865 protein-coding genes, 1 tRNA gene and 16 pseudogenes (2 of these 882 cut by a window edge) are annotated in these 922746 nt (G+C 64.7%); 400 read left to right on the top strand and 482 right to left on the bottom strand.

Annotated features, from left to right (window positions below; all coding sequences use genetic code 11):
• Positions 1–1317: the 5' portion of an acyl-CoA dehydrogenase family protein gene (locus ACZ46K_RS10580; RefSeq protein ID WP_464748112.1), read on the bottom strand. It extends 9 nt beyond the left edge of the window; only the first 1317 of its 1326 coding nucleotides appear in the window; the start codon lies at positions 1315–1317; the stop codon falls past the left edge of the window.
• A gap of 156 nt (positions 1318–1473) precedes the next feature.
• Here ACZ46K_RS10580 and ACZ46K_RS10575 point away from each other — a divergent pair, with 156 nt between their 5' ends.
• From ACZ46K_RS10575 to ACZ46K_RS10555, 5 genes are all read left to right on the top strand, one after another.
• Positions 1474–2994, top strand: coding sequence for a class I adenylate-forming enzyme family protein (locus tag ACZ46K_RS10575; protein WP_464748110.1), 1521 nt, complete (start codon positions 1474–1476; stop codon positions 2992–2994).
• 132 nt (positions 2995–3126) lie between these two features.
• The gene (locus ACZ46K_RS10570; protein WP_464748108.1) at positions 3127–4275 is read left to right on the top strand and encodes an ABC transporter ATP-binding protein; all 1149 of its coding nucleotides are present in this window, start codon (positions 3127–3129) and stop codon (positions 4273–4275) included.
• The gene (locus ACZ46K_RS10565; protein ID WP_464748106.1) at positions 4272–6062 is read left to right on the top strand and encodes an ABC transporter permease; all 1791 of its coding nucleotides are present in this window, start codon (positions 4272–4274) and stop codon (positions 6060–6062) included. Before ACZ46K_RS10570 ends, ACZ46K_RS10565 begins: the two co-directional genes overlap by 4 nt.
• A 56-nt stretch (positions 6063–6118) precedes the next feature.
• On the top strand, positions 6119–7159 hold the full coding sequence (locus tag ACZ46K_RS10560) for an ABC transporter substrate-binding protein (protein WP_464748104.1): 1041 nt from the start codon (positions 6119–6121) through the stop codon (positions 7157–7159).
• Positions 7156–8130: a TIGR03619 family F420-dependent LLM class oxidoreductase gene (locus ACZ46K_RS10555; RefSeq protein WP_464748102.1), complete on the top strand. Its 975-nt coding sequence runs from the start codon at positions 7156–7158 to the stop codon at positions 8128–8130. The genes ACZ46K_RS10560 and ACZ46K_RS10555 overlap by 4 nt, the downstream gene beginning before the upstream one ends.
• Positions 8131–8482: 352 nt before the next feature.
• Here the strand turns inward: ACZ46K_RS10555 and ACZ46K_RS10550 are convergent, their stop codons facing one another.
• Together ACZ46K_RS10550 and ACZ46K_RS10545 are read right to left on the bottom strand one after the other, a co-directional pair.
• Complete coding sequence (locus tag ACZ46K_RS10550; RefSeq protein WP_464748101.1) at positions 8483–8638, bottom strand: hypothetical protein; 156 nt, start codon at positions 8636–8638, stop codon at positions 8483–8485.
• A 265-nt stretch (positions 8639–8903) separates the two neighbouring features.
• Complete coding sequence (locus ACZ46K_RS10545; RefSeq protein WP_464748099.1) at positions 8904–9485, bottom strand: TetR/AcrR family transcriptional regulator; 582 nt, start codon at positions 9483–9485, stop codon at positions 8904–8906.
• A gap of 83 nt (positions 9486–9568) precedes the next feature.
• Here ACZ46K_RS10545 and ACZ46K_RS10540 point away from each other — a divergent pair, with 83 nt between their 5' ends.
• Positions 9569–9958 (top strand): VOC family protein, encoded by a 390-nt coding sequence (locus ACZ46K_RS10540; protein WP_464748098.1) that lies wholly within the window; start codon positions 9569–9571, stop codon positions 9956–9958.
• Positions 9959–10064: 106 nt separating this feature from the next.
• Here the strand turns inward: ACZ46K_RS10540 and ACZ46K_RS10535 are convergent, their stop codons facing one another.
• Positions 10065–10802 (bottom strand): SDR family NAD(P)-dependent oxidoreductase, encoded by a 738-nt coding sequence (locus ACZ46K_RS10535; RefSeq protein WP_054804763.1) that lies wholly within the window; start codon positions 10800–10802, stop codon positions 10065–10067.
• A 131-nt stretch (positions 10803–10933) separates the two neighbouring features.
• Here ACZ46K_RS10535 and ACZ46K_RS10530 point away from each other — a divergent pair, with 131 nt between their 5' ends.
• Both ACZ46K_RS10530 and ACZ46K_RS10525 read left to right on the top strand, forming a co-directional pair.
• On the top strand, positions 10934–11851 hold the full coding sequence (locus tag ACZ46K_RS10530; RefSeq protein ID WP_054809491.1) for an AraC family transcriptional regulator: 918 nt from the start codon (positions 10934–10936) through the stop codon (positions 11849–11851).
• A gap of 326 nt (positions 11852–12177) precedes the next feature.
• The gene (locus tag ACZ46K_RS10525; protein WP_464748096.1) at positions 12178–12699 is read left to right on the top strand and encodes an NADPH-dependent FMN reductase; all 522 of its coding nucleotides are present in this window, start codon (positions 12178–12180) and stop codon (positions 12697–12699) included.
• A gap of 12 nt (positions 12700–12711) precedes the next feature.
• On the opposite strand, the gene ACZ46K_RS10520 is transcribed toward ACZ46K_RS10525, so the two are convergent.
• Positions 12712–13065, bottom strand: a complete 354-nt coding sequence (locus tag ACZ46K_RS10520; RefSeq protein ID WP_464748094.1) for a nuclear transport factor 2 family protein — start codon at positions 13063–13065, stop codon at positions 12712–12714.
• A gap of 189 nt (positions 13066–13254) precedes the next feature.
• On the opposite strand from ACZ46K_RS10520, the gene ACZ46K_RS10515 reads away from it, so the two are divergent.
• Positions 13255–14061 (top strand): alpha/beta fold hydrolase, encoded by an 807-nt coding sequence (locus ACZ46K_RS10515; RefSeq protein ID WP_464748092.1) that lies wholly within the window; start codon positions 13255–13257, stop codon positions 14059–14061.
• Positions 14062–14090: 29 nt separating this feature from the next.
• Here the strand turns inward: ACZ46K_RS10515 and ACZ46K_RS10510 are convergent, their stop codons facing one another.
• A complete protein-coding gene (locus ACZ46K_RS10510; RefSeq protein ID WP_464748090.1) occupies positions 14091–14729 on the bottom strand; it encodes an NAD(P)-dependent oxidoreductase in 639 nt (212 codons plus the stop codon).
• A 349-nt stretch (positions 14730–15078) separates the two neighbouring features.
• On the opposite strand from ACZ46K_RS10510, the gene ACZ46K_RS10505 reads away from it, so the two are divergent.
• The 14 genes from ACZ46K_RS10505 to ACZ46K_RS10440 all read left to right on the top strand — a co-directional run bounded on the left by ACZ46K_RS10505 (position 15079) and on the right by ACZ46K_RS10440 (position 31693).
• Positions 15079–15891 carry a COX15/CtaA family protein gene (locus tag ACZ46K_RS10505; RefSeq protein WP_464748088.1) on the top strand — a complete coding sequence of 271 codons (813 nt, stop codon included), beginning with the start codon at positions 15079–15081 and terminating at the stop codon, positions 15889–15891.
• A 522-nt stretch (positions 15892–16413) separates the two neighbouring features.
• Positions 16414–16845 carry a lipopolysaccharide assembly protein LapA domain-containing protein gene (locus tag ACZ46K_RS10500; RefSeq protein WP_054804760.1) on the top strand — a complete coding sequence of 144 codons (432 nt, stop codon included), beginning with the start codon at positions 16414–16416 and terminating at the stop codon, positions 16843–16845.
• Between the two features lie 607 nt (positions 16846–17452).
• Positions 17453–18205, top strand: coding sequence for an SDR family NAD(P)-dependent oxidoreductase (locus ACZ46K_RS10495; protein ID WP_054804804.1), 753 nt, complete (start codon positions 17453–17455; stop codon positions 18203–18205).
• 116 nt (positions 18206–18321) lie between these two features.
• On the top strand, positions 18322–19362 hold the full coding sequence (locus ACZ46K_RS10490) for an LLM class flavin-dependent oxidoreductase (RefSeq protein WP_464748085.1): 1041 nt from the start codon (positions 18322–18324) through the stop codon (positions 19360–19362).
• Positions 19359–20996: a long-chain-fatty-acid--CoA ligase gene (locus ACZ46K_RS10485; protein WP_464748083.1), complete on the top strand. Its 1638-nt coding sequence runs from the start codon at positions 19359–19361 to the stop codon at positions 20994–20996. The genes ACZ46K_RS10490 and ACZ46K_RS10485 overlap by 4 nt, the downstream gene beginning before the upstream one ends.
• A 69-nt stretch (positions 20997–21065) precedes the next feature.
• Positions 21066–23030, top strand: a complete 1965-nt coding sequence (locus tag ACZ46K_RS10480) for an LLM class flavin-dependent oxidoreductase (protein WP_464748081.1) — start codon at positions 21066–21068, stop codon at positions 23028–23030.
• The gene (locus ACZ46K_RS10475; protein WP_054806650.1) at positions 23027–23752 is read left to right on the top strand and encodes an SDR family NAD(P)-dependent oxidoreductase; all 726 of its coding nucleotides are present in this window, start codon (positions 23027–23029) and stop codon (positions 23750–23752) included. The genes ACZ46K_RS10480 and ACZ46K_RS10475 overlap by 4 nt, the downstream gene beginning before the upstream one ends.
• Positions 23753–23894: 142 nt before the next feature.
• The gene (locus tag ACZ46K_RS10470) at positions 23895–24314 is read left to right on the top strand and encodes a nuclear transport factor 2 family protein (RefSeq protein WP_054806649.1); all 420 of its coding nucleotides are present in this window, start codon (positions 23895–23897) and stop codon (positions 24312–24314) included.
• A 42-nt stretch (positions 24315–24356) separates the two neighbouring features.
• The gene (locus ACZ46K_RS10465) at positions 24357–25454 is read left to right on the top strand and encodes an LLM class flavin-dependent oxidoreductase (protein ID WP_464748079.1); all 1098 of its coding nucleotides are present in this window, start codon (positions 24357–24359) and stop codon (positions 25452–25454) included.
• A 63-nt stretch (positions 25455–25517) separates the two neighbouring features.
• Positions 25518–26012 (top strand): flavin reductase family protein, encoded by a 495-nt coding sequence (locus ACZ46K_RS10460; protein WP_054806648.1) that lies wholly within the window; start codon positions 25518–25520, stop codon positions 26010–26012.
• Between the two features lie 4 nt (positions 26013–26016).
• Entirely contained in the window at positions 26017–27261 is a 1245-nt protein-coding gene (locus tag ACZ46K_RS10455) for a bifunctional 3,4-dihydroxy-2-butanone-4-phosphate synthase/GTP cyclohydrolase II (protein WP_464748078.1), read from the top strand.
• Positions 27262–27332: 71 nt separating this feature from the next.
• Positions 27333–29207: a GAF domain-containing protein gene (locus tag ACZ46K_RS10450; protein WP_464748076.1), complete on the top strand. Its 1875-nt coding sequence runs from the start codon at positions 27333–27335 to the stop codon at positions 29205–29207.
• 96 nt (positions 29208–29303) lie between these two features.
• Positions 29304–30353: a phosphotransferase family protein gene (locus tag ACZ46K_RS10445; RefSeq protein ID WP_054806647.1), complete on the top strand. Its 1050-nt coding sequence runs from the start codon at positions 29304–29306 to the stop codon at positions 30351–30353.
• Between the two features lie 50 nt (positions 30354–30403).
• The gene (locus tag ACZ46K_RS10440; protein ID WP_054810254.1) at positions 30404–31693 is read left to right on the top strand and encodes an acyl-CoA dehydrogenase family protein; all 1290 of its coding nucleotides are present in this window, start codon (positions 30404–30406) and stop codon (positions 31691–31693) included.
• Positions 31694–32103: 410 nt separating this feature from the next.
• On the opposite strand, the gene ACZ46K_RS10435 is transcribed toward ACZ46K_RS10440, so the two are convergent.
• A complete protein-coding gene (locus tag ACZ46K_RS10435) occupies positions 32104–32676 on the bottom strand; it encodes a YdeI/OmpD-associated family protein (protein ID WP_054810253.1) in 573 nt (190 codons plus the stop codon).
• 309 nt (positions 32677–32985) lie between these two features.
• Here ACZ46K_RS10435 and ACZ46K_RS10430 point away from each other — a divergent pair, with 309 nt between their 5' ends.
• Positions 32986–34173: a TerC family protein gene (locus tag ACZ46K_RS10430; protein ID WP_054806646.1), complete on the top strand. Its 1188-nt coding sequence runs from the start codon at positions 32986–32988 to the stop codon at positions 34171–34173.
• A 520-nt stretch (positions 34174–34693) separates the two neighbouring features.
• On the opposite strand, the gene ACZ46K_RS10425 is transcribed toward ACZ46K_RS10430, so the two are convergent.
• Positions 34694–35566 carry an NAD-dependent epimerase/dehydratase family protein gene (locus tag ACZ46K_RS10425; RefSeq protein ID WP_054807209.1) on the bottom strand — a complete coding sequence of 291 codons (873 nt, stop codon included), beginning with the start codon at positions 35564–35566 and terminating at the stop codon, positions 34694–34696.
• A 134-nt stretch (positions 35567–35700) separates the two neighbouring features.
• On the opposite strand from ACZ46K_RS10425, the gene ACZ46K_RS10420 reads away from it, so the two are divergent.
• Entirely contained in the window at positions 35701–36357 is a 657-nt protein-coding gene (locus tag ACZ46K_RS10420; RefSeq protein ID WP_054807210.1) for a ScbR family autoregulator-binding transcription factor, read from the top strand.
• Positions 36358–36364: 7 nt separating this feature from the next.
• Here ACZ46K_RS10420 and ACZ46K_RS10415 read toward each other — a convergent pair whose 3' ends face one another.
• Entirely contained in the window at positions 36365–37309 is a 945-nt protein-coding gene (locus ACZ46K_RS10415) for a ScbA/BarX family gamma-butyrolactone biosynthesis protein (protein WP_464748073.1), read from the bottom strand.
• A 607-nt stretch (positions 37310–37916) separates the two neighbouring features.
• Positions 37917–38651 (bottom strand): dienelactone hydrolase family protein, encoded by a 735-nt coding sequence (locus tag ACZ46K_RS10410; RefSeq protein WP_054807213.1) that lies wholly within the window; start codon positions 38649–38651, stop codon positions 37917–37919.
• Between the two features lie 316 nt (positions 38652–38967).
• Between ACZ46K_RS10410 and ACZ46K_RS10405 the strand changes: the two genes are divergently transcribed.
• Positions 38968–40632 (top strand): hypothetical protein, encoded by a 1665-nt coding sequence (locus ACZ46K_RS10405; RefSeq protein WP_464748071.1) that lies wholly within the window; start codon positions 38968–38970, stop codon positions 40630–40632.
• 118 nt (positions 40633–40750) lie between these two features.
• Here ACZ46K_RS10405 and ACZ46K_RS10400 read toward each other — a convergent pair whose 3' ends face one another.
• The 9 genes from ACZ46K_RS10400 to ACZ46K_RS10360 form a co-directional block, all read right to left on the bottom strand.
• Entirely contained in the window at positions 40751–41605 is an 855-nt protein-coding gene (locus tag ACZ46K_RS10400) for an alpha/beta hydrolase fold domain-containing protein (protein WP_464748069.1), read from the bottom strand.
• Positions 41606–41638: 33 nt separating this feature from the next.
• Positions 41639–42631, bottom strand: a complete 993-nt coding sequence (locus ACZ46K_RS10395; protein ID WP_464748067.1) for an NAD-dependent epimerase/dehydratase family protein — start codon at positions 42629–42631, stop codon at positions 41639–41641.
• Between the two features lie 69 nt (positions 42632–42700).
• The gene (locus ACZ46K_RS10390) at positions 42701–43498 is read right to left on the bottom strand and encodes a hypothetical protein (RefSeq protein WP_464748065.1); all 798 of its coding nucleotides are present in this window, start codon (positions 43496–43498) and stop codon (positions 42701–42703) included.
• A 41-nt stretch (positions 43499–43539) separates the two neighbouring features.
• Positions 43540–45381 carry a flavin-containing monooxygenase gene (locus ACZ46K_RS10385; RefSeq protein WP_464748063.1) on the bottom strand — a complete coding sequence of 614 codons (1842 nt, stop codon included), beginning with the start codon at positions 45379–45381 and terminating at the stop codon, positions 43540–43542.
• 68 nt (positions 45382–45449) lie between these two features.
• On the bottom strand, positions 45450–45911 hold the full coding sequence (locus tag ACZ46K_RS10380; RefSeq protein WP_464748061.1) for a VOC family protein: 462 nt from the start codon (positions 45909–45911) through the stop codon (positions 45450–45452).
• Positions 45912–45953: 42 nt separating this feature from the next.
• Positions 45954–46844, bottom strand: a complete 891-nt coding sequence (locus ACZ46K_RS10375) for a cyclase family protein (protein WP_054805119.1) — start codon at positions 46842–46844, stop codon at positions 45954–45956.
• Positions 46845–47245: 401 nt separating this feature from the next.
• Entirely contained in the window at positions 47246–47377 is a 132-nt protein-coding gene (locus tag ACZ46K_RS10370) for a hypothetical protein (RefSeq protein ID WP_464748059.1), read from the bottom strand.
• A gap of 46 nt (positions 47378–47423) precedes the next feature.
• A complete protein-coding gene (locus ACZ46K_RS10365; protein ID WP_464748056.1) occupies positions 47424–48458 on the bottom strand; it encodes an alcohol dehydrogenase catalytic domain-containing protein in 1035 nt (344 codons plus the stop codon).
• A 333-nt stretch (positions 48459–48791) separates the two neighbouring features.
• Positions 48792–50312, bottom strand: a complete 1521-nt coding sequence (locus tag ACZ46K_RS10360) for an MFS transporter (RefSeq protein ID WP_054809739.1) — start codon at positions 50310–50312, stop codon at positions 48792–48794.
• A 354-nt stretch (positions 50313–50666) separates the two neighbouring features.
• On the opposite strand from ACZ46K_RS10360, the gene ACZ46K_RS10355 reads away from it, so the two are divergent.
• Entirely contained in the window at positions 50667–50828 is a 162-nt protein-coding gene (locus ACZ46K_RS10355; RefSeq protein ID WP_464748053.1) for a hypothetical protein, read from the top strand.
• A 17-nt stretch (positions 50829–50845) separates the two neighbouring features.
• Here ACZ46K_RS10355 and ACZ46K_RS10350 read toward each other — a convergent pair whose 3' ends face one another.
• The 9 genes from ACZ46K_RS10350 to ACZ46K_RS10310 form a co-directional block, all read right to left on the bottom strand.
• Positions 50846–51805, bottom strand: a complete 960-nt coding sequence (locus ACZ46K_RS10350; RefSeq protein ID WP_054809740.1) for a TIGR03619 family F420-dependent LLM class oxidoreductase — start codon at positions 51803–51805, stop codon at positions 50846–50848.
• A gap of 126 nt (positions 51806–51931) precedes the next feature.
• Complete coding sequence (locus ACZ46K_RS10345; protein WP_464748051.1) at positions 51932–52684, bottom strand: SDR family NAD(P)-dependent oxidoreductase; 753 nt, start codon at positions 52682–52684, stop codon at positions 51932–51934.
• 62 nt (positions 52685–52746) lie between these two features.
• Positions 52747–53745 (bottom strand): 2Fe-2S iron-sulfur cluster-binding protein, encoded by a 999-nt coding sequence (locus ACZ46K_RS10340; protein WP_054805121.1) that lies wholly within the window; start codon positions 53743–53745, stop codon positions 52747–52749.
• 67 nt (positions 53746–53812) lie between these two features.
• Positions 53813–55714, bottom strand: a complete 1902-nt coding sequence (locus tag ACZ46K_RS10335; RefSeq protein ID WP_464748049.1) for a flavin-containing monooxygenase — start codon at positions 55712–55714, stop codon at positions 53813–53815.
• A gap of 110 nt (positions 55715–55824) precedes the next feature.
• Entirely contained in the window at positions 55825–57396 is a 1572-nt protein-coding gene (locus tag ACZ46K_RS10330) for a class I adenylate-forming enzyme family protein (protein WP_054805124.1), read from the bottom strand.
• Positions 57393–58199: an enoyl-CoA hydratase gene (locus ACZ46K_RS10325; protein WP_464748046.1), complete on the bottom strand. Its 807-nt coding sequence runs from the start codon at positions 58197–58199 to the stop codon at positions 57393–57395. Before ACZ46K_RS10325 ends, ACZ46K_RS10330 begins: the two co-directional genes overlap by 4 nt.
• A 2-nt stretch (positions 58200–58201) precedes the next feature.
• The gene (locus tag ACZ46K_RS10320; protein ID WP_464748044.1) at positions 58202–59281 is read right to left on the bottom strand and encodes an acyl-CoA dehydrogenase family protein; all 1080 of its coding nucleotides are present in this window, start codon (positions 59279–59281) and stop codon (positions 58202–58204) included.
• Positions 59282–59287: 6 nt separating this feature from the next.
• A complete protein-coding gene (locus tag ACZ46K_RS10315; RefSeq protein WP_054805127.1) occupies positions 59288–60445 on the bottom strand; it encodes an acyl-CoA dehydrogenase family protein in 1158 nt (385 codons plus the stop codon).
• Entirely contained in the window at positions 60445–61467 is a 1023-nt protein-coding gene (locus ACZ46K_RS10310) for an aromatic ring-hydroxylating dioxygenase subunit alpha (RefSeq protein ID WP_464748042.1), read from the bottom strand. The genes ACZ46K_RS10315 and ACZ46K_RS10310 overlap by 1 nt, the downstream gene beginning before the upstream one ends.
• Positions 61468–61966: 499 nt before the next feature.
• Between ACZ46K_RS10310 and ACZ46K_RS10305 the strand changes: the two genes are divergently transcribed.
• Complete coding sequence (locus ACZ46K_RS10305; RefSeq protein ID WP_054809748.1) at positions 61967–63037, top strand: Zn-dependent alcohol dehydrogenase; 1071 nt, start codon at positions 61967–61969, stop codon at positions 63035–63037.
• Between the two features lie 85 nt (positions 63038–63122).
• Here the strand turns inward: ACZ46K_RS10305 and ACZ46K_RS10300 are convergent, their stop codons facing one another.
• On the bottom strand, positions 63123–64148 hold the full coding sequence (locus ACZ46K_RS10300) for a TetR/AcrR family transcriptional regulator (RefSeq protein WP_464748040.1): 1026 nt from the start codon (positions 64146–64148) through the stop codon (positions 63123–63125).
• A 370-nt stretch (positions 64149–64518) separates the two neighbouring features.
• On the opposite strand from ACZ46K_RS10300, the gene ACZ46K_RS10295 reads away from it, so the two are divergent.
• The 6 genes and pseudogenes from ACZ46K_RS10295 to ACZ46K_RS10270 all read left to right on the top strand — a co-directional run bounded on the left by ACZ46K_RS10295 (position 64519) and on the right by ACZ46K_RS10270 (position 69450).
• Positions 64519–65892: an MFS transporter gene (locus ACZ46K_RS10295; RefSeq protein ID WP_464748037.1), complete on the top strand. Its 1374-nt coding sequence runs from the start codon at positions 64519–64521 to the stop codon at positions 65890–65892.
• A 132-nt stretch (positions 65893–66024) separates the two neighbouring features.
• A complete protein-coding gene (locus ACZ46K_RS10290; protein WP_054805133.1) occupies positions 66025–66756 on the top strand; it encodes an SDR family NAD(P)-dependent oxidoreductase in 732 nt (243 codons plus the stop codon).
• Between the two features lie 155 nt (positions 66757–66911).
• Positions 66912–68015 carry an alkene reductase gene (locus tag ACZ46K_RS10285; protein WP_054805134.1) on the top strand — a complete coding sequence of 368 codons (1104 nt, stop codon included), beginning with the start codon at positions 66912–66914 and terminating at the stop codon, positions 68013–68015.
• 50 nt (positions 68016–68065) lie between these two features.
• A complete protein-coding gene (locus tag ACZ46K_RS10280; protein WP_054809751.1) occupies positions 68066–68875 on the top strand; it encodes a MaoC/PaaZ C-terminal domain-containing protein in 810 nt (269 codons plus the stop codon).
• Between the two features lie 62 nt (positions 68876–68937).
• Positions 68938–69096, top strand: a pseudogene (locus ACZ46K_RS10275) (SRPBCC family protein); the annotation flags it as partial.
• A 21-nt stretch (positions 69097–69117) separates the two neighbouring features.
• Positions 69118–69450 (top strand): SRPBCC family protein, encoded by a 333-nt coding sequence (locus ACZ46K_RS10270; RefSeq protein ID WP_464749527.1) that lies wholly within the window; start codon positions 69118–69120, stop codon positions 69448–69450.
• A 191-nt stretch (positions 69451–69641) separates the two neighbouring features.
• Here ACZ46K_RS10270 and ACZ46K_RS10265 read toward each other — a convergent pair.
• A pseudogene (locus tag ACZ46K_RS10265) lies at positions 69642–70065 on the bottom strand (IS3 family transposase); the annotation flags it as partial.
• 11 nt (positions 70066–70076) lie between these two features.
• Between ACZ46K_RS10265 and ACZ46K_RS10260 the strand changes: the two are divergent.
• Positions 70077–70220 (top strand): annotated as a pseudogene (locus ACZ46K_RS10260) (helix-turn-helix domain-containing protein); the annotation flags it as partial.
• A gap of 27 nt (positions 70221–70247) precedes the next feature.
• On the opposite strand, the gene ACZ46K_RS10255 reads toward ACZ46K_RS10260, so the two are convergent.
• Positions 70248–71456 (bottom strand): hypothetical protein, encoded by a 1209-nt coding sequence (locus ACZ46K_RS10255; RefSeq protein ID WP_054805136.1) that lies wholly within the window; start codon positions 71454–71456, stop codon positions 70248–70250.
• Positions 71457–71497: 41 nt separating this feature from the next.
• On the opposite strand from ACZ46K_RS10255, the gene ACZ46K_RS10250 reads away from it, so the two are divergent.
• Together ACZ46K_RS10250 and ACZ46K_RS10245 are read left to right on the top strand one after the other, a co-directional pair.
• Entirely contained in the window at positions 71498–73183 is a 1686-nt protein-coding gene (locus ACZ46K_RS10250) for a hypothetical protein (RefSeq protein ID WP_054805137.1), read from the top strand.
• A gap of 54 nt (positions 73184–73237) precedes the next feature.
• Positions 73238–74014, top strand: a complete 777-nt coding sequence (locus tag ACZ46K_RS10245) for a recombinase family protein (protein ID WP_464748035.1) — start codon at positions 73238–73240, stop codon at positions 74012–74014.
• A gap of 108 nt (positions 74015–74122) precedes the next feature.
• On the opposite strand, the gene ACZ46K_RS10240 is transcribed toward ACZ46K_RS10245, so the two are convergent.
• A complete protein-coding gene (locus tag ACZ46K_RS10240; RefSeq protein WP_054805138.1) occupies positions 74123–74491 on the bottom strand; it encodes a nuclear transport factor 2 family protein in 369 nt (122 codons plus the stop codon).
• A gap of 71 nt (positions 74492–74562) precedes the next feature.
• Between ACZ46K_RS10240 and ACZ46K_RS10235 the strand changes: the two genes are divergently transcribed.
• Complete coding sequence (locus tag ACZ46K_RS10235; RefSeq protein ID WP_464748033.1) at positions 74563–75432, top strand: LysR family transcriptional regulator; 870 nt, start codon at positions 74563–74565, stop codon at positions 75430–75432.
• Between the two features lie 155 nt (positions 75433–75587).
• On the opposite strand, the gene ACZ46K_RS10230 is transcribed toward ACZ46K_RS10235, so the two are convergent.
• The 11 genes from ACZ46K_RS10230 to rpmB form a co-directional block, all read right to left on the bottom strand.
• Positions 75588–75764, bottom strand: a complete 177-nt coding sequence (locus ACZ46K_RS10230) for a hypothetical protein (protein ID WP_464748031.1) — start codon at positions 75762–75764, stop codon at positions 75588–75590.
• A 156-nt stretch (positions 75765–75920) separates the two neighbouring features.
• Positions 75921–76385 carry an arsenate reductase ArsC gene (locus tag ACZ46K_RS10225; RefSeq protein ID WP_464748028.1) on the bottom strand — a complete coding sequence of 155 codons (465 nt, stop codon included), beginning with the start codon at positions 76383–76385 and terminating at the stop codon, positions 75921–75923.
• A gap of 25 nt (positions 76386–76410) precedes the next feature.
• On the bottom strand, positions 76411–77451 hold the full coding sequence (gene arsB / locus ACZ46K_RS10220) for an ACR3 family arsenite efflux transporter (RefSeq protein WP_054810197.1): 1041 nt from the start codon (positions 77449–77451) through the stop codon (positions 76411–76413).
• Between the two features lie 29 nt (positions 77452–77480).
• Positions 77481–77888 carry an ArsR/SmtB family transcription factor gene (locus tag ACZ46K_RS10215; protein ID WP_054807794.1) on the bottom strand — a complete coding sequence of 136 codons (408 nt, stop codon included), beginning with the start codon at positions 77886–77888 and terminating at the stop codon, positions 77481–77483.
• 24 nt (positions 77889–77912) lie between these two features.
• Positions 77913–78059, bottom strand: a complete 147-nt coding sequence (locus ACZ46K_RS10210; protein ID WP_464749525.1) for a hypothetical protein — start codon at positions 78057–78059, stop codon at positions 77913–77915.
• Between the two features lie 41 nt (positions 78060–78100).
• Positions 78101–78394: a hypothetical protein gene (locus ACZ46K_RS10205; protein ID WP_464749280.1), complete on the bottom strand. Its 294-nt coding sequence runs from the start codon at positions 78392–78394 to the stop codon at positions 78101–78103.
• 170 nt (positions 78395–78564) lie between these two features.
• On the bottom strand, positions 78565–78687 hold the full coding sequence (gene ykgO / locus ACZ46K_RS10200) for a type B 50S ribosomal protein L36 (protein ID WP_464748025.1): 123 nt from the start codon (positions 78685–78687) through the stop codon (positions 78565–78567).
• A 73-nt stretch (positions 78688–78760) separates the two neighbouring features.
• On the bottom strand, positions 78761–79030 hold the full coding sequence (gene rpsR / locus ACZ46K_RS10195; protein WP_054807793.1) for a 30S ribosomal protein S18: 270 nt from the start codon (positions 79028–79030) through the stop codon (positions 78761–78763).
• Between the two features lie 15 nt (positions 79031–79045).
• On the bottom strand, positions 79046–79351 hold the full coding sequence (rpsN, locus tag ACZ46K_RS10190) for a 30S ribosomal protein S14 (protein WP_464748022.1): 306 nt from the start codon (positions 79349–79351) through the stop codon (positions 79046–79048).
• A gap of 2 nt (positions 79352–79353) precedes the next feature.
• A complete protein-coding gene (gene rpmG / locus ACZ46K_RS10185; protein ID WP_054807027.1) occupies positions 79354–79518 on the bottom strand; it encodes a 50S ribosomal protein L33 in 165 nt (54 codons plus the stop codon).
• Positions 79519–79755 carry a 50S ribosomal protein L28 gene (gene rpmB / locus ACZ46K_RS10180; protein WP_054807026.1) on the bottom strand — a complete coding sequence of 79 codons (237 nt, stop codon included), beginning with the start codon at positions 79753–79755 and terminating at the stop codon, positions 79519–79521.
• Between the two features lie 109 nt (positions 79756–79864).
• Between rpmB and mrf the strand changes: the two genes are divergently transcribed.
• Genes mrf through rpmF form a run of 3 tightly spaced genes read left to right on the top strand, consistent with a single transcriptional unit; the run spans position 79865 to position 81525 of the window.
• The gene (gene mrf, locus ACZ46K_RS10175; RefSeq protein WP_054807028.1) at positions 79865–81079 is read left to right on the top strand and encodes a ribosome hibernation factor-recruiting GTPase MRF; all 1215 of its coding nucleotides are present in this window, start codon (positions 79865–79867) and stop codon (positions 81077–81079) included.
• Entirely contained in the window at positions 81076–81327 is a 252-nt protein-coding gene (locus tag ACZ46K_RS10170) for a type B 50S ribosomal protein L31 (protein ID WP_054807025.1), read from the top strand. The genes mrf and ACZ46K_RS10170 overlap by 4 nt, the downstream gene beginning before the upstream one ends.
• Before the next feature lie 24 nt (positions 81328–81351).
• The gene (gene rpmF / locus ACZ46K_RS10165; protein WP_054807024.1) at positions 81352–81525 is read left to right on the top strand and encodes a 50S ribosomal protein L32; all 174 of its coding nucleotides are present in this window, start codon (positions 81352–81354) and stop codon (positions 81523–81525) included.
• A 175-nt stretch (positions 81526–81700) separates the two neighbouring features.
• On the opposite strand, the gene ACZ46K_RS10160 is transcribed toward rpmF, so the two are convergent.
• Genes ACZ46K_RS10160 through ACZ46K_RS10150 form a run of 3 tightly spaced genes read right to left on the bottom strand, consistent with a single transcriptional unit; the run spans position 81701 to position 85997 of the window.
• Positions 81701–82801 (bottom strand): saccharopine dehydrogenase NADP-binding domain-containing protein, encoded by a 1101-nt coding sequence (locus tag ACZ46K_RS10160; protein WP_464748019.1) that lies wholly within the window; start codon positions 82799–82801, stop codon positions 81701–81703.
• Entirely contained in the window at positions 82798–84789 is a 1992-nt protein-coding gene (locus ACZ46K_RS10155; RefSeq protein WP_464748017.1) for a condensation domain-containing protein, read from the bottom strand. The genes ACZ46K_RS10160 and ACZ46K_RS10155 overlap by 4 nt, the downstream gene beginning before the upstream one ends.
• Complete coding sequence (locus tag ACZ46K_RS10150) at positions 84786–85997, bottom strand: class I SAM-dependent methyltransferase (RefSeq protein ID WP_054810192.1); 1212 nt, start codon at positions 85995–85997, stop codon at positions 84786–84788. The genes ACZ46K_RS10155 and ACZ46K_RS10150 overlap by 4 nt, the downstream gene beginning before the upstream one ends.
• Positions 85998–86063: 66 nt before the next feature.
• On the opposite strand from ACZ46K_RS10150, the gene ACZ46K_RS10145 reads away from it, so the two are divergent.
• From ACZ46K_RS10145 to ACZ46K_RS10115, 7 genes are read left to right on the top strand one after another with little or no spacing between them, the layout of a single operon-like run.
• Entirely contained in the window at positions 86064–90005 is a 3942-nt protein-coding gene (locus ACZ46K_RS10145; RefSeq protein ID WP_464748015.1) for an amino acid adenylation domain-containing protein, read from the top strand.
• Complete coding sequence (locus tag ACZ46K_RS10140) at positions 90002–96523, top strand: SDR family NAD(P)-dependent oxidoreductase (protein ID WP_464748013.1); 6522 nt, start codon at positions 90002–90004, stop codon at positions 96521–96523. Before ACZ46K_RS10145 ends, ACZ46K_RS10140 begins: the two co-directional genes overlap by 4 nt.
• Positions 96524–96552: 29 nt before the next feature.
• Positions 96553–98118, top strand: coding sequence for an ABC transporter substrate-binding protein (locus ACZ46K_RS10135; RefSeq protein ID WP_464748011.1), 1566 nt, complete (start codon positions 96553–96555; stop codon positions 98116–98118).
• Positions 98115–99083 carry an ABC transporter permease gene (locus ACZ46K_RS10130; RefSeq protein WP_464748009.1) on the top strand — a complete coding sequence of 323 codons (969 nt, stop codon included), beginning with the start codon at positions 98115–98117 and terminating at the stop codon, positions 99081–99083. Before ACZ46K_RS10135 ends, ACZ46K_RS10130 begins: the two co-directional genes overlap by 4 nt.
• A complete protein-coding gene (locus ACZ46K_RS10125) occupies positions 99080–99907 on the top strand; it encodes an ABC transporter permease (RefSeq protein ID WP_464748007.1) in 828 nt (275 codons plus the stop codon). Before ACZ46K_RS10130 ends, ACZ46K_RS10125 begins: the two co-directional genes overlap by 4 nt.
• The gene (locus ACZ46K_RS10120; RefSeq protein WP_054807639.1) at positions 99904–101313 is read left to right on the top strand and encodes an ABC transporter ATP-binding protein; all 1410 of its coding nucleotides are present in this window, start codon (positions 99904–99906) and stop codon (positions 101311–101313) included. The genes ACZ46K_RS10125 and ACZ46K_RS10120 overlap by 4 nt, the downstream gene beginning before the upstream one ends.
• A complete protein-coding gene (locus ACZ46K_RS10115) occupies positions 101310–103841 on the top strand; it encodes a methyltransferase (RefSeq protein WP_464748005.1) in 2532 nt (843 codons plus the stop codon). Before ACZ46K_RS10120 ends, ACZ46K_RS10115 begins: the two co-directional genes overlap by 4 nt.
• 13 nt (positions 103842–103854) lie before the next feature.
• Here the strand turns inward: ACZ46K_RS10115 and ACZ46K_RS10110 are convergent, their stop codons facing one another.
• Positions 103855–104769 (bottom strand): NAD(P)/FAD-dependent oxidoreductase, encoded by a 915-nt coding sequence (locus tag ACZ46K_RS10110; protein WP_464748003.1) that lies wholly within the window; start codon positions 104767–104769, stop codon positions 103855–103857.
• Positions 104770–104859: 90 nt separating this feature from the next.
• Here ACZ46K_RS10110 and ACZ46K_RS10105 point away from each other — a divergent pair, with 90 nt between their 5' ends.
• The 3 genes from ACZ46K_RS10105 to nhaA all read left to right on the top strand — a co-directional run bounded on the left by ACZ46K_RS10105 (position 104860) and on the right by nhaA (position 108380).
• Positions 104860–105627, top strand: a complete 768-nt coding sequence (locus ACZ46K_RS10105; protein ID WP_464748001.1) for a class I SAM-dependent methyltransferase — start codon at positions 104860–104862, stop codon at positions 105625–105627.
• Between the two features lie 83 nt (positions 105628–105710).
• On the top strand, positions 105711–106352 hold the full coding sequence (locus tag ACZ46K_RS10100; protein WP_464747999.1) for a hypothetical protein: 642 nt from the start codon (positions 105711–105713) through the stop codon (positions 106350–106352).
• 174 nt (positions 106353–106526) lie between these two features.
• On the top strand, positions 106527–108380 hold the full coding sequence (gene nhaA, locus ACZ46K_RS10095) for a Na+/H+ antiporter NhaA (protein ID WP_464747997.1): 1854 nt from the start codon (positions 106527–106529) through the stop codon (positions 108378–108380).
• Between the two features lie 96 nt (positions 108381–108476).
• On the opposite strand, the gene ACZ46K_RS10090 is transcribed toward nhaA, so the two are convergent.
• Together ACZ46K_RS10090 and ACZ46K_RS10085 are read right to left on the bottom strand one after the other, a co-directional pair.
• Positions 108477–109946: an exopolysaccharide biosynthesis polyprenyl glycosylphosphotransferase gene (locus tag ACZ46K_RS10090; protein ID WP_054804925.1), complete on the bottom strand. Its 1470-nt coding sequence runs from the start codon at positions 109944–109946 to the stop codon at positions 108477–108479.
• 637 nt (positions 109947–110583) lie between these two features.
• Positions 110584–111570, bottom strand: coding sequence for a helix-turn-helix transcriptional regulator (locus ACZ46K_RS10085; protein WP_464747995.1), 987 nt, complete (start codon positions 111568–111570; stop codon positions 110584–110586).
• Between the two features lie 113 nt (positions 111571–111683).
• Here ACZ46K_RS10085 and ACZ46K_RS10080 point away from each other — a divergent pair, with 113 nt between their 5' ends.
• Positions 111684–112082 carry a VOC family protein gene (locus ACZ46K_RS10080; protein WP_464747993.1) on the top strand — a complete coding sequence of 133 codons (399 nt, stop codon included), beginning with the start codon at positions 111684–111686 and terminating at the stop codon, positions 112080–112082.
• Positions 112083–112106: 24 nt separating this feature from the next.
• Here the strand turns inward: ACZ46K_RS10080 and ACZ46K_RS10075 are convergent, their stop codons facing one another.
• Complete coding sequence (locus ACZ46K_RS10075) at positions 112107–113483, bottom strand: dihydrolipoyl dehydrogenase family protein (protein WP_464747991.1); 1377 nt, start codon at positions 113481–113483, stop codon at positions 112107–112109.
• Positions 113484–113648: 165 nt separating this feature from the next.
• A complete protein-coding gene (locus ACZ46K_RS10070) occupies positions 113649–114521 on the bottom strand; it encodes a helix-turn-helix transcriptional regulator (RefSeq protein WP_464747989.1) in 873 nt (290 codons plus the stop codon).
• 223 nt (positions 114522–114744) lie between these two features.
• Here ACZ46K_RS10070 and ACZ46K_RS10065 point away from each other — a divergent pair, with 223 nt between their 5' ends.
• Both ACZ46K_RS10065 and ACZ46K_RS10060 read left to right on the top strand, forming a co-directional pair.
• Positions 114745–116028, top strand: a complete 1284-nt coding sequence (locus tag ACZ46K_RS10065; RefSeq protein ID WP_464747987.1) for a benzoate/H(+) symporter BenE family transporter — start codon at positions 114745–114747, stop codon at positions 116026–116028.
• A gap of 316 nt (positions 116029–116344) precedes the next feature.
• Positions 116345–116875, top strand: a pseudogene (locus tag ACZ46K_RS10060) (MHYT domain-containing protein); the annotation flags it as partial.
• A gap of 362 nt (positions 116876–117237) precedes the next feature.
• Here the strand turns inward: ACZ46K_RS10060 and ACZ46K_RS10055 are convergent.
• Entirely contained in the window at positions 117238–117723 is a 486-nt protein-coding gene (locus ACZ46K_RS10055; protein WP_054809728.1) for an ArsI/CadI family heavy metal resistance metalloenzyme, read from the bottom strand.
• Between the two features lie 94 nt (positions 117724–117817).
• On the opposite strand from ACZ46K_RS10055, the gene ACZ46K_RS10050 reads away from it, so the two are divergent.
• Positions 117818–118177, top strand: coding sequence for an Rv2640c family ArsR-like transcriptional regulator (locus ACZ46K_RS10050; RefSeq protein ID WP_054804905.1), 360 nt, complete (start codon positions 117818–117820; stop codon positions 118175–118177).
• Positions 118178–118318: 141 nt separating this feature from the next.
• On the opposite strand, the gene ACZ46K_RS10045 is transcribed toward ACZ46K_RS10050, so the two are convergent.
• The 5 genes from ACZ46K_RS10045 to ACZ46K_RS10025 all read right to left on the bottom strand — a co-directional run bounded on the left by ACZ46K_RS10045 (position 118319) and on the right by ACZ46K_RS10025 (position 122451).
• Positions 118319–118567: an excalibur calcium-binding domain-containing protein gene (locus ACZ46K_RS10045; protein WP_464747984.1), complete on the bottom strand. Its 249-nt coding sequence runs from the start codon at positions 118565–118567 to the stop codon at positions 118319–118321.
• A 623-nt stretch (positions 118568–119190) separates the two neighbouring features.
• The gene (locus ACZ46K_RS10040; RefSeq protein WP_054804906.1) at positions 119191–120078 is read right to left on the bottom strand and encodes an alpha/beta fold hydrolase; all 888 of its coding nucleotides are present in this window, start codon (positions 120076–120078) and stop codon (positions 119191–119193) included.
• Positions 120079–120136: 58 nt separating this feature from the next.
• Complete coding sequence (locus ACZ46K_RS10035; protein WP_054809726.1) at positions 120137–121192, bottom strand: Gfo/Idh/MocA family oxidoreductase; 1056 nt, start codon at positions 121190–121192, stop codon at positions 120137–120139.
• Positions 121193–121249: 57 nt separating this feature from the next.
• Complete coding sequence (locus ACZ46K_RS10030) at positions 121250–121651, bottom strand: TIGR03668 family PPOX class F420-dependent oxidoreductase (protein ID WP_054804926.1); 402 nt, start codon at positions 121649–121651, stop codon at positions 121250–121252.
• Positions 121652–121770: 119 nt separating this feature from the next.
• Complete coding sequence (locus ACZ46K_RS10025) at positions 121771–122451, bottom strand: TetR/AcrR family transcriptional regulator (protein WP_054804907.1); 681 nt, start codon at positions 122449–122451, stop codon at positions 121771–121773.
• Between the two features lie 147 nt (positions 122452–122598).
• Between ACZ46K_RS10025 and ACZ46K_RS10020 the strand changes: the two genes are divergently transcribed.
• From ACZ46K_RS10020 to ACZ46K_RS10010, 3 genes are all read left to right on the top strand, one after another.
• A complete protein-coding gene (locus ACZ46K_RS10020) occupies positions 122599–123633 on the top strand; it encodes a zinc-dependent alcohol dehydrogenase (RefSeq protein ID WP_054804908.1) in 1035 nt (344 codons plus the stop codon).
• Positions 123634–123664: 31 nt separating this feature from the next.
• Positions 123665–124444 carry a carboxymuconolactone decarboxylase family protein gene (locus ACZ46K_RS10015; protein WP_464747982.1) on the top strand — a complete coding sequence of 260 codons (780 nt, stop codon included), beginning with the start codon at positions 123665–123667 and terminating at the stop codon, positions 124442–124444.
• A gap of 61 nt (positions 124445–124505) precedes the next feature.
• A complete protein-coding gene (locus ACZ46K_RS10010) occupies positions 124506–126038 on the top strand; it encodes an ABC transporter substrate-binding protein (RefSeq protein ID WP_464747980.1) in 1533 nt (510 codons plus the stop codon).
• Positions 126039–126187: 149 nt separating this feature from the next.
• Here the strand turns inward: ACZ46K_RS10010 and ACZ46K_RS10005 are convergent, their stop codons facing one another.
• Positions 126188–126388: a hypothetical protein gene (locus ACZ46K_RS10005; RefSeq protein ID WP_054804909.1), complete on the bottom strand. Its 201-nt coding sequence runs from the start codon at positions 126386–126388 to the stop codon at positions 126188–126190.
• Between the two features lie 2 nt (positions 126389–126390).
• Here ACZ46K_RS10005 and ACZ46K_RS10000 point away from each other — a divergent pair, with 2 nt between their 5' ends.
• Entirely contained in the window at positions 126391–126657 is a 267-nt protein-coding gene (locus ACZ46K_RS10000; protein WP_054804910.1) for a YdeI/OmpD-associated family protein, read from the top strand.
• Positions 126658–126659: 2 nt separating this feature from the next.
• Here the strand turns inward: ACZ46K_RS10000 and ACZ46K_RS09995 are convergent, their stop codons facing one another.
• Positions 126660–127481: a HugZ family pyridoxamine 5'-phosphate oxidase gene (locus ACZ46K_RS09995; protein WP_464747977.1), complete on the bottom strand. Its 822-nt coding sequence runs from the start codon at positions 127479–127481 to the stop codon at positions 126660–126662.
• Positions 127482–127652: 171 nt separating this feature from the next.
• Here ACZ46K_RS09995 and ACZ46K_RS09990 point away from each other — a divergent pair, with 171 nt between their 5' ends.
• Both ACZ46K_RS09990 and ACZ46K_RS09985 read left to right on the top strand, forming a co-directional pair.
• A complete protein-coding gene (locus tag ACZ46K_RS09990; protein ID WP_464747975.1) occupies positions 127653–128774 on the top strand; it encodes an NDMA-dependent alcohol dehydrogenase in 1122 nt (373 codons plus the stop codon).
• A gap of 74 nt (positions 128775–128848) precedes the next feature.
• A complete protein-coding gene (locus tag ACZ46K_RS09985) occupies positions 128849–129901 on the top strand; it encodes an LLM class flavin-dependent oxidoreductase (protein ID WP_464747973.1) in 1053 nt (350 codons plus the stop codon).
• Here ACZ46K_RS09985 and ACZ46K_RS09980 read toward each other — a convergent pair.
• Positions 129867–130856, bottom strand: a complete 990-nt coding sequence (locus ACZ46K_RS09980) for a bile acid:sodium symporter family protein (protein WP_464747971.1) — start codon at positions 130854–130856, stop codon at positions 129867–129869. The two genes, ACZ46K_RS09985 and ACZ46K_RS09980, sit on opposite strands and share 35 nt — an antisense overlap.
• A gap of 84 nt (positions 130857–130940) precedes the next feature.
• Here ACZ46K_RS09980 and ACZ46K_RS09975 point away from each other — a divergent pair, with 84 nt between their 5' ends.
• The gene (locus ACZ46K_RS09975; RefSeq protein WP_464747969.1) at positions 130941–131831 is read left to right on the top strand and encodes a LysR family transcriptional regulator; all 891 of its coding nucleotides are present in this window, start codon (positions 130941–130943) and stop codon (positions 131829–131831) included.
• Positions 131832–132050: 219 nt separating this feature from the next.
• Positions 132051–133589, top strand: a complete 1539-nt coding sequence (locus tag ACZ46K_RS09970; RefSeq protein WP_464747966.1) for an AtzH-like domain-containing protein — start codon at positions 132051–132053, stop codon at positions 133587–133589.
• Positions 133590–133595: 6 nt separating this feature from the next.
• Here ACZ46K_RS09970 and ACZ46K_RS09965 read toward each other — a convergent pair whose 3' ends face one another.
• Complete coding sequence (locus ACZ46K_RS09965) at positions 133596–134285, bottom strand: GntR family transcriptional regulator (RefSeq protein WP_464747964.1); 690 nt, start codon at positions 134283–134285, stop codon at positions 133596–133598.
• A gap of 206 nt (positions 134286–134491) precedes the next feature.
• Positions 134492–135268 carry a BMP family ABC transporter substrate-binding protein gene (locus tag ACZ46K_RS09960; protein WP_464747962.1) on the bottom strand — a complete coding sequence of 259 codons (777 nt, stop codon included), beginning with the start codon at positions 135266–135268 and terminating at the stop codon, positions 134492–134494.
• Between the two features lie 55 nt (positions 135269–135323).
• Between ACZ46K_RS09960 and ACZ46K_RS09955 the strand changes: the two genes are divergently transcribed.
• Positions 135324–136475, top strand: a complete 1152-nt coding sequence (locus ACZ46K_RS09955; protein WP_464747960.1) for a methylenetetrahydrofolate reductase C-terminal domain-containing protein — start codon at positions 135324–135326, stop codon at positions 136473–136475.
• Positions 136472–137518: a phosphotriesterase family protein gene (locus tag ACZ46K_RS09950; protein ID WP_464747958.1), complete on the top strand. Its 1047-nt coding sequence runs from the start codon at positions 136472–136474 to the stop codon at positions 137516–137518. The genes ACZ46K_RS09955 and ACZ46K_RS09950 overlap by 4 nt, the downstream gene beginning before the upstream one ends.
• A 139-nt stretch (positions 137519–137657) precedes the next feature.
• Here ACZ46K_RS09950 and ACZ46K_RS09945 read toward each other — a convergent pair whose 3' ends face one another.
• Genes ACZ46K_RS09945 through ACZ46K_RS09935 form a run of 3 tightly spaced genes read right to left on the bottom strand, consistent with a single transcriptional unit; the run spans position 137658 to position 140437 of the window.
• The gene (locus ACZ46K_RS09945) at positions 137658–138530 is read right to left on the bottom strand and encodes an ABC transporter permease (RefSeq protein WP_054804919.1); all 873 of its coding nucleotides are present in this window, start codon (positions 138528–138530) and stop codon (positions 137658–137660) included.
• A gap of 10 nt (positions 138531–138540) precedes the next feature.
• Complete coding sequence (locus ACZ46K_RS09940) at positions 138541–139308, bottom strand: ABC transporter ATP-binding protein (protein ID WP_464747956.1); 768 nt, start codon at positions 139306–139308, stop codon at positions 138541–138543.
• Positions 139309–139360: 52 nt separating this feature from the next.
• Entirely contained in the window at positions 139361–140437 is a 1077-nt protein-coding gene (locus ACZ46K_RS09935) for an ABC transporter substrate-binding protein (protein WP_464747954.1), read from the bottom strand.
• A gap of 325 nt (positions 140438–140762) precedes the next feature.
• Here ACZ46K_RS09935 and ACZ46K_RS09930 point away from each other — a divergent pair, with 325 nt between their 5' ends.
• The 5 genes from ACZ46K_RS09930 to ACZ46K_RS09910 are packed head-to-tail and all read left to right on the top strand — an operon-like array spanning position 140763 to position 145251.
• The gene (locus tag ACZ46K_RS09930; protein WP_464747952.1) at positions 140763–141227 is read left to right on the top strand and encodes a cupin domain-containing protein; all 465 of its coding nucleotides are present in this window, start codon (positions 140763–140765) and stop codon (positions 141225–141227) included.
• Positions 141224–142027 carry a creatininase family protein gene (locus tag ACZ46K_RS09925; protein ID WP_464747949.1) on the top strand — a complete coding sequence of 268 codons (804 nt, stop codon included), beginning with the start codon at positions 141224–141226 and terminating at the stop codon, positions 142025–142027. The genes ACZ46K_RS09930 and ACZ46K_RS09925 overlap by 4 nt, the downstream gene beginning before the upstream one ends.
• The gene (locus ACZ46K_RS09920) at positions 142027–142779 is read left to right on the top strand and encodes a cysteine hydrolase family protein (RefSeq protein ID WP_464747947.1); all 753 of its coding nucleotides are present in this window, start codon (positions 142027–142029) and stop codon (positions 142777–142779) included. Before ACZ46K_RS09925 ends, ACZ46K_RS09920 begins: the two co-directional genes overlap by 1 nt.
• Positions 142776–144155, top strand: a complete 1380-nt coding sequence (locus ACZ46K_RS09915) for an amidohydrolase family protein (RefSeq protein WP_464747946.1) — start codon at positions 142776–142778, stop codon at positions 144153–144155. The genes ACZ46K_RS09920 and ACZ46K_RS09915 overlap by 4 nt, the downstream gene beginning before the upstream one ends.
• 37 nt (positions 144156–144192) lie before the next feature.
• A complete protein-coding gene (locus tag ACZ46K_RS09910; protein WP_464747944.1) occupies positions 144193–145251 on the top strand; it encodes an acetamidase/formamidase family protein in 1059 nt (352 codons plus the stop codon).
• Between the two features lie 43 nt (positions 145252–145294).
• Here ACZ46K_RS09910 and ACZ46K_RS09905 read toward each other — a convergent pair whose 3' ends face one another.
• A complete protein-coding gene (locus ACZ46K_RS09905; RefSeq protein WP_464747942.1) occupies positions 145295–145456 on the bottom strand; it encodes a hypothetical protein in 162 nt (53 codons plus the stop codon).
• Between the two features lie 442 nt (positions 145457–145898).
• On the opposite strand from ACZ46K_RS09905, the gene ACZ46K_RS09900 reads away from it, so the two are divergent.
• Positions 145899–146156, top strand: a complete 258-nt coding sequence (locus ACZ46K_RS09900) for a hypothetical protein (RefSeq protein WP_464747940.1) — start codon at positions 145899–145901, stop codon at positions 146154–146156.
• A gap of 189 nt (positions 146157–146345) precedes the next feature.
• Positions 146346–146588: a hypothetical protein gene (locus ACZ46K_RS09895; RefSeq protein WP_464747938.1), complete on the top strand. Its 243-nt coding sequence runs from the start codon at positions 146346–146348 to the stop codon at positions 146586–146588.
• Between the two features lie 358 nt (positions 146589–146946).
• Here the strand turns inward: ACZ46K_RS09895 and ACZ46K_RS09890 are convergent, their stop codons facing one another.
• Positions 146947–148515 carry a TRAP transporter large permease gene (locus ACZ46K_RS09890; RefSeq protein WP_054804929.1) on the bottom strand — a complete coding sequence of 523 codons (1569 nt, stop codon included), beginning with the start codon at positions 148513–148515 and terminating at the stop codon, positions 146947–146949.
• A gap of 353 nt (positions 148516–148868) precedes the next feature.
• On the opposite strand from ACZ46K_RS09890, the gene ACZ46K_RS09885 reads away from it, so the two are divergent.
• Entirely contained in the window at positions 148869–150284 is a 1416-nt protein-coding gene (locus ACZ46K_RS09885) for an MFS transporter (RefSeq protein WP_464747935.1), read from the top strand.
• Here the strand turns inward: ACZ46K_RS09885 and ACZ46K_RS09880 are convergent.
• Positions 150275–151927 (bottom strand): PucR family transcriptional regulator, encoded by a 1653-nt coding sequence (locus ACZ46K_RS09880; RefSeq protein ID WP_054807075.1) that lies wholly within the window; start codon positions 151925–151927, stop codon positions 150275–150277. The genes ACZ46K_RS09885 and ACZ46K_RS09880 overlap by 10 nt on opposite strands.
• A gap of 202 nt (positions 151928–152129) precedes the next feature.
• On the opposite strand from ACZ46K_RS09880, the gene ACZ46K_RS09875 reads away from it, so the two are divergent.
• The 13 genes from ACZ46K_RS09875 to ACZ46K_RS09815 all read left to right on the top strand — a co-directional run bounded on the left by ACZ46K_RS09875 (position 152130) and on the right by ACZ46K_RS09815 (position 161988).
• Positions 152130–152579: a GlcG/HbpS family heme-binding protein gene (locus ACZ46K_RS09875; protein WP_054807076.1), complete on the top strand. Its 450-nt coding sequence runs from the start codon at positions 152130–152132 to the stop codon at positions 152577–152579.
• Between the two features lie 198 nt (positions 152580–152777).
• Positions 152778–153497, top strand: coding sequence for an iron-containing redox enzyme family protein (locus ACZ46K_RS09870; protein WP_054807077.1), 720 nt, complete (start codon positions 152778–152780; stop codon positions 153495–153497).
• Positions 153498–153567: 70 nt separating this feature from the next.
• Complete coding sequence (locus ACZ46K_RS09865; RefSeq protein ID WP_054810452.1) at positions 153568–153915, top strand: Rieske (2Fe-2S) protein; 348 nt, start codon at positions 153568–153570, stop codon at positions 153913–153915.
• Positions 153912–155138 (top strand): NAD(P)/FAD-dependent oxidoreductase, encoded by a 1227-nt coding sequence (locus ACZ46K_RS09860; RefSeq protein WP_464747932.1) that lies wholly within the window; start codon positions 153912–153914, stop codon positions 155136–155138. Before ACZ46K_RS09865 ends, ACZ46K_RS09860 begins: the two co-directional genes overlap by 4 nt.
• Complete coding sequence (locus ACZ46K_RS09855) at positions 155135–156571, top strand: aldehyde dehydrogenase family protein (protein ID WP_464747931.1); 1437 nt, start codon at positions 155135–155137, stop codon at positions 156569–156571. Before ACZ46K_RS09860 ends, ACZ46K_RS09855 begins: the two co-directional genes overlap by 4 nt.
• 28 nt (positions 156572–156599) lie before the next feature.
• Complete coding sequence (locus ACZ46K_RS09850) at positions 156600–156956, top strand: Rieske (2Fe-2S) protein (RefSeq protein WP_378556393.1); 357 nt, start codon at positions 156600–156602, stop codon at positions 156954–156956.
• Positions 156953–158542, top strand: coding sequence for a gamma-glutamyltransferase family protein (locus ACZ46K_RS09845; RefSeq protein ID WP_464747929.1), 1590 nt, complete (start codon positions 156953–156955; stop codon positions 158540–158542). The genes ACZ46K_RS09850 and ACZ46K_RS09845 overlap by 4 nt, the downstream gene beginning before the upstream one ends.
• Positions 158532–158966 carry a RidA family protein gene (locus ACZ46K_RS09840; RefSeq protein ID WP_054806259.1) on the top strand — a complete coding sequence of 145 codons (435 nt, stop codon included), beginning with the start codon at positions 158532–158534 and terminating at the stop codon, positions 158964–158966. The genes ACZ46K_RS09845 and ACZ46K_RS09840 overlap by 11 nt, the downstream gene beginning before the upstream one ends.
• A gap of 145 nt (positions 158967–159111) precedes the next feature.
• Positions 159112–160077, top strand: a complete 966-nt coding sequence (locus ACZ46K_RS09835; protein ID WP_464747927.1) for an intradiol ring-cleavage dioxygenase — start codon at positions 159112–159114, stop codon at positions 160075–160077.
• A 31-nt stretch (positions 160078–160108) separates the two neighbouring features.
• Complete coding sequence (locus tag ACZ46K_RS09830) at positions 160109–160321, top strand: twin-arginine translocase TatA/TatE family subunit (protein WP_054810138.1); 213 nt, start codon at positions 160109–160111, stop codon at positions 160319–160321.
• Positions 160318–161088: a twin-arginine translocase subunit TatC gene (tatC, locus tag ACZ46K_RS09825; RefSeq protein WP_464747924.1), complete on the top strand. Its 771-nt coding sequence runs from the start codon at positions 160318–160320 to the stop codon at positions 161086–161088. The genes ACZ46K_RS09830 and tatC overlap by 4 nt, the downstream gene beginning before the upstream one ends.
• A complete protein-coding gene (locus tag ACZ46K_RS09820; RefSeq protein ID WP_054806251.1) occupies positions 161076–161492 on the top strand; it encodes a twin-arginine translocase TatA/TatE family subunit in 417 nt (138 codons plus the stop codon). The genes tatC and ACZ46K_RS09820 overlap by 13 nt, the downstream gene beginning before the upstream one ends.
• Before the next feature lie 109 nt (positions 161493–161601).
• Positions 161602–161988, top strand: coding sequence for a hypothetical protein (locus ACZ46K_RS09815; protein WP_054806252.1), 387 nt, complete (start codon positions 161602–161604; stop codon positions 161986–161988).
• A gap of 90 nt (positions 161989–162078) precedes the next feature.
• Here ACZ46K_RS09815 and ACZ46K_RS09810 read toward each other — a convergent pair whose 3' ends face one another.
• Complete coding sequence (locus ACZ46K_RS09810) at positions 162079–163686, bottom strand: AMP-binding protein (protein ID WP_054806253.1); 1608 nt, start codon at positions 163684–163686, stop codon at positions 162079–162081.
• A gap of 204 nt (positions 163687–163890) precedes the next feature.
• Between ACZ46K_RS09810 and ACZ46K_RS09805 the strand changes: the two are divergent.
• Positions 163891–164778 (top strand): annotated as a pseudogene (locus ACZ46K_RS09805) (DUF2268 domain-containing putative Zn-dependent protease).
• Positions 164779–165227: 449 nt separating this feature from the next.
• Here ACZ46K_RS09805 and ACZ46K_RS09800 read toward each other — a convergent pair.
• On the bottom strand, positions 165228–165716 hold the full coding sequence (locus tag ACZ46K_RS09800; protein WP_464747922.1) for a TetR/AcrR family transcriptional regulator: 489 nt from the start codon (positions 165714–165716) through the stop codon (positions 165228–165230).
• Positions 165717–165756: 40 nt separating this feature from the next.
• Between ACZ46K_RS09800 and ACZ46K_RS09795 the strand changes: the two genes are divergently transcribed.
• Complete coding sequence (locus ACZ46K_RS09795) at positions 165757–166287, top strand: DnaJ family domain-containing protein (protein ID WP_054806255.1); 531 nt, start codon at positions 165757–165759, stop codon at positions 166285–166287.
• A gap of 54 nt (positions 166288–166341) precedes the next feature.
• On the opposite strand, the gene ACZ46K_RS09790 is transcribed toward ACZ46K_RS09795, so the two are convergent.
• Complete coding sequence (locus ACZ46K_RS09790) at positions 166342–166842, bottom strand: SRPBCC family protein (RefSeq protein ID WP_054806256.1); 501 nt, start codon at positions 166840–166842, stop codon at positions 166342–166344.
• 176 nt (positions 166843–167018) lie between these two features.
• On the opposite strand from ACZ46K_RS09790, the gene ACZ46K_RS09785 reads away from it, so the two are divergent.
• On the top strand, positions 167019–167828 hold the full coding sequence (locus ACZ46K_RS09785; protein WP_464747919.1) for an SDR family NAD(P)-dependent oxidoreductase: 810 nt from the start codon (positions 167019–167021) through the stop codon (positions 167826–167828).
• A gap of 19 nt (positions 167829–167847) precedes the next feature.
• On the opposite strand, the gene ACZ46K_RS09780 is transcribed toward ACZ46K_RS09785, so the two are convergent.
• The 5 genes from ACZ46K_RS09780 to ACZ46K_RS09760 form a co-directional block, all read right to left on the bottom strand.
• Positions 167848–169086: a cytochrome P450 gene (locus ACZ46K_RS09780; protein ID WP_054806261.1), complete on the bottom strand. Its 1239-nt coding sequence runs from the start codon at positions 169084–169086 to the stop codon at positions 167848–167850.
• Between the two features lie 5 nt (positions 169087–169091).
• Entirely contained in the window at positions 169092–169286 is a 195-nt protein-coding gene (locus ACZ46K_RS09775) for a ferredoxin (RefSeq protein ID WP_054806257.1), read from the bottom strand.
• Positions 169287–169326: 40 nt separating this feature from the next.
• The gene (locus tag ACZ46K_RS09770; protein WP_464747917.1) at positions 169327–171153 is read right to left on the bottom strand and encodes a flavin-containing monooxygenase; all 1827 of its coding nucleotides are present in this window, start codon (positions 171151–171153) and stop codon (positions 169327–169329) included.
• 34 nt (positions 171154–171187) lie between these two features.
• Positions 171188–172498 carry an NtaA/DmoA family FMN-dependent monooxygenase gene (locus tag ACZ46K_RS09765; protein ID WP_464747915.1) on the bottom strand — a complete coding sequence of 437 codons (1311 nt, stop codon included), beginning with the start codon at positions 172496–172498 and terminating at the stop codon, positions 171188–171190.
• A 134-nt stretch (positions 172499–172632) separates the two neighbouring features.
• Entirely contained in the window at positions 172633–174267 is a 1635-nt protein-coding gene (locus tag ACZ46K_RS09760; RefSeq protein WP_464747913.1) for an FAD-dependent oxidoreductase, read from the bottom strand.
• A 140-nt stretch (positions 174268–174407) separates the two neighbouring features.
• On the opposite strand from ACZ46K_RS09760, the gene ACZ46K_RS09755 reads away from it, so the two are divergent.
• The gene (locus ACZ46K_RS09755; protein ID WP_464747911.1) at positions 174408–176033 is read left to right on the top strand and encodes an FAD-dependent oxidoreductase; all 1626 of its coding nucleotides are present in this window, start codon (positions 174408–174410) and stop codon (positions 176031–176033) included.
• 2 nt (positions 176034–176035) lie between these two features.
• Positions 176036–177613 (top strand): class I adenylate-forming enzyme family protein, encoded by a 1578-nt coding sequence (locus tag ACZ46K_RS09750; RefSeq protein ID WP_464747909.1) that lies wholly within the window; start codon positions 176036–176038, stop codon positions 177611–177613.
• A gap of 62 nt (positions 177614–177675) precedes the next feature.
• Here ACZ46K_RS09750 and ACZ46K_RS09745 read toward each other — a convergent pair whose 3' ends face one another.
• On the bottom strand, positions 177676–179472 hold the full coding sequence (locus ACZ46K_RS09745; protein WP_464747907.1) for an NAD(P)-binding domain-containing protein: 1797 nt from the start codon (positions 179470–179472) through the stop codon (positions 177676–177678).
• A gap of 207 nt (positions 179473–179679) precedes the next feature.
• On the opposite strand from ACZ46K_RS09745, the gene ACZ46K_RS09740 reads away from it, so the two are divergent.
• A complete protein-coding gene (locus ACZ46K_RS09740) occupies positions 179680–181071 on the top strand; it encodes an alpha/beta hydrolase (protein ID WP_464747905.1) in 1392 nt (463 codons plus the stop codon).
• Between the two features lie 2 nt (positions 181072–181073).
• On the opposite strand, the gene ACZ46K_RS09735 is transcribed toward ACZ46K_RS09740, so the two are convergent.
• The 4 genes from ACZ46K_RS09735 to mhpA form a co-directional block, all read right to left on the bottom strand.
• Positions 181074–181652 carry a TetR/AcrR family transcriptional regulator gene (locus tag ACZ46K_RS09735; RefSeq protein ID WP_464747903.1) on the bottom strand — a complete coding sequence of 193 codons (579 nt, stop codon included), beginning with the start codon at positions 181650–181652 and terminating at the stop codon, positions 181074–181076.
• Between the two features lie 34 nt (positions 181653–181686).
• Complete coding sequence (locus ACZ46K_RS09730; protein ID WP_054806748.1) at positions 181687–182646, bottom strand: enoyl-CoA hydratase/isomerase family protein; 960 nt, start codon at positions 182644–182646, stop codon at positions 181687–181689.
• A 26-nt stretch (positions 182647–182672) separates the two neighbouring features.
• Positions 182673–185081: a CaiB/BaiF CoA-transferase family protein gene (locus ACZ46K_RS09725; protein ID WP_464747901.1), complete on the bottom strand. Its 2409-nt coding sequence runs from the start codon at positions 185079–185081 to the stop codon at positions 182673–182675.
• 137 nt (positions 185082–185218) lie between these two features.
• Complete coding sequence (mhpA, locus tag ACZ46K_RS09720; RefSeq protein WP_054810523.1) at positions 185219–186868, bottom strand: bifunctional 3-(3-hydroxy-phenyl)propionate/3-hydroxycinnamic acid hydroxylase MhpA; 1650 nt, start codon at positions 186866–186868, stop codon at positions 185219–185221.
• A gap of 162 nt (positions 186869–187030) precedes the next feature.
• On the opposite strand from mhpA, the gene ACZ46K_RS09715 reads away from it, so the two are divergent.
• Positions 187031–187732 carry an IclR family transcriptional regulator gene (locus ACZ46K_RS09715; RefSeq protein ID WP_464747899.1) on the top strand — a complete coding sequence of 234 codons (702 nt, stop codon included), beginning with the start codon at positions 187031–187033 and terminating at the stop codon, positions 187730–187732.
• A 6-nt stretch (positions 187733–187738) separates the two neighbouring features.
• Here the strand turns inward: ACZ46K_RS09715 and ACZ46K_RS09710 are convergent, their stop codons facing one another.
• The 7 genes and pseudogenes from ACZ46K_RS09710 to ACZ46K_RS09680 form a co-directional block, all read right to left on the bottom strand.
• Entirely contained in the window at positions 187739–188587 is an 849-nt protein-coding gene (locus ACZ46K_RS09710) for an alpha/beta fold hydrolase (RefSeq protein WP_054805560.1), read from the bottom strand.
• The gene (locus ACZ46K_RS09705; protein ID WP_464747897.1) at positions 188584–189558 is read right to left on the bottom strand and encodes a 3-carboxyethylcatechol 2,3-dioxygenase; all 975 of its coding nucleotides are present in this window, start codon (positions 189556–189558) and stop codon (positions 188584–188586) included. The genes ACZ46K_RS09710 and ACZ46K_RS09705 overlap by 4 nt, the downstream gene beginning before the upstream one ends.
• A gap of 199 nt (positions 189559–189757) precedes the next feature.
• A pseudogene (locus tag ACZ46K_RS09700) lies at positions 189758–190615 on the bottom strand (class I SAM-dependent methyltransferase).
• Positions 190605–190979 (bottom strand): VOC family protein, encoded by a 375-nt coding sequence (locus tag ACZ46K_RS09695; protein ID WP_054805559.1) that lies wholly within the window; start codon positions 190977–190979, stop codon positions 190605–190607. Before ACZ46K_RS09695 ends, ACZ46K_RS09700 begins: the two are co-directional and overlap by 11 nt.
• A 30-nt stretch (positions 190980–191009) precedes the next feature.
• The gene (locus ACZ46K_RS09690) at positions 191010–191150 is read right to left on the bottom strand and encodes a ribbon-helix-helix domain-containing protein (protein ID WP_464749279.1); all 141 of its coding nucleotides are present in this window, start codon (positions 191148–191150) and stop codon (positions 191010–191012) included.
• Positions 191151–191274: 124 nt separating this feature from the next.
• Complete coding sequence (locus ACZ46K_RS09685; protein ID WP_464747895.1) at positions 191275–191481, bottom strand: hypothetical protein; 207 nt, start codon at positions 191479–191481, stop codon at positions 191275–191277.
• Between the two features lie 399 nt (positions 191482–191880).
• A complete protein-coding gene (locus tag ACZ46K_RS09680; protein WP_464747893.1) occupies positions 191881–193368 on the bottom strand; it encodes a PAS domain S-box protein in 1488 nt (495 codons plus the stop codon).
• Positions 193369–193530: 162 nt separating this feature from the next.
• Between ACZ46K_RS09680 and ACZ46K_RS09675 the strand changes: the two genes are divergently transcribed.
• The 7 genes from ACZ46K_RS09675 to ACZ46K_RS09645 are packed head-to-tail and all read left to right on the top strand — an operon-like array spanning position 193531 to position 199164.
• Positions 193531–194703 (top strand): acyl-CoA dehydrogenase family protein, encoded by a 1173-nt coding sequence (locus ACZ46K_RS09675; protein WP_464747891.1) that lies wholly within the window; start codon positions 193531–193533, stop codon positions 194701–194703.
• 32 nt (positions 194704–194735) lie between these two features.
• Positions 194736–195095: a hypothetical protein gene (locus ACZ46K_RS09670; RefSeq protein WP_464747889.1), complete on the top strand. Its 360-nt coding sequence runs from the start codon at positions 194736–194738 to the stop codon at positions 195093–195095.
• A 4-nt stretch (positions 195096–195099) separates the two neighbouring features.
• Positions 195100–195597 carry a nuclear transport factor 2 family protein gene (locus ACZ46K_RS09665; protein ID WP_464747887.1) on the top strand — a complete coding sequence of 166 codons (498 nt, stop codon included), beginning with the start codon at positions 195100–195102 and terminating at the stop codon, positions 195595–195597.
• 41 nt (positions 195598–195638) lie between these two features.
• The gene (locus ACZ46K_RS09660; protein ID WP_464747885.1) at positions 195639–196919 is read left to right on the top strand and encodes an aromatic ring-hydroxylating oxygenase subunit alpha; all 1281 of its coding nucleotides are present in this window, start codon (positions 195639–195641) and stop codon (positions 196917–196919) included.
• Positions 196912–197406 carry an aromatic-ring-hydroxylating dioxygenase subunit beta gene (locus ACZ46K_RS09655; RefSeq protein WP_054805555.1) on the top strand — a complete coding sequence of 165 codons (495 nt, stop codon included), beginning with the start codon at positions 196912–196914 and terminating at the stop codon, positions 197404–197406. The genes ACZ46K_RS09660 and ACZ46K_RS09655 overlap by 8 nt, the downstream gene beginning before the upstream one ends.
• A 9-nt stretch (positions 197407–197415) precedes the next feature.
• Positions 197416–198171 carry an SDR family NAD(P)-dependent oxidoreductase gene (locus ACZ46K_RS09650; RefSeq protein WP_464747882.1) on the top strand — a complete coding sequence of 252 codons (756 nt, stop codon included), beginning with the start codon at positions 197416–197418 and terminating at the stop codon, positions 198169–198171.
• Positions 198172–198213: 42 nt separating this feature from the next.
• Entirely contained in the window at positions 198214–199164 is a 951-nt protein-coding gene (locus ACZ46K_RS09645) for a PDR/VanB family oxidoreductase (protein WP_054805554.1), read from the top strand.
• Between the two features lie 6 nt (positions 199165–199170).
• On the opposite strand, the gene ACZ46K_RS09640 is transcribed toward ACZ46K_RS09645, so the two are convergent.
• From ACZ46K_RS09640 to ACZ46K_RS09630, 3 genes are read right to left on the bottom strand one after another with little or no spacing between them, the layout of a single operon-like run.
• Positions 199171–199824, bottom strand: coding sequence for a response regulator transcription factor (locus ACZ46K_RS09640; protein WP_054805553.1), 654 nt, complete (start codon positions 199822–199824; stop codon positions 199171–199173).
• Positions 199821–200108 carry a hypothetical protein gene (locus tag ACZ46K_RS09635; protein ID WP_054805552.1) on the bottom strand — a complete coding sequence of 96 codons (288 nt, stop codon included), beginning with the start codon at positions 200106–200108 and terminating at the stop codon, positions 199821–199823. The genes ACZ46K_RS09640 and ACZ46K_RS09635 overlap by 4 nt, the downstream gene beginning before the upstream one ends.
• Positions 200109–200164: 56 nt before the next feature.
• The gene (locus ACZ46K_RS09630; protein ID WP_464747880.1) at positions 200165–201457 is read right to left on the bottom strand and encodes an amidase; all 1293 of its coding nucleotides are present in this window, start codon (positions 201455–201457) and stop codon (positions 200165–200167) included.
• Between the two features lie 190 nt (positions 201458–201647).
• Between ACZ46K_RS09630 and ACZ46K_RS09625 the strand changes: the two genes are divergently transcribed.
• Entirely contained in the window at positions 201648–203063 is a 1416-nt protein-coding gene (locus tag ACZ46K_RS09625) for an MFS transporter (RefSeq protein WP_464747878.1), read from the top strand.
• Between the two features lie 25 nt (positions 203064–203088).
• Positions 203089–204300 carry a flavin reductase family protein gene (locus ACZ46K_RS09620; protein ID WP_054805551.1) on the top strand — a complete coding sequence of 404 codons (1212 nt, stop codon included), beginning with the start codon at positions 203089–203091 and terminating at the stop codon, positions 204298–204300.
• Positions 204301–204311: 11 nt separating this feature from the next.
• Here the strand turns inward: ACZ46K_RS09620 and ACZ46K_RS09615 are convergent, their stop codons facing one another.
• Positions 204312–204752: a hypothetical protein gene (locus ACZ46K_RS09615; protein WP_054805550.1), complete on the bottom strand. Its 441-nt coding sequence runs from the start codon at positions 204750–204752 to the stop codon at positions 204312–204314.
• 37 nt (positions 204753–204789) lie between these two features.
• Positions 204790–205329 (bottom strand): TetR/AcrR family transcriptional regulator, encoded by a 540-nt coding sequence (locus ACZ46K_RS09610; protein WP_464749278.1) that lies wholly within the window; start codon positions 205327–205329, stop codon positions 204790–204792.
• 43 nt (positions 205330–205372) lie between these two features.
• Between ACZ46K_RS09610 and ACZ46K_RS09605 the strand changes: the two genes are divergently transcribed.
• Complete coding sequence (locus ACZ46K_RS09605) at positions 205373–206068, top strand: lysophospholipid acyltransferase family protein (RefSeq protein WP_054810322.1); 696 nt, start codon at positions 205373–205375, stop codon at positions 206066–206068.
• Between the two features lie 164 nt (positions 206069–206232).
• Here ACZ46K_RS09605 and ACZ46K_RS09600 read toward each other — a convergent pair whose 3' ends face one another.
• Entirely contained in the window at positions 206233–208239 is a 2007-nt protein-coding gene (locus ACZ46K_RS09600) for a TerD family protein (RefSeq protein ID WP_054805562.1), read from the bottom strand.
• Between the two features lie 404 nt (positions 208240–208643).
• Between ACZ46K_RS09600 and ACZ46K_RS09595 the strand changes: the two genes are divergently transcribed.
• The 6 genes from ACZ46K_RS09595 to ACZ46K_RS09570 are packed head-to-tail and all read left to right on the top strand — an operon-like array spanning position 208644 to position 213146.
• Complete coding sequence (locus ACZ46K_RS09595) at positions 208644–209918, top strand: aromatic ring-hydroxylating oxygenase subunit alpha (RefSeq protein WP_464747875.1); 1275 nt, start codon at positions 208644–208646, stop codon at positions 209916–209918.
• The gene (locus ACZ46K_RS09590; RefSeq protein WP_464747873.1) at positions 209915–210406 is read left to right on the top strand and encodes an aromatic-ring-hydroxylating dioxygenase subunit beta; all 492 of its coding nucleotides are present in this window, start codon (positions 209915–209917) and stop codon (positions 210404–210406) included. The genes ACZ46K_RS09595 and ACZ46K_RS09590 overlap by 4 nt, the downstream gene beginning before the upstream one ends.
• 50 nt (positions 210407–210456) lie before the next feature.
• On the top strand, positions 210457–210699 hold the full coding sequence (locus tag ACZ46K_RS09585; RefSeq protein ID WP_054805561.1) for a hypothetical protein: 243 nt from the start codon (positions 210457–210459) through the stop codon (positions 210697–210699).
• Positions 210686–211774 (top strand): zinc-dependent alcohol dehydrogenase, encoded by a 1089-nt coding sequence (locus ACZ46K_RS09580; RefSeq protein ID WP_464747871.1) that lies wholly within the window; start codon positions 210686–210688, stop codon positions 211772–211774. The genes ACZ46K_RS09585 and ACZ46K_RS09580 overlap by 14 nt, the downstream gene beginning before the upstream one ends.
• A gap of 12 nt (positions 211775–211786) precedes the next feature.
• Positions 211787–211990, top strand: coding sequence for a ferredoxin (locus ACZ46K_RS09575; RefSeq protein WP_054811057.1), 204 nt, complete (start codon positions 211787–211789; stop codon positions 211988–211990).
• Positions 211983–213146: an NAD(P)/FAD-dependent oxidoreductase gene (locus ACZ46K_RS09570; RefSeq protein WP_464747869.1), complete on the top strand. Its 1164-nt coding sequence runs from the start codon at positions 211983–211985 to the stop codon at positions 213144–213146. The genes ACZ46K_RS09575 and ACZ46K_RS09570 overlap by 8 nt, the downstream gene beginning before the upstream one ends.
• A gap of 14 nt (positions 213147–213160) precedes the next feature.
• On the opposite strand, the gene ACZ46K_RS09565 is transcribed toward ACZ46K_RS09570, so the two are convergent.
• Positions 213161–214165 (bottom strand): LysR family transcriptional regulator, encoded by a 1005-nt coding sequence (locus tag ACZ46K_RS09565; protein WP_054806270.1) that lies wholly within the window; start codon positions 214163–214165, stop codon positions 213161–213163.
• A 90-nt stretch (positions 214166–214255) separates the two neighbouring features.
• Here ACZ46K_RS09565 and ACZ46K_RS09560 point away from each other — a divergent pair, with 90 nt between their 5' ends.
• From ACZ46K_RS09560 to ACZ46K_RS09540, 5 genes are all read left to right on the top strand, one after another.
• On the top strand, positions 214256–215620 hold the full coding sequence (locus ACZ46K_RS09560; RefSeq protein ID WP_054806269.1) for an MFS transporter: 1365 nt from the start codon (positions 214256–214258) through the stop codon (positions 215618–215620).
• A gap of 31 nt (positions 215621–215651) precedes the next feature.
• Positions 215652–216518, top strand: a complete 867-nt coding sequence (locus tag ACZ46K_RS09555; protein WP_054806268.1) for an alpha/beta fold hydrolase — start codon at positions 215652–215654, stop codon at positions 216516–216518.
• 10 nt (positions 216519–216528) lie between these two features.
• The gene (locus ACZ46K_RS09550) at positions 216529–217479 is read left to right on the top strand and encodes a 3-carboxyethylcatechol 2,3-dioxygenase (protein WP_464747868.1); all 951 of its coding nucleotides are present in this window, start codon (positions 216529–216531) and stop codon (positions 217477–217479) included.
• 69 nt (positions 217480–217548) lie between these two features.
• Positions 217549–217818 (top strand): helix-turn-helix domain-containing protein, encoded by a 270-nt coding sequence (locus ACZ46K_RS09545; protein WP_054806266.1) that lies wholly within the window; start codon positions 217549–217551, stop codon positions 217816–217818.
• Positions 217815–218489: an ATP-dependent Clp protease proteolytic subunit gene (locus ACZ46K_RS09540; RefSeq protein ID WP_464747866.1), complete on the top strand. Its 675-nt coding sequence runs from the start codon at positions 217815–217817 to the stop codon at positions 218487–218489. Before ACZ46K_RS09545 ends, ACZ46K_RS09540 begins: the two co-directional genes overlap by 4 nt.
• Before the next feature lie 27 nt (positions 218490–218516).
• Here ACZ46K_RS09540 and ACZ46K_RS09535 read toward each other — a convergent pair whose 3' ends face one another.
• The gene (locus ACZ46K_RS09535; protein WP_464747865.1) at positions 218517–219137 is read right to left on the bottom strand and encodes a DUF305 domain-containing protein; all 621 of its coding nucleotides are present in this window, start codon (positions 219135–219137) and stop codon (positions 218517–218519) included.
• Positions 219138–219347: 210 nt separating this feature from the next.
• On the opposite strand from ACZ46K_RS09535, the gene ACZ46K_RS09530 reads away from it, so the two are divergent.
• Both ACZ46K_RS09530 and ACZ46K_RS09525 read left to right on the top strand, forming a co-directional pair.
• The gene (locus ACZ46K_RS09530) at positions 219348–220025 is read left to right on the top strand and encodes a winged helix-turn-helix domain-containing protein (RefSeq protein WP_464747864.1); all 678 of its coding nucleotides are present in this window, start codon (positions 219348–219350) and stop codon (positions 220023–220025) included.
• A complete protein-coding gene (locus ACZ46K_RS09525) occupies positions 220022–221167 on the top strand; it encodes a sensor histidine kinase (protein ID WP_464747863.1) in 1146 nt (381 codons plus the stop codon). Before ACZ46K_RS09530 ends, ACZ46K_RS09525 begins: the two co-directional genes overlap by 4 nt.
• Before the next feature lie 4 nt (positions 221168–221171).
• Here ACZ46K_RS09525 and ACZ46K_RS09520 read toward each other — a convergent pair whose 3' ends face one another.
• From ACZ46K_RS09520 to ACZ46K_RS09510, 3 genes are all read right to left on the bottom strand, one after another.
• Positions 221172–221318 carry a hypothetical protein gene (locus ACZ46K_RS09520; protein WP_464747862.1) on the bottom strand — a complete coding sequence of 49 codons (147 nt, stop codon included), beginning with the start codon at positions 221316–221318 and terminating at the stop codon, positions 221172–221174.
• A 105-nt stretch (positions 221319–221423) separates the two neighbouring features.
• Positions 221424–222278, bottom strand: a complete 855-nt coding sequence (locus ACZ46K_RS09515) for an alpha/beta fold hydrolase (protein WP_464747860.1) — start codon at positions 222276–222278, stop codon at positions 221424–221426.
• A gap of 79 nt (positions 222279–222357) precedes the next feature.
• A complete protein-coding gene (locus ACZ46K_RS09510) occupies positions 222358–222843 on the bottom strand; it encodes a nuclear transport factor 2 family protein (RefSeq protein WP_054810295.1) in 486 nt (161 codons plus the stop codon).
• A 204-nt stretch (positions 222844–223047) separates the two neighbouring features.
• Here ACZ46K_RS09510 and ACZ46K_RS09505 point away from each other — a divergent pair, with 204 nt between their 5' ends.
• The 4 genes from ACZ46K_RS09505 (at position 223048) to ACZ46K_RS09490 (ending at position 226835) form a co-directional block, all read left to right on the top strand.
• Positions 223048–224220 carry an acyl-CoA dehydrogenase family protein gene (locus ACZ46K_RS09505; protein ID WP_464747858.1) on the top strand — a complete coding sequence of 391 codons (1173 nt, stop codon included), beginning with the start codon at positions 223048–223050 and terminating at the stop codon, positions 224218–224220.
• A 28-nt stretch (positions 224221–224248) separates the two neighbouring features.
• The gene (bphC, locus tag ACZ46K_RS09500; RefSeq protein ID WP_464747857.1) at positions 224249–225157 is read left to right on the top strand and encodes a biphenyl-2,3-diol 1,2-dioxygenase; all 909 of its coding nucleotides are present in this window, start codon (positions 224249–224251) and stop codon (positions 225155–225157) included.
• Between the two features lie 178 nt (positions 225158–225335).
• Positions 225336–225977 carry an IclR family transcriptional regulator gene (locus ACZ46K_RS09495; RefSeq protein ID WP_464747855.1) on the top strand — a complete coding sequence of 214 codons (642 nt, stop codon included), beginning with the start codon at positions 225336–225338 and terminating at the stop codon, positions 225975–225977.
• 102 nt (positions 225978–226079) lie between these two features.
• The gene (locus tag ACZ46K_RS09490; protein ID WP_054806262.1) at positions 226080–226835 is read left to right on the top strand and encodes an IclR family transcriptional regulator; all 756 of its coding nucleotides are present in this window, start codon (positions 226080–226082) and stop codon (positions 226833–226835) included.
• On the opposite strand, the gene ACZ46K_RS09485 is transcribed toward ACZ46K_RS09490, so the two are convergent.
• Genes ACZ46K_RS09485 through ACZ46K_RS09475 form a run of 3 tightly spaced genes read right to left on the bottom strand, consistent with a single transcriptional unit; the run spans position 226817 to position 229322 of the window.
• Entirely contained in the window at positions 226817–227572 is a 756-nt protein-coding gene (locus ACZ46K_RS09485; protein WP_054810294.1) for an SDR family oxidoreductase, read from the bottom strand. The two genes, ACZ46K_RS09490 and ACZ46K_RS09485, sit on opposite strands and share 19 nt — an antisense overlap.
• Complete coding sequence (tnpB, locus tag ACZ46K_RS09480; RefSeq protein WP_464747852.1) at positions 227572–229053, bottom strand: IS607 family element RNA-guided endonuclease TnpB; 1482 nt, start codon at positions 229051–229053, stop codon at positions 227572–227574. Before tnpB ends, ACZ46K_RS09485 begins: the two co-directional genes overlap by 1 nt.
• Positions 229053–229322 (bottom strand): recombinase family protein, encoded by a 270-nt coding sequence (locus tag ACZ46K_RS09475; RefSeq protein ID WP_464747850.1) that lies wholly within the window; start codon positions 229320–229322, stop codon positions 229053–229055. Before ACZ46K_RS09475 ends, tnpB begins: the two co-directional genes overlap by 1 nt.
• A gap of 273 nt (positions 229323–229595) precedes the next feature.
• Here ACZ46K_RS09475 and ACZ46K_RS09470 point away from each other — a divergent pair, with 273 nt between their 5' ends.
• Positions 229596–230183: a TetR/AcrR family transcriptional regulator gene (locus ACZ46K_RS09470; protein WP_464747848.1), complete on the top strand. Its 588-nt coding sequence runs from the start codon at positions 229596–229598 to the stop codon at positions 230181–230183.
• A gap of 37 nt (positions 230184–230220) precedes the next feature.
• Here ACZ46K_RS09470 and ACZ46K_RS09465 read toward each other — a convergent pair whose 3' ends face one another.
• The 3 genes from ACZ46K_RS09465 to ACZ46K_RS09455 form a co-directional block, all read right to left on the bottom strand.
• Positions 230221–231354: a Rieske 2Fe-2S domain-containing protein gene (locus ACZ46K_RS09465; RefSeq protein WP_054806136.1), complete on the bottom strand. Its 1134-nt coding sequence runs from the start codon at positions 231352–231354 to the stop codon at positions 230221–230223.
• A gap of 42 nt (positions 231355–231396) precedes the next feature.
• Positions 231397–231693: a hypothetical protein gene (locus ACZ46K_RS09460; protein WP_054806135.1), complete on the bottom strand. Its 297-nt coding sequence runs from the start codon at positions 231691–231693 to the stop codon at positions 231397–231399.
• A 93-nt stretch (positions 231694–231786) separates the two neighbouring features.
• Positions 231787–232473 (bottom strand): TetR/AcrR family transcriptional regulator, encoded by a 687-nt coding sequence (locus ACZ46K_RS09455; RefSeq protein ID WP_054806134.1) that lies wholly within the window; start codon positions 232471–232473, stop codon positions 231787–231789.
• Positions 232474–232550: 77 nt separating this feature from the next.
• On the opposite strand from ACZ46K_RS09455, the gene ACZ46K_RS09450 reads away from it, so the two are divergent.
• Together ACZ46K_RS09450 and ACZ46K_RS09445 are read left to right on the top strand one after the other, a co-directional pair.
• On the top strand, positions 232551–233471 hold the full coding sequence (locus ACZ46K_RS09450; protein WP_464747845.1) for an alpha/beta fold hydrolase: 921 nt from the start codon (positions 232551–232553) through the stop codon (positions 233469–233471).
• Between the two features lie 89 nt (positions 233472–233560).
• Complete coding sequence (locus tag ACZ46K_RS09445) at positions 233561–234379, top strand: MHYT domain-containing protein (RefSeq protein WP_054806138.1); 819 nt, start codon at positions 233561–233563, stop codon at positions 234377–234379.
• Here the strand turns inward: ACZ46K_RS09445 and ACZ46K_RS09440 are convergent.
• Entirely contained in the window at positions 234311–235348 is a 1038-nt protein-coding gene (locus ACZ46K_RS09440) for a beta-ketoacyl-ACP synthase III (RefSeq protein ID WP_054806133.1), read from the bottom strand. The two genes, ACZ46K_RS09445 and ACZ46K_RS09440, sit on opposite strands and share 69 nt — an antisense overlap.
• Positions 235349–235586: 238 nt before the next feature.
• On the opposite strand from ACZ46K_RS09440, the gene ACZ46K_RS09435 reads away from it, so the two are divergent.
• The gene (locus ACZ46K_RS09435; RefSeq protein ID WP_464747843.1) at positions 235587–236957 is read left to right on the top strand and encodes a cytochrome P450; all 1371 of its coding nucleotides are present in this window, start codon (positions 235587–235589) and stop codon (positions 236955–236957) included.
• A 90-nt stretch (positions 236958–237047) separates the two neighbouring features.
• On the opposite strand, the gene ACZ46K_RS09430 is transcribed toward ACZ46K_RS09435, so the two are convergent.
• Both ACZ46K_RS09430 and ACZ46K_RS09425 read right to left on the bottom strand, forming a co-directional pair.
• On the bottom strand, positions 237048–237830 hold the full coding sequence (locus ACZ46K_RS09430) for a class I SAM-dependent methyltransferase (RefSeq protein WP_054806132.1): 783 nt from the start codon (positions 237828–237830) through the stop codon (positions 237048–237050).
• 76 nt (positions 237831–237906) lie between these two features.
• The gene (locus ACZ46K_RS09425; RefSeq protein WP_054806131.1) at positions 237907–238470 is read right to left on the bottom strand and encodes a PadR family transcriptional regulator; all 564 of its coding nucleotides are present in this window, start codon (positions 238468–238470) and stop codon (positions 237907–237909) included.
• Between the two features lie 121 nt (positions 238471–238591).
• On the opposite strand from ACZ46K_RS09425, the gene ACZ46K_RS09420 reads away from it, so the two are divergent.
• The 5 genes from ACZ46K_RS09420 (at position 238592) to ACZ46K_RS09400 (ending at position 242789) form a co-directional block, all read left to right on the top strand.
• A complete protein-coding gene (locus tag ACZ46K_RS09420; protein WP_464747841.1) occupies positions 238592–238759 on the top strand; it encodes a hypothetical protein in 168 nt (55 codons plus the stop codon).
• A 12-nt stretch (positions 238760–238771) separates the two neighbouring features.
• Positions 238772–239170, top strand: a complete 399-nt coding sequence (locus ACZ46K_RS09415; RefSeq protein WP_054806130.1) for a hypothetical protein — start codon at positions 238772–238774, stop codon at positions 239168–239170.
• A 153-nt stretch (positions 239171–239323) separates the two neighbouring features.
• Positions 239324–240109 carry a dienelactone hydrolase family protein gene (locus ACZ46K_RS09410; RefSeq protein WP_464747838.1) on the top strand — a complete coding sequence of 262 codons (786 nt, stop codon included), beginning with the start codon at positions 239324–239326 and terminating at the stop codon, positions 240107–240109.
• Positions 240110–240182: 73 nt separating this feature from the next.
• The gene (locus tag ACZ46K_RS09405) at positions 240183–240536 is read left to right on the top strand and encodes a PLDc N-terminal domain-containing protein (protein ID WP_464747836.1); all 354 of its coding nucleotides are present in this window, start codon (positions 240183–240185) and stop codon (positions 240534–240536) included.
• 81 nt (positions 240537–240617) lie between these two features.
• Positions 240618–242789, top strand: coding sequence for a copper-transporting P-type ATPase (locus tag ACZ46K_RS09400; protein ID WP_464747834.1), 2172 nt, complete (start codon positions 240618–240620; stop codon positions 242787–242789).
• A 3-nt stretch (positions 242790–242792) separates the two neighbouring features.
• Here the strand turns inward: ACZ46K_RS09400 and ACZ46K_RS09395 are convergent, their stop codons facing one another.
• The 12 genes from ACZ46K_RS09395 to ACZ46K_RS09340 form a co-directional block, all read right to left on the bottom strand.
• Entirely contained in the window at positions 242793–243587 is a 795-nt protein-coding gene (locus ACZ46K_RS09395; RefSeq protein ID WP_054806128.1) for an inositol monophosphatase family protein, read from the bottom strand.
• 33 nt (positions 243588–243620) lie between these two features.
• Positions 243621–245339, bottom strand: a complete 1719-nt coding sequence (gene phnE / locus ACZ46K_RS09390; protein ID WP_464747832.1) for a phosphonate ABC transporter, permease protein PhnE — start codon at positions 245337–245339, stop codon at positions 243621–243623.
• A complete protein-coding gene (gene phnC, locus ACZ46K_RS09385; protein ID WP_054809960.1) occupies positions 245336–246166 on the bottom strand; it encodes a phosphonate ABC transporter ATP-binding protein in 831 nt (276 codons plus the stop codon). The genes phnE and phnC overlap by 4 nt, the downstream gene beginning before the upstream one ends.
• Before the next feature lie 28 nt (positions 246167–246194).
• Positions 246195–247160 (bottom strand): phosphate/phosphite/phosphonate ABC transporter substrate-binding protein, encoded by a 966-nt coding sequence (locus tag ACZ46K_RS09380; RefSeq protein ID WP_464747830.1) that lies wholly within the window; start codon positions 247158–247160, stop codon positions 246195–246197.
• Positions 247161–247374: 214 nt separating this feature from the next.
• Positions 247375–248604, bottom strand: a complete 1230-nt coding sequence (locus ACZ46K_RS09375) for an alpha-D-ribose 1-methylphosphonate 5-triphosphate diphosphatase (RefSeq protein ID WP_054807459.1) — start codon at positions 248602–248604, stop codon at positions 247375–247377.
• The gene (locus ACZ46K_RS09370) at positions 248601–249353 is read right to left on the bottom strand and encodes a phosphonate C-P lyase system protein PhnL (protein ID WP_054807460.1); all 753 of its coding nucleotides are present in this window, start codon (positions 249351–249353) and stop codon (positions 248601–248603) included. Before ACZ46K_RS09370 ends, ACZ46K_RS09375 begins: the two co-directional genes overlap by 4 nt.
• A 2-nt stretch (positions 249354–249355) precedes the next feature.
• The gene (locus ACZ46K_RS09365; RefSeq protein ID WP_464747828.1) at positions 249356–251209 is read right to left on the bottom strand and encodes an alpha-D-ribose 1-methylphosphonate 5-phosphate C-P-lyase PhnJ; all 1854 of its coding nucleotides are present in this window, start codon (positions 251207–251209) and stop codon (positions 249356–249358) included.
• Positions 251209–252318, bottom strand: coding sequence for a carbon-phosphorus lyase complex subunit PhnI (locus tag ACZ46K_RS09360; protein WP_464747826.1), 1110 nt, complete (start codon positions 252316–252318; stop codon positions 251209–251211). Before ACZ46K_RS09360 ends, ACZ46K_RS09365 begins: the two co-directional genes overlap by 1 nt.
• 1 nt (position 252319) lies before the next feature.
• Positions 252320–252922 carry a phosphonate C-P lyase system protein PhnH gene (gene phnH, locus ACZ46K_RS09355; RefSeq protein ID WP_464747824.1) on the bottom strand — a complete coding sequence of 201 codons (603 nt, stop codon included), beginning with the start codon at positions 252920–252922 and terminating at the stop codon, positions 252320–252322.
• Positions 252919–253356, bottom strand: a complete 438-nt coding sequence (locus tag ACZ46K_RS09350) for a phosphonate C-P lyase system protein PhnG (protein WP_464747821.1) — start codon at positions 253354–253356, stop codon at positions 252919–252921. The genes phnH and ACZ46K_RS09350 overlap by 4 nt, the downstream gene beginning before the upstream one ends.
• A complete protein-coding gene (locus ACZ46K_RS09345; RefSeq protein ID WP_054809686.1) occupies positions 253353–254102 on the bottom strand; it encodes a GntR family transcriptional regulator in 750 nt (249 codons plus the stop codon). Before ACZ46K_RS09345 ends, ACZ46K_RS09350 begins: the two co-directional genes overlap by 4 nt.
• 667 nt (positions 254103–254769) lie before the next feature.
• A complete protein-coding gene (locus ACZ46K_RS09340; protein WP_054805281.1) occupies positions 254770–255054 on the bottom strand; it encodes an Rdx family protein in 285 nt (94 codons plus the stop codon).
• 305 nt (positions 255055–255359) lie between these two features.
• On the opposite strand from ACZ46K_RS09340, the gene ACZ46K_RS09335 reads away from it, so the two are divergent.
• The 4 genes from ACZ46K_RS09335 to ACZ46K_RS09320 are packed head-to-tail and all read left to right on the top strand — an operon-like array spanning position 255360 to position 261923.
• A complete protein-coding gene (locus ACZ46K_RS09335) occupies positions 255360–257363 on the top strand; it encodes a hypothetical protein (RefSeq protein WP_464747819.1) in 2004 nt (667 codons plus the stop codon).
• A 5-nt stretch (positions 257364–257368) separates the two neighbouring features.
• Positions 257369–258841, top strand: coding sequence for a hypothetical protein (locus tag ACZ46K_RS09330; RefSeq protein WP_464747817.1), 1473 nt, complete (start codon positions 257369–257371; stop codon positions 258839–258841).
• Entirely contained in the window at positions 258826–260295 is a 1470-nt protein-coding gene (locus tag ACZ46K_RS09325; protein ID WP_464747815.1) for a glycosyltransferase, read from the top strand. Before ACZ46K_RS09330 ends, ACZ46K_RS09325 begins: the two co-directional genes overlap by 16 nt.
• Positions 260292–261923, top strand: a complete 1632-nt coding sequence (locus tag ACZ46K_RS09320) for an ArnT family glycosyltransferase (protein ID WP_464747813.1) — start codon at positions 260292–260294, stop codon at positions 261921–261923. The genes ACZ46K_RS09325 and ACZ46K_RS09320 overlap by 4 nt, the downstream gene beginning before the upstream one ends.
• Before the next feature lie 10 nt (positions 261924–261933).
• On the opposite strand, the gene ACZ46K_RS09315 is transcribed toward ACZ46K_RS09320, so the two are convergent.
• From ACZ46K_RS09315 to ACZ46K_RS09305, 3 genes are read right to left on the bottom strand one after another with little or no spacing between them, the layout of a single operon-like run.
• Positions 261934–262995, bottom strand: coding sequence for a glycoside hydrolase 5 family protein (locus ACZ46K_RS09315; RefSeq protein ID WP_464747811.1), 1062 nt, complete (start codon positions 262993–262995; stop codon positions 261934–261936).
• Between the two features lie 40 nt (positions 262996–263035).
• Positions 263036–263626, bottom strand: coding sequence for a dCTP deaminase (gene dcd, locus ACZ46K_RS09310; protein ID WP_054719007.1), 591 nt, complete (start codon positions 263624–263626; stop codon positions 263036–263038).
• Positions 263627–263658: 32 nt separating this feature from the next.
• Entirely contained in the window at positions 263659–264282 is a 624-nt protein-coding gene (locus ACZ46K_RS09305; RefSeq protein ID WP_054805286.1) for a hypothetical protein, read from the bottom strand.
• 88 nt (positions 264283–264370) lie between these two features.
• Between ACZ46K_RS09305 and ACZ46K_RS09300 the strand changes: the two genes are divergently transcribed.
• The 3 genes from ACZ46K_RS09300 to ACZ46K_RS09290 all read left to right on the top strand — a co-directional run bounded on the left by ACZ46K_RS09300 (position 264371) and on the right by ACZ46K_RS09290 (position 266547).
• A complete protein-coding gene (locus tag ACZ46K_RS09300; protein ID WP_054805280.1) occupies positions 264371–265192 on the top strand; it encodes an oxygenase MpaB family protein in 822 nt (273 codons plus the stop codon).
• A gap of 84 nt (positions 265193–265276) precedes the next feature.
• Positions 265277–265350, top strand: a tRNA-Gly gene (locus ACZ46K_RS09295).
• Between the two features lie 162 nt (positions 265351–265512).
• Entirely contained in the window at positions 265513–266547 is a 1035-nt protein-coding gene (locus ACZ46K_RS09290; RefSeq protein ID WP_464747808.1) for a hypothetical protein, read from the top strand.
• Between the two features lie 884 nt (positions 266548–267431).
• On the opposite strand, the gene ACZ46K_RS09285 is transcribed toward ACZ46K_RS09290, so the two are convergent.
• The 8 genes from ACZ46K_RS09285 to ACZ46K_RS09250 all read right to left on the bottom strand — a co-directional run bounded on the left by ACZ46K_RS09285 (position 267432) and on the right by ACZ46K_RS09250 (position 278441).
• Positions 267432–268820 carry a tyrosine-type recombinase/integrase gene (locus ACZ46K_RS09285; RefSeq protein ID WP_054805285.1) on the bottom strand — a complete coding sequence of 463 codons (1389 nt, stop codon included), beginning with the start codon at positions 268818–268820 and terminating at the stop codon, positions 267432–267434.
• 102 nt (positions 268821–268922) lie between these two features.
• The gene (locus ACZ46K_RS09280) at positions 268923–269561 is read right to left on the bottom strand and encodes a recombinase family protein (protein WP_054805277.1); all 639 of its coding nucleotides are present in this window, start codon (positions 269559–269561) and stop codon (positions 268923–268925) included.
• 305 nt (positions 269562–269866) lie between these two features.
• Positions 269867–270127 (bottom strand): hypothetical protein, encoded by a 261-nt coding sequence (locus ACZ46K_RS09275; RefSeq protein ID WP_464747803.1) that lies wholly within the window; start codon positions 270125–270127, stop codon positions 269867–269869.
• 486 nt (positions 270128–270613) lie between these two features.
• Positions 270614–272884: a bifunctional DNA primase/polymerase gene (locus tag ACZ46K_RS09270; RefSeq protein WP_464747801.1), complete on the bottom strand. Its 2271-nt coding sequence runs from the start codon at positions 272882–272884 to the stop codon at positions 270614–270616.
• Between the two features lie 843 nt (positions 272885–273727).
• The gene (locus tag ACZ46K_RS09265) at positions 273728–274012 is read right to left on the bottom strand and encodes a hypothetical protein (RefSeq protein ID WP_464747799.1); all 285 of its coding nucleotides are present in this window, start codon (positions 274010–274012) and stop codon (positions 273728–273730) included.
• A gap of 390 nt (positions 274013–274402) precedes the next feature.
• The gene (locus ACZ46K_RS09260) at positions 274403–275206 is read right to left on the bottom strand and encodes a hypothetical protein (protein ID WP_464747797.1); all 804 of its coding nucleotides are present in this window, start codon (positions 275204–275206) and stop codon (positions 274403–274405) included.
• Between the two features lie 424 nt (positions 275207–275630).
• Complete coding sequence (locus tag ACZ46K_RS09255; protein WP_464747795.1) at positions 275631–276836, bottom strand: hypothetical protein; 1206 nt, start codon at positions 276834–276836, stop codon at positions 275631–275633.
• Positions 276837–277886: 1050 nt separating this feature from the next.
• Positions 277887–278441, bottom strand: coding sequence for a signal peptidase II (locus ACZ46K_RS09250; protein WP_464747793.1), 555 nt, complete (start codon positions 278439–278441; stop codon positions 277887–277889).
• Positions 278442–278512: 71 nt separating this feature from the next.
• Here ACZ46K_RS09250 and ACZ46K_RS09245 point away from each other — a divergent pair, with 71 nt between their 5' ends.
• Entirely contained in the window at positions 278513–279418 is a 906-nt protein-coding gene (locus ACZ46K_RS09245) for a poly(ethylene terephthalate) hydrolase family protein (RefSeq protein ID WP_464747791.1), read from the top strand.
• A 12-nt stretch (positions 279419–279430) separates the two neighbouring features.
• Here ACZ46K_RS09245 and ACZ46K_RS09240 read toward each other — a convergent pair whose 3' ends face one another.
• The 5 genes and pseudogenes from ACZ46K_RS09240 to ACZ46K_RS09220 form a co-directional block, all read right to left on the bottom strand.
• The gene (locus tag ACZ46K_RS09240; protein WP_464747789.1) at positions 279431–280438 is read right to left on the bottom strand and encodes a cytochrome P450; all 1008 of its coding nucleotides are present in this window, start codon (positions 280436–280438) and stop codon (positions 279431–279433) included.
• 98 nt (positions 280439–280536) lie between these two features.
• Positions 280537–281685: an RNA-guided endonuclease InsQ/TnpB family protein gene (locus tag ACZ46K_RS09235; RefSeq protein ID WP_054805271.1), complete on the bottom strand. Its 1149-nt coding sequence runs from the start codon at positions 281683–281685 to the stop codon at positions 280537–280539.
• A gap of 82 nt (positions 281686–281767) precedes the next feature.
• A pseudogene (locus ACZ46K_RS09230) lies at positions 281768–282343 on the bottom strand (SDR family NAD(P)-dependent oxidoreductase); the annotation flags it as partial.
• 132 nt (positions 282344–282475) lie between these two features.
• Positions 282476–283690, bottom strand: coding sequence for a winged helix-turn-helix domain-containing protein (locus ACZ46K_RS09225; RefSeq protein ID WP_464747786.1), 1215 nt, complete (start codon positions 283688–283690; stop codon positions 282476–282478).
• Positions 283691–283853: 163 nt separating this feature from the next.
• Positions 283854–284258 (bottom strand): DUF4259 domain-containing protein, encoded by a 405-nt coding sequence (locus ACZ46K_RS09220; RefSeq protein WP_054807125.1) that lies wholly within the window; start codon positions 284256–284258, stop codon positions 283854–283856.
• A 135-nt stretch (positions 284259–284393) separates the two neighbouring features.
• Between ACZ46K_RS09220 and ACZ46K_RS09215 the strand changes: the two genes are divergently transcribed.
• Positions 284394–284927 carry a hypothetical protein gene (locus ACZ46K_RS09215; RefSeq protein WP_464747784.1) on the top strand — a complete coding sequence of 178 codons (534 nt, stop codon included), beginning with the start codon at positions 284394–284396 and terminating at the stop codon, positions 284925–284927.
• A gap of 13 nt (positions 284928–284940) precedes the next feature.
• On the opposite strand, the gene ACZ46K_RS09210 is transcribed toward ACZ46K_RS09215, so the two are convergent.
• Entirely contained in the window at positions 284941–285243 is a 303-nt protein-coding gene (locus ACZ46K_RS09210; RefSeq protein WP_464747782.1) for a hypothetical protein, read from the bottom strand.
• A gap of 12 nt (positions 285244–285255) precedes the next feature.
• Here ACZ46K_RS09210 and ACZ46K_RS09205 point away from each other — a divergent pair, with 12 nt between their 5' ends.
• The gene (locus tag ACZ46K_RS09205) at positions 285256–285786 is read left to right on the top strand and encodes a FadR/GntR family transcriptional regulator (protein ID WP_054810069.1); all 531 of its coding nucleotides are present in this window, start codon (positions 285256–285258) and stop codon (positions 285784–285786) included.
• A 28-nt stretch (positions 285787–285814) separates the two neighbouring features.
• Here ACZ46K_RS09205 and ACZ46K_RS09200 read toward each other — a convergent pair whose 3' ends face one another.
• Together ACZ46K_RS09200 and ACZ46K_RS09195 are read right to left on the bottom strand one after the other, a co-directional pair.
• Complete coding sequence (locus ACZ46K_RS09200; protein ID WP_054810070.1) at positions 285815–286303, bottom strand: SRPBCC family protein; 489 nt, start codon at positions 286301–286303, stop codon at positions 285815–285817.
• Positions 286304–286306: 3 nt separating this feature from the next.
• Complete coding sequence (locus tag ACZ46K_RS09195) at positions 286307–286648, bottom strand: ArsR/SmtB family transcription factor (RefSeq protein WP_054807128.1); 342 nt, start codon at positions 286646–286648, stop codon at positions 286307–286309.
• Positions 286649–286789: 141 nt separating this feature from the next.
• On the opposite strand from ACZ46K_RS09195, the gene ACZ46K_RS09190 reads away from it, so the two are divergent.
• From ACZ46K_RS09190 to ACZ46K_RS09175, 4 genes are all read left to right on the top strand, one after another.
• On the top strand, positions 286790–287062 hold the full coding sequence (locus ACZ46K_RS09190; protein WP_054807129.1) for a DUF2510 domain-containing protein: 273 nt from the start codon (positions 286790–286792) through the stop codon (positions 287060–287062).
• Positions 287063–287262: 200 nt separating this feature from the next.
• Positions 287263–287673 (top strand): hypothetical protein, encoded by a 411-nt coding sequence (locus ACZ46K_RS09185; protein ID WP_464747779.1) that lies wholly within the window; start codon positions 287263–287265, stop codon positions 287671–287673.
• A 38-nt stretch (positions 287674–287711) separates the two neighbouring features.
• Complete coding sequence (locus tag ACZ46K_RS09180) at positions 287712–288116, top strand: hypothetical protein (RefSeq protein ID WP_054807131.1); 405 nt, start codon at positions 287712–287714, stop codon at positions 288114–288116.
• A 122-nt stretch (positions 288117–288238) separates the two neighbouring features.
• Positions 288239–288619, top strand: coding sequence for a hypothetical protein (locus ACZ46K_RS09175; RefSeq protein ID WP_054810074.1), 381 nt, complete (start codon positions 288239–288241; stop codon positions 288617–288619).
• A 16-nt stretch (positions 288620–288635) separates the two neighbouring features.
• On the opposite strand, the gene ACZ46K_RS09170 is transcribed toward ACZ46K_RS09175, so the two are convergent.
• The 3 genes from ACZ46K_RS09170 to ACZ46K_RS09160 form a co-directional block, all read right to left on the bottom strand.
• Positions 288636–289919 (bottom strand): RNA polymerase sigma factor, encoded by a 1284-nt coding sequence (locus ACZ46K_RS09170; protein WP_054807132.1) that lies wholly within the window; start codon positions 289917–289919, stop codon positions 288636–288638.
• An 18-nt stretch (positions 289920–289937) separates the two neighbouring features.
• Positions 289938–290369: a YciI family protein gene (locus tag ACZ46K_RS09165; protein ID WP_054807133.1), complete on the bottom strand. Its 432-nt coding sequence runs from the start codon at positions 290367–290369 to the stop codon at positions 289938–289940.
• A 122-nt stretch (positions 290370–290491) separates the two neighbouring features.
• Complete coding sequence (locus ACZ46K_RS09160; RefSeq protein WP_464749277.1) at positions 290492–292120, bottom strand: hypothetical protein; 1629 nt, start codon at positions 292118–292120, stop codon at positions 290492–290494.
• A 40-nt stretch (positions 292121–292160) separates the two neighbouring features.
• On the opposite strand from ACZ46K_RS09160, the gene ACZ46K_RS09155 reads away from it, so the two are divergent.
• From ACZ46K_RS09155 to aroD, 4 genes are all read left to right on the top strand, one after another.
• A complete protein-coding gene (locus ACZ46K_RS09155; RefSeq protein WP_054806925.1) occupies positions 292161–292484 on the top strand; it encodes a hypothetical protein in 324 nt (107 codons plus the stop codon).
• 92 nt (positions 292485–292576) lie between these two features.
• The gene (locus tag ACZ46K_RS09150) at positions 292577–293191 is read left to right on the top strand and encodes a TetR/AcrR family transcriptional regulator (RefSeq protein ID WP_054806923.1); all 615 of its coding nucleotides are present in this window, start codon (positions 292577–292579) and stop codon (positions 293189–293191) included.
• Positions 293188–294831, top strand: a complete 1644-nt coding sequence (locus ACZ46K_RS09145; RefSeq protein ID WP_464747776.1) for an MDR family MFS transporter — start codon at positions 293188–293190, stop codon at positions 294829–294831. Before ACZ46K_RS09150 ends, ACZ46K_RS09145 begins: the two co-directional genes overlap by 4 nt.
• 62 nt (positions 294832–294893) lie before the next feature.
• A complete protein-coding gene (gene aroD, locus ACZ46K_RS09140) occupies positions 294894–295664 on the top strand; it encodes a type I 3-dehydroquinate dehydratase (protein WP_054806922.1) in 771 nt (256 codons plus the stop codon).
• A 2-nt stretch (positions 295665–295666) separates the two neighbouring features.
• Here aroD and ACZ46K_RS09135 read toward each other — a convergent pair whose 3' ends face one another.
• On the bottom strand, positions 295667–296575 hold the full coding sequence (locus ACZ46K_RS09135) for an alpha/beta fold hydrolase (protein WP_464747774.1): 909 nt from the start codon (positions 296573–296575) through the stop codon (positions 295667–295669).
• Between the two features lie 151 nt (positions 296576–296726).
• Between ACZ46K_RS09135 and ACZ46K_RS09130 the strand changes: the two genes are divergently transcribed.
• Complete coding sequence (locus ACZ46K_RS09130; protein WP_464747772.1) at positions 296727–298073, top strand: cytochrome P450; 1347 nt, start codon at positions 296727–296729, stop codon at positions 298071–298073.
• Positions 298074–298092: 19 nt separating this feature from the next.
• Complete coding sequence (locus ACZ46K_RS09125; RefSeq protein ID WP_464747770.1) at positions 298093–300201, top strand: thiamine pyrophosphate-dependent enzyme; 2109 nt, start codon at positions 298093–298095, stop codon at positions 300199–300201.
• Between the two features lie 82 nt (positions 300202–300283).
• Here ACZ46K_RS09125 and ACZ46K_RS09120 read toward each other — a convergent pair whose 3' ends face one another.
• From ACZ46K_RS09120 to ACZ46K_RS09110, 3 genes are all read right to left on the bottom strand, one after another.
• Positions 300284–302521, bottom strand: a complete 2238-nt coding sequence (locus ACZ46K_RS09120) for an NADP-dependent isocitrate dehydrogenase (protein ID WP_054806803.1) — start codon at positions 302519–302521, stop codon at positions 300284–300286.
• Positions 302522–302681: 160 nt separating this feature from the next.
• Positions 302682–303407 (bottom strand): HNH endonuclease family protein, encoded by a 726-nt coding sequence (locus tag ACZ46K_RS09115; protein WP_054806802.1) that lies wholly within the window; start codon positions 303405–303407, stop codon positions 302682–302684.
• 3 nt (positions 303408–303410) lie between these two features.
• Positions 303411–304433, bottom strand: coding sequence for a beta-ketoacyl-ACP synthase III (locus ACZ46K_RS09110; RefSeq protein ID WP_054806801.1), 1023 nt, complete (start codon positions 304431–304433; stop codon positions 303411–303413).
• 151 nt (positions 304434–304584) lie between these two features.
• On the opposite strand from ACZ46K_RS09110, the gene ACZ46K_RS09105 reads away from it, so the two are divergent.
• Positions 304585–305193: a class I SAM-dependent methyltransferase gene (locus ACZ46K_RS09105; protein ID WP_464749276.1), complete on the top strand. Its 609-nt coding sequence runs from the start codon at positions 304585–304587 to the stop codon at positions 305191–305193.
• 95 nt (positions 305194–305288) lie between these two features.
• Entirely contained in the window at positions 305289–307124 is a 1836-nt protein-coding gene (locus ACZ46K_RS09100; RefSeq protein ID WP_464747768.1) for an acyl-CoA dehydrogenase, read from the top strand.
• Positions 307125–307246: 122 nt separating this feature from the next.
• Here the strand turns inward: ACZ46K_RS09100 and ACZ46K_RS09095 are convergent, their stop codons facing one another.
• The 4 genes from ACZ46K_RS09095 to ACZ46K_RS09080 all read right to left on the bottom strand — a co-directional run bounded on the left by ACZ46K_RS09095 (position 307247) and on the right by ACZ46K_RS09080 (position 313853).
• Positions 307247–308362, bottom strand: a complete 1116-nt coding sequence (locus ACZ46K_RS09095; RefSeq protein ID WP_464747766.1) for an NDMA-dependent alcohol dehydrogenase — start codon at positions 308360–308362, stop codon at positions 307247–307249.
• Positions 308359–309792, bottom strand: coding sequence for an aldehyde dehydrogenase family protein (locus tag ACZ46K_RS09090; RefSeq protein WP_054806800.1), 1434 nt, complete (start codon positions 309790–309792; stop codon positions 308359–308361). Before ACZ46K_RS09090 ends, ACZ46K_RS09095 begins: the two co-directional genes overlap by 4 nt.
• Before the next feature lie 76 nt (positions 309793–309868).
• A complete protein-coding gene (locus ACZ46K_RS09085) occupies positions 309869–312292 on the bottom strand; it encodes a VanW family protein (RefSeq protein WP_464747764.1) in 2424 nt (807 codons plus the stop codon).
• Between the two features lie 232 nt (positions 312293–312524).
• Positions 312525–313853 (bottom strand): acetyl-CoA C-acetyltransferase, encoded by a 1329-nt coding sequence (locus ACZ46K_RS09080; protein WP_464747762.1) that lies wholly within the window; start codon positions 313851–313853, stop codon positions 312525–312527.
• Positions 313854–313947: 94 nt separating this feature from the next.
• Here ACZ46K_RS09080 and ACZ46K_RS09075 point away from each other — a divergent pair, with 94 nt between their 5' ends.
• Positions 313948–315294, top strand: a complete 1347-nt coding sequence (locus ACZ46K_RS09075) for a 3-oxoacyl-ACP reductase (RefSeq protein ID WP_464747760.1) — start codon at positions 313948–313950, stop codon at positions 315292–315294.
• Positions 315294–316169, top strand: a complete 876-nt coding sequence (locus ACZ46K_RS09070) for a MaoC/PaaZ C-terminal domain-containing protein (protein ID WP_054807514.1) — start codon at positions 315294–315296, stop codon at positions 316167–316169. Before ACZ46K_RS09075 ends, ACZ46K_RS09070 begins: the two co-directional genes overlap by 1 nt.
• A gap of 61 nt (positions 316170–316230) precedes the next feature.
• Here the strand turns inward: ACZ46K_RS09070 and ACZ46K_RS09065 are convergent, their stop codons facing one another.
• Positions 316231–316839: a TetR/AcrR family transcriptional regulator gene (locus tag ACZ46K_RS09065; RefSeq protein ID WP_054807513.1), complete on the bottom strand. Its 609-nt coding sequence runs from the start codon at positions 316837–316839 to the stop codon at positions 316231–316233.
• Between the two features lie 80 nt (positions 316840–316919).
• Complete coding sequence (locus ACZ46K_RS09060; protein WP_464747758.1) at positions 316920–318095, bottom strand: glycoside hydrolase family 3 N-terminal domain-containing protein; 1176 nt, start codon at positions 318093–318095, stop codon at positions 316920–316922.
• A gap of 119 nt (positions 318096–318214) precedes the next feature.
• Here ACZ46K_RS09060 and ACZ46K_RS09055 point away from each other — a divergent pair, with 119 nt between their 5' ends.
• From ACZ46K_RS09055 to ACZ46K_RS09040, 4 genes are all read left to right on the top strand, one after another.
• The gene (locus ACZ46K_RS09055; RefSeq protein ID WP_054807512.1) at positions 318215–318682 is read left to right on the top strand and encodes a universal stress protein; all 468 of its coding nucleotides are present in this window, start codon (positions 318215–318217) and stop codon (positions 318680–318682) included.
• Between the two features lie 67 nt (positions 318683–318749).
• Positions 318750–319832: an isochorismate synthase gene (locus ACZ46K_RS09050; RefSeq protein ID WP_464747756.1), complete on the top strand. Its 1083-nt coding sequence runs from the start codon at positions 318750–318752 to the stop codon at positions 319830–319832.
• Positions 319833–319930: 98 nt separating this feature from the next.
• Positions 319931–320104, top strand: coding sequence for a DUF2613 domain-containing protein (locus tag ACZ46K_RS09045; RefSeq protein ID WP_464747754.1), 174 nt, complete (start codon positions 319931–319933; stop codon positions 320102–320104).
• A gap of 82 nt (positions 320105–320186) precedes the next feature.
• Entirely contained in the window at positions 320187–324410 is a 4224-nt protein-coding gene (locus ACZ46K_RS09040; RefSeq protein WP_464749275.1) for an alpha-(1->3)-arabinofuranosyltransferase domain-containing protein, read from the top strand.
• A gap of 23 nt (positions 324411–324433) precedes the next feature.
• Here the strand turns inward: ACZ46K_RS09040 and ACZ46K_RS09035 are convergent.
• Positions 324434–325411 (bottom strand): annotated as a pseudogene (locus ACZ46K_RS09035) (acyltransferase family protein); the annotation flags it as partial.
• A gap of 251 nt (positions 325412–325662) precedes the next feature.
• Here ACZ46K_RS09035 and pgfA point away from each other — a divergent pair.
• Positions 325663–326913 carry a cell envelope lipid trafficking protein PgfA gene (pgfA, locus tag ACZ46K_RS09030; RefSeq protein ID WP_464747752.1) on the top strand — a complete coding sequence of 417 codons (1251 nt, stop codon included), beginning with the start codon at positions 325663–325665 and terminating at the stop codon, positions 326911–326913.
• Positions 326914–326937: 24 nt separating this feature from the next.
• On the opposite strand, the gene ACZ46K_RS09025 is transcribed toward pgfA, so the two are convergent.
• Positions 326938–328239, bottom strand: a complete 1302-nt coding sequence (locus ACZ46K_RS09025) for a polysaccharide biosynthesis protein (RefSeq protein WP_464747750.1) — start codon at positions 328237–328239, stop codon at positions 326938–326940.
• A gap of 46 nt (positions 328240–328285) precedes the next feature.
• On the opposite strand from ACZ46K_RS09025, the gene ACZ46K_RS09020 reads away from it, so the two are divergent.
• A complete protein-coding gene (locus tag ACZ46K_RS09020) occupies positions 328286–330097 on the top strand; it encodes an MmpA family trehalose lipid delivery protein (protein ID WP_464749274.1) in 1812 nt (603 codons plus the stop codon).
• On the opposite strand, the gene ACZ46K_RS09015 is transcribed toward ACZ46K_RS09020, so the two are convergent.
• Complete coding sequence (locus ACZ46K_RS09015) at positions 330023–331237, bottom strand: glycosyltransferase family 4 protein (protein WP_054810822.1); 1215 nt, start codon at positions 331235–331237, stop codon at positions 330023–330025. The two genes, ACZ46K_RS09020 and ACZ46K_RS09015, sit on opposite strands and share 75 nt — an antisense overlap.
• 187 nt (positions 331238–331424) lie before the next feature.
• Between ACZ46K_RS09015 and ACZ46K_RS09010 the strand changes: the two genes are divergently transcribed.
• The 3 genes from ACZ46K_RS09010 (at position 331425) to ACZ46K_RS09000 (ending at position 333617) form a co-directional block, all read left to right on the top strand.
• Positions 331425–332180, top strand: a complete 756-nt coding sequence (locus tag ACZ46K_RS09010; protein WP_054807660.1) for a methyltransferase domain-containing protein — start codon at positions 331425–331427, stop codon at positions 332178–332180.
• A gap of 18 nt (positions 332181–332198) precedes the next feature.
• The gene (locus ACZ46K_RS09005) at positions 332199–333086 is read left to right on the top strand and encodes an ROK family protein (protein ID WP_464747748.1); all 888 of its coding nucleotides are present in this window, start codon (positions 332199–332201) and stop codon (positions 333084–333086) included.
• A gap of 102 nt (positions 333087–333188) precedes the next feature.
• The gene (locus tag ACZ46K_RS09000; protein WP_054806626.1) at positions 333189–333617 is read left to right on the top strand and encodes a CBS domain-containing protein; all 429 of its coding nucleotides are present in this window, start codon (positions 333189–333191) and stop codon (positions 333615–333617) included.
• A gap of 13 nt (positions 333618–333630) precedes the next feature.
• Here ACZ46K_RS09000 and ACZ46K_RS08995 read toward each other — a convergent pair whose 3' ends face one another.
• A complete protein-coding gene (locus ACZ46K_RS08995) occupies positions 333631–333984 on the bottom strand; it encodes a hypothetical protein (RefSeq protein WP_464747746.1) in 354 nt (117 codons plus the stop codon).
• A gap of 157 nt (positions 333985–334141) precedes the next feature.
• Between ACZ46K_RS08995 and ACZ46K_RS08990 the strand changes: the two genes are divergently transcribed.
• Genes ACZ46K_RS08990 through ACZ46K_RS08980 form a run of 3 tightly spaced genes read left to right on the top strand, consistent with a single transcriptional unit; the run spans position 334142 to position 337927 of the window.
• Positions 334142–335284: a phosphotransferase family protein gene (locus ACZ46K_RS08990; RefSeq protein ID WP_464747744.1), complete on the top strand. Its 1143-nt coding sequence runs from the start codon at positions 334142–334144 to the stop codon at positions 335282–335284.
• Positions 335281–336441: an Rv3169 family protein gene (locus ACZ46K_RS08985; protein ID WP_464747742.1), complete on the top strand. Its 1161-nt coding sequence runs from the start codon at positions 335281–335283 to the stop codon at positions 336439–336441. The genes ACZ46K_RS08990 and ACZ46K_RS08985 overlap by 4 nt, the downstream gene beginning before the upstream one ends.
• Positions 336442–336478: 37 nt before the next feature.
• Positions 336479–337927, top strand: a complete 1449-nt coding sequence (locus ACZ46K_RS08980) for an aldehyde dehydrogenase (protein WP_464747740.1) — start codon at positions 336479–336481, stop codon at positions 337925–337927.
• 105 nt (positions 337928–338032) lie between these two features.
• Here ACZ46K_RS08980 and epsC read toward each other — a convergent pair whose 3' ends face one another.
• Positions 338033–338611: a serine O-acetyltransferase EpsC gene (epsC, locus tag ACZ46K_RS08975; protein ID WP_054806627.1), complete on the bottom strand. Its 579-nt coding sequence runs from the start codon at positions 338609–338611 to the stop codon at positions 338033–338035.
• An 8-nt stretch (positions 338612–338619) separates the two neighbouring features.
• Positions 338620–339555: a cysteine synthase A gene (gene cysK, locus ACZ46K_RS08970; RefSeq protein ID WP_054810293.1), complete on the bottom strand. Its 936-nt coding sequence runs from the start codon at positions 339553–339555 to the stop codon at positions 338620–338622.
• A 130-nt stretch (positions 339556–339685) separates the two neighbouring features.
• On the opposite strand from cysK, the gene ACZ46K_RS08965 reads away from it, so the two are divergent.
• A complete protein-coding gene (locus ACZ46K_RS08965; RefSeq protein ID WP_054806628.1) occupies positions 339686–340162 on the top strand; it encodes a VOC family protein in 477 nt (158 codons plus the stop codon).
• A 78-nt stretch (positions 340163–340240) separates the two neighbouring features.
• On the opposite strand, the gene ACZ46K_RS08960 is transcribed toward ACZ46K_RS08965, so the two are convergent.
• The 4 genes from ACZ46K_RS08960 to ACZ46K_RS08945 form a co-directional block, all read right to left on the bottom strand.
• Complete coding sequence (locus tag ACZ46K_RS08960; RefSeq protein WP_464747737.1) at positions 340241–342073, bottom strand: phosphoenolpyruvate carboxykinase (GTP); 1833 nt, start codon at positions 342071–342073, stop codon at positions 340241–340243.
• Between the two features lie 274 nt (positions 342074–342347).
• Positions 342348–342698 carry a DUF6802 family protein gene (locus tag ACZ46K_RS08955; RefSeq protein ID WP_054806629.1) on the bottom strand — a complete coding sequence of 117 codons (351 nt, stop codon included), beginning with the start codon at positions 342696–342698 and terminating at the stop codon, positions 342348–342350.
• A gap of 78 nt (positions 342699–342776) precedes the next feature.
• The gene (locus ACZ46K_RS08950) at positions 342777–344207 is read right to left on the bottom strand and encodes a hypothetical protein (protein WP_464747735.1); all 1431 of its coding nucleotides are present in this window, start codon (positions 344205–344207) and stop codon (positions 342777–342779) included.
• The gene (locus tag ACZ46K_RS08945; protein ID WP_464747733.1) at positions 344204–344758 is read right to left on the bottom strand and encodes a hypothetical protein; all 555 of its coding nucleotides are present in this window, start codon (positions 344756–344758) and stop codon (positions 344204–344206) included. Before ACZ46K_RS08945 ends, ACZ46K_RS08950 begins: the two co-directional genes overlap by 4 nt.
• A 205-nt stretch (positions 344759–344963) precedes the next feature.
• Between ACZ46K_RS08945 and trmB the strand changes: the two genes are divergently transcribed.
• Genes trmB through ACZ46K_RS08930 form a run of 3 tightly spaced genes read left to right on the top strand, consistent with a single transcriptional unit; the run spans position 344964 to position 349726 of the window.
• Positions 344964–345746 carry a tRNA (guanosine(46)-N7)-methyltransferase TrmB gene (gene trmB / locus ACZ46K_RS08940; protein WP_464749273.1) on the top strand — a complete coding sequence of 261 codons (783 nt, stop codon included), beginning with the start codon at positions 344964–344966 and terminating at the stop codon, positions 345744–345746.
• Positions 345743–346435 carry an NYN domain-containing protein gene (locus ACZ46K_RS08935; RefSeq protein ID WP_054807612.1) on the top strand — a complete coding sequence of 231 codons (693 nt, stop codon included), beginning with the start codon at positions 345743–345745 and terminating at the stop codon, positions 346433–346435. The genes trmB and ACZ46K_RS08935 overlap by 4 nt, the downstream gene beginning before the upstream one ends.
• Before the next feature lie 9 nt (positions 346436–346444).
• Positions 346445–349726, top strand: coding sequence for an MMPL family transporter (locus tag ACZ46K_RS08930; protein WP_464747731.1), 3282 nt, complete (start codon positions 346445–346447; stop codon positions 349724–349726).
• 69 nt (positions 349727–349795) lie between these two features.
• Here the strand turns inward: ACZ46K_RS08930 and ACZ46K_RS08925 are convergent, their stop codons facing one another.
• The 3 genes from ACZ46K_RS08925 to macS all read right to left on the bottom strand — a co-directional run bounded on the left by ACZ46K_RS08925 (position 349796) and on the right by macS (position 352335).
• Positions 349796–350446, bottom strand: coding sequence for a DUF1707 SHOCT-like domain-containing protein (locus ACZ46K_RS08925; protein WP_054805391.1), 651 nt, complete (start codon positions 350444–350446; stop codon positions 349796–349798).
• 85 nt (positions 350447–350531) lie between these two features.
• Entirely contained in the window at positions 350532–351155 is a 624-nt protein-coding gene (locus ACZ46K_RS08920) for a LuxR C-terminal-related transcriptional regulator (protein WP_054805393.1), read from the bottom strand.
• 10 nt (positions 351156–351165) lie between these two features.
• Complete coding sequence (gene macS, locus ACZ46K_RS08915; RefSeq protein WP_464747729.1) at positions 351166–352335, bottom strand: MacS family sensor histidine kinase; 1170 nt, start codon at positions 352333–352335, stop codon at positions 351166–351168.
• A 170-nt stretch (positions 352336–352505) separates the two neighbouring features.
• Here macS and ACZ46K_RS08910 point away from each other — a divergent pair, with 170 nt between their 5' ends.
• From ACZ46K_RS08910 to ACZ46K_RS08890, 5 genes are all read left to right on the top strand, one after another.
• Complete coding sequence (locus ACZ46K_RS08910) at positions 352506–353981, top strand: adenylate/guanylate cyclase domain-containing protein (RefSeq protein WP_464749272.1); 1476 nt, start codon at positions 352506–352508, stop codon at positions 353979–353981.
• A gap of 39 nt (positions 353982–354020) precedes the next feature.
• Positions 354021–355142, top strand: a complete 1122-nt coding sequence (locus ACZ46K_RS08905) for a flippase-like domain-containing protein (RefSeq protein WP_054805390.1) — start codon at positions 354021–354023, stop codon at positions 355140–355142.
• A 107-nt stretch (positions 355143–355249) separates the two neighbouring features.
• A complete protein-coding gene (locus tag ACZ46K_RS08900) occupies positions 355250–355804 on the top strand; it encodes a YceI family protein (RefSeq protein ID WP_054805392.1) in 555 nt (184 codons plus the stop codon).
• A gap of 43 nt (positions 355805–355847) precedes the next feature.
• Positions 355848–356228 carry a DUF3054 domain-containing protein gene (locus ACZ46K_RS08895; protein ID WP_464747727.1) on the top strand — a complete coding sequence of 127 codons (381 nt, stop codon included), beginning with the start codon at positions 355848–355850 and terminating at the stop codon, positions 356226–356228.
• Positions 356229–356295: 67 nt separating this feature from the next.
• Complete coding sequence (locus ACZ46K_RS08890; protein ID WP_464747725.1) at positions 356296–357762, top strand: peptide MFS transporter; 1467 nt, start codon at positions 356296–356298, stop codon at positions 357760–357762.
• A gap of 38 nt (positions 357763–357800) precedes the next feature.
• On the opposite strand, the gene ACZ46K_RS08885 is transcribed toward ACZ46K_RS08890, so the two are convergent.
• From ACZ46K_RS08885 to ACZ46K_RS08875, 3 genes are all read right to left on the bottom strand, one after another.
• Positions 357801–358538: a sulfite exporter TauE/SafE family protein gene (locus tag ACZ46K_RS08885; RefSeq protein WP_464747723.1), complete on the bottom strand. Its 738-nt coding sequence runs from the start codon at positions 358536–358538 to the stop codon at positions 357801–357803.
• 60 nt (positions 358539–358598) lie between these two features.
• Complete coding sequence (locus ACZ46K_RS08880) at positions 358599–360272, bottom strand: NTF2-like N-terminal transpeptidase domain-containing protein (protein ID WP_464747721.1); 1674 nt, start codon at positions 360270–360272, stop codon at positions 358599–358601.
• A gap of 83 nt (positions 360273–360355) precedes the next feature.
• On the bottom strand, positions 360356–362167 hold the full coding sequence (locus ACZ46K_RS08875) for a penicillin-binding transpeptidase domain-containing protein (protein ID WP_464747719.1): 1812 nt from the start codon (positions 362165–362167) through the stop codon (positions 360356–360358).
• Between the two features lie 231 nt (positions 362168–362398).
• Between ACZ46K_RS08875 and ACZ46K_RS08870 the strand changes: the two genes are divergently transcribed.
• Positions 362399–363985, top strand: a complete 1587-nt coding sequence (locus ACZ46K_RS08870) for an ATP-binding cassette domain-containing protein (RefSeq protein WP_464747717.1) — start codon at positions 362399–362401, stop codon at positions 363983–363985.
• 156 nt (positions 363986–364141) lie between these two features.
• Here the strand turns inward: ACZ46K_RS08870 and ACZ46K_RS08865 are convergent, their stop codons facing one another.
• Together ACZ46K_RS08865 and ACZ46K_RS08860 are read right to left on the bottom strand one after the other, a co-directional pair.
• On the bottom strand, positions 364142–364852 hold the full coding sequence (locus tag ACZ46K_RS08865; RefSeq protein WP_464747715.1) for a TetR/AcrR family transcriptional regulator: 711 nt from the start codon (positions 364850–364852) through the stop codon (positions 364142–364144).
• Between the two features lie 172 nt (positions 364853–365024).
• Positions 365025–366251, bottom strand: coding sequence for an acyl-CoA dehydrogenase family protein (locus ACZ46K_RS08860; RefSeq protein WP_464747713.1), 1227 nt, complete (start codon positions 366249–366251; stop codon positions 365025–365027).
• 125 nt (positions 366252–366376) lie between these two features.
• Between ACZ46K_RS08860 and ACZ46K_RS08855 the strand changes: the two genes are divergently transcribed.
• On the top strand, positions 366377–367423 hold the full coding sequence (locus ACZ46K_RS08855) for an energy-coupling factor ABC transporter permease (protein WP_464747711.1): 1047 nt from the start codon (positions 366377–366379) through the stop codon (positions 367421–367423).
• On the opposite strand, the gene ACZ46K_RS08850 is transcribed toward ACZ46K_RS08855, so the two are convergent.
• Positions 367377–367976 (bottom strand): TetR/AcrR family transcriptional regulator, encoded by a 600-nt coding sequence (locus ACZ46K_RS08850; protein WP_054805389.1) that lies wholly within the window; start codon positions 367974–367976, stop codon positions 367377–367379. The two genes, ACZ46K_RS08855 and ACZ46K_RS08850, sit on opposite strands and share 47 nt — an antisense overlap.
• Between ACZ46K_RS08850 and ACZ46K_RS08845 the strand changes: the two genes are divergently transcribed.
• The 6 genes from ACZ46K_RS08845 to ACZ46K_RS08820 all read left to right on the top strand — a co-directional run bounded on the left by ACZ46K_RS08845 (position 367966) and on the right by ACZ46K_RS08820 (position 372475).
• A complete protein-coding gene (locus ACZ46K_RS08845) occupies positions 367966–368124 on the top strand; it encodes a putative leader peptide (RefSeq protein ID WP_464747709.1) in 159 nt (52 codons plus the stop codon). The two genes, ACZ46K_RS08850 and ACZ46K_RS08845, sit on opposite strands and share 11 nt — an antisense overlap.
• Before the next feature lie 99 nt (positions 368125–368223).
• Positions 368224–368739 (top strand): DUF4242 domain-containing protein, encoded by a 516-nt coding sequence (locus ACZ46K_RS08840; RefSeq protein ID WP_464747708.1) that lies wholly within the window; start codon positions 368224–368226, stop codon positions 368737–368739.
• A 7-nt stretch (positions 368740–368746) separates the two neighbouring features.
• Entirely contained in the window at positions 368747–369793 is a 1047-nt protein-coding gene (locus tag ACZ46K_RS08835) for a hypothetical protein (RefSeq protein WP_054805388.1), read from the top strand.
• Positions 369769–370509, top strand: a complete 741-nt coding sequence (locus ACZ46K_RS08830; RefSeq protein ID WP_054805387.1) for an ABC transporter ATP-binding protein — start codon at positions 369769–369771, stop codon at positions 370507–370509. The genes ACZ46K_RS08835 and ACZ46K_RS08830 overlap by 25 nt, the downstream gene beginning before the upstream one ends.
• On the top strand, positions 370506–371672 hold the full coding sequence (locus ACZ46K_RS08825) for an ABC transporter substrate-binding protein (protein ID WP_464747705.1): 1167 nt from the start codon (positions 370506–370508) through the stop codon (positions 371670–371672). Before ACZ46K_RS08830 ends, ACZ46K_RS08825 begins: the two co-directional genes overlap by 4 nt.
• Entirely contained in the window at positions 371669–372475 is an 807-nt protein-coding gene (locus ACZ46K_RS08820; RefSeq protein WP_464747703.1) for an ABC transporter permease, read from the top strand. Before ACZ46K_RS08825 ends, ACZ46K_RS08820 begins: the two co-directional genes overlap by 4 nt.
• 8 nt (positions 372476–372483) lie before the next feature.
• Here the strand turns inward: ACZ46K_RS08820 and ACZ46K_RS08815 are convergent, their stop codons facing one another.
• From ACZ46K_RS08815 to ACZ46K_RS08795, 5 genes are read right to left on the bottom strand one after another with little or no spacing between them, the layout of a single operon-like run.
• A complete protein-coding gene (locus tag ACZ46K_RS08815; protein ID WP_054805386.1) occupies positions 372484–373086 on the bottom strand; it encodes a phosphatase PAP2 family protein in 603 nt (200 codons plus the stop codon).
• A gap of 20 nt (positions 373087–373106) precedes the next feature.
• Complete coding sequence (locus ACZ46K_RS08810; protein ID WP_054805385.1) at positions 373107–373574, bottom strand: nitroreductase family deazaflavin-dependent oxidoreductase; 468 nt, start codon at positions 373572–373574, stop codon at positions 373107–373109.
• 4 nt (positions 373575–373578) lie between these two features.
• The gene (locus ACZ46K_RS08805) at positions 373579–374454 is read right to left on the bottom strand and encodes an alpha/beta fold hydrolase (RefSeq protein ID WP_464747700.1); all 876 of its coding nucleotides are present in this window, start codon (positions 374452–374454) and stop codon (positions 373579–373581) included.
• Positions 374444–375091 carry a TetR/AcrR family transcriptional regulator gene (locus ACZ46K_RS08800; RefSeq protein WP_464749271.1) on the bottom strand — a complete coding sequence of 216 codons (648 nt, stop codon included), beginning with the start codon at positions 375089–375091 and terminating at the stop codon, positions 374444–374446. The genes ACZ46K_RS08805 and ACZ46K_RS08800 overlap by 11 nt, the downstream gene beginning before the upstream one ends.
• Positions 375091–376941: an N-acyl-D-amino-acid deacylase family protein gene (locus tag ACZ46K_RS08795; protein WP_464747698.1), complete on the bottom strand. Its 1851-nt coding sequence runs from the start codon at positions 376939–376941 to the stop codon at positions 375091–375093. Before ACZ46K_RS08795 ends, ACZ46K_RS08800 begins: the two co-directional genes overlap by 1 nt.
• 100 nt (positions 376942–377041) lie before the next feature.
• On the opposite strand from ACZ46K_RS08795, the gene ACZ46K_RS08790 reads away from it, so the two are divergent.
• Positions 377042–378511 carry an HNH endonuclease signature motif containing protein gene (locus tag ACZ46K_RS08790; RefSeq protein ID WP_464747696.1) on the top strand — a complete coding sequence of 490 codons (1470 nt, stop codon included), beginning with the start codon at positions 377042–377044 and terminating at the stop codon, positions 378509–378511.
• Between the two features lie 24 nt (positions 378512–378535).
• Here the strand turns inward: ACZ46K_RS08790 and ACZ46K_RS08785 are convergent, their stop codons facing one another.
• Positions 378536–379114 (bottom strand): TetR/AcrR family transcriptional regulator, encoded by a 579-nt coding sequence (locus tag ACZ46K_RS08785; RefSeq protein WP_464747694.1) that lies wholly within the window; start codon positions 379112–379114, stop codon positions 378536–378538.
• Between the two features lie 71 nt (positions 379115–379185).
• On the opposite strand from ACZ46K_RS08785, the gene ACZ46K_RS08780 reads away from it, so the two are divergent.
• The 3 genes from ACZ46K_RS08780 to ACZ46K_RS08770 are packed head-to-tail and all read left to right on the top strand — an operon-like array spanning position 379186 to position 382008.
• Positions 379186–379749 (top strand): dihydrofolate reductase family protein, encoded by a 564-nt coding sequence (locus tag ACZ46K_RS08780; RefSeq protein ID WP_054807114.1) that lies wholly within the window; start codon positions 379186–379188, stop codon positions 379747–379749.
• Positions 379750–379774: 25 nt separating this feature from the next.
• Positions 379775–380857: an alanine racemase gene (locus ACZ46K_RS08775; RefSeq protein ID WP_054807115.1), complete on the top strand. Its 1083-nt coding sequence runs from the start codon at positions 379775–379777 to the stop codon at positions 380855–380857.
• The gene (locus tag ACZ46K_RS08770; protein ID WP_464747691.1) at positions 380845–382008 is read left to right on the top strand and encodes a PQQ-dependent sugar dehydrogenase; all 1164 of its coding nucleotides are present in this window, start codon (positions 380845–380847) and stop codon (positions 382006–382008) included. Before ACZ46K_RS08775 ends, ACZ46K_RS08770 begins: the two co-directional genes overlap by 13 nt.
• Before the next feature lie 3 nt (positions 382009–382011).
• Here ACZ46K_RS08770 and ACZ46K_RS08765 read toward each other — a convergent pair whose 3' ends face one another.
• From ACZ46K_RS08765 to ACZ46K_RS08755, 3 genes are read right to left on the bottom strand one after another with little or no spacing between them, the layout of a single operon-like run.
• Positions 382012–382464: a MaoC family dehydratase gene (locus ACZ46K_RS08765; protein WP_054807116.1), complete on the bottom strand. Its 453-nt coding sequence runs from the start codon at positions 382462–382464 to the stop codon at positions 382012–382014.
• A gap of 28 nt (positions 382465–382492) precedes the next feature.
• A complete protein-coding gene (locus tag ACZ46K_RS08760) occupies positions 382493–383239 on the bottom strand; it encodes a GntR family transcriptional regulator (protein ID WP_054809517.1) in 747 nt (248 codons plus the stop codon).
• 42 nt (positions 383240–383281) lie between these two features.
• A complete protein-coding gene (locus ACZ46K_RS08755; RefSeq protein WP_464747688.1) occupies positions 383282–384433 on the bottom strand; it encodes an acyl-CoA dehydrogenase family protein in 1152 nt (383 codons plus the stop codon).
• A 220-nt stretch (positions 384434–384653) separates the two neighbouring features.
• On the opposite strand from ACZ46K_RS08755, the gene ACZ46K_RS08750 reads away from it, so the two are divergent.
• On the top strand, positions 384654–385517 hold the full coding sequence (locus ACZ46K_RS08750) for an HpcH/HpaI aldolase/citrate lyase family protein (RefSeq protein WP_464747686.1): 864 nt from the start codon (positions 384654–384656) through the stop codon (positions 385515–385517).
• A gap of 2 nt (positions 385518–385519) precedes the next feature.
• Entirely contained in the window at positions 385520–386521 is a 1002-nt protein-coding gene (locus tag ACZ46K_RS08745; protein ID WP_054805431.1) for a MaoC family dehydratase, read from the top strand.
• A 61-nt stretch (positions 386522–386582) separates the two neighbouring features.
• Here the strand turns inward: ACZ46K_RS08745 and ACZ46K_RS08740 are convergent, their stop codons facing one another.
• The 16 genes from ACZ46K_RS08740 to ACZ46K_RS08665 all read right to left on the bottom strand — a co-directional run bounded on the left by ACZ46K_RS08740 (position 386583) and on the right by ACZ46K_RS08665 (position 404297).
• Positions 386583–387374: an SDR family NAD(P)-dependent oxidoreductase gene (locus ACZ46K_RS08740; protein ID WP_464747684.1), complete on the bottom strand. Its 792-nt coding sequence runs from the start codon at positions 387372–387374 to the stop codon at positions 386583–386585.
• Positions 387375–387483: 109 nt separating this feature from the next.
• Entirely contained in the window at positions 387484–388245 is a 762-nt protein-coding gene (locus tag ACZ46K_RS08735) for an SDR family NAD(P)-dependent oxidoreductase (protein WP_054805432.1), read from the bottom strand.
• A gap of 13 nt (positions 388246–388258) precedes the next feature.
• Positions 388259–389098 (bottom strand): mycofactocin-coupled SDR family oxidoreductase, encoded by an 840-nt coding sequence (locus ACZ46K_RS08730; protein WP_464747680.1) that lies wholly within the window; start codon positions 389096–389098, stop codon positions 388259–388261.
• A 44-nt stretch (positions 389099–389142) separates the two neighbouring features.
• Positions 389143–390030, bottom strand: coding sequence for a DUF6282 family protein (locus tag ACZ46K_RS08725; RefSeq protein WP_054805430.1), 888 nt, complete (start codon positions 390028–390030; stop codon positions 389143–389145).
• Positions 390031–390110: 80 nt separating this feature from the next.
• On the bottom strand, positions 390111–391400 hold the full coding sequence (locus ACZ46K_RS08720) for a type 2 periplasmic-binding domain-containing protein (protein WP_464747677.1): 1290 nt from the start codon (positions 391398–391400) through the stop codon (positions 390111–390113).
• Positions 391401–391533: 133 nt separating this feature from the next.
• Positions 391534–392319: an SDR family NAD(P)-dependent oxidoreductase gene (locus tag ACZ46K_RS08715; RefSeq protein ID WP_054805427.1), complete on the bottom strand. Its 786-nt coding sequence runs from the start codon at positions 392317–392319 to the stop codon at positions 391534–391536.
• Positions 392320–392331: 12 nt separating this feature from the next.
• Positions 392332–393435: an acyl-CoA dehydrogenase family protein gene (locus tag ACZ46K_RS08710; RefSeq protein ID WP_054805426.1), complete on the bottom strand. Its 1104-nt coding sequence runs from the start codon at positions 393433–393435 to the stop codon at positions 392332–392334.
• 38 nt (positions 393436–393473) lie between these two features.
• The gene (locus ACZ46K_RS08705; RefSeq protein ID WP_054805425.1) at positions 393474–394733 is read right to left on the bottom strand and encodes an acyl-CoA dehydrogenase family protein; all 1260 of its coding nucleotides are present in this window, start codon (positions 394731–394733) and stop codon (positions 393474–393476) included.
• A 2-nt stretch (positions 394734–394735) separates the two neighbouring features.
• Positions 394736–397102 (bottom strand): CaiB/BaiF CoA transferase family protein, encoded by a 2367-nt coding sequence (locus tag ACZ46K_RS08700; RefSeq protein WP_464747675.1) that lies wholly within the window; start codon positions 397100–397102, stop codon positions 394736–394738.
• 61 nt (positions 397103–397163) lie between these two features.
• Positions 397164–397304 (bottom strand): hypothetical protein, encoded by a 141-nt coding sequence (locus ACZ46K_RS08695; RefSeq protein WP_378488382.1) that lies wholly within the window; start codon positions 397302–397304, stop codon positions 397164–397166.
• 43 nt (positions 397305–397347) lie between these two features.
• A complete protein-coding gene (locus ACZ46K_RS08690) occupies positions 397348–397497 on the bottom strand; it encodes a hypothetical protein (protein ID WP_464747673.1) in 150 nt (49 codons plus the stop codon).
• Between the two features lie 125 nt (positions 397498–397622).
• On the bottom strand, positions 397623–398585 hold the full coding sequence (locus ACZ46K_RS08685; protein ID WP_054805424.1) for an NADPH:quinone oxidoreductase family protein: 963 nt from the start codon (positions 398583–398585) through the stop codon (positions 397623–397625).
• A 90-nt stretch (positions 398586–398675) separates the two neighbouring features.
• Positions 398676–399467, bottom strand: a complete 792-nt coding sequence (locus tag ACZ46K_RS08680; protein ID WP_054805423.1) for an SDR family NAD(P)-dependent oxidoreductase — start codon at positions 399465–399467, stop codon at positions 398676–398678.
• Positions 399468–399509: 42 nt separating this feature from the next.
• A complete protein-coding gene (locus ACZ46K_RS08675; protein WP_054809522.1) occupies positions 399510–401876 on the bottom strand; it encodes a CaiB/BaiF CoA transferase family protein in 2367 nt (788 codons plus the stop codon).
• A 310-nt stretch (positions 401877–402186) separates the two neighbouring features.
• The gene (locus ACZ46K_RS08670) at positions 402187–403695 is read right to left on the bottom strand and encodes a TRAP transporter large permease (protein WP_464747669.1); all 1509 of its coding nucleotides are present in this window, start codon (positions 403693–403695) and stop codon (positions 402187–402189) included.
• Positions 403692–404297: a TRAP transporter small permease subunit gene (locus ACZ46K_RS08665; RefSeq protein ID WP_054805419.1), complete on the bottom strand. Its 606-nt coding sequence runs from the start codon at positions 404295–404297 to the stop codon at positions 403692–403694. Before ACZ46K_RS08665 ends, ACZ46K_RS08670 begins: the two co-directional genes overlap by 4 nt.
• A gap of 366 nt (positions 404298–404663) precedes the next feature.
• Here ACZ46K_RS08665 and ACZ46K_RS08660 point away from each other — a divergent pair, with 366 nt between their 5' ends.
• Positions 404664–405104 (top strand): Zn-ribbon domain-containing OB-fold protein, encoded by a 441-nt coding sequence (locus ACZ46K_RS08660; RefSeq protein WP_054809523.1) that lies wholly within the window; start codon positions 404664–404666, stop codon positions 405102–405104.
• 2 nt (positions 405105–405106) lie between these two features.
• On the top strand, positions 405107–406294 hold the full coding sequence (locus tag ACZ46K_RS08655; RefSeq protein WP_054809524.1) for a thiolase C-terminal domain-containing protein: 1188 nt from the start codon (positions 405107–405109) through the stop codon (positions 406292–406294).
• A 57-nt stretch (positions 406295–406351) separates the two neighbouring features.
• Here ACZ46K_RS08655 and ACZ46K_RS08650 read toward each other — a convergent pair whose 3' ends face one another.
• The 4 genes from ACZ46K_RS08650 to ACZ46K_RS08635 are packed head-to-tail and all read right to left on the bottom strand — an operon-like array spanning position 406352 to position 411043.
• Entirely contained in the window at positions 406352–407644 is a 1293-nt protein-coding gene (locus ACZ46K_RS08650) for an acyl-CoA dehydrogenase family protein (RefSeq protein ID WP_054805417.1), read from the bottom strand.
• 38 nt (positions 407645–407682) lie between these two features.
• Positions 407683–408447, bottom strand: coding sequence for an SDR family NAD(P)-dependent oxidoreductase (locus ACZ46K_RS08645; protein WP_054809525.1), 765 nt, complete (start codon positions 408445–408447; stop codon positions 407683–407685).
• Entirely contained in the window at positions 408444–409538 is a 1095-nt protein-coding gene (locus ACZ46K_RS08640; RefSeq protein WP_054809526.1) for an NADP-dependent oxidoreductase, read from the bottom strand. The genes ACZ46K_RS08645 and ACZ46K_RS08640 overlap by 4 nt, the downstream gene beginning before the upstream one ends.
• Positions 409539–409552: 14 nt before the next feature.
• Complete coding sequence (locus tag ACZ46K_RS08635) at positions 409553–411043, bottom strand: class I adenylate-forming enzyme family protein (protein WP_054805416.1); 1491 nt, start codon at positions 411041–411043, stop codon at positions 409553–409555.
• A 251-nt stretch (positions 411044–411294) separates the two neighbouring features.
• Here ACZ46K_RS08635 and ACZ46K_RS08630 point away from each other — a divergent pair, with 251 nt between their 5' ends.
• Together ACZ46K_RS08630 and ACZ46K_RS08625 are read left to right on the top strand one after the other, a co-directional pair.
• Positions 411295–412416, top strand: a complete 1122-nt coding sequence (locus ACZ46K_RS08630) for a phosphotransferase family protein (RefSeq protein WP_464747665.1) — start codon at positions 411295–411297, stop codon at positions 412414–412416.
• Between the two features lie 23 nt (positions 412417–412439).
• Entirely contained in the window at positions 412440–413357 is a 918-nt protein-coding gene (locus tag ACZ46K_RS08625; RefSeq protein ID WP_464747663.1) for an enoyl-CoA hydratase, read from the top strand.
• 12 nt (positions 413358–413369) lie between these two features.
• Here ACZ46K_RS08625 and ACZ46K_RS08620 read toward each other — a convergent pair whose 3' ends face one another.
• The 7 genes from ACZ46K_RS08620 to ACZ46K_RS08590 all read right to left on the bottom strand — a co-directional run bounded on the left by ACZ46K_RS08620 (position 413370) and on the right by ACZ46K_RS08590 (position 419520).
• On the bottom strand, positions 413370–413783 hold the full coding sequence (locus ACZ46K_RS08620) for a DNA-binding protein (protein ID WP_464747661.1): 414 nt from the start codon (positions 413781–413783) through the stop codon (positions 413370–413372).
• Positions 413784–413859: 76 nt separating this feature from the next.
• Positions 413860–415122 carry a TRAP transporter substrate-binding protein DctP gene (gene dctP / locus ACZ46K_RS08615; RefSeq protein ID WP_464747658.1) on the bottom strand — a complete coding sequence of 421 codons (1263 nt, stop codon included), beginning with the start codon at positions 415120–415122 and terminating at the stop codon, positions 413860–413862.
• 32 nt (positions 415123–415154) lie between these two features.
• On the bottom strand, positions 415155–416198 hold the full coding sequence (locus ACZ46K_RS08610; RefSeq protein ID WP_464747656.1) for an LLM class flavin-dependent oxidoreductase: 1044 nt from the start codon (positions 416196–416198) through the stop codon (positions 415155–415157).
• A complete protein-coding gene (locus tag ACZ46K_RS08605) occupies positions 416195–416662 on the bottom strand; it encodes a Zn-ribbon domain-containing OB-fold protein (RefSeq protein WP_464747654.1) in 468 nt (155 codons plus the stop codon). Before ACZ46K_RS08605 ends, ACZ46K_RS08610 begins: the two co-directional genes overlap by 4 nt.
• A 5-nt stretch (positions 416663–416667) precedes the next feature.
• Positions 416668–417807, bottom strand: coding sequence for a thiolase family protein (locus ACZ46K_RS08600; protein ID WP_464747652.1), 1140 nt, complete (start codon positions 417805–417807; stop codon positions 416668–416670).
• A complete protein-coding gene (locus tag ACZ46K_RS08595) occupies positions 417804–418601 on the bottom strand; it encodes an SDR family NAD(P)-dependent oxidoreductase (RefSeq protein WP_054806706.1) in 798 nt (265 codons plus the stop codon). Before ACZ46K_RS08595 ends, ACZ46K_RS08600 begins: the two co-directional genes overlap by 4 nt.
• Before the next feature lie 43 nt (positions 418602–418644).
• Positions 418645–419520, bottom strand: a complete 876-nt coding sequence (locus tag ACZ46K_RS08590) for an SDR family oxidoreductase (protein ID WP_464747650.1) — start codon at positions 419518–419520, stop codon at positions 418645–418647.
• A 91-nt stretch (positions 419521–419611) separates the two neighbouring features.
• Between ACZ46K_RS08590 and ACZ46K_RS08585 the strand changes: the two genes are divergently transcribed.
• Entirely contained in the window at positions 419612–420088 is a 477-nt protein-coding gene (locus tag ACZ46K_RS08585) for a nuclear transport factor 2 family protein (protein ID WP_054806707.1), read from the top strand.
• Between the two features lie 8 nt (positions 420089–420096).
• Here the strand turns inward: ACZ46K_RS08585 and ACZ46K_RS08580 are convergent, their stop codons facing one another.
• The 5 genes from ACZ46K_RS08580 to ACZ46K_RS08560 all read right to left on the bottom strand — a co-directional run bounded on the left by ACZ46K_RS08580 (position 420097) and on the right by ACZ46K_RS08560 (position 424965).
• Positions 420097–420312: a ferredoxin gene (locus ACZ46K_RS08580; protein ID WP_464747648.1), complete on the bottom strand. Its 216-nt coding sequence runs from the start codon at positions 420310–420312 to the stop codon at positions 420097–420099.
• A 1-nt stretch (position 420313) separates the two neighbouring features.
• Positions 420314–421510, bottom strand: a complete 1197-nt coding sequence (locus tag ACZ46K_RS08575) for a cytochrome P450 (protein WP_054806708.1) — start codon at positions 421508–421510, stop codon at positions 420314–420316.
• 19 nt (positions 421511–421529) lie between these two features.
• Positions 421530–422813: a C4-dicarboxylate ABC transporter substrate-binding protein gene (locus tag ACZ46K_RS08570; protein WP_054806710.1), complete on the bottom strand. Its 1284-nt coding sequence runs from the start codon at positions 422811–422813 to the stop codon at positions 421530–421532.
• A 205-nt stretch (positions 422814–423018) separates the two neighbouring features.
• Positions 423019–423759, bottom strand: a complete 741-nt coding sequence (locus ACZ46K_RS08565; RefSeq protein ID WP_054809530.1) for a FadR/GntR family transcriptional regulator — start codon at positions 423757–423759, stop codon at positions 423019–423021.
• 129 nt (positions 423760–423888) lie between these two features.
• Positions 423889–424965 (bottom strand): enoyl-CoA hydratase/isomerase family protein, encoded by a 1077-nt coding sequence (locus ACZ46K_RS08560; protein WP_464747645.1) that lies wholly within the window; start codon positions 424963–424965, stop codon positions 423889–423891.
• A 56-nt stretch (positions 424966–425021) separates the two neighbouring features.
• Here ACZ46K_RS08560 and ACZ46K_RS08555 point away from each other — a divergent pair, with 56 nt between their 5' ends.
• Complete coding sequence (locus ACZ46K_RS08555; RefSeq protein ID WP_464747643.1) at positions 425022–426248, top strand: CoA transferase; 1227 nt, start codon at positions 425022–425024, stop codon at positions 426246–426248.
• The gene (locus tag ACZ46K_RS08550; RefSeq protein ID WP_464747640.1) at positions 426245–427642 is read left to right on the top strand and encodes an amidohydrolase family protein; all 1398 of its coding nucleotides are present in this window, start codon (positions 426245–426247) and stop codon (positions 427640–427642) included. The genes ACZ46K_RS08555 and ACZ46K_RS08550 overlap by 4 nt, the downstream gene beginning before the upstream one ends.
• A gap of 62 nt (positions 427643–427704) precedes the next feature.
• Here ACZ46K_RS08550 and ACZ46K_RS08545 read toward each other — a convergent pair whose 3' ends face one another.
• From ACZ46K_RS08545 to ACZ46K_RS08530, 4 genes are all read right to left on the bottom strand, one after another.
• Positions 427705–428595: an LLM class flavin-dependent oxidoreductase gene (locus ACZ46K_RS08545; RefSeq protein WP_054805987.1), complete on the bottom strand. Its 891-nt coding sequence runs from the start codon at positions 428593–428595 to the stop codon at positions 427705–427707.
• A 31-nt stretch (positions 428596–428626) separates the two neighbouring features.
• On the bottom strand, positions 428627–429727 hold the full coding sequence (locus tag ACZ46K_RS08540; protein ID WP_464749270.1) for a 2-oxoacid:ferredoxin oxidoreductase subunit beta: 1101 nt from the start codon (positions 429725–429727) through the stop codon (positions 428627–428629).
• Positions 429727–431661 (bottom strand): 2-oxoacid:acceptor oxidoreductase subunit alpha, encoded by a 1935-nt coding sequence (locus ACZ46K_RS08535; protein WP_054805985.1) that lies wholly within the window; start codon positions 431659–431661, stop codon positions 429727–429729. Before ACZ46K_RS08535 ends, ACZ46K_RS08540 begins: the two co-directional genes overlap by 1 nt.
• 108 nt (positions 431662–431769) lie before the next feature.
• A complete protein-coding gene (locus ACZ46K_RS08530; protein WP_464747638.1) occupies positions 431770–432486 on the bottom strand; it encodes a dienelactone hydrolase family protein in 717 nt (238 codons plus the stop codon).
• Between the two features lie 187 nt (positions 432487–432673).
• Between ACZ46K_RS08530 and ACZ46K_RS08525 the strand changes: the two genes are divergently transcribed.
• Together ACZ46K_RS08525 and ACZ46K_RS08520 are read left to right on the top strand one after the other, a co-directional pair.
• Positions 432674–433366, top strand: a complete 693-nt coding sequence (locus ACZ46K_RS08525) for an SDR family NAD(P)-dependent oxidoreductase (RefSeq protein ID WP_054805984.1) — start codon at positions 432674–432676, stop codon at positions 433364–433366.
• A gap of 75 nt (positions 433367–433441) precedes the next feature.
• Positions 433442–433939 carry an SRPBCC family protein gene (locus ACZ46K_RS08520; protein ID WP_054810046.1) on the top strand — a complete coding sequence of 166 codons (498 nt, stop codon included), beginning with the start codon at positions 433442–433444 and terminating at the stop codon, positions 433937–433939.
• A gap of 44 nt (positions 433940–433983) precedes the next feature.
• On the opposite strand, the gene ACZ46K_RS08515 is transcribed toward ACZ46K_RS08520, so the two are convergent.
• The 3 genes from ACZ46K_RS08515 to ACZ46K_RS08505 form a co-directional block, all read right to left on the bottom strand.
• Positions 433984–434259: a WhiB family transcriptional regulator gene (locus ACZ46K_RS08515; RefSeq protein ID WP_054805981.1), complete on the bottom strand. Its 276-nt coding sequence runs from the start codon at positions 434257–434259 to the stop codon at positions 433984–433986.
• 14 nt (positions 434260–434273) lie between these two features.
• Entirely contained in the window at positions 434274–435470 is a 1197-nt protein-coding gene (locus tag ACZ46K_RS08510; protein WP_054810045.1) for an acetyl-CoA C-acetyltransferase, read from the bottom strand.
• Positions 435471–435616: 146 nt separating this feature from the next.
• Complete coding sequence (locus ACZ46K_RS08505; protein WP_464747636.1) at positions 435617–436840, bottom strand: CaiB/BaiF CoA transferase family protein; 1224 nt, start codon at positions 436838–436840, stop codon at positions 435617–435619.
• 241 nt (positions 436841–437081) lie between these two features.
• Here ACZ46K_RS08505 and ACZ46K_RS08500 point away from each other — a divergent pair, with 241 nt between their 5' ends.
• Positions 437082–438518 (top strand): MFS transporter, encoded by a 1437-nt coding sequence (locus tag ACZ46K_RS08500; RefSeq protein ID WP_054810044.1) that lies wholly within the window; start codon positions 437082–437084, stop codon positions 438516–438518.
• 54 nt (positions 438519–438572) lie between these two features.
• Here the strand turns inward: ACZ46K_RS08500 and ACZ46K_RS08495 are convergent, their stop codons facing one another.
• Positions 438573–439469: a LysR substrate-binding domain-containing protein gene (locus ACZ46K_RS08495; RefSeq protein WP_054810043.1), complete on the bottom strand. Its 897-nt coding sequence runs from the start codon at positions 439467–439469 to the stop codon at positions 438573–438575.
• A gap of 108 nt (positions 439470–439577) precedes the next feature.
• On the opposite strand from ACZ46K_RS08495, the gene ACZ46K_RS08490 reads away from it, so the two are divergent.
• Both ACZ46K_RS08490 and ACZ46K_RS08485 read left to right on the top strand, forming a co-directional pair.
• Positions 439578–440498 carry a CoA transferase subunit A gene (locus ACZ46K_RS08490; protein ID WP_464747634.1) on the top strand — a complete coding sequence of 307 codons (921 nt, stop codon included), beginning with the start codon at positions 439578–439580 and terminating at the stop codon, positions 440496–440498.
• Positions 440495–441271 carry a CoA-transferase subunit beta gene (locus ACZ46K_RS08485; protein ID WP_464747631.1) on the top strand — a complete coding sequence of 259 codons (777 nt, stop codon included), beginning with the start codon at positions 440495–440497 and terminating at the stop codon, positions 441269–441271. Before ACZ46K_RS08490 ends, ACZ46K_RS08485 begins: the two co-directional genes overlap by 4 nt.
• A 92-nt stretch (positions 441272–441363) precedes the next feature.
• On the opposite strand, the gene ACZ46K_RS08480 is transcribed toward ACZ46K_RS08485, so the two are convergent.
• The 8 genes from ACZ46K_RS08480 to ACZ46K_RS08445 all read right to left on the bottom strand — a co-directional run bounded on the left by ACZ46K_RS08480 (position 441364) and on the right by ACZ46K_RS08445 (position 449886).
• Entirely contained in the window at positions 441364–441912 is a 549-nt protein-coding gene (locus ACZ46K_RS08480) for a DoxX family protein (RefSeq protein ID WP_464747630.1), read from the bottom strand.
• Positions 441913–441975: 63 nt separating this feature from the next.
• Positions 441976–443007 carry an acyl-CoA dehydrogenase family protein gene (locus ACZ46K_RS08475; RefSeq protein WP_464747628.1) on the bottom strand — a complete coding sequence of 344 codons (1032 nt, stop codon included), beginning with the start codon at positions 443005–443007 and terminating at the stop codon, positions 441976–441978.
• A complete protein-coding gene (locus ACZ46K_RS08470) occupies positions 443004–444149 on the bottom strand; it encodes an acyl-CoA dehydrogenase family protein (RefSeq protein WP_054810664.1) in 1146 nt (381 codons plus the stop codon). Before ACZ46K_RS08470 ends, ACZ46K_RS08475 begins: the two co-directional genes overlap by 4 nt.
• The gene (locus ACZ46K_RS08465; RefSeq protein WP_054807452.1) at positions 444146–444763 is read right to left on the bottom strand and encodes a TetR/AcrR family transcriptional regulator; all 618 of its coding nucleotides are present in this window, start codon (positions 444761–444763) and stop codon (positions 444146–444148) included. Before ACZ46K_RS08465 ends, ACZ46K_RS08470 begins: the two co-directional genes overlap by 4 nt.
• The gene (locus ACZ46K_RS08460) at positions 444763–446328 is read right to left on the bottom strand and encodes an acyl-CoA synthetase (RefSeq protein WP_054807451.1); all 1566 of its coding nucleotides are present in this window, start codon (positions 446326–446328) and stop codon (positions 444763–444765) included. The genes ACZ46K_RS08465 and ACZ46K_RS08460 overlap by 1 nt, the downstream gene beginning before the upstream one ends.
• 2 nt (positions 446329–446330) lie before the next feature.
• Positions 446331–447488 (bottom strand): acyl-CoA dehydrogenase family protein, encoded by a 1158-nt coding sequence (locus ACZ46K_RS08455; RefSeq protein WP_054807450.1) that lies wholly within the window; start codon positions 447486–447488, stop codon positions 446331–446333.
• A 24-nt stretch (positions 447489–447512) separates the two neighbouring features.
• Complete coding sequence (locus ACZ46K_RS08450) at positions 447513–448322, bottom strand: crotonase/enoyl-CoA hydratase family protein (protein ID WP_464747626.1); 810 nt, start codon at positions 448320–448322, stop codon at positions 447513–447515.
• A gap of 118 nt (positions 448323–448440) precedes the next feature.
• Positions 448441–449886 (bottom strand): ABC1 kinase family protein, encoded by a 1446-nt coding sequence (locus ACZ46K_RS08445; protein WP_464747623.1) that lies wholly within the window; start codon positions 449884–449886, stop codon positions 448441–448443.
• A gap of 182 nt (positions 449887–450068) precedes the next feature.
• Between ACZ46K_RS08445 and ACZ46K_RS08440 the strand changes: the two genes are divergently transcribed.
• Complete coding sequence (locus tag ACZ46K_RS08440; protein ID WP_464747621.1) at positions 450069–451100, top strand: sigma-70 family RNA polymerase sigma factor; 1032 nt, start codon at positions 450069–450071, stop codon at positions 451098–451100.
• 32 nt (positions 451101–451132) lie between these two features.
• Here ACZ46K_RS08440 and ACZ46K_RS08435 read toward each other — a convergent pair whose 3' ends face one another.
• Positions 451133–451594: a VOC family protein gene (locus tag ACZ46K_RS08435; protein ID WP_054807769.1), complete on the bottom strand. Its 462-nt coding sequence runs from the start codon at positions 451592–451594 to the stop codon at positions 451133–451135.
• Positions 451595–451680: 86 nt separating this feature from the next.
• On the bottom strand, positions 451681–452217 hold the full coding sequence (locus ACZ46K_RS08430) for a hypothetical protein (protein ID WP_464747618.1): 537 nt from the start codon (positions 452215–452217) through the stop codon (positions 451681–451683).
• A 115-nt stretch (positions 452218–452332) separates the two neighbouring features.
• Between ACZ46K_RS08430 and ACZ46K_RS08425 the strand changes: the two genes are divergently transcribed.
• Genes ACZ46K_RS08425 through ACZ46K_RS08415 form a run of 3 tightly spaced genes read left to right on the top strand, consistent with a single transcriptional unit; the run spans position 452333 to position 455128 of the window.
• Positions 452333–453520 carry a sensor histidine kinase gene (locus ACZ46K_RS08425; protein WP_464747615.1) on the top strand — a complete coding sequence of 396 codons (1188 nt, stop codon included), beginning with the start codon at positions 452333–452335 and terminating at the stop codon, positions 453518–453520.
• Complete coding sequence (locus ACZ46K_RS08420; protein WP_464747613.1) at positions 453517–454155, top strand: response regulator; 639 nt, start codon at positions 453517–453519, stop codon at positions 454153–454155. The genes ACZ46K_RS08425 and ACZ46K_RS08420 overlap by 4 nt, the downstream gene beginning before the upstream one ends.
• A 34-nt stretch (positions 454156–454189) precedes the next feature.
• Complete coding sequence (locus ACZ46K_RS08415; RefSeq protein ID WP_054804728.1) at positions 454190–455128, top strand: PaaI family thioesterase; 939 nt, start codon at positions 454190–454192, stop codon at positions 455126–455128.
• Here ACZ46K_RS08415 and ACZ46K_RS08410 read toward each other — a convergent pair.
• Complete coding sequence (locus ACZ46K_RS08410) at positions 455106–456278, bottom strand: serine hydrolase domain-containing protein (protein WP_464749269.1); 1173 nt, start codon at positions 456276–456278, stop codon at positions 455106–455108. The genes ACZ46K_RS08415 and ACZ46K_RS08410 overlap by 23 nt on opposite strands.
• Before the next feature lie 172 nt (positions 456279–456450).
• Between ACZ46K_RS08410 and ACZ46K_RS08405 the strand changes: the two genes are divergently transcribed.
• Positions 456451–458418: a M13 family metallopeptidase gene (locus tag ACZ46K_RS08405; RefSeq protein WP_464747611.1), complete on the top strand. Its 1968-nt coding sequence runs from the start codon at positions 456451–456453 to the stop codon at positions 458416–458418.
• A 71-nt stretch (positions 458419–458489) separates the two neighbouring features.
• On the opposite strand, the gene ACZ46K_RS08400 is transcribed toward ACZ46K_RS08405, so the two are convergent.
• Positions 458490–459212 (bottom strand): M23 family metallopeptidase, encoded by a 723-nt coding sequence (locus ACZ46K_RS08400; RefSeq protein ID WP_464749268.1) that lies wholly within the window; start codon positions 459210–459212, stop codon positions 458490–458492.
• A gap of 277 nt (positions 459213–459489) precedes the next feature.
• A complete protein-coding gene (locus ACZ46K_RS08395) occupies positions 459490–460206 on the bottom strand; it encodes an enoyl-CoA hydratase/isomerase family protein (RefSeq protein ID WP_464747609.1) in 717 nt (238 codons plus the stop codon).
• A gap of 187 nt (positions 460207–460393) precedes the next feature.
• On the opposite strand from ACZ46K_RS08395, the gene ACZ46K_RS08390 reads away from it, so the two are divergent.
• The 4 genes from ACZ46K_RS08390 to ACZ46K_RS08375 are packed head-to-tail and all read left to right on the top strand — an operon-like array spanning position 460394 to position 464933.
• Positions 460394–461971, top strand: a complete 1578-nt coding sequence (locus ACZ46K_RS08390) for an AMP-binding protein (protein WP_464747607.1) — start codon at positions 460394–460396, stop codon at positions 461969–461971.
• A 31-nt stretch (positions 461972–462002) separates the two neighbouring features.
• Entirely contained in the window at positions 462003–463184 is a 1182-nt protein-coding gene (locus ACZ46K_RS08385; RefSeq protein WP_054804729.1) for an amidohydrolase family protein, read from the top strand.
• Positions 463181–464608 carry a FadD3 family acyl-CoA ligase gene (locus ACZ46K_RS08380; protein ID WP_464747605.1) on the top strand — a complete coding sequence of 476 codons (1428 nt, stop codon included), beginning with the start codon at positions 463181–463183 and terminating at the stop codon, positions 464606–464608. Before ACZ46K_RS08385 ends, ACZ46K_RS08380 begins: the two co-directional genes overlap by 4 nt.
• A 34-nt stretch (positions 464609–464642) precedes the next feature.
• Entirely contained in the window at positions 464643–464933 is a 291-nt protein-coding gene (locus ACZ46K_RS08375; RefSeq protein ID WP_054804730.1) for a DUF3263 domain-containing protein, read from the top strand.
• Positions 464934–464979: 46 nt separating this feature from the next.
• On the opposite strand, the gene ACZ46K_RS08370 is transcribed toward ACZ46K_RS08375, so the two are convergent.
• Entirely contained in the window at positions 464980–465441 is a 462-nt protein-coding gene (locus ACZ46K_RS08370; RefSeq protein WP_054809550.1) for a pyridoxamine 5'-phosphate oxidase family protein, read from the bottom strand.
• 151 nt (positions 465442–465592) lie between these two features.
• On the bottom strand, positions 465593–466189 hold the full coding sequence (locus tag ACZ46K_RS08365) for a TetR family transcriptional regulator (RefSeq protein ID WP_054804731.1): 597 nt from the start codon (positions 466187–466189) through the stop codon (positions 465593–465595).
• Positions 466190–466267: 78 nt separating this feature from the next.
• Between ACZ46K_RS08365 and ACZ46K_RS08360 the strand changes: the two genes are divergently transcribed.
• Positions 466268–467065: an SDR family NAD(P)-dependent oxidoreductase gene (locus ACZ46K_RS08360; RefSeq protein WP_464747603.1), complete on the top strand. Its 798-nt coding sequence runs from the start codon at positions 466268–466270 to the stop codon at positions 467063–467065.
• A gap of 7 nt (positions 467066–467072) precedes the next feature.
• Here the strand turns inward: ACZ46K_RS08360 and ACZ46K_RS08355 are convergent, their stop codons facing one another.
• The 10 genes and pseudogenes from ACZ46K_RS08355 to ACZ46K_RS08310 all read right to left on the bottom strand — a co-directional run bounded on the left by ACZ46K_RS08355 (position 467073) and on the right by ACZ46K_RS08310 (position 478827).
• Positions 467073–468515 (bottom strand): MFS transporter, encoded by a 1443-nt coding sequence (locus ACZ46K_RS08355; protein ID WP_054804734.1) that lies wholly within the window; start codon positions 468513–468515, stop codon positions 467073–467075.
• A 2-nt stretch (positions 468516–468517) separates the two neighbouring features.
• Positions 468518–470068, bottom strand: a complete 1551-nt coding sequence (locus tag ACZ46K_RS08350) for an ABC transporter substrate-binding protein (protein WP_464747601.1) — start codon at positions 470066–470068, stop codon at positions 468518–468520.
• 53 nt (positions 470069–470121) lie between these two features.
• Positions 470122–470853 carry a 3'(2'),5'-bisphosphate nucleotidase CysQ gene (locus ACZ46K_RS08345; protein WP_054804735.1) on the bottom strand — a complete coding sequence of 244 codons (732 nt, stop codon included), beginning with the start codon at positions 470851–470853 and terminating at the stop codon, positions 470122–470124.
• Between the two features lies 1 nt (position 470854).
• Complete coding sequence (gene cysN / locus ACZ46K_RS08340) at positions 470855–472777, bottom strand: sulfate adenylyltransferase subunit CysN (RefSeq protein WP_464747599.1); 1923 nt, start codon at positions 472775–472777, stop codon at positions 470855–470857.
• Positions 472777–473679, bottom strand: coding sequence for a sulfate adenylyltransferase subunit CysD (cysD, locus tag ACZ46K_RS08335; protein ID WP_054804755.1), 903 nt, complete (start codon positions 473677–473679; stop codon positions 472777–472779). Before cysD ends, cysN begins: the two co-directional genes overlap by 1 nt.
• 44 nt (positions 473680–473723) lie before the next feature.
• Positions 473724–474527, bottom strand: a pseudogene (locus ACZ46K_RS08330) (TIGR03619 family F420-dependent LLM class oxidoreductase); the annotation flags it as partial.
• A 170-nt stretch (positions 474528–474697) separates the two neighbouring features.
• Positions 474698–475756 carry a hypothetical protein gene (locus ACZ46K_RS08325; protein ID WP_054804736.1) on the bottom strand — a complete coding sequence of 353 codons (1059 nt, stop codon included), beginning with the start codon at positions 475754–475756 and terminating at the stop codon, positions 474698–474700.
• 98 nt (positions 475757–475854) lie between these two features.
• Positions 475855–476730 (bottom strand): SDR family NAD(P)-dependent oxidoreductase, encoded by an 876-nt coding sequence (locus ACZ46K_RS08320; RefSeq protein ID WP_054809546.1) that lies wholly within the window; start codon positions 476728–476730, stop codon positions 475855–475857.
• A gap of 39 nt (positions 476731–476769) precedes the next feature.
• Positions 476770–477897 (bottom strand): sulfotransferase family protein, encoded by a 1128-nt coding sequence (locus tag ACZ46K_RS08315; protein WP_464747597.1) that lies wholly within the window; start codon positions 477895–477897, stop codon positions 476770–476772.
• 54 nt (positions 477898–477951) lie between these two features.
• Complete coding sequence (locus tag ACZ46K_RS08310) at positions 477952–478827, bottom strand: SDR family NAD(P)-dependent oxidoreductase (protein ID WP_464747595.1); 876 nt, start codon at positions 478825–478827, stop codon at positions 477952–477954.
• A gap of 153 nt (positions 478828–478980) precedes the next feature.
• On the opposite strand from ACZ46K_RS08310, the gene ACZ46K_RS08305 reads away from it, so the two are divergent.
• Complete coding sequence (locus ACZ46K_RS08305) at positions 478981–479886, top strand: LysR family transcriptional regulator (protein ID WP_054804737.1); 906 nt, start codon at positions 478981–478983, stop codon at positions 479884–479886.
• A 72-nt stretch (positions 479887–479958) separates the two neighbouring features.
• Here ACZ46K_RS08305 and ACZ46K_RS08300 read toward each other — a convergent pair whose 3' ends face one another.
• The 9 genes from ACZ46K_RS08300 to ACZ46K_RS08260 all read right to left on the bottom strand — a co-directional run bounded on the left by ACZ46K_RS08300 (position 479959) and on the right by ACZ46K_RS08260 (position 490893).
• On the bottom strand, positions 479959–481005 hold the full coding sequence (locus ACZ46K_RS08300) for an ABC transporter ATP-binding protein (RefSeq protein WP_054804738.1): 1047 nt from the start codon (positions 481003–481005) through the stop codon (positions 479959–479961).
• Positions 480995–481933 carry an ABC transporter ATP-binding protein gene (locus ACZ46K_RS08295; RefSeq protein WP_464747594.1) on the bottom strand — a complete coding sequence of 313 codons (939 nt, stop codon included), beginning with the start codon at positions 481931–481933 and terminating at the stop codon, positions 480995–480997. Before ACZ46K_RS08295 ends, ACZ46K_RS08300 begins: the two co-directional genes overlap by 11 nt.
• A gap of 103 nt (positions 481934–482036) precedes the next feature.
• A complete protein-coding gene (locus tag ACZ46K_RS08290; protein ID WP_054804739.1) occupies positions 482037–483623 on the bottom strand; it encodes an ABC transporter substrate-binding protein in 1587 nt (528 codons plus the stop codon).
• 57 nt (positions 483624–483680) lie between these two features.
• Entirely contained in the window at positions 483681–484583 is a 903-nt protein-coding gene (locus ACZ46K_RS08285; RefSeq protein ID WP_054804740.1) for an ABC transporter permease, read from the bottom strand.
• On the bottom strand, positions 484580–485533 hold the full coding sequence (locus tag ACZ46K_RS08280; RefSeq protein ID WP_054809547.1) for an ABC transporter permease: 954 nt from the start codon (positions 485531–485533) through the stop codon (positions 484580–484582). Before ACZ46K_RS08280 ends, ACZ46K_RS08285 begins: the two co-directional genes overlap by 4 nt.
• A gap of 268 nt (positions 485534–485801) precedes the next feature.
• Entirely contained in the window at positions 485802–486959 is a 1158-nt protein-coding gene (locus ACZ46K_RS08275) for a thiolase C-terminal domain-containing protein (protein WP_464747591.1), read from the bottom strand.
• Positions 486956–488158 carry a Zn-ribbon domain-containing OB-fold protein gene (locus ACZ46K_RS08270; protein WP_464747589.1) on the bottom strand — a complete coding sequence of 401 codons (1203 nt, stop codon included), beginning with the start codon at positions 488156–488158 and terminating at the stop codon, positions 486956–486958. The genes ACZ46K_RS08275 and ACZ46K_RS08270 overlap by 4 nt, the downstream gene beginning before the upstream one ends.
• 33 nt (positions 488159–488191) lie before the next feature.
• Positions 488192–489397 carry a CaiB/BaiF CoA transferase family protein gene (locus tag ACZ46K_RS08265; RefSeq protein ID WP_054809548.1) on the bottom strand — a complete coding sequence of 402 codons (1206 nt, stop codon included), beginning with the start codon at positions 489395–489397 and terminating at the stop codon, positions 488192–488194.
• Entirely contained in the window at positions 489394–490893 is a 1500-nt protein-coding gene (locus ACZ46K_RS08260) for an aldehyde dehydrogenase family protein (protein WP_054809549.1), read from the bottom strand. The genes ACZ46K_RS08265 and ACZ46K_RS08260 overlap by 4 nt, the downstream gene beginning before the upstream one ends.
• A 218-nt stretch (positions 490894–491111) precedes the next feature.
• Between ACZ46K_RS08260 and ACZ46K_RS08255 the strand changes: the two genes are divergently transcribed.
• The 9 genes from ACZ46K_RS08255 (at position 491112) to ACZ46K_RS08215 (ending at position 499577) form a co-directional block, all read left to right on the top strand.
• The gene (locus ACZ46K_RS08255; RefSeq protein ID WP_464747587.1) at positions 491112–491921 is read left to right on the top strand and encodes a TauD/TfdA dioxygenase family protein; all 810 of its coding nucleotides are present in this window, start codon (positions 491112–491114) and stop codon (positions 491919–491921) included.
• Entirely contained in the window at positions 491918–492622 is a 705-nt protein-coding gene (locus tag ACZ46K_RS08250; protein WP_054804756.1) for a 3-oxoacyl-ACP reductase FabG, read from the top strand. Before ACZ46K_RS08255 ends, ACZ46K_RS08250 begins: the two co-directional genes overlap by 4 nt.
• 111 nt (positions 492623–492733) lie before the next feature.
• The gene (locus ACZ46K_RS08245; protein WP_054804741.1) at positions 492734–493594 is read left to right on the top strand and encodes a mycofactocin-coupled SDR family oxidoreductase; all 861 of its coding nucleotides are present in this window, start codon (positions 492734–492736) and stop codon (positions 493592–493594) included.
• 85 nt (positions 493595–493679) lie between these two features.
• Complete coding sequence (locus tag ACZ46K_RS08240; protein ID WP_054804742.1) at positions 493680–493871, top strand: ferredoxin; 192 nt, start codon at positions 493680–493682, stop codon at positions 493869–493871.
• A 17-nt stretch (positions 493872–493888) separates the two neighbouring features.
• Positions 493889–495253 (top strand): cytochrome P450, encoded by a 1365-nt coding sequence (locus tag ACZ46K_RS08235; RefSeq protein WP_464747585.1) that lies wholly within the window; start codon positions 493889–493891, stop codon positions 495251–495253.
• 130 nt (positions 495254–495383) lie between these two features.
• Positions 495384–497045, top strand: coding sequence for a thiolase C-terminal domain-containing protein (locus ACZ46K_RS08230; RefSeq protein WP_464749267.1), 1662 nt, complete (start codon positions 495384–495386; stop codon positions 497043–497045).
• The gene (locus ACZ46K_RS08225) at positions 497042–497971 is read left to right on the top strand and encodes an alpha/beta fold hydrolase (protein ID WP_054804743.1); all 930 of its coding nucleotides are present in this window, start codon (positions 497042–497044) and stop codon (positions 497969–497971) included. Before ACZ46K_RS08230 ends, ACZ46K_RS08225 begins: the two co-directional genes overlap by 4 nt.
• On the top strand, positions 497971–498786 hold the full coding sequence (locus tag ACZ46K_RS08220) for an NAD(P)-dependent oxidoreductase (RefSeq protein ID WP_464749266.1): 816 nt from the start codon (positions 497971–497973) through the stop codon (positions 498784–498786). The genes ACZ46K_RS08225 and ACZ46K_RS08220 overlap by 1 nt, the downstream gene beginning before the upstream one ends.
• Positions 498783–499577, top strand: a complete 795-nt coding sequence (locus tag ACZ46K_RS08215) for an NAD(P)-dependent oxidoreductase (protein ID WP_054809837.1) — start codon at positions 498783–498785, stop codon at positions 499575–499577. The genes ACZ46K_RS08220 and ACZ46K_RS08215 overlap by 4 nt, the downstream gene beginning before the upstream one ends.
• A gap of 10 nt (positions 499578–499587) precedes the next feature.
• Here ACZ46K_RS08215 and ACZ46K_RS08210 read toward each other — a convergent pair whose 3' ends face one another.
• The 7 genes from ACZ46K_RS08210 to ACZ46K_RS08180 all read right to left on the bottom strand — a co-directional run bounded on the left by ACZ46K_RS08210 (position 499588) and on the right by ACZ46K_RS08180 (position 507950).
• Positions 499588–501126 (bottom strand): acyl-CoA synthetase, encoded by a 1539-nt coding sequence (locus ACZ46K_RS08210; RefSeq protein ID WP_464749265.1) that lies wholly within the window; start codon positions 501124–501126, stop codon positions 499588–499590.
• 207 nt (positions 501127–501333) lie between these two features.
• Positions 501334–502287: an NAD(P)-dependent oxidoreductase gene (locus ACZ46K_RS08205; protein WP_464747583.1), complete on the bottom strand. Its 954-nt coding sequence runs from the start codon at positions 502285–502287 to the stop codon at positions 501334–501336.
• Complete coding sequence (locus ACZ46K_RS08200; protein ID WP_054809833.1) at positions 502284–502730, bottom strand: carboxymuconolactone decarboxylase family protein; 447 nt, start codon at positions 502728–502730, stop codon at positions 502284–502286. The genes ACZ46K_RS08205 and ACZ46K_RS08200 overlap by 4 nt, the downstream gene beginning before the upstream one ends.
• Positions 502731–502773: 43 nt before the next feature.
• Complete coding sequence (locus tag ACZ46K_RS08195) at positions 502774–504192, bottom strand: aldehyde dehydrogenase family protein (RefSeq protein ID WP_054804746.1); 1419 nt, start codon at positions 504190–504192, stop codon at positions 502774–502776.
• 37 nt (positions 504193–504229) lie between these two features.
• Positions 504230–505141 (bottom strand): aldo/keto reductase, encoded by a 912-nt coding sequence (locus ACZ46K_RS08190; protein ID WP_464747581.1) that lies wholly within the window; start codon positions 505139–505141, stop codon positions 504230–504232.
• A 94-nt stretch (positions 505142–505235) separates the two neighbouring features.
• A complete protein-coding gene (locus tag ACZ46K_RS08185; protein WP_464747579.1) occupies positions 505236–506645 on the bottom strand; it encodes an acyl-CoA reductase in 1410 nt (469 codons plus the stop codon).
• Positions 506646–506651: 6 nt separating this feature from the next.
• Positions 506652–507950 carry a hypothetical protein gene (locus ACZ46K_RS08180; protein ID WP_464747577.1) on the bottom strand — a complete coding sequence of 433 codons (1299 nt, stop codon included), beginning with the start codon at positions 507948–507950 and terminating at the stop codon, positions 506652–506654.
• Between the two features lie 135 nt (positions 507951–508085).
• Here ACZ46K_RS08180 and ACZ46K_RS08175 point away from each other — a divergent pair, with 135 nt between their 5' ends.
• On the top strand, positions 508086–508769 hold the full coding sequence (locus tag ACZ46K_RS08175; protein WP_464747575.1) for a TetR/AcrR family transcriptional regulator: 684 nt from the start codon (positions 508086–508088) through the stop codon (positions 508767–508769).
• On the opposite strand, the gene ACZ46K_RS08170 is transcribed toward ACZ46K_RS08175, so the two are convergent.
• Genes ACZ46K_RS08170 through ACZ46K_RS08160 form a run of 3 tightly spaced genes read right to left on the bottom strand, consistent with a single transcriptional unit; the run spans position 508760 to position 510934 of the window.
• Positions 508760–509614 carry an LLM class F420-dependent oxidoreductase gene (locus tag ACZ46K_RS08170; protein ID WP_464747573.1) on the bottom strand — a complete coding sequence of 285 codons (855 nt, stop codon included), beginning with the start codon at positions 509612–509614 and terminating at the stop codon, positions 508760–508762. The two genes, ACZ46K_RS08175 and ACZ46K_RS08170, sit on opposite strands and share 10 nt — an antisense overlap.
• Positions 509611–510447: an SDR family oxidoreductase gene (locus ACZ46K_RS08165; protein WP_054804747.1), complete on the bottom strand. Its 837-nt coding sequence runs from the start codon at positions 510445–510447 to the stop codon at positions 509611–509613. Before ACZ46K_RS08165 ends, ACZ46K_RS08170 begins: the two co-directional genes overlap by 4 nt.
• 43 nt (positions 510448–510490) lie before the next feature.
• Positions 510491–510934: a VOC family protein gene (locus ACZ46K_RS08160; protein WP_054804758.1), complete on the bottom strand. Its 444-nt coding sequence runs from the start codon at positions 510932–510934 to the stop codon at positions 510491–510493.
• A 106-nt stretch (positions 510935–511040) separates the two neighbouring features.
• On the opposite strand from ACZ46K_RS08160, the gene ACZ46K_RS08155 reads away from it, so the two are divergent.
• The 4 genes from ACZ46K_RS08155 to ACZ46K_RS08140 are packed head-to-tail and all read left to right on the top strand — an operon-like array spanning position 511041 to position 515114.
• The gene (locus tag ACZ46K_RS08155) at positions 511041–512342 is read left to right on the top strand and encodes an acyl-CoA dehydrogenase family protein (protein WP_054809835.1); all 1302 of its coding nucleotides are present in this window, start codon (positions 511041–511043) and stop codon (positions 512340–512342) included.
• Positions 512339–513361, top strand: coding sequence for a phosphotransferase family protein (locus ACZ46K_RS08150; protein WP_464747571.1), 1023 nt, complete (start codon positions 512339–512341; stop codon positions 513359–513361). Before ACZ46K_RS08155 ends, ACZ46K_RS08150 begins: the two co-directional genes overlap by 4 nt.
• Positions 513358–514137 (top strand): enoyl-CoA hydratase-related protein, encoded by a 780-nt coding sequence (locus tag ACZ46K_RS08145; protein ID WP_054809836.1) that lies wholly within the window; start codon positions 513358–513360, stop codon positions 514135–514137. Before ACZ46K_RS08150 ends, ACZ46K_RS08145 begins: the two co-directional genes overlap by 4 nt.
• Before the next feature lie 5 nt (positions 514138–514142).
• Entirely contained in the window at positions 514143–515114 is a 972-nt protein-coding gene (locus tag ACZ46K_RS08140; protein ID WP_054804748.1) for an NADPH:quinone oxidoreductase family protein, read from the top strand.
• A 139-nt stretch (positions 515115–515253) separates the two neighbouring features.
• On the opposite strand, the gene ACZ46K_RS08135 is transcribed toward ACZ46K_RS08140, so the two are convergent.
• The 6 genes from ACZ46K_RS08135 to ACZ46K_RS08110 form a co-directional block, all read right to left on the bottom strand.
• Complete coding sequence (locus ACZ46K_RS08135; RefSeq protein ID WP_054804749.1) at positions 515254–515751, bottom strand: hypothetical protein; 498 nt, start codon at positions 515749–515751, stop codon at positions 515254–515256.
• Entirely contained in the window at positions 515748–516347 is a 600-nt protein-coding gene (locus ACZ46K_RS08130; protein WP_054804750.1) for a TetR/AcrR family transcriptional regulator, read from the bottom strand. Before ACZ46K_RS08130 ends, ACZ46K_RS08135 begins: the two co-directional genes overlap by 4 nt.
• A gap of 115 nt (positions 516348–516462) precedes the next feature.
• A complete protein-coding gene (locus ACZ46K_RS08125) occupies positions 516463–517611 on the bottom strand; it encodes a thiolase family protein (protein ID WP_464747567.1) in 1149 nt (382 codons plus the stop codon).
• A gap of 51 nt (positions 517612–517662) precedes the next feature.
• Positions 517663–518871, bottom strand: a complete 1209-nt coding sequence (locus ACZ46K_RS08120; RefSeq protein ID WP_054804751.1) for a CaiB/BaiF CoA transferase family protein — start codon at positions 518869–518871, stop codon at positions 517663–517665.
• On the bottom strand, positions 518871–520037 hold the full coding sequence (locus ACZ46K_RS08115) for an acyl-CoA dehydrogenase family protein (RefSeq protein ID WP_464749264.1): 1167 nt from the start codon (positions 520035–520037) through the stop codon (positions 518871–518873). The genes ACZ46K_RS08120 and ACZ46K_RS08115 overlap by 1 nt, the downstream gene beginning before the upstream one ends.
• Before the next feature lie 97 nt (positions 520038–520134).
• The gene (locus tag ACZ46K_RS08110; protein WP_054804752.1) at positions 520135–520443 is read right to left on the bottom strand and encodes a hypothetical protein; all 309 of its coding nucleotides are present in this window, start codon (positions 520441–520443) and stop codon (positions 520135–520137) included.
• A gap of 306 nt (positions 520444–520749) precedes the next feature.
• Between ACZ46K_RS08110 and ACZ46K_RS08105 the strand changes: the two genes are divergently transcribed.
• The 5 genes from ACZ46K_RS08105 (at position 520750) to ACZ46K_RS08085 (ending at position 524743) form a co-directional block, all read left to right on the top strand.
• On the top strand, positions 520750–521286 hold the full coding sequence (locus ACZ46K_RS08105) for a carboxymuconolactone decarboxylase family protein (protein ID WP_464747564.1): 537 nt from the start codon (positions 520750–520752) through the stop codon (positions 521284–521286).
• Positions 521287–521290: 4 nt separating this feature from the next.
• Positions 521291–522571, top strand: coding sequence for an aromatic ring-hydroxylating oxygenase subunit alpha (locus ACZ46K_RS08100; protein WP_378488470.1), 1281 nt, complete (start codon positions 521291–521293; stop codon positions 522569–522571).
• The gene (locus ACZ46K_RS08095; RefSeq protein ID WP_054807988.1) at positions 522555–522878 is read left to right on the top strand and encodes a hypothetical protein; all 324 of its coding nucleotides are present in this window, start codon (positions 522555–522557) and stop codon (positions 522876–522878) included. The genes ACZ46K_RS08100 and ACZ46K_RS08095 overlap by 17 nt, the downstream gene beginning before the upstream one ends.
• Positions 522879–523235: 357 nt before the next feature.
• On the top strand, positions 523236–524558 hold the full coding sequence (locus tag ACZ46K_RS08090) for a cytochrome P450 (RefSeq protein WP_464747561.1): 1323 nt from the start codon (positions 523236–523238) through the stop codon (positions 524556–524558).
• Complete coding sequence (locus tag ACZ46K_RS08085) at positions 524555–524743, top strand: ferredoxin (RefSeq protein ID WP_054807641.1); 189 nt, start codon at positions 524555–524557, stop codon at positions 524741–524743. Before ACZ46K_RS08090 ends, ACZ46K_RS08085 begins: the two co-directional genes overlap by 4 nt.
• 154 nt (positions 524744–524897) lie before the next feature.
• Here the strand turns inward: ACZ46K_RS08085 and ACZ46K_RS08080 are convergent.
• A pseudogene (locus ACZ46K_RS08080) lies at positions 524898–526042 on the bottom strand (RNA-guided endonuclease InsQ/TnpB family protein).
• A 130-nt stretch (positions 526043–526172) separates the two neighbouring features.
• Between ACZ46K_RS08080 and ACZ46K_RS08075 the strand changes: the two are divergent.
• From ACZ46K_RS08075 to ACZ46K_RS08055, 5 genes are all read left to right on the top strand, one after another.
• Positions 526173–526481: a DUF1330 domain-containing protein gene (locus ACZ46K_RS08075; RefSeq protein WP_054807640.1), complete on the top strand. Its 309-nt coding sequence runs from the start codon at positions 526173–526175 to the stop codon at positions 526479–526481.
• A gap of 180 nt (positions 526482–526661) precedes the next feature.
• Positions 526662–527942, top strand: coding sequence for an aromatic ring-hydroxylating oxygenase subunit alpha (locus ACZ46K_RS08070; RefSeq protein WP_378488470.1), 1281 nt, complete (start codon positions 526662–526664; stop codon positions 527940–527942).
• On the top strand, positions 527926–528249 hold the full coding sequence (locus ACZ46K_RS08065; protein ID WP_054807988.1) for a hypothetical protein: 324 nt from the start codon (positions 527926–527928) through the stop codon (positions 528247–528249). Before ACZ46K_RS08070 ends, ACZ46K_RS08065 begins: the two co-directional genes overlap by 17 nt.
• Positions 528250–528606: 357 nt before the next feature.
• A complete protein-coding gene (locus tag ACZ46K_RS08060; RefSeq protein ID WP_464747561.1) occupies positions 528607–529929 on the top strand; it encodes a cytochrome P450 in 1323 nt (440 codons plus the stop codon).
• Positions 529926–530114, top strand: coding sequence for a ferredoxin (locus tag ACZ46K_RS08055; RefSeq protein WP_054807641.1), 189 nt, complete (start codon positions 529926–529928; stop codon positions 530112–530114). The genes ACZ46K_RS08060 and ACZ46K_RS08055 overlap by 4 nt, the downstream gene beginning before the upstream one ends.
• A gap of 154 nt (positions 530115–530268) precedes the next feature.
• On the opposite strand, the pseudogene ACZ46K_RS08050 reads toward ACZ46K_RS08055, so the two are convergent.
• Positions 530269–531413 (bottom strand): annotated as a pseudogene (locus tag ACZ46K_RS08050) (RNA-guided endonuclease InsQ/TnpB family protein).
• A 130-nt stretch (positions 531414–531543) separates the two neighbouring features.
• Between ACZ46K_RS08050 and ACZ46K_RS08045 the strand changes: the two are divergent.
• The 7 genes from ACZ46K_RS08045 to ACZ46K_RS08015 all read left to right on the top strand — a co-directional run bounded on the left by ACZ46K_RS08045 (position 531544) and on the right by ACZ46K_RS08015 (position 537187).
• The gene (locus ACZ46K_RS08045; RefSeq protein WP_054807640.1) at positions 531544–531852 is read left to right on the top strand and encodes a DUF1330 domain-containing protein; all 309 of its coding nucleotides are present in this window, start codon (positions 531544–531546) and stop codon (positions 531850–531852) included.
• 180 nt (positions 531853–532032) lie between these two features.
• Entirely contained in the window at positions 532033–533313 is a 1281-nt protein-coding gene (locus ACZ46K_RS08040) for an aromatic ring-hydroxylating oxygenase subunit alpha (RefSeq protein ID WP_378488470.1), read from the top strand.
• Positions 533297–533620, top strand: coding sequence for a hypothetical protein (locus ACZ46K_RS08035; protein WP_054807988.1), 324 nt, complete (start codon positions 533297–533299; stop codon positions 533618–533620). Before ACZ46K_RS08040 ends, ACZ46K_RS08035 begins: the two co-directional genes overlap by 17 nt.
• A 4-nt stretch (positions 533621–533624) precedes the next feature.
• Positions 533625–534836, top strand: coding sequence for a metal-dependent hydrolase family protein (locus ACZ46K_RS08030; protein WP_464747558.1), 1212 nt, complete (start codon positions 533625–533627; stop codon positions 534834–534836).
• The gene (locus ACZ46K_RS08025; protein ID WP_054806624.1) at positions 534823–535239 is read left to right on the top strand and encodes a nuclear transport factor 2 family protein; all 417 of its coding nucleotides are present in this window, start codon (positions 534823–534825) and stop codon (positions 535237–535239) included. Before ACZ46K_RS08030 ends, ACZ46K_RS08025 begins: the two co-directional genes overlap by 14 nt.
• A complete protein-coding gene (locus tag ACZ46K_RS08020) occupies positions 535236–536381 on the top strand; it encodes an acyl-CoA dehydrogenase family protein (RefSeq protein ID WP_054806623.1) in 1146 nt (381 codons plus the stop codon). The genes ACZ46K_RS08025 and ACZ46K_RS08020 overlap by 4 nt, the downstream gene beginning before the upstream one ends.
• The gene (locus ACZ46K_RS08015) at positions 536381–537187 is read left to right on the top strand and encodes an acyl-CoA dehydrogenase family protein (RefSeq protein WP_054806622.1); all 807 of its coding nucleotides are present in this window, start codon (positions 536381–536383) and stop codon (positions 537185–537187) included. Before ACZ46K_RS08020 ends, ACZ46K_RS08015 begins: the two co-directional genes overlap by 1 nt.
• 65 nt (positions 537188–537252) lie before the next feature.
• On the opposite strand, the gene ACZ46K_RS08010 is transcribed toward ACZ46K_RS08015, so the two are convergent.
• Positions 537253–537717, bottom strand: coding sequence for a nuclear transport factor 2 family protein (locus tag ACZ46K_RS08010; protein WP_054806621.1), 465 nt, complete (start codon positions 537715–537717; stop codon positions 537253–537255).
• 167 nt (positions 537718–537884) lie between these two features.
• Between ACZ46K_RS08010 and ACZ46K_RS08005 the strand changes: the two genes are divergently transcribed.
• Genes ACZ46K_RS08005 through ACZ46K_RS07995 form a run of 3 tightly spaced genes read left to right on the top strand, consistent with a single transcriptional unit; the run spans position 537885 to position 539808 of the window.
• Positions 537885–538652, top strand: coding sequence for an SDR family NAD(P)-dependent oxidoreductase (locus tag ACZ46K_RS08005; protein ID WP_054806620.1), 768 nt, complete (start codon positions 537885–537887; stop codon positions 538650–538652).
• Between the two features lie 38 nt (positions 538653–538690).
• The gene (locus ACZ46K_RS08000; protein ID WP_054806619.1) at positions 538691–539452 is read left to right on the top strand and encodes an SDR family oxidoreductase; all 762 of its coding nucleotides are present in this window, start codon (positions 538691–538693) and stop codon (positions 539450–539452) included.
• A 35-nt stretch (positions 539453–539487) separates the two neighbouring features.
• Positions 539488–539808 carry a DUF4286 family protein gene (locus tag ACZ46K_RS07995; protein ID WP_054806618.1) on the top strand — a complete coding sequence of 107 codons (321 nt, stop codon included), beginning with the start codon at positions 539488–539490 and terminating at the stop codon, positions 539806–539808.
• Positions 539809–539865: 57 nt separating this feature from the next.
• Here ACZ46K_RS07995 and ACZ46K_RS07990 read toward each other — a convergent pair whose 3' ends face one another.
• Genes ACZ46K_RS07990 through ACZ46K_RS07980 form a run of 3 tightly spaced genes read right to left on the bottom strand, consistent with a single transcriptional unit; the run spans position 539866 to position 542819 of the window.
• Positions 539866–540651, bottom strand: coding sequence for an enoyl-CoA hydratase (locus tag ACZ46K_RS07990; RefSeq protein WP_464747555.1), 786 nt, complete (start codon positions 540649–540651; stop codon positions 539866–539868).
• Between the two features lie 10 nt (positions 540652–540661).
• A complete protein-coding gene (locus ACZ46K_RS07985) occupies positions 540662–541837 on the bottom strand; it encodes an acyl-CoA dehydrogenase family protein (protein WP_464747553.1) in 1176 nt (391 codons plus the stop codon).
• Positions 541821–542819 (bottom strand): acyl-CoA dehydrogenase family protein, encoded by a 999-nt coding sequence (locus ACZ46K_RS07980; protein ID WP_054806617.1) that lies wholly within the window; start codon positions 542817–542819, stop codon positions 541821–541823. Before ACZ46K_RS07980 ends, ACZ46K_RS07985 begins: the two co-directional genes overlap by 17 nt.
• A 180-nt stretch (positions 542820–542999) precedes the next feature.
• Between ACZ46K_RS07980 and ACZ46K_RS07975 the strand changes: the two genes are divergently transcribed.
• The 3 genes from ACZ46K_RS07975 to ACZ46K_RS07965 are packed head-to-tail and all read left to right on the top strand — an operon-like array spanning position 543000 to position 545569.
• Positions 543000–543650 (top strand): TetR family transcriptional regulator, encoded by a 651-nt coding sequence (locus ACZ46K_RS07975; RefSeq protein WP_054806625.1) that lies wholly within the window; start codon positions 543000–543002, stop codon positions 543648–543650.
• A gap of 46 nt (positions 543651–543696) precedes the next feature.
• Complete coding sequence (locus tag ACZ46K_RS07970) at positions 543697–544530, top strand: acyl-CoA thioesterase (protein ID WP_464747550.1); 834 nt, start codon at positions 543697–543699, stop codon at positions 544528–544530.
• 1 nt (position 544531) lies between these two features.
• On the top strand, positions 544532–545569 hold the full coding sequence (locus tag ACZ46K_RS07965) for an NAD(P)H-dependent amine dehydrogenase family protein (protein ID WP_054806616.1): 1038 nt from the start codon (positions 544532–544534) through the stop codon (positions 545567–545569).
• A gap of 29 nt (positions 545570–545598) precedes the next feature.
• Here the strand turns inward: ACZ46K_RS07965 and meaB are convergent, their stop codons facing one another.
• The 3 genes from meaB to ACZ46K_RS07950 are packed head-to-tail and all read right to left on the bottom strand — an operon-like array spanning position 545599 to position 549068.
• Positions 545599–546459 (bottom strand): methylmalonyl Co-A mutase-associated GTPase MeaB, encoded by an 861-nt coding sequence (gene meaB / locus ACZ46K_RS07960; RefSeq protein ID WP_464747548.1) that lies wholly within the window; start codon positions 546457–546459, stop codon positions 545599–545601.
• Positions 546460–546499: 40 nt separating this feature from the next.
• A complete protein-coding gene (locus ACZ46K_RS07955; RefSeq protein ID WP_464747546.1) occupies positions 546500–547639 on the bottom strand; it encodes a thiolase family protein in 1140 nt (379 codons plus the stop codon).
• Entirely contained in the window at positions 547632–549068 is a 1437-nt protein-coding gene (locus ACZ46K_RS07950) for a class I adenylate-forming enzyme family protein (RefSeq protein ID WP_464747544.1), read from the bottom strand. Before ACZ46K_RS07950 ends, ACZ46K_RS07955 begins: the two co-directional genes overlap by 8 nt.
• 53 nt (positions 549069–549121) lie before the next feature.
• Between ACZ46K_RS07950 and ACZ46K_RS07945 the strand changes: the two genes are divergently transcribed.
• Complete coding sequence (locus ACZ46K_RS07945) at positions 549122–549889, top strand: SDR family oxidoreductase (protein WP_054807053.1); 768 nt, start codon at positions 549122–549124, stop codon at positions 549887–549889.
• On the top strand, positions 549886–550635 hold the full coding sequence (locus ACZ46K_RS07940; RefSeq protein WP_054807052.1) for an SDR family NAD(P)-dependent oxidoreductase: 750 nt from the start codon (positions 549886–549888) through the stop codon (positions 550633–550635). Before ACZ46K_RS07945 ends, ACZ46K_RS07940 begins: the two co-directional genes overlap by 4 nt.
• A 57-nt stretch (positions 550636–550692) precedes the next feature.
• On the opposite strand, the gene ACZ46K_RS07935 is transcribed toward ACZ46K_RS07940, so the two are convergent.
• Entirely contained in the window at positions 550693–551628 is a 936-nt protein-coding gene (locus tag ACZ46K_RS07935; RefSeq protein WP_054810646.1) for an alcohol dehydrogenase catalytic domain-containing protein, read from the bottom strand.
• A 201-nt stretch (positions 551629–551829) separates the two neighbouring features.
• Here ACZ46K_RS07935 and ACZ46K_RS07930 point away from each other — a divergent pair, with 201 nt between their 5' ends.
• The 3 genes from ACZ46K_RS07930 to ACZ46K_RS07920 are packed head-to-tail and all read left to right on the top strand — an operon-like array spanning position 551830 to position 554698.
• Positions 551830–552021 (top strand): ferredoxin, encoded by a 192-nt coding sequence (locus ACZ46K_RS07930; RefSeq protein ID WP_054807054.1) that lies wholly within the window; start codon positions 551830–551832, stop codon positions 552019–552021.
• A 50-nt stretch (positions 552022–552071) separates the two neighbouring features.
• Positions 552072–553418, top strand: a complete 1347-nt coding sequence (locus ACZ46K_RS07925) for a cytochrome P450 (RefSeq protein WP_464747542.1) — start codon at positions 552072–552074, stop codon at positions 553416–553418.
• An 8-nt stretch (positions 553419–553426) separates the two neighbouring features.
• The gene (locus ACZ46K_RS07920; protein WP_464747539.1) at positions 553427–554698 is read left to right on the top strand and encodes an amidohydrolase family protein; all 1272 of its coding nucleotides are present in this window, start codon (positions 553427–553429) and stop codon (positions 554696–554698) included.
• 63 nt (positions 554699–554761) lie between these two features.
• On the opposite strand, the gene ACZ46K_RS07915 is transcribed toward ACZ46K_RS07920, so the two are convergent.
• The 5 genes from ACZ46K_RS07915 to ACZ46K_RS07895 are packed head-to-tail and all read right to left on the bottom strand — an operon-like array spanning position 554762 to position 559817.
• Positions 554762–555667 (bottom strand): alpha/beta hydrolase, encoded by a 906-nt coding sequence (locus tag ACZ46K_RS07915; protein ID WP_464747536.1) that lies wholly within the window; start codon positions 555665–555667, stop codon positions 554762–554764.
• Between the two features lie 19 nt (positions 555668–555686).
• Positions 555687–556454, bottom strand: a complete 768-nt coding sequence (locus ACZ46K_RS07910) for an enoyl-CoA hydratase/isomerase family protein (RefSeq protein ID WP_464747534.1) — start codon at positions 556452–556454, stop codon at positions 555687–555689.
• A gap of 1 nt (position 556455) precedes the next feature.
• Complete coding sequence (locus ACZ46K_RS07905) at positions 556456–557544, bottom strand: acyl-CoA dehydrogenase family protein (protein WP_054810201.1); 1089 nt, start codon at positions 557542–557544, stop codon at positions 556456–556458.
• Positions 557531–558436, bottom strand: coding sequence for an acyl-CoA dehydrogenase family protein (locus ACZ46K_RS07900; RefSeq protein WP_054806378.1), 906 nt, complete (start codon positions 558434–558436; stop codon positions 557531–557533). The genes ACZ46K_RS07905 and ACZ46K_RS07900 overlap by 14 nt, the downstream gene beginning before the upstream one ends.
• Positions 558414–559817: a class I adenylate-forming enzyme family protein gene (locus ACZ46K_RS07895; RefSeq protein WP_464747531.1), complete on the bottom strand. Its 1404-nt coding sequence runs from the start codon at positions 559815–559817 to the stop codon at positions 558414–558416. The genes ACZ46K_RS07900 and ACZ46K_RS07895 overlap by 23 nt, the downstream gene beginning before the upstream one ends.
• Positions 559818–559937: 120 nt before the next feature.
• On the opposite strand from ACZ46K_RS07895, the gene ACZ46K_RS07890 reads away from it, so the two are divergent.
• Positions 559938–560948 (top strand): 2Fe-2S iron-sulfur cluster-binding protein, encoded by a 1011-nt coding sequence (locus ACZ46K_RS07890; protein ID WP_464747528.1) that lies wholly within the window; start codon positions 559938–559940, stop codon positions 560946–560948.
• An 83-nt stretch (positions 560949–561031) separates the two neighbouring features.
• Here ACZ46K_RS07890 and ACZ46K_RS07885 read toward each other — a convergent pair whose 3' ends face one another.
• From ACZ46K_RS07885 to ACZ46K_RS07870, 4 genes are all read right to left on the bottom strand, one after another.
• A complete protein-coding gene (locus ACZ46K_RS07885; RefSeq protein ID WP_464749263.1) occupies positions 561032–562087 on the bottom strand; it encodes a CaiB/BaiF CoA transferase family protein in 1056 nt (351 codons plus the stop codon).
• A 2-nt stretch (positions 562088–562089) separates the two neighbouring features.
• Positions 562090–563046 (bottom strand): LLM class F420-dependent oxidoreductase, encoded by a 957-nt coding sequence (locus ACZ46K_RS07880; RefSeq protein ID WP_054810200.1) that lies wholly within the window; start codon positions 563044–563046, stop codon positions 562090–562092.
• A gap of 78 nt (positions 563047–563124) precedes the next feature.
• Complete coding sequence (locus ACZ46K_RS07875) at positions 563125–563526, bottom strand: cobalamin B12-binding domain-containing protein (protein WP_054806379.1); 402 nt, start codon at positions 563524–563526, stop codon at positions 563125–563127.
• Complete coding sequence (locus tag ACZ46K_RS07870) at positions 563526–565145, bottom strand: methylmalonyl-CoA mutase family protein (RefSeq protein WP_464747527.1); 1620 nt, start codon at positions 565143–565145, stop codon at positions 563526–563528. The genes ACZ46K_RS07875 and ACZ46K_RS07870 overlap by 1 nt, the downstream gene beginning before the upstream one ends.
• Before the next feature lie 44 nt (positions 565146–565189).
• On the opposite strand from ACZ46K_RS07870, the gene ACZ46K_RS07865 reads away from it, so the two are divergent.
• The gene (locus tag ACZ46K_RS07865; protein ID WP_464747525.1) at positions 565190–566020 is read left to right on the top strand and encodes an SDR family oxidoreductase; all 831 of its coding nucleotides are present in this window, start codon (positions 565190–565192) and stop codon (positions 566018–566020) included.
• 61 nt (positions 566021–566081) lie between these two features.
• On the opposite strand, the gene ACZ46K_RS07860 is transcribed toward ACZ46K_RS07865, so the two are convergent.
• From ACZ46K_RS07860 to fgd, 3 genes are read right to left on the bottom strand one after another with little or no spacing between them, the layout of a single operon-like run.
• Positions 566082–566372 carry a WhiB family transcriptional regulator gene (locus ACZ46K_RS07860; RefSeq protein ID WP_054806380.1) on the bottom strand — a complete coding sequence of 97 codons (291 nt, stop codon included), beginning with the start codon at positions 566370–566372 and terminating at the stop codon, positions 566082–566084.
• Positions 566373–566375: 3 nt separating this feature from the next.
• Positions 566376–568025, bottom strand: coding sequence for a glucose-6-phosphate isomerase (pgi, locus tag ACZ46K_RS07855; RefSeq protein ID WP_464747522.1), 1650 nt, complete (start codon positions 568023–568025; stop codon positions 566376–566378).
• Positions 568026–568042: 17 nt separating this feature from the next.
• Positions 568043–569047, bottom strand: coding sequence for a glucose-6-phosphate dehydrogenase (coenzyme-F420) (gene fgd / locus ACZ46K_RS07850; RefSeq protein ID WP_464747520.1), 1005 nt, complete (start codon positions 569045–569047; stop codon positions 568043–568045).
• Positions 569048–569344: 297 nt separating this feature from the next.
• Here fgd and ACZ46K_RS07845 point away from each other — a divergent pair, with 297 nt between their 5' ends.
• Positions 569345–570115 (top strand): DeoR/GlpR family DNA-binding transcription regulator, encoded by a 771-nt coding sequence (locus ACZ46K_RS07845; RefSeq protein WP_054807279.1) that lies wholly within the window; start codon positions 569345–569347, stop codon positions 570113–570115.
• Here ACZ46K_RS07845 and ACZ46K_RS07840 read toward each other — a convergent pair.
• The 11 genes from ACZ46K_RS07840 to ACZ46K_RS07790 form a co-directional block, all read right to left on the bottom strand.
• Positions 570110–571189: an ABC transporter ATP-binding protein gene (locus tag ACZ46K_RS07840; RefSeq protein ID WP_054807278.1), complete on the bottom strand. Its 1080-nt coding sequence runs from the start codon at positions 571187–571189 to the stop codon at positions 570110–570112. The genes ACZ46K_RS07845 and ACZ46K_RS07840 overlap by 6 nt on opposite strands.
• Positions 571190–571220: 31 nt before the next feature.
• Positions 571221–572549 (bottom strand): extracellular solute-binding protein, encoded by a 1329-nt coding sequence (locus tag ACZ46K_RS07835; RefSeq protein ID WP_054807280.1) that lies wholly within the window; start codon positions 572547–572549, stop codon positions 571221–571223.
• A gap of 30 nt (positions 572550–572579) precedes the next feature.
• A complete protein-coding gene (locus ACZ46K_RS07830) occupies positions 572580–573473 on the bottom strand; it encodes a carbohydrate ABC transporter permease (RefSeq protein ID WP_464747518.1) in 894 nt (297 codons plus the stop codon).
• Positions 573470–574396: a carbohydrate ABC transporter permease gene (locus tag ACZ46K_RS07825; RefSeq protein WP_054810551.1), complete on the bottom strand. Its 927-nt coding sequence runs from the start codon at positions 574394–574396 to the stop codon at positions 573470–573472. The genes ACZ46K_RS07830 and ACZ46K_RS07825 overlap by 4 nt, the downstream gene beginning before the upstream one ends.
• A 144-nt stretch (positions 574397–574540) precedes the next feature.
• Positions 574541–575485 carry a L,D-transpeptidase gene (locus tag ACZ46K_RS07820; protein ID WP_464749262.1) on the bottom strand — a complete coding sequence of 315 codons (945 nt, stop codon included), beginning with the start codon at positions 575483–575485 and terminating at the stop codon, positions 574541–574543.
• Positions 575486–575671: 186 nt separating this feature from the next.
• Positions 575672–577351: an FAD-dependent oxidoreductase gene (locus ACZ46K_RS07815; protein ID WP_464747516.1), complete on the bottom strand. Its 1680-nt coding sequence runs from the start codon at positions 577349–577351 to the stop codon at positions 575672–575674.
• 123 nt (positions 577352–577474) lie between these two features.
• Positions 577475–577699, bottom strand: coding sequence for a dodecin (locus ACZ46K_RS07810; protein WP_464747514.1), 225 nt, complete (start codon positions 577697–577699; stop codon positions 577475–577477).
• Positions 577700–577813: 114 nt separating this feature from the next.
• The gene (locus ACZ46K_RS07805) at positions 577814–578965 is read right to left on the bottom strand and encodes a serine hydrolase domain-containing protein (RefSeq protein ID WP_464749261.1); all 1152 of its coding nucleotides are present in this window, start codon (positions 578963–578965) and stop codon (positions 577814–577816) included.
• 169 nt (positions 578966–579134) lie between these two features.
• Complete coding sequence (locus ACZ46K_RS07800) at positions 579135–579674, bottom strand: DUF6764 family protein (protein WP_464747512.1); 540 nt, start codon at positions 579672–579674, stop codon at positions 579135–579137.
• Positions 579675–579773: 99 nt separating this feature from the next.
• Complete coding sequence (locus ACZ46K_RS07795) at positions 579774–580847, bottom strand: DNA polymerase domain-containing protein (RefSeq protein WP_054809720.1); 1074 nt, start codon at positions 580845–580847, stop codon at positions 579774–579776.
• A 2-nt stretch (positions 580848–580849) separates the two neighbouring features.
• Entirely contained in the window at positions 580850–581914 is a 1065-nt protein-coding gene (locus tag ACZ46K_RS07790; protein WP_054805530.1) for an ATP-dependent DNA ligase, read from the bottom strand.
• Positions 581915–582047: 133 nt separating this feature from the next.
• Here ACZ46K_RS07790 and lppU point away from each other — a divergent pair, with 133 nt between their 5' ends.
• Together lppU and ACZ46K_RS07780 are read left to right on the top strand one after the other, a co-directional pair.
• Positions 582048–582668, top strand: coding sequence for an LppU family putative lipoprotein (gene lppU / locus ACZ46K_RS07785; RefSeq protein ID WP_054805531.1), 621 nt, complete (start codon positions 582048–582050; stop codon positions 582666–582668).
• Positions 582669–582765: 97 nt separating this feature from the next.
• Positions 582766–583548 (top strand): exonuclease domain-containing protein, encoded by a 783-nt coding sequence (locus ACZ46K_RS07780; protein ID WP_464747509.1) that lies wholly within the window; start codon positions 582766–582768, stop codon positions 583546–583548.
• 22 nt (positions 583549–583570) lie between these two features.
• On the opposite strand, the gene ACZ46K_RS07775 is transcribed toward ACZ46K_RS07780, so the two are convergent.
• Positions 583571–584935, bottom strand: a complete 1365-nt coding sequence (locus tag ACZ46K_RS07775; protein WP_464747507.1) for an FAD-binding oxidoreductase — start codon at positions 584933–584935, stop codon at positions 583571–583573.
• Positions 584936–585031: 96 nt separating this feature from the next.
• Here ACZ46K_RS07775 and ACZ46K_RS07770 point away from each other — a divergent pair, with 96 nt between their 5' ends.
• Complete coding sequence (locus ACZ46K_RS07770; RefSeq protein ID WP_464747505.1) at positions 585032–585733, top strand: GntR family transcriptional regulator; 702 nt, start codon at positions 585032–585034, stop codon at positions 585731–585733.
• On the opposite strand, the gene ACZ46K_RS07765 is transcribed toward ACZ46K_RS07770, so the two are convergent.
• The gene (locus ACZ46K_RS07765; RefSeq protein WP_464747503.1) at positions 585715–586584 is read right to left on the bottom strand and encodes a LuxR C-terminal-related transcriptional regulator; all 870 of its coding nucleotides are present in this window, start codon (positions 586582–586584) and stop codon (positions 585715–585717) included. The genes ACZ46K_RS07770 and ACZ46K_RS07765 overlap by 19 nt on opposite strands.
• Positions 586585–586700: 116 nt before the next feature.
• Here ACZ46K_RS07765 and ACZ46K_RS07760 point away from each other — a divergent pair, with 116 nt between their 5' ends.
• The 7 genes from ACZ46K_RS07760 (at position 586701) to ACZ46K_RS07730 (ending at position 592794) form a co-directional block, all read left to right on the top strand.
• Positions 586701–588341, top strand: a complete 1641-nt coding sequence (locus ACZ46K_RS07760; protein ID WP_464749260.1) for an acyl--CoA ligase family protein — start codon at positions 586701–586703, stop codon at positions 588339–588341.
• 36 nt (positions 588342–588377) lie between these two features.
• Positions 588378–589097, top strand: a complete 720-nt coding sequence (locus ACZ46K_RS07755; RefSeq protein WP_054805532.1) for a TetR family transcriptional regulator — start codon at positions 588378–588380, stop codon at positions 589095–589097.
• A 159-nt stretch (positions 589098–589256) separates the two neighbouring features.
• The gene (locus tag ACZ46K_RS07750) at positions 589257–590414 is read left to right on the top strand and encodes an acyl-CoA dehydrogenase (protein ID WP_054805533.1); all 1158 of its coding nucleotides are present in this window, start codon (positions 589257–589259) and stop codon (positions 590412–590414) included.
• A gap of 63 nt (positions 590415–590477) precedes the next feature.
• Positions 590478–591326: a 3-hydroxybutyryl-CoA dehydrogenase gene (locus ACZ46K_RS07745; RefSeq protein WP_054805534.1), complete on the top strand. Its 849-nt coding sequence runs from the start codon at positions 590478–590480 to the stop codon at positions 591324–591326.
• Positions 591327–591489: 163 nt separating this feature from the next.
• The gene (locus ACZ46K_RS07740) at positions 591490–591789 is read left to right on the top strand and encodes a hypothetical protein (RefSeq protein ID WP_378567176.1); all 300 of its coding nucleotides are present in this window, start codon (positions 591490–591492) and stop codon (positions 591787–591789) included.
• Positions 591786–592349, top strand: a complete 564-nt coding sequence (locus ACZ46K_RS07735; protein ID WP_464747500.1) for a WXG100 family type VII secretion target — start codon at positions 591786–591788, stop codon at positions 592347–592349. Before ACZ46K_RS07740 ends, ACZ46K_RS07735 begins: the two co-directional genes overlap by 4 nt.
• A 79-nt stretch (positions 592350–592428) precedes the next feature.
• Complete coding sequence (locus tag ACZ46K_RS07730) at positions 592429–592794, top strand: hypothetical protein (RefSeq protein WP_464747497.1); 366 nt, start codon at positions 592429–592431, stop codon at positions 592792–592794.
• A gap of 87 nt (positions 592795–592881) precedes the next feature.
• Here the strand turns inward: ACZ46K_RS07730 and ACZ46K_RS07725 are convergent, their stop codons facing one another.
• A complete protein-coding gene (locus ACZ46K_RS07725) occupies positions 592882–593133 on the bottom strand; it encodes a hypothetical protein (RefSeq protein ID WP_464747494.1) in 252 nt (83 codons plus the stop codon).
• A gap of 3 nt (positions 593134–593136) precedes the next feature.
• Here ACZ46K_RS07725 and ACZ46K_RS07720 point away from each other — a divergent pair, with 3 nt between their 5' ends.
• The 5 genes from ACZ46K_RS07720 to ACZ46K_RS07700 all read left to right on the top strand — a co-directional run bounded on the left by ACZ46K_RS07720 (position 593137) and on the right by ACZ46K_RS07700 (position 598080).
• The gene (locus tag ACZ46K_RS07720) at positions 593137–593760 is read left to right on the top strand and encodes a hypothetical protein (protein WP_464747492.1); all 624 of its coding nucleotides are present in this window, start codon (positions 593137–593139) and stop codon (positions 593758–593760) included.
• Positions 593757–594317, top strand: a complete 561-nt coding sequence (locus ACZ46K_RS07715) for an LpqN/LpqT family lipoprotein (RefSeq protein ID WP_464747490.1) — start codon at positions 593757–593759, stop codon at positions 594315–594317. The genes ACZ46K_RS07720 and ACZ46K_RS07715 overlap by 4 nt, the downstream gene beginning before the upstream one ends.
• Positions 594318–594989 (top strand): hypothetical protein, encoded by a 672-nt coding sequence (locus ACZ46K_RS07710; RefSeq protein ID WP_054805537.1) that lies wholly within the window; start codon positions 594318–594320, stop codon positions 594987–594989.
• A complete protein-coding gene (locus ACZ46K_RS07705) occupies positions 594986–595237 on the top strand; it encodes a hypothetical protein (RefSeq protein ID WP_054805538.1) in 252 nt (83 codons plus the stop codon). The genes ACZ46K_RS07710 and ACZ46K_RS07705 overlap by 4 nt, the downstream gene beginning before the upstream one ends.
• A 368-nt stretch (positions 595238–595605) precedes the next feature.
• Entirely contained in the window at positions 595606–598080 is a 2475-nt protein-coding gene (locus ACZ46K_RS07700; protein WP_464747487.1) for an ATP-dependent Clp protease ATP-binding subunit, read from the top strand.
• Between the two features lie 5 nt (positions 598081–598085).
• On the opposite strand, the gene ACZ46K_RS07695 is transcribed toward ACZ46K_RS07700, so the two are convergent.
• Genes ACZ46K_RS07695 through ACZ46K_RS07685 form a run of 3 tightly spaced genes read right to left on the bottom strand, consistent with a single transcriptional unit; the run spans position 598086 to position 601138 of the window.
• Complete coding sequence (locus ACZ46K_RS07695) at positions 598086–598787, bottom strand: GTP pyrophosphokinase (protein WP_054809722.1); 702 nt, start codon at positions 598785–598787, stop codon at positions 598086–598088.
• Positions 598762–600102: an MFS transporter gene (locus ACZ46K_RS07690; protein WP_378567194.1), complete on the bottom strand. Its 1341-nt coding sequence runs from the start codon at positions 600100–600102 to the stop codon at positions 598762–598764. The genes ACZ46K_RS07695 and ACZ46K_RS07690 overlap by 26 nt, the downstream gene beginning before the upstream one ends.
• A gap of 40 nt (positions 600103–600142) precedes the next feature.
• Positions 600143–601138, bottom strand: a complete 996-nt coding sequence (locus tag ACZ46K_RS07685) for an aldo/keto reductase (RefSeq protein ID WP_054805541.1) — start codon at positions 601136–601138, stop codon at positions 600143–600145.
• A gap of 137 nt (positions 601139–601275) precedes the next feature.
• Between ACZ46K_RS07685 and ACZ46K_RS07680 the strand changes: the two genes are divergently transcribed.
• The gene (locus ACZ46K_RS07680; RefSeq protein WP_054805539.1) at positions 601276–601848 is read left to right on the top strand and encodes a TIGR03086 family metal-binding protein; all 573 of its coding nucleotides are present in this window, start codon (positions 601276–601278) and stop codon (positions 601846–601848) included.
• Positions 601849–601871: 23 nt separating this feature from the next.
• Positions 601872–603578, top strand: a complete 1707-nt coding sequence (gene ilvD, locus ACZ46K_RS07675; protein WP_464747485.1) for a dihydroxy-acid dehydratase — start codon at positions 601872–601874, stop codon at positions 603576–603578.
• A 7-nt stretch (positions 603579–603585) separates the two neighbouring features.
• Here the strand turns inward: ilvD and ACZ46K_RS07670 are convergent, their stop codons facing one another.
• Together ACZ46K_RS07670 and ACZ46K_RS07665 are read right to left on the bottom strand one after the other, a co-directional pair.
• Entirely contained in the window at positions 603586–604248 is a 663-nt protein-coding gene (locus ACZ46K_RS07670; protein WP_464749259.1) for a chymotrypsin family serine protease, read from the bottom strand.
• 82 nt (positions 604249–604330) lie between these two features.
• Complete coding sequence (locus ACZ46K_RS07665; RefSeq protein ID WP_464747483.1) at positions 604331–605116, bottom strand: DUF6319 family protein; 786 nt, start codon at positions 605114–605116, stop codon at positions 604331–604333.
• A 140-nt stretch (positions 605117–605256) separates the two neighbouring features.
• Between ACZ46K_RS07665 and ACZ46K_RS07660 the strand changes: the two genes are divergently transcribed.
• Entirely contained in the window at positions 605257–606309 is a 1053-nt protein-coding gene (locus ACZ46K_RS07660; protein ID WP_464747480.1) for an adenylate/guanylate cyclase domain-containing protein, read from the top strand.
• A 17-nt stretch (positions 606310–606326) separates the two neighbouring features.
• Here the strand turns inward: ACZ46K_RS07660 and ACZ46K_RS07655 are convergent, their stop codons facing one another.
• Positions 606327–606971 carry a TetR/AcrR family transcriptional regulator gene (locus ACZ46K_RS07655; protein ID WP_464747478.1) on the bottom strand — a complete coding sequence of 215 codons (645 nt, stop codon included), beginning with the start codon at positions 606969–606971 and terminating at the stop codon, positions 606327–606329.
• 183 nt (positions 606972–607154) lie between these two features.
• On the opposite strand from ACZ46K_RS07655, the gene ACZ46K_RS07650 reads away from it, so the two are divergent.
• The 5 genes from ACZ46K_RS07650 (at position 607155) to ACZ46K_RS07630 (ending at position 612257) form a co-directional block, all read left to right on the top strand.
• A complete protein-coding gene (locus ACZ46K_RS07650) occupies positions 607155–608633 on the top strand; it encodes an MFS transporter (protein WP_054807373.1) in 1479 nt (492 codons plus the stop codon).
• A 119-nt stretch (positions 608634–608752) separates the two neighbouring features.
• The gene (locus ACZ46K_RS07645; protein ID WP_054810614.1) at positions 608753–609685 is read left to right on the top strand and encodes an AurF N-oxygenase family protein; all 933 of its coding nucleotides are present in this window, start codon (positions 608753–608755) and stop codon (positions 609683–609685) included.
• 66 nt (positions 609686–609751) lie between these two features.
• On the top strand, positions 609752–610528 hold the full coding sequence (locus tag ACZ46K_RS07640) for an SDR family oxidoreductase (protein ID WP_054807374.1): 777 nt from the start codon (positions 609752–609754) through the stop codon (positions 610526–610528).
• 171 nt (positions 610529–610699) lie between these two features.
• The gene (locus ACZ46K_RS07635; RefSeq protein WP_132475610.1) at positions 610700–611494 is read left to right on the top strand and encodes an enoyl-CoA hydratase-related protein; all 795 of its coding nucleotides are present in this window, start codon (positions 610700–610702) and stop codon (positions 611492–611494) included.
• Positions 611495–611525: 31 nt separating this feature from the next.
• Positions 611526–612257 (top strand): SDR family NAD(P)-dependent oxidoreductase, encoded by a 732-nt coding sequence (locus ACZ46K_RS07630; protein WP_464747476.1) that lies wholly within the window; start codon positions 611526–611528, stop codon positions 612255–612257.
• A gap of 70 nt (positions 612258–612327) precedes the next feature.
• On the opposite strand, the gene ACZ46K_RS07625 is transcribed toward ACZ46K_RS07630, so the two are convergent.
• A complete protein-coding gene (locus ACZ46K_RS07625) occupies positions 612328–613356 on the bottom strand; it encodes an RNA-guided endonuclease InsQ/TnpB family protein (RefSeq protein WP_464749258.1) in 1029 nt (342 codons plus the stop codon).
• Positions 613357–613490: 134 nt separating this feature from the next.
• Here ACZ46K_RS07625 and ACZ46K_RS07620 point away from each other — a divergent pair, with 134 nt between their 5' ends.
• Genes ACZ46K_RS07620 through ACZ46K_RS07610 form a run of 3 tightly spaced genes read left to right on the top strand, consistent with a single transcriptional unit; the run spans position 613491 to position 616997 of the window.
• The gene (locus ACZ46K_RS07620; protein WP_054809516.1) at positions 613491–615161 is read left to right on the top strand and encodes a class I adenylate-forming enzyme family protein; all 1671 of its coding nucleotides are present in this window, start codon (positions 613491–613493) and stop codon (positions 615159–615161) included.
• Entirely contained in the window at positions 615158–616306 is a 1149-nt protein-coding gene (locus tag ACZ46K_RS07615) for an acyl-CoA dehydrogenase family protein (RefSeq protein WP_054804859.1), read from the top strand. Before ACZ46K_RS07620 ends, ACZ46K_RS07615 begins: the two co-directional genes overlap by 4 nt.
• 28 nt (positions 616307–616334) lie before the next feature.
• Entirely contained in the window at positions 616335–616997 is a 663-nt protein-coding gene (locus ACZ46K_RS07610; RefSeq protein ID WP_464747473.1) for a TetR/AcrR family transcriptional regulator, read from the top strand.
• On the opposite strand, the gene ACZ46K_RS07605 is transcribed toward ACZ46K_RS07610, so the two are convergent.
• The gene (locus ACZ46K_RS07605) at positions 616976–617791 is read right to left on the bottom strand and encodes an IclR family transcriptional regulator (RefSeq protein WP_464747471.1); all 816 of its coding nucleotides are present in this window, start codon (positions 617789–617791) and stop codon (positions 616976–616978) included. The two genes, ACZ46K_RS07610 and ACZ46K_RS07605, sit on opposite strands and share 22 nt — an antisense overlap.
• Positions 617792–618217: 426 nt before the next feature.
• Here ACZ46K_RS07605 and ACZ46K_RS07600 point away from each other — a divergent pair, with 426 nt between their 5' ends.
• The gene (locus ACZ46K_RS07600) at positions 618218–619531 is read left to right on the top strand and encodes a bifunctional o-acetylhomoserine/o-acetylserine sulfhydrylase (RefSeq protein ID WP_464747468.1); all 1314 of its coding nucleotides are present in this window, start codon (positions 618218–618220) and stop codon (positions 619529–619531) included.
• Positions 619532–619598: 67 nt separating this feature from the next.
• Here ACZ46K_RS07600 and ACZ46K_RS07595 read toward each other — a convergent pair whose 3' ends face one another.
• Genes ACZ46K_RS07595 through ACZ46K_RS07585 form a run of 3 tightly spaced genes read right to left on the bottom strand, consistent with a single transcriptional unit; the run spans position 619599 to position 622969 of the window.
• A complete protein-coding gene (locus ACZ46K_RS07595; RefSeq protein ID WP_054804858.1) occupies positions 619599–620564 on the bottom strand; it encodes a TIGR00341 family protein in 966 nt (321 codons plus the stop codon).
• Positions 620565–620594: 30 nt separating this feature from the next.
• A complete protein-coding gene (locus ACZ46K_RS07590) occupies positions 620595–621299 on the bottom strand; it encodes a GAP family protein (RefSeq protein WP_054804864.1) in 705 nt (234 codons plus the stop codon).
• A gap of 2 nt (positions 621300–621301) precedes the next feature.
• Positions 621302–622969, bottom strand: a complete 1668-nt coding sequence (locus tag ACZ46K_RS07585; RefSeq protein WP_464747466.1) for a SulP family inorganic anion transporter — start codon at positions 622967–622969, stop codon at positions 621302–621304.
• Positions 622970–623203: 234 nt separating this feature from the next.
• Here ACZ46K_RS07585 and ACZ46K_RS07580 point away from each other — a divergent pair, with 234 nt between their 5' ends.
• Positions 623204–625810 (top strand): LuxR C-terminal-related transcriptional regulator, encoded by a 2607-nt coding sequence (locus tag ACZ46K_RS07580; RefSeq protein WP_464747464.1) that lies wholly within the window; start codon positions 623204–623206, stop codon positions 625808–625810.
• Between the two features lie 39 nt (positions 625811–625849).
• On the opposite strand, the gene ACZ46K_RS07575 is transcribed toward ACZ46K_RS07580, so the two are convergent.
• Positions 625850–626245 (bottom strand): DUF7144 family membrane protein, encoded by a 396-nt coding sequence (locus ACZ46K_RS07575; protein WP_054804853.1) that lies wholly within the window; start codon positions 626243–626245, stop codon positions 625850–625852.
• 179 nt (positions 626246–626424) lie between these two features.
• On the opposite strand from ACZ46K_RS07575, the gene ACZ46K_RS07570 reads away from it, so the two are divergent.
• The 12 genes from ACZ46K_RS07570 to ACZ46K_RS07515 all read left to right on the top strand — a co-directional run bounded on the left by ACZ46K_RS07570 (position 626425) and on the right by ACZ46K_RS07515 (position 639705).
• Complete coding sequence (locus tag ACZ46K_RS07570) at positions 626425–626652, top strand: hypothetical protein (protein WP_054804852.1); 228 nt, start codon at positions 626425–626427, stop codon at positions 626650–626652.
• Positions 626653–626671: 19 nt separating this feature from the next.
• The gene (locus ACZ46K_RS07565) at positions 626672–627124 is read left to right on the top strand and encodes a DUF6069 family protein (protein ID WP_054809511.1); all 453 of its coding nucleotides are present in this window, start codon (positions 626672–626674) and stop codon (positions 627122–627124) included.
• A 65-nt stretch (positions 627125–627189) separates the two neighbouring features.
• Positions 627190–629088: an alkyl/aryl-sulfatase gene (locus tag ACZ46K_RS07560; RefSeq protein ID WP_464747462.1), complete on the top strand. Its 1899-nt coding sequence runs from the start codon at positions 627190–627192 to the stop codon at positions 629086–629088.
• A gap of 90 nt (positions 629089–629178) precedes the next feature.
• The gene (locus ACZ46K_RS07555; RefSeq protein ID WP_464747460.1) at positions 629179–630378 is read left to right on the top strand and encodes an NAD-dependent epimerase/dehydratase family protein; all 1200 of its coding nucleotides are present in this window, start codon (positions 629179–629181) and stop codon (positions 630376–630378) included.
• Between the two features lie 321 nt (positions 630379–630699).
• Positions 630700–632625, top strand: a complete 1926-nt coding sequence (locus tag ACZ46K_RS07550) for a hypothetical protein (protein WP_464747458.1) — start codon at positions 630700–630702, stop codon at positions 632623–632625.
• Positions 632622–634535, top strand: coding sequence for a glycosyltransferase family 2 protein (locus ACZ46K_RS07545; RefSeq protein ID WP_464747456.1), 1914 nt, complete (start codon positions 632622–632624; stop codon positions 634533–634535). The genes ACZ46K_RS07550 and ACZ46K_RS07545 overlap by 4 nt, the downstream gene beginning before the upstream one ends.
• Positions 634536–634662: 127 nt before the next feature.
• Positions 634663–635094: a DUF6325 family protein gene (locus tag ACZ46K_RS07540; RefSeq protein ID WP_464747454.1), complete on the top strand. Its 432-nt coding sequence runs from the start codon at positions 634663–634665 to the stop codon at positions 635092–635094.
• Between the two features lie 34 nt (positions 635095–635128).
• Positions 635129–635446, top strand: a complete 318-nt coding sequence (locus tag ACZ46K_RS07535) for an SHOCT domain-containing protein (RefSeq protein WP_054804851.1) — start codon at positions 635129–635131, stop codon at positions 635444–635446.
• A gap of 56 nt (positions 635447–635502) precedes the next feature.
• Positions 635503–636156, top strand: coding sequence for a GAP family protein (locus ACZ46K_RS07530; protein ID WP_054804850.1), 654 nt, complete (start codon positions 635503–635505; stop codon positions 636154–636156).
• On the top strand, positions 636156–637871 hold the full coding sequence (locus ACZ46K_RS07525) for a SulP family inorganic anion transporter (protein WP_464747452.1): 1716 nt from the start codon (positions 636156–636158) through the stop codon (positions 637869–637871). Before ACZ46K_RS07530 ends, ACZ46K_RS07525 begins: the two co-directional genes overlap by 1 nt.
• A 104-nt stretch (positions 637872–637975) precedes the next feature.
• On the top strand, positions 637976–638464 hold the full coding sequence (locus ACZ46K_RS07520) for a DUF1269 domain-containing protein (protein ID WP_054809508.1): 489 nt from the start codon (positions 637976–637978) through the stop codon (positions 638462–638464).
• A gap of 26 nt (positions 638465–638490) precedes the next feature.
• On the top strand, positions 638491–639705 hold the full coding sequence (locus ACZ46K_RS07515; RefSeq protein WP_464747450.1) for an AI-2E family transporter: 1215 nt from the start codon (positions 638491–638493) through the stop codon (positions 639703–639705).
• Positions 639706–639725: 20 nt separating this feature from the next.
• On the opposite strand, the gene ACZ46K_RS07510 is transcribed toward ACZ46K_RS07515, so the two are convergent.
• The 5 genes from ACZ46K_RS07510 to ACZ46K_RS07490 form a co-directional block, all read right to left on the bottom strand.
• A complete protein-coding gene (locus tag ACZ46K_RS07510; RefSeq protein WP_464747448.1) occupies positions 639726–640094 on the bottom strand; it encodes a hypothetical protein in 369 nt (122 codons plus the stop codon).
• On the bottom strand, positions 640091–640819 hold the full coding sequence (locus tag ACZ46K_RS07505) for an ABC transporter ATP-binding protein (protein WP_054804849.1): 729 nt from the start codon (positions 640817–640819) through the stop codon (positions 640091–640093). Before ACZ46K_RS07505 ends, ACZ46K_RS07510 begins: the two co-directional genes overlap by 4 nt.
• Positions 640816–641559 carry an ABC transporter ATP-binding protein gene (locus ACZ46K_RS07500; protein ID WP_054804848.1) on the bottom strand — a complete coding sequence of 248 codons (744 nt, stop codon included), beginning with the start codon at positions 641557–641559 and terminating at the stop codon, positions 640816–640818. The genes ACZ46K_RS07505 and ACZ46K_RS07500 overlap by 4 nt, the downstream gene beginning before the upstream one ends.
• Positions 641552–643822 (bottom strand): ABC transporter permease, encoded by a 2271-nt coding sequence (locus tag ACZ46K_RS07495; protein WP_054804847.1) that lies wholly within the window; start codon positions 643820–643822, stop codon positions 641552–641554. Before ACZ46K_RS07495 ends, ACZ46K_RS07500 begins: the two co-directional genes overlap by 8 nt.
• 62 nt (positions 643823–643884) lie before the next feature.
• A complete protein-coding gene (locus tag ACZ46K_RS07490) occupies positions 643885–645309 on the bottom strand; it encodes an ABC transporter substrate-binding protein (RefSeq protein WP_054804862.1) in 1425 nt (474 codons plus the stop codon).
• Between the two features lie 265 nt (positions 645310–645574).
• Between ACZ46K_RS07490 and casG (ACZ46K_RS07485) the strand changes: the two genes are divergently transcribed.
• Positions 645575–647239, top strand: coding sequence for a steroid-24-oyl-CoA synthetase (gene casG / locus ACZ46K_RS07485; RefSeq protein ID WP_464747446.1), 1665 nt, complete (start codon positions 645575–645577; stop codon positions 647237–647239).
• Positions 647240–647321: 82 nt separating this feature from the next.
• Here casG (ACZ46K_RS07485) and ACZ46K_RS07480 read toward each other — a convergent pair whose 3' ends face one another.
• From ACZ46K_RS07480 to ACZ46K_RS07465, 4 genes are all read right to left on the bottom strand, one after another.
• On the bottom strand, positions 647322–648197 hold the full coding sequence (locus ACZ46K_RS07480; protein WP_464747444.1) for an amidohydrolase family protein: 876 nt from the start codon (positions 648195–648197) through the stop codon (positions 647322–647324).
• A gap of 115 nt (positions 648198–648312) precedes the next feature.
• Complete coding sequence (locus ACZ46K_RS07475) at positions 648313–649686, bottom strand: MFS transporter (protein WP_054804846.1); 1374 nt, start codon at positions 649684–649686, stop codon at positions 648313–648315.
• A 29-nt stretch (positions 649687–649715) separates the two neighbouring features.
• Positions 649716–650063 (bottom strand): carboxymuconolactone decarboxylase family protein, encoded by a 348-nt coding sequence (locus tag ACZ46K_RS07470; protein WP_054804861.1) that lies wholly within the window; start codon positions 650061–650063, stop codon positions 649716–649718.
• Positions 650064–650249: 186 nt separating this feature from the next.
• Complete coding sequence (locus ACZ46K_RS07465) at positions 650250–651260, bottom strand: AraC family transcriptional regulator (RefSeq protein WP_464747442.1); 1011 nt, start codon at positions 651258–651260, stop codon at positions 650250–650252.
• 189 nt (positions 651261–651449) lie between these two features.
• Between ACZ46K_RS07465 and ACZ46K_RS07460 the strand changes: the two genes are divergently transcribed.
• The 9 genes from ACZ46K_RS07460 (at position 651450) to ACZ46K_RS07420 (ending at position 660795) form a co-directional block, all read left to right on the top strand.
• Complete coding sequence (locus tag ACZ46K_RS07460; protein ID WP_054809506.1) at positions 651450–652424, top strand: quinone oxidoreductase family protein; 975 nt, start codon at positions 651450–651452, stop codon at positions 652422–652424.
• 111 nt (positions 652425–652535) lie between these two features.
• Positions 652536–653384, top strand: coding sequence for a TauD/TfdA family dioxygenase (locus tag ACZ46K_RS07455; RefSeq protein ID WP_054804860.1), 849 nt, complete (start codon positions 652536–652538; stop codon positions 653382–653384).
• 56 nt (positions 653385–653440) lie between these two features.
• A complete protein-coding gene (locus tag ACZ46K_RS07450; protein ID WP_054804845.1) occupies positions 653441–654493 on the top strand; it encodes a beta-keto acid cleavage family enzyme in 1053 nt (350 codons plus the stop codon).
• 83 nt (positions 654494–654576) lie between these two features.
• Entirely contained in the window at positions 654577–655161 is a 585-nt protein-coding gene (locus ACZ46K_RS07445; protein WP_054804844.1) for an RBBP9/YdeN family alpha/beta hydrolase, read from the top strand.
• 13 nt (positions 655162–655174) lie between these two features.
• A complete protein-coding gene (locus ACZ46K_RS07440; RefSeq protein ID WP_054809505.1) occupies positions 655175–656758 on the top strand; it encodes a long-chain-fatty-acid--CoA ligase in 1584 nt (527 codons plus the stop codon).
• 145 nt (positions 656759–656903) lie between these two features.
• Positions 656904–657911 carry a siderophore ABC transporter substrate-binding protein gene (locus ACZ46K_RS07435; protein WP_464747439.1) on the top strand — a complete coding sequence of 336 codons (1008 nt, stop codon included), beginning with the start codon at positions 656904–656906 and terminating at the stop codon, positions 657909–657911.
• A 106-nt stretch (positions 657912–658017) separates the two neighbouring features.
• Positions 658018–658998, top strand: a complete 981-nt coding sequence (locus ACZ46K_RS07430; protein ID WP_464747437.1) for an ABC transporter permease — start codon at positions 658018–658020, stop codon at positions 658996–658998.
• Positions 658991–660043: an iron chelate uptake ABC transporter family permease subunit gene (locus tag ACZ46K_RS07425; protein WP_464747435.1), complete on the top strand. Its 1053-nt coding sequence runs from the start codon at positions 658991–658993 to the stop codon at positions 660041–660043. The genes ACZ46K_RS07430 and ACZ46K_RS07425 overlap by 8 nt, the downstream gene beginning before the upstream one ends.
• Positions 660040–660795 (top strand): iron ABC transporter ATP-binding protein, encoded by a 756-nt coding sequence (locus ACZ46K_RS07420; RefSeq protein ID WP_054804843.1) that lies wholly within the window; start codon positions 660040–660042, stop codon positions 660793–660795. The genes ACZ46K_RS07425 and ACZ46K_RS07420 overlap by 4 nt, the downstream gene beginning before the upstream one ends.
• A gap of 34 nt (positions 660796–660829) precedes the next feature.
• Here the strand turns inward: ACZ46K_RS07420 and ACZ46K_RS07415 are convergent, their stop codons facing one another.
• Positions 660830–661354, bottom strand: a complete 525-nt coding sequence (locus ACZ46K_RS07415; RefSeq protein ID WP_464747433.1) for a ribonuclease H family protein — start codon at positions 661352–661354, stop codon at positions 660830–660832.
• A gap of 90 nt (positions 661355–661444) precedes the next feature.
• Here ACZ46K_RS07415 and ACZ46K_RS07410 point away from each other — a divergent pair, with 90 nt between their 5' ends.
• The 3 genes from ACZ46K_RS07410 (at position 661445) to ACZ46K_RS07400 (ending at position 663484) form a co-directional block, all read left to right on the top strand.
• A complete protein-coding gene (locus ACZ46K_RS07410; protein WP_464749257.1) occupies positions 661445–662350 on the top strand; it encodes a DNA-3-methyladenine glycosylase family protein in 906 nt (301 codons plus the stop codon).
• Between the two features lie 58 nt (positions 662351–662408).
• Positions 662409–662894 (top strand): MarR family transcriptional regulator, encoded by a 486-nt coding sequence (locus ACZ46K_RS07405; RefSeq protein ID WP_054807158.1) that lies wholly within the window; start codon positions 662409–662411, stop codon positions 662892–662894.
• An 80-nt stretch (positions 662895–662974) separates the two neighbouring features.
• On the top strand, positions 662975–663484 hold the full coding sequence (locus ACZ46K_RS07400) for an acyl-CoA thioesterase (RefSeq protein WP_464747430.1): 510 nt from the start codon (positions 662975–662977) through the stop codon (positions 663482–663484).
• Positions 663485–663488: 4 nt separating this feature from the next.
• On the opposite strand, the gene ACZ46K_RS07395 is transcribed toward ACZ46K_RS07400, so the two are convergent.
• Positions 663489–664298, bottom strand: a complete 810-nt coding sequence (locus tag ACZ46K_RS07395) for an SDR family NAD(P)-dependent oxidoreductase (RefSeq protein ID WP_054807156.1) — start codon at positions 664296–664298, stop codon at positions 663489–663491.
• A gap of 92 nt (positions 664299–664390) precedes the next feature.
• Here ACZ46K_RS07395 and ACZ46K_RS07390 point away from each other — a divergent pair, with 92 nt between their 5' ends.
• Positions 664391–665230 carry an SDR family NAD(P)-dependent oxidoreductase gene (locus tag ACZ46K_RS07390; protein WP_464747428.1) on the top strand — a complete coding sequence of 280 codons (840 nt, stop codon included), beginning with the start codon at positions 664391–664393 and terminating at the stop codon, positions 665228–665230.
• A 12-nt stretch (positions 665231–665242) separates the two neighbouring features.
• Here ACZ46K_RS07390 and ACZ46K_RS07385 read toward each other — a convergent pair whose 3' ends face one another.
• The 12 genes from ACZ46K_RS07385 to ACZ46K_RS07330 all read right to left on the bottom strand — a co-directional run bounded on the left by ACZ46K_RS07385 (position 665243) and on the right by ACZ46K_RS07330 (position 682053).
• Positions 665243–666391, bottom strand: a complete 1149-nt coding sequence (locus ACZ46K_RS07385) for an acyl-CoA dehydrogenase family protein (protein ID WP_464747425.1) — start codon at positions 666389–666391, stop codon at positions 665243–665245.
• A gap of 18 nt (positions 666392–666409) precedes the next feature.
• A complete protein-coding gene (locus ACZ46K_RS07380; RefSeq protein WP_464747424.1) occupies positions 666410–667921 on the bottom strand; it encodes an acyl-CoA synthetase in 1512 nt (503 codons plus the stop codon).
• Between the two features lie 57 nt (positions 667922–667978).
• Entirely contained in the window at positions 667979–668758 is a 780-nt protein-coding gene (locus ACZ46K_RS07375; protein WP_464749256.1) for an enoyl-CoA hydratase, read from the bottom strand.
• A gap of 77 nt (positions 668759–668835) precedes the next feature.
• Positions 668836–669666: an SDR family oxidoreductase gene (locus ACZ46K_RS07370; protein ID WP_464747422.1), complete on the bottom strand. Its 831-nt coding sequence runs from the start codon at positions 669664–669666 to the stop codon at positions 668836–668838.
• Between the two features lie 4 nt (positions 669667–669670).
• The gene (locus ACZ46K_RS07365; RefSeq protein ID WP_464747420.1) at positions 669671–671623 is read right to left on the bottom strand and encodes a hydantoinase B/oxoprolinase family protein; all 1953 of its coding nucleotides are present in this window, start codon (positions 671621–671623) and stop codon (positions 669671–669673) included.
• Entirely contained in the window at positions 671620–673722 is a 2103-nt protein-coding gene (locus tag ACZ46K_RS07360) for a hydantoinase/oxoprolinase family protein (RefSeq protein WP_054806109.1), read from the bottom strand. Before ACZ46K_RS07360 ends, ACZ46K_RS07365 begins: the two co-directional genes overlap by 4 nt.
• 202 nt (positions 673723–673924) lie before the next feature.
• The gene (locus ACZ46K_RS07355; RefSeq protein WP_464747418.1) at positions 673925–674587 is read right to left on the bottom strand and encodes an SRPBCC family protein; all 663 of its coding nucleotides are present in this window, start codon (positions 674585–674587) and stop codon (positions 673925–673927) included.
• A complete protein-coding gene (gene cutA, locus ACZ46K_RS07350; protein WP_464749255.1) occupies positions 674584–677070 on the bottom strand; it encodes an aerobic carbon-monoxide dehydrogenase large subunit in 2487 nt (828 codons plus the stop codon). The genes ACZ46K_RS07355 and cutA overlap by 4 nt, the downstream gene beginning before the upstream one ends.
• A gap of 17 nt (positions 677071–677087) precedes the next feature.
• Positions 677088–677690: a (2Fe-2S)-binding protein gene (locus tag ACZ46K_RS07345; RefSeq protein WP_464749254.1), complete on the bottom strand. Its 603-nt coding sequence runs from the start codon at positions 677688–677690 to the stop codon at positions 677088–677090.
• Between the two features lie 68 nt (positions 677691–677758).
• Positions 677759–678673 (bottom strand): FAD binding domain-containing protein, encoded by a 915-nt coding sequence (locus ACZ46K_RS07340; protein ID WP_054809893.1) that lies wholly within the window; start codon positions 678671–678673, stop codon positions 677759–677761.
• Positions 678674–678760: 87 nt separating this feature from the next.
• Positions 678761–680227, bottom strand: a complete 1467-nt coding sequence (locus ACZ46K_RS07335) for a uracil-xanthine permease family protein (RefSeq protein WP_464747416.1) — start codon at positions 680225–680227, stop codon at positions 678761–678763.
• Between the two features lie 161 nt (positions 680228–680388).
• Entirely contained in the window at positions 680389–682053 is a 1665-nt protein-coding gene (locus tag ACZ46K_RS07330) for a helix-turn-helix domain-containing protein (RefSeq protein ID WP_464747414.1), read from the bottom strand.
• 243 nt (positions 682054–682296) lie between these two features.
• On the opposite strand from ACZ46K_RS07330, the gene ACZ46K_RS07325 reads away from it, so the two are divergent.
• Positions 682297–683484: a CoA transferase gene (locus ACZ46K_RS07325; protein ID WP_054806110.1), complete on the top strand. Its 1188-nt coding sequence runs from the start codon at positions 682297–682299 to the stop codon at positions 683482–683484.
• An 11-nt stretch (positions 683485–683495) separates the two neighbouring features.
• Here the strand turns inward: ACZ46K_RS07325 and ACZ46K_RS07320 are convergent, their stop codons facing one another.
• Positions 683496–684866, bottom strand: a complete 1371-nt coding sequence (locus ACZ46K_RS07320; RefSeq protein ID WP_464747412.1) for an amidase — start codon at positions 684864–684866, stop codon at positions 683496–683498.
• Between the two features lie 141 nt (positions 684867–685007).
• Here ACZ46K_RS07320 and ACZ46K_RS07315 point away from each other — a divergent pair, with 141 nt between their 5' ends.
• Positions 685008–686198: an MFS transporter gene (locus tag ACZ46K_RS07315; protein ID WP_464747410.1), complete on the top strand. Its 1191-nt coding sequence runs from the start codon at positions 685008–685010 to the stop codon at positions 686196–686198.
• On the opposite strand, the gene ACZ46K_RS07310 is transcribed toward ACZ46K_RS07315, so the two are convergent.
• Positions 686158–687054 carry an alpha/beta fold hydrolase gene (locus ACZ46K_RS07310; protein ID WP_464747407.1) on the bottom strand — a complete coding sequence of 299 codons (897 nt, stop codon included), beginning with the start codon at positions 687052–687054 and terminating at the stop codon, positions 686158–686160. The genes ACZ46K_RS07315 and ACZ46K_RS07310 overlap by 41 nt on opposite strands.
• 87 nt (positions 687055–687141) lie before the next feature.
• Complete coding sequence (locus ACZ46K_RS07305) at positions 687142–688110, bottom strand: LLM class F420-dependent oxidoreductase (RefSeq protein WP_054807579.1); 969 nt, start codon at positions 688108–688110, stop codon at positions 687142–687144.
• Between ACZ46K_RS07305 and ACZ46K_RS07300 the strand changes: the two genes are divergently transcribed.
• The 3 genes from ACZ46K_RS07300 to ACZ46K_RS07290 all read left to right on the top strand — a co-directional run bounded on the left by ACZ46K_RS07300 (position 688109) and on the right by ACZ46K_RS07290 (position 689878).
• Positions 688109–688897, top strand: a complete 789-nt coding sequence (locus ACZ46K_RS07300; RefSeq protein WP_464747406.1) for an MOSC domain-containing protein — start codon at positions 688109–688111, stop codon at positions 688895–688897. The genes ACZ46K_RS07305 and ACZ46K_RS07300 overlap by 2 nt on opposite strands.
• A 130-nt stretch (positions 688898–689027) precedes the next feature.
• Entirely contained in the window at positions 689028–689660 is a 633-nt protein-coding gene (locus tag ACZ46K_RS07295; protein WP_054807577.1) for a hypothetical protein, read from the top strand.
• On the top strand, positions 689660–689878 hold the full coding sequence (locus tag ACZ46K_RS07290) for a helix-turn-helix domain-containing protein (protein WP_054807576.1): 219 nt from the start codon (positions 689660–689662) through the stop codon (positions 689876–689878). The genes ACZ46K_RS07295 and ACZ46K_RS07290 overlap by 1 nt, the downstream gene beginning before the upstream one ends.
• A gap of 65 nt (positions 689879–689943) precedes the next feature.
• Here the strand turns inward: ACZ46K_RS07290 and ACZ46K_RS07285 are convergent, their stop codons facing one another.
• The 11 genes from ACZ46K_RS07285 to ACZ46K_RS07235 form a co-directional block, all read right to left on the bottom strand.
• On the bottom strand, positions 689944–690591 hold the full coding sequence (locus ACZ46K_RS07285) for a CoA transferase subunit B (protein WP_464747403.1): 648 nt from the start codon (positions 690589–690591) through the stop codon (positions 689944–689946).
• A gap of 2 nt (positions 690592–690593) precedes the next feature.
• Complete coding sequence (locus tag ACZ46K_RS07280; protein ID WP_464747401.1) at positions 690594–691352, bottom strand: CoA transferase subunit A; 759 nt, start codon at positions 691350–691352, stop codon at positions 690594–690596.
• Complete coding sequence (gene fahA, locus ACZ46K_RS07275; RefSeq protein WP_464747399.1) at positions 691349–692539, bottom strand: fumarylacetoacetase; 1191 nt, start codon at positions 692537–692539, stop codon at positions 691349–691351. Before fahA ends, ACZ46K_RS07280 begins: the two co-directional genes overlap by 4 nt.
• A complete protein-coding gene (locus ACZ46K_RS07270; protein ID WP_054806088.1) occupies positions 692536–693420 on the bottom strand; it encodes a hypothetical protein in 885 nt (294 codons plus the stop codon). The genes fahA and ACZ46K_RS07270 overlap by 4 nt, the downstream gene beginning before the upstream one ends.
• Positions 693417–694619, bottom strand: coding sequence for a homogentisate 1,2-dioxygenase domain-containing protein (locus ACZ46K_RS07265; protein WP_464747397.1), 1203 nt, complete (start codon positions 694617–694619; stop codon positions 693417–693419). Before ACZ46K_RS07265 ends, ACZ46K_RS07270 begins: the two co-directional genes overlap by 4 nt.
• Before the next feature lie 121 nt (positions 694620–694740).
• On the bottom strand, positions 694741–695268 hold the full coding sequence (locus tag ACZ46K_RS07260; protein ID WP_464747395.1) for a MarR family winged helix-turn-helix transcriptional regulator: 528 nt from the start codon (positions 695266–695268) through the stop codon (positions 694741–694743).
• Between the two features lie 112 nt (positions 695269–695380).
• Positions 695381–696712, bottom strand: coding sequence for an MFS transporter (locus ACZ46K_RS07255; protein ID WP_464747393.1), 1332 nt, complete (start codon positions 696710–696712; stop codon positions 695381–695383).
• Between the two features lie 36 nt (positions 696713–696748).
• Positions 696749–698200 carry an FAD-dependent oxidoreductase gene (locus ACZ46K_RS07250; RefSeq protein WP_464747391.1) on the bottom strand — a complete coding sequence of 484 codons (1452 nt, stop codon included), beginning with the start codon at positions 698198–698200 and terminating at the stop codon, positions 696749–696751.
• Positions 698197–698994, bottom strand: a complete 798-nt coding sequence (locus ACZ46K_RS07245) for an SDR family NAD(P)-dependent oxidoreductase (protein ID WP_054810051.1) — start codon at positions 698992–698994, stop codon at positions 698197–698199. The genes ACZ46K_RS07250 and ACZ46K_RS07245 overlap by 4 nt, the downstream gene beginning before the upstream one ends.
• Complete coding sequence (locus tag ACZ46K_RS07240) at positions 698987–699817, bottom strand: SDR family NAD(P)-dependent oxidoreductase (RefSeq protein ID WP_464747388.1); 831 nt, start codon at positions 699815–699817, stop codon at positions 698987–698989. Before ACZ46K_RS07240 ends, ACZ46K_RS07245 begins: the two co-directional genes overlap by 8 nt.
• A gap of 52 nt (positions 699818–699869) precedes the next feature.
• Entirely contained in the window at positions 699870–700301 is a 432-nt protein-coding gene (locus ACZ46K_RS07235) for a nuclear transport factor 2 family protein (protein WP_054806090.1), read from the bottom strand.
• A gap of 176 nt (positions 700302–700477) precedes the next feature.
• On the opposite strand from ACZ46K_RS07235, the gene ACZ46K_RS07230 reads away from it, so the two are divergent.
• Positions 700478–701140 (top strand): IclR family transcriptional regulator, encoded by a 663-nt coding sequence (locus ACZ46K_RS07230; protein ID WP_464747386.1) that lies wholly within the window; start codon positions 700478–700480, stop codon positions 701138–701140.
• On the opposite strand, the gene ACZ46K_RS07225 is transcribed toward ACZ46K_RS07230, so the two are convergent.
• Entirely contained in the window at positions 701137–702273 is a 1137-nt protein-coding gene (locus ACZ46K_RS07225; protein ID WP_464747383.1) for a patatin-like phospholipase family protein, read from the bottom strand. The two genes, ACZ46K_RS07230 and ACZ46K_RS07225, sit on opposite strands and share 4 nt — an antisense overlap.
• A gap of 178 nt (positions 702274–702451) precedes the next feature.
• Between ACZ46K_RS07225 and ACZ46K_RS07220 the strand changes: the two genes are divergently transcribed.
• Positions 702452–703810 carry a DUF3533 domain-containing protein gene (locus ACZ46K_RS07220; RefSeq protein WP_054810054.1) on the top strand — a complete coding sequence of 453 codons (1359 nt, stop codon included), beginning with the start codon at positions 702452–702454 and terminating at the stop codon, positions 703808–703810.
• 9 nt (positions 703811–703819) lie between these two features.
• Here the strand turns inward: ACZ46K_RS07220 and ACZ46K_RS07215 are convergent, their stop codons facing one another.
• Entirely contained in the window at positions 703820–704584 is a 765-nt protein-coding gene (locus ACZ46K_RS07215; RefSeq protein ID WP_054810053.1) for a CPBP family glutamic-type intramembrane protease, read from the bottom strand.
• Positions 704585–704902: 318 nt separating this feature from the next.
• Here ACZ46K_RS07215 and ACZ46K_RS07210 point away from each other — a divergent pair, with 318 nt between their 5' ends.
• Both ACZ46K_RS07210 and ACZ46K_RS07205 read left to right on the top strand, forming a co-directional pair.
• Positions 704903–706474 (top strand): bifunctional 3'-5' exonuclease/DNA polymerase, encoded by a 1572-nt coding sequence (locus ACZ46K_RS07210; RefSeq protein WP_464747382.1) that lies wholly within the window; start codon positions 704903–704905, stop codon positions 706472–706474.
• Positions 706475–706767: 293 nt separating this feature from the next.
• Complete coding sequence (locus ACZ46K_RS07205) at positions 706768–708342, top strand: ABC transporter substrate-binding protein (RefSeq protein WP_464747379.1); 1575 nt, start codon at positions 706768–706770, stop codon at positions 708340–708342.
• A gap of 9 nt (positions 708343–708351) precedes the next feature.
• On the opposite strand, the gene ACZ46K_RS07200 is transcribed toward ACZ46K_RS07205, so the two are convergent.
• Genes ACZ46K_RS07200 through ACZ46K_RS07185 form a run of 4 tightly spaced genes read right to left on the bottom strand, consistent with a single transcriptional unit; the run spans position 708352 to position 710825 of the window.
• A complete protein-coding gene (locus ACZ46K_RS07200; protein ID WP_464747377.1) occupies positions 708352–709251 on the bottom strand; it encodes a DNA-3-methyladenine glycosylase family protein in 900 nt (299 codons plus the stop codon).
• Positions 709248–709835 (bottom strand): methylated-DNA--[protein]-cysteine S-methyltransferase, encoded by a 588-nt coding sequence (locus tag ACZ46K_RS07195; protein ID WP_464747375.1) that lies wholly within the window; start codon positions 709833–709835, stop codon positions 709248–709250. The genes ACZ46K_RS07200 and ACZ46K_RS07195 overlap by 4 nt, the downstream gene beginning before the upstream one ends.
• Positions 709832–710341 carry an RNA polymerase sigma factor gene (locus ACZ46K_RS07190; protein ID WP_464747373.1) on the bottom strand — a complete coding sequence of 170 codons (510 nt, stop codon included), beginning with the start codon at positions 710339–710341 and terminating at the stop codon, positions 709832–709834. The genes ACZ46K_RS07195 and ACZ46K_RS07190 overlap by 4 nt, the downstream gene beginning before the upstream one ends.
• Positions 710322–710825: a methylated-DNA--[protein]-cysteine S-methyltransferase gene (locus ACZ46K_RS07185; protein WP_054810122.1), complete on the bottom strand. Its 504-nt coding sequence runs from the start codon at positions 710823–710825 to the stop codon at positions 710322–710324. Before ACZ46K_RS07185 ends, ACZ46K_RS07190 begins: the two co-directional genes overlap by 20 nt.
• A 93-nt stretch (positions 710826–710918) precedes the next feature.
• Here ACZ46K_RS07185 and ACZ46K_RS07180 point away from each other — a divergent pair, with 93 nt between their 5' ends.
• Positions 710919–711518, top strand: a complete 600-nt coding sequence (locus ACZ46K_RS07180) for a hypothetical protein (RefSeq protein WP_054806297.1) — start codon at positions 710919–710921, stop codon at positions 711516–711518.
• 23 nt (positions 711519–711541) lie between these two features.
• Here ACZ46K_RS07180 and ACZ46K_RS07175 read toward each other — a convergent pair whose 3' ends face one another.
• The 5 genes from ACZ46K_RS07175 to ACZ46K_RS07155 all read right to left on the bottom strand — a co-directional run bounded on the left by ACZ46K_RS07175 (position 711542) and on the right by ACZ46K_RS07155 (position 716404).
• Complete coding sequence (locus ACZ46K_RS07175; RefSeq protein WP_054806298.1) at positions 711542–712279, bottom strand: SDR family NAD(P)-dependent oxidoreductase; 738 nt, start codon at positions 712277–712279, stop codon at positions 711542–711544.
• Complete coding sequence (locus ACZ46K_RS07170; protein ID WP_054806299.1) at positions 712276–713307, bottom strand: phosphotransferase family protein; 1032 nt, start codon at positions 713305–713307, stop codon at positions 712276–712278. The genes ACZ46K_RS07175 and ACZ46K_RS07170 overlap by 4 nt, the downstream gene beginning before the upstream one ends.
• On the bottom strand, positions 713304–714521 hold the full coding sequence (locus tag ACZ46K_RS07165; protein WP_464747370.1) for an acyl-CoA dehydrogenase family protein: 1218 nt from the start codon (positions 714519–714521) through the stop codon (positions 713304–713306). Before ACZ46K_RS07165 ends, ACZ46K_RS07170 begins: the two co-directional genes overlap by 4 nt.
• A 93-nt stretch (positions 714522–714614) precedes the next feature.
• Positions 714615–715241 carry a TetR family transcriptional regulator gene (locus tag ACZ46K_RS07160; RefSeq protein WP_054806303.1) on the bottom strand — a complete coding sequence of 209 codons (627 nt, stop codon included), beginning with the start codon at positions 715239–715241 and terminating at the stop codon, positions 714615–714617.
• 35 nt (positions 715242–715276) lie between these two features.
• Positions 715277–716404 (bottom strand): NDMA-dependent alcohol dehydrogenase, encoded by a 1128-nt coding sequence (locus tag ACZ46K_RS07155; RefSeq protein ID WP_464747368.1) that lies wholly within the window; start codon positions 716402–716404, stop codon positions 715277–715279.
• Positions 716405–716560: 156 nt separating this feature from the next.
• On the opposite strand from ACZ46K_RS07155, the gene ACZ46K_RS07150 reads away from it, so the two are divergent.
• Positions 716561–717004, top strand: a complete 444-nt coding sequence (locus ACZ46K_RS07150; protein ID WP_054806300.1) for an SRPBCC family protein — start codon at positions 716561–716563, stop codon at positions 717002–717004.
• A gap of 13 nt (positions 717005–717017) precedes the next feature.
• Here ACZ46K_RS07150 and ACZ46K_RS07145 read toward each other — a convergent pair whose 3' ends face one another.
• Complete coding sequence (locus ACZ46K_RS07145; protein ID WP_054810121.1) at positions 717018–717644, bottom strand: maleylpyruvate isomerase family mycothiol-dependent enzyme; 627 nt, start codon at positions 717642–717644, stop codon at positions 717018–717020.
• Positions 717645–717711: 67 nt separating this feature from the next.
• A complete protein-coding gene (gene hppD, locus ACZ46K_RS07140; protein ID WP_054806301.1) occupies positions 717712–718917 on the bottom strand; it encodes a 4-hydroxyphenylpyruvate dioxygenase in 1206 nt (401 codons plus the stop codon).
• Positions 718918–719104: 187 nt separating this feature from the next.
• Here hppD and ACZ46K_RS07135 point away from each other — a divergent pair, with 187 nt between their 5' ends.
• The 3 genes from ACZ46K_RS07135 to ACZ46K_RS07125 all read left to right on the top strand — a co-directional run bounded on the left by ACZ46K_RS07135 (position 719105) and on the right by ACZ46K_RS07125 (position 722432).
• Positions 719105–719614 carry an Lrp/AsnC family transcriptional regulator gene (locus tag ACZ46K_RS07135; RefSeq protein ID WP_054806302.1) on the top strand — a complete coding sequence of 170 codons (510 nt, stop codon included), beginning with the start codon at positions 719105–719107 and terminating at the stop codon, positions 719612–719614.
• Positions 719615–719755: 141 nt separating this feature from the next.
• Entirely contained in the window at positions 719756–721009 is a 1254-nt protein-coding gene (locus ACZ46K_RS07130; RefSeq protein ID WP_464747365.1) for a Glu/Leu/Phe/Val dehydrogenase dimerization domain-containing protein, read from the top strand.
• Complete coding sequence (locus ACZ46K_RS07125; RefSeq protein WP_054806304.1) at positions 721002–722432, top strand: amino acid permease; 1431 nt, start codon at positions 721002–721004, stop codon at positions 722430–722432. Before ACZ46K_RS07130 ends, ACZ46K_RS07125 begins: the two co-directional genes overlap by 8 nt.
• On the opposite strand, the gene ACZ46K_RS07120 is transcribed toward ACZ46K_RS07125, so the two are convergent.
• Positions 722390–723922, bottom strand: a complete 1533-nt coding sequence (locus tag ACZ46K_RS07120; protein ID WP_464749253.1) for an FUSC family protein — start codon at positions 723920–723922, stop codon at positions 722390–722392. The genes ACZ46K_RS07125 and ACZ46K_RS07120 overlap by 43 nt on opposite strands.
• 417 nt (positions 723923–724339) lie before the next feature.
• On the opposite strand from ACZ46K_RS07120, the gene ACZ46K_RS07115 reads away from it, so the two are divergent.
• Entirely contained in the window at positions 724340–725443 is a 1104-nt protein-coding gene (locus ACZ46K_RS07115; protein WP_464747363.1) for a hypothetical protein, read from the top strand.
• Here the strand turns inward: ACZ46K_RS07115 and ACZ46K_RS07110 are convergent.
• A complete protein-coding gene (locus tag ACZ46K_RS07110; protein WP_054806274.1) occupies positions 725382–725726 on the bottom strand; it encodes a CD225/dispanin family protein in 345 nt (114 codons plus the stop codon). The two genes, ACZ46K_RS07115 and ACZ46K_RS07110, sit on opposite strands and share 62 nt — an antisense overlap.
• A gap of 155 nt (positions 725727–725881) precedes the next feature.
• Here ACZ46K_RS07110 and ACZ46K_RS07105 point away from each other — a divergent pair, with 155 nt between their 5' ends.
• Positions 725882–726889 carry an ABC transporter substrate-binding protein gene (locus ACZ46K_RS07105; RefSeq protein WP_054810116.1) on the top strand — a complete coding sequence of 336 codons (1008 nt, stop codon included), beginning with the start codon at positions 725882–725884 and terminating at the stop codon, positions 726887–726889.
• 147 nt (positions 726890–727036) lie between these two features.
• Here ACZ46K_RS07105 and ACZ46K_RS07100 read toward each other — a convergent pair whose 3' ends face one another.
• Complete coding sequence (locus tag ACZ46K_RS07100; RefSeq protein ID WP_054806275.1) at positions 727037–727963, bottom strand: helix-turn-helix transcriptional regulator; 927 nt, start codon at positions 727961–727963, stop codon at positions 727037–727039.
• Between the two features lie 129 nt (positions 727964–728092).
• Between ACZ46K_RS07100 and ACZ46K_RS07095 the strand changes: the two genes are divergently transcribed.
• Together ACZ46K_RS07095 and ACZ46K_RS07090 are read left to right on the top strand one after the other, a co-directional pair.
• Positions 728093–728986 (top strand): aldo/keto reductase, encoded by an 894-nt coding sequence (locus tag ACZ46K_RS07095; RefSeq protein WP_054806276.1) that lies wholly within the window; start codon positions 728093–728095, stop codon positions 728984–728986.
• 235 nt (positions 728987–729221) lie between these two features.
• A complete protein-coding gene (locus ACZ46K_RS07090) occupies positions 729222–729794 on the top strand; it encodes an Rv1733c family protein (RefSeq protein WP_464747360.1) in 573 nt (190 codons plus the stop codon).
• 143 nt (positions 729795–729937) lie between these two features.
• Here the strand turns inward: ACZ46K_RS07090 and ACZ46K_RS07085 are convergent, their stop codons facing one another.
• On the bottom strand, positions 729938–731737 hold the full coding sequence (locus ACZ46K_RS07085; protein ID WP_054806282.1) for an alkyl/aryl-sulfatase: 1800 nt from the start codon (positions 731735–731737) through the stop codon (positions 729938–729940).
• Positions 731738–731847: 110 nt separating this feature from the next.
• Positions 731848–735042 (bottom strand): type I restriction endonuclease subunit R, encoded by a 3195-nt coding sequence (locus tag ACZ46K_RS07080; protein WP_464747357.1) that lies wholly within the window; start codon positions 735040–735042, stop codon positions 731848–731850.
• A gap of 136 nt (positions 735043–735178) precedes the next feature.
• Between ACZ46K_RS07080 and ACZ46K_RS07075 the strand changes: the two genes are divergently transcribed.
• The 3 genes from ACZ46K_RS07075 (at position 735179) to ACZ46K_RS07065 (ending at position 737103) form a co-directional block, all read left to right on the top strand.
• Positions 735179–735679, top strand: coding sequence for a hypothetical protein (locus tag ACZ46K_RS07075; protein ID WP_464747355.1), 501 nt, complete (start codon positions 735179–735181; stop codon positions 735677–735679).
• Positions 735680–735718: 39 nt separating this feature from the next.
• On the top strand, positions 735719–736423 hold the full coding sequence (locus ACZ46K_RS07070; RefSeq protein WP_464747353.1) for a DUF4352 domain-containing protein: 705 nt from the start codon (positions 735719–735721) through the stop codon (positions 736421–736423).
• 80 nt (positions 736424–736503) lie between these two features.
• Positions 736504–737103 (top strand): DUF2510 domain-containing protein, encoded by a 600-nt coding sequence (locus ACZ46K_RS07065; RefSeq protein WP_464747351.1) that lies wholly within the window; start codon positions 736504–736506, stop codon positions 737101–737103.
• Between the two features lie 16 nt (positions 737104–737119).
• Here the strand turns inward: ACZ46K_RS07065 and ACZ46K_RS07060 are convergent, their stop codons facing one another.
• The 3 genes from ACZ46K_RS07060 to pdxR form a co-directional block, all read right to left on the bottom strand.
• Positions 737120–737950, bottom strand: coding sequence for an SGNH/GDSL hydrolase family protein (locus tag ACZ46K_RS07060; RefSeq protein WP_464747349.1), 831 nt, complete (start codon positions 737948–737950; stop codon positions 737120–737122).
• A 186-nt stretch (positions 737951–738136) separates the two neighbouring features.
• Positions 738137–738904 carry a hypothetical protein gene (locus tag ACZ46K_RS07055; protein ID WP_464747347.1) on the bottom strand — a complete coding sequence of 256 codons (768 nt, stop codon included), beginning with the start codon at positions 738902–738904 and terminating at the stop codon, positions 738137–738139.
• Between the two features lie 101 nt (positions 738905–739005).
• The gene (gene pdxR / locus ACZ46K_RS07050) at positions 739006–740451 is read right to left on the bottom strand and encodes a MocR-like pyridoxine biosynthesis transcription factor PdxR (RefSeq protein WP_464747345.1); all 1446 of its coding nucleotides are present in this window, start codon (positions 740449–740451) and stop codon (positions 739006–739008) included.
• A gap of 80 nt (positions 740452–740531) precedes the next feature.
• Here pdxR and ACZ46K_RS07045 point away from each other — a divergent pair, with 80 nt between their 5' ends.
• Positions 740532–741164, top strand: a complete 633-nt coding sequence (locus ACZ46K_RS07045) for a pyridoxamine 5'-phosphate oxidase family protein (protein ID WP_464747343.1) — start codon at positions 740532–740534, stop codon at positions 741162–741164.
• A gap of 27 nt (positions 741165–741191) precedes the next feature.
• Here the strand turns inward: ACZ46K_RS07045 and ACZ46K_RS07040 are convergent, their stop codons facing one another.
• The 4 genes from ACZ46K_RS07040 to ACZ46K_RS07025 form a co-directional block, all read right to left on the bottom strand.
• Positions 741192–742235: an LLM class F420-dependent oxidoreductase gene (locus ACZ46K_RS07040; protein ID WP_464747341.1), complete on the bottom strand. Its 1044-nt coding sequence runs from the start codon at positions 742233–742235 to the stop codon at positions 741192–741194.
• A gap of 158 nt (positions 742236–742393) precedes the next feature.
• Positions 742394–743044: an RES family NAD+ phosphorylase gene (locus ACZ46K_RS07035; RefSeq protein WP_440126642.1), complete on the bottom strand. Its 651-nt coding sequence runs from the start codon at positions 743042–743044 to the stop codon at positions 742394–742396.
• Between the two features lie 4 nt (positions 743045–743048).
• Positions 743049–743645, bottom strand: a complete 597-nt coding sequence (locus ACZ46K_RS07030; RefSeq protein WP_054809994.1) for a hypothetical protein — start codon at positions 743643–743645, stop codon at positions 743049–743051.
• Positions 743646–744490: 845 nt separating this feature from the next.
• A complete protein-coding gene (locus tag ACZ46K_RS07025) occupies positions 744491–745054 on the bottom strand; it encodes a helix-turn-helix domain-containing protein (RefSeq protein WP_054804952.1) in 564 nt (187 codons plus the stop codon).
• 87 nt (positions 745055–745141) lie between these two features.
• Between ACZ46K_RS07025 and ACZ46K_RS07020 the strand changes: the two genes are divergently transcribed.
• Both ACZ46K_RS07020 and ACZ46K_RS07015 read left to right on the top strand, forming a co-directional pair.
• Complete coding sequence (locus tag ACZ46K_RS07020; protein ID WP_464747338.1) at positions 745142–745759, top strand: class I SAM-dependent methyltransferase; 618 nt, start codon at positions 745142–745144, stop codon at positions 745757–745759.
• Entirely contained in the window at positions 745756–746244 is a 489-nt protein-coding gene (locus tag ACZ46K_RS07015; protein ID WP_054804950.1) for a DinB family protein, read from the top strand. Before ACZ46K_RS07020 ends, ACZ46K_RS07015 begins: the two co-directional genes overlap by 4 nt.
• A gap of 53 nt (positions 746245–746297) precedes the next feature.
• Here the strand turns inward: ACZ46K_RS07015 and ACZ46K_RS07010 are convergent, their stop codons facing one another.
• A complete protein-coding gene (locus tag ACZ46K_RS07010) occupies positions 746298–746912 on the bottom strand; it encodes a TetR/AcrR family transcriptional regulator (protein WP_464747336.1) in 615 nt (204 codons plus the stop codon).
• Positions 746913–747002: 90 nt separating this feature from the next.
• Here ACZ46K_RS07010 and ACZ46K_RS07005 point away from each other — a divergent pair, with 90 nt between their 5' ends.
• On the top strand, positions 747003–748115 hold the full coding sequence (locus tag ACZ46K_RS07005) for an ABC transporter permease (protein WP_464747334.1): 1113 nt from the start codon (positions 747003–747005) through the stop codon (positions 748113–748115).
• Between the two features lie 26 nt (positions 748116–748141).
• Here ACZ46K_RS07005 and ACZ46K_RS07000 read toward each other — a convergent pair whose 3' ends face one another.
• Complete coding sequence (locus tag ACZ46K_RS07000) at positions 748142–749398, bottom strand: vWA domain-containing protein (RefSeq protein WP_054804948.1); 1257 nt, start codon at positions 749396–749398, stop codon at positions 748142–748144.
• A 342-nt stretch (positions 749399–749740) separates the two neighbouring features.
• On the opposite strand from ACZ46K_RS07000, the gene ACZ46K_RS06995 reads away from it, so the two are divergent.
• The 4 genes from ACZ46K_RS06995 (at position 749741) to ACZ46K_RS06980 (ending at position 752600) form a co-directional block, all read left to right on the top strand.
• Positions 749741–750184: a GNAT family N-acetyltransferase gene (locus tag ACZ46K_RS06995; RefSeq protein WP_054804947.1), complete on the top strand. Its 444-nt coding sequence runs from the start codon at positions 749741–749743 to the stop codon at positions 750182–750184.
• Positions 750185–750414: 230 nt separating this feature from the next.
• Positions 750415–750675 carry a hypothetical protein gene (locus tag ACZ46K_RS06990; protein ID WP_054804946.1) on the top strand — a complete coding sequence of 87 codons (261 nt, stop codon included), beginning with the start codon at positions 750415–750417 and terminating at the stop codon, positions 750673–750675.
• Positions 750676–750772: 97 nt separating this feature from the next.
• A complete protein-coding gene (locus ACZ46K_RS06985; RefSeq protein ID WP_054809989.1) occupies positions 750773–751249 on the top strand; it encodes a helix-turn-helix domain-containing protein in 477 nt (158 codons plus the stop codon).
• Positions 751250–751763: 514 nt separating this feature from the next.
• Entirely contained in the window at positions 751764–752600 is an 837-nt protein-coding gene (locus tag ACZ46K_RS06980) for a lysostaphin resistance A-like protein (RefSeq protein ID WP_464747331.1), read from the top strand.
• Between the two features lie 28 nt (positions 752601–752628).
• Here ACZ46K_RS06980 and ACZ46K_RS06975 read toward each other — a convergent pair whose 3' ends face one another.
• Positions 752629–752958, bottom strand: a complete 330-nt coding sequence (locus ACZ46K_RS06975; protein WP_054804944.1) for a hypothetical protein — start codon at positions 752956–752958, stop codon at positions 752629–752631.
• A gap of 349 nt (positions 752959–753307) precedes the next feature.
• Between ACZ46K_RS06975 and ACZ46K_RS06970 the strand changes: the two genes are divergently transcribed.
• From ACZ46K_RS06970 to ACZ46K_RS06950, 5 genes are all read left to right on the top strand, one after another.
• The gene (locus tag ACZ46K_RS06970) at positions 753308–753973 is read left to right on the top strand and encodes a TetR/AcrR family transcriptional regulator (protein ID WP_454841976.1); all 666 of its coding nucleotides are present in this window, start codon (positions 753308–753310) and stop codon (positions 753971–753973) included.
• The gene (locus ACZ46K_RS06965; protein ID WP_464747330.1) at positions 753973–756549 is read left to right on the top strand and encodes an ABC transporter ATP-binding protein/permease; all 2577 of its coding nucleotides are present in this window, start codon (positions 753973–753975) and stop codon (positions 756547–756549) included. Before ACZ46K_RS06970 ends, ACZ46K_RS06965 begins: the two co-directional genes overlap by 1 nt.
• A complete protein-coding gene (locus ACZ46K_RS06960; protein WP_464747328.1) occupies positions 756546–758303 on the top strand; it encodes an ABC transporter ATP-binding protein in 1758 nt (585 codons plus the stop codon). Before ACZ46K_RS06965 ends, ACZ46K_RS06960 begins: the two co-directional genes overlap by 4 nt.
• 62 nt (positions 758304–758365) lie before the next feature.
• Positions 758366–758980 (top strand): flavodoxin family protein, encoded by a 615-nt coding sequence (locus tag ACZ46K_RS06955; RefSeq protein ID WP_054804957.1) that lies wholly within the window; start codon positions 758366–758368, stop codon positions 758978–758980.
• Between the two features lie 94 nt (positions 758981–759074).
• Complete coding sequence (locus ACZ46K_RS06950; protein ID WP_440126655.1) at positions 759075–760115, top strand: FUSC family protein; 1041 nt, start codon at positions 759075–759077, stop codon at positions 760113–760115.
• A gap of 48 nt (positions 760116–760163) precedes the next feature.
• Here ACZ46K_RS06950 and ACZ46K_RS06945 read toward each other — a convergent pair whose 3' ends face one another.
• The 3 genes from ACZ46K_RS06945 to ACZ46K_RS06935 form a co-directional block, all read right to left on the bottom strand.
• On the bottom strand, positions 760164–760652 hold the full coding sequence (locus ACZ46K_RS06945) for a hypothetical protein (protein WP_440126656.1): 489 nt from the start codon (positions 760650–760652) through the stop codon (positions 760164–760166).
• Between the two features lie 105 nt (positions 760653–760757).
• Complete coding sequence (locus ACZ46K_RS06940; protein ID WP_464747325.1) at positions 760758–763184, bottom strand: ABC transporter permease; 2427 nt, start codon at positions 763182–763184, stop codon at positions 760758–760760.
• Entirely contained in the window at positions 763184–763936 is a 753-nt protein-coding gene (locus ACZ46K_RS06935; RefSeq protein WP_440126658.1) for an ABC transporter ATP-binding protein, read from the bottom strand. The genes ACZ46K_RS06940 and ACZ46K_RS06935 overlap by 1 nt, the downstream gene beginning before the upstream one ends.
• 112 nt (positions 763937–764048) lie before the next feature.
• On the opposite strand from ACZ46K_RS06935, the gene ACZ46K_RS06930 reads away from it, so the two are divergent.
• Both ACZ46K_RS06930 and ACZ46K_RS06925 read left to right on the top strand, forming a co-directional pair.
• On the top strand, positions 764049–765278 hold the full coding sequence (locus ACZ46K_RS06930; RefSeq protein ID WP_054804955.1) for a sensor domain-containing protein: 1230 nt from the start codon (positions 764049–764051) through the stop codon (positions 765276–765278).
• Entirely contained in the window at positions 765260–765907 is a 648-nt protein-coding gene (locus ACZ46K_RS06925; protein WP_054809829.1) for a response regulator transcription factor, read from the top strand. Before ACZ46K_RS06930 ends, ACZ46K_RS06925 begins: the two co-directional genes overlap by 19 nt.
• 38 nt (positions 765908–765945) lie before the next feature.
• Here ACZ46K_RS06925 and ACZ46K_RS06920 read toward each other — a convergent pair whose 3' ends face one another.
• Both ACZ46K_RS06920 and ACZ46K_RS06915 read right to left on the bottom strand, forming a co-directional pair.
• Complete coding sequence (locus ACZ46K_RS06920; RefSeq protein WP_054804939.1) at positions 765946–768288, bottom strand: arylsulfatase; 2343 nt, start codon at positions 768286–768288, stop codon at positions 765946–765948.
• Between the two features lie 50 nt (positions 768289–768338).
• On the bottom strand, positions 768339–769826 hold the full coding sequence (locus ACZ46K_RS06915; protein ID WP_464747322.1) for an MFS transporter: 1488 nt from the start codon (positions 769824–769826) through the stop codon (positions 768339–768341).
• Between the two features lie 291 nt (positions 769827–770117).
• Between ACZ46K_RS06915 and ACZ46K_RS06910 the strand changes: the two genes are divergently transcribed.
• Positions 770118–770774 carry a TetR/AcrR family transcriptional regulator gene (locus ACZ46K_RS06910; RefSeq protein WP_054804938.1) on the top strand — a complete coding sequence of 219 codons (657 nt, stop codon included), beginning with the start codon at positions 770118–770120 and terminating at the stop codon, positions 770772–770774.
• Positions 770744–771661 carry a TauD/TfdA dioxygenase family protein gene (locus tag ACZ46K_RS06905; protein ID WP_054804937.1) on the top strand — a complete coding sequence of 306 codons (918 nt, stop codon included), beginning with the start codon at positions 770744–770746 and terminating at the stop codon, positions 771659–771661. The genes ACZ46K_RS06910 and ACZ46K_RS06905 overlap by 31 nt, the downstream gene beginning before the upstream one ends.
• Positions 771662–771728: 67 nt before the next feature.
• On the opposite strand, the gene ACZ46K_RS06900 is transcribed toward ACZ46K_RS06905, so the two are convergent.
• The 3 genes from ACZ46K_RS06900 to ACZ46K_RS06890 all read right to left on the bottom strand — a co-directional run bounded on the left by ACZ46K_RS06900 (position 771729) and on the right by ACZ46K_RS06890 (position 774291).
• A complete protein-coding gene (locus ACZ46K_RS06900) occupies positions 771729–772634 on the bottom strand; it encodes a formylglycine-generating enzyme family protein (RefSeq protein ID WP_464749252.1) in 906 nt (301 codons plus the stop codon).
• A 184-nt stretch (positions 772635–772818) separates the two neighbouring features.
• Positions 772819–773418, bottom strand: coding sequence for a carboxymuconolactone decarboxylase family protein (locus ACZ46K_RS06895; RefSeq protein ID WP_454841994.1), 600 nt, complete (start codon positions 773416–773418; stop codon positions 772819–772821).
• 57 nt (positions 773419–773475) lie between these two features.
• The gene (locus ACZ46K_RS06890) at positions 773476–774291 is read right to left on the bottom strand and encodes a TauD/TfdA dioxygenase family protein (RefSeq protein WP_464747318.1); all 816 of its coding nucleotides are present in this window, start codon (positions 774289–774291) and stop codon (positions 773476–773478) included.
• 105 nt (positions 774292–774396) lie between these two features.
• Between ACZ46K_RS06890 and ACZ46K_RS06885 the strand changes: the two genes are divergently transcribed.
• Both ACZ46K_RS06885 and ACZ46K_RS06880 read left to right on the top strand, forming a co-directional pair.
• Positions 774397–775008 (top strand): TetR/AcrR family transcriptional regulator, encoded by a 612-nt coding sequence (locus ACZ46K_RS06885; RefSeq protein WP_454841996.1) that lies wholly within the window; start codon positions 774397–774399, stop codon positions 775006–775008.
• Between the two features lie 47 nt (positions 775009–775055).
• On the top strand, positions 775056–775892 hold the full coding sequence (locus ACZ46K_RS06880; protein WP_440126664.1) for an IclR family transcriptional regulator: 837 nt from the start codon (positions 775056–775058) through the stop codon (positions 775890–775892).
• Between the two features lie 20 nt (positions 775893–775912).
• Here ACZ46K_RS06880 and ACZ46K_RS06875 read toward each other — a convergent pair whose 3' ends face one another.
• From ACZ46K_RS06875 to ACZ46K_RS06820, 12 genes are all read right to left on the bottom strand, one after another.
• A complete protein-coding gene (locus tag ACZ46K_RS06875) occupies positions 775913–776719 on the bottom strand; it encodes an ATP-binding cassette domain-containing protein (protein WP_054804933.1) in 807 nt (268 codons plus the stop codon).
• Positions 776716–777771: an ABC transporter ATP-binding protein gene (locus tag ACZ46K_RS06870; RefSeq protein WP_454841997.1), complete on the bottom strand. Its 1056-nt coding sequence runs from the start codon at positions 777769–777771 to the stop codon at positions 776716–776718. Before ACZ46K_RS06870 ends, ACZ46K_RS06875 begins: the two co-directional genes overlap by 4 nt.
• On the bottom strand, positions 777758–778645 hold the full coding sequence (locus tag ACZ46K_RS06865) for an ABC transporter permease (protein WP_054804932.1): 888 nt from the start codon (positions 778643–778645) through the stop codon (positions 777758–777760). The genes ACZ46K_RS06870 and ACZ46K_RS06865 overlap by 14 nt, the downstream gene beginning before the upstream one ends.
• On the bottom strand, positions 778642–779583 hold the full coding sequence (locus tag ACZ46K_RS06860) for an ABC transporter permease (RefSeq protein ID WP_440126668.1): 942 nt from the start codon (positions 779581–779583) through the stop codon (positions 778642–778644). The genes ACZ46K_RS06865 and ACZ46K_RS06860 overlap by 4 nt, the downstream gene beginning before the upstream one ends.
• A 35-nt stretch (positions 779584–779618) precedes the next feature.
• Positions 779619–781193 carry an ABC transporter substrate-binding protein gene (locus tag ACZ46K_RS06855; protein WP_440126669.1) on the bottom strand — a complete coding sequence of 525 codons (1575 nt, stop codon included), beginning with the start codon at positions 781191–781193 and terminating at the stop codon, positions 779619–779621.
• 305 nt (positions 781194–781498) lie between these two features.
• Positions 781499–783169: a steroid-24-oyl-CoA synthetase gene (gene casG, locus ACZ46K_RS06850; RefSeq protein ID WP_054804931.1), complete on the bottom strand. Its 1671-nt coding sequence runs from the start codon at positions 783167–783169 to the stop codon at positions 781499–781501.
• 184 nt (positions 783170–783353) lie between these two features.
• The gene (locus ACZ46K_RS06845; protein WP_054809831.1) at positions 783354–783947 is read right to left on the bottom strand and encodes a TetR family transcriptional regulator; all 594 of its coding nucleotides are present in this window, start codon (positions 783945–783947) and stop codon (positions 783354–783356) included.
• A 20-nt stretch (positions 783948–783967) separates the two neighbouring features.
• Positions 783968–784852, bottom strand: a complete 885-nt coding sequence (locus tag ACZ46K_RS06840; protein ID WP_454841999.1) for an SDR family NAD(P)-dependent oxidoreductase — start codon at positions 784850–784852, stop codon at positions 783968–783970.
• Positions 784849–787050 carry an acyl-CoA dehydrogenase gene (locus tag ACZ46K_RS06835; protein ID WP_464747314.1) on the bottom strand — a complete coding sequence of 734 codons (2202 nt, stop codon included), beginning with the start codon at positions 787048–787050 and terminating at the stop codon, positions 784849–784851. Before ACZ46K_RS06835 ends, ACZ46K_RS06840 begins: the two co-directional genes overlap by 4 nt.
• Before the next feature lie 6 nt (positions 787051–787056).
• The gene (locus ACZ46K_RS06830) at positions 787057–787923 is read right to left on the bottom strand and encodes an amidohydrolase family protein (protein ID WP_054806702.1); all 867 of its coding nucleotides are present in this window, start codon (positions 787921–787923) and stop codon (positions 787057–787059) included.
• Positions 787920–789155, bottom strand: coding sequence for an amidohydrolase family protein (locus ACZ46K_RS06825; protein WP_054806701.1), 1236 nt, complete (start codon positions 789153–789155; stop codon positions 787920–787922). Before ACZ46K_RS06825 ends, ACZ46K_RS06830 begins: the two co-directional genes overlap by 4 nt.
• Positions 789156–789334: 179 nt before the next feature.
• Positions 789335–790552 (bottom strand): DegT/DnrJ/EryC1/StrS family aminotransferase, encoded by a 1218-nt coding sequence (locus ACZ46K_RS06820; protein ID WP_440126674.1) that lies wholly within the window; start codon positions 790550–790552, stop codon positions 789335–789337.
• Positions 790553–790845: 293 nt separating this feature from the next.
• Here ACZ46K_RS06820 and ACZ46K_RS06815 point away from each other — a divergent pair, with 293 nt between their 5' ends.
• Positions 790846–791466, top strand: a complete 621-nt coding sequence (locus tag ACZ46K_RS06815; RefSeq protein ID WP_054806700.1) for a TetR/AcrR family transcriptional regulator — start codon at positions 790846–790848, stop codon at positions 791464–791466.
• Between the two features lie 14 nt (positions 791467–791480).
• On the opposite strand, the gene ACZ46K_RS06810 is transcribed toward ACZ46K_RS06815, so the two are convergent.
• The 3 genes from ACZ46K_RS06810 to ACZ46K_RS06800 all read right to left on the bottom strand — a co-directional run bounded on the left by ACZ46K_RS06810 (position 791481) and on the right by ACZ46K_RS06800 (position 794459).
• Positions 791481–792629, bottom strand: coding sequence for a steroid 3-ketoacyl-CoA thiolase (locus tag ACZ46K_RS06810; RefSeq protein WP_440126676.1), 1149 nt, complete (start codon positions 792627–792629; stop codon positions 791481–791483).
• A 74-nt stretch (positions 792630–792703) separates the two neighbouring features.
• The gene (locus ACZ46K_RS06805; protein ID WP_054806699.1) at positions 792704–793621 is read right to left on the bottom strand and encodes an NAD-dependent epimerase/dehydratase family protein; all 918 of its coding nucleotides are present in this window, start codon (positions 793619–793621) and stop codon (positions 792704–792706) included.
• Positions 793622–793643: 22 nt separating this feature from the next.
• Positions 793644–794459, bottom strand: coding sequence for an SDR family NAD(P)-dependent oxidoreductase (locus ACZ46K_RS06800; RefSeq protein ID WP_464747312.1), 816 nt, complete (start codon positions 794457–794459; stop codon positions 793644–793646).
• Positions 794460–794578: 119 nt separating this feature from the next.
• Between ACZ46K_RS06800 and ACZ46K_RS06795 the strand changes: the two genes are divergently transcribed.
• On the top strand, positions 794579–795274 hold the full coding sequence (locus ACZ46K_RS06795) for an IclR family transcriptional regulator (RefSeq protein ID WP_054806698.1): 696 nt from the start codon (positions 794579–794581) through the stop codon (positions 795272–795274).
• Between the two features lie 487 nt (positions 795275–795761).
• Here the strand turns inward: ACZ46K_RS06795 and ACZ46K_RS06790 are convergent, their stop codons facing one another.
• From ACZ46K_RS06790 to ACZ46K_RS06775, 4 genes are all read right to left on the bottom strand, one after another.
• Positions 795762–797228, bottom strand: coding sequence for a Fis family transcriptional regulator (locus ACZ46K_RS06790; protein ID WP_464747308.1), 1467 nt, complete (start codon positions 797226–797228; stop codon positions 795762–795764).
• A complete protein-coding gene (locus tag ACZ46K_RS06785) occupies positions 797221–797574 on the bottom strand; it encodes a helix-turn-helix domain-containing protein (RefSeq protein WP_054806697.1) in 354 nt (117 codons plus the stop codon). The genes ACZ46K_RS06790 and ACZ46K_RS06785 overlap by 8 nt, the downstream gene beginning before the upstream one ends.
• The gene (locus ACZ46K_RS06780; protein WP_464747306.1) at positions 797571–798731 is read right to left on the bottom strand and encodes a tyrosine-type recombinase/integrase; all 1161 of its coding nucleotides are present in this window, start codon (positions 798729–798731) and stop codon (positions 797571–797573) included. The genes ACZ46K_RS06785 and ACZ46K_RS06780 overlap by 4 nt, the downstream gene beginning before the upstream one ends.
• Before the next feature lie 521 nt (positions 798732–799252).
• Entirely contained in the window at positions 799253–799474 is a 222-nt protein-coding gene (locus ACZ46K_RS06775) for a hypothetical protein (RefSeq protein ID WP_440126681.1), read from the bottom strand.
• 255 nt (positions 799475–799729) lie between these two features.
• Here ACZ46K_RS06775 and ACZ46K_RS06770 point away from each other — a divergent pair, with 255 nt between their 5' ends.
• From ACZ46K_RS06770 to ACZ46K_RS06735, 8 genes are all read left to right on the top strand, one after another.
• A complete protein-coding gene (locus tag ACZ46K_RS06770; RefSeq protein WP_054810832.1) occupies positions 799730–799996 on the top strand; it encodes a hypothetical protein in 267 nt (88 codons plus the stop codon).
• A 295-nt stretch (positions 799997–800291) separates the two neighbouring features.
• Positions 800292–801059, top strand: coding sequence for an IclR family transcriptional regulator (locus tag ACZ46K_RS06765; RefSeq protein WP_440126682.1), 768 nt, complete (start codon positions 800292–800294; stop codon positions 801057–801059).
• A gap of 250 nt (positions 801060–801309) precedes the next feature.
• Positions 801310–803394 (top strand): hydantoinase/oxoprolinase family protein, encoded by a 2085-nt coding sequence (locus tag ACZ46K_RS06760; protein ID WP_464747304.1) that lies wholly within the window; start codon positions 801310–801312, stop codon positions 803392–803394.
• Between the two features lie 23 nt (positions 803395–803417).
• Positions 803418–805172, top strand: coding sequence for a hydantoinase B/oxoprolinase family protein (locus ACZ46K_RS06755; protein WP_464747302.1), 1755 nt, complete (start codon positions 803418–803420; stop codon positions 805170–805172).
• A 57-nt stretch (positions 805173–805229) separates the two neighbouring features.
• Entirely contained in the window at positions 805230–806114 is an 885-nt protein-coding gene (locus tag ACZ46K_RS06750; RefSeq protein WP_464747300.1) for a DODA-type extradiol aromatic ring-opening family dioxygenase, read from the top strand.
• Positions 806111–806437 (top strand): hypothetical protein, encoded by a 327-nt coding sequence (locus ACZ46K_RS06745; protein ID WP_054804870.1) that lies wholly within the window; start codon positions 806111–806113, stop codon positions 806435–806437. Before ACZ46K_RS06750 ends, ACZ46K_RS06745 begins: the two co-directional genes overlap by 4 nt.
• Positions 806434–807438, top strand: coding sequence for an acetamidase/formamidase family protein (locus ACZ46K_RS06740; RefSeq protein WP_464747298.1), 1005 nt, complete (start codon positions 806434–806436; stop codon positions 807436–807438). The genes ACZ46K_RS06745 and ACZ46K_RS06740 overlap by 4 nt, the downstream gene beginning before the upstream one ends.
• Positions 807439–807627: 189 nt before the next feature.
• Positions 807628–808509, top strand: coding sequence for an alpha/beta fold hydrolase (locus ACZ46K_RS06735; protein WP_440126687.1), 882 nt, complete (start codon positions 807628–807630; stop codon positions 808507–808509).
• A gap of 63 nt (positions 808510–808572) precedes the next feature.
• Here the strand turns inward: ACZ46K_RS06735 and ACZ46K_RS06730 are convergent, their stop codons facing one another.
• The 5 genes from ACZ46K_RS06730 to ACZ46K_RS06710 form a co-directional block, all read right to left on the bottom strand.
• Positions 808573–809391, bottom strand: coding sequence for an SDR family oxidoreductase (locus ACZ46K_RS06730; protein WP_054810440.1), 819 nt, complete (start codon positions 809389–809391; stop codon positions 808573–808575).
• 37 nt (positions 809392–809428) lie between these two features.
• Complete coding sequence (locus tag ACZ46K_RS06725) at positions 809429–810190, bottom strand: SDR family NAD(P)-dependent oxidoreductase (RefSeq protein ID WP_054804873.1); 762 nt, start codon at positions 810188–810190, stop codon at positions 809429–809431.
• Positions 810187–810987 (bottom strand): SDR family NAD(P)-dependent oxidoreductase, encoded by an 801-nt coding sequence (locus tag ACZ46K_RS06720; RefSeq protein ID WP_464747296.1) that lies wholly within the window; start codon positions 810985–810987, stop codon positions 810187–810189. Before ACZ46K_RS06720 ends, ACZ46K_RS06725 begins: the two co-directional genes overlap by 4 nt.
• Before the next feature lie 78 nt (positions 810988–811065).
• Positions 811066–811899: a VOC family protein gene (locus ACZ46K_RS06715; protein WP_054804874.1), complete on the bottom strand. Its 834-nt coding sequence runs from the start codon at positions 811897–811899 to the stop codon at positions 811066–811068.
• Between the two features lie 114 nt (positions 811900–812013).
• Positions 812014–813447 carry a purine-cytosine permease family protein gene (locus ACZ46K_RS06710; protein WP_464747294.1) on the bottom strand — a complete coding sequence of 478 codons (1434 nt, stop codon included), beginning with the start codon at positions 813445–813447 and terminating at the stop codon, positions 812014–812016.
• Positions 813448–813657: 210 nt separating this feature from the next.
• Between ACZ46K_RS06710 and ACZ46K_RS06705 the strand changes: the two genes are divergently transcribed.
• The gene (locus ACZ46K_RS06705; protein ID WP_054809633.1) at positions 813658–814476 is read left to right on the top strand and encodes a GntR family transcriptional regulator; all 819 of its coding nucleotides are present in this window, start codon (positions 813658–813660) and stop codon (positions 814474–814476) included.
• A 7-nt stretch (positions 814477–814483) separates the two neighbouring features.
• Here ACZ46K_RS06705 and ACZ46K_RS06700 read toward each other — a convergent pair whose 3' ends face one another.
• The 13 genes from ACZ46K_RS06700 to ACZ46K_RS06640 all read right to left on the bottom strand — a co-directional run bounded on the left by ACZ46K_RS06700 (position 814484) and on the right by ACZ46K_RS06640 (position 826413).
• Positions 814484–816418: an oxidoreductase gene (locus ACZ46K_RS06700; protein WP_464747292.1), complete on the bottom strand. Its 1935-nt coding sequence runs from the start codon at positions 816416–816418 to the stop codon at positions 814484–814486.
• Between the two features lie 63 nt (positions 816419–816481).
• Positions 816482–817231: a maleate cis-trans isomerase family protein gene (locus ACZ46K_RS06695; RefSeq protein WP_054804877.1), complete on the bottom strand. Its 750-nt coding sequence runs from the start codon at positions 817229–817231 to the stop codon at positions 816482–816484.
• Between the two features lie 26 nt (positions 817232–817257).
• Complete coding sequence (locus ACZ46K_RS06690) at positions 817258–818112, bottom strand: GntR family transcriptional regulator (protein ID WP_464747290.1); 855 nt, start codon at positions 818110–818112, stop codon at positions 817258–817260.
• 2 nt (positions 818113–818114) lie between these two features.
• Positions 818115–818372: a hypothetical protein gene (locus tag ACZ46K_RS06685; protein WP_054804878.1), complete on the bottom strand. Its 258-nt coding sequence runs from the start codon at positions 818370–818372 to the stop codon at positions 818115–818117.
• Positions 818369–819259 carry a carbon-nitrogen hydrolase family protein gene (locus ACZ46K_RS06680; protein ID WP_464747288.1) on the bottom strand — a complete coding sequence of 297 codons (891 nt, stop codon included), beginning with the start codon at positions 819257–819259 and terminating at the stop codon, positions 818369–818371. The genes ACZ46K_RS06685 and ACZ46K_RS06680 overlap by 4 nt, the downstream gene beginning before the upstream one ends.
• Complete coding sequence (locus ACZ46K_RS06675; protein WP_464747286.1) at positions 819256–820392, bottom strand: DODA-type extradiol aromatic ring-opening family dioxygenase; 1137 nt, start codon at positions 820390–820392, stop codon at positions 819256–819258. The genes ACZ46K_RS06680 and ACZ46K_RS06675 overlap by 4 nt, the downstream gene beginning before the upstream one ends.
• Positions 820393–820436: 44 nt before the next feature.
• The gene (locus tag ACZ46K_RS06670; RefSeq protein ID WP_464747284.1) at positions 820437–821450 is read right to left on the bottom strand and encodes a single stranded DNA-binding domain-containing protein; all 1014 of its coding nucleotides are present in this window, start codon (positions 821448–821450) and stop codon (positions 820437–820439) included.
• A gap of 36 nt (positions 821451–821486) precedes the next feature.
• Complete coding sequence (locus ACZ46K_RS06665; protein ID WP_464747282.1) at positions 821487–822260, bottom strand: SDR family oxidoreductase; 774 nt, start codon at positions 822258–822260, stop codon at positions 821487–821489.
• Between the two features lie 35 nt (positions 822261–822295).
• A complete protein-coding gene (locus ACZ46K_RS06660; protein ID WP_440126699.1) occupies positions 822296–822517 on the bottom strand; it encodes a ferredoxin in 222 nt (73 codons plus the stop codon).
• Positions 822514–823779 carry an NADH-ubiquinone oxidoreductase-F iron-sulfur binding region domain-containing protein gene (locus ACZ46K_RS06655; protein ID WP_054804879.1) on the bottom strand — a complete coding sequence of 422 codons (1266 nt, stop codon included), beginning with the start codon at positions 823777–823779 and terminating at the stop codon, positions 822514–822516. Before ACZ46K_RS06655 ends, ACZ46K_RS06660 begins: the two co-directional genes overlap by 4 nt.
• Entirely contained in the window at positions 823776–824414 is a 639-nt protein-coding gene (locus ACZ46K_RS06650; RefSeq protein ID WP_464747280.1) for an isochorismatase family protein, read from the bottom strand. Before ACZ46K_RS06650 ends, ACZ46K_RS06655 begins: the two co-directional genes overlap by 4 nt.
• Positions 824411–825820 carry an aromatic ring-hydroxylating oxygenase subunit alpha gene (locus ACZ46K_RS06645; protein WP_464747278.1) on the bottom strand — a complete coding sequence of 470 codons (1410 nt, stop codon included), beginning with the start codon at positions 825818–825820 and terminating at the stop codon, positions 824411–824413. The genes ACZ46K_RS06650 and ACZ46K_RS06645 overlap by 4 nt, the downstream gene beginning before the upstream one ends.
• A 38-nt stretch (positions 825821–825858) precedes the next feature.
• Positions 825859–826413 (bottom strand): aromatic-ring-hydroxylating dioxygenase subunit beta, encoded by a 555-nt coding sequence (locus ACZ46K_RS06640; protein ID WP_464747276.1) that lies wholly within the window; start codon positions 826411–826413, stop codon positions 825859–825861.
• A gap of 588 nt (positions 826414–827001) precedes the next feature.
• Here ACZ46K_RS06640 and ACZ46K_RS06635 point away from each other — a divergent pair.
• A pseudogene (locus ACZ46K_RS06635) lies at positions 827002–827927 on the top strand (transposase).
• A gap of 112 nt (positions 827928–828039) precedes the next feature.
• Here ACZ46K_RS06635 and ACZ46K_RS06630 read toward each other — a convergent pair.
• On the bottom strand, positions 828040–828564 hold the full coding sequence (locus ACZ46K_RS06630; RefSeq protein WP_054804884.1) for an IS110 family transposase: 525 nt from the start codon (positions 828562–828564) through the stop codon (positions 828040–828042).
• 517 nt (positions 828565–829081) lie between these two features.
• Between ACZ46K_RS06630 and ACZ46K_RS06625 the strand changes: the two are divergent.
• A pseudogene (locus ACZ46K_RS06625) lies at positions 829082–830302 on the top strand (IS3 family transposase).
• 245 nt (positions 830303–830547) lie between these two features.
• Here the strand turns inward: ACZ46K_RS06625 and ACZ46K_RS06620 are convergent.
• From ACZ46K_RS06620 to ACZ46K_RS06570, 11 genes are all read right to left on the bottom strand, one after another.
• Entirely contained in the window at positions 830548–831573 is a 1026-nt protein-coding gene (locus ACZ46K_RS06620; protein WP_054804886.1) for an amidohydrolase family protein, read from the bottom strand.
• Between the two features lie 2 nt (positions 831574–831575).
• Positions 831576–832100: a 3-hydroxyanthranilate 3,4-dioxygenase gene (locus tag ACZ46K_RS06615; protein WP_054804887.1), complete on the bottom strand. Its 525-nt coding sequence runs from the start codon at positions 832098–832100 to the stop codon at positions 831576–831578.
• Positions 832101–832102: 2 nt separating this feature from the next.
• The gene (locus ACZ46K_RS06610) at positions 832103–832522 is read right to left on the bottom strand and encodes a RidA family protein (RefSeq protein WP_054804888.1); all 420 of its coding nucleotides are present in this window, start codon (positions 832520–832522) and stop codon (positions 832103–832105) included.
• Positions 832515–833315 (bottom strand): 2-keto-4-pentenoate hydratase, encoded by an 801-nt coding sequence (locus tag ACZ46K_RS06605; RefSeq protein WP_464747274.1) that lies wholly within the window; start codon positions 833313–833315, stop codon positions 832515–832517. The genes ACZ46K_RS06610 and ACZ46K_RS06605 overlap by 8 nt, the downstream gene beginning before the upstream one ends.
• A 29-nt stretch (positions 833316–833344) precedes the next feature.
• Positions 833345–834856 carry a 2-hydroxymuconic semialdehyde dehydrogenase gene (locus ACZ46K_RS06600; RefSeq protein WP_464747272.1) on the bottom strand — a complete coding sequence of 504 codons (1512 nt, stop codon included), beginning with the start codon at positions 834854–834856 and terminating at the stop codon, positions 833345–833347.
• Positions 834857–835042: 186 nt separating this feature from the next.
• Positions 835043–836707 carry an ATP-dependent acyl-CoA ligase gene (locus ACZ46K_RS06595; protein WP_464747271.1) on the bottom strand — a complete coding sequence of 555 codons (1665 nt, stop codon included), beginning with the start codon at positions 836705–836707 and terminating at the stop codon, positions 835043–835045.
• 3 nt (positions 836708–836710) lie between these two features.
• Positions 836711–837016 carry a Zn-ribbon domain-containing OB-fold protein gene (locus ACZ46K_RS06590; RefSeq protein WP_464749251.1) on the bottom strand — a complete coding sequence of 102 codons (306 nt, stop codon included), beginning with the start codon at positions 837014–837016 and terminating at the stop codon, positions 836711–836713.
• Positions 837017–837029: 13 nt separating this feature from the next.
• The gene (locus ACZ46K_RS06585) at positions 837030–838178 is read right to left on the bottom strand and encodes a thiolase family protein (protein WP_054804891.1); all 1149 of its coding nucleotides are present in this window, start codon (positions 838176–838178) and stop codon (positions 837030–837032) included.
• Complete coding sequence (locus ACZ46K_RS06580; protein WP_464747269.1) at positions 838175–839590, bottom strand: MFS transporter; 1416 nt, start codon at positions 839588–839590, stop codon at positions 838175–838177. Before ACZ46K_RS06580 ends, ACZ46K_RS06585 begins: the two co-directional genes overlap by 4 nt.
• 40 nt (positions 839591–839630) lie before the next feature.
• Positions 839631–841265 carry a thiamine pyrophosphate-binding protein gene (locus ACZ46K_RS06575; protein ID WP_054809638.1) on the bottom strand — a complete coding sequence of 545 codons (1635 nt, stop codon included), beginning with the start codon at positions 841263–841265 and terminating at the stop codon, positions 839631–839633.
• 3 nt (positions 841266–841268) lie between these two features.
• Positions 841269–842081 (bottom strand): cyclase family protein, encoded by an 813-nt coding sequence (locus ACZ46K_RS06570; protein WP_054809639.1) that lies wholly within the window; start codon positions 842079–842081, stop codon positions 841269–841271.
• 99 nt (positions 842082–842180) lie between these two features.
• Here ACZ46K_RS06570 and ACZ46K_RS06565 point away from each other — a divergent pair, with 99 nt between their 5' ends.
• Both ACZ46K_RS06565 and ACZ46K_RS06560 read left to right on the top strand, forming a co-directional pair.
• Positions 842181–843116: a LysR family transcriptional regulator gene (locus ACZ46K_RS06565; protein WP_464747267.1), complete on the top strand. Its 936-nt coding sequence runs from the start codon at positions 842181–842183 to the stop codon at positions 843114–843116.
• A 330-nt stretch (positions 843117–843446) separates the two neighbouring features.
• Positions 843447–844238 carry a hypothetical protein gene (locus ACZ46K_RS06560; protein ID WP_464747265.1) on the top strand — a complete coding sequence of 264 codons (792 nt, stop codon included), beginning with the start codon at positions 843447–843449 and terminating at the stop codon, positions 844236–844238.
• On the opposite strand, the gene ACZ46K_RS06555 is transcribed toward ACZ46K_RS06560, so the two are convergent.
• The gene (locus ACZ46K_RS06555) at positions 844182–844412 is read right to left on the bottom strand and encodes a cold-shock protein (protein ID WP_464747263.1); all 231 of its coding nucleotides are present in this window, start codon (positions 844410–844412) and stop codon (positions 844182–844184) included. The two genes, ACZ46K_RS06560 and ACZ46K_RS06555, sit on opposite strands and share 57 nt — an antisense overlap.
• 842 nt (positions 844413–845254) lie before the next feature.
• Here ACZ46K_RS06555 and ACZ46K_RS06550 point away from each other — a divergent pair.
• Together ACZ46K_RS06550 and ACZ46K_RS06545 are read left to right on the top strand one after the other, a co-directional pair.
• Positions 845255–845728 carry a hypothetical protein gene (locus ACZ46K_RS06550; RefSeq protein WP_454842045.1) on the top strand — a complete coding sequence of 158 codons (474 nt, stop codon included), beginning with the start codon at positions 845255–845257 and terminating at the stop codon, positions 845726–845728.
• A gap of 328 nt (positions 845729–846056) precedes the next feature.
• Positions 846057–847871: a flavin-containing monooxygenase gene (locus ACZ46K_RS06545; RefSeq protein WP_464747261.1), complete on the top strand. Its 1815-nt coding sequence runs from the start codon at positions 846057–846059 to the stop codon at positions 847869–847871.
• Here ACZ46K_RS06545 and fabG read toward each other — a convergent pair.
• The 4 genes from fabG to ACZ46K_RS06525 form a co-directional block, all read right to left on the bottom strand.
• Positions 847840–848598: a 3-oxoacyl-ACP reductase FabG gene (fabG, locus tag ACZ46K_RS06540; protein ID WP_054807102.1), complete on the bottom strand. Its 759-nt coding sequence runs from the start codon at positions 848596–848598 to the stop codon at positions 847840–847842. The two genes, ACZ46K_RS06545 and fabG, sit on opposite strands and share 32 nt — an antisense overlap.
• 25 nt (positions 848599–848623) lie before the next feature.
• Positions 848624–849385 (bottom strand): SDR family NAD(P)-dependent oxidoreductase, encoded by a 762-nt coding sequence (locus tag ACZ46K_RS06535; RefSeq protein WP_054810478.1) that lies wholly within the window; start codon positions 849383–849385, stop codon positions 848624–848626.
• A gap of 147 nt (positions 849386–849532) precedes the next feature.
• Positions 849533–850750: an acetyl-CoA C-acetyltransferase gene (locus ACZ46K_RS06530; protein ID WP_464747259.1), complete on the bottom strand. Its 1218-nt coding sequence runs from the start codon at positions 850748–850750 to the stop codon at positions 849533–849535.
• A gap of 31 nt (positions 850751–850781) precedes the next feature.
• Entirely contained in the window at positions 850782–851927 is a 1146-nt protein-coding gene (locus ACZ46K_RS06525) for an acyl-CoA dehydrogenase family protein (protein WP_169689572.1), read from the bottom strand.
• Positions 851928–852085: 158 nt separating this feature from the next.
• On the opposite strand from ACZ46K_RS06525, the gene ACZ46K_RS06520 reads away from it, so the two are divergent.
• On the top strand, positions 852086–852637 hold the full coding sequence (locus ACZ46K_RS06520; protein WP_464749250.1) for a TetR/AcrR family transcriptional regulator: 552 nt from the start codon (positions 852086–852088) through the stop codon (positions 852635–852637).
• Here the strand turns inward: ACZ46K_RS06520 and ACZ46K_RS06515 are convergent.
• The 3 genes from ACZ46K_RS06515 to ACZ46K_RS06505 all read right to left on the bottom strand — a co-directional run bounded on the left by ACZ46K_RS06515 (position 852631) and on the right by ACZ46K_RS06505 (position 856636).
• Positions 852631–855516: a UPF0182 family protein gene (locus ACZ46K_RS06515; protein WP_464747257.1), complete on the bottom strand. Its 2886-nt coding sequence runs from the start codon at positions 855514–855516 to the stop codon at positions 852631–852633. The genes ACZ46K_RS06520 and ACZ46K_RS06515 overlap by 7 nt on opposite strands.
• A gap of 84 nt (positions 855517–855600) precedes the next feature.
• Positions 855601–855930, bottom strand: coding sequence for an AzlD domain-containing protein (locus ACZ46K_RS06510; RefSeq protein ID WP_054807056.1), 330 nt, complete (start codon positions 855928–855930; stop codon positions 855601–855603).
• The gene (locus ACZ46K_RS06505) at positions 855923–856636 is read right to left on the bottom strand and encodes an AzlC family ABC transporter permease (RefSeq protein WP_054810424.1); all 714 of its coding nucleotides are present in this window, start codon (positions 856634–856636) and stop codon (positions 855923–855925) included. Before ACZ46K_RS06505 ends, ACZ46K_RS06510 begins: the two co-directional genes overlap by 8 nt.
• Positions 856637–856716: 80 nt before the next feature.
• Here ACZ46K_RS06505 and ACZ46K_RS06500 point away from each other — a divergent pair, with 80 nt between their 5' ends.
• The gene (locus ACZ46K_RS06500; RefSeq protein ID WP_464747255.1) at positions 856717–857166 is read left to right on the top strand and encodes an Lrp/AsnC family transcriptional regulator; all 450 of its coding nucleotides are present in this window, start codon (positions 856717–856719) and stop codon (positions 857164–857166) included.
• A gap of 55 nt (positions 857167–857221) precedes the next feature.
• Here ACZ46K_RS06500 and ACZ46K_RS06495 read toward each other — a convergent pair whose 3' ends face one another.
• Positions 857222–858550 carry a 3-hydroxyacyl-CoA dehydrogenase gene (locus ACZ46K_RS06495; protein ID WP_464747253.1) on the bottom strand — a complete coding sequence of 443 codons (1329 nt, stop codon included), beginning with the start codon at positions 858548–858550 and terminating at the stop codon, positions 857222–857224.
• Between the two features lie 302 nt (positions 858551–858852).
• Between ACZ46K_RS06495 and ACZ46K_RS06490 the strand changes: the two genes are divergently transcribed.
• The 4 genes from ACZ46K_RS06490 to ACZ46K_RS06475 are packed head-to-tail and all read left to right on the top strand — an operon-like array spanning position 858853 to position 861885.
• Entirely contained in the window at positions 858853–859470 is a 618-nt protein-coding gene (locus ACZ46K_RS06490) for a DUF3558 domain-containing protein (RefSeq protein ID WP_464747251.1), read from the top strand.
• Positions 859467–859796, top strand: a complete 330-nt coding sequence (locus tag ACZ46K_RS06485; protein WP_054807060.1) for a hypothetical protein — start codon at positions 859467–859469, stop codon at positions 859794–859796. Before ACZ46K_RS06490 ends, ACZ46K_RS06485 begins: the two co-directional genes overlap by 4 nt.
• Positions 859797–859798: 2 nt before the next feature.
• A complete protein-coding gene (locus ACZ46K_RS06480) occupies positions 859799–861154 on the top strand; it encodes a PPE domain-containing protein (protein ID WP_464747249.1) in 1356 nt (451 codons plus the stop codon).
• Entirely contained in the window at positions 861151–861885 is a 735-nt protein-coding gene (locus ACZ46K_RS06475) for an ESX secretion-associated protein EspG (RefSeq protein WP_054805031.1), read from the top strand. Before ACZ46K_RS06480 ends, ACZ46K_RS06475 begins: the two co-directional genes overlap by 4 nt.
• A 6-nt stretch (positions 861886–861891) precedes the next feature.
• On the opposite strand, the gene ACZ46K_RS06470 is transcribed toward ACZ46K_RS06475, so the two are convergent.
• The 5 genes from ACZ46K_RS06470 to ACZ46K_RS06450 all read right to left on the bottom strand — a co-directional run bounded on the left by ACZ46K_RS06470 (position 861892) and on the right by ACZ46K_RS06450 (position 868904).
• On the bottom strand, positions 861892–862770 hold the full coding sequence (locus tag ACZ46K_RS06470; RefSeq protein ID WP_054805030.1) for an alpha/beta hydrolase: 879 nt from the start codon (positions 862768–862770) through the stop codon (positions 861892–861894).
• Positions 862767–864422: a thiolase C-terminal domain-containing protein gene (locus ACZ46K_RS06465; protein WP_464747247.1), complete on the bottom strand. Its 1656-nt coding sequence runs from the start codon at positions 864420–864422 to the stop codon at positions 862767–862769. The genes ACZ46K_RS06470 and ACZ46K_RS06465 overlap by 4 nt, the downstream gene beginning before the upstream one ends.
• Positions 864419–866056, bottom strand: coding sequence for an AMP-binding protein (locus ACZ46K_RS06460; RefSeq protein WP_054809649.1), 1638 nt, complete (start codon positions 866054–866056; stop codon positions 864419–864421). The genes ACZ46K_RS06465 and ACZ46K_RS06460 overlap by 4 nt, the downstream gene beginning before the upstream one ends.
• Positions 866057–866124: 68 nt before the next feature.
• A complete protein-coding gene (locus ACZ46K_RS06455; protein ID WP_464747245.1) occupies positions 866125–867621 on the bottom strand; it encodes an acyl-CoA carboxylase subunit beta in 1497 nt (498 codons plus the stop codon).
• A gap of 20 nt (positions 867622–867641) precedes the next feature.
• On the bottom strand, positions 867642–868904 hold the full coding sequence (locus tag ACZ46K_RS06450; RefSeq protein ID WP_054805029.1) for a cytochrome P450: 1263 nt from the start codon (positions 868902–868904) through the stop codon (positions 867642–867644).
• A 136-nt stretch (positions 868905–869040) separates the two neighbouring features.
• Between ACZ46K_RS06450 and ACZ46K_RS06445 the strand changes: the two genes are divergently transcribed.
• Genes ACZ46K_RS06445 through ACZ46K_RS06435 form a run of 3 tightly spaced genes read left to right on the top strand, consistent with a single transcriptional unit; the run spans position 869041 to position 871507 of the window.
• Entirely contained in the window at positions 869041–869826 is a 786-nt protein-coding gene (locus ACZ46K_RS06445; RefSeq protein ID WP_054805028.1) for an SDR family oxidoreductase, read from the top strand.
• Positions 869827–869853: 27 nt separating this feature from the next.
• Positions 869854–870666, top strand: coding sequence for an enoyl-CoA hydratase/isomerase family protein (locus tag ACZ46K_RS06440; RefSeq protein WP_054809651.1), 813 nt, complete (start codon positions 869854–869856; stop codon positions 870664–870666).
• Between the two features lie 37 nt (positions 870667–870703).
• A complete protein-coding gene (locus ACZ46K_RS06435; RefSeq protein WP_464747243.1) occupies positions 870704–871507 on the top strand; it encodes an enoyl-CoA hydratase/isomerase family protein in 804 nt (267 codons plus the stop codon).
• Positions 871508–871511: 4 nt separating this feature from the next.
• Here the strand turns inward: ACZ46K_RS06435 and ACZ46K_RS06430 are convergent, their stop codons facing one another.
• Positions 871512–872309: an SDR family NAD(P)-dependent oxidoreductase gene (locus ACZ46K_RS06430; RefSeq protein ID WP_132474254.1), complete on the bottom strand. Its 798-nt coding sequence runs from the start codon at positions 872307–872309 to the stop codon at positions 871512–871514.
• Positions 872310–872444: 135 nt separating this feature from the next.
• On the opposite strand from ACZ46K_RS06430, the gene ACZ46K_RS06425 reads away from it, so the two are divergent.
• Positions 872445–873164, top strand: coding sequence for a TetR/AcrR family transcriptional regulator (locus tag ACZ46K_RS06425; RefSeq protein WP_054713041.1), 720 nt, complete (start codon positions 872445–872447; stop codon positions 873162–873164).
• 22 nt (positions 873165–873186) lie between these two features.
• On the opposite strand, the gene ACZ46K_RS06420 is transcribed toward ACZ46K_RS06425, so the two are convergent.
• Complete coding sequence (locus ACZ46K_RS06420; RefSeq protein ID WP_054713040.1) at positions 873187–873579, bottom strand: pyridoxamine 5'-phosphate oxidase family protein; 393 nt, start codon at positions 873577–873579, stop codon at positions 873187–873189.
• A gap of 92 nt (positions 873580–873671) precedes the next feature.
• Here ACZ46K_RS06420 and ACZ46K_RS06415 point away from each other — a divergent pair, with 92 nt between their 5' ends.
• The 4 genes and pseudogenes from ACZ46K_RS06415 to ACZ46K_RS06400 form a co-directional block, all read left to right on the top strand.
• A complete protein-coding gene (locus tag ACZ46K_RS06415; RefSeq protein WP_054805025.1) occupies positions 873672–874904 on the top strand; it encodes an amidohydrolase family protein in 1233 nt (410 codons plus the stop codon).
• A gap of 49 nt (positions 874905–874953) precedes the next feature.
• The gene (locus tag ACZ46K_RS06410) at positions 874954–876255 is read left to right on the top strand and encodes an amidohydrolase family protein (RefSeq protein WP_464747240.1); all 1302 of its coding nucleotides are present in this window, start codon (positions 874954–874956) and stop codon (positions 876253–876255) included.
• 29 nt (positions 876256–876284) lie between these two features.
• On the top strand, positions 876285–877277 hold the full coding sequence (locus ACZ46K_RS06405; protein WP_054805024.1) for a Rieske 2Fe-2S domain-containing protein: 993 nt from the start codon (positions 876285–876287) through the stop codon (positions 877275–877277).
• A pseudogene (locus tag ACZ46K_RS06400) lies at positions 877244–877630 on the top strand (isochorismatase family protein); the annotation flags it as partial. The gene ACZ46K_RS06405 and the pseudogene ACZ46K_RS06400, both read left to right, overlap by 34 nt.
• A gap of 95 nt (positions 877631–877725) precedes the next feature.
• Here the strand turns inward: ACZ46K_RS06400 and ACZ46K_RS06395 are convergent.
• Genes ACZ46K_RS06395 through ACZ46K_RS06385 form a run of 3 tightly spaced genes read right to left on the bottom strand, consistent with a single transcriptional unit; the run spans position 877726 to position 880984 of the window.
• Positions 877726–878553, bottom strand: coding sequence for an NAD(P)-binding domain-containing protein (locus ACZ46K_RS06395; RefSeq protein ID WP_054805032.1), 828 nt, complete (start codon positions 878551–878553; stop codon positions 877726–877728).
• Positions 878554–878561: 8 nt separating this feature from the next.
• Positions 878562–879410 (bottom strand): mycofactocin-coupled SDR family oxidoreductase, encoded by an 849-nt coding sequence (locus ACZ46K_RS06390; protein WP_464747238.1) that lies wholly within the window; start codon positions 879408–879410, stop codon positions 878562–878564.
• 35 nt (positions 879411–879445) lie between these two features.
• Positions 879446–880984, bottom strand: a complete 1539-nt coding sequence (locus ACZ46K_RS06385; protein WP_054809645.1) for an aldehyde dehydrogenase family protein — start codon at positions 880982–880984, stop codon at positions 879446–879448.
• A gap of 95 nt (positions 880985–881079) precedes the next feature.
• Here ACZ46K_RS06385 and ACZ46K_RS06380 point away from each other — a divergent pair, with 95 nt between their 5' ends.
• Complete coding sequence (locus ACZ46K_RS06380; protein WP_054809644.1) at positions 881080–882300, top strand: CaiB/BaiF CoA transferase family protein; 1221 nt, start codon at positions 881080–881082, stop codon at positions 882298–882300.
• 63 nt (positions 882301–882363) lie between these two features.
• Here ACZ46K_RS06380 and ACZ46K_RS06375 read toward each other — a convergent pair whose 3' ends face one another.
• From ACZ46K_RS06375 to ACZ46K_RS06365, 3 genes are read right to left on the bottom strand one after another with little or no spacing between them, the layout of a single operon-like run.
• On the bottom strand, positions 882364–883551 hold the full coding sequence (locus ACZ46K_RS06375) for an acyl-CoA dehydrogenase family protein (protein ID WP_054805022.1): 1188 nt from the start codon (positions 883549–883551) through the stop codon (positions 882364–882366).
• Positions 883552–883562: 11 nt separating this feature from the next.
• Complete coding sequence (locus ACZ46K_RS06370) at positions 883563–884630, bottom strand: acyl-CoA dehydrogenase family protein (protein WP_464747236.1); 1068 nt, start codon at positions 884628–884630, stop codon at positions 883563–883565.
• A 28-nt stretch (positions 884631–884658) separates the two neighbouring features.
• Positions 884659–885498, bottom strand: coding sequence for an amidohydrolase family protein (locus ACZ46K_RS06365; RefSeq protein WP_054713034.1), 840 nt, complete (start codon positions 885496–885498; stop codon positions 884659–884661).
• A 138-nt stretch (positions 885499–885636) separates the two neighbouring features.
• Between ACZ46K_RS06365 and ACZ46K_RS06360 the strand changes: the two genes are divergently transcribed.
• Together ACZ46K_RS06360 and ACZ46K_RS06355 are read left to right on the top strand one after the other, a co-directional pair.
• Positions 885637–886077 (top strand): Zn-ribbon domain-containing OB-fold protein, encoded by a 441-nt coding sequence (locus ACZ46K_RS06360; protein ID WP_054713033.1) that lies wholly within the window; start codon positions 885637–885639, stop codon positions 886075–886077.
• The gene (locus tag ACZ46K_RS06355) at positions 886070–887212 is read left to right on the top strand and encodes a thiolase family protein (RefSeq protein ID WP_464747234.1); all 1143 of its coding nucleotides are present in this window, start codon (positions 886070–886072) and stop codon (positions 887210–887212) included. The genes ACZ46K_RS06360 and ACZ46K_RS06355 overlap by 8 nt, the downstream gene beginning before the upstream one ends.
• Positions 887213–887301: 89 nt before the next feature.
• Here the strand turns inward: ACZ46K_RS06355 and ACZ46K_RS06350 are convergent, their stop codons facing one another.
• The 3 genes from ACZ46K_RS06350 to ACZ46K_RS06340 are packed head-to-tail and all read right to left on the bottom strand — an operon-like array spanning position 887302 to position 890181.
• Positions 887302–888516 (bottom strand): cytochrome P450, encoded by a 1215-nt coding sequence (locus ACZ46K_RS06350; protein ID WP_464747232.1) that lies wholly within the window; start codon positions 888514–888516, stop codon positions 887302–887304.
• Between the two features lie 20 nt (positions 888517–888536).
• The gene (locus ACZ46K_RS06345; protein ID WP_054809643.1) at positions 888537–889442 is read right to left on the bottom strand and encodes an enoyl-CoA hydratase/isomerase family protein; all 906 of its coding nucleotides are present in this window, start codon (positions 889440–889442) and stop codon (positions 888537–888539) included.
• A gap of 55 nt (positions 889443–889497) precedes the next feature.
• Positions 889498–890181: a hypothetical protein gene (locus tag ACZ46K_RS06340; RefSeq protein WP_054805021.1), complete on the bottom strand. Its 684-nt coding sequence runs from the start codon at positions 890179–890181 to the stop codon at positions 889498–889500.
• Positions 890182–890300: 119 nt separating this feature from the next.
• Here ACZ46K_RS06340 and ACZ46K_RS06335 point away from each other — a divergent pair, with 119 nt between their 5' ends.
• From ACZ46K_RS06335 to ACZ46K_RS06305, 7 genes and pseudogenes are all read left to right on the top strand, one after another.
• A complete protein-coding gene (locus ACZ46K_RS06335) occupies positions 890301–891122 on the top strand; it encodes an enoyl-CoA hydratase/isomerase family protein (protein ID WP_054809650.1) in 822 nt (273 codons plus the stop codon).
• A 36-nt stretch (positions 891123–891158) separates the two neighbouring features.
• On the top strand, positions 891159–891950 hold the full coding sequence (locus ACZ46K_RS06330) for an enoyl-CoA hydratase/isomerase family protein (RefSeq protein WP_054809642.1): 792 nt from the start codon (positions 891159–891161) through the stop codon (positions 891948–891950).
• A pseudogene (locus ACZ46K_RS06325) lies at positions 891947–893428 on the top strand (class I adenylate-forming enzyme family protein); the annotation flags it as partial. The gene ACZ46K_RS06330 and the pseudogene ACZ46K_RS06325, both read left to right, overlap by 4 nt.
• A gap of 42 nt (positions 893429–893470) precedes the next feature.
• Positions 893471–895042: a class I adenylate-forming enzyme family protein gene (locus ACZ46K_RS06320; RefSeq protein WP_464749249.1), complete on the top strand. Its 1572-nt coding sequence runs from the start codon at positions 893471–893473 to the stop codon at positions 895040–895042.
• Positions 895039–895185 (top strand): DUF1059 domain-containing protein, encoded by a 147-nt coding sequence (locus tag ACZ46K_RS06315; RefSeq protein WP_463368383.1) that lies wholly within the window; start codon positions 895039–895041, stop codon positions 895183–895185. Before ACZ46K_RS06320 ends, ACZ46K_RS06315 begins: the two co-directional genes overlap by 4 nt.
• Positions 895186–895235: 50 nt before the next feature.
• The gene (locus tag ACZ46K_RS06310; protein ID WP_054805019.1) at positions 895236–895427 is read left to right on the top strand and encodes a ferredoxin; all 192 of its coding nucleotides are present in this window, start codon (positions 895236–895238) and stop codon (positions 895425–895427) included.
• A 152-nt stretch (positions 895428–895579) separates the two neighbouring features.
• Positions 895580–896341: a TetR/AcrR family transcriptional regulator gene (locus tag ACZ46K_RS06305; RefSeq protein ID WP_464747231.1), complete on the top strand. Its 762-nt coding sequence runs from the start codon at positions 895580–895582 to the stop codon at positions 896339–896341.
• A gap of 66 nt (positions 896342–896407) precedes the next feature.
• Here the strand turns inward: ACZ46K_RS06305 and ACZ46K_RS06300 are convergent, their stop codons facing one another.
• Positions 896408–897634 (bottom strand): amidohydrolase family protein, encoded by a 1227-nt coding sequence (locus ACZ46K_RS06300; RefSeq protein ID WP_054810186.1) that lies wholly within the window; start codon positions 897632–897634, stop codon positions 896408–896410.
• A gap of 98 nt (positions 897635–897732) precedes the next feature.
• Positions 897733–899223 carry an aldehyde dehydrogenase family protein gene (locus tag ACZ46K_RS06295; RefSeq protein WP_464747230.1) on the bottom strand — a complete coding sequence of 497 codons (1491 nt, stop codon included), beginning with the start codon at positions 899221–899223 and terminating at the stop codon, positions 897733–897735.
• A 119-nt stretch (positions 899224–899342) separates the two neighbouring features.
• On the opposite strand from ACZ46K_RS06295, the gene ACZ46K_RS06290 reads away from it, so the two are divergent.
• From ACZ46K_RS06290 to ACZ46K_RS06280, 3 genes are all read left to right on the top strand, one after another.
• Positions 899343–901025, top strand: coding sequence for an acyl-CoA synthetase (locus ACZ46K_RS06290; protein WP_464747229.1), 1683 nt, complete (start codon positions 899343–899345; stop codon positions 901023–901025).
• A 263-nt stretch (positions 901026–901288) separates the two neighbouring features.
• Entirely contained in the window at positions 901289–902329 is a 1041-nt protein-coding gene (locus tag ACZ46K_RS06285; RefSeq protein ID WP_464747228.1) for an MFS transporter, read from the top strand.
• Positions 902278–902640, top strand: a complete 363-nt coding sequence (locus tag ACZ46K_RS06280) for a hypothetical protein (RefSeq protein ID WP_464747227.1) — start codon at positions 902278–902280, stop codon at positions 902638–902640. The genes ACZ46K_RS06285 and ACZ46K_RS06280 overlap by 52 nt, the downstream gene beginning before the upstream one ends.
• An 80-nt stretch (positions 902641–902720) precedes the next feature.
• Here ACZ46K_RS06280 and ACZ46K_RS06275 read toward each other — a convergent pair whose 3' ends face one another.
• The 9 genes from ACZ46K_RS06275 to ACZ46K_RS06235 all read right to left on the bottom strand — a co-directional run bounded on the left by ACZ46K_RS06275 (position 902721) and on the right by ACZ46K_RS06235 (position 912822).
• Positions 902721–903491, bottom strand: a complete 771-nt coding sequence (locus ACZ46K_RS06275) for an SDR family NAD(P)-dependent oxidoreductase (RefSeq protein ID WP_054719086.1) — start codon at positions 903489–903491, stop codon at positions 902721–902723.
• 39 nt (positions 903492–903530) lie between these two features.
• The gene (locus tag ACZ46K_RS06270) at positions 903531–904292 is read right to left on the bottom strand and encodes a crotonase/enoyl-CoA hydratase family protein (protein WP_054810185.1); all 762 of its coding nucleotides are present in this window, start codon (positions 904290–904292) and stop codon (positions 903531–903533) included.
• 11 nt (positions 904293–904303) lie between these two features.
• Positions 904304–905515 carry a thiolase family protein gene (locus tag ACZ46K_RS06265; RefSeq protein WP_054805503.1) on the bottom strand — a complete coding sequence of 404 codons (1212 nt, stop codon included), beginning with the start codon at positions 905513–905515 and terminating at the stop codon, positions 904304–904306.
• A 69-nt stretch (positions 905516–905584) separates the two neighbouring features.
• Positions 905585–906853, bottom strand: coding sequence for a cytochrome P450 (locus tag ACZ46K_RS06260; RefSeq protein ID WP_054805501.1), 1269 nt, complete (start codon positions 906851–906853; stop codon positions 905585–905587).
• Positions 906854–907011: 158 nt separating this feature from the next.
• Positions 907012–908493, bottom strand: a complete 1482-nt coding sequence (locus ACZ46K_RS06255) for an alpha/beta hydrolase fold domain-containing protein (protein WP_464747226.1) — start codon at positions 908491–908493, stop codon at positions 907012–907014.
• Between the two features lie 13 nt (positions 908494–908506).
• Complete coding sequence (locus ACZ46K_RS06250; RefSeq protein WP_054809785.1) at positions 908507–909361, bottom strand: short-chain dehydrogenase/reductase; 855 nt, start codon at positions 909359–909361, stop codon at positions 908507–908509.
• Positions 909358–910863, bottom strand: a complete 1506-nt coding sequence (locus ACZ46K_RS06245) for a flavin-containing monooxygenase (protein ID WP_464747225.1) — start codon at positions 910861–910863, stop codon at positions 909358–909360. The genes ACZ46K_RS06250 and ACZ46K_RS06245 overlap by 4 nt, the downstream gene beginning before the upstream one ends.
• A gap of 13 nt (positions 910864–910876) precedes the next feature.
• Positions 910877–911935: a PDR/VanB family oxidoreductase gene (locus ACZ46K_RS06240; protein ID WP_464747224.1), complete on the bottom strand. Its 1059-nt coding sequence runs from the start codon at positions 911933–911935 to the stop codon at positions 910877–910879.
• Positions 911932–912822: a metal-dependent hydrolase gene (locus tag ACZ46K_RS06235; protein WP_054713001.1), complete on the bottom strand. Its 891-nt coding sequence runs from the start codon at positions 912820–912822 to the stop codon at positions 911932–911934. The genes ACZ46K_RS06240 and ACZ46K_RS06235 overlap by 4 nt, the downstream gene beginning before the upstream one ends.
• 106 nt (positions 912823–912928) lie before the next feature.
• On the opposite strand from ACZ46K_RS06235, the gene ACZ46K_RS06230 reads away from it, so the two are divergent.
• Complete coding sequence (locus ACZ46K_RS06230; RefSeq protein ID WP_054805498.1) at positions 912929–913564, top strand: TetR/AcrR family transcriptional regulator; 636 nt, start codon at positions 912929–912931, stop codon at positions 913562–913564.
• Here ACZ46K_RS06230 and ACZ46K_RS06225 read toward each other — a convergent pair.
• From ACZ46K_RS06225 to ACZ46K_RS06215, 3 genes are read right to left on the bottom strand one after another with little or no spacing between them, the layout of a single operon-like run.
• On the bottom strand, positions 913552–915045 hold the full coding sequence (locus ACZ46K_RS06225; RefSeq protein WP_054805497.1) for an aldehyde dehydrogenase family protein: 1494 nt from the start codon (positions 915043–915045) through the stop codon (positions 913552–913554). The genes ACZ46K_RS06230 and ACZ46K_RS06225 overlap by 13 nt on opposite strands.
• On the bottom strand, positions 915045–916574 hold the full coding sequence (locus ACZ46K_RS06220) for an acyl-CoA synthetase (RefSeq protein ID WP_054805496.1): 1530 nt from the start codon (positions 916572–916574) through the stop codon (positions 915045–915047). Before ACZ46K_RS06220 ends, ACZ46K_RS06225 begins: the two co-directional genes overlap by 1 nt.
• Before the next feature lie 36 nt (positions 916575–916610).
• Positions 916611–917765, bottom strand: coding sequence for an acyl-CoA dehydrogenase family protein (locus ACZ46K_RS06215; protein WP_464747223.1), 1155 nt, complete (start codon positions 917763–917765; stop codon positions 916611–916613).
• 153 nt (positions 917766–917918) lie between these two features.
• Here ACZ46K_RS06215 and ACZ46K_RS06210 point away from each other — a divergent pair, with 153 nt between their 5' ends.
• The 3 genes from ACZ46K_RS06210 to ACZ46K_RS06200 are packed head-to-tail and all read left to right on the top strand — an operon-like array spanning position 917919 to position 919669.
• The gene (locus tag ACZ46K_RS06210) at positions 917919–918539 is read left to right on the top strand and encodes a TetR/AcrR family transcriptional regulator (RefSeq protein WP_054809784.1); all 621 of its coding nucleotides are present in this window, start codon (positions 917919–917921) and stop codon (positions 918537–918539) included.
• Positions 918540–918578: 39 nt separating this feature from the next.
• Positions 918579–919052 (top strand): DUF309 domain-containing protein, encoded by a 474-nt coding sequence (locus tag ACZ46K_RS06205; RefSeq protein ID WP_054712991.1) that lies wholly within the window; start codon positions 918579–918581, stop codon positions 919050–919052.
• Entirely contained in the window at positions 919052–919669 is a 618-nt protein-coding gene (locus ACZ46K_RS06200) for an LON peptidase substrate-binding domain-containing protein (RefSeq protein WP_464747221.1), read from the top strand. Before ACZ46K_RS06205 ends, ACZ46K_RS06200 begins: the two co-directional genes overlap by 1 nt.
• A 20-nt stretch (positions 919670–919689) precedes the next feature.
• On the opposite strand, the gene ACZ46K_RS06195 is transcribed toward ACZ46K_RS06200, so the two are convergent.
• The gene (locus ACZ46K_RS06195) at positions 919690–920052 is read right to left on the bottom strand and encodes an MmcQ/YjbR family DNA-binding protein (protein ID WP_054805493.1); all 363 of its coding nucleotides are present in this window, start codon (positions 920050–920052) and stop codon (positions 919690–919692) included.
• Between the two features lie 123 nt (positions 920053–920175).
• Here ACZ46K_RS06195 and ACZ46K_RS06190 point away from each other — a divergent pair.
• Positions 920176–920403, top strand: a pseudogene (locus ACZ46K_RS06190) (maleylpyruvate isomerase family mycothiol-dependent enzyme); the annotation flags it as partial.
• A 98-nt stretch (positions 920404–920501) separates the two neighbouring features.
• Entirely contained in the window at positions 920502–920780 is a 279-nt protein-coding gene (locus ACZ46K_RS06185; protein ID WP_464749524.1) for a hypothetical protein, read from the top strand.
• 4 nt (positions 920781–920784) lie between these two features.
• Here ACZ46K_RS06185 and ACZ46K_RS06180 read toward each other — a convergent pair whose 3' ends face one another.
• Together ACZ46K_RS06180 and ACZ46K_RS06175 are read right to left on the bottom strand one after the other, a co-directional pair.
• Positions 920785–921405, bottom strand: a complete 621-nt coding sequence (locus tag ACZ46K_RS06180; RefSeq protein WP_464747219.1) for a LutC/YkgG family protein — start codon at positions 921403–921405, stop codon at positions 920785–920787.
• On the bottom strand, positions 921402–922746 hold the 3' portion of the coding sequence (locus ACZ46K_RS06175; protein WP_054805492.1) for a LutB/LldF family L-lactate oxidation iron-sulfur protein. Its footprint extends 164 nt past the window's final position; 1345 of the gene's 1509 nt are visible here — the last part of the coding sequence; the start codon falls outside the window, past its right edge — the gene reads right to left on this strand; its stop codon occupies positions 921402–921404. The genes ACZ46K_RS06180 and ACZ46K_RS06175 overlap by 4 nt, the downstream gene beginning before the upstream one ends.

Raw genomic sequence — 922746 nt, 5'->3', positions numbered from 1 at the left:
GAGCGCGACCTGCTCCAGGAGGGTGGAAAACTTCTTCTCGGCATCGGCCCGCCGGGTGGGCACGTGCTCGCGGGGAACCTCACGCGGCTCGTACTCTCGCATCAGCAGTCGGGCCACGGTGACCTTGTGCACCTCGTCCGGGCCGTCGTACAGACGGGCGGCGCGCGCGCGGCGGTACATGTACTCGAGCGGGAGGTCGGACGAGTAGCCCAATGCGCCGTGGACCTGGATCGCGCGGTCGAGTACGTCGTAGAGAACGCGGCCGCCCCAGAACTTGATCATGCCGATGTCGAGGCGGGCGTCGCTGTAGGGACGCCCCTCGTCGTGGAGGCGATCCATCCGCCACGCCGCCTGCAGGGTGAGTAGACGCGCAGCCTGCATCGCCGCATACGACTCGGCGACCCAGTCCTGGATCATCTGCTTGTCGCTGAGCAACGATCCGTGGGCATTTCTGCTCACGGCCCGCTCGCAGAGCATGTCGAAAGCACGTTGACTCTGTCCTACCCAACGCATTGCGTGGTGGATCCGGCCGGGGCCGAGACGGCCCTGTGCGAGAGCGAATCCGCCGCCGCGCTCGCCGATCAGGTTCTCCTCGGGCACGCGGACGTTGCGGTAGACCACCTCGGCGTGACCGCCGTAGTCGTCGTCACGGACGTCCGGCTCGGCCATCGTCGGGATATTGCGTACCACCTCGAGGCCCGGAGTCCCCGAGTCCACCAGGATCATCGAGAAGGCCTTGTGCGGGCGGACGTCCTCACCGAATTCGGTTCGCACCATCACGATGTGGAAGTCGGCCAGCGCAGCATTCGTGATGAACCACTTGTGCCCGTCGATCACCCACTCGTCGCCGTCGAGGGAGGCGGTGGCAGCCATCAGTTTCGGGTCGGCGCCGGCGCCGGGCTCGGTCATCGAGTAGCTAGAGGTGAGCTCGCCGGCCAGGAGCGGTTCGAGGTATTTCTTGCGCTGCTGTTCGGTCGCTCCCAAGGCCAGCAGTTCGGTATTGCCGGAGTCAGGGGCGTTGTTGCCGAAGATGTGAGGGGCCAGGTGTGAGCGTCCGAGGATCTCGTGCATCAGACCGAGCTTGACCTGACCGTAGCCGGCTCCTCCCATGGAGGAGGGGAGATGAGCGGCCCAGAGCCCCTGATCCTTGACCTGTTGCTTGAGCGGTTGAATCAAACGTAGGTAGTCGGCACGCCCCTCGCGCCCACGAAAGCGCTCACCGAGTGTCTCCAGCGGAAGGATCTCCCGCTCTACGAATTCCCGCATCCAGGTGAGTTTCTGTTCGAAATCAGGGTCGGTGGAGAAATCCCAGGCCATCGCATGGTCCTCATCGATACGGGTGGCTCACGTGCCACACGGAATGGTCAATGCCGCCCCCAACGGCTAGCGCAAACGTACACAAAACATCTATACATGTCTATGTTTAGAGGTTATTACGTCCATGCCACACCCCGAACGCCTCCGGAGGCCCGCATGAATCTGACAACGATCCTTGACATGGCAAACATCAGCCACCCCGACCGCATAGCCCTCGGCCCTTCACACGACGGCACCACCTACCTCGAATTGAGAGAACAAGCCGCTCGCGGCAGCCGAGTACTCACGGACCTCGACGCGGGAACGGTCGTGTTCGTGGGCACCAACGGACCGCCGCTGCCTGTCCTGGCCTTCTCCTCCGCCTGGGCGGGACTCCCCATCGCACCGCTCAATTACCGACTGCCCGGCGATCAACTCCTTGCTCTGGTACGACGCCTCGACCGGCCGGTCGTCGTCGCCGACGACAGTTACCTGGGGACATTCGCCGGCACCGAGATCACCGCAATGTCCGTCGACGACTTCACCTCTCGCCTCGTCGCCGCAAAACCATCAGGCGTGTCCGCCGAGGTCGACGAGGAGGCAGTGGCGGTAATCCTCTTCACCAGCGGTACCACGTCGGCCCCCAAGGGAGTGCTGCTCAGGCACTCCAACCTGATTTCCTACGTGCTGCAGACCGTCGACCTGGGTAACGCAGGCGCAACCGACGCCGCATTGGTCAGCACCCCGCCGTACCACATCGCCGGCATGGGAACGATCCTCACCAACGTCTATGCCGGGCGCCGGATGGTCTACCTGGCCTCCTTCTCGCCCGAAGCCTGGCTCGACCTGGTCCGGACCGAGCGGATCAGCAGCGCCATGGTGGTTCCCACCATGCTGACGAGGGTCGTGGACCATCTCGACGGCGCACCCTCCGGCACCCCCGACTTGCGATCTATCGCGTACGGCGGAGCCCGGATGCCTCTACCGGTCCTCGAACGCGCCCTGGTCGCATTTCCCGATACCGGATTCGTCAATGCATACGGTCTGACGGAGACCAGTTCGACGATCGCGCTCCTCGGCCCCGACGATCACCGCGCAGCGTTGGCCGCCGACGATCCGGCCGTCCGGGGCCGGCTCACCTCCGTCGGACGTCCCGTTCCCGGCATCGAGGTCCTGCTCCGCAACGAGGACGGCACACCCGCCGCGCCCGGAGCGACCGGTCTGCTCTGGGTCCGCGGCGCCCAAGTCTCGGGGCAGTATCTGGAGCATGGATCGGTCCTCGACGACGACGGCTGGTTCCCCACCAACGACCGAGCACGCCTCGACCGTGCCGGCTACCTGTTCATCGAAGGACGAGCCGACGACACGATCATCCGAGGAGGCGAGAACATCGCGCCCGCCGAGGTCGAGGATGCCGTCCTGACCCACCCGGACGTCTCCGACGTCGCTGTCGTCGGCCTCCCCGACGACGAGTGGGGCGAGCGGATCACCGCGGCCGTGGTCCGGGTCGCCGGCAGCAGCCTGACCGCTGACGAAGTCCGGAGCTGGGCCCGACGACAAGTGCGCGGCTCCCGTACCCCGGACGATGTCGTCTTCGTCGACGATCTGCCCCGCACCCCCACAGGCAAGGTCATCCGCCGCCACCTGGTCGCGGAGCTGACCGCCATGTCCGCCACTGCAGTCGACGACGTGTCATAACGACAGCGGATCGGGCCCGACCTCGATCCCATTGATCGGCACAACGTCGTTCCACCCCGGCCGTGTCGTCAAATAGATTGCCTCTCATCACATCAGGCAACCCGAATCGAGGTGCCCGAGACCATGGACACAATGACGTCCACCGGTCCGGCCGTGGTCGCGATCAGCAATCTCAGCAAAAGCTTCCAGCGGCGGGACGGAGCCACGATCACGCCGGTCGACGAGATCTCGCTAGAGGTTCACGCCGGCGAGTTCGTGGTGCTGCTGGGTCCGAGCGGCTGCGGCAAGACCACACTGCTGCGCTGCGTCGCCGGACTCGAGCAACCCGACAGCGGCGAGATCGACATCGGCGGCCACACCGTCTTCTCCTCCACACAAGGTGTGCTCACCCCGCCCGAACGGCGCTCGGTCAGCGTCGTCTTCCAGAGTTACGCGCTCTGGCCGCATATGACCGTGTTCAAGAACGTCGCCTACCCACTGCGTCGACGTCACCTGGGCACGGCGACCGTCGCCGAACGGGTCGCACACGTGCTCGAACTCGTCGGGGTCGGGCATCTGGCGCAGCAGTATCCGGGCCAGCTGAGCGGTGGTCAGCAACAGCGTGTGGCACTTGCCCGTGCCCTCGTGGCGGGCAACGACCTCGTCCTCTTCGACGAACCACTGTCCAACGTCGACGCCAAGGTCCGTGATCAGCTCCGCGGCGACCTGCTCGAGATGCAGCAGGAACTCGGGTTCGCCGCTCTGTACGTCACCCATGACCAGACCGAGGCGATGGAACTCGGGCATCGGATCGCCACCCTGCGCGACGGAGTGATCGAGCAACTCGCTCCGCCCCAAGAGGTCTACTTGCGCCCGGCCAACCGCTACGTGGCTAACTTCGTCGGACGAACCAACGAGTTCGACGGGCCGGCCACCCGAGTCGACGGCGACACCGTGGAGTTCAAGTCGGCCCTCGGCCCGATGCTCGGCGTCTCGAACCGCACGTTTCCGATCGGCAGTCATGTGCTCGGAGTTGTTCGCCCCGAGTCGATCCGGATCACCGAGGATCCGCCCGTCACGAAGTCAAATGTCCACTCCGGCACCGTGCGCAACGTCGTCTTCGGCGGCGCACAAGTACGGATCCAGGTCGACCTCGCCGGTGAGTCGATCGAGGTGTGGCGTCCCAGCGACACTCCAGCGCCTGAGCTCGGCACGACGGTGTGGGTCAGCTTCGATGCGGCCAACTGCTGGCTCATGGACGGCACGGAATTGACCACCGTCACCGAGCAGGATCACCGGTGAGCACGCCGTCGTCGGTCGCGGACCGCCCCGCGTCGTCGCCTGAGCCGGACCGATCTACCCGGCCGAGCGCACCGGCTCGATATGTACGCTGGGCGCAGCAGATTCGCCACCGGCCGCTTCATTCGGTCACCGCTCTGGTCACCCTCGTCCTATGCGCACTGCTGCTCTATCCGCTGACCATCATGGTCTGGCGCACGTTCGTGCTCAACGGCGACGTGATCGGCTTCAGCGACCTCGAACGCGTCTTCACCGACTCGCGCACCCGTTCCGCGATCATCAACACGGCGATCATTCTGTTCACCGCAGGTCCGCTGGCCCTGGTCATCGGTGGCATGCTCGCATGGCTGAACGAACGGACCGATGCCCGCTTCGGGATCATCGGCGAACTCCTCCCCATCGCCTCCCTACTCGTGCCGCCGATTGCGGGCTCGATCGCCTGGACCTTCCTTCTCTCCCCCAACAGCGGATTCGCCAACGTCTTGTTCCGTGATGGACTGGGCTTCTTCGGTATCCATATGGAGAGCGGCCCGTTCGACATCTTCAGTTGGTACGGAGTGATTCTCGCGTACACCGCATACATGGTTCCCTACGCCTATCTGCCGCTGGCCGCGTCGCTGCGTTCCCTCGATCCCGCGCTCGAGGAAGCGGCTCGCATGTCGGGTTCTTCACCGCTGCGCACCTTCGTCACAGTGACGCTACCGGCCATCAAACCGGCCGCGCTGTCGGCAGTCTTCCTCGTCACGGTGGTCTGCCTCGGCATCTACTCGGTGCCGAGCATCCTCGGTACCCGATCCGGCATCGACGTGATGTCCACCCGCATCGTGCAGTCGATGAAGTTCTCCTATCCTCCGGACACCCGCGGCGCCCTGCTGCTCGGGTTGGTGATGCTGATGGTGATCGGCGTCGTGTGGATTCTCCAGACGCGTAGCGTCCGCAACGGGAATTACGCCCGGATCTCATCTCGAGGACAGTCCAACTCGGTGGTGGCACTGGGACGTTGGCGGCCCGTCGCGCGCGTCGGCATGCTCGGCTATCTGCTGATGATGTCGCTGGTACCACTGACCGCGATCCTCTTCGTCTCCGTTCAGAGCTACTGGACCCCGGACGTAAAGTGGGGAGAACTCGGCCTGCAGAACTATCGCGCGCTCCTCTCCAGCAGCGGACCGGCCGGCGAAGCTCTGCGCAACAGCCTCTGGCTGGGCACCGTCGGTAGCATCGTCGGAGTCCTTGCCGCCGTATTCGCCGCGCTCTACCTATACCGCAGTCGATCGTGGTTGGCCCGGGCCGCCGACGGCGTACTCAAGCTGCCCGGCAACATGTCACACATCGTGCTGGCCGTCGCCTTCGTCCTCGCCTTCGCCGGTGATCCGTTCCGGCTCGGCAACACCCGCTGGCTGCTGCTGGTCGCCTTCATTGCGGTCTACCTCTACCAGGCAGTGCTGCAGGCCTCCGACGCGCTGGCCCGCGTCGGTAACGACCTCACCGACGCCTCCTTCACCTCCGGCCACGGCGAGAGTCGCACGCTGCGCTGGGTGACGCTACCGCTGATGGCGCCCGGCCTGGTCTCGGCCGGAATACTGTTCTTCGTCCACATCATCGGCGACGTCAACGCCGCCGCGATCCTGGCAGGCTCCCGGAACCCGGTCGTCGGTTCGACGCTCGTCGATCTCTACGAGGGCGGCGATCACGCGCAACTCGCAGCCCTCGCCGGAATCCTCAGTCTGATCTCGGTGATGTTCGTACTCGCCGCACTGTCGCTCGCCCGGTTCGTAAGTCGTCGCCGATAGACCTCGTCATCGACACACCTGCGCTGCCGTCCACACCCCAGAGAGGTACACACCCGATGTCGTCACCGATCCGACGCCGACTCCGCATCTTCGGCGCCCTCAGCACCATTGCCCTTCTGCTCGCTGCGTGCGGCGAGAACGGCGTCGACGGCCCCAGTCAGGCAATGGACTCGTTCGACGCGGTCGTCGCGGCCGCACAGGAGGAAGGCAACGTCGTCGTCTACAGCGCGTACAACGCCGAACTCACCCAGGGCCTGGCCGACGCGTTCGAGGACGAATACTCCATCACGGTCCAGGTGGTCCGTCAGGCCAGCGCCGACCTCAACGCCCGATTCGCCGCCGAATCCGAGGCAGCGTCGTTGGGAGCCGACTTACTCTGGCAACCTGATCCGGTCTTCGCTGAGGACTCGGCAGAGAACGGCTGGCTGGCACCGCTGGACCCGGCGCAGATTCCCAACCTGGAGCTGGTCGATACCGCCGAGCAGACCGAGTATTACGTGCCGGTCCTCGAACAGCCCTGGGGTATCGCCTACAACACCGATCTGATCAAAGGCGCTCCCCCTGCCTCGTGGGAAGACCTGACCACCGGCAGCGCCCTCGAACGCGGCCTGCTGGTCGCGGCACCGCAGAACAGCGTCGCCACCGCAGGCGTCTACAACTTCTGGCTCAACTCCTTCGGCGAGGACTACTTCACCGACCTGCAGCGAGTCCAGAACTACGCCATGGGAGATTCGGTGAGCAACGCCATCCAGCAAGTCGCGGCCGGTGAAGTCGGGGCCTTCGTACCCGCTCCGCTCAGCACCGTGTCAACCGTGCAGAAAGCCGGTGCCCCCGTCGAAGTCGTCATTCCCGACAGGACCACCGGCTTCGCCATGCTCGCCTCGATCAGCAACACCGCCCCCAACCCGAACGCGGCGCGACTGTTCGTCGAGTTTCTCCTTTCCGATGCCGGACAGGCGATCGCCGTCGGCGATCTCGCGGTTCCCGTCATCGAATCGGTAACCTCTGGAATCTCACGTCCTGCGGAGTACGTACCCACCGACAACGTCGAAACCTCTGCCCGCCTCGACGAAATCAGCGGACTGGTTACACCGTGACAGCAAGTGCAATCACCTTCGGGATCAAGCTACCCAACCTCAGTCCACTCGCCTCCCGAGAATCGATCCTGATCACGGGGACGACTGCCGAGCGGCTCGGCTTCACCGCGGTCTGGGCCAGCGACCACGTGGTCTTCACCCCGACCACCGAGCACGATCACCCTGACCGCCGATTCCCCGTCGCCTTCGACACCCCCGCAGTCGATCCGCTCGTCGCGCTGGCGCTGGTGGCCGGATCGACAGATCGGATCGAACTCGGCACCTCGGTCCTGGTGCTCGCCAACCGCAATCCGGTGGTCGTCGCCAAGTCTTGGGCATCCCTCGATCTGCTCGCCCCCGGCCGGGTCCTTGCCGGCATCGGTACCGGCTGGCAAGAGAACGAGTTCCGCGCGCTCGGCGCCGGCGATCGCTTCCATCGTCGCGGCTCGGCCACGGCCGAGTTCATCGATATCCTGCGCACCTGCTGGAACGATCCGTCGCGCGGGTTCACCGGCGAGTTCTATTCCTTCGGACCGCTCCACTTCGAGCCACGCCCCGCGACCGGAATCCCGATCCTGCTTGCAGGGAGCAGCGCGCGGGGCCTGCACCGTGTCGCGACCCACGGCGACGGCTTCCACGGCACGAACCTGAGCCCCGCGGCCGCAAGCGAGGCGATCGCACAGATCGAAAGGTACGCCGAGACCCACGGGCGCCAGTCAGGACCTCGGCTCTTCACCACCCTGTGTGAACTCGACCTCCGCGATCAGATCGGGCCCGAACAGGACTACGGCGGGATCCACCTCGTCGGCAGCCCCGAACAGGTTGCCGAGCGGATCCTTGCATTCACCGATGCCGGGGTCACTCACATAGCGCTGCGAGTTCGTGCGTTGTCGGGCAGCACCCGTAAGGAAATCTCGCCCCAGCTGTCCCTCAAAGCCGGATTGGAGCAGCTCGAGCGGTTCACCGCCGAGGTCATACCGTTGGTCGAATAAGTTGCTCGGCCCCGGTCCGTAAACGTGCTTTCTCGGGCGCCGGTGTCATCGCGATCGGGTATCCCGGCGCAAGAACGTAGTGGGCGTGACAGATTCGCTCTGCTTCATTCCGGCAATGAACTTGGTGCTTCGAGCAACACGGCTCGAAACGCTGGAAGGATGATCTGCTGGATGATCGCACAGCGATGCCAGCGATCCAGCCGCGCATCTGCGTACTCATGCCGGTGCCGAACCGGCCGGACCTCGCGAACGCCTGGGTAGTCCGTATTCGGGCATCCGAATCAGATGGCTGAGGTTACGGCAGATCGATGTCGGTGCTCACGTTCTGACCCCGCGTCCACGCACCGAAGGTTCATCCGGCGTCTCTCCATGTTTCGTCGGAGGAGTCGTCCTCGAGTGGGGGCGGCTTCTCGCGGCGGTCCCGTGCGGCAATCACACGTCCGAACACCAGGGCAGCGACGACCGACAGCGCGAGCCATGCGATGAGCAGCCAGACGATCCAGTGCATACCTCGCGTATCGGCCGAATCGGATGATTGTTACCGATCGATACATGCATCACCCTACGATTCACCCCACCCCGTAACGCGTCTCTATAGCCCTTCGACCTGCTGATCGCAGCCAACGAGAGGCACCCATCCGCCGCAGCAAACACGTCCCGATACCCTCTGCCAGGACACTCAGTTACTGGCAGCTCCGGCCACCGCACCTAAAATTCCCTCCCGCCTGCAGGGTGGTGCGACGCCCGATGGCTCACTACTCGACGCCAGATATCTATTGCCCATCAGGCCGCTCTGCAGTCGCATTCCGCAACCCGTCGTACAGAATCATGGCAATGCACTCCGCATCGCCTCTCCACCCTTCCGTGCGTATCCCGCAGATACCGCCGAGGGCGCGCAGGACGATGCGTCCGCTGATGCCTGTGCGGATCAGCCCGGCCGCTGCACCTGCATTGATCAGTTCGTCCAGGGCGCACGCCATTTCATCTCGGGTGTCGTTGTAGACGGGTGAGTCGGTCGCCATGATGCTCTCGAGGACTTCACCCATCCCCCTGCCTACGGCCGCATGCTCCACGAGCAGCAGCAGGAAGATGCGGAGGGCTTCATCCGGGGCGTGCTGATCGAGAAGCCGAGCCGGGGTCGCGCAGAGCTCTTCGACTTCGTGGCGGTATACCTCCGCGACGAGGACCTCACGTGTGTCGAAATGTCGATACAGCGTGCCGATGGACACGCCTGCCCGACGCGCGATCTCGTCGACATGGACGTTGTCCTCGGCAAGGAGCGCTTCTCGCGCAGCAGTGAGGAGCGCTTCGCGGTTGCGGCGGGCATCGGCGCGCAACGGGCGTGGTGACGACAAGTTGATCCTCCGTAAGGTGAGCCCGACTCCGTTTATGTGTATCGTTTCCGGAGTCGGGTTCACCTTACTGATGGAGTGCAACGATGACGATTAGCAACACCATGAACTTTCGCCTGACGTCACTGGTCGTGGACGCCGGCGACTTGGAGAGCGAGAGCTCGTTCTGGCACAGCTTGTTAGGAGGCTCGATCGCCAGGACGGAAACACATCACTTCCTGCAAACTGACGGATTCCCCATGATCGTGATCCAGCATGCGCCGCAGCATGTCACGCCGAAGTGGCCCGACGGAGCATCCCAGCAAATCCACTTCGACCTCACCACGGATGACGCCGTTGCCGCAGACAAGACCGTTCTCGACGCCGGTGGTCGACGGCTCCGGCCGACGGACGATCACGTCGCCCCCGACCGAGGCGGCTCGCGTGTGTATGCCAGCCCGTCAGGACACCCGTTCTGCGTTCGATATCCGAAGTGATGTGCCGGAAGACATGTCGGAATTCGCGCCTTGGATTCACCCTGTCCATCGATTGACCGGTTTGGCGCGCCAGGGCGAGGAGAGCTGCGGTTCGGGCGAGTAGTGATTACCAGGCGACGGGACCGTTGACGTCGGTGAAGGTTCCGGTGGGGCCGTCGGTGTCGATGATGGTCATTGCGACAGCCTGGCGTGCCCCGTCCCGAGGAGTGCCGGTTCCGTGGTGGTTGTTCAGGTCGGTGGCGATGAAGCCGGGGCAGACGGCGTTGACGAGGATCCCCTCCGGGTGCAGGTCCCGGGCATACATCATGGTGACCGATGTCAGTGCCGTCTTCGAGGGCACGTAGCCGACCGCTATCGGGTCCGGATTGGCGAAGTCCGAGATCGCGGATAGAGAGCCGGCACTGCTGGACACGTTCACGATGCGGGGAGTCTTCGACGCTCGCAGGAGTGGAAGGAAGGCGCTGGTGACGGTGATGACTCCGAAGACGTTGGTCTCGAAGACGTAGCGGACGTGGTCGACGTCTGCGGAACGGGGAAGCTGGCCGGCGAAGTCTGCTCCCGGCTGGTTGCTGATGCCTGCATTGTTGACCAGAGCATCCAGTCGGCCGTACCGCTCCTCGACTGCTTCAGCTGCTGCCTCAACCGACGCCTGGTCGGTGACGTCGAGGACGACCGCTGTGACGTCGCCGCCTTCGTCACGGAGCTGTGCAGCCGCCTCCTCGCCGCGTTGCTGAGTCCGCGCGCCGATGATGACGGTGTGTCCGAGCCGCGCAAGCTGGGCTGCGATCTCTCGGCCGATGCCCTTGTTCCCGCCGGTGACGAGTGCGATCAGGTTGGAGTTCATGAAGTGCCTTCTTTCTGGGGTGCGATTCGGTGATCTTGTGGCGTTGGTCGTCGTGGTTGATACAAGACTCGCACCCGAGGAGCGGACTGTGAATAATCAATAGTCCGTCTTTTTTGCTCTAGAGTACGGATATGGAACGCGGTGATCACCTGTCCGAAATCCTCGATTTCGTCGAGGTGCGCAGTGCGGTGTCCGGCGGGTCGGTGGTCGAGGGGCGCTGGCGCACGGCCAGCACGATCGATAACGACCTCAAGTTCATCGCCGTTGTCCATGGGAGCGCGCGCCTCCAAGTCGACGGGGTCCCGGAAGTCGTCGAGCTGGGCTCTGGGGACGTCGCGGTGCTCAATGGCAGGAGCTGGTTGAAGATCGAAGGCGGGCAGGGTGATGATGAACCTCGCGATGTCGAGCCACCCGATATCGCCGCGGCGTTGCCGAGCGAGCCTCTCGCCGGGGACGTCGACGCCTTGATCGGTGGTCGCATCGACTTCGACCCGGTCGGCCGCGAGTTCCTGCTCAGAACGCTTCCGCCGCTGCTACACGCGCGAGCAGAAGATGAGGCAGGGCGATTCCTGCACGGGCACGTGCGACGGATCTTCGATGAGCTCGTCGATCGTCGTCCCGGCGCTGAGTTCGCAGTTCGGCAGCATGCCCAGCTGCTCGTGCTCGAGATCATTCGCTGGCTGTCTGCAGATGCGGACCTGCCTGCGGGATGGCTCGCCGCGAGCACCGACGAGACGTTGCGCCCCGCCCTCACCGCCATGCACTCTCGTCCTGAGAGGGCATGGCGACTCGAGGAGCTTGCTCACATCGCTTCGATGTCCAGGACGACCTTCGCAGAGCGATTCCGCAAGGCAGCAGGCATCCCGCCACGCGCGTACCTGCACGACTGGCGGATGTTCGTCGCCCAGCGCGCGCTGCGTTCCAGCGACACCTCGGTCGAGACCCTGGCGCGCGCAGCGGGCTACCGATCGGCGAGCTCGTTCAGCACCGCGTTCAAGAAGCACGTGGGCGAATCACCGCTGAACTACCGGGCAACGATGAGCCGGTAGCGCAGGCCGTGTCCGAATGAGCAAGACGGGAGATCAGCTGTCCGTCTACTGCGACGCCCTCATCTCCCTTGACGTCAGTGCAGGATCAGGATTCCTCAGAGCCAGGCCCCATCATGCTCGAAACCTGTTCTCAGCTACTACCGAAGGGCGGAGCTCCGGCGCCGGGAGCGGGCAGAGCGGGAGCTGTTCCTGGCACTGTGACGACCGTGGACGCCTGCTGGACTGTATGTGCGAGCATCCGGCATGTTTTCGACACAAACCGGCGTGGAAACCTGCGTGCCACCGCAGGGAACGAGCGATGCAGCATCCGTGGGAGCATCGATCGTGTGAACCTACTGCTGGTATCCGGGAGCACGAGGGCGCACTCGACCAATGCTGCCGCCCTCGCGTCGGTCGCCGACTCGGCTCCACCCACAGCGACCACAACGATCTACCGAGGGTTGTCGGCACTTCCGGCATTCAACCCCGACGACGACCACGATCCACTCCCCGACGAAGTATCCACCCTCAGGCAACTCATCCGAGCCGCCGACGCAGTCCTGTTCTGCACACCCGAATACGCCGGCACCCTGCCCGGCAGCTTCAAGAACCTCCTGGACTGGACCGTCGGCGGCACCGACATGACCGACAAACCGGTGGCGTGGATCAACGTCGCCGCACCGGGTCGCGGGCACGGCGCCGTGAGCACCCTTGAAACCGTCCTCGGTTACGTTGGAGCACAACTGATCCCGACGGCATGCATCGCCGCACCGGTGGGGCGGGACGACGTCGACGACGACGGAGTCATCCGGAACGAGGAGATCTCACGGGCACTGGCGCAGATCTGGGTCGAGCTACGACGGCCGTGACGGTCGAAGACCTCACGCAGGCACCTTGTCGAGGAAGCCATGGACACTCCGAATGCGGCCGCTCTCGTCGCTGACGAGCACGTCGAATCCGATCACAACCGGTTCGGCGTGCGCGGGACCGAGGCCCCACTGGAATCGCGTCTGGCGATGGTGCGCGTCGGCTTCGCCGACGAGCGAGAACACATAGCTCGGGAACTGGGCCTGCACCGCTGCGATCGTGGCACTGATGTCGTCGCGGCCGGAAACATCGACCATCGGGTCGGTGTAGGTGGCGGCTTCGGACCAGTGATCGGCGAGTAGGCGTTCACGGGTCGCGTCATCGGTTGCGTTCCAGGTTTCGAGGTAGAGATCGACCGGAGTATGCACTGCAGGACCTTTCGTTTCGACGGCGCAGCGTTCGCGCTGCATTGGGTCCATCGTCGGCGACGGCCGCGAGGGAAGTCGATTATCTCGGAGGTAATCGATCCGCTCATTCCCCTGGTCGCGCGCACACCTGCGCGAAGCCCCGTTCGACGTACCAATTCTCGATACGCACATACTTGCTAGATTCGAAGGATGCTGAATTCTGCTCGTCACCTGAGTGTTCCGGGTTGCTTCCTCAGTTACCGCGATTCCGGTGGTGCCGAGCCCGCCGTGGTCTTCCTGCACGGTGCGGGGGCGGATCATGTGATGTTCATCGAGCAGGCAGAGGCCGTGCACACTGATGGCCGCAGAGTGGTGCTGCTGGACATGCGAGGCCATGGACAGTCCCGCCCCAGCAGTCTCGCGATCACGGCCGAGCAACTGATGGACGACGTCGAATCCCTCACCGCAGCGCTTGCGCTCGAGCGGCCCGTTCTTGTTGGTCATTCGTTGGGCGGCAACCTCGCCCAGGCGTTGATCAGGCGCTCCCCGCACGCGTATTCTGGCTTGGCCGTGTTGGATTCGACGTGGAACACCGGTCCGTTGAAATGGGTGGAGAAGCAGATGCTTCGTCTGGCCGCCCCCGGACTCGCCCTCATCCCGGCGGCAAAGTTCCCACGCATCATGGCCGCGGCCTCGGCAACAACCGAGGCCGCACGCCAGGACGCCGAGCGGGCATTCTCACAGGTGACGAAGCGCGATTTCCTGGAGATCTGGCGGGCGACGACGACGCTCGTCGACCCGGACCCCTCGTATCGGACGCCGGTGCCGCTCTGTCTGATTCGCGGAGCAGAAGACCGCACCGGGAACATCGCGTCCGCAATGCCCGCGTGGGCACGTCACGAAGGTGTGAGCGAACTGGTGGTGCCGGACGCCGGCCACCTCGTGAGTCAGGACGCGGCCGAAGCGGTGACCGCAGAGTTGATGCGATTCCTCGCGGCGAACTGGGCCACGAAATAACGTCCCACAGACGAGCACGCGTTCCGTAGTTATTTTCGTGGTCCGGCAACCCCGACCGCATGCTTGATCGTGCTCGCGTCGTCCAGAACATCGAGCATCGCCCGAGCGAGATCGGCACGGGCGATGCTGCCGGGAACGTTGGCATCGACAGCCGCGCGGTAACTACCGGTTCCGGGTTTGTCGGTGAGGTACGGGGGCCTCAGGATGGTCCAGTCGGATTCACTCCGTGTCAGCCGCGCCTCCATCTTTTCGAGGTCGGCGTAGACGTTTCGGAAGATCACCCGGACGAGCGGCCGAACGGTCAGCCGGGACCACACTGACTCTTCCGCGTCGAGAAAGACGGGTTGGGCGCTCAGCGCAACCACCCGGCGGACCCGGGTCGCCTCCATCGCGTCGAGAATGGCGCCGATCGCGGCCGAACAGATGTCGCTGGTGTCTTTGCGGCCGTGCGGGCCAAGCGCCGACAGTGCGGCATCGCGACCGTCGAGCGTCGACTCGAGGGAACTGCTGTCGAACACGTCGGCGACGACGGTGTCCAGCGCCGGATGGTCGATCGTCAACCGAGAGGGGTCGCGAACAACGGCAGTGACATGGTGCCCGGCATCCAAAGCCTGCCCGACGAGGAGACGCCCGGTGCCGCCGGTCGCGCCGAAGATGGTCAGTTTCATGCGATCTCCTGTTTCAGTCGACTGTGATCCGGACAGGTCGGCATCTCACCTTCCACGTATGCGACTTTCAGTCTGCGCAACCGCTGTCGAATAATCCAACCGATCCGATTGATCGCTACGATCGAAAATTGCGATGGAGCCGTCGGCCGAATGCGGCGGCGGGCTGAACGATAACAACGCGCCCCGGTTAATGTTCCGAGCATGGACACCCGGACTTCCCCGAGACCCGCAACCCCGCTGGCGTGGTTGGCGCAGCGATATACGCTGTCTCCCCGTTCGCTTCGGTGGGCGAGTACTGCTGCCCTGGTCATGAGCCTTTTGGTTGTTCTCGGAGGGCGGAATTGTCCGGGTGACGGGATCGGGACTGGGATGCCCGGACTGGCCGACCTGCGCAGGTGGTTCGGTTGCACCCACCGCTGAGATGGGCATCCACGGCGTAATCGAGTTCACCAACCGGATGCTGACATGGGTGCTCACCGCTGCAGTCGGATGGGTCATTATCGCTGCACGTCTACAGCGACACTCCGATCCACGTGTTGTCAGGTGGGCGTGGGGTCAGTTCTGGCTTGTTGTTCTCAACGCTGTCGTCGGAGGCGTCAGCGTCCTCACGGATCTGAACCCGTACATCGTTGCGGCGCATTTCCTGGCCGCGGTACTTCTCCTCACCGCAACTGCCGTTACTCGCGACTTGGTCCACAATGTCGCCCTTGATTCTCCACGGCCAGTGACGAACTCGCGTCTATCTCACCTGGTGAAGGTGTTCGCCGCTGCCAATGCCGCGCTTCTGGTGCTGGGAACGGTAGTCACCGGGTCGGGCCCACATGCAGGCGACTCGAGCGATGTGTACCGGATGCCGGTCAGCTGGGTCGGCATAACAGTCGTTCACGCGCTCGTGGCAGGTTTCGCCCTCATGTCGGCGCTGCTGTTGTACCGCGCGCTGGGTGCGGAAAAGCTTGGAAGAGAACGGAAGATGATTGCGGCCTACATTGTGGTTTTCATTGGGCAAGGACTGATCGGCTCAGTTCAGAGCCTCACCAACCTTCCTGAGCTGCTTGTGGTGTTACATGTGTTCGGCAGTGCTCTTGTGTGGGTCGGTGCTGTACGCGTCATTCACGCGATCAACACCACATGCAAAGCAAGGACGGCCGTCGTGGTCGCGTGACTCTCACGTACCCGGCACGCGAGGCCAGTGGTGCCATTCCCTTGTTCACGTGACGCCTACATCGTCGTTACGGTCATGGATGCAGAGCGACAGTCAGCGCTTTCATGAGTCGGTCTGTTTCACACGAAGTTCGAGTCGGCGAACTCGCCCTCGCAGCGTGCCGAGCAGAAGATACTCGCGTCGGGATCGAGTGGTGTCTCGCAATAGCGGCAACATGGCCCTGCGCGGAACATCGAGAGTGCCCCCCAGAGAGTCGTGAGGAGTACGAGGATGTCGAGGTCGGTCACAGCAATTGATCGCCTCGCGCCCGCCGGCCGTTACCGCAGGCCGTCTCTGTCGGATAGCGTGGGCCTCGCACGCCAATGCACCCGGCGCCACTGTAAGCGTGCGGCCTGCGCGGAAGGTGGATTCGCGATCTGCTGCGTGTGATGGGGATGCTTGCCGATCCCTACACGGAGGACATCGAGTTCGGCCGAATCGGGAGTGGAATAGTCGGAACGAAGTGTGGGTACCCCCTTACACATGTCAACCACCTCGAGAGGCTCGGACTCAGACGATCCGAACCCTGACGTCTCACCATCACCACGGCACAGCAGCGGCCCCGTCCCCTCATCGGGCAAGACGCCCGATCCGGACGCGCGCAGCGACCTGCATCACGATGTCGCCCGAGGTAAAGGCATCAAGGGCACCCGCACCGGCGCACTCTGGGCCGCGCTGATCGCCGGGGTGGTCATCCTGCTGTTGCTCTTGGTGTTCATCCTGCAGAACCTCGACAGCATCACTCTCGAACTGTTCGGGTGGGACTTCTCGCTGCCGCTGGGAGTGGCGCTGCTGTTCGCTGCGATCGGCGGAGCCGCAATCGTCGGCATCGCCGGTGGCCTTCGGATCCTGCAGCTCCGTCACGCCGCCAACAGACAACGCGGACTGAGCACCAATCCACGCGGTCGAACGTAAGAATCTCACGCGTGCCGCTGAAGCTCCGGCAACGGACTCTCCGAAAACGGCGGGTTGTACTCATCCCCCGTTTCATCCTTCCTCGACAGGAAAAACCCTCAGCTCGGCGATAGCCTTCGAGTTCGACCCGGTTTCCCCGACATCCGGGTCGAACGACGACGCTCCTACCAATGAGTTCTCTCATCGTCGGTTTCATCCTGGGGCCTCCCTGTCCCCCAGGACACGTTCGAAGTAATGACGAGCTCTGATCGCCACCTGACTCCCGCCATCCACCGCACCGAATCCGCACCAACAGGCATCGTGCGCTCGACGGTGATCTCGGCGCAACCACGAATGTGCTCACGCACTGCGGTCAGCGCCGGACAACGGTTCGTGGATCTCGGTGATCCCCTGACGTCGTTTGTACTCTCCTCCAACCACTGATACGAAGCGTGTTCCGAGGACCGCACCGACTTCGTATCGTGTGCACCACGCAGGATGTGGACCGGCCGCCACCGACGCGGCGGAGATACCGGAACACCGCGTGCCCAACAGATTCCGTCTCGCGAGGAGCCCTTGTCTCGGCTCCGATCCCACCCGCACATCCCCCGTGAGAAATGAGAACTCGATGTCGTTGAACGGAAAGATCGCAATTGTCACCGGTGCTGCACAAGGCATCGGCGAGGCCACAGCGCAGAGGCTCGCCTCAGAAGGTGCCACCGTAATCGCCGCGGACATCCAGGACGCAGCCGGCACCGTCAACTCGATCCTCGAGATGGGAGGTAAAGCCGAGGCTCATCACCTGGATGTGCGGCTGAAGAGCAACTGGGCCGAGACCGTGCACGAGGTCATCGGGCGGCACGGCCGTATCGACCTGCTCGCCAACGTGGCCGGCGTAGTGAACATGATCAGTGAGGACAGCGTCGTCGGCCTCACGGAAGAGGCCTGGGAACATGTCATCGGCACCGATCTCAAAGGCGTCTGGCTGGGCATGCAAGCGGTGATCCCGAACATGATCGAGCGTGGTGGCGGCCGAATCGTGAACATCGCGTCGATGGCGGCTCTGCGTGGTCTACCCAATCTGGCTTCCTACTCCGCGGCGAAGGGTGGAGTGGTCTCGCTGACGAAGCAGGCCGCGTACGAGTACGGAGAGAAGAATATCCTGATCAACGCCATCTGCCCCGGCACGATCGACACCCCGATCCTCGCCGACATCACCGACGAGATGAAGCAGGCCAACGCGAACGCCCACATCGTGCGGCGCCTGGGCGAACCTCTGGAGATCGCATCGATGGTCGCGTACCTCATGCGTGAGGGCAGCTTCCTCACGGGAGAGATCTACCCGGTCGATGGCGGCTGGGCGGCGAAGGGCAACTTCTGACGACGATTGGACCCGCCGACAAACGTGCCCGCCCCGACCCCTTCACCGGCCGAGGCGGGCACGACATTGTGTGATCCACGGCATAACCGATGCGATCGAGATCGAGGAGATACACCGTGGACGATCAACACTGCACCTTCGGACTGTGGTACGACTTTCGCAACCCGGCTCGATGGCCACGCACCTTCACCGACTTCTATCGGCAGAGTCTCGAACAGATCCGCTGGGCGGAAAGTTGTGGGATCGAGTCGGTGTGGCTGACCGAACACCACTTCATGGAGGACGGGTACACCCCGTCGCCGTTCGTGCTGGCCGCCGCGATCGGTGCCCGCACCGAATCGCTCCGAATAGGCACCAACCTCATCGTGTCTCCACTGCACAACCCGATCCGGCTCGCCGAGGACGCCGCGACACTCTCGTTGCTCACCAATGGCAGATTCGATCTTGGTGTGGGGCAAGGCTATTGGAGACCCGAATTCGAGGCTTTCGGCCGCTCCCTCCGCAACCGGCCCAGCCTCCTCGAAGAGGGCATCGAACTGATCCGTCGAGCATGGTCGACAGAACCCACCGAGTTCCACGGCAAACGATACGATTTCCCCGCTCTTCCGGTCACTCCACAACCCGAGTCCGTCCCGCGCCTTCTGGTAGGCGCGATGGCCGAACCCGCCATCGAGCGGGCCGCGCGAATTGCCGACGGCTACCTCAGCACGCAGAATGCCCATCACAGCATGTATCTCGATGCGCTCGAGCGAGTCGGCCGGTCGCGGGAAGATGGACGAATCTATGCAGGTCAATGGGCAGTGGTGGCCGACGACCCCGAACGTGAATGGGCACGGATCGGGCAACACGCCCTGTACCAGATCAACGGATACATCGAGATGGGCGCCTTCGGCCCGTCTGAGTCCGTCCCCACGTTTGCGACACCACAGGATCTCCTCGACGGTGGAGCGTTCACCCTGTGGGATGTCGACACCGCGGTCACCGAACTCACGACCTTGCTGGCTTCGCGCCCCCAGATCAAAGACGTGCATTTCTGGGCGCAATTGCCCGGCGAACCCGTCGACAGCGGCTCGGCCCGCATCGAACTGCTCACCTCGAAAGTGATCCCACAGGTCCGCGCCGCAATTGCTGCCACCCGACAGGAGGTTTCCGCATGACCTCGGAGTCTGCTACCGGTATCACCAACCCGCTCATCATCACAGACTTCCTGTACAGGGCACGAGATCTGTTCTCCGACAAGCTGGTAACTCAATACCAAGACGGCGAGAAGGCTTCCGAGTACACATACGGCGAATACGCCGACAGGGTGTTACGACTCGCAGCGGCATTGGTAGATCTCGGTGTCCGCCCAGGAGACCGCATCGCAACCCTCGCGTGGAACCACCACCGTCACCTCGAGCTGTACATGGCAGTGCCGTTGGCGGGCGCGGTATTGCACACCGTCAATCTGCGGCTCGAACCCGACGAGATCGCATACATCGTCGACCACGCCGACGATCGAATCGTCTTCGCCGACACATCGCTGCTTCCATTGCTCGACACGGCGCGTGCGCGGCGGCCCCACATGCCGGTCATCACCACCGACGGCGAAGATCCCTCTCTGCCCTTCCAGGACGCGCTGATCGCCGCCGCCCAACCACTCGCCGAAGCTGTGGCTCGCGACGAGAACGATCTCGCCGCTTTGTGTTACACCTCCGGCACAACCAGCTCACCGAAAGGGGTCGGGTATTCGCACCGGGCCCTGTATCTGCATACCTTCACAGCATGCCTCGTCGACGGGCACGCAATCGGTGAACGCGACACCGTCTGCCACGTAGTGCCGATGTTCCACGCCAATGCTTGGGGTATTCCGTTCGCCGCGCTGATGACCGGCGCCAACCAAGTACTTCCCGGACCTCATCCGAAAGTGCCGCATATCGCGGCAATCCTGGAGAACGAGCAGGTCACGTACACCGGCATGGTCCCGACGGTCGCGGTCGATCTGGTCCGTCACGCCCTCACCTCGGGCATCGACCTGACATGTCTGCGCGCACTCGTCCTCGGCGGTTCGACTCCGACTGCCGAGCTGATCCGCAGCATCGAAGAAGACCTCGGGGTTCCCGCGTACCAGGGGTGGGGTATGACGGAGTTGTCCCCGATGGGAACCTTTGCGCGCCCCCCGCGTTCGGCCGACGGCAATCCTCAGCAGCGATACGACTACATCCGACGGCAAGGCCGCCTACTGCCCGGCCTGCAGTGGAAGTTGATCGACGACGCCGGTGCGGTGGTTCCACACAACGGCGTGGACAGGGGGGAACTGCTCATGCGCGGCCCATGGGTTGCCGAACGTTACTTCCGCGACGAGCACCCCGAGGCATTCGTCGACGGCTGGCTGCGCACCGGCGACATCGCCACCATCGATGCCAGGGGTTACCTGACCATTGTCGATCGAGCGAAAGACCTGATCAAGAGCGGTGGTGAATGGATCAGCTCGCTCGCGCTCGAACAGGCCCTGGTGACGATTCCCCACGTCTCGGAGGCGGCAGTGGTCGCGATTCCGCACGAACGCTGGCAGGAACGTCCCTTGGCTTTCGTGGCTGCCGAGCCCGGGCACGCTCTCGATCCTGCCGGTGTGCTGGACGCTCTGGCCGAGATCGTCCCGCGGTGGTGGCTACCCGAACGCATCGAGATCGTCGAGTCCCTGCCGCGCACCAGTGTGGGCAAACTCGACAAGAAACACCTGCGCAGCGCGGCCAGAGAGCACCTGTTTGTGGATTCCCACAACGGGTCGGCCGCGGACTCCCTCGCGTGATGCGTCGGCCACATTAGCGTCGGTCTCACCGGCCCCGAAGGGGTATCCGTCATCACGAGGAGGAATGCCGTGAAGTTCGGGATCTTCTACGTCCTCGAATGCCCCGACCACGATTTCACACGGGCCTATCGGGAGATGCTCGAACAGATCTCCTACGCAGAAAAACTCGGCTTCGACGAAGTATGGCTGGCCGAGCACCACGGTTCCGACTACGGGTCGATGCCCTCACCGCAGGTCGCCGCCGCTGCAATCGCCGAGCGCACCGAACGAATGCGTATCGGCATCGCGGTGAGCAACTTGACCTTCGACTGGCCTGTGCGCATCGCGGAGGACTACGCGATGGTCGACGTCCTCTCCGGTGGGCGCCTCGACTTCGGTGTGGGCCGCGGCTACCAACCCCAGGAGTTCCGCAACATGGGTGTCGGCAACATACAAGGTGAGAGCCGAGAAGTATTCGTCGAAGCCCTCGAGATCATACGAGGGCTGTGGAGCAAGCCCGTGGGCGAACCGTTCTCCTTTCACGGCCGGCACTTCGACATCGACAAGGTCGACTGCCGACCCACCCCGGTACAGCGTCCGACCCCGCCGATCTACATCGCCTCGATCAGTCCCGAGACCCTCGATCTGGCCGCCGACCAGGGTTACAACATGTTGGTCACTCCCACATTGATGACGATGCCCGAACTGAACTCCTTCGTCGTCGGCGCGAAGCGACGATTGCGCGATCACGGTCGCGACATCCTCGACCTCGATTTCCCGATGAACTGGCAGATCCACCTCGCAGACAACGAGGAAACCGCCGTCGAGAACGCGCGTGAGGCGCTGACCTGGTATTTCGATGCCGCTCTGGCGGCGGTTCCACAGGGAGCCGGGGTGCCGCCGACCTATGAACGGTACGCCGAGTTGGTTACCGCGACCGAAGAAGCAGGCGGAATGACCGTCGAGGGCCTGCGAGATGGCGGCGTCGTCTATGTAGGAGACCCGGAGGGATTGATCCGGCAGATCGACACGCTGCACGACGAGACCGGCCTCCAGCATCTGATCTGCTGGATGCGTTTCGGTGGGCTCGAGCACGAGAAGGTCATGCGGTCGCTCGAACTGTTCGCCGAGCACATCATCCCCCGGTTCCGGGACCGTGAACCCGTGATTCCCCGCGCGCTCCGCGAGACCCCGACTTCCACTGCTTCTACCCATCCGTTCGATTCCACTTCCCCATTCATCAAGGAGGACACAATGGGATTCTTGCCCGTCGAGAACGACCGCAGCATCTACTTCGAACACCACCGGGGCGAGGGCCGGCCGATCGTCCTGATCCATGGCTGGGGTGCCACCACCCGCGCCTGGGACACAACGCTTCCAGCGCTGCGCGCCAACGGAAACGAAGTTGTCACCGTCGATCTGCGGTGCTGTGGCCGCTCCGACAAGGACTTCGACGACGTCTCGATTGTCACGTTGGCCTCCGACATCGTCCGGCTCGTCGACCACCTCGGCCTCGAACAACCGGTGATCAACGGCTGGTCGCTCGGCGGCGCCGTCGCCACCGTGGCGGCCGCGCAGCTCGGCGACCGCGCCTCGGCGCTGATACTGACCGGCGGCGCATCCCCGCGCTACACCGCAACCGACGACTGGCCGCACGGTGGATCAGTGGCCGACGTAGAGGGCGTGCTGGCCTCGGCTGCAGCCAACCGCGCGGAGACCTTCCGTGGGGTGGCTGCTGCAGTGTGCGCCGAGGACCCCGGCGAGGCCGTACTCGATTCGATCTGGGACATGTTCATGGCGATGGGGCCGCGCGGTGACGATTCGCTGCGCGATCTGGCCACGGTGGATCTACGCAAGGAGATCACGACACTCGAGATCCCCATCTTGCTGCTGCACGGTCGTGCCGACGCTTTCGTCCCGTTCTCGGCCGCCGAAGCCGTACTGGTCCTCAACCACCGTGCCGAGGTCGTCGAGTTCCCGTCCAGCGGCCACGCACCCTTCCTCGAGGAGCGCGATCGCTACCTCGCCGAGCTGACAGGATTCCTGAACCGATGAGCGAATCCAAGACCTGGCTGGTCACCGGCGGTTCTCGCGGAATCGGGCGCGCTGTGGTCGAGAACGCGACCGCACGCGGCGACCGGGTCGCAGTCTTCGCACGCAAGCCCGCCACCGAGCAGTGGACACACCCCGAGCGGGTTGTGGAGATCCCCACCGATATCAGTGATGCGTCCTCCCTGGGACTCGGGGTGGACACGGTGTTCGAGACGTTCGGCTCGCTCGACGTGGTTGTCAACGCTGCCGGCGTGCATCGCGGCGGCCGGATCGGTGACGTCTCGCGCACACACTGGGACGAGGTGCTCGCTACCAATCTCACCGGCGCATTCGAACTCGCTCGCACGGTGGTCCCACGACTGAAGGAAGGCGCGTCGATCGTCAATGTCGGTGCCGTCGTGGGATTTCGGGGGTTTCCCGGAGATGTCGCGTACGGCGCGGCGAAGGCCGGACTCAACGGACTCACCCAGGTGTTGGCCGTCGAGTTGGCCCCGCGGGGGATCCGCGTGAATTTGGTGATCCCCGGGGTCGTGGATACCGACATGACCTCCGCGTTGGCCGGACGCGCACGCGACCGGCTGATCGCGGCGATTCCGATGGGTCGCACGGGCCTTGCCGAAGAGATTGCGCAGGTCATTGCCGGTGTCGCTGATTCGACCTATATGACCGGCAGCATTGTTGCCACCGACGGCGGGCTGATGAGTTCCTTCAGTTCCCGCTCCTGACCTCCACATTATTGTAGCGGCCTACAACGATCCGAAAGATGGCGTGATCCGCACCACAGCAGCGCGACTACGCTCGACATCAGCAGATCGGAAGTTATTCCTACGCTGCATGTTTCGCCGTACCCCTCCCGAAGGAGCTCACATGGACAACGTCGCGAGCGCCGGAAGTCTCGAAGCCGCCAACAAGAAGCTCATCGCCGAATTCATGGAGGTCTTCTCCACCGGCAATGTCGAATCCATCCTCGGTTACCTCGCACCCACCGCCACCTGGTGGGTTGCCGGCACCATCGAGGGGATCTCCGGAACCAAGGACAAACAGGAGTTCCGCGAGATGCTCTCCGGTCTGTCCGCCAACACCAAGTCCGGCGCAATCGCACTGACGCCGCTTGCATGGACCGCCGAAGGCGACCGTGTCGCCGTGGAAACCGAATCGTATTCGGAGATGAACAACGGCCGCGTCTACAACAACCTCTACCATTTCGTCTTCGAGGTCCGAGATGGACTCATCCAGTCCGTCAAGGAGTTCCTCGACACCGAACACACACGGGCCGTGTTCCTCTGATTCTCTCTTCCCATTCACCCACTTACGCAAGGAGATACATCCATGGACGTCGGAATGCTGCTCGTGTTCCAGAACTACCACGAGAACGTCAGCGATCAGGAAGTATTCACCCGTGAGCTCGAGATGGGCGTCGCGGCAGAGAAGTACGGTTTCAATGCAGTCTGGTCCGCCGAACACCACTTCGACGACTACTCGATGTGCCCGGACAACATGCAGATCATGTCGTACCTCGCAGCACGCACCTCGACCGTCAAGCTCGGCACCGGCGCGGTGATTCTACCGTGGAACAACCCCGTCCGCGTTGTCGAGAAGATGACGATGCTCGACATGATGTCGGGCGGCCGCGCCCTCTACGGCATGGGTCGCGGCCTGGCCAAGATGGAATACGATGCATTCGGCATTCCGATGGATGAAGCCCGCGGACGCTTCATCGAAGGCGCCGAGATCACCATCGAAGGCCTGCGTACAGGTGTCGTCGACAACCCAGACGGGGAGTTCTACCCGCAGTCGCGCGTCGACATCCGCCCTGCGCCGAATCCGGCGTACGAGTGGGGACGCGACCGCCTGTTCGGTGCCGCGATGTCGCCCGACTCCGTACCGGTCATCGCCGACCTCGGAGTTCGCATGATGACCTTCATGCAGTTCGAGTTCGACAAGCATGTCGAGACGATCAACCGGTGGCGCGATCTATACCGTGAGCGCTGGGGCACCGAGCCGCTGCCGCCGGTCATCCAGGACTTCGTGGTCTGCCACGAGGACGAGGAGGAAGCGCGCCGGCTCGCCTACGAGCACACTGCACGCTATTTCCTGTCGGTCATCAAGCACTACGACTTCGCCGGCGAGCACTGGCGGAACACGAAGGGCTACGAGACGTACCAGGTGGGCGCAGACATGATCCGGGAAGCGGGCATGGAAGCCGCAGCCGACGCCTACGTCGAGGCCAACGTCTACGGCACGCCCGAACAGATCGTCGAGAAGTACGCCGCCCGACATGACAAGGTCGGCGATTTCTTCGCCAACGCCGCATTCGCGTTCGGTGGCATGCCGATCGACCAGGCCGAGAAGGCACTGAAGCTCTACGGCGAGAAGGTCGTCCCCGAGCTTCAGAAGATGAAGGCACCGGTTCCGGCCGGCGCCTGACACCAGCTGGGCGGTGCCCGGACACATACCGGGCACCGCCTCCCCATCCCGTCGGAGGACAGAATGACTTCCACTGCCACCCAAGACTTCACCGCTGAGTTTCGTGATGTGATGGCCAGTGTGTGCACCCCGGTGACCGTGGTGACCGCGCTTGACGGTGCCCGCCCGCACGGCACCACCGTGAGCGCCTTCGCGTCGCTGTCGGTGAGCCCTCCGATGGTCCTGGTCGCCCTCGATCGCGGCTCCGACCTGCTCGCCGTAGTGCGTGAGTACGGCAGGTTCGGAATCAACGTCCTCGGCCGCAGCCACAGCGACCTGGCCCTGACCTTCGCCCGAAAGGGCACCGACAAGTTCGACGGCACAGGATGGACGTTGTCCGAAGGTGTTCCCCGCATCGACGGCGTACCCGGATGGGTCGCCTGCAGTGTCGCCGAGCTGGTCGACGGCGGTGACCACGTCGTAGTTCTCGGGAACGTCGAGCACGCCGATCGGACAGACCACCCGCCGCTGACCTATCACCGACGCACATTCGGCACCCACCGCGCAGAACAGGAGTAGCGCCATGCCACGGACCCCCGCCCAGGAAGTCGAACTTGCGGTCGAAGCCCTCGCAGCCGGCGGCATCGTCGTTGTCGTGGACGACGCCGACCGTGAGAACGAAGGCGACCTCGTTGCTGCCGCCTCGACCGTGACCACCGAGCAGATGGCGTTCATTGTTCGGCACACCACCGGCATCATCTGTGCACCGATGACAGGTCGTCGCGCCGACGCACTCGGCCTACCGCTCATGGTCGAACACAACACAGACGCGCACGGCACCGCCTTCACCGTCACCGTCGATCACATGTCCACCGGTACCGGTGTCAGCGCCGAAGACCGGGCTGCGACGGTTCGCGCCCTCGCATCCGAGACGACGGTGCCCGCCGACCTGCGACGGCCAGGCCATATCTTTCCGCTGCGTGCCCGAGAGGGTGGTGTCCTGGCTCGTGCAGGCCATACCGAGGCGACTGTCGACCTGCTTCGGCTCGCCGGGGTCGGTGACGTGGGGGTGATCGGCGAGATCCTCGCCGAGGACGGGTCGATGCGCCGCGGTGCCGATCTGGTCGAATTCGCCCGTGAGCACAGTCTGCCGATGCTGCGCATCGCCGACCTGGTGCGGTATCGCACCGCGACCGAACCCTTCGTGGAACTCGTCGCCGAATCGACCATGCCCACCGAATTCGGTCAGTTTCGGGCGGTGGCTTTCCGTTCGATCCTCGACGGGACCGAGCATCTCGCACTGGTGATGGGTGACGTGGCAGCCGCTGGGCGCACGCAGGACGGTGTGCTGGTTCGGGTACACAGTGAATGCCTCACCGGTGACATCCTCGGATCCCTGCGCTGCGACTGCGGCGCCCAACTCGAACGAGCGCTCGCCGAGATCGCCCGCGAAGGATGCGGAGTGCTGGTGTACCTGCGGGGCCATGAAGGGCGCGGAATTGGACTCGCCCACAAAATCCGCGCCTATTCACTGCAGGAGCAGGGGCTCGACACTGTCGATGCCAACCGCGCGTTGGGTCTGCCCGACGACTCGCGGAGCTACGGAGTAGGTGCTCGCATCCTTGCCGACCTCGGCGTCCGTCGGATGCGGCTGATCACCAACAATCCGAGCAAACTCGGTGGGCTGGAAGGCTATTCAATCGAGATTGTGAGCAGAGTGTCGCTCCCCACCGTTATCACCACGCACAACGTGCGGTATCTACGCACGAAGCAGGCAAGAATGGGCCACGAACTCGACACCGAGATCCGTGATGTGATCGCCACCTAGCATGGCGGTAGATTGTGATTCTCGACAATACGGGGGGTGCAGTGATCGACCCGCGGAAGTGAGGACATGGCATGGCAGTGCTGCCGAGCACGGATACCGAGATGAGCAGACCGCATCCTGACGTTGCCGCCGAGACGATGTCGTCCCCGACCGGCCGGCCACGCGAACGCGACGTCATCACTGCCTTTGCCGAGATCACCGGCGAGGCCATCGGCGATGCCGATCTCGAACAGCTGCTGCGCTCGGTATGCGTAAAGCTCTGCAGGGTGACCGGGGTGTCCCGCTCGTCGCTCTACCTCAAGAAGCCTGGTGGTCGCTTCCGCGGTGCAGCTGGTCACTGCTCCGACGAAGGAGACATCACCGAGGCCGTCAAACGACAGGAGTCGGGCGTCGCCGGCGACCGGTTCAGTCGCGAGGTCATCGAAACCGGGCGGCCCGTGCTCATCAATGACGTCGCAAACGATCCGCGGCCACACCGGCGCACCATGGAACATTGGCGAGTCCGCGCCATGTTGGGCGTCCCGCTGGTGTTCGACGGTGAGGTCATCGGACTGCTCTTCGTCGACAACAAGGACCGCGAGCACGTCTACACCCAAGAAGACATCGAGATCGCTGAGATGTTTGCGCAGCTGAGTGCCCTCTTCATCAGCCAGGCGATGCTCAACGTCCGCCTGCGCAGTCAGGCGTCGGAAATTGCCCGCAGCCGCAACACGCTTGCGTACCTGGCCGACGTGCATCGCAAACTCACCAATGCCGTTCTCGAAGGCGCCGATATCCGTAGCATCGTGACACTGCTCAGTGAGCTGTCCGCCAAACCCGTCGTGCTCTACGACGAGGATTTCCGGGTACTCGCCTGGGCCGCTCCTCCTGCACTCGGGCTCGATCGTCCCCCGGTGATCTCGGATCAGATCCGCGCCATGCCGTCGGTCAAGGCAGAACTCGCTGCGCTGAGTCCGGAACGTCCATCCGCAGTGGTCCCGCTGACTCTGTCCGTGGGGCTCGGCCGCCGACACCTGATGTGCCGCCTCGTGATCGAAGGAAAACCCAGTGGCTACCTAGGCATCGTCGAGGTGGGCAGGTCGCTCGAAACTGTCGATACCAATCTCGCCGAACATGGAGCGACTGTACTTTCTCTGCAGATCCTGTCCGAACGTCGGCAGATCGAAACACAAGGGCAGGCCCGGGACGACTATCTGTCCGACCTCCTGCGCAATACCCGCGACAAGGAACACCTGCTGCGCCGGGGCCCACAGTTCGGAATAGATCTGACCCACCCCCACGTGATGGTCCGGTTCGCGCTCTCGGCAAATCTCCGAATGACGGCGTCAGCAGCACAGCGGCTCGTCACGCGCAGGTTTCGGGAGATCCTCGGCATCGATGAACCGGCGGCCGTCAAGCTGCCGGGAAGCATCATCGTGCTCGTGCCATTACCCGACGGCGGATCGGCCGAGGAACTATCCCGTCTGCGCGATCAGGTGTCCCTCGTACGGGCATCCCTGCAACCCGAACTGGCAACTTCGGTCACCGTCGTCTCGGGGCTCTGCCGTGAGGTCACAGACTTTCCGCAGGCCGCGCGTGAGATGCGGGAGGTTGCCGACATCGCGCATTCGTTCGAATGGTCCGAGGGTGTCCTCGATGTCACCGAACTCGGCTTGTTCCGGGTCGTCGTCAGCTCTGGTCGCGTCAAGGAAGCCGTCCGCTTCGCCCACGAATACGTACATGCAGTCAGAACCATCGACGACGGGGTGCTCCTCGAAACCTGGAGAGCCTTCGTCGCGGCCGAAGGCCGTGTGCAAGGTGCGGCCGTCACACTCGACGTGCACGAGAACACGGTGCGGTACAGAATGGGCAAGATCAAGGAACTGACCGGCTTGGACCCGACCAGCCTCGACGTATTGCTCTCGGCACGCCTGGCCTTCCAGATCCTCGACTTCGCAGCCCGCTGACCGGTATCGATACGCGTCCGACGAGCATTGTAGGAGTCTACAACCTCGTTCGAAACATGCAGTGCCACCGAAAGACACGGTCGATACGTTCTAATCATGCAGACCCACACCACAGACAACGACCTCCTCGGAGTCGATCTCACCGCCGTGCGGGACTGGATGGACGCTCAGGGCCTCGGCACCGGCAATCTCACCGCCGTGGCACCCATAGGCGGCGGAACCCAGAACATCATGCTCGGGTTCGAACGCTCCGAGACCCGGTACGTCCTACGTCGAGGGCCGACACATCTGCGCCCGCACTCGAATCGGATGATGTCACGAGAGATGACGCTGCTTCGGGCACTGTCCGATACCCCCGTCCCTCACCCTACGTTCGTCGCCGGGTGCGAGGACACCGCCGTACTGGGTGCGGTGTTCTACCTGATGCACGCTGTGGACGGCTACAACGCCGGCGAAAGCCTCTCCCCTGCCCACACGGCAGACCGCAACCTTCGGTATCGCATGGGCCTGGGAATGATCGACGCACTGACCGAAGTCGGCCGGATCGACCACACCGCGATCGGACTGACCGACTTCGGCCGGCCGGAAGGATTCCTCGAACGCCAAGTCGACCGGTGGAACAGCGAACTCGAGTCGTATACGCTCCTGCCCGGCTATCCCACAGTGCTGCTTCCCGGCGTCGATCGGATCGCGTCGTGGCTCGACGACAATCGTCCCCGCACCTGGACACCGGGCATCCTGCACGGCGACTACCACGTCTCCAACATCATGTTCGACCGCACCGAACCGACAGTGACGGCGATCGTCGACTGGGAGATGGCCACCATTGGTGACCCGTTGCTGGACTTGGGATGGATCTTCGCGATGTGGCCGGACACCGATGGCGGCGCCGACCTGCTGGAAAGCAGCCTCGCTGCAGCCGGTGGCCTGCCCACCCGTGCGGAACTACTAAACCGCTACGCTGCGAACACCGATCGTGATCTGCGTGCCATCGACTGGTACACCGCCCTGGCCGGTTTCAAGCTCGGCATCATCCTCGAAGGCACCTATGCCCGCGCCTGCTCCGGGCAGGCCTCCGCCGAGGTGGGTGACCGCCTCCACCGGTACGCACTCCAACTGTTCGACCGCACCCTTCGCTTTCTTTGACCGATCTCCTGATCGCCCGACCCGCCAATCGCCCACCGGAGGTACGAAACATGTCTTGGGACTTTTCCACCGAACCCGAGTTCCAGCAGAAGCTGGACTGGATGACCGTATTCGTGCGTGAGGAGATCCGACCGCTCGAAACACTCGAGCTGACGTGGCCGCAGCTACTGAAGGCGATCGCTCCCCTGCAGCGCGAGGTCAAAGCCCACCACCTCTGGGCCGCACACCTCGATCCCGAACTGGGCGGCCAGGGATACGGCCAGGTCAAGCTCGGCCTTATGCACGAGATCCTCGGTTCCTCGCCACTCGGGCCGCTCGTATTCGGTTGCCAGGCACCGGACTCCGGCAACGCGGAGATACTCGCCGCAGTGGGCACCGACGAGCAGAAGCGCCGCTGGCTCGATCCACTCCTGGCGGGCGAGAAATACTCGGCCTTCGCGCTCACCGAACCCGACAACGCCGGCGCCGACCCGGTGAACCTGCAGACCACCGCCGTACGAGACGGCGACAGCTGGGTCCTCAACGGGCACAAGTGGTTCATCAGCAACGCGTCGACCGCCGATTTCGTCATCGTCGTCGCCGTCACCGACCCCGACGCCGAGCGGCACCGCCGCGCTTCGCAGTTCATCATTCCGATCGATGCACCTGGTCTCGACGTAGTGCGCGATATCGCATCTATGGAGAACCCGTCACCTCGGGAGAACACCTACGGCTCGCACTGCGAGGTCGTGCTGCGGGATGTGCGGGTGGGCGCCGATGCGCTGCTCGGCAACCCCGGTGACGGATTCCTGATCTCCCAGAAGCGGCTCGGCCCTGGCCGAATCCACCACTGCATGCGGTGGATCGGCCAATCCAACCGCGCCTTCGACATGATGTGCGAACGCGCTACCTACCGTTTCGCGCACGGCAACGTCCTCGGTGAGAAGCAGACCGTTCGCAACTGGATCGCCGACTCCGCCGCCGAGATGCAGGCTCTACGCCTGATGACACTGCAGGCAGCGTGGGTGATCGACACACAGGGGACCAAGGCTGCCCGCAAGGAGATCGCGATGATCAAGTATTTCGGCGCAAAGATCCTGCACGACATCATCGACCGGTCCATCCAGGTCCACGGTTCGCTGGGATTCAGCTCGGATCTGCCCCTGGACTTCATGTACCGGGCGGCACGCGCGGCACGCCTCTACGACGGCCCGGACGAGGTGCACCGCGACACCGTCGCCAAGCTCGTCCTGCGTGACTACGAAGCACCGGCGGACCGGGTCCCGACCGAGCACGTGCCCACCCGTCGTCGCGCGGCGCAGGACCGATACGCCGACCTGTTCGACGAGGTGCTTGCCTAGGTCTGACACGGATCGAACTTTCCGGCTGATCGGCCGCGGCACTCGTCGGTCAGCGATAGAGATCGGCTCGAGCTCTGGGCGACCCATGAGCGCTGTTCTCACCCGTCGTTTCACCCTTCCTCGACAGGAAAAACCCTCGGCTCGGCGATAGCCTTCGAGTTCGACCCGGTTTCCCCCGACATCCGGGTCGAACAACGACGTCCCCACCATTGAACCCTGTCATGGTGGGGACGTTTGTTGTCTGCGCTCACGAAACCCACTGCGTCTTTCGCTCGGTCGCCGGAGAGACCCCCGAACACCGATTCGGTCACCCGAGGGTAGGAATCTCACTCTCGGTTTCACTTCGCGTCCGCCTTATCCCCTATCCCCGAATAGGCGCACGCCGTCTGCGCAGAGAAACGCCGGACAACTCATTCGCCCTGCTCCACTCGGGCGATGAACTTGACGATCCGACTGGCGCGACTCGAAGCGCTGGGCGCGGTGATGATCTGGTGGATGATCATGTAGCGCCGACCGCGATCCAACTCGGCAAACCTCATCGACGCAATCGGGGATCGCTCCAATGCCGATACGAGGTCGGCGGGCACCTCGGCCGCCGCCGGACCGGGGTATGCCCGCTCCCAGCGTCCGTCGGCTTTCGCTCGCTCCACCTCGGAAAGTCCACGGGCTCGCATTCTCCCCGACGCGATCAGATCGGCGACGAACTCGACGTTTCGTCGCGACCAGATCGAGCGGGCTCGACGTGGAGTGAAGAGTTGCTGAAAAGTAGTGTCATCCAACGTGTTGCGGCGTCCGTCGATCCAGCCGCTGCACAGGGCTTCCTGCAATGCCTCGGCATAGGACAGCATCGTCGGTTCTGTGGTGCCCTTCTTGGCCAGGACCAACCGCACGCCGTCGGACGAGCCCTCATTCTCATCCAGCCACGCTCGCCACGCGGCGACATCGGGGACGACCAATTGCGCCGGCAGGTTCTGGTGTTTCATAAGACCACCCTCGCACCCATTGCGGTCAATTACCGTCCTATTTCCAGCGACTGATCCCCCACCTCTGATCCCTTGGCCGCGCCTCGAAGAACGAGCTCGCTTCCGATGCAGGAAGGGGCGGTAGTGAACGGGCCGCCGCCGGGATCACGGACGGTCGGAAAGCCGAACGGCCCGAGCAGCCGATGGCCGGTCGGTGCTCCGCCGATCGCAGTCACTCGAATTCGTGATGCCTGCTCGCGAATCGCCGGATGGCGTCCCCACCGACCACTAGGCTGACGAACGACCCGCCCCTTCGACCGAAGGCGAACAATGCATGTAACTCCCCTCGCCTGGGGATTGACGATTGCTGTGATCGTCGCCCTGCTCGCCTTCGACTACTTCGCGCACGTCCGCAAGGCCCACACGCCAACGTTGAAAGAATCGGCGATCTGGTCTTCGATCTACGTCGGCTTCGCCCTCGTCTTCGGCGTCGTAGTATTCGTCTTCGGTGGCACTGCGATGGGTTCGGAGTATTTCGCGGGTTACGTGACGGAGAAGGCGTTGTCGGTGGACAACCTCTTCGTCTTCCTGATCATCATGTCCAGCTTCCGGGTACCACGAGACGACCAGCAGAAAGTGCTTCTGTTCGGCATCGTGTTCTCACTCTTCGCCAGAACGGCATTCATCTTTCTCGGTGCGACACTGATCAATTCATTCGCCTGGGTCTTCTACATATTCGGGCTGATCCTTCTCGTCACTGCCGGCAACATGCTGCGGCCCGAAACCGAAGAGTCGCATACGGCAGAGAACTTCATCATCCGCCTCGCCAGGAGGTTTCTCCACACCAGCGAGCACTACGACGGCGACAAACTGTTCACCGTCGAAAACGGCAAGCGGGCCCTGACGCCGATGCTGCTCGTGATGGTCGCCATCGGCGGCACCGACCTCCTGTTTGCACTCGACTCCATCCCCGCGATCTTCGGCCTGACCCAGAACGTGTTCATCGTGTTCACGGCCACCGCCTTCTCACTGATGGGTCTTCGTCAGCTGTACTTCCTCCTCGACGGGCTGCTCGACCGCCTCATCTACCTGTCGTTCGGACTCGCAGCCATCCTCGCCTTCATCGGCGTGAAACTCATCCTGCACGCACTCCACGAGAACAATCTGCCGTTCGTCAACCACGGCGAACCTGTGCACGTGGTGGAGATCGGGACGGAAACCTCACTGGCCGTCATCCTCGCCGTGCTCGTCGTCACCGTCATCGCCTCGCTGACCAGTGAGCGGGGCAAGGCACAGTCCGCGATCGCCGGCGCGAGACGTCTCGCCACCAACTACACCGACCTCGATTACACGTCGAGCAAGGAAGAGCGCGAACGCATCTATGCCAAGTTGATCGACAAGGAGGACCGGGTGAAGGCGCTCGCGCCGAAGTACCGGCAGGAGGCGCGGGAAGAGGCCGGGCTGTTGGATCTCATCCGACGTGCCCACGCGGAGCACGACGCCTTCCTCAACCAGTGAGTGTGGAGGTACTTGCGTTCGACCGAGGCAATCGCCCGGTCGTCGACGACGAGGCCGTAGTCGCCACACGGAAGTACACGAGTGACGGTGGCGCGCGGCGGTTCAAATGTCGGCTCACCTGGACCGCGGACGCACGATTGCGGCCCGGTTGCCCACGAAGTCGAGGTTTCACATAGAGTGGCCGTGGCCCCCTTGCTCTCCCCCAGCCGGGGGCCCCGCCCGCGCCTCCCCCCCCTGTGCGCGGGCAATGTGGTTCCGTCGGCGCCGTACGCCGACGGACCCCGTAAGTCAGCGGTGGTGAGGACCCCCCGATTTAGTACCTCACCACCGCTGGCCTCTCAGCCGTCAATTTCCGATCAAGTTTCGATATGCATCGATGCCCTCCCCGGCAAACGATACCAATCGACCGGTATTGCTCGGTGGGTAGAGAGTACCGCATTCTCAGCAGCGCCGACATCCCCTGCGTCGCCCGCTGCAGACAATGACGGTTGTCATCAGAGGTGTCGGACCGCCGCGGGAGCTACGATCCGGGACGGGCATCCAGCGCAAGATGCGCCCAGATGCGGGTACTGGCGTAATGATGATCGTGCCCGACCAGGTCGATATGGCGTTCCGAGAGTCCTCGCTCTTCGCCACGGCGTAGCGCCTCGTCGTAGCCGATCGAGGTGGTCGGCGGCGTGAGCAGCCCCCGCGAAGCAGCGGTGTGGACGAGGTCACGGACGCTGACCGGAGCCGGTTCGGCGAGATGAAGCATGCCTGCACGCATCTCATCGGGCAGCGTCCGTGTCGCAAGCGCTGCTGTGATCCGGCCGACATCGCGGTGCGAGATCACCGACTGTCGGGCAGCGCCGTCGTCGATCCAGGCGCCGAGGGTGGACACGATGTGAGCAAGTCCGGGCATGAACCACCGATCCCCCGGGCCGTAGACGAATCCGGGACGCAACACCAGCCCGCCGCGCGCACGCACAAGATCCTCGGCGGCGAGACGGCTGTCGCTCAGCGCAGTGACCGGGTTCGGTGCGAGTTCCCCCTCGGCGATGTTCCGGTGCGGCCCGGGGCCATAGACCCCGATAGTGCTGAGATAGAGAATTCGATCGATGCGATGCCCAGCTGCAGCCTCCACCAGGTTCCGGGTACCGAGAACGTTGATCCTCTCGCTCCCGGCCTCGTCGGAGCCCGTATAGGACGCGGCGTGCACGATCACGTCGACACCGGCGAGCGCAGCGGTCAGGGCTGCGGGATCGAGCAGATCGGCAGCCGCGACCCGCATCGACGACCCGGCGAGTACAGGCGGACGACGCGATATCGCGGTGCACGTGACGCCCAGAGCCAGCAGCGCGTCGAGCACGGCCCCACCGAGGAAACCGCTCGCACCCACCACCGCGACATGCATTGTCGATGCCGAGGTCGATGTGTGGCCTGCACACCCGTTCCCGTCGACTGGTACGGTGCGATTCGGGGGAGGCCGATTGTCAGGGTTCGTCACGACTCGCCTTTCGGAACATCATCGAGAGAAGGACACGCGGTGTGGCAAAGCAAGCCCGCGCAGTAGCGACACGGCACCAGATCATCGACGCAGCCGCTGCGACATTCGATCGACTGGGGTTCGAGCGTGCCAGCCTCGGGGAGATCGTCGAAGCGAGTAGCGGACTCACCAAAGGCGCCTTGTACTTCCACTTCAAGTCGAAGGACGACCTCGCACAAGCAGTGATGGATCGGCAACATGCCATTTCCATCGCCGCAGTCGAAGCCATCTCCAGCACCGCCGCCCCAGCGCTCGAGCAGATCGTGATGCTCTGCCACGAAATGGGTCGACAGATCGTCGATGATCCGATAGTCCGGGCGGGAATACGGCTGACCCTCGAGTTCAGCGCCGGCACCGCACCGGGCAAGCCGGGGCCGTACCAGGACTGGATCGAAGCCTGCCGGCACCTCTCCGAGATCGCGATCGCCGAGGGCGATCTTCTGCCCACGATCGAACCACCGACGCTGGCCCGATTCGTGATCTCCGCGTTCACCGGGGTCCAGATGGTCTCGAATGTGCTCGATCGACGTGCCGACCTCGAACAGCGGATCGACCAGATGTGGCAGTTCCTGTTGCCGGGCATTCTGGCACCCGACCGCCGACTCGACAGTGACAAGATCCGACAGGCCCGCTGGGCTCGCGATCCAGCGATGGCCTGACACACCTCTATGCACCGGGCCGGATCCCGGACATAGGAGGTGCACCGACCTCAGAAGCCAACGTCAGGGTCGCTGCGGCCATCGAGGTTCCATACTGCTCGAGTACGACGTGCACACGCCCCGGCTCACCATCGATGCCCGAGACAACCACCTCGGCTCGAGTGTCGAGTTCCACGAACCGGTGGAACTGCACGCTCATCGACACCAGATCCACATCCGGAACCCCGAAATGCGCTCGCGACGCCTGACGCGCAGCCTCGAGCAGAAGCATGCCCGGCAGATGATCCGACGGATGGTCGAACAACACCGGATGGGACAGATCGGGCAGCACCTGCCATCGTCCTCGTCGTGATGTCGCTCCGATGACGACATCCCCGCTGGGCGTCCCTACCGAAGCCGGGTCGACGAGTGCACCGTCGGGCACGGGTCCGATCGCGCGCGGTCCGGCCGCACCCCACCGAACGGTGTCGTACTCGACAGCAGTGAGGACCGAGGCACGGCCGTAGCCTGACCCGACACGGCGGCCTGCGACCGCGAACGTCAGGGCCGCGCTCAGGCCGGTGATCTGTGAGCCCCGCCGCCGCACGTTCGACACCGTGACGGTGACGGCGACCTCGGCAGCTCCCTCACCGATTCCCAGCCGATCCAGCTCAGCGTCGATTTCGATCGTCTGCATGACGAAACGCTTGTCGAGCGAGACCCGATAGCGAGTGTGCGCCAAGTAGATCACGCATTGACGCAGAGTCTCCGCGAGGAGCATCGGATCGTACCGGCCGGCCCGGCCGCGGTAGAAGCAGTGCATGCGTGGCCACTGCGCGCCCAGAACGAACTGGTCAGGCACTGAGTCGACGTTGACGCAATCGGTGAGGAAGACCTCCGATACGGACTGGCGGTGGACATATCGACGCGGCACCGTCGACTCGAACGACAACACCGAAACACCATCCTCCATGCCGGTAGACATACCGGGCGAATCGCTTGTTACTCCCATACAGCATGTATCGCCCTCACAGTACGGCGTCGCTACACCGAACACGCCGCCTGCCTTTCGGGCAGGTGATGCGGCATGCTTCTGGAGGCTGGCGGGAGCTCGCGGGGGTGGCGCATATCAAGATCGATTGCTACGGTCGGGGCGCTGCTCCACATCCCCCTGTTCGGAGCGGCAGACCCCAACACGTCTTTTGCCGTGATGTGGTCGAGTTCTGCTCCGCCCCCCATTGGAGCAGAACCGGGAGCTCTGTCGGCGCGGCGTATGCCCCGACAGGGCTCCTGCTCCATCCGTCCATCGATCGCTACTGGAACGGACGTCAGCGGGTTACCGAAACGGATCGCGGCGCAGGAAGGAACTGGTCGGAAGCACATCGAGACCGGCCGCGAGGTCGATGAAAGTACTGGTACTGGCCGACATCCGGCCGCTGTGTTCCTCCAGAATCCCGCCACACGGCGTACATCAGTTTCTGCACAAGGCCCCTTCCAGAACTATCGTCACTCAGCTCCAGCCAGAACATGGTTCGAAGATGATAATCGGGTACTTCCCGATGGATGCATACGGCGGAGCGTCAGCGATCGACGAGTGTGCGCGCGAGGAGCGGGAGCAGACGGTCCCAGTGTCGCTGCAGGCCCGCCGGATCGAAGTCGTCGGTGTCGGACATGGTGAACCCGTGGACGGTGCCCGGGTAGATCTCAGAGGTGCAGTCGACGTTCGCGGCGTCCAGCACCCGGTTGAGCTCATCCAGACCCTCAGGCGTCACATCGCTTTCGGCGTTCCCGAAATGGGCCTGGGCACTGATCTCGGCGAGGAACTCGGGCTCGACGGCACCCACAGGGGCGTGAAATGCCGCGAGTGCGGCCACCTGGCCTGGGTAAGCCGCTGCGGTACGCGTTGCCAGGAGCCCGCCGATGCAATAGCCGGTCACCGCGACCGGCCCTGCACTGACCTCGGGCTGTGCGGTGAGGAACCTGAGGTAGGCATCGGCGTCGCGCAGAATGCGTTCGGTGGTATGCGCTTCGATCAACGGCATCAACCGGCCGAAGACTGCGGGTCGGGCGTCTGCTCCGATGTGGGCGGGCAGTTCGATCACCGGCGTCGGGCCGTGCCGGTAGAAGAAGTTGGGGACGAGCACGTAGTACCCGTGCCCGGCCAGTTCGCGAGCCATCTCTCGCAGCACAGGTCGGATGCCGAAACCGTCCGCGTACATCAGCACCCCCGGGTGCCGTTCACCGTGGTCGGGGAAGGCGGCGAACGCGTCCGCTTCGCCGTCCGAGGTGGGGATCTGCAACGCCTTGATGGGCATGAATTCTCCTGTCGTGGTTGATGTATCAATCCTGATCAACACGACTGAGGCGGTGCCCGCGCGGCGCTCAATGGAGCGCCGGGTCGCCGATCTGTGTGTGGAGCAATGCCGTCCCGGTAGCCATCGCCGCGGAGCATATCCCACGACCTGCAGCCGGGTGAAGGTCCACTCCGTCCCCGAGCCCGCATTGATCGGCGCCGGCTCGCAGGGACCCCTGTCCCGTCCCACCGGAAGGTTGTATTTCGGGCTCCCGTGCCACCGTCATCGAATGGGATTCGACATACCGGATCGACGAAACGTGCCGTTACAATCCGGCATGCCTTACGCTCGCCCGCCCGCTGATCCCAACCTCCGGCTCGAAATCAACGCCTACGCGCCCACCGCGCTTCAGGACGTCGGGATCGCGTACTGGCGGCTGGCAGGGCTCGATCCCGAAACCGGCGAGCCGATCTGGGAGCAGAGCGTCAGCGCACTTCCCTACAAGATGTGGTCGGGCGGAGCGCACTATGCGGCGGCCGCGGCCGTAGCTGCGACACTGCTCGGATACTGGTGCGCATCGTGTAAGGGCGAATTGGTCTTGACCTCCCGACAAGCACTCGCCGATGCCCTCGTCGGTAAGGCAGTCGAGTGCCGACGATGCAACACGCGTGTCGACGATCAGGCTGCGAGGATCCTCAATCCCCGCGCGCTCAATGGACACGCCCCACGAGCGCTCGAGGTACGAGGGCAAGGGGCTCTCGAACAGGCACGACGCGAGGTGATCTCACGGCGCTACCCGGTGGAGTCCGAAGATCTGGAGCTACTCCTCGCCGACGCCTCGCTCCAGGCGAAGCTCGGAGCTCTAGCGGTGATTCACGCAGTCGGCAGTACAGGCGGGTTGATCTATCCCATCGAGATCAACGATCAGACGATCGCCCCGAACGCATCATTGAGCAAGGACTTCTTCATCGCCGCCTGGCAGGGAGGGCTCCTCCAGGTCCATCCGACCTCACCGGTCACTGCGTTCTCCTGGGACAGCGAAACCGTTCTCGGTGAAGGCTTCTACACCAACCGCACACGCTTCTTCGTCCCCGGCGACGGGCCCGTCGAAGACCGAATCGAGCGCTTCGTCGACGTCCTTCTGGCCCAGCTGGACCCGAATCGCATGCACCCGACCGAGCTCACCGAACTTGCCGAGCTCGCACAGCATCTCGTCGCAGAGGAAGCCGGACGATACTTCGTTCACATGCTCGGCGAGCACAACCTCCCGGACCTGACCGAGACGCACGGAGAGGCGCTGCGTGTTGCTGTGGCTCGTGGCGCAGAGCTGTTCCCTATCGGGCATCTGGACCGGATGGCGTGGGGTGCCACCCGCGATGCCGCCGGTGCATATCACCGCAACGCCGGAATGCCGGAGGCGAATGCGATCACCTACGGGTTGAAGCAATTCGAACGCTGGATACAAGGGGCTTTCGAGAATCCGAGCGTGCTGTCCGAGCCGTTCAGCGAAGACGAACGAAAGCTTGCGCTGGCCTCGGCGACCGGCATCGTGTTCCGCACAATCCTCGATCTCGACCCGATGAGCGCGGGCCCCAGCGAAATCACCGAAGCCTTGACCGAAACCCCGGACGAGGATCCGGGCACTGAACCTCACGACGACTGCGACGCGAGCATCCCTGACCACCATGAGCTGATGGAATGGCTTTGGACATCAGCCGGCTACTGGGATGACGGCAAGTTCCGGAAGGCACTCGGCCTTATCGAAGGTGCGGCTCCTCGAGTCTGCACCCCGGGCTGCGCACACGAACGCATCGCGCACGTCGCCCGGGAATGTGGCCGCGTCTACGACCGCATCGTCGCGAGCCTCGGAGACGCCGACGCAACCATCCTCACAGCCGAAGCGACCGCCGTCGCCAACGCACTCGACGACGACGTGCGCGCCGGCGACGCTCTACTCACCGCGGTCGTGCGGACGCTGCAGACCGGATCGAACGAACCCTGACCCCCACGGCCTTGCTCGAAGTCTCGATATGCCTCTGCGACCTGGTCGAAGGGATATTTCCGCACGTCGTTGCGGATCGCACGCGGTTGGACCACAAACGCAGACACCTGGAAGATGCCTACCGCATCGACCGGACGAACCGGACGCATGACCCGACCGAAGCGATGGAAACGCCATGATCAGGATAGATCAGCGGCCACGTGTGCCCTTGACCCGCAATCACTTCCAGCGTGCATGTGACGTTCGCGGTGGCGAGCGCCCGAGTCAGACCGAGAGCGTCGCCGACGAGCGCCTCGTTGCCACCGACCTGAATCAAAGTGGGCGGGAAGCCGGTGTGGTCGGCCAGCAACGGCGAGACCAACGGGTTGCCTGCGGGGGCGCCCTGCAGATAGTCGTCCCGCGCCGACTCCGCAGTCACCAGCGGGAAGAGGATGTCGCTCGCGGTCTCGTAGAACGGCGACGAACAGTGCAGATCGAGCCACGGCGACAGTAGCATCAGCCCGTCGGGGGTACGAACGTCGCTGGTGTCCACTGCGGCGACAACCGCGGCGGCCAGACCGGCACCCGCCGAATCGCCGGCGACGACGATCGGCCCGTTCGTCGTGTATTCCAGCTCCTCGTAGACCGCGACGGCATCGCGCAGGCCGGCGGGGAACGGGTTCTCCGGCGCGAGCCGATAGCGCGGCACGACGACCGTCGCCTCGGCACCCGCCGCCAGCGCCGCGGCATAGGCGTTGTACGCCCCCGGACTGCCCATCCGATATCCGCCGCCGTGCAGATAGAGGACGGTGGCGCGTTCTCCGGCGTGGAGGGTCCGGCACGGTACGCCCCCGAAGTCCGCCTCACCTGCCGTGATCCCCAGTGCAGGGTCGATCTCGGTCGCGGCGACCTTCGCGCGACGTTCCATCAGGTCCGGGCTCGCCGGTGTCCCGGTCCGGTCGGCAGGCAGCGACTCGAGCAGTGTCATCGGCATGTCGTCTCCCAACTGTGTTCTACGAGGTGATGTTCACGAGTGCGCAGTCTCGACGAGCTTGTCCGGATGGCGCATTGCGACTGTCCGGCGGAGACCTTCGCGCCAGTCCACCGTGCACGGTCCCGTGATGGACATGCGCCGACCCGTGTCCGCGATCGAACCCCGCAGCGTCCCCTCGATCGGGACCACATCGACGGTCGCATCGACGCCCATCAACTCGCCGGCGTACGTCGCCCACTCCTGGACGCTGACCGCTTCGTCGCCGGCCCAATTGACGATGGTCGCGGGGACCGTCGCCGCTTGGAGCAGGCTGCTGATCTGGCTGTTGATGTCGTCCTCGAAGATCGGGCTGTACATGCACGGGTCCCAACGCGTCGTGACCGGCCGTCCGGCGGCGATCGCGTCGACGTGCAGAGCGGGCAGACCGCCGTTAGGACCGTACGAGGCGTTCATGCGCGCGATCGTGACCGGGACACCGAACGCGCGCGCGGCGAACCGTGCAGTGGCCTCCTGGCCGATCTTCGATATCGAGTAGGTCGGCGCGTGGGTGCTGTTGCACTCGCCGAGGGGCGACTCCTCGGTGAACACGTACATCGGGTCTTCCTGCGGGCGGTAGACCGAATGTGTCGACATCACCAGTGCTCCACGTACATTCCGGCAGTGCTGAAGCAACAGCCCGGTGCCTTCGGCGTTGTCACGCAAAGCAGTGTCGTAGTCCCAGCCCGGAGCCTGATTCGCCGCCAGATGCACAACATATGTGAAGTCGGTCGGCAGGTCGGCGAACTCACCGCTGCCGACATCGCCCTTCACCGGGACTATCCCTACGTCGACGAGTCGCTGCCGATCTTCCGGCTTGCTGAACCGCGCCAGCCCCCAGACCTCGTTGTCCGCGCGCAGCTCGCGCGCGATCGGGAAGGCGATCTGCCCGGCCGCTCCTGTCACCAGGATCTTCTCACCGCTCAGCATTTTTTCACTGACCTCACAGATGTACGGGACGAGCGCCGGCTCGTCGGGTCTCGAATTCATCGCGCCCGATGGGACCGCGAGTGCAGATACGGATGCGCGGGCACAGTTGCGACCGCGCATCCGCGATGATCACCAGAGTTGATCGGTGTACTTGTCTGTTCCGACCTCGGTCGGCAAGAACGGCGACGCGAAGGTGACTCGCCCGGCGCCGGACTTCTCGATGTCGGCGGCGTAGTCGACGATGTGCTGCCAGCTCTCGACGGGATCGCCCTCGAGGAAGCACAGCTGCATGATGCGCTCGGTGGTTCCGCCGTCGTTACCCATCTTCATCGGCACGTTGTGATCGGCGGGCCAGGGCTTCATCCGCCAGCTGCTCACCAGGTCGACAGCACCGGTACCCAGTAGTGCCTTGACCGGTACGCCATTGATGGTCTCAATGGCGGTGGTGCGGCCGAAACCGTCGGCAGGCTCGATCATCACGGCGACGAGTCCACGGTAGTTATGGTCGAGCGCGAGCTCGAGGGGGACTCCGTCCTCCTGCGCTGCGACGGTCGAGTCAGGCAGGTACTGGCAGGTGTGCACGTGCTCACGCTCGGTGAAACCGCGGCCGGCGGCGTACAGTTCGCCGACCTGGGTGCGGCCCCATGCCTCGGCTTCTTCCATCTCCGGCTCGTGCACCCAGTAGGTCGCAAGATACGAGCCGTCCTCGGTCTTGGTCGCGACCGGTCCCGTCTCCGGGAAACGAAGATCCTTGAGCCGCTTCGGCGCGACCCAGCGGCGACCGGCGAACCAGCCGGGGCCGATCATGCAACCTGCGTAGATGTGGTCACGCTCGTACCAGCGGTTGTAGGCGACTTCGTGGCCGCGCGTGGGGTCTACCATCGTGAAGAGCATCTGGCCGATCTTGACCGGTGCGTCCGTCATCATCTGTCCTTGGTTGTGGGTGAATGGTTGCGTGCGTCGAGATGTCACCGCTCGGCGACGAGGCCTTCGAGCTTGCCGTCCCCGCGCCAGGCCTCGAGCAGTTCGAAGTATTGGAAGCCCGGCACGTAGACGCCGGAGACCAGCGGGTTCCGCGTGTCGGCGATCTTTCCTTCGTTGTTGTAGAGACCAGGGGTGCAGGTGAGCAGCCAGTCGGTGCGGGTCGCGGTCTGATCACTCATGACCTTGCCCCAGGCTTCTTCGGCTTCGGCCGTCGGCTCGATCGTCCGTGTACCCGACGAGATGCAATGGTCGATCAGGTACGTCATGTGTGCCGCCTGCTCGTCGATGAGGTGGGCGATGTTCGTGATGGTCGCGGTCTGGGTGAATCCGAGCAGGAACAGATTCGGGAAGTCCTTCGACAGGAATCCGTGCAGTGTGCTGATGCCGTCCGCGAACTTCTTCGACAGCCGGTTTCCGTTGCGGCCGAGCACGTCATAGCCCGCCTTGTCCGTCCACGAGCGTCCGCCCTGGAATCCGGTCGCGTAGACGATCAGGTCGAAGTCGCGCTCCTGACCGTCCGACACGATCCCGATCTCGGTGATCCGCTCGATCGGCGTGCTCGCCGTGTCGACGATGTCGACCGAGTCCTTGTTGAACGAGGGCAGGTACTCGTCGCTGAAGCCCGGACGCTTGCACATCGTGCGGTAGTAGGTCTTGAGCTTGTCGGCCTTCGACTTGTCCTCCACGACGGCGTCGATCCGGTCGCGGAGCATCTCGTTCCACTCGTAGTCCGAGCGCTCCATCGCGTCGATGAGTACCTCTAGGCTGGGGTTCTCGCCGCCTGCCTCGAAGACCGCGTCCATCTGGTACTTGGCGAACTTGACCCAGCCGTCATCGACGTCGCTGACCGTGGCACGGTCCTGCACGCATTTGTCGAACGCAGCGCGGCGCTCCCGATGCCATCCCGGCTTGAGTGACTTGAACCAATCGACGTCCGTCTGTGCGTTCTGACGCGGCATCACCTGCGTGGGTGTGCGCTGGTACACGACGACCTCGTCGGCGTACTCCGCGAGCTGTGGGATCACCTGAAGGCCGGTAGCGCCGGTGCCGATGATCGCGACCTTCTTGCCGCGCAGACGGTCGAGGTTTCCGCTGTCGTCGCCACCGGTGTACTCGTAGTCCCAGCGGCTCGTATGGAAGCTGTGACCTGCGAAGGACTCGATTCCGGGGATGCCGGGCAAGTGTGGGCGCATGAACAGACCGCTCTGGGTGGCGACGAAGCGAGCCCTGAACTCGTCGCCGTTGTCGGTCCGAACGGTCCAGCGAGCAGTGTCCTCGTCCCACTCCATGCCGGTGACACGTGTCTGGAAGAGGGCGTGGTCGTACAGACCGTGCTGCTGAGCCAACGACCGGCAGTACGCATAGATCTCGCTGCCGCGGACGTATCGCTCGGTGGGAACGTAGCCGGTCTCCTCCAGGTACGGCAGGTAGATGTACGACTCGACGTCGCATCGGACGCCCGGGTAGCGGTTCCAATACCAGGTTCCGCCGAAGTCGCCGGCGACGTCCAGGATCTTGTAGCTCGAGACCCCGACCTTCTCGAGCTCGATTCCTGCGGTTATTCCCATGAACCCGGCACCGACCACTAGCACGTCCAGATCGAGCGACATCGGACCCGCCTCACGCGGACCGTCGACGTGCGGATCGGCGTCGAACTCCGAGAATTTCCCGGTGAAGTCGATCGCCTGGAACTGCTCGGCGCCTTCCTTCGTCAGTCGCTTGTCGCGCTCGGCCGCATACTTCTCGCGGAACACGTCCAGCCGATCGACTTTGCGGGAGGGAACAAAGGAGTGCGGATCGGCGATACCGACATTTCGATCATTCATGGGTGAGTCCTAAAGGGAGTCTTTGTGCGTGGTAGCGGAGCCGAGGTCTCGTTCGACGTGGACCGAGCTCACCAAGCAGTGCCTGCGGGGATGAACATGAACTCGACCCGGTTGCCATCGGGATCGGCGACGAAGGTGTACTGCGCGGCTCCAGGGTCGTCCAGCCCGACGCGGGTGTCGGGCACGAGTGTGCCGCCGAACTCCACCATCGACGCGGCTGCAGCATCGACGTCGTCGGCGAAGAACGACAGATGGGTGAGTCCGAGATTGTTGCGACGGTGGTGGGGCTTACCGATCACACCGGGCTTGCTGTACGCCAACAGTTCGAACCGCAGCCCGTCCTTCTCGATAATGGTCGCGGTGAGGCTGCACGGTGCGTCCACCTCGGGGATCGGCTCGGCGAGCTCGTAGTGAGCCAACTCAGTGAAGCCGAGACCGTCCCGGTAGAAGCGGAGCGCGCGCGCCAGATCCGACACACAGAGGCCGACGTGGGAGGAGCGGTAGGTGCTGGCAGCTGCATTCTGAGTCATTGTGGTGATTCCTCTCGAACCGAATTGGTGAGCGATCGTCGATCAGCCGACGGCGACCGGAGTGACGGGGCTTGCGGTACCGCCGGTGATGTTGAGAGCACCGATGGTGAGCAGAAACTCGTGGCACTTGTCGGCCGCCAGTTCCTTGAGGTCAAGGTTCTCGACGAGGTGGATTCCGTTGTCCACGAGCAGCACGATGTGTCCGCCGAGGTACACGTTCTGATCGAACGGGATCGCCTCGACGGCCGAGTTGTCCGACCCGACTAACGCGACGTCGCATTCGGCGAGGTACGTGGCCGCATCGATGCCGATACCCGGCTGGGGAAGCATCTCTCCCTGCGACTGCATGAAGTCCTCGAGCCATCCCGTGCGGATCAGCACGAGGTCGCCCGCGGCCAGGGCGATGCCCTGCTCATCAAGAGCCTGCGTCAGTTCGTCGCGGGTGATCACATGCCCGGCAGGGAGAACGTCGACTCCCTTGGACGCCGCGACGTCGATGAGCACACCGCGACCGACGATCGGATCGACATTGTCGATTCCGCACTTGTCGGCGCCGGAATACGGGCTGACGCCGTCATGCGGATGACCGTTGTAGATCTTGTTCTCCGAGTACACGTGGCACAGCGCGTCCATGTGAGTCGAGGTGTGCGACGGCATGATCAACTGATCCTCGTGGGCGCCGACACCGGGGACGCCCCCGTTCGCGCGCGCCATCGCCTCGTCGCTGTGATTGATCATCGTCAGTCGCTGCGGGGTGCCGCGGTACTCCATGTTCGGCACGCCGGACCGCTGGATCGGGATGCCGAGACTGTACCGCTTGCCGGTCCGAGGGATTTGCAGAGCTGCCAGCACGCTCTTCTGCGTCAGCAGGTTGAGCGCACCCTTCTCATCCAACTCGCCCCATCGCCCCCAGTTCGACTTGCGTGTACTCACATCGGCTCCTTGCCTGTCGATCGTGTCGATTTGTCCTGGCGATTGTGTTCTGGCGAAAGCGGCGCATCCACGCGCATGCCCGCAGAGCGGGACCTTGGTATGAGTGGGGCCATCCGAATTGGACCGCCGTGACTCGAATCACTGTAGCCAGCGGCTACCACCTCGTCAACATGTTGCGTGAAATCTGGGCATCGAGCATTTCAGGGCTAATTTTCAGCATGGCGAGCGCGCCCGTCCCTGGCTATGAGCTGACGGGGATCCGTCAATGAACTTCTCGGCGACGATTTCACCGCGGTCGCAGGTTCTTCGTGATCCGAGGCACGCCACAGAGGCCGTGAAAATCATGGTGGACGAGGATATTCACCTCGAGTTCAGACACGGCGCTGCATTCGTTCGTTCAATCATGTTCGTGCACTGCGCCCTTGGCTCTGGTAGAAGCCGGAGGTCGACACGTCGAGACAACGTGCCATCCGATGAACTGCAGAGGTCGCGTACTCGGCGTCTGTCGACGAGTAGCGCTCTGCCTTGGTCATCGCGCTGGTCACTCCGCTTCGACGGCGGGTCTTCAGCCTCGCCGATTCAGGAACGAGCGAAATCGATCACGGCACGGCCGTGCAGTGAGCCGTCTCGAAGCTTGGAGTAGGCCGTCTCGATGTCGTCGGGCGAAAATACCTCGACCGGGCTCTGGATCATTCCACGCCGAGCCAGCGCCATCACCGAATCGAGATCGCTCACTGTCGATCCCTGATAGGTGAAGACCTCGCCGTCACGCGGCAACAGGTGGAACCACTCGCCGAGCGTCGCGAGACGTCCGCCGCCCGCGCCGACCAGACCGTACTTGCCGCCGGGGCGCACGGCGGCGATGCCGGTGGCGATCGTCTGGTCGATCCCGACGAAGTCCAGGAGCGCGTCGGCCCCTCGGCCGCCCGTCAGCGCGCGGATCTGATCGAGGGTCGAGTCGTTCACGCCCTCGAACGTCTCGTGCGCACCGAACTCCCGCGCCATGGCCAGCTTTTCCGTCGACTTGTCGACGGAGACCACGAAGGCGGGACTCACCGCGCGGAGGAACTGGATGGCGAAGGATCCCAGCCCGCCCGCACCGAACACGACGACGGTCGACTCAGGCGTCAGCGATCCCCGGATCCGGTCGACTCCGTGGTAGGCGGTGGAGCCCGCATCGCCGAGCGGAGCTGCGTGGATCGGGTCGAGCCCGCCGAGCGGCACGATGTCGCGTGCATTCTTCACGAGCACGAAGTCGGCGAGTCCGCCGTCGTGGCCGTACCCGCGGCCGGCCTCTGCATTACTGCAGTTGTTGGGGGCGCCGCGCAGGCAGTACCAGCACTGTCCGCAACTGCTCGCGGGCAGGACCACGACGGACTCGCCCATGCTCAGATGATCGACGCCCTCGCCCAGTGCGACGACGTCTCCGGCGATCTCGTGACCGAGTGTGAACGGGAACTTCCACCCGGCCGGTTCGACCGCGGCCGCAGGCATCTGCTGCATGTCTAGATCCGAACGGCACAGGCCGACAGCCGACACCCGAAGCACCGCCTCCCCCGGGCCCGGTGTCGGCTCGGGAGCCTCCTCCCATGTCGGTGCAGTCAGCGGTGCCATTATCCGGAAAGCGCGCATTTTTCACTTCTCTTTCATCGAGGTCTTCTCACTTGGGACGCGCGGGAGCGTGACTGGCAGTGCCGGCGTGTCGCGAGGTCGAGACGTAGAGCCCTCGGTTCCGCGACGACGCGCCGATGACCGCCGCACGCGCCGACACCGAATAGCTTCCCCCGGCCACCGCACCGGAATATCCACCCGATTCCAGGCGTGGATCGGGTCACCGAACCAACCTTCGCTGCCTGAACACCGCTCCGCGTGGTCGCCTGCTGCGCGCAAAATAACTGCATCCCAACCAACTTGGCAACACCTCCGACCACCCGCGGTGCGGCTTGGTCAGCGTGCAGCGGGCGCCGGCGGATGCGCGGCCGCATTGAGGTCGGCATCGTCGATCTTCGCCGCCGGAACCGTCAGTTGAACAATGTTGCGCGGGACAAGGACTACTGCGATGAGGCTGGTGATCGCGATGCCGGCACACATGATCCATGCCAGGTGCATGCCCATGGACGAGTACAGCGGCATGCCGTCGACAACTCGAGCAACGTTCGAGTTCAAGACGGTGAACACGGCAACCGGCAGGATCGACCCGATCACGGACTGACTGGTTGCGACAATGCTTGCCGTCGACGCCTGCAGCTGTGGTGGCACGGTCTGGATCTGGAGGTTCGGAATGGAGCTGTATGCCAGACCGGTTCCGAGGCCTGTGATGATTGCGCCCACCAGAACAATCGTCTTGGTGTCCATCCCTGAAAGGACTACGAATGCGCCGATGGCCAGCAGCGTGGTGCCCACTGCACAGAGGATGCGTGGAGTGAGTCCACGGCCGATCATTACACCGACGAGTATGCCGCCGATGACTTGCGCGACACCGAGCGGCGATTGAATGAGCGCGAAACCTCGGGCGTCGACACCGAAACCGTACCCGAGGCCCAAGGACGCAGACGTCATGCACATCAGCGGAAGGATTGTCGAGCTCACTGTGGTCGAGCCGTACGCCATACCTGCAGTGATCGCGGTCAGTCCGACGGACCGGCGGGTCAGCAGCCGTAGATCGATCAGCGGTTCCCTGATGACTGTCGCGGAGTAGATCCAGAGAGCGATCAGCACGGCGCCGAGAACCAACAGGCCCAACGTTGTGCCCGATGTCCATCCCCAGCCCCCTCCAAAACTCACCGCGACCAGGATTGCCCCGATGCTGCCACCGAGAAGCGCGGCGCCGACCAGATCGATCTTGGACCGAAGGCGGTACAACGACTCGTCCGTGGACAGCTTGATACAGATTCCCGCCACAATCAGGATGATCGTGAAGAACCAGAAGATCGACCGCCACCCGTAATCGTCGATGAGCCAGCCGGTCAGAAATGGCGACGCGATACTGACAATCCCCATGCCGCTGGTTGCAAGGGCAATCGCCATAGCGACCGTCTTCGCCGGGTAGACGTCTCGAATGAGCGAATAGCTGAGGAACAGGCACGAGACGAGCAAACTCGACATCGCTCGCCCGGCCAGTAGCAGCGCGAAGTTCGGAGCCACTGCCGAGACAAACGAACCGGCGGCCGCGACGAATACGCAGATGAGCAGGACGCGACGTTTACCGATCATGTCGGCGATCTTTCCCAAGGTGGGACTGATCACCGCAGCAACCAGGAGGAACGCGGTCTGGACCCAGCCGCCCTGATCGGTCCGGAAGTGAGCCATGATGTCCGGCAGCCCAGTTGAGATCATGCTGTAGCTCATGGTGAGGGCTTCGAGAAGTACGACCAGCGATATCAGAGACAGAATCAGTCGAGGAGACCAACCCCGTTCACGGGCCAGGGGTGCGGGGGCGGGGACGTCAGCTGATCCGACTTGTGCCATCGATGTTCCTCGTGCTCGTAGGTGCGGTTACCTCGTGAGAGTGACGTTGGGCTGTAACCCGGATAGGCCGGGTGAGGTGAGCCCTGAAGGGCCCCGGCCCGTTCGGTGCGGCTCGACAGGACTGACAGCCCCGGCCCAACCGAACGACCTCGCCCGCTGATCGAAATCTTCGATGCGATCGCTTGTGTAAGGAAGTGGCGGACGACATCAACAGCCAGGTCGGCAATTGCGTCCTGGCGGAGGTGGCGCATTATGCGCTTTCGCACAGAGCGGGCCCTTGGTGTCAACGGGTCACTCGAATCGCGTCCCTGTGACGGGAATCACTGTAGCCAGTGGCTATCCTTCGTCAACACATTGCGTCGACTCGAGGTCATTGCGGCCCTGGCGTTCTGCTGGGCGGTACTGCGCCGGTTCACGGAACTCGAGATCGAAGACGACACCGCGACGCTGCTGACGGGTCGCCGCGCAAACGACACGACCGCGAAACTGTTGCTGCTCAGCAAGTTATGGATATGACAGTCGCAGTTGACGAACTACTTCCCCCCGCGGCTGAAGCTCGTCTCCTCGGCCCGTCGGGCGCCCCCATTCCGGGCCATGAGCTCGCGGTATCCGTCAATGAACTCCTCGGCGGCCGCCAACGATCTCGCGTCCGCATGCACGCACAGCGACGTGGCCCCCGCCTCTCTCAGCCGGTCGACGTCCCGATGCCACCGCGCCACCGACGCGTCGTCGTCGAGGTCGACAGCGGGCGCCTCGACCTGAATCTCGATCTCCGACAAGCTCCTGCCCGCTCGCTCGAGTTGCTCGCCGAGTGCGTCGACGGCGGCTCCGAATGCCTCGACGCCGTGGATCACCGAAGTCCCGATCGCGGCGGACATTCCAGCGTCGGCGATGACCGGACACCATCCGCTGCCGAACTGGGTCACGCGGCGACGCGCCGCTGCACTGTTGCCGCCGATCCAGACCGGGGGGTGAGGGCTCTGAGCCGGGCGCTGCAAGCGCATCTCACCGGTGGCCGCGAAGTCGGCGCCTGCCACCGGGGTCGGCGGATCGGTCCAGATGCGACACAGTGCGTCGATCGCCTCGTCGAACAACTCTGCGCGACGGTCGAAGTCGACACCGAGCGCGGCGAACTCCGACCGTAGATAGCCCGCACCGACTCCCGCGACGAGCCGGCCTCCCGAGAGCGTATCGAGAGTGGTGAGCTCCTTCGTTGCCAGATACGGGTTCCGGAATGGAAGGACGAGCAGGTTCGTCATGAGCTTCAACGTCGTCGTCGCTGCTGCTGCGAACGCGAGCGCCACGACAGGCTCGAAGGTGTCGTGGCCACCGTTGCGGTACCACTTCGCCGACGGCGCGGGATGGTCTGCGAGGCACACGGCCTCGAACCCGCCGGCCTCCGCGCGACGGCTGATCTGCGCGAGCGCCGCTCCCGTGAACACGCTCGGATGCGCGTCGGGGACGTCACTCGGATACTCCAGGGTGAACTTCATGCTGTGGCTCCGGTCCCTCACATCTGCGACACGGCCAGCGGGTCGTCACGACCGCAGAAGCCCATGTCCGCGAAGTGAGCGAGCGCGTGATCGCCTCGCACACCTCGCGTCTGCGTACTGTCTCTACTACGCGCCTTTGATCGCGAGGCGGCCGGCCGTGGCGCCGCCGTCCACGACAAGGTCGTGACCGGTCACATAGTTGGCCTCATCGGAGGCGAGGTACAGGATGCCGGTCGCCATCTGTGCCGGGTTTGCGGCGTAGCCGATCGGCTGGATCCCGTGGAGCACCTTGATGAACTCGGGGTCCGGCGGGACCATTCCAGACAGCATGGTGCCCGGCGACAGGGTGTTGACGCGCACACCCGAGGGCGCAAGCTCGATCGCACAGGCCTTCGACATCCCGATCACGGCGGCCTTGGAGCCGCTGTAGAACGCCATGCCCTCGGTCGGCAGCGAGCCGCCGTTCGACGCGGTGTTCACGATGGCGCCCGAACCCTGCGCGGCCATCACTCGACCGGCTGCCCGGGTCCCGTAGAAGGCTCCGAGAATGTTCACGCCGACCATGCGGTCGACTTCCTCATTGGGAGCGTCGATCAGATTGCTGCCGCCGAAGACACCAGCGTTGTTGACCATCACGTCGAGCCGACCGTAGCGCTCGACAACGCCGCTGACCAGGCTGTCCACTGCAGCCGAGTCCCCCACGTCGGTCTGCACGAACTCCGCACCCGCCGCAGCGGCGACTATGGCTCCGGCCTCAGCGTTGACGTCGGCGGCGACGACGGTGGCGCCCTCCGCGACCATCAGCTCGACGGTGGCCTTGCCCAGCCCCGACGCTGCGCCGGTGACGATGACGATCTTGTCCTGCATTCTATTGCCCATGTATGACGAACCTCCTTCAGCGCGTACGACGGTCGCACGACTAATCGGACTGAGAACTACAGTCAGAACTCAATTTCAATCGGACCTTCGTCCGGCCGGGACTGGCATCCCAGCACGTATCCCGCCGCAACCTCGTCGGGCTCGAAGACGTCACCGACGACGCCGCTGACGCTGCCGCCGACGACTCGGCAGACACATGAGCCGCATTCACCGGAACGGCACGAGTACGGCACATCCACGCTCTCCGCCAGCAACGCGTCCACCAGCGTCGTGCCGGTCGGCCATGCGAACCGGTGGGCTACACCGTCGAGAAGCACGGTCGTGTCGACCGTCTCTGCGGCCGATCCCTGGTCCGAGGCGGGCGCCGGGGCGAACGGATCACCGGTGATCGAGGAGAACACCTCACGGTGGAACCGTTCGCGCGGCACACCCGCCGACTCGGCCGCCGTGCCGACGACGTCCATGAACGGGCCCGGCCCGCACACGAACACCTCGCGCGAGGCATCTACGGTGATCAGCTCGGCGAAACGCTCGACGGCCGGAACGCCCTCCACGTTGTCGAACCAGTGGATGACGGTGAGCCGGGCGCGATGCCCGGCCTGCAGATCATCGAGCTCTCGGGCGAAGATGACAGAATCCGCATCGCGGTTCGCGTAGAACAGCGTGACTGGTCGAATCCCCTGCGCCAGTGCGTCTTTTAGGATAGACATGACCGGTGTGATCCCGCTGCCTGCCGCGAAGAGTAGCAGGCCCCCCTCGTAACCCGACGGTGTGAACCGGCCGGCGGGAGGCAGGACGGTCATCGACACGCCGGCCTTCACGTTGTCGCACAGCCAGTTCGACCCGTACCCGGACGGGACCCGCTTCACGGTGATCTTCAGGTCCTCGTCGAGCGACGGCGTGCTCGAGAGCGAGTACGACCGGGCGACGTGACCGGTCAGGTCACTCGGAATCCGGATGGTCAGGAACTGTCCGGGCTGGTACGTGAACGTCGGCCGGTCTGCCTCCGTCGGCCGAAGGACGATCGACCGGGCGTCGGGCGTCTCGTCGATCACCGCCATCACCTCAAGCAGATGCCCCCGGCTCGACAACTCGCGGCCAGTAGTCTCCGTCGGCTGCACGACGTTCCTACTCCTCGCTCGCGAAGTCGAAATCGCTCAGACAAGGATCCACACTCATCGCGAAGTACTCTTCGCCGTCCCACGGAGCACTGGTCTGCAGACGACCCCATTTGTTGACGTAGTAGTTCTTCCGCGTCGCGCTCGTCTGCGAGAGGTAGATCAGCCGACAGGCTTCCTTGTGCAACTGCTCGTTGTAGTGGTCGAACGCCTCCCGCCGGATGTCCATCGACGCGTACCCGTTGTCGAGCATCGCCAGGATCCCCCCGGCGATGTACCCGCACCAGGTCTCCAGCCAGATCGGCAACCCTGCGCCACTCGCGACCGGTTGGGAGTTGGGACCATAGAGCATGAACAGGTTCGGGAAGCCCGGCACGGTCATGCCGAGGTGGGCCTGTGCGCCCTGAACCTTCCACACGTCTTCCAGACTCACCCCGTCCGCACCGACGTACTCGGTCGGCCACAGGAACTTCTCCGTCTGAAAACCGACCGCAGCGATGATCAGATCGGCGTCACGCACGGCGCCGTCGGAGGTCTGCACGGCGAAAGGGCTGAGGCGCTCGATGGGTGTCGTCACCAGTTCGACGTTGTCTCTGGTGAGCGACGCGTACCACTGATTGTCGACCACGGGACGCCGGGTCATCGGGGGATAGTCCGGGACCAGCTTCTCGATCAGGTCCTCGCGGTCGTTCACCTGGTTGCGGATGTACTCGACCAGCATCTCCCGCATGGCGTCGTTGCGCTTGTTCACGTCGCCACCATCGGCGATCCACTGCTCGTCCGCGATGAGGAGCTCTCGAAGGTCGTTCGATGCGAAACCGGCGATGTACTTGTTCCAGTTCCAATAGAACGGCATCGCCTGAAAGAGCCACTGCAGCTCTTCGGAAATCGCTTCGCCGTATCTCGCGCGAGGCGAGATCCACTGCGGGGTCCGCTGATAGACGGTTACCGACGCCGCCTCACTCGCGACCTTCGACAGCAACTGGACACCGGTCGAGCCGTTGCCGATGATGGCGACGTTCTTCCCGGCGTAGTCGATCGAGTCGTTCCACTCCGTGGTGTGCACGATCTGACCGGAGAACTCCGCGGCGCCCTCGACGGGCAGTTCGCGCGGTGTCGCGAACAGACCGCTCGCGGCCACGACGACGTTGGCCACGACGGTGGTCGGCGACTGCTTCGCCTCCGTCACTGTCAGGGTCCACGTTTTCTCGACGTCGTCGAACCGCGCGGATGTCACCTCCGCGTCGAAGACGATGTGCTCGTACACACCGTGCTTGCGTGCGACGTGGTCGAGGTACGCACGTACCTCGGACTGGCGCGCGAAGTACTCGGTCCACGGGTACTTCTTCTCGAACGAGTACTCGTACGACGCACTGAGCGTGTCGACGCGGACGTCGGGATAAGTGTTGATGCTCCACACTCCCCCGATCTCCGAGCGACGTTCGTAGACGGTGAACGGGATGCCGAGTCGGGCGAGCTGCACGCCCATCGCGATACCGGAGAATCCGGCTCCGACGATCGCGACCGAGTAGCCCTCCGGGACGGGTGTCTCGCCTGTCGACTCCCGCTGGAAGGTCCACTCAGGGAACGACAGGATCTGACGGCGCATGAACAGGTCCTCGGACGCCAGGTCGCGAGCCTCGGCCATGCGGATGAGATCGGTGATCTCGTCCTGAGACGGTGTCTGCGCCTCGTCGGCGAGATCACCGGAGATCAGGTACTCGACCGCCTTCGACCTGATCAGATCGGTGTCGGAATCGGAGAACACCACGGTGTCCGCCACCATGCCCGCGACACGCTCAGCATGCACTGCGGCGATGTCGGGATCGCGAGTCGCCTGGAACAGAGCCATCCGGAGGACGTTCACATCGGCGTCGGCCACCGCGCGCTCCACAAACTTACGGTCTGGCATTTGGGGCTTCATTCTCACTCCTGTACATGCCTGGGCATGAACGCATGGGCGTCACTACTGAGTTCTGGGAAGGATCGTCTGCGCGGTCCACGACTGCGGACAGACGGGCGTCAGGCACCGGTGTGCGCGGCGACCTGACGGTCGAGAATGCGCTCACGCAGGCTTTGCTTGCGGATCTTCATGGTCGGGGTCTTCGGCAGTTCCGCGACGAACTCGAGCTGCTCGGGGAACTTCGCGGGCGAGATGCCCGACACTCGGCAGTAGTCCCTCAGTTCGTCGAGCTCGACGCCTTGTCCCTGGTCGGTCAGCTGCACTACCGCACAGATCCGTTCCCCGCGGACTTCGTCCGGGAGCCCGATCACGGCGACGTCCTCGATCGCGGGGTGCTTGCCCAGAACGTCTTCGATCTCGGACGGGCTGATCGATTCGCCCTTGCGGATGATGAGGTCCTTCTCTCGACCGACCAGCGTGAGGTGACCCTCACGCCCGAGCTTGCCGATGTCGCCGGTGAAGAACCAGCCGTCGGCGTCGAAAGGACGGACGATGGTGCCGTCGGAGATGTAGTGCTTGAACAGGATCGGCCCGCGCAACCACACTCGGCCGGTGCCGCCGACGGGCAGCACCTCGTCCGACTCGGACCGGATCTGGATCTCGCAGTTCAGGACCGGACGTCCGGATGTCGTCGAGAGCTGGTCGATGGTGTCGGCCGGACGGGCCGACGCGATCATCGGCGACTCCGTCATCCCGTACCCGTGCAGGATCGGTACACCGACCTCAGTGACAACCTCGTGGAACAGCTTCTCCGGCATCGGAGCGCCTCCGCCGGCGAGCATCCGCAGGGTCGGCACCACCGGGACGCCCGGCGTCTTCCGTTGCTGCTGGAGGAGGAGGGAGTAGTGCGGGGTCGATCCGCCGGTGAGCGTGACGTCGTGCCGACGCATCAGCCGAACCGCAGCCACAGGTTCGTACACCCCCATCAGGACCAATGCCATGCCGCTCGACAGCGAGGCGATCAGCATGTCGGGTCCGCCGATGTGCGCGTACGGGAACAGGATCGTTCCGGTGTCGGCACGCGTCACCTCGAGGGCGTCGGCCACCCCGAGCCCGCCTGCGACGAGCGTGCTGTCGGTGTGGCAGACACCCTTGGGAGCCGATGTGGTTCCGGACGTCGTGTAGATCCAGCGGATCTCATCCGCACCGGACTCGACCGGAGCCAGTGCGGCAGGATCGCCCTCGGGCAACCTGTCGGCGAGGACCATGACCTGCAGCGGCGCGGACACCGCGGCGCGGACCTCCTCGGCCATGCGAGCGTGATCGAATCCGCGGAACTCACCGACAGTGATGAGCCACTGCGACGCGCACTGCTCGACCATGGCCGTGACCTCACGCCCGCGATAGAGCGGGATGATCGGGTTCTGCACGGCGCCGATCCTCGACAGGGCCAGGCTCAGAATAACTGCGTCGATGCTGGTGGGGAGCTGCCAGCTGACGACGGCGCCCGGCTCGATGCCCTCAGCGAGCAGGCCGGCCGCGGTGTGCTCAGCGGCCGCGAGCACACGGGCGAACGTCTCGCTTCGATCGTTCTCGTCGATCAGTGCGACAGCGTTGGGGGTCGCATCGACGCGGCGGGTGAGCAGGGACCAGATCGTCGTGGCGTCGCTGATCCGATCGGTCGCGTTCACGTACGGTCCTTCTTCGATTCCGCCGGCAGCGGAGCCGCGGTGAGCAGCGGGTAGCCGGTGGTCAGCATGGAATTGGCGTGACCGAGCCAGTGCATGTCGAACGCCGACTGGAGCGCCGCCTGCTGACCCATGATGTCCAGCGTCTGATTGACGGCGCGCTTGCCCTGCCGCAGGGCCCACGCGTCCATCTGCGCGATCTCGCGGGCAAGATCCATCGTCTGGGCGTCGAGCTCATCGACCGGCACGACACGGTTGACCATGCCGGCCGCAAAGGCCTCCTCCGCCGAGAAGCTGCGCGCGGTAAAGAGCATCTCCTTCGCCCGGCGGGCGCCGAGTTCCCAAGTGTGCGCGTGATACTCGACTCCGCCGATCCCGTACTTGGCGACCGGATCGCTGAAGAACGTGGTGTCGGCCGCCACGATGAGGTCGCACGGCCAGATGACGTTCAGCGCGCCGGCGACACAGGCACCCTTGACCGATGCTATCGACGGCTTGGGGACGTCACGCCAGCGACGGGAGAAGCCGAGGTAGTACTCGGTCTCCCATCCGTACGCGGTCTCCAGCAGACTCTTGCCGGCGGACGGTTCGTAACCGGAGGTCGTCGACTTCAGATCGTGACCCGCCGAGAAGTTGTCACCGTTGGCGCGAACCACAATGACCTTCACGGCATTGTCGGTCGCCGCGTCCCGCCACGCGGCGTCGAGCGCCTCCAGCATCGGTTCGTTCTGGGCGTTGTGCTTCTCCGGACGGTTCAGGGTGATGACAGCGACTGCGTCCTCGACCTTGTAGTCGATCAGCGACATGGTCACGCTCCCTCGTAGATTCGTGTGATAGCCGCGACGATCGAGCCATTGTTCTCGGTGGCGTCGCCGAAGTCGTACTGCCAGCGCTTGGCCGCATTGGTGAACAAGTGGACGTCGGACTCGACCATGTAGCCGATGCCCGCGTGGACCTCGTGCGCGCAGTGGACCATCTCGCGGGCGGTGAGCGCCGCCTGATTGCGCATCAGATCGACGTACGGTCGGCCATCGCCGCCTGCGTCCAGCGCGGCCGCCGCAGCTCGGGTATGCGCCGACGTGACGTGTGTGTTCACGGCGATGTCGGTGCACAGGTACTGGACCGCCTGGAAGCGTCCGATGGCGCCGCCGAACTGATGGCGCTGCTTCGCATACAGCACAGTCGTGTCGAGCAGGCGCATGCCGGCGCCGTACACCTGCGCGGCCCGCATCACGGCGCCGCGCTGGGACGCACGGTCGATCACCCGGTCTGCGTCGGCGCCACGAGCGAGGATCCGCCCATCGACGACGGTGACGTCGGCCAGCGTCACGCTGAACATCGGGTATCCGCCGACGTTCGGCATCGGCTCGACGTTCGCATCAGTCGCGTCGACGTGCAGAAGGAGGCTCTCGCCTATGTCGACGGCGTGCACCAGGAAGCTGTCCGCCCGGTCCGCGAAGCCGACTCCCAGCACTCGACCGCTCGCCGTTCCGCCGTCGATGGCGACCGCTGATCCCCAGTTCCCGGTGAGGAAGGTCGGGATGACGACGGCTTCGCCGTCACCGATACGGGACGCCAGCTCCGTGGCGGTCGCGGTGCCGACCAGGGTCGCGGCGTCACGCGCAACGGTGAGGTCCAGCAACGGCGTCTCGGCCAACGCGCGGCCCATTTCGACGAAGACAGCCGCGATTGTTCCGAGAGTGGCTCCGTCTTCGTCGGTTCCATTCGCATCGCCGAGCTGCAACCAACCCAATTCGGCGAACTGGCTCACCTGATCGGCGAACAGAACATTGTTCGACCGGTCTTCCAGCGGCGAGTAGCGCGCGAACACCGACTTGCTTACCTCTGCGAGGGCGGTGAAGTCCTCGCCCCATGCCAATTCCATCATCTGCTCCTATCGCGGCAGGCCGAGGCCCCGCGTCGCGAGCACCATCCGCTTGAGTTGGGACGTTCCTCCGGCATGGTTGGCGAACGACTGCCGGTACCACGCCTCGGGCTTTCCATTGAGGGGGGCGTACGACGACCCCGACCGCAATTGACTGGTCGGGCCGAGCACGCGATCGTAGATCTGAGCGAACAGGGGCTCGTACTCCTTGGCGATGACCTGCTGGACGCCGCCGCCCCACGGGGTCTGCCGACCGCCCGCGTTGTCGCCGATGATCTCGTAGGCGAGCAGACGCTGCGTCTGGATCATCTCGGCGAGCTTCGCGAGATCCGCCTGCACATGCGGATCGTCGAGCTTGCCCGGGATCGCCTTGCAGTGTGTGAGCAGATCGCGCAGCCGGGCCTCTTGCATCGCGTAGATCGGCTCGACGGTGCCCGACGCGTAGAAGGCGCGCATGATGTACTGCCAGCCCTTGCCCTCTTCACCGATGAGCGAGGTTTCCGGCACGCGAACGTGATCGAGGTGTGTACTGGACTGGACACCGCCGCCGTAGTTGCGCATCGGGTGGAGGGTCACGCCGGAGCTGCGCAGATCGACTACGAAGATGCTGATCGCATCCCGCGCCGAAGGATCTGTCGCCGTGCGGGCCGCCACATACAGTACGTCCGACATCGGCCCCCAGGATGTGAACGCCTTCTCCCCGGTGATGACCCACTCGTCCCCGTCCCTGACGGCCTTCGTCCGCAAGGAGCCGAGGTCGGAGCCGGCCTCCGGTTCGGTGAGGCCTTCGGCCCAGAGGGTCCGCATGTCCGCGATGTCGGGAAGCAGCCGCTTCTTCTGTTCCTCGGTGCCGCCCACCAGGATGGTGCCCGCGGCGAGAAAGATTCCGACCGAATTGATCATCGGTGCGTCGGCTGCGTACAGTTCCTCGAGGAGGATCTGGTTCGAGATCGGGGGTAATCCCTTGCCGCCGTACTCCTTCGGCCAGGTCAGTCCGATCCACCCCTTGGCGGCGACCTTCTTGCTGAATTCGACGGCGATCGCCCACTGGTCGGGGGCATCGTCGAATTCCGGGTTGAAGGCGTTCCCCTTCGGTAGCTCCGCATCGAGAAACTCCCGGATCTCGGCCCGCCAGGCCTCGCACTCTTGTGTCAGTGTCAGTCTCATTACGCGTTTTCCGCCTGTAGTTCATCGGTCCCTGCGGTCTGCTCGGCGGCGCCGTGGCCGAGGTGGCCCGCGGGGTAGAAGTTGCGAGCCCACTTGCGGATGTCGCGGAAGCCTGCGGCTTCGGCAGTCGCCAGTCCGGGCGGCTCGGTGTAGCGCTGATGCTCCCAGATTGCGATGTCAGCTTGAACTTGTCCGATTGCGTTGCGCTGCCGCTTGATCACTCGCGATTCGTCCTCGCCGTCCTCCTTGCTCGCCCACGTGGAGAACCGCAGGATCGAGCGCTCGTCGTCGACGGGGGTCACCGCTGTCAGCGAGCAGATGGCCCCGACTCCGTCGGCGTACGAAAACCCCAGCCCCAGTCCCAGGAGAGCGGCCTTCGTGCGGCCCGCAACGGTCTCGAACTCGCCGTCGGCACCGCGGCGCTTGAAGTTCAGAGCCAGCTCGGTCTTGAAGTCGTACTCACCGAACTCGCGGTGGACGACGGTCGGGATCTCGTCGGCGCGGTGGACGTACTTGAAATGTGCGAAGTCGACGCCGTTCTCGGCGGCGTACTGCGGGTGGATCGGCAGCTCTGCAGTCGCGAAGCGGCCGGCCTCCCCGAGCTCGTGGTAGTCGCTCGCCGAACCGGAACCGGGAAAGAGATCGAAGATGCTGGGTACGTCGTACAGCGGTGCGCCTCCGTCGACGTTATGCCAGATGTACATGATTCCATCGCGCTCGGTGATGGGCCACGTGCCGATCTTGCGGACTCGGTTCGTCGTCTTCTGATACGGAATGCAGGTGTTGCGTCCTTCCGGACTCCACTGCCAGCCGTGGAACGGGCACGCGATGTCGTCGCCGGAAACCGATCCACCATGCCCCAGATGGGCCCCGAGGTGCTCGCAGTAGGCGTTCAGCACCACCAAGCGGCCGTTCTGGGTGCGGTAGGCGACCAGGTCATGACCGAAGTAACGCAACGGTGTGACGTCGCCGGCTTCGAGGTCGGCAGACCAACCGATCTGAAACCACCCCGTCGGCTTCATCGATAACGCCATAGGTAACACTAGATCCTCCTGAAATCTTGCAACAGAGGCACTTTCGGAAATTGGGCAGAGATCTTCCATCGACGATGACTGTCACAGATCGCAACCGACAGCTATCCGCCGACGCAACACTCGGTGGCGAGCCGCGACCACGTCCACAGATCACCGCACACCGTGACTGCCATCACTGTAGCCATTGGCTACGTTGACGTCAACAAGAACCCTTGAATTCCTCCCCGCCTCAGGTGAACGGGCTTCTTGACGGAGCCATCACCAATTCGCGGCACCCGTGCGTGAGGCATCGAGCATTGTCCCGAGCGGTTCGGCTCGATCGAGCCAGGAGCTTGACGGTGGAACTTTCCGCCCATAGCATCACCATCGTCGAGACGGATGCCACAGAGCTGGCTGAGTTTTCACAGCACCCTTACATTCCCGCCGCAACTCGCTGTTCTTTCGCGCATTGTGCGAGCGGATTCTCATAGAACAGCGAGGCCAACAATTGAAAGCAATTGTCTTCGACGGCACCGACAACAAGCTGGTTGACGGCGTCACCGTCCGCGACCCCGGGATCGGAGAAGTCCAGGTCCGCATCGTCGCGAGCGGTCTGTGCCAGAGCGACTTGAGCGTCGTCAACGGAAAGATCCCCTTCCCGTCCCCGGTGATCCTCGGGCACGAGGGCGCGGGCATCGTCGAGGCAGTCGGCCCGGGTGTCACCATGCCCTCGGTCGGCGATCACGTGGTGCTCTCGACACTGGCCACATGCGGCCAGTGCGCCTCGTGCACCTCCGGATACCCCACGATGTGCCGGGAGTCATTCGGGAAGACGGCGACCCCGTTCGAACTCGACGGCACCCCGATCCACAACTTCGCGACGCTCTCGACCTTCACCGAGCGGATCGTCGTCCAGGCCGGGCAAGCGGTGCCGATCCCGAAGGACATACCGCTGTCGACCGCGTGCCTGATCGGCTGTGCAGTGCTGACCGGCGCCGGAGCAGTACTGAACCGGGCCCGCGTCAACCCCGGCGACTCGGTGGTCGTCATCGGAGCCGGCGGCATCGGCCTCAACGTCATTCAGGGCGCTCGAGTCGCAGGCGCGGCGACGATTGTCGCCATCGACACGAACCCCGACAAGGCGCCGAAGACGAGCCTCTTTGGCGCCACCCACTTCATCGATGCGACCGCGGGCGATACCGTCTCCGCCGTCCGTGAGCTCACCGACGGCGGGGCCAACCACGTCTTCGATTGCGTCGGCGGCGAGGCAATCACCAGCCAGGCGATGGACATGCTCGATTGGGGCGGCCAGCTGATCATGCTCGGCGTCGCCGGCCCGGAAGCCACACTGTCGGTTCCAGCCGCCACGTTCTACATGGATCGCTCGGTGCTGGGCTGCCGCTACGGCTCCGCACGACCGGGCGCCGACATCCCCAAGTACCTGGGCCTCTACCGGTCGGGTCGACTCCTTCTGGACGAACTCGTCACCAAGACCTACGAACTGGACGACTTCGAGTCTCTCCTCGACGACGCCCGGAACGGAAAGCTCGACCGCGGAGTACTACTGATGCCGTCCTGACGACGACTACTCCCCGCTCGCCGGAATGCGCGGAAAGCCCCTCGGGCCTTCCGTGCGTTCCGGATTTCCGGTGCTTCGTGCGGTCCTATCTGTTCGGCCGGGCCGCGTAGACGAGGAGCTTGAGCAGTTCAGTGACTTCCTGCCGAGCCTCTTCCGGACTACGACCCGGATTGTCGGCGAGCTCAGTGAGATACGGCTCGTAGAGATCCCACACCGCGCCGACGAGAGCGATCAGAGATGCCAGCACGTTCGAATCGAATTCGGATCGCACCCGCGGCTCGACCGGGTTCTCCCACAATGCATCGATCTGCGATCGATAACCGCGGGAACTGACTTGCCCGAGCAATCGATCCGGTGACGTCTCCTCGAAAACCGACCACATCAGCATCCGACCGAACTGACCCGAATCGATATCGGCGCCGAACGAGTTGTCGATCGCGGCGTAGACATCTTTCTCATCGGAGAGACGGTCGCCGCCATAGCTGACCAGCAACTCCATCACCGCCACCAAGAGGTTCTCTTTCGTGCGATAGAACCGATGAATCAGGCCGTAGGACACGTCCGCCGCGGCGGCGATCTCTCGCAAGGTGACTTTCGCCGGGCCCTTGCGGGAGAAGAGATCCGCAGCAGCGAGAAGGATGTCGTGTTGCGCTCCGGACGACCCCGCCCGAGACGGTCTCCACTCGGCGACCTTCTGACCCGTGCGCTTGACACCGGATTCGGTAGCCGGTGGGGCGCTTTCGTCGACCGAGCCGGCCGTGCAGGCCCCGGCCAACCGAAGCGCATCCTCCGCGGTATTCGGGCACAACAACATTTCGGCCGGAGTCCGGTCGAACTCGTCGATTTTCGTGGTCGACCACCGGGCGATGGCGTGCGGTTCGATGTTCTCGTCGAACGCCGCGAGAAACTTGGGCACCTCCCGACGAACCCGGCGATTCTCCAAGTCGAACTGCCATACCGGGAACAGGGTCATTCCGTTGCCCGCATAGCCGAGCATCTTCCTGTTCTGGATGCGCTTGTTGATCGCCTGGCGGCTGATATCGAGGAACTCTGCCGCCTGTGGTGTGGTCCAGACGTCGGCGGATTCGGTGAGGTCGCTGAGGGCTTCCATAGCGCGCGAACCATATCACGATCACCGGCGCCGAAAAACAGCAGAGAGCGGCCGCGGCCTGGTCGATTCGCACCCGCTCCACTCGCAATGTCGAGGTGATTCCATCCGCTCTATTGACGCAAACGTAGCCATTGGCTACTGTGACTACGGTCACTGGCCGCTGCCGCAGCGATCCGTGGATACGATCGCGGGTCGCTGCGTTCGACACCCGCGAACTCTCGCACCTACGCGCACCTGCCTGTCGAGCACGTTCCGTGAACGTCTTTGTCGTAAAGGAACTTCTGCACGGCGAACGGGAGCCACGCGCCGAACCCCGGCACCGAGACTCCCGTCGGGCATTACATCTAACGACACATCGAACAGGATCCATATGAGCTCACCCGAGATCGCGCCACGAAGCCTGGCGCGCAGGGCGTCGATGGCAGGCTTCTTCGGAACTGCGGTCGAAGCCTACGACTTCATGGTTTTCACATTCCTCATCGTCTATCTGTCGCCCCAGTTCTTCCCCAGCGACGACCCTGCAGCCGGGGTTCTGAGCTCCCTTGCAGTCCTCGGCACCGGCTTCATTGCGCGCCCGGTCGGAGGCATCATCTTCGGTCGAATCGGTGATCGCTTCGGTCGCCGATTCGCGCTGATCGTCACCATCACCGGCATGGGTGGCGCCACTGTCCTGATGGGACTCCTGCCGACGCAGTCCGCACTCGGGATCCTCGCCCCGATACTGCTCGTCGCCACCCGTCTACTGCAGGGTTTCTTCGCCGGCGGCGAGCAGATGGGTTCGGCCACGTTCGTCACCGAGCATGCGTCTGCCAAGAACTACGGCATCCTGAGCGCGATGACCCCGGTCGGATTCGCCTTCGGCGCCGCGCTTGCTCCACTGGTCGTCGCCGTCACCACCTCGCTGTCCTCGGAAGAGTGGATGGCGAACTGGGGCTGGCGCATTCCCCTCCTCATGTCGCTCCCCCTGATGCTGTACGTGCTGTACCTGCGTACCCGGCTCGAGGAATCGCCAGACTTCAAGGCACTCGCCGACAAACACGAGGTACAGCGCGCTCCCCTGCGTTCGGTCGTCACGCGATACCCCGCGACCTTGCTGCGTGTGGTCGCGCTCAGTACGTCGGTTCTCGCGATCGGCTACGTGGTTCCGGCGTACATGCCGCTCTTCCTACAACAGGAGGTCGGTATGACCCCCGGCACCACAGCCTGGCTGGCAACCGCTGGATCGACCTTCTCCATCGCCGTCGGATTCGCCGCCGGATTCATGATCGACAGGAGTGGCCGCCGGAACACCATGATCCTGTCGCTGGGCATCATCCTTGTATCGATGTTCCCGATCATGTACTTCATCAAGGTAACTGGCGGCAATCTGTTCGTCACCGCAATGGGCCACATGCTCCTCGTCGGCCTCGCCGGCGCCGCCGCAGTCCCGGCCTATGCAACACTCACCTCGGCGTTCCCCGCTGCGGTTCGCTACACCGGCGCTGCGATCGGGTTCGGCCTCGGTTCGGCAGTCGGCGGCGGGGCCGGGCCTTACCTCGCAGGAAAACTCACCGCGATGACCGGTAACTCCTACGCCGCCTCCGGCGTCGTCGGCGCCGCAGCCCTGCTGGGCATCGTCGTGATTGCCACGATGCCGAACAGCAACAGCATCGCCGCGCCTGAGGCAACGCTCATGACAGGCGACATCGAGTCCGACGACGCTGATTCGGTGGGAGAGTTGCCTCTGTCCCCGAAGGCGGTGTGACAGTGGGGCGGCCGCAGATCCACGATCGGAGAGGCGCATGACCCATGACCTGGCCTTCCCTGTCGATCGCACCGAAGTGACCGGATAGTCGACTACCGCAGTCTATTCGACCTGTCCGGACGCCGATACCTCGTGCTCGGTGGCGGACAGGGAATGGGGCGGCAGGTATCCCACGCGCTCGCTCAACTCGGTTCCACAGTCGTCGTCGACATCGATCAGGACCGCACGGCTGCCGTCTGCGCAGAGATCGGCCACGCGGCAACGGCCGAGCATGTCGATGCCACCGACAACGCCGATATGGCTGCGTTGGCCGAGCGGGCAGGCGAGGTCGACGGCGTCGTCGACGTCATCGGCATGGCGCGATACGGACCCCTGCTCGACCTCACCGACGACGACTGGCGCTGGGAGGAAGCCATTGTCCTGCGCCACGCCGTGCTCGCGATCCGACACTTCGGCGCCCGGCTCCGCGACCGCGGCGAGGGCTCCATCACCTTCGTCTCGTCGGTCTCCGGAATCGGCAGCTCACCGGCGCACGCTGCGTACGGCGTATACAAGGCTGCACTCGGATCACTGGTCCGCTCTGCAGCAATCGCGCTAGGACCCCACGATGTCCGCATCAACGCGGTTGCTCCCGGTTTCGTTCTCACTCCCCGAATTTCGGAAATCCTCGACGCCGATGCGCTCGAGGACATCCGCACCCAGGTACCACTCCGGAGGGTGACCATGCCTGCCGACGTCGCGAGCGCCCTCGTCTTCCTGGTGAGCAATCTCGCCCGGACCGGCCAAGTGCTGGTGGTCGACGGTGGAGCTACCGGCAAGTACCCGTACGACATGTCAGGCTTCCGAGTCGGTCACCCCTCTTGATTGACGCTAGATTAGCCACTGGCTACAGTTGCCCCTGTCGCGGTGACGATGGTCACGCGATCAGGTGGTGCGTACCGGGATCCGGTGCCGGACCGGTCGACGCGCCTCGCGCCGTTCACGAGAGTCATAGACCTCCCTCAAGGAAAGAGAATCGATTGACCCAGTTGTTCGACACGTACCAGCTCGGTGAACTCGTCCTCGAAAACCGCGTGGTGATGGCACCCATGACCCGGGCACGCTGCGTCGATACCGTCGCGAACTCGGATACGGCGGAGTATTACCGCCAGCGGGCAGGTGCCGGACTGATCGTCACCGAAGGCACACCGATCTCCCCGGAAGGGCAAGGATATGCGTATGTCCCCGGCATCTGGTCCGGCGAGCAAGTCTCCGGCTGGCGAACGGTAACCGACGCCGTTCACAGCGAAGATGGTCGAATCTTTGCCCAACTCTGGCACGTCGGCCGGTTGTCGCACATTTCGATCCAACCCGGACGACAGCGGCCTGTCAGCGCCGGCGCCGCACCGGCCCATGAATGTAAGACCTTCGCGTTCAGTGATGCCGAGACCGACGGCTTCGTCGACGTCAGCGATCCTCGCCCCTTGTCCACAGAAGAGGTCGGTCGCGTAACTCGTGACTTCGCCGGCGCCGCAACCAATGCACGCACCGCCGGCTTCGACGGTGTCGAATTGCACGGGGCCAACGGCTACCTGTTCGAACAGTTCCTCAACCCCTCGACCAACACGAGAGCCGATCACTACGGTGGTTCGATACGAAATCGCACTCGGTTCCTGTTGGAAGCGGTCGATGCAGTGATCGAGGCGATCGGTAGCATCCGCGTCGGAATTCGACTCTCCCCGTTCAGCGAACTATTCGACATGCCTTCCTACGCCGAGGCCGCCGACACATACCTGTACCTGGCGTCCGAACTGTCTCGACGAGACGTTGCCTATGTGCATCTCATCGATCAACGTCCCGCAGGAACCTGCATCCTCGATGTCGGGTTCCTTTCCGCGTTCCGAGCCTGTTACCGGGGAACGATCATTCTCGCCGGTGGTATGACTCAGGAGCTGGCCGAGAAGTTGGTAGGGAACAACTTGATCGACCTCGCCGCGTTCGGACAGCCGTTCATCGCCAACCCCGATCTCGTCGAGCGCATGCAGAACGGATGGCCTGTGACGACACCTGATCCGAGCTCCTACTACGGCGGCGGCGCGGAGGGGTACATCGACTACCCGAGGTTCGCCCGGACGACCGCGTGAAGCGGCAGGTCGAACACATAGTTGCCACAACAGCAGGAGGGACTTCGCCCATGACCGAACCGACATCGACTCCCGCTCGATGGCGTGGCCTCGACCTGGGCACCCGTGTGGTCGCTTACGACGAACGTGACGCCATCCTGTATGCGCTGGCAGTCGGTGCGCGGGCAACCGACCTCGACCTGGTATTCGAGGATCGACTTCGCATCCTGCCCACCTTTGCCCTGACACTTGCACAGTGGGCACCGGATGCGCTGGGCGCTCTCGGGGCGTTCGACACGAAGACTGCTCTCCACGGATCGCAGAGCCTCGACGTGCTCTCTCCCATGCCTCGGTCCGGTGAGATCACGATGTCGGCACATGTTGGCGCCGTCTGGGACAAGGGCCGTGCCGCGGTGTTCGAAGTAGTCGTCGAGAGCGATTACTTCGTGGCAACCTGGTCATTGTTCGCGCCTGGTTCCGGCGGTTTCGGCGGCGACCGCGGCCCGTCAGGACCGACCGCGCCCTCGCGGGATGCTGAACTCGTCGGCGCCCTCACGACCGGGTCCGATCAAGCTGCCCTCTACCGGCTCACCGGTGACCGGCATCATATCCACATCGATCCCGACGCTGCCGCCCGCATCGGACAGCCACGCCCCATTCTGCACGGGATGTGCACGCTTGCCGCGACGACGCTTCCTCTCGCGGACCTGCTCGGTGCCCATCCGGCCGATCTGAAGGCACTCTTCGGCCGATTTGCAGCGCCTGTGTTCCCCGGCGACTCTGCACAGATTCGCGTATGGGGTGATGCAACGGCTTCCTGCTTCGACGTTACGACCGCCGGCGGCGCTGTCCTGACCGGTGGACATGCCGTATTCACTTGACCCCGAAAAAATCCCACCAACATCTGAATTCACCAACGACGTCTCTCACTTCTGGAGGTCGAATGTCCGAGTTGTCTATTCCAATTTATGACCCTTCCACGCTTGTTCGATCTATAACGGTCGACATCGAGGCACCCGCGAGTCTCGTGTGGCAGGTCCTCACGGACCTTGACAGTTATTCGCACTGGAACCCCTTCTGCGTATCAGCACGGTCCACACTGGAAATCGGTGCGCCCCTAGAGATGACCTTGATCGACTACTCCGGCGAAACCGAGACGTTCCCCTACGTCGAATACGTTTGCGCCGTCGTGCCGGAACGCTTGCTGTCGTGGGAACTGCGAGCAACCGACGTGTCACCGGACGCCGCCCGACGTGACCAAGTTCTCGAGCACATCGCTGAAGACCGTTGTCGTTACTATTCGACGGACGCGTTCCTCGGCGAAGCCGCGCACGAAATCATGAGGGACACCGGCGATTGGGTGAAACGTGCATTCGATGACACTGCCGTGGCGCTGAAGAAACGCAGTGAGATGCTCTATGCCGATCACAGCAGGGGTAGCGATCAGTCCGCATGACGCGGCCACTGGACTCGCTGGCGAGCTGCCAGATCCACGCATGCACTGCAGCGACACAATAACTCGGAACGGTAAACCGAGTGCAGGACAAAAGGCCGCCACGACCCGCAGCGCAACCAGCCTGCGCACGGGACGGTTCAGCGCGCAGCGCAGGTTCCTTGATTCCTCGGCTCAACGAAAACCTCGGCATAATCGCTGTGAAAGAGTGCACCCTCCAGGCTGGCGGCACCGCGGGCGGGGGCCGCCGACCACAGTGCGTCGGTGACCCACTCGGTGCGCATGTGCAGGACTATCGACCACCCCGCCAGCCGTTTCGAGCGCAGGACCAATACCGTGGCCAGATAAAGAAATTGGCCGCAACCGGAAGGTAAGTGGGGGTACCTCCCTGCACGAAGTGTTTGGGGGAATGTCGCCGACGTACTTGGGTGTTCGGTGCGCTCGCGGTGAAGTCCCGCCGGATCAGATCCGGTACCGGGGTCGCGGGCGGCTCGGGGACCGTGGTGCGGACAGTCTTGCGCAGATGCACCCCGACGATCCCGTTCTCACGCATCACCCGTTCCACCCGCTGTGGTTCACCTCGATCCCATCATCGCGTAGCTCGGCCGTGATGCACGGGCACAGTAGAATGGGAAGCGGCGGCCGCAGCGCTCGAAGTTCACCGTCATACCCTTCGCGCACGTATCGCCAAGATCGAGGAGTTGCTCGATGTCGATCTCGCGGATGCACGTGTACGGGCTGAGCTTCTACTTGCACTGCTCGTAGTCAGCTGAGGAGGTAGATCGACCGGTCACCTGCCGTTATCGCTGCGCCGCAGCCTCGATCGCACGAGCCGTGGCCGCTTCGATCGCTTCGACGACCTTCACCGGGGCATGGATAGCGCCGCCCTCGACCAACTCGTCCATGATCGACTTGACCTGACGCAAGTACACTGCGCGTTCGGGGAGCGACTCGGCGCTCTCGGCGTGCCGCAGCAGCTTCGCTGCTTGTTCGAGTCTGCGGCGGTCCACCGGATCGAGGTACGTCGTACCCTCACGTTTCGCGGATCGTTCGGCAGTCGCCCAGGCGACGGTGAGACGGCGGACCGCATCCCGGTATGCCGCTGCGAACGTCGAATCCGACGGCATAGTCTCGGTACGCAACGCGGTCGCTTCCTCCATCGCCTCATGGAATGCCGCCGTCGCGGGGTGCGTGATGTCGGTGAGTGCGGGATATCGCATGAGGATCAGCGGTTCGGTCTCGTACGGCAGGTAGGCGAGCAGAATCTCGTCGTGCTTGATCTTCGCGGACTCCCAGAGCTTCTCTGCGGAAGACGGTGTCGCGAGACCGGCCGACGGCGGTGGCGATGGTGGTGCCTGCTTCGGCGCGACATGGTCAGGCTTGGATGGCTTCGACTCGAGCGCCAGCGGTGCAACGGTGCGCCTGAGCTCGAGGATTATCCGATCACTGACCGGGTTGTTGTGGGGATCGGCCGGTACGCAGAAGAACTCCCCGCTGCGCAGAGTGATCTGCAGGTAGTAATGCGATCGCAGCCGGAAATCATGCTCGGCAGGCACCCATGTCGAGCTACCTTCCCACGGGCCGACGCTCATCTTGACCTTGGTTACAGCAGACCTCGGGAATCGGTAGGTGCGTTCCGACCAATCACCCAGCATGACCTCCGTCGGACTGATCTGGATCCCCAGTCGCGGCGGCCGGCGGTGGGTCACCGCGAGAACCGCGCCCAGAGCCAACACCATGGGAATCACCAGCGCGAGGGAGGTAAGGAAGTCATCCCGGCCGATCTGCGTCCACATCCAGCCACACAGCACGACCACTGCGCTGGATGGGACTCCGACCACGACCGGCAACCAGGAGGTGTGGTTGGCGTCGACATACGCGCCGAACTGGAGATTGTCGAGATCGTCGCCGCCGGCACTCTCGACCGGAGCCCGCTCCGAGTGACGGTGCTCGTCGTCGGACAGCGCGCCACCACTCGATGTCCGCAGATGCTCGTCGGGTGCTACCACACCCCGATCTAACTACAAGATCAGTATGTTAGCGTCACCCGATGCCCAAGGTGAGCCGCAGATTCTCACTCCGTGCGGCCATTACAGGTGCCGCCACCGGCGTCGTTTCGTTCACCGGTCTCACCATTGCGGCCGACACCTCATCGTTGTTTCTGTACGGCGCAGGCGCCGGTATTGCAGCACTCGGTGTGGTTGTCGGTGCACGACGACTCCGCGGATCCGTCACCGGCTTCGTCGAGAACCCCGATCTCGCGGCGGGCGGTCCACGGCGCGCCACCGCCATCGACTCACCGCATGCCAAGGTCGCGGTAATCCATTCGGTGGAGACAGAGCTCACGCAGCATTTCCGGATCGCGAAGTTCGGTCTCACCGTCGTGGATCGACTGTTCCGCGACGGCTCCTATGTCACGTCCACCCGCGCAATGGCTCAGCCCAAGGTGCTCGAGTCTGCCGTCGGCGAGCGTCGCATGGCCACGATCGAGGAAGTGCACCGCCTTCCGGGCGCAGTCATCATGCCGTGGAAGGACTCCGAGCTCCAGCAGCACGGCAAGGTGCTGGCCGCCGAGATCCCGGCGGAGATACCACCGGAACGCGTCTACACCGTCCCTCGCGGCGGGGTGGTGTCGCGGGCGATGGCCACCGTCTGTTTCTGCACTACCTTCGCGGTTTTCGGTTCGGCGACCGGCCTACTGCTGCCCGACACCGCGGGACTGAGCTCCGCTTTCTCCTCGGCGGTCACCACAGCCACCGACATCGATACGGGCACGGGCGAATGGGAGATCACCACTGCCATCGGCCAGTTCGGTCTCGACGCATTGGCCGCGATGACGGTGATGGCCGAGAAGGACATTCCCGGCAGCACCGAACACGTACTCGAGGTCACCTTCTACGGTTTCTGGACCGAGCTCGTCGTACTCGATGAGACGAACGCGCAGCGCGTCGTCTACCACGCCAGCCAGGACCCCAGCGGAAACTACGACCCTGACCGGGTAGACGTCAGGCGTGGGGCCAGCAACGACAGCGGCGCCCGCGTCCGCAATACCTTCCCTCTCTCGGTCCTCGATCCTTCGGTAGTCGTCGCGGCATACGACGAGATCACCGCAACCCTCGGGATCGACCAGACCGGTGACGATCGCGTCGAGATCAGTAAGGAAGCACCGGACGCCGAGCCGCTCATCGAAGTGCGCGCCTCTGTCGAGGGCGAAAGCACCAGCTACCTGGCAAAGCTCGACGGAACCGTCGCCCCGATCTTCGACATCGGCGATACCGCCGCCGCCCTCGACCAGGTCGCCTCATCTCTGCCGCGTGCAGGCATCGACGCGACCACACCTCGCATCGGCTCCATATGCATCGCCTGCGGCTCCGGCGGGATCGAGCTGACTGTGGACCCTACGGTCGACGGTGGTGAGCAGCAGGAGTTTTCGATGGACTCCGGCGCCTTCCCGACGGTATCGATCGACGAGTCGACCACACCGACACCTGACGAGCTCTTCAGCTTTTCGCAGATCACCGCGGCGCAGCTCGATGCCATCGTCGCGGCCAACGCCGAACGGGTCGGTGCAGAACCGGCCGATACTGCATCGGCAAGGTTCACGATCACCAAGAAGCGACTCCCCGACGCCGATTCCGACGCCCCGCGGATCCTTCAGGTGGACGTCGAGTTCGCGACCATGGCAGGCAGCAGCGCAATCTATCTTCCCGACGGAACGTTCGTCACCACCGACTAGCCGCGGTTCTGTAAACGCACCTACCCCTCATACGAGTAGGAAGGTGGGCCGGAGATGGGCCACAACGATCAGCAGGAACAGGCTACAGGCGCCGCGCCTTTGCGGGCGGTCGTGTACGTCAGGATCAGCGACGACCCGGAGGGTACGGAGCGGGGTGTGGATCGGCAGGAGGCCGACTGCCGCGCCTACGCCGAAGCCCACGGTTGGGAGGTCGTCGCAGTGTTTCGCGAGAATGACACGTCGGCGTTCAAGCAGCGCACGATCACCCTGCCGTCGGGTGAGCGAGTGCGGCGCGTGGTTCGGCCGCAGTTCCGCGCCATGCTCACCCACCTCACCGGCGGGCAGGCGCAGGTGATGATCGCCTACGACCTCGACCGGGCCGTGCGCGACCCGCGCGACCTGGAAGACCTCATCGACGCGAAGGTGCTCGGCGGGTTCGAAGTCCGCTCGGTCACCGGCTCCCTGCGGTTGGACACGGATTCTGATGTAGCGATGGCCCGTGTGCTCGTGGCGATGGCGAACAAGTCCTCCGCCGACACCGCCCGCCGTGTCGCGCGGGCAGCGAAGCAACAGGCCATCGAAGGCTCCTGGCATGGCGGCAGGGTGCCGTTCGGGTACCGCGCCGAGAACGGTTTCCTCGTGATCGACCCGGTGACGGGTCCGCTGGCGGTCGAGGCCATGCAGCGGTTCTGGCCGGTGAGTCGCTGTATCGGATTCGGATGGACTGGAACGAGCGCGGCATCCTCACCACCCACGGGGTGCGCGTGGACGGATCGGACACTGAAGCTGCTTCGCCACGTCAGCCGCCAGACGATGCGATCCCCCGCATGAAGGCCCAACTGCGAAGAGACCCGCCTGCATTGGCTTCCGCGAGCGCGTGCGCTTTACTTGGAGTTCATTGCGTTCTAGAACTCAATGAGCACTTCGCGGAGCACGCGCTCACTGAGTCGCGGTGCGACCCGCTTGGGCTGCGAGCACCTCGCGGGGGTCAAAGGCAACGCGGATGCGGGTGATCTTCCCGTTCTCGAAGTGCGTCCACTTCGCGGTGGGTGCTGGGCTAGCGATCGTGCTGTGCAGGTCGAACCAGGTGAGCACGTCGGTGTCGTTCGCGAATCTGGCCTTCACCTCGATGCGCGTCAGAACCCGGCCAAGACCTTGCAAACCGGTCAGGAACTCGTCGATGCCCTGCGTCTGCGCCAGCGGCCCGATGAAGTCAACATCTTCCGCAACCAGGGACCGGATGGTGTCGTAGTCGCCCTTCTCCCACGCGGTGAAATATGTCTGGTCGATCTGCTCCAGTGCGCTCATGCCTCCATCCTCCGCAGTTCCGAATGTATCTGTCCAACAGATAGAACTGATCCGAGCTATCATCGGTACGTATGGAAGTGCATCAGCTTCGATACTTCGCCGCCGTCGCAGACGAGGGCTCATTCACGGCGGCTGCGGCCCATCTGCACGTCAGCCAATCTGGAGTGAGTACCCAGCTTGCAAAGCTGGAACGCGAGCTGGGACAGTCGTTGTACACCAGAGGCCGAGCACTCACCCTCACACCGGCAGGCCATGCCCTTCTCCCGTTGGCGCGCGAGGCTCTCGCCAGCCTCGACGCGATCACCTACACCGCAGCCGAGTTCGCGGACGCCGTACGCGGGCCGGTGCGCTTGGGAACCATCCCCGGATGCATCATCCCCGGATTCCTCGACGTCGTGGCTGGTCTCGGCACGACACATCCCGGCATCACCCTCCGAGTCAGCGAAGGCAGCGCCACCGAACTCCAACGCGGCATCCGCGACCGGAGCCTCGACATCGCTCTCACCGGCTACGCGGGCGCACTCCCACCCGAGTTCGCGAATCAGCTCGTTACCGACGAGCAACTTCATGCGTTCGCTCTCTCAGACCTTGGCCTCGGTGCCCGGCCGCGCCTGGCCGACGTGCAGCGGCACCCAGTCCTCAGCCTTCCCCTGGGTAGCGGAATCCGCGCCGCATACGACCAGTCCTGCGCGAAGCTCGGCCTCGACCCGAGAGTCGACATCGAAGCAAGCTCACCGCTCACCCTGCTCGGTCTTGCCGAGCGCGGCGGCGGAATCGCGGTGTTGCCCCGCACGATCGAAACCGCTGGAAGTCTTGTCGTTGCGCCCATCCGAGACGCGACCGTTCACGCGAAGCTCGGGTTGATAACCCACCGCGAACAGCCCGCACCTGCCGTCCGCCTCGTCACCGAAAAGCTCACCGCAGCGCTCAGCGAACCCTGACCGCCACACCCCGACGAGCCCTTGTCAGCAGCTTCTTCTCCACCCGTTCCGCGTCCCGACCCGTTTAAACGCGCGCAAGGCAGCGCTTGGCTTCCTCCGCGCGCTGCCAAATGGCCTATCAGCCACTGAGCCAAGGTGATCAAGGTGATGCACGACTACACCGTCGAAATCGCGATCACCGTGGAGGAACGATGAAGCGCCGTGGCCGTATCGGGCGTCTCATCGGCGGCGTCGCGTTGATCGGTGGTTTCCTGACCTGGCTTGTCATGCGCGCAGAGTTCATGGAATTGATCGGGCAGACCGGCAACATGAGCGTAGGCCTCGCCCTCCACTCCGTAGCGTGGCTGACACTCATCGGCGGCGTCTCGCTCCTCGCAACCGAAGTATCCACTTCCTCTGCGCGTTCATCATCCCCAGCGCAGCCCTCCCCGCACGAGCAAGAGACAGGTCTCGAGCGCACGATCGGTTCACGTCGTCGGCAAAGCACATCACCCCGACGATCGGCGAACCCGGCCTTGGCCGACATTCCTGACGTCGGAGACGAGCTCGGCGATCAGCGCCTCGACCTTGGCCTTGATCTCGTCGCGAATCGGACGCACCTCCTCGACCCCTTGGCCGGCCGGATCTTCGAGGACCCAATCGCGATAGGACTTGCCCGGGAACACCGGGCAGGTGTCGCCGCACCCCATGGTGATCACCACATCGGAGGCCTGCACCGCATCGACGGTGAGGATCTTCGGGTTCTGCGCGGAGATGTCGATACCCACCTCGGCCATCGCCGCGACAGCGGCGGGGTTCACCGCGACAGCGGGGGCGGAGCCGGCGGAGCGGACCTCGACCCGGTCGCCGGCCAGCGCAGTGAGGAACCCCGCGGCCATCTGGGAACGGCCCGCGTTGTGCACACAGACGAACAGCACCGACGGTGTGCGATCGGTCGTGGAGTCGATGGTCATGGAACCAGACGTCCCTTCTGGTGCATCACGACACGGTGAGGGCGGGCGAACGGGTGAAACGCTTACGCAGCGCAAGCGAGACGTAGATAAGAGCGACAAGGACGGGCACTTCGATGAGCGGACCGACCACCCCGGCCAACGCCTGACCGGAGGTGACCCCGAAGGTGCCGATCGCCACCGCGATTGCCAGCTCGAAGTTGTTGCCGGCGGCGGTGAACGCCAAGGTGGTGGTGCGCTCGTAACCCAGGCCGACCGCAGCACCGAACACGAATCCACCACCCCACATGAGGATGAAGTACGCGAGCAGCGGCAACGCAATGCGCACGACGTCCCAGGGCTGCGAGGTGATCTGCTCACCCTGCAGGGCGAACAGGATCACGATGGTGAACAGCAACCCGTAGAGCGCCCACGGTCCGATCTTCGGCAGGAAAGTGTCCTCATACCACTTGCGGCCCTTGGCTTTTTCTCCGAAGTGGCGGGTCAAGAAGCCGGCGATCAGAGGGATACCGAGGAAGATCAGCACCGATTTCGCGATCTGCCCCGGCGAGACATCGAGCGTGGTCTGTTCGAGTCCGATCCAGCCCGGCAGGATCGACAGGTAGAACCAGCCGAGCACCGCGAACATGATCACCTGGAACATCGAGTTGATCGCGACCAGCACGGCGGCGGCCTCCCGGTCGCCGCACGCAAGGTCGTTCCAGATGATGACCATCGCGATACAGCGGGCCAGGCCGACAATGATCAGGCCGGTGCGGTATTCGGGCAGATCGGGCAGCAGCAGCCAGGCGAGGGCGAACATCAGCGCCGGACCGAGCACCCAGTTGAGGATCAGCGACGAGATCAGCAGCTTGCGATCGCCCGTGACAGTGTCGAGGCGGTCGTAGCGCACCTTCGCGAGCACCGGATACATCATGATCAACAGGCCCAGCGCAATCGGCAGGGAAATGTTGTCGATCTCGATGACGCTCAACGCATCCCCGAGCCCAGGGATCAGGCGGCCGAGCAGCAGGCCGACGACCATGGCGATGCCTATCCACACGGCCAGGAATCGGTCGAGGACCGACATCTTGCCGGCGACGGATCGGGTGTCGGTGGTCACGAGATGGCCCCCTCGAGCGGTTCATTCGGTGCGTAGGTGCAGGCCGATCCGGGCAGCACACCGGATTCGGTGGCGAGCACCGCGGAGAGTTGCTCGAGGGCGGCGGGGATCACCCGGTAGTACACCCAGGTGCCGCGCCGCTCACAGTCGAGAAGTCCGGCTTCGCGCAGCACCTTGAGGTGATGCGAGATGGTCGGTTGCGAGAGGTCGAAGGCGGGGCTGATGTCGCACACACAGCTTTCGCCGCCCTGGTGGCTGGCGATCAGACTCAGCATGCGCAGCCGAACGGGATCACCGAGGGCCTTGAACATGCGGGCCAGGTCGCCGGCCCAATCCGAGGTGAGGGGCTCACGCGACAGCGGCGGGCAGCAGGGCTCGCCCCCGCTCGGCTTCTGATTCGACATCTGTCTATATTGACTTGTGTCTATTCAATCGTCAATCCGCATGCCGATCCGATGCCGCAGCTTCAGTGAGGTCTGGTCGGTGACATAGCAGGCGATGAGGTGCTCGCGGAACACGTCGCACTGCTGCTGCTCAGCGCCGGCGTGCCCTGGATCGCTCGGATACGAAGGCATCACCAGTGGCAGTCCTCGCCGGCCGGTAGCTCCGAACCTCGTCAGTGGTCGTCGTAATGCCCGTCGTGCGCAGCGTGCCTGTGCCCGTCGTGGACATAGTCGACGTGATCACCGTGCGGGACCGCTACGTGTCCGCATTCTGGACCGTGGGTGTGATCGTGCCCGTCATGAACCCGGTGCTCAGTGGGCTCGCATTCGTCGAAATGCCCGTCGTGGGCGCGATGCAGGTGCCCGTCGTGGACATAGTCGACGTGATCGCCATGGGGCACGGCCACGTGCCCGCAGCCTTCGGCGTGAACATGCTCATGGCCGGAATGTTCCTGGTGGTCGGTCATCATCGAACTCCTTGGTGGACGTTCAGTCGAGCTTCCGCTCCTTCCACTCTCCCACTTCATGAGCGTCGCGCGCCTCGGTTCCCCGGCAACTGGGGGTATGTGCGCACTACTCGGGGGCACCCGCACCGGAGTAGCGGTGGCGCTGGGATGTCACGGCGCCGGATCGGTCGTCAGCCCTGGCGGGCTTTGAATCGTGGGTTCTGCTTGTTGATCACATATACCCGCCCTCGGCGACGGACGACCTGAGCGCCGGGCTGGTTCTTCAGCGACTTCAGTGATGCACGAACCTTCATGTTTGCCTCCTGGCGAGTAATAGCACCGGCGGGACATGCCTGTCCCGCCGGTGTTCGGGTATTCGAGAAGCGCTCAGCGGTGAGTACCGGCAAACGGCAGCAGAGCCATCTCCCGGGCATTCTTCACCGCGGCGGAAACCTGACGTTGCTGTTGCGGGGTCAGGCCGGTGACATGGCGGCTACGAATCTTGCCTCGGTCGGAAAGGAACGTGCGCAACAGGGTGACGTCCTTGTAGTCGACCTGCTCGATCTTCGCGGCGCGCAGCGGATTTCGTCGCGGTGTGCAACCGGAGACAGCAGGCGCCTTCTTGGATACTCGCTTGGGTACTCGGTTGACTGCCATGAACTCGGAAGCCCCTTACCAACTCGACTTGCGGACGCCAGGCAGTTCACCCCGGTGCGCCAACTCGCGCATCCGCACACGAGAGAGCCCGAATTTGCGGAGGTGACCGCGGGGGCGGCCGTCCGCGACGTCCCGATTACGCACCCGCACCGGGCTCGCGTCGCGTGGCAGTCGCTGCAGAGCAGCCTGCGCGGCGCGTCGCTCCTCCGGGGTGCTCGAGGGCCGCCGCACAGTCTCTTTGAGTTCGCTGCGGCGATCGGCGTAGCGGGCGACGATCATACGCCGCTGCTCGTTTCGGGCGATCTTCGATTTCTTGGCCACGACTATTTCTCCTCGCGGAACTCGACGTGCCGGCGCAGCACCGGATCGTACTTACGCAGCACGAGACGATCGGGATCGTTGCGTCTGTTCTTGCGGGTGACGTACGTGAACCCGGTTCCGGCGGTAGAGCGCAGTTTCACGATCGGGCGAATCTCGTTGCGGGCCATCTACAGCTTCTCCCCTCGAGCGCGCAGCCGGGCGACGACGGCATCGATCCCGTCACGATCGATGGTCTTGATGCCCTTCGCCGAGACCGTCAAGGTGACCCGACGTTTCTCGGAGGGCACGAAATATGTCTTGCGCTGGATGTTCGGATCCCAGCGTCGGTTGGTGCGGACATGCGAATGGGATACGGATTTTCCGAATCCGGGAACGCGTCCGGTGACTTGGCAGTGCGCCGACACGGTGTCCTCTCCGTCGCCACAACGTTAGCGACAATCATTTTCGACAAGGAACGACAGGGACTGTACGCTCGAGCCAACAGAAATGACAATCATTATCGAAAGGGGCATGGTGGACCGCCGGACACCGCTGATCCTCGTCGCCGGGTGGCGCGGATCGATCGAACAGACCGCACACGCACTCCTGAAACCAGGGACGATCATCGTGCGCCACGACCTGGCGGACGTCTACGAGGGCATCGTGCGGCGCACACTGACCACGATCGACGACGAGCGTGAAGAGATCCTCGAACTCGCCCACGGTTGCGTCTCGTGCACGTTGAGAGAAGACCTACTCCCCTTGCTGCGCCGCCTCCACGATCGCAGCAACGTCGACCGCATCGTCCTGCTCCTCGACCCACTCTTCGAACCCGAAGCACTGTGCTGGGCAATCGAACACATGGTGGTGACCGGCATCATCGGCCGGGTCGACGCACCCGCCTCCCATGACGTACGGGTCGAGGGCACCGTCACCTGCGTCGACGCTGCCACCTGGCTCGACGACGCCACCGGCTACGACGAACTCGATGACGAACGCACGCTCGCACAGGTCGTCGTCGGGCAGGTCGAGTTCGCAGATGCCCTCGTCGTCCATCCTGGATCCGACGGATGGCAGCAGGCGCGTCTGCACGCGGTGCTGTCCCGGCTGGCGCCTGATGCACCCGTGATCTGGGGTGAGCACGGCGACATCGAATCCCTGCTGCGACGAATTCCCCCCACCGCTCGGCGCGGTGCGATCTCCGACGCGCATACGCCGCTCCTGCGCGGACAACCGCCGCTCGACGAGGACTGCGGCGTACAGCTGTTCGAATACACCGCCCGCCGCCCATTTCATCCCGAACGCCTCCACGGGGCGATCGATGCACTGCTCGACGGCGTGGTCCGCACCCGCGGCCGGGCATGGGTGGCAACGCAACCCGACAATGCGTTGCTGCTCGAATCCGCCGGAGGTGGTCTGCGCATCGCCCACGCCGGGCCGTGGCTCGCGTCGATGACGCCGGAACAGCTCCGGGACGTGAACAGTGAACGGCAAGCCCTGGCCGCGCTGCGCTGGGACGAGACCTTCGGCGACCGCGACACCTCGCTGGCGATCCTCACCCACGACACCGAACCCGACTCGATCCGCGCAGCCCTGGATCGGGCGCAGCTCACCGATGCCGAACTCGCGAAGCCCCATCTGTGGGCGAGCTGGAGCGACCCGTTCGGTGACTACCACGAAGACCCGTGCGAGCCGTCGGCTCTCAGCGAACCGGAAACCTCATCGACAGAAGGAGAAGGACGACGATGAAACCCACCATCCATCCCGAGTACCACCCCGTCGTGTTCCAGGACGCCACCACAGGAACCGCGTTCCTGACGCGCTCGACCGCCCGGTCCGACCGCACGATCGCGTGGTCCGACGGCAATACCTATCCCCTGATCGTGGCGGACGTGACCAGCGAATCCCATCCGTTCTGGACCGGAACAGCCAGGACATTGGACGTGGCCGGTCGCGTCGAGAAATTCGAGCGCAAGTACGGCCGTCGCCGCCCCTGATCACCCCTTCGAAAGGATTCCGCCATGGCAGTTCCCAAACGCCGCATGTCCCGCTCCAACACCCGCTCTCGGCGTTCCCAGTGGACGGCGAGCGTGCCCGCCCTCGTCCCCATCACCGTCGACGGTGTCACCTACCAGGTTCCTCGACGGCTCGTGAAGGCAGTGCACGCCGAGCTTCTCGATCCCCGCAATCTCTGACCACACGTAAGACGCGGCCCCGGGCGGCTCCCCCGCCACCCTGCTATGGATGACATCCACCGGCTTGATGGTGCCGAGGTCCGGATCGAGCAGGTGCACCGACAACGAGTGCACCTGCTCGACTGTGGAGAAGACGTTGTGCAGGGGCGGAATACACCGCGACCCGGCGCGAAACTCACACCACCAGCAACTCGTGAACCAATGGATCGTCTCGGAGCCGCTCGACCGTATAGGTGGGGTCGAGCGCTTCGGCGGCCAGATGGACACCTGGCGGAACCCGTCCGTCCAGGATGTGCTCGGTAGCGAGGGCAACCACCGCCCCACTGAGACCGTACGAATCCTCGGCGCGCAGAACCACCCGGGTGGTGCCTCGAGGATGCCCCGGCGCGGGCCGGCCCGTGAACAGCATGACGTAGAACGACCCGAATTCGTCTTCGTCGGCGATGGTCGCGTCGACGATCGACGGTATGAACGGCGCGAGTTCGGTGTGATCCGGGGAAGCCGACAGCTGTGCCCACGCGTGCGTCATCGCGAGGGTGAGGCGGTCGGAAGCGAAGACGTTGTACGCACGCACCTCGGCGACCCCCGGTAGCCCGCCCAGTGACTGCGCTTCGGTCGTCAGATACGGCCACGCATGCACCGGACGAGGAAAACCGGGAAGCGAGACATCGCGAAGCGGCGGCGCCGAATTGGAGGCGATCTGCCCGTCCCGCATCGAGGCCATCGACTCGCCGAAGCGCTCTCCGCGGGTCAGGAGTCCATCGGCCGCAGACAACTCCGTGAACCGAGCCACCCCACCGACATACGTTTCCAGTCGGCGCAGCGGCCGGTCCTGCGCGATCAAGCGCGGCAACAGACCGGACAGGCCCGGCATCGCACCCGCAGAGAAAATCGCAGTCCGACCACGCGCAGTGTCCGCAGCTCGGAGCGCATCGGCGGCAGGAAGCTCCCCACCGATATCGACATAGTCGGCACCGACGGAGAAGGCGGTCCGCGCAACCGAATCCAGCACGAGGTAAGACGGTCCGGCACAGTTCACCACGATGCTGCAGCCGCAGCAGAACTCTTCGAGATTCGCTTCGTCCGCCAGGTCCAACCGGACCGGCTCGGCTTCCCCCGCACATTCCGCGGCGACGGCCGCTGCGGTATCAAGGTTGCGGCCACCGATGCGTAGCGATCCGAGCCCGGCTGCGGACATTCGCAACGCCGCCGTGCGGCCCACCGTCCCGGAGCCACCGATCAATCCGATCACCGGGACCGCATCGCCGCCGCTCACTGAATGACCCCCAATCGCAGCCGAACCGCCGAGGCGGCACCCGCGACGGTGGGGTCGTCGAGGAAATCTCGAATGGCAATGGTCGCACCGGTTTCCTTGGCCAGCAACGCCACCACACGAACGGCCAGCATCGAGTCTCCGCCGAGGGCGAAGAAGTTGCCGCCGCGATCGAGCACCGGAACGTCGAGAAACTCCTCGAACACCTCACACACGGTGTATTCGAGATCGTCGACGGGCGGGCCACTGTGCTCGTTGACAGGAGGATCGGGAAGCAGACCCAACCGCATCCGGTCGTCTGAGACAGGGGCACCGGCGCGGGGAAGATTCGGGACGGCTTCCCATCCTCTGCCTGCGGCAAGTTCATGAACGGTGGAGACGAACTCTTCGAAGGCCACCGCCACTTCCGCTTCGTCGAAGATTTCGTCGACCAGCGAGAACACGGTCACCACTTCGTCCCCGAGCTCGAAGCAACGCACTTCGAGAGCGACCTGCGGAGTGCGGAGCTGATGAAAATAGTCCGCGATGTCGACCGTTCCCAGCGGCCCGGCATCCGTCGAAGCCGTCCCGCCCATCGCAGCATCCACTCCCAACACACTCTGGAAGACGATCGGCGCCGGCGGTCGCCGGCTGCCCCGCCTCCGTGCGAGCTCGCGGCCCGCTTCGACACCGGAGACGAGATTGTGCGACGTGTATTCACTCGACACCGACTGCACAGAGGCCGCCAACTCGGCGAAACTCGCATCGGGGTCCAGTTCGAGTGGGATGAGCATCGTGGCTGCAAACGCCCCGACCACACGGTGCACGTCGGGATGCAGCGGTAAACGGTTGAGCTGCAGGGCATTGAGCAGCAGATCCGAATGCCCGGCCCAGCGCGCCAGCACCGTACCGAAGGCTGTGAGCATGACTGTCGACGCGGTGACATCGCGTGCGGTGCACTGAGTTCGCAGTGCCGCCCATTCGTCGGCCGAGAACCGCGCCTCGCGGTTGCCCATGGTGACCGGGCGGACGGACTTGGGGTCGGCGACCAGCGGGAGCGCCGGCGGGGCCGGCAGGTCATCGAGACGATCCCACCACCACTCACGGTCTGCCAACCATGCTTCGGTGCGACTGAGTCCGGACAGTGAGGAAACATAGTCACCGAAGTCGATGGACAGCGGCACGAGCGTCGCGTTCCAGTCTGCGGCGTACGCCAGCAGGTCGCGGTTCATCGCACCCGACGACCATCCGTCGAAGGTCAACAGACTCATGCCGAGGTGCAGGCGCCCGCGACCACCGGGCAGCAACGTCAAGCGCACGTCGATGCCCGGCCCGGTGATCGGGTCGGGGCCGTGTTCGCTCATGTCCCGGCGCACATCCGCCAGCGTCGATTCGATCTCCCGCTCGTCACGATCGCGCAGGTCGTACAGCGTCACCTGAGGCAGAGCGGAAGGGTCCGACTCCGCGAGCACATATTGGCGACCGTCCGGCGTCACTCGCGCCCGTAACGTCGGCTGGTGACGCGCCAGACGCTCCAACGCGTCGGTCAGTGCGTCCTCGGCATCGTCGCTCTCCATCCCGTCGAGCGCATAGTCGAGGTAGTAGTGAGCCGACCCGTAGGACAGCTCCCAACCGTCCTGCTGCCCGACGAAGTACCCCTGTTGCAGCGGCAGGAGTGGAAACGTCGAGTGAGGATCGTCGCGGCGCGCGATCTCGATGTTCCACGCACGGGCAGGCTCGTCCGTGCTTCGTCGCTCGACCAACTCGACGAGTTGACCGAGCGTCGTCTCCACGCGAACATCGGAGAGCTCGAGCGCGATGTCGAGACGCTTGCGAATCAATGCCGACATGCGGACCGTGAGCACGGAGTCACCGCCGAGTCGCAGGAAACTGGCGTCGTCGACGACATCCGCCGGCTGCAGATCGAGCAGCTCCGCCCAGATCTCGGTGAGCACGTGCCGGATGTCCTCCGTGCCCGGTGCTGCTGGAACGCTGTCTACTTGGGCAATCATCTGTCGTGTGTCTCCGCGTGAGTCGTAGGGGTATCGGGCCGGGCAGCGACGAGGAGCCGCTGCGAGAATGCTTCGAGCGGATGGCCGTTGCGGGGAAGGTCGACGCACGGCCGAAGCCCGGCGCGCACCATCGCTGCAGTCCATTCGTGAGCGGTGAGGTAGGTGCGATGCGAACCGGCCCGGACATCGGTGCGGGCCGGCGGGCCGGAACCGTCCGGCATCGACAGCGCAAAGGGCATCGTCGTCAACGATTGGGCATGCTCGACGATCGTCTCGATCAGCACCACAACACCGCCCGGCGCAAGCAGGACGCCGACCTCACGTAGCAGCGCGTCGACGTCGATGCTGTTGTGCGCCATCGTCGCGGCGAGCACGACGTCGTAGCCGTCGTGCTCTGCGCCTCCGAGTTGGTCGGCGAGGGGCGCGGTGATGTCCACCGTCGCGAAGCTCATCTTGTGCACCCACGGTTCGTCGGCGAACCGCTCGCGCGCTGTGCGCAGGAAGTGGGACGAGAGATCGGTGAAGACATAGTGCTTCACGTTCCCGTCCCCGAGCGTGCCCAGGATGTGTTCCGACGTGGCGCCCACCCCCGCCCCCAATTCGAGGATGCGCAGCGGCGCCGCCCGGATGCGCGCGAGGTCGGCGACAACGGAAGCAGCAGCCGCATTGAGGTAGCGGCTGATGACATTGGTGCCGTACACCTCGAGCGCTGCCGTCGCGTCGCCGTCCGGGTAGAGGATCGACTGCACACTCACGCGTCCTTGCAGCAGGTCGGCGGCGTGTCGGAGCGAGCCGAGGAGGAGCGTGGGAAGCGACGCCGCATAGCCCAGTCGTGCACACGCCTCGATCATCCGGTCGCGCGCGGCGGTCAGATCCGTTCGTCGAGGTCGCTCGACCAATCGAACACGGCCGTCTCCGAGCGCCTCCACCATGCCCGCGGCGACGAGATCGTTCAGCCAGCGCTCGACTACCCACCGGTGTTCGGGCGAGGCACTCATTCGGTGTGCAAGGGCCCGCGGCTCATCGCCGCCTACGGCCGCGATGTCGGTGGTGCGGACCAGTAGGTCTGCGAGGCCGACGAGAACGAGCCGATCGAGCGCGTCGACGTCCTCGGCGCACTGCGTGGTCGACCATCCCTCGATCGCTGCGAGACCGTTCTCGTCGGCTCTGCTTCCGAGACGGGCATCCGATTCGATAACGGTAATCATTATCATCTAGAGTAACAGACCAACCGCTCGATCCCGCCACCTCCAACTGCAGAAGGGACGCCCCTCATGCCGTCGCCCGAGAAGCACCCCGTCACGGATCACCGAACCGAGGAGCCGATCGACGTCGTTCTCGAAGCGCTCGGTGACATCGTGGAGACGCCACCCGACGCCATCGATCCGACCTCGGTGCTCACCGCACTGGGAATCGACTCCTACACCGCAGTACGACTGCGCCGCAGACTGTTCGAAGACACCGATGTCGATCTGGAGTTGACGGAATTCCTGGGGGAGGCGACGGCCATGGGCATCGCGCAGCGCATCGGCCGGACCAGACGCGACGCCGACCCAGCACCGGTATCCACCCCGCAGGCAGCATCCGAGACCGAGACACGACCGACCGACGGCTCCTTCGAGCTCGGCGCGGTCCAGCAGGCATATCTCGTCGGCCGTGAACCGGCCTTTCCGCTCGGCGGCGTAGCCACGTATTACTACTACGAATACGACCGGGCCGCCGACGACCCGCATGCGGATCTACGCACACTCGAACATGCCTGGAACGCAGTGGTTCAGCGACATCCGATGCTGAGATTCGTCGTCGACGCCGACGCGCGGGGTGTTGTCCGGGATTCCGTGGACAGATACAGCTTCGAGGTCACCGATCTGACGCAGGCGTCGCCCGACGCGTGCGCGGATGCACTCGACGAGCTTCGCCGCACGAATTCGCATCGCGTACTTCCGGTCGACACCGGACCGCTGTACGACATCCGCGCGGCGCTGCTTCCCGGCGGAGTCACGCGCCTGTTCGTCGGTTTCGACATTCTCGCCCTCGACATGGCCGGATGGATCACGCTCATGCGCGAGTGGGGCGCCCGGGTAGGGGGCCGGTCCGACTTCCCGCCACTGGGCGCGTCGTTTCCGGAGATCGTCCGAGCCCGGAAGGCGGATCCCGACCAGAGTCGCCGTCGCGCAGCAGACCGCGAGTACTGGGCCACCCGAGCACCCGAGCTGCCCGGCGGCCCGAACCTACCGTGGCTGGCAGCACCCCACAGCCTCGGCCTCCCCCGGTTCACTCGCTGTTCGACCGAATTGGATTCCAGCGCCTGGGATTCACTTCGACGTGCATCCGCCTCGCGTGGACTGACACCGACCGCAGTGTTGCTGGCGAGCTTCGCCATGACGCTTCGATGCTGGGGAGCAACCGAGAAGTTCGCACTCAACACCACGCTCTTCGACCGCGAACACCCGGACGTTGAACAGACCACGGCGGAGTCGATCGGCGACTTCACCACCACTGTGCTGGTCGAGATGCCGTTGGCCGACGACTGCGATTTCGCGACGTTCGCGTCCGCCGTCAATCACCGATTCTGGTCGGATATGGGTCACCGAACCGTGTCCGGGGTGGAGGTTCTCCGACTCGGCCCCGCGCGCGCGTCCACGCCCGCCCCGGGCGCCGACTCGGCACAGTTGCCCGGCCCCAGCCACCCGGTGGTCTTCACCAGTGGACTGGGCCTGTCGGACGGGAACGACTCCCCCACTGCATGGCTGGGATCCGAAGTCTTCGGCGTCTCGCAGACCCCTCAGGTGTTGCTCGATCACATCGTGCGCGACGACGGTGGCCGACTGCGCATCGCATGGGACACCGTCGACGGAGCGCTCGATCCCCACTTCGTGCGATCGATGGCCGATGCCCATACGCGACTTCTCGGGCGGTTGGCCGAGGACGACGCAGCCTGGACGGAGCGCGCCCTCGCGCACGATCCCAGCTTCCATCCGGACCAGCCGGTCACGGTGAATGCATTCGAGTCCACGGGCCCGCTGCTGACCGATCCGTTCATTGCCCGCGCCGATGATTCCTCCCCGGCCGTCTTCTCGGGCACCACCGCGTATTCCGCAGAATCGCTCCGCTGTCGTGCCGCAGACATTGCCCGATCCCTCGCCGCGCGCGGAATCGGCCCCGGCGACACCGTCGCGGTCAGTGCCGAGAAGAGCCCGGCGCAGATCATCGCAGTGCTCGGTGTCGCCGCGAGCGGCGCCGCCTATGTCCCGGTGGAACCGAACTGGCCCGCCGAGCGCGTCGCCAGCGTCATCCGTCAGGCAGACATCGCGCACGCTCTGGTGGCCGCGGACGTCGACCGAAGCCGATGGCCGGCAGCCGTCGACGTCCTCGCCTTCGATGCGGCCGGCAAGATCGACGACGACTCTCCGGATCTCGACCGCGCCGTTCCTCGCCGACCGGATCCGGGCGATCTCGCGTACGTCATCTTCACCTCCGGATCCACCGGAGAACCGAAGGGCGTGGCTGTCGAACATCGCGCGGTCAGAACGACACTCGACGACCTGATGGGCCGCTATCCACTCACGTCGGATGATCGCGTGCTCGGCCTGTCCGCCTTCAGCTTCGATCTGTCGGTGTTCGACATCTTCTCGGTGCTCGGTGCCGGCGGGTCCCTGGTTCTACCCGACAGCGCGCGCCTGCGCGACCCCGGGCATTGGATGGACGTGATGTCGCGGCACCGTGTCACGCTGTGGAACACGGCGCCGGCGCTGCTCGAGATGCTCGTCGAGTACGCCGAGATCGAACAGGAACGTGCCCGACGCGCCTTGTCGTCCCTGCGACTCGTCTTCCTGTCCGGCGACTACATTCCGACCACGCTTCCCGATCGCCTGCGGGCTCTCGCGCCGAGTGCCACCATCGTGAGCCTCGGTGGTGCCACGGAGGCCGCGATCTGGTCGATCTTTCACCCGATCGGCGAGGTCGATCCGGAATGGACGACGATCCCGTACGGGCGGGCACTCGGCGGTCAGAGCTTTCACATTCTCGACGACGGTGTGCCCTGCACGGTCGGACAGGCCGGTGAGCTGTACATCGGCGGCGGCGGTCTTGCGCGTGAGTACATCGGTAATCCGGAACAGACGTCGGCGAGGTTCGTCGTGCACGCCGCGACCGGCCGACGCCTCTACCGCACCGGCGATCTCGGCAGGTGGCGCACCGACGGTTCCATCGAGTTCCTCGGCCGCGTCGACCGCCAGGTCAAGATCGCCGGACATCGCATCGAGCTCGGTGAGATCGACTCGACACTCGAGCGGTTGCCGCAGGTACGTGCCGCCGTCGCCTCGGCGGTGCCCGGACCCGACGACCGCCCGCGTCTGATCTGTTTCGTCGTCGCCTCGGTAACCGGTGAAGCTGCGACCGACGCAGATCTCGTTGCTGCTCTGCAGACCCATCTCCCGCCCTACATGATCCCCAGTCGATTCGTACGGCTTCCGTCCTTGCCGGTCACGCCGAACGGCAAGGTCGACCACCGCGCGTTGCCCAATCCTTTTCGGCGCGAACAGGATTCGGAAGCGTCCGCCGACAAGGGACAGCACACCGAGATTCCTGTGGGCGGCCCTGATGACGACACGGCCCTCGATGTGGTCGCCGATGCGCTGGCGCGCGGTCTCGAACTGCGCATCACGGTCGCGGCAGGTGCCCTGGGACCACGGGAATCTCTCGACGCCGCCGTCCGATGGGCCGATCGGACCGTTCGCCAGCTCGGTGATTCGGTGGCCGTCGACGAGGTGCATGCAGCGAGTGGGCTACTCGAGCTGCGTATCAAGGCGATCGAACCAGTGGCTCCTGCGCCGTCAGCACTCGAGCCGGTCGAGAGTCCGGGGCGCCTCGTCGACCCGGCGATCGAAACTCTCGTGACCGATATCTTCAGCGAACTCCTCGGCGAGAAGATCGATGCCTCCACGCCGTTCTTCGACGTGGGCGCGACGTCGTTGACGCTGGTGCTCGCCCACCGCCGATTGAGCACAGCCGTCGCCTCCGACGACTTCACGGTGATCGACCTGTTCGCCAATCCCACCGTCGCATCGCTCGCCGCCTTCCTCTCCGAGAACGCGCACGCCGGCACTCGTGCCGCACCCCCACCGGCCGAACACACCTCGAGGCTGCCCAGCGCATCGCACGGCCGCGCGGCCCGGCTCGCCGCCCGCATACATGCCGTGGAGGCCGTCCGATGACGGGCGGAATCGCCGTCGTCGGATTGTCGACACGGTTCCCCGGTGCGCCGTCCGTCGACCAGTACTGGTCGCTGATTCGTGACGGTCGCAGCGGACTCACGCGCCTGACCACCGACGAGCTCCTCGCCGCGGGTGTTCCGCCGTCGCTGGTCCGGGATCGCAACTACGTGCCGGTCGCGGGGATCATCGAGGGTCAGTCCCACTTCGACCCCGCAGCTTGGGGATTCACCGATGCGGAGGCGTGCGCCCTCGATCCTCAACACCGCATGTTGATGGAGTGTGCCTGGCTTGCGCTCGAAGACAGCGGACACGGGCACGGTCGCGGCGGTGGAGCCGTCGGCGTCTTCGTCGGGTCCGCGCAGAGCGGCTACCTGGCACACAACCTCGCCGGTCGATGGGATACGACGGGCGGTGGCCGCGATCCGCTGGGCAGCATGCAGACCGCGATCGCCACGCAGCCGGACTATCTGCCCCTGCAGATTGCCTACCGCCTCGGATTGACCGGCCCGGCCATCGCCGTATCGACCAGCTGCTCGACGTCTCTCGTCGCGATCCATCTCGCGGCGCAGTCGCTCCTCTCCGGAGAGTGCGACACCGCTCTCGCAGGTGGAGTGTCGGCCATCGTTCCTCAGGGACGCGGATATCTTCATGTCGAGGGCGGGGTGTTCTCGCGGGATGGCGAGATCGCGCCGTTCGGGGCCCGGGGGTCGGGCATCGTCTACAGCCAGGGCGCCGGTGCCGTCGTCCTGCGCAGACTCGAGGATGCGGTTTCCTCCAGCGACCCGATTCTCGCGGTACTGCGCGGGTCCGCGGTCAACAACGACGGCACCGACAAGGCCGGGTTCACAGCCCCCTCCGTGCGCGGCCAGGCCCGCGTCGTGGCCGAAGCGCTCGCCGTTGCCGAGGCAGATCCGTCGGACATCGGCCTGATCGAAGCGCACGGGACGGCGACGCGGCTCGGCGACCCGATCGAGATCGCGGCCCTGCGCGCCGTGTTCGGACGGGGCGGTCCGCCATGGTGTGGTCTCGGATCGGTGAAAGGCAATATCGGCCACACCAATTCCGCTGCCGGTATCGCCTCGTTCGCCAAGACGGTCCTCGCGATCCATCATCGGACACTGCCGATGTCACTCGGGTCCGATGCCGTAGCGCAGGAACTGCGGCTCTCGGATTCGCCGTTCGAATTGCTCGGCAAGACCCGGGACTGGGATACGGCCCCGCTGGCCGGTGTCAGCTCTTTCGGGATCGGCGGCACCAACGCCCATGTCGTGCTCGGCCCCGCACCGGGAAAGCCACCTCGTCCGAACGTATTCGAGCGTCCCGTGCTGTTGATCTCCTCGGGCGCCACAACCGATGGAGCACGCGCCACCGCCGATGCGATCGCCGATTTCGCACAGGAGGCGTCGCCGGTCGATCTGGCACACACGCTCGCAACGGGTCGCGCGGCCCTGCCACATCGGACGGCTGCGGTGCTCGACCCGGCTGCTCCGCACGCGCGTCCGGCATTCCCGGAGCCCGTCTCGGCGCGCACACGGGCTCCCTCGGTGATCTTCGCGTTTCCGGGCGCCGGTGGTCACTACCGAGGCATGGGGGCAGACCTCTACCGTGACGAACCGGTGTTCCGTGCCGCAGTCGACGAGATCGCCGACCTGCTCTTCCTCCGTATCGGCGTCGACATCCGCGACATCTTCGATCGTAATGACACCTCCGGCCGCATCCGCGATGTCGCCTTCGCTGTACCAGCACTGTTCGCGATCTCTCTCGGTACTGCGCGTCTACTGCAGTCCTGGGGGCTGACCCCGACCGCACTACTCGGTCACAGCCTCGGTGAATGCACCGCCGCAGCGTTCACCGGTGCACTGACATTGGATGACGCCTGCACACTCGTCGCCGCGCGTTGCACTGCTGCCGCGCAATCCGCAGGCGTCGGCGGGATGATGTCCGTCGCCCTCTCCGAGCACGAACTCCGCGGCATACTGCCCGACCTCCCGGGAATCGACCTGGCGGCCGTGAACGGCCCGAACTCCTGTGTCATCGCCGGTGCCCATGACGCATTGCACTCCGCCGACGAGCTTCTGACGGATCGGGGCGCCGACGTCGGTCTGTTGCGCCTCGATGCCGCGATGCACTCGCGGCATGTCGAGGCAGCGCTGGGTGAAGTCGAACGCGCGGTGCGCTCGTTCGGCACCACGACCCGAGAGCCGAGTACCAGCACGGTGTTCAGCACGGTCACCGGCGACGCCGTCGACGCCGCCACACTGCGCGCACCGTCGCACTGGATCGACCAGTTGCGCAGTCCGGTGCAGTTCTCCCGCGCGCTCACTGCTGCGGTCACTGCCGCGCACGGCAATGTGGTGGTGGTCGAGGTCGGGCCGGGCTCGTCGCTGACGGGTCTGGCGCTGTCTCATGGTTTCGACAATGCCGCTGTTGTGGTGCCGACGATGAGCAGGGACGAATCCGAGTCCGTCACGATCCGCTCAGCGGTCGGCCGGCTCTGGTCGGTGGGAGTGCCCGTCGACGTCACGGCAGTATCCGGCGGCACCGGTCCCGTCGGGGACCACCACAGCCCAGCTCGGCCGATACGCGCGCCCGGCTATCGGTTCGATCGCAGACACCTGTGGATCGAACCGTCGGACGCCACATCCGGATCTTCCGCCGCATTCGACGACCCACTGCAGATACCGCTGTGGCGACAGCTACCGCCCGCCTCAATCTCGAAAACGCCGCACGGCACCTGGGCGATCCTGGACAGTTCCCCTGCAGCACAATCACTTCGCAACAAGTTTGCAGAGCTGGGGGTGCTCGTCACCGAACCCGAGGACAACCCGACCGAGTTGCACGGGGTCGTCACCTTGGCGCACGCCCACGACGGACCGGTCGATGCCGTCACCTCGTTCTCGCAAGCAGCCGGACACCTCGTTCCCCACGTGGTGGACGGTGGGCTCTGGGTATCGGTGACCTACAACGGGTCGGACCCCGCCCACAGCGGCACGGTCGATCCGGTAGCCGCGGCGGTGCGGGCACTACCCCGGGTACTGGGTCAGGAATCGCCCGGTTTGCGTTGGGCAGCAGTCGATCTCGACATCGACATCGCGCACGAGGAAGGCGCTGACGTTGTCCTGAGTGAAATCAGGGACGCACTCGGACGCTCTGACACTCAGCCCGCCCCACAGGTCACCGTGCGTGCAGGGACCCGGTGGACGAGCGGCACCACGTCGTGGTCTGCCGCCGAACCGGCCGCTGGGGTACAGCCCCGAACTCGGGCCTTGATCGTCGGCGGAACCGGGGCGGTCGGTCGGCTGTTGAGCCGACATCTGTCGCAACGCGGCTACGACGTGGTGGTCACCTCACGGCGAGAACCCACGAACACCGAGTCCACGCCGGTGCGTCACGTCGTCAGCAATGCCACAGACGCCGACGACTTCGCAGCAGTGGTGGCCTCCCTCGACGCGGAGGGTCACCCGATCGGGCTGATCATCCACGCTGCAGGGGTGGCCGCCACCGTTGCTCCCGTCACGCTCACTGCCTATGTGCACGAGGCAGCCCGCGCTCACATCGATGCCAAATTGACCGTGGCGCGCAACATCCACCTCGCGGTATCGGCATTGGCCGAAGACCGGCGCCCCGCTTCGATTCTGTGCATGTCGTCGGCCACCGGGATGCTCGGCGGAGTCGGAATGGGCCCGTACGCCGCGTCGAACACGGCAATGGACGCGTACGCCGCGTCGGTGTCGGGTCACCTCACCCGCTGGGTCAGCATCGTGTGGGACGGCTGGCAGACGATGCTCGACGAGTCGGATTCGGGTTCTGGGTCGGCCACCGTGATGTCGGGTGCGCTCGATGCCGCCACCGGCCTGAGCGCCTTCGACCGGATCCTCGATCTCGCAGGCTCCGGCCGTTGCCCCACCGTCGTCGCAGTCGGTACTTCGAGCCTCGATGTGCGTTCCCGTGCAGCCTCGATCCCCAGACCACGAGCGGTGGCCGACGCGGCACCGTCGGATCTCACCGCCACTCAACAGTCGGTGGCCGAGATCTGGTCGACGCTGTTCGGCACCACTGTGACCGACCCCGATGCCGACTTCTTCGCGCTCGGCGGACATTCACTGCTGGGCACCAGGATGCTCGACATCGTGCGGCAGCGTTTCGGCGTCGAACTCGGTCTCCGCGACCTCCTGACAGCTGCGACGCTGACGGAATTCTCGGGGCACATCGATGCTGCACAAGTACCCGCGCCACGCAATGCCCCGAACGGCCTTACAGGCACGGTTCCGTCGCTGTCGGAGGCCCTGCGAGCCGACGGAACGTTCGACATGACGCGGGTGCAGCACGCGTACTGGATCGGACGCGACGGAGGATACGAGTGGGGCGACATCCCGTGCCACTTCTACCTCGAATACGACTGTGTCGATCTGGATCTGGAGCGCTATCGGAAGGCGCTCGATGCGGTCGTCGACCGCCATCCCCTGCTGCGCAGTGTTGCGACACCCGACGGACGGCTACGGACGCTCGATTCCGTCCCGTCGTACCGCATCAGAACCCGAGATCTCTCCCGCGCCGACGACGAGACCAAGTCGCGCATCCTCGCGGAGATCAGGCAACGGGTCGCCGAGAAGCCCGGCCCTCCCGATCGCTGGCCTCTCGTGCAGATCTCCGCCGCGATCGTCGAACCGAACCGGGTCCGGTTGTTCATCGGCGTCGACGTCCTGATCTGTGACGCCGCGAGCTGGTGGATCATCGAATCCGAACTGAAGACCTTGTACAACGACCCCGATACCCCGCTTCCCACGCTCGAACTTCATCCCGCACAGTGCTCGTCGGCAATGGCACTGCGGCGACGAGGACCGGGAGGGGCCGAGGCCGAGCGCTACTGGCTGACCCGCGCAGACACCGTTCCCGGGCCACCGGAGCTGCCGATCCGCGCGGCACTCGATCGAAGTCCTCGGTTCGTTCGGCGGGCCACCGCGCTGAGCGCCGATCGGTGGAGTCGATTCGTCACCGAATGCCGACGCCACCGCATCACACCGACGGCAGCGCTGCTCACGGTCTACACCGATTCGCTGCGGGCATGGTCGGCGACGCCGCATTTCTCGGTCGTTCTGACGTTGTTCGACCGCCCGCCCGTCCACCCCGACGTCAACAAGGTGGTCGGCGACTTCACGTCGCTGATCCTGCACGAGTCGGACGCCCTCACCGGCTCGTCGTTCGTCGACCGCGCACAGGCCACCCAACGCACGATGTTCGACGATCTCGATCATCGTGAATATTCGGCACTCGAGCTTCTGGCCGAACAATCCACCCGTTCCGGTGAGCGGCGCTCGGTACCTGTCGTGTTCACCGGCGCACTCGGTGTGCACGACATGGTCGACGATTCGGGCTCCCTCGAATGGGTCGGCGCGCAGGTCCATGCCGTCGGTCAGACACCGCAGACGTGGCTCGATCATCAGGTGCTCGAGCAGGACGGCGAACTGCGATTGCAATGGGACGTGCTGGACGGGCTGTTCCCGGACGACGAGCTGGATCGAGTGGTGGCCCGGCACACCGAGGTGGTGACGTGCCTCGCCGAGGACGGCGGCGCGTGGACGCAGGTGGGTACCACCTGCGACCTGCCGGCGATCGATCCCGCCGACGTCCTCGTCCCACTGCGAGGTGCAGCATCGGATCGGGCAGAATCTCCCACGCTGTTCCTTATCCATCCCTCGGGCGGAGACGTGCTCTGCTACGCCGAGTTGTCGCGGCGGCTGGTCACCGACGTCGCGGTCGTGGCACTCACCGACCCCCAGCTCACCGCCGATACCCCGGGCGCGGACTCGATACCGGCCATCGCCGCGCAGTATCTGTCGGCGATCCGGAGTAGGTATTCGACTCCGTCTGCGGGATGGCTGCTCGGCGGCTGGTCCATGGGCGGCTCAGTAGCGCAGGAGATTGCACGGCAACTGCACGAGGACGGCGAGCACACTGCGCTGATAGTCATGCTCGACTCCAACGACCCGACCTACATCACCCCGATCCCCGGCACGCCCACACAACATGAGACCGAGGTCGCGCGGCGCCAACTGGGTGCGCTGGAGGCGTTCCTCGATATCGATCTCGATATCGGCGAGACCGCATGGAACGAGATCGCGAACCTGGACGCCGACACGAGAAGCACCGTGATCGCCGAGAAACTGCGCAGCCGTCGGCTGCTCGGCCCCCGCGACGACGGACGTTCACGCCTCGAGGTATTCGGCCGTCATCTCGACGCTCTCGCACGTCACCAGCCGCGCCTGCTCTCCGGTTCGGCCACCGAGACCGTGCTCGTCCGGTGCACACAACTCGCCCCGAACAATTCGGGGATCGGTATGGGCATCGACGACACCCCCGCCGAGCACGCGGCCGATCTCGGCTGGTCACGTCACCTGGCCGGACCACTGACCGTCGTCGACGCCGACGCCCATCATTACTCGATCCTTCGACCTCCCGCCCTGGACACCGTGGTCGACCAGCTCGATCGTGCTCTCAGCAGAATCCTTCCCCACTGATGCCCTCTACCCGAAAGAGACAGCACCCCATGCGATATCGCCCCCATCTATCCCGCTCGGTCCCGCTCCGCGCGGCAACGGCGCTCGCCGCGTCCGTCGCCGTGCTGGCCGGCTGCTCGACGTCCGACGATCCGAACAGAGCCGGCAACCCGAACAACGGAAGCGACGACGTCAGCTCATCGGACGTGTTCCGATACGTCGCGCCGGGCTCGTCGGCGGTCAGCACCAACGATCCGCATGGACTCCTTCCGGCGGAAAGTGATGTGGTCCGGATGGCCCTCACCTACGACCCATTGACAGTTCCCGGCGCCGACGGACAGACCCAACCGCGATTGGCCGAGTCCTGGGAGCCGGACCAGACGTTGACCGAATGGACCATCACGCTGCGCGACGACGCGAGGTTCTCCGACGGCAGCCCCGTCACCGCCGCTGATGCGCTGTTCTCCCTCCGCCGGATGGGTGAGAAGTCGGCGGAGAACTCGGGCCGCGTCGAACGTTTCGATCTCGGTGCCTCGGAAGCGACGTCGGATACGACGCTGCTCCTGCGCACCAAGGAACCGTATGCGGAGGTCGGTCAGGCTCTGGAGGGGTCGACGTTCGTCGTACCGGAGGGCAGCGCCGACTTCACCGAACTCGTACCGGGGTCGGGACCGTTCCGTCCGGCCTTCGCGGGCGGGCAGGTCGAAGTGTTCGAACGCAACAACGAGTGGTGGGGCCCCGTTCCGCCGATGGCAACCATCGAGATGCGCGCGATCCCGGATCCGCAGGCACGCGCCGACGCCGTCACCTCGGGGCAGGCCGACCTCGCCGCGGGAGTCCCGGCGTCGGCGGTGGTCGCACTCGACGAGTCGTCGGGAATCGGAGTGGTCCGGCACGCGGGCGCAACCCTCTACCCCCTCGTGATGCGCACCGACACAGCACCGTTCGACGACAACCGGGTCCGCGAAGCCGTCCGCAATGCCCTCGACCGCGAGCAGCTCCTCGATGTCGCGTTCCTGGGACAAGGACAACTGGGCAACGACGTGATCAGTCCTCAGGACCCGGCTGCACCCGATCTGCCGCAGCGCACTCGTGATCTCGACCGCGCCCGCGAACTGATGGCCGAGGCCGGCCTGTCGGACGGTGTCGACATAACGTTGAACAGCACCACCGCGTACCCCGGAATGGACAGCGCGGCCACACTCATCGCCCAGCAGCTCGCCGAGATCGGCATCCGAGTGAACGTCGAGCTGTCACCTCCGGACACCTACTTCCAGGATGTGTACGCCCAACGTCCCTTCTACATCAGCTATCTCGGGGGTATCCCCTTCCTCGACATCACCCAGGTGGCCCTTCGCCCGGATTCCCCGACCAACGAAACCGCGTGGAGCAATCCAGCCTGGTCGGCAGGACTCGCCGAGACCGTCGCCGAACCCGACGACGCCACCCGTGATCGCGGCATCGGCGAGTTGATGACAACGCTCCGGGATGAGGGTGGTTACGCCGTCTGGGCTGTCTCCGACCGTCTGGATCTTGCCGCACCGGGCGTGACCGGAGTGCCCGAAGGCATCGGATTCGCCAGTGCGTTCATCGACCAGGTCGACCTCGAAGGGTGATCTCTACGTCACGCCATTCCGGTGGAGTGCGATTGCGTCCGCTGCTCGTCACAGCGGCGCGCGCAATCGCACTCGTCCTGGCCGTCTCGGTGATCGTCTTCGGTGTCACTGCACTTCTTCCGGGTGACGCCGTGTCGCTGCGTGCGGCAGGCCGGATGACCCCCGAGCAACTGTCGGTGCTGCGCTCCGCGGCTGGTCTCGACGAACCGCTTCCCGTGCGGTATCTCGCGTGGCTGACGAATGCCGTCGGAGGTGATCTCGGGACGTCGACGAGCACCGGGCGCAGTGTGGCGTCGATGCTCGGCAACCGTGTGCCGGTGTCGATGGGCATCGTGTCGGTCGCGCTGGTCGTCATCATCCCTCTGATGGGGCTGCTCGCTGTGCTCGCCTCACACGGCGGGGGGCGTCGATCTGCCGGGTCGGCTGCCACCACCGCAATTGCGGCGCTCCCCCAGGTCGTCGTCGCAGCTCTCGTCGCCGCGATCCTGTCCGGGAGGGCAGGACTTGTGCCTCCGGTCTCCCTGATTCCCGCCGGCCGGTCACCGCTGGCGCACCTCGACCTGCTGGTGTTGCCGGCATTGACGCTGGCGCTGCCAGCGAGCGCATATGCGGCGATGATGCTGCGCGGACCGCTGGTGGATGCCGCGGAAACCCCCTACATCGTCGATGCTCGGATGCGCGGCGTCGGCCGGGCACGGCTCGCCGCGGCGTACGTCCTCCCTGTGGTGGCTGCGCCCGTCGTTCGTGTGATGTCGTTCGTCCTGGCCGGGCTGATCTGCGGAACCGCCTTGGTGGAGAATATTTTCGGGCTGTCCGGTCTCGGTGAACTGTTCGTGACCTCGATCGCCACACGCGATGTGGCGGTAGTACAGGCAATCTCGTTGCTCGCGGCAGTCGTGGTGGTGGTCGGCATGGCCATCGCTGATCTTGTCGCGGCCCGCATCGGCAGGAAGGACCCGAGGTGACCGGCCGTAGTGGGCGATCGACACGGTCGCTGCTCATGGTCTCGCTGGCCGCGGTGCTCGCCTTCGCGTTGTTCGGACGCTATCTCACCGACCAGGACCCACTCGCGACGGTGGCCCGACCCTGGACGCCGCCGAACGCAGACCAGCTGCTCGGAACCGATGCACTCGGACGCGACGTGCTGTCGCGAGTCTTCTGGGGCGGCAGCACTCTCACTGCGGTTGCGCTCGTCGCAGCCGCCACGTCGACATCGGTCGGTGTCGCCTGCGGTCTCTGGGCCGGGTGGTCAGGTCGCCGAATCGAACTCGTCGTGAGCGCAGGGGCCGATCTGTTGCTCGCGGTCCCCGCCGTTCTCGTCGGACTCGTCCTCGCAGTCGCCGTCCCGATGCCCGTCGCGGTGGTCGCCGCGACCGTCGTAGCCGGTGCCCCGCTCACCGCGCGCATCGTCGCCGACCTTGCCGCCGCCTGCCGCCACGCCACCTACATCGACGTCGCACGCATGCGAGGCGATTCCCTCCCGTCTGTTCTGCTCCGAGAAGTGCTGCCGTCGCACACCGCCGCGATCACGACCGACTACGGCCTGCGCGTCATCGTGGCCCTGCAGCTCGTGTCCACCATCAACGCACTGGGTCTGGGAACTTCTCCTCCGCAGCCGGATTGGGCATCGATGATCACCGAGAACTATTCCGGGATCGGACTGAACGCTACCGCGACCGTGGCGCCGGCAGTTGCTCTCGCCGCACTCGCCACCATCGTCGCGATCGCATCGACAACACTCGGGTCGACACCGCTCGGGTCGGCCGATCGACGAGGAGTCTCCTCATGACGACCCCGAGCACACTGCGGGTTCGCGGCCTGACGATCACCGACGACCGCGGAAACCATCCTCTCCATCTGTTCGATTTCGACGCCGCAGCTGGCGAGATCGTCGCACTCGTAGGACCTTCGGGCTCTGGCAAGACCACCGCGGTCTCCGCCCTGCTCGGGGTACTGCCGCGCGGCGTGGCCGTCACTGCCGGGTCGGTCGTCTGGTCCGGACCGGGCGAGCACGGCACCAGATCGTGGCGAGGAACCACTGTCGGATATGCCGCTCAGGATCCGGCGTCGGCGCTGCATCCCGGCTACACCGCGTGTCGTTCGGTCGCGGAGGCAGCACGTATGAGAGGCAGCGCGCGACACGTCGCAGCCGCCCGCTCCGTTCTCTCCGAGTTGGGGCTGACCGACGAACAGATCGGCTCGCCGCCCCACCGTCTCTCGGGCGGCCAGGCTCAGCGCGTCGCGGTTGCCCGTGCACTGGTGGCGTCTCCGCCGCTGGTGATCCTCGACGAACCGACCTCGGGACTCGACGACGTCACCCTCCAACCGGTGCTCGCGGCCATCACCGCACGACGACGCGCGAACGGTGTCACGATCGTCGCCACCCACGACCCACGCCTGATTGCCGTGTGCGATCGGGTACTACGGACCGCGCCGGCCGTCCACCACGACACCATGTCTGTGTTCGACAGGGTCGTACGCTCCGGCACAACTGCACTGGAGCTGACCGATTTCGGGATTCGTACCGAGCAAGGGCGTGTGTTGCTCGACGGCTCCACTCTCGACGTCCGTACCGGCGAGTTCGTCGTCCTGCGGGGCCATTCCGGCTGCGGCAAGACCACACTGCTGCGCGCGGTGTGCGGTCTGCATCCGTTCGACGGCACCGTGAAACTCGACGGGCATGCCGTAGCCGCGCGGGTCGGTGAACGTACACCGGAGTCGCGTGCTGCGATCGCGTTGGTCGGCCAGAATCCCCGGGATGCACTCAATCCCGCCCACAACATCGAGCGCATCCTCAGACGTCAGATGCGACAGCTGCATCCGCGGGCGGATCGCCGGGCCGAGGCCGAGCGCCTCCTCGACCGTGTCGCGTTGCCCAGGGGCGTCTTACGCCGGCGCCCGCATGAACTGTCCGGCGGTCAGCGACAACGTGTCGCGATCGCCCGCGCCCTCGCGGGCCGCCCGCGCCTGCTCATAGCCGACGAAATGACCGCATCGCTCGACCACAACACGGCGATGCACATCACCGACCTGCTCGACGAACTCAGGCACGCCGACACCGAAACCGGCAGCGGCCTGTCGATTCTGGCGACAACGCACGACGAGCATCTGACCGCTCGGGCGGATCGCGTCGTCGAAATTCACAAGGCCTCCATCATCGAAACCCCTTTGCACACGAGGAGCGCACATCCATGACCGACACCGAATTGCCCCGGAACGCCGATCTCAGCGCAGCCGTCGACGCCCTGTCCGCGCACCCCTGGATCGCGCGCGTCGACCCCGACGGAGACGGAGGAGTTCGAATCGTCGTATCCGACGGCGCCGTGGCGACGACCAGAGCAGAAGGTGCAGCGGTGCTCGGTGGCCTCACCCACGAACATCTGACGCACTGGGCAGAGGTGTACGACTGGACCTACAGCTCCACGCAGCAACACGAAACTCAGATGCGGGACCGGGACGACGATCTGGCCGGCTGGCGTGCCACCGACACCGGCGAGCCCTTGCCGGCAGAGCACATGATCGAATGGGTTGAGCGCACGGTCGAACTCGTTCTCGCACAAGGTCCCCGCAACGTACTCGAGCTCGGATGCGGGACAGGACTGTTGATGCGCAGACTCGCCCCGCATGTCGACAGCTACATCGGTACCGACGTTTCCGGTGAGATCGTGAACAGACTTGCCGCGCAACACATCGCCGGAACCAGTTTCGTTCAGGCCGCCGCGCACGAACTGCGAGGACAACTCGTGCGGGACGTCGTTGCGGCAACCGGCGCAACACCGGACTGCATTCTTCTGAACTCCGTCACCCAGTGTTTTCCGGATACCCGATATCTTGCTGCCGTCGTACTCGATGCCATCGACACGGTCGCTCCTGGTGGCACCGTGATCGTCGGCGACATCCGTCACTCGAGCCAACTCCACGACTTCGCCCGCTGGGCGGAGATGGCCAAGAATCCGAACGCAGACCCGAACACACTGGGCGACCGAGTGGATCGGCGGGCAGCGTCGGACAGCGAACTGTCGGTGGACCCGTCGACGCTCGCGTCCATCGCAGGCGCGTCCGATCGAGAAGTGTCGGTGTTCACCTACGCGAAGACGCTGCGCGACGATTCCGAACTCACCCGATATCGGTTCGATGCGGTGTTCACTGTCGATGTCGACGCCGTGTCCGGAAGCGGCACACCGTCGGTGACGTCCTGGAGTGATCTCGATCGCGACGGCACCGCACTGGCCGATCTGCGAGCGCGTGTCGAGTCCGAACCCACCCTGATCACGGACATCCCCCGATCTGTCACGGCCGCGGCGCTGAGTTCGGCGCTGACCGGTACGGATGCGGTGGTGTTGATCGACCCGTCCGATCCCGCCGTGTTCCGGGTGGCATCGCCCGCAGTAGTAGGCGCGATCACCACGGCGGACCCACCGAAGACCGGTACGCCTCACGAGCCACTGGGCGCGTTCGCACGCGGTCGGATGCTCGACGTCGCCCGCACGCTGTTGCGTCGGGCCGGTATCGCCCGACCGAAACGAATGAGCGTCGAACTTCCGTCCGGGCGAGGTCTCGACATCGTGGCAGCGGACCGCCGACGACACGAGATCGACCGTGCCGGAAGGTGTGCCGTATCAGGAACGCCGGAACCCATTTCCGATGCAGCGCTTGCCCGCGTACCCGACGCTGCCGAACGGTTGGACGTCATCGCTCTCGACGCGATGGCGGGCTTCCTCTGTTCCGATGGCGGGGTTCGGCCCGGGGTGACAGCATCCACCGACGAGGTCGCGGCGACACTGCGAGTCGCAGACCGGCACCTGTGGATTCTGCGTCGGTGGATCGAGGTCTTGTGCGCCGAAGAACACGCACACAGGCAGGGTCCTGACGCGTTCGTCCTCGCGGAGCCCACCCGGCCGGCGACGAACAGCATCGACGACCGGGAACTCGCCCGCGCCTGCCGCGCCCTGGGGTATCCGTCCGCGATGGCAGGTTTCTACTCGAAAGCGCTGTCTTCGCTCGGCCCGTTGCTGCGCGACGAGGTATCGGCGCAAGCATTGATGTTTCCCGACGGCGACATGACCACGTCGCTGAGCAAGGACGAGAGGAACTTCAGTAACCGGTACCTGCACGGCGCCGCGGCCCAGATCATCACCGAGGCCGCGCGCACCCGGCCCGGCCCACTCCGCATCCTGGAGCTGGGCGGCGGCGCCGGGGGCGGCACGCAGGCCGCGCTCGCGGCGCTCGGCGGCCAGAAGGTCGACTACCTCTTCACCGACATCTCCCGTTTCTTCACCACTTCGGCCGCGGAGCGATTCGGTGCCCGCTCCGGATTTCGCACCGCGACAGCAGATATCGACGTCCGACTGACCGAGCAGAATCTACCGGCACGTGCATTCGACGTGGTTCTGGCCGCGAACGTTCTCCATTGTGCGACCGATGCGGGATCGTCGATCGCAGCCCTGAGTGAAGTGCTGGCACCGTCGGGAATCGCCGTCGTGATCGAGGCCGTTCGTGAGCACAACCTCGTGCTGGCCACGATGCAATTCCTGCTGTCACCGCGAGATGGCGGAGCGCATCCGGGTGCGGCCGACCGGCGGAACGGCAGCGTCTTCCTTTCCGATGCCGACATCCGGCACTATCTGTCCATCAACGGTATTCGCCCGTCCATCGAACTCCCCGGGGAGGGAACTGCGCTGGCCGCGCCGTCACAGCGCCTGTTCGTCGGCCAAGCCCTGTGACGGCGAGAGACTGCTAATCGACGAATGCGTCGGCGAACAAGTCCTGCTCCAACCACACTGCGGCACGGACGCCGTCCGCGGCAGCGGGAGCCACCAGCGTCACCGGCTCGGGGACGGCGGCCAGATGCGCCGCGTCGCCGCCGGCGGACACCCCGGGAACGGTTGTCTTTCCGAACTCGTCGACGCGGACGCATCCGTCGTCGAAATGCTCACAGCCGAGCGCCCGAGTGAGCATCGTGTTCGGGGTCGTGGGCGCGCGGTGGTAGAGAGCTTGACGTTCGAGAACGGAGCCGTCGGCGAAATGCACCGTCAGCGAACCGGGTTCGCCCTCGATGTGCTCGACCGGCGTCTCCACCACCCGTGCGCCTGTCTTGTCCAGCATGGCTCTCAACGGATCCGGAATGGTCGACGGACCGTTGGTGCAGACCACCACATCGTCGGAATAGCGGTCGGCGACGTAGGCTCCGAGCCCGGCGTCCGGGCCGTTGGCCAGGACGGCGAGCGTCAGTCCGTCGGTCTCGAATCCGTGGCAGAACGGGCAGTGGAAGACTCCTGAGCCCCAGCGTTCCGCCAGGCCCGGGATCTCCCAGGGGACGTCGGTGACGCCCACGGCGAAGAACAGCTTACGAGCCTGTACAGGCATCCCGTCGTCGATCGTCACCTCGAATGCACCGTCGGCTCCACCGACCGCACCGACCTGACCGGAGATCCGCTCGACCGTGGGATATGCCTCGATTTCGGCGCGTCCGTCGGCGAGTAGATGCGCGGGTGCACCACCGTCGCGGCCGAGGTACATGTGCATTTCGGCCGCGGGTGCGTTGCGAGGCTGTCCACCGTCGACCACGAGGACTGATCTTTTCTGGCGTCCGAGTACCAGTGCGGCACTGAGGCCGGCGGCACCTGCGCCCACGATAACGACGTCGTACATGAGGTGACTCCGATCGGCGGGTACAGCGGCCCGCTATTATTGAAAGTGATTGTCGTTGCAAATAGTAGCCGACCGTTGGATTCGGATCGCATGACCGAAAGGACACACGTGCCCGTGTACCTCGACCCATACACCCGATCCGCGGATCACCTCGACCTCCTCAGCGCGGGGCCGTGGCAGCACATGGCACCCACCGTCAGTGCTGCGTTGGCCGGCATCGGCGAAACCGAGGCCACCATCGTCGAGCTCGGATCCGGCACCGGACTCGGAACCGGCGTCATCGCTCACGCAGCGCCGAACGCGCAGATCGTGGCGGTCGAGCCGTCCGGTCATCTGCGCGCGGTATTGCTGCATCGAGTCGCGTCCGACAACGACCTACGCTCCCGAGTGACCGTCGAGAACCGGCCGTTCCCCTCGTCCCGTCTGCCCGAGAAGTTCGATGCCCTCGTCATGATCAATTCACTGGGTCACCTCGACCCCGACGAGCGATCAGAATTGTGGAGGGTGGTCGCTACCGGACTCCTGCCGGGAGGACACGCCGTGATCAATCTTCAGGCGCCCACCACGTCTTCGGCCGTTCCGGAATTCGAGATGGCACGTGAACGCGTCGGCAATCGCGAGTACCACGGCACCGCGTCGGCGGAGCGCGTGGACGAGCGCACCATGATCTGGCACATGACCTACCGAACGAGCGAAGACGGCCACGAGATCGGCGCTACCGAGGTCGAGTACCGGTGGAATGTCCTCGACGCCGACACACTCGACACCGAACTCGCCCGCCATGGATTGCACGCCGGTGCGGTGGGCGACGAACAACTCGGGGTGTTCCGCGTCGAACAGGACGCTCGGCGGCGCTGACTCTCGGTTCCCTTCCCACAACCAGGCACGAGTACGGCACATAATCACACGAGTCGAAGAACCCGCGGAGAGAACGGATCGCAGTGAACTCATCGGAGCTTCCCAACGCCGAACGCCGACGCGCCGCCGACCGAGCACTGAACCGCAGCGCGTCGGCCATCTCGTTCGTGTTGCTGGCCTGGCTGGCCATCGGATTCTTCCGCGAACCTGTGTCATCGTGGCAGGAGCGGTTGATCGTCGGAGTGCTCGCGTTCTGTTTCGCGATAGTGGTGGTCATGGACATGGCATTCCGCAGAACGCTCCCCGCCCTCGACCGGACACCGCGGAGAGCGACCGTCACCGGACGTGAACCCTTCCACACCGATCCGGACTCTGACAGCGATCTCGAACCCTACGAACTCATCACCGTGACAGTCGACGTCGACGGCACCCCCACAGAAACGATGATCGCCGACATCGTCGCTGCCGAATCCCTCCCCCGATTCACTGTCGGCTCGATCTGGAATGTCTATGCCTTCGAAGACCCCACCGCGCTCAACAACGACCACCGGACGCGCGTCATCCTCACCGAAGCCCACGATGACGTCATCCGCGCCGGATCCGACCTCGGCCTCTACAGCGTCCACAACGCACCCGGGCCCGGATCGGATCTACTGCTACGCCGCTACCGTAACGATCCCCGCAGGTCGATGTTCACGACGTCATGCCCGCGTCGGCTCGAGTGACACCCCCACAACCAGCCCGATAGTCCATCGCTGAATGCTTCCCCCGACACCCAGGGTTTCCGTTGGTTCTGAACGTGCGGCAACACGAGGAACTGGAGGAAACTCTCGGACGGCGACACGGCCGACACGGCGATACGCTGACACCGCTGAGAGCGGACTTCGGAGCGGAGACACATGGCGGTCGACGAGAATCCCAGGGCCCTGCGCCGTATGTCACGGCTTCTCGCCGGGATTCGTGACGGCACCGATGACGACGCGCTCTCGGCCGGATTTCTCCTCGCGGCAACCGTGGTGGCATTGATCTGGGCGAACGTGGGTACCTCGTACGAGGCGTTCTGGCACACTCCGCTGACCATCCAGATCGGCGACTACGGCATCAGTCTCGATTTGAAGCATTGGGTCAACGACGCACTGATGACCCTGTTCTTCTTCGTCGTCGGTCTCGAAGTGAAACGCGAACTCACCATCGGTGAGCTCACCGACCGCACGCGGGCCGCGGTCCCTCTGGTCGCCGCGATCGCCGGTCTGGCATTGCCCGCTGCGCTCTTCCTCCTGCTCAACCCCAGCGGTGAGGCCGCCGGCGCGTGGGGGGTGGTGGTCTCCACCGATACGGCGTTCGTGCTGGGCGCGCTTGCACTGGTCGGACCTCGGTGCTCCGCCCGACTTCGCGTGTTCATCCTGACCCTCGCAGTGGCCGACGACATCGGCGCCCTCGCGATCATCGCCTTCTTCTACACCGACGAGCTGCGGCTGGGCTATCTACTGCTGGGTGGGGTGGGACTGCTTCTCATCCTGCAGTTCCGTCGACTCGAGGTCTGGCGTGGCATCGCCTACTTCATCGTTGCGGCAGGAACGTGGGTGGCGTTCTACGAGTCGGGTGTGCATCCCACCCTCGCCGGGGTGCTGATCGCGCTGATCCTTCCCGTCTACCCGCCGAGGCGAAGCGAAGTGGAACGTGCGGGCGAGCTCACCCGAGCTTTCCGTCAATCCCCCAACTCCGACTATGCGCGCGCCGCGCAACTCGGTGTGCTGCGGGCGGTGTCCGTCAACGAGCGGCTGCTGCGGTTCTATCAGCCGTACACCGCGTTTCTCGTCGTACCGATCTTCGCGCTCGCCAACGCCGGCATCGTGGTGACCGGGCAGACTGTGAGCGACGCGATCCGGTCGCCGATCGCGTGGGGCGTCGTCCTCGGCCTGGTGGTGGGAAAACTCGTCGGCATCACCGCCGCCACCGCCGCGTTCTCGCGACTTCGCCCGGGCAGTCTCCCGCCGGGCCTCCCCTTGTCGCAGATCAGCGGGGGCGGCGCGCTCGCCGGGATCGGGTTCACGATCTCTCTGTTCATCGTGGACCTTGCCCTCGACTCTCCCGACGCCGCCAACGATGCCCGCATCGGCGTACTCGTCGCAGCCGTCCTCGCGACCGGGCTGGGCTGGGTGTTGTTCAGGCTGTCGGATCGCCGCCACCCGCCCGAGGCTGCCACCGGACTCGTGTTGTTGAGGCCGGTGGATCCGGACCGAGATCACCTGCGCGGACCGGTGGATGCCCCGCTCACCCTTGTCGAGTACGGCGACTTCGAATGCCCGTTCTGCAGCAGAGCCACCGGAAGTATCCGGGATGTGCACAGGCATTTCGGTGATGAACTCCGCTATGTCTTCCGGCACCTGCCGCTCGACGATTCGCATCCTCACGCACGTTTCGCAGCCGAGGCCGCCGAGGCAGCGGCCGCACAAGGCCGCTTCTGGGACATGCACGACCATCTCTTCGTCAACAACGACGCCCTGACCGAAGACGACATCTACGAACACGCCGCGCAGGTGGGGCTCGACATCGACCGGTTCGCCGAGGACATGCGGCTGGGCCGTTACCGCCATCGGGTGGAGGACGACGATCTCGACGCCGCATCCAGCGATGTGCACGGGACGCCGACGTTCTACCTCGGTGCCACCGGCTCGGATCTCACACTGCACAACGGCCCGTTCGATGCGGCGACCTTGATCCGGAGACTGGAAGCAGCCCGGGGTCCGTAGTCGGGGTCTTAGGTGCACGAAATGACGGTTGGTGTACCGAAATATCGATACCCCAACCGTCATATCGGGCACTTACGGATCAGTGCGTCGTCTCGGTCAGTACGCGCCCTCGCTCGCGACCACGGCCTTCACGGTCTTCCCGATGATCAACACATCGGACACCATCGACCAGTTCTCCACATACGACAGATCCAGCCGCACCGACTCGTCCCACGACAAGTCCGAACGACCCGACACCTGCCACAACCCCGTCACACCGGGACGCACCAGCAGACGACGCTTGACCCGCCCGTCGTAGTTCTCCACCTCGCGCCGCAACGGCGGACGCGGCCCCACCACACTCATTTCACCGCGCAGCACGTTGATGAACTGCGGTAGCTCGTCGATGCTGAAACGCCGAAGGACCCGCCCGACCCGCGTGACCCTCGGGTCTTCGCGCATCTTGAACAACGGTCCTGCGCCCTCGTTCTGTACCAGCAACGCGTCGACCATCCTGTCCGCATCGGTGACCATCGAGCGGAACTTGATCATCCCGAACGGCTCGCCGTCCAAACCGATCCGCTCGGCCCGATAGAACACCGGCCCCCTACTGCCCAACTTGATCAGCAGCGCGACCACCGCGAACACCGGCATCAACATCAGCATTGCCGCGGATGAGAACGCCAAGTCGAACAGGCGCTTCCCCGAGCGCTTCGCACCGTGATAGCTCGGCTTCTCCACGTGAATCAACGGCAGGCCCGCAACCGGTCGCATCTCCAACCGCGGACCCGCAACATCGACCACGCCCGTCGCCACGACGAGATCAGCGTCGAGCGGCTCGAGCTGCCACACCAGATCCTTGATACCTTCGGGCCCGAGCGTCTCCGTGGCTGTCACCGCCACCGTGTCGGCACCCGAGAGCTCCAGTGCTTCGACCACCGAGTGCTCGTCACCGAAGATCGGTACCTGCCGACCATCGACATCGATCGTCTCTCCGACCGATCCCGAATACGCAGGCACGCACACACCGACCACCCGGTAGCCATCGGTGAACTTGCGCTCGAAGGTGCGGCCCAAATGCCGTACTGCCCGTACACCACCCACCACCAGGACAGAGGTGGCGTACTCTCCGCGGCTACGCTTGCGCGCCACTACCTTTCGCCACATCAAGCGGCTGATGAGCAGGCCTGCAAGACCCGTGGGCAGGGCGATCGCCAGATATCCTCGCGCCAACTCCAGACGAAACACCAACGCAACGATCGCGACGAACCCGAACAGCCACAGCGCCGCCGACACCACACGCTGATACTCGTCGTAACCCGCACCGATCACCCGGCGCGAGCGCGTGCGGAATACCCGCAGAGCTGCCAGCCACGCGACGGCGAGTCCCACCGACAACATCGAGTAGCTCAGTGTGCTGATCGGACCCATCGTCAGCATGTTCTCGTGGCCGAATCGCACCACCTGCGCCGACAGCACCGCCAGCACGACAACGATGCTGTCGGTCCAGAACAGGCGCCGCACATACACCGACTGCCATTGCCACCGGTTCGCCGCAGCACGCCTACGCACCGGCAACGTCGACATCCCCGGCGCGCAGTGCCCGTCGGGGCCGTGCTCTTCATCGATCACGACCACCCTGTAACCATCTCTCGTAAATGTTTCCTCCGAGACAGGTCTCGCCTTCCCGGCATGCCATGAGCCCCGGCGCCTACATCAGCCCATTCGCGCACACCTCGCAGGTGCGCGTATCGGTAACGCAGTGTTTTTCTGCCGAAAGTCAGGGTCGCTCTGCCGCGATTCCCGTCGCTCGGGTACGGACACCCAACACATCTCCGAGGAGACGCATATCGTTACCAATGGAAAGGTAACGATACGGAGCACTGAAAGAACATCTACTCGATCGAAACATACAGGCAGAATGTACGATTCGAGCACTGCTCACGCTGGTCCGGCAATATGAGCGAGCGCGAAATGGCGGGTCGCGGACAGAATCCGTTACTTGCAGATTCATTCAAAGAAATGACAAAGAATGCGCCGGCGTACGAACCGGTCGAGCCGACGATTCCAGCGCGACTGTCGCCTCTGCACCCGCTTCCACAAGTCGAGGACGGGTAACCCGGCGGCAACGCCCAGGAGGTTGTGACCAGCGAGGCGCAGACCCGGGGCGGCGTCGCCGTCATGGATTACTCCACCGACTACTCCGCAGTGATCGGGACCCAGGTCATGAGGACTCGCCGGCCGCGTGAAGCATCCTCGTCGCTGCAGCCCTCACCCGGTTTCGGAGTTCGCCGGGACGATCGATCACCACCTCGCAGTCGAGGGCCGCGATGACGGACGGTAGCCAATCGAGGTTCTCGGCATGGATCTCGGCTCGATACCAGGGCGCGACGTCTTCGGGCCCCCGGTTCGCCGCAGGGTCCAGCCTTTCGAGTCGAGCCACACTGAGCGGTAGATGTGCACGGATGTGATCCTCGGTCTCTTGAATGCGCAGCACGACCTGCCACCGATAATCCGCATCGGCGAAGAGGCCGAGGAGGTGACCTTCCACATCGGATTGCAGCGGCGGCGCAAAGGTTCCACGTATCGATCGAGCCGTTCGGATCCGGTCTACCCGGAAGGTACGTTCCTCCTGCTTGTCCGTATCGAAAGCGACGAGATACCACCGGTCCGAGTGCGCGACCAGGGCATAGGGGTGGATCGTGCGGCGCGACGCGACACCTTCACCGCTGAGGTAGCGCAGGTCGAGGACGTGTCGAAGGTTCACAGCCTCCGCCAAGGTCAGCATCACGGCAGGGTCGGGAGCGACCTCCCCGTGCTGGGACGTACGCGTCATCACCCCGAGCAGGGTGTCGATCCGCTTCGCATCAGCGGTCGGCAATGCTCGTTTGATCTTGGACAGGGCGGTCTGCGCGGCAATCCCCGGTTCGCGTGATGCCGCCTGCGCACGGGCGAGCCCAAGAAAGACCGCCACCACTTCCTCATTGCTGAACATGAGCGGGAGGACACGCCGGCCGGGTGCCAGCCGATAACCGCCGTAGCGCCCTCGCAGCGTCTCGACGGGCACTCCCAGATCGAACAGTCGCGCCACATCTCTGCGAACCGTCCGCTCATCGACGCCGAGGCGGTCTGCCAGCTCGCCAACGGTGCGCAGCTGCGCGGACTGCAGCAGCTCGAGCAACTGCAACGCTCGCGCGGTTGTGTCGGCCATGACGCCCATCATCGCTCATATACCGGGCGGTTTTCGCCCGGTATAGCCCGTACCGTCATGTCCGTGGCCAAGTTCGTGGGCCACATTCACGTTCACAACAAGAGGAGACAGCAATGCAGTTGGCGGCCACCCGCATCATCACCGACAACGTCGACGCGCTCGTCACGTTCTACGAAACAGCCACCGGAATCACCGTCGAACAGCTTCACCCGATGTTCGCGGAGCTTCGCACACCATCCGGCACGCTGGCCATCGCCAGCACTGCCACGGTGCCGTTGCTCGGAGACGATGCCGCCGAGGCTCGCGCGAATCGCAGCGTCACCTTCGACTTCCTCGTCGACGACGTCGACGCGACCTACCAGGCGCTGCAGGATGTCGTCGAAGTGTTCGTCAACGAGCCGACGGACATGCCCTGGGGCAACCGTTCGCTCCTCGTCAGGGATCCGGATGGCAACCTGATCAACTTCTTCACACCGATCAGCGAAGCAGCCCAGGCCCGATTCGCGACCTGAGACCGGACGGACCGAATGAGACCGTCAGACCTGATTGTCGAGACGTGCAGCGAGCTCCCAGAGCGGGCCCTCGAGGATTTCACCGAACGTCGGGAACGGGTGCACGACGTCGATCGCAACCTGAACAGGGATGCGCGCTCGGATCAGAAGAGAGACCTCGGAAATCCACTCCTCGGCATGCCCACCCGAGGCACTCGCACCGATCACCGTGCCCGTGGAAGGGTCGGCGAGCAGCGTCAACCACCCGTCCGACTCCCCTTCGGTGCTCGACCGGACCACCTGCGACATCGACGCCCGCGCAACCATCGGATCGATGTCGACGGCCCGGGCCGACGCGACGGTGTGCCCCACCGAGACGAATACCGGGTCGGTGTATACCGCTCGGGGAACTGCACGGTAGTCGGTGAGCACGTCACGGCCGGAGAGATTAGCGGCGACCACCCGCCCCTGATAGTGCGCGGTGTGGGTGAACGGCGCTGTCCCCGTGACGTCACCGACCGCCCATACATGGTCGGCCCCGCGCACCCGGCAACGCTCATCGATGGGCACGGCCCCCTTTGCGGTGAGCGCGACACCCAACCGGTCGAGGCCGAGGCCCTGCGAACGAGGGTGGCGTCCGGCCGCAAGTATCACCACATCGGCGTCGACTGCACTCGCGTCTCCCAGCGTCGCATGTGCTCCTGCCCCGACGCTCTCCATTTCCACGACCCGTGCGTTCACGCGAACGTCGACTCCGCGTGTGAGGAGCAGATTCTGCAACGCCGAGGATGTCTCGGGCTCTTCCTTCGGTACCAGTCGCGCACCCCGCTGGACGAGAGTCACCGCAGTCCCGAACGTGGCGAAGAGGAAAGCCAATTCGCATCCCACCGGTCCACCGCCGATGATCACCGCCGAACTCGGGTACGTCGAGGTGCTGAGCGCCTCGTCGCTCGTCCACACCGGAACCGATTCGAGTCCGGGAATGTCGGGACGAGATGGGACGGAGCCGGTGTTGAGGACGATCTCGCCGTAACCGATCTCGGTCCCGGAAACGTCGACCACGCCCGGCTCGACGATGGTTCCCTCACCTCGAAGTAGGGTGGCCCCCGTCGATTCCAGGCCTTCGGCGTTGAGCGAGTCGTCGCGTCCGTGGACGATGCGATCGCGTCGCCGGACGGCCTCCTCGTAGGCGCGCTCACTGTCGACCCGTCCGGAGAACAAACCCGACCACTGGTCCGTCCCGACCGTGTGCCACACCTGCGCGGTCCGCAGCATCGCTTTGCTCGGCACACACGCGACGAACGGGCAGTCACCGCCCACGCGGGACTGTTCGACCACCGCGACAGAACGACCGGGGACCGATCCCCAGATCAGCTTCGCACCGGCACCGCCACCCACAATGACGACGTCGTAAGAATCCATGCCCAACCTCCGGCGATCGTCACCCGGCGAGATCCGCGTGTGGGTCCAGTGAAACCCACGACTACCCCGCGGCGGTCCGACTCGCGTGTTTCCGATTCGATCACCAGCGAATTTCGACGCTGCACGTGGTGTTCGTGCGAAGCAACCTTCGCGCAGAGCACGATTTCATTGTCGAATCCGAGTGTGTGCAGGGCGGGACCGGTCGGCAAGGATGCGCAACTTGGCCTCGGATTCCGACCCGGGATCGGTGCTGTAGACGAACAGGGTCTGATCTGCTTCTCCGGTCACGTCAAGGGCCTCGTAGAAGACGTCGATACGACCGACCAGTGGATGGTCGAGCCGTTTGATTCCGTCGCGCCGCTCGACCACGCGATGATCGGCCCACCATGTGCGGAACTCGTCGCTGTGTACCGAGAGGTCACCGACGAGTTGTGCGAGCAGCGGGTCGTCGGGGTGGCGGCCGGCATCGAGGCGCAACGTGCCGACCATCGACGAGGTGACTTTCTCCCAGTCGACATAACGTCGCCGGGCCTCCCCGTCGAGAAGCGCCCAGCGGAGCAGATTGCGTTCACGCGCAGGTTTCGCGGGGAAATCGGTGAGCAGGAGCGCAGCCAGGGAGTTCATTGCCAGCACGTCGGTGCGTCGGCCGCGAATGAACGCCGGATGCTCGGTGAAGGTATCGAGCAGCCGATGCAGGGACGGTCGCACGCGCTGCACCGTCGCCTTCGGAACGCGTCGCTGGGGTGCTGCGACAGCGCGAGCGAGATCGAACAGATGTCGGGTGGCCAGCTCATCGAGCTGCAGAGCGTCCGCAAGTGAATGCAGCACCGCTTCGGACGGGCGCTTGTGGCGCCCTTGCTCGAGGCGCGTGTAGTAGTCGGCACTGACACCGGCGAGGGCCGCGACTTCTTCTCGTCGCAATCCGGGGACTCGTCGACGCGACCCGCCCTCGACCGGTGCGACGAGAGCGCGTCTGACCTTGAGAAACTTCCCGAGCTCGGTACCGGCAGCCAACGCCGTGATCCCTCCGTTCACCACACGTCCATGATGCGCGTACCGCACGATATCGCCATCACGCCGTGCGGTGCCCCTCGTCATACACCCATCTCAGCAACGTTCCGGCCAGGAAGAGGGCCTCAACCGTGTCCGGTCGATCCTGGGTATGGCATACCCAGGATCCGCTGGGCCTCTTCCACGGCTCGAACACGAAGAAAATGTTGGTGGACTGTATGGGACCCGATCCACCGAAGCGGAGCGACCCATGTCTGTGACCACCCAGCCGACACCTTCGAAGACGCCCGAACGCAGCCCGCTGCTCGAACGGCCCGACGTACGCCCCGCCGGAGTGCGGGACGTGATCCGCGATGTCGGAGCACTGTACGCAGCCAACGGCGTGATCGGGTTGGTTTTCTCCGCGTCGGGACCGATCGCGGTGACTTTGGCGGTGGGAGCTGCAGGCGGTCTGACCGAGGCCCAGCTCGCATCCTGGGTCTTCGGGATCTTCCTGTCGGCCGGTCTCGCGACGTTGGTGATGTCGCTGGTGTACCGCCGGCCGCTCGGCTTCGCCTGGTCGATTCCCGGAACAGTTCTCCTGGGTCCGTCCTTGCAGCATTTGTCGTTCGCGGAGGTCGTGGGCGCGTTCTTCACTGCCGGGCTCCTGATCCTCGCACTCGGGATGAGCGGTGTGGTGCGTCGTGCCATGGCGGCCATTCCCATACCGATCGTGATGGCGATGGTCGCCGCGGTGTTCCTGCGTTTCGGCACCGACATCGTCACCTCGACCCGCGACAATCCCCTCGTGGCCGCACCCATGGTGCTCGCCTTCGTTCTTCTCGCCGCGGTTCCGATGCTGGGAAAGTTCGTGCCTCCGGTGCTGGGTGCACTCGTGGTCGGTGTGGTCGCGGTGCTGGCGAGCGGCCAATTCTCCTTCGATTCCGGTGGTGGGCCGATCTTCGCCACACCGGTGTTCACCGCTCCCGAATTCACCTGGGCCGCACAGCTCGAACTGGTGGTCCCGCTCGCGATCACCGTGTTGATCGTCCAGAACGGTCAGGGCATCGCAGTGCTGCGCGCTGCGGGCCACCGGCCGCCCGTCAACGTGTTCGCGGTCGCCTCGGGCCTCTTCTCGATGGTCAACGCGGCGTTCGGGGCCGTGTCGGCGTCCGTGACCGGTCCGACCAATGCCCTACTGACCTCGTCGGGACAGAAGCACCGTCAGTACACCGCGGCACTCGTCTACGGGGTGCTCTCCCTGGGATGTGCGTTGCTGGCACCGACGCTCGTGCGGTTCATGCTCGCCACCCCGGAGGCGTTCGTCCTGGCACTCGGCGGGATCGCAATGCTCAAAGCGCTGCAGCAGGCCTTCGTCTCGGCGTTCGCCACGAGCTTCACGCTCGGCTCTCTGGTCACGTTCGTAGTCACGATCGCCGATCTCGACCTGCTCGACATCCATGCCGCATTCTGGGGCATTCTCATCGGATATGTCGTCTCACGGGTTCTCGAACGCGACGACCACGTGACCGCGAAACAGTCTGCAGTACAGTGAATTAAGACACCAGTGTCGACATTTCCTTTGCACCGGTACATGTTTCGTGACTCAAGATGGTCTTTGCCTCGGAGGGACACACACCTTTCCATTCGCATGAAGAGTTCACCCTACAGGCCGGATGAACACTTTCGGTAGACGGCGCGCGGCGTTTCCCCCGGTTTCACGATGAAGTCACCACGACTTGCGCTGCGGCCCTCGTGCGTTAAAGTCGACGACGCTGCGCGGGGGCCCGGGTTGCAGCCCGTTTCGGTCCGGTGCTGCACGTCCCCACCCGAATTCGGACCTTTGGGACGTGTCATATGTCGGGGGATATATGTCGCACGAAATGCATCACTTCGCCATGGGGTGGTGGGTCCTACCTCTGGCCTACGCGGTGGCCGTCACCGGATCATATGTAGGCCTGGCGTGTGTCCGGCACGCCCTGAAATTCACCTCGATTCTCACCGGGGCGCTGTGGCTCGTAATGGCCTCGGTGTCGATCGGCGGCGTCGGGATCTGGCTGATGCACTTCATCGGAATGGTGGGCTTCGCTGTTCCCGGCTCACTGATCCGCTACGACCTCGCACTGACCACCGCGTCGGTGGTGCTCGCGGTCATGGCAACGCTGTTCGGGCTCTGCAGCGTCGTCGGGATCCGCCTCCTCTCCACACGTCGTCTCGATCACGTCGCGTCATGTGCAGTCGGAGGGCTGGTGATGGGCCTGGCCGTGAGCCTGATGCATTACAGCGGTATGGCGGCAATCCGGATCCAGGGCACCCTCGATTACGATCGCAAGTTCGTTGTCGCATCCGTGATCATTGCCGTAGCCGCATCAACCGCCGCACTGTGGGTCGCGGGCCTGACCGAACGGATCAGCGTGCGGCTCACCGCAGCCCTCCTCATGGGCAGCGCCGTGGTCGCCATGCACTACACCGGTATGGCCGGCGTGCACGCCACAGTCGATCCCGCCGTGCAGGCACCTAGCGGAATGACGGTCATGGCGCTGCTGTTTCCCGCATTCGTCCTCGGCATGATCGCGTTGGCCGTACCGATCGTTGCACTGCTGCTCGTCATCGACCCCGCCGATGCTCATATCGAGGACTCGATCGCGCGATGGACCTCACCCCGCGATCCCGAGGTCGTCTTCGCATACGACTTCAGTTCGGCACCCACCGAGGTGATCCCGATCCCGGACGAGTACCGGCAGGCAGACCCCCGACCAGGGTTTCACGCCGGCCTGCCCGACACTGCACGCGGTGGGTCCTCGGCCGGAACGGAAGTGCCGCAGCACACTCCGGTTTCAGTACTTCGCGGGCCGTCGAGGTGCTCAGGGCTCGACCCGAACGTCTCCGAATCAGCGAGGACGGTGTAGACCTCCCACTTCTCCCCTGCCGGACCGGTCACCCACACTTTGTCCTGGGTGGCGAAACAGCAGGTGGTGCCGATCTCCTCGTCGGTGAACAGGCCCTCGTCGGTCAACCGGGCGATCTCGGCGTGCACCTTCTCCGAGGACTCCACCTCGACTCCGAGGTGATTGATGGTGCCACCTTCGCCGGGGTTCTCGAACAACACCAGCTTCAGCGGCGGCTCGGCGATCGCGAAGTTCGCGTACCCTGGCTCGAGCTTCGCCGGCTCGGTACCGAACAGCTTCGAATAGAACGTGACCGCTTCTTGCAGGTCATCGACGTTGAGAGCGAGTTGTGCGCGTGACATGGCCATCCACCTTTTCGATATATGTCGAAGTACTTACCCGTACAGAATGCCACCTTTTCGACATACGTCAAGATACCCGGGTAGGGTCGACGACATGCCCAAGGCACTCCCGGTCATCGACGTGTCCACCCCGATCTGCTGCGCCCCCGTCTCAGCCGCACCGATGACCGATGACGCAGCCCTCGAAGTGGCCCTACGCCTCAAAGCACTTGCCGACCCTGTCCGCATCAAACTGATGTCGATCCTGCTCACCCACACCGACGGCGCCGTGTGCACGTGCGATCTCGCAACCGGCGTCGATCTGGCCGAATCCACCGTCAGCCACCACCTCACCCAACTCCGCAAGGCGGGCATGGTCACCTCGGAACGCCGGGGCATGAACGTCTTCCACCGGGCCGACGCCAACGCCCTCGACGCACTGCGCGTGGTTCTCGACCCGAACTGCTGCACATGACCTCGCCGGACATGCCTGCGGGGTCGTGAGGAAATCGAAACGCAGAATGCCCAGACCCCTCAGCGCGGTGCTCGCAGCCTCCCGACGACACGTGCCGCAAAGCAGCAACGCACCGAGGTGCGTTGCTGCTTGTTCACATGGCTATTCGCAAGCTACGCCGTCGTTGTCGCGATCGAGGTGCGCAGCGTAGCCCGGCTCACCGCGGAAGATCGGCGCCACACCGGCCTGACGTGCCTCGGTACAGTTCGCGTACGACGGACCGCTGGACCCCGCGGAGCCCGAGCCTGATCCGGACGCGATCCACGACAGCGGACCGGCCGACGCGACCGCGGGGGTGACGATCAATGTCAGCGCCGCCGCGAACCCGGCCGCAACCAAACGAGTTTTCATACTTCTCTCAATTCATCGAACGAATCCCGACAACCAGTACATATACGACATTCGTTCGAACGTTACAGTGTAACAACGGGTTACAGCTAAACCAATCCCGTTCCGCCGACAACTCCAACCCTTTTCGTACGCCATGAGACCCGGAGACGGCAACAGTCGATGCGCAGATGCCCCTCGCACATGCGCACCGGCGATGCAGCGGCCATCTCCAGGCCTCACGGTCGTTCGGCCTCCCCGTCACTTCGGATTGCCAACCATCACATCCCGCACGACGCCAATATCGTTACCAACGGAAGGTAATCTCTCCGGTTTACACTCCTTCGTCACCGAGCGAACGGGGCCTTTGGTCCCCAACCAGACATTGCCCGTCACCCGCCGCCACACCTAGTTTCACCGAAACATACAGGCAGAATGGACCTTTCACTTCTCTGTTCCGCCTATGACGTGCAGTAGGGCCGCTCTCCACTTCGACCTCGAATGTTGTCGCGATCACGGCACAACTGGTCACTACCGAAACGTCGGCGTGCCCGGAAACGGCGACGACACCCGCAGAAACAGTGACGCCACCCTGAAACCGTGGCCCTGACACCCGAGACCGAACGACGCTTTCGCTCAGGACAGGCTCAGAGCGACGCTCGCAATATCGCGGTAAGTTCCAGCGGCGCATCGCTTTGCACCGAATGTCCCGAGCCGGGCACGACGCGCACTTCCAGGTCCGCAACACGTCGGCGCGCTTCTTCTACGTCCTCGTCCGCAACGAACATCGACGCTCCACCACGCACCAGAGTGACCGGGACGTCGATCCGGGCGAGATCCTCCCACAACAGCGCGAAGTCGCGAAGCACACGCATCCTGTCGTAACGCCACTCCCAGCGACCGTCGCCGCGTTGCCGGGTGTTGTGGATGACGCCGCGGCGGATCGACGACGCGCTTCGGTGCGGTGCAGCCGCCGCAGTGAGCGCGACGATCTCGTCGAACGTGTCGAATGTGGCCGGCCCGGAAGCCAACGCGACGGTGCCTCGCTGGTCCTGAGTCATGGCCTGATGACGTTGGGTCGATGCCGGGGTGACGTCGACGAGCACCGTACGTCGCACCAAGTCGGGCGCGACCGAAGCAAGCCGGATCGTGGTCAATCCACCGAGCGACATCCCGACGACGACGTCCGCCTCCGGCGCCCACTCTCGGACGGCAACTGCGACGGCGTCGGCGTTCGGCCACGGACTGTAATCACCGTCGTCACGCCACGAGGAGTGACCATGACCGGGAAGATCCACTGCCAGCGCCGGCACACCGAGGGCAAGAATCACCGAATCCCAGGTGTGCGCGTTCTGCGCCCCGCCGTGGAGGAAGACAGCGCGCGGTGGTTCGTCTCCCCACTTGATCGCGCTGACGTGCCCGTCGTCGTGGTCGGTGCCCACACGTTGCACACCGGGCAGTGTGGGCAGGTCGAGCCCTAGTTCGGCGGCGTTCTCCGGCAGCAGGGCGAACTCATCGGTGATGTGCGAATCCATACTGCTTCTCTACTCGACGCCCACGGGAGAGTCCAGGTTCAGAATCGGCCGCACTTACCTATGAGGACACATCCGGAACGAGCACGGGTGCAGAACCCGTCGCGAGCGATTCCGCAGCCACCACGCCGACCAGCGATGCCGCGACGGCGGGACGCACCGGGATCAGCGGGGGCGCGCCGCGTTCCACAGTGGCTCGAAATCCTTCGAGCACCACGACGGTACCCTCGGCCATCCGGGCGATCGGTTCGTCGTTCACAACGTAGGGGCCGGGTACGCGAATCTCCTCACATGTCAGCCCGCCGGCCTCTGCCCAACCTTCCGTCTGCACTCGCACCGACCAAGCTTTTTCCCCTGTGGCACGGATGGATTCGGCAAGCCCACGGGCACCGCGCACAGACACCCAGCTCCAATGGCTGCCCGTTTCTCCGGCGAGGAAACCGTGGCGGGTCAGGGCCAGCGTGCCGTCGGAGAACCGGATTGCCAGCACGACGGCGGCGGGGCGGTCGTCACCCGAACCCACAGGGAAAGCACTGACCTCCACTGGCCACGCTCCGGCGAGGTCGAGCAGCGGTGAGACGGTGTGCGTGCAGTAGGCGGTCGGCGGGATGCGACCACGCCAGTGCGCTGGATCACCGATGAGAGCGGCCGTGTCTCGAGGCGACAGACTGTGCAGATAGTCGGCTTCCACCAACGTGATTGCGCCCAGCTCACCCGAATCCACCGACTCCCGGAGCAGCCGCGTGTGCGGATGAAAGACGTAGTTCTCCGCGAACGAATAGGTTGCCGTGGATCGCTCGGCCGCGGCGATGAGCCGTCGTCCCTCCTCCTCGGACGCGCAGGCCGCTGTCTCCGACAACACATGAATCCCGCGATCCAGGAACGCGATGGCCAATTCCGCGTGGGCGTCGAAATCATTGGCGAGCACGACGCCGTCGAGACCGGCGTCGAGCAGTTCCGCCCAGTCCTCGGTCGACCGGGCGTCCGGGAATTCCGCGCGTGCGGCGGCCATACGTTCGGAGTCGGGATCGCACACCGCGATCACCTCGATCCCGATCCGGTGCGCCAATTCGGCCATGTACAGACCCCTCGACAAGCCCACGATTCCGATACGCATGCGACCGGTATACACGGGGAGCGGAGCTCCGCGCTTACCCGTAGCCGCCTTTGCGGGTCACGCCGACCACGATCGCCAGCTCAGCCGGTCGATGGTGATCACCGGGCCCGACGGCCGCTGCGCTCGATACTGCGCATACTTGTGGGCCAGCGCGTCGAGCCCCCGCGTTCCCGCATCGCTGTCCGCACCGTGAACGCTGGCAATGCCGTCGATGCGAACCCACCACAGCTGCGACCAGTCGTCGTCGTAGTGGTCGACGAGCACACTCACCCGCGGATTCTCTGCGATGTCGGCCAAGCGTCGCAGCCGTCGGGTCGTCTTCGGTTTGTCGTCGACGCAGGTGTGGATCGCGTCGCCGTCGAGAGCGAACACGATAGGTACCAAGTGCGGTACGCCTGACCCGTCTGCTGTTGCGAGCCGGGCCACTCTGGCAGCGGCGAGGCGCTGACGGAAATCCATGTTCGCCACGGTAGCCCCGGCATAGCGATCGTCGCCGCTGTCGACAGCACGCGGCTGCCTTTCTGCCGCGCGGTTCAACGGGGTGAACCTCCCGTGTTTTCGAGAAGCTCGGAGCGCACTCATGGAAACTCCCTGAACACAGCAGGTTCCTGAGGAGAGCTTTCGAGCGCAGCGAGCGTCTCTGCAGAGGGAGGCGCGGTCAGGATGCCGACGAGAAGGTCCAGGAGCTGACTCACGTGCAGAGCGTACGGAGCGACGGTCATCCCTTGCATGCGCATGCGATGCCGGTCAGCGGAGATATGCACGCACACTGCCGATGCTTGATGCATCCGCATGTCGCGAACCGGTTGCGGGATATGCCCGAGACACTCACCCAGGCGGGCGTAGTAGTTGCGTCTGGATTCGCGGTGACCCGCAGTCAGGTCGTCCATCGGATGACTCTTCCGCAGGAGGTGTTCCAGGAACGGTAGGTAGTAGCAGTCCTCGTCTTCTGCGAGCTCGATCAACGGGAGATGGTGCGCTTCGAGAATCTGCCGAACACCCTCGCCCGACGACCTCGCTTCGAGTAACTCACGACGGCGCGTCAGACCGTCGATCCGGTTGACCAGAATGGCCTGGATCAGATTCTCTTTGGTACCGAAGTGGTACTGCACAGCGGATTTGTTCGCCATGCCTGCGGCAACGCCGATGTGGCGAAGGGGAACCCCGTCGAGCCCGTGGAGAGCGTAGAGACGTTCAGCGGTGAGTACCAGCTGCTGCTTCGGTGACGGAGCGATGGGGTGTGGCCGCTGTTCTGACATGCATCAAATGTAACCACCTCTGGACAAGTTAAGTCTTGGAACTTACAGTTCAGTCCATTAGCCGATATGAGCGCTTCGTGGGTCACCACGAAGGGGCACTCGGATACGAAATCGAACGTGCGAGTGCACTATCCGAAAGGTGTAGCCATGAGCCGGGCCATCGTCTTCTCCGGTCATGAGACATGGGAGGAGCGTGAGCTTCCGGAGCCTGAACCACCCAGAGGCGGCGCCGTGCTGCGGGTCGAAGCAACGGGGTTGTGCCACAGCGATGTCGACCATTTTCGCGGCAACATCCACACCTCGTGGGGCGGCGCCTTCCCCTCCGTTCCCGGCCACGAGATCGTCGGTCGTATCGACAAGATCCGACCGGAGACCGCGGCCGAGTGGGGTGTGGAAGAAGGCGACAGAGTCGCCGTGCGCGAACTTCTGATCACTCCCGAGGGAAACCGGATCTACGGTCACGACTTCTCCATCCACGAAGGATCCGGCCTGTACGGCGGGTTCGCGGAGCACCTCGAGCTGCTCCCGGGCTCGAAAGTGTATCGACTGCGAGAAGACCGCCCTGCCGATGAATTGACGTTCTTCGAGCCGCTGAGCTGCGCCGTCACGTGGGTGACGCCGGTGCGGCAAGACGATGTGGTCCTCATCGAGGGCCCCGGCCACATGGGCATGGCAACGATCGTCGCCGCGCGCGCTGCCGGCGCCTCGACGGTCATCGTGACCGGGACCGGGCGAGACCGTTTCCGTCTCGACCATACGCTGCGAGTCGGCGCCGACCACGCGCTCGACGTCGAGAACGAAGACATCGTCGAACGAGTACGTGAGATCACGAACGGACAGATGGCCGATGTCGTGATCGACGCTGCGTCGGGAAGTCCGGAGACGGTCAATCTGGCCATGCACCTGGTGCGCAAGGGCGGCCACGTAGTCCTGGCAGGAATGAAGGACAGCCCGCTCGAAGGTTTCCATCCCGACTGGATTCCCACCAGGCGGATCACCTTGCACCCGGGAGCGGGCCTCGATACCGAGCGAGCAGCCGAGCTCATCAACACAGGACAGATCCCCACCGCTGATCTTCTCGGCGACAGCTACCCACTCGACCGATTCGCCGACGCGTTCTCGCTGATGACCGAGCGCACACCTGAACGAGACTCCATTCGAATTGCCTTGAACCTCGCGTGAACACCTCCCTCCGGACGACAGGAGTTCGACCATGAGCAACAACCAGGCAGACGAGACCTTCCGCGCCGTGCTGCACCGCGAGCCCACCGAGATCAGCACACCCTTCCAACAGGTTTCACGCGACTTCGTGTTCGGCGAGGTGTGGTCGCGGCCCGGGTTGAGCCGCAAGGACCGGCGATGGGTCGCTCTGGCCTGCGTCGCCGGTGCAGACGCTCCAGGCCCCATCGAGGCATATGTGCGCGCCGCGCTCGAGAGCGGCGACATCGAACTGGAAGAGATGCTCGAATTCGTCCTCCATTTCGCCGTATACAGCGGGTGGCCGAAGGCGTCACATCTCGAAGGCGCTGTCATGAGGCAATGGGCACAGATCCACCGTGACCGCGGACAGGAACCCGAACCGTGGCACGAACTCGCGCACGACACTCTCGGCTCTTCGGACTGGGACGAGCGATTCGAGGCCGGCGCCCAGGAATTCCGCGACGTGAACGGGATTCCCGCGCCTCCTCACAACACTCCGTACCGGCACGCAGGCATCCTCAATTTCGTCTTCGGCCACGTCTGGCAGCGCCCCGGCCTGACCCGGCGCGAGCGTCGAATCATCACGGTCGCCTGCGTCTCCTACAACGACGCTCTCACTCCGATGCAAAGCCACGTCGGGGCCGCCCTCCACTCCGGCGACATCACCAAGCCCGAAATGGACGAGATCGTGATCCAATTCTCTGCCTATTACGGATTCGCGAAAGGTGAAGCGCTCAGCGAGGTCGTCGAAAAAGCGTGGGCTGAAAGGCCGGCCGCGCTTGCGCAGGCGTAGCCGGTCCCACCACCCGATAGCCGAAAGGCCGACGATGCTCCGACCCACACGCTTCCTGACCATGTTCGCAGCAGCGTGCTCCACATTGCTCATCCTGAGTGCCTGCGGTGGGGCCTCCGACACCCCGGCCGACGAACCGACCACAGGCGGGAATTTGAATGCCGTGCAGATGACGGAGCCCCGCACCCTCGATCCCGCGAACATGTCGAACAGCTGGGCGTTCCAATCACTGCTCGGCAATGCCCTGTACGGCACGCTGATCACCAATGATGTCGAGTCACTGGAAACCGGATACTCCATGGCGACCGACTTCTCCACCAACGATGAGGGTCTGACCTTCACATTGGCGCTTCGCCCCGGCCTCTCGTTCACCGACGGTACTCCGCTCGACGCTGCGGCGGTCAAGTTCAACTGGGATCGTCTGCGTGATCCTGCACTGGGTTCGACGTCCCTACGGCAGGCCATGCAGGTCACCGCGACCGAGGTAGTCGACGAGACAACCCTCAGAGCAACACTGGGATCACCGAATCCGCATTTCGCCGACATTCTCGTCCAGTCGTCGATGAACTGGATAGCATCTCCCGGAGCGCTACAAGAAGGACAACCGGAGTTCGACGCGAACCCCGTTGGGGCAGGGCCGTTCACACTCGCCGAATGGGCACGGCAGGACAGGATCGACCTCACGAGGAACGACAACTACTGGGACGCGCCGAAGCCCTACCTCGACAGCATCACACTGCGAACGTCACCCGACACCAACCAGCGCCTCAACGCGGTCGTCTCGGGCGCCGCAGACCTGACCGCCGACTCGAACTGGTCCACCTTTGCGCGGGCCGAGGATGCGGGACTCCACGCGGAGACCGTCCCCATGGGCGGAGGCCAGTTCATGGGAATGAACATGCGGCGCGCGCCCTTCGACGACGAACGCGCGCGACGCGCAGTAGCCCTCGCCGTCGATCCGTCGACCATCAACAGCGCCGTGTACGCAGGCGACGGTGACGATCAGGTCCCGGGCACTCTCTTCCAAGAGGGGTCGCCATTCTACAGCGATATCCCCTTCACCGAACCGGACAGAGACGTCGCGCAGGAGCTGTTCGACGAGTTGGCAGCCGATGGTAAACCCGTAGAGTTCACCTTCGTCAGCTACTCGTCGGCCGAGAACAAGGTGGCTGCCGAGGCATTGCAGGCAAGCCTGACTGCATTCGACAACGTCGCCGTCGACATCGAGATCGTCGACAACACGGAAGGCGTATCGCGATTGACGAGCCACGACTTCGACATGATGATCACCTCGGCGTTGGTCCAGGATCCCGATACTGCATTGTGGACGGCATTCCATCCCGGGTCGTCGGGTAACTTCACGGGTGCCAATGATTCTGAGCTCACACAAGCACTCGACGCCGGCCGGAACGCCGACACCGTAGAGGCACGCAGGGATGCCTACGACGTCGTGCAGAATCGGCTCGTCGACCTGAATGTCGGATTGTGGTACGTCCGGGGAGCGCCCGGGGTGATCGCCGCGACGGACCTGCAGGGCATTCGGATGTACGGCTCAGGATCTCTTTTGCCTGAGGAGCTTCAGTTCGCGGAGTAGTCACAACCGCGCACAGAACGGACACAACCATCATGTCGACGGCGAGCAGCTACCTTTTCGCCGCGCGGACGCGTTCGGGATGGCCTCGATGTCACCGAAGAGAGACGAGCCGAGACGGTAGCCGACGGGATCGCCGACGGGATCGGGCGTCAGATCAGCGGGTCTACGACCGGAAGGTCGAGCGTGAAGCGACCCGTCGTTTCCGACGCGGTATCGATGTCGAGGAACGCATGCACCGCGAGAACGCCGAGGTCGCGGTGGAACCGCTGGATCGGTGAGGCCGTGCGGAACCCGTCTCCACCGATTCCGCGCACGATGTCGTTGAGTGCATTTCGGCACAGGTCGGTCATGAATGCAGCTCTCAGCTTCATTCGCAGAGATCGATGCCGCACCGGCGGACGGACGGTGGGAGGCAGCATACGAATCCCAGCGGACCGCAGACGTGCCGGCCGAACTGACGGCGGCGTTGGCCGACACCCCCGTCGCTCGCGCTGCCTTCGAGCGGCTCGGCCGATCGGATCGGTACGGACTGATCCTTCCGCTGCTCAAAACCCGCACACCGGAAACACGTGCCAACGCCGTCGCCCGCATCATCGCGCGTCTCACGGCCCAGGCGTAGACTCACCGCCCGGCTGTAGCCGTTGGCCCTTGTCGTGCCTGCCGGGTCAACTCCACTGTGGCCGCGCGCAACTCGTCGGCGGAATTCAGCGGTGACGAGAATCCGGCGCGCGTCATGGCGCGACCACGCGGGGTCGTGACGTCCAGATCCAGCCCGTAGCGATCGGCACCGACACAGGTGGCCGCGGTGGCATCCGGGAATCCGCCGAGCTTCTGAGCCATCGCCGACAGCGCGTCGGCGTGGTCGGCGTTGAGGTGCGCGATCGCGCGACCGGCCGAGGGAGTAATGGGATCCGGCAGTGCCTCGGCATATGCCTCGGCGGTGGCCGAATCCATCCGACCGTACCCGCCGACCCAGCGCACACGCTGGACCCGCAGAACCCAGAGCGAGAAGTCGCTGAAGTCGATGTAGATGCGTGCCGCGGGGACAGCGGTCAGGTGTGCCTCGCGCGCGGCGGCGAGTTCGTCACCCTCAGGATGCTCGACGTACCCGGCGAGGGTGATGCGAGTGCTGGCCAACGGGTCGGACTGCGGGTCGGGCGCCACGATCGCGATGCTCGCACGTCGATCGCGCGCAAGATTGCGACCATGCTCGGCCATGTGCGACACGCACAGCACCGGTGCCCCGCCGACCAGCCCATACGTCACGAACGACGCCCAGGGGTCGCCTTCTTTGGTGAGGGTCGCGAGAGTCCCCATGTTCGTCGACGCAGCGGCCGTCCGAGCTTCCTCGGCAGCAGAGGGCCGGGTCGCGTTCACGATCTCCGTCAACGGCGGCGGCACAGTGGGAGCGTCGCCGGGGTCGCCGTGATCCAAGTTCGTCATGAACGAGACGGTACCCGCAGACATTCTGGACTGTCGTGAGTTGACGGCCGCTGCATCTCGAGCTGAGTGGGACCTTCCAGAGAGAACCCGGCATCATCTGCCGCCCCCTGTACTTCTAATCATTGCAATGTTAGAAAGTGCACTATCGCAACTCTCGATCAAGGAGTGCACATGAGAACCAAAGGGGCGCTCCTGTGGGAGCCCGGCACGAACTCCGGATGGACCGTAGAAGAAATCGAGCTGGACGACCCTCAGGAACGTGAGGTCCTGGTTCGCTTGGCCGCAACCGGCATCTGCCATTCGGATGACCACGTGGACACCGGTGACATCCCGATCGATTGGGCCCCCATGCTCGGTGGCCACGAAGGTGCCGGCGTCATCGAACAGATAGGTCCCGGTGTCACCGATCTCGAGGTCGGCGATCATGTCGTCTTCTCCTTCCTCCCCGCCTGCGGAAAATGCATACCCTGCGTGGCCGGCGACCAGAACCTCTGCGATCTTGGCGCCGGAGTGCTGGGAGGGGTCACACTCGACGGCACCCACCGGATTCACGCCCGCGGAAAAGGCGTAGGCGCCATGTGCTTCCTGGGCACATTCAGCCCATTCGTCGTGGCACCGATCGACTCCGTCATCAAGATCGACAAGGCCATCCCATTGGACAAGGCTGCACTTGTCGGCTGTGGCGTCCCGACCGGTTGGGGATCGGCGGTATACGCGGCAGAGACACAGATCGGCGACACAGTGGTCGTCTTCGGCGTCGGTGGTGTCGGTATGAATGCAGTCCAGGGTGCGAAGTTTGCAGGTGCCTCGCAGATTGTTGCGGTCGACCCGGTTGAATTCAAACGGGAGAAGGCACTCGACTTCGGCGCCACTCACACCGCCGCGAATGCACAAGAGGCACTCGACCTCGTCGAGAGCATTACGAATGGCCGGCTCGCCGACCGCTCGATCATCACTGTGGGCGTGGGCGACGGCAAGCTGATCCAGGGAATGCAAGCGGTGGTTCGGAAGGGCGGAGTCATCGTCTGCACGTCGGCTGCACCCGCACTTCAAACAGAGATCAGCCTGGATCTGCTCACCTTGACGATGTCGGGAAAACGACTGCAGGGAGCACTGTTCGGATCCTGCGCACCCCGCAACGACATCCCACTTCTGCTCGATCTCTACATGCGTGGCTCTCTCCTGCTCGACGAACTCGTCACCACGACGTACAAGCTCGAAGACATCAACCAAGCCGTAGCAGACCTCCGCGAGGGCAAGAACATCCGCGGACTGGTCGTGTACGACCACTGAGACGACGAGCCCATCATCGTTCCCCACCCGGCGCGACGAGACGCGTTGCGGTACGCCAAAGGAGTTGAAGTATCGTGAACGATTTCGAACTGTCATGCGGACTGCCGCCAGGCCCGGATTTCGCAGACTTGGCGGTGCTGGCCGAAACACTCGGCTATGCACGCGTGTGGGTTTTCGATTCGGCTCCACTCTGGGAAGACCCCTTCGTGCACCTCGCACTTGCTGCGCAGCGCACGAGCCGAATCGGCCTCGGTACAGCAGTTCTCATCCCTCAGCAACGATCAGTGATGGCCATGGCGTCGGCGATCGCCACCGTGGCCCGGGTGTCCGGAAATCGGTTCCGACCCTGCTTCGGCACCGGCTTCACCGCCCGCCTCATGATCGGGCAGAGACCCATGACCATCGCGGCGCTCGGCGATTACCTCACTGCTCTTCGCACGCTACTGGCCGGGGAAACTGCAATCGTCGACGACAAGCCGGTCCGAATGATGCACTTCGACGGGCTCACTGCCGACCGCCCTGCCGATGTGCCACTGTGGCTGAGCGCATTCGGCCCCAAGGGAACATCCCTCGCGGCAGAAGTTGCCGACGGGGTGATCGGGCCTCCCGGTTCCGGGGTGCCGGCCTCGATCCTCGTTTCCGGCACGGTTCTTTCGGAGGGAGAAGATCCGGATTCCGAACGTGTCCGCGAGGCGATCGGACCGTGGAAGGCTGTCGATTGGCACAGCACCTACGTATGGGGCGGCGCCGACGCCGTCGACGCCATACCGGGCGGTATGAGCTGGCGGAAGTCGCTCGAGGATCTCGGACCGGAAAGCGAAAGACACCTCTGGATCTATGAAGGCCACGCCACTCACCTCACCGATCGCGATCGACAGGTACTCGAACAGATCACCACAGAGGCCACCGGAGCCCAGGGCAGCAATCCTGCATATGACGACGTCAAGACCATTGTGGCCGACGAGAAAGAGGCAGGTCGGCAGCTGCAGAAGATCGCTGCCCGCGGGTACGGCGAGATCATCTACACCCCCAGTGGACCGGATGTCGCGGGCGAGCTTCGCCGCTTCGCCACAGCCCGCCCGGCACCCTCCCTCACACCGCGACCGGAACCTCGGGGGCAGGCTTAGCCAGCCGACCAGCAATCGCAGCGCAGATGAGCAACTGGAGTTGGTGGAACAACATCAGCGGCAACACGATCAGCCCGATCGGCTGACCCGCGAACAACACTGTAGCCATCGGCAAGCCGGTCGCAAGCGACTTGGTCGACCCGCAGAACAGGATCGTCGCGCGATCTTCGGCTGCGAATCCGAGTCGAGGCGCCATGTACCAGGTGGACGCAAGGACGATCGCAAGGAGCACACTGCACGTCACCACGAGGGCAAGCAATCGAGGGATCGAGATGCTCGACCAGATTCCTTCGTTCATGCCGCGACTGAACGCGACGTACACGACGAGCATGATCGAGCCTCGGTCGACGATCTTGAGGGGACTGCTGTGCTCTTTGATCCATGTACCGATCCAGCGGCGAGCCACCTGCCCCGCCACGAACGGGACGAGCAGCATTGCCACGATATCGATCACTGCCCCCGCGCTCATGGTCACGCCCTGAGAGGTCATCAGCGCTGCGACCAGCAACGGCGTGAGAACGATCCCGAGCAGACTCGACGCGGAGGCGCTCACGATCGCGCCCGGGATGTTTCCGCGCGCGACCGACACGAGAGCGATCGCCGATTGCACCGTCGACGGGAGCACGCAGAGGTACAGCACTCCGAGATAGAGCGGGTCGTTGAGGAACCACGGTACGAGCAGTTTCGCAGCGATACCCAGAACGGGGAACACGATGAACGTCGTGACGAGGATCGTCACGTGCAAACGCCAGTGCTTGAGTCCTTCGATGGCCTCAGTCGTCGACAGTTTCGCGCCGTAGAGGAAGAACAGCAGTCCGATCGCGATCTTGGACGCCCAGCTGAATCCGCTCAGGACCACGCCGTCGGCGGGTAGGAGCGCGGCTACGCCGACGGTGACGAGAATGCCGACCAGGAAGGGGTCGAGCCGGTTCAGGAGGGGGACCTTCGTGAGCATGATTCGACGTTAGAGCACCGGCCTATATCCGCGATAGACGATCACCATGGTTACAGTCATCACGAAACATGATTGAATGCGAGGGTGTTCGATCCCATCCATCTGCGTACTTTCCTCGCCGTCGAACGCGATCGGAATTTCAGTGCAGCCGCTCGACGACTCGACCTTCGACAATCGACGGTCAGTCAGCACATCGCCAAGCTCGAACACGCAGTCGGTCGCCGGCTGTTCCTTCGGGATACTCACTCGGTCGAACTGACAGCGGACGGCAGCGTCATGGTCGGGTTCGCGCGCGAGATCCTCGACCGGCACGAGACTGCACAACGGTACTTCGAGGAGTCGGGAGTCAGTGGCCGGCTCCGATTCGGAGCCTCCGAGGACCTGGTTCTTCACGACCTGCCCTTGATACTCGCCGAGTTCCGGCGCAGTCACCCCCGGATAGATTTCGAACTCACCGTCGCCCTGAGCGAAGATCTGCATCGGAAACTCGAGGACGGCGAACTCGATCTGATGTTCGGAAAGCGCCGACCGGGCGAACGTCACGGTGAGTTGGTCTTCCGTGATCGACTGGCATTTCTCGCCGCTCCGGACTTCGTACTCGAACCGACCGGTCCGGTGCCACTGGTGACCTATCCCCCGCCGTCCTTGACCCGTGAGATCGCACTCGACGTACTGCAACGCGAAGGGCTCAGTGCTCGCATCACGTGCGTCGCAGACAGTTTGAACGGCCTACGCGCTGCCGCCCTGGCCGGACTCGGCGTTGTTCTTCATGCCCAGCGGTTTCCGCCGTCCGGACTCGAACCGGTACGCACTGCGGGTCGTCGCCTGCCGGACGCCGGTGAACTCGAATTCGTACTGGTCTCGCGGCGGAGCGTACTGAGCGAGCCGGAGCGCGAACTGCGAGCGGTGATCTTGGCCAATGTCGACCGGCTCAGCTACTCACCACGAGCAAGCTCCGGAGACGGCCACAACTGACGACGTGATCTCGCTCGGTTGGATTCGTGCCGCGACCGGTGTCCGCAATGTCCGTCGGGCGCTCACCTGGAGCGCCGCCAGCACCGCCACAGCGGCCGGCATCGTCGGGCGCAGTGCGAATGCCTCACTCCTCAACTCGACGACCAATGGATCGGGACGCATTTTCAGTGACATCCGCACGACACACGGGTGCAATACTGCTCCGCTAAATATTGTCCGGTGACCCACGATGTAACACCGCAGTCCGATAGCCCGCTCCCCGAGGGCTTCCTCGATGCCTTCTGGCAGTACGACACGGCTCTCCTCGCAAACGATGTCGCCCAACTCGACGAGTTGTTCGAGCCGTCGAACCACACGCTGCGCGCCGACGCGAACGCCATCCTCGAGGGATACACGGCGATCGGCGAATTTCGTGCTGCGCGGCCCGACCGTCCCACCCGTCGTATCGCTCGAGTGTGGACACGAGTACTGGCCGACGACCTCGTCTACTCCACCGCCGAAGTGCGGTCCGGTGCCGGCGCTGCAGGGCTCCAGACACAGTTGTGGCGACGCACCGACCGCGGTTGGCAGATCACGGCCGCGCACGTGACGCCGCCGAGCAAGCCCGTCGAGGGCACAATCTGGCGCGTCGTCGGCGCTCCTCTGGTCGCCGGTGCGAACGCGGGGCCGCTGTCCGGCGGTACCGTCGCGGTCAAGGATCTCTTCGCCGTAGCGGGCATCGCCCGGTCCGGCGGCGTCAAGGCGTACCTCGCGGAGCAGGAACCGCAGGACGAGTCAGCCGACGCGGTTCGTCGGCTGCTCGCGGCCGGTGTGTCGGTCACGGGAGTCACGCACACCGACCAATTCGCCTTCGGTCTCGCCGGCCAAAACGCCGACTGGGGCACCCCGGTGAACCTGGCCGCACCTACCCGCATTCCCGGCGGATCGTCGAGTGGATCGGCGTGCGCTGTGCGGAACGGGTGGACCAGCATCGGTCTGGGCACCGACACCGCCGGCTCCATCCGAGTCCCGTCGAGCTACCAAGGGCTGTGGGGATTCCGACCCACACACGGATCGGTCAGCACCGACGGGGTTCTCGCTCTCGCCCCCTCGTTCGACACCGTGTCGTGGCTGACCCGCGATGCGTCGACCCTCGCCGCCGTCGGAGATGTTCTCCTGCCCGCGGACACTGCGACAGCACCGCTACGCGCAGTGTGGTCCAGCGACGTGAACGCGGTCGCTGATCCCGACGTTCAAGAGAAGGTCGAGCATGCAGCTCAGCTGCTCGACGCCGATCCGCTTCCTCCGCTGCCCGATCTCGCCGAGTGGACTGCGGCCTTCCGTACCGTGCAGGCCCATGAAGCCTGGGCTGAGCACGGCGAATGGCTCACCGCCCATCCGGGGGGCGTCTCCGCCGATGTCGCGGGCCGGTTCGCCGCGGGACGCGATGTGAGCGAAAGGCAGCTTTCCGCCGCGTGGGCGACGATTCGGGTCGCCCGGGCGACGATGACCGAACTGCTCGCGGGTAGCTACCTCGTGCTGCCCACCGTCGGTTCGCCCACGCCCCGCGTCAACGCAACCCATGAGGAGGTGGATGCGCACCGTCAATCCACCTTGCGTCTCACAACTCTTGCGTCGCTCAGCGGTTTTCCGGCCGTCTCGATCCCCGCCCCGTCGCCCGACGACGCACCGCTCGGAGTGTCTCTGGTGAGCGCGGCGGGCACCGATCGAGGTCTGCTCGACCTGGCACAGCGCGTAGGAAAAGAACTCGGAGTCTGATCGGGATCAGGTGCGCCGCATCGAGCGGCGCACCATCCCGTACTCGGGACCGTCGGGGACATGAGTTTCGTGGCCCCGGTACAAACGCTCGCCGTGCAGTGAGACACCGACGAGGCAGATCGTCAACAGCGGGTCCTGTGGCCCGACGGCGAGGACCTCCTGTGTCACCGGATCTGGCAGGACTGGCCTCAACTTCGCCGACTCCCACTCCACCGACATCCCGCGCAGTGTCTTGACGGACTCGAAAATCGAGTATTCGTCATCGAATTCGATATCGTCGCGACGCCGCGCAGGTACGACGTCCTCGGCGAGAATGAGTGGTCGACCATCCGCTAGCCATCGCTTCAGGACACGAAAGCACGGCGCACCGGGGGCCGCTTCGAGGTCGTATGCTTCGTCATCCATCAACTCCGACCACTCGGCGCGCAGGACGTCGACCTTGACCTCGTATCCCGCCTTCCCGAGTCGTTCGGTCAGTTCATAGCTCTGGTCGATGCGGAAGGGCACCGACATCGCGGCAACATTCGCGAAGGTGCCTTGGTGTGCGCGCCGGGCGATCAGGCCCTGTCCTTCGAGCTTCACCAGGGCTTCGCGCACCATCGGCCGGCTCACACCGAGAGCCTTCGCCAGTTCGAGTTCGGTCGGAAGCGGAGAGCGTGTGGTCGCGGCCTCGCGCCAGATGCGCTCGAGTTCCACGTCAAACCCGCCGCTTCTGCTGTGCTCCATTGACTTCCAACCCCCTGTCAACGCCATGGACGAACCGAGTCTAGACGTACGGAACGCAACTACTCGCGCGCGCAACACGAACGTCACAGTCAGGATATCGATCGGTTACGACGTCGTCTTACCGTCTGATCAACACTAACGGCCAGTGAAAGAAGGTGGCGATGACCGAGCACAGCTCACCGCTCGAGGCTGATCTCACCGCTATCCCACGAGCACGTGTACACATCGGGAAGCGTGCCACCTTCGATTGCGGTGCGCACGAGTTTGTCGAGAACCGGTGTGATCGCCGATCGCAGACTCGCCGTGTCGTCGCCTACGGGCGTGAGGAACCCGTACGTCGCCGCTCCCAGGTCGCGGGCGACCGCAGTGGCGACTGATCCGGGAGCATCTGCCGAGTGTGCAACGAGCTCGCATCCGAGATTCTCCACCAGAATCCTTCCGGTGGATCGACCTTCGTCTGCCGCCAGGAAGCTCGAGAGATACAGCACATTGACGCGGCGAGCCGGGTCCACGGCCGCGACGCCGCGCACGAACCCCGCCGCAGCACGTTGCTGAGTCGGCACGGGTGGTCCTGCGACAAAGCCGATGGATCCTCTGACTTCATGCGCGGCAGCGCGTCCCGCATGCTCGGCACCGAGCCACCAGCACCAGTCGATCATGGTGACGCCGGGCGGAGTGGTGAATGTCGCGGGGTTGTCCGTGTATTCGGTGGGCACGTCGGACAGGATGATCGAACGCCGCCCGTCGGCCAGACGATGCGCGTCGTCGAGGTACTGGATTCCATGCAGGACCAGGACATCACATTCTTGAACGGTCTCGTCCAGCTCGCCAACCACGACGTAGGGGTCGAAACCCACGTCCCTCCAGACCCTCGACGCATCCCACGCCCCGTCCAACCATCCGGCATCGCCACCGGTCGCCGGTACCACCAGCCCGATCCGTGTGTTCTCCACGGTGCACTCACACTCCAGTTCCTTGGATTTCAATCACCCGAAGTTAGGATAAACATTGTCAATTAGCTTGCCTATCATAAAATCCTGTCCCAAGTCGATGCGCATCGGCCCGTGCGGAGGTGTGTTCACCGATGGTGGTTGCGAGATTCGTCCGGACCACGGCTGTAGCTTCCTCGACCCCGCTCAGCACGCCGTTCGCGCGACCGACGAAGCAACGTTACTTCCCGTCGAGAAGGCTCCGGTCCGCCGCGCGTCGGAAAGCCGTCTGAAGAAGGCTCTCGACAGCGGACGATTCGCGATCATCGCCGAGGTGAACGGCGCAGACAGCTCCAGCGCAACGGAATTCGTGGATTCGGCCCGGGTGGTCGCCGGTGTCGCGGATATCGTCTCCATCACCGACCACTCCGGCGCGAACGTCCACATGGGCAACATCGCCGCGACCGCTCACCTCCGTAACGCGGGCCTCGATGTCATGCCGACGTTCGGGTGCCGCGACCGCAATCGGATTGCGCTTCAAGGCGATCTTCTCGGCGTGGCAAGCTTGGGTGTGCGCAACGCACTCATCGTCACCGGTAATCACGTGGAGGTCGGCGATTCTCCTCATGCACGACCGGTTTTCGACCTCGACAGTCCCCGCCTCCTGGCCATCGCCGACCGGCTGCGGAACGAGGGCCTGCTGGACAACGGCCGCGCGGTGGAAGTGGCACCGGATCTGTTCCTCGGTGCCGTCGTGCATCCGTTCGCTCCGCCGTATGACGACCGTCCCCGTCAGGCCATTCGGAAGGTGCGAGCGGGCGCGGACTTCATCATCTCCCAGCATATTTTCGAGCTCCCTCGCTGGCGCGTATTCATCGCCGAGGTCAACCGGCTCCGTGCCGACGAACGGCCGTTCCACATGCTCGGCGGAATCGCGATCATGCCCAGCGAGCAGATCGCGCGGCAGGTCAACGCCGGCCTGCGCGGGTTCTCGATTCCCGAGTCGCTGCTGACGCGCCTACGCCAAGCCAAGGATCCGCAGGACGAGGGCCTCGAGATCGCTGCGGAGATGCTTACCGAACTCACCGAGACCGAAGGAGTTTCAGGCTGTCTGCTGGCACCGGTCACCGGTCGCCAGAATGCACTCGCTGCATCGGTAGAGCAGTCCGAGCTCATCACCGAGGTGCGCCGCCGCGCCGGCATCCCCGTCCAGACCGGAGCTCTCGCATGAGCCGCCGGGTCATGAGCGTGACCGGCCCCGTCGACGTCGACGACCTGGGCGTGGTCATGCCGCACGAGCATCTCATCGCCAATGCCCACTCGCAGTGGATCTACCCCGAGAACCGGGACGACCTCGCGCATTACACCCAGCCGTACTCTGCGACGCTGCACGGCGAAGTCCAGCTCGAGCCGTTCTCGTTCCGCTCCGCGATGCAGCAGCTCGATCTCGACGTCGCCAGGGAAGAACTCGAGACGTATCTCGGTGCCGGTGGCGGCACGGTCGTCGACCTCGGCATCCCCGGATTCGGACGCGATCCTGCGGCGCTGAAAGCGCTGTCGGAGCTCACCGGTGCCACGGTGATCATGGGGTGTGGCGAGTACGTAGAGCATTCGCATTCGCCGTACGTCCGGCATTCGTCCGCCGAGGTCGTACGGGACGTCCTGCTCCACGAGATCGAGTTCGGCGTGGGCAATACCGGTGTCCGTCCGGGCATCATCGGTGAGATCGGCACCGGCAATCCACCCACCTCCGAGGAACGTAAGGTGGTGTGCGGCGCAGCGATGGCCCAGATGGAGTCGGGGCTCGCCCTGAATCTGCATCGGACGATCTTCCCGGACCCGCTCGCCACGCTCCCCCTGGTCGACGAGATCCTCGATATGGGTGTCGACCCGCGCAAGCTCATCGTCAGCCACTGCGACGAGCGTCCGGAGCCGGAGTTCGCACTCGAGCTCGCTCGCCGCGGGTGTTGGGTCGAGCTCGACACGTTCGGGATGGAGCAGTGGGCGATGTCTGCGCGTCGAGGAGACGAGTATCCCGATCGCGCGTTCGATCATCACCGGATCGACCTGCTGATCCGGCTGCTCGATGAGGGCTTCAGCGACCGCGTGCTCGTGAGCCACGACATCGCAATGAAGCCGCAGTTCACGCGATACGGAGGGTGGGGACTCCGGCATCTGCTGCACGGCATACGCCCCCGGCTCCGGGCGCGTGGTGTCACCGACCAGGTGTTCGCCGAGATTACGGTCCGCAACCCTGCGGCCGCACTCGCCTGATCACCCCACTCCACAACCGAGTACGAGCAGAAGCCGCGACCTCGACGAGGTCGCGGCTTCGTTCGTGTCCCATCGAAATGACATGAGGCTCGGCCGGGGATCCCGGCCGAGCCTCTCGGTCTTGTGAACTCGTCAGTGCTTACTCGTCATCGGGCACCGCCGACTCGTGCCAGCGGTGCAGCACCAACCATTCGAAGAAGCTGACGATGCCGAACAGAATCAGTGCCACGACACTCGCCAGCACGACCGCGGCGAACAGCTCAGGTGTGCGGAGCTGATTGGCGTAGTGGGTGATTGCGTAACCGAGCCCTCCGGCGCCGCCACCGATTCCGGCCGCGAACTCACCGACGATTGCGCCGATCGCCGCCGAGCTGGCCGCAACCTTGAGGCCCGTCATGATCTCGGGTAGCGCATGCGGGACACGCAGTGAGAACAACTGCACGCGCGGCGCGGCACCGGCCATGCGGTAGAGCTGAACGAGGTTGCGATCGGTGGATTTCAGGCCTTGCAGCGTATTGGCCGCGACCGGGAACACCGCCAGCATCGCCGCGACGAGCGTGTTGGTTGCGATGCCGGCTCCGAACCACACCACGAGAATGGGTGCGACGGCAATGATCGGAATCGTCTGCAGAATAACGAGATACGGATAGACTCCGAGTTCTGCGGTCTTCCAGCGCGCCATGACAAGGGCTGTGGCGAAGCCGCTGACCACGGCCAGCAGGAATCCGAGGTACGCCTCCTGCATGGTGACCAGGGTCGGTTCGACGAGGTCGGGCGCGCGTTCGATCAGGGCGGTGACCACGTCCATCGGCGACGGCACCAAATAGGTAGGAACCCCGGTGAAGACCACCGCTGTTTGCCACAGGACGAGGGCAAGGACCGCGAAGGCAACCGGAATCACAACTTTGCGACCCAGATCCTTCCGCTGTTTCGGCCGTGCAGGCTCCGCCGCCGCGGGTCCGACGTCGGGGACGATGTTCGTGTCGATGGGTGACTGCAGTGTCTGAGACATCCGTCGCTCCTCAGTGGTCGAATGCGAGCAGGCCGGAAATTTCTTGGGTGAGATCGTCGAGCGCAGCGGTGTCCCGGGCGGAGCCGTCCTGCGTCGGCGGGCTCGGAGAGTCGATCACGCGATCGATACGTCCCGGCCTGGCAGCCATCACCACCACACGGTGCGCGATGTTGACGGCTTCCTGAATGGAGTGGGTGATGAACAGCGCACTGAACTGCTGCAGACGCCACAGATCCAGTACGACCTCCGACATCTTTGCGCGAGTGAACTCGTCGAGCGCGGCGAACGGTTCGTCGAAGAACATGATCTCGGGTGAGCTCGTGATTGCGCGGGCCAGGGAAACGCGCATCTTCATGCCGCCGGACAGCTGCCGTGGCAACGCCGACGCGAAGGGAGTGAGCCCCACAGTCTCGAGCGCGGCTGCAGCCGCAGTGCGACGTTCCACCTTCGGCATCTTCTTCAGCTTGGCGACGAGTTCGACGTTGCTCTGGACTGTGCGCCACGCCAGCAGCGTCGGATCCTGGAAGACGTATGCCTGTTCGCTCGCACGTCGGACCAGCTCACCGCTACTGACCTCGGCGAGACCGGCCGCCATCCGCAGGACGGTGGTCTTACCGCAGCCGGACGGGCCCACGATCGAGACGATCTCTCCCTTCGCGATACTCAGATCGAGTGGCGTGATGGCGTGATAGCCGTTGCGGAAGATCTTCTCGACGCCGCGAAACTCCAACATGGGTGGCGTTGCCAGTTCGGTCTCTCGGTCCATAACGGTGGTCATTCCTACTCCTCGAGGTTCGGACGGCAGGGACGGTGTTCCGTCCGCCGACCGGTCAGAAGTCGATGTGCTCGTACGTGCCTTCGGGTGCATCGGGGCGGGTTTCGAGCGGGGCGATATCTGGGGTAATGGTGAGGTCTGCGATGTCGGCGACGGTCAGATCGTCCGTCTTCAGAACCCCGAGCTTCTTCATCTGCTCGATGAGCGTGGCCCACCGCTCCTCGGTCATCGCGCCGATCGTGGCTTCGCCTTCGGCGGTGAGGACGTAGTCGCGCTGTGCGTCCCACTCGAACCACAGCAGGTCGGCTGCGAGCTCCTTGTCGACCTCGTTTATCAGGTAGTCGTTGATCTGCTGAGCGACGTCGATGTCGCCCATGTAGTCACGCCAGCCTTTGTTGCTGGCCTCGACGAAGGCCTCGACCACGTCGCGGTTGCCCTCGAGGTAGTCGTCGGTGACGTACGTGACGGTGTTGTAGGGGTTGAAACCGGTATCGGCGAACGGAAGGAACGTGACCGCAAGATCACCTTCCTTGTGGGCGACGTACGGTTCGTTGACCGCGATTCCCTGCTGCACCAGCGTGTCGTCGCGAATGAAGTTGGCGAGGCTGCCGGTGTACTGCATCTGCTGGAAGTCGATGCCGTATTCCTGCTTGACCCACTCCGGTCCGAGGACGCCCGCGGAGTTGACCCAGGACATACCGTCGGTGTCCTCGAAGGTGTCGATTCCGGAATCCGCGTGAACCATCATTCCGGTGATGCTCTTCTGAATGATCGCGTTGACTGCCTGGAGCGGGATGCCCTCGTCCTGGGCCTGAACGATCTCGTTGGCGCCGCTACCGGTGATGCCGAAGTCGGCGCGCCCCGATGCGACGAGCTGGGTACCCGACACCTGCGGGCCGCCCGGTTCGATCGTCACATTCAGGCCGGCTTCCTCGAAGTAGCCGAGCTGCTGCGCCGCATAGAATCCGCCGCTTTCGGCATTCGGGTACCAGCCGAGTACCACTGTCACGTCGGTCAGGCCGCTGTTGGAAGGGGTATCTGCCGCCGAGTCGGTCGAGCATGCAGACAGAGCAAGGACGGAGGCAAGGACGGTGGCTGTCACAGCACGTTCCCGGGTCTTTCGATTGAACACGCAATTCTCCTCAATGGAACGGCACCTGAAAGCGCCACTGAACCTTTCGGCTGAAGCGATCGTAAAACCACGTCGTAACGCGATCTTCTCGCTCGCATTACGCCCGGATGTCGTGTGTTAATTCCCTGAGCAGGAGGGCTTTTCGGATTCAGTGTCAGACTCGCCCTCGACCGAATCAGGTGACGGCGCCCACAATTCTCTCCGGGGAGTAAACCTCGTGTTACGAGTCATTTACATCGTCGTCAGACACCGATGTCCATGTATACGGTTGCGTTGCGGCGCGATCGGAGTATCCGCGTCAGCAACCCTCGAAAAGGAGATCATCGTGGCAGACGCCCCCACCGTGAAGAACATCGAAGACTTGACGGCACGCCTCATTTCGCCAACGGACGCGGTCAAACTCATCCCGCTGGCGGGGCCGAGCGACGGGTCACCGACAAGTGTGTTCTTCGAGGTCTGGGAGCCGGGCGGTGCGCAGCCCGACAATTCCCACCCCGACTCGGTGGAGATCTTCATCGTGCTGTCCGGCGAAGCCGAAGCGACGAGCGACGAGCACACCACCCCTTTGCGGCAGGGCGATGTCCTCATCCTCACCAAGGGATCGGTGCACAAGATCCGCAATACCTCTGCGACAGAACGACTTTATACGGTGACGATCATGACGGTCGACAACGAAGGGTCCATGCCGCACGGATTCGAACACCTCGTAGCAGCCGGCACACCCACGACCCTCGACGACGAAGACAAAGCAGCACTCTTTGCCCGATACCTCCCGCAGGTCACCGCGTGACGAAACAGATCCTTCTCTCCCATCTTTCGACCACTCGAATCGCCGAGCTCGACCACGACACCACCGTGTGCGTGCAGCCGATCGGTGCCGTCGAACAGCACGGCCCCCACCTGCCGGTTGCCACCGACTCGCTGCTCGCGGAGTACATTGCCCGCCACGCAGCAACGCAGAGCACCGCGCCCGCGTGGGTTCTTCCGACCCTGTCGTACGGCACATCGAACGAGCATCTCGGATGGACCGGCACCGTGTCACTCGACACCACAACGCTTCTCGCGGTGTGCCGCGACGTAGCACGGTCGGTACGGGCATCCGGCTTCACTCGGCTCGTGTTCGTCAACGGACACGGTGGACAGACGCATCTCCTGTCGATGGTCGCGCGGGAGATCCACATCGAATTCGGTCTGCACGTGGTGAACGTGATGCCCGGCCAGCTCGGGGAGCCCGACGGCGTCGTCGTGTCCGACGCAGAATGGGGAATCCACGCGGGCGAGCTCGAGACGAGCATGATGCTGCACGTCGCTCCCGAACTTGTGGACATGAGTGCCGCAGTCGCCGGCGGCCACGAAGCACACGAACTCTTCGACACGTCACCACTGCTCACCATCGAGAACGGCATCTCGCCCGCCTGGATCACCGATGATATCTCCCCCGGCAACGGAGTCATCGGAGATGCCCGCCACGCCTCGGCCGAAATCGGCAGGGCCGTCATCGAATTCCAGGTCGCGCAGCTCGCCAAGGCTTTCGCCGAGATCAGCACCTTCGCGTTCCCGCCCGCCCGTTCCGCACTCCGAGGACACTGATGGCCCACCGGCAAACCTGGATCCGCACCACCGATCATGTCGACCTGCACCCCACTCCACCGGCACCCCGACGCGTGGACCTGCCCGCACTCCCCCAGTCCATCACCGTCGACATCACCCGCGCAGCGCTCGTCGTCATCGACATGCAGAACGACTTCTGCCACGAGAACGGTTGGCTCGGAAGCATCGGCGTCGACGTGAATGGGCCACGCTCCGCAATCGCGCCGTGCGCAGCCCTCACGGATACGGCCCGCGTGGTGGGCATGCCGGTCGTCTGGGTCAATTGGGGTAACCGCCTCGATCTCGCTAATCTTCCCGCGGGCGTCGTGCATGTCTACGACGGCGACGGATCCGGCGGAGGCATCGGCGACACGGCGGGACACAGCGTTGCGGTGTTGACCCGCGGGAGCTGGGGTGCCGCGGTGGTCGACGAACTGACCATCGGCGAAGGAGACATCTGCGTCGACAAGTACCGCATGAGCGGCTTCTTCGACACCGAACTCGACAGCGTGCTCCGGCTGCACGGCATCGACACCCTGTTCTTCGCCGGCGTGAATGTCGACCAGTGCGTCCTCGCGACCCTCACCGACGCCGCGAGTCTCGGCTACAACGTCGTCCTGGTCGAGGGCGCATCGACCACCTCCTCCCCCGAATACTGCCTGGACGCAACGTTGTACAACACTCGCCAGTGTTTCGGCTTCACCGCCGACTGGCACGAGGTGGCGACTGTACTCGAGAAGGAGGCGCAATGATCGCTCGCAGCGCATCGCTCCTCGTCACCAATGCACTCCTGATCCCCGTCGACACCGACCAGCCTGATTACATCGAGAACGGCTGGATACTGATCGAGGACGGTGTCGTCACCGATCTGGGCTCCGGCATCCCACCCGCCGTGGACCCCGAAGTCGAACGCCTCGACTCCGGCGGCCACATCGTCGCGCCCGGCTTCGTCTCGTCGCACAGTCACCTGTTCACCAGCGGCCTGCGGGGTCTGGCCAGCGACGACTCGCTGTACGGCTGGGCCAGCGCCTCCATGGGTGCCACCCGCGATGCCACACCCGACGACATTTACTGGGCCACGACGCACGGTGCCTTCGACTTCCTCAATGCCGGAGTGACCACAGCCTTCGACTTCACCGATCCTCGGGAACCGTGGGCGGACATGGTCGACGGAGAGCGGTCCACTCCCGACCCCGCGTCCTTGCGGCCGGTCGACTACATCCTGCGACAGATCGACGCCAAGCACGATGCCGGGATCCGTTTCATCAACGCGACCCGCCCCGATTCCGACATCGGAACAGCCGACGAAATCCTCGAGCGGTTCCGTCCCACGGTCGACCACCTCGTGGGCCTCGATCCACGGATCGCGCTCGGCGCCGCTGTGACAGGTGGTGTGCAGTGGGCCGGAACACGGGATGCCGCCGACCACGAAGTGACCCTGATGCGCGAGTTCGGGATCATCAACCAAGCGCATTTTCTCGAAACCGCCGAAGCTCTCGACCATCAGCTCACCAAGTTCTCTTGGTACGAAGAGGCCGGGGCACTCGGGCCGGACTTCATCTTCGGGCATTTCGTCCAGGCCACGGCCTCGGTCATCGAGCGCACCGCGCGGGCCGGTGCCCGCATGAGCTGGCAGGCCACCGCCAATGGGCGACTCGGCTCGGGCGTCGCGCCGATTCCCGAGATCCTCGCAGCCGGAATCGACGTCGGCCTCGGCTTGGACGATCAAGCGTGTTCCGACCTCGCCGACCCATGGCAGAACATGCGCATCGCCGCCTATAGCGTGCGCGCAGATCGCCGCGATGCTCAGGCCATCGAGATTCGCCGCGTGCTGGAAATGCAGACGCTGGGCGCCGCGCGCATCATCGGCGTCGACGACCGGGTCGGCAGCCTCACCCCCGGCAAGTTCGGAGACTTCGTGCTCGTCGATCCCACAGCCCCCGATGTCGGTCCCCTGTGGAACCCCGTCGACGCATATGTCCTCGCGTGCGGTCTGCGGAACCTCCGCGGCGTCTACGTCGGCGGTGTGCAGGTCAGCGACGGGATGCGGTGCTCCGACCCACTCGCCCGCCAGGCAGCCGTGGAGATCCGCACCCGGCAGCACGCCTTCAACCCGGTTCGTCCGTAGACCTTCGAGAAAGCGACACCCCGTGCTCAATTCCGGCATGCTCGATCCCGGCGAGGGGCCGATCCGCTCCGACCTGTATCTCCCCTCCACCCTCGACCACCTCCTGTGGGGTCGCCTCTCCTCACGAGCAGACTCGCCCGTGCTGTCGATCGATGCGGGCAGCGAGGTCACGATCGACACGATCAGTCACGAGGGCATCCTCGAAGACCAGGGACGCGACCCCAAATCGTTCTTCGGCTCGCACGGCGTCGACGAGGTGCTCAGCGATGCCATCGCATTGGCAGCGAGCGAATATCCGCGAGCGATGGGCGCTGACGGTCCGCACGTCGTGACAGGGCCGATCGAGATTCGCAGCGCGCATCCGGGTGACGTACTCGCGATGACGGTCGTGGAAGCGCTTCCACGCGTGCCGTACGGCGTGGTGTCCAACCGGCACGGCAAAGGCGCACTGCCGCAGGAATACCCGCATGGAGCCGACGTGTTCAGTGTGTTCGCGTCGCTCGACGAGATCGACCCGACCAGGGCGCGAATGTCCTTCGGTCCCGGTGACACTCGCACTGCGTCGTTCCCGATTGCCCCGTTCCTCGGAATCATGGGCGTCGCGGTCGATGCCGACGTCCGTCCGCATTCGGTGCCGCCCGGCACCCACGGAGGCAACATCGACATCAACCTGCTCACCGCGGGGGCGACGCTCTACCTCCCCATCCAGGTCCGGGGAGCCCTCGCCTACATCGGCGACCCGCACTTCGCGCAAGGCGACGGTGAGGTCTCACTCACCGCCCTCGAAGCGTCCCTCCGCGCGACGATCCGGTTCGACGTCATCCCCCGCGAAGAAGCACTGGAAGCGTTCGGCGCACTGATCGGGCCCATCGCGGAAACCTCCGAGTACCTCGTCCCCACAGGCCTGGACGAAGACCTCGACATCGCCATGCAGAATTGCGTCCGCGCAGCAATCGGGTTGCTCGAAGCTCGCTACGGCATGGACCCCCGCCATGCTTACGCCTATCTCTCTGCCGCTACCGATTTCAACATCTCGCAAGTGGTCGATGTTGTGAAAGGTGTGCACGCACGAATTCGAAAGGACGGCTTCGCCTGACCGGCGCACGAGCACCGTGACGCACCGACGCGCTATCCGAGAACTATCGGAGATCGCGCCTCAGGGGTGCCGTCACGACCACCGCGGCGGCGCCCACTGCGTAGACGGTGAGAACAAGCGCCCCGAGGAGCGGCGAAGGCAGTATCGGACCACCCAGCGATATCTCCTCCGTCACGGTGTCGGCGAGGAAGGTGAAGTCCGTCAACGCCGCGGTCGCGCCTCCCAGCAGGAACGGGTAGAGAGTGTTGAGCCGGAAGGATCATGAGCACCGGCTCGAGGAAATAGAAGTACCCGAGCACGATCCCGACAGCCACGAGCTGGTTGCGGACCAATGCACCGATTCCCACCCCCAGCACCGTATAGGTCGCTGCCACCACAACCAGTCGGGCAAGGACCGGGTTGGCCCTCGAACCCAACCGCATCACGCTCAGTGCCGACGTCGAAGCGAGATTCGAGGCGTCATAGCGCGAGGCGCCGCTCTTGGTGGATTATTGCCCGCCCAGCGACGAATACTCCACCAAGAATCGATGTCGTTCCTATCCGCACGCACCGGCGGATGTGGACCCATCCAGTACGGTGGCCGCAGGAGGAAAATAACACTCAGTGGTTCGGTCCTGCGCCTAGCGGGTCCCTTCAACTCCATCATCATGGCAGCGTCCGGACTACCTGTCATCGGCAGCCGTATCCGCAGCTACATCGCCCCGATCACGTACACCGGTCGCAAATCCGGCCGGACGATCACGCTGCCGGTCAGCTACCTCCCAGCTAACTCGATGGAAACGTCCAGCCCGGAAGGTTACTTTCCTCGGTTGAAGATCCATGCGTCCGAACGTGGTGTATTTGATGACAGTCTGAACAAGGGCAGCCGACTCCGGTCGACTGCCCTCCGCAAATACAACGACTGAATCAAGCCCAAGGAGTACCTCTCGTGGATCTTCCACGCGTCTTCACCATTCGCGAAAGTAGCCACCGCATCCACAACCCGTTCACCTCGGGCAAGCTCGGCGCCCTGGGCAGGCACTGCACCTGGCGCCCGGGACGCGCGTGCTCGAGCTCGCCAGCGGGTCCGGCGAAAATACTTTGCACGTGGGCCCGTGACCACCACATCCCCGGAACTGGGGTGGACATCAGCACTGGCGTTCACCGAGCAAGCCCGCGTCCGTGCCGCTGAACTCGGCGTCACCGATCAGGTCGACTTCGTGCACTCCGATGCCTCAGGTTTCGTAGCAGGCAATCCGGTCGATCTCGCCGCGTGGGTGGGTGCTACCTGGATCGGAGGCGGCGTAGCCGGCACCGTCGAGCTGCTGAGCAAGAATCTCTCCGTCCCGGCGGCCTGATGTTGATCGGTGAGCCGTACTGGCGCCGCGAAATACCCGACCAGGAACCGCCAAAACCTACGGCGCCAACGGCAAGGACGACTTCCTGGTACTGCCGGAGCTGATCGAGCAGTTCGGCGATCTCGGGTACGACGTTGTGGAAATGGTGTTGGCCGATCACGACAGCTGGGACCGGCGCAATGGCTCAACCTCCGCCGCCCACAGCCGCCTCGGACGGTCGATCGCCAGCCGGACCGGCCACCACGAGAACCACGTTCGACGACACAGCGCGTAGCGGCAATCACCCGGCACGTCGTTGCGCTAGTACGAAACAGCAACGCACCGTTGGGTGCGTTGCTGTTTCGTCTGCCGACTACGTCTAGAACACGAGCACCGCAAAGATGGTCGACAGAACAAGTCCGGCCATCACCGGGATGAAACACTTCCGAGCGAGATCGAGGACGGGTACCCGAGCGAACCCCGCGACCGCGACGAGCGACGACCACGCGATGATCACACCGCCGCCCGACCAGATGTTGCCCATCTGCCCGATCGCGGCGAGCGTCGCCGGGTCGACGTCGACTGCGGGACCGAGCGCACCCGACAACGCACCCGTGAGCGGCAGGCCACTGAACCCGGAGCCGTCCAACCCCGCCACCAGGCCGATGAGCAGGATCCCGAACGACGTGACGAACGCGTTCTGTGGCAGGTGTGTCTGCACTGCGGTCACGAGATCGAACAGGATCGCAGGTGCAGTGGCGCTGTCCGGAACACCGAGAATCGCACCGGCGAAGTCGGCATTGCCGATGAAGAAGAACCCGGCGATGGGCAGCACAACGCCCATGGCCTTGAACGCGAACACCAGTCCGTCGACCAGGTGGTCCGAAGTCGTCTCGAGGAAGCCACCCCCATCGGTCGATGCCGCAGCAGCGAACAAGACCAGTGCCGCAATGCCACCCACGATGGCGGCGGCGTCGCCACCCTGCAGCGGCGGCACGACCTCGGTGAACTTTCCCAGCATCAAATAGACGATGAACGCGAGGTATGCAAGAGGTACAAGCATCGCGAAAGCTTTTGCGGTGCCGCGACGTTCCTTCTCCGACTCGACAATCTCATCCGGGAACGGGCTCGCCGCCGGGGCGAGCACCGCAGTCGCTGCGGTCGCCGACGTTCCGCCGCCGGTGGGCCCCGTCGACACCGGCTTCGATCCTCCGCCCCCACCCGAATGATCATCACCACCGGAACGTGATTCGCCGATTCCCCGATCGGCCTCGGCTTCCCACTCGATGAGCAGCTCTGGAGACGGCGTACGCCAGGTCTTCTTCTGCATCAGGTAGGTGAGCACGAGGGCGGTGCCACCGACGATGAGCGACAGCACGAGCGCTTTGTCGGCCACCGCATCGGGGTCGACCCCTGCCGCGGACGCGGAGATGCCTGGTGCGACCTTGATGATGTAGTCCGCAGACAGCGCCATCCCCTGTCCGCAGATCGCGATGACCATGCCCACCGACAGCGGAGACAGGCCCGCCCGGATCGCCACGGGAATGAGTACCGCGCCGACCAGCGGGACGGCGGGAGTCGGCCAGAAGAACAGCGATATCACATAGGTGACGGCAGCGAGGACCAGGAAACTGCTGGTTCCGGCACGCATGACACGGCGGAACGGCGCGACCATCATTCTGTCGGCGCCGAGCTGGCGTAGCGCGCCGAGCATCGCGGTGACCATCGCAATGATGAGGAAGATGTTGAACAGTTCCTTCGCAGCCACGAGGCTGGCGTTGAAGATGGCGGACAGTCCGGTGACGATACTGCCGGAGAACACCAGTGCGGTCAGGAACGTTGCGATGACGGCGGGAACGACGATGTTCTTTCGTAGCGCCATGGTGGCCAAGATGACGAGTATGCCGACCAGGTAGACCCAGTGGGCGGCGGTGAGTTGTACGTCCAAGGCATGTCCTTCAACAGGAGAGCGGAGCGGGGGCTGTTGGTGGAACTTTCCGCGTTCCTCCATGCTTGGTCAACGAGAACCATGCACAGTGCCCAGGACGTTACGTGTGCAGTGTGTTCCACTTTTGCGATTCCGTGTCATCGGGTCGCGCATATGTGACAAATTGCTACGAACATGTGTCGACACACGCGCAGCTGAGGTTTCCCACGGCCCACTGTGCACAGTGTCCACATTTGACGCTCCGAGCATGTGCCTTTTGCCCTGGTGACGCTGATGCACGTGCCCGGTGGGGGGTGGGAAAGTAGGACGACGGCTCGCACAGTGCCGTGCAGTTCGACTGGCCCAGGAGCTCGATGACCACCTCCACACACGTGCCCGCCGCGTCTCCGAACGCGTCCGGTACCGGCACCCCGCTGGCGCTGTCCGCGCTCCTCGCCGGCACGCTCGTCGGAACTTTGAGCAACAACATCATCAATGTTCCGCTTGTCCAGATACTTTCGGATTTCGATGCGTCACTGGAAGACGGTGCACTGCTCGCCGTCGCATTCCTCCTCACCTTCGCGGCGGCGATGCCGCTCGCGGGGTACATCGGCGACCGCTTCGGGCGCCGGCGCGTGTACTGCGGTGCTCTGCTCGGCACCGCCGTGTGCGCGGCGGGAGCAGCGGCGGCACCGACCCTCGAAATCCTCATCGCGTGGCGCGCGCTCGGCGGTCTCGCAGCCGCTGCATTCGCTCCCGCGGTGATGGGTCTGATCGCGTGGCTGTTCGACTCGCAACGCCGCGCGCGCGCCGTCGGCGCGTGGGCGACCGTCAATGGGATCGGTCAGGCGATCGGCCCGTCACTCGGTGGGTTCGTCGCGGGCAGTTGGGGTTGGCGGTGGGTGTTCGTCCCCCTGATTCCGATTGCTCTGATCGGATTCGCCGGAACCCTGCGATGGATTCCGGCGTTTCCCGGTCGACCCATGCGGCTCGACGTGCTCGGCGCTGCGACACTCACCCTTGGTTCTGCTGGAATCGTGCTGGGCCTGAGTATGTTCGGTCAGTCCGGTGTCGCGCCGGCCGTTCCTCCGGTGGTTCTTACGGTGTCGGCGGGTGTACTCGCGTGGTTCGTCGCGCATTGTCTGCGGGCGCCGGTGCCGTTCGTCGATGTGCGCTTGCTCGTCGAGAGTCGTTTCGCCCGGAGCGCGGTCGCCGCGTTCGCGCAGATGTTCTGTCTCGGCACGGCTCTGCTGGCCGTCCCCCTCAGGTTGACGGCGACGGGTGAATCCACGGCGACTGCGGGCATGGTCCTGTTCGCGCTCCCGGCCGTCATGGCGGCCCTCGCACCGCTGGTGGGTCGGACGACCGACCGGATCGGTGGGCGCCGCGTCCTGCGGTTCGGCCTGGCCGTACTGGTGGTGACACAGGGTGCGCTCGCCGTCGTTCTCTCTGCCGACGAACCGAACCTGTGGCTCGTCGCGTGTGTTCTCGCGGTGACCGGAGCGGGGATCGCTGCCGTGCAGACACCGGCCGCAGCGGGATCGACGCGCTCCCCCGCCGGTGCACAGGGCACCGGGCTCGGCGTCTTCAATCTGATCCGCTTCGGCGGGTCCGCGGTGGGCGCTGCATGGGTCACGATCGCGCTCTCCGCGTGGTCGGTGGGAGTCGTCTTCGTCGCCTGCGCTGTCGTCGTGTGCATCGGGTTCGGAGCCTCCTACCTCGGACGAGACCCGGAGGATGCCGCCGCACCTCCCCCTGCCGGCGACACCGACGCACACGCTCAGCGGTAGTTGATCTCGCGATCCACCGAGGTGTGCAGGCGGTCGAGCAATTCGAGACGGACAGCGAGCCAGGCCGTGAACTGGTTCTCGGGTACCCGCACGTCCATCGACATCGCCCGCGAGATCCGGTCGAGCTTCGAGAGCATCGTGTTGCGGTGCACGTTGAGTTCGCGTGCGGCAGCGTTGACGTTGCCGCCGGCGCCGAGATACGCGACGAGCGTGTCGTGCAGATCGGTACCTGGCCGAAGGTTGCCGAGCACGTCGTCGACGAACCGTCGACTGCGGTCGGTGTCGGCGACGAGTTCGAGGACGCCGTATCCACGCAGGTCGTGGTACGACACCGAACCCGACATGTCCATCCGCTGCCCGATCCCGAGCGCCACCCGGGCCTGCCGGTAACTCTCCCGGATCTGGTCGGCGCCGACGGCGGGCACCCCGTGCGCGACGGGTACCGGCCTGCCTCTACGCCGCGACAGATCCTGCGCCACCGCTTCCGCGAATTCGTCGATCTCCGCCTCGACGTCGGTGGCGTCGCGGTATCGGAGCGACCGCACCACGACGAGTGCGTCGCCGATCACGGTGACATACGACCGGACGGAGGGGTGCGGTAGGACGCTGGCCGCGTACCGGGCGAGTCGCAGCAACCCGCCTGCTTCCTCAGTGCCGGGCGCGGCCGGGTTCCCGCTGTAACCGGGTGCGACGAAGACGGCGAACGTCGAGGTCAGATCGATGTCGTGGTGTTCGGCGCGGGCCTGCATGTCGTGACGGCTCGAGAAACTACCGTGGACGAGCGCCTGGACGAAGTCACCACGGGCACGTTCCTCGGCCTCGTCCACGCTGCTCTGGCGCAGCATCTCGGAACCGATGATTGCGGATGCCTGCTCGGTGACCACCGCGTGCTGCGCGAGGTCGTGCGGGCCCGGGGCGGGGTCGGGCGCGAGAATCACCACCCACCCTTCGAACCTCTTTCCGAGGCGGATCGCGCCGGCAGTGCACGTCCAGCGCACCCCTCCCCCGGTCTGCTCCACGACGCGGGTGTCGTGATGCTGATGCCGGTTCGACGTCGGCGCGGCGAGAAGGCCCCGGAGGTGCTCCGTAATCTCGTCGACCACCGCCCGATCTGTGCCGTGATGGGCCACGACCTGGCCGCGGGCGTCGAGCACCAACGCGGGATGCTGTGCGAGCGAAGACACTTCCTTGATCAGCAGGGCGAGACCTGCGCCCCGGTGGAGTAGCCCGGCGAGCGTCGAGTGCACGAGTGCGGAATAGCGCATCACGTGCACTTCCTGCGTCAGTGACCGTTCTGCGAGTAGTCGGTTGAGTGCGGCGAATCCGACCGGGAGGTCGAGTTCGATCACCGGTAGGCCCGATGGCCAAGTGGTGCTGGACGTCGGCGCTGCGCCGTCGACGATGAGCGCTGCGGCGCCGCGGGCGGCGATCGCCGATACGGCCTGCGTATCGGCGGTAAGCGCTTCAGGGCGGGTGTACACGGCGACGCCGGACAGATCGTCGTAGCGGCCCATGACCTCGCCGAGTGGCAGCACCCATGTGAGAGCACGGTCGAGATCAACATCGGCGGGCACGACTCGAGCACCTTCCATGAGTTGTTCGTCGAGAAGACCACGGACGGTCAGGCGCGGACTCGGTTCCACAGCAACCTGCTTCCCTCGGTGCAGTGACGCCACGCGGGAGCGGAACGTCTTGTACTTCCTACATCAGTTACCAGAGTCATAGACCCCAGACACATGTGCACTTTGTACACGATAAATCAATAAGTGGGGTTACTTTACCTATCCCGATCGTGTCGTCGCGCTGTTAGAAATAGGCCACACCCGACCTCGAAAGTGGGAACCAATGCATCGAATTCATCGGATCGACCTCGACGACGCGCTTCCCCTGCTCGCCGCCGGGCGCGCCAAGGCCGAGGAACTCGGCGTCAAACAGACACTGTGCGTGTGCGACGAAAGCGCGAATGTCATCGCGCTGCACCGACTTCCCGGAGCGCGACTCACCGGCGTCGACATCGCGATCGCCAAGGCCTTCACCGCCGCAGGCCATGAGCGCGCTACCCACCTGTTCAACGAACCGCCCAACGGCCCCGCACTGCCCGGCAACGAAGCCTTCGGGATCAGCCACATGCTGCCCGGCAAGTTCGCGGTCTTCGTCGGCGGATTCCCTCTCGTCCACGACGGCCAGATCGTCGGCGCTGTGGGCATCAGCGGCGGAAACGGCGAACAGGACAAGGCCGTCGGCGCAGCGATGCTCGCCGAGTTCGAGACACTCGTCTCGGCACCCGCCCCCTGACTCCTGCACACCTGACTCGTGCACATCGACCCTGACGGGCCGCGCCCTCCGGTCATTGTGGCCATGGCAGCACGCCCAACGCGCACTTAGGGTCGATGACACCGAAACAAGCTGCAATCAAGCATTTTTCGGACCGCAACGTCGCGGACGTATTCCAGCCCGGCATCGACCGCACGATCACACGTGAAAGGCACACTCATGACCGAATTGCTCGGACGCGACGAGTTCCGCGCCGCACTCGAAAACGCCATCAAAGGCCGCGAAGCCAAGGACGCGTCGTTCAGCAAGGCGTGGGCCGAAGGCAAACTCGAAAAGCACCACTTCGCCCGATGGGCCGAGAACCACTATCACTACGTGGGCCCGTTCGCCGACTACCTCGCCAACATCTACTCGAACACCCCCGACCACTACACCGATGCGAAAGACTTCACCCTCCAGAACATGTACGAGGAGGAACTCGCCGACATCCGGCACACCGATCTCCTCATCAAGTTCGCCGAGGCATGCGGCACCACCAAGGAACGCATCGAGGACCCGAACAACATGAATGCCGTCACCCGCGGCCTTCAGGCCTGGTGCTACGCGGTGTCGCAGCGCGAGCACTTCGTCGTCGCCACTGCAGCACTGGTCGTCGGCCTCGAATCCCAGGTTCCGAGCATCTACAAGAAGCAGATCGTTCCGCTGCGTGAGGTGTACGGATTCACAGAGGACGAGATCGAGTTCTTCGACCTGCACATCACCTCCGATGTCGTCCACGGCGAACGCGGCTACCAGATCGTGCTCGACTGCGCCGACACGCCTGAGCTTCAGCAGCGCTGCCTGCAGCTCGTGCGTTGGGGTGCGGAGATGCGCTTCTCCTACACCAAGGGCCTGTACGACACCTACGTCGCACCCGACCTGGAGCTGGCGTCGGCCTGACCCCGACGAGTGCGGGGACGGGAGCCCTGACCGGGCTCCCGTCCCCGCGGCACACGAGCGAAGGAGTTTCATGTCCACCCCACAGACCTGGGTTGCTGTCGCGACCGTCAAAGAGGTGACTCGGCGCCGCAAGCTACGCGTGGAAGTGGACGGCGTGGCGATCGCGCTGTTCCACGCGAACGACCGCATCTACGCCTTCGCCGACCTGTGTGTCCATCAGGACCGTTCCCTCGTCAAGGGCACGCTACTGCACGGCCGTGTCATCTGCCCCGGCCATCAATGGCGGTTCGACCTCGACACCGGTTACGAGGAAGACCAGGACCTCTGCCAGCCGACGTACGCCGTGCACGTCGACGGCGACACCGTCCACATCGATCCCACACCGCGTTCCGTATCCGGAAGGGAGTGCACCCCATGACTATCCACACAGTGGTCACCGTCGGCGCAGGCCAGGTCGCTGCCGTCGCAGCCCGGACCCTGCGCCGGCGCGGCTTCGACGGCAAGATCATCCTGCTCGGCGACGAACCACACGCACCCTACCAGCGTCCGCCGCTGTCCAAGGAGTTCCTCGCGGGGCGTGAAGGCGTGGAGTCCCTCGCGCTTCTGACTCCGAAATGGCTCGACGCCAACAACATCGACATCCGCATGGGTGTCACGGCTCGACGCGTCGACACCGCCTCAGGCGCCGTCGAATTCGACGGCGGAAGCATCGTCGCCGATGCCGTCGTCCTCGCGACCGGCGGCCGCCCACGTACTATCCGTGCAACGGGGACCCGACCCGACCTGGTCCACTACCTCCGCACCCTCGACGACGCGCTGGCCCTCGCCGCACGGCTCACCCCCAACTCTTCTCTCGCCATCGTCGGCGGCGGCTTCATCGGACTCGAGATCGCCGCGACCGCCTGTTCTCTCGGGGTGAACGTGACGGTGATCGAGCAGGCCGAGAATCTCCTCGGCAACATCCTCGGAGCGCGGGTCGGCGGCTACTGCGCGGATCTTCATCGCCGCAACGGTGTCGACCTGCGCACCGGCACGGGCGTCGCCGCTGTCGACACCTCCGATCACGGGGTCCGGATCACGACGACGACCGGCGACGTCGTCGAGGCGGACGCGGCGGTGGTCGGCATCGGAATCGTCCCGAACGTCGAGGTCGCCGCGGCAAGCGGATTGGCCGTCGACGGCGGGATCGTGGTCGACGCCGTCGGTCGCACCTCGGTGCCGCACGTATATGCCGCGGGCGACGTCGCCAGTCGATATTCACCGCGCGTGGGCGGGCACATCCGCGTCGAGCATTTCGACAATGCCAACCGGCAGGCGGGTGTGGTCGCCGATACGATCGTCGGGCGCGAGTCGCTCTCCGACGACCCGCACTGGTTCTGGTCCGATCAATACAGCACGAACATCCAGTTCACCGGAACAGACTTCGGTGCAACCGATCTGGTTGTACGCGGCGACATCGACACCGGTGAATTCTCCGTCTTCTATCTTTCCGGCGAGACTCTCACCGCCGCGTTCGCGATGGATCGAGGCGAAGACATCATGGCCGCCCGCGAACTGGTCGGGAAACGTGTCGACGCTGCACTGCTCACCGACGAAGACACTGATCTGTGGGAAATGTACGAGGAACTGGAGCAGGCATGACGATCACCGGAGCGAACTTCATCGACGGCAGCTGGGTCCCGGCCGACTCCGGAAAGGTGTTCGAACGACGCAACCCCGCAGACGATTCCGATCTGATCGGAACCTTCCCCGATTCGGATGTCATCGACGTGCAGAACGCCGTCGATGCGCTCGACAAGGCGGCACCCGACTGGGCTGCCACACCACCGGAACGGCGCGCGGCCATCCTCGAGGCCGCCGCCGAGCACCTCGCGGCCAATGCGGACACACTCGTCGAGGAGCTGATCCGCGAAGAGGGCAAAACCCGAGCCGAAGCCTCGATGGAGGTGAGCCGCACGCCGATGAACCTGCGTTTCTACGCCGGTGAGGCCCACCGTGCAACAGGCACGGTCTACCCCGGCGGCGGCCCCACCACGGTGTACACGGTGCGCGAACCGATCGGGATCGTCGGCGCCATCACTCCGTGGAACTTCCCGCTCAACATTCCGTCCCGCAAACTCGGACCCGCACTCGCTGCGGGCAATACGGTGCTCTTCAAGCCGTCCGAGATCACCCCGCTCATGGGACAACGCCTCGTCGAGGCACTGCTCGCCGGAGGACTGCCACCCGATGCGATCGCCCTCGTTCAGGGTGACGGCAAGGCCGGCGCCGCGGTGGTCGGCGACGAACGTGTCGCGGCAGTGACATTCACCGGCTCCACCTCGGTCGGTAGGGCAATCCACCGCGGCGTCGGCCCCGAACGTCGCGTGCAACTGGAGATGGGCGGAAAGAACCCCGTCGTCGTGCTTGCCGACGCCGACCTCGACGCTGCTGCGGCGCTCATCGTCAAAGGCGCGTTCGGATTGTCGGGACAAGCCTGCACCGGCACCAGCCGCGTCATCGCGGTCGACGAGATCCACGATGCGCTGCTCGACAGAGTGGTAGCGCGCACCGAAGCGCTCACGGTCGGGCCAGGCTCGGACCAGGGCGTATCCATGGGCCCACTCGCCTCCGAGGCTCAACTCGACAAGTATTTCGAGTACGTCGCAATCGGTGTCGACGACGGTGCGCGCCTCGTGTGCGGTGGGGAGCGCATCGGCGGACTGTTCGTGCGGCCCACAGTCTTCGCCGACACCACCCCCGGTACGCGACTGCTGACGGACGAGATCTTCGGTCCCGTCCTCGCGTTCCAGCGTGCGTCGTCGTTCGACGACGCCCTCGTCCTCGCGAACGACACCGCGTTCGGCCTCAGCGCCTCGATCGTGACGAAGAACCTGTCGGATGCGCATCGGTTCATCGCGGGTTCCCGGACCGGTCTGGTGAAGGTCAACCAGCCCACCACCGGGATGGCCATGAACGCACCGTTCGGCGGCTACAAGCAGTCGAGCACCCAGACGTTCAAGGAACAGGCCGGGCCGACCCTCATGCAGTTCTACCAATCCGAGAAGACCGTGTACCTGTCGCAGCAGGCCTGACTGCTTCATACCTACCTGGAGGAAGACCATGGAGTTCAAACGAGTGGCCCGTTCCGGGCAGGTGACCGAAGGTATCGTCCGCCGGTTCTACGCGGAGGACTACGAATTCGCGATCTCGCGACTCGACGGCAAAGCATATGCGACGTCCAACTATTGTTCCCACCTCGACTGTCTGCTGTCGTCCGGCAAGCTCGTCCAGGACGGGATCGGATGTTCCTGCCATGGCAGCGCTTTCGACCTCGAGACCGGCGAGCCGATCTGCCCGCCCGCGACCGAGCCGATCAAGACCTACCCGTGTGAGGAACGGGACGGTGAGATCTTCGTCGGCATCGATCCCAGCGAACCTCCGGAAGGTCCGCGCCGGCGCAGGATGAGGTCGGCATGAGCGCGCGGCGACCCGCTGCTCTTGCGACCGGCGGCATGGTGGCGTCGAGTCACCCGCTCGCGAGCCAGGCGGGAGCGCGAGTACTCGCCGACGGCGGTAACGCGGTCGACGCGGCGCTCGCGATGGCGGCAACCACGTGGCTGACACTGCCCGGACAATGCGGGATCGGCGGCGACGCATTCGTCGTGGTGCGCGACCCGGACGGTTCCGTATGGACCGTCAACGGCAGCGGTTACGGACCGGATGGTGGTACTCCGGATTTCTACCGGGACAAGGGCCTTGCTGCGATCCCGCTGGACGGCGCCCTCGCCGTCGCCGTGCCGGGCGCGCCCGCCGCACTGGCCACTCTGCACGCGCGTGGGGCGAGCATGCCGTTGCCCGAACTGTGGGAGCCCCCAGCGCGCATCGCCGAACGCGGGCTACCGTGTTCTGCGAAGACCCGCGCCGACGTCCAGGCGGCACTCCACGCCATCCGCTCCGATGCCGGACTCTCCTCGGTGTACAAGCCGACGGGTACCGTTCCGCGCGTGGGTGATCGGCTTCCGCAGGTCGAGCTGGCGCGCACCATTCGTGCTCTCGCGTCGGATCCCTCTTCGTTCTATACCGGGGTCATTGCCGAGCACTGTGTCGCGGCGTTGCAGGAGTCCGGGGCGCCGTTCACAGGCGACGAATGGGTCGCGGGTGGTTCGGTTCTCGTCGAGTCCGCACTGACCGGGACTTACGCGGGAGCGACCGTGCACCAGACTCCGCTACCGACACCGGGATGGATGGTGTTGCAGCAGGCCGCGTTGTGCGACGGAGAGCTCGGCGCGATGCCTTGGATGGGCGCTCCTGCCATCGACCGCATGGCACGTGCCGCCGCACTGTCGTTCGAAGACCGATTGCGCTGGTGCAGCTCCGACAACGACGGTGTCGAACGCACACTGTCCGCGATGAATATCACGGCGGGGAGAACTCGGCTCGAGGCCCGGGACCCCGCAGGCGCATTTGCGGTGTCCAGCGGAGACACAACGTCGTTCGTCGCCGTCGACGCCGAAGGCCGAGCCGTCTCCTTCATCCATTCCCTCGCGTTCACGTTCGGCGCGAAGTTCACGGTGCCCGGAACCGGTATCGCCCTCAACAACCGTCTCGGTCGTGGGGCATATCTGATCGACGGTCATCCGAACGAGGTGTCGCCCCGACGCAAGCCCCTGCATACCCTCAACGCGTGGATTGTCACCGACCGCGACGGTGAACTCATGCACGTCGGCAACACTCCGGGCGGTGACGGTCAAGTGCAGTGGAACATGCAATTGCTCTCACATCTCCTCGACCACGGCCTCGATCCGCAATCGGCGGTGGGCGCACCACGATTCACGGTGTACCCGGGGTCCGACGCGAACACCCTCGGCGACGCCCCCGAGCTGCGTATCGAAGGACGCGTCGACCGCGACGTCCTGCGATCACTGTCGGACATGGGTCACCAGATCGAGGTACTGGACACCTTCGGCGCCGAGGGCAGTGCGCAGGTCGTGTCGATGGCCCGGGGCGTGATGAACGGTGGGAGCGACCCGCGACAGGAAGGAGTGGTTCTCGGTGTCGAGTGATGCCACAGCTCCTGTACCGCAAGGGCAGTACGTCGCTGCGGTACTCGCCGGAGATACCGTCCGCACAGCGGGAATGACGCCCCGTGTCGACGGCGTACTCACCGTCACCGGGAGAGTCGGCACCGAGGTGACTGTCGCCCAGGCCCGTGCAGCCGCGGCCCTGGGCGCATGCAATGCACTGGCCGCGGTGCGGTCGGTGGTGCCTGCCGGCCACCGCTTTCGGCCCGCCGAGATGGTCGTGTACGTGGCGGCGAGCGCTGGTTTCACCGCGTTGTCGGCGGTGGCGGATGGAGCCTCGGAGATGATCGCCACGGAGCTCGGCCCGGACAACCTACCCGCGCGCAGTGCGATCGGGGTGTACACACTCCCCGGTGGGGCGCCGGTCGAAGTTGCGTTGACCGCAGTACTGGTGACCGACCAGTAACCCCCGACCTCGGAAGCCACCAGCCCCACGCTCCTCCGCTCCGCATCGCTCACAGCAAACGCCCAGCGACGACACAGGGTTCCCCCTGTCTCGGCTGGGATTGTTGGCATCACTGAACCACTGAGCGACGCACGGAGGAGACAACATGAGCCGCGTACCCGAACCCACCGATACACCGGACGGACCTGAATACGAAGGCCGGCCACTCGATCGCCCCACCGACGACGTCGTCGATCAGGGTGCGGGCTTCGACATTGCAACCCTTGTCACCCGCCGGCGAGTGCTGAGCGTCGTCGGCGCCGGAGCCGGCGCACTGGCACTGGCCGCGTGTTCCTCGAGCAACGACAGCACTGCCGCCACGGTGAGCACACCCGCCGGCGAGATCCCCGACGAAACCAACGGCCCCTATCCGGCCGACGGCACGAACGGGATCAACGTGCTCGAGGAATCCGGAATCGTCCGCAGTGAGATCACGTCGAGCCTCGACGGCGGCACCACCGCCGACGGTGTTCCCCTTTCCCTCACCTTCACGGTCACCGACATGACGAATGACAATGCCCCGTTCGATGGGGTCGCCGTCTACGCCTGGCAGTGCGACGCGCAGGGCCGATACTCGATGTACACCGAAGGTGTCGAGGACGAAACCTACCTACGCGGAATCCAGGTGGCCGACGCCGACGGTAAGGCAACCTTCGAGACGATCATGCCCGGCTGCTACACCGGCCGCTGGACGCACATTCACTTCGAGGTATATCCCGACGTCGACTCCGCGACCAACGTCGAGAATGCGATCGCGACATCACAGGTCGCGTTCCCCCAGGACATGCTCGACGAGATCTACCAGCTGGATGCCTACTCGGGGTCGGCCGAGAATCTTGCCCAGATCGGGAGCCTCGACAACGACAACGTCTTCGGCGACGGATACGACCTGCAGATGGGGACGTTCTCCGGCAACGGCGACTCCGGATACGTCGGGTCGCTGACCGTCGCGGTCGACACCACGACCGAACCCACCCTCAGCGGTGGCGGCGCCCGCCCGGCAGGGGCACCGATGGGCGGCGAACCTCCCCATGGCGCGATGCCGGGCATGGGCTCGGGCGCCCCCAACTGATCACTCATCCAACACACAGAAGGACAACACCATGCTGAACAACCTCACGGGCTGGCACGCCCTCATCATCCTCGCGATCGTCCTCCTCGTCTTCGGCTCGACCAAGCTTCCCGCGCTCGCCAAGAGCGTCGGCCAGTCGATGCGCATCCTCAAGAACGAGGCGAGTGACGAGGTCGGCGAGGCGACAACCACCGACGCACAGACCGCGGACCTCACCCAGGTTCCCTACCGACGCGCGTCATGACCGCGACCACCGCCGCGCGAGGCACGATGCCGATCGCCGGACACCTACGCGAGGCACGACGTCGCGGAGTTCGCGCGGCGGTGTCGCTGCTCATCGGCGTGATCATCGGCTTCGTTCTCTCGGATCAGATTCTCGACGTCCTCCGCGAGCCTGTCGAGCAGCTTGCACTCTCCCGCGAGGCCAGTCTCAACTACGACACCGTGACCGGTGCGTTCGACCTCCAATTGAAGATCGCGCTGTTCTCAGGCGTGATCCTGTCCAGTCCGGTCTGGCTGCGAGAACTCTTCGCCTACGTCACCCCTGGGCTGACGCGCCGGGAGAAGAAGTACGTCGTAGGGTTTTCTGCAGCAGCAGCGCCGCTCTTCGCTGCCGGTTGCGCATTCGGATTCCTGATCTTCCCCCGGATGGTGAGCGTGCTCACCGCGTTCTCGTCCGACCAGGACAGCACGATCCTCAACGCGTCGTACTACGTGGACTTCGTGATGAAAGTCGTGCTGGCAACGGGGATTGCTTTTGTCCTGCCGGTGTTCCTGGTGATGTCGAACTACATCGGAATCGTCTCTGCAGCCGAACTCCGTAGCAGCTGGCGCGTAATCGTCGTCGTCATCACACTGTTCAGCGCTCTGGTGACGCCGGCCGCCGACGTCCTGTCGATGTTCTTGGTCGCGTTGCCGATGTCGGCATTGTTCGGCGCCGCACTCGTGATCACGACGCTGCACGACAGGCGAGCGGCCCGAAATGAGGAATTCACACCATGTTCGGTCTGACCTTCGAGAAACTGTTCCTGGTCGCCATCATCGCGGGGGTCGTGCTCGGCCCTCAGCGACTGCCTGACTACGCCCATCAGCTCGCTCGCACAGTTCGAGCACTGCGCGACTTCGTCGAATCGACGCGCGGTACGGCCGAACATGAGATGGGGATCCCGACCTCACTGGATCTACGGCAGTACGACCCACGGCGGATCGTGCGCGACGCACTCAACGAACCCACGACGCCGGCCACGGACGAGATGGCCGACGAAGCCCGGCGCGTGCGTCCCGGTCAGAAGTATCTGACGACCGGCTCTGCAGCACACCCGCGCCGTATCCTCCTCGAATCGCTCCCCGATGACGATCCCCGTCGCATCGCGGCTGCGCGGCCCGATCCTGAGGTCGACCGAGCCATCGGCTGACGCACTTCAACTCGGTGTGTCCACCGCTTGCGAATACCTCGACCGAATCGCGTACACGATCGCAACTTTGACGTTACGATGATTCTCAATAAAAGGGGGATATCGCGATATGAAGCTGCCACTGTTCGGATCAGGCAGGCGTCGCAGTGAGCGCTCGCAGCTCGACGCGATGCAAAGGTGGATCGAGGTCACCGATCGCTCCATCGAGGTCAACGAAGCACTTCGACTCTTCCTCGCAGACCGAGGAGTTCGATTGAAGGAGCGCGGCGACTATCGACTCATCGACGCGAGTTGGTCTGTTGCCGAACTGAAGTCGCTGAGCGAACAATGCGCTCTCGCCACCGAACTCCGCAGTGAGAGCGAGTCGATCTCGGCCGAACTCGACGACGTCGAACCTGCGGAATCCAGCCAATTGGAGTCGTTCGTTGCGTTGTCGGGCGTTGTCCGACGTGCCCTCGCAGAAGCGGAGCGGCGCGCTCGGCGCGCTCAGTTCTGACACCGGCAGATCAGAAGCAGGACACACCACTAACGGACAGATACGCCTTTACGAAAGTGCGTATCTGTCCGTAGAAGTTGTATTTGTCGCCTACTGCGCTGCCTGAGCGGTGGCCCACCGGTAGTCCGCCTTGCCGGCGGGGGTTCGCTTCACCTCGTCGACCACGACGATCGAGCGCGGAATCTTGTATCCGGCCAACGACTTACGGCAGTGTTCCTGGACCTCCTCGAGAGTCAGCTCGTCGGCGTCCGGATAGATGGCGATGACGGCCGCGACGGCCTGGCCCATGCGTTCGTGCGGCACAGGTACGACGAGGGCGTCGGCGACCGACGGGTGCGCGTGGAGTGCCGACTCGACCTCTTCGGCAAAGACCTTCTCGCCACCGGTATTGATGCACTGCGAGCCACGACCGAGGAAGACGATGGTGCCGTCGGCCTCCACACGACCCATGTCGCCGAGGATGGACAGGCGGGTGCCGTCGGCGCGGGTCGGGAAGGTCCGGGCGGTCTTCTCTTCGTCCTTGTAGTAGCCGAGCGGTACATTGCCGATGCGGGCGATGTAGCCGACGTCGTCGGATCCTGGAGGTACGGGTTCGAGGCGCTCGTCGACGAGAATCATGTTGGGGCTCGGCGGCATCCGCAGGTTGCCGTCTTCGTCGACGTTGAACGCGCCGTCGTTTCCGGTTTCGGAGGCACCGAAGTTGTCGCGTAGCAACAGGTCCGGCTTCACGGCGAGCATGCGGTCGCGCACACTCGTCGACCAGATGGCACCGCCCGAAGTGATGGAGAACAGCGAACTGAAGTCGGCCTCATCCTTCCGTCGTTCCATCTCGTCGACCAGCGGCAATCCCATACCGTCGCCGACGATGAGGATCACCTGCACCTTGTCCTTCTCGACAGCCTCGACGACCGTCTTCGGGTCGAAGTCGCGCCTCAGGACCACCCGGGCGCCGAGCGTGAAGAAGGTGAACAGCGAGTACAAGGCTGCACCGTGCATGAGGGGAGCCGCGATGAGGAACGAGAGACCAGGGAATTCCTTCGCTCCAGCCGCAACTTCGGCGAGATCCTTTCGCGGCTCATCGCCATAGGGGTTGCCACCGGAGAGCGGCTTGCGGAAGAAGTCGTTGTGGCGCCACATGACACCCTTCGGGTATCCAGTGGTTCCGCCCGTGTAGAGCAGGTACAGATCGTCACCCGAGCGTGCCGGGAACTCTGCGGTCGCGGGCAGATCGTGCGCACCGGCGAAAGAGATCACGGCGATAGATCGCTGTTCGGCTGCCCGCTTCAGCTCGTCGGTCGTCTCACCGACGACGAAGATCGTGCGGATCAGCGGACAGCTGTCGAGCAACGACGCGAGGACCTGCTGATGCTCGGGAAGTTCGACGACCACCGCCACCGAATCGGAGTTGGTGAAGATGTATTCGAGTTCGGTGGGCGTGTAGCGGTAGTTGACGTTGATCGGCACTGCGCGGATCTTGATGAGGCCGAGGATGCTGGTGACGTGCTCGACGCAGTTCTTGAGGAACACCGCGACGTGATCGTCCTCGGAGATTCCCGCCTGGGCGAAGAGCTGTCCGGCGCGGTTGGCTTCCGCGTCCAGCTCGGCGTACGTGAGATTCAGATCTTCGTAGGTGAGGGCGATGCGATCCGGTACCGCAGACGCGGTCGTCTCGAAAACATCAGCAAGGTTGAACTTCACTGCGCATCCCTCCTGCAACCATCCACTTCTACGAACCCTGCCCCAGAATCTAGAACACGTTTCACATAAGGGGAAGGGTCTATACGGAATCGTCGCCCGATCGCCCATAAGGCAGTGTCTGCGCGCGATCGGGTGCAGGCGGATGTCCGCCGCACCGTCGCCGAACTTGAACCTCACGCAACGTGAGGATCTACCGTCACCGACATGACGATCACCGTGCTCGACACCGCCACAGGAATGAACACCGTGCTGACCGCCGACGAACCCGAGCGCCCCGAACTCGTACGCGCACTGCTCCGACCGATGGAGGGAATGTTCCGCTACTACCCCGGCGACGTCGACCTCCTCCCCATGCACACCATGAGCATGGGCTTCCCGATCGATCGCCGTGTGGACGAGACACGAGAGGCCCTCGCCCGCCTGGAGGCCGCGGACGCCTGGAACCGGATCGAGCGCGCACTCGTCGATGCGGTCGCCGTGCAGTCCCTCGCCACCCCTGATCTGCAGGTTCCGGATATCTCGTTCCTGCTCGTCCTCGGCAACCCCGACGACGACTACTTCATGAACTCGGCACGGGGGCTCAGCGGAAACGGCAGCGCCACGGGCTACATCTCGCTCACACTCTGGCCGACCGACGAGAACCTGGCCCGACTGGAGGCTGCTGCCGTGCACGAACTCAACCACAACCTCCGGTACGCGCCCGGTGGGGTCGTGTGGGATCCCGCGTCCGTCGTCGTCGGCGAACATATCGTCTCAGAATGACTCGCCGACGCATTCGCGCGTCAGCTGTACGGCGACGCACTCGGATACACACCGTTCGGCGTTCCCCACCTCGACGACGATGCAGTGTTCGAGAAGATCGTGTCGGGACTGAGCGTCTCGGGTATGGAGAACTTCGCCGCGTGGGTCATCGGAGACGACGCCGCGGCCCGGTTCGGCGCCGAACCGGTCGGCGTTCCCATAGGAGGCGGCTATGCGGTGGGCAACCGCCTCGTCGACCGCTATCTCGCCGAAACAGGCAAGAGCGCGGCCGACGCATTGCACGTGCCCAGTGCAGAGATCATCGATGTTGCGCTGGGCTCACACCGGTAACACGGTCGTTCCGACTACGACTCCCGTAGCCGGCAGGAGCGGCATAGGTGCCTCAAATGATGGTTGGTGTACGAAAATATCGATATACCAACCATCATTTCGAACGCCTATGGATTCAGCCCCCGATGGCTGGCATCGAGTCATAGTCCAAGCCGGTGGTACCACACTGCTGAATGGGAGTTCCATCGATGAGGCAATTGACAGCCGCCTCCGCGAGGTGCGGCAGCCACGACAGGGTAGCCATCGTAGCTGCGGCACTACCTGAATCGGCGCTGCCCGTGGGCACCGCATTCGCGGTCCCCGGCACAATCAGCGCGACTGCGGCGCAACCCATGACAATTGCGGCAAATTTACGCTTCACGAAACAGGCACCCTTCGAACGGATTACACGGTCGGCTATAGATCGACGACTGCATCCGGATCGTTACGTCGACCTCGTTCTGGAAATCTCACTGCGGCCGAGTTGGACGCGGGCCGATGCTTCCCAGGCATAGTGCCTCACCGGCCCGCGCGTTCCACACCCTACCTCGAGTCGAACACATGTTCCCATCAATCGCTTCGAGCACGTAAGCCGCGTTCATACAGCTGGTGGCACGGGAGTCGGGTCTCAGAGGAAGCATCTCCGTGAGGACTACTCGCAGCACGTCGCGAGGATGCGGAGGTTGGTCGAGTGACCTCAGACTTCGTGAGACTCGGCGAGATGTCTGTTCTGAAGCAAACTCCATCGCGAAGGCCAACATCTCGGCGCGTGACGAGAAGTAGTGCTGCAACTGCCCCGGTGAGACTCCGGCCTCGCCGGCGACTTCGCGCATGGTTGCTCGTGCCCAACCGTGCTGATCAACGACGCACCAGAGCGCATGCGCGATCGACTCACGTCGCTCGTGATGGTCAACCTCCTTCGACACTCGAACCCACCACTTTGGCAATACACATGACATAATACATGTGACCCAAATAGTTTCACGACATGGAGTGCCGATGATGCATGAGCACGCGCTGCCCCTCTCGTTCTGCAACCCCTCCGCTTTCGCGATCGACTCCGAAACGGCGATCGCACTGCTCGCCGACATGCATATTCGAAAGGCGATCGAACGGGGCGATCTCGACGACCTTCCCGGCAGCGGTAAGCCACTCGATCTGTCCGATGCCGATGACCCAGATTGGTGGCTCAAGAGCTTCATGAAACGTGAGGGGCTCGCCTTCCTGCCCCCCTCCATTCAGTTGCGCAAGGATGACGCCGCCCTGGACGGGCACCTCGATCAGCTATCGAACGAGAAAGCCGTTCGACACGAGATTGCCCAGTTCAACAAACGGGTGATGGACGCTCGCTACCAACTGCCATCAGGACCGCCGCTGATCACCATGCCACGTGACGCTGAAGCCACAGTGGCTGCATGGGCCGATCGCAAAGCGGCGCGATCCGAGGAAGCAAGCACCACGGAGTGTGAAGAAGCCAAGGCCAAGAGGACTTCTCGCCGAGACATCTTCGGCAGACCAGGTCGTCGATGAAGTACGCGTACCCGGACTCGGTGCGTGTGCCGAAGGCCCGAGCACGTCACCGCATCACGACAGATCACTCTCCGCGAGCCGCTCGAGATTGAGCAGTTGTCGTCGCGCCATCACGAGGTCGCCGACGGAGATGACAGGCGCAAGCCATCGATTCCCACTCATGACGACCTTCATCAGCAAACGAGTGGTGCCGTCGTCGACGGGAACGAGGACGTACGACAGGACGGCTCCCATGATGCGACCGGTGTAGTGCACCTGAGGCTCGATCGACAACACCCGTCCTTGCGGACGACCGGCCGTGCTGGTGAAGTGGTCTCCGGGTACCGGTTGCGGGAAGCCCAGCAACCGCTGCGGTGAGCGTTTCCCGAGGTTGTCGATCCAGTCGTACGCGTACGGCGCCCACTGGATCTGCGTCACCCACGGCCACACCGCCTCAGGCCGAGCATTCACGGTGACGCCTCGCCATGCCGACAGGCTGGGCGAAGGGACGATGTCGTCGCACGGGTAGTGGCGGACGACCTCCTCGTCGGTGACTCCCCACTTATCTCCGATCATGTACCCTCCCCTGTTCGGCATCCCGGCGTCGGTCGACTACCAGTGTGCCCTCATACTCGGCCATCGCAACCCGCCCTCGACGGTGCACCCTTGGCAGAGAACGTTTCTTCATAGACAATGCGTCCAGTAGTTGGATGCCGTGAATGTCGAACCGTCCGAGATGCGAGAGTGCTTACATGTCTTCAGAACTCACCGGAAAGATCGCCGTCGTCACTGGTGGAGCCACCGGAATCGGTCGCGCGACGGTCGAACATTTCGTCCGCGAAGGCGCTCGGGTGGTGATTGCCGATGTGAACCGCGACGAAGGTACGGCCCTGGCCGACTCACTCGCCGCCGCCGCAGTGTTTCGGGAAACCGATATTTCCGACATCGATCAGGTGCGAGCACTGGTGGAGTTCGCGGTGCAGACATTCGGGGGTCTCGACGTGCTGGTCAACAACGCCGGCATCTCCGGCCCGATCCATGCCAGCTTCCTCGACGACGACCTCGAAGCCTTCGACAAGATCTTCGCCATCAACCTGCGCGCCGTGATGGTCGGGACGCAGGCAGCAGCCAAGTACATGGCCGGAAACGGTGGTGGTTCGATCATCAATACGTCCTCGATCGGCGGCATCATGGCCGGCCGAGGAGTGATCACCTACCGGGCGTCGAAAGCCGCGGTCATCCACTTCACCAAGTCGGCAGCCATCGACCTCGGCGTCCACGGTATCCGCGTGAACTGCCTTGCACCGGGCAGCATCCCGACAACGTTGCTGGCGTCGTCGACGACCGAACTCGAGGGTGAGGAACGCGAAGCGATGATCTCCAGTGTGCGCACCACGCAGTCGAAGAAGAGGCCTCTCAACCGCGAAGGGACGGTCGACGACGCCGCCGAAGCCGCCGTCTACCTGGCCAGCGACCGCGCCCGCTACGTCACCGGCGCCGTCCTCCGTGTCGACGGCGGCACAGCCGCGGGCAGCACGATGACGACGCCGGGTCAGAGCTGAAGTCGAGACTCCCTGCCCATCACCAACTCACGGGCAGGGAGTAGACACCGTAGGCGAGCCGGTCGTGCTTGAACTCGATCTGTTCGATCGGAACGGCGAGCTTCAAGGTCGGGATGCGGCGGATGAGCGTGGCGAAGGCGACCTGAAGTTCGACGCGGGCGAGCTGCTGGCCGATGCACCCGTGCGGGCCGAATCCGAAGGCAAGATGCTTGTTCGCCACCCGAGCCACATCGAACTGCCGCGGCTCGTCGAACGTCCGTGCATCCCAGCTGCCGGCGGAATAGTCGAGGATGACACCATCGCCGGCACGGATCACGACGTCGCTGATCTCGATGTCTTCCAATGCGATCCGGCGCTGACCGTTGTGCACAATGCTCAGGTACCGCAGGAGTTCTTCGACCGCATTGGCGATGGCCTTGGGGTCGTCGTTGTTGCGCAGGAACTCGAGCTGCTCGGGATTCTGCAGAAGCGCCAGAGTCCCGAGTGAAATGATGCCGGCGCTGGTCTCGTGACCGGCCGACAGCAGACCGTTTGCCAGTGCGACACCCTCGTCGATCGTCATGTCGCCGACACGAATGTTGTCGGCGAATTCCGAGATGACTCCCGATGACTCGTCCGAGGAAGCCAGCCGCTCTTCGATGACCTCGCGCATGTAGCCACGCATCGCCGTGAACAGCCGTTCCTGCAGTTCCGGTGTGGCGTAACGATCCATTGCCGCCGAGGCGTGCTCCTGAAAGAAATCATGATTGTCGTAGGGAACTCCGAGCAGTTCACAGATCATGAACGACGGAAGCGGAAGACCGAACGCCGGTACGAGGTCGACCGGATTCGGCCCGGCCAGCATGTCGTCGATGAGCTTGTCGGTCACCTGCTGGATCTTCTCGCGTTGAGCCTCGACGCGCTTGTACGAGAAGGTGCGTGTCATCATGCGGCGCAATCGCAGGTGACCGGGTCCATCAGTGTTGAAGATGCTGTCGGGCCGCATCGGAGCGATGGCCGCCCGGCCGGCATTCCAGTGCGGGAAACCCGTCAGACGATCGTCGGTGCTGATGCGTGGATCCAGTGCCAGCACCCGCAATTCGGCGTTGCCCGTGACCAGCCACGGTGTGCTGCCGTCCCAGATGCGTGCTCGTCTCAGAGGCTGATGCGCCGCCGAGTCGATGAGTGCGGCGGGGACGTCGAACGGACAGCGCGCGTCGCGTTCGACGGGGAAGCTCAGAACGGCCTCGTCGACGCCGGTCGTGGAATTCTCTGTCATGTCTTTCACTCCTCGAATGCGATGGCGACCGCGGGGCACGACGCTGCTGCCTGACGAACCGAATCCCAGTGTTCCTCGGTCGGGTTCGCATCCATCAGGACCACGACGCCGTCTTCGTCACGCTGGTCGAACACCTCGGGTGCGATCGCGGCGCACTGGCCGGCAGAGACGCATCGCGCTTCGATGATCTCGACTTTCATTGACAATTCACTCCGTAACCGTGACTGGTGACCGAGGGCGCTACGAGAGCGTGACGCCATCCATCTGTCCGCTGTCCCGCCACCGGGCCAGCAGTTGGAAGAACTGGATCGGACCGCCGCCATAGTTGGCTGCGACGAGCCCGTCGGGATTGCCGCTGTCGCCCTCGTTGTCGAGGTAACTGGGGGTGCAGTCCGCGTAGAAGGCCTGCCCAGGATTGGAGAGTTCCTTCATGGTGGAGACCCAGCCGTCCTCGGCTTCGAGGTCGGCCTCGATCGTGGTGGCGCCCCGCTCGACGCGCTGCTGGAGCAGATAGACGAGGTGGCGGGCGCGTTCCTCGGCGGTGTGCGTGTAGTTGTTCGCGATGCCGGTCTGCGTGTATCCGAGGAAGAAGCAGTTGGGGAATCCGTTGGACTGCAGGCCGTGGAAGGTACGCGGTCCGCTCTTCCATTTGTCGCTCAGGTGGATGCCGTCGCGACCGATGATGTCGAATCCGGCCCGTCGGGTGTAGCTGCTGCTGACGTCGTATCCCGTTGCGAAGATCAACGCATCGACCTTGTATTCCGTGCCTCCGACGACGACCCCGTCGCGTGTCAGCCGCTCGATTCCGCGTCCGTCGGTGTCGACGAGCTCGACGTTGTCGCGGTTGAACGTGGGCAGGTATTCGTCGTGGAACCCGACGCGCTTGCAGAGCCGCTTGTACCAGGGCTTGAGCGCCTCGGCGGTCGCCGTGTCGGTGACGACGGAGTCGATCCTGGCGCGCACCCGCTCCATGGACCTGTAATCGGCCTCGAAGAGGAACTCGCCGATCTCCTCCGGGCTCATCGGTGCGCCCCGGCGTTCGTTCTCCTGCTGGATCGCAGTCTTGGTGACCTCGGACGCCACGCGGGTCCAGCCGTCGTCGACTAGGTCGGTGTGGCTCTCCATGCCCGCGGTGTAGCGGGTGAAGTTCTCCATCCGCTCGCGCTGCCATCCGGGCTCGAGATTCTCGGCCCAGTCGGGGTCGGTCGGCTTGTTCCCCCGTTCGTCGACGGCGTTCGGCGTCCGTTGGAACACGTAGAGCTGCTCGGCCCATCGACCGAGGTGAGGGACCACCTGCAGGCCGGTGGCGCCCGTGCCGACGACGCCCACGGACTTGTCCTGCAGCCCGGTCAGCTCACCGGACTCGTTACCTCCGGTGTAGCTGTAGTCCCATCGGCTGGTGTGGAAGGTGTGTCCTTCGAACTCGTTGATGCCGGGAATACCGGGCAGTTTCGGGCGTACGAGCGAGCCCGGAGAGACCACCACGATCCGGGCGCGGATGCGGTCGCCGCGATCGGTGTGCACGACCCAGCGTTCCCCCGCCTCGTCCCAGACCATCTCGGTGACGGTGGTGTGGAAGAGCGCGTCGCGCATGAGGTCGTACTTGTGCGCGATCGCCGTGAGGTGCTCACGGATCTCGGCGCCGTACGCGTACTTCTGAGTGGGGATGTAGCCCAGCTCTTCCAGGAGCGGCATGTAGATGTAGGACTCGATGTCGCATTGGACGCCCGGATAGCGGTTCCAGTACCAGGTTCCGCCCACTCCGCCCGCCCGGTCGAGCAACCTGATGCCGTCGAGGCCCGCCTCACGCATCCGTGCCGCGGCGATCAGACTACCGAGGCCGGAGCCGATCATGAGGACCTCCACCTCGTCGGTCACCGGATCTCGATCGACCCGTTCGACGTAGGGATCGTCCTCCCAGTGCGAGAACTCGGCAGTGACCTGGACGAACTGCTCGACGCCGTCGCGCCGCAGCCGCTTGGCACGCTCGTAGGCATGTTTGGCCCGCACCCAATCCGGGTCGAAGCCTTCGGGTTTCGGGCCCGGCGGCGTCAACGTCTCCGGCATGCTCGGTTCCTTTCGCCTCTCGGCAGGTTGCTGCTCATGCGAACCGTTCTCGCAGCGGCCGGTCGTCGGGGGTGGATCGGTAGATCCCGCGATCGATCATGCGGGGAATCACCTCGTCGATGAATTCGCGGATCGACGCCGGGCCGACGGGGAACATGAGGTTGAAGCCTCCGACGTTGCCGTCGCCCCACCACGCCTCGAAGTCGTCGACGATGTCGTCGTACGAGCCGACGAACTTGCGGTGCTGCGCACCGCCCCGGCCGAGCGACTGCGCCGTGACCTCGCGGACGGTGGCGCCGGGGTGTGCGTCGATCCAGTCGTAGAGGCCGACGTAATTCCCGAAGGTGCTCTTGATGGTCTTCTCGACATCGGCCGGCTTCGGCATCTTCTCGAACGGGAACCGGTCTTCGACGCTGTCGAACGAAATCGGCTCCAACCCGAACTGCACGAGCACCTTCGGCGCGAGGAGTTCCCACGGGACGAATTCGTCCAGGGCGAGCATCTGCTCTTCGGCCTCCTTCGCGGTGCGCGCGACGTAGGGGATGAGGCCGGGAACCGCCGGGACGCTGCCGACAGGGCGTCCCGCGTCGGCGAGTGCCTTGTCTAGGTCCTCCCGGTATGCGGCCGCTCGCTCCCGGTTGGATGCTGCCGTGAACACCATGTCGGCGTGCCGCGCGGCGACCTTGATGCCGGGCCCGGACCCACCGGCCTGCGCTACCAGCGGCCTGCCCTGCCGACTCGGCGCGACGTTGAGCGGGCCGATGACACTGAAGGATTCGCCCTCGTGGTTGATCGGCGAGGCGTAATAGCGCGTGACACCGTCGGGGTCGCGACGCACCTCCCGATTGGCCCAGAGGGCTTCGGTTACGTCGAGGAACTCCGTGGCGCGACGGTATCGGGTTTCGCGATCGGGGTGGCTGGTCTTGCTGTAGTTCAGCGCGAGTGCATCGCCGACGGTGGTGACAGCGTTGAGCCCGGCCCGTCCGTCGGACGCCTGGTCGAGCGAGGCGATGAGCCGCGCGAGTGTGTACGGGTCGTAGAACGTCGTGGACGCGGTGGCGATGAGACCGACGTACTGGGTCTCGCGGGCCATCGCGGTCAGCGCGGTGATCGGCTCCGCCGGCCCGCCGTCGAAGGCAGGCGAGTTCGGCATGCCGGGTACGTCGCCGAGAAAGATCGCGGTGAAGAGACCCTCGTCGCCGAGATGGCCGTAGGTCATCAGCCGCTCGAACGGGTCGACGAGCGCAGTATCAGCGTGGTGCTTCTGTTCGTAAGAGGGAGCCCCCATGTGGAGATTGATGTCGTTGCCGACGAGGTTCAGGTGGAGATAGCGCCGAGTCGCCATGGCCCGTCCTTCAGATCAGAGGTGGCATCGAGAGTCGTCCTGTAATCCCAGTCACACGCTATAGATGGATGGTCAGGCAAGTCAATAGACAATGCGTCTATCATTTGAACGAATCGGCTTGCCTGCGGGTTCACTCACGTCTGAGCCACTTTCGAACGCGCCGGGACTCGATCGGCGACGGCGGCCCGGCCTGCAGCAATCCCCCACACCCCGGCGACCGCGAGGGTGGCGCCGGCACCGCCGTAGACCATCCCGCTGGGGTTGGCCATCACGTTGCCCGCGGCATACAGTCCCGCGATCACGTCACCGTCGACGTCGAGCACCCGCCCCGCGACGTCGGTGCGTGGGCCGCCCTTCGTGCCGAGCGCCGAGCTCACGACCTCGACGGCGTAGTACGGAGCCGTCCCGACCGGCCCCAGCGTTGCGCCGGGAGAATCGGGGTCGCTCACCCGTCCACCGGGGAAGCGATCGAATGCACTACGGCCCCGCGAGAAATCCGGGTCCGCGCCGTTCGCTGCATGCCCGTTGAAGCGTTCGATCGTCGTCTCCATCGCGTCGACCGGAAGATCCAGCGCCGCAGCGAGTTCCGCGATGGATGATGCCCGGATCACCCATTCCGGAACCGGAGCACCCGGGCGAGCACCGAATACGCCGAACCGGTCGACGGTGGACTGGTCGAAGATCATGTACGCAGGGAGATTCGGGTAGTCGAGTCGCGACTCGTCGAGATGATGAAAGGCGCCACCGAAGGCGTTGTAGTTCGCAGCCTCGTTCGCGAAGCGGCGGCCGTAGCGGTTGACCATGATCGACCCGGGTAGCGCCCGCTCGCGCGACGACAGCATCGCAACCGGAGCCCCGTCGCGCCGGGCGCCCGGGCACGGTACCGACGGCGACCACCACGCCTCACGCATATTGCCCAGTCGAGCACCGACTCTCATCGCCATCCGCAGGCCGTCACCGGTGTTCGACGGCGCACCGATGGGGCGCGTCAGCGGTCCACGCAGGAAGTCACGCACCAGATCCGGGTCGTACTCGAACCCTCCGGTCGCGAGCACGACCGCAGAGGCTCCGACCGTTCTCACGCCGTCGGCGGTCTCGACCTCGACGCCGTCGACGACGCCGTCGTCGGTGCACAGCCGCAGCGCCCTGGCCTCTGTTACGACGTCGACCCGGTGCTCGAGGCACGCCTTCAGCAGGCCGCCGACCAGCGCGCGCCCCAGCCCCTCTTCCGCGGCGTCCTCACGAGCAGCGAGAATCTCGGGTGCGACGACACCCGTCCCGCCTCCCAGGGGCATTTCGACCAGCACGATGCGTTGGATATCTCCGGCGATGCGGTCGATCCATTTCTCGAACCCGACGAAGGAGAACAGTCCGGGTTCGAGTGTCCGGCCGCCCGCGGGCTTGCCGCCGGGATGTTCAGGGTGGTAGTCGGGGTATCCCTCGACGAGCTGGAGTCGGAGGTCTGTGTGGTCGTGCAGGAAGTCGACGAACCCGGGGCCGCCGGAGATCAATGCCTCGGCCAGCTCGGGCAGGATCATCCCGTTGGACAGGCTCGACAGGTAGGCCAGGCCTTCCTCGAGCGAGTCGTCGATACCCTTCTGGGCCGCGATCGGATTGCCCGGGACCCAGATTCCCGCGCCGGACAGCGCGGTCGTGCCGCCGATCAGCTCGGCCTTCTCGAGGATCGCAACGTCAGCGCCCTCCAGCGCGGCGGCAAGCGCGGCAGTGAGGCCGGCAGCTCCCGACCCGAGAACGACCACGTCGTACATCTCCTGCATAGGTATTCGACCCACCATCTCTGCGCCGCGTTATGTGTATATATTGAACAGCTGGTCTCTATTGATGCACTTTCGCTATGGTAATCAGGATCACACCACGCCACAAGAGCCCACTCGAACCGGAGGCCGGAGTGTCCGAACCCGAAACATACGACGTCATCGTCCTCGGCAGCGGCGCCGCAGGACTCACGGCCGCGTTCACCGCAGCACACCAAGGCGCGCGAGTCGCGATCCTGGAGAAGAACGATCGGATCGGCGGCACCACCGCCTGGTCGGGAGGCCACGTCTGGATCCCGAACAACCCCTACATGGAAGACATCGGCGCGAAGGACAGCGTCGACGACGCGATGACCTACCTGATGTCTCTCGGCCGCGGCATCCTCGACGAACGCCTGGCCCGTGCCTTCGTGGACGCCGGACCGAAGATGGTGCGCGCACTCGCCGACGACGGCGGGGTCGAGTTCTTCGCTGTGCCCGGACTACCCGACTACCACCCGTCGAATCCCGGCGGCAAACCCGAGGGCGGCCGGACGCTCGGACAGGAACTGTTCCCATTCCCTACCTTGGGCGAGTGGCAGGACAGGGTCGAGGTGACCCCCTACTACTCCCCCTACCTGCGAATGGACGAGACCGCGATCGGCTGCGCAGTCCCCAAGACCCCCACCGACGAAGAGAAAGCACACCGCGAGGCCGAGGACCTGCGCGGCATGGGCGGAGGCCTCGTCGGCGCCCTCCTGAACGCATGCCTCCGCGTGGGCGTCGCCATCGAGGTGTCGACCGCAGCACGCGATCTGATCATCGACAACGGCCGGGCTATCGGTGTGGTCGCCGAGACCGCCGACGGACGTCGGACCCTCCAGGCCACACGCGCTGTCATCCTGGCCACCGGCGGATTCGAGTGGAACGAGGAATACCGCACTGCGTTCCTGCGCGGCCACGTCACGAAACCCGCCTCGATCCCCACGAACACCGGCGATGGCCTGCGCATGGCGATGCGTGCCGGAGCAGCACTCCAGAACATGCGCGAAGCCTGGTGGATCCCCATCACCGAACTCCCCGAGGGCATCAACTCGATGAACCTCGAGATGATCAACGGCGACCGCACGCGGCCACGCAGCATCATGGTGAACCGCACCGGACGACGCTTCACCAACGAGGCCGTCAGCTACAACTCGGTCGTGGGCGCCTTCCATCAGGAGGACGTCACCGCGTTCCGGTACGCCAACCTGCCCGCGTGGCTGATCTTCGACCACACCTACCTCACCACCTACGGATCGACCGGTCGGCCCTACACAGGCATCACACCCCCGTGGCTGGTGGAGGCACCCACCCTCCGCGACCTCGCGCTGGCGCTCGGCATCCCCGGCGACGAACTCGAGCGCACCGTCGACCAGTGGAACGCGAACGTCGCCGCGGGTAAGGACCCGCACTTCGGCCGAGGCGAGAGCGCCCACGACCGGTGGTGGGGCGACCCGTACAAGAAGGGGAGCATCGACGGCACGCTCGGACCGATCACGGAAGGTCCGTTCTACGCCATGGAATTGACCGCCGGCGTCATCGGCACCAAGGGCGGTCCAAAGGTCGACGAGTATGCCCGCGTCATCGATCTCGACGGCGAGGTGATCGGCGGTTTGTATGCGGCGGGCAACGTCTCGTCGCCGACCGGCGCCTCGTACGGAGGTCCCGGCGGAACGCTCGGTCCCGGAATGACATTCGCCTGGATCGCCGGACGGCACGCAGTCGGCCCAGACCGGTGAACATGTCCGGTTCGATCGTCGAGGCCTGGCGCGAGCGGGTCGCCGCCGGTCCCGACCGCGCGGCGATCCGATACTTCGACGGCACGATCGACGCCGCCACCCTCGATTCGCTGACCGACGCGCTGGCCACCGAGTTCCAGGCTCGCGGGGTGCGTTCGGGTGACCGGATCGGCATCTACCTGCAGAACATCCCGTACTACCCACTGGCCCTTCTGGCCGTGTGGAAGGCCGGCGCGATCGCCGTGCCGTTCAATCCGATGTACCGCGGAGACGAACTACGGCGACTGGTCGAGGACTCCGGCACGACGGGGATCATCGTCGCACGCGGCACCGATGAGGCAACACGCAACGCGCTGACGGGAACACAGGTCCGGTGGTTGCTCTCGGCATCGTCGCGAGACTTCCAGACACGGAACGACCCTCGGGTGTTCACCGAACCGGACGCCGCGCCCTCCCCCGACGGCGACCTCGCCACGATCCTCGCTGCACGACGCGGCCGGTATCCGGCTCGGATCATGCATGACGGCGACGACATCGCCTTCATCACCTACACCTCCGGCACGACCGGACCGCCCAAAGGCGCGCTCAACACCCACCGGAATTTCCTCTGCGCTGTCTCGGGTTACGCCGAGTGGATCCGGCTGGGAGCCGGCGATGTGTCCTACGCGATCGCTCCGATGTTCCACATCACCGGACTCTCGCTCAACGCCGGGATCGCGCTGCTGAACGACGCCACACTGAGCATGAGCGGACGATTCGAGGCGTCGGTCGCGCTCGACACGATCCGCGAGCACAAGGTCACGACGACAGTCGGCTCGATCACCGCGTTCAATGCGTTCTTCGGCGTCTCCGAGGCCGGCGCCGGCCATTTCGCGAGCGCGAAGCGCGTCTACTCCGGTGGAGCCCCGATCCCACCGGCGACGATCGACGCCTTCCGCGACCGGTTCGGCGTCTACCTCCACAACATCTGGGGGATGACCGAGACGACGGGCGGGGGTATCGCGGTGCCGCCGGGTGTGCCGGCTCCGGTGCACGGGCCGAGCGGGACGCTGTCCGTCGGCGTGGCGACACGCGGCGTCGAGGTCATCGCGGTCGACGCCGAGGGCAGGCCACAGCCACCAGGTGAGGAGGGCGAACTCGTCGTCACCGCGCCGCAGGTGATTCCCGGCTATTGGCAGAACGAGGAAGCCACGGAGCTCACACTTCCCGGTGGACGTCTGCACACCGGCGACGTCGCCATCATCGACGACGAGGGCTGGGTCTATCTCGTCGACCGCATCAAGGATCAGATCAACACCTCGGGCTACAAGGTGTGGCCGCGTGAGGTCGAAGACGTGTTGTACGAGCACCCTTCAGTCCTCGAGGTCGCGGTGGTGGGGATGCCCGACGACTACCGCGGCGAAGTGGTGGTCGCGTATGTCTCACTGCGCGAGGGCAAGGCGGCCGAACCGGACGAACTGGTCGCGTTCGCGGGCGAGCGACTCGCGGCGTACAAGCGACCCCGCGTGGTCCACGTGCTCGATGTGCTCCCGAAGACCGCGACCGGCAAGATCCAGCGAGGCGCGTTGCGCGGACGATGAACTTCGGTGTTCTCAACGGCGTATATCGGCTGTCGAGAACACCGAAGCTGGAGTCGGGCCGATTACGGCTTGCGGGCCTCCGGGTCCATCGGCTCGATGCCCTCCTCGATCGCCTTGATCAGCAGGGCGGTGAAGCGGGTGTAGAAGCGCGCCATTCGGATGAATCCGGTGCCGAACCAGAGTCCGGGCTGCGCCGATCGGCGCCAGGTGTTCGCGTATTCGCCGTCGGCGGCGCGACCATACGCCTTGTCGATCTTCGCTGCTGCGGAGCCGAGAACCGGCTTCAGATGGCCCCAGAACTGGTGGTATCCGGTTGCGAAGACGATGAGCTCGACATCGCGCATCTCCGACCCGTCGGTGAACACCACTGTCTTGCCGTCCTTGATCTCCGCGACCTCGACGCCCTGCTTCAGGTGGACCCGGCCGTCGGCGATGAGCTGGGATGCGCCGATGTCGATCTGGTAGCTGTCCTTGCCGGACATGTGCGCACCGATGATGCCTGTGCCGTCCGGGCCCCAGTTGAGCTTGAATCCTTGGGATTCGAGTGCATCGAGCAGTTCCTTGTCGGCCGCCTTCGCGAGCTGCACGAGTTCTTTGTTGAACTCGTCGACCCGCTCGTTGGGCAGGGCGTAGGTCATCTGGTCGGCGAAGTCCGGCGTCAGCGTCATATCCTCGGTGAACAGGGTCGACCAGTACTTGTGATAACTCGGGTAGGTGACGACGTAGGTCGAGGTGCGCTGCACCATCGTGACGTCGGCATCGTGTTCCCAGAGGTCGTGCGCCAGTTCGTGACCGCTGACCCCCGACCCGATGACGAGCGTCTTCTTGCCGGAATAACGGTCGCCGTCCTGGAATTCGTCGGAGTGCACTGCAACACCGCGAAATTCCTGGAGTCCCTCGATCTCGGGAATGCGCGGAGAACCGAACATGCCGCCGGCCACGATGAAGTGTCGCGGATGCAGGTCGCGGATCGAGCCGTCGCCCCTCTGAACGCGGACGGTCCACCGCTCGGTTTCCTCGTCGTAGTGGCCGCTGAGGAACGTTGCCCTCATCCACACGTTGAGATCGAGGGTGGTGGCGTACGTTTCGAGCCAGTTCGCGAACTTGTCCTTCGGGGTGTGCGCCGGCCATGTAGCGGGGAGGGGCAGATACGGCAGGTGGTCGCCGTAGACGGTGCTGTGCAGCGCCAGGGATGCGTAGCGTTTGCGCCACGTGTCGCCGATGCGTGCCTCCCGGTCGATCACGAGCGTGTCGACGTCGAGGGCACCCAGCCTCGCCGCGAGAGCCAGACCGTTGTGGCCTGCGCCGAGCACGAGGACGGTGGGGTCGCGGTCCTCGAACGACGTCTCGTTGCGCCGATCGTCGGCCCAGCGCGTGCGGCCCGGGACGACGCCGTAGACCTTGCCTTCGGGGCGACGGTGACGAGTCCCCTCGGGGAAGGCTTCGAGCGCCTCGACCTGGGTCTGCAACGTGTACGCGACGAAGCGCGCCCCGTCGCGGACGAGTCGCGCGAATCCGCGATTGACCCGGTCGTTGGTCGTGAAGTCGAAGAACCCCATGATGTCGTCGCCGGAGACGAAGGGCTCCTGCACGGCGCTCACGGAGAAGCCGGACGCGCTCCATTCCTTTGCGAGCTCGATCAGCCGCCCGGCCGTCTGCTCGCTGCCGACGGCATGGTGGAAGTCCCACGGGAAGGCCATGAAGTCGCGCCACGTGGCGTCGCGGTGCAGGCATGCCCCCAGCTCGACCTCCGAGCCCTTCTCGAGCGCGGCCGCGAATTCTGCGAGCCAGGTCGTGAAGACCTGTGCCGCATTCGGAGCGTCTATCTCAGGGGTTGAGTTGCGCCGAGCTTCCATCATGGGTTGCGGCTCCTTCTCGGTGTAATGCATCATCCGAAGGCATGTGTATTTAACGAACACATTGGTTCTATATACACACATACTGGTTGAGCGGTCCACTCTCCGTCAAGAGTTCGGAGCGGAACCTTGTGAGGCTCAGCACCATCAGCTACCGTCCAAGTGTATTTTCTACACATATCTGTGCACTATTTGAGACAGGAGGCGGGGATGACGGGCATCGACTCCCATGAGGTGGGGGCCGGGCTGAGCGTCCGAACTTTCACATCGCCACGTCCTGCGACGAGCCGATTCCTCGTACTGGTCCTGAACGGCGACCACCCGAACAGCTGCCGCGAGCTCATTGCCGACGGACTGGTGATCGTCGAGGTTCCCACCCGTCCCCGCAGTGCACTCGACGACAGCGACCGCGCCCTGCAATGGGCCCGCTCGGTGGCCACCGATCTCTTCGAAGCAGACCCGAGCCGCATCGCCGTTCTCGATACGCCGGAAACTCGGCCCCTTGCCACCGCACTCGCCGAACGGGTGCAGGCCCGGAAGGAACCCCCGATCCTCGCCGAGACGTTCCGTTCCGCCGATGTCGATCTGCACGCTCGCATCGCGGCACTCCCGGCGTTCGATGGCCCCGCCGAGCCCGCCGTCGCAGTCCACCGCCGGATCGAGCCGGCGACACTCGACCAACTCGATCTCCTGACCCGGTGGGACACGACGAGCATCGACACCGTTCGCGGGAGCTACGCCGAGGTCACTCCTCCCCCGACTCCCGTGAGCGAACGAGTCGAACGGGTCGACGACGCCGTCCCCAGCAATCAGGGGCAACCCGACGTGCCCGTCCGGTGGTACCGGCCGCGCGACATCACCGGCCCACTCCCCGCGATCATGTACTTCCACGGCGGCGCATACATCATGGGTGGGCTCGACGAGAACGACGATCGGCTCGATCGCATCGCCGCCGACATCGGATGCGCGGTCGTATCGGTCGACTACCGCCTGGCACCCGAAAACCCTTACCCCGCAGGCCTCGACGACGCCGAACTGGTCTGGCGCCACATCCTGGCGAACGCCGACGCTCTCGGAGTGGACCCGAGCCGTCTCGTCATCGGCGGCGCAAGCGCCGGCGCCGGACTCGCCACCGCGCTGTGTATCCGCCTCGCCGAGGTGGGCCTGCCCCAGCCCGCGCTCCAACTCTTGGTCTATCCGATGCTCGACGACCGTGAGCACGACTCCCTCCGGGCACTCGAGGGTGGAGCCGGACATCGGGGTCTGTGGCGACTCGAGGCCGAACGTCACTCGTGGCGGGCGTATCTCGGCGAACTCCATGACACAGCCCCCCCGGCGACAGCCGCACCCGGACGCGCGACGCTCGACGAATTGCGTGGCACTGCACCCGCATTCATCGGTATCGGCGACGTGGACGCGCTGCTCGACTCCAACCTGCACTATGCCGCGCAATTGTCCCGGGCCGGGACTCCGGTCGAACTCCATGTCTACCCCGGGGTGATCCACGGCGGGTTCGTCGCCCGCCCTCGTACACGACAGACCCAGCGTTTCCTCGACGACGTCCACGCCGTTCTGCGCAGGGCCTTCGAGACCGGCGACTGAGCTCAGCGCATCGCGGCGAGCAGCGCATCCGACATCGCGTCGATCGCGCGTTCACGCTCGATGTCCCACCCCTGGATCAGCCAGAGATGCATGAAGTAGTCGAGCATCGAATAGAGCATCGCGGCACTGAGACGCAACTGCTCCGCAGTTGCCGACGTTTTGGTGCCCGACCATTCGACGACCAGCTCCTCCATGGTCCGCATGTGCTCGGCGGCGAACTCCGGATCGGCTGCGCGCGCCTCGTGCAGCGTCTTGTAGAGGATCGGCGCGTCGAGATAGAAGTCGACCATCCGCTCGAAGAACTTCCGCACCGAGGCGGCCTGTCCGCGCCCCCAGTTGAACCCGTCCTGGGTCTGCCACTCGACCATCCGCGCGTCGCGGAGGTTGCGCAGCACGGTCGCTTTGCCGTCGAAGTGCAGGTAGAAGGTCGCCCGACCGATGCCGGCCCGCTGCACGATGTCGTCGACGGTGGTGGCGAAGTAACCCCGGTCGGCGAACGCCTCCAGGGAGGCGTCGAGGATGCTCTGCCGGGTCAGATTGCGTTGACGCTCGCGCATGGACAGTCGTGGAGTAGTGCTCATGATTCGATGATCCTAACTAGGACCGCAACAGTGACTAGGGGCGCAGCCGTGCGGCCTTGCTGAGCCGGAACTCAGGGGGAAAATTCTCGTCGTTCGCCTTCACCGAATCGGTCAGCCCCGCCTCCATCATCTCGGCATTCAGATGGAATTCGTGCTCATCCGGGCGGACGAGCCGACCCATGGACTCGACCATACCGGTGAGGAGACTGCCCATGTACTCACCCTGATGCTGCTTCATCATCCGGAAGAACATCTTCTGGATGACGACGGTGTCGGTCGGGCGGTTGCGCGCGCACGCCTTCGCGTAGGTCTGCACCTCGTCCTCGAGATCGGCGCGGGCCACGACCTTGTTGAGGAAACCGCACTCGTACATCTCGTCGGCGGTGAACGGCCGGCCGGTGAACACCATCTCTTGGAACCGCCGGATTCCCATCGTCATCGCCCACGTCCACATGCGCGGGCCCCAACCGACGTAACGGAACGCGGCGTGCCCGAACAATGCGTCGTCGGAGGCGATTACGAGGTCGGCGTCGGCAGCCTGGTAGAAGTGCCACCCATAGCAGTAGCCCTTGACCTCGACGATGCTGATCTTGTTGAACTCCTGCAGACTCCGACAGCCGGACTGGGCGTCGGCGAACCACGACCCGTAGTTACCCATGTTGCGGTACGAGTCCTTCGGCGGATAGACAACGTCGGGGTCGTCGATCTTGAACTCCTTGAGACGCTCGGCAGAGTCGTCGCCCTCGACACCGGCCATGAAATCGGGCAGGTCCACCCCGCTCCCGAAATCGTCGCCCTCGGCCCGCACCACCAGGACCTTCACGTCGTCGTCGATGCTCGCCCGATGAAGCAGGTCGGCGTAGCGCAGTCGCGCTTCGACCGTGGGAGCGTTCAAGCGGTCGGGCCGGTTGAACGTGATGGTCGCGATTTTCGAAGCCGGATCCTTCTCGTAGAGGATGATCTCTTCGGCCGACGGCGGTTCGTTGTTCGACATGTGCGCTCCTCGAGTTCAGTACTTGGTTACCGAGCGGGAGCCCGGCCGATCACTCCGCTTTCTTCCAATACACGCAGTTCGCCGTCGGTGACGCCCAGCGCTTTCAGCTCGTCCTCGTTGTGTTGCCCGAGCAGCGGCGCCGGGTGCTGCGTCAGCCGCTCGGGGAGTCCGGTCATGGTGAACGGCAGCGTGCTCTGCCGATAACGGTCTGCGACAGGATGTTCCATGTCCTCGAAGAACTTTCGCGCGTTGAGCTGCTCGATCTCGGTCTGGCGGTGCGGCTGCATCATCTTCGCTACGGGGACACCGGCACTCCACAGCAGGTCGACGATGCGCTCGGAATCCCGGCCCTCACACCAGGCCTGCATCAGTTTGTCGATCTCGTCGTGATGTTCGAGACGCCCGGCGGCGGACGCGAAGCGCGAATCCCGGAACTCGGGGACCTCGCTCAACGCATCCACAAGTGAACACCATTGCGTGTCGTTCTCGACGGCGAGCGCGACCCAGCTGTCGAGGCGGCCGAACTCGTCGACGTCCTTCGCCCGATACAGTCCTTGCGGAGCGGCATCCGGCCCTCGGTTTCCCTGGCGCGTCAGGATCGAGCCGGTCGCGGTGTATTCGATGATCTGCTCGGCGGTGATGCTCAGTGCCGCATCGATCATCGACGCTTCGACAAGCGCACCTTCGCCTGTGGCCGTGCGGTGTTCGAGCGCGAGCAACAGACCGCACACTGCGTGCATGCCGGCGTTCGGGTCGCCGATGCAGGAGGGTTCGAGCGGGTTCCGGTCGGGGTAGCCCGTCATCCAAGTCAGGCCCGCGGCATCCTCGATCGAGTAGGCGAAGGCGGCGATGTCGCGCCAGGGGCCGTCGAGCCCGAAGCCCGGCATGCGCACCATCACGATGTCGGGTCTGATCTCCTTCACTCGCTCGTAGTCCAGTCCGGCCTGATCGAGCACCCGCGGCGTGAAGTTCTCCACGATGACGTCGCACGTTTCGATGAGCCGCTCGAGTAGCTCGTGCCCCTCATCGGTGGTGAAGTCGATCGTGACACTCTTCTTGTCGGCATTCCCGCCGAGATGGATCGGCGAACGCTCCCACCACATGTCGATGTCGCCCGACACCCCGCCGACGAGCCTGCCGCCGTCCGGACGCACAACGGACTCGAGGTGAATGACGTCGGCGCCGAGCAGGGCCAACAGGTGGGTCGAGGTGGGGCCGGCCCAGAACGCCGTCATGTCGAGCACCCGCAACCCGGAAAATGGCAAAGTGCCACTGCTGCCGCCGTTGTGTGTGCGCACGGGGCCGAGCCGGTCGTGGTGTGCGCCGAGAGCCGGTGGCGGTTGCGGCGCGGCCCAAGCGAACGACGACACCTGGAAGGGTTGGCGAGGCTGCAGAAAATTCCCGTGCGGGTTCTCGACGAACACGTTGCGCGCTTCGAAGTGGTCGAGTGTGGCGACATTGCTGGGATCTGCGACGGGAGCGTTCGGGATACGGAAGGCGATCGCCAGTTCTCGGATTTCGTCGACGGTGCGCTCGGCTACCCATTCGGCGATCAGGGGCGACACCTCTGCTGGGCGGGACATGATGGCGTCGTCCTCTATCCATTCCGCGTGATCCATCATCACGTAGAGGTCCTGGCGCTGCTGCAGTGTCCCGCACGCTATTCCGACCAGCCCATCGGCTGCCTGCTGGACGCCGGGAAGCACCAGTGCGCGTTCGGTGCGCCATGGCCGCTCCATCACATCGTGGTAGGTGACGGGGTAGTACGTCAGGCTCAGCACGATCGCTTCGAGCATCGAGAGGTCTATGAGGCACCCGCGACCCGTACGGCGCGAATTCACACGTCCGGTCAGTGCTCCGATGGCGGTGTAGGTACCGGTCACGAACTGCCCCACCCGGCCTCCCACCTGAACAGGCGCGCGGTCGGGTGCGCCACGGCCGAGGCCGACGATCGCGCCGGACCACGCTTGCAGCGTGAATTCGGTTGCGGCTCTGTCGCTCCACGGACCTTCGAGTCCGAAGGGGCTGATCGACACGATAACCAAGTGTGGATGGCGCGCTTCCAACCGCTTCGGATGCAGTTCAGCGATGTTCGCGAACGGGGAATCCGCCGACCAGATCACCGCATCGGCTCTCGCCAGCAGCCGCCCGACCTGCTCCGCGACATCCACGGATTCGGGATCGATGACGCAGCTTTCCTTTCCGCCCGCCAAGAACTGAAAGAGCGGGCCGCTCTCCCCGTCCCCGATCGCAGCCCCCGAGCCGGACCAGAGGCGCAACGGGTCGCCTTCCGCGGCTTCCACTTTCAGGACCGTGGCGCCCCCGTCTGCCAGGAGTCTCGTCCCGTAGCCGCCGGCGACGCCGACGGAGAGGTCGATGACGACGAAGTCCTCGAGCGGAAGTGTGCCGCTCCGGCTTCCCTGGCCTTCGTTCATTCGAGATTCCTCACGCCTGTCGGATCAGCGGCCACCCAGTTCGATAGACGATGTGTCTCGTCATTGGACACTGTTCCTCAGAACAGGTGCCATCGTCAAGCAAATAGTCGGACTCTCCAGCGAAAGGTCAGCGGTCGTCAGCCTGCGGCCGCATCCGACGGGCTGTCGGCCACGTACTTCTCCATGCGCAGAGCACTCAGCAGCTGCGTCGAAAGCAGGCTCGCGTCCTGCGCGATGCCGGCAGCGGCGACAAACCGATCGGGCCGCAGGAACAGGACGGACTCGCGGTGGACGTCGAACCACGCCTTGAGCTGCCCCGGGTCGCCGATCACGGTCACGTCGTCTCCGTACGAAGCCTGCCCCACCTGAGCAGCGGGAACGACGGCAACGAGCCGCGCACCGATCTTGCGCCACGCCTCCACACTGGGCTTGTCGAGAACCGCGGTCGGGTCGTTGTTCCAGCAGAGCACCGCGAACCAGTTTCCGAGCGCCTCGTCGAGACGGCACCGGCCGTTCTCCGTGACGACCTCCGGCTGGATGAACATCCTGCCGACCGGCGAGTCGTTGCCGGGGAGAGGTACCACTGCCCCGGTCTCGTATCGCGGCATCGGCTTGAACCGCATCTCGAGGATGTACCGCTTGAGGGTGGGGAGTGCCGACGCCGAGCGGAGGACCCGGTCGCGGAGCCAGGCCAGTCGCTTGTCGCGCACCGAGATCACCCGGCCGACCATGGTCGACAGGTCGATCATGGCTCGGGCATGTCCGCGTCGCTCCGTGTCGTAAGTGGCCAACAGGTCGGGGTCGGCCTGCCCGGAGCACACTGCGGCGAGTTTCCAGCCGAGGTTGACTGCGTCGCGCACGCCGCTGTTGTATCCCTGCCCTTGCCAGACGGGCATGAGGTGGGCGGCGTCGCCCGCGATGAAGATGCGTCCGCGGCCGAACTCTCCTGCGATCCGCGAGTGGTGGGTGTAGATGCGGTACGCGATGATCTCGGCGTCCTCCGGGCGTGGGATGTGCAGGCCGAGGAGTGTGCGCACGAAGCCGATGTCGTCGACCTCGCTGTCGTGCTCGTCGTCCATGAGCATGAACTCGAAGCGACGGATGCCGTGGGCGATGGAAATGGAAGCGTAGGGCCGGCCGGGGTCGGCTCCGACGTAGCTGTTCGGTGAGCCGAGGGGATCGTGGGCGAGGTCCACGACGAGCCAGCGTGTGGACGACGTGACACCGTCGAACGCGGTCCCGATGATGTGACGGGTTCGGCTCTTACCTCCGTCACATCCGACCACATATCGCGCACGCACCTCACGAGATACGCCACCTTCGAGGAGTTCGACGACGACACTGTCGCCGTCTTCGCGCATCGACTGCATCGGGGCCGACCAGCACACCTCGACGGTGTCGAAGCGCCCGAGCCCCTCGAGGAGTTCGGCGTCCACGAGGGGTTGGACGAATCCGTTGCGTCGCGGCCAGCCGAACTGCGCCTGACTCGGTGCCATCTCAGCGAGAAGCTCACCCTTGCCGTTGACGAATCGCAGGATCTGATTCGGAATGAGGTGCTGTTCGACGTTTTTCGACAGACCGATGCCCTGGAATGCGCGCATGGATTCATCGTCCAGGCCCACACCGCGCGGGTAGTCGATAAGGACGTCGCGTTCCTCCGCGATGAGAACCTGCAAGCCCCGGCCCCCCAGGATGTTCGCCAGGGTGAGCCCGACGGGCCCTGCCCCCACGATTAGCACATCGACGGCAGCCAACTCCGAAGTGGATCGTTCTCGACCGTCGGTCACGGGCACTCCCCTTGCATCAGTGTGTTGTATTTATCGAACACCGAGCTTCTATATCCACACGTACTATGTCGAATGTGGAGCTATAGTGTCAACACCGACATCGCCGTTGAAGTGCATATAATGAGTTCCATGTTGTATTTCTTGCTCACGGGCGTGCGCTGAATGACGACGTCGAACGGGCGCCAGCAGCCTGCCCCTCAAGTCGGAAGCCGGACGCTGGCTCGCGGACTCACCGCACTGCTCGCCGTGGTGGACTCCCCCGACGGCATGACCGTTCAACGCCTTGCCGGCGAACTCGACGTCCACCGCTCGATCGCGTACCGAATTCTGCAGACATTGCGCGACTTCGGCTTCGTGACGCACGGATCCGACGGCAGCTATCGCCCCGGAGCGCTCCTCGCGGCCCTCTCTACGTCCTACCTGCCGGCGCTGCGCGAGATTGCCACCCCGGTGATGCGGCGCCTCGCCGACCAGGCCGGCTGCACCGTGCACCTGTTCGTCGTCGAGGGCGAAGAAGCCGTCTCGATCGAGGTGGTGGAGCCCGTGACCGTGCTCCAGCACATCGCTTTCCGCGCCGGTATGCGGACGCCGCTGGATCGCGGTGCCGCCGGCTACGCGCTACTGGCCGCCGGGCCTGTACTTCCGGGCGAGCCCGAAGCCGTCGCCGAAGCACGGCAGCGCGGATACGCCACGAGCTCGGGTGAGGTCGAGTCCGGCGCCTACGCGGTCGCCGCCCCGGTCGCGAACTCACACCCCGCGGCGTGCCTGACGCTCATGAGCCATCGCGAGAATCAATTGGCCACGGCTGCGCCGGAGGTCGTGCGGGCCGCGGAGGAGATCACCAAGGCAGTGCTCGAGAGTTGAGCGCCGTCATGCGTCGCCGGAGAGGAAACCGATCACGGCCTTGTCGCAGATCTCCTGCTGCTCCCACTGCGGCCAGTGCCCGGCACCGTCGATGAAGAGAAACTGGCCGTTCGGCATCTTGTCGGCCATGTCCATGCCGGCCCCCGCAGGACCGGACGGATCGTCGCTGGTCCAGATCACCAGCGCCGGTGCTGCCACCGCGGCCAGGTCGGCATCGGTGACCATGTTGCGCCGCCGCACCTCGGGATCCTGCAAGCACAGGACATGTCGCATCGACTCGGCGAACCCGGGCCGCGAATAGATCGCGCGACGGCACGCGACGAGTTCATCGGTGACACTCGCAGGATCGGCCATGAGCCACTCGAGACGCGCCCGGATGCGTTCCTCCGAAGGATCGTCGGCAGCCGCCTGGCTCAAGTCCCTGATCCGCGCCATCACCTCCGGTGCTGCCATGGTCCCGCCTGGCGTGTTGAGCACGATGCGCTCCAGCCGGTGAGGGTATTCGACAGCGAATTTGATTGCCACCCAACCACCGAGCGACTCGCCGGACAGGTGCACGCGATCCAGATCCAGATCATCCAGTAGCGCGGCGAGATGCCCTACGTAGGAGTCGATCTCGAGATCACGCTCGGTCGGGGTCGTGTAGCCCTGCCCGGGGAAGTCGTAGGCGATGACGGTGAAATGCTCGGAGAGCGCAGGGATGTTTCGCGAGAAGGCTTCCAAATGCCCGCCCGTGCCGTGCATGAGCACGAGCGCGGGCCCGGAGCCCGCGCGCAGCACGCGGGTCCGCCATCCTTCGATCTCGCGGTACGAGATCGTGTGTGCCACCGTGCCGAGGTCGCCCCAGATCGTCATTGCGCCGCACACTCCTTCGTTATTGCAGTGGTTTTCGGTATAGCAGTGGTGACGGCGAATCCGGCAAACCACTCTTTGATCGGGCGGTAGTAACGGCGTGTCATCTCGTATTCGCCCTGAGTGGACAGCGCGGCGTAGGCGGCGATCCAGGTACGGATCTCATGAGCGGAATGGCCACCTTCCTCGGCGAACCACTCTGTCGACTTTTCGTCGAACGCAGTGGTGTCGCCCGACTCGAACGCATCGAGCACGAAAGCGTCGAACTCGGGGTTGAGGTCGTGAAAATCGGTTGATCCCGACGCGAACGCCCCCGCCGCGGCGACAGTGCGGGATTCCCGCACCCGACGCTGCTCGGCAGTGGGGTTGCGCCCGTGTGTAATTCGTTCGGCAACTTCCGGGGTGGCGATTTCCATGCGGGGAACCGGCGGGTCGTGGGAGAGACCACCCGATCCGACGATCAGCACTCGCTTCCCCGACTCCGCCAGCGCTCGCCCAGCAGCCTCCCCCAGTAGACGCGCTCGGCTTGCGGGGCCGAGCGGCTCGGCCACACAGTTGATGAACACCGGAATCAGAGGTGGGAGCTTCTCCACGGAACCGAACAGGAACAGCAGCGGTTGAACGAATCCGTGGTCGACCTGCATCGACTCCGACAGCGCAACATCGACGCCCGACTCGAGCGCGTGTCGCGCGAGGACGTAGGCGGCGTCGCGGTCGACAGGTAGCGATCCTGTCGGCAGCCCGTAGTCGCCCACGGATGTCGCTGCCGCACCCACACAGAACGGGGGCATCAGTTCGTACAGGAAGCCGTTGTAGTGGTCGGGCGCGAAGACCAACACGAGTTCGGGATCGAACTCCTCCACGAACGCGCGTGCACCTGCGAGCTGCGCGTGTACCTCGTCGGCAATGCCTGCCTCCGGGTCGTGCAGGCCGATCAACGGCGAGTGCGACGAAGCGCAGAGAGCAAGCGGCATGATCACTCCGTTCGTCGACCGAGCGAGCGGCATAGTGTGCGTTATATACACACATAATCTCGGTATCTACACGCGCGACAGTAACACCCGACCCATCGACGTTCAACGAGTCCGCTCGGGGTCGCCCATCCCCTTCCGCGCGGCGCCGGGTTTCGACGAATGAGAAGGCGGATTCACTCGCTCACCATGAGAGCCACCGTCAGATGGTCGCCACCAGAATGTCCTCCCCGCTCGACGGGCGCAGACCGTCGGCCCTGTCGGCGAAGTAGCGGACAGCAAGCGATGCCCCCGCGACGTGTCGGCCATCCGTGAGTCCCGCTTCGCGGGCGAGAGCCAGCATTTCGGAAGGTGTATAGAAACTGACGAACGGTGTTCCGGACGCCTTGGCCCCCTTTTCACTGGTCTCGAGGCCGGCCCGGTCGGTCTCGTCGACCAGATCGGTGGGCAACAGAAAGGTCATTGCCAGCGTCGACCCGGCTGCAAGCCCGGCGACCTGACGAAGTGTCGCCGCGGTGGCATCCCTGGTGAGATAGTGGGACACACCTGTGGAGACGACAACCGCCGGAAGATTCGGGTCGAAGCCCTCGTCGGACAGCTTCTCCCGCCAGCTTTCGTTTTACTCGAAGTCGACCGGCACGAGATGAAGCCGGTCCGGAACGCCGTACCCGAGTTCGATCAGGCGCCGACGCTTCCACGCCTGCGGGCCCGGTTGATCTACCTCGAACACCTCCATCTTCGCGGCAACATCCGGTCGGCGCTGGGCGAAGGTATCGAGACCGGCGCCCAGGATCACGTACTGAGTCACGCCCAGTTCTGCCTGCTCGATCACGAGGTCCTCGATGAATCGAGCGCGGCCCACGATTGCCGCGCGGAAGCCGCTGGTCGCCTGCGGGTCCATGTCCGGGCGACGTGGCCAATCACCGTCAGGCGCAAGAAGCCGCAGGCCGACCTCATCTTCGAGTACGTGCGGCGGTGGATCCACCTGGACGTGCATCGCACGCCACAGTGCGACACGTTCGGCCGTGTTCTCCGGCGCCTCGATCTGCTCATTCGCCATGCTGATCCACCTCTGCGTGTCGTCCCGGGCCGGAAGCTTGGAGGCTCCAGAGTCGCCCATCGGGATCGCGTACGGTCATCTCGCGAGTTCCGAAGTGGGTGTCCTCGAATGGTGTGACCACGTCGACTATGGGATCCGGATCAAATGCATCAGCGTGGGGCACATTCAGAACGAGTCGGATCTGCGGCTGCTCGCTTTCAGGGACCTCGGCGATGAACATGTAGGGACCGTCGCCCGCGCGGAGCTGCCCGGAGGCGTGGTCGGTCTCGAACTCCAAGGTGAAGCCCAGCTGCTGGAAGAACTTCGCCGACTTACCCCAGTTGTGGGTCGTCAGATACACGGCTTCGATGCCGGCGGTTGTCATTTCGATCTCCCTTCCGGAGGAACACGAGCGCTACTCGTGGGTGTCGAGGTAGGCGCGCATCGCCTCGGTCACCAACGCGGACAGCGATGTTTCGTCCTCGATCGCGCGATGTTTGATCTGCTTGATCAGATCGACCGGCAAATACACATTGAACTGCTTGACGTCACCCACAGCAAGCATGCTAGCAATCTAGCTAAGTGGCGTAAAGCAGGTTCGGCGTCGACGGTGGGTGTACCGAAATATCGGACAGTAACCGTCATCTCGGACACTTCGAGTATCCGCAGCCGTTCATAGGTCAATCAGGGAACGACAACAACGCGTTCTCCGGGCGATCCGCATCTGCCCAGGCCGATTCGATGTCGACAAGCGGAACGATACGGGGAGCCTCCATCATCCGACCGTCAGCGATCGCGACGGCGAGTTCGTCGAGACCTGCACGGTTGCGGCCTGCGGCGAGGAGCCCTTCCTCTCGTTCCGCGGGTTTCCGTTGGTTCTGAACCAACGGAAACCCGCAAAAGCGGAGGAATGCTGGTGATCATGTGGACCAGAACGCCTGGACCACGAGTACACCAACAGATTCGATCAGGTCAGCCGGGGAAGGGAGGAGCACCCGGGGCGTTGTAGCCGCCGTCTGCGTAGCCGCACAAGGAAGGGGGAGTCCCGTCGAGGAGACATCCGATTGCCACCTGAACCATGCGCGGCAACTCCGCGGCGCTCCCCGTTGCAGGAGCGGAACTACCCGTGGGAACAGCACTCGCCGTCGCCGGAGCTAGGAGAATGGCAGCAGCACAGCCTATTACAACCGTGACGAACTTGCGTTTCATGAAGTGAAGCCTTCCACGTTGTTTGGACGGTCGGAAGTGAATCGGTAACCAGCCCCGAGCTGTTACCGATTGCGAACTCAGTGAAATGGTGCTACGTGCACAGAAATCGGCAGACGCAACCGCACCTCGGTGCCGCGCGGTTCGTTCGCGAGGAACCGGATGTCGCCGCCATGCCGTTCGATGATGTGCTCGGACAGGATCAAACCGAGACCCGACCCGTCCTGTTTCGCAGAAAATGCACCCGATGCCAGCCGATTCTCAGGGGCTCTCTCCATTCCCCTGCCCCCGTCCGACACAGACACGCAGGCCCAATTCTCGTCACGCCAGGTGTTGATCTTCAATTCCTTGACCTCGGTGGTCGGCAGCACGATTTCGTCGATCGCGTTGAAGCACAGGTTGATGATCACCTGACCGATCAGCACGCTTTCACCCTGAACGGGCAGTGGTTCGTCCGTCGGGTCGACGTTGACGCACACGCCTCGTTCAGCGGCACGCAGCCGAACGAAATACAGGCTCTCTTCGACAACCTCGTTGAGATCCAGTGCAGACATCGTTGATTCGATTCGTCTGACATACCGTTTGACGGACGCCACGATCTCCGCGGCGCGGCTCAGTTGCTTTTCCGCCATGTCCAGTCCGTACGAGAGCTGCTCCCGGTCGAGGGTGCCTCCCGCGACACGCGCCTTCAGTCCGCTCAGATAGTTCGACGACGCGGCGAGGGGCTGCCCGAGTTCGTGGGCAAGGATCATCGCCATGTCGCCCATCGCGTTGTAGCGACTCAGATACTGGAGGTTCGCCTCCTGATACTCGTGTCGCTGTTCCAGTTCGACGCGATCCGTCACGTCCCGGACGGCCAGCACACGGGAGACGATCCCGTCGTGCACCACATCCTCGAGTTCACCGGCCAGCCAGGTGGTACTTCCGTTCGATTTCGTGATCTTCTGCGTGATATTGACGGATCCGTGTCCGGACGCAAGTTTGGCCACCACCTGCTCGGAGTTCAGCGTCGGGTCGCACCGGCCGAGGTCTTCGAGGTGGACACCCATGAGTCGATCGGGTGTCGAATCGAACAGCTGCGCGGCGAGCGGGGAGATGTCTTCGATACAGTTGTCGTCGTCGAGCACCAGAATTCCGGCCGAGGTGTGGGTCATGATCCGCTGCAGCGACTGCGAGACCCAGCTCAGTTCCTGCTGGATTTCGACCTCCTCCGAGATGTTGCGGAACTCGACCATCACCACCGGGCCGTCCTGGAACTGCATGAGCGACGCGGTGGCGTCGGTGAGGAAGTCGACGCCCGCCTTGGTCCGGTACTTCCACTGCCGGTGACTCGACCCGTGCACCACGGCTGACTGCAACCACGCGACACCGAGTGCCCGGCGATACTGCCGTTCCTGGCTGCTCATGTGGTGTGCCTTGAGCGGACGCAACTCCTCGAGCGTGAATCCGAACATCCGGCAAGCGGCGGGATTCGCCCACAGGATGTTCTTCGACGCAGCCTCGTGGATGAGAATGCCCGTCTGAGTGTGTTCCGCCATCGCCTGGAAGTCGCGTCGCGTCGGGAACATCGATCAACACCTCCGAGACTGTGACGGCCCATCATCGAACACGATGCGCCTCATCCGCCATAAGGAATTACCTTATGACCTCGGGAGAAAATCCCGATACCGCCGCAGTCTCGTCGTCCATAGCGTGTTCATCAGCGCGAACACGTATCGAACGGAGACGAGATGACGATCCCCAGCATCACCGAACGGATCGCGGCCGAGCCGGTAGGCGCGGCACGGGACCGGGCGTTCGAAGATGCGCTCGAAGTGCTGTGCGACCGACGAGACGAGTTCAACCAGCAACACTTCGTCCCGCCCGATTACATTGCCATGCTCAAGCGCGCCGGAATGTACCGGGCGTCGACGCCGGCGCAGTTCGGTGGCGAACCGATGGATCCGTCGTCGTTCATGAAGCTCGTCGAGCGGATCTCCGCGGTGGACCCGGCCACGGGCTGGGTTGCGAGCTTCGGATCGTCACTTGTGTATTTCTCGGCCCTCCCGGTCGCGACGCAAGCGAAGATCTACGCCGACGGACCGGACCTCGCCTACGCCGGCGGCCTGTTCCCGATGCAGGAAGCCGAGAAGGTGGACGGCGGCTACCTGTGCAGCGGGCTCTGGCAGTTCGCCAGCGGATGCCGCGGTGCCGACATTCTCGGCATCGGTCTCGCAGGTGGCCCCGACACCGACGGAATGCCGCTCACCGCGCTCGTGGACCCGGCCGACGTGGAGATCGTGGAGAACTGGGATGTGGCCGGTATGAGGGCCACCGGCTCCCACGCGGTCCGCGCAGACCGACTCTTCGTGCCCGAGGAGATGACATTCGTGCGCGGCGGCGTTCCGCAGGTGGACGAACCGATCACCAGATATCCGATTCTTCCGTACGCAGCACAGGTACTGGCCGTCGTGACGCTCGGAGCCGCGCGCGGCGCTCTCGATTACGTGCGCGAGGTCGGCTCGGCACGCTCCAGCATCACCGGCGGACCGGTCAAGGGAAATCGACCCGCCTACAAGACCGGTCTCGCGAAGGCCGAGGCCGATCTGCGCTCGGCGCGGGCGTTCTTCTACGAGGTCACCGAAGAGGTCTGGGAGCTGGCCGAATCGGGCCGGCCCATCACGGACGAACACAAGGCGTTGCTCCGACTGGGTGCGACCCAGGCTGCACATGTGGGCCGCACCGTGGTGCTCACCGCATTCGATCTCGCGGGCACCGGCGCAATCTACGAGAGTCATCCACTTCAGCGGTATCTGCAGGACGCGCTCGTCCCGGCCCAGCACGCGATGCTCCAGACCAACACCTTCGAGGCCGCCGGATCGATCCTCCTCGGCCTCGACGCCGGAATCCCCAGCTTCCCCTGATCGGGCCTGCCCACAACCGAAAGGACGCCGTCATGGCCGAACCGTTGCGCACCCTGTTCTGCATCGGCAACAATCAGAACTTCTTCGATCTGCCCAAGGCCGAGATCGGCCCGGTGTGGGTCGGTATCTCCACCATGCTCTCGAACCTGAAGAACATGGACGGCATCGACATCATCGGCACCTTCGACGACGACGCCCACATGGTCGGGCCGTCCGACGGCTGGCCGTGGACCTGCTATGTCCTTGCCGATGCCAAGGATCAAGAGACGGTCAGGAGCGCATGTAACCTTCTTCGCACCACCATGATCGGCGAGTACGCACTGTGGAAGTACTTCAAGATCGAAGCGCGGATGGGGCGTGAGCTGACCATCCGGGACGACGTGGAGTTGTGATCCGGTGAACGACGTGGAGAAACGTCTTGCCGCGCTCGAGATCAAGGATGCCGTCCGCGACTGCCTGACCCGCTACATGGATCTGTGCGACGTGCCCGGGCCGATGGAGGATCCCGACCAGATCGGACTGCTGTTCACCGCGGACGCAACCTGGGAGGGTGTGGGGCCCGAGTACGCCGACAAGTTCGGTATCGCCCGGGGGCGCGGCGAGGTGGTCGCGCTCGTCACGCACTATCTTCCGCCGGAAGACCACTTCGTACGCAATGTGCATCTGCTCGGCAGCGAACAGATCGATGTCGAGGGCCACGATGCCCGGGGCCGCTGGATCATGCAGCAACTCTCGCTCTACACGGACGGCACCGCCGAATTGTTGTGCGCTCGACTCGAAATCGACTTCGAGGTCGAACAACTCCCTCACACCACCGCCCGCATGCGCCGGTTCCGTACGCAGCGATTGTTCGCGACACCGCTGCCCGCCGCAGCGATGAGCCACCTGCCCTGATGCGGGCGCCCGCACGTCACGAATTCCGAAGGAAGAACACCATGACAACGGTCGAGCATTCGATCCAGGAGAACTACGGCGACCTCGTCGGCACCGATCGTGTCGCCGGCCGGCTCTACACCGATCCGGACATCTTCCGCGTGGAGATGGAGAAGATCTTCTACCGCACGTGGGTGTGGGTCGCGCACGAGAGCGAAATTCCCGAGGCCGGCTCGTTCAAGACCACGCAGGTGGGCGACCAACCGGTGATCGTGACCCGCGATCGCAAGGGCAATTTCAACACCCTCCTGAATCGTTGCCGCCATCGCGGCGCAACCGTGTGCGACCAGCGCAGCGGCAAGGCGAACGGCTTCACGTGCCCGTACCACAACTGGTCGTATGCTCTCGACGGGCGCCTGCGCGGCATCCCGTACCCCGATGGGTACGAGGGGGTCATCGACAAGAAGGACTACCCGCTCCAGACCCTGCGCACCGAGAGCTACATGGGGATGATCTGGGCGACGTTCAACCAGGACGCCGAGCCCCTCGAGGATTTCCTGGGCGACGCCAAGATCTGGATGGAGCGTTTCTTCAAGCAGAGCAACGGTGTACCGACCAAGGTCATCGGCGTGCACAAGTTCCGGTTCAAGGGCAACTGGAAGATCCAGCTCGAGAACACCACCGACGGCTACCACTTCCCGATGGTCCACAAGTCGTGGATGGCCTCGGTCGACGCGGAAACCGCGAACATGATGTCGTTCATGGACGATCCGAGCGCCGAAACACACTCGCTCGGTAACGGGCACAGTGTCGCGATCATGGCCGCCGCCCACATGGACCTCGACATCGACGACGGTACCGAAGAGATCCAGCCTCGATTCCAGCATCTCGTCGACGAACTCACCGAAGCCGGTGAAAGCCCCGAACGAATTCGTCGCTACATGCGCTCTATGCACGGCTGCGGGTTCAACCTCAACACGTTCCCGAACGTGGCGATGTCGTCGTCGTTCTTCCGGGTCCTCATCCCCATCTCGGTCGACGAAACCGAGATCTGGCACATGGCCATCGGCATGGACGGCGGACCTGAAAGCGTCAACCGGGAGCGGCTGCGCATCCACGAGCATTTCCAGGGACCGTTCGGTTTCGGTAGCCCCGACGACGCCGAAGGCTGGACCCGGGTGCAGATCGGTGCCGGTGGCAATCCCGACATGCCGATTCTCGTCAACCGTGGCGAGGGACGCGAATATCTCACCGAAGAAGGCTGGCCCACTTCCCATGTCACCGACGAAACGGGAATGCGTGAGGCCTACGCGATGTGGAAGAAGTTGATGAGCGATGACTGATCTCACCTTTACGGACCCCCGTGTCCTGCGCGCCATCGAGCTCATCTGGAAGGAAGCCGAGGCGCTCGACGACAAGGATTACAAGTCGTGGGAGCAGATGTACACCGACGACGGCCACTACGTCGTCCCCATCGACCCGGACACCGAGGATTTCGGGTCGTCGCTCAACCTGGTGTACGACGACAAGCGCCTGCGGCGCCTCCGTGTCGAACGCATGCTCCAGGGGTACTCGCCGTCTGCCGTGGCAGCGGCGCGCACCGTCCGGGTGATCTCCCGCTTCACCGTGCGCGAGCTCACCGATACGTCGGTCACTATCCGTTCGGCTCAGATTCTCAACGCGTTCAAGCGAAACGAATTCCTGACACTCGGCGCGAACCTGACACACACCGTCGTATTCGACGACGAGGGTGACGACAAGATCGAGCTCAAGGTGATCCGCCTCATCGACAGCGAGGACGCAGTCAGCGCCTCCGGATACCTGTTGTGAGGAGTTGACGTGACCACCACAACCACACACGGCATCGCAGTCGTCACCGGCGCTGCCGGCGGAATGGGCGCCGTCATCGCCCGGAAACTGCACACCGACGGACGGCGGGTTCTTCTCGCCGATATCGACGGCGGTGCCGTCGATGCGCTCGCATCGGAGCTGTCCGCGGACGGATCCACCGCCCGCGGGCTCGAGCTCGATGTGAGCCACAAGGCCGGGTTCGAAGACGGTCTCGCAGTGTGTCAGGAAACCTGGGGCACACCCACGATCCTCGTCAACAATGCCGCGGTCACCCAAGCCGCCGATCTGATGACCCTCGCCGAGGACGATTTCACGAGCGTCCTGAACACGAACGTCAACAGCATCTTCTTCGGATGCCAGGTGTTCGGTGCTGCCATGGCCGACAAGGGTTTCGGACGGATCGTCAACATGGCGTCACTCGCGGGCCAGAACGGTGGCACCGCCACCGGCGGCCACTACGCAGCGTCCAAGGGCGCCATCCTCACCACCACCAAAGTGTTCGCGCGTGAGCTGGCGAGCCGGGGTGTGACGGTCAACGCCGTCTCCCCCGGCCCGCACGATCTGCCCGTGGTGCGCAGGACGGTCCCGGCCGACAAGCTCGAAGGCATCATCGCGGGCATCCCGGTGGGTCGGCTCGGCAGCCCGTCGTTCATCGCGGACACGGTCGCGTTGCTGGCCGCCGACGACGCCTTCTTCGTCACCGGCGCCTGCTGGGACGTCAACGGCGGACTGTACGTCCGCTGACGTCCTTCCCCTTCCACTGTCGCTACACAAGGAGAAACGGACATGACACTCATCGACGTCATCGTCTCCGACATCACCCAGGAAACTCCGACCATCAAGTCGATCCGGTTGGAGAAGCCCGACGGTTCACCGCTGGGTACCTATCTGCCGGGCGCGCACATCGACGTGGAAGGGCCGACGGCCATCACCCGCCAGTACTCTCTGTGCAGCACACCAGACGCCGCGGAGTCGTTCGCGTTCGCCGTCAAACGCGAAGCGAACTCCCGCGGCGGGTCAGCCGCACTGCACGAACTCGCGGTCGGCGACAGACTCCGCATCAGCGAGCCCCGGAACCTGCTCGGCATCGCGACCGACGCACAGCACCACGTGCTGGTGGCCGCCGGTATCGGGATCACCCCGATGTTGAGCATGGCCCGCTACATGGACGTCCACGACATCAGCTTCGAGCTGCACTACTTCGCCCGCGCAGAAGCCGAAGCGGCGTTTCTGCCGTTGCTGAACGATCGTTGCCCCGACAAGCTGCACGCCCACATCGGGGTAGCGCGTGAGAGCCAAGAGCAGGTGCTCGACGACGCCCTCGCCGGAGTGCCGTCCGGCTCGCACGTCTACACGTGCGGGCCGGACGAATTCATGGACAAGGTCGTCGCGGTCGCGGGCCGGCATGTTTCGCCCGATGCGGTCCACCTGGAGAATTTCCACGCCGCCGAGCAGCCCGACGCGGCCGAGAACGCGGCCTTCGAAGTGGAACTCGAGGGAGAGACCTACGAGATCCCCGCCGACAAGAGCATCGTCGAGGTGCTCCAGGAGAACGGCTGCGACGTCGACACCTCCTGCCAAGAAGGGATCTGCGGCACCTGCATCATGCAGGTACTGGAAGGGTCGCCCGAGCACCGCGACAACGTGCTCACGAAAACCGAGAAGGAATCGGGTGAGGTCATGGCGGTGTGCGTGTCGCGGACGAAGAGCCCACGACTCGTGCTCGATTACTACTGAACAGCCCTATCGATCGGTGTCCGGGACCTCCACCCCGTACCGGAGGAGGTCCCGGACGAAGGTTCCGATGCTGTCGGAATCGGTCTTGCTCTTGATTCGGGCGCGATGAACATCGACCGTCTTGACGCTCATGCCAAGCCGGCGGGCGATGTTCTGGCTGGGTAGTCCTTCGACGACCAGCGCGAGGATCTGCCGCTCCCGCGGAGTCAGGCACTCGAGCTTCCCCTGCACTACCGTGCGCGAAACATGTTCGGCGAACCGTATTCTGGCCTTCTCCGCACCGGACTGCACGGCGTCGAGCAGTCGCTGCGGATCGTACGGCTTCTCGAGGAAATCCATCGCCCCCTTCTGCAGCGCCCCGACGGACATCCTGATGTCGCCGTGTGCGGAGACGAAGATGATGACGACGTGCGGGGCGAATTCGTTGATCTTCTCCTGGAGCCGCGTGCCGCTCATTCCGGGCATCCGCACATCGAGGACGATGCACGCCGGCGTCGACCCGTCGTACACATCGAGGAATGCGTCGGCGCTGTGGCAGATCACCGGCCGGATACCGATGCTCTCGAGTATCCAGTCGACGGAATCGCACAACTCGGGGTCGTCGTCGACGACGTACACCGTCGCCTCCGGGATATCAGTGGTCACCTGCGCGGAGGTCATGCCGTAGTGTCTCCCCACGCTGCCTCGGCGGTCCAATAGCGGGCCCCCACTGCGCTGAACTCGGGCTCCCACGGCGTCGTGCGTCGAAGTAACGGTTCCTCACCGCGCACCGACTCGTCGGCCGCCTCCGGGCCGTCCGCCTCGACCGTCCAGTGCACCCAATTGACCTCGCGGCCGTATTCGTCGTGCACGAACAGGTCGACATGATGCCACCCGTAGTTGAAGGTGTCCTCGTAGCAGGTGAGGAACATCCGATGGTGGTCGACGGGTCGCGGCTTCAACATCCCGGAATCTCCTGAAATCGCTGTATCTACTGAAACCGTGAGCGGTGCAGCCATTGTCAGCCGGCCACTGCAGGCAGCTCCCGAAGGACGGCCTCGAGCTTCTCGCCCACGTCGAACAGATATTCCTCGCCGCCGGGCAATCCGATGATCTGCAGACCCAACGGGAGCCCCGACGTGGTGCGCGCCCCCGGCACCACCACCACCGGCGCACCGAGCAACTGCCACGGGCGACTGAGGATCGGTGAACCGGTGGCCGCCAGACCCTTCGGTGCCGGACCGGTCGCAGCAGGACCGACGATCACCGACGATCCGTCGAGGATCTCGCGTAGGAGTTCGCGCGACCGGTCGCCTCGGATCGAAGCGGCGGAATATGCGGAATCGGAGATCTCACGGCCCTGCTGCAGCAGATCCCGGATCTGGGGGCTCAGTTCGTCGCGATGCTCGTCGAACTCACGGGCGCGCGCACGTGCGGCCTCGTAACCCATCACCGTGAGGTGATCGTCGGCGAGCGTCTTCACGTGGTCGTCCCAGTCGAGGGGCTCCGCCTGCAGCCCCAGATCGTGCAGGAGTGCAGGCACCCGACCCAGCAGCGCGATCATCGCCGGGTCCAGGTCGTCGAGGTGGCTACCGCCCCAGACGAACACCCTCGCCGCCGTGCCGGACGGCCTGCCCGGCTGCGCGCCGACGAACGCGTCGTGCACGTAGCGGAGGTCGGCGACAGTGCGGGTCAGAAACCCCAGAGAATCGAGGGATTCGCTGAGACCGACGATCCCTGACGTGTCGGTACTGCCGTGCGCGAGGACCATTCCTGCCGCGCCGCAATACGATGCCGGACGAGTCAGTGACCCGGCGGTCTGGGTCCCCAGCGCCAACGGCACCGTGCCCGCACCGACTGCTGCGGCGGAACCGCTCGACGACCCGCCGGGGGTGTGGTCGAACGCGCGCGGGTTACGGGTGGGGCCGGGGCGGAAGTAGCCGAACTCCGTGGTCACGGTCTTACCCTGGACGACAGCGCCGAGCGCACGCAGTCGGGCAACGCAGGGCGCGTCGGAAGTGGCTGCAGTGGAAGGTGTGACGGATGAGCCCGCACGTGTGGGCATGCCCTCGACATCGATGAGGTCTTTCACTCCGACAGAGATTCCGCTCAAGGGGAGATCTCGCTGGTCGTTGTCGATGCCGGCGGCCTCCGCGGAGGCCGATGACGACAGCTGCACCCATGCCTCGAGCTCCGGTTCCCTGGCCTCGATCGCTGTTCTGACCCGGGTGACCAGCTCCGTCACCGTCGTGGAACGTGCCCGGACCGACCGCACTTGATCCGAAACCGAGATATCGACCGCGGGCGCGTTCACATCTTCCTCCTACATTCGCTGACCTCCCCATTCTGCCCAGTCAGCGCGAGCGGCGACAGTAAAGGTTTCTCTCCTACCCGAGCAAGGAAACGCCAAATATGTTTTCCACACCGTCGGCCCGATGTTGCCCCTCGAATTCTTCCAGCACGCACCACGCCCCATTCCCAGCCCACAAGAAAGGCGGCTGCACATGGCTTCGACCGTGGCGCCGGACACGATCCTCGATTCTCCCCAACCGGAGAAGTCGACGAAGATCGACTTCGGCAGAATGAACCGCAAGGCCTGGCTCATCACAGCGCTGCTCGTCCTGTTCCAGATCGTCGCGTTCGCCGACAAGGCGGTACTCGGTCTGGTTGCATCCGAGGCGATTCCCGATCTGGGCATCACCGCGGTCGAGTTCGGTTTCATCGGCAGCGCATTCTTCTTCTTGTACGCCGTGGTCTCCGTCGTGACCGGTTTTCTCGCAGCCAGATTCTCGGTGCGGTGGATCATCCTCACGATGGGTGTCGTGTGGGCGGTCATGCAGTTCCCCATGCTCCTCGGCGGCGGTGCCGCGATCCTGCTGGTCACCCGCATCGTGCTCGGCGGTGCCGAAGGGCCCGCCACCGCGATGTCGCTGACATCTGTCCACTCGTGGTTCGAGCCGAAGCGTCGTGCGCTGCCGTCGAACCTCGTGGCGGCCGGCTCCACCCTCGGCCCCGTCCTCGCCGCCCCCCTGCTCGCATGGGTCATCGGTGAATGGGGGTGGCGCTGGGCGTTCGGTGTCCTCGGCATCGCCGGTTTCCTCTGGGTGATCGCGTGGGTGCTACTCGCGGGCGATGGACCCTATTCGGGTCATGGAAAACAGGGCGATGATGCCGTGCCCGCGGAGTCCTACGAGGACGCGGATATCGAGGATGTCGACAAGCAGAAGCCCGTCGCCCTCTGGCGCGCATTCGCCAGCCTGACCTTCCTCGCGGCCGTCATCGGAGGCGGCTCCAACTTCTGGGTTCAGGGATTCGTGACGACGTGGCTTCCGCAATACCTCGGAACCGTCGTCGGACTTTCCCTACCCGAGGTCGGGACGGTCACCACCATCCCGTGGATCCTCGGAGCCGTCGTCCTGCTGTTCCTCGGCTTCCTCGGCCACCGGCTGATGCAGAAGGGGTTCGATTCGCACCGTTCCATCGCGATCCCCTTCGGTGTCGCGGCACTCGTTGCCGGTGTGTGCTTCATCCTCGTCCAAACCACGTCGGGTGTCTTCGCTGTTGCGCTGCTCTGCATCGCGGCCGGTTGCAGCCTCGCCTTCCCCATGACCGCATCAGCGCTGGCATTCTCCGTGGGCAAGAAGCAGCGGCCCATCATGATGGCCACACTCGGCGGTGTCGCCTCCGTCGGAGCGATCATCTCGCCCACCCTCGTCGGATGGCTGATGACCCGAGCCGGATATGTCTCACCGCCCTCCGGATCCGAACTCACTTCCGAGATGGCCGACAACATGGCCGTCGGTGTGCACCAGGCGTTCACGATCACCGGCATCGTCCTCCTCGTCGGCGGCGTGCTGTGCATCCTGTTCCTCCGCCCCGAGGCCCTCGGACGCAAGCTCCAGGCCGGCTACAGCAAGTAATCTTCCCCGAGCAAGGAGGGCACTCATGTCCACGGACACCACGATCGACATCGACAGTGACATCGACCGTGTCATCGACAAGGGCCTGTTCCGCGAGGTGATGGGCCACTATCCCACCGGCGTCGCGGTCGTCACTGGACGCGCGGACGACGGCGAGCTGCTCGCTCTCGTCGTCGGCACGTTCAGCTCGGTGTCGCTCGAGCCTCCCCTCGTCTCCTTCATGCCGATGAAGACGTCCAAGTCGTTCGACAAGCTCCGCCGATGCGATTCGGTGTGCATCAACATCCTCGGCGGCGAACAGGAAGAGCTGGTTTCCACGATCGCACGACGCTGGGAGAACAAGTTCGACGGCATCGACTGGTTCGCCTCACCGTCCGGTGATCCGGTGCTCGAACAATCCGTCGCGTGGATCGACGCGCGCATCACAAACACCGTCGACGCCGGGGACCATTGGATCGTCCTGTGCGGTGTCGACGACATGGCCGTCACCAATCCTGTTGCGCCGCTGATCTATTTCCAGGGCGGCTACGGCAGCTTCGTCAGCACGTCGTTGATGGCACGGATGGATCACGAGATTCTCGACGAGATCCAGGATGCGGAGATCGCACGTCCCCACGTCGAGGCACTTGCCCAGCACATCGGATGCGAGGTCATCCTCTACACGGCGATCAGCAGGGACGAGATGGCGACTGTGCTGTCGGCGGTCGGGCCGGGAGTCGAGCGGGAGAACGGCCTTGCCAGACGGATTCCGATCGTTCCACCCATCGGCGACAGTATCGTCTTCGATCTTTCCGGCGACGAGCAGGAACAGTGGCTGGCCAACGCTCGCGGTGTCGACGAATCGGTGAAGGAGCATTACCGACAGCGGATCACGTTCCTGCGCACCCACGGCTACGTGCTGTCGCTGCTGCCCCAAGAGGGAATTGCCGCATACGACCCGATGTGCGAAGCCACGCGGCGATACGAATCCAGCCGTCTCACCCCGAGGCAGGAGCGTGACATTCGGGCATCGATCGTCGAATCGACCGTCGACTATCGTCCTCGAGAACTCGACGCCGAGGGTCGCTACAACGTCGGCTCCGTCGTGCTACCCGTGCGCGATCGGGACGGTAATCACACCCTGACGTTGCGTCTTGCCCAGCTCCCGATGCGTGCATCCGGAGCGGTGGTAGCGGAATGGATTTCGAAGGCCGAGTCAGTGGTCGAGGTGTTGGAAGGGCGATCCGGGCGGCAGTAGACCGACCGACACTATGCCTGCAGGACCAGCAGAAACCCACCGCCCCCGGCGTCGATCCGGGTGGTGAACTGCACCTCCGGCTCCAACCGCGACAGCCTGTCGAGCAACCATTCGGAGGCTTCCTCCGCGTCGGACTTCGCGGGGCAGCGGGCCACCGCGGCGCGGCCGCCCTTGCGCTTCAGTTGCTCGACCGTGTCGACGATCGGCGCCGGATCGACGACGAACAGGCGGTCGGGCCACGGCACGACGGGTTTGACGGCGCCCTTCTTGGTGTTGCAGGCACGGTGCGCGAGTCGCTCCACGCCGCCCTTACCCTTGCCCTTCTTGGCCGTGTTGATGCTGTCGATGCTGGGGCCGCGAGGGTCGTTGACCGACATGTCGGGGTCCACCGGTTCATCACATAGCCAGCATCGCCACGACTCGCGGTCGCCGACTTCCTCGAGGGTGCTCATGGCGACAAACGCTACCCGGGCCCTCGATGGGGTCGGGTCACCGGAGACTGTTCCGCACCACCCGGTCGATCAAATCACCTTCGTCGACTCCCGTCGCCGCAAGCCCGAGCGCCCCCGTCGACGAGAGCACGGCGATTCCGTGGACACCGGTCCACAACGCCGCTGCCCGCTGCGGCGCGTCGTCGGAGCCTACGGACCGCTCCACCATCGTGATCAGCCAGGTGAACAGTGGTTGCGACACGTTTCGTAGCTGTGCTCCGGATCCTTCGAGCAGGTCGTGACGGAATATGAGCGTGAACATCGCCGGTCGACGCCGCGCGAAGTCGACGTAGGCGGCGGCCAAGGCGGGGAGGTCGTCCTCCGGTTCCACCGCGGCGGCGAGCGTCGCCGAGAGGTCTTTCACACCGACTTCGGCGATCGCCGCGAGGAGACTCTTGTGCGTGGGGAACCACCGGCGCGGTGCCCCGTGGGAAACCCCGGCCCTCCGAGCGATCTCTCGAAGACCGACGTCCGCAGCGCCCGTTTCCTCCAGCAGTTCGATGCCCGCTCTCACCAGCGCCGATCTCGTGTCTTCCATCTTCACGTAGACAGTGTCTCCCATTTTCGTGTAGACACTGTCTATGCGCTTCTGGAGTGCCTGCTTCTACAGGCTGTGTCGACACGCCCTGATCGGGCCGGCACTACATCTGATCGGCCGCCCCAAGGTGTCGGGACGCGAGCACATTCCACGATGCGGTCCGGTCATCGTCGCAGCGAATCACCTCGCCGTCCTCGATTCGTTCTATCTGACGCTGGCAGCACGACGACAGATCACCTTCCTGGCGAAAGGCGAATATTTCGACAAGGGCGGCATCGTCGGCGGGTTCCAACGCTGGTTCTTCTCTGCCATGGGTCAGATTCCCGTCGATCGACGAGGAGGTTCCCATGCGTCACCCGCACTCACTGCCGCAACGCGGATCGTCGAACAGGGCGGAGCATGGGGCATCCACCCGGAGGGAACACGCTCACCCGACGGCCGCCTCTACAGAGGGAGAACAGGCGCCGTCCGTGTCGCGCTCGAGACCGGAACTCCGATTGTGCCAGTGGCGATTACAGGAACCCGCCCTGACCTGTCCACTCCGTGGTGGCGACGCAGGGTCACGGTGGAGATCCTCGAACCACTGGACTTGACGCCGTACCGCAGCGACGGAGCGGCAGGTGCACGAGCGGCCACGGACGCGTTGATGCTCGAACTCGCCGCTCGCACAGGGCAGGAGTACGTCGGCGCGTACGCGAAGGAGTGGGAGACGCCGAATGATCGTCCCGAAGCTGCGTGAAAGACCCCGACATCTGCAGCCTTCTTTCCAACCCACTGCGGCAGAACGACGTGCAGTCACGGCCTCGCCGATCCACGACAGTACTGCGTCGGTTCACGACCACCGGAAACCCGCGTTCGGGGAGGAAACTTTGACGGCGCTCGAGCAGGTCGAACACCCACCGTCTATTCGGCCGAGACGTCGGTGGTGTCAGGTCTTTGTTGTTCGGTCTGTTTCGGCGCGGCCGGCACGAATTCGCGCAGCTTCTGAACGACGGTGCCGTAGAACGCGTCGGTCGACGACGTCACGCTGCTGATGAAACTCGTTGCTGTTCCCGACCGTCGGCTCCCCATCGCGAAGGACTGCTCGAGGCAGAACGACACGATGTCACCGGAGCGGCCTGCGGTCAACACCTTCGGATCGGCACGCACCGCATCGAGATGGTCGCATGCTTCGTTGCCGCGTTCGGAGAAGACGGCCTCGAGCTGGACATCGCCGGGCGCACCGTCGAGCTGCTTGAGCAACCACGACACGCGCCGGCCCGCGGTTCCCTCGTTCGGCGCGTCCACTGTCGTGCGACAGCGGATTCTACTGGTCCGCATATCTGCAATCACCGTCAGATCGCCGGCTGTCTCCGGGATTCGGAGCACGGCCTCGAAAATCCCGTCCGTCGCCAGCCTCGCCGCGACCGCCGTATTACGCGCGCCCGGGTCGGCGTTGAATTTGCGGGGCAAGATGTGCTTGACGTTCACACCGAGTTCGGCGGTCAGCCGCAACGCCAGATGACGTGAGAGTGAAACCCAGGTTTCGGCCACAGCAGCGGCCTTCTGATCGCCACCGCGGAGAGTACCCGCGATCACCGCGTCGCGCACCGTGACCCAGTGCCTGCCCATATCGACGAATTCGACCGCACCGGATCGGGGATGATCCAGGTAACGCAGGAACTCGGCCAGAATCCAGGCTTCGAGATTACTGTCGATTCCGCCGTGAGAGAGCAACATCCGAGCCTCGTGCGCGACTTCGGCCCACGACAGGTGACGCAGCGACACCTTGGCGAGTTTTCGACGATCCACCTCGACGGGCAGTTCCCCTGCGCTCGCAGGGACGTCGTTCGACAGGCTGACCACCACGTCGTACTTCTTCTTCCGCGCCACATCGAGATAGTTCTCGAGTTGCTCCTTCTTGAGCTTGCCGTTGCCCGTCTTGACCTCGAGCAGGCCCGTCCACAACCGGCTCCCGCGAGACACCCTCAACACCGCGTCGGGGATCACCTTCGACTCACCCCGCTCGTACTGCACCTCCACATAACCTTCGAAAGCCCCCGCCGGAGCACCTACCCGGGCACACACCGCCCGAGCGAACGGTCGCACCGCCTGCATGGTCGCGACCAGCGCCGACGTCGCACGTCGTTCCTGCTCTTCACCAGCGCCGACACCCGCGACCGAGAACAACCGCGCCGGCTGCCATGCGTCGTTCTCAGCGAGAGTGAACTCGATCGGCTTCGACTTCTTGACCGTGCGCTTGGCGGTGCGCACTCCCCGCGTCTTCGTCTTCTCCGGTGTCACGGTCGCCCGACCCTGTTCCACGACGAGCGTGTCTGCCGGCGGCGCAACGGCCGCGGCCTCTTCGACGCCTGACGATGCGACATCGGGTTCCGGTTCGTCATCGATGTCGACGCCGAAATCGGTGGCCAACCCGACCAGTCCGGACGCCCAGCCTTGACCTACCGCTCGAACCTTCCACTGATCGTTTCGGCGATAGACCTCGCCGAAGACGAACGCAGACTCTGTTGTTGCGTCGGCGGTGACGTACTCCGCCAACGTGTGGCCGGATCCGTCGACGACACGCAGAGCAAGTTTCCCGAGATCACCGAAGTTACCGGTCGCGACACTACCGGCGAGAGCGACCACGTTCACATCCTCCGGGACTGCGGACAATGCAATCGCGACCCGCGCCTGCGCGCCGTCCTCGGTCGCGCTCGTCCCCAGGAATCTCACTGAACCGTCCGACGACTCCGGCTGGTTGTAGAACACGAAGTCGGCGTCGGAGCGGACCTGTCCATCCACGTTCAACAGCAATGCCGACACATCGACTTCGATTTCCGATTCGGTCCATCCGAGCACCACGTCGACCTGCTCCACGTCCGCAGCCAGCGACAGGTTCTGCCCCTTGGACAGCATCGGAAACTCCATCGGAACCACCTTCATCGACCGAACCTGCAACGACCCGAACGGCCGACAGTGCCCGTGCCGATCATCGGACAACACATCGAGTGCGCGGGGAACCGGTGCGATACCCCTGCAGTCACCTTGCGCCAAGGATCGTGCAACCGCCCGTAAGCGTCAGTATCTCCGACATATTCCCCGCCGAGTGTCATCCGGACGAATGACAACTGCGGCCGATAGCGTGACGAGCGACCCCCTTCCTGGGGTTACAACGAATCGTTGTGAGCCACGTCGTCGACATGTTGGCGGCCGAACACGTTCCGTTGTTAGCTTTCTCACACGCAGCGGGGAAGCGCTTGCGGATACGGATTCTCCATGTTTCCCAACGCACTTCCTGTCGAAATGAGAAACGAAAACCAGTGAGCGAGTTCATGAGTAATACAGGGTTCTCCGCCAGAGAATTTGTCGACCTGGATCGAGGTCGCGTCCATAAGACGGCCTACTACGATCCCGAGGTCTATGCCACCGAGATGCAGCGCATCTTCGAACGCACGTGGCTCTATATCGCCCATGCGTCCGAGATCCCCGAGCCCGGCGATTACAAGACGACGGAGCTGGCCGGCAGGCCAGTCATCGTCGTGCGAGGCGCCGACGGCAACATCCGGGTGCTGCAGAACCGGTGTCGGCACCGTGCGGCCAGCGTCTGTCAGGCCGCGAAGGGCAACGCACGGTTCTTCCGCTGCGAATACCACGGGTGGACGTACAAGAACAACGGTGAACTGGTCGGTGTCACCTATGCCGACGCATACAAGGATCTGGATAAATCGCAGCTCGGACTACAGGAAGTTCCCCGCGTCGAGACCTATCAGGACTTCGTCTTCGCGTCGCACGACGCCGATGTGGAGCCGCTCGTCGAACACCTCGGCGAGGCAACGAAATACATCGATCTGTTCGTCGCACAGGGAGCCGGGCGCCCACTCGAAGCCGCGTACGGAACGCAGAAGATCAAGTACGAGGGCAACTGGAAGTACCAACTGGAGAACGGTTGCGACGGCTACCATCCGAACTTCGCACACCGCTCGTTCTTCCGCGTGATGGGAGAACGTACCGGCGAAGACGGTTTGGGCTCCTACATGGACGGCTCCGCCGCCGCGGAGGCTCTCAGCCTGGGACGCGGTCACACGCTCCTGGATCAACGGAAGACCGCGACCTCGCACTACGCGGAACGGTACAAAGCCTCCCCCGATGTCGACTCGATCCTCGACGATCTGCGAAAAGACCTGTCCGAGGAGCAGATCGGCGAACTTCTGGCGACGTCGACGAGCCCTGGATTCAACCTCACGGTCTTCCCCAACCTGCAGTTGATCGGCTTGCACATCCGCGAGATCCGCCCTGTTTCCGCGAACGAGACAGTGGTGCACTACACACCCCTCGCGGTGAGCGGTGTACCGGACGGCATCAATCAGCTCCGGATGCGCAACCACGAATTGTTCTATTCGGCTGCCGGTTTCGGTGTCCCCGACGACGGCGAGATGTTCCGTCGGGTGTCGGTCGGCACCGGCGCGGATGCCGACTGGTTGCTGCTCACACGCGGTCTGCACCGCGAGGAGACCCGAGGCGAGGTCGTGTCGTCGCAGATCACCGACGAGGTGCCTCAGCGAGCCGAATGGGCGCGCTGGGCGGAACTGATGGATGTCGAGGCGTGAGGGACACCGATATGTCGACCATCGAATTGATTCACCGTGAAAACCTCCTGCTCGACGAACGCAGATACGACGAGTGGCTCCAGCTCTTCGCTCCTGAGGCTCGGTACTGGGCTCCCTACCGCTGGGACGCCCCCGAACCGATGAACGAGATGAACCTGCTGTACGACGACTTCGCGCGACTGAAGGAGCGGGTCTCCCGTCTCACCGGAGGGGACCTGCACTCCCAGGATCCGGCGTCGCAGACCGTGCGGCTGCTGGGTCAACTCTCGGCGCCTACCTCGGGTGGGTGGGCTCCCTCGACACCGTTCGACGAGGTAGTCACAGCGCCCTTCAAGCTCGCGGAGTACCGGACGGAGCGCACCACCGAGTACACCGGCCGCTACACCTACTGGATCACCGGCATCGGTGACGACTCGCGGATCGCCGCGAAGAAGATCCAGCTCCTCGGCGCCGAGGGACCTCTGGGCAACGTCACCTTCCTGCTGTGAACCGACACGACGTGAGACCGACACTGCGTGAGACCGACACGGAGGCTCGGATGAACCAGCCACAGATCGACTTCAGGAACGAATTCGCCAGTATCCGAATCTCACTCGAGAACACGAGGTGCGGAGTCCGCCTCCTCGTCGAGGATCGGGAAACCGGCAGACACGCCTACCTCGACCCTATCGAGCTCGCGAGCCTGTGCGTCTGGCCCGAGGAGCGACGAGCCGAGCTGCTCCAGGTGGGGATCTACGAATACAGCGACACGAAAGGAGCAGACGCCGATGCCCGCTCCTGACATCACCGCACAGGTGCTTACGGCGGCGCGGCGGTTCGAACGCCGCCCGTTCCCCCGACCGAATCTGAGTGATGACGACGGGCTGCTGGAGGTCCTGGCCTGCGGATTGTGTGGAAGCGACGTGGCGAGCTATCTCGGAGAGAAGCACCACGACGGCCCGGTGATCCTCGGTCATGAGGTCATCGGCCGGATCTCGGACATCGGTCCCGCGGCTGCCGAGCGGTGGGGTGTGAAACCCGGAGATCGCGTGGCGATCGAGGAAGCGGTGCCCTGCATGTCGTGCGCCGAGTGCCGAGCCGGCTACCAGCGACTCTGTGCCCGCTCCGGTGTGCGATACGGCTACACCTCCATCGACACCGCCCCGAGCCTGTGGGGAGGATTCGCGCAGTTCATGTACCTGCACCCCGGCACACAGCTGCACAAGGTTCCCCACCGGGTGTCCGACGAACTGGCGACGCTGTACATCCCGCTGTCGAACGGGCTGGCCTGGATGCGCGAGAGCGGCGAGCTCCGTGCCGGGGAGCGCGTGGCGGTCTTCGGACCCGGCCAGCACGGCATCGCGTCCGCCGCGGCTGCACTGCACCTCGGTGCGGCCGAAGTGGTGGTTGTCGGCACCGAACGGGATCAGCACCGGCTGGATGTGGCACGCGAGTTCGGCTGCCACGTGGTTGCCTCGACAGTGCCCGACGAGATCGAACAGGCCGTGGTGGTCGCGCTCGGTGGCCGGCCCGACGTGGTCATGGACATGACCCCTCGCGCCGCGCTGCCGGTGGAGGCGAGTATCCGCCTCGCTGCTCCGCGCGGCCGTGTGCTGTGGGGCGGCATGAAGCGTGGGGCATCGCAACCACTCGTCGACACCGACCTCGTGGCGCAGAAGGAACTCACGATCCGCGGAGTCTGGGCGCGCCCCAGCTGGGCGATCGCCGCAGCCTTCGACTGGCTCGCGGCCGACCCCGACCTCGAGCGGCTGTGCGAGCGCATCTACGGCATCGCCGACCTCGATGACGCATTTCGAGACGCGACCGGCGATGGCCAGAACCCGGCGCCGCTGCACGCAGCCATCACAGTCAACTGAGATTGGACACCCATGGAAATCCACATCGACCGCGCCAAATGCGCCGGTCACGCGATCTGCACGATCCTTGCCCCCGACGTCTTCGAGATGGACGATCACGGTAAGGCTGTCGTTCTCCCCACGGCCGCACACGCGTCCGACGCAGAGATCCGCGACGCCGCGGACGCATGCCCCGCCCTCGCAATCAAGATGAAGGCGAGCGCCGACCATGCCTGAGGGCACCGTCATCGTGGGTGCGTCCCTGGCGGGGATCCGCACCGCCTCCGATCTGCGCAAGGAAGGCTACGACGGTTCGATCACGCTCATCGGCGACGAGCCCGAGAAGCCGTACGATCGGCCCCCACTGTCCAAGGGCTTCCTGTCGGGGAAGGACTCGGCCGAGTCGATATCACTGTGCTCCGATTCCGACATCAGTGATCAGGGAATCGATCTCGTACTGGGCACGAAGGTCCAGAGCGTCGATGCGGACCGCCGGATCGTCACAATGGACTCCGGCGACTCGCTGAACTTCGACAACCTGGTCGCGGCGACCGGCGCCGGATGCATCCGGCCACCGTGGTTCCGGCAGCTCGCCGGCGTCCACGAGCTTCGCACCCTGGCGGACGCCGAGTCCCTACGGAAGACGCTGCAGGACATCGACTCTCTCGTAGTGATCGGCGGGGGGTTCGTCGGAACCGAGGTGGCCGCGACCGCCCGCACTCTGGGTATCTCCGTCACCATGGTGCTGCGCGAAGCGCACCCTCTCACAACCGTATTGGGAAGTGACGTCGGGGCTGCTGTGGCGGCGCTGCACGAGGGTCACGGCGTCGACGTGCGTCCTTTCAGTGATGTCGAAGCCCTGCTCGGCGAGCACTCGGTCGCGGGAGTTCGACTCGCCGACGGCGCCACCATCGCCGCGGATGCCGTTCTCGTCGCGGTGGGGGTGCGGCCCCACGTCGAGTGGCTCCGGGGCGCGGACGTGTACGACCCGCGTGGTGTGGCAGTTTCCCCGCAGGGGCGTGCGAATGCCCATATGTGGGCAGCAGGCGACGTCGTGCAGGGTTCGAAGGGCCACTGGGCTGCCGCGCTCGCCCACGCCAGGTCCGTGGCCCGAGACATCGTCGGTAAGTCCGCCGTTCCGGTGGCGCTACCCGACTACTTCTGGTCCGATCAATACACCCACAAACTACAGGTGTTGGGCCACGCTGATCCGGAATCGATGCTGACGTCCGTTCACGGATCGTTGGACGCCATGAGCTTCGTCGGAGCGTACGGTTCGGTAGACAAGATCTCCGGAGCCCTCCTGATAGACCAGCCCAAGCACCTCGGCCGGATGCGTCGACTGGTGGGCCTGGAAGCGTCCGTGGCCAGTTGCCGAGACCAGGTGGGGTAGCTCCCCGCCCTCACCTATTCGGGGAACAGCGTGAAATCGGGCAGGTCGTCGAATTGCGACGTCACGTCGTCGGTCATGCCCGGGGGAAGCCACTGAGGAATACCGGGGCGGATCGGCCGGTCCCAGCGTTTCGCGGAGCGGACTTCCAGAGCCGTTGCATAGAACGCGAGAACTTCCGGCCGTGCCTCGTCGCGCCGGATCGAGATCGCCCACGGGTAGTACGGCTGGACGTCGACGAAATATTGGAAGAAGAAGTGGTCGGCCTCGGCGTACTGCTCCATTCCTTCGAGCACGAGAACAGGAGGTACATCGCCTTGAATCATCTGCTGACCGATTGCCTCCAGCATCGTGATGTCGTGCGGGAGGAGTTCGAGTTCGGCTCCGAACACCGGGGCGAGATGCATGCAGAATCTCTGCCAGCTCGAAAAGTGCCGTCCCACAGCCGTGTAGCCGATGCGGTGACCGCGCAATGTGGGAGTGTCGATCTCACGGAGATGGAAGCACTTGACCGGGTCGAGTCGCAGCAGAGTCGTTCGGATGCTCGGCTCCACACGCGTGACGGAATGCATCGCCACGTCGATCTCACCACGAATCAACGCGGAGATCTGCTCATCGCCGGTCAGGTCGGTGAAGCTGACCTTGTCGTTCGGACGACGCTGACGATGTTCACGCCAGATCTCTTGCATCATCTTGCGGTTGCGAATCTCTGCCAGCCGAATCGGTCGGTCCAATCCGGTCGCCCGCTCGAAAAGGGCTTCCGTCGCCGCGATCACCTGCTCGGCGTAGGACACGATGCTGGTGCCGGCCGGAGTCAGCACCACACCGGAGCTCTGCCTCGAGAACAACGGGGCTCCGAGGACACGTTCGAGGCTTTTGATGTGACCGCTGACCGCCTGTTGTGTCAGTCCGAGTCGGACAGCCGCTCGCGTGAAGCTGGATTCCTGCGCCACCGCGACGAACGTACGCAGAAGTCGGGAGTCGATGTCCCGGCGGTCGCGTCCCGGCTCCACTGTGTTCATCCTCCATCCATATCGAATCGGCGTCGAGAAATCCGAGACGCCCGCAGTCTCCTCGGCTTGTTCCTTGCCCCTGCCTAAGGATTGAAGAAAATGACCATAGACGCAGTTCAAGATACTTCCATCGATCGCGAACAAGAACACCGACGAGTCCTCGCGTCGAGCTTTCTCGGTTCTGCGATCGAATACTACGACTTCCTGCTGTACGGCACAGCCGCCAGCCTGGTCTTCGGGCCCCTGTTCTTCAGCAATCAGGGTCCGGCAGTCGCTCTCGCAGCATCCTTCGCCACATTCGCCGTGGGATATCTTGCTCGTCCCATCGGCGGAATCATCTTCGGGCAACTCGGCGACCGCATCGGACGCAAGGCCACACTCGTGACCACGATGTTGATGATGGGTGCGGCGTCATGCCTGATCGGTCTACTGCCGACCAGCGCCCAGATCGGCGCTGCAGCGCCGATTCTCCTGGTGTTGCTGCGGATCGTCCAGGGTTTTGCGGTCGGCGGCGAATGGGGCGGTGCCGCGCTCATGGCGCTCGAACACTCGCCGGCAAAAAAGCGCGGGTTCTCCGCGTCGTTCGCCAACATGGGTGGGCCTGCGGGCGCTCTCATGGCGACCTTGGTGTTCGCGGCCTTCAGCGCACTGCCGCGCGACGAGTTCCTGAGCTGGGGCTGGCGCATCCCCTTCATTCTGTCCGCCGCGCTGGTGATGGTCGGCCTGTTCATCCGCATGAAGATCACAGAGTCGCCCCTGTTCCTGGAGGCGCAGAAGCGCGCCGACGATCAGAAGGGCTCCAAACCGGAACTCGCGATCGTCACGATCTTCCGAAAGTTCCGGAAGCCGCTGTTGCTCGCCTCGACCGCCGCGGTCGCCGCGCTGGCCTTCCAAACCTTCATGGCCACGTTCGCGATCTCGATGGCGACCGACACCGGCATGAGCGCCACCGCCGTGCTCCTCTGCAAAGCCGCCGCCGCACTTGTCCACATCTTCAGCATCGGATACTTCGCGCACTTGTCCGACCGGCTCGGACGCAAGCGCGTGCTGATCGCCGGAAGCGTCCTCTCGATCATCATGGCCTACCCGCTGCTCATGCTGCTCAGTAGCGGCAGCATCATCCTTGTACTCGTCGGATTCCTGCTGGGCAATTCGCTGCTGCAGGCATCGATGTATGGTCCGCTCGCGGCGTACATCTCCGAAATGTTCAGTACTTCTGCGCGTTACACCGGCGCTGGGCTCTCCTACCAGCTCGGTGCCACCGTCGGCGGGTTCACTCCCTTCATTGCGGCGGCACTGTGGGAGCTGGGCCGCACCCACGTCGCCACGGCCGGTTGGGAACAGTACTCGATGGTGGGCCTCTATCTCATCGCCGCGTGTGTCGTCACCATCATCTCCGTAGCCGCCGGTAAGGAGACGAAAAACCTTGATCTCAATAGTGATTCAACCGTCCGGTCCGACTAGAGCACGCGATACACACTTCCTGAGGTGAACCTTGACTACTATCGACATCCCCACCTACACCACCGACCCGTTCTTCGGACTCGAGGACAGGTGGCTCCGCACCGCCGACGGTGAGCTCACCCATTACCACGAGCTAGGCCACGGGACATCGATTCTGTTCCTGCACGGATCAGGGACAGGTGTCACCGCAGCCTCCAACTGGTGGCTGAACCTGCCGACACTGGCCGAGCACGGTCGTTGCATCGCGATCGACTCGATCGGCTACGGACAGACCGTCGTCGCCGAGAACACCGCCTACGGCATCAAGGAATGGGTGCGGCACGCAGTGCGTGTCCTCGACGCTCTCGGCATCGAGAAGACCTGGATCGTCGGCAACTCGCTCGGGGGCTGGCTGGCATTCCAGTTCGCACTCGACTACCCCGACCGCCTCCTCGGTATCGTCTCGATGGGAACCGGCGGCGCGAAGCTGACCGGAGCCTTGGCCGGACATTCGAACCCGACGCTGAACGAGTCCGGCATCCGCAAGACTCTCGAGCTCTTCGTGGTCGACAAGTCGCTGGTAACTGACGAACTCGTATCACTGCGCTACAAAGCTGCGCTCAACGACACCGCGTCCGACCGGCTCGCCGACGTCGTCGCCGCACGCGACCGCGACCGCCATGCGGTGCCTCTCGACTTCGACCGTCTCGCGCATCTGGAGATACCCGTGCTGCTCATCCACGGCGTTCAGGACGTCGTCACCCCGCTCTCCCGCACGTGGGACCTGCTGAACGCGATTCCGACCTCGGACGCCCACATCTTCGGCCGGTGCGGACACTGGTCTCAGGTGGAGAAGGCCGACGAATTCAACACCGTGGTCGGCGACTACCTGCGCCGCCATACCGGTGCCGGACAGTGAGCCACCGACGATGACCCAGGCTCTGCTGTGCATGTCCCACAGCCCACTGCTCGACCATGCCACCCCTCCCGCGGAGGTGAAATCGGCCGTAGATGACGCCTTCGCGCGAGCACGCGATTTCGTCGAGGCGTTCGATCCGGAACTCGTTGTGAATTTCGGCCCCGACCATTTCAACGGCTTCTTCTACGACCTGATGCCGCCGTTCTGCATCGGCTATCGGGCTCATGGGACCGGCGACTACGACTCGTTCGCCGGCGATCTCGACGTCCCCGAAGACGTCGCGGCCGACCTCGCGCAGTTCGTCCTCGACCACGGCAGCGACGTCGCCATCTCGAGGCACATGGAAGTAGATCATGGTGCCGTGCAGCCGATGGAGATCCTCCACGGCGGAGATGCCGGTGCCCGGCCGATCCTTCCGGTCTTCGTGAATTCGATTGCGCGACCGTTTGTCCCGATGTCGCGGGTGCGCGCATTCGGGCATGCGGTCGGCGACTTCTTCGCGGGCACCGACAAGCGGGTTCTCTTCCTCGGTTCCGGTGGCCTCTCGCACGACCCTCCGGTCCCGCAGTTCGCCACCGCCACCGCGTCGCAACGCGAATTCCTCACGTCGGGAAGGAATCCCCCTCCCGAGGCCCGTGCGGCGCGGCAGGCCCGGACGATCGAGACCGCTCGTCGCTTCGCAGCGGGTGAGGCCGAGATCATGGACCTCAATCCCGAATGGGACCGGGCGTTCCTCGACGTGTGCCGGTCCGGGCGTGTCGAGGACTTCGACCGATACACCGCCGACGAGATGGATGCCGCAGCCGGACACTCCTCTCACGAAGTCCGGACGTGGGTAGCCGCCTATTCCGCGCTGCGAGCGTGTGGGGAGTACGACGTGACCTACGAGTTCTACAGACCGATCAAGGAGTACATTGCCGGGTTCGCCGTCACCACGGCACAACTGGCCGGCGAGGCCTGATCCATTCACCACCGTCGGCGCGTCTGACGCCGACATCCGCTATCTCGTTTTCGAGATACCATCGATGGTATGACCGGTCCCGCCCGACGGACAGCATTTCCCGGTTTGCAAGCACTGGCAGACCGTCGGCGAGCACTGATCGAGGAGCTCGTGACGGCCCGCCGCGAGAGCGGCCTGACCCAGACCGATATCGGGGCGGCGATGGGGACTTCACAGTCCGCCATCGCGCGCCTCGAACGCGGCGAACTCGATGCCCGGCTGTCCACTCTCGAGCGATACGCCGCCGCCGTCGGGCGGACCGTCGATTGGCAGATCCGCACCCACGAGGAGCCACCATGACCATCTGGCCTCCACCACCGGTCCCCCCGACCCCAGAACCGTTTCCGAACCCCTGGCAGCCCGAGCGTCCCCCGCCACCACAACCGCCTCCACCGCCTCCACTCCCGGCGGCACCGGTGCACATCTCGGTCACCGGACCCGATCCGCTGACCGAGCGTCTGCTCGAGCGGCGCATCGTCAGACTCACCGGCCGGATCGACACCGACGCAGCCAACGACGCGGCGGGTGCGTTGGCCCTCCTCGACGCCGACGGCGACGACCCCGTGCAGCTGTGGTTGTGCGATGTCGACGCCGATCTCGAAGTGACGCTGACATTGCTCGACGTCCTCGATCTCATGGGAGTGGAGATCCACGCCATCTGCCTCGGCGAACTGGTCGGGGCGGGCGTCGCACTCCTGACCGCCGCCGACCGGCGTGACTCCGGCGTGCACACGGTCTTCCACCTGCGAGAACCTCGCACCCGTTACAGCGGCTACGCCGCCGACGCAGCCGCCTACACCGAACGCCAGCAGCGCCACCTGCAGACCCTGCACGAGCGCCTCGCCCACATCTGCGGACGCTCTGTCGACGAGATCGCCGCCGACATGCGCAACCAACGCATCCTGACCGCAGAGCAGGCCCGCGACTACGGGCTCATCGACACCGTCACCGAGTCCACACCGGGACCCTGATACCGCGCGGCGTGCGTCGAATTGTGGTCACAAGGTGGTCAGTAGCTGGCGCATGGTCTCGATCTCGCGCTCCTGAGCAGCGACAATTGTACGGGCCATCTCCACCGCGTCCGGGAATTGTCCGTCTTCGATCTCGGTCTGTGCCATGTCGACCGCACCTTTGTGGTGCGCGATCATCTGTGTCAGGAACAAGTGTGCGGCCTCGGTGCCCTGCGCCTCGGACAGCGCCTGCATGTCCTCCTCGCTCATCATCCCTTCCATCGCTTCCGCGCCGTGGTCCATTCCCGGCATGTCGTCGGGCATCCGGGTGGGCTGTCCCCACTGCTCGAGCCACGATTCGAGCTGTTCGATCTCCGGGCCCTGAGCTGCCTTGATCTGTTCGGCCAGGGCCGTCACGGCCTCAGGGATGCCCTCTTTGCCCAACACCATGTCGCTCATCTCGATCGCCTGCGCGTGGTGCGGGAGCATCATCTGGGCGAACAACACGTCGGCTTCGTTGTGAGCTGTGGCCTCCTCTGCAGAGGTGATGGCCGACGAGGTGGGGCTTGACGTCGCACTGCTCGTGCCGGTGTCGGAATCACCGCACGCCGACGCGGCGAAGATCACTGCCACCGCGGTAGCTCCGATGGCGACGATTCTCTTGGTCATGATGGTTCCTCTATCGAACATGCCACCACTTTCGCGCAGCCACCTCTGCGTTCCTGTGGCGCTTCTATGAAGGTTCGGTCAAGAACTCGGGCCGCCATGTCTTCGTCGGCCCAGGCGGCGAAGATGGACATCATGGCTTCCACGTCCCACACTTCCGTGCCCAACAGCGACGCTTCTCCTGGGAGTCGCCCACCCGCAGGACTGCGGGCCATGGTTGTCGAAGACGAAGCGGCGTTGGCGAACCTGATCGGGTCGTACCTGGAACGGGACGGATTCGAGGCCACGATCACCGGCGACGGCGCCGAGGCCATCGCACTCGCCCGCCGGATCGACCCGGACGTCCTCGTCCTCGATCTGGGGCTGCCGAGCCTGGACGGGGTCGAGGTGTGCCGACAACTACGAACTTTCTCCGACGCCTACGTCGTGATGCTCACCGCCCGCACCGAGGAGCTCGACACCCTCATCGGGCTGTCCGTCGGCGCCGACGACTACATGACCAAGCCGTTCGGTCCCCGCGAGTTGATAGCCCGTATCCAGGCCATGATGCGAAGACCACGCACCACGGACACGGCCAGGAGCCGGCAGATCCGCACATTCGGCGACCTGTCCATCGATGTCGAGGGGCGGGAGGTCACCGTCGACGGTGTGCCGGTGTCGCTGACACGAACCGAGTTCGACGTCCTCGCCGCTTTGTCGCAGGATCCAGGCATCGTCATCACCCGTGCCCAGTTGATCGGCGCGGTCTGGGGCCCGAATTGGGTTGGCGACGAACACCTCGTCGACGTCCACATCGGCCATCTGCGTCGCAAACTCGGCGACGACGCCACCCGCGGTCGCTATGTGCGCACCGTCCGCGGAGTCGGCTACAGGATGGGCACCGGACGATGAATACCGCGCGAGCGGAGCATGAATCGCGCCCGAAGCGAGGCCTGGCCGGTTTCAGTTTCGGCACCCGGCTGCTCGTTGCCTTGTCCGTCGTGGTGGTCGGATGCGCCGTCAGCGCGTGGCTCGTCGCCTCCGCCCTCGCCCCGAGCATCTTCCGTGACCATCTCGGCCAGGCCGGTATCGATCACGATTCGAACGAAGCAGCTCACGTCGAAGAAGCCTTCACCTGGGCAATCGTCCTCGCGTGGGGCCTGGCAGTCGCAATCGCGGTGCTGCTGGCTCTGGTCGTGAGTTGGTACCTCACCCGACGCGTCCAACGCTCGATCACCGCGGTGACCACGTCCGCCGCGCAGATCGCCGACGGTCACTACGACACGCGCGTCCACAGCCACGGTCTGGGTCGCGAATTCGACGAACTCGCTGTCAGCGTCAACGAACTCGCTCGCCGGCTCGAAGCGACCGAGAACACGCGCAGCCGGATGCTGGCCGACCTGGGACACGAAATGCGCACTCCCGTAACCACACTCGACTCCTACCTCGAAGCCCTCGACGACGGAGTCCGAACTTTCGACGACGACACCCGGCAAGTCCTGCGCGATGCCACCAACCGGCTCGAGCGGCTGGCTCAAGACATCACGGCGGTCTCCCACGCCGAGGAACACCTCACCCGCATCCGACCGACATCGACCGCCACCGGCGCTCTCGTCACCAGCGCGGTCCACGCCGCCCGCGAGCAGTTCGAGAACAAGGGTGTCACCTTGGATGCCCGCCTCGAGGACTCCGCAGCCGTGACCGTCGACCCCGACCGGCTCGGCCAGGTGCTGGGAAACCTGCTCGACAACGCCCTGCGGCACACTCCCGCGGGCGGCGCCGTCACGGTCACGAGCAGATCGGGCGAACACGGACACGCACAGATCATCATCGCCGACACCGGCGACGGCCTCGCGCACGACGAGCTCGACCATCTCTTCGACCGCTTCTACCGAGTGGACACCGCCCGCGACCGCGGGCACGGCGGCAGCGGCATCGGCCTGACCATCGCCCGCGCACTCGTCACCGCCCATGGTGGTCGGATCTCGGCCTACAGCGACGGGCCCGGCCGAGGAGCTCGCTTCACCGTCGAACTCCCAGCCGACCGGGCCTGATCACTCAGCGTGGGCCGGGACGTTGCTGACGCAACTTGGCGAGCATTTCCTGAGCCTTGCGCTGGTTCTCCGGCTTCGATGCCTCACGTTTGATGACCTGGACGGCCTTGATCGCGACACCGGTCTTGATGAGCTTGCTGAACGTTCCCATGGTGCACCTGCCGTTGGTCCCGACTACTCGTCACTTCCACAGTACGGAGATCCCGGCGAACGTGTTCAGCGCACCGGGGTGAGCCTCGGAACCCGGCGATCCTTCCTATGTACGAGGGCCCTCGACAGCCGAACGCAGCAGCGACCGGCACCTTCCGGGCGCTTCCAGCCAGGGGAAGTGCCCCGTTTCCGGAAGGATCACGACATCGCACTCGAGGCGCGTACCCAATCGCGTCAGTTCGTCCGCTGGTCGTGGGTCCCCTGCACCGCCGATGATCATCGACCCCGACGGCAACACGTCTCGCAGTTCGTCGATGCGGGCGTCGAGGGGGTCGGCTTTCTTGTCCGCGCTCAACTGACTGTTCATCGAGTAGTTGATCGGGCGCCGGATGCGCGCAGCCTCCAGCGCCCACCGCCACGCTCGACGTCGGTCGGCGTGGTCGGTGAACCAGGACAGGGCGAGGAACTCGATCTCCTCGGCCTCGGACCGGACTTTCATGGCGTCGAGGATTTCGAACCTGGATTGCTGGGTGTACGTCCGCCGCGACACTTCTGTCGCCTTGCACGGCTCACGCCAGTTACCGGTGAACGGTCCGGCCAGGTGGACGAGCCGCACGACCCGTTCGGGGTGCGCGAGTGTGAAATAGCTGGCCAGATCCGAACCGTAGGAATGCCCCACGAGCACGACCTGCTCGTGCCCCCACTCGTCGAGCAGGCACTTCAGGTCGTGGACGTGTCGCGCAAGGGTGTGCAGGCCGTCCCAGCCCGACTCGCCCGTTCCGCGCTGGTCGTAGCGGTGGACGACGGTGACGTCGTCGAGCATCTGCGCGACTGCTTGCAGATAATCGGGGATACCGGGACCACCGTGCAACAGGACTACAGGAGGCGCGGATCTACGCAATCCGGTCGTCCAGGTGCGGAGCGTGGCATCGTCGTCCATCCCGACCATGCACATCGCCATGCACACAATCTAGAAGGTTCGCCGACGCTGCGCTGCCGGACCGGACAATACAAGGGCTGTCGGACCGGACAAGAAGAGATCAGCGCGACGCGCGCGCCAACAGTTCGCGGGCTTCCTCGCTGCCGTTGAGGACGCGTGCGGTACGGCGCTTGATCTTCCATTTCCCGTCGATGCGGGCGAGGTCGAAGCGATTGGCGGTCACGCGCCACACTCGGTAGGAGTCGGAATCGAGGTTGCGACGAAGCAGCAGCGAGTGGCACGTCGCGGCGGCGGTGTCGCCGTCGACACGGATGTGGACGGGGTCGAGGAGGTGGCCACAGCCTTCGTTGATGTAGTCCTGGTGGGGGCGGGTACGCACCATCTCGGTGATCGCGTCACGGCCTTCCATGAGGCGGATGTCGATGTCGTATACGGCGTCCTCGGCCCAGAGTTCACCGACGGCATCTGCGTCGCCCGCATCGACGGCGGGACCGTATGCCGTCAGCACTTCCTGAATCGCGGCTTTGTCCTCGAGGAGCTGAACGCGCTCGAGCAGCGAGGCCACCAGTTCTGCAGTGTCGGTCATGTCGCTCCGTCCGGGCTGAGGGCACATCGCGGGCAGCGATGCGAAGGCGAACCCCGTTCTACCCGCCGTCGGATCGCGATGTGTCGCACGTCCCGTTCAACGGAAATACAGGAGCGTCGTCACATCGACTCCTGCGACTGTTCGAGCCGACACATCCGGCCAGATGCGTAAGCCACTCTTCTCGAGTCCCAGGAAGGTTTCCCCATGGGCCACACGTTGGACAGAATCATGCAGCACGCGGACGAGATCCGCGCCGAAGGCGCAGTGGGCGACACGCTGATGCGCCTGCCCGACAACTCCGCGAAGCGCCTGCGCGAATCCGGCGTCATCCGCATGTTCCAGCCCAAGGAGTACGGCGGTCAGGAAGCGCACCCGCGTGAGTTCGCCGAAACCGTGATGGCCATCGGCAAGCTCGACGGCGCGACCGGCTGGGTTGCGGGGATCGTCGGCGTTCACCCCTGGGAGCTGACGTTCTTCGACGCCCGCGCCCAAGAAGAAATCTGGGGCGAGGACGGGGACATGTGGATGGCGTCGCCGTACGCGCCCATGGGTGTCGCGGTGCCGGTCGACGGCGGTTACGTCCTCAACGGTCGCTGGGCGTTCTCGTCGGGCACCGACCACTGCGGCTGGATCATGATCGGCGCGGCCGTCGGCGACAAGGACGGCAACCGCACCGACCAGGTCCTGCACGTACTGCTCCCCCGCTCCGACTACGACATCGACCCCGACAGCTGGGATGTCATCGGCCTGCGCGGCACCGGGTCCAAGGATCTGATCGTCACGGACGCATTCATCCCCGACTACCGGACGATCGACGCCGACATCGTGCTCAGCGGCAACGGCTGGCGTCATGCGGGCCGCGACGAGACGCTGTACAAGTTCCCGTTCTCGTACATCTTTCCGCTGGGTATCACGTCGTCGCTGATCGGCATGACCGAGGGGGCGCTGGCCTGCTACATCGCAGCGCAGAAGGAGCGCGTGCAGGTCACGGGTGTCCCGATCAAGGAAGACCCGTACGTTCTCTTCGCAATCAGTGAGGCCGCGGCGGAGATCGAGTCAGCACGCGTCACGCTGCTCGAGACCGTCGACCGGTTCTGGGACAAGACGGACCGCGGCGACGAGATCAGCTTCGAGGAGCGTGCCGTCGGCCGCCGCACCCAGATCTCCTCCGCGTGGCGTGCGGTGCGCGCGATGGACGAGATCTTCGCCCGAGCCGGAGGTGCCGCCGTGCACCGCAAGACACCGATGCAGCGTTTCTGGCGCGACGCGCACGTCGGTCTCACCCACGCCATCCACGTGCCCGGCATGATCTACCATTCCGCAGCTCTCACTCAGCTCGGTGGCGACCCGCAGGGTGCCTACCGCGCGATGATCTGATCTCCCTTCACTTTCGAGGAAGTTGGCTATGACAGAACTGAGAGGTCTCGGTTACCTCCGTATTCGGACGCAGGACGTGCCGCGGTGGCGCGAGCTCCTCATCGACGGACTGGGCATGGCGGTCGGCTCCGGCCCTGAACCCGATGCGCTGTACGCGCGGGTCGACGAGCGGCGCGCTCGCATCGCGGTGCTGCCCGGTGATTCGGACAAGGCGCTGGCCGTCGGCTGGGAGGTGCGCGACGAGTTCGCTCTCGAGCGGGTCCGTGAGGCCGTCGAGAAGTCGGGGCGTGCCGTCGAGGTGTTGTCGCGCAAGGAGGCGACCTATCTCGATGCGGAGGGCGCGATCGCCTTCGAAGACCCCGCCGGGACGCGGCTCGAGGTGTTCTACGGTCCGGTGCTCGATCACAGCCCGGTCGTGACGCCGTTCGCCGGACGCTGGGTGACGGGCGGCCTCGGCCTCGGTCACGTGGTGCTGCCGGCGACGAACTTCGACGAGACGTACGAATTTTATACGCAGGTACTGGGTTTCCTGCCTCGCGGCTCGATCCGGCTCGACGAGGAGGGCCTGAACCGGGTGCGGTTCCTCGGCATCAACGAGCGGCACCACGCCCTCGCTCTGTGCCCGGCGCCGCCGACGGAGGAACCCGGCCTGGTGCACCTGATGACCGAGGTCGACACCCTCGACGCGGTGGGTCAGGCGCTCGATCGCGTCAACGGGATGGATTTTTCGATCTCGTCGACGCTGGGTCGTCATACCAACGACAAGATGATCTCGTTCTACGTCCGTGCACCGGGCGGGTGGGATCTCGAGTTCGGCACCGAGGGAATGCTCGTCGACGAGCGGCACTACACGTCGGAAGAGATCACCGCCGACGCATACTGGGGCCATGATCAGACCGGGTCGGAGCCGCTGAAGGCATTCATCCCGGCAGGCTGATTCCTGGGCGCACACGCGCACTGAACGGGCAGATACTCTCTCGACAGGGACGTATCTGCCCGTTCTTTCGGAGATCTGTCGTCACATCTTCCCATTCGGCTTCCACGGCGCTAGATTCGTCGGTACCTCTTCATTGATCAATCGATCAATCCACGAATCAGCCCCCGAGGAGATCTTCGTGACGACCGCACTCGAAGGCCCACAGACCGTCATGGGCCGAGTCACCGCCCTGCTCGAACCGTTCCGCGACACCGAGGGCCTGACCCTCTCCGAACTCGCCCGACGCACGGGTTTCCCCCGCTCGTCGGCTCATCGAATGCTGCTCCAACTGGTGAAGGTGGACTTGGTCCGACGCAACGGAACCACCTACTACCTCGGGCCCAAACTGGTCGAACTCGGCGCACTCGCAGTTGCGCACGATCGAGTCCATCGGGCAACGCTCCCGGCGATGTACGACCTGCGCCGCGACACCGGACTCGTCGTCCACCTCGCCGTCCTCGAAAGCGACAGCCTGCTCTACCTCGAAAAGATCGGCGGACGCTGGTCCACCAACCTGCACACCCGCACGGGCGAAAGGCGCCCCGCCGCAGAGACGGTCGAAGGCGCCGCAGCCCTCGCCTTCCGCGGGGGGAACGACGGCGTCGCCGACGGCGGATCCCACATCCGTTGCGTTGCAGCGGCGTTCGATGCAGGATACGGCGAGATCGCGGTTCTGTCGCTGACCGGCCCACGCGAGCAGGTCTCGGACGATCTCGACCGACGCGTCCGCGAGGCAGCCTGCGCCGTGTCGGCACGTATAGCCGCATCCAAAGGCGCCTGAACAGGAATTTCATTACGAGTTGGTCAAATTCTCTTCACTCGGGAAGGGGGATGCTGATACAGTTCTGCCGTATTGATTGATCGATTGATCAACGGAGGTTTCGTGAGAAAAGATTACGACTCTCCCCCTGCAGTCATCGACCGGGTGGCAGACATCCTCGACGAATTTCAAGGCGGCGGGCACCTCACTCTGTCCGAGCTGTCCGGGCGCACCGGCCTGCCACGATCGTCGGTCCATCGACTCCTCACCCAGCTGGTCGACGCAGGGTGGGTACGTCGAGAGGCACGCACCTACGCGTTGGGACGCAGCATGTTCGAGTGGGGCGCACTCGCGCAGCACCACGACGAACTCCACCGCACTGCACACCCCGTCCTGCACGAACTACATTCGGCCACAGGACTCGTCGCACACCTGGCCGTCCTCGACGGCCATGATGTGAGGTATCTCGACAAGGTCGGACGCGAGTCGGTTCCACTCCCCTCACGCGTCGGCGGCCGCCAACCCGCATACCGCACAGCACTGGGCAAGGCCATGATCGCGCACACGCGACTCGATCCCTCGGGCCCCGACCGAATGCCCATCACCGAGTCGGCGCGACTACGCAGTGAGATCGCCCAGATCCGCGAACGACAGATCGCACAGGAGCGCGAGGAGTCGATGCGGGGTGTCGCATGCATCGCCGCACCGATCGGCAACGGCCGCACGTGTGTCGGCGCGCTGTCGGTCACGGGCGACGTCGGCACCGTGGACGTCGTCCAGCTCGCCACCCCGGTCCGCGTTGCAGCACGAGCGGTGTGGAACGCTCTGTCGCAACACGACACGGGATCACGCGGCGCGCATCAGCGCACCAGCGCCTGACCTCCGTCTGCGGCCAACGTGTGCCCGGTGATATATCGCGACGCGTCACTGCACAGGAACACCACCGCCGGCCCGATGTCGGTTTCGGGATCACCCAACCGGCCCAATGGCACTGTCGCGAGGTATCCCTGCGCAGCCTCCGGTTCGAGCCGGAACCATTCCTCCATCGTGGAAGAATTTGCCAGCGGCAGAATCGCATTGACGCGAATGCCGTCACTGGCCCACTCGCAGGCAGCGGTCCGCGTCAACACGCGCACGGCTTCCTTCGCTGCGGCATAGGCCCCGGTGCCCGACGGATCCCACCGAATCCCCGCCGCCGAGCCGAGGTTGACGATGCGACCGCGCCCGCGCAGATGCGGATGACATGCCCGCATCATCCGCCACGTCGCCACCGGCCCCGATTCCAGGGCGCCGCGGTAGGACGCCTCGTCCACATCGAGCAGGCGCCCATGTGCGGGAGCCATCGCGTTGTTCACCAGCACGGTGAGCCCACCGAACTCCTCGACCACCTCCGCGACGAGCTCGTCGACCGCGACGCCGTCCGTCACGTCACAGACGAATGGCTCCGCCCGGCCTCCTCGTGCAGCGATCTCGTCGGCCACCGCAGTGATCGTCGACGACGTGCGGCCGACCACCGCGACCCGTGCCCCGGCAGCCGCGAGGGCCAAGGCGATTCCTCTACCGATACCGTTGCCTTCTGGTGAGCAAACGTGAACATGCTCTGTTTGCTTCGCCATCAGGCAGCCTCACCTTCCGATGAGACAGTCCCGGTCTCACCCAGCGACTGCTGGTGCCGGGTTGACGCTTCATCGCCTGCTGCGTTGACCACTTCCGTAGTCGCGGACTCCCGCGTGGCTCCACGTCCGTCTCCACCCGAAACGGTGGCGGCCAGGCTACTCCCGGTACCGGTCCCCGTTGCACCCGTGCGCTGGGTCTCGCCGAGGCGGGCGAGGTTGATCGCGGCATTACGATCACGATCGATCGTCAGGCCGCAGTGGTCGCACACATACGTTCGGTCCGCGAGGGTCAGGTTTGGTTTTCGCCTGCCACATCCCGAACACGTCTTGCTGGAGGGAAAGTACCGGTGGGCCTCCACCAGCACCGAGCCGTACCACGTGGTTTTGTACGACAGCATCCGGCGGATCTGCGCCAACGCCGCGTCGGACAGGGCCAGGTTCAGGCCCTTCTTCCGACTGCCACCTGCCGAACGCATCCCGGAGGCGTTCAATGTCTCCACCGTGATCACTTCATGCCGCTGCGCCAACTCGGTGGTGGCCTTGTACAGCACATCGCGGCGCACCGCCGCCGCATGCGCGTGGGTGCGGCCGACCCGGCGTTGCTGCCGCACCCACCGCTTCGACGGTTTCCGCTTCGTCTTGGTCGACGGGTCGTACGGGCCTACCTGGCGGGCGTGGCGACGTTGCAACGCCCGCAGCCGGTCCTGGGCGGCGGTCAGGGACTTCGGGGCCGGAACCCGATCGAGTTCGCGTCCGTCCGGTGTCGCAACGACGATCAGCGAGTCGGCCTTCACGCCGACGTCGACACCGACCACCGGCTCACCCGCCCCGATGTGGCCGGGTACCGCGACCGCGCGGTGCACGAGGACCTGAAAGGCGACGTGCCACCGACCGGGCGAATCCTCGCTCAACGTGGCGGACAGGATGCGGGCGGTGCCCGCCTCGATCCGTCGGGCCAGTTTCCGGGTGGACTCGCAGGTGTGGATCCGCCCCAACCGGGGCAGGGTGACGTGATGCCGGTCCGTCTCGACTCGGATGGCGCCGGTGGTGAACCGCACCGACCGGCGGGACCGGGCGGACTTGAAGCGAGGGAACCCAATCGTCTTCCCGGCCCGCTTGCCTTTACGGGATTTCGACCACGCGTCGAGGCCGCGAGCGAGAGCGTCCAACCCGGAGTTGTATGCCTCCTTCGAGTTCTCCGCCCACCACGGCGCCACCAGGTCCTTGCGGGCGTTCCACTCCTTGCGCAGCCCCGGCAGCGACCATCCCAATGTGGGTGTCAATCCGTCCTCGGCGATGCCGTAGGTGCGTTCGGCCTGCCGCTGGTTCATCACCGCCTTCGCCAGCGCGAGCATCGTGTTGTGCGCCTTACGGGCCCCGCCGGCATGCGAGCGGAACGCCCGCACCTGCGCCGGGGTCGGGTCGAGCGCGAACTTGTAGGCCTGCGCGGTCCAGCCGTCCGGGATCTCGAACCGAGCCATCACACGACCTCCGGCTCAGGTACGTCCTGCGTGGTGGCAGTGACCGGCCGCATCGCACAAGTGCGCGCATGGCTGTGGCGGTAGAACCGGCGACACCTCGAGGTCGGATCCTCGATGAGGTCCCGCACCGGATCGTGTTGCTGGCCATGGTCGCCCGCCACGATCCGGCGGTCCTGCGCAGATAGGGCCGCCGTCGGATGCAGGGCTCCGAGCCGGGCCGGACGGTTGCGGTACGTCACGAGGATCATGCTCGCAGAGGGGTCCGACATGTAGCCTGTGGGTGCGCCCACTCGGCCGGCTTCACACGCATTGTGAACACATTCGATCATGTTTGTTCACATTTGCTCACAGAATGTCGAGCAGTTCGTAACCCTGACCTGCGCCGGTGACGATCGCGGTCTCCCCCGCCAACACTGCGGTGGTCGCATGGAACGTGGTCACTCATACTCCTGGGGTGAAAGGGAATCTCATTGATCAATTGATCAATAGATGTGGCACACTATGCACCGGGCACGTCGGTGCCGCTCAGCAGAAAGGGTGCAATGGATCCGCAGGAACGCCGGAGACAGATCCTGGATCGGTCTGCCGAGATTTTCGCGCGAAAGGGCATCAACGCCACCACGATCCGCGACATCGCAGCTGCAGTGGGCGTCCACTCCGGAGCTCTCTATCACTACTTCCCGTCGAAGGACGCCATCGTCACCGAGCTCATCCGGGAGTACATCGACGACATCTCGGGTCGCTGCCGCGAGGTGGTCGCGCGCCCGCTGTCACCCATCGAACGCCTCGAGGCACTCGCCGAAATCGCCCTGGACTCCAACGTGCAGTACCACGGAGCAACATCGATCTGGCGCCGAGAAGGCAACTACATGCGCGAACGTCTCGAGGCAGCCGGCATGGCCGACACCGCAGACGAGATGCAACATGCGTGGCGCGACACCATCGCGGACGGCGTCGCCGAGGGCACCCTGCGCTCCGAAATCGACCCCGGCATCTTCCGAGAAATGCTCTACGACGTCCTCTGGCAGGCGACACGCTGGTACCCCGGCAAACCGGGCGAGTCCATGGCGGAACTCGCCCACACGATCATCACCGTGTTCGTCGACGGGATGCGCAACCGCGACCAGTGACACCTTCCCGCCCGATGAGGGCGGGAAGGTACCGAGGTCACTCCTTGGCAGCCAGGTTCTCCTCGACCTCTTTTTGCCACGACTCGCGGGCACGGGTCGTGTCGACCTCGAACTCGAAACGCTGCGTCATATCGGGCATCACGTCTTCGACGTCGACGTAGAACTGCTGATACCAGCGGCGCAGCTGATACACCGGGCCGTCTTCCTCGGTGAGGAGCGGATTCTCGATGCGCGACTTGTGTTCCCAGATCTCGATGTCCTGCTTGAACTGTTCTTCGAGTCCATCGGTGAACAGCGTCGCCATCTCCGCGGCCTGGTCGTCGGACATACCTTCGACCTTCTTGACGATGGTGCCGAACTGGAGCACGAACGAGTTCGTCGTCACCGGGTAGTGGCAGTTGATGAGCTTCGACTCGATGGTCGTTCCCTCCGCCACGGTGTAGATCGTGTCGAGCATGAAAGACGGACCGTAATAGAACGCATCCGAAACGGTCTGGGCCTCAGGGAGGTCCATCTGCACACCGGTCTTGATATCGTCGCGCCCGTAGGAGCGCATGTGCTGACCCGCGACATGGCCCTCGAAGACGTTCTTGAAGAACTCGGGCATCTGGTAGTGCACGTAGAAGAAGTGCGCCATGTCGACGACGTTGTCGACGATCTCGCGGCAGTGCGAGCCCTCGACGTGGATGGTCGTCCACGTCCACTCACTCCACTGGCCGTCGTCGTAGCCGTCGATCTCAGGAATGGTCACGTTCTCCGGTGGCGTCGTCCCCTGAGGGCAATGCCACACGAACAGGACGCCGTTGCGTTCCATCGTGATCCAAGACTTCGTGCGCGCAACCTTCGGCGTGCGTCGAGCGTACGGAATCGCTTCGCACTTGCCGGCCCCGTTCCAGCGCCAGTCGTGGAACGGGCAGGCGATGGTGTCGCCCTTGATCTCGCCGCGGGCGAGATTGCCGCCCATGTGCCGGCAGTAGGCATCCAGGACGTGGAGTTCGCCCTCGGTGTCGGCGAAGACGACCAGATTGGTACCGAACACCTCTATCTGGTGCGGCTTTCCATCGCGGAAGTTCTTGGCAAGGCCGATACAGTGCCACCCACGCGCGAAGCGAGTGGGGTTGTTTCCGGCTTCGATATTGCGGATCTCGATGCGATCCTGCTCGATGGTCATTGAAGTCCTCCAGGGCTGAGTGGGATTGAACGCAAGCAGCAGTCACCGCGCAGCGGTGGCGTGTTCCTCGGAAGGCAGGGATTTCTGGGACGGGAGAGGCCTCACGTGCGGTTCGACCCGCGTGGTCTGAGGAATTCTTCCCTCCGCGACCGCCACATCTACCGTGTGGTCGAGTGCCCCGCAGCGCAGGAGATATGCGGCAGGGTCGAGCTCACGCGCGGCCGTGAGTTCGTGGCATGCCCCTTCGGATGATCCGGTCCACTGGATACTCGTATGCGCGGGGCTGTATTTCGCGACGAGCACGCAGGTGCCACAGGCGTGGCAAGCGAGCGACTGCATTCTGGCCGTTTCCCTTCGTCGGATGATCCGACAGTAGGAAGCAGATGTGGCGACAACCACAATGTTTCAGCCCAGCGGGAAGTCCGTCCGGCGTCAGGCCCCCGCAAGCACACCCTCGAGGACTCGGCGCAGCACCTGATCGAACATGTCCCCGGGGGCGTCGTCGACACCTGGGTGCGTCAACGCTTCCGAGAGGAACGGGTGGTCTCCTTGTTCGGAGACCTTGTGCAGGTACGCGACCTGCGCAGTGAGGCGCACCTGCCGGGACTCGCCCCCACTCACCTCGGCGCGAGCGAATTGCTGGACAAGCGAATTCAGCACCGCGATCGCCTGCATCTTCACGTGGCCGGGCACGTCGACAGATGCCATTGCACGGAGGGAGTACTCGAGAAAGTCGATGGTGCGTGGCCCGATACGCATCGACTCGACCGGCAGATCGAGCAGCCACGGGTATTTCACGTGGACGATCTTCGCACGTCGGGCGAGTGCAATGAGGTCGTCGACCGGCTTGCCCCGTAAGGGCACGTCGAGGTCGATCTCGCCGACCGTGGCATCGACCATGATGTCGAAGATGTCGTCCGAGCCGGAAACGTACCGATACACGGCCGATTGGCTGACGCCGAGTTTCTGAGCGATCCGGCGGGTGGAAACGGACGGCAGGCCTCCTTCCGACGCAAGCTCCATCGCAACGGCGGCGAGGTCATCCCTGCTGTGCGACGGGGTCGGGCCGCGCGTGCCATCGGCACGGTCCCAGACGATCGGCTGCACCTTCTTCGCCACACGGAGCCCCTTTCGCTCGTCGTCGTTCTGCCCTATCCTAAACTGAGTTCACCGAACACAGTTTAGGAAGGGTCAAGATGCCGTCCGACAATTCATGGGGAGCGCGACAATGGGCACAGAACGGGTCGGTGCGCATCGCGTTCGACCAGTTCATGCCCGAGCGCGACGGAGACCCACTTCTGGTCGCGACCGGGTTGGGCGTCAACCGTTGGTCGATGCCCGACGGGTTCTTTCGGGAGCTCGCGAAGCAGGGATTCGCCGTCGTGCGATACGACCAGCGGGACGGCGGCGAGTCGACCCACTTTCCGCCGACGTCCACACGAAACCCGATCACCGCGTTGTTGGGCAAGCGTGGTGAGGCCTATACCGCCGAAAACATGGCAGACGACGCCGCAGCAGTGCTCGACGCACTCGGCTGGGGCTCGGCACACGTGCTCGGAGTCTCGCTCGGTGGTGCGGTCGCCCAGCGCGTCGCCCTCAGACATCCGCAGCGGGTCCGGTCCCTCACCACGGTCGCGGCTGTCCCAGGTGATGTGACGGGGCTGCGCACACTCCGCTTCATCCGGGTGCGCACACTCGGCAAGTTCGCAAAGCTGAAGTTCCCCGACACGCGCGAGGGTGCGATCGAGGCGGGGCTTGCCGTTGCCGAGCTTCTGTCGTCACCTCGTGCCGCATTCGACGAGAAGTCGGTTCGAGCAAGGTTGGAAGACAATCCCGACAGCGGCGTCCACGACCAGGAATCGCAGAGTCGACAGATCGGCGCACAATGGAGCGGCCCGACGATCGACAAGATCGCGTGCCCCGCCCTGATCGTCCACGGCGAAGACGATCCTCTCATCGACCCCAAGGCGGCCCGCACCATCGCGTCCAAGATCCCCGCGGCTCGCACGCTGCTGCTTCCCGCAGTCGGACATGACCTGCCCGAGCATGCGTGGGCTCCGCTCGCTACCGCGATCCGCGAACTCGCCGACACGCCCACGAGGCATCTTTCTCCGTAGCCATTCAGCAGTCGGGTAAGTCCCCGCGTGTGGGATAGGGTCGGGCCGCTGCATCGGCAAAGGTGCAGCAGCTGGACACAGGGGATCGGATGCCGCACGAACAGCACTTCACGATGGGACTGTGGGTGCCGTATCTGGCGTTCGTCACAGCCGCCGTCGGTTGCTACATCGGATTGTGCTGCGTCCAGCAGTCCAGGAAGTACTCGGGGCGCGCCCCCGGTGTCTGCTGGCTCGTGATGGCTGCCCTGTCGATCGGCGGAGTCGGTATCTGGCTCATGCACTTCATCGGCATGTCGGGTTTTTCCGTGCCGACCTCCCCCGTCCGCTACGACCTCGGCGCCACCCTGTTCTCGGTGGTGCTTGCCGTCGGGGCGACCCTGTTCGGACTATTGATCTCGGACGCTCGGCTCTCCGCCGCCCGGCGACTCACTCGCTCTGCATCGCTGACCGTCGGCGGGATAGTGATGGGAACGGCCATCGTCCTCATGCACTACAGCGGCATGGCCGCGATCAGGATCCGGGGCACCATCCACCACGACCCGAGAATGGTGGCCGTGTCTGCGGCCATCGGCATCGTCGGGTCGGCGGGCGCGATGTGGATGTTCGAAGTGCCCGGGAAACTGCACGTGCGCGTGGCGTCGTCTCTGTTGCTGGCGTGCGGCGTGGTGTCCCTGCACTACACCGGCATGGTCGGGATGAGCGCACACGTCGACCTCGATGCGCCGGCACCCGAAGGCATGACGGTGTTGTCGCTGTTGTTCCCGGCGTTCGGTATCGGCGTCGCCCTGCTTGCCGTGCCGATCGTGGCACTCCTGCTCGCTCCCGAGAGCCACGGCGAGTTAGACGATCGGGGGCAGCTGCACGACTTGTCCGGCGTAGGCAAGGCCGGCACCGAAGCCGACAAGTAACGCGGTGTCTCCCGGCTTGGATTCGCCGGACCGGAGAAGCTGCTCCATCGCCATCGGGATCGACGCGGCGCTGGTGTTGCCGGTCTCTCCGATGTCGCGCGCGACCGCGATGCTCTCCGGTAAGTGCAGCCCCTTGATGAGCGCGTCTGTGATGCGACTGTTGGCCTGATGGGGGACGAAAGCGTCGAGGTCGGCTGCTTGTACACCGGATTTCTCCAACGCGTCGGTGCACGCCTTCCCCAGAAAACTCACCACCCAGCGGAATACCGCCGACCCGTTCATCCGGATGTACGGACGCACCGCGGGAGCACCACCCGCTGCTGCCTCTTCCACCTCGTCGAAGTACTTCATGAAGTCTTTGTCCTGCTTGATGGCGTCGGTCTGGCTTCCGTCCGAACCCCACGCGACCGGACCGATCCCCTCCGACTCGGACGGACCGACCACGGCCGCGCCGGCACCATCCGCGAAGATGAACGCGCAGGTCCGGTCGGTCGGCTCGAGCAGATCGGACAACCGTTCCACTCCTATGACCAGCACATTTCTGGCCTGACCGGCACGAACGAGGGCCGCGGCGTTACCGAGCGCATAGCAGAACCCCGCACATCCGGCCGATATGTCGTAGGCAGCGGTGTCCTCCATACCCAGTTCCGTGGCGACCACAGCTCCCGCAGACGGCCCCAGCACCATCAGTGACGACGTGGCGAGTACCACCGCATCGATCTGATCTGCCTCCAGGCCGGCCGCGGCCAGCGCGTCACGGGACGCGGCGACACTCATCGACACGATCGTCTCGTCGTCGTCGGCCCAGCGACGCGACGTGATGCCGGACCGCGTCTTGATCCACTCGTCCGACGAGTCGATCCGGTCGACGATCTCCGCATTGGGCACGACACGACGCGGTCGGTACACCCCCAAACCCAGCAGAGCAGCGTGAGTGACGGGTGCGGCGGTGGCGATCTGTACGGGCATGACTTCCTCTCCACATGAACCTCGTGGTTCACCCTCGCATTCAATTGTGTGCAGCGGAGCAGTATCCGGCACCCCGACAAATGCCAGCAGCCTGCGTCCGGCGCTCATTCTGTTTCGAGAAGGTTCACGTTGTCACCTTTCGGTCCAGCTTGCTCCGGCGACACGCGGTGAGAAACGTTTGCCGTTCCGGTGGGAGCCCGGTCTGGTACACCCACCGGAATAGGTTCACACTGAGAAAATGGCCAGGACCAGCGAGCAGGCCCAGAATTTCCCCGTCGCTCCCGATGTGCCGATGTCGCTCATCAAACGCATCCGGACTGTACGCAGACTCCACACCGGGCCCGAGGAGATCCGTGATGCCTACGGACCCGTCGTCCTCGTGCATCTCGGCCCGAAGCGTGTGGCTCCGACTCTCGCGATCATCACCTCGCCGCAAGGTGCCCACGACGTTCTCGCGGGCGCCGACGGTGCCTTCGACAAAGAGATGATCGTCCATGTTCAGACGCGCACGTGGGCCGGTGACAACCTGTTCAACCTCCCCCACGAACCGTGGCTCGACCAACGGCGTGCGTTGCAGCCGTTGTTCACCAAGAAGCACGTGGCCGTGTACGCCGATCGCATGGCCGAAATCGCCCAGTCCATGGCGGCCGGATGGGCCGCATCGGGCGCGATCGATCTCGGCCGGGAAACTCGGAGGCTCACTCTGCGGGTACTCGGGCATTCTCTGTTCGGGCTCGATCTCAGCGACCACGCCGACGATCTCGGGCCGCCACTGACTCGATCGGTCCAGTTCATCACGCGTCGCTCGCTGCAACCTGTCCGTGCCCCGACCTGGATGCCGACACCTGCCCGCCACCGATTCCGTACGGCAATGGCAGTCGTCACCGATGCGATCGACGACGCGATGGCCGCCGCGCGCACCGACTCCGGAGGTGATGCGGAATTGATCCGGCTGTTCTTCGAACTCACCGACCCGGCGACGGGTGAACAGTTCACCGACCGGACGATCCGCCAGGAGTTGTTCGCCTTCCTCTTCGCGGGTCACGACACCACCGCGACCACTCTCGCCTACAGTCTGTGGGCCCTCGGCCACGACCACGAGGTCCAGGACCGTGTGGCAGCGGAGGCGGCCGAGGTCGGCGATCGTCACTTGCAGGCGTCCGACCTTGCGCAACTGCCGTACACCGTCCAAGTGATCCATGAGGCACTACGGGTATGTCCGCCGGCAGCGACGGTCGCGCGCATGGCCATGCGGGATGTCGAGGTCGATGGCTACCGGATCCCGGCGGGCACCAACGCGGTCGTGGGAATCTATGCGCTCCACCATGATCCAGTCCTCTGGGACCACCCTGAACGGTTCGACCCGGACCGGTTCGATCGGGAACGGTCGACGATCAGCCGGTGGCAGTACCTGCCCTTCGGTGGTGGCCCACGCACCTGTATCGGCGATCATTTCGCCATACTCGAAGCCACTCTGGCCCTCGCCGGCATCGTTCGCGCTGTCTGCGTCGAATCGCTTTCCGACGACTTCCCGCTTGCGACGCCGTTCACCATGGTCGCCGGGGGCCCCGTGCCTGCACGCGTGTGCGCGAGGACCACGGCGGCTTAGCTGTCGGCCATCGAATTCTCCTCCAGCGTTCGCCTGTCACTATCGTGACTTCCGAACGGTCGCGAACTCATCGAGGGAGCGTTCAGATGATCACGCGCGCTCAGCAGCAGGGACCGTACCTCGCGCATACCAGGCCCGTGCGTCGAGCGAGAACGGTCCAGCGGCCGGAAGCTCCGACCGGCAGGCCTCCCGCATTCCTTCCTGCTGCACAGGTGACAAGGACTGCAGGTACTGGCCGGCGGGCCCCACCGCGTACGTGAAGGGCGTCCAGAAGTCGTCGAAACTGCTGTAGTCCGCGTGGGCCGTGAGTTCCCCCTCGGCCACGTCGACCAGGCCTGAACGACGGAACCGCTCCGCGATATCGCCTCGGGTGGTGCCGGCCATCGCGGATTCACCCTCCACCCCGGGATCCACCTGCCGTGCCGCGGACCAGAACAACCGGAGCATTGTCATGCCGCCGTTGGCGATGTCCCACATGCAGGCAGCGACGGCGCCACCCGGATGCGTGACCCGGACCATCTCGCGTACTCCAAGGTCGGGGTCGCGCATGAAGCCGATCACGAGCGACGAAAGTGTCGAATCGAATTCACCTGTTGCCCAAGGTAATTGTTCAGCCATGCCCTCGCGAACGTCGGCACCCGGATTGCGTTCACGACATGCTGCCGCGAACTGTGGCGCCGGATCGATCGCCGCGACATTCGCGGCTCCGACCCGTGCCACCAACTCGCGAGTGAGGCCGCCCGGCCCACACCCGACGTCGCAGACTCTCTGACCGGATGTCACCTCGGCGGCATCGATGAGCGCGGCCGCCAGCGACGGCGCGTAACGTCCCATGAAACGGTCGTACTGTTCGGCCGGCGCGGCGAACTGCATCCCTCGACTCAACACCGACTCAGCCACGTTGGCAAGAGCTGTTGGTGCACCGACCGAGACCGATGCGGGATTCCGATCACGAAGCGGGTTCCTCGCCTGCCATCGTGTATTCGCCCTGTTCGAGACGTTCGACCAGTTCTCGCGTCCACTCGATGGCACTGTCGGTGGTCTTGGCCCAATACCGGATGGCTTCGATGTGGTGCTGCCAATCCGCGTCGGCATTGCGCTCGTACTCGCCGACGACACGCTGACGTTTGACCGTCAACGCGTCGAGCCGCAGGCGGAGCAGGTCGAGCACTCGCTCGCGCGGCAGCACGGACATGAGTCCGATGCCCGCGATGATTTCTGCGGGGTCTTCGCCCGAGCTGAGCGCATTCTCGAGCAACGCGCGAAACTCTCTCTCGCCTTCTGCCGTGATCGAGTATGCAGTCCGGGCCGGACCGGCGGCGGGAGATTCGGAGGCCACCTCGCAAAGAAGTCCCTGGTCTCGTAGACGTTTGAGACCGTGGTAGACCGAGCCCTGCTTGAGGCTTCCCCACAGGTCCACGCTCCAGCTCTCAAGGTCGCGCATCACCTGATATCCGTGCGCGGTGGTGCGTCCACGAACTGCTCCGAGGAGGAGAAGTCTGGTGGCAGTCACTGGGGGCCTTCCGTCGCGGGGCGGGTGTTCACGACTCTAGTACACCTTGACTAGTTGCCAGAATGCTCTATTGTCGACGTCAGTAGTCAAGTTGTACTAGCTCCTCACGGGAGGACTTCACTTGCATCTCGTCATCGCCGGGGCTTCTGGCGCAACAGGCCGGCTGCTCATCGAACGGGCCGAGGCAGCCGGGCACAAGATCACCGCCCTGGTGCGGCCCCGGAGCAGCTTCGACGCGCCGGCCGGCGTGCGCCTACTCGAAACCCAGGGCCTCGCCCCACTCGCGTAGGGAGTTGGCAGCATGAGCGTCCCAACAATCGACACGACACGGTGGCTACGCATCGGATTCCTCGGTGACGGACTTTTCAAGGTGATCCTTGCCGTCGTCTACACCGCGGCGGTGGCGTCGATCAGCACTGCACTGGACGTGAACGCCTGGCTGATTTTCGCCACCGCGGGCCTACTGCTTCTGAGCGGCGCTGCGGAGATCGCCTTCGCCGTCCGCGGCGCCGCCCCGTCGCACACCAAGTACCTCGTCGGCTACGACAGCGGCTGGATTGTCGTCACCGTGATCGTGGTCGCGATGATGTCGTCCGGCGGTGCGCTGTGGTTCGGATACCAAGCGATCACGTCGGCCGTTCTCGCCATCGCGTTCGCAATCGGTGCGGCAAGAGCGGATCGCGCCAGCGGTGCGACGTAGACGCCGCCCTCTCGACTCTGCAGCCCTACGAGACGATCGAGGACGCGAACGCGGCGAAGCGGGCATTCGCGAGTTTCTCGAGCCTGTGACCGTGCAGTGGCCCGTCACCGACTGACTTGCAAGCCCCCTGGATAGCGAGAAGGATTGCCCAGTATGTGTTTCGACGTCACAGCCAAGCCTCCCGCCATTCCCGCTGAGCTGCTGAAGAACCCGAGCAGAACATGGACGGAGGAGCTGATCCTCGACGGTGCGCAAGCCACGTTCCAGGCGTTCATCGCGCAGGCCGACGCACCCTCTGGTCCAGCGGTCGTGGTTCTTCCCGACATCCGGGGCCTGTTCGAGTACTACAAGCGGCTCGCCGTCGCGTTCGCCGAAGCCGGACATCACGCCATCGCGATCGACTACTTCGGACGCACGGCTGGAACCGGCGACCGCAGCGACGACTTCGACCAGATGGCGCACATCAAGCAGACGACACCGGAGGACATCCGCGCCGACGCGGCTGTCGCGCTCGCCCACCTTCGCTCCCGCACGGGGACTGACGAGGTGGTCACTGTCGGATTCTGTTTCGGCGGTTCGCAGTCGTATCTGGCGACCACGGACAGCAGTCTCAGGCTCGCCGGCGCGATCGCGTTCTACGGCGGATTGGACGCAACTCGTCTGGGCGTCTACCCGGATCCGGCGTCGAAGGCACCGGAGATGACCGGCCCGATCCTCGCTCTCTACGGCGGCGCCGACCCGTCCATCCCGGCGGAACTGGTGCAGAATTTCGATCGCGCGCTGAACGAAGCCGGGGTGGAGCACGAATTCGTCACCTACCCGGGCGCACCGCATTCGTTCTTCGACCGGAAACAAGGCGAATTCGAGCGGGACTGCGACGACGCGTGGGCTCGCGTTCTCGGGTTCCTCGACCGGATCAGCTCGAAGCCGGCAGCGTAGACATAGAGCGCTCAGCCCCGGTGGTCACCCACCAGGGCTGAGAGCCCTGTCTCGGAGCTGCTAGCTTGCGGAGATGCCATACCTCGGATTGATCATCACCTTGCTGTGGCTGGGCTGCCTCGTCGACGTGATCTGCTCCGACGAGGACCGGGTCCGGCACCTACCCAAACTCCTGTGGCTGATGGTCGTGCTTCTCCTGCCGCTGTTCGGATCGCTGCTCTGGCTGGTGCTCGGCCGGCCCCAAGGTGTCGCGGAGATTCTGGCGTCGAAGTCTGCTCCCCAGTACTCGCGACCCACCCGTCCCGTCGTGGATCCCGAGAACGACGAGGACTTCCAGCGCCGTTTCCGCGCACGCGTCGAACAACAGCGGCGGGCCGCGCAAGAACAGCGCCAGCGCGACGAAGGCAACGAGAGCGACACTGCCTGACGCTCCTCGCTCGAACTCGTCGATGCGGAGGGCATCGCGGCACCATCTTGACGCCATACCCCCCAGGGGTATTGTGGGGTCATGGCCGAGCACAGTCATCAACACCACCACGCCGAGCACCGCGAGGTGTCCGATGAGGCTGCGGAATACACCTGTCCGATGCATCCGGAGGTCCGGCAACAAGGACCGGGTTCCTGCCCGATCTGCGGCATGGCCCTCGAACCCGTGGTGGTGACAGCCGACACCGGCGCCAGCCACGAACTCGCCGACATGACGAAGCGGTTCTGGGTCGCGCTCATCCTCTCCGTCCCGGTGTTCGTCCTCGAGATGGGTTCGCACCTGTTCCCCGCGCTCCACGACGTCGTACCGCCCAGGGTGTCGACGTGGATCCAGCTCGTCCTCGCCACTCCGGTCGTGTTGTGGGCCGGATGGCCGTTCTTCGTCCGCGGCTGGAATTCGATCCGCACCCGGTCGCTCAACATGTTCACGCTCATCGCAATGGGCACCGGCGTCGCCTGGGTGTACAGCGTGGTCGCGACACTCGCGCCCGGCATCTTCCCCGACGAGTTCCGTCAGATGGACGGCTCCGTCGCCGTGTACTTCGAGGCCGCCGCCGTGATCACCACCCTGGTGTTGCTCGGCCAGGTTCTCGAACTCCGCGCGCGTGAGCAGACGTCCGGCGCGATCAGGTCACTGCTCGACCTCGCACCGAAAACCGGCCGCCGCATCGACGACGACGGCACCGAACGCGACATCCCCCTCGAGCACATCCACATCGGAGATCGCCTGCGGGTACGTCCCGGCGAGAAGGTTCCGGTCGACGGTACCGTCGTCGACGGCCGCTCGTCCGTCGACGAAGCGATGGTCACGGGCGAATCGATGCCGATCACCAAGCAGACCGGCGACAACGTCATCGGCGGCACGGTCAACGGGACCGGCAGCCTCGTCATCCGCGCCGAGCAGGTCGGCAGCGACACAGTGCTCTCGCGGATCGTCGCGATGGTCGCCGAGGCGCAGCGCACACGCGCACCGATCCAACGACTCGTCGACGTCGTCGCATCGTGGTTCGTCCCCGCCGTCATCGCGATCGCCGTCATCGCGTTCATCGTGTGGGCTCTCGTCGGCCCGTCGCCGGCGCTCACCTACGCGTTGGTGGTCGCCGTGTCGGTGCTGATCATCGCGTGCCCATGTGCCCTCGGGCTGGCGACTCCGATGTCGATCATGGTCGGTGTGGGACGCGGCGCCGGGCTCGGCGTGCTGATCAAGAACGCCGAAGCCCTCGAACGGATGGAGAAGGTCGACACGCTGGTCATCGACAAGACCGGCACCCTCACCGAGGGCCGGCCCACGGTCACCGAGATCGTCGCGGCCGACGGTCACACCGACAGCGAGATCCTGCGGTTGGCCGCGGGCGTCGAACGTGGCTCCGAGCATCCCCTCGCGATCGCGATCGTCGACGCAGCCGAACACACCGGCATCTCCCTCCCCGAGGTCACAGACTTCGATTCGCCCGTCGGTCGCGGTGTGGTCGGTGTGGTCGAGGGTCGGCGCGTGACCATCGGCAACGCGTCGTACCTGCAGGACGAGGGTGTCGACACGCACTCATTGCGCGAACGCGCCGACGATCTGCGGCGTGACGGCGCCACCGCGATCTACGTCGGTGTCGACAAGGCGGTGGCCGGTGTGCTGGCCATCGCCGACCCTGTCAAGAACACCACCGCGGCGGCACTCGAGGAACTGCGCGCCGACGGCATCACCGTCGTCATGCTCACCGGCGACAACCGCACCACCGCCGAAGCAGTGGGTCGCAAGCTCGGTATCGACCGCGTCGAAGCCGAGGTGCTTCCCGACGGCAAGAGCGACGTGGTCCAGCGGCTCCGCGACGAAGGTCGGGTGGTCGCGATGGCCGGCGACGGTGTCAACGACGCACCCGCCCTCGCCGCCGCCGACGTAGGCATCGCGATGAGCACCGGCACCGACGTCGCGATCGAGAGTGCGGGCATCACGTTGCTCCACGGCGACCTCACCGGCATCGCACGTGCACGCGCGCTGTCGGAGGCGACGATGAGCAACATCCGCCAGAATCTCGTGTTCGCATTCGTCTACAACGCGGCCGGTATTCCGCTCGCCGCCGGAGTTCTCTATCCTGCGTTCGGGATCCTGCTCTCGCCCATCGTAGCGGCCGCTGCGATGGCGCTGTCGTCGGTGAGCGTCATCGGGAACGCACTACGCCTGCGCGCAAAGAAATTCTGACCGTCATCCCTGGATGGCGTCGCGCAGTTCGGCGGCGAGATCCGGTGTGGCAGCGACGATTCCACTCCACCGCTTGGTGAGATCGGTGCCGAACTCGATGGGGCGGTCGTATGCGTCGATCACCGCTCCCCCGGATGCCTCGACCTGCACGACCGCTGCAGCGATGTCCATCAAGCGGTGGGTGTCGCTGCCGGCGTCGACGAACGCATCAGTGGATCCGGTCGCGACGAACACCGACTCGAGGGTGCTGCAACTGAGAATGCGAATGCGAGTGGCCTTCTCCGCGACACGCCACCACGCATCGCGGTTGCGTTCGTGCGGACGGAGCATCGAGACCGCAGCCGACGACAACGAGGTGCATCCGCTCGTTCGGAACACCGAGCTGGTGCGCGACGCCCACCAGGTCTCTCCTGTGTGCAGCCAGGTCGTCGACGCTTCGGTGAACTCGCCGTCGATCACCACCGCAGCACTGAAGCATGCCAACGGGATTCCCGCAGCGGCATTGGCGGAGCCGTCGACGGGATCGACGACGAGGGTGATGGCCGAGCCGACATCGACCCAGCCGCGTTCCTCCGACAGCACATTCGCACCCGCTACCGTTGCGGCAGAGATGATGGCATCCTCGACGAGGACATCGATGAACATGGCCGGAGTGCCGTCGGCACCTTCCATCGCGATCGACTTCAGCTTCTCCCGCGAGTATTTCGCGACGGCGTCGCGGTAGGCGGTGAGGGCAGCATCGGACGCGGCGGTGAGCATGCGGCCGGCAGTGGTGGTGGCGGACTCGGTGAGGTTCATTCGGTTACTCCATTCGGTCGAAATGGCCAGGAATCAGGACACGACCTTGCGGACCCAGATGGCCAGGCCCTCCACGATCATGACCACCACGAAGATCATCAGCACGATCATGGTGACCACGTCGAACTGCATGACGCGGGCCGCGTTCATCAGGTAGAAGCCCAGTCCTCCTGCGCCGACGACACCGAGCAGTGTGGCGGCGCGGATGTTGGTGTCGAGCTGATAGAAGAGGTGCGCGATGATCGCGGGCCCCGATTGCCGCACCGTCGCGGCGATGAGGACCTGCATGCGCGTCGCGCCACCGGCCACCACCGCCTGCTGCACACGTATGTCGGTTTCCTCCACGGAGTCGGCAATCAGTTTGCTGAGCAACCCGATTGCACCCACCGACAGTGCAATTGCGCCGGCTGTGGCACCGAGACCGGTGACGACGATGACAATGATCGCGAGAATCAGATCGGGGATGCCGCGCACGATCACAATGAAGATGCGGAATCCCTTTGCGATGCCAGGGGACGGCGCGACGTTCCGGGCCGCGAGCAGACCGACGGGGATCGCGACGATCAGGCCGATCAGAGTTGCTGCGAGAGCGATCTGCAGCGTGACGATCAGCTGTTTCCACAGTTCGTCGCCGATGCCACCGGTACCGGGAGGGAAGAACAGCGAGAGGGTGTTCCCCATCGAGCCGATACCCTCGGCCATGCGGGAGAAGTCGAGGTTCGCGGCCCAGGTGGACACCAGAAGGGCGAGCACGAACAGCGCGACGTAGGAGCTGCGGACGATGCGCTCCCCCGTCCAGGGCGGACTGATGCGATACCTGCCGTCGGAAGTGCGCAGTGCAGTGGGGGCCTGCTTCTCACCCGGCTCGCGATCCACCCAGCCGCCCTGAGCATTCGAGACACGGTCGCGGAGACGCGAGAACAGGCCACGCCGCGCGGGGGCCTTGTCACCGAGCACCATCCTGCGCAGGGCGCCGGAGATCAGTTCCACGATGACGCACAGGGCGACGATGAACAACGCCAGCGCCATACCGCGCTGATAGTTCATGGTGCGCAGCGCACTCGACAATTCGAGACCGATGCCACTGACACCGACGTAGCCGAGGATGACGGAGGCGCGCAGGTTGATGTCGAACCGGTGCAGGGCCGTGGCGACGACCGCCGGCATGATCTGCGGCAGCACGCCGCCGGTGATCTGCTGCCACCACGTCGCACCGGCGGCCCGCAATGCGTCGCGCGGGCCGGGATCGGTGTCTTCGATCGCGTCGGCGTACAGCTTGCCGATCATGCCGATCGAGTGGATGCCCAGGGCGAGGATGCCGCCGATCGCTCCGAGGCCGAACAGGCGCAGGAACAGGATCGCCAGCACCAGTTCGGGAATGGCGCGGGTGACGACGATGATGGTGCGGGCAGGGATCCGCAGCACCGCGCGGGGCGCGGTGTTGCGGGCGGCGCCCAGCGCGACGGGGATGCTCAGCACCACAGCCAGCACGGTGGCGAGCAGCACGATGCCCAGGGTCTGGCCGGTCATCGCGGCAAGTTCACCGAGGGGCGGGAAGTCGAGGGGGAAGATCCTCGACAGGAAATCGGCCGCATTGCCGATACTGTCGATGATCGTCGCGACGTTGATCTTCAGTGATGCGATCGACCAGAGCGCCGCCGCGAACAGCCCGAACAGGATGACCTGCACACTGATGGTCTGCCACGTGGGGCGTGGGAGTGTCCTGGCAGGCGGTGGGGTGGTGATCGTCATCGGTTCGCGGCGGCCCGCGCGGACACGACCGGTTCGACGGCGGAGTAGATGCTCATGGTTTCACTCCGGTCGATCGTCGACACGGGCTTGTCGAGCACGACCTGCCCGTGTCGCAGGCCCACGAGGCGGTGCCCCCACGACAGTGCGAGATCGACCTGATGGAGGCTGCACAGCACCGTCAGGTTGTCTTCGGACGCGATCTGCGAGATCAGCGCCATCACCTGTGCCGACGATTCGGGATCAAGCGATGCGACCGGCTCGTCGGCGAGGAGGATCTTCGGCTTCTGGATGAGTGCGCGCGCCACCGCGACACGCTGCTGCTGTCCGCCGGAGAGGGTGTCCGCCCGCTGGAACGGCCGGTCTGCGAGACCGACACGGTCGAGCTGCTCCATGGCCGCCAGGCGCACTGCCTTCGGATACATCATGAGACCGAACCGTGGCCCGCGCAGCGAGCCGAGGGCACCGGAACACACGTTCTCCAGCACCGACATGTTGCCGACGAGGTGGAACTGCTGGAACACGAATCCCACTTTGCGGCGCAACTCCCGCAGTTCGCGTCCGCGGGCAGAGCCGACATCGCGCCCGAGAACTGTCACCGCACCCGAGGTGGGTAGATGCAGGCCGTCGAGCAGACGCAGAAGCGTCGACTTGCCCGACCCCGACAGGCCCAGCAGCGCAACTACTTCACCGGGATAGACCGTCAGCGACACGTCGTCGAGCGCGCGGAGATCCGGTGCGAACACCTTGCTCACGTGGTCGAGGTCGATCGTGGGCCGGAGAATCTTGTCGATGGATGCGCCGAGGCGCGCATGGTCGGGGTCGGTCATGTCGGACTCCAGGTGTCGAAGGGTCGGGTCAGCTGGCGCAGGAAGGGGACTGCGTGATCTCGCAGACCTTGCGGACCCCGTCGTAGAAGTCGTCGGTGACGGGGATGAATCCGTACTCGGTGCCCTCGGGGAGCTTGCACTCCTCTTCGCTGGCGCAGTAGCCTGCCTCGACGAGCGCCGGACGGTTGAGCTTGGTCGCGTAGATGTCGGTGAGCTGGTCGATGAGATCCTGTGGCAGCGTGGTCAGTACAGCCGAGGGGCTGGCCGCGATCGTCTCGGACTCCCAGATCACGTCGAGATCTCCTTCGGCGAGATCGCCCTTCTCGACGAGGGTTTCGGTGATCATCGTGTCGAACGCGAATCCGGCGTCGCACTGGCCGCTCTTGACCGCGAGGGCAGATGCGTCGTGGCCGCCCGCGAAGATCGGGGTGACATCCGTGGCGGGGTCGACGCCGGCCTCGAGCAGGCCCGCCGACGGGTAGAGATAACCGGAGGTGGAGGTGGGGTCGACGAAGCACACCGTCTTACCGCGGAAGTCCTCGAGCGAACGGATGTCGGATCCCGCGGGAACGATCGCGTACGACTTGTAACCGGGTTCCTCATCGGGGCTGTCGGCGAACACGCCCAGTGGCTGCACCGGCACGCCGCCGTCCTTCGCCGTGGCGTAGGAGAACGGACCGTAGTGGCCGATATGCACCTTGCCGGCGCGCTGGGCCTCGATGACGGCCGCGTAGTCGGTGGCGTTCTGGAACTCGACGGGGATACCGGTCTCGTCTTCGATGACCTGCTGGACCAGGGCGAACTCCTGCTGCAGGCTCGTGCTGTCTTCGCTCGGGATGGAGGCGAGAACCAGGGTCTCGGGGGCACCTCCACTTCCGGCCGCCCCTGTCGTCGAGGTGTCCTCATCGGCGCTGGAGCCACACGCAGACAGAGCCAGCGCGACGGCGGCGGCCACGGCGACCGCAGACCAAGTACGGGAAGAAGAATTACGCATGAGAGGAAAACTCCTTGTCGAACACGCAGAAGCGAGTCGTGGGGCACGAGGGGTCGACACCTCATCGGCATCGTTGGGTCAAGACTGTCTGTACGGTGCATCGGATTCCCCAACCCGAGGTGAACTTCCGACCTCGAACGGAAGACGTTCGCGAGGGCATGTCCGACCAATACTTACGAGACCGGCCCCACGCCAATGGCGTGGGGCCGTGAATTCAGGATGCGCGCAGGACCGCGCGGGTCACCGGGTGACCGTGCTCGAACGAGACGAGGACGAGGTCGGCGCGCTGACCGGTGCTCAGGGCACCCCGGTCGGCGAGCCCTACTGCCGTCGCCGGGCCACTCGTGACGAGTGACACGGCAGCCGGCAACGTCATGCATCCGTCGGCAAGGGAGAACGCCGCACCGAGCAGCGACGACGGCAGATAGTCCGATGCCAGCGCCGTCACCAGTCCCAGCGCGGCAAGTTCACCGGCAGAGACATTGCCCGAGTGGGAGCGTCCACGTAGTACGTTCGGACCGCCCATCACCACGGACATGCCGCGGTCACGCGCTTCCCGCGCCGCCTCGACGGTCGTGGGGAACTCTGCGACGTTGCCTCCGCGTGCGGCCAGATCCGCGATCTCGACGGCCGATTCGGGATCGTGCCCGAAGACTCGGGCCAGACCGCTGCGGGACTGCTCTGCGAGCCAACCCATCGTCTCGTCGCGGACACCGGCGTTGGCCTCGCGCTCGGACGCCAGACCGTCCACCACCTTGCGTGCATCCTCCACCGAGATGCCGCGTACGCCGGCGATGTGGTTCTCGTAGTAGGTTCGGTCGGCATATTGGCCGATCCCCGGCGTGTGGTCCTCGTGGGAGATCACCGCAGGTGTCGCGGTGGAGACGACACCTACCGCTACCAGACGGTCGAATTCCTCCCGCATGGCCTTGAATCCGGCTGCGGACCGCACGTCGAGGCGATGCAGGACTCGGTGGTCGACGAGTCGTGCGTCGGTGTCGCGGGTGCTCCATTCCTCGATGGACTCACACATCTGCTGCGCGACATGGACGCTGCGTCCCGTCGTCGCGGTGGCGCGGTCGGAGAACGATGCACCATGGAACACGGTCGTCACACCCGCCGCACGCACCTTGCCCTCGAACGACATGAGCGAGAACGCCCATGGCAGTTCGACTCCCGGTCGCGGGAGTCGCTCCTTCTCGAGGCCGTCGGAGTGCAAGTCCACCAGGCCCGGCAGACACAGGAGGCCGCCGCCGTCCACGTCGGGTCGAACTCCGGGAGTGGACGGTCCCACTTCCTCGATCCTGCCGTCACGCACGACGATGCGCGCATCCTCGAGAATTCGGTCCGGCAGCACCGCCCGGACATGCCCGACCACATAGTTGAGCGGCGCGGACTGCAGTGTCCACGAGTCGGTGGTCGGCACGGTCTCTGTTCCGGTCATGCTGCCTTCCCTAACACATCTGTAGCGGAACCGATTCGGGCAATGTGGCCGTCAGCGAACTGCACGACACGTGTCGCGAGGCGGTGCATGGCATCGAGATCGTGGAACACTGCGAGCACCGCGACCCCGGACGCCGACAGCGACGCGATCAGTTCGAGTGCACGCTCCCGGTTGACCGGGTCGAGGGCCGACACCGGCTCGTCGAGCAGGAGCAGTCGCGGTGGGTGGACGGTGCCGGCAGCGATGTTCACCCGCTGACGTTCACCACCCGAGAGCACACTGCAGTCGACGTCCCACAGTGCTTCGTCGAGCGAGAGTCGCTGCAGTGCTTCGGCAGCGGCGTCGCGGGCATCGGCACGGTTCATTCCGCGGCGGCGAGCGGACGCCGCGACCACCTCCAGAGGTGCTGTGCGCGGCGGCGCCGACAGAAACTGCGACACGTAGCCGAGTTCGCGCCCCCGCAGCCGGGCCATTTCCCGGTCGGACAGCTCGGTGAGTTCGACGGGTCCGCCGTCGGTGTGCAGCACGACCGATCCCGCGTCGGGCAGGTAGCTGCGGTGCACGCAGCGCAGGAAGCTCGACTTACCTGCACCGGACGGCCCCGCGAGCGCGACGTGTTCGCCGCGCCCGACCTCGAGGTCGACGCCGTGCAGCGATGTGACGGTGCGGCCGTCGATGGTGTGGAGAGTAAAGGATTTTCGCAGGTCGCGGACCGTGAGGACCGGATCTGCTGTGGTGGGCTCGGACATGGTCACCTCCGGGCGGCTGCAACGAGCCGCTGAGTGTAGGGGTGGTGGGGGTCCTGGAACAGCTGGTCGGTCAGGCCCGTCTCGACGACGCGCCCGACGTTCATCACCAGCGTGCGATCGGTGAGTGCTTCGATGACCGAGAAGTCGTGGCTGACGACCACTGCCGCGGTGTCACGTTCAGCCAGCAGATTGCGCAGCAGGTCGAGTACGCCGGCGGCGACCGACGCGTCGAGGCCCGTGGTGGGTTCGTCGAGCAGCAGCACCCGCGGATCGGTGGCGAGGGCCTTCGCGATCTGCACGCGCTGGCGCATACCGCCCGAGAAGGTGTGGACAGGATCGTCCATACGCTCGAGGGGAACCTCGACCTTCTCGAGCAGATACGCTGCGCGGTCGCGGATCTCGTAGTAGTTGCGCCACCCGGCGGCGGTGAGACGTTCCGCGATGTTGCCGCCCGCGGAGACCGTCATCGTCAGCCCGTCGGCAGGATTCTGGTGCACGAGGCCGAGCGTGTCGATGCGCAGCGCACGGCGTTCGGTGTCGGCGAGGGTGAACACGTCGGTGGTGCCGCCGCCTACGGTGGTCAGGAACATCGAGCCGTTCGTCGCCTTGTCGTCGCCGATCAAGCAGCGCAGCACGGTGGACTTGCCCGAGCCGGACTCGCCGATCAGGCCGAGCGCCTCACCGGGTGCGACGTCGAAGCTGACATCCCACGCGGCAACAACGGCGCCGGTGGCCGGGCTGATCGCGGTGCCGGTCTCGGGACCGGTTCCCGGGACGGCCTCCGCGCCGCCGGGCCCGTGCACCTTGCCGACGTCCCGCACGGCGAGGGTCCAGCCGTCTGGATGCGCGGGCACAGGTCGGTCGGTGAGCTCCGCCGGATCGCGGCGGGTCACCGCGTTCGCGGCGCGGACACGGCGCTGCGGGTCGGGCAGGAACTGCATCGGGGCGTGCGCACTGTGGAGCGTCTCGTCGATGTCGGCGTCGACGACGCGAGTGCACCACTCGACGTCGCTGCACATCATGCGCCCGGGCGACGCCTCGACCAGGAACGTGTCGGACGAACCGCAGCGCACACAGATCTGGTCGTCGCTGCCCTCGACCTCGAACGGGACATCGTCGAACGTGAGCGGCTGCACCGGGGTGTAGGGCGGCACCGCGAAGATGCGCTTCTCACGCCCGGCACCGAGCAGGGTCAGATGCGGTGAATTGTCCAGGCGCGGAACGTCCCACCGCGGGATCGGCGACGTGATCATCACGTACCGGCCGTCGACGAGCACCGGGTAGCCGGTGGTCTTGGTGATGACGCCGTTGCGGACGAGGTCCTCGTAGAGGCTGACCCACATCATCGAGTAGTCGGCCTCGGCGTGCATACGCGCACACTCGGTGACCGATTTCTGCACGGCACGAAGGGGTTCCGAGTTGGGGACCTGCAGCACGAGGATCTGATCCTCGGTCATCGGCTCCTCCGGGATGCGGTGCCGTGACTGAATGATCGTCGACTCGCGGGTGTCCTTGGAGGAAGCGCACTTCTCGCTCGACTCGATCAGGCGTCGCAAGTTCGTGGCGTTGACGCCGTCGTCGTCGCCCTGATCGATGACCTTGACGACATCGGCACCGCCGACGACGCCGAGCGTGACCTGCAGGCCGCCGGAGCCCCAGCCGCGGGCGACGGGCATCTCGCGGGAACCGAACGGGGTCAGGTAGCCGGGCACGCACACCGCAGTCAGTGTCGCGCGGCGAATCTCGCGTTTGGATCCTTCGTCGAGGATCCCGCGCTCGCGGGTGGCGGCGTCGATCGCGTCGAGGGTGTGGGTGACGCGCGAGCCGGTGTCGCGGGTGGTGAGCAGGTCGGTCATCAGCAGGTCCTTCCGAGAGGTTCGGTGTTGCGGTCCGCGGCGTCGCCGGCGCCGGCCTGCACGGCGATCTTCCGGTCGATCATCGAGCGGAAGGTGACGTAGTGCGGAAGCTTGAGGTGTTCGAGGAAGCCACAGGAATCGAGGCCGTCGGTGGTGAGCAGCAGGGTCTGCTCGAGACCGCCGGTGTCGCCGAATCGGCGGCACGCGATGTCGAGGTTGGCCATCGCGATGGCCTTGCGCTCGTTGTGGCCGAAGCACAATCCGTAGCCGATGTCGAAGCGGCCACGATCCTCGTCGGGGCCGTTGAGATCTTCGATTGCCTCGCACTCGGTGACACGAATATCACCGACAGAAAACGCATTTCCCGTGTGTGGGTGACGGATGCGCACCGGGACGCGGCCGTGTCGCACCTCACCGAGGGTGACCTCGTGCAGGTTGCCTTCGGTGCCGCGGATCGAGCGGTACCAGGTACCGATCAATGAACCGGTCTCGGCGCGTGCCATCGATGCGAGCACCGCCGAGCGGGGCGCCGGGGGTGCGGCGGGGTGACGGGAGATGTCGAACGGCTCGGGGTCGGAGCCGTCGGCCGGCCGACTGTCGGCGAGCAGGTCCATCTCGCGCAACAGTTCCGAGAAACGCTTCGGATGGCGTTCGGCGTCGGTGCGGTCCGGGGTGGGGGCCTCGTCGATGACGGTAGGCGGCACGGGGTCGTCGTCGCGGACGAGCATGCGGCCGGTGTAATCGCTGGTGCGGCCGAGCAACTGCGGACCGTCCGGGGTGCGCCACGCCGGCACGATGCGGCGCAGCACTGTCATCTCGTCGGGGTCGACGGGTTCGCTGACTGCCAGTCGCGGCAGTGTCGACTGGTGGGCTCGGACGAGGTGCGTGGCCTCGATGACGTCGCCTTCCGCCTGGCGGAGTGCATCGGCGGCGGTCTCGGGGTCGTAGAGCGACCCTTCACCCATCACACGGTCGACGGCGAGGCGCATGCGGCCCGTGATCTGTTCGGTGGTCAGGCGCGGTGAGTTGTCGGCTTCACGCGCGGTGCGGACGAGGCTTTCGGCGGCGAGGATCGCATCCAGTCCGCCGCGGGCTCCGGAATATCCCATGTCAGTTCTCCTGTGCGGTGCTCGAACGCGGGGTGCTCATACGAGTGGTGCGCGACAACCCGAGAACGGTGCCGTCGTCTGCGACCAGCAGAATGTCGATGCCGGCGGGAAAGTCGGCGACGGCGTCGTTGCGGGCGCTGCGCAGCGCGTCGGGGAATCCGAGCGGGGCGATGATTTCGGTGCCGTTCACGCCGGGACCGGAAATTTCGGCGGATGTTCCGCCGTCGAGGGACGGAACCGAGCAGATCACGATCGCGGCAGATTCCGGCGACAGCGCGGTTCCGCGTGTGGCAGAAAGCAGTTCATCGGTGGCGATGGGACGAAGTGCGGTGACGTATTTCGCCTGGCCGAGGGCCGCAACGGGGGCGCCGGTCGCGACCGTGAGCACCTCGCGCCAGTCGGAGCCGTCTTCGAGCACGGCGACACCGGTCTCCAGGTCGGCGAGGGCGAGCGCGGGCAGCAGCGCGGGTGGGAAGTCCGTCGACGGCAACGCCTGCGGCAGGCCCGGACGACTGAACGCCTGGAGCATCGCGCGGTAGACCTGCTGTGCAGCAACGGGATCGAGACCGATCCCGATGACCTTGTCGGTGGCGGCGGTGGTCACGTCAGCTCCTCGAATTGAACGATGGTGGGGGCGATGTGCGACCATTCCTCGGCGTCGGCGCGACCGAGCTCGGCTTCCATGCGAGCGCACAGGTCGAGCACGTGGCCGGAGTTCGGGCGGCCCGCGGCGACCTCGGCGTCACACACGGCGGCGGCGAGTACCGCGGCGCGGTCGTCGCCCATGCGCATGGCCCAGCCGCGGGTGCCGTCGAGCCGCACTTCCGCGTGGCACGCCAGGACGTTGCCGAGGAAGAAGCGGACATGGCCGATCGGTTCACGAACCTGGGTCGCGATGCACCCGATCTCCGGGGTGGTCAGGACAGTCAGTGGCGCACCGTCGGCCAGGCACACGTCGGCTGTGCCCACCAGATCCTGTTCGGGTGCCACGGCGAGCAGCTCGGCGAGCCGCTCCCTGCTGTAGGTGTGGGGCGTCATCGGTCTTCCTTCACGGGTTTCGATACGGGAGTCTGTTCGCCGATCTCCATGACCACTCGGATCATGTCGGCGCGCATCCACGCGGTGCTGTAAGTGACGGCAACGCCGGTCTCGGCGTCGCGGTTGATGCTCTCGATGACCCACACCGGGGCGACGTAGGACATCTCGAGGACTTTGCTCGTCTCCGGGGACGGCAGTTCCATAGCGGTGCGGCACCACGACCGCACCACATCGAATCTGCCCATCTGGCGCAGGAGTTCGTCGAGCGACTCCTCGACACGCATGGCGGAGCCGAGTTCGGCGATCGCCTCGCATGTCACCCATTCCTCACCCAACGCGGCCACGTGGTCGTCGACGTAGCGCAGGCGACGCATGTAGTGCGCGGGGGTGCCGGGAACGACGCCGAGCTGCTGCGCGTGGTGTGCGGGGATCGGCCGGATCTCCGACAGCAGCACCGCCGAGCGCGGAACTGCTCCGGCCGCTTCGACGGTGCGGTGCCACGACGGCCGCTTCTCCTTGGACACGACGTAGTCGATGCGGCGGTTGACGTAGGTGCCCGAGCCGCGGAGCCTGCGGACGAGTCCGCGACGCTCGAGCTCTTGGACCGCCGAGCGGGCAGATGCCCGTCCCACGCCGAACCGTGCCATCAGCTCGTGCTCGCTCGCGAGTTTGGTGCCCGGTTCCAGCTGTGCGATCTCGTCGGCCAGTTCGCCGGCGATCTTGTGGTAGCCGTTGCGCGTCGTCACGCCACAGACAGTGGCCCACCGAGTTGTATGGGCAACTTCGCTGTAGGTAACGGGAATGGAAACACAGCTGAACGACTGGCTCAGTTGTTCGCGCCGATGATGCAAGCACGAATGGTTATGGTGCTAAATATCATTTCGGCATCGGAAGTGGACGGGGTCGGCCACGCTCCCATACAGTGGCGCCCGTCGCCTTGACGCGACGCTTCTTCCTGGAAGTCCTCCCCGACACAGGAGATGCAGTTCAGGGCCCCGCCGGCTCCTCCCCTCAATTCGCCGGCGGGGCTCCCCTACCAGCCGCCCGGTCTCCCCGAAGACCTGCGCAGCGGCCCGGTCCAGAACCTCCCCGACTCCGAATCGACCTCTGGCGACGACTGCCGTTCGACCATAGAACAATCTGCTCACTCGCGTGCACTGAATAGCATCATCGTTCGTCGAATGCGCGAAGACGACACCTCGGCCCCATCGGCGGCGTGTAGACGACTGCGTCGCACTCCCGGCAGGCGTGCGTGCGATGCCTGTCGCCGCATTCGCACACCTGCGAACCCACCAGCACCCTGTTCGCACCGAGCGCGTGGCCGTTCGGGCAGCGCGAGGGTGCGGGCTCGGCCCATCCGGATGCCACGCGATACAGCTTCACTACTCGATCATACGTTCGAACTTGCGAACGCTACTTGCGATCGGCGTGCCCGAGGTCGCGCGCGGGGTCCACGATGTCGCGTACGCGCTGCTTGAGAGTGACGATGTCAGGAAATCCACCGTCCGCCTTACGGTCCCACACCTCGATGCCATCGACCTCGACATGGAAGACTCCCCCGGTCCCCGGCACGAGCGCAACCTCGGAGAGGTCGGTACCGAAGGTGTTGAGCAATTCCTGCGCCATCCACCCCGCACGCAGCAGCCACTGACATTGGGTGCAGTAGGCGATGGTCACGCGAGGCCCGGTAGCGGTCATGGAGGCGAGATTATCGCGAAAGAAGGAAGCCCCGCCGATCGTGGTGGGGATCGGCGGGGCTTCGACGCGGGCCGGAGATGGGGGGTTACCGACCCGCGTGGTCGTCCTCGCAGGGGGGACAGGAGGACGACGCGATTTCGAGTCTATCGACCAAGATTGCTACTCGCGAGTATTGCCGAGAAACTATCCGATCGGGTAGGTACGACGCCCGGTCTGCGTGGAGTGCCCGAAACCGGGTCACCAACCGGAAACAAGATCGCTCACTCGCACAGCGGACCGCGCGCCGGTCTGCTTGGGTGGCACTTGTGACGGCTGACAACACCAGCGGGTTCCTCATGCGCCTCGCCCTCGCGACCGTGATGGCGACGATGACTCTCTGCGCTGCCCCAAGTCTCGCGTTCGCACAGGACCCGGCCACCCCGGAATCGGACACGGCGAGAGACTCGCCCGCGCCCGGCACCGAGACGGTCGGTATCGAACGGCTCGGCTTCGGCGACGCGATCGGGTTCCGCGGCCACTCGGACATCGTCACGCTCACCGTGCCTGTCCCCGACGGGCTTCGACCGGAAGCCCTTGACGCCACGATCGAGTTGCCCGCGAACGTCGCGCGCGGCTCGATCGACATCGAATCCGACGGACGCCTCCTGGGGCGGGTCGACATTCGACCGGAGGATACCGCCGTGCCCGTCTCACTCCCACTCGGTGCAGCGGAGGTCGAGAACCGGCAGGCGGTGGTATCGCTGCGGCTGAACCTCTACGCCGTGGACAACATCTGTCCCGAGGATTGGGACACCCGATCGATCACCCTCCGCGACGGAGTGGTCCGCTACGCGGGAACACCTGCCGACCCGACCGTGGTTGCAGACTTCCTTCCCCCCGTCCTCGAGCGGCTCGACGTGTATCTGCCCGCGGAACCCAGCGCCGTCGAATCCGATACCGCGATCGGCCTCACCGCCTCGGTCACCGCCCGCTACACCGGACACCCACCGGCCGTCGAGGTCCGCGAGACTCCGCCGAACGGCATCCCTCCGGCCGCGGAGAACCCTTTCGTTCGACAGATCGTGGTCACCGAAACCGACGATGCCGCCAGGGGCACCGAACTGGGGGCTGTTCCAGGTGGCCCACCCGCCCTGTACCTGCGGGGCGACAGGGAAGGCCTCGCGACCCAGGCCCGCATCCTCACGTCACTGCTGTCCGACCTGGCAGTCTCCACCGAGGTCTCCGTGGGAACGATCACCGCACCTCCCCAACTCAGCCGCGACATCACCACCCTCGACGACCTCGGTATCGGCGGGCAGACAACGACGTCGGTGGGAGTCGCCGAAGTCAGGCTGTATCTCGACCAGGCGCGGTTCGGGCGGCCGGTCGGCAACCTTGAACTCGACCTGGCAGGGTCGTACACACCACTTCCCGACACCGAAGGCGGACTCCTCACGGTCGGGGCAGGTGATACCGTCCTCGATTCGTGGGCTGCCGATTCCAGCGGCATCATCGACCGCACCATCACCGTTCCCGCAACAGCCATGCAACGATCCACCGAATTGACGGTCTCGCTCCGCACCACCGGAGGTCAGCGCCAGTGCGGAATCGAGCATCCGGTCACCCTGATGGTCGATGGCGATACCCACGTCTCCAGCACGATCGCCGACCCACCCGCACCGGACGGGTTCGCATCGCTCCCCCAGACACTCATGCCGCAGGTCGACGTCGCCGCGACCGGCACCGGGATCGTCGACACGGCACGCGCCGTCGACATCATCGCCGGCCTGCAGTCGTTGAGCCCGGCACAGCTCGACACCGAATGGGTGCCCTTGGACGAGGTCCTGGGATCGCCGAGACCCGCAGTGATCGTCGCGGCCGACGGGAGCCTTCCCGACGACCTGCCGTTACGACTCACTCGGACCGAGGACCGTCGTTTCGAGCTGGCCGGCGCGGAAGGCGCGTCCACGAGTCTGACATTCGGCACGGAAGTCTCCTACGCGTCCATGCAGGTGATCCGCGACAACGACCGCACCGTCCTCGTCGCCACGTCCACCGGGGTACCCGCAGAACTCGACCGCACTCTGACTTGGCTGGCCGCCGACCCCGAACGGTGGCCCGATCTCACCGGACACGTGCTGTTCACCACCGACGGTCGCGACCCCGTCACGCTCTCCGACCCTCGTGGGGACGTCCTTGCAGCGCCCGAGGAAGGGATGTCTGCGCCCGTGGTCTGGACAGTCGTGGGTGTCGGAGTGCTCGTCGCCGTCGGCGTCGCCGGGGGAACGGTACTGATGGTGCTGCGCCGTAACCGGCAGAGGCCTCGGTGACGGTCGTGACGACGACACTCACGCCGCCCCGGCGAGGCGCGGCGTATCCGTTCGTCCGCACGTCCGTCCGATGGGTAATGATCGTCGCGGCGACACTCGTCGCGTTCCACTCGACTTGGCTCAAGCTCTTCTACGAGCTCCGGGCAGGCACAACCGGTGGTTTCGTACTGATCGTTCCCCCACTCGCCGCACTCGTGGCGGTCGGCATCACCCACCGGCGCAGAAACGAACTGCCGATCCACGACAGGCAGACGGACACGATCGTTGCCACCCTCCTGTTTGCGGTGTCGCTCGCGATCAAAGCACTACTGATGCCCCGATATGCCCCCACTTACCAGCTCATGCACCTGGATGTCCTGGCCGCATGGGTGTTCGTATGCGGGGCCTGCGTGGCGATGTTCGGGCTGCGCACCACCTCGAGGTACTGGCTCGCATGGCTGATGCTTTTCCTCACCTCGCCGATCCTGTACCGACTGCTCCTGGTCCAACTGGGTGGCACGAAGTTCGCCGCGGGGATACTGACGCTGCTCCTCGCAGCTGCGGCCGCCGGCCTCGCGACACGTACCTCGCACACACGGGGCCTCATCGTCGGCGTCCTCACCTTCACGATCGGAGTCGCTGCCCTGACAGCGATCTCCGTGCTCCAGCCCGGCGCACCGATCGGCCTCTTCCAGTACGCCCCCACATTGGCCGCACTGCTCGTCGGCGCCGGCGCGTACCTGCTCCGATTCCGCGGACCGGCTCCGCGCGCGCTACCACCGAACCCGGTCAAACCGGCGCAGGCGGCCAGCGCTGCCCTGTACATCGTCCCGGTCTCGCTCGCACTCGCATTCGTGCCGCTTCCCGACCAAGGACTCACGCCGGTCTCCCCCGGGCCCCCTCCGTCCGGCACCATCACACAGGCGGTTCCGCGCGGATGGAATCAGATCAATTCGGTCGACTACGACTGGCCCCGATCCTATTTCGGGAACACCGCACTCCTCCGACGTCAGACGATCCGCGCCGACGACTCCCGCGCCGACTGGGACGCGTTACTCCGCCCGCGCACCGTCGCCCTACAGACCCTGCAGGTCCGGCGCTCCGGTGTGCTCGAGGTCTATCCCACGCAGACGATGTACAACATCGGCAGCGCGCGCGTGAGCGCGAAGAGCTATATCGATCTCGGACACGGCGTCACCGCGGAGTACTTCACGGTCGTCGACGACGACTTGCTGGTCACCTGGAACCTCCTCAGCTTCGTGTGGACCCGCGCCGACGACGTGGCGCAGCGCGTCAGTCTGCTGACCGTCGACAACCACGAATTCGATGCCGAATTTCCGCAACCCGAACCGAACTCGGTCGCCAACATCCGTACCCTCCTGAGGGTCCTGCTTCGCGGCAATGCCGCGGTGTCCGACACCGCCCCCGAGGACAAGGATCGGGAAATGCTCACCGAGATCGGACGTGACCTGGTGGAGACACAATGGCGAGGAGTGTGAGCACGCGGCCCGTCGTGCCTCCGGAAGGAACCGAAGCGCACGACGAATACACGCGCGCGGCACTGCACGACGCGGTGTTCGGGCTGCGCGAGCGTAGCCCGGTGTCGTCGGCCTCGGTCGCGTTCACCCCGGTGCAGAAATGGATCGGACTGTCGCTGCTTGCGACCCTCGTGGTGGCACTCGTCGTCGTGACGAAACCCGCGCTGATCGTCGTGACCACCGTGTGCACGCTCGGTTACATCGCGACCCTCGCCGACCGGCTCCTACTGTTCTCCCGAGGCCTTGCCCGTGATGCGTTGCTGATTGTCAGCGACGAAGAAGCCCTCGCGCTCACCGACGACCAACTCCCCCCGTACACGGTGCTGGTACCCGCCTACAACGAGCCGGAGGTCGTGGGTGACCTCGTCGCGGCGATGGACGCGCTCGACTATCCCGACGACAAACTTCAGGTACTGCTGTTGCTCGAAGAGGACGACGCCGTCACCATCGAAGCGGCCGAAGCCGCCGGATTGGGGGCGAGCGTAGAGATCCTGAAAGTGCCCGCCGCGGACCCGCGCACCAAACCCAAGGCCTGCAACTACGGGCTGCACTTCACCACTGGCGAGATCGTCACCATCTTCGACGCCGAGGACCTTCCGGACCCCCTGCAACTGCGGCGGGTGATCGTCGCGTTCGACCGCGTCGGTGACGACGTCGCCTGTGTCCAGGCGAAATTGGCCTTCCACAACGGTTCGCAGAACATGCTCACCGGATGGTTCACCGCCGACTACGCCCTGTGGTTCAACTTCATCCTGCCCGGGCTGATGTCCTCACACTCGCCGATTCCGCTGGGCGGCACCTCCAACCACATCCGGCGCACCGTGTTCGACGACATCGGGGCGTGGGACCCGTACAACGTGACAGAGGACGCCGACCTCGGTGTTCGTATCGCAGAGTCCGGTTACCGCACCGCAGTTCTCGATTCCACTACTCTCGAAGAGGCCAACAGCGACCCGATCAACTGGGTCCGGCAGCGATCCCGCTGGTACAAGGGCTACCTCCAGACCTGGCTCGTGCACATGCGCCGCCCCGTCCGGCTGTGGCGGGCCATCGGTACCGTCGGGATGCTGCGCTTCACCACGCTGCTTGCCGGAACACCGATCATCGCGTGCCTGAACATGGTGTTCTGGCTGACCACCGTCTCGTGGCTTCTCGGGCAGCCTCACATCATCGAGGAGATCTTCCCGGCGTACGTGTACTTTCCGGCTCTGATATCGCTGGTGTTCGGCAATGCCGCCGTGCTCTACATGAATCTGATCGCATGCCGGGAAACATCGAATTCGGCGTTGTGGTGGCCGTGCCTGACGGTGCCGATCTACTGGCTGCTCATGTCGATCGCAGCCATCAAGGGCACATATCAGCTGATCCGCAATCCCTCCTACTGGGAGAAGACCTTCCATGGGCTGACCTCATGACACCCCGGGCAGCGCGGGTGTTCTGGGCGACGTGCGCGCTCTACGTCGCGGTAGGCCTGTGGTTGGCCCTCGAAGTCCGGTATTACCAGGGCGATTCACTGAGCCGGGTTTCTGCTGCACGAACGGTGTTTTTCTCCCGCGACCCGCACCTTGCGGCCATCGGATTCGTGTTCACTCCACTCACGGCGATCGGCCAACTTCCGCTGGTCGCGTTGTCGGGATGGTTCCCCGACCTCACGCGCTTCGGAATCACCGCCGTCACAATGTCGGCGCCGTTCATGGCGGGCGCGGTCGTGCAGGTCCACAAACTGGCCTGTGACCGGGGGTGCGCGACGTGGCTCGTGTGGACGGTGACGGTACTGTTCGCCCTCAATCCGATGATCGTCTATTACGGCGCGAACGGGATGAGTGAGGCACCCTTCCTGATGTTGCTGTGCTGGGCGGTCCGTCGGCTGATCCGCTGGTCCAGTACCGACGACGTTCACGACCTGGCCTTCGCCGGTGTCGCCATCGGCATCGCATACCTGGCGCGCTACGACGCACTCGCTGTCGGGGGCGCCGCCACGGTGTTCGTGATGATCGTCGCCCGGTGGCGGACTCGCACCTCGACCCCGCGCAGCGGGCACCCGCCGATTCTCGACGGGATCCTGTTCGCGTCGCCGATCGTGCTGTCGTTTGTCGTGTTCGCTGCGACCAGCTGGCTCATCACGGGCGACGCGCTCGCACAGTTCTCGTCGTCGTACGGCAACGCAGCAATTCTCGAGCAGAGCGGTGGCGGATCGACAGATGGACTGTCCGCGATAGCGTTCTCTGTTGCCGAAGTGGCTGTGCTGGGGCCGGCGCTGCCGCTGTTGATTCCCGTCGTGGCGGTGCTCGCGTGGCGGCGCCGCGATCTCGAGCCCCTCGTTCCCTTCGTCGTGTTCGGGGCGGTGCTCGCCTTTGCCGCGGTTTCGTACCTGCGCGGCATGACTTTTCCATTCCTACGCTTCTACCTGTGTGCGGTACCACTTCTTGCCGTATGGGTCATCCAACTGGCGCCACGCCGCGGGCAGTTCGGGTCGCGCAGACCGGGCGCGCACGCCGTTCCTCGTCGCACCGACGACCGCGGTCTCGCTCCGCTCGGTGCTGCGCTGCTCGCGCTGGGTCTGCCGATCACATTCGTGGCAATGCTCGACCCGAACCTGTCGCAGGAACAGCACGCCTTGCGTACCGTGTTGTTTCCCGCCTCCCAGCCCACGTCGGAGCTGCGGATACAGCAGGAGCGGGTGGTGGCGTCGTTTTCCACCGAACGTAGGCTCGCGCAACACCTCGACGATCAGAACCTGCCCGCCGGGTCGGTGCTCATGGACACCGTGTACGGATTCGCCGTCATCACCGCGACCGACAGGCCCGACACCTACGTCGTCCCGTCCGACGCCGACTTCACCGAGATACTGAACCACCCGGCCCGGTTCGGGGTCCGATATATCCTCACCGTGCCCAACGAGGGACGAGGAACATCCGACGCCGTCAACCGGCGCTACCCGACGATCTTCGAAACCGGCAGTGAAATCGCCACTCTCGAACTGGAGATACCCAACGACGGCGACAACCAGCCGACGTGGCGGCTCTGGCGGGTCAACAGCTGACAATCACCGCTCATCCGGGCGTCGTGTGTCGAGCGAGGACCTGCCGCAGCGGATCGTCGGGACCTATATCGAAACTGCAGTCCGTGGGACGGGGGTCGGGCACGTACGCCCACATCAGCGCCCCCGCCGTCCCGAGTTCCCGGTAGTGGGTGAGCCTTTCGTCGACGATATCGGCACGTTCATCCAGTGTGCGGCAGCTTCCGGCCTCGATCCCGACCTCCCCGACGAGCATCGGCTTGTCGGTCTCCGCCAGACGCAGCGCGAGGAATCGGCCGTCGTCGTAGTCGTGGTACTGCGCGACGTCGACGGACGGAGACCCCACCACGATCACGAATCCGTCTCCTGCAGTGCCACATTGATTTCCGCCGATCGTCCCCAAAGTGATCGGGTGATCTCGGTCGTTGTCGCGCACGATGCGCCCCGCTTCGTCGGTCCACCTCCTCAGGATGATGGCCGCATCGGGAGGGCACTGCCGTCGCTCGAGTGAGCAGTCGCCGTCCGGACACATGGCCGCCTCGGGCTCTCCGAGCAGTTCCCACATGGCGAGTGCGGGTGAATCACGCCAGCGTTCTACGGACTTCGTCAGCCAATCCTCGTAGCTCAGCGAGTGCCCGTCCTGGACCTGCCGCCAACCGTCGACATACCAATCGCGCTGTTTGTATCCACCCGCGTCGCAATCGCTGTCCTGTGGCGCCAGCACCGGCACGACGAGCTGATTGTGACGTGCGGCCGCATCGAACACTGCGTCGATCGCTGTGAAATCGACCGTCCCGGTGTCCCGATGGATGGCGTGCGATTGGAACGCGTCGAAGCGCGTCAGCGAATTCGGGGGCAACGAGGCGAAGAAGTCGTCCAGGTCGACCTGCGCTCCGCATCCCTCGTTGAGCGACCAGTCGGTGGCCAGCTGATAGGCGTTCATGCCGGTGGGCCACCACGGTCGGCCGTCGAGCAGAAGGTCGTCGCCGGCGACCGCGACCTGCGATAGCGACTCCGGAGGGGACGGTCGCGGGGAGGTGTCCTGCGCACACGATGCCACCAACAGCAGGCAAGCGACGAGCACTGCAAGGCGCATCCACTGACCGTAACCGACGCGTGCGCCGATGCTGTCCGATTCAGCTGGGACGCGCGTCGGGATGCTCGTGCACGAAATTCAGGTACGCCTTCGACGGCGTCGGCCCGCGCTGCCCCTGGTACTTCGATCCCACCTTCGCGCTGCCATACGGATGCTCGGCGGGGCTCGTCAACCGGAACAGGCACAGCTGACCGATCTTCATCCCCGGCCACAACGTGATCGGCAGGTTCGCGACGTTCGACAGTTCGAGGGTGATGTGCCCGTCGAAGCCCGGGTCGATGAAGCCGGCCGTCGAGTGTGTGAGCAGACCGAGGCGCCCGAGAGACGACTTGCCCTCGAGCCGTCCTGCGAGATCCGACGGCAGCGAGCACCGTTCCATCGTCGACCCGAGGACGAACTCCCCCGGGTGCAGCACGAATGACTCGTTCCGGGGAACCTCCACCAGCGAGGTGAGCTCGTCCTGCTGTTTTGCTGGGTCGATGTGGGTGTAGCGGGTGTTGTTGAAGACGCGGAACAGACTGTCCAGGCGCACATCGACGCTCGACGGCTGCACCAGGTCCGGGTCGTAGGGATCGATCCCCAGATGTCCGGAGGCGATCTGGGCGCGGATGTCGCGATCGGAGAGCAGCACGGGTAGAGGTTAACAACCTCGCTCGCGCGGCCTCAGGCCCTGTTCAGATGGGCGGCCATCGCGACGAGCAGTTCGGTGCATTCCTCGACGACCTCCTCCTGGCTCAACGGTACGGTTTCGTCGAGCCACGAGGTGAGCGCCTGTGCGAGACCACCGACGACATAGTGGGCGGCGAGATCGAGGCGCGGGCTGGGTTTGACCTCGTAGAAGTTTTCGGCCTGCATCATCACCAGACCCGCGAACATGCGGGTGGACTCGAGTCGACGCTTCGCGAGCTGGGGGTTGGCCTGACTCACGGAGAACAGCATGCGACCGAGCCGGGGGTCCTCCGCGATCTCGTGCACGATGTTCCCGACGCAGGCTCGGACGACCGCACGATCTTCGCGTGGCGCCTCGGCGATCGCCGCGAGTGTGCTTTCGGCGATGCGCTGGACCACGTAGTCGTACACCGCGCCGGTGAGTTCGTCGCGGTCGGCGAAGCTCTCGTAGAAGTAGCGCGATGCGAGGCCGGCGCGTTTGCAGACTCCGCGGACGGACAGCGTCGGTTCGCCGTCGGCGGCGCCGAGCAGGTCGAGACCGGCGTCGATCAGCTTGGCCCTTCGGTCGGCCAATCGTTCCTCGCCCGCGCGTCCACCGTAGATCCGTCCTGTCGCCATGCTGCCCATCATCTCAGCAACAGTCCTTTACGCCCGACTTACATCTGAGTACAGTCGTAGTCAATTAGCGCCAGGAAGGGAACTCGAGATGACAACGATCGAAAAACCCGCAGGTCTCGACGACGCGATGGACGGCATCGGCCTCGCCGCAGGTGCCGCGAACATCATCATGCAGTTGTCGTGGCCGGGTGTCGGATACGGCGTCTACGAAAGCCGCGTCGAGTCGGGTCGTCTCTTCGATCACCCGTACAAGCGCAGCCGCACCACGCTCAGCTACCTCGCCGTCGCCGCGAAAGGCACCGACGACGAGAAGCGACTCTTCCGCAACGGCGTGAACAAGGCACACGCACAGGTGCGCTCGACGGGGGCAAGCCCGGTCGAATACAACGCGTTCGATCCAGAACTCCAGCTCTGGGTCGCCGCGTGCATCTACCGTGGCTTCGAGGACGTTCACCGCGCGCTGTACGGGCCGATCCCCGCACACGCCATCGACTACTTCTATCAGCGCGGCGCGACTTTCGGCACGACCCTTCAGGTCAAACCCGACATGTGGCCGGCCGACCGCGAACTGTTCGAGGAGTACTGGAACGACAGTCTCGCCAAGGTTCGGATCGACGACGTCATCCGCGAACATCTGCTCTCCATCGCGCGGATGGAGTTCCTACCCAAGCCCGTGTCGCTGGTGGCGGGACCGATCAACATGTTCTTCACCGCAGGGTTCCTGCCGCAACGGTTCCGCGACGAGATGCTGCTGTCGTGGACACCCCGCGACCAACGCCGATTCGACCGCATCATGCGCGCAATCGGCAAGGTCAACAAGCAACTTCCGATTGCGGTCCGCGAAGCGCCGTACCGACTACTCCTGGCCGACATGCGGTGGCGGATCAAGACCGGACGCGCGCTGGTGTAGCGGTGTGCGGTGGCGCTCGGAGAGTCTGCTAAAGTTTGCTCCAGCGTGGGCCGGAGCCGGTGAGAATCGGCAAAAGCCCAGCGTGCCGATGTAGTTCAATGGTAGAACATCAGCTTCCCAAGCTGAATACGCGGGTTCGATTCCCGTCATCGGCTCCATCATTTCAACAGGTAGAGGGCGTTCCCATTCACGGGAGCGCCCTTCTTCATTCCCGGAGACGCCGCGGATACGCCGCGAGAGGAGGGCGAAGGCCTCGGCACGGATGTGCAAAGATCACCGTTGAGCTACTCACTACTGCCCCAGACAGATCGAGAGGGAGCATGGATAAGGGCGTACGGCTGCGATTCGTGCTGGAACTGCGCGAAGCCATCGAAAAAATCCGCGGGTGGGAAGAGGGCAACCTAACGATGAAGACATTCAACGTTGGGCAGTTGCCGACACATGAATCCGACCCGACTGTGGCGGAATGCCTCCTCGCCGCGGATGACGAAGACTTATTCAGCCTCGCTCAGTATCTCGGCGTCGAAGCACCGATTGAAAAGGACGAGGTTCTTCCGCCCGCGCGGGAGATAGACCCATACAACGAACTCGTTGCTGCGGAGACAGCGCTTCGGGAAGTTGTCCGCACGGGAATCGGCGATCAGTGGACGAGCGACTTCACCGCGGACAAACTCGCAGCTTTAGAAGCGAAGCGAACCGAAGAGGACAAGCGGCGGGACGGTGTGGCCGTTAGTCAAGACCTCCTCGACTACACCGAGGCCTATCACCTCCAAACCCTAATCCTCAAACACTGGGATGCTGTACAGCCCATCCTGCAGGATAAGAAGCGCACGGAAACACACCTCAAGACGATGCTCAGCATCAGAAATACGATTGCTCACGCCCGTCCAGTAGCTCCGTTCGAAAGGCATCTACTGGCTGGCGTAGCCGGACAAATTCAAAACCTCTTGTCCCTTTACAGGAGCTCGTCGAACGGACCTGATGCATTCTACGCATCCATCAACTATGTCCGGGACTCGTTCGGTGAACAGATCACGGACAACAACGACCGACAAGCGACTATTCCGCGCGTCTCCGTTGGACAGACAATTTCGTTTGAGTGCTCTGCCACAGACCCCAAATCTCGTGAACTTACGTGGACGTTCAGCCTACAAAGTGACCACTATCCGCGGATACCCGTAGAACTGGGTACCGCATTTGGCGCAAACACCACTTTTGAGTGGAAAGTCAGCGAGGATCACGTCGGCGAGAATCAGAGATTGACCGCCTTTGTTAGAAATTCAAGCAAGTATCAGCGAAACGGCGGTTCGGATGCATCTGTTACCTTCTTATACCGCGTAAATCCGCCGATCTAGCCTGTAATGCGAATCCAAATATATCAGAATACTCCGCCGAGCAGCACGAATGCACCCGGCACCGAGGACCTGATCGATACTAGCGACCCCTCCCTGTTTTCGCAGACGCCCGAATGGCTACTCGGTTCCGTAGTCGGAGCTGTTGTAACCGTAATACTCACGGCCATTTTCTCTTTCAAGTTCTGGAAACCTATATGGCGTCGAATCTCTCGTCAGTCACCCGTCTACGTACATATCGAAACCGACCCTCGGGTCATCTTTGCCAATCTGGACTATGACTGGATTACTTTTCCACAATTCATACCTAAGAGCCATGATGACCTCCCTCCACCCCCCTCAGGATTCGCAATCGAAATGGGGAGTTGGGCGGCAAACCTGGGAGGCTTCCCAGCGTTGCACTGCAATTACGATGTAACTATCACGGCACGGGAAAACTCACATGTAGTCGTAAACGCCTTTCGCGTAAAGGCAAAGAAACAGTATCTGCCTCCTGGATCCGTAGTCATCAAAGGTGTCGGCGGCGCGTCAATGGAGTTTCGCCGAATACAAGTGGACCTACACACCACACAACCCAGAGCAACCTATGTTGAAATGGGGGGCGCACCAGCAAGTCCATTCGACTTTCAGCTTGCCCCTGGCGAGTCAGCTAAATTCAACCTGATCATAAATGCTGCTAGCGACGAAGACGTCGACATGTATGAGTGGTGGGGTTGCCTCGACCTTCTGACAAACGGAAAACGACGCAAAGTTCGAGTAGGACGAGGAATTTGGGCAAGGTTATTCGATCATGGACCTGAATTCAAGTTGGTCAACCGCGGACGCCGACCTGAATTCATTCACGTTCCCGGCTCGGAAACGACCTGGGAACCCATTCCTTCCCTTGACTAACCCTCCCGCCTAATTGGCACAACGTTGTCGCCGCGCTCGGGCGGTCCAGCCATCGCTCCGAGCGCGGCCATCGCGTCGGCGTGGTCGTCCTCGAAGAGGTGCGCGTAGACGCTGAGCGTGGTCGTGACCTTCGAATGGCCCATGAACCGCGCAATCGCGAGCGGCTGGAGGCCCGCTGCGACACACAAGCTCGCGTAGGTATGGCGGAGCGCGTGGAACTTCAGCGTGGGCGGTAGGCCCGCGTCGGGCGTGAGCCGGTTCGCTCGGAGCACCGCAGGCCGATACACCGACTTGTAGAACGACGGGTGCCGAAGCGGGGTGCTCCAGTCGAGGGTCAGCCGCGCTTCCGCCTCCTTCACCGGGAGCGCCGCGAGCACCTCTTCCGCCTTCGGCACGATCCGTCGCCCGTGCTCGTCCGTCGCCTTCTTCCCGGTCGGCTTCGCCGCGACGAGGACCGACGCGGGGAACAGCGGTGCACCCACTTCATCGCCACGGGGGTGGGCTGCCAGGTACTCCCGCAGTATTCCTACGGTCGCGGGTGTCAACGGGACGCGACGACGGGAACCCTTGGTCTTCGGAGTGTCGTAGCTCAGCACCCCGTCGATCACCATGACCGTTCGGTCTACCCGTAGGAGTCCTGGCTTTGGGGCGACGTTGGGGTTGATCATCTTGGCCGGCAACTCCACGTCACCTACCTGGAGGCCCGCGAGTTCAGCCGCCCGAAGTCCCGACCACGCCGCGAGATGAACCATAACGTTGTAGGGCCACGGCGTCGCGTCCACGAGCACGGAAACCTGAGTCGCGGTGAGGAACTGGTCGGGGTCATCCACGACACCCGGAGTACCACCATCCGCGCTCCGTTCGCTCGGCAACCGCACGTACTCCGCGGGGTTGCTCGCTAGCCGTCCATCGACCACAGCCTGTTCCAAGACCATCCGAACCAGGAAGTAGGCGTGTCGGACCGTGGACGGCCTCTTACCCGCTGCGGTCATCTTCTGGACCCATTCGGAGATGTAGGGCCGGGTGATTCTGTTCAGTGGGTACCCGCCGAACGTCGCGTCGATACAGAGGTCTCGAGCGTCGCCCCGATGCTTATCAAAGGGAGCGAGCGCGTACTCGTACCCCGCCTTGGTCCGGGGCTTGAGGTCGTGGCGGGACTCCAACCACTCCCCTGCCGCTACGCGGAACGTGACCTCACCCGCCTTCGGATCGAAGGTGGACCCGCGCCGTTGCGCGTGCTCCATGTCAGTCGCGAATCCCTCAGCCTCCTTGAGGGTTCGGAACCTCAACCCACCCTTGGTGCGGTGCTTGCCATCCGGCGTGCGCCAGCGGACTTGGTAGAAGCGGGAGCCATCAGGCCGGGTGAGCTTTCGGACGTTCGCCATGTCAATTCCCTCACTTGCGCTTGTCGTTGCCGAAGATCGCCGCGATGCCGCCCGAGGTCAGCAGCATCACGACCAGGACCATCCAGAACCAGAAATCACTCATCACGCAGCCGCCTTCGCGAGTTCGATGGAGTTGTAGATACGGCGGACCGTTGAGGACTGCCAGGTCGGGCGTCCGGTGGGCGATAGCTCGCCCGCGCCCTCCAGCTCTCGCGCTATGGCGTCGTAGCTCTTGCCTGCGTCGCGGAGCTCCACGATGCGGCGCGCGACTTCCTGAGTGACTTGCCGAGGTCGCCCGAGCTTCTTGCCCCGTGCCTTCGCCGCGCTCGCAGCGGCCCGAGTCCGTTCCCGGATCAGCTCACGCTCGAACTCCGCGAAGACGGCCATCGTCCCTGCCAACGCACGACCCGCAGGAGTCGTGAGGTCCACCCCGAGGTCCAGCACGACCAACGCCCACCCCTGGTTCTTCGCCAGGTCCAGAATCTCGACCGCGTGGAGGAGCGACCGGCTGATCCGGTCCATCCTCGCCACGATCAGCCCGTCCGCGAGTCCCGCCGCAAGCTCACCGAGCGCCTTCCGCAGGCCGGGGTTGACCTGTTTTCCGCTCGCACCTTCATCGCGGAAGATCACCAGGTCCCACCCGCGTCGTTCGGCTTCTGCCTTGAGCGCGGCCTCCTGCGCTTCCAGCCCGAGACCGCTCCGCGCCTGTTCATCCGTGCTCACGCGAACGTATCCGAGCATCAGTTTCCGTTCCGCGCTTGGACTTTGAATCCTCGACATGCGTTCTCTCCCTGCATCATTCGGGGCGTAATCCTTCGTTTACGCCTTACGCCCCGAACCTAGCGACAATTCACGCGAGACGCTACAAACCGTGGTACATAGCTGATCGCCCCGCCGCGGCGTTGAGACCTTTCGTTCGCCCGAACCCCCGACTCGACGCCGATAGGCCGTGACACTGGGCGCTAGCTGTGTGCAATCTGTGTCGAGTAGGCCCGGCCCCGCGAACGACGTCGAACCGAACGACCCGCGGGGGTCAGAGCCAGCTGTCAGAACCAGTCCAACGGAAGTTCGCTACCCCCAGACGGGACCAGCGCACCGAAGGTCGCGGGGTGGACGCGGAAGTCGTCGCGGGCGTTGGCCTTGTCTGCGACCCGGATCGACTCCCACACTTCGCTCCACCACGTCCGCGCTCTCTTCGCCGCAGCCTGCTCCCGTTGGCGACGTTCACGCTCAAGCTTCAGCTCCGCGGCTTGGTCCGCCCGACGGCTGTAGACCCGATACCGCGATTCCTCACCCCAACTGGACATACCCACTCCGATCTGTTCGCTACTAGTGCGCCAATACATTTGATGAATCGATGATGTGCCCCGCGCTACGCGGGAGGGCCGACCGGACAGAAACGACCGATTCCGAGCTATCAACCCGACCGGAAGCGGACCCTCCTGATTACTTTGTGGTCAAAGTAGCTCTGACGGTGCGTCTTTGATTGCTTGCTTACATGTCTTTTCGTGGTCGGATCGAACTAGTTCCCTTCGAACTAGTTCCTTAGGGGGTCGTAGCCGGGAACTCCTTCGGAGTTCCCGGCGACCCCGCGGACCAGGTGTGTCAAGTAGTCCCCGCGTCGGGAACTACTTCGAAACCCGGTTTGACCAGGCAGTTTATCGACGCCCAGGCTCAAGTAGTTCCGAAGTAGTTCCCGGCCTGGGAACTGGTTCAATACCCCACGAAACCTGGGTTCGAACCAGTTCCCGAACCCGTTCCCGAGCCGAACCGCGAAAGACCTTGAAATTCTGCTACTTTCGCAAGTCAGATACGGCTATACGGCCGGGTGCTTCGCACATGCCCCATCGCTCACGCACGACCTCACGCTCCCCTTCGAGCTTCGCCGTATCCATACTCTTAATCCGAAACTCTCTCTGCAACTGGTCGATTGCGTTGAAGGCCACATCACGCTTGCCGCCGACTTCTTTCACAAGCTGGCTCTTGGTGAACTCGAACGGATGGTCCCTCAGGACCTGCTCAATACGCTCACAGACCGCCGATTGTCCGGTCCGCGGGGCGGCGTCGCTACTCGCCGTTGCGTCTGGGGCTTCCAACGTCCACTCGGTGCGCTGATCGTCGGTCGAGTCGAGCTGAAATTCGGCGATGAGCTGGGTTCGGTCGGAGGTCCTCCATCCGACCCCCAACCCACGGATTCGGCCCGGTCGGTCCTTCCCGACACGGACGGTCGCGTTGCCTGCGAGTCCTTGCGCGAAGGGTTCCGTGACCTCCACGATAAAGGCGGCTCCGTCGAGTCCAGCCATCTTGTGCTGCCCGCCGATGGCGTAGCGCCCACGCCCGTCCGATCCCTTGGTGACGTGATCGACGCACACCACCGCCGCGCCCGTCTTCCGAGCAAGCAACTTCGGTAGCTGACGTTGCCACTTCGCCACGTCATCGTTCTCGTTCACCGAGTAGCCGAAGATGCCCATCGAGTCGGTTACGCCGTCCACCACCGCGAGACCGAACGACCGAGACAACGACGCCTCGAACGCCTCGCGGTCCTGCGGAGCGTCCAACGAACTCTCGGGCTGGACGTACGCGAACATCGCCGGATCACGCAGGACCTCCGCGGGTACGCCCAACAAGAGAAGTCGCTTCCCCACGCTCCTCGCGTCCGCTTCAAAGTCCAGGTAGAGGACTGGCTTACCTTCATTCAGACACTCCGCCGCAGCACATTGCACAAGCCACGACTTTCCCGACTCGCTCTCGCCGTGGACGGAGTGGACCTTGCCGGCGTAGAACAACCGCACACCGTCCGACCGCGACAAGACGCTCGGGGCGTCCTCCTCGTCGCCTTCGAGCGCGGCGAACATATCGACCGGCACCCAACTCGACCGCTCCGCTGCAACGGCGACTTCGCCGGATTCGTCCACCAACCCCCGTTCGCGGAGCTGACCACGGTCAATGCCGGGATATGGCGTGTCGGGGTGCCACAACCCACCTGGCGCCAGGGCCTTCGTAGCGACCTGAAGCCCCTTACGCCACAGCTTCGAGGTGGTGTCGATTCCCTCCACGCTTGGTTCGCCAACGACCCGACGAGCTGCTGAGTTCACCATTGCGTCGAACTCGCGCGCAGCGTCAATTTCACTCGCCCGCTCACGGATTGCGTCAACGAACGCGGAGCGCAACACGGTCAGCGCGAGACTCACGCCCGCATCGCCTTGCTCACCCAGCCGGACCAACTCCAAGACGTTGCCTGTCGTGGCGTCGTGGCGACCGCCCCGCGACAAGTCGTTCACCGAGTTCACGAGCCGCTCCGAAACACGCTGAGACATAGGCCCCTCCGACCGCTCGCGGTCGAGCGCGTCGAGAAGGCCCCGTGCGGCCGTCTCGCTTCCCCGCTCAGAGACCTGCGGTTCCGGGACGGCGAGAGCTTCGATTAGAGCGTTCGGCAACTCCGTAAGGTCCTCCACGCTTGGCGGATTCAGGGAGACGTTTCCCACTGGATCGCGCCAGCGATACTGAGTTCCAGTGTCTGGATGAATGCTCGGCCATACAACCGAGTACCTGTGCCAAGGATGGATCACCTGGACATCGCTACTCTTGCGGACTTCCCTACCGTCCGGCCCGATGGTCGGAAGGCTACTCAACCAGAACAATCCCTCAGGCACTCGGTAGAACATCTGACGGCTGCCGTCCTCGCGGGCTGACGAACTCCAGGTCCGTGGGAAGGTCGCTCCAACCATCCGCTCGAATGCAGTCAAGTTCGCCGCACCTTGCTTGTTTTCATGTCCGGTGTCAACGTCGATGGCAATCACGTTGTCGTTCAATCGCAGCGCAAGGTTCCCATCAGAGTGCTCGCCAGTCACCCACCCCTTTACCCGAGCACGGTCAGGGTACGGTGCCGAGCCACCCGTCCACCCCGACGGTGGCGGATATTTCACACCCGGTGGCAGCGGAAGCGGCGAAAGCCACCCGCGACGCAAGTAGTCCAGCGCAGCGTCCTTGTATCGCTTACGGTTACCGAGTGTGCCGACGCGTTTCGCCTCGTTCGCGGACGCGGGTTCGGTAGGATTAGACACGTTGATCCCCTTAGTGTTTGGGTGATACTGAGGCTGGCACCTCAGGAATGCGCAGTTGAGAAGAACGCCCTCTAACCGTATCGCGCGGCTAGAGGGCGTTTCTCGTTCTAGCGCAATGATTTACGAGTGCAAAAGGTCAGGCGTGGCCGTACGGGCCGAACCAACACAACTCGACACCGATGCTTGATGCGCTCAGCTCCAGTTCGTCTTGGCACGGCTCACACGCGGGCGACACGAGGATCCAGAACGAATGCCCCCGCAGAAGGTACTTCAAGTCCTCGGGAGGGATGCACTTCTCATGGCAAAAGCTGCACCATGTGTCCGTAGGATCGGAGAGCGCGAACCGATCCCTCACGACTGCTGCAACCTCCGCACGAGTTGACACCCTCACGTGGAGCGCGCCCGTGTGGTCGTCACCGATGAGCGCCGCGGTTGTCTCCAGCGGACTTGCCACTTGCTCGGCGACGTCACCGCGTACGTCGCCACCGGTCCTTCGGTGTCCTGCAACCTGGTACGGGAAGAACTCACCCAGCGTGGTATTCAGGCTCGCGTGGTTTTGTAGTCGCTGATGACCCCGTGAGAAGGTTTCGGCGAGCCGCACAGCGGCCTCCCACTGATCCACAACCGGGTTCGCAGGACGCGCATCGCGCAGGTCAGGCCGAGTGTCGCCCTCCTTGCGGAGCCCGAGCGATTCGCACAGTGCAGCAACCCGCTTCGGGTCCGGAGCGGCATCTGGGTGCGCCGCAAACCTGCCCGATCGCTCATAGTCCCCTACTGGTTCAGGTCGTCCACCCCGACGGCGGCCAATCGAGTCCTGAGCGTGCAAGTCTGGATTCCAAGTGCTCATGCCGCACCGCCCTTGGTGCCAACACGACGAGTACCGCGGAGCCAAGCGAGCACATCGTTCTCAGACCAGCGCAGGCGGCCCGCGATCTTGTGCGAGGCAAGGTCACCGTCGATGGATGCGAACTTCACCGCGCGCTCGGTGACGGTGACCCCGCGAGCGGTGCAAAGCGCAACCACACCAGGCCGATCAAACGTCGGCAGGTCGGGGTCATACGCGGGAGCGTTGCGAATCTCCATCACGCGCTCGACTTCTGACGTGAGGTTGTGGACGGTCCTGCCCATTGTGGCCTCCTGCTTCAGCGGGAGGAGAACGCGAAGCGCGGACACCTCCCGACATGTTGTCGGTTTGGTATCCGCGTCAGTATTTTGGAGACCCTCGCGCTAGCCGTTTCGCGCTCGAATAGGTCCCCCAGGGTGGCAGGCAGACTATTGGACTTCCATCCTCACCAGAGGCCGCGTTGGTGCGTGCCTTCTTTTCAAGACACTTGCGAGGATCTCTGGACGTCAAGGTCCCTGGTAATGTGGGCGTCGTTGTCTCTCAACGCTCACCGGCAAACTTCCGCTTCCGGCGAACCGGAGCGACTCTAAGCGTACCGGAAACGTACCGAAGTCGTCTACTTCGATCTTCTTCAAAGCTGTTGAGGCCGTGCGTATTAATCGATACTATCTACCCTACCCAACGTTCTCTGACCCTTCTGTCGTACTGGTAGAACTTGCGTCGCCCTCACCAGTCATCTGCCGTACAGCCTCTCGGACTGCTTCATAGCCCTCCTCCTCGTCTGAAACGACCCCAGCGAGCCACACGCCACCGTGGGGGGAAACAACTTTCTTGAGGCGAACCCGCATATCATCCAAGTGCTTGTTTTGGTTTTTCAACTCAACCGCAATGTCGTGTACGGTCTTCGCTGGAAATCGCGTCATCGGAGCAAATGTATTCCAGTCCAGGATTGCCGGGTTTTTGTAATTCTCACCCTTACTATCCTGATAACTAACAGATGCGCGATGAGTCATCTCGATCCCCGCGCATAAGAATCGCCACTCCGCATTATCCCAAACCGTGCGCCATTCCTGACCTGGAGCGAGGATGTAGATTCGTTCCGGGTAGCGCAATAGGGAAATCGAGCTGTTCGCTTTGTTAGGATTTGGACTGATACACAGAGGAGGATCGAAAGCCATGACCACGTTGTATGCTGGTGTCACTCCAAAGTTCTTGACTACCAGATCTAGCCTTTTCCAAGAAGATCGATTCGGCTCGACAAAAATCACAACATTGGGTTGAGCTTGTTCTTCACGGCTCTGCCGCATTTCCTCAACTTGTTTGCGCGCATATACACCAGCAACGATCACCGTAACTAATGCGATTACAGCAGTCGCCCAACCAGCGAGCGCGGCCCATGCCGCCGCAGGCATTTTGTAAAGCATCGACCATATTGCCTGGGCAACTGCGCTGAGGGCTTGCATGAGTTCAGGTGTCACGTGCGTAGCATAGGACACACGGCCCTATATCTCGTATGACTCGTTCACAACCAGCAGGTGCAACAACACCCCCGAGCGGTGAACCGGAAACCTCGCTCGGGGGTGTTGTTGGCGACGTCGTTCTGCGGACTACTGGCGCCGAGCGGACGTCACTTCGTCGTCACGGACCGGGACAAGTCAACCGATCCGTACGACGCTCGGAAGGGCACGGACAAGTCAACGTGCGGTCCTTCCGCTACCCTGCGGCCATGGGCGAGACGCGGGAGTCTGTGCGGCGCGGCTCGGCGCGAATTGTCCGCGGGTATTGCGACGCTGAGCTTTTGCACGTTCCCGTGCTTGGACCTGCCGCGCCTTCGTTGCTTCGGCTTGGTGTGCGCCCTTGGATGCGAAATTCATAGCTCACCTCCTTGAGGGGCAGTTCTGCTCACCAATCGAACGACGGCGGGGTGTACTCGAAGTTCGTCGTGATCTGGGTGACGAAGGCTGCGCCGCGATGGCGGACGCCGACCCCGAAGGACCGTGACGCATACGAGTCGATAAGCGGGTAGCGGGCCTGGTCGCCAGGGATGATCCGCAGACCCTGGTAGGCCGGGTTCTTATGTTGGCGAACACCGATGACGTTGCTCGAGGAATCCGCGCCGCTGGTGGCTACAACCGTGAAATAGCCAGCCGGGATGTACTCAGACTCGATCACCCACACTGGGCCGTAGCTGCCGACGACCGGCAGACCGCCGTACTGGCCCGGAGCAACCTCGCCGACGATGTTTTCGGGCATGAGATAGGCCGGAGCAGACGCCGAGGGGATGAAATCGTGCTTGGCGATGGGGCCAGCGGCCTCTGAGCCTTCCTTGGGCCGGGACTCCTGTCCTGCGCGCCAGGACTGGACCAGTTCGCCTTCCTCCGGGTTGACGAGCAGCAGCAACTTCGAGCCCGGCTGGCGCCCGTAGCCCTTCGTGGTTACGGCCTTGATCGCTGTTTCGACGTCCGAGCTGTCGATCACGGACGCGCCCGATGCGAGGTAGTGCGTCGTGGACGAAGGGAAGGACTTGCCGAGGTAGGGAAGCGGGGTGATGCCGTCGTCGCCGGTGTACAGCCCGTAGCACGTCGCACCGAACTCGTTGACTTCCGGCGCGGGGTCGAACAGGCGATTGAGGATCGTTGTGTTGACGAGCTTGTTGTCTGCGGCGAGCACGTCCGCGAAGATCGCGGCGACCTGATCCGCGGTGCTGTCGCGGAGGAACTTCCACGTGTAGCGACTGGCGAGGTCGTGGTCCTCGAAGGTGTAACCAAGCTTGAGCACGTCACTCGGCACACGGTTGCTCTGCGGGACGCCGAACTCAGACGCTCGCTCGAAGGAACTGCCGGCCAGCGACTGCGGCACGGCATCCGCGGCCTGAGTCGTCGGGTAACTCATCAGTCGCGCCAGGGCGGTGCGTTCCTCGTTGAAGATCGCGAGAGCGGCCATCTGCTCCCGCCAGATCGCATTGAGATCCACGCCGTCCGCGGTGGCGTTGACGAGGACGTCGCCTTCAGTGTTGTAACCGCGCTCCGCGCCGAAGATGGGCATAACGGCGATGCCGTTGATATAGCCGATGGGCTGGGAAATGTCGAAACTCCGGGAAATGGTCATCGTTGCTCCTGAGTCTGGTTCTGGTCACTCGGTCGCGCTCCGCGCGGTGTCGTGTGGGCCACCAGCCCATGAGCCCCGTTCCCGGGAGTCCGTTCGTTCAGTCCCGCGCCGCAGGCGCTCCTCGGCCCGAACGGAGACGACGTTACCCGGTCTCCTCGCGTCTCAGGGAGCGACGAGAGACGCCGCGCAGACGCCGCGACCCCAGGCGTCCGGCGGCGAACCGGCACCGTACCGAAGGCGGACAGAACCGTACGAGATCATGCCTTTGAGCTGCGGTGTTCAGCTGGCGTCCGCGAGGTCCGCGCAGTCCGCTCGAACACACGTTTCAACCCCGAAATACCTTCCCAAGCTGAATACGCGGGTTCGATTCCCGTCATCGGCTCCAGCGTTTCAACAGGTAGAGGGCGCTCCCACGATCTGGAGCGCCCTTCATCATTCCCCGAGACGCCGCAAATACGTGAGTTCTTACCGAACTGGGGATGACGCCACTGACGAAGAAGTCGCGGCGCGCAGGCCCGCCCGACCGACTGCGGGATTCCCGACTACGTCGAGCGTGTGACACCTGGCCTCCCCGGCGACCCGGGCGGAGGAGATCGAATGATCCTCGCTCTCACCGCGCTTGCCGGTGGACTCGGTGGCATGGCGCAGTTTCTCGTGGACACTGCAGTCAACCGCCACAACAGGTGGTCACCGTTGGGCACTGTCGTGGTCAATGCAACAGCGTGTCTGTTCCTCGGGTTGCCCACGGGCTACGCACTCGGTCATCCCACGCGGGATGAGATCTACGCTGTCCTGGATATCGGCCTGCTCAGGGGTAATTCCACGACTACTCCACGCGGGACGCTGGCGTGCTGCGCTCGCCCACAGCGGCGGGATGCTCATCGTCAGTGTTGCGACCGCCGCCCTCGGGCTCGGAATCGGCGATGTCCTTCAGTAGTCCCACTGATCACCAACCGACACCGCTGCTCGCAGCAGCCTCCGTCAGCGTCGCAGACCGGGCTGCAGGTACTGGATGCTCGCCGCGACGTCGGTGAACATCGCGACCGACGGTCACGCGTGGGGTCCGTCGCCGGTGTGGTCGGCCGCATCAGCCCGAGGCCGTGCATCGACGCCCACCAGCGTCAGAACGATCAGCAGGCCTGCCCCTCCGACGAGGGCGATGTCGGCCACGTTACCCACGAAGAATCCGTTGTAGTCGATGAAGTCCACCACGTGGCCTCGCGCGAAGCCGGGCGTGCGGAATACGCGGTCGCCGAGATGACTGATCGCTCCCCCGAGGAGTACTGCCACGCCGAGCGCCCAGAAAGGGTTGAACACGCGGGTGGCAAAGATGCAGAGTCCGACGACGGCGGCAGCGGCGATCACGGTGAGAATCCACGTGAACTGCCCACCGATCCCGAATGCGGCACCCGGGTTGTAGATGAGTCTCCACTGGAGGAACTCACCGATTACCGGTATTGCCCGACCGTCACTCAAGGTCGATTCCGCCCACCACTTGGTGAGCTGATCCACGATCACCACCACAGCAGCCACCGCGACAATCCACGGCAGGTACCGGCGCGAGGGTTCTGGTGCCGGGTGTCCGGGCAGAGGCGTCGATGTCATGGGAACATGTTCTCCGATCTTCGACCGTCGTGGTGAGTTGGCCGGCCGAGAACTCCGACTAGGGTTGGGCCGTGACGTTTCGACGACCACTGCCGCCCACCGGCCACATTCGGACAGCAATTCTCGCGGTGATCATCGCGGTGGCGTCCGGATTCTCGACGCCTGCCATCGCATCAGTTCCCACGGCGGGGTCCCCGGCGGCTCCCGGTGCTCCGGAACGGCACTCGGTCAGCGACCTCTACGCGGACACCGGTATCCACACCGTCGCCTCGGTGGCGGTGCCCGGATATCAGATGTTCTATCCCTCCGACATCGTTACCTACGACGAACGCCTTCCGGTGGTCACCTTCGGCAACGGAAGTTACGCGACGTACGAACAATACGAAGAGTTGCTTCGCCACCTGGCGTCCTGGGGCTTCGTCGTCGTGGTCGCCGACAGCAGCGTCACCGGCGACGGAACCGAGATTCTGGCGGCAGCGCGCTACATCCTTGCGCAGAACGACAACCCGGAGAGCGTTTTCCACGATCGCATCGACATCACTCGCGTCGCTGCCGTCGGGCATTCGCAGGGGTCGGGAGGTGCGATCAACGCCAGCACCGACTCCGACGGACTCATCACGTCCACCGCTGTCCTCGACCTGCCGGATCCCTGGTGGGCGACTCGACCCGTCGACGCGGTCGATGTGACTCGACTGACAAGTCCCGTGTTCTACCTGACGGGGGCCGAGGATCCGGTCTCGACGGCTGTTCCACAGGCCGCCTATTACGCCGCGAGCCCGGTGCCCGCGGCCCGTGCCCGCCTGCTGGGGGTGGGGCACAACTGGCCCACTGACGGTGGAGGATTCCGCGGTTACCTCACCGCGTGGCTGCGCTTCACTCTCACCGACGACACCGACGCCGCACGCGCCTTCGTCGGTCCTGCGCCGGAACTGTTGTCCGATCCATTGTGGGACGGGACTGCGATCAAGGGTTGGTGATTCGACTCCGGATCACAGATCCCACTCCACGGCAAGCTCATTGGGACCACGCAGCGCGACACCCACCTGACTGGTGACTCCCGCCCGGCCTGCAGTGCCATCTCGGAACCGCAACTCGGGCAAGCGTTCCAGCAGCGCGACCAGCGCGGTCTCGAGTTCCGCAAGTGCGAGCCAGTTGCCGGCGCAACTGTGCGGGCCCTGTCCGAAAGCGAGTTGGGCCTGCTTTCGACGGGTGATGTCGAATCCATCCGGATCCGGAAACACCGCGGGGTCGCGCAGGGCGGCGTTGATCGAGAAGATCATCGGAGTCGCCGCCGGAAGGTCGATCCCGTTCCACACGGTCGCCTCGGGACACACGCGCGGCAGCAGTCCGACTGGCGGCTCCCAGCGCAAACCTTCCCAGATCGCCCACACCGCGTGAGCATCGAGATCCGAACGCAGGATCTCCATCTGGTCGGGGTGCGTGAGTAGCGCGGAGAGGGTATTGCCGAGGGCCAGCATCGTGGTGTCGGCGCCCGCCGGGAACAGCAGGCGCAGGAAGGACAAGACCTCGTCGTCGTCGAGAGTTTCGCCTTCGATATCTTCGGTCAACAGAACCGAGATCAGGTCGTCGCCGGGCCTGCGCCTGCGCTCGGCGATGATCGGCGTGACGAAGCCCGTGAACTCCTCGGACGCCCGCATCGCCGCAGTGGGATCGAGAGGAAAGAAGAAGAGGTCGTGTGCCCAGCGGTACACCACCGATTCGTCTGCGATCGGCAGTCCCAACAACCTGCTGATCAGCAGAACCGGGTACCGGGTTGTGAACTCGGCGACGAGGTCGACGCTCCCGCGGTCGGCGAACCGATCGATCAGTTCATGCGCGAGTGGCTTCAACAACGGTGAGATGTACTCCGCCACCTGCCTGCGACGAAAGGGCGGCGAGACCAGCGCACGGTTCCTTCGGTGCTCGTCGCCCGCCATGCACTGCAGAGTCTTGCCCAGTACCGGCCCCGTGATCGCGACACCCCTGAGGGGAAGCAAGGAACTTGACGTCCTCCCGGCCGTGAACGACCGGGATTCCTCCTGCAGCGCTACGCGCCACTCCGGTGGGTTCCTGTTTCACAGGGACCTACCTCCCGCTAAGCGGCAGGATTTACGGTCCCTCCGCAAGCGTTTAACCACTCGGCCCGTCCGGCCGCGTGGATGTTCTTGGCGGCGTTGAGATCGCGGTCGTGGACCACCCCGCACGCCGTGCACTGCCACTCCCGAATCGAGAGCGGTTTCGGGCCGTCCTTCTTCCCGCACGCCGAGCACAGCTGACTCGACGGGTAGAAGCGGTCCACCTTGACGAAGGTGCGCCCGTACCGGGTGGCCTTCTCCTCGAGCAGCCGGGTGAACATCGCCCACCCGGCGTCGTGCACCGACTTCGCCAACCGCGTCCGCGCCAGCCCGGTGACACACAAGTCCTCGACGAACACCGCTTGGTTCTCGCGGATGATCGCCATGGACTGCTTGTGTGCCCAGTCGTTGCGGGCGTCGGCCACCTTGGCGTGGGCCTTGGCGACACGGATGCGCGCCTTGACCCTGTTCTTCGATCCCTTCTGCTTGCGGGACAGACTCTGCTGCGCCTTGCGGAGTGTGCGTTCGGCGCGGCGGAAAAACTTCGGGGACTCGATGACCTTCCCGTCCGAGAGCACCGCGAACGTCGTCAAACCCAGGTCGATCCCCACCTCCGCATCGCACTCCGGCAACGGATCGTCGGTCGTCTCGACCACAAAACTGGCGAAGTACCGACCCGCCGGGTCCTTGATGATGGACACGCTCGACGGCGTCGACGGCAACTCCCGCGACCACGCCACCTCCAGTTCACCCACCTTCGCGATATACAGCTTCCGGTTCGGGCGAAGTGAAAACCCGTTGCGGGTGAGCCGGATCGCCTGCCGGTTGTCTTTGCGGGACTTGAACCGCGGCGGGCCGACCTTGCGGCCCTTGCGCTTCCCCGACATCGAGTCGAACCAGTTGCGGTAGGCCACTGCCGAGTCGCGCACCGACTGCACCAGCGCTACCGACGCTACTTCGGCCAGCCACGCCCGTTGTGGGGTCTTCTTCGCCTCGGTGACCACCTGTTTCTGCACGTCGGTGTCCGAGAGCTTCACCCCAGACACGTACGCGTCCTGCCGTGCGCGCAGCGCATCGTTGAACACCACCCGTGCACATCCGAACGACCGGGCCAGCATGTCCTGCTGCCCGGGCGTCGGATAGACGCGGTACTGGTATCGAAGCTGCACAGCGAGACCATAGCCACGACCACCGACATGATTGATGCGCTAACCCGGCCCTGAAGGACCGGGCTTGCGCGCTACGTTCTCCGGTCACGACGTCGGCAACCTCGGACGCGTCCACGATCCACCCGATCGAGTTCGTCACAAGACGTTCTTCGAGGTCGGCCACCGAGGTCCCTTCGGTCTCCGACTGCGCCGTGAGCCGATCGGTCAGACGCTCGGTCCGGGTGAGACCTGGATGCACTACGGTGACGTTGATCCCGTGCGGTGCCACCTCCCGCGCTGTGCGCAGATAACCCAGGACTTTGATCTCGACCTCCTCGCGGACCAGATCATCGGTGGTCGACGCGAAATCGCGCGGTTTCCCCGAACTCCATGGCGTCGCAGCAGAGTTCACCAAGATGTCGACACCTCCGAGTTCGTCGACCACCGTCTGCACGAGCGCGCGCACGGATTCCTCGTCGCCGGTGTCGGTGGGGACACCGATCACTCGACGTCCGGTCTCCTGCGACAGCTCCGTCGCAGCCGCGGAGAGCGCATCCGCGCTGCGAGCCGCAAGCGCGACATCCACACCTTCCAGTGCAAGACCTCTGGCCACCGCTCGCCCGATGCCCCGGCTACCGCCTGTCACGATCGCCCGCTTACCGCTCAATCCGAGATCCATGTGCCCTACTCTTCTCGTCGATACACCTGTCCGCCGAACGTAGAACACGCGCGCGCTGGTGTCATCGCTTCCACTCACGGTGACGGGAAATACGCGGGCGCGCCCGGTCGAGCGACAAGCGGACGATCCGCCTCACAACTGAGCAGCGAGTTTCGCGGCCAGGTCGCCGCGCTCCCCGACCACGACATCGGAGAGACCGAGCCAGTTCGCCATCGCCCGCAACTCGGCCGCGAGTGCCTCTGCCACGGCGCCGACATCTGCCCCTTCCTCGACGAAAGCGCCCGGAACACACAGCGCATCTCCTGCTCTGTCTGCCTTGAGATCTACGCGCGCAACAAGTTCCCCGCCCAGGAGGAACGGGTAGACGTAGTACCCGTGCACACGTTTGTGCTCCGGTGTGTAGATCTCGAGGCGGTACCGGAAGCCGAAGATCCGCTCGGTACGGGGCCGGTGGAAAACCAGTGGGTCGAACGGGCACAAGAGCGCCGTACCGCGTGCGCGACGCGGCACGGGCATTTCCGAGTGCAGGTAGGCGGGCTCGTTCCAACCTCGGACCATGACGGGGACCAGGGTGCCCTCGTCGACGAGATCTGCAACGGCAGGGCGGGTCTGGCTGGCAGACAGCCGATAGTAGTCGCGCAGGTCGGCGACTGTCGCAATGCCGAGCGCCCGCGCAGATCCGCGAAGGAGCTCCCGGATGGCATCCTCCTCGTCGATTCGTGTGGCGAGCACATCGGCCGGCAGTACCCGTTCAGCAAGGTCGTAGTAGCGGCTGAACGCGACCCGGCGGTCCACCGACAGCTCGCCCACTGCGAAGAGCTGCTCGCAGACCACCTTGACGTCGCTGCGTCCCCACCAGGGTCCGCGGCCGCCCGATGGTTCGACCTGCAGATGCTTCTCGATCTCGCCCGCCGACGCAGCCCCGACCGCGGTGATCACGTCGAGGATGTCTCTGCCGAGGGTGGGGTTGCGTTCGAGAACGCGACGTTCGCCTGCCCATCGGCCCCCGGAGTAGCGCTGCATCCGCCACCGCATCAGCGGCCAGTCCTCGACGGGGATCAGCGCTGCTTCGTGTGCCCAGTACTCGACGAGAGCTCGGGGCGCTCGCGCACTGTGGCGCCATGCCGCGACATCGAGGACATCGCGGTCGTAGGCACCGATCCGGCTGAACACCGGCATGTAGTGCGCGCGAACAGCCACGGAGACGGAGTCGATCTGCAGGAGGGCCGTCCGGTCGACGGCCCGGAGCACGTGCCTCCGAGTGGCCGGCCCGGCCGGGCGCCGGTCTGCAAAGCCCTGGGCGGCAACGGCGGTGCGCCGGGCTGCTGCGGCGGTCATCTCGAACATGGACCAACCGTGCCATGCGCCACCGACAGCCGTACTCGGGTGTCAGTCCGAACCGAACCGAACGCAGCACTGCATCCAGGCGCCCGCTGCGATCGCCAATGGTCGCACCCTGGTCCGAGATCTGGGATCGGTTCGTGCACCCTGCACGGGTAATCGAACGCGATCAGCTGAGCGATCCGAGACCTTCCACCCTGGTCGCAATCGGCAACCGCCACATCTCGAGGTCCTCCGGACCGTTCTCTGCCCACAGTTCGTGAAGCTCCGACGTGTCGCTGCCGGCGATCGTGCGCGCAAGTGTCTCGAGAATCCACGCGCGGTGATCCGGCGTCAACGATCGAGCGAACGCAGCGGCGTCGATACCGTCGAGCTGCGAGCATGCCGGCCGGAGCCCGTGTGCCACGGCGAGGACCTCGGCCACTGCAACGGCGGCTTGGGCATCGTCCGCTTCCAGGTACCCGTCGTCGACATGAGTGCTGTACTGGTCGATGTCGAAGTCGCCCGCCCGAAGCGACGCGAGCAGGTCGCCTGCTCCATCGTTCTCGAACGGTCCGAAACCCCATGTCCCCATCGCTGCCTCCTGATCTGTGGGCCGTCGGTCTGTCGGTGGTCGACCATAGGTGCGTCCACCGACAGGAATTCGTTCGCGACGCGAGCAGGCCGCTGTTGATGTAATGAATTCTGTTCTCCGCACGATGTTCTGGACATGAAAATTTCACATCGCATTACTTCAGCTGCTGCTGCCGGGTTCCTGGGCACTGCGATGTTCGTTGCGGCACCGGGCGTGGCCGGTGCCGCCGATCCATGTCAGCTCGGATGGTCGAATGTCGGCCCCCGATCCTGCGCCATGACAGACGTCGGGATGGCCCCGGTGTTGACGTTGGGGAACGGCATCTGCGCAGGCGTGATGATTGCCTCCGGGACCGCGTTCGACGGCCCGCTCTACCACTACTCCACTTTTCCCGGGGCCACCCATGCCGTCGACCTGCGCATCTCGCAGGGCTTCTCACCGCTGGGTGAGTGGGCGCCGACCATCCTGGCCTGCGACGTCACCGCAATCGTCGATTGGCAGAACCTCGACACCGGCCGGAGCGGCTCGGTGAATCAGTTCATTCCCGCGAGCCACACGAGCACCCGGCCGATGAATGTGCTTGTGAATACGGGTCCGGGACGGGTTCAGCTCACTCTGCGGACCGACCGCCCCAGCCTCCCGGTATCGACCGAAGTGTTCGTCCCCTGACGCGCCACAACACTCACACGGCAGTCGGCTTCTCACGACCCCGGCCGGCCGGTACTGCGACGGCGATCTGGACTGTCGCGAGGAGAACGATGAGGAGGAGCGGCACCGTCCACCCGCCGGTGCCTTCGGCGAGGTAGCCCGCACCGATCGGACCGGCCGAGGCGAGGAGATAGCCGACGGACTGTGCCATGCCGGACAGCTGAGTCGTCTCGTACTGAGTTCGCCCGCGAAGACCGATCAGCGACAACGCGACGACACGTGAGGCACCGGTTCCCATACCCGCGACCACTGCCCACACGGCAGGCCGTCGAGGCACCCCCGGGGCACGGTGCGCGAAGCGCTGCGTGGACTGACCATCACGGGCCTGCTCGAACCCCGGGTAGGGGACGGCACCTACGTCCGCGCAACCAACGAGATCACCGGAGTGCTCGTCCGCGACGACTATTCCACCGCGCTCGACCACGTTCTGGATACGCGAGCGGGACTCGAGGCCATCAGTGCGCGGCTGGCCGCCCAACACTCCACGCCCGAAGCGCGCGCGGCAATGTCAGCGGCACTCGATGCACGCACACGTGCGCACGAGGCCGGCGATCTCAACGCATACACCAAGGCCGACACCGACTTTCACCGTGCGGTCGTCCACGCCAGCGGAAATCCGCTACTCGCTCGCCTCCATGCCGCGGTGGCCGAAGTGCTGAACGCCCCGCTGATGCACGCCTCCACATTCCCCGAGGGGCCCGGCATCGGCGATGCCCATCGGGATCTGGTCCGCGCGATCGAGAACGGATCGTCCGATGACGCGACCCGCATCGCCTACGAGCTGATCGAGTCGGTGAAGGCGGCCGTGCCACCCGGCTGATGGCCCGACCGCCTCCACTCGCGTGCCGCTATGAGGAAGCGAGAAGGTCGTCGATCTGGCCGATCGCCGACGTGGCCCCCTCGACCACACCCATGTCCAGCACCTTCTGCAATGCATCGGCCGATTCGAAAGTGCTCACGTACGTCGCCCGGGTGCCACCGTCGTGTTCGACGAAGGTGTAGACGTTCTCGGACACCGGCAGTTCCGGTGCCGGATTGAAATCCTCGTCGGCGAATCCGTCGGCGAACGAGAAGCTCCGTGGCTGGTCGACTGCCGCGACCTGCCAGTATCCGGCGTATTTCTCGCCCTCAGGGCCGGTCATGTAGTAGGTCGTCCGACCACCAGGCCTGAGGTTGTGGTCGACCACGGTCGCGGGGTATCCGGGCGGGCCCCAGATCTTCTCCAGCTGACGCGGGTCGGCGTAGACCTGCCATACGCGCTCCACGGGTGCGGCGAAGTCTGCGGTGATGGTCAGGGTCAGGTTGTCGAGATCTTGCTTGACGTCAGTAACAGGCATAGTTCAGCCCTCCTTGGTCGAGTCGGATGCGATGAGTTCGTCGATGCGCGCGATGCGGCCACGCCACACTTGTTCGAGCTCGGTGAGCATGGACGCCACCGATCGCACCGCCTCCACGTCGCCGCTCGCCAACTGCTCGCGACCACTGCGTCGCTTGGTCAGCAGCCCTGCCTTCTCCAGCACGGCAACGTGCTTCTGAACCGCGGCGAAACTCATCTCGTAGTTCGCCGCGAGTGCGGAAACCGAGCTCTCCCCCGCCAGCACCCGGCGCATGATGTCGCGTCGCGTCCGGTCGGCAAGAGCATGGAACAGGGCGTCGGCCCGGTCCTCGTCAGCTCCGTTCACGACCCCAATATACAACCAAATGGTTGTACGTTGTCAAGGGTCCGGACGGCCCGCTCAGGGAGTGACGCACACCTCAATTCTTCGGTGTAACGCCGCCGGATCCAGTCCGGATAATTATCGGACGAAAGGATCCAGGAGCTCATGATCACCCCGCCGCCCGGCTGGTATTCCGACCCCGAGACCGCACGACTTATCCGCTGGTGGGACGGCGAACAGTGGACCGCCCATACGCACCTCGCCACCAGTTCGGGGCCGCCGGCAGCAGTGGTCCAGACGGAAGCGCCGCCGACCGTCGACGACAACCCTCGTGGCTGGCTGATCACGGCCGCGAAGATCGCCGGCGGACTCTTGGTCATGCACCTGACTCTCGTCGCGTGCAACCACGTCGCCATCGGCCCGCTCACGCTTCCCTGACGGCCTGTCGGGCGCAGCGCATCGGAATCCGCCTGGTCGGCGTTGCGCTTTCGTGACGCTCGGCATCACAGCGAGGACACCGCGTCGACCGTGTGTTACGGGTCCCTTACAAACGCCACGGTTTGCAACACCCGCCTCCCACGACACCGCCCATCATGGAAATCGGGTCGGAACCTGAGCCGTGTTCGGAGGTAAGACGAATGGATGGGCGAAGAGTCCGGCGCGCAGCGATTGCTCTCGCAGCGCCGCTGGTAGTACTGACGAGTTTGGCGCCGGCGGCGTCGGCAGATATCGAAACGACGGTGAGCTGGGCGGTCTTCACCAAAGAGGATTCGGTGCAGGTCCGGTTCAATTATCACCAGTCCCCCGACAGGGATTGGCCCTACACGTGCAGGGCCTCGATCCTGAGTGCGGGGACGAGGAGTCTCGACATGAATACGGTCACGTACGGCGCCATCGAGTTCACAGACGTCAGCGAAGGCACTCACACCGTGAGTGCGACGTGCGAAAACAGCGATGGTGTCCAGCAAGATGTGGGGAGGATCCTGTTCCAGCTGCCCGGCCCGGACCACTGGCGATTGGCCCGAACCCAGCATGCCGTCATCGACTGATCGACGCGACGCTCTCATCGGTTCGAAAGAGGTACCTCGTGCGACTGCACCACATTCCGCTCCGCGTTGCGACGGGAGCCTTCATCCTCAACTCGGGTCTGGGTAAACGGAACCTCCCGGTCGAGAACGCAACCGCCCTGCAGGGCATGGCCGGAAATGCCTTTCCGGCGTTCAAGAAGATGGACGCCAGGACGTTCGGAACTTTTCTGAGTACGTCCGAGATGGGAATCGGCGCGGCTCTGCTGACTCCGATCGTGCCGCCGTTCCTCGCCGGCGCGGCCCTGACGGCGTTCGGCGGCGGCATGATGACGATGTACTGGCGAACACCCGGAATGCACGAAGACGGTTCTCCGAAGCCCACCCAGGACGGCACCGCGCTCGCGAAGGACGTCTGGCTCCTCGGCGCCGGCCTCACCTTGCTCCTCGACGGGCTCAGGAAGTGATTGATGTCGAAAGAAGCACTGCGCCAGCACAATAGGAAGATCGTCGGTTACGTCCGAATATCGATCACGATTGGTTCGACGGAACCGTGGTGGAATTCGCGTATCTGCGGTGGAATGGAGCGATGAACATCGCTGAGACGCCACCCACCGAACGACGACGAAAGGCACTCCAGGCCATCAAGGACCTCGGGCGACAACGCAGCGATCACGCTGTCCTGAAAGTGCGATGCCCCAAGAGCCACACGGTCGCCGCCGTCTACAAGACGGAGGAAGGCCCGGTGGTGGTGTGCGGAGTCGGACCGGGCGGCCACGGCTCCCGCGACCGCGAAGCCAACAATCGTGGCAACGACTCACTCGACGACAAGTTCGTCGACACCGTCGAAGCCACCCAGTTCGAAGACGACGAGCTTCCCGCCGGCTGCGGATGTGGGCCGCGCACACTCTCGCGCAAGAAGCTTCAGGCCGCAGTCGCGGGGCACGAACACATCGTCACCCTCACCTAGAGCTACCTGCACCTGGCTACCCTGCCCCGAGCGACCTCAGGTCCAGTTCATCCACCTTCGCCAGGAGGACGGCGCGTTCGCGCTCGTTCCCTGTTGCCTCGGCCGCCGCGCGCAGTTCGGCCCGGGCCTCCTCATTCCTCCCCAGCTGTGCGAGAAGATCCCCTCTCACGCTCGGAAGCAGGTGATATCCAGCGAGCTTCCCTGACGCAACTATCTTGTCGACATACTCGAGCGCGGGCCCCGGCCCGTACGCCATCGAGACTGCTGCCGCATGGTTGAGATCCACCACCGGCGACGGTGCCAGACGCTGCAGCGCCTCGTACAGCAGCACGATCCGTTTCCAATCGGTGTCCGAAAATTCTGCTGCGCGCGCGTGGCATTCCGCGATCGCGGCCTGGAGACCGTATGGTCCGCGACCACGACCGATCGCATCAGCGCGGTCCAATGCCGCGAGACCGCGGGTGATCTGCCCGCGGTCCCACTTGGTGCGGTCCTGGTCGGCCAGAAGGATCGGTTCCCCCGACGGCGTGGTTCGTGCGGGGAACCGCGATGCGGTGAGCTCCATGAGCGCGACCAGCCCGTGCGCCTCCGGCTCGTTCGGGACGAGTTCGGCGAGGATCCTCGCGATCCGCAACGCCTCCGCACTGATATCAGGACGCAGCCACTCGTCTCCCGAGCTGGCCGCATAACCCTCGTTGAACACCAGATACAGCACACCGAGCACTGCCGAGAGCCTGGTCGCGAATTCGTCGCGACCCGGCACCTCGAACACGGCCTTCGCGGCCGTGAGTGTCTTCTTTGCTCGGACGATGCGCTGCTGCACCGTCGACATCGGCGTCAGGAATGCGCGGCCGATCTCTCCGGTCGTCAAACCGCCGACGAGACGAAGCGTCAACGCCACTTGCGCTTTCCGCCCCAGCACCGGATGGCACGTCATGAACATCAGGCGCAGGACGTCGTCGTCGATGCGGTCGGGATCCCACGAGGGATCGTCGAAGTGCGACGCATCGTTCTCGAGTTCCCGCGCCATGTGCGCGTGTCGCGCGTCGAGGCGTTCCTGTCGTCGCCACGTGTCGATGGCGCGGCGGGTGGCGACGGAGGTCAACCACGCGGCCGGGTTCCGGGGAACTCCCGCGGCAGGCCACTGCTCGACCGCTTCGAGCAGAGCCTGCCCCGCGAGATCCTCGGCGAAATCGAGATCCCCGACCTTGCGGGTGAGGGTCGCGACGATCTTCGCCGATTCGATCCGCCACACCGCGTCCACCGCGCGTCGCGCGCGAAGTGTCGCCTCGTCCGTCATCACTCAGCCGGCCATCACTCAGCCGACGACCGGGCGCTCGGTGCCGAGTTCCTCACGCCAGACCTGTTCCTTCTGGATGTACTCGTTGTCCTGGTCGAAATCCTCGTTCTCGTGCACACGACGCACCTCGAGCTTGCTGCCCGGTCCGAGGGGGCACCGCTTCGCCCACTCGGCGGCTTCCTCCTTGGTGGAGGTCTGGATGATCCAGAAGCCGTTGAACAGTTCCTTCGTCTCGCCGTAGGGACCATCGGTGACGAGCGGTGTCTCGGAGTCGAAATCGACGACGAACCCCTCCTCCGCCTCGGCGAGCCCCTCGCCGGCAAGCAGGACGCCGGCCTTGATGAGCGATTCGTTGTACTGACCCATCGCGTTGATGATCTCGTCGAAATCCATGTTCTTGGACGCTTCGATGGCGGCGTCGGTGGCGCGCATGATCAGCATGTACTTCATGAGAACTCCCTCGTTCTGTGAATCCCGTGGACCGCCTTTCGGTCCCTGATGTCTACACGTCGAACAACGCAGACGCCGATCGACACGACAGACGAAAAAACTTCGAGAACCTTTCGGGTGACTCACACACCACGGTGGAGGAGTCGTCGGAACAGGTCGAGCACCTCGTCCGCCCACCCGAGAATCGACAGCGCACTGTCGATGTTCTGCGGCGGACTCTGTACGAGCGTGTCCTGACGGAGGAGGCGTTCGAAATCCACCGTCGAGTCGGTGCGTACCTCGCCGTTCGGGTGACGGAACTCGACTCCTGCGCTCGCCATGATCGTCATGACCTCTTGCGCGAGGATTCCGTAGCCGACGGTGGTGGGATGAACTCCGTCGAGTGAGAACAGGCCGCCGGTCGCTCGTCCGCCCTTGCCGTCGGCGGTGAGGAACCGTGTGTCGGGGACGGGATCGAGCGCTGCGAGGGCGGGGGGCATCGGATAGGGCGTCCACCACGCGGGCCGGGCACTGAGGTCGTCACGGTAGCGGCGCGCGGCGAGGCGTTCGAGCACACCCGCGACGTCGAGCAGATGCCAGTCGCGGCCGTCACGCCGCGCATCGGCGACAGCCTGCTGGATCGTGTTGTTGTAGTGGTCGATCGCGGTGTCGACGACGTGTGCCTGCTCCCCCGTGATGTGTTCGTCGCGTGCCGCGTCGAAGTGTTGTTCGTCGATCCAGGGGCGCGTGTAATAGGGAAAGTACCGCGAACCGCTCTTGTCGCCGAGACCTCGTGCGATCGGGGCGATGGTGACATGCGGGATCGTGCAGAGGATGACGTGTCGCGCGGAAATCCGGCGTACCTGTCGCACGATGTCCGCAAACTCGGCGTCGAAGTGCTCGGGTCGCCAGATCGTGTAGGAGTTCTTGCGGTCGAGGTCCTTGTACTCGGCGCCGCTCCACGCGACACGCAGTTGGGTGACGGTGCCCAGTGCGTTGTTGGAACCGAGGAAGACGACGAGCGTCTCGATGCCGCTGTCGGTGTCGTCGCCATGGTCGTCGCCGAGGGCTGCGGCCGCGTCGAACAACGTCATCGCTTCCTGCGCCGGCGCCCAGTGCGGGTAGACGCGCATGGCCGCGCGGTCACCGTTGTTCTCCACGATCTGGTCGAGGAAGTTGTCGCTGGGTGTCGCGATGCGGGCCGCGCAGTCGGCGGCGGTCTTCTCGAGGGCGTCGCGTAGATCCCAGCCGTAGCACGACAGATTCTGGTTGTAGCTGCCGATCACCGGAGCGATCGCTCCGGGGCCGCGCTCCCAGTAGTCCTCGACCTCGTCCATGAAGTCACGCAGAGTGAACAGCGCCGCCGGAATCTCCCACGGCTTCAGCTGCGGCCCATAGCGCTGTTCGAGGCGTCGGAGCATGAGTTCGACATTCAGCGGTAGTCCACCCGGCCCTCCGTAGCGCGGATAGCGGAACGAGTCGAGCACGCCGAGTTCGTAGGCGACGATCGCGGGCACCGACACGTCGGTCCGGTAGACGGCACCGCTCTGGAACCCCTGCAGGAGCGAATCTCCGAGCGCCACGAACTTGTGTGGTGGTGTGCCGCGGGCATCCACCCGCACCGCCACTCCGACGGTGGAGTCGAATTCGGGCACGCGCGGCGGTTCGGCTGCTTGTGCGACAACTTCTTTCGGTGTTCCCTCGGGAAGGCCCACCCCATGAGCGTGAGCCGGGCAGCGCACGATGTCAACGACCGGCGGGCGAGCCGTCATCATGAGGACGGATCATGGGGTGGACACAGGAGGTGCAGACATGAGCGACGCCGACTTCGCCCACACCGATCGGGCGGAGAAGAACCGTCGGGACAAGGCGCTGGGGCTGGCACGGTTCGCGTGGCATCGGGGCATCACGGGCGCCGATCTGCTCGCGATGACCGAGGACAACCGCCGCAGGTTGGCCCGTGCCGCCGATGCGCATCCACCGCGGTCGATGGAGACGTGGACACTGGTCGCCTCACTGCTCGACGAGAAGACTGCGTGGGCGCAGACGCATCCGGATCATCCGTCTGCGGCACGCGACCACCTCGACGAGCGGATCATGTGGGTCAAGCCTCCGACCCGGTCGTGGTTCACCTGAGGTCCACTCTTTGCACTCCATAGCAAGTGAGTGCAAAACTGCACCTTGTGAGCGAAGGTGCAACCTTGACGGGCGGTCCGCGGAGCCCGCGTATGCAACGGACCTACGACGCCCTCGTCTCACACGCACGCGCACTCACGGCCGACCGAGGCCTGTCGGGTTTCACGGTCGAGGAACTCTGCGATCACGTCGGCATCTCGCGACGCACCTTCTTCAATTACTTCCCCACGAAGGAAGACGCCGTCTTCGGCGAACACGAAGTCGGGTTCGACCGGGAGGATCAGGACCGGTTCGTCGCACGCGGCGCAGGCGACCACGTCGGATTGTCGCCCACCCTGCTCAGTGACATCACCCGGCTCGTACTCACCCGAGCCCGCCACAACGACTTCACTCGGCAGCGACACCAACTGTTCCGCGACATCGTCCGCACCGAACCGCAGCTGCTGGCCAAGCTCCTGGCCGTCAGTGAAACGCAGCAGCGCGAGTTCGCACTTCTCGTGGCCGAGAGAGAAGGTCTCCCACCCGACGATCCGCTCCCGCGCGCGATCGTGGGCGTCACCCTCTCGCTGACTTTCAATACCGTCGACGAATTCTTCAGCGACGACAACAACAGCTCGTTCGAGGATCTACTGGTACACAACATCTCCATCGCCCGTCAGCTCTTCGGACAACCGCTCGACCTCACCGATCCGACAGGAACCCCGTGACCACCACCACCGACGAACCTTTGGTTCTGACCCAGAAACGTATCTGGATCATCTTCAGTGCGCTGATCGCCGGCATGCTTCTGGCCAGCCTCGACCAGACCATCGTCTCCACCGCGATGCCGACGATCGTCGGTCAGCTCGGCGGAGTCGAGCACCAGGCATGGATCACCACCGCATATCTGCTCGCCACCACGATCGTCATGCCCGTGTACGGCAAGTTCGGCGACATCTTCGGGCGCCGCTATCTGTTCCTCATCGCGATCGCGGTCTTCACGCTGGCCTCGGTGGGCTGCGCATTCACCGACGACTTCTGGACCTTCGTGGTGTTCCGCGCCATGCAGGGCCTCGGCGGCGGTGGCCTGATGATCCTGTCGCAGGCGATCATCGCCGACATCGTCCCGGCCAGCGAACGCGGTAAGTACATGGGTCCGATGGGCGCGATCTTCGGGCTCGCCGCTGTCGGCGGGCCACTCCTCGGCGGATTCTTCGTCGACCACCTGACGTGGGAGTGGTGCTTCTACATCAACATCCCGATCGGCATCATCGCCTTCGTCATCTCGTGGTTCATGCTGACCTTGCCGGTCAAGAAGCCCACCAAGAAGATCGACGTCCCCGGCGTCCTGGCGCTCTCCGTCGCGACGACATGCCTGATCTTCTTCACCGACTTCGGCGGCAGCGCCGATCGCGGGTGGACCGATCCGCTGACGTGGATGTTCGGCGCCGGACTCTTCGTCGCAGTGTGCCTGTTCGTGCTCATCGAGTCTCGCGCACAGGACCCGATCATCCCGCTGTCGCTGTTCCGCAACTCGATCTTCGTCAACGCCACCGCGATCGGCTTCGTCCTCGGTCTCGGTATGTTCGCGGCCATCGCGTTCATGCCGACGTTCCTGCAGATGTCGTCCGGTACGTCCGCAGCGGTGTCCGGCCTGTTGCTGCTGCCGATGATGGCCGGCCTGATGCTCACGACGATCGTGTCGGGCCTCCTCATCGCGAAGACCCAGCGGTACAAGATCTATCCGATCGTCGGTACCGCTGTCACCGTGGTCGGGATGCTGTGGCTGACGACGCTGCAGGGCAATACCCCGCTGTGGGTCGTCTGCGCGATGCTGTTCGTCTTCGGGTTCGGTCTCGGCCTGATCATGCAGGTCGTGGTGCTCGTGGTGCAGAACGCGGTGCCCGTCGACGAGATCGGCACCGCCACCAGCACCAACAACTACTTCCGCGAGGTCGGTGGCGCGCTGGGTGTCGCGATCTTCGGCACGATCTTCACCAACAAGCTCGCGGAGAACCTGACCACGGTGTTCACCGAGGCCGGCGCGAACCCCGAGCAGGCCGGCCAGGCCACCGCTACGCTCGACCCGGCCGTCATGAAGCAGCTCCCCGAGCAGGTGCAGGACGGCATCGTCAACGCCTACGCCGACTCGCTGGCCCCGGTGTTCTGGTATCTGGTGCCGTTCCTGATCATCGCGTTCCTCCTCGCGTGGCTCGTCAAGGAGATCCCGCTGTCCGATGAGGCCGGCATGATCGCCCGCGGTGAGGCCGTGGCCGATCCGGACAAGACGCATGCCTCCGTTGATGCGGTGGATGACGCGGTCTCGCAGGCCTCCGGCGATGCGGATGTGCCGGACCACAGACCCTGACGTCCCGGTTGCCTGTGATCGAATGGTGCTTCGATCACAGGCAACCAGCACAGGAGTCGACGATGGGTGAAGCGATCACACCGGTCCGTGTCAAAGGTGTGGCGATCGGTGAGGGCGCCCCCACGGTGTTCGTGCCCATCACCGGATCCACACCTGAGGCGCTCCGCGGCCAGGTCGACGCCCTTGCCGGCCGCGCCGACCTCGTCGAGTGGCGAGTCGACTTCTTCACCGCCTTCGACGACCCGGATGCCGTCGTCACGCAGGCTCGTGCCCTCGCCGAACAACTCGACGGCGTACCGCTTCTGGCCACGTTCCGCACCGCGCACGAGGGAGGTGAAGCCGCGATCAGCGACGAGGACTACGCCGACCTCTGTGTCGCGCTCGCCGGGTCGGGAACGGTCGATCTCGTCGACGTCGAGTACCGCCGCGATCCCGCCGCCGTGCGGCGGATCATCGGGGCCGCGCACGCTCACGGTGTCGCGGTGGTCGCGTCGAATCACGACTTCGACGGCACCCCCGAACGTGACGACATCGTCGCGCGGCTGCGCGCCATGCAGGAATTGAGCGCCGACATCTGCAAGATCGCGGTGATGCCGAACTCCACCGCCGATGTCCTGACGTTGCTCGATGCCACCCGCGTCATGCACGAGGAGCACGCGAGAGTCCCGATCATCACCATGTCGATGGGCGGGCGCGGCGTGATCTCACGGCTGGCCGGTCAGGTGTTCGGGTCGGCCGCGACGTTCGGGATGGTGGGAACACCGTCGGCGCCCGGGCAGGTCGATGCCACCGAACTGAAGGCGGTGCTCGCCCTGCTCGACCGGTCGCGGTAGGTCTACTTCTCGGCGTCGTCCCACAGTTTCAGCACGGTCGTGAGGATCTCCTCCGACGCACCGAGCCCACCGAGATGACTCTCTCCGTGCAGGTGATGGAACTCGGCGTCGGGAAGCAGCTCCACCATGTGCAGACCGTGCTCGAACGGGATGATGTGGTCGGTGTCGCCGTGCCACCACCGCACCGGCACCTTCACATCGGGCACCCGGAAACCCCAGTCCCGGGTGAACGCGACGATGTCGGCGAAGGGTGCGGCCATCTGCTTCCGACTGCCGTTGAGAAGGTCGTCGAGGAACATCGCCTTGAACTCGGGGCGTGCCAGCAGCCGACGATCGGCTTCCGGCGACAGCCTCCCGTACAGGTCGATGATCGGCGATGCGAACGGTCTGACGACACGGATCGCGGCGCTCGTCGCCGCACCGATCGGCACCCCGCCCCTGGCGAGCAACGGTGCGACGAGGGATCCGAGTTGCATCAGACCACCCGACATCGCGTCGGGTCCGACGACGGGCGCGACCCCGCCGAGCACCGCGACCCCCACGACACGTTCGGGCATCGCGTAGGCCGAAGCGAGGGTGTAGGGGCCGCCACCGGAGAGGCCGACGATGCCCATGCGATCGACACCGAGGGTGTCGGCGACGATCCGCAGGTCGTCGGCGAACGAAAGCACCCGGTCGTAAGTATGGGGTGACGACGAGCCGATACCTGGACGATCCAACCCGATCAGCCGCACGTTCTCCCGTTCGGCGTAGGCCCGGGCCTCGATCGGGATCTGCCGACGCGCTCCCGGGGTGCCGTGCAGCCAGAACACCGCGCGACCCTGCGCGGATCCGAATTCGGCGAAGCCGAGCCGGCGCCCTCCCGCGACCGCGACGGTGCCTTCCAACTTGGGACGTGCGACGTCAACCATGCGCGTCAGCATGACATGCGCAGCACGCCCTGCTGACTTTCGGGGCCGACCACGGCCAGAAGCCCGACGCGCAAATCGCTCCCCGTTAGGTGTGACTGCAGTTACAGTTATCTGACCACATGCATTGTCAGATCCGAACGTGGAGTTCACTGTGACGAAGACGCTGGCACCCGCACCCCCCGGGCTCAGAGCGGTCCCTGGCGACAAGGGACTGCCGTACGTCGGGTACGCCCTCGACTACATGCGTAATCCGCTGAAGGCCTACGACAAGCGTTACCGCGAGCACGGACCGGTGTCGTGGTTCCGCTTCGCCGGCAACCCGTGGGTGGTGCTCCTCGGGCCCGACGCATGCGGCGCCGCCCTGCAGAACCGCGACCGCGCACTCGTCAACGGTGCCGGATGGCGCGTGCTCATCGGACCGTTCTTCGACCGCGGCCTGATGCTGCTCGACGGCGACGAACACACCGCGCACCGACGGATCATGTCGCAGGCCTTCACCCGCGACCGCATCGCCCGTTATACCGAGTCCATGCACCCGGCGATCGAGAAGACCCTCGACGCCTGGAGGCCCAGAGAAGGTTTCCGCGCCTACCCGGCCATCAAGGAACTCACCCTCGGCCTCGCCACCTCGATCTTCATGGGTGGGGCCGAAGGTTCCTCGGCGCGAGAAATGGACGAGGTCAACGAGGCGTTCATCGGGTGTGTGCAGGCGTCGACGGCCATTGTGCGCTACCCACTGCCCGGCACCCGATGGCGAAGAGGAGTCCAGGGCCGCGCCCGACTCGAGGAGTTCTTCCGCCGCTACCTGCCCGCACGACGTGCGCACGAAGGAGACGACCTGTTCTCGGTGCTGTGCCACGTCGAATCCGAAGACGGTGAACGATTCTCGGACGACGACGTCGTCAACCACATGATTTTCCTGATGATGGCGGCGCACGACACGTCGACGATCACATTGTCGACCGCCATGCAGTACCTGGGGCAGCACCCCGAATGGCAACAGGCGTGCCGCGACGAGTCGGAAGCCCTCGGCACGAACACTCCGACATTCGCGCAACTCGACCAGCTCACCACACTCGATCTCGTCATCAAGGAATGCCAGCGACTCGTCACCCCGGTACCCGGCATCGTGCGCCGCGCAGTCGCCGACACCGAGATCCTGGGGCACTTCATCCCGAAGGGCACGCTGATCAACGTCGGCCTGCACTACACCCACCACATGCCCGACCTGTGGCCGGATCCCGAACATTTCGACCCGGGACGTTTCTCCCCGGAACGCCGGGAGGATCGCGTGCACAAGTACGCGTGGTCACCGTTCGGCGGCGGCGCCCACCGCTGCCTCGGCATGTATTTCTCCGGAGCCGAGATCAAGACGGTGCTCCACCACCTGTTGCTGCGTTACCGCTGGCACGTGCCTGCCGACTACGTGGCGCCGATGAACTTCACGTCGCTGCCCTTTCCGAACGACGGTCAGCCGATCGACCTCCGGGTGCGCTGACACCGGGTAGAACGGAGATATGACGGCGGAGCCGCTCGACGACCATTTCCTCACGGCGATCCGGGCCCTCCGGACGCGTGCCCCCGACCGCAGGATCGACGACGCGCTGGTGCTCGACTGTTTCGGCGCGCAGCTGCAGTCGCGTCACCTCGACTTCGCGGCACGCGAGATGCAGCGCCGCGGCGAAGGTTTCTACACGATCGGCTCCGCGGGCCACGAATCGAACGCCGCGATCGGGATGCTCACCCGCGTCACCGATCCGGCTCTGCTGCATTACCGTTCGGGTGGCTTCTACGCTGCGCGCGCATCGCTGGCGGAGGGCACGACGCCGATCCGCGACGTGCTCGCCGGGTGCGCGGCGTCGACACTCGATCCGATCTCGGCGGGCCGGCACAAGGTGTTCGGCAATCCGGCGCTGAACATCCTGCCGCAGACCTCGACGATCGCGTCGCATCTGCCGCGTTCCCTCGGGCTCGCACTGGCGCTGGCTCGCATGCAGAAACTCGACCTGGACGGCCCTTGGCCGGCGGATTCGGTGGTGGTGTGCAGTTTCGGCGACGCCTCGGCGAATCATTCGACGGCGACAGGGGCATTGAACTCCGCCGCGTACTGCACGTATCGCGGTCTGCCGGTGCCGCTGCTGCTGGTGTGCGAGGACAACGGTCTCGGAATCAGTGTGCGCAGCCCCGACGGCTGGATCGAGCAGGCACTGTCGCGGTACCCGGGCATCGAGTACCGCGCGGTCGACGGCGCCGACACCGTCTCCACGCTCGCCACCACCGGCGAACTCGTCGAGCAGGTCCGCGCGACACGCTCCCCCGCGATCCTGCACCTGAAAACGGTGCGGTTCCTCGGCCATGCCGGATCGGATGTCGAGAGCGCCTACCGCAGCCGCGACGAGATCGTCGCCGACTACGCACGCGACCCGCTACTCGCGGCCGCCACCGAACTCGTCTCCCGGGATCTCTTCACCTCCGAAGAGATCGTCGAACGCTACGAATCGGTGCGCGCCGAGGTTGCCGAGGTCGCCGACACACTGCACCATCCCCCGCGTCTCGAATCCGCAGCACAGGTGATGCGGCCGCTGCACATCCACGGGCGGGGGCACGCGGTCGACGACCCGCACCCGCAGCCACGGGAACCGCTCACGCTCGCACAGGCCGTCAACCGCACTCTCGGACACATCCTCGAGGAGCACCCGCAGGCATGCGTGTTCGGTGAGGATGTGGGTACCAAGGGCGGTGTGTACGGGGTGACGCGCGGCATGCAGGAGCACTTCGGAGCGGTCCGGGTGTTCGACACATTGCTCGACGAACAGACGATCCTGGGCACCGCGCTCGGGTTCGCCGTGGCCGGGATGCTACCGATCCCCGAGATCCAGTATCTCGCCTATCTGCACAATGCAGCGGATCAGCTGCGCGGCGAGGCAGCAACCCTGAAGTTCTTCTCCGACAGCTGTTTCGGAAATCCGATGGTAGTGCGCATCGCCGGTCTGCCGTATCAGCGCGGATTCGGCGGCCACTTCCACAACGACAATTCCGTCGCGGCGCTGCGCGACATTCCGGGCCTGGTTCTCGCGGTCCCATCCGATCCCGCGACGGCGGGCGGGCTGCTGCGCGCGTGTATCTTCTTGGCTCGCACAGAAGATCGTGTGTGCGTGTTCGTCGAACCGATTGCGCTCTACCACCAGCGCGACCTGTACGACGAGGGCGACGGACTGTGGCAGCAGTTCCCCGACCCCGCGCCGATCGCACCGGGCACGGTGCACACCTACGGTGAGGGCCGGGACGTGCTGGTGGTGACATTCGGCAACGGTGTGCGGATGAGCCTGCGCGCGACCCGTCGCGCGCCACGGGTCGCGGCGACGGTGCTCGATCTGCAGTGGCTCGCGCCGCTGCCGCTGACCGCGCTCACCGAGCACGCGATGCGGTTCCCCCGGGTCCTGGTGGTCGACGAGACACGTCGCAGCGGGTCGGTCGCGGAGTCGGTGATCGCGGCACTCGTCGACACGAACTATCCGGGGCGGATCACCCGCGTCACGAGCCGCGACAGTTTCGTGCCGCTGGGTCCGGCCGCGGCACATGTGCTTCTGTCGGAGGACGAGATCGTCGACGCGCTGCTCGCCTGATCAGGCCCCCTCGAAACATGACACCCATCGCGAACATCGATCGTCCGCAATGGGTGTCAGAGGATTTACAGCGGGTCGGAGATCAGACCTGCACGGACGCCAATGCGTCGTTCAGGGTCTTGCTCGGCCGCATCACAGCGTCGACCTTCTCGTTGTCCAGCTGGTAGTAGCCACCGATGTCGACCGGGGAGCCCTGCACCTCGATGAGCTCGCGCACGATGGTGTCCTCGTTCTCGGCCAAGGTCTGAGCAAGGGGGGCGAAGCGCTCCGCCAGTTCCTTGTCTTCGGTCTGTGCAGCGAGTTCCTGCGCCCAGTACAGCGCGAGGTAGTACTGGCTTCCACGGTTGTCGAGCTCGCCGGTCTTGCGGGACGGGTTCTTGTTCTCGTCCAGCAGCTTGCCGGTCGCAGCGTCGAGCGCGTCGGCCAGGATCTTGGCGTGGCCGTTGTCGTTCTTGATGCCGAGGTCCTCGAGGCTGACCGCCAACGCCAGGTACTCACCGAGCGAATCCCAACGCAGGTGATTCTCCTCGACGAGCTGCTTGACATGCTTGGGAGCCGAGCCGCCGGCACCCGTCTCGTACATGCCGCCGCCGGCCATCAGCGGGACGACGGAGAGCATCTTCGCACTGGTGCCGAGTTCCAGGATCGGGAACAGGTCGGTGAGGTAGTCGCGCAGGATGTTGCCGGTCGCGGCGATGGTGTCCTTGCCGCGGATCAGGCGTTCGAGGGTGTACCGCATCGAACGCACCTGCGACATGATCTGGATGTCGAGGCCTTCGGTGTCGTGATCCTGCAGGTAGAGCTCGACCTTCTTGATCAGCTCGTTCTCGTGCGGGCGGTACGGGTCGAGCCAGAACAGGACCGGCATGCCGGAGTTGCGGGCACGGGTCACGGCGAGCTTGACCCAGTCGCGGATCGGCGCGTCCTTGACGGTGCACATGCGCCAGATGTCGCCGGCCTCGACGTGTTGCGTCAGCAGCACCTCACCGGTGTCGGCATCGACGAAGTTGGCGTCGCCGTTCTCGGGGATCTCGAAGGTCTTGTCGTGCGAGCCGTATTCCTCGGCCTTCTGCGCCATGAGACCGACGTTGGGGACGGTGCCCATGGTGGTCGGGTCGAACGCACCGTTGGTCTTGCAGAAGTTGATGATCTCCTGGTAAATGCGGGCGAACGTGGACTCCGGCATCACGGCCTTGGCATCCTTGGGGCGTCCGTCGGCGCCGTACATCTTTCCGCCCAGGCGGATCATCGCCGGCATCGAGGCATCGACGATGACGTCGCTCGGTGAGTGGAAGTTCGAGATGCCGTTGGCGGAGTCGACCATCGCCAATTCGGGGCGGTGCTCGTGGCAGTCGTGCAGGTCCCGCTTGATCTCTTCGCGCTGTGTGCTGGGCAGCGTCTCGATCTTGTCGTAGAGGTCGACGAGGCCGTTGTTGACGTTGACGCCCAGCTCGTCGAACAACGCCTGATGTTTGGCGAAGGCGTCCTTGTAGAAGACCTTCACTGCGTGGCCGAAGACGATGGGGTGCGAGACCTTCATCATCGTCGCCTTGACGTGCAGCGAGAACATCACGCCGGTCTTGCGCGCATCCTCCATCTGCTCTTCGTAGAACTCGAGCAGGGCCTTCTTGCTCATGAACATGCTGTCGACGATGTCGCCCTTGCCCAGCGACACCTCGGGCTTGAGAACGATCGTCTCGCCGTTCTCGGTCACGAGCTCCATGCGGATCTTGCGCGCCTTGTCGAGAGTCATGGACTTCTCGCCGTGGTAGAAGTCGCCGTGCTGCATATGCGCGACGTGGCTGCGCGATGCCATCGACCACTCACCCATGCTGTGCGGATGCTTGCGGGCGTATTCCTTCACCGCACGGGGTGCGCGCCGGTCGGAGTTTCCTTCACGCAGGACCGGGTTGACGGCACTGCCGAGGATCTTGCCGTAGCGCTCCCGGATGTCGCGCTCTTCATCGGTCTTGGGGTCGCCCGGGAAATCCGGAATCGCGTATCCCTTGCCCTGCAGTTCCTTGATCGCAGCGAGGAGCTGCGGTACGGATGCGCTGATGTTGGGCAGCTTGATGATGTTCGTTTCGGGCAGCTGCGTCAGACGTCCCAGCTCGGCGAGGGTGTCCGGAACGCGCTGCTCCTCGGTGAGGCGGTCGGAGAACGCGGCCAGGATCCGCGCCGACACCGAAATGTCGCTCGACTCGACCTCGATGCCCGCGGCGCCGGCGAAGGTGCGCACGATGGGCAGGAAGGCGTGCGTCGCGAGTAGCGGCGCCTCGTCTGTCAACGTGTAGATGATTTTCGGTTTATCGGCGCTCATGGCGGTTCTCCCACGTCGTATCGGTCCGATTCCGAACAGCACCGGGTGTGGCCACCGGAATCGCGTCGCGTCTCAGGTTACGTGCGACACAACGATGATATTCAAGAGCCGTGATCGTGGTTGAAGGGCCGCCTGTGCTCCATCCCACCGGGGGCCGATTTCAGCAGGCCGCGAGGACCCGGGACATCGCATCGTGCTCGGCGGGTGTGACCCACAGTTGGTAGACGGTCTTGACCTCGATCTGCTGTGCTACGTAGTTGCAGTGGTAGCCCGCGTTGGGTGGTAGCCACTGCGCTGCGTCGGCGTCGCCCTTCGACTGGTTGGTCGGGCCGTCGACCGCGATCAGGTTGCGAGGATCGTTCGCGAGGTTGCGACGCTGCTGCTCATCGAGCTTCTGCGCCCCCGTCTTCCACGCGTTCGACAGTGCAACGACGTGATCGATCTGGACCTGCGACGACGTGTCGCTACCGCGCCGGAAGAAGATCTCCGTGCCGGTGTACGGGTCGTTGAGCGTGCCCGTGCGCACGGTGCAGTCCTTCGTGGCGGGTTCGAGCGAGATGTGCACGAGGTCGCGTTTGAGGATGTCGTTGCGCGTATCGCAGCCGTTCTTACCGAACTCGACGGTGACGCTGTCTGTCCACGCGGAGCCGAACTCGCCCCGCTCGTAGCCGCTCTGCGATGCGGCATCGCGCACCGGAAGCGCCGCGAGTGCCTGCAGAGCGGCCGAACCACTGTAGGTCGACGACTGCCCGGCGCCACCCGAAGAGGTGGCGGCACCGGACGGGTCGGAGTCGTACGGTTCGAGGAGCACCATGGCCACGGCGACCACGACGAAACACAGCAACCAGAGCCATCGAGGGATCGACGACTTCTTCTTACGGGCCATGGACTACTGGGCCAACGGCGGCATCGTGACGACCTGGCCTGCAAAGGACAGGCCTGCGCCGAAGGCGAGCAGCAGCGTGGTGGCGCCCGGCTCGACCTGACCGGTGCGCAGCATCTTCTCCATGGCGAGCGGGATGGATGCCGCGGAGGTGTTGCCGGTCTCGATGATGTCGTCGGCGACCGCGACGGTGTCGGGCAGCTCGAGCTGACGGACGATGACGTCGTTGATCCGCAAATTCGCCTGGTGTGGCACGAACGCGTCGAGATCTTCGAGCGCGACACCGGCCTTGTCGGCGATCTGGCGCACGTACTTGCTCATCTCGAAGGCAGCCCAGCGGAACACCGCGGTGCCCTCCATGATGATCCACGGGCGCGGCTGGGTGGGGTTCTGTGCGAAGTCGACCCAGTCGGGTTCCTGCCGGATCGCGTTGCCCTGGGAGCCGTCGGACCCCCACACGGTGGGGCCGATGCCCACGTCGTCGGATGCGCCCACGACGACGGCGCCCGCACCGTCACCGAAGATGAATCGCACGGAGCGGTCGGTGGGGTTGGTGGCGTCGCTCATCCGCTCGACTCCGACGACGAGCACGTTCGTCGCGGATCCTGCGCGGACCAGGTCGGATGCGACACCGAGCGCGTAGCAGAAGCCCGCACAGCCTGCCTGGATGTCGAGCGCAGCGGCGCCGTTCGTGCCGATCCGGTCGGCGACGAGCGCAGCAGCCTGCGGAGTCTGGAAGCCGTAGGTGGAGCACGCGACGATCACGGTGTCGATCTGTGCGCCGGTAAGCTTCGCCGCTTCGAGGGCTTTCTCGGAGGCGTTGATCGACATCTCGACGATCGATTCCTCAGGATGCGCTTTCGCGAATCGGCGCTCCTTGATGCCGGAACGCGACTGGATCCACTCGTCGCTCGAGTCGATCTGCAGGCAGATCTCCTCGTTCGTGACGACGCGCTCGGGGCGGTGAACACCCAGCCCGAGCAGCACGCTGTTCCGCAACGGCGCAGGAGCGGCGATCTGTGCACCCATCCGGAAAACTCCTCTACATCATCGTGGCGCTACTGTCCTAGCATCGCCGTCCGGACACGGTATCGCGGGTCGGAAGTACCTTCCGCGACACCCCTAGTAGAACTTGTTCCAGGGCAGCTCAGCGGAGGAGTCGGGGGGCTACGTTTCCCCCATGGACGCACGTGAGTGGGACGAGAAGTATCAGGCCGAAGAACTCGTATGGGGGGCGCCACCGAGCCCCGTCGTCGTCGAGTTCGCCACCGCCCTCCCGCACGGACGCGCACTCGACCTCGGGTGCGGCGAGGGGCGGCATTCCCTGTGGCTCGCGACCCGGGGTTGGGAGGTAGTAGGTACGGACTTCTCCGAAGTGGCCCTCGACAAGGCCCGGCAGGTCGCGGCGCAGGCACCGAAGCGGTCGCGTGACCGCTTGCAGTACGTTCGGTCGGATGTGACGCAGGGCGCATTCGACGGCCCATATGATCTGATCCTCGCCGTATTCCTACACTTCCCTCCGGCACAGCGCAGAACACTGATCGACAATGCGATCAATTCGCTCGAACCTGAAGGAATCCTCATATTTCTGGGGCACGACAGGACAAATATCGACGAGGGGGTCGGTGGACCCCAGGACAGTGAAATCCTTTACACACCAACAGATATCGTCGAAGAAATCGACGGAAGACTGGAAATCCGGGTGGCCGAACGAAGATTCCGAGAAACAGTTTCCGGAACTGCCATCGACGCGCTCGTCGTTGCCCGTAAAATCGGCCTTGGCAGTTAGTTGCCTTGCGAGTAACATAGAGATGTTACCGACGAGTAATAAGCTTGGGCGGTACTAGGACCACACCGGACCGCACTGGGAGACAGAGCACAGACATGGGCCATTACAAGAGCAACCTCCGCGACCTCGAGTTCAACCTCTTCGAGTTCCTGAAGATTCAGAAGGTCCTCGAAGCCGGCAAGTTCGGCGACCTCGACGAAGAGACCGCACGCGGCATCCTCTCCGAGGTCAAGGCCCTCGCAGAGGGCCCGGCCGCCGAAGGTTTCGCCGACGCCGACCGCAACCCCCCGGTCTTCGATCCCGAGACCCACTCCGTGACCCTCCCGGAGCCGTTCAAGAAGGCCTTCCGCGCCTGGTGGGACGCCGGATACTGGTCCATGGGCATCGCCGAGGAGATCGGCGGCACCGATTCGCCGCGCAGCCTCCTGTGGGCAGTCAACGAGATGATGCTCGGCGCACAGCCCGCCGCCTTCATGTACGCGGCGGGCCCCGCGTTCGCCGGTGTGCTCTTCGAGAACGGCACCGACGAACAGAAGAAGTGGGCCGCCACCTGCGTCGAACGCGGCTGGGGCGCCACCATGGTCCTCACCGAGCCCGACGCCGGCTCCGACGTGGGCGCCGGTCGCACCAAGGCCATCAAGCAGGACGACGGCTCGTGGCACATCGAGGGCGTCAAGCGCTTCATCACCTCGGCCGACTCCGACGACCTGTTCGAGAACATCTTCCACCTCGTCCTCGCGCGTCCCGAGGGCGCCGGACCGGGCACCAAGGGCCTGTCCCTGTTCTTCGTCCCGAAGACCCACTTCGACTTCGAGAAGAACGAGATGGGCGAACGCAACGGCGTGTTCGTCACCAACGTCGAACACAAGATGGGCATCAAGGCCTCCGCGACCTGCGAGGTCACCTTCGGCGGCCACGGCGTTCCCGCCCAGGGATGGCTCGTCGGCGAGGTCCACAACGGCATCGCGCAGATGTTCGACGTCATCGAGCACGCCCGCATGATGGTGGGCACCAAGGCCATCGCGACCCTGTCGACCGGCTACCTCAACGCCCTCGACTACGCCAAGGAACGTATCCAGGGCGCCGATCTGACCCAGATGTCCGACAAGGCCGCCCCGCGCGTATCGATCATGCACCACCCGGACGTCCGCCGGTCGCTCGCGATGCAGAAGGCCTACTCCGAAGGCCTGCGCGCGGTGTACCTCTACACCGCCGCGCACCAGGACGACGTCGTCGCCGAGCAGGTCTCGGGCGCCGACGCCGAGCTCGCGCACCGCATCAACGACCTTCTCCTGCCGGTCGTCAAGGGCTGCGGCTCCGAGCGTGCCTACCAGTACCTGACGGATTCGCTGCAGACCTTCGGTGGTTCGGGCTTCCTGCAGGACTACCCGATCGAGCAGTACATCCGCGACGCGAAGATCGACTCCCTGTACGAGGGCACCACCGCGATCCAGGCACAGGACTTCTTCTTCCGCAAGATCGCCCGCGACCGCGGCGTCGCCCTCGCACACGTTGCAGGGCAGGTCAAGAAGTTCCTCGACTCCGACACCGCCGACCAGCGCCTCAAGCCGGAGCGCGCACTGCTGGCCACCGCACTCGAGGACACCCAGACGATGGTCGCGACCCTCACCCAGTTCCTCATGGGTGCGCAGGAGCAGCCCACCGAGCTGTACAAGGTCGGTCTCGGCTCGGTCCGCTTCCTCGAGTCGTTCGGCGACCTGCTCATCGGCTGGCTGCTCCTCGAGCACGCCGAGATCGCGTTGGCCGCCCTCGACGCCGACCCGGATGCGAAGGACAAGGCATTCTACGAGGGCAAGGTCGCAGCGGCGTCCTTCTTCGCGAAGAACGTACTGCCGACCCTGACCACCTCGCGCAACATCATCACGGACGTCGACCTCGACATCATGGAGCTCGACGAAGCCGCGTTCTGATGACTGCGCCGAACCCGAATGGCTGTGCAGAAGGCCAGACGGCGTCGTAGAACACGACAGTGGCTCCCGCCGATCCCGGCGGGAGCCACTGTCGTCGTAGCGGGATCAGAGTCGAAGAGGGGTCAGAACAGGACGACCCCACGCAGGTTCCGGCCCTCGTGCATGTCGGTGAATCCCTGTGCGATGTCGTCGAGCTTGTAGGTGGACGTGATCAACTCGTCGAGCTTCAACGCTCCCGAGGTGTACAGGTCGATCAACCACGGGATGTCGGCGGTCGGCGCGGATGCGCCGAACAGGGAACCCTGGATCCGCTTCTGGTACAGCACCAATTCCATGGGGCTGATGGGGATCCCGAAGTCGGTCATCGACCCGAGTCCGGTGACCACACAGGTACCGGCCTTGCGGATCGACGAGAAGGCCTCTGCGATGTGTTCCCCGGTCGTGACGCCCACAGTGACGATCGCGGCGTCGGCGCCCTGCCCGTTGGTGAACGACCGTGCGATCTCAGTTGCCTCTGCCATATCCGAGACAGCATGTGTAGCACCGAATTTCAGCGCACTCTCACGCTTGAACGGCACCGGATCGACAGCGATGATCCGGGCCGCCCCCGCATGCACTGCGCCCTGAACCGCATTGATTCCGATCCCTCCTATGCCCTGCACGATGATGGTCTGGCCTGGATACACCTCGGCGGAATTGACCGCCGCACCCCAACCCGTACCCACACCGCACCCGAGCAGGCACAGCTTGTCGAGAGGTAGATCCTTGTCGACCTTGATGGCCGAATCGACACTGACGGTAGTGTATTCGCTGAAGGTCGACAGCCCGCACGTCTGCGCGACGGGCGCGCCATCGAGACTCAGGCGGAAGCTCGACGGATCGTCGGGACGGGTTCCGGTCATGATGGCTGCACCGCGATCGCAGAGGTTCTGCAGGCCTTTCGCACACCACCGGCACCGTCCACATGCCGCCAGGAACGAGAACACCACATGGTCGCCCACACTCCAACCATGCGTTTCGGGCCCGACCTGCACGACGATGCCCGCACCCTCGTGGCCACCACAGATGGGATAGCTCCCCACCGCATGATCTCCTGAGGAGATGTGATCATCGGAATGGCACAGCCCTGCCGCGACCATCTCGACCATGATCTCCCCGCGTCGCGGATCGTCGAGGTCGAGATCGGCGATCTCGTAGGTGCCGGGTGCTTGACGAATAATTGCTCCGCGAGTTCTCATTCCGGCGTCACCTGGCCGGCCATCGACGCACGGTATCCGTCGGCGTACGGCGGGAGCATCCCCCACTCACGACGCGGGTCCTGCTCCGACGCCACGAACACGGTACGGGCGTGGCTGAATTCGAGAAAACCCTCGCGGCCGTTGTAATGCCCCATGCCGGATGCTCCGACACCACCGAACGGCGCGTCGAGCAACCCGGGGTGCATCAGCACGTCGTTGATCGTGACCCCACCGGACGAGGTGGACTCGACGACGAGATTCTGTTCTTCCACATCGTGTCCGAAGTAGTACAGCGCCAGCGGCTTCGGTCCCGCATTGATCTGCTCGAGCACCTGCTCGACGTCGTCGTACGTTCGAATCACCATCGCCGGTCCGAAGATCTCCTCCTGAGAGATCATCGCCGACTCCGGCGGGTCGAGTACGAGGCGCAACGGACGTCGGCGTTCGGTGGTATCGACCGGCTCCACGGGGACGATCTCGACTCGCGCACCGAGCCGCTCTGCATCCCGGACATATTCATCGATCCGATCGGCGTGCCCATCGGAGACGATGGCGGTGACATCCACATTGCCGGACGCTGTGGGCAGAAGCTCGGCGTAGGACTCACGGACGGCTGCGATGAACGGTTCGACGAGCTCCACCGGCACGTGGACGGTGTCGGGGGCAACGCAGATCTGACCACCGTTGGTGGCCTTCCCGACCGCAATGCGGAACGCCGCCGTCGCGAGATCGGCCGAGCGACCGACGATCACCGGCGACTTGCCACCGAGTTCCAATGTGACCGGCACAAGATTGCGTGCCGCGTTCGCCAGCACCGACCGGCCGGCAGCCTGACCACCGGTGAACACGATGTGGTCGAACGGCAACGACGTCAGGGCCTGCGCGATGTCCGGTCCCCCGGTGACCACCGCCACGTCGGCAGGATCGAGGAGCTCCGCGGCCGCATCCGCCAGCACCTGCGCAGTGCGCGGCGCGATCTCGGACGATTTCAGCACCGCCCGGTTACCCGCCGCGAGCACACCCGCCAAGGGACTCAGGAGTGTGTACACCGGGGCATTCCAGGTTCCGAGGATCAGCACGGATCCCTTGGGCTGGTACTGCACCGATGCGGTGGCTCCCAGCTGGTCGTACGGCGAGAACACTGCTCGCTGCTCGGACTGCATCCACTCGGCGACGTGATCGCGTGCGTACTTCAGCGCAGTGAGCGACCCGAGGATGTCGTTGACGGTCGAGTACCCGGGGTGTCGCCCGCCGAAGTCTGCATCGATCGCGTCGACTATCTCGTCCTGGCGCGCGACGAGCATGTCGATCACCCGCTGGATCCGCGCGCGGCGCTCGTCCACGCTGCTGATCCGCTGCACGCGGATCCTTTGCTGCTGGATCCCGAGCAACGCGCTCAACTCGGAATCCACGCTGGTCACAATGGTCATAGCGGGATGCTATGAGCGTCGTCACAGCACCCCCAGCGAGTTCCCGCTCAGCGAGATCTGCCCTCGGCGGTGTCTCCTATTCGACCTCGACGCCGGGGAAGTCCGGCACGAAGTCACCCGCTGACGGACGGGCCGCGGCGGGCTCCTCGGTTTCCGGCGCCGCCGGCGCTTCGGCCTCGGGTTCGGTCGGCGCAGGAACAGGTGCGGCGTCCTCGCCCGGCACGCGAGCAGGCGCCGACGGACGGCCGTCACCGGACGGTTCGTCGCCCGGCTCCGGTTCGGGACTCAGGCACTTGACGACGGGCACCGGGTCGTAGCGAACGGTACGGGTCTTGTTCGAGATCTGCGCCCCTGTGTTCACATCGGTGACGATGCGAGTGTCGGTGACGGTGAAGCCCTGCGCGCCGCTGGAAGGGATGCAGGAGGCGCCCGCGGGCAGCGTGATCGTGTTCGGCGATGTGTAGTTGGTGCGGTCGCCGGTGATGGATTGCACGTCGACCGTCTTCGTGCCCCACAGACGCACCGTGATGTCGGAATCCGTCCCGATCGTCTGGATCAGCACACCGGTCGACTCCGACGGATTGCGGAACGCCAGATCGATGGCGCCCTCGTAGACCGTCGCTTCACGCGCGGCCGGGTAGCGGGAGATGTAGTAGCTGTGCTCGGTGTGGTCGACGTCCTCCATACCCGCGAAGTACGACGCGTTGTACAGGGTCGTCGCGAGTTGGCTGATACCGCCGCCGACAGCCTTGCCCGGGCGACCTGCCTCGATGATGCCGGATTCGACGTAGCCTTCCGCTGCACCACGCGACCCCGTGTATCCGTTGAGCGAGAACGTCTCTCCCGGCTTCACGAGCGCGCCGTCGATCTCGGAGGCCGCGAGCCGGATGTTCACACCGGAGGCGTATTCGAAACCACCGGAGCTGAACTCACCGATCACCTCGTTGATCCCGAGCTTCTCCGCAGCCTCCGTCGTCAGTTCCGGATCGGCCGACTTGTACACGGCCTCGATGGACCGTCCGTCCTCGGTCACAAGCAACTGCGGCAGCGACTCGAGGGTCTTGTCCCAATCGACGAGATTGCCCTTCGTACCCGGAACGACCGCGGGACGACCACCGTCGAGGACGATCTGCGCGTCCTTCGGTTCCGTCTCCGTCGCCTCGAGCTGCGGCGCGAGAATCCCGATGGCGGCCTCGGGGTGGTACTGCGGATCGAGTCCACCCGAGCCGTCGGGTGCGAACGAGAGCACGGCGCCGATGTCCTGGCGCGGCAGCGTCGCGATCGTGCCGTCGTGGCCGGTGATCACGAGGTCCGACGCCACCGCGGGCACGGCGATCTCGGCGAGCGCACGATCGAGGCCCTCACGGGTGACGGTGACTTCCACGCTCTCGACCGGCAGCGACACGTCGCCGAAGGGCCAGCGCTCTGCGAAGACATCCGACGCCGCCTCCGCGTCGAGACGCTGTCCGGGCTGCGGGGTGACGGGAACCGGGGTGCCGTCCTCGAACACGATGTTGCCTTCACGCGGCCCGTGGGCTGCGGCAGCAGTCACCAGATCGATCGATGCGGCGAGTGCGGCGTCGTCGCGAGTGGAGACCACACCGACCTCGTCATTGCCGAAGAACGACGCGAGCCGGCTGAACGGATTGAGCGACTGCGATCCGACGCTGTCGAGGGTGGCATCCCAGTCGATGCCCAACCCTGCCTCCGACGGAACGATCTCGCCGCTGGTGTCTCCGGCGGTCACCGCGACAGGAGTGTCGAGCCGCGGACCGAGTTCGTTGCGGAGCGTCGCTTCGGCATCGCCCCGCGAGTCGCCGCCGATCTCGATACCGGCGACAGTGACGCCACGCGGTACCTCGCCCGAACTCATGGCGAGATCCGCGGCGTAGAGGACAGCCAGGACGGCAACGACACCACCGACGGCGAGCGCAACCGTGCGCTTCGGCAGGTTCGCCCACGGCCCGTCGGGACCCGACGGGCCGCCTGGTCCGTCTCCGGGAGGAGGCGCCACCGGCGGTGGCCCGGCCGGAGGAGGTGTGGCGGCCGGAGGTGAAGCGGGTGGCATCGCGGTGGTGGCGGCGGCCTGCGCGGGCGGCACCTTGATCTGCGGCATCTGTTCGGTGGGAGCATCCGACGCGGGCGGATTCTGCTCCGACGGCACCTTCACGACCGGGATGACTGCGGTGGGAGCGTCCGACGACCCGGCGCCGGTAGGAGCGTCCGACGACCCGGCGCCGGTAGGAGCGTCCGACGACGCCGTGTCGTTCGACGTGTCCGCGCTCTCGGTTGCAGCATCCGATCCATCGGAACCGCTCTCCCGGTCCGGAACGCTCGCCTCCGATCGACCCATCGGGCCGGATTCACCGGCTCCGGGCGACGCCGCGTTGCTCACCGGTGTCGCAGCGCCGGCCGAGGGGGCCGCCTGCGGTTGTGGTTCGGTGGGGAGAACGTCGTCGTGTGTAGCCTCGGGCTCGTTCGTCCCGTTGTTGCCGCTCACCGATGTCCCTTCAGACGGGGCACGCTCGTCGTACACTGCGCGCCGGATACCGGTTCTCCAGGGTAACGCCCGGACGTGAACGGTCTACGGGCGGAAGGCGCAAAGACCCTGCTGGGCTACCAGGTCGGGGGTCAGGTAGCCCAGCAGGGTCGTCTGTTCTATCGCCGTGTCGACGGGGGCGTTACACACATTCGTAGAGAATCTCTCGAATGTGAGTCGACACCCCGAGAGATCACGCTTCGAGGATTGCCGTCACGCCCTGGCCACCTGCAGCGCAGATCGAGACGAGGCCGCGAGCGGGCTTGCCGGTCTCCTGCTTCTTCTCGTGCAGCATCTTTGCGAGTGCAGCGACGATGCGGCCGCCGGTCGCGGCGAACGGGTGCCCCGCGGCGAGCGAGGATCCGTTGACGTTGAGCTTGGTGCGGTCGATCGATCCGAGCGGAGCGTCGAGGCCGAGACGCTGCGTGCAGTACTCCTTCGACTCGAACGCCTGCAGTGTGGCCAGGACCACCGACGCGAACGCCTCGTGGATCTCGTAGAAATCGAAATCCTGCAGGGTGAGGCCGTTGCGCTGCAGCAGACGCGGAATGGCGTAGGTGGGGGCCATGAGCAGCCCGTCGCCGCCGTGGACGTAGTCGACGGCGGCAGTTTCGGAGTCGACGAGGTACGCGAGGACCGGCAGGTTCCGTTCTGCGGCCCATTCCTCGGTGGACAGCAGCGCCGCGGACGCGCCGTCGGTGAGCGGGGTGGAGTTGCCGGCTGTCATGGTGGCGTCGCCGAGCTCGGTACCGAACACCGGCTTCAACGTCGACAGCTTCTCGACGGACGAATCGGGGCGCAGGTTGTCGTCGCGCGTGAGCCCGAGGAACGGGGTGACGAGGTCGTCGAAGAAGCCGCGGTCGTACGCGGCGGCCATGTTGTGGTGGCTCGCTGCGGCGAGTTCGTCCTGGTCTTCGCGTCGGATCCCGAATTCCTTCGCGGTGATCGCAGCGTGGTCGCCCATCGAGAGACCGGTGCGCGGCTCGCCGTTGCGCGGGATCTCGATGCCGAGCATGGACGGGCGCACGTTGCCGAGCAGCTTGACGCGATCGGCCGTCGTGCGGGCGCGGTTGAGCGAGAGCAGGAACTCGCGCAGAGGGTTGCTCACCGCGATCGGGGCGTCGGAGGTGGTGTCGACGCCGCCGCCGATCCCCGCCTCGATGCGGCCCGCGGCAATCGCGTCGCCCACTGAGATGATCGACTGCAGGCCGGTGCCGCATGCCTGCTGTAGGTCCCAGGCGGGGGTGTAGGCGCTCAGCGCGCTGCCGAGGACGCTCTCGCGGACGAGGTTGAAGTCGCGGCTGTGCTTGAGCACCGCCCCGCCGACGACGGCGCCGAGACGCTCACCCTGCAGATTGAAGCGGCTGACGAGACCGTCGAGGGTTGCAGTGAACATGTCCTGGTTGGACGCGCGTGCGTACTTGCGGTCCGAACGCGCGAACGGGATCCGGTTGCCACCGAGGACGGCGACTCGACGCAGCTGCGTGGATCGGGCATTGGTGGTCACTGGTATCTCCCGCATTCAGATGGACTCGAACTGTGGCTACTATTCTTACTCAGGAGTAAGTTAGTTGTCGACTACAGCATCGACGACCGAATTCGAAGAAGGTGGAAACGTGGCTGACGCCAAGGGCGCCCCCAAGCTCTATTCCCAGCTCATCTCGTCCGCACCCGGCTCTTTCCTCGCGAAGCAGTTCGGTCTGCCACAGCCCGAGAAGCTTCGCCGCTACCAGCCGGGTGAGCCCGCACTCCCCGGCCCCGTCCTCGTCGGCGGCAACGGCCGCCTCGTGGAACCGATCCGCACACTGCTGCGCGACTACGCGTTCGCCGACCCCGCCGATACCGAGTTCGGCGCTCTCGTGTTCGACGCTACCGGTATCAGCGACGCCGCGGGTCTCGAACAGCTCTTCACGTTCTTCCAGCCGGTCATCCGCAGCCTCGCCCCCAGCGGGCGCGTCGTCGTCCTCGGCACCACGCCCGAGGAAGCGACGTCCGTCGACGAGCAGATCGCGCAGCGTGCCCTCGAAGGCTTCACGCGCAGCCTCGGCAAGGAACTGCGTCGCGGCGCCACCATCGCGCTCGTCTATGTCTCGCCGAAGGCCTCGACCGGCCTGTCCGGCGTCGAGTCGACACTGCGATTCCTGCTGTCCGCCAAGTCGGCGTTCGTCGACGGCCAGGTCGTCCGTGTCGGCGACGGCGACGCCACCGCCCCCGAGTCGTGGGACAAGCCGCTCGCAGGCAAGGTCGCCGTCGTCACCGGTGCCGCGCGCGGCATCGGCGCAACCATCGCCGAGGTCCTCGCTCGCGACGGCGCGACCGTCATCGCGGCAGACGTCCCGGCTGCCGGTGAAGCACTGTCGCAGACCGCCAACCGCGTGGGCGGCACCTCTTTCCCACTCGATGTCACCGCTACCGACGCCGGCGACAAGCTCGCCGCACATCTGCTCGAGCGGCACGGCGGCGCCGACATCATCGTCCACAACGCAGGCATCACCCGCGACAAGCTGCTCGCGAACATGGACGACAGCAGGTGGAACTCCGTGATGGCCGTGAACCTCATTGCCCCGCAGAAGATCACCGAGGTCCTCGTCGAGAAGGGTGCTCTGAAGGAAGGCGGTCGCGTGATCGACGTGTCGTCGATCGCGGGCATCGCGGGCAACCGCGGGCAGACCAACTACGGCACATCCAAGGCCGGCGTCATCGGCCTCGTGCAGGCCACTGCGCCCGTGCTCGCGAAAAAGAACATCACCATCAACGCCGTCGCGCCGGGCTTCATCGAGACCGCGATGACCGCTGCGATCCCGCTTGCAACCCGCGAGGGTGGCCGCCTGATGAGCTCGCTGAGCCAGGGCGGCGAAACCGTCGATGTCGCCGAGACCGTGGCATGGTTCGCAAGCCCCGCGTCGAGCGCCGTCACCGGACAGGTCGTGCGTGTCTGCGGCCAGTCCATGCTGGGGGCTTGATGAGCGAAATCGAACTGTCGGAGAGCCCGTCGATCCTCGACGTCTACGGTCGCGCCGTGCTTTCGGCGCTGCCGGTCGTCGGAGCGTCCGGCGATTCGCTGCCCGACGACACGCTGGTGCTGCGCGGCCTGCGGGTCGATCCCGACAACCTCGCCGAGTACGCGAAGGTGTGCGGGCTGCGTTTCGGCGACACGTTGCCGCTGACGTACCCGTTCATTCTCTCGTTCCCACTCGTGATGAAAATGATGGTGTCCAAAGGCTTTCCGTTCGCGGCGATCGGTTCGGTGCACGCCGAGAACGTGATCGAACAGCTGCGGCCGATCTCCGTGACCGAGCCCCTCGACCTCCGTGTGCACGCCGAGAACATGCGTGAACATCGCAAGGGTCTGCTCGTCGATCTCGTCACCGTCGTCAATGTGGGGCGCGAGACGGTGTGGCGTCAGACGTCGACGTTCCTGCACCAGCAGCGCACGTCACTGTCGGGTGAGCCGAAGTCGGAACCGAAGGCCGAGGAGATCCCGGCCGTCCCCACCTCCACGCTGCGCGTCGATCAGCGGACGATCGACAAATACGCGGCGGTGTCGGGCGATCGCAATCCGATCCATGTGTCGTCGCTGGGCGCGAAGGCCTTCGGGTTCCCGAAGTCCATCGCGCACGGCATGTGGACCGCCGCAGCCACCCTGTCGGCAGTGGAAGGCCGGATCCCCGAGAAGGTCACCTACTCGGTGCGGTTCGGCAAGCCGGTGCTCCTGCCGTCGTCTCTGAGCCTCTACGCGCAGCGTGACGGCGATCAGGACGGAGAGGTCGGCGGGTGGGACCTCGCGGTGCGGCACCCGAAGAAGCAGTACCCGCACCTCACCGCGATCCTGCGCTGAGTTTCTGTGTGCCGGGGCGCGATGGGGGCGTCCCGGCTCACACTTCGAAGAAGAAGTCCGATCAGCCCTGCTGGTCGGACTTCTTCCTTCCCGCAAGACCGCGCCACGCGAGGTTCTCGAGCAGGTCGGCGGCCTTCTCGACGTCGATCTCGCCGCCTGCGATACGGTCGGCGACGGCTTCGCCCGCGCCGACGAGCGCAACGGCCATGATCTGGAAGTCGGATCCGGGTTCCGGGTCGCGCGTGCTGGATTCGAGGAGATGGGCGGTCAGTTCGATCAGCTGGTCGCGGCTGTTCTGCACTTGCCCGGCGAACGCCTGCTGCCCGAATGCCTGACGGTAGAGCACCATCCACGAGTTGCGGTGGTCGTCGACGAAACCGAGGAACGACTCCAATGCCACACGCAACTGTTCGCGCGGCGACAGCGACAGGTCGCCGGCGGGCTTGAGTGCCTCGACGAACGCCTGCCCCTCGCGGCTGATGCACGCGGCGAACAGTTCGTCCTTCGACCCGTAGTAGAGGTAGAGCATCGGCTTCGAGATCGATGCGCGCGCTGCGATCGCGTCCATCGATGCATCGTGAAATCCGTTTTCGGAGAACACATCCACCGCGGCGTCGAGCATCTGTTGCTCCCGCACTGCGCGGGGCAGTCGCTTGGTACCGCCGGCCATGACTCCTCCAACACCTACGTGACGAACAAGTTCTTACTCTACGGTAGGGAACCGGAGTCCACGCGCGATCGACGCGTTTCTCAGCAGTCGAGTGCGCCCTTGGCACGCGCGACGGTGCGCACGGACTCGTCGACCTGCGCTGCGGGCAGATCACCCGAGACCACCGATTGTTCGAGGTGATCGAGGACTGCCGGAACCTGGTCGGTGGTCAGCCACAACGCCTGGTCGATGCCCGCGGCCAACGCGGCCTCTACGGCTTCGGTGATGTCGTAACTGTCGGTGATCGCCTGCATCCCCGACAGATCGTCGGTGAAGATCATGCCGTCGAAGGGACGTCCGCCGTAACCGGTACCGGTGCGCAGCAGATCCACCGCCGCAGGGCTGATGCTCGCCGGCAGACCATCGGTCAGACCGGGAACGTCGAGGTGTCCGATCATCACCGCAACATCGGGCGAGAGGAGTTCCCTGTACGGCGCAAGGTCGGTCTGCACGAGCTGGTCGAGCGGCGGGGTGGTCACGGCACCGGTATGAGAATCACCGGATGCCGAGCCATGGCCGGGGAAGTGCTTGAACACCGGCATGATGCCCGCGTCCTGCAGACCACGGGCATACGCGCCGGCGTAATCGATGACGACGGCCGGGTCGTCGGAGTAGGAACGGTCGCCGATCACGGAGTCGTCGGGCTGGCTACTCACGTCCACGTCGGGCGCGAAGTCGACAGTGATACCGAGCTCACGCAGCTCCTGGCCCCGCTCGAGTGCCATCTGATACGTCTCGTCGACGGACATGGTCTGCGCAGTGAGACGGGCCGACGGGTCGGGGCCGAGGAGTTCACCCACCCGCGACACGCGGCCGCCTTCTTCGTCGATCGTCACCATCAGCGGCAGCGGGCTCTGCGCCGCGACCCCTGGGATCTGGCGCTCCGCAAGCATCGCCCGATCGGTCCAGCTGCCGACGAAGATGCCGCCGATCTGTTCTGCCTGGATCATCGCAAGCGCGTCGTCGGCGCCGGTGACACCGACATTGAGCAACTGCGCGAGCTTCTGACGCAACGACAGCGACGCGAGCAGGTCGTCGCCGCACACGGCCGGCTGCACGGACGACGACGGAGAAGGCTGCGTGGACGACGGCGACGATGCCGATTCCGCAGACGTCGTGGGCTCCGACGCCGGGGCATCGGCGGTGTCGCCGGCACCGCAGGCCGTTACCGCGAGTGCCGAGGTGAGGACGACGGCGAGGCTGTGTCGGATCCGCATGATGCTCGACGGTAGTCGACTCACGTAGGGGCCTCCCCACCACCCGCTCAGCGAGGTATCGTGCACGCAACCACCGCAGCTACGAGAGCTTTCGCGTACACGACCTGGAGGAGTGCACGTTGGCCGCAGACCTGATTCTCATCGCCTACGACGGATCCGAGAATTCCAAGCGCGCCGTGCAATACGCGGGCCGCTTCCTCGAATCGTGCCGTGCCGTCGTCGTCACCGCGTGGGAGCCGATGGTCCGCCAGGCAGCGCGGATGTCCGGGCTGTCGGGAGTCATGCAGCCCGAGTGGGTGCCGGACGAGGACAACGAGGACGTGGCCTTCTCCGACGCGAAGGTGACCAACCGGGAGGGCCTGGAGCTCGCCAACTCTCTCGGCCTGCATGCCGAGGGTCGCACCGTCGAGGTCGTCAACGCGGTGTGGGCGGCTATCATCGAGGCCGCCGACGAACTGGACGTCGACATCATCGTCACCGGTACTCGCGGCACCACGGGGCTACGTTCTCTGCTGCAGTCCTCGGTCGCCGATCACGTGCTCCGGCACAGCCACCGACCTGTCCTGATCGTGCCGCCCGGCCGCTGACGACCACCTCACACAATCCGCCCGCATTACATGGGGAACGGCGTGCAGGCGATATCGTCGTCTCACCATGGACGGATTCCTGCTCTCGCGCGCCGATCGCTCTGTACACGCCATCGGAACGCGGCGCCTGTTCTCCGATGTCGCCACGGCGTCGACGGCGCTGCGTCGCGGCAAAGCCGAGCTGATCGTCGGAGCTCTGCCGTTCGACCCGGACGGGGCAGTCGCGCTGACCGAACCCGAGAATGTCGAGATCACCGACGGAGCGTGGGAAGCTCCCGACGACCTTCCCGATCTGCCTTCCGTGCGGATGACCGCGCAGATCCCTCTCCCGCGCATCCATGTCGCGCGGGTGCGTTCGCTCATCGAAAGGCTCGAGCTCGGCGAGTTCGACAAGGTGGTTGCGGCGCGACGTGTGGCGCTCGAGGCCGACGAACCGATCGACCCGTTGTCACTGGCTGCGCGCATGATCGAACGCCATCCGGACGCGACGACCTACGCACTCGACCTCAGCGCAGCAGAAGAACGGTACTGGGGCCACACGCTGGTCGGCGCAACCCCTGAACTGCTGGTCAGTGTGCGTGGCGAGACCGTGACGTGCCGACCGCTCGCCGGCACCGCCGCCCGCCACGCCGATCCGGATGCCGACCGCAAGGCCGGTGAGACGCTGCTGGCGTCGCCGAAGAACCTCGCCGAGCACGCGTTCGTCGTCGACTGGATCCGGGCGCGGCTGACCCCACTGTGCAGCGACCTCGACATCCCCGCCGGACGGGAGCTGACGTCGACGCCGGACGTGTGGCACCTCGCGACCCCGATCACCGGCACACTGCGCGATCCGGTTACCGACGCGCTCACCGTCGCTGCTGCGCTGCACCCGACACCTGCGGTCGCGGGAACACCCACCGAGGCGGCTCTCGCGGCGATCCGGGCAACGGAAGGAAACCGCCGTTTCTACGGCGGCGCGGTCGGCTGGTGCGACTCGAACGGCGACGGGGATTGGCTCGTCGCGATCCGCTGCGCCGAGATCAGCTCCGACGGGCTGCGGGCCCTCGCGTGGGCAGGCGGTGGCATCGTCGCCGAGTCCGATCCCGACGACGAACTCGCCGAGACCACCGCGAAACTGCGCACGCTGTTGGGCACCATCGGACTCTGAGCCGCTCGGACGGTGCGCTGGCACCGTCTCCGCTACCCGGGGTGATACCTTGACGCGGAACCAAACGACGTGAGTCGATCGATGATGGGGAGTTGGGTATGGGGAAGTTCCTGGGGCCAGGCTTGATCAGCGCGTTGGCCGGCGTCGTGGTCGGCGCTGTCGCCGTATTCGGAGTCACGGCTGCGGTATCCGAGAACTCTCGTCCCGAGATCGATCGCAGCGGTAACGCTGATTCGTCCCTCCTGAACCAGGTTGAGTACGGCAGCCGCTGACGGCGCCGGCAACGCTTCGAGTTCACGTACGCACGGCGCTGCAGAACCTCCCGGCGCCGAGACTTCACCGAACGCGGAACCACTGTCGCGGCGGTGGCTGTATGTTGTCACCGCCATCGCGTTCGTTCTGTCGTTCGCGCAGGTTCCCGGCCTGATCGTTGCTGACACCAAGTACGACCTGACGCAGAACCCGATCGGTTTCCTCACGCGCGCGGCTCACCAGTGGAGCAGCCTGGCACCGCTCGGGCAGGTACAGAACCAGGCGTACGGGTATTTCTTCCCACACGGTTCGTTCTTCGCTCTCGGACAGCTTCTGCACATCCCCCCGTGGATCACTCAGCGCCTGTGGTGGATGCTGCTGCTCGTCGCGGGTTTCTGGGGTCTGATCCGGCTCGCCGAAGCGCTCGGAGTCGGCAGCCGCAGTTCGCGGGTGATCGCAGCGATCGTGTTCGTGCTGTCGCCGCGCGTCCTGACGACCCTCGGATCCATCTCGTCGGAAGCGCATCCGCTGATGCTCGCTCCGTGGGTGCTGCTGCCCCTGGTGCGGTATCTGAACGGTCGGGATGCGCTCTCGCACCGTGTTCTCGCCGCGCAGTCCGCCGTCGCAGTCGCGCTGATGGGCGCGATCAACGCCGTCGCCACCGCCGCGGCGTGCCTCGTCGCGGGCCTGTGGTGGATCGCGCACCGACCGAACCGGCGCTGGTGGCGTTTCACCGTGTGGTGGCTGCCGCTGTGCGTGGTCGCGGTGACATGGTGGATGGTGCCGCTGCTTCTGCTCGGCAGGGTCAGTCCCCCGTTCCTCGACTTCATCGAGTCGTCCGGGGTGACGACCGAATGGACGTCACTGGCGGAGGTGCTGCGCGGTACCAGCAGCTGGACTCCGTTCGTGTCGCCGGAACGCATCGCCGGTGCCGTGCTCGTCACCCAGCCCGCCGCGGTGCTCGTCACCGGTCTGCTCGCCGCCGCAGGTCTCGCGGGTCTGGCGATGCGGACGATGCCGGCGCGCGGCCGGTGGACGCTGATCCTGTTCGTCGGTGTCGCGGGTCTCGGTGCCGGGTACGTCGGCGAGCTGAGTTCCCCGCTCGCCGAACAGGTGCGCCTGTTCCTCGATTCCACAGGCGCGCCGCTGCGCAACGTGCACAAACTCGAGCCGCTCGTGCGGCTCCCGCTCGTCCTCGGACTGGCGCATCTGCTGCGGTGGGTGCCGTTGCCCGGTTCGGTGCCGTGGCGCCGCGCCCGCACCGCATTCGCGCATCCCGAACGCAATCCGATGGTCGCCTTCTCCACCCTGGTCCTCGTCGCCGTGACCCTCGCGACGTCGCTCGCGTGGACCGGGAAACTCGCACCTCGCGGTGCATACGACGAGGTGCCCGAGTACTGGCACGAAACCGCGCAGTGGCTCGACGAGCACACCGAGGAGCGCGGTGAACGTGCTCTGCTCCTTCCCGGAGCACCGTTCGGAAGTCAGATCTGGGGCCTGACCCGCGACGAGCCGATCCAGGCTCTCGCGTCCACACCGTGGGCCTCACGCGACGCGGTGCCGTTGGTGCCGCCGGGCGCGATCCGGGCCCTCGACTCGGTGCAGCGGCTCATCGCCGACGGTCGTCCGTCGCCCGGGCTCGCGGCGACACTGCGCAGCATGGGCATCGGCTACCTGGTGGTGCGCAACGATCTCGATCCCGACACCTCCCCCGCGGCACGTCCGGCGCTGGTTCACCGTGCCGTCGAGGGGTCACCGGGCATCGAGCGGGTCGCCGAGTTCGGCTCGGAGATCGAACGTGTCCAGCCCGTCGGCGTCGTCGCCGACGCCGACCTGCGCCCGGTGTATCGGGCGGTCGAGATCTACCGGGTCGACGAACCGGCGGACGCGCCCGTCGGGCCGTACGCGGTGGACGCCGCGTCGGTCCCCGTCGTGCAGGGCGGACCCGAGTCGCTGCTGAGCCTGAACACCACCGATCCCAGGCATGTGGGTCCGCGTGTGTTCGCGGCCGACAGTGCACGCGGGGGACGGGAACCGGACACACTGACCGTGACCGACACCCCCACCGATCGAGAAACCGACTACGGGCAGGTCGATCATCATTCGTCGACGATCCGCGCCGAGGGCGACGAGCGGCGCACGCACAATCTGGTGCCCGACTATCCCGTGCCCGACACCGACCTCGTGCAGGCCGAATGGGAAGGCGCACGGATCAGTGTGTCGAGCGCTGCGTCGGACGCCACGCAGCTCGGCGGGACATCGGTCGGCAGCGGCCCGGCCGCTGCGATCGACGGTGACCCGACCACCGGCTGGCACAGCAACGGCCTCGAATCCGCGATCGGGCAATGGCTGCAACTCGACCTCGACACCCCCATCGACGCGGGCATCCTGCACTTGACCACAAGTGCGGGCGCACTGGGTGCGCCGGTGAAGTGGCTCGAGGTGACCACCGACCGGGGCAGCACCGCTGTCCGCGTCGAGAAGCCCGGCACCCCGCAGACCGTGGCGTTGCCGCTGGGCACGACGACGTGGATCCGGATCACCGCGACGTATGCCGAAGGAGGCAGCCGCGGCAACCAGTTCGGGCTGTCCGAGGTCGCACTCGAAGACCACACAGACCGCGCCGACCCGCGGTTCCTCGACATCCGGCGACGCATCGTCGTGCCGGCTCCTTCTGACGGCACCTCGGTGCGGGGCTGGGATCTTCGGCAGGAGTTCCCTGGTCGCGGTAGCTGCGTCGATACCCCCGCCCGGGTGCGGTGCGCGTTCGGGTTGGCCACCGCGCCGGAGGAACCGAATCTGTTCACCCGCACCCTGAACGTACCGGCCGAGTCGTGGGTGACCCCGCAGTTGTGGGTGCGGGCACGCCCCGGGCCGGCACTCGACGAGGTGATCGAACGGTCCGATCGGGTCGTCGCCCGCGGCGCTGCCGACGTGGTGGATCTGCAGGGCTCGGCGTTCGCTGCCACCGACGGTGATCCACGCACGTCGTGGACCGCGGAGGAGAGTTCCCTCGAGCCCGGTGCGCCGCATCCCACTCTGACCCTCGAATTGCCGTCACCGCAGGTGGTGACGGGTCTCGATCTCGCGACGTCGCTGGGAGCGCTCCCCGCGCCGCCCACCCGGGTCGCGGTGAACCTCGGGAACGGCCCGCAGGTCCGGGAACTCGACGAGGACTCCACGGGAATCGAGCTGACGCCGCACCTCACCGACCGGGTACAGCTCACCCTCGTCGATCACGACGACATGATCGATCGCACGATCCTCGGGTTCTCGAAGGAGACGCCGCCGGGGCTCGCCGAGATCACCGTTCTCGGGGAGGACGGTCCGATCGGCGCACAGGATTCGATCTACGATCGCGTCGTCACCGTCGAGTGCGAGGCCGGGCCCGTGATCACGATCGAGGGCCGCACCTACCGCACGTCCGTCACCGGGTCGGTCCGCGATCTCGCGGAAGGCGCGGAGGTGCCTGCGACCCTGTGCGACACCGATGCGGTCGGGATGTCGCCGGGCCGGATCGATGTGGACGTCGAGCCCGGCACCGCGTTCGTGGCATCGAGCCTGCAGTTGCCGCTCGTAGGTGCGGAACCGCCACGCACCGATCCCGTGGAACTCGAGATGGGGACGTGGACGGAGAACCTGCGTGAACTACAGGTGCCCGCGTCCGATTCGGATCAGCTGATCGTGGTGCCGGAGAGCACGAACGTCGGATGGGTCGCATCCGCGCCGGACGGCACCGAGCTGACGCCGGTCGTCGCGGACGGATGGCAACAGGGTTGGATCGTGCCCGCGGGAACGGAAGGCACCGTCACTCTCGAGTTCGCGACCGATCGCTGGTATCGCATGGGGATCTTCGGAGGCCTCCTTCTCCTTCTTCCTCTGTTCGCCCTAGCGTTCCTGCCCCGCCGCCGACCCGTATCGGATCCCGGTCCCGCACCGCGGACGTGGCATTCGGCGACCGCTGCTCTCATCGGGGTCGCCGCCGCGTCCGTCGTCGTCGCCGGCGGTGTGGGGATCGCCGTGACGGTTCTCGGCACGACGGGTGTGATCGCTGCCGCGGCGCGGTGGGGTTCGGCGACCGCGTCGCGGATCCTCGTCGGTGTCGCCGGTGGGTCGACGATGCTCGCGATGGCACTGTTGTCGACGGGGCCGTGGCGCTCACCCGACGGCTACGTCGGGCACTCGTACCTGATTCAGTTCGCGGCGCTGGTCGGTCTGGTCGCGGTCGGTGTCGCGGCGGCCTGCACAGCGGAGCTGCCCGAGTTCTGGCGTCGGCGTTCCCAGCGGCGGAATGCCCGCCGGGCAGGTTCTTCCACCAATGCGTAGCTCACGGATGCCACCGCGACGCTCAGTACCGCCGTCACGGCCAGCACGAACCAGAAGCGCCCTTGGAACGCGGGGATGCCGAACACCGGCAGGACGACGGCGAGCACGGCGAGATGCCAGATGAAGATGCCGTAGGACCAGCGGCCGATCGTCAACGCGAGCGGACTCGCGAGGATGCGATGTTCGGTGCGCGGCGCGAGCACGAGCGGAGCCAGCAACAAGAAACTGACGACGGCGCCCAACACGATCTTGCCGTTGTACTCCCACGGTTCGAGCGTGGTGAGGGTCTTCGGACCGGCGAGCGGCGTCGTCGCGAGACCGAACGCGACGAGTGCCGCGACAGCCATGATGTGCCGTTTCGCAGCAAGCCGATGCATCCATGTCGGGGGGTGCGCGGCGAGTTCGGCGAGGATCATGCCCGCGGCGAACCACGGCATGTAGCCGGGCAGCCAGTTGTCATGGTTGATGTGATCCTCTGTCGACACGGGCACCCACACCCAGGCCAGCGACAGCACGGCCGCACCCAGCAGGACCGGAATCCGGAAGCGGGCCGTGTCACCGCGCAGGCGGCTCACCGACCAGGCGAGCAGAGGCAGCACAAGATAGAAGGCCACCTCCACCGACAGGCTCCACATCTGGGTGAGTCCCTCGGTGAGGGTCAGCGGAACGAACACCTGCACCAGCGCGAGGTTGGCCCACCACACCGTCGGGCCTCCCCCGGCGCCGGGCAGAAGCCACAGGATGAGGATCACGGCCACCCAGTAGGCGGGCAGGATCCGGGCAGCGCGCGAGACGAAGTAGCGACGCGTCGACGGCCGATCGGCCTCGCCGCGCGCGGCGGCCGCATGCGGGCGCCACAACAGGAAACCCGAGAGCGCGAAGAACAGGGCCACCGCAAGATCGAATCGGCCCCACACCCTGCCGATCCAGGGGTCGTGCACCGCTCCGGTCTGGAATGCGACGTGGGTGATCAGCACACCTACGGCGGCAATTCCTCGCATTCCTTCCAGCGCAGGGAGGAAACCTGTCGCGGAAGGGGACGGAATGTCGGGAGCGGTCATCGGCGACCAGTCTGCCGTGTAGTGCCCGTAACGAGAAGTGCGGGCCTCGCGGCGTGCGGTCGCGCGTCACCGAACCTCAGGCTGTTAGTGTCTGGGCTCACGTGGTGTTCGCGGGTCGGATGCCAGGCGATCCGTGCAGCCCTGCTGCCGGTGGGGGTACTCGATGAAACCGTTGAGTGAGGAGATACAGCATGGCTGAGCGTTCCAGCTCGGGCCGGATACTGGCAATGATTCTGGTGGGCCTGGGAGCATTCCTTCTGGCCATCGCGATTCTGATCCCGACGTACACCGTCGGGAAGCTGAAGAAGACGCCGCTCGACCTCGAGGTGACCACGGTCGCCGAAGGCACCGGCGACATTCTGAATTCGCGTGCACTGCTCGCCGGTAACGCTCAGGTCGACACCGATGTCCCGATCGTGGCCCAGCGCTTCGTCACGGTCGAGGATCCGGCAGACGGCGAGATCATGACGCTCCAGGCCGGTCAGACGGTGCGCCGTCTCGACATGCAGGGCGACACCGGACTCGTGTCCGCAACCGTCGACCGCCTCACGATCGACCGGGTGTCGTCGATGCCGGTGTCGCAGGAAGAGTTCCCGGATCGGGTGAGCACGATCCAGACGTCCGCGGATTCGCCGGGCGAGGAGATCGACAACCGCGAGGGCCTGCAGTACAAGTTCCCGTTCGACGTCAAGCAGGAGTCGTACCCCTACTACGACATCAATGCCCGTGAGACCTACCCCATCGATTTCGTCGGTGAGGAAGAGATCAACGGCATGCCCGTCTACCACTTCCAGCACGAGATCGGCCCGGTCGACATGTCGGAGGCCGACCCGAGCGTCCCGACGTACAAGCTGGAACTCCCCGCCTCGACGTGGGGTGTCGGTGAAGGCGACGAGCCCGTCGAGATGACCCGCTGGTACAACAACATCCGCGATCTGTGGGTCGACCCGATCACCGGTGTCGTCGTCAAGGGTCAAGAAGCGCAGGACCAGTACTACGCACGTGAGGCGAACACTCCCGAGGTCACCGTCCTCGACGTGACGCTGCCGTTCGACGAACCGACGATCGAGTACCAGCTCGAGCAGGCCCGCGACGGCCAGGACCAGCTTTCGCTCTTCGGTAAGACCCTGCCGATCATCGCCGCCGTCCTCGGCGTCATCCTGCTGATCGTCGGCTTCGTCCTCGGTCTCCGCGGTGGCGGAAACGGCGGTCGGCGTGCCGCCGCGGCAGGCAGCCCGGCACCCGCCGGTCCGGCCTCGGCCGCAGCAGCGGGTGCAGGTGGTGCCCATGCCGCCGACACGCAGCGCGACTTCACGGACGATCGCACCGAGGTCATTCCGCGCTCCGATCTTCCGCAGGAGCCCGAGCAGCGGGACTGGACGACCGACCAGACCCAGGAAATTCCCCGCACAGACCTGAACAAGCCCCCCACTCAGGACTGATCGAGAGACCGAACGAACGCCGCCTCACACCTCACGGTGGGAGGCGGCGTTCGCATGTGCGAGCCGAGACGTCTTCACCGCCGCGGATGCCCCGCGGACAGCGAGCACCGACACCACCGCGGCCGTGACGGCTGCGACACCGACGGCCACTGCGATGAACTGCTCCACCGTCGCTGCGACCGTCGCCATCAGCACGGCTTCGACCACGAGGCCCACCCACGCGACACCGGCCAGCGCGGTGCGATCCCCGGCGATCGCGGACAACAGTGCACCCTGCAGCACCGCGAGGCACGCACCCTGCAGCGCGAACAACCACAGCAGGGACTGGACGGGCTCGTAGGCGTCGCCGACGAGAAGCGGCACGATGGGCGCGCAGATCGCCGCTGCCGCGACGAGCGCCGCGCCGAGGCCGACGAGGACCGCGAGCGCCGAACGCACTGCAGACGCCGACTCCGCCGGGTTCGCCATCCGCGGGTACAACACCACCCCCACGGCCTGTGGCAACCAGAACGCCACCTTCGTCGCGACCGCCCCGAGCGCGTAGAGGCCCGCGGAGTCGGCATCGAGCAGCATGCGCGCGAGCATCAGATCGAGCGACGTCAACGCGATCAACGCGAGTTGGACCTGCGACGCGCGCAGCACCGCCGCGGCTCCCGGTATCCGAGGCGCAGACCCCGGGTCCGGATGTTCGGGCTTGCCGGGGCGTTCGGGTTCGCCGGGGTGTTCGGGCTCGCCGCGACCGACGAACAGCGTGGCGGCCACCGCCACCGCTCCCGTCCCCACCGCGCCGGCAAGCAACGCCGAACCCGGGCCACCACCGGCGGCGAGCACCGCGACGGCAGGGACGACCTTCGCGATCCCAGCGGCGGCGAGGACGACGCTCAGCGCCGCGAACCGGGCGCGTCCCTGCAACAATCCCTGTTCGGTCGCGACAAGTACCAGCAGAGGGGCCGTCACCAGCGACCCGAACGCACCCGCGATGCTCGTGTCCAGTGCCCACGACACCACCGGTACGAGAGCCAGAGCGACGACAGCGGCGATCAGTGCGCATCGACGACCGAGACGACGCAGCACCGCGGTGTCGGCTCCGTGCACAGCTTCACGCGCGATGACGGTCTGCAAGGCCAGCGCTGGGACCGCGAGGACGAGCTGGGCCGCGAGCAGGCTCGCGAACTCTCCGTACCCGGCGGGGCCGAGCCACCGTCCCGCGGGCAGATGCAGCAGGTAGGACGCGACATTGGCGGTCATCGCACCGAGGGTCACCATCGTCATCCCGGCCACCGCGGTTCCTGTCCCGGAGCGGCGCGTCGTGTTCTCTGGCGGCATCCGCCCATCCTCGCACCCGTGGGCACCGTAGTCTGCGGCCATGTCCATGCAGGGTTTGCGCCGTCCTCGCGCGACGACACACGCGTCGGCACTGACGCCGACGTTGGTTCCGGCGTTGTGGTCGCTCGCCCTGACCGTCGTCGTGCTCGGTCCGATGTTCACCTCGCACGGCTATCTGTTGCTGCGCGACGCGGTGAGCACGCCTCGCTCGTACCTCACGGACTCGGCGTTGGGACTGTCCGACGCCGCGGCCCGCGCGGTTCCGCAGGATGCGTTGCTCGCGTGGGTTACGACCGTCGTCGACGGTGGTGTCGCTGTGACCGTCCTTCTCGTCGCATCACTGTGGGCGGCAGGATTCGGTGCAGCGCAGCTTGTTTCGGTTCTACTTCCCACTTCCGGTGTGCCCGCACAGGTGACTGCGGCGACCGTCGCGATATGGAACCCGTACGTCGGCGAGCGGTTACTGCAGGGACACTGGAGTCTCCTTGCGGGCTACGCGGCGCTGCCGTGGGCGGCGTGCGCGGCGGTCGCGGTGCGTCGACGTGCCCCCGGCGGATGGTGGGCGCTCGCGTTCTGGCTCGGGATCGCGGGGCTCACCCCGACCGGTGTGCTCCTCGCCGGGGCGACCGCGGTCGTGGTCCTCGCAATGCCCGGCGGTCGCGCGTCACGGGTGCGGCGGCTCGTGGGTGCCTGCGCCCTGATCGTGGCGGTATCGGCACCATGGCTCGTCGCAACCGCCTTGTCGGGTGGCGGCACAGAGGCGGACCCGGCAGGTGTGAGTGCGTTCGCGGCCCGCGCCGAGCCGCTGCTGGGCACGATCGGGTCGGTCGCAGGTCTCGGCGGCATCTGGAATGCCGATGCGGTGCCGGGCTCACGCACGACGCCGTGGGCACTCGTCGGGACCGCACTGCTCCTCGTGATCGTCGCGTGCGGACTACCCACATTGTGGCGGCGACGTCGCAACCCGGTGATCGTCGCACTCACGGTCGTCGCGGTCGTCGCGCTGCTCGGCCCGACTCTCGGCGCCACCGCGCCGGGTCTGCGATCAGGGGAATGGTCGATGGTGCACGTCCCCGGGGCCGGACTCCTGCGCGACACCCAGAAATGGGTCGCACTCGCGATGCCGCTCTATGCAGTGGCCGCGGCCGCCGGCATCGGGGCACTGCGACGGCACTTCACTCCCGATCGGGCCCGCAGCGACACCGCGTGGGCGGCGCTGGCGGTGGTTGCCTTGGTGGGTGCGCTCCCCGATCTCGCCTGGGGTGTCGGCGGCCAGATACGACCCATCCGATACCCCGATGGGTGGCAGCAGGTCGCGAGCATCGTCACCGCGAACGAGGGTGACGTCGCGGTGCTGCCCACGGGCATGTTCCGCCGGTTCGAGTATTCCGGCCCGGTGGCGGTCCTGGACCCGACGCCCCGCATGCTGCGCGCCGACGTGTTGCAGACCGGAACCCTCATCGTCGAAGGAGGCGCAGTCGGAGGAGAGGGCGCGCGTGCTGTCGACGTCGAACGACTCCTGCAGGGCGGTGCGGATCCGTCGGAGCTCGCGGCGCGGGGTGTCGGTTGGGTCCTGGTCGAGCACGGCACTCCCGGCGATCACGGCCGATCGGAGGAGACCCTCGAAAACCTCACCCAGCTCTACAGCGACGACGACCTGGCGCTCTACCAGGTCGACGGAGCGTGGGCGCGAGAGACGTCCGGCCGGAGCGTGGCGATCCTCGCGCACCTGCTGCTGGTGCTGGTGGTTGCCGCCGGGGCTATCGGCATGCTCGGAACCCGACTAGGTGCCCGCGTATCGGAGTTGCTCCGCGCCCTCGCCGATCGTTTCCGCTGCGATTCGGGGAAACAGGCCTGACGCTCGCTGCCCCGACGCGACACTGGTCAGCACCTCGAACACACCGGATCCGGTGGCCTCCCAGGAGAACTCACCCGCCCTGATCCGGGCCTTGTCGCCCAGCTCGGTGCGGCGCTCGGCGTCACCGAGCAGTTCTGCGACCGCGTCGGTGAGGTCGCCGGCAGAATCGACGAGGACACCCGTGACGCCGTCCACGATCGAATCCGTGAGGCCTTTCGAGCTGCGGTATCCGACCGTCGGGACACCGTGCTGTGCGGCCTCGATCACCGCGAGCCCCCACCCTTCCTTGCGGGACGGCATCACATGCAGCCAGGACCGTGCCAGCACCTCGTGCTTGCGGTCCTCGGAGACGTGGCCGTGGAAGGTGACGTCAGCTTCGATGCCCAGCTCCGCGGCGACGTGACGCAACTTCTGTTCCCACCAGCCACCGCCGACGACGTCGAGGTGCAGGCCGGGGATGTGGTCGCGCAACGCTGCGATCGCGGTGAGTGCGTCCTCGATCTGTTTGTGCGGCACGAGCCGCGACAGCACGCACACGCTCGGGTGCGCGGTGCGGGTGTGTTCGCCGCCGGGGATGACATCGGCGGGGATGGCATCGGCGCCGTTGCGGACCACCGCGATGCGGTCGTGGTCGACTCCGAGCATCCGCAGTTCGTCGGACGACGGCAGCGACACGGTCAGGTACTGGTTGCGGCGATGCACTCGCGGCGACAACGTGGATTCGATCCACCAGCCCAGCTTCGCCATCGCGCGTCCCGCGACGGGCCACTGCTCACGGTGGCAATGGTGCACGAGCACGGTGACGGGGGCGCCGGCGACGAATCGGGAGAAGAACGGGATGCCGTTCTGGGTGTCGATGACGGCATCGGGGCGGATGCCCTTCAGCGGACCGAATCCGAGGCGTCCGGCGGCCATCGCGGCGAGAGCACGCGGATACACCCCGAGACGACCGCCCCCGCGGCTGACGTCGATACCGTCGATGGTGTCGCGCTTGCTCGCGCCCGGATACGACGCAGTGCGCAGCGTGACCTTGATGCCGCGAGCGGCGAGTTGCGCGCCGACCTGCTCGAGATAGCGCTCGCTGCCGCCTCCCTGCGGGTGCCCGCTGTCGCGCCAGCAGAGCAGTAGAACCTCCCGCACGCGGATTACCCCCCGGTAGTAGCGCACGCCCGTACGGACGCGGTGTGATGTCACGGACACACTAGCGGGTGCGCCCGCGATGCAGGTGCACGATGGCTTTCCGAGTGCCCGCACCGCCGCCGTACGCGCGAGGGTGCGGGCACTACTGTGGTTCGACGTGCCACCGAAGACCCCGTCCGTTCCCCGTGTGACCCGGCTGTTCGAACGCCGCGCCACCCTGCGACGTTCCATCGGTCTGCTCGGCAGTTTCCGTTTCGAGCAGACCGCACCCGACAAATTCTACGGCGGTCTCGCCCACGACACCGTCGACCTCGTCGGTGACCTCTACACGGGCCTGACCGGGAACAGTCTCGCGGGCACCACCGTCGTCGACGTCGGAGGTGGGCCCGGCTACTTCGCCGACGCGTTCGCCGAAGTGGGGTCGCGCTACGTGCCGATCGAACCCGATCCGTCCGAGATGCACGCGGCCGGATTACAGGTCGGTGGCGCGATCCGCGGATCGGGCCTCGCGCTGCCGCTACGTACCGGGTCGGTGGACGTGTGCTTGTCGTCGAATGTCGCCGAACATGTTGCACAGCCGTGGGTGATGGCCGACGAGATGCTGCGGGTGACGCGACCCGGCGGCCTGATGGTGCTCTCGTACACACTGTGGTGGGGACCGTTCGGTGGACACGAGACCGGTCCGTGGCACGCGTTCGGCGGCGAGTACGCAGCGCGTCGCTATGCCCGGAAACACGGGAAGGAACCGAAGAACCGATACGGTGTGTCGCTGTTCGAAGTGGGCTGCACCGACGGCCTCGCCTGGGCCCGGTCGACGCCCGGCGGCGAGTTGCTCGCCGCGTTCCCCCGCTACCACCCGCAGTGGGCGTGGCTGCTCGTCCGGGTGCCGTGGGTGCGGGAGTTCCTGGTGAGCAACCTGGTACTCGTGCTGCGGCGCCGCTGATCACCTAATCTCGGCGTCATGACCGCACTGGCTCTCGACGTGGGTGGCACGAAATTCGCCGCGGCATTCGTCGCGGACGACGGAACCCCGGTCGAGCCGAGGGAGATTCCAGTGCCCGCCACCGGCGTGTGGGACACCTGCGCCGCGCTTCTGCGCGAGGTGGCCGGTGCCGAACCGATCACCGCGGTGGGGATCGCGGCAGCAGGCCCCGTCGACTCACGGAGCGGCACCGTCTCCCCCATCAACATCCCTGAGTGGTCATCAGGTTTTGCGCTGGTGGGGGCCGTGCGCAGCCTGTTCCCGAACGCGCGCGTGGCGTTGGCGATGGACGGCGCCGCCGCAACGTTGGCCGAGCACCGGTTCGGTGCGGGTCGCGGAACGAACGATCTGCTCGGCGTAGTGCTCGGCACCGGTATCGGCGGCGGCATCGTGCTCGACGGTCGACTCGTGTCCGGCCGTACCGGGAACGCGGGTCACATCGGCCACATCGTCTCGGCATACGGCTCCGAGAAATGCACGTGCGGCGGCGCGGGGTGCATCGAGACGGTGGCGAGCGGGACCGCCGCGGTGAAGTGGGCGCGGGCACACGGCTGGAAAGGGCAGGACGGCGCTGCGCTCGCGGCGACGGCGCAGGCCGGCAGCGGTGTCGCGGCGGCTGCGCTCGAGCGCGCGGGGACCGCGTTGGGTCAGGTCATTGCATCTGCGGCGGCACTGACGGACGTCTCGCTCGTCGTCGTCGGGGGTGGTTTTGCGGAGGCGGGAACTCCGCTGTGGCGTCCTATGCTGGCGTCCGCGGCGCGGCAGGCTCGCCTCGGCTTCATTCGCGATCTGCGGATCGTGCCGGCCTCGTTGGGCGCGCTGGGATCGCTCGTGGGTGCCGCTGCACTCACACATGGTCACGAGTAGGTAACCATTCGGCGGCGCACGGGTTCCGAGGACCTACCCTGACTGGACCAGCCCTACCTCGACTAGCCCAACGGGCCCAGTGGGACGGATCGGTGGTATCCGATGAGGATTGCCGAAATTTTGCGGAACAAGGGTTCGGCGGTGCAGACGGTTCCCCCGGGAACCACGGTCTGCGAGCTGATCGGAGATTTTGCGCGCCATAATATCGGGGCGATGGTCGTCGTCGACGGCACCGACGTCGTCGGAATCGTCACCGAGCGCGATGTCGTCCGGCAGCTCCATGAGCTGGGCCCGTCGATACTCGTCGCCACAGCCTCCGAGGTGATGACGGTCGATGTGGCGATGTGCCTGCCGACCGACAGTGTGGACAGCCTGGCCGAGACCATGACGGAGCGACGCATCCGGCACCTGCCGGTCGTCGTCGACGGACAGCTGGTGGGAATCGTCAGCATCGGCGACGTGGTCAAGAGCCGGATCGACGAATTGCAGGCCGAACGCGACCAGCTCCGGTCGTACATCCATCACGGCTGACGCGAGGCGCGTCTCAGTCGGTCGAGGTGGCCGGGCGGTCGAGCACGCTCACGCTCATCCCGAAGGGCAGGAACCGTGCTGTCCGAGCCGGGTCGGTGTTGCCCTTGAGACTGCGGAGCGCTTCGAGTTCCGAGGGGTACACCTGGTCGATGTGTGCGACGCCGTCCGCGTCCGCCGTGTAGACGACCCATACGCCGTCCCCCGCGTCGCCCGTGGTCTCGGGTGGCGGTGCCGGTTCCGGCCGCGCGACGGGTTGGTCGAGGAAAGCGAAGATCCGGCCCTTGAGCTCGCGCAGTTCTTCTCCGGCCTCACGGACGACCCGATCGATGTCTTCGGGGTCGAATCCGAACGGATTGTTCTCTGCCATGTTTGCTCCTGACGGTCGGCACTCTCCAGTGTGGCGGGCACGGGCGGTCTTCGCCACGACCCGACGCTCCCTTTGAAAAAGATGGAACGTGTTCTAGTGTTGGCGTGCCGATGTGACGCGGCGCACGAAACCTGCAACATGCAAGGGAGGGGCCTTCGTGGCGATCGACCCGCACGACACAGCCCACCACGGCGAGGCCGCCCGCCCACGCGAGTCCCGCCGCGATCCCGAAGTCGTACGCACCGGCCTGCAACACTGGCTCGCCGAACGTGTCACCGACCCGGTCGTCAGCGACGTGCACATCCCCGAATCCAACGGCATGTCCAGCGAGACCCTGCTGTTCGATGCCCGCTGGGACGGCACCGACCACCGACTCGTCGCCCGCGTCGCCCCAGCCGACAGCGCGGTACCGGTGTTCCCGCACTACGACCTCGACGCTCAAGCCCGTGTCATGAGCGCCGTGGCCGCCGCCACCGCCATCCCCGTGCCACACGTGCACTGGACCGAATCCGATGCCGCCGTGCTCGGCGCACCGTTCCTCGTCATGTCGCGCATCGACGGCATCGTGCCGCCCGATGTGATGCCCTACAACTTCGGTTCGTGGGTCACCGAGGCCACCGACGACCAGCGCGCCACGCTGCAGGACGGCACGGTGGACGTCCTCGCGCAGATCCACACCGTCGACCCCGCGACCGCGGGCCTCGCCTCACACCGCTGCGCCGGCGACGCGATCCGTGCGCACGTCGCGGCACAACGTGCCTACTACGAGTGGACCACCCGGACCGGGCCGCGATCCCCACTGATCGAACGTGCCTTCACATGGCTCGACGCACACGTCCCCGACGACCCTGCCCCCGCGGTGCTGTGCTGGGGCGACGCACGCATCGGCAACATCATGTTCGACGACTTCGAACCCGCCGGAGTACTCGACTGGGAACTCGCTGCGACGGGCGCCCGCGAAATGGATCTGGCATGGATGATCTTCCTGCACAGGTTCTTCGAGGACATCGCCGGTCTCGCGGGACTCCCTGGGTTGCCCGGTTTCCTGCGACGCGACGACGTCGCCGACACCTACGCGCAGCGCACCGGGCACGTCCCGCAGCACCTCGACTTCCACACCTGCTACGCCGCGGTGCAGCACGCGATCATCATGCTGCGCATCGCCACCCGTGCTGTGCACTTCGGGCAGTCCGTCGTCGACTCGGCCTCCGGACAGCCGGACGACCCCGACGCAATGATCATGCATCGCACGACCCTCGAATCGATGCTCGACGGGACCTACTGGGAGGCACTGACGTGACGGCGGACCCGCGGGGCTCACTGTCGCCGCTCGACGACTACCCGGTACACCAGACCGCCGAACCTATGCGCCGGGTGGCGACCTCCGACCGCAACTTCTACGACCGCTACTACTTCAACTGCTATCCGTCCGACGATGCCGACCTGTTCCTCGTCGTCGGACTCGGCCAGTATCCGAATCTCGGTGTGTGCGACGGATTCGCGGTACTACGCCGCGGGAACGACCACATCGTCGTCCGCGCTTCGAAGGCCCTCGGCACCGACCGCACCGACACCGCGGTGGGCCCGCTGCGCGTGGAGGTGCTCGAAGGTCTGCAGCGACTGCGCGTGGTACTCGAAGCGGGGCATCCCGAGACCGCAGACCTGTCCTTCGATCTCACCTTCGAGGGCGACGTTCCCGCGACGGAGGAAGACCCGCAGAAGCTACGGCAACTCGAACGTGTCGTGATGGACACGTCCCGGTTCGTGCAATCGGGCACGTGGTCGGGCGCCCTCACCGTCGACGGGCACAGCCGCGAGGTCGATCCGGAGGTCTGGCGGGGCAACCGCGACAGATCGTGGGGTGTGCGGCCGGTCGGCGAGGCCGAACCACCCGGCCGCAAGGCCGCCTACGGCACACCCGGATTCTTCTGGATCTACTCGGTGATGCAATTCGGCAGCGACACGATCGTCGTCATCGTTCAGGAGGACGACACCGGCCGCCGCCTGCTCGAGGAAGCCATCCGCATCCGGCCCGACACCGAACCCGAATGGCTGGGAAGACCCGAGCACGCCCTGCGGTTCGCGCCGGGAACCCGCACGGTCACGAGTGCGACCCTCACGTTCCACCGCCCCGGCCGCGATCCGCTGGTCGTCGAATGCGAACTGCTGGTCGCGAACCTGTTGGCGATCGGCACGGGATACGGGCTCGAACCCGACTGGCGACACGGCATGTGGCAGGGCGACCTCGTGGTGCAGTCGCTGCGCCGCGACACCCGCGAGATCGACCCGGCGACGTTGATGTTCTGCCCCACCGACCATCTGGCCCGGTTCCACCTCACCGGCGGAGACGGACGAGCAGTCGTCGGCACCGGACTGTTCGAGGTCGCGGTGATCGGACCGCACCGACAGTACGGATTCACCGGTTTCGTCGACGCCGACGAAACCCGATCACCGTGATGAATACGAGCACAACGCAATCGAGAAGGGTGAGAAAATGACGGATTACGACAAGCTGTTCATCGGCGGCACGTGGACGGCACCGTCGACCGACGAGAGGCTCGAAGTGTTCTCCCCGGCCACGGAGGAACGGGTCGGTTCGGTGCCCGTCGCCGGACCGAAGGACATCGATGCCGCGGTGGCCGCGGCACGCACCGCATTCGACGACGGTCCGTGGCCGCGCATGACCCCGGCCGAGCGCGCAGAGGTGATCGGCAAGGCCGCGAAGATCATCGAAGAACGCGGCGCAGAGATCGCCGAGATCGTCTCGTCCGAGATGGGACAGCCCGCCGCGTCGGTGCAGATGATGCAGATGACTCCGTCGCTCGCGACACTGAACTTCTATGCAGGGCTGGCCGATTCGTTCCCGTGGGTCGACGAACGCAACGGCTCGTTCGGGCGGACGCGAGTGACCCGCGAGCCCGTCGGCGTGGTCGGCGCGGTCATCGCGTGGAATGTGCCGCTGTTCCTGTGCGCCAACAAGCTCGGCCCCGCACTGCTCGCCGGTTGCACCGTGGTCCTCAAGCCCGCACCTGAATCTCCGCTGGCCGTCAACGTGATCGCCGAGATCTTCGCCGAGGCCGGTCTCCCCGAAGGTGTGCTGTCGGTGGTGCCCGGTGGCGCCGAGACCGGCGAGCACCTCGTCTCGCATCCGGACCTCGACAAGATCACCTTCACGGGGTCCACCGCAGTCGGCAAGCACATCGGCGAGATCGCCGCGCGCAACCTCAAGCGCTGCTCACTCGAGCTCGGCGGCAAATCCGCCGCGATCATCCTCGAGGACGCCGACCTCGACTCCACTATTGCGATGCTCGTCATGTCCGGTCTGATGAACACCGGGCAGGCCTGCGTCGGCCAGACCCGCATCCTCGCACCGCGTTCACGGTACGACGAGGTGGTCGAGAAGATCGTGGCCACCGCCGCGTTCTTCCCCGTCGGCCCGCCGTCGGACGAGGCCGCCCAGCTCGGCCCCCTGATCTCCGCGAAGCAGCGCGACCGCGTCGAGGACTACATCAAGAAGGGCCTGGAAGAGGGTGCACGCCTCGTGCTGGGCGGTGGCCGTCCCGCCGGTCTCGACAAGGGCTACTTCGTCGAACCCACGGTCTTCGCCGACGTCGACAATTCGATGACAATCGCGCGCGAGGAGATCTTCGGACCGGTCCTGTCGGTGCTGCCGTACGACAGCGTCGACGACGCCATCAAGATCGCGAACGATTCCGACTACGGCCTCGCCGGCTCGGTGTACACCACCGATGTGGAGAAGGGCCTCGACGTCGCAGCGCGAGTCCGCACGGGCACCTACGGAATCAACTGGTACGCCTTCGATCCCGGATCGCCCTTCGGCGGATTCAAGAACTCCGGTATCGGCCGCGAGAACGGCCCCGAAGGGCTCGAGGCGTTCTGCGAGACCAAGTCGGTGCTGTACCCTCCCGGCTACCAGGGCTGAGTTTTCGGCCGACACAGTGTTGCCGGCCGAGTAGGCGCCCGAAATGGCGGTGGGTGTACCGATATTTCGGTACACCCACCGCCATTTCGGCGCCTTTGTCCGAGCTCAGATGTACATCGCCGGATCGATGTAGGTGGTCGGATCCACCAGCGGCTCATGCTTCTTCCGCGACCGCACCGTCGCGGGGATACCCGTGGCGATCGAGTCCGCCGGTACGTCGTGCGTGACGACCGCATTGGCGCCGATCGCGCTGTCGTCGCCGATCACGACCGGCCCGAGAATCTTTGCTCCTGCACCTACGGTGACGCGATCACCGAGCGTCGGATGCCGCTTCTCCTTCGCGAGCGACCGGCCACCGAGCGTCACACCGTGATACAGCATGACGTCGTTCCCGATCTCCGCGGTTTCACCGACGACCACGCCCATGCCGTGGTCGATGAAGAAACGCCGACCGATCGTCGCACCGGGATGGATCTCGATTCCGGTGAGGAACCGGGTGAACTGCGAAAGGATCCGCGCAGGCCCTTTCAATGCGGGCACCGCCCACATCCGGTGCGCGACACGGTGCGACCAGATCGCGTGGAGACCGGAGTACACGACCGCGTTCTCCACATTGCTGCGCGCAGCGGGATCGTTGCCACGCGCAGCCTGCAGGTCCTCACGGAGAGTACGGAGAATACTCACGACGACGATCAGTCCCGAATGTGCTCGAACAGCGGCGTCGAGATGTAGCGCTCGCCGAAGTCGGGCACGACCACGACGATCAGCTTGCCTGCGTTCTCGGGGCGCTTGGCGACCTCGAGAGCGGCCCACACGTTCGCACCGGCCGAAACGCCGCCGAGGATCCCCTCGTCGGTGCCGAGCGCGCGACCGATCTTCACGGCGTCGTCGAACTGGACGTCGATGATCTCGTCGTAGATCTCGCGGTCGAGGACCTCGGGAACGAAGTTGGCGCCGAGGCCCTGAATCTTGTGCGGGCCGGGGTTGCCACCGGTGAGGATCGGCGAATCGGCAGGCTCGACACCGATGATCTGGACACCGGGCTTGCGGGCCTTGAGATTGCGGCCGACACCGGTGAGCGTGCCACCCGTGCCGATACCTGCGACGAAGATGTCGATCTCGCCGGCGGTGTCGTTCCAGACCTCTTCGCCGGTGGTGTCCTGATGGATCTGCGGGTTGGCCGGGTTCGCGAACTGGCTCGCCGACACCGCGTTCTCGGTCGACTCGACGATCTCCTTCGCCTTCGCGACTGCACCGGCCATACCCTCGGAGCCCGGGGTGAGGACGATCTCGGCACCGTAGGCGCGGAGCATGACGCGACGCTCGGTCGACATCGTCTCGGGCATCGTCAGGATCACCTTGTAGCCGCGGGCTGCGCCGACCATGGCGAGCGCAATGCCGGTATTGCCGGACGTGCCCTCGACAATCGTGCCGCCGGGCTTCAGCTCACCGGACTTCTCGGCGGCGTCGATGATCGCCACGCCGATGCGATCCTTGACACTGTTGGCCGGGTTGTAGAACTCGAGCTTGGCAGCGACAGTTGCGCCGAGGCCCTCGGTCAGCCGGTTGAGCTTGACGATCGGGGTACGACCGACGAGCTCGGTGACATTGTTGTAGATCCCGCTCATAGCTGATCCTCTCCCGGCCACCAAGGACCGGCTGTGGTGTGCGATATACCTATTGCATCATGTTGCCCACGACGCACCATGTCGGGTTCCTTCAATACAGGTACGACCCTCAGGTCCAACACTGGGGAGCATGACGAATTCCGTGAATCCCATTCCCGAGGGTTACACCACCCTCACTCCGTTTCTCGTCGTCGACGGGGCCGCGAAGGCCATCGACTTCTACTGCGACGCGTTCGGGGCTGCACTCGTCGACCGCACCGACGGTCCCGACGGCTCCGTCGCGCACGCGGAACTCGATCTGGGCAATGGTCGCATGCAGTTGAGCGACCCCATCCCGACGATGGGCCTGCACGCCCCGGACGGAACGAACGACGTGAACCACTCGTACGTGCTGTACTGCGCCGACTCCGACGCGGTCTTCGCGCGGGCCGTAGAACTCGGCGCACACGTCTTCGAAGAGCCTTCGACGTTCGTCACCGGCGACCGGTTCGCGACGATCCTCGACCCGTTCGGACACCGGTGGGCGATCATGACCCGAGTCGAGGACGTCTCCCCCGACGAAGCGAAGCGGCGCATCGACGAATGGCTGGCCTCGCAGAGCAGCTGAGCTGCATTTCGCACCCGAGACGCCGAATGCCCCGCCCGGACTGAACCCGGCGGGGCATTCGTGGTGTCGTTCGATCGATCAGCCGAGGCGCTGCTTCAGAGCCTCGAACTCGTCGCGGATGCCCGAGGGCACCTTCTCACCGAGGAATTCGAACCACTCGGCGATGCCGTCGATCTCGGCCTTCCACTCGTCGACGTCGACCTTCAGGGCCTCGTCGACGTCGGCGGCGTCGACATCGAGTCCGTCGAGGGTCAGGTCGGCTGCGGTCGGCACGTAACCGATGGCCGTGGACTGGGCGTCCGCCTTGTGCTCGATGCGATCGACGATCCACTTCAGCACGCGAGAGTTCTCGCCGAAACCGGGCCACAGGAAGCGTCCGTCGTCGCCGCGGCGGAACCAGTTGACGTAGAAGATCTTCGGGAGCTTGGACTCGTCGGCGTTCTTGCCGAGGTTGATCCAGTGGTTCAGGTAGTCGCCGGCGTTGTAGCCGAGGAACGGCAGCATCGCCATCGGGTCGCGGCGAACGTTGCCGACCTTGCCTTCGGCAGCAGCAGTCTGCTCGGACGACAGGGTCGCGCCGAGGAAAGTGCCGTGCTGCCAGTCGAACGACTCGCTGACCAGCGGAACCGTCGTCTTGCGCCGCCCGCCGAACAGGATCGCGGAGATCGGCACACCCTGCGGGTCGTCCCACTCGGGGGCGAGGATCGGGCACTGCGACATCGGGGTGCAGTAGCGCGAGTTCGGGTGAGCGGCCTTCGTGTCGGACTCCGGGGTCCAGTCGTTGCCGAGCCAGTCGGTCAGGTGCGCGGGCTTCTCGCCACCGATGCCCTCCCACCAGATGTCACCGTCGTCGGTCTTCGCGACGTTGGTGTAGATGGTGTTGCCTGCCTCGATCGTCGCCATGGCGTTCGGGTTGGAATCGGCGCTGGTACCCGGCGCGACACCGAAGAAGCCGAACTCGGGGTTCACGGCGTAGAGACGGCCGTCCTCGCCGAAACGCATCCACGCGATGTCGTCGCCGAGGGTCTCGGCACGCCAGCCCGGGATGGTCGGCTGGATCATCGCGAGGTTCGTCTTGCCACACGCCGACGGGAACGCTGCGGCGACGTAGTACGCCTTGTTCTCGGGCGAGATCAGCTTGAGGATCAGCATGTGCTCGGCAAGCCAGCCCTCGTCGTGAGCCATCGCCGATGCGATGCGCAGCGAGTAGCACTTCTTGCCGAGCAGAGCGTTGCCGCCGTAGCCGGAGCCGTAGCTCCAGATCTCACGGGTCTCGGGGAAATGGGTGATGTATTTCGTGTCGTTGCACGGCCACGCCACATCCTGCTGACCCGCCTCGAGCGGCGCACCCACCGAGTGCAGCGCCTTGACGAACGGACGGTCGGTGCCCATCTTCTCGAGCGCAGCGGCACCCATGCGGGTCATGATGCGCATGGAGACGACGACGTACTCCGAGTCGGTGAGTTCGACACCCAGCTTCGGATCATCGGCGCCCAGCGGGCCCATGCAGAACGGCACCACGAAGAGGGTGCGGCCGCGCATGCTGCCGCGGTACAGCTCGGTCATGGTGGCACGCATCTCGTCGGGCGCCATCCAGTTGTTGGTGGGGCCCGCGTCGATCTCGTTCTCGCTGCAGATGTACGTGCGGGACTCGACGCGCGCAACGTCCGACGGATCGGAGTTCGCAAGGAACGAGTTGGGCTTCTTCTCGTCGTCGAGACGAGTGAAGGTGCCGGCCTCGACGAGCTGAGCAGTCAGCCGATCCCATTCCGCATCGGATCCGTCTGCCCACACGACACGATCGGGCTGGGTGAGCTCGGCAACCTCCTGGACCCACGCAAGCAGCTCCGCATGCTGGGTCGGGAGCTTGTCGTCGGTACCGTTCAAACCGGGAATGGTGGCTGAGGTCATCAAACTCTCCTGGGGTGTGCCCGGAACCGGATCCCTCCCCCGACCTGCATCTGTAGTGCAGTGACAGCGGCGAACCCGGGCTTCCCCTCTCGGCAGGGGTACCACCCGCTTCGTCCGTGGCCGAACGGAGGACGCGGGCGCCGGATGTCCTATTCATAGAGGTTAACGCTGGACGTCCGGCCGGGAACACTCGGGGCCGGTCGGAAATGTCACAGAAACGATTCAGAGGCGTGGAGAATACATCCCTCCTCCGTGCTCGTACAGGCGATACGCCTCACTTGTGCTCGGTTGTGTGACTCTCGTCCACTCCGATCGTACCTTCGTCGATCCTGTCCCATCCGGGTGTTCCGTCGGGTTTGCGGTGGAACTCCCAGACACCGAATTCTCCGTCGTCGGCGACAGCGGTGAGCCGGTCGGTGAGACCGTCGAGATCGGTGTCGGTGGCCACGACGAGCGCACCGAGCCCGTTGTCGAAAGCGACGGTGTCGCGGATCCCGTCGCCGTCGAGGTCCGTCGTCGCGTCCACCGAGTTCGCCCATACCGCCGTGCTCGCGGGATCGAACACGTCGAAGCCGCCGAGATGCTGGTCGCCGAGCCCGTCGGCCCCGAGGAATGTGTCCGCCATGCCTGCTCCTGAGATCGGTTCTGCGGTACTTGTTCTGCAGTGCTTGTTCTGTGGTGTTCGTTCTCTCGAGCCGTTCCCTCACCCGATTGGACGCACCGGATCCCCGATCGGTTCCGCCTGTCTCAACATCGCCAGATCCCGTTCACACGCCGCGATGCGGGCGCGCTGTTCCCCGATGCGTCGACGGATCCGTTCGTCGATCACTGCCACCCGCTCGTGCAGGTCGGCAGCGCGTGCGCGCTCTCGCGCGGCAGTGTCGTGACCGAACGCCGATTCCGCGTCGAACACCATCGTGCGGACCCACGCCTCGAGGTCCGCGCGAAGCGAGGTCAACTCGTCCACGACCCACCGCCGCATCAGATCACGGTGCGCCAGCTGTCTGCGCAGACGAACGAGCCACCACGCGGCCATCGCCCCACACATGACCGTCACCAGCACCGACACCGACACCGGGATCGCTCCGAGCATGGTGGCCACGATGCGGCCGAGGCCCGCACCGGCAGATGCCCCCAACACGAGCGCGAGGCGATCGTCGAGGCGACGGCCGGGCACCTGTGGAATGGGAGCCGGTCCTACCATCGGCGGCTGCGCCACAACTCCGAACCTGTGCTCGACGCCCGCAGCGACCTCGTCCCGGAGGCGCTGTGAGTGCGCGGTCAGCAAAGTCTCCACGTCTCGCGGGTGGGCGGAGCCCTCGTCGAGCATGCCGCGCAACTGCACCGACGTCTCCCGCGCTCGCACAGCGAGTTCCTGTGTCAATTCCACCCGGGCTCGAGGGAAGTCCGGGCGGGGTGCGGAGCCGACCGGTCGCGTCGCGAGACGTGCACGCTCGGCACGGAGATCCGCGGTGTCGTCGGCGGCCGAGAGCGCAGCGATCTCCTCGACGATCATGCTGCGGGTCTGCGCGACCACCGCGCTGCGCGTCGTCCGACCGTGCGCGGATGCTGCCACCGCCGCAAGGAGCGCCTCGTGCACACTGACGATCCCCGACTCGAGTGCGAGCACCCGACCGGCATCACGACCGAGATCACGTGCCCGGGCTGCAGCGACGGCCGACACCGGGATCACCACGACGCGCGCGAGGCACGGTGCGTGCCGATGCAGCAGTTCGATGTCGCGGTCGCTGATCGACCGCCATTCCGGATAGCGATCGATGCCGGTGAACGCGAACACCACGTCGGCCGCGCCGCGCGCCGCCGCGTCGAGTTCGTCCAGTTCGGTGCGACCCAGAACCGACGACGCGTCGAGCACCATCAGCACCACCGGAGCGTCCCCGTCCTCGGTATATTCGACGCCTCCGAGTTCTGCGAGTTCGGCCGTGAGCGCGGTGCGGCCCGATCCCGCCACTCCCGCGACCCGCACCACTGCCGTATCTGGGTCGACTGCCGTACCTGGATCCACGGCCGTACCTGGGTCCACGGCCTTACCTGGGTCCGCGGCAGACGATCGGTGCAGCCGTGCCCACCCACGCGGATTCCAGCGACGCAGGACGTCGTCGGCGCTGCTCACCGGACCGGAAACCCTGGGACGGCAACGTCCTCGAGTGCTGCTTCGATCACGCCCCGTGCCTGCGGCGACGCGGCGATCCGCGTAACTGCGCGCACGAAATCCTCGAATCGCCTGGAGTGGGCGCCGTCGACACGGTCGGTGATCGTCGTGTCCAGGTACGGATCGTCCTGCACGAACACCGGCACCGTCAGGCAGGGGACCGGGGTATCCCCCGCGACCACCACGACGACGCGACGAGGATCGAGCGTCTCGAGAGTCCGCTGGTCGGCGGGATGCACCGATGCCGGATCGAGCCGGGTGGGCAGCACGTAGACGACGACATCGGCGTCGAGGACGGGATCGGGAACACCCGGGGCATCGACGACAGCGGACTCCGACGCACAGGGCAGCTCGGGCAGCGCGCGCTGCACATCGTCGCGTCCGACACCTGCGCGCCCCGCGACCTGGATCCGCAACGGCGCGGTATACCGGGCGAGCGCAGAGTGCAGCGTGCGGCCGGCGGCCGGATCCAGCCGATCCACCTCACCGGCGAGCCGGTGCCACGCCCCCACATCCGCATACTGCGAGCCCGAAGACCCCGAGCCCGAAGACCCCGAGCCCGAAGACCCCGAGCCCGAACATTCTGTCCTCGACTCCCCCGCCATGACCCCCCGATCGTTGCGACGGATTGTGCCAGAGGCCACGCCCCCGACAAGTCCCGAGCGTGATATCGGGGACTCTCATCCTGAGAAAACCCTGTGGTCACACCGGTCACTCCTGCCACGCACTCTCCCGATACGTGACAATGGTCGGGTGAACCACGCCGATCAGGACACGACCGACACGCTCGAAGAGCATCAGTCCAGGGGGAACCGCCTGTACCCGCGGGTGACGAGCTTCCGCTCCCGTCGAGGAGCGCTCACCGATCCGCAGCAGGATGCATGGGACCGCCGCTGGCCCGAACTCGGTCGCGATGTCGGAGACGATCTCCTCGACACCGACGCATGGTTCGGACGCTCCGCACCCCTGGTTCTCGAGATCGGCTCCGGAACCGGAACCGCCGCTGTCTCGATGGCACAGGCAGAACCGCACGTCGACCTGATCGCCGTCGAGGTCTACCTGCCGGGTATCGCGCAGACGCTGCAGCGGATCGAGCGCACCGCCGGCACCGACGCGCCCGTATCCAATCTGCGGATTCTGCGCGGCGACGCAGTCGAGGTCCTCGAGCACATGGTCGCGCCGGAGTCACTGACCGGCGTGCGGGTCTTCTTCCCTGATCCGTGGCCGAAAGCACGGCATCACAAGCGCCGACTGCTGCAGCCCACGACATTCGCCCTGATCGCGAGTCGGCTGAAGCCGGGCGGCGTGCTGCATGTCGCGACCGACCACGCCGAATACGCGGAGTGGATCCTGGAAGCCGGTAACGCCGAGCCGCAGCTCACAGATGTGACGTGGGAGTCTCCGATCAGCCACGAACGGCCGGTCACGAAGTTCGAAGACAAGGCTCACCAGGTGGGCAGCCGCATCGCCGAGATGGTCTGGGGGAAGATCGGAGCATGAGCGTCCATGAAGAAGTGTCCGGTGTGACCGACCCTCCCGTGATCGACAGCACCGAGCGACCCGGGCGTGTCCTGCTCGTCTGGGATGCACCGAACCTCGACATGGGCCTCGGCGCAATCCTCGGCGGTCGCCCGACGGCCGCCTACCGGCCTCGGTTCGACGCCCTGGGCCGCTGGCTTCTGGGCCGCACGGCAGACCTGTCGCGCAACCGCACGTCGCCCCTCGAGGCAGAGGCGACGGTCTTCACGAATATCGCGCCGGGCAGCGCCGACGTGGTGCGCCCCTGGGTGGAAGCTCTGCGTAACGTGGGCTTCGCGGTGTTCGCCAAGCCCAAGATCGACGAGGACAGCGACGTCGACTCCGATATGCTCGAGCACATCGAGCTGCGGCGCAGCGAGGGCCTCGCCGGTGTGATGGTTGCATCCGCCGACGGGCAGGCGTTCCGGGAACCTCTCGAGGAACTCGCCGCAGCCGGCGTCGCAGTGCAGGTGCTCGGCTTCCGCGAACACGCCAGCTGGGCGGTGACCTCCGAGATCCTCGACTTCGTCGATCTCGAGGACATCCCCGGTGTGTTCCGTGAGCCGCTGCCGCGAGTCAGCCTCGAAACGCTGCCAGACGAGGGTGCGTGGCTGCAGCCTTTCCGACCGCTTTCAGCCCTTCTTGCGGGGCGCAAGAGCGTCGCCGAATAGGAGATTTACGTGTTCGACCGTTGGGGAGAGCTCGTCGTCCGCGCGCGTTTCACCGTCATTGCGGTGATGGTCGCGGCGTTGCTCGGGCTCGCCGGGTACGGCCTGAGCCTGAACGACCATCTCAGCCAGAGCGGCTGGGACGACCCCGGCTCGGAGTCCGTCACGGCCGCGAAGCTGGCCGATGGCACGTTCGGCCGCGACACCAACGGCGACGTCCTGGTGCTCTACACCGCGCCCGAAGGAACGACGGTCGACGACCCCGAGTTCACGACGACCGTCGTCGACAGCCTGAACACGATCATGGCCGAGCATTCGGACAAGATCCTCAAGATCAACGGGGCGTACTGGCCCACCGACGCTGCCCCGGCATTGCCTGCCCTTTCCGACGCGACCAAGCAGCACGGAGTGGCATCGATCGCGATCGCCGGCGACAACGACACGGAGATCGCGAACAACTTCCGCGACGTCAAAGACGTGTTCTACATCGACGGGGTCGACGTCTCGCTCGCCGGACTACAGCCGGTCACCAACGCGCTCAACGACACGATGGCCAACGACATCAAGCGCATGGAGATCCTCGCGATCCCCGCGGTCGGGGTCCTGTTGTTCTTCGTCTTCGGTGGTGTCGTCGCCGCGGCATTGCCGCTGATCACCGGTGGCCTGACGGTCATCGCTGCCAACGGCATCGTTCGCCTGATCACCAACTTCACCGAGGTCAACTCGTTCGTCGCACCCGTGGTGTCGCTGATCGGGCTCGGTCTGGCGATCGACTACGGCCTGTTCATGGTGTCGCGGTTCCGAGAGGAACTCGCCGAAGGCTACGAGACTGCCGCTGCGGTGCGCCGCACCGTCATCACGTCCGGGCGCACCGTCGTGTTCTCGGCAACGATGGTGATCACCAGTCTCGGCGGCCTGTTGCTGTTCCCGCAGGGCTTCCTCAAGTCGGTGGCCTACGGTGCGATCGCGACCGTGTCGCTGGCTGCGGTGACGTCGGTGACGGTACTCCCCGCCATCCTCGCCATCCTCGGTAGGCGCATCGACAAGTTCGGCATGAAGAAGTTCGGCCAGATCCAGTCGAACGAGCAGATCGAGAACAGCTTCCTCGGCCGCCTCACCCGCTGGGTGATGCTCAATCCGATGAAGGTGACCATCCCGACGGTCATCGGTCTGTTGCTTCTCATCACTCCGCTGACCGGCATCAAGTTCGGCGGCATCAACGAGACCTACCTTCCGCCGGGCCACGTGACCCGCACCGCGCAAGCACAGTTCGACGAGCTGTTCCCCGGCCAGCGGACCGAGCCGGTCAAGCTCGTCGTCCGGGGCGCCGAGGGCGGCGACCTCAACAAGATCATCGAGACCGGTAGCGCTGCACCCGGGCTGGTCGAGAAATTCTCCATCGAAGGTCCCGCGAAGGACGGTGTCCGCGTCCTCAAGGCCGGTCTCCTCGATCGCAACATGACCGCCGACACCATCGACTACCTGCATTCCGCGTCGTGGCCCGACGGAGTCGAGGTGTACGTGGGCGGAACCCCGGCGATCGAACAGGACTCGATCGCGGCGCTCCTCGACACGTTGCCACTGATGGTCGTGTTCGTCGTGGCACTCACGACCCTGCTGATGTTCCTGGCGTTCGGGTCGCTGGTACTGCCGATCAAGGCCGCGCTGATGAGTGCGCTCGGGCTCGGCTCCACCCTCGGCATCCTCACGTGGATATTCATCGACGGTCATGGCGCGAGCCTGCTGAACTTCACGCCCGGTCCCATCATGTCGCCGGTGCTCGTGCTCATCATCGCGATCATCTACGGCCTGTCGACCGACTACGAGGTGTTCCTGCTCTCACGCATGGTCGAGGCCAGATCGCAAGGCGCGAGCACCACCGAATCCATCCGTATCGGCACGGCCCATACCGGTCGCATCATCACCGCCGCGGCACTGATCCTCATCGTCGTCACCGGAGCGTTCGCATTCTCCGAGCTCGTGATGATGAAGTACATCTCGTACGGCATGATCGCGGCGCTGATCATCGACGCGACCGTGATCCGCATGTTCCTCGTCCCCGCTGTGATGAAACTGCTCGGCGACGACTGCTGGTGGGCGCCCGCATGGATGAAACGGATCCAGGAGAAGGTCGGCCTCGCCGAGCCGATCCTGCCCGACGAGCTGATGCCCGAGGATGTCCCCGAGCTCATCACCGTCGGCATGTTCGGGCCCTCGACGATCACGGCAACGGGATCACACCGGTTCCCGAAGGGCATGTTCGGCGATGCCGAGGGCGCGAACGACATGATGACGCAGCCGATGCCCACGATCGCTGCACCGCGCCCCGCCTCCGAGCAGCGCCGCACACGCGACCTCCCGCCTCCGCGCCGGTCGCAGGGGCGTCCGCCGGTACCCCGCCAGCCGAGCCAGCCGGGCGGACCGCCGCCGCGCGGCGGCGCTGGGATTCCGCCGCGCCGCGACGACCAGGTTTCCGCACCGATACGGCGCGGACGGCCGGGCCGGCCGCCCCTTCCGCCCCAACAGCAGGGTCCGGGGCAGCACGGTCCGGGGCAGCCTCCGCTGCCTACCCGCGGAATGCCTGCGCCCGGCAACGCGAGTGGTCCGCTCCCCCGCCGCGAGGCGGCAGGACCGCAGCAGCCGGCTGCACCGCGACAGCAGGGGCCTGCGCAGCACGGACAAGGACAGCCGTCACAAGCATCCCCACCCGCACAGCAAGGTCCTGCACAGCCCCCGCGCGAACAGCCGCCGACCGCGGCGATGCCTCCACTGCCGCGTCGACAGCGTGGATCGGTACCTCCACCGCTTCCGCGCACGGACGTGCGTCCTCAGGCCCCGACGGGCAACACCGGCGAGAACGCTCAGGCAGGCGCAGGACATCCCGGCTCTACACCGGGGCAGGCTCCTCGACCGCAGACTCCTGATCCTCGACCCCCGGCCGATCGAACACAGGCTGCTCAACCCCAAGGTCGTGATCCGCAGGCAATCGAGAGCTGGCTTTCGCAGATGCGGCGGGCACCGTCCACCCCCGGTCGTAATCCCGAGGCGCCACAGCAACCGGAAGCACCGCAGCAACCCGAGTCGCAGGGCACGAACAATCCCGCCCAGAACGATCCCGTCCCGAACAACCCTGAGGACAGGCCTGATCTGCCCCGACGCGACGACCGCCGTCGGCCGCCTCCGAGCCGGGATTCACGAGGACCCGACACCCAGAGCCGGCGCCACGGCGCCGGCGACGATGACGCTCAGACGATCAGCGTCAGCGAGCTGATCGCCCGGCAGCGTCGTTCATAAGAAGCGTCGTTCATAAGAAGCGTCGTTCATAAGAAGCGTCGGCCGTAGGACGGGTCACCGTAGGACGGGTCAGGTCCCCCGAAGGAACTTACGCAGTCGCGCACCCATCGGGTGCGCGACTGTCAGGCTCCCCGCGCGCATCTTGCCCGTCACCACCAGATGCAGCGGGCCGTACGGGGCACCCGCGCCCACCTTCGAAACCGCCGACGACGCAATGGCTTCGAGGCCGTTGATGTCGGCGGTCGCCTCCATCGGCACCACGATGCTGATCGAGCTGAGATAGTCGCTGACCTCGATGCGCACGACCTGCGTTTGCATCACCGCCTCGGTGAAGTCGAGCGACACCGACGATGCCACGGTGTCGAGCTGCAGCACCGGCGGCACCTCCCAGCGACCCTTGCGCGCGATCGTCGACATCCTGCCCTTGAGAACGGTCCCTGTACCTGCCGGGTACATCGGCGCAGCGGCTGCGACCACGTGCGGCTCGTATGCCCGCGCAGGCGGAAACTGCGGCTGCTGCTGGAACTCCGGGCGCATCTGGATACCGGGCAGGTCGATGAGCACCTGGTTCAGATCACCGCGGGTCTTCGCGGCGAGCACGGTGTCCATCCGTTCGGTGAATTCACCGAGTGACAGCATGCCCTGGCCCACTGCGCGCTGCAGTAGTTCACCCACGTGTTCACGTTCTGCGTCCGAAACTCTGAGATCCTTCGGGTCCATGGCGACCACTCTAGAGTCGTCGGCGCACGATGCAGCGTCCAGAACTCGTAATGCACTGTCCAGGAACTCGAGATGATTCCGAACGTCAGTCCAAGCCCTGTTCGATCGCGTATCTGGTCAGTTCCACCCGATTGGCGAGCTGAAGTTTGCGCAGCGTCGCCTGCACATGGTTCTCGACGGTGCGGTGACTCAGCACCAGGCGCGACGCGATCTGTTTCGCCGACATCCCCTTCGCGACGAGTCGAAGGACCTCGGTTTCGCGGTCGGTGAGGGTCGGCACCGACGACTCACGCAGTCTCGACACCGACAGCTTCCGGTACTCGCCGAGCACGAGCCCCGCCAGACCGGGCGTGAACACGGCCTGCCCCGCTGCGGTCTTGACGACGGCTTCGACGAGTTCCGCGGCCGACGCGCTCTTCACCAGATACCCGGACGCCCCGGCCTTCACCGCACCGAGCACATCGGCGCGTTCCGCTGACGCAGACAACACGAGTACCCGCGAGCGCGGCGACACCTCGAGAACCGCGCGGGTCGCGTCCGTTCCGCTGCCGTCGGTCAACGACATGTCCATGAGGACAACGGTGGGTTCGACCACGGCCCGCGCTCGGGCCGTCCGCACACTGTCGGCTTCCGCCACCACGAGGAAGCCTGCTTCCTCGAGGTCGCGGGACACGGCGGTGCGCCAGATGGGATGGTCGTCGACCACCATCACGGTGATCTCAGCCATGCGTTTCCTCCTTGGGGACGCGAATCTCCCATTCGGCGCCTTCGCCGGGCGCGGTCTCGAGTTCGGCTATGCCGCCGAGCCACCGTGCCCGACCGACGATCGATTTCGACACACCGAGACGCCCTTGCGCAGATGCTTCGGCCAGCCGTCCGGATTCGATGCCGACGCCGTCGTCACGAACGGAGAGGACGATCTCGTCGCCGAGGTCCTCGAGCAGCACGAAGGCCCTGGCACCTGGTCCGGCATGGCGCTCGACGTTGTCGAGGGCGGTGGTCGCGAGCGCCACGAGCTCACCCGCGCGCAGCCGGTCCATCACGATGGGATCCGCGGGCGCCGCGACGGTGACGTCGCCGTCGACCCGCACACGCAGCATTGCGGTCAGGTCGACGTGCTGCCCGCCTCGATCGACCTCGGTGTCCTGTTCCGAGATGAGGCGGCGCAATGCCTCCTCCTGTTCACCGGCCATCTGTGCGAGTTCGGCCCGATCGACACCGAGTCCCGAGTCCTCGTCGCCGCGACGCTGCACTAGCGCGAGCACTTGAAGGACGCCGTCGTGGACCTGCCGGGCGAGCCGGTCGCGCTCTTCTGTGGCCGCAGCGATCCGCATGGCCTCCTCGAGCTGACGGTGCGCCGTCCGCGCGGTTCTCATCGCGAATCCCATCGCGACACCGCATGCGACGAGGACTGGCGCGGTCGCGTCGGCCCACAGGTCGAGGTTGACCTGGTCGCGCACCACTGCGCTGACCGCGGCCATCACGATCGCCGAGGTGATTCCGGCAAGAGGGCCGGCGAAGAGTGCGGCGGAGATGACCGCGTTGGCGACCCACAGAGTGGTGGGCATCGTCTGATGATGGCTGTACCAGTCGTGATCGGAGATCAGCCGGGTCGACGCCATCAGTGCGATCGCCGTGATCTGGTCGACCGCGACGACCACCGGGCGCCCGCGAGGTCCGCGTGAGAGGAGCAGCGCCGAGGTCAGCGACCACACCACGAGCACGACGATGAGGATCCAGCTCAACCCCTCGTCGGTGTAGTGCTGGACGGTCGAGAAGTGCGAACTGACCGCGTAGACGACGGTGACCAGCCGGAAGACCTGGGCGGCGCGCCACAGCGGAGCGTCCGGATCTGCGGTCCGCGAGAGCCCGGGTATGGATTCCACCATCTCCGTGTCCCTCGCCTTCGTCGTCACTTTTTCGGTGAATCCAACCACTCGGTGACCCTCTAGTGCGACCACAAGGTCATGTGACCGTCCGCACAGTGGTTTGATTTGAAGTCGTGTTGAGGTCATATCGAGCAGTCGCGGCGACTTTGCGGAGTCGCTGGCCGCTCTACATGGTTTCGATGGGCGCCTCGAATCTGTTCGGCGCCATGCTGGTGTTCGCGTTCGTCCGGTACGGCCTGCCGATCGAGGAGTCGGAGAACATCATCGCGGACAGGGTCCGCAATTTCGCCGTCTTTGCCGTCTACCTGGCGTTCGCGGGGGTCGTGAGCCTGAGCGCGGCAGCGTTGATGCTGCGGTCCGTGGTGCGGTGGCAGTTGCGCGGCGGTCCGCCGACCCGGTCGGAGCAGATGGCTGCCCTGCACGCACCCCTCCGGCAGGCGGTCGTGCACCTCGTGCTGTGGCTGCTCGGCGGGGTGCTGTTCGTGTTCCTCACCGCGGAGGAGATGCCGTCGCTCGCGATCACCGTCGCGATTACCGTCGCGATGGCCGCGACGAGCACGTTCGGGTTCACCTACATGCTCGGCGAACGCATCCTACGGCCGGTGGCCGCACGCGCCCTGAGCGAGGGCCGTTTCGATCGGACCATGGCGCCCGGCGTCGGTACCCGTCTGGCGATGACCTGGGGACTGGGCACCTTGATGCCGGTCGCCGGGATCGTGCTGCTGTGCGTCACGCAGCTGACCACCGACAACGAATTCGGATCCGATGCGCTCGCATGGTCGGTGCTGGCGTTGGCCGTGATGTCGATCGGGCTCGCGCTCGTGCTGTCACTGCTGACGTCGTCGCAGATCTCCGACCCCATCAAGCAGCTGCGCTGGGCCATCGAACGCGTCCAGCGCGGTGCGTCCGGGGTCCAGGTCGAGGTGTTCGACGGTAGTGAGATCGGTCGGCTGCAGGTGGGCTTCAACCGGATGATGTCGGAGTCGGACGAGCGTCGACGGTTGCGCGAACTGTTCGGTCAGCACGTCGGCGAGGACGTCGCGCGCCGGGCCCTGCAGTACGGCACCGAACTCGGTGGTGAGACGCGCTACGTCGCCGTGTTGTTCGTCGACATGGTGGGCTCGACGGCCACCGCGGCCGAGCGACCCCCGAACGAGGTCGTGGAGTTGCTCAACGAGTTCTTCCGGGTGGTCGTCGACGTCGTCGACAAGCACCACGGGTTCGTGAACAAGTTCATGGGTGACGCCGCGCTGGTGATCTTCGGCGCACCATTGGATCGTCCCGACGCCCCCACCGCCGCGTTGGCTGCGGCGCGCGAGCTGCGGTTCGCGCTCAACGAGATCACCGGGCTCGACATCGGTATCGGGGTCTCTGCCGGACTGGCGGTGGCCGGGAACATCGGTGCCGCGGAGCGCTTCGAGTACACGGTGATCGGCGACCCGGTGAACGAGGCGTCGAGACTGACCGAGCTGGCGAAGATGCGTCCCAGCCGGGTGCTCGCATCGTCGAGTGCCCTGTACTTCGCGGACGACGATGAGCGTGGTCATTGGGAACTGGGCGACGAGGTCCAATTACGCGGACGGGGGCGCATGACGCACCTTGCTTGGCCCGTTCGATCTCCCGAACCGGCCTCTACCGACAGGTAACCATACGACCGTGTCGACGGCGTTCGATACGCTGGCCGAGTGGCGCAGCCGCATGAAGACCGATCTGGCCCCGACGCTACACCGCGACGGGGCCGCCTTCGGTGGATCAAATGGGCGTCCGCAGTCGCGTTGATCGCACTCCTCGTCGTCGAGGGGATCTACCTCTGGCCCTCGATGAGCGAATCCTGGCGAGCCCTGACGGAAATGCACTGGGGTTGGGTCGCGGCAGCGGTGGTCGCGCAACTCCTCTCACTGAGCGCGTTCGCAGGACTCCTCCGCAAGGTGCTGCGTGCGGGCGGAGTTCAGGTGAGTCTGTCTCGGTCGACCTCGGTGGTCTACGGGAGTACTGCGATGGCGGTGACCCTCCCCGCCGGCCTCGTCTTCTCGACGGCGTTCACCTATCGGCAGACGCGCCGCTGGGGCGCGACGCCGGTGGTCGCGTCCTGGCAGCTCGCGGTGTCGGGGGTGGTGTCCACCGCCGCTCTCGCCGCGCTGGGGGCGGTGGGCGCATTCGCCGTCGGCTCGTCGATGAGTCCCGTCACCTTGCTGCTGTCGATCACGGTGGCCGGTGCACTGCTCCTCGGCCTGCGGTACGTCGCGCAGAACCCCTCGTCGGTCAAGACCTTCGTCACGTGGAATCTGGAACGTTTCAACCGGCTGACCAGAAGATCGGCCGACGCCGGGATCGACGCTTTCGAACGCGCCCTGTCGCAGCTCGAAGCGGTACAGCTTCGTCGACGGGACATGCTGGCCGCGGTCGCGTGGTCGGGCCTGAATCGCGTGTTCGACATGATCTGCCTCGGATTCGCGTGCTGGGCGGTCGGCGGCACACCCTCATTGGCAGGCCTGATCATCGCCTTCACCGCGGCGAAGGCAGTCGGCAGCGTTCCGCTGGCACCCGCAGGTCTCGGATTCGTCGACGGCACGCTGATCGCAACGCTCACCGCGGCGGGACTGAGCGCGTCGCAGGCCCTCGCCGCGGTGTTCGTCTACCGGGCGGTGAGCGTCGTGTTCGTCGCGGTGATCGGGTGGACCACCGTCGCGGTCCTGTATCGCGGGGCGAGTGCCGGCACGGAGATCGATCCGGTCGCCGAACGCAGCACCCCCGGCACGGACAGCACAGTGCACGGTGCAGAGCGCACCGTTCTTCAGCCCGAATGAATCCGTTCACGAAAAAGTAGTTGCGAACTCAACTAGATTGTGTCATGCTTCTTTCGTAAGAAGTTGAAGGTTCAATGAACAACTGGAACAACCCACAGGAGCGCCCCATGACCGCCAGCACCGCCACCCTCCCCGGCCTCACCGCAGGCACCTGGGCAATCGACCCCGTCCACTCCACCGTCGGTTTCTCCGTCCGTCACCTCATGGTCAGCAAGGTTCGCGGCACCTTCGAGAACTTCTCAGGCACCATCGTCGTCGCCGAGGACGGCACCGCGACCGCGAATGCCGAGATCCAGGTCGACTCGATCAGCACCAAGAACGCCGACCGCGACGCACACATCAAGTCCGCCGACTTCTTCGACGCCGAGCAGTTCCCCGTCGCGACATTCACCAGCACGGGTGTGCGCGCCGACGGCAGCGACCTCGTCCTCGCAGGCGACTTCACGCTGCGCGGCGTCACCAAGCCGATCGAGCTGAAGCTCGAGTTCAACGGCGTCAACCCGGGCATGGGCCAGGGCGCAGTCGCGGGCTTCGAGGCGACCACCGTGATCAACCGCAAGGACTTCGGCATCTCCATCGAGATGCCCCTCGAAGGCGGCGGAGCAGTCCTCGGCGACAAGATCACCCTGAACATCGAGATCGAGGCCCTTCAGCAGGCCTGACGCCTCTGGCCGGGCCCACTCGCACCAGGGATACCCTGGACGCGTGAGAAGGTACGCACCCGCGCTGGTCATCGACGTCATCCTGGTCATCGTCTTCGCTTCACTCGGGCGATCCAGCCATGACGAAGCACTCGACCTCGTGGGCCTGGCCGGAACGGCATGGCCGTTCCTCGGAGGACTCACCATCGGATGGTTCCTCACCGCATGGCTCCGCCGCGACAAGTTCGACGCCTACGCTGCCGTCCCGACGGGGCTGGTTCTGTGGGTGAGTGCACTCGTCGGTGGAATGCTGCTGCGCGCCCTGACCGGTCAGGGCACTGCGACGGCCTTCGTCATCGTCGCGACGCTGTTCCTCGGTGCCGTGCTCGTCGGATGGCGCATCATCGCACAGGTCATCATCCGCCGTCGTGTGAGCGCGGGATGATCACGAGCACACGATGGTCGGGCCGAAATCGGCCACACCGAAAGCGTGTCGGTGCAACAGTGACGTCATGAGCGACACCGTACCGACCTCCGAGATCAGGACCGACCACCGGTTCTTCGGACAACCGCTCCCCCTCGCCAACCTCTTCGGTGTCGAGATGTGGGAGCGGTTCTCGTTCTACGGCATGCAGGGCATCCTGATCTACTACCTGTACTACTCGGTGGCAGACGGCGGGCTGGGCCTGAGCCAGGTTGCGGCCACCTCGATAGTGGGTGCGTACGGTGGCACCGTCTACCTGTCGACCATCGTCGGCGCCTGGATCGCCGACCGCCTCCTCGGCGCTGAACGCACCCTGTTCTACAGTGCCGTACTCATCATGTTCGGCCACATCGCGTTGGCGATACTCCCCGGGTTCGTCGGGGTCGGGGTGGGCCTGATCTGCGTCGCCTTCGGCAGCGGCGGACTCAAGGCGACCGCCACCTCGATGGTCGGCGATCTGTACAAGGAGAACGACGACCGCCGCGACGCCGGATTCTCGCTCTTCTACATGGGTATCAATCTCGGTGCCCTCGTCGGACCGCTGCTCACCGGCTTCATGCAGACCCGGTACGGCTTCCATTGGGGTTTCGGTCTGGCTGCGGTCGGAATGTTCCTCGGTCTCGCGCAATACACGATCTACCGCAAGCAATTCGGCGACATAGGCAAGACACCACCGAATCCGCTCCCGGCCGATCTCCGGCTGCGGGTTGTGGGCGGAGCAGTACTGGCCATCGTCGTCGTCGCAGTCCTTGCGACCACCGGCGTCATCACCACCGGGAACATGTCGGACATCGTGGTCGGGCTGACGATCTTCGCGGCAGTCGTCTATTTCGCCGTCATTCTGACCAGCAGACATATCACGCCGGTCGAACGCAGCCGGGTGTGGTCGTTCATTCCGATGTTCCTCGCCAGCGCCGTGTTCTGGTCGCTGTTCCAGCAGCAGTTCACGATGGTCGCGGTGTATTCCGACACACGCTTGAACCGCTCCCTGTTCGGCTGGGACTTCCCACCGTCATGGGTCCAGTCCATCAACCCGGTCTTCATCATCATCTTCGCCGGCGTGTTCGCCGCAGTGTGGACGAAGCTCGGGCCGCGGCAACCGTCGTCGCCCATCAAGTTCGCGTGCGGCACGATCATCATGGGCATCGCATTCCTGTGCTTCATCCCGATGGCCGGTGGCGGCGCCAACAGTGCACCGCTTCTCGGCCTCGTCGGCATCCTGCTGCTGTTCACCCTGGCCGAACTGTTCCTGTCTCCCGTCGGCCTGTCACTGACGACCAAACTCGCGCCCAAGAACTTCCACACGCAGATGGTCGCCCTGTTCTACCTGTCGGTCGCGCTGGGCAGCGCCTTGGCCGGCACACTCGCCGGGTACTACAACGACGACACCGAGGTGTCGTACTACCTGTGGATCGGCGGCGCTTCGATCGCCGTCGGCCTGATCCTGATCGCACTCACTCCGCGGATCCGGAAACTCATGCACGGCGTGCACTAGTGACCCGAGGCCCGTATTGAAGCACCTGAAGGATCGAATCAACCGAAGGCAAGCCATCCGGCGAGACCGAAACCTGCGATGGCCACCGCGACCCGCAGCAGCGTCGGGGGGATCCGCTTGACCAGTGGTGGACCACACCAACCACCGGCGAACGCACCCACCGCCATGGCCGCCGCGGCGATCCAGTGGACCGGGCCGAAGAACGCGAAACCGATCGCCGCGACCAGGTTGGCGACGCCGAGCAGGTAGCTCTTGAGGATGCTCGCACGCCAGATCGACTCGGACGTACAGATCAGAGTGAGGGCGAGGAAGATGACGCCCGCGCCCGCCCCGAAATAGCCCCCGTACACCGCGACGACGAACAGGGCAGCAGCGAACACCCGGGGAAGATCACGCCCACCGGCAAGTTCCCGAATCTTCGGCTGCAGCAGCAGGGCGAGCGACGCGAACGCGACGAGAAACGGCACCGTGGCCTCGAACGACCCGGCCGGCGCGACGAGGAGCACGACCGCGCCCGTCAGACCACCGAGAGCCGCGTACGCCGTCCACCTCCACACCCGCGGGCCCGTGTCGACCACTTCACGAGCAGAGTTGCTGAGCGCACCCACGCCTACACCGACCATCGCGACGGTGTTGGTGACGTTCGCGGCGACCGGCGACAACCCGACCGCAAGTAACGCGGGGTAGGACACGAGCGACGCGAGACCGGTGACGAACCCGACGACGCCGGCGAAGAACCCGGCGACGACGAGCAGCAGTGCATCGACAATCGTCACGATGTTCGAACGTACCGGTACCGGGTCAGGGGCGCTGACCGGCGCCGGTGCACTCCAGGATCACGCAGGCGGCTTCGCCAATTCGGTGAGGAATCGGTCGGCCATCCTCACTGCGCGGTCGCCACCATCGGCGTCGGCAACGAACACCGCGAACGCCACGTCGCCGGTGTAGCCGAAGAACCAGCGGTCATCGCCGGCAGCGGCGGCGATCCCTGCTAGGCCCGGATGCCCCTTCAAGAAGGACGCGGGACCGTTCTGCACGTTGTCGATCATCAGCCCGCGCAGAGCGTCGGTCACGTGCGCCGGCAACGGCTCGGGTGCATCGGTGACCGACGCCGGCTGACCCTGCACGAGCATGGGCGGGGGAGCTTCGCCGCGCGCGATCGACGCGGCGAGCAATGCGGCACCGAGCGGGCTGACGAGTGACTCGTCGTCGCCGTCGCCGGTGAACTGCACCACCCCGGACCTGCCGTGCCCGATCTGTGCGGTCTCGAATTCGAAGCCCGGCACCGAGTACCCCACGCCGAGTCCGAGGCGACGCGCGGTATCGGCCAGATCGTCGGTGCTCACCGAATCGGGAGCGACACCGCGGTCGAGTCCTGCCGCCAACCGCACGGGATCGAAGACGGAACCCGCCGAGTAGAGGCCTCGGGTGGCCACTGGTCCGAGTTCCATGGCCTGGTTGTTGACGTCTGCGGCGAGGATCCCACCGGTCGACGGCTGGATCGCGACGAGCGCCGCGGGAGTACCTACGGTGACGACGGCTTCCTTGGCTGCGAGCTGCACGTGCGAGTCGACGGTCGCCGTCAGATCCGGAGGCGGGGGCCCCTGGAACCCTGCGACCTGGATCGGCCCCTGTTCTGGGTCTTCGAGTGTCACGGCCCACCCGGCGGTGCGGTCTCGTTCGAGCTGCCACGCCGAACGGAGCGAATCGAGCAGCGGCGTCGAGACCCTCCGGTCTGAGCTGATCAGCGTGGGTGTCTTGATGACCTCGACACCCGGGACGGCAACGATGTCGTCTTCGAGGAATTGATAGTCCTGGTCGCGGAGTTTGACCGCAGTGATCCGGGCCCCGGGATCGGCGGCGAGCCTCTCCTGCATGAGCTCGGAGGTGATGACGGGCGCGACGGGGGCGAGGACCTCTGCAAGCCGTGTCGAGCTGGCGACAGGATCGGGCATGAGCGCGGGGTTGAGCACGACCGCATTGATGGTCTGCTCTTCCATCAGCGGATTTCCCGCACGATCGAAGATCTTGGGCGGTGCGGCATCCGTGCGCACGTGGTGGACGGTCCGGCCCGCGAGGTCGGGCACGACCACATCAGGGCTCCACGACACGCGCCAGCCGACGGCCAGCTTCCGGACGGAACCGTCGACCTGGTAATGCCAGTCCTTGTTCTCCCCGAAGTTCCAGTCGGCAGTGAGTGTGAAGTACCCGGAGTCCGCGTTGAGCTCGACGAGCTGGGTGACGTCGTAGTCGACGCTGCCGTCGGAAAGACCGTCGAACATCTGTGCGAGCACCGGTTCGGCGGCGTTCGGGTACGAGGTGAGTTCGGCGGCGTCGCCGGGTTCCCGGTCGTTGAGTGCCCCGACGAAATCGTCGACCAGGATTTCCGCATCGCTGCGCGGGTCGTTGAACACGAAGGTATTCAGACCCACCGCCGCGGCCACGGCCACGGCAGCACCGAGGGCGACAGTGCGAACGCCTCGACGGCGCTGCCACTCTCGAAATCCCATACTCCCCAACCTTCACTCCAGCAACACCGGCCACAAGCACGAGTCGTCTACGATGCGATCACGATTGCGCTACATCCGAGAGTTCACCTCCCCAGCCACTCTCCGGCCGCCTCCACCGCGGGGGCCGAACTGTCGGCACCTGCGACGAACACAGCGAACGCAAGGTTATCCTGCGCGCCGATGAACCAGCCGTGTGCCCCGCCCACATTGTCGGCTGCTCCGTTGTTGCCACCGTACTCTGCGGTTCCTGTCTTTCCGATGAGTTCGGGAAAGTCGCTCAGTGCGCTCGCCGTACCGTCGGTTACGGTCTCTCGCATCATCGTTCGCAGTGCGGCGAGTGTGTCTGCAGGGGCTGGTGCGACCTCCTGATCGGCCGTCGCGGGCTGCCCCTCGACGATCGTCGGCAGCGGTGTCTTCCCACCCGCGACCGACGCGGCGACGAGCGCCATCCCGAAGGGCGATGCTGTCACCTGTCCCTGCCCGATCGCACCCTCGACGCGCGCTGCCCCCGACTCCATCGGGGGGACGCTTCCGGTGACGGTCACGAGACCGGGCGTGATGTAGTCGACGCCGAGTCCGAACTGCAATGCGGCATCGGTCAGCGCCGTGGGAGGCATATCCACGGCGAGTCCGGCCATGGTGGTGTTGCACGAGTTCGCGAATGCAGCGTGCAGCGGTACCTCACCGAGGTCGAAGCTCTCGTCGTTCGGAATGGTCCGGTCGCCGATCGTCGCGACCCCGGGGCACGGAAGCACCGTGTCGGGTTCGGCGAGCCCCGCCTGCAGCGCCGCCGAAGTGGTCACGACCTTGAACGTCGAACCCGGTGGATACAGGCCGGTGAGCGCGACCGGGCCCTCCAGATCGGCTGCGGCGTTCTGCGCGACCGTGCGTACCGCGCCGTTGTCGGCATCGATCCCGACGATCACCGCCGGCCTGTCGAACGACGCGAGCGTGGCTTCCGCCCGAGCCTGCAGATCGGGGTCGATGGTGGTGTACAGGTCGGGGGCCTCGGTGGGGTCCACACCGGCGATCGATCGAACCGTGCCGTCCATGGCCACCGACTGCACCGCCCAGCCCGCGGTCGCGGTCTGATTCTCGTGCCACATCTCGTCCAGGCCCGACCACACAGGTGACGACAGATCGCGGTTGACGGTGAGCAGCCGCGGCTGCGGCGCGAGTGTGACACCGGGCAGCGCAGCAAGCCGCTCCTCGATGGGAGCCAGATCCACTTCGCGCAGAGCCACCGCAGTCACCGGCGCGCCGGCCGACTTCTCGAGGTCGGCAGCAAGGAAGTCCGCGGTGATCGTCGGCGCAGCCGAGGCGAGCAGAGGCGCGACCGCTGCGGGGTCGGCGGACGAATCGAGGTTCACGAGCGTCACGATCTGCTCGCTCATCAGCGGTTGGCCCGAGCTGTCGAAGATCGTCGGCGGAGTGCCCGTCGTCGGGGTGTAGCGCAGCGACGTGCCGGCGCTCAGCTCGGGAGCCAACACGGTCGGGTCCCATCGGACCCGCCATCCGTCGTCGTCATCCGATTCTTCCGCCGTATCTTCGAGCGCGGAGCCGGTCGTGCGATACGACCAGTCCTTTCCCTCCCCGAAGTTCCACGACACATCCAGGTCGAAGGTGTCGCCGTCGCCGATACCCGCAACCGTCACGGTGGGATCATCGTTGCCGAGCCCCTCGAACAGATCCGAGATCGCTTCCTGCGCGGCAGCGGGATCCGTGGTGAGCGCGGCAGCGGACGCTGCGTCGCCGGTATCCAGAGCGGCGGCGAACTCTTCGGCGACGGTGTCGGGCTGATCAGGTCCCGTGGCGCAACCGACCACGCCGAGGGTGAGAGAAGCCGCTGTCACGAGCGTGACCGTCCGTCGACCGATATGCATGGTCACGATCATGCCGGAGATCGGAGAACGGCGCCGCTGACCGATGCCACGATCCGGTGAACTGTGCGACAACCGAACTGTGTGGCGGCCCACAGGGAATCAATTCGCTTGCGCGACCGCCGACAGTGCCCTTATCGTGGAGTTCGACTTTGTTCCCGGCGTTCGGAGAAGGCATTGCTCCTGTAGAGGTTCTCGACCCACCGCACGATACGTGCGGGCCGTCTCTTACCTCCAGGAGCTTTTATGTCTGTACCCATTTCTGCATCCAACAGTGTCACGCTGTCCGCTCTCACATACGAGCATCCCGACGGCACCCGCGTCTTCGACGGTCTCGACGCGACGTTCACCGTCGGCCGCACCGGTCTCGTCGGACGTAACGGAAGCGGCAAAAGCACACTGCTGCAGCTCATCTCAGGAAATCTGACACCCGCACGCGGATCGGTGACGACATCCGGACGAGTCGCATACCTGCCGCAGGACATCACCCTCGATCCCGCCGTGTCGGTCTCCACCGTCCTCGGTATCGACACAGTGCGAACAGCGCTGCGGCGAATCGAATCCGGAGACGGGACCGGCGACGACTTCGACACCGTCGGTGACCGCTGGGACGTCGAAGAGCGTGCACTCGCAACCGTGCATCGGCTCGGCCTCGATCGAATCCTGCACGACGAAAGCGATTTCGATCGCACAGTTGGGACGCTCTCAGGAGGGGAGACCGTCCTGCTCGGACTCACCGCGCGGCTGCTCGCCGAGCCCGGAGTCCTGTTGCTCGACGAGCCGACCAACAATCTCGACACGGCCGCTCGCGAACGCCTGCAGGATGCTCTCGACCGTTTCCCGGGGACCGTGATCATCGCAGGTCACGATCGCGACCTACTCGATCGGATGGACACGATCGCCGAAATGCGGGACGGCAGTCTCCGCATGTTCGGCGGTGGCTTCAGCGACTACGAGCAGATCATCGAAGCCGAACAGGAGGCGGCTCAGGCCGCGGTCCGGGACGCGCGCAGCGATGTTCGTCGGCAGGCTCGCGAGCTCGCCGCCGCGCATGTTGCACTCGATCGGCGAGCGCGCTACGGCAAGAAGATGTTCGAGAACAAGCGTGAGCCGAAGATCATCATGAACATGCGCAAACGACAGGCACAGGAGGCCGCAGGCAAGTATCGCCGCGAGCACGAGGGAAACCTCGAATCCGCCCGGGCCCAGCTCGATCGGGCACAGGACTCGGTGCGCAACGACCGCGAGATCCGCGTGGACCTGCCCGACACCTCGGTACACCCGGGACGGCGGATCGCCGAGGGGCCGCTCGAGATCGTCGGACCGGAACGCATCGCGGTGCGCGGACCCAACGGTTCGGGCAAGACGACACTGTTGGGCCGGATCGTCGACGCCGGGCCGCTGGTGCCGTATGCACTGCTCCCCCAACGACTCGACATCTTCGACGACACGACATCGGTGGTAGCCAATGCCGAACTGCGCGCACCGCACCTCCCTCCCCAGGAAGTGCGGGCACGCCTGGCACGTTTCCTGTTCCGCGGGACCGACGCCGACGTGCCCGTGGGAGTCCTGTCCGGCGGTGAACGGCTCCGCGCCGCGTTGGCCATCCTCCTCGCTGCCGATCCCGCTCCGCAGTTGCTGATCCTGGACGAACCGACCAACAACCTGGATCTGCCGAGCCTCGCGCACCTGACCCAAGCCTTGCGGGCGTTCGAAGGCGCGCTCGTGGTGGTGTCCCACGATGAGCGATTCCTCGACGAGATCGGAGTGACACGGTCGGTTGTCCTAGGAGACGCGGACGTTCCGGACGAGTGCGCAAGACTGGACGGGTGAGCTACGCGGCCAATCCTGCGGACGGCACGCGCATCGCGTTCTCGTCTCGGCCTGCCCTGTCGGGCGACGCGAACGCACCCGCGTTGATGCTGGTGCACGGCAGCGCACTGTCGTCGGCGGTGTGGCGAGAATTCGTGAACGACTCCTGGATCCCGGTCAGACACCCAACGGTTGGGCCGACTGCGAGATGACCGACTCCACCAGTGCGCTGATCATCCGTTTCATCACTTCGGTCGAGTCCGGGACCGACAGGCCCACGACGTCGCGCAGCGAGACCCAGGTGGGCCACGTCGATGCGATGGCAACCGCCTGGACGATCTGAACACGTGCCGTGTCGTCGGCTCGACTGAACTCACGAGCGAACAGCATCCGCACTTCGATCTCCGCTCGCTCGAGATAGCCGTGACGGTTGCGTTGCAGCTCTTCCGAGAACGGCGCCCGAACCTCCGCCGATCGCGAGAAAGGCGCGATGTACTCGAGCGCCTCGGCACGTTGCCGGCAGTACCGGTCGATGCGTTCCGCGAGAGGCAGACTTGGATCCACCGGTTCGTGCGCGTCGTCCTGACGACGCATCAGCTCGGCCCCCGTTGCCGAGAAAAGCGTCTCCAAGTCGCCGAAGTGACCCCACAATGATCTCAGTGACACCCGTGCCCGCTCGGCAATCTGCGCGCCGGTCGGTTTGAGCTCACCGTCGCGGATCAACGCGATGTGCGCGTCGATGACCGCTTGGCGCGTACGTTCGGCGCGTGCCGACCGGCCGTCGATACTGATCGGCGTGGTCGGCCGGTCGTCGAACCGGATTATCGGCCGGTCTCGCGGCCCATTCTCTCCCCCGTGCATCTGATCCTCCCCGATACTTGTGCACATCAGTTAATAGTTATCACCGGTTGCAGGTAAACCACCCCCGGCCTATAGGCCCACGTGCCAAGATATGCGAAGACACCGAGCGATTACCACTACCCGGTATTCGTCGGCGCGGTTTTTGTGTTATCAACCGAACCTGAAACTGCGGGAAATCAGCACGAAACAGTCATTCCGGTCAATCTGCCAGGAGCCCCTTCGCGATGTGGGTCACCTGGATCTCGTTGCTCCCCGCATAGATCATCAGCGACTTCGCGTCGCGTGCGAGTTGCTCGACACGATATTCAGCCATGTAGCCGTTACCACCAAAGAGCTGCACCGCCTCCATCGCGACCTCGGTGGCAGCGCGCGACGAGTACAGCTTCATCGCCGACGCCTCCGACAGGCTCACCGGCTTCCCGGCCTCCGCACGCTCGATCGCGCTGAACACCATGTTCCGCACGTTGATGCGGGCGATCTCCATCTCGGCGAGCTTGAGCTGGATGAGCTGGAACTGAGAGATCGCGGTACCCCACAACTTGCGCGACTTCGCATACTCGGTGCACAACGTCAGGCACTGCTCGATGATGCCGAGCGACAGATACGCGATTCCGATGCGCTCGGCGGCGAACGATTCCTTCGCGCTGCTCTTGCCGTCACTCTTCCCGCCGTCCTCGGTTTCCCCGAGCAGACGATCGCGGGTGATACGCACGTTGTCGAAGAACAACTCGCCGGTGGGGGAGGAATTCATACCCATCTTCTTGAACGGCGGACCCTGCGTGAGACCCTCCATCCCCTTGTCCAGTACGAACGCGAGAACCTTGCGGTCCCGTCGGTCGATCGTTGCGTCGCCGTCATCCAGCTTGGCGTAGACGATGATGACGTCGGCATACGGGCCGTTGGTGATGAAGGTCTTCTGCCCGTTGAGGATGTAGTCGTCGCCGTCGCGGCGCACGGTCGTCTTCATCCCGCCGAAAGCGTCGGACCCCGAATCCGGTTCGGTGATGGCCCAGGCGCCGACCTTCTCGAAGGTCACCAGTTCGGGAAGCCAGCGCTTCTTCTGCGCGAGAGTGCCGCGACCCCGGATCGTGCCGGCAGTGAGCCCGAGGCTCACACCCATCGACGCGACGAGTCCCAGGCTCACGCCCGCGATCTCGATGTTGAGCAGTGCCGCCATGCCCGGCGACCCGCTCATTCCCCCTCCGCTTCCGGACGAGCTCTCGCCCTTCCCCTCCTTCGCGAGGGCCCGTTCGAGGGATTCGCGGGCCATCTCGTCGATCCCGAATGCGGCGTACATCCTGCGGATGATGTCGAACGGCGGGAGCTCACCGGACTCGAGCTCGTCGACGTGGGGACGGATTTCCTTCTCGATGAATCCGCGCAGCGCATCGCGGAACATGAGGTCTGTGTCGGACCACTCGTACATGAACGAAATATAGAACATGTTCCTGTTTGTGTATACGGTCGACACGGAACCCGACCTGACGAATGTCGCTCGGTAGTGCGTATCCGGCGCTAGCCTTACGCCCACGAACGTGAGATGGGGGCATCGTGATCGTGGACACCCTGACCGTAGACAACATGGCCCTGGATACCTTGGCCATGCACATGAGCGACGGACTGATCACTCCGCGTGCATCGGTGTTGTTCTACGTCGTCGCCGTGATCGGCGTCGCGCTTGCCGCATGGCGCGCACGCACCGAGCTGACCGAAAAATCTGCCGCGACGGCTGCACTCGTGACCGCACTCGTATTCGCGATGCAGATGATCGACGTACCTGTCCTGCCCGGAGTGAGCGGCCACGTCCTCGGCGGCACTGTGGCGGCACTGCTTCTCGGTCCCTTCGCCGCCGCGCTGTGCCTGACGTTCGTGCTCACCGTCCAGGCATTCGTATTCGCCGACGGGGGCCTCACCGCCCTCGGAGCGAACACCACCGTCATGGCGCTTGCAGGGGTCGCCGGCGGATACGGAACCGCCATCGCTCTTCGCGCAGCCTTTGCCCGTCACAACACCGCCCGTCACAACACGTTGTCGCCTACCGCACACACCTTCACCGTGGCATTCATCGCGGGCTGTGCGTCGGTGTTCGCCGCGGTCACCGGGTCCGTGGTCGTCTACGCGATCTCCGGCTCAGCGCACATGCCGCTGTCGACACTCGCGTACCTGTACGGCGCCCACGCGCCGGTCGCACTCCTCGAAGGTCTCGTCACCGGGGTGGTCGTGGTCGCCGCAGCGGGCGCGGCACACACACGCCTCGTGACTGCGCTCGGTCTCGCCGCATTCGGCGTCGCGGGCGTGCTGTCCACATTCGCCCTGTCGACCTTCACCGCCGGCACACCCGACGCGCTCGAAGCCGCCACGCTGCGAGGGTGCGACACCACGCAGACTCCACCGATCGGGGACTGCATGGCCCGAGGAGTTCGGGAGCATCGCCTCGCGGGCAGCGCCCTGGCCGACTACACGGTCGGAGGTCAGGCTGGTTCGACCGGAGCCGCCGGCACGATCGGGGTACTCGCGACCATCGCGGTCGCCGGCACCGGATTCCGTGCGCTCACGCGTCGGAGTGAGCCTGTCGTGCGTCTCGAGCTGCCCCGATGAGTTCCGCAGCGAGGTCGCGGCCGCGGCGGATCGGCTCGGTCGAGTGTTCGAACTTCGAACCGGCGAGCGCCCCGTCGTAGATCAACTGCACACGGTCGGCCACGAGGACCGAATCTACGGCGCCTGCCCGATCGAGCAGTGCCACAAGAGTGTCGAGTAGCCACTCGCGATGCGCCAGGACCGGCTCGATCCGCTCTTCCGGGAACTCCGTGGCCGCGTTCGCGTACTGGCACCCCCGGAAGTTCTTGCCCGGCGCCGAGGCGAGCGCGAGGTCGAAGAAGGTCAGGACTCGGTCAACGGGGTCGTCGATATCTGCGACTGCGTCGTTCCATCGGGTGCGATCGCGATGGTCGAGGCGGTCCAGGTAAGCATGGACGAGACCGTCCTTCGAGCCGTAGGACGAGTACAGACTCGCCCGTGCCACACCCGCTTCGGCGAGGATCCGATCGATACCCACTGCGCGGATACCGAGCTCGGCGAACAGTGCGCCGGCGGTATCGAGGAGTCGTTCCGCGGGCGGTCGCTTGGCGAGGGGTTCGACTGTGGTGCGCACGCAGAAAAGCCTAACGGATCGACGCGATAGACAGATCGTTCTATCTGGATGTATCGTGGCACCCGTGACACGCTGTCTTCTGACCCGTCGCCTGCACGTGGATCTCGTGCGGGTGACCGGTGCTGCGTGTTGTCGTTTCATTCGCTGACCGGCTCACGTTCCGCCTCGCTCGTCGCCTCCTGACGTACGCCTGCGCACAACCGTGCCGTCAGCACCCCCCACCCAGCTCCACCTCGGAAGGTGACCCATGTCGCTGTATCTCTACGAACTCGTACCCACCGAAGGTCAGGCCGAGACCGCCATCAAGGCATTCGGCGACGCAGTCGTCGCCGGCGGCGGCGAACTGATCGAATCGCAGGTGACCTCCGGCGGCACGCGCATCTTCGCTGTCGCCGAGTTCAACGCATGCCGCGCAGCACAGCTCGAGGCAACCACCCTCGACGTCGCAGAAATCGTGGGCCCCAACGAAGTTCGACTAGTCGGCGCCGAGCTCGACCAGATCAAGGCCGCGCGTCCCGAGGCCGGCTACCTCGTCGAGTGGGACATCCCCGACACCATCGACATGGAGACATACCTCGCGCGCAAGAAGGCCAACTCGCCGAAGTACGCGAACGTCCCCGAGGTGAGCTTCCTGCGCACCTATGTCCGCGAGGACATGGACAAGTGCCTGTGCTTCTACAACGCTCCCGACGAGGACGCCGTCGTCCGCGCTCGCGATGCCGTCAGCACCCCGATCGACCGTATCCACTCCCTCGAAGGATAAGTACCCGATGACCGCGGCCATTCAGAACCCGAACGAGCAGCTCGACACGATCGCCGAATTCGTACGCGACCGTGCCGCCGCTCTCGATCGCGGTGAGACCGACATCCGCACCGACCTCGCACGCATCGGCGAGCTCGGCCTGCTCGAGAACGGGCTCGGCGGAAAGTGTCTCGACCACATGGTCGCGGTCATCGACGGCATCGCCGCAGAATCCCTCACCGTCGGGTTCTCGCTGTGGGCTCAGCGCATGACACTCGAATATCTGGACCGCGCACCGGAACACCTCCGTGCGCGGTACTGTGACGAGCTCGCATCGGGTCGGCGTGTAGGCGTAACTGCCATGGCGGCCGCGCTCAAATACCTTGCGGGACTCGGCGAACTCCCGCTCGTCGCGGAACGCACCGACGACGGACTCACCGTCTCCGGACCGATCCACTGGGCTTCCAATGTCTTTCCGGAATCACTCATCGTCTTTCCTGCACGCACCGCCGACGGCGGACACGTCATCGCCGTAGTACATGCCGATTCACCGGGCATCCGCATCAATTCGTCACCCGAACTGCTCGCGCTGGGTGCCACCTCGTCGACGTCGATCGCATTCGAGAACGTCCGGATTCCTGCTTCGGACGTCATCTCCGGAGACCTCACCGAATTCTGCGGCGCCATCCGCCCGACCTTCCTGTTGCTGCAGACTTCGTTCTGCGCGGGCATCACCCGAGCATCTCTCACGGAGGCGTCGGCGCGCCTGCACGGTCTCGGTGAGCAATTCATCGACGAATACCAGGTCCTGACACAGCAATACGAATCACTTCGAGATCGGCTGTACCGATTCGCCACCGCACCGTCCACGGTGTCCGGGGCAGATCTGATCCGCCTGCGCCTCGACGGCTCGGTCGTCGCAGTGGCCGCGACACGTCTCGAAGCGACGCTGCGCGGCGGCGCCGGATACGCTTCCGCGAGCGCAACGAACAGGCGCTTCCGCGAAGCCGCGTTCCTCCCCATCCAATCCCCCTCGGAAGGACAGTTGCGATGGGAACTCTCGAAGTTCGAGTAGCGGGCGCCTACAAGAGTTTCGCGGGCCGACACGAACCGGTCCTGCAGGGACTCGATCTCGACGTCCCCACCGGCGAGTTCCTCGTCCTGCTCGGCAGCAGCGGTAGCGGAAAGTCGACACTGCTGCGGATCATCGCCGGTCTCGATCATCTCGATCGCGGAGAGATCGACTGGCCGAGCACCGACGGTGACACCCGCCCGCACACGGGTGTGGTGTTCCAGCAGCCGTATCTCATGCCGTGGCTCACCGTTCGCGAAAATATCGCGCTGGGCGGACGTTTCAAGAATCATCGCGATCGTTTCGACATCGCGTACGCCGATGAACTGCTCGCCCGGTTCGGATTGTCCGGCCTCGCCGGCTATTACCCCGATCAGTTGTCGGGCGGGCAGGCACAGCGTATCGCCGTGATCCGCGCGGTCGCGGTGCGTCCTCGCCTGCTGCTGCTCGACGAACCGTTCAGCGCACTCGACCCCGCGACACGCTCCGATCTGCAGGCGTGGCTCGGCGACCTCGCCCGCGACCTCGCCTTCACTACGGTGCTGGTCACCCACGACATCGACGAAGCGCTTCGCCTCGCCGACCGGATCGCATTGTTCGGCCGAGGTGGCACGGTGCGGCAGCAGTGGCGCATCGCCGACGTCAACCAGGACGAACGGGCACCGCTGCGCACGGAGATCCTCGAGCACTACCGCGATTCGTCGCTGACTCCATCGTGAACGGGAAACTGACGCGGCGAACCCTGATGCAGGGTGCGCTCGGAATCGCCGCTGCCGGTGGCGTGTTCGGTGCAGCCGACCTTGTGCGTACCGCCGCGACAGACCGCACCAACACCACCGGGCAACTCCGCATCGGATACCTACCGATCACCGACGCAGCGCCGCTGCTCGTCGCGCACGGCGCCGGACTGTATCCGAACGGCATCGTCGACAGCGCTCGACCTGTGCTGTTCCGCAGCTGGGCGTCGCTCGCAGAAGCATTCGTCAGCCGGCAGGTCGACGTCGTGCACCTGTTGATGCCCCTCGCCGTCCAATTACGCTATGGCCTGGGAAGTTCCGCCCGAATTCTCGGCTGGAACCACACCAACGGTTCCGCGCTCACCGTCGCCCCGCACATCACCGACCTCGGACAGCTCGCGGGCGAGACGATCGCGATCCCATTCTGGTGGTCGATCCACAACATCGTCGTTCAGCAGTTGCTGCGCGAACACGGTCTGACCCCCGTGGTGAGGCAGGCGCCGTCGAAATCCGCGCGCACCGTCGGCCTCGTCGTCATGGGGCCGTCCGATATGATTCCTGCCTTGGCCAACGGCTCGATTGCGGGATTCACTGTTGCGGACCCGTTCAACGCCGCCGCCGAACTCCGCGGCGTAGGTCGGATCCACCGCTTCCTCGGCGACCTGTGGCGCGATCACGCGTGCTGCGCGTTCCTCGTCCACGAGGACGTCATCGAAGAGAATCCTGCGGCGGTGCAGTCCCTGACCGATTCGGTGGTGTCCGCCCAGCTGCAGATCGGGGCAGATCGTCCGGGCGCCGCAACGATGCTCTCCGATCGCTATCTGCCGCAGCCGCTTCCCGCGATCACGACGGCCCTGACCTATCCGGGGCGCGACGCCGACACCCGGCATCCGCAGTGGGCGCCTCAGCAGATCGGGTACCAACCCTTCCCGTTCCCCAGCTTCACCACCGCGCTGGTCGAGGCGATGCACGGCACGGTCGTCGACGGCAACACCGACTTCCTGTCGCGGATCGACCCGGCGACAGTGCACCACGATCTCGTCGACGACCGGTTCGTCCGCACGTCGCTGACCCGAATCCCCGGCACCGACGCCTTCGGGCTACCAGCAGATCTCACCCGCATCGAGGAGGTCGACCCCACGTGAGCACCCCGACCCGGTCCGCCCGGAGTCTCCCGCTCCTGCCGCAGACCATCGCGATCGTCGTCGCCGTCGCCCTGTGGTGGCTGGTCACCACAGTCGTCGCCGGACCCGATTCGATCGTGCGCGAATTCGCGCCGCAATATGTGGGACCGGCCATCGTGGATCTGTTCACCCGCGGCGTGCTGCTTCCCGACATGCTCGCGAGCCTGTGGCGGCTTCTCGTCGGATTGCTGATCGCCGCGACATTCGGCATTCCACTCGGGCTGCTGATCGGACTCAACCCGGTCGTCGAGCAAGCAACCATGCCGGTCATGCAGTTCCTGCGGATGATCTCACCGCTGTCGTGGGCTCCGATCGCGGTGGCGCTGTTCGGAATCGGTCACCAGCCGGTGTTCTTCCTCATCGCAGCGGCGGCCATATGGCCGATCGTCATCAACACCGCGGCCGGCGTGCACGCGATCGATCCAGGACACCTCATGGTGGCCCGATCCTTCGGCGCGACACGTGTCGAACTGCTCACCACAGTAGTGCTCCCCTCGATCCGCTCCCAGGTCCAGACGGGTCTGCGGGTCGGGCTCGGAATCGCGTGGGTCGTACTCGTGCCCGCCGAGATGCTGGGTGTGCGTTCGGGGCTCGGCTATCAAATTCTCAACGCACGCGATCAGCTCGCCTACGACCAGGTGATGGCCGTGATCGTCGTGATCGGCTTCCTCGGGTTCTGGCTCGATTGGGCTGCGCGGCACCTGCTCCGCGAGCGCCGCACACCGATTCGTATGGAGGACGCCGACGCGCACCAGCCTGTGTGACGGCGGCGCTAGGCGATCGAAGCGTAGGCCGCTCCGGCGACCACAGCTCCCGCGACCGCGCCGACAATGACCTGGCCACGTGTGTGATCACCGAGATGAACCCGGGACCAGCCGATCAGGGGCGTGGACATCAGAGCCAGTAGCCACCACGGCGACAGCGCAAGAGCCAGCACAACGGTAACGCCCGCCGACACACCGGTATGGACACTGACCTTCCAACGCCCGATGCTCGTGATGGCCCCCGCGGCTACCAGAGTCACGAGACCCGCCGACGTGAATCCGACCAACTCGATCGGCGCATCGGCCATGATCAGAACAACGAGCGCACCCACAACCACTGCCAGAATCGCAACGATCAACACGTGACGCTCGTCGATCTCTGTGACGTGGTGGTCACCGATCTTCGCTCTGCGCATCCCGCCGAGGATGAAGGCCATCGGCACGACGCCCGAGCACACTGCCACGAAGATGCCCCATCCAGGGCTGCCCACAGAGATCCCCAGGACCATCGACGACACGATGTTGATGACCCAAGGCGCACCGACTTCGGTCAGCGCTCGGGCGACTACATCAATCGTGGTCCCGCGTTCGGCCACACCTGTATCCGTCATGAAGTCCCCCGCATATCCACTTACTTCGGCATCAGGACGAACACGGGTATCTGGCGTTCGATCCGTTCGGCGTACAGATCGTAGTTCGGCCACGTCGCCACCAGCACTGCCCACAGCGCATCCCGTTCGCTGCCTTCCGCGGTCCGCACCGAAACCGCGGTATCTATCCCACTGAACCGCACCGACGCCTCGTCTGCAGCACACAGGTTGAGCACCCATGCGGGCGGTGCGGGATTGCCCCAGTTGGATCCCGCGACCAGCCAGCCGCCGCCGTGCGGCATGCACAGCAGCGGGGTCGTGCGTGGCACACCGGTCTTCCGACCGGCGACCGTCAGCATCAATTCCGGTAGTCCCGTCGCCGTCAGGAGTGTGAATCGGCCGCGCGTCAGTTTCTGGATCGCGCGGTCCACCCCGACGATGACGCGGGCGTAGCGCGGCAACCATGGCTGGGCACCCAGGTGGACGGCCACCAGGCGAAGCGGGTTCACAGAGTCAGCGACCCCACCCGGCGAGCACGGTCCGGGCCGCCGTGACCAGGGCCAGTGGCTGATCGAACATCGGGTGGTGCCCGGCGGCAGGCAATTCCACCATCGTCGCGGCGGGTCCGAGTTGCTCGCGAATCTGCGTCAGCAACGGTTCCCGGATGATGCCGTGTTCGCACCGGAAATATGTGAGCGGGCAGCCCTGACGCAGCACCTCGAGGCTGCGGCGAGCCTCTCGGCCCATCCGCAGGTTGTCGAACTTCCACGACCAGCCACCGTCGACCTCTTTGAGCGACGTACGGGCGATATGGTCGAACACGTACGGTTCCGCCTGCTCTTGGGGCGGAACGAGCCGGAATCGCGCGACTGCAGCATCGACGGACGGGTACACCTTCGGCGGACCGCTGTTCGCGACCGTCTTGGCACGCATCTCGAGTTCCTCCGGCGTCATGTCACGGATCGGAGAGTCGAGAATGACGACACCTGCCAGCCGATCGCCGTGCAGTGCAGACGTCACGAACGAGACGATTCCGCCCATGCTGTGACCGACCAGGACGGGCGGGCCGGAAATACCGCCGTGCTCGGCCGCGCCCAGGACCTCATCCGCCCAATATTCGAGGCTGTACTGCTCACGGTGGTCGCTGTCGCCGTGCCCGCTCATGTCGAGCGCGACCACGCGGCGACCGACCGCCAGCTGCGGCCCGATGTGGTCCCACCAGCGCGAATGCGCCATACCACCGTGGACGAGGACTACGCCGGGCGTGCCGGCTTCACCCCACGCACGGTAAGAGATCGTCGCCCCCGACACCGTGTACTTGCCGGTCTCGACGGGCGCAGCAAGCGCGTCGACGAACCACTGCGGAGCAGAACCGTTCTCATCGCTCATTACTCGAACTTATGCGAAGTGTGACGCCCACCAAAAATTGGGCCAGAAATTCGACCCGCGGGTCCTCCTGTTCGGGTTGTGCATGCACAGTCGCGACGAGTGCTTCACCATCGAAGAGGTGGACGAGGGAAAACAGAATCATGTCGAACTCGCCGGGTTCGAATCGCTCCGCGATGGGCAGTGAGCGAGCGAACTCGGCGATCGCGGCGTGGTAGCGCGCAGCCATGGGTGCAAGGTGTTCACGCAACCGCACGTCGGTACGAGCGGCCCCGAGCAGTTCGTACCACGCCGCGTTGATGGGTGCCCTCGTCGCCTTACGGAGCAAGATCAGGCACGCACGTACGGTCTCGATGCCTACCGGGTCGGCGCCAGTGTCTCCGAGCAGCTCGAGCCCGGCCCGGAAGTTCACGAACTGCCGGCTTCTGACCTCGTCGGCAGCCGCGACGATCACATCCAGTCGTGTGGGGAAATGGCGGAAGACTCCGCCCGACGACACCCCGGACCGCGAACAGATCTCACCGATCGTGGTGGAGGAATAGCCCAGTTCGGCGAGCGAGGTGATGGTTGCGTCGAGAATCCGTCCGATGGTTTCCTCGCGTCGCTGCTGCTGGGTGCGGCGAGCGGGAGCCGGGATCATCACGACGGGCGGGCCACCGGAGTTGCTCGCGCCGGCGCCGGGCCCCGCTCCTCGACACCCGCGCGCAGGAACCGCCCGGTCCCGACGGTGGTCCCGTAGCCGGGCACGAAGCTGCCCTCCCGGAACACCACCTTTCCTGCCACGGCGGTCGCGGTCACAGCATCGTCGTTGCGGTTGACCATCCGGCTCAGACCACCGAATTCGTCCATCGTCGCTTCGTGATACGCGTCCACATCGCCGTTGAGCCCGTCCGGGTCGATCACCACGAAGTCGGCGCGGTCGCCCACTCTCAGGCGCCCCGCGTCGATCCCGTAGAAATCACCGAGTTCGCCTGTGAGCTTGTGAATCACTTCCCCGAGTGGCATCACCGGGGTTCCCCGCTTCTCGTTCTCGTGGATGCGGCGCAGTAGGCAGATTCCGAAGTTGTAGAAGGCCATGTTGCGCAGGTGCGCACCTGCATCCGAGAACCCGACGGTGACACCCGGGGTCCGGATCAATCGGTTCGCGACCCTCTCTCGGTCGTTGGCGATCACGGTGTGCCACCGGAACTTCCGTCCGTGTTCGACGACCAGGTCGAGGAAGGTGTCGACGGGGTGGAGTTTCCTGCTGCGCGCGACGTCGCCGATGGAACGGCCTACGAGCGACTCGTCGGGACATTCGGTGATCCGGGTGTCGTCGAAATCGCGGTGCCACACGCGCGGGGAGAACTTCTTCTCGAAGTCCTGGCGGAACCACCGCCGGTAGGCCTCGTCCTTCAACAGATCGTTGCGGCCGAGTTCTTCGTTCAGATGTAGCGCAGCACGACCCGATCCGAACTCTTCGAACACCACGAGATCGATGCCGTCGGAATGGACTTCGAATGTGGTCGGCAGGTGTTGCCAACGGAACATGCCCTTGCCGATCCGATTGGCGGCGTAGGCGATCGGGCCGAAGATCCGGTTGACCCACCGCTCGGCCTTGGTATCGGCGGCGGCCAGCACCGACGCCTTCATCGGCCGCCGTCCGAGGCCGGTACTCGCGAGGGCGAAGAAGGCGACGTCGTACTTGGTGTTGAGGTTCGGGACTGCTTGGAGTACGCGTCCACGGCGACGCAGAATGCGATGCAGCCGACGGAATTCCGACCACGATGCATGAGTCGAGGGGAGCGTGCGGGAACGGTAGCGGTCGCCGTCCATCTTGTCCCACGGGTTCGTCATCGTGGAGACGCCGAGGAACCCGGCGTCGAGCGCCTCGTTCACCTTGTCGTCGATCGCCGCAAGCTCGGAGCGGGTCGGCCTGCCTGCCGGCTCGGTGGATCGCCCGAGCCCCATCACCGACGCCCGGACGTCCGAATGACCGATGAACGCAGTCACGTTGGGGCCCAGCGGCATGTGATCGAGGGCCTCGACATACTCGCACGGCGAAGTCCACGTTCTCGTGGATTCCAGTGCGCGCAGTACATGGTCGCGGGGCAGCGCCTCGACTCGACTGAACAGATCCGCCCCGTCGAGCGCGTTGACGTAGACGGTCGACAGCGAGCAGTTGCCCATGAGCACGGTGGTGACCCCGTGTCGCACGGACTCCGGCAATCCCGGCCCCACAAGCACTTCCGCGTCGTAGTGCGTGTGGGTGTCGACGAACCCCGGCATCAACCACTTGCCGTGCGCGTCGATGACGTCGGTGTCGGGGCCGACGGCCAACTCGTCGGCAGTTGCAATTGCGACGACACCGTCGCGGATTCCGAGATTTCGCACGACGCCGGGAGCGCCCGTTCCGTCGAACCAGAGTCCGCCGCGCACGACGACGTCGTATACATCTATGTCGTATACATCCTTGTCGCCTTCATGAGTGTGATCCACACCACCAGTCATGCCGAGAGCGTAGACCCAGATAGAGGATGACCACTCTCGAAGTTCACTCCGTTATGAAATCGTTACTCGAATGTTTATTCGATTTATGTAGGGTGGGAACATGAGTTCGAATGGGGATGGATTCGGGCAGTTCAGCGATACCATCGCGGCACTCGACGCCCTCATCGCGCTAAACCTCACAACCCTCCCCGACGCGGACATCGCACGCCTTCTTCAGACGGCAGAAACGGCACGCCGAAAGCTCGACGGCCTCGGCAATCGACTCATCGGCGAAATCCAGGACCGCGGCATCCACAACACCGTGAAACTCTCCACACCGCAGAAATACCTCGTCGAACTCCTCCGACTCTCCCGCGCCGACGCCCACCGCCGCATCAAGAACGCCCGCCTCCTCGCACCCAGCACCACTCCCACCGGCACGGCTCTCGATGCGGTCCTGCCCGTCACCGCACAGGCGATCACCGACGGCGCCGCAGGCACCGACCACGCCGACGCCATCCGCAAGGTCATCGACAGAATTCCCGGCCGATACCGCAATACCGCTCTCGAACAAATCGACCAGATCCTCGGCACCCTCGCCCGCACCTCCACCCCGGACGACATCACCACCGCCGGCATCGACCTCCTCGCCCGTCTCGACCCCGACGGGGTCCTCCCCGACGAGCGCGACCGCGCAGCCCGACGCTCCCTACGCTTGCCGCCCCAGGACGCCGGACTCATGTCCGCCCTGCGCGGCGACCTGCATCCCACCACACGCGCGAAACTCGATGCCATCGCTGCAAAATGGGCCCGTCCAGGTATGAACAACCCCGACGATCCCGACTCTCCCCACGGCAGCATCGAGCGCCCCGACCTCGACCCCGCCGCCCTCGAGCAAGCCGCCCGCCGCGACGTGCGTACCGCCGACCAGCGCCTCCACGACGCACTCGACGCGATCTGCACCCACGCCCTCGCTACCGGCGCACTCGGGCACCACCGAGGGCTACCTGTCACCGTCATCGTCACCATGAGCATCGATCAACTCGAAACCGGCCTCGGTCTGGCCACCACTGCCACCGGCGGTGTCATCCCCGTTCCCGACGCCCTCGCCATCGCCGAGAACGTCCATCCCGTGCTCGCTCTGTTCGATCACGCCGGTGCACCCCTGCACCTCGGCCGCGGTAAACGTCTTGCCAGCGTAGAGCAGCGCCTGTTGCTCACCGCATGGCAACGCGGCTGTACCCGCCCCGGCTGCGACATGCCCGCCTCACACTGCGCCGTGCACCACCTCACCGAATGGCAGCACGGCGGCGCCACCGACATCGACAACCTCGCCCTGGTGTGCGACGCCGACCACGCCCGCATCACCGGTACCGAAACCGGATGGCGCACCTGCGTCGACCCACACCGCGGCAGACCGTTGTGGACGGCACCACACTTACTGGACCCGTCCCGCGCGCCGCGTCGCAATCACCGGCATCATCCCCACGAGATGATCGTGATGGCGATGCTCACGACTCGGCCGGTGCGCATCTCGAGAACTGAGCGCCGACCGTGGCGAAAACGGAAGCCGCGGCTGTCGCGCGAATAGCACTGCGAATAATGCTGTTTCACATCAGAAATCAGCCGGGATCGCGCGGTCGACAGCCGTCCGCACCAGATCTGCGGCGCGCTTCTCGCCGAAGATTCCAGGGAGCGTGAGTCGGTCGAGGATGAGCCAGTTCAATGTGAGGTACAGCAAGACCACCGCATCCTCACCGCCGGGCAATCCCGATTCTCGATAGTTGCTGATATTGAAATCCAGATCGGCGCGCACCCGGTCGGTGAGTAGAGCCTGCAACTCGGGTCTCCGGGTTGCCTCGAGCCGGAGTTCGAGGATCGCGAGATAGCCCGTGCGGAAGCCGGAGACCCGCTCGACCACCTCGGTCATCAATGCGGTCATGGACTCGCGAGTCTGCGCCTGGTGCGACTGCTCCATTCTCTCGTCACTGGGGACGAGACGCTCGTAGTAGCGGTGCCCCACCTGGACAAGCAAGTCGTCTCGATTCGAGAAGTAGTTCGACGCGGTACCCGCGGGTACCGCAGCCTCCTTGTCCACCGCCCGAAATGTCAATCCTCTCGCACCTTCTCTTGCCAGGACCTCGATCGATGCATCCAGTAGGGCCTGTCGCCGCTCAGGATTCGTCCGAACCACTTGACACCACTCCATCCGTAGTACTAAGTTCAAACCACTTCATGCATAGTACTACGAAGGGTCTGGCAATTATGCGAAAGCTTGTCTACTACGCGGCGGTCTCTCTCGACGGCTACATCGCAGGCCCCGATGGGGAATTCGATTTCTATCCGATGAGCGACGACATGTCGTGGATCCGTGAGCGGTACCCGGAATCGATCCCGACCGAGTTGCGCACCCAGATCGATATGCCGGCCGACACCCCCAACCAGGCGTGGGACACCGTGCTGATGGGTCGCAGCACTTACCAGGCCGGCGGCATGACCAGTCCGTACGCCCACATGAAGCAGTACGTCTTCTCGCACACACTCGAACCGGTCGACAACCCGCAGGTGGAGGTCGTCGACACCGATCCGGTCGACCTGGTCCGCACACTCAAGAATCAAGACGGCCTCGACATCTGGCTTTGCGGAGGCGGAAATCTCGCAGGTCAACTCGTCGACGAGATCGACCAACTGATGTTCAAGAGCTACCCGGTGATCGCAGGAGGCGGCATCTCGGCGCTGTCCGGGAACTTCAGGCCGACACAGTTCCGCGTGACCGAGCGTCGAGAATTCGACAGTGGCATGCAGCTCACCTGGTTCGATCGCGCGTGACTCCCATGCCGTCTACGGTCTGGGAATGATCGCTTTTCCCACCGTCGATACCACTCCCGCACTCGTCGTCGACCGCGCCGTTCTCGACAGCAACATCACCCGCATGGCCGTATCGGCGCGCGAGCGCGGTCTCGAGCTGCGACCGCACGCCAAGACCCATAAGTGCATCGAGGTCGCCCATCTTCAACTCGCCGCCGGCGCGCGGGGGCTGACCGTCGCGACGGTGTCCGAAGCCGAAGTGTTCGCGCAGGCCGGGTTCGACGACATCTTCATCGCTTATCCGCTCTGGGTCGATGCTGCGCGCGGCGCACGGTTGCTGGCCTTGTCCGAGACCGTGCAGCTGACCATCGGAATCGACTCCGCGGCCGGCGCTCGGGCACTCGCCGAACACTGCGACACCTCGATCGGTGTGCTGGTCGAAATCGACAGCGGCCACCACCGGACCGGCGTCGCACCCGAGCAGGCAGGCGCGGTCGCGGGTGAAGCTCACGATTCGGGTCTGAATGTGCTCGGCGTGTTCACTTTTCCCGGACACTCGTACGGTCCCGGCCTGCCTCACGTCGCCGCAGCCGAGGAGACAGACGCGCTCGGCGTCGCGGTTGCGTCGATGCGCGACGTCGGAATCGATCCGGTGGTGATCAGCGGCGGTTCGTCGCCCACCGCGTTGATCGAGACACCCACCGTTGCAACTGAATTACGCCCAGGTGTGTACGTGTTCGGTGATGCTCAGCAACTCGAGCTCGGCACCATCACCGAGGCGGACATTGCACTCACCGCGCTGGCGACGGTGGTGTCGGCACGCGGAGAAGTGGTCGTGCTCGACTCCGGAAGCAAGACGCTCGGCGCCGACCGCGCATCGTGGGCCACCGGATACGGTCGTATTCTCGGCGAACCCGACGCACGGATCACTGCCCTGTCGGAGCATCACGCCACGGTGGAGTGGCCGAACGCTTCCACTCGGCCCGAGCTCGGACAACGGGTGCGAGTGATTCCCAATCACGTGTGCAATACGGTCAATCTCGCGGATGAGTTGACAGTGACAGACGGGCGCCACTCCGACGCGGTAGTGGACCGGTGGAGGGTCGCTGCGCGAGGATGTACCACGTGACATCTGTATGGTTGCACCCCGCCTGGCTGTACCGCGCCGCCGTCACTGCCCTGACCGTTCCACTCGTCGCGTGTTCATCTTCGGAGGAAGTGCCCGCGACACCCACCCCCGCGACACCCATCCACCAGGCTCCCGCGACTACAGACCCTGCACCGCGTGTCACCGACACGGTCGCGTCCGGTCTCGACACACCGTGGGGTCTCGCATTCCTGCCCGACGGGTCAGCACTCGTCACCGAACGCGACTCGGGCCGAGTCCTCGGGATCGGCGCAGACCGGCAGATTCGAGAGGTCGCCACGATCGCCGACACCGTCGCGCAGGGCGAATCCGGCCTCCTCGGTATTGCGGTGTCCCCCACCTTCGACACCGACCGTTTCGTATTCCTGTATGTCACCACGCCATCCGACAATCAGATCCTGCGCGCCACATACGATGGACTCACTCTTACCGACCAGCAGGTGATCCTCGGGGGCATCCCCGCCGCACGAGTCCACGACGGCGGGCGGCTGCAGTTCGGGCCCGATGGCATGCTGTACGCCGCGACCGGTGAGGCGGGCAATCGATCTCTCGCTCAGGATCCGGCGTCGCTCGGCGGAAAGATCCTGCGGGTGACGATGGACGGCGAGCCGGCACCGGGCAACCCCGACCCGAACTCCCCGGTGTATTCGCTCGGGCACCGCAATGTGCAGGGCCTTGCGTTCGACGACGAGGGCCGGTTGTGGGCGTCCGAATTCGGACAGAACGATGTGGACGAACTGAACGAGATCGTAGCCGGCGGCAATTACGGCTGGCCCGAGGTCGAAGGCAGCAGTGGTAACGACGACGGGGGTGGAGACGAATACATCGACCCCGTCGTGACATGGCCGGTCGCTCAGGCGTCACCGTCCGGGATCGCCCACGACGACGGCAACCTGTGGATGGCCTCACTGCGGGGAGAACGCCTGTGGCGCATCGGAATCGCGGATTCAGGCATCGCCGATTTCAGCACAACCGAGTTCTTCACGGGTGAATACGGGAGGCTGCGGACCGTCGTCACCGCACCCGACGGCTCACTGTGGTTGACCACGTCGAATCGCGACGGCCGCGGAGAACCCGCAGATGACGACGACCGCATCCTCCGTATCGAGAATCCCAGTCTCGAAAGTCCCTGACAGTCAGGGAACGAGCACGACGATCGTCTCGGCGACGAGCGCCGGCTTGCTGCCGCCCTCGATCTCGATGGTGTAGCCCACCACGAGGTTGGCACCCTTCGCGGTGCGCTCGAACGACTTGAACTCGGCCGAGGCACGGACCTTCGATCCCACCGGGACCGGCGTGGGGAAACGCACCTTGTTCGCGCCGTAGTTGACCTTCAGCTTCACGCCCTCGAGGGAGAAGATCTGCGATCCGAGCACCGGAAGCAGCGACAAGGTGAGGTAACCGTGGGCGATCGTCTTACCGAACGGACCGCTGGCAGCGCGCTCGGGATCGACGTGGATCCACTGGTGGTCGCCGGTTGCCTCGGCGAACAGGTTCACCCGTTCCTGGGTGATCTCGAGCCAGTCGCTCTGCCCGATTGTCTCGCCGACTGCCTTTTCGACTTCGTCGATTCCGTTGAAGACCCGCATATTCGACTCCTGTGGTTGGTATTTGGCGTCAGTGTCCGGAACGCCGGAGGGTGACGCGATAGGTGTAGTGCTCAGGCAGAAAGTAACTCACCGACAACTCGGTAGGCACCCCCGCCTCATTCGAATACAACCGATCCACCCGCAACAACGGATGCCCGACCGCGCAGTTCAGAACCTCCGCGACCTGCTCGGATGCAGGCGCAACAGTGATCGACTGCGCAGCCTCGACGATCGGACTGTCCAGATACGGCTCGAGCAACCCGATCACCGTGTTACGACTCGACGCACCGAGCTGCAGCGCAGGCTCATCCAGCACATCCACCGCAACCTCATCCGGAAGATGAATCGTCGTATGCACAAAAGGAATACCGTCGTGCACCCGCCGCAGCACCACCGAATACAGCAGATCGGTGTCCAAACGCAGCCGACTCGCCGCATCGATATCGACACCACGCCGCAACGGCGACACGATCTCCATCACCGTATCCGCCGACAACGCCAACAGATCCTCGATCGAACCGAGCTGACGACGGTAACGCCGGCCCGACTCGTTCGCGAACGTACCCCGACCAGGCACCCGATACACGATCCCGTCGGCCACCAGATCCTGGAACGCCCGACGCACCGTCTGACGACTCACCCCATGCTGCTCCGCCAGCTCCGCCTCCGTCGGCAGACGCACACCATCGTTGTACCGCCCGGCCTCGACAGCGTCGCGCAACTGACGCGCGAGCTGCGCGTACGCCGGTTCCATCTCACGTGTTCTGCTGTCCATGACGGAGAAGATCCTAGTGGGCTCGGGGTCCGATGGTGAAGATCAGAGTCCACCGCGCGCCACGAGCTGACTCGCGATGACATTACGCTGGATCTCGTTGGTACCCTCACCCACGATCATCAACGGCGCATCACGGAAATACCGCTCCACGTCATACTCCGTCGAATACCCGTACCCACCATGGATCCGCACCGCATTCAACGCGATCTCCATCGCCACCTCCGAGCAGTACAGCTTCGCCATACCCGCCTCCATATCGCACCGCTCACCACTGTCGTACTTCTCCGCCGCATGCCGCGTCAGCTGCCGCGCCGCCATCAACTTGGTCGCCATATCCGCAAGATAGTTACCGATCGACTGATGCTTCCAGATCGGCTTCCCGAAACTTTCCCGCTGCTGCGCGTACGCCAACGAATCCTCCAGCGCCGCCGTCGCCACACCCAACGCCCGCGAAGCGACCTGCAACCGGCCCGTCTCGAGACCCTTCATCATGTGCCCGAAACCCTTACCCGGCTCCCCACCGAGAATCGCCTCCGCCGAGATCCGATAGCCATCGAAACTCAACTCACACGACTCGACACCCTTGTACCCGAGCTTGGGCAGATCCCGCGAGACCGTCAGCCCCGGACCGTGCTCGACGAGCACCACCGAAATCCCCTTGTGCCGCGGAGTCGCGGTGGGATCGGTCTTGCACAGCAACGCGATCAACCCCGACCGGCGCGCATTGGTGATCCACGTCTTCGCCCCACTGATCACCAGATCATCGCCGTCACGCTTGGCGGTGGTGGTCATCGCCTGCAGATCCGAACCACCACCCGGCTCCGTCAACGCCATCGTCGCGCGGATCTCCCCGGTCGCGAGCCTGGGCAGGTACTTGGCCTTCTGCTCCTCGGTGCCGAACAACACCAGCAGCTTCGCGACCACGGTGTGCCCGCCCATCGCACCCGAAAGCGACATCCAGCCGCGGGCGAGTTCCTCGGTGACCTGCACATAGCACGGCATCGACACCGGCGACCCGCCGTACTCCTCGGGCACCGCGAGCCCGTAGATGCCGATCTGCTTCATCTGCTCGATCCACTTCTCGGGATACTCGTTCGCGTGCTCGACTTCCTGCACCGACGGCTTGACCTCGCGGTCGATGAAGTCACGGACGGTCTTGACCAGGAATGTCTCTTCGTCGTTCAGATAGCTCACGGAAGTCCTTAGGATCGTCGCGGGTCCCAGTCGCAGGGACGCACACTTTGTACGGCCATTTTGGGTACCGATGCCGGTGCTTGTCAATCGTGGACTCCGCTATTTCGACACCCCGAGCCAGTGATATCAACAATCCGTGCCACTACCGATACCTATAGAAGTGGCGCATCGCGCCACAATGGCCGTACATTTGACGACGTTCCCCCCACTGTCGAACTCCATGAGGTTCCCCGTGACTTCCGAGCAACACCTTCGCCGGCGAGCGGTGCTCGTCGCCCCCGGCTCCGACGAACGTAAGGCAAGCAAGGCACTCGCCTCCGCCGCCGACGAGGTCGTCCTCGACCTCGAGGACGCGGTCACGCCCGACCGGAAGCCCGCCGCGCGCGACCTCATCGCTCCCCTGATCCATGAGCACGGCGCCGACCGCACCGTGTCGGTGCGCATCAACGGACGCGGCACCGAGTGGTTCGAGGACGACCTGCGCGCGTGCGCGGAGCTCGGCACCGCACTCGCGTCGATCGTGTTCCCGAAGGTCGAGAGCGCCGACGATCTCACCGAGGCCCACCGCATCCTCGGTGAGAACTCCGGTGTCGGGATCCAGGCCCTCATCGAGACCCCGGCCGGTGTCCAGAACATCGACGAGATCGTCGCGGGCCCCCGCGCCGCCGGCGTCATCATCGGCTACGCCGATCTCGGCGCCGCACTGGGACGCGCGCGCACCGCACTGCCCGAACACTGGCTGTACGTCCAGGATCGCGTGCTACACGCCGCGCGTGCCGCAGGCCTGCAGGCGATCGACGGCCCTTTCCTCGGCATCGCCGACGACGACGCCTTCCGTCACTCCGCGCAGTGGGTGTCCGATCTCGGATTCGACGGCAAGTGGGTCATCCACCCCTCCCAGATCGAATCCGCCACAGCGGCATTCACGCCCACCGACGAACAGGTGGAGGCAGCCCGAAAGGTTCTCGCCGCTCTCGAAGAAGCCGAAGCGCGCGGAGCCGGAGCCGCACAGCTGGACGGCCAGATGCTCGACGAGGCCATCGCCGTCGCCGCCCGCCGCACCCTCACCAAGATCGGAGCCTGAGCATGTCCAGCACCCCCGCATACGTCGGCGGACCGTACTTCGACGAGCTGACCGTCGGCCAGATCTTCGATACCGCGCCCGCCGTCACTCTCACCGACGGCCTCGCCGCCGCGCACCAGTCGATCCTCGGCGACCGACTGCGCCTTCCCCTCGACCAGCACCTCTCCACTCGCGTCACCGGAGGCCCGGTCGCGCATGCCGGTTTCGTCACAGACATCGCCATCGGCCAGTCGACCCTGGCCACCCACCACGTCAAGGCCAACCTGTTCTACCGCGGCCTCCGTTTTCGCCGGTTCCCGCACATCGGCGACACTCTCTACACCACCACCGAGGTCGTCGGCCTGAAGGAGAACTCGGCCAAAGCCGGCCGCAAGCCCACCGGCCTCGCTGCGCTGCGGATGAACACCGTCGACCAGGACGGCAACACCGTCCTCGACTTCTACCGGTGCGCGATGCTGCCACTGAGTCAGAGTCCCGACCGGAATCGGGTGGTGCACACCGACGATCTGTCGGCGATCGGGCCGCAGGACGACCCTCAATGGACTGCCCCTGAGGGATGGAACCTCGACGAATACCGTTCTTCGGTTCCTGGCGCGCACTTCGACCCGTCGCTGGCCGGGTCGGTCCTGCAGTCCAGCGGGGACGTAGTGTCGAGCGCGCCCGAACTCGCGCGACTCAGCCTGAACATCGCGGCGACCCATCACGACGAAAGAGTCGGTGCCGCAGGTCGTCTGGTGTACGGCGGGCACACGATCGGACTGGCGCTGTCGCAGGCCTCACGGGCACTGCCTAATCTGGTGACGGTGCTCGGCTGGAAGTCGTGCGATCACACCGGTCCGGTGCACGAGGGCGACACCCTCACCAGCGACCTGCACGTCGAGTCCGCAGAACCCCTCGCCGTGGGGGGTGGCGTGTTGAATCTGCGGTCGCTCGTCCATGCACACCGCAGAGACGCCGAGCCGGCGCCGGTACTCGACTGGCGGTTCACGGTCCTGATGGCCTGACATCACGTACAGCGAAAGGGCGGACCGGAGTACCGGTCCGCCCTTCTGCTGTACGTACCGATCAGAACGCGCTGCGACCACCGTCGACGGTGTAGATGCCGCCGGTCACCCAATCGGCTTCGTCGCTCGCCAGGAACAGTGCTACCGAGGCGAGATCGTCAGGGGTCCCGAGGCGGCGAAGCGGGAACCGATTCGCGACCTCGGCGTCGATCGCAGTCTGGTCGGCGTCGGCGTCTGCCGCACCGCGGTCGACACGCGACTGGTAGACCAGCGGTGTGGGGATGGTGCCCGGACAGATCGCGTTCACCCGCACGTTGTCGGGCCCGTAGGTGACCGCCATCTGCTTGGTCATTGCGATGACGCCGCCCTTGGCTGCAGTGTAGGGAAAGATTCCGGGCAGGCCGATCAGACCACCCATGCTGGCCTGGTTGATGATCGACCCGGTACGTCGCTCGATCATGTGCGGCAGCGCGTACTTCGAGGTCAGCCACACACCCTTGAGATTCACGCCGATCACCTTGTCCCACTCGGCTTCCGTCGTATCAGCGGCGTCTCCGGCACCGTTGACACCGGCGTTGGCGAATACGACATCGAGTGCGCCGAACTCCGCGAGGGTCTCGGCGATCATGCGCTGGCAATCTGCGTCGGAGGTGACATTCGCAGTCACCGCCAGCGCACGACCACCCGAGGCGCGGATTTCGTCGACCACCCCGGCGGCCGCGGAGAGGTCGAGATCGACCACTGCGACGGCAGCGTCTTCCGCTGCGAATCGGAGTGCGGTGGCCCGTCCGAGGCCGGATCCTGCACCGGTGATGAGTGCCGTCTTACCGGCGAGGCGTCCGGTCGAAGCCATGAATGAGCCTTTCGGTTCTCGAGTACTGTTGCGCCGAATCAGTTCGGTGAAACGCTGAATCGGTTCGGTGAGACACAGTGTCATACCTGCGTCATCGCACGGAATCCACCTACTGCGCGGTGAGGCCGCCGTCGGCTGCGACGGTGGAGCCCGTCATGTACGAGGACTCGTCGGAAATGAGGAAGCCGATGACGGACGCCATCTCGTCGACATCTGCCCGGCGACCCAGAGGTGTCTGCGCCAATGCGGTGCTCGTGACGCCACCGGCTTCCCGCGCCCGCTGCGCAAGCGGAGTATCCACCACGCCGGGGCACAGCGCGTTGGCCCGGACACCACGATCCGCGTATCCGACCGCGATGGACCTGGTCAGGCCCAGCACACCGGATTTCGACGCGTCGTAGCTGCAGGTGTTGGTGTTCGCGGAGATGAGCGAGGCCACCGAGCCGATGGTCACGACCGATGAGCGGCGCTCCTTCAGCATGTGATGCAGCGCGGCGCGGACCGACAGGAACGAGCCGGTGAGGTTGATACCGACCACGTCGTGCCAATCTTCGACCGACATCTCGTGTACCAGAGCCGACTTCGCGATACCGGCGCATGTGACGATTCCGTCGATTCCGCCGAGTCGGGCTGCCGCGTCGTCGATTGCCGGCCCCACCGACTCGGGGTCGGACACGTCTGCGCTGACCGCCACGGCCGTTGCACCTGTACTACTGAGTTCGGCTGCGAGCGCCCCTGCTGCCTCACCGTCGAGGTCGAGCACAGCGACTGCGGCGCCCTCCTTCACGAGTCGCCGAGCAGCGGCGGCACCGATACCACCGGCTCCGCCGGTGATGAGAACCCTGCGTCCTGCGTTGCGTCCTTCGGTCATTGGGGAATACCTCTCAGCTGATGCGGAGACCGCAGTCGACGGGGATCGAGATACCGGTGACGTACCGTGCCTCTTCGGATGCCAACCACAGCACGGCGTTGGTGATGTCCTCGGGTTCGACCCACGCCATATCCATGATGTTGCGTCCGCGAGCGCGTTCGCGGAGGTCCTCGATGGTCGGGTTCTCGAGGTCCGGGCAGAACACCCGCAGGGTCGATTCGCTGAACAGCATGTCGGTGCCGACGTTGCCCGGATGGACCGCATTGACCCGGATACCCTGGCCGCCGTACTCGGCCGCAAGGGTCTGCATCAGGCCGACGACGCCGTGCTTGGAAGCGTTGTAGTGCGCGACGTTACGTGAGCCGTTGTAGGTGACGACCGAGCTCGTCAGCACGATGGAGCCACCGCCGGTGCGCAACATCTGCGGAATGACGGCCTTGGACGTCTTCCACACACCGGTGAGGTTGATGTCGATCATGTCCTGCCACTCGTCTTCGGTCAGTTCGACGGTGGGGCGGCAGCCGCAGACACCCGCGTTGGCGCTGACGATGTCGATCCGGCCGAACTGTGCGACGCAGTCGGCTGCGGCCGCGTCGAGACCGGCCTGGTCTCGCACGTCCACCTTCCGGGTGATGATCCGACGACCCGTCTTCTCCACGAGACGCGCGGTCTCGGCGAGGTCTTCCTCCGACGCCATTCCGTAGGTCAGCGACGCGATGTCCTCGCACGCGTCGGTGGCATAGATGTCTGCACCCTCCTGCGCGAGCCGCAACGCGTGCGATCGGCCCTGTCCGCGGGCGGCGCCGGTGATGAAGGCGACCTTCCCGGCCACCCGTCCCTGAGTGTCGGTCATTCGACGTTCCTTCGAATTCGTAGTTGCATTCACTTCATGTCCGGCTATTTCATGCCGAGCAGCAGCGCCGGATTGTCGCAGGTCATCACTTTCAGATCCGCCTCATCGATGCCCTCGTCCCACAACGCGTTGATATACGAGTGCAGGCCGGCCGCCGGGTGGGGGATCTTCGTCGTCCATCCGTAGTCGGTCGCGAGCACCACCTTGGCGGGGTCGAGTCGTTTCAGTGCCGACACGACATTCGCGAATGTCGACGGTTCTCCCATACAGGTGTGGGCTGCGAACTCGATGCTGGCGCCGAGGTCTGCCAACTCGACGACCTCCTGTTCGGTCAAGCGCGGACCTGTCGTCGCATGCATTGCATGGGTGACGAGGACACGGCCGTTCGACGCGTATTCTCGTGCCACGGCGAAGTGTTCGGCTGTCGAGACATGACCGGTGGCGAGCACCGCGTCGTACTGGGTGATCAGGTCGAGGATCGTGCGTACCTCGGGGACGATCGTACCGTCGGCATCGATGACCCGGATTCCCTCTTCCTTCTCACCGAAGAATGCCTTCACCTTCGTCGGCGCATCCTGCTCGGACGACAGGGTGGGTAACCAGACGACCTTCGCTCCCGCGCGCAACGCGCATTCGACCGCGTGCGGGTTCAGGCCTCCGACCGGATGGTCGAGGCAGATTCCACCGATCGACTCCACCTCGGGAACGGCGACGTTGGCCAGGTGTGCCGCGACCGTCGAGGGGAATTCGTGTGCCTTCAGGACGATCGCCCGCATACCGTGGTCGGCGGCCTCGCGTGCCGCCTCGATCGGGTCGACACTGTGCGGCGACTTGGCCGCCATCTCCACGAGCGGCTCGGGACCGAAATGGCAATGCATGTCGATCGCACCGTCGAGAGCGATAGCTGCTGTGCCGGAGTGACGTTCGGTCATCGTGTACCCCTCATGAGAAACGTTCCGGAGAGGGCGCAGGGGGCATCCCCTCCGGAACGTGGTCGGTGCCGCCGCGAGTATCAGGACGGACGGTAGGGAAGGAAGATCTCCTCGTAGACCCGCTCGACGTATGGCTCGATGTCGATCTTGTCCGGCGAGTACCAGGAGGCGAATCCGTTGTAGTCGGTCTCGTTGGTGTAGCCGAGCTCGTCGATGATGCCGCTCCACTTGTCGGCACTTTCACGCACCGTGGTGACGAATCCGGGGCCGTCGTTCAGACCACTGTTGCCTGCGATCGCATCGACGATCTTGTCGTTCGAGTCCTGCACTGCCGCGCGTGCGTCGTCGGCGAACGGTGTGATGGTTCCACCGTATTGCTGGATCTCCTTGACGGATTCGACGGTGACAGGCCAGATCTTGCCCTGAATGCTGCCGGTCATGAAGGCATCGAGGCGGTCCCACATGAGCTGTTGCGCGACGAGCGGAAGCGATTCCCACACATCGAGGTTCATCGCCATGTTGCCGTTCGGCACCGCGAGGCCGGCCTCCGGATCGATCACGGTCTGCGGTGCGACCTCGAGAATGCCACCGATCTGTGCCGCGGCGGGGCTGAGCATCGAGCAGTCGATCACGCCGCGCTGCAGCGCCTCGTACGCCTCCGTGTAGGCAACCGAAGTCGGGGTGGAGCCGAGTGCGGAGACCTGCTGGTTACCGGCGGTGCTGCCGACGGAGATACTGCGGCCCTGATAGTCGGGAAGCGCGGTGCGATTTTCGGAGCAGAACAACGCGTTCATGCCTGCGTTGTAGGCGGGAAGCATCAGCTTCATGCCCTTGTCCTCGAACTCGGCGACGATCTCGGGGGTGTTCAGCGCAACGTCCGCGGGCCAGGCATTCGACTGGAGGACTCCGGTGACTGCACTCTGGTCCGACAACACGCTGGCGTCGAGCAGAGCGGAGGTGGCCGGGAACTCCTGCGGCTCGTACACAGCGAGGACCTGTCCGATGTCGAGCCGGCCGTCGACGACGGCGTTGTCGATCTCGGTGGACTTCGCGATCGCGTCGGAATAGGCGATGTCGAAAGTGATCTTGCCGTCCGACCATTCTTCGACTGCGGATGTGTAGGCATCGATGAATGCGCCACCGGTCGAGCCCTGCGTGCTGGGCGACTGGGTGTACAGGACAATGGGATCCACGTCTGCGAATGCGGCCTTGTATTCCTCCATCGTCGCACCGAACGCGACGCCCTCGCCGCCCCCGTTTGCGCCACTGCCGCCGGATGAGGACTCGGCGCACCCGGCAAGCAGTAACGCGCTCGCCGCAACGAGAACGCCGACGCGCGGCATGATGTGCGCTCGGGAGAATGTGATCACTTCGGACTCCTCTGTCAGGATCGACCGCAAGATCCGGTGATATCGACACCTATTCGGATACTCCACTCGGAGTGATCACCCTCACGGCTTATGTTGCTAATCATGCGACTGAATTTGGCGTGTGTCAAGAGCCTCATCCGGCAGTGACGCCACCATCGACAAGGATCGCCTGACCTGTCACGTACGACGCATCGGATGACGCGAGAAATGCTACGACCGAAGCAATTTCCTCTGCCTCACCGTAGCGCCCGAGAGGGACGCTCAACGGCTTCGAAGGATTCTTCACCGTGCCCGTCGTCGGCACGATGGCCGCAGTATTTGCGCTGAGATTGGTGCGGACGGCCCCGGGGCAGACACTGTTCACCCGAATCCCTTGCGGCGCGTACTCGACGGCAAGCGTCTGGGTCAGCATCTTCACCCCGCCCTTCGACGCGCGATACGGCGCGAGACCGCCCTGCGTGGCGACGAACGACGACGTCGAACCACAGGTGACGACCGCTCCACCACCGCGACGGAGAAGCGACGGAAGAGCGCTGCGAATGGTGAAGAACGTGCCGGACAGGTTGATGTCGAGAACCCCGTACCAGTCCTCACGAGTCACGTCGTGACTGTCGAGGCGCGCACCGCTCACACCGGCCGCGGTGAACACCACGCTGATCTCACCGAGCTGCGACACCACATCGGCCACGATTGCGTCCAGTGCCTTGTCGTCGCGGACATCCGCCGCGAACGCGACAGCCGTGCCCCCCGCCTCGCGAATCTGCGAGGCAGTGGCTTCCGCGTTCTCGACGTTGACGTCGACGACCGCGAGCGCGGCACCTTCCTGCGCGAGCCGGATCGCCGAGGCTGCACCGATCCCGGATCCGCCACCCGTCACCAGTGCGATGTCGCCCTCGAGGCGACGCATCGTTGCGGTCATCTCCAACTCCCGTCAGATGCCGACCAGATCGGCCAGCATGTCGTTGTGGTGCACCTTGTTTCCGAACAACGGCTCGATCGCCTTCGCGCGGCGGAAGTACAGGTGCGGATCCGCTTCCCAGGTGAATCCGATGCCGCCGTGGACCTGAATGTTCTGGGAGGCACACAGAGTGAGGCACTCGGAGCCTTGCACTTTTGCCATCAGCGCGGCGAGCCGCAGATCCTTCGAATCATCCGCGGCGGTCATCGACGCGAACATCACTGCTGCTTCGGCAGATTCGATCGCGATCGCCATGTCGGCGCACTTGTGCTTGATCGCCTGGAATGATCCGATGGGCCGGTTGAACTGCACCCGCTGCTTCGCGTAGTCGACCGCCATGTCGAGGACCGCTTTCGAGGACCCGATGGCCTCGTTGGCGAGCAGGATCCGAACGAGATCGACCACCCGCACGATCGCCGTGTGATCGGATCCCAGCAGTTGCGCCGACACACCCGACAGGTCGACGGACGCCAGCGGGCGCGTGAGGTCGAGACTCTCGCGCGACTCGATCGTCACCTCGGGAGCAGTTGCCTCCACGACATACAGCGCGACCGAGTCACCGGACGGAGCCACTGCCGGCACCACCAACAGGTCGGCGATGTGGCCGAACACCACATAGTCGAGCCGGCCGGTGAGTACGTGCGTGTCGCCTTCGACCGACGCCCGAACGGTTGCACCGTCCACGTCGAGGTCGCGGTTGCCCGACAGCGCCAGCGTGCCGATTCTCTCGCCCGAGGCCAGACCGGGAACCAGATCCGCCTGCTGCGATGCCGAACCCAGAGCCCGGATCGCCTCCATGGCACCGATCGTGGTGATCACCGGCACCGGGGTCAGCGCGCGCCCGAGTTCCTGAACCACGACGCACGTCTCGAGGAAAGTGAAGCCGCTGCCACCCAGTTCCTCGGGAACATGGATGCCGGGGACCCCCATGTCGGAAGCGAGCAATTGCCAGGTCCGCGAATCGTATCCACGGGTCTCTGCTATCTCGCGTACCCTGGTGATCGGTGCGCGTTCCGACAGGAGCCTGCGCAATGACGCGCGGAATTCTTCTTGATCCTCGTTGAATTCGAAGTACACGATTGTTCCGTTCTGCCGTAGACCGGCGGAGATCTCGATCAGGCGGTCTTGCGTCGCCCGATGTCCTGGAACGGGCCGCCGTCGAGCCTCGGTTCCTTGGGGAGACCCAGCAGCTGTTCGCCGATGATGTTTCGCTGAATCTGCGAACTGCCGCCGTAGATCGTCGCCGCACGGGCGTAGAGCGCGATGTCGTCCCAGCAGCGCGAGGAGTTCTCGGTCCCGGGCTGCGGGGTGACCAGAATCCCGTTGTTGCCCTGCCCCTCCGGAGTCAGTGCCTCGAGTCCGAGGATCTCGAGCCCGATCTCGGTGTAGCGCTGGAAGAACTCGGCCCAGTAGATTTTGGAGAACGAGCCGTCGGTGCCGGGGCGACCACCCGCGAGCAGCTTCGTCAGCGCGCGGTAGCCACGGAAGCGCATCGTCTGCACGCGCTGCCAGCACCATGTGAGTTCCTGGCGGATGTGTGGGTCGGCCGTGAGGCCCCGCTCCCGGGCGAGTTCGATGAGCCGGTCGACTTCCCGCCCGAATCGCACCGCATCGGTGGTCGCGCGCACTCCGCGTTCGAAACCGAGGAGGGTGTTGGCCGTGTGCCAGCCGCCGTTGACCTCGCCGAGCACGTTCGCCGCCGCGGTGCGCGCATCGGTGAAGAAGACCTCGTTGAACGCAACATACCCTGCGGCGTTGAGGATCGGTCGCACCTCGATCCCGGGCTGGTCCATCGGAACCAGCAGGAACGACAGGCCCTTGTGCTTGGCGGCGGTCGGGTCGGTGCGGCAGATCGCGAAGATCCAGTTCGCGCTGCTACCCGCGGAGGTCCACGTCTTCTGACCGTTGATGACCCACTCGTCGCCGTCGAGCACGGCACGCGTGCGCATGCCGGCCAGGTCCGAACCGGCTTCGGGTTCCGAATATCCTTGGCACCAGCTGATTTCACCAGCAAGAGTCCTCGGGATGAAGTATTCCTTCTGCTCTTCGGTGCCGAGCACGGCCAGCGTGTTGCACAGGAGCTTGATGCCGAGCGTGTCGTTCTCGGTTCCCTCCGGAACTCCGAGGCGCATCAGTTCCTCGTTCAGCACGACCTGCTCGATATCGGACAGTCCACCGCCGCCGTATTCACGTGGAAGCGATACAGCGAGTAGGTCGTTGTCCGACAGTACTTTTCGCCACGATCCGAGAAACTCTTCCTGCTCCGGCCCGGGAAGAGCGCCGATCCCCTTCCAGTCGTCCGGCAGGTTCGACTCGAGGAGTTCGCGGAGCGACGCCCGATACTGCTCGGCTTCCGGCGGATAGGTGATGTCCATCGTCAGTCTTCCTTCGCTGCTGCCGTGGGCAATGCACACACGGACGCCATGAGTGAGGTCACCTCGTCGGGGGTGTAACCGAGCTCGGTGAGGATCTCCCGAGAGTGCTCACCCAGCACCGGCGCGCCGCCCTTGAACGCACCCGGGGTATCGGACAGGTGCATGACCATCCCGACCTCGCGGCACCAGCCGTACTCGGGATGGTGGTGCTCGACGACCCGATTCGAGTCGAGAGCCCATTCCTCCCAGAGCAACTCGGGCATGATCGGGTAGTCGATCGGGATCTCTGCAGGTACGTCGTTGTTGTCGAGGAGTTTGAAGGCGGTCTCGCTGTCCAGACCGGCGAACGTGACGGACAGGGACTCAGCGAGAGCGTCGGCGTTGACCGACCGGTCGGCGCTCGTCGCGAAACGCGTATCCGTCGCCAGCTCGGGAGTGCCGAGCGCGCCGGCGAGACGGGTGAATGCGGCATCACCGAACACAGCGATCGCGATCCAACCGTCGGCCGTGCGGTACAGGCGGTAGAGCGGCGACCACCCGGTCTGGTCGGCATCGAGTTCGTGTGCGGGGATCGCCTTTCCGTCGAGTGTCGCGGAATGCTCGCTGACGACGAACAGGCTCGAGTGCAGCTGCGGACTCTCGACCGATTGCGTCTCGCCGGTGTTGAGTCGGTGGTTGAGGGCGAGCAGCACCGTGACGGCACCGAGGAATCCGTTGTACAGGTCTTCGTTGCCGATGACACGGCGGATCGGCGGATTGCCCTTGCCGGAGCCCTCGAAGTTGAGGCCTACCATGCCGGATACCATCGGCGCGAACGACTTCAGGCTCGACTTCGGTCCTGCCGATCCGAAACCCGGAAGATACGCGTAGATGACGTCGGGGTTGATCGCCTTCAACGTCTCGTAGCCGAGCGCGATCTTCTCCGCCTTGCCGGGCCGGTAGTTGTGCATCACCACGTCGGCGCCGGCCACGAGCCGATGCGCGATCTCTTGCCCCTCGGGCGTCCGCAGGTCCAGTGCGATGTTGCGCTTGCCGCGGTTGGCGCCTTCGAACAGGTCGCCGAGGGGACGCATCTGGTCGCCGATGAGCGGCTCGATCTTGGTGACGTCGGCACCGAGATCTGACAGCAGACGGGCGCCGAATCCTGTTGCGAAGTAGGAGCTGAAGTCGAGGATCTTCACACCCTCCAGCGGCCGCGCCACCGGAGCAGGCTTGTCCGACAGGGGTGCCCAGACATCGGATCGAGCGATCTCGGCCGTGCGGGAGTTGTGCTCACCGACCTTCGGCGCGGGCGCCGGTGTCGCGGGCTTCGACTTCTCGAAGCGGATCACCGGGCCGATCTGCTGGATCGTGCCGTGTTCGTCGTCGGGCAGCTCGATCGGTACGCCCGCGAACCGGACCTGGTCGTCCTCGAAGATGTCCTCGGGATGATTGAGGGGCAGCGCAGCGATGTCGGCCGCGTGCAGCAGTTCGAGCCATTCGTCCCGATTGCGCTGTTTGAATGCCTCGGGCACCTGGTTTCGGGCGATATCGAGCTCGACTTCGTCGAGCGGCACGGCCATCTCGGGTCCGTCGATCGTCTGCGTCCGGTCGCCGAATCCGAGGATGTCCATGGTGCGCTTGTACGCACCCGGGCCACCGGTGTGCGGGACGAGCCACTTGCCGTCGGCGCACTGGAACGGGTCGGTGATGAGACGCTTGTTGCCGAAGCCCTTCTGGTTGCCGCTGCGGGCGAGGTACGAGATGTCCTTCTCGTTCCACCACCAGTTCATCGACGCGATGGACAGCATGCCGTCGAGCAGAGAGGTGTCGAGCTTCTGCCCGGTGCCGTTGATCTTCCTGGCGCGCAACGCCGTCAGGATGCCGATCGTGGTGATGAACGCGGTGCCGTACGACACGGTCGGGTGGCCCATGAAGATGGGGCCTTCGCGGTGCCCGGTCTGCTCGGCCATCTGTCCGAGGCGGGCGTTGAGCAGTGCCTCGTAGCCAGGACGCGCCGCGTGGGGCCCCACATTGCCGTATCCGGTCACCGATACGTAGACGAGCTCCGGGAACTCGGCATGCAGCTCGTCGTAGCCGAGCCCGAGTGCGTCTGCCTTGCCGACACCGAACGACTCGACGAACACGTCGGCGTTCTCGATGAGACCGCGGATCGCTGCGCGTCCCGCATCGGTGTTCGGATCCGCTTCGGTGCTCCACTTTCCGCGATCGGTCGACTTGCGAACGTTCGCGGTGGAGTCCGGACCTCCGCCGGGGCGCTCGACCTTGATGACACGGGCTCCGTAGTCGGCCAGCATCATCGTCGAGATGGCAGCAGGCATGCCCCAGCTCGCATCGATCACTACGAGTCCGTCGAGTGGACCAGCCATTGCGCGCTCCTTCTTCTCGTACGATGCCGCGTCTGACGCAGCCATGTTTCTTCGGTGTTCGCTAGTCGGACGAGGGCAGAGGCTTCGCCGTGACGAGCTCCATGGGCGTCCCGTGGCAGGTGAACTGCCCCTCACCCTTCTTGACGCAGATGACCTGGGTTTCGCAGGTGGCGCACGTGTAGCGCTTACCGACCTCGTTCATGTGAACTCCTGGGGTGTGGTGATGACAACCGAGACGGGGTCGGTTATCGACCGAACGTGACCTCGAGGGCTGCGCCGCAGCAGGTCAGCGACGAGCCGCCAGCCTTGGTGACGATTGCTTCCGAGCCGCAGTTGTTGCAGCGCAGACGGTTTCCGTTCGCAGCTTCAGTTCCCTCGGTGTTCCCTGCACTCATGTCCACTCCTTCGCCGTGTGATGGGTTCGGGGCGGCGAATGTGCGCCTGCATCCCCGGGTGAACGTTACCTAGTTCACTATAATGATGTTCATAGATTAGGGCAAGTGGTTCAGCGGGTCACTTTCTACTGCATCACCACCGCCTTCCCCAGGACCTTTCCGTCAGCCAGCGCCGTCAACGCCGCAGCGGTGTCCTCGAAGGCGAACCGCTCCCCCACTTCAGGTCGCAAACCCTGTCGCACGTGTTCGTGCAGCGCCGCGCTGAGCGTCACCAGATCGCCGGGGCGACCCCGGATCCACTCCCCGAACGCCGCGCCCACGACCGCGACGTTGCGCAGCAGCAACCTGTTGACCTTGACGGCCGGGATGCTTCCCGCAGCGAAGCCGAGCACGAGCAGGCGGCCGCCCGGTGCGAGCACACGGATCGCATCGTCGAACGCGTCACCACCCACCGGATCGACGATGATGTCCACGCCACCCCCACCGACCGAGTCTCGGACGCGCTGCGCCCAACCGTCACCGAGAGCGACGACATCGTCCGCTCCGATCGAGCGCAGATGATCCTCGGCACCGGGGCGGCGCACCACCGCAATCACTCGCGCCCCGCGAATCTTGGCAATCTGGATGGCCGCGGCACCGATACCGCCACCGGCGCCGAGCACCAGCACGGTCTCGCCCACCTGCTGTCGTGCACGGGTACCCAGCGCGAATTCCATCGTCTGGTAATTCATGACCATGGCGGCGCCCTGCTCGAACGACAACTCGTCCGGGAGCCGCATCACGCGCGTCGGATCGATCGCGACGCGCTCGGCGTACCCGCCGAGGGTGGTCACCGCCATCACCCGATCACCGGCCGCGAACGACGAGTCGTCCGGCGCCGACAGTACGACACCGGCCACCTCGGCACCCAGCACGAACGGCGGCTCCGGCTTGAACTGATACTTCCCCTGGGCGATCAGCAGATCCGGATACGAGACGCCCGTGGCCCTGACATCGATGAGCACCTTGCCCTCGGTATCCGGCTCCGGGATGTCACGTACTTCCATTCCCTCGGGTCCGATCGTTTCGGACACCACTACTGCCTTCATTTCTCTCCTGCCTGTCATTTCGCTCCCGCCCTGTTGCTGTAGACGCCGGTGGCCCCGACCCTGTTGTGGGTCGGGGCCACCGGCGAGTGGTCACGCAGCGCTACGACCGCCGTCGACCGCGAAGATTCCACCGGTCGTCCAGTTCGACTCGTCACTGGCGAGATAGACGGCCATGTTGGCGATATCGTCGGGCTTCCCCAGTCGCTTCAGCGGAAAACGCTGAGCGACCTCGTTGTTCTTGATGTCTTCGTTGCCGTCGTCGGGCGCGTCCCCACGCTCGGCCCGCGACTTGTACACGAACGGCCCGGGGATCGTGCCGGGGCAGATCGCGTTGACCCGAATATTGCTGGGCCCGTAGGTCACGGCCATCTGTTTGGTCATCGCCGTCACGCCGCCCTTGGCCGCGGTGTACGGGAAGATGCCGTCGATGCCGATCAGCGCCGCCATACTGGCCTGGTTGATGATCGAACCACTACCGCGCTCGATCATGTGTGGGAGAACCGCTTTGGCACAGAGCCACACGCTCTTGAGATTGACGTCGATCACGCGGCCCCAGTGTTCCTCGGTGATATCGACTGCCGCGCCGTTACCCGTGATACCGGCATTGGAGAACATGATGTCGATGTGCCCGAATTCGGCCATGGTCCGGGCCACCATGTCCTCGCACTGCTCCGTGGAGGTGACATCCACCGCCATCGCGAATGCCCGGCCCCCGGCCGCGATGATGTCGTCGACGACTTCCTGAGCCGACGCGCGATTCAGGTCGACGACGGCGACCCATGCGCCTTCCTCTGCGAAGCGGAGAGCCGATGCTTTGCCCAGCCCCGACGCACCTCCGGTGATGACTGCGGTCTTGCCTGCAAGACGTCCTGCTACGGACATGTATTCGCTACCTTTCTCGGGGGAAGGGATCGGGTATCCCGGCTACTTCGCTGCTGCGACCGCTGATTTCGTGCGGCAGATTCCGGCCATCATGGTGTCGATCGTGTCTTCGTCGTATCCGAGCTCGTCGAGGATCTCGCGGGTGTGCTCGCCCAGGCTCGCGCTCGGTCCGCGGAACTTCACGGGCGTATCCGACATGCGCACTGTCACGGCCACCTCGCGGCACCATCCGTATTCGGGATGATGGTGTTCGACGACGCGCCCCGACTCCGTCGCCCACTCCTCCCACAGAATTTCCGGCATCAGCGGGTGATCCGAGGGAATCTCGATCGGCACGCCGGCGCCGTCCAGCCTGGCGAACGCTTCGGCACTGGTCAGTGTGGCAAAACGCGCCTGGAGTTCATCGGTGAGTTCGCCGGCGTGCTCGTCGCGGGTGGCGCGGTCCACAAACCGCGCGTCGTCGAGGAGCTCAGGTACATCCAACGCCCGGAGAAGCGACTCGAACTTCTTGCCGCCCACCACCGCAATGATCACCCATCCGTCGTTGGTCCGGTAGAAGCGGTACAGCGGCGACAGGCCCATCTGGTCGGCGTCGAGCTGGTGGCCACGGACGGGCACTCCGCCGCCACTCACCGCGAACTCGCTTCGTACGAACAGGCTCGAATGCAACTGCGGGCTTTCAACGTACTGGCCCTCACCGGTCGCCTCGCGATGTACCAGGGCCAGGAGAACTGCCGTTGCTCCGAGGAATCCGTTGTAGAGGTCCTCGTTGCCGAGTACTCGCCTGATCGGCTCGTTTCCGTCGCCGGCACCGATGAACGGCAACCCGACGAGCGCCGACTGCAGGGGTGCAAAGCTCTTGAGAGTGGATTTGGGGCCCGTCGACCCGAACCCCGGCAGGTACGCGTAGATCAGGTTCGGGTTGATCTCCTTGAGCTGCTCGTACCCGAGACCGATCTTCTCTGCCTTCCCGGGACGGTAATTGACCATCACCACGTCGGCTTCTGCAACGAGGCGGCGCGCGACTTCTTGTCCTTCCGGTGTCCTCAGGTCGATGGAAATGTTGCGCTTGCCGCGCTGTGATGCCTCGTACAGGTCTCCGAGCGGACGCATCTGGTCGCCCACGAGAGGTTCGACCTTGATGACGTCGGCGCCCTGGTCACACAGAAGACGCGCGCCGAAGCCCGTTGCGAAGAAGGAGCTGAAGTCCACGATCTTGATACCGCTGAGCGACGAGCCGAGGTGCTCGCCTTCGGCTGTTGCCGCAGGCGCCCACTTGTCCTGTCTACGAACGGTCTGCAACTGATCCCGGTGTTCGTCGATCTTCGGCGCACGGCATGGCTTCGCGGGAGGCGTCTTCGCGAGCCGGATCACGGGACCGAGCGCTCGGATAGTCCCGTATTCGTCATCTTGCAGTTCGGCGATGAGGTCGGCGTGGACAACCTGCGGATCGTCGAGAGTCTGCTCCGGCCGGAGAACGGGTAGCGCAGCAATGTCATGGGCATGGAGCAGCTCGAGCCATTCGTCGCGGGGCCGGGTCGCGAATGCCTGCGGAACGCGAATCCGTGCGACCTCGAACTCCTCGTCGCTGAGTGGCACGTTCATCTCCGGACCGTCGATCGACGGTGTGATGTCACCGAATCCGAGGAGATCCATGAGCTTCTTGTACGAGCCGGGCCCTCCGGTGTGGGGCACGATCCACTCATCGTCGGCGCACCGGAACGGATCGGTGATCAGGCGCGTCTTGCCGAATCCCGCGTGCGGGCCGCTACGCGCCAGGTAGGAGATGTCCTTCTCGTTCCACCACCAGCTCATCGACGAGATCGTCAGCATGCCGTCCAGCAGCGACGTGTCCACGTGCTGCCCGCGGCCGGTGTGTCTACGCGCACGCAGAGCCGAGAGGATCCCGATCGCTGTCATGAATGCGGTGCCGTACGAGACGGTGGGGTGACCGAGGAAGATCGGCCCGTCGCGATGACCGCGTTGTTCGGCGGTCTGACCGAGGCGCGCGTTGAGAAGCGCTTCGTAGCCGGGACGTTCGGCGAGAGGCCCGACATTGCCGTAACCGGTGACCGACGTATAGATCAGCTCCGGATACTGCGCGCCTACAGTGGGATAACCGATCCCCAGCTCGTCGGCACGGCCCGCACCGAAGGATTCTACGAACACGTCGGCGTTCGCGAGCAGATCGATCAACGACGCCCGTCCCGCGGATGTCTCCAGATCGAGTGCGACACTCCACTTCCCTCGATCGAGGAGCTTGCGGAGGTTCGTGTCGCCGGAGCCCGACCCGGGGCGCTCGACCTTGATGACCGTGGCACCGTAGTCCGCCAGGATCATGGTGGCGATTGCCGTCGGCATACCCCAGCTCGCATCGACGACTACCAGACCTTCGAGTGGACCGCTCATATCGCTCTACCTTCCATCGGAGAATTCGGATTTCACGACCCGGACAACCCACGCGACTCTCGGAACCGGCGCTACCGTGCGATTCGACGAGGGACGCCCCAGGCGTCCGTCCGCGCCCGGGCAAGATCTCTCGGACCGCGGCTCGTCTGTGACGCTGATCCCGGTGACATCCGGATGTAACATGATTCACCGTAATGATATTCATAGAAGTTCGCAAGGCTTACTAACAACGTCGCTTCCCAACGCAACGCGCCCCTCACGTCACCGCAGGAAAGCGGACGCGAGGGGCGCGAAGTGGCTACGGCAGCGGTCAGCCGCCACTCGAATGATCGGGCAGGAACGTCGAGATCTCCGGGAAGAAGATCAGGATCAGGACGACGACGATCGCCATCGGCAGGAACCATGCAGCGGCGACGAACACATCCTTGAGCGGAATATCCTTGCCCAAGTTCACCTTCGGATCCTTGACGATCGAATGGACGATCATCGCCAGGATACCGACCGGCGGCGAGAGGATCGCGAGCTCGCCCATGAAGACGACGAACGCACCGAACCACAGCATCGAAATGTCGAGACTCTCGAGAGTCGGGATCAGGATCGGGACGGTGAGCACCATCATCGGCAGCGGATCCATGAAGGCGCCGAGGATCAGGTAGACCACCATCATCAGCAGGAGGAACTCGACCCGCCCGAGGTTCATATCGGTGATCAGGTCGGCGAATCCGTTGCTGATGCCGGTCAACGTCATCATGCGGGAGAGCGCTTCGACACCGACGAGCAGGAGGAAGACTGCACCGACCGTCGAGACGGTACCGATCGAACCGTCGAGGAGTGCGCGACTCGCGCCGCCGGTCTTGCGCTTCCAGATGAAGACGACGCCCACCGAGCAGAGCGCGGCGACCGCGCCGGCCTCGGTGGCAGTGAAGATTCCCGAGAACATCCCGCCGATGATCACCATCACCAGCACCGGAATCGGCCAGATCGACACGAGGCTCTTGAAACGCGTGCCCCATGAGACGTTCGACGCCTCGGCACGGCTTTCCTTCGTCCCCGCGACATCCTTGGCGAACACGGCGATCAGGATGATCGCGGTCGTGAACATGATCGAGACGAGGATGCCGGGGCCGATACCGGCGAGCAGCGCCTTACCGACGGGGACCTCGGCGATGCCCGCGTACAGAACGAGCAGGATGCTCGGCGGGATCAACTGACCGGGCAGGCCGGCGACCAGCACCGCGCCGACCGCGAGTCGTCGGTCGTATCCGGCCTTGAGCATCTCGGGAATACCGATGCGGCCGAGAGCGTAGGTCGTTCCGGTCGTGGACCCACTGACCGCTGCGAGACCGGAGCCGGCGATGTTCGTGCCGACAGCGAGTCCGCCGGGAAGCCAGCCCAACCACTGACGTGCAGCGGTATAGAGCGAATCGGTCATACCGGAGCGCCACAGCAACAGGCCCATGAGCACGAACATCGGCACGACGCTGAGAGTCCAGCTCGCCACCTCGTCGTAGGGAAGAGACGTGAGCGCACTTGTCACCGTCCGTTCGCCACGCATTGCGTAGAGGCCTGCGAACGACGGGACGATCATCGTCAACGCCACCGGAACCCGCAGGCACAGCAGCGTAATCATCATCACCAGCGACGCACAGCCGATCGCGACCGGAGTCAGCGGCATGAAGATCGCGGCAGTCGACCACAGTAGCAGCGCCATCAGCACACCGAACAACACCCATGATCGGGTCGAGAACTTCTTGCTGGGACCGACAACCGGTGGAGTGGGGCTCGAGTCCCGCGCTTCGGCAGTTGTAGTGGTAGTCATTTGCTCTCCGAATTCGGCGCGGTTGCAGAAGCGGCGGATACACCGGCTTCTTCATCGATCTCGTCGGTGATGCGGGCCACCTCGGCGTCAGTCGCGTCGACAGAGTCCTCCGCTCCACGAAGTGCACGTACACCCGCGAAGGCGAACTGCACGCACAGGACACCGAAGGCGATGGGAACGAGGAAGTACACGGGCCACGCCACGACGGTCGAAACGCCCGCAGTCTTTCCGATGTCGCGGGAGTGGAGGGCTTCTTCGAGGCCGAACCATGCAAATCCGAAGAACACCACGACACCGAGCATGTATCCGAAGAACAGCACTGCTCGTCTGATCCGCGTGGGGAAGTAGTGCGCCACGAGGTCCGCGACGATGTGCTCTCCCCTGGCCTGTGCTGCCATGAAGCCGAGCAGGGCGATGACCGGAACATAGATGTACTGGGTGATCTCGAGTGTGTTCGGGATGGGCGACGACGCGAACGCTCGCATGAGCGCGTTCGCCGTCACGTGGAGCATCATCACGAACAGCACGATGACTGCCGGTACCTCGATGAGCAGTAGTAACCGACTGCTCGGCTTGCTGGAAGCGCTCGGGGATGCGCTCATGTCAACTCCGCTGATGTGAGGGGGCGGGCGTGCGGGGACGCCCGAAGGTCATGTCGTGAGCATCTGGACAAGCGCGGCGAGCGCTTCGCCGACTCCACCGCGATCGATGTCTTCGATCCGGTTCTCGGAATCGACACTGCGATGCACCATGGTTTCGCCTGCCTGTCGTGATCTAAGTCACTGGTTGGTCATATCATTCGCCTAGATTAGGTCAGAGTCAAGCTTTCATGCGAATGATTTGCCTGAACTCCGATTTGTGGCACCCCCCCGGGGCACGGAGGCTTGACGGGCCGAGACTGGCATCACACAATCACAATAGATGATCACCATTATCTGCAATAGATGTCAATGCCGAACCGAGGACCCATGACACCGACAACGGCGCCACCCAAGCCCTTACCACTGGCAGACGAGACCACGACCCCCTACTGGGACGCCGCGCGCGAGCGGCGCCTGACGCTGCAATACTGCGACTCTTGCGTCCGCTACCTGCATCTTCCGGTGGACGCCTGCCCCACGTGCGGTGCCGCGGAGCTGACATGGAAGGACATGTCCGGTCGCGCGACGCTCTACTCGTACACGGTCATGCACGACGCGCCCGCACCGGGATTCGCCGATCATCTGCCGTACATCGTCGTGGTCGCCGAACTCGAAGAGCAAGAAAATTTGCTGATCACCACGAATCTTGTGGACGCCGACCCGGCCGACCTACGAATCGGACTCCCCCTGGAAGTCACCTTCGACGAGCTGGCACCCGGCGACGTCGTGCCCCAATTCCGACCCGCATCCCGACACAGGAGCGCCTGACCATGTGGGAATACCGCGACAAGGTCGCAATCGCCGGCATCGGCTACACCGAACTCATCCGCCGCAATCCACGCACTCTGCTGTCGCTGACGGTCGAGGCCACCGATGCCGCGCTCGCCGATGCCGGCCTGACCCGCGCAGACGTCGACGGCCTCGCGACCACCCCCACCATGCCGGTCTACGGGGGCGAGAAGGGCAACCGCGACGGCATCGACGTCGTCACCCCCGGCAATCTCGCCGGAGCGTTGCGGATACGGGACAACATCACGTGGCTCGGCAACACCATGCCGATGGTCACCCACGCCGCCATCGACGCGATCAATGCCCTCGTAGCCGGGGCCTGCACACACGTCGTCCTCTACCGCGCTCTGCACATGCCGCAGGGCAGGTACTCGAACTTCACCTCTGCGCGGGCAGGCGGCAAGGACCAGTTCTTCGCCCCCTACGGCTTCTCGATGCCCGCAGGGTGGGCCGCAACCGTTGCCCGCCGCTACCTCGACCTCGCAGGTGCGACGCGAGAATCGTTCGCGCGCTTCATCGTCGACAACCGCGACCGCGCACACCTGAACCCGAACGCGTTCTTCCGCGGCAAGACTCTGACGACGGACGAGTACCTGTCGTCACGCATGATCGCCGATCCCATCACCATGCTGGACTGCGACCTGCCCGTCGACGGAGCAGTCGCCATCGTGCTCACCAGAGCCGACCGCGCCCGCGATCTGCCCAACCCTCCAGCGTTGATCTCCGGCTATGCGGCGAGCAACCACATCGGGGCGACCGGTGTGCCGATGACGCTCGAAGATATTCTCGCCGGCTCCGAAACGACCGGAGACAGGCTCTGGAGCGCTTCCGGCATCGGCCGCGACGAGATCGACATCGCCCAGTTGTACGACGGATTCTCGATCTTCACGTACACGTGGCTCGAAGGCCTCGGCTTCTGTGGTCGTGGTGAAGCAGCCTCGTTCATCGACGACGGCAATGCCCGGCCGACCGGGACGCTACCGCTCAACACGGGCGGCGGGTGCCTCGCCGAGGGCAGGCTGCACGGTATGACCCAATTGACCGAAGCCGCCTATCAGGTGACGAATCGCGCCGGGGAGCGCCAGATCCCGGATGCGAAGCGGTCCGTCGTCACGGTCTCCAACGGTCTGGCAGGGTCGACGGCCTTCGTCATCTCCGCCGACCACTGACAGCGCACACGAGCAGGGCCGGAACCCGCTGCGGCTCCGGCCCTCTCGTGCTCTGATTCAGTTCTCGAGACCCGCCAACTGTGCCGCGAACTTGCGACGCGCGAGCTCCTCGAGCTCGGGCAGGTGGTAGCTCGGGAACAGACCGTCGTGCGGCTCGGCGTCACGCAGCAGCTGCCGAGCGAGACCCACCTTGTGGATCTCGGTGGCGCCATCGGCCAAGCCCATGTGGTAGCTCTCGAACAGCCACTTGCCCAGCGGCAGTTCCTTCGACACGCCCAACGACCCGTGCAGCTGTACCGCACGAGAGGTCACGTCGAGCAACACCTTCGGCATCGCAGCCTTGACTGCAGCGATGTCCTTGATGACCTTCCGGTAGTCCTTGTAGTGGTCGATCCGCCAAGCGGTGCGCAGCACCAGTAGCCGGAACTGCTCGATCTGCAACCACGAATCGGCGATCATCTCCTGGACCATCTGCTGGTCGCCGAGACGCTTGCCACGCGTCGTACGCGACACCGCGCGTTCGAGCATCATGTCGAGCGATGCCTGCACCAGGCCGACCGTGCGCATCGCGTGGTGGATACGACCGCCCCCGAGCCGGGTCTGCGCGACCTCGAATCCCTGGCCGACACCACCGAGAATGTGGTCCTTCGGGATCCGCACACCGGTCCACCGCGTGTAGGCGTGGGTACCGACCTCGTAGTCGTGGCCCCACACGCCCGTGTTCCGGACGATCTCGAGTCCGGGAGTGTCGGCCGGCACGATGAACTGCGACAGACGCTTGTGCGGCTCGGCCTCGGGATCGGTGACCGCCATGATGATGTAGAACGATGCGAAGCGGGCGTTACTGCCGAACCACTTCTCGCCGTTGATGACCCATTCGTCACCGTCGAGGACAGCCGTGGTCTCGAACTCGACGGGGTTCGACCCGCCCTGAGGTTCCGTCATCGCGTAGCACGAGACGATCTCGTTGTTGATCAGCGGCTTCAGGTACCGCTCTTTGAGTTCGGGCGTGCCGTAGTGGGCAAGGATCTCGGTGTTGCCCGAGTCCGGTGCCTGCGCACCGAACACGATGGGTCCAGAGTGGGTGCGCCCGACGATCTCGTTGAGCAGAGCAAGCTTGAGCTGCCCGAATCCCTGGCCGCCGAGTTCCGGTCCGAGGTGCGTCGCCCACAGGCCCTTCTCCCGCACCTTGTCCTGCAGCGGCGGAATCAGCTTCTGACGCAGCGGGTCCTTCAGGTCCCACGCGTGGGTGATGACCTTGTCGATGGGCTCGACCTCGTTCTTCACGAAGTCCTCGGCCCAGTCGAGGACCTTCTGGTACTCGGGATCTGTCTCGAAACCCCAGCTCATGCGCGTTCCTTTCTCGAAAAGTATTCGGCGCGTGCGCGTCAGCGCATCGCGGTGCGGCCGCCGTCGACCGGGATGATCGCGCCGCTGGTGTAAGTGGAGCCGGGTCCCGCGAGGTAGAGCGCGGCGCCGATGATCTCGTCGGGGTTGCCGGCGCGCTGAAGTGGAAGTGTCTTGAACTTCTCCGCCACGACGTCCATGTCCCACGACTTGCTGATATCGGTCAGGAACGGGCCGGCCATGATCGCATTGACCCGCACCGCGGGTCCGTATTCCTGCGCGAAGCCCTTGGTGATGATGTTCAGTCCGGACTTGGCCGCCGCGTACGGCAGGTCGCTCGGTGTGGGCCGCTCCGCGGCGATGGAACTGATGTTGATCACCGAACCGCCGCCGGCCTCGACCATGCGCGGGGCGATCAGCGTCGTCAGCCGGAATGCTCCCTTGAGATTGACGTCGAAGACCTTGTCGAACAACGCTTCCGTGATGCTGCCGAGAGAATCGTAGAGTGGCGACATGCCGGCGTTGTTGACGAGGATGTCGACGCGGCCGAATTTCGCGTACACCTGCTCGACGAGGGCTTCCTGTGCGTCCCAGTCGCCGACATGGCATGCGACCGGAAGTGCCTTGCGTCCGGTGGTCTCGGTGACCTCGGCTGCGAGCTTCTCGCAGCTGTCGATCTTGCGGCTGACGATGACGGTGTCGGCGCCCGCCTTCGCGAAGGCCAGCACCATCTCACGACCGAGGCCGCGGCTTCCACCGGTGACGAGTGCGACCTTGCCTTCCAAGGGCAGTACCTGCTCGGTCATCGTGTTGCCTCCTTGTCGGGCGAGATCATCCCGCCGGATTCGCTTGTCGTGCTGTCCTGCTCGATCCGATTGCGAGTCAGTGGCACGACGGCCTTGCCGGTCGCAGTGCCGTCGAGCATGCCCAGAAACGCGTCCCATGCACCCTCGACACCGCCGGTGAACTCCGTGTGGACGGGGCGGACCGCGCCGATGCGGAGCCACTCGGCCATCCGATCCTCGAATTCTTCGCGCGCATCGAGGTGATCGCGGAGGAGGAAACCCTCCATCCGGGCCCGGCGCCAGACCAGTTTGATGAGGTTGTTCGGCCCTGGCTGCGGGGTTGCGGAGTTGTAGATGCTGATCATCCCGCACAGGGCGATCCGCGCGTGGTCGTTGATCACGCGGATCGCGGCTTCGAGGTGCTCACCCCCGACGTTGTCGAAGTAGACGTCGAGTCCGGTCGCTCCCACGTCCGTCATCGCCGCGCGGAGCAGATCCTTGACGGAACCGTCGTGGTAGTCGAAGGCGGCGTCGGCTCCGAGCTCACGGACCAGGGCGACCTTCTCCGGGCTACCTGCACTACCGATCACGGTGGCGCCCCGCAATTTTGCGATCTGTACCACGGTGGAACCGACAGCACCGGCGGCTGACGACACGAACACCACGTCACCCGACTCGATGCGGGCGATTCGCTCGCACCCCACCCATGCCGTCATACCGGGAATCCCCATGGGCCCGAGGTGATCGGCGGGCGCGAGGTCGTCGTGCGTGAGTACGGTGCACTCGTCCACCGGCACGAGAGCGTGTTCACGCCACCCGTACTCGTGCTTCACGAGCGAACCGACAGGAACCGAGTGGTCGGCCGAGGCGGTGACACGGCCGATCGTGGGCGCCTGCATCGGCTCGTCGAGCGGGTACGGTTCGGCGTAGGTGGCCTCACCGCCGATCCTGCCGCGCATGTACGGTTCGACCGACATCACGAGGTTCTCGACTCGGACGAAACCCGGTTCGGGATGGCCCAGGACGACATCGACGAGCTCGACGGCGGATGCGCTCGGTCGGCCTGTGGGACGGGACCGGAGCACCCACTGGAGACCGGCTACAGGAGACATGCAGGTCCTCGATCTCAGGCCGACTCGGCGGTGACCTGTGCGACCAGATCACGGCGCACGAGCTTGCCGGTGGCGGTCTTGGGCAGTTCGTCGACGAAGACGACGTCGTCGGGGGTGCGGGACCCGCGCAGTCGCTCGCGGCACCACGCGCGCACCTGCTCCGGTTCGGCATGGGTCTCACCGGCAGGCACGATGACGGCGCAGATGCGTTCGCCCCATTCGTCGTCGGGAACACCGATCACGGCGACCTCACGAACATCGTCGTGGCGGACGAGGACATCCTCGATCTCGGCGGGTGCGATGTTCTCGCCACCGCGGATGATCGTGTCGTCCGCGCGGCCACCGATGAACAGGAACTCGTCCTCGATCCGAGCGCGGTCGCGGGTGGGGAACCAGCCGTCGGCGTCGAGTACCGAGCCCTTGCCCATGTATTCACCGCTGACCTGCGCGCCGCGGACCCACAAGAGGCCGGTGTCGCCGTCGGCCAGGACGGTGATGTCGTCCTCCGCGCGGATCTGCGCCTCCATGCCGGGCACGACCCGTCCGACAGAGGACAGACGATGTCGCAGCGCAGGATCGGAGAGGGCCTCGCGATGATCGTCGGGGCCGAGCACTGCAATCGTCGAACTGGTTTCGGTGAGTCCGTAGGCGTTGACGAAACCGGTGTCGGGGAATGCGACGAGGGCTCGTTCGAGAACGGGTTGCGCCATCCGAGCTCCACCGTATGCGAGCGACGCGAGCTTCGGAGCGCCCGCAGATTCTCCACCGAGATGCTCGACGACGCGGGCGAGCATCGTGGGCACCACCATCGCGCTTGTGACCTCTTCCTCACGGACGAGATCGAGCCATCGCTGCGGCGTGAAGTCGGGCAGGTACACCATGCGCCGACCCGCATAGATGTTGCTCAGGACCGCGCCCATTCCCGCGATATGGTAGGGCGGTGTGCTGATCAGTGTCGCTTGTTCCTCACCGGCAGAACCGAATTCGACGGTGTTGAACAGGTAGGACGTCAGGTGGTGATGCCGGAGCAACACGCCTTTGGGGGCTGATGTGGTGCCGGAGGTGAACAGCACGACCGCGGCACTGTCGTCGTCGGCCGGTAGGTGATCGGACGGTCCTGCCGCGCGTGCGGCGTCGAAGAATTCGTCGATGGTCAGCAGATGCTCGGCGGCACCTTCGAGCTTGTCCTTGTAGGCGGGGTCGGCGACGATCAACGGCGTGTCGAGCTGAGCGACGAGGTCGCGCAGCTGCTCGGTCGCGAGCCGGTAGTTCAGGGGCGCGATCGGGATTCCTGCTTTTGCCGACGCGAACGTGAGGACCGGAAGGATGGGCCCGTTGACGCCCACGAACACGAGATGCTCAGCTCCTCGTTCCTTCAGGACACTTGCACCTCCCGACGCCACTTCGTCGAGTTGGGCGTAGGTCAGCCCCGACTCGCGCCGGCCGATGGCCACGCGATCCGGGACGACCGAGGTCGCCATGTCGAGAACCATTTCGATACCCATTGCACCACCTGAATTGAACGAACCGGAGTGTGTCCGAGCTCTCGCCGATCCTCTGCCGCAGCAACCGGACTTCGCACTCGGACTCTAACAATCATGCGCCTGAATGTGAAGCTAATCATGACAATGGTTTGCACGAATGTGTAGAGTGCGGTGAGTGGCCCCGGTCACCCACGAGTACATCCGCTCCGCGGCCTGACCGGTAGTACATCGAGCACCGCCCGGAACACGATCGAAGACACGAGGTGAACCCGATGAGCGATCGGGACATTGCGAACGGCAGCGCCGTGGACGTCGGCACAGTGGACGACAGCGCCGTGGACGTCAGCACAGTGGACGACAACGCCGTGAACGTCGGCATGCTGACGTCCTGGCTCGACAGCAAAGGTGTCGGCACCGGGCCGATCAGCGATGCTGTCACCCTGACCGGCGGAACTCAGAACATCCTGGTCCGCTTCGTCCGGAACGGCCGCGAATACGTGTTCCGCAGGCCACCGCTGCACAAACGCAGCAACAGCGACGAAACCATGCGCCGGGAAGCACGGATCCTCACCGCGCTCGGAGGCACCGACGTTCCTCATCCGCGGCTCGTTGCCGCATGCGACGACCCGGATGTCATGGGCTTCACCTTCTTCGTCATGGACGCGATCAGTGGGTTCACCGCCACGACGGAGGTGCCGGAGCCGCACGCATCGTCCGCGGAACTGCAGCACGCGATGGGGCTGGCAATGGTCGATGCCGCGGCAGCCCTCGGCCGTGTCGATCCCACAGCGCTCGGACAGGAACAGTTCGATCGTGCCGACGGCTGGATCGGGCGGCAGGTCGGTCGCTGGCGCAAGCAGCTGAATTCGTACCACGAACTCGACGGCTGGCCCGGCCCTGATCTCGACGGCGTCGACGAACTCGGCCGATGGCTCGACGATCATCGACCCACCCAGTGGAGCAGAGGCGTCATCCACGGCGACTTCCACTTCGGCAACGTCATGTTCCGGCACGACGGACCCGAAGTCGCCGCGGTCGTCGACTGGGAACTCGCAACCATCGGCGATCCCCTCCTCGACCTCGGACATCTGCTCGCGACCTGGCCGGACCCGAACGAGTCCCGGACCAAGGGCTTGGCCCGCCGACTCGACGGCCTACCGTCCAGAACCGAGCTCATCGCGCGGTACGGCGAGAAGAGCGGACGCGACATGACCGGATTCGACTGGTACCAGGTGCTGGCCTGCTACCGCCTGGCCATCATCCTCGAGGGCACCCACGCCCGCGCATGCGCAGGCAAGGTCGACGCCGAACTCGGGAAGCGCTTCCACAGCGTGTCCCAGTCTCTGCTCGACCAAGCTCGCGCACTCGTTTCCACATCACCGCAGGCCGTCTGAGCCTGTCCCAGGAAGGACTCCCCGTGACCACCGATCCCCGGGCAACCACCGAATACAAGTACCTGCAGTACGAGACCCACGACGAGGGCACCATCGCCCGCATCGTTCTCGACCGCGTCAAGTACCGCAATGCCCAGAACCGTGGGCTCCTCGTCGAACTCACCGACGCGTTCCTGCGCGCCGAGGCCGACGACGACGTGCGCGTGGTGATCCTCGCCGGAAACGGCCCGGTCTTCTCCTCCGGGCATGATCTCGGCAGTCCGGATTACCAGGCCGAACGCAATCCCGGCCCCGACCAGCACTGGTCGTACGCCTGCACGGGTGGCACGAAGGACGCCGTCGAGTCGCGCTTCCACCAGGAGTGGCACTACTTCTACGAAAACACCCGCCGCTGGCGCAATCTCCGCAAGATCACCATCGCCGAGGTGCACGGGAACGTGTTCTCCGCGGCGCTGATGCTCACGTGGGCATGCGATCTCATCGTCGCCGCGGAGGGAACACAGTTCGCCGATGTCGTCGCAACGCGACTGGGCATGTGCGGCGTCGAATACTTCGGCCATCCGTGGGAATTCGGCCCGCGCAAGGCCAAGGAACTGCTTCTCACCGGAGACAGCCTCGACGCCGAGGACGCACGCGCCCTCGGCATGGTGAGCAAGGTGTTCCCGGCGGACGATCTGACGGAACGGACCCTGGAGTTCGCCCGTCGCGTTGCTCAGGTACCCACGATGGCGGCACTGCTCGTGAAGGAGTCGGTGAACCAGAGTCAGGATGCGATGGGCTTCTCCAACGCACTCGACGCCTGCTTCACCATTCATCAGCTCAACCACGCACAGTGGACCCACCTGTCGGGCGGGAAGGCAGTGGTGGGGACCCCGGAATTCGGGATGCCCGACTGGAAGACCGCACCGCCCATCAAGCGGGCGGATCCGCACACTCCCTGATATGACGGAATCTCAGACTCCGGTTCGCTTCACCAGGCGCTCGTACCGCTGGCGTGCCGCCTGAGTACTTCCCAGACCCAAACCGAAAGCAATTTCCTGCCAGGTCATTCCGCGTTCACGAGCGATCTCGAGGACCAGCGCCTCCAGCTGATCCATCTCGGCTCTCGCCTTCGGAATGAGCCCTAGCGCAGCAGTGACGTCGGCGGCGTCCACCTCGGGTTCATCCGGACCCGGAGGGTGGACGCCGCCGGCGATTGCGGCGACGATGCGGATCGCACCCAGCGGATCGAGCATCTCCGGGTGCGACTGACGGGCACGCTGTTCCGCAGTGGAACCGTGTCGTTCGGCAATCCGGAACAGGCCGGCGTACTCGCGTTGAGCACGTTCGCGGCTGGGGTTCGGTGGGGTGAATTCCTCGTTTGTCATACATACAGCGTGAGCCGTGAACGTTATGTTGTCAACATACTGTTTCAAACATAACGTTCACGGCTCGATCGGCAGCTCAGGACGGACGGTGCTCGAGCATCACCTCGTCGAACAGTGCGTCGACGAATGCCGTCGTGTCGAGCTTCTCGGGGCTGTACCACTCGGCAAAACCGGCGTAGTCCACGCTGTTCTCGTAACCCAGGTCGGCTACCGTCGCCTTCCATTGCGCCGAGGTGTCGCGCACACGCGAAACGAATTCGTCGCCGCCGGGGGCCGTCTGCGCAAGCTCGTCCACGATCTCTTCGTTCTTCGCGATCAACGCGTCGCGGGCATCGTCGGCGAACGGCTCGGCCGAACCGTTGAACTGTGCGATGGTCGCCGAAGCGTCGACCGTCCCCTCCCAGATCTTGTTCATGCTGCCTTCGATGAACACGTCGAGGCGATCCCACATCAGCTGCTGCGCAACGAGCGGAAGCTCATCCCACACATCGGCATTCATCGCCAGAGCACCAGACGTGTTCACGAATCCCGCGTCGGGATCGATCACGACGTGGGGCGCGACCTCCATGATTCCCGCGATCATACCCGCGGTCAGTGTGGTGGCCGCGCATGCCGCTACCCCGCGCTGGAGGCTCTCGTAGTACTCGGTGTACCCGATCGACACGGGGTTGCCTCCGAGCGCCGCGACCTGTGTACCGAGGGTCGCCGAACCCGATGCGATCGACTGGCCCTTCAGTTCGGCCAGATCGTTTCGGGCCTGCCCACAGATCAGGGCGATCGAACCCGAGTTGAACGACGGGACGAGCACCTTCATGTCGTGGTCTTCGTACTCGGACAAGAATTCCGGCGACGAGAACGCCACATCGACCGGCCACGCATTGGACGACAGGCTTCCGACGATCACGCTGTTGTCCGACAACACACTGGCGTTGTTCAGTGCAAAGGTGACCGGGTACTCCTGCGGTTCGTACGCACCCATGACCTGGGCCATGTCGAGCCTGCCGTCCTGCACCGCATCGTCCGATTCGGTCGGCGACGCCACACCGTTCGAGTACACGATGTCGAAGGTGATCTTGCCCCCTGACCATTCGGACACCGCACGGGCGTAATTTTCGATGTGCTGACCACCCGACGCATCCTTGGCCGCTGGCGACTGGGTGTGGATGACCACCGGATCGACGGACTCGAACGCTTCCTGATACACCTCGATGCTCGCGCCGTATTCGACACCGGCACCACCACCCTGGCCACCACCACCGGCCGACTCGGCACAAGCCGTCAGAACGCTCGCACCCGCAGTCAGCCCTGCGACAGCACACGCAACCGATCGATACCTCATGATCGACTCCCTCATTTTCGTGATGATCCGGCTCAGTATGCCGAAGTCGTGGTCGGCTGCCGCACAGCCGAATCGCATAGACCGAGTTCCTCGAGTTCCGGGAGCACGTCGGAGGCGAACAATTCGAGGCTCCGCCAGCCGATTTCGGGTGGAAGCCCGCCCATGAGCGGCTGGAACATCAATTCGGAGTCGTCGCCCCGCTGCCGCGCGAACTCGACGCACTGTTCGGGTGTGAGCACGACGAACTGCGGCTGCTTCTTCAGATCGTCCACGGTCTCGACATGCGTGTACCCCGTGGTGCCCACACCGCGTTCCTTCGCCCACTGCGCGTTCATGTTGGTCGTGTACATCAGGTGCGGCGCGAGCAGTTCCCAATCGCGGTCGGGGTCGTTCGTCACGTGCAGGAACAGCGGGCCCGCCGGCGCGGGGCGCGGAGGGATCGGCAGCCCCAGTCGGGTGCGTTCGGCGTCGTACAGCGCGTACAGCCGATCCTTCTCCGACCCGGCGGGCATGTAGTTGTCGCCGAGTCTTGCTGCACGTGCCGCCGACGCGTCGGCCGAGCCGCCGATGTAGATCGGAGGGCGCGACGAGCCGGCGGGTGTCGGACGCACCCGCACCGTCTTTCCGCGGAACTCGAATTGCTCACCGGTCCAGGCCTTGTCCAGGACATCGATGATCTCCTCGAGGATCCGGACACGGCGCTTCATCGGGACGTCGAACATCTCGAACTCGTCCGGCCGGTATCCGATGCCCATCGTCATCTCGACGCGACCACCTCCGCCCACGAGGTCGAGGGTCGCGAGGTCCTCGGCGAGCCGCAGCGGCTGATGCAGGACCGCCACGAGCGCCGAGAAGTGGACGTGGATCCGCTCGGTGCGCCCGAGCATCGCGGCACCCAGGATCATCGGGGAGGCGCAGTACCCGTCCTCGGCGCCGTGGTGCTCAGCGATGTACACGGTGTCGAATCCGAGCGAGTCGGCCCAGCCGGCCTGCTCGACCGCAGCCTGGTACAGATCGACAGCAGGTGCTCCGATTGCGGGTGCGCGCATGTCGTAACGCAGTGAAAGTTTCATCATGGTCGCCTTTGTCGTTCGGGCCGGTCCCGCTCGAGCGCGAAGGTCGGCAAGGTATGTGTTTCGAAGACGGTGGGAGACGAGACCACCCGGTCGCCGATCCGGGGAGCGGCGGCACCTTCTCCGACGAGGTTCGTCACTAGGCGCACACCCGGCGCATCCTCGAATTCGACGAGGGCCACGGTGTACGGCGGAGCGGATCCGGACGGTAGGAATGCGCGATGCACGGTCGTGAACGAGTAGATCACGCCCCTGCCGTCGACCGCGGACCACTCGAATTCGTCGTCGTGACCGCACGGGCAACCCGGGCCCGGATACCAATGCCAACGCCGGCATGCGCGGCACCGCGGAAACACGAGTTCGCCGCGGCCGATGCCCTCCCAGAACGGCGCCAGTTCCGGCACATCGTTCGGTGGCGCGAATTCCGGCACCGACATGCTCCCAGCGGAAAATTCGGTCTCGGTCACGTTTCTCACCTGTCCTTCGTCAGGATCAACGTCGTGTGCTCGCCGCCGGCCAGCGCAGCGACCAGTGCGGTCGACGCATCGGGCACCTGTGCCTGTCCACGTATACCGCGAACCTGGCGTACGGCTTCGATCACGTGGACGATGCCCGGGATGTATGCGTACGCGAGGTGTCCGCCGTGGGTGTTGACGGGCAGTGAACCACCCGGCAGGGTGTGTCCGGCTCGGTGGAACTCCACCGCCTCACCGCGACCGCAGAGTCCGAGATCCTCCATCTGGATCGCCTGCGAGATCGAGAAGCAATCGTAGATCTCGGCGACATCGAGGTCTGCCGGAGTGAGCCCTGCGTCAGCGAACGCGCGCGGACCGGAGACCGCGGAACCGAACGAGCACATGTCCTCGGCCTGAGTGAAGTACGAGGTCATGGACGGGCCCACAGCCACGGTCGACGATCCTGCCACGACGACAGGTGCACCTGCGAGATCGCGCGCCCGTTCGGTCGTGGTGACGACGAGTGCACCGGCACCGTCGGAGATCAGACAGCAATCCGCTGCCCGCAACGGTGATGCGATCATCGGTGACGCCAGATAGTCCTCGTCGGTGAGCGGCTTCGGGCGCTGCGCGTTCGGCGTCATCGTCGCCCAGACCCGGTTCGAGACCGCGATCGAGCCGAGGGTATCGGGGTCGATCCCGTAGGTGTGGCAGTAGCGCTGCGCCCACGCCGCGAAATACACGGGTTGGCCGTACCAGCCGAAGGGCATTTCCACGCTCGCCTTCACCGGGTCCTGCGCGTGGAAGCCGTAGGGACCTCCGGGCTTCGAACCTGCATACCCGTAGTACACGAGTACGGTGGTAGCGCGCCCGGATTCCACTGCTGCACGAGCTGTTTCGACTGCAGCCAGCGGTCCTGCGCCAGCGGGTATCCCTGGAGCCGCCGTGTACATGCGATCGATACCCAGTGCGACCGACACTTCGTCCGGCCCCGGATACGCACCTGCCGCAATCACGCCGTCGATGTCCGACGCCGTCACTCCCGCATCGGCGAGCGCGTTGCGGCACGCGTCGAGCACCAGCTTGGCGATCGGACGGTCCACCGATCGGCCGAACTGCGACTCACCGGCGCCGACGATCGCCGCTGCCATGCTCATGCGCGCAGTCCACGCCACGCCGTCGTACCACCGTCGACGGGGACGACGATCCCGGTGAGGAACGACGAGTCGTCGGACGCGAGGAATGCGGCGACCTTCGCGATCTCGTCGCCGGTGCCGAATCGGGGAATCAGGTGTGCGCCGACCATCGAACGTTTCCGGGTTGCGCGGGCCTCGTCCGACTCCGCGGCGTCGAGGTAGGCCCGGCTCATCGGGGTCTCGATCGAGCCCGGGGCGAATGCGTTGACGCGGACATCGGGAGACAGTGCAATCGCAGAGGTACGGGTGAGCTGGATGACGGCGGCCTTGCTCGACGGATACGCGGTGCTGCCGTAGCCGACCATGCCTGCGACGGAGGCCGCGTTGATCACGGATGCGCCGCGTCCCGAGGTACGTAGATGCGGTGCAGCAAATTTCGTCGCGAGCCACACCGATTTGACGTTGATCGCATACACCTTGTCCCAGACGTCCTCGGGAAGTTCCTCGAAGGTCGTGTGCTCGGTGAATGCGTTCTCCATGACGCCGGCGTTGTTCACCAGCGTGTCGAGGCCACCCGCGGCAGAGACGACAGTGTCGATCATGCCTGCGATGGCCGAGCTGTCCGCGAGGTCCACGGTGATCGCAGCAGCGGCAACGCCCATCGCTTCGATCTCGGCTGCCACCTCCTTCGCCCCGTCACCGTTGAGGTCGGCGACACCGACGAACTCGGCGCCGCGCCGGGCGTACTCGATCGCGATATCGCGACCCATGCCCTGGGCCGCTCCGGTGACCAGTGCCCGCTTACCTGTCAGCATGTTCTGCTTCCCTTCTCTGTCGACCGTGTCGACAACATCTCGATCAAGACCGGGCGGTGGCCGAGGTGGTGCGCCCGGCTTCCAGCAACGTCACGGGGTTCTCGTATTTCCCACTGGTGTACGGCGATCGACCCGCGATGCCCGTCATCCCGGCGTCGATCGGGAACGTCACCCCGGTGACGTAGGCGGCGGCGTCGCTCGCCAGGAAGAGCACGCCGGCAGCAACGTCCTCCGGTGTGAGTGCACGGTCCATCAGAGCACTGCCACCGAGCGCCGTGGTCGCACCGGCGAGATCGTCGGCACCGTCCGCCACGACGGCAGCAGTCATCGGTGAGACGACAGCTCCCGGAATCACGGTGTTGACCCGCACCCCGAACGGCCGAAGCTCGGCCGCCACCGACTTCGACAGACCCACGACGGCGGCCTTCGCCGCGCTGTACACGTGCGGCCCGACGCCGCCGAGGACCCCGGCCGGGCTCGACGTCGAGATGATGACCCCCGAGCCCTGCGGCTTCATCACGCGGGCAGCATGTTTGAACCCGCACAGCACTCCGCGTAGGTTCACCGCGAGCGTCACGTCGGCCTCGTCCATCGGTGTCCGGTCGATCGGCCCCAGCGTGCCCATCACGCCGGCGTTGTTGAACATCACGTCGAGCCGCCCGAAACTGTCGACTGCGAGATCGACGGCTGCCGCGACATCCGCTTCGACGGCGACGTCGGTGCGCACGAATCGCGCTCGCTCGCCGAGCTCCGTTGCAAGCGCCGCGCCGGTTTCCTGCAGATCGGCCACGACCACGGATGCACCCTCTGCGTGCAACGCCCGCACCACGGCTTCACCGATCCCGCCGGCACCACCGGTGACGACCGCGGTCCGTCCTTCGAACCTTCCGGTGTTCGTCGATCCACTCAACTGTCGCATCCGTTCTCTTCGTACCCAACAAATTTCGTTCTTACAGATTCGCGCGACAGACCCTATAGTCGAGCCACCATCGATCAGGAGGAAAGAACCCGTGTCCACCGAATCCCGTCTGCAGGCCACCGTCGAGCACCTCATCGACCGAGTAACCACACTCGAATCCGAACGCACTGCAGCAGGTTTGATGCACCGCTATGCCGCGCTGCTCGATGCGCCGGTGCCGGAGAATCTGGCGCTGCTTTTCACCGACGACGGCGCGCTCGTCACCCGTCGCGGTACGTTCCGGGGTCGCGACGAGGTCGCGGCCTTCTTCCGAGAGGCCCGCGGCACCGACTCGTCCGAGAAGCGACATTTCGTATGCCAGCCGGATATTCGTTCCACCGCGACGAATCTTGTGCAACTCGACTGTTACTTCGGATACACGGCACGCGCCACCCGCGAGTCCGGTCTCGGCTGGGGAACGTATTCCGCGGTGATCCGGACCGATGCGGGTGACGCGTTGTTCGAGTCGCTGGCGATCGATGTCCATGTCGGTACCGATCTCTCCAGCGGCTGGCCGAGTGGGCACTAGCCGAACATTCAGCGGGTGAAGGTGATCGCGTGCTCCGGGCACGCGTCCACCGACGCCTCGGCCTGGCCGACGAGCTCGGCCGGGACTTCGAAGTCCTCGCCGGCCTGCGCGACGAAGCCCTCTTCGTCGTCGCTCAGCAGGTCGGGCGCGACGGAGTAGCAGCGACCGTGCCCCATGCACTTCTCACGCGTGATCGACATCGTCGTTCCAGAATTCCCGGCCATGTCAGACCTCCCATTCCAATTCGAGTTCCTTCAGGGTCAGCTGAGAGCCACGCTCGATCAGTCCGGCACCATTCTTGATCCGGTACTCCGGGATCAGCTTGTGCCATTCTTCGAGGACGACGGCAAGTTCGAGCCGTGCCAGGTGCATCCCCAGGCAGCGGTGCGGTCCGGCACCGAATGCGAGGTGCTGATTTATTCCCGGTCGACCGAGGACGAACTTGTCCGGGTCGTCGTACTTGCGGGGATCCCTGTTCGCCGAGCCGATTCCGAGCCAGACCACGTCTTTCGCGCCCATGTCGATGCGCTCGAACTCAGCGCTCTCCTGCACCTCACGGCCCGCCTGGATCACCAGCGGATACATCCGGATGAACTCCTCGACCGCATCGCGCGTCGACTCGGGCTCTTCGATCAGCATGCGTCGGTCGTCGTCGTGTGTCGCGAGATGGGTGAAGATGTACCCGAGCGCCGAGCGGGTGGTGTCGAGACCTGCGAGCATGATCGACATGCAAGTGGTGAGAATCGTGTCGTGCGAGAGTGGTTCACCGTCGAGCTCCGCCTGGACGAGTCGCGTGACCATGTCCTCGGCCGGATCGCGGGGATCCTTACGCCGCTCGTCGATGGCGACGGTGAAGTAGTCCAGGATCTTCTGCTTCGGAGCTTCGGCGCCGACGAGGTCGCCTTGGAGCATGCAATTGAACATCTCTTCGGTCCACGGCAGGAAGAAGTCGCCGTCTTCGACGGGAAGCCCCATCAGCACCAGGAACAGATCGGTCGGATAGCGGATGGCGAACTCTGCAACGAAGTTGCAGTGCCCCTTGGGTGCGAGCTCCTCGAGCAGCTCCACGCAGCGGGTATGCGCGAGTTCTTCCATGCGCCGGACCGCAGCGGGCGCGAAGAACGGATTGATGATGCGCCGGAATTTCTGGTGTTCCTCCCCGTTGAGGTCCTGGGGAAGCAGCGGAATCTTGCTGTCGGGGAACAGCGCCGTACGAACGGCCGTCGTCCAGTTCTTGTGATTCTGGAATCCCGCGAGGACATCCTCGTAGCGGGTCAGCATCCAGAATCCACGTTCGGTCGTGTCGTTGAAGTGGAACCGCGCGGCCTCCCGCTCTTCATCGAGAATCGCGTAATGACCGTAGATCTCGGACTCTTGCGTGTAGTCGGTGTGGCTGACGGGGCAGCCCGTTGCGTGCGTCATGCGTTTCCTCCGGTAGCGGTCAGGACGGGCGGTGAGGCAGGAAGATCTCCTCGTAGACCTTCGTGCTGTATTCCTCGAGATCGAGCACCTCCGGGCTGTACCACGTGGCGAACTCGTCGTAGGTGACATCTTCGTAGAGCTCGGACAGGGTGGATGCCCACTTCTCGGTCGACGTGCCGATGCGATCGACGAACGCATCACCGTCCTCGAATGCGGCGTTGGTCCGTTGTGCATCGAGGAGTCGCTCGTTCTCGGCGACGAGCGCGGTACGGGCGTCCTCGGCGTAGGGGCCTACGGTACCGTTCGCTGCGAGGACCGCTTTCATTCCGTCGGCCGTGTTGGGCAGGATCTTGTCCTCGATGTTCGACTCGACGTATACGGTGAGGCTGTCCCAGATGAGCTGCTGCGCGACGAGCGGAAGTTCTTCCCACGCTTCGGTGCTCATGGCCATTCCGCCCCAGCCGACCGCGACGCCTGCCTCCGGATCGATCACCACCTGCGGTGTCTGCCCGAGGAAGCCGCCGAGCATGCCGACGGTGAATGACGTGACCGAGCAGTCTGCGATACCACGCTCGAGAGCCTCGAACAGTTCGGTGTAGGCGATCGACACCGGCGTCGCTCCGAGCGACGCGACCTCCGCATTGATCGACAGACCCGAGGCAGTGACCTGGGAACCCTTGGTGGTGGCGAGATCTCGGCGCTCAGTGGCGCAGAAGAGCCCGTTGGAACCGGAGTTGTAGGCAGGCAACAGCAACTTCATGCCCTTGTCCTCGTACTCCGCGATCAGCTCCGGAGTGTCGAAAGCCACGTCGTTCGCCCAGGCATTGGACTGCAGCGGTCCGAGCACCGGCGTCTGTAGCGACACGAAGCTCGTGTCGACCAGGGCGGCTGTCGCCGGGTACTCCGACGGTTCGTACTGCGGGATCACATGTCCGAGGTCGAGTCGCCCGTCCATCAACGCATTGTCGATCTCCGCTGGGGGCGCAACGGCATTCGAGTAGGCGACATCGAACGTGATCTTGCCACCCGACCATTCGGTGATCCGGTCGAGGTATTTCTCCACCGGTACGCCGGTCGCCGATCCTTTCGGCGCAGGGGACTGCGTGTAGAGCTGAATCGGTTCGACGTTCTCGAACGCCGCGATGTAATCGTCCTTGGTGGCGCCGTACTCGACGCCGCCGCCACCTCCACCGGCGCCGGCAGATGCCGATTCGGCACATCCCGCGACGAGTAGTGAGGCGAGAGCCAGCGCGACGGCGGAGCCACCGAGCGACCTCGATCGGGTGGTGCGAGAAAGGGTCATGCGCTGCTCCGTCTCTTGGGGTGCGTAGCACACTCACGCATCCGTGATGCAAATCACGACTATCATGCGCATGATTAGTTCCATTGTCAACACTTAATCATGATCCAGGTCACCGAGAACTCGGCGATCCGGAGAAACAGAACGGCGGGACGACCGTCGAACGGTCGTCCCGCCGCTGCAGGGCCGGATCAGAGATAGGACCGTGTCAGTTCACGGCACCCCAGGCTATGGGCGTCTCGAGCGCTTCCGGATAATGTTTCTCCTCGTAACGCCAGATGCCCGCAATGTGCTCTTCCATTGCGATGAGTGCAGCCTCCGGGTCGCGGTCGGCGACGGCGTTGTAGATCTTCTCGTGGATGTCGAGAGTGGCGCGACGATGCCGCTCCGAGTACTCCATCCCCATCACCGACCCGTCCAACATGTCGAGCAAAGCGTGAATGAGGTAGCCGAACAAGGCATTTCCTGACCCCTTCGCGACGGTGTCGTGGAACACGCGACTCATCTCGAGGAAGATCTCACCGTCGTCGAGGTTGTCTCGCATGTGCTCGACGGAGTACTTCAGGTCGGCCAGCTGCTCCTCGTTGATCCGCTCCGCAGCGAGCTTGGCCATCATCGGTTCGAGCGCGGTGCGCGCCTCGACGATGGTCCGGAAGGGCGCGTTCTCGAACTGCAGCAGGAGCGTGATCGAGGTAGCCAAACCTTCACTGTCGGGCTGCTGGACGATCGGCCCACCGCCCGGCCCCGGCTTGAGCGAGATCACGCCCTGCAGTTCGAGAAACCGCAAGGACTCGCGCAAGGTGCCCCTGCCCACGTCGTAGTCATCGAGCATGACGCGCTCCGGTGGCAGGCGATCACCGACCTTGTTGCCCCGCTTGTTGATGTCCTGAACGATCCGCTGCGCCACCAGCATCGCCGTCTTCTGCGGCCGTAGCCCTGCCCGTCCCATCGATGAACCTCCGCCGTACGAACTCCCCCGGGTTCCCGGACCGAGTACCCCAGTACAAATCTATGACAATCTTTACACTATAAAGGTCACGTTACAACGACTTCTTGAACATTCACCCAGTACGGGCCGTCACACGGGGTCCGACACCTCGTCGACCAACCCCCATCGGAACGCGCGACCGACATCGAGGACGCCGGCGGTGACGAACAGATGCATCGACCGCCACCTCCCGATCCTCCGCGGAATGCTCGCCGTACCTCCGGCCCCGGGGATCAGCCCCATCGACACCTCGGGAAGCCGGAACACCGTGCCGGGAGCCGCGACCACCCGATTCGCGAAGGCCGGGATCTCGATCCCCGCACCGACGCAATGCCCGTGCACACGCACTTCGATCCGATCTGCAAGCCGTGCGACCAGGCGTCCCGCTCCGCCGCGAGTGCGGATCAGATGAGCGGTCGCGGTGTCGGGTGTACGCCCGAATTCGTCGAGGTCGCCGCCGGCACAGAACGACGGCCCTGCTCCGTCCACCACCACGCGCTCGATGCTGTCGTCGAGCTCGGCAATACGAAGCGCCTCGACCAGCGCGTCGCGCAACTGCGTCCCGTAGGCATTGCGCCGTTCGGGCCGGTTGAGCGTGATACGCAGCGTGTCGGCGGCGCGCGCGACGAGCACCGGGTCGGAGAGTGCAGGCGGCGGCAGCGGACGCGGCCCACGCTCGTCGAGCCACCGCAGGAACTCCGGGCCACCCTGCAACGTCGAGTATCCGAGCGACTCGACATCGATCGCGGCAGCAACCCCGACGGTGTCGGCGGCACGAAGCACATGCCGAACGACGAGCGACGCGTGGGGATTCTGCGAGACAGCATCGCCGAACGCCGACAGGCTCGCGTCGAGGTCATCCGTACCGACCACCGTCGTCGACCGCGGGTCGGGCCCTGTCGCATAGGTCAGATCGAGGGCCTCGAGCAGAGGCGCGAAGGTGACGTCGTCGATCGAGCCACCACCGACCGACGCACCGGTGAACCTGCCGACGAGCAGGTGATCGCTCGCCCACGCACGTTCTGCTGCACGCTCGACCACCGACTGCGGCGCATCGTCGAGGTCGACGATCAAGAGCGGGTCCACAACGACACCGTCGTCACCCAGGACCGGTGCGTCGGCGATGCCGTCCGCCAGCTCCACGACGGAGATCGTGTTCGTGCCCATCAGTTCCGCCCTTGCACTCGCTGCCTGCTCTTCCCGGGCAATGTAGCATCACAAGCGTGTTCGAATTCCCGTCCGCGGACTCCGTGCGCGACTGGGCCGAGAGCGGAATCGCTTGTCTGACCGGCAGGCCCGACGGACCTCCTCTGATCCCACCCGGCCGCGCCGCAACCGTCGCGCGTGAGATGACTGCACGCATCGAATCCGCGACGAAGGGAGCGGTCACGCTCGACGGAGCACGGCTGCTGTCCGAGCGGGCCGCGTTCACCGGCCACGGGCGTGGCGGTGCCATCTCCGCAGGCGGCGCCTGCAGGTTGCTGTCCAGCGCCGATGGCTGGGCAGCGGTCTCGTGTGCTCGCCCCGACGATCCCCTGCTCCTCGGCGCGCTGGTCGGCGCCGGCATCGACGACGATCCGTGGCCCGCCGTCGCCTCGTGGCTGGCAGAGCACACCGGCCACGACCTCCTCGAACTCGCCGAACCACTCGGCATCGCCGCAGGCCCCATCTCACCGGTTGCCGCGACGGCGCCACAGCCCCTCGTTCCTCGACCGGTCGACGGATTACTGGTCGTCGACTTCAGTTCACTGTGGGCCGGTCCGTTGTGCGCACACATCCTCGGCCTCGCGGGCGCCAGAGTGATCAAGGTCGAGACCCCGACGCGGCCGGACGGCGCACGCTTCGGCAACGCCGACTTCTACCGCCTCTTGCACGGCGGGCACGAGTCGGTGATGCTCGACCCCGGCGACGACGTCCAGCGCAGGGAACTCGGCCAACTGGTAGCGGCAGCCGACATCATCATCGAAGCGTCCCGCCCACGGGCACTCTCGGGCTTCGGACTCGACGCCGACCGTTTCGTCGCGAACGGTGGTACCTGGGTGTCCATCACCGCACACGGTCGCGACTCCTTCCGCATCGGTTTCGGCGACGACATCGCAGCGTCTGCCGGGCTCATCGCTCGCGATGCACGCGGCCCCGTGTTCGTCGGTGATGCCCTGGCCGACCCCCTCACAGGGCTCACCGCCGCCGCCCTCGCGCTGTCCCGACCTGCTGACGGAGACGGGATGCTGTGGGACATATCGATGTCGGCCCTTGTCTCGTCCACTGTCTCGTCCACACTCGACACGGCCGCGCAACCGCCTGCGTACGAGAAGCGGGGACGCTGGTGGGTCGACACACCGTCCGCCACCGTCGCTCTCGCAGAGCCGCAACGTCGTGAGCCGGTAGGGGACGTCGCCGAGTCCGGCCGCGACACAGCAAAGATTCTGTCCGAGTTCGGGATCCGATGACCGATTTACTACTGCGCAATGTCGAGGTCGCCGGAAGAACGAACGTCGACGTCCTCGTCCGCACCGGCGTGATCGCGCAGATCGGTGCGGCGCTCACCGTACCCGAGCGGTGCACCATCGTCGACGGCGCCGGTGGCGCACTGATTCCCGGCCTCCACGATCATCACATCCACCTGCACGCACTGGCTGCCGATCGCGTCTCCGTGCGGTGCGGACCACCCGATGTCACCTCCTCCGACGATCTCGCCGGCGCTCTCGACTCCGCTCCGGGCGACGGTTGGATCCGCGGTGTCGGATACTTCGAATCCGTCGCCGGGATGCTCGATTCCGGTGTCCTGGACCGTCTGCACGACAAGCGGCCCGTGCGCATCCAACACCGCAGTGGTGCCATGTGGGCGCTGAACTCTGTGGCCGCGCGACTCGCCCGACTCGACACGGCCGAACACCCCGGTGTCGAGCGGGATCACGGCGGGCGCCCCACCGGACGGATATGGCGGGCCGACACCTGGCTGCGCGACCGCCTCCCCGCTTCCGCACCCCCGGCCCTGGATGCGCTCGGCGCGGAACTCGCACGTTACGGCGTCACCGGTATCACCGATGCGACACCCGATCTCACACCGAGCACGGTCACCGCACTCGTCGACGCACACACCACCGGTGCACTTCCTCAGCGGCTGCATCTGCTCGGTGCACCGAGCAGCGTCACCTCCAATCGGCCGGGTTGCACCGTCGGTCCGTACAAGATCGTCATCGCCGATTCCGATCTCCCCGACATAGATGATCTCGCCACCTCGATCCGTCGCGTCCACGACGCAGGCCGCGCCGTCGCGGTGCACTGTGTCAGCCGCGAGGCCTTCGTGATTCTCCTCGCGGTCTTCGGCGAGGTCGGCTCTCACCCCGGCGACCGGGTCGAGCACGGGGCTCTCGTCCCGGCCGAATCCATCGAAGACCTGCGGCGACTCGGAATCCATGTGGTCACACAGCCGGGATTCCTCGCCGATCGCGGCGACGCGTATCTGCGCGACATCGATTCCCACGACCAGCCCGATCTCTACCGCTGCCGCAGCCTGATCGACGGCGGAGTACCCGTGGCGTTGTCGAGCGACGCACCGTACGGGCCCGTGGACCCGTGGCAGGTCATGTCGGCGGCGGTGACCCGGCGCTGCCCGACCGGAGACATCGTCGGTGCCGTAGAACGGATCACGCCGGCCGAAGCACTCGACCGGTACCTTGCGCCCCTCGACGACCCGGGGGGACCGTCACGACAGGTCACGGTCGGCTCCGACGCCGACCTCGTGCTGCTGGACCGACCGGCCGTGGAAGTACTCGGCGACCTCAGTGCAGACAGGGTGCGCGGCACGTGGATCGGCGGGCGCTGCCACTTCGTGAGTTAGTCGCGCAACCGGGAGGCGTCAGTGGTGCAGCCGTGAGGCGTCAGTGGTGCAGCCGTGAGGCGTCAGTGGTGCAGCCGTGAGATGACCTCACGACCGAACCTCTCGAGGGTCTCGGGCGGCGCGAAGTCGTGGAAGCGGAGAACGAACAGTTCGACACCGCGTTTGCTTTCGAGGGTGATCTGTTCGATCAGGTCGTCGGCTGTACCGATCAGTGGTGCACCCCAACCGCTTTCCGGAAGTCTGCGCGCCACCGATGTCGCCACGCCGGGGACGTCCACAGCAGTCTCCGCGAATCCCACCGCGTATTGCACCGAGATCCGGGCATCGCCCTTCAGCGGCGCGAGTTCCTCGAGTTGATCACGCGCGTGCCCTACGCAGTTCCACCATTGCGCGTGTCGTGCGACGAGAGGCATCGTCAGCGTCCTGCCTGCACCGCCGATGTGTACCGGAATCCGGTCCTGTACAGGAATCGGCAGACCGTACGCGCCGCGCATCCGGTAATGCTTTCCGTCGTAGTCGAACTGCTCGCCCGTGCACATCAGGCGGAAGATCTCGAGGGTCTCGTCGAGGGCTTCCGCTCGTTCCCGCCGGGAACCGACCTGGATGCCGAAGGTCTCGAACTCCGCCTCCACCGAGCCCCAGCCGAGACCGAGGTCGAGCCGGCCGCCGCTGATGTGGTCGACGGTCGCCGCCATCTTGGCCAGCAGCGCCGGATGCCGGAACGGCGCGCATCCCACGAGATGTCCGAGCCGTATCGTCGAGGTGGCACCTGCGAGCGCTGTGAGCAGCGTCCAGCTTTCGAGCGAATCCGTCGGCCTGCCGCCCGGCGAATACAGGTGGTCCATGAGCCAGAACGAGTCGAAGCCGGCGTGCTCCGCGGCGACGGCCCGCGCCTTCACCTCACCTACTCCGAGGCGAAACTGTGGAACGAACACACCGAATCGAATTGTCACCGATCACCTTCCATGCTCTTCTCGAGTGCCGTCACGATACGGTCCAGGTATTTGAGCCGTCGAGCAACCCTTGCAGATCGGGCGGTTCCGCCGCTTCCGCGGCGGCGACCTGAGCTCGCGCCTGGTCGTCGTATGTGGGCCGCGACACCGACCGCACGATTCCCGTGACCGTGTACGTGAGGTCCTGCGCCGACAGCCGCGACAGCGCGTAGGCGTATTCGGGGTCGTCGCTGTGAGCGTCGTGCACGACGATGTCGTCCCGATCGACATCCGTGATGCGCGCTACTCGTAGCCCGAACCCCCTGCGTACGACGCAGAGTTCGTCGTCGGTTCCGAAGATGATCGGCTCACTGTGGCGGACGTGGATGAGACGGTCCTCGGCACTACCCTTGCGGAGTGGGTCGAACGAGCCGTCGTTGAAGATCGGGCAGTCCTGCAATATCTCGACGAAGGCGGCCCCTCGGTGTTCTGCCGCAGCGAGCAGAATCTCCGTGAGTCCGGCTCGATCGGAATCGAGCACGCGCGCCACGAAACTCGCCTCGGCCCCGATCGCGAGCGACATCGTGTTGAACGGTGCGTCGATCGACCCCATCGGCGTCGACTTGGTGACCTTGCCGGTTTCCGACGTGGGCGAGTACTGCCCTTTCGTCAGCCCGTAGATGCGGTTGTTGAACAACAGGATCCGCATGTTCACGTTGCGGCGCAGAGCGTGGATCAGATGATTCCCTCCGATCGACAGCGCATCGCCGTCGCCGGTCACGACCCACACCGACAGGTCGGGCCTGGTGACCGCCAGGCCGGTGGCGAAGGTCGGGGCGCGTCCGTGGATCGAGTGCACGCCGTACGTGTCGAGGTAATACGGGAACCGCGACGAGCAGCCGATGCCCGATACGAAGACGATGTTCTCCCGCTTCAGGCCCAACTGCGGCAGCACGGTGCGGACCGTTGCGAGGATGACGTAGTCGCCGCATCCGGGGCACCACCGCACCTCCTGATCGGAGGTGAAATCCTTGGCTTTCTGCGGTAGATCGGTGCGCGGCACCCCTTCGAGGGCACTGACGCCGAGGTCGGTTCCGACGAGCCGGTGTGCGCTGCCGTTGTGCACGACGCCGTTCACGGTGTTGTCTGCCATCATCGATCACCTCGCCCGATCGTCACGGCCGCGGAGGCCGCGGCGGGGGTCTTGGCGCGCTCGGTGTCGCGCAGCGCACCGTCGAACTCTTCGAGTAGCGCTTCGTGCAGTTCGTCCGCGCGGAACGCCATACCCGAGACCTTGGTGACAGGCTGGATGTCGGCATCGCATCGTGCCTTCAGCAGCATCGACAGCTGGCCGAGGTTCATTTCCGGGACCAGCACGCGCCGATACCCTTTCAGCACCTCGTAAAGGTTCTTCGGCATCGGATTGAGGTGTCGCAGGTGAGCTCTGGCGACGGCATGACCGCTTCGTCGCGCTCGCCGTGCGGCCTCCCCGATCGGTCCGTACGACGAACCCCAGCCGAGTACGAGGATCTCGGCGTCACCTGTCGGGTCGTCCACCTCGAGATCGGGGACGTCGATGCCGGCGATCCGGGCCGCACGCACGCGGGTCATCAGCTCGTGATTCGCGTGGTGATAGGAGATGTCTCCGGTGCCGTTGGCCTTCTCCAGCCCGCCGATGCGATGCTCTCTGCCTTCTGTGCCGGGGATCGCCCAGTCGCGCGCGAGCGTCACAGGATCGCGCGCGTACGGCTGGTAGCCCGGGTCGTCTTCCTCGGGCGGTGTCGCGAATCCCGGTCCGATCCGAGTGAGGGTGTCGACATCCGGAATGCGCCACGGCTCCGAGCCGTTGGCGATTGCACCGTCGGACAGGAGCATGACCGGAGTCCGATAGGTCACCGCGATGCGGGCCGCTTCGAGCGCAGCATCGAAGCAATCCGCCGGGGACTGCGGTGCGACGATCGCGACGGGCGACTCGCCGTTGCGACCGAACATCGCCTGCAACAGGTCGGCCTGCTCGGTCTTGGTGGGCAGCCCTGTGGACGGGCCGCCGCGCTGCACGTCGACGACGATGAGCGGCAGTTCGGTCATCACCGCAAGCCCGATGGCTTCCGATTTGAGGGTGATCCCCGGCCCGGATGTACTGGTGACCCCCAGCGCTCCACCGTACGACGCCCCGATCGCCGCACCGATCCCGGCGATCTCGTCCTCGGCCTGGAAAGTATGGACACCGAATTGCTTGAGCCTGCTCAGTTCGTGGAGGATGTCCGACGCGGGCGTGATCGGATAGCTGCCGAGGAAGACATCCATCCCCGCAGTCCTGCCTGCGGCGACCAGTCCGTAGGCAAGCGCGGTATTGCCAGTGATCTGCCGGTATCTACCCGGCGGCAGGTCCGCTCGATCCACTTCGTAGGTCGATGCGAACGATTCTGTCGTCTCCCCGTAGTTCCAGCCCGCGTGCAGAGCAAGGATATTGGCGCGGACGATGTCGGGTTGCGACACGAATTTGGTTTCGAGGAACGCCTCGACGGCAGTGATCGCCCGGCCGTACATCCATGACAGGAGGCCGAGCGCGAACATGTTCTTCGCGCGGTGGGCCTCCTTCTTGCCCACTCCGGAAGGTTCGACCGCGCCGAGCGTCATGGTGCTCATCGGGACGGTATGTACCTGTAGGTGCTCGAATCCGTCCGACTCGAGCGGATTGCTGTCGTAGCCGGCCTTCGAGAGGTTGCGTTTGCTGAATTCGTCGCTGTTGACGATGAGGATCCCGCCGTCCGGCAGGTCGCCGACATTCGATTTCAGCGCTGCCGGATTCATGGCCACCAGCACGTCGGGTCGGTCGCCGGCAGTGAGGATGTCGTGGTCGGCGATCTGGATCTGGAAGCTCGATACACCCGGCAACGTGCCTTGCGGTGCACGGATCTCTGCGGGGAAATTCGGTTGTGTGGCGAGATCGTTGCCGAAGGCCGCCGCTTCGGCGGTGAATCGGTCTCCGGCAAGCTGCATGCCGTCGCCGGAGTCTCCGGCAATACGGATGACGACCTGGTCGAGTTTGGTCACGTTCGACGTGCGGGTGTCCTTCGACTCCATACCTTGTCTCACTTCCCCCGGGCCTGCGCAGTCCGGCGCCTGCGCTCCATAGTCGTCTTCTGCAGCGCTCATGCAACCGGTTCCTGCAGTTTCTGTGGATTTTCCCGGTCAGGAGTCCAGCACGGTGTTGCCGATGAAGCGCAGTACCTGCGGCCAGGACACCGCGTATGCATCCGCGTTGATCGGATTCGAGTGTCGATCTCGACTGCTGAACCCGTGCTCGGCACCCGGGTAGACCGCGATGATGCTCGCGCCCGCGGATCTCCCCTGGAGTGCGGCCTGTAATCCCCCGAACGTCTCGGCGGACATGACCGTGTCGGCGCCCGCGTGGAGGATCATCACCGGTGCGGCGATGCGTGACGCCGACTCGACCGCGTCGACCGTGTGGTGCGGCGGCGCCGGCACGAAGATCGACGGGTGGTAGGCGACCACGTTCGCGACCCGTGGGTCCCCTCCGCCGAGGATCAGGGCCAGCCGGCCACCGAGGCACCACCCGATCACTCCCACCTTCGACAGACCCAGTTCACCGAAAGCATGCTCGAGCAGGGTGTTCATCTCGACGAGGACGGCGTCGTCCTGAAGTTCACCCATCCACTCCACCAGCTGTTCCCGCGGGGTGTCGTCGGCGCTGTGCCCGTGCCACGGGTCCCACACCAGCGCGGTTACGCCGGTGCCTGCAATGTCCTCGGCGTACTCGCGGACCTGGTCGTTGATGCCGGTGATCATGGGAAGCAGCAGCATTCCGCCGGTGCTGCCACCCAGGGGGCGAGCGAGAAATGCCCGAAGTTCCCCGATCTCGACGAATTCCGCTTCGATGTCTGTCACGTGATATCCCTTCGACGATGACCCTCTCGCTCATCATGCCGATCACAGAGCAAAGGACACCCTGCTCCCACTCTGTGAGATTTTTGAGAATGTCATTTCCCTATGCGATAGGGTCGTTACCAGTCCCGCACCGGATAGGACCGGATCAACACGCGAGACCTCGACGACACTCGGAAGGACGGTGGCCATGACTCGCACCGCACTCGTCAGCGGCGGCACCGGCGGACTCGGAGCCGCTGTGACCGCACATCTTCTCGACACCGGCTGGCGTGTCGTCGTCCCGTGGGTGGCTCCCGAGGAACTCGAACGCGTCGGTACCCATGCGAATCTGCACCTCGTCAAGGCCGATCTCTCCGACGAGCAGCAGTTGGAGGATGTCCTGGCGGTCGCGGCCGACGACCCCGGCGCGCCCCTGTTCGGTGTGGTCAACCTCGTCGGCGGCTTCTCCTCCGGGCCTCGAGTCCACGAGACACCGATCGGTGTGCTCGACTCCCAGTTCGACCTCAACGTGCGCACGGCCTACTCGGTCAGCCAGGCTGCGCTGCCCCACCTGATCCGTCGCGGCGGTGGATCGATCGTCTGCATCTCCGCCGCCGCGACTCACAATCCGTTCTCGGGCGGCGCGTCGTACATCGCGTCGAAGGCCGCCGTCTCCGCACTCGTCGAGACCATGGCCGTCGAGTACCGTGACGACCACATCCGCGTCAACGCACTGCTGCCCGTCGTCATCGACACCCCGGCCAACCGCGCGGCGATGCCCGACGCCGACACCAGCCGCTGGTCGCAGCCGGCCGATGTCGCGAAGGTGATCGAATTCCTGCTGTCCGACGCCGGGTCGCCCATCACCGGCGGATTGATCCCGGTGACGAACGTCGGCTGAGCCGGAGAATCCGGTCTCGAATAGCATCGGCGCAGCGTCACCGTCGAAGATCGAATCGAGAACCGAGGAGCATCAATGCGTCTGCGCGACACCCCGACCGTCGAAGTGACCGGTACCCTGCCCTGCACACCGGAACGTGCCTGGGCCTTGGTCACCGACATCGAACTGCCCACGCGCGCAGAGGGCGAACTGCAACGTGCGGAGTGGCTGGACGGAGCCTCCGGGGTATCCGTCGGCGCCCGGTTCCGCGGACACAACCACAGCTCACAGATGGGTGAGTGGCACACCGAGCCGGAGGTCGTCGAAGTCGAGGACGGTCGCCGTTGGGTGTGGCGCGTGGGCACCCCCGAGGCACCGATCGCACTCTGGGGCTTCGAGGTCGATCCCGCCGACGACGGTGCCCTCGTCCGACAGTGGGCCAAGGTCGGTCCGGGCAAGTCGCCGTTCTCCGATTTCATCGAGCAGCATCCGGACAGGGAAGGTGAGATCGTCGCCTACCGGCTCGGTGTGTGGCGAGACAGCATGACGGCAAATCTCTCACTGCTCGAACAGTACGTAGCCGACCACGACTGACCCGGCGGCATATGCCTCGACCGAGCGGAGTCTTGGGGTACCGGTCAGGCAGGTACGGGTCGGCCCAGCTTCTTGGCCCTCGCAACCGCGCGACGCTCGGAGTAGTTCATCCCACCCCAAATACCGTGCGGCTCATCGTTGGCCAGCGCGTGGTCGCGACATTCACTGATCACCGGGCACGTGCGGCAGATCTTCTTCGCCTCGCGTTCCGCACCTGCCACCGGACCGCGACCGGACTCCTTCTGAGGAAAGAAGACGGAGGAGTCGAAGCCGCGGCATCGTGCCGAGAGCATCCATTCCGTGCTGTCGGATCGGGTCATGTCGAGTCCCCGCCTCAGGCCGTCGTGATCGACGCGGCCATGCCCTGGCCGCCGCCGATGCACATCGTCACCAGCGCACGACCACCACCGCGACGCTTCAGTTCGTGCAGTGCCGTCGTCGTCATCCGGACACCCGTCGCCCCGATCGGGTGACCGAGGGAGATGCCGGATCCGTTGACGTTGAGCTTGTCTCGATCGTCCCAGCCCCACTGCGACAACACACCGAGAACCTGGCACGCGAAGGCCTCGTTGAGTTCGACGAGATCGAAATCGTCGAATCCGAGACCCGTGCGGTCGAACAGCTTCCGGGTGGCCGCCACCGGGCCCAGCCCCATGGTCGCCGGATCGCATCCGGCGGCGGTCCAGCCTTCGAGGAAACCGATCGGCTCGAGTCCGTACTCGTCGAGTTTGTCCTCCGCGACCACGAGAAGCGCTGCGGCTGCGTCGTTCTGCTGGCTGGCGTTACCGGCGGTGGTCACCCCGCCCGGCGTCACGGACCGGAGCTTCGCGAGGGATTCGGGGGTGCTGTCGGGGCGGATACCCTCATCCCGCGCGACCACCGTGACGTTGCCCTTGCGGTCCTTGACCTCGACTCCGACGACCTCGTCGTCGAAACGTCCTGCCTCCCACGCGGCGTGGGCGCGACGATGACTCTCCGCGGCGAGTGCGTCGGAGTCCTCGCGGGTGATCCCGCACTGCTCCGCGACGTTCTCGGCCGTCTCGATCATTCCGCTGATCTTGCCGAATCGCCATTCCGGCTGCGACCGTTCACGACCGCGGTCGAGGCGGTCGTACAGGTTCAGGCCACCCGACCGCGCGCCCCAGCGCGCACCCGTCGTGTAGTGCTCGATGTTGCTCATCGACTCCACGCCGCCGGCAACCACGACATTCGCCGCACCGGTCTGCACCATCATCGCGGCGGTCACCAGAGCCTGCAGGCCGGTGCCGCAGCGGCGGTCGGTCTGGATACCGGCAACCGAGATCGGCAGACCCGCGTCGAGCGCAGCCCACCGGCCGATGCACGGTGCTTCCGAACTCGCGTAGGACTGGCCCATCGCGACCTCTTCGATGAGTTCGGGGTCGATACCCGAACGCGCGACGGTCTCCTTGATCACCGTGGTCGCGAGAGACACCGCCGAGACATCCTTCAGCGAACCTCCGAATCGGCCGACGGCGGTACGAACGGGGGCGACGAGTGCCGCTCGGGTCATGGCCTGCTCCTCTGGTACAGAATTTGTACGGCCATTTTCGGATATGTACGTACCGGGCGTCAATCGCTCAGTGCTGCGCCGTCGATCCGAATCACCAATACGTACGACTCCCCATACCTATACGGCCGGACATCTGCGGCGCGGACCTACCCGACGATCCCTGCCTCACGCAGACCTGCGACCTGTTCGTCGGTCAGCCCGAGCCCGGCCAGAACAGCATCGGTGTGCTGCCCCAGTCCGGGAACCGGACCCATGGGCAATTCGACGTCGCGGAAGTTCATCGGCGGCCGAATCGCGCGCACAGGGCCCGCTTGGGTCTGCACCTCGCGCCACCGATCACGCTCACTCAGCTGCGGATGCTCGATCAGCCCCGACAGATCACGCAGGCGCGCTGCGGGGATGCCGGCCGCGGCGAGCTTGTCGTCGAGGTCCGCGCTGACGTACGCGCTGGTCGCGTCACCGACGAGTTTGTCGACCTCCTCCCGCCGCGCGACCCGTTCCACATTGGTTGCATAACGCGGATCGTCCGCCAACTCGGGCATCCCCAGCACCTCGGCCAAGGTCCGCCAACCGCGGTCGTTCTGCACACCGATGAGGATCTCCCCGTCGGCGGTCGGGTACTTGTCGTACGGAGCGATCGACGTGTGCGCGAGCCCCATCCGCGGCACCTGCCGATCCTGGTACATCTGCAGGTACATCGGGTATCCGAGCCACTCGGCGGTCGCGTCGAACATCGACACGTCGATCGTCGCGCCCATTCCGGTGCGGTACCGGCGCAACAGCGCGGCCTGTATCGAGGTGAGCGCATACATGCCGGCGGCGATGTCGGACGTGGGAATGCCCGTCTTGACGGCAGTCTCGGGTGTACCAGTGATCGAGCACAGCCCTGATTCCGACTGAACCAGCAGGTCGTAGGCCTTCCGGTCGCGCATCGGGCCGTCGGTCCCGTACCCGGACATGTTGACGACGATCAGCTCCGGATGATCGGCACGCAACTCATCGGCGCCGAGACCCAGACGGTCGACAGCCCCGGGGGCGAGGTTCTGCAAGAACACGTCTGCCCCCGCGATGAGCGACTTCACCGCGTCGACGCCGGCCGGGGCCTTGAGGTCCACCGCGAACGATTCCTTGCCGCGGTTGAGCCACACGAAGTGCGCGGCGAGGCCGAGGACGGCGCTGTCGTAGTCGCGAGCGAAGTCGCCGTCGCCGACCCGTTCGACCTTGACGACGCGCGCGCCCAGATCTGCGAGGTGCCGGGTCGCCAACGGCGCCGCGACCGCCTGTTCGAGACTCACGACGGTGATGCCGTCGAGTGGCAGTTCGTCGTATCCCGAAGCGGTGCCGTGGTTACTGGTCTCTTCACCTGTCACGCCGATGTCCTCCCTCGCACTGCAGTCGGCTGTATGTCTACCACCAACAACTCCCTGACCGTCGATGCCGGACTATGCTATTCATGCGCATTAATTAGGTGTCGATTCATACATTTTTCGAAACAATCACCCAGGAATCAGGTATTGGACGCGGCTGCTTCCGAACTGCAAGCCTCTGATGAGACCCACGACACATCGGTCCGTCGGGGCAGCCGAGTCAACCCAGAGAAAGCGGAGTCGTATGGCACCGTCGACACCCACCGACGCAGACATCACGAAGAAGGCACGCAAAGCCGGAATTGCCTCCTTCATCGGCACGACCATCGAGTGGTACGACTTCTACATCTACGGAACGGCAGCGGCACTCGTCTTCGGCGAGATCTTCTTCGCATCCGACCTCCCGGCCGGCGTCGGCACCTTGCTCGCATTCGTCACACTGTGGGCAGGCTTCCTCGCCCGTCCTATCGGTGGCGTCATCTTCGGCCACCTGGGCGATCGCATCGGCCGCAAGAACACACTGGTCATCACCCTGGTCATGATGGGCATCGCGACCGTCGGAATCGGCCTGCTGCCCACCTACGCACAGATCGGGATCTGGGCTCCGATTCTGCTCGTCGCACTCCGCGTACTACAGGGTGTGGCCGTGGGCGGCGAGTGGGGCGGCGCAGTTCTCATCGCCTCCGAGAACGCACCCAAGGGCAAGGGTGTTCTCTATTCAGCGTTTGCACAGCAAGGCTCTCCGGCCGGAAACCTGCTTGCAACCATGGCTTTCTTCTTCCTCGCCGCGATGCCTACGCCAGAATTCCTGATGTGGGGCTGGCGGATCCCGTTCCTGTTCTCGGCGCTGCTGGTCATCGTCGGCATGGTGATCCGGCTCAAGCTCGAGGAATCGGATGCGATGAAGGCGGTTCTCGCCCGCAAGAAGGTCGTCAAGCTCCCGATCGGTGAAGTTCTGCGCAAGCACTGGGTACTCGTACTTCTCGGCGCCGGCGCGCTCCCCCTCGCCCAGGTCACCTACTTCAAGAACACATTCGCATTATCTTGGGCAACAAGCGAACTCGGATACGAACGCGGAACCTTCCTCGCGATCATCGCGATTGCACTCGTCGTGCAGTTCATCGTGCAACCCTTCGGCGCGGTCCTGGTCTCGCGAATCGACATGCGCAAGGCCATCTGTCTCATGGTCGTGCCCGAATTGTTCCTGATGCCCGCGATGTTCTACGCGATCCGCACCGAGACCTTCGCCATTGCCGCCGTAGGCATGTGTCTTGCCACGATTCCGCACTCGATGTTCTACGGTGCCATCGCCGGGATCCTCGCCAGGGCGTTCCCCGCGAACATTCGTTATTCCGGACTGTCCGCGGCATATCAGTTGTGCTCGCTGATCGTCGGCGGCGGCACCCCGGTGCTCGCACAGTGGATCCTCAATTCGTCCGGCAGCGTCACAGGCGTCGCGATCGCGGCAGGTACGTACGCGGCGGTATCCCTGGTCTGCACCTTGATGCTGCTCAATCGCACCGGTTACGATCCGAAAGCGCTGTCCACCGCGGAACAGGCCGACGAGGACGAGCTCGAACTCGAGCGTCGAGACGACGAAGCCGGAGAGAGCCGCGACTCCCCGGTCCGTGTCGACACCGCTCCTCATCCGAATGCCGAATCTGTGCGTGTCAGCACGTAATTCGAGTATCCGCAACGAGCGGTGCCGGCCGGTCCCCGAGACGGCAGGCACCGCTCACGCGTTCGGAGTGGGCAGAGCCTCTTCGGACAACCGGAGCACCTCGGCGAGCGCCGCGCTGGTGTCGCCCTCGCGCCACACGAGACGCACGTCGATCGGCCCCTGCTCGGCCAGCGGCACGAACACGACCTCCGGGTTGACGACATGCCGGGCCACCGACGACACCGTCAACGTGCACCCCACGTCGGCAGAGACGAGCGCCACCAGCGAAAGCGAGTCGGGTGCGCTCTGCACGATTCTCGGCGTGAATCCTTCGTCCTGAGCGAGCCGCTGCAGGAGATCGCGCAACATCGAACCCGGTTCGGAAGGGAGCATCACCCAGGATTCGTCGGCGAGATCCGCCATGCGCACCGCCGACTCCCCCGCCAATCGATGCTCTCTCGGCAATCCGACGACCAAATTCTCGTGTGCCACGACCCTCGACGCGATCCCGGGTGGGAAGAACAGCAACCGGACGATGCCGATGTCGAGCGTGCCCTCGGAAAGCCGGTTGAGTACTTCACTCGCATACGCCGAACTCGTGAGCACGAACTCGATGCCGGGATGAGTGCGACGTACGAGCTTCGCCCATTGCCCGACCAGGTGATGCGACGAGGAGCCTGCGAATCCGATTCGTACGCGGCCGGTCTGTCCGCGCCCCGCAGCTGTCACCGCCATCTCCGCGAGACGGACTGCATCGAGGATGGCGCGTGCCGGTTCGATCAGCGCATGCCCGGCTTCCGTCAGCTGCACACTACGGGTGCTGCGCTCGAACAGGGCCGCGCCGAGTTGCTTCTCGAGCTGCTTGATCGTCCTGCTCAACGGCGGTTGTGCCACGTGCAGACGCTGCGCAGCCCGCCCGAAATGAAGTTCTTCCGCCACCGCGAGAAACGCCCGGATCTGATGGATTTCCACCCGACCATTATTGCGCACAGTGAAATAAATGACGCAACATTTTGTATTGGACTAGACCTAGTGTGCCTGTCACAGTCGATACGACGCAAGATCCGGCAGGAGACCGATATGTCAGCAGACAAAACGATGACCATGCGCGATGCCATCGCGACATACGTGCAGGACGGCATGACCGTTGCTCTCGAGGGATTTTCGCACCTCATTCCGTTCGCCGCGGCACACGAGATCATCAGGCAGCGTCGCAAGGACCTGACACTGTGTCGGATGACGCCGGACATCATCTCCGACCAGCTCATCGCCGCCGACTGCGTCTCGACCCTCGTCGCATCGTTCTTCGCGAGCGGATCCGCCGGCTCGCTGTACGAGATCCGCCGACGCATCGAGAAGCACGACCCGGTGAAGTTGAACGTCGAGGAATACAGCCACTACGGGATGGTGTGCCGCTACCAGGCAGGCGCGGCGGGCCTGCCGTTCTTTCCTCTGCGCTCGTATGCCGGGAGCGACCTGCCCGCCCTGAATCCGAAGATCAAGCTCGTCGAAGATCCCTACGGGAACGGCAGCACCTACGTCGTCCCGCCGTTGAACCCGGATGTCACGATCATCCACGCGCAGCGCGCCGACCGGGCCGGCAACATCCAGATCTGGGGCATCGCAGGGGTGCAGCAGGAAGCCGTGTATGCAGCGAAGCACGCGATCGTCGTGGTCGAGGAAATCGTCGACGACGACACCGTGCGTTCCGACCCCAGCCGCACCCTCATCCCGTCGCACGCCGTCGATGCCGTGGTCGTGTGCCCGCGCGGGGCACACCCGTCGTACGCGCAGGGCTACTACGACCGCGACTGTGCCTTCTACCGGCGCTGGACCGAGATCAGCAAGGATGCTCAGGCACTTCGCACGTGGCTGAAGGATTGGGTGTACGAGATCGCCGACCACGACGGATATCTCGCCAAGCTCGGCGCAGACTACTGGAGCGATCTCGAGGTCGCGCCGCGATACTCCGAAGCGGTCAACTACGGGAGCCGAAAGTGACTACTGCCGAAACATTTTCCACGACCGAATTGATCGTGTCGATTGCCGCCCGGGCGCTCGCCGGCAAGGACCGCGTCTTCGCGGGTGTCGGCCTGCCGACTCTCGCGGTGGACCTCGCCTGCCGCACTTCGAACCCGGACATCGAACTCATCTACGAATCCGGCGTGTGCGGTGCGCACCCGGAGGCGATGGCCGAAGGAATCGCCGATTCGGTCGTCGTATCCGGCGCCGAATCCGTCGTCTCCATGGCATCGCTGTTCGGATACGTGCTGCAGGGCGGCAATGTCGACGTCGGATTCCTCGGCGCGGGTCAGATCGACCGCTACGGCAGCCTGAATACCAGCATCATCGGCGACTGGGACAAGCCCACCGTGCGGCTTCCGGGTGCGGGTGGCGCTGTAGAGATCATGCCGAACGCGGGCGAGGTCTTCGTCGTCATGCGCAGGCACGACCCGAGCGCGTTTCCTGCCGAGCTCGACTTCTGCACGTCCCCGAGCCCCGTACGGGCCCGTGAGGCCGGCGTCGGCATCATGCCCCGCGGACGCGGCGTCACCAAGGTGTTCACCAGTCTCGGCGTGCTCTCGCGCCGCGGACCGTTCGACGAACTCGAACTCACGAGCGTCCACGCCGGTGTCACCGTCGACGAGGTGCGCGCGGCAACAGGATGGGATCTGATCGTCTCACCCGAATTGACCGTGACCGAACCTCCGACCGCACATGAGATCGACCTGCTGCGCAACGAAATCGACAAGGTGCGCCTCTACCTGCGGTGACACGCAAACTTTCCTCCGCCTGCATGGGTTTCCGTTGGTCGTGAACCAACGGAAACCCGCACGAGCGGAGGAAAGTTGGATGAGCGGTCGCCTCAGGACACCGACACGGATTCGTCGTCCTGCTTCGGCGCGGGCCGGTAGCACGCACCGAGCAGAACACCGGCCGCAGCGAGTCCACCGACCAATGCGATGAGTCCACCTGCCCAGCCGTCGAGCAGGTTGTGCCCGAAGATCAGGTGATCGAGACTCGCACTGCCGGCTCCCATGATTGCGACGGCCACAGCTCCCCCGGCCAACACGAGGTTGTATTCCCAGCCGTTGGCCGTCACGAAGAAGCCGGAGCCTCGATGCACCGTCCATGCGGCGACGAACATCAGCGAGACGAACCCGGCCGCAGCGAACGGAGTGAGCAGCCCCAGCGCGAGCGCGATACCCGCACCGACCTCTGTGAGAGCCGCAAGCCACGCATGAATCTTGCCGGGTCGCATGCCCATGCCGTCGAACCATCCGGCGGTACCCGGAATGCGTCCACCGCGGAAGAGCTTGCCGTACCCGTGCGCCGCCATCGTCAGTCCCAGCAGCACCCGAAGTATCAGCAGGCCGGTGTCGATCGTGTCCACTTCAGCTCCGTTTCCAGACATGGCCGCTCATCGCGGATGTCCTGACGTTGCCACACCGACCGCACCAGAGGATTGTTACCTACATCACTCGGTGACCAAAGACCACACATCACCTGCCGCGACCGCCGCCTCGAGAAGTTCCGCATCCCACGACGCGACGGTTCCGAACTCGCTGCGCCACGACAGGATGCGATTCGTGTGCCGATGCAGTTCGTGTTCCATCGTGAAGCCGATCGCGCCGAGTGCCTGATGCGCATTGCGAGTGACGACCGCCGCCGCATGACCGGTACAGGACGCTGCCACCGCAACCGCGAATCTCGTGGCGTCACTGCCGAATCCGCTGTCGACAACGGCCGTGACCGCCGCATCCGCTGCCGCTCGCGCGAGCGCCGACTCAGCGGCGATATCGGATACGAGCGCCTGGACTGCCTGGAACTTCCCGAGTGGACGACCGAACTGGATACGCGCCGTGACGTGTTCGACGACGAGCTCCAGAATCCGATCCATCGCCCCCACAGAGGAGAGTGTCCGTGCCAATGCACCCCGGTAGCGGAACTCCTCGGCCACCGACGCGGACACCTCGGCACCCGAGAGCGCAGAGACGTCGACGCGGATGTGGTCGCGTGGCTCCGACGCGAGATTCACGGCCTCCGCAAGTTCGACCTGAGCCTTGGGGATCTCCGCGACCCTCCAAGTACTTCCCGCGTCCTGCCACAGAACGACGATCGAGTCGACGTCGCGCGCCCACGGCACGAATCGGGCAGTGCCGTCGCCGTCGAGCACAGCGGCGGTGCGCACACCGTCGCTCACCTCGAGCCCGGCGGTCGTGAGCAGCCACCCGGCGAGCAGATCGTTCTCCGCGACCGGCACCGCCGCCACACCCGCACCCGCCACAGTGAGCAGCAGTGCTGCCTCGGTCCAGCCTGCGCCGCTGCCGCCGGCGGATTCGTCGCCGGTCAGGCGTGCGAGACCCAGTTCGCTCAGCGTGTTCCACAGGCTGCGGTCGAATTCGATGACTTCACCGATGCGGTGGTCGTCGCCGGAGGTGAAGACTTCGGCGAGCATCCGCTCGAAGTCGCGTAGTTCGGTATTGTCCGTTGCCGTGTTGTCGGTCATCGTAGTCCCAATCCTCGTGCAATGACCCCGCGCAGGATCTCGCTGGTTCCGCCGCGCAATGTGAAGCCCGGGCGCTGCATGACGCCCGCTCGTATCAGCTGCGCAAGATGCTCGTCGGAGGTTCCGTAGCCGGCGATCTCGTCCGCCAGATCGGAGAGGTCGCCCTCGGTTTTCGTGCCGAGCACCTTCACCACCGACGCGGCAAGTTCCGCGTTCTCTCCACGTTCGAGCGATTCGGACACCGCCGTGGACATCCGGTGCAGCCCGGCCATCCGGCCGATGGTCGCGCCGATCCGGGTGTCGGGTTCGACGGTGCCCGACGCGACTCCGCTGACCAGCCCCTCGAGGACACCGAACGTCGACAGGAATCGTTCGGGACCGCTGCGCTCGAAGCCGAGTTCGCTCGTGACCTGTTCCCAGCCCGACCCGACCGCGCCGAGGACGAGATCGTCGGGGACGAAGACGTCCTCGAGCAGCACCTCGTTGAAGTGGTGGTCGCCGGACATCGACAGGACCGGGCGGATGGTCACACCCGGTGAGTCGAGCAGCACGATGAACTGGCTCAGGCCGTCGTGCCTGTGGGCAGGGTCGAGCGGCGCGGAACGTGCGAGACCGAAGAACGCGTCGGCGTGGTGAGCACCTGAGGTCCACAGTTTGGTACCCGAGATCTTCCAACCGCCCTCGATCTGGACGGCGCGAGTCTTGACGCTGGCCAGGTCGGATCCGGAGTCGGGCTCGGACATTCCTATGGCCCAGCAGATCTCGCCCGCCGCGATACCGGGAAGAAACCGTTGCTTCTGCGCCTCTGTGCCGTACTTCAGCAGCGACGGCGCGGCCTGCCGATCCGCGACCCACTGCGCCGCAACGGGAGCCCCGACCGCGAGCAGCTCTTCGGTGACGACGAACCGCTCCATGAACGTGCGCCCGTGCCCGCCGTATTCGGTGGGGATCGTCATCCCGACCCACCCCTGGGCGGCGAGCGCGCGTGTGAAGTCGACATTCCACTGGGTCAGCCAGGTGTCGATGCCGGGGGTGAACACTCCTGCCTCGATCTGTTCCTTCAGGAAGGCCCGCACCTGCGAACGCAGTTCGGCAAGTGCGGGATCGGGGATCCCGGCCTGTGGGACCAGTCGTGTACTCATCGTGATTCTCTTCCGTCGTTCGGGACCGGCTCGGTTCCGCTCGGGCACAACAGATCCATCGCCATGTCGGCGTAGCGTTCGGCAATCACGTCCGGGGTGTCCGGGCCTGCCGGGTCGTACCAATTGGCAATCGCGGAGACCATCGCCAGAATCGACCTACGGCAGTCGTCGGGGTACTTCGTGGTGAAGTGCCCCTGTCCGACACCCGCATCGATGATGTCGCGCATCCGCCTGCGGCCCGCACGTCGACGCTCGTCGTACTGCCGCGCTCCGTCGGGCTCCAGATTGCGCACCTCGGTCGCGATCAAGCGGCCTTGCAGGGGGTACTGGGTCCGGAACTTGACGTTCCCCCGAACGAACGCGCGCAGTTGCGCGACCGGATCGTCTCCGGCATCCGCCAGTTCAGCGTCGCATACCGCGTCGTACGTGTCGACGCCGTCCAGCAGAATTGCGAGCAGCAGATCCTGTTTGTTCTTGTAGTGGTAGTACAGCGCAGACAGGCTCACACCGGCTTCCTGCGCGATGGTCCGGATCGACGAGGCGCCGTACCCGTTGCGCACGAACTCTTTACGTCCGACATCGATGAACAGTCGTTGCTTGGGAGACGGGACCATCACGTCGCTCCCACATCGGCATACATGTCGATGAGGTCCTGCAGAGCGCCCTTGACCATCTTGCCTGTAGCGGTGCGGGGCAGCGCGTCGACGAAGCGAACTCTGCGTGGACACTTGAACTTCGACAGTCTCTCGTGACAGAAGTCGATGATCTCGCGTTCGAGATCGACGCCCGGCGCGGCGCCGTCTGCGGGTCGTACGAACGCTTCGACGCGTTCACCGCGGTCCGCGTCCGGTACGCCCACCACCGCGACATCGCCGACCCCCGGGTGTAGAGCAAGGATGTTCTCGATCTCCTGCGGGTAGATGTTCACACCACCGGAGATGATCGTGAACTTGTCGCGGCCGGTGAGGTACAGATAGCCGTCCTCGTCGAGGTAACCGAGGTCGCCGTTGGTCGCCCAGTTCTTCTCGAACGAATGTCGCGCAGACTCGGTCTTGACCGGATCCTTGTGATATTCGACGTTCTGCACGGGCTTCTCGAAGTAGACGGTCCCCGCCTGCCCCGACGGCAGTTCACTGCCGTCGTCTGCACAGATGTGTGCGATCCCGCTGCTTCCGATCCCGCCTGTGCGGCCCACACTTCCAGGTTTGCGGAGCCACTCCTGCGGTGTGATGACAGTGCTTCCGACCGCCTCGGTAGCGGAGTAGTACTCGTACACGATCTCACCCCACCACTGGATGAGGTTCGCCTTGACCTCGACAGGACACGGCGCCGCAGAGTGGATCGCGCAGCGCAGCGACGACAAGTCGTACTTGTCCCGTATCTCTTCGGGGAGTCGGAGCAATCGCACGAAATGTGTGGGGACCCATTGACTGTGGGTGACACGATGACGCTCGATCAGTTCCAGCGACAGTTCCGCGTCGAAGCGTTCCATGAGTACGACAGTGCCGCCCAGCCCCTGTGTGAGCACGCTGTAACGCAGCGGCGCCGAGTGGTAGATGGGCGCAGGTGAGAGGTAGACGGTGTCCTCATCGAACCCGAAGTGCCGCAGCATGTCGATGAGGGGAATTCCGGGATCTTCGTCGATCTGCACACCGCTGAGCCGGGGCTTGATTCCCTTGGGACGACCCGTCGTTCCCGAGGAGTACAGCATGTCGCTGCCCCGCGGCTGATCGGCGAGCGGCACCGTGGACAGGCCGGCGACCTCGGTCTCGTAGTCGAGGTGGCCCGGGACCGGTCCACCGAAGGCGACGCGATGCCGCACCTTCGGCGTCAACACGGCGATCTCCTCCGCGAGCGACATGAGGGGTGCCGATATCAGCAGGATTGTCGCGTCGCAGTCGTCCACGATGTACGCGGCCTCCGCGGCCGCGAGATGCGAATTGACGAAGGTGATGTACACGCCGGAACGTAGAGCACCCCAATACAGTTCGTACACTGTCGCGTCGTTGACGGTGATCACTGCGACATGATCACCGGCACCCACATCGTGCGCGCGTAGCCAGTGCGCGAACCGGACGGACGCCTCTTCGAGTTCTCGATAGGTGATCGTCCGCCCGGTCGCGGCCTCGTGTACCGCGGGCCGATCCGGGTGCGTTGCAGCGTAACGGCCCGGGTACATGTCTACAGCCCCAGATCCTTGGAGATGATCGTCTTCATGACTTCGCTGGTGCCACCGTAGATCCGCGTGACGCGCGTGTCGGCGTACAGGCGTGCGATCGGATACTCGGTGATGTAGCCGTAGCCGCCGTGCAACTGCAGGCACTTGTCGATTACCCGGCCCGCGACCTCCGTGCAGAACAGCTTGGCGCGCGCGGCGTCGGCGACCGATAGTTCCTTGCGATCGAGCAGTTCGAGGCAGTGGTCGACGTAGACGCGCGCCGCCTGCGTTTCGGCGGAGCACTCGGCGAGCACGAACTTCGAGTTCTGGAACGAGGCGACGGGCTTGCCGAACACCTTGCGATCCTGGGTGTATGCGATCGCGTGCGAGATCGCGGCCTCGGCGAAGCCCACTTGGTTCAGTGCGATGGCGAGACGTTCCTGCGGCAGGTTGTGCGCGAGGTAGCCGAAGCCGGCACCTTCTTCACCGAGAAGGTTCTCGACCGGAACCTTCACGTCGCTGTAGGACAGCTCGGCGGTGTCCTGCTGATGCAGGCCGATCTTGTTGAGTTTGCGGCCGACAGCGAAGCCCTCGGTCGCGGTGGGGACGGCGATGATCGACAGGCCGCCGCGCCGGTCCTCCGGATCGAACGGCGAGGTGCGGCACACTGTGAGGATCAGATCGGCGGTGGCGCCACCGGTGATGAAGGTCTTGGCGCCGTTGACGATGTAGTGCGAGCCGTCTTCCGACAGCTTCGCGGTGGTCGCGATGTTCGCGAGGTCGGAACCGGTGCCCGGCTCGGTCATCGCGATGGCGGTCATGATCGAGCCGTCCGCGAAGCCCGGGAGCCAGCGCTTCCGCTGCTCTTCGGTGGCGTACTCGAGCAGGTACGGCAGGATCAGGCACGCGTGGACGGTGTAACCGCCGAAGGACACACCGGCGCGCGCGACCTCTTCGAACACGATCGTGTTGTAGATGAAGCTGGATTCGCCGCCGCCGCCGAACTCTTCGGGCACCTGGATGCCGAGGATCCCGAGTTCGCCGAGGCGGCGGAAGAACTCACGCGGCGGGTGTCCGAGCTCGTCCCACTCCTCACGGTGCGGCGCAACGTCGCGCTCGATGAAGTCACGGACCATCTGGCGGAACGCGTCGTGCTCTTCGGTGAGGATCGTCCTCTTCACGATATGGATTCCTTCTGTTCTTGGTTACTTGCCGGTGAAGTTGCCCGGGCGGCGTTCCATGAACGCCGCGAGCGCTTCTCGATGGTCTTCGGTGTGGTGCGAGAGCGCCTGCAGCGACGCGGACAGCTCGAGGAGGGTGTCGAGGTCGACGCGCTGTCCTTCGCGGAGCAGCTTCTTGGTCATCCGCAGTGCGTGCGGCGGGTTGACGGCGACACGATCGGCGAGCGCGCGTGCGGTCTCGAGCAGCTGCTCGGGTTCGACCACCTGCGACACCATGCCCCAATCGAGGGCTGTGGCAGCGTCGACGCGATCGCCGGTGAATGCCATCTCGGCGGCGCGGGCGGCGCCGATCGCGCGCGGCAGCAGCCACGCGCCTCCGTCACCGGGGATGATGCCGAGTTTGACGAAGCTCTCGGCGAAGAATGCCTTGGTCGACGCGACCCGCATGTCGCACATCATCGCCAGGTCGCAGCCCGCACCGACGGCGGGGCCGTTGACGGCCGCGATGATCGGGACCTCGCAGTGGAAGATCGCTTTGGGCAGTCGCTGGATTCCGCGCCGGTAGCCGTCGCGGAGTGCGTGCGGTGCACCGGCGAACATGCCGGTGCGATCGACCATGTCCTTGACGTTGCCACCCGCGGAGAACGCAGAGCCGGCGCCGGTGAGGATGACGACGCGGGTCTCGACATCGTCGTTCGCCTCCTCGACGAGTTCGACGAGGCGTTCGACGACGTCGTCTCCGGAGATCGGGTTCCGCGCCTCGGGAAGGTTGATCGTCCACGTGACGACGTGGCCGTCCCGTTCGGCGAGTACGACGTCCTGCGATGCACTCATGGGGTCGTGATCCTTCCGTTGCGCTGCCATCGGCGGTATCGAACCAACGTGTTGGGTCGAACGATCGTTAAACTACGGCGTGCGCGATGGACTGTAAAGACCTCCGACACCTTTTCGCTCAGTCGGGCAGGCTCACGCCCGATTCGGCAATTCTTATGGCCACTTCCTCGGGAAAGACGTTGCGGAAGACGAACGGGTCGCGACCCAGCACCCACCCTGGTGCGAGCGCCGTCGCGTACCGCTCGAAATAGCCCACCTGCTTACCGAACAACACCAGCTCCTCCGGGCTCGTGGTGTTCCATCGACGCCCCAGCGACACGAGTGCACCGATGAGCGCACTGAGCCGCAGCTCCGAGAGATCACGTCCCAGCAGCGGCGCGAAGGTCTCCGCCACCTGCCGCCCGACCTCCGCATCGTCGACGTGGAGATCTTCCGAGACCCCGAGCTCCCGGATGCTGCTCGCGACCGAGGAGAAGTCACCGTCGAGCAGCGCCGAGCGGAACAGCTCGCGCAGCACCGTCCGCCACTGTTCTGGGAGTTCGCCGACGATCCCGAAGTCGAGTAGCGCGACACGGCCGTCGTCGAGATGCCACAGATTTCCTGCATGCACATCGCCGTGGAACGGACCGTGCAACAGCACCGCCTCGATCCACACCTTCACGCCACGTCGGACCAACAGTGCGGTGTCGAAACCGGCCTCTCCTGGCACGACCCGATCGAGCGGTGTGCCCTTCAACCGTTCCATGCAGATAACCCTCGGCCCGCACCAATTCCAGTACACCTCGGGCACGGTGACATATCGGTTGTCGCCGAAGGTCCCGATGTTGCTGCGGAAGCGGTCCTGCCGATCCGCCTCGACCGCGGCGTTGAGTTCGGTCATCGTCGCGTTGTAGAGGTCGCGGATGATCGCGGGGGTGTTGGCGATCCGGAAGAACTCGAAGATCTGCAGCATCTTGGCACCGACATACGCCGCGCGCAGGTCGACGAGCATCCGCCGCGCGATCCCGGGCCGTTGCACCTTGATCACGGCTTCGCGCCCATCGCGGAGCACGCATCCGTGGACCTGCGCGACCGACGCCGCCGCGAGCGGCACATCGTCGAACGAGGAGAACATCTCGTCGATCCGGTGCCCGAGGTCTTCCTCGATGACCGCGCGGGCCTGCGCAGACGGGAAGGTGGGTACGTCGTCGAGCATGCGCAGGCAGGCGTCGGCGAGTCGGGCCGGGAACAGGCCCGGCGACGACGCGACGAGCTGTCCGAGCTTCACGAACGTGGGCCCGAGGTGTTCGAATGCGTCGACCGTGCCGTGCGCGGCGGCGTCGACGAGGCTGCGACGGGGTGCGCGCCCGACGATGCTCATCGCAGCCCATCGCACCACCGCCCACGTCACGAACGCGACGAGCGCGAAGGCGACGACAACGGCGCGACCCAGTTCGGCGAGCCCGAACCTGTCGAGCGGCGGAGTCTCGACGTGCAATGCATCGAGTGGCGGCCCACCCGCGAACGGCCCCACGGGGCCCGCCCCACCCGACGCATCGTTCCGCCCGAAGTGTTCCTGCAACACCTGCCCCAATCCTTACTCCGTGGCCCCCACCAGGACACGGCTTCGTCACGCTACCCGGAGAACCGCCGCAATCGAAGTGCCCGTGACCTCCATCGGAAGACTTCTCGGTCTGTTGTGTGTCGGTCCCCCGGACTACTCTCGGGCAGGTAGTTGTTCAGGCAGTCGGACGAGGGCGGGCACCCATGACAGAACAGCTCCTTGACACAACATCGAGTGACCTCGGCGATGCCGCATTCATGGATGCCGCCGAGCCGTACCGGCGCGAACTGCTCGCGCATTGCTACCGCATGAGCGGTTCCCTGCACGACGCGGAAGACCTCGTGCAGGAGACCTATCTGCGTGCATGGCGCGGATACGACAATTTCGGCGGACGCTCGTCGTTGCGCACATGGCTGCACCGCATCGCCACGAACGTGTGCCTCACGGCGCTCGACGGGCGAAAACGCAGACCCTTGCCCACCGGATTGGGTGCGCCGAGCTCCGATCCGACGGACGACCTCGTCGCGCGTCAGGAAGTCCCTTGGCTCGAGCCGATCCCCGGCAGCTACACCGACGATGGGCACACCGACGACCCGAGCGATCCCGCAACGATCGTCGCGTCACGCGACTCGATCCGGCTCGCGTTCGTCGCCGCGCTACAGCACCTGTCTGCACGGCAACGCGCAGTACTCCTGTTGCGCGATGTACTTCAATGGCGCGCAAGCGAAGTCGCCGCCGCGCTCGACACCACCACCGCCGCGGTGAACAGCCTGTTGCAGCGAGCGCGCGCACAGCTGCGCAGCGCCCAGGCCTCGAACGAAGAACTCAGCGAACCCGACAGCGCCGAAACCCGCGCGCTCGTGAAGCGGTGGGTCGAGGGATTCGAGAAGTACGACATCGACTCGCTCGTCACGATGCTCACGGAGGACGCCATCTGGGAAATGCCGCCGTTCGACGGCTGGTATCAAGGTGCCGACGCCATCGTGACTCTGATCAAGTGCAACTGCCCGGCTGAAGGCCCGGGCGATCAGATCCTTCTCCCCACGGTGGCGAACGGACAGCCGGCCCTCGGACTCTACATGCGCGGTGACGATGGGCAGCATCATCCGTTTCAGCTCCAGGTACTCGACATCGTCGAGGGCAAGGTCGCGCATGCGACGGTCTTTTTCAGCGACGACATCGTCGGGTTGTTCGCGCGTTTCGGGCTACCGGAGACTCCGGTAGCCCGACGCTGAGAGGTACTTGCGCGTCCTCCGGTGCTGAAAGCTCAGCCCTGGGCCGCACCTTCACCCTCGGGTGCCCACTGCGCGGCGGCAGCCTCGACATCCATCCACATGACCTCCCACACGTGGTTGTCGAGGTCGCGGAACGCGCGGCTGTGCGAGAACTCGCCCATCTCCGCGTTCGCCTGCTTCGACCCGGCCGTGATCCACTCGCTTCCGCCCGCGGCGACCGCCCCGTCGACCAACTGGTCCACTGCCTCGCGACTGTCCGCAGACACGCACATCAACACCTCTCGCGCGGTCGAGGTGTCGCAGATGTCGTCGTTGATGAAATCGCGGAATCGCGGCTTCTCGAGCAGCATCACGAACGACTGTTCGTTGATCTCGAGGCACGCGGTGTTCTCGTCGCAGAACATGTCGTTGAAGGTGAAGCCGAGTTTGTCGAAGAAGGCGCGGGTCGCGGCGACGTTCTCGACGGCGAGGTTGGCGAAGAGCATGCGGGACATAGGTATCTCCTCAGGTCGGTGAGCACTGCGTGGGTGAGCGTTCGAAGTAGACAGACCCACGGCCGACGGAGAACTCATCGCGACGATCAGGTTTTGCTCAGAACCCATACCGGTCCGGTCATCAACCAGATGACGGTGATGATTCCGAGTGTCGGGAACACGCTGTTGAGGGCGGCGCTCTGCGCATCGTTCGCGACGGTCGCGCCGAGGCCCAGAACGGCCGCTCCACTGATACCGGCGGCGATGAGCCAGCGCCCGAAACTCGCGATCTCGTGCCGGAACGCTTCCGGTCCTTCCTTCGGTGTCGGCGGTGGCTTCTCGCCGCCGGCGAACCAGTGTGCGAAGCGCGCATCGGCCCAGCGGACGATGCTGGGTCCGAACGCGACACTCACCCCCAGATAGATCCCGGCGATTCGGTGGATGTAGCCGACCTCCGTGCCGTTCCGCAGATCGAGTGCCACAGCTACGAGCAGCACCACGTCGATCACCGGGATCAGTGCGAGCACAACAGCGCCGACCTTCGGTAGACGCAGCAGATATCGGAGCACGAGGCCGAGTGCGAGAACAACCCAGAACCCGACCTCGCTGGCGATGATGAATGCGGTGATGTGGCTGGTGAACATGCATCGAGCATCGCGGCGGGAGGTGCACCGCCGCGTCCGCCGACCGGGTCGCGGGGCGTCATCACTTCGGATGACGACCACCGAAACGGCCTGATCGTTGTGTTCGAATAGCAACGTGATCGACCGCTACGCGCCCACGCTCATCGCACTCGCCTACTTCGCGTGCGGCGCGGTGCTGTATCCGCTGAATCTGGGCGCTCTGGTTTCCGAAGACGGAACGTCGACGGGCGTGCGCTTGCTGATCCTCGCGGCCGTGTGCGTGCCCATTCTCCTGCGCCGGTCGCACCCGCTGCTCGGTCTGGTGCTGGCCTCGATTCCGGTCGCCGTCGACTTCGCGCTCGGCCTGTCCCTGCCGGTGTGGCTCGCGTACGGCGACCTGCTGTTCGCGGCCGCGCTGTACGGCAGTGCCCGGACGAGTGTGTTTCTGGAGCGCGCACCGATCGCGCCGATCGCGATTTTCGCCGTCGGATTCGGTATCTACACCGGCGAGCTGAGACCGGCGGTGTTCGTCGCGGCCATGGGCGTGCTCCTCGTCGCGCTACCCGTGTGGTGGGCCCGCTCGGTGCGCACCCACCGCGACGCCGCAGAAGCCGAGCGCGTCAAGGCGCAGGCACTCGCCCAGGTCGCCGAACTCGACCGGGCGGCCGCGATCACCGCGGAACGGCAGCACCTCGCGCGCGACCTGCACGACATCGTCGCCGGGCACCTGTCGGCGATCGCGATCCAGAGCGAAGCGGCGCTGCGGCTGCGCGAACGCGATCCGCAGAAGGCGATGACGGTCCTCGAGTCGGTTCGTACCAACAGCGTCGAAGCACTCCGGGAGATGCAGTCGATGGTGACGTTGCTGCGCAGCGAGAACGCGCGCGACGACGCCGCCACCGCCGGACGTCTCGCCGACCTGTCCGGCCTCGTCTCGTCGGCCGAGGCGAGCGGCAACGCCGTCACAATCGATACGCGCGAGCTTCCCGAACTCGACGCCGAAGTCGACGTGACCGCCTACCGCATCATCCAGGAAGCCCTGACGAATGCCACCAAGCACGCACCCGGACAGCCCGTAGTCGTGTGCCTCGCGGCTGATCGTCGCGAACTGACGATCCGGATCTCGAACCCGCTCGGGACCAGCACCGGACCTATCGGTACGCCTCCCGACAGTGATGTATTTCCCGACAGTGGGGAACGGCAGGGGCTGCGCAATATCGCGGAGCGCGCCGCCGCGATCGGTGGTGGTGCCCGCTCCCGGGCCGTCGACAATCAATGGCGAACAGAAGTACACCTGCCTTTGCGAAACGGAGCCACCCGGTGACCATCACAGTCCTGCTGGCCGACGATCACACCGCGATCCGCAGCGGCCTGCGGATGATCCTCGAGTCCGACCCAGACATCGAGGTGGTGGGTGAGGCCGCCGACGGCGCCGTCGCCGTGTCGCAGGTACGCGCGCTGCAACCCGACGTGGTGCTGATGGATATCCGGATGCCGGGAACCGACGGCATCGCCGCCACGCACATCATCACCTCGGAAACCGGTAGCCGGGTGCTCGTACTCACCAGCTTCGAGATCGACGAGTACGTATTCGACAGTTTGCGTGCCGGTGCGGGCGGCTACCTCCTCAAGACCGCATCGGCCGATGCTCTGCTGCACGCGATCCGGTCCGTGCACGCGGGCGACGGGGTGCTCGCGCCGGAGGTCACCCGAACGGTGATCGACGCGTTCGCCGCCGTGCGCGAGCGCACGCCCACACCGGTCCCCGCCCTCGATACCCTCACCGGCCGCGAGCGCGAAGTGTTCGACCTCATCGGCGAGGGGCTGTCGAACAGGCAGATCTCTACTCGCCTCGGGGTCAGCGAAACCACCGTCAAAACGCATGTCGCGCGGGTTCTGCACAAGCTGGATCTGCAGTCGCGGATCCAGGCCGCGATCCTCGCGCACGAGTCCCGGTGATCCGCCCACCATCGTCTGAGCGAGAATCGACGGCATGACGCTCGAAATTGCCACGTTCCCGATCGACCGACCCGCCACCTACACGGGGGTCGGAGTGAGCGTGTGCCCGCCCGACTCCGTCTCGGTGACGCAGACAGTCGGCCCCACCTTCTTCGACCACCGCGGACAGGTCACGATCTCGGCGCTCGGCGCCCTGTCCGACATCGTCGGAGCCGCCCCCGCCGGTGTCGCCAGGGAGCACGCCACCGGGCTCCGTGCGCAAGGCGTGCTCGCACAGCTCACAGCGTCGACCGCACATCCGTTCCCGCATTCCGGTCAGGTCTCCGGGGTCGGACGCAGCATGCATTTCGACGACACCTCGGGTCTGTCGTCCGCAGAGATCCTCGATGAGAGCGGCAACCTCGTCCTGCACCTGACCGGACGAACCATCGTCGTCGGGCGCACACCCACCGACGGCGCCGGCTCGGCGGCCGACCCGTTCCCCACGGCCCCGGACAAGTACGAACCCTGGATCGACGGAGATGTCCTCGACTCGAAGTCCGGCCTCGACATCGTCAGCGGCATCGCTGCCGGCACGCTGCCGAGAGGCCCGCTCGCCGGGATGCACGCCCTCCGGGTGCACAGCGTCGAACGCGGTGCGGTGCGCGCCACCGTCACGCCGAGCGAATGGATGACGAACTTCATCGGCTCGATCCAGGGCGGCGTGCTTCTTTCGATCGCCGAGAGCGTCACCGGCCTCGCAGCACAGAGCCTCACCGAAGCGGGCGGGCAGTACAGGATGCTTCAGATCACCCTCGACTACCTGCGCTCGCCCGCGGTGCCGGGACCGCCCGTGCAGGTGCAGTCCGACGTGGTGCGGGCCGGACGGCGTCTCGCATCGCTGGAAACGCTGCTGACCGGCGAGGACGGCACCGTGTACGTTCGGGCGTACGCGAGCGTGCAGTTGTTCGCTAGGTCCTCCGAGCAGCGGTGACCACTGCGCCCCCGAGGCGCGGGAACCGTCCGTCGGAGATCGTGGTGTAGGCGTTGCCCATACGGTTGGTCACGAACGCGAACGACAGTCCGGTCTCAGGATCGGCGAACGCGCCGGAACCCCCGAAACCGTAGTGCCCGATGGACCTGAGCGGCTGGTGCCGCACTGCGACCCAGGCAGGGTGGTAGCCGAGTCGCCAGTTGGGACGGAACCCCAGGACGTAGTCGCGGCGACGCGTCTGCACCTCGAGAAGCTGCTCGACGGTCTCCTCCGCCAGCAACCGGTGGTCACCACCTTCGAGTGCACCCCCGTGTGCGAGCGCGCCGTACATCCGGGCGAGTGAGCGGGCGGTGAACACGCCGTTCCAGCCCGGCATCACGGCGTCGTGCGCCCGAGGGCTGCGCATCACCTCGTCGAACCCCTCCGCCATCCCTGCTTCGGCGAGCCCCTTGATGCCGGGCATCCGCGACATCACCGCACCCGCGGTCGCCCACGGAGCGGGCAGGAAGTTGACCTTGGGGAACACTCGCGCGATGCGGTGCCGCTGTTCGGGCGGCACGCGATACCAGAATTCCGCTGCCCCGTATTCCTCCGCGCCGAGCGGCTCGGCGATCTCCTGCCGGACCAGATCTTGGAACGGCACACCCGTGACCCTCGCGGCGACCTCCGCGACGAGATTCCCGTAGGTCACCGCGTGATAGCCCGGTCCTGTCAGCCGCCGAGGATCCGGGGGCGATGCCGCGAGTGCGGCGGCGACCTTCTCCGAGTCCAGGAGACCGTAGCGTCCGGGGACGAGCCCTCTGGCCTTGTGGAGCCCCGCGCGATGCGACATGAGTTCGCGGACGGTGATGCTCTCTTTCCCGGCCGCGCCGAACTCGGGCCAGTACTGCTCGACCGGTGCGTCGTACGACACCAGGTTGCGCTCGGCGAGACGGTGCAGCACCGTGCTGGCGACCCCTTTCCCCGTGGAGAACGACAGCACGATCGTGTCGCTCGCCCAGCGACGCTGCTTGTCGGCCCACCCGGCCCACACATCGAGAACTGGTTCGCCGTGCAGGTACGCAGCGATCGCGCCGCCGCCCTGACCGGGTTTGTCGAACATCCGGAAGAAGAGGTCCGCGACGGGCAGAAACCGCTTGTCGACGATCATCTCCGTGCGCGGCGTCGCCTTCGACGCCTGTTCGTCACCGCTGGCCACCGTGTTCTTCTCCCGTCCTAGGCTCCTGACCCGATGGTAGGGACCGAGGGGGCGACGTGCGCACGTTCTCCGGCGTTCGAGCGCGTACTGCATCGGGACCGTTACGGGTGGAAGGATGGTGGGCATGACCACTGCGCACTCGGAGACCCGATCCGGAATCGATCTCGACCACGTCGACGAGGGCACACGCGCCCAGGACGACCTGTTCGAGCACGTCAACGGCCGTTGGCTCGCCGAACACGAAATCCCCGCCGACCGTGCCCTCGACGGTGCCTTCCGCACGCTCGCCGACAAGGCCGAGGTGGATGTGCGAACGATCATCGGGGAGGCAGCCGACTCCGACGCCGCACCGGGGACGGATGCGCAGAAGATCGGCGACCTGTTCACGAGCTTCATGGACACCGACACGATCGCGGCTGCCGGGCTCGGGCCGGTCGCCGACGAACTGTCGTCTGTCGCGGGTGCCGCCGACCGCGCCGCACTCGCATCCGTGCTCGGACGGTTGCAGCGGGTGGGTGTCGGCGGCGCGTTCGGTCACTACGTCGACACCGATTCGAAGAACTCCCAGCGCTATCTGATGCACGTGGCGCAGGGCGGCATCGGCCTGCCCGACGAGTCGTACTACCGCGAGGAGCAGTACGCCGAGATCCGCGACGAGTACGTCGCGCACATCGGCCGGATGTTCGCACTCGCCGGCATCGAACACGATCCGCAGCGCGTGTTCGCGCTCGAGTCGAAACTGGCCGCGGGACACTGGGACGTCGTCAAGCGTCGCGACGCCGACCTGACATACAACCTCGTCACCCTCGAGTCGGTGCTCACCGATCTCCCCGGTTTCGACTGGTCCGGCTGGATCGCCGCAACGGGCGCCACCGCGGAGCAGTGGAACGAGATCGTGGTGCGGCAGCCGAGCTTCCTCGAAGTGTTCACACAGGCGTGGGCGGACGAGTCGCTCGACGAGTGGAAGGCGTGGGCGTCGTGGCGGATCTTGCGCGCACGCGCCCCGTACCTGACCGACGCGTTCGTCGACGAGAACTTCGCGTTCTACGGCCGCACGCTCACGGGCGCCGAGGAGATTCGCGAACGCTGGAAGCGCGGCGTGTCACTCGTGCAGGACCTTCTCGGTGAGGCCGTCGGAAAACTCTACGTCGAACGCCATTTCCCGGCCGAGGCGAAGACCCGGATGCAGGTGCTCGTCGAGAACCTCACCGAGGCGTACCGGCAGAGCATCACCGACCTGGAGTGGATGAGCCCGGAGACCCGTCAGGCGGCGCTCCTGAAGCTCGAGAAGTTCACCCCGAAGGTCGGCTACCCCGACAAGTGGCGGGACTACTCGGCGGTCACGATCACCCCGAACGACGTGGTGGGCAACTATCGCAGCGGTTACGCAGCCGAGTACGACCACGAACTCTCCAAGCTCGGCGGCCCTGTCGACCGGGACGAGTGGTTCATGACTCCGCAGACCGTCAACGCCTACTACAACCCCGGCATGAACGAGATCGTCTTCCCCGCCGCGATCCTGCAGCCACCGTTCTTCGATCTGCATGCCGACGACGCCGCGAACTACGGCGGGATCGGCGCGGTCATCGGGCACGAGATCGGTCACGGCTTCGACGACCAAGGTGCCAAGTACGACGGCGACGGAAACCTCGAGAACTGGTGGACCGACTCGGACCGCACCGAATTCGGTAAGCGCACCGCAGCTCTCATCGCCCAGTACGACGAGTTCGAGCCGAAGGCACTCCCCGGCAAGCACGTCAACGGCAGCTTCACGATCGGTGAGAACATCGGCGATCTGGGCGGACTGTCGATTGCGTTGAACGCCTACGAGATTGCCGTCGGGGACGACGAGTCCCCGGTCATCGACGGGCTGACAGGTCTGCAGCGGGTGTTCTTCGGGTGGGCGCAGGTGTGGCGTACCAAGGTGCGCGACGAGGAGGCGACGCGGCGACTCGCCGTCGACCCGCATTCTCCGCCCGAGTTCCGGTGCAACGGTGTCGTGCGCAACATCGATGCGTTCCACACTGCGTTCGACGTGAAGCCGGGCGACGGGCTCTACCTCGAACCCGAGAAGCGCGTGAAGATCTGGTGATCCGACAGTGAAGGACCCCGCGCACCGCAATGGCAGGTGCGCGGGGTCCTTCTCGTCTCGGGTGGAACCGCCTATGACAGGTGGGCTCCGGGGATCGGAATTCCGCGGTTGGCGAGCCACGGCGCGGGATCGATCTTGGTGCCGTCGGCGAGGTGAACCTCGTAGTGCAGGTGCGGTCCGGTGGATTGCCCGCGATTGCCCATCGTGGCGATCTGGTCGCCGGCGCTCACCGGCTGGCCGACCGAGACCAGCGACTGGTCGATGTGGCCGTAGACACCGACTGTGCCATCGTCCTGCTGCACACGAACCCACAGCCCGAATCCCGATGCGGGGCCGGTCTCGATCACGTGGCCGTTGGTGACGGCGAGGATCGGGGTTCCGATGGGGCCTGCGATGTCGACGCCGTTGTGGTTGGTACCCCACCGGGCGCCGTATCCGGAGGTGAAGACACCTGCGGCCGGAAACACCGATGCGGGATGACGCGCGGCTTCCTCGCGGGCAGCCTGCTCCGCCGCCTCACGCGCGATGCGATCCAGCTCGGCCTGATGCGCCGCTGCGGCCTCGGTGATGCGCTGCTGCTCGCGTTCGGTGGCCTTGCGAAGCTTGTCCGCGTAGCTCGAGACGTCGATCCCCGGGATCGACAGCACCTGAGGAGCCGTGGACAGGGCTTCGTTGCTTCCGGTCCACGAGAGCCCCGCCTGGGCGCGGGGCGTCGTGTCGGTCGCGTTGGCAGCAGTCGTTCCCGCTGCCGTGACGGCCCCTGTAACGAGGACCACCGATATCCACCTCCCCATCCGCACGGTGGCGGGTCGGCGTCGGGATGTCACGGTCGGAGCAAGATTTTCGGCAGTGAAAGACAAAACAGCGTTCCTCTGAGCGGCCTCTCGGTAACGAAAGGGTTACGAATCCATCACAGAGTACGTGTTTTGCGTTTATCAGCGGCGTGTTGGTTTGACGCCAGCCAGTTCATCCTTCAACAAATGTCCGAAATTTCCCCACATGAGTCACATACGCAACGCGCACGCTCATCCATGACGTCGAAAATGTGTGCGGCCTCACGATGCCGGGGCATCATTTCCCGCGGTTCATCACCTTGCCTGCGGCGTCCCAATGAGCATCGGCGACCCACAGTTGCGCGAACGCGTCGATCGCTTCATCCGGCGTTGCACCGGAGATGACGCGCTTGATCGACCCCGAGGATTCGTTGACGAGTGAGCGCGCGAGCGAGCGCCAACCTTCGTCGAACGATGCGCGTGACAGCACCTGATCCACGAGACCGACGCGGTGAGCCTCCTCCGCTCCGAGGATCGCGCCGGACCCCGCGAGCATGAGCGCCTTCCCCCGACCCACGAGTGCGGCGAGCCGCTCGGCCCCACCCCACGCAGGCATGATCGCGAGCGAGACCTGATTGAACCCGATCTTGATGTCGTCTGCCGCGATGCGGATATCGGCCGACACGGCGAACTCTGCGCCGCCCCCGAGTGCATGACCGTTGAGTGCTGCCACCACAGGTCCTGGAAAAGCAGCGATCCGGTCGCAGATCGTCCGCATGCGGCGCGCCATGCCCGCGGCCTCGTCCAGCGTCCGCAGCTTGGCCAGCTCCTTGAGGTCACCTCCGGAGACGAAAGCGCGGTCGCCCGCGCCGGTGATGACCAGCACTCGGGCGTCGCCCACCTTGTCGAGCGTCTCATCGAGCCGGTCCATCGTCTCGAGCGAAATCGCATTGCGCGCCTGTGGACGATCGATCGTGAGGACTGCCAGTCCCTCGTCCAGTTCGAGCTCGACCATAGGGTAATTCTCCCAGGTGATATTGGAATTCTTGTTTAGAGAGAATAACATGTTCACATGCTGGCGAAGGCCGGCAGGAACTCCGCCGACGCCGCGGTGTACCTCGGCGCGGCTCTGTCACCACCCGGAGCGCCACGCTCCGTAACCACTGGAGCGACACGCTCCGCGACCACCTGGAGCGCAACAGATGCGGCAGATACCCCCCGAGCTCGTCGAACGCTACGAAAACGAAGGGTGGTGGACACGCGACACCCTCGGCGACCTTCTCGCCCGCGGCCTGAAAGCCGCTCCGGACACCGAGTTCCGGATCTTCTCCGACGTACGGCCCTGGGAGGGGACCTTCGCCGACGTCGAACTCGTAGCTCGCCGACTCGCGGGCGGCCTGCGTAAGCGCGGCGTCGGCCCCGGCGACACGGTGGCGTTTCAGCTGCCGAACTGGATGGAGGCCGCAGCCGTCTTCTGGGCATCGTCGTTCCTCGGCGCCGCGGTCGTGCCGATCGTCCACTTCTACGGACGCAAGGAACTCTCCTACATCCTGGGCGAGGCCAGGCCGAAGGTGTTCGTGAGTGCGGCACGTTTCGGGAACATGGAGTTCACGCCGGACGTGTGTGCGGCGATACCGATCGTGGGCGTGGTCGGTTCCGACAGCGGCGAAATACAAGGATCAGCAGTCCCCTTCGAGGATCTGCTCGACGACGAGCCGTTCGAGGGTGTACTCCCCGCAGACACTGCCGCCGCAGCACTCCTGGCGTTCACGTCCGGTACCACGAGCAATCCCAAGGGCGTGATACACAGCCACCGGAGCCTCGGATGCGAGACCCGGCAGCTCGCCGCGCGGTACCCGGCCGACCGCGGCAAGCAACTGACGGCCGCGCCGGTCGGCCACTTCATCGGCATGGTCAATGCCTTCCTCATCCCGATCCTCGACGGCAGTCCCATCAATCTGCTGGACGTGTGGAATCCCCAGCGAGCACTCGAGCTCATGGAGAGCGACGCGCTCGTCGTCGGAGGCGGCGCCACCTACTTCATGACGAGCCTCGTCGACCACCCCGACTTCGCCCCCGAACGGCACATCCCGTTCATGAAGTACGCGGGACTCGGCGGATCCACGGTCCCAGCAGCAGTGACTCGGCGGCTCGCCGACTACGGCATCATCGTCTTCCGCGCATACGGCAGCACCGAGCATCCGTCGATCACCAGTTCACTGGTGACCGACCCGGAGGACAAGCGGCTCTACACCGACGGCAACGCCGCACCCGGCGTCGAGATCCGGCTGACCGGCGACGGCGAGATCCTCAGCCGCGGACCGGACCTGTGCGCCGGCTACACCGACCCTGCACTGACTGCCAAGGCGTTCGACGATGAGGGCTGGTACCACACCGGCGACATCGGGGTGCTCGACGAGGACGGCTATCTCACCATCACCGACCGGAAGGCCGACTTCATCATCCGCGGTGGTGAGAACATCAGCGCCCTCGAGGTGGAGGAGGTTCTGCTCACCCTCCCATCGGTCGCGGAAGCCGCAGTCGTCTCTGCTCCCGACGAGCGCCTCGGTGAGCACGCCGCGGCGGTCCTTCGGCTACACGCGGGACACACCATGCCCACCCTCGGCGACATGCAGACGCACTTCGCCCAGGCCGGAGTCGCGAAGCAGAAGTGGCCCGAGGAATTGCACGAAGTCACAGACTTCCCCCGCACCGCAAGCGGCAAGATCCAGAAGTTCTTGGTCCGAAAGGATATTGCGGCACGCATCGGAAGAGAATAGTATTCTCACAACGAGAGAAGGAGCATTTCTGATGACAGCGAAAGACTTGCCGTACCAGCTGTTCGATGCGGACAACCACTTGTACGAGACCGAAGAGGCGCTCACGAAGTTCCTCCCGGACAAGTACAAGGGTGCGATCAAGTACGTCCAGGTCGAAGGCCGTACCAAGATCGCGATCCGCAATCAGATCAGCGAGTACATCCCCAACCCCACCTTCGAGGTCGTCGCCCGACCCGGTGCAATGGAGGATTACTTCAAGAACGGCAACCCCGAAGGCAAGAGCAAGCGGGAGATCTTCGGCAAGCCGATGAAGTCGATCCCGGCCTTCCGTGAGCCGGCCGCACGTCTCGAGCTGATGGACGAACTCCAGATCGAGCGCACCCTGATGTTCCCGACGCTCGCCAGCCTCGTCGAAGAGCGCATGCGTGACGATCCGGACCTGATCCACGCGGTCATCCACTCGCTCAATCAGTGGCTGTACGAGACCTGGGGATTCAACTACAAGGAACGTATCTTCACCGTTCCCGTCATCAGCCTCCCCATCGTCGAGAAGGCGATCGAAGAGCTCGAGTGGTGTGTCGAGCGTGGCGCGAAGGCCATCCTCGTGCGTCCCGCACCGGTGCCCGGATTCAAGGGTCCGCGGTCGTTCGCGCTCCCCGAGTTCGACCCGTTCTGGAAGCGTGTCGTAGAACTCGACGTCCTGGTCACCCAGCACTCCTCCGACAGCGGATACGCCCGCTACAACCAGGAGTGGGACGGCACGGGCGCGGAGATGCTCCCGTTCGTGACCAACGCGTTCCGCATGGTCAGCGAGTGGCGCCCGATTCAGGACGCGGTCTGCTCCTGGGTGTGCCACGGTGCACTCTTCCGTTTCCCCGAACTGCGGATCGCCGTCATCGAGAACGGCGCCTCCTGGCTCCCGCACGTGCTCCAGACCCTCGAAGACACCTTCAAGAAGGCACCCGAGGGCTTCGGCATGCAGGACCCGGTCGCTGCCATCAAGAAGAGCATCCACGTCAGCCCGTTCTGGGAAGAGGACTTCAGCAAGCTGACCGCCCTCATCGGCGCGGAGCGCGTGCTGTTCGGTTCCGACTACCCGCACCCCGAAGGGCTCGCCGAACCGACCACCTACATCGACCACATCCAGCACCTCCCGTTCGAGGATCAGAAGCTGGTCATGGGTGGCAACCTTGCGAGGCTCCTGAAGGTATGAACTGGCAGACCATCCCCGAGATGGTCCTGAGTTCGGGCGACCGCTTCGGCAATGCCGAAGCGGTCGTCGACGGGGACCTCCGGATCACCTACACCGATCTCACCGACCGGATCCGTCGAGCCGCCGGTGCTTTCGCCGACGCCGGCATCCGCAAGGGCGATCGGGTGGCGATCTGGGGTCCCAACTCGGCCGACTGGGCAATCGCCGCGTTCGGCCTGCTCACCGCCGGCGGAGTCCTCGTCCCGATCAACACCCGATACCGGGAGGACGAGGCCGCCGACATCATCCGCCGAAGCGGAGCGAAGGCCGTACTCGTCGAGAAGGGCTTTCTCGGCCAGGATTTCACGGTCACCGAACCCGTTCCGGTGTTCGACCTGAAATCCGATTTCCTCTCCAGCGGAGAACCTTTCGAAGTGAAGATGCGCGGCGACGACATCGCCGACATCATGTACACCTCGGGCACCACCGGTCGCCCCAAAGGCGTCATGATGAACCATCGGCAGACGCTGCGGATGTTCTCCGAATGGTGCGATCTCGCCGATCTGCGCCAGGGCGACCGCTACATGATCGTCAATCCGTTCTTCCATATGTTCGGATACAAGGCCGGCCTGATCGCATCGATGATCCGCGGCGCCACGGTCCTGCCGATACCGGTCCTCGACGTCGACGTCGTGCTCGAACTCGTCGAACGCGAGAAGGTCACGATGCTGCCCGGACCCCCGACCCTCTACCAATCGTTGTTGAACTCGTCGAGCGCCCACGACCTGTCGTCGCTGCGCGCCGCCGTGACGGGTTCCGCGGACATTCCGGTCGATCTCATCCGGCGGATCAAGAACGAACTGCCGTTCGAGACGATCATGACGGGGTACGGATTGAGCGAAGGTGGAACTGCCACCGCATCGCGCTCCGGCGACACGTTCGAACAGATCGCCACCACAGTCGGAAAACCGTGCGAAGGCATCGAGATCCGCATAGCCGACGACAGCGAAGTACTCATCCGCGGTTACAACGTCATGCAGGGCTACCTCGACGATGACCAGGCCACGGCCGAAGCGATCGACACCGACGGCTGGCTGCACACCGGCGACCTCGGAACACTCGATCCCGATGGGCACCTTCGCATCGTCGGACGCAAGAAGGACATGTTCATCGTCGGCGGCTTCAATGCCTACCCTGCGGAGATCGAAGGATTCCTACTCGAACACCCCGCCGTCGACCAGGTCGCCGTCATCGGTGTCCCCGACGAACGCCTCGGCCAGGTCGGCAAGGCATTCGTCGTCTCGAGCAACCCGGTGCCGATCGACGACCTCATCGCATGGAGCCGCGATCGTATGGCCGGGTTCAAGGCGCCCCGCTTCATCGAATACCTCGATGCGCTGCCACTCGGCGCCACCGGAAAAGTCATGAAAAACCAACTGCGGTAGGTCGACTCACCACCGCACTACAGGAGGAGGCACGATGAGGGACGAAGCTGCAATGCTGGCCTTCGCCTTGAAGTGGAGGCATTGGAACGGCGGCCCCGACGAAGATATCTTCGTCGAATTCGGCATCACCCCGCCGGAGTTCTTCCACCGACTGCGCGTGCTCCTGACGCGGGATCGGTGGAATCGGCTCGACCCGGAGATCCTCGACCAACTCGTCAAGGTCTGCGACGAGCGTATCGGCGCGATCGACATCCGGTCGGTCGCCGACCGCGATCGGGCGAAGTTCGCCTCGCCCCAGCATCCACTCAGCAGGCTCTCGGCCTGACGCGTTGCTCCGGTCCTGCTGCGCCGGAGCAACGCTCACACGGCCGTCACTTACGCATTTTACTGAAGTCCCAGCTCACGATCTTCGCCGGTTCGAGCTTCAGCCACGCGTGCCGGCCGTCGTAGGAGAAGTCGCGTCCGCCGGCATACTTGTCGGCGAAAAGCCGTTCGGGTTCGGCAAGTTCGTCGACCTCGTCACCTCGGCGCGGTATCTCACCGACGTTCACCGCTCGCCCGCGTAGTTCCACACCCCGAAGGCTCATGAAGTCGGAGCCTCCGTCGTCGACGATCACAGCAAGCCGCGCATCGCGATCGATGTCGGTCCAACGCTGGCTACGGACCAGGGAGTTGAGCCACAACGCCTTTCCGTCCCAGACGTACCACAGCGCACTCAGGTGGGGCCCACCCGAGCCGACGGTCGCAACTCGGCACACCGGCTGATTCTGCAGGAACTCGTCGCGCTCGTCGTCGGACATCGCGATCGCGGTACCTCGTCGTTGTTCGCCCATATCGGTCTCCAATACTGCTCGGTCCGTGACATGTTCGGGAGCCGAGTGTCGCAGTGAGGGGCTGCCGGCCTTCGATCTACGTATCATGGTCGTGGCAGCGGCGACCGGATCGGTCGCGCCTCCGATCATAGGGGCAGAAGGCCGTTCGCTTCTACGAGTGATCGAGTCGGACCGAGCCGACATCGGCGACGAGCGCGAATGCGCGGTCGAGCGCGGCACCGAACTCCATGCGCTCGTCGGAACTCCAGATACTCCATGCCAGATCGATCGCAGCCATCGAGGCGTGGGCAGCCGCGCACGCGCCGATCGGATCTGCCACACGTTCGAGCAGAGCCTGCTCCAGGCCTGCTCGCTGCTCCGACCTTTCCGACGCCAGTCGAGCCCTCAGCGCCGACGATTCGGCGATCATCTTCAGTCGTGCGCGCAGCAACTCCGGTGTCGCGTGCGCTGCATCGATGGTCGGCTGCATGGCTGCCCGAACAGCGTCGACAACTCGCGTGCCGGGTATCGGTTGCGCCTGGCGTAACTGATCGGCGATCGAGAGCCGCCCGATCCGCACTGCGGCGACGACCGCGGCTTCCTTGGAAGTGAAGTACCGGAAGAACGTTGCTCGGGAGATCCCGATCGCCCGAGCGATGTCGTCGACGGTGACCGCATCGAAACCGGCTTCGGCGCAATATGTCGCGGCCGCATCCGCCAATTCGGCCGTGAGAATCTCTCGGCCTCGATCGCGGATGTTGTCGCCCATGGTGAGAAAGACTACTGGCTGATACGCTGAATTGACTATGAGACTCAGTCTCATTCCCGTCATAGAAGAGGACGACCCATGACCGAACGGAATCTTGCATTTCTCGAAGGCGCGCTCGCAGGTAGATCCGCGATCGTGACGGGAGCCGGGCAAGGCCTCGGACGCGACATCGCAATCGCCCTGACGCAGGCCGGAGCCCGTGTCGCGGTCGTCGACATCAACCCGGACACCGCAGATGCGGTGAGTCGAGAACTCGGCAACTACGGCAGTCCGGGTCTTGCCATTACGTGTGACGTGTCCCAGCGCGACCAAGTCGACGCGAGTGTCGCGACCGTCGTATCCGAATTCGGCGGCATCGACATCCTCGTCAACAATGCTCAGAACGTCCGCAACACCCAGATGCCGTTCGTCGACACCGACGAGGAGCATCTCATGGTGCATCTGCGGAGCGGACTCCTCGGCACCTACTACTACCTTCAGGCCTGCTACCCGTATCTCGTGGACCGCACCGGCAGCGTCGTCAACATCGGCTCCGGGGCAGGCGTCGGCGGGCTGAAGGAGCACTTCTCCTACGCCGCAACGAAGGAAGCGATCCGCGCGACGACTCGTGTGGTGGCTCGCGAATGGGGTCCGGACGGCATCCGGGTGAACACGATCTGCCCCGCCGCCTACGACACTCCCGCCATGAAGATCTACCTGGAGAAGGCCGGGGAGGAGACGCAGGCGTGGATGCGGTCTCAAATTCCGCTGGGCCGCTTCGGAGGTGGCGACGAAGTCGCCTCCGTTGCCGTCTTCCTGGCGAGCGATGCGGCCAGTTACATGACCGGACACACCCTGATGGTCGACGGCGGATCGAAGATGGATGCCGGGCGCTGAGTCCTGATCAACCCGTGGCTTGCTCCGGCACATGAGCTTCATGTGCCCGAGCGGTCCCCGGCTTCGGAACTCGAAGCACCATGGCGATGGCACCAGCGACCAGCGCGGTCACACATCCGATCATGAGACCGGTGACGAATCCGGTCCGGCTGGGAATCACGCTTCCCGCGAACTCGATGGTCATCCAACCGAGAACCATGCCGCTCACGGCAGCCGATACAGAACTACCCACGGATCGCAAGAGAGTATTCACGCTGTTTGCAGATGCCCCTTCGGACGGCGGAACCGAACTCAGGATCACTGTCGGAATGGCGCCGTACGCGAGACCGAGACCCGCAGCGACGCTGCAACTGACGAACATCAGTCCCCACGTCGACCCCATCAAGAAGACAGAGGACGCGAAACCTGTGGCCATGAACAAGCATCCCGTGAGCAACGTGGCACGCGGACCACGTGTAGCGGTCAGACGGGCGCTGAGCGGGGCAGCTGCCATCATCGCCAACCCGGACGGCGCACACCACAGACCCATCACGATCATCGACTGACCCAACCCGTAGCCCGTGGATTCGGGTAGCTGCCGGAGTTGCGGGACGAGCAACGACTGGAAGTACGCCGAGAATCCGATCAGGATCGTCACCGAGTTGGTGACCAGTACCCGCTTCCCCATCGAGACCCGGAGATCGATCAGCGGGGCGTCGATCCGCAGCTCCCACAGACCCCAGATCAGAAGGACTACCACCGCGCCGGCGAGCAAGGCGAGTGTCGTCGGACTCGCCCATCCCCACTCGGCGCCCTTCGACACGACCAGCAGCAGGCACACCAGACCCAGAGCAACACCGAGAGCACCGACCGCATCGAAACGCTTCCCGGCACCGTAAGCAGGCGTGGACGGTACAACCCACGCGATGAGCACCGCGGTTACCACACTGAGCGTGGCGACTCCCCAGAACAGGAACCGCCAGCTCGTCGTTTGCGCCACCACCGCGGCAAGGGGCAACCCGAGTGTCCCCCCGATTCCCAGCGACGCACTCATCACTGCGATCGACGATCCCAGCTTCTCCGGCGGTACCAGCGTGCGCAGCGCACTGATCCCCACCGGGACCATGCCGAAGCCCGCACCCTGCAGAGCTCGCCCGACGAGCATCGGCACCAAGGACGACGACAGCGCGCACAGGACCGATCCGACGATCAACGGGATCGTGCACAGCAGCAGTATCCGGCGAGCCCCGTACATGTCCCCCAGCCGGCCGGTCACCGGCGTGGCCACAGCACCCGACAGCAAGGTCACCGTCACCACCCACGACGAGTTGGCGACGCTGGTTCCGAGTATCGTGGGGAGCTCACCGAGGAGCGGAATCACCAGCGTCGACATCAGTGTGGTGACGATGCCACCGAATACCAGCACCCACACGACACGACCGGAACCGCTGGTGCTGTTCGAGTGCGGCATCCTCACTCGCCCAGCCAGAGTTCTTCGGGGAGCGGTGAACCCCAGGCGTACGACACAACTCCGTGCAGTGACTCGCGCCAGATGGTGGACGGCGCGGACCGGATGGTCCACACGGCGGGATTCAGGGCCACGAGTCGATCCTGGACTGTGGCGTATGCCTGTGCGCGCTCATCCATCGACGTACTGGCACGGCCGACATCGAGGGCGTAGTTCAGGTCCTCGTCGTCGATCCCCGTGACGTTGCCCGGTGAATCGCCGTGGAAGGCTGTCCACAGAGCGTAATCCGGATCCTGGATGACAGCGGTCGAGATCATCGCATCGAAATCCCGCGCCCCCGCTCGCGCGGTCGCCGCCGGGTAATCCGCAATCTCCACGTCCACCTCGACGTTCTCGAAGGCACTCAGCTGCGCCTGCAGGCTCTCCCCTAGCCCGCGGCTCTCGGGCGTGGGATACGACAGGAAGGTGAACTTCACGGGCTTACCCTCGGCCGCGAGCTCGTCGAACAGCTTCTGAGCGGACTCCGCATCCCGCTTGGGGAACGCGATGTCGCGGTGAAACGGCGACGATTCCGGGAAGAGAAAGCTCTGGGTTTGTGCACTTCCCTCATAGACGGCCGCGTTGATCGCCTCGGCGTCGACGGCCAGCACCACGGCGCGCCGCGCGCGCTCGTCGTCGAACGGTGCCCTCCGTAGATTCAGGGCGATGAACTGGCCGCCTCCGGTGTCCACGGATTCGGTCATGAGGCCTGTGTCTTCGGCCATCGACAGGATCTTCCAACTGGCCTCGGTGGAAAGATCCGCCGCCTCGGTCGAGAGAGCGTTGAAGCGCTGGTTGGTGTCGGTCGGCATTCGGATGCTCAGACCATCGAGGTACGGCTTCGGAGCGTCCCAGTAGTGGGGATTCTTCTCTAGTTCGATCGTGTCCTGCCGGGTCCATTCCGCCAGGGTGAACGGGCCGGCGCCCACCGGGTTCTCGTCGAATGCCTCTCGGCCCTCGGCCAGCGCAGTCGGCGACGCGATCCAGTTCATCGACGTGTTGACGATGCCCTGCACGAAGTTCTCGTTGGGTTCCGGCAGCGTGATCTTCAGTGTCCGGTCATCGATCACTTCGGTTGCGGCGATCTGGGCGGCCTGCCGGATTGCCGTCGAAGCCAGCTCCGGGTCGCGCAGCCGATCCCAGTTGACCTTCACGGCTGCGGCATTGAGCGGCGTTCCGTCGGTGAAGGTCACGTCGGGACGCAGTGTCAGCGTGAATGTTCGTCCCTCGTCGCTCCCGACGAAATCCGTGGCGATCTTGTACCCGAGCTCGAGGGTCTCGGGGTCGAGGGTCATCAGCGTTCCGTACAGGGCATTCCCGATGACCGGATGATGCGACCAGCTATTGGACAGGGCCGCCGGGTCGAGGGAACGCGGTTCGGCAGGCTGCAGGATGTTCGCTGTGCCTCCCGGAACCGGTGAATCCCCCTCACCCGCGGACCGGCTCTCGCGGTCACCGGCCTCGGTGGTACCGCACGCCGACAATGTGAGGGCGGCAATGCATGCTGCGACCACCACTCCGACGGTCCGGCCGAATCGCGGACGCGCTTCTCTGTTCGGAGACCCGTGAATCATCTTCGACTCGATTCGATACTTCCGGAGAGTGATTCGAGTACCGCCCCTGCAAGTTCGGGGCGACAGATCACCAGGTCCGGCAGGTACGGGTCGGGCATGTTGTAGCGCAGTGGAGTGCCGTCGATCCGCGACGTGTGGAGGCCTGCGCTCTCCGCCACGGCAACCGGTGCGCAGGAATCCCATTCGTACTGACCACCGGAGTGGACATAGACATCGGCCTCACCCCGCACCACCGCCATGGCCTTGGCGCCTGCCGATCCCATCGGAATCGTGGTGGCGCCGAGTCGCTCGACAACTAGAGCGACAGACTTCGGGGGCCGCGACCTGGATACCACCAACCGCGGCGGACCCGCGTGCGCCGCGGGCACCACGGGTGGTGTTCCCGTGTGGAGGACGACATCCATTCCAGGTAGCGCCACCGCACCGATCGCGGCGACACCGTCGATGGCGAGCGCCACGTGGACGGCCCAGTCGGCCCTCGGTGGCTCGCCGTATTCCCGCGTGCCGTCGAGGGGGTCGACGATCCAGACCCGATCGCGACCGAGGCGGACCCTGTCGTCGGCCGCTTCCTCCGACAACACCGCATCCCGAGGACGTTCTTCGGCCAGCCGACGCAACAACAGCCTGTTCGCCATTGCGTCGCCGGCATCACCTCCCTGAGAGCGAATCTCGAGCAGCAGCGCACCTGCTTCCGCGGCCAATGCCGCGGCAAGTTCGTGGTCGTTCACCTCATACCCCCGTTCCCGGTTGCAGGATTCCCGCTTCACGGAGATGCAGGATCACGAGATCGGCTGCGGCCTCCGGTGTGATGCCGCCGCTTGCGTCGAGATGGACATCCGGAGATTCGGGTGCTTCGTACGGTGAGTCCACACCGGTGAAGTTGACCAGATCGCCGCGCCGGGCCTTTGCATACAGACCCTTCCGGTCGCGGGACTCCGCTACCGACAGCGGAGCGTCGACGAAGACCTCGACGAACTCGGATTCACCGACCAGTTCCCGCGCCATCTGCCGTTCGGCCTTGAACGGTGAGATGAAGGATGCGAGGACGATCAATCCCGAATCGACCATCAACCGGGCAACCTCCGCGACCCGTCGCACGTTCTCGACGCGATCGGCAGCGGTGAAACCGAGGTCCTTGTTCAGTCCGTGGCGTACATTGTCGCCGTCGAGAAGATACGTGTGAAAACCCTGGTCGAACAGACGCTTCTCGACGAGGTTCGCAACGGTCGACTTGCCTGCACCGGAGAGTCCGGTGAACCACACGAGCGCTGCCTTCTGCCCCTTGGCACGCGCGCGAACGCTCCTCGTCACGTCGACTGCCTGCCAGTGGACGTTGTCGGCGCGACGCAGTGCGAAATGCAGCATTCCCGCCGCCACCGTCGCGTTGGTGAATTTGTCGATGAGGATGAACCCACCCATCTCCCGGTTCTCTCCGTACGGGTCGAAGGGAATCGGCTTGTCGAGGTTGAGATTGCACACCCCGATCTCGTTCATGGTGAGTGTCTTCGCAGCGAGGTGTTCGAGAGTGTTGACGTTCACCGTGTACTTCGGCTGGGCAACACTGACACCGACGGTGCGCGTACCGATCTTCATCAGGTACGAGCGGCCGGGCAGCATCGCGTCCTCGCTCATCCAGACCAGGTGACTCTCGAACTGGTCCGACACCGACGCCGGGGCCGACGCCGCGACGATGACATCACCACGGCTGACATCGACTTCGTCGGTGAGGGTGACCGTGACGGACTGGCCGGCGACGGCAAGACCGATATCGCCGTCTGCGGTGTGCACCTGCTTGATTCGGGTCTCTCGACCCGACGGGAGAATGCGCACACTGTCGCCGGCGCTCACCGTGCCGCCCACGATCCGGCCGGAGAACCCCCGGAAGTCGAGATTCGGCCGATTCACCCACTGCACCGGAAGCCGGAACGGAGATGTCCGGATTTCGTCGGCGATCCCGACGGACTCGAGATACTCGATCAGAGTAGGGCCGTTGTACCACTGCGTATTCGGGCTCTGCTCGATGATGTTGTCGCCGCGTAGCGCCGAGATCGGAATGCACACGGGGTCGGCGAGACCGAGTTCTTTCGCGAACACCCGGTATTCGGATTCGAGACGCTCGAACACCTCCTGCGAGTAGTCGACCAGGTCGAGTTTGTTGACTGCGAGCACCACCCGGTCGATTCCGAGGAGCGTCACGAGATAGGAGTGCCGTCTCGTCTGCGTCGAGATCCCGTGTCGGGAATCGAGCAGGATCACCGCGACGTCAGCAGTCGACGCTCCGGTCACCATGTTCCGGGTGTACTGCTCGTGCCCCGGGGTATCGGCGACGATGAACTTCCGCTTCTCCGTGGAGAAGAATCGATACGCCACGTCGATCGTGATGCCTTGCTCGCGTTCCGCGGTGAGGCCGTCGACGAGCAGCGCGAAGTCCAGCTCGTCGCCCTGGGTCCCGACCCTCTTGGAGTCCGCTTCGAGCGCATCCAACTGATCCGAGAACACCAGTTTCGAATCGTAGAGAAGCCTGCCGATCAGCGTGCTCTTGCCGTCGTCGACGCTTCCGCAGGTGATGAACCGCAGCATCGACTTGTTCTCGTGGACTTCGAGATAGTCCTCGATGCCGGATTCGAGGAGGTCGGTCGTTGAATGTGCCATCAGAAGTAGCCTTCCTGCTTCTTCCGCTCCATCGACCCGCTCGAGTCGCGGTCGATCACCCGGCCCTGGCGTTCGGAGCTTGTCGTGAGGAGCATTTCCTGGATGATCTCGGTGAGAGTCGATGCCTCGCTCTCGACTGCCCCGGTCAGCGGATAGCAACCGAGGGTCCGGAAGCGCACGTTCTTCTTCTCGGGCACTTCGCCCGGTTCGAGAGGGAATCGATCGTCGTCGACCATGATCAGGACACCATCGCGTTCGACCACCGGTTGCGGGCTCGAGAAATACAGCGGCACGATCGGGATCCGCTCCCGCCGGATGTACTGCCAGATGTCCAACTCGGTCCAGTTGGACAGCGGGAAGACGCGCACGCTCTCGCCCGGGGCCTTCCTCGTGTTGTAGAGGCTCCACAGCTCCGGACGTTGCTGCTTCGGATCCCAACGATGCTTCGCGCTTCGGATCGAGAACACCCGCTCCTTCGCTCGCGACGCCTCTTCATCGCGTCGCGCACCACCGAACGCCAGATCGAAACGATGGAGGTCGAGCGCCTGCTTGAGGCCCTCCGTCTTCCACATATCGGTGTGGGTGGCGGAGCCGTGCTCGAAGGGATTGACGCCGAGCCGAACGCATTCGGGGTTCTGGTAGACGATCAGTTCGGCACCCATGCGTTCGGCTATCGTGTCGCGGAACTCGTACATGGCCCGGAACTTCCATGTCGTGTCGACGTGCAGCAATGGAAACGGCAACTTGGACGGATGAAACGCCTTCATCGCGAGATGCAACATGACCGAGCTGTCCTTGCCGACCGAGTAGAGCATCACCGGATTTTCGCTCTCCGACACTGCCTCCCGGAAGATCTGGATGCTTTCCGCTTCCAGCCTCTCGAGATGTGTGAGTGGCTTCATATCGTTCATGTCTCCCTACAACCGTCTACGACTGAATGTGCGGCTCAGAGCCGGGCTATCACTTCCGCGCCGATACGCTCGGCGGTGTCACACCATTCGGCGCGAGTGCGTCCGGCAAAGTTGACACCGAGTCCCGAGACCCCGAGCTCTCGGTACCGCCCGATGCGGTCGATCCACATCTCCGGTGCCCACGGCTCGGTGGGCTTGATGATCCCTCCGAGAACAACTTCGGGTGGTGTTGCACGCCCGACTTCTTCACAACTCACACGCATATAGGCGATAGCCTCGCGCAAGTCGTCTTCTCCTGTGATCCCTGCGGTGCGGGTCCTGGCCAGATCGGCACCCGACACCGAGGTGAGAAACGGGTTCCATCCGTCTCCGCGCTCCACTGCGCGCCGAATCGCCTTCTTCGAGTTGCCTCCAACAAGAATCGGCGGGCGCGGTTGTTGCACCGGGCCCGGAAGGATCCGATTCCCGTAGGCGGTGTACCCCTCCCCCTCGAAGGTGAACTCACCACCGGACAACGCCGCGGTCATCGCGTCGAGGTATTCGTCGGTGAGTTCGTTGCGCCGATCGAAGTCGACCCCGAGCGCCCGATATTCACCCTTCAGATAGCCGGTTCCGACACTGAGCGTGACGCGACCACCGGTGACCCGGTCCAGCGACGCGACCGCACGCGCAACCAGGAACGGATTACGGTAGGGCAGCACGAGAATTCCCGTCTGCAACCTCAGTGTCGTCGTCACCGCCCCGAGGAGCGACAACATCACGAATGGGTCCTGGGCGTGATGCCCGCCGGAATCGAGCCATCGCCCTGTGGGGCACGGGTGGTCGGTGACCAAGCCGGCATTGAACCCTGCTCACTCCAGGGCTCGCCCCACGTCTCGGACCGCATCGACGGTCATGAACTCATCGACTGCGTCGACGTTGTCGAACGGCAGCGGGGCATTGATCTTGATATCCGACATGTTCGGTGCAACCGCCACTTTCTCGGGTTCGGGATCTTCAGACGTTCCGGCTACGGGCGTTCGATCTTCTCGATGGGATTCGAACGTTCCATCATTCCGTAGACCTCTTCACCGTCCCACCGGTAACGCACGCCGGATTGGTGAACCACGGGAAAATTGGTCTGCAATACCTGCGCGGAATAGGTCTTGTCCTTGTGGTGGACGTCGTGGAGTCCGAAGGCCGTCACTCCGTCGATCTCGATCGTTTCGTCATCTGTCTCGAGGACCAGCGATGCATCGTCGCCGGACGGCTCGAGCTTGGTGAGCCACGGTGCCTTCACCACGCGCGCAGGAATCAGATCACCATCACCGCGGAAGACGAACCCTTCGTTGAACGACGGCTGCCCGTCGTCTCGCGGGGGAAATGCGAGGTATCCGAATGCTTTTCCACTCGGGAACACCGCTGACTGCCAGCAATGCCCCCAGAACTCGGTCAGCCTTCTCACACCCTGACGGCGAATGCGAAGGCCGCTACCCGAGAATGTCTGCTCCTCGCCGCCATCGACGGCGATGTACCCGGTAGCCCGGTACAGCTGCTCGTAGCGGGGCCCGCCGATGAGATCTCCCGCCGCTGTCGTCTTCAGCTGGTCTCCGGCTTCCTTGCGCATCGCACCCTGAACCCATGGCGGAACCGCCATCTTCGCCTCGACGCCGAATCGGATATCGACCAGAGGGCCGTCGACATTTCCGTCGATGAGGTCTGCGGATGTCGAGGCCACGGCCTTTCCCTCGTACGTCATCTTCCACGTGTCGAATTCGGAGATCGACTCGAACCGCAATCCACCGGCACCGAGCACCCTCGGAAGGCCATCGTGGCCGGCGGTCGGTATCGACGGGGTTGTTTCGCGGAGCCGGTATGTTCGCCCGTCCGGGAACGCAACATTGACCTGAATATCGTGACTGTCCCAGTTCGCAGCGGTGGCCTCGATACCCATGCGAGGCAATCCCACGGTACCGCGATCGTCGAAAGTCCAGAAGCTCACCGAGTCCCTCATGTCCGGATCCTCGGGGCGTTCGTCGAATACGAGTTCTCGCGACGGATCGATCCCACCGGTCAGGTCTACAGACATTTCACACCTTTCGTATCGGCCGCGCATGCTCCACGCGTGTGGATCGACTTGGCCGGAATTGACATGGCAAGAGTTGACACAGTCGGTACCACTCCGACTCAGTTCATGTAGATTCCGCCGGCAACATCGATCGTCTGACCACACATGTAGTCGGCCGCATCACCGGCGAGGAACGCCACCATGTTCGCGACTTCCTCAGGCAGGCCCGCACGCCCGAGCTGCACGTAGTTCTCGATCGACTCGACGATCGAAGCGCGACCGGCGCGTTCCTTGTCGTTGGCCGGACGTCGGAGGTACTCCATCATGTCCGGCTTGATCATGATTCCGGGCGCGACTGCAAGGACATTCACACCACGCGGTGCCATTTCGTGGGCAAGGTTTCGAGTGAACCCGATGACACCGGACTTGCACGAGTTGTAGACGACGAGGCCTCGCTGCTGGGTGCGTCCACCTGCCGATCCGATATTGATGATCTTGCCCGAACCTTGCGGCAGCATGTGCTCGAGGGCGGCGTGCGCACCGTACATCATCATCGTCAAGCTGCCGTGCACCGTAGCGTCGATGTCCTCCTTCGTGTGCTTCTCGAACGGACCGGCAATCACGTTCACCGGATTGTTGATCATGAGGTCGAGACCTCCGAGCGCGTCACAACTTTCGTGCACGGCACGGCGCACCTGATCCCAGTCGGACATATCCGCTTGCACCGGGACCGTGTTCACATTCCAGCGCTGCTCGATTTCCTTCGCCCGGCGCTCCACCTTCTCACGGGTGCGGCCCACCAATGCGATATCCGCTCCGAGACCTGCAAGCCGAGTGGCGATAGCGTGGCCCAGACCGTCACCGCCCGCCCCGGTGACAATGGCCTTCCTCCCGGTCAGATCCATCACTTCGGTGACGCGCTGATCGATGGTGTGCTTGGGCAACCGATCCAGCCCGAGCACCTCGACCCAGTCTCGCTCATCGCCCTGCAACATCGAATACCCTTCCTGTCGACCGGCCCACGTGTTCGAGACTCAGCTGAATTCGTGCACCGTCCACTTGTTCGCCTTCTCCAGGTAGTCCGAGAACCGTGGTCGTAGCTGGTCGAGATCGATGCCGAACTCGACGGGGTCGGCGCTCTTGCTGGGCTCACGCTCGGCAGCTGCGCGAGTCCACCAGTCGCGCATCTGGGTCTCGAACCGGTCGGTGACCGGCTCGCCCAACCACTGGTACAGACCTCGGACCTGGCCGACGGGATCGGCTTGCATTGCGCGGAAGTCGATGTCGTAGAAGCGATCGTCCGCACCTGCCGCGCGGAACTCCACAGTCTTCTGCATGCCGGACACCCAATGCTCGATGTTCATCCGGCCGATGTAGGGCCTGTCCACGCTGTCGGTGAAGCTCATCACGATGTCGGTGATCAGTTCAGACAGAGAGAGCATGGAATCGGTCGGATCTCGGTGTGTCATGACGAATCGCGCGTCCGGGAAGACCTCTGTGAGGGGTTCCAGGAAGTGCACATGCGTGGGGCACTTCAGACGCCACGGGCGCGTGGGTTCACCCCATTGCAGGAGCTTCATGACGCGCTTCTGGTACTCGAAGGTCGGTCGCAGATCAGCATCGTGGACGAGCCACTCCGCGTAGGTGGGGACCTGCGCAAACGACAAGAACATGTACGATTTGAAGTCCAGTGCCATCAGGTCGTGACATTCCATCGGACCATGCGTCTCGACCGGAACATGATGCCGGGAGCCCACCATCTCACCGGTGCCCGTGGGGATTCGCGGATCGACACCGGATACCGTCGACGGCGGCGGACACGGCTGCGAGGACTCCCACCGTCGGATGTAGCGAACTTCGGGATCCTGTGCCAGCAGCAACGCGAGTGCACTCGAACCTGTTCGAGGAAGACCCAATCCGATCAGCGGCGCCGAGATCTGCTCTGCCTCGACCTCGGGATGCCTGCGGTACCAGTCTTCGACCTGAAGCCGCTGCGCGAGATGGTTGACGATCCGCTCGTGAAGAAACGATTCGCCACGAGAATTCAGTTGCGCCTCACCGCGCAGCGAGGAAAGAAGTATGCCGAGCCCTTCGCGGAAGGAGTCGTCACCGAAATCGGTGAGCTCCGTCCGCGAGGTCGCTGCCGCCAGCATGTCGTCCATATCGAACACGTTGTCCTCCAAAGAAATATATGTCGGGTTCACGGTGAACGCGCGTCAGTTCATCCACTGACCGCCGGCGACATCGATCGTCTGACCGCACATGTAGTCGGCTGCATCGCTGGCGAGGAACGCGACCATGTTTGCTACTTCTTCGGGAAGCGCTGCGCGCCCGAGCTGCACGTAGTTCTCGATCGATTCGACGATCGAGTCCCGAGCCGCGCGCTCCCGGTCGTTCGTCGGACGCTGGAGGTACTCCATCATGCTGGGCTTGATCATGATTCCGGGTGCACACGCCAGCACGTTGACGCCCCGGGGCGCCATCTCGTGCGCCAGGTTGCGGGTGAATCCCACTACCCCGGACTTGCACGAGTTGTACACCACCAGTCCCCGCTGCTGGATGCGGCCGCCCACGGCCCCGATGTTGATGATCTTCCCGGAACCCTGGGGCAACATGACCTCCAGCGCAGCGTGTGCGCCGTACATCATCATGGTCAGGCTGCCGTGGACCGTGGTGTCGATGTCGTCCTTGGTGTGGTTCTCGAACGGACCGGCAACCACATTCACCGAATTGTTGATCATGATGTCGAAACCACCGAGGCCATCACGACTTTCCTGCACAGCCCGGTGCACCTGGTCCCAATCGGACATATCCGCCTTGACCGGCACCGTGTTCACGCCCCAGCGCTCCGCGATCTCCTTCGCCCGACGCTCCAACGTCTCCGGCGTCCGGCCCACCAATGCGATATCCGCGCCGAGTCCTGCGAGACGATTCGCAATGGCATGGCCGAGGCCTTCGCCGCCGGCGCCGGTGACGAGGGCCTTCCTGCCGGTCAGATCCATAACCTCGGTGACGCGCTGATCGACAGTGTGCCTCGGCAGCCGATCCAGGCCGAGCTTCTCGACCCAGTTCTGCGTCTCGTCCTGCAACATGGATTCCCCTCTCGCCGATTCACTCTCGAATCCGGGTGCGTGGAAATTCACCCCGGTGAAACGAGACTATGATTCAGGTCACGAGCTATGCCAATATCGATTTCGGCGCCAAGCCATAACATCGCGCTATATCTCGAGAGGACTCAGCCGCACATGGACACTCACCGGCTCGGCTACTTCCTGCGCATCGCCGAGGAAGGTTCGATGACCCAGGCTGCCACCGTGCTGGGAGTGGCGCAGCCGGCACTCAGTCGGCAACTCCGGCTCCTCGAAGACGACCTGGGCGTGAAACTCTTTCGTCGTACATCCCGGGGTATGGAGCTCACCGAAGACGGCGAACAGCTCCGCGCGAACACGGCGGGTCCGCTACGCCAACTGGAACTCGCACTCCAGTACGCCGGTTCTCCCATGGCACACATCGAGCGAGGACTGCGGCTCGGCCTGACCGAAACTGTCGCAGCCACGCTGGCCACGCCCTTACTCGGCAGCCTGTCTACGGCATTTCCGAAGGTCAGCTTCTCGGTGACGGTTGCACCCAGCGAAAAGCTCGTCGAGGACATGCTCAAGGAGAACTTGGACAGCGCTGTCATAAACTCGATTCCCGATGACCGCCTGTTCTACAGCGAGCTACTCGTCGAAGATCTCGTCGTCGTCGGCGGTCCCGCATCGGATCTTCATCCGAGCCGTGCAATCGAGTTCGTGGATCTTGCGGACTACCCGCTGGTACTACCGATTTCACCGGTGGGAATCGGAACGACGTTGACGAACACCGCCCTCCGACTCGAGATCACTCTTCGGTCTCGATTCGCGACGGACTCGCTTCAGATCTCGAAGGAACTCATCGAATCCGGCCAGGCATACGGCATCCTGCCCCAGTCCGCCTGCCGTTCCGAGATTCGCAGCGGCCGTGTGAGATACGCCCCGCTCCGCGGCCCGATACTCAGTCACAGAGTCGGTATGGCCGCGACGTCGCAACACAAACTACCCCGGGGGTTCTCGATCAAGGTCGGCATCATCATCCGCGAGGAGTTCGCGCGCCTGACCACATCGTCGAGATAACGCTCGAGAACTCCGACGAACGACTGTAGGCCCCGAGACTCTCTCGGGGCCTACAGTTCTCGCGACTTGCTCCTACGATGCTACGGCCTTGTCGAGGTCGATGTTCTCCACCTCGAACAGATTCTTACGTCCCAGGACGGAAGGCAGCGGGAAATGGCATGCCGCGTACTGTCCCGGCCTTACCTCACGCATTTCCGGTTCTTCCTTCTCGCACCGCTCCTGCGCATGCGGGCAGCGCGTCCGGAAACGACATCCCGTCGGCGGGGAGAGCGGCGACGGCACATCGCCGGCCAGAGCAGGCCCCGCGAAAGCCTTGTCGGGATCGGTCAATGGAACCGAGTCCAGCAATGCGCGAGTGTAGGGATGTGCGGGGTCGTCGTAGAGCTCGATGGAGTCGCCGAACTCGCAGACCTTGCCCAGATACATCACCATCACGTTGTCGCTGACGGTGCGAACCACACCGAGATCATGGGCGATGAACACGACCGTCAGATCGAACTCTGCCTTGAGTTCTTCGATGAGGTTGAGGATCTGAGCCTGCACCGAGACGTCCAACGCCGAAACCGGTTCGTCGCAGATCAGCAGACGTGGACCGAGCGCGAGTGCACGCGCGATCGCGACGCGCTGTGCCTGACCACCGGACAGCTGCCGGGGCAGGATCTCCGCGAACCGGTCGCCCGGCAGCCCGACCTGCTCGAGCATCGATGCAGACTTCTTCTCTCGCTCCTCGGCGTTCGCTCCGGCGACCGTCAGTCCCTCGACGACGATGTCCTTGACCGCGCGACGCGGATTGAGCGACGATACCGGGTCCTGGAAGATCATCTGCATGTCACGGCGTAGCGAGCGCATGTGCTTCTCGCTCACGCCCTCGATCCATTCCTCACCGAACCTGATTCGGCCCGCCGTCACCCGATCGAGTCGCAGAACGGCACGGCCGGTGGTCGACTTCCCACATCCGGATTCACCGACGATGCCCAGGGTCTCGCCGGGAAGCAGGTCGAAACTGATCTTCGACACCGCCTGCACAGTGCCTGCCTTCGACGGGTACTCGACGACGAGGTCCTGCACCGAGAGCAATGCTTCGTCGCCGCGCAGATGTGCGGTACCACTACCTGCCATGTGATTCACCTCCGGATACAGACCCCACCGGCACCTTGACGGGGTTCACGCACGCGACGTCGTGATCGACGCCGAAGGACTCGAGCTCGATCGGCGCGGACGAGCATGCGTCCTCCGCGTTCGAGCAGCGAGGAGCGAACCTGCACCCTTCGGGGGGCGAGGTCGGGTCGGGAAGCGATCCTTCGATCAGACGCAGAGGCGAATGCCGTTCGTGGTCGATCGACGGTGTCGCACCCAGGAGCGCATGTGTGTAGCGATGCATAGGCGCGTCGAACACTCCGCGAGTGGACCCGATCTCTGCGAGACGACCCGAGTACATGACAGCCACCCGGTCGGTGCGACCGGCGACGACAGCCAGGTCGTGGCTGATGAGCATCATCGCCATGTTCCGATCGCGTTGTACGCGGCGGAGCAGATCGAGGATCTGACGCTGCACGGTCACGTCCAAGGCCGTGGTCGGTTCGTCCGCGATCAGAAGATCCGGCTCACACGCCAAGGCGATCGCCAGCATAACGCGCTGACGCATGCCGCCGGACATCTCATGTGGATAGTTCCTCAGGCGACGCTCCGGATCGGGCACACCCACTTCGTCCAGGAGTTTCAGCGCGCGATCGTGGGCTTCGGACTTGCTCACGCCGAGGTGTCGTCGCATTCCCTCGGTGAGCTGACGTTCGACCCGCACAACCGGATTGAGGGACCGACCGGGATCTTGAAAAACCATGGCGATCTGGTTTCCCCAGATCTCCAGTTTCTCCTTCTTGCTCAGGGACAACAGATCACGTCCCTGGAAGGTGACCTCGCCGGAACGACCCGAGCGTGGCGGCATCAGACCCATGATGGCACGGGCCATGACCGACTTGCCGGAGCCGGACTCGCCGACGATACCCAGCGCCTGTCCGGAGTCCAGGTTCAGCGACACATCGTCCACAGCACGGACGGTGCCTCGCGGCGTGCCGATGTAGGCACGTAGATTTCTCACTTCGAGAAGCGGCTGAGCATTCACGGCGAGCCGGCCCTTTCGGTCGTGTCGGCTAGTTACTGATCCAAAGCTCTTCGGGCAAGGTCGAGCCGAGGCTGAACAGCTGTACCCCATGCGTGTCCTCGCTGAAGGTCACCGACGGCAATGCACGGGTGTACCAGAGGCCCACGGCGGTGTCGGCGAGAATCTGCTGTACCTCGTCGTATGCCGCCTTGCGCTCCTCTTGGGTTGCGCCGAACCGGCCGCGATCGAGCGCAGCGTCCAGTTCAGGATTGTTGACGCCCATGAAGTTTCCGGTGGAGTCCGACGTGAACGCCATCGACAGGGCGTAATCGGGATCCTGGGTGACCGCGGACGAGATGAGCATGTCGAAGTCGCGTGCGCCCGCGCGCGCCGTCACGGCCGCGAAGTCGGTGACCTCCACGTTCATCTCCACGTTCTCGAAGGCGCTGAGTTGAGCTTGAATCGCCTCGGCGAGCACGCGGCTTTCGGTCGTCGGGTACGACAGGAAGGTGAACTTGACAGGCTTGCCTTCTGCGGCGAGTTCGTCGAAGAGACTCTGTGCTTCTTCGATGTTCGTCTCGCCGAGCGGAATGTCGGCGTAGAACGGTGAGTCCTCGGGGAAGAACGTGGTGGGGACCTCGCCCTCACCGTTGTAGACCACGGTGTTCACGGCGTCGAGGTCGACAGCCAGCGACACTGCACGACGCGCACGCTCGTCGTCGAAGGGCGCACGACGTTGATTCATACCCACATACTGGCCGCCACCAGTGGACGTCACGACGTACTGGAGCCCTGCAGCGTCGGCCTTGTTGACGTTGGTCCAGCTCGTCTCTGCGGTCAGGTCGGCCCCGCCTGTAGTCATGGTGTTCGACCGCTGGCTGGCATCGGCCACCGTGCGAATCTCCAGCGTATCCAGATACGGCTTGGGCGCATCCCAATACCCGGGATTCTTCTCGAGTGTCACCACGTCCTGACGAGCCCAGTTGACCAGGGTGAACGGGCCTGCACCGATCGGGTTCTGATCGAACGCCTCACGCCCCTGCTCGAGTGCCGCCGGCGACGCAACCCAGTTGAGCGCGCCCGCAACAACAGCCTGACCGAACTGCGGGTTCGGCTCCACCATCGTCACACGCAGCGTGAGCGGATCGACAGCCTCGGTCGACTCGACCTCCACTGCCTGCCGGATGGTGGTGGACCCCAAAGCAGGGTCCTTGAGTCGATCCCAGTTGTACTTCACCGCGGCAGCATCCAGCGGTGTGCCGTCACTGAAGACCAGATCCGGCTGAAGAACGAGGGTGTAGGTCTTGCCACCGTCCTCACTCGAGAAGTCGGTGGCCATCTTGTATTCGAGCTCGAACGTGTCGTTGTTCGTCACCATCAACGTGCCGTAGAGCGCATTGCCGAGGAGGGGCTGGTGCGCCCATGTGTTGGACAGCTGCGCGGGGTCGAGCGACCGCGGTTCGCCCATCTGCATGATGCGTGCAGTGCCGCCGGCGACGGGATCGCCGGCCTCCACTGTGGCCGCAGTCGAATTGCTGGCAGACCCGGAATCCCCTCCGGCGCCGCATGCACCCAGAACCAGTGCCGCGGAGCAGGCGGCTGCGAACGCGGCCACCATACGTCTGTGTCGGATCATTCTCGACCTCATACTTTCATGTACTTCAGGACTACGATCGGCGCGCGCTGAACGTGTTCAGTCGTGCAGCGTGCGGTCGTACTTTGTGCGAAGGTGATCGCCTACTTGATTGAGGCCGAACACCGTGAGGAAGATGACGAGTGAAGGAACCATCACCAGGTGAGGTGACGTGGACAGCGCGTCCTTGCCATCGTTGATCATCCCGCCCCAGCTCGGCTGCGGCGGCGGAATGCCGAGGCCGAGGAAGCTCAGGGAGCCCTCGGCAACGATGAGAGCCGCCATCACGATGGGGAGGTAGGACGCGAGCGGCGCGATCACGTTGGGCGTGATCTCTCGGAACAGGATGCGGCCGTTCCCGGCTCCCATGTTCTTTGCAGCCCTGACGAATTCACGCGACGACCAGGAAAGAGTATTCGCGCGGGACAGTCTGATGAACGACGGAACAGCCATCAGACCGAGGCCCAGCAGCATGGTCGGCACGCTCGGAGTCAGGATCGACGCCAGCGCGAGGAGAAGGATCAGCGGGGGAAACGCGAGCATGGCATCGGTGATCAGGGTGATCACGGAGTCGAGCTTCTTGCCGAAGTAGCCTGAGATCAAGCCGAAGAAGGAGCCGATCACGAACCCGGTCAGGCCGGCGACGGCACCTATGACGAGCGAGACCTGCGCGCCGTAGACGATGCGCGAGAGCATCGATCGGCCGAGTGTATCTGTTCCCAGGACCAGGTCGAGGGACTCGAACGACGGGGGCTGACGAGGAGATCCGATCGGAACATCGTAGGGCGCAATGGGAAGCAGGCCTGCGAAGATCGCGGCACCGATGATGACGACAAGCCAGACGATCGACAGGTAGACCAGGATCGAACGCTGTTTCTTTACGGCCGGGACGTCGGGTAACGTCGCGGCGCTCTTTCCCGTGGAGACGCCGTCTCCACGCTTCTCGAGCGCGACCTGCGTCATGCTCCGACCACCTTCCTGACCCGCGGGTCGATGACTTGGTAGCTGAGGTCGACGAGGGTGTTGATACCGACGTACACGACCGCGATGAAGACGACGATGCCCTGCACCATGATTACGTCACGTGACGTGATGGACGAAGCAACCAACTGCCCCAATCCTGGTAGACCGAAGAGTGTTTCGACGATCACGGTGCCTCCGATCAGCCGTCCGAGGTTGATGCCCGCGACCGTGATGAGTGAGAAAGACGATGGCCGCAGCGCGTGCCGGAGCATCACGTACCAGGAGGGCATCCCCTTGGCTCGCGCCGACGCCACGAAGTCCTCGCGAAGCGTGCCGATGAGGTCGGTACGCAACAGTCGGTGGAATGCGGCGATCTCGGTGAGCGCGATCGCGATCGCCGGGAGGATCGCACCGCGCAGGTTGTCGCCGAGCCCTTCGCTCAGCCGCGACCAGCCCATCACCGGGAAGATCTGCAGCTGGATCGCGAAGTAGTAGATCAGCACCGGACCGGCGATGAATGCCGGCACCGAGAGAAACACTGCCGACAGTGCGTTGATCGCCCGGTCGACCTTGCTGCCCGGACGCGAAGCCGAGACGATGCCCATCACGAGGGATACGACCAACGCGATGATCAGCCCCATGGCCGCGAGCTGCAGCGTGACGGGCAGACGCTCGACGATCGCCTCGCTCACCGATTGCCCTGTCAGCGGGGAGGTCCCCAGATCGCCGCGCACTGCGTTGCCCAGCCAGTCGATGTACCGAACCCAGAACGGTTGATCCAGGCCGAGTTCGGAGTTCATCTGGGCGACCGCTTCGGGCGTGGCGTTTTCGCCCAGGATTACCTGCGCAACCGATCCCGGCGCGAAACTGAGCAGGGCGACGACCGCAATCGTGACCAGCAGGACAACCAGAATGCTGCGCCCCACCCGTTTGGAAACCGTGGATATCATCCGAACTCAACTTTCATCGCGATACCGGAATCGTGCCGCCCAGAACAAGAGACGAAGTGCTTGTGACGGCTCCCACAGTAGGACGTTCTCGCGCTGACGGCAATATCAGTTCACATAAAACAGAACCTATTTGTTCAAATTACAGAACGGCAATCTTGCACCCCGGCAACATTTGGCAGATCCGGGCAGAACGGGGATCATAAACGGGCTCACGGCACGACGAAAACCCGCGTCACAGTTGCCTGTACGCGGGTTTTCGTGCTGATCATCAGCCGGCTGCCGACTCCAGGATCGTCACGGCCGCAACGGCAGTCGGACCTCCCACATTGTGCGCCAACCCGATCCGAGCTCCGTCCACCTGGTTGGCAGCGTCGCCACGCAGCTGCTCGAACAGTTCGACGCACTGGGCAACTCCGGTGGCGCCCGGAGGGTGCCCCTTCGTGTTGAGCCCTCCACTGGGGTTGACAGGGAGCGATCCTTCGACACCCGTACCACCGGACTCGATGAGTTTGAACGCCTCGAACTTCTCGGCGAACCCGAGATCCTCGTAGCTGATCAGCTCGATGCCCGTGAAGTAGTCGTGTACCTCCGCCACGTCGATGTCGGACGGAGTCATCCCTGCCATCGCAAACGCCTGCTTCGCCGCGCGCACTGTCGCAGGGAAGGAGGTCAGGTCGCGCTTGTGCTGGTGCATAACCGAATCGAGGCCGACGCCACTTCCACGTATCCAGACAGGACGATCGGTGAATCTGTCGACCATATCCTCTGCGACCAGAACCACCGCAGCGGCGCCGTCGCTCTGCGGTGCGCAGTCGTAGACGCCGAAGGGGGTGACCACCGCATCCGCCGCGAGAACCTCTTCGACGGTGAGCTCGAATCGTCGGCATGCCTTGGGGTTACTCATCGCATTGTGGTGATTCTTGACCGCCACCATCGCCATGTGCTCACGGGTTGCCGGCGATTCGTGCAGGTACCTGCGTACATGCAGCGCGAATCCGGCCTGCGCCAACCCGAGTGGGTAATCCCAGGCCATGTCGCGGGACATGGCCTCCCATTCCCACAGCATCCCTTTCGACGCTGTTTCGCGGAGCTTGTCGGCTCCCACGACGAGCGCGACGTCGTAGGCTCCGGATGCGATGCCGAACATGGCATTTCGGATCGCGTCGTGCCCCGTGGCACACGAATTCTCGACGCGGGTCACAGGGATATCGCGTAGGCCCAGGGTGTCGGCGAGGATCCCCGACGGAAATCCGTCGGTGGTGCCCATGGAGCCGAACCAAGCCGCCTGCAGGTCCGAGAGGTCGAGCCCCTTGTCGACACTCGCCGCGCACTCCGAGAACGCCATCGGCAGAAGGTCTCTGATGCCCAACGCGAAATGCTCCGCGAACGGCGTCATTCCCGCACCGACGATCGCTACGTTCCTCATGCCGCGTCCTCCGTTCCCGCACCGACCGTGCCCGCAGTATCAGGCTCGAATGCATAGCCGTAGTCGGGCACGCCCGAGCGGACGGCCACCCGCCTGAGTACCAGTCGACCTCGATCTCCGATGTCGACCGTGCCCGCGTCGACACCGGTGACCCGCACCAGTGCCCGCACCCCTACCTCGTCGAGTTCGACGATCACAAGTGTGTACGGCGTCTTCAGTCCGGGGACCGGGACGTGCACAGTCACCTCGGTGTACACGACGCCGGTGCGAGGCAGTTCGACGAAGGTGTAGTCCGTCTTCAATGTTCCGTCATGATCCACCCGGTATCGAGGGGGGAAGTCCAGTTCGTCGCTGTCCGAGAACTTTCCCGCCTCCCACCGCACCTTCGCTTCGAAGGCCCGCTCGTAGGCGGCAAGGGAGATGGGAATCTCACCGGCCGCGAGCTGGCCGGAGTCGGACAGCGGCTGCGCGGCTCGCTCTCGACGAAGGACCGAAGCCGAGCCGTCCGCGACCGTGATCCCCGACAGACTCGCCTGTTCGATCCCCACCAACGGCCCGGTCGTACCTGCTTCCGCCATGGCTGCCAACGCGAACAGACTCGAACTCGCGCCGGTGGTGGGAAGCGCAACTGTCTCGCCGATGGCCAGGGGTGCCGCGTCCTTGCGCCCGATGCCCGCGACGACGACGGGGCTGTCGACCCACGCCGTCGTCAAGGACGCAAGATAGCCGCGCTTCTTGAGCAGTCGCGGATCGCCGTAGTCGTGGACGTCCCCCGAACTGTTCCGCGTACGGACCGGCAGACTGCGGGACACCCGCGCGGCGGTGCGCACCTGCAGCCCGCGTTCTGCTGTGAGCGCCGCTGCCGCACCGGCAGCGTCGATATCGACACCGATCACAAGTGTCCTGGGCCTGGCCGAGCCGAGTGCGTCGAGTGTCGCAGGAGCCCCGCCCAATCGCTCGATGACTTCGAGCTCTGGATCGAGCCCGAGGCCGGCGAGAAGCACCGCGGCATTGCTGCTCTCCGTGAGCGGCAGGTCGCGGCTCACGAGCACGACGTACTCGACGGAACCTCCGGACTCGAGTGCGGCGCGACCTGCTTCTACAGCAAGCGTGATCGCGTCCTCGTCGTCTCCCGGCACCCGGGAGTCGGCTGTACCCCAGCATGGCAGGTAGGTACCGATCGAAGCGATGTATGGCATGGGACTCTCCCGACGAACTAGGCGACTGCCGAACTAGGTGACTGCACCGGCAGTCTTGAGGGCAATGATCCGCTCCCAATCGAGGCCGAGCTCGAGGAGAACTTCCTCTGTCTGAGCGGCGAATTCGGGTGCCGCTCCGATGCTCGGAGCCGTGACGTCGAACTGCACCGGGTTGCTCACCAGCTCGAGTTCACCGGCCTTGATGATGTACTCGTTCGCCCGGACCTGCGGGTCGCTCGCCACTTGCAGGGAGTCCTGCACGGGCGCCCACGGACCGGAGAGACTTCCGAAACGCTCGGTCCACTCGGGGAGCGTGCGGGCGCGGATCGCCTCACGAATGAGTTCCACGGCTTCTGCAGTGTGTGCGGCTATCTGCTCCGCCCCGACGAAACGCGGATCGTCGATGAGTTCCGGGCGCTCGATGAGCGTGCACACCTCGGCCCAGTACTTCGCCGGCTGCAGCATGACGAACGACAGGAAGCGTCCGTCCGCGGTCTCGTACAACCCGGACAGCGGGTTGGTGAGTGCACCATGCCCACCGGGTACCGGCGCCACCATGTGATCCTGCATGTGCACCGACAACGCGATCCCGTGGCCCATGGCCCACACGCCGCTACTGAGCAACGACACGTCGACGATCGACGGCTCGCCGGTACGTTCACGCTTGAACAGTGCCGCCGAGATGCCACCCGCGAGGTTCGTGCCGGAGATGGTGTCGCCGAACGCCGGCCCCGGAGGAGTGATCATGCCTTCGGTCCCCGGCGGTGTGAGGGTGGCAGCGATTCCCGCCCGGGCCCAGAAAGCGGTCATGTCGTAGCCGCCCTTGTCGGACTCCTCGCCACGTGGACCGAGCGCACTTCCGCGCGCATAGATCACCTTCGGGTTCACAGCCCGGATATCATCGACGTCGATACCGAATTTCGCCCGGGCCTGCGGGAGGAAGCTCGTCAGGAAGACATCGCAGTTGCGAGCGAGGTCGTGGAGGAGTTCCCGGCCCTCGGTCGTACTCATATCGAGGCCGATGCTGCGCTTCCCGCGGTTCGCGTGTTCGACGTTGGGATTCGGGTCGCCTTCGACACGCATAGGACCAATCTGACGGAGGCCACGCTGCGGATCACCGGTGACGGCGTGCTCGACCTTGATGACGTCGGCGCCCCACTCTGCAAGTACTGCACCCGCAGAGGGAACGAACCCGTACATCGCGACCTCGAGGACGCGAACCCCTTCCAGCGGCCTCACGACTTGACCGCCAGCGCGTACGACTTGGTCTCGAGGAACTCCTCCAGTCCTTCCTGGCCCATTTCGCGGCCGATGCCCGACTGCTTGTAGCCGCCGAAGGGCATATCGGGGCTGAAGTAGTTGCCGCCGTTGATACCGAAGCTGCCGGTGCGGATGCGACGAGCGATTGCGATTCCGCGATCGTCGTCGGCGGTGAGAATGCCGCCCGACAGACCGTACTTCGAGTCGTTGGCGATCCGGACGGCGTCCTCTTCGTCGTCGAACGGGATCACGGCGAGGACCGGGCCGAACGCCTCTTCCTGAGCGATCTCGCTCGACGGGTCGACGTTCGCGACGAGGGTCGGCTCGTAGAAGTAACCGGGCGAGACGGCCTTACCACCGGCCGCGAGCGTGGCGCCTGCGGCAATCGCGCGCTGCACGAGTCCGTCGACCTTGTCGCGCTGTTTCGCGCTGATGAGCGGGCCCATGTACATCTTGGGGTTCGTCGGATCACCGAACGGCACGTTGGCCATCATCGTTGCGATCGCCTGGACGATCTCGTCGTGCTTGTCGCGCGGCACGAGCAGACGCGAGGTCAGCGCGCAACCCTGTCCGGCGTGCGAACAGATGCTGAAAGCAGCGAACTGGGCGACGGTCGCCAGGTCTGCATCCTCGAGCACGATCAGAGCGGACTTGCCACCGAGCTCGGTGAACACCTTCTTCATCGTCGCTGCAGCCGCGGCCATGATCTGCGCACCGACCGGCGTGGATCCGGTGAACGTCACGACGTCGACGTCCGGGTGCGTGGTCAGGACCTCGCCGACGGGGATTCCCGACGACGACAGGATGTTGACGACACCCGCAGGGATGTCGGTGTACTTCTGGATGAGCTCACCGATGGCATTGGTGATGATCGGTGTGTCGGGAGCGCCCTTGAGGACCACGGTGCACCCGGCAGCGAGGGACGGTGCCAGCTTGGCAAGCCCCAGCTGCACCGGGTAGTTGTACGCGGTGATCGCGGAGACGACGCCTGCCGCTTCCTTTCCGACCCAGCGACGGTGCTTCTGACCGCGGATCTCGATCTCGCCCTTGTCGTCCTCGAACGAGTACCCGCGCAGGAGATCGGCGTAGTACTTGATGATCCCGATGGGCGCTTCGAGCTGATTGGCGTGGGTGGAGATGAAGGTCGCGCCGACCTCCGCGATCAGAATCTCGCGGAGCTCTTCCTTGTGGTCCTGGAACGCCTGATGCAGCTGATCCATGCACTTGATGCGGAATTCGACGTCGGTCGACCACGTGGTCGTGTCGAACGCACGACGCGCAGCGGCAACAGCGGCTTCGGCTTCGTCGACGCCGGCGTCCGGAGCATGTCCGTAGAGCTCACCGGTCGCAGGGTTGTAGGACGGGAAGGTCTTGTCGAGCGTGACCAGTTCACCGTCGATGAGCAGGGGCTTCGTCACGCCCGTCGATGATTCGCCGTCGACTACTGCGGTCGACCCGTTGTCCTGCGGTGACATTCCGTCTCCTCACACTGGTGGAAATAATATTCTCGCATCTGAGAATCAGAGATCTGCTGGACGCGACTGTACCAAGTCAACCGGCTCACGCCTACCCCAGAACGTGATTCACGCCACCGATACTAAGTGGGAAGACACCGGCGAGACCCGGACAAATCCGGTCTTGCAACCCCCAATCGAACGAGAGTATGGTTCTCGCATCTGGAAGGGAGATTCTTGTGATTGAGACAACAGCACTCAGTCCGTCGCTCGGGGTAGAAGTCACCGGCCTCGACAGCCTCGACGACGACTCGGTGGTGGCGCGACTGCTCGAGGCGCTCAAATGGCGAGGGGTGTTGCTCATCCGCGGCCTGAACCTCGACGACGAGGGCCAGCTGGCCTTCAGCCGTCGTCTGGGGAAGTTGGTACAGCCGGCGCCGGGGCAGGAAATCTTCACTGTCTCACTCGATCCCGCAAAGACGCCTACGGCCGAATATCTCAAGGGCACTTTCTGCTGGCACATCGACGACACCACCAACGACGTCCCGGCCAAGGCGACCACACTGTCTGCGCGCCACGTCGCGATGGTCGGCGGCGGGACCGAATTCGCCAATACCTACGCCGCATACGAGAACCTTCCCGCGCATGAGAAGAAGCGCTACGAAGGTCTGCGGGTCGTCCACAGCTTCGAGGCCGCGCAGCGCCTTGTGTACCCCGACCCCACCGACGAGCAGGTCGCCGGATGGCGCCGGCTTCCCGAGCACGAGTCCTCGCTCGTGTGGGATCGCCGCGACGGCCGCCGGTCGCTCGTGATCGGAGCAACAGCCGATCGAATCGTGGGCATGAGCCCCGAAGAGAGCCGCGAACTCCTCGACGAACTCCTCACGTGGACCACACAGGAGCGCTTCGTCTACTCGCACGAGTGGTCGGTCGGAGACCTCGTCGTCTGGGACAACACGGGCATGCTGCACCGTGCTCTCCCGTACGATCCGTCCTCCGAGCGCCTCATGCGTCGCACCACGATCGTGGGTGACGAAGCATGGGCGTGAAAACAGCAGTCGTCACCGGCGGAAGCTCGGGAATCGGCAAGGCCATCGCGGAGCGTCTGCGCAAGGATGGCTACCAGGTCGCTGTCTTCGATCTGAACCCGTCCGGTGCAGAGCTCGAATACAAGGTCGACGTCTCCGATCCCGAACAGATCGCGGCAGCGTTCGCGCAGGTGCGCGAAGAGCTGGGGCCCGTGACGATCCTCGTCAACGGTGCAGGCCTCGAGTTGTACAAGCGATTCAAGAACATCGACTACGCCACCTGGCAGAAGGTCATCGGCGTCAATCTCGGCGGCGTGTTCCACTGCGTCCAGGCCGCGCTCCCCGACATGATCGAAGCAGGCTGGGGACGCATCGTGAACATCTCCTCATCGAGCGCGCAGTCGGGACAGCAGTTCATGTCCGCGTACGTCTCGGCCAAAGCCGCCGTCAACGGGCTCACGAAGTCGCTCGCGCTCGAATACGGACCCGAGGGAATCACCGTCAACGCGGTCCCCCCCGGATTCGTCGACACCCCCATGCTCCGCCGCTCCGAGAGCAAAGGTCTACTCGGCGGCACCATCGAAGACCACATCCAGCGCACACCGGTCCGTCGGGCCGGCCGTCCCGAAGACATCGCCGCTGCGTGTGCCTTCCTGATCTCGGAGGAAGCCGGCTACATCACCGGACAGATCCTCGGCGTCAACGGTGGCCGAAACACATAGCAGTACGTAGTCAGCAGTGCGTAATCGCAATACGTAAATCGCAGTACGTGAACACTGCCGGCCCATCATCGGGCCTGTGAAAACCACACACTCGATCGAAAGGGACGAACAGTGGGACGCGTAGAAGGCAAGGTCGCATTCATCACCGGCGCGGCGCGAGGTCAGGGCCGCAGCCACGCGGTCAAACTCGCATCCGAGGGCGCCGACATCATCGCGGTCGATCTGTGCCACAACGTCGACAGCATCACCTATGCGATGGCTACCCCTGAAGACCTCGAGGAGACCGCCCGCCTCGTCGAGAAGGAAGGTCGCCGCATCGTCACTGTGCAGGCGGACGTCCGCATCGCCGAACAGATGCGTGCGGCAGCCAAGCAGGGCATCGACGAACTCGGCAAGATCGACATCGTCGTTGCGCAGGCGGGCGTGGCAGGCATGCGCGGAGAACCGCAGGTGGCGGCGTGGTCCGACACGGTCGACATCAACCTGGTCGGCACCATCAACGCCGTGCAGGCCGCCCTGCCGTATCTCAACGAGGGCGCCTCGATCATCGCGACCGGCTCGACCGCCGCACTCATGGATGTATCGAAGAAGGATCAGCCCGGCAAGGACCTCGGTGGCGCGGCCTACGTGTTCTCCAAGCGCGCTCTGACGCACTTCATCCACGATCTGGCAACCCACCTCGCCCCGCGTGGTATTCGCGCGAACGTGCTGCACCCCACCAACTGCAACACGGACATGCTGCAGAGCGAAACGATGTACAAGTCGTTCCGTCCTGATCTCGAGCACCCCACCCGCGCGGACGCAGAGCCCGTGTTCAGCGTCCAGCAGGCGATGAAGATTCCGTACATCGAGGTCGAGGACAGCAGCAACATGGTGCTCTTCCTCGCATCCGAGGAGTCCCGCTATGTCACCGGCATGCAGATGCGCGTCGACGGTGGCGGCTACCTCAAGTGGTACGACCACCACCTGTGATCACCGGCCCCGGCCGTCGCGCCGGAAGCCGACTCCCTGAAATGTACAGCCCATCACCGATACCCATTCGAACGGGAGGAACGCAATGAAGGTGCGAGTCGACCCCGATCGCTGCCAGGGACACACGTTGTGCGCCATGGCAGCACCGGATGTCTTCGAACTGAGCGAGATCGACGGCCACGCCACGGCCATCGATACCGAGATCCCCGAACACCTCGAGGAGAACGTCCACGAGGCCGTGCGCTCATGTCCTGAGCAAGCGATCACCATTCTCTGATTCCCGAGAGGACAGTCATGAGTGTCGACCCAGTTGCCGACGCAGCCCGCAAGACTCCCAAATTCGACTTCGACCGGCACGCAGCGGATTACCGGGATCGTTTCCTCGACGTGACCGAGGAAATGCAGTCGAAGTGCCCGATGGCGTGGTCCGACACCCACGGTGGCCACTGGGTCGCTGCGGGTAGCAGCCAAGTCTTCGACCTTGCCCGCTCGACTGACGTATCCACCGACCACGACCTCCACAACAAGCGCAAGGGATACAAGGGAATCGCGATTCCGTCCATGGAACGCGCATCCGGTGTCCGCGGTGGCATCCTCGAAATGGACGACCCCGAGCACCACGAGTTCCGTGGTCTGCTCAACCCCTATCTCTCCCCCGCAGCCGTCGAGCGGTGGATCCCCTTCGTGGACGAAGTCGTCCGGGCGGCCATCGACGAGAAGATCGAAAGCGGAAAGATCGATTTCGTCGACGATCTCGCCAACATCGTGCCGGCGGTGCTGACCCTGGCCATGATGGGAATTCCCATCGAGAAGTGGGTCATCTACAACGAGCCCGTGCACGCCGCGGTCTACACCCCGCCGGACTCCCCGGATATCCCGCGTATCAACGAAATGCATCGCGCAATGGGGCTCGATCTCCTCACGAGTTTGTTCGAGATCCGGGAGAATCCTCGCCCGGGCTTGATCAATGCGATTGCCAACGTCGAGGTTCTCGGTGAGAAACCCGACGACATGGAGCTGCTGGGAATTCTCAGTCTCCTGATCGGCGGCGGTTTCGATACGACGACCGCGCTCACCGCCCATTCACTCGAATGGCTGGGCCTCAATCCCGACGAGCGGACTCGTCTGAGCGAGGAGCGCGACACCCTCCTCAACCCCGCCACCGAAGAGTTCCTGCGCTACTTCACTCCGGCGCCGGGCGACGGCCGCACTTTCTCGGCCGACTACGAACTCGACGGCACCGAATTCAGGGAAGGCGACCGGCTCTGGTTGTCGTGGGCCATGGCCAACCGCGACCCCGAACTGTTCGACGATCCGAACAACATCGATCTCGAGCGACGAGGCAACCGTCACTTCAGCTTCGGACTGGGAATCCACCGGTGTGTCGGTTCCAACATGGCGCGCATGGTGTTCAAGCGGATGGTGCTCGCGGTTCTCGATCGGATGCCCGACTACAACGTCGACCTCGAGGGAACGGTGCATTACGACACCATCGGCGTGATCCAGGGCATGCGACATCTGCCCGCGACGTTCACCCCTGGGCCGCGTCTCGGCGACAACCTCGACGACACGCTGAAGAAGCTCCAGAAGGTCTGCGACGAGCAGCGTCTCGCGGATCCGATCACGCGGAAGAAGGACTCGGCGAACATCGGTAACTGAGCCGACAGCAACCGATCTCACCCCGGGGGCGCCGCTGCCTCGACGCGCAGCGGTGCCCCCGGCACAGACAGTAAGGAACCCGACGCACGTGGCCGAGACAGCGGTGGTCGATCAGACCGGAGACACATCCGTGGCGAAAGCCTCGGGACGTCCCCTACCCCAACTCACCTCTCAGAACCGATTCTTCTGGACGGCCGGTGCCGACGGTGTGCTGCGAATTCAGGAATGTGAGTCGTGCTCGGCCCTCATTCATCCGCCACAGCCGGTCTGCCGGTACTGCAGAGATCACAGGATGGGGGTCCGTGAGGTATCGGGTTTCGCGACCCTCGCAGGGTTCACGATCAACCACCGCTTTGCCGTGCCAGGCATGCCTGCCCCGTATGTCGTCGCGCAGGTTGCGATCGAGGAAGATCCTCGGGTCCGGCTGACTACCAACATCATCGACTGCGACCCCGACACGCTCCAACTCGGCATGCGCATGGAAGTCGTGTTCCAGCAGGATGCAGACGTGTGGCTTCCGCTCTTCCGACCCGCGCGGGAACAGGGCGAATTCTCCCCTCTCCCTCAGGACGAGATCGAGCCGGACCAGTTCCGGTTCCATGTGCGCCCCCCGGCCACGCAGGACAAGTTCGAGGACAAAGTCGCGCTCACCGGCATCGGTATGTCCGAGATCGGTCGGCGGCTGATGCGGTCACCCATCGACCTGACGATCGAGGCTTGCGAACGAGCGGTCGCCGATGCAGGTCTGACGATGGACGACATCGACGGCATCGCCAGCTATCCCGGTGGCGGAAACGTCGGCGGGTTCGGTGAGGGTGGCATCACGCCGGTCGAGGCTGCGCTGGGCCTGCGGCCGACGTGGCACAACGGCGGCATCGAGACGTTCGGCCCGGGTGGATCGGTGATCGCCGCGATGATCGCGGTCGCCAGCGGCGCTGCACGGCACGTGCTGTGCTACCGGACCGTGTGGGAAGCCACCTACGGTGAGCTGATGAAACGCGGGGAGATCGCTCCCCCGGCCGGCGGGCGCACCCCGAACTGGTTCATGCCGTTCGGTGCCACGTCCGCCGCCCACACCCTCGCGCAGAACGCACAGCGACATTTCCATCGCTACGGAACCGACCGTGAGACGCTCGGTTGGATCGCCCTCAACCAGCGTGCCAACGCGGCGCTGAACCCGACCGCGATCTACCGCGATCCCATGACGATGGACGACTACATGTCGGCCCGTCCGATCACCACCCCGTTCGGTCTCTACGACTGCGATGTCCCGTGCGACGGTTCGATCGCCGTCATCGTCTCGGCCGTCGACGCGGCACGTGACCTCCCGAAGACGCCGGTGCTCGTCGAGGCTGCCGGCACCCAGATCATCGAACGAATGGACTGGGATCAGAGCACGCTCACCCACGAGCCGCATTCGCTCGGGCCGTCTGCGCACATGTGGTCTCGCACTTCGATGAAGCCCGAGGATGTCGACGTGGCCGAACTCTACGACGGCTTCAGCTTCAACTGCCTGTCGTGGCTCGAGGGTCTCGGATTCTGCGGTATCGGCGAAGCGAAGGATTTCCTCGCCGGTGGCAAGAACATCGCACGCGATGGAATCCTGCCCCTCAACACACACGGTGGTCAGCTGTCGCACGGTCGTACTCACGGCATGGGCCTGATCCACGAGGCCGTCACACAGTTGCGCGGAGAAGCCGGTGCGCGGCAGGTCCCCGGCGCACGTGTCGCGGTGGCCGCGACCGGCGGGCTCTCACCGGGCGGCGCGATGCTTCTGCGAGCCGACTCATGACCTTCACTTCCCCACAATCCTCAGCGATCGAGGAGGCCGGTGTCGGCGACGCGTGGAGTTCCTCACCCGTCTCCCGCGTCGTCGATATCGAGGGCATCCCGATCTCGGGACTCCTCCTCGAGGCCCCCGAGCCGCGCGCAGTGATCGTGGCACTGCACGGAGGTGCCGCGTTCTCCGCATATTGGGACTGCCCCGGCCACCCTGACCTGTCGATGATGCGCGCCGCTGCCCAGAGCGGATACACGGTGCTGGCTCTCGACCGTCCCGGTTACGGCGCCTCGAGGCCGTTCGCCGAGGAACTCCGCGATTCGCAGCGTCGGGCCGACCTCACCTACGCGGCAGTCGATGCCGTCCTCGGCTCGGGTTCCTGCAGGACCGGCCTGTTCCTGTGGGGCCACTCGGTCGGCAGCGAACTGGCAGTTCGGATGGCCACCGACGACCACGGCCACGATCTGCTCGGCCTCGCGATTTCCGGCACCGGTCGCGAGCACCACGCGCTCGCGGTCGGAATCCTCGGCACGCGTGAGCGATACGCTCAAGCAAAAGGTGTGGGCGAACTGATCTGGACTCCCGCGGAGGACCTCTATCCACCCGACGTCATGGGCGGCGCAGCAATCGGCTCTCGCACACCGGATTACGAAGCCGATGTCACTGCGATCTGGCCCACTGAGACGTTCCCACCGCTCGCAGCGCGAGTGCGTGTCCCCGTCCACTACACCGCCGCCGAGTACGAGCGAGTATGGCGCAGCGACCCGGAGGCACTCGACGATGTGGCCTCGATGTTCACCGCATCCCCTCGCGTCGCCACCGCCCGGATTCCCGGAGGCGGCCACAATCTCAGCATCTGCAACGCCGCACCGGAGTACCACCGGACGGTCATGAACTTCATCGACGACTGCCTCGCACGCGAGGGTAAGGACACATGATGCGCGTCGGATTCATCGGTCTCGGTAGCCAAGGCGGCCCCATGGCGCGCCGCATCGTCGAAGCCGGCTACGAAGTGACACTGTGGGCGCGCCGGAAGGAGTCGTTGGAGCCGTACGCCGACACCGCCGCGAAGTACGCAGATACACCCGCGCAGCTCGCGAAGGCCAGCGACCTCGTGTGCCTGTGCGTGGTGAGCGACGACGACGTCCGCGCAGTGATCACCGGCGAGAACGGCATCCTCGAAGGACTGCGCGACGGCGGCATCATCGCGATCCACAGCACCATCCATCCCGACACCTGCAAGGAACTCGCCGAGGTAGCCCGCGAAAAGGGTGTGTCGATCATCGATGCACCGGTCAGCGGCGGCGGCATGGGCGCGGCGGCGGGAACGCTGCTCGTCATGCTCGGCGGGGACGACCACACCGTCGAAGCGGCCCGGCCGGTGTTCGAGACGTACGGCAACCCCGTCGTCCACCTCGGCGACCTGGGCGCCGGGCAGGTCGCGAAGCTGCTCAACAACCTGCTCTTCACCGCCAACCTGTCGACTGCGGCGAGCACCCTCGAACTCGGTGAGTCGCTCGGCGTCGACCCCGCCAAGCTCGGTGAGGTCGTCTCGCACGGCACGGCGAACAGCTTTGCGCTGGGCCGTGTCGTCTCTGCCGGCGGCCTCGAGCGGATCGCAGGTCACGCCGGTGAGCTACTGCGCAAGGACGTCACGCTCGTCGCGAGCCTTGCCGCCGGCGTGGGAGCCTCGGCCGGGATTTCTCTGACCACGGCAGACGCCACCCTCGACATGATGGGATATCAGCGATGAGCCGCATCGGATTCATCGGGGCAGGCCGCATGGGTATGCCCATGGTCGAGCGTCTGCTCGGTGCAGGTCACGATGTTCGGGTGCTCGGACGATCCGACGAGTCGCGCGCCGCGATCGAAGCAGCGGGAGCGAAGGCGGTCGCTGACCTCTCGGAAATCGGTGTCGATGCCGATCTCGTGACAGTGTGCGTCTTCACCGACGCGCAGGTCCGTGAGGTGTGCCTCGAACGCGGGCTCCTGCAGTCGATGCCGCGAGGGTCGTGCCTCGTGATTCACACGACCATCAGCCCGAAGACGATCGACGATCTTGTCGCCGTGGCCGAGCCGCTGGGAATCGCTGTCGTCGACGCTGCAGTGAGCGGCGGCCCGCACAACATTGCGGCGGGCGATCTCGCGCTCTTCGTCGGCGGGGCCGAAGACGCGGTCGGACGCATCGGCCCGATACTGAAGAGCTACGGCAATCCACTGATCCATGTCGGCCCGAGCGGAAACGGACTTCGCGTCAAGCTCGTGAACAACGCGCTGTTCGCCGCGCAGATCGGGCTTCTGGCGGAGGCCGAAGAGCTCGGAAGGCAACTCGGTGTCGCACCGGAGACGCTGTTCGAAGCTCTCCCGTACGGCAGTGCGTCGTGCAAGATCATGGGCAACGTCGCGATGCGCGGGTCCGTCGAGGCGTTCCGCACATCCGTGGGTGAGTTCATCTCGAAGGATGTCTCGGTGGTGCGCAACACGGTTGCCGAACTCGGCGCCGACCTCGGTGTGCTGGACACCGCGATCAACGCGCGAACCTGACCGACACGGTTCAGATGACCCGGGTGTCGTGACCGGCCCAGTACTGGTCGCGCACTCGGCGCTTGTACAGCTTCCCGTTGGGGTCGCGGGGAAGTTCGTCGACGAAATCGATGCTGCGAGGGCACTTGTAGGACGCGAGTTCGGCCCGGCAGAAGGAGATCAGTTCGGCCGCCAGGTGCGCACCCGCCTCCGACGGATCCAGTAGCTGGATAACGGCTTTGACGGATTCGCCCATCTCGTCGTCGGGCACTCCGATCACCGCGGCGTCCGCTACCGCGGGGTGCGTGACGAGCAGGTTCTCGGTCTCCTGCGGGTAGATGTTCACACCGCCGGAAATGATCATGAATGCGACTCGGTCGGTGAGGTAGAGGTATCCGTCCTCATCGCGGTATCCCATGTCGCCGAGGGTCCGCCACCCCTTGTCGTTCGTGACGGACGCGGTCTTCTCCGGATCGTTGTGGTATTCGAACGGGCGACCTCCAGCGAAGTAGATCGACCCGATCTCACCGTCGGGAAGCTCTTCGCCGTCCTCACCGACGATGTGGCATTCCTGCATGGGCCGCCCGACGGATCCGGGATGCTCCAGCCACTCCGCAGCGGTAATGATCGAGGTTCCGACATCTTCTGTTCCCGAATAGTATTCGTCGATGATCGGGCCCCACCATTCGAGCATCTGCCGCTTTACCGGTATCGGGCACGGCGCCGAGGCGTGGACGACCGAGCGCAGGCTCGACATGTCGTACCGGGAGCGCTCGGACTCGGAAAGTTTGAGCATGCGGACGAACATCGTCGGAACGAACTGGGCGTGGGTGACCCGATGTCTCTCGATGAGCTCGAGGCACCGCTGAGGATCGAAGCTCTCCATCACCACGACGGTGCCGCCGAGCCGGTGCCACGACATCGAGAAGACCAGCGGCGACGAATGATACAGCGGTGCCGGGGACAGATAGACCACGTCCGATTGTGGACCACTCATGACCAGCCCCTTGGCGATCTGCACGGGGGCCGATGACGGGTCGCCGAACGCGGTTCGGGGCAGCGGCTTGCGCACACCCTTCGGGAATCCGGTGGTACCGCCCGAGTAGAGCATCTCGCGCCCCTCGGATTCGTCGATCGGCTCGAAGGTCTCGCGGTCGAGAACTTCGTCGTAGCATTCGAAACCCGGCATGTCGCCGGAGGCGCACACCCGGACGGGGATATTGCCGAGGTCGAGTTGTTCGACAGTCTCGCGCACCGTGTCGCTGGTGATCAGCGCGGTGGCGCCGCAGTCGTCGAGTACGTGCTGAACCTCGCCGGTCTTGAAATGTCGATTGATCGCGGTGTAGTACAGGCCGGAGCGCTGAGCGGCCCAGCAGATTTCGAGGAAGGGCCGGTTGTTCTCCATGAGGATGGCAATGTGATCCCCCGGCATGATCCCGCGGGCCCCGAGCGCACGGGCGAACCGCACCGAGCGTTCCTCGAGCTGTGCGTAGGTCACAGTCTCGCCGCTCGTGCCCATCACGATCGCCGGCACCTCCGGACGCGCGTGGGCGTGTGCGGACGGTGTCAATCGGATATCGGTGCCCGTCACAGATTCTCGCTCTCACGTCAGCCACTGACGGCGTCGTCGGGATCGGATGACCTCAACCTAGAACGCCATTCCTGATTCCAGAAGCATAGTTCTCGCAGGTTCCTCATGGAAGGCCTGCAGGAGATCACAGAAAATGGTGGCCACCGACCGGAAAAGCCTCGCTCCCTGGGGAGCGAGGCTGTTTTCTCAGTGGTCGGCCGGATCTCCCAGCGACACGTGGTGGAGTTCCTCCAAGTACCGCACCACATCCGTCTGGTCTGCGGCCGGATCGAGTTCGTCGACCGCCGCGTTCCACAACCTGCCCACTGCCTCCCCGAGGAGCGGTGAAATCTCCTGATCGTGCGCGAGGTCGAGTGCAATTCCGATGTCCTTGCGCATCAGGCGCGCGGCGAACCCGGAGTCGAACGAGCGGGACAACACGAACTTCTCGAACTTCGTCTCGGTCGCCTGATTTCGTCCGCTGCTCGCGTTGAGCACGCCGAGCAACGTGGCGGGATCGATCCCGAACTTGCGGCCGACGAGAAGCGCTTCCGCCGCGATGAGTACGTTGTTCGCGGCCATCAGGTTGTTGAGGGCCTTCGCCGCGTGACCGGATCCGACCGGACCGACGTGGATGACGTCGGTGCCCGTCGCCTTCAGCAGGGGGACCACCGAATCGACTGCGGCCGCGTCTCCGCCGACCATCACGGCGAGCGCGGCTTGCCGGGCCCGCGCGACACCGCCACTGACCGGGGCGTCGACGACTGCGATCCCCTTCTCTGCCGCAGCTGCGGCGAGTGCCTGTGTGCGCGCGGGGATGCTCGACCCCATGTCGATGATCGTGCTACCGGGCCGAAGGTGCTTCAGCAGACCGTCGTCCGAGAGGACGACGCTGTCGACGATGTCGCTCGTCGGGAGCACCAGGACCACAATGTCGCAGTCCGCGAAGTCGGCCGGACCCGCTGCGCCCCGGATACCGGTGTGGCCGGCGAGGAACCGTTCCTGGGAGGTCGTATCGGCGTCGAACACCACCGTGGATTGCCCGCTGGCCACGAAATTCTGTGCGATGGGCCGCCCCATCGCGCCGAGCCCGATGTGACCGACAGTCTTTCCGGGCAACGGCACGATCTTGATCGTTGCAGTCTCCGGGCCGGCGGTCATGCGTTGTCCTCGGCGGTGAGCGGGCCGAGTTCGGTCACGAGCACTTCCTGGACCACTCGCATAGCCGAAATACCTGCGGGGCAGCCCACATAGGCGGTCGCGTGGACGACCGTCTCGGTGATCTCCTTGCGGGTGAGACCGTTGCCGAGACCCGCGCGAATGTGTGTCGCCAGTTCCTGGTGCTGGCCCAGCGCAATGAGAATGCTGATCGTCGCGAGTGAGCGGTCGCGGCGTTCGAGTCCGTCGCGCGTCCACACACCGCCCCAGACGAATTCGCTGACATACTCCTGCAGCGACTCTCCGTCCGAGCCTGCGTTGCGTTCGAGAGCTGCATCGACGTATGCGTCGCCGAGCACTTCCCTGCGGACCGTGAGTCCGGCGTCGAAGAGTGCACGGTGCGCATCATCGACGGACGCTCCGCTCACCGCTGAGTCCTGGGTCATCAAAAGTTCCTTCCGAAAATGGACAGCAGCACCGTGTGCGTGGTCAGAGCTTGATGGTGACGCATTTGACCTGCCCGTAGTGGTGCAGGGCCTCGACGCCCTTCTCGCGCCCGTAGCCACTGTTCTTCCACCCACCGAACGGGGTCTGCACCGATGCCGTCGACCACGTGTTGACGAAAACCTGGCCGGTGCGCAAGCGGTCGCTCACAGCAAGCGCCCGGGACACATCCCTGGTCCACACACCGGCGATCAAACCGTACTCCGAGTCGTCGGCGATCGCGACCGCGTCGTCGTCGCTGTCGAACGGGATCACTACGACGACGGGACCGAAGATCTCTTCTCGCGCAATGCGCATCGAGTTGTCCACCCCGGTGTACACGGTGGGATCGATGTAGAAGCCGCCGGTCTCCTCGGCGAGTGACGAGACACTGCCCCCGGTCTCGACGCGGACGCCTTCCGATTCGGCAACCTTGAAATACTCCTGGACGCGTCCGAACTGTTCGCGCGTGATGATCGGACCCATGTCGCGTCCCACCCGGATGAGAGCGACACCGTCGACCAGTCGGCGTACGACTTCGTCGTGGATCTCGCGTTGCACGAGCAGACGGGTACCGGCGGAACACACCTGACCCGCGTTTCCAGTGAAGGCCGCCAGCGCACCGGCAACGGCGGCATCGAGATCAGCATCGGCGAAGATGATGTTCGCCGATTTGCCGCCGAGTTCGAGGGTCACCGGAATGACCCGTTCCGCCGCGATACCCGCGACAGCGCGACCTGTCGGCACCGATCCGGTGAACGCGACCTTCGCGACCGTCGGATGCTGTGCGAGCGCAGCCCCCGCGTCGCGTCCGTTCCCGAGCACGATATTGACCACACCGTCGGGAATTCCGACCTCCGTAGCGAGTTCCGCGAGCCGCACGCTGGTCGCCGAGGTGTTCTCGGATGGCTTCAAGACCACCGTGTTGCCGGCGGCGAGCGCGGGTGCACAGGCCCGCGACGCCTGGTTGAGCGGCACATTCCACGGTGTGATGACACCGATGACACCGTACGGCTCGCGCTTGGTGAACACATGCTGATCGGGTGCCACGTCGAGGGTTTCCCCCGCCGGCATCCCGACAAGCCCACCGTAGAACTCGAAATACACGGCGGAGTTCTCGATTTCGCCCAGCGCAACGGCGAGTGGCTTGCCTGTCTCACTCACTTCGAGTTCGGCCAGTTCGGACTTGTTCGCACGAATCGCCCGGCCGAGGTCGGTGATCAGACGCCCACGCGCCAGAGCCGGGATCTTCAACCACTCCGATGTCGCCCTCGACGCAGCAGCGACGGCGGAATCGATGTCGTTGCTGTCGCCGTCCGCGATCTGTCGCACGGTGCGACCGGTCGCGGGATCGGTCACCGGGAGGTAGCCACCGCCGTGGGGTGCTGCGGCAGCTCCGTCGATCCAGTGTTCGAGGGTCTCCATCGTGTATGCCTTCCTCAGTCGCGAGCTACCGACGGGCTCAGGCCCGAAGAGCGTCCGGTGTGAACATCGCCCGACGCTCGTGCAGGAATTCGTGCGGATAGCCGAGGCGGATCTTCGATGCCTCGTCGAGCCGCGCCAGGTGCGAGTCGTCGAGTTCTACGTCCAGTGCCGCCAGATTGTCGTTGATCTGATCGACAGTGCGTGCACCGATCGACAGCATAAGCCCTTGGCTGCGTACCCATGCGAGCGCGACCCTCGCGGGTGAGACGCCGATCTCGCCCGCGACCTCCCGCGTGACTGTGAGGATGCGCTGCACGAACTCGGGTAGCTTCGCGAAAGCCTCCTCGGACATAGGACGGGCGAGGGTGCCTCGCCCGAGCGGACTCCATGCGGAGACCTCGATACCCAGTGCCCGCGCCATCGGGAGGAGATCACGCTCGGCAGTGCGTGCCGTGAGCGCATACTCCACCTGCATCGTGCAGAACGAGCTCCATCCGCGCAGCTCCGCGATGGCGCCGGACTGCGATACGACCCATGCCGGTGTGTTCGACACCCCGATCGCGAGCACCTTACCCGACCTCACCAGGTCGTCGAGGGCTCGCAGGGTCTCGTCCACCGGCGTGCACTGATCCCACGCGTGGACCCACAGCAGATCGATGTAGTCGGTGCCGAGCCGACGAAGGCTCGTCTCGACACTGCGGCGCAGGCTCTTACGATGGTTTCCGCCCGTGTTGGGGTCGGCGGAGTCGGTGGGGAAGGTGTACTTCGTACTCACGACGACCGAGTCGCGCTCCGGTGCCACGAGCCGCCCGAGGATTTCCTCGCTCGAACCGTTCGTGTAGTTGTTCGCGGTGTCGACGTAGTTGCCGCCGGCTTCCCTGTACGTCTCATAGATCTTCCGGCTCGTCGATTCGTCGGTGCCGAAACCCCATTCGGTCCCGAAGGTCATCGTGCCGAGGCACAATTCGCTGACCCTGATTCCGGAACGTCCGAGCACCCTCATCGGAATAGCACTGCGTGTCGCTTCAGGCCGTGTTGCAGATTCAGGCATCGTCGTCGACCACCCAGTTCACCATGCGGTGCAGCGGGTACATGCCGTCGTGCGGGCCACCCATGCTGCCGCGCAGTGCGCCGCCGAGCTTGACGATCCGCTGGACACCCGCGGTCGCGAGGTGATCACGGATCTCGGCCTTGCGGTGGTTCGGGTAGACGCCGACCGTCTGAGTTGCCACCGTCGCATAGGACGCGGCATCGCGCAGGTTCGCGATCGGAATGACGTTGACGGTCTTGAAATTGGGGTGGAAGTCGACCATCTCGGGAGAGCGGACCACGAGTCCGGAACCGTCGAACGTGCCCCACACGCGGTAGTCCGGCTCCAGGTAACGCATTCCTTCGACCGCTTCGCGGATTTCGGAGTCGGGCTTCGGACCCACTGCGGACGCGAAATCGCGGTCCACTCCCAGCCGCTCGTGCAACAGCGCGCAGAAGCGATCGACCTGCTCGACGTCTCCCTCGACGCAGATGTGTCGCGCTGCGAGACAGGCGTCCTGGTTGAAGATCGTCGCGTCGGCGGCCGCGAGTTCAGCGACCTCCCGTAGCGTCTCTTCCGACTCGAATGCCTCGCGACCCACGATCGCCATCGAGACCTTCGGGTCGAACGAGATCAGATCGAATCCCGGCCCCGCGTACTTCGCCGCGTTCTCGATCGCGGGACCGCCACCCCACGCCACAAGCTTGTCGAAGTACTGCGAGCGGTAGAGCACGCCTTCGACCGACTCGTCGCCGCCACGCCAGTAGACCGCGGAGATCGACTTCAGGACGGGGTGGTCGGGTGCGATGTCGGCCATCGTCCGGAGCACGGCGACGGTGGTGAACGGGTCTGCCGACGGCATCTTGAACACGTTGACGGCCTTGAGCAGTGCCGCGTCGGCGATCGACGTCATGGCGGCGCTCGGCGAGTTCCCGGCGAGCATGTGGACGAGTCGCGGCGGGAAGGCGCGGATCTTGCTGACGCTGCCGTTGGGATCGGTGTTCTCGACCCATCCGTCGAGTACGTCGATGCTTCCGAAGGTGCGTTCGAGCCGGTATTCGAGGGCTTTTTTCGTCAGGAACTGCCCCGGTCGGCGGAAGGTGTTCTCGATGATCCGGCGAGGCAATGCGCTGACCTGCAGCGTCATCTCCAGCGATTCCTGAAGGTAGGGGTTCTTCTCCAGGGAGAGTTGCCCGGCGGTCTCGACGAGGAAGTCGATGATCTCCGAGATGGGCACATCGAAGGCCGGTCCGGGCTCCGTGCGCGGAACGAACAGTTCGTTGTATTCGATCTTGGGAGTCACGAACGGGACTCCGAAATCGCGCGAGAGGTACTCGTTGTCCTCGCCCCAGACCAGCTTTCCGCGAACGAAATGCGGAACCTGGATCTTGGTGCGTGCTGGCGCAGGTGCAGTTGCGGTCATGGTGCTCTACTCCCCTACGATTCCGCGGACATAGGCGTCCATGGTTCCGGCACAGGTGATCTTGTCGTCGTCGCCGAGGTCGGAGTACCGCACGATGTTCGGCATGACGGTCTCACCGTCGCGCCCACACGGGCAGCGACCCTGATCGACGGTGATCTTGTCGCCCGAGATCGTGCCGCCCCAGCGACCGTCGACGGTGGTGTCGACGAATGCGGCCCGGCCTTCGACGATGTTGTCCGAAGCCTCGGCGAGTGCGTCGCCGTCCTTGTTCAGAACAAGGAGGACGACCTCCTTCGGCACGTGATAACGCCCCTCTTCCGGGCACTTGAACAGGCGGTTGTTGAGTTCCTGCATGGAGTAGTAGTGCAGGAAGCGCTCCGGAGCGATGTTGAGCATCCGGTAGATCTGTTCCTGGTAATCGTCGGGCAGGTTCGTACCCTTGAGTCCGCCGCCGCTGGTCAGTCCGTTGAGGCCGGTGATGTCGCCGTCCTTGATACCCCGCTCACGGAGGACCTCGACGAGGCGGTACAGCTGCGGGAACTGCGAGCTGAACAGGATGTTCTCGTCACGGTGCGCGAGGACCTGGTCGGCGTAGTGGTTCAGCTTCTGTTCCTGGAGCGCGGCGCGTTCGGCGGCTTCCGCCTCGAAGGACGCGATGTCGTCGGGAGCCGCAGTGCCGTCGGCCATCGCGCGACGCATCGCCGACAACCGGGACAGGTAGCGATGGAACCCTTCCGGTGCGGGGCCGTCGAACAGCGGGAGCGCATCCGACTTTGAGAACGAGTTGATGATCAGATCGCGCACGGCTGCGTGCTGAGTCTGTCCGGTGTCCGGCCCGACCGGGATGACGTGCCATGCCGTTTCGGGCGGCATTCCCAATGAGTCGAAGCATGCGAGCAGGTTCTGCTTGTTGACCTCGAAGTCGCGGTAGGACTTGTTGAGGAACGAACCTTTTCCACTGGTTCCGCTCGAACTCGACACCATGTGGCCGGCCTTCTCCAGCGCGGCGATCCAGCCGTCCACGTCGGTGACACCGGATACGTCGACGTCGTCGACCCGGCGGGTGGACAGCGAGCCGAGCCACCGGTTCATCTGCTCCCACTTGCCCTTCGCGATAAGCGATTCCGGGTAGCTCTTGTAGGTCGTGTGGGGGAAGAGCAGGGGAACGATGTCCTCGCGGGAACGAATTTCGGTGATGCCCTGATCATCCGCACGCTGAGTCAGGACGGGGACCTGTCCCCGTCGCTCCTGGAAGTACGAATTCAGCGTCCCGATGACGTCTTTCTGCATCGTCGTTTCTGTCACTGTGCCCTCCGGCCGTTGAGTTTCGGGAGATCCGAGATAACTAGACTTGTGGGTATAGTTAGTGATTACGGATAACCATACTCACTGGGAAAGTTTTATGTCCAGAGGCAATTTCGTTTGGCACACTCTTCAGATATGACACCGGTGAATGATGCGCCGCAGGCCGAGGGCACCGTTCGGCGCAGAGGCGGCCGACCGACCAGGGAGGAAGCAGGCAAACTCGACGCAGCCGTACGTGAGTCCGCGCTCCGGCTGTTCCTCGAGAACGGCTACGAGGGCACGACGATGAATGCCATCGCAGCCGCAGCAGGAACGACGAAACCGTCTCTGTACGCACGCTTCCCTACCAAGGAAGACGTCTTCCGGTCGGTACTCGGATGGGCGATGTCGCGCAGCGACTGGCCCTGGCCCGAGCCCGAGCTCCCGGATTACGAAGACCTGGAGAAGGCGCTGACCGCGATCGCCGACACCGCAGTCCGGCGTGCCCTCGATCCGTCGATGATCAAACTCCAGCAGGTCGCAGTCGCCTATGCGTCCCGCTACCCCGATATCGCCCGCAAGGCACTCGGTTCCGGGCACTGGCCGCGCACGAGACAGGTCGCCGAACTCCTCCGCCGGCACGCGGCCACCGGCGCCATCGTGGCCGACGACCCCGATACCCTCGCCGAACTGTTTCTCGGCATGGCAGCCGGCGCACCGGCGCGCCTCGCATCGTTCGGGATCATCCGCGACAATCCCGACGAGCACATCCGTGCCGCAGTCGCCCTGTTTCTGCGCAGCCTGCACCCGGAGACGGACCGTCCGAGGTCCTACGAGTAAGCCGCGATCTCGTCCAGGATCGGTAACACGACATCGTCGTCCGCAGTCGGGACGTCGACGATCACCCGCTCGACAGGCATCTGCCGAAACCTGTCCAGCACATCGGCGAGGTCGGGACGAAGTCCCTGCAGGACCGTCACCCGGATACTGTCCGGATCCCGGCCCACCCGCTCGAATTCGACGGCGAGTTGCTTCAGGTCCTCTTCGAGGGTGTCCACCGGATGATGCCCCATGGGTATCCAACCATCCGCCCACTTCGCGATCCTGCGGAATCCGATCGGACCGGACCGCGCTCCCAGCAGGAGCGGAGGATGCGGGCGTTGCAGAGGTTTCGGCCACACTCTACTGGGCGACAGCCGCACGTGCTTGCCGTCGTACGATGCTTCTTCCTCGGTCCAGAGGCTTTTCATCAGCGCGATCTTTTCTTCGACCACCTTGTACTTGTCGCGAGCGTCGTACCCGTGATCTTCGAATTCGTCGTTGTTCCAGCCGAAACCGACGCCGAGAACGAGACGACCACCCGACATGACATCGAGTGTGGACACAGCCTTTGCGTAGGAAATCGGGTCGTGCCCGCCGGGAAGCGCCGTGCAGGTTCCGACGGTCAGGCCGGTCGCCGCAGCGACGAACGACAAGCTCACGAGCGGGTCCCACAGACGGAAATAACCGTCGGGTAGAACTCCGCCACCAGGGAAGGGCGTCCGGCGGACACTCGGAATATGTGAATGCTCCGGCACGAACAGTGATTCGAACCCGCGATCCTCCGCGGCACGCGCGAGGTCGACCAGCGGCATAGACGTATCGGTTCCGCCGTAGTGCAGCCCGACTCCCATGGAGTCGGTCATGTCGCGGACTCAGCGCGTCGGGCAGTAATTGCTGCCATGACACCGCCGTCGACGAGGACGTCGATGCCGTTGACGAAGCTCGCACCGTCGGACAGCAGGAACGCCACGACCTTTGCCAGCTCGTCTGCCTGCCCGAGTCGTGCGAGCGGCGTCGCGCGCTGCATGTCGGCGATACGCGGATTACTCGCCGCCTCCTGCCTGCCCTGCGGAGTATCGATCAGCCCCGGCGACACGGAGTTCGCACGTGCTCCAGCGGCACCGAGCCGGATGGCTTCCGCACGCGCGAATCGCTGCACACCGTGCTTCGCCCACGAGTAGGCGATACCCGGTTGCTCGATCGATTCGCCCACGATCTCGCGGAGCCTGTCGAGGAAATGTTCATCGAGCGGATCATCCAGGACTGCACCCAGTTCCGGGTCCGGATCCATCCGCCCGATCAGCGGTGCCATGGAAGCGAAATAGACCATCGCCGTACCTGCGGTCGCAAGCGGACGAAGCGTGTGCGCGAGCAGTGCGGTACCGACCAGGTCGACCGACACGATCCTGCGCCAGTCGGCCATGGTCGGAGAGATTCCGGCGGCGTGAGCGACGGAACGCAAGTTTCCGAGTTCGGCCGCGCGGTCCGCGAGTCTGCCGAGCGCTTCGGCGTCACCGACATCGGCGACGAACGACTCGACCACGGTCCGGTCCGATGACAACCGCGCCGCGGCCTCTTTCGCGGAGGTCTCATCGATGTCGACGAGTAGCAGTGTGTCGACTGTGCCGACCATCCGCTCCGCGCACGACAACCCCATCCCGCGACCTCCACCGGTCACGATTCCGACGTTTCCCATATTTTCCCTCTTCGCCTCGTTGATCTGCCGACCTGCACTACGACTACTGCGGCGCCGCCCAGCACTGCGACATACTCGGTTCCACCACACGGGTCACGAATTCGAGCAGGAGCCCGGACGGGCTGCGCATGAAGGCGAAGAAGAGGCTGCCGTCGGGCGCCTGGCGGGTTGCTTCCGTGCTGTAGCCCTGGCCTGCGAACTCGTCGCGATCCGCGTCGACGTCGTCGGACCAGTAGCCGAGATGGTGAATACCGGGGACCGACTCCCACAGAGGTGCCGGTGCACTCCGGACGAGTTCGATGCGCGGCTCGGTGATCGAGAACGCACACAACAGATCGACCACCTGATCACCCGTCGGGAGCGTCACCGCTACCTCACCGCCGACCTCCGGCCCCCACTCGTACCCGAAGAGCTGCGTGAATTCGGCCTTCGTGCTGGCCAGATCGTCAGTCACGACGCCCAGATGGAAAAGGTCTTCGGCTTTCAACTCGGTGCCTTTCGTAGCGGACTGTTCCAAACTGTCTTCAGTCGTGTAAGAATAGCATTCTGGAAAGACGGAATCGACATTCTTTTGATCAGAGAGGAGCCAGGCAATGGCGTGGGACTTCGAAACCGACCCCGAATACCAGGAGAAACTGGACTGGGCCGACGCATTCGTGCGCGACGAGGTCGAGCCCCTGGACCTGGTGTGGGAGCACGAACAGTTCGTGCCCCTCGACGGGCTTCGGCGCAAGGCCATCGATCCGCTCAAGCAGCGGGTTCGTGAACAAGGCCTGTGGGCCACACACCTCGGGCCGGAACTCGGCGGCCAGGGCTACGGGCAGCTCAAGCTCGCCCTGCTGAACGAAATTCTCGGTCGCTCATCGTGGGCACCGATCGTCTTCGGATGCCAGGCGCCCGATACCGGCAACGCAGAGATCATTGCGCACTACGGCACTCCTGAGCAGAAGAAGAAGTATCTACAGCCGCTGCTCGACGGCGAAATGTTCTCCACGTATTCGATGACCGAACCGCAGGGCGGCGCCGACGTTGCGCAGTTCCGCACCCAGGCGGTCAAGGATGGCGACGACTGGGTCATCAACGGCTGGAAGTACTTCTCCTCCAACGCCAAGACGGCCTCGTTCCTGATCGTGATGGCCGTGACCGACACCGAGGTTCCGGTTCACAAGGGCATGTCGATGTTCCTCGTGCCATCCGACACCCCCGGTATCGACATCGTGCGCAACGTCGGTCTGTACGGCGAGCCGATGAACGGGGGTAGCCACGCACTCATCCACTACGAGAACGTGAGGGTCCCCGCCGAAGCTCTCCTCGGTGGCGAAGGCCAGGCGTTCGCCGTCGCTCAGACTCGGCTCGGCGGCGGCCGCATCCACCACGCGATGCGCACCATCGGCCTCGCCCAGAAGGCCCTCGACACGATGTGCGAACGCGCGCTGAGTCGTGAGACCGCCGGCAGCCGCCTCGCCGACAAACAAACGGTCCAGGGCTACATCGCCGACTCCTACGCGCAGCTGACGCAGTTCCGCCTGTTCGTGCTGCACACCGCGTGGAAGATCGACAAGTACAACGACTACAAGAAGCTCCGCAAGGACATCGCGACGGCGAAGATCGTGATGCCGACCGTGCTCCACGACATCGCCTGGCGCGCAATGCAGGTACACGGAGCGCTCGGCGTCACCAACGAGATGCCGTTCTTCAAGATGATCCACGGCGCGGCCGTCATGGGTCTGGCCGACGGACCGACCGAGGTCCACAAGACGACCGTTGCCAAACAGGTCCTGCGCGACTACACCGCAACCGACGACCTGTGGCCCTCGGAGTGGCTCCCGCGCAAGCAGGACGAAGCCCGTGCCAAGTACGCCGAATACCTCGAACTGGAAGTGGGGAACCTGTGATCGACACGAAACGACTCGCCGAGTGGATGGACGAGCGCGGACTGCCTGGTAAGGGCGCCCCGCTCGAAGCCACCTATCTTTCGGGCGGCACGCAGAACGAAATCTACAAGCTGGTCCGCGACGACTTCACGAGCGTCATCCGGATACCGCCGAAAGCCGCGCCCGCCGACCGCGACAACGGAATCATTCGCGAGTGGAGAATCATCGAGGGCCTCGACGGTACCGACGTGCCCCACACCGCCGCGATCGCCGCATGCGAGGACACCTCGGTGCTCGGCCGCGCGTTCTACCTCATGGGATTCGTCGACGGCTGGTCCCCCATGGATCATCGCGACGGCTGGCCCGCTCCGTTCGACAACGATCCCGAGGCACGTGCCGGTCTCGCCTACCAGCTCGCGGAGGGCATCGGCCTGCTGTCGAAGGTCGATTGGAAAGCTCAGGGCCTCGAAGGCCTCGGACGACCGGATGGTTTCCATGATCGACAGGTCGACCGCTGGACCCGATTCTTCGAGCGGATCAAAGCCCGCGAGATCGAGGGCATGGACGTCGCCACCAAGTGGCTACAGAATCACCGGCCGCTCGACTACATCCCGGGCCTGATGCACGGCGACTACCAGTTCGCCAACGTGATGTACAAGAACGGCGCGCCCGCGAAGCTCGCAGCGCTCGTCGACTGGGAAATGGGCACCGTCGGCGATCCGAAGCTCGACCTCGGCTGGATGCTCATGAACTGGCCCGAGGACATGGACGCCCCCGGAGAAAGCGCGGTCAGCTACGTCGACCTGAGCGGCATGCCGAACCGGTCGCAGATGCTCGCCCACTACTCCGAGGTCTCCGGTCGTCAGGTCGACGACATCGACTACTACCTCGTCCTCGCCAAGTGGAAGCTCGCCATCGTCCTCGAGCAGGGCTTCCAGCGCGCCGGCGACGACGTGAAGCTGCAGTCGTACGGTCCGGTCATCACCAACCTCATGAAGTCGGCCGCCGACCTCGCCGAATCGACGGACTACCAGGGATGAGCGAACCGGTGGAAGGACTCGTACAAGAACAACACGGCGCGGTTCTCCTGCTTCGGCTGAACCGCCCCGAGGCACGCAATGCGCTGACCGGTGCCGTGATCAACGGGATCGGTGCAGCCGTCGAGAACGCGGAGGCAGATCCTCAGATCCGGGCGATCGTCCTCATCGGCACCGGCGACCGCGCGTTCTGCTCGGGCATGGATCTACGAGCATTCGCAAGCGGCGAGAAGATCGGGCTGGACTCCGGCCCCGGTGCCGCGTACGCGCGGCTGGCCAAGGGCGAGACGGACATTCCTGTGATCGGCGCCGCCAACGGCACCGCGATCGGCGGTGGGCTCGAACTTCTCCTCGGATCCGACATCATCGTTGCCTCCTCGGCGGCGAAGTTCGGTCTTCCCGAGGTGAAGCGGGGTCTGTTCCCCGCCGGAGGCGGCACCAACCTCGGGACGCGGATTCCTCGGGCGGCCGCTCTGGAGCTGACACTGACCGGCGACCTGATCACTGCGCAGCGCGGATACGAACTCGGTCTGATCAACCAGGTTGTCGAACCGGAAGGCGTACAGTCGGCTGCGCTGGCATTCGCCGAACGCATCGCGGCGAATGCCCCGCTGGGCCTCTCAGCGGTCAAGGAACTCGTGCGTCTCGCGCAGGTGGACCCGGCGCGCGCGGACGAGCGTCTCGGACACTGGCAAAGCCTCGTCTTCTCGAGCGACGACGCCAAGGAAGGTGCGGCCGCGTTCGTCGAGAAGCGCGCACCGGTCTGGCAAGGGCGGTAACGGGCATGCGCGCAGCGGTCTGTTCCGAGTACGGGGAGCCCGAGGTCGTGCGGATCGACGAACGCCCTTCCCCCACGCTCGAACCGGGCCAGGTGCGAGTGCGGGTCGGTGCTGCAGCGGTCAACTTCCCCGATGTTCTGGTCGTCGCCGACAAATACCAGATCAGCGTGCCTACACCGTTCGTGCCCGGCAGTGAATTCGCCGGGGTCGTGGAGGAGATCGCCGGCGATGTCGGCGACCTCGCCGTCGGCGACCGGGTGAGCGGCACCGGGATCGTCGGCGCGTTCGCAGAGGAGATCGCGGCAAAAGCCGCGTCGCTGAAGCGGATACCCGACGGCGTCGATCACCGCACCGCTGCCGCGTTCGGTGTGGCGCACCGCACCGCGTATCACACGCTCCGGTCGGTGGCTCGGCTCCAGCCTGGTGAAACCCTCGTCGTGCTCGGTGCGGGCGGCGGCGTCGGACTCGCCGCGGTTCAACTCGGAGCGGTCCTCGGTGCAACGGTCGTCGCGGTGGCCTCATCGTCCGACAAGCTCGAGGTCGCCGCGTCGTACGGTGCGAAACATCTCGTCGACCATCGGTCGGGTGAGCTACGCGCGCTCCTGAAGGATGCTGTTCCCGAGGGCGCCGACGTCGTGGTCGATCCCGTCGGCGGCGACCTGTCGGAACCGGCGTTGAGGTCGCTGCGCCGCGGCGGGCGCTTCATCACCGTGGGGTACGCGTCCGGAACAATCCCTCGAATACCACTCAACCTGGTTCTGGTGAAAGGTATTCGCATTCAGGGGTTCCAGTTCCAGGATCTCGACCCGGACGAGTACCGGCGAGGTGAGGACGAACTGGTCGAGCTCCTCGTCTCGGGCCGCGCCGTGCCACATATCGGTGCGGTGTATTCGCTCGAGGGCACCGTCGATGCTCTGCGTCTGGTCGGTGACGGGCGGGCAATCGGTAAGGTCGTCATCGACCTTCAGCAGAACTGACCGACCGAACACGACGTCCCGGCGCTCATCCGAGAGCCGGGACGTTGGTCATTTCTGGGCTGTCGAACGGCTATGTCTTTACACCGCTGTGTCTTTGCGCTGCCGTCTTTGCACTGCTGTTCTTGCAATCCGGTCTACATCAGACCGACGTGAGGTGACCCGACTGCGGTGCAGAAAATCCGGACGTCCGGAAGGATTCGGTGGGCGCGATCACGGGCTCGCGGACCTCCGCTGCAACGAGCGCATGGCGCTTGAACACCTGCGCCGCCCTGCTCATACAGTATTCAGAAGGCGAGAACCGGGCATCGATATCTGCCGGGATCTCATCGCCCCACATGCTGAACTTCGTCATGCCGCGTTCAAGGACTCGGTCCAGCCCGACTCGGATGCGTTCGTCGGTCGAGTAGAGCTCCGCCGACGCCACCAACGCCTCTGGAACGAGACCATTTTCGGTCGACACGGCCGAGTCGAGATCGACGACCCGGGCTCCGAGGATCTCGAGGGGACGAATGTCCTGATGCTCTCGCGTCAGGACAGTGACTTCCCATCCCGCGAGGGCCTGGTCGTAGAGCCATCCGCCGACGTGGCGCACGGTATCGACCACGCGCGGTGCGACGATGACGACGCGGTGCCTCAAACTGTGCTGGTGGGCATGAGCTGTTGCTCGAGCGACTGTGTGAAGTCCTCGAATATCTCGGCCAGCGGGAGCGAACGATCGAGCAGCCATGAGGTTTCCATTCCGTTGAGGAAAGCGACGATTTCCACCGCTTTGACGGCTGGGTTCACATCCGTTCGATACCGGCCGGCGTGTTGACCACGTCGGATTCCCGCCTCGATTGTGTCGACGGCGGCCCGGTGTCGAGCGAGTAGGCGATCGTGCAGTGGAGCATCCGGCTCCAGGTTCTCGATCAGGAGTACAGCAAACATCCCGACCAGGTCAGGGGACTTCTCGAAACGCAAGTAGAGGCCCCTGATCTGCTCGATCGGATCTCCCGAACGATCAGCACGTGCATCATCGTCTGCATCCCGGGCGTCGAGCACGGCATGCAGCAACTGGTCTTTGGACTGGAAGTGATGTAGCAGACCCGCGGGCGTGATGCCCGCGGCCCGTGCGATCTGAGCGAGGCTTGTGCTGCGCCACCCGTTCCTCGCCAACAACCGCTGAGCTGCGCTGAGAATCAGCTCCCTGCGGTCCTCACCCTTGGCGAGAAGCGTGTCGTAAGCCCTTTGCACGCTGCCCCTCTCCCTCGCGTCCCCAACCTACTGAACACACATTAGGTCGGTTTGCCGGATGTGACAAGGGTCTCAGGCCTGCAATTTTTCTGGATGCATCACACTATGTGCAACCCTACGTACCGAGCAGTTCGACGATGGTGGCGTTCGCGGTTCCGCCCCCCTCGCACATCGTCTGGAGACCGAATCGAATTCCGTTGTCCCGCATGTGATGAATCATGCGAGTCATCAGTACTGCGCCCGAGCCGCCGAGCGGATGCCCCAGCGCGATCGCCCCACCGAGGGGATTGACCAGCTCCGGATCGGCGCCGGTCTCGGCCAGCCACGCCAGCGGAACCGACGCGAATGCTTCGTTGACCTCGAAGACCCCGACATCCTTCAGACCGACCCCCGCCTTCGCGAGTGCCTTCTCCGTAGCCGGGATCGGACCGGTGAGCATGAGCACCGGATCGGCGCCCGCAACCGCACCCGCGCGGTAACGGACGAGCGAGGTCAAGCCCAGCTCACGGGCCTTGTCAGGGGTGGTCACCAGCAGCGCGGCTGCACCGTCGGAGATCTGCGACGAGTTGCCGGCGTGGATCACCCCGTCGTCGGCGAATGCCGGCTTCAGGCCGGCGAGCTTTTCGACCGTGGTGCCGCGGCGGATGCCCTCGTCCGCGCTGACCGTGCCCTCGTCGGTGACCACCGGAACGATCTGCGCTTCGAATGCCCCTCGATCCTGCGCCGCAGCAGCCCGCTCGTGCGAGGTCGTCGCGTACTCGTCGAGACGAGTACGCGAGAATCCCCACTTCTGGGCGATCTTCTCGGCGGAGATTCCCTGGTTGAACGCGAACCCGTCGTAGCGCGCGAGCGCTCGGGGACCGTACGGTTGCCCGGAAGCACGCGCCGAACCGAGCGGGACCCGGCTCATGATCTCGACGCCACCGGCGACAACCACGTCCTGCTGCCCCGACATCACTGCCTGAGCCGCGAAATCGATCGATTGCTGACTCGATCCGCACGCCCGGTTGATAGTGGTACCCGGGATGGACTCCGGCCATCCGGCAGCGAGCACCGAGTAGCGTCCGATGTTGCTCGATTGGTCGCCCACCTGCGACACGCAACCCCAGATGACGTCGTCGACGATCTCGGGATCGAGGCCGGTGCGTTCTACCAGCGCCTCGAGCACGAGCGCCGACAGGTCCGCCGGGTGCACCCCGGCCAGCCCACCGTTGCGCTTGCCTACCGGCGTTCGGACGGCCGCAGCGATGACCACTTCACGCATTCGAATTCTCCTGGTTCCAAGTGTGTTTGCCGGCCATCTCTCGTATTTCGATCATCTCTGTACCGACCCGATCGCGCCCTGCTCGCGCAGGAGATCGATCTCGTCGGGGCGGAGACCGAAGTCCGCGAGGATGATGTCCGTGTGCTCGCCCAAACCGGGTACGGGCGCCATCGGCGGCTCGTAGCCTTCGATCACCGGTGGCGGCAGAATCGCCTCGACGGGTCCGTTCGGGCTCGCGACCGTCCGCCAACGATTACGGGCGGCCAGCTGCGGATGATCGATGACGTCGCGCGGCGTGTTGTAACGCGAATTGCCGATACCCGCCTCGTCTGCGATCTTCTGTACGTGGTCGAGCGGGTGCTGTGCGCACCACGCGGCGATGGCCTCGTCGAGTTCGGCGCGGTGCTCGCACCGCGCCGTGTTGGTCGCGAACCGCTCGTCGTCGGCGAGGTCGTCGCGCTGGATGATCTCGCGCGCCAGACGCTGCCATTCACGGTCGTTGGTCGTGCCGAGCACGACGATCCGGTCGTCGGCGGTGCGATACGAACCGTACGGCGCGACCGCCGGTGAACTCATGCCGAGGGGTTGCTGTTCGACACCCGAGTAGCGGGTGTACGTCAGCGGGTAGCCCATGATGTCCGCCATCGTGTCGAACAGGCTCACCGACACCTTCGACAGTCCGCCGCCGCGCCCCCGGTTGCGTTCCCGTCCACACAGCAACGCGAGGATCGACAACGCTGAATACAGACCGGTGCTGATGTCCGCGACCGGTGGTCCCGGCTTCGCGGGCTGCCCGGGGAAGCCGGTGACAGAGCATGCGCCCGACTCGGCCTGGATGAGCAGGTCGTACGCGCGCTTGTGCGACAGCGGTCCGCCTGGACCGTATCCGTCGATCTCGACCGCGATCAGGTCCGGATATCGGCCGGCCAGATCCTCGGGCGAGAGTCCCAGGCGCGCCATAGCTCCGGGTGCAAGGTTCGATACGAGGGCGTCTGCGCGCGCCAGCAGGGTGTGGAGCGCGCCCCGACCGCCCTCGGTCTTCAGGTCGAGAGCGATCGATTCCTTACCGCGATTGGCCCAGACGAAGTGCGCTGCCATTCCGTTGACGACGTCGTCGTAGTCGCGAGCGAAATCGCCGCCCTTGGGGTTCTCCACTTTGATCACACGCGCACCGAAGTCGGCGAGGACGCGGGTGCACATCGGCGCAGAGACCGCTTGTTCGAGAGTCACCACGGTGACCCCCGCGAGCGGGGCCTCCATCAGTAGCTCCTCGGCAGTCCGAGGGTATGGGATCCCAGGTAGTTGAGGATCATCTCCTGACTGACCGGGGCGATTCGCATCACGCGCGCCTCGCGGAAGTAACGCGACACGTGGTACTCCTCGGAGTACCCCATTCCGCCGTGAGTCTGCAATGCGCGATCAGCTGCGGCGAAACCTGCTTCCGCACAGAGATATTTGGCGGTGTTGGCTTCCCGGCCGCACGGCTTGCCGTTGTCGTAGAGCCAGGTGGCCTTACGCAGGACGAGCTCCGCGGCATCGAGGTGCGCAAGCGCATCGGCAAGGGGGAACTGGATGCCCTGGTTCATGCCGATCGGGCGCCCGAACACTTCGCGTTCGTTGCCGTACTTCACGGCCTTCTCGAGCGCGACGCGGCCGATGCCGAGGGCTTCGGACGCGATCAACATGCGCTCGGGGTTGAGACCGTCGAGCAACAACTTGAATCCCTGCCCCTCTTCGCCGATACGGTCCTCGACGGGGACCCGGAGGTCGTCGATGAACAGTTCGTTGGAGGTGACCGCGTTGCGCCCCATCTTGCGGATCGGACGGATGTCGATCTTGCTGCGGTCGAGATCGGTCAGGAACAGCGTCATGCCGTCGGTCTTCTTCTCGACCTCGTCGTAGCGCTGAGTGCGGGTCAGGAGCAGAATCTTCTCCGATTCGACGGCCTTCGAGATCCACACCTTGCGACCGTTGACGACATAGTGGTCGCCGTCGCGCTTCGCGAATGTCGTGATCCGGGAGGTATCGAGGCCGGCACCCGGTTCGGTCACCCCGAAGCACACGTGCAGATCACCGTTGACGATGCGGGGCAGCGTGCGTGCCTTCATCTCGTCGGTGCCGTGCTTGACGACAGGCTGCATTCCGAAGATGTTCAGGTGGATTGCGCTCGCGGCGTTCATTGCACCACCGGACCGGGCGATCTCTTCGAGGAGGATCGTCGCCTCCGTGATGCCGAGACCGTGACCGCCGTACTCCTCGGGCATCGTGATGCCCATCCAGCCGCCGTCGGCGAGCATCTTGTAGAACTCCGTCGGAAACTCGTGAGCGAGATCCTTCTCCATCCAGTACTGGTCGTCGAAGTTCTTCATCAGCTCGGCAACGGATTTGCGGATCAGCTCCTGATCCTCACTCAGCGCGAAGCTCATTCCACCCATAGTCGACACCTCATGCGGTCGTTGCGGAGGCCACTGCGCAACTGCGGCAGCCGCCTGGCCTTCTCTTGAAATCTTGCGATCGAGCGAATCAATCGGAGGCAGGCAGTGCCTTGGCTGCCTTGATGGTCATCGGGGTGCCGCCGTAGGACAGTTCGCCGGTTCCGGGTGACGTGCACAGCACCTCGATCGACCCGTCGGCATCGACGTAACGCTTCCCCAGAAGGGTGATCACGTCGCCGGCGGGCTTGGCGTCCGGCTTGCCGGGAGGAGCCGGGATCATCGGGCTTCCACCACACGCGATCACCTGCGCACTATCCGCGGGAGCGCGCACGACCACAACTCGAGTGGTGCAGACGGTGCTGGCAAGTTGCCCACCTGGGCGCAGGGTTGCAGTCACGGGAAACCTCTCTTTCGGCAGACGGTCTGCGCGCGTCGGGTCGCCGACGGTCGCACAGTGCTCTCTCTTTAAGGAAACTATCTTCTCGCATCCGGAGAATCAATATGCTCTTGACATACGGGCATCGAGGTCAGGCGAGGTCGATTCATTCGACCCGGCAGGACGCACGGCACCCGACGGGGGTCGAGACATGCTCGGTACCAGCGAATTCAGCCATCGTGACACCAATTGTTGACTATCCGCACGAGCCATGAGAATCTAGCATCCGTAAACGAGAATGTGATTCTCATGGAGGAGGAGTTCGGCATGGCTCTAGTGCCCCCGCTGCCGGCAGACCAATGGGACGAGCGCGTCGATTCCGCATTGAAGGGGCTCATGCCCCGGCACATGAGGAATCCGGAGCAGGCCGGCACTGCCATGGCGACGCTCGTCCGCCACCCGGATCTGACGAAGGCGTTTCTCGGATTCAGCGTGCACCTGCTCTTCCGGTCCACGCTGTCGCCGAGACTGCGAGAGATGACGATCCTGCGCGTGGCACAGGTGTACCAGTGCGAGTACGAGCGCAGCCATCACATCCGGATGGCAGAGGAAGAAGGCGGGCTGACCCGCCCGGAGATCGAAGCCGCACTGGCCGGTACCGCCGAGGACGAGTTCGAGAACCGCCTCCTCTCAGCAGTCGACGAACTCCACCAGAACGCCGCACTGTCCGAGCAGACATGGACCGCGCTCGGAGAACACCTCAGCGAGCAGCAACGTATGGACTTCATCTTCACCGTAGGCGGTTACGGCCTGTTGGCCATGGCCTACAACACATTCGGCATCGAGTTCGAAAGCGAAAGGTAGAGCCTTGCCACACTTCACCAAACCGGCAGCAGGAAGCTGGACCGAGAACTACCCGGAACTCGGCACCGCACCGGTCGACTACACCGACTCCATCGACCCCGCCTTCTTCGAAGCCGAACGCGAAGCAATCTTCAAGCGCACCTGGCTCTACGTCGGCCGCGTCGAACAGCTCCCCCGCGTCGGCGCCTACTTCACCAAAGAACTCCCCTCCGCCGGACCCGGCACCTCCCTGGTCATCGTCAAAGGCAACGACAGCAAGATCCGCGCCTTCCACAACGTCTGCCGCCACCGCGGCAACAAACTCGTCTGGAACGACTTCCCCGGCGAGGAAACCGCAGGCAGCTGCAAGCAGTTCACCTGCAAATACCACGCCTGGCGCTACAGCCTCGAAGGCGAACTCACCTTCGTCCAGCAGGAAGGCGAATTCTTCGACCTCGACAAGGGCGACTACGGCCTCAAGGACGTACGCTGCGAAACGTGGGAAGGGTTCATCTACATCAACCTCGACCCCGACGCCATCCCCCTCGTCGACTACCTCGGCACCTTCGCCAAGGGCCTCGAAGGCTACCCCTTCGGTGAAATGACCGAGGTCTACAGCTACCGCGCCGAAATCGGCGCCAACTGGAAGCTGTTCATCGACGCATTCGCCGAGTTCTACCACGCACCGATCCTGCACATGAAGCAGGCAGTCAAGGACGAAGCAGACAAGCTCGCCGGCTACGGCTACGAAGCCCTGCACTACGACCTGCAGCCCCCGCACTCGATGATCTCCTCCTGGGGCGGCATGGCACCGCCCAAGGACCTCAACATGGTCAAGCCCATCGAACGCGTCCTGCGCTCCGGACTGTTCGGCCCCTGGGACCAGCCCGACATCGACGGCCTCGCCGACGACCAGCTGCCCACCGCACTGAACCCCACCGGCTTCCACAGCTGGGGCCAGGACTCCTTCGAGTTCTTCCCCAACATGACCCTGCTCGTCTGGAAGCCGGGCTGGTACCTGACCTACGCCTACTGGCCCACCGCCGTCGACAAGCACATCTTCGAGGCCAGCCTCTACTTCGTGCCCCCGAAGAACGCCCGCGAGCGCCTCGCACAGGAACTCGCCGCGGTGACCTTCAAGGAATACGCCCTCCAGGACGCCAACACCCTCGAAGCCACCCAAACGATGATCGGCACCCGCACGGTGACCGAATTCCCCCTCTGCGACCAGGAGCTTCTCCTGCGTCACCTCCACAAGACCGTCGGAGACTACGTCAAGGAGTACCGCGATGCCTCTGCCAACTGAATTCGCCGACCTCGAGCCCTACATCGGCTGGGACCTGGCCACCGAACCCGAACGCTACGCCAAGCGACTCGCCTCGACGATGCCGGAAATGCAGGAGTTCTACAACGCCGCATTCCCCCGCCTCGAAGACGCCATCGCCTTCTGCGACAAGTTCGACCTCGACGACCTGCCCGACGATGCACGCACCGTCATGCACCTGATGCAGTCACTGGTCATGGTCTCCTTCCCCGTCGAAGTCTGGAAGCAGCCCCGCGTCCCCGACAGCGGCGCCGCCTGGGCCGAAATCACCAAAGAACCGGTGGTCTGAGACAAGCAGCCCCGCTGAGAACAGGACCTGCGAGATAGCAGTTGCACCCGCTACAAATCGTGCCCGTGTCCGAGCGACAGTCGTCGTTCGGACACGGGCACGCTTGCATTTCGGGGCCTTCGCTTGTGATGCCAGCCACAGGGTTGCCGCGATCGAGAGTGACATCACCAAGATCAACTACACCGCGGGATCAATTTCCCTGTGCAGCATCACAAGTCCGATATGTACGAAACATCCCTGAGTGAGACGGATCGAGGAGCGTGATTTGATGTGCGACGAGACTCGGCGTCGGCGCGGCACTGACCGCGACTCGGGGCCGCGCTCGGCCACAGCCCGAAGCTTGATTCTCGAGAGGAAATGATGACCGACATCGAGACGAAGAACTTCTTCACCGACCCCGAGTTCGTCGGGGACCCCAACCCGTACTACGACGGGATGCGCGCGAGTTGCCCCGTCAAGCGCGAGCCGCACCACAACGTCATGATGGTGACCGGATACGAGGAAGCAATCCAGGTCCTCAGCGATGAGAAGTCCTACTCCTCGTGCATCTCGGTTACCGGCCCCTTCTCGGGCTTCCCGCTCCCGGCCGAGAGCGACGACATCTCCGACCTCATCGAGGAGCACCGCCCCTCGCTGCCGATGAGCGATCAGCTCCCCACGATGGACCCGCCCCAGCATGCGGACCATCGCGGCCTGTTGATGCGCCTGATCACCCCCAAGCGCCTCAAGGAGAACGAAGAGTTCATCTACCGCCTGGCCGACAAGCTCCTCGACAACATCCTGGCCAAGGGCGAAGGCGACTACATCAGCGAATTCGCCGGTCCCTTCGCGATGCTCGTCATCGCCGACCTTCTCGGCGTACCGGAAAGCGACCATGCAGAGTTCATCGCGGGCCTGAACCTGGCGACGGAAGGCGGCTTCACTCTCGGCAGCACCGAGGGAGAGTCGATGAAGCTGAACCCGCTCGAGTTCCTCTACAAGAAGTTCGGGGAGTACATCGAGGATCGTCGCGAGAACCCCACGGACGACGTCCTGACCGGGCTCGCGACCGCGACGTTCCCCGACGGCACACTTCCTCCGGTCGACGATGTCCTACGCATTGCGGCGAACGTCTTCTCCGCCGGTCAGGAGACCACGGTGCGGTTGCTGAGCTCCGGCCTCCGAATCATCGCCGAGAATCCCGAGATCCAGCAGGCCCTCCGCGACGACCCGGAGAAGATCCCCAATTTCATCGAAGAGGCGCTGCGGATGGAGAGCCCGATCAAGGGCGACTTCCGACTCTCCAAGATTCCGACCGAAGTCGGCGGTGTCGAAGTTCCGGCCGGCACCATCCTGATGCTCCTGAACGGCGCCGCCAACCGCGACTCGCGGCAGTTCTCCGACCCGGAGGAATTCGACCTCGAGCGCCGCAACGCGCGTACCCACATCGCATTCGGCCGCGGTGTCCATGCGTGCCCTGGTGCACCCCTCGCCCGTACCGAGGGACGCGTGGGTATCCAGCGCCTCCTGGAGCGGACCATCGACATCAAGCTTTCCGAAGAGGTCCATGGGCCCGAGGGCGACAGGAAGTTCGACTACCTGCCCACCTTCATCCTTCGTGGTCTGCTGAACCTCAATCTGGAATACACCGTCGCGGCAGGCGACAACAGTGGCACCGTCGCAGAGGGTGACAGCAAGTGAAGGTTCATGTCGACGATGATGCGTGCCGTGGCCACGGCTTCTGCCTCGCGATCTGTCCGGAGGTCTTCGAGCTGAGCGACGGCGGCTACGCCGTGACGCTCGTGTCCGAAGTTCCGGCCGAACACGAAGACAACGTTCGCGAAGCCGTCGCGAGTTGCCCCGAGCGCGCAATCTCGATCTCGTAGCCCCGCTCCACACCGAACACCTCGCCCGCCCTCATGGTTCCGACCGTGGGGGCGGGCGTCTTTGACGCCCTCCCGGCCGTAAACGACCGGGATTCCTACCGCGGCAACACGTGCCGCATCGGCGGGTTCCTGTTTCATCGAGTCGCGCTCCCCGCTAGGCGAGGAGACTTACCGTCTCTCCGCAGGCGTTTAACCACTCCGCACGTCCTGCGGCGTGGATGTTGATGGCAGCATTCAGATCGCGATCGTGGACCGCCCCGCATGGACACGACCAGGTGCGCACGGACAACGGTTTCGGCCCGTCCACCCTCCCACACACCGAGCAGAGCTGCGACGACGGGAAGAACCTGTTGACCTTCACGAAGGTGCGCCCATACCGGGCGGCCTTCTCCTCCAGCAACCGGGTGAACATGCCCCACCCGGCATCGTGCACCGACTTCGCCAGCCGCGTCCGCGCCAACCCGGTGACGCACAAGTCCTCGACGAACACCGCTTGATTCTCGCGGATGATCACCGTGGAGCGTTGATGCGCCCAATCCTTGCGGGCATCGGCCACCCTGGCGTGGGCCTTCCGACACGGACACGTGCCTTGGTCCGATTCTTCGATCCCTTCTCCTTGCGGGACAGGCTCTGCTGCGCCTTCTTCAACCTCCGTTCGGCGCGGCGGAAGAACTTCGGGGACTCGATCACCTTCCCGTCCGAGAGCACCGCGAACGTGGCGAGCCCCAGATCGATACCCACCTCCGCATCGCACTCCGGCAGCGGATCGTCGGACGTCTCCACGACGAACGACGCGAAATACCGGCCCGCGGCATCCTTGATGATCGTCACACTCGACGGCTCCGACGGCAGATCCCGCGACCACGCCACCTTCACGTCGCCAACCTTCGCCACATACAACTTCCGGTTGGCCCGGATACTGAAGCCGTGGCGGGTGAGCCGGATCGCCTGCCTATTGTCCTTACGAGACCGGAACCGCGGCGCCCCGACCCTGCGGCCCTTCCGCTTCCCCGACATCGAGTCGAACCAGTTCCTGTACGCGCGGCGCGCATCCTGACAGGCCTGCACCAACACCACCGACGCCACCTCGGAAAGCCACACCCGCGCCGGGGTTTTCTTCGCCTCAGTGACCACCTGTTTCTGCACGTCGGTGTCCGAGAGCTTCACCCCGGCCGCGTACGCGTCCTGCCGGACGCGCAGTGCGTCGTTGAACACCACCCGTGCACACCCGAACGACCGGGCCAGCGTGTCCTGCTGGCCCGGTGTCGGGTAGACGCGGTACTGGTATCGCAGTTGCACACCGCGACCATAAACACGACCACCGACATAATTGATGCGCTGACCCGGGCCTGATAGACCCGGGCTTGCGCGCTACGTTTCCCGCTCATAGTGTGCGGCAACCACCTTCACCTCACACCGAGGAGCGCAGATGCCCAAGGGATATGTCATCCTGACCGAAGCCATCCGGGATCAAGACGGCATGGCCGCATACAGCAAGCTCTCCGGCCCCTCGATCGTGCAGGCGGGCGCAAGGGTCCTTGCCGTCGCCGAACCCCAGGTTCTCGAAGGCGAGTGGCACGGCCACCGGACTGTCGTTCTGGAATTCGAGTCCGTCGAGGCGGCACAGACCTGGTACGCATCCGAGGACTATCAGAAGGCGCTGCCGCTGCGTCAGGCCGCTGCCGACTGCACTGCCGTGATCCTGGAGGGCTTCGGGCGGCCCGCGTCTGCCGGGTAGGCAACACACTCTTCGGGCAGCTTCTCGGCGTCGACCTGGGACTTCGGTCCGGGTCGGCGCCTTTTTCATGCCTTGTCCAACTCGACGATTGACGCCGGTCCGGTTCTATGGAAACCTAAGTTTCATCAGTGAGAGCGTCATTCTCACTAGAGAGAGTGCTCTCAGACGAAAGGTAGAGCCTTGCCACACTTCACCAAACCGGCAGCAGGAAGCTGGACCGAGAACTACCCGGAACTCGGCACCGCACCGGTCGACTACACCGACTCCATCGACCCCGCCTTCTTCGAAGCCGAACGCGAAGCAATCTTCAAGCGCACCTGGCTCTACGTCGGCCGCGTCGAACAGCTCCCCCGCGTCGGCGCCTACTTCACCAAAGAACTCCCCTCCGCCGGACCCGGCACCTCCCTGGTCATCGTCAAAGGCAACGACAGCAAGATCCGCGCCTTCCACAACGTCTGCCGCCACCGCGGCAACAAACTCGTCTGGAACGACTTCCCCGGCGAGGAAACCGCAGGCAGCTGCAAGCAGTTCACCTGCAAATACCACGCCTGGCGCTACAGCCTCGAAGGCGAACTCACCTTCGTCCAGCAGGAAGGCGAATTCTTCGACCTCGACAAGGGCGACTACGGCCTCAAGGACGTACGCTGCGAAACGTGGGAAGGGTTCATCTACATCAACCTCGACCCCGACGCCATCCCCCTCGTCGACTACCTCGGCACCTTCGCCAAGGGCCTCGAAGGCTACCCCTTCGGTGAAATGACCGAGGTCTACAGCTACCGCGCCGAAATCGGCGCCAACTGGAAGCTGTTCATCGACGCATTCGCCGAGTTCTACCACGCACCGATCCTGCACATGAAGCAGGCAGTCAAGGACGAAGCAGACAAGCTCGCCGGCTACGGCTACGAAGCCCTGCACTACGACCTGCAGCCCCCGCACTCGATGATCTCCTCCTGGGGCGGCATGGCACCGCCCAAGGACCTCAACATGGTCAAGCCCATCGAACGCGTCCTGCGCTCCGGACTGTTCGGCCCCTGGGACCAGCCCGACATCGACGGCCTCGCCGACGACCAGCTGCCCACCGCACTGAACCCCACCGGCTTCCACAGCTGGGGCCAGGACTCCTTCGAGTTCTTCCCCAACATGACCCTGCTCGTCTGGAAGCCGGGCTGGTACCTGACCTACGCCTACTGGCCCACCGCCGTCGACAAGCACATCTTCGAGGCCAGCCTCTACTTCGTGCCCCCGAAGAACGCCCGCGAGCGCCTCGCACAGGAACTCGCCGCGGTGACCTTCAAGGAATACGCCCTCCAGGACGCCAACACCCTCGAAGCCACCCAAACGATGATCGGCACCCGCACGGTGACCGAATTCCCCCTCTGCGACCAGGAGCTTCTCCTGCGTCACCTCCACAAGACCGTCGGAGACTACGTCAAGGAGTACCGCGATGCCTCTGCCAACTGAATTCGCCGACCTCGAGCCCTACATCGGCTGGGACCTGGCCACCGAACCCGAACGCTACGCCAAGCGACTCGCCTCGACGATGCCGGAAATGCAGGAGTTCTACAACGCCGCATTCCCCCGCCTCGAAGACGCCATCGCCTTCTGCGACAAGTTCGACCTCGACGACCTGCCCGACGATGCACGCACCGTCATGCACCTGATGCAGTCACTGGTCATGGTCTCCTTCCCCGTCGAAGTCTGGAAGCAGCCCCGCGTCCCCGACAGCGGCGCCGCCTGGGCCGAAATCACCAAAGAACCGGTGGTCTGAGACAAGCAGCCCCGCTGAGAACAGGACCTGCGAGATAGCAGTTGCACCCGCTACAAATCGTGCCCGTGTCCGAGCGACAGTCGTCGTTCGGACACGGGCACGCTTGCATTTCGGGGCCTTCGCTTGTGATGCCAGCCACAGGGTTGCCGCGATCGAGAGTGACATCACCAAGATCAACTACACCGCGGGATCAATTTCCCTGTGCAGCATCACAAGTCCGATATGTACGAAACATCCCTGAGTGAGACGGATCGAGGAGCGTGATTTGATGTGCGACGAGACTCGGCGTCGGCGCGGCACTGACCGCGACTCGGGGCCGCGCTCGGCCACAGCCCGAAGCTTGATTCTCGAGAGGAAATGATGACCGACATCGAGACGAAGAACTTCTTCACCGACCCCGAGTTCGTCGGGGACCCCAACCCGTACTACGACGGGATGCGCGCGAGTTGCCCCGTCAAGCGCGAGCCGCACCACAACGTCATGATGGTGACCGGATACGAGGAAGCAATCCAGGTCCTCAGCGATGAGAAGTCCTACTCCTCGTGCATCTCGGTTACCGGCCCCTTCTCGGGCTTCCCGCTCCCGGCCGAGAGCGACGACATCTCCGACCTCATCGAGGAGCACCGCCCCTCGCTGCCGATGAGCGATCAGCTCCCCACGATGGACCCGCCCCAGCATGCGGACCATCGCGGCCTGTTGATGCGCCTGATCACCCCCAAGCGCCTCAAGGAGAACGAAGAGTTCATCTACCGCCTGGCCGACAAGCTCCTCGACAACATCCTGGCCAAGGGCGAAGGCGACTACATCAGCGAATTCGCCGGTCCCTTCGCGATGCTCGTCATCGCCGACCTTCTCGGCGTACCGGAAAGCGACCATGCAGAGTTCATCGCGGGCCTGAACCTGGCGACGGAAGGCGGCTTCACTCTCGGCAGCACCGAGGGAGAGTCGATGAAGCTGAACCCGCTCGAGTTCCTCTACAAGAAGTTCGGGGAGTACATCGAGGATCGTCGCGAGAACCCCACGGACGACGTCCTGACCGGGCTCGCGACCGCGACGTTCCCCGACGGCACACTTCCTCCGGTCGACGATGTCCTACGCATTGCGGCGAACGTCTTCTCCGCCGGTCAGGAGACCACGGTGCGGTTGCTGAGCTCCGGCCTCCGAATCATCGCCGAGAATCCCGAGATCCAGCAGGCCCTCCGCGACGACCCGGAGAAGATCCCCAATTTCATCGAAGAGGCGCTGCGGATGGAGAGCCCGATCAAGGGCGACTTCCGACTCTCCAAGATTCCGACCGAAGTCGGCGGTGTCGAAGTTCCGGCCGGCACCATCCTGATGCTCCTGAACGGCGCCGCCAACCGCGACTCGCGGCAGTTCTCCGACCCGGAGGAATTCGACCTCGAGCGCCGCAACGCGCGTACCCACATCGCATTCGGCCGCGGTGTCCATGCGTGCCCTGGTGCACCCCTCGCCCGTACCGAGGGACGCGTGGGTATCCAGCGCCTCCTGGAGCGGACCATCGACATCAAGCTTTCCGAAGAGGTCCATGGGCCCGAGGGCGACAGGAAGTTCGACTACCTGCCCACCTTCATCCTTCGTGGTCTGCTGAACCTCAATCTGGAATACACCGTCGCGGCAGGCGACAACAGTGGCACCGTCGCAGAGGGTGACAGCAAGTGAAGGTTCATGTCGACGATGATGCGTGCCGTGGCCACGGCTTCTGCCTCGCGATCTGTCCGGAGGTCTTCGAGCTGAGCGACGGCGGCTACGCCGTGACGCTCGTGTCCGAAGTTCCGGCCGAACACGAAGACAACGTTCGCGAAGCCGTCGCGAGTTGCCCCGAGCGCGCAATCTCGATCTCGTAGCCCCGCTCCACACCGAACACCTCGCCCGCCCTCATGGTTCCGACCGTGGGGGCGGGCGTCTTTGACGCCCTCCCGGCCGTAAACGACCGGGATTCCTACCGCGGCAACACGTGCCGCATCGGCGGGTTCCTGTTTCATCGAGTCGCGCTCCCCGCTAGGCGAGGAGACTTACCGTCTCTCCGCAGGCGTTTAACCACTCCGCACGTCCTGCGGCGTGGATGTTGATGGCAGCATTCAGATCGCGATCGTGGACCGCCCCGCATGGACACGACCAGGTGCGCACGGACAACGGTTTCGGCCCGTCCACCCTCCCACACACCGAGCAGAGCTGCGACGACGGGAAGAACCTGTTGACCTTCACGAAGGTGCGCCCATACCGGGCGGCCTTCTCCTCCAGCAACCGGGTGAACATGCCCCACCCGGCATCGTGCACCGACTTCGCCAGCCGCGTCCGCGCCAACCCGGTGACGCACAAGTCCTCGACGAACACCGCTTGATTCTCGCGGATGATCACCGTGGAGCGTTGATGCGCCCAATCCTTGCGGGCATCGGCCACCCTGGCGTGGGCCTTCCGACACGGACACGTGCCTTGGTCCGATTCTTCGATCCCTTCTCCTTGCGGGACAGGCTCTGCTGCGCCTTCTTCAACCTCCGTTCGGCGCGGCGGAAGAACTTCGGGGACTCGATCACCTTCCCGTCCGAGAGCACCGCGAACGTGGCGAGCCCCAGATCGATACCCACCTCCGCATCGCACTCCGGCAGCGGATCGTCGGACGTCTCCACGACGAACGACGCGAAATACCGGCCCGCGGCATCCTTGATGATCGTCACACTCGACGGCTCCGACGGCAGATCCCGCGACCACGCCACCTTCACGTCGCCAACCTTCGCCACATACAACTTCCGGTTGGCCCGGATACTGAAGCCGTGGCGGGTGAGCCGGATCGCCTGCCTATTGTCCTTACGAGACCGGAACCGCGGCGCCCCGACCCTGCGGCCCTTCCGCTTCCCCGACATCGAGTCGAACCAGTTCCTGTACGCGCGGCGCGCATCCTGACAGGCCTGCACCAACACCACCGACGCCACCTCGGAAAGCCACACCCGCGCCGGGGTTTTCTTCGCCTCAGTGACCACCTGTTTCTGCACGTCGGTGTCCGAGAGCTTCACCCCGGCCGCGTACGCGTCCTGCCGGACGCGCAGTGCGTCGTTGAACACCACCCGTGCACACCCGAACGACCGGGCCAGCGTGTCCTGCTGGCCCGGTGTCGGGTAGACGCGGTACTGGTATCGCAGTTGCACACCGCGACCATAAACACGACCACCGACATAATTGATGCGCTGACCCGGGCCTGATAGACCCGGGCTTGCGCGCTACGTTTCCCGCTCATAGTGTGCGGCAACCACCTTCACCTCACACCGAGGAGCGCAGATGCCCAAGGGATATGTCATCCTGACCGAAGCCATCCGGGATCAAGACGGCATGGCCGCATACAGCAAGCTCTCCGGCCCCTCGATCGTGCAGGCGGGCGCAAGGGTCCTTGCCGTCGCCGAACCCCAGGTTCTCGAAGGCGAGTGGCACGGCCACCGGACTGTCGTTCTGGAATTCGAGTCCGTCGAGGCGGCACAGACCTGGTACGCATCCGAGGACTATCAGAAGGCGCTGCCGCTGCGTCAGGCCGCTGCCGACTGCACTGCCGTGATCCTGGAGGGCTTCGGGCGGCCCGCGTCTGCCGGGTAGGCAACACACTCTTCGGGCAGCTTCTCGGCGTCGACCTGGGACTTCGGTCCGGGTCGGCGCCTTTTTCATGCCTTGTCCAACTCGACGATTGACGCCGGTCCGGTTCTATGGAAACCTAAGTTTCATCAGTGAGAGCGTCATTCTCACTAGAGAGAGTGCTCTCAGACGAAAGGTAGAGCCTTGCCACACTTCACCAAACCGGCAGCAGGAAGCTGGACCGAGAACTACCCGGAACTCGGCACCGCACCGGTCGACTACACCGACTCCATCGACCCCGCCTTCTTCGAAGCCGAACGCGAAGCAATCTTCAAGCGCACCTGGCTCTACGTCGGCCGCGTCGAACAGCTCCCCCGCGTCGGCGCCTACTTCACCAAAGAACTCCCCTCCGCCGGACCCGGCACCTCCCTGGTCATCGTCAAAGGCAACGACAGCAAGATCCGCGCCTTCCACAACGTCTGCCGCCACCGCGGCAACAAACTCGTCTGGAACGACTTCCCCGGCGAGGAAACCGCAGGCAGCTGCAAGCAGTTCACCTGCAAATACCACGCCTGGCGCTACAGCCTCGAAGGCGAACTCACCTTCGTCCAGCAGGAAGGCGAATTCTTCGACCTCGACAAGGGCGACTACGGCCTCAAGGACGTACGCTGCGAAACGTGGGAAGGGTTCATCTACATCAACCTCGACCCCGACGCCATCCCCCTCGTCGACTACCTCGGCACCTTCGCCAAGGGCCTCGAAGGCTACCCCTTCGGTGAAATGACCGAGGTCTACAGCTACCGCGCCGAAATCGGCGCCAACTGGAAGCTGTTCATCGACGCATTCGCCGAGTTCTACCACGCACCGATCCTGCACATGAAGCAGGCAGTCAAGGACGAAGCAGACAAGCTCGCCGGCTACGGCTACGAAGCCCTGCACTACGACCTGCAGCCCCCGCACTCGATGATCTCCTCCTGGGGCGGCATGGCACCGCCCAAGGACCTCAACATGGTCAAGCCCATCGAACGCGTCCTGCGCTCCGGACTGTTCGGCCCCTGGGACCAGCCCGACATCGACGGCCTCGCCGACGACCAGCTGCCCACCGCACTGAACCCCACCGGCTTCCACAGCTGGGGCCAGGACTCCTTCGAGTTCTTCCCCAACATGACCCTGCTCGTCTGGAAGCCGGGCTGGTACCTGACCTACGCCTACTGGCCCACCGCCGTCGACAAGCACATCTTCGAGGCCAGCCTCTACTTCGTGCCCCCGAAGAACGCCCGCGAGCGCCTCGCACAGGAACTCGCCGCGGTGACCTTCAAGGAATACGCCCTCCAGGACGCCAACACCCTCGAAGCCACCCAAACGATGATCGGCACCCGCACGGTGACCGAATTCCCCCTCTGCGACCAGGAGCTTCTCCTGCGTCACCTCCACAAGACCGTCGGAGACTACGTCAAGGAGTACCGCGATGCCTCTGCCAACTGAATTCGCCGACCTCGAGCCCTACATCGGCTGGGACCTGGCCACCGAACCCGAACGCTACGCCAAGCGACTCGCCTCGACGATGCCGGAAATGCAGGAGTTCTACAACGCCGCATTCCCCCGCCTCGAAGACGCCATCGCCTTCTGCGACAAGTTCGACCTCGACGACCTGCCCGACGATGCACGCACCGTCATGCACCTGATGCAGTCACTGGTCATGGTCTCCTTCCCCGTCGAAGTCTGGAAGCAGCCCCGCGTCCCCGACAGCGGCGCCGCCTGGGCCGAAATCACCAAAGAACCGGTGGTGTAACCGCATGCTGACGCTCAAGGCAGCCGGCCTCCTCGATGTCGAGACCGGCGAGATCATCCGACCGGGAATCATCCACATCGACGGCGACCGGATTGCGGGTGTCGGCGGCGAACCACGCGGCGAGGTCATCGATCTCGGTGATCAGATCCTCATGCCGGGTCTGATGGACATGGAGGTCAACCTGCTCATGGGTGGGCGCGGCGAGAAGCCCGTCTACTCCACGGTGCAGGACGATCCTCCGCTGCGCATGCTGCGTGCGGTGGGCAATTCCCGCCGCACGCTGCGTGCCGGCTTCACGACCGTCCGAAATCTGGGACTGTTCGTGAAGACCGGCGGTTATCTCCTCGACGTCGCACTCGGTAAGGCGATCGACGCCGGATGGGTGGACGGACCGCGCATCGTTCCTGCCGGTCACGCGATCACCCCGACCGGCGGTCACCTGGATCCGACGATGTTCGCGGCCTTCGCACCCGGTGTTCTCGATCTGACCATCGAAGAAGGCATCGCCAACGGTGTCGACGAGGTTCGCAAGGCCGTCCGATACCAGATCAAGCACGGCGCCCAGCTCATCAAGGTGTGTGTCTCCGGCGGCGTGATGTCGATGACCGGATCTGCAGGCGCCCAGCACTATTCCGATGAGGAGTTGCGCGCGATAGTCGACGAGGCACACCGGCGCGGCTTGAAGGTCGCGTCGCACACGCACGGCGCCGAGGCGGTGCGCCACGCAGTTGCAGCGGGTATCGACTGCATCGAGCACGGATTCCTCATCGACGACGACGCGATCGATCAGATGGTGGAGAACGGCACGTGGCTGGTCCCCACTACACGTCTTGCCGACGCAATGGACACCTCCCACGCCCCGCCCGAACTCCAGGCGAAGGCTGCCGAGATGTTCCCGAAGGCACGCACTTCCGTGCTGGCGGCGTACAAGGCCGGCGTCAAGATCGCAGTCGGAACCGATGCTCCGGCGATTCCGCACGGCAAGAATGCCGACGAGATCGTCGCGCTGGTCGACCGGGGACTCCCGCCGCTGGCGGTCATCCAGGCCGCGACGATCAACGCGGCCGAGCTGATCGGTGTCGACGACCGTGGCCGCCTCGTCGAGGGTCTGCTCGCCGACATCATCGCTGTCCCGGGTGATCCCACAGAGGACATCACCGTCACCCAGGACGTTCGGTTCGTGATGAAAGGCGGAAAGGTCTATGTCAACAAGTGACGATCTCGTAGAGATCAATCAACTCCTCGCGCGGTACGCCGTGAACATGACCAAGGGGGACGTCGACGGCGTCGTCGCCGTCTTCACGCCCGACGGCACCTACAGCGCCTTCGGTGATGCGTTCACCCTCGATCAGTTTCCGGAGTTGGTCGCAGCGGCACCGCAAGGACTCTTCATGACCGGCACCGCACTGATCGCACTCGACGGCGACTCTGCGACCGGGACCCAACCACTGTGCTTCGTCGAGCATTCGGCACACGACATGCGGATCGGGTACTACACCGACGCCTATGTCCGCACCGACGACGGGTGGCGTCTGAAGACCCGCAAGATGACGTTCATCCGTCGCAGCGGTGTGCACGACTCGGGAATCCCGCACGCATTCGAGGCACCGACGGCATGAACCTCACCGGGGCGAGCGACGCGACGGGGAGTGTCCAGGCGAGCGAAGCAACGGGGAGTGTCCAGGAGTTCAGGACAGCAGTTCGTGCCTGGCTGGACGAGAACGATCTCACCCCCGGACCCGACCTCACGTTCGACGAACACGTCGAGCAGCTGGGTCGGGTCCGGCGCGCTCTCTACGACGCCGGATGGATGCGTTACGGATGGCCGGCCGAGGTCGGAGGCCTCGGCGGGCCCGCGATGCTGCGGGCGGTACTCGGCGAGGAGGTCGCAACACGCGACCTCGCCGAGCCGGGTATCTACTCGATGATCGAGGTCCTCGCGCCCACCATGATCAAGTATGCGAGGCCGGAACTGGCCGCCGAGATGGTGCCGCGACTGCTCGACGGCAGCGAACAGTGGTGCCAGGGCTTCTCCGAGCCCGGCTCGGGTAGCGACCTGGCATCGCTGTCCACCCGCGCCGAACAGCGCGGCGACCAGTGGGTGATCAACGGGCAGAAGGTGTGGACCTCGCTGGCGCAGTTCGCAACCCGATGTGTGCTCCTCACCCGCACGGGTCCCGGACACGACGGCATCACCGCGTTCTTCCTCGACATGGACACCCCGGGCATCACTGTCCGGCCACTGACGACGATGCACGACCGCGAAGAATTCTGCGAGGTCTACTTCGACGATGTCGTGGTGCCCGCCGATCGGATGCTGGGGAATCCCGGAGACGGCTGGAAGCTCGCGATGGATCTGCTGCCGCACGAACGTTCGTCGTGCTTCTGGCACCGGATCGCGTACCTGTTCACGCGTCTCGACCAGATTGCAGCCGTCTCGGATCCAGCCGACGACCGGGAACTCGGCGACGCCTACCTCGCGCTGCACACGGTGAGGAGCCGCTCGTACAGCACGCAGAAGCGCCTCCAGGCAGGTCTGCCGCTGGGCCCGGAGACCTCGGTGGACAAGGTGCTGCTGGCGACCGCGGAGCAGCAACTGTTCGACACCGCCCGGGATCTGATCCCCGGCAGGATCGAATTGTTCGACACCGAGCTCCGGACCGAATTCCTGTATTCGCGGGCCGCGTCGATCTACGGCGGTACCGCAGAGATCCAGCGCAACATCATCGCCCGCCGTCTACTGCAACTGGGGAAAGAGTGATGACCACGAACGACACTGCACCGGCGGTCGATTCGGAACTCGCACTACTCGAGGACACGCTCCGCAAGACGATGGAGACCACCTCGGGCGTCGCACTCGACTCGGCACTCGGCGAGCTCGGCTGGCACGACATGCTCAGCGAGATGCCCGATGTGGCGATCCCCCTGGTTTTCCGGCTACTGGGTGAGACCGGCGCGCACGCACCCGTGATCAACGACGTGATCCTGGCCGAGGCCGGAGCCGAGCTGGGGGGCACTGTTCCGCTCCCGTACGCGGGCGGTTCGTGGATCGTGTGGCACCGCACGCAGCGGACCACCGAGGTGCTCGACAAGGAACTCACCGTCGAGGTGGTCGATTCCGGGAATCCGGTGCCGGTCGCTGCTGGTCGGCGCGCGCTCGGGTGGTGGCTGGTGGGCACGAGCCGCACCATGCTGGATCTCGCCCGGACCCACGCGCTCAGCCGCACCCAGTTCGGCAAGCCCATCTCCGGATTCCAGGCGGTACGCCACAAGCTCTCCGAGACCTTCGTGGCGATCGAGGGTGCCGAAGCGGCGCTCCTCGTGGCGAACGACGATTTCAGTTCACTGCTGGCCAAGGCCGCAGCAGGTAAGGCCGCGGTGACGGCCGCGCGGCATTGCCAGCAGGTGCTCGGCGGTATCGGGTTCACCGACGAACACGACCTGCATCGTCACATCCGCCGCGGACTGTTCCTCGACGGACTGCTGGGCAGTTCCAAGGAATTGACACGGGAAGCAGGGGCTGCCATTCGCGCGTCGGGATCTGCGCCGCGCATCGCCAACCTGTAGAGAATCACTTGAACGAGTAGAGGCCACCGTCATCGACGATGGCCTCTACTCGTATTTTTCGAGCGCTACGACGATGCTGCCGACTGTGCCGCCGCACCGTTCTTGGACGGATCAGGATGGTTCGAGAACCAGAGGTTCTCCTCCACGGCCTTGCGGCTCTTCCATCCGTCGGCAGTGCGTACGACCTCGTGGTGGTAGTTGCCACCGCAGTATGTCAGGCCGTCGACACCCGGAAGCTGCATGGGGTTGTAGAACATCGCGCGCACATTCGCGGTGTCGTCATCGACGAACGTGATCTCGATGTTGGTGACGAAATGCTGGGTCATGGGGCACTGGCCGAGAGCGCGGGTCAGCATGCCGAGCACCTGGTCGCGCGTACCTGCCGGGTAACCGACCGAGGAGTAGTCGAGGTGGGCGTCCTCGGTGAAGACCGTCGCCAGCTCTTCCCAGTTCTTCGTGTCGACCGTAGTCGCGTACTTGTACAGCAGGTCGGCGATGTCGAGCCGATCCTGGAGTCTCTGCAATGTCATTCCGGTCCTCATTCCTCGATGTCGGATCTGTCGCATTTTCTCACCCTGCCCGGACGCAGCTCCGGTCGCACCGGCTCGCGCCGACCATCACTCTCTCATACCGAAATCGCATTCTTTGACACAAGAATACCCTTTCCAAATTTCAGATTCTGCGCAACAATCGATATATGACGCGCTTGGATTCACTACACGACCTCACCGGTAGGACCGCCATCATCACGGGCGGCTCGCGAGGAATCGGTCGGGCCATCGCCCAGATACTCGCCGAAGCCGGCGCCGACGTCGTCATCGCTTCCCGGAAACTCGATGCCTGCGAGCTGGCTGCGAAGGAGATCGAGGCATCGACCGGACGGCGTGCGCTCGCCGTCGCATGCCACGTCGGCCAGTGGGACGACTGCGACGCGCTGGTCGACCGCACCCTCGAGCACTTCGGTCGCATCGACATCCTCGTCAACAATGCCGGAATGTCGCCGCTCTACGAGAATCTCGAGTCGATTACCGAAGACCTGTACGACAAGACGTTCAGCGTCAACCTCAAGGGGCCGTTCCGTCTGGCTGTCCGCGCGGGTGCACACATGGCTGCCCACGACGGCGGATCGATCATCAATGTCGGTACCGCAGGCTCGTTGACCGCGAGTGTGCGGGAACTCCCTTACGCGTGCGCCAAAGCCGGCCTCAATGCTTTCACCGTGGGTCTCGCAGACGCCTACGCACCGAAGGTCCGCGTCAACGCCATCCTGCCAGGCCCGTTCCGGACCGATCTGTCGAAGGCATGGGCACCCGAGGAGGGCGAGAAGGCTACGTTCGTGCCTCTCGAGCGCATGGGCCGCCCCGAAGAAGTGGCTCCGCTCGCCCTGCACCTCGCGAGCGATGCCTCGAGCTTCACCACCGGAGCGATCATCCGCGTCGACGGTGGAGTCACGAAAAAGGTTTGACCAGAGGTCAATTCACAAATACTTCGAGAAGGGATCCCATGCCGGATTCAACACAACTTGCAGACAGGGTGGCCATCGTCACCGGAGCTGGTGGCGGAATCGGCCGCACCTACTCGCGCGGTCTCGCCGAGGCGGGTGCCGCAGTGGTCGTGGCCGACATCGATCTCGACTCCGCAAGCAAGACCGCAGACGAGTTGAAGGCCGACGGATATCGCGCCCTCGCCGTCCGCGTCGATGTGCGGGACGAGAAGAGCACGTCGGAGATGGCCGCCGCAGCCGCCGCGGAGTTCGGCTCCGTGGACATCCTCGTCAACAACGCGGGCCTGATGGCGGAGGTCGTCGGCCAGGGCAGTCTCACCTCGATGCCTCTGGATCTGTGGAACAACACCCTCGCGGTCAACCTCACCGGGCCGCTTCTGTGCACCCGCGCCGTGGTTCCCTACATGAAGGAACGCGGGTACGGGAAGATCGTGAACCAGTCGTCGAGCGGCGCTTTCATGGCCGCACAGGCCTACGGGATCACCAAGCTCGGACTCGTCAGCATGACGGTGTCGCTGTCACGGGAACTGGCGCCGTTCGGCATCCGCGTCAATGCCATCGCACCGGGCATGGTGAACACCGAGGCCGGCGGCATCGCCTCACCCCCCGAGCTGAAGGAGATGGTCAAGCACGCGATCCCGTTTCCTTTCGGTGAACCCGAGGAGCTGATTCCGGGTCTGCTGTATCTGGTTTCGTCCGGCAGCGATTGGGTGACCGGCCACACCTTGAACATCGACGGCGGCTGGGTCGTCCGAGTCTGAGTTCACGTTTTCCCCGGAAACGACGAAGGAGCACGATGAAGCACTATCTGATGGTCGAAGCACATCCGACCCATCCCGATCGGGTCGACGAGTTCAACGAATGGTACGAAACCACACACATCCGTGAGGTTGTCGCGCTCGACGGCTTCCTCAAGGCCACGCGCCTGGCGCCCGCAGATGCGGCCGGTGGTTCGTTCATCACCCTCTACGAGATCGAGGGCGACCCGGAGAAGGCACTGCACAACGTGCACGCGGCCGCCGCGGCCAAACAGTTCGAGATGTCCGATTCCCTGAGCTACGGCCCAGTTCCGAGGATGCGCATCATGCAGGTGTACTCGGAGTACGTCAAGCCCTGACCCCGAAAACCGAACGGGCGCCTCCACGATTGGTAGAGGCGCCCGCGTTCGTATGCGCTACTTGATGTTCTGCTTCATCTCGTCGAGTTTCATGAGCACCGGCCATCCGCCGACGCTCAACGCATTGCCGTGGCCGGTCTGGTGCACATCGAACACCGACTGGATGGCCGCGTAGAAGCCCTGGACGTCGAGAGTCTGATTGACCGCGCGCTTGGCCTGCCGTAGACCGAACGGCGGCATCTTCGCGATCTGCTCGGCGAGTGCACGTGTCTCGGTGTCGAGCTGGTCGCGCGGCACCACCTTGTTGACCATGCCGGTCTGCTCGGCCTCCTCGGCCGTGACCGGCCGACCGGTGAACAGGATCTCCTTGGCCTTCCTCGGCCCGAGTTCCCAGGTGTGGCCGTGATATTCGACGCCACCGATACCCATCATCACGACCGGGTCGGAGAACTTGGCATCCTCGGACGCGATGATCAGGTCGCAGGGCCAGCACAGCAGTAGGCCACCGGCGATACAGCGCCCCTGCACCGCGGCAATCGACGGCTTGGGGATGTTGCGCCAGCGCATCGAGTACTCGAGGTAGCGGCGCGACTCGGTGGTGTAGATCATGTCCAGGGTGATCTTGTCGGGCACGGGGCCCCCGCCGCCGGTCATGTCATGCCCCGCAGAGAAGTGCTTGCCTTCCGCGCGCAACACGATCACCGACACATCCGGGTCGTCGCCCGCACGGACCCACGCCGCGTCGAGTTCGTCTAGCAGAGCCGCGTTCTGAGCGTTCGCGGCATCCGGCCGATTCAACGTGATCGTTGCGATCCGGTCTGCTACCTCGTAGAGAATGTACAAGTTGCGCTCCTCAGCCGCGTGGTAGCCCGAGCACTCGCTGGGCGACGATGTTCCGTTGGATCTCCGATGTACCGCCCGCGATGGTGCCGGCAAAACTGCGGGCATAGCGTTCGAACCAGCTCGCTGCGAAGTTGTCGAGGTTCCACGGCGTGTACGCAGAGGTCGACGCAGGATGCACGAGCCCTTCCGCGCCCTCGGCATCGAGTGCGTGCTCGACGGAGCGTTGAATCGCCTCGGATCCGAGCAGTTTCAGGACCGACAGGGAAGCGACATCCTGCTCACCGCGCGACTCACGCGCAAGAGCCGCGGACCCGAGCAGGCGCAGCGCCTGTAGGTCCATCACCAGCGTTGCGTACCGGTCGCGATCGATGACCGTGCGCGGCTCGAAATCTGCGACGAGATCTTCCAATCGATCCGCGAAGCTGAGCCACAGAAGAGTGCGCTCGTGCCCGAGCGAGCCGTTGGCAACGGTCCAGCCCTTGTTGAGCTCGCCGATGAGGTTCTCCGCCGGTACTCGGACATCCTCGAAGAACACTTCGTTGAAGTCACGATCATCCCTGTCGGCGATGGACGCGAACGGGCGACGGACCACACCCGGTGTGTCGGTGGGGATCAGCAGCACGCTGATGCCCTTGTGCTTGGGTGCATCCGGATCGGTACGGACGAAAGTGAGGAGCACATCGGCGTGGTGGGCACCGGATGTCCACACCTTCTGGCCGTTGACGACGAAGTGGTCGCCGTCCAGGACGGCGCGCGTGCGGAGGCCCGCGAGGTCGGAACCCGCGCCGGGCTCGCTCATTCCGAGGGCAGCGGTGATCTCGGCGCGAAGAATCCGCGCCGCCCACTGTTGCTTTTGCTCCTCCGTACCGAACGAGAGGATGGACGCCGCGATGATGCCGAGGCCCTGAGGATTGAAGCTGTGGTAGATCCGGCGCTTCGACAGTTCTTCGAGGTGGACGGCCTGCTGGATCAACGTTGCGTTGCGACCCCCGAATTCGGGCGGATTCCCCGGAAGCAACCAGCCGTTGTCGAACTGGACTCGCTGCCACCGGCGTGCCCAGTCGGGCATGTCGGCGCTCGAGGTGGACCGCTCGGTGGCGTCGGCCTCATCCGGCAGGTTCGCCTCGAGGAAGGCCACGAATTCGGCGCGGAACGCCTCGACGTCGTCGTCATACGAGAGTTGCACGGTACTCCTCGGTGATCAGTGCCCGATGTTCGGCGGCGCCACCGAGCAGATGTTCACAGGCGCGGGCACGTTTGAGCGCGAACTGCAGATCGTTCTCCCAGGTGAATCCCATACCACCGAACAACTGCATTCCGTGACGGAAGACGAGCGATTGGCATTCGCCCGCCGCGGCCTTCGCCATCGACGCAGCGAGGTTCCTGCGCGGATCATCCTCGGCGATGGTGAGCGCCGCGAAGTACGCGAGTGCGCGGGCACGTTCGATCGCGATGTGCATATCGGCAGCCTTGTGCTGGACGGCCTGGAACGACCCGATCGGGACACCGAACTGCTGCCGGTTCTTCACATGGTCGAGCGCGAGATCGAGAACACGTTGGCACGCACCGACAGCCGTCAGAGCAAGGCCTGTGAGCGCCATGTGGCGCCCCCGGACCGAATCGACATCAGAGCGCGGGTCGCCCTCCACCCGGACCTGCTCGAACCGCACATCCGCGATGTGCAGGGCGGGGTCGAACACCGGACTGCGAGTCGCGGTGACCTTGTCGGCAGTCACGACGAAGACACCTGCGTCGGTGACCACGGCCAGTAGGTCGGCGCGGTCGCCGTCGAGGACCTGCGAGGCAGTGCCGTGGAGTACCCAGCCGTCGGCGTCGCGGTGCGCGTGAACACCGCCGTACACCGCAGCGCCGGTCTGGTCGGGCTCGGCCACACCGGGCGCGAGCTGCGCGAACTGCGTCATCGTCGCGAGGTAGGGCGTGGGATCTGTGGCCCGTCCCAGTTCCTCCAGGACGATCCCGAGTTCGACAGCAGCTTCGGGATCCGTGAGCTCGGTCCAGCCGAGTCCCACGAAGACTTTCCACAGCGGCCCTGGATCTGCGCCGTTGTCGACGATATTGCGGATCAGCGTGGACGGACATTCCTTCGCCGTGACGTCACGGACGGTGTCCTGCCACAGTCGCTGATCGGAGTCGAACTCGAAAAGCATTCCGACATACCTCTCTGACAGAGCTGCGGTTGCACAGCAGAATGAGAATATCATTCTCAATACGAGAAAGTAATAGTCTCATTCGGCGCATCTGACCCTTGGGTAACCTTGCGAGAACGTGCATGATCTCCGGTACAGTGCTCACATGTTTGCCTCACGCAACAATGGGCAGTGCTCGCGGTGACCGGCCCGAGCGAAGAACCCGCATGGAAGCAGCGCGCAGTCGAGCGGTCCATCCGGACGGCGAAGCTGCGCGCCGAGCAGCGCGTGCAGCGCTTCCTCGACGCTGCCCAGGCCATCATCACCGAGAAGGGCAGTACCGACTTCACGGTACAAGAGGTCGTCGATCGCTCGAAGCAGTCGTTGCGTAGCTTCTACCTGCAGTTCGACGGCAAGCACGAGCTGCTGCTCGCACTGTTCGAGGATGCACTCGGCCGATCCGCCGATCAGATCCGCGCAGCGGCTGCCGGCGAGGACGATCCCATGGATCAGCTCCGCGTGGCAGTCGAGCTGCTGTTCGAATCATCGCGTCCCGACCCCGTTGCGCAGCGCCCCCTGTTCACCGATTTTGCGCCTCAGCTGCTGCTCACACACCCTACCGAGGTCAAAGTGGCGCACGCGTCGATGCTGGCGCTGTTCACCGAACTCATGGAGAAGGTCGCCGCGTCGGGTCAGTTGCGCAGCGATTTCAATGCGCGACGCGCCGCCGCGATGACTATGCAGACCGTGATGTTCATCGCGCAGTCCAGCGGCGACCCCGATGCCACCGCGCGCCCGATCACCGCCGACGAAGTATGGACATTCTGCTCGCATGGGTTCGCTTCCAAATAGGAAGAATACTGTTCTCATTTGAGAGTGGGTCATTTACACTCGGCCTGTGACCGAGCTTTGGAATGACCTCCTGACGTGTCTCGACCTCACCCCGGCAGTCGATTCGGCCCCTGACCCCGATACCGGCATCGCGGTTTTCGAGGGCACGAACCAGCGCCTCGAGTACCACCGGCTCTTCGGTGGCCAGCTCCTCGGACAGTTCGTCCGCGCAGCTCAGCTGACGTGCCCGGAGAAGGCCATCAAGTCGTTGCATACGGTGTTCGCCCGGGAGGGCCGTGCCGACGAGCCGGTCCGATACGAGGTGACTCGTCAGCACGAAGGCCGGTCGTTCGGCACCCTGACGATCGTCGCGCGCCAGACCAAGGGGGTGCTGGCCACCGCGTCGGTGTCGGTTCATGCTCCGGAGAGCGGTCCCGATCGGCAGTCCTTCCCGCCCGTGCCCTCACTGCTCCCCGAGGGGAGCCGGGTCGACTTCTCTCTCATCCCGTGGGAAACACGCGCCTCCTCCGATCTCAACGATCTCGGCACGGCCGCACCCGAATTCGATATGTGGATGCGTACGCCGCAGGTGGATGAGACGCTGGCACCCGCGCTCACCTCGTATGCGACCGACCTCCACCTCATCGGCACCGCCCTCCTGGCCGTCGACGGGTACTGCCAGACCGGGAACGGTACGGCCTTCACTTCGGCGGTGACCTCCCACAACCTCTGGTTCCACCGGCCGTTCCGCACCGAAGACTGGCTTCTGCTGCGCCACAGGAGCCCTCTGATCGCCAACGGTCGCTGCTTCGGCCGCGGCGACATCTTCACCGAGCAGGGCGATCTCGTCGCATCCTTCGCCCAGGAAGCACTTCTCCGACTTCCTGCCGAGGTGGTCTGACATGTCCCAGAAGACATTACGTGTGGTCCAGTGGACCACCGGCAATATCGGTACCCGGGCACTCCGCGCCGTGATCGACCATCCCGCCCTCACACTGGCCGGCTTGTATGTCCACAGCGACGCCAAGGAAGGACTCGACGCCGGCGAACTGTGCGATCGAGGCACGGTCGGAGTGAAGGCAACGCGCAGCATCGACGAGATCATCGATCTCGGTGCGGATTGCGTTCTCTACATGCCGCTGCAGTTCGATCTCGACGAGGTCTGCCGAATTCTTGCCTCGGGCGCGAACATCGTCACCACCCGAGGCGAATTCCACCACCCGCCGAGTATGCCTGCGGCGATCCGCGACACGGTCGAGACCGCGTGTGCCGAAGGCGGCACATCCATCCACAGCACCGGAAGCAGCCCCGGATTCATCTCCGAGGCAGTGCCTCTGGTTCTGAGCTCCATTCAGCGCACGCTCGACCATCTCGCCATCGACGAGTACGCCGACCTGTCACAGCGCAACTCGCCCGGAATCCTGTTCGAGGTGATGGGCTTCGGCCAGCAACCGGCCGATTTCGCGCAAGCGCGTCTCGACCATGTGAAGGACAATTTCGGTCCGTCGCTCCAGGTACTCGCCGACGCACTCGGCCTGCCCTTCGACTCCGTCGAAGCCAGTGGGGAATTGGCTGTGGCCCGGAACGACGTCACGATCGCGGCCGGCACAATCCCCGCTGGAACGGTAGCGGCACAGCGCATCACCATCTCCGGTATCCGTGGCGGACGCGAACTGATGCGTTTCAGGCCGACGTGGTACTGCACCACCGATATCGATGTCGACTGGGATATGCAGGCGACCGGCTGGCACATCTCGATCGACGGGGATGCCCCGCTCGACATCGAGATGCGCTTCCCGATCCCGCTCGAGCGCATGAGCGAGACCGCCCCGAACTACACCGCGAACCGCGCGGTCAACGCCGTGCACGCAGTGCATTCGGCCGCACCGGGTATCCGCACCAGCCTCGACCTGCCCCTGATCGTTCCGGTCCTGAGCTGACCGCTGGCCGTCCCGCCGGCCGCCCGGATCTACTGTCCGAGCAGGCCGGCGGCGGCGGTGTAGGGGTCGTTGCGTCCGTCGGCGACGGCAGCAGCGAGTGCGTCGAGGTCCGGGTGGGTGCGCAACCGTGTCGTGGCGAGCGACAGGATCTGGGCACGCGCTCGTGCAGCACGGCGCTCCGGTGTATCGGCTCGCTGATGCACCTCGATGGCGTCGATCAACTTGTCGAGGCCCTCACCGGTCGACGCGATCAGCTTGAGGATCGTCATACCGGTTTCGACACGCAGGTCGCGTACCGTCGCATCGGCGCCGTCCCTGTCTGCCTTGTTGACGACGAGGATGTCGGCCACCTCGAGCAGACCGGCCTTCGCGGCCTGAACAGCATCTCCCGCACCAGGATTGAGAACAACTACGGTCGGGTCGGCGACCGCAGCGATCTCGACCTCCGACTGGCCGACCCCGACCGTCTCGAGCAGGATCACGTCATAGGACAGCGCACCGAGCAGCGTGATCGCTGCCGGCACCGCCGCAGCCAGACCACCGAGATGACCCCGCGACGCCACCGACCGGATCAGCACATCAGGATCGTTGACGTGCGCGGCCATCCGGATACGGTCTCCGAGCAGGGCTCCCCCGCTGTACGGCGAGGACGGGTCGACGGCGAGCACCGCGACACGAAGTCCCCGCGCGCGGTACCCGCCGGTGAGCACGCCGACCGTCGTCGACTTTCCGGCGCCCGGAGGCCCGGTGATCCCGACGACCCGAACTGGCGCAGTCTCGATCAGTTCGAGAACCTCGTCGCGGCGGTCGCCTTCGACCAGGGTCAGCAAGCGGCCCGTCGCGCGTGGTGAGCCGCGACGAGCCGCTTCGACGAGTTCGGCGATGTTCACGTCGCGTCCGGAGGCGACGACACATTCACCAGAGCCGGTGTCACGGTGCCGGCACCTCGATCACCACTGCCGAGCCGATTCCTCCGCCCGCGCACATCGAGGCAACACCGACTCCGCCGCCGCGGCGACGCAGTTCGTGGACGAGGGTGGTGAGCATGCGGGCACCGGTCGCGGCGACCGGGTGCCCGAGCGAGCATCCGCTGCCGTAGATGTTCACGCGATCTGCGTCGAGTTCGAGCATCTTGATCACGGCTACACACTGCGCCGCAAAAGCCTCGTTGATCTCGAACAGATCGACGTCGGCGATCGACATACCGGCACGGGCCAGCGCCTTCGGGATGGCATCCACGGGCGAGAGACCGGTGAGGGCAGGATCGATGCCGGTGGACGCCCACGACTTCACGGTGGCGAGTGCGGGCAGTCCCAGCTCACTGCTTGCGATGGTCAGGGCTGCCGCGGCGTCGTTACCACCGCTGGCGTTGCCCGCTGTGATGCTGAATCCTTCGATTTCCGGGTGCAGCACCTTCAGCGACGACAGCTTTTCCATGCTGGTGTCGCGACGCGGGTGCTCGTCGACGGAGAACAGGCCGTGCGGGGTCTCGATCGGGACGATCTCGTCGACGAACTTGCCCTCGTCGATGGCCTTGATCGCGACCTGGTGGGAACGCAGGGCCCAGGCGTCCATCTCTTCGCGCGACACACCGGCCTTCACCGCGGCATTCCAGCCGACGGTGATGGACATGTCCTTGTTGGGCGCGTCCTCGCGATTGGGATGGGTCGGCGACAGCCACGGCTCCCAGTTCTCACCGTTACGCATGAGCGACTGCGGGGAGGTGGAGGCCGAGTTGACGCCACCGGCGATCACGAGCCGGTCCATGCCGGCCATGATGCTCGCCGACGCGTTCTGCACTGCAGCCAGGCTCGCGGCGCAGTGCCGGTTGACGGCCATGCCCGGCACGCTCGTCAATCCGGCGGTGATCGCAGCGTGACGGGCGATCACGCCGCCGCCGTACAGGCCCTCACCGAGGATGACGTCGTCGATGTCGGCCGTGTCGTGGCCCTTCGCCGCCGCGGCGACGATGTGGTTGGCGAGTTCGAAGGCGTTGGTGTCGCGGAGCGTTCCTTTACGGACCGTGCCGATGGGGGTCCGCAGAGCGGAAACGATGACGGCTTCAGGCATTTTGGTTCTCCAGTTCGGCGAGCAGGGTGCGGCGTAACAGCTTTCCGGTTTCGGTCTTCGGGAGTTCGTGTCGGAAGACGATGGTGTCGGGGGTCTTCGACGAGCGCAGCCGGTCCTTGACCCACTGTCGCACTTCCTCCGGGTCGGCGTCGCCGACGAGAACTGCGACGATGCGCTGTCCCCATTCGGGGTCGGACACACCGATCACGGCGGCCTCGCCGATCGCGGGATGGGCCAACAGGACGTCCTCGATCTCGGCGGGCGCGATGTTCTCGCCGCCGCGGATGATCGTGTCGTCGGAGCGGCCCTCGACGAACACGAAGCCGTCGGTGTCGAGGTGCCCGAGGTCGCGGGTGGAGAACCACCCGTCGGCGTCGAGCACGCTGCGTCCGCCGTATTCGCCGGAGATCTGCTCCCCGCGCACGAAGATCAGGCCGGTGTCGCCGACTGCGACGGGTTCGTCGCTTTCCGTCCGGATCTCGATCTCGATCCCCGGAAGAGGACGGCCGACCGAGCCGAGCCGGTCGCGCACGGCCGGGTCGTCGGAGGCGATCGCCGCGCGGTGGTCGTCGGGTCCGAGTACCGCCACCGAGGACGCTGTTTCGGTGAGGCCGTACGCGTTGACGAATCCGGTGGTGGGGAAGGCGCGCAGCGCGTGCTCGAGTACGGGCCGCGGGGTGCGGGATCCTCCGTAGGCGAGGGTCGCAAGCGTCGGAACGTTCGCTTCGTCCTCACCGAGGTGGGCAACGATCCGGGCGAGCATCGTCGGCACGAGCATCGCGTGGACGACCTTCTCGCGACGCACGGTCTCGAGCCAGGTGACCGGTTCGAATGCCGACAGGTACACGATCCTGCGGCCGCTGTAGAGGTTGGAGATCAGGTTCGTCAGGCCCGCGATGTGATAGGGCGGAACCGACACCAGCGAGGCATCGGTTTCCTCTGCGGACGCGAACTCCATCGTGTTGAGGACGTACGCGATCACATGCCGGTGGCGCAGCACGGCAGGCTTGGGATCCGACGTCGTGCCGCTGGTGTAGATGATCGCGGCGATCGCGTCGCCGTCCCACTGCGGTTCGAGTTCGGCCGGCTCGGCATCGTCCGGCGCATCGTCGATCAGCGCATCGAGATCGTCCTGGCGCAGGATCGTCGCACCGGGATGTCGTTCGAGCAGCGCCGACAATTGCTGCTCGCCGAGCCGGTAGTTGAGGGGGACGAACGGAACGCCCGCGAGCGCCGCGCCGAACAGTGCCACCGGGTAGGCGAGGTGATTCGTTCCCAGGTAGAGCACCGCGGAGCTGTCGCGTACCCGCGCGGCAAGACGGCGCGCGTATGTGTCGAGGTCCGCGGCAGTCAAGGAGCGATCGCCAACGGTCGCAACTGCGCGTTCGCCGTTGTTTGCCACCATTTCTAGAATCATGCTTAGGTTCATGAGAACATTATTCTCTCAGCACGAGAGCTTTAGTTGCAAGAAGGGAAATCGGAATGCAGATCGCAGGTATCTCGGCCATCGTCGTCGGAGGCACCGGAGGCCTCGGGCAGGCCACCGTTCGCCGCCTCCATGAGGGTGGAGCCAAGGTTGTCGTCGCAGACGTCAACGACGAAGCGGGCAAGGCCCTCGAAGACGAGCTCGGCGTGCGCTACGTCAACACCGACGCAGGTAGCGAGGAGTCGGTGCTGGCGGCCATCGCCGAAGCCGAGTCGCTCGGACCGCTGCGCGTATCGGTGGACTGCCACGGCGGCCCCGCAGGTGGCGGACGGCTCGTCGGTAAGGACGGCAGCCCCATGTCGCTCGAGGGCTTCACCAAAACCATCCAGTCGTACCTGACCTCGTCGTTCAACGTCATGCGCCTCGCCGCGGCGGCCATCGCCAAGCAGGACCCGTTCGACGACGAAGGCTCGCGCGGCGTCATCGTGCAGACAGCGTCGATCGCAGGCTACGAAGGTCAGATCGGGCAGCTCCCCTACGCGGCAGCCAAAGGCGGCATCCTCGGTATGACGCTCGTCGCCGCGCGCGATCTGTCGCCGTTGGGAATCCGCGTCAACACCATCGCCCCCGGCACCATCCTCACCCCCGCGTACGGCAAGTCCGGCGACCAGCTCGAGGCGTACTGGGGCCCGCAGGTACCGCATCCCAAGCGCATGGGCCGCCCGGTCGAGTACGCGACGCTGGTTGCGTCGATCGTCGAGAACGACTACCTCAACGGCGAGACCATCCGTCTCGACGGCGCGCTGAGGTTCCCGCCGAAGTGACCTCCCTCGAGGGAAAGGTCGCGTTCGTCGCGGGTGCCAGCCGCGGCATCGGGGCGGCGATCGCCGTCGCCCTCGCAGATGCGGGGGCGACAGTGGCCGTTGCTGCGCGAACCCAAGAGGAAGGCAAGATCCCGGGCACCATCGGGGCAGTTGCCGAGCGCATCAACTCCTCCGGCGGCAGGGCGATCCCGGTCCAGTGCAATGTCGCGGACGAGGCCTCCGTCGACGCCGCCGTCGCCACGACGGTCGGCGAATTCGGAGGCCTGGACATCCTCGTCGCCAACGCGGGTGTGTTGTGGATGGGTCCGATCGAATCGACACCGCTCAAGCGGTGGCAACTCTGTCTCGACGTGAATCTCACCGGCGTGTTCAACGTGACCAAGGCTGCCATCCCACATATCCGTGCGCGGGGTGGCGGGTCGATGATCGCGGTGACCACAACCGGCGTCACGATGATCGATCGTGGATCGAACGCCTACTGGGTGTCGAAGGCCGGCGTCGAACGCCTCTACACGGGTCTCGCGTCCGACCTGTCGTCCGACAACATTGCGGTGAACTGCTTGTCGCCGTCCCGTGTCGTGCTCACCGAAGGGTGGCTGGCCGGCGGTGGCGGGCAGAAGATTCCACCGGAGGCGATCGAGCCGCCGGAAACGATGGGTGCCGCAGCCGTTCTGCTCGGACAGCAGGACGCTTCCGGTATCACGGGCACGATCCAGCGCTCGGAAACGCTGATCCCGCAGCAGTAGTTCGTCGAGTAAGGGGCCGGTCATCCGTGTGATGACCGGCCCCTTACTCGTCACCGGTCAGTCCCCGAAACGCGCCACCAGGCGTCCGGTCACCTCGTTGCGGCGCAGGCGGTCCAGCCCCGCGCCTATCTCGTCGAAGCCGATCTCGGTGTACTCGGGCTCGATTTCGCGGGCGAACAGAAGCGCGTAGACCTCTTCGATGTCCTGCACCGTGCCACCAAGGGACCCCACGAGAGTCCGCCCGAGGATCGTGGGTGTGTTCACGGTGAATGTCGACTTTCCCAGGCCGACCTGCACAACCTTACCGCCGCGCTTGATCGCCTCCAGTGCCTTGTTCGTGGTGCCGAAGCCCGCGTAATCGACGACGAGATCGAATCCCTTACCCGCCCATTCGGACGCGTCGCGCACGACGTCGACAACCCCGGCCGCACGGGCGAGATCCCACACGGATTCCTTGGTCTCGGCCACATGCACTTCTGCTCCGGTGAGCACTGCTGCGCGCGTGCCGAATTGGCCGAGTCCTCCGTATCCGATGACGCCGACCTTCATCCCGGCTGCGGCTCCGCCCTCCTTGATGATCGCGTGGTACGACGTCATACCGGCGTCGGTCGCCAGCGCTGCCAATGCGAGATCGAGCCCCTCGGGCACTCGCGCAAGATCGCGGGCGTCGGCGAGGAACTTGTCAGCGAAACCTCCGGGGGTGAACATTCCGGCGGGTGGGCGGAAACCGGATGTGCAGACTCCGACGACGTCGCCGATGCTCCATCCCTCGACCCCGTCGCCGAGCGCGCTGATCACGCCGGCGTTCTCATGCCCCTGGGTCATCGGCAGGAACGGCATGCTCACCTCACCGACCTCCATGTACATGATGTCGCTGTGACACAGTCCGGCGGCTTTGACATCGATGACGACCTCACCGGGGCCCGGTACCGGTTCCGGCACCTCATTCAGTGAGATCGGCTTCCCTGTTCCTTCGAACTGCCATGCCTTCAAGTTGCTCCCCTTCGTCGCAGACCGAGCAGTCGCCGGCCTTGGAATCGAACGTCGACACCCGTGCAGGAACCTTGCGGAATCACCCCGCTCGAGATTATGGTTCTCCACATTCGGAAGGACATTCTTATAATGCAGACTACGCGACTGGGACTGCGCGGTCAGGTGGCTCAGTCGTTCGTCTCTGCTCGAACTGGAGGACAGATGAAGGTGAAAGTCGACTCGGAGCGCTGCCAGGGGCACACCCTGTGCGCCATGGCCGCTCCGGAGTTGTTCGAACTGAGCGATGTCGACGGCCACGCCACTGCCGTCGACAAGGACGTACCCGCACATCTCGGAGAGACGGCACGGGAAGCCTCCCGTAGCTGCCCCGAGCAGGCGGTCTCCCTCTCCTGACGTTCGGTCCATGATCGCGTTCCACACCACAGACAGCAGAGAGCAGAGCCATGAGTGTTGATGACGCTGTATCCGACGTCGGCCGCAGGCAACCCGTGTTTCAGTTCGACAGGCACGCACCCGACTATCGCGGCAAGTTCCAGGACATCACCGAGGAATTGCAGTCCAAGTGCCCATTCGCGTGGTCCGATACCCACGGCGGCCACTGGGTTGCCTCCGGGAGCGACGAAGTATTCGCCCTCGCCCGGTCGGCAGACATCTCGAATGATCACGACGTCAAGGGAGTTCGCCGCGGTTACAAAGGGATCATGATCCCGTCTGCGGTCAGGGCGTCCGGTGTCAGAGGCGGGATCCTCGAGATGGACGATCCCGAGCACCGCGAATTCCGCGCGGTCCTCAATCCGTACCTGTCCCCTGCCGCAGTCAAGAAATGGGTTCCCGTCATCGACGAGGTGATCCGCGCATGCCTCGACGAGAAGATCGAGACCGGGGAGATCGACTTCATCGACGATCTCGTCAACATCGTTCCGGCGGTGATCACTCTCGCGATGCTGGGCATTCCGGTTGCCAAATGGAATGTGTACTGCGAACCGGTCCACGCGGCGATGTACACACCACCGGACTCGCCCGACGTGACTCGCGTCGCGGAACTGCACCGTCTCATGGGCGTGGATCTTCTCTCCAGCCTTCACGAAATCCGTGAGAATCCGCGGCCAGGGATGGTCGACGCGATCGCACGGGCAACCGTCAACGGCGAGGAACCGGACGACCTCGAACTGCTCGGTGTTCTCAGTCTGCTCATCGGCGGTGGCTTCGACACAACCACGGCCTTGACTTCCCATGCTCTCGAGTGGTTGTCGCAGAATCCCGACCAGCGCGAAATCCTCAGCGCCGAGAGAGACACCTTGCTCGATTCGGCCACCGAAGAATTCCTGCGCTTCTTCTGCCCGTCGCCGGGCGACGGTCGAACCTTCTCGTCCGATGGTGAGCTCAACGGCGTTCAGTACAAAGAAGGCGAACGCGTGTGGGTTTCCTGGGCTATGGCCAACCGCGACCCTGCGGTGTTCACCGACCCCAACGACATCGACCTCGAGCGCAAGGGTAATCGACACTTCAGCTTCGGATTGGGCGTTCACCGCTGCATCGGTTCCAACCTGGCACGAACGGTGTTCAAGAGGATGCTCCTCGCAGTGCTCGACCGGATGCCGGACTTCCACTGCGACCCGGAAGGCGCGGTTCACTACGATTCCATCGGAGTCATTCAAGGAATGCGACAACTCCCGGCGACCTTCACTCCTGGCCCGCGCATCGGCGCCGGACTCGACGAGACTCTGGCCGCGCTTCAGCTCATGATCGACGAACAAGAACTCGCCGCTCCGATAGCGGTTCGGCAGTGAGGAATTCGATGAATATCGACGATATGGTGATGGTCAGCATCGACGATCATGTGGTCGAGCCGGCCGATCTGTTCGACAAGCATTTCCCGAAAAGCCTTTCGGACCAGGCGCCCAAACTCACCGCAAACCCCCGCAACCCCGAAGTCCAGGCATGGCAGTTCCAGGGCACCGTCGTCGGCAGCTCCGGCCTCAACGCCGTCGTCTCCTGGCCCAAAGAAGAATGGGGCATGGACCCCACCGGCTACGCCGAAATGCGACCCGGCGTCTACGACATGGACCAGCGCGTCCGCGACATGGACGCCAACGGCACCCTCGCCGCCACCCTCTTCGCGACCTTCCCCGGCTTCGCCGGCACCCACCTCGCCACCCTGCCCGACAAGAAACTCTCACTCGCAGCGTTGAAAGCCTTCAACGACTGGGTCGTCGGCGAGGTCCCCGACACCCACCCCGGACGCTTCATCCCACTCGGCATCATCCCCTTCTACGACGCCGACGAATCCGTCAAGGAAATCCACCGCCTCGCCGCCATGGGCTGCCGCTCCATCTCGATCCCCGAAACCCCGTACGGCGTCGGAGATGGCTACCCCGACTTCAAATCCGGGCACTGGGACCCGATCTTCAAGGCCTGCGTCGAGCACAACATCGTGCTCAGCCTGCACATCGGCGGCGGCATGAGCCTCGTCAAACGACCTGAAGCGTTCAACCTCGACGACATGATGGTGCTCACCCCACTCATCTCGACGATCGCCGCAACCGACATGATGCTCAGCGGCGCATTCCAGAAATTCCCCGATCTCAAGGTCGCCATGAGTGAAGGCGGCGTCGGCTGGGTCGCGCCGTGGCTCGACCGCCTCGAACGCCACATCGTCAACCAGTCCTGGACCGGTGCAAGTTTCCTGCCGAAGGGCATGTCGCCCACCGACGTGTGGAAGAAGAACTTCCTCGCCTGCTACATCACCGAACCGAGCGGCCTGAACAACCGCGAACGCCTCGGCATCGACACCATCGCCTGGGAATGCGACTACCCGCACTCCGATTCCACCTGGCCGCACTCCCCCGAGGTACTGATGGACGAACTGGTCGCCGCCGAGCTCACCGACGAGGAGATCGACAAGGTCACCTTCGAGAACGCCGCACGCTTCTTCGGCTGGGATCCGTTCGTGCACACGCCCCGTGAGCAGGCCACGGTCGGTGCCCTGCGCGCACGCGCCAAGGACGTCGACATCAGCGAAACCTCCAAGGAGGAATACCGTCGGCGCTACGAACTCGCTCACTCGTAGACCGATACGACGGCGCTTCCGGACTCCGGAGAGTTCGGAAGCGCCGTCGTTCTGTCGGTAAGGTCAAGCCTTCAGGATCTTGCTCACGGCGACACACTGTTCGTCGAAGAACTCTCGCGCGACACCGCTGCGCGAGGAGACGAGGTCGAAGCCGTGGAAAGCCCCCGATATCGAACGGAACTCGCACGGCACCCCGGCTTCGACGAGCCGGTCGGCATACTCACGATCCTCACTCGCAAACAGATCGTTGGATCCCACACCGATCCACGCCGGCGGTAGCCCCGCCAGGTCTGTTCGACGTCCTGGCGCCGCAATCAAAGCATCGGCATCGCCGAGGAAACTCGCCCACCCGAAGCGGTTGCAGTCCTCGTCCCACATGCGCATGTGCTCGGGTCCGGACACAGTCCGGTCGTCGAGCATCGGATAGACCAGAAGCTGAAACACCGGCTCCGTGAGGTCGCTGTCGCGGATGGCGAACGCCAGTGCGGCGGCGAGACCTCCACCAGCACTGGCACCACCGATCACAATCTTCGACGCGTCCACCTCCGGCCGATGCACGAGCCACCGATAGGCCTGGAAGCAGTCGTTCACCGGGATCGGATAGGGGAACTCCGGCGCGAGCCGGTAGTCGACCGACGCGACGACGGCACCGAGTCGGTCGGCGAAACGCTGACACAGGGCATCGTCCTGAGCAGCCCGGCCGAACACATAGCCGCCGCCGTGGATCCACAGCAGCGCCGGGCGCGGCTCCGCCCGTGACATTCCCGACTCCCGCCCGTCGATGAGTGTATGCGGTCGGAAATACCGTACCGCCACACCGGGTTCCAGGACGTGGACGTCGGGGTCGGTCCCCTTGATCGCCTTTGTGAGTCGGCGCAACACCGGGAGAGTTCTCGGTGTCACCGCGCGCCGCGGCGCCACCAGCGCCGCGACCCGCAGATCAGGATGAAAATTTGCCAGCGACCTCATACGGCCGAGCATGTGTCCGTCAGCTCTTGCCAGCGGTCAGACGCGCGATGTTGTTCTGGAAGTCGTCGCTCTGGAACGTCATCTCCTCGGCGGACAGCGCGAAGTCGATGGCGGCGAGCACCGTGCGCTCGAGCTGGATGTTGATCAGGCGCTTCGTCGCCTCGATCGCCTTCTGCGGCTGATCCAGGATGTTCTTGGCCGCCGCGAGGGCCTCGCTGAACGGATCTTCGACCACATGATTGGCCAAACCCAGTTCCAGTGCCCGCTGCGCGGGGATCCGCTGGCCGGTGAAAGCGAACTCCTTCGCCTGCAACAGACTGATCTGCAGCGGCCAGGTGAGCGCACCGCCATCGGCCGCGACCAGACCGACCTGCACGTGCGGATCGGCGAGATACGTCTTCTCCCCCATGTAGACCATGTCGCTGAGCGCCACGATGCTGCAGCCGAGCCCCACTGCGGGCCCGTTCACGGCGGCGATCACGGGGATTCGGCACCGGGTCATCCCGAGCACGAGTTCACGCCCGTCGGCGATCGACTTCGCACGCAGGTCCGGGTCCTTCGCGAGTTCCTGGAGATAGGTGAAGTCGCCGCCGGCCGAGAAGGCCCTGCCGGCACCCGTGATCACCGCGACACGCGCATCGCGGTCCGCACTGAGACGCGTCCACAGTCGCGAGAGGCCCTCGTGCAGTGCATCGTTGACCGCATTGAGATCGTCGGGGCGGTTCAGGGTGATGATCCGCAGCGGACCGTCGGCCTGAACGTCGATTTCGTCGGGCATGTCGTACATGTCAGACCCCCAATCCGAGGATTCGTGAAGCGATGATGTTCTTCTGGATCTGCGACGTACCGCCCATCACCGACTGCGCGCGGCTGTACATGTACGAGCCGAGCAGTTCGGTGTCGCGGGTGCCGGCCACTGCCAATGCGGCGTGACCGACCGATTGATCCACCCAGGTCATGAGCAACTTGTCGAGCGAGCCCTCGGACCCGTGGTTCACGCCGTCGAGCTGTTCCGACAGCCGGCGGCGCACGTGCAGGCGCAGCATCTCCGACTGCACCGCTGCCCACGCCAGATCTTCCGGCGGTCTGCCTTCGGTACGCGCGGCGAGCTGACGGACGAGTTTGCCGTAGCGCGCGGCGAATCCGAGTGTGGAGGGCTCCCGTTCATGTCCGACCACCGTCATCGCGATGCGCCAGCCGTCGCCGGGGTTGCCGACCATCTGATCCGCGGAGACCCGCGCACCGTCGAACAGTACCTGGCCGAATTCTTTGGTGACACCACTGATCATCTTCAGCGGCCGCTGCTCGATACCCGACTGCTTCATCGGCACGATGAACGCCGAGATACCGCGGTGCCGCGGCGCATCCGGGTCGGTGCGCGCGAGCAGCAGGCACCAATCGGCGACATCGGAGTAGCTCGTCCACACCTTGTGACCGTGGATGACGTACTCGTCACCGTCGCGGGTCGCGGTGGTGGTGAGCGACGCGAGGTCGGAGCCGGCATCGGGCTCGCTGAATCCCTGGCACCACCGTTCGGTGCCGTTGATCATCCCTGGCAGGAAACGCTGCTGCAGCTCCTTGCTGCCGTGGTGTCCGAGGCCCACCACGAGATAGCCGAGGCTGGGCCGCGGCGGAGCACCGGCGATTGCGAGTTCCTCGTCGAGGATCACATCGAATACAGGTGGGAGTTCCTGGCCGCCGTATTCCTTGGGCCAGGACAATCCGAAGAATCCCGCTCCGTACAGAGCCTGATGCCATTCGCCCTGCTTGGCCCAGTACTCGTCGCCCGATGTGGGGAATTTTCCTGCTATCTCTGCGAGCCAGGTGCGCAGCCGCGTCCGGAACGCGGCTTCTTCCGGCGAGTCACGAAAGTCCAAGGTCGATCTCCTCCAGGCTCACGGGGAACAGTTCGGTGGACGTCAGCGCCCGCCGAAGGTAGACGTGTTCGATGCATTCCCAGGTGTTTCCGATGCCGCCGTGCACCTGGATGGCGGTCTCGCACACGGTGCGTGCGGCACGGGCGCAGTAGACCTTCGCGATCCGCGCGGCGCGCACGGCCTCTACGGGTGCCAACTCGTCGACGGCCCACGCCGCGTGCCGCAGCACGCTGATGGATCCTTCGATGAGCGCTTCACTCTCGGCGAGCAGGTGCGCGACCGCCTGGTACGAGCCGATCGTGTTGCCGTACTGCTCGCGGATCTTGGCGTAGTCGACCGCGGCCGCCTGGGCGCCACGCGAGGTTCCCACGAGGTCGGCACACGTCGCGACGAGCGCCAATGCGTATCCGCGCTCGACCTGCTCGGCCGACAGGTCGCCGATCTGCTCGTACGGTTCCACCAGCGTGGCGAACGCGCGGGTCAGGTCTGCGCCCTCTGCGGGCCCTCCGACATCTGCCGCAAGAATGCTGTTGTCGCGCACCACGAGCGCGCGAGTGAGGCCTGTCGCGTCGAACGCATCATCGCCGACGCCGATGGCCCAGGTCTGCTGATCGTCGGCGAGATGCCGTCGCAGGTCGTCGGCCAGGACCGGCCCGAGGAACGGGACATCTACGAGTCCTCGGCCGAATTCTTCTGCCACGATGGCTACCTCGACGGCGGAGGCGCCGTCGGAGCGCAGTTCGCGCCAGCCCGCCGCGGCGACCGTCTTCTCCAGCCGCGCGACACGTGTCGCGTCGTCGAGGTCTTGAACCGAGCCCGGCCCCAGATCGTCGGCGAGTTTTGCGGCTGCGTCGCGCAATTGCTGCTGTTCATTGGTCAGACGTACGTCCATGGCGCTCCTCGAGTATTCGGCGCAACACCTTGCCGGAGGGCAGGCGCGGGATTTCGGGCACGAAGACCACTCGGCTCGGTCGTTTGTACGAGGCGAGTGTGCTTCCGACGAGGTCGATGATCTCGTCGGCTTCGATCGGTGCGGTGGTCGTGACCGCCGCGACGACGGCTTCACCGGTGGATGGGTCGTCGACGCCGAACACCGCACAGTCGGCGATGTCGGGATGTGAGAACAGGACGGTTTCGATCTCGGCGGGCGCCACCTGGAAGCCCTTGACCTTGATCATGTCCTTGGATCTGTCGGTGATGCGCACCCAGCCGTCGGCGTCGACGCTGCCGACGTCGCCGGTACGGTACCAGCCGTCGTCGAATGCCTCGGCTGTCGTGGCGCTGGGCAGGTAGCCGGCCATCATCGACGCGGAACGCACCTGGAGCTCGCCAGTGCCGCCCGGTACGAGCGTCTCTCCCGTCTCGAGCGACACGACGCGCATCTCGACGCCGGGTACGACGCGACCCACGCTGTCGAGGCGTGCACCGTCGATCGGGCTGCAGGCGATCACGGGGATTTCACTCGCGCCGTACGCGGGCACCCACGGCACGCCGGTGCGGCGAGTCACCGTCTCGGCGACGCTCGGTGTGACGGGTGTGGCGCCCCACATGATGTACCGCAGCGACGACAGGTCGAAGGATTCGAGATCCGGGTGCGACGCGATGGTCAGGGCGATCGGTGCGACCGCCATCTCGACGGTGATGCGGTCGCTCTCGATGTGGCTCAGCATCGCGTCGAGGTCGAAGCGCCGGTGCAGCCGCATCCAGGCGCCGACGTCGAGTGCGGTTGCGATGTTGAGCAGGCCGAGGATGTGCGACGGGGGCGTGACGATCTGGATGCGATCACTCGCCGTGAGTTTCAGGGCGTCGCGCCAGTGCTCGACCGAGGCGGCGAACGACATGTGGGTGTGCCGGACCGCTTTCGGGAGTCCGGTGGTGCCGGAGCTGAAGACCAGAACAGCGTCGGCATCCGGGCTCGCCGGTGTCGGCGGCCGGAATCCCTCCTCGATCTGATCGTCGAGGCAGAGCATGGGCATCAGGTCGGCCAGTACCGAATTGTCGCCGACCGCATGGGCCGCCTCGCCGACTTCGAGCGCGTGCTCGACTTCAGCGCGTTTCCACGCGGGACTGATCAGGACGACGACTGCACCGACCTGCCAGATGGCCAGCACGGCGATGACGAACTCCGGCCGGTTCGACGACATGAGGGCCACCCGGTCGCCGGGTGCGACGCCGCGATGCTCGAGGGACGCAGCCATACCGGCAGCCAGCGCGTCGAGTTGCGCGCGGCTGTATTCCTGCTGGTCGAAGGCCAGCACGGTGCGGTCGGCCATGTCCTCGTTCCTTACGATCCCGTCTCATCCTGCGAATATCTCGGTCGGGAGCTTTCGCTCTCACTGGCGAGAATAGTACTCTCCTAGTAGCAGAATATCGATACCAGGAGGAGACGGTCCATGGCGAGACCACCTTTGTTCCAACGCGCGACCGTTACCCGGATCGTGAAGGAGACCGACGACGCCCGCACCTACGTGCTCGCCCCTGTGGACGGGCCGTTCACCTACCAGGCAGGCCAGTTCTGCACCTTCAAGGTCAACGTCGACGGCACCGACCTGTACCGGTCGTACTCGATGTCGAGCTCCCCCGAGACCGACACCGAGATGATGACCACCATCAAGAGAGTGCCCGGAGGCAAGGTCTCCAACTGGCTGCACGACAACGTGGCCGAGGGCGATCAGGTGGAGATCACCCGCCCCGCGGGCACATTCCTGCTGCGCGAGGGCGAAGGGCCCGTCATCGGGTTCGCCGGCGGCAGCGGCATCACCCCGCTTCTGTCGATCGCGAAGAGCACGCTCGCCACCACCGATCGGGACGTCCGTCTGCTCATCGCCGATCGCGACCGCAATGCAGCGATCTTCGACGCCGTGACCGACGAACTCGTCGAGAAATACGCCGGACGCCTCACGGTCCTTCGTCACTTCGACGACGACTTGGGTCTGCTCACCCCCGCGAGCGCGCTGGAGTTCATCGGCGCCGACACCGCGTCCGACGCGTACCTGTGCGGCCCCGAGGCGTTCATGGACATGATCGAGTCCGCACACACCGGTCCCGGCACGGTGTACAGCGAACGCTTCGGCGCGGCTGCGGAACCCGTGAAAGCCGCCGAAGAGGAGATCCCCGCCCCGGCCGCACCGATCGAGGGCACGGTGTCGATTCGTCTGGGCAGCCAGCGGGTGTCGGTGCCGCTGCAAGCAGGTGAGACACTCCTCGAGAGTGCGCGTCGCGCAGGTCTGGCGCCGCCGTTCTCGTGCGAGGCGGGCAACTGCGCGACCTGCATTGCGAAGATCACCGACGGCAGCGCCACCATGCGCGTCAACGATGCGCTCAGCGACGACGAGATCGCCGACGGCTACACCCTCACCTGCCAGGCCGTACCGGACTGCTCGATCAAGGTGCGGTACGAGTAGCACCGTATGGTATGCCGATGGCCTCCAACGGAATTCTATTGGAGGCCATCGGGTGTTGCGCGTGTTACGACCGTCGGCTCCTCTCAGCCGACGGGAAGCGTGCCGTGCTCACCCAGCCGCGGTGGCGCCCCGTATTCGGGCTCGTAGCCGTCGATTCGGATGGGGCTTCCGACGAGCCGGAAGTCGCCGGCCTCCACGACCATCGACGGTGTGGCCCCGAGAGCGTCCGGAAGCGACCGGACCGCGGCGGCGGGCACACCCAAGGGACGCAACCGCGATTCCCACCCGGCAGCGGTGTCGCCGGCGAGCACCTCGGTGACAACGGCAAGAACCTCGTCTCGATTCGCCGCACGCTCGGCCATCGTCGCGAAACCCTCGACATCGGCTTCGGCAGCGAAGGTCCGCCAGAATCCATCGTGCGTGATGAACAGTGCCAATGTGCCGTCGGACGTCGGGAAGAGCTGCGCCGGAACATAGTACGAGTGCGCACCGTTCGGCATACGACGCGGCGCTGCTCCCTCGTTGAGATATGCCGAGGCACGGTAGTTGAGCTGCGAGAGCATGACATCGCGCAGCGACACCTCGACCTGGCCACCGCGACCCGACACGATCTGGGCGAGCAGTCCGAGCGCCGCCGTCAGTCCGGTCGAGTTATCGGCTGCCGAATACCCGGGCAGGGTCGGCGGGCCGGCGGGGTCGCCGGTGAGATCGGCGACGCCCGTCACCGCCTGGATGACGTAGTCGAATGCCGGGTCGTCGCCCTCGTCGAGGCCGTACCCCGTGAGCGCGACACACACGATCTTGTCGTTGAACCGGCGCAATGCGTCGTAGGTCAGACCGTACTTGCGGATCGCCGATGGCTTGAGATTGACCAGCAGAGCGTGTGATTCGGCGGCGAGCTCGCCGAGTCGGCGCTGACCGTCCTCGGTTGTCAGATCGAGGCAGATACTCCGCTTGCCCCGGTTGAGGCTCGCGAAGTACGCGTCGCTGACCTGCCGCGACAGGTCGCCGGTCGGTGGTTCGATCTTCGTGACCTCGGCTCCGAGGTCGGCGAGCATCATCGTTGCGTACGGTCCGGCAAGGATGTGGCCGACCTCGAGAATCCGGATACCCGCGAGTGGACCCGCGTGCGGGTCCATCGTCACCGCAGTTCCTTCGCGAGCTCGGCGACGACCTCGCGGGTGCGGTACTTCGACGCGACCAGTTCGTCGCGGTTGTTGCCGATGGGCAGCAACCGCATCGACAGGTCGGTCACGCCGGCGTCGCGGTAGCGGCGGAACCCGGCGAGGATCGCTTCTTCGTCGCCGACGATGGCCATCTGTCCGATGTCCTTCGCTTCACCCTGCTCGAGCAGACGCTGGTAGTTCGGCGAGATCTCGGCCTCGGCCAGGATCCGGTTGGCTCGCTCACGCGCAGTGTCCTCTTCACCCGGCGCACACAGGCACACCGGGACGCCCGCAACGATCCGAGGGTCGGGACGTCCGGCTTCTGCGGCGGCCTTGGTGATGCGCGGAACGATGTGCTCGCCGATGGCGCGTTCATCGGCCATCCACAGGATTGTTCCGTCGGCACGTTCACCGGCGATCTTCAGCATGACGGGCCCCAGCGCGGCGACCAGGATAGGCATCGGTGCCACAGGTCCGATATCGAGCGGGTTGTGCACGGTGAACGTGTCGTTCTCGACGTCGATCGAACCGGGAAGATCCTTGATGGCGCCGAGGACGTCGAGGTAGTCCCGGGTGAACTTGGCGGGCTTCTCGTAGGGCAGGCCGAGCATGTCCTGCACGATCCAATGGTGCGACGGGCCGACACCGAGCGCGAGTCGTCCGTTCAGCGCGGCGTGGGTGGACAGTGCCTGGCGCACCAGATGCACCGGGTGCTGTGCCTGGAGAGGCACGACTGCGGTGCCGATCTCGATTCGGGTCGTCCTCGTGCTCATGAGGGCGATGGCCGTCAATGCGTCGAAGTCGGTGGGGATCTGCGGAACCCACACGGTGTCGAATCCGGCGGCCTCCGCCCATTCGACATCTTTCAACATCCGGTCGACCTTGCGGGCTGTGTCGCCCTGCTCAGGTCCGACCATCACTCCGATCCGCACGATACCTCCAAGTTTCCGACGAAGTTCTGTCCTCTGCGCGGCCCGGTGACGCGCTCGATGACCGGGCTCGGGAACGGCCTACGCGCGGTCCGCGTTCTCGGTCAGTTTGCGTACCCCGGTGACCAGAACGTCGAGTGGCGTACTGGTCGGGAACACCGCGGCGGCCCCGGCATCGAGAAGCTTGGGAACGTCGGACTGAGGGATGGTGCCACCGACGATCACATCGATGTCGCCGCCATCCGCCGCCCGCAGGGCCTCGACGACCTTCGTCGTCAGTGCGACGTGCGCGCCCGAGAGGATGCTCAGACCCACCACGTCGACGTCCTCCTGGACGGCGATGGACACGATGTCCTCGACCTTCTGGCGGATCCCTGTGTAGATCACTTCGAAGCCGGCATCACGCAATGCGCGCGCGACGATCTTGGCGCCACGGTCATGGCCGTCGAGTCCGGGCTTGGCGACGAGAACGCGGGCGGTCATCAGAACACCACCGGCTGCTGGAACTCGCCCCACACGGACTTGAGTGTGGACACCATTTCGCCGACCGTGCAATAGGCATTGGCGCAGTCGATCAGGGAGTGCATGAGATTGTCGGTTCCTTCCGCTGCGCGGGACAAGGCTGTGAGGGTGCGGCGCACGGCCTCGGGATCACGCTCTGCCTTCACTTTCGCGAGACGCTTCAGTTGCATCTCGCGGCCTTCGGCGTCGAGTTCGTAGGTGGAGATCTCCGGTGCGGGCTCGTCGGAGACGAACTTGTTGACGCCGACGATGGGGCGCTCGCCGGCTTCCATCTCCTTGTGGAGCTTGTACGCCTCGTCGGCGATGAGGCCCTGGAGATAGCCGTCCTCGATGGCACGCACCATGCCGCCGTGTTGTTCGAGATCGGTCATGATCTCGACAATGCGCTCTTCGGTGCGGTCGGTGAGTGCTTCGACGAAGTAGGATCCACCGAGCGGGTCGGCCACCCGGGTCACGCCGGTCTCGTAGGCGAGGACCTGCTGCGTGCGCAGCGCGAGCGTCGCGGATTCCTCACTCGGCAGGGCGAACGGCTCGTCCCACGCCGCGGTGAACATCGACTGGACGCCCCCGAGCACGGAGGCCATGGACTCGTAGGCCACACGCACGAGGTTGTTCTGCGCCTGCGGGGCATAGAGCGAGGCGCCACCGGCGACGCAACCGAACCGGAACATCGATGCCTTGTCGGTGGTCGCGCCGTAGCGCTCACGGACGATGGTCGCCCAACGGCGACGTCCGGCGCGATATTTGGCGATCTCCTCGAAGAAGTCACCGTGGGTGTAGAAGAAGAACGAGATCTGCGGTGCGAACTGATCGATGGTCATGCGGCCGCGCTCGACCACGGTGTCGCAATATGTGACACCGTCGGCGAGGGTGAAGGCCATCTCCTGGACCGCATTGGCGCCGGCGTCGCGGAAATGCGCACCGGCCACCGAGATCGCGTTGAACCGCGGGACCTCTGCGGCACAGAACTCGATCGTGTCGGCGATCAGTCGTAGGGACGGCTCGGGCGGCCAGATCCACGTACCGCGGGACGCGTATTCCTTGAGGATGTCGTTCTGAATGGTGCCGGTGAGCTTCTCACGCGGTACACCCTTGCGTTCGGCTGCGGCCACATAGAAGGCCAACAGGATCGCGGCGGTTCCGTTGATCGTGAAGCTCGTACTGATCTTGTCGAGGGGAATGCTGTCGAACAGGATCTCGGCGTCCGCCAGAGTGTCGACGGCGACGCCGACGCGCCCCACCTCTTCGGTGACCTCGGGATCGTCGGAGTCGTAGCCGCACTGAGTGGGCAGGTCCAACGCGACCGAGAGCCCGGTGCCGCCCTGGTCGAGCAGATAACGGTAGCGGCGGTTGGATTCTTCGGCGGTGCCGAAGCCCGAGTACTGACGGAATGTCCACAGCCGGCCCCGGTAACCGGAGGCGAAGTTTCCACGGGTGAAGGGGAACTTGCCCGGTAGGGGCAGTTCGCGCTCTTGATCCCCCGACCCGTACACCGGATCGAGCGGGATCCCGGACGAGGTTTCCACGATATCGCTCACGCCGGATACCTTACTTGCAGAAAATGAGAATGCCAATATCATCGGTGAGAACGAACGAGCAGCATGAAATCCGATCAGGGAGAACGATGACAAGCCAGCATGCACTTCGCGACCGCACGATGGTTGTGTCCGGCGCCAGCCGCGGCATCGGACTTGCGATCGCCGTCGCAGCCGCCGCACAGGGCGCGAACGTAGTGCTCCTGGCCAAAACCGCCGAACCCCATCCCAAGTTGAAGGGCACGGTCCACACGGCCGTCGCCGACATCGAGGCAGCCGGCGGTAAGGCCGTCGCCATCGTCGGCGACGTACGCAAAGAAGAGGACGTGCAGCGCGCCGTCGACACCGCCGTCGAGCGATTCGGCGGCATCGATATGTGCGTCAACAATGCAAGCGCGATCGGAACCGAACCGACCGAGAAGCTGTCGGCGAAGAAGTACGACCTCATGCAAGAGATCAACTGCCGCGGCACCTTCCTCCTCACGAAGGCAGCACTGCCGCATCTGCGCAAGTCCGAGAACGGGCACATCCTCACGATCGCACCCCCGATCAACATGAACCCGTACTGGCTGGGTGCACATCCCGCGTACACGCTGTCCAAATACGGAATGTCTTTGTTGACACTGGGTTTTGCGGCCGAGTACGCCGAGGCCGGCATTGCTGCGAACTGCCTCTGGCCGGAGACCTACATCGCGACCTCCGCGGTAGCGAACATGCAGGACGGCGACGATCTGCTGTCATCGTCACGTAGCCCCGAGATCATGGCCGACGCCGCAGTCACGATCCTGTCGAGCCCCGCGAAGACCACCAGCGGCAAGTGCTTCATCGACGCCGATGTCCTCACGGCTGCGGGCATCACGGATCTGTCGCGCTACGGCGGTGGCGACAACCCGCAGCGGGATCTGTTCCTCGACGCCTGATCACCGCACACGTACAACGGCACCGAGTGACATCACTCGGTGCCGTTGCAGTTCGGGAGCGCTACCGAACCACACGCCTCCTGCGTGCAGCCTTCCGTTCCTCTTCGGTCATGCCGCCCCAGACCCCGTATCGTTCACCGGATTCCAAGGCGTAGCTCAAGCACGGCATACGCACCGGGCACATCTGACAGATCCGCTTCGCAGCCGCCACCCGTTCCTCACGCAGCTCGCCGCGCTCGTTGTCGGGGTGGAAGAAGTTCGCGCCGTCGACGTCGCGGCATGCGGCATCCATCTGCCAGTCCCACGACTCCGCCACCGGCGGGGGAAGTTTGAGGAGTTTCAGAGCGGGCACGGGTCACTCTCCCTTCGACATCTCTCGATAGATTCGGATGAGCGCGTCGGTGGAGGCATCACCGGTCGCCGGATCGCCGGAGCCGGACAACGCCGGCTGCAGTTGCGTTGCCTGCACCTTCCCCAGTTCAACGCCCCACTGGTCGAACGAGTCGATCCCCCACACCACGCCCTGCACGAACACCTGATGCTCGTACAGCGCGATCAGCTGACCGAGGGTCGACGGTGTCAGTTTCGGCGCAAGGACGGTCGTCGAGGGCTGATTGCCGGGCATCACCTTGTGCGCCACCAGCTCTTCGGGTGTGCCATCGGACCGCACCTGGTCTGCGGTGCGTCCGAACGCCATCACCTTCGACTGCGCGAAGCAGTTCGCCATGAGCACGTCGTGCATGCTTCCGGTTCCGTCAGCGGTAGGCAGATCGTCTGTCGACGTGACGAATCCGATGAAATCCGCCGGCACCAGGTGCGTTCCCTGGTGCAGTAGTTGATAGAACGCGTGCTGCCCGTTCGTTCCCGGCTCCCCCCAGAAGATCTCACCGGTCGCGCATCCGACCGGAGCGCCGTCGGCACGTACCGACTTACCGTTCGACTCCATGGTGAGTTGCTGCAGATAGGCCGGGAAACGTACGAGGTCATTGGAATAGGGCAACACGGCACGCGACTGCGCGCCGAGGAAGCTCGTGTACCACACGCCGAGCAGACCGAGCAGGAGTGGAGCGTTCTCCTCGAGGGGTGCGGTGCGGAAATGGGTGTCGACACGGTGGAACCCGTCGAGCAGTTCGGCGAATCGCTCCCGGCCGATCGCGCACATCACCGACAGCCCGATCGCCGAGCCGACCGAGTACCGGCCACCGACCCAGTCCCAGAAACCGAACATGTTTGCCGGGTCGATCCCGAACTCCGCGACCCGCTGTGCGTGTGTGGATACTGCAACGAAATGTGCCGCGACAGCACCCTCTCCCAGCGCCGCGACGAGCCAGCGCCGCGCAGCAGTCGCGTTCGTCAACGTCTCGACCGTCGAGAACGTCTTCGACGCCACGATGAACAACGTCGTGGCCGGATTCAGTCCGTGGAGGGCAGCCGTCAGATCGGCCGGGTCGACGTTCGACACGAACCGAACCTGCGGGCCGTCGTGATAATGCCGCAGGGCACGCGTCACCATCACCGGGCCCAGATCAGATCCGCCGATCCCGAGATTGACCACGGTCGTGATCTTCTCCCCGGTCGCTCCGCGCCACCGGCCGTCCCGGACCCGGTCGGTGAAAGCACCCATCGCCCCGAGGACCTCGTGCACGTCGGCGACCACGTCCCGGCCGTCGACCCTCAATTGCGCGGTCGCCGGGAGCCGCAGTGCGGTGTGGAGGACCGCCCGGTCCTCCGTGGCGTTGATGTGTTCACCGGCGAACATCCGGTCGCGTGCACCCTCGACCCCGGTCGCGCGAGCGAGGTCGAGTAGCAGTTCCTTGGTGCGGGTGGTGATCCGGTGTTTGCTGTAGTCGACCGTCAGGTCCGCGGCGGTGACGGTCATCGCGGCGTTCCGGGCGGGATCTGCCGCGAACAGTTCTCGTAGGTGCACCGGCTCGATGTCGATGCGATGGGCGTCGAGTTCCTTCCACTGCGGAAGAATGGTCACATTCTGTGCGACCGAAGTCATCTCGCTCCTCCGTCCGCTCAGGCCAGTGCGCGCAGCCGCGGAGCCAGATCCCGCTCGAACAACTCCAAAAACCGCCTCTGATCATGACCCGGAGCATGAAACACCAAATGATTCAACCCCGCATCCACATACGCCTTCACCTGCTCCACCGCCACATCCGGATCCGACGCCACAACCCACCGCTTCGCCACCTGCTCGATCGGCAACGCATCCGCCGCCGCCTCCATCTCCACCGGATCCTCGATACTGTGCTTCTGCTCCGCCGACAACGACAACGGCGCCCAGAACCGCGTATTCTCGAGCGCCAGTTCCGGATCCGTGTCATACGAAATCTTGATCTCGATCATCCTGTCGATCCCCGACACATCACGCCCGGCCTTCCCCGCACCCTCGGCCACCGCAGGCAACAACTTGTCCGTATACAACTCCATACCCTTACCCGAAGTACAGATGAACCCATCCCCCGCCCGACCCGCATACCGCGCCACCACCGGACCACCCGCCGCCACATACACCGGAATCCCACCCTCGGGCACGTCATAGATCGACGCCCCCACCGTCCGATAGAACTCCCCCTCGAAATCGACACGCTCCCCGGTCCACAACTCCCGCATCAACCGCACCGACTCCCGCAGACGCGCAAACCGCTCCTTGAACTCCGGCCACGCATCGCTGTACCCCGTCGCGATCTCGTTGAGCGCCTCACCGGTCCCCACCCCCAACATCACCCGCCCCGGATACAGACACCCCATCGTCGCGAACGCCTGCGCGATCACCGCCGGGTTGTACCGAAACGTCGGCGTGAGCACCGAGGTCCCCAACTGCAACCGCTCCGTGCGCTCCCCCACCGCCGTCATCCACGCCAACGAGAACGGGGCATGACCACCGTTGTGCCGCCACGGCTGGAAATGATCCGACACCGTCGCCGAATCCATCCCGTGCGCCTCGGCGAGCACCCCGAGTTCCACCAGTTCACGCGGCCCGAACTGTTCCGCTGATGCCTTGTAACCCAACTTGAGCATTGCGTGTGACCTCCGAAAGACGACGTCGTATCCGGTCGACCGAGGTCCGTACGGAAGGAACCTCGGCGGTTCCAGTGTTTCTTGGCAAACTTCTGTACTGGGCAAACTTCGAGCTCGCAAGGAACTTCTCAAAGCAGTGCGCGAGAACGCGCACGTTCTGCACGAAATCATGCACATCTTCGCGCATGAGTGTCAATATCTATGCGCATTCCGCGTGTCGGTGCGCTAAGGTCGTCACCGATCGAGAGAACCCCAACTTCGACCATCCATACCGACGCACCGATCCGAGGAGCAATCGTGTCCGCGAGCGCACGACGACGTGAGATCTTCACTCGAGTACTCGCCGACGGATACGTCGACGCGAAGACATTGTCGACGGCCCTCGGTGTCGACTCCTCCACCATCCGGCGCGACCTCGATGCGTTGGCACGCGACGGCAAGGTCGAACGCACACACGGCGGCGCGAAAGCAATCGACGGCGCATCTTTCGAAGTGCCCTACGCACTCAAACGGGACGTCCGCCGCGCCGAGAAATCGGCAATCGCCTCGGTCGCGGCCGCGCTCGTGTCCGACGGCGACAGCGTCGTCCTCGACAGCGGCTCCACCACCTACGAGGTCGCGGTCGCGCTACGAGAGAAGTCGTCGCTGACCGTGCTCACCAACGATCTCCGCATCGCGAAGTTCGTCGCGTCGTTCCCCGATGTGCGGTTGCTGGTGTCCGGGGGTGAACTGCTGGGCTCCGTCTACACACTGATCGGCGACCACGCCGTTCGATTCATGTCGCATTATTCAGCGGACTGGGCGTTCCTCGGAGCAGACGCGGTCGACCGATTCGCCGGCATCACCAACAACAACACCCTCGAAGTTCCCATCAAACGCGCCTTGATCGCCGCCGCCGCACACACGGTGGTGGTCGCCGACCATGCCAAGTTCGGGCAACGCGCCCTCGCGAAGGTGGCTGCGCTCGACGAGGTGGGCACGATCGTCACCGACTCCGGCATCAGTGGCGACCAACGCGACCTCTACGGTGACATCGTGACGATCGCCCAGGTGCCCACCGCATCATGACCTGATGCGCAGCCCGGTGTCTGCCGAAAAAAAGAAGACTTCACCGGATTTCGGAATCAGGTGGATCTCCTCACCGTTCGAGATGGGGGTGCGCCGATCCCACCGCACGACGACCTTCCCCACCCCGCCGGTCGGGTCTGCCGAGACCGCGTGGACGAACGACTCCGCGCCGAGCTCCTCGACGAGCACCGTCCGCAATGTCCACGAACCCTTCCGCCACGCACCGACGGGGGTCCACGATTCCGGTCGCACTCCCAGCACCACACGTCCCGAGTCGACCGACCGGGGCGCCGGCACCTGCAGCGCACCGAGTTTCGCCGATCCATCCTGCACTGGGACCTCGATGAGGTTCATTCCGGGTGACCCGACGAATCCCGCCACGAAAGTGTTGACGGGATCGTCGTAGAGCATGCGGGGCGACGCGACCTGCTGCAGGCGGCCGCCGTCGAGCACGGCGACCCGGTCGCCCATCGTCATCGCCTCGACCTGGTCGTGGGTGACGTACACCGTCGTGGTCTCCAGCCTGCGCTGGAGCTCGGCGATCTGAGCGCGGGTGCTCACCCGCAACTTCGCGTCGAGGTTCGACAGCGGCTCGTCCATGCAGAATACCGCCGGGTGACGAACGATGGCCCTCCCCATCGCAACTCGCTGACGCTGACCACCCGACAGCTTGCCCGGTTTGCGATCGAGCAGCTGTTCGAGTTCGAGCATCCTCGCGGCCTCGAGCACACGCTTCGTGCGCTCGGGCTTCTTCATCCCCGCGTTCTGCAACGCGAACGCCATGTTCTCGGCCACCGTCATGTTCGGGTACAGCGCGTAGTTCTGGAACACCATCGCTACATCCCGAGCCTTCGGCGGCAACCCGGTCACGTCATGCCCACCGATCTCGACGCGGCCGGAATCGACCGCCTCGAGACCGGCGAGCATGCGCAGACTCGTCGACTTCCCACATCCGGACGGACCCACCAGCACCAGGAATTCGCCGTCCGCGATCTCGAGGTCGAGCGCATCGACTGCCGGGCGGTCCGAACCGGGATAGCGGTGCGTGACGTTCCGGAAACTGATCTGGGCCACTGGGTTCGTACCTCTATCCGTGATTGTGTGCTTACAGGCTGGGGGTGATCTGACGATCGATGATCTGCTGCAACTGGTCCTGGATCTCCGCGAACGTCACTGCAACGTCGGCGTTCTGCAACGCGATCTTCTCGAGTCCGGTTCCGATCACCTGGTCGGCACCCGGAACGAACACGCGGGCGTAGTCCTGCGAGCGAGTGACGGCAAGCTGGTCGACGGCGGTGCGCGCGTTGGGGTTCTCGTCGAGGTACTTCTTCATCTCGTCGTTCTCGACCGCGGACTTACGGACCGGCATGTATCCGGTGTTCTGCGAGAAGTACGCCGTGTTGTCGCCGTTGGTGACGAAGTCGACGAACTTCAGCGCATTGGCCTTCCGCTCGTCGGAGATACCGGACGGGATCGCCAGGCCGGCACCACCGGTCGGGCAGCCGGGCCCGTCCGGTGCGGGCAGAAATGCGGTGCCGAACTCGAACGCTGCGTTGCTGGTGATACCGGACAGGTCGCCGGTGGACGCGATGGTGGACGCGAGGAGACCGGCCGAGAAGTCGTTGGCGATGTCGTTCGAGACGGACGCGTACTTCTTGGTGTGGATCATGTCCTTCAGGAAGCTCCCGGCCTCGAGGGTCTTCGAATCCGTGAACTTCAGATCCCAGCCGTCGGAGTACGCACCGCCGAAGGTCCAGATCGGGCCTTCGAAAGTCCAGCCGAGGTAGTCCGCTGCATTGCCCCAGCCGTGCGCCCATTTTCCGCCGCCGACGACTTCCTGGATGCGCGGTCCCCACTCGTCGAACTCCGCCCACGACTCGGGCCCGCGGTCGGGCAGGCCGGCCTGGGTCCACACGTCCTTGTTGTAGTAGAACAGCGGCGTCGACCGCGCGTAGGGAAGCGCGAAATGACTGCCCTCGTACAGGTAGTCGGCGAGAAGCGAGTCGACGTAGTCGCCGGTGTCGACTCCGACAGTCGAGAACAGATCGTCGAGCGGCGCGATGGCGCCGGTGATCGCATAGTTGAACCACCACACGTCGGACAGGACGACGACGTCCGGCAGGTCGCCGCCGGACAGTGCCGCGTTGAACTTCTGCGACACCTCCTCGTAGTTCTTTCCGCCGTCGATCAAATTGACCGTCAGATCGGGGTTCTGCGCCTGGAAACGGCCGATCAGTTCCTTCTCGATCTCGATGGACTTGCCCGGGTGGTTGGACCAGAAGTTGATGGTGCTCACGTCGCCGGACGCTGCCGAGCCCGATGCGCCGGATGAACCACCCGAACCGTCGCCGGTTCCCGCACACGCGGCCAGTGCCGCGCTCGTCGCGACGAGACCCGTCAGCCCCAGGAAGCCGCGCCTGTTCAAATTCGTGATGTCGATACCCATTACCAGCTCCCTGAGTGTTCAGCCTTTGACCGCACCGGAGGTGAGGCCCTTGATCATGTGTCGTTGGAGGAGAAGGAAAACCACGAGAATCGGAAGCATCGCGAGCACGGTGCCCGCCATGACCGGGCCCCAGTCGGTGACGCCGTCGTTGTTCTGGAGCAGCGTCAGCCCGATAGGCAGCGGCGCTACGGATGCATCGTCCGCCATCAGAAACGGCCAGAGGTACTCGTTCCACTCGTTGACCACGGTGATGATCGCGAACGCCACCATCGTCGGGCCCGACACCGGCAGCACGACCCGCCACAGCAACCGGAACGGGCCGGCGCCGTCCATCCGCGCGGCCTCGATGATCTCGGCCGGGATCGACAGGAAGTGGTTGCGCATCAGGAATGTCCCGAAGGCGACACCCGCGAGTGGAACGATGATGCCCTGGAATGTATTGCGCCATCCCCATTCCGCGACCAGCGCGTAGTTGGAGATGACGGTGATCTGGTTGGGTACCATCAGCGCCGCGATGATGCCGAGGAACACGATGTTCTTACCGGGGAAACGCAGGAACACCAACCCGTACGCACTGAGCACACCGAGGACGAACTTCACGCCCGCGAGGATCGATGTGATGATCACCGAGTTCCGGAGGAACGCGAAGAACTCGACGGACTGCACGGCCTCGGAGTAGTTCTGGGGATGGAACGCGGCAGGCCACCAGGTCACCGGGATCGTGTAGATGTCCGGGCGCACCTTGAATGAGGTCATGACAATCCAGTACAGGGGCAGTCCCACGATGACCAGGACACACAACATCGCGGCATAGCCGAACACCTTCACCAGACGTTCGCGTCGCGCGTGGGTTCGGGCATCCACCTGTTCGGGTTCGACGTATGTGGTGGGACGGTCGGCGAGAGCGGTCATTTCTGGTCCCCCCGATCCATGATGCGGACCTGATAGACCGTCACCGCGAGTAGCACCAGGAACATGATGGTGGCGACGGTTGCCCCGTATCCAGCGCGGAAGTTGCGGAAGGATTCATCGTAGATCTGGAACACCATCGTGGTGGTGCCGGTACCGAGCGGGCCGCCGCGCGTCATCACATTGATGATGTCGAAAACCTGGAACGAATTGAGCAGCACCGTAATCGACAGGAAGTATGTGGTCGGGCGCAGCTGCGGCAGAATGACCCTGCGGAACGTGGTCCACCCGGACGCACCGTCGATCGCTGCGGCCTCACTCAGTTCGGAACGCAGGCCCTGCAATGCGGCGAGATAGATGACGAAGGTGTAGCCGAGGTTCTTCCACAGGTAGGTGAGTGTCACCATCACCAGCGCCCAGGTCGGGTCTTGATAGAAATTGGGCGATTCGATCCCGATCCGGGCCAGAACATCCTGGACGAGACCGAAGTTCGGATCGAAGACGAACTGGAAGGCGACGCCGACAGCGGCGCCGGAGATGACGAACGGCGCGAACAGCGCGGAGCGGACGAGATTGCGGCCGATCAGCTTCCGATCGAGGAGCAGTGCGAGACCGAGCCCGAGCACCATCGAACCGATGACGGCGGCCGTAGTGAAGAAGAGTGTGTTTCCGACGATCTGCCAGGTGTCGGACCTGCCGAACCATTCGCGATAATTGTCGAGGCCGATGAACGTCGAAGTGGGGCTGGAGATGTTCCACTCGAAGAACGAGAGCCGGATGTTGTCCACCAACGGGCGATAGGTGAACAGGATCAGCAGCGCGAGGTTGGGTCCGACGAGCACCGCGAACAGCGCATAGTCGATCCATGGACGCCCGCGTAGACCGCGGCTCGTCTGCGGCAGTGTTCGTTCCGGACTCGATGGCACCGAGGCAGTCTGACCGCTATCGGCGAACTGGTGGTTACGAAAAGAAGGCGCCCCCTACCCTTCCGAGCGAATGTCTCGTTCGTCCCGAGAGAGATCGAACCGATTCATTCGCCCGGCCTGGTAGGGGGCGGAACTCAGCGCTCGCTAGAGGTTCCAGTCTCCGAGGCCGTCCCAGCCGTTGAGGACGCCACCCGCGGTGTTCTGCACGATCACCGGGTCGCCCTTGCTGGAGTTCTCGAAGAACCACTGGCCGTCTGCGGTGCTCACGTTGAGGCATCCGTGGCTGGTGTTGGTGTTGCCCTGCGCCCATTCGGACCACGGGGCGGCGTGGATGAAGATGCCGCTGTTGGACATCCGCGTCGCATATTCGACGTAGGTGCGGTAGCCCTCGGGGTCGTCGACGGGAACACCGTACGTGGACGAGTCCATGTACATCTCGCGGAATTTGTCGCCGACGATGTAGGTGCCGTTGGGGGTCTCGTGGCCCGACTTACCGAACGAGGTCGGCATCGTCCGGACCACTTCACCGTTGCGGGTGACGGTGATCGTCTTGGTGTTGTCGTCGGCCACTGTCACGAGTGCGTCGCCGATCGTGAACGACGAGTGCGAGCCGCCTGCCTGAATGTCGACGGTGGTGTGTGCGGGCCAGAATTCGAACGGCTTCCACCGCACCTGCTGATCCGACGCCCAGTAGAAGTGGCCACCGACGGCCGGCTGCGAGGTGATCTCGATAGCACGTTCGGCGGCAGCACGGTCGCCGACGGGTTCGTTGAACCGGATGATGATGGGCTGCGCGACGCCGACCGTTTCACCGGAGGACGGGTTCAGGGATGGATCCGAGAACGGCGCGGCCTGTTCCGGGGCCTTCGGGATCGGGAGTTGCGGTGCGCCCGGGATCGCCGGTGCGAGACCCTCGATCAGGTCTTCGACGCTCGGCACCTCCGGTCCGCCCGGCCACAGCGGCGCGGCAGCCGCGGGGCCGGCCATCGCGAGTGCGACTGCGCCGGCGCCCGTGAGAGCGGCGACGAAGCGGCCGACCCGGCGCGTGGCACGGTGACGACTCTTGGGCATGGACTGCTTCACAAACATCGACAAATTACCCATCGTTCGACGGTGCGTCGCGTTTTCATATCCCCGACCGCGGCGCTGGCGTACCTCGTCATTACACACACCGACCCGACGTCGAGCAATTCGGGCACCGAAGCGAATGTGCCGTTCGCTCTCCGGAAGGAGATGAACGGCACATTCGTTCGGTTCGGGTGGAGCCTATGCGCGTCAGGCCTCAGGCCTCGACGCTGCCAGCATGTCCTCGATCGAGACGAACTTCAGGCGCGACCGTCCGGACGCCTTGCCACGTGCGCGTTCCTGCTTGTCGATGGCCTGCCAGCCCTTGTAGTCGACGTACTCGGGACGACGTTCCGCGATCAGCGCGTCGAGCTTCTCCCGATCCGCGACAGGTTCGGCGAGACGGCCTGCGATGAAGTCGTCGACGAGCTGCGCGACGGTCTCGGCCGAGCACTGCTTGTTGGTGCCGATCACACCGCTCGGGCCGCGCTTGATCCAACCCGCCGTGTAGACGCCGGGGACGGGGTTGCCCGTGTCGAGGTCGACGACCTTGCCGGACTCGTTCGGAATGACGCCCTTCTTCTCGTCGAACGGAAGACCGTCGACGGGGGTGCCGCGGTATCCGATCGAGCGGAGCACAAGGCCGGTCGTGAGTGTCTCGGTCTCGCCGGTGGGACGGGCGTCCAGCCGTCCGTCGGACTCGACGAGTTCGTTGCGTTCGAGGGTGATCGACTCGACGTTGCCCTCGCCCTCGATCCCGACCGGCGACGCGAGGTACCGCAGCACGATGCGCTTGTTGTCGGGGTTCGAGGTGCCCTGTGCGTATCCCTCGACCTGGCGCATCTTGAGAGCGATCCTCGGCTCGACCTCGGGATCGTCCAGGAGGGCCTGGCTTGCCGCATCGAGTTCGATCTCGGTCGGGTCGACGATGACGTCGATATCGTGGAGCTGCCCGAGCGCGAGCAGTTCGGGGTTGGTGTACGCGGCCTGGATCGGGCCACGACGACCGACGACGACGACCTCGCGGATGTTCGAGTTCCGCAGTGCCTCGACGGCGTGCTCGGCCATGTCGGTGCGGGCGAGATCATCGGGGTTCATGACCAGGGCGCGTGCGACATCGAGTGCGACGTTGCCGTTGCCGATGATCACGGCGCGTTCGCCGGACAGGTCGAACTGCCGGTCGGCGTAGTCGGGATGGCCGTTGTACCAGGCGACGAACTCGGTGGCGGCGTGCGACCCTGCGAGGTCTTCTCCGGGCACACCGAGGTGACGGTCGCTCGATGCACCGACCGCATAGATCACGGCATGGTGGTGCGCGAGGAGCTCGTCGTGGGTGATGTGCGTACCGACCTCGACGTTGAACCAGCACTGGGTGTTCTTGTGACCGATGGCGCTACGGAAGACGTCGCCGACGCCCTTGGTGGTCTGGTGATCCGGCGCGACACCGGCACGAACCAGCCCGTACGGGGTGGGTAGACGGTCGAACATGTCGACCCGGATGCTCGAGTGCGAGACGAGTTCCTGCGCCGCGTAGCACGCGGCCGGGCCGGATCCGACGATCGCGACGCGCAGCGTTCCGAGCTCGGCCGGGATTTTCTTGCGGCTTCGCAGCTCCGGCCAGTCGGGGCCGATCGGGTACCGCTCGTAGTACGCGGCGTTGATCTCGAGGTACGGCTCCTGCTCGGGAGTGATCTCGTTGTCGGCGAAGATGGCGTCGACCGGGCATTCGTCGACACAGGCACCGCAGTCGATGCAGGTCTCCGGGTCGATGTAGAGCATCTCCGTCGTTGCGAACGGCGCCTCGTCGGGTGTCGGGTGTATGCAGTTGACCGGGCAGACTTCGACGCACGAGACGTCGTTACAACATGCCTGGGTGATCACATAAGCCACTTCGCTACCTGCCTGAGAGTGCCGGGTGGGGTCGTCGAAACCCCAGACTATAACACGTTACAGATTTGGTCGAGAATCACATTACCCAAATCCTATCAGGCCGCTACCGGTGGCGAGAATACGCTATTCGGACAATTCGTCGCCGGACTCGATCCGGAATCCGATCTTGAGCGTAACCTGCGTATGGGCGACAGCACCGTCATCGATGTGGCCGCGCGTGTTGATGACCTCGAACCATTCCAGGTGACGCGTCGTCTCCCCGGCCCGCGCGACAGCCTTGGCGATCGCGTCGTCCACCCCGACCGTCGACGATCCGACGACCTCGATCACTCGGTACACATGGCTCATGGCGCGCTCCTCACGTATCGGTACAGCATGGAATGCCCTGCTCCGGATACTGCCCGCCTCGCCCCGCTCTTCGTGCCGGAACGGGAATCTCCGCCGACCCTGAGGACCGGACGCTCACGCCTTCCTTGCCAGGTCGCGTGCGTGCGCTCCGAGTCGGGCCAGGCGCAGATCACCGAGCGGGATCGCACCGGCGCCGAGCCGGTTGGTGATGAACGCGAGCGACAGACCCGAGTCGAGGTCGGCGAAGGCTCCCGAACCACCCACTCCGTAATGTCCGAGTGCACCCCGCGGGCGCTCGGAGCTCGCGAACACGGGCTGGTGATATCCGAGTCGCCACGCCATCGGGACACCGAGGACGTAGTCGTGGCCGCGACGGCGCACCGTGTTCATCTCGGCAATCGTTTCCGGCTCCAGGAACCGCCGACCGTCGAGTACGCCCTCGGCCGCGATCGCCCCGTACATCCGTGCGAGCGAACGTGCCGTGAACACCCCGTTCCAGCCGGGCATGACCGCATCGTGCACCGCGGGGTCACGGACGAGGTCGTCGAAGCCGTCGGGCATCCCCGCCTCCGCGAGCCCGCGAGTCGGCCCGATCCTCGACAGCACCGACGCGCTCATACCCCAGCTCAGTCCCATCGGATTGATCCGGGGAAACAGCGGTGCGAGGCGGTGCCGTTCGCCGGCGGGCACCCGGTACCAGAAGTCTCCGATGCCCAGCGGCTCGGCGATCTCCTCTTCGACCACGTCGACGAACGGCTTCCCGGTGACCCGCGCAGCGATCTCCGCAACCAGCCAGCCGTAGGTCACCGCGTGGTAGCCCGATCCGCGGTGACGACGGCTGTCGGGGCGAGCCGCGGCGAGAGCGGCGACCGTCCTGTCGTAATCGAGGATTCCGTGGGTGCCGGGCACGAGACCGCGCACACGGTGCAGACCGGCGCTGTGGGTCATCACGTCGGCGACGGTGATGGAGCCCTTGCCGGCCGCCGCGAACTCCGGCCAGTACTGCGCGACCGGGGCGAAGTAGTCGATCAGGCCGCGTTCGGCGAGTCTGTGCACGACGGTCGAGGCGACACCCTTGCCCGTGGAGAACGACAGCGACATCGTGTCGCGGGTCCAGCGCCGATTGCTAGCGGCCCAACCTGCCCAGATGTCGAGGACCTTCTCACCGTGCAAGTACGCCGTGAGTGCTCCGCCGCCATGCTGCGGCTCCTTGTAGAGGGCGAAGAAGCGGTCGGCGAGCGGCAGGAACCGCTGGTCGACGTGCATCGCGGTCGGGGGGAGATCCCGAACCCCCTGCTCGTGTGAAACCTGTTCACGGTCGATCGTCCGGACGCTCATCGACACCTCCGCTCGGATGTTTCCGACACGTTACGGGTCGACCCGAGCCCGGGGAAGGCCTTACATACAGATTGTCGGCAGCCCGAGCTCTATCGGGCTACAGCGATCCGTCGGGCCGGGGTGCCGTTGTGTATCCGAAGGTTCCGTACATGACGCAGCCTTGACCGGTCGTGAAGTTCACCGCCAGTGCCATGCCTCCCACGCACAGGACCGGATCGGTGGCGTCGCCGATGAACGCCTGCGACCCCGGGCCGGTCGCCACCAACGCGGCACCCGGCTGAGCGAGCACACCGAGTGCGAGCGAGTCGGCGCCTACACCGACGGCGGCAAGCAGTCCTCCGGCACTCTCGGCAGCTCCGACACCACCGTCGAGGCCTACGGCGCCGACCCGCGCGTCCCCGCGGGAATCGGCAAATCCCACTCCGCCGCCGCCGTGGCTCCATGCACCTCCGGGCCCCTCGGTGGTCGCACCACACGCTTCGGTCCCGAGCACCTCGACGGATTCCATCGGCGCACCGGGAGGGGCCGAGCAGGTCAACGATTGCGCCGGCGCCGCAGTCAGCAGAGCACCGCCGATGGCCGCAGCCAATACCGCGCCGACTGCCGACACCCGCCCTGACATTTTCGCCCAGGTCACACCTGCGGCCCTCCCACCGTATGAAGAACTACCCTCGGGTAACAGTTTAAGGAGGTTCGCCCTGTCACGCTCCACAGCGAGGTAACAGCAGAGTCTCGGTCAGGTGTTGTTCCCGCTGTTCTTCCCACTGTTCAGCTCCCGGTCACGACTGGGTTGCACACGCTTCGGTTCGCCCGGCATCTTGGGATGGTTCGGCGGGTAGGGCAGATCACCGAGCCCCGCAGCCTCGTCGCGGTCCGCCATCTCGAGCAGCACATCGATCGAATGCGCAGCGTCATCGAGCCCGGACATCGGATCGGGTCGGCGAGCCAGTAGCTCGGGCACCGTAGCGATCGTGAAATCGTCCGGCTCCGCGTCTGCGAGTTCGTCCCACGTCAGCGGTGTCGACACCGTCGCGATCGGGGTGCGCCGCACCGAATACGCCGACGCGATGGTCTTGTCGCGCGCATTCTGGTTGAAATCGAGGAAGATCCGTTCGCCACGCTGTTCCTTCCACCACGCGGTCGTCGCGCGGTCACCGCTGCGGCGCTCTACCTCCCGCATCAATGCGATTCCGGCGCGGCGGACCCCGACGAAGTCCCATTCCGGCACGATCCGCAGATATATGTGGAGACCACGGCCACCCGACGTCTTCGGAAAACCTGTGAATCCGAGTTCGTCGAGCAGCGGACGGACCACCTCGAGCGCGACCGCGCGGGCGTCCCCGAAATCCGTCCCCGGCTGCGGGTCCAGGTCGATCCGGAGTTCATCCGGCCTGTCCGTGTCGCCGCAGCGCACTGCCCACGGATGAAACGTCACGCACCCGAGGTTCGCTGCCCACACCACATCCGCCGCCGACCGCACCCGCAGCGCATCGGCTTTACGGCCGGACGGAAAGGTGATCTCGCACGTCGCGACGTGGTCGGGACGCTTCACGGGCGCGCGTTTCTGATAGATCTCCTCCCCCTCGATGCCGTCGGGGAAACGCTGGAGATGAGTGGGTCGGTCTCGGAGCGCATCGAGAAGCGGTGCGCCCACCGACGTCGTGAGCGCCCGGTAGTACTCGACGAGGTGACGTTTGGTGCCACCCTCCGCTCCGAGGCTCGGGAAGTAGATCTTGTCCGGGTTCGACAGTCGCACCGGCACACCATCGACGTCGAGTTCCACAGCGGGGGATCGCTTCGCTGTCGCCATCGTCAGTTCTCCGTCCGGTCGAGTACATCGGCGAGGTCGTAGCGCACAGGCACCTCGAGTTGGTCGTACGTGCAGCTCTGTGGGTCGCGGTCGGGCCGCCAACGAAGGAATCTGGCCGCGTGCCGGAACCGCATCGCTGTCTCCGGCGTTCCCTCCATCTGGTCGTACGCGACTTCGAGCACCCGTTCCGGACGCAGCGGGACCCAGCTGCGGTCGGCCGCTGAACGCCACCTCGTCTGTTCACCGTCGGCGACCACGTCGTCGCCCACCCGTAGCGGTTGCAGTTCGGCGAGCAACTCCTGACGCCTGATCGTGGTGAATGCGGATGCGCCGCCGACCATCGCGAGTTCGTCGCCGTGGTACAGCCCCAGTAACAGTGAGCCGACCCCATCGATGCTCTTGTGCTTGCGGTAACCGATGAGCACGCAGTCGGCGGTCCGGGCATGCTTGAGCTTGATCATGTCGCGCTTGTCGGGGCGGTAGATGCCGTCGAGCCTCTTCGCGACCACGCCGTCGAGACCTGCGCCTTCGAACTCCTCGAACCACCGCATTGCGGTCGCCGCGTCGGTGGTCGCGGCGGTCACATGGCAACTCGGGCCGCCACCGACGGACTGCTGAAGCCGCGCACGCCGCTCGGCGAACGGCTCCTCCATGAGGTTGTCGTCGCCGAGAGCCAGCACATCGAACCCGATGAACTGCGCCGGCGTTTCCTCCGCGAGCATCGCGACACGGCTCGCCGCCGGATGGATCCGTTCCGAGAGCGCCTGCCAGTCGAGACGTGTGCGCCCGTCGCGTTCACGCGGCACGACGATCTCGCCGTCCACCGCACAGCGCTCGGGAAGCTCGGCTCGCACCCGCTCGACGAGCTCCGGGAAATACCTGGCGAGGTCCTTACCGCCGCGCGACGCGAGCACGACCTCGTCGGAATCTCGAAATACTATGGCGCGGAACCCATCCCATTTCGGTTCGTACGACCACTGTTCGGCTCCGGAATCGGGTTGCTCCGGCACCTTCGATGCGGCCTTCGCGAGCATCGGCGCTATCGGCGGAGCCACAGGCAGATCCATGCACCCCATCGTTGCATCCTGTCGTTCGTCGCGCGCTCGATGCGGTCGATCCGGGAACCGTCCGTTTCCGTCGCCCGTTCTCTACGCGGGCTCGGTAGGACCATGTCAGCGATGTTCCGTACTCTGTGCAGCCATGATCATTCTTCGCCGTGCGGCCGGCATCGCCGTCGCAGCCGTTGCCGCTGTGTCGTTGATCGCCGGATGCTCCGCTGACGTCGAATTACGTGCCGTGCCCGAGGCCGGTTCCGCAAGCTCGACGACCGCGTCCTCCACCACTTCCGCGCCCAGCACCTCACGCACAACCACGTCGGCACCCTCGACCACCTCGGGAAGCCCCTCGGCATCGGATCTCGATCTGGAGGTCGACGTCGAGATCGGCGACTGCGTCCTGCTCGGCGGCACTGTCGACGATGCAACCATCGACAACGCGACCTGCGGCACCTTCGACTCCAACTACCTCGTCGTCGACATCGTGACGACGAGCGACGAGTGCAACTCCGATCAGTCGTACTACGAGTCCGTGCGAGGCAACGAGCTCGGCGCGTTGTGCCTCGACATCGACTGGCAGGTCGACGACTGCATGGATCTCGGCGGCGAGGATCCGAAGCGGATCGACTGCTCGGATACGGCTGTCGAGGGCGAGAAGGTCACCGAGATCCTGACCGACACCACCGACGTCAACGACTGCTCCATCTCCGACAGCGGGTTCGTCTACGAGGAACGCGAGATCGTCGTGTGCTCGGATACGTTCTGACCTCGTCGTTCCCATCGCGGCGGGATGTGTCGGTACCGGCAGACACAATGCCCGTGAACCACCGACCCTGCCCGCCGCACGGATACGAGGAGTACGCATGACGCTCTGGCCCGACCGACCGCTCTGCGCGTTCGACCTCGAAACGACCGACCGCGATCCGCGGAATGCCCGCATCGTCAGCGCCTGTGTCGCGACGTTCGACGGAGAACGCATCGCCTCACGCACGTGGCTGCTCGACCCGGGTATTCCCATCCCTGCAGAGACCATCGCCATCCACGGCATCACCGACGAGCGTGCCCGCACCGACGGCATGGACTATCGCGCCGGATACCTGGAGATCCGGCAGTCGCTGCTCGACGCATGGGCGCTCGGGCACATCGTCGTCGCGTTCAATGCGAGCTACGACCTGACGGTGATGGACGCCGAAGGGAAACGACTCGGGTTCCCGGCGCTCGAGTTCGGGACAGTCGCCGACCCATATGTCATCGACCGCGAGATGGACCGCACGCGGTCGGGCAAACGAACCCTCGCGGCGGTGTGCGACGAGTACGGCGTGACGCTGACGTGCGCACACGAAGCCGAGGCGGATGCCCTCGCCGCGGGTCATCTCGTCCGAGCACTCGTCGTTCGCTTCCCTCAGCTCGCCGAGCTCGACATCATGACCGATCAAGCCGCGTGGCACGCCGAGCGGCAACGAAACTTCGCCGAATATCTGGAAGGTCTCGGTCGCGACACCACCGACGTCGACGGCAGTTGGCCACTACGCGCGGCATCGGGCGTCGGCGTTCTCGAACGCCCCGCGAGCACGGTCGCAGAGCCGTGGACGGCGCGACTTCGGCGGCTGGCCCGCGAGTTCTTCCAGCGGTTTCGCCGCAATTAGAGTTTCGCGCCGGAGCTTCGAGCTAGAGGCCCCGTCCAGGGTTGAGAATCGAGTTCGGGTCGAACGCTGCTTTCACCTTCCGCATCAACTCACGTTCCACCGACCCCACCATCCGCTCGAGGTACGGCTCCTTGAGAACTCCGATGCCGTGCTCTCCGCTGATGGTTCCGCCCAGTGCCAGGCATTCGGTCACCATGTCGTCGAAGGCCTGCTGCGCTCGCCGCGTGTGGTCCTCGTCCGCCGCGTCGAACACGATGGTGGGGTGCAGATTGCCGTCGGCTGCGTGGCCGAAGGTGCCGATCACGAGGCTGTGCTCGGCAGCGATCCGTTCGATCGCCGACAGCATTTCGGGTAACCGCGGAATCGGGACCGCGAGATCGTCGAGCAGGGTGCTGCCCTGCCGCTCGAGTGCGGTCAACGCGACTCGACGAGCCTGCATGAACTCTTCGCCCTCGATCGGATCGTCGGTGTCGTACACCTCGGTTGCCCCGGAGTCCGTGCACACATCGGCACACGTCTGAGCCTCCGCAGCGGCGTCGCTGCCGTCGCACTGGATGAGCAACAGGGCTCCGGCGGACTCGTCGAGGCCCATGTGGGTCATCGCGTCGACGGCCGCGATGGTCGTGCGATCCATCAACTCGACCAGGCAGGGTTCGACGCGGTCACGAATCGCGAGCACCGCATCGATGGCCTGTGCCGTGGTGGGGAAGTTGGCGACGACGGTCGCTGCTGCCGATGGCGCAGCCCTCAGCCTCATGGTCGCCTCGACAATGACGGCGAGTGTTCCCTCCGATCCGACGAGCAACTGGGTCAGGTTCAAGCCGGCAACATTCTTCCGGGTTGCCGCGCCCGTGTGGATGATGCGACCGTCGGCGAGCACCGCTTTGATCCGAGCCACGTGGTCGGCCGTGACACCGTACTTCGCGCAGCATGTTCCGCCGGCGTTGGTGGCGAGGTTGCCGCCGATGGACGAGATGGCGCGGCTTCCGGGGTCCGGCACGTACCAGAGTCCGTGTTCGGCAACCGCGGCAGCCAGGTCGCCGTTGATCACACCCGGCTGCACCGTTGCCGTCCGCGCAGCCGTATCGATATGGAGGATCTCGTTCAACTTCTCGACGCTGAGCACGATGCATCCGTCGAGCGCGTTCGCGGCCCCGGCCAGGCCGGTTCCTGCGCCACGCGTCACCACGGGTACACCGTGCCGGTGGGCCCACTTCATCGTTTCGACCACGTCGTCGGTGTCGCGTGCCCGGACGAGCGCCAGCGGCATTCCTGCCTCGGTCAGCAGCGACTGGTCGCGCCGGTACGCCAGCATCCGATCCGGGTCGGTGACGAGCGCGTCACCGAGTGAGCTGTGCAGGTCGTCGATGTTCGCGGTGTCAACCATTCCAATATTGTCTGACAAGTACACTGGACAGTCAAGGACGCAGGTTCATATTCGTGGGAGAATCACGCACGAATTCAGCGGAGCGGAGGGCCCAGAATGGCGTCACGGGTCAAGGCCCTGTCGATCGTCGACGCACTGACCGCGGAACTGCGGGACCGGCTGTTCTCCGGAGAACTCGCCCAGGACGACACGCTGACCGAAGCCGAGGTGGCGCGTGCCTACGAGGTGGCGCGGCCGACGGCAAAGGCCGCAATCGAGAAGCTCGTCGGCGAGGGGCTACTTCAGCGCAGTGCCCACAAGACCGCCCGCGTACCGAGCCTGGGCCCCGACGACGTCCGAGACATCTACCGCACCCGCGCGCACCTCGAATCCAGCGCGCTACGCCACCTTGCCCGCAGTTCTCGCATTCCCGAGTCTGCCGTCGCCGCCAACGACGAGATCTCGGCGATGACCGGCAATACCCCCCTGTCGATCGTCGAGCCCGATATGCGCTTCCACACCGCACTGGTGGACGCGATGGGCAGCCCTCGGACGAGCCGGATGTTCGGTTCCCTCGTCTCCGAGGTGCGACTGTGCATGGTGCAGGTTCAGGGCCAGCACCTCCTGACCACCTCGAGCATCTCCGCCGAGCACCAGCAGATTCTCGATGCGGTGGCTACCGGAGACGGCGAACTGGCGGTCGCGGTCCTGACCCAGCACCTCGGTCGCGCGCGCGAACGCCTTGTTGCGGCGCTGGGCGGAACCCCGGGCCCGGAAGCCGGACTCCCCGACCGACCGGCTCAAAGAATCAGTCCCTGACGACGCGCTTCGACAACAGCTTCGTGGCGGCCGTGCACCTCGAGTTTCGCCAGGATGTTGCGTACGTAGCTCTTGATCGTTTCGACACTCAGCGAAAGCCGTTCGGCGATCTCGGCATTGCGGCACCCCAGAGCCACATACTCGAGCACATCCCGTTCACGCGCCGTCAGATGCACCATCGGACTGCATGAATCGGCACCGCCGAGGGCCCGAAGCTTGCCCTCGATCTCCTTGAGTCGCAATTCGAGGTCCAGGTCATTCGTCACCGCCGCAATTTCGCGCAGTTCGAGGCAACTCTCGGTGACCGTGTCGGATACCGCCCGCGGCAGCCCACCCGTCGTCGGACGTTCGCCGACACTGTCGAGCAGCACCATTCGACGATCGACTTCGTCGCGGATCTCGATCTCCCGTGCCAGCGCTCGTGCCGACCGCACGAGTTGTTCGGTGACCGTGTCGCCGATGGGCAGAGGCGTCCGAAGACCGCCGTACATTGCCGCGCGGGTCCGCCCTCGCACGACGACGGGGACCGCCAGCAACGACTCGATACCTTCACTGCCGACGGGCCTGTCGTAGTCGTGGGTGATGTGCCTCGACGTGAAGTAGTCGGCGACCGCACGCGGGCGCTGTTCGGCGATCGCACGGCCCCCGAGTCCGCGTTCGGAACTGATCACGAGGTTGCGGAGAAATCGGCCGCGGGTTCCGACGTAGCCGGACAACACCAGGTCGGCGCCATCGACGGCGCCTCCGAAAAGGATGGGTAGACCGGTCGACAGCTTCAGGGAACGCAGTTCGGCGCGCAGGGTGTCGACATCGCTCGGCCGGAGCAGCTCATCTCGGTTCGCGGTACTCATTCGTCGGCCCTCCCTCACGAAACACCCTCTTTCTAGGGTAGCGGCGGCGATTCGGTGATTCGTAGCCTCCACTGAGCCCGGTGTTGCGACGATCACACGTGATGCCGACAGTCCCGATGACCCCGGAGGTTTCCGTGTCCACCGCACTCGACCGCTCTGCCGCGCTCGCCAACCACAGCCAGCTCAGCCCGCTGCGCTTTCTCGAGCGTTCGGCGTCGGTGTTCCCCGATCGCACCGCGATCATCTACGGCGACCGTCGGTACACGTATGCGGAGTTCGCCGAGGAGACCCAACGGCTCGCCCGGGTCCTGAAGAACCGGATCAAGCCCGGCGACCGCGTCGCCTACCTCACGCCGAATGTGCCCGAGACGCTCATCGCGCATTTCGCGGTGCCGCTGGCCGGCGGGGTGCTGATCGCGCTGAACTCCCGGCTCGCCGGTCCGGAGCTCGACTACATCCTGGGTCATGCGGAGGCGTCGCTGCTGTTCGTCGATTCCGAGTTCGTGGGCTCCCTCACCGACATCGATGTCCCGACGCTCACCGACATCGTCGAGATCCCGGATCCGACGGTGCCGGTACCCGAGGTTCCCGCAGGCGTGGCCACGGCACGCTATGACGAGTTCCTCGCACTCGCCGATTCGCTCGACGACAGCCCGCTGCCGTGGACCGTCGACGACGAACACGGCGTCATCACGCTCAACTACACCTCGGGCACCACCGGGAAGCCGAAGGGCGTGATGTATTCGCATCGCGGTGCCTACCTCAACTCGCTCGGCGAAACCTTCCACAACGGGTTCACCGGGCAGAGCAAGTACCTGTGGACGCTGCCGATGTTCCACTGCAACGGCTGGTGCACACCGTGGGCGGTCACCGCGGCGGCCGGTACGCACATCTGCCTGCGCGCGGTGCGGGCCGACGCCATCTGGGATGCCATCGACAACCTGGGGGTGACCAACCTGTGCGGCGCGCCCGCGGTGTGCTCGACCATCGCGAACGCCGAACAGGCGCATCCGCTCGACAGGCCCCTGCACATCACCACTGCCGGGGCACCGCCGTCGCCGACGGTGATCGCTCAGCTCGAGCAGCTGGGCATCACGGTCGTGCACGTGTACGGCCTGACCGAGGTGTACGGGCCCTACACGATCTGCGAGTACCAGGAGTCGTGGGACGACAAGTCCGGTGATGAGCGCGCGGCACTGCTGTCGCGTCAGGGCGTCGGCATGTTGCAGGCCGAAACGGCGCGGGTGGTGGACGACAACATGAACGATGTGCCCGCCGACGGCGCGACGATGGGTGAGATCGTCCTGCGCGGCAACAACGTCATGCTCGGCTACTACAAGGACCCCGACGCCACCGCGGAGGCCTTCGCAGGCGGCTGGTTCCACACAGGCGACCTCGGAGTCATGCATCCGGATGGATACATCCAGCTCAAGGACCGCGCCAAGGACATCATCATTTCCGGCGGCGAGAACATCTCGACGGTCGAGGTGGAGCAGGCGATCATGGCGCACGCCGCAGTGATCGACGTCGCGGTGGTCGGTGTCCCCGACGAGAAGTGGGGTGAGCGGCCGAAGGCGTTCGTCATTCTGAAGGACGGGCAGACTGCGACTGCCGACGACATCATCGCCCACACCCGCAGCCTGCTGGCGGGCTACAAGGTGCCCCGCGACATCGTTTTCCCGCTCGAACTGCCCCGTACGTCGACCGGAAAGATCCTCAAATTCGAACTCCGCGCTTCGGAAACCACCCGGTCCTGACGTAACTCCCACGGCCACGTTGGATACTCGATAGTTATGTCGCCCGGAACAGCCCCCGCCCGTCGTTCCGAATCAACGGGACCGGACCCCGCACAGTTCCGGGTGCACGTCGTCTCACAGGCCATCAGGCTGTTCTCACAGAACGGCTACGAGTCGACGACCGTCGAGCAGATCGCGGCGGCCGCAGGCGTCTCTCGTCGCACGTTCTTCCGACAGTTCCGCTCCAAGGAAGACGTGATCTTCGCCGATCACGAGTCGCTGCTCGAGCAGGTGTCGGAATACTTGTCGCGTGATTTCGACGATCCGTGGGCTGCTTCCTGCGACGCGGCGCAACTCGTCTTCGGTTACTTCCGCGACCGGCGGGACCTGTCGGTGTGGCGGTACCGGGTCGTGCAGCGGGTGCCGGCGCTGCGCGATCGGGAACTCGTGATGACCTACCGCTACGAGCGGTTGTTCACGGATTTTCTGCGCCAGGCGGTGCCGGGTGAGAAGCCCATCCGGATCGTGAGCTTCGCGGCTGCGGTGACCTCGGCCCACAACTTCCTGTTGCGGGCGATGATCCGCGGTGACGACACCGCGACCGCGGAGGTCCTCGACCGGGAGTTGTACGAGATCAGACGCACGTTCGGGGTGGTTCCAGGCGCCGGCCCGACCTCACCTCCTGAGGCACCGCGTGCCGTGACGGTGGTGTCCTATCCAGCGGGAATGCCCCCCGACGAGGTCGCCGAGGAAGTGCGGCGCGCCCTCGGCGGCTAAGTCCCGTACGGCACTGAATCAACCCCCAACCGTTGACCTGGCACTCAGTGCCGTGGTTAGAATTGGGCGATTCCGCGACGTTGCGCTCTCCTCCCTGGATAGGGTGGGCGCAGATCCACCACTTGGTATGGCACCGCGTGCCGATTGGAGTTCGACCTCATGGCCCTCAACGCCGATTTCGATCTGTTCAAACTCAGCGAAGAGCACGACGCCCTCCGCGAGGCGATCCGTGCACTCTCCGAGAAGGAGATCGCGCCCTACGCGAAGGACGTCGATGAGAACGCCCGCTTCCCACAGGAGGCCCTCGACGCGCTCAACAAATCCGGCTTCAACGCCATCCACGTCCCCGAGCAGTTCGACGGCCAGGGTGCCGACTCCATCGCCGCGTGCATCGTGATCGAGGAAGTCGCCCGCGTGTGTGGCTCCTCGTCGCTGATCCCGGCCGTCAACAAGCTCGGCACCATGGGCCTGATCCTGCGCGGCTCCGACGAGCTCAAGACCAAGGTCCTGCCCGATCTCGTCAACGGCGCGATGGCGTCGTACGCACTCTCCGAACGTGAGGCCGGCTCCGACGCCGCATCGATGCGGACCCGCGCGAAGGCAGACGGTGACGACTGGATCCTCAACGGCTCCAAGTGCTGGATCACCAACGGCGGCAAGTCCACCTGGTACACAGTCATGGCCGTGACCGACCCCGACAAGGGCGCCAACGGCATCTCGTCGTTCATGGTCCACAAGGACGACGAAGGCTTCGTCGTCGGACCGAAGGAGAAGAAGCTCGGCATCAAGGGCTCCCCCACCGCCGAACTGTACTTCGAGAACTGCCGTATCCCCGGCGACCGCATCGTCGGCGAGCCGGGCACCGGATTCAAGACGGCTCTCGCGACCCTCGACCACACCCGCCCCACCATCGGCGCGCAGGCCGTCGGCCTTGCCCAGGGTGCGCTCGATGCCGCGCTCGCGTACGTCAAGGATCGCAAGCAGTTCGGCCGCCCGATCTCCGACAACCAGGGCGTGCAGTTCATGCTCGCCGACATGGCCATGAAGGTCGAGGCCGCCCGCCTGATGGTCTACACCTCGGCAGCCCGCGCCGAGCGCGGCGAAGGCAACCTCGGCTTCATCTCCGCCGCCGCCAAGTGCTTCGCATCCGATGTCGCCATGGAGGTCACCACCGACGCCGTGCAGCTGTTCGGCGGCGCCGGCTACACCACGGACTTCCCGGTCGAGCGCATGATGCGCGACGCCAAGATCACGCAGATCTACGAGGGCACCAACCAGATCCAGCGCGTCGTCATGTCGCGCGCTCTGCTTCGCTGACGCAGGTCGGTTAGGTTTGGACCAGCTCGAACATCACACTGATCAGGAGTCTTCGTAGTGGCTGTGGAAAAAGTAGGCGTCATCGGCGGCGGCACCATGGGTGCCGGTATCGCAGAGGTGTGCGCGAAGGCCGGTAGCGACGTGCTCGTCAAGGAGACGACCGAGGAGTTCGCCGAAGCCGCGCGCGAACGTCTCTCCAAGTCGATCGGACGCGGCGTCAAGTCCGGCAAGATCACCCAGGAGGACGCCGACGCGATCCTCGCCCGCATCAAGGTCACGCTCGATATGAGCGAGTTCGCCGACCGCGACCTCGTCATCGAGGCAGCACCCGAGATCGAGTCGCTGAAGGCCGAGATCTTCGCCGAGCTCGACAAGGTCGTCAAGCCCGAGGGCATCCTCGCGACCAACACGTCGTCGATCCCCGTCATCAAGATGGCACAGGCGACGCAGCGTCCCGGCAAGGTCGTCGGCGTGCACTTCTTCAACCCGGTGCCGGTGATGCCTCTCGTCGAGGTCATCTCGGCGCTGACCACCGACGAGGCGTCGGCCGACACGGTGTTCGACTACGCCAAGAACACTCTCGGCAAGACGGCGGTTCGCGCGGGCGACCGCGCTGGCTTCATCGTCAACGCGCTGCTCATCCCGTACCTGTGCGACGCGGTACGGATGCTCGAATCAGGTTATGCAACAAAGGAAGACATCGACGCCGCAATGAAGGGTGGCTGTGGTTACCCGATGGGACCGCTGACGCTGCTCGACACCGTCGGCCTCGACATCGCGCTCAACGCCGCACAGTCGCTGTACGACGAGTTCGCTCAGCCGAACTATGCGCCGCCGGCGCTACTGCGTCGCATGGTCGAAGCGGGCCGTTTGGGCCGCAAGACCGGTGAGGGCTTCTACAGCTACAAGTAGCCCCCAGCAGTACAGTCGAGCCCTGTCGGCCTTTCGGGACCGGCAGGGCTCAACTCGCTTCTCTTACTCACCTTCTCGACACCAAATGCACTTCCGGCGGCCCCCACCCGCTCTGCTATCGTCACGCCCGGACACATCGGGGGATTCTGTCGGGGGGACAGTCGTGACATTGAAAGTAGATCCGCACGCGCTTCGTGCGTTCGCCGCATCCGTCAGTAGCGCAGCCGACGCCATCGGGGAATGGGATATCGGCGCTCCATACACGCACTCGCACTCAGCACTCCCCGGAACCGGTTTCAGCGACACGGGTGCGCGCGGGCACCTCGCTACGGCACAAGCGCTGGCCAACATCCGCCAGCGCCTCCTCGAAGTCACCGACATCTCGAACGGTGCGGCAGACGACTACGAGATCGCCGAGACCGACTTCGTCGCAGCACTCACTGCGATGGGTCTACCCCGGTGAGTCCTGGCGTCTCCGCCGTCAAGTCCTGGAATCCTGACGCCCTGCGGGCAACTGCCGACGCTCTCGACGCGCTCGTCGACGAACTCGACGACCGAATGAAGGGCCTGCTCAACGATCAGGACGCCCTCGCCGAGCAGTGGAAAGGCAACGCCGCCAACGCCGCCGCCCTCCGCGTCGTCCACGAACGCTCACTCGGCAGTGCCATCGCCGGCGCCCTCCTGCAGATCGCCGACGCCTACCGCATCGGCGCGCCGATGGCCGAAGGCACCCGGATGCACGTGCGTGCGCTGGCGAACGCCGCAGAACAACAATCGTTCACGGTGCACGACAACGGAATCGTCGACGCAAACGAACCAAGTCTCGCTCCTCCGAGCGCTGCTGCCATCCGGCGCGACCTACGACACCGCAGCTCTCCAACTCGAACGCCAGGCCGCCGAACTGAGTGTCGCTCTGGTCGACGCACTCCAGCAAGCCTCGGCAGCCGCCAACGACGCAACGGGTCGCATCAACAACGCAATCGCGGTGTTGGAGGACGCCACCAAGGCAGCAACACCGGGTGAAGTCGTCCGATCCGACGATGGCACGCACTCATGGGTTCCGGACTGGTCTGCCACGGCCGCGGCCTCCACCATCGGATTCATGGCCGACTCGACCAAGGAGGGGCTGAAGGCTGCAGCGCTATCCACTGGTGACGACCTTGCGCGTGGTATCGCCGGGCGCCTCGGTCCCGCTGGCGCCGCCCTGGGAGTGATCCCAGCGATCTCCAACGATATCGAAGGGGGTATGGACCCGACCCAAGCGGTTCTAACTGAATCCACCGGCGCGGCAGCAGGTCTTGCCCTTGGATCGACCCTGGGCTCAGTTGCGGGTGCAGCTGCAACCGGCAGCGCGGCGGGATCGGTCGTACCGGGCCTGGGAACGGCTGTCGGACTGGTGGTCGGTACTGCAATTGGTGCAGCAACCTCCGTCGGCGTTTCTAAGTTTCTTCAATGGGCTTGGGATTGAACCAGTACCCCGGCATCATCTTCAAACGAGTTCAGGAGTGAAATGTCCCGAAACCCGTCCCATTCGATCAGTGACCGTATTCGCTCCTCATACGAAGCGCCGTGGCCGCAACGCCTCGAAGGAACGAAACTCATCGCCGCCATTGTTGTAATCCCGTTCGCAGCAGTATTCATCCACTTCACAGTGGAAGGTGTTCAGAGAAACGAACTCGACACCGCTATCGGATTCTCGGGCTTCACCCTCCTGATTTCGACGATTGCTGGAATCGCACTCACACAAGGCGGGCTCCGCCACCTCACTGTTCCCCGCCGAATATCCCGGAATCAGAACAGAGGCCACGGAATGGGCATCCTTGTCCCTCACAAGCGAGATCTACTCATGGTCCTCCTACTGAGCAGCCTCCCCGTTGCCGCGCTTCCCGCTCTACTGCCACCCCATGAGGACCAGGGCGACCTCAGCTTGCTGGACGAGGTGTTCCTACGCATCGGTGGGCCGGTGGGTGCCGCTGTTCTCGGAATATTCTCACTCACCCTCTTCATCCTCTCTCTGATCATCCGAACGCCGACTTCCCTCGAGATCTACCCCAACGGGATTTACCTCGCTGTGCGTCGCCACATTCCCTTCTTCACGAGTACAACCGAGCAGGTCATCGAGTGGGATCACATCGAATCGATCACCCCGGCCCTCTATTCCGGCCCGAACAGCAAATCCCCCACCGGCCACCCGGTGATCAGAATCGGCGGTGTGATCGTCGACACTCGAACAGGAGAAAAGACGAGCGAACTCGACGTCCCCACGTATCGCCTCATCGGGGAGCCGAATACTGTCTACGGGTTGCTTCGCTTCTTGCAGGAGAACCCAGACCAGCGACACCTTCTGAGCGACGTTGACTCGGTTGAACTCCTGCGACCACCCCCGTTGCTCGAACGTTTCCGAATCTCCCGATCCACGGAGCCGACGTCATGAGTCCACCGGATTCAGCCCCGAGAACCCTCCGCACATACCTCGAAAGTCACGAAGTCGAGCTCATTGCCTGCTCTCCCGATGAGCCCAGGCACCCGCATGTCACGATCCCGACTCCGGCCGGGTGGATCCCTGTTCCCAACGAAATGTTCCCCCACGCACACACGGTCCTCGTCGCACCCGAACATACGGAAAACGAATGGACACCCAACGCGGTGCTGCTCCATGGCCGCCTCTCACGTTGGCGCCCCACCGACGAGCTCCTCCGCATCGCCGCATCCGACTGTCGCTCACTTCCGCAATGGTCCGAACTTCACTTCGACACCGACGACTTCGATTCCCATCGCTCGGTTGTCACGCGAGGCGTCTACCACGTCGGCGATGCCTGGTTCGACGCGACAACTCGATTTCTCGTCGTCGACGCCGAATACGACCGGTACTTGACCCAGCTGACGGTAACCACCCGCGCTCACCCCGAAGCGAGACCGGCCTCCGATACATCGACTATTCACAACGAGTTGACAGTTGTGCTGGATATGCCTCGCCGAGCGGACCGATAGATGCCCGGACACGACACGGTTCATGCCGAGGCCATGCCCATCCCCACCTGGCCTCAGCGCTTCCGCCCCTTCAGTTTTGCGGCAGGCTCGGCACTCACTTGCGGTTTCCTCTTCGTCGCATACCACGTACCCGAATTGCTTTCGGACGACGATATCGGAATCCGGTGGTTGACAATCACCAACACCATTCTCTTCGCGTTGATATCACTGTGGATATTCGAGTACTCCGGATTCTCCTCGATGGGACTGAGCCGCCGGATCACAACGCACGCGGATACCGAGCACGGTCGCGGCATCGAAATACCCACGGGGAGCACAACGCTCCTATCGGCCTGTGCGATTGCAGCATTGGTGACACCAACCGGCGCTGTCATGATCTACGCCGTGGTGACACACGCGGACGCAGTCTTGATTCCGCGCGACGAAGTGGCTGAGCATGTTCCGTTCATCGCCTTGACCGCCGTCTCGACACTGGTGATCGCACTGCTTCCACTGAGGATCCGAGGCACCACCGTGCTGCAGGTGTACGAGGACGGAATCCGACGTCGCGTGACGATCCGCAGGCTCCGGTTGCACAAGTACGACACCTTCGTGAAGTGGGACGACATCGAGGATGTCGCGGCCGACGTCTTCCTCGTCCACACAAAGGGCCCACCATCTGCAATCCGATGATCCGACTCCGCGTGCCCGGCCCGGTACCCACCGTGAAGCTTGTGCCGTTCGACGAGGAGAACGAGGTGGCCATCAGTGCGTATGCACTCGTCGCAGAACCCAACATGCTCATCGAGCTGATCCGTCGATTGCACATTCGGCCGGAAGATCGGCACCTCGTCGCTCAGCGCGATGCCGTCGAACTTCTCCGACCCCTCCCGCTGCGTGATCGCTTCCGAGCCGCACGCGGAGTGAAGACCCCGTGGTAGTTCGCGATCGCCGCCTTCGACTCACTGTCACAGTTGGTCCGCCGTGGCCGCAGGACTTTGCCGCGCAACCAGATACACCTAAGACGGACAGATACGATCCGAAATCGCTGTATTTGTCCGAATCTATTGTGTCAGCATTTGTCCGAAACTGTTGTGTCAGCGTCCGACCGCTACCCGAAAGACTCGACCCGATTCGCCGACCCGCACACAAATCGTAGGTTCGGAGGCTACGATCGAACTCATTGGTCGGCACGTATCTGTTGCCGGCGCGGCGGAGTATGTCTCCGCAAATAATTTGTGCCGCAACGTAGGTGCGTGCTGCACCTCCTGCGGAAGCCGATATTCAGGGTCAACCCCGTGGAGTGACAATGACCGACAACTGGCTTTCTCGCGATCCTTTCGACGATATCTTCGACCGCTTCTTCAGCTCCGGCGGACTCCGTCAACCGCAGGTGCAACGGGTGGATCTGAGCCGGTTGCTCAACGACGATGCGAAACAATTGGTCTCCGAGGCCAGGAAGGCAGCCACGGAGTGGGGCAGTGCGGAGCTGACCCCCGAACATCTTCTGTATGCCGCCACACTCAACGACCCGACTCGCGGCGTGATCAGTGGTCTGGGTCTGGATCCCGATGCGGTCGCAGAGCAGATGCGCTCCCTTGCCGGAGACGAAGGCGAAGGCAGCGACGGTGAGCAGGTCACGCTCAGTCCTGCGACCAAACGTGCCCTGAGAGTCGCCCAGCAGCAGGCCGGACAGTCCGGCATCAGCTACATAGGTCCCGAACACATCCTCTACGGCATTGCCGCGAACAGCGAGAACCCGGCTGCTCACGCGCTGGCGGGCGCCAAGCTCGATACCGGCGGTCGGCGCGACACATCACAGAGCACGACGCCCACACTCGACGAGTACGGCAGAGATCTGACCGCAGAAGCTCGCGCGGGCAACGTGGACCCTGTGGTCGGGCGCGCCGACGAGATCGCGCAGACCATCGAGATCCTCTCCCGTCGGCGAAAGAACAATCCGGTCCTGATCGGTGATCCCGGCGTGGGCAAAACCGCGATCGTGGAGGGTTTGGCGCAGCGAATCGTCAACGGAGACGTACCGTCGACGCTGGCCGATCGACGCGTCGTCGCTCTCGACGTCGGTTCGCTGGTCGCGGGGAGCAAGTATCGCGGCGAGTTCGAGGAGCGGTTGACGAAGATCCTCGACGAGGTTCGCGAACATTCCGACGAGTTGATCCTCTTCATAGACGAGTTGCACACGATCGTCGGCGCGGGCAGTGGCGGCGAAGGTTCGATGGATGCCGGCAATCTCCTCAAGCCGGCCCTCGCGCGCGGAGAGTTGCACGCGGTCGGCGCGACCACGATCGACGAATACCGTCGCTACATCGAGAAGGACGCGGCGCTCGAACGGCGGTTCCAGCCGGTGATGGTGTCCGAGCCTTCGGTCGACGACACCATCGAAATTCTGCGCGGCCTGATCGATGTCTACGAAGAACACCACCAGGTGCACTACACGGACGAAGCGCTGGTGGCCGCTGCGGAGCTGTCCGATCGGTACATCACGGACCGGTTCATGCCCGACAAGGCGATCGACCTGGTCGACCAGGCGGGCGCACGTGTAAGGCTGCGAACCAAGACTCCCGACGCGGATACTCGTTCGCAAGAGGACGAACTGGCGCGCCTCGAACGCGAGAAGGACACCGCGGTCGCGGCTGAGGACTACGCCAAAGCCGGCGAGTTGAAGGACGAGATCGCAGCCCTCGAAGAGCGCGTCGGCGCGAGCGGCTCAGTGTCGACGCCGCAGGTCGAGGTCGTCGACATTGCCGAAGTGATCTCCCGACAGACAGGCATCCCGGTCTCCGAACTGACGGCCGAAGAACGCCAACGGCTTCTGGAACTCGAGGGCGTACTCCACGCTCGCGTGGTCGGGCAGGAGCAAGCAGTCACAGCAGTGGCCGAAGCGGTGCGGAGGGCGCGCGCAGGTCTGTCCGACCCGAACAGGCCGATCGGATCGTTCCTGTTCCTCGGCCCTACCGGGGTCGGCAAGACCGAACTCGCGAAGGCGCTTGCTGCGGCCGTATTCGGTGATGAGGACCGGATGATTCGCTTCGATATGAGCGAATTCCAGGAGAAGCACACCGTCTCCCGTCTGGTCGGAGCTCCCCCGGGCTACGTCGGGTACGAAGAGGCCGGGCAACTCACGGACAAGGTTCGCCGTCAGCCGTACTCGGTGATCCTGTTCGACGAGATCGAGAAGGCGCACACCGATGTGTTCAACGTGCTTCTTCAGCTCCTCGACGACGGCCATGTCACCGACGCGCAAGGCCGCACGGTGGATTTCAAGAACACCATCGTCATCCTCACCAGCAACATCGGGTCCGACCTCATTCTTGCCGACACCAGCGGCGACATCGAGACCCTGACCCCGAAGTTGATGGAGCGACTGCACTCCCATTTCCGGCCCGAGTTCCTCAACCGTATCGATGAGACGGTGGTGTTCCATCGACTCGACAAGGAACAGCTGCGCGAGATAGTCGACTTGATCCTCAACGGGACCCGGCGACGGTTGCGAGGACAGGACATCGATCTGGAAATCACCGAGAGCGCGGTCGACTGGCTGGTGGATACCGGGTTCGCACCGGAGTTCGGTGCCCGCCCGTTGCGGCGGACCGTCCAGAAGGAACTCGACAACAGGCTGTCGAACCTGCTGCTTGCGGGAACGCTCGGTGCGGGAGACACGGTGCGCATCGACGCCGGTACCGACGGTCTCATCATCGAGACGGTCGCCGGAAAGGATGATGACGCCGCGGGCCCCGGTGACGGCTCGGCGCCGGAGGAGTGAACGCCTCAGTCCTCGCGCGCCCCGTGCACTCGGCCGTGAAGTGCTTCCATCTTCAGGTCGAGGTCGCGGGCCGTCTCGGCGGCGATACGGAGCTCTTCGCGTAGTTCGTCCGGCACCGCGCGGTCGTGCTTGTAGTAGATCTTGTGCTCGAGGCTCGCCCAGAAGTCCATCGCGACCGTGCGGATCTGGAGTTCGACATACACGGACTCGACCCTGTCCGACATGAACACGGGAATCTCGACGATGACGTGGACGCTGCGATACCCGTTCGGTTTGGGCTCGGCGATGTAGTCCTCGATCTCGACAACGGTGACGTCGCCCTGGCGCGTGATCATGTCCATGATGCGGTAGACGTCGGACGTGAAGCTGCACGTGATGCGGATACCGGCGATGTCGCGGACATATTCGCGAACACCCTCGATCGTCTGCGGCGACCCCTTCCGGCGAGCCTTCGCAATGATCGACTCGGGCGACTTGAGACGCGACTTGACGTGCTCGATCGGGTTGTAGTCGCGGGCATAGGTGAACTCGTCGCGCAAGATGTTGATCTTGGTCATCATCTCGTCGATGCCGAACTTGTAGACCATCAGAAATCGAGTGAGGTCGCTCTTCAGATCCCGAAGCGGGACCGGCAGCGATGAGGAGATGTCCTCGGGTTCGTCAGGTAGGGGTACACCCTGTTCAGGGTCGTCCACCGTCGTTGTCACTCGGTTCCTCCTCGATGTGTTCCACCACCGAGTCTGCCAGCTTCTCTCGAGGAGGCTCGTTCCTCGCACTCAGGATCTGCCGCAAAGTGCGCGGATGCACACCTGCTTCGCGACGTGCCTTTTTTCTGGTGATCAGCACTCCTACCAGCGCGATAACCCAGATCGGGTACTGCGCGAGCCAGGCAACCCGGAACGAGTCGAAGCCGTAACCGCCGAAACTGTCGAGTAGGACACCCATCGTCTGGACGACCAGCAACGTCGCAAGGAAGCCACCGATGTTGACGATGCCTTGAGCGGTGCCGAGCGCGGTGGTCGGGTTGAAGGTGCGCGCGTAATCGAAGCCGACCATCGACCCCGGGCCTCCGACGGAGATCACGATGATGAGCAGGACCAGCAGCCAGATCGGTGCGGGACCGGGCAAGGAGAGCACTACCGTCCAGGCGGTCGCGCACGCCACGATGATCGACAGCACGAGCCAGGATCGGTGGTTCGGGTAGCGCCCGGTGAGGACACCGAGAATCGGGCCGGCAGCGATCGCGGTGGCCACCGACACCGTGAGCATCGAACCGGCAGCCGCAGGCGAGAGCCCCTGCGCGGATTCGAGGTACGGCACACCCCACATCAACGCGAATGTGGTCACCGAGAACTGGGTGCCCATGTGTGTGAAGAACCCGAGCCGCGTCCCCGGCCGGCGCCATACGACACCGATCTGGCCGAGCACGTTGCGCAACCCCGCGGGCGGGACCTCCATCCGTTCCCCGGACGGAGTGTCCCGGATGATCCCGACCGCCAGGACACATGCAAGGATTCCCAATGCCGCGGCACTGGCGTACGCAGCTGTCCAGCCCTGGCCGGACAGGATGAGCACGAACGGCACGGCCGACAGCACCTGCCCGAGCTGGCCGAGGATGCCTGTCAACTGCGACACCACCGGAACCCTGCGCGGAGCGAACCACACCGGGACGAGCCGCAGCACCGAGACGAACGTCAGTGCGTCGCCCACTCCGACGAACACACGACCCGCGTACGCGATCGGCAGCGAGTCGGTGGTCGCGAGCACGAGTTGGGCCACCGCCATGATGACGGCACCCAGTGCGATCATCTTGCGTGAGCCGAACCGGTCGAGCAGGACCCCGGCCGGAATCTGCATGCCCGCGTACACGATGAGCTGCAGCACCACGAACCCGGACAACACGGACGGGGCGATGTCGAAACGCTCGGTCGCGGCCAGGCCCGAAACGCCGAAGGTCGTGCGATGAAGGACGGCGACCAGGTAGGCGAAGACACCGACACCCCAGACCAGCCATGACCTCATGAGATACACACGATACGCCGGATTTCGTTAGATCAGGTAACTACTCGCGACCGAGCGACACCCAGGTCGGGTCCGAGGCCCGCTCACCGACCACCTCACCTGCAAGGGCGTCGAGACGCGCAACCTGCTCGTCCGACAACGTCACGTCGACAGCGCCCGCGTTCTCGGTGACACGCGCAGCGAACCGGGTACCGGGGATCGACACCGACGGCAGACCGAACGCGCGAGCCTTCGCATCGAGCCACGCCAGAGCAACCTGCGCGACGGTCGCGTCGGCCTCATCGGCGACCGCGCGCACCCTCGCACGCACCTCCAGGTTCGCGGGAAGCGCGTCTGCGCCGAAACGCGGGAACCGGTGACGCAGGTCGCCGTCGCCCATCCGCCCCGGATCGAACGCATCGGTCAACAAACCTCGGCTGACCGGCGAGAACGGAACGAAGCCGATCCCGAGCTCGGCAGCAGTCGGCACCACGTTGCGTTCCACATCGCGCGAGATGATGCTCCACTCCGACTGGATCGCGGCGATCGGATGCACGGCGTGCGCGCGGCGCAGCTCATCGCGGGTCGCTTCCGACAGACCGAGGTGGCGTACCTTCCCCGCCTCGACGAGCTCGGCCATTGCGCCGACGGTCTCCTCGATCGGAACCTCGGGGTCGACACGGTGCAGGTAGTACAGATCCACTACGTCCACACCGAGCCGCTGGAGTGACTCGTCGATTGCCTCATGCACGTAGTCGGGGCGCCCGTTGATCCCCCGGTTGCCGTTAGTCGGATTGCCGATGAGCCCGAACTTCGTCGCGAGCTGCACCTCGTCGCGACGCTCGCTCAGAACCTTTCCCACGACCTGTTCGCTGACACCGTTCCCGTAGATGTTCGCCGTATCGATGAAGGTGACGCCGATTTCGACCGCGTGATGCAGCGTCGCGAGCGCCTCCCCGGGATCGACCGGTCCGTACACCGGAGCGACGGACATCGCTCCGTAGCCCTGGGCGCTGACGGTGAGCCCGGGTGCGAGTTCGACGGCGGGTACGGTCATCTGCGGATTCTCCTCGAAAGTCGGCGGCACTCGTGCTCTTCGCGCACGGCACGCCTGTCGATCCTTCCGTACATCGGCGCGCCGCGCAGGATTCCGAATCACCATGATCGAAACTATGCCGCGCCTACGCTGGGTTCATGGCGATCGACTGGCTCGAACTGCAACGCACCGCACGACGCGAATTCGACACCCGCCTCGCGCACATCACCGACTGGTCCGCTCCCACTCCCGATACAGAGTGGACCGTCGCCGACCTCGTACGACACGTGGTCGACGAACAGCGGTGGGTCGCGCCCATTCTCGAAGGACGCACCCTCGCGGATGCGGAGGCCACGCTCGAACCGATCCGCGACGACCTCGCCGCAGAGTGGCATCGGTACGCGGAGGAAGCCACCGCAGCGTGGGCCTCCACTCCGCTCGATGCGCCGGTGCATCTGTCCTACGGCACCGTCCCGTGCCTCCATTACCTCGAGCAACAGGTCGGCGACATCACCGTGCACACCTGGGACCTGGCACGCGCCGTGGGTGGCGGCGACCATCTCCATCCAAGACTGGTCGAAGCCGTGTGGGCCGACCTGCAACCTCAGCGTGACATGCTCGCATCGAGCGGATTGTTCGGACCACCCGTGCCGATCCCCGACGACGCTCCCGTGCAGGACCGGTTGATCGCTCTCACCGGTCGCGACCCCCGAGCGGAACCGAGCGCGTGAACGACACGAACCGAAGGAGCACCATGAACGACCGGCCCACCGACATCGACATCAAACCCCGCAGCCGCGATGTCACCGACGGCATGGAGAAGACTGCGTCGCGCGGGATGCTGCGCGCCGTCGGGATGGGCGACGACGATTGGGCCAAGCCGCAGATCGGTGTGGCCTCGTCGTGGAACGAGATCACGCCCTGCAACCTGTCGCTGGACCGTCTCGCCCAGTCCGTGAAGGACGGTGTGCACGCGGCCGGCGGATATCCGCTCGAGTTCGGAACCATCTCCGTCTCCGACGGCATCTCGATGGGCCACGAGGGTATGCACTTCTCCCTCGTCTCCCGCGAAGTGATCGCCGACAGCGTCGAGACGGTCATGCAGGCCGAGCGTCTCGACGGATCGGTGCTGCTCGCCGGGTGCGACAAGTCGCTGCCCGGGATGCTCATGGCCGCTGCGCGCCTCGATCTCGCGTCGGTGTTCCTGTACGCGGGGTCGATCCTCCCCGGCGTCGCGAAGCTGTCCGACGGCACGGAACGCGACGTGACGATCATCGACGCGTTCGAAGCGGTCGGCGCGTGTGCGCGTGGGCTGATGTCCGAAGCCGATCTGGGCGCGATCGAACGGGCCATCTGCCCTGGAGAGGGCGCATGCGGCGGAATGTACACGGCGAACACCATGGCCAGCGCCGCAGAAGCGCTCGGTATGTCGCTGCCGGGCAGCGCGTCACCACCGGCCACCGATCGTCGTCGCGACGGGTTCGCGCGTCGCAGCGGGCAGTCCGTCGTCGAAATGCTTCGGCGCGGAATCACCGCCTCCGACATCCTCACCAAAGAAGCGTTCGAGAACGCGATCGCGGTGGTGATGGCGTTCGGCGGATCCACCAACGCGGTGTTGCATCTTCTCGCGATCGCCCATGAGGCCGACGTCGATCTGACGCTCGACGACTTCGTGCGGGTCGGCGCCCGCGTCCCGCACCTCGCAGACGTGAAACCCTTCGGCAGGCACGTGATGAAGGACGTCGACCACATCGGCGGTGTTCCGGTGATCATGAAGGCACTGCTCGACGCCGGTCTGCTGCACGGCGACTGTCTCACCGTCACCGGCGCGACCGTGGCCGAGAATCTCGCCGGGATCGCACCGCCCGACCCCGACGGGAAAGTGCTGCGTGCGCTCAGCAATCCGATTCATCCCACCGGCGGTATCACAATCCTGCGCGGCTCTCTCGCACCGGGCGGTGCGGTGGTGAAGTCCGCGGGCTTCGACGAGTCGGTGTTCGAGGGCACCGCGCGGGTGTTCGAACGCGAACGCGCCGCGATGGATGCGCTCGAGGACGGCACCATCACGGCGGGCGACGTCGTCGTCATCCGGTACGAAGGCCCGAAGGGCGGCCCGGGGATGCGTGAGATGCTCGCGATCACCGGCGCCATCAAGGGCGCAGGTCTCGGCAAGGATGTCCTGCTGCTCACCGACGGGCGATTCTCCGGCGGCACCACCGGCCTGTGCGTCGGGCATGTTGCGCCCGAGGCCGTCGACGGCGGCCCCATCGCGTTCGTGCGTGACGGCGACCGGATCAGGCTCGATGTCGCCAACGGCCTGCTCGAGGTGCTGGTGGACGAGGCAGAAATGGCGACGCGACGGCAGGGCTGGGAGCCACTGCCGCCGCGCTACACCAAGGGTGTACTGGCGAAGTACACGAAACTCGTCGGGTCCGCATCGCAGGGCGCTGTGTGCGGATGACCTCCGGTCAGATCGGCCGGAACCCTGCTCCGGCGCCACCGCGCGCATTGATGTCGGCCATGATCACGTCGATGTTCGTGCCGACCTCGGGGCCGACGCACGGTGCCAGCAGGTAGGCGTTGACCATCGCGACCAGGGTGGTACCGACGACCAGCGGTGCACCCGAATCGCCCTCGATGACGCAGACCTGCGTCCATGTCTCCTGAGCACCGAAGACGTCGCCCCACACGATCCCGCAGGTGTTGCCGGTGGTCCGGCCTTCCTTGCAGGCGATGTTCGGGAATCCGGCGGGGGTACCGAGCCCGGTGATGGTCACGTTGCCGACGCGGTTGACCGGAGTGACCTTGTCGCCGTAGAACTCGATGACCGCGTAATCGAGGGTCTCGTTGGTCGACACGATGCGGCCCAGCGTTCCGGCGTCCATGGCGAACTCGGACTTGACCGTCATGCCCGGGTCGCCGCAGTGCGCGGCCGTGAGTCCGACGAGCCGACCGGCCGCGTCGTGTCCGATCGTGGTGAGCGTGCAGTCGTACATGCTCTCGTCACCGTTGCCGAGCGTGATGCCCGATCCGCCGCCGAGCACTACGGGAGGGGCTGCCGTGGCCACCGCCGCGCCGCTGCCGACCAAGGCAATCGCGGTTGCGAATACCACAGCAAGTCTTCTGAACATCATGCCCCTCCAACGCGGTCTGCCCAGACCGCCTCCGCGGTCAGCGTACTAGAGCGTCGTCACAGTACTGGAGGATTCCGCACTATGCAGGGTTGGAACCGAGACTTTCGAGCGCCTTCCGCGCCTCCTCGAGTTCGCGACTCAACTGCGCGACGCGTTCCTCCACGGTTCGGCGCGCCTCGTCGATCACCGAGTGCACGGCTTCGATCGCGGTCTCGTCACCGAGTTCCTTGACGGCGCGTTCGACGGCATCGGGCGCGACAGCCGCGGGCTTTCCGATCTTCCGCGTGCCCTGCGCGACAGCGACCGTCCATTCGTTCTCGGGGTCGATCGTGACGGTGATGCTGATGGCGGCGGGCTTCTTGGCGCCTCGCTTGGCCGGGGCCTTGGGCTTGGCCGGCTCGGCGCCGGCCGCGGACGGCGGGTTCGCGGGAGCGGAGGTCATTGTGGTCTTCTCCTTGGCTGCCGGCCGGGGGGCAGGCTGTGCGGGTTCGGTTTTCGCGACCGGGGTTGTTGCTGCAGGCGGTTTCGCCGCCGGGGATTGCGCCGCAGAGGGCTTCCGTGCGGGTGTTCCGGTCGCAGACGGTGCCTTCGCGGCGGCCGGTTTCGGCGACGTCTTCGTCGCCACATCTCGGGTGAAGCGCAGTTCATCGGTTTCGAAGGGGAGCTCGTCGTTGACACCCTTGGGGCGGACGGTGACCGTGGTCCCGTCGATCGAGATGACACGCGCCGACGTACCCGGCCCTATCCCGAGGCTGGAAATTCCCTCGACGAGATATACCGTGGCGCGGCGATCCTCCGCGAGGGCGGAGCTCAATTCCACGAGTTGTTCCTCGGTCAGATGGTCCGCACGTCTACGGGGCGGCATGCCACGTCCTTTCTCGGCTCTGCTGTGCGATCGACGGCGCCCACTCTCGCACATCTGTACGACACTCCGTCCGTCCGGACGTACGGCGATCGTCTCGCCGCAGGGAACCCGTCGTGTGCCCCGAACCACGACAAGGAAAGATGTCGGTTGTGAACTCGCCGGAGCAACGACCGAAGCCCGGCCCCGACATGCTTGCCGCCATTCAGAGGGAGCTCGAACGCAGCCTGCTCGGGGGCGAACGCCGCTATACGGTGGACGAGGTCGCCACGATGGCAGGTATGTCTCCTGCGCGGGTTCGACGGTTATGGCAGGCGTTGGGATTCACCGTCGACCCCGAACCCGACGCGGAGATGTTCACCGACGGCGACATCGGTGCGCTACGCGATATCGCGGCGATCGTCGGTAGCGGCGTGATCGACGAGAACCTCGAGCTCTCGGCGGCCCGGTCGCTCGGTCAATCCATCTCACGACTCGCAGAGTGGGAACTGACCCTGTTCAACACTCACCTCTTCGACAACCTCGTCGACGAGCATTCCGACGTGTCGGCCGAGGAGATGCCCGACCTCATCGATGCTCTCGTGCAACAGCTGTCGATGCGGGCCGAGACCCTGCAGAGCCACATCTGGCGGCGTCATATCGTGAGCACCACGGAGCGTTCCGTCTGGCGCCCCGAAGGAGACGCACCTCTTCGCGAAGTCGTGGTCGGGTTCGCCGACATGGTCGGCTACACGCAGCTCACCCGCCGCATCGATGCGGGCGAACTCAACGAACTGCTCGAGTACTTCGAATCCGAGGTCACCGCGGCGATCACCGGACACCACGGGTGGGTCATCAAGACCGTGGGCGACGAAGTGATGTTCGCGGCCGAGGATCCGGCCGACGGCGCGCGGATCGCGCTCGAACTGCAGGAGACCTTCGGCGCGAGCAAGGACACCCCGGAGCTCCGGGTGGGACTGGCATGGGGACCGGTGCTGGCACGCTTCGGCGACCTGTTCGGCTCCGTCGTCAACAACGCCGCTCGTCTCACGGGTGCGGCCCGGCCCGGCTCGATCCTGCTGGACGAGAAGCTCGCGGCCGAGCTCGATCCGGAAGAGTTCCGGATCCAGCCGCTGCGCAGGCTCAGGGTCAAGGACTTCCGCCGGTCGCGGCCGTTCGTCCTGCGGGCGCCGGACCGGCGACGCTGGGCACTCTGACCGGATCCTCTGCCGGACTATCCTCTCGCTGCACGACGAGCCGCGAGGAAGTCGTCGACGATCTGTTCGCATGCCGCCCGACCGATGGGCGGCAGGGTGACGAGCCGGTTGAACACGACCGGACCGACCAGCTGGATGAGGGCGAGGTCGTAGTCGAACTCGCCGAGTTCCTCGCGTGTGGACTCGGTGCCGAGCACACGGTCGAACGACGAACGGTAGCGTTCGACGAGCTGCTCGCGCAGCGACTGCAGTTCGGGTCGCGCCTGCGCTTCCGGGTCGGCCGGGCGACTCGCGTGGACGAGTTCCGGCCCCATCCCCAGCCAGCACATCGCAGCGAGAGGAATGGGTACTTCCTCGACGATCCGCGCCTGGCCGATGAGCAGTTCGACGAGTTGTTCGCGCAGGTCGGCGTTCTCGGGCACGGGTGGCGCCGGCGGGATCAGCCGCGCGAAGGCGGCGGCGACGAGTTCGGTGCCGTTCGCGAAATGCCGGTACAGCGTCGCGCGACCCACCCCCGCGCGGGTGGTCACGGCATCGATCGTGACGGCGTCGGCGCCGCCCGTGGCGAGCAACTCGGTGGCGGCATCGAGCAGCCGTGCTCGCGACCGCGCTTTCCGGGGATCGGGTTCTCGGGATGTCTGGACATCTTCGCGTGCGCTCACATCCACAGTTTCTCTCGTCTCCGTCCGGGCCTGGTTGTAGAACTATCGTTTCCGTTACGATACCGACAGTCTCGTTTGTGGTTCCACGACTCCTGCGCAGTTCCACAAGCCCACCGTCACGCTCGGAAGGCAACCGTGTCCGAAGCATCAGCACCTCCGAAGTCCGAGATTCCCACTGCTCGCATGACGCGCGCACAGCTGTGGCTGCTCGTCGTGGCCTGTTCTTCGGTGTCCGCGGTGATTGCGGCGATGGCGGCACTCAACACCGCGTTGCCCGACATCGCCGTCGAGACCGGGGCAACGCAGAGTCAACTGACATGGGTGGTCGACGGTTACACACTCGCGCTCGCGGCACTACTGCTCCCGTGCGGCGCCCTGGGCGATCGGTTCGGTCGACGCGGAGTCCTCGTCATCGGTCTGGTGATCTTCGGGCTCGGGTCGGCGCTACCGCTGATCACCGACGGTCCGACATGGTTGATCGCGTCGCGAGGTATCGCCGGCGTCGGAGCGGCTCTGGTCATGCCGGCCACGCTGTCGCTGATCACGACGGGATTCTCGCCGGAGCACCGAGCACGAGCGATCGGGATCTGGGCCGGGGTGGCCGGATCCGGGGCAGTCGTCGGCATGATCGTCTCCGGAGTCATCCTCGAATACGCCTCGTGGAAGTTGATCTTCGGTGGATTCGCTGTCGCGTCCCTCGTCATGGTCGTGATGTCACTGACGATCCCGTCATCGCGGGCCGAGAATCCCGGGCGCTTCGACATCGGCGGTAGCATCCTTGCGATCGCGGCAATCGGCCTGTTCGTCCTGGGCGTGATGGAAGGGCCTCATCGAGGCTGGCTCGACCCGGTGACACTGGGTTGCATCGCTGTCGGCGTCGCGGCCGCCGTCGGGTTCGTGTTCGCCGAACTGCGGGCCGCCGAACCGTTGCTCGATATGCGACTGTTCGGCAACCGCGAATTCGGTGTGGGCGCCGCCGCTCTGAACCTGCAGTTCCTCGCAGGGTTCGGGCTGTTCTTCCTGATGGTGCAGTATCTCCAGCTCGTCCAAGGCTATTCACCGCTGATGTCGTCCGTCGCGATGACTCCCATCTTCGTCCTCGTGATGATCATGTCCGTCGCGGTACCGCTGATGCTCCGATGGATCGGACTGCGCATCCTCATGAGCGTCGGCCTTGCCTTGATCGGGGTGTCGCTGATCTTCCTCGGCATGCTCGACGCGGACTCGTCGTACCTCGATGTCGCGCTGGCGATGCTGGTAACGGGTGTCGGCGTCGGATTCTGTACCGCGCCCGGAACTCACGCGATCGTCTCGAACACCCCGGAGGACCAGCAGGGTGTCGCATCGGCCGTGAACGATGCGACCCGCGAGATCGGTGCGGCGATCGGTGTCGCCGCGGCGGGCAGCGTCCTCGCCGCCGCCTACGGAAACCGGATCGCACCGACCGCGGAGATGCTCCCGGAACCTGCGCGGGGAGCCGTGGAGGATTCGCTCGCCGCTGCCCTGCAGGTTGCAGAACAGGCCGGTCCGCAGGGCGAACAACTCGCCGCACTCGCCCAGGACGCATTCCTCGAAGGCATGCAGCAGGCATCATTTGCGCTCGCGGCGGTTCTGCTGGTCGGCGCTGTCGGTGCGGCTTTCTGGGCGCCGCCGCGCAGCTGAGGCCCCCTTCCAGAACCCACAATGCCCATCGCCGATTCGGCGGTGGGCATTGTGTCGTGGGTGCGATCACTGTAGCCTTCAGTTAACAGTTACTCATCGTCACACTTAAAGGTGGAGGCATGACCGCATCGTTCACCCGCGAGAACAGCAAGGGTTTCGTTCCAGGACTCCCGATCTCCGACCGCGAGGACACTGCGCGGCGCCTGCTCGCATCGTCCGCCCGCAAGTCGTACGACCCGGTGATCGAGGTCGACTGGGACGCACCGATCCCCGACGACAAGTTCGGCATGACACCGGAGTGGAGCACGCTCTACGGCACCGTCCTCTGGGACGAACTCACTGATGAACAGCGCATCGAACTGACCAAGCACGAAGCCGCCAGCGTCTCGAGCGTCGGCCTGTGGTTCGAGATCCTGCTCATGCAGATGTTGCTGCGCGACGTGTACGGCCGCAACAAGCACTCGAGCCATGTGCAGTTCGCGCTCACCGAGGTCGCCGACGAGTGCCGTCACTCCGTGATGTTCGCGCGGGCCGGCGAACGCCTCGGAATGCCCGGCTACGGTCCCCCGAAGTACATCCATCACCTGGGACGGCTGTGGGGTCACTACTTCCGCGGCGCCAACGCCTACGCCTCGGTGATGGCCGCCGAGGAGATCCTCGACATGATGCAGCGCGATTTCATGCGCGACGAGCGCGTGCAACCGGTCACCCGCGCCGTGAGCAGGATCCACGTCCTCGAGGAAGCCCGGCACATCCGGTTCGCTCGCGAAGAGGTCACCCGGCGACTCACCGGCGCGAGCCGCGCGCGTCTCGCGATCGAGCGCGTCAACACCGCGGTGGTCGTGTACTTCGTCGTCAAGAGCATGATTCATCCCCGCGTGTACACCAATGCCGGCCTCGATCGTGATCGCGCACTCGCGGAAGCCAAGGGCAACAAGCACCACCACGACAAGGTGCGCAAGTCCGGCGCCAAGCTCATGACGTTCCTCGACAGCGTCGGATTGGTCGGCGGGCCGTCGAAGATCCTCTACAAGAAGGTTCATCTGCTCTGACCGAGACGGCCCACTGAGCGGAACTGCGCGGCCGAACGATCGGCCGCGCAGTTACTCTCCGATCCCATGAGCATCTCGAACCCGGCCGACTTCACCGGACACGCAGTCGTCGTCACCGGCGGCACGAAGGGCATCGGCTTCACCATCGCCGAGACCTTCCTCGCTGCAGGCGCCGATGTCCTGGTGTGCGGGCGGTCCGAGCCCGAGGCACTCCCGGAAGCGGACGGTCGTACCGCGTCGTTCTTCGCCGCCGACATCCGTGACGCCGATCAGGCCGCTGCCGTCGTCGATGCGGCGGCCTCCGAATTCGGCCGCCTCGACGTACTGGTCAACAACGCGGGCGGCTCCCCCGACGCGGACGCCGCGACGGTCTCGACGCGGTTCTTCGACCGGATCGTCTCCCTCAACCTTTCTGCGCCCTTCTATGCGGCGCAGGCCGCGAATCGCGTCATGAGCACCCAACCCACCGGCGGCTCGATCATCAACATCGGCAGTGTGTCGGCGCACGATCCCCAGCCCGGCACCGCCGCATACACCGCAGCCAAGGCCGGTCTGCTCGCACTCACCAAGGCGCTCGCGCTCGAGTGGGCACCGAAAGTGCGGGTCAATCACATCACCACGGGCCTGATCCGTACCGAAGCCGCGGCCCATGTCTACGGCGACGACGGCGGCGCGGCGGTGACGAAAACCTTGCCCATCCAGCGAATGGCAGTTCCCTCGGATATCGCGGGCGCGTGCCTGTATCTGGCCGGGCCGCTTGCGTCCTATGTCAACGGCGCCGATCTCGCCGTCCACGGCGGGGGCGAGGTACCCGCGCGCTACATGGCGCTCAATCCTCGGTAACAAGTCCCGATAGCCCACACTCCCCGCCCCCGGCGCCACCGCAGCCCGGGGGCGGTTTCCGCTGCGCACGCCACCATCGAGCACTGTGACCCTTGACACTCAATTTTAATGAATGTACCTTCAGCCTCAATGAATGAGTATTCATTCCCTCACTTCGACAAGGGAGTCACCATGGCCGACTTCGACGACATCACCTACGAAATCGACGGCGCCGCCGCGATCATCACCATCAATCGCCCCGAGCGTTACAACGCCTTCCGCGGCAAGACCGTCGAGGAACTGATCAAGGCGTTCCGCGCCGCGTGGGCCGACACCCGCGTCTCGGCGATCATCCTCACCGGCGCCGGAGAGAAGGCATTCTGCACCGGCGGTGACGTCAAGCAACGCGCCGAGACCGGCGACTACGGCCCCACCGAGAGCGGCATGTTCGAGATCGGCAACCTGCACAAGCTCATCCGCGACGTCCCCAAACCCGTCATCGCTGCCGTGAACGGAATCGCCGTGGGCGGTGGGCATGTCCTGCACGTCCTGTGCGACCTCACCATCGCCTCCGAGAACGCGAAGTTCGGCCAGGCCGGGCCCCGTGTCGGATCGTTCGACGCCGGCTTCGGCTCCGCCTTCCTCGCCCGCATCGTCGGCGAGAAGCGCGCACGCGAGATCTGGTACCTGTGCCGCCAGTACGACGCACCCACCGCCGAGCGCTGGGGTCTCGTGAACTGGGTGGTCCCCCAGGACAAGTTGCTCGACGAGGCCAAGGCCGTCGTCGCGGAGATCGCGGAGAAGAGCCCCACCGCGATCCGGTTCCTCAAGCAGTCGTTCAACGCCGACACCGATCACCAGGCCGGTCTGAGCAACCTCGCGATGTCTGCACTCGACCTGTTCGGCAAGTCCGACGAAGGTCTCGAAGGCGCGAAGGCATTCGCCGAGAAGCGGCCCGCCGAGTTCGCAAAGTACGTCAAGGCCTGACCGTCTCCTTCACCCCGAGAGGACCATTCACATGAGCAACATCGCCCTCGTCACGGGAGCCGGTTCCGGCATCGGCAAATCCATTGCGCTGGCCTTCGCCGCGCAGGGCGACAAGGTGATCGCCGCCGACCTCGATCTCGCGGCCGCCGAGGCCACCGCGAAGGAGAACCCGGACCTGATCACCGCGCTGCCCGTCGACATCTCCGACCGCACCCAGGTGGACGCCCTCCGCGAACACACCCACGCGCAGGTCGGCGTCCCCAACGTCCTCGTCAACGCTGCAGGATGGGACCGGACCGACCAGTTCCTCAATGCCACCCCCGAATTCGCGCAGAAGGTCGTGGCGATCAACTACCTCGGTCCGGTGAACATCTGCAGCGCCTTCCTGCCCGGCATCATCGAGGCCGGCAACGGCGGGCGGGTCATCAATCTGGCCAGCGACGCCGGTCGCGTCGGCAGCTCGGGTGAATCCATCTACGCCGGCGCCAAGGGCGGTGTCATCGCACTCACCAAATCGCTTGCACGAGAGATGGCACGGCACGGCATCAACGTCAACTGTGTATGCCCCGGCCCCACCGACACACCGCTGTTCCAGTCACAGGACGAGAAGCTCAAAGCGGCACTGATCAAGGCGATTCCATTCCGCCGGCTTGCCCGCCCCGACGAGGTTGCCGCCCCGGTCCTGTTCTTCGCTTCCGACTCCGCATCGTTCATCACCGGACAGGTGATCAGCGTCAGCGGCGGCCTCACCATGGCCGGCTGAGCGGCCTCTCACCAGGACAGGACGAGACACCTTAACGTCTCCCCTGCCGTGTTGACAGGAGATTCCCAGCTCAGACCGCACCCGAACCACCACCCGAAGGAGGCGGACCCCAGTGACCTACGTCGTCGACACCGGTGTGGCCACGCTCCGCCACAGCCAGAATCACTCTGGCAGCGTTCCGGTCCCGACACCCCGAAAACCCACAGGTATCGCACCGGAAAACTCGTTCCCCGAGTCCGAGGGGTTGCTTGGCTCTCGCGAAACACCCCGAACACGTCATCGTCGTATACGCGGGCCGCACCAACACCACCTTCCGGCCGGCCCGCCTACCGCGTTCGACAAGTTCCCGCTTCATGGTCGCGACCGCCGCATCCGCAGCCTTGCGCGCCATGTTCGATTTCGCCAGGAACTTGGGTTTGAAATCCTCCACCGCCAACAACTGATGCTCGTCGACAACCCGCTTGGCCCAGGCTCGTCCGTCGTGCCGGTTCTGCCGGGCCACTTTCTTGTGCACCTTCGCCGCCTGTTTTCGGGCCCGCTGGTAGCCCTTCGACGGCGCCTGCACCTTCCCACGCCGGCGTCGCGCCATCCGTTTCTGGGATTTCGCCAACTCCGCAGAGCACCGTTTCCGATATTCGGCATGCGGCAGATCGAACTGCTCATCGGTGGCCGTCGCGGTCTGCGTGACACCCCAGTCGATCCCCACACGACTCGTCACACCTTCGGGCAACACCAACTGCTCGTCGCGGATCCGGAAACCGCGGCGGGTGTATTCGAGCGACGGCAACGCCTTTTTCCGCGCCTTGTAGCGGGGACGACCGCGGCCTTTGACGGTGAACGAGGCATCCGACGCCTGCGCGTAGGTGCGGAGCATCTGCTGCTGCGCGACCTGAGAACGCTCCCGCAACCACGACGAACGGGCGCGGATCTCGGTCAGCATGGTGCCCAGTTTCGTGAAGTTCGGTTTCCGACCAGTCTTCTGTTGGTGGACGGCTTCGTTCCACAAAAATCGGCAACGGTGCCATTCCTCGATCAGGGCACGTTCGGCGAGCGCACCCGGCCTCAGTCGGTACTTGTAACGCACCACCTCGGTCCCCATGCCCGGCACCATATCCGCGCCCACCGGCACGGTGTGCTCGGTCCGACACGGTTGCTCCACGCAGCCCACCTTTTGGAAGGAGGACGGCGCTTCCTCTCCCCCGTGAACGAGGGAGTATCCGCGCCGAACACCAGATGACCGCGTCGTACAACGCCCGGGCCTACCGGGAGTACTTCGAGAACGACTTCACGTATCTCAACGGATTCCGGCGCAACACCGGGCGTTACGCGCACCGGGTCGCCGTCACCGACCCCGACACCGGGCAGCAGTGGACCTACAAGCAGCTCGGCGAACGAGTCGACCGGATTGCAACCGGCCTCGCCGACGCAGGCGTCCGGAGCGGCGACGTCGTCGCATACCAGCTGTTCAACGGAATCGAGTTCGCCGAGCTGTACCTCGCGACGCAGGCTGTCGGCGCTGTCGGCTCACCCGTCAACTTCCGTCTGGCCGGGGGCGAGACCGCGTTCGTGCTCGACACCAGCACCCCGAAGGTCTTCGTCTACGACACCGAACTCACGTCGAATGTGCAGGCGGCGCTCGAGCACTCGTCGCACACACCCGATGTGGTGATCGCTGTCGGCGACGGCGAGCCCCTCTCCGTTCCGGGAGCCACCGCCATCCGCTATCGCGACCTTCCGGCCGACCGGGTGTCGCTGCCGCCGCTGCACCGGACCGTCTGGGACGAAACCACCCGCCTGTACACATCCGGTACCACCGGTATGCCAAAGGGCGTGCCGCTCAACGGCATGATCGAGATCTTCAGCGCACACGACGTGATCATGCACTTCCCGCTCGGCCCCGAAGACAGGACGCTCAACATGACCCCGTGGTTCCACCGCGGCGGCCTGTACTCCGGCGGACCGAACCCGACGTTCTACATCGGTGGGCAGGTGGTACCGCTGCGTACCTTCGATCCCGACCGCGTCCTCGACCTCGTCGAAGAACTCGGCCTGACCTTCCTCATCGGCGCACCCACCAACCTCGCGCTGCTCGCGACCGCGCAGGAGCAACGCGCCCGCGACCTGTCGACACTGCGCGGCATCGTCACGATGGGTGCACCCCTCGAACGCGACGCCGCGCTCCGCTACCAGACGGTGCTCAACCCACGAATCTTCAACGGGTACGGGAGCACCGAGGGCTTCTGGAACACCTTCCTGCGCCCCTCCGATCTTCCCGATCACGCTGGGACTGCGGGCCGCGCGTGCACCGACGACGACGTTCGTGTCGTGCACGTATATCCGGACCGTCTCGCCGACCCCGGCGACGTGGTCACGCGCGACAACCAGGAGGTCGGCGAGGTCATCGTCCGGTCACCGAAGTGTTCCAACGCCTACTTCGACTCTCCGGACCAGGAGAAAGCCAAGTTCCGGAACGGCTGGTTGCACATCGGCGACCTTGCGACATGGGATGCCGGCGAATTCGTCACCATCGTCGGCCGCAAGGACGACATGCTCGTCTCCGGTGGCGAGAACGTCCATCCCGTTCAGGTCGAGGAAGCACTCAACCAGCATCCGGGCGTGCAGGACTCATTGGTCGTCGGCGTGCCCGACGACCGGTGGGGACGGATCGTCGTCGCCTACATCGTCGCGTCCGATCCCACCCTGACCATCGATGCTCTCGACGAACACTGCCGCGCACACCACCTGTTGTCCTCATTCAAGCGGCCGCGTGCATACCGGTTCGTCGACTCCCTCCCTGTGTCGGCTACGGGCAAGAAGCTGCACTACAAGGCGACCGCCGCGGCAGCGAGCGAATTCACCGACGGCCGATTCACCACCCCTACTGCTTCCGGGATGATCCTATGAACACCGCACTGATCCACGAATCCGAACATCTCCAGTTCCGCGAGGTCGCGCGAGACTTCGTACGCGAGAAGATCACCCCCGTCCACGAAGATTGGGAACGCGCGAGTTGCCTCGATCGATCCCTGTTCACCGAGGCCGGCAAGCTCGGGCTCCTGGGCTTCTCGGTCGCCGACGAGTACGACGGTCCGGGCGTCGACGACTTCCGCTACAACGCCATCCTGATCGACGAGGTCAACCGGGCCGGTCATGCCGCCGCCGGTATCGCGTTCTCACTGCAGAACGACGTGGTGCTGCCCTACCTCACGGACATGACCACGGACGAACAGAAGGCTCGGTGGCTGCCCGGCGTCGTCAGCGGTGAGACGATCCTCGGTATCGCGATGACCGAACCCGGAACGGGCAGCGACCTGACCGGCATCCGCACGTCGGCGGTGCTCGACGGCGACCACTATGTCGTCAACGGATCGAAGACGTTCATCTCCAACGGACAGAACGGCGACCTGTTCGTCGTCGCGACCCGCACCTCCGACGACCCACACAAGGGGCTGACGTTGCTGGTCGCCCCGGCCGATACCCCCGGCTTCTCCCGTGGCCGGAACCTGGAGAAGATCGGCCTGCACGCGCAGGACACCAGCGAGCTGATGTTCACCGATATGCGTGTGCCCGTCGCCAATCGCCTGGGTGAGGAGGGACAGGGCTTCTATCAGCTCGTGCACAATCTGCCTCAGGAGCGCTTGTCGCTCGCAGTGGGTGCGGTCGCCGCAGCCGAAGGTGTCTTCGAGACGACCCTCACCTACGTACGGGAACGCAAGGCCTTCGGTAGACCGGTGTCCGGCTTCCAGAACACCCAGTTCGTGCTGGCCGAACTGTCCACCGAACTCGACCTCGCCCGCACATTCCTCGACGACTGCATCGCCGAGCATGTCGACGGCCGGCTCACCGCTGCACGCGCCGCGCGGTTGAAGTGGTGGACCACCGAGCTGCAGGTGCGCGTCGCCGACCGATGCCTGCAGTTGCACGGCGGCTACGGTTACATGCGTGAGTACGCCGTGTCGCGGGCATTCGTCGATGCCCGTATCCAGACGATCTACGGCGGTACCACCGAGATCATGAAGACGATCATCGCCAAGGATCTCGGGATCTGACGAGAACGGCGGCCCGACAGGAGCACATATGACCAGCGACCAGGACGAACTGTCCGTTCACGACGCGGTGCGGGCGGTACGGACGGATTCGCGGCGACGTCAGGTCCTTCGCGCCGCCGCGACGGTCATGCAGCGGACCGGGTTCCATCAGATGTCCATGCAGGCGCTCGCCGACGAGGCGGGCGTCAGCGTCGGCCTGATCTACAAGTACTTCGGGGGCAAGGAGGACGTCCTTCTCGCGACGATCATCAGCATTCTGGAATCGTTCCGCGACCAGCTGGTCCCGGCGATGGAAACCGCGGGTGACGATCCCGTCGAGCGCCTCGTCGCCGGCATGCGACGGTATATCGAGATCGTCGACGAGAACATCGATGCCGTCGCGTTGACGTATCGGGAGAGCCGAACCCTCGATCGCGCCGGACGCGACCGCATCAAGGAACTCGAGGTGTCGACCTCGGCTCCACTGCGGGACGTTCTGAAAGACGGAATCGCCGCGGGCGTCATGAACGACGTCGACGTCGACCTCATGGTGTTCGACCTACTGCTGCTCGCACACGGATGGGCCCTCAAGCACTGGCATTTCGGTGCCCTCTACTCATTGGACGAGTACATCCGCCTGCAGATCCGCTTCGTGCTCAACACGATCCTGCCGTCCGAGCGAGGCGACGACTACGCCCACCTGGTCCGCTGACCCTCGTCTCCACAGGCGAGGTCGCTGGAGATCTTCCGGGCGAAGTCGGCCACGAGAGGTGCCATCCATTCGAGCTGGATCGCCCGCACGCTGCCGGCCAGCGACACACTCGCGACGATTCCGCCGGTGCCGCGCAGGGGTGCACCGACACTGCCGATTCCGACGATCGACTCTTCGCGGTCGAACGCGATGCCGTGTCGCTTACGGACCCGGTTCAGTTCCTGATGGAGCATCACCCGGTCGGTGACCGTGTGATTCGTGGCCGGAGTCAGCCGAGAGGGATACAGGCTGTCGACCTGTTCGGGGTCGAGCGTCGCGAGCATTGCCTTGCCGCCCGCGGTGGCATACGCCGCGGTACGTCCACCCACCCGCGTCGGCAGCCCGGCAGCGCCTGCGCCACCGACCTTGTCGAGGCAATACACCTGTGCGCCGTCGAGAACGTCGAGATGCACGACACCACCGGTCTGCATTGCCAGTTCGTGGAGGTGCGGTGCCGCGCATTCACGGAGACGGTCGCGGTCGATGTCGCCGCCGAGGCCCAGTGCGCGGGCTCCGAGCCCGTAGCCGAGCGCACTGTGCTCGAGCCAGTCGAGGCGGACGAGTTGTTCGAGGATGCGGTGCACGGTCGACCGGGGAAGACCCGAGCGGAACGTCACCTCTTCGAGCGTGAGTCTGGCGATGCTTGCGTCGAAGGCCTCGAGGATGCGTGTCATTCGCTCGACCATCGAGGGTGGTGGCGGGCGCAGCATCGTTGTGTCGGCCTGCGTGAACTCCGAATCGATGACTGTCAACATGCCCTCCATCGCTAGTGGTCGGGTGCAGAACTCGAGCAGAACTGAAATTGGTTACTGCACGACTGAAACAAAGATCGGCCCCCGGAGAAGTACAGCACACAGAGTGTATGTGCGCTATGGATGCAAATACATCGGCGCGTCGCCTGGGCATTTCCCGGTGCACTGGTAGAGATCATCGATTGCGACTATCGTCACGACCGTGAGCAGGACGTACGAACAGTCGCCGGGGCATCCGTCGGCGCATGTCCATGCCCGAAAACTGTGTATCTGCGGGTGCCAGGCCCGCTGACCGCCCGCACCCGTAGCCTCCGGTCCCACGACTCGGCCAGCTCGACGTTCGCTGCACGGTCGCGGATCGCCAGGTCGGCACATCCCCTTGAATCACCCGAGCCCCTGAATCACCCGAGAAAACCGGAGCCGAAACCGATGAGTGACACCACGCCCGACGCTGTCGATCCGACCGCCGGCTGGAACTTCGAGACGAAGCAGATCCACGTAGGACAGCCCGCGGGCGGCGACACCAAAGCCCGGGCACTTCCGATCTACCAGACCACCAGCTACACCTTCGACAACACCGACCACGCTGCCGCGCTGTTCGGTCTCGCCGAGACCGGCAACATCTACACCCGCATCATGAATCCCACCCAGGATGCGGTCGAGCAGCGCATCGCCGCCCTCGAAGGCGGCGTCGCTGCACTGCTGCTCTCCTCCGGTCAGGCCGCCGAGACCTTCGCCATCCTCAACGTCGCCCAGGCCGGTGACCACATCGTCGCGAGCCCCTACCTGTACGGCGGCACCTACAACCTGCTGCACTACACGCTCACCAAACTCGGCATCGAGACCACCTTCGTCGAGGATCCCGACGATCTCGAGCAGTGGCGCGCAGCCATCCGCCCCAACACCCGCGCGTTCTTCGCCGAGACCATCGCGAACCCGAAGAACCACATCCTCGACATCCCCGGCGTCTCCGGTGTCGCGCACGAGAACGGTCTGCCGCTGATCGTCGACAACACAGTGGCCACCCCGTACCTGCTCCGCCCGCTCGAGCACGGCGCCGACATCGTCGTCCACTCCGCCACCAAGTACCTCGGCGGACACGGCACCGCCATCGCCGGCGTCATCGTCGACGGCGGCACATTCGACTGGACACAAGGCCGCCACGACGGGTTCACCACACCCGACCCCAGCTACCACGGTGTCGTCTACTCCGACCTCGGCGCGCCCGCGTTCGCCCTCAAGGCGCGTGTCCAGCTGCTGCGCGACCTCGGCTCCGCGGTGTCACCGTTCAACGCGTTCCTCATCTCGCAGGGACTCGAAACCCTGAGCCTGCGCATGGAGCGCCACGTCGCCAACACCCAGAAGGTCGCAGAGTTCCTCGAGCAGCGTCCCGAGGTCACCTCTGTCGCCTACCCCGGCCTGAAGTCGTCGCCGTGGTACGACCGCGCACAGCAACTCACACCCGAAGGCGCAGGCGCGATCGTGGTGTTCGAGCTCGCCGGCGGCATCGATGCCGGTAAGAAGTTCGTCAACGCGCTGACCTTGCACAGCCACGTGGCCAACATCGGCGACGTGCGCTCCTTGGTCATCCACCCGGCGTCCACCACGCACTCCCAGCTCTCCGCCGAGGAACAGCTCGCGGCCGGCGTCACTCCCGGACTCGTCCGCCTCGCCGTCGGTATCGAGCACATCGACGACATCCTCGCCGATATCACCATCGGCCTCGAGGCTGCCGGAAGCTGACCTCACCGACCACGGAACACGGGTAGGGGACGGAACGCGTCGCGCGTTCCGTCCCCTACCCGATTCGTCACTCGCTGAACCGACCGCCGTAGGTGTGCACGATGACGACCTCCGGGTGCCACGGCACGAGGTCGTCCACCGCCGACTGGAGTTCATCCACCGGGGGAAGTTTCTCGGGCGACAGGACATGGACGAGCGCCGTCCGTTGCTGCAACGACACGTCGGTGACCTGAGAAACAGACTCGTCTCCGAGCCAGATCCGTGCGGCGTCGGCGATCTGACCGGCCCACAGCGACGACAACGAGTTCACCACCATCGGAACCGCCACGATGATCAAGCCCGTGACCAGGACTGCATAGGCCCAGCCTCGTCTCGCTTCGCCGGCCCCGGCCTCGTGTGCGTACCCCACGACGACGAGCACCACCGTCGCCGTCACGATCATCGCCACCATGTTGGACGCGAACAACACGAATGCGCCGAGCGCGAGGCCGGGCGCTCCCGAGCCGAGACACACACCGACCACCACCAGCGGCGGTACCAGTGAGATCGCGATGGCCACGCCGGGAAGTACATCTCCGACGTCCCGCCGGGTCATGGCGATGACCCCCACCAACCCGGTCGCCAACGCGGCAGTGAGATCCATCAGCTTCGGCGAAGTGCGGCCGACCACCTGAGAATTCGTCAGCACATTCGTCGGATTGGGGAGCAGCTTCGAGACGACGAAGCCGATCGCCACCACCAGCACGATGCCCACGAGGACGAGGAGCAGACTCCGGACGATCAGATTCCCGCGTCCGGTCGCAATCCCCAGTCCGACACCGAGAATGGGAACCGACAACGGTGCGACGATCATGGCGCCGATCACCGTCGCAGTCGAATCACCCGCCACACCCGACGCAGCGATCACCGCGGAGAGCGTCAGCATGATCCAAAAGGCCGAGCGTTTCGATGCAGACTCTCCCGCGCTGAGATCGAGGCGATCGACAAGTTCGTCGAGCGTCCGCCGCTGACTGTCCGGAACCAGAATGTTCATGGCAGATCCCCGCTCTGTCGGATGACGAATTCACAAGGTGTTCAGCGCCTTACCGAACTGCATTATCGCGAGCAGCACAAGCAGGGCGACGTTGAGAAGTTTCGTGTGCGTTGCGATCCAGGTTCGCAGGTCGGACAGCGGCTTCTGTGCACGCTCTCCGCGGATCAGGAGGAACAGGACGGGCACGGCAACAGACGACACCGACACGATCACGAACGCAATGGCGGTAACCCACACGACGTTGCCTGTCAGCCCGCTGAGCCTCAGGGTGAGGGCAGCAGCAACCGCACACGACAGGTCCACGGGATTGAGCACGAACAGGCCGACCCCGAGACCGAAGCCCTTGCCCGGGCCGAATTCCGAGATCGCCCGGAACATCGCCGGGAGCTCCGGCGTGAGCCCGGCACCTTCCGCACGTTCGGCACCGATTGCCTTGATCCGTTGCGACGCAACGAACATGATCCCCGAACCGACCGCAAAGACGAGAGCGAGTGTCAGATGCAGGATGGGAACCCACAACGGTGGATCATGATGCTCGTGCACGGCGAGCCGGCTCAGGATCAGATACGTCAACCCGATCGCGGAGCACGCACCGAGTACCCACCCTGCAAGAAATGCAAGGCTGTTCGGCCGTGCCCGTGCCGACAGCAGGACCGCAACCACACCGATGATCGCGAGCGGGCTCATGATGATCCCGAGCGCGAGTGGAATCAGCTGAACCACCACACCACTCATGTTCACTCCTCGTCAGGTGAATCCCGCTGAGCGGCAAGCCAACGCATGCCCTCGTCGAACGCATGCAGGGTCGAGCGACCCAGAACGGATTCGGCCTCGACCACGGTGATGCACGGAGGAAGCCCGACTTTCTCGCGATACCTGCTCATCAACACCGGATCCACACCACTGACGTACATGTGCCCGCCTCGCTCGTCGAGTCTCCTCGCATACTCGACCAGGGCTTTCATGAATGTGACTCCGACGGTGACGCGTCCGCGCAGCCGCAGCACCACCACAACCCTGTCCGTCCCCGGCGGCAATTGGTTCGCAAAGTTGTGCGCCCCCGCGTAGAGCAGACTCCCGTAGACGTCGAGCACTGTGACGTGATCCGAGTGCAGCACGATGGGTGGGTCGAGCTCGCGGAGCCCGCCGTCGTCGGTCGGTTCGAGCTCGACGATGCGCATATCGATCGAGTCCCTGTTGAGCTGTAGCACCAGCGACAACGCGACACCGACACCCACCGCCGTCGCCACAGGAAGCAGCAGGGTCGCGAGCGCGGTGATCAGTAGAGTCACGCGCCCGATGCCGCCGGCGCGGAAGACCGACACGATCTCGCGCGGGCGGATCGACATCACGGCGGCGTAGATCAGCAGCGCGGCCAGGGCCGGCATCGGAACCCGTCCGATCAACCCTCCAGCCGCAAGGACGAGCACGAGCACGAACACGCCACGGAACGCGGCGGCCCACCTGGTGCGCGCACCCAATGCGATGTTGAGCGAGGTCGCCGACACGGAGCCCCCGACCGGCATCCCCTGAAAGAAGCCGGACGCGACATTTGCGAGCCCCTGCGCCGAGAAATCACGGGAGACGGCGTTCGGTTTCCGGCTCGGTTCCGGTACGGATTCGCGGACACCGACACCTTGCACCAGCACGATGAGCGCTACAGATGCTGCGCCCGCGATCAATTCAGGGCTCAACATCGACAGTTCGGGTATTTCGGGCATCGGAAGACCTGTCGGGAGATCACCGGTTTCTCGAACCTGGGCGACCCCGTCGAACCAGGGGAAGAAGACGACCACACTGGGAATCGCGATGGCTCCGAGGGCACCGAGTGCGACGAAACGGGTCCGGCCGAGCACGCCCACCACGGCGAGCGCCAGCGCACCGCACACCAGCGACGCGAGGTCGATGTGTCCGAGTTCCGTCACGAGGTCGAGTGCCTTGGCGAACGCTGAGGGCCCACTTGTCGAGACGCCGATCATCGTCGGGATCTGGGAAATCAGGATCGTCGCGGAAATCCCCGTGAGGAAGCCGATCATCACGGAATGCGAGATGAAGCGTGTGTAACGAGCGAAGCGCAGTGCCGCTGCTGCCCACATGAGCAGCCCCCCGAGGATCGTCAGGAGGACCAGGGCCGAGTCGCGGTTCTCGAGGGGAACACTTTCCAGAGCCGAGCCCGTTGCGAGGGCGGCTGCACTCGTCGTCGTCACGACCATCAGGGTTGTGGAGGTGGCGAGCCCTCCGAAGAACGCACCGGACGAACTCGCGTAGAGGCCGTAGACGGGATTGACGCCCGCGAGCAGACCACAAGCCATCCCGTCCGGGATCGACGAGATGGCCCCGCCCAATCCGGCCACGGCATCGCGCAAGATGTGTGCACGCCGCGGACCGGCTTGCTTCGCCGGCACTGTCCCTCCTCGGCTCGTGGCCTGCACCCACCGTCAGGCGGCACACACAACCGTAGTGAGGGCGACTCTCCTGTCGGCTCACCCGACGAGGATGAAATGCCGTCGTTGTGGAACCTTGCTGCATCGTGCGCTCATTCCGTTCATCCCCCGAGATCGGCTCGACTGCGATAAATTCGAACGCGGGGGACAGATCCTAGGAGAAGACATCTGACAGTCTCTTGAATAGGAGCCGCGGTGCTGCTCACAACCAGCGACGACAGTTCTACAGGAGCCGCCGGCCGAAGCGTTCGTTCGATACCCCGGCTCGCAACCGAGCCGGTCCACCGGCATCAACTGTGCGCCCACTTCGAGCGTGCCCGGAAGCTCGGCGGGGGTGTCGTGCTCGTGTGCGGCATGGCCGGAACCGGCAAGACCGTGGCAGTGACCGAATGGCTGCGGTGCGCTCGCCTGCCTGCATCGCAGACACAGGTGGCATGGGCGACGCTCTCCGAGGAACACAACAATCCCCGAGCATTCTGGGACGAACTCCACCGGTCGTTCGGCGATTCCCCGCCCTGCCACGGCGACCAGGCGCCGAGGACTCGGGCGGAGATGTTCGCGCAGTGGCTCGGCGCGATCGAGGGTCCGGCCGTGCTCGTCCTCGACAACGCTCATGACGTCCACGACCCACTGACGCTGTCCGGGCTGGCGCATCTTCTCGAGATACTTCCCGAGCACGTCACTGTGGTGCTGACCTCCAGATTTCCACCGCCGATACCGTGGCACCAGCTGGATCTGACCGGAGCTCTGGTACGGCTCGATGATGCGGTCCTGGCGTTCGACCGCGACGAGACACGCTGTGCGCTCACTGCAGGCAATGTCGTGGTCACGGACGACGAGCTCGATGCGGTCGTGGCACTCACCGGTGGGTGGGCCGCCATGGTCCGATTCATCGCACTCCTGTTGTCGGCACGCGGCGACAGCAGAGAGATCCTGGTGTCGGCCACCGCATCGAATCATCCTGCGATATCCGATTTTCTCGTGGGAGAACTACTCGACAGCATCAGCGCGGAGCAACGCGATTTCCTGATGCGAACAGCGGTTGCCGAGTCGTTCGATGTAGATCTCGCCACCGAACTCGCAGGCCCCGAGGCGGCACGAATACTCGCGGAGATCCTCGCCGCATATTTCCCGATGTCGCACACCGGAAGCGCCGGATCGGAAATCTACAGCTACCACCCGCTGATGCGTTCACACCTCAAAGCCGAACTCGACCGGATGCTCGGTCGTGACGGGGTGCGCAGGCTCGAACTCAGGGTCGGTGGTTGGTATTCCAGGGCCGGCGACCCGGTCCAGGCCATCAGATATCTCACCGCTGCGCAAGATCGCTATGCGCTGTCCAAATGCATCCTCGACCTGGGTCCGAAAGCGGTGTTCGGACCGCACGGTGCCGCGTTTCTGAAGGTCCTCGAATCCGCGTCATCCGACATCGCGGACGACCCATTCGTCCATCTCCTGCGCAGCGTACATGCGCTGGCTCTCGGCGTTCCGGTAGAAGCCGACGCATTTCTCCGCGCCACTTCCGCCCGCTCGTCTTCCGTCTGCCCCGCGGAAGTGTTCGATCGCTTCCATCACGCCGTCGAAATCGACATCCGCAGCGCACTCGGGGACGAGATCGTCGGTGTCTCCGCACCGGCAGCACCCGGAGACCATCGCGATATCGAGTCCTATGTCGCGGTCCAGCAGTCGAAGTGCGCGCTGATGGCCGGTGATCGGGGAACGAATGATCGTCTCCGTGCCGCCGTCAGCATGGCCGAGTACGCCGGCAGCGTCCGTCCACATTTGGAAGCGCTGATGCTGCTCGCCCTGAACGAAGGTGCGCGCGGGCACCTGTCGGCGATGGGTGCCCGCGCGCTCATCGGTGTCGAATACGCACGGAGTGTCGGGCTCTTGGGGTCCGGCGATGCCGACCGATGCGCGGTGATGTGCCGCTACCATCATTTTCTCTGCGGAACCACGCCGCCGGAAGGAATCGATCGGCCACTCGCAATGTCCGTCGGCATCGATGGACTGTCGTCGCCCCTCGCAGGGTGGGACAGCTATGCGATGTCGCAACTCATTGCCTTCCACCAGGCCCCCGACAAGATCGCAGCTGCCCGCGATATCGCCGACGTGGTCCTGACCGCTGTGGCCGACTCTCGGATGGGTGCCCGGTCAGCGCCGATCATTCCGTTCGCCACTCGAGTACTCGTGGCCGTCCACGAACTCGACCAGGCTCAGCGGATCATCGAGGAGGCAACAAGAGTTCTGGGCCGGCACCCCCACTTCGACCTCGCCGCTGCAACGGTCGAACACGCTCGTGGACGCTCGGCGCGTGCCCGGGAACTGCTGGATACAGTCCTGGACCATCGGCTCGACCACGGGGTCTCCGAGGTCGAAGCCCATGTATTGCGAGCGGTCCTCCGTGCAGCGTCCGACCACGAATTCGGGGCGTACGACGATCTCGAGATCGCGCTCACCCTCGCCGAACCCGAGCACCTGGTCCGGCCGTTCCTCACCACCGGTGGTGCGGTGGCGCTGCTCGACACCCACAGTGGCCGCTTCGGCAGGCTGGATCAGTTCGTCGAGAGCATCCGGACGCACCCCGACGCGCCCCATGCTTCGACGAACGTCGTCCTCACGCCCGCCGAAGCGCGCGTGCTCAAACAGTTGCCCTCTCCGCAGACCACTCAGGAGATTGCGCATGCTCTGGCGCTGTCGGTCAACACCATCAAGACACATCTCCGAGGCGTATACGGAAAACTGGGAGTGTCGTCGCGGGGAGATGCCATCACAGCCGCTCGGCTGACCGGTCTGCTGTAGTACAGCCGTACCGGTCAGCCCGAGAGGCCTGACAGAAGTTCAGCGATCGGGGTCCCACGTCGACACGGCCCAGATCACGACGATGTCCAAGGCGATGATCAGGATCGACCACATCGGGTAATGCGGCAGCCACAAGAAATTGGCGATGATCGACAGGCAGGCAAGTACGACCGCCGCGAAGCGTGCCCATGTGGCCCCCGACATCAGCGCAAACGCGGTGATCACCACGAGAATGCCGACGATCAGATGGATCCAGCCCCACGCCGTCGTATTCAACTCGAATATGTACTCTGCGCCGACCACGAACAGTTCGTCGGTGGCGATAGCAGAGATCCCCTGCAGGATCGATACCACACCGACTACGAGCAGGATGAGCGCAGCCGCGATCGACGTACCGGCCGCAAAACCTTGTTTGACGCCTCCATCGGAAGACATAGTCATTCCCTTCGTGTGTGATTCGGACCTGAGCACAGTCCGCCACATTCCATTGCACGCGGTCGCCCGGCAATCTCGCATCGCCCGCGACAGGTGATCTCTAGAAGTTCACCACCTACGGGTGAAGCGCAGCCCCCGCCGTGCGCGACATTGTGGGGTGCACCACGAGAGGAGCGGCGATGCAGCCAGATTCGTGGCCGAAGGGCGTGCGATATTCGTTCACCGTCGCCGGCACGCTGTCCGAACGCACACTCGCTGCGTTTCCGGAACTGCACGTGTCCGACATTCCCGGTGCATACACCATGCTCTACGGCTCGATCGCGAGTCCGACCGAGTTACGTGGGGTACTGGCGCGATTCGATGCATTGGGTATCACCCTCATCGAAATGAGCCGACTTCCCGACTGATCGAGAGAGGATTCACTGAATGTCCCAGTACAACCCGGACCCTGCGACGAACGCGGTGGACGCAAAGAAGTTGTGGTCGGGTGGCCTCGCTACCGCCGTCGTTGCAGCTCTCGCGGCTGTCGTAGGACTACTCGTCATCCGTGAACTGCTCGACGTCCCGGTGATCACGCCGGAAATGTTGTTCGGTCGATCCCAGGCCGCCAACCTCGCGGTGTTCGCCGCCATCGCGGCACTGGTCGCGGCCGGCCTACTCCACCTGCTCCTGGTGTCGACACCTCGTGCCACGAGCTTCTTCTCGTGGATCTGCACTCTCGCCACCGTCGCCGTAGCCCTGTGGCCCTTCATGTTCGACGCAACCTTGGCCTCGAAGGTGTGCAGCGCCGTGCTCTACCTCGTCGTCGGTACAGCAATCGTGTCGCTCCTGTCGGGTGTCGCACGATCGGCAGCGATTCCCCGGCCTATCGGCCGATGAGCCGCAAAGGCAAATCACCTGCAATAGGTGATGACGCTGCACGGAGTCGGCAGCACGATCGATACATGACGCAATATCAGGACGCCACAACCACTGTGTCGAACAAGAATTCGGAAGCACAACGAACCCTTCCGTTCTCGGATACTCAGGACTTCTCCGACGCCGAGCGCGGGTTCATCGCCTCCCTCGAGCCCGGGGTGGTCAAGGATGCGTCGGGGAACACCGTGTGGGACAGCGATGCCTTCGCGTTCCTCGAAGGAGAGTGCCCGCCCACGGTCAACCCGAGTCTGTGGCGCCAGTCGAGGCTCTGCGCGATGCAGGGGCTCTACGAGGTCACCGAGGGTATCTACCAGGTTCGCGGACTCGATCTGTCGAACATGACCATCGTCGAAGGTGACACCGGCGTCATCATCATCGATCCGCTCATCTCCACCGAAACCGCCGCCGCAGGGCTGGGCCTGTACCGCGCGAACCGAGGAGAGCGTCCTGTCACCGGCGTGATCTACTCGCACTGCCACATCGATCATTTCGGTGGTGTCAAAGGTGTCACCACCGAAGAAGATGTCGAGGCGGGACGCTGCCCCGTGGTGGCCCCCGTCGGGTTCGTCGAACATGCGGTCGCCGAAAACGTGTACGCGGGTACCGCAATGGCGCGGAGGTCCGCGTACATGTACGGGGCAGCGCTCCCGCGTGGCGCTCAGGGGTCCATCGGCGCAGGCCTCGGACCCACGAACTCCACCGGCACGCCGACGCTCATTCCCCCGACCGTCCACATCGATCACACCGGACAATCCGAAGTGATCGATGGGGTGCGCGTCGAATTCCAACTCACGCCGGGCACCGAGGCTCCCGCAGAGATGAACTTCTACTTCCCCGACAAGCGTGCATTGTGCATGGCCGAGAATGCGACCCATACGCTGCACAACCTCCTGACTCTGCGCGGCGCGCTGGTCCGCGACCCGCACGTGTGGTCGAAGTACCTGACCGAGTCGATCAACCGCTACGCATCGCGCACCGATGTGCTGTTCGCGTCGCACCATTGGCCGACGTGGGACACCGAGCGCATCACGGCCTTCCTGTCGGTTCAGCGCGACCTCTACGGCTACCTCCACGATCAGACGCTCCGGGCCATGAACAAGGGGTCCGTGGGCATCGAGATCGCCGAGGACATCGATCTGCCTCCGGCGATCGAGACAGCCTGGCACACGCACGGCTATTACGGCTCCGTCAGTCACAACGTCAAGGCCATCTATCAGCGCTACATGGGTTGGTTCAACGGAAATCCGGCGAATCTGTGGGAGCATCCGCCGGTCGCGTCCGCGAAGAGACATGTCGAGTTCATGGGCGGTGCAAAGGAAGTCATCGCCAAAGCACGCCGTTCGTACGATGAGGGTGATTTCCGCTGGGTGGCGCAAGTACTGAACTACGTCATCTTCGCCGACCCCGACAACGCCGAGGCGAAGGCACTGCAGGCCGACACCCTCGAGCAGCTCGGCTACGGTTCCGAGAACGGAACCTGGAGGAACTTCTTCCTGATGGGCGCGTACGAACTCCGCAACGGAGGCATCGGCACGCCGTTGTCGACGGCGTCCCCCGACATCGCCGGCGCGCTCACCGTCGATCAGGTCTTCGACGCCCTCGCGTTGAGGGTCGACGGCCCCCGGGCGTGGGATGCGCAGATCACCATCGACTGGCGAGTGAGCGATCAATCGATCACCCATCGAGCCCAATTGCGAAACGGGCTGCTCGTCCACTTCGATCTTGGCGACGCCGATCTCCCGGCGGCGGACGCCACCTTCACACTCACGAATCGTGAACTGCACGAAGCCCTGATCGGGGGCGCGGATCTGAATGCCATGATCAAGGAAGGATCGGTCGAAGCAGACGGCGATGTCGCCGCATTGTCCGAACTTGTCGGATATCTCGATTCCCCCGACCCGGACTTCGCGATCGTGACACCGTAGAAATACCGGAGTGGCCCCTGACGAATCGTGCACTCAGTCAGGGGTCGCGCCACGTACTCACTGCTCGAAACGACTCGGCAGAGGCAACCCATGGAACTACTCATCCTCGGCGGCGACGGATTCTGCGGCTGGCCGACCGCTTTGCATCTCTCCGCACACGGGCACGCGGTCACAATCGTCGACAGCTTCGTGCGTCGACGCATCGACGATGAACTCGGGGTCCGGTCACTGACACCGATACGGCCACTGTCCGAGCGTCTCGAAGCATGGGAGAACGCGACCGGGAAGAGAATCGATTTCGTGGAACTCGATCTTGCCGAAGACTATTCGTCGTTCACGGAGCTCCTCGCGATGAAACGACCGGACACCGTGGTGCACTTCGCCGAACAGCGTGCGGCTCCGTACTCGATGAAGTCCTCGGCCCACAAGCGGTACACAATTCAGAACAACGTGGCCACCACCCATAATCTCCTCGCAGCTGTGGTCGAGGTGGGTCTGGATACCCATGTCGTGCATCTCGGAACCATGGGGGTCTACGGCTACGAATCGGTTCCGGTCGACCTGCCCGAGGGATATCTGACCGTGTCCTACCCCGACCGCACGGGCCGAAAACACAGCCGGGAGATCCTCTACCCCACACAGCCCGGCAGCGTGTACCACCTGAGTAAATCGTTGGATCAGTTGCTGTTCCAGTTCTACGCGAACAACGACGGTGTGCGTATCACCGATCTCCACCAGGGAATCGTATGGGGCACGCAGACCGACGAGACCGAACTCGACCCACGGCTCATCAACAGATTCGATTACGACGGAGACTACGGAACGGTCCTCAACCGTTTCCTGGTCGAGGCCGCGATCGGCTATCCGTTGACCGTCCACGGAACCGGTGGCCAGACCCGGGCCTTCATCAACATCCGCGACACCGTGCGATGTATCCGGCTGGCGGTGGAATCGGGTGCGGAGGTGTCGGGGCGGGTACGCGTGATGAACCAGGTGACCGAAACCCACCGGGTGTCCGATCTGGCACACCTCGTCGCCGACCTCCTCGGCTCTGAAGTCGGGTCCGTGTCCAATCCACGCAAGGAAGCCGACGCAAACCAGCTCCAGGTACGAAACGACCAGCTCGTGAGCCTCGGGCTGAGACCGATCAAACTGGCGACGGGCCTGTTGACGGAGTCCGTCGATATCGCGCAGAAGTACTCGGATCGCATCGAGAGAGATCGCATCCCGTGCACGTCCTTCTGGAACCGGAATCGACAGGCCGCCGCCGGGGAGCCAGCGCATCGCTGACGACACAGGACTACCGCCTCCGAGAGAGACCGTGCGCCGAAACCATCACATCGTCGATCTCGCCCGCTTGGAACAGGAAACGACGGGTGCGAGAGCGACGTGGTCGCACATCCTCGTCATGACGCGGACGAGAATGAACTTTCGGGCCGCAACAAGAGTTCGTGGGGATTAGAGTAGGCACAATAGCACTGGATTCGGATCTGTTGATGGCGAGATTCGAGATCGCGCGACGGTATACAGACGGCGTCGCCCACCAAAGCCGCATACCCGCCGAGCCTTCTGGAACGAGCGCCGTAGGTCCGCCGGCGAGGGGCGGGATTGTTGAGCGACGATGAGCACCACGAGGGCACACCGGCCGCGGACCGGCCGACTCCCGATCCGGCCGATAAGGACGACTCGGAGAAATCGGAGTACTTCACTGGCGAGAAGGGGCGTACGGTTCCGAAGGCGGCGTGGTGGGTGCTAGGAGTGGCTTTGGTGATCCTACTGGCATTCTTCCTGGTCAGGCCGGCGTGGTTCACCAGAGACGCGGACGACCACAGTTTGCAGGTGCCTGCAGATCGCCACTTCGTCAAGACCCTCGCCGGATCCGGTCATGCCGACGGCGTGTGGCTGACCGACAATTCGCCCTCGACCAGTTATCTCGTGACGCTGCCCGCCGACTCGGGGCGCAGCCAGACACGTCTCCACCTCGCTGGTACCTCCCAAATTCCTGATAACAGCACCGTGTTCCTGTCGGTGTCGATGGACGGACAGCAGGTGTTCAACAACAAACTCGCCCCTGGCGACACCGAGATCGAGACCTACATCGATGTACCCGAACAGATCGCGGCCGACGGCCAGGTTCGTGTTCAGATCCGCGCCGATGGCACCCGGCATGACGAGACCTGCACTCCGGATCATTCCGCCGGTCTGCAGATTCACCTCGATCCCGACTCGTTGGTCGAGGCTGCGCTCGACCAACCGATTCACACGGTGCGTGACGCGGTAGTGTCATGGGACCGCAACGTGACCATCGCCCTGATCGATCAGGGCGTCGAATGGCTCACTGCTGCCGCGCAAATGGGTATCGCGCTCACCCGGGCAGGCCACGAGGTCACCTTCGCGTCGGACGTGCCCGAATCGGATGGACGCAGCACCATCCTGGTCGGTCCGGACGGCGCACTGAGTGAGGAGGGGTGGGCAGGGCCGGATGACGCGGCCGAAGGAATTGTCGTCGGCCGGCTCTCCGACTCTCCAGTATTGGGTGTCACAACGCCGGACGGCGGGCAGATCTCGCGTTATCTCACAAGTCCCGCTGTCACAACCGCCGATGGCTCGGTTGCAGATCGTACAGCGATATCGACTCCACCTCTCGGGGGCGATCGGGTGCCCCTCGAAGCTCTGGGTGCCGATACGTCTGTCGAGCAGATCACCGAAACCCGTCGCTGGAGGGTCGGTTACTCCCTCGCGGACCTACCGGAAGGCCGTTTGCCGCAGTCGGTTTCCGCCAACTTTCAGCTCCCTGCTTCGCCCGACGATCTGAGATGGATTCTCAATGTCGACCTCAACGGAACTCTGGTCGCCAGTCGAAACCTCAATGACACCGCGGGAAGGGCGACTGTTCCGCTGCCGCCGGAGCGCGAACTGCTCGAGAACACGCTGACGCTCTCGATCGAACGCGACCGCGATCTCGGCGGCTGCGACGTGCGAGTGACCAGTTACCCCATCCAATTACAGACCGACTCCACCCTCGACCTGGGCACCGACCCCGGAATCGGCTTCACCGGAGTATCCCGGACCCTGGCACCCGGATTCGCCGTCTACCTTCCCGGCGAGTCCGGCGAGAATGTCGTCGAACAGCTCAACGCGATCATCCCCACGCTCACCGAGTTCACGCCCGCCGACGAGAATCCCGACTTCCGGTGGAACGAAGAGCCGGAAGCCGGTCAACCGTTCATTCTCGTCGGCAGGGCGCCCGACGTCAGTCCGCTCGTCGGCCTGACCGACAGTCGGATCGTCGCCGGCCCGGACAATGCCGCACTCGATATTCCGGCGTTCGACAATGGGCTCCTCGTCGAAACGGTGACCAGCGCCGGAGGGCCAGGGGGCGTGATGATCCAGTCTCGAGGCACTATCGGACAGACAGAACTGCCCGACTTCGGGCGCGAGACAGCGCAGGTGATCACTCCGCAAGGCAGCTTCACGATCAACGGCGACGGCACGGTGGGGACCGAAATGCCACCGCGGGAGGATCTCCCACGATGACCCATGTGTCGGAGGACCGACCGCCGACCGGGGACAGTGACCACACGGCCATTGCGGATCATTTTCGATCGGTCGACAGCGCACCGGCCGACTATGCGGTCAACAGACCTGCCAGCGGGACCAACGGATTCCTGATCGTCTTCGTGGGGATATCAATTCTCGTGATGTGCGTGCGTACCTTCCTGATCCACTCCGGACTCGCCTATGTTCCCCGCGATCTGGTGTTGTTCGCAGAAGGGCGAGGCAACGTCGAGTTCCCGCTGCGCATGTTCATCGCGCTGTTCTTCCTCACCTACGCTCTGTTCGCATATTCGAACAGGTGGCGTCGACTGTTCATCGGGGTGAGTCTGCTCGGGAAGTTCGCCGTGTTCTGCGTGGTTGTCGACACCCTCAGCGGTCTCCTGCACGCCGCCGACATCATCTCGATCTCGATGTTCGCCGGACAGATGCTCTCCGGGCTCGCGGCGCTGGCCATCTTCCCGCACACGCTGCTCCGGCAGGCACAGTTGCCCCCTCAAGGACCGGTACCTGAATCACCTGCTCGGATTCCGCTGTCCTCGTTCCTCAAACTCGCGTGTTGTCTGATCATCGCGATCGCGGGCGCAGTGCTGGCGATCCACGTCCTGTCCGGAGTGGTCGACGTTCTGAAGAACTGGGCGATCCTGGGTGGCATCGGCGCCGGAGTGTTCCTGATGCAGCAGATCCTCGCCTCCACTACGGCAGTACTGGGATTCCGCACGCTCAGGAAATCCCGCGAACTCCATTTCTCCCCACCGGCGGCCATTCTGGTGCCGGCACACAACGAAGCACACAGTATCGGCGCCACCATCTCCTCGGTCGACGAGGGAGCAGCGACCTACCCCGGGCGAATCCACTTGTACGTGGTCGACAACGCTTCGAGCGACACCACCCGCGAAGTCGCCGAGGAGGCCCTGCGGGACTGCAGCCACATCACCGGCGAGGTGCTGGACTGTCCGACCCCGGGCAAGGCAATCGCCTTGAACATGGGTATCGACCGCATCCGTGAGGAATTCATCGTCCGCATCGATGCCGATACCGTGATCGGGCCCGGTTGCCTGGAACATGCGATGCGTCACTTCGCTGAACCCGACGTCGGTTGTGTCGGCGGGATCCCCATGCCCGCGGAAGAAAAGACCTGGATGGACAAGTGCCGTCTCATCGAAGTCTATATGCGTCACGGCTTCTTCCAGGTCTCGCTCGACGGATACGACGGGGTGATGGGAATCCCGGGAATGTTCGCCGTCTACCGGCGTAGCCGGCTTCTCGAGGTCGGCGGCATGGTTCAAGGCATGAACGGCGAAGACACCGACATCTGTATGCGCCTCACGGCAGCCGGATACCGTAGCGTCGCCGACCCGAACGCCGTGTACTACAGCGAGACCCCCGCCTCCTACGCTCACCTTCTCGAACAGCGCACACGCTGGTTCCGCAGCATCTATCACCTCACCGCCCGCAACCGAGCCATGCTGTTCGATCGGCAGACCATGGTCGGTACCTTCGTTCTCCCCTTCAACCTCGTCAATGCCGCCCGCCGCGCCATGCTGGCCCCGTTGCTTCTCTACTCCGTGGTGGCCGGAGTGGCCTTCCACTCCACGTTCACCTCGATGCGATGGCAACCCGTCGTCGCAACCCTGCTCGGTATGTCGATGATCATGACCGTCGTCGTCTGTCTCATCTGGCGGCCGGGGTCGGTGAAGTACATCCCGATGTATTTGGCCTTCCGTGTGCTGCGCAGCTATTTCACGCTCGGTTCGACGCTCAGTCTGATCTATCCGCCCATGCATCCCCGGATCCCACGCAACCTGAAGCCACTCCGCCGACACGTGCAGGCTCGATCCAGTACTCCGCCGAAGGAACCACAGTTTCGCGACAGTGCTTCACCTGGCTGAATAGCCACAGTGGTCGCAGAGCCATTCCTCCACTCGAGCCACGGTGTCCCGACAACAGGAGGAAGTACCCAACCTCATCCGAATCGGGTGATGCGCGAGCACAGACATCCGCGACAGGATCGAGCCCATGACGCAGCCAGTTTCTCTCGGACCTGTGGAAATGGTCGTCCTGTCGTTCCCCGGCACGCAGATCGACACGGCGGTGACAGCAGCATTCGCGGAAGTGATCGACGGCGGCTACGCCACGATCCTCGACCTCATCTATCTGGCAAAGGATGCCGACGGCACCCTCACCCAGATCGAGATCGACGAACCACTCGCCGAAACCGGGCTCGACGGGATCACCGTCGATCCCCTCGGACTCGTCAGCGACGAAGATCTCGATGTCGTCCGCTCGTCGATGGAGCCCGGTACCTCGGCCGTCGTGATCGTGTACGAGGAGACGTGGGCCCGCAAGCTCGCCGGTGAAGTTCGCAGAGCCGGTGGCGAGGTCGAACTGCACGTTCAGGTTCCGCGCGATGCAGTCGAAGCGGCCCTGTCCGCGTCTTCAGAACAATAGCGGCACTCGCTGCATCCCAGAAAGAGGTATCCCCATGGTCTTCCGCAGAGGACGCGGCGGTCGTCCGGGTCTGCTCGGCACCGTCGCGCGCACCGCCGTCGTGGCGGGAACAGCCACCGCCACCTCCAACGCAGTCAACCGGCGTGGCCAGCAGCGCGCAGCCGAGAAGCAGGCCTACACCCAGCAGCAGGCTCCTCCCCCGCCCCAGGACTACCCGGCCCCTGCACCGACCCCGCCGCCTGTGTCATCCGACGATCTGGTCACGAAACTGAAGCAACTCGGTGAACTCCACACCACCGGTGTGCTGTCCGACGATGAGTTCGCGGCCGCCAAGAAGCAACTTCTCGGTTGAGATTCATCCGACAGAGGTGATCCGGGCAGCGTCGGATGTCTGATTGACTTGCCGCCATGGGCGCCACAATCGGAGAGATCCTTCCACTGGCCGTGGGTGTCGCGATTTCGCCGATACCCATCGTGGCCGTCATCCTGATGTTGTTGTCGCGCAATGCGAAAGCAACCAGTTCGGGGTTCGGGGTCGGTTGGACCGTCGGGATCCTCGCGGTCACCGGTATCGTGATCCTCCTCGCCGGCTCGATCACCCCGGGCGACGGTGGCGGATCGTCCACCGGCTGGGTCAAGGTGGTCCTCGGCCTTCTCCTGATAATCCTCGCCTTCAAGCAGTGGCAATCGCGGTCCGACACCACGACACCGAAGTGGATGCAGGCGATCGACGAGTTCACGTTCGTCAAGGCCGCCGGCCTCGGACTCCTGCTGTCTGCGGTGAATCCCAAGAACCTGCTCCTTGGCGTGTCGGCGGGTGTCGCCATCGGTACCGCCGGATTGTCCTCCGGTAACGCGGTAGTGGTGTGGCTGGTCTTCACTGTGCTCGCCGCCTGCTCGGTGCTGATTCCCGTCATCGGTTATGCAGTGGCGGCGGAGCGGTTGGCGGGCCCGCTCGACGCGACCAAGACATGGCTGCAGGCGAACAACCATATGGTGATGGCGATCGTGCTGCTGATCATGGGCGCGGTCGTCCTCGGCAAAGGCCTCGGCGGGCTGTAGTGAATCAGCAGACCACGACCCCCTGGCCCCTGTTCCGATCGCTGCAGGGCTACCGCAGATCGTGGATCCGCGCCGATGTGGTCGCAGGCCTGACAGTGTGGGCGGTACTCGTCCCCGAGGCACTGGCCTACGCGACGATCGCGGGAGTCCCCCCGGTGATCGGCCTCTATGCGGCGATACCCTCTCTGATTCTGTATGCGGCAGCGGGAAGTTCGAGACACCTCGTGGTCGGCCCGATGTCGGCCACAGCCGCGCTGTCCGCGGCGATAATCGCGCCGATCGCCGGTGCCGACGACGGCAAGTACCTGGCGCTGTCGGCGGGGCTCGCGATCGCCACAGGAATAGTCGGACTGATCGCCGGATTCGCCCGCCTCGGATTCATAGCGTCGTTCATCTCGGAACCGGTTCTCAAAGGTTTCATCGTCGGCCTCGCGTTGACGATCATCATCGGCCAAGTGCCGAAACTGTTCGGAATCGAGAAGACCGAAGGGAACTTCTTCGTCCATGCCTGGGGCATCATCCGAGGCCTCGGCGACACCGAGTGGCGCACACTGACGGTGGGAATCCTCTGCCTCGTGGTGGTCCTGGGTTTCAAACGATGGCTGCCACTCGTCCCCGGGGCGCTAGTCGCGGTGGCTGTCGGCATCCTTGCCGTGGCGATCTTCGGTCTCGACGACAAGGGTGTGGCCATCGTCGGGCACATCGATTCCGGTCTGCCGGCACTGGGGATACCCGATGGTCTCGGATTCCACGACTACGTAGACCTACTCGGGCCCGCCGTCGGAGTTCTGCTGATCGGTTTCGCCGAAGGCCTCGGTGCTGCGAAGACGTACGCGGTCAAGCACGGCTACACCGTCGATCCCAACCGCGAACTGCTGGGCCTCGGCGCCGCGAACCTCGGATCGGGCTTCAGCTCGGGCATGGTCGTCAACGGGAGTCTGTCCAAGACCGCGGTCAACGGTGGTGCGGGCGCCAAGACGCAGGTCAGCGGTCTCGTGGTCGCTGCCCTGACCGTTCTGACATTGCTGTTCCTCACCGGCTTGTTCGAGCAGTTGCCCGACGCAGCCCTTGCCGCGATCGTGATCGCCGCGGTCGTCGAACTGGTCGATTTCGCCGCGTTGCGCCGCTTGTATCGCGTGTGGACCAACCGACTCGGCAGCATCTACGGCCTCGCCGCGCGCGAGGATTTCACGGCGGCAATCGCAGCGATGCTGGGCGTGCTGCTCTTCGATACCCTCCCCGGCCTCGTCATCGGTATCGGGGTGTCGATGTTGCTTCTGCTGTATCGGTCGTCCCGACCGCACGTCGCGTCGCTGGTCCGTGAGGGCGACCGGTGGGTGGATGTCACGACGAGCCCGCCGGACGACCATGTCGCCGACAGGTCCGACGTTCTCGTGGTCCGGGTCGAGTCCGGTCTGTACTTCGCGAACTCCGACTACGTGCACCAGCAGATCGAGGCGCGCTGCACCGCGGAGACCCGGGTCGTCGTCCTGGATGCGGAGACGTCCCCGTTCATCGATGTCAGTGCCGCACAGATGCTCTTCGAACTACGCGACACGCTCGCGGACGGTGGGATCGCCCTGCGGATCGCCCGCGATATCGGTCAATTCGGTGACGTGCTGCGCCATTCCGATTCGGAGGTCACACCGATCGAGGTGTATCGGACCGTCCGGGCCGCCATCGCCGACGCAGACCCGGCTACCGACACGGACTGACCGGTACCGCGGGATCTCACCCTCGCCGTATGAAGACCCGATAGCGGGCGGCGCCATAGCGTCGAGTTCGACAGCATCACCACGTCACCGAATCGAGGAAACCCATGGCCGGAACCCTGACCGTATGGAAGTTCGATACCGAAACCGGCGCCGACACTGCCGTCGAGACATTGAAAGACCTGCAGCGTCAGGAACTCATCACCGTGCATGATGCCGCTGTGGTCAGTTGGGCCGAAGGCGCGAAGAAACCGAAGACACGACAGCTGAACAATCTCGCTGGGGTCGGGGCCCTGGGCGGTGCATTCTGGGGATTACTCTTCGGCATCCTGTTCTTCATCCCCCTCATCGGTGCTGCCATCGGTGCGGGTATCGGTGCACTGACGGGATCGCTGACGGACGTCGGAATCGACGACGACTTCATCAAGAACCTGAAGGACAAGATCACTCCTGGCACGTCGGCACTGTTCGTCCTGACCTCCGACGCGACCCTCGACCGTGTTCATGAAGAGTTCGAGGGCCAGAAGGCCGAACTGATCTCGACGAACCTGTCGCATGAGCAGGAAGCCACCTTGCGCAGCGTGTTCGCCGAATAGCACAGCATCGACCAGGAGGAATCGGGATGGGATCGCGATACACGCCGGTCAGCACCGAACCGGCGTCACCGCCCTGGACGATTCCTCGTGGACTGATAGTCCTCCTTGCCCTGGCAGCCACGGTCGTCGCGGTTGCCGGGGCAAGGGCACTGTCAGGTCTGCTCGCTCCGCTGTTCCTGGCGTTGATGCTCACCATCGCGGTGCAGCCGATCCAGACATGGGCCGCGCGGCGGGGGATTCCCGTGTGGGCAGGGATGCTGGCCGCCCTGGCAGCCGTGTACGCCATCCTGCTCGGTTTGATCGGCGCGCTCCTCCTGTCCGTTGCGCAACTTGCCACGGAACTCCCGCAGTACGCCGACAGTCTGAACAACCTGCTCGACGGAGTTCACGCGCAGTTGAACAATGCCGGCGTCGACGACGACCGTGTCGCCAGCACGCTGAGCAGTCTCGATCTCGGGAAACTCGTCGGATTGCTCGACGACCTGCTCGTCGGACTCCTCGGAGTCGTCTCGAACGTCGTCTTCATCATGGCTCTGCTGTTGTTCATGGCCATCGATGGCAGTACCATCGGCCGCCGCATGCGCATCGTCGACAGGATGCGCCCCGACATCGCCTATGCTCTTTCCACTTTCGTCGACGGAACACGGAAGTACCTGATCGTATCCACGGTCTTCGGTCTCATCGTCGCAGTGTTCGACGGTGCCGCGTTGTGGCTGCTGGGTGTTCCGCTACCGATTCTCTGGGCTCTGCTGTCGTTCATCACCAACTACATTCCGAACATCGGCTTCATCATCGGACTCGTTCCGCCCGCGATTCTCGCCCTGCTCGAAGGTGGACCGGTCCTCATGCTGTGGGTGATCGTCGTCTACAGCGTCATCAATTTCGTGATCCAGTCGATCATTCAACCGAAGTTCGTCGGTGACGCCGTCGGCTTGAGCGTCACGGTGACGTTTCTGTCGTTGGTGTTCTGGTCGTGGGTGTTAGGGGCACTCGGCGCACTACTGGCCGTTCCCATGACACTGCTCGTGAAGGCTCTACTCGTCGATATCGACCAGTCCACCCGTTGGGTCGACGCACTGATCGGTGATTCGTCCAGCGCACCCGAACCCGAACCCACTGCGTCCGGCATCGACACCGCCGACGATCCCGATGCGCCCGACGAAGCCGAGAAGCCCGGGAACCTCGACGATGCTGACGATTCTGCAGAAGGACAGAAGCATCACATCGAGGACCCGGGCTGATCGACACCGCGGTCACCGCGTCAGGATTTTGTCGACGCGAGCGCCTCGGCCACCTTCTCCGCCTGAGCGTTGCTTTCGAGCAACTGCCGCACCAGCCACAGGCCGAGCACCCGAGTGACCGCAGCAGCGAGATACACGGCCACGCCGATCAAGGTGACCGCCACGAATGCCAGACTCAACAGCTGGTACGACAGCAGGTCACGCGTGTCCGACAACGTCAGCGACGCAATGTAGATCACGAAGGCAGCGACAGCACCGACGATCATCAGCACCAGGCCGATGATCTGTCCCTTCGCTCCACCGGATCCGGCACGGGCGGAATCGAGCCCCAGCCCGGCAACGTCCTTCTTGAACTGTTCACGCCGTTCGTCGACGAGAGTCATGGTCATCCTCCTAGATAACTGGTAGACAGTGCTTCTTCGATCTCCGCCGGATCACCGGTGCGAACCACTCGACCCTGCAGCATCAGTGCGGCACTGGTCGCGATGGGAAGCACTGCACGAGCGAACTGTTCCGCAACGAGTATCGAAATACCCTCCGCTGCAAGTTCACCCACGATGTCATAGATCTGCGAGACGATCCGAGGGGCCAGGCCCATCGACAGTTCGTCGAGCAGTAGCACGGTCGGGTTGGTTCCCAACGCACGCGACAGGGCAAGCATCTGCTGCTCACCGCCCGACATCGACCCAGCCAGCTGGGTTCGTCGCTCACCGAGAATCGGGAATCGGGAATAGGCGACCTCTTCGAGATCCGCCAGCGAGACGCCGGTGCCGGTGGCGATCCACAGGTTCTCCCGCACCGTCAGGTTGGGAAACACCCCTCGCCCCTCGGGAATCGAGCAGACTCCCATGCGCGCCAGCTCCGCCGCCGACACTCCGTTCACGACGCGACCGGCCAGTCGGAACTCCCCCGATGCCACCGGATGGATTCCGGAGCACACCTTCAGAGACGTGGTCTTGCCGCCGCCGTTGGGGCCGAGCAGCGCAACGACCGCGCCGGGCTCCAGCACCAGGTCGACGCCGTGCAGGACCTCGATCGATCCGTACGCCGCTCGTACATCTACGAGTTCGAGCAAGGGCTCGGTGCCACTTTCGAGCAAGGGCTCGGTGCTCATACCGCTTCCTCCTCGGTCCCGATGTACGCATTGATCACTGCCTGATCATTCTTGATCTCGTCCGGGAGTCCACTGGCGAGGATCGCACCGTAGTCGAGGACGTGGATCGTCGAGCAGATCTTCATCACCAGCGGAATGTCGTGTTCCACAAGACAGATCGCAAGTCCTTGATCGGCGAGATCGGTGAGCAGGGCAGCGAACTGCTCGGTCTCCTGCTCCGTTTGACCCGACGCCGGCTCGTCGAGCAGCAGGACCCGCGGGGACGTCATCAGTGCCCGCGCCACCTCCACCACACGAGCTCGCCCGGTGGGAATATCCGAAACGTCCTTGTCTGCAATGTCGGCCAGACCGGTGAGTTCGAGAAGCCGATCCGTCTCGGATTCCACATCGATTCGTGCGCGGGTGTTGGCGTTGTGGATGTCCCCTGCCACACGCAGGTTGTCCCGCACAGACAACGACACGAACAGCTCGAGCCGCTGAAATGTGCGGGCGAGACCTTGCCTGGCCCGCTTGTAGGGTGCGGCGGAGGTGACGTCGCGGCCGTCGAGGAACACCTTGCCGGCCGTCGGTTTCTGCAGTCCGGTGATGGTGTTGAACAATGTGGTCTTGCCGGCACCGTTCGGGCCGATCAGCCCGGTGACGGTTCCTTTCATGACCGCGATGCTCACATCCTTGACAGCCTTGTGACCACCGAATTGAACAGTGATGTCACGTGTTTCGAGGATCGGCGCATCAGGCATTCGTGACCAACTCCTTTTCGGCCCGCGCGGGAGGTGTCGACAGATAGTCGGCGATGCCGAGTTCACGGTCGATCTCGTCGCGCACCTGCGTGCTGTACGGCTCGTCGACACCCACACGTTCGAGGATCAGCGGCGCACGACGCTGCGCCTCTTCCGCTCCGAGGACCGCCTCGGGCATCAACCATTGCCCGACGACGGGGAGCATGAACACCGTCGCGATGGTGATCGAAGCGAACCACCAGTTGTCCAGCACGCCAACGAGGGCGAGGACATACGAGACCAGCACCACTGCCGCTCCGCCGACCAGTACCGGCTTCGCGTTCACCAGGGTGCGGTAGCCCTCGACCACCTGGTGAACACTGCCACTGGGGTTGAGTGCCACACCTATACCGATCAGCGCCGGGCTCACCGCAGCGACATTGCCCAGGAAGGTCCACATGTCGGCATGCCCTGGTTGCGCCGTCGCGAGATTCGCGAACGTGGTCATGATGACCGCGAACCCGATACCCGACATCAGACCGCCGAACAATGCGCCCGAGACGTAACCGATGCCCGCCACCACGGTGAGCATCAACAGCGACAGGCTCACCATGATCGAGAAACTCTCGTTCGACACCGATCCCATCGCGCTCGCCATGAAGAGTCCGCCGAGTCCGGCGATGCCGGACGACAGTGTGAACACACCGAGTTTGAGCCGGACAAGGCTCTGCCCGAGCATCGCGGACGCCGCAGGGCTGTCCTTCATCGCAGCCAGACGCCGGCCGTAGCCGCTGTTGCGCAGAGCGATGACACCCACACCGAGCACGGCGAAGACGACCGTCATGGTCATGAGGAACGTTGTCTCGTTGCGCAGATCGAGTGGTCCGATCTTCAGCGGCGGAATCGCAATGTTGCCGTCGGTGAAGAGGGAGAACTTGATACCGAAGAGTTCACGCTGGGTGGTGTCGCGCAGCACCATGTTCGACAGGAACACCCCGAACGCCATGGTTGCCAACGCCAGATACAGGCCGCGGAGCCGCAGTGCCGGCAGTGCGATGAGGCCGCCGATCACGGCTGCCGCAGCGACACCGAGCGCCACACCCCACAGATTCAAGTGGGCGGCGAGTCCGGCCCCGGATATCCCGAAGTGGAACGCGACGATGGTGGAGATCGCGCCGAACGACACGGGCGCCAGATTCATCTCTCCGGCGTACCCGGTGAGAAGGGTCAACGACAGTGCGATGATCGCGAACGTCATACCGATCGTCAACGTGGTGACCGCCGAGGTCACCATGAGCAACCGGACCGCGTAGACGATCACCACCAGCGCCACCGCCCACGCCACGGCCTTGCGCACCGACGGCACGTGGTAACGCTCCCGTGTGCGGGTCACCGCGCCGCGCAGGCGATCCTGCGGCAGCACGATCAGCACGACGAACAGCGCGATCATCGGCAGCGACACACGGAAGTTCGACGTCCAGTTCCATGAGGTCGGGAAGTACGCGAGCACATAGGTGGCCGCCAGACCCAGGAAGATCGCTCCCGCGAAGGTGCGCGGGATGCTACGCAACCGGCCGAACATCGCGGCGGCGAACGCGTCGATGACGAGCAGCGTCAGCATGTTCGCTTCGAGTGTGCCGCCGTTGATCGGGGTGATCAGGACGCCGGCCAGGACAGCGAGGGTCGATCCCATCACCCACGACAGCGCGGCGAGACGATCCGGATCGTGGCCGTTGAGCCGCAACAGGTCCGGGTCGTCGACGACGCCGCGCATCGCGACACCCGCGCGGGTGCGGGTGAACATGATGCGCAGGCCCACGGCGATGAGAATCGCGACAGCGATGCAGATCAGTTCGTGGTAGCGGATGCTGACACCCACGATCTCGATTCCGTTGCGGTCTCCGAAGAACATCGCCATTGTGCGCGGCTCTTCCGGATGCCAGAACCAGTGTGAGACAGCGACCATTCCGAGAAGGATCGAGACGGTGACGACGATTTTCGTCACCTCGGCCGTGTCGCGCATTCCGCGCATGATCACGGTGTAGAGGAACAGGCCCATCAGTGGGCCGAGAATGCCGAGGACGATCAGCAGTGCCACGGGGGTGGGCAGACCCCAGCCCACCTTGAACTGCCAGTAGGCGAAGGCACCGAGCATCGCCTGCGCGCCGTGCGCGAAGTTGAAGATGCCCGAGGTGTTGTAGGTGAGAACGAGGCCCGATGCTGCGATCGCGTATACCGATCCGAGCACCAACCCCAGAACGGTGAAGGTCAAGAAGGTGTCCATGCGAAAACCTCTGCTCGTCGGTGCCGGCGGCGCATACGCCGCCGGCACCGGTCGTCATCGGATCAGGACGCCGGCCTGATGATGTTGGGATTCAGGTACTTCGTGGCGATACGGTCGGGTCCGAGATCGGTTCCCCAGGTGCTCGGGTCGGTCGCGAACAGGTAGCGGTCGTCGCATTTGAAGGTGCCGGCTTCCGCGGGGAACGCCTGCGAGAACTCCGCACCATCGAGCGTGGCGACCAGGCCGCACTTCGCGGGCATATTGGCGCCCGGATCGGTCGCGGCGTGCAATCCGCCGCCGTCCCACTCGTGGATCTTCGACAGTTCGTCGATCATGCACTGCCGGGTCAGGTCCGAACCGCACTCCTGTGCGGCGGTCGCCCACAGCAGGAACGACGAGGTCGCCTGCATTCCGAGCAGTGCGGTCTTGCCGCCCTTCGCCGTGACCATGTCGACGTAGTCCTTCACCGCGGGAACGGTGTCGGCGTTCTCGATCATCTGGAAGGTCATGCCGGCGTGCAGGTTGTCGAGCAGACCGCCGTTCGCACTGTTCCACTCGCGTGCCGCGTCGCCGTACCAGGTGGCCTCACCCATGAAGATGGGGTCGATACCGACCTGGTCGAGGGCCTTGATCAGGTTGAATTCGGCCGGCACCGGCGACCTCGACGTCCACAGCCCCGTGGCGCCGCATTCCTTGAACTTCTCGGCGAACGGGACGTAGCTGGACTCACCCTCGTAGTTGAGGGTCACTCCACAATTCTTCAGATGGAAGCCCGCGGCCTCCGCGGTCGACCGGGTCTTCGTGGTCGACGTGATGATCGTCGGCATCGTGGAGTTGATGACGTCGAAGCCGTTCATCTTGTCGGGGTGCATCTCGGCGATCTGGAACCACTGAGACCCGTTGGCATAGTCGACGGGGAACGGAACGCCCTGAAAGGTCATCGGGCCGTTCGCCGCGTCCGGGGAGACGGTGAACGCAGGGACGGCCGCAAGGTTGCAGGCCACACGGGTCTGCTCGGACGTCTGGTCCATCGCGAAACCGTGCCCGACCAGCATGAACTCGGTACCGCAGGCGTTCTGCATGACGGCGTTCGCCTGTGTCATCGCGCCGTCGTAGTAGGTGCCCACGATCTGCCGGCCGTTGATACCGCCCTGCTCGTTGCACCAGTCGATCATCGCGGAAACGGCGTCGCCCATTTCCTTGTTCAGTCCCGGGCTCTTGACGTAGCCGCTGTCGTCGCCGAAACCGATGCGGATTTCCGAGTCGCTGACACCCTGATCGGTCGCGCCGGTGGCATCACCTGCGCCGCACGGAGAGTCGAGGGTTCCGAACTTCACACCGGTCGGTGCGGCGGCCGCTTCCGCGGCGGCAACCGGTGCCATCCCGGCAGCGGCGGGATCCGCACCTCGATCCGACGCACAGGCCGAGGTCACCGCCATGGTGGCAGCCAAACCGGCCACCAGTTTGGTGGCAGTACTTCGTTTCACGATGTGGAGCTCCTTACGTCTCGAGCGCGCGCCGAGAATGGCGAGGATCGGGACCTCGCGGCGGCATGTCGGTGCCGCGAAAGTAGCCAGCGTCACGCAACGGACATCCCGGACTCCCGGTGAGTGAGACTTGGCCGTGATGGGGACCACACGCCGTTCCCAGTCAGTGGTATCTCTCACCCCATACTGGAGGGAGAGCGTGAGATCGTTCCGCGGCATCGAGTGAAGTACTTCTTCTCCGCGACACCGAAGAAAGGCGATCGAAGTGACAGCACCCGCAGATGTCCAACAGATGCTGCAGAAGGTCGTTTCCCAGCTCACAGGTCCGGGCGGCCGTTTCGAGGTCGCTGTGGAGAACGTACGTGGAAACGCCATGCCGGTGATGACCAAACGCGACCGGCGTGTCGCCGACATCGTCGTCGCTTCGAAGGCGTGGGGCGACCGCGACTACATCGTCACCGCCGACCGACGGATCTCCTTCGCTCAGCACGCCGACGCGGTGGCAGCTCTCGCAACGACCCTGCGCGACGAATACGGCGTGGGCAAGGGCGACCGGGTCGCGATTCTTGCCGCCAACTCCCCGGAATGGATCATCACATTCTGGGCGACCCAGTGCCTCGGTGCGATCACGGTCGGGCTCAACTCGTGGTGGGTGCCCGCAGAAATCGCCTACGGCGTCGAGATGGTCGAGCCGAAGGTGATCGTCACGGACGCCAAGCGTGCAGCACTGCTCACCAAAGCGGAGGTGTCCGGGTTCGAGCAGCTCACGATGGAAGAGGACGTTCCGCGGATCGTGTCCGCGGCGCCCGGTGCCGATCTCCCGGTCTCCGACGTGGACGAGGACGATCCCGCCGTCATCCTGTTCACCAGCGGCACCAGCGGACGTCCCAAGGGTGCGGTGCACTCGCAGCGGAACCTGCTCGCCGTCGTCGACTACCACCGATTCAACGACGCCATGATGTCTTCCATGTACGGACGCCCGTACGACGACGCAACCCCCAGCGACCTTCGCTATCTCTTGACGTCGCCGCTGTTCCACATTGCCAGCCTGCACAACCTCGTCGTACCCCGACTGGCCACCGGCAGCGCCATGGTCCTGACCGAGGGTGCGTTCAATGTCGACAAGGTGTTCACCTTGGTCGAGCGCGAGAAAGTCACCAACTGGGGCGCGGTCCCGACCATGGCCGCCCGCATGCTCGAGCACGAGGACACCGAGAAATACGACCTGACGTCGCTGAGCGCGTTCGCACTGGCGTCCGCACCGTCGTCGCCGGCATTCAAGAAGCGGCTGCAGGAGAAATTCCCGTTCGCCCAGCAGGCGCTCGTCGACAGTTACGGTCTGACCGAGTGCAGCACCGCGATCGCTGTAGCGACCGCACCCGAGATCGAGGCCTTCCCCGGCACGCTCGGCAGCCCGATCATCACGGTGAGCATGGAGATCCGCGACCCGTTCGGCGAGAAGGTCGATGACGGTGTCGAGGGCGAGATCTGCGTCCGCAGCCCGTTCGTGATGCTCGGCTACTGGAACAACGACGCTGCCACCGATGCTGCGATCACCTCCGACGGCTGGCTGCGTACCGGCGACTTCGGGACCCTCGAGAACGGCCGACTCCGGTTGACCGGCCGTCGCTCGGATCTGATTCTTCGCGGCGGCGAGAACGTGTACCCGACCGAGATCGAGCAGGCTCTCGACGAGCATCCCGAAGTCCAGGAGTGCGCGGTCATCGGTGTCGATCACGAGGACCTCGGGCAGGAGGTCGGCGCGGTCGTGGTGTTGGTGGCCGGAAGCGACGCCACCGAAGACGATCTGCGGGACTTCCTCCAGGAACGTCTCGCCTACTACAAGATCCCGAAGACCTGGAGGATCACGCAGGATCTCCTGCCGCGCAACGCGACCGGGAAGGTCATCCGTCGCGACCTCACCGTCTGACGATAGCCACAACCGAAAAAGGCAGGTACACACCTCCGGACGGTGTGTACCTGCCTTTTTCTGCGGCAAACACCCGGGTGCTCTACCCCAGCCCGAACAACGCAGCGGCGTTGTCGTGACACACTTCGCGTAGCCACGCGGAATCCGGCGCGAACCGCTCGATCGCGTCGAGTTGGTGGAGGTAGCCGTACGGGATGTTGGGGAAGTCGGTGCCGAGAAGGATCTTGGATCGGAGGGCGTCGAGCCTGGGCAATGCCGCCTCGGGGAAAGGCATATCCGCTTCGACGAAGTCGGTGAACGCCATCGTGGTGTCGAGGTACACGCGCGGGTATTCGTCCGCGAGGTCGAGGAAGGCCTCGTACTCCGGCATCCCCATGTGGGCAATGATCACCGCCAGGTTCGGGTACCGGCGCATCAGTTCGGCCATCGGCTCGGGTCCGGTGTGCGTTCCGGGAGCGGGCCCCGACCCGCAGTGCACGACGATCGGTAGCCCTTCGTCCTCGAGCAGTCCCCACACGTCCTTCAACTGCGGATCGAGTGGCGTGTAGTCGCCGACCTGGATGTGGGATTTGAACACGACCGCACCGGACGAGATCGCCTCGGCGACATAGGACGCCGCGCCCGGTTCGGGATAGAACGTCGCGGTGTGCAGGCAGTCCGGGGTACGGGACGCGAAATCGGCCGACCACGAATTGAGCCACGCCGCCATCTCCGGCCGATGCGGGTAGAGCATCGACGTGAAGTACCGGACACCGAACGCGCGCAGTCGCTCGACGCGCTCCTCCTCGGTGTGTCGGTAGGTGATGGGCCAGGTCCGTCCGACGAGCGGTCCTGCCGTGTCGAAGTACTCCCAGACCTTGTCCATCACGTTCTTCGGCATGAAATGCGTGTGGACATCGATGAGCTCATCGATGCCGTGCCGTTGACGGAACTGCGCAACCTGATCGATCTCGTTCACACTGCGACCGTACACATGGTGTATCGGAACAACCTTCGATGGAGGGGCCTGAACAGGCCGGGACCGGGTGCGGAAGCGATCCGCACCCGGTCCTGTCGTTCTGCGGAGCGCAGAGTCAGGCCTTTGCCGCTGCGGCCGCACTCTGAATCGCGAGCTTGTCGAGTCCTGCCGCATACAACCGTCTACCGAAGAACAGCGCCACGATTGCGAGCACGTACACCAGCGGGGTCAACTGCAGTGCGCCGACGAGGCCGAGACGGTCGGCGAGGATGCCGACGATGAACGGTCCGGTCGCCAGCCCCAGGATGTTGTTGGCGACGGTCAGCGACCCCAGGGCGGATGCGCGCACCGACTGGTGTGTCAGGCTGGCCACCATCGCTGCGGTCGGGCCGGATGAACCGGCAGAGAAGAAAGCGCCGATCGCGATGAGTGTCAATTGCGCCGGGCCGGGTTCCAACTGGAATGCGACCCCGAGAGAAGTCAGCGAAATAGCGCAGTATGCGATGGCACTGGACCACTTCGCCGACGGGTTGTTGCGGCTGACCCGGTCGGTGATGATCCCGCACACCACCATGCCGGTACCGATCAGCAGCACGAAGACCGAAGCGATCACGCCTGCCTGGTCCGGCGCCATGCCGTACTCGCGGTTGAAGAAGCTGGGCGTCCACGACAGCAGCACGGCAGCGGTGAACATCTGCAGGCCGCCACCGAGATACGCGCACCACACTGCAGGGTTGGTGAACAGGGTCGAGACGGAGACCCGCATCGGGGGCGCGTCCGGACGGGAGGGCGACGGAACGTCCTGCTCGACTGCGTGTGCGGCCAACCGGCGTTCGGTGACCACGATGCGGAACAACGCGACGAGGATGAGCCCGAGCACCGCCATCGCTGCGAACGACCATCGCCAACTCAGGTGCACTGCGATGACGCCGCCGAGAGAGACCCCGACGACCGAACCGAACGAACCGCCGGCCATGAACGCTCCGCTGAGTGCCGAATGCACCCGTGGAGCAAAGACACTGAGCACCAATGCGATTCCGACGCTGCCATATGCGGCCTCGCCGACGCCGACGAGGAAACGTGCCGCCAGCATCTGCTCGTAGTTGGCTGCCACCGCGCAGAACAGCGTCGCGATGCTCCAGATCACCGCCATCAGGACGAGGCTGCGAACCCGGCCCCAGCGGTCCGCGAGCAAGGATAGCGGGAAGGTCAGCAAACCCACCATCAGTGCGACGATGCTGGTCAGAGACGCGAGCTGTGAATCCGAGAGATCCCAATCGGCCTTCAGGAACGGGAAGACGGCGCTGAGCACCTGACGCGACATGTAGTCGGACAGCAGCAACGCGAAGGTCAGCGCAAAGACCACCCAGGGATACATGGGGCGGCGGCGGGGCCGAGCAGAGTCGATGCGATCGGATCCTGGTTCATCGGCCGGAGAGTCGGGGCCGAGTTCGACGGAGGTACCGATCGAGGCGGGAGGGTTTCCCATGAGAGCTCCTCGAGTGGGGGAAGGTGTCGTCAGGACGCTGCGTGACGCGCCTGATGTGCGTCGAGTTCCTCCTCGAGGATCGGAACGCCGAGATTGCAGGCATGGATTCCGAGGACGCTGACCATCTGCAGAACGGTGAGAATCTCGTCGCGAGAGACTCCGAGATCGAGCGCAGCACGGATGTGCCGCCGTACGCCGGGGGCGTACATGTGGGTAGCGGCAGCGTCGATCGCGATGCTGAGGAGTTCGACGAACTCCGGCGTGAAGATGCCCCGCTCGATCGGGGTGGCATTCATCGCCATGAACTGCTCGGTCCACTCCGGATCCCAGTCGGACAATTTGTCCCACAAAGGATTCCAATTGCCGTCCCGGCGCATGGCATCCAGGGTCGGGGTGGGAATCGAATCGGGTTTCGTGGTCACACGGCACTCGTTTCACGCAAGGGTCGAAGTATGATGTGGCGTGAACGCCATTCCACGGAGAACGTGGTGTACATCACTTTAAACCCCGTCGATCGAGATTGATTACCCCGTCGGGACGTATTTCTTCACATTTCGGGACAGCTATTCGCCGGAGCGCCTGCGCCACTCACGAGGGCTCATACCGAACTGCCGACTGAACCAACGGGAAAAGCTACTCGGTGCCGAGAACGACAGCATCTCGGAGATCTCTGTGAAGGTGTGCCGTCGGCTCGCCACCAACCGCCGGGCAAGTTCGGCACGAGTGGCGTCGACGACCCCGGAGAAGGTCTGTCCCGATTTGGCCAGGTGCCGGTGGACAGTGCGGCGATCCACACCGAGACTCTGAGCGACCTGCTCGACGGAGCATCGTCCGGTCGGAAGTAGCAGCTCGACGAGCTCACGTACCCGCTGCTCGAGGGTGGGAGCCTCCGGAGCTGCGAATTCGTCGAAGGCTTGTCGTACATAGCCGCGAAGCAACGGATCGGACAGGCGATTCGGCTGGTCCAGGTCATTCGCATACATGACGATCCCGGAGTAGTCACCGCCGAAGGTGAGGGGCGCATCGAAGATGCGACGGTGGGTACTGTCATCATCGGGGCGCTCGTGCTCGAAGGACACCGATACGGGGCGCCATCGATCTCCGAGCAGGTGCTGCAGTAGCTGGTAGATCACAGCGAGGGCGAGCTCCACCGACTGACGGACGGGCATCGGCTCGCCGGTCTCGACCCGGAGAACGACGGTCGCCAGCCCGCCACGTTCGATGATCTCGATGAACAACGCCTCATTGTAGGTGTGCTGATAGCGGATCAGCATCCGCAACGCACTCCGGGCATCCGGCTCCTCGCGAATACCCATACTCAGGGGGCCGAGAGTGGACAGCCGTCGCCGTTCGGCAAGCCTGAGCCCGAAATCTTGCCGGCCGGTCGCCGCAGCCGAGAGTTCGAGCAGTCGCGCGATCGACGCGGCCGGCATCCAGCGATCCTGAAGTTCGAGCCCCGCCGGATCGAGATCTACGCTGCGCATCAACTGGACCGGGTCGACCGACAGCGAACGCCCCAGTTCGATGTAGCCGGTCAGCGACGCGTAGCGCGCCAGGGGCTTCGCCAGCGTCATCGTCGGATCCTTCCTTCGTTGCCGCCGCGTTCCCTGTCCCGAACGGGCAACAAATATGTCCCCTGCAGGTAAGTATGAACCATCCCTCCTGACTACCGTTGTGTTATCAGCGTCACATAACCCTTCCGAGGTGCAGGAATACCTACGACGCGGTGACACCGGACGCAGCGACATCAGAGGAGAGAACACATGGCACAGGCGATCCGCTTCCACGAAACCGGCGGCCCCGCGGTTCTGAGGTGGGAGTCCGTGGAGGTAGGCGAACCGGGCCCCGGCGAAGTCCGGATCCGGCACGAAGCCGTGGGCCTCAACTTCGCCGACACCTACTTCCGCACCGGGATGTACCCGGCACCGCTCCCCGCAGGAATGGGCGTCGAAGCCGCCGGTGTCATCGAGGCGGTCGGCTCGGGTGTCACAGATTTCCGAGAAGGCGACCGTGTCACCTATACGGGCAGCCCGCTCGGCGCGTACAGCACCGAACGCGTGATGCCGGCCGAGCACTTGATCGCTCTGCCGGACGAGATCCCGTTCGACACTGCGGCCGCAATGACCATGCGTGGCCTGACGACGTCGTATCTCCTGCGTCGCATCCACCCCCTGGCAGCCGGGGACACCGTGCTCCTCCACGCCGCAGCCGGCGGCGTCGGACTGATCTTCTGCCAGTGGGCAAAGCACTTGGGGATCAACGTCATCGGCACCGTATCCAGTGACGCGAAGGCCGAGGCTGCGCGAGCCCACGGCTGCAGCGAGGTCATCGTCTACACGCGAGAGAACGTCGCCGAGCGAGTCCGTGAGCTCACCGACGGCAAGGGCGTGCCGGTGGTGTTCGACAGCATCGGCGAGTCGACCTTTCAGTCGTCGATCGACTCACTCGCACACCGCGGCCTGCTGGTGGCGTTCGGTACTGCTTCCGGCCCGATCCCGCCGATCGATGCCATGGAGCTCGCCGTCAAGGGCTCACTGTTCGTCACCCGCCCTGCGCTCGCCGACTACATCGCCGACCCCGCCGAGCGCGCCGAACTGGCCGGCGAGCTGTTCGCGCACGTCGCAGCCGGACGCATCGAGATCGACATCAACCAGCGGTACAAGCTCGACGAAGCCGAACTCGCCCACCGTGACCTGGAATCAGGCATCAGCGTCGGTTCTTCGGTGTTCTCGGTCTGACCCACATCGACCCATCGTCATCCACCCCTCGTCATGGACAGGAGGACAACCGTCATGACCACCACTGTCGACCGTGCGGACCCCCGCACCGATTCGCGCTCTCGGAGTCCGATGGACGCACGGCCGTCGACCGCGAGCATCGGTGCAGAACTTCACGACGTGGACCTGGCCGAGGTCTCTCGCGACGACCGGCTTTTCACCGAACTGAAAGCACTTCTGCTCGAACACAAGGTGCTGTACTTCCGCGATCAGCACATGAGCCGGGCCGAGCACGTCACGCTCGCGGAGCGCTTCGGCAGGCTCGAGGATCATCCGGTACTCGGCAGCGATCCGGAACATCCCGGCCTGGTCCGCATCTACAAGGACCTCGACAGTCCGCCCGAAGCATTCGAGAACTCCTATCACTGCGACGCCACCTGGCGAGAGATCCCACCGATGGGGTCCGTCCTGCGATGCGTCGAAGGTCCCGCTGTGGGCGGCGACACGATCTGGGTGAACATGGCGCTCGCCTACGAGCGACTACCCGAGCGTGTGAAAGAACAGATCGTCGGGCTGCGTGCACGACACAGCATCGAAGCGTCGTTCGGTGCGCGACTCCCGATCGAGAAGCGCCTCGAGCTGAAGGAGCGCTACCCCGACGCGGAGCACCCCGTCGTCCGCATTCATCCGGAAACGGGCGAGAAGATCCTCTTCGTCAACAGCTTCACGACACATTTCACGAATTTCCACACCGCAGACAATGTCCGATGCGGAGTCGACTACACCCCCGGGGCCGGCGAGTTGCTCCGCTACCTGCAGAGCCAGGCGACGATCCCCGAATATCAGGTGCGTTGGAGGTGGACACCGAACAGCGTCGCGATCTGGGACAACAGGTGCACGCAGCACTACGCGGTCCAGGACTACTGGCCCGCCGTCCGCAAGATGGAACGCGCCGGAATCATCGGCGACCGGCCCTACTGATCACACCGATCCTCTTTCAGCCCAAGACTTCCCCACTCGATCCACAGGAGGCTTCCATGCATTTCCACGACGACGCTCTCTTCCCCGAATGCCAGGAAAAACTGGTCATCACCTGCGCGCCGTACGGCCCCGAATGGGAACCGGACGATTTCCGCGAAGACCTGCCGCTGACGATGGAAGAACACATCCAGAAGGCAGTGGACTGCTACGAAGCCGGCGCAACCGTGCTGCACATCCACGTCCGGGAACTCGACGGCAAGGGCTCCAAGCGCCTGTCGAAATTCAACGAACTCCTCGCCGGACTGCGCGAGGCCGTGCCTGACATGATCCTGCAGGTGGGCGGGTCCATCTCGTTTGCCCCGGAAGGCGAAGGCGCAGATGCGAAATGGCTCTCGGACGACGTGCGGCACATGCTTGCCGAGCTCGATCCGAAACCGGATCAGGTGACCATCGCGATCAACACCAGCCAGATGAACATCATGGAGCTGATGACCGCCGACGACATCGCCGGCACCTCGATGGAACGTCCGGAACTTGCGGCCACGTACCGAGAGATGACCGTTCCTGCCGGACCGGAGTGGGTGGAGGAGCACCTACGCCGCCTTCAGGCCGCCGGAATCCAGCCGCACTTCCAGCTCTCGTCCATCCCGCAGCTCGAGACCGTCGAACGTCTCATCCGTCGCGGGGTCTATACCGGACCTCTCAACCTGACCTGGGTGGGTATCGGGGGCGGCTTCGACGGCCCGAACCCCTACAACATCATGAACTTCATCCAGCGTGTTCCCGACGGTGCGTGCCTGACCCTCGAGACCCTGATGCGCTCGGTCCTTCCGGTCAACACCATGGCCACGGCGATGGGCCTGCACAACCGTTGCGGCAACGAAGACACCATCTGGGGTCGCAAGGGCGAGAAGATGACGTCGGTCCAACAGATCCAGCAGCTGGTCCGTATCGCCGGCGAACTCGGCCGCGAGGTCGCGACCGGTAAGGAAGCCCGCGACATCTACAAGATCGGCGAAACCTACCGCGACGCCGACGAAACCCTCGCCAAGCTCGGCTACGCACCGAATCGTCGTCCCGGACAGGTCGGCTTCACCCAGCACGCCTGACCTACCACCGCGACCGGGCCCGCCGTGATCGACGGGCCCGGTCTCGTCGACAAATGCTGTGGAACAACAGATTTGGGTGATCAATGTACAACAATACCGAACCGACCGTGGTCATCGTCCCCGGTCTACGCGACCACGTCGCCGACCACTGGCAGACCCTGCTCGCCGATCGCCTCGACCGGGTGCGCACGGTGCCACCCCTCGAGCGCGACAAACTGAGCCTCACTGCCCGAGTCGCCGCTCTCGACACGGTCGTGGCCGAAGTCGACGGACCTGTGGTGCTCGTGGCACACAGCGCCGGTGTCCTGATCACCGCGCACTGGGCCCAGCAATCGACCAGGCCGATCCTCGGCGCACTGCTCGCGACACCGGCCGACCTGGAACGTCCGCTGCCCGAGGGATATCCCACGATGGATGATCTCACACAGGGAGGCTGGCTACCGATCCCCCGTCGCCGTCTTCCCTTCCGCAGCATCGTCGCGGCGAGCAGCAACGACCCGCTCGCAGAACAACGCCGGGTCGCGGGCATCGCCGAAATGTGGGGTAGCCGGTTCGTGGATCTCGGCGAGGTCGGACACCTCAACCCCGCGGCGGGATTCGGCGACTGGCCGAAGGCCGACGAGTTCCTGCATGAATTGATCGAATCCGCTTCGCGAACCACCGCCTGAGAGAGATCACACGATGCTCAACCTGTCCGTTGTCCTGGAAGATTCCGCCCGCAGATATCCGACTCGTGACGCGCTGGTGCTCGGCGACACTCGAATCAGCTATGCCGAACTGGACTCCCGCTCGAACCGGGTCGCCAACCTGCTGGTCGAGCGCGGCATCGAACCCGGCGACACCGTCGCCATGTCGTTCCCCAACATGCCGGAATTCCCGATCGTCTACTACGGCATCCTCAAGGCCGGTGCGGTCGTGGTGCCGTTGAACATCATGCTCAAGGGTCGCGAGATCGCCTACCATCTCGAAGATTCCGGAGCAAAGGCGTACTTCTGTTTCGAGGGCGGACCCGACCTGCCGATCGGTGAGTTCGGTCGGGCAGGGTTCGGATCGGCATCGCAGTGCAGCGACATGTTCGTCGCGGGCGGCGAACCCGGAACCGGCACCACCGACATACCGAGTCTCGAAGCTGCACTGGTGGGAGCTTCGGACGTGTTCTCGACGGTGGTACGCGCACCGCAGGACACCGCAGTCATCCTCTACACGAGCGGCACCACCGGAAAACCCAAAGGTGCGCAGCTCTCCCACTCCAACATGGTGATGAATGCGGTCACCGCGAACCGACTGTTCGACAGCAACCCGATCCGCCACGACACCTATCTCGTGACGCTGCCCCTCTTCCACTCCTTCGGTCAGACCGTGACGATGAACGCGGGACTGTCGGTGGGCGGCACCCTGGTCCTGCTGCCACGATTCGAGGCACGCGCCGCCCTGGCGCTGATGACGGACGAGGGCATCACTGTCTTCGCCGGCGTGCCGACGATGTACTGGGGTCTGCTCAGTGCACTGGACGAGAGTGTGGACGTCGACCGGATCGCCACGACGATGCGCCGCGCAATCTCGGGTGGGGCGGCGTTGCCCGTCGAAATCCTCACCCGATTCTCCGAGCGGTTCGGTGTTCGGATCCTCGAAGGTTACGGACTGTCCGAGACCTCACCACTCGCACTGTTCAGCGACCCGGAGCGCGAGCCCCGTCCCGGGTCGATCGGTGTCCCGGTGTGGGGTATCGAGGCACGTCTCGTCGACGCGGATTGGAACACGGTGACAGACCTCGACGTTGTCGGCGAGATCGCACTGCGCGGACACAACGTCATGTCCGGCTATCTCGGCCGCCCCGAAGCGACCGCGGAGGCAATGCGCGACGGATGGCTGCGCACGGGAGACCTCGCCCGACGGGACGCCGACGGCTTCTATTACATCGTCGACCGTGCAAAGGACCTGATCGTGCGCGGCGGCTTCAACGTCTACCCGCGAGAGATCGAAGAAGTACTGATCACCCACCACGCGGTCTCGCTCGCGGCGGTGATCGGCGTACCTCATCAGACCCACGGCGAGGAGATCAAGGCGTTCGTCATCCTCGAACCGGGCGAGTATGTCGAGGAGGCCGAACTCATCGCGTGGTGTCGGGAGCAGATGGCGGGATACAAGTACCCGCGTTCGATCGAGTTCACCACGGTGCTGCCGATGACCGCGACGGGCAAGATCCTCAAGCGCGAACTCGTCACAAAGACCCCGGGATTGCAGGGCGCATCATACGTCCAGTGACTTACGCGCTGCCGATGGAACACCTGGTCAAGACCGAATCCGAAGCAAAGCTAGCGAAACTTCAGGGTTAGGTTATGCTAACCGTTTTATAAGGTGCCCTAAAGGGGTTGCCTAACCCTTTGCAAACGAGCAGCAAGGAAAATCGATGATCGCATCCCGCCTGTACCGAGGTGCCGTGCTCGGCACGTTGGCAGCTCTGGCCCTGACGGCATGTTCGAGCGACCCGGCCACCGAGGCCACCGACGACACCGCCACCACAGTCACGGTCGAAGACAACTTCGGTACCCAGACGGTCACCGTGCCGCCGAAGTCCGTGGTCGCCACCGACAACAGCACGTTCGAGACGCTCGACACGTGGGGTGTTCCGCTCACCGCAGGCGCAGTCACGCTGATGCCGAACACGATCTCCTACACGGAAGACGAGAGCATCATCGACCTGGGTTCGCACCGCGAGCCCAACCTCGAAGCCGTCGTCGCCGTCGAACCGGACCTGATCATCAACGGCGGGCGGTACGGCCAGTACCGGGAGCAGTTCCAGGATCTTGCACCGGACGCCACCATCGTCGAGGTCGCCCCGCGCGACGAGGAGCCCTTCGATTCCGAGCTCAGGCGCGGCGTCACCGTCCTCGGCGAGATCTTCTCCAAGCAGGACGAGGCACAGACACTCGTCGACGCATTCGACGAGTCGATCGCCCGGGTCGAGGCCGCGTACTCCCCTGATCAGTCGGTGATGGGCATCATCGTCTCCGGTGGAGAGATCAACTACGCCGCCCCGAGCACCGGACGCACCATCGGCCCCATGTTCGACATCTTCGGCTTCACCCCCGCACTCGAAGTTGCCGAGGGAACCGACAACCACCAGGGCGACGACATCTCCGTCGAGGCCATCGCAGCATCCAACCCGGGCCTGATCATCGTCATGGACCGCGACGCCGCAACCTCCAGCAGCGGAGAAGCCGACTATGTTCCTGCCGCTAGCGTGATCGAAGGGTCCCCGGCGCTGCAGAACGTGACGGCGATCCAGGAGGGCAACATCATCTACCTGCCCGCCGACACCTACACCAACGAGAGCATCCAGACGTACACGGAGTTCTTCAACTCGCTCGCGGATCTGCTCGAGCAGAACGCTGCGCCGAGCGCAGCGAACAACTGACCCCGACACGGAGCGCAGCGCATAACTGCACTCACAGCGTCGACCGCCGTGGACTCGCCCGAGGGCCGAGTCCACGGCCGGCGTGATTCACGAGCAGAGATCTGAAATGACCACGCAAGCCCCACCCGTCCGGACCCGCGACAAGCTCTTCGACTGGAAACTCCTGCTGGGTTTCCTCGGGGTAGGCGTTCTGCTGATCGCGTCCCTGTTCACCGGGGTGTTCGACATCTTCGGCGGCGACTTCGGCTGGGAGATGTTCAGCATCACCCGCATTCCCCGCACGATCGCCCTGGTCCTGGCCGGTGCGGCAATGTCGATGTCCGGCCTCGTCATGCAGCTGCTCACCCAGAACCGATTCGTCGAACCGACCACCACCGGCACGACCGAGTGGGCGGGGCTGGGTCTGTTGCTCGTCCTGATCGTCGCTCCCACCGCCGGCCTCATGCCCCGGATGATCAGCGCGATCGTCGCTGCATTCGTCGGAACGATGATCTTCTTCCTTTTCCTTCGGCGGGTGCAACTGTCGTCATCGCTGATCGTTCCTATCGTCGGCATCATGCTCGGCGCCGTCGTCGGCTCCATCACGACATACATCGCTCTCGCCACCGACAAACTCCAGAGCCTGGGCATCTGGTTCGCCGGAAGCTTCACGTCGATCATCAAGGGCCAGTACGAAGTCCTCTGGATCGTCGCGATCGTCGCGGTTGTGGTGTTCATCGTCGCCGACCGGCTCACCGTCGCCGGTCTCGGCGAGGACGTGGCCACCAACGTCGGCCTGAACTACAACCGCATCATTCTCTTGGGAACCGGCCTCATCGCTATCGCCACCGGAGTGGTGACAGTCGTGGTGGGTGCCCTCCCGTTCCTCGGGCTGATCGTCCCCAACATCGTCTCGATGTTCCGCGGCGACGACCTGCGCAGCAACCTTCCCTGGGTGTGTCTGCTAGGGATCGCCATCGTGACGATCTGCGACCTCATAGGCCGGACGATCATCATGCCGTTCGAGATCCCCGTGTCGCTCATCCTGGGTGTCGTGGGCTCGGTGGTTTTCATCGCCCTGATTCTCCGGAGCCGCCGCAATGTCTGACACAGCCGTCGAGTCGATCTCCACCACCGCGGTCAAGGCCGAGCACGCAGGCTCCGGAGCATTCGCGACAACCCGCCAAGTACGTCGCTACTGGCTCCTCGTGGGGGTTCTCGCCCTTCTCTCGGTCGTGATCGCCGCGGGGATCGTGACCTGGAACAATCCTGTGCCATTCGGGACGGCAGGGTACTGGCGGATCACGCAGATGCGCGCGACCAACCTCATCGTGATCGCGGTCGTCGTCGTGTGTCAGGCCGTCGCGACGGTGTCGTTCCAGTCCGCGACGAACAACCGCATCATCACGCCCTCGATCATGGGGTTCGAGGCGCTCTACGTTGCACTCCAGACCGCCGCCGTCTTCTTCCTTGGTGCGGTGGGCGTGACAGCGCTCCAGGGGGTACCGCAGTTCGCCCTCATGGTCGTCCTGATGGTCGGCTTCTCGCTGATGCTCTACGGATGGCTACTGTCCGGCAAGTACGGGAACATGCAGGTGATGCTGCTCGTCGGCATCGTCCTGGGCGGCGGCCTCGGCTCCGTCGCCACCTTCATGCAGCGCATGCTGACCCCCAGTGAATTCGACATCCTCACCGCCAAACTGTTCGGGTCGGTGTCCAATGCGGATGCGTCCTACCTACCGCTCGCGATCCCGATGTGCATCGCGGCGGCAGGAACGCTGTGGTGGCGTTCCCGCAGACTCAACATCATCGCGCTGGGCAAGGACGTGACCACGAACCTCGGCCTCAACCATCGCCGCGAGATCATGTTCGTCCTGTTCTTGGTTTCGGTCCTCATGGCCACCACTACTGCACTCGTCGGCCCGCTGACATTCCTGGGATTCCTCGTGGCGACCCTGGCCTACCAGTTCGCGACGACGCACGATCACCGCTTCGTGTTCCCGGTCGCGATCCTGACCGGGTTCGTCATCCTCGGCGGTGCCTACTTCGTGTTGAAGAACATCTTCTACGCCGAGGGCGCCGTGTCCATCATCATCGAGGCCGTCGGTGGCACGGCCTTCCTGTACGTGATCCTCCGGAAGGGCAGATTGTGATCGAGATCAAGGGACTCCGTAAGGAGTACAGCAGCACGGTCACGATCGGTGAGATCGACCTGACCATTCCTGCAGGCGGCATCACGGCCCTCGTCGGACCGAACGGCGCGGGCAAGTCGACGATGCTGACGATCGTGGGCCGGTTACTCGGCGCCGACGCAGGGACCATCGAGATCGCCGGCTACGACGTCTCGAGCACCAAGTCGAAGGACCTCGCGAAGATCGTCTCCATCCTCCGCCAGGAGAACCACTTCGTCACCCGATTGACGGTGCGGCAGCTCGTCGGCTTCGGGCGCTTCCCGCATTCGAAGGGCCGTCTCACTCCGAAGGACGAGGAGGCCATCAGCAGTGCCATCGAGTTCTTCGACCTCACCGACCTCGAGCACCGCTACCTGGACCAGCTCTCCGGTGGACAGCGCCAGCGCGCCTACGTCGCGATGGTGCTGTGCCAGGACACCGACTACATCCTGCTGGACGAACCGCTGAACAACCTGGACATGAAGCACTCCGTCCAGATGATGAAGCATCTTCACAAGGTGGCCGTCGAGCTGGGGCGCACAGTCGTCATCGTGCTCCACGACATCAACTTCGCCGGCCACTACGCCGACCGGATCTGCGCGATGAAGGACGGCAAAGTCGTGGAGTTCGGGACCGCCGAGGAAATCATGGTCGACGAGACCCTCACCCAGGTGTTCAACACACCTGTGACCTGCGTCGACGGACCGAACGGTCGTCTCGCCGTCTACTACTGAGCCGTCTACTTGATGACCGGTGCCGTTCACCGTCTCAGAACAGGGTCATTTCGGCGTCGGCGGCGGGCGCGGCCTTCTTGGGCTTGACCGCTGCGGGCGCGACCTTCGGGACCTCGATCGGACCCGGCCGGGCGGCGGCCTCGCGTGCCGCCTCACCGGCGAGCTTGTCGGCGACTTCGTTGAAGTGGTTGCCGACATGTCCGCGCACCCAGCGGAAGCGCACGGGCCCCGCACGCCCGGCGATCTCGCGGTCGATGTCGCGGACCAGGTCGAGATTCTTCACCGGGGCACCCGCTGCCGTCTTCCAGCCCTTGCGCTTCCAGCCGGGCAGCCACTCGGACGCGCACTTGATGGCGTACTGGGAATCGGATTCGATGAGCAACGGGTCGGGGCCGGGATGAGCGCGGAGCGCTTCGAGCAGCGCCCGCAGCTCCGCGATCTGATTGGTACCGGAGCGATCACCACCCGATGCGCTGGGGCCTTCGTGATTGACCCACGCCCACCCGATGGCGCCACCGGGATTGCGCAAACAGGATCCGTCGGTGCTCACGATGATCATGCGGCGACCATAGCCTTTCCATCCGACACCGTCTAAACCCGAGTTCGTTCACGGGCGTACGGTGATTCGGTGCCCACGTCCACATCCGAAATGGACACCCGTATAAGAGTGCCACGGCCCGTCGACCTCGTGTCGACGCTTCGGCCTCTCCAGCGTGGCGCATGGGATCCGTGTCACCGCATCGACGGTGCCGCCGTATGGCGGGTGTCGCGGATGGAGTCCGGGCCGGTGACGTATCGGCTGACCCAGGACGGCCCGAACGGAGCACGCGCCCAACTGTGGGGGCCTGGTTCGGCAGAATTGCACGACCGGCTCCCCGCATTGCTCGGCGCACACGACGACCCTTCCGATTTCGCACCCGAGCATCCGGCGCTCGTCGAGGCCCACCGGCGATTCCCTGCGCTGCGGATCACACGTACCGGCCGTGTCCTCGAATCCCTCGTGCCCGCTGTACTCGAGCAGCGGGTGCACGGCGTCGCGGCGTTCGCATCGTGGCGCCGCCTCGTCACCCGTTTCGGCGACCCCGCCCCCGGCCCCGCGCCGACCGGTATGTGTGTGCCGCCGAGCGCTCAGGTGTGGCGTCGCATCCCATCGTGGGAGTTCCACAAGGCGAACGTCGACCCGGGCCGGGCCCGCACGATCGTGCGGTGCGCGCAGCTCGCCGACCGTCTGGAGCGCCTGTGCAACGACTCCCCGGTCGAAGCCCAGCGGAAACTGCGGACGCTGCCGGGAATCGGGGTGTGGACAGCGGCCGAGGTCGCACAGCGAGCATTCGGCGACACCGACGCCCTGTCCGTGGGCGACTACCACCTTGCGAACGTGGTCGGCTGGTCGCTGCTCGGCGGACCGCTCGACGACGACGGAATGGTCGAGTACCTCGAACCGCTCCGCCCGCATCGCTATCGCGCGGTCCGTCTGATTGCGGAATCCGGTGGGTACTCACGGGTCCCGAAACGCGGTCCACGCACCCCCATCACGGACCACCGTAGACGCTGATAGTGACGCGCCCGACGGAACTCGCTTCCGTGACGTGGCCGAACGTAGACTCCGACACATGCCCGCCAGCGATGCCCCGACCGGTCCGGTCAGTAAAATCCGGCCCGGTCCGGCCCGACTCGAGCATCTCCCCAGCTTCCTGCTGAGCCAAGCCGCGCTGCACATCCATCGCGTCGTGTTCGACCGGCTCGACGCTGCCGACGCCCGTGGTCACCACTACCGAGTGCTCGCCGCGCTCGACGAATACGGGCCGTCCAGTCAGATCGATCTGGGCCGTCGGTGCGCACTGGATCGAAGCGACGTGGTCTCCGTCCTCGACACACTCGTCGATCGGCATTTCGTCGAACGCGCTCCCGATCCGAACGACCGGCGCCGGAACATCATCAGCCTCACCCGTCGAGGACGGAACCGGCTGTTCGACCTCGAGCTCACAGTCACCGCGGTGCAGGACGTGGCGTTCGCGCCACTGGATGCGGACGAACGTGCGCAATTCGCCGCCATGCTGACCAAGCTTGTGGGGCATCACTCCCGTACCGACCGGTAACGGTACGGCCTTCGTGGTCGTAGGCTTGAACGGTGCCGACAACCGGAGATCCCGGAACACTGCCTACGAAAGGACCACGCGTGCAGGCCAAACCATGCCGGGAATCACGAGTCATCAAGACCAACAGGGTTTTTCCGAACGACGTCAACGATCACAACACGTTGTTCGGCGGGAAGCTGATGAGCGACATCGACATGACCGCATCGATCTCCGCGACTCGTCACAGCCGCGCTTCGGTGGTCACGGCATCGACGGATTCTGTGGCGTTCCTCGCACCCGTGAGTCCCTCCGACTCGGTATGCCTCGAATCATTCGTCACGTGGACCGGGCGCAGCTCGATGGAGGTGTTCGTGAAGGTGACCGCAGAAGACCTCCGCAGCGGTGATCGCCGGATCGCCGCGACCGCCTTCTTGACGTTCGTCGCGATCGACGACGCCGGCATGCCCACCCCGGTGCCTCAGGTACTGCCGGAGTCCGACGAGGAACTCCAGCTCAACAAGTCCGGCGACGAACGCGCCGAGACCCGTCGCGCGCACCGTCGGCAGAGTCAGAAGATGGCCGAATACCTCACCACGAGCCGCCCCTGGTGATCGATCAGTCGGCGGTGATGTCGGCGAGCAACTCGTCGATACGACCACGTGCGCGCTCCACGACGCCACTTCCCGGCGCAACGTGAACGCGTCCCGCCTCGATCGCCGCGAGAGCGAACTCCGCAACTTCGCGGGGCGTGAGGACATTGCCTCCGCCCATACTGCGCATGGATCGCTGCGCACCGCCGACGGGTAGCGAGATGGCGCCGAGCGCAGCGGAGTTCACACCGAGCGCAGTGTCGACGAGGCCCGGACACAGCACCGTCGCACCCAGCCCGGGAGCGACCTCCTTCAGCTCGATATCGAGGGTTTCGGTCAAGCCGACGACCGCGTGCATCGTCGTGGTGTACGGCGTGCGCCCGGGCAGTGGCGCGAGACCGCCCGAAGACGCGGTGTTGAGGAAATGGCCCGTACCTCGCTCGAGGAACAGTGGCGCGAAAGCCGTGATTCCGTGGATCACACCGCGCACTTTGACGTCGATCATCCGCTGCCACGTCTGCGCGCTCTGTTCCCACAGCGGCGCCGCCGGGCACACTGTTCCCGCGTTGTTGCAGACGAGGTCGACCCGTCCGTACACCTCCATCGTCCGCTCGGCGAGCGCACGAACGGAGGGCTCGTCAGCGACATCCGCGAGCACGGCCGTGACCTCGCCTCCCTCGGCGCGCAGGGAGGATTCCGCTTCCGTCAGACCGTCGGACCGAATGTCGGAGATCACCACCGAGACACCTCGGGACACGAGGGCCTCCGCGAGGCCGTACCCGATCCCACTCGCTCCTCCTGTGATCACGGCGACTTGTCCTTGTTCGATGCGCATCAGGGCTCCACCTTCTTCATCGATTTCGGCCTCGACCGGCTGCGGAGGTCGGCGACCTTGATTCACCAGCATCCAGAAGTATAGTTCTGAATATGGAGAATACTGTTCTTGGCAAGGTTGCTCTAGTCACCGGTGCCAGCCGAGGGGTCGGCGCAGCCGCAGCCCTCGCACTGGCCGATGCCGGCTACGCGGTGGCCTGCGCCGCTCGGTCCACGCGAGACAACCCTCGCCGCACCCCCGGCACCCTCGACGACATCGTCGACACCATCCGAGCACGAGGTGGCACAGCGATCGCCGTGCCGGTGGACCTGTCGGACCGCGAGCAGGTCGGCGCCATGGTCGAGCAGACCGTCGCCGAACTCGGGCGGCTCGATGTCCTCGTCAACAACGCCGGCGTCACCTTCGTCGGCGACATCGATATCCCGCTGCGCCGACATGACCTCGTGATGGCGATCGACCTCGACGCCCCACTGATCGCGATCCGCCACGCCGTACCGCACCTGCGTGCAGCCGGCGAAGGCCGCATCCTCAACGTGTCCTCACTGGCCGCACTGAAGCCGGTGCCCGGACTGATGTCCTACGGCATCGCCAAGGTAGGCCTCGAGCGGATGACCGTCGACCTCGCCCGCCAGCTCGCAGTCGACAACATCGCCGCCAACTGCTTCCGCATCGACTCCCCGGTCGCATCCGAAGGCACTCTGGCCAACCTGCCGGACGTCGACCACAGCGACTTCGCACCGAGCTCCGAGGCCGCCGAGGGCATCCTCTGGATGCTCGATCAGCCCACCGACTACTCCGGACAGCTCGAGAGCATGACCCACCTCGCTCACCGTGAGGGGATCATGCCCACAGCGGCCTCTCGACCCCTGACCCCGATCGAAATGTTCACCGGCGTCCACGACGACCAGCCGAATGTGTTCGTGGACGGGTGACCCTCCGCATCCCTACAATGACCGTGCGATAAGGGATTTCATCACTTCGTTCGCGCCGGCGTAGATCCGCTGAACCCGTGCGTCCTCGTACATCCGCGCGATCAGGTACTCGCGCATGTACCCGTAGCCGCCGTGCAGCTGCACGCACCGATCGATCACTTCGCACTGCTTGTCGGTGAGCCAGTACTTGACCATCGCGGCGTCGGACGCGTCCAGCGTGCCGTGGAGGTGCTTCTCGATGCAGTAGTCGAGGAACACCCGGCTGGTTCGCGCAATGGTCTGGCACTCGGCGAGTTCGAACGCGGTGTTCTGGAATTCGAACAGACTGTGCCCGAATGCTTCCCGCGCCTTCGTGTAGCGGACGGTCTCCTCCACCGCGCGTTCCATCGCACCCGCGGCCTGTGCGCCGATGATGAGTCGTTCCTGCACGAGTTGTGCCATGAGCTGACCGAATCCGAGACCTTCCGATTCGCCGAGCAGGTTCGACACCGGCACCCGGACGTCGACGAACGACAACTCCGAGGTGTCCGCCGCGTGCTGGCCCACTTTGTCGAGTACGCGGCCGACCTCGAAGCCGTCACAGTCACGAAGGTCGACGATCAGCAGGGACACGCCCTTGGCGCCTGCCTTCGGATCGGTTTTGACGGCGAGCACGATGACGTCGGCAGAGGAACCGTTGGTGATGAACGTCTTGCTGCCGTTGACCACGTAGTGGTCGCCGTCGCGGATCGCGCTGGTCTTGATCGCCTTGAGGTCGGACCCGGCGGTCGGCTCGGTCATACCGATCGCACCGAGGATCTCACCGGTAGCCATTCCCGGCAGCCACGTCGTCTTCTGTTCTTCGGTGCCGTATTCGAGGATGTAGTGCGCGACGATGCCGCTGTGCACCGAGACCCCGAATGCGAGGTCGCCGGAGTAGCCCTGGGCTTCGAACACCGCGAGATCGTGCGCGAATGTGCCTCCGCCACCGCCGTATTCCTCGGGTACCGAGCACAACAGCAGACCCAGCTTGCCTGCCTTCAACCACACCTCGCGGTCGATGCGGCGCTGCGCGTCCCACTTCTCGGCATGGCCCATGACCTCGCGCTCGAAGAAGTCGCTCGCGAGTTCGTGGACGGCGCCCACTTCGTCGTCGTACCACGAGGGAACGTGCTTGTTCATGATGAAAGTCCTCTTCTTCTAACGGAGTTCACGCTTGAGGAGCTTGCCGCTCTGGTTCCGCGGCAGCGTGTCGACGAATCGCACCGCCTTGGGCACCTTGAACGGAGCGAGGTTCTGCTTCACGTGGTCGATGAGCTCACGCTCGGTGGCGGACTGTCCGTCCTTGAGCACGACGACCGCGGTGACGGCCTCGATCCATTTTTCGTCCGGAGTGCCGATCACCGCGACCTCGGCGACCGCGCTGTGCAGATAGAGTGCATCTTCCACCTCGCGGGACGCCACCAGGATGCCCCCGGTGTTGATGACGTCCTTGATGCGATCCACAACCGTGATGTAGCCCTCGGTGTCGCGGGTGACGAGATCGCCGGAGTGGAACCAGCCGTCGCGGAACGCTTCCGCGGTGGCCTCGGCGTTCTCCCAGTAGCCGAGGCACAGCTGCGGTGACCGGTACAGGACCTCACCGGATTCGCCGTCGGGCACATCGTTGCCCTCGGCGTCGACCACGCGGGTCTCGACGAACAGGATCGCCTTCCCGCACGACGACGGACGGTCCTCGTGCTCTTCAGGTCGCAGTACGCACGCGAGCGGGCCGATCTCGGATTGGCCGAAGCAGTTGTAGAACGCCAGGTCCGGGTAGCGTTCGCGCAGCCGGTTCAGCACCGTGACGGGCATGATCGACGCACCGTATTGGGCCTTGCGCAGCGACGACAGATCTCGGGTCGCGAGATCGGGATGATTGGCGAGCGGCACCCACACGGTCGGCGCGAGGAACAGCGACCCGACGGACTCCTCCTCGACCATGCGCAGGATCGCCGGGATGTCGGGCGCAGGTAGCAGGCGGATCGTTGCGCCGATCGCAAGGTACGGGAGCATGAACACATGCATCGCCGCCGAATGGTACAGCGGCATGCAGATGAGCGGGTTGTCGTCGGCCGCGAGATCGAGCGCAACGATCGACGACGTGTACTCGAACACAAGAGCACGATGAGTCATCATGGCGCCCTTGGGCTTCGACGTAGTTCCCGAGGTATAGAGCAGCTGCACGAGATCGGTGTCGGCCACGTCGGCATCGACAGCGAGAACGTCACCGGCCGCGGCAATTGCGAGCAGCGAATCGTCGGCGTCGCGCAGAGCAAGGACGATGTCGGCCGGCACGTCCGAGCGCACCCGGTCGATGTTCTCGCGCAGTGCCGGATCGACGAGAATTGCCCGCGCACCCGACTGCCCGAGCAGGTAGACCAACTCGTCGCCGCGGAGCGCGTAGTTGATCGGCACGTGCACGAGCCCTGCGCGCGCGACGGCGAGGTAACCGATCACGTAGGCGTCGGAGTTCGTGCCGTACGCAGCGACACGGTCTCCGGACGACAGCCCGAGCGACAGCAGGTGCGCGGCCGCGCGCGACACAGCGTCGTCGAGTTCCCGATACGTGACCGTGCGGTCGTCGAACCGCAATGCGACACGATCGGGGAAGCGTCCCGCAGAACGTCGGACGATGGCATCGACGGTGCTCGAACGAGGATCGGAGCTCATGTCGACGAGGTTATAGGACGTCCAACAACCGGTCCAGGCCTCGGAGTCGGAAGTCCGTCAACGGCCCTGCCACACCGGCGCCCGCTTCTCCACGAAGGCGGTCATGCCTTCCTGCGCATCGCAGATCATCGCGTTCTGGGCCATGGTCTCGCCCATCTCCTCGTACGCCTGATCCTGAGGAAGATCGATCTGCCGGTAGAACGCCTCCTTGCCGATCTTCAATGTCGCGGGAGAGGACCCGACGACCTTCGAGGCGAGCTTCGTCGTCTCGGTCTCCAGCTCTTCCGGGTCGACGACGAAATTCACCAGCCCCCAGTCCGCGGCGGTCTGCGCGTCGATCGTTTCCCCGGTGAGCAGCATCTGCAGCGCGCGTTTGCGTCCGATCGCGCGACTCACCGCAACCATCGGTGTCGAGCAGAACAGGCCGATCTTCACCCCCGGCGTACCGAACACCGCCGTCGACGACGCCACCGCGAGATCGCACGCCGCCACCAGTTGGCATCCGGCCGCGACCGCCGTGCCCTGCACCGAGGCGATCACCGGCTGCGGGACCGACTGCACCGTCCGCATCATCTCGGTGCACGTATCGAAGACGGCCCGCTCCTCCTCGAGGGTGCGACCGATCATCTCCCGCAGATTGTGTCCGGCAGAGAACACCGGCCCCTCGGCCCGGATCACGATCACCCGAACTGCGGGTTCGGCCGACAACGTCCTCAGCCCGAGTGTCACCTCGCGCATGGTTGCCACCGACAGCGGATTCCGCTGCTCCGGACGGTTGAGGGTGAGCACACCGATGGCGGTCGGTTCGTCGACCGCGATCAGCACGGACGCGGGCAGGGTCTCATCGGCAGAGCGGCCGTTCGCGTGGTGATCCGTCACAGCCCTTTCCTACACGACGCGAGCGGAGAAGAAGCTCACATCGCCCGGACCAGCTCGGCAACGCCGAGGGGCGCACGCCCCAGCAATCCACGTAGCGGCGCGCTCCCCGCGACGAATCCGTGCCGGTCGTAGAAGTCGAACATCGCAGCCAGGCGTGCACGCGCGTCGTCGGTGAGGCCCTGCCCGTGCCGCTCCTCCCACTCGGCGACCGAGATGCGGCTCGCCTTCACGGGACGGACGGCCCGCTCACACAGCTGCCGGACACCGATCGTCTCGGGCCCACCGAGCTCGTATGTCGCACCGTGGTGGACGGCGGCGCCCTCGACCAGGACGCGCGCCGCCGCTTCGGCGACGTCGGCAAGCGCGACGAACGAGAACGGCGCGTCGAGGTCGTACGGCACTTCGAGGGTGTCCACCGACCCGTCGAGTACAGCACCGAAGTTCTCCGCGTACGCACAGGGTTGCAGCACCGTCCACCTCACACCGCCGAAGGTGTGCAGCAGGTCCTCGCAGCGGGCCTTGTCGAGATGGTGGGGCATCTCGGGCGTGTACGGCCACGCAACGGAGTGGTAGACGACGTGGTCGACGCCCGTCGCTGCGGCGGCCTCGAGGACCCGGTGCAGCAGCGCAGGCTCGTCGGGGTGCACGTTGGGGGCGATGAAGTACACGCCCCGGCACCCCGACAACGCGTCGTTCAGACCTGTACCGGTCTCGAGATCGACGGCCCGATCGTCCGCCCGCCGGGCGGTATGCACCACCCGGCGAACGGAGGCCTTCCCCTCGAGAGCTGCCGCGACCGCAGTTCCCGTCTTTCCGCCGGCGCCGATCACTGCGAGATCGGCGCCGTGGGAGAAGGTCGGATCCACGCTGTCAGCTCCCGATGAAGTCGTACTCGGCGAACTTCGCTCCTCCGGAAAGGCGCTCGTAGCCGGGTCCGCGATCGAAGAACGGCTCTTCTGCGGAGCGCTCCGACCGCATCTGCTCGCGCAGTGCCTCGGTCGCCGAGATATCCGCGGTCGGCGCGTCGACCGACGCGTCCTTCAGCACGACACCGTAGTCGGCGCGCGCTCCGTCGACAGACACCTTGCGCCACAGCACGTCTCGGACGACCTCGTCGACAGGCCGGTCGAGCGGGTCACCCCAGCCGCCGCCACCGGTGGTGCGGATCCGGACCACTTCGCCGGCCTTGATGGGTTCGGCGTCGGTGAGTGCGTCGAATTCGCGCTCGTCGGGAGTGCCCGGATTCAGGACGACGGAGAACGGCCGTCCCGCCTTACCTCCCTTGACGCCCCAGCACGCGAGGATGGAGCGGTCGGCGATGGACATGAAGTGCGCATCCTTGAGCATCCGGATGTGCTTCTCGTATCCCAGACCACCGCGATACCGCCCGGCTCCACCGGAATCGATGGCCAGACCCAGCTTTTCGACGATGAAGGGGAATCGGCTCTCGGTGAATTCCGTCGGCAGGTTGCGCGAGTCGGGCACGACGTGGATGGTGTCCTCGCCGTCCGCATAGTTGCGTCCACCGGAGCCGCCGCCCAGCACCTCACGCATGAGGTACGAGTGGCCTTCGAAGTCCTCGCCGTACACACCGGTGTAGCGGATGGTCTCCTGGTCTGCGGGCATGTTGCCGTCGACGGCCTTCGCGACCACACCGGCCAGCACACCGAGCAGGCGCAGGATCACGAACGTGCGGGCGTTGGTGGGCGCCGGGAAGATCGGCGTGATGAGCGTGCCCTTCTCCGGGAACTTCATCTCGATCAACGGCACGACACCCTCGTTGACGTCGAGTTCGGCCATGCGTTCCGGGGTGTCCGCCAGGTTGCGGAGGATCGGGGCCAGCCACTTGATGAGGAAGTTGCCGTCGGCGTAGTCGCCGCAGTGGTTGATCGGCCCCTTCGCCTGCGGACCGGTGCCGTTGAAATCGAGGATCAGGCGTTCCCCGCCCTCGTCCTCCGGTCCCGTCTTCGTCAAGGTGATCCGCTGAACGTGCAGCATCGGTTCGTCCACACCATCGTGCTCGGCGTAGTCCTCCCAGGTGTACTCACCCTTCGGGATCTTGCTGAGGATCTCGCGGCGGTAGGTTTCCGTCGTGGCGTCCATCATCGCGTCGAAGCAGGACTCGACGGTCTCCACGCCGTACCGCTCGAACAGTTCCGTGAGGCGCCGCGCGCCCATGAGGCACGCGGAGCATTCGGCGTCGAGATCGGCGGCCAGCGCGTCGGGTGTCCGTGAGTTGCGGGTCATGATGCGCAGGGCCGCCTCGTTGGGAACACCCTGGTCCCACAACTTGATCGGCGGAACCATCAGGCCTTCTTCGAACACCGTGGTGGCACCCGACGGCATCGATCCCGGGCAGCAACCGCCGATGTCGTCGTGGTGACCGAATGCCTGCACGAACGCGACGACCTTTGGCTCGGTTTCACCGGGGCGGGTCGCAAACACCGGCACCGTGACGCACAGGTCCGGCAGGTGGCCGATGCCGCCTTCGGACAGATAGACGTCGTTGTGGAAGAACACGTCGCCGGGTTTCATGGTGTCGAGCGGGAAGTCCCGCGCGATCGGGTGAACCAAAGCCGAATACGAACGGCCCGTGAGCTTCCGGAGGTTCCGGTCGTGGATTCCCGCACGGAAGTCATGGGCGTCGCGGATCATCGGCGACCGCGAGGTCCGCGAGATGGAGGTCTCCACTTCCATCTCGACACTCGCGAGATAGCCGGCGACGATCTCCACGAGCACCGGGTCTGGTGCCGCTCCCCCGACGTCGGTCAGCCGGTAAGGCTTGGCCGCCTGGGCGGCGGCAGAATCGAGGATCGCGCTCATCGGTTCGCTCCGTTCGAGTCGGACGTCTTGGTGATACGGATGTTCCCGAACACGTCGACGCGTGCGCGGAATCCGGGGTGGACGGGAATGGTGGAGCTGAACTCCTCGATCACTGCGGGTCCATCCAATTCGTCGCCCGCACCGAGCAGGGAACGGTCGTAGACCTGGGTGGTGACCCACTCGTCGAAGTACGCCTCGCGAGTGCCTGTGACGGCGCTGTCCGCGCCGCGACCTGCCGCGATCTCCTTCAGTTCGGGACGTTTGATGGGTCCGATGCCGCTCACGCGCAGATTGACCCACTCCACATGCTGATGCGGATCGCCGCAGAAGTCGTATCCGTAGAGTTCGCGGTGGGCATCGTGGAATCGTGCCGCCGCCTCGTCCATCAACTCTCGGGTGACGGGCCCGTCGCCGAGCGGTACCCGCACCTCGAAAGCCTGACCGAGATACCGGAGGTCGGCCGAGCGTGCGTAGCGACGCTCGTCGGGAGCGAAACCTTCGTCGGCGAGCGCGCGCTCGGCTTCCACAGCGAGCGCGTCGAGCCCGGATTGCAGCTCGGCGACCTGCAGCCGGTCGTGCCGGCTCACGTGCGTCTGTACGTAGTCGTTGCGGACATCGACGGTGAGCAGGCCGAACGCCGAGACGTTGCCCGGGTTGAGCGGGACGAGAACATCTTTGAGACCGAGAATGTCGATGAGGCGGCACGCGAGCAGCGAACCGGAACCTCCGAAGGTCACAAGCGTGAAGTCTCGGACGTCGAGTCCCCGCTTGACGGTGACCTGCCGCAATGCGTTCGCCTGATTCCACGCCGAGACCTCGAGGATTCCGGTGGCGCACGCCTCGAACCCGAGCCCGAGTCGGTGTGCGAGTTCCTCGACCCCCTTGCGAGCAAGTTCGGTGTCGAGCGGGATCTCACCGCCGAGCAGATGCGGGGGAATCCGACCGAGCAGCACGTGCGCGTCGGTGATGGTCGGTTCGTTGCCACCCTTGCCGTAGCACAGCGGTCCGGGATCGGCGCCGGCCGACTGCGGGCCGACGCGCAACGTGCCCTCGGGAGTCATCCACGCGATCGAGCCGCCACCGGCACCGACGGTGACCACGTCGATCATCGGGATCTTCGACGGGTACACACCGACCCGGCCTTCGGTGGTGAGAGCAGGCTCGCCGCCGACCACCACGGTGACATCAGTGGAAGTGCCACCGCCGTCGCACGTGAGTACCTGATCCACTCCCGCGACACCCGCGATGAGTGCGGCGCCGAGCGCGCCCGCGGCAGGACCGGACAGGACCGTCGTGATCGGCTGATTCACAACTTCTTTCGCCGACAGCACGCCGCCGTTCGACTTCATCACATAGAACGGGATGTCGCGCGATTCACCGTCGAGCGAGGAGAACTCGCGCAGACGGTTCGCAATGTTGCCCACATAGCTGCGGATATTGGGTTTGACGGAGGCGTCGACGAGGGTCGTGATGGACCGCTCGTACTCGCGGTACTCGCGCAGCACCTCGCTCGAGATGCTCACGGTCGCCTCGGGGTACTCGTCGAGCAGGATGTCGTGGACGCGACGCTCGTGCTCCGGGTTCGCATAGGAGTGCATCAGGCACACGCCGATGGTGCGGACTTCGCTGTCCCGGAAGAACCGGGCGGCGGCGCGGACGTCGTCCTCGTTCAACGGGCGAATCTCTTTGCCCTCGAAGTTGAGTCGTCCACCCACCGTGCGGACCCGGTCGGCCGGGACGATGCGGTCGGGCTTGACCCAGAAATAGGAGTTGCCGTAGCCGTCCGGAACGGACTGGCGAGCGATCTCCAGCACGTGCTCGTAACCCTCGGTGGTGATGAATCCGAGGTGTCCGACCTTGCCTTCGAGCAGCTTGTTGGTCGCAACGGTGGTGCCGTGACTGACAGCCCCGATCGCATCGCCGGTCTCGCCGAGCTTCGCGAGCACCTTCTCGATACCGGCGAGGAAACCCACCGCCGGGTCCGCCGGAGTGGACGGGGTCTTCGTCGTGACAATCGCACCGGACTCGTCGTCCACGGCCACGATGTCCGTGAATGTGCCGCCGGTGTCGATACCGACCCGAATCTTCCTGGATCCCACACTTCCTCCTGGGTTCGTCTCGCCGGTTCTTCCCTGACGCTTGTTGACATTCCACCCGCTGCGCGACGCCGATTCTTTGTCACATATCGCCGAACTCACCCCCGCATGTTCGGGGCTTCTTGCATCGACGGCTGCATACACGACGGCACCCCGAGCCGCTGGGGCCCGGGGTGCCGTCGAGTTGGGTCCACCAGCCACAGCCCTACCTGCGGGCGAGGATCCCTCCGAGGACGACACCGGCGAGCGCGATGCCTGCACCCACGGCCGCCGAAGCCAGAACTGTGGCAACCGACGCGCCCTGGTAGGAGTACTGCGATGTGGCGGCCGCCGGGGCAGGAGCGACCCCGGTCGGCGCGATCACGGCTGTCGCACTCTCGGATGCAGCACTCGAGGCAACAGGCACAACCTCGCCCGTGGGTTCAGGGATACCGTTCGCGATCACCCCGTCGATACCGTTGAAGAACACCCCCGCCATCTTCTTGGCGACGCCGGTGATCATTCGCTGACCCACACCGCCGACCATTCCGCCCACGACGGCGTCGGCATCGTAGGTCAGGACAGTGCCTCCGTCGCGCTCTTCGAGCCGTACTGTCACGTCGGCCTTGACCGTCCCCGGCGCCCCGGAGCCCGAGGCGGTCATGACGAACGAGTCGGGCCTGTTCTGCTGGGACAGAAGAACTTCGCCGTCGTAGGTGCCCTTGATCGAGGCGACCCCCGCCGTGATGGACAGCTTGTAGTGGTTGTCGCTGATCTGCTCGAGCGACTGCACACCGGGAATGGTGGCCGCGAGAACGCGGCCGTCCTGCAGGCTGTCGTACACGACCTCCGGCGGGGCGAGCAGCTGCGCGGTACCGGCGATTCTCATTCGTTCTCCTTGCTCCGTGTCGCCGCGTGAGTCAGACGCAGCTCGAACAACTCCGAGGGGGAAATCGGCATGGACGTGATGGGGATGCCCTCCGCATCCTCGATCGCGGCGGCGATGACGGCCGAGGTCGGGATCACACCTGCCTCACCTGCACCTTTCATGCCGAGAGGATTGAGCGCAGACGGAGTCACCGTGTGGTCCATCTCGAGGGAATCGGGCATCTCGGTGACGAACGGCATGAGGAAATCCATGTACGACGCATTGAGCATCTGTCCGTGCTCGTCGTAGACGATCCGCTCGTACAGCGCACCGCCGATGCCCTGGGCCACCGCGCCCATCACCTGGCCTTCGACGATCCGCGGGTTGATCACGTTGCCGCAGTCGTGCACCACCGCGTACTTCCGCACGTGGATCTCCGCGGTGACGGGATCGGTTTCGACGATCGCGGCGTGGACACCGGACGCGAACGTCGACGTGGGTGGCGAGTAGTAACCGGTGGCCTCGAGCCCCGGTTGCTCGCCTTCGCGAACCGGCGGAACCGTCATGTCGGTGTCGACCTTGGCGAACCCGGTCGCCTGACGGGACGCCTCGTCGAATGCGTATCTCAGCGGATTGGACAGCACCGCGACCACCCCGAGCGGGATGGAGGTGCCCTCGGCGCCGGGATCGGTACCGACGACACATACGTGCCCGCCACGCAGCTCGAGGCTCGACGGGTCGACATGCAGGTGCTCGGCGGCGATCTTCTTCGCCTTCTCCGCAACCATCTGCGCCGCGACATGGAACGCCGAGCCGGACATGACGGCACCGCGTGACGCGAACGTGCCCACCGCGTAACCGAACCGGCGAGTATCTCCGGTCACGATCTCGACATCCGACACGGAGACACCGAGATCGTCGGCGACGATCTGCGCGAACGACGTCTGGTGGCCCTGGCCTTGGGTGGTCAGGCCGGTGGCCGCCTTGATCTTTCCGGACGTCTCGACCAGCACGTGAGCACCCTCGTACGGGCCCGGGCCGGTGCCTTCGACGTACGCACCGATACCGATCCCGACGGTGCGCCCCTCGGCTTTCGCCTGCGTCTTGTACTCGGGGAAACCGTCCCAGTCGATGAGTTCCTTGAGCTTGTCGATGCCGGCCTGGTAGTCGCCGGTGTCGTAGATGAGTGGTCGGCCGTCCTGGAAGGTGAGGTGGAAGTCGTAGGGCATTTCCTCCGGCCGGATGAGATTGGCCTCGCGCACCGCGATGACATCCTTGCCGAGGTATTTCGCGATCGCGTCCATCGACCGTTCCATCGCGAACACGCCCTGTGGCCGGCCGGCGCCGCGGTAGGGCGTGACGATGACTGTGTTCGTATACAGCGAATAGGCATCCACCCGGAAGGATTTCGGCTTGTACGGCCCCAGCACCTGCGTCGAGGTGTTGAGGATGACGATGATGCCGTACGGCAGGTAGGCGCCGTTGTCGTGCCAGATGGAGAAGTCGAACGCCAGCAGCCGGCCTTCGTCGTCGAACCCGATGGTCACCTCGTGCAACTGCCCGCGTTCGTGCGCGCTGGAGACGAAATGTTCACGCCGGTCTTCGACCCATTTCACCTCGTTGGAGATGCCTGCCTGCCCGAGTCTGCGGGCAGCCCATGTCACCATCACCTCTTCGGGCCACGGATGCACGATCTTCACACCGAAGCCACCGCCGACATCGGGGGCGATGCAGTGCACCTTGTTGTGCGCCATACCGAGCCGCGCGGCGATCGCGGCGCGCGCCGATGTCGACGTCTGCGTGGATGTCCAGAACGTCAGGGCCTTCTCGTCGTCGTCCCAGCGCGCGTAGACGCCCTTGCCTTCCATCGGCATCGAGGCCGACCGCTCGATCTCGAGGTTCAGTGTCAACCGGTGCGGTGCAGCTTCGAGTTCGGCGTCGACGTCGCCGAATCCGTGCTGCAGGTGTGCCGCGACATTGTCCGCGACATCAGGATGGACGGTGTGCTCGGCACGACGGGACACGTCGATACCGACGACCTCGGGCAACGTGTCGTAGGTGACGTCGATGAGGGCGCACGCGTCCTCCGCGATGTACCGGTTGTCGGCCACGACCATCGCGATGGCCTCGCCGACGTGGTTCACCTCGTCCTTCGCGAGCGGATACCCGTTGCGGGGCGCGGTGATCGCGGGATGCGGAATCAGCAGCGGCAGATTCTCCGCCATCTCCGGGGTGTCGTCCACGAGATCGTCGTACGTGTAGATCGCGTGCACACCCGGCACATCGAGTGCGGCGTCGATATCGATGCCGACGATGCGGGCGTGGGCGTGCGGCGACCGGACGAACGCCGCGATGAGCGCGCCCTGCCCGAGGTCGTCGAGGTAGCGGCCCTGCCCGCTGAGCAGGCGGCGGTCCTCGCTGCGCGGAATCGGCTGGCCGAAGGACTTGCCCGACTCCCCCACGCTGTCGACACCGCGCGGCGCCCGTTCCAGGGCTGTGCCCATCGTGTGATCGGTGGTGGTCATGCTCGTCCCGCCTTTCCACCCACCGGGCTGGTGGTACCGCGGACCTTGCCGTCGAGCGAGGCACGCGCTGATTCGTCGTCGGGGCCGAGCGGTGATCCCCCGGCGCGTTCCCTCGTGATCTCCGCGGCACGGAGCACCGCGGCCTGGATGTTCTGGTATCCGGTGCAGCGGCAGAGATTGCCCGCGATCGCGTCGGTCGCCTCCTCTCTGGTGGGAGAGGGATTCTCTTCGAGATAGGCGGCGATGGTGGTGACGAAACCCGGTGTGCAGAATCCGCATTGCAGTCCGTGGCAGTCGATGAATGCCTGCTGCACGGGATGCAGCGTGCCGTCGGGTTCGACGAGCCCTTCGACCGTCGTCACCGAACGTCCCTCGAGGCTTGCGGCGAGGACCAGGCAGGAGCGGACGGGTTTGCCGTCGAGCAGCACCGTGCACGCGCCGCACACGCCGTGCTCGCATCCGACGTGGGTGCCGGTCTGGCGCAGATGGTGCCGGATCGCGTCGGACGCGAGTGTTCGTGACGGCAGGACGACCATCTGGGTGACCGAGTTCAACGTGAAGGTCACGGCGACATGCTGTTCGCCGGTCTCGGCCTCCATGTCGTTCACCTGTTCCTCCACGGTGCGTTCCGGTGCGCGACCTCGGCCTCCACGCGGCGTCGTGCTCGTCATGATCGTCCTCCTGTCGGCATCGGCATTCTCGTCCCGTCGCGCGCAGCATCCTGCGCGGCGGCGAAACCGACTCGTCCTGTCAGCGCCGCCACCAGCTGCGAGCGGTAGCGGGCGGTGGCGTGGATGTCCGCATCGGTTTCGACGGTCTCACGAGCCATCTCTGACAACTGCTGCCACATCGGGTCGCGGTCGTCGGTGGCCGATGCCCCGCGCAGGGCGTCGCTGTAGTCGACGACCTGACCGAGCTCCCCGGCGGACACGTAGGTCATGCGGGCGGACGCGACTGCGCCGTCCTCGACTTCCACCTGCGCCACGACACCCACGAGCGCGTAGTCACCATGGCGACGAGCAATCTCGTCGATGGCTGTGCCCACTCCGGGCCGGGCGGGCGGCACGGTCACACTCGTGGCGATCTCGTCGGGTTCGAGGGTCGATTCGAGCGGGCCGGCGAACAACTCGTCGGCCCTGATCTCCCGCACGCCGCGCACCGATCGCACGGTGAGCGTGCCGCTCAGCAACGCCAGCACGGCGGGCATCTCCGCAGAAGGGTCGGCGTGGACGATCGAACCCACTGTGGTGCCGCGGTTGCGGATCGTCGGATGCGCCACCAACCGCAGTGCCCGGCCGAGGAGGGGCTGCACCCTTGCGGCCGAGAGGTCGGCCTCGAGTGCGGTGTGGGTGGTGAGGGCATCGAAGGTGACACCCAGCTCAGATGAGGCGGACACCGAGTCGAGGCGGGGTATGGAGCCGATGTCCACAAGGTGCGCCGGCGCAGCGAGCCGCATCGACAGCAGCGGTATCAGCGATTGACCACCGGCGAGCACCTTGCCCTCATGGGCCACCCGCGCGAGAATCTCGCAGGCCTCGTCGATCGACCGGGGTCGGTGATAGGTGAGTGGCGACGGTTTCATTCAGTAGATCCTGCCCGCATCGTGCGTTCGGTGTTTGGTGAAGAAGTGACAACGCTCACGCCCTTCCTCTGTCAAAAGTAATCGTGATCACGCCGGTTGTTCGACCCGATCTCGGGCGATCCCCCCGTCGGGGTCGGTGTCGGGTTCCCGATCCGCATCGGTGCCACTGCCGACGGTGTCGGTATCAGTGCCACTGCCGACGGTGTCGGCATCATTCTTCGGCGCAATGGCCCGACACACGTGGTAGAGCACGATGACGACGATGGTGCCGAGCGCGATGCCGCTGAGCGAGAAGGTGTCGGTGAAGTTCAACGAGGTGTCGCCGATCGCGATGATCAGGCCTGCCGCGACGGGCATGAGGTTGACCGGGTTTCCGAAGTCGACGCCGTTCTCCTTCCAGATCTTGGCGCCGAGCAGGCCGATGATGCCGTAGAGGACGACGGTGATCCCACCGAGCACACCGCCGGGCGTCGCCGAGATCACGGCACCGAACTTGGGCGAGAATCCGAGCAGCATCGCGATCACACCGGCCGCCGCGTAAGCCGCGGTCGAGTACACCTTGGTCGCGGCCATGACACCGATGTTCTCGGCGTACGTGGTGGTCGGAGAACCACCGATTCCGGTCGCCATGGCCGTGGCGAGACCGTCCGCGGCAAGCGCGCGCCCCATCATCGGGTCCAGGTCGGTCTTCGTGATCTCGGCTACGGCCTTGACGTGGCCTGCGTTCTCCGCGATCAGCGCGATGACACCGGGCAGTACGAGCACGATGAAGGTGAGGCTGAAGGACGGGGCATGGATGCCGACGATGCCGTTGGCCTCATCGGTGAACGGGGGAAGTCCGAACCATGATGCGGACGCGACACCGTCCCAGTTGACGCGGAAGTGTTCGGTGACGGCCCCGGCGGTGGCGTCGTACGAGGTGATCGGCCCGGTGACCAGGTCGAGCACCCAGGACAGCGCGTATCCGAACAGGAGCGACAGGAAGATCGCCACCCGGCCGAGGAATCCGCGGAGGGCGACGCTGGAGATCACCAGCACCACCATCACGATCAAGGCGACCCACTGGTCCTGCGGCCAGTAGGTACCGGCCACGACCGGCGCCAGATTGAATCCGATGAGCATGACGACTGCGCCGGTGACGACAGGCGGCAGAATCCTGAACACCAGCGAGCCGCCGAGGAAGTGGATCGCCACACCGATCGCGGCGAGCACCAGGCCCGACACCATGATCGCGCCCGTCACCTCCGCGGTGGTGCCGCCTTGCGCGTGAATCGCCGCAATACCGCCGACGAACGCAGCCGATGTTCCGAGATAGCTGGGGATCCGGCCTTTCACGACGAGCAGGAAGAACAGCGTGCAGAAGCCCGAAAGCATCACCGCGAGCTGCGGATTGAGACCCATGATGATCGGGAAGACGAAGGTGGCACCGAACATCGACACCACGTGCTGACCGCCGAGCCCGATGGTGCGCCCCCAGGTCAGCCGTTCGTTCGGCGCGACCACTTGTCCCGGTTCGATGGTCTTCCCATCTCCGTGCAACGTCCATATGGCCATGGTCGAACCTTTCAGCCAGAGTGTGGTGCCAAGAGAGTCGACGTCGATTGTTACGGTTGTGTTGCCGCTCACACGTGCACCCGGATAGCCGCAAACGTTAATTGAGTCGGGACGCTGGAGGATAGGAACAATCTGCCAGTGCGCGACGGCAGATATTGGCACTATTGGGAATTGATCCCGCGCATGGCAATGATCTTGAGGGCGAGCGAGAGGTCGAGACGCAACTCGGGCTGCGCCGTGAACAGGCCCAGGATCTTCTCGAGCTTCGCAACCCGATATCGTAACGTGTTGTAATGAAAATGTAACTGGCGCGCAGTTTCTGCGATGTTGATGTTCGTTGCGAGCAGCACTTCGAGGGTGCGTCGCATGTCCTGCGCCTCAGCGGTGTCGTCGGTGAGTTCCTTGAGAGTCTCCCGCGCGAACGACTCGAGTTCGTCGGCGTCCTCGACGAGGCTGAGCAGGCGGTACACACCGAGATCGTCGAAGTGCGTCACCGCCCACGCCCCGGATATCTTGCGCCCCACTTCGAGTGCGGTTCTGGCCTGTCCGTACAGCGCCGGAAGATCGACCATCGACGACGACGCCCGCGACACCCCCACCCCGAACGGCCGACGCCCACCGCCTCCGGCGCCTCGCACCTGCGCGACAAGTTCGTGAACGAGGGTCATGGTGTCGCTACCTTCACCCATGAGGATCACCGTCTCCGTCGCCAGCGCTGTCACCGCGGCTCCTGGATCGCGCCCTGCGACAGCACCGACGAATGCTCGCGCCTGCCTCTCGACTACCGGTAGACGAGCGGGTGTGGGTGGTGCATCGTCGTCGACGACGTCGGGTTCGACAGCGACGACCACAATGGGGCGGTCGAGATTCCATCCGAACATCTGCGCGTGGACGATGACCTGCTCGGGATCGCCGCCACGCCCGCGCAACAGGTCGCGGACGAAGTTGGCGCGGTGCCGTTCCTCGACCGCCGACACGGCCAGTTCCCTGCTCACCACCAAGGCGCACACCGTCGCGGCCTGCTCGACGAGATACAGGTCCTCACTCGCGAGAGTGCGCCCCGGGCAGAAGAGTACGAGCCTGCCGTGGTCGATGCCGTTCGCCGAGATCGCGGCAATCGCCACGTACTCGTCACCGAAGCGATGCAGGCCGAGTCCGCCGTCGAGGGAATCCGTGCGGACACGGCCGGTCGCGTCCAATGCAGCGGTCGACGCAAGCCAACCGAAATCCGCGTCCGCTCCGGAACGGCAGGTCTGCCGGCCGTCCGGGGTGGTGATGAGCACGGCGCCACCGAGATCGCGTGCCACACTGTCGGCGAGCGCCTTGTGGCCGCCACCCGCCATCACGATCTCGAGCAGCCCGCGGCGCAGATGGTCGGCTCGCAGGACCGCGTCGACCTGCGTCTTCGCCATTTCCGAGAGTCCGTATGCGAGCTCGTGCTCGGCCGCGATATCACCGGCGGCCGTCACAACCGGGAAGGCTACGTCCCGCGCGATACCGTCCGGCAACGCAGTGTCCTCGTCGAGCCGAACGACGAGACCGGCGATCTCGTGCCGAGCCAGACGCGCGGTGAAGTCACCGATCGTTCCCGAGAGGCGGCGGAGCACGGTGGTCGAAGTGACGAGGAGTTGGTTCGGACGCAGCCACGGACCTATGTCCGGGAGCATCATCACGACCACATCGTGTACGTCACGTGCAGTAGCCACATCGCCCGCTATCACCGTCGGGGCAACGAGAAGACCCGACGCGACGACGTCGGCGAACGGAATCGGGTCGGATAGGGAGTACTGGGTACCGCCTGCGTCGGCATTCCGGGAGGTATTCATCTTCCGCACCGTCACAGCAACACCCGTTCACCTACCAGTAGTTCGTCCCGCCGGGCGCGAGACCATGACCATAGATTCCCGCCACGTCGTCGTCAACACGGTTCCGCGGCAGACGATGGACGAGTCTCGACGTTAGACGCAGCACTCGACATCACCGGGCACAGAATACGCCGAAAACAGGGGCATCCAGTTGTACATTGTCGCCGTCGCGCCGTGGTGCCCGATTCGACCATCGTCGTGATGATGAAGCCTCTACTCCATGGCGTCCGCGTCCTCGATCTGTCCCGAGCCCTCGCCGGCCCCCTGTGCACCTCGCTGCTCGCAGACTTCGGCGCCGACATCATCAAGGTCGAATCCCTCAGCGGGGGCGACAGCTCACGCCAGTGGCCACCGTTCGACGGATCGGACAGTCTGTATTTCGCCTCGGTGAACCGGAGCAAGCGGTCGGTCGCGCTCGATATGCGCAGCGATGAAGGACGAAAATTGCTGCATCGCATGGCATCCGAAGTGGATGTAATAGTCGAGAACTTCCGGCCCGGGGTTCTCGCCGCGATGGGTCTCGACCAGGAATCGCTTCGACGCGACAACCCCGGCGTGATCGTGATGAGCGTCAGCGGCTTCGGGCCCACCGGGCCCGACCAGTTCGCACCGGGCCTCGATCAGGTCGCGCAGGGCATGTCCGGGCTCATGTCCGTCACCGGAGCCGGCGACAACACACCCATGCGAGTCGGCATCCCCATCATCGACACCGTCTCGGGAATCTATGCGGCACTGGGTATCACCGCTGCACTCGTCGCCAGAGCCCGGGACGGTGAGGGCCACCATGTGCAGACCTCCCTGATCGAATCGGCGCTGTCGATCATGACGTTCCAAGCGCAGGATTATCTCAGCACGGGGCGGGTCGCCGAACCCAACGGCAACACTCACCCCACCATCACCCCGTACGGCTGCTTCGACACCGCCGACTTCCCGATCATCATCGCCACCGGATCCGACAAGCATTGGGAAGCACTGTGCACCGTGCTCGGCGATCCCGAGCTCGCGGCGCGTCCCGACTACGCCACCGGCAAGACCCGCCTCGAGCACCGCGATCGATTGACCAAGGAACTGCTCGAACTACTTGCGCACCGATCGGCGGCCGACTGGGTGTCGGCCATGAGGGAGGCCGGAATACCCTGCGGACCAGTTCACTCCGTCGATCAGGCGTTCGCCGATCCGCAAGTACAGGCACTGAACATGGTCCAGACCGTGCCCACGCACGACGGTAAGGATCTGCCGCTGATGCGCGGACCGTTCTGGGTCGATTCCGAAACACTGCCGATCAGGAACGCCCCGCCGATGACCCTCGGTCAGGACACCGACACGGTGCTCGCCGAATTCGGTGTCACCAGTGGCGAACTCGAGCGCCTACACCGATCCGGCGTCATCTGACCCGGGCCCCGTCACAGCAGCGCTGCCGCTGCCAGCGCCACGTGTTCGTGGAAGGGACGGGCGACGAGCTGCACACCGATCGGCATGCCGTCGCTCGTCTCGCCCACCGGCACAACCACGGACGGAAACCCGGCGACACTGATCGTGCGGCAACTCGCCAGCGCCTCTTGCCACGTGAGCGCTCGGCCTTCCACGTCGAACCGATCGAGGCCGAGCAGTGGTGCGCCGATCGACGCCACGGGGAGCACCAGGAGGTCGCCCATCTCGGCGAGCAACCGGTGGACGAGCCGAGTGCGGACGGCCCACAGTTCCTCGATCTCGAGGCTTTCTGCACGACTGCCGGTGGACAACATCGTCCGGATGCTCGCGCCGAACTCGCCGGGTGCCGCCAGCGCGGCGATATCGGTGTGTGTCTGGGTCGCACGCAGCTGTCCGAACAGGGCATTGCCCTCACCGAGCGCCGATCCTTCGTAGCGGCGCGCACCGAACTTGCCCGCTACCTCTGTCACGGCAGCCACGATCTCTGCGGAGACCGGCACCGTGCCTTCTCCGGGCGCCCAGGTGATGTGCAGACTGTTCACGTCGACGGAGGCCGGATCGATCCACGCGATGTGCGGCTCCGACACCACACGCAGCACGAGGGCGGCGTCGTCGAGACTGCGCGCCATCGGGCCGATGGTCTGGAGCGTGCCGTGCACGGTGGCGGGGTTCGCCAGTAGATGATCACCGGCGACAACACCGGGGTATTGGCCGTCGGCGCAGACTCGGCCGATCGTCGGACGGATCGACGTCAACCCTGTGCAGTGCGCGGGCCACCGCACCGAGCCGCCGAAGTCCGTGCCGAGCCCGAGCACACTCATGCCCGAGGCGACAGCCGCGGCCTCGCCGCCGCTCGACCCGCCAGGTGACCGGGGCAGGTCGGGCGTTCCGAGCGGGTTCACGGTCGGTCCGAAGAGTTCGTTGTCGGTGAGACCGGACGTGCCGAACTCCGGGGTGTTGGTCTTTCCGACGAGGATGGCCCCGGCCGCCTTCATCGCCGCAACCGCCGGGGCGTCGGCACCGGTCACATTCTCGGCGAGCGCCCGCGACCCGGCCGTGGTGCGCACCCCATCAGTGGTGATGAGGTCCTTCGCGGTGAACGGAACACCCGCCAGCAGGCCAGGCTGCTCGCCACGCGCGATCAGCCCATCGAGAGCGTCCGCCTCGCGCAAAGCTTGCTCGGTGGCGACGGTGACAATCGCGTTCAGGCTCGGATTGCGGTCGTCGATGTGTGCGAGATGTTGCTCGACGACCGCGCGCGCCGAGACCTCGCGCCGGTGCACCGCCCCCGCGATCGTGTGCGCGTCCGCGCCGACCCAGATATCCGCCACGTTCGTCCGCACGCGTTCTCCTTCGTTCCGATGGACGAGAACGCTAGAGGCCGGCAGGTAGGGCCGCCAACGTCCAGTGTCCACAGGATCTCCACCGCCGCCCTGTGAACAGTTGATACGTCGACCTCCGCACGCACCTGCGAGGATCGGACCATGTTTTCACCCTGGGCCCGTCTGTCGTTCGCCGTGTTCGCGGTGAGCTGGGGCGCCAATCAGTTCGCCCCCATGCAGCTCGTCTACCGCGAGCACCTCGGTCTCGGCAGTGGGTCGTTCGCCGCGATGCTCGGCTCCTACATCATCGGGCTGATTCCCGCGCTGCTGTACTTCGGCCGGGTCGCTGATCGGATCGGCCGGCGTCCGGTGATCCTCGCGATGGTCCCGGTGAGCATCGTCTCGTCGGTGGTGTTGCTTCTCGGTGCCGAGTTGCCGCTGTTGCTGTATCTGGGCCGGATCCTCGCCGGTCTTGCATCCGGGATGGCGTTCGGCGCAGGCACCGCCTGGATGAAGGAACTGAGCGCCGACGCCGGTGCGGGTGTGGGGGCGCGCCGCGCGGCGGTGTCGCTGTCGGCGGGATTCGGGTGCGGAGCGCTGTTCGCCGGGTTCATCGCGCAATGGTTGCCTGCGCCCGAAGTGCTGGCGTATCTCGTGCACATCGGGTTGATGGTGGTGGCTCTGACACTGGCGTGGTCGGTGCCCGACGGTCAGGTGCCCCGGGCGGTGCGGGGTTCGTGGCGGCTCTCCGTGTTGTCGAACCCACGGTTCCGGTGGGGTGTGGTGCCTTGGGCGCCATGGGTGTTCGGGTGCGCCACGGTATCTTTTGTGACACTTCCGCCCCTCGTGTCCGACAGTGTGAGCGACGTGTCCATCGCGTTCACGGGCACGATCGCCGCGCTCACCCTGCTCACCGGCGCGCTGATCCAGCCCTGGGCGCGGCGCATCGCCCGGCGTGGAGAGACGGTGGGAGTGCGCATCGGAGTCGGGATCGGCGTGCTGGGATTCGCCGCGGCCGCCGGAACCGCTTACGCGGGCAGCCCCTGGGCGGTGGCCGTGATCGTCGTCGCGGCGGTTCTCCTCGGTGCGGGTTACGGAATCCTGCTCATCTCAGGACTCGTTGCCGTCGAGAACGCGGCGCCGGCCGATGAGCTGGCGCAGAGCGTGGCGGTGTTCTACTGCCTGATCTATCTCGGTTTCGCGGTGCCGTTCGCCATCTCGCTCGCCGCTCCGCACATCGGATTCGGTGCGTGTTTCGCCGCTGCCGCAGCGCTGATGTGTGCGGCGCTGATCTTCGGTCGCCGCGTCCGGATCAGCCCGTCGGGGCGAGAGCACCGTCGCGCACACGTGTGAGCAACCGGCCGAGTGCTCCCGCGACCGCGTCCGCGCTCTCGGAGAGCACGCGGTGTCCCGCGCCGGGTATCCGGACCAGCTCGGCTCCGGGCAAGTGTGACGCGATCGCTTCCGAGTGCGCGATCGGCACGAACCGGTCCGCGGTTCCCGCCGCCACCACGACGGGAACGGCCGCGAGCGCACCGATCGCGTCGTACTCATCGAGCACCGCGAAGGCCGCCAGCAGCCGCGACCACGTGACGACGGAGGTCTCGTTCGCCAGCACCATTCCGAGCATGCGAAGCCACGAATCCGCCGAACGTCGCCGCCCGAGCATCGTGCACACCGCACCGCCGGCACGCTTCGACCGTTCCACGGTGCGCGGGGCGCGCAGCACCGCCCGATGGAGGAACGACGCCGCGGGATGTCGCAGATACCGGCCGACACCGCCGTCGGCGAGTCCTCCCGCTGCGGTCGACACCAGCGCGAACCCCACGATCCGGGTCCCGATCGCAGCCGGATGCAGCCGCGCATACGCCAGCGAAACCATGCCGCCCATCGAGTACCCGACCAGCACCACGGGGCCGCGCGGCACGAGCGTGCGAAGGACGGAGTCGAGGTCGCGCGCCAACTGGTCGAAGGTGAACGACTCGACGTCGCCGATTCCGGAACGACCGTGACCGCGCTGGTCGTAGCGCACTGTTCGGACCTCGGGCGCGCCCAACTGGGCGCCGACGCCGGTCCAGCACGCCGAATCTTGGCAGTGGCCGTGCACGAACACGACGGTGAGCTCGGCATCGGCCGGACCGTCCACATAGGCGACGAGTGGAACACCGTCGTCTGCGGCAACAGTGAACCTGGAAGGTGAATCGGACATGAACAACTCCTCGAGCGACCTGCTCGATTATTCGTGTCCTCGTTCCCTTCTGTTAACCGTCGCTACCGAATCGTGACGCCCGGAACCTCAGCGCGGTGCGAGGGCGCGGATCATCGGCGTCGGATCGCCGTCGGCAACAAGCAGGATTGCAGGAGTGGCGACTCCCGCCTCCACGTAACGTTCGACGTGTTCGCGGCACTCGTCGGGATGTCCGTGCACGATGAGTTCGTCGACGACATGGTCGGGAATCGCCTCGAGTGCAGCCTTGCGATCGCCCTCCGCCCACAGTCGCCACATGCCTTCGAATTCGTCGGAGCGTCCGAGGAACTCGTGGAAGGCGCGGTAGACGGGCACGTTCATGTAGGCGGCGATCATCCGGCGACCCATCGCTCGGGCGGTATCGGTGTCGTATCCGGGGAGCACGAAGATCCGCGCGACGATCTCCTTACCTTCACCGCCCTCGTGGACGTACGGCGCGACGGTGCGCACATCGTCGGCCGAAAGCCAGTTGACGATCGCTCCGTCGGCTTCCTTGCCGGCGAGGCGCAGCATCCCCGGGCGCAGCGCTGCGAGCAATACCGGTGGAGCGGGGTCGGCGACCAGCCCGGCACGGAACCCGTCGACGGTGAAGGTGTCGTATTGCTGCGTCACCTTCTCGCCGGCCAGCGCCGACTTCAGGAAACGCAGCGTGTCGCGGGCGCGCTTGTACGGCTCGTCGAAGGGGATGCCGTTCCATTTCTCGACGATGACGTTGGACGACGTGCCGACTCCGAGCACGAACCGTCCTGGAGCTGCGGAGGCCAAGGTGGCAGCAGACATCGCGAGCGTCGCCGGGCCGCGGGTGTAGACGGGGACGATCGCGGTGCCGAGCCGCAGCGACGGCGCCCATGCGCTCGCCAGCGCAAGGGGGGTGAAGGCATCGGCCACGTTGGCTTCGGACGACCAGACGTCGGTGTAGCCGAGGTCGGGGAGTTCCTCGATCAGGCTGCGCTGGTCGGCAAGGGGGATGCCGTCGAGGGGCACTGTGAGCCCCCACCGTCGTCTGTTCTCCGTCATGGCCGTCACCTTAGAGCACGCCCCCACAGGTCACCTGGCATCCGTATGCTGGCTCGTTGTGCATGTCGGTCAATTGTGGCGGTATCCGGTCAAGTCGTTCGGAGGCGAGCGGTTGCAGTCGGCGACGATCGAATCAGACGGTCTCCGCGGCGACCACGTGTGGGCGGTCGTCGATGCAGAATCGGGCACCGTGGCAACCGCGAAGAAGTTCCGTCGTTTCGGTGTACTGCTGACCTGTGGTGCGCGACTGACGGACGAAACCGATCCGCGCGACCCGGCGTCGCTGGAATTGACGTTTCCCGACGGCACCGTGATGCTCGGCGACGACAGCGAGGTCGACGCGATGTTGTCGGATCTGACCGGGCATCCGGTGCGGCTGGAAGCCAGAGCCCGCTCCTACGATGCCGCTCCCCTGCATGTGGTCACCTCGTCGTCTGTGAATGCCCTGGACACCGGCGACCCGATCGAGGTCGCGGTGCGTCGGTTCCGCCCGACGATCGTCGTCGACACCGGAGACATGGACGGGTTCGTCGAGAACGACTGGTTGGGTGTTCTGCTCGAGCTCGGCGACGTCGTCATCGAACCGAACAAGCGCACCGATCGGTGTGTGATGGTCACGCTCGATCATCAAGAGATCCCGGCTCGACGCGAGATGCTGCGTAACGTCATGTCGCGCAATCGCGTACTGACCCGTGAAGGCGGCAAAGAAGCACCGTGCGTCGGCGTGTACGCGCAGGTCAGCGCGCAGGGGGTCGTCCACTGCGGCGACCCGGTCGACAGAATCTGAGACCGACCACCTTCCCGGACACCCGCAATCCCGCAATCCCGCACGTCTGGACATATCGTTTTTCGATGTGTATAACGATTATCGATGCATCGATAATCGTTATGGACCATTACGAGGCGCGGGAGCAGACATGGACACGACCGACACCGGACCGATCACACCAACCGACACGTCGAAGAAGGACCGCCGCGACCTGTGGGCGTCGATCGCGGTCTTCGCCCTCACCGGCGGCGTTGTCCTCTACACCTACGTCACCCGCCTACTCCACGAACTGAACGCCGGGATCGTCACAGCCCGCGTCGAGTTCGACGAGCCTCAAACACTGACCTCGCTCGACGGTGTCGCGATGCAACTCGGATCACCCTCCACCATCGAGGTCTCGACGGGCCCGCTCTCCCCGGTCACCGTCGGACTCCTCCGTAGCGCGGAAGGACTGCAGACACTCGGCTACCTGGCCATACTGGCGCTTCTGACCTGGATGGTCGCGCGGTTCGTCCGAGGCCGGTTGTTCGACCGCCTCGCGGTTCGACTCGTCTGGATCGCGTCCCTCACCGGAATCGCCGCGATCCTCGTTCCTCAGATGCCCCGGACGCTCGGCACCAACTTGTTGCTGCGCGATGTGGAGGCTCGGGAGATGCTCGACTTCGCAGGGCTCGGGCCTGAATTCTGGTACGGCTACGTGTTTTGCATGGCTCTCTCGGCAGTGGCCATCGCACTGCGCATCGGAAGCCGTATGGCCCGCGACAACGAAGGCCTCATCTGATGCCTCCCGAAACAGAGCATGCCGTTCGCTGCCACCTCGACACACTGCTCGCCGATCGAGGTATGACGTTGGCGCAGTTGGCCGAAGAGGTGGGGGTGAGCGTCGTAAACCTGTCGGTACTGAAGAACGGTCGAGCTCGCGCCATCCGGTTCTCGACCCTGACAGCACTGTGCCGTGTTCTGAATTGTTCTGTGGGAGAAATTCTCTCGATCGACTGACCGACTGCAGAAACAACGGTACCCGGGTCCTTGTGGGTCCCGGGTATCGCTGCGTGGTCCGGCCATCAAGCCAGGGGCGCTCCTGTTGCTGCACGGACCTGCTCTTCGGTCACGCCCGGCGCGCACTCACGCAAGGCAAGACCATTGTCTGTCACGTCGATGACGGCAAGATTGGTGACGATGCGCTGGACCACACCCTCACCGGTCAACGGAAGCGAACACGTATCGACGATCTTCGGCGCACCGGACTTGTCGGTGTGCTCCATCAACACGATCACCTTGCGGGCACCGTGCACCAGATCCATCGCACCGCCCATGCCCTTGACCATCTTGCCCGGCACCATCCAATTCGCCAGATCCCCGGTCTGCGAGACCTCCATACCGCCGAGCACGGCGGTGTCGATATGACCACCGCGGATCATCCCGAAGCTCAACGCCGAATCGAAGAACGCCGCACCAGGATTGACCGTCACGGTCTCCTTACCGGCATTGATCAGATCCGGATCGATCGCATCCTCCGTCGGATACGGGCCGGTACCCAAGATTCCATTCTCCGAATGCAACGTCACCCGAACCCCCTCGGGCAGATAGTTCGGGATCAGAGTCGGCAGACCGATACCGAGATTGACGTACTCGCCCGGCGAGAGTTCCTGCGCCGCACGCGCAGCCATCTCCGTACGCGACCAGCCGAGCGTCTCTACAACAGCAGTCATGCTCAGGCCACCTTTCCTGCGCTGACGGTGCGCTTCTCGATCTGCTTGTCCTGCACACCCGTGTGGACAATGCGGCTGACGAAGACGCCCGGCAGATGCACCTGCGCCGGATCGATCTCACCCGGCTCGACGAGCTCCTCGACCTGCACGATGCACACCTTGCCGGCCATCGCCGCGAGCGGGTTGAAGTTCATCGCAGCCTTGTTGAACACCAGATTGCCCTCGGTGTCGCCCTTGAGCGCATGCACCAACGAATAGTCCGCGTTGATGGACTCCTCGAGCACGTACCGCTTGCCACGGAACTCACGGATCTCCTTCGCCGGAGACGCGATCTCCACCGAACCATCGGCGGCATACCGCCACGGCAGACCACCCTCGGAGATCGGGGTACCGACACCGGCCGGGGTGAAGAACGCCGGGATACCGGCACCACCGGCACGGAGCTTCTCCGCCAACGTGCCCTGCGGCGTCAACTCCACCTCGAGCTCACCGGAGAGATACTGCCGCGCGAACTCCTTGTTCTCACCGACGTACGACGCAGTGACGCGGCGGATCCGCTTCTCACCGAGAAGGATCCCGAGTCCGTGCCCGTCGACGCCGCAGTTGTTGGAGAACACCTCGAAGTCGGAGGCGTCGCCGGCGGCGATCGCCGCGATCAGCTCGTCGGGGATACCCGACAGGCCGAAACCACCGACGGCGAGCGACGCACCCGAGGGGATATCGGCGACCGCGTCGGCCGCCGTGGCGAAGACCTTGCTCACTTGGCGTCTCCCGTGGCGGGCAGGATGCGGTTGCGCACCTCACCGAAACCGATGCGCGAGCCGTTCGGGCCCGGAGCGGAAGCAGAGATGGAGATCTCGTCGCCGTCCTCGAGGAAGGTGCGCGTCTCGTCGCCGACCTGGACGGGCTCTGCACCACCCCAGGTGAGTTCGATGAATGCGCCGCGCTGATCCTTCTCCGTGCCGGAGATGGTGCCGGAGCCGAACAGGTCGCCGGTGCGGGTCGCGGCGCCGTTGACCGCGGTGTGCGCCAGCATCTGCGCGGGTGACCAGTACATCTGGGCGTACGGCGGGCGCGAGACGATGTGGCCGTTCCACTCCACCGCGAGATCGATATCCAGGCCCCACTTCTCCTCACCCAACAGGTACGGGAGCGGTGCGGGGTCCTGATCCGGGGTGTCGATGCGCGCGGCCTCGAGCGCTGCAATCGGCACGACCCACGGCGAGATCGACGTCGCGAACGACTTGCCGAGGTTCGGTCCGAGCGGCACGTACTCCCAGGCCTGGATGTCGCGGGCCGACCAGTCGTTGAGGATCACCGCGCCGAAGCAGTGATCGGCGAACTCGTCGGGAGCGATCTGTTCACCCATCTTCGAGCCCGCGCCGACGATGAAGCCCATCTCGGCTTCGATGTCGAGACGGATCGACGGGCCGTACACAGGCGCTTCGTCATTCGGTCCCTTGCGCTGACCGCACGGACGGACGATGTCGACACCCGAGGTGACGACGGTCGACGAGCGGCCGTGGTAACCGACGGGCAGGTGCTTCCAGTTCGGCATGAGCGGGTCGGGGTTCTGGGGACGGAACAGACGGCCCAGGTTCGACGCATGGTTCTCCGATGCGTAGAAGTCGACGTAATCGGCGACCTCGATCGGCATGTGCAGCGTGACGTCGGCGATCGGGAAGACGGCGTCGTCGTCCACGTCGCCGGCGATCGTCTGCTTGATGATGGCACGCACCTCGTCCCAACGGGCACGGCCCTGGGCCATGAAGGCGTTGAGGCTCGGTTCGGCAAATACGACGTCGTCTTCGAACACGCGACTCAGGTCGAGGACCGAATCACCCACGCGCACACCGACACGCGGCTCGGTGTCGGCGGTGGAGAAGATGCCGTACGGGAGGTTGTCCGGTCCGAAGAGCGAACCCTCGGGGATTGCAATGGTGGTCATGAGAGTGTTCCTTCGCTGATCGGGGATACGGACGACGGTGCGAGCCCGAGGTCGAGCAGATCGGTGAGCGGATCGGCGATACTGCAGGTGCCGTACGAGCGGAACCGGCCGCGCACCTCGGTTGCCTGCTCGTCGGACAGATCCTTCAAACGTGATGCGAGAGCAGCACCGTCGCGGTCGGCGAGCGCCTCCGCAACTGCAGCATTGTCGCCGCCGTCGAGTGCCACGGCGACCGCGTCGAGGATGTTCAGGAAACCGTGTTGCTCGAATCCCGTCTCGGGGTCGGTGTTGCGGATCGCGTGATGCAGTCCGGCCGTGGCCTTGAACGGCACACCCGCCGTCACGACGGTGCGGATTGCGTCGGCGAGTTCGGCCTCGTCCGGATAGGCCTCGACGACGATGCCTCCGGTGCGAAACTTCGCCGAGTACGGCGTCTGCGCGAGACGAGCCAGGATCTCCGGGCGACGCTCGTCTCGGGGTACTTCGACGAACACGCTGAGTTCCGGGTTGGCCGAGTAGATCTCGTCGAGCGCGGCAAAGAGTTCGTCGACGGTCTGCTCGGCGGGCACTGCGATTTCGAGGGCGGTGACGGACACCGAATCGAGTGTCGCTGCCTTCTCCAGCGCCGGAGCAACCGCGGCGGTTCCGGCGGGCACCGTCAGGCTCAGTTCGAGCTCACCGGAGTACGGCTGCCGCTCGAGCAGTTCGGTGAGTTCGCCGAGGCGTCCGGCGGGGAACACGAACGAACCGACGAGCGGTGCGTGATCGGCAGCGGTGTGGACGGCGTGCGCCGGGACTGCATCCGCGATCGGCGCATTGCCGGGCGGGAAGAGCGCGGCGTCGTCGCACAGGTGCGTGAGTAGGGGCCCGAAGGTCGTCACTTGGATGCCTCCCGGTTGCGGTTCCAGCTACTGGCGTACGCGGCGTCCTCGCACGCGAGGGCGCCTTCACCGAGTTCGAGGGGCCGGAACGTGTCGACCATGACGGCGAGTTCGTCGAAGAACTCGGCACCGATACTGCGTTCGTACGCACCCGGCTGCGGGCCGTGAGCGTGGCCGCCGGGATGGACCGAGATGGAGCCCTGGCCGATACCCGAGCCCTTGCGTGCTTCGTAGTCGCCACCCACGTAGAACATGACCTCGTCCGAGTCGACGTTCGAGTGGTAGTACGGCACCGGAATCGACAGCGGGTGGTAGTCCACCTTGCGCGGCACGAAGTTGCAGATCACGAAGTTGTTGCCCTCGAACGACTGGTGCGCCGGCGGCGGCTGGTGCACGCGACCGGTGATCGGCTCGTAGTCGTGGATCGAGAACGTGTACGGGTACAGGCAGCCGTCCCAGCCGACGACGTCGAACGGGTGGTTCGGCATGAGGTAGCGGGTACCGACGATGCCGTGGGAGGTGCGGTGCTTGACGAGCACCTCGACGTTCTCCTCCTCGACGATCAACGGCTCGGTGGGGCCGTGCAGGTCGCGTTCGCAGAACGGGGCGTTCTCGAGGAACTGGCCGAACTTCGACAGGTAACGCTTCGGCGGCACGATGTGGCTGTTGGCCTCGATCGTGTAGGCACGCAGCGGCTCGTCTCCCGTGGGCACCCAGCGATGCGTGGTCGCCATGGGCAGCAGCACGTAGTCGCCGGGCTTGGCCTCGAGGGTGCCGAACACGGTCTCGACGTTCGCGGTGCCCGACTCGACGTAGACCATCTCGTCGCCCACCACGTTGCGATAGAGCGGCGAGGGCTTCTTGGACACGGCATACGAGATGCGCACGTCGGGGTTGCCGAGGATCATCCGGCGGCCGGTGACGACGTCGGTGTCGTTCCAGACGCTCTCCGGGAACAGATCGTGCAGCTTCAGGTGCCGCGGCTTGAGCGGATGGTTCGGAGTCGTGGACTGCTCCGGCACCGTCCATTCGCTGGCTTCGACGATCGCCGACGGGATGTACTTGTGGTACAGCAGCGCGGAATCGGACGAGAAGCCTTCCTCACCCATCAGCTCCTCGTAGTAGAGGTTGCCGTTGTCGTCGCGGTGCTGGGTGTGACGCTTGGGCGGGATGACGCCGAGCTGTCGGTAGAACGCCATGGTTCAGCTCCTCGGAGATGGTGAATCGGGCTGCGCGGTGTCTCTGTCGCCGCCGGGGTTAGTAAATACATTAACTAATTCGGGAGCGTGAGCGCAACCACAGGGATGAAGTTGCCGTGAATCAGTTGCGTCCGCGCACGTCGAACTGGCTGCGGTTGGTGATGAGCTTGTTCAGCAGCATCACGAGAATCTGCTGTTCAGCGTCGCTGAGGACGTCCACCCACGCGAGTTCGCGCTCGTTCTGCGCAGCGAAGGCCTCGACGATTTCCTTCTCGCCGGCCTCGGTCAGCGACAGCTGCACCGAACGGGCATCGTGGCTGACGGGCGTCTTCTCCAGAACACCGGCTTCGACCAGCGGTTTCGCCAGATTCGACACGGCCGCACGACTCATCCCGGTCAACCTCGCCGCGACATTCGGTTCGATGGGACCGGCCAGCCAGATCACGAACATCAGGCGATAGCCCGACCACGAGCGCCCGCGCGGGCGGTGCACGCTCGATTCGAGATCGTAGGTGACGATGTCCGAGGCCCGGTTCAACGTGAGCAGCACTTCGGTCGCGCTGCGGTGATGGTCGCCGAACTTGCTGTTCAGACGCTCCTGCGCGAGTTCGACGAAGGACCAGTAGTCGAGGTCGCGGGGTGCTGACATGCGGTCACAGTACCGCAGACCGCGAGATTGTTCACACATTTATCATCTGTTGAACGACGAACGCCGACACCCACATCGGGGTGTCGGCGTTCGTTCGAGAACGGGTCCGACGTCAGTCGGTCCGCAGTTCGATGCCCTTGGTCTCCTTGATGAAGAAGACAGCGACCAGCGTGAGCAGTGCACAGAACACGAAGTATCCGGCCGGTGCCAGCGAGTTGTCGGTGACATCGATCAGGTAGGTCGCGATGAACGGTGCCGTGCCGCCGAGGCACATGTTCGTGATGTTGTTGCCGAGGGCGATGCCGCTGTACCGCACCGACGCCTTCAGCATCTCGACGTAGACGACGAAGGAGGCGCCGTTGACGATCGACACGCAGATGAACAGCACGGACTGACCGACGACCGCCTGCCAGATGGTTCCACCCGACATCAACATGAACATCGGGACGCCGAGCACGGCGGACGCCACGCTCCCGATGAACAACACCGGCTTACGTCCGTACTTGTCTGCCGCATACCCGGCGATGGGCAGTGTGATCACGCCGAGAACGAGCGCGAGCGACGTGGAGAGGAACGCCACCGACGACGTCTGCCCGCCCTCGGTCTGCAGGTAGGTCGCCGCATACACGGACGCGATGTAATACCCACCGACGATGAGCGCACCGAGCATGACGATCTTGACGACGCTTCCGCCGGAGGTCTTCAGCAGCTCCTTGATGGGCAGCTTCTTCGTCTCACCCTTGTCGGCCATCTCCTCGAACTGCGGAGTGTCCTCGAGGTGGTTCCGGATCCAGACGCCGATCACACCGATCACGACGCTGAGCAGGAACGGAATGCGCCACGCCCACTCGAGGATCTGTTCTTCCGAGAAGGTCGAGGTGATACCGAGCGCGACGAGCGAGGCTGCCAACGAGCCGAGATAGGTACCGGAGTTGACCATCGACGTCTGTGTGGCCCGCCAGCGAGCGGGAGCCGATTCCGAGACGAATGCATTGGCGCCGCCGAGTTCGCCGCCGGCCGCGAAGCCCTGGAGACAGCGGGCGAGCACGAGCAGGACGGTCGCCCACACGCCGAGGGTGGCGTAGGTCGGCATCAGGCCCATCGCCGCCGTGGCGATGACCATCAGCAGGATGGTCCAGGACAGTGCGGTCTTGCGGCCGAACTTGTCGCCGATGTGCCCGAAGAAGATACCGCCGGGCACCCGCAGGAAGAACGCCACCGCAAACGCCGCGAACGTGCCGAGCAGAGCGGCGGTGTCGTTCTCCGAGACGAAGAACAGGGTGGCGACCATGGTCGCCATGTAGCCGTAGATACCGAAGTCGTAGTACTCGACGACGGTGCCCACGACAGCCGCGCGGATGACCTTCGCCGTGGACTGCTTCTGCGGTGCCGGGTCTGCGAGCGGGGGACTTGCCGCGGCAGGTGCCGCGTCGGAACCGAGCATGATGTGTCCTTTGAGGTTCTGGGGGGACAGCCTGCGTCAGACGCCGGCTGCACCGAGTTCGGCGGGCAGCGCAGAGCCGACTCCCGCTGCGTTTCGGCCTGCGATGCGGCCCATGGTCAATGCGTTGGCGACGGCGTTTCCGCCACCCACATAGCGGAGGCCGAGGATCCCGGCTCCCGCTTCTCCGGCCGCATACAGGCCGGGGACGACGTTCCCGATCGTGTCGAGAACTTCGGCGTTCCGATTGATCTCGAGCCCCGCGTGCGTACAGACCAGTTCCGCGGGCAGCATACGCACCGCGTAGAACGGTCCCTCGGCGACGGGGTCGGGATCGGAGGTCGAGCCCTTGTTCGCAAGGGTCCGGTGGCGCAGGAAATCGTCGTCGACACCGCTCGGGAGCTGGGCGTTCCACCGGGTCACGGTGGCCACCAGCGCGGACACCGGCACGTCGATCAGTCCTGCGAGTTCGTGGAGTGTGTCGGCGCGCACAGTGCGCCCCGCGTCGGCTTCCGCCTCGACGCGGTCGGCGTCCCAGTCGGCGTAACCGGTGGGGAGCCCGGTACGCGCCTTCTCGTCGAAGATCGCCCACACGGGCCCGCCCTGCGCGTCCATGAGGCCGCCCGACACGGCGTACGACGCATCCTCGTCCATGAACCGCCGACCGGCCTTGTTGACGTAGATCCGCGACTTGGGCGGGAACCCTGCCTGCCAATGGTGGTAGCGCTGGAAATAGGCGGTGGGCATGGTCAGGCCCCAGTCCTTGCCGACGACCGCGGAACCGATCTGCTCGCCGAACCGGAGGTGATCGCCCCGGCTACCGGGTGCCGCGACCACGAACAGCGAGTCACCGGCTTCGAGCGGATACGGGTAGTACTGCTCGAGCAGTTCAGTGCTCTGTGCGAATCCGCCGGACGCCACGACAACGGCGTGCGCGCGGACCTCGATGTCGTCCGCCACGACACCGACGACCCGACCGTCCTCGACGAGCAGACGCTGCACCCGGGTGGCAAGGATCGCCTCCACCCCGTGGGCACGGCGGGCCCGGTCGAGCGTCTGCACCAGTCCGTACCCCTGGTCCTTCGGCACGTGGCCACGCCAGACATCCTCCACTCCGGCCTGGCACAGCCCCGGCATGTGAGCATTCGACGACACCCGCGCCGGGATCTCCACACCGAGTTCGAGGAGCCACTCGAGGGTAGGGCCGGCGTTCTCGCAGAACGCCCGGACCAGGCCCGGGTTGAGGATCCAGTGGTTGAGGTCCATGTAGTGCTGGAAGAACTTGTCGGCGGAGTCCTCGATACCGAGTCCGGCCTGCACGCTCGTTCCCGCAGCGGTGAACAGCCCGGCCGACAGCTGCGTCGACCCGCCCAGTTCGGTTTCGGATTCGAACAGCAGGACGCTCGCTCCGGCCTCGGCGGCAGACACCGCCGCAGCAAGGCCTGCGCCGCCGCCACCGATCACCACGACGTCGATGATGTCGTCGCTCATGACAGTTGATCTCCCGTCTCCGCGATGATGCGGTGGTAGAGCCCGTTGGAGGTCATGCCGCCGTCGACGGTGACCTCACTTCCGGTCATGTACGTGGACCGGTCGGACAGTAGGAACATGACAGCGTCGGTGACCTCGTCGACCGTTGCCATCCGCCCGAACGGAACGCTCTCGAGAGCGGCGCCGACGAACGCGTCCGCCCCTCCCAGCAGCGACGTTCCGACCAGCCCGGGGTGTACCGAATTCACTCGGATTCCCCACTTCGCGAAATTTCCTGCGGCCGATTTCGACAGGCCTCGCACTCCCCACTTGCTCGACGAGTAGGCCGGAGAGAAATAGCCGATCTGACCCGAAATCGAGGAGATGTTGACGATGGACCCGCCTCCGCTGTCGCGGATAAGGGGCGCAACGGCTTTCATCCCGTAGAAGGGACCGAACAGATTGATGCGCATCGTGGCTTCCCAGACGTCGTCCGGGGTGTCCATGAACTCGAGCCGCCGCGAGATCCCGGCGTTGTTGACCAGTCCGCCGAGCGCTCCGCGCTGGGACCGGATCTCATCCACCACCCGAGCCCACGATGCCGGGTCGGCGACGTCGAGCGTGTGCGCCGACGCCGAGCCCCCCGCAGCTTCGATCTCCTCGACGACCGGGGTCGCATCGGCCACGTCGGCCAGACACACGTGAGCACCGCGGGCCGCCAGGACGCGAGAGTGGTTGGCACCCATACCCGAAGCCGCGCCCGTGACGAGAACGACCGACGGGTAGGTCACGGTTTCCAGGACCGGATCAGACATGGCGCGAGCCGCCGTCGACCGCGATCGAGTGGCCCGTGACGTAACGAGCGCTGTCGGACAACAGGAACAGCAGTGGGCCGAAGACCTCTTCCGGCGAGCCCAGACGGTGCAGCGGCACGACATCGAGTGCGTGCTTCAGCGCCGCCGGATCCTCCTGCACCCAGCGGGTCATCTCGGTGTCGATGTAGCCGGGAGCAATCGAGTTGACACGAATTCCCTTGTCGCCGAATTCGACCGCGAGGACCTCGGTGAGGTGCGCGACGGCAGCCTTCGACGCGCAGTACGCGCCGCGACCCTTACGCACGCGCAGCGCCGACACCGACGACATGTTGACGATCGCGCTGCCCGGCTGCATGTGCCGCGCCGCGGCCTGCGCACCGAAGAGGACACCCTCGACGTTGACGTCGAGCGTCGCTGCGATCTGCTCCTTCGTGATCTCGTCGGCGAGCGCGAACGGGAAGATGCCGGCGTTGTTGATCCAGAAGTCGATCCACCCGAACTCCTGCAGCGCCACCTGGGCGAGCGTCTCGTGCTCGGCCGGATCGGTGACGTCGATGCGCGCGCCGACCACGATGCCGGGGGTCTCGGCGAGGGATTCGGCTGCGAGTTCGGCGTTGATCTGCTCGGCGGTCTCCTTCATCTGGACGTCGTTGATGTCGCCACCGACGACGTTGACGCCGCGCGACGCGAGACCGCGGGCGAACTGTGCGCCCATTCCGCGTGCGGCACCGGTGACGACGGCGACCTTGCCGGCCATTTCCGGGTATTGCGCGACGATCTGCGCGGTGACGGTACGACCCGGATTCTGGGCATCAGCAGACATTATGGGTTTCCTCCGAAAGTGTGGAACGAGTGAGAGAAGGCGACGATCCGGTTCAGGCGTCGTCGCGAGAAACTGTGCGGCGAGCAATCAGCCATGTGTCGCCGTGCCGGACGACCACGTCGTCGATCGTGGTGAATCGGACCGGACGTGGAGCACCGCCACGGGCAGTGGCCACAATCTGCAGGTACGCCCGAACGCGCAGGGTGTCGTCGTCGACGCGGTCGACGGCGATGTTGGTGATGACGTGGCGATGCACCTCGCCGGCGTCCTGCGCTCCGACGTAGAAGCGCCCGGCGAATGCCTCGAGCGCGTCCGTCCCGGAGACGGGTGCCGGGTAGCTGGGTGAGCAGAACTCGCCGTCGGGCGTGAACGTGAGCGCCCACTCCCGCGCGGAGCCACCGTCGATGAGGTGGCTCTGCTGTCCGTAGAGCTGGTGGATCAGCGCGAGCAGTGCTGCGTCGACACCGTCGTCCGTACGTGCCATGTCGTATGAAACCGTCCGTATTTGTGCGATAATCGCACTGCATGTGCGATTAATGAAGATGCTAGGTGTTACAGTTCACAAACGTCAAGGAGGTACCGGGCAAGATGACCCAAATGCAGGATGAGGCTGCGCCTATACAAGGCCTCGACATGCCACGAGTCGAACCCGATTCGGGCATGTCCAAGACACTGCACAACGGGCTCGAGATCCTCGAATTGCTGGCCGCACACCCGAATGGGTTGTCCGTCAGCGAGATCGCCGAAGGCATCGGCGTCCACCGGACAGTGGCTCACCGGTTGATCCGAACCCTCGAGGCGCATCGCCTGTGCCGTCGCGACGATTACAAGCGGGTCGCACTGGGAGCCGGGCTCGTCACGCTCTCCGAATCGGTCGAGCAGGACCTCCGCACGCTCGCGCGACCGATCCTCGAGGATCTCGCTGACACCGTCGAAGCGACCGCTCACCTCGTGGTCCGCGAATCGGACACGACGGTCCGCGCCATGATGGTGATCGAGCCGCGCCGAGCCCAGGTGCACATCGCTTTTCGTCCCGGCCAGGTACATCCCGTCGATCGCGGCTCCGCGGGCCTCGCGATATTGGCATCTCTGCCCCCGACCTCCGATGAACGCCCGGAGGTGGAGCAGGCACGCCGACTCGGGTACGCGGTCTCGGCGGGCGAAGTCGTTTCCACGACCATCGGTATCTCCGCCGGCGTTCGGGGTCGCCCCGGCGGAACTCAGGCCGCGGTCGGCGTCTCCGTGTTCACCGCCGCCGACAAAGAGCGGATCGGCGCAGCAGTGGTCGCGGCAGCGACGTCGCTCGGCGACATCCTGCGCTAGGCAGGGGCACCGAGCCTGCCGTCGGCACGACCCAACTCGACGGCTCGTGAGGTGAAGGCGGGGTCGAAGAGCAGGAAGCTCAGCAAATCCGCGCGATCGGCGGATGCGCCGCCGACGAGTCGGGCCAGCGATCCCAACTGAGGGTTCTGCAAGCGACGGAGCCCGCCGCTTCGTCGCTGCAGGACCTGCCCGGCCAGGACCGCGAGAGCATCGACCCCTTCCCGAGGCGGACCGGCGAACTCGGCCTCGATGTGACGGAAGTGCGTTTCGCTCGTGCCTGCGGTGACGTTGCGAGACTCGAGACGATGCAGATCCTCGACCATCCGATCGACAAGCATGGCCCGCAGGATCACCCCGACAGCGTCGAACACGTCGGGCTCCCCCGCGCCGGTCGGCTGTTGCGAAGGCGATCCCCGCGGCCAGTACCGAGGGCGGGTCGCCACTACCCCCAGGCGGGTGGCGCCCATCTGAACGGCAGGTTTGAGAGGCATGTTCAGCCGCACCCCGCCGTCGAGGTACCAGCCGGCCCACTCCCGCGGGGTGTCGATGTAGATGGGCCGGAACAGTGCCGGCACCGCCGCGGATGCAAGAACATGTTCAGGTCCCAGCGTGGTGTCGACGTAGGTGATGTTGCGGTTCGCGTCGTACGACGGCAACGGGATCGAGGGGTGTCTGTGCACGAACATGACGGTCCCGCCGGTCGCCACCGAGGTCGCCGCGACCGCGACGACATCGACCAGTCCCCGGTCGATGTTCTCGTGCAGCTGTTCGAACGAGACCAAGGATGTGATCGTCTCGCGCATCCGGGTGGTGTCGAACAGGCTCGGTAGCCGCATCGGTAGACCGGCGAGTTGACCCAGATAGCGCAACCCGCCGCCCACGACGCTGCCGGTCACCGAGAACACGTCGTCGAGCGACACCGAACTCCACAGCGACACCACACGTTCGGCCGCCCGATCGAAACCGAGGTGAGCGTTGCCGGCCAATCCGACCACGTTGAGAGCGCCGGCGCTGGTTCCCACCAGAATCGTCGGGGACCGGCCCAGGCGCGGCAGCAACGTGGTGATGGCACCGGCTTCGTACGCGCCACGGGCACCGCCGCCGGCCACGACGAGCCCCACGCGAGCAGTCACCTTTCGACCATAACCAGCGATGCGCCCGAAGGCCGGGCATCCGACGTCGACAGCATTTCCGTGGGTCACTCCTACAGGCCGACGTGAGCCCCACCCCAGCCGTCCGGTCGGCGTGCGCTCGAGCACTTGCCTCCGTCGGTCGGGTACGAATCCGCACACACATGTGCACAATCAATGGGTGAGTTCAACTGACATCGCGCCCGATCCCCATCGCGGCACATTGCGCGGCCCTCGCTTCTGGCTCGCACCGCTCGTCGTTGTGGCCGCGGTGATGTCCGCGCTCGGCTACTTCTATCTGGCCAGCATGGTCAATCCGACCGAGAACCTGCGCGAATTCCCGATGGCGATCGTCAACCAGGACGTCGGGGACGTGATGCCCGGCGACGACGAACCGCGGAACCTCGGGATCGAGATCACCGCCGCGATCCTGGACGGCATCGACCCTGCACAGATCGACATGCAGGAGATGGGCATCTCCGCGGCCAACTCCGGCCTCGATAACGGGACGTTGTACGGCGCGATCGTGATCCCCAGCGACTTCACCAAACGCACATCGATTCTCGCGCAGGGCAGCGTCGTGCCCGGCGATATCGAAAGACCGATCATCACGGTCTACTCGAATCCCCGCACCGGAACGTTCTCGACCGGCATCGTCGACATCATCGGCGACACCGCCATGACCCAGGTCAACGAGACGGTCGGCGAACAGCTCACCACCCAGGTCACGAACACCCTCGCCGAAACCGCACCCGACCTGCAGTTGTCGGGTGGAAGCCTGCTCACCCTCCAGGACCCGATCAACGTCCTGAACGTCGAACACAAACCGCTGCCCGAAGGCACCGGCGCCGGCCTGTCCGCGTTCTATTTCACGCTGCTGCTGATCCTCGCGGGATTCACCGGCGCCACGATCGTGAACACTCTCGTCGACACCGCTCTCGGGTTCATCCCCACCGAATACGGGCCGCTCTACATCAACAGAGAGACCACCCGCATGTCCCGGTTGACGGTGTTGCTCATCAAGTGGGGAATCATCGTCGTCCTGTCACTGATCGTGTCGGCGCTGTATCTGTGGATCGGGACAGCCCTCGGCATGCCTGTGCCGCGCGCCCTGCTGATGTGGGAATACGGGGCACTCGCGATCAGCGCGGTCGGCATCACCTCGGTGTCGGTGATGTCCGTGTTCGGATCCGCAGGTCTGCTCGTGAACCTGTTCATCTTCATCGTGCTGGGGCTACCGTCATCCGGTGGCACCGTCCCGATCGAGGCGATGCCCAAGATGTTCGAATGGCTGTCGACATTCGAGCCGATGCATCAGATCTACATCGCGACCCGCGCGATCCTCTACTTCGACGGCCACGGCGCCGCAGGACTGACGCACGGCGTCGCGATGACACTCGTGGGCCTCGCCGTCGGCGTGGTCCTCGGCGCTGTGGTGACGTGGCTGTACGACCGTCGAGGATTCCATCGTTCCACCGAATTACTGGCGGGCGACACCGTGTCCGCCTCCGAGAGCGGAGAGTCTGCTACCCGGCCTTGAACGGCCCTTCTATCCCACGCGCTGGCTGCGACGAAAAGGCACGATGTTGCCGCGGCGGTGGGCGGCAACGAGCATGGGGATGGCCAACAGCAGGCTCACCACGACGGGGACGATCGAGGCTTCCAATCCGAAGTCGCCACCGGTGAGCAGCGTCGGCCCTGTCGGGGTGGTGGTCAGCAGGCCGGACGACGGGTGGCCCGACACGGGGATGCCGAGCAGCCCGACAGTGGCGTTCCACGTGAAATGCAGGCCTACGACCAGCCAGATGCTGCGCTTCCACAGGAACGCGGCGCCGAGCAGGACGCCCGCCTCCACCGCGATCGCGAACGAACTCCACAACGTGGCGCCGGGGTTGGCCAGGTGCAAGCCCCCGAACAACAACGCCGTGATCGCCAGGGCCAGCCAGCTGCCGCAGAGTCGTTCCAAAACCTGCAGCGCGAAGCCTCGGAAGATCAGTTCCTCGGTGACGGCCGCACCGATCGCGACCGCGACAATGCCTACAACGATGTCGAAGGCGTTCCCGGAGCCGCCGGTGATGGTGAACTCGGTGACCACGGCGAGCATCGACACCGCGATGAACCCGAACCCGATCGCACCACCCAGCAGGGCCAGCCGCACGGCGTGTGCACGCCTGATCTCCGGGACCTCGCGGTGGGCGACGAACCGCATGACCAGCCAGTAGACCGCAACCGCAGCCACCGCACCCACAATCGGCAGTGCCACACCCTGTGCAGTCAGCCCCGCCACCGCAGCGACACCGACGATTCCGACCAAACCCCATACAAGGGGGAACTCGAAGAACCGGGTGGAGGCCGAGCGCGTCCGGGTAGGGGCCGACGTAGGTGCGGTGCCTGTCGAATCATCCAGTTGGCCACTGCCACTGGACAAACGGACGGGGTCGACTCGGCCATCGTCACCCATATTGTTCCGATCGGACAAAGCAGGCTCCCCCTGAGGTGTGGACACCGATTGCAATCCAAAGGCGATCAGCGTAGCCGATCGCTGATGCCAATAGATCGGGGCCGGCCGGTCAGTGAGATCACTCCTGGGCCTGGGGCGCCGAGATTCCTCGCTGATCCGTACCCTGAACCGATGCGCGCCGTCGTCGTTCCTCATCCCTCCGCGAGCGGGGGTGTGCGCGGTGGCAGCGTCGCCCTGATCGACGACGCCGGCGTCCCAGTGGGCGATATCTGGGAGTGTCGCGATCTCGCTGCGACCGTGACGGAGCTCGAATCCTCTCGCAGCCCGCGATGGGTGTGGACCTCCACCGCGACCGTGTACCCGGAGCTGCTGCGCGCCGGTGTGCGGGTGCAGCGGTGCCACGATCTGGCGACCACCGCCGCAATCCTGAACACGCGCGACGGGATCCCACCGGATCCCGTCGAGGAACCGGTGGACGAAAGACCCGGGCTGTTCGACGCGGCGCCCGGCGTCGGCATCGCCACCGTGATCGAGCGATTCGCCGAGCAACGTCGCCGCACGGCTACCGACCGCCGTCTCGATCTGCTCGTGGCAGCCGAATCCGCCGGGACACTCGCCGCCGCCGAAATGGGTTTCGACGGATTACCGTTCTCGGTCGACGCGCACCGCGCCCTGCTCGAGCGCACCCTCGGCCGACGCCCCCTCGGGTACGAGCAACCGACGCGGATCGCCGAGGTGATCGAGGAGATCCAGACCGTGTTCGGCCGGCCCGTGAATCCGGCGTCGCACGTCGAGGTGCTCGATGCGTTCCGTCGCGAAGGTATCGAGCTGACGTCGACTCGAAAACATGTACTGCGCGAACTCGACCATCCCGCGGTGCCGTTGTTGTTGCGGCACCGCGACCTGTCGAAGCTGTACAGCACCAACGGGTGGAGTTGGCTCGACACGTGGGTTCACGACAATCGCTTCCGCCCCGTGTACGTTCCTGGCGCGGTGGTCTCCGGGCGGTGGGCGAGCCGCGGTGGCGGCGCCCTGCAGATCCCCAAGGCGTTGCGGTCGAGCGTGGTCGCCGACCCCGGGCATACCTTCGTCATCGCCGACGCCGGACAGCTCGAACCCCGCATCCTCGCCGCCATGTCGGGAGATCCCCGCATGGTCGCGGCTGCGGGCGGTGACGACCTGTACGCCCCGGTGGCGGCAACAGCGTTCGGGGGAGATCGCGCGAAAGCGAAGGTCGCGGTGCTCGGTGTGCTCTACGGCGCGACCTCCGGTGATTCTCGTGCGCTGCTGACGGTGCTGCGCAGGAGCTTTCCCGACGCAGTCGAATTCGTCGAACGCGCAGCCCGCGCCGGGGAGCGCGGGGAGGTCGTGCATTCATGGCTCGGGCGTGCCTGTCCCCCACCGGAACCCGGATTTCACTCGCACGGCGACGTGCGTGCCCGCGGACGTTTCACCCGAAATTTCGTCGTCCAGGCCACGGCCGCGGAGTGGGCGTTGTGTGTGCTGGCCGAACTGCGACGCAGGCTCGCGACGGCACCGGACGGCCGCGACGGCGAGTTGGTGTTCTTCCAGCACGACGAGGTCGTGGTGCACACCCGTAATGCCGACGCCGCCGCCGCACACATCGAGGCGTCGGTCGGGGCAGCGACCAGGTTGATGTTCGGCGACACCGCGGTCCGCTTCCCCATGTCGACCGACGTCCGCCCTTCCTACGCCGACGGTGAGTCCGAGCCCGCGGAGTAGGGGCTCCTCCGCGCCGGTGAATTGCCCTCCCCAAGCGGGCTCCAGTGTTGTATTCTCATCGATAAGAATGTGACTTTCCTAATATCAGAATCACACTCTTCCGCGATGTGGCCCACAAGGCGCGACGGAACCCCCGTGTCGTGGAAAGCCCGAACCTGCCCTGACGTCGGTTGCCTTTCCTCACTCTCTTCACTGCCCATCAGGCGCCCTGCGCACCACGTTCGTGCTCTCACCGCCCGTCCGTCGTGACACACCTATTGGCCGTTCACTGTCTGAATACTGAGAGGTCGACGATGTTCCGATCCAGACAATTCCTGACCGCAACGGCCTGCGCCGGCGCGCTCCTCCTGAGCGCATGCGGCGCTTCGGGTACCGACACCGGAAGCCAGACCTCGGTCGGCGCCGAGGACGGCGACCCCGTCGCCGGTGGGACGGCCGATGTCCTGCAACCCGCAGAGCCGCGATCCCTCGACCCTGCGTCTCTGTCCAATACTTTCTCGCATCAGCCGGTCGTCGGTAACGCCCTGTACGGGACATTGATGATCAATAATCTCGACACGTTCGAGATCGAATACAAGATGGCCACAGATTTCTCCACCGCAGACGGCGGAACCACATTCACGCTGACTCTGCAGCCGGGTCTGACGTTCACCGACGGCACCCCGCTCGATGCTTCGGCGGTCAAATTCAATTGGGATCGCTTGCGCGATCCGGCCCTGGGTTCGACGGCGATCAGGCAAGCCGCCCAGGTGACGAACTCCGAGGTGGTCGACCCGACCACGTTGACGATCACGCTGGCGGCGCCGAATCCACACTTCCCGCAGGGCATGCTCGGCACATCGATGAATTGGATCGCGTCGCCCGCCGCACTCCAGAAGGGTCAAGCTGCGTTCGACGAGAACCCGGTAGGTGCAGGCCCGTTCACCCTCACCGAGTGGACCCGCCAGAGCGTGATCGAACTCGAGAAGAACCCGGGCTACTGGGATGCGCCGAAGCCCTACCTGGATCGCATTACCGTTCGCACCTCGACCGACACCAACCAGCGGTTCAATGCGATCACGACCGGCAGCGCAGATCTGTCGTCGGAGTCCAGTTGGGAGATTCTGGCAAATACCGAGGTGGCCGGGTTCCCGACCGAAGTCGTGCAGACCGGTGGCGGACAGATTCTCGGTATGAACTTCCGCCGTGCGCCGTTCGACGACGAGCGGGCACGTCGAGCCGTGGCACTTGCCACCGATCTGGATGCGATCAATGCCGCCGTCTTCAACGGTGCCGCCGAGTACCCGGCCACTCTCTTTCCCGAATCGTCGCCGTTCTTCGTGGATGTTGCATTGCCCACGCAGGACAAGGACACTGCTCAGAAACTGTTCGACGAGCTTGCGGCAGAGGGTAAGCCGGTGAAGTTCACATTCCTGTCCTATCCCACGCCGGAGAGCAAAGAGGTTGCGGAAGCATTGCAGGCTCAGCTGAGCGCGTTCCAGAACGTCGAAGCCCAGGTCGAGATTGCCGACTTTGCCACGCTCACCGGCCGAGCCGGCGCGCGAGACTTCGACATGCTGATCTCGTCCGCGATCACTCAAGACCCGGATTACTCGCTGTGGACCGCGTTCCATGGTGATTCCGTGGGCAACTTCACCGGGATCAACGATCCGGAACTCAATGCCGCGCTGGATGCAGGCCGCGTCGGCACGACGGTGGAGGAACGCCAAGCGGCGTACAAGACCGCGCAGGAACGGCTCGTCGCACTGAACCCGGGCATCTGGTACGTCAAGGCAGCACCTTCCGTCACGCTGAGCAAGGATCTGCATGGTGTGACCATGTACACGCTGGGATCACCGTTGCCTGAAGAGTTGTGGGTCACCAACTGACCGGTGGCATCATCGTGCCGCGGTCGACGGGGGCGGCGCCGCACACGCGGACTTCGCATAGGCCGCGTGTGTCCACAGGTGCGACACGGCGTACGCCCTCCACGGCCGCCACGATTCGGCGCGCGCGGTCGCCTCACCGGCAGTGACGCCTCCCAGCGCTCGACGCAGCACCAGGTCGCCGGAGGGATACGCGTCGCGGTCGCCGAGTGCACGCAGCGACAGGTAGTCGACGGTCCACGGCCCGATCCCGGGCAGGGCCAGCAGTTCTGTTCGGAAGTCGGCCGTCGACGTCGCGTCGAGCCCGTCGGCCGCGGCGGTCGCGAGTGTGTGCACCGTGCGGGAGCGCGCACCCGTGACCCGCACCGCCGCCTTCAGTTCGTCCGGATCCGCAGCCGCGAGACGCTGCGGCGTCGGGAAACATCGCAACCCGTCAGGCGCGGGATCACCATATTCTGCAACGAGTCTCGAGGTGAAGGTCGAGCCCGCCGCGAGGCTCACTTGTTGCCCGAGCACTGTCTGCACGGCAGTCGCGAACCAGTCGGTGCTGCCGAGCACGCGAAGACCGGGCCGGGCTGCGATGAACGGTGCCAACAACGGATCTGTGCCCAACGCCGCGTCGATCACGGTCGGTTCGGCGTCGAGATCGAGCCAGGCGAGGAGGCACTGTTCGAGTTCGGGCACATCTCGATCATCGGTGGCAACGATCCGCGCGCTGACATACGCGGCGTCCGGATCGTTCTCGAACGTCACCGACACGACCGCGGGACCTCCACGACCCCGGACCGCACGGCTGTGGGTGCCGGTCTGAGCATCGTGCCGTTCGTGGCCTGCGACGGTGTGACTCCGCAATGCGTCGAGCATCGCCGACACGGCGAACGGCGGCGTCAACGGCAGACGCAGGGTGGTCATGCCGCCGCCTCGAGACTCAGCAGAATCCGTTTCGCCTCGACGCCCCCGGCGTACTGCCCGATCCCGCCGTCGCTACGCACCACCCGATGACAGGGAACAATCACGGGCAGAGGGTTTTTCGCGCAGGCCGTACCCACCGCACGAACAGCCCTCGGGCTACCGGCGGCCGCGGCGACCTCGGCGTAACTGGCAGTGTGCCCGTACGCGATGTCGGGTAGGTGCGTGATCACCTCGCGCCGGAATCCGGTCGCGAGCCGGAAGTCGAGGGGCAGATCGAACGACGCCCGCGTGCCCTCGAAGTACTCGTCGAGCTGGGCCGCCGCGGTGTCGAGTCGTTCGGGCGTTTCGAGAATGCGGGGGCTGATGCGCGCAGCGAGGTCGTCCAGCACGTCGTCCCGGCCGTCGGCGATGTATGCGACCCGCACGAGCCCCGCCTCGGTCGCGGCGAGCAGCAGCGGCCCGACCGGCGTGTCGACGATCCGGTAGGCGACGTCGAGGAGACCGGCGGCGGCGGCATCGACCGTGAGTCGCTGACGCAGCCACGCAAGATCGGACGTCGAGACCGATGGCATAGGAAAAGTCATGACACGCTCCCTATCTCGGTGCTGTAGTGACGACGCAACGCTGCACGACCGTCGGAGGCTGCGCGGCGCGCGGCTTCCGCGGTGCTGCCGAGGAGTTCACCGATCTCTGCGTACGGCAATCCGCCGATGTAGTGGTAGACGAGCGTGGCACGCTGAGTGAACGGCAATGCCGCAACCTCGCCCCACAGTTCGTCGTCTCCGGTGCCGGGGAGATCCGTGGTCGAGGCCCGCTCGGGCAATACCTCAGTGGGTAGCGGCGCCCGACCGTGCACGCGGTGAACGTCGATCGACTTGCGGTGCGCGATGGTCACGAGCCACGCCTCGATGTTGGCACCCGGCTTCAGATCCGGATAGGCACGCAAGGCAGCGAGAAACGTCTCCGACCACGCGTCGTCGGCGTCGGCGGCGCTGAGCATTGCGCGGCACACCCGGAGCACGGTCGGGCCGTGGTCGGCGACGACCCGCTCGAATGGTGGTAGGTGCCCGTCAGGCCGGTGTCGGGGCATGGGCGATCCGCGCCTCCTGCTCGAGGAGGAACTGTTTACGCTCCACTCCCCCGGCATACCCGGTGAGTCTGCCGCTGCTACCGATGACGCGATGACACGGAACGACGATGCTCAGCGGATTCCGTGCGTTGGCCGCCGCGACCGCCCGCACCGCGGTAGGCCGGCCGATCGCGGCCGCCACCTCCCCGTAAGTCGAGGTGGTTCCGAATTCGATGGCTCGGAGAGCGGTCCACACGGTGTGCTGGAACTCGGTGCCGACCGGGGCAAGGGGGACCGTGAACGTCGTGCGCGCGCCGTCGAAGTACTCGCGGAGCTGGTCGATTGCCTCCTCGAACCCCTCCTCCGTCTGCGGCCCGAAACTGTCGCGATCAGGTGCGGGGTGGTGATCGGCCATGTACAGGCCCGACAGCACGCCGTCGGTGTTCACCAGGGTCAACTCGCCGATCGGCGAGCCGATCACGATGTGGGTACGCGATGCGGTCACGGCTTCGATCCTTCCATCCGGTGCAAGGTCTACATGAGGTAGACGCACGGGGTGGTGAAAACGTGAGGTGGTTCGTTCCTGCACTATGAGCGGATGATCTCGCTGCCCGCATTGCCCCTCGTCGGACCGGTCACCGGTATGGCCCGCACCCTCGCCGAGCGCACGGTCGCCACCGCCGTGTTCGCGGCAACGGTTCCTGCCCGCGTCGAAGCCCTGCTCGACACGGCCGAAAAGCTCGTCGCACGAGTCGACGATGTCGTCACCGATGCGGCCGCAGCTGTCGCCCACGCTGCCGCGGTGATCGAATCGACGACGCAGGTCGTCGGGGAGGCTGCCGATGTGGCTGCACGAGCCGAGCAGGTCGTCGAGTCTGCGGGCACCAGCACCGCCGTCGCGGGCGAGCTCCTCGACACCTACGCACCACTCGCCACGCAGGCAGCACCCTTGGCATCGCAGTTCCTCGACGAACTGTCACCCGAGGAAGTGCGCGCGGCGATCCTGATGCTCGACCAGTTCCCGGAACTTTCCGAACGCATGGTCGGGCTCATGCCTATCCTCGCGACCCTCGAATCCGTCGGGCCCGAGCTTCACGAACTGCTGGGCGTCGCCCAGGACGTGCGCCAAGCCATCACGGGAGTACCCGGCTTCGGCTTCCTGCGACGTAGAGGCGAGGAGAAGGAAAACGGCGACTGACCCCACCCCCTGATGCAGCATCATCAAGCCTCGTACAGACTCGATCCCGCGCGACTGAGCACCAGCCGCGGCAGCACCGCCCGCGACGACAACTTGAGCAGCGCGTCGACCAGTTCGACGACATCGTTCACCTCGAGCATCGACTCGGCGGGGATCTTCTCCTTGATCCAGTCCGACATGTCGGTATCTACATACGCAGGCGCGATCGCCGACACGGAGACCCCATTGCCGGATTCCTCGAGATTGAGGGTCTCGACCAGGGAGATCAGCGCGGCCTTCGTCGCCCCGTACGCCGCGAGTCCGGCTTCGGCGTACACACCGGTGATCGACGACAACGCCACGACCTTCGCACCGCGACCCGGGTCGGCGGCAGCGGCTGCCCGCAGCAACGGCAACGAGGCCTGGAGCAGCGCGAACGGTGCGGAAAGGTTCACCGCAAGCGTCTTGTCGAAGCGGCGCGCCGGAAATTCTGCGATCGCGCCCGCGGTGCCGACGCCGGCGTTGAGGATCAGCGCACGCATCGTGCCGAACGATTCTTCGTGCGCACTCACCAGCTGTGCTGCCACTTCGGGATCGGCGAGATCCGCGGCGAGCGCATTCACCTCGGAGGCACCCGCCTCACGCAGTTGCACGGCGGCCTTCTCGAGCCGCTCCTCGTTGCGCGCCGAGATCGTGAGGGCGTAGCCCTGCTCGGCAAGCCTCATCGCGACACCGAATCCGATGCCACGCGACGCCCCGGTCACCAGTGCACTCGCGGTCACGAGGCCGCTCCCTTCACTGCTTCGAGACCGGCTGCGACGAGCGCCGGAACCGCTTCTCCGGCTTTGTCGAACCCGTCTCCTACTGTCGCGCCGACGCGCCACCGGTGGTTGATCCCCTCGGCGATCACGGCGAGCTTGAAATACGCGAGACCCATGTAGAAGTCCCAGTGTGCAATCTCGCGACCGGAGGCCACGGCGTAGCGCTGTACGAGGTCGGTGTCTGCCGGCAGCCGGGAGCTCGTCCACGCGGCCGGGAAACCGAGCACGTCGTCGAGCGCCGGGTTCCGGTAGACGCACATCAACGCGAGATCGGTGAGCGGATCACCGAGCGTGGACAGTTCCCAATCTACCACTGCGGCAACCTTGCTCGCATCATTCTTGTCGAGAATGGTGTTGTCGATCCGGTAGTCGCCGTGCACGATCGACGGCGCGGGCGACTCGGGGATCGAGTCGGCGAGGGTTGCATGGAGGCGGTCGAGGTCAGGAAGTTCGCGGGTCTTGACACGCCCCCACTGGCTCGCCCACAACTTCACCTGCCGCGTGACATATCCGTCGGGGCGACCGAGTTCGCCGAGACCCACCGCGGCGAAGTCGACGTTGTGTAGCGCAGCGATGATCCGTACCAGTTCGTCGGTGCAGCTGTCGATCTCGTCGTCGGTCAGCGTGTCGAGATCGTTCTTGCTGCGGATCACGCGCCCGTCGATATGTTCGACGACAGTGAACGGCGCACCCATCACCGTGTCGTCCTCGCACAGCGCGACCGTCTGCGCGACCGGGACTCCACTGTCCTGCAGCGCCGTGGTGATGCGGTATTCGCGTGCCACGTCGTGTGCAGAGGGCGTCAGACCCGCGGTGGGGGGACGACGGAGAACCCATTTCGACGTGTCGTCGAAGATCCCGTAGGTGAGGTTCGATTTGCCGCCGGAGATGAGTTCGGCGCGTAGTTCACCGTCGAGATCCACCCCGGATTCCGACAGGAAACGCTGGAGGGCAGGAAGATCCAATCCCTCGTACCGCAGCGCGGTCACGACTGGGCCGCCTTCGCTGCAGCAGCCCTACGAGCGGCACCGACGGTGCGCTTGGCGATAGCCCAGCGGTGCACCTCGGACGGTCCGTCGTAGACACGGAACGGGCGAACCTCTCGCGAGAGGCGTGCGAGCGGAAGGTCTTCGGACACACCGAGACCACCGCACATCTGCACCGACCGATCGACGATCCGGAAGATCGCTTCGGCGGCGAACGTCTTCGCGATGGACGTGGCGTTTGCGGCGTGTGAACCCTGATCGAGTTCCCAGCATGCCTGCGTGAGCAGGGCGCGGGTGGCGGCGATATCGATTTCGTTGTCGGCGACCATCTTCTGGATCATGCCCAGGTCGCCGAGTTTCGATCCGAAACCCTCACGTTCGGCGACATAGCCGACGGCAACGTCGTGGCCGCGACGGGCAGCGCCGAGCCATCGCATCACGTGTGTCATACGGGCCGGCCCCAGCCGGACCTGCGCGTAGGAGAAACCCTGGTCGACTTCACCGAGCACCGCGGAGTCGGGGACGAACAGGTCCTCGAAGTCGACCACACAGTGTCCCCCGAGCATGGACTTGTCGAGAGTGCCGATATGCCGGCCGACCGTCAGCCCCGGGGTGTCGGCGGGCGCGAGGAACATGGTGGCCCCGCCACGTCTACCGGGTTCCCCGGAGGTGCGGGCCATGATGATGAAGAAGCCGGCACCATCGGCTCCGGTGATGAAGTGCTTGCGGCCGTTGATCTTCCAACCACCCGATGCCTTCACCGCAAGCGTGTTGAGCGCGTTGGGGTCTGCGCCTGCACCGGGTGCGGGTTCGGTCATCGCGAACGCGGACCGCACGTCGCCGGCCGCGAGTGGCGCGAGGAACTGCTGCTTCTGCTCGTCGCTTGCGATATGGGCGAGCATGTGGACGTTGCCCTCGTCGGGCGCGGCGATGTTCAGAGCGGTGGGGCCGAAGAGTGAATAGCCGGCCGCTTCGAAGACGGGAGCGCGGTCGGACATGCCGAGTCCGTGGCCGCCGTATTCGATGGGAGCGTGCGGCGCGAAGACACCGGCATCCTTGGCGGCTTTCTGCAGATCGGTACGGATGGTGTCACCGCCGGCCGCAGCGATGTCACCGCCGTGCGCGTCTTCGATGGGCAACACGTGGTCGCGGATGAACGCTTCGGTCTTTGCGACCAGGCCCGTTACCTGATCCGAATACGACAGATCGACTGCCATGATCACTTCCTCTCCACACCGACCGACCGATCGATCGCTCGGTCATGGATACCGTGACACACCCGTGTCGGTCCGGTCAAGGGGAGTCAGGACTCAGCGCGCTCCCACCGCACTGCGCGCAATTGCAAGATTCCGCTCGACGAGTTCATCGGGCGTGAGCGCGCCATCCGGGCGGTACCAATCGGCCACCCCGATGCACATCGTGGCCACCGCACGTCCCGCATCCTTGGGAAACGGTGTGGTGAACTCGCCCGACTCGACACCCGCCTCGATGATCTCGTCGATCATGCGCTGCTGTTCGTCGCGCAGCGCGACGTATGCCTCACGACTCTCCGGCTCCATGCTGCGCATCTCCGTGGAGGCGACAAAGGCCTGGTCGCGGCGGAACATGTGGAACCTCAGCAGCGACTCCACCACCGCGTCGAACCGCTCGGACGGGGTCGGGCCTGCTTCGGCGAGAGCACGCCGACTGCGGTCCAGCAGTTCGTTCATGACGGCCGTCGTCAGCGACACAAGAAGCGCCTGCTTCGACGGGTAATGGTGATACAGACCGGGGACGGAGAGTTCCGCGCGTGCGGCGACTTCCCGGATCGACGTACCGTCGTAGCCTCGCTCCGCGAAGGCCTCGAGTGCCGCAGCCAGGGGTTTCGGCAATGACACCGGGCCGTAGTGTCGCCACGACCCGGTGTCGCCGGAGACCTGATCCTCACGCGTGTTCATGGGCATCACGGTAAAGGACGGCCGCCCTCACGGACTCAGTAGTCGTCGTCGCCGTAGACGATGACACCGCGCAGGTTCTTGCCGGCCAGCATGTCGGCGTAGCCCTCGTTGATCTCTTCGAGCTTGTATGTCTTGGTGACGAGACCGTCGAGTTCGAGCTGGTTGTTGCGGTACAGCTCGAGCAGCTTGGGAATCTGCGAACGCGGGCCCACCCCGCCGAAGATCGCGCCCTGCACCCGCTTCTGGAGCAACGTGAGCTCGAACAGACTCATCTTGACATCGATATCCCTGGCATCACCCATGCCGACGACCACCACCTGACCGCCCTTGGCAGTCACCGCGAGAGCCGGTGCGATCATGTCGCCGTGGATCTCACCGACAGTGATGATCGTTACGTCGGCCATTGCACCCCAAGTGATTTCACCGATCACGGGAGTGGCTTCCTCGAGCGACGCGAACGTGTGGGTGGCCCCGAATTCCTTGGCCTTCTGCCGCTTGAACTCGACGGGGTCGATCGCAATGACGAAGCGCGCACCCGCGTGCGCAGCGCCCTGCACGGAGTTGATACCGACGCCACCGACACCGATGACCACCACCGCGTCGCCGACCTTGGTGCCGCCGATCGCCGTCGCCGATCCCCAGCCGGTCGCGACACCGCAGCCGAGGAGCGCTGCCTTGTCGAGCGGAATATCCTTCTCGATCTTGATGACCGAGGCCTCGTTGACCGTGACATACGGAGCGAAGGTGCCGAGCAAGCACATCTGAATGACCGGCTCACCGTTCAGCGTCACGCGATTGGTCTTGTCGGAGATCGCTTTCCCGGTGAGGAGTCCGGCACCCTCGTCACAGATGTTCTGCAACCCCTTCGCGCACGAGCGACACCGCCCACATGCCGGGATGAACGCGAGAACGACGTGGTCACCCTCCGCCACACTGCTGACTCCCGGTCCGACCTTGGTGACGACACCGGCACCCTCATGACCGCCGAGCGCGGGGAACGACGGCAGCGGTGAAGCTCCGGTCCTCAGATGCTCGTCGGAGTGGCACAGTCCGGACGCCGCCAGCTTGACCTGCACCTCACCCGCCACCGGGTCGCCGAGATCGATCTCCTCGATCTCCCACGGCTGGTTTACGCCCTTGATGACTGCCGCTTTTACCTTCACCGAAGCCTCCTGCGTGATGGGAACCACGTGATCCACGGAGAGTGAAGCAGCTTTTCCGGCATTTCGGGGGAGAAACCCGGACACACCCCTTCCCGATCCGGACAGTAATAGATACCCTGAGTAACAGACACGAGCCCTGAAGGGAACCTGCCCGCCATGATCGAGGTCCACCACAGCGCCGTCGCGGAGGTTCCCGTCGACGTCGCCTTCGACTACATCGACGACCACCGCACCGTCCCCGACTGGATGTTCGGCGTGGTCCGATTCGAGCCGGTCAGCGACCAGATCCACGGCCTCGGGGCAAAGTTCGATGCCACCATGCGGGTCGGCCCGAAGAACCTCGATTCCCGCGTCGAAATCGTCGAATGGGACCGCAACAAGGCGATCGTGTTGTCGTCGATCTCGGGGTTCTGCACGTCATCCTCGTGGAGATTCGCCGAACTCGAGAACGAGCAGACCCGGCTCGACGTCGTCTTCGGTTACGAACTTCCCGGCGGCCTCGCCGGTCGTGCCCTCGGCAAACTCATCGAGCCCATCGTGGGCACGGCCGTGCGGCAGACCGAGCAGGCGCTGCGCACCCAGCTCGTGCAGCTCGCCTGATCCCGCGGACGGTTCACACCCCTGCGGTGAACCGTCCGCTCTCCTCGCCCGTCAACAATCCCGACGGCAAGATCCGGCCGGTCAGGACCAGCAGAAGATGCTGCGCCGACCCTGTGACGGTGGAACCCGCGCCGTACGACCAGTCGTGATCGTCGGCCTGTAACCGAACACCGCTCAGGTCGGCACCGAAGAAGTCGATGGCCTTGGGTTTCAACGATCCGAGCATCATCTCGATGCGTTCCTGCGGCACCGTGCGGTCGATCCCGAGCGCGACGGTCATATCGAGGCCATGAATCACTTCGTGGAACAGCGTCCCCTCCGGTCCATCGCCCGGCGGATGCCACGGATGCTCGATATTCGCCCGCAGACTATCGAGCAACTCCGCGTCCGACAGTGCGCGCGTATCGGCACGGGCGCATTCGTCGGATGCGCGGTTGATGTTGCCCCGCGCCTTCACCATGGCGAACACCAGCCGCGGGATGCCGTAGCGAAACGCTGTAGTGGTGTGCGCGAGGACCTCTCGCACCCTCCATCCTTCGCATAAGGATGCGGTGGCCCACTGCTGCTCGTCGAGCCCGCCGAGTATTTCGGCGAGATCTCGCCGTTCCCCGGCAACGTACGGATGTGCAGACTTCGACATGCGTCGGTCCCTTCACTCGGAGTTCGTCAGGTACAGACCTCTCCGATTCGAGGAACTCATCGCACGATCAGAAGTTTCCGCGCGCAGCCTGCTCCCGCTCGATGGCCTCGAACAGCGCCTTGAAATTACCCTTCCCGAAGCCGAGCGATCCGTGGCGCTCGATCAGTTCGAAGAACACCGTCGGCCGGTCGCCGATCGGCTTGGTGAAGATCTGCAGAAGATAGCCGTCTTCGTCGCGATCGACGAGGATGCCGCGCTTCTTCAGTTCCTCGATCGGCACACGCACTCGGCCGATACGCGCGCGGAGTTCAGGATCCTCGTAATACGCATCCGGGGTCGCGAGGAATTCGACGCCCTCACCGCGCAACCAATCCACCGTGGTGAGAATGTCATTGGTGGCCAAGGCAAGATGCTGCGCACCCGGGCCTTGATAGAAGTCGAGGTACTCGTCGATCTGCGAGCGCTTCTTGGCGATCGCCGGCTCGTTGAGCGGGAACTTCACGCGGTGATTGCCGTTGCACACCACCTTGCTCATGAGCGCCGAGTAGTCGGTGGCGATGTCGTCGCCGACGAACTCCGCCATGTTCGTGAACCCCATGACACGGTTGTAGAAACCGACCCACTCGTCCATCCGGCCGAGTTCGACGTTGCCGACCACGTGGTCCAGCGCCTGGAACAGTCGCCTCGGAGCACCGTCACGTTTACGGAAAGTGGATGCGCGCTCGACATATCCGGGCAGGTAGGGCCCGTTGTAGCGCGACCGGTCGACGAGGGTGTGCCGGGTGTCGCCGTAGGTGGCGATTGCTGCGGTCCGCACGGTGCCGTGTTCGTCGGTGATGTCGCGGGGCTCTTCGACGATCGTCGCGCCCTGCAGGCGAGCATGCTCGATGCACTTGTCCACGTCCGGCACCTGCAGCGCGATATCGACGACGCCGTCGCCGTGGCGTCGGTGATGCTCGATCAGCGCACTGTTCGGATCGACCGCACCCTTGATCACGAATCGCACGGCACCGCTGCGCAATACATAGGAATGATGATCTCGGTTTCCGGTATTCGGACCGGAATACGCGACGAGTTCCATTCCGTAGACGGACTGGAAATAGTGGGCAGTCTGGGTCGCGTTGCCGACCACCCACACCACCGCGTCCCATCCACTCACCGGGAACGGGTCGCTGTCACTGTCGTATTCGACGAGACCGACGAGACGATGAAGTTCGTCGGCGTCGAGGTGGGCGAGCCTCTCGCTGTCGGTGAGGGTGTATTCGAGCGTCATGTCGTGAACCTCCTGCCGCCGTCCGCGGCACCGGTCGATGTGTCGTGTATCACCAGGAGAAACCCATCGAGCAGCGTCGCGCAACGTCGCCTTTCCCAACTGGTCGCGTTGGCTCGAATCCACCGGAGAGACCACGCCCAGCTATACAATCGGTCTAGAATTTGCGGCTCGATGGGAAGGACCCGCCATGCGCGAGCCTGTACAACTGGACGAATTGGATTTTGCACTTCTCGGGGCACTGCACGCCGATCCGAAGGTCGGCGCACTCGAACTGTCACGCCGGCTGACGGTTGCGCGCGCCACGGTCTCGGCACGTCTCAAACGCCTCGAGGACACCGGCGTCATCGCCGGTTATGAACCCAGAATCGACTTGTCTGCAGCAGGATTCGAGGTTCAGGCCTTCGTGACGATGGAGATCGTCCAAGGGGCACTCGAAGCTGTGACCGAAGTACTCGAGGCGATCCCCGGGGTACTCGAAGCATTCGCCACGACCGGCGCCGGCGACATCCTGTGCCGCATCGGTGCCGATTCGCACATCGGGCTGCAACAGACCCTCATCGAATTGAACCGCTCGTCGATCGTCGCTCGATCGACGAGCGTCATGGTGTTGTCGGAAGTGGTGCACTACCGCGCCATGCCGCTGCTCCGAACTCTCGAACCCGAACGATCAGCGAAGGCCCCCGCCTACCGTCGTTGACCCGATCAACCAGCGGGAGTGTCCCCAACTGCACGAATTGCACAGAAAATCGCCCTATCACTCAACCGAACCTCCGCACCGTGCACAGTTGCCTGAACCGCAGTTGCGTGCGGATTGTTACTGCCGTCACAGTTCTTCCCCATGAAGAACCTGCTGATGAAATTCGAAGACAAGGCTCCCGAGATCGTCTTCGAATGGCACGACACCGACACCACGGCCCGCGGCTGGGTCGTCATCAATTCGCTGCGCGGCGGAGCGGCCGGCGGCGGCACCCGTATGCGACGCGGCCTCGACCGCCACGAAGTCGAATCCCTCGCGAAGACCATGGAAATCAAGTTCACCGTGTCGGGACCGGCCATCGGCGGTGCCAAGTCCGGCATCGATTTCGATCCGTCCGACCCTCGCAAGGACGACGTCCTCCGGCGCTGGTTCGCCGCCGTCGCACCGTTGCTGCGCGCCTACTACGGGACCGGCGGCGACCTCAACGTCGACGAGATGGCCGAGGTCGTCCCGATCACGGAGGCCAACGGCCTGTGGCACCCTCAGGAAGGTGTCGTCACAGGACATTTCGGCAACGACGAACGGGAGCGCATCCAGCGAGTCGGCCAATTGCGGCTCGGCGTCGCGAAGGTCGTCGAAGATCCACGCTTCACCCCGGCCCTCGACGCGAAATACACCGTCGCCGACCTGATCACCGGATGGGGTGTCGCCGAATCGGTACGTCACCACCAGAACCTCCATCCCGGTAATGATCTCGCAGGGAAGCGGGTAGTCGTGCAGGGATGGGGCAACGTCGGCGCCGCTGCCGCCTATTACCTCGCCCAGGCCGGTGCCCGCGTCGTCGGCATCATCGACCGCGACGGCGGGATCCTCGACTCCGCCGGGCTGTCGTTCGACGAGATCCGCACCTTGCTGCTCACCCGCAACGGCAACGCTCTGCGCAGCGACCGGCTGCTGCCGTTCACCGAGGTGAACGAGAAGATCTGGGATCTCGGTGCCGAGATATTCCTCCCTTGCGCGGCAAGCCGTCTCGTCACCCGCGAGCAGATCGACCGGATGGTCTCCGCGGGACTCGAAGTGATCGCGAGCGGCGCCAACGTCCCATTCGCCGACGACGAGATCTTCTACGGCCCGACCTACGAACACGCTGACAAGTCTGTCGCCGTCATCCCTGATTTCATCGCCAATTGCGGCATGGCCCGCGCGTTCGCCCAGCTCATGGAGGGCGAGGTCGAGGTGTCCGACGCGGCGATCTTCAGTGATGTCTCCGATACCATCGCGACCGCGCTGCGACGCTGCCACGACCGCTCGCCCGAGCGCACCGGCCTCGCCGCAACCGCCTTCGAGATCGCCCTCGATCAGCTCGTACCCGCAGGGGAGCGCATCGATGACTGACACCCTTGTCGCCGCGCCCGCCACCGCAGCCGAACCGGCGGGACTGCATCGCGCGATGAAGCCGCGGCAGCTCGTCATGATGAGTCTCGGCGGCGCAATCGGCGCGGGCCTGTTCGTCGGGTCCGGCGCGGGAATCGCAGTCGCGGGCCCTGCCATCCTGATTTCGTTCCTGGTCGCGGCGGTGCTCGTGGTGTTCATCATGCGGATGATGGGCGAGATGGCGGCCGCGAACCCGGCCAGCGGCGCGTTCTCCACCCACACCGAAGCGGCGCTGGGTCCGGTCGCAGGTCGAACTATCGGCTGGCTGTACTGGATTCAGGTCATCATCGTGATCGCCGCCGAAGCGACCGGGGCCGCAGCAATCACCGCGGTGGCGCTGCCGGGAGTCCCGCAATGGGCGTCGGCGCTGTTCTACATGGTGGTCCTCACCGGCGTGAACCTCGTGGGCGTCAAACGTTTCGGCGAAGTCGAATTCTGGTTCGCCGCAATCAAGATCACGGCCATTCTCGCGTTCCTCGCGGTCGGTGTCGCCATGATCGCGGGCTGGATGCCCACCTTCGACACCACCGGTTTCGCCAACCTGACCGCCCACGGCGGTTTCGCACCGACCGGCATCGCGGGGATCGCTGCAGGTCTGCTGATCGTCGTCTTCGCATTCGGTGGCACCGAGATCATCGCGATCGCCGCCGCCGAAACCTCCGATCCGCGACGCAACGTCGGCCGCGCCGTACGCACCCTCGTCTGGCGGATTCTCGTGTTCTACATCGGTTCCGTGCTGGTGATGGTGACGATCCTGCCGTGGACGTCGGAGGATCTCGCGACCGGGCCGTTCGTCGCGGTGCTGCAGGCCGGCGCTGTGCCTGGTGCCGCCGCGGTGATGACGGTGATCGTGGTGGTGGCGCTGCTGTCGTCGCTCAACGCGATGCTGTTCAGTGCCTCGCGGATGATCTTCTCTCTGTCGCACCGGGGTTCGGCACACCCCGCATTCGGGCGCACCTCGAAGAACGGAGTCCCCCGCAACGCGGTGCTCGCGTCGGTGGCATTCGGGTTCGTCGCCGTCGGCTTGAACTACGCCTACCCCGACAAGGTGCTTCCGCTGCTGCTCAACGCCGTCGGCTCCACGATTCTGGTGCTGTGGACGTTCGTCGCCGTATCGCACATGGTGTTGCGACGCCGGGCTCGGCGCGACGGCACCGAGGATGCGCTGCCGCTGAAGATGTGGGGCTTCCCATACCTGTCGTATGCGACACTCGGTCTGCTCGCGGGGATCGTGATACTGGCCCTGTTCGACAGCGCCGCCCGCACGCAGCTCCTTGCGACGGGCGCCCTCACCGCAGCGATCGCCGGGACGTGCACGGTTCTCCACCGTCGCCGGAACCGCTACCGCTCGGTGTCGGCGCCGGGAGAAGTCAAGATTCGATAGCCCTGTTCGTGCAGACGACGATGTTCCGGCCAGCGATCAGCGGCCCATGCAGGGTCGCTGTGCGCGGCCGTGATGGCGGCGGTGGTGGAGGCGTGCAGGTCGAACTCGAGGTCGCGACGCAGCTCGGAAAGTCCCTCGTCCTCGGTCGCCGAGGTTATCCGCGAGATGACGTCGCGGATCCGAGCATCCGCAAACATCAGGATCCGGCGATGAGCACGCGGCAACACACACCACATGACGACCAGCGCGACTACGACACCGACGACGGTTTCGAGAAAGCGGTCCCGAGCCGCGATCCCCAGTCCTACCGGGGTCCCGAGCCCGCCGAGGATCAGCGCGAGCGGGGTGATGAACACCATCGCGAGTCCGTAGTTCCGCACCAGAAAGAACTCGGTCCCGGCCATCATCAACGCCAGCGCCACGACGAGCACGCCCCCGGGCAGTTCGAAGACGGCGAGTCCGGCAAGCAGTCCGAGACCGAGCACGGTCCCCACGAATCGGTGTGCTGCCCGGTACGTGCCGAGGACCCGGTCCGGCCCCTGATGCAGGATCATCGCGGCCGTGATCACCGCCCAATCCGCCCTACCGACTCCCAGCTCAATCGCGATTGCCCCGGCCATCGGGCACGCCACGAGCAACCGCACCACGATGGTCGTCGAACGAGCACGCAGATGCGCCGCACGAGCAAGGCGATGACGGACCGACGGCCGACGCAGCGGGACCTGCGGGCGGAGATCGTCCGCGGGGCTCGCCTCGTCATGATCGCCGCCGTGCAGGAGGGCGACGCATCGCACGTGAGCCCTGTACAGGGTCCGTGTCAACGGGTGACCCGAGTCGTCGGCGAGGCCCGCGTCATGCAGGCATTGCCACGCCGCATGCAGATCGTGCAGTGCTGTGCGGCGATGTGCCGGCGAATTGTCCGCCAGCACCGCATCGACGGCGGTGACCGCAGCACCGACCATCATGAGCTCCGGGGTGCGTGGCCGAATCAGGACGCCGGACATCGAGATCACGAGCGCGGTGCCCGCCCCGATCGCCGTCCACGCCACGATCGACGCGACCGACACTCCGGCGGAAGGCAGAGCCGAAGCGATTTCCAGGGTGAACAGCAGCAGAAACGCTCCGGGCGCGCCGAGTCGCAGCGCATCGACGACGAACGCGCACGACGCGACCACGACGGTCATGATCAGGACCACCGCCATCGCCCACCACTCGGAACCACCTGCAGCGACAGCTCGGTGGACCTCGGACCCGACGGCCGCGCCGACTCCCGCCAGCACGACGAGCACTGTCCCGATGATCGCCACCATCCGCCAGCGCACCCGGTAGGGCCTGCCCTCGCCGTAGACGACGGCGAATGCGCCGAGGGTAGCGACCGCGGCAACAGATCCGAACCCGGCGGCGAGACCGACAAGCCCCGGCAGTGCAACGCTCAGCGCGGCACGTGCCGCGCCCGGCCACCGGCGCCCGCGGCGCGGCACCGCCAGCATCGCCGACCACGGCGAGGCAGGAGTGGGAATGGGCAGGTCGATACCCGTCGACTGCTGTACTCCCGTTCCTTCCCACACAACAGTCCAGACTAGAAAGTACGCGGGCCGATTCCTGAATCCCAGGTGGACGATGAGGCATATTTCACGCCGGACACCGGCGTCGGGCGGTGTTCTGCTCGCACTCGGGTTACATCGCGACGAGTCTCCGGTCGCCGGAAGGTCTACATTTCCGGACACCTCTGGAAGGGAAGAAGCACGAAGCTGACAGTGACGACATTCGTATCGCTCGACGGAGTGGCACAAGGTCCCGGCGGCCCCGAGTACGGACCCGCCGAGGTGGAGTAAGCGACCACCCCGACCGTCTGTCGCCGGCAGTTCGCCCGCTGACACTGCTGCAATCCTGTTGAATCAGGATCTGTGGTCACCCGATCCGAGAACTCGCACGGCCGACTATTACGCACCGCGTACGGCAGTGCGTACGCCGAAGCGTTCCTCGTCATCGCGATCGTCACAATTCTGACGACTCGGCTCTACCTGGCTTTGACCGGCTATCCGCAGGTGGGCGGGTCGACGCTGCACATCGCGCACGCACTCTACGGCGGGGCCGCGATGATGACAGCTCTTCTGATCGGATGGCTGTTCCTCGGTTTCGGACCGCGAGTGCTGGCAGTCGTACTGGGCGGCATCGGTTTCGGGCTGTTCCTCGACGAAATCGGAAAGTTCGTCACCAAGGACAACGACTATTTCTACGGTCCGTCCGCGGAAATAATGTATGTACTCATCGTCGTCGTCCTCGTGGCAAACCGGCTGATTCGCATCGCCCGGGCCCCGACGGCAGCGGAGTACCTGGCGAACGCCGCCGCCATCGCCGCGGACGGCCTGGCCGGCGGAATCCCACCCCACCGGCGCGAGGCCGCCGCACGCATGCTCGACCAGGCCCGAGACCTCGGCAGCGACATTCATGTGATCGAGGGACTTCGTGTGGTGCTCGCTTCGGCGGAACACCGAACCGACCATCTCGGGGCAGGTCAGCGGTTCGCGGCAGGTCTCATCCCGAGGTTCTTCCGAAGTCCTCGATGGGTTCCGATCGTCGGGTGGCTCATCGTTCTGGCCGCTGCGGCGGGAGTGGTGTTCGGCGTTGTGCAGATGGTGACCGGAGGAGTGGATCTCAGCACCGACGACACCGATATCGACATCGACAGGATGGGCATCACCAGTGGCATCTTGTTCCTGAGCGCGACGATCACGCTCTGTATGGCTCTCCCCTCCATGGTCGCCGTTCACCGCAGCGACTCGCTGCGTGCGTTGCGCACACTGCGCACTGCCGCGCTGATCTTCACCACGTTGAACGCACTGGCCGACTTCGCGACCTCAGGTTTCGGTGCACTCCCCACGCTCGCGATCGGTCTGTTCACCATGGCGGTGTTGTCGCACCACATCTCGGTCCGAACCGCACAGCTCAGCGATACGACGGGTAGTCCGTCACCGCCTCGACGCTCGCCATCGCCACAACGAAGATGACGACGTAGAGCACGATGAACAGAACCATGAAAACCGCCCAGATGATCAGAGAGATCTTCCCCAGCTTCTTCGCCTGGGCCGACGCGCGGTGGGCACCCTCGTAGTCGCCCATCATGTACAACGGGAACACCTTGGACGAGTTGTCGAACGCCGAGAAGGCGAGCGGCCAGAAGAAAATGAGAGCGGCAACAGCCCAACCGGTGTTCTGGGCGGGCAACACCGGCCGCAGGTGGTTGGCCGCCGGGCCGTTCTGGAAACCTGCCTGCTGGAACTGCTGGGTCATCGTGCCTCCGATTTCATCACGTCCGCGGAGACAAGGGTCCCCGTCACATAATTGGATGCACCGAAGAGCGGTTTGGTTCCCTCGCCGAGCAAATTTGTTGTGCGCACTCGGGTGCGCGCACCATCGACCGAGTCCGATAATTTAGGCTCACCTACATGTCGAAAATTTTGTCACGCATCGGCGTCGCGGCTCTCGCGACCGTGTTCCTTGCCGCCTGCGGCACGTCGAACACGCCGAGCTCAGGGGCCGGAAACGCCGATGTCGCGACAGGTGGGGCGCAGTTCAGCACCGCCGACAGCGAAACCGCCGAGCTCGGCAGCGACGCCGAACCCGGCGTGTTCCCCCGCACCGTCACCCACGCCCTCGGCGACACGGTCATCGAAAGCAAGCCCGAGCGTGTGGTTGTGCTCGACAGCGGCGAACTCGACGACGTGCTGTCGCTCGGTATCACCCCCGTCGGACTGGCCAACCCGGAAAGCGCTTCAGGGCAGCCGTCCTATCTTGCCGACGAACTCGACGGCGTGACCACCGTCGGAACGGTCAACAACCTCGATCTCGAAGCGATCAGTGCGCTCCGGCCCGACCTGATCATCGGCAGCAAACTCCGGGCCGACACGCTGTACCCACAGCTCTCGGAAATCGCGCCGACCGTGTTCAGCATCCGCCCCGGTTTCCCTTGGAAGGAGAACTTCCTCCTCGTTGCGGACGCACTGGGTGACGAGAACGAGGCGGTGGAGGTCCTCAACAACTACCAGACGCGCGCCGACGAGGTACGCGAGTCGATCGACGGTGATCCCACGATCTCGCTCGTCCGGTTCATGTCGGGCAAGCTCCGCCTGTACGGCAATCTGTCGTTCATCGGCGTGATCCTGCAGGATGTCGGACTCCCCCGCCCTGAGATCCAGGACATCGACGAGCTGGCCGTCGAGGTCAGCCCCGAAACCATCACGGAAGCAGCGGGAGACCAGATTTTCTACACCAGCTACGGCCGCCCCGAGGACACCGGCGAAGCAGCAGTCGTCTCGGGACCGCTGTGGAACCAGATCGAGGCTGTCCAGGAGGGGCGAGTGGAACGCGTCAGCGACGAAACGTGGTTCCTCGGCCTCGGCCCGACCGGCGCGATGCTCGTGCTCGACGATCTTCAGGACATGCTCGGCTCCTGACCTCTCCGCGAACCTCACACTTCCCCCGCTCGGAATCCCGGGCGGGGGGAAGGCGTCTCGACGACACGCACTTCGGAGATGTCGCCGTCGCGCGACTGCACGAGCGCGATACCCGATGTCACGTGGAGGGTTCGGTCAGCTTGTCCATCAATGATCCTTCCTGGATCGAGTATCACTTGCCGACGGCTGCGGATCGGCAAGTGTTGTGGCCGCCCACGTGGTGAGCAACTTGAGTCCGTCGTCGGAGGGCGAACCCGGAACTGCGGTGTACACGTTGATCTGCAATCCGGTATCGGCTGGAAGCTCCAGCGCCTCGTACGCGAGTTCGAGTCGGCCCACCGCCGGGTGATAGAAGACCTTTGTGCCACTGCGGTGCAGACGCACGTCGTGGGAGGCCCACATCCGGCGGAAATCCTCACTGCGAGTGGATAGTTCCCCTACCAATGCAATGAGCGCAGTGTCGTAGGGATTCTTTCCTGCCTCAGCTCGCAGGATCGCGACCGCATCGCGAGCGATCTTCTCCCACCTGTCTCCCCAATACTTCTGCGCGGCATCGAGATCGAGGAAATGAAATCGGGCGGTGTTCACCGGTTTGTTCGCGATCCGCTCGGGTGAATCGTACATCGGCGAGTGCAGGGCCCTGGCCGTGAGATTCGTTGCCAGGATATCGAGCCGGCCGTTGCGTACCAGAGCGGGCACGCTCTCCATCGAGTCGAGGATGCGCTGCACAACCGGTCGGACGCTCGCAGACGACGCACGACGGGCCCGCGACCGCGCAGCCCCGGATGCATTCGCCGTGCGTGCAAGGTCGAACAGGTGATTACGCTCGGCTTCGTCGAGTTGCAGCGCCTCGACCAACGCCTCGAGTACCGATTCGGACACACCACCGAGGTTTCCTCGCTCGAGGCGGGTGTAGTAGTCGACGCTCACACCGGCGAGCATCGCCACCTCTTCGCGCCGCAACCCGGGCACACGCCGCTTGCTCCCTCCGTATGCGGGCAGCCCCGCTTTGTCCGGCGTGATCCGGGCACGTCGCGAGGCGAGAAACTCCGCCGTCTCCGCCTTCAGGTCCATGGCGTCGACGGTACGTGCGGAAACCTGCGCTCGGGAGGTACTGGCATTACTCCCAGCACAACCACCGCCCACAAACGGGGTACCCGCAGGCCCTCCCACACCTCGCGAGACACTTCTATCGTGGTCACCATGCCCACGAACACAGTTCCTGACTTCACACTCAACAACGGCATCACTATGCCCGCACTCGGCTTCGGCGTCTTCCAGACACCGCCGGACGAGACCATCGCAGCAGTCGAAACTGCACTTCAGACCGGCTACCGGCACATCGACACCGCGGCCGCCTACGGCAACGAACGGGAAGTCGGCGAGGCCATCCGCCGATCCGGCCTCGACCGCGCCGACATCTTCATCGAAACCAAAGTCTGGATCAGCGACTACGGCTACGACGCCACTCTGCACGCCTTCGACAAGGCCGTAGGCAAACTCGGCGTCGATCAACTCGACCTACTGATCCTGCACCAGGCACTGCCCTCCCGGTTCGACCTGACACGCGAGGCCTACCGAGCACTCGAGACGTTGCTCGCCGACGGCAAGGTCCGCGCGATCGGCGTCAGCAACTTCATGGCCGAGCACCTCGACCAACTCCGCGAAACCTCCACCGTGACACCGGCAGTCAACCAGATCGAGGTACACCCGTACTTCCAGCAGCCCACCGTGCTCGCCGCGGACAAGGCACACGGAATCCTCACTCAGGCCTGGTCGCCGATCGGTGGCATCACCTTCTACCGCGACGGTAAGAACAGCAGCACCCTCGACGACCCGACCATCCGCGCGATCGGCGATGCGCACAACAAGACCGCCGCCCAGGTAATGCTGCGCTGGCACCTGCAGCAGGGCCGGTCCGCGATCCCCAAGTCGGTCACCCCGAGCCGCATCGCCGAGAACTTCGCTGTCACCGACTTCGAGCTCACCGACGCCGAACTGGCCTCGATCGACGCTCTCGACACCGGAGTGCGCGGTGGCCCCGAACCCGAGGCGATCACCCTTGAAACCTTCGGCAGAGCAATCCCCGAAGCCTGATCACTCCCGCACCGCACTCGAGGTGCTCGTCCGCCCGTAACCTTTCGCGCCGAGGGCGCCGGGTATTCCGCGTCGTGCGGAAACATCCACCAACCTGGGCCGATTCCACACCGGAGTGTGGGAGACAGGACGATAATTTGTGAATGTCCTGGACGAACAGTGCCACGCAGCTACCCGGGATCCTCATTGGGTCGAAGGGCTGGGCGACATGACCATGCGTGCGCAGGGAGGCCCCATGCGCCGATTGTGGCGCAGCGCTCCCTGGAGCCGCAACCCTCTGATGGGCGGATTCCATCGACTCGAAACCGTCGCCGTTGCAGTGATCGTGGCATTCGTATTGCTGATGGTGCCGATCGCCGGCGCGATCGGGACCGTGTACTACGCCAACTCGAGCGAACGGGCCCAGGGCGAGCGCGATACCCGGAAGCAGGTGGGCGCGGTGCTCCTCGAGGATTCCCGTCCCGCCGCTCCCGATGACGATCCGCGAATCCCACGTGAGAGTGACTACGCGTCCGCACGCTGGTTCGTCGACGGTGTCGAACACATCGGCCGACTCCAGACTCCTTCCGGCGCGACGGCCGGTCAGGAAATCACCGTGTGGGTCGACGCCGACGCGCTGCCCACGACCGCGCCACAGTCCGGGATTCATGCCGGGCTCGACGGCGTCGCGCTCGCCGTCACGGTGTGGTTCATTTCTGCCGGATCCGCCATCACAGCGTTGTACGTCCTGCACCGGATCGGACTGCGCCGAAGGATGGCTCAATGGGACCGTGAATGGGAAGCGGCCGATCACAGGCCGTCGAGGTAGTGGCAATCCCGGTCCCCCACACTTCGATCAGCAGGCCATCGTCCTCCGGCGGCAGCTCCGTCGCTGCCGTGCAGGACCGCGGCGACGACGGTGTACTCGTAGTCCACGAGCCTCGGCGGTCATAGCGAACAGCTCGATCCCGATTACGGGGAGACGATCGGGAAAGCAGGGTCAGCGACGTCGGTCAGCTCGACGATTCTGCTGATGGCCGCCGCGTCGCCGTCCATCGTGATGCCGTCGGCTCCGGACCCCGCGAGCAGGCCGAGCAACTGCGGCTTCGTCAGTGTCACCACGAGATCCGCCGGATCCGACCGCCTCGTCGGATAGTGAACCAGCACCCCGTTGGACAGCTCCATACGATAGGTCTCGTCCACATCGGTGAAGTGCCAACGGATCGTCGCAGTCACATCCCATGCTCGCGGGCCATCGATACGGATCGCGATGCTGTCGAAGACCTGCGTGATGGTGAGTGCGGTAGCCATGCCCGCCGCGCTGACCTCCGCCGGATGTGGCGGGCCATCGACCTCGCTCGCACCGACGAGAAAGTTGTTCCGCCACGTCGCGCACTCGGAGCCGTACCCGAGTCGAGTCAGGACGTCAGCGAGCACTTCTTTCGCCCCGGCGTGATCAGGCTCGGCGAACACCGCATGGCTCGCGAGTTCGGCTGCGAAGCGCAAATCGCCCTCGGCCGCAAACTCTCTGGCCTTCGCGACAGCGGAATCGATCCCGCCGACAGCGCGGACGTAGCGGGCGCCGGCCGCTTCCGGAGGGTGCTGCCACAGGTGCGCCGGGTTGCCGTCGTACCAACCGAGATAGCGCTGGTAAATCGCCTTCACATTGTGGCTGACCGAACCGTAGTACCCGTGGGTGTGCCACGCGGCATCCAGAGCAGGCGGCATCGGAAAGTCCTCGGCGATCTCACTGCCCACCAACCCCTGGTTGAGGCGGCGCAGCGTCTGATCGTGGAGATAGGCGTACAGGTCGCGCTGTTCGGTGAGATACCCGATCAGCTCGTCGGTGCCCCAGGTCGGCCAGTGATGCGAGGCGAAGGCGACGTCGGACTCGTAGGCGAACATTTCGATCGCCTCGGCGAGGTACCGCGACCAGTTCCGCGCGTCACGCACCTCCGCGCCCCGCAACGTGAGCAGATTGTGCAGATTGTGCGTCGCGTTCTCCGCCAGGCAGAGCGCGCGGTGATCGGGGAAGTAGAAGTTCATCTCCGATGGCGCTTCGGTTCCCGGCGTCACCTGGAACACCATGTGCACACCGTCGAACGTCTCCTCCTGTCCGGTGTGGGTGATGTCCAGCGTCGGCGCAAGGAGTCCGACGGTTCCGCTGGACGTGCTGGGCCCGAGGCCCGCTCCCAGGGTGCCGGTTGCGCCGACCGGGAGCACGATCCCGGTGTGGTACATCCCGCGCCGCAGCATCGCACCACCGGCGTAGACGTTCTCGGAGACCGCGTGTTCGAGGAAATGTTCGGGAGCAACAATCGGCACGGTGGTGTCGGCGTCGACGACACCGAGTACGCCGCCGAAGTGGTCGATGTGGGAGTGCGTGTAGATGACCGCGGCGACCGGGCGATCGCCGCGGTGTTCGCGATACAGCGCGAGACCCGCCGCGGCGCACTCTGCGGATACCAAGGGGTCGATCACCACCACTCCCGTATCGCCTTCGACGAGCGTCATGTTCGACAGGTCGTAGCCGCGGATCTGGTAGATGCCCGCGGTGACCTCGAACAACCCGTGTATCGCGGTCAGCTGCGCCTGGCGCCAGAGGCTCGGGTTCACGGTGTCTGGGCAGTCGCCGGTGGTCGCCGCAGCGAAGCCGTCGGCGTCGTAGACCACCCGGCCATCACCGGCGTGGATCTGCGCGGGTTCGAGCACGGCTACAAGACCGCGATTGGCATTGTCGAAATCGGTGCGGTCGGCAAAATCAGCGGGCATCAGCACTCCTCGCAGAATGGTGGTGGTACAACGCTATCCCTGAGTCACGGCTCAAGGATGCGTTTCGCCGCGCATTCGATACATGGATGTGCCCATCGGCGAGTGGCGGTTCACGCCGCCATGGTGGGTGCAATCGCCTCCATCTGCTCGAGCACCAGTTTGATCGCTCCCGTCTGCCTGTCCGGCGGGTACTTGTAGCGAGTCAGCAAGCGCTTCACCTGCGACCGCAATTTGGCCTTGACGTCCTCGCGCACCTTCCAGTCCGTCTTGATGTCGCGCCGCATGACTCCGACGAGTTCGCGGGCGATCTGCGCGAGAACATCCTCGCCCATCCCTTCCAACGCCGACTCGTTCTGGGACACCGCGTCGTAGAACGACAACTCGTGATCACCGAGAGGCGGGTCGAAGCGCTGCCCGCGCTGTGCTTCGGCCTGAACCTCTTTCGCGACCTCGACGAGTGCCGCGATCACTTCGGCCGACGTCAGCTGACTGTTGGTGTATTTGATCATCAGTTCCTGCAGCTTCTGAGAAAACGCTCGCTGTCGCACCAGGTTGTGGCGCGACACCTTGCGGGATTCCTCCGACACCAGCTTGCGCAGTGCTTCGATCGCCAAGGCCGGGTTCTTCGCCTGCAGAGTGCGTTCGAGGAAGTCCGCGTTGAGGTCGGCGAGAGACGGCTTGGGCATGCCGGCTGCGTCGTAGATGTCCAGCACCTCGCCGGATTCCACGGACGCAGCCATCAGCGCGCGCAGAGCCCGCTTGACGTCCTCGGGCACCGCGACACCGTTCGCCTGCCGCTCGGCGGCATCGAATTTTGCCACGTACACCCGCACTTCCTCGAAGAAGCGCGCATCGCGAGCGAGTGGCTGGACCTCCTCGTGGGTACTGCAGATCGCCCACACCCGCGACAGCTGCGACGCGTGCTCACGGAAGCGGGCAGAGAGGGTCTTCTCGCCTTCGGCGACCTTGTTCTGCGGGTTCTGCTTGTCTCGCACGAAGTTGACGGTCGCGAGAACCGCGTCGAGCCAGGCCCGCGGGCCGGGCGCGTTTCGGTGCGCCCGCCAATCGAACCCGTGCAGCATGTTGTCGAGGATCGTCATGCAGTTCTTCACCGCGTCGACCGCCTCTTCGACAGGTCTGCCGAGCGGCTTGGTCGTGCGGTCCGAAGCCGTGTACTCGGCCAGTGCGTCCGCCAGGTTGTCCGCGACAGGCGCATACGCAACCAGCAAACCATCCTGCTTGCCGCGGAATGTGCGGTTCACACGAGCGAGGGTCTGCATCAACAGCGCGCCCTTGAGGGGCCGGTCGAGATACAGCGTGTGCAGCGGTGGCGCGTCGAATCCGGTGAGCATCATGTCTTTGACGATCACGAGTTCGAGCTCGTCGTCGATGTCTTTGAGACGCTTCTTGATTGCTGCGTTCTCGGAATCGCGACGCACGTGGTCGCTGATGGGCGGCTTGTCGGTCGCGTCGCCGGAGTACACGACCTTGATGCGACCGGCGGAGAGTTCGTCGGAGTGCCAGCCGGGCCGGAGCTTGACGATCTCGTTGTAGAGGTTGGCGCAGATCTCACGGGTCGCACCGACGATCATCGCCTTGCCGGGGGCCGTCGGATTCTCTTCCGAACCCACGAACTTCGCCATCTGCGAGCGACGACGCTCCCAATGTGCGACGAGGTCTTCCGCGAGCATCTGGAGTCGAGCCGGCGTGCCGTAGACGGCGTTGATGACGGCGACGGACTTCTCGATGCGTGATCGCTCGGTATCGTCGAGGCCCGCAGTGAGCTCGTCGGCCGACGCGTCGATCTGCTCCTCGGTGATCTCCCCGGCGAACGACACCTTCACGAGTCGAATCTCGAAATGTACTGGGACGGTGGCGCCGTCGTCGACCGCGCGCGTAAGGTCGTAGACGTCGATGTAGTCGCCGAATACCGCACGAGTATTGCGGTCCTCGAACGAGATCGGCGTTCCGGTGAACGCAATGAGGGTTGCGTTCGGGAGTGCATCGCGCAGGTGCCGAGCGTATCCGTCGAGGTCGTCGTAGTGACTGCGATGAGCTTCGTCCACGACCACGATGATGTTGCGGCGGTCCGACAGCTCGGGGTGACTGAGTCCGGCCTCACGTTCCTCCCTGCTCTTCCCGAACTTCTGCAGGGTCGTGAAGTAAATGCCACCGGTGGTGCGTCCGGAGAGTTCCTGGCGCAGCTCTTCGCGTCGGCGAATCTGCTTGGGCTGTTCGGGAAGCAGTTGCGAGCGGGCGAAGGTTTCGTAGAGCTGGCCGTCGAGTTCGTTACGATCGGTGATCACCACGATCGTCGGGTTGGCGAGCTTCGGATGACGGATCACCTGGTTGGCGTAGAGCTCCATCTCCATGGACTTTCCGGAACCCTGGGTGTGCCAGACGACGCCGGCCTTACCACCGGAACCGACGGCGACCACCGTGGAACCTACAGCTTTGGAGACTGCGAAATATTGGTGCGGCTTTGCAATTCGCTTGAGTAGACCGCTCTCACTCTCGTCGAATGCGGTGTAGTTGCGGAGGAGCTGAAGAAACCGCTCCTGATTGAAGATTCCGAAGAGCGCGGTGTCGAGCGGATGATGATCGCCGCTGGGCTCGACGGGGGCTCCGTCGTCGTCGACGTTCCACGGGGAGAAGTGCTCGAAAGGCGTGAAGGGAGTGCCGTACGACGCGGTGATCCCATCGGAGACGAGGGCCATCACGGCGTAGCGGAAGGCGAGCGGGAATTCACGCAGGTAGGTCTGCAGCTGAGCGTGGGCGTCGTTGAGGCTGGCGTACTCGCTGCCCGCGTTCTTCAGTTCGACGACAGCGATCGGCATACCGTTCAGGTACAGCACGAGATCGAAGCGGCGCTCGTAGTCGCTGCGGATCACGGTGACCTGGCTGGCCACGAACCAGTCGTTGTCGTCGGGATCGACGGACACGAGCCGGATTGTCGGTGTGACTTCCACTCCGGTGTCGTCGGTGTAGGAGATCTTGCGCAAGCCCTCGGTGAGGCACTCGTGGATAGCCCGGTTCTCCGCGATGGCGTCGGTCGAGCCGGCCGTCGCCACGAGCGCAACGGCGTCGTCGACGGCGCTGGTGGGCACGTCCGGATTCAGTTCGACGATGGCGGCACGCAAACGCGAGGGTACGAGAAGATCGTCCCACGAGGTGCGCTCACCCGAGCCTGGAGCGATATCGGCGCCGGGAATGTACCGCCACCCGAGCTCGCCCAATGTCTCGAGCGCCATCTGTTCCCACACCGATTCGCTGAAGCGTCCGGGGAAGTCCAAAACGTCTGCCATGCACACAATTTAGAAGCTTCCACGAGAAGGAGCGACACAAGCATCCGATAAGGGGGGTTATCGGCCTGAAAATGGTTCAGGCCGCCTGCCGGAACGCACGATTCTGGTGTTCCGATTACTTGATCAGGAGATCGCCGTGACCATTCAGTTCGCTCCTGCGACCACCGTTCCCGACTACTACGCCGATGACCGTCGCACCGCAGGCGACGGCGCCGGCAGCCGCTTCTGGCCGGGTTTCTCGGTGGGCGCGTGTGCCGCGACGATGGCCGGGGCACTCATCGCTATGGGGTCCCTCCTGGCAGATCGAGCGCCGCTGTTCGAGATCGACGGCACCGTCACCCTCATCGACGGCGCCACCTCCAGCAGCACGTCGGGATTCGACTGCGAAGGCGCCCACGGCTACGACGACATCTCTCCTACCGCCGCGGTCCGGGTATCCGACGACGCCGGAACCCTGCTCGCGACTGGTTCGCTCACACACAGCGTGAGCGAAGGCAATTTCTGCACCTTCTTCTTCACCGTCCCCGAGGTGCCGCGCGGCGCGGCGTCCTACGACGTGGAGATTTCCCATCGAGGGTCCGTCTCCTACGACGAGACCGAAGCCGATTCAGGAGTGCATCTCACTCTCGGCAACTGATCCATCCGCCCTCCCCTTCTCGAGAAAACGAGGCCTGTCATGACCATGCCCAACCAGCCCGATCCGCGCATTCAGCAGCCCAACCCTCAGCATCCGACGCAGCCGGCAGGGTGGCAGCAGTCCGGTGGATTCGCGCCGAATCTGCAGCCCGCGCCGCAGGAGCCGAAGAAGCGCAAGAAGTGGCCGTGGATCGTAGGCGCATTCGTCGCACTGTTCGTCATCGTGTCCGTGTCGGGCAACGACGAGGAACCGACTGGCGATTCTGCTCCGGGTGTCGCGGCACCTGCGGCAGATGCCCCCGCCGCACAGGCCCCTGAAACGGAAGCCCCTGATGTCGAAGAAACGACCGCATCGATGAACATGCCCGTGCGCGACGGCAAGTTCGAGTTCGTCGTTACTGATATCGAGGCCGGCGTAACCACCCTGGGCGACAACCCGTTCCTGGCGAAAGACGCCCAGGGGCAGTTCGTGATCGTCACGATGACGGTCAGCAACATCTCCGACGCGCCGAAGGGACTGAGCCCCAGCGACCAGAAACTGATGGACGAGCAGGGTCGCACTTTCAGCCCCGATTCCTCGGCGGCGCTGAACCTGGATTCGGACGTACCGATCTGGGATGAGATCAACCCGGGCAACACCGTCACGATGCCGGTCGTGTTCGACATGCCTGCGGACGCCGTTCCCACCGCGATCGAACTGCACGACTCCATGTTCTCCGGCGGAGTCACCGTCTCACTGCAGTAATTCCCTCTCCCTGCCGGTGCGCCCGATGAGGGGTCGGGCGCACCGGCGCTCCCTCAGCCATTCCCGAAAGGACTCTTTCGATGTCTCCCGACAATTCTCCGGCACCCGCCGGCTGGTACCCGCACCCCGACGGCGGACAGCGCTATTGGGACGGAGCCGCGTGGCTCGACCTGCCCGACCCCGAGTCGGGCGGCACTCCCAAGAGGAAGATCCGCAAGAAGCCGATCTTGGTTGCATTGGCCATCGTCGTCCTCGTCGCCGTGGGCAGCACCGTGACGTGGAAGGTCAACCACGACGCTCAGGTCGCCGCGCAGGTGGCCGCGGCGGAGGAGGCCGCAAACCAGGAGGCCGAGCGCGTCGCGGCAGAGAAGGCCGCTCAGGAGAGCCGCGACGAGACGGAGCGCGCATCACGGCAGCTCAGTGTGACGGGCATCGAATCGAGCATCGAGGAGATGGCGAACGAACACGTCGCAGAGGGAATGCTCGACGGCCCAGTGCTGTCGGTGACGTGTTCACCGGTCAATGGTGGTTCGACGGACAACCTGAGTGAAACCACCACCGTCTTCGAGTGTTTCGTGGCCAACGAGGATGTCGGCGGCGGACGGATGCGCGGCTACACCTACCACGCAACGATGAACTGGACGACCGGCAAGTACACCTACGGGTACGGCGAGGCGTAATGCGCTCCGGAGTCGGTCAGCCCGCCTGCAGCACCTCCACCACTCGCCGGGCCATGTGTCGCATACCGGCCTCGGTGGGATGCAACTGCCTCGCCAGCGACAGCGGATACTGCCCCTCGAAGAAGCTGTTGCCGGGCAAGGCGCATGCGTCGTGCCCTCCCGCTCCGACTGTGACATCGACGAATTCGGCGCCGGCGCCAGCAGCAGAGCCGGCCAGTACACGATTCATCCTCGTGAAGAATCCGTTGACGAAGGCCGCGTCGGCGTCGCTGGTGGGGATGTTCGGCCAGCATCCGCGGGTGCCGAAGATGCCGCCGTGGCCGACCAGCAGAACCCGTGCGTTCGGCGCCCTCTGGCCGATGACTCCGAGCGTTGCAGTCACCTTCGGCCCGAGTGCACCGAGCGCAGTGTCCATTCGCGATGCCACGGCCGGATCGGTCCGACAGTGCGCATCGACAAACGGAGCACTGGTGTAGCACGCGGAAACCAATTTGGGCCAGGCGATGTCGTTGCCACCGACACTGACTGTGACGAGGGTGGTATCGGGTCTGAGCGCGTCGAGCTGAGGCGGCACCGGTCCGGTCGACGTCTGTTGCGGAACCGAGGTGAGGTGCTCGGTGCGCGCTCCTGTGCACGAGACGTTCGTGAACGATTCCGGGTGCAATATCTGCGCCACCACACCCGGGTATCCCAGGTTCGATCGCGCGCACCCGTCGAGCCGGGCAGCGGCGTCGAGATATGGCCCGGCAGCCCGTGAGTCGCCGAGGGCAACGTAGCGGACATGTGTGTCGGCAGAGCCCAACGCCGGACTCGACAACACCGCGATCGCAGCAACGATTGTCGCCACGACCAACGCGCGCACCGCGGGGATTGGGTTTCGTCCCCCGGCTGCTTCAGATGCAACAACGCTCACGAAACAGCATTATCCGGTACAAGCGCTGTGACGGCAGGGTAAACGAGACCGACCACATACACAGATTTCCTAAAGCCGCTTTCCGGCTCGGTTGGCGTCGAGTTGATCGCACGACCCACATCAGCAAGCACTGGGCTCACCTTCCTCGACGACCGAGAGGACGGCGTCGCCCTCACCGATCAACGCACCGGCCGACGGCGTCTGGTCGACGACGATCCAATTGCGATCCTGCACCTGCGCGCGTCCTTCGCCAGTGGCATCGATGCTCCGCGAATAGAACACGCCGACAGCCTGAATCTCGTCTTGCGCCGCTTGGAGATCCATGCACAGAACAGCGGGCATGACCGCTGTCGATGCAGCGGTCGATGTCACTGCCGCGGCAGCGACCGTGCCCGTCGGCGCCACAACGCGCGCCGTCGTTGCCGCCTCCGTCGATGTCGGAACTGCCGACGAAGTCGATGCGGTGGCATGAGCCGAAGACTGCGGCGTCGTGACCGCACCGTCCTCGGATGGCGCATCGAGCCCGTCCGAGATGTCGATGATGATCCCGAAGAGCACGAAGAACGCTGCCACAACCACGGCGATCACGACACCGCGGCGCACCCTCGAGGGTGGCGGCAGTGGAGGTGGGGGCGCGAACGCTGCCGGATGTCCGGCCAAGAACGCGCGGTGCCCTGCCTCCGCTCGGGCAGCGAGCGAGTCGCGCTCGGCCTTGACCCGCGAGCGATGCTGCCGTATCAGTGTGCCGACAGCGAGGTAGACGAGACCGACCGTGAACATCAGCTGAACGAGGGCAGACCCGACGTTGCCATGGATCAATTCCACGATCGCCAGCCACAGCGTGATGCCCGCGAACATCCCCGCGAGAACCCTCAGGTAGGGCTTCAAGTGTGCTCCTCAACTACCTGGCGACACGCACACGGTCGGCGTGGCCTCGTAGGGTGAAATCGGGTGCAGCGACCATGCCGTTACCGACGCCCTCGTCACATCTACCCAGCGAGCACCTGCCGCACCGCCGTCGCGATCACCGTCGCCACCTCCCCCGCTGTGGATTCGGGCAGGCACGCATAGCCGCACACCAACCCGCGTGGACCCTGGTCACCCGCGAACTGCGCCGACACCGGAGTCGTACGGACCCCGAGTTGCTCGGCAGTTACCGCGACCGCCACGTCGTCGAGGCCATCGGGCAGGCGCAACACCACGTGCAGTCCTGCATCGATGCCCACCACACGCACCCCCTCCAAGTCGCCGGTCCGTCGTCGGAGCGCGTCCACGAATGCGGCGCGGCGAGCCCGGTACGTGCGCGCCGTTCGCGCGAGATGCCGGGTCAGGGATCCGTCGTCGATAAATGCGGACAGTGCGAGTGCCGACATCGCGTTCGCCCCCTCACCGCACACGGATACCGCCTCGGAAATGTTGGCGCGCAGTGGCTCCGGCGGTATCAGCCAGGAGAGCCGTAACGTCGGCGACAGGATCTTCGACGCGGTCCCGAGATAGGCGACACAGTCGCGTCCGCCGTCGACGCTGCGCAGAGCAGGCAGAGCCGACACGTCGTACCGGAATTCGCCGTCGTAGTCGTCTTCGATCACGAGCATTCCGGTAGCTGTCGCTCGGTCCACCAGCTCGGCGCGACGCGCGACGGGCATGCGCGATCCCAGCGGATACTGGTGTGCGGGTGTGCAGTAGACGGCGGCATCGGTGTCGGCGAGGAGTTGCGGAGGCAGTCCGTCGTCGTCGACGGGAACCGGTCGGATACGAGCACCTTCGGTGATCAGCGCGCGACGGGCCCGATGGTATCCGGGTTCTTCGAAGGCGACGTCGCGTCCGCCGAGTCCGGCAGCCACCGCAAGGACACGCGTAGCCGCGGCAACGCCGGGAAGTATCACGAGATCATCTGGATTCACCGCGATTCCGCGGGTACGGCGCAGGTGCACGGCGAGTGAACGCCGAAGTTCGGGGTGGTCCAGCGGGTCGACGCTACCCGTGGCCCGAGGTGCACTCGCAGCTCGGCGCCAAGCCCGCCGCCACGACGGTTCGGCGATGAGTGCCGTGTCGGGGAGTCCGGGACGGAGGTCGACGACTGCCGGAGCGGGGCGGGTTCGGGCCGGCGGTACCGGTGCCGCGTCGGGCGCGACCGGATGGGGTTGCGTGTGCGCGCGGGCAGCGATGTCGGCCCCGGGGGCAATCCGGGTAGCAGATCCGGGCACCGCAACAACGAATCCTGAAGCGGCAAGCTCGTCGTATGCCTCGACAACTCCACCTCGCGCCACTCCCAACTCGGCGGCAAGCATCCTCGACGACGGGAGGGCATCGCCGACCCGTAAGTGGCCGAGTCGGATCTGCTCGACGATCACTTCGGCAATGCGGTGTCGCAGCGGCGCCTTCCCGTCGGGCACTGCCAACGGCAGGTGGACAGGAGGGGATACGCGTGGCACGGCTGCCAGAATACTGGTCTGCCAGTATTGCTGGAATGCGGATCTGTTCTCCGGTCCAGATAGCCGGCAGGGTTGATGTCATGGACACCCTCACTCGCTACCCCGACCGCGCCCGCACCGACCGCGAAGACCTTGATCGAGTGCTCGATGCCGCGACGACCTGCACGTTCGCCACTGTGCTAGACGGACAGCCGTGGCTGGTGCCGATGTTCTACGCCCGGGACGGCGACCGGATTCTGCTGCACGGCTCAACCGGGGCCGGCGCGCTGCGCCACGTCGCGGCCGGGGCGCCCGTTGTTGTGAGCGTGATGCTTCTCGACGGCATCGTCGTCGCCGAGGATCTGTATCACTCGTCGGCCAACTACCGCTCGGCTGTGGTCCGCGGCACCATCGAGCAAATCAGCGGGAACGAGGCGCTCGATGCCCTGAACATCCTGTCCGACAATTTGATTCCCGACCGCAGCACCGAGGTTCCCGGCCCGACCGGCAAGCAACTCGCGGGCACGTCGGCGCTGGCGCTGACGATCCGGCCCGGCCAATGGACCGTGAAGGAACGGAATGCGCCGCCGACCCGAACCGACGCGCCGGGGCCGTGGGCCGGGGTGGTACCGCTACGCACCGTCGCCGAGCGCCCGGTGCCGGCTCCGTGGATATCCGACGACGCGCCACTCCCCGCATCGGTGCAGCGGCTGATCGCCCGGTACGGCTCCTGACCTCATGAGAGGTGAACTCGTGATTCGTCAGGCATCCACGATGGCGCGCAGCTTCTCGATCTGCGCCACACGGCCAGCCGCATCGGGGGCGAGTGCCCGGACGTTCAGCGTCGTCGCGCCAGACTCCTTGAACGCCGCGACCCGTTCGCGCACGTAGCCTTCGGGCCCGATCAGCGAGATCGCGCGCACCAGGTCGTCGGGCACGGCCGCGGCAGCTTCCTCCTTCTTCCCGTCCAGGTACAGATCCTGGATGGTCTTGGCTTCCGCTTCGTATCCGTACCGGCAGGCGAGGTCGTTGTAGAAGTTCTTGCCTCGCGCACCCATTCCGCCGATGTACAGCGCCAGGTGCGGTTTGACGACGTTGAGCAGGTGATCGACGTCGTCTCCGATTGCGAGCGCCGGTCCGGCGTAGACCTCGAGATCACCGAGAGACGGATCGCGACGCGCCGCACCCTTCGCCAACGACTCGCCCCACACATCGTGTGCCCGTTCGGGGTGGTAGAAGATCGGCTGCCAGCCCTCCGCGATCTCTGCCGTCAACGCCACGTTCTTGGGTCCCAGTGCGGCAATGACGATCGGGATGCGCTCGCGCACCGGATGGTTGATGAGCTTCAACGGCTTACCGAGGCCGGTGCCCTTCTCCGGAGGAAGCGGAATCTGGTAGTGCTTGCCGTCGTGGCGGACGGGTTCACGTCGCCACACCTGCCTGCAGATGTCGACGAGTTCGCGTGTGCGGCCCAGCGGCGAGTCGTACGGCACGCCGTGAAAGCCTTCGATCACCTGCGGACCTGATGCGCCGATGCCGAGCACGAACCGACCGCCCGACACGTAGTCGAGGCCCGCCGCCGTCATCGCCATCAGCGACGGGGTGCGTGTGTAGATCTGAAAGATTCCGGACGCCAACTGCACCGTCTTGGTCTTCGCTGCGAGGTACCCGAGCTGGCTGACGGCGTCGAACGAGTACGCCTCGGCCATGAAGATGATGTCTAGTCCGGCGCGCTCGAGATCAGCTGCCTCCTCGACGGTCTCGGCGAACCCGCCGCTGTAGGTGATCATCGTTCCGATGCGCATCGGTAGTACTCCAATCGAACGACCCGGTGTCGAGAACGGATCCGAGTTTCGCGAACCTGAGGATTCAGGCAGTTCAACACCTCACGGCACCATGACGCAAAGACACATCGCCGATTCAACCCATCAGCAATGCCTATGAACATGTGGGCAGGATCTGATCACATCGTCGATGACAGAACGGCGTTGTAACGCGCGAGCATTCGTTCAACGAGCACCAGACCGGACGGGCTATCGAGCCGGAGTGAGTCTTTGCTGTCGACGGCAAGTTCGGGATGGTGGGCATGGGAAGGGTCTGCAGTAAGCATCCATGCGAAGCGGTCTTCGTTGTGGCGGCACCGGTATGTCAGACCGCCGGCCGAGGGCGCTGCTGTCAGCAGTGCTCGTGCCCATGTTCGGGTCTGCACGTAATCGGAGGGGTCTGATTTGGTGAGCCAGGTGTCCTGACCGACGGCGGACAGGTGCGGGCCGTACAAGGCTATCACGGTGAGGTCGGTCGTTACGGTGAGCCGACTCAAGACACGGCCTGAAATCTGGACCCGCGGTACCAGTCTGGGACGGGCCGTCACTGCCAAGCCCCTACACAGTGTCTCCGCAACGGCAGCCTCCGGTGAATCGCCGACGTAGGTATAAGCGTAGTCACCGGCGAGGCTGTCGAATCGGGCCCCGCCAGGAATTGTGGGCTGCGGAGTCGGATTCATCGCATTCGCCGCGTACTTGTTGTGGTGTATCCGCCACAGCTCGGCGCCTGCAGGGAGAGTTACCAGAACGGGCGCGCCCGTCAGATCTGGAGGCGGCGATGCCGCAGGCACCGGTTCAATCCTCCAACAGATCATGGACGATGGCGCGGAGATGATCTTCGTGACCGCCCGCTGCGGCGAGGTCCGCCGGAGATTCTCCGTCCTCGAGCCACCCGGATGGACTGAGCCACCACGAACTCACTCCCCATGGGTCGTGCTTCGCATCGAGCAACTGGTTGATTTCCGCGACGACCGGTCTGACCTTCGCAGTGGTGGCGTCGAACTGGAAACTCGGGTAGAGGTAGCGCCCACCGATCTCGTATCCGACGATGTCGCCGCGTTCGCGTAACCGGCTGGCCGGGCTGCGCCGGTTACTATCACGGGACTGCAGGACGTCGGCGATATCGCTCGCCTCGAGATGTGGATGTTCGAAGATTGCTTGCCGGGCGGAAGTCTCGATCCGGGCCCGTGCGACCGCCTCCGCCACTGTGTGCGCAGGCACCGCCGAAGAGATCGAGGCGCTGAGAGTGGGCCCGGAAGCGACGAGCGAGAGCAGGGAGTCTCGTACCGAGCTCATGGACTCACGGCGGCCGACTTCGTCAGCAAGTAGAGCCAAGAACGCGCCATCCGGTAGGGCGCGCAGTTCCGCGCCGAGATCGTGGTCGATGCTCATGCCGGCCTCCACCTGATGCGACAGTAACAACAGCATACGCGTGCGTCGTTTCCGTCGCACATCTGAGCACCCCCGAGGGCTGTAGCGGGCAGACCCCCGAAGGCGTGCGAACGTTCCCGCCCCGGTTGACGGCATCCGCCGCACGTGGGACTATCCCTCCACTGACCTTGAAAATAGGTCGACCCCGGCCGGTGCGCCAACACCGAACCGGGGTCTGGGTACACAACAGAACGGACCTGTCATGCACCGTACGGTGGATTCTATCCACACGCCTCACAGAGGCGTGCACCAGCGACGAGCCGCGAGCGCATTCTCCCGCGCCGGCCACCTCTTCTGGCCTCCAGGTTCATCGACGTCCTGACCTTCTCGCCCCTCGACCCTGCTCCGGCAGCCAGTCGAGGGGCTCGAGGTGTTTGCCGCCTGCACCGGCGTGCACAAGGGCCGTTCCGGTAACCACGGCACAGCGGGCAGGCATCGTCGCTCATCTCCTCAGGTCCGACGTCAGCGCTTCGACGCTGCGCGCAGGGGTGCCTTCCCGTGCGTGAAACCGACTGGGCGCCAGTACCTTCGTCTCCACAGCTGGCGGTGGAGCACCCGCTCGTGAGGGTCGACACGAACGACCGGGTTCAGCGTGAGCCGCACGTCACCTCCGACGTGGGGCCAGAAGCGTTGGCCGAGATGGTCTATCGGGGTATGGCGACCGGGCAGCGTTGGGGAAGGGGCCGAAGGCAAGCTCAGGGACCCGCAGGGTCTCCACATGGTCAGGCACAGCCGCCCGCAGGGCGTCCTTCTCGAGTTGCCCAGCACAACACAGATCGCACCTCAGCTTCCTGCGGTCGTGGTGTTCAAACATCGGTGACGTGGACACGTTCGCCCTGCACGCTGTACAGAGCGATGATCTCGGCGGGTCGGTCCTTGTGGGCGTTGGCGATCCAGTGCGGGGTCGTGGTGGCGAACTCTGCCGCCTCGCCCGCCCCGAGGGTGGTGCGCTCGTCGGACAACGCCAAGGTCACCGTGCCGCTGAGGACGTAGAACCACCCTCGCCCCGGATGGGTGTTGTACTTCGCCGGGGCCACCGCGCTGGGCGGGTAGATCACCTTGAATCCCCGTATGCCCCCAGCGTGGACGCCGAGCGGGATGAATGTCAGACCGTGCTTGCGCACAGGTTTCAGATGGACTCTCGGATCACCGACGCGCGGGGCAGCGACGAGTTCGTCCAGTGGCAGTCCGTAGACCCGGGCAAGCGGAAGCAGCTGCTCCAAACTCGGACGCACCAGGCCCCGCTCGAGTCGGGAGATCGTGCTGGCCGTAATCCCGCTACGTGCGGACAGCTCGTCGAGGCTCAGCCCCAGCGATTGCCGGAACCCTCGAAGCCGTGGGCCGACCGCGCGGAGCACCTCGTCATCCATCGCGCCTCCTCGACCCTACCGAGCTCTCATTTTGCAATCCTGCAAGGACCCTGGCTCGATGCAATGCAGGGTGCGAGCGTGGATCGCATGACCAGAGCTTCCAAGACCACCTCCGAACCCTATCGGGTTGCGCCGAACGCGCGCCTCGTCGAGATGACCTCCCACCTCACCCCCGGCGACGCACTGGAGCTGGGCTGCGGCAACGGCGGCGACGCACTCTGGCTCGCTGAGCACGACTGGAACGTCACCGCCCTCGACATCTCGCAGCGCGCAGTCGAACAGCTGACAGCACTCGCCCAGAAGACCCGCCTCACGCACCGGCTCGTCGCGACTCAGTGGGACCTCGACGCGGGAGTCCCGTCCGGGGAGTTCGACCTGGTGAACGCCCATTACCTGCACGCCGCCTCCCACTTGGATCGGGCGGCCGTGTTCCGGGCCGCAGCACATGCACTGCGGCCCGGCGGTCATCTGCTGGTCGTGGATCACGGCTCCATCGCGCCGTGGTCGTGGAACCAGGACCCGAGCACCCACTTCCCGAGTTCTCGAGAGCTCCATCGCGAGATCGCACTGGATCCCCCGGAGTGGGAGCTTGTACGCGCCGAGGCGGATCAACGGATCGCGGCCGGGCCGGACGGACGCAAGGCCGAGGTCACCGACCACATCCTGATGATCCGCCGCGCCTCCGACCGAGGACGATCTGCATGACCGTGAACCGACGCCGCGACGCCCCGCCACCGAAGACCGGCAGCAGCGAGGCCGAGGTGCTGCGCGGCTTCCTGGACTACCTCCGCACATCGATCGCAACCAAGGTCGAGACCACTCCCGAACCCGAGGTGCGCACCGCGGGCGTTCCGTCGGGCACCAGCCTGCTCGGCCTGCTGAAACACCTCGCTCACGTCGAGGAGTCGATCTTCCTGGGCCGCCGAACCACCAATTGGCCGAAGACATTCCGCTGCGATTCCACAGACACCGTCGAGAGCGTCGTTACCCGCTACCGCGCTGCCGTCGAACAATCCAACGCGATGCTGGACAGGTGCACGGACCTTGCCGCGCCGATTCCGCACGGAGCCGGTGAGCGCCCGGGGCCGAGTGCCCGGTGGGCGCTGGCGCACATGATCGAAGAAACCGGTCGCCACGCCGGACACGTAGATATCCTCCGCGAACTCATCGACGGAACCACGGGTCGATAGTGTGGATTCGAGGCCGGATACCGGGCTCGAATCCACACAAGTTCACGCGCGCCTCACAGCATCTCGGCTGCGGTTGCAATGTAGGCATCGACGTCGAAGTCGTCGCGCAGAGACTGCTGCACGATGAAGCCTTGGACCACGCCGAGCACCACCGGCGCGTATCCGGCCGCCCAGGTGTGAAGGTCGGTAGCTCCGGCGGGAAGCACGCCCGGGTTGGCTTCGGCGCATTCCACGAGTGCGCCGGTGACCGCCCCGAGTAGCCGGCCGATGACAGATTGGGCGAGTTCGCGGATCTCGGGGTCGATGGTGGCTTCGGCCCACACCTGCAGGATCGCCCGTCCGTAATCGTCGCCCGCGAGGGTGTGCAGATCTTCGGCAAGAGTCCTCATGATGCCCGCAGCGACATCCCCTGGGCTCTTCGCCTCCGCAAACGCGCCGCCAGCGGTCAGTGCAGTATGCCGATCGCTGAGGACGTGGTCGGCGACCGCGACGAGCAACTGTTGTTTTCCGCTGAAGTAGCCGTAGATGGCACCGGCCGACAGCCCGGATTCAGCGATGATGTCGGCCATCGATGTGCGCTGGTAGCCCGCACGGGTGAAACACCGTAGGGCCGCGTCGATGATCTCTGCCCGCCGCGCGACACGATGCGCCTCACTCACCCTCGGCACGACATTTCTCCTGTTCACAGCGCCATTGTTGACAAGCCACTCTAACCGACCTCACCATAAAGAACGAATATTCGTTTTGATAGGAGCAACATGAGCGCTACCCCACCGGCGACAGGCACGCCACCGATTGCACGTGCCATCGCCCTCGCGGCGGGCGCAGCCGTCATCGTCGGCGTCGTCCTGCTGGCATTCGCGTGGCCGGCCGTCACCTCCGAACCGCGCGATCTACCCGTCGGAATCGTCGGCCCCGACGCATCGGTCGCACAGACCACCGGGATGCTCGAAGCTCAGTCCGGCGACGCACTGCTCCTCATCGAGGAGGACACCCGCGACGCAGCAGTTGCGGCGGTCGAGCGACGCGAGATCTACGGCGCGATCGTCCTCGGCGACAACCCCACCGACATGCCCGAGGTCCTCGTCGCGACCGCGGCGAATGCTCAAGTCGCGCAAATGCTTCAGGGCATGGCGACCGGAATTCAGCAGCAGATCGACGCGCAGCTACGGTCGGCGACGGAAGCCGCGATCGCGCAGCGTCTCGCCGAACCAGCCGCAGCGAACGCGCCGACCTCCTTCACGATCCCGCAGGCCGAAGTTCCGGTGACCGACGTCGTACCGTTCTCCGATTCGGATGCGCGCGGAGCAAAGCTGAGTGTCGCCGCGTTCCCGCTCGTCCTGGGCGGCATGGCCGGTGCCGTCCTCATCTCGTTCGGGGTCGCTCGCGCATCACACCGCATCGGCGCGCTCGTGACGTACGGGGTGGTCGGCGGACTGCTGCTCGGCGCCATCCTGCAGGGCATGTTCGGGGCGTTGCAGGGCAGTTACTGGACGAACGCCGCCGCAATCGGATTCGCGCTCGTGGCGATCACGGCACCCATCGTCGGACTTCGCAGCCTGATCGGTCCTCCCGGCATCGGGATCGGCGCGGTGCTGATGATGCTCGTCGCCAACCCTATTTCGGCTGCCACCATGCCGGTCGAATTCCTGCTCTCACCCTGGGGCGCGATCGGCCAGTGGTTCCCACCGGGCGCGAGCGCGACACTACTGAAAGAACTCTCGTACTTCCCCGACGCGAGCACTGCCTTCTCATGGGCTGTACTGGCGGGGTGGACCGCAGTCGGTGTGCTGCTCACCGCGATTGCGGTTGTGCGCGAACGGCACACCCCCGACCCGCTCGACGCTCCGGAACTCGTGCCTGTCGGCTGACCGAGCCCTCCCGGGTGCCACGCGCACTACCGAACGATGCCCGCCGCTCGAGCCGCACGCAACCAGTCCGGAAATTCGCTCAGCAAACGACGGTAGAGCTCTGCATCGCTGATCTTTCCGATGTCGTCGACGCTGAAGAATCCGGCATTGTCGACGACGCGACCCTCCATGGTGTCGAGGCGTTCGAGGACCCCGTAGTTGGCCTTGCCGAGCCCGACGAACTGCCAGAATGCCGGCAGCACGGCCGCTTCTTTCATCAGCGCGCTGATCTGCTTCTTCTGATTGAAACCGCCGTCGGTGAAGAACAACACCAGGGTGGGCATCGTCGCGCCCGGTGTGAGTGAGGAAATGATCTCGCCCATGATCGGCAGTTCGTCGTTGACCCCACCGATCGGCTTGTAATCGATACCGCCGTGCACACCGCTGAGGTGCAGATACGTCGACGACCACTCCTCGACTTCGTGGACGGCGATGTCGGGAAGCCGCACGAACGACACCGCGTACAGGTAGGGCTCGAGCTTTCCGTCGTCGTCGACCTGCACGGCGATCGGCACCATGCGTTCGACGACTTCGTGGATGCGCTTCTTCGAATACTGGCGGTGCATGCTGCCGGTCTTGTCGATGACGAGCACGACGCGTGCCCGCACCCCGGGCGTTCCCTTGTCGAGAAGCACCTTGGCGACCTCGCGTTTGCGCAGGTCGAGCTTCTGACGCTTCTCGAGCGACAGTTTCTCCTCACCCGCGACTGTGCGCACGCCGTCCTGGGCCGGTGCGGGCGCGGGAGGCGCGTCGTCGACCTGCACACCGTGCTCGGTGACGAGACCGGACAGGCCGGAATCCCAGCCGGCGGAGACGTTGCGGATCTTCCACTCGCCGTTGCGCCGGTAGACCTCGAGGAGCACGGCTGCGCGTTCGCTGGTCAGATCGAGTGCTTTCGCGGTCGCGGCGCCAGTGGGATGAGCTACGTCGACTCCGAGTCCGGGCACGGATGCGAGGCTGCCGGAGACGCTGTCGTCGAGTGCGACTGCGATCGAGAGCCGTTCGATCGCGGGCGGGATTGCGGTGAGGTCGATGGCGACGCGGTCGGCGGCGACCAACCGGACGGCACCTTCGGGCGATGCGGGTTGGTTGAAGAACACGAAGTCGGTGTCGCTGCGGACTTTGCCGTCGGTCCCGAGCTGGAAGACCATCAAGTCGACGGTCCCCTGCTTCGCTCCCGTCACCGATGCCGTCACGGCTCCGGTGCCGATGGTGGTGTTCTGTCCGCGCGCCAACTCAGCCATGACTGATTCATACCTCGAGCTCTGCCGGAAAGACAGTTAGGGTGGACCGTAGCGCGGGCGTTCGGCCATGTTCCTCATCGAGTGTGCAGTTATCGACGGATTCAGTACCAAATCACGTCAATAACTGCACACTCAAACAGGATTCATTCAAGTCAGCGGCTGCCCGTGGCATCCATAGCCGCAAAGTACGGTATCGCTGCGCGTAGTTACGTTTGTGCCAGAGAAAGTACGGTATGGCTGCAAGTAGTTGCGTTTCTTGAGGGGACTCCAAGGCTTTCCATCTGGTTTTGCTCCCGCCCCAACCTTCCATGGCACACCACGGAAGAACAGTACGATCGGCTCATGCTAGCGACTCAGCACGCACCACTCGCGGCCATCTCCCCTGTCACGTTGTACAAGATCCTGATGCTGCGTACCGAGGTCTTCGTCCACGAACAACGCATCGTCGACGAACCCGAACTGGACGGCGTCGATCTCGAGCCGTTCACCGAGTTGTACTGGATCGAAGAGGACGATTCGGTGGTGGCCACGCTTCGTCTGATCACCGAGGGAGACACCGCCCACATCGGCCGAGTTGCCACATCACGCTCGGCTCGTGGCCGTGGACTCGCGGGCGCTCTCATCGAGGCCGCTTTGTCCGCGACCTCCACCGACGTCGAGATCTCAGCACAGGCGTATCTTGAAAATTGGTATGGGCGGTTCGGATTCACGCGCACGGGGACGAACTACATCGAGGCTGGGATCGATCATCTTCCTATGCGGCGGACGAGCGGCGGCCGCTACTAATGATTTGATGGTTTCGACTGCGATATACGCGGTCGAAACCACCAAGTTGCGCACCGCTGGGTAGGCCCAACCCGGTCCAAAAGTGTGGATTTGAGCCCGACGGTATCCGAGCTCAAACCCACACTTTCCTCGGGTACATTGCTACAGCGCGTTCTCGACTACTTTCTCTGCATCACGCACGCGGAGTTCGCCGGACATCAGTCGGCATCATCACCCTGATCCTTGGCGCGGTGGCCACAGCGTCACTGTTCGTACGGTTCTCGCGGGAAACCGATGCACGGGCAGCGGTGCGCTGGGTTGCCCCTGTCATGGGAGTGATCTGCCTGGTCATCGCGATCTACGACCTGTTCGAGGTCTCGTCTATCACCAGCGAGTTCTTCGGAGAAACAATCGGTGTCCAGATCGGGTGGGGGTTGTGGCTACTGTTGCTCTCGTCTGCAGTGCTGTGCCTGACGTCGTCATCCATCTTGAAGCGACCGGCGAACCTCTGATCTCCACTCAGCAAGAGAACCCTTGTTGCACTTATAAGTGAAAGTAGCTACGGTGATGGGCATCGGATCGACGCCATGACGCAAGGAGGTCGGGTCCATGAGCACTGAGCACATCGCTCGCGACGACAGAACCGTCCTATCCCTGAGTGCGGACGAGATCGAGCAGGCTCGCGCGTTCAACGAGCAGGTCCATGCCGCTCGCACTACGTCGAACGATGCCCACAGCTACATGATCACGCTCGCCACGTCGGACAACGAATCCCTTCCGCTTCCCCCTGAACTGACCGGACTACTCGGTCAGGTACTCGACATCGTCAGCCGCGGGGGAACCGTCACCGTCGGGAGCCTTCCCACCGAAGTCACCACGACCACCGCGGCGAAGATGCTGGGCATATCCCGGCCCACATTGATGAAACTTGTGCGGGATGGAGCGCTACCCGCACATATGCGCGGGTCGCACACTCGCCTACTCAGCAGGGACGTTCTCGCCTACAAAGACGCCAAGCAAACCGAACAGAGCCAGGCATTCGAACGCTTACGCGCCCTCGAAGACGAACTCGGCATCAACGACTGAGCGCGACGGTTACGCTCGACTCACGGACTCTCCGCAACCGGCTTTCACTGCTCTATTTACGTTCTGGCGAAACAATGTTCGAGGTTCTGTGGACTGACGACATCATGGTCGAGTTCCACTACCACCACCTGCGGTGCCCACCAACGTTCGAGGACATCGACGACGCACGGACAGCGGCACGCTGGATTGCCCCGTCATGGGAATGATCTGCCTGGCCATCGCGACCGACGAACCCCGACCTCCGCCGATCGACTGCGCAGTTCTTGACGTGATTCTGCACCAAATCCGTCGAAAACTGCACTCTCAAAAGGATTTCGAGCGACTCGTAAGCCGGATTCTGGTCACGTCAGGTCCGGTCAGCGGGAACTGTGTCCGTCACCTTCTGGAGTGACGTTGTCCCCCGCGAGAGCTACGCGCAGGTTAGTACTGTCGGGTGACGATTTCGAGGCACTGAATCCGTAGGTTCGAATCGATCGCGGCGCTCGGGGCCCGCGGCGCCGAAGAAGGGATCTTCATGAGATTCGTCCCACAACTCCTGGCCGTCGCGGCGGTGTCGTTCATCGGCAGTCAGCTTCTCTTTGCTGTGGACGGGAATCCTTGGCTCACACTGATCGTCGGCGTGTGTGCGGCAGCATCCGCCCTGTGGGTCTACCGCTGGGTGGTGCGACGCACCGAGCACCGACCCACCACCGAACTGGCCCGACGCGGAGCCTGGCAGGCCATGGGGTGGGGGACACTCATCGGTATCGCGCTTTTCGCCTTGGTGATTGTGAATCTCGCTTTCCTCGGAAGCTACGACGTCGAGGGCTGGGGCTCGGTGACGGGGGCGTTGGGGATGATCGGTTTCATGGCCGCAGCCGCCGTCACCGAAGAGTTGCTCTTCCGCGGCGTCCTGTTCCGGATAGCGGAGGAACGTGTGGGTACGTGGATCGCGATGGTCTCGACCGGCCTCCTGTTCGGGATGGTGCACCTGTTCAACGAGCACGCCACCGTGTGGGGTGGCCTCGCGGTCGCGATCGAGGCCGGTGGCATGCTCACGGCCGCATATATCGCGACCCGCAGTCTGTGGCTGCCGATCGGGCTGCACTTCGGCTGGAACTTCGCCGCGGCAGGCATTTTCAGCAGCGAGGTTTCGGGGAACGGCGCCACATCCGGGCTGTTGCAGACTTCGACCTCGGGTTCCACGCTGGTCACCGGCGGTAGTTTCGGCCCGGAAGGAAGTCTCTATTCCGTCGTGTTCTGTGTGGTGGTGACGCTCGCGTTCCTGTGGCTGGCGCGGCGCCGCGGCCATATTGTGCCGCGGCGTGGGCGTGCCGACCGAAATGCTGTCACCGCTACACTCGCCCGGTGATCGGACTCGGACTGTCTGACGCGTGCCGTCAGTTGCAGAGCAGGACGACGCCGATTCCGTCCCACACCTCGGTATCGCTGCTGTAGCGAGTGTGGTTGCTGCTGTTCCACTCTCCCGCGGCCTCGGTGTGATAGCCCCGATCACGCTGCTCGACGACTGTGCACGAATCCCGCGAAGAACTGCCTGCTCTGCTGATGATCGAATGCGACGCGCCCGCAGCATCCAATGCAGCGTTCGCATCTGCCTCGCTCATTCCCACCACGTTCGGTGCGGTCGTCGCCGAGGCCACTCCACCTCCCCACACCGCTGCCGATATCACCGCAACACCGACGAGCCCGCCGACGATCTTCGAACGCATGTCATCTCCTGTTCTACAACACAACCGATGGAGGAAAGCGCCGCGATAGTGGCTGCTTCCCGTTCGACTCCATGGTTGTTGTGCAGGCTCCGAGGACCCTTCGCTCACGCTCGGAGTCTGCTGTGAACCTCGGGCTTCGCTGGGCTGCCGATCCGGCCCGGGTACTGGACGGTCAGCTCTCTCGCTCCGTGGAACGACCGACGTCCGGGTAGCCGCGACCCGCGCGGTGGCACCTTTCCCATTTCCGAGCCCTTGTCACACACCGGCAGATGAGCTTAGACTCCCCTAAGTTATGGGGTGCAACTTAAGGGAACGGGGCGATGAACAAGTGTCCGAGCCGGGCAGACGCGTGCGCAAGATCGACATCGACGACATCGTCCGCGTCGGTCGCGAACTGGGCATGCGCCACCTGAGCCTGAGCGCGGTCGCCGCCGAACTCGACGTGTCCACCACCGCCCTCTACCGGCACGTCGACGGACGCTGGGGGCTAGAGCGGGCGGTGGGAGAAAGCCTGCTGGATGACCTCGTCCTGCACGACGACCCGGCTCACGACGCCACGCAACACCTGCTGTCGTTCGGGTTGCAACTCAGAGCGTTCGTTCTGGCCAACCCCGGGCTCGGCACCTACATGCAGACACTCTTCCCGCGCGGCGAAGCCGGCCGTCGCCTGATGGTGCACGAGGTGGCCGCCCTGGCCAGACGCGGATACACACCCGACCTCGCCATCATCCTGTCCAGTGCGGTCGCGGGCAACACGATCAATTACGCGGTGGCAGACGAAAACCAGCAGGAAAGAGCAGAGGGACTCGAGGACCAACGCCGCAATGTCACGAACCAGTTGGCTACCGACGCGGAACTGGGCACAACCCACCGCGAGCTACCGACGTTCACACACGACGAGTACGTGAAACTTGTTCTCACAGCGATAATTCGAGGCCTTGTCGCGGTCGCACCTCCAGGTCGGCCGTTGGAGCAGGTGGTCGCTGATCTGGCGGCCACCGGAATGGGGATCTGATGGCCAAACGGGGGTTCCAGGGCGCGGTGATGCGCGGATTCGGTGCCCGCGTCCACGACGCGGTCGTCACCGGTACCGAGCAACTCGCACCGCACTTCCTGCGTGTGCGGTTCTCATCCACAACACTGTTCGACGACGCCGATCCGGGACCGACCGCATATCTACGGTTCTGGGTCCCCGACCCCGACGACCCTGACACGGAACATCAACGGGGATACACGTTCTCCGAAGCAGACACGGAGGAAGGCACCTTCGCGGTCGATTTCGTGCTGCACGAACCGGCGGGGCCGGCATCGGTGTGGGCGAAACATGCAGAACCCGGCAGCACCATCAGCATCACGTCGTTCGGTTCCAAGCAGTTCACCGTGCCCGACGAACTGCCCGCCGGCTACCTGTTGATCGGCGACTCCGCCTCGATTCCCGCGATCAACAGCATCATCGATGTTCTCCCCCACGATGTCGCCGTCGAGGTATACCTCGAGCAGCACGACGACGCCGATCTCCTCATCCCCATGTCCGATCATCCGCTGATGAACACGCACTGGGTCCCGCGGCTCGGCCCCACCTCGCTGGCCGCGGCAATCGAGGATCGCGACTGGTCCAACTGGAAAGCATGGGCCGGTACCGAATCCAAGGCCCTCAAACACCTGCGAACCCGGTTGCGCGACGATTTCGGATTCCCCAAATCCGAGGTGTACGCACAGGCCTACTGGTTCCACGGCCGCGCGATGGGCACGTACCGCTCGAACAACACTGCCGAGCCGGAACCCACAATCGACGAGGCGCCACCTGCACCGCAACCCACCCGCAGCAGTCGCGGCTCGTGGCAAGCGGAGTCCGGAGGCAAGCTGATCGGCACGCTGCGCAATACATTCGTCGCTGCCGGCGCCCTGCAGGCCTTGATCACCCTGATCCAGCTCGCCCCGTTCGTACTGCTCACCGAGCTTGCTCGTCGCATGCTCGACGGAGCACCGGAATCACAGCTGTGGACAATCGGCATCTGGGCGATCGGACTGATGGGCGCGGGCACGCTGCTCGCCGCCGCGCTGTCCTTCTGGCTGCACACCGTCGATGCACAATTCGAACGTGGTCTGCGGACACAGCTTCTGAGCAAACTGGCGAAGCTTCCCCTCGGCTGGTTCGACGACCGTGACTCCGGGCAGGTGAAACGCGTCGTGCAGGATGACACGTTGTCGCTGCACTATTTGGTGACACATGCTGTCACCGATGCCGTCGCCGCGGTGGTGGCGCCCGTTGCTGTACTGATCTACCTGTTCACCGTGGACTGGCGTCTGGCGCTTCTGATGTTCGTGCCGATCCTCGTCTACGTCGTGACGACGGTGATCATGGTGGTCCAGTCCGGAAACAAGACGGCGCAGGCGATGCGCTGGGCCGACCGGATGAGCTCCGAAGCGGGTGCCTATCTCGAAGGACAACCGGTGATCCGTGTGTTCGGCGGAGCAGCGGCATCCACGTTCCGCGCACGACTACGTGAATACATCGAGTTCCTCGACGGTTGGCAACGCCCCTTCAGCAACAAGAAGTCGCTCATCGATCTCGCGACGAGACCCGCCACTTTCCTGCTTCTCATCACTGTCACCGGGACCGCTCTGATCACGTCCGGAAGCATGCAGCCCACAGCTCTGCTGCCGTTCCTGTTCCTGGGGACCACGTTCGGAGCTCGCCTTCTCGGCCTCGGGTACGGTCTCGGTGGCCTGCGCGGCGGCATGCTCGCTGCCCGTCGTATCGGTGTCGTCCTCGACGAGCCCGAACTCGACACCCGTGAAAGCGACTCCGCGCCACCCCGTCACGCAAGCTCCGTCGAGTTCGACCGCGTCTGCTTCTCCTACCGGCCCGGTGTCCCCGTGATCGACGACGTCTCCCTCACCCTGAGCACCGGAACAATCACCGCGCTCGTCGGGCATTCGGGTTCCGGGAAATCCACGATGGCGGCACTGCTCGCCCGGTTCCACGACATCGACGACGGCACCATCCGCATCTTCGGCCGCGACATCCGCGAGTTCGATGCCGACGCCCTCTACGAACAGGTCGGATTCGTCTTCCAGGACACACAACTCGTGCAGGGAACGGTGCGAGACAACATCGCGCTCGCCGTTCCCGACGCCACCGACGAACAGATCGAATCGGCTGCACGGTCCGCGTACATCCACGATCGGATCCTCCAGCTGCCCGACGGCTACGACACCGTGCTCGACGCCGATCCACAACTGTCCGGCGGTGAACGACAACGCATCACGATTGCCCGTGCCATCCTCGCCGACACTCCGATACTCGTCCTCGACGAAGCAACGGCCTTCGCCGACCCCGAATCGGAATATTTCGTCCAGCAGGCACTGAGCAGGCTCACCACGGGCCGCACCGTTCTGGTCATCGCACACCGCCTGCACACCCTCGTCGACGTCGACCGCATCGTCGTCCTCGATCACGGCCGCATCGCCGAAACAGGCACCCACAGCGAACTGCTCGCCGCAGACGGCCGCTACCGGAAGATGTGGGACGCGGGTTCCCACACATCGAACGAACTCGCCTACGCAGACCAGGAGCCGGCCCGATGATCCGCACCCTGCTCGCTCTGCTGCCACCGGGCAGCCGCCGCACCGTCGTCCTCCACCAAAGCCTGACCGTCGTCAGCGTCGTCCTCCGCGCCGTCGGTGTCGTCCTGCTCGTGCCACTCGTCGGTGCCCTGTTCGGCTCCACCCCGTCCGATGCATGGCCCTGGATGGGCGCACTGGCCGCCGTCACCGTCACCGGATGGATCGTCGACACGGCCGCCTCCCGGCTCGGCTTCGACATCGGCTTCGGGTTGCTCGACCACGCCCAGAACGAAGTTGCCGAGCGCACCGCACGAATCCGGTTGACATGGTTCACAGGTGAGAACACCTCCATCAACCGTCAAGCCATCGCGGCCACCGGACCGGATCTCGTCGGTCTCATCGTGTATCTGGTGACACCGATCCTGAGCGCAATCCTGCTGCCGCTCGCCATCGCGATCGCATTGCTGCCGATCAACTGGGTCCTCGGAGTCGCCGCGCTCGCCGGTGTGCCCATTCTGCTCGGAGCGTTCCTGTTGTCGGGACGACTCGGGCGCAACGCCGACCACGCCGCCGCCGACGCCAATGCGGCTCTCACCGAACGAATCGTCGAATTCGCCCGTACCCAGCCCGCTCTGCGCGCAGCACGACGCACCGAACCCCATCGCAGCCATGTGGGCGAGGCCTTGGAACGTCAGCATTCCGCGACCCTGCGTCTATTGCTCATGCAGGTCCCGGGGCAGCTCATCTTCGGCTTGGCCACCCAGCTGGCATTGGTGATCCTGGCCGGTGCCGCCACCGTGCTGACCGTGCGCGGCGACCTCGGCGTGCCCGAGGCGATCGCGTTGATCGTTGTCATCGTCCGGTATCTCGATCCGTTCACTACGCTCAGCGACCTCACCGGAGGAGTGGAGTCGTCGCTGACCACGCTGCGGCGCATCCGTGCCGTCCTCGAGGCACCGGTCGACAGTGACGACGGCACCTGCACCATCACCGGAAGAGCTCCCCGAATCGAACTGCAGGACATCCGCTTCTGGTACGGAGACGGCGCCCCGGCACTCGACGGTGTGGATCTCATGTTCGAACCCGGTACCACCACTGCCATCGTGGGGCCGTCGGGTTCGGGCAAGAGCACCATCCTCTCGCTCCTCGCCGGTCTCCTCACTCCGCGCACCGGACGGATCCTCGTCGACGGCATAGAATCCGATGCTCTCGACCCGATCTCACGTAGCGCGCTGGCGGCCGTCGTCTTCCAGCATCCCTACCTGTTCGACGGCACGATCCGCGAGAACATCCGTGCCGGCGACCCGAACGCCGACGACACGGCACTCGCCGCGGCCGCGTCGCTCGCGGAGGTCGATGAAGTGATAGCTCGTGTCCCGGACGGGTGGGACACCCGTGTGGGCGAGGGTGGCAGCGCTCTGTCGGGTGGTGAGAAGCAACGGGTGTCCATTGCGCGCGCGCTACTCAAACCGGCGCCGTTGCTCCTCGTCGACGAGGCCACCAGCGCACTGGACACAGAAAATGAAACAGCAGTGGTCCAGGCCCTCACTGCCGACCCCACACCACGGACCCGCGTGATCGTCGCGCACCGACTGGCCAGCATCCGCACCGCCGACCGCGTCGTGTTCCTCGAACGGGGCAAGGTCGTGGAGGACGGCACTGTGGACGACCTACTCGCTGCGGGTGGTCGATTCGCCGAATTCTGGCGTCAGCGCGACGTCGCATCGGGCTGGCGATTGGAGAGCGTGTCGGATGGTGCCGGTGTGGCTCCCTGATCGTCTCCCGCCCGGAAGCACCGGCATGTGTGGAAGCACCGACGGCGGGTACCCGATCCCACATGACATCACTGACCGCACTCGCACTGACCTGTTCACTCAAGCCCTCACCTGCACCGTCGAGCAGTGATCTGATCGCAGATCAGGTCCTCGAGGAACTGCGCGCCCACGACGTGACCGGCGACAAGATACGGCTCGTCGACTTCGATATTCGACCCGGGGTCGAGGCAGACATGGGCGACGGAGACCAGTGGCCTCGCATTCGTCAGCAGATCTTGGACGCCGACATCCTGTTGATCTCGACCCCCACCTGGCTGGGCCAGATGTCCAGCGTCGCCAAACGCGCCCTCGAGCGTCTCGACGCAGAACTGTCCGAAACCGACGACAGCGGACGTCCGATCTTGTTCGGCAAAGTAGCGATCGCAGCGGTGGTCGGCAACGAAGACGGGGCCCACGCGATCGTCGCTTCGCTGTTCCAGGCGCTCAACGACTGCGGCTACACCATTCCCGCCCAAGGCTGCACCTACTGGAACGGCGAGGCAATGACACCCGGCGACTACAACGATCTCGACAGCGTTCCCGAAGCCGTCGCATCCACCAACGCAACCGCCGCCCGCAATGCCGCGCACTTGGCCCGGACCCTGCGAGAGCAGCAGTACCCTGCTGCGGAGGGATGACAGAGCACCACCGGGAAGTACGTTGCGACACCTCTCATCTCGACTACGCACAATCCTTCGGCACCCCGCTACGGTATCGGCCTTCAAATGCACTGTGGCAGTGCTGATCGCATGGGTGCTGGCCGACCGTGTGCTGCATAGCCCCGAAGCCTTTCTCGCACCCTATGCCGCCCTGTTCATCATCGGCACCACGGTGCGCAGTTCGGTCACCGCCGCAGTGCGCCAGATCGCGGTCGTGATACTCGGAGTGCTCGTGGCCGCGCTGGCAGCAAGCACGCTGCCGGAACTCGCGGCACTGGCTGGGGCGGTCGCAGTCGGCACCGTCCTCGGCCGCAGCCGTTTGCTGGCGCCGGACGGCATGTGGGTCGCGATCACCGCATTGCTGGTATTGCTGTACGGCACGGCTACGAACGCCGCCTTGGTGCTTCATCGCATTCTCGATGTCACCATAGGCGTGCTCATCGGTGTTGTGGTCAACGCTCTCGTGTTGCCTCCCGATCGACTTTCCACCGCGCGCGATCTCATCCTGTTCCGCGCTCATGAGCTTTCGGTCCTGCTCGCCGATCTTGCACATGAACTTCGGGAAGGCGACGGGGACGGTCAAGACCGAGACCGGAAACAGCAACAGCTGTGGAGTCTCTACAAGTCGACAGGGGCCCGCGCCGCGCTGCGTGAGGGCAGGGAAAGCTTACGCGGCAACATGCGGAACGCCGGCTGGGCCAAGGTCGGTGGCTCACGCGTGTACCAGCCGATAGCAACCATTCTCGACCAGTCGTTGCTGCACGTGTCGATGGCGGAGGTTGCAGTCGAAGCACTCATCGATCCCGAAGATTCGAGCGCCGCTCCCGTTTCCGAACGGTTGCGTCAGGACGCCGCGGCACTACTCGATACATTTGCCACCGCGTTCGACGAACTCACCTGGGATCCCGCACATCACCGCGACCCCTACCTGAAGGTCGTGAATACGGCGCTGCCTGACGCACGTTCACTTCTCGGTTCGTTCAAGGAGGGGATCCGAGACGAACATCCCGTATCCGATGCGTGGTCGGTGATCGCCATGGCTGCGGAGGGTCTGAGGACTGCGCTCGCCGCACTCGACACCCTCGAGGGACACGGCCGCGAGCCCACGCGATAGTCGCGATGAGCCCGCGTGCCGTCGTCCCTCTACGGTGTAGCGCCCCCCTCACACGCGAGGCGGCAGGTCGTTCTCCCCGGTCTCACGGCCCGTATACCCGTGGCGAGAGTCCCCGCCCACGCGATGGTCCCCACCGACGTGATGGTCCCCGCTCACGCGCTGGTCTCCGTCCACCCGGTGCTCTCCACCGGACGACGGATCGAGCTTGTTCGCCCGCGCCACATCCGCGTCGAGTTCCTCGCGGGACCGATCGGCTGCAGCGCGCTGGTTGTCCGCGCGGTTGCGCAGTCGTGCCGCTTCGGCTGCCTTGGCGTCCGCGTCCGCCGCAGCCCGCCGCGCTTCGGCATCGGTCTGCTCCGCCACCACTGCGCGTTGTTCGACAACCGGCTGCTTCTCTGTCACTCGGTCGCGGATGTGCGCCGCTTCCTCTCTGCGCTTCACTTCAGCGCGACGCCTCAGCGCCCACACGAGTCCGACGAGCAACAGCAGCACCACCAATACGATGATGATCAGCAATACCCAATCGTTCGTACTCATCGCTACCTCCTCAGGCATCTCCGATGGGCTACCCGCGAGGACGGTCCCGAAACTCGAATTGCCGCTCGATCGGCCGACCGCGGGTTCAGATCCCAATCGGTCGATCTACTCCGAAGAAAGCGGTCGCATCACTCGGGCCGCAGGAACGATTGCCGAGACCAACACGATGACGAGCGACACGACACTCACGGCCACCACCGCGCTCCAGCGTATCTGCAGCGACACCGGCTGCCCGAGGTCGGCGGCCAAGCCGGCTGCAACACCCGCCAGAGCAGGCCATGCCAGAACCACACCGAGCACCACACCGATCAGCGCGACCACCGCCGACTCCGCTGCGACGACGCCGAGAATCTGCCTGCGCGTCGCGCCGATCCGCTGCAACAAGCCGAAGGCCGCGCGACGGTTGGTGGTGGCCATCGCCATCGTGTTGGCCACCGCGAGCGCCGCGAATGTGAGTGACAAACCGACGAGCGCAAGTTCGAACAGGCGCAGAAGACGCTCGTCCTCCGCGTTGCCCGCACTCTCGTACTGTGACGGGGTCTCGACCTGCGCACCCGTTCCGGCCAGGGTATCCGCCAATGCAGCCTGTTCGATCCCGTCCGCATAGAGCACGGGAGTCATAGCTGTCCGGTCGTGATCGAGAGCAGTGCCCCGGTCTACGAATGCGAATGCCGGTGCGCCGGTGACAATGCCGGCCACCTCGAGCGGGATGTTCCGGCCGTCCGGGAAGACCGTCTCGACGGTCGCACCGATGTGTGCGCCCACTCGGCCGGCTGCGTCCCGGTCCAGCACGATGCTGCCCGCTTTCAGATCTGCCGAGCCGCCTTCCACTTCCAGGTCGAGCGCGCTCATCCCGGCCGAGTCGATTCCCCAGACATCGACAACGCGGTCACCGAAGACAACGCTCGTCGCGACCGGCGCGATCACGGTGCCGGATCCATACGAGTGAACTGTCTCGACGACATCGGGCGGCAGAGTGGGCGCACCCTCGGGTGGAGACACGACGAGATCGGTGGGGACTGCAGCGGAGGCATTGTCGTCGAACGCGGTGTCCATCGTGTCGATCATCCCGGTGAGCATGACGGCGAACCCCACCAGCACGAGGACGGGCGAGAGCACGGACGACACCCGGCGCACGCCGTGCGCGGATTCGGCCCGGATGAGTTCCGCTGTCGGGCCCGAGCCTCGGACCAAGATTTGCATCAGTTTCGGCAAGTAGACGGGGCCGAGCGCTGTGACCCCGACGATCGCAGACATGACCGCGGTGACGGCGTACATCGCACTCGATCCGCCAGTGCTCAGCCCGCTCGCCGCGGCGAAGGCGAACGCCCCGACCACGGCGCACACACCGGCGATCCCACGCGATCGCGTCATGGGCGACCGTTCCACCTCGGACACCCGCAGCGACTCCATCGGCCGCACCCGCGCAGCCCGCCGGGAGGCAAACCATACTCCCGTGATGGCAACGCCGACACCGGCGATGACCGCGGCCGCTATGGGGACCGGCGTGATCGACAATTCCCATCCGGCAGGCAGCATCCCGGCGTCGCGCATCCACCCTCCGAGCAGGGGCGCCACGGTGCAACCCAGCACCGAGCCCGCAATGCTCGATACGAAGCCGACTGCGCCGGCCTCGGCCAGCAGCATGCCGCGGACCTGGCCGGGTGTCGCACCGACGGCCCGAAGCAACCCCAGTTCCTGACGTCGCTGTGTCACAGCGAAAGCGAACGTGGTGCCGACGATGAACACCGTGATCATCGCGGCGAGTACGCCCATCGCACCGAGCAACTGCGACCCGATGTTTCGCGCCCCGCGATCGGCCGAGGTCTCGATGTGCGCAAGGTCGTCTCCCGTGAGTACCGATCCGGCTCCCGCGATCCCCTCGAACACGGCGCGTACCGAACCGATGTCGGCCTCCTCGTCGAGAACTACGCCCACCGTGGTGGCGCCACCGGACAGCGATCGTGCTGTGTCGTCGTCGACGTACACCGACCTCCCGTCCGCGACACCCGAGACGGTGACGTTCGTACGTCCGGCCGGTGTCACCAACGTGGTCGCGTCGCCGGGGCTCAATCCACTCGCCTCCGGTGCGACGACCTCATCGGGCCCAACGGGAAGCTCGCCGGAGATCACCCGGGCTGTCCCCAGGATCGACGCCGAAATATTGTGTCCGAGTGGATCATCACGTTCTGTCGGAGTCAGTATCCGGTCGCCGTCGGCAAGTTGGGCGGGGAAGACGAGATCCGGTACGACGAGGGCGACACCGGCAACGCTTGCCAGCTGCGCGACGAGGCCGCGTTCGTGCCCCTCGTCCAGCGGGCGGCGGACCGGGGTGCTGTTGTAGGTCTCGCCGAGGACTTCGGTGGTGACGATGAGGTCCGCATCGAAGTACTGCGACGGTGGACGGGTTTGCGCAGACGCAATGACGAGCAGAGTCGCCGAAAGCAGACCGATGCCGCACGCCAGCGCCACCGCACTGCCCACAAGATTCCGCCACTGGTGTCGCGCGGAAGTCACTGCAAGCGAAAACATCACGCCTCCCATTCGGTCATGCGGGCTGCAATGCGCTGCGCAGTCGATCTCGACCCGAACTCGTCCACGATCTTGCCGTCTGCAAGGAACAGCACCCGGTCGGCCGCGGCAGCGACCACCGGGTCGTGCGTCACCGTCACCACTGTCTGACGATGCTGGTCGACCAGTCGTCGAAGCTGCTGCAGCACAGTGCGTGACGAGGTGATGTCGAGCGCGCCGGTGGGCTCGTCGGCGAATAGGACCGACGGTCGTGAGATCAGCGCCCGCGCAATCGCGACACGCTGCTGTTGTCCGCCCGACAACTCCGAAGGCAGATGTGCCGCCCGGTCACCGAGGCCGACGAGGGCGAGCGCCGACGCCACTTCGGCCTTGCCCGGGCGCTCACCATCCAACCGCAACGGCAACGCCACATTCTGCGCGGCCGTGAGGGACGGGACGAGGTTGAACGCCTGGAACACGAACCCGATGTGCCGACGCCGGAACTGTGTCAGTGCTTTCTCTCCGAGCTGCGTCACGTCGGTGTCGCCGATCCGGACCGCGCCGGCATCCGGGCGGTCGAGCCCCGCAGCACAGTGCATCAGTGTGGACTTACCGGATCCGGAAGGTCCCATGATCGCGGTGAAGGTACCCGGCGCGAACGCGACCGAGACATCGTCGAGCGCGGTCACCACGCTGTCGCCGAGGCGATACCCCCTCGAGACTCCGCATAACGTGACATCTCCGCGCTCGGTAGCCTGAATAGTTGTCGTCATGGCATTCGACCCAACCCGATATCGAGGACCGTGTCGGTCGCGCAGAGACGACTGTTACGAGTAGCGCCAGCACTACTGTGGCGCCCCGCCGGACGCGATAACGTGCGTGGACGTGGAGTCTTCTACGCTACGCGTCGCGGTGACCCGGTCACCGATACGGTTCCTGTTGTCGTGGTGGCCGTGGCGTGCCATCGCATACCTCGCGACGGGGGCCGCGCTGGGTGCCCTGACGGCTGCCGTAGTCGCGATCGCGGCCCTGCTGTCGATCTACATCGTCGGTCTCGTACTGCTCGCCGCATGCCTGCTCATGGGCATTCCCATTGCACGGTGGGAACGGGCGCGGCTCCGCTTGGTGGACGAGGAACCGACCTTCGACCCGCACAGTCGCGTCGCCGAACGTGGATGGCGTGTGTGGCTCCGAACTCGACTGCGGGAGCGCGTCACGTGGCGGGAATTGGGCTACGCGGTGGTCAATGCGTCGATCCTGTGCTGGATCGACGCGCTGGTCCTCGTCCTGTGCCTCGGAACGGTGTTCTTCGGCGTGGAGGTGTCGTTGACGGAACCCGGTGTACCCACGCACTATCGGATCATCTTCGTGCTCGCGTCGGTCGCGTTCCTCCCGGTCGCGACCTACATCATCGCGGCATGGGCGGCCGGACGCGCCGAGATCGCCCGCGCTGTTCTCTCTCCCCGCGACGCCGAACTCGACCGCATGCTCAACGAAGTAACACTCTCGCGCAGTGCTCTCGCTGCAGCATTCGACGCAGAACGCCGACGCATCGAACGTGATCTGCACGACGGTGCACAGCAACGGCTCATCGCGCTGTCGATGTCGCTCGGCATGGCAAAACTCGATGTGCCCGCAGGTTCCGCGGCGGCCGAGCGGGTGGGTGACGCCCAGCAACAGGCGAAGCTGGCGTTGCAGGATCTACGCGACCTGATCCGCGGCATCCACCCGCAGGTTCTGGCGGAGCGCGGTCTAGCGGCCGCGGTCGACGATGTGGCGGCACGCTCTCCGATCCCCGTGGACGTGCAACTCCCCATCCGACGGATGCCCGCAGACGTCGAGTCCACCGCTTATTTCGCGGTATGTGAGGCACTCGCAAACGTCGCACGTCACGCCGGAGCGTCGCGGGTCAGTGTGTCTGGCCGGTTGGCAGAGTCGACACTGTTCCTCGACGTCACCGACGACGGTTCCGGTGGTGCCGATCCAGCGCAGGGAACCGGGCTCGCCGGGCTCGGCCACCGCCTCGCTGTACTCGGCGGCACGATGATGCTGGACAGCCCCGCAGGCGGCGGAACCCGACTACGAATGGAGATCCCATGCCGGCACTTCGCATAGTGTTCGCCGAGGATTCCCTCCTCGTCCGGGAGGGCGTGGTGGGGATCCTGGCCCGGTTCGGGCACGACGTCGTCGCTGCTGTGACCGACGCCGATTCCCTCCGCGACGCCGTCGTGTCGTTCCGCCCGGACATCGCGATCACTGACGTCAGGATGCCGCCGACACACACCGACGAGGGCCTCGTGGCGGCAATCGCCTTGCGCCGCACAGTGCCCGCTCTCCCGGTCCTCGTTCTCAGCCAGTACATTCAACCCACGTACGCTGCCGAACTCATCGATTTCGACGCAGGGGGCGTCGGTTACCTCCTCAAGGATCGTGTCGGGGAAGTCGAACAGTTCGTGTCCGACGTCGAACGTGTCGCGGCGGGCGGTACCGTGGTGGATCCTGAGGTGGTTCGCACTTTGCTTGCCACGAACCGAAGTCCCCTGTCGCGGTTGAGCAGCCGAGAGCTGGAAGTTCTCGCTCTGATGGCCGAGGGCGATTCGAACGCGACGATCGCCGCGAAACTGGTGGTCACCGACGCGGCGGTAGCGAAGCACGTGCGGTCGATTCTCATCAAGCTCGATCTACCACCGGAGATGGACGGCCATCGGCGCGTGCTGGCGGTGCTGAAGTACCTACAGCGTTGACGAGGGACGTACTCGACGTACTCGCAGGCGCTTCCGTGTCAGTGTGTCGCCAACTCCACCTTCCGACGTTCCGCGGCGGGAACGCCTCCACCGCGCGCCAGATCGATTCTCACGTCGCGGAGCGTGCCGGTGAAGGCGAATCTGCCGCGCCGGGCGATTTCCTCGGCGACCGGGCTGCCCCTGTCTACGCCGATGTCGAGTTGTTCGTTCATCGAGAAGATCGCACGCGCAGTGCTCTCGACGCGTCCGTTCGCGACGGCCACGTCGTCGATACACAGGGTGACTGTGCCGCCCATGCCGATGCCGCCCCCGTCGTAGTCGAAATGAAGCGACACCACGCTCTCCCCTCGAGGCAGCGAGTCCGGTGCACGCACGAAGGTGCGCTCACGGTCGCAGAAGTTGTAGCAGAAAACGGGTTTCGAATCGAGGACGTACAGCGCGAAGCCCCCGAACCTGCCACCGATCCCCACGAGCATCCCTTCGGACGACGCGCCGTCGGTGTCGATACGCGCAGTGAGCATGAACGACCAGTTGAAGAACGACGGTGCCGCCTTCTCGACCAGACCCTGCATGTGCGGGTAGAGAGTGATGCTCGAACGACCCTCGAACGGGTGCGGCGGTCGCGATTCCTGGGTGTGCCTGCCCACGGTGCGATCGTCGAGCGGGAGCACCTGATACTTCGCGGCCTCGACGAGGAAGAGTTGTTTCAACCGGTCCAGAACGTCCGGGTGCTCTGCCGCGAGGTCACGCGCCTGCGACCAATCGGTTCGAGTGTCGTACAGTTCCCAACGGTCTTCGTCGAGAGTCGGTAGTTCCGCACCGGCCGTCGCCATGAGCCAGGGTGGTCGGTGCGCCGTCACCGCCGTCCATCCTTCGTGATAGATGCCCCGGTTACCGAAGATCTCGAAGTACTGGGTGCTGTGCCGTTCGTCGGCGTCGGCCTCGTCGAACGTGTAGTTCAGTGCGATACCTTCCATGGGCATCTGAGCGACACCGTCGACGGTGTGCGGTGCGGGTATGCCCGCGGCTTCGAGGATCGTCGGCGTGATGTCGACGCAATGGTGCCATTGGTGCCGTAGCCCGGACGGGCCTTCGATTCCGGCAGGCCATCGCACGATCAGCCCGTTGCGGGTGCCGCCGTAGTGCGACGCAACCTGCTTTGCCCACTGGTATGGGGTGTCTAGCGCCAGCGCCCACGCTGCTGGATAGTGCGGGTAGCTCGACGACGTCCCCAACTCGTCGAACCGGTCGAGAATCTCGCGGGTGGTGCTCTCGTAGCCGTTGAGACCCGCGAGATAGTTGAACGACCCTTCCATTCCGCCTTCGGCCGAGGCACCGTTGTCACCCAGCATGTACAACACCAGGGTGTTCTCGAGCGCACCCAACTCCTCGAGGCGGTCGACGAGTCGCCCGACCTGATCGTCGGTGTGTTCGAGGAACGCCGCATACAGCTCCATCAGGCGTGCGGACGCCCGGCGTTGTTCGTCGGTCAGCGAATCCCAATGGGGCAGACCGGGCGCCCACGGTGCGAGGACGGTCTCGTCCGGCACAACACCCAACTGCTTCTGTCGTTCCAACGTGATCTCGCGTTGCCTGTCCCAACCGTGATCGAATTCGCCGCGGTATTTGTCGAGGTATGCGTCCGGCACCTGGAGCGGAGCGTGGCAGGCTCCGAAAGGCAGGTAGCAGAACCACGGTTTGTCTGCGTCCACTGCGGTCACGCCTTCGATCCACGCGGTGGCGCGGTCCACCAGATCTTCGGACATATGGTATCCGTCCTCAGCGTTGCGCGGCGGCTCGACCACGGTGAAATCCTCGTAGAGAACGGGATTGAACTGGTCGGATTCTGCGCCGAGGAATCCGTAGAATTTGTCGAAACCTTCCCGGCATGGCCACCGATCGAACGGCCCGGCCGGTGTGATCTCCCAGGCGGGCGTCTGATGCATCTTGCCGAACGCACCTGTGGCGTATCCGTTGCCCTGCAGGATTCGCGCGACCGTGGCAGCGGATGCAGGGCGTGTTCCGTTGTACCCCGGCGCGGCACCGGCCATTTCGGATATCACACCCATGCCGACCGAATGGTGGTTACGTCCGGTGAGTGTGGCTGCGCGAGTGGGAGAGCACAAGGCCGTCGTGTGGAATCTCGTGTACTTGAGCCCATCATCGGCGAGCCGGTCTGCCGTCGGAGTCCGGCACGGGCCGCCGAATGCCGATGCCGCACCGAATCCGACGTCGTCGATCATGATGAGCAGGATGTTCGGCGCTCCCTGAGGGGGACGGACCGGAGCACTGCGCTGGAACGGGCGGTTCTGGCTGCGATAGTCGACGGCAGCCGCCGGCTGCGGAACATGCCCGACGATCGGCAGAGAATGGCGGTCCATATAGGCGAATTCCTTCCGGAATGAAAGAGTAGTGGGATTCGTGACGGTGGTCAGACACTCTCGTGATGATGAGTAGGTCCCGCGGGCGTTTCCGATGCTTGCAAGCCGCCGGTGGCGGGCGCGCGCCCGTGCTTCATGAGCACGGCGATCACCAGACCGACCACACCGACGAGCGCAGCAGATCCGAAACCGTAGACGAACGCGGAATCCGCGTACACCACGGCCCGGTCGCCTGCGCCGACACCGCTGAGGTGGCCCGCCATGACGACACCCGTCACCGTCACAGCAACCGACGACGTCAACTGCATCCCGACGCCGGCAATCGTCGATCCCACGCCACTGTGTTCGGACGGAAGGGCATCCTGAACGAGATTCGCGTTGGACGAATGCAGGAAGCCGACCGCCACTCCGGCCAACGCGCTGATCACAACGACCTGCCCCAGCGACGTCGGCAGCTGGGAACCGAGGAACATCACGAGCACGAACAGCACACCTGATGCGATCAGCACCTGGCGCGGACCGAACTTCTTCGCACAGTATCCGCCGAGGGGGCCTGCCAACATCGCGGACAGTCCGAGTGCACAGGTCCACAACGCGTATACCGTCGCGGTCAGGCCCGCTCCGTACAAGTTTCCAGGGATCCCTGCCGGAGTCTGCAGCAGCGTCGGCATCATCAGCGCGTGCGCGTTCATCATGTACCCCACGCACGCGACCGCGAGTACTGTGGGCCCGAACCTGCGACCGAACAGGATCGTCAGGTCGATGAGGGGATACGCCGTGGTGCGCTGGCGCACGACGAACAGCACCAGCATCAGTACACCGATGGCCAACAGCGCCAAGGTCGTTGCAGACGACCATCCCCACGTCGGGCCCTTGCTGACACCGACGAGCAGAACCGCGACACCGGGACCCAGCAGCAGCGTGCCGAGGTAGTCGACGGGACGATCGGCCCGTACCGGGCTTTCCGGCACCACGGCGGCATACAACGGGATCAACACCGTCACGTAGATCGCCAGGAAGAAGAACACCGCTCGGAAGCCGAAGCCGTCGATCAGCCATCCCGCAACGAATGGTCCGACGATGGCGGACATCCCGATCCCAGTCGCGACCACGCCCAGTGCGATCGGCACGAAGTCGCGCGGCATGACGTCACGCACAAGGCTGTACGACAGCGCCACGATGCCCACAAGAGCTCCCTGCGCCGCACGACCGGCGAGCATGAGTTCGAAGGACGGCGCCACGGCACTGAGCAGACTTCCCAACACGAACACGGCGGCCAGCACCATGATGACGCGCTTCTTGCCGACCTTGTCGGAAACCTTCCCGATCAGCGGCATGAGGGTCGCACCTGCAAGGGTGACGATGGAGATGACCCATGCCACGTTGAGTGTGCGGAATTCCTCGGCGATGTGTGGCACAGCCGGGTACACCATCAGGATCTCGAAAGTTGCGATCTCCGAGAACAAGATGATGACGCCGAGCATGGCAAACAGTTGCCGCTTGGATGCGCCTGCTGTCGGAGAAGCCGAATAATGCACCAGAGTTGTCCTTTGTTCGAGTGAGTCGAGGACGAGGAGGAAAGAAAAGACTGCGACGCGGCGGCAGTCCACGCCTGAACTCTTCGGATGCGGGGATGACACCAGCCCAGCTGGGGGGGTGACGCTAATCACGAATTTTCGGCACTCGTCCATCCTGTCCCACTGAGCGGGACCAAGGAGCGTCCGGCACCGCCCGCCGTGGATCGACGTCAAACCAGGAGTACAGCGGCACTTTCGACACATTTAAGTCAGTGTCTTGACTCCCCCGCCGGGGTCGAATACGTTGAGCACATGTCATCGGCAGCCGATTCCCGCCAGGCCCTCCTCGACGCAGCCGAGCAGCTGTATGCCGCACATGGCATCGAAGGGGTGTCCATGCGCGATATCGCGACGGCTGCCGGGCAACGGAACAACTCGGCGGTGCAGTATCATTTCGGGAGTCGAGAAGGGCTGCTACTGGCCATTTTTCAGGATAGAATGCGTTCGATCAATCAGGTGCGACGCGCCTACCTCGACGACGTCGAACGGGCCGGGCGGGGAAGTGACGTCCGCGCCCTCGTTGAAGCCGAGATCCGGCCCCTCACCGAGTTTCTCGCCGAGATCCCTGATGGAAGCTACTACGCCCGGTTCCTCGCGCGCGTCTCGCCATCCGCAATCTCCACTCTCGCGGAACTCAGCGAGGTCCAGGACGCCGGCAGAGACATCGTCGAAATGCTCGTAGATGCACTGACGCATCTTCCGCGGCGCGTAGCTCTCACACGAATCGATCTGATGTTCAACATGATGATCTCCGCGCTCGCTCTCGTCGAACAGCGCAGCGCCGAAGGACTTCCCCAACTCACGAGCTTCGCCGACACCGTCGACCACTTGATCGATATGGCGGTGGGCGCGCTGCTCGCAGACCGGACAGGAGCACCATGGCAAGCGCAATCACATCCAGAACCGTAGAAATCGGCGATCACACAATCGAATTCGGCCCACGGTTGCTTCGTCGCACGGTCGACGGCAACGCGACCGAGCCGTACACAACCCTCCATCTCGATCCGGTGACCCCATACATCGGAGCCACCGTCACCGGAGTAGACCTCCGCGACCTGGCCGAAGAGCAGATCGACGAGCTGCGTCGTGCACTGCTGGAATGGAAGGTGCTCTTCTTCCGCGACCAGGACCTCACTCCAGCACAACACCGCGACTTCGCCAGGCACTGGGGCGAGCTCGAAGTTCACCCGTTTCTCCCCCAGGGTGACGTTCCCGAGGTGGTGCACTTCGAGAGAAGCCAGGACGATCCTGGAACGGAGAACATCTGGCACGTCGACGTCACCTGGCAGCAGCGCCCGCCTTTGGGTTCCGTCCTGCGCGCGCTCGAAGTCCCTCAGGCAGGCGGCGACACCCTGTGGGCGGATATGGGAAACGCCTACGACTGCCTCTCCGACGAAATCAAGAGCAAAATCGACACCCTCACCGCAGTACACGATTTCGTCCCGTCCTTCGGTCGCGGAATGACTGCTGAGCGCCTCGAGCAGATGAAGGAGACCTACCCGCCGGTCCGGCATCCGATCGTGCGGATCCATCCCGAGACGGGCCGACGGACACTGTTCGTGAACAGCCTTTTCACAACGCACATAACGGATCTCGACCCGGTTGAAGGACAACAACTTCTGCGCCACCTGATCGACCAGGCAAAAGTACCGGACTTCCAATGCCGCTTTCACTGGGAACCCAATTCGATTGCATTCTGGGATAATCGGGCAACACAGCACTACGCGACGAGCGACTACTTCCCCCACCGCCGCGTCATGGAGCGGGTCGCGATCATCGGCGACGTTCCGCACTGACCACCGCGAAGGAGAGGACTGTGTCAGGTGGCACACGTCTTCGGCGCGTCCCACCTGCCGCTCGTCATCATGGCCGGACGATACAGCGGAAACCTATGTGACACGTTGATGTTTCGACGGTTTCGGCTTGTCGTGCAGCCGGGCGATAACGCAGGCAGTAGTTCGGAGCGCACAGGTGTGAGCCCCCCTTGATCACACGGCTCGGATAGTTTTCCTCACCCTCGCCGGCGCTCGAACGCGGGTTCGCTGGAATGCAGCACGCGTGAGCAGGAGAGGTCTCGCGACCATCTGCTCCATGCTGCGTGGTGAAGAGGTCGGTGGTCCACTGCCACGCGTTGCCTGCCATGTCGACCAGACCATATCCATTGGGTCCGTACGACCCCACAGGCGAGGTGCCGACGAATCCGTCGTCGGCGGTGTTCTCCCATGGAAACTCACCCTGCCAGGTGTTGGCTCGAAATCGTCCGCGCGGAGCGAACTCGTCACCCCACACGAAGCGCGCCCGGTCGAGACCTCCGCGTGCCGCGAACTCCCACTCCGCTTCGGTCGGAAGCTCTTTGCCCGCCCACTCGGCGAAGGACAGTGCGTCGAAATACGACACGTGCACCACAGGGTGACGTTCGCGTCCGGCAATGCTGCTTCCCGGCCCTTCCGGCATGCGCCAGTTGGCGCCCGGCATCCACGACCACCATCTGCGGAAGTCGTCGAGCGGCACCGGGCCGGGGGGCGAAACGAAGACGAGTGAACCCGGGACCAGCAGAGCAGGATCAGCATCGGGATAATCCTCTGCGCGGGGCTGCAGTTCCGCTGTGGTGACGTACCCGGTGTCTTTCACGAAGCGTCGAAACTCTGCGACGGTGACGTGATGTTCGTCCATGAAGAATCCGTCCACAGATACCTGGTGGGCCGGGCGTTCCTCCGGATAGAACTCGTCCGAGCCCATCCAGAATGTGCCGCCGGGGATCCATGCCATGTTCTTGGGTGCGGTCCGTGCTCGAGACACCGTGTTCATGCAGACCATTCTCGCATGACTCGTTCTTCAGGAAACAGAATGGATGACAGCAGATTTGCTCCCGGTGGCCTCATGCCCCGCGCGCTGCACACCGAACCGGTTCTCGACGAAGTCTCCCCGGTCGTACTGGCTGGATCGGCCGCCTCTACTGCGCTTCGGCGGCACGCTTCGCGACCAGATCCTTGATGTCGTCGTCGATCTCGAGCTGGAATGACCTGAACATGCGCGCGAGCATGTCGTAGCTACCCACAGTGAAAATCAGGTCGAGAATCTGCTGAACGTCGAGGTGCGCAGCCAGCACCTTCCACGTAGATGTGCTGATCTCGCCGTCCACGATCAGTTCATCGACGGATTTCAGCATCGCACCATCGAGTTCGTCCCAGAGCGGTGCCGTCGGGCCGAATGTGACCCGGCTGATCTCCTCGTCGGAGAGACCGGCATCCCTCGCCATGAAGACATGCTGAATCCATTCGTATCCCGAGTCGCGCACCACCGATACTCGCAGAATGAGCAGTTCGCGCTGACGCTCCGACAGGGTGGTCGCCATGAGGAGGTGCCCGTTGAGAGTGAAGTACGCCTTTGCCAGTTCCGGGTGGTGCGCGAACGTGCCCAATGTGTTGAGCGCTTTGGGGCGCCCCTCCGTCGACGGCTGCGGATGCCGGGGGTTCGGTGGGGTCATCGCAGCGAGCGCCCCACGCATCTCCTTGGGGAACTCGCGCAGAGCCAGTGGTTCGATTCGTGCCATGTCGCTTCGTCCTTCTGTTCGTCCATCCATGATTCTGCAAACCCGGAAGCAATGCGGCTATGCGACCGCTTCCTCACCCACCAGCGTGGTGCGATGCATCAGGCGAGGTGATGTGGGCTCGTACGGCAATGCCCGGTGAAGAAGCCCTGTGTTGTCCCACATTACGAGGTCGCCGACCTGCCAGCGATGACGGAGCACGAACTGCGGTTGCGTCGCCCAGTCCAGCACGTCGTCCAGCAGCGCGCGTCCCTCCTCGGGAGTCATCCCGACAACCTGCCCGGCGGTCGCTCCGATCAGTAGCGAGTGGCGGCCGTCCCTGTGCTTCCAGACCAGCGGGTGTTCTCGTGCGGGAAGTTGATTCCACGCATCCTTCTGCTTCCGAGTGGCTTCGGGGTGCGTCAGTGATTGTGCGGCCGCCATACTGTGAACCACTCGGTACTGGGCCAGTTCGGCCTTCCGTGACTGTGGCAGGGCATCGTAGGCCGCGTAGGTATTCGCGAATTCGGTATCGCCCTCACCTTCGGAGACTGCGCGCGCAGTCAGCAGCGTGGCCTTCTGCGGGATGTCGTCGGTAACACCGTCGACGTGCCAGAACACGGTGCTGCGGCGCACCCGCGCCAGCTCGCTTCTGCTGGGATCCAGGGTGACCGGCGAGATTTCCGGAAAGCCCGGAAGCCCGCCCATCTTCGCTACCACCACATCTCCGAGCATTCGGCTGAAGGCAACCAGGTCTGCATCGGAAATATGCGCCCGAGGAAAAACGACGACGCCGTGGCGGGCCAGTAGTTCCGAGGTGGTCGACGCGATATCCGGATCCGTGAATCCGGACTCCGAGATCCCTTGAATCTCAACACCGATGGATGGAGAAATCATGTTTGTGATCATGAACGCACCCTTCTTCGTCCATCGGAACCTTAGATGCGCGCCGCAATGTTGTCAATGACTACATTGCGGCGGCGTTTGCTAGAGTTCCCCCACATGACCAAGGGCTACCATCACGGAGATCTTCGCGCCGCACTCCTGACGAAAGCCGAAGAACTACTGCAGGCATCCGGGGAATCCGGACTGTCCTTGCGCGAACTCGCCCGCGCGGTCGGGGTCAGCCACAGCGCACCGAGTCGCCATTTCGCCGATAAAGCCGCACTTCTGGAAGCGCTCGCCATCGAGGGATTCCGCCGGCTGGGTAATACCTTGGACGCTGCGGCCACGATCGAGGGCCGCAGCTTCGTGGCCACCCTGCACGACGTGGCAGTAACCTTCGTCCGGTTCTCGACCGACAACCCCGCACTGGTGGAGCTCATGTCGCGCTACCGGCAGGGAGACGTCACTTCCGAATTGAGGCACGCCCGCGCTGCGAGCTTCGCTCCGGTAGCTGCCCTCGTAGACATCGGCCTGTCCAAAGGCGAACTCGCAGGAGAGGCTCGGACCATCGGCACCGTTTTCTTCGCGACCCTGCAGGGGATCTACGTCATGAGCAACAACAAGACGCTCGACCCACTGGACGACGAACTGATCATCGATGTGGTCGATTCACTTCTGAACGGTTTGGCGCCGAACCCGCATGCGCGGGACGAGCCGCATTCCCGGTAGAACTACCAAGCAATTGCTTGGTATAGTGCCGCACAGGAGGTCGTTCAATGACATTGATGCGAAGCGAATCGAGTTCGGCACCGAAAGCACCGGCCCAGCGCCCAGGCGTCGTGGAACGGTTCACCCTGATTCTCGACGCAATCGCCTCCGGCCCCGATCGGATGTACCTCGAAGAGATCACCGATATCACGGGTCTACCGCGTTCCACCGTCTTCCGGCTCCTTGCCCAGCTCATCGAACAGGGGTGGATCGAGCACCACTCCCGCGGCTACCGGCTGGGTCCGCGAATGTTCACGATGAACCGGACCAAAGACCACTCGCGGCTACGCGGAGCCGCATCGGGAATACTGAACGACCTGCACGCGAGCACCCGCGGAGTCGTTCACCTCACAGTCCTCGAGGGCGCCTCCACATACTTCCTCGACCGGATCGGCGGTGCCGCGAGCGCAGCCATCCCCTCCCAGGTCGCCACCTACCTACCCGCCGAGAGCACGATCAGCGGTCGGGTACTCCTTGCCGGACTCGAACCCGAACAGGTCGACGCACTGCTGACGGCAGGGCCCCGCGTACATTCCCGCTCCGACCTGGACGCCCTGCACCACAGGCTGAACCGGATCCGTCAGCGCCACGGGCTCGACGTCATTCCCCGTCGCGCATGCCATATGGCCATCAGCTCTGTTGCGGCGCCGATCACCGGCCCCAACGGTATCGAAGCTGCAATCTCGGTCTCCTGCGTCGGCACGGTAGAGCTGTCGAACATCGCACCACTGGTCTGGTCCGCGACTCGACGTATCTCGCGAGCGCTCCACCACCAGGGGGAGAACCGTCGGCAGCCGAAGACCTCCGCGCGATCACCTCGCGCGGAGGTACGCGCCGCACCGTAGGAACTCCGCGACACAGAAACTCATGGTTGTCGCGCGGCCCTCGGGACGGGCACCGGAATCGCGTCGAGCAGCTCCCGCGTGTACTCCTCGCGGGGCGACTTGTAGATCTGATCGACGGCACCCGATTCGACTACGGTGCCCGATTTCATCACCAGCACACGATCTGCAATGACCTCGATGAGGGCAAGATCGTGGCACACGAACAGATAGGCGAGGCCGAGTTCTTCCTGCAGATCGCGGAGCAGATTGAGAACTTGGGCGCGTACCGACACGTCGAGAGCGGCGACCGGCTCGTCACATACGATCATGTCCGGCTCGAGAGTCAACGCACGCGCAATCGCGACCCGCTGGAGCTGGCCACCCGACAGTTCTGCCGGATAGCGGCCCAGATAGCGCGACCCGATACCGACCTTGTCGAGCAGTTCCTCGGCACGACGCCCGCGGGCCGCCCGGTCCATGTCGGTATGCACGATCAGCGGCTCGACGACCGCGTCGAGTACTGTCATCCGCGGATCGAGTGAACTGTGCGGATCCTGGAAGATCATCTGCATACTGCGCCGCATCTCGCGTAGCCGTGCAGGTTTCGCCGCCAGCACGTCTTCACCATCGAACAGGACAGTGCCCGAGTCCGGCTCTATCAAGCGGAGCACCATGCGTCCCACAGTGGATTTACCCGCGCCGGATTCACCGACGACAGCAAGGCACTCGCCCGCGTCGAGAGTGAACGACACATCGCGCACGGCATGCGTCCATCCGGTGCGGCGCCCCAGCAGGCTGCGTCCGGTCGGGAACGACTTGGTCAGGTTGGCTACTTCGAGCAGGCTCATGCCCCCGTCACTCCTTGCAGTTCCAGATCCGTCACGCGCAGACAACGAGCGGAACGACCGGACGTGGTCTCAACCAGCACCGGATGGGTGTTGTCACAAAGTCCCGTCCGGGCATGGGGACAGCGATTGTGGAAGTGGCAACCGGAAGGCCATTCCCCCGCCGCGGGGATGCGCCCCGGGATCGCTGCTAGCCTCCGGTCGGAGCTCATCCCGGGACGCGGGATCGACGACAACAGGCCCGACGTGTACGGGTGCTGCGGGACCGAGAACACATCGTCGACCGTGCCGTCCTCGATCACCTCCCCCGCATACATGACCACGACGCGCTCACACAGTTCGGCCACGACGCCCAGATCGTGGGTGACGAACAACAGCGCAACCCCGGTCTGCTCCTGCAGATCCCGCAGCAACTGCAGGATCGTCTTCTGCACGGTCACGTCCAACGCGGTGGTCGGCTCGTCCGCGATGAGCAGGCGCGGGTTGCAGGCCATGACCATCGCGATCATCACCCGCTGGCACATGCCGCCACTGAATGCGTGCGGATACTCGCGCACTCGCTCGGCTGCACGTGGAATCTGCACCAGCTCGAGCATTTCCACTGCGCGTGCCATCGCAGCCTTGCGGTCGAGACCGAGGTGCTTACGGACTGATTCGGCGATCTGATCGCCGACGGTATACGCGGGATTGAGACTGCGGATGGGCTGCTGGAAGATCATGCCCATCCCTGTCCCGCGCAGTGCCCGCCACTGCGCCGGCGTGCCCGCCACCAGATCGCGCCCGTCGAATTCGACGCTGCCGTGCGAGACCCTGCCTCCGGTGTCCCCCGTCAGACCCATCACAGCGAGCGACGAGACGGTTTTTCCGGAACCGGACTCGCCGACAAGGGCAACCGATTCCCCGGCCGCCACGTCGAACGACACGTCCTGCACGGCTGTCACCCACTCCTTGCGACCCGCGCGGAACTGGACCGTCAGGTCGCGTACTCGAAGCAGGGGCGAGTCGCGTCCCGGTGGCACCTTCTCGAGTCGGGTGAGAGTGTCAGTTGCTGCCATTACGACTCCTCGTCAGCGCCCGGCGAACACCGTCACCGAGGTAGGTGAACGCCAGCACGGTCAGAAAGATCATCACCCCGGGCGGCCACACCAGATGGGGAGCCAGCTGCATGTTCGATGCAGCGGTGCTGAGCATCGCCCCCCAGCTCGCGGCGGGAGGCGCTGCGCCGAGCCCCAGGAAGCTCAAGCTGGCCTCGGCTGCCACCGCGGTCCCGAGCGACACGGAGATCACCAGCACGACAGGGGGCATCACGTTGGGAAGGATGTGCCGTCCGATGACACGGAAGGTACTGCATCCCAACGCAATCGATGCCTCGATATAGGTGTCGCCGCGCACGTCCATCGTCGTTGCCCTGGCCACCCGGAAGAACCGTGGCGCCATCACCAGGCCCACCGCCAGCATGGCGTTGGTGATTCCCGTGCCGAGGACAGCGACGATGGTGATCGCCAGAACGAGCGACGGAGCACTCATCAACGCATCCATGATGCGGGTGAGCACGGAATCCACCCAGCTGCCACGGTAACCGGCGATCACGCCCAGCGGCAGGCCGAGTACAAGTGCGAGAGCGACGGCCTGCACCGACGCCTGCAACGAGATACGGGCTCCGTAGATCAGCCGGCTGAGCACGTCCCGCCCGTAGTCGTCGGTGCCCAGCCAGTGCGCCGACGACGGCGGCTGCAGGCGGTCGACCACCTCCTGTGCGTACGGGTCGTACGGCGCGATCATCGGAGCGAAGACTGCCATCACGATCAACAGCAGCACGAATGCACCGGCGATCGCGGTCCCCGGGCGCCGTCGCAGGAATCCGGTGACACGACTGCCGATTCCGGCAGCGTTCTCGACGTTCACCGTGTCGGACAGTGTCGATGTCATGCGCGCACCTTCGGGTTGAAATAGCCGTACGAGACGTCGACGAGCAGATTGACGACAACGACCACGCAGGTGGTGAACAGGACGAATCCGAGCAACACAGGAACGTCGTGGTTCTGCACGCTGTTGACCGCCAGGCTTCCCATGCCCGGCATGCTGTAGATGATCTCGATCGTCACCGCACCACCGAGCACCTCCGCGACACGGAAGCCGAGCACCGTAACGACCGGGATACATGCGTTCTTCAGTCCATGTTTCAGGACGACACTTGCAGACCCGAGCCCACGCGCTTTGGCATTGAGGATGTAATCGCTGTTCATCACCTGCCCGAGGGCCGACCGCAACTGCACCGTCACCTCGGCCGCGGGCAGCAGGGCCAACGCCACGCCCGGCAGCACGAGGTGCTGGAACCACGGCACGACACCCTCCGAGAGCGGCACGTACCCGAAGGCAGGGAAGATCTGATTCGACACCGCGAACACCGAGACCAGGACGAGCCCGAACCAGAATGCGGGAATCGCGATCGCGACGGACGCCACGACGTTGATCCCCCGATCGAGAAGCCCACCGGGACGCAGCGACGCCACCACTCCGAGTACGACACCGATCACGACCGCAAGGACCATCGCGAACGCCACCAGCGACAGCGTCGTCGCCATGCGCCGCAGCAGGAGATCGCCTACCGCCTGATCGGACAGGAGCGAGGTTCCGAGGTCGCCCTGGAGCACTCCCCAGACCCAGTCCAGATATCGGACGAACACGTTCTGGTCCAGATTCAGCGTGGCCCGCAGCTCTTCGAGCCGTTCCGGGCTCGGGTCCTCGCCCGCGAGGATCACCGCGGGATCCCCCGGCGCCAGGTCGATCAACAGAAATATCAGCAACGGCACGATCAGCAGCAGCGGAATCGCCGCCAGCAATCGTCGCCCAGCGTACAACAGCATCGTCCAACCTTCCCGTATGTCGTTGCCCGGGCCGGCTATCCGGTCATTCCGACGTGACGCACATCGAAGATGCCGAGATCCACCCACGGCATGTCGTCGAGGCCGGTGACCTTGCCGTTGGATACCGAGGCGTTGGTCTGGTTGCAGATCGGCACGAACATCGCTTCTTGCAAGGTCAGGTCCCAGATCTGCTGGTACAGCGCTGCTCGTTCCTCCTCGGAAAGCGCAGGATCTGCTGCCTTGGTGGCGAGATCCTCGATCTCCGCGTTGCCGTTCGACAAGTCGTACGGTCCTGTGACGAAGGTGTTGACCGTCTCCGCGGGATCGACCTTGGGGCTGAAGCTGTTCGCGACCATCGACTGGAAGTCGCCCGCGATGTATCGCGGCTCGTTCTGCACGTTCGGGACCGGATCGAGTTCGGCAGTGATCCCCGCGTCGGTGAGAGCAGACTGGAGGACATTCGCAGATTTCTCGGTGTTGGTGCCCGCGGCGAATGTCAGTGTGATCTGGGCACCGCCAGCCGATTCCACGAGGGACCTGGCCTTGTCCACGTCGTAGGTGTACGGGTATACGTACGACTCGTCCACGGACCAGCTTCCGGCCGGATACAACTGACGGCTCGGTGTGCACGTACCCGAGAACAGGGCGTTGATCGCTTCCGGATCGATCGCTGTTGCCACCGCCTGACGAACCTCGGGTTTCGCGAGATCGCCCTGCGCACGCATGTACAGCCCGAGAACATTCCGGAACCGAACTTCGTCGACGTCGAACGCTCCGGACTGTCCCAGTCCCTGAGCTTCGACCACCTCGTTGGCGGAGCTGACCCACGTCAAGTCCGTTGCGCCCGTCTTGATGCCGTTCATTCGGGTGCTCGCGTCCGAGATCGCCTCGTATTCGATCGCCTGGACCTTGCCCGCCTCGGGATCCCAGTTCGTCCCCTCCGCGCGGGTCAGCGACAGCGACTCTTCCGGAATGTACTCGCGGACGAGGAATGCGCCCGAGCCGCTCGTGCCGGGATCGTTGCGTAGGTCCGCTCCGGATTCGATCGCCCTCGGGCTGACCATCATTCCCACGTTCGTGGTGAACACACCCGGCAGTTCCACCCCGGTCCCCGGCACGAGCATCAGACGAACCGTGTGGTCATCCACTGCTTCGACGCCCGTGATATCACTCAGAGCAGCGGTGACTGTACTGCCTTCCATGGTCTTTCCGCGATCGATGTTCGCAGCCACTGCAGCGGCATCGAAGGGTGTGCCGTCGTGGAAGGTGACGTCCTTGCGCAGCCTCAGTTCGAGATAGGTGCCGTCCGGTGCGAATTCCCAGGATTCCGCAAGCGCGGGCTTAAGTGCGCCGTCACCGTCGACCACCGTCAAACGGTCGAACACCGGTGTGATGTAACCCCATCCGCCGTAGCTGGTCTGCAGATACGGGTCGAGATTGCGTGTAGGTGCACTTGCGGTGACACGCAGGACGGCAGCGCTGTCGAGCTCACCCGTGGGCCCGCCGGCCGTCGTCGAGGACACACCCCCGCCGCCACACGCCACCAGCGCCAGGGAGCCCACGGCAGAGACAGCCATCAAGCGTGACTTACGAACCCAGTTGTTCCTCATATTGTGTCCTCTCAGATACCCGCGAACCAGTGATCGAGCACAGGAACTCTCTGCACGGAAGGAGCGGGGAGGGCGAGTCACTCGACCGACGAGCGGAATCCTCGGACTCGAAACCCAAGCAGCACAGACCATCCAGCGAACCCGTTCGCTGTGATGACTGTAACACCGATCACTTGCTTGGCAAGAGATCACACCGCCGTCGTGTCGGCGCCCGGCCGCATCCCACGAGCGCAGGCATCGGCCCGGCGGGCAGCACTGAGCGGACACGCAGACCAGGCCTGCGCATCCGCCAATACTGTGTATTTTCAGTTGCTTTCGATGACCGTCCAACGCGGCAACTCTGCCCGGACATCGACCTGCTTGACCTTGCCCGTCGCATTGCGCGGCAAGTCCTCGGTCCGGAAGATCCACCGCGTCGGCACCTTGTAGCGAGCGATACGTTCGGCAACGAAGCCGGAGACTTCCGATTCCGTCAATCCCTCACCCGGAGACACGACGACCACCGCGCAGACCTCCTCGCCGTACTCGTCGTGATCGACTCCGAGAACAATGCACTCACGCACCGCCGGGTGCTCCCCGAGAACCGCCTCGACCTCTGCCGGATAGACGTTCTCGCCGCCGCGGAGAATCAGATCCGAACGCCGACTGCTGATTCGGAGGTATCCATCCTCCATCGTGCCGAGGTCGCCGGTGCGCATCCAACCGGACTCGTCGATAGCTGCGGCCGTCGCCTCCGGATTGTTCCAGTAGCCGAGCATGATCAGTGGGCCACGCAAGTAGATTTCGCCCTCGACGCCGTCCTCGACCGGATCTCCGGCCTCGTCCCGGATCTCGACACGAGTCGTGAGCACCGGCCGTCCGACGGTATCGGGACGCCCGGCAAGATCGGCCACCGTCGCCAGCGTTGCGGCAGAGGAGGATTCGGTCAGTCCATAACTGGTACCGAGCGACCGTTCCGCCGCCGGAAGGATTTCCCGCAGCCGCGCTCTGAACGCTTCCGAGGACGGTGCGGAGCTGATCGAGACAGCGCGCAGCGACGACAGATCGTAACGGGAGAGATCGCCGTGCTCGAGCAGCCGGGTCAACATCGTCGGTACCGCGCCCCAGTTGGTGAGACGTTCCCGCTCGATCAGCCGCAACACACACTCGATATCGAATCGGCCGGTGCTGATCACCGCGGTGTCACCGAACGCAAGGCGCGGTACCGCCAGATTATGCAGTGCCGCAATGTGGAACAGCGGTGTAGCGAGCAGGAACCGGCGCGCATTCGGCGCCTGGCCGAGTTCGGCCGCAAGCGCATCGTTGAATCGATGGAAGTCGACGGCCGCAACCATGTTCCGGTGCGAGTGAGTGGCACCCTTGGCGCGGCCCGTGGTTCCGCTGGTGAACAGGATGACCGCGGGATCGTCCTCGTCGATCTGCACCTCGGGTAGATCCGCACCGGGGTGGGCAGACCCCATTACCGGCACGTCGTCTTCGATCGAGAGCACTGCAGCATCGACGGAACCCAGCAAGTCCCGTCTCCGGCGGTCGGCAATGACCACCTTCGGAGCGGCCAGTTCCATGCCGTATCGGATCTCCCGGGCGGACCACAGCGAGTTCATTCCCACCGTGATTGCGCCGAGCGCCGTCGCAGCCCAGAAGGACATGATCCATTCGGCATTGTTGGCGGAGAGAATCGCCACCCGGTCGCCCTGTTCCACGCCGTATCGCGTCCGCAACTCGTATGCGAGCGACGCGACACGCGCCAGATGTTCGGTGAAGGTCAACCTGAGGTCGCCGCAGACCAGGTATTCGGCATCGCCGTAGCGCGCGGACTCCGCGAGCAGCGCGTTCAGCGACCGGTGCCTGTTGCGGAGCACCGGCATCGTGATTCCACGGACCTGCTCGTCGACGATCTCGAAGGGCGTGTCCCGCGCCGTCAGTCGCGCGATGGCGTCCGCGCGCACGTCGGACACACCATGAAGATCGGGCATCCACTACTCCTTCCCTGGCGGAGCACTGGATCCGGCCAGGCACAGCCGAGCATCTGAGGATTGTGCGGACACCGTCGATGTCCGCAACGTCTCCTTGATACCGAGAGAAGAGGGCCTTTGTGTCGCAAGTCTCACTGATCGGCACCCGGCGCGGGGTCGATGCCCTGAAGGGACGCTCATCGCCTCACGCGTACTCCGCAAGCACCAGCCGCGTCACATCCTGGACGTTTCGCAATGCCTCCGGAAACGCGATTCTTCCGGTGGTCCACAAGATCAATGAGTTGAGCATCGTGCTGCCGATCGCAAGCGAGGCGAGCCGAGCACGTTCGGCGGGAACACCGTCCATCAGCTCGAACAAGGCTGTGCGGTTGGCAGCAGAACGCTCGTCGAGCGTGTCCCGGACATAGGGATCGCCGGAGGTCTGCAGCTCGACCTCGAGTCGCGCGAAGTGGGGACCTCGCTGAAATGCCTTCATCTGCCGTGTGTAGAGGTCGATCACGCGGTCGAGGACGGAGCCGTGGGCTCGGCTCCCCCTCGACTCGCGTTCCGCCGCGAGCCGGTCGGCGAGGATATCGTTCCAGGCGACCATCGCGGCAGCGAGGAGGTGTTGCTTGGCCGGGAAATATCGGTACAGAGTGCCCATCGCCACCCCGGAACGCTCCGAGACCTCACGCATCTGGATGCCGTCCGGACCGGTCTCGGCGAGCATCTCGATCACCGCGGTGGTGAGCTGACGCCGACGCCGACGCTGCCCGTCGGTCATGTCGTCGGGGCTCATCGGCACGGCCAAGGAGTCGGTCACGACGGCATTCTAGTTGCCTCGTCGCCCTGCACCGCCGAGGACGGAGCAAGATGGCCGCCTAGAACCTCGTGCAGTTCCTCCTGCTCCCACCGCGACGCCGACGTCAGGTGGGTCTGCACCGTGGGGGCCGACATCACATCGATCCGGTCGCCGTACACCACCAGGACCTGCCCGGTGATCTGCTCGGCCGCAGGTGATGCGAGGTAGACGACAAGCGGGGTCACATGTTCGACCGACAGTGGGTCGTCTCCGGACAGCGGCTCGGGGTCGAACACGCCGTCGGTCATCGCGGTCCGGGCACGGGGGCACAGTGCGTTGACGCGCACACCGAACCGTCCGCAGCCTCGCGCCGTCGACATCGTGAGCGCGACGACCCCCGCCTTCGACGCCGCATAGTTCGCTGCGCCGGGCGGGCCCGTCGCGTATGCCTCCGATGACGTGTTCACGATTCGGGCATATACCGGATTCCCGGTCTCCTCGGCACGACGCCGCCAATGGTGGGTCGCGGCGCGGGTGGTGAGAAACGTGCCGCGCAGATTTACGCGGACGACATCGTCCCATTCTTCCGCAGACATGTTGAACACCATGCGGTCCCGGATGATTCCGGCGTTGTTCACGAGAATGTCGAGTCCGCCGAACTCGGCCACCGCAAGTGCGACGAGCCGGTCTGCGGTGGCCTGTTCGCCGATATCACCGACGTACGTCACCACGCGTCCACCCGCATCGCGGATCTCGGCCGCGACATCGTCGATCCGCGCGCTCCGCGCGTTGATCACCAGATCGGCGCCCGCGGCGGAGAGCGCGAGGGCCTCGGCACGCCCGAGCCCCTCGCTCGCACCGGTGACGATCGCGGTCCGGCCGCCGAGAATCCGTGTGCTCATCGTGGTTCTCGGGGCAGCCCCAGAATCTGCTCGGAAATCACGTTGAGCTGGATCTCCAGGGTGCCCCCGCCGATCAGCAACGACGGCGTCGACAGGTACGCCTTGGCCGCACGGCCTCCCCCGCTGACATCCGTTCCGAGGCTACCGACGGCAGCCTCCGGCCCGAACCATTCGAGCACTTGTGCCGCGACATCCGTGATGTGCTGCGCCGAAGCAGCTTTGAGCACGCTCGCTTCGACACCCGGATCTCGTCCGGACAGGCGCCCCAGCACACTGCGGTGCGCGAGCGCGTCGAGCGCTCCGGTCGTGGAGGTGAGCCGGCCGAGCGCTGGGATCGCATCCTGCCGGATCTCGGGGTCGAGTGTGCGAACCACCTCGATGGGATCGAATCGATCGCGTCCCACGACCGGCGTGCGACCCATCGACACCCGCTCGTTTGCAAGCGTCGTCCGCGCCACCTTCCATCCCTCGCCGGGTGCACCGACGAGATCGGCGTCGGACACGAACACTCCGTCGAGGGTGACTTCGTTGAACATCTCGTCGCCGTTGGCTTCCCGCAGCGGACGTACTTCGACTCCGGGCGTCGACATGTCGACGAGGAAATAGCTGATGCCGCGGTGCTTGGGTGCAGCGCGATCGGTGCGTGCCAGGCAGATTCCCCAGTGGGCCTCGCGTGCCTTCGAATTCCAGACCTTACGGCCGTCGAGTCGCCAGCCACCGTCCACCTTGGTCGCGAACGTGGTCAGCGAGGCCAGATCCGAGCCCGCTCCGGGTTCGGAGAACAATTGACACCAGATGATCTCGCCGCGCAACGTCGGGACGATCAGGCGCTCGCACTGCTCCTCGGTCCCGTACTGCAGGATCGAGGGCAGCGCCCATTCACCGATGACCGTGCTGGGCTGTGTCAGACCGGCACGCTCGAACTCTTCCGCGATGATCAACTGGCCGGCTGTGTCTGCGCCCAGCCCGTACGGGGCGGGGTAGTGCGGCGATACGAGACCGCGGTCGGCGAGCAACACCCGCGCCTTCCCGGCGTCGAGACCTGCGGCCTCGTCGATCGTGGCTGCCACCCCGGCTCGAAAGTCCGGGCGGTCCTCGGTGACGAGGGAGGACTCGCGTTCGGTGGTCATCGCCAGCTCGCCCGCCCGGCGGGCCCATTCGTCCTGTGATCCGCCGAGTGCGAGCAGGCTGACGACGCGGCGCCAGTACAGGTGGATGTCGTGTTCCCAGGTGTTGCCGATACCGCCGAGGAGGGTGAGTGCCTCGAGTACCACGTCGACGGCCTCGCGTCGTACCACCGTCGCGGTACGCGCAGCGGTGAGTGCGATCTGCTGCCGGTCGTCGCCGTCCGCGGCCACCGCCGCATCCCACGCCGAATTCGTCATCACCTCGACGCGGATGAACAGTTGGGCGCATTTGTGCTTGATCGCCTGGAACGATCCGATCGGACGGCCGAACTGCTCCCGGATCTTGGCGTATGCAAGGCTCGTCTCCTGCGCCCATCGCGCGACACCCACCGCCTCGGCACACTGCAGGACCGCATTGAGAGCGGCGATCTCGTCGACCCTGGCCCCGAGAATGTTCTGCGCGGGAATTCGTTTCTCGGACAACCGCACCCGGCCAACGTCACGGGTCAGGTCGACACCCTCCTCCCCGAGCCGCTCGACACCCGCATCCGTTGCCGACACGACGAACCAGACCGTCTCCTCCCGGCACCGACCCGCCAGGACGAGGATCTCCGCACCGAGCGCACCGAGCACAGGCACTGTGGTGCCTGAGGCGATCACCTCGTCGCCGTCTCCGTCGAGGGTGACAGTGCCCGGTGCGAGCCCCAGCGCACCCGTCGTACCGGATGCGAATCGCGGCAGCAGCGTCGTGCGCGCCGCATCGGTGCCGTGGGACGAGATCACAGCGCTTGCACTGACCGTGGGCAGCAGCGGTCCCGGGATCAGTCCGTATCCGGACTGCTCGAGCGCCACCGCGAGCTCGAGCAGTCCGGCGTCGGCACCACCGTGCTCCTCTGCGAGATGCAGGGAGGGAATACCCATCTGCACCAGCTGTTCCCAGAAGTCAGGGGTGTCGCCACGAGCGATCCGGTCGAACTGGTCGCGGGTACGTGCGACAGGCGTGTGCCGTGCAGCGAACCGAGCGAGCGAGTCGGCCAGTGCGTCGTGATCCGGTCCGATTCCGATCGGCATCTCCGGTCAACCTTTCAATCCGAGCACCTTGCGGGCATTGTCATGCAGAAACTTCGGCCACACGTCGTCGTTGAACGGAACGTTCGGCATGTCGTCGAAGATGCGGTCCAGGCTCAGACCCGCCGGAAAGTACCCGGCGTAGATGATCTTGTCGGCGCCCCGGGTGTTCGCATAGTCGACGATCGCCTTCGGATAGTGCTTGGGAGCGAAGGCCGATGTCGAATAGTACAGGTTGGGCCACTTGAGCATCAGCTTGACCGCCAGATCTTCCCACGGCTCACAGCCGTGCCGGGTGACGAACACGAGATCCGGGAAGTCGAACATCACGTCGTCGATGAGTTCGACATGCTGCACCGCGGATTTCAGCCGAGGACCCGCGATTCCTGCACACGCGAAGATCGGGATGCCCAGTTCGACACATTTGGCATAGATCGGATACATCTGCGGTGCGTTGAGCGCCACCTGCGGGAAGGTGCCTGCCGCGAAGGAACTCACCGACCGGATATCGAATTCCTCGCGTTCGCGCGTCATCCGCTCCAGGGTGCCCATGATGTCGTTGGGGTCGACGGCAGAGCCTTGCGCGACGAACCGGTCCGGAAACATCCGGACTGCTTGACGCCCTGACTCTTTGGCAACGCTGACCATTCCGATCTCGATGCCGTGCTTGTCCATTTCCCGCAGTGTCACCGACACCGGATCGTCGGTCGCCAGGTCGCTCGGAACATCCTTGAACATGTATTGCGCGGGCATCGTGAACTCGTCACGGCTCTGGCTGTCCTTCGTCTGCTTCGTGATGAAGGCGTACTCGTCGTATCCGGATTCACGAAAACCGATGTGTGTGTCGATGATCGGAATTCCTGCGTAGGCGGTCATGCGCTCAGCTCCGCTTCGAGTTGCTCAGCGAAGGAATCGCGCATCAGTACGTCGTTGGGATTCTCGGGAAGCTCGGTCAGGGGCTGCGCGATCTCGGAGGGTGTCGGCCCGTACTCGGCCGCGAGCGGTGCAAGCGCATCGAGATCGAAGTCGTACAGTTCGGCGGCGTTGGCGGCGAACAGCTTCCGCAGCTCGGACTCGTCCACGTCGTGCATGACCTGACGAATGCACTCGCGCGTAAACGGGTAGGTTCCCTCGTTGTGCGGATAGTCGCTGCCCCACATGAACTTTCCTTCGCCGAGAGTCTCGCGCACCGCGATGTCCTGCGCGGACGGCATTGTCGCACCGACCCACACATTGCGGCGGAAGTACTCGCTCGGACGCAACGGCAGTTGCTCGTCCTCGCTGTAGAACAGCTCACCGATCCGGCCGGTGCGCTTGACGCGCAGGTCCACCGTGTCGAGCTGACGCATCAGATCCGGCGCCCACGAGCAGCCCTGCTCGGACACGGCGAACTTGAGCCTGGGAAAGCGCTCGAAGACACCCGAGAGGATCATCTGCACCAGAGGGCGCATCGAATAGAAGCCGACCTCGTTGATATAGAGCAGCGACGAGGTCTTGTACCGGCCGTAGTCGGGCAGGCCGGTACCTGCGTGGCTGTTGACCGGCACACCGAGGTCTTCACAGATCTCCCAGAGCCGGTCGTACTCGGGATCGTAGAGCGGCTTGACCCATTTGATGTCCGGCGCCAGGTTCGGCAGCAGAACACCTCCCCGTAGCCCGTTCTCTTTGATCCACTTCACATCCGCGATCGCCTCGTCGACGTCGTTGAGGAAGATCTGCCCGACGCCTGCCCGCTGCGCCGGTGCGTCGTCACAGAAGTCCTTGAGCCACCGGTTGTGCGCGCGCACTCCGGCCAGGCGTTTCTCGAAGTCGTCCGCACGAGGTGGCCCGGCCAGCACCGCCGCACTCGGGAAGAACGGTGGCACGGTGTTCGGGAACAGCACCTCACCGACCGTGCCGTCGCCCTGCGTCTCGCGCATGCGCCGCTCGTTGTTCCAGTTGCGGTCCCGTCCGTCGTCGACGAGGTCGCGGTAGGGGTTCTTGTACTTGCCGCGCCACGCGTCGAATTCCTCGTGCCACTTCGGCTCGAGGTAGTCGCGGTAGGTGGCGTGATCGGCGCCGGCATGACTGTCGGCGGAGATGAGGGTGTACGGGACTTCGTTCGTCACGAGATGCTCCTGTCCGAGGGCTACGCGAAATCATGGTCACTGCATATCTGAAACTCAGTTCTAAATTTCTGATCCCAGACTAGCGCCCTATCACCTGTGGTCAAGCAGAAATCCCACTGAGTGATGCAACCCGGTTTCATTCTCTCCCGCCAAGCTCGGGAGCTGCACTGCCGACAAGATCAGGCGCCGGCCCGGGTGTACTTCGAAGCGAACGCGTGGATGGTCGCGACGGTGTGGTCGAGCTCCTCCGCGGTCGTACCGTGACTCATCCCCAGCGACATACCCCGGGCGAAGACTTCGTCGGCGAACGGCAGACCCGCATCCGGAACCCGGTATTCGACGTTGCTCATCATCGGATGGCGAGTGACGTTGCCGCTCCACACGGTGCGGGTGTCGATACCTGCGCCTTCGAGGAACTCCTGCAGATCGGAACGTTCGAACCCGGCATCCTCACAGACGGTCACCGGGTAGCACAGCCACGCCGTGTGGAAGCCTTCGAGCTGCTTGGGCAGGCGGAACAGGTCCGGGTAGGCTCCGAACGCGGCAGTGAAGGCATCGAAGATCTCGTGGCGACGCCGGTAGTTCTCCTCCAACTTGCTCAGCTGGACCAGACCGAAGGCCGAACCCAGCTCGGAGGGCTCGAAGTTCCACGGCAGGACGTCGAAGATGAAGTCGTTGTCGTAGGAGACACCGTCGAGATCCTCGCGGAACACCCGCCCGCCGGGCTCGGAACCGAACAGGTGTGGTTCCGAGCGCCGCCCCCAACGGCGCAGCATCAACCCTTTGTCGCGAAGCTTCTCGTCGTCGAGGCAGACCATACCCCCGTTCCCGGCACAGGTGATGATGTGCGACATCGCGAAACTGGTGACGGTGATGTCCGAGCGCGATCCGGTCTTGGTGCCGCGCAAGGTGGTGCCGATGCAGTCGCACGAGTCCTCGATGACCTTCAGCCCGTGCTTGTCGGCGATCTCGCGGATGGCATCCCAATCCGGCGCATTACCAGCGAGATTCGGAACGAGGATCGCCCCGGTCCGGTCAGTGATCATCTCCTCGATCTTGGCAGCGTCGACGTTGTAGGTGTCGGGCTCGACATCCACGAAGACCGGGATCCAGCCACCCCGAACGATCGGCGCGACATCGGTGGAGAAGGTCAGCGGCGAGGTGATGACCTCGGCGCCCTTGGGCAGATCCAGCAACTCGAGCGCCAGATACAGCGCCGACGAACCGGAATTGCACATGAGGCCGAGCTTCTTGCCGTAGAGATCGGCCACCCGGCGTTCCATCTCCGCGACGTTCTTGCCGATCTTCAACGCGAACGGTCCCCCGCGCAGAACCTCGAGGCAGGCCTCGATCTCGCGCTCGTCATGAACACTGCGTGCGTAGACAACCCTGGTCATGGGATCTCCTCATCCGAATTCGTCGAAGGTGCCGACGCCGCGGATCACCACTTCAGGAAGCGAAGCAGTAGGGAGTCGTAGCGAATGCGGTCCGGCCGCAGCCGTCGTCGGCGATGAACATCGTTTGAACGATCATTCAATCCCGAATATAGAATTGCCGAACGCCGTCGTCAAGTACGCGGAAGATCACGGAAGACGTTGACCCCCGACGAAATCTGCTGAACAGAAAGAAGTCACCGTCGCCGCAGCCGCCCTGTTTGCGGAATACGGGAAGTCCCGATACATTTTCTCGAATGAGCGTGGCCACCCGAAAGTCAGACGGATCCGGCCCACCGGACCGGCGATCGGAGATACTCGATGCCGCCGCGACGGCCTTCGCCGCACGCGGCATCGCCGGCACGTCGATGCGGGAGATCGGCGACGCCGTCGGCCTGAACGCAGGCGCGCTCTACCACTATTTCCGGTCCAAGGGCGCTATCGTCACCGAGCTCGTGACGGGATATCTGACAGACCTACTCGACGACTACCGGGCTGCGGGGGCCGAGAACCTCGACCCCCGAGCCCGGCTGAAGGCGATTGTCGACGTCTCGCTCGCCACTGCAGCAACCCGCGGCAACGCGACGAAGGTGTACCAGGCAGAGTTCGAGAATCTGCGGCGCCTAGAAGATTTCGTCGAAGCACGGCGCCTCGCACAGTCGATCCAGGCGGTATGGCTCGACGCCATCGAGGCGGGCAAGGACGCGGGCGTCCTCCGAAAGGACATTCCTACCAGGGTGTTCCACCGATTCCTTCGAGATTCCGTGTGGTTCACCGTGTACTGGCACAAACCCGACGACGGTTACTCTCTCGACGAACTCGCGGAAGACTGTATCTCCGTTTTCCTCGACGGAATGGGGGCGGACGCCGAGCGCTGAGCCCGCCCCGGCACTCACATCCGTTCGACGATCGCCCCCGTTGCCATCGCTCCACCGGCGCAGACCGCGACGAGGGCGCGTTCCGCATCGCGACGTTCGAGTTCGTCGATCACTGCCCCGATCAAACGGACACCGGACGCTCCCACGGGGTGGCCGAGCGCGATGGCGCCGCCGTTGACGTTCAGACGGTCCTCGTCGACGCCGTGCACGCGGGCCATCGACATCGGCACCGCCGCAAACGCTTCGTTCACCTCGAACAGGTCGATGTCGCCGATCGACATCCCGGTCCGTTCGAGCAGATACTCGGTAGCCTGCACCGGGCCGTCGAGCAGGTAATGCGTCTCTGCACCGATGAGGCACTGCGCCACGATCCGCGCCCGCGGACGCAGACCGAGTTCCTCGGCCCGTGTCTGGTCCATGACCACGAGCGCAGCTGCACCGTCGGAGATCTGGGAGGAAGTGCCCGCCGTATGCAGACCTCCCTCGAGCACCGGCTTCAGTCCCGCCAGGGCATCGAGCGAGGTGTCGCGCAGACCACCGTCACGCGACACCACGACCGGTGCCTCACCATCGGCGTCGGGCGCCTTCACCGGCACGATCGCACCGTCGAAGCGACGATCGGCCCACGCGGCGGCCGCACGCTCCTGTGACCGGAGCCCGAACGCGTCGAGATCGCCACGCGAGAACCCGCGACGCCGCGCAATGCGATCGGCCCCGTCGAACTGAGCGGGGATGTCCACGGTCCAGCCCGGGGGCTTCGGGCTACCGAAGTCACCGGCGATGTTGGACAGCAACGGTACTCGCGACATCGCCTCGACACCGCAGGCCATCCCCGTGTCGATCACACCCGCGGCGATCTGGGCGGCAATGAGGTGCACCGACTGCTGACCGGAGCCGCATTGCGCGTCGATGGTGGTCACACCGGTCCGCTCGGGCAAACCGGCGTGCAGCCATGCGTTGCGACTGACGTTCGACGCCTGTTCGCCGGCCTGCGTGACGCATCCGCCGATCACCTGCTCGATGAGGGCCGGATCGAGACTCAGTCGCTCGAGCAGACCTTTCTGGACGGCGCCCAGCAGCTCGGCGGCGTGCAGCCCGGACAATGCCCCACCGCGTCGGCCGATAGGAGACCTCGCCGCATCGACGATCACCGGGTTACCCATTGCAGTTCTCCTCGCAGTACGCGGTCCGAATGCTCTCTTGGTATCGCGGAAGCTGCGCTCTTACTGCTCCGGTCTCACTGGGTGGCAGCGACGACCGCAGCAACCATCTCTTCGACCGCGCGGCGGCAATCGTTGCGGTCGTAGCCGAGCAGCGCCGTCTCGTCCACATCCGGCTCGTACGACAGGGTGTTGCCGCGTCCCTGGACGATCGCAGCATCCGACAGCAGCGGGTGCGACTCGTCTTTCACCGCGACCTCACGATTGCCACCTGCGGCGTCGACCATCATCTGGAAGAAGCTCTGGTAGGTGAGGTTCTCGTCGCCGATCAGGTACGCCTTCCCGGACTCACCGTGATGCACGGCGCCGCGGATTGCCTGTGCAAGCGAGCGGGCCGACAGGTAGTTGGTGCCGCCGGGGGGAGCGAAATCGGGGATCTGCGGCTCGTTGCCTGCGGCCCACGAGACCATCTTCCGGTAGCGGCGGGTGGAGGCACCGGGCACGACACCGAGGATCGACGGCGGATTGAGCGTGCAGACGTTGAACGACTCGCCGGCGAGCGCACGGGCGCCCTCGTCGGCGGCCTTGCGTGCCGCGACATACAGGTTGGTCTCGGCGATATCCGGACGCACCTGGTGGTAGTAACTTCCGACCTGCACGAACCGCCCGACGCCCGCGTCCTTCGCGAGTTGGGCGAAACGTGGCACACCCACACTTTGTGTGGTCTCCCAGAATTTCAGCTCGTCGTCGTCCTCGCGTGGCTTGTGTCGCGGGTCCTGGCCGGCAGCGAAGACGATGGCTTCGAAACCGGACAATTGCTCGCGGGTGAAGGTCGGCACCGTGTAGTCACCGGTCAGCAGCGGAAAATCGGCGACGAGCGAGTCGTCGGGAAGTGGACCGCGTCCCGCGACCGTGACGTCGTCGCCGTGTTCGCGCAGTTCGAGTGCGGCGTGCGCGCCGATCATGCCGGTGCCGCCGATAACCAGAATTTTCATGATGCCTCTTTCGGATCGTGGATCAGGGATTGCGGGGACGGTTGGTCCAGCCGCCGGAGTTGCGTGGCACCCACCCGCCGGACGAATGCGTGCCGCCGTCGACGTGGATGGTGCCTCCGGTGACGAACCGGGACAGGTCGGAGGCGAGGAACAGCGCGACACCCGCGACGTCCTCGGGCTGCCCGGGACCGCCGAGCGGCGACCAGTTCGGCCACAGCGGCAGGTCCTCCTCGGGCACGAGCGTCGCGTAGGGAACCTGCACCGACTCGATGAGGTCCGGGGCGATGGCGTTGACCCGGATGCCGGCTGGGCCGACCTCGGCCGACAGCGAGCGGGTGAATTGCGTGAGCGCAGCGTTGTAGGCGGAGTACACGGTGTGGCCGGGAATCGCGCGGTGGGCTTCGACGGTGGTCAGGTTGATGATCGACCCGCGGCCACGTTCGGTCATTCCCGGCAGCAATGCGTGCGTCAGGCGCAGGATGTGCGCGAAGTTGATGTTGTGCAGCTCGTCCCAGAGCGCCGGCGAGTTGGTGGCGAAGGCATGAGGCGGCTGCAAATAGTGGCCGACGTTGTTGACCAGCACGTCCGGCCGGTGTTCGACGAGTTCGGGCGGACACGATCCCTCACGCACATCCCATTCGACGGCGTTGATCGACCCGCCCGCCGCGGGGTCGAAGTCGAGTCCGTCGATCGGCTCGATATCCGCGGCGAGTACGTCAGCGCCATGGGCGGCGAACGACCTCGCGATCGCAGCGCCGATACCTGCGGCGCCGCCCGTCACCACGGCGCGACGACCTGCCAGCATCGCGCCCGGAGTCATACATGAGGGATTCGGCATGGACGGAGTACACAGCACCGGACGCCCGGAGTAACAGCACCGATTCCGGTAGGCGGAAATACCGGCTTCCGCGCGGCACGGTGTGTTACCCATGTCCGGGGACGAGAAAGGAGAGCCGGATGGAGGGGCCGACCGGAACACTGCAGCGCGCGGCGGTGATCCTCGACGTGTTCGAGGGCGCAGACCGCCTGAATCTGTCGCAGATCGTCGCCGCCACCGGGCTCCCGCGCACGTCGGTGCACCGTGCACTCGAACAGCTCGTTGCGCTCCGTTGGGTGTATCGCGAGGGCATGGACTACCAGCTGGGTATGCGGATGATCGAGCTGGGCGCTGCGGCTGCGCAGCAGAATGCCCTGCGCCGTGCGGCGCTTCCCAGCCTGCGTCGGCTTCATCAGCTCACCGGATGCGTCGTCCACCTCGCCGTGCGGGACGGATCCGAGGCCGTCTATCTCGAAAAAGTCGGTGGCGAGTCGGCTCCGCTGGTGCGGTCTCGTGTCGGCGACCGGCTCCCCGTAACTTCGTCGACGATCGGCAAGGCATTGCTGGCTCTCGGCGATCCCACCGATGTGGACTGCCCCGAACTCACGAGAGTGCGTGAGCTTCGTCTGGCCTACGACCCGGAACGCTGTGTGAAGGGCTTCAGCTGCGTCGCCGTGCCTATCGGAAAGATCGGCGGCACCGAGGCCGCAGCTCTATCGGTGTTCGGTCCGGCCGACCGGGTACGAGACAAACGAATGATGTCGTCCGCGCAGACCGCGGCCGCGGAGACCTGGCGGAGGATCTACCCACACCAGAATTTGATCTCGAAATTCTAGAAGGCAATTGGCACTGAAGTGAATCTCAATAGAGGAGACTGACCCTCGATCCCTGCTTGCGAAATAATATAGATCATCCAGGAAAAACCTTCGCGAATCCTCGTGTGGGTTGTGCACGAGCGCCAGCGCTCCTCCAATTCGTCACGTAATGACCACTCCGGCACCACGCAAACGGTGCTGCGTGGTGCGGCCCGCACTCGGCCCACGCCACGCGTCGATCTACTCCGGTGCACTCGGCCGAGCGGGGTGAACGTCCATTCCGGCGTCGTCGTGGGCTTCGGACCGTGCACCGGCCGACACTCCGGCTTCTGCGGCAATGCTCGAGCCGTCTAATGGAACGGTACGAATTCTCCGTAATATATTGGAGCGCAAGATATTATGACGATTTCATATACTGGCAACGAGACGTATTGCAGTGAGACGAGTTGCCGTTGAGATCTGCTCCTGATCCGCGGTGGTTCGGACGGGTGTCAGGGCGAACCGATGGTCAGGTCGATTGTGCATCGTCGATAGCTGCGATGTATTCGGCGTAGCCGGCCGACGAGGCAGCAGCGTGCCGTTCGATCGTGGCCGGGTGATAGCCCAGGGTCTCGGCGATGATCGCCACGGGTGCGAGTCTGCTGAGTTGCTCGAGGGTACCGAGCCGGGCAGCACGCGCACTGAAGGTTCTTCTGAGTCGGTCTCGTGCAGTCGCGGAATCGAGGTGCCGACCGGGAGTGTAACCGCGAAATACCCAGTTGCTGTGGGGATGTGCGGCCGTCTGGTCGTGACCGGGATTGACGGTGAGATCACGCCACGGTTGGTCGAGCGGTGTGGGCAACGCAATCTCGAGGTCGGCGAGTCGAATGGTGACCTGCTCCTCGGTGATGGTGACATCGTCCCAGCGGAGCTGGACGATGTTCTCGATCTGTTGGGCGAAGACGAGGACCAGGATGGCCAGAGCACGATCGCGGGACGACAGTTCGTCGGTGTGGACCGCCACCTGTAGTGCATGATCCTGTTCGGCGGCGCTGAGACGTCGGCTGGTGCCGCGGCGATGCTTGGGCACGGTCAACTCCGGTGTGGCCAGTCGGCTCGCGATGGCCCAACCGAGAAAACGGTCGACGATCAGCCGGGTCGTGGAGCCGGTAGCGATCCAGTGATCGAGATGGCCTTGCCGCAGGTCGCCAAGTCCGAGGCCTTCGTTACTGAGCCAGTTGACGAAGTCGATCGCGACGGTCACGGTCTGCTTACTGCGCAAGAAGGCACCGTGTGAGACCGTCTCGCTCTGGTTCATGCGGCGCAGCACATGCCACCGGACATAACGGTCGATGATCTCGCGCATCGCCGGCTGGTGGACGCGGTTGAGAGCTTCGGTCGTCCACTGTCGGTATCGGATCCGGATCTCGTCACGCGGGGGCAGGACACCGTACTCGACGAGCAGTGCCCGAACGTAGTCACGTGTGCGTGAGGCAGGCAGCGCATCGAGGCTGCCGTGGGTGATCGTCGGTGCGGTCGACAGACCCTCGAGGAACGCGGTGACGTGGCGTTGCCGGATCCAGGTGATCCCACTGTTGGGTCGCGCCATGGCCTTCAACGCCACTGCGACCGGTGCCAGCTCCGCGACGATCGTTCCGGATTGCGGGTCGGTGAGCAGGTCATCGACCAGGCTGGCGAGTTCGCAGCGTTGGCAGCGGCCGCCGCGGTAGAGTTCGTCCTCGACGCCACAAACCCGGCAATCGAGGTTCAGAGCGATCCCGGAGCACCGGCGACACACCGGATGGCCGTCGAGAACCCCGGGGAGCACCCCGGTGTGGCCGCAGCCGCAGGTGCCGCGGGTGCGTTTGGCCTGCTGGTAGCAGTAGTTGCAGATCGGGCCGTCGGGCCAGTTCGCGGCGATCGGGTAATGCCCGCGACACCGGGTGCACGGGATCGGCCACGCGTCGGGGTCGCTGGGTTTGCGTGGTCTAACCATCGTCGTCCGGGGCGATCACGCGGATGCGCCGGGCGATCCGCGGCTCCGTTGTGACACCGAAGTTTTCGGGCCTCCGGGGTGCGTCGGCGGTCTTCGCGGCCCGCATTTCGACGAACGGTTCGAACAGATCGTTCGGTGTGCAGTCGAGAATGTCGCACAAGGCGGCGAAGGTGCGGGCCGGGATCCGTTCCGGGGTCGCGGTCACCAACCGGTGAACCTGTGCGTTGGATAGGTTGATACCCCGCGATTTGAGCAGGGGGATCAGCTCGGTGGTCTTCCACAAATTGCGTTGGGCCATGAGCTGACGCAGATTCCACCTGTAGCCGATTCGGCGCTGCTCACTCATGAGCCGGTCCCACCCTCTGTTCCGATGCCACGGAGTCGAGTGGCGATAATCCGCTGCACGGTCTTCTGCTTGAAGTCCGTGGACACCGAGGTATACAGCGCGGTGGTCGACGAATACCCGTGGCCGACCTGCTGCTGGACGAACAACGGGTCATAGCCGGCCTCGATCAGATGCGTGACGTAGGAATGGCGCAGCGCGTGCAAGGTGAGCTCGCCGGGCAGGCCGGCACGGTCGCGGGCGTGGCGGAACGCCCGATCGAAGTTGCGCACCCCCGACCCGTCGGCGCGTTCGGACGGCCACAGCAGCCTGGAGCGATCCGCGGTGGGGAACCGCTCCCGGCCCTGCGGCGACAACCAGAATTCGAGCAACGGCACCACCCACTCGAACTCGGGCACCGTCAGCACGGTGCGCCGACGCGGGCCGGAACCACTCGTACCCTTGGCCCACCGCACCTGCACGGCGCCGAACCTGCGGTAGTGCGCTACATGCGGGTTGGGACCGAAATCGACGTACTCGAGCATCGCCAACTCACGTCGTCGGAGCCCGTAGGCGTAGGCCACCTTGAACGCAATCGAGTCCCGCAGTGCTGGCAGCCACCGTTTCGATCGCTTGGCGAACTCATCGTCGACGAAGTCGTCCACCACATCGAAAAACCGCTGCAGCTCCGTTCGGGTGAGGCTGCGACGGCCGGGTGTGACCGCGTCGTCGGTCGCGTGACGGGGCGCATTCCATTCGAAGACAACCTGCGCCGGAATCTGACCGAATACCTTCTCGCAGAACGGTATCCATCCGTATCGAGGTTCGGTCACATAGCAACAGAACGTCCGGATCGACCCGGCGTTCGACCGCAATGTCGACAGCGCCAGTCGACGTTGTCCACTGCGCCGGTCGGCCATGAACTCGTCGAAGTGGTGGGGGGACCACGTCCAGGGATATTCGTTCGTATGCTGCTGGAAACGCCCGACCAGCCGACATGACGCCTCGATGTGCGCCACTGTCAACCCGCGGGCCAGCTGTTGCGCTCGCCAGCCGTCCAGCATCGCCTCGAAGGCACGATCCTCGGCGCGCAGCAAGCCGACGGTCTGATCACTCAAGAAGGCGGGAATTCTCCCCGGGACCACGTCCACACCCTGGGACCCTACGCGAGAATCTCTCATCAAATGAGAGAAACGGCCTCGGACCTGCACACCAACCACCCGGCCGCCATCCCGACACGTCAAGCACGCCTCAGCGGAACCCCGTCATCACTTGCAGGAACGGTTGTCATGGCATGGTGGGATGAGTAGTTGCATCTGTTTGAACTCGTCCTGGTTTATTGCCGATAACGAATATTACGTCAACCAACGGCCTGTGGTCGTGCCTCGGATGCATCATCGCGCCACCCGCACCGCCCGCGACCCTGTGCCCGAGTCGTCCCCGACACCGTCCGACGCCGGTGCTGGGTATCCCCGCCCGTGGGCTCCCGCCGCGCCTGGCCGACGCCTTTCGGCCGCATGCGCGGACCCGCGACCCCGGCGCCCCTGCAACCATGCGCAGCGTACGCACACCGCCCGACATCGTCGCCGTGCCACGCGCGGCCACACACTCAGCAACAGGTCGAGCCGAATCCGTCTCACATTTGGGTGAGATCGAATTATAATCCACTGCAACATATTTGATGGATAATCACACTTATCCATCACAAATAGTCACGAGTTACAGAAGACGCGAATTCATGATCAGGCTCATTGTCCGCTCTTGTTTGATCTGGGCCATTCTCGCCGTCCTTTCCCCGTAGTTCTCGAGGAAGACCAGCAGCGACGGCGACCGCGCCCGCCATCACCTGCTCGTCCCCGCAACCGACGCGGCGCTGCTCGCGCTCGCGCACCTCACCGGCAAACCTCCCGCCGACCTCGCCCACGCACTGCCTCCCTTCGGCGACACCGACATTCAAGGCCCGCTCCGGGCCACCACCGCCTGCCGACGATGCACCATCCGCCGCGGCATCCGCGGACCTGTCCCCGTCCCCCTGCCGATACACCACAATGTCTGCACACGCCACGGGATCTGGATCGGCGACGCCGACAGCCCCCAGCTCGATCTGTCCGCCTCCCCCGAGATCATCACAGCCCAACGCCGCACCAACCAGCTACTGCGCCACCACACACCCCAGCAAGTGACACTCGCCTACGCGACCGCGGTCAAAGCCATCCCGCCCTGGCCGGCCTCGACGACCGCCATTCCTCACCACCGGAGATACCGGCTGCTCCGGCTACAGACCCGCAACCACTATCTCGGCATCCAAACCGATCACGACAGCTTCACCCACGCAGCGTTCTACCCCGACACCGTCGAACTGGCCGCACAGATCCTCAGGCCCGCCAACCAGCACACGCCGAGAAGAAGTCGAACGAACCGTGAGAAGGAGACGCCGAACAGTTGATGAGAACCGACCACAAACCCCCAGGACAGACCACGAAAAGTCGAACTTTTAGGCGGGAACCTACATCGGAGGCGGTCTGCTGGCCCAAGATCAGCGAGGACGAACACTCGGGTTGTTCCGTGCCCGGCAGACTCGGAAGTACTCACCCGGCAAGATGCGCTGGCTCGTGATTGCCTCCGTGTCGATCTGGGGTGTGTCGGCATCTGGATCATGCACTTCCTCAGCATGGATGCTCGCTGATCGGCTCCCATGCACGCTCGCGTACCCTGTACCGCATGCTCGTGAAGGCTGCATCGTGATCGACGGCCTCGAACGGGCCGTGCGGGTCCTGGACCTCTTCTCATCCGACGTCCCCGAGTGGACGGTCAGTGACGTATGCCGCGAACTGAACCTACCGAAGACAACGACCTGGGAGTACATGCAGGCCATGACCGGCCTGGGCCTGCTCCGCCGCACGGCGCGGGGCCGTTACCGGCTGGGGTGGCGGGCCTTCCAGTTGGGGCTCCGGGCGCGCATGACATCGGAGATCTCCGGTCCGGCGCGGGTGGAGATGAGCCGACTGGTCGAGAAATACGCCGAGACCGTTCAACTGGCCTCGCGCTATTGCAGCGAGGTGGTCTATCTGGAGAAGATCTCACCCCGCACCGGCGTGCAGGTCAACCTGACCCGGGTGGGCGAGCGGCTCGCGGCACACTGCACCGCGGCCGGCAAGGTGCTGTTGGCCCACCTTCGTCCCGGCGACGTGCAGAACGTGTATGCCGGCGCCGGACTGACGCGTCTGACGGAGCGGTCCATCGGATCCTGGGCGGTACTGGAGACGGAACTGGCCACGGTTCGGGAGCGTGGTTACGCCCTCGAGGTCGAGGAGACCGTCGAGGGTATGTGCTCGGTCGCCGCCCCGATCAGTAATGAGGACGGCGACGTGACCTGGGCCTTGAGCATGAGCTTCCTCGAATACCTGCTGCCCACCCACGTCGAGATCTACGCCCAGGCGATTGTCGACGCGGCACAGCGACTGTCCCACCCGAAGGCTCCGTCTCCGGGCGACGGTCGATTGCCGTAGGGCCCGATCTGCCCCCCGGCGTGGTAGTTGCCCCTGTCGACACGGCCGCACGGCCGTGTTCGGCTCAGGCGAACAGGGGCATTGCGGACCTGCTGTGAGGCGGGTTACTTTTCGGACATGGAAAGCCACTTCTAACCGAGGGTTCAGCTTCGGTTCGACTGTTTTCCCGTAGTTCACTGCGCTTCGTCGCGCCCCATGGTGTGCGTCCTTGCCTGAATCCACCCCTGAATCACTGCACGGAGATGTCTCGATGATGAATGCACGCACTACAGCCGGTCGCCGGGTCGGAATCGATATCGGAGGGACGTTCACCGATCTCTTCGTGGTGGAAGGGGACGGTGCCGGGCGAATCTACAAGTCGCCCACCACACCGCACGACCCGTCCGAGGGCCTGCTCACTGGGCTGACCAAGGCCGCGGACGCCGTCGGTGAATCGCTCGAGGAATTTCTCGGCGGGGTCTCCACGATTGTGCACGGCACGACGATTGCGACCAACGCCGTGCTGACCCGGCAGGGTGCGAAGACCGGTTTCGTCACCACGCGCGGATTCCGAGATCTGTTGAACATGCGGCGCGGCATCCGGGACCGTCAGAACGACTCCAAGTACGCACCACCTGTTCCGCTGGTGCCCAGGAACCTCGTGGCCACCGTGCGCGAACGTATCGACGTGTCGGGCAACGAGCTCATGGAACTGCATGAGGACGATGTCAGAGCGGCGGCACAGCTGTTCCGGGAGCAGGACGTCGAGGCCGTGGCGATCTCCTATCTGTGGTCCTTTCTGGATCCTTCCCACGAACAGCGCACCGCAGAAATCCTGCGTGAAGAACTCCCGGGTGTCTTCGTCACGATGTCCCATGAGGTGCTGCCGCAGATTCGCGCCTACGAGCGCCACAGCACCACGGTGCTCAATGCCTTCGTGGGCCCCAAGCTGCAGAACTATCTGGCCAACATCAAGCGGCAGCTCGCCGACCGCGGTTTCGGCGGTACCCTGCTCATCGTCCAGTCCAACGGCGGTGTGATGTCGCCCGAGATCGCCAGCGAGATGGCCGTCAACGCCTTGATGTCCGGCCCGGCGGCCGCACCGGAAGCCGCCCTGCAGTACGCACGCCGGCACGGCTCGCAGGACGTGATCACCGTGGACATGGGTGGTACCAGCTTCGACGTGGCCCTGGTCCGTGGCGGTGAGCCCTTGCTCACCAGCGACAGCGAAATCGGCGGATATCGCGTAGCCCTGCCGATGCTGGATATCCACACCGTCGGTGCCGGCGGCGGCTCTCTGGTGTGGGTGGACTCCGGCGGCATCCTGCGCGTCGGCCCGCAGAGCGCCACCGCCACCCCCGGCCCGGCGTGCTACGGCCGCGGCGGAGAAAACCCCACCACCACCGACGCCGACCTGCTCATGGGCTACCTGAACCCGGACCTGTTCGGAGACGGCGCCTTCACCCTGGACGTCGAAGCCTCCCGCAAGGCCGTCGAGGAGAAGGTCGCCAGACCGCTGGGTCTGTCCGTCCCCGAAGCTGTCGAAGGCATCTACCGCGTGGTTAACGCCACCATGGCCGAGGCCGTCAACGCGGTGTCCGTCAAGCGCGGTTTCGACCCCCGCGAATTCACCTTGGTCGTGGCCGGCGGCGCCGGGCCGATCCATGCCGTGCCGATCGCCCAGGAGCTGGGCATCAGCCGCATCATCGTGCCCCGCGAGTCTTCCGTGTTCTGCGCCGTCGGCACTCTGCTGACCGACCTCAAGCACCTGTACGCACGCACCTTCGTCTCGGACACCGATGCGCTGGATCTGCGCCGGGTCAGCCAGGTGTATCGGGAGATGCGGGACGAAGCCATCACCACGCTGCGGTCGGAAAACGTCGCCCCGGACGCCATCGAGCTGATCTTCACCGCCGACATCCGCTATGTGGGACAGTTCGACGAGATCGAGGTCCCCCTGGAGTTCGACGGCGATCTCACACCCGCGGCGCTCAAGCAGCTCCTGGCCGACTTCGAAGACAAGCACGAGAGCCTCAACGGCTACTCGATGCCCGGGGAGAGCACGGAGCTGATCAATGTGCGCCTCACCGCCCTCGGTCGCACCACCAAACCGTCCCTCGCCGAAGACCCCTCCGCCGGCCAGGACCCGTCCGCCGCACTCAAGGGCACCCGCGACGCGATCTTCTCGGGCTCACGGATCCAGGTGGACGTCTACGACGGTCTTCTCCTGCACCGGGACAACCGCATCGCCGGGCCCGCCATCATCGAGCAGCCGACGACCACCGTCGTCCTCATCGAGGGCTACGGGCTGACGGTTGATGCCCAGGGAACGTACGTCATCGAACCGGTCAACTGACCGGACTGAAAGGAATGCTTCAGATGACACATGCACGAACCACCTCCGATCCCATCCTCGTCGCGGTGATCGGCAACGCTCTCGACGGCATCACCCGTGAGATCGGCCAGACCATGTTGCGCACGTCGCGCTCGCCGATCTTCGTGGAAGCGCGGGACTTCGCCACCTCGATCTTCAGCGCGGACTGTCGGCTGCTGGCACAGACCCACTACATTCCCGTCATCGGCGGGGCCACTCCTTACGCGCAGCGTGCCATCGTGGATTTCTTCGGCGACGATGTGCACGACGGTGACGTCTTCATCCACAACGATCCGTTCAACGGCGGCTCCCATCTTCCCGACATCACCATCACGCGGCCGATCTTCTGGGACGGCGAGCTGGTGTTCTGGGCAATGACCAAGGGACACAACGCCGATGTGGGTGGCGGAGGCGTAGTCGGTTTCAATCCCGCAGCCCGGGACGTCCTGGACGAGGGGATCCGCATTCCGCCGGTCCGCATCATCGACCGGGGCACGCTCCGCAAAGACGCCTGGGAACTCATTCTTACCAACGTGCGTATGCGCTCGCTCGTGGAGAGCGTCCTGAACTGTCAGATCGGTGCCACTGCCATCGGTGAACGGCGGCTGCACGCGCTCCTGGACAAGTATGGGGCTGCGACGCTCAGTGACGCCACCGATGAGCTGATGCGAGCCAGCGCTCGTCAGGTCCGCGCGCAGATCGCCCAGATCCCCGATGGGGAGTACAGCGCAGAGAGCCTGGTGGACAACGACGGTATCGACAGGAGCCGGCCCTACCGGATTGCCTTGACCATCAAGGTTCACGGCGAGGAGCTCACTTTCGATTTCAGCGCCAGCGACCCGCAGGCCCAAGGATTCATCAACAGCCCGATCGCCAACACTGTCGCCTCGGCCCACCTCGCCCTGTTCGGATCCATCGATCCGGACATCCGCTACAACAGCGGCGCCATCGATCCGATCGAGGTCGTCGCCCCTGTGGGCTCCATCGTTAATCCCAGCGACCCGGCGCCCGTGGCGGCCTGCACCGTTCCTACCTGCGAAGCCATCGCCGGGGCGGTTTGGGTGGCCCTGTCCCAGGCCATACCGAGCCTTGCACACGCCGGCTGGGCACGCTGGTGCACCCCGGCCACCATGGGGGTCAATCCCCGCACCGGGCGCCCCTTCGGCGACCTGCATTTCCTTGGCAAGGGCGGTAGCGGCGCCACCGAAGGGTTCGACGGCTGGGACCACCTGTCGCCCGCGAACACCCTGGGAGGACTGCGCACCCCGGACCCCGAACTTCATGAACTGGACACCCCGTACCTGCTGGAGGAGCTCGAGTACCTTCCGGACAGCGCGGGCGGTGGCCAGTGGCGTGGCGGACTGGGCGTGCGTTACCGGTGGAGGGTACAGGCCAGCGACATTGCGTGCGCAACCTACGGCAGCGGATTCACGCCGGAGACCGCACCCGTGGGCCTGCTCGGTGGCCGGCCCGGCATCGTCCAGCGCCTCACCCTGACCCCCGAGGGCGCCGACCCCACCGAGATCGACACCAACTCCTTCTACACGCTCGGCGAGGGAGACGTCTTCGAAGTCATCTCCAGCGGCGGCGGCGGATACGGCGACCCGCATCGGCGCGACGTCGAACTGGTGCTGCGCGACGTCCGGGACGGTGTGGTGTCCGTCGACGCCGCGCGCACGGTCTACGGCGTCGACATCGACCCGGACACCCTGGACATCCGGCAGGACGAGACCCGAAGCCTACGCGCCGCCACTCGCTGACACCTTGCCCCGCAGACATATGCGGGCGAACATTCTACGCAACAAAGGAGTTTCACCATGGCCACAACCGCATTCGCGGTGGCCGCCAGCCACGCACCCGGACTGATCGGCATGTTCGACCAGGCCCCGACCGAATCGCAAACGGTGGTGTCCTCCGCTTACGGTTCCATTGCACAACACATTCGCGACGCCGACCTCGACGTGATCCTCATGGTCGCCAACGACCACATGGCCAACAACCGGATCCGGGAGTACCCCGATTTCGTGATCGGCATGTCTCCGGAACATCGCGGACCGGCCGAATTCTTCAAGGACTGGCTGGGGTGCGGCGAGTACACGATTCCCGGCCGCCCCGACATCGCGGAAGCGATCTTCAACGGCCTGAGCCGGCGGGGCGTCCGCGCGTCCGCAACTCGTGAGAACCTGAACTTCGACGACAATATTTCGGTTCCGGTGGTCAAGACCGAGATCGAAGCCAGCGGCGTTCCGATCATCCCCATCCTGCAGAACGTCACGGTTCCGCCCATCCCGGATCAGCACCGCTGTTACGAGATCGGACAGCAGCTCGCGGACATCATCGAACACGACCTGCCGGACGGTCTACGCGTGGGACTGTTCGCCACCGGCGGCATGAGCCACGAGCCGGGCGGCGTACGGGACTTCTGGATCGATGAGGAATTCGACCAGTGGTTCCTCGGGCTGCTCGCCAACGGCGATCACGACAAGATTCTGTCCGAGGTCACGCCGGAGCACCTCGACCAGGCCGGAATTGGCGGCACCGGGGAATTGCTCAGCTGGATCCTGGTCATGGGTGCCATCGGCGAGCGGTTCTGCGACGTACTCGGGTACACCGCCTGGGACCAGTGGCGCTGCGGCATCGGCGCCGTCAGCTGGGACATGACCTCGACGCTTGCCGGAAACGAGGAGGTGAAGCAACGGTGAGTCTCGAGAACATCAACCGAGCCCTGGTCTCCCACGATCTGGTGCAGGATCTCAAATGGAACGCTGACCTGCGCCAGGAATTCGAGCAGGACGAGGCAGCCGTCCTCGACCGCTACGACCTGACACCGGCGGAGCGTACAGCCATCGAACAGCGGGACTTCCGCGCCCTCTACGACCTCGGTTTCCACCCCTATCTGGGGGCACAGTTCGCTCGGATCCTGTTTGCCAACAACAAATCCGGAGCCACCAGCGCGGTCCAGCTCCTACTCGCATCGATCCGTCAGGAATCCGCACCGAGCGAGCCGGACGGGAGTCGGCCATGACTCCCGATACCGTCGCGCATCCGTCCGCCGTTCCCGGGACGCAAGCCCCAGGGGCCGGGGAGCAGCACCGCGTCCATCATCTGCCCGCCGGTCCGGACACCGTCCGCGTGGGGGTCATCGACGCGGCCGCGCCGCCGGTGCTCACCGTGAACCCGGGCGACGAGGTCACGCTGTCCACCTGGGGGCACTGGGGAAACCAGGTGACACCGGAGACGGTCATCGGGGACTTCCCACGCATCCGGGAGGGTTTTCCGGAGGCACTCGGTCCGCACTCGATTACCGGACCGATCCACGTGCGCGGAGCTCGTCCCGGCGACACGCTGGTGGTCGATGTGCTCGAACTCGTCCCGGCGGCCCACGGGTTCAATCTGGTGGTGGCGCACCCCCGCGGGCGGGGTGTCTTGCGCAGCCGTTTCCCCGACGGCATGATCCGTCACTTCGCCTTGGATCGCGAATCTATGACCACCACGCTCGGTGGGAATGTGACGGTGCCGCTGAAGCCGTTCCTGGGCATCATGGGAGTGGCTCCCGCCGACGACGGCCCGCGGAGCACTGTGGAGCCCGGACCGTTCGGGGGCAATATGGACCTGTCTGAACTGGTGGTCGGCGCCCGTCTGAGGTTGCCGGTCTTCCGCGACGGCGCCGGCTTCTATTGCGGTGACGGTCACGCGGTTCAGGGGGACGGCGAGGTGAACCAGACCGCGATCGAGACCGGGATGGATCACGTGCGGCTGCGGTTCGCAGTGGAACGGGATGCCCGGTTGCGCACACCCCGCGTCGAAACCGCACACCATTTGGTCTCGACCGGCTTCGGGGGCACTCTCGAGGATGCCGCGCACGACGCGGTGGACGACCTGGTGAACTGGTTGGTGGACGACGGCCTCAGCGCCGACGACGCCTACAGTCTTTGCTCCATCGCAGCGGATGTCCGCGTGACCCAGATGGTGAACAACATCGTCGGAGTCCACACCGTCATCGAGAAACTCACCCGTCGGCCCTGATCGACCGATGCAGACCGCCCCCACCGAGACCGAGATGTCGGCACGCCGGTCGCTGGTACGACACCGGCTCCGGGCTGTGTCGAACCGGGGCGGCCCTCGCGACACGTCGCCTCGACAAGGTGCGCACAGCATACAACGGCGTCCCCGTAAACCGGGGAATCGCCACTCATCTCAGTGAAAGGAAGGTCGATGACGACCCTGCCCATCCCCGACTACCGGACCGACGCCTTCTTCGGCCTCGAAGACAAATGGCTGCAGACCGGTGACGGCGAGCTCACCCACTATCACGAGCTGGGTGCGGGCACCCCGATCCTGTTCCTGCACGGTTCCGGAACCGGTGTGACCGCTGCGGCCAACTGGTGGCTGAATCTGCCCCGGATCGCGGAACAAGGTCGCTGCATCGCGATCGACTCCATCGGCTACGGCCAGTCGATCGTGGCCCCAGACACCGAATACGGTATCCGGGAATGGGTCCGGCACGCGGTACGCGTGCTGGACGCCCTCGGTATCGACAAGACATGGATTGTGGGAAATTCCATCGGCGGCTGGGTCGCCCTGCAGTTCGCCATCGACTTTCCCGAACGGCTGCTGGGCATCGTCTCGATGGGTACCGGTGGAGCGAAGAAAACCGCTGCCCTGGCGGGTCATTCCACGCCTGAACTGTCCGAAGCCGGCATTCGCCGCACCCTGGAGCAGTTCGTGGTGGATACCTCCCTCATCACTGACGAACTGGTGAGCCTCCGCTACCGAGCAGCACTGAACGACACGGCCTCCGAACGCCTCATCGAGGTGGTCTCGGCTCGCGACCGGGACCGGGAAGCACTACCTCTCGACTTCGATGTTCTGTCCACTCTGGATCTCCCAGTGCTGCTGATCCACGGCCTGCAAGACGAGGTCATTCCGGCCTCGCGGACGTGGGAACTGCTCAACACCATCCCCAGCGCCGACTCACACATCTTCAACAGGTGTGGTCACTGGACCCAGATAGAACGCGCCGACGAATTCAATGAGGTGGTCAGCCAGTATCTCGTCCGGCACGGAGTTACCCCGGGCTACTCCCCCTCCTCCTGACCTCGAGGAACAGACGGAGACTGCGCGGTGTCGACGGGTGGCACCGCGCAGTCTCCGTCGGTGTCATACCTCGAGGTTCGCGGCGGGCAGATGTCGTCCGCCTGCAGGGCTTCCGATACCTCGAATACCGAACCCACTGTCTGCCCAGAGGCATTCGCCGGTCACAATCTTGGCGGCATCCGATGCCAGGTAAGTGAACGCAGCGGCGTAGTCCGCGGGCTCCGGGATGAAGCCGAGTGGTATGACTTCTTCGGCTCCAGGCAGGACCGCGTCGATCGGTTGCTGATCGAGATGTGCCAGACCTTCCATCCGCGTGCGGGCAACACCGATTGCCACGCCGTTGACACGCACGTGCGGCGCGAACTCCCACGCCAGTCCGCGCACGATGCCCAGGTTCGCATGCTTGGTGGACACGTACAACGCGCCGTCGTCGACAGCGCGGTAGCTCGCGAGCGAACACGAGAAGATGATGTTGCCGCCGGTGCGTAGCAGTTCGGGTAGTGCGGCACGGGCGCCCAGGAGATACCCCTTGACATTGATCGCGTAGATCTCGTCCACAGCTGCCTCGAGCCGGTCCAGTGGGATCTGCGACAGCGGAAGATTGCCCGCGCCGACGCCTGCGTTCCCCACGAAGATGTCGAGCCGACCGAAGCGGTCGACGGCCTCGGCGACCGCGGTCCGGTTGTCGGCAAGAGTCTCGACCGAGCCGATCGTGACATGTGCGTCCGACCCGAGGTCGCTCGCGAGCTGCTTCGACGCGTCGACGTCTCGATCCAGCACCGCAACCCGTGCGCCGGCCTCGAGAAATCCCTCTACGACTGCGCGCCCGATTCCGTTCGCACCTCCGGTGACCAGAGCGACTTTTCCTGCCAAGGATCCCATGTCGTTGTTCCTATCTCTTCCGGGCGCGGTTACAGCGTCAGGCTGTAACCGCGCCGCCGTTGATGTCGATGACCGAACCGGTGATGAATCCACCGGCATCGGAGACGAGATACGGGATCACTCCCGCGATCTCGTCGGGACGGCCGAGCCGACCCATCGGGATGCGACTCGTCATCGCAGCTTCGCCGTCGCCTCCGGACACGGCGAAGTAGTCCGCGAGGTGCTCGGTTCCGATGGTTCCGGGGTTGACCACATTCGCCGTAACGCCGTGGGCAGCGACCTCGAGCGCAAGCTGGCGAGTGAACCCGACGAGCCCGGATTTGGCGGCGACATAACCGATGGCGTTGCCGCGCTGCGGAGCCGTCGTGACGATCGACCCGATGTTGACGATGCGTCCCCACCCGCGCTCGATCATTCCCGGTAGTACCGACTGGCACAGCAGGAATGGCACCGTGAGATTGACAGCAAGGTGGCCGTTCCACTCGTCCGGAGTCGAGTTGAGCGTGTCGACCGGCCGGGTGAATCCCCCGGCATTGTTGACCAGGATGTCGACCGCGTCGACCGTCTGCAACAGTGTAGTCCGGCCCTGCGCAGTTGTCAGATCACTTGCACACCCACGCACCCGGCCCGGTGCCGTCTTGTCGAGTTCGTGCACCTTCTCTTCCACCTGCCTGGGGTCGCGGGCACACACGACGACGGTCGCACCATGATCGAGCAGCGCCGCGGCGATCGCGGCACCGATACCGCGGCGGGCGCCGGTCACCACTGCGACCCGGCCGGTCAGACCGAGCGCTGTCATCGGGCACCGACCCGTCCGCCCGGCTTGGCGATGCCGCGAATGGCCAGGCCGCTGTCGACGGACACCAGGGTGCCCGTCATCGCGGCCGACTCGGCGCGCGATGCCAGCATCGTGAATACACCGTCGTAGGCAGAGACCGGCGCGACCTCTTGGGTCGGCAGCGCCCGATCGGTCCCGTCGAGTACCGAGTCGGTGATCGCCTGATCGAGCGATTCGGTGCCGCGCAACCGAGTCGGGGCGACACCGGGCGCGACACCGTTGACGCGCACGTCCGGCGCGAACTCGTACGCGAATTGGCGGATCAGACCGTGCACGGCATGCTTGGAGGCGGTGTACAGCGAGCCACCTCCGGCTGCGTTGGTGCTCGCGAACGACCCGGTGAGGATCACGCTGCCTCGTGATGCGACGAGTGCGTCGAGACAGGCCCGCACGCCGAGCATCGGCGCGAGCACGTTGACACCGAAGAGCTCGTCGAACGCCTTGGGTAGCTGCTCACCTGTGATGTCCTCAAGACCGCGCGCGCCGTCGGTGATACCGGCGTTGCCGACGAAAACATCGATCTTGCCCCAGGTGTCCAGCGCGGTCTGCGCCGCAGTCGTGTTGCCCGACCAGGTGGCAACATTCGCGACTACGGGTACTACCGCGTCCCCGAGCTCGGCCGCGACGTCGACGACCCCCTCGGAGATGTCGACGGCGACGACGCGCGCGCCCTCGGCCACGAACCGTGTGACGACCGATCGGCCGATTCCGGCACCGGCGCCAGTAAATACGACGATCTGATTGTCCAGTGCACCCATGAGATTTCTTCTCGATTCTTTGTCGATCCGCTGCGGCGTGTGTCGCGCGGTCTGGGTCGGTGTTTCGGTGAGGCGATGTCAGAAAGGGAGCCGCGCGCGTGCCTGCTCTCGCACGACCCGCTCGGACTCGGGCAGCGTGAACAGGGTCAGTTGCCCGGTCTCCGCGGTCATGAGCTGGAGGCACCGCTGCTCCCACGGCGTGTCGGTGATCGTGCCCGCGCGTGTGGCTCCGGCATCCTCGAGCCGCCGCGCGAGGTCCTCGATCACTGAGTGGTCGCAGACCTCCATGCGTAGGGCATGGTCGGCGTTGAGCCGTACTCCGGTCTCCGCGTCGTCGACGAAGTCCCACTGCGACTCGTCGAACAGTTCGAGCGCGGCCGGGGCCACACCGAACAGCACGCCGCGCTGGCCTCCCGGGTGGACCCACTCGTCGACGATCGGCATTCCCAGACCATCACGGTAGACGCGCACTGCCTCGTCGAGGTTGTTGACCTTCAAACAGATCCGCATCTCGTCGAACCGACGTGCGGTGTTCGTGGGGTGCATCGCAGGCCGGCTGATCAAGGCATAGATATTGCCGTCGGGTGCACGGAAATGTGACCACGCCGTACCCCAGGAGTCTTCGACGCCTTTGTGTACCTCGCCTATGAAGTCCACACCCCGATCCTCGAGTTCGGCTCGCACCTCGTACACGTCGTCGACGATGAGGCCCGGCACCGGATGGTCGAAGAACGAGTGGTCGGTGTCGACCGGCTTGAACACCTCGAATGCCGTTCCGTCGGCGAATGAGAAGACGACCGCATTCTTCTGGTCGACGGTCATGGTGAGTCCGAGTTTATCCGCGACGAATTCGCGCATTTGCTCGAAGTTCGAGGTGCGGGATCCGACCCACCCCATTCCGTAGACCTTCACGTGATGTTCCTTCCAAAGAGGCCGTGCAAGCAAATTCGGCTCGTTCGCTCGAGGGAGTCGAATGGTGTTGTACGAGGGTGGACCGCGTCGAGGGCCTGAGTTGAACGATGCAGGTCACTCTGCCGCGGAAATCAGGTCGGGGCCCTTCCGGGTGGGCTCTGTGGGCCGGCCGGAGCGCGGTCGTGAGGATCGAGTCAGCAGGTACACAGAGGCGTAGGCCACGACCGACAACGCGAGGACGATGAGCTGAGCCGACTGGTTCAGGATCGCTGGGACAGTGGGTGTCTCGATCAATACTATGCCGATCACGGACGGCGCGAGCCAGGCCACCAGTCCCCAGGAAAGCTGGGGCGCACGAGAGCAATCCGATTCCGCCAGGGTGTATCGGCGGTCGGTGCGGCTGAGTACGACATGAGTGAACACGATGCCGACCCAGCCAACGATCAGGACGCCTTGCCAGTTCAGTGCCGTCTGTACATAGCTGAACACATCGGTGAGCATCAGCAGGAAGACTGCGATCGAGACGCCGATGACCCATACGAATCGGGGAAAGCGCAAACCCGTGAACGTGCTGACGATTCGTTCGAAGTTGGTGGTGCACTGGTAGTAGTTCAAGGTGTTCACCCTGGTCTGAGAGACCACGATAAAGAGCAGACCGGCAAGACCAAGGCTGCCGAGGATTGCCTGTACGACCCCGATTTCGGAGGCTGGCTCGTTGGGCAACACCGTCTGCACCAGATAGATGCCGGCCACGCCGTTGACCACGAAAAGCATCAGATAGAACACCCAACCGAAGGTGACATTCTCATGGAACTTCTCGTCCCGACGGTCAGCGAACCGCGCGAAATCGACGGTCGTCGGCATGGTGATAAAAATGCCCATGTAGAGAACGAACCCGAGAACCCAGCCGGGAAGTGTCCGGGCCTCGGACGGCACGATGCCGGTGAAGTTGAGCCACGCCGAATTGCCGCCGAATTTGATGTACGCGGCGACAAGAGTCGCGACTAGGCCGAGACCGTAGAACGGGAGCAGTAAGCCGTTGAGCTTGGCCATCCAGGATTGAACGCTTCCGAGCATCAGGGGGAGCATCGCGACCACCACCACCGCGTACCAGATCCGGATGTCTCCGATTCCGAAGTACGACTGGAACGCCACTGCCAGGGTGCTGCTCTCGAAAAGCGCGTAGTACAAGGTGGTAGCAGCGATCAGAAGTGACGTCACCAAGGCGCCCCATCGTCCGAACATGGGGATGGTCAGCAGATACGTGTTGAGCCCGGAACGGATTCCGAGGCGGACCATCACTATGTTGGCCACTCCGTACACAACCGCAGCGAGCACGATCGCCCCGATGGCATTCATCGTGCCGTACAGCGACGCCGCGAGAGCACCGTAGAACAGCCACACCATCGCACTCAGCAATGACCAGAACGACATGGTGATCTGCCACCGACCGAGTCGTACCGAAATGGGCACCGCGGTGGTACTGAAGTTCTCGTCGGGGTCGATCCCACCGTTGCGGTCGGATGAGACCGAGGGCAGTGCAGGCATGTAGGTCTCCAAACTGTATACATAAATGGATTCAAAATGAGTGTAACGGGAATCACTCCCCGATCAAGGGGTGCCGGTGAGGAATCTGCGAGCCACCGGATCTCGACCCGGGCAATGGCTCAGCGGCACACAAGAAGACCGATACGCAGTATCGTTGGGAAAACTGTATGCAAATTGCAGCGGCTCGAGTGACCTTCGATCGGAGAATCCATGGCAACGGCAGGACGCGTCCGCGCAGGTACAACGGTGGACGATGTGTATGCCGCACTGCGCGAACGCATTATCGACGGCACTTATCAGCCAGGCCTGAGGATGTCCCAGGAGCAGCTGGCGACCGACTTCGAGGTGAGCCGCACCCCGTTGCGCGAAGCACTCCAACGCCTCGAATCGGACGGGCTCGTCGTGGCCTACGCGAACCGGGGAATGCACGTCGCACCCATCGTGAACTCGGAGACCGAGCAGAGCTATGCCCTGCGCGTACTTGTCGAACCCCCGACCATCGCTGCCGTCTCATCAAAGCTCACCGAGACAGACATCGCGGATATGGAGCTGTTGCTCGACGAGATGCAGGACCATCGGGCCCACAGCCGACGGTTTCAGGAGGCTCACCAGCGCTTCCACGATGTGGCGCTGCGCCGGTACCCCAACTACTTCCGGCAGCTGATCGACCAGCTGCACATGAGGATCTACCGGCACCAGCGTGTCTACCTCTCGCATCAGCGGACACCCGACGACTTCATCGAGTTGGACGCCGACCTCGTGAACGCCGTCAAGATCGGCGACTCCGGACAGGTGCGTCGCATCATGGAGTTCCACCTCATCGACGCGGCGATCGGCCTCGTGCTCGACGCCGACCCGGACCACCAGTTCGAAGCCCTCCTCGTCGCGATGGAAGGACGACAGATCGCGATTGCACACCATCCCGACGGCCGCATCGACCGGCCCGCCGAAATCCGCTGGACCTCAGGTGAACAGGTCGACGTGCCGGACCGTGTGACGCAGAACCTGATCCTACGACCGCCATACTGAATCCGGGTCACACCAGACGTGCCGTGAAGAACGCTGAATGGATCGCGTCGAACACTCTCCCCGGCGCGGCGGCCGAACCGACCACCTTCACTTCCAGACCCGCATCGCGCAAGCTCGTGACGAAGTGGGTATCGGCCTCGACCCGACCGAGCGCCAGGACCACCGTGTCGGCAGGTATGAATTCGTCGACGCCGTCACCGGTCGCGTGCACACCGGAATCGTCCACAGCCGTGACTCTCACCCCGGTACGCACATCGACACCCGCCGCACCTAAAAACAGGGGTAGCCGCTCCTGATCGGTGAACACCTCATCGCCCGCCAGTAGCCGGGGCCCGGCCTCGAGGATCGTCACTTTGGCACTGTCCATGCCGGCAACTCGCAGCGCCACCTCGCAACCCTGCAGTCCACCACCGACCACCACAACCGTCCCCATGAGCGGTCGACTTGCCCGGACGTCGCCCGCATAGAGCACCGGTGACGCGGTTGAAATCGGGAAGTCTGCGCGACGTAACGGTGCGCCGGTGGCGGCCACCACCGTGTCGAAGCCCTGTGTCGTGAGCTTCTCGACGTCCGCATACTCGGCTGCGATCACAATTCCACGGCGCTCGACCTCATGCACGAGGTGACGGACCAGTCCAGCCAGATCCTGCTTGACCGTCGAAGCCTGTGCGTGGGCCAGCAGACCACCGATCTCGCCGGGTTCGAACACCGTGACGTCGTGGCCGCGATCGTGGAGCACCGCAGCGCTACGTAAGCCAGCGGGCCCACCACCGACCACGGCCACTCGCTTGCGCGTGTCGCTCACCAGTACCGCGAACCGCCCTTCCTCGGTGACATGAGGATTGACACTGCACCCGGCGCTGCGCCCGCGATTGAGCCCCCGGTGCAAACATCCGTCATTACAGCGAATGCACGGGGTAATCTCCAGAACTCGACCGTCCCTTGCCTTCCGGGCCCAATCAGGATCTGCGAGCATCGCCCGGCCGAGCGAGACGAAGTCGGCGGAGCCGGACGCGATGATCTCGTCGGCGACCTCGGGCGTCACGAGCGAGCCGGACGCGATCACCGGAATCGTCACTGCCTCCTTGATCTTCTCCCACCCCCACCGATGCGGCGCACGCACCTGGTACCACGGGCTGACCTCCCACTCCATTCCGGCGTGGTGGCCACCCGAGCAGTGGAGCACGTCGACACCGTGAGCTTCGAGAAGCCGGCACAATTCGACGGTGTCTTCGATGGTGATCCCGTCCGGTTCGTAATCGGTCACCGACAACCGGATGCTCAGCGGGAAGCTCTCCGGCACCGACGCCCGGATCTCATCCACGATGCGCAACAGCAGTCGTGCACGGTTCTCGAAGCTGCCACCGTACTCGTCGTCGCGCCAGTTCGTGTGGGGGGACAAGAAATTGGTGATGAGATAACCGTGGCCTGCATGTACTTCGACCAGGTCGAATCGGGCGGCCCACGCCCGGGCCGCCGCCTCGCCGAACGACTTGACGACCGCATCGATTTCTTCGACCGTCATCGGCGTCGGGACCACGCCGTACTGCCCTTCCACGTCGGACCAGGACGAGGCGGTCGCCGATTTGATCGGTGCGGTGCCCAGAAACTTCTGCCGACCCCCGTGCGCGATCTGCAGTCCCACCTTCGCACCGGTCGAGCGCACCTCGTCGGCCAACCACCCCAGACCCGGGACATGCTCGCGACAGGAGTTCCCGAGCTGGTTGTGGATGGCCTTCGACGCATCGTCGTCGATATGGCTGTACTCGACCATCACCAGCCCCGCGCCGCCCTCACCCAGCCGGCGATAGTGGTTGACGGTTCGTTGGCTGACGGTCCCATCCGAATTGGACGTGGCAGTACTCTGCGGTGATTTCAGGATTCGGTTGGGGATCTCGACAGCGCCGATCCGACCGGGTGTGAACAACGCGGGAAACTTCACTGAGACTCCATGTGACGACAGGCGCCCGACGGCGCTTCGGAGGAACTGCAGGAGTAGGTGCGGTCAGGGAGCGAGCAACGCACCAGCGCGGGGCACCACCGGGTCGAGACCGAGCCGGCTCAGAATCCGCCATGCGGTTGCCGCAGCCGCCGACACCACCGGAATATCGAACTGCTGCTGTACGGCGTCGAGGACCGGTAGCGACGGCATCTGCACGCAGGCACTGAGCACGAGCGCATCGGCCCCACTGATATCGACCCGCCGGACGTGTTCGAGCAGGTTTTGCGGATCGAGTCGTCCCACCGCGAGATTGTCGGGCACCTCGAGCGAAAGCGAATCCACTACATTGAAGCCCTCGTGTTCGATGTAGTCGCAGACAGTGGCGGTCAGCGGCTTCATGTACGGCGTGACGACCGCGATGTTCTTGACGCCGAGATGTGCCAGCGCCTCGGTGAGAGCGCCGGCCGAGGACAGGACGGGAATCTCGGTACCACTCTCCTGCCGCGCGACCGCCGACAACTTCGATTCCGACTCGGAGTGATATCCGCGCCCCTGCGACATGATCGCTACCAGGCAGGCGTAGGCCATGACGTCCACGCGCGCGTCGGCGAGTTCGGCCGCACACCGCAGCGAATCGGCGTCCATTGCCGCAAGTTGTTCGGGCGTGACGTGCTGCATTCGCATCCTCGAAGAGTGGAATGTGAACCGGTCAGGACGAATTTCCTCACGCGCGCGGAGCATCGCCGGGATTTCCGTCTCCATCGTGGTGTTCGAACTCGGCACGATCATGCCGATGCGGTAGTTGGAAGTCATTGTGTTTACCTCGATTCGGTGGGTGTCTACGACGCTGCCGTCAGGTAGTCGGCGGTCGTGACGAGATTGGTTGTTGCCAGCACTGGGGCATCGGAGTCACCTCGCCAGCCGATTCGGGCGGACTCGCCCGCACGCAGCCGATCGAAATCATCAAGCGTGATCCCCATTCCCTTCAAGGTCGTTGTCAAGGAATCGAACTCATGGTCGGTGTCGATGGACATGATCATTCCCAGCGCTGTGTCGAGTAGGTGGAACTCGAGTACCGACCTGGCCCGAAGGCCGTCGCGGTTGCGGATTGCATCGAGAAACAGGGTGTCGGTTGTGGTGATGTCACCCACCGCGGCAGGCCGTTCGAAATACATTCGTTGGTGCCTGTCGATCACGGTGAGGTGGGACTCGATCACGTCCTGCATTCCATTCGGAAACCTGTCGAGGATCACCCGGTGGTACCGCCAGTGCGCCAATTGGAAATCGCGCGGCGAAATGCGGGAATCCTCCATGTCGGCGAGCGCAGCCGCCATGGCATCGGCGTCCGCATCGGTGACCTCGTCCAGTACCGCCGAGATCAGAGCCGGCTCGACCAGGAGCCGCGCCGAGTACGAATCCTCGACATCACGCAACCGGATCGGTGCAACGACCACACCGCGGTTCGCCTGATTGACCACCAGGTTCTCTGCCTCGAGCCGCCGCAGCGCTTCGCGCAACGGTGTCCGCGACACGGCGAGCTCCTCGGCAAGACGCACCTGCGACAGGTTGACGCCGGGGCGATATGTCCCCGACAGGATCCTCTCGCGTAGTAGGCAATACGTCCGATCGACGGTGTCGCCCCGCCGTGGCGCCGACACATCTGGGTCGCTGCCGACCTGCTTCGCAGCGACCACGGTCAATGGTCCGCTGAACCGAGCCGTGTCGCGATGAGTCCGGTGAAGAACTCCGGCTGCTGATCCGCAAGGACCTCGAGCGCCATCGGATCCAGGAGGATCCGTGCCTCCGTCCTCGGTACGTAGATTTCGAGGCGTTCGCCGTTCCGGGTGGACACCTTCCGGAACTGCACACCCGTGAACTCGTTACCGACCCCGTTCCACGGCTCGGCATCGACGACACCGCGAGGAAGATCCTGTGGACCATGCTGTTCAGTCATCGCGCCGGCTCCTTCTGTTCGATCGGGATACGAATGACGTCCGGTTCACCGGCGTAGACCCGCGGGTCGCGCCGACCGGAGAGGACGGGCAGCTTCGTGCGCGCACGCTCGACTTCACCGAGGTCGAGTTCGACGACCTGCACCCCCTCGGCCGATTCTCCGAGGTCGGCGAGGATATCGCCCCACGGCCCCACCACCAGCGCATGCCCGTAGGTGGCAAAAGCGTCCGTGTAGTCGGTTGTCGGTGAATGCACCGTGGCCGGGGCGACGACGAACGCGTGATTCTCGATCGCCCGCGCCCGCAGTAACGTATGCCAGTGGGCTTCGCCCGTGGTCTGGGTGAATGCCGCCGGAACGAGCAGAACCTCGGCGCCCGCCGCAGCGAGAGCACGGAACAGTTCAGGAAAGCGGACGTCGTAGCAGATTGTCAGCCCCACCCTGATCCCGTCGATCTCGACCACGACGAGTCTGTCACCGGGTTGCTCTACCGACGACGCCTCGAACGACTGCCCGTCGATGTTGGCATCGAAGAGGTGCAGCTTGTCGTAGCGCGCAACGACCGAGCCCTCGGCGTCGATAACTACGGCGGAGTTGAATATTCCTTCATCAGTGCGGTTCTTCATTCCGCCGAGCACGATGACGACGCCGATGCGCCGCGCCTGCTCGCGCAGTGCAAGTACCGGAGTGGAGTCCACGCTCAACGCGGCTTCACGCATCTCGGCGTTGGTGCCCAGAATCAATCCGTTCTCCGGCAGCACCACGACGGAGGCTCCGTCGGCTGCTGCGCGCTCGATCACACGGGCTGCCTTCTCCAGGTTCGACCCGATGTCAGTGGTCGGATGCCACTGGGTCACACCCACTTTCAGCGTTCGAGGCGATGTGATCACGACCGACCCACCTCGGAAACCAATGCGCCGGAACGCTCGCGCGCGTCCTCGAGGTCCATGTCGACCACGGTCCAGCCGCCGCCGGATGCCTCCATCGGCTCGTAGGCATAGACGTTGCCTCGAACAGCCGGTCCGACAACGCCGAGCATGATCATCCAGTTCAGGATTTCGTACTGGCCGTGCTCGAGCAGCGGGAAGGGTTCGAGCGAACACATCTCGAGGCCACGACCGCTCTGGAGCAACTGCAGGATGTAGGTGTCGAATTCGGTGTCAACACCGCCGAAATGTCCCGGGTCGAGCCAGTGCGACAGTCCGCCCGTGGCGAGGAAGGCAACCTTGAGCCCGGAGCTCTCGATCGCGCCACGCATCGCCTCACCGAACCGTCGAGCATTGAACGGCGAGAAGCTCCGGGCCGGCTGGGTGATCACCGGGATGACCGGCAGATCGGGCCGGGGCAGGAGCAGTCGCAGCGGTACGACGAGTCCGTGGTCGAGGTCGACGCGTGGCGCCGCTTCCACTTCGAGGCCGCCGGCCCGGACCGCATCGACGAGCGACCGCGCGAACTCGGGATGTCCGGTCAGGTCGAGGCCCAGATCGGGTCGCTTGAAGAACTCCATCGAACCGGTGTGCCCCTCACCTACGCCGAGCACGAAGTGGCCGGTGTCGAAGCTCTGGAAGTGGCAGTCCGCAGAAACGAGGATGACGTCGGGATCCGCCGCGGCGATGTCCGTCGCCAGCTTTTCGTACCCGGCGAGCAGCCGAGCCACCGCGTCGTCTGGATCGATTTCCGGCCGGGCCAGGAGATCCGGGACATGGGAACATCCTCCCGCGAACACCAGGTTCCGCGGAACATCCGGCGTCGGCAGCGGTATCGACTCGTCCACCACGAATCCGCCGGAACTCGAGGTGTCACCGAGGTCGTCATTGAACCAGCGGCTGACGAGAATCGTCAACCCGTCGCCGAGGCCGATCGACCGCAACCGATCGCGATCACCGGCGAGGATGGTCGACGCCCATTCCTCTTCGATGCCCAGCAGTTCCGGTGCGCGCGACGGTGCCGCTTTCACCTCGGCCAGCAGATCGCTGTCGCGTGCCATCGCGAGAATAGCGGCTTCGATCCTGCTCTTGTCCATGTCGATCACGTCTTTCTTCATCGATCAGGTTCGGGTCGAATGTGTCAGTCGGTGACAAGCTTGCCGTCGCGGACCACCGCGACGCCGTCGATCTCGACAGTGCAGCCGCGCATCGGGATGTCGAGGTGTGCCGGGGTCTCGCGGTCCGCGAAGCGATTCGACCCGGTGGACCACATGAAGTTGCCGGCAGTGGAACGCAGTTCCTGCCCGTACAGAGTGCGGGGGTCGTAGACATCGAACGCGGACCATCGGGCGCGTTCGAGCAAGCCCCAGCCCATGTGGCTCAGCGCCCAGACCTCACTGTCGTTCCACGCCTCGAAGTAGTCGTTGAGGAGATGCGCGTCGGCACCCTCTCCGGAGATGCTCTTGATGAAGCCCTTCTCCACCTCGAGGGTGACGGTGTCGCGGACGTAGCGTTGCCACGGGATGAGGGCGTCGCCCGGTTGCAGGACGATCCGGCCTTCCGCTGTGCGGTCCTGAGGGAAGCATGCGACGAAACCCGAGGGCCAGTGGTCCCAGCGTCCGGGTTCGTCGACGTACCCCCACTGGTGGGTGATTGGCAGGTCCTCGCCCGAGATATCGGCGGTGAGATCCATGCCGGCGTCATTGGTGACGCGGAGAGTGCTTCCCGAGCGCAGACGGTTGCCGCCGCTTTCGACCGCGGAGCGCAGGTCGATGTTGCCCGACAAGCGTTCGAGTACGTCATTGGGCTCGGCGACGAACAGCATTCGCTTGCCGTTGCCGGTGATTCGGGTGCGGACGTCGGAGTGGATCAGCCCGCCGACGGTGACATCGACGACGAAGTCGCATTCGCCCGCAGCAGCCAGGAGCGGCGCGACCTCCCGCCCGTCGGCCACGTAGGGCGGGAGGTTCGGGTTGGACAGGCTGGAGGCATGGAGGACGAGCACACCGGCTCCGAGTTGCCGGGCGGCAGCTACCGCAGCGGCGACGTACTCGTCCTTCTGCCCGAGTTCTGCGATGATGCCGATAGTTTCGTCTGCGGTGACCTTGCACAGTGTGAACTGTTCGACGAAGTTCTCGGTCAGGGTGTTCGGCATTTCTGCTCCTTGTATGAGTTCTATCCGGCTCGGTTGTCAGTGCGCGGCGCGCACTGCGCCGCCGTCCACGGACAGGGACGTGCCGGTGATGAATGCGGCGCGCGGAGAGGCCAGGAACGCAACGGTGTCCGCGATCTCGCTGGCCTCCGCCCACCGGCCCATGGGGATGTCCTGCACCACTTTCGCGATCTCGGCGTCGACCGTGGTGCCGTTGTTGCGTGATTTCATCTCGACGATGCCCTGCATCCGGTCGGTTCCCGTCGCACCGGGCATCACCTGGTTGACTCGCACGCCGTCGCCGGCCACTTCGCTCGACAACGTCTTCACGAACGCGGACGCCGCGGAGCGGTACGACGCGGAGAGTACGCCACCGGCTGCCGGCTGCCGTACCCACGTGGACGACATCAGGACGATCGAGCCGCGACGCTGCGTTTGCATCTGTCGTGCTGCCGCGATCCCGAGCTGGACGATCGGGCGCAGCAGCAGGTCATGAGCTTTCTGCCAATCCGACCACGACGTGCCGAGAGCAGAGACGATGGGTGGGCCGGGCGTGTTGAGCACCGCGACGTCGAGGCTTCCATATTGTTCAACGACAGTATCGACGAGGGTGGCCGTCGCCGCGGCATCACCGAGGTCGGCCTCGATGGGGACGATGTGTCCTTCACCGAGATCTTCACGTTCCGTGCCGACGCTGCGCGCCGCCACGACGACGGTCATCCCCTCCATTGCGAGACGCTCGGCGGTCGCGCGGCCGATACCTCGCGATGCAGCGGTGACCAGGGCGATGCCTTTGTCCAGTCCGAGATACACGATGAACTCCTTCGAAAACTATGGTGTGTGGAGACTCAGAAAATTTCGCGGATTGCCTGCTCAGGGCATAGTGAAATAGCTCGGCGCGCCTTGTCCTGGTCGCGTTCCGGAACTGTTCCGTCTCCGGCAGCAGCGGCATAGCCCCACTCGTCCGAGCGGAAAACCGACGGGCACACGTCGAAACAGATGCCGTACCCGTCGCACTTGGTTGCGTCGACAGCGACTTTCATGACCTCGGTCTTGTGCTCGACTTTCACGGCAGCACTCCTTTGCTCGAGTTCTCTTCCCGGCGAGCGAGTTCGGCTCCGGCAGTACGCGCAAGCGTGAATGCCCCGTCGGCGAAGCCGCATGCTCCGCGTCCGGGAGTCGTCGTTCCCCAGCGCATCAGGTTATGCCGGTGGGCGGGGTCGTGACTGCCGCTGAGGACCTGCCGGAAGGCGCGGGCGATCGCGTTCGTGCCGCTCACACAGATTCCGCACTGCATCGCGGATTCCTGCCGGAACCAGGCACTGAGTTCACCGGCGATCTCGATGATGTCGTCATCGGGACCCAGGACGGTGACCGCGGCGCAGCCGAGACCACTACCGGCGGCGCGAACCGCGTCGTAGCAGCAGTGCAGAGCGCTGTGGTCGCCGGTGAGGATGCCGCCGAACCATCCCCCGATCAGCATTCCTGTCATCGTCCCAGCCATCGTGCCTGCGGTGGCAAGGTCGAGTACCGGTCGCCCCAAGGACATTTCGTATACACCTGGTGACGAACACGCGCCGGTGAGCGTGAACAACGCTGTACCCTTGGATGATCCGCTACCGACCGACGCGAACTCGGTGGCACCGTGCACATGGATCCACGCCGCGTGCGCGAGAGTCTCGACATTGCTGACCAGTGTCGGAAGCCCGTTCACGCCCTGTTGGTAGGGGCGTGGTGGCTTGCTCGTCGGTTTGGCGGGGAAACCGTTGATGGACTGACAGACTGCGGATTCCTCGCCGGCAACGTAGGTGTCCTCCGCGAGGTGCACGCGCAGGCGCACATTCTCGGGCACCAGCCCTGCCGAACGAATCTCCCCGATCGCGCGTTCCACGGCGGCCACGGCCTCCGGATGAGACGCGTACACGAGGGCGTCGTCGGCTCCGACCACCGCGGCGGCCAGGAGCAACCCGTCGAGGACGAGGTGGGGTCGACGAGTGAGCAACCACGTGTCCTTGAGCGAGGCCGGTTCGCCTTCGTGCCCGTTGGCCACGACGACCTTCGGTCCGGCTGCCGCTGCGACCGTGGCCCACTTACGGTGGGCGGGGAAGCCGGCGCCGCCACGTCCTCGCAAGCCCGACCGCTCGAGCTCCGCGAGAAATGCGGGCCCATCGACGGGTTCGCCGAAGAAGCCGAGTTCACGTTCGTTTCGCAATCCCCAGTCTCCGCTGCCGACTCCGGGAAGCACAAGTCTCGGTGGCGTGGATTCGACGACCCGGGCGGGCGTGTCGAGCGAGGGGGCACGGTACAGAGCCCTGTCGATCGCGATTGTCATGGCTTTCCCCTGACAAGGTCGAGTGCTTCGTTGAGTGAGACGACATCGCCGTACTTCGCCTCTATGTCGAACAGAGACGCGTCGTGCGGTGCTGCTTCGCGATCGCCCACGCATTCGCGGACCACGAACGCGGGAATGTCCGCAGCGCAGGCGTCGACGACGGTGGCGCGAATACAGCCGGAGGTGGTGGCGCCGGTAACGAGGATCGTGTCGACCTCGGCTGCATGGAGCTGCTGCGCGAGGTCGGTGTGTGCGAATGCGGAGGCCGTCTGCTTGATGACGAGCTTCTCGTCGGAACGCATCGCCAGGCGCTCGTCGATCCGGGTGCTGCGCTCGCCTTCGCGCAATCCCGAGAGTGCGGGCATCTTGGCGAGCCAGGTGGCGCCCCTGCCGTCTCCGTCCGCCGGGAATGCGATGGTGGTGAACCACACGGGTATCCCCCGGCTGCGGGCCGCGTCTACCAACGTGCGCGTGTCCGCCACGACCTGGTCGAGATCGAAGCCCGGACCGTACTCGGCTTCAGTGAACCCGTATTGGAGGTCGACAACAACCACGCCGATGTTGTGTCCCGGTGTCAGTCGTCCGAGCAAACCCCCTGCCACATACTTGTCGCGGACGGCGTCATGGGCGGTCAAAACTCGAACTCCGGCCATTCGCCCTGCTCCGCGCGCATCATGTCGGCGTAGAACTGGTACAGGTTGCGTTGGACGCCTTCCTCGTAGCGTGTCCAGTACACCTTTCCGGGGCCAGGCCAGTCGGACACCGGTGTTGCCATGCCGATTCCGGGCATGCCCATCTCGTAGTTCAATTCGAATCCGAGGAGTTCACCGGCCACCGAACCACCGGTGCGCGTCACCGTGAGCCACGGTTCGGTATCGTCCATCTCGAACGACCCGCCGAGCGAGAAGGTGCCGAGGGCCGCGTGGTAGGTCCGCTCCTTCTGCTCGGGTGTCATATTCTTGTAACCGACGAACCAGTTCCAGATCTCGATCTGCCCGGGCCCCTTGGGCTGCCAGGTTCGGATGGTGAGGATGCCGGTCGGTGCATGGTTGGCACCGTCCTCGGTCATCGGCAGGGCCAGAATCGAGAAGTTGGGGAACACGTTCCCGACGAACACCCGCGATCGGCGAGCCACCTCGAGTTGTTCGGGTGAGATGTTGACGCTGTCGAAGTGCTTCGAAATCGATTCGGGAAACCCGAAGAAGTTGGGTCCTGGCTCGTCGGCGTACTCGGCCATGGAGAACGACAACGAGTGCCCCGGCGAGGCCTGAATGTGGTACCCCATCATGTTCTCGCTGAACGGGACCGGGAAGGCGCCGATGCTCCACACCGATTTGTGCAGGGTGCCGAGGTGGTAGTCGTCGCCGGAGAAGTTGTCTGCACCGGATTTCCAGTTGGCATCGACGACGAAACGTTGTGGCGCGCCAAGCATTTCGACACCGTCCTTGTCCAGACCGAAGACGAGGTCGAGGTACCAGGCCATGCCCCCGAGGTAAGTCCGCAGCGGTGGGGCAGTCGGGTCGAGGGTCGCGAAGATCAAGCCGTGGAAGGACTCCACCTGGGCTGCCTTGGCGAGACCGTTGTTCTCCTTCGTCATGCCTCCGAGTGCATTTTTCCACAGGGGTGCCCCGACAAGGGATCCATCCGATGAGTATGTCCAGCCGTGATAGGGGCATCGGAAGTGGGAGGAGTTCCCGGAGTCGGATCGGCAGATTTGCACGCCCCGGTGGCGACATGCGTCGAACAGGACGTGGATCTGTCCGTGTTCGTCGCGGGTGACGACGAACGAATCTTCGCCGATCTTGCGGACGACATAGTCGCCGTTCGCTTCGATCTCCGACTCGTGCGCCATGAACACCCAGGCACGGCCGAAGATTCGACGCAGTTCAGCTTGATAGATGTCGGGATTACCGAATATCTCGGCGGGGACCCGGCCGCGTGACAGACCGTCGTCGATGCGGTCCATCACTTCACGGACCGTCGGCTTCAGGGTCGATGCCGGCTTGGTCTCAGGCTGACCTCTATTGATCACGGGGTTCATGGCTGCACTTCCTGATTTGCGTGTAGGACGAGAAATCGTCAGAAGAAGAGGGCGAAGTTGTGCGTTCCGATCACGGTGAGATCCAGATAGACCACCCGCTGCAGCAGGCGCCATCGACCCTCCTCCCGGCGCAGGATGTCGTGCCGCTCGCCCGAGAGAAGCTGCGGCGTCGTCTGCTCCTGACGCGTGCGGTAGATCAGGAGATTGCTCCTGACGTCGAGCAGGTCGGGATCCGAGTCAAGGGTCGGTCGGACCCGGATGTTGGTGACGAAGTGGCGCACCCGCGATGGCGGGTCCTCCGCCCAGGCGTACTTCGTCTCCCCGCGGGTGACCCGTGAATCCAGCGACCCGTATGTCTCGTCGAGATGGAACGTTGACGAGTGGAATCCGCGGCCGCGCGCTCGTTCGACGGTTTCGCGGACCGGAATCCGGTACACGATGTCGCGGCTGACAAGTTCGGTGAGCCATGTGCGCTCGGCGAGACCATCGAGCAACTCGGCCTCGTAGTGCAGGAAATCCGCTGCTTCGGCGTGTCGAGGGTCGGACACGGACAAGGGTCGAGTCACTGTCTCGGGCTTGTTCAGAGCAGTCACCAGACGTCTCCTAACTGGATACACTTTTGGATGCACTTAGGATGACTGGTGATCTGGATTACTGCAAGACCCAATTTGTGAAATCGGAGTTGCTCCTGATCGCAGACCTCTCACCGACCACCCGCAACTCTCGTATCGACAGCTACGCCTGCCCACCCCGTACCATGCACGCACGCAACCCTGATACAGACCCGCAGCGCTGGTTCGTGGAATTGACCAACGCAATATCCGATCAACCACTCAGGACACTTACGTCAGCAGACCCACAGGTCAGCGTACTGCGAGCGCAGTGAATCGTCTGTAAGTGTTGGCAGTGGCCGGCCCGGGGCTGGCTGACAGGATCGGTGTCGTCGCCCTCATCCGCTGTGACTCGTGAATCGTCTTGCCCCCTGCCTGGGGGTACACTTCCCGGGATCTGTCCATCGCTCGAGCGGCGGCGACGCTGGCCCGGTCTCGCTTCGGTGGCTTGATTAGAAGCCTGCCCGACCTGTTTACCCAGGTTGTGGCCCATTACAGGCCTGCCTCGAAGCTCCTTCCGGACCGACGCCGGAACACGACGTCCGCCCGTTGGAAAGGAGAACCGCCGCAATGACCATCGTCGCAGACCACTACCAACACGTCATCGGTGTCGACACACACGCCGCAACCCACACAATGAACGTCGTGACAGCAGCCACCGGCGCGCCAGGGGCGCCGGCGACGTTCCCCGTCAGTGCGGCAGGACTCGACCGTGCTCGGGACTGGATCGCGCGGTCCGTGCTGAGTATCGACCTGGCGAGGCTCCGTACGCCCCGCGCGGATGGCCCGCGTGTGGCGATGCGTGTTCTCGTGGTCGCCCGGGAGCAGATGACCTGCGAGCGCACCCGTGCGATCACTGCATTGACTGCACTCGTCCGCACCGTCGACCTCGGCATTGACGCACGTAAGCCCTTGGCCCACAGCCAAATTTCGACGATCTGCGCTTGACGGCGCCGTGACGAGGACGCCGTGCTGCACACCTGTCGCCACGAGGCGGTCCGGTTGGCGCGGAGAAATCTGCGCGCTCGAGTCCGAGCTTGCCGACAACCGCAAGAAGCTCGATGCCGTCGTCAAGGCCTGCGCCCCGAAACTGGTCGACCTCCCCGGCGTCGGTGCCGTGGTCGCCGCGTCGATCCTCATCGCATGGTCGCACCCAGGGCGTGTCCGCAGCGAGGGGGCTTTCGCGTCCCTCGCGGGGACCTGCCCGATCCCGGCGTCCTCTGGAAACACCATGCGACACCGGCTCAATCGTGGCGGCGACCGGCGCTGGTCGTCCGGGTGAGGACCGATCCGGATACCCGCGCCTACGTCGCACGGCGACGTGCGGAAGGTTGCACCACCAAGGAAATCCCAGTGTTGTACTCAAACGCTACGTGACCAGACAAGTCTTCCGTAAGCGTCACTGCCGTATCGTTTCCTCGGGATGCTTGACAGATATAGAAGTGCCCTATGTCAAGCAGCTGAGAGTTTTCGACTGGTGTGTAGTTGCGGACTGAAGGGTATTTCGTCTTGCCCAGCAGCGCCAGATGATGCGGATCCAGGCGCGTGCAAAGATCCGGATGGCATGAGGGTGTCGACAGCCTTTGGCGATGGCCCGCTGGTAGACGCTCATCGCCCACTCGTCGCCGAGGCGGCTGCCGTTCGCGAAGTCCATGACCCCGGCGCACGACCAACGAAACACGGTTTGTTCGTGTTTGCAGGATTGTCGAGTCGAGGGCGAACCCGAGGGCCCCAGGGAACGCAAGTTCGAGGTTGCACCGGAGCTGGTTCATCACCTGCACACGCATCTCTACGAGCTCCTAGCGAGCCCGGCACATCGCCCGCAATACCTTCCGTCTCCGGGTGATCCTCCCGCAGCGGCCTCCACCGGTGCCCGTCGGTGCGTAGCGTGTCCGCGAGGACGTACGCGTCGAGACGATCATCTTTGTTGCCGGCAGAGCCGTAACGGGTCCGCAAGGCTTTGATCTGACGTGACGGGACAACGAACACCGCGAGGCCGGCATCGATCAATACCTGCACGACCGGCCCGTCGCCGCGCTCGATCGCTACCGTGGCCACCCCATTCTTCCGGAGCCGGGACACCATCGCGCGAAGCACCTGGCTATCGTGTGTGATGTCGAACCGCTCGATCATCCGGCCGTCGCTGTCGAGGACACATACCGCGTGACGTTCAGCGGCCCAGTCGATCCCAGCTATCGCACTTGGTTTCTGCATACGTATCTTCTCCGCATCGTCGGAATGCTTTACCAGGTGGAAGGCGTTGGTGCTGGTCGCTCACTGCAAGGCGCTCGAAGCGCATGGCCCTATCGCCAGTCTCAACGCCGGGCCGCCGGGTCCTGCGGAACTGCTATTGGCCCTCGAAGGGCGAGCATCCACAGCAGTGGCCCAGCGGCTACCGGGTTCAGCACCCACCACCCTTTCAAAAAGGCAGTCGGTACGACCATGGTTGTTCAGTAAGCATCCCGGGGTGACGGTAGCGGCGATCACGAGCAGCCCGTCCCCCAGTCTGCGGTCCTTCTTGACGTGTCGGATGATCACAGCGTCTCACACCGTGGCAGACAACGAACTGAGACGAGGTGGATATGAGGGCTGCCCCCTTGGAGTGGACACCCTGACAATGGACCCAGAGGGTCCAGGAAGGGATGTCGAGGTGGGACGTCAATCGATGTATCCGGAGGAGTTCAGGAGGGATGCGGTCGCGTTGTATCGGGCAGCCGACGGCACCCGCACCTACGCGACGGTGGCCGCGGATCTGGGGATCAGCGGGGAGACTCTGCGCACCTGGGTCCGTCAGGACACCGCTCGCACGGCGCGGTCTGGTGATCGCATCGGTGTGGGTGCAGAAACCGAGGCGCAGGAACTGGCGCGGTTGCGGGCGGAAAACGTCCGGCTGCGCGGTGCGGAGAAGGAATGGCAGCTCGAACGCGAGATCTTGCGCCGGGCAGCCGCGTATTTCGCCAAAGAGGTGAAGTGAAGACCCCGCCGCTGGGACTTCATCTCGACATATCGTGCCGAGTTCGGTGTCCAGCGGCTGTGCCGGGTTCTCGGGATCTCCCGCTCCGGCTACTACAAGCACCTGGCCGCCGAGCCGGCCCGTATCGAGCGCCGAGCCGAGGAAGCGGCGATGGTCGCTGAGATCCGTGCCATCCACTTCGAGCATCGCAGCGCCTACGGCGCCCCTCGAGTACACGCCGAACTCCGCTCCCGCGGATGCGCAATCAACCGCAAAAGGGTGACCCGGCTGATGCGCTCTCACGGCATCGTCGGCCGGCACCTGCGCCGTTCCCGACGCACGACGACCCCGGATACAGCAGCGCCGCCGGTTCCGGATCTGGTGCGGCGGGACTTCACCGCCACGACTGTCGATACGAAATGGTGCGGCGACATAACCTACATCCCGATGGGATCGTCGTGGATGTATCTGGCGACGGTGATCGACATCTACTCACGTCGGGTGGTGGGCTGGTCTATCGCCGACCACATGCGCACCGACCTCGTGACGGATGCGATCGAGATGGCGGTGCACACTCGCGGTGGTGACGTCAGTGGCGTAATCTTCCATAGCGATCGTGGATCGCAATACACTGCAGCAACTTTCGTTGATGTTTGCCATCGGCATGGCATCCGACCGAGTCGAGGCCGGATTGGGTCGAGCTACGACAATGCCCTCGCCGAATCGTTCTTTTAAGGACTCAAGAGAGAGTGGCTGCACGGCCGCAGTTGGTCCTCGAAGAGCCATGTTCGGACGGAGCTGTTCGAGTGGCTTGCGTACTACAACCGGCGTCGTCGCCATTCCTCCCTGGGATATCTCACACCGGTGGAGTTCGAGCGGCAACTTCACGCACCGTCTACGCTGTCACTCGCTGCATGAAATCCGGTGTCCACCTTCAAGGGGCAACCTCAGATATGCCCGTTCGAGTGTGGTGGGTGTTGCCGGGGGTCCTGACAACGCCCCACCAACGCTGCCTCGGTCTTGGATCGGTTCCCGCTTTGTCAGCGTCACTGCGACGGCATAGCGATGCCATCGAGGGCTCCGGTCATCCCTTGCGTCGCTGAATCGTACGCGAACGGAGTCTCCCGCCGAACCCGTCGACCGGGCTTCTACGACGTGCGCCCTCACCGAGGTGAGGGCGGCGCTTGCTTTTTCAAGCCGAGCTCTACAGTGGCCTCACCGAGGTAGCGACGTGCGTTTCCGTGGAGGATGGCCGCGGTTTGTGCTTCCGTGAGGAAGTCGGAGCGTCGTACAACCTCACCTGCTGGTCGCTCGCCGAGCGGATACGGGTAGTCGGAACCGACCATCACCTGGCTGCTGCCGAGTGTTTCCACCAAATTGCGCAGCGCGCTGGGATGAAACACCACCGAGTCGACGCTGAAACGGTCGAGGTAGTGCGACGGTGGTAGCGCGGATTTTGCAATCAGGTCCGACCGCTGATGCCACGCGTTCTCGAAACGCCCAAGCCAGAAGCTGAAAGATCCACCGCCATGGGCGAAACAGATGCGCAGGGAGGGTGGAATCCGGTCGAACACGCCACCGAGAATCATCGCGATGATCGAGAGGTGAGTCTCCGATGGCATGCCTGTGAGCCACCGTGCCATCCAGCGGTCGAGTCGAGGCGAATCGGGCATGTCCCAGGGATGAACGAACACCGGGACGTCCAGAGCTGCCGCGTGCTGCAGGAAAGTCACAATTCCTGCGTCGTCCAAATCTCGGTCACCGACATGGTTCCCGATCTCGACGCCCCGATGTCCTGCCTGAACGGCACGTTCAAGTTCTCGACATGCCGCGTCAGTGTTCTGGAGCGGGACCTGGCAGAACGGGACAAGCCGTGGGCCCACCGGTGCACACATCTCGATGGCGAGATCGTTGAAGATTCGTGCGATCTTCTCGCCCTCACGTGGGGATGCGTCGTAGTTGAAGAACACCGGAGTCGGTGACACGACCTGAATGTCGATATTGTCGTCATCCATATCGCGAAGCCGGATGTCAGGGTCCCAGCATTCAGCCCCGATCGGTCTGAACTCCCGTGAGTCGATCATGATCATCGCGTCACGCTCGCTGTCGATGCGCAGCCAGGGCTTGCCAGCACCCAGATCCGGCCACTGGCGAGGAACCGAGTGGGTATGGATATCAATCGCGCCCATGTCTACCCCTTCCCAGGATGCAGCGCACCGCAGTTGCCGCAGGTGCGGGCTTCTTCCGAGTCGTAGAATTCTTGGAAGACCGGCGGCAGATCCTCGACGATGTGACGAACCTGAAGTTCGATCTCATGGACGAGGTGATTGCACTCCGGGCAGAACCAGTTGAACTTCTCGAGGGTGCCCTCCTTTCGGATGCGCTCGATGACGATGCCGATCGAGCCCGGCTCAGGACGCTGCGGAGAGTGGTACAGATTCCGCGGAAGCAGCCACATCTCGCCTTCCCGGAGGTCGATGCGCTGTGGGCCGTCCTTGGTCATGAGGTTGATGTGCATATCGCCCCGATACTGGTAGAACCACTCCTCGTACGGGTCGAGGTGGTAGTCGGTGCGCTCGTTCGGGCCGCCGACCACTTGGACGATGAAGTCGCCCATGGGTTCCCACATCTGCGCGTTGTTCACCGGCGGCTGGAGTTCGTCTTCGTGCTCCTTGATCCAGCGCTCGAAGTCGAAGACAGGCGGTATGGCGGTCATGATCAGCTCCTTATCGGAAGCCAGGCAACAGCCTGAATCTCAATGAGTAGGTGCGGGTGCGGGAGTTGATGGACAGCGACTGTGGTTCTCGTCGGCCCATCGTCGTCGAAGTAACTTCCGTAGATCTCGTTGTATCCGCCGAAGTCATTCATGTTGACGAGATACGTCGTGATCTGAACAAGATTGCTCAGATCCGCTCCGACCGTGCGAAGGATGTCTGAGATGTTCTCGATCACAGCGCGTGTCTGAGTTCGAATGTCGAGATCGACCACCCCGAGATGGTCAACTTTCACGCCTTCGAACGAGTTGTCGGGCCGACGACTACTGGTGCCGGAAACGTAGACCAGATTGCCGACCACCTTCACGTGGGGGAAGCGTCCGCGAGGAGTGGCCTTTCCTTCGATGACTTTCGACTCAACCATGGTTGCGTGCATCTCCTGTCCGGACCGAGACGGTGCCCAGCCCGTAGACCATGGCGCGGTACGAGTGCCCGACCGTGATCGGTGCGGCCGACGTCGCCGCGCCGGCGAGCAGGATCGAGCCGGCTGTGATCTCGTGTCCATAGGTCGCCGACATGCGCTGTGCTGCGGCGATGGCTTCCCATGGATTGCCGAGGATGTCAGCGGTGGTGCCCTCGGCGATCACGTCGTCGTCCTCGAAGAGGAAGACAGGTTGCTTGCTCAGATCGAGGCGTCCTTCGACCTTTTCGACCGGCACCCAGTTGCCGATGACGAATGCCGATGCCGACGTGTTGTCGGCAACCACGTCCTCGAGGCTGAACTTGAAGGCCTCGAATCGACTGTCTATCACTTCGAGCGCCGGAGCAATATGAGTCACGACCGGGGTAGTATCCGGATCGTTCTGGCCGCCAGCGGGATGACCGAACAGGAATGCGACCTCGGGCTCGATTCGGGGGTGAACGCCTCGCGTGAGATCGATTTCACCGCCGTTCGATACTCCCATGGAGGAGGTCAAGGTTCCGATGATGATGTCGGATACGCCCATCTGTTCGGCTTTGGCTCGACTGGTGAAGCCGAGTTTGACCCCGACTGTGCTCTCGCCGCGATCCTTCCGAAGGGAAATGCCCGCGTGCTGGACAGCGTAGGCGTCGGTCAGATCGAGGCCGGCTTGCTCGGCGACCTGTGGGATGGCCTGCCCGCTGTCTGTTGCGTCGGCGAGTTGCCGAGCGATCTGCGCGAATTCGGTGTGGTGCACAGCTTTCCTCACTTTAGTGAACTCGGTCCTCACAACTGCACGCACACGTTGGTGGGCTCAGAGTAGAAGTGCAGCGAGTGCATTCCGCCCTCACGCCCGATTCCTGAGAGTCCAACCCCACCGAACGGTGAGCGCAGGTCGCGCAGATACCACGTGTTGACCCATGCCATCCCCACTTCCATTTGCTGAGCTACCCGGTGACCGCGCTGTAGATCGGTCGTCCATACTGCTGCGGCCAAGCCGTATTTGGTGTCGTTTGCCATGCGGATGGCTTCTTCTTCGGTGTCAAAGGGGATCAGTGCTGCCGCCGGCCCGAAGATCTCCTCGCGGACCACTCGACTGCTGTTGTCCAACCCTGTCCACAGTGTCGGCTCGACCCAGGCTCCCCGCTCGAGGTCCTGCCCGAGTTGTGGGACGCCCCCACCTACGACCGTGGTGGCCCCCTCGCTGCGTGCAAGATCGAAGTAGGAAAGCACCTTCTTGCGGTGTTCTTGGGAGATGAGGGGACCGGTGGTGGTTTCCGGGTTCATCGGGTCGCCGAGAGTGAGTTGCCGGGCCCGTTCGGTGAGGCGTTCGACGACCGTCTCGAAGATTGGCCGCTGAATGTACACCCGTTCGGTGCACAGACAGACCTGCCCGGTGTTGAGGAAGATCGAACGGGTCAGGCCGTCGATTGTCTTGTCCAGATCGCAATCCGCGAAGACGAGGGCTGCGTTCTTACCGCCCAGTTCGAACGACACGGGTCGGACCGATGGTGCAACGGCTCGCATGATGGCCGAACCGGTCGACGATTCACCAGTGAAGGTCACGCCGTCGACGTCGGGATGCGTGGTCAGGTACTCGCCGGCGGAGTCCACTCCGAAGCCGTGGACGACGTTGTACACGCCATCGGGCAGGCCGGCTTGAGTCATGATCTCGGCGAGCAGTGTCGCGGTCGAGGGTGTTTCCTCGGACGGTTTGACGACCACCGCGTTGCCGCAGGCGAGTGCCGGTGCGAGTTTCCATGTCAGGAGTAGGAGGGGCAGGTTCCAGGGGACAATGACTGCCACGACGCCAAGTGGCTTCCGAACTGCATAGTTGAGCGCTGAGCTCCCGTCGGACAGGTCAGTGAGAAAGGAATCCAGGCCGGCGCTGGAAATGATGTCCGCAAAAGCACGGAAGTTGTGTGCTGCGCGAGGGACATCGAGTTCACGCACCAGCTTCTCGGGTTTTCCGGTGTCAGCGATCTCGGCTGCCACGAGATCTTCGAATCGCTCGTCGATGACGTCCGCGATACGACGTAGTAGCTCCGCTCTCGTGGTGACCGGCATCGATGCCCAGGAGCCGGTCAACGAGGCGCGGGCCGCACTGACTGCCTGATCGACAACGCTCTGGTCGGCCTCGTGCACCTGGACGTTGACCGAGCCATCGACAGGATTGACCTTGTCGAAGACCCGTCTGCCCGGAACGCGTTGGACACCGACCACATTGAGGATCTCCGTCTTCGACGGGACAGACGTGTTCTGACCGTAGGACTGCACGGCATGTTCGTCTAGTGTCATTACATCACCTTCTATGCACAGATGGGTATAAACCGAGGGCTTGGGTAGGCGGGTTGCCCGCCCTGTGGGATGTGTTCTGCGTCAAGTCCGAGTCGGCCCCGTTCGGGCCGCTGGTTGCTGAGATGAGACAGCGTCACTCCTCGACGACAGTCGGAGTGTGACCTCGCTGCGAAAGTCGGCTACCGGCTACAGATCCACCGAAAGGCTGCCCTGATCATCAACCGCAGCATCGTGCAGGGAGCGCCCATCTAACATGACAGCCTTGTCGGATTCGCGATCCCAGGTGCTGGGGGTTCTTCCACGTTCGCGCAGAACGACCTTCCGAATCTTGCCGTTCTCGGTCTTCGGCAAATCGGCGACAATGTCGATAAATCGTGGAACGGCGAACTTCGTCAAGCGTCCGTGGCAGTGCTCAATGATGTCCTGAGGAGTAAGGCCAGCGCCGGCCTTGGCGACGATCGCCACCATGACTTCGTCCTCGGCCATTTCCGAAGGTACTGGGTATGCGGCTACCGTCTCGACTGCTGGATGTAGACCGATGACCTGCTCGACTTCGAACGATGAAATGTTCTCGCCCCGCCTGCGAATGACATCCTTCATCCGGTCGACGAAGCGGAACCATCCGTCGGGCTCGCGTATCACCCGGTCTCCGGTGTGGAACCAGAGGTTGCGCCAAGCTTCTGTGGTCTTGTCGGGCATCCCGTAGTACCCGGTCGCGAACGCGTACGGAACGCGCGAACGCAGCAGGAGCTCGCCCGGTGTTCCGTCAGGAACTGGGGCGTCATGTTCGTCTACGACGATCGCTTCGTAGTCGGGTTGCGTCTGGCCGAGGTACCCCGGTCGCGGCGCGTCCGGGGCCGAGGTCAGAACGGAATTGGTTTCTGTGGAGCCGAATCCGTCGATCAGCTGGATGCCGAAACGTTCACAGAAGGGGGCGGCCAGTGTTGCGGGTGTGGCGGGCGAGAGCGCGATCCGGGCGGAGTGTTCTCGCTCGAGCGGATCGGGATCCCGGGACCAGAGGATGTTGATCATAGCTCCGAGAAGATATGTGATGGTTGCTTTCGATTCCTTCAGCTGGTCCCAGAAGCGACTTGCCGAAAACCTTTGCCCCACCACCATTGTTGCTCCTGCAACAAGCGCTTGTACGAAGGCGTTGAGGGCATTGGTGTGGAACAAGGGCAGCACCGTGAACAAGGTGTCGTCCTCGGTGATCTCCAACTGCTCTGTGACGGAGATGCCCCACCAGTAGAACTGGGCGTGTGGGCAGCACACTCCCTTGGATACCCCGGTAGTGCCGGATGTGTACAGCAAGGCGGCAGTATCACCAGGAGCGACATCGCCGGCCGGCACTGATCCTGTGATCGGAGGCATGGTTCGCACGTCGTAGCCGTCGACACTCGGCTCGGTGACTGGGCCGAGGCACCATACCTGTTCCAGAGCGGGGGGCGGCGTTACTGACTCGAGTCGGGAGAGCAGGTCGGATTCGACTGCCAGTATCTGCGAGTTCGAATCTTCCAGCGCGTGGTGGAGTTGAGCACCTTGCAGTGCCGCGTTCAGTGGTACGGCAACGGCACCCATCCATGCGCATCCGAGAATGATCTGTAGCAGTTCGAGGCGGTTCTCCGACAGGATCGCGACTTTGTCGCCGTGGCTGATCCCGTTTGCCTGCAGAATTTCTGCGGTGCCTGCCGCGAGGTCTCGGACCTGCGCGTATGACAATGTCGACTCCCCGATTCTCAGCAGGGTCTTCGGACCGTACTGCTCGGCTTGCCGTGTCAACAGCGACGGGATCGTGCATTCGGTCAGCGGTAGCCCGCGAAGTGGTGCGGTGATGGCTACGGCGTTCTGCATGTTTCACTGCTCCTTGATGGAAGGCTGCGGAACAACGGCGATCAACCCACCGGTCTGCCTCTTGTTCGTTGATACAAGGGTGATTTCCGTTCCCGGGGCCCCGCCTTCCCCGACGATCTCTGCCACGACGATCGGTCCGAGGTCGGTTCGGATGGAGCCGAACAGTATGGGCGGTGAACCGCTCTGAAGGGTTGTTTCCTCTATGGCCCCTCGGCTGGCCGTCGCGGGCGCGAAGACATCGCTGTGGCAGTGCGGACACATGCTTCGGGGAGGAAACACTGCCTGTGCGCAATCGATGCAGCGCTGCATTTCGATACCCACATCAAACCCTTTCCAATATGGCAAGGTTGGCGCATGCGCCATAGCGATACGTGACCATGCCGTAGCCGCTCACCGCAGCAATATGTGCGTCGGGAACCTGGCGGTCTTCGGCCTCGCCGAGCAGTTGAGTCACAGCCTCGACGAGGCCATGCATTCCCGCGGCAGAACCGGCTTGGCCTGCGGACAGTTGCCCACCCGAGGTATTGACGGGCCAGTCCGCACTACGAAGACGGTGGGCGAGTTTCCGAATATCGCCGTCGGGCGCGAAGCCCATGTCGGCGAGTTGGATCAGCACCATGACCGGATAGTCGTCGTAGACGCTGATCACGTCGACATCGGATGGATCCAACCCGGCTCGATTCCACAACGTGGGAGCGATACCGGCAAGTCCCGTGCGGAGGCCGTCGCCTTCATGGAGATCGAAGTTCACAGAACCGCCGACAGCACGCACACGAACTGCAACCCTTCCGGCCGGTACTCGGTCCTGCCTGGTGACGATGATCGCGTCAGCGCCTGAAACCGGAGGAACGCAGTCGAATCGACGTAGTGGTGAAGCGACGACGGGTGACATCAGATAGTCATCCATCGTCATGCCCGTTCTGTATACCGCTCCAGGATTCATCGTGGCCCAACGCCTTTGAGAGACAGCCACGGAACCGTAAGCGGTTTCGTCAAGGCCATGGCGACTCATATGACGTTGCGTGAGCATCGCGAACATGGCATTCGGACCCCCCATACCGAGTGGCGCCACGTAGTCCCTGGTGATGACGTTGTATTCGTCGACGACCGCCTGAAACTCTGTCGAGGTCATTCGGTCGCCGGCGACAAGAACGATGGCTTCGGCGTCTCCCGCTTCGATTGCGCGTACGGCATGCTGGAGCATATTGATCCCACTGGCTCCGCCGTTGGTGTCTTCCATGATCCAACTCAGTGCCAGACCGCTTCGGACGGCGAGATCGACAGCGTGATCGGGACCGAGCGTGAAGCTGGAGACGCCTAGCCCGTCGACATCCGAGAATTCGAGCCCAGCATTCGAGATGGCATTGCGGATTGCTGTGGTGAGGAGTGCTTCGGTCGTCACATCATCACCAGGGTGCCGGGTATAGGGAACCTCGACAGCGCTGACGATGACTGCGTGGGAATGGTTCATACACGCTCACCCACTTCGTTCGTCGGGCGTGCCTCTGATGCAGACTCCGAGCTTGTCAGGAGGTCATCCGTGGGCCTGGTTTCCGGTGCCTTGATCACAGCGATAGTGCTGAGGACACCGAAAAATGCGAGGTACACCGCAATGGGCCAGTACGTTCCCGACCACGCGAGCAGCGCCGTGGCGATCAGGGGAGCGACGCCGCCGGCGAAGATCGCCGCGACTTCATGGCCGATCGAAAGCCCGCTGTAGCGCACATTGCCAGTGAAGAGTTCGCTGAAGAAGCTCGGCTGTGTGCCGATCATGGCACTGTGACAGATGCTGATTGCCACGATGATCGCGATCCAGATCAACGCCGTATTCTTCGTATTGATCAACAGGAAGAACGGTGCTGCCCACACGATCACACCGACTGCACCGATGAGATACACGGGACGTCGCCCGATCCGGTCAGAGAGAGCAGCGAATCCGACCATCGTGAAGGCTTCCAATATGTTCGCCGCAATGATTGCCGTCAGGATCACTCCGCTTCCGACGCCGATATGAACGCCGTAAGCAAGCGAAAACACTGCGAATATGTACGATCCGCCGTTTTCCGCCATCCGGGCACCCACGGTGATCAAGATGGAACGACGCTGCGTCTTGATGGCCTCGAGCGCGGGATAACGGACGTTACTTCCGTCCGATTGCAACTCCTCGAACACCGGCGTTTCTTCAACTTTCATGCGAATCACGAGGCCCGCAATCATGAGCACCAAACCCAGGACGAAGGGAATTCTCCATCCCCAGGAAAGGAAGTCGTCTTCAGGTAGTAGGCTGACCAGCGCAAAGACGGACGATGACAGGATGAAGCCCAGCGTGACGCCGACCTGACTGAAGGCGGAGAAGAATCCTCGGCGACGCGGTGGGGCGTTCTCGCTGATCAGCAGTACAGCACCGCCCCATTCGCCGCCTACCGCGATGCCTTGGATGACGCGCAGGGTCACCAGGAGGATCGGCGCCCACATGCCGATCTGCGCGTAGGTCGGGAGCAGGCCGATCAATGCAGTGCAGATGCCCATCATCATCAGGGTGATGACGAGCATCGATTTACGCCCGACACGATCTCCGAAGTGGCCGAAAATGACCCCGCCGAACGGTCTTGCGATGAATCCGATCGCGAACGTCCCGAAGGCGGCCAGCGTACCCGTCAAAGAGTCGTCCCCGGTAAAGAAGAGCGGGCCGAATATGAGGGCCGCGGCTGTTCCATACAAGAAGAAGTCGTACCATTCGAGCGCGCTTCCGATAAGACTTGCGGCGGCCGCTTTCCGCGTCCGCGTTTCTGCTGTGTGATTGGACATGACAGGATCCGTTTCGTTCTGCATATTTCGAGCCCGGCTGCGGCGCATCGTCGGGCCGCACTCATCAGCGATCATGCGAGACAGTTCTGTGTCGACCGGTTCGGATAGCCGGCGGCTAGTGGCCGAAGGCTTCGACCAGCCACCACGACCCTTCGTCGGAGACGATCTTGGCGTCCAAGACCATTGGTCGGTCGGGTCGATCCGCCCACGACTTGACCGGTAGCAAGTCATCGGGGTGTCTGACGGTGAGAGCGTCACAGCCGAAGCCTCGGGCGATGGCGGCGATGTCGGTGTCAGGGAAGGTCACGGTGTCGAGGACGACGTCCGACCCGAAGTGATGAACCTCTGCGCCATACTTGGCATCGTTGTAGACAATTACCAGCATCGGCAGCTTGAGCCGTGCCGCGGTTTCGAGCTCGCTGAGGCCCATCATGAACCCTCCGTCGCCGCAGGCTGCGATCGGAAGTCGGTCAGGCTGGGCGATCGCGGCGCCGATTGCCGTGGCCAGTCCGAGGCCGACCGACTGGAATGCCTGTGTGAAGCAGAAACCGTATTCGTCGGGGACGTCGAGATACATGCTCGGATAGCCGAGAAAGTTTCCGGAATCGACGGACAGGACTCGTGAGCGCGGAAGCAATCGATTGAGATGTGCGCTCATCAACCTAGGATCGATGCGCTCGCCGGTGCTTTCGTCATCGAACGGGACCTGGTGCCAGCGTCCTTCGGAGCGGATCTGCTCGAGGATCTCTTCTGTTCTGTAGCCCGTCTTGGAGATTCCCTGGGTGGCCAGCAGCGCAGAAGCGTCCGCGGCGGTCGCGGCGACGTCGGCCCACACGCCGAGATCGACCGGTCGGTGTCGTCCGAGTGCACCTTGGTCGATGTCGACCTGCACGACCTTGGCGTCGTCGGCGATGAGTCGGCCGTGACGCATTGTCCACATGTTCAGCCCGCACCCCCAACCGACAATGAGGTCGGCGTTGGCGATGAGGTCAGCGGCGAGGGGCGTCGAAAATCCACCCGCAACATCGATTCCCCACGGTTCGCCCTCGAACATGCCGCGCGAGACCGCGGAGGTGGCGAGTAGAGCGCCGCACCGGTCGGCGAGCTCGATCAGAGTGTGTTTGGCAGAACCTCCTCGTGCTCCACGGCCAGCGACGAACACGGGACGCTCGGATTGCCCGAGTAGCGCCGTGAGCTTTTCGACCTCTGCTCGCTGGGGGCGAGGTGCTTGCCGCGCGAGAGGTGGTGCGACGACGCCAAGCTCGGGAAGGACGTGATCTTGAACGTCGATCGGAATGTTGAGCACCACGGTGCGGTTCTGCGTCGCGCAGATATTATAGGCGTTGGAGATGTCGGCGATGGCTGTTTCTGCCGAGCGTACGCGGAGGGCGACGGCTCCACATCCCTGGGCGATTGCCTGCTGATCGATGTAGAAGTTGGACTTCGGATCAGTGGCCTCCGCAGTCAAGACGAGGAGCGGGCTCCCACTTTTTGCTGCCTCGACAATTCCGGTCAGGGCATTCGTGTAGCCGCACCCTTGGTGAAGGGATAGTACGGTGACTTCGTCGCTCATGCGTGCGTGTGCATCTGCCATGACAGCGGCTCCACCTTCGTGGCGAGCAGCAACGAAGCGGGCTCCGGCGTCCACGAGAGCGTTCGTGTAGTGGAAGTTGCCGCTACCAACCACTCCGAATGCCATGCGGACACCGAGTTCGTACAGTGCTCGGCCGATCGCGTCGCGAACATACATGGGTCAGCCCTCCTTCTTCGATGATTGAGCTGGTGCGTCGACGATTGCCAGCACTCGGGCGGGGCTTCCCGACCCACCGACGATCTTCAATGGAGCTACAACAAGTACCCCTCCGACGGTGGGGAGAGATTCGAGATTCTGTAGCTGGGTGACGCCGTACTTTCCGGCACCGAGTAGGTAGTGGTGGCAGGGGAAGGGAGGGTCGAAGGCAAATGCTTGGCCTGCGTCGATGCCCACGGTTTCCACCCCAAGTCCTCTGATCAGGGTCTCGCTGGCCAGCCACTTGGCACATTCGACCGAGACGCCGGGTGTATGGGGACCGCGTTCGTCGGCGTTGATGAACTGCTGTTGGTCTGTGGAACGGCGATCCCAACCGCTGCGGTAGAGTAGCCACCCGCCCGTCGGGAGCGCACCGTGCCGTTGTTCCCACTCCTGCACGTGTTCGATCTCGAGGAGAAAGTCCGGGTTGTCTGCCGCTTCCTGCGACTTATCGATGACAACGAAGGGGCTGATCAGTTCCTCAGGCGGAACACTTGCGACATCTGCAAGATCGCGGCCGGTAATCCAGTGGCACGGGGCGTCGAAGTGCGTCCCCACGTGTTCACCAGTGCGGATTCCGTTCTGGTAGGAGGTCTCACCCCGTTCGTCGTAACGGGCTAGCTCTTCGAGTGCAAAGTGTGGGATCGGCTCCATGCCTTCGGGCAGTGGGAGTACCGGTGTCGAGTCGGACAATGGGGCGGTGAGGTCGATGACGTTGATCATTCTGTCTCTCAACGCCTTTACCAGGATCTCGGCAGAGGGGAGAAGTGGAGGCATGTGGTAGATACTTCATTCCTTGTGGCAATCCGCATAATGCCCTTTCCGCACCAAGTATGCCTATATGGCTATGCCTGCACCCTTAGGTATGATCTCGCTATGGAGCGTCGGCTGAGGAACTTGCTGGACGGCGGGTTCAAGTTGCGCCACCTGCGACTGATCACGACAATCGCGGAGAACGGCACGATCGCCGGCGCGGCTCGGGATCTGTATGTCACGCAACCCGTAGTGACGAGAGGCCTCCGGGAGGCCGAAGAAATCCTGGGAGTCACCCTGTTCGATCGCGGACCACGGGGTGTCACCCCCACCCCTTACGGGACGCTACTTCTAGAACACGCCGTCACGATCCTGACCAGCGTGGAGCGGTTGGCCGAGAACATCGATCATCTTCAAGACAGCGGCAACCGGCCGATCAGAGTGGGCACGAACATGACAGGGTCCCATGCTCTACTGCCTCGCGCGCTGGTATCCCTCAAATCGGCTCATCCCACCCTCAAAGTATCGGTCGTCGAAAGTACGGACGAGTCGCTGCTCGAGCAGTTGGCCCACAACCAAATTGACGTACTGATCGGTCGGATGACACCCGGCGGTGGCCGGGACATTACACAGATACATCTCTACGACGAACCCATCCGAGTCGTGGGGCGGGTCGGTCATCCTGTGTTCGGGCTGACGGATCCGCAGCTTGAGGATCTCGCAGCTTTTCCATGGGTGCTGCCGCCCCCGACCGCGGTGGGGAGTCGACTCGGTACTTCGTTTGGTCAGGTCGGAGTGTGGGCGCCCGCGAACCTCATCGAATGCACTTCGATCCTCACGATTCGGTCGATTTTGCGCGCTACCGACACTCTGGCGCCGTTGCCCATGCTGGTCGGCGCGGAGGATGAGCACTTGCAGGTGCTCTCGGTCGAGCTTGACGCGGTACCGAGCAAGCTCGGTCTCACCCATTCGTCGAGTGCTGAACTGAGTGACAGTGCCCTGCTGTTTATCGATCATCTTCTCAAAGGCGCCAAGGAGATTGAGGCGGAACTATTGTAAGCACCCTTCGCTCTAGAGTCGCCAGCAAGGAATTCTGAGGCCCCCAGCCGATCGGCTGCGCCCGCGATCCGCACCACGTCGGCGCATAGTCAGCCAGCGCCACAACGGGTTGAGCTTGAGTCGACTCATGTACAAGAGATATGGCCACAGTTGGTGGCCGAACAGAAGATCCGGCATAGTGCCGATGAGAGGGTGACTGCAGACTTTCCGCACCTGCATCTCCCAGGTCATCCGATGCGGATCCGCCGCAGCTTTCGCCTCCGGTGAAGTTCCGATTGTCTCGACGAATCGACGGCACAGTTCGCCGCGGTCTACCACCAGGCCGCCGAGATGACCGATCGCCGGTTGACCCGTTGCGGCATGGCTCCCGACCTACCGCAGCGGATGCTCGCCTACCTGTCCACACCGCGCGCCCAACTGCGCACGCTCTACGGCACGATCCCCCTCCGTCGAATCCGCCGCTGGCACACCGCCGTCGGCCTCTACCGGTCCCTCGGTGGCCTCGTCGCCGACAGTCCCGGCCGCAGCCACACCCTCGCCCGGCTCCGCGGCGCCCAGGCCGCATTCGAGCAGCACGGTCTGCCGCTGACACTGCCACCGAACCTGGCGCACATGGTCGGTCCGGGACTGACCACCATCGCGATCCGGGTACACGCCGCCAACCCCGCACATGCCGCCGCGCTGGCCACTCTGCTGTTCACCGGCGCCACCTTCGACGAACTCCGATCGCTCCCCCGACTCGCGCTGACCGGGGACACCTTGATCACCGTCGCCGCATCCGCTGCTGCACGCCCCACCGACCTGCGCCTCTGGGTGATCCCCCAGCCGGCACGACCGTTGCTGCACGCCGCCGCCATCTTCCAACGAACACGCACCAACCCCACCGGCACACTGTTCATCGAGGCAGTCGGGAGGACCGGCAGGCTGCGCCGGACCGCAGCCACGTGCGGATTGACGATCCCGGCCCTGCACCGGTGGCGCGATGGCTGTCTCTACCGGACCGGCATCCTCAACCTCGCCCTGGACGCCCCCGACTCCCGGTGTCGGCGCCCCGCATTCGTCCAGTCACTCGGCGGAAACCGGGCGCACTTGGGAAGCTACGAAGACCAACCCCTCCACTAGGCCACTCGCCCGCTGCCACTCGAAGTCGACCTGCTGTCCCGGATCGAGTGCGCGGAAGCCCGGGACCTCGACCTCGCTGAAGTGCACCCAGCAGCCGCCCGGAGTCTCCGCGCACTCAAGAACACCCCATCCGCCCTCGCGATGCCACACACGCACAACACCTCGTGAAGTCATCTGCCGAGCATGCCTCTACTCCCTGATTCGCCGCATGAAGTCAGCAACGCCGATCAGACTCCCGGTGGGAGAGGAAGCCGGTCACCGGAAGCGTTGCTCCCTCGGACCAGGAACAAGACACCGCTCGCTCGTAAGGCCCGGGTCGGCGCGCATTCCGGATCAGGCTCGGACGGGACTTCACTGACATCAAGTGGGAAAACCCACTGACACCCTTCGGGAAAAGCCCTGTTCGCCGCACTGACATCCCAGTGGGAAGTCTCACACGTGTTCCCGGCTGTGCTTCGAACCGGATGAGCAGAAACGCGGCACCGTTTGCAGATGAGAGGCGGCACAAAAGTGTCAGCGGGAGGCCGCATGAAAATGGCAGCACCGGGAGCAGGATCGACTGCATGACCTAGGTCAACAAGCGAATCCTGCCTGAATGCTGCTGACATTCCGTGCGGCCTAACCGGTGGACATGCACTGACGAACCCCCAGGTCACACCACTGAAATTCTCGTGCAGAGTCTCACCCACCTGCAGGAATGTCGACGCACGCCACCTGCGGAATGTTGCACCAGATGCAATTCCGCCTGTTTTCGCTGACATCGAGTGACGTTTCCCCAGGTCGACCCGCTGACAATTTCGTGCGTCCTCTCAGCCTCGGATCGAGTGGCACAGGACACGAGAACCTACAACAGGACAATTCGGGCGTTTATTGTGACCTGGGGGTATGTCACTCACGGTTCGTGCGGGGTGACCGACGAAAAATACCGTTTACGCACCTATCCCACGGAAACCCGAGGTGAGCGCGTTTTCCGGTGCAGAAGGCGGTGTCGGAGCCGTCCGATACAGCCCCTCCTCGTGCACAGACGGCCGGAAACCACAGACGAGCAGCAGTTCACGGTACCCGCGAGATCTCCGCAGGGCCCCCTGCCGGACCTCGCCCCTCCGCTGCGACCCGGATCGTTGCCGGCGCATCCGGCCGCCGCCGCGTTCCCGGGCGCCGATGTCCTCGCAATCGTCGAGAAAGCGCGGGCCCACTGCCAGGGTTGGGCCGACGAGGTGCTCGAACGCCGCGGCAGCGCAATCCTGCTGCTCGGGTTTGCCTGGGCCCTTCCGGCGCAGCGAACTCGTCGCGCTGACCCGGGAGGACGCCAGACTGCATCGACTCGACGGCTGCACCGTCGCATGCGGATATCGGAGACCGATCAGGAAGGCCGCGGGCACATTCGGGCGCTGCCGTTCGCCCACGCATACGAGTTGTCCGCCGTGTGCGTGGATGTGGTGGGCCCAGATCGTGGCCGCCTTCGACACCGACGGCCGTCCCGGCAGTAATTCTGTTGGTGCGCACCGCGGAGCATTCGAATCGCGTGTGTGTCGGGGAGCGGCGGCGCATGCGGCGATCCGCCGCGCCGCACTCTCGGGTTACGACCCCGACCTCGTGAGACAGTTGGGTGGGCGTCCGCTGCGGGCCGGGTTCGTCACCCAGACCAGGGGCGAAAAGGGGAAGCCATACAGCGACATCCTCAGGCAGCCCGAACCTCTGGCGCCGGACCCGAGTTGCCCGGCAATGACGTCTGGAGATGGAGTAAGGTCCCCGATCACGAAAGTGACGGCGACCACTTCCTTCGACGAAAGGGATACCTCGGTGCCCGGATCAACGATGCCTCCCGACTTCGAAGCCGATGCCCTGCGCGCGAAGTACCGTCACGAACGGGATCGACGCATCCGCACGGAGGGCAATGCGCAGTACCAGCGCGCGGCGGGGAAGTTCGGCTACTACATGCATGATCCGTACACCGAGCGCGTCGAACGGGCGCCACTCACCGACCACGTCGAGATCCTCGTCGTCGGCGGCGGGTTCGGCGGCCTTCTGGCAGGTGCTCGCTTGCGCGAAGCAGGCTTCGAATCCATCCGGGTCATGGACGAGGCCGGCGACTTCGGCGGCACCTGGTACTGGAACCGCTACCCCGGCATCCACTGCGACATCGAGTCGTACGTGTACATGCCACTGCTCGAGGAGATCGGGTACATCCCGAAATGGCGGTACGCTCCCGGCGAGGAGATCCGGCAGCACGCGGTCGCCATCGCAGAGCACTACAGCCTCTATCGCGATGCTGTCTTCCACACCCGGGCGACCGACTTCACGTGGGACGAAGAGGCAGTCGAGTGGACGGTGCGCACCGACCGCGGCGACACCATTCGCGCGCGCTACGTCATCGCATCCTCGGGGACGCTCACCCAAGCCAAACTGCCCGGCATTCCCGGTATCGAAGATTTCCGCGGCCACACCTTCCACACCAGCCGCTGGGACTACGAATACACCGGTGGCGGTCCCGACGGCGGCCTGACCGGGCTCGCGGACAAACGCGTCGCCGTCGTCGGCACCGGCGCGACCGGCCTCCAGGCCATTCCGCACGTCGCCGAAGGCGCACAGCACCTGTTCGTGATGCAGCGAACCCCGTCGACCGTGGATGTGCGAGACAACCGTCCGACCGATCCCGAGTGGGCTGCCACCCTGCAACCCGGTTGGCAACGCGAGCGGATGGACAACTTCCTGGCCATCATCTCCGGGGAGGACGCCGCCGAGGACCTCGTCCAGGACGGATGGACGACGAACGCACGCCTTCAACGCAAGATGATGACGGGCGCGCTGGACACGACCCTCGACCCCGCCGAGCGCGAGCGCCGCGACGAGCTGGCGGACTTCGTGACCATGAACAGGATGCGCGCCCGCATCGAGGAGGCCGTCGACGATCCGGCCACCGCCGAGGCACTCAAACCCTGGTACCGGTACATGTGCAAGCGCCCCGGTTTCAGCGACCTCTATCTGCCGACGTTCAACCGGCCGAACGTCACACTCGTGGACACAGCGGATCACGGCGGAATCACCCGGATGACCGAGAACGCAGTCGTGGTGGGCGAGGCGAAGTACGAGGTCGACTGCGTCATCTTCGCCACCGGATTCGAGGTCGGAATCTCGGGCGTGCTGTCCGGCACGCTACCGGTCTACGGGCGGAACGGGACGACGCTGCTCGAAACGTGGGCGCGGGGCCCGCGCACATTGCACGGCTTCTACACCCACGGATTCCCGAACCTGTTCCACCTGGCGTCGATTCAGAATGGGAACTCGGTCAACATCTCTCACGTGCTGCAGGATCAAGCTGCTCACATCGCCGCGGTCATCGCAATGGCAGACAAGACCGGCGCGAGGTGGGTGGAGCCGACGGCGGCGGCAGAGCAAGCGTGGTGCGACACGATCGCCGAGAAGGCGGTCGACAATTCGGCGTTCCTGACCGAGTGCACGCCGGGCTACTACAACGGGGAGGGGACGCGCACGACGTCGTCGTCGTACGCGCCCGGCCCCGTCGCGTTTCATCGTGTGATCTCGCAGTGGCGCGAGGGCGATATGAGCGATGTCCTCGTCCCCGCACCCGACGACGAGGTCAGTCCTTCGGGCCACCGGCAACGTAGATGACCTGCCCCGACACGAAACCTGCGCCTTCGGACGCGAGGAACGACGCGGTGTGGGCGATGTCGTCCGGCTCACCGACGCGCGCGACCGGGATCTGCTGTGCGGCAGCGGCTTTGTAGTCCTCGAACGGGACGCCGACGCGCTCTGCGGTTGCGGCGGTCATCTCCGTCGCGATGAAGCCGGGGGCGATCGCGTTCGCGGTGACACCGAACTTGCCGAGTTCGACCGCCAGTGTCTTGGTGAAGCCCTGCATGCCTGCCTTGGCAGCCGAGTAGTTGACCTGGCCGCGGTTTCCCTGTGCCGACGTACTCGACAGGTTGACGATGCGGCCGAACTTGTTGTCCACCATGTACTTCTGGGTGGCGCGCGACATGAGGAATGCGCCACGCAGGTGAACGCTCATGACGGCGTCCCAGTCTTCGACCGTCATCTTGAACAGCAGGTTGTCGCGCGTGATGCCCGCGTTGTTGATCAGCACGGTGGGTTCGCCCAGCTCCTCGGCGACCTTCTCGACAGCAGCGGCAACGGAGGCTTCGTCCGCGACGTTCGCGCCGACGGCGAGTGCCTTACCACCGGCGGCCTCGATGGCGGAGACGGTGTCGGCGCACGACGCGGCATCGAGGTCGAGGACGGCGACCTGCATGCCGTCGGCGGCGAGACGCTTGGCGACTGCAGCACCGATACCGCGCGCGGCTCCGGTGACGATGGCGGTGCGGACTGTTGAGCTCACTGCAAACCTCCGTGAAGTGATGCGGTCAATTGATGGTGAGGCCACCATCGACCACGATGGTCTGGCCGGTGACATACCCGGCCGCCTCGGATACCAGCCACACTGCGGTGGCGGCGATTTCTTCCGGATCACCGGTGCGACCCAGAACGATGCGCGGCTTCATGCTGTCGAGATAGCCGGGCAGGTACTCGTCCGTCATCTCGGTTTCGAAGAAGCCCGGTGCGATCGCGTTGACGCGGATTCCCTTCCTGGTGCCCCACTGCTGAGCGAGGTCGCGGGTGAGGCCGATGATCGCGGCTTTACTCGACGCGTACGCGGCCTGCGGCAGGCGCGCGGTGGTCAGGCCGAGCACCGAGGAGATGTTGAGGATCGAGCTGCCTGGCTGCATGACACGGCCGGCCGCCTGCGCCGCCCAGTACGATCCGTTCAGGTTGATGTCGATGACCCGCCGGAATTCGTCGGGGGTTTCCTTGGTGGCAGGCACCGCGGTGCCGATACCTGCGTTGTTGATGAGGACGTCGACCTTGCCGAGTTGCTCGACGGCCACCTCGACCATGCGCTGCGCCTGCTCGGGATCTGCGATGTCGGTCTCGACCGTAACGGCGCGTCGTCCCGCGGCGCGGACGAGTTCTGCGGTCTGCTCGAGCCGGTCGGCGCGCCGCGCCGCGAGAACGACATCAGCGCCCGCTTCGGCGAGAGCTTGTGCGAATGCAACGCCGAGACCGGACGATGCGCCGGTGACGATCGCGACGCGGCCGTCGAGGCGGAACCTGTCGAGTACGGACATGCAGTGATCTCCTCCTGTGACGGGCCTACGTATGTATAGCCCAAGTGAAGTCCGATGACAAAGGCAAAACACAGTTGAAACGCGTTAGGCCGCATGTCTTTTCAGACATGCGGCCTAACGATGACTTAGCCCGAACCTATGTGTGGATCAGTTCAGGCGCTCGAGCACCATCGCCATACCCTGGCCGCCGCCGACACACATGGTCTCGACGCCGAACTGCTTGTCCTGGGTACGGAGGTTGTTGAGAAGCGTATTCGTGATCCGCGCTCCCGTCATGCCGAACGGGTGGCCGAGCGCGATCGCACCACCGGAGACGTTGAGCTTGTCCTCGTCGATCCCGAGCTCACGAGCCGACCCGAGCACCTGCACGGCGAACGCCTCGTTGATCTCGAACAGATCGATATCGGAGACGCCCATGCCGGCAATTGCGAGAGCCCTCTTGGTGGCCTCGATGGGACCGAGACCCATGATCTCGGGGGACAGACCCGATACACCGGTCGACACGATCCGCGCGAGCGGCGTCAGGCCCAGCGACTTGGCCTTGGTGTCGGACATGATCACCAGCGCGGCAGCACCGTCGTTGAGCGGGCATGCGTTGCCTGCCGTGACCGTGCCGTCGGGACGGAACACCGGCTTGAGCTGGCTGACGGCCTCGTAGGTGGTGCCGGGACGCGGCCCGTCGTCGGTGGACACCACGGTGCCGTCGGCGAGCGTGACCGGGGTGATCTCCCGCTCGAAGAAGCCCGACTTGATGGCTTCCTCGGCACGGTTGTGTGAGCGCACGCCCCAGCGGTCCTGGTCTTCACGGGAGATGCCGGTGAAGGAGGCGACGTTCTCCGCGGTCTGCCCCATCGCGAGGTACACGTCGGGGATCAAACCTTCTGCACGCGGATCGGTCCACGCGGTGCCACCCTCGGCGAGCTTGGCGCTGCGCGCCTGTGCGTCGTCGAAGAGGGGGTTCTTCGTGTCGGGGAGGCCGTCGGCGTTGCCGGTGACGAAGCTCGACACGGACTCGACACCCGCGGAGATGAACACGTCCCCTTCGCCCGCCTTGATCGCGTGCAGCGCCATCCGGGTGGTCTGCAGCGACGACGAGCAGTACCGGTTGACGGTGACGCCGGGCAGGAAGTCGTAGCCGAGCTGGACTGCAACGACGCGAGCGATGTTGAAGCCCGACTGACCGGCAGGCTGACCACAGCCGAGCATGATGTCGTCGATCTCGGTGGGGTCGAGCTCGGGGACCTTCGCCAGCGCGGCGGCCACCATCTGCGTCGCCAGATCGTCCGGACGGACGGTCTTGAGCGAGCCCTTCATGGCGCGCCCGATGGGCGAGCGAACAGCGGACACGATCACAGCTTCGGGCATTACATGCTCCTCGTGGGTTGTCGTTACCGGGCTACAGGCCCAGGTCGCGGCCGATCAGTTCCTTCATGATCTCGTTGGTCCCCGCCCAGATCTTCGTCACGCGAGCATCCTTCCATGCGCGGGCCACACGATATTCGTTCATGAAACCGTAGCCTCCGTGGATCTGCACGCACGCATCCAATACCTCTGACTGGGACTGTGCACTCCACCACTTCGCCTTCGCGGCATCCACCGCGGTCAGCTCGCCGTCGGCGTGGGCCTCGACGGCCTGGTCGACGTAGGCCTCCGCAACCTCGATCTTCGTCACGAGCTCGGCAAGCAGGAACTTGTTGTACTGCATCGTGCCGATGGCCTTGCCGAAGGCCTTACGTTCCTTCGCGTACTCGATGGTCTCGAGCAGGATCTGCTTGGCGTGATGCACGTTGTTGACCGCGGAGCCGAGCCGTTCCTGCGGCAGCAGTTTCATCATCGAGATGAAACCCATGCCTTCTTCGCCGAGCATGTTGGCCTGCGGGACGCGCACGTTCTCGAAGAACAGTTCCGCGGTGTCGGCTTCGGGCTGACCGACCTTGTCGAGCTTGCGACCGTTTTCGAAGCCTTCCATTCCACGCTCGACGACGAGCAGTGAGATGCCCTTCGCGCCCTTGCTCGGATCGGTGCGGGCGGCCACGACAACGAGATCGCAGTTGTAACCGTTGGTGATGAAGGTCTTCGCGCCGTTGAGGATCCAGTCGTCACCGTCGCGCACCGCGGTCGTCTTGAGATTCGCGAGGTCGGAACCGCCCGAGGGCTCCGTCATGCCGATCGCGCAGATGAGTTCACCGGTCGCGCACTTGGGCAGCCAGCGTTCGCGCTGCTCGTCGTTACCGAGATGAACGATGTACGGGACGGTGATGTCGGAGTGGATGCCGATCGACGACGACAACGCCATGTTCGCGCGCGCCATCTCTTCGGCGACGACCGCGTTGAACCGGTAGTCGCCGGCTTCGCTGCCGCCGAAGCGCTCGGGGATCTCGAGCCCGAGGATGCCGGCCTTACCGGCCTCGATCCAGATGTCGCGCGGGATCTCGTGCCGCTCGATGAGCTCCTCAGCGCGGGAAAGTACGAACCGATTCACGAACTCGCGAACGGACTCGCGGAACGCCTCGTGGTCGGGGCCGTACAGGGTGCGTCGCATTCAACTGCTCCTCATAGATAAGCGCGCGCTTAGATTCTAAGCGCTCGCTTATTAAACGTCGCTGTGGTTTGCTTGTCAACCACAGAGGAAAGGAAGCCGGACCCACCGTGAGCGCACCCGAGAACACCGTGATCAGCAGCTCCAAGGCCGCCGCGCGCATGCGGGAGGCCGCGATCGAGGCGTTCGCGGAGAACGGCTACGGCAGCACCACTACGCGGCAGATCGCCGCGCGCCTCGACATGAGCCCGGCCGCGATGTACCCGCACTACAAGTCGAAGGAAGAGCTTCTCTACGCCATCGCATACGAGGGCCACGACCTGGCACTGCGGGTCGTGCGCGACGCCGACCTCCCCGACGCCGACGCCATCGCGCGTCTCATCTCGATCATTCGGCGCTTCGTCGAGTGGCAAGCCCAGAACCATCGACGCGCCCGCGTCATCCAGTACGAGCTGACCGCGCTCGAACCCGACCACTATCGCGTCATCACCGGCCTTCGACGCGACACCACCAAGGTGGTCCGCGACGTCGTCGATCTCGGCATCGCGTCGGGCCAGTTCACGGTGCCCGACGCCGAGGGCGTCACCCTCGCACTCATGTCGCTGTGCGTCGACATCTGCCGCTGGTACCCGTCCGGTCGCTACAGCGAGCCCGGCACTCTCGGCTCTCTCTATGCCGACCTGTCATTACGGCTGGTGGGGGCGGTTCACTGACCTCCTCCGGTCGCGACGACGTACGCGTCCACCGCAGACTGCAGCCGATCCAGTGCGGCACCCAACGTGCGGAAGTCACCGCTGCGCTGCGCTGATCGCAGCTCGTCGAGAGCCTCCTGCAAGTTCTGCGCGGCCGTTGCCGCTTCCGGGTTTTCTGCAGGCGCAGGCGTCGCCACCGGCGGGGGCGCTTCCTCGGGCACGGTCACGGCATCGCCGCCCGGCGGCGTCGCCGCGCTCCCCGCACCGCGACCGAGCACCTGATCGAGCGCCTCCGCCAATGTCGGGGCATATCCGACGAGGACACCACCGGTCTGCGGGTCGCGGTAACTCACCAGCACTCGCGCCAACTGCGGGAAGGTCGATCCGTCGGTCGCCGCGGACATCCGCTCGGTGTACAGCGGTTCGACGTAGAGCATCCCGCCGTCCGCGATCGGCAGTGTCAGCAGATTGCCGTAGTGGATGCGGTTCGATCGTTCGAGCAGCGTGCGCTCCGACGCGACACGCGTATCCGAGATCATCGAGTTCTGCGTCTGCTGCGGCCCCTGGGTGAGACTGTCGGTGGGCAGTTCGAGCACCGTGATCTTGCCGTATCCATCCGGATCGGAGCGCGCAGAAATGTAGGCCGACAAGAACTCTCGATGGAAACCCACCATTGCCCCTGCCAGCCGGAACGACGGCTGCGCGGCCTCCTCGTCGCCGACGAGCACGTAGTACGGCGGCTGATTCGGATTCGTGTCGACGGTGGGATCGCTCGGCACCGACCAGAATGCGTTGGTGGTGAAGAACTCCACCGGATCGTCGACGTGATAGCGGGCCAGAATCTCCCGCTGCACCCGGAACAGATCTTCCGGATAACGGAAGTGGTCGCGCAGGCCGTCGGGCACCTCGCTCTCCGGTCGGACGGTGCCGGGAAACACCCCCATCCACGTCTGCAACACCGGATCGGCCGAGTCGACCTCGTAGAGCGTGACAGTGCCGTCGTAGGCATCGACGGTGGCCTTCACCGAATTCCGCATGTAGTTGATCGCCTGCGGGCGCATCGCATCAGGCTCGGGAAGGGCACTGCGCTGCGAATACGGATACTGGTCGGCCGTGGTGTATCCGTCGACGATCCACACGATCCGCCCATCCACCACCGCCGGGTAGGGATTCGTGTCCGTCTCGAGCCAGGGCGCCACCATGTGCACCCGCTCGGCGGGGTCTCGGTGGAACAGAATCTTCGATTCCGAACCGATCTCGCCCGAGAAGATGATGTTGCGTTCGCCGTATCGGACCGAGAACGCGAGCCGGTTGAACCAGTTCCCGATCGCGACGCCGCCCTCGCCGTCGTAGGTGTACGACGAGGTGTCGGTGTCGTACTCACGGGGTGCCTCTCCGGGGTCGCCTCCCACGATCACGTACTCCTGACCGGACTGTCCGATCACCTCACCGAAATACACGCGGGGTTGCTCGACCGGGATCACCTGCTCGGTGCTGTGCGTCGCGATGTCGCTCACCGTGTAGAGCGGATATCCGCTGTCACTGCTCGATGCACCATCGGTCGCATCACGCACCGCCGCGTTGACGCGGTTGGCCGGGGCCGCCACGAACCCGTTTCCGTGGGTGTAGACGGTGTGCCGGTTGACCCAGTGAGTCTGGTTCCCGGTGAGTCGCTCGGGCGACAGTTCACGTACTCCGACGACGAAGTCCCGCATTTCCCCGTCGATCCGGTAGCGGTCGAGATCGAGGTTGTGCGGGAACTCGTAGAAGTTCTTCAACTGTTGTTGCTGCGTGAACGTGCGCGACAGGACGTCGGGGTCGAGCAGGCGAATATTGGCGATGGTCGTGACGTCGGCCGCAATTTCCTGAGGCGGAGTGGTTCCCACGCCCCGATACGGAACGTAGTCGACCATGTCGTCGCCCACCCGATACGCCTGCCGCGTCGCCTCGATCCCCCGTTCGATGTAGGGAGCTTCGCGCACAGCAGCGTTCGGCCGCACCGAGAACTGCTCGACCACCAACGGCCAGACACCTCCGACCAGGATCGACGACAGGAACAACAAACCCAGAGACAGCAGCGGGATCCGCAGATCCCGGAGTTTGATCACCGCGAAACAGGCAATCGCGCACAGCAACGCGATGGCGCAGAGGATGAACTTCGCGGGAAGCATCGCGTTGATGTCGGTGTACCCGGCGCCGGTGAAGGCAGGTTCGCGATGCCCCGACGACACCAGCGCGTAACGGTCGAGCCAATACGCGACGGCCTTGAACAACACGAAGAGTCCTGCCAGGAAAGCCAACTGGATGAGCGCCGGGGACGAGAAGACATTTCGTATCTTTCCGCCGATCGTGATCCCACCGAACAGATAGTTCGTGGCGGCATTCGCGATTCCCGCGAAGAACACCGCCACGAAGAGCCAGCCGAGCACCCACCGGTAGAACGGCAAATCGAACACGAAGAATCCGACGTCGAGCCCGAACTCCGGATCGACCGAGCCGAACGCTCCCCCATGGAGGAACAACTGAACGGTTGCCCAGTTGCTTTGTGCGATCAGTCCTGCCAGCAATCCGATGATCACCGGGATGCCGATACCGAACACTCGGACCCGCTGCAGCACTACCCGGCGATACGGTTCGAGCGGGTCGCCGCGCGACGGCATCCACAGAGGTCTGGTCCGGAACGCCACCGCCATCCCGGCGAAGATCGCACCCCCGACCACCGCGCCGATGACGAGGAACACCGCCCACCGGGTGAGGAACACCCTGGTCCAGACCCCGCGATATCCGACCTCACCGAACCACAGCCAATCCGTGTACGCCCGCACGATCGGCGGCACGAAGGCAAGCAACACCAACAATGCCACCCCGGCAACGATTGTCGCCCGTGTCCGTGTGCGCATGGCCCCTCCCGGCCGGGAGTCGGGCGCCGGGCTCTCGTGCGGCGCCCGCGTGCTGCCAGTCTACGGAATGCGAGTTCGGTGTCCCTAGAAGAAGTTGACGAGCGCGACAAACGTCAACGTGCCGAGGCCGACACTGATGAGGGTCCGGCGGCCGAATGCGAGATGCGTGATGATCGTGACGGCCGCGGCCACAGCGGCTTCCCACACATAGGTTCCCGTACCGCTCAGCGCAGAGGTGTGCAACGTCGACAACGCGAAGAAGCCGAGAATCCCCACCGGCATCCACAGCGCCAACGTCGTCACGAACTCCGATTCACGCAACGGTCCGATCACGGCGAAGGGAACCGCGCGCAATGCGAAGGTGATGGTGAAGACGATCGCGAGAACCGCGACGATGTACCAGATTTCAGACATGCTCGCGCCTCCTCTGCATAGCGACGTAGCGCACGATGAGCGCGGCCACGAACAGTACGAGCCCCGTGAACATGACGGTGTCGGGTGTCAGCACGGTCGCGAACGCGAAACTCGCCGCCGCCATGAGTAAGGACGGCACCTGTTTTCCGGTGCGGCAGGCGTCGAGCGTCAAGGTCAGGAACAGCGCACAGAGCGCGAACTCCAACCCCACGACCGGGCCGGGCAGCAGACCCGCGACAGTCAATCCGACGAGCCCTCCACCGACCCAGTAACTGTGGAAGGCGAGCTGCATCGACACAAGCCTCCACGAGGTCCACCCATCGGGCCGAGCGGAGGTCACGGCATAGGCCTCGTCGACGAGCGCGAAGACGGAATAGAAACGGGCGAGAGGATTGCGCACAACCCGCAGTGGGAACGAGAACGCATAGAACACGTGCCGGAAGTTCACGAGGAAGGTGGTGAGCGCAATCGGCGCGAGCGGGGTGGCGACAGCCATCATCCCGATCAGGAGCAGTTCGAGCGAGCCGGAGAATCCTACGATCGACATGGCCGGGGCCACCCACCAGGGAAGCCCCGACTGCACTACGAGAAGGCCGAACGCCACGCCGATCGGGAAAATGCCCAACCCCGCCGCAAGAGACAGGCGTACACCTTCTCTGATCTCTTGGGGCCGTGAGAATTCGACCTTTTCACACACCTGCGTCATAGGTTCTAGAATCGCATTTATCGCGCGGCATTTGATTGCCTATATAGCCGTCGAACGCCGAGGTTGTGCAATTATTGGTTATGGACGACTTGGATCGAGCAATAATCGAGGTCCTCCGCGAGGACGCCCGGATACCGAACGTCGCGCTGGCCGAACGTGTGGGATTGACGCCGGGACCGTGCCTCCGGCGGGTACAGCGACTCGAGGCCGAAGGGGTCATCGTCGGCTACCGCGCCGTCCTCGCACCAGAAGCCGTCGGCCGAAGCTTCGAAGTGCTCGTCGACATCGAGATGACGAATTTCGATCGGAAGAGCATCGACACGTTCGAGTCGACGATGAGCGCGTTCGACGAAGTCCAGGAGCTGTACCGGCTGTTCGGATCACCCGACTACTTCGTCCGCATCGCGGTGGCAGACCTCCCCGCCTACGAACACTTTCTGAGCGAGAAGGTACAGACCATCCCCGGGATTCAGAAGGTGTCGTCGCGCTTCCCGATGAAGGTCATCAAACCCACCGTACGGGGAACGTGAGCTGGTCATGACTGTAGGTGTACCGAAATTTCGGTACACCTACAGTCATGTGCGCTTATGCGGAGAAGGTGGTGTGCCCGCCCTCGACGCGCTCCACGAGCAACAGCGCCGGAGCCCACACCCGACCGTGAACCTTCTCGAATTCACGGATCTTCCGCAGCACCACGTCGAGTCCGACCGTTTCCGCGTAGTGCATCGGACCACCGCGACGCTTGGGGAATCCGTACCCGTTGGTGTAGACGACGTCGATGTCGGATGCCCGCTGAGCGATACCCTCACCGAGCAGGGCCGCCCCCTCGTTGACCAGCGCGAGGATGCTGCGGTCGACGATCTCCTCGTCGGTGATGGTGCGACGCTCGATACCGTCCTCCGCAGCACACGTGCGGATGATCTCCTCGACGGCCGGGTCCGGAATCGGTGTGCGACTTCCCTCTTCGTACGTGTAGTAGCCGGATCCGGTCTTCTGGCCGAAGCGTCCTGCCTCGCAGAGAGTATCGGCCACCCGCGAATAACGGAGATCCTTCGGCCGCGTCGGGGCGAGTCGTTTGCGCGCTGCCCACGAGATGTCGTTGCCGGCCAGATCCGCCATGGCGAACGGTCCCATCGCCAACCCGAATGCCTTCAACGCTGCGTCGACCTGCTGCGGGGTCGCGCCTTCCTCGAGCAGGAAGTCGGCTTCACGGCGATACGGGGTGAGCATGCGGTTGCCGATGAATCCCTCACAGACCTTCGCGAGCACCGGAACCTTGCCGATCGTCTGTGCGAGCGTCATGGAGGTGATGACGACATCGTCGGCGGTCGCCTCACCGCGCACGACCTCGACGAGCTTCATGACGTGCGCCGGGCTGAAGAAGTGCAGCCCGATCACGTCCTGCGGGCGGGACGTGCTGCGGGCGATCTCATCGAGGTCCAGGCGCGAGGTGTTCGACGCGAGAATCGCCCCGGGCTTGCACAGTGCGTCGAGCTTGCCGAACACCTCCTTCTTGACATCCATGTCCTCGAAGACCGCTTCGATGACGAGGTCGGCGTCGGAGGCTGCCGCGAAGTCGAGGTGCGGCTCGATCAGCGCTACACGCTCCTGCGCCTGCTCAGCGGTGATCTTGCCCTTGGAGGCCGACGACTCGTAGTTCTTCCGAACCGTGCCGATCCCCCGGTCCAGCGCCTCGGGGCTCTGCTCGATCAACGCGACCGACACGCCTCCGTTGGCGAACGCCATGGCGATCCCGGAGCCCATGGTGCCTGCACCGATCACGGCGACACGCTTGATCGGACGCGGCGTCACCGACGCGGGAATGTCGGCGACCTGCGCCGCGGCCTTCACTGCTGCAGACAGGTGCCGTTCGGCGGCGGATTCCGGGCTGTCGGTCGAGGTGGGGGTACTCACGAGCGGCACTTCCTCTATGGGTCGGGGCACACGGTGCCGTGATCAGTGGTCACTCAATTGTCTGCTGGATGGGCGGACACCCGATTGTGATACAGATCCCAATACCCCGCACGAAGCTTTCCTCGCGTTGTCCGGGTTGCCGTGAGTCGTGAGGCAACGGAAACCCGTGCTGGTGGAGGAAAGTTTCGCAGCGACGACACTGGCTCGGACGCGCGCCCGGATCTGCGTTAATATCTGCGCGACCGAACGGATCGGGGGGATCCTTGGCAATGAAGTATTCACGTCTTCCCAGTGCATCAAGGGTGGGGGCTTCGAAGGTGGGGGCGGCGCTCATCACCGCAGGTGTCGTACTCAGCGGCTGCACCGCCGCGAGCGACACGGCCGCGGTCGCGGCCGATGAGACCACGATGACGCCGACGACCCGCGCGCCACGTCTCACCGACGAGTCGGGCCGACCCGATATCACCTTCGACCCCTGCCTCGATATCCCCGACGATGTCCTCGTCGAAGCCGGCTACGACCCGCGCACCGAGGATGTAGCCGACTACCTGATGGAGCAGTACACATTCATGGTGTGCACCTACCGAGCACCAGTCGATATTCCGGGAGTGATCCGCTCCTACGGGCTCAACATCCTCTCCGGAAACGTCAGCATCGACGAGGAACTCACCAAAGTCGGAGACATCGCCACCGAAACCTCCGTCAACGGACGCCGTGCGCTACTGGAGTATGACCCCGAACCGGACAACACATGCGCCATCACGTTGCAGACCGATTTCGGCATCGTCATCTTCAGTCGTCTCTACCATGCCGACCACACCCGCACGCTCACCCACGACGAGCGCTGCGGTGGACTACACGACACCGTCGCACTGTTCGAACCGTTCGTCGACGACAACCCCGGAAAGAAACCACAGTGAGCGAGTTCGTCCGCCTCGAACCACATGTGATCGACGAGATCCTCGCGATCTGCGACACCGTGCTCGCCGAACTCGACAAGGCATCCGAGATCACGGACAAACTCGGCCACGCTGAGGGGTTCGGCGAGTTCGAGTCCGCCAGACAACTCGCCGCCGGCTTCGCGCGCAAGGGCGCAGGCACACCCGAATCCGCGAAAGAACGCGTCGAGCAGTTCATCGTCGCCTTCACCAACCTCCGCGACGCCTTCGCTTCCGGCGGCGAATCCTTTCTCGACGCAGAGTTCGACTGGGCCCGCAGGCTCGCCACCATCGAACAGGAGTTATGACGATGTCCGACACCGACAACCCGATACACGAACTCCTCACCCCGCTGCTGGGCGAGGTGCCCCCTGAGTCGGTCGCACGGCGCCAAGCCCGCCACGACGTATTGGCGGGACGGGTGGACAGCGGCGTCGACCCCGATTACATCGCGCAGTTCGAGAACTTCCACGGCATGGAACACGCCGCGATCCATCAGCTCAGCCAGACGATCAGCCCCCTTGCGATGACCACGCTCTCGAACGAATGGAGGAGTCTCGGAACGGTATTCAGCTTCACGATTTCCATGGCCACCGTCATGATCCGCGACAAGATCGCCCAGCATTGGGAAGGGAGCGCTGCGGAAGCCGCATCGTCGGCGACGGAACTGTTCGGCACCTCTGCCCAGCGGTTGAGCGATGCGTCGCTCGCGGTGTCGGAGAAACTTCAGATCGCGGCGGACGTCGGTGCGCGAGTGAAGTCGTCGGTCACTCCCCCGTCGATCTCCGTCCCGTTGCCGATGGACGCACTCAGCCCCGTCGCCGCGGCTGACAGAGAGCGCCAGGAAGAGGCTGCACGGCAGCAGGCGATTCGCGTCATGGAATCGCTCTACAAGCCGTACTACCGCGATTCCGGATCTGCGGTTCCCGTTCTGCCTGCGCCCCAGGACACCGCCGGCGGCAGCTCGGCGAGCACGGGTGTGGGCGCGGGCGCAGGCACACCCGGGTTCGGGAACCCATCCGCATCCGGCGGCAACAGTTCCGGGTCGGCCTCGAACGGGAGCGGGGCAGCAGGCGGTCAACCGTCCGGATCTGCAGCGAGCGAGGCCGGTGGCAATACGACCGACAGTTCCGCGACCGACAGTTCTCAGAACAGGCAGTCGCAGTCTGCAGGATCCGGGGGCGCGGGCTCGGCTGAATCGGAAGCGACCCGCACGTCACCGACGTCGACGTCCCCGACGTCGACTCTTCCCGGAGGCATGACAGGTCAACCGTATGGTTCTTCAGCAACGGGATCCGGTATTCCGGGAAGCGGAGGCTTCGGCAGTGGCAACTCGGCCGGTAGTGGTGGCTCGGCCGGCGGTGGTGGCTCGGCCGGCGGTGGTGGCTCGGCCGGCGGTAGCTCCGCGCTCGGTCCCGGCGCTGTCGGCGGCGTCGGTGCGACCGCCACCTCGGTGCCTGCCGCGTCTCAGCAGGGAGCTGCCGCTGCCCGCTCCGGTTCGATGCGGCCGATGGGTATGTATCCCGGCATGATGGGTGGTCAACAGCGCGGCAACGACGATGAGCAGAGGGTCGCGAGTTACCTCGTCACGAACGATCACGGCAACGAACTGATCGGGTCGCTCCCCGACACCGCCCCGCCTGTCCTAGGAGTCGACCCGCTGTGACCTGGAATGTAACCCCCGACCGCTTCTTGTCGCTGTGGACCGCGGCGGGCAGCGACGAGTTTCCGTTCCCTCTGCGATATCGCTCGACGTCGATGTGGGAGGACGAACACGACGCCAACCTTCACGCGGCTGATGAGTGGCGCCGGGAACTGGCCGATCCACGCCTCGAGCATGCGTTACGCATCCTGCGCGCGGGCGAAGTCGCCGTCGAGGTGTACGGCAATGCCGGAAACGCAGACATACGGGTGCGAGGTGGCGCAGCAGGCGCATTCGCCGTCGTCGCACGCCAGCACGCCTCCGGCGACATCGAGATCGTCCCGCTCCAGTCGGACGCGCTCGCCCATGCCGTCGTAGCGCAGATCCCGGATGTGCCCCGCGGGCGTGAGCAGGCGCGAGCCGCATCGATGCGCGAACTCACCGAACCCGGCGGCACCACATCGGTGAGGGAGCAGATCGGCGAGAGCGAACCGCGCGCACTGCGCCGTCTCCTCCTCCGCGACCGTTCCGGTGCGGGCAGTATCCGGCTCCTCGCTCCGAATGCGCACGGCCGCTATACGACGGGATCGGACATCGGGTGGTTCGACGTCGTCGACGACGGTCGCTACATGTTCATGCCGGGCAGAGATATGCGAGTGATGCCCGCTACCAACGATATTCTGCGCGACGAGCTCATACGCCGGATCGACCGGACGCGCACCCGCCGACAACAGGACGTGCCCACACCCTGGTGACCAGTGCTACCCGCGTGCTGCGCATTCTTCGACGAACGCCACCACACCACGGTGATACTCGGCCGCCGCGAACCCCACACTCATGTTGTGTCCGCTGCCGGTCTGCCGATGTTCGACGAAACTCGGAGCTCCGACGAACGCGGCCTCGATCTCGGACCGCAGAGGATCGTCCGTCTCCCATACCTTTTCGTACTCTGCGTACGTGAAGCGGACCGGAATGCGGACATCGGGAGCAAGACGCATGAAGTCGTTCGGCCATTCGGCTGCGACCGCCGCCTCGTACCGAGGTGTGATGCACGTGAGGCTGCGACCACCACGCACCTCCGGCGGGTACGTGTCCTCGGGATGCCACAGGAGATCTCGGATCGCTCCCCGGTTCCTCGTCGTCCGCATCTGCTTGATGATCTCGAGCGCCTCGCGTTGCTTACGCGTGCCGGTACCCGCGAGTTCCACGCCGAGCAACGACGCACCGCGCGGATCTGCTGCCATCCGGAGACCGAGGTCGCAGCCCGCCGAGTGCGCGAGAAGGAAGACCCCGGCTCCGCGCGAATACCGCTCGAGCAGTGCATTCACAGCTCCGTAGGCAGCGTCGACACGGTTGGCTGGATCGTCGAACCGTTCCTGGCATTCGAACGAGTCGGCGTAGCCCGGGCGGTCGATTGCGAGGACGGTGTAGCCGAGTGCCGCCGCGGTGCGGAGCAGTGACAGTTCGGGATGGCCGTCAAGATCGAAGTACCGGGAGGTCGTGGCGCCGCCGTGCAACGCGACGATCACCGCGCGCGGCCGCTCCACGTACGAACACAGCGCCGAGATCTGAGCTCCGTCGACCTCGACGGTTCGAGCGGTCACGGTGTCGTCGAGCGCTCCGGTGTCCGCGGCGTTCATCGGCCGGCCTTCAGTAACATGACACCGCTGGGTGTGAGCCCTCCGCTGCTCACCACCGCGACACCGGCGTCTCGAACCTGACGCTCTCCACCGTGGCCGCGCATCTGCGTGACCGCCTCGTGCACGAGTCCCAACCCGTGGGTGCGTCCGTGTGAGAGTTGACCTCCGTGGGTGTTCAACGGCAACCTTCCGTCCATCGCAATGTTGGTTCCCTTGTCCAGGAAGTCTTTTGCTTCCCCGATGTCGCAGAATCCCAATGCCTCTATCCACGACAGACAGTTGAAGGTGAATCCGTCGTAGAGTTCTGCGACATCGACATCGTCGGGGTGCATCGTGGTGCGACTCCACATGTGCGCGGCCTGCCCGAGAACCTGGGGTTCGTGGGTGAGGGTGCTCTGGTCCCAGTCGAGCCGCTCGAGCATCTGTGTACCGACCGCTTCGACGAACACCGGCGGTTGGGCGAGGTCGTGTGCGGTGTCGCGGGCGGACACGATCACCGCTACCGCGCCGTCGCACGGCACGTCGCAGTCGTAGAGGCCGAACGGTGTCGTGATCGGGCGGGCACCCAGGTAGTCGTCCATCGTGAGCGGGTCGCGATAGATCGCATCGGTTGTCCTGGCTGCGTTCGCGCGTTGGTTGAGCGCGATCCACCCGAGGGTTTCGCGGCCGGTTCCGTAGCGATGGAAGTGCCGCTGCGCGGTCTGTGCCAGTAGGTGCGCGGCCGAAACAGCACCGTACGGCGCGAACCATTCGTCCGACAGTCCGGCCGCAGGCACGGTGCGGCCGGTGCGCACGAGTTCGCTGTAGGTCGATTCCCACACCGTTCGGAAACACAGCACGTGTCGGGCCAGTCCGGATGCGACAGCGAGCATTGCCGCGATCACCGAGCCTCCGGGCCCGAACGTCTCGGCAGCGCCGTTGTGCCACGTCGGCTTCAGCCCGAGGGTCGACTCCACCGCAGTGACCCCACCCTCGGTGAACGGGCCGAGCGACCCGGCACCCGGATAGGTGGACAGTCCGTCGATGTCGTCGGCGGTGAGACCGGCGTCGTCGATCGCGGCGCGGCAGGCGTCGATGGTCAACGACAACGGATCGACCATGAGACGACGGCCTATGCGCGACATACCGATTCCGGTGAGCGCCACCTTGTCCTCGAACTTGTCCGTACTCGCCATGGGTCGCACACTGCGGCGGATCGCGGCGGCGTCCGGTTCGTCGGCCGGCAGTTCCGTCACCGCTCCGGGTTCAGCCGGACGGAACAGCGGAAGCCACACCTCTTCTGCCTTCTCGAAGACCACTTCCATCCGCAGACCGAGTGCGAGGTCGTCGGCCGCACATTCGACCGCGTTGGTCGTCAGACGCACGCGCGGATCGTCCTCGAGCGCCACCTGCGCGACGATGTACGGCGGCGACATTCCCGGCGGAGCGAACCTGTGGTTGACGGTGAAGCCGATGAGCGTCGCAAAGCCGGAAACGACGCGCACACCCATCTCGCTGCCGTGGCAATAGCGACAGGCGGGGAGCGGTGGATGGATCAGCGCCGAGCAGGAGCGGCATTCCTGTATCCGCAGGTGGCCGTCGGCGCCGGAGGTCCAGAAGAATTCCGTCTCCGGTGAGATCGACGGTGCCAGGCGTGTGGTGGGTGCGCTCATGACACCACCGTTCCCTCGTCCTGTACCTGCTGCGCAGCCCAACGGTAGTCGGGCTTTCCGTTGCCGAGGCGGCGTATTGCGGGGACGAACACGACATGCTTCGGGATCTTGTACCTCGCGAGCGATTCTCCGCATGCATTCTTCAAATCTTCTGTGGGGCAATGCTCCTCGCCTCCTGCATGCACCAGCGCGACGACCTCTTGTCCCCAGCGCTCGCTGGCCCGACCGACCACCAGTGCATCGACGACGCCGGGATGCGCACGCAACACTTCCTCGACCTCTTCGACGAAGACCTTCTCACCGCCGGTATTGATCACGAGAGAGTCCCTGCCGAGCAACCGCAGCGACCCGTCGTTCGCGATTCTGACGCGATCTCCCGGTATCGCCATCCGCTGACCGTCGACCACAGGGAACGTGTTTTCGGTGGCGTGCCGGTCGCGGAAGTATCCGAGGGGGACGCGACCGGCACGCGCAGCCCATCCGATCTCGTCATCACCAGGCTCCAGGATTCGGGTGCGGTCGGTCGACACTGCGTACCCCCCGGGCATCGGGGCGAATGTGTCGACCTCGGCACCGCGACTGCTTCGTCCGAATCCCATGCCACCGGTCTCGGTCGAGCCGTACCCTTCCACGATCGTCGCGTTCGGGAGCAGTTCGAGGAAGGCCTTCCGGTGGATCGCATTCGTTGCGGCTCCCCCACTCGCGATGACTATCAGCGACTCGAAGTTGTTCCTGCGCTTGCGCATCTCGTCGACCAGTGGTCCGGCATACGCGTCGCCGACGATGGTCATCAACAGCACGTTCTCTTTCTCGACGATCTCCAGGGCACGCTGTGCGTCGAAAGCGTTCCGGTCGTCGTAGAGCACAACCGTCTGGCCTGCCAGCAGACCCGAGAACGCCGTCCACGTACCCGCTGCGTGCGACAGGGGCGACACCGCGAACCAGCTCTGTCCCGTCAACGCGGTGAGCGTCCGTATCGGCTCGTCGGACTCGTGGTCGGAGCCGTTCATGGAGGAGACGTACGCGTCGCCCTGCCGCCACAGCACAGCCTTGGGGCGTCCCGTGGTGCCGCCGGTGCACATCATCATCAAGTCGTCGGGTGATCCCTTGATCACCTTCTCCGGATCACCTTGTGCAACCGCCTCATCGAACGACACCGCCCCGTCCAGTTCGGAAATACCGGTGCCGTCGTCGACGGACACCAGCAGCTCCACGCTGTCCTTCAGCTCTGCGCTGCCACTGACGACCTCGGATACCACCTGACCGAACGACCGGTGATAGACGATTCCTCGTGGCGCAATGTATTCGAGGAGGCTGCGGATCTCCTGGGGCGTGTAGCGCGGGTTGATGTTGACCGGTACGACGCGCGCCTTGAGACATCCGATCAGCACATCGGGGTACAGATCGTTGTACATGAGCATGGCGACGCGATCCTGACCGCACTCCCACCGCTCGAGCCCCTCCCTTTCCGTTTGGGCTCCGAACCCGCGTTCGGCGAGGAAGTTCGCGAACCGCCGCGTGCGCACCGCGGATTCACCGAAGGTGCTCCTGCGATCACCGCAGACGGTCATGATTCGTTCGGGTACTGCGTCTGCGACGGCGTCGAACACCTCGCCGAGAGTCCATTCGTTCAACGCATCTCTCCTGTGGCAGTGTCTATCAGTGGCAGTGTCTATCAGCGAAAGCCGGTGGATCAGCGGACTCAGGGGACGATCGCACAGCGGCTCACCGGCTCCGCTACTGCTTGTCGTGCATAGATTCCTCGCTGCAACGATGTGAGCAGGGCATTGCGGGTTTCTTCGGGACTGATGAGTTCGTCGAAACCCATGTGTTCAGCGGAACGGTACGACGCCTCGAGCTCCATTTCTCGAAGTGACGCCGCGAGGCCGTCGTCCGCATTCGACGCACCGCTGAGGGCATCAGCGCTCATCGCACCCATCGTCGCGCCGGGGTAGGCGTACGCAGCGACCTGACCGTCGAAACCGATCAGCGACATCACCATCGACCCGAAACCGTACGCCTTCCGCAGTGTCACATGCATTTTCATCGTCGTGGCGGTGGTCTGCGCGACGAACATCCGGGCCCCACTGCGGAGCACGCCATCGCGTTCGGATTCACTGCCCGGCAGCATCCCCGGATTGTCGGCGAGGAACACGAGCGGCAGGTGGAACGCGTCGGCGACCGAGATGAAATGGGCTGCTTTGTCGGCCGCATCGGAGTCGATCGACCCGGCGATCACCTGCGGCTGATTCGCGACAACCGCCACCGGGTGACCTCCCAAGTGCGCCAACCCGCAGATGATTGCCCGCCCGAAGTCCGGTTGCACCTCGAACCAGTCCTTCGTGTCGACCACCGCATCGATCACGGATCTCATATCGTAGATGCTGCGGTTGTCGCGGGAGACGATGTCGAGAAGCTCGGGGGTGTCGCGGGGCTCGGAGAATGCGTCGGGCTCGGTCGCGATCGGGTACGACCACGCGCTCGGCGGGAAGTACGACAGGTAGCGGCGGATCTCGTCGAGAGCTTCCTCGTCGGTGTCGGCGACGTTGTGGATCAGTCCGCTCGCGATGGCGACATCGGGTCCGCCGAGATTTTCCTTCGAGACGTCCTCTCCGGTAGACATCTTCACGACCGGTGGGCCGGCGGTGAATATCGCGCCCTGCCGGCTCATGATGGCGAAGTCCGAGACCGGCGCAATGAGCGCGCCGTGCCCGGCAGAGGCACCGAGGACTGCGGTGACCACCGGCACCTTCCCCGAGCACTGCGCCTGTGCAAGCAGGTCGGTCGGGGTTCTGCCGTAGTGAGCGCCGGTGGGGCGAAAACCGGCTCCTTCGAGGAGCATGACGAGCGGGACCTTGTTTCGGACAGCAAGTTCGGCGAGCCGGTAACGCTTGGAATTGCTGCCCGGTGAGATCGTGCCCGCCAGCGTGGTGAAGTCTTCTGCCCCGACCATCACCGGCATTCCGTGGATCAGTCCCGAACCGGCGACGATGGCGTCGGCGGCAATCTCCCCACCGACCAGCGTGCCGAACTCGTGGAAACTGCCTTTGTCGAGGAGGTGATCGATTCGCGCTCGCGCATCGAGTTTGCCTTTGCCGCGGTGCTTGGCCACGCGTTCCGGGCCGCCCATTCCGTGAGCGTGCGTACGACGGCGGGTGAGGTCGTCGAGGGTGTCGTCCCAGATCCGCGCCTGTGTCATGTGAGGTCCTTCGGAGGTGGTCATGTGGCCGTCGAAAAGCGGATCGGCAGGTGCTTGAGCCCGCCGACGAAAGTGGTTGCGGTCAGTTCGGGTTCGCCGGCGATTTCGATCGAACCCAGGCGCGGCAAGAGTTCGGCGAAGAACTTCTTCATCTCCATCCGGGCCAGTCCGGCGCCCAGGCAGAAATGCACGCCGAACCCGAACGCGACATGGTTGTTGGGGTCGCGCCGGATGTCGAAGCGGAAGGGATCGTCGAAGACCTCTTCGTCGCGGTTGACGGACGCATACGACAGCAGGAGGGAATCACCGGCCGTGATGGGCACGCCGCGGATCTCGGTGTCTTCGACGGCGGTGCGCATGAACGCCTTGACAGGAGTGACCCACCGGATCATCTCCTCCACCGCGTGCGGCAGCATGTCGAGATCGGCGCTCAGCGCTCGGCGTTGATCGGGATGGTCGATCAGTGCACGAAGCCCGCCTGCGATGGAACTGCTCGTCGTGTCGTGGCCGGCGGTCGCGATAATCGTGTAGTACGACATGGTCTCGATATCGGAGAGGGGTTTGCCGTCGATTCGCGCGTTGGCGATCGCCGACGCCATGTCGTCGGTGGGGTTCTCACGGCGGGATGCCGTGAGCGCGCTGAAGTACTCGAACATCTCGAGGAGCGCGTTCATGGTCTCGTCCGCCGGTTCGCTACGTTTGAGTTCGTCGTCGTCGCTGCCCACGAGTTCCTGCGTGAGCCGGAGCATACGAGGGAAGTCGGATTCCGGTACGCCGAGCAGCGACATGATGACGTAGAGCGGGAAGTTCACCGCGACCTCGGACACGAAATCGCACTCACTTCCGGCCGCGAACATCCGATCGATGTGATACTTCGCGAGCTCCTCGATTCGAACCTCCATGGCTTTCATGGCCTTCGGGCGAAACCAGTCGGTTGCGATCGAGCGCAACACACGATGCTGCACACCATCGAGGTGGATGAGGGTGCGAACACCGACCGCGGCCTGCATCTCGTCGGACTCCGCCGTCATGAGCACCGGGCGGGGCCAGTTGGTGAAGAGCGTGTTCTCGCGTTCGACGGCCATGACGTCGGCGTGCTTGAGGAGTGCCCAGAACGGCTGATAGGACGGCACCTCCACCCGAACCACCGGTGCCGTTGTGCGTGCCTCCGTCAGCACCGAATGCAGGTGGTCTTCGTCCTTGTACGCAGTCGGGGTCGCCAAGACCTCGGCACCCTCTCCGACGATTCGCTGGTTCACGAACGACACTCCGTTCCCGCGCATTCCGGCGACGCTTTCGGTCCGGCGTCGCAGACCCCGAGCCCTGGTCTTCCCGCCCCAGAGTGATTTATAGTGTGTCTTACTGTCAAGCATTCTATATAGCTTTCGTCGGGGTGATCCCGGAAAGGCGCGAGGCCACATGGCAACTGATCAGCGCAGAATTGTCGTCGTCGGAGCGGGGTCGGGAATCGGTGCCGCCACTGCCGCCCATTTCCACGAACAAGGCGACCACGTACTCGCCGTCGACCTCCGCCCGGATCGTGCCGAAGCATCGGCGCACGCACAGTGCGACTTGCGCGATGCGACGCAGATCAACAAGTTTCTCGGCTCGATCGGGGGAGGCTGGGATCTGCTCGCCTACGTCGCCGGGGTGCCCGGAACCGCACCCGCCGCCGACGTCCTGAAGGTCAACTACCTCGGCATGCGGCTGTTCGTCGAAGGCATGCTGCCTCTGCTGCGCCAAGGCGGGTCCGTCGTCACCGTCGCGTCGGTGGCAGCCCTCGGATGGCAGGAGCGCCAGAACGACCTCGCCGGTCTCCTCGAGGCAACCGACGGCGACACCGTCGAACGCTGGCAGGCCGAACAAGACCCGAACTATCCCGTGTACAGCACGTCGAAACAGGCCGCGATCATCTATTCGAAGCGCCTTGCGCCCTCCGCATGGCAGAAGTACGGCGTCCGCGTGAACACGGTGAGCCCCGGACCGACCGAGACCCCGATCCTCGGCGACTTCGAGGAATCGATGGGTAAGGACGTCCTCGACGGGGTGAAGGCACTCATCGGCCGGCATGCCACGGTCGCCGACGTCGTGCCGGTCATCGCGTTCCTCGGATCGCCTGACGCCGGGTGGGTGAACGGTCAGGACATCCACGTCGACGGCGGCTTCGTCGCGCCACTCACCGTCGGAGCACCGATCCAGCTCTGACCACCCTTCGACACCCCCGAGGTGACCATGCCCGACAACGCCGTGAGCCCCGACGGGCCACTGCTCGCCGATCTGCACGCCGGCATCCTGACGCTCACACTCAACCGCCCCGAACGGAAGAATGCGATCACGCCCGAGATGTGGGCGCGCCTCCGAGATCGCCTTCTCGACGCGACCGTCGACAACGGGGTACGCGCGGTGGTCCTCACCGGCGCGGGCGCCACGTTCTGCAGCGGCGCCGACATCGCCGACACCGCGGGAATGGACGAATTCCCCGACCCGTCCGACCTGATCAGCACCATCAACGACACCATCCGGCTGCTCCAGGAGCTTCCGGTACCGACCGTCGCGAAGGTGAGCGGGGTCGCGGCCGGAGCGGGCTGGAATCTCGCCCTTGCCTGCGACCTGGTGGTGGCCGCGTCGGATGCGCGGTTCTGCCAGATCTTCGCGCGCCGTGCGTTGTCACTGGACACGGGCGGGTCGTGGCTGCTCCCGCGGCTCGTCGGGCTGCAGCAAGCCAAGCGGCTGGCGCTGCTGGCCGACATGATCGGAGCAGACGAAGCGCATTCGCTCGGTCTCGTCACATGGGTGACTGCTCCGGTCTCGCTCGACGAGTTCACCCACGGCATCGCGGAGCGGCTCGCCTCCGGGCCGCCGCTCGCACTCGCACAGACCAAGGACCTGCTCAACCGCGGACTCGAACGGACGCTGACCGAAGCACTCGAGTACGAATCACAGGCGCAGGCGGCGAACCTCCAGGGCCCCGACATACTGGAGGCCTTCGCCGCATTCTCGGACAAGCGCGACCCCGACTACACCCGTGCCGCAGCCGCACGGTGAATGACCGGACCCCGACCTCGTTGCAGAAGGAAGAACAGTGACGTTCGAGACCATCGAATATGCCGTCGACGGCCACACCGCGACCCTCACCCTCAACCGGCCGGGCGCCCTCAATGCGCTGAGCCCGCACATGATCACGGAGTTGCGTGCCGCGTATGCCGAGGCCGAGAACGACGACAAGGTCTGGACTCTCGTCGTCACCGCCAATGGTCGGGCATTCTGCACGGGCGCCGACGTCAAGGAGATTCCGGGCGATGGGAAAGTCGTCAACGAACGGCCGTACCTGTCGACCTACGACCAGTGGGAGGCACCGCAAGAAGGCACCCCCCCGTTTCGTTCGATGACGAAACCGATCGTCGTTGCTGTCAACGGGATCTGCTGCGGCGCAGGGCTTGACTGGGTCACCACCGGCGATATCGTCATCGCTTCCGAGATGGCAACCTTCTTCGATCCGCACGTCAGCATCGGCCTCGTCGCAGGACGTGAGGTGGTGCGTGCCGCTCGGGTGCTCCCGCGGAACGTGGCACTGCGCATGGCTCTGATGGGAAAGCATGAACGAATGAGCGCCCAGCGCGCATACGAACTGGGGATGATCACGGAGATCGTCGAACACGACCTGTTGCTCGAACGGGCGCACGAGATCGCCGACATCGTCAACTCCAATGCACCACTGGCAGTTCGGGGAACTCGCCTGGCCATCATCAAGGGCCTGGACATGCCGTTGCACGAGGCCGAGATGCTGGCCGAGTCGTTCCGCGAGCGGGTGACGCGCACGGAAGACGCACTCGAGGGCCCGCGCGCATTCGTCGAGAAGCGTGCGCCGATATGGCAGTGCAGATAAGCGCTCAGGTGAAGTCGGACCCACCGTCGATGTTGATATTTGCTCCGGTGATGTACGAGTTGCGCTGCGAGACGAGGAACGCCACCAACGGGCCCACTTCGTCCGGCAGACCCGCCCGTGGCATCTGCGACGGGTGTCCGAAATGTGTTCCTATAGCATCCATCAGGGCGTACGGATCGGTCGATTCGACACCCACCGACCTCGCCCATTCCCTCAGCGACGGCGTCACGATCGTTCCGGGTGAGACGACGTTGACCAGAATCTCTTCGGGCGCCAGCAGCTGCGACAGATTCTTCGACGCACTGGTCAACATTGCCTTCGCTGCAGTGTAGGCGACGAGCGGAACGCTCTGTCTCTGAGTGGATTGCGCAGAAAAGTTGACGACGCGCGCCCACTTTGCGGAACGCAGGAGCGGGAGGGCGGATCTGACACAGCGCACCATCGACATCACGCCGTCCTCGACGGCGTCGTGCCATTGGTCGTCGGTCAGGACGTCGAATGCCCCCTGCGCATTCGGCCCCACGGTGTTGACCAGCACGTTGAGTTCACCGCCCCAACGCTTTCCGAGCTCATCGAAGAGGCCGATCACGGCCTGCCCATCACGTACGTCGGCCACGAGCCCGACCGCATCTGGGCTCCCGCATTCGGACAAGTTCGCTGCGGCACGCTCGACATCGGCACGCGACCGGCCGGCGACCGCAACGCGCGCACCCTCCTGCGCAAGGCATTGAGCGGACGCAAATCCCATCCCACGGCTGCCACCCACGACAACCGCTGCAGCACCGCCGAGTCCGAGATCCATCGTGCCCCTCATCTACCGATACGCCGTAACTTATGCAGATACCGTATCTTATACGGTAAGCATATCTACAGTAGAGAACATGGGGAGACGGCTCGCCCGAGCATCCCGGACGTAACCTGTAAGGCGGTACCCGACATGGCGAAGCGAACCCGGCTCGAGCGAGGGTCCCTCAATCCCGATGACATCCTCAGGGGCGCATTCGAACTCGCCGAGGAGGTCACCGTCGACAATCTGAGCATGCCAATGCTGGCACGATACCTCGACATCGGCGTGACCAGCATCTACTGGTACTTCCGCAAGAAGGACGACCTTCTCACCGCGATGGCCGACCGCGTACTGCGCGACTCCATGCGGTCCATGCCTCTCGTCGAGGCCTCGAATTGGCGCGACACGCTGCGAGCCCACGCACGAACTGTTCGTCGCACGATCCTCGACCGACCGATCCTGTGCGACCTCGTTCTGATCCGCCCATCCTTGAGCTCCAATGCAGCTCGGCTCGGCGCGCTGCACAATGAGAACGTGATCACCAGCCTCGTCGAATCCGGCTTCACCCTGGCCGACGCGGTGAACATCTACTCTGCCGTGCAATTGCACGTGCACGGCATGGTTGTCCTCCAACGACTCCAGGAGAAGAACCGGCAGTCCGAGGAACCCTCGGGTGCGTATTACGAGATCTTGTCGATCTCCCCTGAGACCACTCCCCTGCTTGCAGAGGCGAGCGAGAGTGGCCTGCAGAGCGGCGAACCCAACGACCGGAACTTCGAGTACGGACTGGACTGCATCCTCGACCACGCTGCAAGAGTGCTCATTTCACAGAAAGACTGGGGCGCGGTCCCCGCGTCGCCGAATCGATGATCGCGGCAGGCCTCCTGTCGATTCATTTCGCTGTGAAACGGGTGGCGTCGAGGATCATCACAACGCGGTCGTCGACATCGTCGGGCGGTTGCAGGTCGGGTTGCCCGTAGCGTTTCCCCAGCGACAGGTAGAACGAGCCGTCGTGGTCGCCCTGCACTGTCACCAGCCAACCGCGTACCTCGAGGCACCGCGCGGGCTCGTCCGGGTCGGTGATCAGGAACGAGTAGTTGGGATTCGCTTGAAGACTCACGAACTTCTTGCGAGGAATAGTGTGGCTCACCCTCAGATGTGCACCATCCCAGATAAATCGCATCGGAGACAGACTCGGCGACCCATCGGGACTGACGGTACCGAGCACACCGACGATCGGCCGTTCGAGAAGGTCCTCGTAACCGGGAGGCACTTTCGACATCATGACCCCAAGTTACCGTAATGCCGACTGTTGACATAACCGTTGCGCGCTGCGAGGCTCGAATTCACGAGCGGGCACGAACGAGGAGACTGCGCATGACAACGTCCGATGGTGCACCGATCTTCGATGCCGACACACACATGTACGAGACGTCCGAAGCCCTCACGAGGTACCTCCCCGACAAGTACACGAACGCCGTCCAGTACGTACAGATCGGTCGTCGCACGCGCCTCGCCATCAACGGTAAGATCACCGACTTCATCCCGAACCCCACCTTCGACCGGGTCGCAGCACCGGGCGCCCACGAGAAGTTCTTCGCCGGCGAGAACGCCGACGGACTCACACTCCGCGAAATGCAAGGGTCCGCCATCGACTGCCCACCCGCCACTCGCGGTCCGGACGAACGACTCGCCGAGATGGACCGGCAGGGAGTGCGGGAATCACTGGTCTTCCCCACTCTCGCCAGCCTCGTCGAACACTCGTCCGCCGACGATCCGGAACTGACACTCGCAATCGTTCACGCCTTGAACCGGTGGATGCTCGAGCACTGGGGCTTCGACCACCACGGCAGAGTGTTCACCACTCCAGTGATCAACTGCGCCGAGGTGGACGGCGCCCGACGCGAGCTCGCATACCTCGTCGAAAACGGGGCGAAGGTCGCGCTGATCAAGCCCGCTCCGGTCAAAGGTCTCCACGGCTGGCGCTCTCCCGCACTCCCCGAGTTCGACCCCTTCTGGCATGACGTGGAAGTGGCCGGCCTCCCGATCGCGCTTCACGCGAGCCAGCCGCCACTCGACGAATACGTCAACAAGTGGGAGCCCCCGAACACCCAGAGCTTCATGGCCATGAGCGCATTTCGCTGGCTTGCTCTCGGGCACCGGGAGATCTCCGACATGCTCGGCAGCCTGATCTGCCACGGAACCCTCACGCGCTTCCCGAAGCTGCGGATCGCCAGCGTGGAGAACGGAAGCTCGTGGATCCGGCCGCTGTTCCACGACCTCGAGGATCTGACGAAGAAGATGCCGCAGAACTTCCCGGAAGATCCGCTCGAGGTATTCCGTCGCAACGTCTGGGTCAGCCCCTTCTGGGAAGGGTCGGTGGCAGATGTCGTCGACATGGTCGGCTGGGACAAGGTCATGTTCGGATCCGACTACCCGCATCCCGAAGGCCTTCCCGAACCCAAGGGGTATTGGAAGTACGCGGAAGGAATGGATCGCCGCCGGACGTGGGATTTCATGGGCGACAACGCTCGCCGCTTCATGGGCCTCTCTATCGCGAACCCGGATCCGGATGCCGCCGATCCGCCGACGCTCGCCACAGCAAGGTAGTCGCCCACGAAACGCAAGACCTCGCGCACGGCCCTCGGAAGGAACGAGCATGGACAAGAACGACATGACCCTGGTCAGCGTCGACGACCACATCATCGAACCACCCGATATGTTCGCCAACCACCTCCCCAAGAAGTACGCGGACGACGCACCGCGCCTGGTGCACATGGACAACGGCGCAGACATGTGGAAGTTCCGCGACAGGATCATCCCGAACGTCGCACTCAATGCCGTCGCCGGTCGCCCCAAGGAGGAGTACGGCCTCGAGCCCGAAGGCCTCGATGAGATCCGGCCGGGATGTTACGACGTCCACGAACGCGTCAAGGATATGAACGCGGGCGGTGTTCTGGCGCAGATGAACTTCCCGTCGTTCCCCGGCTTCGCCGCTCGCCTGTTCGCGACCGAGGACTCCGACTTCTCGCTCGCGTTGGTGCAGGCCTACAACGACTGGCACCTCGAAGAGTGGTGTGGCGCGTACCCCGGCCGATTCATCCCGATGGGCCTGCCGGTGATCTGGGACGCCGAACTGTGCGCTCAGGAGGTCCGGCGCCTCGCGAAGAAGGGGGTGCACTCCCTCACCTTCACCGAGAATCCGGCCGCGCTCGGATACCCGAGCTTCCATGACGAATACTGGAATCCGTTGTGGAAGGCTCTCGTCGACACCGATATGGTGCTGTCGATCCACATCGGATCCTCGGGCAAGCTCTCGATCCCCTCGACGGATTCGCCGCCCGATGTCATGATCACGCTCCAGCCGATGAACATCGTGAACGCCGCCGCAGATCTTCTGTGGTCGCGCCCGGTCAAGGAATACAAAGACCTCAAAATCGCGCTCTCCGAAGGTGGCACGGGTTGGATCCCGTATTTCCTCGAACGCGTCGACCGCACCTTCGAGATGCATTCGACGTGGACGCTGCAGGACTTCGAAGGAAAGCTTCCCAGCGAGGTGTTTCGAGAGCATTTCCTCACGTGCTTCATCAGCGACCCGCTCGGCGTCACACTTCGTCACAAGATCGGGATCGACAACATCGCGTGGGAAATGGATTATCCGCACAGTGATTCGATGTGGCCGGGTGCGCCCGAGGAGTTGAGCGGCGTGTTCGCCGACGACCACGTTCCGGACGGCGAGATCGACAAGATGACCCACTTGAACGCGATGCGCTGGTTCTCGTTCGACCCGTTTGCCCATGTACCCCGTGAACAGGCCACTGTGGGAGCCCTACGGGCGGCAGCGGAAGGTCACGATGTGAGTATCCGTGCGTTGAGCCATCATCAGACGAGCGCCGAAGAAAAGCTCGCGGCGTGGGAACAGCAGATCAGCGCAGCCTCCCAGATGCAGCGCTCGAGCTGAATTCCTCCGGCCCGGCAAAGGAGTATCCGTTGGAAGTACCGTTCACGTGGAAGGTCACGGGCTGGTTCGTGATCGGCTGGTCGGAGGAGTTCGAAGCCGGACAGAGCCGTGCCCTGCACTACTTCGGGGAGGGACTCGTCGCCTACCGCGACGATGCCGATGAACTGCACGTCATGACCGGGCACTGCCGTCATCTCGGCGCGCACCTCGGACACGGCGGAAAAGTGGTGGGCGACTGCATCGAATGTCCGTTCCATGGTTGGCGGTGGGGGCCGGACGGGAGCAACCGCTACATTCCGTACGACCCCGACCGCCCCAACAAGGCATTGAAGCTGCGGGTCTATCCCATTCGGGAGCAGCACGGAATCGTGTACATGTGGCATCAGCCGGCCAGGAAACCTCCACAGTGGGAACTGCCCGATCCGTTCACCAAGTTCCCCGAAATCACCGCCGGCCCAGACAACTACTACCGCATCTATCCGGAGTTCTCACGCCGCGCGGAGTACGAGCCGGTGCATCCACAGATCGTGGCCGAGAACGGACCGGACAGCGCCCATTTCCGATATGTGCACGGCGCCAGTGTGACTCCAGTGTCGCTAGGATGGGAAGCCGTCGACAACGAGTGGCAGTTCCTCACCGGCTGGCCCGATGAGACCAGCGACGATACCGATAAGATGGCGCTTCGCATTCATAGCCACTTCTCCGGTCTGGGATACGCGATGAGCGCGTTCGAAGGTGCCCAGAACTACCGGCTGATCTTCGCCTGCACCCCCGTCGACGACGGGCATTCCGACCTCTTCTATTCGATCTGGTGGCCTCGCAACGACGGTCACGACTCCGACGTTCCACCGAAGGACGTTCAGGAGAAGGTCGAGCGTCGATTCCTCCACACCGTCTTCGAAGACCTCGGCATCTGGCGCCATCAGGTCTACGTCGAGAATCCCCCGCTCGGTCGCGTCGACGCCAAGCCGTACATGGCGATGCGTCGGTGGGCGACGCAGTTCTACGAGACCCGCGCGTGAGCGCGCCGACGCTGAAAGACCTTCTGAATCCGGACCGCACGGCAATCGTCACGCAGGAACTGCAGGGCGCCGTCGTCGGTCCGGATTCAGGCATGGCAGAACTCGCACACGAGGCGAGACGTCATGCCCTCCCCAACATCGGCCGCCTGCTTCCCGTCGCCCGCGACGCGGGTGTTCGTGTGGTGCATTGCCTGGTACACCGTCGTGACGACAATCAGGGCTCGAACGACAACGCAAAGCTCTTCGCGATCGGACGCCACACCACCTCCATGGCCCCGGGGAGCTCGGGAGCCTCCCTTCTGCCGGAACTCGGGCCGGCACCGTCCGACTTGGTGTTGACCCGCATGCACGGTCGATGATCGACCACACGTTGAGCGTGCTCGCGACCATCACCACCACCGACAACATCCTCTCGATGTGGAGCGGTGACGCGTCTCGCGACGCCGGCTCACCCCTGTGAGTGGGCGACGAGTCCGGCAATGGGACCACCTGCCACCACAGAAGCAAGCCAGCCCAGATCGACGCCTGCATCCTCGGCTGCCGCGGTACATGCGGCGACATCTTTCCGCAGGAACGGTGACGCGAACTCGTCGAACGTCTCGACACCGCCGACCTTTCCGATCGACGCGAGGGCATGGCTTCTGCCGCTGCACAACGCAATCGCGGCGAGTAGCTCACGACTTCCGATACCGAGACGGTCGCCGAGTTCTACTGCTGCCGCGGCAAGTTGAGCGTTCGCCGCGAAGAGCAGATTGTTGACCAACTTCAAGTTCAGTGCGCTGCCGAATCGACCGGTCCTGATGATCGGATCGGCATATGCGCCCACCGCCGCTACCACGCGATCCAGCACCGCATTCTCCCCGCCCATGAGCACGGTCAGTTTGCCCGCGGCAATGTCCTCTGCCGATCCGCTCACCGGCGCATCGACGAGTACCGGCCCGCCGGGGTGGTCGGCGCGGATCTTCTCGAGAGTGCCGACGGTGCCCGTCGTGTGCGACACGACGACCGCGTTGTCCTTCGCGTTCGCCATGAAACCGTCCGGCCCCGCGGCCAGTTCCGTCAACTGCGCATCCGAGAACAGGCACACAACGAGAATGTCGGCCTGCCGAGCCACATCCGCGACCGAATCGGCGAGGTACGCACCCGCAACGCCGAGACGCATGCGCACCTCTTCCCTGCGGGCGTAGATGCGGACGTCGTGCCCCGCGCCGAGGAGTCTGCGGACCATGGGCTCACCCATCTGGCCGGCTCCGAGAAATCCGATGATGTCGGTCATGGTGGTATTCATCCCTTCCAGGGCACGGACTTCACATAGCCACCCGCGTCGATCCGCAGCTGCGTGCCGGTGATGAAGCGCGATGCGTCGCTGGCGAGGAACAGAACTGCCTCGGAGACGTCCGACGGCTCGATGTACGGCACGCGCATCGCCTGCATGGCAGGAAATGCCAACTCGGCCTCTTCCCTCGTCGGATGCTCGAGATCGGGTCGGAACACCCGGTACATCCCCTCGTTGTGGAGCATGTCGGTGTTCACGTTCGTCGGGTGCACAGCGTTGATGCGGATGTCCTTCTTCGCCAGCTGCACTGCGAGATCGTTGACGTAGCGCGCCACCATCTGCTTCGCGAGGCTGTACGCCGAGCCGCCCGGTCCCTGGTTGGTCGCGCTGCCCAGTTGAGCGGCCAGGGAACCGGTCGCGATGATCGACGCCCCCGCGCCGAGGTGCGGGATGCTGCCCTGGACGACGTTGAACACCCCGGCCAGATCGGTGTCGATCGTGTCGGACCAGGACTGCAATGTCTGCCCGTCACCCATCGGGCAGATTCCCGCGTTGGCAACGACGATGTGGAGTCCGCCGAGTTCGCTCACTCCGCCGGCGATCGCGTTCCACACGTCGCGGCGTTCACGTACATCGGCGACCACGGTGTGGACACGAACTCCCTCCTTCTCGACGAGGCGGGCCGTCTCCTCCAGATCCTCCCGTCTCGCCAGCGGGTAGGTGTTGCCCTCGAGGTCGGCGCAGAGGTCGAGGGCGATGATGCTCGCGCCCTCGGCCGCGAGGTGGAGCGCATGCGACCTCCCTTGTCCGCGTGCTGCTCCCGAGACCAGTGCGACCTTACTGTCGAGCTTGCCCATCCGTGTACCTTTCGTCGCCGATACGTGAATCGTCTTCATGCACGTCGGGGAACCCGCGCGGCGAGGGTCTTGGTTTCGAGGTACTGTTCGAAACCTTCTATCCCGCACTGCCTCCCGATACCGCTGTTCTTGAAGCCACCGAAAGGTGCGTCGGCGCCGTAGAACATGCCACCGTTGATACCGATTGCGCCGGTGCGCACGCGACGTGCGATGGCCTCGCCTCGTTCGAACGAGTCCGTCATGACTGCACCGGCAAGGCCGAACGGACTGTCGTTGGCGAGCCTGATCGCCTCGTCGTCGGTGGCGAAGGGAATCAGGATTGCGACCGGCCCGAAGATCTCGTCCTGCGCGATAGCCTCGCTGTTGTCGACGCCTTTCACAAGGGTCGGCGCCACAAAGTGGCCGCCGCGCAGATGCTCGTCCAGGCCGTCCACCTCGCCTCCACCGACGAGGAACTGCGCACCGTCGATGCGCGCCTGCTCGAGCATGCTGAGCACCTTCTGTTTCTGGGCGTCGCTGATGAGTGGGCCGACGAATGTCCCTGCTGCCGCCGGGTCGCCGACCGGAAGCTGCCGGTATGCCTCGGCCGCTCCGGCCGACAGATCATCGAACAGCGACTCGTGCACGAGGATTCGGGTGTTGACCGCGCAAGCCTGACCCGCATGGGAGCACGCGCCGATCGTCGCCATGATCGCCTTCGACAGGTCGGCGCCGTCGGTGACGATGAGAGCCGATTTTCCCCCGAGTTCCAGGAACGTCCGCTTCATCGTGTCGGCTGCTCGGCGCATCAAGGCGCGGCCGACCGCGGTGGATCCAGTGAAGGAAAGGAGGTCGACGCGCGGGTCGTCGGCGAGCAGACCTGCAACGTCGTTGTCGGGGGTGGTCACCACGTTGAACACCCCGGCTGGGATGTCGGTCTTTTCTGCGACGAGCCTGCCGAGGCGTGCCGCGTTCCACGGCGTGTTCGGATCCGGTTTGAGAACCACGGTATTTCCTGCGGCGAGAGCCGGGCCCATCTTGTTGAGGATCACCTCGATCGGATAGTTCGACGGCGTGATCGCCGCAACCACCCCCACCGCTTCCTTGACCACGGTGCGGATGTTTCGCTGCCCGAACAGACCCCCGCCGTCGAGGATCCGCTCCCATTCGAACTCATCGATCAACGCTGCCGGGTAGCGGAGGGATTCCGACAGCGGCCAGTCCAGTTGCGCATCGGCCGTGGCCATCACCGGGCATCCGACCTCGGCCACGAGTTCGTCTCGCAGGTCTTCCTTCTCTGCCTCGATCGCGGTCTGGAGTTGCTCGAGGCAGCGCCGTCGCAGGGCGCGGTCGGTCGACCATGAGGTCTCATCGAATGCGCGACGTGCCGCGCCGATCGCTCGGTTCATGTCGTGTGCGGTCGCCGCGGCGGCGTCGCCGAGTACGAGTCCGGTGGCGGGACTGAGATTTCGATACGTCGCACCGTTCGTCGCCTCGGTCAGCACTCCGTCGATGAGCAATCGGGTCTCCGCCCGCTGCGCGACGCGCCGCCCCAATTCCACGCTCGTGATCTCGGGGCTGTCGACCTCACTCATGCATCCTCCTCAACCGGAACCGGATGACTAACTGTAATCTATACAGTAATCTTCCGGGAAGCTGTACAGCCCGACTTTGCGAGAAGGGAACGTCGATGTCCGATCTCCTCAACGGTGTCACTGTGGTGGAACTCGCCTCCTGGACGTACGTGCCGAGCGCCGGCGTCGTACTCCGCGACTGGGGCGCCGACGTCATCAAGATCGAAGACACCCGGGGCGGCGACCCATGCCGCTACCTGACGGTCGGCGGTCTCGATCCCGCGGAATCCCGGGTGAAGGCCAACTTCATGATGGAGATCGGAAACCACGGAAAACGCAGCATCGCAATCGACATCAAGACACCGGAGGGGCGCGAGATCTTCGCCAAGCTCATCGCGAAGGCCGATGTCCTCCTGACCAACTGGCTCCCCGGCGCGCTCGAACGCGCCGATCTCTCGGTCGAGACCCTCCGTTCGTTCAACCCGAACGTGATCATCGCGCGCGGAAGCGGCCAGGGCCCGCTCGGCCCCGACCGCGACAAGGGCGGGTTCGACGCCTCCGGGTACACGGCACGCGCAGGCGTTGCCTATGCACTCACACCGGACGGTCAGGAGTTTCCGTTCGCGCAGGGCCCCGCATTCGGCGACCTGCAGGGCGGCAGCACCCTCGCTGGCGGCATCGTCGCAGCACTCTTCCATCGGGAACGGACCGGAGTGGCACGCACGGTCGACGGATCGCTTCTTGCCCAAGGAATGTGGGCCGTGGCACCTGACATCTGCGCGGCCGACTACTACGGAATCGACCGCATTCCGGCCTACTCCCAGGGGGAAGCTCCGAATCCTGTGGTGAATCGCTACAAGACCCGCGACGGCCGGTGGCTCCAACTCGTGTTCCTGCAGGCCGACCGCTTCTGGCACGGATTCTGCGAACGGATCGGGCATCCCGAACTCGCAGTCGACGAACGATTCACCCCACTCGCCAATCTCGTCGCCAACAAAGACGAAGCGACAACCATTCTGCGGGCGATCTTCGCCGACCGCGATCTTGCCGAGTGGCAGAAAATCCTCGCCGACGAGCCAGGTGTGTGGGCGCCGCTCGCGACCCCTGCCGAGGTGCTCGACGACCAGCAGGCCGTCGCCAACGGCTATTTGATGAGCGTCGCCGATGAGGACGGTGAAGTATTCAAGACGGTCGCAGCCCCGATCCAGTTCGACGAGACCCCCGCGAAACCAGGACGCTCACCCGAACACGGCGAACACACCGACCAGATCCTCGAAGAGTTGGGGATGACCTGGGACGACATCATCGCGGCGAAGGTCGCCGGAGCCGTCCTGTAAACCGACAGTAGAACGCCGGCGTGGCCGCATCGGCCGCGCCGGCGTTGTGCCGTAGCCGGGCCTTCAGCTCTTGACCGGCGCGTACACCGGTCGACCCAAGCCGAGCACATACTGCGCGATCATGTTGCGAAACACTTCCAGTGTGCCGCCGTAGATTCCGCACAGCGGCGCCCACCGATACAGGTACTCGCTCGCTCCCTCGTCGATCGCCCCATCGGCATCTGTCGGCAGCACAGACGCGGATCCCAGGATGTCCATGAGTTCGGGTGCGACGTCGCGCATCGTCTGTGCGATCGCGACACGGCCGTACATGTTGGGCGTACTGAGCGCCATCTCGATCCGGGCGACGGCCCTGCCCAGGCGGTCGGCAACGGCACCGTCGTCGATTCGCCTCTGCCCGTCGTTCCCCGGCCGCCCCACGATGGCCGCGACCTTGTCGACCGCCGTGCCCATGAACATGCCCTGGTGCTGGAGGATCGCGATGTCGTCGAGACCGTCGGTGGCCGCGTCGACGACCCCGTGCTCCGCATCGAGCGGCCCGCGCAACACCGCCCACCCTCCGTTGACGTCCCCGAGCCGGTACTTGTCGGAGATGCGCACATCGTTGTAGTAGACGATGTTGGTGCGGTCGCCATCCACCGTCCGCAGGCCCTGGATCTCGATACCAGCAGTATCGAGCGGAACGAGGAACATGGTCAGGCTCTTGTGTTTCCGCTCCGCGTTCGAATCGGTGTTGGTGATGAGAAAGACGTACCGGCAGTTGTGCGCGCCGGTCGTGAACATCTTGGCACCGTTGATCACCCAGTCGTCGCCGTCGCGCACCGCTTTGGTCTTGGACGTCGCGATATCCGAACCGCCGTCGGGCTCGGTGTATCCGAGGCACATGCGCACGTGGCCGCTGAACACTCCGGGCATCACTTCGGCACGTAACTCCGGGGAACCGTATGCCTCGACGGAATGTGAGACCAGAATGGTGGTTCCCCACGTCACCCATGGGGCGTGCACACGTCGACGTTCGAGGGCCCAGATGCGGCTCTCGACGCGGGAGAAGCCGCCGTCCTCCGGCTTGCGGTACTCACGTTCGAGGTACCCGGCCTCTCCCATCGCGAGGTGGACGCCCTCGTCGAAGTTGTCGCCGGTCTCTCGATCACGTCTGCGCACTTCGTCGGTGACGTGCTTGTCGAGAAACGTACGAATCTCGTCAAGGAACGCCTGTTCGTCTGCGGCCAGTTCCACTCGTGAGAAATCCATGTTCGTCTCCTCTATACCGCAGCCAGCGCCGCATCGGCACTCGCGGACCGCTTCTGTGCCACCACCCGAGCCACGTGTCGCGTGGTGTCGGACAGGTCGCCGCCGGCCAGCGGCCACCCGCGCGCCCGTACCAGATACGAACTCGCCGCAGCCTCCGTCGACACCCCCAGACCACCCTGGACCTGAACGGCCATCGTCGCGGCCCGCGGCGCATCTTCCGCCATGAAGACGAAGACCGCACCCGGCAGTTCCGGCCGAACGTCCGGCTCGTTCTCCAGGAACCAGGCGGCCTTACGTGCCAGTGCTCGTCCGCCTTCCACGACGACGGCCATGTTCGCCAGCGGATGCGAGATGCCCTGCAGCGAGGAGATAGGAACGCCCAGCGTGTACCGGGTCTTCGCGAATTCGGCGGCGATGCGCATCGTCTGTTCCACAAGACCCACCAGGGCCGACGCGGTCAGCAGGCGCCATTCGTCGAGAGCGCGGCCCCACTCTGCGATGGCGGTGGGGCCACTCGCCAGAACCGTCCGGTGCGGTGCGTCGGCGGGGTCGACCCACGCCATCGGCAGCTTCCCGAGGTTTTCGACGCGCTCCGGGGCCCGGTCGAACGTGAGGAGCACTACGTCGTCTCCGTCGCGCACGATGAGGTCGTCGGCGGTCGATGCGGTGGGGATCAGCCGTCGGCCCGTCCGGTCACCGAGGTGCGGATCGAGTCCGACGATGCGCTTACCCGACGCGATCACACCGAGTTCATCGATGTCCAACCGAGCGAGAAGCCTTGCAGCACAGACATGATCAATCCACGGGACCGGAGCCAGATATCTGCCCACTTCCTCGGCGACAAGGGTCAGATCGACCAGCGTCGCTCCGTCGCCGCCGGCTTCTTCCGGAAGAGCCATCGTCGTCGCGCCGGTCGCGCAGAGCCTCTCCCACAGGGCACGGTCGAATCCGTCGGCCTCGTTGGCGTGCACAGTCTCGATCGTGCAGTGGGTTTCGAAGAATTTCGCGTACGCGTTCTGCAGATCCAGTTGGTCTTCGCTCAGGCTGTAATCCTCGCGCCGCAGCTCGTACCGATCCATCTCTACTCCTCGAGTTGTCGTCTGGAGATCAGCTGAGGGGCTGCCGGTCGCCGAAGAAGAACTCCTCGGCATTGCCGAACAGGAAATTGTCGAGCGCAGTCTCGGGCAGCTCGAGCGACGTTGCTTCGGGGACGATGCGGCGCTGCGTGAGCACCGGCCAGTCAGACGCGAAGATCACTTTGTTCTGTCCGCGCGTGCGCATGAAGTGCAACAAGCTTTCTGGCAGTCGTTTCGGCGACCACGCCGACGTCATGAGCCGCAAATTCGGGAACCGGAGCAACATTCGGATCGCGACGTCCCACCACGGATCCGCTCCGTGCATCATGCAGAGTTTCAGTTCCGGGAAGCGCACGCACACCTTGTCGAGGTGGAGCGGATTCTGCACTTCGCCGGGGAGCGCCGGACCGGGGATGCCGGTGTTCATGCACAGCGGCAGGCCCATTTCGGCGCATTTCGTGTACAGCGGGTAGTACAGGGCGTGACTCGGCGGATAGTCGCCGTCGCCCCAGAAGCTGGGGCCGATCGCCGCGTAGCGGACCGGCAGGTCGTGCGTGATTGCGGCGAGTTCCCGCACCATCTTCATCGGGCGGAACAAGGGCCCGACGCCCATTGCTAGGGAGAACCGTTCCGGGTGGGCTTCGGCGAATTTCCGCGCGGTGAGCCGGGGTGTCGCGATGGAGTCCATCAGGATGGCCTTCTGCACGCCCATCTCGTCCATCTCGTCGAGCAGCTCCGACATGTCGACGGGATCGAACATCGACTTGGGTCCCTTGAAGTAGTTGTCGCGGACCGATGTCATCCATTTCGGTTGCGAGTCCGCCTCCCCGAAGTGGACGTTGAGCAGGCAGTCGATGACTTTGCGCGGCATATGATCTCCGTTCGGACGACTGCGTGGCCTCTCGCGTGATAACCGCTACTACTGTATACCTATCGGTATGATCTACCGCAAGAGTTGAGAGTGTCCCGGACAAGTCTCTTCCCAGTCCCGACGACCTGAGGACGATCCATGCAGAGAGCTATCGCCCCAGAATTATCGACCTGGCCCGACGCCCGGCCGCACCTCCTCGCAAGTACATGCGACCACTGCGAGGCGACGGTCTTCCCAGTGCAGCCGCTGTGCCCTCGGTGCAGCCGCGAACAGATGACCGACGTCGCGCTCCCTCGCACCGGAACCCTCGTCGCCTGGACCACGCAGGGCTTCCTCCCCGGCGCGCCGTATCTCGGGGACGAAACCCCCGAGACGTTCGTACCGTTCGGCGTCGGCCTCGTGCAGTTGGGCGACGTGGTCCGAGTGGAGGGGCGCCTCACGGAGAACAGTCCGTCGAACCTGGAGTTCGGCATGGATGTCGAGTTGACGATGATCCCGCTCGGTCACGACGAGAAGGGCGACGAAGTCCTCACTTTCGCATTTCGGCCGGTCGATCCGAAGGGGGCATCGAATGAATGAGGTAGCGATCATCGGCGTGGGCATGCATCCCTTCGGCCGGTTCGACAAGACGGCGATGCAGATGGGCACCGACGCCATCCGCGCCGCGCTCGCCGATGCCGGCCTCGAATGGAACGACATCCAGTTCGCCGTCGGAGGCAGCTGGGAGATCGCGAATCCCGACGCGATCGTAGGCCTGATGGGGCTCACCGGAATACCGTTCACCAACGTGTTCAACGCCTGCGCCACGGCCGCAAGCGCAACCGAGGCATGCGCGGATGCAATCAGGCTCGGCAAGTACGACGTCGGTATCGCCATCGGTCTCGACAAGCACCCTCGCGGCGCATTCACCGTGGATCCGACACTGGTCGGAATGCCCTCCTGGTACGGAGAGAACGGCCAGTACCTCACCACGCAGTTTTTCGGAATGAAGGCAAACCGCTACCTGCACGATCACGACATCTCCGTCCGGACCTTGGCGAAGGTCGCCGCGAAGAACTACCGGAACGGCGTGAACAATCCGAATGCGTTCAGGCGCAAGCCCATCTCGGAGCAGCAGATCCTCGACTCCCCCATGCTCAACTACCCCCTGACCCACTACATGTTCTGCGCCCCGGACGAAGGCGCGGCTGCGGTCATCATGTGCCGGGCAGACATCGCTCACCGCTTCACGTCGAAGCCGGTCTATGTCCGTTCGGTCGAGGTGCGCACACGCACGTACGGAGCCTACGAGGTCAACACCACCTACGCGCCGGTCGACGAAGTCCCGTCACCGTCGGCATTCGCGTCGCGCGCCGCGTTCGAGGCCGCCGGCATCTCACCCCAGGACATCGACGTCGTCCAACTCCAGGACACCGACGCAGGCGCCGAGGTGATCCACATGGCGGAGGCAGGTTTCTGTGCCGACGGTGACCAAGAGAAGCTCATCGCAGACGGCGCCACCGAGATCGGCGGCAGCCTTCCCGTCAACACCGACGGCGGTTTGATCGCCAATGGCGAGCCGATCGGAGCCTCCGGGCTACGGCAACTCCACGAACTCGTGCTTCAGTTGCGCGGAGACGCGGGGCCACGGCAGGTGCCGGGGAGCCCGAGTGCGGGGTTCGCCCTGCTTTACGGCGCGCCGGGGACCGCGGGGGCGACCGTTGTCTCCACATAAACGCGATCGAACACCGCGGCACAAATAGACAGAAACAACTTTTCTGGAACGTTGTTTCTGTCTATTTGTGATGTGATTGTCGCCCGGCGTCACTGCAGCCGAGCACGAACCCTGACCGGCACGCTGTCGTAACCCGCGACGTTCTGCATGCTCACACGCTGGCAGTTGTCGAAATCGACCTCGAACTCGGGCATGAATTCGAGTAGATGCCCGAGGGCAAGTGCACTTTCCATCCGCGCGAGCGCTGCCCCTAGACAACTGTGGATCCCCAGGCCGAAGGCCAGACTCTGCGGACCCGAACGATCACGCTCGATATCGAAGACGTCTGCGTCCTCGAACGCCGCCGGATCCCGATTCGCCGACCCCAGCAGCAGGAATACCGGCTTGCCTGCAGGAATGGTGACGCCGTGCAACTCGACGTCGCGCATGGAGTACCGCACGTTGTACTGATTCGGGGATTCGAAACGCAGCAGTTCTTCGACCGCATCCGGAATCAGCGAGCGGTCCTCGCGCAGCTTGGTCCACTGATCCGGGTATCGCGCGAAGGTCACCGGCGCTCCACCGACCAGCTTGGCGACCGTCTCGGCGCCGGCGCCGCCGAGCAGCGACGCGAACATCGCGATCTCCATCGTGGTCAGCTTCGGCGGTTGATCGTCGTCGCGTTCGATCTCGGCCTCGATGAGCTTGGAGATCATGTCGTCCTGGGGATTCGCCCGACGCTCTTTGACGAGACCGTAGTAGAACCGCATCGCGTCGACGACCGCATCGGTTCCGGCCTCACTCATCTCGATCTGCCCGATCTCGCGATGCAGCGAGCTATCCGTCCACAGTCGCAGCTGAGTCCGGTATTCCGTTGGAACACCGAGCATCTCCGAGATGATCTCCATCGGGAAGTATGCCGAGAAGTCCTGAACCATATCGAAACCCGCGGGATCCACACTGTCGAGAAATCGCACGATCTGCGCGTCGACCATCTCGCGCAGGTCGTTGATCGCACGAGGTGTGAACACCTTGCTCACGAGTCGTCGCATGTGCCGGTGCTCTGGCGGGTCGAGGACGATGATCGACTTGAACGAGGAGATCTCGCCCTTGCGCACGGTGGCCAGATCGAGTCCCCGTGCCGACGAATAGGTTTCGAAATCCCGGTACGCCGGAGCGACGTCCTCGTAGCGACTCAGCGCATAGAAGTCGTATTCCTCGCTGTAATAGACAGGCGCTTCCTCGCGCATCCTGGCGTAGATGTCGTACGGACCGTCGAAGAACTCCTGCGAGAACGGGTCGAAGTCGAGCTTCGTATGGGTCACTGCATCCTCCTGTGGGGAACTCACGTCAGGTCCGGCTCGGCGACGTGGAAATGCTCGTCGCGAAGGCGGAACGCGTTCTTCGTCCCGTGCTGTGCACGTGTCTTCACGAAATTGAACTCGCCGGGTGAGAACTGGAGATTGGTTCCGAATGCATGAAAGAGGTAGCTCGCGACCTCTTCGCCTTGGTACGCCTGACTCTGTTCGACCAGTCGGAATGCTTCCTTGGCGATGACGACTCCATCGGCCGGCATCTTCGCGGCCTTTTCGGCCCAGTATCGGGCGCGGGCCGTCACGTGTGCGGGCTCGCAGGTTTCGGTGAACACACCGCGGTGCTCGACGGACTCGGCGGTGACGATGTCGCCGGTGAGGAGCAACTGCCGGGCCAGGACCGGACCCAGCCGGTGGAAGAACATGTGGAGACTTCCGAGCGCCGGACCGAGGAAACGGGTCGCGGGCATGCCGATTCGTGCGTCGCGTGCAATGACGGAGATGTCCGTCATCAGGGCCATCTCGAACCCGCCACCCAGCGCGAATCCGCTGATCTCGCCTACGGTGACCTTCGGAAACCCCAGGAACTCATGGTAGAACCCGAAGGTCTTGCGGTCCACGGTCAATCGGCGCCGCTGGCTCGGTCGGCGCTTGTCCGGTGCCGGATTGTCACCGCTACCGTTGCGGCCCTCGCCGTACCACCCGTAGGCGTTGTTCATGTTGGCCCCGGTGCTGAATACGCCTTCCGCTCCCCGCAGCAGTACGACGGTGATGTCGTCGTCGTCGACCACGATGTCCAAATATCGCGCGAGCTCGTCGCGCATCGCCTGATCGTAAGAGTTCCGCTGCGACGGGTTGTTCAGGGTGACGGTCGCGATTCGGGTATCGCGATCGATATCGAACAACACCCTGCCGTCGGATGCACTGGCCTCGGTCATCTACATACCCTTCCGAATGGTGTTTTCCTGCGGCGGGATACAGCCGAGAGTGGCGTCATCTGCGATGTCCGAATGCCGTGGTCTCCAGCTGGTCGATCTGCTTCGCCACCGAATCGAGCTCAGCGATACAGAGCACTTCGCCGTCCCGCATGAGGCGTGCTTCGGAAACGAGGCCACGCTCGGTCGTCCGTCGGACTACATCGAAGTCCAGCGTCGTGAGCAATGGGGTAGGCCGTCGATAGCGGATGCTGAGCAGACGCGTCTTCCCCGCGATGCCGACCTCGCAATTGTGGTGCTGGATGACGCAATCGAAGAACACGGCGAGAAAGCCACCGTGTACGAGCCCCGGTGGCCCCTCGTACACCACGGGGAAGTTCACCGTGCCCGACGCAGTATCGGCGTCGAACGTGCGGAGTTCGTACTCGGGGAAGGCCGGGTTGAATGCGCCGATGTCGATGGCATGGTCGAGGTAGATGCGCTTCTCGCCACTCGTGTCGTCTGCGCGCCGGAGCCTGGAGTTGGCGGGCACGGCTGCCGCCAGGACCTTCTCCCACTCCGCGAAGCGGGTGAGGATCTCGTCGACCACGTCGTGTTCGTGCTCGAGCGAGAGCAGCAGCCCGGCGAGTCTACGAAGCGATGTCGCAGCATGTTGCGTCTGCGGCAGCGACGCCTCGCCGAACCGCCCCGGAACATAGCGCCCTTCGGCGCGGGACGTCGGTTCCACCTCGTTGCGGGTCATCGCGCCTCTTTCGGCCGACCCGGTTCCGTCGGCCCGGGTTCCTTGCTAACTTGTGTAGAACGCAACGGTACTACATACCGTATACATCACAGTATAGGTCGCGAGGGGTGATCACCACGGTGGGCAACGACGACGGTTCGCCCGGACGGTCCGGAGAAGTACGTGTCGAGCGCGACGGATCGATCCTGCGGCTCACCCTCGACCGCACCGAGGCACTCAACTCGCTGAGCTCCGCGATGGTCCAGACGCTCATCCGCGAACTCACCGATGCGGCATACGATGATTCGCTTCGCGCAGTGCACATCACGGGCGCCGGTGAGAACTTCTGCGGCGGTGCCGACTGGGTCGCGACGAACCGCACGGATGCATCGCGGCCGCGTGCCGGAAATCTGGTACGCCGCGTCCCTCATCAGGCTCATCGCATCGTCGAGTTGGTCCACGACCTCCACCTTCCCGTCGTCTGCACGGTCCGCGGGTGGGCCGTCGGCCTCGGCTGCAACCTCGCATTCGCCGCCGACTTCACGGTCGCCGCCGACGACGCCGTGTTCTGGGAGCCGTTCATCACGCGCGGATTCAGCCCCGACTCCGGCGCCACCTGGCTCGTCCCCCGACTCGCAGGGACGGCGCGGGCAAAGCAGATGCTGATGCTCGGCGAGAAGGTCGGAGCACCCGAAGCATGCGACTGGGGCCTGATCTACCGCTCCACACCCGGGACCGATCTCGATGCCGCCACGAACACGCTGCTTGATCGGCTCGCATCCGGCCCCACCGTTGCACTCGGTCTCGCGAAGCAGGCGATCAACCGCAGTGACGCGACCTCGTTGACCGACGCCATGAACCAGGAGCTCTACTCCCTGGAATTAGCTTGTCGTACCGACGATTTCAAAGAGGGTCTGCGCGCGTTCCAGGAGCGGACCGAACCTGAGTTCCGCGGCCGCTGATCGACAATCGACATGAGCGAGAACCGGAGACCCGCAATGGCACCACCGACGACTTTCAAGACGATCCTCCTCGACGTCGATGCCGACGACCACATCGCCACGATCACTCTGAATCGGCCGGAGCGGTTGAACTCGTTCGATCGGACGATGTGCAACGAGATACGGGATGCCTGGCACATCGTCAAATACGACGAGCGGGTGCACGCGGTGGTGCTTCGTGCCGCAGGCGACCGCGCCTTCAGCGCCGGCCTCGACATCAAATCCGCCTACGGTCAACCCGACAACGTCTGGAACCACGAGGATCCCGGCGAGCTTCTGAGCCCCAAGTGGCAGAAGATGTGGAAGCCCGTGGTGTGCGCGGTCCAAGGAATGTGCACGGCGGGCGCACTGTATTTCGTCAACGAATCCGATGTGGTGATCTGCTCCGAGGACGCGACGTTCTTCGATTCGCACGTCTCGGCCGGCCTGGTCTGTGCCCTCGAACCCGTCGGGTTGATGCGCCGGGTAGGCCTCGCCGAGACTCTGCGAATCGCACTCATGGGCAACGACGAACGTGTGGGGGCCGACACCGCCCTCCGCATCGGACTCGTCACCGAAATCACTTCGCGCGAACAACTCTGGACACGCGCACACGAGATCGCCGCAGGAATGGCCGCGAAACCGCCGACTGCAATCCAGGGAACGGTGAAGGCGATCTGGGAATCCCTCGACAAACCCTATCGAGCCGCAATGGACCAGGGCCTGATCTACACACGACTCGGCAACCCGATCGCGAAGAACGAACTCACCGGGCCGGCCCGCGACACGACACCACCGAGGATCCGATGACGACCCGCAGCGTGCTCACCGAAGCCGTCACCGACCACCGCCTCGCACACCGGATCGAAGCGGTGTTCGGCCTCGCTCCCGACGACGGTGCACTCGAGTACGAAGGCGTCTGGACCACCTGGGCGGAGATCGCGCGTTACGCCGATCGCATCAACACGATCTGCCGGCAGTACGGGCCGGACCACGGAACCGGAATCGGTGTGTTGCTCCGCAACCGCCCCGTGCACGTCGCCGTCCTGCTCGGCGTGCTGCTCTCCGGACGGTGCCTCGTCGTCGTCAACCCGTCCCGCGGCGACGAACGCACACGCGACGACGTCGCGGCGCTGCACCTGCCCGTCGTCATCGGAGAATCCGACGACCTCGACACCCTCGTCGGACGGCCACCTGGCACGACCACCGTCACCGTTGCGGACGTCGCCGACGAACCCGAGGTGGTCGCTGCCACCGATCGGTCGATGCCGTCCGACAACCGCCCCGGAACCGCGGTCCTGATGCTGACCAGCGGGACCACCGGGCCGCCCAAACGCGTCGAACTCACCTACGACATGCTCGCCCACAGCGTCCTGGGGCCCGCCGGAGACGACACCCCGCCCGACCGCCTCAGCTCCGGTGTCGCGATCGTCAATGCACCTCTCGTCCATGTCGGTGGGGTGTACCGGACGCTGCAGTGCATCGTCGCCGCGCGGCCATTCGCCCTACTGCCGCGTTTCGAACTCGCCGCATGGGTCGATGCGATCCGGCGTCACCGTCCCCTCGCCGCATCCCTGGTGCCGACGGCGCTCCGCATGGTGCTGCACTCCGATCTGACCCGCGACGACCTCTCGAGTCTGCGCGTTGTCACCTCCGGCACCGCACCACTCTCGGCCGAAGACGCCGACGCGTTCACCGACAAGTTCGGCATTCCGGTTCTCACATCTTATGCTGCAACAGAATTCGGCGGTGGTGTCGCCGGATGGAATCTCGCCGACCACCGCAAGTACTGGTCCAGTAAACGGGGCAGTGTGGGGCGCGCCGAGCCGGGTTCGCTACTCCGCGTAGTCGACGAGTCCGGGCACGAGGTCGACACCGATACGGTCGGTCTCCTCGAGGTCAAGCCCGCGCAGCGTGGGCCGATGGCGGGCTGGATGCGGACCACTGATCTTGCGCGGATCGACGCCGACGGGTTCGTCTGGATCCACGGTCGCTCCGACCAGGCGATCATCCGGGGCGGATTCAAGATCATGCCCGACGACATCCGGGTGGCTCTCGAAACCCATCCGGCGGTGGAGAACGCCGCAGTGGTCGGACGTCCTGATGATCGATTGGGTGAAACACCCGTGGGGATGGTCGAATGTCGCGCCGATGCACGTGTCACGCCCGCCGAGCTGGCCGATTACCTGTCCACGCGCCTCGCTCGCTACGAAATCCCGACCGAGATCGCCGTCGTCGACTCCATCCCTCGCACGCCGTCCGGCAAGGCGGATCTGGGGGCCGTCCGGAGCAGGCTGAACAAGCCTTCCGACCTTCCGTCTCCGACCACCATGGCGGCACTGATCCGCGCACGAGCGGACGCGACGCCGACGAAGGACATGGTCGTCGACCCCGCCACCCGAGTCGGCTACCGCGAGCTCGACGCATCCAGCCGCCGCATCGCCGCGACGCTCGTCGACGGCGGAGTCACCGCAGGCACCCGGGTGGGGCTGATCATGCCGAACAACACCGGGTGGGTGCAGATCACCGTGGCGATCACCCGGATCGGTGCGGTGCTCGTTCCGCTGAGCACCTTGCTTTCGGGCACCGAACTCCGCGCACAGATCCACGCTGCGTCGATCGGTCATCTCATCAGCGTCGACGAATTTCGGGGGCACCGATACCTCGATGCTCTGGCAACCACGATCGGCGAACCCGTACTCGAACCAGGCGACATTCTCCACCCCGGCCTGCCGTCCCTGCGAAGAACCTGGGGCGTCGAGGAAGTAACCGGTGCGGAGCCCACTGCCCGGACTCGAGCGGTTGCCGCCGCGCTGGAAGACGCCGTGTCACCGTCCGACACCATGGTCATCATCTTCACGTCGGGCAGCAGCGGACCGCCGAAGGGCGTCCTGCACTCGCACGGCGGCGCGCTGGCGGCCGTTGCCTCCGGTCTGGCCGCGCGGTGCATCACCTCCGACAGCCGGCTCTACCTGCCGATGCCGTTCTTCTGGGTCGGGGGTTTCGGTGCGGGAATCCTGTCGGCCCTGATCGCGGGCGCCACCCTGGTCACCGAGGAAATCCCGGCGCCCGACACGACGCTGCAACTCCTCGAAGCCGAGAAAGTGACGTTGTTCCGCGGCTGGCCCGACCAGGCCGAAGCACTGGCACGCAGGTCCGGGTCGACGGACGTCGACCTGTCGTCGCTGCAGCCGGGCAGCCTCCCCGCGCTGATGCCTGCCGCGGAGCGCGGCGAACCGGGCTCGCGCGCGAACCTGTTCGGCATGACCGAGACATTCGGGCCGTACTCGGGCTACCGGTTGGACACTCCGATGCCTCGGGAATCCTGGGGAAGCTGCGGCACCCCGTTCGACGGCATGGAAGTCCGCATCACCGATATCGAGACGGGCAGCCCACTCTCTTGCGGCATGGAAGGCCAGATCGAGGTTCGGGGACCCCATGTCATGCAAGGCATCTGCGGCCGCAGCCGGGAAGACGTGTTCACACCCGACGGTTTCTACCCCACAGGCGATCTCGGGTATCTCGACGACGCAGGGTTCCTCTTCCATCGGGGTCGGATCGACGACATGTTCAAGGTCAACGGAGCCACCGTGTATCCGAGCGAGGTGCAGGCGGCGTTGAAGACGATCGACGGAGTCGAGAACGCCTTCGTCACGCAAGTCGACGGCGATGCGGGACCACGGGTGAGCGCCGCGGTGATCTGCTCACGCGCATTCGACCCTGTCGAACTACGCTCGGCAGCAAAAGAACTGCTGAGTTCGTTCAAGGTCCCCACGGTATGGCTCGTGCTCGAGTCCGACGAGAGAATTCCGCGTGGTGGCACAGGGAAGGTCGACGCGGCCCGACTTCGCGACCTGCTTGCCCGCCAAACCCATTCGACCACTATGGAAGGAACATCATGAAGAAGCGATTGACTTGCCCGTGCGGCGAATACCTACGCGGCACCGACGAGGACGACCTCGTCGATAAGGTCCGGCACCATCTCGGCGAACGTCATCCCGACCATGATTACAGCCGGGACGAGATCCTCTTCATGGCCTATTGACTTCCGAGCACCAGTTGCCGGATCCGAGTAGCCGAGCAAGGAGCGAGACGATGCGCGTTGTTGTCGATGGTGACAGGTGTGTGGGCCACGGCCTGTGTGAAGCGACCGCACCCGATGTTTTCGAGGTCGGTGACGGAGGGTACGTCGTCATCGACGACGCCGCTGCGGTGAGATGCAGCGAAGCCGATCTGCGTACCGCGGTGAGCAATTGCCCGTCCGCTGCACTCAGCATCATCGAGTGACGGCACATCCCGGCAACGTTCCCGTATGCGCTACAGTGAGCCGAAATGGTCGGCAGCACTCAGTGCCACCGGCAGTCCGTACCACCGCACGGGCCGCTTCACGCCTGTGCTGCCGTCCTGACGGATGAACTGTGGACGGAAGTCGGAGAGCAATGGCGCGTAAAGAAGAGCCTCAGAAGCGCGAACGTCGTGAGCGCGGATCCATCAATCCCGAGGACATCATCGCCGGCGCGTTCGAACTCGCCGAGGACGTCCCGGTCGACAACCTGAGCATGCCGCAACTCGCCAAACACCTCGGCGTCGGTGTCACGAGCATCTACTGGTACTTCCGCAAGAAGGACGAACTGCTCAACGCGATGACGGATCGCGCCCTCGCGCAGATGCAGGTCGAGGCCGTGATGGGCGATTCCGGCTCGGACTGGCGCGAACGCCTCTACAACCACGCACACGCGGCGCGGCGCGCATTCCTGGCAAACCCGATCCTGTGCGACCTGATCCTGATCAGGTCGTCGCTCAGCCCCAAGAACGCCACCCTCGGCGCACGCGAGATCGAGCACATCATCGACGACCTCGTCAAGGGCGGTCTGTCGCTCGACGACGCCTTCGACGCATACTCCGCCGTTCAGCTGCACGTCCGGGGTTCGGTCGTGCTCGCGCGACTGCAGGAACGCGGCAAGAAATACGACCCGACGTCGCAGGCGTACTACGAGAACCTGGTCGTCACGCCGGAGAGCACCCCGCTTCTCGCGGAAGCTGCAGGTCGGGGGCGAGTGGGCGGCGTACCGGACGACTACAACTTCGAGTACGGGCTCAATTGCATCCTCGAATACACCAGCCGCCTCCTCGAGCAGGAGGAGCCCGCAGCGAAAAGCAAGGCAAAGAAGGCCACGACGCGCTCGTCGCGCGCAAAGTAGACGTCTGCGGACACGGGATTCGCGTGGGTGCACTCGCCTGGTGAGACGAGTGCACCCATGCGGCATTCAGCAACCGGGAGGGATCCCCAGGTAATCCAGCACGTTGGTGCGCATGATCCGGTCTTTCTCACCCTCGTCGAAGTCGCCGAGTTCCTTGACGAAATCCGTCGGCTTCTCGAGGCCTTCGCCATGTGGCCAGTCGGAGCCGAACAGGACGCGATCGGATCCGACGAGGTCGGCCAGCGCGCGGACGTCGTCCTCGTAGTACGGCGCCACCCACAGGTGCCGGCGGATCGTGTCGACGGGCGGCTCGGCGAATGCCCATGGCGTCTGATTCGCCTGCTTCTTCAGTCGTTTGACCAGCAATTGCACCCAGTCCGAACCGTTCTCGATGCTGGCGACACGTAACTTCGGGTGACGCGTGAACACGCCGCCGAGGATCAGACTCGCCATCGTGTCGTGGATCGCACGATCGGAGACGACGATGTTCGCGAGCGGGTTCGACGTCCTGAAGGGCACGAATCGTGCCGGTGCACCCCAGGCACGTGCGATCGAGCCGTTGTATCCGCTGTCGCTGAGATGGAACGCAACCGGGATGCCTGATTCCTCCAGCTTCGCCCACACCGTGTCGTACCTCATGTCGCCGAGCGATCTGGAGGTCCCGTGCCCGGCTGGTACGGGCGCGGGACGGATGTAGACCAGCTTGACGTCGCGTTCGAGGAGTCGGTCGATCTCTGCGACCGCTTCATCCGGGTCGGCCAGCGCCAGCATCGGCGCCGAGAAGATGCGGCCCTTGTAGTTGTATCCCCAGTCCTCGTCCAACCACGTGTTGAATGCCGTGACACTCGCCATCGTGGCCGGGATGTCTTCTTTGAGTGCCTCTTCGACTCCACACGCAAGTGTCGGAAGGAGGATCACCCCCGACATCTCCTGCTGCTCGATCATCTCGAGTCGGACGTCGTGATCCTGGTACGCGGGGTTGAGCGGCTCGACCTTCATCAGGCTTCGTGGATCGACTCCCTTCGGAATCTGTCCCCGGAACAACAGATCCAGAGCGCCCGGGACGATCACCGGGTCGAATGTCGGATTCGGAACGAACTCGAGAAGTTTTCCCCCGGCGAGCAATTCGGTGTGTTTGCCGCGCTTGATCACTTCGACACCGCGATCCTTGAAAGCGGGGTCGAGGTACCGGGTGAAGGCGTCGATCTTCTCGTAGTAGTGATTGTCGCAATCGACAGGCCGGTTGTACACGACTTCGTCGCTGCGGGTTGCTTTCTCGGGCACGACGGTCATCGTCGTTCACCTCCGGTCGAAGTTTCGGCACACGGCGGGCGCGCAGATTTCCTCACGTCGAACACTAGGCCACACACTTACTGTTGTCTATACAGTATCTAATCCCGCAGGCGGCGGGCGGTCCGTCGGCGAGCGCGCCGCATCGTCAGATCGACGATCAGGCGGGGTACCCGCCCGAACGGCGGGACAGCACTCGACGTCGCAAGCATGAACGGAAGATCGGTGCCCACGACGGATCGGCGATGGCTGAACGTGTCGAAACCCGCCTTGCCATGATAAGCGCCCATGCCGCTGTTCCCGACTCCGCCGAACGGGGCAGACGCCGGAAGCATGTGAATTCCGAACTCGTTTCGCGCAACCCCACCGGTGCGGGTACTGCGAACGAACCGGCGGAAGTCGTCGTCGTCCGGCCCGAACCAGTAGGCGATAAGCGGTGAAGGGCGCGCATTCACGTAGTCGACAACCTCGGAAAGATCGCGATAGGTGAGGAGCATGAGTACCGGACCAAAGATCTCCTCGTGCGCGATGCGCATGTCGTCGGAGACATCCGAGACCAGAGTCGGGGGAACCTTTCGCGTCTCCGGATCAGGGAGCAGCTCACCACCCGGCACGACCGACTGCACGTGCGCACCGCGGGAGCGTGCGTCGTCGATCAAGCCCACCACTCGGTCGTAGTTCGCGGCATTGACACACGAGGGATATTCCAGGTTGGCGATCATAGCGGGGAATCTCTTACGCCACGTGGACAATACTGCCGCGGAAAATCTTTCGGCCTCGCTCTCGTGCACCATCACGTAGTCGGGACAGATGCAGACCTGGCCGCCGTTGACCATCCGCCCCAGAGCCACGCGTTCGGCCGCGCGTTCGATGCCAGCGCGTGGCCCCACCACGACCGGATTCTTTCCACCGAGTTCGAGCGTGACGGGCACCAGGTTCTGCGCCGCCGCAGCCTGGATTCGCTTCCCGACACCTGGCGAACCGGTGAAGAAGAGATGGTCGAGCGGGAGAGCCGAGAATGCGGCACCCACGTCGGCTCCGCCGGTCACGACCGCCAGTTCCGCCTCGTCGAAATACTTCTGAGCGAGGGAGGCGAACAGGTCCGATGTCGCAGGGGTGATTTCCGACATCTTGATCATCACCCGACTTCCCGCCGCAAACGCTGCTGCCGCGGGCATGATCACCAGATGCAGCGGGAAGTTCCAGGGCCCGATGATCCCAACCACCCCGAGTGGCGACGGCACCACTTCGGCCCGCAACCCTGCGAGTCTGCCCGCGCGCATCAGCGGCGTCGTTCTCATCCACTTCGCCACGTGCGCACGGGTGTGCTCGATCGCGTCGATGATGCCGACGAATTCCATCGACATCGTGCCGATCCGAGACTTACTACCGAAGTCCGACACCAGGGCGTCGACGAGCGCATCGGCGTTGTCGAGCATGAGCGCGACAAGTCGGTCGATGCGGTGACGTCGCCTCTCCGCGGAGGGAAAACCATCGGCGAGAAACGCTCTCCGCTGCAGCACGAGGATGCGCGACAACTCCCCGTCCGGTTCGTTCAGTGTGGTGACGCCGACGTTCTCGACCATGCTCATCGTCATCCCCCGTTCGACTGCACATTGCCAGACCCGAACCCTATCGCAAGAGTTGCCGTATACATTACAGTTTGTCGAATAGTTCATGTGACGGGTTAGCTGATCCCACAGGAGTCACCTTGACCGATCTCACCGCCCGGCCCGCGGCAGTCACCAGGGAGTTCACGATCCCGGAACTCGTGGACGCTGTCGCGTCGTCCATTCCGGACAGAGAAGTCGTCGTCTTCCGCGACCGGCGGATCACGCAGGCCATGCTGGCCGATCGTTCTCGCCGGCTCGCCGCTTATCTGACATCTCGTGGGCTCGGTGCCCGTACCGAACGCGACGGGCTCGACGGACACGAGATCGGCCAGGACACCCTCGGCATCTACGCGTACAACGGCAACGAATACCTCGAGTCGATGCTCGGCGCTTTCCGCGCCCGCGTCGCACCGTTCAACGTCAACTACCGCTATGTGGAGAAGGAGCTCGAATATCTTCTCTCCGATGCGGAAGCGAGCGCGATCGTCTACCACGCGGCGTTCGCACCGCAACTGGCACAGGTGCTACCAGCGCTTCCCCACATCGAGGTGCTGATCCAGATCGCCGACGACTCGGGCAACCCTCTGCTCCCCGGTGCTGTCGACTACGAAACCGTACTGGCCGAAACCTCCCCGGCCCCAGCGCCTGCCGCACAGTCACCGGACGATCTCTACATTCTCTACACCGGCGGCACCACCGGTATGCCCAAGGGCGTGCTGTGGCGTCAACACGATATCTACATGGCCTCCTGCGGCGGCCGGAACGTGTACACCGGGGAGTGCATCACCTCTCCCGACCAAGTGGCGTCGACCGCGGCCGACAATGCCGGATTCACGATGTTCGTGCTTCCCCCCTTGATCCACGGCGCGGCTCAGTGGGCGTCACTGACCGGCATCCTCACCGGACAGACCCTGGTGTTCTCCCCTGTGGTCGACCGATTGGATCCGGAGGCAGTGGCACAGACGATCGAGGCCGAACGCCCCACCGCGTTGATGATGGTCGGCGACGCCATCGCGCGACCCCTCGCCGCCGAGTTCGAGAAGACCGATGCCGACCTGTCGTCGCTGTCGATCCTGGCCAACGGTGGTGCGATCCTGTCGCCCACGGTCAAGCAGCGACTTCTGGACCTCGTCCCCAAGGCGGTGGTGATCGACGGGGCCGGTTCCTCCGAGACCGGAACGCAGATGACGCATGTCTCCAGCGCAGGCTCCGTCTCGACCGGTCGATTCACTCCCGGGTCGAACACATGCGTCCTCACCGAGGACCTCGACGGACTCGCCGAACCGGGGCACCACGACCTGGGTTGGCTCGCGCAACGCGGACACGTCCCGCTCGGCTACAAGGGTGACGCAAAGAAGACCGCCGCAACCTTCCCCGTCGTCGGGGGCGAGCGATTCGTCCTGCCGGGCGATCGAGCGCAACGACTCGACGACGGATCGATCCACCTGCTCGGCCGCGACTCGGTGACCATCAACTCCGGTGGCGAGAAGATCTTCGTCGAAGAAGTGGAAATGGCGATCAGCTCGCACCCCGCCGTCGCCGACGTTCTCGTCGCCGGACGTCCGAGCGACACGTGGGGCGAGGCGGTCGTCGCGATCGTCCAGCTTCTCCCTGACCATGCAGCAACGGCCGACGAACTGATCGAACACGCCGCGAAGTCGGTTGCACGATACAAACTTCCGAAGTCGGTGATCTTCACCGAAGCGATCCAGCGGAGTCCCGTCGGCAAGGCCGACTACCGCTGGGCGCGAGCGCAAGCTGCGTCTCTCGGTACCGGGTGACCGAGACCTGAGGTAGCGTTGGCGGCATGTCTGCTGCTTCGTGCGCGGCCGCTTGTGCCGCAGTGACCAGGACGTCCCGCTAGCGGCGGGGCGTTCTACTCACATCCCTGGACGTCCGGCCGCTTCGTGATCTGACCGGAGCGGCACGTTCGTGCTGCTCAGAGTTTCCTCTGAGCAATGGAGCACCTTTGTTCCCACACATTTCTTCTTCACACGGGCGCAGCAGCCCGTCCTCTGCACGCGCATGGCTGGTGTTGTGCACGATGTCCATGCTGCAGTTCTTCATCGCGGTTGACGTGACGGTGGTCAACATCGCCCTCCCCTCGATCGGCGCCGGCTTCGACGTCGGCGGGCATGCTCTGACCTGGGTCGTGGTCGGGTACACAGTCACCGGTGGCGGGATGCTGATGCTCGGTGGCCGACTGGGCGACCTGTTCGGGCGGCGGCGCGTGCTGCTGCTCGGCACCGGCCTGTTCGGCGCCGCTTCCCTACTGGCAGGCCTGGCACCCAGTTTTGCTCTGTTGGTGATCGCGCGCCTGCTGCAGGGTGCCGGTGAGGCCATTGCGCTGCCCGCCGCGATGGCCATCATCGTCCTGACGTTCCCCGAAGGCCCGCGCCGGTCGCGGGCTCTGAGTGTGTGGGCAGCAGTGGCCAGCTGCGGCCTCGTGCTCGGCTTCGTCCTGTCCGGCCTCATCACGGCCCACCTGGGCTGGCGGTGGATCTTCCTGGTCTCGGTTCCGTTCATCCTGATCGTGCTGCTGGCGGCCGTCTTCCTTGTCGAGAGTGACCGGCCAGTGGCCGAGGACGTCCCGCCGCTGGACCTTCCCAGCGCGCTGCTGCTGACCGCCTGCCCGCTGCTGTTCATCTTCGGTGTGGTCGAGGCCGGTGAACCCGCCACGTCCGCATGGGTAGTTTCGGGGGCGCTGGCCGGGTCGGTCGCCGCCGGGATCGGGTTCGTGCGTGTCGAGGCACGCTCACGCAACCCGCTGCTGCCGCTGCGCTTCTTCGCCAACCGCACGCGTGTGGCAGCCAACCTGACCACGATGCTGCTGAGCGGGGGATTGTCGACGTCGTTTCTGCTGTTCACCTTCTATCTGCAGGACCGGTTGGGCATCGGTCCGATGGGCGCGGGACTGACGATGCTGCCTCTGGCGGTCTCGCTGGTCGTGTTCTCCATGCTCGTACCGCGTCTGCTGAGCCGGTGGGAGCACGCGCGTGTGTCTTGGCCGGCGTCGGGTTCACCGCTGCCGCGATGGCCGCGATCGCACTCGTCTCGTCCCTGCATGCAGGTGGGGTGGCGATGATCCCGGCCATGCTCCTGATCTCGGCCGGGATGGGATTCGGCATCGTGGGCTTGCAATACCTCGCGGTCAGCGGCGTCACCGAGAATGACGCCGGGATCGCGTCGGGCGTCCAGCGCGCGGCCGACCAGCTGGGCGGTGCGACCGGGGTCGCGATCTGCGTCGGGATCGGGTTTGCTCCCGCCCTGCACTCCTTCGATCCGTTCCTGACTGCCACCCTGCTGGCCGCCGTCGGGCTCGTGATCGGTGCGGTCGTGGTGTGGCGCATGCCCGCTCCGGCTACTGGAGCGGACCTCCGGGAACAGGCCGGGTGACCCTCGCCCCACCGGGGTGTGCCGCCTCGATTGTCGACGTGGCGCACCCCGGTGGGACGATGCCGTTCACAGCTCTCGCGTCAACGAGTCTGGAACCGCTGCGCCCCGTCGAGTCGCACGACCTCGCCGTTGATGTACGAGTTCTCCAGCAGATGCTGGGCAAGGAACGCGTACTCGTCGGGTGTGCCGAGGCGCTTCGGGAACGGGATGTTCTTGGCGAACTTCTCGAGCCCTTCTTCGCCGATCAGCTCGAGCAGTGGCGTGCGCATAGTGCCCGGTGCGATGGAGTTGAGCCGGATACCGACCGAGCTCAGGTCACGGGCGCCCGTCAAGGTCAGGCCGATGACGCCGGCCTTGGCCGCCGAGTACGCGGACTGTCCCATCTGCCCTTCGAAGCCGGCGATGGAGCTGGTCATGACGATGGCGCCCCGCTCACCGTTCGGCTTGGGCTCCAGCTTCGCGATCTTGGCTGCCGCCAGTCGGAGCACGTTGTACGTGCCCGTGAGGTAAAGCGAGATCGTGTCGGTGAATCCCTTGCGCGAGTGCGGTGTGCCGTCGCGGTTGACCACCTTCTCCAGCACCCCGATACCGCCGTGAGCGATGACGGCGTACCTGAGTGTGCCGAGCTCATCGGCCTTCGCCAGCGTCGCCTCCACGGAGTCGTCGTCGAGCACGTCGGTCCGCACGTACACGGCCTTGTTGCCGAGCTCGTCGGCCAACTTCTGTGCCTGCTCATCGGCGATGTCGGCGATCACCACCGCAGCCCCCTCGGCGTGCAGCTTCCGCACCGTCGCCGCACCCAGACCCCCGGCACCACCGGTGACCAGTACGACTTCACCTTCGAAAGACATGTGTTCCCCTCCTGTTGTTCGGTTGGTTCGCGCCCGGTGTCAGCTGCCGGTCCAGTTCGGCTTCCGCTTCTCCGCGAAGGCCTTCGCGCCCTCGGCGGCGTCCTTCGACATGAAGACCGGGATGAGGAGATCGAGTTGCTTCTTCCACTTCTCCTCGTCCGACCAGCTCCGCGACTCGGCAAGGATCTGTTTGGTTGCGGCCACGGCCAGCGGTCCGTTCTCGGTGATGCGTTCGGCCAGGCGAATCGCCTCGTCCAGGGCCTGTCCCGGTTCCGCGACCACGTTGACGAACCCGTAGCCGGCGCCCTCCTCCGCGCTGAACGTGTCGCCGGTCAGGGCCAGCTCGACGGCCTTCTGATACGGGATCCTGTCGGGCAGCCGGAGGAGTCCACCACCGCCGGCGACAAGACCGCGTTTGACCTCCGGCAGACCGAACTTCGCGTCCTTCGACGCGACGACGAGATCGGTGGCGAGGACGATCTCGGTTCCCCCGGCCAGGGCGTTACCTTCGACGGCTGCAATCAACGGCTTCTTCGGAGGTTTCTCGGTGAACCCGAGACCACGACCTTCGACAGCGGCAATCTCACCCGCCGCGAACGCCTTCAGATCCATTCCGGCGCTGAAGTTTCCACCGGTACCAGTGACGATACCGACGGAAAGTTCAGGGTTTCCGTCCAGCTCGTCCATCGCGTCGGCCAGCTGCTGGCTCACCGCCCGGTTCACTGCGTTACGTGCCTCCGGGCGGTTGATCGTGATGATCAGAATTCGCCCTCGGCGTTCGAGCAGTACTTCGTCGGACATTGCGGCTCCTCTCAGCCTTCGACTTCGAATACCACGGCGCCGCCTTGGCCGCCCCCGGCGCACATCGCTGCGACGCCGATTCCTCCGCCGCGGCGCGCCAGTTCGTAGACCATCGTCGTCACCATGCGTGCACCCGACGCCGAGATGGGATGTCCCAGGCTGCAACCGCTTCCCGACACATTCACGATGTCTTCGTCGATGCCGAACTCGCGACACGCAGCAATCGGGACGGAGGCGAATGCCTCGTTGATCTCCCACAGGTCGACGTCGGATGCGGCCAGCCCGGCGCGGTCGAGGACCTTGCCGATCACCGCCACTGCGCCGAGTCCGCAGTCGCGCGGCGGCACTGCGGATGCTGCCCATGCCTTCACGGTCCCGAGGGCCTTCAGTCCCTTGTCGCGCGCGAGCTCGTTGCTCGCAAGAGCGATGACGGCCGCGGCGTCGTTGATGCCACTGCTGTTGCCCGCAGTCACCGAGAACCCCTCGATCTCCGGATGCAGGACGGGCAGGGCGGCGAGCCGTTCGGCTGTCGTATCGCGTCGGGGATGCTCGTCCACGCTGAAGTCGACGAGCGAACCGTCGGCACCTGCGACCTTCAGCGGCAGGATCTCGTCGACGAACCTTCCGGCGTCGATCGCCGCCACGGCTCGCTGATGCGACCGGGCTGCCCACGCATCCATGTCCTCGCGGGAGATCCCCACGGACTTTGCGGTGTTCCAGCCCACCGTGACCGCCATGTCGAGGACCGGTGCGTCGGGAGTCTCCGGGTGACTCGGCGGAATCCACGGTTCGACGTATGCTGCGCTCTCGGCGCGTCCGTCGACGCTGCTGCCCCCACGTGTCGGAACCCGCCACTTCATCAGCGGGCCCGTCGACAGCGACTGGACACCTCCGGCGATGAGGGCGCGTTCCATGCCGGAGACGATCTGCGCGGAGGCGTTTCCGATCGCGGTCAGGCTGCCCGCGCAGTGACGGTTGACGGCCTGTCCCGGAACGTTTTCCAGCCCAGCAGCGACCGCTGCGTGCCGAGCGAGGTCGCCACCGCCGTAGTTGGATTCGGCCAGGATGATGTCGTCGATGTCTGCGGCATCGAGGCCGGATCTGCGAATCACCTCCGGGAGGACGGCGGTTGCCAGTTCCTCCGCCGACGTGTTGACCAGAGAACCTTTGAAGGAACGTGCGATCGGGGTGCGGACCGCACCGACGATTACGGGTTGTGGCATGGGTGAACCTCGTGTGATCAGGGAGTGGCTGTGCTCCACCCCGGTTTGTCGAAGCCGATCGACCAGGGGTCAGAGTCTTCTGACCGACATCCTCTTGATGCCGTGAACGAAATCGCTGTGCACGTATTCGGGGTCGGATACCTCGACCTTCGGGAGCCGTGACAGGAGCTCTCGAAAGAGGTGCTTCAGCTCCAGGACGGCCAGCTGCTTGCCGAGACAGAAATGCGGGCCGCCGCCACCGAATCCGACGTGCGGGTTGGGTGTTCGCCCCACATCGAACTCGAGGGGGCGGTCGAAGACGTCGGCGTCGAAGTTGCCGGAGCAATAGAACAGTACGAGCTTCTCGCCGGCTTTGATCGGAGTACCCGACACCTCGGTGTCGACCACCGCATGCCGCGCGAACTCGATAACCGGGGTCGACCATCTGACGAACTCGTCGACGGCCTCCGGGCCGCGCTCGTCCCAGTCGTCGAGCAGCCACGAGATCTGTTCGGGATTGTCGGTCAGCGCTTTGAATGCGTGTGAGGTCGCCTGTTTGGTGGTGTCGTTGCCGGCCGACGCCAGAAGGACCATGAACGATCCGGCCTCGTCGTCGGTGAGGCGGTGGCCATCGACTTCGGCCTGCACGATGTTGGTCATCAGGTCGCCCTGCGGATCGGCCCTGCGTGTACGCGCGAGCTCGACGCCCGTCCGCGTAAGCACACCGAGCTGGGTCATCATGTGTGTTGCGCGCTCTTCGATGCTTGCGTATTCGTCGTCGCTGGTGCTGAAGAGCGCTTCCGCGGCGTAGGCGACCGCTTCGTGGTTCGCCGGATCGATCCCGATCATCTGCGACACAGTCCGCATCGGCAGTTTCTTGGACACCGACTGGACGAAGTCGACGGGTTCACCCGAGCCCAGTTCGCGGAGGAATTCGTCGACGATCGCCGCAGCGTTCGCGATGATCTGCTCTTCTATCGTGCGCACCTGTTTGGGCGTGAACGCCAGGCTGATCAATCGCCGATAGCGGGTGTGTTCCGGCGGATCCATGGTGAGGAAGAAACTGATCCCCTTCTGGATCTCGGCGGGCATCGGGTCCATGCTGATACCCGCCGAGGAGCAGAACAGTTCAGGATGGGCACTCACATAACGGATATCGGCGTGCCGTGTCACGGCCCAATACCCCTGCTCCTCGTGCGGGAAGAGCGATTCCGTCGGCCGGTGCCAGGTGAGCCCGTCGACTGCGCGCAACTGCGCGAATGTCCGCTCACGCTCGAAGAAGTCCTGGTCCCAGAACGACGACGCAGAGATGTCCAGCGAGTGGTACGGCCGAGTCGACGCAGTGGAGACGTTGCTCATGCTACCTCCGGATACCGGTTGGTTATGGCGACGAAGCTACGGGTGGAGCGTCGGGCCCGCGCTCATCCGCGCGGGCCCGGACACCCATACCGTATACCATTCCGTAAGGAAGTCGACAGAACAACGGCTCACATTTTTCCGGGAAGCATTCGAACCCGCTATCCGTCCATGCTGCGGCGCACCAGGCCCTTCGTCATATGTGCGAGTACCGCACTCAGGCCCGAACCGGCGACCTTGTGCACGAAGACCGGCCCCACCGGATCCATCGCCGCACGCCACGTGAAGCGGGTTCCCGCACCCTCGGGCTCGAGGATGTAGTCCTCCGCGAATGCACGGCATATCGGCCGGCTGATACCGCTGGCGCTGAAGGTCATGCGTCGGTTCTCGTCCCACCGGTAGAAGCGCTCCTCGACGGTCGCTGCGCCGAGTAGCGTCACGTTGCGCACGGCACCGACCCCGCGCACGGTCGAGACATCCCACTTCGTTTGTGTCACACCCGGACTCCACGATTTGACGGCGTCATCGGCGGACAGCTCCCGCCACAGCCGTGCGGGTGAGACCGGAACGAAGACAGTGTGGGAGCCGCGCACCGGCGCCGTGTCGAAGAACGAATCGTCGGTCGGGGTGAGTGAATGCAGGCCGGTCATGGCAGTGTCCGCTTCTGAGTGATCTGGGGAGTCGGCAAGTTCTGGCATTTCGGTGAGTTCTGGGGAGTCGGAGGACAGACGCCGGCGCAGGAACGCGGCCGCGTCGAGGACGCTGGTGCGCGCCTCGGGGAGCCTCCGGCACAGGGAGACGAACGAGTGCACCTGTCCCGGCACCGTGAACGTCGAGCTGGGGACGCCCGCATCGAGCAGCGCCGTGTGGAGGCGCACAGCGTCGGATGCGAAGCATTCGGTGGAACCGACGAAGCTGACGATGGGCGGCATCTCGGCCAGCAACGACGTCGGCGCCTGGAACACGTCGAGGTGCGCCGAGCGCCGATCTCGGCTTCCCACATAGACACCCGCACAGCGCTGAGCGAAGACAGGCGGCAGGAACGGGTCGCGGGTGAGTGAGTCGGCGCGCAGAGCTTCCTCACACGACGTGTCGAGCAGCGGCGAGAACAACACGACCGCGCCGGGCCCGGTCTCCCCGATCTCGATCAGGGTGGTCAGCATACTCATCGCGAGATGCGCTCCCGCCGATACTCCGACGACCGCGATCCGCCCCGGAGCGTACCCGCGGGCGATCAGCGACCGGTACGCCGCGAGAGCGTCGGTGCGGGCGGCAGGGAACGGGTGGGCGGGCGCAAGCCGGTAGTCGAGCGCCAGCACCCGCATTCCCGTGGCAGCAGCGAGGTCGGAGGTGACCGCCCGCTCCAGTCGCGCCGACCCCGCGACGTATCCGCCGCCGTGCAGGTACAGGATGATCGCATCGTCGAGGAGGTGGCCGGGGACGATCATCTCGCCGGGCACGACGTCGTCAACGACCCTGGTGCCCGCGGCGGCACTCATCCCGCCGAGCACCGAACCGGCAGCAACAGTGCCGCGCAGAACGATACGTCCGGGACCGGCCGGGTTCACGTGCTCGAAGATCGGGCGCAGGAACGTTCGGGCGGTTGCGCCGAGCACTGTGCTGCGACGACTCACTGTCGTCATCGATCGGCTCCGGTCATCGTTCTGCCGACTCGCGCCGCTCGAGGTCACCGATGAGGGTGTGCACCGTGCGGTTCCGCACGATCCACTCGTCGATCACCGGGTTCACGATCCCGCGAAGGGCCGAGTACGCACCCCACAGTCTCGGGGTGACTACGCGAGGCGCCCGCCGTTCGATTGCGCGCACGGTAACGGCGGCAGCGTGTTCGGGGCTGACACGCCTGTTCATCGGCCACGGCAGCAGCTCACCGACCCGCGCTCCCAGTGGATCCCGGTCGAGGGTGTCGCGTGCCAGCTCCGTGTCGACGAATCCGTAGTACGCGACCGTCACGGTCGCGCCGGTGTGGGCCAGCTCCAAGCGCAGGGCACGCCCGACCTGTTCGACGGCGGCCTTGCTCGCCATGTACGCGGAGCCACCGAGCCCGGGGCTGAACGCTGCGGCCGAAGACACAACAACGATGTGCCCACGGCGCTCGACAATCCCGTCGAGCGTCGGGTGAATGGTGTTCAGCGCACCGGTGAGGTTGACCGCCATGACGCGGTCGAACTCCGCAAGGTTCGAGGTGCGGATGGTCGCGGGCGGCGGGGTGATACCGGCGTTGGCGACGACCACGTCGATCGGGCCGAAGTCCTCCGAGGAGCGGGTGACCACGTCGGCCATCGCGTCGCGGTCGGTGACGTCGGCGACCGCGACGAAGATCGCGCTCGAATCGAGCGTGCCGGCTGCCTTCTTCAGTGTGGCCTCGTCGCGGTCGACGAGCACCACTCGGGCACCACGTCCGAGAAGTTCACGGACCATCGATAATCCGATGCCCTGGGCTGCACCCGTGACGAGGGCGGTCCTGCCTGCAAGGTCGAGTGAGCGCGTCATACCGTCGTCTCCTTCGAAGCGCGCCGTGCGGTGGAGCCGAGAGCCTTCCCGAGCCGGTAGTCGGCGAGGTCGAACGTCGACATCCGCCGGCGGAACGAGGCGTTGAATCCGGGCCAGAACGTGAAGTTGCGGCCCGACGGGCTGAGGTAGTAGCTGCTGCATCCGCCGGAGTTCCATACGGATCCGGTCAGGCGCCGGTCGGTGTCCTCGACGAAATCCTGCTGGACATCGGCACGTACCTCGATGCTGTCGATGTCGACGGCGTCCATGGCATGCAGGGCCGCGAGCAGGTAGTCGATCTGCGTCTCGATGGTGACCACCTGCGAGGTGTAGACCACGGAGTTCGGGCCCAGCAGCATGAACATGTTGGGAAAGTTCTCGATCGTCGTCCCCAGGTAGGCAGTCATCTCACCGCCCGCCCACTGCTCCGACAGCAACCTACCGTCGCGCCCGCGCAGTCGGGAGAAGCCACTGTTGTTCGTGAGCTTGAATCCGGTGCCGAACACGATGGTGTCGACCTCGTGCCTGGTGCCGTCGATGGTCACGACCGCGTCGCGTTCGACGTGATCGATGCCGGTGGTGACGACGTCGACGTTGTCGGACGCGAGGGCCGGGTAGTACTTGTTGGAGAACGTGGGCCGCTTGCATCCGAATGCGTACGTGGGGGTGAGCTTCTCGACCAATGCCCGGTCGTCGACCTGTCGGCGCAGGTGCCACCGGCCGAGTGCCGCAGCCCCGCTGAGCAATCCGGGCCGGTAGACGAGGCCGGGGACGAGGGCTTCCTGAACGAGGTCCAGGGCTTTGCGCGCGGCACGCTGAGTGGCCGGCACCTTCGCGAAGAGCCGCTGCACACGGGGAGCGACAGGCCGGTCGGGGTGCGGAAGGATCCAGGTGGGGGTCCGCTGGAACACCGTCATGTGCTCGACCTGCGGTTGCAGGCGCGGAATGAACTGCACGGCAGACGCTCCGGTACCGACCACCGCGACGCGACGCCCGTCGATGTCGTGCTCGTGGTTCCAGTCGGCCGAGTGGTAGGTGGCACCTCCGAACGAGTCGAGGCCGGGAAGGTTCGGCACGGAAGGTTCACTGAACGGGCCCATCGCAGCGACGAGGATGTCGGCGGTGTAGTTCCCGCGGGTGGTCTCCACGCGCCAGTGCTGCGCCGCGTCGTCCCAGGCTGCTGAGGTCACTTCGGTCCCCAGATGCAGGTGGGGGCGGAGGTTGTGCTTGTCGGCGCAGTCCTCTAGGTACTGCTGGATTTCTTCCTGCAGCGGGTAGAGCCTGCTCCAGTCGGGTTTGGGCGCGAACGAGAAGGAGTAGAGGATCGAGGGTATGTCGCACTGGGCGCCCGGGTAGGTGTTGGCCTGCCAGGTTCCGCCGAGAGTTTCCGCGCGTTCGAAGACCGCGAAGTCGTCGATTCCGTCCTGCTGAAGCCTGATTGCCGTCCCCAGGCCACCGAAACCGGCACCGATGATGGCGACGCGCAAATGTGTATCAGTCATGGTCCGACTCGTTTCACAGGTCGATTTCGAGTGTGGATCCGGCAGCGCGCGACACGCACGGGAGCATCGATCCCGATCGCTCCTCATCGAGGAGACGCGTGTCGCGATGGTCGACGTCGCCGGACACCACACGCACCTTGCAGCTTCCGCAGAAGCCTTGCCGGCATGAATAGGCCGCGGACGGGACGGCACGCCGCAACGCCGAGAGCGCGGTCTCATCCGCAGCGACCTCGACGGTGGTTCCCGTCCGTGCGAGACGCAGCGCGAACGGTTCGCCCCCGACCACGGGCGGCGGGCTGAAACGTTCGGTGTGCAGCGAGCAGGTCGGTGCCACGTGCGGGACCTGCTGGTAAGCGTCTTTGATGAGGGGCGACGGACCACACAGGTAGATGGCGGCGTTCGGCCGGGCATGACCGAGGATCTCGGTGATCGGGGTGATGCCGAACTCGTCGTCGGGCCGGATCAGAACGTCGCCACCGGACAGCGCCGACAGTTCATCGAGGAAGGGCATGGTGTCGCGGGACCGGCCGAGATAGACCAGCGTCCACGGGATCCCGGCGCCGGCGGCACTGCGGATCATCGGCAGGATCGGCGTGACTCCGATGCCGGCGGCGACGAAGAGGTACGACGGCGCGACGGCGAGAGGAAACGCATTGCGGGGCCCACGGATCCGGATCGTGCTGCGTTCGTCGACAGTGTCGTGGATCTCGGCGGAGCCGACGCCGTCGTCGACGCGGCGGACTGCGATGCGGTAGCGGGTCCGGTCTGCGGGATCGCCGCACAGGGAGTATTGGCGCTGCAGTCCCGACGGCAGGAAGACGTCGAGATGCGCACCGGGAACCCAGGCGGGCAGCGACCCACCATCGGGTGAGGCCAGTGTCAGGGAGACGACTCCGTCGGCTTCCACGGTGCGGGTCTCGACGTGGAGCACCCGGTCGTAGTCGCTGTGCCGCACGGGGGCAGGTCGCGACAGGATCGGAGCGAGGCGGCTCTCACTGAACAGCCTCGAGTAGGCCCTGGTCGCGTGCATCACCGCGCCGAGGAACGGCGACGGTGTGGTGACGGTGCTCATGCTGCGGCCTCCCGGGCTGCGGGCGACTGGGCGAGGTAGCGGACGGCCTTGTCGATGTCGCCCATGCGCGAGGGGTGGAAGTCGCGCTTCAGGTACGGCGGGATCTGCTTCGCGAGGAAAGTCAGAGTGGGGATCATCGATGCCTTCGCCGAGCGCCGGTAGGCGCGGGGCCACCACACGCGACGCGTTTCGGTGGTGTCGATGCGGTACATGTAGGCGGTGGTGCTGAACCACAGGATCGCCAGGCCTGCGAACGCGATGAATGCGGTGCGCACACGGCGTGCGTAGCTGCCGTCCACATATTGGAAGGCGTCGTACGCGACGTTGCGGTGTTCCATCTCCTCGGCGCCGTGCCAGCGCAGCAGGTCGAGCATCGTCGGATCGACACCGCGTCGGTCGAACGGGGCGTTGTCGATCAACCACTCGCCGACGACGGCAGTGAAGTGCTCGGCGGCGGCGTAGATACCGAGGCGTTCGCGCAGCCAGATCCGTCCCGCGCGGCCCTCGAGGCCATGGTCGCCGAAGATCTGATCGACGATGTATCCGATGCGGTCGAGGACGGGCGCGATGTCGACGTCGTGCTCGGCGAGGTACTTGCGGAAGCTCTCATGGGAGCTCGCGTGCGTGGCTTCCTGACCGACGAATCCGACGACCTCTTCGTGCAGGCGCGGGTCGTCGATGTACTCCAGGGATCGGCCGAAGACGTCTGCCATGGCGCGTTCGCCCTCGGGGAGTACGAGGTGCATGACGTTCCAGAACTGCGTGGCGTACGAGTCGCCGGGGACGTACTGCAGTGGCACCCCGGACCAGTCGAAGCGCACGTTGCGAGCGGTGATCGCAAGCGCCTCTTCGCTGTAGGGCGTCGGAACACCGTGATGTGACGACATGCCTGACTCCTCGGTTGTTACGTGTTACTGGAAGATACAGCGAAGATACATTAGGACGTTGCGTGTATCAATGTTTCATTCGGACGGATCGGGATAGCCTAGGACGATGCCAGCCGAACAACCGCCTGCCGCCGATGTCGCGTCCACCGTCGGCGCCACCAACCCGCCGGAAATCGAGTCGATCCTCGATGCGGCCGAGGCCCAGTTCAGCGAGGTCGGCGTCAAACTGACGACGATCAACGACATCGCTCGACGTGCCGGCGTGGGGCGGGTGACGATCTACCGACGAATCGGCGGTCGGGACGAGATCGCGCACGCCGTGACCACCCGGAGCGCCGCGCGTCTGATCGAAGAGGTCGTCGCCACGGCCCGAGCCGCCGAGACCATCGACGACATGATCGGCAACGTCTTCGCCACCACCGTCATTCGCATGCGCGAACACCCCGTCTGGAATCGGATGCTCACCCTCGAGGCCGCGAGTTCGCTACCCCGATTGACGACCGATGGGGGCGCACTCCTCACGAACGCCACGCACGCGGCCGCCGCCATCCTCGACGAAGCCGTGAAATCCGGACTGATGCCCGCCGTCGAGGACCTCGCCGCACGCGCCGAGGTCCTCGTCCGGGTTGCTCATTCCGTTGTTCTCACGCCGCAGGCGGTGATACCCCTCGGATCACGCGACGAGCTGGTGTCGTTCGCGCAGTCACATCTGCTTTCGATCGTGGTACCTCACCGGGCGTGACGCAGCCCCAGCACGCGCCGCAGCACCGGCAGCACGTACGACTTGCGGCGAAGCGCAATCAGCTCGAATCCCGGTAACCGGAAGCGCTGGCGCACCACGCTGCGGGTGCGGACGAACTCGCGCATCCCGTCGACCCCGTGGACGCGCCCGAACCCGCTCTCACCGACCCCGCCCATCGGGACGGCACCCATGCCGGCGAACGCGACGACGGAGTTGATCGTGACCTGGCCCGCGCGGAGCCGCTCAGCGATCTCGACACCGCGCCGACGCGAGAACACCGACGCACCGAGCGCGAAGTCGCTCGCATTGGCCAACTCCACGGCCTCGTCGACGTCGGTGACCGTCCGCACCGTCACCACCGGGCCGAACGTCTCCTCCCTGACTGCGGCCGAGCCCTCGTCTGCGTCGAGTATCACGACCGGTTCGATGTACCGGTCGCCCACCGATTCGGGCCCTCCGAGCAGCAGCTGCCCGCCGTCCTTCACAGCAGCGGCAATGTGGCGACGCACCACGTCGATCTGGGCGGGCATCGTCATCGGCCCATACGTGGCGTCGTCACCGCTGCCCGGTCGCACTTGATCGAGCTGACCGCGTAGTTCCGCGAGGAACCTGTCTCTGACCTCGCGGACGACATAGACACGTTCGACACCCACACAGGTCTGACCGGCATTGGAGAATCCACCCCACGCGATGGCGCGCGCCGCGGCCTTCACATCGGCGTCCTCTGCCACGACGACGGGGTCCTTGCCGCCGCACTCGAGCAGCACCGGTGTGAGGGTGTGCGCGCATTGCGCCATGATCTTCTTGCCGGTGCGTGTCGACCCGGTGAACCCGACCTTGTCCACGCCGGCGTTGCAGAGCAGGGCGCCGGTCTCCCCGAAACCCGTCGTCAGCTCCAGAACACCCGACGGCGCAGCTGGATTCGCCCGGTAGAACGCGTCGACGTACCAGGCCGCAACCGCAGGCGTGTACTCGCTCGGCTTCAGCACCACGGTGTTGCCCGCTGCGAGCGCGAACGAGACCGAACTGTTCGGAGCGTAGAGCGGATAGTTCCACGGTGAGATGATGCCGACCACCCCGAGCGGCGTGTACTCCACGTCTGTCGCGTAATTCGCGAAGAGCAGCCCCGGGCCCGACTTCGGCGGACGCAGCGCGCGGGCGGCGTTGTCCTCCGCCCAGCGCATGTGTTCGACGGCCAGAACGACTTCGATGAAGGCATCGTCGCGCGGCTTGCCGTTCTCCCGATGGATCAGGTCGATGACCTCGTCGGCGTTACGCCAGATCCACGTCCGCCACCGCCGCAGGTGGGCGCCGCGGCCGCTCATACCCTGGCGCTTCCACCACGGGAGCGCCGACCGCGCGCGATCGACCCGCAGCTGTACAGCCTGCTCGTCGTGGATGCGGAACCGCTCGACTTCCTCGTCCGTCGCCGGATCGAGGGAGCGGAACTCCTCGTCGGATACCTGGATTTCAGAGCTCATCAGGACCGCTCGGCCAGGGCTTCCCGAAGCTCACGCTTGAGGATCTTGCCTGCCCCGGACATCGGGATGGCGTCGACGAACTCGACACTGCGTGGTGTCTTGTAGCCGGCGATGTGCTCCTTGCAGAATGCCTGCAGCTCTTCGGCAGTGACCTCGGCGCCCGCCGCCAGGATCACCACGGCGTGCACGGTTTCGCCCCAGGTCTCCGACGGCAACCCGATCACCGCGGACTGCGCGACCGCCGGATGCTTGCTCAGGGCGCTCTCGACCTCGGCGGAGTACACGTTCTCTCCCCCGGTCACGATCATGTCCTTGAGTCGGTCGACGACGAAGACGAATCCGTTCTCGTCGAGGTAGCCGCCGTCGCCGGTGTGGTACCAGCCGTCGCGCAGGACGGCTGCGGTTTCGGCAGGCTTGTTCCAGTAGCCCTGCATGACATGTCCACCACGCACACAGATCTCGCCGACGGTACCGGTAGGAACAGGGTTGCCGCCGGTGTCGACGATCCGCAGTTCCGAATGCGGTGCGGCCTGTCCACCCGAGCGCAGTGTGGCTCCCCTGTGATCGTCCGGGAGCAGCAGCGACGCGACGGGCGCGACCTCGGTCATGCCGTACGCCTGGGTCATTCGCACACCCGGGAACATCGTCAGGATCCGATTGGCCAGACCTTCACCGATCGGCGAACCGCCGTAGAGGATCCGCTGCATCGCCGACAGATCGTATTCGCTCACCGAGGGGTGATCGACGAGGAGCTGCAACATGGTCGGGACCAGCAGGACATCGGTCGGGCGATACTGCTCGATCGCCTTCAGTACCGCGACCGGTTCGAAGAACGGCACGATGATGTGAGGTCCGCCGAGCATGACCTGACCTGCCCACGCGGCCAGGTCGGCGAGGTGGAACATCGGTGCGGCATGCAGGAAACGTGCGTCACCGGACAAGAGTTCGCCGGTGGCGACCGTTCCGGCTGCCGAGGTCACCATGTTCGTGTGGCTGAGCATCACGCCTTTGGGGAATCCGGTGGTTCCGCCGGTGTAGAAGATGCCGGCCAGCTCATCGCCGGAACGTCGTGCATCCTCGACCGGTTCGTGGGTGGCAATCAGCTCTTCGTACGACACGGCGCCTTCGGGGGCATCGTTCTCACCCGCGTGGATAATGACGCCCAGGTCAGGGCAGGCGCCGCGCAGAGCGGGAATGGCCGCCGCGAACGCGTCGTCGACAATGAGTACCTTCGTGCCCGAATCGTTGAGCGAGTAGGCGATCTCGGCGGGGCTCCACCGGATGTTGACGGGGTTTAGAACAGCGTCGGCCCACGGGACCGCAAGGAGGTATTCGGCGTAGCGGTCGCTGTTGAGCGAGAGCATCGCGACGCGGTCGCCTGAGGTCACCCCGAGGCTGTGCAGACCGGCTGCGAGACGAGCGATGCGATCGATGTGTTCGCGGAACGTGCGTGTGCGATCGCCGTAGATGGTGGCGGGCGCCTCGGGAGTGCACTGCAGGGCACGGTGCAGGCCTTGGGTCAGGTACATCGAAGCTCCAGGATCTCCGGGGAAGGGTGAGAGGTCTTACAACGAACGGGCGATGATGTCCTTCATGACCTCGTTGGCGCCGGCGTAGATCTTCTGCACTCGGCTGTCGGTGAACATGCGCGCAATCGGGAATTCATTGGTGTACCCGTAGCCGCCGAACAGCTGCAGGCAGCGGTCGACGATCGCGCACTGCTGGTCGCTGGTCCAGTACTTCGCCATCGCGGCGGTGGGGACGTCGAGTTCGCCTCGGAGGAACTTGGCGATGCAGTCGTCGACGAAGGTCCGTGCGATGCGGGTGACGGTGGCACACTCGGCGAGCTCGAAGCGGGTGTTCTGCATGGCCATGAGCGGCTTGCCGAAGATATTGCGTTCCTTCGTGTATGCGGTGGTCACCTCGACGGCGTGCTCCATCATCGCAACACTTGCCACTGCGCAGATCAGGCGTTCGTTGGGGAGCTGTTCCATCAGCTGGACGAACCCCCGGCCTTCGTCGGGTCCGAGGAGGTTCTCCGCCGGGATCCGCAGGTTGTCGAAGAACAGTTCGGCGGTGTCCTGGCCCTTCTGCCCGATCTTGTCCAGCACGCGTCCGCGCTCGAATCCCGGTGTGTCGTCGGATACCTCGGCGATGAGCAGCGACAGGCCCGACGCCCGCGCCTCCGGATCAGTCTTCGCGGCGATGATCACCAGGTCGCAGTTGCGGCCGTTGGATATGAAAGTCTTTGCGCCGGAGACGAGATAGCCGTCTCCGGACTTGGCGGCGCGCGTGCTGATGGCCTGCAGGTCGGATCCGGTTCCCGGCTCGGTCATCGCGATGGCACCGATCCACTCCCCCGACGCCAGCTTCGGCAGCCAACGCTGTTTCTGCTCTTCGGTGCCGTAGGCGAGGATGTAGTGCGGAACAATACCGGTGTGCACGCCGAGCTGCATCGCGCTGTCACCGGAGCGGATCTGCTCCTCGAACAGGATCGCTTCGTAGGCGAAGGTGCCGCCGCCTCCGCCGTATTCCTCCGGGATCGACATGCACAGAAGCCCCAGATCGCCGGCTCTGCGGTAGACGGATCGGTCGGGATAACCCTGCTCGATGAACTTCGGCTCGAGCGGCGCCACTTCCTTGGTGAAGAAGTCGCGGGCGAGTTCGCGAACGGCAGCCGACTCGCTCGCATCGGGCGTGGTGATGAGTGCTGTGGACACGGTTCCTCCGGTGTCGCGCGATGATCGGGTTCGCTTCTGTCCCCGTGAGTGCTCCTAAAGTAATGTGCTTGTTGGCACACTGTCAATAACAATTTCCGCGCCGGAATTTCTCCCACTCGAAATGGCGGCCATCAGGAGTGAGAAGGTATTTCCATGAGCTTGGAGGCCGAACCCCGGCGACAGCGTCTCGAACCCGACGCACGTCGCCGCCAGATCCTCGACTGCGCCATCCGATTGTTCGGCGAACGCCCTTACGCATCCGTGTCGGCCACCGAACTCGCGAAGGAAGCCGGTGTCGCGAGAGGCCTGATCAACCACTACTTCGGGGGCAAGCGCGACCTCTATCTCGAGGTCATCAAAGCGATGGTCACCGTGCCACCACCGGACCGCCTGACCGTCCCCGACGGGACCCTCGCCGAACGCGCGGACGCCTTCATCGGCTGGTTCCTGACCATCCTCGAACGACACGGCAAGACCTGGCTCGTCGCAGTCGCCGGCGGCGGCATGGCAAGCGACCCGGACGTCGGCAAGATCCTCAGCGACGCTGACGACCTTGCCGCTGATCGCCTGCTCGAGGCACTCGGACCCGCCATCACCGAAGAAGAGGCCCTCGCACTCCACCCGATGATTCGTGCCTACGGCGGTCTGATCAAATCCACCGGCCGGGAATGGATCGAACGCCGAACACTGACCCGCGAACAGGTGCACACGCTACTCACCGACACTCTCGTCGTGATCGTCGAATCGACCATCGGGGCATCCCGCTCCGCGTGAGAGTGCCGCCGGGGACACACCGTGGACTAACCTGGGTCCATGTCGGATCGGGACCGGACCTCGGACGGGAAACCGCAGAACGCACGACCTCGCGACGCACTGGGTCGCCCTCTGCCCTACGGCGAAGAGGGGGTCGAGGGAATTCCTGAGGACGCGCAATTCGACCCCGACGAGGCGATCACCGAAGGTCAACGACTCTTCGACCACGGGTACCCGTTCCACGCCCACGAGGTGTTCGAGTCGGTCTGGAAGTCGTGCGAGCCCGAGGAACGCCCCCTGTGGCAGGGACTGGCACAGCTCTCGGTCGGGCTCACCCACCTGCTTCGTGGCAACGTGAAAGGCGCTACGTCGGTGCTGAAGCAGGGGCAAGCGCGAATACGTCACTACGAGGACGAACCACCACACGGTCTCGACATCGACGGGCTCTCCGCGTGGGCCGACCATCTGCTCACCGAGATCGAACGCGGCGACCCGATCCCAGAACCTCCGACACCACGGTTGAGGATGCCCTGATGCCGATTCTCCCCATGTTTCCACTGGGTACAGCACTGCTTCCCGGAGACCACCTTCCCCTGCGGGTGTTCGAACCGAGGTATCAAGAACTGGTCCGCGACTGCATGGCCGCACCCGACGGCCCGCGATTCGGCGTCGTGCTCATCTCCCGCGGGCACGAGGTAGGTGGCGGCGATCAGCGCACCGACGTGGGCACCGTCGCCCGAATCATGGTCGACAACGAGCTCGGCGGCGGACGGCACACCCTGGAATGCATTGCCGAAGAACGCATTCGCATCAACGAGTGGCTTCCCGACGATCCGTATCCACGCGCTGAGGTCGAGGAGTGGCCCGACACCGACTCCGCCGCCGTGGATCTGACCGAACTCACCGTGCATCTGGGCCGGCTCTACGGTCTGCTCGACAAACTCACCGACGGGCGCGCGGCGCCCCCGCCCGACGATCTTCCGACCGACCCAGGCGCGCGCCTCTTCGCTCTCGCCCGGCACATCCCGATGGGCGAGGCCGACCGGTACGCGATACTCAGCGCGCCAGGTCCCGAGGAGAGACTCGTTTCGCTCATCGAATCCATCTCGAGCACAATCGACCTCGCGGAGTGGCGGCTGAAGAACGGCTGACCGTGCGGTGCCTTGCGTCGTCACATATCGTGTTCCGCGAGCCACCGTTGACGCCGACGCGGTGATGCCTGCGCCAACCAGGCATCCTCGATCACCTCGGCCAGCTCCTGACGGCTGATCTCGCCGATCCTGCTCGTGCGTAGGAGGACCGACGGGTGACCGTCGAAATGCGGGGTGGTGAAGAAGGGCGTGTCGGGATCCTGGATCAGTGCGAGTTTGTCGGATTCGGACGGCACCCAGAAGACCACCACATCGGTGTATCGCTCGCCTGTGTCGGGGTCCTTCGCGTCCGGTCGTGGCGTACGGAAGAAGACGAACGACTTACGACCCACTTGATAAACGGAGTTGCCTTTGGGCCCGATCTCGACCGTGACGTCGGGCATGGCCGACGCCAAAATGTGAATGTCCTGAACCCGCGCCTTCGTCACACGATCACCACGTCCAGGGTACGTCGCTTGTGAGAATTCACGGGCGGAACGGCACCGCAGCGGTCGTACTGTGAGAGCGTGGACATTCGAGAACAGATCGTGGCCGAACGCGCGGAACTCGTCGAACTCCTCCGTTCACTGACGCCCGCCCAGTGGGACTCGCCGTCGCTCTGCGACGGGTGGTCGGTGCGTGACGTCGCGGGCCACCTGACGATCGATTCGGTGCCCCTGTACCGCTACGCTCTCGCCGGTGTCGTCCATCCATCGGCCGATCGCCTCAACGAGCACTACGTCGTCGCGGCACGTGATGCCCCCGTCGATCGCCTCGTCGACAGGTTGTCGGCCTCGACTTCCCATAGCTGGACGCACGATACTTTCCTCGCCTGTGCCTCGCCGATCATCTTGTGCACCAGCAGGACATCCGCAGGCCGCTGGGGCTTCCACGAACGATCGACCCCGACCGGCTCCGGCTCGTGCTCGATCACCCGGATCCGTTCGCCCGACCCCGACGCTATATCCGAGAACTCCGGCTCGTCGCGACCGACCTGGAGTGGGAACGCGGCGACGGGCCCGTCGTACAAGGTCCCGGGGAGGCACTCGCGCTGGCGATGGTAGGCAGGGCCGCAGTGCTCGACGAATTGGACGGCGTCGAACTGCTGCGCCTACGTATCGGTCGGTCCTGAGCACTCAGACGATCACCACATCGAGGGTCCGCGGACCGTGCACCCCCTCGACGCGTTCGAGTTCGATGTCGGATGTCGCCGAGGGTCCGCTGATCATCGTGGTGGGCCGCTCCGGCACCAACCTGGCCAGCGCCTCCGGCACGCCGACCTCGACGCTGCTCATCGGCACCACGCACACATGCAGGTCGGGCACCAGCGTCAGAGCCCGGCGGCCCTGATCGGGATTGCCGTCGAGGAAGATCGTGCCGGTCTCGGCGCACGACACCGTCGACGCGGTCACGACACCGTCGAGGCCCTCGAGGTCGGGCGCAGGGACGTCGGCACTGTCGACGACGATCTCACCGTCGAACTCGGACAGCCATGAAGCATCCAGCCCCGCAGGTATCCCCACACGGCGGACACCTCGCTCGTTCAGCACACGTGCGATCGTGGCGGGTAGTTCCTCGACAGTGCTGCGATGCACATGAGCCTTGTAGTCGACGAGCCGATCGACGAACAACTCGTAGCGTTCGTCGTCGGGAAGCACCCGACCGGTGCGGTACTCACGTGGAATGTCCACGGGCATCGGCGGCGCCAGCACACTGGCATCGCGGATGCGTCCCAGGATCGTGTCGCGCGACGTCATTGCGCCTCTCCGTTCTCGCGCGCCTGCGCGATCGCCGCAGCGCCCTCGTCGGACTGCCACCATTGCCGGAAGGTCTGTTTCGGGGGTGCCGGGATGTCACGAGCTGCCGTCCATCCCGCGAGTGGGCCGGGAAGGTTGGAGATCTTGCCCTTCTTCCCCGCGACGATCCGCAACGCTCCGGCAGCCTTCTGCGCCGCGGTCCAACGCGCAGACGTCGACATCGCCACCGAAGCGGCCTTCATGACCGCAGCCTCAGGCCCGAACTTTGCATGTTCGACCTTCTGATGCCGCAATTCGACCAGGAGCGAAGGGATGTCGATCTTCACCGGGCAGGCGTCGTAGCAGGCTCCGCACAGGCTCGAGGCGAACGGTAGGGTCGCGTTGGGGTCGCCGGGTTCGCTCATGCCGGCCAATTGAGGGCTGAGCACCGCACCGATCGGGCCAGGATACGTGGATCCGTAGGCATGCCCGCCGGTGCGCTCGTACACGGGGCACACGTTCAGGCATGCCGAGCACCTGATGCAGTGCAATGCTTCGCGTCCCACGCGGTCGGCGAGCGCCGCGGTGCGGCCGTTGTCGAGGAGTACGAGATGGAAGTTCTGCGGTCCGTCGCCAGGGGTGACCCCCGTCCACATGGAGGTGTACGGATTCATCCGCTCACCTGTGGACGACCGGGGCAGCAACTGCAGGAACACTTCGAGATCGCGATAGGTGGGCAGCAGCTTCTCGATACCCATGACGGTGATCAGGGTGTCGGGCAGGGTCAGGCACATGCGGCCGTTCCCTTCGGATTCGACGACGGCGAGCGTGCCGGTCTCCGAGATCCCGAAGTTCGCTCCGGACACCGCGACGGGGACGGTCATGAACTTCTGGCGCAGGAACTTGCGGGACGCTTCGGCAAGATGCGCGGGGTTGTCATCGAGATCCGGGTCCACGCCGGCCATCTCGCGCAGGAAGATCTCGCGGATCTCGGTGCGGTTGCGGTGGATCGCCGGAACCAGGATGTGCGACGGCTTGTCGTGTCCGAGCTGGACGATGAGCTCGGCGAGGTCGGTCTCGTATGCGTGGATACCCTCGGCCTCGAGGTGTTCATTGAGGCCGATCTCCTGCGTGGCCATCGACTTGACCTTGATGACCTCGTCGGATCCGGTCTCTCGGACGAGCCGCGTCACGATGGCGTTGGCTTCGGCGGCATCCGCAGCCCAGTGCACGATTCCGCCGCGTGCGATCACCGCAGCTTCGAGTTGCTCGAGCAACTCGGGAAGTCGGTTCAGTACATCTGTTTTGACGGCAGCACCGGCGTCGCGCAGCTGTTCCCAGTCGGGGATCTCACCGGTGACG

The organism is Rhodococcus sp. JCM 9793 (assembly GCF_055380405.1).
Note: the sequence above shows the minus strand (reverse complement) of the source record. Positions and strands in the feature narration are given on the sequence as shown.

Coding starts and splice junctions, on each gene's coding strand:
- ACZ46K_RS07150 (WP_054806300.1), top strand. CDS start 716,561: ATGATCGAGGTCCACCACAGCGCCGTCGCGGAGGTTCCCGTCGACGTC.
- ACZ46K_RS08925 (WP_054805391.1), bottom strand. CDS start 350,446: ATGGACCCGAAGGATCTCAGAGTTTCGGACGCAGAACGTGAACACGTG.
- ACZ46K_RS08045 (WP_054807640.1), top strand. CDS start 531,544: ATGCCCAAGGGATATGTCATCCTGACCGAAGCCATCCGGGATCAAGAC.
- ACZ46K_RS09535 (WP_464747865.1), bottom strand. CDS start 219,137: ATGACCAAGAGAATCGTCGCCATCGGAGCTACCGCGGTGGCAGTGATC.
- ACZ46K_RS10540 (WP_464748098.1), top strand. CDS start 9,569: ATGACGATTAGCAACACCATGAACTTTCGCCTGACGTCACTGGTCGTG.
- ACZ46K_RS09725 (WP_464747901.1), bottom strand. CDS start 185,081: ATGAACGAAGGCCAGGGAAGCCGGAGCGGCACACTTCCGCTCGAGGAC.
- ACZ46K_RS10350 (WP_054809740.1), bottom strand. CDS start 51,805: ATGAAGTTCACCCTGGAGTATCCGAGTGACGTCCCCGACGCGCATCCG.
- ACZ46K_RS10045 (WP_464747984.1), bottom strand. CDS start 118,567: ATGAAAACTCGTTTGGTTGCGGCCGGGTTCGCGGCGGCGCTGACATTG.
- ACZ46K_RS08565 (WP_054809530.1), bottom strand. CDS start 423,759: ATGGGACGGGCAGGGCTACGGCCGCAGAAGACGGCGATGCTGGTGGCG.
- ACZ46K_RS10140 (WP_464748013.1), top strand. CDS start 90,002: ATGACGGGCGGAATCGCCGTCGTCGGATTGTCGACACGGTTCCCCGGT.
- ACZ46K_RS10170 (WP_054807025.1), top strand. CDS start 81,076: ATGAAACCCACCATCCATCCCGAGTACCACCCCGTCGTGTTCCAGGAC.
- ACZ46K_RS06315 (WP_463368383.1), top strand. CDS start 895,039: ATGAAGAAGCGATTGACTTGCCCGTGCGGCGAATACCTACGCGGCACC.
- ACZ46K_RS06900 (WP_464749252.1), bottom strand. CDS start 772,634: ATGGCATGGATCCCCGGCGGCACATTCTGGATGGGCTCGGACGAGTTC.
- casG (WP_054804931.1), bottom strand. CDS start 783,169: ATGCCCGATCTTCATGGTGTGTCCGACGTGCGCGCGGACGCCATCGCG.
- ACZ46K_RS07180 (WP_054806297.1), top strand. CDS start 710,919: ATGATCTCGCTGCCCGCATTGCCCCTCGTCGGACCGGTCACCGGTATG.
- ACZ46K_RS09000 (WP_054806626.1), top strand. CDS start 333,189: ATGAGGATTGCCGAAATTTTGCGGAACAAGGGTTCGGCGGTGCAGACG.
- ACZ46K_RS09510 (WP_054810295.1), bottom strand. CDS start 222,843: ATGACCGACACTGCAGAACTGGTGGCCTCGCTGCTCGAGCGCGTTCAG.
- ACZ46K_RS06755 (WP_464747302.1), top strand. CDS start 803,418: ATGACACATGCACGAACCACCTCCGATCCCATCCTCGTCGCGGTGATC.
- ACZ46K_RS07335 (WP_464747416.1), bottom strand. CDS start 680,227: ATGGCCATATGGACGTTGCACGGAGATGGGAAGACCATCGAACCGGGA.
- ACZ46K_RS08620 (WP_464747661.1), bottom strand. CDS start 413,783: ATGACAAACGAGGAATTCACCCCACCGAACCCCAGCCGCGAACGTGCT.
- ACZ46K_RS06465 (WP_464747247.1), bottom strand. CDS start 864,422: ATGAGCGCACCCACCACACGCCTGGCACCGTCGATCTCACCGGAGACG.
- ACZ46K_RS07945 (WP_054807053.1), top strand. CDS start 549,122: ATGCAGATCGCAGGTATCTCGGCCATCGTCGTCGGAGGCACCGGAGGC.
- ACZ46K_RS10320 (WP_464748044.1), bottom strand. CDS start 59,281: ATGATGGAATTGGCATGGGGCGAGGACTTCACCGCCCTCGCAGAGGTA.
- ACZ46K_RS07510 (WP_464747448.1), bottom strand. CDS start 640,094: ATGACCATGACTCTCGTCGACGAACGGCGTGAACAGTTCAAGAAGGAC.
- ACZ46K_RS08680 (WP_054805423.1), bottom strand. CDS start 399,467: ATGTCCGTAGCAGGACGTCTTGCAGGCAAGACCGCAGTCATCACCGGA.
- ACZ46K_RS08290 (WP_054804739.1), bottom strand. CDS start 483,623: ATGATCCGACACAGACGTATGGTGGCCGCGTTCGCAGCCGCCTGCTCC.
- ACZ46K_RS10040 (WP_054804906.1), bottom strand. CDS start 120,078: ATGGATTCGCACATCACCGATGAGTTCGCCCTGCTGCCGGAGAACGCC.
- ACZ46K_RS09100 (WP_464747768.1), top strand. CDS start 305,289: ATGGGCCATTACAAGAGCAACCTCCGCGACCTCGAGTTCAACCTCTTC.
- ACZ46K_RS09870 (WP_054807077.1), top strand. CDS start 152,778: ATGACCGAATTGCTCGGACGCGACGAGTTCCGCGCCGCACTCGAAAAC.
- ACZ46K_RS07410 (WP_464749257.1), top strand. CDS start 661,445: ATGGACACCCGTATAAGAGTGCCACGGCCCGTCGACCTCGTGTCGACG.
- ACZ46K_RS08595 (WP_054806706.1), bottom strand. CDS start 418,601: ATGCTGACAGGTAAGCGGGCACTGGTCACCGGAGCGGCCCAGGGCATG.
- ACZ46K_RS10475 (WP_054806650.1), top strand. CDS start 23,027: ATGAGCGAATCCAAGACCTGGCTGGTCACCGGCGGTTCTCGCGGAATC.
- ACZ46K_RS06575 (WP_054809638.1), bottom strand. CDS start 841,265: ATGTATGTTCGCGACGCGATCGGCCGAGCACTGTACGAACTCGGTGTC.
- ACZ46K_RS09560 (WP_054806269.1), top strand. CDS start 214,256: ATGACCATAGACGCAGTTCAAGATACTTCCATCGATCGCGAACAAGAA.
- ACZ46K_RS08550 (WP_464747640.1), top strand. CDS start 426,245: ATGACCGATTTACTACTGCGCAATGTCGAGGTCGCCGGAAGAACGAAC.
- ACZ46K_RS09360 (WP_464747826.1), bottom strand. CDS start 252,318: ATGGGATATTCCGGAGCCCGCGGCGGACTGGATGCGATCCTCGCCGCC.
- ACZ46K_RS07965 (WP_054806616.1), top strand. CDS start 544,532: ATGTCCCAGAAGACATTACGTGTGGTCCAGTGGACCACCGGCAATATC.
- ACZ46K_RS08665 (WP_054805419.1), bottom strand. CDS start 404,297: ATGAGCGCATCCCCGAGCGCTTCCAGCAAGCCGAGCAGTCGGTTACTA.
- ACZ46K_RS06580 (WP_464747269.1), bottom strand. CDS start 839,590: ATGATCGCTGATGAGTGCGGCCCGACGATGCGCCGCAGCCGGGCTCGA.
- ACZ46K_RS09160 (WP_464749277.1), bottom strand. CDS start 292,120: ATGACGGCTCGCCCGCCGGTCGTTGACATCGTGCGCTGCCCGGCTCAC.
- ACZ46K_RS08225 (WP_054804743.1), top strand. CDS start 497,042: ATGACCTTCACTTCCCCACAATCCTCAGCGATCGAGGAGGCCGGTGTC.
- ACZ46K_RS07770 (WP_464747505.1), top strand. CDS start 585,032: ATGGCGTCACGGGTCAAGGCCCTGTCGATCGTCGACGCACTGACCGCG.
- ACZ46K_RS06520 (WP_464749250.1), top strand. CDS start 852,086: ATGCGGGAGGCCGCGATCGAGGCGTTCGCGGAGAACGGCTACGGCAGC.
- ACZ46K_RS08790 (WP_464747696.1), top strand. CDS start 377,042: ATGAGTTCGAATGGGGATGGATTCGGGCAGTTCAGCGATACCATCGCG.
- ACZ46K_RS06525 (WP_169689572.1), bottom strand. CDS start 851,927: ATGCGACGCACCCTGTACGGCCCCGACCACGAGGCGTTCCGCGAGTCC.
- ACZ46K_RS09675 (WP_464747891.1), top strand. CDS start 193,531: ATGACGATCCCCAGCATCACCGAACGGATCGCGGCCGAGCCGGTAGGC.
- ACZ46K_RS09305 (WP_054805286.1), bottom strand. CDS start 264,282: ATGGCGACAGGACGGATCTACGGTGGACGCGCGGGCGAGGAACGATTG.
- ACZ46K_RS07575 (WP_054804853.1), bottom strand. CDS start 626,245: ATGTCTTCCGATGGAGGCGTCAAACAAGGTTTTGCGGCCGGTACGTCG.
- ACZ46K_RS08060 (WP_464747561.1), top strand. CDS start 528,607: ATGATGACCGACATCGAGACGAAGAACTTCTTCACCGACCCCGAGTTC.
- ACZ46K_RS06310 (WP_054805019.1), top strand. CDS start 895,236: ATGCGCGTTGTTGTCGATGGTGACAGGTGTGTGGGCCACGGCCTGTGT.
- ACZ46K_RS08800 (WP_464749271.1), bottom strand. CDS start 375,091: ATGATCCCGGCTCCCGCTCGCCGCACCCAGCAGCAGCGACGCGAGGAA.
- ACZ46K_RS06395 (WP_054805032.1), bottom strand. CDS start 878,553: ATGACCGACATCATCGGATTTCTCGGAGCCGGCCAGATGGGTGAGCCC.
- cysD (WP_054804755.1), bottom strand. CDS start 473,679: ATGAAGCCACTCACACATCTCGAGAGGCTGGAAGCGGAAAGCATCCAG.
- ACZ46K_RS10495 (WP_054804804.1), top strand. CDS start 17,453: ATGTCGTTGAACGGAAAGATCGCAATTGTCACCGGTGCTGCACAAGGC.
- ACZ46K_RS09915 (WP_464747946.1), top strand. CDS start 142,776: ATGATCGCTCGCAGCGCATCGCTCCTCGTCACCAATGCACTCCTGATC.
- ACZ46K_RS08370 (WP_054809550.1), bottom strand. CDS start 465,441: ATGGGCGAACAACGACGAGGTACCGCGATCGCGATGTCCGACGACGAG.
- ACZ46K_RS07000 (WP_054804948.1), bottom strand. CDS start 749,398: ATGGCTGAGTTGGCGCGCGGACAGAACACCACCATCGGCACCGGAGCC.
- ACZ46K_RS09285 (WP_054805285.1), bottom strand. CDS start 268,820: ATGGCGAACGTCCGAAAGCTCACCCGGCCTGATGGCTCCCGCTTCTAC.
- ACZ46K_RS10560 (WP_464748104.1), top strand. CDS start 6,119: ATGTCGTCACCGATCCGACGCCGACTCCGCATCTTCGGCGCCCTCAGC.
- ACZ46K_RS10390 (WP_464748065.1), bottom strand. CDS start 43,498: ATGATGACGGACGCACCGGTCAAGATCGGCCAGATGCTCTTCACGATG.
- ACZ46K_RS06205 (WP_054712991.1), top strand. CDS start 918,579: ATGTCGGATCGGGACCGGACCTCGGACGGGAAACCGCAGAACGCACGA.
- ACZ46K_RS09410 (WP_464747838.1), top strand. CDS start 239,324: ATGTGTTTCGACGTCACAGCCAAGCCTCCCGCCATTCCCGCTGAGCTG.
- ACZ46K_RS07100 (WP_054806275.1), bottom strand. CDS start 727,963: ATGGACCTGAAGGCGGAGACGGCGGAGTTTCTCGCCTCGCGACGTGCC.
- ACZ46K_RS08540 (WP_464749270.1), bottom strand. CDS start 429,727: ATGGCAGACAACACCGTGAACGGCGTCGTGCACAACGGCAGCGCACAC.
- ACZ46K_RS10515 (WP_464748092.1), top strand. CDS start 13,255: ATGCTGAATTCTGCTCGTCACCTGAGTGTTCCGGGTTGCTTCCTCAGT.
- ACZ46K_RS07065 (WP_464747351.1), top strand. CDS start 736,504: ATGTCTCCCGACAATTCTCCGGCACCCGCCGGCTGGTACCCGCACCCC.
- ACZ46K_RS08490 (WP_464747634.1), top strand. CDS start 439,578: ATGTCAGCAGACAAAACGATGACCATGCGCGATGCCATCGCGACATAC.
- ACZ46K_RS07460 (WP_054809506.1), top strand. CDS start 651,450: ATGGCACAGGCGATCCGCTTCCACGAAACCGGCGGCCCCGCGGTTCTG.
- ACZ46K_RS07910 (WP_464747534.1), bottom strand. CDS start 556,454: ATGTACGACATGCCCGACGAAATCGACGTTCAGGCCGACGGTCCGCTG.
- ACZ46K_RS09025 (WP_464747750.1), bottom strand. CDS start 328,239: ATGCCGCCAGAGAACACGACGCGCCGCTCCGGGACAGGAACCGCGGTG.
- ACZ46K_RS09320 (WP_464747813.1), top strand. CDS start 260,292: ATGACACCCCGGGCAGCGCGGGTGTTCTGGGCGACGTGCGCGCTCTAC.
- ACZ46K_RS08715 (WP_054805427.1), bottom strand. CDS start 392,319: ATGACCGCAACGATGCGTCGCCTCGAGGGCGACATCGCACTGGTGACG.
- ACZ46K_RS10120 (WP_054807639.1), top strand. CDS start 99,904: ATGACGACCCCGAGCACACTGCGGGTTCGCGGCCTGACGATCACCGAC.
- ACZ46K_RS08185 (WP_464747579.1), bottom strand. CDS start 506,645: ATGACCGCAACTGCACCTGCGCCAGCACGCACCAAGATCCAGGTTCCG.
- ACZ46K_RS07505 (WP_054804849.1), bottom strand. CDS start 640,819: ATGAGCACCGAGCCCTTGCTCGAAAGTGGCACCGAGCCCTTGCTCGAA.
- ACZ46K_RS08760 (WP_054809517.1), bottom strand. CDS start 383,239: ATGGACAGCAGAACACGTGAGATGGAACCGGCGTACGCGCAGCTCGCG.
- ACZ46K_RS10450 (WP_464748076.1), top strand. CDS start 27,333: ATGGCAGTGCTGCCGAGCACGGATACCGAGATGAGCAGACCGCATCCT.
- ACZ46K_RS09990 (WP_464747975.1), top strand. CDS start 127,653: ATGAGAACCAAAGGGGCGCTCCTGTGGGAGCCCGGCACGAACTCCGGA.
- ACZ46K_RS08890 (WP_464747725.1), top strand. CDS start 356,296: ATGAGCGACACCGTACCGACCTCCGAGATCAGGACCGACCACCGGTTC.
- ACZ46K_RS06295 (WP_464747230.1), bottom strand. CDS start 899,223: ATGAGCATGGTCGAGAACGTCGGCGTCACCACACTGAACGAACCGGAC.
- ACZ46K_RS06450 (WP_054805029.1), bottom strand. CDS start 868,904: ATGCGCGGGAACGGAGTGTCGTTCGTGAACCAGCGAATCGTCGGAGAG.
- ACZ46K_RS09415 (WP_054806130.1), top strand. CDS start 238,772: ATGAGCGTCCCAACAATCGACACGACACGGTGGCTACGCATCGGATTC.
- ACZ46K_RS06255 (WP_464747226.1), bottom strand. CDS start 908,493: ATGACGACAGTGAGTCGTCGCAGCACAGTGCTCGGCGCAACCGCCCGA.
- ACZ46K_RS08385 (WP_054804729.1), top strand. CDS start 462,003: ATGACAGCGAAAGACTTGCCGTACCAGCTGTTCGATGCGGACAACCAC.
- ACZ46K_RS10485 (WP_464748083.1), top strand. CDS start 19,359: ATGACCTCGGAGTCTGCTACCGGTATCACCAACCCGCTCATCATCACA.
- ACZ46K_RS08575 (WP_054806708.1), bottom strand. CDS start 421,510: ATGACGCACGCAACGGGCTGCCCCGTCAGCCACACCGACTACACGCAA.
- ACZ46K_RS07195 (WP_464747375.1), bottom strand. CDS start 709,835: ATGACTTTTCCTATGCCATCGGTCTCGACGTCCGATCTTGCGTGGCTG.
- ACZ46K_RS09060 (WP_464747758.1), bottom strand. CDS start 318,095: ATGCGGATCCGACACAGCCTCGCCGTCGTCCTCACCTCGGCACTCGCG.
- ACZ46K_RS09515 (WP_464747860.1), bottom strand. CDS start 222,278: ATGGCGATGTGCATGGTCGGGATGGACGACGATGCCACGCTCCGCACC.
- ACZ46K_RS06445 (WP_054805028.1), top strand. CDS start 869,041: ATGGCAACTGATCAGCGCAGAATTGTCGTCGTCGGAGCGGGGTCGGGA.
- ACZ46K_RS07040 (WP_464747341.1), bottom strand. CDS start 742,235: ATGCGCATCGGAACGATGATCACCTACAGCGGCGGGTTCGCCGAGACC.
- ACZ46K_RS08365 (WP_054804731.1), bottom strand. CDS start 466,189: ATGGGCGACAACATCCGCGATCGAGGCCGAGAGATTCTCACGGCCGAA.
- ACZ46K_RS08725 (WP_054805430.1), bottom strand. CDS start 390,030: ATGACCGAACGTCACTCCGGCACAGCAGCTATCGCTCTCGACGGTGCG.
- ACZ46K_RS06965 (WP_464747330.1), top strand. CDS start 753,973: ATGGCCAAACGGGGGTTCCAGGGCGCGGTGATGCGCGGATTCGGTGCC.
- ACZ46K_RS07530 (WP_054804850.1), top strand. CDS start 635,503: ATGGGCGCCACAATCGGAGAGATCCTTCCACTGGCCGTGGGTGTCGCG.
- ACZ46K_RS10135 (WP_464748011.1), top strand. CDS start 96,553: ATGCGATATCGCCCCCATCTATCCCGCTCGGTCCCGCTCCGCGCGGCA.
- ACZ46K_RS08165 (WP_054804747.1), bottom strand. CDS start 510,447: ATGGGAAACGTCGGAATCGTGACCGGTGGAGGTCGCGGGATGGGGTTG.
- rpmG (WP_054807027.1), bottom strand. CDS start 79,518: ATGGCCCGCAACGAGATTCGCCCGATCGTGAAACTGCGCTCTACCGCC.
- ACZ46K_RS10535 (WP_054804763.1), bottom strand. CDS start 10,802: ATGAACTCCAACCTGATCGCACTCGTCACCGGCGGGAACAAGGGCATC.
- ACZ46K_RS07535 (WP_054804851.1), top strand. CDS start 635,129: ATGGTCTTCCGCAGAGGACGCGGCGGTCGTCCGGGTCTGCTCGGCACC.
- ACZ46K_RS06360 (WP_054713033.1), top strand. CDS start 885,637: ATGCAGAGAGCTATCGCCCCAGAATTATCGACCTGGCCCGACGCCCGG.
- ykgO (WP_464748025.1), bottom strand. CDS start 78,687: ATGAAGGTTCGTGCATCACTGAAGTCGCTGAAGAACCAGCCCGGCGCT.
- ACZ46K_RS08815 (WP_054805386.1), bottom strand. CDS start 373,086: ATGACGGATACAGGTGTGGCCGAACGCGGGACCACGATTGATGTAGTC.
- ACZ46K_RS09255 (WP_464747795.1), bottom strand. CDS start 276,836: ATGACCATTTCCCGGAGTTTCGACATTTCCCAGCCCATCGGCTATATC.
- ACZ46K_RS07750 (WP_054805533.1), top strand. CDS start 589,257: ATGGCCCTCAACGCCGATTTCGATCTGTTCAAACTCAGCGAAGAGCAC.
- ACZ46K_RS08570 (WP_054806710.1), bottom strand. CDS start 422,813: ATGACCCTTTCTCGCACCACCCGATCGAGGTCGCTCGGTGGCTCCGCC.
- ACZ46K_RS09855 (WP_464747931.1), top strand. CDS start 155,135: ATGACGATCACCGGAGCGAACTTCATCGACGGCAGCTGGGTCCCGGCC.
- ACZ46K_RS09845 (WP_464747929.1), top strand. CDS start 156,953: ATGAGCGCGCGGCGACCCGCTGCTCTTGCGACCGGCGGCATGGTGGCG.
- ACZ46K_RS07425 (WP_464747435.1), top strand. CDS start 658,991: ATGTCTGACACAGCCGTCGAGTCGATCTCCACCACCGCGGTCAAGGCC.
- ACZ46K_RS09570 (WP_464747869.1), top strand. CDS start 211,983: ATGCCTGAGGGCACCGTCATCGTGGGTGCGTCCCTGGCGGGGATCCGC.
- ACZ46K_RS07025 (WP_054804952.1), bottom strand. CDS start 745,054: ATGGATGACGAGGTGCTCCGCGCGGTCGGCCCACGGCTTCGAGGGTTC.
- ACZ46K_RS07465 (WP_464747442.1), bottom strand. CDS start 651,260: ATGACGCTGGCGAAGCCCCTGGCGCGCTACGCGTCGCTGACCGGCTAC.
- ACZ46K_RS08600 (WP_464747652.1), bottom strand. CDS start 417,807: ATGAGCATGGCAGCGGCGATCGTCGGCGCCGGTGAGTCGCAGTTCGGC.
- ACZ46K_RS08280 (WP_054809547.1), bottom strand. CDS start 485,533: ATGATATCCACGGTTTCCAAACGGGTGGGGCGCAGCATTCTGGTTGTC.
- ACZ46K_RS09150 (WP_054806923.1), top strand. CDS start 292,577: ATGCAACGGACCTACGACGCCCTCGTCTCACACGCACGCGCACTCACG.
- ACZ46K_RS08745 (WP_054805431.1), top strand. CDS start 385,520: ATGTCCAGCACCCCCGCATACGTCGGCGGACCGTACTTCGACGAGCTG.
- ACZ46K_RS10370 (WP_464748059.1), bottom strand. CDS start 47,377: ATGACCAAGGCAGAGCGCTACTCGTCGACAGACGCCGAGTACGCGACC.
- ACZ46K_RS09820 (WP_054806251.1), top strand. CDS start 161,076: ATGTTCGGTCTGACCTTCGAGAAACTGTTCCTGGTCGCCATCATCGCG.
- ACZ46K_RS09775 (WP_054806257.1), bottom strand. CDS start 169,286: ATGAAAGTCGAGATCATCGAAGCGCGATGCGTCTCTGCCGGCCAGTGC.
- ACZ46K_RS10530 (WP_054809491.1), top strand. CDS start 10,934: ATGGAACGCGGTGATCACCTGTCCGAAATCCTCGATTTCGTCGAGGTG.
- ACZ46K_RS06225 (WP_054805497.1), bottom strand. CDS start 915,045: ATGAGCTCTGAAATCCAGGTATCCGACGAGGAGTTCCGCTCCCTCGAT.
- ACZ46K_RS08805 (WP_464747700.1), bottom strand. CDS start 374,454: ATGAGCGATGAGAACGGTTCTGCTCCGCAGTGGTTCGTCGACGCGCTT.
- ACZ46K_RS09110 (WP_054806801.1), bottom strand. CDS start 304,433: ATGGGTGCACAGATCGCCGCTCCTGCGCCGTTGCGGAACAGCGTGCTG.
- ACZ46K_RS09170 (WP_054807132.1), bottom strand. CDS start 289,919: ATGACGGACGAGGCGACACTTCGCGCGCGACGCGCGGTGGACGCGGTG.
- ACZ46K_RS10335 (WP_464748049.1), bottom strand. CDS start 55,714: ATGCCAGACCGTAAGTTTGTGGAGCGCGCGGTGGCCGACGCCGATGTG.
- ACZ46K_RS08750 (WP_464747686.1), top strand. CDS start 384,654: ATGAGGTTCCCCGTGACTTCCGAGCAACACCTTCGCCGGCGAGCGGTG.
- ACZ46K_RS08170 (WP_464747573.1), bottom strand. CDS start 509,614: ATGACCGACTCCATGGGAGTCGGGCTGCACTACGGCGGAACCGATACG.
- ACZ46K_RS09760 (WP_464747913.1), bottom strand. CDS start 174,267: ATGTACGACGTGGTCGTTCTCGGGTCGGGAGCTGCCGGCCTCACTGCC.
- ACZ46K_RS06875 (WP_054804933.1), bottom strand. CDS start 776,719: ATGAGCCTGCTCGAAGTAGCCAACCTGACCAAGTCGTTCCCGACCGGA.
- ACZ46K_RS08325 (WP_054804736.1), bottom strand. CDS start 475,756: ATGTCTGTAGACCTGACCGGTGGGATCGATCCGTCGCGAGAACTCGTA.
- ACZ46K_RS09910 (WP_464747944.1), top strand. CDS start 144,193: ATGCTCGATCCCGGCGAGGGGCCGATCCGCTCCGACCTGTATCTCCCC.
- ACZ46K_RS10080 (WP_464747993.1), top strand. CDS start 111,684: ATGCAGTTGGCGGCCACCCGCATCATCACCGACAACGTCGACGCGCTC.
- ACZ46K_RS07645 (WP_054810614.1), top strand. CDS start 608,753: ATGACCGCATCGTTCACCCGCGAGAACAGCAAGGGTTTCGTTCCAGGA.
- ACZ46K_RS09750 (WP_464747909.1), top strand. CDS start 176,036: ATGTCCGGTTCGATCGTCGAGGCCTGGCGCGAGCGGGTCGCCGCCGGT.
- ACZ46K_RS08830 (WP_054805387.1), top strand. CDS start 369,769: ATGGGAACTCTCGAAGTTCGAGTAGCGGGCGCCTACAAGAGTTTCGCG.
- ACZ46K_RS07145 (WP_054810121.1), bottom strand. CDS start 717,644: ATGTCGAAGTCTGCACATCCGTACGTTGCCGGGGAACGGCGAGATCTC.
- ACZ46K_RS07555 (WP_464747460.1), top strand. CDS start 629,179: ATGGAACTACTCATCCTCGGCGGCGACGGATTCTGCGGCTGGCCGACC.
- ACZ46K_RS08705 (WP_054805425.1), bottom strand. CDS start 394,733: ATGGACATCACCTATCCGCCGGAAGCCGAGCAGTATCGGGCGTCGCTC.
- ACZ46K_RS10500 (WP_054804760.1), top strand. CDS start 16,414: ATGTCAACCACCTCGAGAGGCTCGGACTCAGACGATCCGAACCCTGAC.
- ACZ46K_RS08980 (WP_464747740.1), top strand. CDS start 336,479: ATGACGGATTACGACAAGCTGTTCATCGGCGGCACGTGGACGGCACCG.
- ACZ46K_RS06370 (WP_464747236.1), bottom strand. CDS start 884,630: ATGGATCGGTACGAGCTGCGGCGCGAGGATTACAGCCTGAGCGAAGAC.
- ACZ46K_RS06800 (WP_464747312.1), bottom strand. CDS start 794,459: ATGCCGAATCCCTCATGTATGACTCCGGGCGCGATGCTGGCAGGTCGT.
- ACZ46K_RS10145 (WP_464748015.1), top strand. CDS start 86,064: ATGCCGTCGCCCGAGAAGCACCCCGTCACGGATCACCGAACCGAGGAG.
- ACZ46K_RS06330 (WP_054809642.1), top strand. CDS start 891,159: ATGGCACCACCGACGACTTTCAAGACGATCCTCCTCGACGTCGATGCC.
- ilvD (WP_464747485.1), top strand. CDS start 601,872: ATGAACGACCGGCCCACCGACATCGACATCAAACCCCGCAGCCGCGAT.
- ACZ46K_RS07500 (WP_054804848.1), bottom strand. CDS start 641,559: ATGCCTGATGCGCCGATCCTCGAAACACGTGACATCACTGTTCAATTC.
- ACZ46K_RS08120 (WP_054804751.1), bottom strand. CDS start 518,871: ATGGAGGCCCCGCTCGCGGGGGTCACCGTGGTGACTCTCGAACAAGCG.
- ACZ46K_RS08690 (WP_464747673.1), bottom strand. CDS start 397,497: ATGAGTGCAGGGAACACCGAGGGAACTGAAGCTGCGAACGGAAACCGT.
- ACZ46K_RS08515 (WP_054805981.1), bottom strand. CDS start 434,259: ATGACCCGATCCGACAGCACGGAATGGATGCTCTCGGCACGATGCCGC.
- ACZ46K_RS06590 (WP_464749251.1), bottom strand. CDS start 837,016: ATGCAGCGCTGCATCGATTGCGCACAGGCAGTGTTTCCTCCCCGAAGC.
- ACZ46K_RS06425 (WP_054713041.1), top strand. CDS start 872,445: ATGGCGAAGCGAACCCGGCTCGAGCGAGGGTCCCTCAATCCCGATGAC.
- ACZ46K_RS09430 (WP_054806132.1), bottom strand. CDS start 237,830: ATGCAGTTCGCCGCGCCGGCCGAACAGTACGACCGTTTCATGGGACGT.
- ACZ46K_RS06845 (WP_054809831.1), bottom strand. CDS start 783,947: ATGAGCCCCGACGACATGACCGACGGGCAGCGTCGGCGTCGGCGTCAG.
- ACZ46K_RS07415 (WP_464747433.1), bottom strand. CDS start 661,354: ATGATCATCGTGAGCACCGACGGATCCTGTTTGCGCAATCCCGGTGGC.
- ACZ46K_RS08310 (WP_464747595.1), bottom strand. CDS start 478,827: ATGTTGCAGGACGAGACGCAGAACTGGGTCGAGAAGCTCGGCCTGGAT.
- ACZ46K_RS10075 (WP_464747991.1), bottom strand. CDS start 113,483: ATGGATTCTTACGACGTCGTCATTGTGGGTGGCGGTGCCGGTGCGAAG.
- ACZ46K_RS07795 (WP_054809720.1), bottom strand. CDS start 580,847: ATGGCGACAGCGAAGCGATCCCCCGCTGTGGAACTCGACGTCGATGGT.
- ACZ46K_RS07980 (WP_054806617.1), bottom strand. CDS start 542,819: ATGCTTTTCGAGTTCGACTCCGATCAGCGACTGTGGCAGGACACCGTC.
- ACZ46K_RS06620 (WP_054804886.1), bottom strand. CDS start 831,573: ATGGGCGCGATTGATATCCATACCCACTCGGTTCCTCGCCAGTGGCCG.
- rpmF (WP_054807024.1), top strand. CDS start 81,352: ATGGCAGTTCCCAAACGCCGCATGTCCCGCTCCAACACCCGCTCTCGG.
- ACZ46K_RS08920 (WP_054805393.1), bottom strand. CDS start 351,155: ATGGTGGTCGACGACCATCCCATCTGGCGCACCGCCGTGTCCCGCGAC.
- ACZ46K_RS08860 (WP_464747713.1), bottom strand. CDS start 366,251: ATGTACGAGTGGTCCGACACAGACCTCATGTTCCGCGATGCGCTGCGC.
- ACZ46K_RS07295 (WP_054807577.1), top strand. CDS start 689,028: ATGGACACGACCGACACCGGACCGATCACACCAACCGACACGTCGAAG.
- ACZ46K_RS06470 (WP_054805030.1), bottom strand. CDS start 862,770: ATGAACGCCGCGGACACCGGAGCGCTCGACGACACCGTGACCGCTCGA.
- ACZ46K_RS07205 (WP_464747379.1), top strand. CDS start 706,768: ATGTTCCGATCCAGACAATTCCTGACCGCAACGGCCTGCGCCGGCGCG.
- ACZ46K_RS07890 (WP_464747528.1), top strand. CDS start 559,938: ATGGCGAGACCACCTTTGTTCCAACGCGCGACCGTTACCCGGATCGTG.
- ACZ46K_RS10210 (WP_464749525.1), bottom strand. CDS start 78,059: ATGCCTTCGTATCCGAGCGATCCAGGGCACGCCGGCGCTGAGCAGCAG.
- ACZ46K_RS08320 (WP_054809546.1), bottom strand. CDS start 476,730: ATGTTGCAGGGCGATGAGCGAGACTGGGTCGAGGTGCTCGGGCTGGAT.
- ACZ46K_RS08650 (WP_054805417.1), bottom strand. CDS start 407,644: ATGAGCTGGGGTTTCGAGACAGATCCCGAGTACCAGAAGGTCCTCGAC.
- ACZ46K_RS10020 (WP_054804908.1), top strand. CDS start 122,599: ATGAGCCGGGCCATCGTCTTCTCCGGTCATGAGACATGGGAGGAGCGT.
- ACZ46K_RS10365 (WP_464748056.1), bottom strand. CDS start 48,458: ATGGCACCGCTGACTGCACCGACATGGGAGGAGGCTCCCGAGCCGACA.
- ACZ46K_RS07590 (WP_054804864.1), bottom strand. CDS start 621,299: ATGAGTGGTGTGGTGGTTCAGCTGATTCCACTCGCGCTCGGGATCATC.
- ACZ46K_RS09610 (WP_464749278.1), bottom strand. CDS start 205,329: ATGGAAGACACGAGATCGGCGCTGGTGAGAGCGGGCATCGAACTGCTG.
- ACZ46K_RS09950 (WP_464747958.1), top strand. CDS start 136,472: ATGAGCCGCCGGGTCATGAGCGTGACCGGCCCCGTCGACGTCGACGAC.
- ACZ46K_RS08360 (WP_464747603.1), top strand. CDS start 466,268: ATGACCGAACGGAATCTTGCATTTCTCGAAGGCGCGCTCGCAGGTAGA.
- ACZ46K_RS07540 (WP_464747454.1), top strand. CDS start 634,663: ATGACGCAGCCAGTTTCTCTCGGACCTGTGGAAATGGTCGTCCTGTCG.
- ACZ46K_RS07265 (WP_464747397.1), bottom strand. CDS start 694,619: ATGGCGTTCTACCGACAGCTCGGCGTCATCCCGCCCAAGCGTCACACC.
- ACZ46K_RS10085 (WP_464747995.1), bottom strand. CDS start 111,570: ATGGCCGACACAACCGCGCGAGCGTTGCAGTTGCTCGAGCTGCTGCAG.
- ACZ46K_RS07285 (WP_464747403.1), bottom strand. CDS start 690,591: ATGACTGCTGTTGTAGAGACGCTCGGCTGGTCGCGTACGGAGATGGCT.
- ACZ46K_RS07470 (WP_054804861.1), bottom strand. CDS start 650,063: ATGCGCCGGGACGGCAATTGGAATCCTTTGTGGGACAAATTGTCCGAC.
- ACZ46K_RS06730 (WP_054810440.1), bottom strand. CDS start 809,391: ATGGGATCCTTGGCAGGAAAAGTCGCTCTGGTCACCGGAGGTGCGAAC.
- ACZ46K_RS08835 (WP_054805388.1), top strand. CDS start 368,747: ATGACCGCGGCCATTCAGAACCCGAACGAGCAGCTCGACACGATCGCC.
- ACZ46K_RS07405 (WP_054807158.1), top strand. CDS start 662,409: ATGCCCGCCAGCGATGCCCCGACCGGTCCGGTCAGTAAAATCCGGCCC.
- ACZ46K_RS08685 (WP_054805424.1), bottom strand. CDS start 398,585: ATGAAGGCAGTAGTGGTGTCCGAAACGATCGGACCCGAGGGAATGGAA.
- ACZ46K_RS07660 (WP_464747480.1), top strand. CDS start 605,257: ATGTCGGTTGTGAACTCGCCGGAGCAACGACCGAAGCCCGGCCCCGAC.
- phnC (WP_054809960.1), bottom strand. CDS start 246,166: ATGACCGACCCCGACCATGCGCGCCTCGGCGCATCCATCGACAAGATT.
- ACZ46K_RS06270 (WP_054810185.1), bottom strand. CDS start 904,292: ATGTCCGACGAAGTACTGCTCGAACGCCGAGGGCGAATTCTGATCATC.
- ACZ46K_RS09595 (WP_464747875.1), top strand. CDS start 208,644: ATGAGTAATACAGGGTTCTCCGCCAGAGAATTTGTCGACCTGGATCGA.
- ACZ46K_RS09225 (WP_464747786.1), bottom strand. CDS start 283,690: ATGTTCGAGATGACCGCCGCAGCAGCCCGGCGCACCGCCGTTGCCGCC.
- ACZ46K_RS09875 (WP_054807076.1), top strand. CDS start 152,130: ATGCATCGAATTCATCGGATCGACCTCGACGACGCGCTTCCCCTGCTC.
- ACZ46K_RS08240 (WP_054804742.1), top strand. CDS start 493,680: ATGAAGGTGCGAGTCGACCCCGATCGCTGCCAGGGACACACGTTGTGC.
- ACZ46K_RS07665 (WP_464747483.1), bottom strand. CDS start 605,116: ATGCCGCCCCGTAGACGTGCGGACCATCTGACCGAGGAACAACTCGTG.
- ACZ46K_RS10430 (WP_054806646.1), top strand. CDS start 32,986: ATGCATGTAACTCCCCTCGCCTGGGGATTGACGATTGCTGTGATCGTC.
- ACZ46K_RS07440 (WP_054809505.1), top strand. CDS start 655,175: ATGCTCAACCTGTCCGTTGTCCTGGAAGATTCCGCCCGCAGATATCCG.
- ACZ46K_RS09175 (WP_054810074.1), top strand. CDS start 288,239: ATGAACATCGCTGAGACGCCACCCACCGAACGACGACGAAAGGCACTC.
- ACZ46K_RS06920 (WP_054804939.1), bottom strand. CDS start 768,288: ATGGACCGCCATTCTCTGCCGATCGTCGGGCATGTTCCGCAGCCGGCG.
- ACZ46K_RS06595 (WP_464747271.1), bottom strand. CDS start 836,707: ATGCAGAACGCCGTAGCCATCACCGCACCACTTCGCGGGCTACCGCTG.
- ACZ46K_RS09815 (WP_054806252.1), top strand. CDS start 161,602: ATGAAGCTGCCACTGTTCGGATCAGGCAGGCGTCGCAGTGAGCGCTCG.
- ACZ46K_RS06340 (WP_054805021.1), bottom strand. CDS start 890,181: ATGACCCGCAACGAGGTGGAACCGACGTCCCGCGCCGAAGGGCGCTAT.
- ACZ46K_RS10405 (WP_464748071.1), top strand. CDS start 38,968: ATGCCTTACGCTCGCCCGCCCGCTGATCCCAACCTCCGGCTCGAAATC.
- ACZ46K_RS07085 (WP_054806282.1), bottom strand. CDS start 731,737: ATGCCCGCTGATTTTGCCGACCGCACCGATTTCGACAATGCCAATCGC.
- ACZ46K_RS06885 (WP_454841996.1), top strand. CDS start 774,397: ATGACCAAGGGCTACCATCACGGAGATCTTCGCGCCGCACTCCTGACG.
- ACZ46K_RS08155 (WP_054809835.1), top strand. CDS start 511,041: ATGGCGTGGGACTTCGAAACCGACCCCGAATACCAGGAGAAACTGGAC.
- ACZ46K_RS06695 (WP_054804877.1), bottom strand. CDS start 817,231: ATGACTTCCAACTACCGCATCGGCATGATCGTGCCGAGTTCGAACACC.
- ACZ46K_RS09705 (WP_464747897.1), bottom strand. CDS start 189,558: ATGCCGCTTGCTCTCTGCGCTTCGTCGCACTCGCCGTTGATCGGCCTG.
- fahA (WP_464747399.1), bottom strand. CDS start 692,539: ATGACCACCATTGCAATCCCCGAGGGTTCGCTCTTCGGACCGGACAAC.
- ACZ46K_RS07005 (WP_464747334.1), top strand. CDS start 747,003: ATGAGCGCTACCCCACCGGCGACAGGCACGCCACCGATTGCACGTGCC.
- ACZ46K_RS09745 (WP_464747907.1), bottom strand. CDS start 179,472: ATGATGGAAGCTCGGCGCAACTCAACCCCTGAGATAGACGCTCCGAAT.
- ACZ46K_RS06560 (WP_464747265.1), top strand. CDS start 843,447: ATGACCGATCGCCGGTTGACCCGTTGCGGCATGGCTCCCGACCTACCG.
- ACZ46K_RS07430 (WP_464747437.1), top strand. CDS start 658,018: ATGACCACGCAAGCCCCACCCGTCCGGACCCGCGACAAGCTCTTCGAC.
- ACZ46K_RS08030 (WP_464747558.1), top strand. CDS start 533,625: ATGCTGACGCTCAAGGCAGCCGGCCTCCTCGATGTCGAGACCGGCGAG.
- ACZ46K_RS06720 (WP_464747296.1), bottom strand. CDS start 810,987: ATGGGTGCACTGGACAATCAGATCGTCGTATTTACTGGCGCCGGTGCC.
- ACZ46K_RS07640 (WP_054807374.1), top strand. CDS start 609,752: ATGAGCATCTCGAACCCGGCCGACTTCACCGGACACGCAGTCGTCGTC.
- ACZ46K_RS08090 (WP_464747561.1), top strand. CDS start 523,236: ATGATGACCGACATCGAGACGAAGAACTTCTTCACCGACCCCGAGTTC.
- ACZ46K_RS08105 (WP_464747564.1), top strand. CDS start 520,750: ATGGCTCTAGTGCCCCCGCTGCCGGCAGACCAATGGGACGAGCGCGTC.
- ACZ46K_RS07605 (WP_464747471.1), bottom strand. CDS start 617,791: ATGTTGACAGTCATCGATTCGGAGTTCACGCAGGCCGACACAACGATG.
- ACZ46K_RS07705 (WP_054805538.1), top strand. CDS start 594,986: ATGATCCGACTCCGCGTGCCCGGCCCGGTACCCACCGTGAAGCTTGTG.
- pgi (WP_464747522.1), bottom strand. CDS start 568,025: ATGACTTCGGTCGCACAGAATGTGACCATTCTTCCGCAGTGGAAGGAA.
- ACZ46K_RS06750 (WP_464747300.1), top strand. CDS start 805,230: ATGGCCACAACCGCATTCGCGGTGGCCGCCAGCCACGCACCCGGACTG.
- ACZ46K_RS07235 (WP_054806090.1), bottom strand. CDS start 700,301: ATGGCACGTACGGACGACGGTGTCGACGCAGCACTGCTCGCGCTGATC.
- ACZ46K_RS09105 (WP_464749276.1), top strand. CDS start 304,585: ATGGACGCACGTGAGTGGGACGAGAAGTATCAGGCCGAAGAACTCGTA.
- ACZ46K_RS06940 (WP_464747325.1), bottom strand. CDS start 763,184: ATGTTTTCGCTTGCAGTGACTTCCGCGCGACACCAGTGGCGGAATCTT.
- ACZ46K_RS08375 (WP_054804730.1), top strand. CDS start 464,643: ATGAGGGACGAAGCTGCAATGCTGGCCTTCGCCTTGAAGTGGAGGCAT.
- ACZ46K_RS10110 (WP_464748003.1), bottom strand. CDS start 104,769: ATGTACGACGTCGTTATCGTGGGCGCAGGTGCCGCCGGCCTCAGTGCC.
- ACZ46K_RS07445 (WP_054804844.1), top strand. CDS start 654,577: ATGTACAACAATACCGAACCGACCGTGGTCATCGTCCCCGGTCTACGC.
- ACZ46K_RS07595 (WP_054804858.1), bottom strand. CDS start 620,564: ATGAACATTCTGGTTCCGGACAGTCAGCGGCGGACGCTCGACGAACTT.
- ACZ46K_RS07095 (WP_054806276.1), top strand. CDS start 728,093: ATGCCCACGAACACAGTTCCTGACTTCACACTCAACAACGGCATCACT.
- ACZ46K_RS07245 (WP_054810051.1), bottom strand. CDS start 698,994: ATGTCTGATCCGGTCCTGGAAACCGTGACCTACCCGTCGGTCGTTCTC.
- ACZ46K_RS09005 (WP_464747748.1), top strand. CDS start 332,199: ATGACCGCACTGGCTCTCGACGTGGGTGGCACGAAATTCGCCGCGGCA.
- fgd (WP_464747520.1), bottom strand. CDS start 569,047: ATGCTCAAGTTGGGTTACAAGGCATCAGCGGAACAGTTCGGGCCGCGT.
- ACZ46K_RS08780 (WP_054807114.1), top strand. CDS start 379,186: ATGCGAAAGCTTGTCTACTACGCGGCGGTCTCTCTCGACGGCTACATC.
- ACZ46K_RS06600 (WP_464747272.1), bottom strand. CDS start 834,856: ATGACACTAGACGAACATGCCGTGCAGTCCTACGGTCAGAACACGTCT.
- ACZ46K_RS08645 (WP_054809525.1), bottom strand. CDS start 408,447: ATGACCGAGCAGGTACTGCCCTTGGAAGGCAAGGTCGCACTCGTCACC.
- ACZ46K_RS08145 (WP_054809836.1), top strand. CDS start 513,358: ATGAGCGAACCGGTGGAAGGACTCGTACAAGAACAACACGGCGCGGTT.
- ACZ46K_RS10465 (WP_464748079.1), top strand. CDS start 24,357: ATGGACGTCGGAATGCTGCTCGTGTTCCAGAACTACCACGAGAACGTC.
- ACZ46K_RS10205 (WP_464749280.1), bottom strand. CDS start 78,394: ATGACCGACCACCAGGAACATTCCGGCCATGAGCATGTTCACGCCGAA.
- ACZ46K_RS08065 (WP_054807988.1), top strand. CDS start 527,926: ATGCCTCTGCCAACTGAATTCGCCGACCTCGAGCCCTACATCGGCTGG.
- ACZ46K_RS09250 (WP_464747793.1), bottom strand. CDS start 278,441: ATGACATCGACGCCTCTGCCCGGACACCCGGCACCAGAACCCTCGCGC.
- ACZ46K_RS08765 (WP_054807116.1), bottom strand. CDS start 382,464: ATGCGGGTCTTCAACGGAATCGACGAAGTCGAAAAGGCAGTCGGCGAG.
- ACZ46K_RS07250 (WP_464747391.1), bottom strand. CDS start 698,200: ATGAGCGACGACATCATCGACGTCGTGGTGATCGGTGGCGGCGGCGCA.
- ACZ46K_RS06570 (WP_054809639.1), bottom strand. CDS start 842,081: ATGCCTCCACTTCTCCCCTCTGCCGAGATCCTGGTAAAGGCGTTGAGA.
- ACZ46K_RS10470 (WP_054806649.1), top strand. CDS start 23,895: ATGGACAACGTCGCGAGCGCCGGAAGTCTCGAAGCCGCCAACAAGAAG.
- ACZ46K_RS09365 (WP_464747828.1), bottom strand. CDS start 251,209: ATGACCGACCTGCTCACCACCCGCGACACCGGCTCGCGCGTCACCCAC.
- ACZ46K_RS07805 (WP_464749261.1), bottom strand. CDS start 578,965: ATGCACGTCGACCAGCGGTTCCTGCCGCTCGCCGACCGCTTCTTCGCC.
- ACZ46K_RS06630 (WP_054804884.1), bottom strand. CDS start 828,564: ATGATCGAGCGGTTCGACATCACACACGATAGCCAGGTGCTTCGCGCG.
- ACZ46K_RS08395 (WP_464747609.1), bottom strand. CDS start 460,206: ATGGTCGAGCTCGAACTGGACGAGGGACTGGCAGTCCTCACGATCGAT.
- ACZ46K_RS06480 (WP_464747249.1), top strand. CDS start 859,799: ATGTCCGACACCGACAACCCGATACACGAACTCCTCACCCCGCTGCTG.
- ACZ46K_RS08215 (WP_054809837.1), top strand. CDS start 498,783: ATGAGCCGCATCGGATTCATCGGGGCAGGCCGCATGGGTATGCCCATG.
- ACZ46K_RS08960 (WP_464747737.1), bottom strand. CDS start 342,073: ATGACCTCAGCCACCATTCCCGGTTTGAACGGTACCGACGACAAGCTC.
- ACZ46K_RS10310 (WP_464748042.1), bottom strand. CDS start 61,467: ATGAAGCCGACGGGGTGGTTTCAGATCGGTTGGTCTGCCGACCTCGAA.
- ACZ46K_RS06430 (WP_132474254.1), bottom strand. CDS start 872,309: ATGGATCTCGGACTCGGCGGTGCTGCAGCGGTTGTCGTGGGTGGCAGC.
- ACZ46K_RS10550 (WP_464748101.1), bottom strand. CDS start 8,638: ATGCACTGGATCGTCTGGCTGCTCATCGCATGGCTCGCGCTGTCGGTC.
- ACZ46K_RS06260 (WP_054805501.1), bottom strand. CDS start 906,853: ATGAGCAACGTCTCCACTGCGTCGACTCGGCCGTACCACTCGCTGGAC.
- ACZ46K_RS07895 (WP_464747531.1), bottom strand. CDS start 559,817: ATGGCCGACCGCACCGTGCTGGCCTTCGACCAGCAGGAATACAGCCGC.
- ACZ46K_RS07160 (WP_054806303.1), bottom strand. CDS start 715,241: ATGAACACGCGTGAGGATCAGGTCTCCGGCGACACCGGGTCGTGGCGA.
- ACZ46K_RS06505 (WP_054810424.1), bottom strand. CDS start 856,636: ATGACGCAGGTGTGTGAAAAGGTCGAATTCTCACGGCCCCAAGAGATC.
- ACZ46K_RS07020 (WP_464747338.1), top strand. CDS start 745,142: ATGACCAGAGCTTCCAAGACCACCTCCGAACCCTATCGGGTTGCGCCG.
- ACZ46K_RS07930 (WP_054807054.1), top strand. CDS start 551,830: ATGAAGGTGAAAGTCGACTCGGAGCGCTGCCAGGGGCACACCCTGTGC.
- ACZ46K_RS06705 (WP_054809633.1), top strand. CDS start 813,658: ATGGCAACGGCAGGACGCGTCCGCGCAGGTACAACGGTGGACGATGTG.
- ACZ46K_RS07620 (WP_054809516.1), top strand. CDS start 613,491: ATGACCGCGTCGTACAACGCCCGGGCCTACCGGGAGTACTTCGAGAAC.
- ACZ46K_RS09115 (WP_054806802.1), bottom strand. CDS start 303,407: ATGGCCCGTAAGAAGAAGTCGTCGATCCCTCGATGGCTCTGGTTGCTG.
- ACZ46K_RS10400 (WP_464748069.1), bottom strand. CDS start 41,605: ATGCCGATGACACTGCTCGAGTCGCTGCCTGCCGACCGGACCGGGACA.
- ACZ46K_RS06945 (WP_440126656.1), bottom strand. CDS start 760,652: ATGAGTACGAACGATTGGGTATTGCTGATCATCATCGTATTGGTGGTG.
- ACZ46K_RS07685 (WP_054805541.1), bottom strand. CDS start 601,138: ATGACCGTACCCGCCGTCGAACTCGCACCCGGGCTCACCGTCAGCGCC.
- ACZ46K_RS06835 (WP_464747314.1), bottom strand. CDS start 787,050: ATGCCGATCGGAATCGGACCGGATCACGACGCACTGGCCGACTCGCTC.
- macS (WP_464747729.1), bottom strand. CDS start 352,335: ATGGTGGAATCCATACCCGGGCTCTCGCGGACCGCAGATCCGGACGCT.
- ACZ46K_RS06565 (WP_464747267.1), top strand. CDS start 842,181: ATGGAGCGTCGGCTGAGGAACTTGCTGGACGGCGGGTTCAAGTTGCGC.
- ACZ46K_RS10000 (WP_054804910.1), top strand. CDS start 126,391: ATGCAGCTCTCAGCTTCATTCGCAGAGATCGATGCCGCACCGGCGGAC.
- ACZ46K_RS08000 (WP_054806619.1), top strand. CDS start 538,691: ATGCCGGATTCAACACAACTTGCAGACAGGGTGGCCATCGTCACCGGA.
- ACZ46K_RS09640 (WP_054805553.1), bottom strand. CDS start 199,824: ATGACCTCCGCGCAGGTGACCACTGATATCCCGGAGGCGACGGTGTAC.
- ACZ46K_RS06345 (WP_054809643.1), bottom strand. CDS start 889,442: ATGACCGAGGCCAGTGCATCCGACGGCAGGGTGTTGTTCGATATCGAT.
- ACZ46K_RS09660 (WP_464747885.1), top strand. CDS start 195,639: ATGACAACGGTCGAGCATTCGATCCAGGAGAACTACGGCGACCTCGTC.
- ACZ46K_RS08465 (WP_054807452.1), bottom strand. CDS start 444,763: ATGGTCCCGTCTCCCAAGCAACGACTGTTCATCGATGTCGGACGTAAA.
- ACZ46K_RS10005 (WP_054804909.1), bottom strand. CDS start 126,388: ATGACCGACCTGTGCCGAAATGCACTCAACGACATCGTGCGCGGAATC.
- ACZ46K_RS09670 (WP_464747889.1), top strand. CDS start 194,736: ATGGCCGAACCGTTGCGCACCCTGTTCTGCATCGGCAACAATCAGAAC.
- ACZ46K_RS10025 (WP_054804907.1), bottom strand. CDS start 122,451: ATGTCAGAACAGCGGCCACACCCCATCGCTCCGTCACCGAAGCAGCAG.
- ACZ46K_RS09790 (WP_054806256.1), bottom strand. CDS start 166,842: ATGATCGGAGATAAGTGGGGAGTCACCGACGAGGAGGTCGTCCGCCAC.
- ACZ46K_RS07080 (WP_464747357.1), bottom strand. CDS start 735,042: ATGGCAGACGTTTTGGACTTCCCCGGACGCTTCAGCGAATCGGTGTGG.
- ACZ46K_RS09340 (WP_054805281.1), bottom strand. CDS start 255,054: ATGACCGCTACCGGGCCTCGCGTGACCATCGCCTACTGCACCCAATGT.
- ACZ46K_RS06985 (WP_054809989.1), top strand. CDS start 750,773: ATGAGCACTGAGCACATCGCTCGCGACGACAGAACCGTCCTATCCCTG.
- ACZ46K_RS06790 (WP_464747308.1), bottom strand. CDS start 797,228: ATGGTTAGACCACGCAAACCCAGCGACCCCGACGCGTGGCCGATCCCG.
- ACZ46K_RS06275 (WP_054719086.1), bottom strand. CDS start 903,491: ATGTCTTTCGAAGGTGAAGTCGTACTGGTCACCGGTGGTGCCGGGGGT.
- ACZ46K_RS06200 (WP_464747221.1), top strand. CDS start 919,052: ATGCCGATTCTCCCCATGTTTCCACTGGGTACAGCACTGCTTCCCGGA.
- ACZ46K_RS07625 (WP_464749258.1), bottom strand. CDS start 613,356: ATGGGGACCGAGGTGGTGCGTTACAAGTACCGACTGAGGCCGGGTGCG.
- ACZ46K_RS09730 (WP_054806748.1), bottom strand. CDS start 182,646: ATGTCGAACAACGAACCGCCGTCGGCCGAAGAGATCATCCTCTACGAG.
- ACZ46K_RS06725 (WP_054804873.1), bottom strand. CDS start 810,190: ATGACAGCGCTCGGTCTGACCGGCCGGGTCGCAGTGGTGACCGGCGCC.
- ACZ46K_RS07565 (WP_054809511.1), top strand. CDS start 626,672: ATGTCCCAGTACAACCCGGACCCTGCGACGAACGCGGTGGACGCAAAG.
- ACZ46K_RS07190 (WP_464747373.1), bottom strand. CDS start 710,341: ATGCCCCGACACCGGCCTGACGGGCACCTACCACCATTCGAGCGGGTC.
- ACZ46K_RS07730 (WP_464747497.1), top strand. CDS start 592,429: ATGGCCGACTCGACCAAGGAGGGGCTGAAGGCTGCAGCGCTATCCACT.
- ACZ46K_RS07310 (WP_464747407.1), bottom strand. CDS start 687,054: ATGTCCGATTCACCTTCCAGGTTCACTGTTGCCGCAGACGACGGTGTT.
- ACZ46K_RS06670 (WP_464747284.1), bottom strand. CDS start 821,450: ATGCCGAACACCCTGACCGAGAACTTCGTCGAACAGTTCACACTGTGC.
- ACZ46K_RS09400 (WP_464747834.1), top strand. CDS start 240,618: ATGGCCGAGCACAGTCATCAACACCACCACGCCGAGCACCGCGAGGTG.
- ACZ46K_RS07995 (WP_054806618.1), top strand. CDS start 539,488: ATGAAGCACTATCTGATGGTCGAAGCACATCCGACCCATCCCGATCGG.
- ACZ46K_RS07670 (WP_464749259.1), bottom strand. CDS start 604,248: ATGTTCAGAAGACTTGCTGTGGTATTCGCAACCGCGATTGCCTTGGTC.
- ACZ46K_RS08355 (WP_054804734.1), bottom strand. CDS start 468,515: ATGCCGCACTCGAACAGCACCAGCGGTTCCGGTCGTGTCGTGTGGGTG.
- cysN (WP_464747599.1), bottom strand. CDS start 472,777: ATGGCACATTCAACGACCGACCTCCTCGAATCCGGCATCGAGGACTAT.
- ACZ46K_RS08655 (WP_054809524.1), top strand. CDS start 405,107: ATGTGGGAATACCGCGACAAGGTCGCAATCGCCGGCATCGGCTACACC.
- ACZ46K_RS07630 (WP_464747476.1), top strand. CDS start 611,526: ATGAGCAACATCGCCCTCGTCACGGGAGCCGGTTCCGGCATCGGCAAA.
- ACZ46K_RS09350 (WP_464747821.1), bottom strand. CDS start 253,356: ATGACGCCCCACACCTACAGCAGGGAGCGGCTCGCCGAGCTGCTCGCC.
- ACZ46K_RS08610 (WP_464747656.1), bottom strand. CDS start 416,198: ATGATGAAACTTTCACTGCGTTACGACATGCGCGCACCCGCAATCGGA.
- rpsR (WP_054807793.1), bottom strand. CDS start 79,030: ATGGCAGTCAACCGAGTACCCAAGCGAGTATCCAAGAAGGCGCCTGCT.
- ACZ46K_RS06220 (WP_054805496.1), bottom strand. CDS start 916,574: ATGTACCTGACCCAAGGCCTGCACCGTGCCCTGCAGTGCACTCCCGAG.
- ACZ46K_RS09520 (WP_464747862.1), bottom strand. CDS start 221,318: ATGGGAACGTTCAGCAAGCTCATCAAGACCGGTGTCGCGATCAAGGCC.
- ACZ46K_RS10325 (WP_464748046.1), bottom strand. CDS start 58,199: ATGTCGCTGATCGACTACAAGGTCGAGGACGCAGTCGCTGTCATCACC.
- ACZ46K_RS09860 (WP_464747932.1), top strand. CDS start 153,912: ATGACTATCCACACAGTGGTCACCGTCGGCGCAGGCCAGGTCGCTGCC.
- ACZ46K_RS07760 (WP_464749260.1), top strand. CDS start 586,701: ATGACCCCGGAGGTTTCCGTGTCCACCGCACTCGACCGCTCTGCCGCG.
- ACZ46K_RS07260 (WP_464747395.1), bottom strand. CDS start 695,268: ATGTCAGCACCCCGCGACCTCGACTACTGGTCCTTCGTCGAACTCGCG.
- ACZ46K_RS07030 (WP_054809994.1), bottom strand. CDS start 743,645: ATGAGCATCGACCACGATCTCGGCGCGGAACTGCGCGCCCTACCGGAT.
- ACZ46K_RS08670 (WP_464747669.1), bottom strand. CDS start 403,695: ATGACTACCACTACAACTGCCGAAGCGCGGGACTCGAGCCCCACTCCA.
- ACZ46K_RS06855 (WP_440126669.1), bottom strand. CDS start 781,193: ATGAGGAACAACTGGGTTCGTAAGTCACGCTTGATGGCTGTCTCTGCC.
- ACZ46K_RS09735 (WP_464747903.1), bottom strand. CDS start 181,652: ATGAGCACTACTCCACGACTGTCCATGCGCGAGCGTCAACGCAATCTG.
- ACZ46K_RS06860 (WP_440126668.1), bottom strand. CDS start 779,583: ATGCTGTTGTACGCTGGGCGACGATTGCTGGCGGCGATTCCGCTGCTG.
- ACZ46K_RS08475 (WP_464747628.1), bottom strand. CDS start 443,007: ATGACCGACAACACGGCAACGGACAATACCGAACTACGCGACTTCGAG.
- ACZ46K_RS10215 (WP_054807794.1), bottom strand. CDS start 77,888: ATGTCGAATCAGAAGCCGAGCGGGGGCGAGCCCTGCTGCCCGCCGCTG.
- ACZ46K_RS07230 (WP_464747386.1), top strand. CDS start 700,478: ATGTCCAAGACACTGCACAACGGGCTCGAGATCCTCGAATTGCTGGCC.
- ACZ46K_RS07765 (WP_464747503.1), bottom strand. CDS start 586,584: ATGAGTACCGCGAACCGAGATGAGCTGCTCCGGCCGAGCGATGTCGAC.
- ACZ46K_RS09045 (WP_464747754.1), top strand. CDS start 319,931: ATGGGGAAGTTCCTGGGGCCAGGCTTGATCAGCGCGTTGGCCGGCGTC.
- ACZ46K_RS08115 (WP_464749264.1), bottom strand. CDS start 520,037: ATGAGCTTCGCGCTGAGTGAGGATCAGGAGCTGATCCGCAAATCCGTT.
- ACZ46K_RS06610 (WP_054804888.1), bottom strand. CDS start 832,522: ATGGTTGAGTCGAAAGTCATCGAAGGAAAGGCCACTCCTCGCGGACGC.
- ACZ46K_RS07650 (WP_054807373.1), top strand. CDS start 607,155: ATGACGCGCGCACAGCTGTGGCTGCTCGTCGTGGCCTGTTCTTCGGTG.
- ACZ46K_RS10295 (WP_464748037.1), top strand. CDS start 64,519: ATGAGCTCACCCGAGATCGCGCCACGAAGCCTGGCGCGCAGGGCGTCG.
- ACZ46K_RS09615 (WP_054805550.1), bottom strand. CDS start 204,752: ATGAGCACCCTCGAGGAAGTCGGCGACCGCGAGTCGTGGCGATGCTGG.
- ACZ46K_RS09485 (WP_054810294.1), bottom strand. CDS start 227,572: ATGGCGAAGCAAACAGAGCATGTTCACGTTTGCTCACCAGAAGGCAAC.
- ACZ46K_RS08220 (WP_464749266.1), top strand. CDS start 497,971: ATGCGCGTCGGATTCATCGGTCTCGGTAGCCAAGGCGGCCCCATGGCG.
- ACZ46K_RS08695 (WP_378488382.1), bottom strand. CDS start 397,304: ATGAACGAGGTCGGTAAGCGCTACACGTGCGCCACCTGCGAAACCCAG.
- ACZ46K_RS08995 (WP_464747746.1), bottom strand. CDS start 333,984: ATGGCAGAGAACAATCCGTTCGGATTCGACCCCGAAGACATCGATCGG.
- ACZ46K_RS10455 (WP_464748078.1), top strand. CDS start 26,017: ATGCCACGGACCCCCGCCCAGGAAGTCGAACTTGCGGTCGAAGCCCTC.
- ACZ46K_RS06375 (WP_054805022.1), bottom strand. CDS start 883,551: ATGGATTTCTCACGAGTGGAACTGGCCGCAGACGAACAGGCGTTCCTT.
- ACZ46K_RS07110 (WP_054806274.1), bottom strand. CDS start 725,726: ATGACCCAGCAGTTCCAGCAGGCAGGTTTCCAGAACGGCCCGGCGGCC.
- ACZ46K_RS06815 (WP_054806700.1), top strand. CDS start 790,846: ATGAGCGTGGCCACCCGAAAGTCAGACGGATCCGGCCCACCGGACCGG.
- ACZ46K_RS06870 (WP_454841997.1), bottom strand. CDS start 777,771: ATGGCAGCAACTGACACTCTCACCCGACTCGAGAAGGTGCCACCGGGA.
- ACZ46K_RS08525 (WP_054805984.1), top strand. CDS start 432,674: ATGACTCGCACCGCACTCGTCAGCGGCGGCACCGGCGGACTCGGAGCC.
- ACZ46K_RS07610 (WP_464747473.1), top strand. CDS start 616,335: ATGACCAGCGACCAGGACGAACTGTCCGTTCACGACGCGGTGCGGGCG.
- ACZ46K_RS07900 (WP_054806378.1), bottom strand. CDS start 558,436: ATGGACGTACGTCTGACCAATGAACAGCAGCAATTGCGCGACGCAGCC.
- ACZ46K_RS09585 (WP_054805561.1), top strand. CDS start 210,457: ATGAACCAGCCACAGATCGACTTCAGGAACGAATTCGCCAGTATCCGA.
- ACZ46K_RS10385 (WP_464748063.1), bottom strand. CDS start 45,381: ATGAATGATCGAAATGTCGGTATCGCCGATCCGCACTCCTTTGTTCCC.
- ACZ46K_RS09215 (WP_464747784.1), top strand. CDS start 284,394: ATGAAAATTTCACATCGCATTACTTCAGCTGCTGCTGCCGGGTTCCTG.
- ACZ46K_RS08410 (WP_464749269.1), bottom strand. CDS start 456,278: ATGATCGTCGACAAGCGGTTTCTGCCCGTCGCGGACCTCTTCTTCCGG.
- ACZ46K_RS08270 (WP_464747589.1), bottom strand. CDS start 488,158: ATGCCATACATCGCTTCGATCGGTACCTACCTGCCATGCTGGGGTACA.
- ACZ46K_RS07305 (WP_054807579.1), bottom strand. CDS start 688,110: ATGACGGAGAACAGACGACGGTGGGGGCTCACAGTGCCCCTCGACGGC.
- ACZ46K_RS07635 (WP_132475610.1), top strand. CDS start 610,700: ATGGCCGACTTCGACGACATCACCTACGAAATCGACGGCGCCGCCGCG.
- ACZ46K_RS07200 (WP_464747377.1), bottom strand. CDS start 709,251: ATGACCACCCTGCGTCTGCCGTTGACGCCGCCGTTCGCCGTGTCGGCG.
- ACZ46K_RS10340 (WP_054805121.1), bottom strand. CDS start 53,745: ATGGCGGTGATCGACGAGACGCCCGACGCCCGGTCGATCGTCCTTCGG.
- ACZ46K_RS09800 (WP_464747922.1), bottom strand. CDS start 165,716: ATGTCATGTGTATTGCCAAAGTGGTGGGTTCGAGTGTCGAAGGAGGTT.
- ACZ46K_RS07780 (WP_464747509.1), top strand. CDS start 582,766: ATGACGCTCTGGCCCGACCGACCGCTCTGCGCGTTCGACCTCGAAACG.
- ACZ46K_RS06500 (WP_464747255.1), top strand. CDS start 856,717: ATGGACGACTTGGATCGAGCAATAATCGAGGTCCTCCGCGAGGACGCC.
- ACZ46K_RS10030 (WP_054804926.1), bottom strand. CDS start 121,651: ATGGATTTCCGTCAGCGCCTCGCCGCTGCCAGAGTGGCCCGGCTCGCA.
- ACZ46K_RS08675 (WP_054809522.1), bottom strand. CDS start 401,876: ATGAGCGGTCCACTCGAAGGTCTGGTAGTCGTCGATGCGAGCTGGGGT.
- ACZ46K_RS09770 (WP_464747917.1), bottom strand. CDS start 171,153: ATGCCGGAGACGTTGACGCCGCCGGGCCCGAAACCCGAAGGCTTCGAC.
- ACZ46K_RS06760 (WP_464747304.1), top strand. CDS start 801,310: ATGATGAATGCACGCACTACAGCCGGTCGCCGGGTCGGAATCGATATC.
- ACZ46K_RS09850 (WP_378556393.1), top strand. CDS start 156,600: ATGGAGTTCAAACGAGTGGCCCGTTCCGGGCAGGTGACCGAAGGTATC.
- ACZ46K_RS08305 (WP_054804737.1), top strand. CDS start 478,981: ATGGACACTCACCGGCTCGGCTACTTCCTGCGCATCGCCGAGGAAGGT.
- ACZ46K_RS08190 (WP_464747581.1), bottom strand. CDS start 505,141: ATGACCTTCGGGACCGAATGGGGTTTCGGCACCGACGAATCGACGAGC.
- ACZ46K_RS07875 (WP_054806379.1), bottom strand. CDS start 563,526: ATGACCGCCCGCGTTCTCGTCGCCAAGCCCGGACTCGACGGCCATGAC.
- ACZ46K_RS08405 (WP_464747611.1), top strand. CDS start 456,451: ATGACCACTGCGCACTCGGAGACCCGATCCGGAATCGATCTCGACCAC.
- ACZ46K_RS06865 (WP_054804932.1), bottom strand. CDS start 778,645: ATGACATCGACACTGTCCGACACGGTGAACGTCGAGAACGCTGCCGGA.
- ACZ46K_RS06585 (WP_054804891.1), bottom strand. CDS start 838,178: ATGAACCATTCCCACGCAGTCATCGTCAGCGCTGTCGAGGTTCCCTAT.
- ACZ46K_RS08400 (WP_464749268.1), bottom strand. CDS start 459,212: ATGGGGAGGTGGATATCGGTGGTCCTCGTTACAGGGGCCGTCACGGCA.
- ACZ46K_RS09265 (WP_464747799.1), bottom strand. CDS start 274,012: ATGGGCAGGACCGTCCACAACCTCACGTCAGAAGTCGAGCGCGTGATG.
- ACZ46K_RS08390 (WP_464747607.1), top strand. CDS start 460,394: ATGCGGCAGATACCCCCCGAGCTCGTCGAACGCTACGAAAACGAAGGG.
- ACZ46K_RS09885 (WP_464747935.1), top strand. CDS start 148,869: ATGACCACCTCCACACACGTGCCCGCCGCGTCTCCGAACGCGTCCGGT.
- ACZ46K_RS06740 (WP_464747298.1), top strand. CDS start 806,434: ATGACTCCCGATACCGTCGCGCATCCGTCCGCCGTTCCCGGGACGCAA.
- ACZ46K_RS10380 (WP_464748061.1), bottom strand. CDS start 45,911: ATGACTCAGAATGCAGCTGCCAGCACCTACCGCTCCTCCCACGTCGGC.
- ACZ46K_RS08025 (WP_054806624.1), top strand. CDS start 534,823: ATGTCAACAAGTGACGATCTCGTAGAGATCAATCAACTCCTCGCGCGG.
- hppD (WP_054806301.1), bottom strand. CDS start 718,917: ATGACGCTCGAATACACCCTCACCGACAGCGAGAGGCTCGCCCACCTC.
- ACZ46K_RS09375 (WP_054807459.1), bottom strand. CDS start 248,604: ATGACCGGAACAGAGACCGTGCCGACCACCGACTCGTGGACACTGCAG.
- cutA (WP_464749255.1), bottom strand. CDS start 677,070: ATGGGCACAGCCCTGGAACGGGCGCCGCGCGGTGTCGACAGCGTGGGG.
- ACZ46K_RS08840 (WP_464747708.1), top strand. CDS start 368,224: ATGTCGCTGTATCTCTACGAACTCGTACCCACCGAAGGTCAGGCCGAG.
- ACZ46K_RS09835 (WP_464747927.1), top strand. CDS start 159,112: ATGAGCCGCGTACCCGAACCCACCGATACACCGGACGGACCTGAATAC.
- ACZ46K_RS10510 (WP_464748090.1), bottom strand. CDS start 14,729: ATGAAACTGACCATCTTCGGCGCGACCGGCGGCACCGGGCGTCTCCTC.
- ACZ46K_RS08140 (WP_054804748.1), top strand. CDS start 514,143: ATGCGCGCAGCGGTCTGTTCCGAGTACGGGGAGCCCGAGGTCGTGCGG.
- ACZ46K_RS09680 (WP_464747893.1), bottom strand. CDS start 193,368: ATGTTCCCGACGCGACGCGACTTCCAGGCGATGGCGGAACACACTCAG.
- ACZ46K_RS09290 (WP_464747808.1), top strand. CDS start 265,513: ATGGATAAGGGCGTACGGCTGCGATTCGTGCTGGAACTGCGCGAAGCC.
- ACZ46K_RS08440 (WP_464747621.1), top strand. CDS start 450,069: ATGACAGAACAGCTCCTTGACACAACATCGAGTGACCTCGGCGATGCC.
- ACZ46K_RS08125 (WP_464747567.1), bottom strand. CDS start 517,611: ATGCGTGAAGTGGTCATCGCTGCGGCCGTCCGAACGCCGGTAGGCAAG.
- ACZ46K_RS06880 (WP_440126664.1), top strand. CDS start 775,056: ATGACATTGATGCGAAGCGAATCGAGTTCGGCACCGAAAGCACCGGCC.
- ACZ46K_RS07380 (WP_464747424.1), bottom strand. CDS start 667,921: ATGAGCTCCGATCCTCGTTCGAGCACCGTCGATGCCATCGTCCGACGT.
- ACZ46K_RS06240 (WP_464747224.1), bottom strand. CDS start 911,935: ATGAGCACCGTCACCACACCGTCGCCGTTCCTCGGCGCGGTGATGCAC.
- aroD (WP_054806922.1), top strand. CDS start 294,894: ATGGGTGAAGCGATCACACCGGTCCGTGTCAAAGGTGTGGCGATCGGT.
- ACZ46K_RS07545 (WP_464747456.1), top strand. CDS start 632,622: ATGACCCATGTGTCGGAGGACCGACCGCCGACCGGGGACAGTGACCAC.
- ACZ46K_RS09900 (WP_464747940.1), top strand. CDS start 145,899: ATGGCAGCGTCCGGACTACCTGTCATCGGCAGCCGTATCCGCAGCTAC.
- ACZ46K_RS08470 (WP_054810664.1), bottom strand. CDS start 444,149: ATGAGTACACGACTGGTCCCACAGGCCGGGATCCCCGATCCCGCACTT.
- ACZ46K_RS09165 (WP_054807133.1), bottom strand. CDS start 290,369: ATGAAGTACATGCTGATCATGCGCGCCACCGACGCCGCCATCGAAGCG.
- ACZ46K_RS06615 (WP_054804887.1), bottom strand. CDS start 832,100: ATGACCGCCATACCGCCTGTCTTCGACTTCGAGCGCTGGATCAAGGAG.
- ACZ46K_RS09475 (WP_464747850.1), bottom strand. CDS start 229,322: ATGTCGGACCCCTCTGCGAGCATGATCCTCGTGACGTACCGCAACCGT.
- ACZ46K_RS07560 (WP_464747462.1), top strand. CDS start 627,190: ATGACGCAATATCAGGACGCCACAACCACTGTGTCGAACAAGAATTCG.
- ACZ46K_RS07070 (WP_464747353.1), top strand. CDS start 735,719: ATGACCATGCCCAACCAGCCCGATCCGCGCATTCAGCAGCCCAACCCT.
- ACZ46K_RS07820 (WP_464749262.1), bottom strand. CDS start 575,485: ATGTTTGTGAAGCAGTCCATGCCCAAGAGTCGTCACCGTGCCACGCGC.
- ACZ46K_RS07455 (WP_054804860.1), top strand. CDS start 652,536: ATGGACGCACGGCCGTCGACCGCGAGCATCGGTGCAGAACTTCACGAC.
- ACZ46K_RS07210 (WP_464747382.1), top strand. CDS start 704,903: ATGCGCGCCGTCGTCGTTCCTCATCCCTCCGCGAGCGGGGGTGTGCGC.
- ACZ46K_RS10395 (WP_464748067.1), bottom strand. CDS start 42,631: ATGAATTCGAGACCCGACGAGCCGGCGCTCGTCCCGTACATCTGTGAG.
- ACZ46K_RS09605 (WP_054810322.1), top strand. CDS start 205,373: ATGCGCTTCTGGAGTGCCTGCTTCTACAGGCTGTGTCGACACGCCCTG.
- ACZ46K_RS06935 (WP_440126658.1), bottom strand. CDS start 763,936: ATGACGACAACTATTCAGGCTACCGAGCGCGGAGATGTCACGTTATGC.
- ACZ46K_RS06960 (WP_464747328.1), top strand. CDS start 756,546: ATGATCCGCACCCTGCTCGCTCTGCTGCCACCGGGCAGCCGCCGCACC.
- ACZ46K_RS08635 (WP_054805416.1), bottom strand. CDS start 411,043: ATGGGTATCGAAATGGTTCTCGACATGGCGACCTCGGTCGTCCCGGAT.
- ACZ46K_RS08300 (WP_054804738.1), bottom strand. CDS start 481,005: ATGGCAGGTAGTGGTACCGCACATCTGCGCGGCGACGAAGCATTGCTC.
- ACZ46K_RS07315 (WP_464747410.1), top strand. CDS start 685,008: ATGTTTTCACCCTGGGCCCGTCTGTCGTTCGCCGTGTTCGCGGTGAGC.
- ACZ46K_RS08020 (WP_054806623.1), top strand. CDS start 535,236: ATGAACCTCACCGGGGCGAGCGACGCGACGGGGAGTGTCCAGGCGAGC.
- ACZ46K_RS10225 (WP_464748028.1), bottom strand. CDS start 76,385: ATGACCATCGACTCCACGACCGATCGCACACCGTCGGTGCTGTTCGTC.
- ACZ46K_RS10055 (WP_054809728.1), bottom strand. CDS start 117,723: ATGTCACGCGCACAACTCGCTCTCAACGTCGATGACCTGCAAGAAGCG.
- ACZ46K_RS10245 (WP_464748035.1), top strand. CDS start 73,238: ATGGGCCACAACGATCAGCAGGAACAGGCTACAGGCGCCGCGCCTTTG.
- ACZ46K_RS06440 (WP_054809651.1), top strand. CDS start 869,854: ATGCCCGACAACGCCGTGAGCCCCGACGGGCCACTGCTCGCCGATCTG.
- ACZ46K_RS10105 (WP_464748001.1), top strand. CDS start 104,860: ATGACCGAAAGGACACACGTGCCCGTGTACCTCGACCCATACACCCGA.
- ACZ46K_RS06925 (WP_054809829.1), top strand. CDS start 765,260: ATGCCGGCACTTCGCATAGTGTTCGCCGAGGATTCCCTCCTCGTCCGG.
- ACZ46K_RS08005 (WP_054806620.1), top strand. CDS start 537,885: ATGACGCGCTTGGATTCACTACACGACCTCACCGGTAGGACCGCCATC.
- ACZ46K_RS07915 (WP_464747536.1), bottom strand. CDS start 555,667: ATGAGGTCGCTGGCAAATTTTCATCCTGATCTGCGGGTCGCGGCGCTG.
- ACZ46K_RS10155 (WP_464748017.1), bottom strand. CDS start 84,789: ATGATTGCCCAAGTAGACAGCGTTCCAGCAGCACCGGGCACGGAGGAC.
- ACZ46K_RS06515 (WP_464747257.1), bottom strand. CDS start 855,516: ATGCGCACACGGACACGGGCGACAATCGTTGCCGGGGTGGCATTGTTG.
- ACZ46K_RS06455 (WP_464747245.1), bottom strand. CDS start 867,621: ATGACACAGGCGCGGATCTGGGACGACACCCTCGACGACCTCACCCGC.
- ACZ46K_RS08235 (WP_464747585.1), top strand. CDS start 493,889: ATGAGTGTCGACCCAGTTGCCGACGCAGCCCGCAAGACTCCCAAATTC.
- ACZ46K_RS08900 (WP_054805392.1), top strand. CDS start 355,250: ATGACCGCCAGCACCGCCACCCTCCCCGGCCTCACCGCAGGCACCTGG.
- ACZ46K_RS09550 (WP_464747868.1), top strand. CDS start 216,529: ATGACCCAGGCTCTGCTGTGCATGTCCCACAGCCCACTGCTCGACCAT.
- ACZ46K_RS07290 (WP_054807576.1), top strand. CDS start 689,660: ATGCCTCCCGAAACAGAGCATGCCGTTCGCTGCCACCTCGACACACTG.
- ACZ46K_RS07330 (WP_464747414.1), bottom strand. CDS start 682,053: ATGAATACCTCCCGGAATGCCGACGCAGGCGGTACCCAGTACTCCCTA.
- ACZ46K_RS09090 (WP_054806800.1), bottom strand. CDS start 309,792: ATGACCATTGTGACCAGCGTGGATTCCGAGTTGAGCGCGTTGCTCGGG.
- ACZ46K_RS10035 (WP_054809726.1), bottom strand. CDS start 121,192: ATGCGTATCGGAATCGTGGGCTTGTCGAGGGGTCTGTACATGGCCGAA.
- ACZ46K_RS07920 (WP_464747539.1), top strand. CDS start 553,427: ATGAATATCGACGATATGGTGATGGTCAGCATCGACGATCATGTGGTC.
- ACZ46K_RS07600 (WP_464747468.1), top strand. CDS start 618,218: ATGAGTGACACCACGCCCGACGCTGTCGATCCGACCGCCGGCTGGAAC.
- pgfA (WP_464747752.1), top strand. CDS start 325,663: ATGGCTGAGCGTTCCAGCTCGGGCCGGATACTGGCAATGATTCTGGTG.
- ACZ46K_RS08660 (WP_054809523.1), top strand. CDS start 404,664: ATGACACCGACAACGGCGCCACCCAAGCCCTTACCACTGGCAGACGAG.
- tnpB (WP_464747852.1), bottom strand. CDS start 229,053: ATGGCTCGGTTCGAGATCCCGGACGGCTGGACCGCGCAGGCCTACAAG.
- ACZ46K_RS09155 (WP_054806925.1), top strand. CDS start 292,161: ATGAGCGACGCCGACTTCGCCCACACCGATCGGGCGGAGAAGAACCGT.
- ACZ46K_RS09540 (WP_464747866.1), top strand. CDS start 217,815: ATGACCATCTGGCCTCCACCACCGGTCCCCCCGACCCCAGAACCGTTT.
- ACZ46K_RS07615 (WP_054804859.1), top strand. CDS start 615,158: ATGAACACCGCACTGATCCACGAATCCGAACATCTCCAGTTCCGCGAG.
- ACZ46K_RS08260 (WP_054809549.1), bottom strand. CDS start 490,893: ATGTCACCGCAGGACAACGGGTCGACCGCAGTAGTCGACGGCGAATCA.
- ACZ46K_RS06245 (WP_464747225.1), bottom strand. CDS start 910,863: ATGACTGATACACATTTGCGCGTCGCCATCATCGGTGCCGGTTTCGGT.
- ACZ46K_RS07435 (WP_464747439.1), top strand. CDS start 656,904: ATGATCGCATCCCGCCTGTACCGAGGTGCCGTGCTCGGCACGTTGGCA.
- ACZ46K_RS07830 (WP_464747518.1), bottom strand. CDS start 573,473: ATGACCGCTCTCGCCGACCGTCCCACCACATACGTCGAACCCGAACAG.
- ACZ46K_RS08580 (WP_464747648.1), bottom strand. CDS start 420,312: ATGGCCGGGAATTCTGGAACGACGATGTCGATCACGCGTGAGAAGTGC.
- ACZ46K_RS06355 (WP_464747234.1), top strand. CDS start 886,070: ATGAATGAGGTAGCGATCATCGGCGTGGGCATGCATCCCTTCGGCCGG.
- ACZ46K_RS08075 (WP_054807640.1), top strand. CDS start 526,173: ATGCCCAAGGGATATGTCATCCTGACCGAAGCCATCCGGGATCAAGAC.
- ACZ46K_RS08640 (WP_054809526.1), bottom strand. CDS start 409,538: ATGTCTCCTGTAGCCGGTCTCCAGTGGGTGCTCCGGTCCCGTCCCACA.
- ACZ46K_RS10570 (WP_464748108.1), top strand. CDS start 3,127: ATGACGTCCACCGGTCCGGCCGTGGTCGCGATCAGCAATCTCAGCAAA.
- ACZ46K_RS09080 (WP_464747762.1), bottom strand. CDS start 313,853: ATGCGGGAGATACCAGTGACCACCAATGCCCGATCCACGCAGCTGCGT.
- ACZ46K_RS09185 (WP_464747779.1), top strand. CDS start 287,263: ATGGATGGGCGAAGAGTCCGGCGCGCAGCGATTGCTCTCGCAGCGCCG.
- ACZ46K_RS06910 (WP_054804938.1), top strand. CDS start 770,118: ATGTCATCGGCAGCCGATTCCCGCCAGGCCCTCCTCGACGCAGCCGAG.
- ACZ46K_RS08175 (WP_464747575.1), top strand. CDS start 508,086: ATGACACCGGTGAATGATGCGCCGCAGGCCGAGGGCACCGTTCGGCGC.
- ACZ46K_RS09780 (WP_054806261.1), bottom strand. CDS start 169,086: ATGACAGAGAATTCCACGACCGGCGTCGACGAGGCCGTTCTGAGCTTC.
- ACZ46K_RS06420 (WP_054713040.1), bottom strand. CDS start 873,579: ATGATGTCGAAAGTGCCTCCCGGTTACGAGGACCTTCTCGAACGGCCG.
- ACZ46K_RS09190 (WP_054807129.1), top strand. CDS start 286,790: ATGATCACCCCGCCGCCCGGCTGGTATTCCGACCCCGAGACCGCACGA.
- ACZ46K_RS10150 (WP_054810192.1), bottom strand. CDS start 85,997: ATGATTACCGTTATCGAATCGGATGCCCGTCTCGGAAGCAGAGCCGAC.
- ACZ46K_RS07450 (WP_054804845.1), top strand. CDS start 653,441: ATGCATTTCCACGACGACGCTCTCTTCCCCGAATGCCAGGAAAAACTG.
- ACZ46K_RS10115 (WP_464748005.1), top strand. CDS start 101,310: ATGACCGACACCGAATTGCCCCGGAACGCCGATCTCAGCGCAGCCGTC.
- ACZ46K_RS10250 (WP_054805137.1), top strand. CDS start 71,498: ATGCCCAAGGTGAGCCGCAGATTCTCACTCCGTGCGGCCATTACAGGT.
- ACZ46K_RS10090 (WP_054804925.1), bottom strand. CDS start 109,946: ATGTCGACGTTGCCGGTGCGTAGGCGTGCTGCGGCGAACCGGTGGCAA.
- ACZ46K_RS10240 (WP_054805138.1), bottom strand. CDS start 74,491: ATGAGCGCACTGGAGCAGATCGACCAGACATATTTCACCGCGTGGGAG.
- phnE (WP_464747832.1), bottom strand. CDS start 245,339: ATGACGATCACCACCCCACCGCCTGCCAGGACACTCCCACGCCCCACG.
- ACZ46K_RS08460 (WP_054807451.1), bottom strand. CDS start 446,328: ATGTACCCGGGCCGTTACGCTGCAACGCACCCGGATCGGCCCGCGGTA.
- dctP (WP_464747658.1), bottom strand. CDS start 415,122: ATGAGGTATCGATCGGTTGCGTGTGCTGTCGCAGGGCTGACTGCGGGT.
- ACZ46K_RS06230 (WP_054805498.1), top strand. CDS start 912,929: ATGCCAGCCGAACAACCGCCTGCCGCCGATGTCGCGTCCACCGTCGGC.
- ACZ46K_RS06530 (WP_464747259.1), bottom strand. CDS start 850,750: ATGCCCGAAGCTGTGATCGTGTCCGCTGTTCGCTCGCCCATCGGGCGC.
- ACZ46K_RS09275 (WP_464747803.1), bottom strand. CDS start 270,127: ATGTCCAGTTGGGGTGAGGAATCGCGGTATCGGGTCTACAGCCGTCGG.
- ACZ46K_RS10410 (WP_054807213.1), bottom strand. CDS start 38,651: ATGCCCATCAAGGCGTTGCAGATCCCCACCTCGGACGGCGAAGCGGAC.
- ACZ46K_RS08700 (WP_464747675.1), bottom strand. CDS start 397,102: ATGGCTGGTCCACTCGACGGACTCGTAGTGATCGATGCGAGCTGGGGC.
- ACZ46K_RS07570 (WP_054804852.1), top strand. CDS start 626,425: ATGCAGCCAGATTCGTGGCCGAAGGGCGTGCGATATTCGTTCACCGTC.
- ACZ46K_RS10235 (WP_464748033.1), top strand. CDS start 74,563: ATGGAAGTGCATCAGCTTCGATACTTCGCCGCCGTCGCAGACGAGGGC.
- ACZ46K_RS10415 (WP_464748073.1), bottom strand. CDS start 37,309: ATGGAGGATGGTGTTTCGGTGTTGTCGTTCGAGTCGACGGTGCCGCGT.
- ACZ46K_RS09830 (WP_054810138.1), top strand. CDS start 160,109: ATGCTGAACAACCTCACGGGCTGGCACGCCCTCATCATCCTCGCGATC.
- ACZ46K_RS10010 (WP_464747980.1), top strand. CDS start 124,506: ATGTTCGCAGCAGCGTGCTCCACATTGCTCATCCTGAGTGCCTGCGGT.
- ACZ46K_RS07775 (WP_464747507.1), bottom strand. CDS start 584,935: ATGGTTGACACCGCGAACATCGACGACCTGCACAGCTCACTCGGTGAC.
- ACZ46K_RS06645 (WP_464747278.1), bottom strand. CDS start 825,820: ATGAACCCCGTGATCAATAGAGGTCAGCCTGAGACCAAGCCGGCATCG.
- ACZ46K_RS09715 (WP_464747899.1), top strand. CDS start 187,031: ATGACGACGTCGAACGGGCGCCAGCAGCCTGCCCCTCAAGTCGGAAGC.
- ACZ46K_RS08630 (WP_464747665.1), top strand. CDS start 411,295: ATGAGCGATCGGGACATTGCGAACGGCAGCGCCGTGGACGTCGGCACA.
- ACZ46K_RS09625 (WP_464747878.1), top strand. CDS start 201,648: ATGGCTTCGACCGTGGCGCCGGACACGATCCTCGATTCTCCCCAACCG.
- ACZ46K_RS09120 (WP_054806803.1), bottom strand. CDS start 302,521: ATGAGCGCCGATAAACCGAAAATCATCTACACGTTGACAGACGAGGCG.
- ACZ46K_RS09380 (WP_464747830.1), bottom strand. CDS start 247,160: ATGCGTAATTCTTCTTCCCGTACTTGGTCTGCGGTCGCCGTGGCCGCC.
- ACZ46K_RS10435 (WP_054810253.1), bottom strand. CDS start 32,676: ATGAAACACCAGAACCTGCCGGCGCAATTGGTCGTCCCCGATGTCGCC.
- ACZ46K_RS07045 (WP_464747343.1), top strand. CDS start 740,532: ATGGACACCCTCACTCGCTACCCCGACCGCGCCCGCACCGACCGCGAA.
- ACZ46K_RS09050 (WP_464747756.1), top strand. CDS start 318,750: ATGGACGGATTCCTGCTCTCGCGCGCCGATCGCTCTGTACACGCCATC.
- ACZ46K_RS06250 (WP_054809785.1), bottom strand. CDS start 909,361: ATGACGCGCTCACTCGACCTTGCAGGCAGGACCGCCCTCGTCACGGGT.
- ACZ46K_RS09135 (WP_464747774.1), bottom strand. CDS start 296,575: ATGGTTGACGTCGCACGTCCCAAGTTGGAAGGCACCGTCGCGGTCGCG.
- ACZ46K_RS06410 (WP_464747240.1), top strand. CDS start 874,954: ATGGACAAGAACGACATGACCCTGGTCAGCGTCGACGACCACATCATC.
- ACZ46K_RS09580 (WP_464747871.1), top strand. CDS start 210,686: ATGCCCGCTCCTGACATCACCGCACAGGTGCTTACGGCGGCGCGGCGG.
- ACZ46K_RS09710 (WP_054805560.1), bottom strand. CDS start 188,587: ATGACGATCTGGGGCGACCTCGGCACGGTGGCACACACGATCTCGTAC.
- ACZ46K_RS09695 (WP_054805559.1), bottom strand. CDS start 190,979: ATGACAACCGCCGGCATCGAAGCCGTGTATCTGACGACCCACAACTGG.
- ACZ46K_RS09300 (WP_054805280.1), top strand. CDS start 264,371: ATGACAACGATCGAAAAACCCGCAGGTCTCGACGACGCGATGGACGGC.
- ACZ46K_RS07090 (WP_464747360.1), top strand. CDS start 729,222: ATGCGCCGATTGTGGCGCAGCGCTCCCTGGAGCCGCAACCCTCTGATG.
- tatC (WP_464747924.1), top strand. CDS start 160,318: ATGACCGCGACCACCGCCGCGCGAGGCACGATGCCGATCGCCGGACAC.
- ACZ46K_RS10065 (WP_464747987.1), top strand. CDS start 114,745: ATGTCTGTGACCACCCAGCCGACACCTTCGAAGACGCCCGAACGCAGC.
- ACZ46K_RS08955 (WP_054806629.1), bottom strand. CDS start 342,698: ATGGCGGACACATTCCTCGGGGCCGACGGGCTCGGCGACCAGCATCTC.
- ACZ46K_RS07710 (WP_054805537.1), top strand. CDS start 594,318: ATGCCCGGACACGACACGGTTCATGCCGAGGCCATGCCCATCCCCACC.
- ACZ46K_RS06995 (WP_054804947.1), top strand. CDS start 749,741: ATGCTAGCGACTCAGCACGCACCACTCGCGGCCATCTCCCCTGTCACG.
- ACZ46K_RS08035 (WP_054807988.1), top strand. CDS start 533,297: ATGCCTCTGCCAACTGAATTCGCCGACCTCGAGCCCTACATCGGCTGG.
- ACZ46K_RS07345 (WP_464749254.1), bottom strand. CDS start 677,690: ATGGAGGCCGAGACCGGCGAACAGCATGTCGCCGTGACCTTCACGTTG.
- ACZ46K_RS06795 (WP_054806698.1), top strand. CDS start 794,579: ATGGAGGGGCCGACCGGAACACTGCAGCGCGCGGCGGTGATCCTCGAC.
- ACZ46K_RS08275 (WP_464747591.1), bottom strand. CDS start 486,959: ATGAGGAACGTAGCGATCGTCGGTGCGGGAATGACGCCGTTCGCGGAG.
- ACZ46K_RS06980 (WP_464747331.1), top strand. CDS start 751,764: ATGAGATTCGTCCCACAACTCCTGGCCGTCGCGGCGGTGTCGTTCATC.
- ACZ46K_RS09785 (WP_464747919.1), top strand. CDS start 167,019: ATGTCTTCAGAACTCACCGGAAAGATCGCCGTCGTCACTGGTGGAGCC.
- ACZ46K_RS06555 (WP_464747263.1), bottom strand. CDS start 844,412: ATGACTTCACGAGGTGTTGTGCGTGTGTGGCATCGCGAGGGCGGATGG.
- ACZ46K_RS07515 (WP_464747450.1), top strand. CDS start 638,491: ATGGGATCGCGATACACGCCGGTCAGCACCGAACCGGCGTCACCGCCC.
- ACZ46K_RS06390 (WP_464747238.1), bottom strand. CDS start 879,410: ATGGGCAAGCTCGACAGTAAGGTCGCACTGGTCTCGGGAGCAGCACGC.
- ACZ46K_RS09575 (WP_054811057.1), top strand. CDS start 211,787: ATGGAAATCCACATCGACCGCGCCAAATGCGCCGGTCACGCGATCTGC.
- ACZ46K_RS09940 (WP_464747956.1), bottom strand. CDS start 139,308: ATGACCACCGTTATGGACCGAGAGACCGAACTGGCAACGCCACCCATG.
- ACZ46K_RS09020 (WP_464749274.1), top strand. CDS start 328,286: ATGCAGGGTTTGCGCCGTCCTCGCGCGACGACACACGCGTCGGCACTG.
- bphC (WP_464747857.1), top strand. CDS start 224,249: ATGACAGAACTGAGAGGTCTCGGTTACCTCCGTATTCGGACGCAGGAC.
- ACZ46K_RS06235 (WP_054713001.1), bottom strand. CDS start 912,822: ATGTCGTCACATCACGGTGTTCCGACGCCCTACAGCGAAGAGGCGCTT.
- ACZ46K_RS09405 (WP_464747836.1), top strand. CDS start 240,183: ATGCCATACCTCGGATTGATCATCACCTTGCTGTGGCTGGGCTGCCTC.
- ACZ46K_RS07390 (WP_464747428.1), top strand. CDS start 664,391: ATGGAGAATACTGTTCTTGGCAAGGTTGCTCTAGTCACCGGTGCCAGC.
- ACZ46K_RS07325 (WP_054806110.1), top strand. CDS start 682,297: ATGAAGCCTCTACTCCATGGCGTCCGCGTCCTCGATCTGTCCCGAGCC.
- ACZ46K_RS08415 (WP_054804728.1), top strand. CDS start 454,190: ATGACGCTCGAAATTGCCACGTTCCCGATCGACCGACCCGCCACCTAC.
- ACZ46K_RS08015 (WP_054806622.1), top strand. CDS start 536,381: ATGACCACGAACGACACTGCACCGGCGGTCGATTCGGAACTCGCACTA.
- ACZ46K_RS06300 (WP_054810186.1), bottom strand. CDS start 897,634: ATGACCGTCGTGCCCGAGAAAGCAACCCGCAGCGACGAAGTCGTGTAC.
- ACZ46K_RS09645 (WP_054805554.1), top strand. CDS start 198,214: ATGACACTCATCGACGTCATCGTCTCCGACATCACCCAGGAAACTCCG.
- cysK (WP_054810293.1), bottom strand. CDS start 339,555: ATGAGCGGGATCTACAACAATGTCACCGAGCTCGTCGGTCGTACCCCG.
- ACZ46K_RS08450 (WP_464747626.1), bottom strand. CDS start 448,322: ATGAGTGCATCGCAGGACGTCGTACTCGCCGAACGGGACGGCCACGTC.
- ACZ46K_RS07925 (WP_464747542.1), top strand. CDS start 552,072: ATGAGTGTTGATGACGCTGTATCCGACGTCGGCCGCAGGCAACCCGTG.
- ACZ46K_RS07520 (WP_054809508.1), top strand. CDS start 637,976: ATGGCCGGAACCCTGACCGTATGGAAGTTCGATACCGAAACCGGCGCC.
- ACZ46K_RS09740 (WP_464747905.1), top strand. CDS start 179,680: ATGACGGGCATCGACTCCCATGAGGTGGGGGCCGGGCTGAGCGTCCGA.
- ACZ46K_RS09065 (WP_054807513.1), bottom strand. CDS start 316,839: ATGGCCGGCGGTACCAAGCGACTGCCCCGCGCAGTGCGGGAGCAACAG.
- ACZ46K_RS06905 (WP_054804937.1), top strand. CDS start 770,744: ATGGCAAGCGCAATCACATCCAGAACCGTAGAAATCGGCGATCACACA.
- ACZ46K_RS09795 (WP_054806255.1), top strand. CDS start 165,757: ATGATGCATGAGCACGCGCTGCCCCTCTCGTTCTGCAACCCCTCCGCT.
- ACZ46K_RS06785 (WP_054806697.1), bottom strand. CDS start 797,574: ATGAGTGAGCAGCGCCGAATCGGCTACAGGTGGAATCTGCGTCAGCTC.
- ACZ46K_RS07955 (WP_464747546.1), bottom strand. CDS start 547,639: ATGCCTGAAGCCGTCATCGTTTCCGCTCTGCGGACCCCCATCGGCACG.
- ACZ46K_RS09655 (WP_054805555.1), top strand. CDS start 196,912: ATGACTGATCTCACCTTTACGGACCCCCGTGTCCTGCGCGCCATCGAG.
- ACZ46K_RS09995 (WP_464747977.1), bottom strand. CDS start 127,481: ATGACGAACTTGGATCACGGCGACCCCGGCGACGCTCCCACTGTGCCG.
- ACZ46K_RS10345 (WP_464748051.1), bottom strand. CDS start 52,684: ATGGGCAATAGAATGCAGGACAAGATCGTCATCGTCACCGGCGCAGCG.
- ACZ46K_RS07255 (WP_464747393.1), bottom strand. CDS start 696,712: ATGCTCGGTTCCGACGCGGCACCTGCCGCGGCAAGTCCCCCGCTCGCA.
- ACZ46K_RS07495 (WP_054804847.1), bottom strand. CDS start 643,822: ATGGACACCTTCTTGACCTTCACCGTTCTGGGGTTGGTGCTCGGATCG.
- ACZ46K_RS09220 (WP_054807125.1), bottom strand. CDS start 284,258: ATGGGGACATGGGGTTTCGGACCGTTCGAGAACGATGGAGCAGGCGAC.
- ACZ46K_RS08730 (WP_464747680.1), bottom strand. CDS start 389,098: ATGACCGACACTCAGGGACGGGTGGCCGGGAAGGTCGCCTTCATCACC.
- ACZ46K_RS09450 (WP_464747845.1), top strand. CDS start 232,551: ATGCCGTCCGACAATTCATGGGGAGCGCGACAATGGGCACAGAACGGG.
- ACZ46K_RS07340 (WP_054809893.1), bottom strand. CDS start 678,673: ATGAAACCGTCGCCACTCACCTATCACCGACCCCGGTCGATCGACGAG.
- ACZ46K_RS06365 (WP_054713034.1), bottom strand. CDS start 885,498: ATGCCGCGCAAAGTCATCGACTGCCTGCTCAACGTCCACTTCGGGGAG.
- ACZ46K_RS10270 (WP_464749527.1), top strand. CDS start 69,118: ATGACCTTGATCGACTACTCCGGCGAAACCGAGACGTTCCCCTACGTC.
- ACZ46K_RS08870 (WP_464747717.1), top strand. CDS start 362,399: ATGTCTGTACCCATTTCTGCATCCAACAGTGTCACGCTGTCCGCTCTC.
- ACZ46K_RS08435 (WP_054807769.1), bottom strand. CDS start 451,594: ATGTCCCGCATGCTCTTCGCCAACCTCGCCGTCGAGAACGTCGCCGCG.
- ACZ46K_RS09465 (WP_054806136.1), bottom strand. CDS start 231,354: ATGACCATCGAGCAGGATCGCATCGAGATCCGCAATATCGAAGCCGGA.
- ACZ46K_RS07475 (WP_054804846.1), bottom strand. CDS start 649,686: ATGGGAAACCCTCCCGCCTCGATCGGTACCTCCGTCGAACTCGGCCCC.
- ACZ46K_RS09445 (WP_054806138.1), top strand. CDS start 233,561: ATGCCGCACGAACAGCACTTCACGATGGGACTGTGGGTGCCGTATCTG.
- ACZ46K_RS06545 (WP_464747261.1), top strand. CDS start 846,057: ATGCCTCCCGACTTCGAAGCCGATGCCCTGCGCGCGAAGTACCGTCAC.
- ACZ46K_RS06675 (WP_464747286.1), bottom strand. CDS start 820,392: ATGGACAAGAGCAGGATCGAAGCCGCTATTCTCGCGATGGCACGCGAC.
- ACZ46K_RS08770 (WP_464747691.1), top strand. CDS start 380,845: ATGTACCACGTGACATCTGTATGGTTGCACCCCGCCTGGCTGTACCGC.
- ACZ46K_RS09980 (WP_464747971.1), bottom strand. CDS start 130,856: ATGCTCACGAAGGTCCCCCTCCTGAACCGGCTCGACCCCTTCCTGGTC.
- ACZ46K_RS06805 (WP_054806699.1), bottom strand. CDS start 793,621: ATGAAAATTCTGGTTATCGGCGGCACCGGCATGATCGGCGCGCACGCC.
- ACZ46K_RS09545 (WP_054806266.1), top strand. CDS start 217,549: ATGACCGGTCCCGCCCGACGGACAGCATTTCCCGGTTTGCAAGCACTG.
- ACZ46K_RS06955 (WP_054804957.1), top strand. CDS start 758,366: ATGACATCACTGACCGCACTCGCACTGACCTGTTCACTCAAGCCCTCA.
- ACZ46K_RS06265 (WP_054805503.1), bottom strand. CDS start 905,515: ATGCCACAACCCGTAATCGTCGGTGCGGTCCGCACCCCGATCGCACGT.
- ACZ46K_RS08205 (WP_464747583.1), bottom strand. CDS start 502,287: ATGACCGCCGGCCCGGAGACTGCAACGATCAAGATCGTGCCGTTGCCC.
- ACZ46K_RS08590 (WP_464747650.1), bottom strand. CDS start 419,520: ATGCGACAGTTGAGTGGATCGACGAACACCGGAAGGTTCGAAGGACGG.
- ACZ46K_RS08010 (WP_054806621.1), bottom strand. CDS start 537,717: ATGACATTGCAGAGACTCCAGGATCGGCTCGACATCGCCGACCTGCTG.
- ACZ46K_RS06285 (WP_464747228.1), top strand. CDS start 901,289: ATGTCCATGCTGCAGTTCTTCATCGCGGTTGACGTGACGGTGGTCAAC.
- ACZ46K_RS08965 (WP_054806628.1), top strand. CDS start 339,686: ATGACGAATTCCGTGAATCCCATTCCCGAGGGTTACACCACCCTCACT.
- ACZ46K_RS07120 (WP_464749253.1), bottom strand. CDS start 723,922: ATGCTGGCGGTGCCGCGCCGCGGGCGCCGGTGGCCGGGCGCGGCACGT.
- ACZ46K_RS08880 (WP_464747721.1), bottom strand. CDS start 360,272: ATGGGATTTCGAGAGTGGCAGCGCCGTCGAGGCGTTCGCACTGTCGCC.
- ACZ46K_RS06735 (WP_440126687.1), top strand. CDS start 807,628: ATGACGACCCTGCCCATCCCCGACTACCGGACCGACGCCTTCTTCGGC.
- ACZ46K_RS09315 (WP_464747811.1), bottom strand. CDS start 262,995: ATGCGCCTTGCAGTGCTCGTCGCTTGCCTGCTGTTGGTGGCATCGTGT.
- ACZ46K_RS09530 (WP_464747864.1), top strand. CDS start 219,348: ATGGTTGTCGAAGACGAAGCGGCGTTGGCGAACCTGATCGGGTCGTAC.
- ACZ46K_RS10050 (WP_054804905.1), top strand. CDS start 117,818: ATGCCCAAGGCACTCCCGGTCATCGACGTGTCCACCCCGATCTGCTGC.
- ACZ46K_RS06685 (WP_054804878.1), bottom strand. CDS start 818,372: ATGACTGAACAGCATGGTCCACAGGATCTTCCTCGCGGTGTCGTCGAT.
- ACZ46K_RS09395 (WP_054806128.1), bottom strand. CDS start 243,587: ATGAACCTCACCGAGTCCGCCACCACCACTGCCGGCCGCATGCTCACC.
- ACZ46K_RS07105 (WP_054810116.1), top strand. CDS start 725,882: ATGTCGAAAATTTTGTCACGCATCGGCGTCGCGGCTCTCGCGACCGTG.
- ACZ46K_RS10360 (WP_054809739.1), bottom strand. CDS start 50,312: ATGGCACAAGTCGGATCAGCTGACGTCCCCGCCCCCGCACCCCTGGCC.
- ACZ46K_RS09620 (WP_054805551.1), top strand. CDS start 203,089: ATGTCCACGGACACCACGATCGACATCGACAGTGACATCGACCGTGTC.
- ACZ46K_RS09435 (WP_464747843.1), top strand. CDS start 235,587: ATGGCCAGGACCAGCGAGCAGGCCCAGAATTTCCCCGTCGCTCCCGAT.
- ACZ46K_RS08095 (WP_054807988.1), top strand. CDS start 522,555: ATGCCTCTGCCAACTGAATTCGCCGACCTCGAGCCCTACATCGGCTGG.
- ACZ46K_RS07790 (WP_054805530.1), bottom strand. CDS start 581,914: ATGGATCTGCCTGTGGCTCCGCCGATAGCGCCGATGCTCGCGAAGGCC.
- ACZ46K_RS08560 (WP_464747645.1), bottom strand. CDS start 424,965: ATGGGCACGAACACGATCTCCGTCGTGGAGCTGGCGGACGGCATCGCC.
- arsB (WP_054810197.1), bottom strand. CDS start 77,451: ATGTCGGTCCTCGACCGATTCCTGGCCGTGTGGATAGGCATCGCCATG.
- ACZ46K_RS08775 (WP_054807115.1), top strand. CDS start 379,775: ATGATCGCTTTTCCCACCGTCGATACCACTCCCGCACTCGTCGTCGAC.
- ACZ46K_RS06195 (WP_054805493.1), bottom strand. CDS start 920,052: ATGCCCGACGTCACGGTCGAGATCGGGCCCAAAGGCAACTCCGTTTAT.
- ACZ46K_RS06830 (WP_054806702.1), bottom strand. CDS start 787,923: ATGACCGCCTACGCAGGAATTCCGATCATCGACACACACATCGGTTTT.
- ACZ46K_RS10440 (WP_054810254.1), top strand. CDS start 30,404: ATGTCTTGGGACTTTTCCACCGAACCCGAGTTCCAGCAGAAGCTGGAC.
- ACZ46K_RS06385 (WP_054809645.1), bottom strand. CDS start 880,984: ATGAGTGAGGTCGACAGCCCCGAGATCACGAGCGTGGAATTGGGGCGG.
- ACZ46K_RS09460 (WP_054806135.1), bottom strand. CDS start 231,693: ATGCAGTCGCTCGCTTGCCACGCCTGTGGCACCTGCGTGCTCGTCGCG.
- ACZ46K_RS08315 (WP_464747597.1), bottom strand. CDS start 477,897: ATGGACGACATGCTGGCGGCAGCGACCTCGCGGACGGAGCTCACCGAT.
- ACZ46K_RS10575 (WP_464748110.1), top strand. CDS start 1,474: ATGAATCTGACAACGATCCTTGACATGGCAAACATCAGCCACCCCGAC.
- ACZ46K_RS10280 (WP_054809751.1), top strand. CDS start 68,066: ATGACCGAACCGACATCGACTCCCGCTCGATGGCGTGGCCTCGACCTG.
- ACZ46K_RS07700 (WP_464747487.1), top strand. CDS start 595,606: ATGACCGACAACTGGCTTTCTCGCGATCCTTTCGACGATATCTTCGAC.
- ACZ46K_RS06810 (WP_440126676.1), bottom strand. CDS start 792,629: ATGGGTAACCCGGTGATCGTCGATGCGGCGAGGTCTCCTATCGGCCGA.
- ACZ46K_RS06975 (WP_054804944.1), bottom strand. CDS start 752,958: ATGCGTTCGAAGATCGTCGGCGGGCTCGTCGGTGTTGCGGTGATATCG.
- ACZ46K_RS08380 (WP_464747605.1), top strand. CDS start 463,181: ATGAACTGGCAGACCATCCCCGAGATGGTCCTGAGTTCGGGCGACCGC.
- ACZ46K_RS06840 (WP_454841999.1), bottom strand. CDS start 784,852: ATGAGCACACGGATTCTCGGCGGCCGGACCGCGATCGTCACCGGTGCG.
- ACZ46K_RS07240 (WP_464747388.1), bottom strand. CDS start 699,817: ATGTCTGCTGATGCCCAGAATCCGGGTCGTACCGTCACCGCGCAGATC.
- ACZ46K_RS08285 (WP_054804740.1), bottom strand. CDS start 484,583: ATGACGCAGGTCGCGCTCGAGAAGCGTGGAGACGGCGTCTCCACGGGA.
- ACZ46K_RS09635 (WP_054805552.1), bottom strand. CDS start 200,108: ATGTTGAAGCCGCGACCCGTCGACCACCATCGGATGTTCCTCACCTGC.
- ACZ46K_RS09280 (WP_054805277.1), bottom strand. CDS start 269,561: ATGCTCGGATACGTTCGCGTGAGCACGGATGAACAGGCGCGGAGCGGT.
- ACZ46K_RS09095 (WP_464747766.1), bottom strand. CDS start 308,362: ATGAGAACTCGCGGAGCAATTATTCGTCAAGCACCCGGCACCTACGAG.
- ACZ46K_RS07365 (WP_464747420.1), bottom strand. CDS start 671,623: ATGAGCGCGATCCTCGATTCTGCCGCCGCCCAGGCGGCCAAGCCTTAC.
- ACZ46K_RS06380 (WP_054809644.1), top strand. CDS start 881,080: ATGTCCGATCTCCTCAACGGTGTCACTGTGGTGGAACTCGCCTCCTGG.
- ACZ46K_RS09325 (WP_464747815.1), top strand. CDS start 258,826: ATGGCGAGGAGTGTGAGCACGCGGCCCGTCGTGCCTCCGGAAGGAACC.
- ACZ46K_RS07355 (WP_464747418.1), bottom strand. CDS start 674,587: ATGAGAATCGCCGGTACCGCGCAGCTGCTCGCCCCGCCGGAGGTCGTG.
- ACZ46K_RS09070 (WP_054807514.1), top strand. CDS start 315,294: ATGAGCGAAATCGAACTGTCGGAGAGCCCGTCGATCCTCGACGTCTAC.
- ACZ46K_RS07755 (WP_054805532.1), top strand. CDS start 588,378: ATGTCGCCCGGAACAGCCCCCGCCCGTCGTTCCGAATCAACGGGACCG.
- ACZ46K_RS07135 (WP_054806302.1), top strand. CDS start 719,105: ATGCGCGAGCCTGTACAACTGGACGAATTGGATTTTGCACTTCTCGGG.
- ACZ46K_RS06320 (WP_464749249.1), top strand. CDS start 893,471: ATGGCGGCACTGATCCGCGCACGAGCGGACGCGACGCCGACGAAGGAC.
- ACZ46K_RS08735 (WP_054805432.1), bottom strand. CDS start 388,245: ATGACCGAAGGACGCAACGCAGGACGCAGGGTTCTCATCACCGGCGGA.
- ACZ46K_RS08865 (WP_464747715.1), bottom strand. CDS start 364,852: ATGTGCACAAGTATCGGGGAGGATCAGATGCACGGGGGAGAGAATGGG.
- ACZ46K_RS08795 (WP_464747698.1), bottom strand. CDS start 376,941: ATGACTGGTGGTGTGGATCACACTCATGAAGGCGACAAGGATGTATAC.
- ACZ46K_RS08195 (WP_054804746.1), bottom strand. CDS start 504,192: ATGGAGACCCTCGAACACTGGATCGACGGAGCTGCCGCAGCACCCCAC.
- ACZ46K_RS08430 (WP_464747618.1), bottom strand. CDS start 452,217: ATGTTCACCAGCCACATCACCGCATTCATCATCGCCAGCGAGGTCGGG.
- ACZ46K_RS09565 (WP_054806270.1), bottom strand. CDS start 214,165: ATGAACACAGTGGAGCCGGGACGCGACCGCCGGGACATCGACTCCCGA.
- ACZ46K_RS07395 (WP_054807156.1), bottom strand. CDS start 664,298: ATGCGCATCGAACAAGGACAAGTCGCCGTGATCACAGGAGGAGCGAGT.
- ACZ46K_RS08510 (WP_054810045.1), bottom strand. CDS start 435,470: ATGACCCGAGCGGCACTCGTCGCCCCCGTTCGTACCGCCGTCGGCCGA.
- ACZ46K_RS06180 (WP_464747219.1), bottom strand. CDS start 921,405: ATGACGTCGCGCGACACGATCCTGGGACGCATCCGCGATGCCAGTGTG.
- ACZ46K_RS09920 (WP_464747947.1), top strand. CDS start 142,027: ATGGCCCACCGGCAAACCTGGATCCGCACCACCGATCATGTCGACCTG.
- ACZ46K_RS06780 (WP_464747306.1), bottom strand. CDS start 798,731: ATGAGAGATTCTCGCGTAGGGTCCCAGGGTGTGGACGTGGTCCCGGGG.
- ACZ46K_RS09945 (WP_054804919.1), bottom strand. CDS start 138,530: ATGTCTCAGACACTGCAGTCACCCATCGACACGAACATCGTCCCCGAC.
- ACZ46K_RS06210 (WP_054809784.1), top strand. CDS start 917,919: ATGAGCTTGGAGGCCGAACCCCGGCGACAGCGTCTCGAACCCGACGCA.
- ACZ46K_RS09600 (WP_054805562.1), bottom strand. CDS start 208,239: ATGGAGTTTCCGATGCTGTCCAAGGGGCAGAACCTGTCGCTGGCTGCG.
- ACZ46K_RS10300 (WP_464748040.1), bottom strand. CDS start 64,148: ATGGAAGCCCTCAGCGACCTCACCGAATCCGCCGACGTCTGGACCACA.
- ACZ46K_RS09470 (WP_464747848.1), top strand. CDS start 229,596: ATGGATCCGCAGGAACGCCGGAGACAGATCCTGGATCGGTCTGCCGAG.
- ACZ46K_RS07865 (WP_464747525.1), top strand. CDS start 565,190: ATGACAAGCCAGCATGCACTTCGCGACCGCACGATGGTTGTGTCCGGC.
- ACZ46K_RS08740 (WP_464747684.1), bottom strand. CDS start 387,374: ATGGCTTCGACCGGACGCCTCGCCGGTAAGACGGCACTCATCACCGGT.
- ACZ46K_RS07870 (WP_464747527.1), bottom strand. CDS start 565,145: ATGATATTGGCATTCTCATTTTCTGCAAGTAAGGTATCCGGCGTGAGC.
- ACZ46K_RS06305 (WP_464747231.1), top strand. CDS start 895,580: ATGGCGCGTAAAGAAGAGCCTCAGAAGCGCGAACGTCGTGAGCGCGGA.
- ACZ46K_RS07720 (WP_464747492.1), top strand. CDS start 593,137: ATGGGCATCCTTGTCCCTCACAAGCGAGATCTACTCATGGTCCTCCTA.
- ACZ46K_RS09370 (WP_054807460.1), bottom strand. CDS start 249,353: ATGTCCGAGCCCACCACAGCAGATCCGGTCCTCACGGTCCGCGACCTG.
- ACZ46K_RS07950 (WP_464747544.1), bottom strand. CDS start 549,068: ATGAACCTAAGCATGATTCTAGAAATGGTGGCAAACAACGGCGAACGC.
- ACZ46K_RS08535 (WP_054805985.1), bottom strand. CDS start 431,661: ATGGAGTCGAAGGACACCCGCACGTCGAACGTGACCAAACTCGACCAG.
- ACZ46K_RS07015 (WP_054804950.1), top strand. CDS start 745,756: ATGACCGTGAACCGACGCCGCGACGCCCCGCCACCGAAGACCGGCAGC.
- ACZ46K_RS08520 (WP_054810046.1), top strand. CDS start 433,442: ATGCGTCTGCGCGACACCCCGACCGTCGAAGTGACCGGTACCCTGCCC.
- ACZ46K_RS10015 (WP_464747982.1), top strand. CDS start 123,665: ATGAGCAACAACCAGGCAGACGAGACCTTCCGCGCCGTGCTGCACCGC.
- ACZ46K_RS09125 (WP_464747770.1), top strand. CDS start 298,093: ATGACGGCGGAGCCGCTCGACGACCATTTCCTCACGGCGATCCGGGCC.
- ACZ46K_RS08875 (WP_464747719.1), bottom strand. CDS start 362,167: ATGATCGTGACCATGCATATCGGTCGACGGACGGTCACGCTCGTGACA.
- ACZ46K_RS06710 (WP_464747294.1), bottom strand. CDS start 813,447: ATGCCTGCACTGCCCTCGGTCTCATCCGACCGCAACGGTGGGATCGAC.
- ACZ46K_RS07810 (WP_464747514.1), bottom strand. CDS start 577,699: ATGAGCCATGTGTACCGAGTGATCGAGGTCGTCGGATCGTCGACGGTC.
- ACZ46K_RS06820 (WP_440126674.1), bottom strand. CDS start 790,552: ATGACCAGGGTTGTCTACGCACGCAGTGTTCATGACGAGCGCGAGATC.
- lppU (WP_054805531.1), top strand. CDS start 582,048: ATGATCATTCTTCGCCGTGCGGCCGGCATCGCCGTCGCAGCCGTTGCC.
- ACZ46K_RS08935 (WP_054807612.1), top strand. CDS start 345,743: ATGAGCGTCCATGAAGAAGTGTCCGGTGTGACCGACCCTCCCGTGATC.
- ACZ46K_RS08910 (WP_464749272.1), top strand. CDS start 352,506: ATGGTTTCGATGGGCGCCTCGAATCTGTTCGGCGCCATGCTGGTGTTC.
- ACZ46K_RS06510 (WP_054807056.1), bottom strand. CDS start 855,930: ATGTCTGAAATCTGGTACATCGTCGCGGTTCTCGCGATCGTCTTCACC.
- ACZ46K_RS09200 (WP_054810070.1), bottom strand. CDS start 286,303: ATGCCTGTTACTGACGTCAAGCAAGATCTCGACAACCTGACCCTGACC.
- ACZ46K_RS06890 (WP_464747318.1), bottom strand. CDS start 774,291: ATGATTTCTCCATCCATCGGTGTTGAGATTCAAGGGATCTCGGAGTCC.
- ACZ46K_RS10315 (WP_054805127.1), bottom strand. CDS start 60,445: ATGAGACTGACACTGACACAAGAGTGCGAGGCCTGGCGGGCCGAGATC.
- ACZ46K_RS10425 (WP_054807209.1), bottom strand. CDS start 35,566: ATGCATGTCGCGGTGGTGGGTGCGAGCGGTTTCCTCGGTGGGGCCGTG.
- ACZ46K_RS06415 (WP_054805025.1), top strand. CDS start 873,672: ATGACAACGTCCGATGGTGCACCGATCTTCGATGCCGACACACACATG.
- ACZ46K_RS07715 (WP_464747490.1), top strand. CDS start 593,757: ATGAGTCCACCGGATTCAGCCCCGAGAACCCTCCGCACATACCTCGAA.
- ACZ46K_RS07690 (WP_378567194.1), bottom strand. CDS start 600,102: ATGAGGTCATGGCTGGTCTGGGGTGTCGGTGTCTTCGCCTACCTGGTC.
- ACZ46K_RS09505 (WP_464747858.1), top strand. CDS start 223,048: ATGGGCCACACGTTGGACAGAATCATGCAGCACGCGGACGAGATCCGC.
- ACZ46K_RS09440 (WP_054806133.1), bottom strand. CDS start 235,348: ATGCCCGTACAGATCGCCACCGCCGCACCCGTCACTCACGCTGCTCTG.
- ACZ46K_RS08200 (WP_054809833.1), bottom strand. CDS start 502,730: ATGACCCAGGACTCAGCGGTGAGCGGAGCGTCCGTCGATGATGCGCAC.
- ACZ46K_RS09865 (WP_054810452.1), top strand. CDS start 153,568: ATGTCCACCCCACAGACCTGGGTTGCTGTCGCGACCGTCAAAGAGGTG.
- ACZ46K_RS06280 (WP_464747227.1), top strand. CDS start 902,278: ATGGCCGCGATCGCACTCGTCTCGTCCCTGCATGCAGGTGGGGTGGCG.
- ACZ46K_RS07385 (WP_464747425.1), bottom strand. CDS start 666,391: ATGAACAAGCACGTTCCCTCGTGGTACGACGACGAAGTGGGCGCCGTC.
- ACZ46K_RS06895 (WP_454841994.1), bottom strand. CDS start 773,418: ATGGCACGAATCGAACCACTGGCTCTGCGCGAGTTCCCCAAGGAGATG.
- ACZ46K_RS07165 (WP_464747370.1), bottom strand. CDS start 714,521: ATGGCAGTCGATCTGTCGTATTCGGATCAGGTAACGGGCCTGGTCGCA.
- ACZ46K_RS10445 (WP_054806647.1), top strand. CDS start 29,304: ATGCAGACCCACACCACAGACAACGACCTCCTCGGAGTCGATCTCACC.
- ACZ46K_RS07680 (WP_054805539.1), top strand. CDS start 601,276: ATGGCGATCGACTGGCTCGAACTGCAACGCACCGCACGACGCGAATTC.
- ACZ46K_RS07300 (WP_464747406.1), top strand. CDS start 688,109: ATGGCCGTCACCTTAGAGCACGCCCCCACAGGTCACCTGGCATCCGTA.
- ACZ46K_RS10460 (WP_054806648.1), top strand. CDS start 25,518: ATGACTTCCACTGCCACCCAAGACTTCACCGCTGAGTTTCGTGATGTG.
- ACZ46K_RS07130 (WP_464747365.1), top strand. CDS start 719,756: ATGAAGAACCTGCTGATGAAATTCGAAGACAAGGCTCCCGAGATCGTC.
- ACZ46K_RS09765 (WP_464747915.1), bottom strand. CDS start 172,498: ATGGCGACTCGGCGCTATCTCCACCTGAACCTCGTCGGCAACGACATC.
- ACZ46K_RS06655 (WP_054804879.1), bottom strand. CDS start 823,779: ATGACAATCGCGATCGACAGGGCTCTGTACCGTGCCCCCTCGCTCGAC.
- ACZ46K_RS08480 (WP_464747630.1), bottom strand. CDS start 441,912: ATGTCTGGAAACGGAGCTGAAGTGGACACGATCGACACCGGCCTGCTG.
- nhaA (WP_464747997.1), top strand. CDS start 106,527: ATGGCGGTCGACGAGAATCCCAGGGCCCTGCGCCGTATGTCACGGCTT.
- ACZ46K_RS07125 (WP_054806304.1), top strand. CDS start 721,002: ATGACTGACACCCTTGTCGCCGCGCCCGCCACCGCAGCCGAACCGGCG.
- ACZ46K_RS07885 (WP_464749263.1), bottom strand. CDS start 562,087: ATGGACCCGCACGCGGGTCCACTCGCGGGTATCCGGATTCTCGAGGTC.
- ACZ46K_RS09525 (WP_464747863.1), top strand. CDS start 220,022: ATGAATACCGCGCGAGCGGAGCATGAATCGCGCCCGAAGCGAGGCCTG.
- ACZ46K_RS08500 (WP_054810044.1), top strand. CDS start 437,082: ATGGCACCGTCGACACCCACCGACGCAGACATCACGAAGAAGGCACGC.
- ACZ46K_RS06535 (WP_054810478.1), bottom strand. CDS start 849,385: ATGTCCGTACTCGACAGGTTCCGCCTCGACGGCCGCGTCGCGATCGTC.